This is a genomic window from Salinicola sp. JS01, assembly GCF_030284585.1.
In the GTDB taxonomy this organism is placed as follows: Bacteria; Pseudomonadota; Gammaproteobacteria; order Pseudomonadales; family Halomonadaceae; genus Salinicola.
In genome coordinates this window covers 1-922,746 of record NZ_CP127244.1, presented here as the reverse complement: position 1 = coordinate 922,746, position 922,746 = coordinate 1, and the positions used below count along the sequence as shown (strand labels likewise).

The 922,746-nt window shown below is 65.7% G+C and carries 796 protein-coding genes, 26 tRNA genes, 9 rRNA genes, 8 pseudogenes and 3 riboswitches (1 of these 842 only partly in view); of the genes and pseudogenes, 311 read left to right on the top strand and 528 right to left on the bottom strand.

The features are described from left to right. On the bottom strand, positions 1-211 hold the 5' end (the start) of the coding sequence (gene mtgA, locus QO259_RS04190; RefSeq protein ID WP_285951918.1) for a monofunctional biosynthetic peptidoglycan transglycosylase. It extends 497 nt beyond the left edge of the window; only the first 211 of its 708 coding nucleotides appear in the window; it begins with the start codon at positions 209-211; the stop codon falls past the left edge of the window. 108 nt (positions 212-319) lie between these two features. Between mtgA and QO259_RS04185 the strand changes: the two genes are divergently transcribed. Further along, on the top strand, positions 320-1,132 hold the full coding sequence (locus QO259_RS04185; protein WP_285951917.1) for an alpha/beta hydrolase fold domain-containing protein: 813 nt from the start codon (positions 320-322) through the stop codon (positions 1,130-1,132). A 31-nt stretch (positions 1,133-1,163) separates the two neighbouring features. Here the strand turns inward: QO259_RS04185 and QO259_RS04180 are convergent, their stop codons facing one another. Continuing rightward, positions 1,164-2,102, bottom strand: a complete 939-nt coding sequence (locus QO259_RS04180) for an ABC transporter substrate-binding protein (protein ID WP_207035131.1) — start codon at positions 2,100-2,102, stop codon at positions 1,164-1,166. A gap of 291 nt (positions 2,103-2,393) precedes the next feature. On the opposite strand from QO259_RS04180, the gene QO259_RS04175 reads away from it, so the two are divergent. Continuing rightward, positions 2,394-3,326, top strand: coding sequence for a CysB family HTH-type transcriptional regulator (locus tag QO259_RS04175; RefSeq protein WP_285951916.1), 933 nt, complete (start codon positions 2,394-2,396; stop codon positions 3,324-3,326). Between the two features lie 75 nt (positions 3,327-3,401). On the opposite strand, the gene fghA is transcribed toward QO259_RS04175, so the two are convergent. After that, positions 3,402-4,259, bottom strand: coding sequence for an S-formylglutathione hydrolase (fghA, locus tag QO259_RS04170; RefSeq protein WP_106418334.1), 858 nt, complete (start codon positions 4,257-4,259; stop codon positions 3,402-3,404). 229 nt (positions 4,260-4,488) lie between these two features. Further along, entirely contained in the window at positions 4,489-5,598 is a 1,110-nt protein-coding gene (locus QO259_RS04165; protein ID WP_035474924.1) for an S-(hydroxymethyl)glutathione dehydrogenase/class III alcohol dehydrogenase, read from the bottom strand. A gap of 163 nt (positions 5,599-5,761) precedes the next feature. Here QO259_RS04165 and QO259_RS04160 point away from each other — a divergent pair, with 163 nt between their 5' ends. Beyond that, positions 5,762-6,748, top strand: coding sequence for a LysR substrate-binding domain-containing protein (locus QO259_RS04160; protein ID WP_285951915.1), 987 nt, complete (start codon positions 5,762-5,764; stop codon positions 6,746-6,748). A 48-nt stretch (positions 6,749-6,796) separates the two neighbouring features. Here QO259_RS04160 and QO259_RS04155 read toward each other — a convergent pair whose 3' ends face one another. Beyond that, a complete protein-coding gene (locus tag QO259_RS04155; protein ID WP_285951914.1) occupies positions 6,797-7,531 on the bottom strand; it encodes a Crp/Fnr family transcriptional regulator in 735 nt (244 codons plus the stop codon). 269 nt (positions 7,532-7,800) lie between these two features. Next, positions 7,801-9,183 carry an L-serine ammonia-lyase gene (locus tag QO259_RS04150; RefSeq protein WP_035474926.1) on the bottom strand — a complete coding sequence of 461 codons (1,383 nt, stop codon included), beginning with the start codon at positions 9,181-9,183 and terminating at the stop codon, positions 7,801-7,803. Positions 9,184-9,328: 145 nt separating this feature from the next. Between QO259_RS04150 and QO259_RS04145 the strand changes: the two genes are divergently transcribed. Continuing rightward, complete coding sequence (locus QO259_RS04145) at positions 9,329-10,285, top strand: LysR substrate-binding domain-containing protein (RefSeq protein WP_285951913.1); 957 nt, start codon at positions 9,329-9,331, stop codon at positions 10,283-10,285. Positions 10,286-10,496: 211 nt separating this feature from the next. On the opposite strand, the gene QO259_RS04140 is transcribed toward QO259_RS04145, so the two are convergent. The 3 genes from QO259_RS04140 to QO259_RS04130 all read right to left on the bottom strand — a co-directional run bounded on the left by QO259_RS04140 (position 10,497) and on the right by QO259_RS04130 (position 14,343). After that, positions 10,497-11,162 carry a response regulator gene (locus tag QO259_RS04140; protein WP_035474928.1) on the bottom strand — a complete coding sequence of 222 codons (666 nt, stop codon included), beginning with the start codon at positions 11,160-11,162 and terminating at the stop codon, positions 10,497-10,499. Positions 11,163-11,549: 387 nt separating this feature from the next. After that, positions 11,550-13,502, bottom strand: coding sequence for an acetate--CoA ligase (acs, locus tag QO259_RS04135; protein WP_285951912.1), 1,953 nt, complete (start codon positions 13,500-13,502; stop codon positions 11,550-11,552). A 256-nt stretch (positions 13,503-13,758) separates the two neighbouring features. After that, positions 13,759-14,343, bottom strand: a complete 585-nt coding sequence (locus tag QO259_RS04130; protein ID WP_285951911.1) for a SprT family zinc-dependent metalloprotease — start codon at positions 14,341-14,343, stop codon at positions 13,759-13,761. Positions 14,344-14,504: 161 nt separating this feature from the next. Here QO259_RS04130 and QO259_RS04125 point away from each other — a divergent pair, with 161 nt between their 5' ends. Further along, complete coding sequence (locus QO259_RS04125; RefSeq protein ID WP_285951910.1) at positions 14,505-15,203, top strand: YecA/YgfB family protein; 699 nt, start codon at positions 14,505-14,507, stop codon at positions 15,201-15,203. Positions 15,204-15,210: 7 nt separating this feature from the next. Here QO259_RS04125 and QO259_RS04120 read toward each other — a convergent pair whose 3' ends face one another. Next, entirely contained in the window at positions 15,211-16,332 is a 1,122-nt protein-coding gene (locus QO259_RS04120) for a phospholipase D-like domain-containing protein (RefSeq protein WP_285951909.1), read from the bottom strand. A gap of 163 nt (positions 16,333-16,495) precedes the next feature. Between QO259_RS04120 and plsB the strand changes: the two genes are divergently transcribed. Then, a complete protein-coding gene (gene plsB, locus QO259_RS04115; RefSeq protein ID WP_285951908.1) occupies positions 16,496-18,925 on the top strand; it encodes a glycerol-3-phosphate 1-O-acyltransferase PlsB in 2,430 nt (809 codons plus the stop codon). Between the two features lie 547 nt (positions 18,926-19,472). On the opposite strand, the gene QO259_RS04110 is transcribed toward plsB, so the two are convergent. The 6 genes from QO259_RS04110 to QO259_RS04085 form a co-directional block, all read right to left on the bottom strand. After that, positions 19,473-20,585, bottom strand: a complete 1,113-nt coding sequence (locus QO259_RS04110; RefSeq protein ID WP_285951907.1) for a porin — start codon at positions 20,583-20,585, stop codon at positions 19,473-19,475. A gap of 468 nt (positions 20,586-21,053) precedes the next feature. After that, entirely contained in the window at positions 21,054-22,004 is a 951-nt protein-coding gene (locus QO259_RS04105) for a ProQ/FINO family protein (protein WP_285951906.1), read from the bottom strand. 61 nt (positions 22,005-22,065) lie between these two features. Beyond that, the gene (locus QO259_RS04100) at positions 22,066-22,623 is read right to left on the bottom strand and encodes a dihydrofolate reductase (RefSeq protein WP_285951905.1); all 558 of its coding nucleotides are present in this window, start codon (positions 22,621-22,623) and stop codon (positions 22,066-22,068) included. After that, entirely contained in the window at positions 22,620-23,414 is a 795-nt protein-coding gene (locus QO259_RS04095) for a thymidylate synthase (protein ID WP_285951904.1), read from the bottom strand. Before QO259_RS04095 ends, QO259_RS04100 begins: the two co-directional genes overlap by 4 nt. 133 nt (positions 23,415-23,547) lie before the next feature. Then, on the bottom strand, positions 23,548-24,354 hold the full coding sequence (gene lgt / locus QO259_RS04090; protein WP_285951903.1) for a prolipoprotein diacylglyceryl transferase: 807 nt from the start codon (positions 24,352-24,354) through the stop codon (positions 23,548-23,550). A gap of 36 nt (positions 24,355-24,390) precedes the next feature. Continuing rightward, positions 24,391-25,182, bottom strand: a complete 792-nt coding sequence (locus QO259_RS04085; RefSeq protein WP_285951902.1) for a sulfite exporter TauE/SafE family protein — start codon at positions 25,180-25,182, stop codon at positions 24,391-24,393. Positions 25,183-25,405: 223 nt separating this feature from the next. On the opposite strand from QO259_RS04085, the gene QO259_RS04080 reads away from it, so the two are divergent. Then, positions 25,406-26,173, top strand: coding sequence for an NRDE family protein (locus QO259_RS04080; protein ID WP_285951901.1), 768 nt, complete (start codon positions 25,406-25,408; stop codon positions 26,171-26,173). A gap of 25 nt (positions 26,174-26,198) precedes the next feature. On the opposite strand, the gene ptsP is transcribed toward QO259_RS04080, so the two are convergent. Further along, positions 26,199-28,460, bottom strand: a complete 2,262-nt coding sequence (gene ptsP, locus QO259_RS04075; RefSeq protein WP_285951900.1) for a phosphoenolpyruvate--protein phosphotransferase — start codon at positions 28,458-28,460, stop codon at positions 26,199-26,201. Positions 28,461-28,589: 129 nt separating this feature from the next. Next, positions 28,590-29,084: an RNA pyrophosphohydrolase gene (locus QO259_RS04070; protein WP_110678415.1), complete on the bottom strand. Its 495-nt coding sequence runs from the start codon at positions 29,082-29,084 to the stop codon at positions 28,590-28,592. A 426-nt stretch (positions 29,085-29,510) separates the two neighbouring features. On the opposite strand from QO259_RS04070, the gene QO259_RS04065 reads away from it, so the two are divergent. Continuing rightward, the gene (locus QO259_RS04065; RefSeq protein WP_285951899.1) at positions 29,511-30,170 is read left to right on the top strand and encodes a histidinol-phosphatase; all 660 of its coding nucleotides are present in this window, start codon (positions 29,511-29,513) and stop codon (positions 30,168-30,170) included. Between the two features lie 208 nt (positions 30,171-30,378). Here QO259_RS04065 and rsd read toward each other — a convergent pair whose 3' ends face one another. The 7 genes from rsd to QO259_RS04030 form a co-directional block, all read right to left on the bottom strand. Next, complete coding sequence (gene rsd, locus QO259_RS04060; RefSeq protein WP_285951898.1) at positions 30,379-30,891, bottom strand: sigma D regulator; 513 nt, start codon at positions 30,889-30,891, stop codon at positions 30,379-30,381. Positions 30,892-31,098: 207 nt separating this feature from the next. After that, positions 31,099-31,644, bottom strand: coding sequence for a disulfide bond formation protein B (locus QO259_RS04055; protein ID WP_207035172.1), 546 nt, complete (start codon positions 31,642-31,644; stop codon positions 31,099-31,101). Between the two features lie 72 nt (positions 31,645-31,716). Further along, positions 31,717-33,345, bottom strand: coding sequence for a glutamate--cysteine ligase (gene gshA / locus QO259_RS04050; protein ID WP_285951897.1), 1,629 nt, complete (start codon positions 33,343-33,345; stop codon positions 31,717-31,719). Between the two features lie 134 nt (positions 33,346-33,479). Beyond that, positions 33,480-35,834, bottom strand: a complete 2,355-nt coding sequence (locus QO259_RS04045; RefSeq protein ID WP_285951896.1) for a Tex family protein — start codon at positions 35,832-35,834, stop codon at positions 33,480-33,482. Positions 35,835-36,001: 167 nt separating this feature from the next. Next, a complete protein-coding gene (locus QO259_RS04040; protein ID WP_285951895.1) occupies positions 36,002-37,597 on the bottom strand; it encodes a phosphoenolpyruvate carboxykinase in 1,596 nt (531 codons plus the stop codon). Between the two features lie 265 nt (positions 37,598-37,862). Continuing rightward, on the bottom strand, positions 37,863-38,735 hold the full coding sequence (hslO, locus tag QO259_RS04035) for an Hsp33 family molecular chaperone HslO (RefSeq protein WP_285951894.1): 873 nt from the start codon (positions 38,733-38,735) through the stop codon (positions 37,863-37,865). 189 nt (positions 38,736-38,924) lie between these two features. Next, positions 38,925-39,317, bottom strand: a complete 393-nt coding sequence (locus QO259_RS04030) for an RNA-binding S4 domain-containing protein (RefSeq protein WP_035475178.1) — start codon at positions 39,315-39,317, stop codon at positions 38,925-38,927. Between the two features lie 152 nt (positions 39,318-39,469). Here QO259_RS04030 and nudE point away from each other — a divergent pair, with 152 nt between their 5' ends. Next, entirely contained in the window at positions 39,470-40,063 is a 594-nt protein-coding gene (gene nudE, locus QO259_RS04025; RefSeq protein WP_207035179.1) for an ADP compounds hydrolase NudE, read from the top strand. 67 nt (positions 40,064-40,130) lie between these two features. Here nudE and QO259_RS04020 read toward each other — a convergent pair whose 3' ends face one another. Next, positions 40,131-41,066 carry a LysR family transcriptional regulator gene (locus QO259_RS04020; RefSeq protein WP_207035181.1) on the bottom strand — a complete coding sequence of 312 codons (936 nt, stop codon included), beginning with the start codon at positions 41,064-41,066 and terminating at the stop codon, positions 40,131-40,133. A gap of 217 nt (positions 41,067-41,283) precedes the next feature. Here QO259_RS04020 and QO259_RS04015 point away from each other — a divergent pair, with 217 nt between their 5' ends. Further along, positions 41,284-42,855, top strand: coding sequence for a UxaA family hydrolase (locus tag QO259_RS04015; RefSeq protein ID WP_285951893.1), 1,572 nt, complete (start codon positions 41,284-41,286; stop codon positions 42,853-42,855). Positions 42,856-43,098: 243 nt separating this feature from the next. Here QO259_RS04015 and QO259_RS04010 read toward each other — a convergent pair whose 3' ends face one another. Further along, positions 43,099-44,154, bottom strand: coding sequence for an oxidoreductase (locus tag QO259_RS04010; RefSeq protein ID WP_207035186.1), 1,056 nt, complete (start codon positions 44,152-44,154; stop codon positions 43,099-43,101). A gap of 75 nt (positions 44,155-44,229) precedes the next feature. Then, complete coding sequence (locus QO259_RS04005; protein ID WP_285951892.1) at positions 44,230-45,516, bottom strand: acyltransferase family protein; 1,287 nt, start codon at positions 45,514-45,516, stop codon at positions 44,230-44,232. 575 nt (positions 45,517-46,091) lie between these two features. Between QO259_RS04005 and QO259_RS04000 the strand changes: the two genes are divergently transcribed. Both QO259_RS04000 and QO259_RS03995 read left to right on the top strand, forming a co-directional pair. Then, positions 46,092-46,856 carry an SDR family NAD(P)-dependent oxidoreductase gene (locus tag QO259_RS04000; protein ID WP_207035190.1) on the top strand — a complete coding sequence of 255 codons (765 nt, stop codon included), beginning with the start codon at positions 46,092-46,094 and terminating at the stop codon, positions 46,854-46,856. A gap of 226 nt (positions 46,857-47,082) precedes the next feature. Further along, the gene (locus QO259_RS03995) at positions 47,083-47,739 is read left to right on the top strand and encodes an epoxyqueuosine reductase QueH (RefSeq protein ID WP_285951891.1); all 657 of its coding nucleotides are present in this window, start codon (positions 47,083-47,085) and stop codon (positions 47,737-47,739) included. Positions 47,740-47,864: 125 nt separating this feature from the next. On the opposite strand, the gene lon is transcribed toward QO259_RS03995, so the two are convergent. The 9 genes from lon to nrdR form a co-directional block, all read right to left on the bottom strand. After that, positions 47,865-50,300 (bottom strand): endopeptidase La, encoded by a 2,436-nt coding sequence (gene lon, locus QO259_RS03990; protein WP_285951890.1) that lies wholly within the window; start codon positions 50,298-50,300, stop codon positions 47,865-47,867. 220 nt (positions 50,301-50,520) lie between these two features. Continuing rightward, positions 50,521-51,843 carry a DUF945 family protein gene (locus tag QO259_RS03985; protein WP_285951889.1) on the bottom strand — a complete coding sequence of 441 codons (1,323 nt, stop codon included), beginning with the start codon at positions 51,841-51,843 and terminating at the stop codon, positions 50,521-50,523. A 97-nt stretch (positions 51,844-51,940) separates the two neighbouring features. Continuing rightward, positions 51,941-52,414, bottom strand: a complete 474-nt coding sequence (locus QO259_RS03980; protein ID WP_035475196.1) for a phosphatidylglycerophosphatase A family protein — start codon at positions 52,412-52,414, stop codon at positions 51,941-51,943. Continuing rightward, entirely contained in the window at positions 52,411-53,379 is a 969-nt protein-coding gene (thiL, locus tag QO259_RS03975) for a thiamine-phosphate kinase (protein ID WP_285951888.1), read from the bottom strand. The genes QO259_RS03980 and thiL overlap by 4 nt, the downstream gene beginning before the upstream one ends. A 1-nt stretch (position 53,380) precedes the next feature. Then, complete coding sequence (gene nusB, locus QO259_RS03970; RefSeq protein WP_285951887.1) at positions 53,381-53,881, bottom strand: transcription antitermination factor NusB; 501 nt, start codon at positions 53,879-53,881, stop codon at positions 53,381-53,383. After that, positions 53,878-54,360 carry a 6,7-dimethyl-8-ribityllumazine synthase gene (ribH, locus tag QO259_RS03965; RefSeq protein WP_035475199.1) on the bottom strand — a complete coding sequence of 161 codons (483 nt, stop codon included), beginning with the start codon at positions 54,358-54,360 and terminating at the stop codon, positions 53,878-53,880. The genes nusB and ribH overlap by 4 nt, the downstream gene beginning before the upstream one ends. A 236-nt stretch (positions 54,361-54,596) precedes the next feature. Next, complete coding sequence (gene ribBA / locus QO259_RS03960) at positions 54,597-55,730, bottom strand: bifunctional 3,4-dihydroxy-2-butanone-4-phosphate synthase/GTP cyclohydrolase II (protein ID WP_285951886.1); 1,134 nt, start codon at positions 55,728-55,730, stop codon at positions 54,597-54,599. A 148-nt stretch (positions 55,731-55,878) separates the two neighbouring features. Continuing rightward, complete coding sequence (ribD, locus tag QO259_RS03955; protein ID WP_285951885.1) at positions 55,879-57,063, bottom strand: bifunctional diaminohydroxyphosphoribosylaminopyrimidine deaminase/5-amino-6-(5-phosphoribosylamino)uracil reductase RibD; 1,185 nt, start codon at positions 57,061-57,063, stop codon at positions 55,879-55,881. 65 nt (positions 57,064-57,128) lie between these two features. After that, a complete protein-coding gene (gene nrdR / locus QO259_RS03950) occupies positions 57,129-57,608 on the bottom strand; it encodes a transcriptional regulator NrdR (RefSeq protein ID WP_106418359.1) in 480 nt (159 codons plus the stop codon). Positions 57,609-57,762: 154 nt separating this feature from the next. Between nrdR and QO259_RS03945 the strand changes: the two genes are divergently transcribed. Both QO259_RS03945 and crcB read left to right on the top strand, forming a co-directional pair. Next, positions 57,763-59,577: a sugar phosphorylase gene (locus tag QO259_RS03945; protein ID WP_285951884.1), complete on the top strand. Its 1,815-nt coding sequence runs from the start codon at positions 57,763-57,765 to the stop codon at positions 59,575-59,577. Positions 59,578-59,606: 29 nt separating this feature from the next. Continuing rightward, positions 59,607-59,694: riboswitch (Fluoride riboswitch) on the top strand. 92 nt (positions 59,695-59,786) lie between these two features. Then, a complete protein-coding gene (crcB, locus tag QO259_RS03940) occupies positions 59,787-60,164 on the top strand; it encodes a fluoride efflux transporter CrcB (RefSeq protein WP_035475204.1) in 378 nt (125 codons plus the stop codon). Between the two features lie 19 nt (positions 60,165-60,183). Here crcB and QO259_RS03935 read toward each other — a convergent pair whose 3' ends face one another. Beyond that, on the bottom strand, positions 60,184-61,341 hold the full coding sequence (locus QO259_RS03935) for an outer membrane protein assembly factor BamB family protein (RefSeq protein ID WP_285951883.1): 1,158 nt from the start codon (positions 61,339-61,341) through the stop codon (positions 60,184-60,186). A 307-nt stretch (positions 61,342-61,648) separates the two neighbouring features. Here QO259_RS03935 and QO259_RS03930 point away from each other — a divergent pair, with 307 nt between their 5' ends. After that, positions 61,649-63,100 (top strand): GGDEF domain-containing protein, encoded by a 1,452-nt coding sequence (locus tag QO259_RS03930; RefSeq protein ID WP_285951882.1) that lies wholly within the window; start codon positions 61,649-61,651, stop codon positions 63,098-63,100. Positions 63,101-63,122: 22 nt separating this feature from the next. On the opposite strand, the gene QO259_RS03925 is transcribed toward QO259_RS03930, so the two are convergent. The 6 genes from QO259_RS03925 to QO259_RS03900 all read right to left on the bottom strand — a co-directional run bounded on the left by QO259_RS03925 (position 63,123) and on the right by QO259_RS03900 (position 69,303). Beyond that, positions 63,123-64,343 (bottom strand): glycosyltransferase family protein, encoded by a 1,221-nt coding sequence (locus QO259_RS03925; RefSeq protein WP_207035214.1) that lies wholly within the window; start codon positions 64,341-64,343, stop codon positions 63,123-63,125. Positions 64,344-64,500: 157 nt separating this feature from the next. Then, positions 64,501-65,310, bottom strand: coding sequence for an HAD-IIB family hydrolase (locus QO259_RS03920; protein ID WP_353057326.1), 810 nt, complete (start codon positions 65,308-65,310; stop codon positions 64,501-64,503). A 226-nt stretch (positions 65,311-65,536) separates the two neighbouring features. Then, entirely contained in the window at positions 65,537-66,460 is a 924-nt protein-coding gene (locus QO259_RS03915; RefSeq protein ID WP_285951881.1) for a 2-dehydro-3-deoxygalactonokinase, read from the bottom strand. Further along, on the bottom strand, positions 66,457-67,143 hold the full coding sequence (locus QO259_RS03910) for a 2-dehydro-3-deoxy-6-phosphogalactonate aldolase (protein WP_207035220.1): 687 nt from the start codon (positions 67,141-67,143) through the stop codon (positions 66,457-66,459). The genes QO259_RS03915 and QO259_RS03910 overlap by 4 nt, the downstream gene beginning before the upstream one ends. A 58-nt stretch (positions 67,144-67,201) precedes the next feature. Further along, positions 67,202-68,350, bottom strand: a complete 1,149-nt coding sequence (gene dgoD, locus QO259_RS03905; RefSeq protein ID WP_282235565.1) for a galactonate dehydratase — start codon at positions 68,348-68,350, stop codon at positions 67,202-67,204. 167 nt (positions 68,351-68,517) lie between these two features. Next, a complete protein-coding gene (locus QO259_RS03900) occupies positions 68,518-69,303 on the bottom strand; it encodes a FadR/GntR family transcriptional regulator (RefSeq protein ID WP_285951880.1) in 786 nt (261 codons plus the stop codon). A 384-nt stretch (positions 69,304-69,687) separates the two neighbouring features. On the opposite strand from QO259_RS03900, the gene QO259_RS03895 reads away from it, so the two are divergent. Further along, complete coding sequence (locus QO259_RS03895; protein ID WP_285951879.1) at positions 69,688-71,025, top strand: O-antigen ligase family protein; 1,338 nt, start codon at positions 69,688-69,690, stop codon at positions 71,023-71,025. An 82-nt stretch (positions 71,026-71,107) separates the two neighbouring features. On the opposite strand, the gene rfbD is transcribed toward QO259_RS03895, so the two are convergent. From rfbD to QO259_RS03860, 7 genes are all read right to left on the bottom strand, one after another. Further along, positions 71,108-72,013 (bottom strand): dTDP-4-dehydrorhamnose reductase, encoded by a 906-nt coding sequence (gene rfbD / locus QO259_RS03890; protein WP_285951878.1) that lies wholly within the window; start codon positions 72,011-72,013, stop codon positions 71,108-71,110. Next, positions 72,010-72,555, bottom strand: coding sequence for a dTDP-4-dehydrorhamnose 3,5-epimerase (rfbC, locus tag QO259_RS03885; protein WP_285951877.1), 546 nt, complete (start codon positions 72,553-72,555; stop codon positions 72,010-72,012). The genes rfbD and rfbC overlap by 4 nt, the downstream gene beginning before the upstream one ends. After that, positions 72,552-73,439, bottom strand: a complete 888-nt coding sequence (gene rfbA / locus QO259_RS03880) for a glucose-1-phosphate thymidylyltransferase RfbA (RefSeq protein ID WP_285951876.1) — start codon at positions 73,437-73,439, stop codon at positions 72,552-72,554. Before rfbA ends, rfbC begins: the two co-directional genes overlap by 4 nt. Positions 73,440-73,460: 21 nt before the next feature. Beyond that, the gene (gene rfbB, locus QO259_RS03875) at positions 73,461-74,531 is read right to left on the bottom strand and encodes a dTDP-glucose 4,6-dehydratase (protein ID WP_285951875.1); all 1,071 of its coding nucleotides are present in this window, start codon (positions 74,529-74,531) and stop codon (positions 73,461-73,463) included. A gap of 112 nt (positions 74,532-74,643) precedes the next feature. Beyond that, positions 74,644-75,552 carry a hypothetical protein gene (locus tag QO259_RS03870; protein ID WP_285951874.1) on the bottom strand — a complete coding sequence of 303 codons (909 nt, stop codon included), beginning with the start codon at positions 75,550-75,552 and terminating at the stop codon, positions 74,644-74,646. Further along, complete coding sequence (locus tag QO259_RS03865; protein ID WP_285951873.1) at positions 75,543-78,353, bottom strand: esterase-like activity of phytase family protein; 2,811 nt, start codon at positions 78,351-78,353, stop codon at positions 75,543-75,545. Before QO259_RS03865 ends, QO259_RS03870 begins: the two co-directional genes overlap by 10 nt. Before the next feature lie 156 nt (positions 78,354-78,509). After that, entirely contained in the window at positions 78,510-80,060 is a 1,551-nt protein-coding gene (locus QO259_RS03860; RefSeq protein ID WP_285951872.1) for a trypsin-like serine protease, read from the bottom strand. 343 nt (positions 80,061-80,403) lie between these two features. On the opposite strand from QO259_RS03860, the gene QO259_RS03855 reads away from it, so the two are divergent. Both QO259_RS03855 and QO259_RS03850 read left to right on the top strand, forming a co-directional pair. Next, entirely contained in the window at positions 80,404-80,763 is a 360-nt protein-coding gene (locus QO259_RS03855) for a GtrA family protein (RefSeq protein WP_285951871.1), read from the top strand. Next, on the top strand, positions 80,760-81,743 hold the full coding sequence (locus QO259_RS03850; protein WP_285951870.1) for a glycosyltransferase family 2 protein: 984 nt from the start codon (positions 80,760-80,762) through the stop codon (positions 81,741-81,743). The genes QO259_RS03855 and QO259_RS03850 overlap by 4 nt, the downstream gene beginning before the upstream one ends. On the opposite strand, the gene QO259_RS03845 is transcribed toward QO259_RS03850, so the two are convergent. The 5 genes from QO259_RS03845 to QO259_RS03825 all read right to left on the bottom strand — a co-directional run bounded on the left by QO259_RS03845 (position 81,704) and on the right by QO259_RS03825 (position 85,196). After that, positions 81,704-81,886: a hypothetical protein gene (locus QO259_RS03845; protein ID WP_285951869.1), complete on the bottom strand. Its 183-nt coding sequence runs from the start codon at positions 81,884-81,886 to the stop codon at positions 81,704-81,706. The genes QO259_RS03850 and QO259_RS03845 overlap by 40 nt on opposite strands. 118 nt (positions 81,887-82,004) lie before the next feature. After that, positions 82,005-82,292 carry a HigA family addiction module antitoxin gene (locus QO259_RS03840; RefSeq protein WP_224417673.1) on the bottom strand — a complete coding sequence of 96 codons (288 nt, stop codon included), beginning with the start codon at positions 82,290-82,292 and terminating at the stop codon, positions 82,005-82,007. Between the two features lie 182 nt (positions 82,293-82,474). Continuing rightward, on the bottom strand, positions 82,475-83,446 hold the full coding sequence (locus tag QO259_RS03835; RefSeq protein WP_285951868.1) for a DUF6056 family protein: 972 nt from the start codon (positions 83,444-83,446) through the stop codon (positions 82,475-82,477). A gap of 5 nt (positions 83,447-83,451) precedes the next feature. Continuing rightward, positions 83,452-83,793 (bottom strand): hypothetical protein, encoded by a 342-nt coding sequence (locus QO259_RS03830; RefSeq protein WP_285951867.1) that lies wholly within the window; start codon positions 83,791-83,793, stop codon positions 83,452-83,454. Between the two features lie 95 nt (positions 83,794-83,888). Then, positions 83,889-85,196 carry a DUF6056 family protein gene (locus QO259_RS03825; RefSeq protein ID WP_285951866.1) on the bottom strand — a complete coding sequence of 436 codons (1,308 nt, stop codon included), beginning with the start codon at positions 85,194-85,196 and terminating at the stop codon, positions 83,889-83,891. A 392-nt stretch (positions 85,197-85,588) separates the two neighbouring features. Between QO259_RS03825 and QO259_RS03820 the strand changes: the two genes are divergently transcribed. Together QO259_RS03820 and QO259_RS03815 are read left to right on the top strand one after the other, a co-directional pair. Further along, entirely contained in the window at positions 85,589-86,023 is a 435-nt protein-coding gene (locus QO259_RS03820) for a DUF3617 domain-containing protein (RefSeq protein WP_285951865.1), read from the top strand. A 183-nt stretch (positions 86,024-86,206) separates the two neighbouring features. Continuing rightward, complete coding sequence (locus tag QO259_RS03815) at positions 86,207-87,679, top strand: glucosyltransferase domain-containing protein (RefSeq protein WP_285951864.1); 1,473 nt, start codon at positions 86,207-86,209, stop codon at positions 87,677-87,679. Positions 87,680-87,752: 73 nt separating this feature from the next. On the opposite strand, the gene QO259_RS03810 is transcribed toward QO259_RS03815, so the two are convergent. The 7 genes from QO259_RS03810 to QO259_RS03780 all read right to left on the bottom strand — a co-directional run bounded on the left by QO259_RS03810 (position 87,753) and on the right by QO259_RS03780 (position 99,671). After that, on the bottom strand, positions 87,753-88,343 hold the full coding sequence (locus QO259_RS03810; protein ID WP_285951863.1) for a hypothetical protein: 591 nt from the start codon (positions 88,341-88,343) through the stop codon (positions 87,753-87,755). A 279-nt stretch (positions 88,344-88,622) separates the two neighbouring features. Further along, a complete protein-coding gene (locus QO259_RS03805) occupies positions 88,623-88,913 on the bottom strand; it encodes a DUF6447 family protein (RefSeq protein WP_285951862.1) in 291 nt (96 codons plus the stop codon). Between the two features lie 101 nt (positions 88,914-89,014). Further along, positions 89,015-89,815, bottom strand: coding sequence for a SapC family protein (locus tag QO259_RS03800; protein WP_285951861.1), 801 nt, complete (start codon positions 89,813-89,815; stop codon positions 89,015-89,017). A gap of 238 nt (positions 89,816-90,053) precedes the next feature. Continuing rightward, the gene (locus tag QO259_RS03795) at positions 90,054-93,173 is read right to left on the bottom strand and encodes a beta strand repeat-containing protein (RefSeq protein ID WP_285951860.1); all 3,120 of its coding nucleotides are present in this window, start codon (positions 93,171-93,173) and stop codon (positions 90,054-90,056) included. 712 nt (positions 93,174-93,885) lie between these two features. Then, positions 93,886-97,410, bottom strand: coding sequence for a glycoside hydrolase family 99-like domain-containing protein (locus QO259_RS03790; RefSeq protein ID WP_285951859.1), 3,525 nt, complete (start codon positions 97,408-97,410; stop codon positions 93,886-93,888). Then, positions 97,397-98,851 (bottom strand): ABC transporter ATP-binding protein, encoded by a 1,455-nt coding sequence (locus tag QO259_RS03785; RefSeq protein WP_285951858.1) that lies wholly within the window; start codon positions 98,849-98,851, stop codon positions 97,397-97,399. The genes QO259_RS03790 and QO259_RS03785 overlap by 14 nt, the downstream gene beginning before the upstream one ends. Then, the gene (locus QO259_RS03780) at positions 98,841-99,671 is read right to left on the bottom strand and encodes an ABC transporter permease (RefSeq protein ID WP_285951857.1); all 831 of its coding nucleotides are present in this window, start codon (positions 99,669-99,671) and stop codon (positions 98,841-98,843) included. Before QO259_RS03780 ends, QO259_RS03785 begins: the two co-directional genes overlap by 11 nt. Positions 99,672-100,170: 499 nt before the next feature. Between QO259_RS03780 and QO259_RS03775 the strand changes: the two genes are divergently transcribed. Further along, positions 100,171-101,079: a glycosyltransferase family 2 protein gene (locus QO259_RS03775; RefSeq protein ID WP_285951856.1), complete on the top strand. Its 909-nt coding sequence runs from the start codon at positions 100,171-100,173 to the stop codon at positions 101,077-101,079. Positions 101,080-101,161: 82 nt separating this feature from the next. Here QO259_RS03775 and QO259_RS03770 read toward each other — a convergent pair whose 3' ends face one another. From QO259_RS03770 to QO259_RS03735, 8 genes are all read right to left on the bottom strand, one after another. After that, positions 101,162-102,538 (bottom strand): undecaprenyl-phosphate glucose phosphotransferase, encoded by a 1,377-nt coding sequence (locus tag QO259_RS03770; RefSeq protein ID WP_285951855.1) that lies wholly within the window; start codon positions 102,536-102,538, stop codon positions 101,162-101,164. 90 nt (positions 102,539-102,628) lie between these two features. Beyond that, a complete protein-coding gene (locus QO259_RS03765; protein ID WP_285951854.1) occupies positions 102,629-104,260 on the bottom strand; it encodes a TolC family outer membrane protein in 1,632 nt (543 codons plus the stop codon). 2 nt (positions 104,261-104,262) lie between these two features. Beyond that, positions 104,263-105,642: an HlyD family type I secretion periplasmic adaptor subunit gene (locus QO259_RS03760; RefSeq protein WP_285951853.1), complete on the bottom strand. Its 1,380-nt coding sequence runs from the start codon at positions 105,640-105,642 to the stop codon at positions 104,263-104,265. A gap of 2 nt (positions 105,643-105,644) precedes the next feature. Continuing rightward, the gene (locus QO259_RS03755; RefSeq protein ID WP_285951852.1) at positions 105,645-107,453 is read right to left on the bottom strand and encodes a type I secretion system permease/ATPase; all 1,809 of its coding nucleotides are present in this window, start codon (positions 107,451-107,453) and stop codon (positions 105,645-105,647) included. Positions 107,454-107,717: 264 nt separating this feature from the next. Further along, entirely contained in the window at positions 107,718-108,980 is a 1,263-nt protein-coding gene (gene glyA, locus QO259_RS03750) for a serine hydroxymethyltransferase (RefSeq protein WP_285951851.1), read from the bottom strand. Positions 108,981-109,331: 351 nt separating this feature from the next. After that, on the bottom strand, positions 109,332-110,837 hold the full coding sequence (locus QO259_RS03745; RefSeq protein ID WP_285951850.1) for an aldehyde dehydrogenase: 1,506 nt from the start codon (positions 110,835-110,837) through the stop codon (positions 109,332-109,334). Between the two features lie 150 nt (positions 110,838-110,987). Continuing rightward, positions 110,988-113,525, bottom strand: a complete 2,538-nt coding sequence (locus QO259_RS03740; RefSeq protein WP_285951849.1) for an ABC transporter permease — start codon at positions 113,523-113,525, stop codon at positions 110,988-110,990. Beyond that, entirely contained in the window at positions 113,522-114,253 is a 732-nt protein-coding gene (locus QO259_RS03735) for an ABC transporter ATP-binding protein (RefSeq protein ID WP_285951848.1), read from the bottom strand. Before QO259_RS03735 ends, QO259_RS03740 begins: the two co-directional genes overlap by 4 nt. A gap of 698 nt (positions 114,254-114,951) precedes the next feature. Between QO259_RS03735 and QO259_RS03730 the strand changes: the two genes are divergently transcribed. Both QO259_RS03730 and QO259_RS03725 read left to right on the top strand, forming a co-directional pair. Then, complete coding sequence (locus tag QO259_RS03730) at positions 114,952-115,542, top strand: arylesterase (protein WP_285951847.1); 591 nt, start codon at positions 114,952-114,954, stop codon at positions 115,540-115,542. A gap of 169 nt (positions 115,543-115,711) precedes the next feature. Further along, positions 115,712-116,689, top strand: a complete 978-nt coding sequence (locus QO259_RS03725) for a zinc transporter ZntB (protein WP_285951846.1) — start codon at positions 115,712-115,714, stop codon at positions 116,687-116,689. A 25-nt stretch (positions 116,690-116,714) separates the two neighbouring features. Here the strand turns inward: QO259_RS03725 and QO259_RS03720 are convergent, their stop codons facing one another. Next, positions 116,715-116,990, bottom strand: a complete 276-nt coding sequence (locus QO259_RS03720) for an Rdx family protein (RefSeq protein ID WP_207035249.1) — start codon at positions 116,988-116,990, stop codon at positions 116,715-116,717. A 165-nt stretch (positions 116,991-117,155) separates the two neighbouring features. On the opposite strand from QO259_RS03720, the gene QO259_RS03715 reads away from it, so the two are divergent. The 4 genes from QO259_RS03715 to ettA all read left to right on the top strand — a co-directional run bounded on the left by QO259_RS03715 (position 117,156) and on the right by ettA (position 121,360). Next, positions 117,156-118,496: an MFS transporter gene (locus tag QO259_RS03715; protein WP_285951845.1), complete on the top strand. Its 1,341-nt coding sequence runs from the start codon at positions 117,156-117,158 to the stop codon at positions 118,494-118,496. Between the two features lie 118 nt (positions 118,497-118,614). Continuing rightward, positions 118,615-119,061, top strand: a complete 447-nt coding sequence (locus QO259_RS03710; protein WP_051896227.1) for a PAS sensor domain-containing protein — start codon at positions 118,615-118,617, stop codon at positions 119,059-119,061. 193 nt (positions 119,062-119,254) lie between these two features. Further along, positions 119,255-119,455, top strand: a complete 201-nt coding sequence (locus QO259_RS03705) for a PA3496 family putative envelope integrity protein (RefSeq protein WP_035475238.1) — start codon at positions 119,255-119,257, stop codon at positions 119,453-119,455. A gap of 243 nt (positions 119,456-119,698) precedes the next feature. Continuing rightward, positions 119,699-121,360 carry an energy-dependent translational throttle protein EttA gene (ettA, locus tag QO259_RS03700; protein WP_035475240.1) on the top strand — a complete coding sequence of 554 codons (1,662 nt, stop codon included), beginning with the start codon at positions 119,699-119,701 and terminating at the stop codon, positions 121,358-121,360. 113 nt (positions 121,361-121,473) lie between these two features. On the opposite strand, the gene QO259_RS03695 is transcribed toward ettA, so the two are convergent. From QO259_RS03695 to QO259_RS03630, 14 genes are all read right to left on the bottom strand, one after another. Then, positions 121,474-121,632 (bottom strand): DUF1328 domain-containing protein, encoded by a 159-nt coding sequence (locus QO259_RS03695; RefSeq protein ID WP_035475241.1) that lies wholly within the window; start codon positions 121,630-121,632, stop codon positions 121,474-121,476. A gap of 145 nt (positions 121,633-121,777) precedes the next feature. Continuing rightward, complete coding sequence (lpxL, locus tag QO259_RS03690) at positions 121,778-122,692, bottom strand: LpxL/LpxP family Kdo(2)-lipid IV(A) lauroyl/palmitoleoyl acyltransferase (RefSeq protein ID WP_285951844.1); 915 nt, start codon at positions 122,690-122,692, stop codon at positions 121,778-121,780. 119 nt (positions 122,693-122,811) lie between these two features. Further along, positions 122,812-123,918, bottom strand: coding sequence for an alanine racemase (gene alr, locus QO259_RS03685; protein WP_285951843.1), 1,107 nt, complete (start codon positions 123,916-123,918; stop codon positions 122,812-122,814). Positions 123,919-124,072: 154 nt separating this feature from the next. After that, on the bottom strand, positions 124,073-125,542 hold the full coding sequence (locus tag QO259_RS03680; RefSeq protein ID WP_285951842.1) for a TolC family outer membrane protein: 1,470 nt from the start codon (positions 125,540-125,542) through the stop codon (positions 124,073-124,075). Between the two features lie 291 nt (positions 125,543-125,833). Beyond that, complete coding sequence (gene rpoS / locus QO259_RS03675; protein ID WP_285951841.1) at positions 125,834-126,805, bottom strand: RNA polymerase sigma factor RpoS; 972 nt, start codon at positions 126,803-126,805, stop codon at positions 125,834-125,836. A 324-nt stretch (positions 126,806-127,129) separates the two neighbouring features. Beyond that, entirely contained in the window at positions 127,130-128,251 is a 1,122-nt protein-coding gene (locus QO259_RS03670) for a peptidoglycan DD-metalloendopeptidase family protein (RefSeq protein WP_285951840.1), read from the bottom strand. Beyond that, positions 128,248-129,162 (bottom strand): DUF368 domain-containing protein, encoded by a 915-nt coding sequence (locus QO259_RS03665; RefSeq protein WP_285951839.1) that lies wholly within the window; start codon positions 129,160-129,162, stop codon positions 128,248-128,250. The genes QO259_RS03670 and QO259_RS03665 overlap by 4 nt, the downstream gene beginning before the upstream one ends. 35 nt (positions 129,163-129,197) lie before the next feature. Beyond that, the gene (locus QO259_RS03660; RefSeq protein WP_285951838.1) at positions 129,198-129,833 is read right to left on the bottom strand and encodes a protein-L-isoaspartate(D-aspartate) O-methyltransferase; all 636 of its coding nucleotides are present in this window, start codon (positions 129,831-129,833) and stop codon (positions 129,198-129,200) included. A gap of 19 nt (positions 129,834-129,852) precedes the next feature. After that, positions 129,853-130,605, bottom strand: coding sequence for a 5'/3'-nucleotidase SurE (surE, locus tag QO259_RS03655; RefSeq protein WP_035475252.1), 753 nt, complete (start codon positions 130,603-130,605; stop codon positions 129,853-129,855). A gap of 75 nt (positions 130,606-130,680) precedes the next feature. Continuing rightward, positions 130,681-131,736 (bottom strand): tRNA pseudouridine(13) synthase TruD, encoded by a 1,056-nt coding sequence (truD, locus tag QO259_RS03650; RefSeq protein WP_285951837.1) that lies wholly within the window; start codon positions 131,734-131,736, stop codon positions 130,681-130,683. Next, complete coding sequence (gene ispF, locus QO259_RS03645; RefSeq protein WP_285951836.1) at positions 131,733-132,218, bottom strand: 2-C-methyl-D-erythritol 2,4-cyclodiphosphate synthase; 486 nt, start codon at positions 132,216-132,218, stop codon at positions 131,733-131,735. Before ispF ends, truD begins: the two co-directional genes overlap by 4 nt. Then, entirely contained in the window at positions 132,215-132,934 is a 720-nt protein-coding gene (gene ispD / locus QO259_RS03640; RefSeq protein ID WP_207035265.1) for a 2-C-methyl-D-erythritol 4-phosphate cytidylyltransferase, read from the bottom strand. The genes ispF and ispD overlap by 4 nt, the downstream gene beginning before the upstream one ends. Continuing rightward, a complete protein-coding gene (gene ftsB, locus QO259_RS03635) occupies positions 132,931-133,251 on the bottom strand; it encodes a cell division protein FtsB (RefSeq protein WP_207035268.1) in 321 nt (106 codons plus the stop codon). Before ftsB ends, ispD begins: the two co-directional genes overlap by 4 nt. A 162-nt stretch (positions 133,252-133,413) precedes the next feature. Then, the gene (locus tag QO259_RS03630; RefSeq protein ID WP_285951835.1) at positions 133,414-133,971 is read right to left on the bottom strand and encodes an NUDIX hydrolase; all 558 of its coding nucleotides are present in this window, start codon (positions 133,969-133,971) and stop codon (positions 133,414-133,416) included. 98 nt (positions 133,972-134,069) lie between these two features. On the opposite strand from QO259_RS03630, the gene QO259_RS03625 reads away from it, so the two are divergent. Beyond that, complete coding sequence (locus tag QO259_RS03625) at positions 134,070-134,696, top strand: CoA pyrophosphatase (protein ID WP_285951834.1); 627 nt, start codon at positions 134,070-134,072, stop codon at positions 134,694-134,696. A 143-nt stretch (positions 134,697-134,839) separates the two neighbouring features. After that, on the top strand, positions 134,840-135,505 hold the full coding sequence (locus tag QO259_RS03620; protein ID WP_285951833.1) for a 2OG-Fe(II) oxygenase: 666 nt from the start codon (positions 134,840-134,842) through the stop codon (positions 135,503-135,505). Positions 135,506-135,540: 35 nt separating this feature from the next. Here the strand turns inward: QO259_RS03620 and QO259_RS03615 are convergent, their stop codons facing one another. Then, a complete protein-coding gene (locus tag QO259_RS03615; RefSeq protein WP_285951832.1) occupies positions 135,541-136,920 on the bottom strand; it encodes an MFS transporter in 1,380 nt (459 codons plus the stop codon). A 353-nt stretch (positions 136,921-137,273) separates the two neighbouring features. Between QO259_RS03615 and QO259_RS03610 the strand changes: the two genes are divergently transcribed. From QO259_RS03610 to QO259_RS03575, 8 genes are all read left to right on the top strand, one after another. After that, positions 137,274-138,611 carry an MFS transporter gene (locus tag QO259_RS03610; RefSeq protein ID WP_285951831.1) on the top strand — a complete coding sequence of 446 codons (1,338 nt, stop codon included), beginning with the start codon at positions 137,274-137,276 and terminating at the stop codon, positions 138,609-138,611. 399 nt (positions 138,612-139,010) lie between these two features. Then, complete coding sequence (locus QO259_RS03605) at positions 139,011-139,688, top strand: LuxR C-terminal-related transcriptional regulator (protein ID WP_285951830.1); 678 nt, start codon at positions 139,011-139,013, stop codon at positions 139,686-139,688. A gap of 63 nt (positions 139,689-139,751) precedes the next feature. Then, positions 139,752-140,237, top strand: a complete 486-nt coding sequence (locus QO259_RS03600; protein ID WP_285951829.1) for a CsgE family curli-type amyloid fiber assembly protein — start codon at positions 139,752-139,754, stop codon at positions 140,235-140,237. Position 140,238: 1 nt separating this feature from the next. Beyond that, positions 140,239-140,661 (top strand): curli assembly protein CsgF, encoded by a 423-nt coding sequence (locus QO259_RS03595; RefSeq protein WP_285951828.1) that lies wholly within the window; start codon positions 140,239-140,241, stop codon positions 140,659-140,661. Positions 140,662-140,692: 31 nt separating this feature from the next. Further along, positions 140,693-141,526, top strand: a complete 834-nt coding sequence (locus QO259_RS03590; RefSeq protein ID WP_035475277.1) for a CsgG/HfaB family protein — start codon at positions 140,693-140,695, stop codon at positions 141,524-141,526. Positions 141,527-141,900: 374 nt separating this feature from the next. Then, positions 141,901-142,440 carry a hypothetical protein gene (locus tag QO259_RS03585; protein ID WP_285951827.1) on the top strand — a complete coding sequence of 180 codons (540 nt, stop codon included), beginning with the start codon at positions 141,901-141,903 and terminating at the stop codon, positions 142,438-142,440. Positions 142,441-142,502: 62 nt separating this feature from the next. Further along, complete coding sequence (locus QO259_RS03580; RefSeq protein ID WP_285951826.1) at positions 142,503-143,252, top strand: hypothetical protein; 750 nt, start codon at positions 142,503-142,505, stop codon at positions 143,250-143,252. Between the two features lie 159 nt (positions 143,253-143,411). Continuing rightward, positions 143,412-144,329, top strand: a complete 918-nt coding sequence (locus QO259_RS03575; protein ID WP_285951825.1) for a lysophospholipid acyltransferase family protein — start codon at positions 143,412-143,414, stop codon at positions 144,327-144,329. 199 nt (positions 144,330-144,528) lie between these two features. Here the strand turns inward: QO259_RS03575 and QO259_RS03570 are convergent, their stop codons facing one another. From QO259_RS03570 to QO259_RS03560, 3 genes are all read right to left on the bottom strand, one after another. Then, on the bottom strand, positions 144,529-145,413 hold the full coding sequence (locus QO259_RS03570; RefSeq protein ID WP_285951824.1) for an NAD(P)-dependent oxidoreductase: 885 nt from the start codon (positions 145,411-145,413) through the stop codon (positions 144,529-144,531). A gap of 162 nt (positions 145,414-145,575) precedes the next feature. After that, positions 145,576-146,439 (bottom strand): pirin family protein, encoded by an 864-nt coding sequence (locus QO259_RS03565; protein WP_285951823.1) that lies wholly within the window; start codon positions 146,437-146,439, stop codon positions 145,576-145,578. A gap of 66 nt (positions 146,440-146,505) precedes the next feature. Beyond that, positions 146,506-147,408 carry a LysR family transcriptional regulator gene (locus tag QO259_RS03560; RefSeq protein WP_285951822.1) on the bottom strand — a complete coding sequence of 301 codons (903 nt, stop codon included), beginning with the start codon at positions 147,406-147,408 and terminating at the stop codon, positions 146,506-146,508. A gap of 112 nt (positions 147,409-147,520) precedes the next feature. On the opposite strand from QO259_RS03560, the gene QO259_RS03555 reads away from it, so the two are divergent. Next, positions 147,521-147,946 (top strand): VOC family protein, encoded by a 426-nt coding sequence (locus QO259_RS03555; RefSeq protein WP_035475289.1) that lies wholly within the window; start codon positions 147,521-147,523, stop codon positions 147,944-147,946. Between the two features lie 168 nt (positions 147,947-148,114). Here the strand turns inward: QO259_RS03555 and QO259_RS03550 are convergent, their stop codons facing one another. Further along, a complete protein-coding gene (locus QO259_RS03550) occupies positions 148,115-149,440 on the bottom strand; it encodes an MFS transporter (RefSeq protein WP_285951821.1) in 1,326 nt (441 codons plus the stop codon). Positions 149,441-149,581: 141 nt separating this feature from the next. Between QO259_RS03550 and QO259_RS03545 the strand changes: the two genes are divergently transcribed. The 4 genes from QO259_RS03545 to QO259_RS03530 all read left to right on the top strand — a co-directional run bounded on the left by QO259_RS03545 (position 149,582) and on the right by QO259_RS03530 (position 155,363). Beyond that, positions 149,582-150,472 (top strand): LysR family transcriptional regulator, encoded by an 891-nt coding sequence (locus QO259_RS03545; protein WP_207035310.1) that lies wholly within the window; start codon positions 149,582-149,584, stop codon positions 150,470-150,472. 126 nt (positions 150,473-150,598) lie between these two features. Continuing rightward, positions 150,599-151,741, top strand: a complete 1,143-nt coding sequence (locus QO259_RS03540) for an anhydro-N-acetylmuramic acid kinase (protein ID WP_285951820.1) — start codon at positions 150,599-150,601, stop codon at positions 151,739-151,741. 67 nt (positions 151,742-151,808) lie between these two features. Then, a riboswitch (TPP riboswitch) is annotated at positions 151,809-151,941 on the top strand. A gap of 103 nt (positions 151,942-152,044) precedes the next feature. Further along, positions 152,045-153,922 carry a phosphomethylpyrimidine synthase ThiC gene (gene thiC, locus QO259_RS03535; protein WP_285951819.1) on the top strand — a complete coding sequence of 626 codons (1,878 nt, stop codon included), beginning with the start codon at positions 152,045-152,047 and terminating at the stop codon, positions 153,920-153,922. A gap of 190 nt (positions 153,923-154,112) precedes the next feature. Then, positions 154,113-155,363: a dicarboxylate/amino acid:cation symporter gene (locus QO259_RS03530; RefSeq protein ID WP_035475294.1), complete on the top strand. Its 1,251-nt coding sequence runs from the start codon at positions 154,113-154,115 to the stop codon at positions 155,361-155,363. A 104-nt stretch (positions 155,364-155,467) separates the two neighbouring features. Here the strand turns inward: QO259_RS03530 and QO259_RS03525 are convergent, their stop codons facing one another. From QO259_RS03525 to QO259_RS03480, 10 genes are all read right to left on the bottom strand, one after another. Continuing rightward, complete coding sequence (locus tag QO259_RS03525) at positions 155,468-155,656, bottom strand: CsbD family protein (RefSeq protein WP_035475295.1); 189 nt, start codon at positions 155,654-155,656, stop codon at positions 155,468-155,470. A 178-nt stretch (positions 155,657-155,834) separates the two neighbouring features. Further along, a complete protein-coding gene (locus QO259_RS03520; protein WP_035475297.1) occupies positions 155,835-156,113 on the bottom strand; it encodes a peptidylprolyl isomerase in 279 nt (92 codons plus the stop codon). An 80-nt stretch (positions 156,114-156,193) separates the two neighbouring features. Further along, complete coding sequence (locus tag QO259_RS03515) at positions 156,194-156,502, bottom strand: glutaredoxin family protein (RefSeq protein WP_285951818.1); 309 nt, start codon at positions 156,500-156,502, stop codon at positions 156,194-156,196. Between the two features lie 189 nt (positions 156,503-156,691). Further along, positions 156,692-157,207, bottom strand: coding sequence for an EF-hand domain-containing protein (locus tag QO259_RS03510; protein WP_285951817.1), 516 nt, complete (start codon positions 157,205-157,207; stop codon positions 156,692-156,694). 46 nt (positions 157,208-157,253) lie between these two features. Next, positions 157,254-157,916: a transglutaminase-like cysteine peptidase gene (locus tag QO259_RS03505; RefSeq protein ID WP_285951816.1), complete on the bottom strand. Its 663-nt coding sequence runs from the start codon at positions 157,914-157,916 to the stop codon at positions 157,254-157,256. 87 nt (positions 157,917-158,003) lie between these two features. Continuing rightward, positions 158,004-159,923, bottom strand: coding sequence for an EAL domain-containing protein (locus QO259_RS03500; RefSeq protein ID WP_285951815.1), 1,920 nt, complete (start codon positions 159,921-159,923; stop codon positions 158,004-158,006). A 31-nt stretch (positions 159,924-159,954) separates the two neighbouring features. Then, positions 159,955-161,298: a TolC family outer membrane protein gene (locus QO259_RS03495; RefSeq protein WP_207035328.1), complete on the bottom strand. Its 1,344-nt coding sequence runs from the start codon at positions 161,296-161,298 to the stop codon at positions 159,955-159,957. Positions 161,299-161,340: 42 nt separating this feature from the next. After that, entirely contained in the window at positions 161,341-162,738 is a 1,398-nt protein-coding gene (locus QO259_RS03490; protein WP_285951814.1) for an HlyD family type I secretion periplasmic adaptor subunit, read from the bottom strand. Next, complete coding sequence (locus QO259_RS03485; RefSeq protein ID WP_285951813.1) at positions 162,728-164,929, bottom strand: type I secretion system permease/ATPase; 2,202 nt, start codon at positions 164,927-164,929, stop codon at positions 162,728-162,730. The genes QO259_RS03490 and QO259_RS03485 overlap by 11 nt, the downstream gene beginning before the upstream one ends. A 66-nt stretch (positions 164,930-164,995) precedes the next feature. After that, entirely contained in the window at positions 164,996-185,977 is a 20,982-nt protein-coding gene (locus QO259_RS03480; RefSeq protein ID WP_285951812.1) for a cadherin-like domain-containing protein, read from the bottom strand. Between the two features lie 265 nt (positions 185,978-186,242). Here QO259_RS03480 and QO259_RS03475 point away from each other — a divergent pair, with 265 nt between their 5' ends. Both QO259_RS03475 and QO259_RS03470 read left to right on the top strand, forming a co-directional pair. After that, positions 186,243-187,451 (top strand): pyridoxal phosphate-dependent aminotransferase, encoded by a 1,209-nt coding sequence (locus tag QO259_RS03475; RefSeq protein WP_285951811.1) that lies wholly within the window; start codon positions 186,243-186,245, stop codon positions 187,449-187,451. Positions 187,452-187,483: 32 nt separating this feature from the next. Continuing rightward, entirely contained in the window at positions 187,484-188,602 is a 1,119-nt protein-coding gene (locus QO259_RS03470) for an aminotransferase class V-fold PLP-dependent enzyme (protein WP_285951810.1), read from the top strand. Between the two features lie 114 nt (positions 188,603-188,716). On the opposite strand, the gene QO259_RS03465 is transcribed toward QO259_RS03470, so the two are convergent. The 7 genes from QO259_RS03465 to QO259_RS03435 form a co-directional block, all read right to left on the bottom strand. Continuing rightward, complete coding sequence (locus QO259_RS03465) at positions 188,717-189,709, bottom strand: adenosine deaminase (protein ID WP_285951809.1); 993 nt, start codon at positions 189,707-189,709, stop codon at positions 188,717-188,719. Positions 189,710-189,834: 125 nt separating this feature from the next. Next, positions 189,835-190,476, bottom strand: coding sequence for a LysE family translocator (locus tag QO259_RS03460; RefSeq protein ID WP_035476077.1), 642 nt, complete (start codon positions 190,474-190,476; stop codon positions 189,835-189,837). A 161-nt stretch (positions 190,477-190,637) separates the two neighbouring features. Then, positions 190,638-191,363, bottom strand: coding sequence for a haloacid dehalogenase type II (locus tag QO259_RS03455; protein ID WP_285951808.1), 726 nt, complete (start codon positions 191,361-191,363; stop codon positions 190,638-190,640). A gap of 53 nt (positions 191,364-191,416) precedes the next feature. Then, positions 191,417-192,994 (bottom strand): PucR family transcriptional regulator, encoded by a 1,578-nt coding sequence (locus tag QO259_RS03450; protein ID WP_285951807.1) that lies wholly within the window; start codon positions 192,992-192,994, stop codon positions 191,417-191,419. After that, entirely contained in the window at positions 192,994-194,445 is a 1,452-nt protein-coding gene (locus QO259_RS03445) for an NAD-dependent succinate-semialdehyde dehydrogenase (RefSeq protein ID WP_285951806.1), read from the bottom strand. The genes QO259_RS03450 and QO259_RS03445 overlap by 1 nt, the downstream gene beginning before the upstream one ends. Before the next feature lie 207 nt (positions 194,446-194,652). Further along, positions 194,653-195,429: a DeoR/GlpR family DNA-binding transcription regulator gene (locus tag QO259_RS03440; RefSeq protein ID WP_285951805.1), complete on the bottom strand. Its 777-nt coding sequence runs from the start codon at positions 195,427-195,429 to the stop codon at positions 194,653-194,655. Between the two features lie 127 nt (positions 195,430-195,556). Beyond that, a complete protein-coding gene (locus tag QO259_RS03435; protein WP_285951804.1) occupies positions 195,557-196,519 on the bottom strand; it encodes a nucleoside-specific channel-forming protein Tsx in 963 nt (320 codons plus the stop codon). A 334-nt stretch (positions 196,520-196,853) separates the two neighbouring features. On the opposite strand from QO259_RS03435, the gene QO259_RS03430 reads away from it, so the two are divergent. The 8 genes from QO259_RS03430 (at position 196,854) to QO259_RS03395 (ending at position 204,653) form a co-directional block, all read left to right on the top strand. Continuing rightward, positions 196,854-198,125 carry a NupC/NupG family nucleoside CNT transporter gene (locus tag QO259_RS03430; RefSeq protein ID WP_207031263.1) on the top strand — a complete coding sequence of 424 codons (1,272 nt, stop codon included), beginning with the start codon at positions 196,854-196,856 and terminating at the stop codon, positions 198,123-198,125. A 241-nt stretch (positions 198,126-198,366) separates the two neighbouring features. Continuing rightward, a complete protein-coding gene (deoC, locus tag QO259_RS03425) occupies positions 198,367-199,140 on the top strand; it encodes a deoxyribose-phosphate aldolase (protein WP_285951803.1) in 774 nt (257 codons plus the stop codon). 73 nt (positions 199,141-199,213) lie between these two features. Next, on the top strand, positions 199,214-200,545 hold the full coding sequence (deoA, locus tag QO259_RS03420; protein WP_285951802.1) for a thymidine phosphorylase: 1,332 nt from the start codon (positions 199,214-199,216) through the stop codon (positions 200,543-200,545). Then, on the top strand, positions 200,542-201,783 hold the full coding sequence (locus QO259_RS03415) for a phosphopentomutase (protein ID WP_285951801.1): 1,242 nt from the start codon (positions 200,542-200,544) through the stop codon (positions 201,781-201,783). The genes deoA and QO259_RS03415 overlap by 4 nt, the downstream gene beginning before the upstream one ends. Position 201,784: 1 nt before the next feature. Then, entirely contained in the window at positions 201,785-202,516 is a 732-nt protein-coding gene (deoD, locus tag QO259_RS03410) for a purine-nucleoside phosphorylase (protein WP_285951800.1), read from the top strand. Then, positions 202,509-202,943 (top strand): cytidine deaminase, encoded by a 435-nt coding sequence (cdd, locus tag QO259_RS03405; protein ID WP_285951799.1) that lies wholly within the window; start codon positions 202,509-202,511, stop codon positions 202,941-202,943. The genes deoD and cdd overlap by 8 nt, the downstream gene beginning before the upstream one ends. A gap of 116 nt (positions 202,944-203,059) precedes the next feature. Further along, the gene (locus tag QO259_RS03400) at positions 203,060-204,256 is read left to right on the top strand and encodes a J domain-containing protein (RefSeq protein WP_285951798.1); all 1,197 of its coding nucleotides are present in this window, start codon (positions 203,060-203,062) and stop codon (positions 204,254-204,256) included. Next, the gene (locus tag QO259_RS03395; protein ID WP_285951797.1) at positions 204,249-204,653 is read left to right on the top strand and encodes a hypothetical protein; all 405 of its coding nucleotides are present in this window, start codon (positions 204,249-204,251) and stop codon (positions 204,651-204,653) included. Before QO259_RS03400 ends, QO259_RS03395 begins: the two co-directional genes overlap by 8 nt. Here the strand turns inward: QO259_RS03395 and QO259_RS03390 are convergent. Continuing rightward, positions 204,650-204,865, bottom strand: coding sequence for a DUF3820 family protein (locus QO259_RS03390; protein WP_035476064.1), 216 nt, complete (start codon positions 204,863-204,865; stop codon positions 204,650-204,652). The genes QO259_RS03395 and QO259_RS03390 overlap by 4 nt on opposite strands. Positions 204,866-205,078: 213 nt before the next feature. Between QO259_RS03390 and QO259_RS03385 the strand changes: the two genes are divergently transcribed. The 3 genes and pseudogenes from QO259_RS03385 (at position 205,079) to QO259_RS03370 (ending at position 209,839) form a co-directional block, all read left to right on the top strand. Continuing rightward, on the top strand, positions 205,079-206,653 hold the full coding sequence (locus QO259_RS03385; RefSeq protein WP_285951796.1) for a BCCT family transporter: 1,575 nt from the start codon (positions 205,079-205,081) through the stop codon (positions 206,651-206,653). Positions 206,654-206,699: 46 nt separating this feature from the next. After that, positions 206,700-208,673: pseudogene (locus tag QO259_RS03375) on the top strand (CocE/NonD family hydrolase); the annotation flags it as partial. A gap of 233 nt (positions 208,674-208,906) precedes the next feature. Next, positions 208,907-209,839, top strand: coding sequence for a LysR substrate-binding domain-containing protein (locus tag QO259_RS03370; RefSeq protein WP_285951794.1), 933 nt, complete (start codon positions 208,907-208,909; stop codon positions 209,837-209,839). A 334-nt stretch (positions 209,840-210,173) separates the two neighbouring features. On the opposite strand, the gene QO259_RS03365 is transcribed toward QO259_RS03370, so the two are convergent. Both QO259_RS03365 and QO259_RS03360 read right to left on the bottom strand, forming a co-directional pair. Then, a complete protein-coding gene (locus QO259_RS03365) occupies positions 210,174-210,332 on the bottom strand; it encodes a hypothetical protein (RefSeq protein ID WP_164673677.1) in 159 nt (52 codons plus the stop codon). Between the two features lie 290 nt (positions 210,333-210,622). After that, positions 210,623-212,860 (bottom strand): mechanosensitive ion channel family protein, encoded by a 2,238-nt coding sequence (locus QO259_RS03360; RefSeq protein WP_285951793.1) that lies wholly within the window; start codon positions 212,858-212,860, stop codon positions 210,623-210,625. Between the two features lie 228 nt (positions 212,861-213,088). On the opposite strand from QO259_RS03360, the gene QO259_RS03355 reads away from it, so the two are divergent. After that, on the top strand, positions 213,089-213,853 hold the full coding sequence (locus QO259_RS03355; RefSeq protein ID WP_035476059.1) for an SDR family NAD(P)-dependent oxidoreductase: 765 nt from the start codon (positions 213,089-213,091) through the stop codon (positions 213,851-213,853). 39 nt (positions 213,854-213,892) lie between these two features. Further along, positions 213,893-215,452, top strand: coding sequence for an alpha,alpha-trehalase TreF (gene treF, locus QO259_RS03350; RefSeq protein ID WP_285951792.1), 1,560 nt, complete (start codon positions 213,893-213,895; stop codon positions 215,450-215,452). A 114-nt stretch (positions 215,453-215,566) separates the two neighbouring features. On the opposite strand, the gene glgB is transcribed toward treF, so the two are convergent. From glgB to QO259_RS03300, 10 genes are all read right to left on the bottom strand, one after another. Then, complete coding sequence (gene glgB, locus QO259_RS03345; RefSeq protein WP_285951791.1) at positions 215,567-217,789, bottom strand: 1,4-alpha-glucan branching protein GlgB; 2,223 nt, start codon at positions 217,787-217,789, stop codon at positions 215,567-215,569. A gap of 45 nt (positions 217,790-217,834) precedes the next feature. After that, positions 217,835-220,057 (bottom strand): glycogen debranching protein GlgX, encoded by a 2,223-nt coding sequence (gene glgX / locus QO259_RS03340; protein WP_285951790.1) that lies wholly within the window; start codon positions 220,055-220,057, stop codon positions 217,835-217,837. A 117-nt stretch (positions 220,058-220,174) separates the two neighbouring features. Beyond that, on the bottom strand, positions 220,175-220,621 hold the full coding sequence (locus QO259_RS03335) for a DUF2934 domain-containing protein (protein WP_285951789.1): 447 nt from the start codon (positions 220,619-220,621) through the stop codon (positions 220,175-220,177). A gap of 116 nt (positions 220,622-220,737) precedes the next feature. Continuing rightward, a complete protein-coding gene (treY, locus tag QO259_RS03330; protein WP_285951788.1) occupies positions 220,738-223,389 on the bottom strand; it encodes a malto-oligosyltrehalose synthase in 2,652 nt (883 codons plus the stop codon). Continuing rightward, the gene (gene malQ, locus QO259_RS03325; RefSeq protein ID WP_285951787.1) at positions 223,386-225,488 is read right to left on the bottom strand and encodes a 4-alpha-glucanotransferase; all 2,103 of its coding nucleotides are present in this window, start codon (positions 225,486-225,488) and stop codon (positions 223,386-223,388) included. The genes treY and malQ overlap by 4 nt, the downstream gene beginning before the upstream one ends. Next, the gene (gene treZ, locus QO259_RS03320) at positions 225,485-227,311 is read right to left on the bottom strand and encodes a malto-oligosyltrehalose trehalohydrolase (protein ID WP_285951786.1); all 1,827 of its coding nucleotides are present in this window, start codon (positions 227,309-227,311) and stop codon (positions 225,485-225,487) included. Before treZ ends, malQ begins: the two co-directional genes overlap by 4 nt. Beyond that, on the bottom strand, positions 227,308-228,597 hold the full coding sequence (locus tag QO259_RS03315; protein ID WP_285951785.1) for an alpha amylase C-terminal domain-containing protein: 1,290 nt from the start codon (positions 228,595-228,597) through the stop codon (positions 227,308-227,310). Before QO259_RS03315 ends, treZ begins: the two co-directional genes overlap by 4 nt. Further along, a complete protein-coding gene (glgA, locus tag QO259_RS03310) occupies positions 228,594-230,087 on the bottom strand; it encodes a glycogen synthase GlgA (protein ID WP_285951784.1) in 1,494 nt (497 codons plus the stop codon). The genes QO259_RS03315 and glgA overlap by 4 nt, the downstream gene beginning before the upstream one ends. 509 nt (positions 230,088-230,596) lie before the next feature. Continuing rightward, positions 230,597-233,776, bottom strand: coding sequence for an efflux RND transporter permease subunit (locus QO259_RS03305; protein WP_285951783.1), 3,180 nt, complete (start codon positions 233,774-233,776; stop codon positions 230,597-230,599). Further along, positions 233,776-235,071: an efflux RND transporter periplasmic adaptor subunit gene (locus QO259_RS03300; protein ID WP_285951782.1), complete on the bottom strand. Its 1,296-nt coding sequence runs from the start codon at positions 235,069-235,071 to the stop codon at positions 233,776-233,778. Before QO259_RS03300 ends, QO259_RS03305 begins: the two co-directional genes overlap by 1 nt. A gap of 181 nt (positions 235,072-235,252) precedes the next feature. On the opposite strand from QO259_RS03300, the gene QO259_RS03295 reads away from it, so the two are divergent. After that, the gene (locus QO259_RS03295) at positions 235,253-235,879 is read left to right on the top strand and encodes a TetR family transcriptional regulator (RefSeq protein WP_285951781.1); all 627 of its coding nucleotides are present in this window, start codon (positions 235,253-235,255) and stop codon (positions 235,877-235,879) included. A gap of 82 nt (positions 235,880-235,961) precedes the next feature. Here the strand turns inward: QO259_RS03295 and QO259_RS03290 are convergent, their stop codons facing one another. Together QO259_RS03290 and QO259_RS03285 are read right to left on the bottom strand one after the other, a co-directional pair. After that, positions 235,962-237,806 (bottom strand): monovalent cation:proton antiporter-2 (CPA2) family protein, encoded by a 1,845-nt coding sequence (locus QO259_RS03290; protein WP_285951780.1) that lies wholly within the window; start codon positions 237,804-237,806, stop codon positions 235,962-235,964. Between the two features lie 33 nt (positions 237,807-237,839). Then, complete coding sequence (locus QO259_RS03285; protein WP_285951779.1) at positions 237,840-239,048, bottom strand: GNAT family N-acetyltransferase; 1,209 nt, start codon at positions 239,046-239,048, stop codon at positions 237,840-237,842. Positions 239,049-239,212: 164 nt separating this feature from the next. Here QO259_RS03285 and QO259_RS03280 point away from each other — a divergent pair, with 164 nt between their 5' ends. Together QO259_RS03280 and pncB are read left to right on the top strand one after the other, a co-directional pair. Next, a complete protein-coding gene (locus QO259_RS03280; protein ID WP_233076833.1) occupies positions 239,213-239,497 on the top strand; it encodes a DUF4190 domain-containing protein in 285 nt (94 codons plus the stop codon). A 62-nt stretch (positions 239,498-239,559) separates the two neighbouring features. After that, on the top strand, positions 239,560-240,732 hold the full coding sequence (gene pncB / locus QO259_RS03275) for a nicotinate phosphoribosyltransferase (protein WP_285951778.1): 1,173 nt from the start codon (positions 239,560-239,562) through the stop codon (positions 240,730-240,732). A 72-nt stretch (positions 240,733-240,804) separates the two neighbouring features. Here pncB and QO259_RS03270 read toward each other — a convergent pair whose 3' ends face one another. The 4 genes from QO259_RS03270 to gap all read right to left on the bottom strand — a co-directional run bounded on the left by QO259_RS03270 (position 240,805) and on the right by gap (position 245,031). Then, positions 240,805-241,608 (bottom strand): dienelactone hydrolase family protein, encoded by an 804-nt coding sequence (locus tag QO259_RS03270; protein WP_285951777.1) that lies wholly within the window; start codon positions 241,606-241,608, stop codon positions 240,805-240,807. Between the two features lie 243 nt (positions 241,609-241,851). Then, positions 241,852-243,132, bottom strand: coding sequence for a sensor domain-containing diguanylate cyclase (locus QO259_RS03265; RefSeq protein ID WP_285951776.1), 1,281 nt, complete (start codon positions 243,130-243,132; stop codon positions 241,852-241,854). Between the two features lie 55 nt (positions 243,133-243,187). Beyond that, entirely contained in the window at positions 243,188-243,496 is a 309-nt protein-coding gene (locus tag QO259_RS03260; RefSeq protein WP_285951775.1) for a hypothetical protein, read from the bottom strand. 533 nt (positions 243,497-244,029) lie between these two features. Further along, positions 244,030-245,031, bottom strand: a complete 1,002-nt coding sequence (gene gap / locus QO259_RS03255) for a type I glyceraldehyde-3-phosphate dehydrogenase (RefSeq protein ID WP_207031336.1) — start codon at positions 245,029-245,031, stop codon at positions 244,030-244,032. A gap of 243 nt (positions 245,032-245,274) precedes the next feature. On the opposite strand from gap, the gene edd reads away from it, so the two are divergent. The 5 genes from edd (at position 245,275) to QO259_RS03230 (ending at position 250,942) form a co-directional block, all read left to right on the top strand. Next, on the top strand, positions 245,275-247,137 hold the full coding sequence (edd, locus tag QO259_RS03250; RefSeq protein ID WP_035476042.1) for a phosphogluconate dehydratase: 1,863 nt from the start codon (positions 245,275-245,277) through the stop codon (positions 247,135-247,137). Continuing rightward, positions 247,134-248,093, top strand: a complete 960-nt coding sequence (gene glk, locus QO259_RS03245) for a glucokinase (protein WP_207031340.1) — start codon at positions 247,134-247,136, stop codon at positions 248,091-248,093. Before edd ends, glk begins: the two co-directional genes overlap by 4 nt. Beyond that, a complete protein-coding gene (locus QO259_RS03240) occupies positions 248,090-248,998 on the top strand; it encodes a D-hexose-6-phosphate mutarotase (RefSeq protein WP_285951774.1) in 909 nt (302 codons plus the stop codon). The genes glk and QO259_RS03240 overlap by 4 nt, the downstream gene beginning before the upstream one ends. Further along, the gene (locus tag QO259_RS03235) at positions 248,991-249,866 is read left to right on the top strand and encodes an aldo/keto reductase (RefSeq protein WP_207031344.1); all 876 of its coding nucleotides are present in this window, start codon (positions 248,991-248,993) and stop codon (positions 249,864-249,866) included. The genes QO259_RS03240 and QO259_RS03235 overlap by 8 nt, the downstream gene beginning before the upstream one ends. A gap of 107 nt (positions 249,867-249,973) precedes the next feature. Beyond that, a complete protein-coding gene (locus QO259_RS03230; protein ID WP_285951773.1) occupies positions 249,974-250,942 on the top strand; it encodes a carbohydrate kinase family protein in 969 nt (322 codons plus the stop codon). Here QO259_RS03230 and QO259_RS03225 read toward each other — a convergent pair. Next, the gene (locus QO259_RS03225) at positions 250,916-251,812 is read right to left on the bottom strand and encodes a LysR family transcriptional regulator (RefSeq protein WP_285951772.1); all 897 of its coding nucleotides are present in this window, start codon (positions 251,810-251,812) and stop codon (positions 250,916-250,918) included. The two genes, QO259_RS03230 and QO259_RS03225, sit on opposite strands and share 27 nt — an antisense overlap. Before the next feature lie 143 nt (positions 251,813-251,955). Between QO259_RS03225 and QO259_RS03220 the strand changes: the two genes are divergently transcribed. From QO259_RS03220 to QO259_RS03210, 3 genes are read left to right on the top strand one after another with little or no spacing between them, the layout of a single operon-like run. Further along, positions 251,956-252,693: a CoA transferase subunit A gene (locus tag QO259_RS03220; protein WP_285951771.1), complete on the top strand. Its 738-nt coding sequence runs from the start codon at positions 251,956-251,958 to the stop codon at positions 252,691-252,693. A gap of 1 nt (position 252,694) precedes the next feature. Beyond that, complete coding sequence (locus QO259_RS03215; RefSeq protein WP_285951770.1) at positions 252,695-253,342, top strand: CoA transferase subunit B; 648 nt, start codon at positions 252,695-252,697, stop codon at positions 253,340-253,342. Next, on the top strand, positions 253,335-254,528 hold the full coding sequence (locus QO259_RS03210) for an acetyl-CoA C-acetyltransferase (protein ID WP_285951769.1): 1,194 nt from the start codon (positions 253,335-253,337) through the stop codon (positions 254,526-254,528). The genes QO259_RS03215 and QO259_RS03210 overlap by 8 nt, the downstream gene beginning before the upstream one ends. A gap of 34 nt (positions 254,529-254,562) precedes the next feature. Here QO259_RS03210 and QO259_RS03205 read toward each other — a convergent pair whose 3' ends face one another. From QO259_RS03205 to zwf (QO259_RS03190), 4 genes are all read right to left on the bottom strand, one after another. After that, positions 254,563-255,339 (bottom strand): 3-hydroxybutyrate dehydrogenase, encoded by a 777-nt coding sequence (locus QO259_RS03205; protein WP_285951768.1) that lies wholly within the window; start codon positions 255,337-255,339, stop codon positions 254,563-254,565. Positions 255,340-255,469: 130 nt separating this feature from the next. Continuing rightward, positions 255,470-256,135 (bottom strand): bifunctional 4-hydroxy-2-oxoglutarate aldolase/2-dehydro-3-deoxy-phosphogluconate aldolase, encoded by a 666-nt coding sequence (locus tag QO259_RS03200; protein WP_285951767.1) that lies wholly within the window; start codon positions 256,133-256,135, stop codon positions 255,470-255,472. A gap of 72 nt (positions 256,136-256,207) precedes the next feature. Then, complete coding sequence (gene pgl / locus QO259_RS03195; RefSeq protein ID WP_285951766.1) at positions 256,208-256,882, bottom strand: 6-phosphogluconolactonase; 675 nt, start codon at positions 256,880-256,882, stop codon at positions 256,208-256,210. Beyond that, positions 256,869-258,353, bottom strand: coding sequence for a glucose-6-phosphate dehydrogenase (gene zwf, locus QO259_RS03190; protein ID WP_285951765.1), 1,485 nt, complete (start codon positions 258,351-258,353; stop codon positions 256,869-256,871). Before zwf (QO259_RS03190) ends, pgl begins: the two co-directional genes overlap by 14 nt. A gap of 235 nt (positions 258,354-258,588) precedes the next feature. On the opposite strand from zwf (QO259_RS03190), the gene hexR reads away from it, so the two are divergent. The 18 genes from hexR (at position 258,589) to QO259_RS03100 (ending at position 276,659) form a co-directional block, all read left to right on the top strand. Next, the gene (gene hexR / locus QO259_RS03185; RefSeq protein WP_207031366.1) at positions 258,589-259,449 is read left to right on the top strand and encodes a transcriptional regulator HexR; all 861 of its coding nucleotides are present in this window, start codon (positions 258,589-258,591) and stop codon (positions 259,447-259,449) included. A 139-nt stretch (positions 259,450-259,588) separates the two neighbouring features. Beyond that, positions 259,589-260,440, top strand: a complete 852-nt coding sequence (locus QO259_RS03180; RefSeq protein WP_035476025.1) for a putative selenate ABC transporter substrate-binding protein — start codon at positions 259,589-259,591, stop codon at positions 260,438-260,440. 6 nt (positions 260,441-260,446) lie between these two features. Continuing rightward, a complete protein-coding gene (locus QO259_RS03175) occupies positions 260,447-261,139 on the top strand; it encodes an ATP-binding cassette domain-containing protein (RefSeq protein WP_285951764.1) in 693 nt (230 codons plus the stop codon). After that, positions 261,136-262,632, top strand: coding sequence for a PhnE/PtxC family ABC transporter permease (locus QO259_RS03170; RefSeq protein ID WP_285951763.1), 1,497 nt, complete (start codon positions 261,136-261,138; stop codon positions 262,630-262,632). The genes QO259_RS03175 and QO259_RS03170 overlap by 4 nt, the downstream gene beginning before the upstream one ends. A gap of 671 nt (positions 262,633-263,303) precedes the next feature. Continuing rightward, a complete protein-coding gene (locus QO259_RS03165; RefSeq protein ID WP_285951762.1) occupies positions 263,304-263,993 on the top strand; it encodes a beta-ketoacyl synthase chain length factor in 690 nt (229 codons plus the stop codon). A gap of 174 nt (positions 263,994-264,167) precedes the next feature. Then, positions 264,168-264,434, top strand: coding sequence for a phosphopantetheine-binding protein (locus QO259_RS03160; protein WP_035476021.1), 267 nt, complete (start codon positions 264,168-264,170; stop codon positions 264,432-264,434). Between the two features lie 10 nt (positions 264,435-264,444). Continuing rightward, positions 264,445-265,032: a COG4648 family protein gene (locus QO259_RS03155; protein WP_233076829.1), complete on the top strand. Its 588-nt coding sequence runs from the start codon at positions 264,445-264,447 to the stop codon at positions 265,030-265,032. Beyond that, positions 265,019-266,749 (top strand): ApeI family dehydratase, encoded by a 1,731-nt coding sequence (locus QO259_RS03150; RefSeq protein WP_285951761.1) that lies wholly within the window; start codon positions 265,019-265,021, stop codon positions 266,747-266,749. Before QO259_RS03155 ends, QO259_RS03150 begins: the two co-directional genes overlap by 14 nt. Beyond that, positions 266,739-267,503 (top strand): glycosyltransferase family 2 protein, encoded by a 765-nt coding sequence (locus QO259_RS03145; protein WP_285951760.1) that lies wholly within the window; start codon positions 266,739-266,741, stop codon positions 267,501-267,503. The genes QO259_RS03150 and QO259_RS03145 overlap by 11 nt, the downstream gene beginning before the upstream one ends. Continuing rightward, on the top strand, positions 267,500-268,507 hold the full coding sequence (locus QO259_RS03140; protein WP_285951759.1) for a lysophospholipid acyltransferase family protein: 1,008 nt from the start codon (positions 267,500-267,502) through the stop codon (positions 268,505-268,507). The genes QO259_RS03145 and QO259_RS03140 overlap by 4 nt, the downstream gene beginning before the upstream one ends. Positions 268,508-268,557: 50 nt before the next feature. Then, positions 268,558-269,148, top strand: a complete 591-nt coding sequence (locus tag QO259_RS03135) for an outer membrane lipoprotein carrier protein LolA (RefSeq protein WP_285951758.1) — start codon at positions 268,558-268,560, stop codon at positions 269,146-269,148. Further along, a complete protein-coding gene (locus QO259_RS03130) occupies positions 269,145-271,505 on the top strand; it encodes an MMPL family transporter (RefSeq protein ID WP_285951757.1) in 2,361 nt (786 codons plus the stop codon). Before QO259_RS03135 ends, QO259_RS03130 begins: the two co-directional genes overlap by 4 nt. Further along, the gene (locus QO259_RS03125) at positions 271,498-272,757 is read left to right on the top strand and encodes an NAD(P)/FAD-dependent oxidoreductase (RefSeq protein WP_285951756.1); all 1,260 of its coding nucleotides are present in this window, start codon (positions 271,498-271,500) and stop codon (positions 272,755-272,757) included. Before QO259_RS03130 ends, QO259_RS03125 begins: the two co-directional genes overlap by 8 nt. Then, entirely contained in the window at positions 272,754-273,338 is a 585-nt protein-coding gene (locus tag QO259_RS03120) for a DUF3261 domain-containing protein (RefSeq protein ID WP_285951755.1), read from the top strand. Before QO259_RS03125 ends, QO259_RS03120 begins: the two co-directional genes overlap by 4 nt. Next, on the top strand, positions 273,335-274,519 hold the full coding sequence (locus tag QO259_RS03115; RefSeq protein WP_285951754.1) for a beta-ketoacyl-ACP synthase: 1,185 nt from the start codon (positions 273,335-273,337) through the stop codon (positions 274,517-274,519). The genes QO259_RS03120 and QO259_RS03115 overlap by 4 nt, the downstream gene beginning before the upstream one ends. 66 nt (positions 274,520-274,585) lie before the next feature. Next, a complete protein-coding gene (locus QO259_RS03110; protein ID WP_207031401.1) occupies positions 274,586-275,062 on the top strand; it encodes a hotdog family protein in 477 nt (158 codons plus the stop codon). Positions 275,063-275,152: 90 nt separating this feature from the next. Further along, complete coding sequence (fabG, locus tag QO259_RS03105; protein ID WP_285951753.1) at positions 275,153-275,929, top strand: 3-oxoacyl-ACP reductase FabG; 777 nt, start codon at positions 275,153-275,155, stop codon at positions 275,927-275,929. Positions 275,930-276,053: 124 nt separating this feature from the next. After that, positions 276,054-276,659, top strand: a complete 606-nt coding sequence (locus tag QO259_RS03100; protein WP_285951752.1) for a hypothetical protein — start codon at positions 276,054-276,056, stop codon at positions 276,657-276,659. A gap of 84 nt (positions 276,660-276,743) precedes the next feature. Here the strand turns inward: QO259_RS03100 and QO259_RS03095 are convergent, their stop codons facing one another. The 10 genes from QO259_RS03095 to QO259_RS03050 form a co-directional block, all read right to left on the bottom strand. Continuing rightward, positions 276,744-277,100 (bottom strand): RidA family protein, encoded by a 357-nt coding sequence (locus tag QO259_RS03095; protein WP_285951751.1) that lies wholly within the window; start codon positions 277,098-277,100, stop codon positions 276,744-276,746. A 74-nt stretch (positions 277,101-277,174) separates the two neighbouring features. Beyond that, the gene (locus QO259_RS03090) at positions 277,175-278,032 is read right to left on the bottom strand and encodes a universal stress protein (protein ID WP_285951750.1); all 858 of its coding nucleotides are present in this window, start codon (positions 278,030-278,032) and stop codon (positions 277,175-277,177) included. Positions 278,033-278,137: 105 nt separating this feature from the next. Next, positions 278,138-279,625 carry a SulP family inorganic anion transporter gene (locus QO259_RS03085; RefSeq protein WP_285951749.1) on the bottom strand — a complete coding sequence of 496 codons (1,488 nt, stop codon included), beginning with the start codon at positions 279,623-279,625 and terminating at the stop codon, positions 278,138-278,140. A 454-nt stretch (positions 279,626-280,079) separates the two neighbouring features. Continuing rightward, entirely contained in the window at positions 280,080-280,508 is a 429-nt protein-coding gene (gene mntR / locus QO259_RS03080) for a manganese-binding transcriptional regulator MntR (protein ID WP_035473121.1), read from the bottom strand. 75 nt (positions 280,509-280,583) lie between these two features. After that, complete coding sequence (locus QO259_RS03075; RefSeq protein WP_233076824.1) at positions 280,584-281,861, bottom strand: Nramp family divalent metal transporter; 1,278 nt, start codon at positions 281,859-281,861, stop codon at positions 280,584-280,586. A gap of 242 nt (positions 281,862-282,103) precedes the next feature. Next, positions 282,104-289,390, bottom strand: a complete 7,287-nt coding sequence (locus tag QO259_RS03070; protein ID WP_285951748.1) for an ESPR-type extended signal peptide-containing protein — start codon at positions 289,388-289,390, stop codon at positions 282,104-282,106. 265 nt (positions 289,391-289,655) lie between these two features. Continuing rightward, entirely contained in the window at positions 289,656-290,363 is a 708-nt protein-coding gene (locus QO259_RS03065; RefSeq protein ID WP_285951747.1) for a response regulator transcription factor, read from the bottom strand. After that, on the bottom strand, positions 290,360-292,315 hold the full coding sequence (locus QO259_RS03060) for a sensor histidine kinase (RefSeq protein WP_285951746.1): 1,956 nt from the start codon (positions 292,313-292,315) through the stop codon (positions 290,360-290,362). Before QO259_RS03060 ends, QO259_RS03065 begins: the two co-directional genes overlap by 4 nt. Before the next feature lie 82 nt (positions 292,316-292,397). Next, entirely contained in the window at positions 292,398-293,102 is a 705-nt protein-coding gene (locus QO259_RS03055; protein WP_285951745.1) for an HAD family hydrolase, read from the bottom strand. A 110-nt stretch (positions 293,103-293,212) separates the two neighbouring features. Next, positions 293,213-293,908 (bottom strand): HAD-IA family hydrolase, encoded by a 696-nt coding sequence (locus tag QO259_RS03050; RefSeq protein ID WP_285951744.1) that lies wholly within the window; start codon positions 293,906-293,908, stop codon positions 293,213-293,215. Positions 293,909-294,150: 242 nt separating this feature from the next. Between QO259_RS03050 and QO259_RS03045 the strand changes: the two genes are divergently transcribed. Continuing rightward, positions 294,151-295,098 (top strand): GlxA family transcriptional regulator, encoded by a 948-nt coding sequence (locus tag QO259_RS03045; RefSeq protein ID WP_285952725.1) that lies wholly within the window; start codon positions 294,151-294,153, stop codon positions 295,096-295,098. Here the strand turns inward: QO259_RS03045 and QO259_RS03040 are convergent. The 3 genes from QO259_RS03040 to QO259_RS03030 form a co-directional block, all read right to left on the bottom strand. Continuing rightward, complete coding sequence (locus QO259_RS03040) at positions 295,082-295,552, bottom strand: thioesterase family protein (RefSeq protein WP_285951743.1); 471 nt, start codon at positions 295,550-295,552, stop codon at positions 295,082-295,084. The two genes, QO259_RS03045 and QO259_RS03040, sit on opposite strands and share 17 nt — an antisense overlap. Continuing rightward, entirely contained in the window at positions 295,552-296,523 is a 972-nt protein-coding gene (locus QO259_RS03035) for an L-carnitine dehydrogenase (RefSeq protein ID WP_285951742.1), read from the bottom strand. Before QO259_RS03035 ends, QO259_RS03040 begins: the two co-directional genes overlap by 1 nt. 100 nt (positions 296,524-296,623) lie before the next feature. Next, positions 296,624-297,505 carry a beta-keto acid cleavage family enzyme gene (locus QO259_RS03030; RefSeq protein WP_285951741.1) on the bottom strand — a complete coding sequence of 294 codons (882 nt, stop codon included), beginning with the start codon at positions 297,503-297,505 and terminating at the stop codon, positions 296,624-296,626. A gap of 304 nt (positions 297,506-297,809) precedes the next feature. Here QO259_RS03030 and argC point away from each other — a divergent pair, with 304 nt between their 5' ends. Beyond that, a complete protein-coding gene (gene argC / locus QO259_RS03025) occupies positions 297,810-298,754 on the top strand; it encodes an N-acetyl-gamma-glutamyl-phosphate reductase (protein ID WP_285951740.1) in 945 nt (314 codons plus the stop codon). A gap of 150 nt (positions 298,755-298,904) precedes the next feature. On the opposite strand, the gene QO259_RS03020 is transcribed toward argC, so the two are convergent. Next, the gene (locus QO259_RS03020; RefSeq protein WP_285951739.1) at positions 298,905-299,651 is read right to left on the bottom strand and encodes a DUF4396 domain-containing protein; all 747 of its coding nucleotides are present in this window, start codon (positions 299,649-299,651) and stop codon (positions 298,905-298,907) included. Positions 299,652-300,124: 473 nt separating this feature from the next. Between QO259_RS03020 and fucP the strand changes: the two genes are divergently transcribed. Next, positions 300,125-301,411: an L-fucose:H+ symporter permease gene (fucP, locus tag QO259_RS03015; RefSeq protein ID WP_285951738.1), complete on the top strand. Its 1,287-nt coding sequence runs from the start codon at positions 300,125-300,127 to the stop codon at positions 301,409-301,411. A gap of 297 nt (positions 301,412-301,708) precedes the next feature. After that, positions 301,709-303,256 (top strand): DHA2 family efflux MFS transporter permease subunit, encoded by a 1,548-nt coding sequence (locus QO259_RS03010; protein ID WP_035473137.1) that lies wholly within the window; start codon positions 301,709-301,711, stop codon positions 303,254-303,256. A 24-nt stretch (positions 303,257-303,280) separates the two neighbouring features. On the opposite strand, the gene QO259_RS03005 is transcribed toward QO259_RS03010, so the two are convergent. Further along, on the bottom strand, positions 303,281-303,982 hold the full coding sequence (locus tag QO259_RS03005) for a hypothetical protein (protein WP_285951737.1): 702 nt from the start codon (positions 303,980-303,982) through the stop codon (positions 303,281-303,283). Positions 303,983-303,995: 13 nt separating this feature from the next. On the opposite strand from QO259_RS03005, the gene QO259_RS03000 reads away from it, so the two are divergent. Both QO259_RS03000 and QO259_RS02995 read left to right on the top strand, forming a co-directional pair. Continuing rightward, a complete protein-coding gene (locus QO259_RS03000) occupies positions 303,996-304,487 on the top strand; it encodes an HlyD family secretion protein (protein ID WP_285951736.1) in 492 nt (163 codons plus the stop codon). A gap of 79 nt (positions 304,488-304,566) precedes the next feature. Further along, positions 304,567-305,178: a LysE family translocator gene (locus QO259_RS02995; RefSeq protein ID WP_285951735.1), complete on the top strand. Its 612-nt coding sequence runs from the start codon at positions 304,567-304,569 to the stop codon at positions 305,176-305,178. On the opposite strand, the gene QO259_RS02990 is transcribed toward QO259_RS02995, so the two are convergent. The 8 genes from QO259_RS02990 to QO259_RS02955 form a co-directional block, all read right to left on the bottom strand. Next, positions 305,096-306,001, bottom strand: coding sequence for an AraC family transcriptional regulator (locus tag QO259_RS02990; protein WP_285951734.1), 906 nt, complete (start codon positions 305,999-306,001; stop codon positions 305,096-305,098). The genes QO259_RS02995 and QO259_RS02990 overlap by 83 nt on opposite strands. An 80-nt stretch (positions 306,002-306,081) precedes the next feature. Next, positions 306,082-306,879 carry an MBL fold metallo-hydrolase gene (locus QO259_RS02985; RefSeq protein ID WP_285951733.1) on the bottom strand — a complete coding sequence of 266 codons (798 nt, stop codon included), beginning with the start codon at positions 306,877-306,879 and terminating at the stop codon, positions 306,082-306,084. A gap of 359 nt (positions 306,880-307,238) precedes the next feature. Beyond that, complete coding sequence (locus QO259_RS02980) at positions 307,239-307,457, bottom strand: hypothetical protein (protein WP_285951732.1); 219 nt, start codon at positions 307,455-307,457, stop codon at positions 307,239-307,241. Then, positions 307,421-308,518 carry a PIG-L deacetylase family protein gene (locus QO259_RS02975; protein WP_285951731.1) on the bottom strand — a complete coding sequence of 366 codons (1,098 nt, stop codon included), beginning with the start codon at positions 308,516-308,518 and terminating at the stop codon, positions 307,421-307,423. The genes QO259_RS02980 and QO259_RS02975 overlap by 37 nt, the downstream gene beginning before the upstream one ends. Positions 308,519-308,717: 199 nt before the next feature. Beyond that, positions 308,718-309,659 carry a DNA/RNA non-specific endonuclease gene (locus tag QO259_RS02970; protein ID WP_285951730.1) on the bottom strand — a complete coding sequence of 314 codons (942 nt, stop codon included), beginning with the start codon at positions 309,657-309,659 and terminating at the stop codon, positions 308,718-308,720. A 255-nt stretch (positions 309,660-309,914) separates the two neighbouring features. Beyond that, positions 309,915-311,624, bottom strand: coding sequence for a thiamine pyrophosphate-dependent enzyme (locus QO259_RS02965; RefSeq protein ID WP_285951729.1), 1,710 nt, complete (start codon positions 311,622-311,624; stop codon positions 309,915-309,917). A 251-nt stretch (positions 311,625-311,875) separates the two neighbouring features. Then, a complete protein-coding gene (locus QO259_RS02960) occupies positions 311,876-313,327 on the bottom strand; it encodes an amidase (RefSeq protein ID WP_285951728.1) in 1,452 nt (483 codons plus the stop codon). A gap of 101 nt (positions 313,328-313,428) precedes the next feature. After that, positions 313,429-313,755, bottom strand: a complete 327-nt coding sequence (locus tag QO259_RS02955; protein WP_285951727.1) for a YrhK family protein — start codon at positions 313,753-313,755, stop codon at positions 313,429-313,431. 155 nt (positions 313,756-313,910) lie between these two features. Between QO259_RS02955 and zwf (QO259_RS02950) the strand changes: the two genes are divergently transcribed. Further along, on the top strand, positions 313,911-315,482 hold the full coding sequence (gene zwf, locus QO259_RS02950; RefSeq protein WP_285951726.1) for a glucose-6-phosphate dehydrogenase: 1,572 nt from the start codon (positions 313,911-313,913) through the stop codon (positions 315,480-315,482). A gap of 45 nt (positions 315,483-315,527) precedes the next feature. Further along, positions 315,528-316,652 carry an MFS transporter gene (locus QO259_RS02945; protein WP_285951725.1) on the top strand — a complete coding sequence of 375 codons (1,125 nt, stop codon included), beginning with the start codon at positions 315,528-315,530 and terminating at the stop codon, positions 316,650-316,652. A gap of 28 nt (positions 316,653-316,680) precedes the next feature. Here the strand turns inward: QO259_RS02945 and QO259_RS02940 are convergent, their stop codons facing one another. From QO259_RS02940 to QO259_RS02915, 6 genes are all read right to left on the bottom strand, one after another. Further along, the gene (locus QO259_RS02940) at positions 316,681-317,850 is read right to left on the bottom strand and encodes an iron-containing alcohol dehydrogenase (RefSeq protein ID WP_285951724.1); all 1,170 of its coding nucleotides are present in this window, start codon (positions 317,848-317,850) and stop codon (positions 316,681-316,683) included. A 127-nt stretch (positions 317,851-317,977) separates the two neighbouring features. Continuing rightward, the gene (locus tag QO259_RS02935; RefSeq protein ID WP_285951723.1) at positions 317,978-318,568 is read right to left on the bottom strand and encodes a GNAT family N-acetyltransferase; all 591 of its coding nucleotides are present in this window, start codon (positions 318,566-318,568) and stop codon (positions 317,978-317,980) included. After that, positions 318,565-319,512, bottom strand: a complete 948-nt coding sequence (locus tag QO259_RS02930; RefSeq protein WP_285951722.1) for a cyclodeaminase — start codon at positions 319,510-319,512, stop codon at positions 318,565-318,567. The genes QO259_RS02935 and QO259_RS02930 overlap by 4 nt, the downstream gene beginning before the upstream one ends. 36 nt (positions 319,513-319,548) lie before the next feature. Next, a complete protein-coding gene (gene eutB, locus QO259_RS02925) occupies positions 319,549-320,535 on the bottom strand; it encodes a hydroxyectoine utilization dehydratase EutB (RefSeq protein WP_285951721.1) in 987 nt (328 codons plus the stop codon). Between the two features lie 177 nt (positions 320,536-320,712). After that, the gene (locus tag QO259_RS02920) at positions 320,713-322,113 is read right to left on the bottom strand and encodes an aminotransferase (RefSeq protein WP_285951720.1); all 1,401 of its coding nucleotides are present in this window, start codon (positions 322,111-322,113) and stop codon (positions 320,713-320,715) included. 216 nt (positions 322,114-322,329) lie between these two features. Continuing rightward, entirely contained in the window at positions 322,330-323,793 is a 1,464-nt protein-coding gene (locus QO259_RS02915; RefSeq protein ID WP_285951719.1) for an NAD-dependent succinate-semialdehyde dehydrogenase, read from the bottom strand. Positions 323,794-324,203: 410 nt separating this feature from the next. On the opposite strand from QO259_RS02915, the gene QO259_RS02910 reads away from it, so the two are divergent. Genes QO259_RS02910 through QO259_RS02895 form a run of 4 tightly spaced genes read left to right on the top strand, consistent with a single transcriptional unit; the run spans position 324,204 to position 328,492 of the window. Next, the gene (locus QO259_RS02910) at positions 324,204-325,298 is read left to right on the top strand and encodes an aromatic ring-hydroxylating dioxygenase subunit alpha (RefSeq protein ID WP_285951718.1); all 1,095 of its coding nucleotides are present in this window, start codon (positions 324,204-324,206) and stop codon (positions 325,296-325,298) included. 13 nt (positions 325,299-325,311) lie between these two features. Then, positions 325,312-326,031, top strand: a complete 720-nt coding sequence (locus QO259_RS02905; RefSeq protein ID WP_285951717.1) for a GntR family transcriptional regulator — start codon at positions 325,312-325,314, stop codon at positions 326,029-326,031. A 28-nt stretch (positions 326,032-326,059) separates the two neighbouring features. Then, positions 326,060-327,070, top strand: a complete 1,011-nt coding sequence (locus tag QO259_RS02900) for a PDR/VanB family oxidoreductase (protein WP_285951716.1) — start codon at positions 326,060-326,062, stop codon at positions 327,068-327,070. Positions 327,071-327,103: 33 nt separating this feature from the next. Then, a complete protein-coding gene (locus QO259_RS02895) occupies positions 327,104-328,492 on the top strand; it encodes an MFS transporter (RefSeq protein ID WP_285951715.1) in 1,389 nt (462 codons plus the stop codon). A gap of 152 nt (positions 328,493-328,644) precedes the next feature. Here QO259_RS02895 and QO259_RS02890 read toward each other — a convergent pair whose 3' ends face one another. The 3 genes from QO259_RS02890 to doeA form a co-directional block, all read right to left on the bottom strand. After that, on the bottom strand, positions 328,645-329,118 hold the full coding sequence (locus QO259_RS02890) for an Lrp/AsnC family transcriptional regulator (protein ID WP_285951714.1): 474 nt from the start codon (positions 329,116-329,118) through the stop codon (positions 328,645-328,647). Continuing rightward, entirely contained in the window at positions 329,115-330,194 is a 1,080-nt protein-coding gene (gene doeB / locus QO259_RS02885) for a N(2)-acetyl-L-2,4-diaminobutanoate deacetylase DoeB (RefSeq protein WP_285951713.1), read from the bottom strand. The genes QO259_RS02890 and doeB overlap by 4 nt, the downstream gene beginning before the upstream one ends. Positions 330,195-330,365: 171 nt before the next feature. Then, positions 330,366-331,565, bottom strand: a complete 1,200-nt coding sequence (gene doeA, locus QO259_RS02880; RefSeq protein WP_035470808.1) for an ectoine hydrolase DoeA — start codon at positions 331,563-331,565, stop codon at positions 330,366-330,368. A 199-nt stretch (positions 331,566-331,764) separates the two neighbouring features. Here doeA and ehuR point away from each other — a divergent pair, with 199 nt between their 5' ends. The 5 genes from ehuR (at position 331,765) to QO259_RS02855 (ending at position 337,463) form a co-directional block, all read left to right on the top strand. Next, the gene (gene ehuR / locus QO259_RS02875) at positions 331,765-333,171 is read left to right on the top strand and encodes a MocR-like ectoine utilization transcription factor EhuR (RefSeq protein ID WP_285951712.1); all 1,407 of its coding nucleotides are present in this window, start codon (positions 331,765-331,767) and stop codon (positions 333,169-333,171) included. A gap of 42 nt (positions 333,172-333,213) precedes the next feature. Beyond that, positions 333,214-334,149, top strand: coding sequence for a 2-hydroxyacid dehydrogenase (locus QO259_RS02870; RefSeq protein WP_285951711.1), 936 nt, complete (start codon positions 333,214-333,216; stop codon positions 334,147-334,149). A 211-nt stretch (positions 334,150-334,360) separates the two neighbouring features. Beyond that, positions 334,361-335,644 carry an MFS transporter gene (locus QO259_RS02865; RefSeq protein ID WP_285951710.1) on the top strand — a complete coding sequence of 428 codons (1,284 nt, stop codon included), beginning with the start codon at positions 334,361-334,363 and terminating at the stop codon, positions 335,642-335,644. Positions 335,645-335,762: 118 nt separating this feature from the next. Beyond that, entirely contained in the window at positions 335,763-336,446 is a 684-nt protein-coding gene (locus tag QO259_RS02860) for a hypothetical protein (RefSeq protein ID WP_285951709.1), read from the top strand. Positions 336,447-336,536: 90 nt separating this feature from the next. After that, on the top strand, positions 336,537-337,463 hold the full coding sequence (locus QO259_RS02855; RefSeq protein WP_285951708.1) for a LysO family transporter: 927 nt from the start codon (positions 336,537-336,539) through the stop codon (positions 337,461-337,463). 140 nt (positions 337,464-337,603) lie between these two features. Here QO259_RS02855 and QO259_RS02850 read toward each other — a convergent pair whose 3' ends face one another. Continuing rightward, a complete protein-coding gene (locus tag QO259_RS02850) occupies positions 337,604-339,193 on the bottom strand; it encodes a carbohydrate porin (protein WP_285951707.1) in 1,590 nt (529 codons plus the stop codon). A 473-nt stretch (positions 339,194-339,666) separates the two neighbouring features. Between QO259_RS02850 and QO259_RS02845 the strand changes: the two genes are divergently transcribed. From QO259_RS02845 to QO259_RS02810, 8 genes are all read left to right on the top strand, one after another. Continuing rightward, on the top strand, positions 339,667-340,932 hold the full coding sequence (locus tag QO259_RS02845; RefSeq protein WP_285951706.1) for an ABC transporter substrate-binding protein: 1,266 nt from the start codon (positions 339,667-339,669) through the stop codon (positions 340,930-340,932). A 39-nt stretch (positions 340,933-340,971) separates the two neighbouring features. Then, entirely contained in the window at positions 340,972-341,958 is a 987-nt protein-coding gene (locus tag QO259_RS02840; RefSeq protein ID WP_502949144.1) for a carbohydrate ABC transporter permease, read from the top strand. After that, complete coding sequence (locus QO259_RS02835; RefSeq protein ID WP_285951704.1) at positions 341,955-342,797, top strand: carbohydrate ABC transporter permease; 843 nt, start codon at positions 341,955-341,957, stop codon at positions 342,795-342,797. The genes QO259_RS02840 and QO259_RS02835 overlap by 4 nt, the downstream gene beginning before the upstream one ends. 72 nt (positions 342,798-342,869) lie before the next feature. Then, entirely contained in the window at positions 342,870-343,994 is a 1,125-nt protein-coding gene (locus QO259_RS02830) for an ABC transporter ATP-binding protein (protein WP_207031518.1), read from the top strand. After that, on the top strand, positions 343,991-345,286 hold the full coding sequence (locus QO259_RS02825; protein ID WP_285951703.1) for an ABC transporter substrate-binding protein: 1,296 nt from the start codon (positions 343,991-343,993) through the stop codon (positions 345,284-345,286). The genes QO259_RS02830 and QO259_RS02825 overlap by 4 nt, the downstream gene beginning before the upstream one ends. A gap of 50 nt (positions 345,287-345,336) precedes the next feature. Further along, positions 345,337-346,962: a glycoside hydrolase family 13 protein gene (locus QO259_RS02820; protein ID WP_285951702.1), complete on the top strand. Its 1,626-nt coding sequence runs from the start codon at positions 345,337-345,339 to the stop codon at positions 346,960-346,962. Between the two features lie 150 nt (positions 346,963-347,112). After that, positions 347,113-348,132: a LacI family DNA-binding transcriptional regulator gene (locus QO259_RS02815; protein WP_285951701.1), complete on the top strand. Its 1,020-nt coding sequence runs from the start codon at positions 347,113-347,115 to the stop codon at positions 348,130-348,132. A gap of 175 nt (positions 348,133-348,307) precedes the next feature. Further along, positions 348,308-349,318, top strand: coding sequence for a LacI family DNA-binding transcriptional regulator (locus QO259_RS02810; protein ID WP_285951700.1), 1,011 nt, complete (start codon positions 348,308-348,310; stop codon positions 349,316-349,318). 21 nt (positions 349,319-349,339) lie between these two features. Here QO259_RS02810 and QO259_RS02805 read toward each other — a convergent pair whose 3' ends face one another. Next, positions 349,340-349,885: a gluconokinase gene (locus QO259_RS02805; protein ID WP_285951699.1), complete on the bottom strand. Its 546-nt coding sequence runs from the start codon at positions 349,883-349,885 to the stop codon at positions 349,340-349,342. Between the two features lie 411 nt (positions 349,886-350,296). Here QO259_RS02805 and QO259_RS02800 point away from each other — a divergent pair, with 411 nt between their 5' ends. After that, positions 350,297-351,643, top strand: a complete 1,347-nt coding sequence (locus QO259_RS02800) for a GntT/GntP/DsdX family permease (RefSeq protein ID WP_207031529.1) — start codon at positions 350,297-350,299, stop codon at positions 351,641-351,643. A gap of 216 nt (positions 351,644-351,859) precedes the next feature. On the opposite strand, the gene QO259_RS02795 is transcribed toward QO259_RS02800, so the two are convergent. The 8 genes from QO259_RS02795 to QO259_RS02760 form a co-directional block, all read right to left on the bottom strand. Further along, positions 351,860-352,999 (bottom strand): tRNA nucleotidyltransferase/poly(A) polymerase-related protein, encoded by a 1,140-nt coding sequence (locus tag QO259_RS02795; RefSeq protein ID WP_285951698.1) that lies wholly within the window; start codon positions 352,997-352,999, stop codon positions 351,860-351,862. A gap of 8 nt (positions 353,000-353,007) precedes the next feature. After that, positions 353,008-353,334, bottom strand: a complete 327-nt coding sequence (glpE, locus tag QO259_RS02790) for a thiosulfate sulfurtransferase GlpE (protein WP_207031543.1) — start codon at positions 353,332-353,334, stop codon at positions 353,008-353,010. Between the two features lie 20 nt (positions 353,335-353,354). Beyond that, on the bottom strand, positions 353,355-354,188 hold the full coding sequence (locus QO259_RS02785) for a symmetrical bis(5'-nucleosyl)-tetraphosphatase (protein WP_285951697.1): 834 nt from the start codon (positions 354,186-354,188) through the stop codon (positions 353,355-353,357). An 81-nt stretch (positions 354,189-354,269) separates the two neighbouring features. Continuing rightward, positions 354,270-354,653 carry a Co2+/Mg2+ efflux facilitator ApaG/CorD gene (gene apaG, locus QO259_RS02780; protein WP_285951696.1) on the bottom strand — a complete coding sequence of 128 codons (384 nt, stop codon included), beginning with the start codon at positions 354,651-354,653 and terminating at the stop codon, positions 354,270-354,272. After that, on the bottom strand, positions 354,650-355,471 hold the full coding sequence (gene rsmA, locus QO259_RS02775; RefSeq protein ID WP_285951695.1) for a 16S rRNA (adenine(1518)-N(6)/adenine(1519)-N(6))-dimethyltransferase RsmA: 822 nt from the start codon (positions 355,469-355,471) through the stop codon (positions 354,650-354,652). The genes apaG and rsmA overlap by 4 nt, the downstream gene beginning before the upstream one ends. Positions 355,472-355,541: 70 nt before the next feature. Further along, positions 355,542-356,615: a 4-hydroxythreonine-4-phosphate dehydrogenase PdxA gene (gene pdxA / locus QO259_RS02770; protein WP_285951694.1), complete on the bottom strand. Its 1,074-nt coding sequence runs from the start codon at positions 356,613-356,615 to the stop codon at positions 355,542-355,544. A 12-nt stretch (positions 356,616-356,627) separates the two neighbouring features. After that, entirely contained in the window at positions 356,628-357,587 is a 960-nt protein-coding gene (locus tag QO259_RS02765; RefSeq protein ID WP_207031554.1) for a peptidylprolyl isomerase, read from the bottom strand. A 92-nt stretch (positions 357,588-357,679) separates the two neighbouring features. Beyond that, positions 357,680-360,142 carry an LPS-assembly protein LptD gene (locus QO259_RS02760; protein WP_035472317.1) on the bottom strand — a complete coding sequence of 821 codons (2,463 nt, stop codon included), beginning with the start codon at positions 360,140-360,142 and terminating at the stop codon, positions 357,680-357,682. A gap of 381 nt (positions 360,143-360,523) precedes the next feature. On the opposite strand from QO259_RS02760, the gene QO259_RS02755 reads away from it, so the two are divergent. The 3 genes from QO259_RS02755 to QO259_RS02745 are packed head-to-tail and all read left to right on the top strand — an operon-like array spanning position 360,524 to position 362,703. Beyond that, positions 360,524-361,558 (top strand): aminoglycoside phosphotransferase family protein, encoded by a 1,035-nt coding sequence (locus QO259_RS02755; RefSeq protein WP_285951693.1) that lies wholly within the window; start codon positions 360,524-360,526, stop codon positions 361,556-361,558. Beyond that, on the top strand, positions 361,555-362,223 hold the full coding sequence (gene murU, locus QO259_RS02750; protein WP_285951692.1) for an N-acetylmuramate alpha-1-phosphate uridylyltransferase MurU: 669 nt from the start codon (positions 361,555-361,557) through the stop codon (positions 362,221-362,223). Before QO259_RS02755 ends, murU begins: the two co-directional genes overlap by 4 nt. Before the next feature lie 60 nt (positions 362,224-362,283). Further along, complete coding sequence (locus QO259_RS02745) at positions 362,284-362,703, top strand: OsmC family protein (RefSeq protein WP_106418540.1); 420 nt, start codon at positions 362,284-362,286, stop codon at positions 362,701-362,703. A gap of 128 nt (positions 362,704-362,831) precedes the next feature. On the opposite strand, the gene coq7 is transcribed toward QO259_RS02745, so the two are convergent. The 4 genes from coq7 to purD all read right to left on the bottom strand — a co-directional run bounded on the left by coq7 (position 362,832) and on the right by purD (position 366,278). Then, on the bottom strand, positions 362,832-363,473 hold the full coding sequence (coq7, locus tag QO259_RS02740; RefSeq protein ID WP_035472329.1) for a 2-polyprenyl-3-methyl-6-methoxy-1,4-benzoquinone monooxygenase: 642 nt from the start codon (positions 363,471-363,473) through the stop codon (positions 362,832-362,834). A gap of 69 nt (positions 363,474-363,542) precedes the next feature. Then, a complete protein-coding gene (locus QO259_RS02735) occupies positions 363,543-363,887 on the bottom strand; it encodes a histidine triad nucleotide-binding protein (protein WP_035472332.1) in 345 nt (114 codons plus the stop codon). A gap of 57 nt (positions 363,888-363,944) precedes the next feature. Next, a complete protein-coding gene (locus QO259_RS02730) occupies positions 363,945-364,817 on the bottom strand; it encodes a phosphoribulokinase (RefSeq protein ID WP_207031563.1) in 873 nt (290 codons plus the stop codon). Between the two features lie 153 nt (positions 364,818-364,970). After that, complete coding sequence (gene purD / locus QO259_RS02725; protein WP_285951691.1) at positions 364,971-366,278, bottom strand: phosphoribosylamine--glycine ligase; 1,308 nt, start codon at positions 366,276-366,278, stop codon at positions 364,971-364,973. A gap of 189 nt (positions 366,279-366,467) precedes the next feature. Here purD and QO259_RS02720 point away from each other — a divergent pair, with 189 nt between their 5' ends. After that, the gene (locus QO259_RS02720) at positions 366,468-367,181 is read left to right on the top strand and encodes a 16S rRNA (uracil(1498)-N(3))-methyltransferase (protein ID WP_285952724.1); all 714 of its coding nucleotides are present in this window, start codon (positions 366,468-366,470) and stop codon (positions 367,179-367,181) included. Positions 367,182-367,287: 106 nt separating this feature from the next. Here the strand turns inward: QO259_RS02720 and QO259_RS02715 are convergent, their stop codons facing one another. From QO259_RS02715 to QO259_RS02700, 4 genes are all read right to left on the bottom strand, one after another. Continuing rightward, the gene (locus tag QO259_RS02715; RefSeq protein WP_285951690.1) at positions 367,288-367,683 is read right to left on the bottom strand and encodes a hypothetical protein; all 396 of its coding nucleotides are present in this window, start codon (positions 367,681-367,683) and stop codon (positions 367,288-367,290) included. Beyond that, a complete protein-coding gene (gene flhF, locus QO259_RS02710; RefSeq protein ID WP_285951689.1) occupies positions 367,680-369,944 on the bottom strand; it encodes a flagellar biosynthesis GTPase FlhF in 2,265 nt (754 codons plus the stop codon). The genes QO259_RS02715 and flhF overlap by 4 nt, the downstream gene beginning before the upstream one ends. A 203-nt stretch (positions 369,945-370,147) precedes the next feature. After that, the gene (locus tag QO259_RS02705) at positions 370,148-371,500 is read right to left on the bottom strand and encodes a lytic murein transglycosylase (protein ID WP_285951688.1); all 1,353 of its coding nucleotides are present in this window, start codon (positions 371,498-371,500) and stop codon (positions 370,148-370,150) included. A 145-nt stretch (positions 371,501-371,645) separates the two neighbouring features. Next, positions 371,646-372,698: a deoxyribodipyrimidine photo-lyase gene (locus tag QO259_RS02700; protein WP_285951687.1), complete on the bottom strand. Its 1,053-nt coding sequence runs from the start codon at positions 372,696-372,698 to the stop codon at positions 371,646-371,648. Positions 372,699-373,231: 533 nt separating this feature from the next. On the opposite strand from QO259_RS02700, the gene QO259_RS02695 reads away from it, so the two are divergent. The 7 genes from QO259_RS02695 to QO259_RS02665 all read left to right on the top strand — a co-directional run bounded on the left by QO259_RS02695 (position 373,232) and on the right by QO259_RS02665 (position 379,559). Beyond that, positions 373,232-373,408 carry a hypothetical protein gene (locus tag QO259_RS02695; RefSeq protein WP_164673545.1) on the top strand — a complete coding sequence of 59 codons (177 nt, stop codon included), beginning with the start codon at positions 373,232-373,234 and terminating at the stop codon, positions 373,406-373,408. Between the two features lie 287 nt (positions 373,409-373,695). Continuing rightward, complete coding sequence (locus QO259_RS02690) at positions 373,696-376,500, top strand: monovalent cation/H+ antiporter subunit A (RefSeq protein WP_285951686.1); 2,805 nt, start codon at positions 373,696-373,698, stop codon at positions 376,498-376,500. Then, positions 376,500-376,850 carry a Na+/H+ antiporter subunit C gene (locus tag QO259_RS02685; RefSeq protein WP_035472348.1) on the top strand — a complete coding sequence of 117 codons (351 nt, stop codon included), beginning with the start codon at positions 376,500-376,502 and terminating at the stop codon, positions 376,848-376,850. Before QO259_RS02690 ends, QO259_RS02685 begins: the two co-directional genes overlap by 1 nt. Continuing rightward, the gene (locus QO259_RS02680) at positions 376,847-378,361 is read left to right on the top strand and encodes a monovalent cation/H+ antiporter subunit D (RefSeq protein ID WP_207031573.1); all 1,515 of its coding nucleotides are present in this window, start codon (positions 376,847-376,849) and stop codon (positions 378,359-378,361) included. The genes QO259_RS02685 and QO259_RS02680 overlap by 4 nt, the downstream gene beginning before the upstream one ends. Further along, the gene (locus QO259_RS02675) at positions 378,358-378,855 is read left to right on the top strand and encodes a Na+/H+ antiporter subunit E (protein ID WP_207031575.1); all 498 of its coding nucleotides are present in this window, start codon (positions 378,358-378,360) and stop codon (positions 378,853-378,855) included. Before QO259_RS02680 ends, QO259_RS02675 begins: the two co-directional genes overlap by 4 nt. Further along, positions 378,852-379,121, top strand: a complete 270-nt coding sequence (locus QO259_RS02670) for a K+/H+ antiporter subunit F (RefSeq protein ID WP_035472357.1) — start codon at positions 378,852-378,854, stop codon at positions 379,119-379,121. The genes QO259_RS02675 and QO259_RS02670 overlap by 4 nt, the downstream gene beginning before the upstream one ends. Positions 379,122-379,166: 45 nt before the next feature. After that, positions 379,167-379,559 carry a Na+/H+ antiporter subunit G gene (locus tag QO259_RS02665; protein ID WP_207031577.1) on the top strand — a complete coding sequence of 131 codons (393 nt, stop codon included), beginning with the start codon at positions 379,167-379,169 and terminating at the stop codon, positions 379,557-379,559. 56 nt (positions 379,560-379,615) lie between these two features. Here QO259_RS02665 and hemH read toward each other — a convergent pair whose 3' ends face one another. Further along, positions 379,616-380,599, bottom strand: a complete 984-nt coding sequence (gene hemH, locus QO259_RS02660) for a ferrochelatase (protein WP_285951685.1) — start codon at positions 380,597-380,599, stop codon at positions 379,616-379,618. 114 nt (positions 380,600-380,713) lie between these two features. On the opposite strand from hemH, the gene QO259_RS02655 reads away from it, so the two are divergent. Then, positions 380,714-382,276, top strand: a complete 1,563-nt coding sequence (locus QO259_RS02655) for a cryptochrome/photolyase family protein (protein ID WP_285951684.1) — start codon at positions 380,714-380,716, stop codon at positions 382,274-382,276. 136 nt (positions 382,277-382,412) lie between these two features. On the opposite strand, the gene QO259_RS02650 is transcribed toward QO259_RS02655, so the two are convergent. The 10 genes and pseudogenes from QO259_RS02650 to rnr all read right to left on the bottom strand — a co-directional run bounded on the left by QO259_RS02650 (position 382,413) and on the right by rnr (position 392,293). Beyond that, positions 382,413-382,715, bottom strand: a complete 303-nt coding sequence (locus QO259_RS02650) for a DUF6482 family protein (RefSeq protein ID WP_035472366.1) — start codon at positions 382,713-382,715, stop codon at positions 382,413-382,415. Between the two features lie 169 nt (positions 382,716-382,884). Continuing rightward, a complete protein-coding gene (locus QO259_RS02645; protein ID WP_285951683.1) occupies positions 382,885-384,657 on the bottom strand; it encodes a bifunctional diguanylate cyclase/phosphodiesterase in 1,773 nt (590 codons plus the stop codon). Positions 384,658-384,769: 112 nt separating this feature from the next. Next, positions 384,770-385,063: a hypothetical protein gene (locus tag QO259_RS02640; RefSeq protein WP_035472372.1), complete on the bottom strand. Its 294-nt coding sequence runs from the start codon at positions 385,061-385,063 to the stop codon at positions 384,770-384,772. Between the two features lie 28 nt (positions 385,064-385,091). Next, complete coding sequence (gene dnaB, locus QO259_RS02635; RefSeq protein WP_035472375.1) at positions 385,092-386,477, bottom strand: replicative DNA helicase; 1,386 nt, start codon at positions 386,475-386,477, stop codon at positions 385,092-385,094. Positions 386,478-386,723: 246 nt separating this feature from the next. Continuing rightward, on the bottom strand, positions 386,724-387,170 hold the full coding sequence (gene rplI / locus QO259_RS02630) for a 50S ribosomal protein L9 (RefSeq protein ID WP_035472378.1): 447 nt from the start codon (positions 387,168-387,170) through the stop codon (positions 386,724-386,726). 16 nt (positions 387,171-387,186) lie between these two features. Further along, on the bottom strand, positions 387,187-388,038 hold the full coding sequence (locus QO259_RS02625; RefSeq protein WP_285951682.1) for a hypothetical protein: 852 nt from the start codon (positions 388,036-388,038) through the stop codon (positions 387,187-387,189). Positions 388,039-388,067: 29 nt separating this feature from the next. Further along, a complete protein-coding gene (gene rpsR, locus QO259_RS02620) occupies positions 388,068-388,295 on the bottom strand; it encodes a 30S ribosomal protein S18 (RefSeq protein WP_035472385.1) in 228 nt (75 codons plus the stop codon). Positions 388,296-388,318: 23 nt separating this feature from the next. After that, positions 388,319-388,732: a 30S ribosomal protein S6 gene (gene rpsF, locus QO259_RS02615; RefSeq protein ID WP_035472388.1), complete on the bottom strand. Its 414-nt coding sequence runs from the start codon at positions 388,730-388,732 to the stop codon at positions 388,319-388,321. Positions 388,733-389,046: 314 nt separating this feature from the next. After that, positions 389,047-389,868 carry a 23S rRNA (guanosine(2251)-2'-O)-methyltransferase RlmB gene (gene rlmB, locus QO259_RS02610; protein ID WP_207031587.1) on the bottom strand — a complete coding sequence of 274 codons (822 nt, stop codon included), beginning with the start codon at positions 389,866-389,868 and terminating at the stop codon, positions 389,047-389,049. After that, positions 389,868-392,293, bottom strand: a pseudogene (rnr, locus tag QO259_RS02605) (ribonuclease R). Before rnr ends, rlmB begins: the two are co-directional and overlap by 1 nt. A gap of 294 nt (positions 392,294-392,587) precedes the next feature. On the opposite strand from rnr, the gene QO259_RS02600 reads away from it, so the two are divergent. The 10 genes from QO259_RS02600 (at position 392,588) to QO259_RS02555 (ending at position 401,736) form a co-directional block, all read left to right on the top strand. Continuing rightward, positions 392,588-392,674, top strand: a tRNA-Leu gene (locus QO259_RS02600). Positions 392,675-392,723: 49 nt separating this feature from the next. Next, positions 392,724-392,810: transfer RNA gene (locus tag QO259_RS02595), tRNA-Leu, on the top strand. Positions 392,811-392,839: 29 nt separating this feature from the next. After that, positions 392,840-392,926, top strand: a tRNA-Leu gene (locus QO259_RS02590). An 899-nt stretch (positions 392,927-393,825) separates the two neighbouring features. Then, a complete protein-coding gene (locus QO259_RS02585; RefSeq protein WP_207031591.1) occupies positions 393,826-394,284 on the top strand; it encodes a MarR family winged helix-turn-helix transcriptional regulator in 459 nt (152 codons plus the stop codon). A 53-nt stretch (positions 394,285-394,337) separates the two neighbouring features. Further along, entirely contained in the window at positions 394,338-395,288 is a 951-nt protein-coding gene (locus tag QO259_RS02580; protein WP_285951681.1) for a SphA family protein, read from the top strand. Positions 395,289-395,321: 33 nt separating this feature from the next. Then, the gene (locus QO259_RS02575; protein WP_207031594.1) at positions 395,322-396,086 is read left to right on the top strand and encodes a coniferyl-alcohol dehydrogenase; all 765 of its coding nucleotides are present in this window, start codon (positions 395,322-395,324) and stop codon (positions 396,084-396,086) included. Between the two features lie 25 nt (positions 396,087-396,111). Further along, positions 396,112-397,581: a benzaldehyde dehydrogenase gene (locus QO259_RS02570; RefSeq protein WP_285951680.1), complete on the top strand. Its 1,470-nt coding sequence runs from the start codon at positions 396,112-396,114 to the stop codon at positions 397,579-397,581. Positions 397,582-397,706: 125 nt separating this feature from the next. After that, positions 397,707-398,549, top strand: coding sequence for a p-hydroxycinnamoyl CoA hydratase/lyase (locus QO259_RS02565; RefSeq protein ID WP_285951679.1), 843 nt, complete (start codon positions 397,707-397,709; stop codon positions 398,547-398,549). Between the two features lie 24 nt (positions 398,550-398,573). Beyond that, the gene (locus QO259_RS02560; protein WP_285951678.1) at positions 398,574-400,757 is read left to right on the top strand and encodes an acetate--CoA ligase family protein; all 2,184 of its coding nucleotides are present in this window, start codon (positions 398,574-398,576) and stop codon (positions 400,755-400,757) included. 16 nt (positions 400,758-400,773) lie between these two features. Continuing rightward, positions 400,774-401,736, top strand: coding sequence for an alpha/beta hydrolase (locus QO259_RS02555; RefSeq protein WP_285951677.1), 963 nt, complete (start codon positions 400,774-400,776; stop codon positions 401,734-401,736). Positions 401,737-401,850: 114 nt separating this feature from the next. On the opposite strand, the gene QO259_RS02550 is transcribed toward QO259_RS02555, so the two are convergent. Both QO259_RS02550 and QO259_RS02545 read right to left on the bottom strand, forming a co-directional pair. Beyond that, positions 401,851-402,594, bottom strand: a complete 744-nt coding sequence (locus QO259_RS02550) for a DNA/RNA non-specific endonuclease (protein ID WP_285951676.1) — start codon at positions 402,592-402,594, stop codon at positions 401,851-401,853. A gap of 118 nt (positions 402,595-402,712) precedes the next feature. After that, positions 402,713-402,988, bottom strand: coding sequence for an Lrp/AsnC family transcriptional regulator (locus QO259_RS02545; RefSeq protein WP_035474285.1), 276 nt, complete (start codon positions 402,986-402,988; stop codon positions 402,713-402,715). Positions 402,989-403,206: 218 nt separating this feature from the next. Between QO259_RS02545 and QO259_RS02540 the strand changes: the two genes are divergently transcribed. Continuing rightward, complete coding sequence (locus QO259_RS02540) at positions 403,207-403,503, top strand: high-potential iron-sulfur protein (protein WP_285951675.1); 297 nt, start codon at positions 403,207-403,209, stop codon at positions 403,501-403,503. Between the two features lie 46 nt (positions 403,504-403,549). Here the strand turns inward: QO259_RS02540 and QO259_RS02535 are convergent, their stop codons facing one another. From QO259_RS02535 to QO259_RS02485, 11 genes are all read right to left on the bottom strand, one after another. Beyond that, positions 403,550-405,106 carry a SpoVR family protein gene (locus tag QO259_RS02535; RefSeq protein ID WP_207031608.1) on the bottom strand — a complete coding sequence of 519 codons (1,557 nt, stop codon included), beginning with the start codon at positions 405,104-405,106 and terminating at the stop codon, positions 403,550-403,552. A 28-nt stretch (positions 405,107-405,134) separates the two neighbouring features. Continuing rightward, positions 405,135-406,418 (bottom strand): YeaH/YhbH family protein, encoded by a 1,284-nt coding sequence (locus QO259_RS02530; RefSeq protein ID WP_035474282.1) that lies wholly within the window; start codon positions 406,416-406,418, stop codon positions 405,135-405,137. 114 nt (positions 406,419-406,532) lie between these two features. Next, on the bottom strand, positions 406,533-408,455 hold the full coding sequence (locus tag QO259_RS02525) for a PrkA family serine protein kinase (protein ID WP_035474281.1): 1,923 nt from the start codon (positions 408,453-408,455) through the stop codon (positions 406,533-406,535). Between the two features lie 327 nt (positions 408,456-408,782). Beyond that, on the bottom strand, positions 408,783-409,838 hold the full coding sequence (locus QO259_RS02520; protein ID WP_285951674.1) for a threonine aldolase family protein: 1,056 nt from the start codon (positions 409,836-409,838) through the stop codon (positions 408,783-408,785). A 206-nt stretch (positions 409,839-410,044) separates the two neighbouring features. Next, positions 410,045-412,057: an NADPH-dependent 2,4-dienoyl-CoA reductase gene (locus QO259_RS02515; protein WP_285951673.1), complete on the bottom strand. Its 2,013-nt coding sequence runs from the start codon at positions 412,055-412,057 to the stop codon at positions 410,045-410,047. A gap of 384 nt (positions 412,058-412,441) precedes the next feature. Then, positions 412,442-412,518: transfer RNA gene (locus tag QO259_RS02510), tRNA-Asp, on the bottom strand. Positions 412,519-412,549: 31 nt separating this feature from the next. Further along, positions 412,550-412,626: transfer RNA gene (locus QO259_RS02505), tRNA-Val, on the bottom strand. Between the two features lie 30 nt (positions 412,627-412,656). Continuing rightward, positions 412,657-412,733 (bottom strand) — tRNA-Asp (locus tag QO259_RS02500). A gap of 117 nt (positions 412,734-412,850) precedes the next feature. Further along, a tRNA-Asp gene (locus QO259_RS02495) sits at positions 412,851-412,927 on the bottom strand. Positions 412,928-412,969: 42 nt separating this feature from the next. Further along, a tRNA-Val gene (locus tag QO259_RS02490) sits at positions 412,970-413,045 on the bottom strand. A gap of 64 nt (positions 413,046-413,109) precedes the next feature. Next, positions 413,110-413,847 (bottom strand): alpha/beta family hydrolase, encoded by a 738-nt coding sequence (locus QO259_RS02485; protein WP_285951672.1) that lies wholly within the window; start codon positions 413,845-413,847, stop codon positions 413,110-413,112. A 308-nt stretch (positions 413,848-414,155) separates the two neighbouring features. Between QO259_RS02485 and hpxO the strand changes: the two genes are divergently transcribed. Continuing rightward, entirely contained in the window at positions 414,156-415,328 is a 1,173-nt protein-coding gene (gene hpxO / locus QO259_RS02480; protein ID WP_285951671.1) for an FAD-dependent urate hydroxylase HpxO, read from the top strand. Between the two features lie 37 nt (positions 415,329-415,365). Here hpxO and ttcA read toward each other — a convergent pair whose 3' ends face one another. The 4 genes from ttcA to QO259_RS02460 all read right to left on the bottom strand — a co-directional run bounded on the left by ttcA (position 415,366) and on the right by QO259_RS02460 (position 418,861). Then, the gene (ttcA, locus tag QO259_RS02475; protein ID WP_035475387.1) at positions 415,366-416,268 is read right to left on the bottom strand and encodes a tRNA 2-thiocytidine(32) synthetase TtcA; all 903 of its coding nucleotides are present in this window, start codon (positions 416,266-416,268) and stop codon (positions 415,366-415,368) included. 170 nt (positions 416,269-416,438) lie between these two features. Beyond that, on the bottom strand, positions 416,439-416,660 hold the full coding sequence (locus QO259_RS02470) for a hypothetical protein (RefSeq protein ID WP_207031625.1): 222 nt from the start codon (positions 416,658-416,660) through the stop codon (positions 416,439-416,441). 110 nt (positions 416,661-416,770) lie between these two features. After that, positions 416,771-418,555, bottom strand: a complete 1,785-nt coding sequence (locus QO259_RS02465) for a sodium:solute symporter family protein (RefSeq protein ID WP_207031627.1) — start codon at positions 418,553-418,555, stop codon at positions 416,771-416,773. 48 nt (positions 418,556-418,603) lie between these two features. Further along, positions 418,604-418,861: a DUF4212 domain-containing protein gene (locus QO259_RS02460; RefSeq protein ID WP_207031630.1), complete on the bottom strand. Its 258-nt coding sequence runs from the start codon at positions 418,859-418,861 to the stop codon at positions 418,604-418,606. Between the two features lie 456 nt (positions 418,862-419,317). Here QO259_RS02460 and QO259_RS02455 point away from each other — a divergent pair, with 456 nt between their 5' ends. Then, positions 419,318-423,283, top strand: coding sequence for a hybrid sensor histidine kinase/response regulator (locus QO259_RS02455; protein ID WP_285951670.1), 3,966 nt, complete (start codon positions 419,318-419,320; stop codon positions 423,281-423,283). A 144-nt stretch (positions 423,284-423,427) separates the two neighbouring features. On the opposite strand, the gene QO259_RS02450 is transcribed toward QO259_RS02455, so the two are convergent. Then, on the bottom strand, positions 423,428-424,723 hold the full coding sequence (locus QO259_RS02450; protein WP_285951669.1) for an OmpP1/FadL family transporter: 1,296 nt from the start codon (positions 424,721-424,723) through the stop codon (positions 423,428-423,430). 335 nt (positions 424,724-425,058) lie between these two features. Here QO259_RS02450 and QO259_RS02445 point away from each other — a divergent pair, with 335 nt between their 5' ends. The 3 genes from QO259_RS02445 to QO259_RS02435 all read left to right on the top strand — a co-directional run bounded on the left by QO259_RS02445 (position 425,059) and on the right by QO259_RS02435 (position 428,602). After that, entirely contained in the window at positions 425,059-425,502 is a 444-nt protein-coding gene (locus tag QO259_RS02445; protein ID WP_207031642.1) for a MerR family transcriptional regulator, read from the top strand. Continuing rightward, complete coding sequence (locus QO259_RS02440) at positions 425,499-428,051, top strand: heavy metal translocating P-type ATPase (RefSeq protein WP_353057314.1); 2,553 nt, start codon at positions 425,499-425,501, stop codon at positions 428,049-428,051. The genes QO259_RS02445 and QO259_RS02440 overlap by 4 nt, the downstream gene beginning before the upstream one ends. A gap of 101 nt (positions 428,052-428,152) precedes the next feature. After that, positions 428,153-428,602: a VOC family protein gene (locus QO259_RS02435; RefSeq protein WP_285951668.1), complete on the top strand. Its 450-nt coding sequence runs from the start codon at positions 428,153-428,155 to the stop codon at positions 428,600-428,602. A 10-nt stretch (positions 428,603-428,612) separates the two neighbouring features. Here the strand turns inward: QO259_RS02435 and QO259_RS02430 are convergent, their stop codons facing one another. From QO259_RS02430 to ffh, 11 genes are all read right to left on the bottom strand, one after another. After that, positions 428,613-429,227 (bottom strand): YitT family protein, encoded by a 615-nt coding sequence (locus tag QO259_RS02430; protein ID WP_285951667.1) that lies wholly within the window; start codon positions 429,225-429,227, stop codon positions 428,613-428,615. A gap of 188 nt (positions 429,228-429,415) precedes the next feature. Then, positions 429,416-431,233, bottom strand: a complete 1,818-nt coding sequence (locus QO259_RS02425) for a single-stranded-DNA-specific exonuclease RecJ (protein WP_285951666.1) — start codon at positions 431,231-431,233, stop codon at positions 429,416-429,418. Positions 431,234-431,258: 25 nt separating this feature from the next. After that, positions 431,259-432,647 carry a threonine synthase gene (thrC, locus tag QO259_RS02420; RefSeq protein ID WP_285951665.1) on the bottom strand — a complete coding sequence of 463 codons (1,389 nt, stop codon included), beginning with the start codon at positions 432,645-432,647 and terminating at the stop codon, positions 431,259-431,261. 50 nt (positions 432,648-432,697) lie between these two features. Continuing rightward, positions 432,698-434,014: a homoserine dehydrogenase gene (locus QO259_RS02415; RefSeq protein WP_035475370.1), complete on the bottom strand. Its 1,317-nt coding sequence runs from the start codon at positions 434,012-434,014 to the stop codon at positions 432,698-432,700. 203 nt (positions 434,015-434,217) lie between these two features. Continuing rightward, positions 434,218-434,967, bottom strand: a complete 750-nt coding sequence (locus QO259_RS02410) for a DsbC family protein (protein ID WP_285951664.1) — start codon at positions 434,965-434,967, stop codon at positions 434,218-434,220. A gap of 2 nt (positions 434,968-434,969) precedes the next feature. Continuing rightward, positions 434,970-435,857: a site-specific tyrosine recombinase XerD gene (xerD, locus tag QO259_RS02405; protein WP_285951663.1), complete on the bottom strand. Its 888-nt coding sequence runs from the start codon at positions 435,855-435,857 to the stop codon at positions 434,970-434,972. Between the two features lie 287 nt (positions 435,858-436,144). Further along, a complete protein-coding gene (gene rplS, locus QO259_RS02400; protein WP_035475366.1) occupies positions 436,145-436,501 on the bottom strand; it encodes a 50S ribosomal protein L19 in 357 nt (118 codons plus the stop codon). A 112-nt stretch (positions 436,502-436,613) separates the two neighbouring features. Next, positions 436,614-437,378, bottom strand: a complete 765-nt coding sequence (trmD, locus tag QO259_RS02395) for a tRNA (guanosine(37)-N1)-methyltransferase TrmD (protein WP_285951662.1) — start codon at positions 437,376-437,378, stop codon at positions 436,614-436,616. A gap of 50 nt (positions 437,379-437,428) precedes the next feature. Continuing rightward, a complete protein-coding gene (rimM, locus tag QO259_RS02390) occupies positions 437,429-437,971 on the bottom strand; it encodes a ribosome maturation factor RimM (RefSeq protein ID WP_285952722.1) in 543 nt (180 codons plus the stop codon). Between the two features lie 11 nt (positions 437,972-437,982). Continuing rightward, the gene (rpsP, locus tag QO259_RS02385) at positions 437,983-438,234 is read right to left on the bottom strand and encodes a 30S ribosomal protein S16 (RefSeq protein ID WP_110674742.1); all 252 of its coding nucleotides are present in this window, start codon (positions 438,232-438,234) and stop codon (positions 437,983-437,985) included. 159 nt (positions 438,235-438,393) lie between these two features. Further along, positions 438,394-439,812: a signal recognition particle protein gene (gene ffh, locus QO259_RS02380; RefSeq protein ID WP_285951661.1), complete on the bottom strand. Its 1,419-nt coding sequence runs from the start codon at positions 439,810-439,812 to the stop codon at positions 438,394-438,396. Between the two features lie 277 nt (positions 439,813-440,089). Between ffh and QO259_RS02375 the strand changes: the two genes are divergently transcribed. Continuing rightward, positions 440,090-440,893 (top strand): cytochrome C assembly family protein, encoded by an 804-nt coding sequence (locus QO259_RS02375; RefSeq protein WP_285951660.1) that lies wholly within the window; start codon positions 440,090-440,092, stop codon positions 440,891-440,893. A 171-nt stretch (positions 440,894-441,064) separates the two neighbouring features. Next, a complete protein-coding gene (locus QO259_RS02370) occupies positions 441,065-442,348 on the top strand; it encodes an HlyC/CorC family transporter (RefSeq protein WP_285951659.1) in 1,284 nt (427 codons plus the stop codon). A gap of 60 nt (positions 442,349-442,408) precedes the next feature. On the opposite strand, the gene QO259_RS02365 is transcribed toward QO259_RS02370, so the two are convergent. Beyond that, entirely contained in the window at positions 442,409-444,310 is a 1,902-nt protein-coding gene (locus QO259_RS02365; RefSeq protein ID WP_285951658.1) for an MFS transporter, read from the bottom strand. After that, complete coding sequence (locus QO259_RS02360; RefSeq protein ID WP_285951657.1) at positions 444,307-444,921, bottom strand: TetR/AcrR family transcriptional regulator; 615 nt, start codon at positions 444,919-444,921, stop codon at positions 444,307-444,309. The genes QO259_RS02365 and QO259_RS02360 overlap by 4 nt, the downstream gene beginning before the upstream one ends. A gap of 273 nt (positions 444,922-445,194) precedes the next feature. Here QO259_RS02360 and QO259_RS02355 point away from each other — a divergent pair, with 273 nt between their 5' ends. Together QO259_RS02355 and QO259_RS02350 are read left to right on the top strand one after the other, a co-directional pair. Continuing rightward, a complete protein-coding gene (locus QO259_RS02355; protein WP_285951656.1) occupies positions 445,195-445,869 on the top strand; it encodes an SOS response-associated peptidase in 675 nt (224 codons plus the stop codon). A 250-nt stretch (positions 445,870-446,119) separates the two neighbouring features. Next, a complete protein-coding gene (locus QO259_RS02350) occupies positions 446,120-448,915 on the top strand; it encodes an insulinase family protein (RefSeq protein ID WP_285951655.1) in 2,796 nt (931 codons plus the stop codon). 207 nt (positions 448,916-449,122) lie between these two features. On the opposite strand, the gene sbcB is transcribed toward QO259_RS02350, so the two are convergent. The 4 genes from sbcB to minC all read right to left on the bottom strand — a co-directional run bounded on the left by sbcB (position 449,123) and on the right by minC (position 452,579). Further along, complete coding sequence (gene sbcB / locus QO259_RS02345; protein WP_285951654.1) at positions 449,123-450,586, bottom strand: exodeoxyribonuclease I; 1,464 nt, start codon at positions 450,584-450,586, stop codon at positions 449,123-449,125. Positions 450,587-450,669: 83 nt separating this feature from the next. Beyond that, the gene (gene minE / locus QO259_RS02340) at positions 450,670-450,924 is read right to left on the bottom strand and encodes a cell division topological specificity factor MinE (protein ID WP_035475350.1); all 255 of its coding nucleotides are present in this window, start codon (positions 450,922-450,924) and stop codon (positions 450,670-450,672) included. Continuing rightward, a complete protein-coding gene (gene minD / locus QO259_RS02335; RefSeq protein ID WP_207031698.1) occupies positions 450,921-451,742 on the bottom strand; it encodes a septum site-determining protein MinD in 822 nt (273 codons plus the stop codon). Before minD ends, minE begins: the two co-directional genes overlap by 4 nt. A gap of 93 nt (positions 451,743-451,835) precedes the next feature. Continuing rightward, positions 451,836-452,579 carry a septum site-determining protein MinC gene (gene minC, locus QO259_RS02330; RefSeq protein WP_207031707.1) on the bottom strand — a complete coding sequence of 248 codons (744 nt, stop codon included), beginning with the start codon at positions 452,577-452,579 and terminating at the stop codon, positions 451,836-451,838. Between the two features lie 235 nt (positions 452,580-452,814). Here minC and QO259_RS02325 point away from each other — a divergent pair, with 235 nt between their 5' ends. Together QO259_RS02325 and QO259_RS02320 are read left to right on the top strand one after the other, a co-directional pair. Next, a complete protein-coding gene (locus QO259_RS02325; RefSeq protein ID WP_285951653.1) occupies positions 452,815-455,577 on the top strand; it encodes a DUF349 domain-containing protein in 2,763 nt (920 codons plus the stop codon). 28 nt (positions 455,578-455,605) lie between these two features. Beyond that, positions 455,606-455,682: transfer RNA gene (locus QO259_RS02320), tRNA-Met, on the top strand. A gap of 268 nt (positions 455,683-455,950) precedes the next feature. Here QO259_RS02320 and QO259_RS02315 read toward each other — a convergent pair. Further along, entirely contained in the window at positions 455,951-456,733 is a 783-nt protein-coding gene (locus tag QO259_RS02315) for a DUF3750 domain-containing protein (RefSeq protein WP_285951652.1), read from the bottom strand. Positions 456,734-456,836: 103 nt separating this feature from the next. Here QO259_RS02315 and QO259_RS02310 point away from each other — a divergent pair, with 103 nt between their 5' ends. Then, positions 456,837-457,769: a tetratricopeptide repeat protein gene (locus QO259_RS02310; protein ID WP_285951651.1), complete on the top strand. Its 933-nt coding sequence runs from the start codon at positions 456,837-456,839 to the stop codon at positions 457,767-457,769. A gap of 153 nt (positions 457,770-457,922) precedes the next feature. Here QO259_RS02310 and QO259_RS02305 read toward each other — a convergent pair whose 3' ends face one another. Further along, entirely contained in the window at positions 457,923-459,071 is a 1,149-nt protein-coding gene (locus QO259_RS02305) for a MalY/PatB family protein (RefSeq protein ID WP_285951650.1), read from the bottom strand. A gap of 82 nt (positions 459,072-459,153) precedes the next feature. Here QO259_RS02305 and QO259_RS02300 point away from each other — a divergent pair, with 82 nt between their 5' ends. Further along, positions 459,154-459,603 (top strand): hypothetical protein, encoded by a 450-nt coding sequence (locus QO259_RS02300; RefSeq protein ID WP_285951649.1) that lies wholly within the window; start codon positions 459,154-459,156, stop codon positions 459,601-459,603. 24 nt (positions 459,604-459,627) lie between these two features. Here QO259_RS02300 and QO259_RS02295 read toward each other — a convergent pair whose 3' ends face one another. After that, a complete protein-coding gene (locus tag QO259_RS02295) occupies positions 459,628-459,924 on the bottom strand; it encodes a hypothetical protein (RefSeq protein WP_035475414.1) in 297 nt (98 codons plus the stop codon). A 184-nt stretch (positions 459,925-460,108) separates the two neighbouring features. Here QO259_RS02295 and ybaK point away from each other — a divergent pair, with 184 nt between their 5' ends. The 3 genes from ybaK (at position 460,109) to QO259_RS02280 (ending at position 461,854) form a co-directional block, all read left to right on the top strand. Further along, a complete protein-coding gene (gene ybaK / locus QO259_RS02290; protein WP_285951648.1) occupies positions 460,109-460,579 on the top strand; it encodes a Cys-tRNA(Pro) deacylase in 471 nt (156 codons plus the stop codon). Positions 460,580-460,745: 166 nt separating this feature from the next. Then, positions 460,746-461,267 (top strand): DUF501 domain-containing protein, encoded by a 522-nt coding sequence (locus tag QO259_RS02285; protein WP_285951647.1) that lies wholly within the window; start codon positions 460,746-460,748, stop codon positions 461,265-461,267. Positions 461,268-461,302: 35 nt separating this feature from the next. Next, on the top strand, positions 461,303-461,854 hold the full coding sequence (locus QO259_RS02280) for an LOG family protein (protein ID WP_285951646.1): 552 nt from the start codon (positions 461,303-461,305) through the stop codon (positions 461,852-461,854). Positions 461,855-461,862: 8 nt separating this feature from the next. Here QO259_RS02280 and olsF read toward each other — a convergent pair whose 3' ends face one another. Beyond that, complete coding sequence (gene olsF, locus QO259_RS02275) at positions 461,863-463,605, bottom strand: bifunctional ornithine lipid synthase OlsF (RefSeq protein ID WP_285951645.1); 1,743 nt, start codon at positions 463,603-463,605, stop codon at positions 461,863-461,865. Between the two features lie 142 nt (positions 463,606-463,747). Here olsF and QO259_RS02270 point away from each other — a divergent pair, with 142 nt between their 5' ends. Continuing rightward, positions 463,748-464,713 (top strand): NAD(P)H-quinone oxidoreductase, encoded by a 966-nt coding sequence (locus QO259_RS02270; RefSeq protein WP_285951644.1) that lies wholly within the window; start codon positions 463,748-463,750, stop codon positions 464,711-464,713. Positions 464,714-464,758: 45 nt separating this feature from the next. On the opposite strand, the gene QO259_RS02265 is transcribed toward QO259_RS02270, so the two are convergent. Beyond that, entirely contained in the window at positions 464,759-465,256 is a 498-nt protein-coding gene (locus tag QO259_RS02265; RefSeq protein WP_035475403.1) for a hypothetical protein, read from the bottom strand. A gap of 121 nt (positions 465,257-465,377) precedes the next feature. Further along, positions 465,378-465,893 (bottom strand): tetratricopeptide repeat protein, encoded by a 516-nt coding sequence (locus QO259_RS02260; protein WP_035475400.1) that lies wholly within the window; start codon positions 465,891-465,893, stop codon positions 465,378-465,380. Between the two features lie 288 nt (positions 465,894-466,181). Between QO259_RS02260 and QO259_RS02255 the strand changes: the two genes are divergently transcribed. The 3 genes from QO259_RS02255 to QO259_RS02245 all read left to right on the top strand — a co-directional run bounded on the left by QO259_RS02255 (position 466,182) and on the right by QO259_RS02245 (position 469,067). Then, complete coding sequence (locus QO259_RS02255; protein ID WP_285951643.1) at positions 466,182-467,219, top strand: NADP(H)-dependent aldo-keto reductase; 1,038 nt, start codon at positions 466,182-466,184, stop codon at positions 467,217-467,219. A gap of 111 nt (positions 467,220-467,330) precedes the next feature. Then, entirely contained in the window at positions 467,331-468,113 is a 783-nt protein-coding gene (gene yaaA / locus QO259_RS02250; protein WP_285951642.1) for a peroxide stress protein YaaA, read from the top strand. Positions 468,114-468,242: 129 nt separating this feature from the next. Continuing rightward, complete coding sequence (locus QO259_RS02245; RefSeq protein ID WP_285951641.1) at positions 468,243-469,067, top strand: Tim44 domain-containing protein; 825 nt, start codon at positions 468,243-468,245, stop codon at positions 469,065-469,067. A 157-nt stretch (positions 469,068-469,224) separates the two neighbouring features. Here QO259_RS02245 and QO259_RS02240 read toward each other — a convergent pair whose 3' ends face one another. From QO259_RS02240 to QO259_RS02215, 6 genes are all read right to left on the bottom strand, one after another. Next, complete coding sequence (locus tag QO259_RS02240; RefSeq protein WP_207031759.1) at positions 469,225-469,425, bottom strand: hypothetical protein; 201 nt, start codon at positions 469,423-469,425, stop codon at positions 469,225-469,227. A 530-nt stretch (positions 469,426-469,955) separates the two neighbouring features. After that, positions 469,956-470,071: ribosomal RNA gene (gene rrf / locus QO259_RS02235) — 5S ribosomal RNA — on the bottom strand. A gap of 159 nt (positions 470,072-470,230) precedes the next feature. Next, a 23S ribosomal RNA gene (locus QO259_RS02230) occupies positions 470,231-473,119 on the bottom strand. A gap of 347 nt (positions 473,120-473,466) precedes the next feature. Then, positions 473,467-473,542 (bottom strand) — tRNA-Ala (locus QO259_RS02225). Positions 473,543-473,663: 121 nt separating this feature from the next. Next, positions 473,664-473,740: transfer RNA gene (locus tag QO259_RS02220), tRNA-Ile, on the bottom strand. A gap of 94 nt (positions 473,741-473,834) precedes the next feature. After that, positions 473,835-475,375 (bottom strand): 16S ribosomal RNA (locus tag QO259_RS02215). Together the 16S, 23S and 5S rRNA genes with 2 tRNA genes alongside form the textbook arrangement of a ribosomal RNA operon. A 673-nt stretch (positions 475,376-476,048) precedes the next feature. Here QO259_RS02215 and QO259_RS02210 point away from each other — a divergent pair. Next, positions 476,049-476,837 (top strand): GntR family transcriptional regulator, encoded by a 789-nt coding sequence (locus tag QO259_RS02210; protein WP_207034030.1) that lies wholly within the window; start codon positions 476,049-476,051, stop codon positions 476,835-476,837. On the opposite strand, the gene QO259_RS02205 is transcribed toward QO259_RS02210, so the two are convergent. Both QO259_RS02205 and QO259_RS02200 read right to left on the bottom strand, forming a co-directional pair. Next, positions 476,838-477,371 (bottom strand): gamma carbonic anhydrase family protein, encoded by a 534-nt coding sequence (locus tag QO259_RS02205; protein ID WP_285951640.1) that lies wholly within the window; start codon positions 477,369-477,371, stop codon positions 476,838-476,840. A 66-nt stretch (positions 477,372-477,437) separates the two neighbouring features. Next, the gene (locus QO259_RS02200; RefSeq protein WP_035476875.1) at positions 477,438-478,778 is read right to left on the bottom strand and encodes a sodium-dependent transporter; all 1,341 of its coding nucleotides are present in this window, start codon (positions 478,776-478,778) and stop codon (positions 477,438-477,440) included. A gap of 222 nt (positions 478,779-479,000) precedes the next feature. Here QO259_RS02200 and prlC point away from each other — a divergent pair, with 222 nt between their 5' ends. Together prlC and QO259_RS02190 are read left to right on the top strand one after the other, a co-directional pair. Next, positions 479,001-481,052, top strand: a complete 2,052-nt coding sequence (gene prlC / locus QO259_RS02195; RefSeq protein ID WP_285951639.1) for an oligopeptidase A — start codon at positions 479,001-479,003, stop codon at positions 481,050-481,052. A gap of 67 nt (positions 481,053-481,119) precedes the next feature. After that, positions 481,120-481,377 (top strand): YheV family putative zinc ribbon protein, encoded by a 258-nt coding sequence (locus tag QO259_RS02190; protein WP_106418603.1) that lies wholly within the window; start codon positions 481,120-481,122, stop codon positions 481,375-481,377. A 22-nt stretch (positions 481,378-481,399) separates the two neighbouring features. On the opposite strand, the gene QO259_RS02185 is transcribed toward QO259_RS02190, so the two are convergent. The 21 genes from QO259_RS02185 to QO259_RS02085 form a co-directional block, all read right to left on the bottom strand. Then, positions 481,400-482,065, bottom strand: coding sequence for a haloacid dehalogenase type II (locus QO259_RS02185; protein WP_285951638.1), 666 nt, complete (start codon positions 482,063-482,065; stop codon positions 481,400-481,402). A 63-nt stretch (positions 482,066-482,128) separates the two neighbouring features. After that, positions 482,129-482,812, bottom strand: coding sequence for a metal-dependent hydrolase (locus QO259_RS02180; protein ID WP_207034044.1), 684 nt, complete (start codon positions 482,810-482,812; stop codon positions 482,129-482,131). Between the two features lie 221 nt (positions 482,813-483,033). Continuing rightward, positions 483,034-483,561, bottom strand: coding sequence for a superoxide dismutase [Cu-Zn] SodC (gene sodC / locus QO259_RS02175; protein WP_285951637.1), 528 nt, complete (start codon positions 483,559-483,561; stop codon positions 483,034-483,036). 114 nt (positions 483,562-483,675) lie between these two features. Next, the gene (gene metF / locus QO259_RS02170; protein ID WP_285951636.1) at positions 483,676-484,512 is read right to left on the bottom strand and encodes a methylenetetrahydrofolate reductase [NAD(P)H]; all 837 of its coding nucleotides are present in this window, start codon (positions 484,510-484,512) and stop codon (positions 483,676-483,678) included. Between the two features lie 218 nt (positions 484,513-484,730). Beyond that, positions 484,731-485,699 (bottom strand): cation diffusion facilitator family transporter, encoded by a 969-nt coding sequence (locus tag QO259_RS02165; protein ID WP_285951635.1) that lies wholly within the window; start codon positions 485,697-485,699, stop codon positions 484,731-484,733. A 254-nt stretch (positions 485,700-485,953) separates the two neighbouring features. Continuing rightward, complete coding sequence (locus QO259_RS02160) at positions 485,954-486,088, bottom strand: hypothetical protein (RefSeq protein ID WP_255702212.1); 135 nt, start codon at positions 486,086-486,088, stop codon at positions 485,954-485,956. An 898-nt stretch (positions 486,089-486,986) separates the two neighbouring features. Then, positions 486,987-487,082: transfer RNA gene (locus tag QO259_RS02155), tRNA-Sec, on the bottom strand. Between the two features lie 82 nt (positions 487,083-487,164). Beyond that, positions 487,165-489,108 (bottom strand): selenocysteine-specific translation elongation factor, encoded by a 1,944-nt coding sequence (gene selB, locus QO259_RS02150; RefSeq protein WP_285951634.1) that lies wholly within the window; start codon positions 489,106-489,108, stop codon positions 487,165-487,167. Next, positions 489,105-490,535, bottom strand: a complete 1,431-nt coding sequence (gene selA / locus QO259_RS02145) for an L-seryl-tRNA(Sec) selenium transferase (RefSeq protein WP_285951633.1) — start codon at positions 490,533-490,535, stop codon at positions 489,105-489,107. The genes selB and selA overlap by 4 nt, the downstream gene beginning before the upstream one ends. A 253-nt stretch (positions 490,536-490,788) precedes the next feature. Then, positions 490,789-491,751 (bottom strand): formate dehydrogenase accessory protein FdhE, encoded by a 963-nt coding sequence (fdhE, locus tag QO259_RS02140; RefSeq protein WP_285951632.1) that lies wholly within the window; start codon positions 491,749-491,751, stop codon positions 490,789-490,791. Next, positions 491,735-492,382 carry a formate dehydrogenase subunit gamma gene (locus QO259_RS02135; RefSeq protein WP_285951631.1) on the bottom strand — a complete coding sequence of 216 codons (648 nt, stop codon included), beginning with the start codon at positions 492,380-492,382 and terminating at the stop codon, positions 491,735-491,737. Before QO259_RS02135 ends, fdhE begins: the two co-directional genes overlap by 17 nt. After that, positions 492,379-493,323, bottom strand: a complete 945-nt coding sequence (fdxH, locus tag QO259_RS02130; RefSeq protein WP_285951630.1) for a formate dehydrogenase subunit beta — start codon at positions 493,321-493,323, stop codon at positions 492,379-492,381. The genes QO259_RS02135 and fdxH overlap by 4 nt, the downstream gene beginning before the upstream one ends. Before the next feature lie 10 nt (positions 493,324-493,333). Next, positions 493,334-496,333, bottom strand: a complete 3,000-nt coding sequence (gene fdnG, locus QO259_RS02125; protein ID WP_502949143.1) for a formate dehydrogenase-N subunit alpha — start codon at positions 496,331-496,333, stop codon at positions 493,334-493,336. Between the two features lie 338 nt (positions 496,334-496,671). Further along, positions 496,672-498,861 carry a TRAP transporter permease gene (locus QO259_RS02120; RefSeq protein ID WP_285951628.1) on the bottom strand — a complete coding sequence of 730 codons (2,190 nt, stop codon included), beginning with the start codon at positions 498,859-498,861 and terminating at the stop codon, positions 496,672-496,674. Positions 498,862-498,871: 10 nt separating this feature from the next. Beyond that, positions 498,872-499,420: a DUF1850 domain-containing protein gene (locus QO259_RS02115; protein ID WP_285951627.1), complete on the bottom strand. Its 549-nt coding sequence runs from the start codon at positions 499,418-499,420 to the stop codon at positions 498,872-498,874. Between the two features lie 9 nt (positions 499,421-499,429). Next, a complete protein-coding gene (locus QO259_RS02110; RefSeq protein WP_285951626.1) occupies positions 499,430-500,656 on the bottom strand; it encodes a TAXI family TRAP transporter solute-binding subunit in 1,227 nt (408 codons plus the stop codon). 206 nt (positions 500,657-500,862) lie between these two features. Further along, a complete protein-coding gene (locus QO259_RS02105) occupies positions 500,863-502,098 on the bottom strand; it encodes a cation:proton antiporter (RefSeq protein ID WP_285951625.1) in 1,236 nt (411 codons plus the stop codon). A 120-nt stretch (positions 502,099-502,218) separates the two neighbouring features. Next, positions 502,219-503,439, bottom strand: a complete 1,221-nt coding sequence (gene metK, locus QO259_RS02100; protein WP_285951624.1) for a methionine adenosyltransferase — start codon at positions 503,437-503,439, stop codon at positions 502,219-502,221. A gap of 211 nt (positions 503,440-503,650) precedes the next feature. Beyond that, on the bottom strand, positions 503,651-504,469 hold the full coding sequence (locus QO259_RS02095) for a class I fructose-bisphosphate aldolase (protein ID WP_285951623.1): 819 nt from the start codon (positions 504,467-504,469) through the stop codon (positions 503,651-503,653). Continuing rightward, on the bottom strand, positions 504,466-506,358 hold the full coding sequence (locus tag QO259_RS02090) for a glycerol-3-phosphate dehydrogenase/oxidase (protein ID WP_285951622.1): 1,893 nt from the start codon (positions 506,356-506,358) through the stop codon (positions 504,466-504,468). The genes QO259_RS02095 and QO259_RS02090 overlap by 4 nt, the downstream gene beginning before the upstream one ends. Beyond that, complete coding sequence (locus QO259_RS02085) at positions 506,355-507,932, bottom strand: FGGY-family carbohydrate kinase (RefSeq protein WP_285951621.1); 1,578 nt, start codon at positions 507,930-507,932, stop codon at positions 506,355-506,357. The genes QO259_RS02090 and QO259_RS02085 overlap by 4 nt, the downstream gene beginning before the upstream one ends. A gap of 303 nt (positions 507,933-508,235) precedes the next feature. On the opposite strand from QO259_RS02085, the gene QO259_RS02080 reads away from it, so the two are divergent. Then, positions 508,236-509,366, top strand: a complete 1,131-nt coding sequence (locus QO259_RS02080) for a zinc-binding dehydrogenase (RefSeq protein ID WP_207034089.1) — start codon at positions 508,236-508,238, stop codon at positions 509,364-509,366. After that, a complete protein-coding gene (locus QO259_RS02075; RefSeq protein ID WP_285951620.1) occupies positions 509,359-510,147 on the top strand; it encodes a DeoR/GlpR family DNA-binding transcription regulator in 789 nt (262 codons plus the stop codon). The genes QO259_RS02080 and QO259_RS02075 overlap by 8 nt, the downstream gene beginning before the upstream one ends. A gap of 179 nt (positions 510,148-510,326) precedes the next feature. Here the strand turns inward: QO259_RS02075 and QO259_RS02070 are convergent, their stop codons facing one another. From QO259_RS02070 to rpiB, 6 genes are all read right to left on the bottom strand, one after another. Next, positions 510,327-511,283 (bottom strand): D-ribose ABC transporter substrate-binding protein, encoded by a 957-nt coding sequence (locus tag QO259_RS02070; RefSeq protein ID WP_207034095.1) that lies wholly within the window; start codon positions 511,281-511,283, stop codon positions 510,327-510,329. 88 nt (positions 511,284-511,371) lie between these two features. After that, positions 511,372-512,505: an ABC transporter permease gene (locus QO259_RS02065; RefSeq protein WP_035472231.1), complete on the bottom strand. Its 1,134-nt coding sequence runs from the start codon at positions 512,503-512,505 to the stop codon at positions 511,372-511,374. An 85-nt stretch (positions 512,506-512,590) separates the two neighbouring features. Then, the gene (locus tag QO259_RS02060; RefSeq protein ID WP_285951619.1) at positions 512,591-514,153 is read right to left on the bottom strand and encodes a sugar ABC transporter ATP-binding protein; all 1,563 of its coding nucleotides are present in this window, start codon (positions 514,151-514,153) and stop codon (positions 512,591-512,593) included. After that, positions 514,150-514,800, bottom strand: a complete 651-nt coding sequence (locus tag QO259_RS02055) for a DUF2291 family protein (RefSeq protein ID WP_285951618.1) — start codon at positions 514,798-514,800, stop codon at positions 514,150-514,152. The genes QO259_RS02060 and QO259_RS02055 overlap by 4 nt, the downstream gene beginning before the upstream one ends. A gap of 66 nt (positions 514,801-514,866) precedes the next feature. Next, positions 514,867-515,979 carry an MDR/zinc-dependent alcohol dehydrogenase-like family protein gene (locus QO259_RS02050; RefSeq protein ID WP_207034100.1) on the bottom strand — a complete coding sequence of 371 codons (1,113 nt, stop codon included), beginning with the start codon at positions 515,977-515,979 and terminating at the stop codon, positions 514,867-514,869. Positions 515,980-516,457: 478 nt separating this feature from the next. Continuing rightward, on the bottom strand, positions 516,458-516,919 hold the full coding sequence (gene rpiB, locus QO259_RS02045; protein WP_207034117.1) for a ribose 5-phosphate isomerase B: 462 nt from the start codon (positions 516,917-516,919) through the stop codon (positions 516,458-516,460). A gap of 378 nt (positions 516,920-517,297) precedes the next feature. Between rpiB and QO259_RS02040 the strand changes: the two genes are divergently transcribed. From QO259_RS02040 to tkt, 3 genes are read left to right on the top strand one after another with little or no spacing between them, the layout of a single operon-like run. Continuing rightward, a complete protein-coding gene (locus tag QO259_RS02040; protein WP_285951617.1) occupies positions 517,298-519,025 on the top strand; it encodes a dihydroxyacetone kinase family protein in 1,728 nt (575 codons plus the stop codon). Between the two features lie 9 nt (positions 519,026-519,034). Further along, a complete protein-coding gene (locus QO259_RS02035; protein ID WP_285951616.1) occupies positions 519,035-519,805 on the top strand; it encodes a triose-phosphate isomerase family protein in 771 nt (256 codons plus the stop codon). A gap of 47 nt (positions 519,806-519,852) precedes the next feature. Then, positions 519,853-521,853 (top strand): transketolase, encoded by a 2,001-nt coding sequence (tkt, locus tag QO259_RS02030; RefSeq protein WP_285951615.1) that lies wholly within the window; start codon positions 519,853-519,855, stop codon positions 521,851-521,853. Between the two features lie 148 nt (positions 521,854-522,001). Here the strand turns inward: tkt and QO259_RS02025 are convergent, their stop codons facing one another. Beyond that, complete coding sequence (locus tag QO259_RS02025; protein ID WP_285951614.1) at positions 522,002-522,892, bottom strand: LysR family transcriptional regulator; 891 nt, start codon at positions 522,890-522,892, stop codon at positions 522,002-522,004. A 282-nt stretch (positions 522,893-523,174) separates the two neighbouring features. Here QO259_RS02025 and QO259_RS02020 point away from each other — a divergent pair, with 282 nt between their 5' ends. The 3 genes from QO259_RS02020 (at position 523,175) to QO259_RS02010 (ending at position 525,891) form a co-directional block, all read left to right on the top strand. Next, positions 523,175-523,459 carry a DUF1127 domain-containing protein gene (locus tag QO259_RS02020; RefSeq protein ID WP_207034131.1) on the top strand — a complete coding sequence of 95 codons (285 nt, stop codon included), beginning with the start codon at positions 523,175-523,177 and terminating at the stop codon, positions 523,457-523,459. Positions 523,460-523,705: 246 nt separating this feature from the next. Beyond that, a complete protein-coding gene (locus tag QO259_RS02015; RefSeq protein ID WP_285951613.1) occupies positions 523,706-524,890 on the top strand; it encodes an S-methyl thiohydantoin desulfurase domain-containing protein in 1,185 nt (394 codons plus the stop codon). Next, positions 524,887-525,891: a GGDEF domain-containing protein gene (locus tag QO259_RS02010; RefSeq protein ID WP_285951612.1), complete on the top strand. Its 1,005-nt coding sequence runs from the start codon at positions 524,887-524,889 to the stop codon at positions 525,889-525,891. The genes QO259_RS02015 and QO259_RS02010 overlap by 4 nt, the downstream gene beginning before the upstream one ends. A 197-nt stretch (positions 525,892-526,088) precedes the next feature. Here the strand turns inward: QO259_RS02010 and QO259_RS02005 are convergent, their stop codons facing one another. Further along, entirely contained in the window at positions 526,089-527,075 is a 987-nt protein-coding gene (locus QO259_RS02005) for a sugar-binding transcriptional regulator (protein ID WP_110691085.1), read from the bottom strand. Between the two features lie 193 nt (positions 527,076-527,268). Then, positions 527,269-527,434: riboswitch (FMN riboswitch) on the top strand. A 137-nt stretch (positions 527,435-527,571) separates the two neighbouring features. Here QO259_RS02005 and QO259_RS02000 point away from each other — a divergent pair. Next, positions 527,572-528,069 (top strand): 6,7-dimethyl-8-ribityllumazine synthase, encoded by a 498-nt coding sequence (locus QO259_RS02000; protein WP_207034142.1) that lies wholly within the window; start codon positions 527,572-527,574, stop codon positions 528,067-528,069. Positions 528,070-528,221: 152 nt separating this feature from the next. On the opposite strand, the gene QO259_RS01995 is transcribed toward QO259_RS02000, so the two are convergent. The 4 genes from QO259_RS01995 to QO259_RS01980 form a co-directional block, all read right to left on the bottom strand. Further along, positions 528,222-529,730: a tripartite tricarboxylate transporter permease gene (locus tag QO259_RS01995; protein ID WP_035472201.1), complete on the bottom strand. Its 1,509-nt coding sequence runs from the start codon at positions 529,728-529,730 to the stop codon at positions 528,222-528,224. A 16-nt stretch (positions 529,731-529,746) separates the two neighbouring features. Then, on the bottom strand, positions 529,747-530,190 hold the full coding sequence (locus QO259_RS01990) for a tripartite tricarboxylate transporter TctB family protein (protein WP_285951611.1): 444 nt from the start codon (positions 530,188-530,190) through the stop codon (positions 529,747-529,749). 103 nt (positions 530,191-530,293) lie between these two features. Next, positions 530,294-531,346 carry a type 2 periplasmic-binding domain-containing protein gene (locus QO259_RS01985; protein WP_285951610.1) on the bottom strand — a complete coding sequence of 351 codons (1,053 nt, stop codon included), beginning with the start codon at positions 531,344-531,346 and terminating at the stop codon, positions 530,294-530,296. A 262-nt stretch (positions 531,347-531,608) separates the two neighbouring features. Continuing rightward, the gene (locus tag QO259_RS01980) at positions 531,609-532,661 is read right to left on the bottom strand and encodes a class I fructose-bisphosphate aldolase (protein WP_285951609.1); all 1,053 of its coding nucleotides are present in this window, start codon (positions 532,659-532,661) and stop codon (positions 531,609-531,611) included. Between the two features lie 396 nt (positions 532,662-533,057). On the opposite strand from QO259_RS01980, the gene QO259_RS01975 reads away from it, so the two are divergent. From QO259_RS01975 to QO259_RS01950, 6 genes are all read left to right on the top strand, one after another. Then, positions 533,058-533,414, top strand: a complete 357-nt coding sequence (locus tag QO259_RS01975) for a CidA/LrgA family protein (protein WP_285951608.1) — start codon at positions 533,058-533,060, stop codon at positions 533,412-533,414. Next, on the top strand, positions 533,407-534,135 hold the full coding sequence (locus QO259_RS01970) for an LrgB family protein (protein ID WP_035472187.1): 729 nt from the start codon (positions 533,407-533,409) through the stop codon (positions 534,133-534,135). The genes QO259_RS01975 and QO259_RS01970 overlap by 8 nt, the downstream gene beginning before the upstream one ends. Before the next feature lie 135 nt (positions 534,136-534,270). Then, positions 534,271-535,020, top strand: coding sequence for an alpha/beta fold hydrolase (locus tag QO259_RS01965; RefSeq protein WP_285951607.1), 750 nt, complete (start codon positions 534,271-534,273; stop codon positions 535,018-535,020). Positions 535,021-535,106: 86 nt separating this feature from the next. Then, a complete protein-coding gene (locus tag QO259_RS01960) occupies positions 535,107-536,144 on the top strand; it encodes a type I glyceraldehyde-3-phosphate dehydrogenase (protein ID WP_285951606.1) in 1,038 nt (345 codons plus the stop codon). A 153-nt stretch (positions 536,145-536,297) separates the two neighbouring features. Continuing rightward, entirely contained in the window at positions 536,298-537,461 is a 1,164-nt protein-coding gene (locus QO259_RS01955; protein ID WP_285951605.1) for a phosphoglycerate kinase, read from the top strand. Positions 537,462-537,467: 6 nt separating this feature from the next. Continuing rightward, the gene (locus QO259_RS01950; RefSeq protein WP_285951604.1) at positions 537,468-538,400 is read left to right on the top strand and encodes a DMT family transporter; all 933 of its coding nucleotides are present in this window, start codon (positions 537,468-537,470) and stop codon (positions 538,398-538,400) included. Between the two features lie 73 nt (positions 538,401-538,473). On the opposite strand, the gene QO259_RS01945 is transcribed toward QO259_RS01950, so the two are convergent. From QO259_RS01945 to QO259_RS01925, 5 genes are all read right to left on the bottom strand, one after another. Further along, a tRNA-Ser gene (locus tag QO259_RS01945) sits at positions 538,474-538,563 on the bottom strand. 160 nt (positions 538,564-538,723) lie between these two features. Then, positions 538,724-539,449 carry a transporter substrate-binding domain-containing protein gene (locus QO259_RS01940; protein WP_285951603.1) on the bottom strand — a complete coding sequence of 242 codons (726 nt, stop codon included), beginning with the start codon at positions 539,447-539,449 and terminating at the stop codon, positions 538,724-538,726. Positions 539,450-539,607: 158 nt separating this feature from the next. Continuing rightward, the gene (locus tag QO259_RS01935) at positions 539,608-541,116 is read right to left on the bottom strand and encodes a tripartite tricarboxylate transporter permease (RefSeq protein WP_285951602.1); all 1,509 of its coding nucleotides are present in this window, start codon (positions 541,114-541,116) and stop codon (positions 539,608-539,610) included. Beyond that, the gene (locus QO259_RS01930; protein ID WP_285951601.1) at positions 541,116-541,574 is read right to left on the bottom strand and encodes a tripartite tricarboxylate transporter TctB family protein; all 459 of its coding nucleotides are present in this window, start codon (positions 541,572-541,574) and stop codon (positions 541,116-541,118) included. Before QO259_RS01930 ends, QO259_RS01935 begins: the two co-directional genes overlap by 1 nt. Further along, on the bottom strand, positions 541,571-542,560 hold the full coding sequence (locus tag QO259_RS01925) for a Bug family tripartite tricarboxylate transporter substrate binding protein (RefSeq protein WP_207034175.1): 990 nt from the start codon (positions 542,558-542,560) through the stop codon (positions 541,571-541,573). The genes QO259_RS01930 and QO259_RS01925 overlap by 4 nt, the downstream gene beginning before the upstream one ends. Positions 542,561-542,834: 274 nt before the next feature. Here QO259_RS01925 and QO259_RS01920 point away from each other — a divergent pair, with 274 nt between their 5' ends. From QO259_RS01920 to QO259_RS01910, 3 genes are all read left to right on the top strand, one after another. Then, complete coding sequence (locus tag QO259_RS01920; protein ID WP_285951600.1) at positions 542,835-543,503, top strand: response regulator; 669 nt, start codon at positions 542,835-542,837, stop codon at positions 543,501-543,503. Next, a complete protein-coding gene (locus QO259_RS01915) occupies positions 543,500-544,942 on the top strand; it encodes a sensor histidine kinase (protein ID WP_285951599.1) in 1,443 nt (480 codons plus the stop codon). The genes QO259_RS01920 and QO259_RS01915 overlap by 4 nt, the downstream gene beginning before the upstream one ends. 68 nt (positions 544,943-545,010) lie before the next feature. Next, on the top strand, positions 545,011-546,003 hold the full coding sequence (locus tag QO259_RS01910) for an ABC transporter substrate-binding protein (RefSeq protein ID WP_285951598.1): 993 nt from the start codon (positions 545,011-545,013) through the stop codon (positions 546,001-546,003). A 36-nt stretch (positions 546,004-546,039) separates the two neighbouring features. Here QO259_RS01910 and QO259_RS01905 read toward each other — a convergent pair whose 3' ends face one another. Then, positions 546,040-546,459, bottom strand: a complete 420-nt coding sequence (locus tag QO259_RS01905; RefSeq protein ID WP_207034184.1) for a thiol-disulfide oxidoreductase DCC family protein — start codon at positions 546,457-546,459, stop codon at positions 546,040-546,042. Between the two features lie 236 nt (positions 546,460-546,695). Here QO259_RS01905 and QO259_RS01900 point away from each other — a divergent pair, with 236 nt between their 5' ends. Both QO259_RS01900 and QO259_RS01895 read left to right on the top strand, forming a co-directional pair. Beyond that, positions 546,696-546,935 (top strand): hypothetical protein, encoded by a 240-nt coding sequence (locus tag QO259_RS01900; protein ID WP_035472128.1) that lies wholly within the window; start codon positions 546,696-546,698, stop codon positions 546,933-546,935. Then, positions 546,932-548,455 carry a sodium:solute symporter family protein gene (locus QO259_RS01895; protein ID WP_285951597.1) on the top strand — a complete coding sequence of 508 codons (1,524 nt, stop codon included), beginning with the start codon at positions 546,932-546,934 and terminating at the stop codon, positions 548,453-548,455. Before QO259_RS01900 ends, QO259_RS01895 begins: the two co-directional genes overlap by 4 nt. A gap of 84 nt (positions 548,456-548,539) precedes the next feature. Here QO259_RS01895 and pobA read toward each other — a convergent pair whose 3' ends face one another. Next, entirely contained in the window at positions 548,540-549,724 is a 1,185-nt protein-coding gene (gene pobA, locus QO259_RS01890; protein ID WP_285951596.1) for a 4-hydroxybenzoate 3-monooxygenase, read from the bottom strand. 172 nt (positions 549,725-549,896) lie between these two features. Between pobA and QO259_RS01885 the strand changes: the two genes are divergently transcribed. Continuing rightward, on the top strand, positions 549,897-550,796 hold the full coding sequence (locus QO259_RS01885) for a helix-turn-helix domain-containing protein (protein WP_285951595.1): 900 nt from the start codon (positions 549,897-549,899) through the stop codon (positions 550,794-550,796). 283 nt (positions 550,797-551,079) lie between these two features. Then, positions 551,080-552,336: a cytosine permease gene (gene codB / locus QO259_RS01880; RefSeq protein WP_285951594.1), complete on the top strand. Its 1,257-nt coding sequence runs from the start codon at positions 551,080-551,082 to the stop codon at positions 552,334-552,336. Between the two features lie 79 nt (positions 552,337-552,415). On the opposite strand, the gene pcaG is transcribed toward codB, so the two are convergent. The 11 genes from pcaG to QO259_RS01825 form a co-directional block, all read right to left on the bottom strand. Then, positions 552,416-553,048: a protocatechuate 3,4-dioxygenase subunit alpha gene (gene pcaG, locus QO259_RS01875; protein WP_285951593.1), complete on the bottom strand. Its 633-nt coding sequence runs from the start codon at positions 553,046-553,048 to the stop codon at positions 552,416-552,418. Positions 553,049-553,058: 10 nt separating this feature from the next. Continuing rightward, positions 553,059-553,805 carry a protocatechuate 3,4-dioxygenase subunit beta gene (gene pcaH / locus QO259_RS01870; protein ID WP_285951592.1) on the bottom strand — a complete coding sequence of 249 codons (747 nt, stop codon included), beginning with the start codon at positions 553,803-553,805 and terminating at the stop codon, positions 553,059-553,061. Between the two features lie 170 nt (positions 553,806-553,975). Further along, positions 553,976-554,905 (bottom strand): pca operon transcription factor PcaQ, encoded by a 930-nt coding sequence (pcaQ, locus tag QO259_RS01865; RefSeq protein WP_285951591.1) that lies wholly within the window; start codon positions 554,903-554,905, stop codon positions 553,976-553,978. A gap of 87 nt (positions 554,906-554,992) precedes the next feature. After that, complete coding sequence (locus tag QO259_RS01860; protein WP_285951590.1) at positions 554,993-556,180, bottom strand: alpha/beta fold hydrolase; 1,188 nt, start codon at positions 556,178-556,180, stop codon at positions 554,993-554,995. Positions 556,181-556,371: 191 nt separating this feature from the next. Then, a complete protein-coding gene (locus QO259_RS01855) occupies positions 556,372-557,685 on the bottom strand; it encodes a short-chain fatty acid transporter (RefSeq protein WP_285951589.1) in 1,314 nt (437 codons plus the stop codon). Between the two features lie 48 nt (positions 557,686-557,733). Further along, complete coding sequence (gene pcaF / locus QO259_RS01850; protein ID WP_285951588.1) at positions 557,734-558,939, bottom strand: 3-oxoadipyl-CoA thiolase; 1,206 nt, start codon at positions 558,937-558,939, stop codon at positions 557,734-557,736. After that, the gene (locus QO259_RS01845) at positions 558,936-559,727 is read right to left on the bottom strand and encodes a CoA-transferase subunit beta (RefSeq protein ID WP_285951587.1); all 792 of its coding nucleotides are present in this window, start codon (positions 559,725-559,727) and stop codon (positions 558,936-558,938) included. The genes pcaF and QO259_RS01845 overlap by 4 nt, the downstream gene beginning before the upstream one ends. Beyond that, positions 559,727-560,545 carry a CoA transferase subunit A gene (locus QO259_RS01840; protein ID WP_285951586.1) on the bottom strand — a complete coding sequence of 273 codons (819 nt, stop codon included), beginning with the start codon at positions 560,543-560,545 and terminating at the stop codon, positions 559,727-559,729. The genes QO259_RS01845 and QO259_RS01840 overlap by 1 nt, the downstream gene beginning before the upstream one ends. A gap of 272 nt (positions 560,546-560,817) precedes the next feature. Beyond that, complete coding sequence (locus tag QO259_RS01835) at positions 560,818-562,170, bottom strand: lyase family protein (protein WP_285951585.1); 1,353 nt, start codon at positions 562,168-562,170, stop codon at positions 560,818-560,820. A 94-nt stretch (positions 562,171-562,264) separates the two neighbouring features. Beyond that, the gene (locus tag QO259_RS01830) at positions 562,265-563,260 is read right to left on the bottom strand and encodes an alpha/beta hydrolase (RefSeq protein WP_285951584.1); all 996 of its coding nucleotides are present in this window, start codon (positions 563,258-563,260) and stop codon (positions 562,265-562,267) included. A gap of 99 nt (positions 563,261-563,359) precedes the next feature. After that, positions 563,360-564,226: a shikimate dehydrogenase family protein gene (locus QO259_RS01825; protein WP_285951583.1), complete on the bottom strand. Its 867-nt coding sequence runs from the start codon at positions 564,224-564,226 to the stop codon at positions 563,360-563,362. Between the two features lie 185 nt (positions 564,227-564,411). Between QO259_RS01825 and QO259_RS01820 the strand changes: the two genes are divergently transcribed. From QO259_RS01820 to QO259_RS01800, 5 genes are all read left to right on the top strand, one after another. Continuing rightward, the gene (locus QO259_RS01820; RefSeq protein WP_285951582.1) at positions 564,412-565,410 is read left to right on the top strand and encodes a tripartite tricarboxylate transporter substrate binding protein; all 999 of its coding nucleotides are present in this window, start codon (positions 564,412-564,414) and stop codon (positions 565,408-565,410) included. Between the two features lie 114 nt (positions 565,411-565,524). Continuing rightward, the gene (locus QO259_RS01815; RefSeq protein WP_285951581.1) at positions 565,525-565,995 is read left to right on the top strand and encodes a tripartite tricarboxylate transporter TctB family protein; all 471 of its coding nucleotides are present in this window, start codon (positions 565,525-565,527) and stop codon (positions 565,993-565,995) included. A 30-nt stretch (positions 565,996-566,025) separates the two neighbouring features. Next, the gene (locus QO259_RS01810; protein WP_285951580.1) at positions 566,026-567,525 is read left to right on the top strand and encodes a tripartite tricarboxylate transporter permease; all 1,500 of its coding nucleotides are present in this window, start codon (positions 566,026-566,028) and stop codon (positions 567,523-567,525) included. A 117-nt stretch (positions 567,526-567,642) separates the two neighbouring features. Next, positions 567,643-568,428, top strand: a complete 786-nt coding sequence (locus QO259_RS01805; protein ID WP_285951579.1) for an IclR family transcriptional regulator domain-containing protein — start codon at positions 567,643-567,645, stop codon at positions 568,426-568,428. Between the two features lie 98 nt (positions 568,429-568,526). Further along, positions 568,527-569,477 (top strand): AEC family transporter, encoded by a 951-nt coding sequence (locus tag QO259_RS01800; RefSeq protein ID WP_207034244.1) that lies wholly within the window; start codon positions 568,527-568,529, stop codon positions 569,475-569,477. Between the two features lie 36 nt (positions 569,478-569,513). On the opposite strand, the gene QO259_RS01795 is transcribed toward QO259_RS01800, so the two are convergent. Then, the gene (locus QO259_RS01795; RefSeq protein WP_285951578.1) at positions 569,514-570,323 is read right to left on the bottom strand and encodes a sugar phosphate isomerase/epimerase family protein; all 810 of its coding nucleotides are present in this window, start codon (positions 570,321-570,323) and stop codon (positions 569,514-569,516) included. Between the two features lie 255 nt (positions 570,324-570,578). Between QO259_RS01795 and QO259_RS01790 the strand changes: the two genes are divergently transcribed. The 4 genes from QO259_RS01790 to QO259_RS01775 all read left to right on the top strand — a co-directional run bounded on the left by QO259_RS01790 (position 570,579) and on the right by QO259_RS01775 (position 574,046). Then, a complete protein-coding gene (locus QO259_RS01790) occupies positions 570,579-571,964 on the top strand; it encodes an SLC13 family permease (protein WP_285951577.1) in 1,386 nt (461 codons plus the stop codon). Between the two features lie 119 nt (positions 571,965-572,083). Beyond that, the gene (gene msrP / locus QO259_RS01785) at positions 572,084-573,103 is read left to right on the top strand and encodes a protein-methionine-sulfoxide reductase catalytic subunit MsrP (protein ID WP_285951576.1); all 1,020 of its coding nucleotides are present in this window, start codon (positions 572,084-572,086) and stop codon (positions 573,101-573,103) included. Continuing rightward, positions 573,103-573,741, top strand: coding sequence for a protein-methionine-sulfoxide reductase heme-binding subunit MsrQ (gene msrQ / locus QO259_RS01780; protein WP_285951575.1), 639 nt, complete (start codon positions 573,103-573,105; stop codon positions 573,739-573,741). Before msrP ends, msrQ begins: the two co-directional genes overlap by 1 nt. Before the next feature lie 86 nt (positions 573,742-573,827). Further along, positions 573,828-574,046: a DUF2835 family protein gene (locus QO259_RS01775; protein ID WP_035475858.1), complete on the top strand. Its 219-nt coding sequence runs from the start codon at positions 573,828-573,830 to the stop codon at positions 574,044-574,046. Positions 574,047-574,160: 114 nt separating this feature from the next. On the opposite strand, the gene purL is transcribed toward QO259_RS01775, so the two are convergent. Next, on the bottom strand, positions 574,161-578,090 hold the full coding sequence (gene purL, locus QO259_RS01770; protein WP_285951574.1) for a phosphoribosylformylglycinamidine synthase: 3,930 nt from the start codon (positions 578,088-578,090) through the stop codon (positions 574,161-574,163). A 265-nt stretch (positions 578,091-578,355) separates the two neighbouring features. On the opposite strand from purL, the gene mltF reads away from it, so the two are divergent. Both mltF and QO259_RS01760 read left to right on the top strand, forming a co-directional pair. Next, positions 578,356-579,822 carry a membrane-bound lytic murein transglycosylase MltF gene (gene mltF, locus QO259_RS01765; RefSeq protein WP_207034262.1) on the top strand — a complete coding sequence of 489 codons (1,467 nt, stop codon included), beginning with the start codon at positions 578,356-578,358 and terminating at the stop codon, positions 579,820-579,822. 57 nt (positions 579,823-579,879) lie between these two features. Then, positions 579,880-581,838, top strand: a complete 1,959-nt coding sequence (locus tag QO259_RS01760) for a diguanylate cyclase domain-containing protein (protein ID WP_285951573.1) — start codon at positions 579,880-579,882, stop codon at positions 581,836-581,838. A gap of 7 nt (positions 581,839-581,845) precedes the next feature. On the opposite strand, the gene tadA is transcribed toward QO259_RS01760, so the two are convergent. After that, the gene (gene tadA, locus QO259_RS01755; protein ID WP_285951572.1) at positions 581,846-582,313 is read right to left on the bottom strand and encodes a tRNA adenosine(34) deaminase TadA; all 468 of its coding nucleotides are present in this window, start codon (positions 582,311-582,313) and stop codon (positions 581,846-581,848) included. Positions 582,314-582,396: 83 nt separating this feature from the next. Here tadA and QO259_RS01750 point away from each other — a divergent pair, with 83 nt between their 5' ends. After that, the gene (locus tag QO259_RS01750; protein WP_207034271.1) at positions 582,397-583,212 is read left to right on the top strand and encodes an acyl-CoA thioesterase; all 816 of its coding nucleotides are present in this window, start codon (positions 582,397-582,399) and stop codon (positions 583,210-583,212) included. 128 nt (positions 583,213-583,340) lie between these two features. Here QO259_RS01750 and QO259_RS01745 read toward each other — a convergent pair whose 3' ends face one another. After that, positions 583,341-584,414 carry an NAD(P)-dependent alcohol dehydrogenase gene (locus QO259_RS01745; protein WP_285951571.1) on the bottom strand — a complete coding sequence of 358 codons (1,074 nt, stop codon included), beginning with the start codon at positions 584,412-584,414 and terminating at the stop codon, positions 583,341-583,343. 249 nt (positions 584,415-584,663) lie between these two features. On the opposite strand from QO259_RS01745, the gene QO259_RS01740 reads away from it, so the two are divergent. Continuing rightward, positions 584,664-585,587, top strand: coding sequence for an AraC family transcriptional regulator (locus QO259_RS01740; RefSeq protein WP_285951570.1), 924 nt, complete (start codon positions 584,664-584,666; stop codon positions 585,585-585,587). Positions 585,588-585,602: 15 nt separating this feature from the next. On the opposite strand, the gene QO259_RS01735 is transcribed toward QO259_RS01740, so the two are convergent. After that, a complete protein-coding gene (locus tag QO259_RS01735; protein WP_285951569.1) occupies positions 585,603-585,728 on the bottom strand; it encodes a hypothetical protein in 126 nt (41 codons plus the stop codon). Then, entirely contained in the window at positions 585,704-586,336 is a 633-nt protein-coding gene (locus QO259_RS01730; protein ID WP_285951568.1) for a TSUP family transporter, read from the bottom strand. The genes QO259_RS01735 and QO259_RS01730 overlap by 25 nt, the downstream gene beginning before the upstream one ends. A gap of 108 nt (positions 586,337-586,444) precedes the next feature. Between QO259_RS01730 and QO259_RS01725 the strand changes: the two genes are divergently transcribed. Then, positions 586,445-586,936, top strand: a complete 492-nt coding sequence (locus tag QO259_RS01725) for a hypothetical protein (RefSeq protein ID WP_285951567.1) — start codon at positions 586,445-586,447, stop codon at positions 586,934-586,936. Positions 586,937-586,954: 18 nt separating this feature from the next. Here QO259_RS01725 and QO259_RS01720 read toward each other — a convergent pair whose 3' ends face one another. From QO259_RS01720 to trmB, 4 genes are all read right to left on the bottom strand, one after another. Then, entirely contained in the window at positions 586,955-587,461 is a 507-nt protein-coding gene (locus QO259_RS01720; RefSeq protein ID WP_285951566.1) for a GNAT family N-acetyltransferase, read from the bottom strand. Between the two features lie 48 nt (positions 587,462-587,509). After that, entirely contained in the window at positions 587,510-587,968 is a 459-nt protein-coding gene (locus QO259_RS01715) for an META domain-containing protein (RefSeq protein WP_285951565.1), read from the bottom strand. A gap of 118 nt (positions 587,969-588,086) precedes the next feature. Beyond that, positions 588,087-589,535 carry a D-alanyl-D-alanine carboxypeptidase/D-alanyl-D-alanine endopeptidase gene (gene dacB, locus QO259_RS01710; RefSeq protein WP_285951564.1) on the bottom strand — a complete coding sequence of 483 codons (1,449 nt, stop codon included), beginning with the start codon at positions 589,533-589,535 and terminating at the stop codon, positions 588,087-588,089. Positions 589,536-589,603: 68 nt separating this feature from the next. Beyond that, entirely contained in the window at positions 589,604-590,263 is a 660-nt protein-coding gene (gene trmB / locus QO259_RS01705; protein ID WP_285951563.1) for a tRNA (guanine(46)-N(7))-methyltransferase TrmB, read from the bottom strand. A 328-nt stretch (positions 590,264-590,591) separates the two neighbouring features. On the opposite strand from trmB, the gene QO259_RS01700 reads away from it, so the two are divergent. The 7 genes from QO259_RS01700 (at position 590,592) to QO259_RS01670 (ending at position 598,000) form a co-directional block, all read left to right on the top strand. Further along, positions 590,592-592,469 carry a beta-ketoacyl synthase gene (locus QO259_RS01700; protein ID WP_285952721.1) on the top strand — a complete coding sequence of 626 codons (1,878 nt, stop codon included), beginning with the start codon at positions 590,592-590,594 and terminating at the stop codon, positions 592,467-592,469. Between the two features lie 69 nt (positions 592,470-592,538). Beyond that, positions 592,539-593,027 (top strand): pantetheine-phosphate adenylyltransferase, encoded by a 489-nt coding sequence (gene coaD / locus QO259_RS01695; protein WP_285951562.1) that lies wholly within the window; start codon positions 592,539-592,541, stop codon positions 593,025-593,027. Beyond that, entirely contained in the window at positions 592,912-593,295 is a 384-nt protein-coding gene (locus QO259_RS20345) for a YfhL family 4Fe-4S dicluster ferredoxin (RefSeq protein ID WP_233076874.1), read from the top strand. The genes coaD and QO259_RS20345 overlap by 116 nt, the downstream gene beginning before the upstream one ends. A gap of 52 nt (positions 593,296-593,347) precedes the next feature. Beyond that, positions 593,348-594,739 carry an MATE family efflux transporter gene (locus QO259_RS01685; protein WP_207034300.1) on the top strand — a complete coding sequence of 464 codons (1,392 nt, stop codon included), beginning with the start codon at positions 593,348-593,350 and terminating at the stop codon, positions 594,737-594,739. A 77-nt stretch (positions 594,740-594,816) separates the two neighbouring features. Further along, on the top strand, positions 594,817-596,130 hold the full coding sequence (locus tag QO259_RS01680) for a short-chain fatty acid transporter (protein ID WP_285951561.1): 1,314 nt from the start codon (positions 594,817-594,819) through the stop codon (positions 596,128-596,130). 286 nt (positions 596,131-596,416) lie between these two features. Beyond that, positions 596,417-596,893: an acyl-CoA thioesterase gene (locus QO259_RS01675; protein WP_051896374.1), complete on the top strand. Its 477-nt coding sequence runs from the start codon at positions 596,417-596,419 to the stop codon at positions 596,891-596,893. Positions 596,894-596,923: 30 nt separating this feature from the next. Continuing rightward, positions 596,924-598,000, top strand: coding sequence for an ion transporter (locus QO259_RS01670; protein WP_285951560.1), 1,077 nt, complete (start codon positions 596,924-596,926; stop codon positions 597,998-598,000). A gap of 133 nt (positions 598,001-598,133) precedes the next feature. On the opposite strand, the gene QO259_RS01665 is transcribed toward QO259_RS01670, so the two are convergent. Both QO259_RS01665 and QO259_RS01660 read right to left on the bottom strand, forming a co-directional pair. Then, positions 598,134-598,673: a cytochrome b gene (locus QO259_RS01665; protein WP_207034309.1), complete on the bottom strand. Its 540-nt coding sequence runs from the start codon at positions 598,671-598,673 to the stop codon at positions 598,134-598,136. Between the two features lie 106 nt (positions 598,674-598,779). After that, positions 598,780-599,100: an I78 family peptidase inhibitor gene (locus QO259_RS01660; RefSeq protein WP_285951559.1), complete on the bottom strand. Its 321-nt coding sequence runs from the start codon at positions 599,098-599,100 to the stop codon at positions 598,780-598,782. 232 nt (positions 599,101-599,332) lie between these two features. Between QO259_RS01660 and osmF the strand changes: the two genes are divergently transcribed. The 4 genes from osmF to QO259_RS01640 are packed head-to-tail and all read left to right on the top strand — an operon-like array spanning position 599,333 to position 603,297. Further along, the gene (osmF, locus tag QO259_RS01655; protein ID WP_285951558.1) at positions 599,333-600,253 is read left to right on the top strand and encodes a glycine betaine ABC transporter substrate-binding protein OsmF; all 921 of its coding nucleotides are present in this window, start codon (positions 599,333-599,335) and stop codon (positions 600,251-600,253) included. 7 nt (positions 600,254-600,260) lie between these two features. Next, positions 600,261-601,448 carry an ABC transporter permease gene (locus QO259_RS01650; protein ID WP_285951557.1) on the top strand — a complete coding sequence of 396 codons (1,188 nt, stop codon included), beginning with the start codon at positions 600,261-600,263 and terminating at the stop codon, positions 601,446-601,448. Positions 601,449-601,462: 14 nt separating this feature from the next. Next, positions 601,463-602,536: an ABC transporter ATP-binding protein gene (locus QO259_RS01645; protein ID WP_285951556.1), complete on the top strand. Its 1,074-nt coding sequence runs from the start codon at positions 601,463-601,465 to the stop codon at positions 602,534-602,536. Further along, positions 602,533-603,297: an ABC transporter permease gene (locus QO259_RS01640; protein ID WP_285951555.1), complete on the top strand. Its 765-nt coding sequence runs from the start codon at positions 602,533-602,535 to the stop codon at positions 603,295-603,297. The genes QO259_RS01645 and QO259_RS01640 overlap by 4 nt, the downstream gene beginning before the upstream one ends. 125 nt (positions 603,298-603,422) lie before the next feature. Here QO259_RS01640 and QO259_RS01635 read toward each other — a convergent pair whose 3' ends face one another. The 6 genes from QO259_RS01635 to QO259_RS01610 form a co-directional block, all read right to left on the bottom strand. Next, positions 603,423-604,694, bottom strand: a complete 1,272-nt coding sequence (locus QO259_RS01635; protein WP_285951554.1) for a hypothetical protein — start codon at positions 604,692-604,694, stop codon at positions 603,423-603,425. A gap of 251 nt (positions 604,695-604,945) precedes the next feature. Continuing rightward, a complete protein-coding gene (locus QO259_RS01630) occupies positions 604,946-605,710 on the bottom strand; it encodes an SDR family NAD(P)-dependent oxidoreductase (RefSeq protein WP_285951553.1) in 765 nt (254 codons plus the stop codon). 124 nt (positions 605,711-605,834) lie between these two features. Next, positions 605,835-606,131 (bottom strand): MarR family transcriptional regulator, encoded by a 297-nt coding sequence (locus QO259_RS01625; protein ID WP_285951552.1) that lies wholly within the window; start codon positions 606,129-606,131, stop codon positions 605,835-605,837. Next, positions 606,124-608,472: an FdhF/YdeP family oxidoreductase gene (locus tag QO259_RS01620; RefSeq protein WP_285951551.1), complete on the bottom strand. Its 2,349-nt coding sequence runs from the start codon at positions 608,470-608,472 to the stop codon at positions 606,124-606,126. Before QO259_RS01620 ends, QO259_RS01625 begins: the two co-directional genes overlap by 8 nt. Before the next feature lie 371 nt (positions 608,473-608,843). Next, positions 608,844-609,647, bottom strand: coding sequence for a formate dehydrogenase accessory sulfurtransferase FdhD (locus tag QO259_RS01615; protein WP_285951550.1), 804 nt, complete (start codon positions 609,645-609,647; stop codon positions 608,844-608,846). Between the two features lie 219 nt (positions 609,648-609,866). After that, a complete protein-coding gene (locus tag QO259_RS01610) occupies positions 609,867-609,998 on the bottom strand; it encodes an entericidin A/B family lipoprotein (protein WP_035475804.1) in 132 nt (43 codons plus the stop codon). Between the two features lie 220 nt (positions 609,999-610,218). Here QO259_RS01610 and QO259_RS01605 point away from each other — a divergent pair, with 220 nt between their 5' ends. Further along, on the top strand, positions 610,219-610,644 hold the full coding sequence (locus QO259_RS01605) for an HIT domain-containing protein (protein WP_207034332.1): 426 nt from the start codon (positions 610,219-610,221) through the stop codon (positions 610,642-610,644). A gap of 2 nt (positions 610,645-610,646) precedes the next feature. Here the strand turns inward: QO259_RS01605 and QO259_RS01600 are convergent, their stop codons facing one another. From QO259_RS01600 to QO259_RS01585, 4 genes are read right to left on the bottom strand one after another with little or no spacing between them, the layout of a single operon-like run. Next, a complete protein-coding gene (locus tag QO259_RS01600) occupies positions 610,647-611,678 on the bottom strand; it encodes a nickel/cobalt transporter (protein WP_285951549.1) in 1,032 nt (343 codons plus the stop codon). Beyond that, on the bottom strand, positions 611,666-612,358 hold the full coding sequence (locus tag QO259_RS01595) for a DUF1007 family protein (RefSeq protein ID WP_285951548.1): 693 nt from the start codon (positions 612,356-612,358) through the stop codon (positions 611,666-611,668). Before QO259_RS01595 ends, QO259_RS01600 begins: the two co-directional genes overlap by 13 nt. A gap of 56 nt (positions 612,359-612,414) precedes the next feature. Beyond that, entirely contained in the window at positions 612,415-612,828 is a 414-nt protein-coding gene (locus QO259_RS01590; protein WP_207034335.1) for a hypothetical protein, read from the bottom strand. Next, positions 612,825-613,442 carry a hypothetical protein gene (locus QO259_RS01585; protein ID WP_285951547.1) on the bottom strand — a complete coding sequence of 206 codons (618 nt, stop codon included), beginning with the start codon at positions 613,440-613,442 and terminating at the stop codon, positions 612,825-612,827. The genes QO259_RS01590 and QO259_RS01585 overlap by 4 nt, the downstream gene beginning before the upstream one ends. 416 nt (positions 613,443-613,858) lie before the next feature. Between QO259_RS01585 and QO259_RS01580 the strand changes: the two genes are divergently transcribed. The 4 genes from QO259_RS01580 to QO259_RS01565 all read left to right on the top strand — a co-directional run bounded on the left by QO259_RS01580 (position 613,859) and on the right by QO259_RS01565 (position 619,061). After that, complete coding sequence (locus QO259_RS01580) at positions 613,859-615,001, top strand: glycerate kinase (protein WP_285951546.1); 1,143 nt, start codon at positions 613,859-613,861, stop codon at positions 614,999-615,001. Positions 615,002-615,131: 130 nt separating this feature from the next. Then, positions 615,132-615,605 (top strand): Dps family protein, encoded by a 474-nt coding sequence (locus tag QO259_RS01575; RefSeq protein WP_035475788.1) that lies wholly within the window; start codon positions 615,132-615,134, stop codon positions 615,603-615,605. A gap of 196 nt (positions 615,606-615,801) precedes the next feature. Then, positions 615,802-617,538, top strand: coding sequence for a methyl-accepting chemotaxis protein (locus QO259_RS01570; protein WP_285951545.1), 1,737 nt, complete (start codon positions 615,802-615,804; stop codon positions 617,536-617,538). Beyond that, positions 617,535-619,061: a chemotaxis protein CheW gene (locus QO259_RS01565; RefSeq protein WP_285951544.1), complete on the top strand. Its 1,527-nt coding sequence runs from the start codon at positions 617,535-617,537 to the stop codon at positions 619,059-619,061. Before QO259_RS01570 ends, QO259_RS01565 begins: the two co-directional genes overlap by 4 nt. Here the strand turns inward: QO259_RS01565 and QO259_RS01560 are convergent. Beyond that, on the bottom strand, positions 619,058-620,608 hold the full coding sequence (locus QO259_RS01560) for a DNA recombination protein RmuC (RefSeq protein ID WP_285951543.1): 1,551 nt from the start codon (positions 620,606-620,608) through the stop codon (positions 619,058-619,060). The two genes, QO259_RS01565 and QO259_RS01560, sit on opposite strands and share 4 nt — an antisense overlap. 162 nt (positions 620,609-620,770) lie before the next feature. Between QO259_RS01560 and QO259_RS01555 the strand changes: the two genes are divergently transcribed. Together QO259_RS01555 and QO259_RS01550 are read left to right on the top strand one after the other, a co-directional pair. Next, a complete protein-coding gene (locus QO259_RS01555) occupies positions 620,771-621,334 on the top strand; it encodes a type 1 glutamine amidotransferase domain-containing protein (RefSeq protein ID WP_035475782.1) in 564 nt (187 codons plus the stop codon). 114 nt (positions 621,335-621,448) lie between these two features. Then, a complete protein-coding gene (locus QO259_RS01550) occupies positions 621,449-622,594 on the top strand; it encodes an App1 family protein phosphatidate phosphatase (protein WP_233076861.1) in 1,146 nt (381 codons plus the stop codon). A gap of 42 nt (positions 622,595-622,636) precedes the next feature. On the opposite strand, the gene QO259_RS01545 is transcribed toward QO259_RS01550, so the two are convergent. From QO259_RS01545 to QO259_RS01520, 6 genes are all read right to left on the bottom strand, one after another. Further along, positions 622,637-623,278: a Vat family streptogramin A O-acetyltransferase gene (locus tag QO259_RS01545; RefSeq protein WP_285951542.1), complete on the bottom strand. Its 642-nt coding sequence runs from the start codon at positions 623,276-623,278 to the stop codon at positions 622,637-622,639. Positions 623,279-623,433: 155 nt separating this feature from the next. Further along, positions 623,434-624,909 (bottom strand): aminoacyl-histidine dipeptidase, encoded by a 1,476-nt coding sequence (locus tag QO259_RS01540; RefSeq protein WP_285951541.1) that lies wholly within the window; start codon positions 624,907-624,909, stop codon positions 623,434-623,436. Positions 624,910-625,021: 112 nt separating this feature from the next. Further along, complete coding sequence (locus QO259_RS01535; protein WP_285951540.1) at positions 625,022-627,331, bottom strand: tRNA(Met) cytidine acetyltransferase TmcA; 2,310 nt, start codon at positions 627,329-627,331, stop codon at positions 625,022-625,024. 38 nt (positions 627,332-627,369) lie between these two features. Then, complete coding sequence (locus tag QO259_RS01530; RefSeq protein ID WP_285951539.1) at positions 627,370-627,783, bottom strand: hypothetical protein; 414 nt, start codon at positions 627,781-627,783, stop codon at positions 627,370-627,372. Between the two features lie 115 nt (positions 627,784-627,898). Continuing rightward, the gene (locus QO259_RS01525) at positions 627,899-629,449 is read right to left on the bottom strand and encodes a DHA2 family efflux MFS transporter permease subunit (protein ID WP_285951538.1); all 1,551 of its coding nucleotides are present in this window, start codon (positions 629,447-629,449) and stop codon (positions 627,899-627,901) included. 13 nt (positions 629,450-629,462) lie between these two features. Further along, the gene (locus QO259_RS01520) at positions 629,463-630,551 is read right to left on the bottom strand and encodes an HlyD family secretion protein (RefSeq protein ID WP_285951537.1); all 1,089 of its coding nucleotides are present in this window, start codon (positions 630,549-630,551) and stop codon (positions 629,463-629,465) included. Positions 630,552-630,731: 180 nt separating this feature from the next. Here QO259_RS01520 and QO259_RS01515 point away from each other — a divergent pair, with 180 nt between their 5' ends. Then, the gene (locus tag QO259_RS01515; protein ID WP_285951536.1) at positions 630,732-631,379 is read left to right on the top strand and encodes a TetR/AcrR family transcriptional regulator; all 648 of its coding nucleotides are present in this window, start codon (positions 630,732-630,734) and stop codon (positions 631,377-631,379) included. Here the strand turns inward: QO259_RS01515 and QO259_RS01510 are convergent. From QO259_RS01510 to QO259_RS01500, 3 genes and pseudogenes are all read right to left on the bottom strand, one after another. Continuing rightward, complete coding sequence (locus QO259_RS01510) at positions 631,364-633,619, bottom strand: xanthine dehydrogenase family protein molybdopterin-binding subunit (RefSeq protein WP_285951535.1); 2,256 nt, start codon at positions 633,617-633,619, stop codon at positions 631,364-631,366. The two genes, QO259_RS01515 and QO259_RS01510, sit on opposite strands and share 16 nt — an antisense overlap. Continuing rightward, positions 633,616-634,650, bottom strand: a complete 1,035-nt coding sequence (locus tag QO259_RS01505; protein WP_285951534.1) for an FAD binding domain-containing protein — start codon at positions 634,648-634,650, stop codon at positions 633,616-633,618. Before QO259_RS01505 ends, QO259_RS01510 begins: the two co-directional genes overlap by 4 nt. Before the next feature lie 115 nt (positions 634,651-634,765). Further along, positions 634,766-635,197, bottom strand: a pseudogene (locus QO259_RS01500) ((2Fe-2S)-binding protein); the annotation flags it as partial. Positions 635,198-635,560: 363 nt separating this feature from the next. Between QO259_RS01500 and QO259_RS01495 the strand changes: the two are divergent. Further along, positions 635,561-637,279 (top strand): Na+/H+ antiporter, encoded by a 1,719-nt coding sequence (locus QO259_RS01495; RefSeq protein ID WP_285951533.1) that lies wholly within the window; start codon positions 635,561-635,563, stop codon positions 637,277-637,279. 205 nt (positions 637,280-637,484) lie between these two features. Continuing rightward, positions 637,485-637,976, top strand: a complete 492-nt coding sequence (locus QO259_RS01490; protein ID WP_285951532.1) for a DUF302 domain-containing protein — start codon at positions 637,485-637,487, stop codon at positions 637,974-637,976. Positions 637,977-637,988: 12 nt separating this feature from the next. Here the strand turns inward: QO259_RS01490 and QO259_RS01485 are convergent, their stop codons facing one another. The 5 genes from QO259_RS01485 to QO259_RS01465 are packed head-to-tail and all read right to left on the bottom strand — an operon-like array spanning position 637,989 to position 642,534. Beyond that, positions 637,989-638,792, bottom strand: a complete 804-nt coding sequence (locus QO259_RS01485) for an SDR family NAD(P)-dependent oxidoreductase (protein ID WP_285951531.1) — start codon at positions 638,790-638,792, stop codon at positions 637,989-637,991. Then, entirely contained in the window at positions 638,789-639,208 is a 420-nt protein-coding gene (locus QO259_RS01480; protein WP_285951530.1) for a PPC domain-containing DNA-binding protein, read from the bottom strand. The genes QO259_RS01485 and QO259_RS01480 overlap by 4 nt, the downstream gene beginning before the upstream one ends. A gap of 1 nt (position 639,209) precedes the next feature. Then, positions 639,210-639,755 carry a PPC domain-containing DNA-binding protein gene (locus QO259_RS01475; protein ID WP_233076869.1) on the bottom strand — a complete coding sequence of 182 codons (546 nt, stop codon included), beginning with the start codon at positions 639,753-639,755 and terminating at the stop codon, positions 639,210-639,212. Then, positions 639,752-641,368 carry an acyl-CoA synthetase gene (locus QO259_RS01470; RefSeq protein WP_285951529.1) on the bottom strand — a complete coding sequence of 539 codons (1,617 nt, stop codon included), beginning with the start codon at positions 641,366-641,368 and terminating at the stop codon, positions 639,752-639,754. Before QO259_RS01470 ends, QO259_RS01475 begins: the two co-directional genes overlap by 4 nt. Next, the gene (locus QO259_RS01465) at positions 641,365-642,534 is read right to left on the bottom strand and encodes an acetyl-CoA acetyltransferase (RefSeq protein WP_207034391.1); all 1,170 of its coding nucleotides are present in this window, start codon (positions 642,532-642,534) and stop codon (positions 641,365-641,367) included. Before QO259_RS01465 ends, QO259_RS01470 begins: the two co-directional genes overlap by 4 nt. A 139-nt stretch (positions 642,535-642,673) precedes the next feature. On the opposite strand from QO259_RS01465, the gene QO259_RS01460 reads away from it, so the two are divergent. Next, a complete protein-coding gene (locus QO259_RS01460; RefSeq protein ID WP_285951528.1) occupies positions 642,674-643,459 on the top strand; it encodes an IclR family transcriptional regulator in 786 nt (261 codons plus the stop codon). A gap of 38 nt (positions 643,460-643,497) precedes the next feature. Here the strand turns inward: QO259_RS01460 and QO259_RS01455 are convergent, their stop codons facing one another. Next, positions 643,498-644,352 (bottom strand): SDR family NAD(P)-dependent oxidoreductase, encoded by an 855-nt coding sequence (locus tag QO259_RS01455; RefSeq protein ID WP_285951527.1) that lies wholly within the window; start codon positions 644,350-644,352, stop codon positions 643,498-643,500. Then, entirely contained in the window at positions 644,342-645,319 is a 978-nt protein-coding gene (locus QO259_RS01450) for a DctP family TRAP transporter solute-binding subunit (RefSeq protein WP_285951526.1), read from the bottom strand. Before QO259_RS01450 ends, QO259_RS01455 begins: the two co-directional genes overlap by 11 nt. A 389-nt stretch (positions 645,320-645,708) precedes the next feature. Between QO259_RS01450 and QO259_RS01445 the strand changes: the two genes are divergently transcribed. Genes QO259_RS01445 through QO259_RS01435 form a run of 3 tightly spaced genes read left to right on the top strand, consistent with a single transcriptional unit; the run spans position 645,709 to position 648,542 of the window. Beyond that, positions 645,709-646,713 carry a DctP family TRAP transporter solute-binding subunit gene (locus tag QO259_RS01445; RefSeq protein ID WP_207034396.1) on the top strand — a complete coding sequence of 335 codons (1,005 nt, stop codon included), beginning with the start codon at positions 645,709-645,711 and terminating at the stop codon, positions 646,711-646,713. Between the two features lie 30 nt (positions 646,714-646,743). Continuing rightward, a complete protein-coding gene (locus QO259_RS01440) occupies positions 646,744-647,220 on the top strand; it encodes a TRAP transporter small permease (RefSeq protein ID WP_207034399.1) in 477 nt (158 codons plus the stop codon). After that, positions 647,214-648,542 (top strand): TRAP transporter large permease, encoded by a 1,329-nt coding sequence (locus QO259_RS01435; RefSeq protein ID WP_285951525.1) that lies wholly within the window; start codon positions 647,214-647,216, stop codon positions 648,540-648,542. The genes QO259_RS01440 and QO259_RS01435 overlap by 7 nt, the downstream gene beginning before the upstream one ends. 128 nt (positions 648,543-648,670) lie before the next feature. On the opposite strand, the gene QO259_RS01430 is transcribed toward QO259_RS01435, so the two are convergent. The 3 genes from QO259_RS01430 to QO259_RS01420 are packed head-to-tail and all read right to left on the bottom strand — an operon-like array spanning position 648,671 to position 652,609. After that, positions 648,671-650,914 carry a xanthine dehydrogenase family protein molybdopterin-binding subunit gene (locus tag QO259_RS01430; RefSeq protein WP_285951524.1) on the bottom strand — a complete coding sequence of 748 codons (2,244 nt, stop codon included), beginning with the start codon at positions 650,912-650,914 and terminating at the stop codon, positions 648,671-648,673. A gap of 22 nt (positions 650,915-650,936) precedes the next feature. Next, on the bottom strand, positions 650,937-651,923 hold the full coding sequence (locus tag QO259_RS01425) for an FAD binding domain-containing protein (RefSeq protein WP_285951523.1): 987 nt from the start codon (positions 651,921-651,923) through the stop codon (positions 650,937-650,939). After that, on the bottom strand, positions 651,920-652,609 hold the full coding sequence (locus tag QO259_RS01420) for a (2Fe-2S)-binding protein (RefSeq protein ID WP_233076870.1): 690 nt from the start codon (positions 652,607-652,609) through the stop codon (positions 651,920-651,922). The genes QO259_RS01425 and QO259_RS01420 overlap by 4 nt, the downstream gene beginning before the upstream one ends. 377 nt (positions 652,610-652,986) lie before the next feature. Here QO259_RS01420 and QO259_RS01415 point away from each other — a divergent pair, with 377 nt between their 5' ends. After that, entirely contained in the window at positions 652,987-653,757 is a 771-nt protein-coding gene (locus QO259_RS01415) for a MipA/OmpV family protein (RefSeq protein ID WP_285951522.1), read from the top strand. 205 nt (positions 653,758-653,962) lie between these two features. On the opposite strand, the gene nadA is transcribed toward QO259_RS01415, so the two are convergent. From nadA to polA, 4 genes are all read right to left on the bottom strand, one after another. Next, a complete protein-coding gene (gene nadA, locus QO259_RS01410) occupies positions 653,963-655,012 on the bottom strand; it encodes a quinolinate synthase NadA (RefSeq protein ID WP_285951521.1) in 1,050 nt (349 codons plus the stop codon). 13 nt (positions 655,013-655,025) lie between these two features. Beyond that, positions 655,026-655,967 (bottom strand): NADP-dependent phosphogluconate dehydrogenase, encoded by a 942-nt coding sequence (gnd, locus tag QO259_RS01405; RefSeq protein ID WP_285952720.1) that lies wholly within the window; start codon positions 655,965-655,967, stop codon positions 655,026-655,028. Next, positions 655,853-656,440, bottom strand: a complete 588-nt coding sequence (locus QO259_RS20340; protein WP_285951520.1) for an NAD(P)-binding domain-containing protein — start codon at positions 656,438-656,440, stop codon at positions 655,853-655,855. The genes gnd and QO259_RS20340 overlap by 115 nt, the downstream gene beginning before the upstream one ends. 152 nt (positions 656,441-656,592) lie before the next feature. After that, the gene (polA, locus tag QO259_RS01395) at positions 656,593-659,373 is read right to left on the bottom strand and encodes a DNA polymerase I (RefSeq protein ID WP_285951519.1); all 2,781 of its coding nucleotides are present in this window, start codon (positions 659,371-659,373) and stop codon (positions 656,593-656,595) included. Positions 659,374-659,594: 221 nt separating this feature from the next. Between polA and QO259_RS01390 the strand changes: the two genes are divergently transcribed. The 3 genes from QO259_RS01390 to speA all read left to right on the top strand — a co-directional run bounded on the left by QO259_RS01390 (position 659,595) and on the right by speA (position 663,149). Continuing rightward, entirely contained in the window at positions 659,595-659,927 is a 333-nt protein-coding gene (locus tag QO259_RS01390; protein ID WP_285951518.1) for a DUF2782 domain-containing protein, read from the top strand. Between the two features lie 156 nt (positions 659,928-660,083). Further along, positions 660,084-661,031, top strand: coding sequence for a homoserine kinase (locus QO259_RS01385; protein WP_285951517.1), 948 nt, complete (start codon positions 660,084-660,086; stop codon positions 661,029-661,031). A gap of 210 nt (positions 661,032-661,241) precedes the next feature. Next, a complete protein-coding gene (gene speA / locus QO259_RS01380; protein ID WP_035472623.1) occupies positions 661,242-663,149 on the top strand; it encodes a biosynthetic arginine decarboxylase in 1,908 nt (635 codons plus the stop codon). Between the two features lie 126 nt (positions 663,150-663,275). Here speA and QO259_RS01375 read toward each other — a convergent pair whose 3' ends face one another. Together QO259_RS01375 and thpD are read right to left on the bottom strand one after the other, a co-directional pair. Beyond that, positions 663,276-663,938 carry a fumarylacetoacetate hydrolase family protein gene (locus QO259_RS01375; RefSeq protein ID WP_207034429.1) on the bottom strand — a complete coding sequence of 221 codons (663 nt, stop codon included), beginning with the start codon at positions 663,936-663,938 and terminating at the stop codon, positions 663,276-663,278. Between the two features lie 210 nt (positions 663,939-664,148). Then, positions 664,149-665,096, bottom strand: a complete 948-nt coding sequence (thpD, locus tag QO259_RS01370) for an ectoine hydroxylase (protein ID WP_285951516.1) — start codon at positions 665,094-665,096, stop codon at positions 664,149-664,151. A 370-nt stretch (positions 665,097-665,466) separates the two neighbouring features. Between thpD and QO259_RS01365 the strand changes: the two genes are divergently transcribed. The 24 genes from QO259_RS01365 (at position 665,467) to QO259_RS01250 (ending at position 682,182) form a co-directional block, all read left to right on the top strand. Then, entirely contained in the window at positions 665,467-665,661 is a 195-nt protein-coding gene (locus QO259_RS01365; RefSeq protein WP_035472617.1) for a hypothetical protein, read from the top strand. A gap of 909 nt (positions 665,662-666,570) precedes the next feature. Continuing rightward, entirely contained in the window at positions 666,571-666,780 is a 210-nt protein-coding gene (locus QO259_RS01360; RefSeq protein WP_207034434.1) for a tail protein X, read from the top strand. A gap of 81 nt (positions 666,781-666,861) precedes the next feature. After that, positions 666,862-667,071, top strand: coding sequence for a hypothetical protein (locus QO259_RS01355; RefSeq protein WP_035474355.1), 210 nt, complete (start codon positions 666,862-666,864; stop codon positions 667,069-667,071). Continuing rightward, positions 667,068-667,568 carry a lysozyme gene (locus QO259_RS01350; RefSeq protein WP_051896070.1) on the top strand — a complete coding sequence of 167 codons (501 nt, stop codon included), beginning with the start codon at positions 667,068-667,070 and terminating at the stop codon, positions 667,566-667,568. The genes QO259_RS01355 and QO259_RS01350 overlap by 4 nt, the downstream gene beginning before the upstream one ends. Positions 667,569-667,585: 17 nt before the next feature. Then, positions 667,586-667,933: a hypothetical protein gene (locus QO259_RS01345; RefSeq protein WP_285951515.1), complete on the top strand. Its 348-nt coding sequence runs from the start codon at positions 667,586-667,588 to the stop codon at positions 667,931-667,933. After that, positions 667,926-668,066, top strand: coding sequence for a hypothetical protein (locus QO259_RS01340; RefSeq protein ID WP_207034444.1), 141 nt, complete (start codon positions 667,926-667,928; stop codon positions 668,064-668,066). The genes QO259_RS01345 and QO259_RS01340 overlap by 8 nt, the downstream gene beginning before the upstream one ends. Further along, positions 668,041-668,535 (top strand): phage tail protein, encoded by a 495-nt coding sequence (locus QO259_RS01335; RefSeq protein WP_285951514.1) that lies wholly within the window; start codon positions 668,041-668,043, stop codon positions 668,533-668,535. The genes QO259_RS01340 and QO259_RS01335 overlap by 26 nt, the downstream gene beginning before the upstream one ends. A 226-nt stretch (positions 668,536-668,761) precedes the next feature. After that, entirely contained in the window at positions 668,762-669,400 is a 639-nt protein-coding gene (locus QO259_RS01330) for a phage baseplate assembly protein V (protein WP_285951513.1), read from the top strand. Further along, positions 669,400-669,750, top strand: coding sequence for a GPW/gp25 family protein (locus QO259_RS01325; RefSeq protein WP_285951512.1), 351 nt, complete (start codon positions 669,400-669,402; stop codon positions 669,748-669,750). The genes QO259_RS01330 and QO259_RS01325 overlap by 1 nt, the downstream gene beginning before the upstream one ends. 3 nt (positions 669,751-669,753) lie before the next feature. After that, positions 669,754-670,653, top strand: coding sequence for a baseplate assembly protein (locus QO259_RS01320; RefSeq protein ID WP_285951511.1), 900 nt, complete (start codon positions 669,754-669,756; stop codon positions 670,651-670,653). Beyond that, positions 670,646-671,200: a phage tail protein I gene (locus QO259_RS01315; RefSeq protein ID WP_285951510.1), complete on the top strand. Its 555-nt coding sequence runs from the start codon at positions 670,646-670,648 to the stop codon at positions 671,198-671,200. Before QO259_RS01320 ends, QO259_RS01315 begins: the two co-directional genes overlap by 8 nt. 10 nt (positions 671,201-671,210) lie before the next feature. Next, complete coding sequence (locus tag QO259_RS01310; protein ID WP_285951509.1) at positions 671,211-673,487, top strand: phage tail protein; 2,277 nt, start codon at positions 671,211-671,213, stop codon at positions 673,485-673,487. Beyond that, positions 673,484-674,062, top strand: a complete 579-nt coding sequence (locus QO259_RS01305) for a DUF4376 domain-containing protein (RefSeq protein ID WP_285951508.1) — start codon at positions 673,484-673,486, stop codon at positions 674,060-674,062. The genes QO259_RS01310 and QO259_RS01305 overlap by 4 nt, the downstream gene beginning before the upstream one ends. 107 nt (positions 674,063-674,169) lie before the next feature. After that, a complete protein-coding gene (locus QO259_RS01300; protein WP_285951507.1) occupies positions 674,170-674,853 on the top strand; it encodes a MerR family transcriptional regulator in 684 nt (227 codons plus the stop codon). Further along, positions 674,837-675,253, top strand: a complete 417-nt coding sequence (locus QO259_RS01295) for a PIN-like domain-containing protein (protein WP_035474373.1) — start codon at positions 674,837-674,839, stop codon at positions 675,251-675,253. Before QO259_RS01300 ends, QO259_RS01295 begins: the two co-directional genes overlap by 17 nt. 121 nt (positions 675,254-675,374) lie before the next feature. After that, complete coding sequence (locus QO259_RS01290) at positions 675,375-676,559, top strand: phage tail sheath protein (protein WP_285951506.1); 1,185 nt, start codon at positions 675,375-675,377, stop codon at positions 676,557-676,559. A 40-nt stretch (positions 676,560-676,599) separates the two neighbouring features. Next, entirely contained in the window at positions 676,600-677,112 is a 513-nt protein-coding gene (locus QO259_RS01285) for a phage major tail tube protein (protein WP_035474376.1), read from the top strand. 84 nt (positions 677,113-677,196) lie between these two features. Continuing rightward, positions 677,197-677,556: a phage tail assembly protein gene (locus QO259_RS01280; protein ID WP_285951505.1), complete on the top strand. Its 360-nt coding sequence runs from the start codon at positions 677,197-677,199 to the stop codon at positions 677,554-677,556. A 50-nt stretch (positions 677,557-677,606) separates the two neighbouring features. Further along, positions 677,607-677,771, top strand: a complete 165-nt coding sequence (locus tag QO259_RS01275) for a GpE family phage tail protein (protein ID WP_285951504.1) — start codon at positions 677,607-677,609, stop codon at positions 677,769-677,771. Next, on the top strand, positions 677,725-680,004 hold the full coding sequence (locus QO259_RS01270) for a phage tail tape measure protein (RefSeq protein WP_285951503.1): 2,280 nt from the start codon (positions 677,725-677,727) through the stop codon (positions 680,002-680,004). Before QO259_RS01275 ends, QO259_RS01270 begins: the two co-directional genes overlap by 47 nt. Positions 680,005-680,033: 29 nt before the next feature. Further along, positions 680,034-680,477 (top strand): phage tail protein, encoded by a 444-nt coding sequence (locus tag QO259_RS01265; protein ID WP_035470479.1) that lies wholly within the window; start codon positions 680,034-680,036, stop codon positions 680,475-680,477. Then, positions 680,474-681,475, top strand: coding sequence for a contractile injection system protein, VgrG/Pvc8 family (locus QO259_RS01260; RefSeq protein ID WP_285951502.1), 1,002 nt, complete (start codon positions 680,474-680,476; stop codon positions 681,473-681,475). The genes QO259_RS01265 and QO259_RS01260 overlap by 4 nt, the downstream gene beginning before the upstream one ends. A gap of 75 nt (positions 681,476-681,550) precedes the next feature. Continuing rightward, positions 681,551-681,742 (top strand): type II toxin-antitoxin system HicA family toxin, encoded by a 192-nt coding sequence (locus tag QO259_RS01255; RefSeq protein WP_353057313.1) that lies wholly within the window; start codon positions 681,551-681,553, stop codon positions 681,740-681,742. 20 nt (positions 681,743-681,762) lie between these two features. Continuing rightward, positions 681,763-682,182, top strand: coding sequence for a type II toxin-antitoxin system HicB family antitoxin (locus tag QO259_RS01250; protein WP_035470482.1), 420 nt, complete (start codon positions 681,763-681,765; stop codon positions 682,180-682,182). Between the two features lie 119 nt (positions 682,183-682,301). Here the strand turns inward: QO259_RS01250 and QO259_RS01245 are convergent, their stop codons facing one another. After that, entirely contained in the window at positions 682,302-683,021 is a 720-nt protein-coding gene (locus tag QO259_RS01245; protein WP_285951501.1) for a YuaM family protein, read from the bottom strand. Between the two features lie 161 nt (positions 683,022-683,182). Between QO259_RS01245 and QO259_RS01240 the strand changes: the two genes are divergently transcribed. The 3 genes from QO259_RS01240 (at position 683,183) to QO259_RS01230 (ending at position 684,957) form a co-directional block, all read left to right on the top strand. After that, positions 683,183-684,184: an endonuclease gene (locus QO259_RS01240; RefSeq protein ID WP_285951500.1), complete on the top strand. Its 1,002-nt coding sequence runs from the start codon at positions 683,183-683,185 to the stop codon at positions 684,182-684,184. Between the two features lie 188 nt (positions 684,185-684,372). Next, positions 684,373-684,561, top strand: coding sequence for a type II toxin-antitoxin system HicA family toxin (locus tag QO259_RS01235; protein WP_285951499.1), 189 nt, complete (start codon positions 684,373-684,375; stop codon positions 684,559-684,561). 3 nt (positions 684,562-684,564) lie between these two features. After that, positions 684,565-684,957, top strand: a complete 393-nt coding sequence (locus QO259_RS01230; RefSeq protein WP_207034487.1) for a type II toxin-antitoxin system HicB family antitoxin — start codon at positions 684,565-684,567, stop codon at positions 684,955-684,957. A 10-nt stretch (positions 684,958-684,967) separates the two neighbouring features. On the opposite strand, the gene QO259_RS01225 is transcribed toward QO259_RS01230, so the two are convergent. Continuing rightward, positions 684,968-685,318, bottom strand: coding sequence for a LexA family protein (locus QO259_RS01225; protein ID WP_285951498.1), 351 nt, complete (start codon positions 685,316-685,318; stop codon positions 684,968-684,970). A 1,055-nt stretch (positions 685,319-686,373) separates the two neighbouring features. Here QO259_RS01225 and QO259_RS01220 point away from each other — a divergent pair. Both QO259_RS01220 and QO259_RS01215 read left to right on the top strand, forming a co-directional pair. Next, positions 686,374-687,174, top strand: coding sequence for a hypothetical protein (locus QO259_RS01220; RefSeq protein ID WP_285951497.1), 801 nt, complete (start codon positions 686,374-686,376; stop codon positions 687,172-687,174). Positions 687,175-687,306: 132 nt separating this feature from the next. Next, positions 687,307-687,543, top strand: a complete 237-nt coding sequence (locus QO259_RS01215; protein WP_285951496.1) for a hypothetical protein — start codon at positions 687,307-687,309, stop codon at positions 687,541-687,543. A gap of 308 nt (positions 687,544-687,851) precedes the next feature. Here the strand turns inward: QO259_RS01215 and QO259_RS01210 are convergent, their stop codons facing one another. Both QO259_RS01210 and QO259_RS01205 read right to left on the bottom strand, forming a co-directional pair. Next, on the bottom strand, positions 687,852-689,117 hold the full coding sequence (locus QO259_RS01210; protein WP_285951495.1) for a BAR domain-containing protein: 1,266 nt from the start codon (positions 689,115-689,117) through the stop codon (positions 687,852-687,854). 42 nt (positions 689,118-689,159) lie between these two features. Beyond that, complete coding sequence (locus QO259_RS01205; protein ID WP_285951494.1) at positions 689,160-689,906, bottom strand: XRE family transcriptional regulator; 747 nt, start codon at positions 689,904-689,906, stop codon at positions 689,160-689,162. Between the two features lie 135 nt (positions 689,907-690,041). On the opposite strand from QO259_RS01205, the gene QO259_RS01200 reads away from it, so the two are divergent. The 21 genes from QO259_RS01200 to QO259_RS01100 all read left to right on the top strand — a co-directional run bounded on the left by QO259_RS01200 (position 690,042) and on the right by QO259_RS01100 (position 709,312). After that, on the top strand, positions 690,042-690,269 hold the full coding sequence (locus tag QO259_RS01200; RefSeq protein ID WP_207034505.1) for a YlcI/YnfO family protein: 228 nt from the start codon (positions 690,042-690,044) through the stop codon (positions 690,267-690,269). A gap of 141 nt (positions 690,270-690,410) precedes the next feature. Continuing rightward, positions 690,411-690,950: an ogr/Delta-like zinc finger family protein gene (locus tag QO259_RS01195; protein ID WP_285951493.1), complete on the top strand. Its 540-nt coding sequence runs from the start codon at positions 690,411-690,413 to the stop codon at positions 690,948-690,950. An 8-nt stretch (positions 690,951-690,958) separates the two neighbouring features. Continuing rightward, positions 690,959-691,393 carry a hypothetical protein gene (locus tag QO259_RS01190; RefSeq protein ID WP_285951492.1) on the top strand — a complete coding sequence of 145 codons (435 nt, stop codon included), beginning with the start codon at positions 690,959-690,961 and terminating at the stop codon, positions 691,391-691,393. Further along, positions 691,390-693,810 carry a replication endonuclease gene (locus tag QO259_RS01185; protein WP_285951491.1) on the top strand — a complete coding sequence of 807 codons (2,421 nt, stop codon included), beginning with the start codon at positions 691,390-691,392 and terminating at the stop codon, positions 693,808-693,810. The genes QO259_RS01190 and QO259_RS01185 overlap by 4 nt, the downstream gene beginning before the upstream one ends. 67 nt (positions 693,811-693,877) lie before the next feature. Further along, complete coding sequence (locus QO259_RS01180; RefSeq protein WP_285951490.1) at positions 693,878-694,099, top strand: hypothetical protein; 222 nt, start codon at positions 693,878-693,880, stop codon at positions 694,097-694,099. Next, positions 694,092-694,307 carry a TraR/DksA C4-type zinc finger protein gene (locus QO259_RS01175; protein WP_285951489.1) on the top strand — a complete coding sequence of 72 codons (216 nt, stop codon included), beginning with the start codon at positions 694,092-694,094 and terminating at the stop codon, positions 694,305-694,307. Before QO259_RS01180 ends, QO259_RS01175 begins: the two co-directional genes overlap by 8 nt. Then, positions 694,297-694,545 (top strand): DUF4224 domain-containing protein, encoded by a 249-nt coding sequence (locus QO259_RS01170; RefSeq protein ID WP_285951488.1) that lies wholly within the window; start codon positions 694,297-694,299, stop codon positions 694,543-694,545. Before QO259_RS01175 ends, QO259_RS01170 begins: the two co-directional genes overlap by 11 nt. A gap of 75 nt (positions 694,546-694,620) precedes the next feature. Continuing rightward, the gene (locus QO259_RS01165; RefSeq protein WP_285951487.1) at positions 694,621-695,919 is read left to right on the top strand and encodes a phage integrase central domain-containing protein; all 1,299 of its coding nucleotides are present in this window, start codon (positions 694,621-694,623) and stop codon (positions 695,917-695,919) included. 125 nt (positions 695,920-696,044) lie between these two features. Continuing rightward, positions 696,045-696,452, top strand: a complete 408-nt coding sequence (locus tag QO259_RS01160; RefSeq protein WP_285951486.1) for a Mor transcription activator family protein — start codon at positions 696,045-696,047, stop codon at positions 696,450-696,452. A 292-nt stretch (positions 696,453-696,744) separates the two neighbouring features. Then, positions 696,745-697,689, top strand: coding sequence for a phage tail tube protein (locus tag QO259_RS01155; RefSeq protein ID WP_285951485.1), 945 nt, complete (start codon positions 696,745-696,747; stop codon positions 697,687-697,689). 193 nt (positions 697,690-697,882) lie between these two features. Beyond that, entirely contained in the window at positions 697,883-698,206 is a 324-nt protein-coding gene (locus QO259_RS01150) for a hypothetical protein (protein WP_285951484.1), read from the top strand. Between the two features lie 95 nt (positions 698,207-698,301). After that, positions 698,302-698,559 carry a DUF1799 domain-containing protein gene (locus tag QO259_RS01145; RefSeq protein ID WP_285951483.1) on the top strand — a complete coding sequence of 86 codons (258 nt, stop codon included), beginning with the start codon at positions 698,302-698,304 and terminating at the stop codon, positions 698,557-698,559. A gap of 29 nt (positions 698,560-698,588) precedes the next feature. Continuing rightward, positions 698,589-703,196, top strand: a complete 4,608-nt coding sequence (locus tag QO259_RS01140; RefSeq protein ID WP_285951482.1) for a coiled-coil domain-containing protein — start codon at positions 698,589-698,591, stop codon at positions 703,194-703,196. Then, positions 703,193-704,554, top strand: coding sequence for an NACHT domain-containing protein (locus QO259_RS01135; protein WP_285951481.1), 1,362 nt, complete (start codon positions 703,193-703,195; stop codon positions 704,552-704,554). Before QO259_RS01140 ends, QO259_RS01135 begins: the two co-directional genes overlap by 4 nt. Next, positions 704,551-705,378, top strand: a complete 828-nt coding sequence (locus tag QO259_RS01130) for a hypothetical protein (RefSeq protein ID WP_285951480.1) — start codon at positions 704,551-704,553, stop codon at positions 705,376-705,378. Before QO259_RS01135 ends, QO259_RS01130 begins: the two co-directional genes overlap by 4 nt. A 2-nt stretch (positions 705,379-705,380) precedes the next feature. Further along, positions 705,381-706,064, top strand: a complete 684-nt coding sequence (locus QO259_RS01125) for a hypothetical protein (protein ID WP_285951479.1) — start codon at positions 705,381-705,383, stop codon at positions 706,062-706,064. Between the two features lies 1 nt (position 706,065). Beyond that, positions 706,066-706,356 (top strand): hypothetical protein, encoded by a 291-nt coding sequence (locus tag QO259_RS01120; RefSeq protein WP_285951478.1) that lies wholly within the window; start codon positions 706,066-706,068, stop codon positions 706,354-706,356. After that, positions 706,353-706,739: an HI_1402-related protein gene (locus QO259_RS01115; protein ID WP_285951477.1), complete on the top strand. Its 387-nt coding sequence runs from the start codon at positions 706,353-706,355 to the stop codon at positions 706,737-706,739. Before QO259_RS01120 ends, QO259_RS01115 begins: the two co-directional genes overlap by 4 nt. A gap of 49 nt (positions 706,740-706,788) precedes the next feature. Beyond that, on the top strand, positions 706,789-706,971 hold the full coding sequence (locus QO259_RS01110) for a hypothetical protein (RefSeq protein ID WP_285951476.1): 183 nt from the start codon (positions 706,789-706,791) through the stop codon (positions 706,969-706,971). Between the two features lie 734 nt (positions 706,972-707,705). Further along, complete coding sequence (locus tag QO259_RS01105; protein ID WP_285951475.1) at positions 707,706-708,545, top strand: TauD/TfdA dioxygenase family protein; 840 nt, start codon at positions 707,706-707,708, stop codon at positions 708,543-708,545. Then, complete coding sequence (locus QO259_RS01100; RefSeq protein ID WP_207034520.1) at positions 708,542-709,312, top strand: TSUP family transporter; 771 nt, start codon at positions 708,542-708,544, stop codon at positions 709,310-709,312. The genes QO259_RS01105 and QO259_RS01100 overlap by 4 nt, the downstream gene beginning before the upstream one ends. Positions 709,313-709,622: 310 nt before the next feature. Here the strand turns inward: QO259_RS01100 and QO259_RS01095 are convergent. The 3 genes from QO259_RS01095 to mobH all read right to left on the bottom strand — a co-directional run bounded on the left by QO259_RS01095 (position 709,623) and on the right by mobH (position 712,655). Beyond that, a tRNA-Thr gene (locus QO259_RS01095) sits at positions 709,623-709,690 on the bottom strand. A 198-nt stretch (positions 709,691-709,888) separates the two neighbouring features. Further along, on the bottom strand, positions 709,889-710,842 hold the full coding sequence (locus QO259_RS01090) for a site-specific integrase (protein WP_285951474.1): 954 nt from the start codon (positions 710,840-710,842) through the stop codon (positions 709,889-709,891). After that, on the bottom strand, positions 710,835-712,655 hold the full coding sequence (gene mobH / locus QO259_RS01085; RefSeq protein WP_285951473.1) for a MobH family relaxase: 1,821 nt from the start codon (positions 712,653-712,655) through the stop codon (positions 710,835-710,837). Before mobH ends, QO259_RS01090 begins: the two co-directional genes overlap by 8 nt. Positions 712,656-713,059: 404 nt before the next feature. Between mobH and QO259_RS01080 the strand changes: the two genes are divergently transcribed. Continuing rightward, entirely contained in the window at positions 713,060-714,274 is a 1,215-nt protein-coding gene (locus QO259_RS01080; protein WP_285951472.1) for an MFS transporter, read from the top strand. Positions 714,275-714,364: 90 nt separating this feature from the next. On the opposite strand, the gene QO259_RS01075 is transcribed toward QO259_RS01080, so the two are convergent. From QO259_RS01075 to QO259_RS01030, 10 genes are all read right to left on the bottom strand, one after another. Further along, positions 714,365-714,670 carry a hypothetical protein gene (locus QO259_RS01075; protein WP_285951471.1) on the bottom strand — a complete coding sequence of 102 codons (306 nt, stop codon included), beginning with the start codon at positions 714,668-714,670 and terminating at the stop codon, positions 714,365-714,367. Between the two features lie 252 nt (positions 714,671-714,922). Further along, positions 714,923-715,399 carry a hypothetical protein gene (locus QO259_RS01070; protein WP_285951470.1) on the bottom strand — a complete coding sequence of 159 codons (477 nt, stop codon included), beginning with the start codon at positions 715,397-715,399 and terminating at the stop codon, positions 714,923-714,925. 86 nt (positions 715,400-715,485) lie between these two features. Further along, the gene (locus tag QO259_RS01065) at positions 715,486-716,493 is read right to left on the bottom strand and encodes an isocitrate dehydrogenase (RefSeq protein WP_285951469.1); all 1,008 of its coding nucleotides are present in this window, start codon (positions 716,491-716,493) and stop codon (positions 715,486-715,488) included. A gap of 30 nt (positions 716,494-716,523) precedes the next feature. Further along, a complete protein-coding gene (locus tag QO259_RS01060; RefSeq protein WP_285951468.1) occupies positions 716,524-718,131 on the bottom strand; it encodes a peptide chain release factor 3 in 1,608 nt (535 codons plus the stop codon). A gap of 48 nt (positions 718,132-718,179) precedes the next feature. Then, a complete protein-coding gene (locus QO259_RS01055; RefSeq protein WP_285951467.1) occupies positions 718,180-718,410 on the bottom strand; it encodes a hypothetical protein in 231 nt (76 codons plus the stop codon). Between the two features lie 334 nt (positions 718,411-718,744). Further along, positions 718,745-719,086 carry a TraR/DksA family transcriptional regulator gene (locus QO259_RS01050; protein ID WP_285951466.1) on the bottom strand — a complete coding sequence of 114 codons (342 nt, stop codon included), beginning with the start codon at positions 719,084-719,086 and terminating at the stop codon, positions 718,745-718,747. Between the two features lie 60 nt (positions 719,087-719,146). Further along, complete coding sequence (gene metK / locus QO259_RS01045) at positions 719,147-720,367, bottom strand: methionine adenosyltransferase (protein WP_285951465.1); 1,221 nt, start codon at positions 720,365-720,367, stop codon at positions 719,147-719,149. A gap of 40 nt (positions 720,368-720,407) precedes the next feature. Further along, positions 720,408-721,571, bottom strand: coding sequence for a cyclopropane fatty acyl phospholipid synthase (cfa, locus tag QO259_RS01040; RefSeq protein ID WP_285951464.1), 1,164 nt, complete (start codon positions 721,569-721,571; stop codon positions 720,408-720,410). A gap of 140 nt (positions 721,572-721,711) precedes the next feature. Continuing rightward, positions 721,712-722,566 carry a universal stress protein gene (locus QO259_RS01035; RefSeq protein ID WP_285951463.1) on the bottom strand — a complete coding sequence of 285 codons (855 nt, stop codon included), beginning with the start codon at positions 722,564-722,566 and terminating at the stop codon, positions 721,712-721,714. Positions 722,567-722,649: 83 nt separating this feature from the next. Then, on the bottom strand, positions 722,650-724,140 hold the full coding sequence (locus tag QO259_RS01030) for a SulP family inorganic anion transporter (RefSeq protein ID WP_285951462.1): 1,491 nt from the start codon (positions 724,138-724,140) through the stop codon (positions 722,650-722,652). Positions 724,141-724,877: 737 nt separating this feature from the next. Between QO259_RS01030 and QO259_RS01025 the strand changes: the two genes are divergently transcribed. Next, positions 724,878-725,783, top strand: coding sequence for an FRG domain-containing protein (locus QO259_RS01025; RefSeq protein ID WP_285951461.1), 906 nt, complete (start codon positions 724,878-724,880; stop codon positions 725,781-725,783). 153 nt (positions 725,784-725,936) lie between these two features. Here the strand turns inward: QO259_RS01025 and QO259_RS01020 are convergent, their stop codons facing one another. Then, entirely contained in the window at positions 725,937-726,272 is a 336-nt protein-coding gene (locus QO259_RS01020; protein ID WP_502949129.1) for a hypothetical protein, read from the bottom strand. A 291-nt stretch (positions 726,273-726,563) separates the two neighbouring features. Here QO259_RS01020 and QO259_RS01015 point away from each other — a divergent pair, with 291 nt between their 5' ends. The 3 genes and pseudogenes from QO259_RS01015 (at position 726,564) to QO259_RS20330 (ending at position 728,634) form a co-directional block, all read left to right on the top strand. Continuing rightward, positions 726,564-727,712 (top strand): MFS transporter, encoded by a 1,149-nt coding sequence (locus tag QO259_RS01015; RefSeq protein ID WP_285951460.1) that lies wholly within the window; start codon positions 726,564-726,566, stop codon positions 727,710-727,712. A 402-nt stretch (positions 727,713-728,114) separates the two neighbouring features. Next, positions 728,115-728,324, top strand: a pseudogene (locus QO259_RS20335) (transposase); the annotation flags it as partial. Next, the gene (locus QO259_RS20330; protein ID WP_502949128.1) at positions 728,281-728,634 is read left to right on the top strand and encodes a transposase; all 354 of its coding nucleotides are present in this window, start codon (positions 728,281-728,283) and stop codon (positions 728,632-728,634) included. The pseudogene QO259_RS20335 and the gene QO259_RS20330, both read left to right, overlap by 44 nt. A 155-nt stretch (positions 728,635-728,789) precedes the next feature. Here the strand turns inward: QO259_RS20330 and QO259_RS01005 are convergent, their stop codons facing one another. The 7 genes from QO259_RS01005 to QO259_RS00975 form a co-directional block, all read right to left on the bottom strand. After that, on the bottom strand, positions 728,790-731,021 hold the full coding sequence (locus QO259_RS01005; protein WP_285951459.1) for an SNF2-related protein: 2,232 nt from the start codon (positions 731,019-731,021) through the stop codon (positions 728,790-728,792). A gap of 86 nt (positions 731,022-731,107) precedes the next feature. Beyond that, positions 731,108-732,286 (bottom strand): DUF6094 domain-containing protein, encoded by a 1,179-nt coding sequence (locus QO259_RS01000; protein ID WP_502949127.1) that lies wholly within the window; start codon positions 732,284-732,286, stop codon positions 731,108-731,110. Positions 732,287-732,302: 16 nt separating this feature from the next. Then, positions 732,303-732,770, bottom strand: a complete 468-nt coding sequence (locus QO259_RS00995) for a hypothetical protein (RefSeq protein WP_285951458.1) — start codon at positions 732,768-732,770, stop codon at positions 732,303-732,305. A gap of 211 nt (positions 732,771-732,981) precedes the next feature. Continuing rightward, entirely contained in the window at positions 732,982-733,260 is a 279-nt protein-coding gene (locus tag QO259_RS00990) for a hypothetical protein (RefSeq protein WP_285951457.1), read from the bottom strand. A gap of 75 nt (positions 733,261-733,335) precedes the next feature. Beyond that, entirely contained in the window at positions 733,336-734,487 is a 1,152-nt protein-coding gene (locus tag QO259_RS00985) for a DUF3275 family protein (protein WP_285951456.1), read from the bottom strand. A 112-nt stretch (positions 734,488-734,599) separates the two neighbouring features. Then, complete coding sequence (locus QO259_RS00980) at positions 734,600-734,998, bottom strand: hypothetical protein (RefSeq protein ID WP_285951455.1); 399 nt, start codon at positions 734,996-734,998, stop codon at positions 734,600-734,602. An 87-nt stretch (positions 734,999-735,085) separates the two neighbouring features. Then, positions 735,086-735,622, bottom strand: coding sequence for a hypothetical protein (locus QO259_RS00975; protein WP_285951454.1), 537 nt, complete (start codon positions 735,620-735,622; stop codon positions 735,086-735,088). 199 nt (positions 735,623-735,821) lie between these two features. Here QO259_RS00975 and QO259_RS00970 point away from each other — a divergent pair, with 199 nt between their 5' ends. The 3 genes from QO259_RS00970 (at position 735,822) to QO259_RS00960 (ending at position 737,781) form a co-directional block, all read left to right on the top strand. Continuing rightward, positions 735,822-736,691: a hypothetical protein gene (locus QO259_RS00970; protein ID WP_285951453.1), complete on the top strand. Its 870-nt coding sequence runs from the start codon at positions 735,822-735,824 to the stop codon at positions 736,689-736,691. 196 nt (positions 736,692-736,887) lie between these two features. Next, positions 736,888-737,493 (top strand): Rpn family recombination-promoting nuclease/putative transposase, encoded by a 606-nt coding sequence (locus tag QO259_RS00965; RefSeq protein ID WP_285951452.1) that lies wholly within the window; start codon positions 736,888-736,890, stop codon positions 737,491-737,493. Positions 737,494-737,532: 39 nt separating this feature from the next. Further along, a complete protein-coding gene (locus QO259_RS00960; protein WP_285951451.1) occupies positions 737,533-737,781 on the top strand; it encodes a hypothetical protein in 249 nt (82 codons plus the stop codon). Between the two features lie 496 nt (positions 737,782-738,277). Here QO259_RS00960 and QO259_RS00955 read toward each other — a convergent pair whose 3' ends face one another. The 6 genes from QO259_RS00955 to QO259_RS20230 all read right to left on the bottom strand — a co-directional run bounded on the left by QO259_RS00955 (position 738,278) and on the right by QO259_RS20230 (position 744,167). Next, positions 738,278-739,783, bottom strand: a complete 1,506-nt coding sequence (locus QO259_RS00955) for a conjugal transfer protein TraG N-terminal domain-containing protein (RefSeq protein WP_285951450.1) — start codon at positions 739,781-739,783, stop codon at positions 738,278-738,280. Position 739,784: 1 nt separating this feature from the next. After that, positions 739,785-740,141: a hypothetical protein gene (locus QO259_RS00950; RefSeq protein ID WP_285951449.1), complete on the bottom strand. Its 357-nt coding sequence runs from the start codon at positions 740,139-740,141 to the stop codon at positions 739,785-739,787. 14 nt (positions 740,142-740,155) lie between these two features. Beyond that, entirely contained in the window at positions 740,156-741,580 is a 1,425-nt protein-coding gene (locus QO259_RS00945; RefSeq protein ID WP_285951448.1) for a hypothetical protein, read from the bottom strand. Positions 741,581-741,583: 3 nt separating this feature from the next. Further along, a complete protein-coding gene (locus QO259_RS00940) occupies positions 741,584-742,537 on the bottom strand; it encodes a TIGR03756 family integrating conjugative element protein (RefSeq protein WP_285951447.1) in 954 nt (317 codons plus the stop codon). Beyond that, on the bottom strand, positions 742,534-742,962 hold the full coding sequence (locus QO259_RS00935; protein WP_285951446.1) for a TIGR03757 family integrating conjugative element protein: 429 nt from the start codon (positions 742,960-742,962) through the stop codon (positions 742,534-742,536). Before QO259_RS00935 ends, QO259_RS00940 begins: the two co-directional genes overlap by 4 nt. A gap of 1,040 nt (positions 742,963-744,002) precedes the next feature. After that, on the bottom strand, positions 744,003-744,167 hold the full coding sequence (locus QO259_RS20230; protein ID WP_353057311.1) for a DUF1525 domain-containing protein: 165 nt from the start codon (positions 744,165-744,167) through the stop codon (positions 744,003-744,005). Between the two features lie 564 nt (positions 744,168-744,731). On the opposite strand from QO259_RS20230, the gene QO259_RS00930 reads away from it, so the two are divergent. Next, complete coding sequence (locus QO259_RS00930; RefSeq protein WP_285951445.1) at positions 744,732-745,841, top strand: hypothetical protein; 1,110 nt, start codon at positions 744,732-744,734, stop codon at positions 745,839-745,841. Positions 745,842-745,843: 2 nt separating this feature from the next. Here the strand turns inward: QO259_RS00930 and QO259_RS00925 are convergent, their stop codons facing one another. From QO259_RS00925 to QO259_RS00650, 56 genes and pseudogenes are all read right to left on the bottom strand, one after another. Next, the gene (locus QO259_RS00925) at positions 745,844-746,212 is read right to left on the bottom strand and encodes a DUF2845 domain-containing protein (RefSeq protein ID WP_285951444.1); all 369 of its coding nucleotides are present in this window, start codon (positions 746,210-746,212) and stop codon (positions 745,844-745,846) included. A 163-nt stretch (positions 746,213-746,375) separates the two neighbouring features. Next, positions 746,376-747,149, bottom strand: a complete 774-nt coding sequence (locus QO259_RS00920) for a DsbC family protein (RefSeq protein ID WP_285951443.1) — start codon at positions 747,147-747,149, stop codon at positions 746,376-746,378. Then, entirely contained in the window at positions 747,146-747,799 is a 654-nt protein-coding gene (locus QO259_RS00915; protein ID WP_285951442.1) for a hypothetical protein, read from the bottom strand. The genes QO259_RS00920 and QO259_RS00915 overlap by 4 nt, the downstream gene beginning before the upstream one ends. Continuing rightward, on the bottom strand, positions 747,769-748,350 hold the full coding sequence (locus tag QO259_RS00910; protein ID WP_285951441.1) for a DUF2726 domain-containing protein: 582 nt from the start codon (positions 748,348-748,350) through the stop codon (positions 747,769-747,771). The genes QO259_RS00915 and QO259_RS00910 overlap by 31 nt, the downstream gene beginning before the upstream one ends. Further along, complete coding sequence (locus QO259_RS00905) at positions 748,347-751,301, bottom strand: conjugative transfer ATPase (RefSeq protein ID WP_285951440.1); 2,955 nt, start codon at positions 751,299-751,301, stop codon at positions 748,347-748,349. Before QO259_RS00905 ends, QO259_RS00910 begins: the two co-directional genes overlap by 4 nt. Beyond that, complete coding sequence (locus tag QO259_RS00900; protein WP_285951439.1) at positions 751,301-751,747, bottom strand: TIGR03751 family conjugal transfer lipoprotein; 447 nt, start codon at positions 751,745-751,747, stop codon at positions 751,301-751,303. The genes QO259_RS00905 and QO259_RS00900 overlap by 1 nt, the downstream gene beginning before the upstream one ends. A gap of 10 nt (positions 751,748-751,757) precedes the next feature. Beyond that, positions 751,758-753,266, bottom strand: coding sequence for a TIGR03752 family integrating conjugative element protein (locus tag QO259_RS00895; protein ID WP_502949126.1), 1,509 nt, complete (start codon positions 753,264-753,266; stop codon positions 751,758-751,760). Continuing rightward, positions 753,263-754,165 (bottom strand): TIGR03749 family integrating conjugative element protein, encoded by a 903-nt coding sequence (locus tag QO259_RS00890; RefSeq protein ID WP_285951438.1) that lies wholly within the window; start codon positions 754,163-754,165, stop codon positions 753,263-753,265. Before QO259_RS00890 ends, QO259_RS00895 begins: the two co-directional genes overlap by 4 nt. Further along, positions 754,162-754,857, bottom strand: a complete 696-nt coding sequence (locus QO259_RS00885) for a PFL_4703 family integrating conjugative element protein (protein ID WP_285951437.1) — start codon at positions 754,855-754,857, stop codon at positions 754,162-754,164. Before QO259_RS00885 ends, QO259_RS00890 begins: the two co-directional genes overlap by 4 nt. Beyond that, on the bottom strand, positions 754,847-755,269 hold the full coding sequence (locus QO259_RS00880) for a TIGR03750 family conjugal transfer protein (RefSeq protein WP_285951436.1): 423 nt from the start codon (positions 755,267-755,269) through the stop codon (positions 754,847-754,849). Before QO259_RS00880 ends, QO259_RS00885 begins: the two co-directional genes overlap by 11 nt. A 15-nt stretch (positions 755,270-755,284) precedes the next feature. Continuing rightward, complete coding sequence (locus QO259_RS00875; RefSeq protein ID WP_285951435.1) at positions 755,285-755,650, bottom strand: DUF2976 domain-containing protein; 366 nt, start codon at positions 755,648-755,650, stop codon at positions 755,285-755,287. Between the two features lie 101 nt (positions 755,651-755,751). Continuing rightward, a complete protein-coding gene (locus tag QO259_RS00870; protein ID WP_285951434.1) occupies positions 755,752-755,985 on the bottom strand; it encodes a TIGR03758 family integrating conjugative element protein in 234 nt (77 codons plus the stop codon). After that, the gene (locus QO259_RS00865) at positions 755,985-756,332 is read right to left on the bottom strand and encodes an integrative conjugative element protein, RAQPRD family (RefSeq protein ID WP_285951433.1); all 348 of its coding nucleotides are present in this window, start codon (positions 756,330-756,332) and stop codon (positions 755,985-755,987) included. The genes QO259_RS00870 and QO259_RS00865 overlap by 1 nt, the downstream gene beginning before the upstream one ends. Before the next feature lie 165 nt (positions 756,333-756,497). Further along, the gene (locus tag QO259_RS00860) at positions 756,498-757,202 is read right to left on the bottom strand and encodes a TIGR03747 family integrating conjugative element membrane protein (protein ID WP_285951432.1); all 705 of its coding nucleotides are present in this window, start codon (positions 757,200-757,202) and stop codon (positions 756,498-756,500) included. Next, positions 757,189-759,372: a type IV conjugative transfer system coupling protein TraD gene (gene traD / locus QO259_RS00855; protein ID WP_285951431.1), complete on the bottom strand. Its 2,184-nt coding sequence runs from the start codon at positions 759,370-759,372 to the stop codon at positions 757,189-757,191. The genes QO259_RS00860 and traD overlap by 14 nt, the downstream gene beginning before the upstream one ends. After that, positions 759,369-761,399: a PcfJ domain-containing protein gene (locus tag QO259_RS00850; RefSeq protein WP_285951430.1), complete on the bottom strand. Its 2,031-nt coding sequence runs from the start codon at positions 761,397-761,399 to the stop codon at positions 759,369-759,371. Before QO259_RS00850 ends, traD begins: the two co-directional genes overlap by 4 nt. Before the next feature lie 13 nt (positions 761,400-761,412). Beyond that, entirely contained in the window at positions 761,413-761,985 is a 573-nt protein-coding gene (locus QO259_RS00845; RefSeq protein WP_285951429.1) for an integrating conjugative element protein, read from the bottom strand. A gap of 9 nt (positions 761,986-761,994) precedes the next feature. Beyond that, positions 761,995-763,122 (bottom strand): lysozyme family protein, encoded by a 1,128-nt coding sequence (locus QO259_RS00840; protein WP_285951428.1) that lies wholly within the window; start codon positions 763,120-763,122, stop codon positions 761,995-761,997. 390 nt (positions 763,123-763,512) lie between these two features. Continuing rightward, positions 763,513-764,229 carry a TIGR03759 family integrating conjugative element protein gene (locus tag QO259_RS00835; RefSeq protein WP_285951427.1) on the bottom strand — a complete coding sequence of 239 codons (717 nt, stop codon included), beginning with the start codon at positions 764,227-764,229 and terminating at the stop codon, positions 763,513-763,515. 10 nt (positions 764,230-764,239) lie between these two features. Next, a complete protein-coding gene (locus tag QO259_RS00830; RefSeq protein ID WP_285951426.1) occupies positions 764,240-765,154 on the bottom strand; it encodes a PilN family protein in 915 nt (304 codons plus the stop codon). Then, positions 765,144-765,764 (bottom strand): PFGI-1 class ICE element type IV pilus protein PilL2, encoded by a 621-nt coding sequence (gene pilL2 / locus QO259_RS00825; protein WP_285951425.1) that lies wholly within the window; start codon positions 765,762-765,764, stop codon positions 765,144-765,146. The genes QO259_RS00830 and pilL2 overlap by 11 nt, the downstream gene beginning before the upstream one ends. 145 nt (positions 765,765-765,909) lie before the next feature. Next, positions 765,910-766,241: pseudogene (locus tag QO259_RS00820) on the bottom strand (transposase); the annotation flags it as partial. Then, positions 766,222-766,614, bottom strand: a complete 393-nt coding sequence (locus tag QO259_RS00815) for a cupin domain-containing protein (RefSeq protein WP_285952718.1) — start codon at positions 766,612-766,614, stop codon at positions 766,222-766,224. The gene QO259_RS00815 and the pseudogene QO259_RS00820, both read right to left, overlap by 20 nt. Before the next feature lie 204 nt (positions 766,615-766,818). Continuing rightward, positions 766,819-767,802, bottom strand: a complete 984-nt coding sequence (gene acuI / locus QO259_RS00810; RefSeq protein ID WP_285951424.1) for an acrylyl-CoA reductase (NADPH) — start codon at positions 767,800-767,802, stop codon at positions 766,819-766,821. Between the two features lie 46 nt (positions 767,803-767,848). After that, entirely contained in the window at positions 767,849-768,478 is a 630-nt protein-coding gene (gene acuR, locus QO259_RS00805; protein ID WP_502949125.1) for an acrylate utilization transcriptional regulator AcuR, read from the bottom strand. Between the two features lie 493 nt (positions 768,479-768,971). Next, the gene (locus QO259_RS00800) at positions 768,972-769,214 is read right to left on the bottom strand and encodes a hypothetical protein (RefSeq protein WP_285951422.1); all 243 of its coding nucleotides are present in this window, start codon (positions 769,212-769,214) and stop codon (positions 768,972-768,974) included. A 75-nt stretch (positions 769,215-769,289) separates the two neighbouring features. After that, complete coding sequence (locus tag QO259_RS00795) at positions 769,290-769,874, bottom strand: hypothetical protein (protein WP_285951421.1); 585 nt, start codon at positions 769,872-769,874, stop codon at positions 769,290-769,292. Between the two features lie 249 nt (positions 769,875-770,123). Further along, a complete protein-coding gene (locus tag QO259_RS00790; protein WP_285951420.1) occupies positions 770,124-770,252 on the bottom strand; it encodes a hypothetical protein in 129 nt (42 codons plus the stop codon). Continuing rightward, positions 770,249-770,479: a hypothetical protein gene (locus tag QO259_RS00785; protein WP_285951419.1), complete on the bottom strand. Its 231-nt coding sequence runs from the start codon at positions 770,477-770,479 to the stop codon at positions 770,249-770,251. Before QO259_RS00785 ends, QO259_RS00790 begins: the two co-directional genes overlap by 4 nt. Before the next feature lie 128 nt (positions 770,480-770,607). After that, a complete protein-coding gene (locus QO259_RS00780) occupies positions 770,608-771,144 on the bottom strand; it encodes an STY4534 family ICE replication protein (protein WP_285951418.1) in 537 nt (178 codons plus the stop codon). Positions 771,145-772,160: 1,016 nt separating this feature from the next. Further along, positions 772,161-772,874 carry a hypothetical protein gene (locus tag QO259_RS00775; RefSeq protein WP_285951417.1) on the bottom strand — a complete coding sequence of 238 codons (714 nt, stop codon included), beginning with the start codon at positions 772,872-772,874 and terminating at the stop codon, positions 772,161-772,163. Further along, positions 772,871-775,975 carry an HsdM family class I SAM-dependent methyltransferase gene (locus tag QO259_RS00770; RefSeq protein ID WP_285951416.1) on the bottom strand — a complete coding sequence of 1,035 codons (3,105 nt, stop codon included), beginning with the start codon at positions 775,973-775,975 and terminating at the stop codon, positions 772,871-772,873. The genes QO259_RS00775 and QO259_RS00770 overlap by 4 nt, the downstream gene beginning before the upstream one ends. A gap of 61 nt (positions 775,976-776,036) precedes the next feature. Further along, positions 776,037-776,552 carry a hypothetical protein gene (locus QO259_RS00765; RefSeq protein WP_285951415.1) on the bottom strand — a complete coding sequence of 172 codons (516 nt, stop codon included), beginning with the start codon at positions 776,550-776,552 and terminating at the stop codon, positions 776,037-776,039. A gap of 352 nt (positions 776,553-776,904) precedes the next feature. Continuing rightward, on the bottom strand, positions 776,905-778,953 hold the full coding sequence (locus QO259_RS00760; protein WP_285951414.1) for a DNA topoisomerase III: 2,049 nt from the start codon (positions 778,951-778,953) through the stop codon (positions 776,905-776,907). A 70-nt stretch (positions 778,954-779,023) separates the two neighbouring features. Beyond that, a complete protein-coding gene (locus QO259_RS00755; RefSeq protein ID WP_285951413.1) occupies positions 779,024-779,578 on the bottom strand; it encodes a hypothetical protein in 555 nt (184 codons plus the stop codon). A gap of 55 nt (positions 779,579-779,633) precedes the next feature. Further along, positions 779,634-780,206 carry a hypothetical protein gene (locus QO259_RS00750; protein ID WP_285951412.1) on the bottom strand — a complete coding sequence of 191 codons (573 nt, stop codon included), beginning with the start codon at positions 780,204-780,206 and terminating at the stop codon, positions 779,634-779,636. 56 nt (positions 780,207-780,262) lie between these two features. Further along, the gene (locus QO259_RS00745; RefSeq protein WP_285951411.1) at positions 780,263-780,757 is read right to left on the bottom strand and encodes a single-stranded DNA-binding protein; all 495 of its coding nucleotides are present in this window, start codon (positions 780,755-780,757) and stop codon (positions 780,263-780,265) included. Positions 780,758-780,866: 109 nt separating this feature from the next. Next, a complete protein-coding gene (locus QO259_RS00740) occupies positions 780,867-781,313 on the bottom strand; it encodes a DUF3158 family protein (protein WP_285952717.1) in 447 nt (148 codons plus the stop codon). A gap of 488 nt (positions 781,314-781,801) precedes the next feature. Further along, positions 781,802-782,569, bottom strand: a complete 768-nt coding sequence (locus tag QO259_RS00735; protein ID WP_285951410.1) for a PFL_4669 family integrating conjugative element protein — start codon at positions 782,567-782,569, stop codon at positions 781,802-781,804. Positions 782,570-782,667: 98 nt separating this feature from the next. Beyond that, the gene (locus QO259_RS00730) at positions 782,668-783,915 is read right to left on the bottom strand and encodes an STY4528 family pathogenicity island replication protein (RefSeq protein ID WP_285951409.1); all 1,248 of its coding nucleotides are present in this window, start codon (positions 783,913-783,915) and stop codon (positions 782,668-782,670) included. After that, on the bottom strand, positions 783,915-784,526 hold the full coding sequence (locus tag QO259_RS00725) for a DUF2857 domain-containing protein (RefSeq protein ID WP_285951408.1): 612 nt from the start codon (positions 784,524-784,526) through the stop codon (positions 783,915-783,917). Before QO259_RS00725 ends, QO259_RS00730 begins: the two co-directional genes overlap by 1 nt. Further along, complete coding sequence (locus QO259_RS00720; RefSeq protein ID WP_285951407.1) at positions 784,526-786,562, bottom strand: ParB family protein; 2,037 nt, start codon at positions 786,560-786,562, stop codon at positions 784,526-784,528. The genes QO259_RS00725 and QO259_RS00720 overlap by 1 nt, the downstream gene beginning before the upstream one ends. After that, positions 786,559-787,062 (bottom strand): hypothetical protein, encoded by a 504-nt coding sequence (locus QO259_RS00715; RefSeq protein ID WP_285951406.1) that lies wholly within the window; start codon positions 787,060-787,062, stop codon positions 786,559-786,561. The genes QO259_RS00720 and QO259_RS00715 overlap by 4 nt, the downstream gene beginning before the upstream one ends. Next, a complete protein-coding gene (locus QO259_RS00710; protein WP_285951405.1) occupies positions 787,055-787,744 on the bottom strand; it encodes a DUF2786 domain-containing protein in 690 nt (229 codons plus the stop codon). Before QO259_RS00710 ends, QO259_RS00715 begins: the two co-directional genes overlap by 8 nt. Beyond that, complete coding sequence (locus tag QO259_RS00705) at positions 787,741-787,971, bottom strand: type II toxin-antitoxin system HicA family toxin (RefSeq protein WP_285951404.1); 231 nt, start codon at positions 787,969-787,971, stop codon at positions 787,741-787,743. Before QO259_RS00705 ends, QO259_RS00710 begins: the two co-directional genes overlap by 4 nt. After that, complete coding sequence (locus QO259_RS00700) at positions 787,964-788,833, bottom strand: DNA adenine methylase (protein ID WP_285951403.1); 870 nt, start codon at positions 788,831-788,833, stop codon at positions 787,964-787,966. The genes QO259_RS00705 and QO259_RS00700 overlap by 8 nt, the downstream gene beginning before the upstream one ends. Further along, complete coding sequence (locus QO259_RS00695) at positions 788,830-789,384, bottom strand: hypothetical protein (protein WP_285951402.1); 555 nt, start codon at positions 789,382-789,384, stop codon at positions 788,830-788,832. Before QO259_RS00695 ends, QO259_RS00700 begins: the two co-directional genes overlap by 4 nt. Next, complete coding sequence (locus tag QO259_RS00690; RefSeq protein ID WP_285951401.1) at positions 789,381-789,785, bottom strand: DUF7673 family protein; 405 nt, start codon at positions 789,783-789,785, stop codon at positions 789,381-789,383. Before QO259_RS00690 ends, QO259_RS00695 begins: the two co-directional genes overlap by 4 nt. Beyond that, a complete protein-coding gene (gene dnaB, locus QO259_RS00685) occupies positions 789,782-791,191 on the bottom strand; it encodes a replicative DNA helicase (protein WP_285951400.1) in 1,410 nt (469 codons plus the stop codon). Before dnaB (QO259_RS00685) ends, QO259_RS00690 begins: the two co-directional genes overlap by 4 nt. Further along, the gene (locus tag QO259_RS00680) at positions 791,181-792,071 is read right to left on the bottom strand and encodes a ParA family protein (RefSeq protein WP_285951399.1); all 891 of its coding nucleotides are present in this window, start codon (positions 792,069-792,071) and stop codon (positions 791,181-791,183) included. The genes dnaB (QO259_RS00685) and QO259_RS00680 overlap by 11 nt, the downstream gene beginning before the upstream one ends. 89 nt (positions 792,072-792,160) lie before the next feature. Then, positions 792,161-792,236 (bottom strand) — tRNA-Thr (locus tag QO259_RS00675). Positions 792,237-792,319: 83 nt separating this feature from the next. Beyond that, positions 792,320-792,394, bottom strand: a tRNA-Gln gene (locus QO259_RS00670). A 6-nt stretch (positions 792,395-792,400) separates the two neighbouring features. After that, positions 792,401-792,476 (bottom strand) — tRNA-Phe (locus QO259_RS00665). 91 nt (positions 792,477-792,567) lie between these two features. Then, on the bottom strand, positions 792,568-792,840 hold the full coding sequence (locus QO259_RS00660) for an oxidative damage protection protein (RefSeq protein ID WP_285951398.1): 273 nt from the start codon (positions 792,838-792,840) through the stop codon (positions 792,568-792,570). A gap of 14 nt (positions 792,841-792,854) precedes the next feature. Continuing rightward, entirely contained in the window at positions 792,855-793,940 is a 1,086-nt protein-coding gene (gene mutY, locus QO259_RS00655) for an A/G-specific adenine glycosylase (RefSeq protein ID WP_285951397.1), read from the bottom strand. 87 nt (positions 793,941-794,027) lie between these two features. Further along, complete coding sequence (locus QO259_RS00650) at positions 794,028-796,451, bottom strand: AsmA family protein (protein WP_285951396.1); 2,424 nt, start codon at positions 796,449-796,451, stop codon at positions 794,028-794,030. Between the two features lie 242 nt (positions 796,452-796,693). Between QO259_RS00650 and hisB the strand changes: the two genes are divergently transcribed. From hisB to hisF, 4 genes are all read left to right on the top strand, one after another. Then, entirely contained in the window at positions 796,694-797,287 is a 594-nt protein-coding gene (gene hisB, locus QO259_RS00645; RefSeq protein ID WP_207034528.1) for an imidazoleglycerol-phosphate dehydratase HisB, read from the top strand. 52 nt (positions 797,288-797,339) lie between these two features. Beyond that, entirely contained in the window at positions 797,340-797,981 is a 642-nt protein-coding gene (hisH, locus tag QO259_RS00640) for an imidazole glycerol phosphate synthase subunit HisH (RefSeq protein WP_207034530.1), read from the top strand. A 95-nt stretch (positions 797,982-798,076) separates the two neighbouring features. Next, positions 798,077-798,835 (top strand): 1-(5-phosphoribosyl)-5-[(5-phosphoribosylamino)methylideneamino]imidazole-4-carboxamide isomerase, encoded by a 759-nt coding sequence (gene hisA / locus QO259_RS00635; RefSeq protein WP_207034532.1) that lies wholly within the window; start codon positions 798,077-798,079, stop codon positions 798,833-798,835. Further along, positions 798,832-799,605, top strand: coding sequence for an imidazole glycerol phosphate synthase subunit HisF (gene hisF / locus QO259_RS00630; protein WP_106418753.1), 774 nt, complete (start codon positions 798,832-798,834; stop codon positions 799,603-799,605). The genes hisA and hisF overlap by 4 nt, the downstream gene beginning before the upstream one ends. A gap of 167 nt (positions 799,606-799,772) precedes the next feature. Here the strand turns inward: hisF and QO259_RS00625 are convergent, their stop codons facing one another. The 3 genes from QO259_RS00625 to QO259_RS00615 all read right to left on the bottom strand — a co-directional run bounded on the left by QO259_RS00625 (position 799,773) and on the right by QO259_RS00615 (position 801,717). Beyond that, positions 799,773-800,549 (bottom strand): DUF3298 and DUF4163 domain-containing protein, encoded by a 777-nt coding sequence (locus QO259_RS00625; RefSeq protein ID WP_285951395.1) that lies wholly within the window; start codon positions 800,547-800,549, stop codon positions 799,773-799,775. 136 nt (positions 800,550-800,685) lie between these two features. After that, positions 800,686-801,276: a YjaG family protein gene (locus QO259_RS00620; protein WP_285951394.1), complete on the bottom strand. Its 591-nt coding sequence runs from the start codon at positions 801,274-801,276 to the stop codon at positions 800,686-800,688. 138 nt (positions 801,277-801,414) lie between these two features. Beyond that, positions 801,415-801,717 (bottom strand): MGMT family protein, encoded by a 303-nt coding sequence (locus QO259_RS00615; RefSeq protein ID WP_285951393.1) that lies wholly within the window; start codon positions 801,715-801,717, stop codon positions 801,415-801,417. A gap of 59 nt (positions 801,718-801,776) precedes the next feature. Here QO259_RS00615 and QO259_RS00610 point away from each other — a divergent pair, with 59 nt between their 5' ends. Then, a complete protein-coding gene (locus QO259_RS00610) occupies positions 801,777-802,421 on the top strand; it encodes a type 1 glutamine amidotransferase (protein ID WP_285951392.1) in 645 nt (214 codons plus the stop codon). 15 nt (positions 802,422-802,436) lie between these two features. On the opposite strand, the gene mnmH is transcribed toward QO259_RS00610, so the two are convergent. The 5 genes from mnmH to QO259_RS00585 form a co-directional block, all read right to left on the bottom strand. Then, positions 802,437-803,519 carry a tRNA 2-selenouridine(34) synthase MnmH gene (mnmH, locus tag QO259_RS00605; RefSeq protein WP_285951391.1) on the bottom strand — a complete coding sequence of 361 codons (1,083 nt, stop codon included), beginning with the start codon at positions 803,517-803,519 and terminating at the stop codon, positions 802,437-802,439. Further along, positions 803,516-804,556, bottom strand: a complete 1,041-nt coding sequence (selD, locus tag QO259_RS00600) for a selenide, water dikinase SelD (protein WP_285951390.1) — start codon at positions 804,554-804,556, stop codon at positions 803,516-803,518. The genes mnmH and selD overlap by 4 nt, the downstream gene beginning before the upstream one ends. Positions 804,557-804,664: 108 nt before the next feature. Continuing rightward, entirely contained in the window at positions 804,665-806,044 is a 1,380-nt protein-coding gene (radA, locus tag QO259_RS00595; RefSeq protein WP_207034546.1) for a DNA repair protein RadA, read from the bottom strand. Between the two features lie 215 nt (positions 806,045-806,259). Continuing rightward, positions 806,260-806,718 carry a copper resistance protein NlpE N-terminal domain-containing protein gene (locus tag QO259_RS00590; protein WP_106418759.1) on the bottom strand — a complete coding sequence of 153 codons (459 nt, stop codon included), beginning with the start codon at positions 806,716-806,718 and terminating at the stop codon, positions 806,260-806,262. A 209-nt stretch (positions 806,719-806,927) separates the two neighbouring features. Next, positions 806,928-808,025 (bottom strand): alkene reductase, encoded by a 1,098-nt coding sequence (locus tag QO259_RS00585; RefSeq protein ID WP_285951389.1) that lies wholly within the window; start codon positions 808,023-808,025, stop codon positions 806,928-806,930. Between the two features lie 224 nt (positions 808,026-808,249). On the opposite strand from QO259_RS00585, the gene hisC reads away from it, so the two are divergent. After that, the gene (gene hisC, locus QO259_RS00580; RefSeq protein ID WP_285951388.1) at positions 808,250-809,302 is read left to right on the top strand and encodes a histidinol-phosphate transaminase; all 1,053 of its coding nucleotides are present in this window, start codon (positions 808,250-808,252) and stop codon (positions 809,300-809,302) included. Positions 809,303-809,312: 10 nt separating this feature from the next. Here the strand turns inward: hisC and QO259_RS00575 are convergent, their stop codons facing one another. From QO259_RS00575 to ilvC, 9 genes are all read right to left on the bottom strand, one after another. Continuing rightward, positions 809,313-810,053 carry an SDR family NAD(P)-dependent oxidoreductase gene (locus tag QO259_RS00575; RefSeq protein WP_285951387.1) on the bottom strand — a complete coding sequence of 247 codons (741 nt, stop codon included), beginning with the start codon at positions 810,051-810,053 and terminating at the stop codon, positions 809,313-809,315. Positions 810,054-810,299: 246 nt separating this feature from the next. Continuing rightward, complete coding sequence (locus tag QO259_RS00570; RefSeq protein ID WP_285951349.1) at positions 810,300-810,665, bottom strand: hypothetical protein; 366 nt, start codon at positions 810,663-810,665, stop codon at positions 810,300-810,302. 318 nt (positions 810,666-810,983) lie between these two features. Continuing rightward, positions 810,984-811,099: ribosomal RNA gene (gene rrf / locus QO259_RS00565) — 5S ribosomal RNA — on the bottom strand. Between the two features lie 159 nt (positions 811,100-811,258). Then, positions 811,259-814,147, bottom strand: a 23S ribosomal RNA gene (locus QO259_RS00560). Between the two features lie 240 nt (positions 814,148-814,387). Next, positions 814,388-814,463 (bottom strand) — tRNA-Ala (locus QO259_RS00555). 103 nt (positions 814,464-814,566) lie between these two features. After that, positions 814,567-814,643 (bottom strand) — tRNA-Ile (locus tag QO259_RS00550). A 94-nt stretch (positions 814,644-814,737) separates the two neighbouring features. Then, a 16S ribosomal RNA gene (locus tag QO259_RS00545) occupies positions 814,738-816,278 on the bottom strand. Positions 816,279-816,945: 667 nt separating this feature from the next. Next, complete coding sequence (gene pssA, locus QO259_RS00540) at positions 816,946-817,818, bottom strand: CDP-diacylglycerol--serine O-phosphatidyltransferase (RefSeq protein WP_051895614.1); 873 nt, start codon at positions 817,816-817,818, stop codon at positions 816,946-816,948. A 191-nt stretch (positions 817,819-818,009) separates the two neighbouring features. Beyond that, positions 818,010-819,026, bottom strand: a complete 1,017-nt coding sequence (ilvC, locus tag QO259_RS00535; protein ID WP_035470454.1) for a ketol-acid reductoisomerase — start codon at positions 819,024-819,026, stop codon at positions 818,010-818,012. Positions 819,027-819,205: 179 nt separating this feature from the next. Between ilvC and ilvY the strand changes: the two genes are divergently transcribed. Beyond that, positions 819,206-820,090 carry an HTH-type transcriptional activator IlvY gene (gene ilvY, locus QO259_RS00530; protein WP_285951386.1) on the top strand — a complete coding sequence of 295 codons (885 nt, stop codon included), beginning with the start codon at positions 819,206-819,208 and terminating at the stop codon, positions 820,088-820,090. Positions 820,091-820,221: 131 nt separating this feature from the next. Here the strand turns inward: ilvY and ilvN are convergent, their stop codons facing one another. Further along, entirely contained in the window at positions 820,222-820,713 is a 492-nt protein-coding gene (gene ilvN / locus QO259_RS00525; RefSeq protein ID WP_035470452.1) for an acetolactate synthase small subunit, read from the bottom strand. Further along, positions 820,713-822,436, bottom strand: a pseudogene (locus tag QO259_RS00520) (acetolactate synthase 3 large subunit). Before QO259_RS00520 ends, ilvN begins: the two are co-directional and overlap by 1 nt. Before the next feature lie 570 nt (positions 822,437-823,006). Between QO259_RS00520 and QO259_RS00515 the strand changes: the two are divergent. After that, complete coding sequence (locus QO259_RS00515; protein WP_285951385.1) at positions 823,007-824,380, top strand: sugar porter family MFS transporter; 1,374 nt, start codon at positions 823,007-823,009, stop codon at positions 824,378-824,380. A gap of 93 nt (positions 824,381-824,473) precedes the next feature. Here the strand turns inward: QO259_RS00515 and clpB are convergent, their stop codons facing one another. From clpB to rluD, 3 genes are all read right to left on the bottom strand, one after another. After that, positions 824,474-827,059, bottom strand: a complete 2,586-nt coding sequence (gene clpB, locus QO259_RS00510) for an ATP-dependent chaperone ClpB (RefSeq protein WP_285951384.1) — start codon at positions 827,057-827,059, stop codon at positions 824,474-824,476. A 181-nt stretch (positions 827,060-827,240) separates the two neighbouring features. Continuing rightward, positions 827,241-828,044: a peptidoglycan editing factor PgeF gene (gene pgeF / locus QO259_RS00505; protein ID WP_502949124.1), complete on the bottom strand. Its 804-nt coding sequence runs from the start codon at positions 828,042-828,044 to the stop codon at positions 827,241-827,243. Then, positions 828,041-829,000, bottom strand: a complete 960-nt coding sequence (gene rluD / locus QO259_RS00500; protein WP_285951383.1) for a 23S rRNA pseudouridine(1911/1915/1917) synthase RluD — start codon at positions 828,998-829,000, stop codon at positions 828,041-828,043. Before rluD ends, pgeF begins: the two co-directional genes overlap by 4 nt. A 119-nt stretch (positions 829,001-829,119) precedes the next feature. On the opposite strand from rluD, the gene QO259_RS00495 reads away from it, so the two are divergent. After that, entirely contained in the window at positions 829,120-829,932 is an 813-nt protein-coding gene (locus tag QO259_RS00495; protein ID WP_035470448.1) for an outer membrane protein assembly factor BamD, read from the top strand. 70 nt (positions 829,933-830,002) lie between these two features. On the opposite strand, the gene QO259_RS00490 is transcribed toward QO259_RS00495, so the two are convergent. Together QO259_RS00490 and thiO are read right to left on the bottom strand one after the other, a co-directional pair. Beyond that, positions 830,003-831,643 (bottom strand): NAD+ synthase, encoded by a 1,641-nt coding sequence (locus QO259_RS00490; protein ID WP_285951382.1) that lies wholly within the window; start codon positions 831,641-831,643, stop codon positions 830,003-830,005. Between the two features lie 112 nt (positions 831,644-831,755). After that, the gene (thiO, locus tag QO259_RS00485; RefSeq protein ID WP_285951381.1) at positions 831,756-832,841 is read right to left on the bottom strand and encodes a glycine oxidase ThiO; all 1,086 of its coding nucleotides are present in this window, start codon (positions 832,839-832,841) and stop codon (positions 831,756-831,758) included. 47 nt (positions 832,842-832,888) lie between these two features. Here thiO and QO259_RS00480 point away from each other — a divergent pair, with 47 nt between their 5' ends. Beyond that, positions 832,889-833,461, top strand: a complete 573-nt coding sequence (locus tag QO259_RS00480; RefSeq protein WP_285951380.1) for a GspH/FimT family pseudopilin — start codon at positions 832,889-832,891, stop codon at positions 833,459-833,461. A gap of 17 nt (positions 833,462-833,478) precedes the next feature. Here QO259_RS00480 and QO259_RS00475 read toward each other — a convergent pair whose 3' ends face one another. From QO259_RS00475 to rplU, 17 genes are all read right to left on the bottom strand, one after another. Continuing rightward, on the bottom strand, positions 833,479-833,778 hold the full coding sequence (locus tag QO259_RS00475; RefSeq protein ID WP_285951379.1) for a hypothetical protein: 300 nt from the start codon (positions 833,776-833,778) through the stop codon (positions 833,479-833,481). Between the two features lie 14 nt (positions 833,779-833,792). Continuing rightward, positions 833,793-834,233 carry a type IV pilin protein gene (locus QO259_RS00470; protein WP_285951378.1) on the bottom strand — a complete coding sequence of 147 codons (441 nt, stop codon included), beginning with the start codon at positions 834,231-834,233 and terminating at the stop codon, positions 833,793-833,795. A 79-nt stretch (positions 834,234-834,312) separates the two neighbouring features. Next, positions 834,313-837,525 carry a PilC/PilY family type IV pilus protein gene (locus QO259_RS00465; protein ID WP_285951377.1) on the bottom strand — a complete coding sequence of 1,071 codons (3,213 nt, stop codon included), beginning with the start codon at positions 837,523-837,525 and terminating at the stop codon, positions 834,313-834,315. After that, entirely contained in the window at positions 837,509-837,994 is a 486-nt protein-coding gene (locus QO259_RS00460; RefSeq protein ID WP_207037192.1) for a hypothetical protein, read from the bottom strand. The genes QO259_RS00465 and QO259_RS00460 overlap by 17 nt, the downstream gene beginning before the upstream one ends. After that, positions 837,987-838,943 (bottom strand): PilW family protein, encoded by a 957-nt coding sequence (locus QO259_RS00455; protein ID WP_207037191.1) that lies wholly within the window; start codon positions 838,941-838,943, stop codon positions 837,987-837,989. Before QO259_RS00455 ends, QO259_RS00460 begins: the two co-directional genes overlap by 8 nt. Further along, positions 838,940-839,449: a type IV pilus modification protein PilV gene (pilV, locus tag QO259_RS00450; RefSeq protein ID WP_207037190.1), complete on the bottom strand. Its 510-nt coding sequence runs from the start codon at positions 839,447-839,449 to the stop codon at positions 838,940-838,942. Before pilV ends, QO259_RS00455 begins: the two co-directional genes overlap by 4 nt. Before the next feature lie 122 nt (positions 839,450-839,571). Then, a complete protein-coding gene (gene ispH / locus QO259_RS00445; protein WP_285951376.1) occupies positions 839,572-840,573 on the bottom strand; it encodes a 4-hydroxy-3-methylbut-2-enyl diphosphate reductase in 1,002 nt (333 codons plus the stop codon). A gap of 70 nt (positions 840,574-840,643) precedes the next feature. Continuing rightward, positions 840,644-841,111: an FKBP-type peptidyl-prolyl cis-trans isomerase gene (gene fkpB / locus QO259_RS00440; protein ID WP_285951375.1), complete on the bottom strand. Its 468-nt coding sequence runs from the start codon at positions 841,109-841,111 to the stop codon at positions 840,644-840,646. After that, positions 841,108-841,623 (bottom strand): signal peptidase II, encoded by a 516-nt coding sequence (lspA, locus tag QO259_RS00435; protein WP_285952715.1) that lies wholly within the window; start codon positions 841,621-841,623, stop codon positions 841,108-841,110. Before lspA ends, fkpB begins: the two co-directional genes overlap by 4 nt. 46 nt (positions 841,624-841,669) lie before the next feature. Beyond that, a complete protein-coding gene (ileS, locus tag QO259_RS00430) occupies positions 841,670-844,558 on the bottom strand; it encodes an isoleucine--tRNA ligase (RefSeq protein WP_285951374.1) in 2,889 nt (962 codons plus the stop codon). 114 nt (positions 844,559-844,672) lie between these two features. Beyond that, entirely contained in the window at positions 844,673-845,866 is a 1,194-nt protein-coding gene (gene ribF / locus QO259_RS00425) for a bifunctional riboflavin kinase/FAD synthetase (RefSeq protein WP_285951373.1), read from the bottom strand. Positions 845,867-845,969: 103 nt separating this feature from the next. Then, entirely contained in the window at positions 845,970-847,481 is a 1,512-nt protein-coding gene (murJ, locus tag QO259_RS00420) for a murein biosynthesis integral membrane protein MurJ (protein ID WP_233076907.1), read from the bottom strand. 236 nt (positions 847,482-847,717) lie between these two features. Continuing rightward, entirely contained in the window at positions 847,718-847,984 is a 267-nt protein-coding gene (gene rpsT, locus QO259_RS00415; protein WP_035470436.1) for a 30S ribosomal protein S20, read from the bottom strand. 212 nt (positions 847,985-848,196) lie between these two features. Then, on the bottom strand, positions 848,197-849,333 hold the full coding sequence (gene proB / locus QO259_RS00410) for a glutamate 5-kinase (RefSeq protein WP_285951372.1): 1,137 nt from the start codon (positions 849,331-849,333) through the stop codon (positions 848,197-848,199). A gap of 44 nt (positions 849,334-849,377) precedes the next feature. Continuing rightward, positions 849,378-850,574 carry an Obg family GTPase CgtA gene (cgtA, locus tag QO259_RS00405; protein WP_285951371.1) on the bottom strand — a complete coding sequence of 399 codons (1,197 nt, stop codon included), beginning with the start codon at positions 850,572-850,574 and terminating at the stop codon, positions 849,378-849,380. A 187-nt stretch (positions 850,575-850,761) separates the two neighbouring features. Then, a complete protein-coding gene (rpmA, locus tag QO259_RS00400; RefSeq protein ID WP_110674029.1) occupies positions 850,762-851,019 on the bottom strand; it encodes a 50S ribosomal protein L27 in 258 nt (85 codons plus the stop codon). Between the two features lie 32 nt (positions 851,020-851,051). Beyond that, positions 851,052-851,363, bottom strand: coding sequence for a 50S ribosomal protein L21 (gene rplU / locus QO259_RS00395; RefSeq protein WP_035470431.1), 312 nt, complete (start codon positions 851,361-851,363; stop codon positions 851,052-851,054). A gap of 414 nt (positions 851,364-851,777) precedes the next feature. On the opposite strand from rplU, the gene ispB reads away from it, so the two are divergent. The 6 genes from ispB to QO259_RS00365 all read left to right on the top strand — a co-directional run bounded on the left by ispB (position 851,778) and on the right by QO259_RS00365 (position 856,445). Then, positions 851,778-852,752: an octaprenyl diphosphate synthase gene (gene ispB, locus QO259_RS00390; RefSeq protein ID WP_285951370.1), complete on the top strand. Its 975-nt coding sequence runs from the start codon at positions 851,778-851,780 to the stop codon at positions 852,750-852,752. Positions 852,753-852,945: 193 nt separating this feature from the next. After that, positions 852,946-853,022, top strand: a tRNA-Pro gene (locus QO259_RS00385). Between the two features lie 170 nt (positions 853,023-853,192). Beyond that, positions 853,193-853,531, top strand: a complete 339-nt coding sequence (locus QO259_RS00380) for a hypothetical protein (protein ID WP_285951369.1) — start codon at positions 853,193-853,195, stop codon at positions 853,529-853,531. A 142-nt stretch (positions 853,532-853,673) separates the two neighbouring features. Beyond that, positions 853,674-854,564, top strand: coding sequence for a cytochrome b/b6 domain-containing protein (locus tag QO259_RS00375; RefSeq protein ID WP_285951368.1), 891 nt, complete (start codon positions 853,674-853,676; stop codon positions 854,562-854,564). Continuing rightward, complete coding sequence (locus tag QO259_RS00370) at positions 854,551-855,333, top strand: molybdopterin-binding protein (RefSeq protein ID WP_207037180.1); 783 nt, start codon at positions 854,551-854,553, stop codon at positions 855,331-855,333. Before QO259_RS00375 ends, QO259_RS00370 begins: the two co-directional genes overlap by 14 nt. Before the next feature lie 323 nt (positions 855,334-855,656). Beyond that, on the top strand, positions 855,657-856,445 hold the full coding sequence (locus QO259_RS00365) for a hypothetical protein (protein ID WP_285951367.1): 789 nt from the start codon (positions 855,657-855,659) through the stop codon (positions 856,443-856,445). Between the two features lie 123 nt (positions 856,446-856,568). Here QO259_RS00365 and QO259_RS00360 read toward each other — a convergent pair whose 3' ends face one another. Further along, on the bottom strand, positions 856,569-856,799 hold the full coding sequence (locus QO259_RS00360; RefSeq protein WP_285951366.1) for a hypothetical protein: 231 nt from the start codon (positions 856,797-856,799) through the stop codon (positions 856,569-856,571). A gap of 180 nt (positions 856,800-856,979) precedes the next feature. Here QO259_RS00360 and rapA point away from each other — a divergent pair, with 180 nt between their 5' ends. Next, on the top strand, positions 856,980-859,925 hold the full coding sequence (rapA, locus tag QO259_RS00355; protein ID WP_285951365.1) for an RNA polymerase-associated protein RapA: 2,946 nt from the start codon (positions 856,980-856,982) through the stop codon (positions 859,923-859,925). Positions 859,926-860,017: 92 nt separating this feature from the next. Here the strand turns inward: rapA and QO259_RS00350 are convergent, their stop codons facing one another. Further along, positions 860,018-860,923, bottom strand: coding sequence for a TIGR01777 family oxidoreductase (locus QO259_RS00350; protein WP_285951364.1), 906 nt, complete (start codon positions 860,921-860,923; stop codon positions 860,018-860,020). Between the two features lie 581 nt (positions 860,924-861,504). Here QO259_RS00350 and QO259_RS00345 point away from each other — a divergent pair. From QO259_RS00345 to QO259_RS00310, 8 genes are all read left to right on the top strand, one after another. Further along, positions 861,505-862,422: a MerR family transcriptional regulator gene (locus QO259_RS00345; protein ID WP_035470421.1), complete on the top strand. Its 918-nt coding sequence runs from the start codon at positions 861,505-861,507 to the stop codon at positions 862,420-862,422. Positions 862,423-862,473: 51 nt separating this feature from the next. Continuing rightward, the gene (gene phrB / locus QO259_RS00340) at positions 862,474-863,889 is read left to right on the top strand and encodes a deoxyribodipyrimidine photo-lyase (protein ID WP_285951363.1); all 1,416 of its coding nucleotides are present in this window, start codon (positions 862,474-862,476) and stop codon (positions 863,887-863,889) included. Between the two features lie 61 nt (positions 863,890-863,950). Then, positions 863,951-864,394 carry a nuclear transport factor 2 family protein gene (locus QO259_RS00335; protein WP_285951362.1) on the top strand — a complete coding sequence of 148 codons (444 nt, stop codon included), beginning with the start codon at positions 863,951-863,953 and terminating at the stop codon, positions 864,392-864,394. A gap of 69 nt (positions 864,395-864,463) precedes the next feature. Further along, positions 864,464-865,255, top strand: coding sequence for an SDR family NAD(P)-dependent oxidoreductase (locus QO259_RS00330; RefSeq protein ID WP_285951361.1), 792 nt, complete (start codon positions 864,464-864,466; stop codon positions 865,253-865,255). Continuing rightward, on the top strand, positions 865,252-866,601 hold the full coding sequence (locus QO259_RS00325) for an NAD(P)/FAD-dependent oxidoreductase (protein WP_285951360.1): 1,350 nt from the start codon (positions 865,252-865,254) through the stop codon (positions 866,599-866,601). Before QO259_RS00330 ends, QO259_RS00325 begins: the two co-directional genes overlap by 4 nt. Next, positions 866,601-867,422: a DUF1365 domain-containing protein gene (locus tag QO259_RS00320; protein WP_285951359.1), complete on the top strand. Its 822-nt coding sequence runs from the start codon at positions 866,601-866,603 to the stop codon at positions 867,420-867,422. The genes QO259_RS00325 and QO259_RS00320 overlap by 1 nt, the downstream gene beginning before the upstream one ends. Then, positions 867,419-868,699 (top strand): SAM-dependent methyltransferase, encoded by a 1,281-nt coding sequence (locus QO259_RS00315; protein WP_285951358.1) that lies wholly within the window; start codon positions 867,419-867,421, stop codon positions 868,697-868,699. Before QO259_RS00320 ends, QO259_RS00315 begins: the two co-directional genes overlap by 4 nt. Positions 868,700-868,721: 22 nt before the next feature. After that, a complete protein-coding gene (locus QO259_RS00310) occupies positions 868,722-869,216 on the top strand; it encodes a DUF2878 domain-containing protein (RefSeq protein WP_207037169.1) in 495 nt (164 codons plus the stop codon). On the opposite strand, the gene QO259_RS00305 is transcribed toward QO259_RS00310, so the two are convergent. Further along, positions 869,207-871,039, bottom strand: coding sequence for a putative bifunctional diguanylate cyclase/phosphodiesterase (locus tag QO259_RS00305; RefSeq protein ID WP_285951357.1), 1,833 nt, complete (start codon positions 871,037-871,039; stop codon positions 869,207-869,209). The genes QO259_RS00310 and QO259_RS00305 overlap by 10 nt on opposite strands. Before the next feature lie 266 nt (positions 871,040-871,305). On the opposite strand from QO259_RS00305, the gene fabA reads away from it, so the two are divergent. Together fabA and fabB are read left to right on the top strand one after the other, a co-directional pair. After that, positions 871,306-871,821 carry a 3-hydroxyacyl-[acyl-carrier-protein] dehydratase FabA gene (gene fabA / locus QO259_RS00300; RefSeq protein WP_035470411.1) on the top strand — a complete coding sequence of 172 codons (516 nt, stop codon included), beginning with the start codon at positions 871,306-871,308 and terminating at the stop codon, positions 871,819-871,821. A 13-nt stretch (positions 871,822-871,834) separates the two neighbouring features. Then, positions 871,835-873,052, top strand: a complete 1,218-nt coding sequence (fabB, locus tag QO259_RS00295; RefSeq protein WP_035470410.1) for a beta-ketoacyl-ACP synthase I — start codon at positions 871,835-871,837, stop codon at positions 873,050-873,052. 194 nt (positions 873,053-873,246) lie between these two features. Here the strand turns inward: fabB and QO259_RS00290 are convergent, their stop codons facing one another. Beyond that, positions 873,247-874,005, bottom strand: a complete 759-nt coding sequence (locus QO259_RS00290; protein ID WP_207037167.1) for a lysophospholipid acyltransferase family protein — start codon at positions 874,003-874,005, stop codon at positions 873,247-873,249. Continuing rightward, complete coding sequence (locus QO259_RS00285) at positions 874,002-874,880, bottom strand: sugar nucleotide-binding protein (RefSeq protein WP_233076903.1); 879 nt, start codon at positions 874,878-874,880, stop codon at positions 874,002-874,004. Before QO259_RS00285 ends, QO259_RS00290 begins: the two co-directional genes overlap by 4 nt. Positions 874,881-875,071: 191 nt before the next feature. Between QO259_RS00285 and QO259_RS00280 the strand changes: the two genes are divergently transcribed. Continuing rightward, positions 875,072-875,944: an SMP-30/gluconolactonase/LRE family protein gene (locus tag QO259_RS00280; RefSeq protein ID WP_285951356.1), complete on the top strand. Its 873-nt coding sequence runs from the start codon at positions 875,072-875,074 to the stop codon at positions 875,942-875,944. A 19-nt stretch (positions 875,945-875,963) separates the two neighbouring features. On the opposite strand, the gene QO259_RS00275 is transcribed toward QO259_RS00280, so the two are convergent. From QO259_RS00275 to QO259_RS00265, 3 genes are all read right to left on the bottom strand, one after another. Further along, positions 875,964-878,015: an OPT family oligopeptide transporter gene (locus QO259_RS00275; RefSeq protein WP_285951355.1), complete on the bottom strand. Its 2,052-nt coding sequence runs from the start codon at positions 878,013-878,015 to the stop codon at positions 875,964-875,966. 226 nt (positions 878,016-878,241) lie between these two features. Then, complete coding sequence (locus QO259_RS00270) at positions 878,242-878,853, bottom strand: single-stranded DNA-binding protein (protein ID WP_035470404.1); 612 nt, start codon at positions 878,851-878,853, stop codon at positions 878,242-878,244. Between the two features lie 36 nt (positions 878,854-878,889). After that, positions 878,890-880,272 (bottom strand): MFS transporter, encoded by a 1,383-nt coding sequence (locus tag QO259_RS00265; protein WP_285951354.1) that lies wholly within the window; start codon positions 880,270-880,272, stop codon positions 878,890-878,892. Between the two features lie 206 nt (positions 880,273-880,478). Here QO259_RS00265 and uvrA point away from each other — a divergent pair, with 206 nt between their 5' ends. Beyond that, a complete protein-coding gene (uvrA, locus tag QO259_RS00260) occupies positions 880,479-883,340 on the top strand; it encodes an excinuclease ABC subunit UvrA (protein WP_285951353.1) in 2,862 nt (953 codons plus the stop codon). A gap of 277 nt (positions 883,341-883,617) precedes the next feature. Here uvrA and rplQ read toward each other — a convergent pair whose 3' ends face one another. The 51 genes and pseudogenes from rplQ to QO259_RS00005 form a co-directional block, all read right to left on the bottom strand. Further along, complete coding sequence (gene rplQ, locus QO259_RS00255; protein WP_035470401.1) at positions 883,618-884,004, bottom strand: 50S ribosomal protein L17; 387 nt, start codon at positions 884,002-884,004, stop codon at positions 883,618-883,620. Positions 884,005-884,067: 63 nt separating this feature from the next. Then, positions 884,068-885,066: a DNA-directed RNA polymerase subunit alpha gene (locus tag QO259_RS00250; RefSeq protein WP_035470400.1), complete on the bottom strand. Its 999-nt coding sequence runs from the start codon at positions 885,064-885,066 to the stop codon at positions 884,068-884,070. 79 nt (positions 885,067-885,145) lie between these two features. Further along, positions 885,146-885,766 carry a 30S ribosomal protein S4 gene (gene rpsD, locus QO259_RS00245; protein ID WP_035470399.1) on the bottom strand — a complete coding sequence of 207 codons (621 nt, stop codon included), beginning with the start codon at positions 885,764-885,766 and terminating at the stop codon, positions 885,146-885,148. A 12-nt stretch (positions 885,767-885,778) separates the two neighbouring features. Continuing rightward, positions 885,779-886,166 (bottom strand): annotated as a pseudogene (gene rpsK, locus QO259_RS00240) (30S ribosomal protein S11). 36 nt (positions 886,167-886,202) lie between these two features. After that, entirely contained in the window at positions 886,203-886,559 is a 357-nt protein-coding gene (gene rpsM, locus QO259_RS00235) for a 30S ribosomal protein S13 (protein ID WP_035470398.1), read from the bottom strand. Between the two features lie 123 nt (positions 886,560-886,682). Next, entirely contained in the window at positions 886,683-886,796 is a 114-nt protein-coding gene (rpmJ, locus tag QO259_RS00230) for a 50S ribosomal protein L36 (RefSeq protein WP_031384759.1), read from the bottom strand. Positions 886,797-886,826: 30 nt separating this feature from the next. Continuing rightward, positions 886,827-888,161 carry a preprotein translocase subunit SecY gene (secY, locus tag QO259_RS00225; protein WP_035470397.1) on the bottom strand — a complete coding sequence of 445 codons (1,335 nt, stop codon included), beginning with the start codon at positions 888,159-888,161 and terminating at the stop codon, positions 886,827-886,829. After that, on the bottom strand, positions 888,162-888,596 hold the full coding sequence (gene rplO, locus QO259_RS00220; protein ID WP_035470396.1) for a 50S ribosomal protein L15: 435 nt from the start codon (positions 888,594-888,596) through the stop codon (positions 888,162-888,164). 3 nt (positions 888,597-888,599) lie between these two features. Then, the gene (gene rpmD, locus QO259_RS00215; protein WP_035470395.1) at positions 888,600-888,782 is read right to left on the bottom strand and encodes a 50S ribosomal protein L30; all 183 of its coding nucleotides are present in this window, start codon (positions 888,780-888,782) and stop codon (positions 888,600-888,602) included. Between the two features lie 6 nt (positions 888,783-888,788). Then, positions 888,789-889,289, bottom strand: coding sequence for a 30S ribosomal protein S5 (gene rpsE / locus QO259_RS00210; protein ID WP_035470394.1), 501 nt, complete (start codon positions 889,287-889,289; stop codon positions 888,789-888,791). Between the two features lie 11 nt (positions 889,290-889,300). Then, complete coding sequence (gene rplR / locus QO259_RS00205) at positions 889,301-889,651, bottom strand: 50S ribosomal protein L18 (protein ID WP_035470393.1); 351 nt, start codon at positions 889,649-889,651, stop codon at positions 889,301-889,303. A gap of 9 nt (positions 889,652-889,660) precedes the next feature. Further along, on the bottom strand, positions 889,661-890,191 hold the full coding sequence (gene rplF / locus QO259_RS00200) for a 50S ribosomal protein L6 (RefSeq protein ID WP_285951352.1): 531 nt from the start codon (positions 890,189-890,191) through the stop codon (positions 889,661-889,663). A 9-nt stretch (positions 890,192-890,200) separates the two neighbouring features. Further along, positions 890,201-890,593 (bottom strand): 30S ribosomal protein S8, encoded by a 393-nt coding sequence (rpsH, locus tag QO259_RS00195; protein ID WP_035470391.1) that lies wholly within the window; start codon positions 890,591-890,593, stop codon positions 890,201-890,203. 32 nt (positions 890,594-890,625) lie between these two features. After that, positions 890,626-890,931 (bottom strand): 30S ribosomal protein S14, encoded by a 306-nt coding sequence (rpsN, locus tag QO259_RS00190; RefSeq protein WP_035470390.1) that lies wholly within the window; start codon positions 890,929-890,931, stop codon positions 890,626-890,628. Positions 890,932-890,941: 10 nt separating this feature from the next. Beyond that, the gene (gene rplE / locus QO259_RS00185) at positions 890,942-891,481 is read right to left on the bottom strand and encodes a 50S ribosomal protein L5 (protein ID WP_035470389.1); all 540 of its coding nucleotides are present in this window, start codon (positions 891,479-891,481) and stop codon (positions 890,942-890,944) included. Between the two features lie 18 nt (positions 891,482-891,499). Next, positions 891,500-891,816, bottom strand: a pseudogene (rplX, locus tag QO259_RS00180) (50S ribosomal protein L24). Between the two features lie 14 nt (positions 891,817-891,830). Next, positions 891,831-892,202, bottom strand: a complete 372-nt coding sequence (gene rplN, locus QO259_RS00175) for a 50S ribosomal protein L14 (RefSeq protein WP_035470387.1) — start codon at positions 892,200-892,202, stop codon at positions 891,831-891,833. Positions 892,203-892,255: 53 nt separating this feature from the next. After that, on the bottom strand, positions 892,256-892,516 hold the full coding sequence (gene rpsQ, locus QO259_RS00170) for a 30S ribosomal protein S17 (protein ID WP_035470386.1): 261 nt from the start codon (positions 892,514-892,516) through the stop codon (positions 892,256-892,258). Further along, positions 892,516-892,710, bottom strand: coding sequence for a 50S ribosomal protein L29 (rpmC, locus tag QO259_RS00165; RefSeq protein ID WP_035470384.1), 195 nt, complete (start codon positions 892,708-892,710; stop codon positions 892,516-892,518). The genes rpsQ and rpmC overlap by 1 nt, the downstream gene beginning before the upstream one ends. Beyond that, positions 892,710-893,123, bottom strand: coding sequence for a 50S ribosomal protein L16 (gene rplP / locus QO259_RS00160; RefSeq protein ID WP_035470382.1), 414 nt, complete (start codon positions 893,121-893,123; stop codon positions 892,710-892,712). Before rplP ends, rpmC begins: the two co-directional genes overlap by 1 nt. 14 nt (positions 893,124-893,137) lie before the next feature. Next, positions 893,138-893,839, bottom strand: coding sequence for a 30S ribosomal protein S3 (gene rpsC, locus QO259_RS00155; protein ID WP_035470380.1), 702 nt, complete (start codon positions 893,837-893,839; stop codon positions 893,138-893,140). A gap of 11 nt (positions 893,840-893,850) precedes the next feature. Further along, entirely contained in the window at positions 893,851-894,183 is a 333-nt protein-coding gene (gene rplV, locus QO259_RS00150; RefSeq protein WP_035470378.1) for a 50S ribosomal protein L22, read from the bottom strand. 17 nt (positions 894,184-894,200) lie between these two features. After that, entirely contained in the window at positions 894,201-894,476 is a 276-nt protein-coding gene (rpsS, locus tag QO259_RS00145; protein ID WP_035470375.1) for a 30S ribosomal protein S19, read from the bottom strand. 22 nt (positions 894,477-894,498) lie between these two features. Further along, on the bottom strand, positions 894,499-895,326 hold the full coding sequence (gene rplB / locus QO259_RS00140) for a 50S ribosomal protein L2 (protein ID WP_035470373.1): 828 nt from the start codon (positions 895,324-895,326) through the stop codon (positions 894,499-894,501). 16 nt (positions 895,327-895,342) lie between these two features. Beyond that, complete coding sequence (gene rplW, locus QO259_RS00135; RefSeq protein WP_035470371.1) at positions 895,343-895,639, bottom strand: 50S ribosomal protein L23; 297 nt, start codon at positions 895,637-895,639, stop codon at positions 895,343-895,345. Beyond that, positions 895,636-896,241, bottom strand: coding sequence for a 50S ribosomal protein L4 (rplD, locus tag QO259_RS00130; RefSeq protein WP_035470369.1), 606 nt, complete (start codon positions 896,239-896,241; stop codon positions 895,636-895,638). Before rplD ends, rplW begins: the two co-directional genes overlap by 4 nt. A gap of 14 nt (positions 896,242-896,255) precedes the next feature. After that, on the bottom strand, positions 896,256-896,894 hold the full coding sequence (gene rplC / locus QO259_RS00125; RefSeq protein ID WP_207037159.1) for a 50S ribosomal protein L3: 639 nt from the start codon (positions 896,892-896,894) through the stop codon (positions 896,256-896,258). A gap of 135 nt (positions 896,895-897,029) precedes the next feature. Further along, the gene (gene rpsJ, locus QO259_RS00120; RefSeq protein ID WP_035470365.1) at positions 897,030-897,341 is read right to left on the bottom strand and encodes a 30S ribosomal protein S10; all 312 of its coding nucleotides are present in this window, start codon (positions 897,339-897,341) and stop codon (positions 897,030-897,032) included. 163 nt (positions 897,342-897,504) lie between these two features. Beyond that, the gene (gene tuf / locus QO259_RS00115; RefSeq protein ID WP_035470363.1) at positions 897,505-898,698 is read right to left on the bottom strand and encodes an elongation factor Tu; all 1,194 of its coding nucleotides are present in this window, start codon (positions 898,696-898,698) and stop codon (positions 897,505-897,507) included. 29 nt (positions 898,699-898,727) lie between these two features. Then, positions 898,728-900,851: an elongation factor G gene (fusA, locus tag QO259_RS00110; protein WP_285951351.1), complete on the bottom strand. Its 2,124-nt coding sequence runs from the start codon at positions 900,849-900,851 to the stop codon at positions 898,728-898,730. A gap of 18 nt (positions 900,852-900,869) precedes the next feature. Further along, positions 900,870-901,340: a 30S ribosomal protein S7 gene (rpsG, locus tag QO259_RS00105; RefSeq protein ID WP_035470359.1), complete on the bottom strand. Its 471-nt coding sequence runs from the start codon at positions 901,338-901,340 to the stop codon at positions 900,870-900,872. Between the two features lie 119 nt (positions 901,341-901,459). Beyond that, entirely contained in the window at positions 901,460-901,834 is a 375-nt protein-coding gene (gene rpsL, locus QO259_RS00100; protein ID WP_035470357.1) for a 30S ribosomal protein S12, read from the bottom strand. A 148-nt stretch (positions 901,835-901,982) separates the two neighbouring features. Further along, positions 901,983-906,209 carry a DNA-directed RNA polymerase subunit beta' gene (rpoC, locus tag QO259_RS00095; protein ID WP_035470355.1) on the bottom strand — a complete coding sequence of 1,409 codons (4,227 nt, stop codon included), beginning with the start codon at positions 906,207-906,209 and terminating at the stop codon, positions 901,983-901,985. Between the two features lie 90 nt (positions 906,210-906,299). Then, positions 906,300-910,376 carry a DNA-directed RNA polymerase subunit beta gene (rpoB, locus tag QO259_RS00090; RefSeq protein ID WP_285951350.1) on the bottom strand — a complete coding sequence of 1,359 codons (4,077 nt, stop codon included), beginning with the start codon at positions 910,374-910,376 and terminating at the stop codon, positions 906,300-906,302. Positions 910,377-910,638: 262 nt separating this feature from the next. Then, on the bottom strand, positions 910,639-911,010 hold the full coding sequence (gene rplL, locus QO259_RS00085) for a 50S ribosomal protein L7/L12 (protein WP_035470351.1): 372 nt from the start codon (positions 911,008-911,010) through the stop codon (positions 910,639-910,641). A 99-nt stretch (positions 911,011-911,109) separates the two neighbouring features. After that, complete coding sequence (gene rplJ, locus QO259_RS00080; protein WP_035470349.1) at positions 911,110-911,613, bottom strand: 50S ribosomal protein L10; 504 nt, start codon at positions 911,611-911,613, stop codon at positions 911,110-911,112. A gap of 267 nt (positions 911,614-911,880) precedes the next feature. Then, the gene (gene rplA / locus QO259_RS00075; RefSeq protein ID WP_035470347.1) at positions 911,881-912,573 is read right to left on the bottom strand and encodes a 50S ribosomal protein L1; all 693 of its coding nucleotides are present in this window, start codon (positions 912,571-912,573) and stop codon (positions 911,881-911,883) included. Between the two features lie 2 nt (positions 912,574-912,575). Next, positions 912,576-913,007, bottom strand: coding sequence for a 50S ribosomal protein L11 (rplK, locus tag QO259_RS00070; protein WP_035470345.1), 432 nt, complete (start codon positions 913,005-913,007; stop codon positions 912,576-912,578). Between the two features lie 123 nt (positions 913,008-913,130). Next, positions 913,131-913,664, bottom strand: a complete 534-nt coding sequence (gene nusG, locus QO259_RS00065) for a transcription termination/antitermination protein NusG (RefSeq protein WP_035470343.1) — start codon at positions 913,662-913,664, stop codon at positions 913,131-913,133. Between the two features lie 8 nt (positions 913,665-913,672). Further along, positions 913,673-914,041, bottom strand: a complete 369-nt coding sequence (secE, locus tag QO259_RS00060; protein ID WP_035470342.1) for a preprotein translocase subunit SecE — start codon at positions 914,039-914,041, stop codon at positions 913,673-913,675. Positions 914,042-914,113: 72 nt separating this feature from the next. After that, a tRNA-Trp gene (locus tag QO259_RS00055) sits at positions 914,114-914,189 on the bottom strand. 148 nt (positions 914,190-914,337) lie between these two features. Further along, a tRNA-Thr gene (locus QO259_RS00050) sits at positions 914,338-914,412 on the bottom strand. A 23-nt stretch (positions 914,413-914,435) separates the two neighbouring features. Next, positions 914,436-914,509: transfer RNA gene (locus tag QO259_RS00045), tRNA-Gly, on the bottom strand. 85 nt (positions 914,510-914,594) lie between these two features. Next, positions 914,595-914,678, bottom strand: a tRNA-Tyr gene (locus QO259_RS00040). A 152-nt stretch (positions 914,679-914,830) separates the two neighbouring features. Next, complete coding sequence (locus QO259_RS00035; RefSeq protein ID WP_207037156.1) at positions 914,831-915,811, bottom strand: biotin--[acetyl-CoA-carboxylase] ligase; 981 nt, start codon at positions 915,809-915,811, stop codon at positions 914,831-914,833. Between the two features lie 292 nt (positions 915,812-916,103). Further along, entirely contained in the window at positions 916,104-916,469 is a 366-nt protein-coding gene (locus tag QO259_RS00030) for a hypothetical protein (RefSeq protein ID WP_285951349.1), read from the bottom strand. A gap of 318 nt (positions 916,470-916,787) precedes the next feature. Beyond that, positions 916,788-916,903, bottom strand: a 5S ribosomal RNA gene (gene rrf, locus QO259_RS00025). A 159-nt stretch (positions 916,904-917,062) separates the two neighbouring features. Further along, positions 917,063-919,951 (bottom strand): 23S ribosomal RNA (locus QO259_RS00020). A 347-nt stretch (positions 919,952-920,298) separates the two neighbouring features. After that, a tRNA-Ala gene (locus QO259_RS00015) sits at positions 920,299-920,374 on the bottom strand. 121 nt (positions 920,375-920,495) lie between these two features. Continuing rightward, positions 920,496-920,572 (bottom strand) — tRNA-Ile (locus QO259_RS00010). A 94-nt stretch (positions 920,573-920,666) separates the two neighbouring features. Beyond that, positions 920,667-922,207: ribosomal RNA gene (locus QO259_RS00005) — 16S ribosomal RNA — on the bottom strand. Positions 922,208-922,746 lie beyond the last annotated feature (539 nt).

The window sequence follows — 922,746 nt, the reverse complement described above, 5'->3', positions numbered from 1 at the left end:
TGTCGGAGAGCCGCGCCCAGGGTGTCCACTGCTGCCGGATCTCGAGATTGTCGCCGTGCAGCCAGGACCCTACCTTGCGCTCGACCATCACCATCGAGCCGAATACCGGCACGAAGCGGAACACCAGGACGAAGAACACCGACAGGCCGACGAAAGCGGCAATGGCGATCAAGAAGTAGCGCAACAGCTTGCGGGGCCAGCCTGTCTGCATGCGTGTGGCTCACGTCGGTCAAAGGCGCACAGTATAGCAACGTGTGGCTAGCGCAGGGGATGGCGGCGCCTTATCGTGGGGCCGCCCCCCGCCAAGAGGAGTAGCCGCATGTCGATCGACGCCTTCATCCGTCGCCTCGAGCGCCTGGACGCCGAGCCCGACGCTCCGCTCGCCGAGCGCCGCGCGGCCTACGAGCGTGTGCACCGCGAACGGCGGCCGCCCGACCCGGCGGGCCTGCGGGTCGAGGATACGCGAATTGAGGGGGTGGACGTGCGCCGCTTCACGCCCCGCGGCGCGCAGAGCGGCTGTGTCGTTTATCTGCATGGCGGCGGCTGGAATCTGGGGTCGGCGGCGAGCCACCACGGCATCACCGCCGATCTGGCCGTGCGTCTCGGCCGCGAGGTGGTGAGCGTGGATTATCGCCGCGTGCCCGAGGTGAGTTATGCCGAGGCACTGGGCGACTGCGTGGCAGTGACCGATACCTGTGCGCCGCTGGCAGTGGTCGGCGACAGCGCCGGCGGGCGCCTGGCGATCGATGTCGCCCACCGCGGCTGGCAGGGGGTACTGGGGCTGATCTATCCGGTGGTGGGTGCGCCCACCGCAGAGACGCTGGGCGACGACGCCCCGCTGCTGTCGCGCGCGGATATCCTGGCGCTATGGCAGAGCGTGGCCGCCGCGGTGCCGGCGATCCCCGCCGAATGCGCGCCGACGCCCGCCATCGAGGTGCTGGCGGTGGCACGCGACCCGCTCACCCGCCCGCTGGAAGCGGCGGTCGCGGCGTGGCGCCAGGCCGGCGCCGAGGTGGGCTATCGCTGCGCACCCGGCATGGTCCACTCGGCGCTGCACGGTCACGCCGAGCTGCCGGCGATGCGCGCGGCCTGGCAGGCGTTCTGCCAGGCGCTGGCCGCACGCCTCAGCTGAACGCGCATGCCGATCCGTGGAAGAACGCCACTCAGTTCGCGAACTCAGCCCTGACCGCGTTGATCGCCGGCTTGCCGTTCTTGGCGGTGACGCCCTCGAGCCATTTGGCCACGGTCGCCTCGTGGCTCTGGATCCATTCGCTGGCCACCTCGTCCGCGGGGCGCTCTTCGTGGCTGTACTGGTAGACCCAGTCGTTCTGGTCGGCGATGTCGACCCGGTACTGGGAGAAGAAGCGATAGAGATTGGCATCCTGCTGCTCGAGACCGCCCGGGACCAGGGTCCACACCGTGCTGACGATATCGGCGACACCGCTGTCGTCGGCATCCTTCAGGTAGTAGAGGTCGTAGTTGACGTTCATCCAGTGCGGCTCCCAGCCGACGAACGTCACCCACTCGTGGTCGGCGATCTTCTGCCCGGCATAGGCCAGCATCGCCGCGGTGGAACTCTCCTGCAGCTGCCAGTCGCCGAGCCCGGCCTTGTCCTCGGCGATCGCCTTCAAGATGGCGTCGTTGATGCCGGTCCCCGCTTCGATGCCCTGGATCTTGCCACCGAAGCGCTCGCGGTAGCGGTCGAGATCGGCCACGCTGTCGACCCCTGCCTCGTGCACGTAGGCAGGCACCACCAGCCCCGAGTTGGCATTGCTGATATTGGCCGCGGCGTGGGCCAGACGCCCCGACTCGAGCAGCGGCTCGGTCATCTCCTGCTGCACCGGATACCAGTTGCCCAGGTAGGCGTCCAGCTGACCGTTGGCCAATCCGTTGAGGATCACTCCCACCGCCAGCTCCTTCTGCTCGGTGCGGTAGCCCATGGCGTCGAGCAGCTGAGCGGCGATCTCGGTCTTGACCGTGACCCCGGGCCAGGGCGAGACGCCGAAACGCACCTGATCGAGATCGGCATGTGCCGGGCCGGCGGCGAGCAGGCCGAGCGTGGTGAGCGTCAGGCAGTAGTGCGGCAGCGTGAGTCTTCGCATGCGGGCGTTCCTCGGTGTTGTTGTCGGATACCCGCCTACTGTGACGCAATCGAGCGTTACGACTTGACGCCAAGCGACACGGGGTAAGCGCTAACGGACACAGGACGCGCGGTCGAGCGCCTCGACGACGATGGCCAGCCAAGGTCTCTCTCATCACGCTTGATCGCTTCTCATATGCTCCAGCCGAATAAAACACGAAACCGAAAGCCGATATGGTTATGAAGATAATCTATTTATGCGCCTGAAAGACTCGCTCTATCCTCGCGGACATAGACCGCCATCGAGCCCGCCATGAACTTCCAGCAGCTACGCATCGTGCGCGAGACCGTGCGCCAGCGCTTCAACCTGACCGACGCCTCTAACGCACTCTTCACCTCCCAGTCCGGGGCGAGCAAGCATATTCGCGATCTCGAGGAGGAGCTCGGGGTCGAACTGTTCGAGCGACGTGGCAAGCGCATTCTCGGCCTGACCACCGCCGGGGGCACTCTGCTGGAGACGATCGAACGCATCCTGCTCGACGCCGAAAACCTGAAGCGCTCGGCGCAGCAGCTGGCCAATCAGGATCAGGGCCGGCTCGCCATCGCCACCACGCACACCCAGGCGCGCTACTCGCTGCCGCCGATCGTGGCCCAGTTCAAGGAGCGCTTCCCCAAGGTGAACCTGGAACTCCACCAGTGCAGCCCGTCGGAGATCGTCTCGCTGCTCAAGAGCGGGCGCGTGGATATCGGCATCGCCACCGAGGGCGTCAACAATGAGGGTTCGTCGTTCGTGCGCTTCCCTTTCCATCACTGGCATCACGGCATCGTCGTGCCCGTCGGCCACCCGCTGGCGCAGAAGCAGGACCTGCGACTCGAGGATATCGCCGGCTATCCCATCGTCACCTATCACGAGGGTTTCACCGGGCGCACGCGTATCGATCAGGCGTTCCAGGCCGCGGGGCTGGTGCCCAACGTGGTGCTCACGGCACTGGATGCGGATGTGATCAAGACCTACGTCGAGCTCGGCCTGGGCATCGGCGTGATCGCCTCGCTGGCCTACAGCGACGCGCGCGATCGCGGCCTGACCCTGCTCTCGGGGCGGACGCTGTTTCCCCGCAACACCACCTACCTCGCGCTGCGCCGTGGCCACTTTCTGCACGCCTTCGCCTACGCATTTCTACAACTGTGCAGCGATGATCTCGACGAGGATACGGTACAGCGTGCGCTCGGCGGCCGTCGCGACTAGGCAAAAAAAGCGGCCCTCTGGAGGGCCGCTATCGCGCGATACCGCGAGTCGATGCCAGCGCGCTGGCCGATACGCTCAGCGCTTGGCGTGGAGCCGCTCGGCGTGGTAGCGCAGGTGGTCATCGATGAAGCTGGCGATGAAGAAGTAGCTATGATCGTATCCCGGATGACGACGCAGCGTCAGCGGGTGATCATGCTCTTCACACACGGCTTCCAGGCGCTCCGGCTTGAGCTGCTCGTCGAGGAAGTTGTCGGCTTCACCCTGATCGATGAACAGCGGCTGGCGCGACGACCCCTTGGCCACCAGTTCGCAGGCATCGTACTGGGTGCGCAGGCCGACATCCTCGCCGAGATAGTGCTCGAACGCCTTCTGGCCCCAGGGCACCTGCGTCGGGTTGACGATCGGCGCGAACGCCGACACCGCGGCGTAGCGCCCCGGCTGACGCAGCGCCAGGACCAGCGCGCCGTGACCGCCCATGGAGTGGCCGCTGATCGACTCGCGGCCATTGACCGGGAAGTGCAGCCGCACCACCGAGGGCAGCTCCTCGGTGACGTAGTCGTACATGCGATAGTGGCGTGACCACGGCTCGCGCTTGGCGTTGAGATAGAACCCGGCGCCGGAGCCGAAGTCGTAGCTGTCGTGCTCGCCGGGCAGGTCGAGCCCACGCGGGCTGGTGTCCGGGCAGACGATGGCGATACCCAGCTCGGCGGCGGTCTTCTGTGCCCCCGCCTTCTGCATGAAGTTCTCATCGGTGCAGGTGAGCCCGGAGAGCCACCACATCAGCGGCACCCGGCCCTCCTCGGCCTGCGGCGGGAGGTAGATCGCGAAGATCATGTCGCAATCCAGCGCCCGCGAGTAGTGCTTATAGCGCTTGACCCAGCCACCGAAGCTCTTGGTGGCGGAGACCAGCTCCAACTGCTCGCTCATCGACATGGTTTTCTCCTGGCAGCACCGGCGGTTTCACCGCCGGTGGGTTGGGCTTGGTCGCGTGTCACTCGGACAATTCCGGGCGCGTATCACTCGGGCAGTTCCGGGCCCGTGTCACAAGCCTTTCGCGCGGCTTCAGGCGCGTGTCGAACGCCTTGCGCGCAGCTTCGGGCGCGTATCACTCGGGCAGTTTCGGGCCCGTGTCGAAAGCCTTGCGCGCAGCTTCGGGCGCGTATTAAAAGTGCAGCACGGTGCGGATGCTCTTGCCCGCATGCAGCAGCTCGAACGCCTCGTTGATCTGGTCGAAAGCCATGTCATGGGTGACGAACTCGTCGATCTTGATCTCGCCATCCATATAGCGCTGGACATAGCCCGGCAGCTCGCTGCGGCCCTTGACGCCACCGAAGGCGGAGCCCTTCCAGACCCGACCGGTCACCAGTTGGAACGGACGCGTCGAGATCTCCTCGCCGGCCCCGGCGACGCCGATGATGATCGATTCGCCCCAGCCCTTGTGGCAGCACTCCAGCGCCGAGCGCATCACGTTGACGTTACCGATGCACTCGAAGGAGTAGTCGACGCCGCCATCGGTCAGGTCGACGATCACCTGCTGGATCGGATCGCTGTAATCCTTCGGGTTGACGAACTCGGTGGCACCGAACTGGCGCGCCAGCTCGAACTTGTCCGGGTTGACGTCGATGGCGATGATGCGCGACGCCTTGGCCATCTGCGCGCCCTGGATCACCGCCAGGCCGATCGCGCCCAGACCGAACACCGCGACCGTGGCACCCGGCTCGACCTTGGCGGTGTTGAGCACCGCACCGATGCCGGTGGTGACGCCGCAGCCAAGCAGGCAGATCTTGTCCAGCGGCGCTTCCTTGGAGACCTTGGCCAGCGATACCTCGGGCAGCACGGTGTACTCGGAGAAGGTCGAGCAGCCCATGTAGTGATGGATCGGCTTGCCGTCGAGGGAGAAGCGCGAGGTGCCGTCGGGCATCAGGCCCTTGCCCTGGGTGGCGCGTACCGAGCTGCACAGGTTGGTCTTGCCCGAGAGGCAGAACTTGCACTTGCCGCATTCGGCGGTATAGAGCGGGATGACGTGGTCGCCGGGCACCAGGCCGGTCACGCCTTCGCCCACCGCTTCGACGATACCCGCACCCTCGTGGCCCAGCACCGAGGGGAACAGCCCTTCCGGATCCTTGCCCGAGAGCGTGTAGGCGTCGGTATGGCAAACGCTGGTGGCGACCATGCGTACCAGCACTTCACCCGCCTTGGGGTCCTGGACGTCGATCTCTTCGAGGGAGAGGGGTTTGCCCGCTTCCCAGGCTACGGCAGCACGCGATTTCATCTTCTGGTCTCCTTTGAGGGGGGCGAGTCGCTCACCTCGCCAAGGCGAGGTCTGGCGATCATCTTTGATTAGGCTTGCACGCAGTCTAGACGCTCGCCGGCTGGCAATAAATCTGAAGAAATGCACATAATCATTGCTGCACAGCAATAATCGAGGAGTCGTCATGTCGCGCTGGGAGGGGATCGAGGCGTTCGTCGCCGTGGTCAGGCTGGGCACCTTCACCCGTGCCGCGGAGTCGTTGAAGGTCTCCAGCTCGCACGTCAGCCGTCTGGTCAGCCAGCTGGAGCAGAGCCTCGGCGCACCGCTGCTCTACCGCACCACGCGCCAGATCCGTCTGACCGACGGCGGCGCGGTCTACTACGAGCACTGCCGTTCGCTGCTCGACGGCTTCCGTGAAGCCGAGGATGCGCTCAATGCGCTGCAGCCGCTGCCCCAGGGGCGTCTGGCGATCAGCTGCGCCACCACCTTCGGCGAGCGCTACATCGCGCCACTGGTCAACGAGTTCCACTGCCGCCATCCCCAGCTCGATGTCCAGCTCCACTTCACCAATCGCGCCGTGGCGCTGATCGACGAGGGCTTCGATATCGCCATTCGCATGGGGGTGCTCAAGGACTCCAGCCTGCTGGCACGGCGCCTGTGCGAGCGGCGCGAATACGTGGTCGGCTCCCCGGCCTACTTCCAGCGCGTCTCGACCCCGCACAGCCTGTCGGAGCTTTCCCACCACAACTGCCTGAGCGGCTCGCGCGACAGCTGGCTGTTCCAGGTCGACGGTATGCAGCGCGAGATTCGCGTTTCCGGCAACTGGCGCGGCAACTCGGGGCCGGCGCTGCTGGACGCGGCGCGCCGCGGTATCGGCCTGGCCCAGCTGCCGGACTATTACGTCGAGCCGGCGCTGGGGCGCGGCGAGCTGATCTCGGTGCTGGATCGCTACCAGTTCACCGACACCGCCGTGTGGGCGGTCTATCCGCGCCATCGCCAACTGTCATCGAAGATCCGACTGCTGGTCGACTTCCTGGTCGCGCGACTACCGGCGACCATCGCCGGCTGGGCCAGCGGTGATGGAGGAGGTGGTGTTGGAGATGGTGGAGATGGTGGAGATGGTGGAGATGGTGGCGTAGATCGTGACTCGGCCAGGACGGCAGCGCCGTGATGGCCGGTGCCGACCGCCTGTAGGGCAGGCACCAGCTCGCAGTCGGGATCAGTGGTTGAAGAAGTGATCGATGCCGTCGTTGAGATAGGCGTCGCCGAACTCCGCCTCGCGTGCCAGCGCGGCCGGGTCGGGCAGCTCGATGCGCTGGCGCGAGCGCAGTATCAGCCCCTCCTCGCGGAAGGTGGTCAGAGTCCGGCTGACATGCACCGACGAAAGCCCCAGCGCGTCGCCGAGATGCTGCTGCGACAGCGGTAGACGGATACTGTTGCCGTCGCGCGCATTGGTGCGCTCCAGGCGCACGAACATCTCGTAGATCAGATGGGCCAGGCGCTGACGCGCGCTGCGACGGGCCAGATTGACCAGCCGCTCGGTGAGCAGCGCCTGCTGGTGCGACGAGATGGCGAAGAAGATCGCCGACAGGGTCAGCGATTCGCGAAAGACATTGATCAAGCGGCGGTGCGGAAAGTGGCAGATGACGCCATCTTCGAGCATGGCGACGCCGGTCAGACGATCCTTGAAGGCAAACTCGCGCAGGCCGATGATGTCGCCGGGCAGATATATCTCGAGGATCTGACGCGAGCCATCCTCCATATGCCGGAAGGAGTAGGCCCAGCCGCGGCTTAAGGTGCAGAACTCACGTGCGCTGTCGCCCTCCTGCCACAGGATCTGATCGGCCTTGACCTCGCTCGGGCTCTTCTCCAGATCCGCCAGCAGCGCCTCGTCGTTCTCGGAAATTTCACCGTAGTGCTTGAAGTGACGAATGATGCAGCTGTCTTTGCTCATTTCCCTTGGCCTTGTGGTCTAACCCGCAACAGGGTGCGCGCGCTATCCAGCGTGACGACAGCGAGTCATCATCACCGATCGCGCGACGCACACCAGACTGCCCCGAGAAGCCCCAGGCACGGTCTGTGGCCGCGCCGACGCTCTCGCTGCAGGGACTCCTGGATTCAGGGATTTGATAGTGGCACAGCTCTAGCTCAATTTCCTTATCACCGTTGATATCGCCTTCACCGGCATCGCTGTCAGCGTGGCCAAGGGCAGTGTCCGGGCGCTCAGCACTCGATGGTGTTGACCGCCAGGCCGCCGCGCGAGGTCTCCTTGTACTTGTCCTGCATGTCGCGACCGGTGTCGCGCATGGTACGGATCACCTTGTCCAGCGAGACGAAGTGCTCGCCGTCACCGCGCAGCGCCATCTGGGCGGCGTTGATCGCCTTGACCGAGGCGATCGCATTGCGCTCGATGCAGGGTACCTGAACCAGCCCGGCGATCGGGTCGCAGGTCAGCCCGAGATTGTGCTCGAGGCCGATCTCGGCGGCGTTCTCGACCTGCGCCGGCGTCCCGCCGAGCAGCTCGGCCAGCCCCGCCGCGGCCATCGCGCAAGCCGACCCCACCTCGCCCTGACAGCCGACCTCGGCGCCGGAGATCGAAGCATTGGTCTTGCACAGGATGCCGATCGCCGCGGCCGCCAGCAGAAAGCGCACCACATCCTTCTCGCACGCCCCGGGCTGGAACTTCATGTAGTAGTGCAGCACCGCCGGGACGATGCCCGCCGCGCCATTGGTGGGCGCGGTGACCATGCGCCGCCCGGCAGCGTTCTCCTCGTTGACCGCCAGGGCGAAGAGGTTGACCCAGTCCATCGCCGAGAAGGTGCTGGCGATCAGCCCCTTGTCGTCGTCCAGGGCCATCAGGCGTCGGTGCAGATTGGGCGCGCGCCGACGCACGTTGAGACCACCCGGCAGCACGCCCTGCTGATCCAGGCCGCTGTCGACGCAGGCCTTCATCGCTTCCCAGATACGCCACAGCCCGGCGCGGGTCTCGGCCTCGCTGCGCCAGGCGCTCTCGTTGGCGAGCATCACGTCGCTGATCGAGAGCTCTTCGCGGCGACAGATCTCGAGCAGCTCCACGGCATTGCGGAACGGGAACGGCAGGCGCACGCCGCGGGTGGCACTCTCGCCGTGTTCGGCCTGCTCCTCGTCGACCACGAAGCCACCGCCGACCGAGTAGTAGGTGTTGGCGTAGATCGTCGCGCCGCGACGATCGCTGGCCACCAGGCGCAGCGCGTTGGTGTGGTAGTCGAGGATCTCGTCGCACCACTCGACGTCGCGGGCGGGATCGAAGTCGATGGCATGCACGCCAGCCAGCGACAGGCGATGATCGCGCTCGACGGCAGCGAGCTTGAGCGCCAGCTCGTCGGGATCGACGCTCACCGGCTGCTCGCCCATCAGCCCGCCGAGCACCGCGCTGTCGGTGTTGTGGCCCTTGCCGGTGGCGCTGAGCGAGCCATAGAGGGTGACCTGCACACGTTTGACCGGCTGCAGCAGCGCATGCTCGCGCAGCGTGGTGACGAAGGTGTGTGCGGCCTGCATCGGGCCCACGGTGTGTGAGCTGGAGGGCCCGATGCCGATCTTGAACAGGTCAAACACGCTGAAGGTCATGGTCGTCTCCCCTGGGAGCGTCGCACTGGAATCAGAAAGCGTCGTTGCGAGAACCGATGCTTGATGTAGTTTGACTTCAGTGTGCTCGCCGGTTACACCGGTCTCAATCGAATATATCTGCCCAGGGTTTTAGTCAGGCTAAATCATGGCCCAGTCACTCAATGCTCAGACCCACGCCTGGCTGAAGGTCTTCGCCGTCAGCGCCAGGCATCTTTCCTTTACCCGTGCGGCGGAGGAGCTGCACGTGACCACCGGTGCGGTCAGTCAGCAGATCAAGCAGTTGGAAGAGCGCCTGGGATTCCGGCTGTTTCGACGCCTGCCGCGACAGCTGGCGCTCACCGAGGAGGGCGAGCGCCTGGCCGGGGTGGTGTCCCAGGCCTACGATGCGGTGGGGCTGGAGATCGACCGCCTGCGCGGCGGGGTGATGAGCGGCGTGCTGCGTCTGCGCTGCCTGCCCTCGTTCCTGGCCAAGTGGCTGATGCCGCGGCTGCCGCGGCTGCAGGCGCGCTTTCCCGATATCGAGCTGCACCTGAGCGCCGAGGACAGCAACCTGTCGCTGCTCGACGGCGGGTTCGACCTGGCGATCGATCTCAACGATGGCCACTACCCCGGGCTGCAGACCTCGCCGCTGATCGACGAGCGCATCTTCGCGGTCTGCTCGCCGCAGCTGCTGCGCCGGCGCCCGCCGCTGACCCACCCCGATGCGCTGGGCTACTACCCGCTGCTGCACGATGTCACCGCCTGGCGCGGCAGCCACGACTATGCCGAATGGGAGCACTATCTGGCGGCGATCGGCGGCGAGCACGTCAATGTCCGCCGCGGCTATACCTTCAACCGCAACCAGCTCACGGTGGAGGCGGCGATCTCCGGGATGGGCGTGGCGATCGCCCGGCGTACGCTGATCGGCGACGAGCTGGAGAGCGGACGCCTGATCGCGCCCTTTGCCGGCTCGGTCGCCACCGGCAAGCGCTACGGCCTGGTCTATCAGCAGGGCGCCCTCGATGACCGCCGCGTCCGGGCGATCCACGACTGGCTGGTGGAGGAGGCCGAGCGCGGCCGGCTGACGGAGCAGCCGCTAGGCGATGCGGCTGAGGGGCATTAGGCGGGGAAGAGTCGTGGAGAAGGAAGCCACCCAACGCAGAACGCCCGCACGGCACGCACACTCTGTATACGCAGTGTGGGCGAGACGTGCGGGCGTCGCGGGGATTCGGCTGGACCGTAGCCGGTGGCGTGACCTAGTTGTGCGATAGACCAGGTTGTGCCGAGACCTGACTTTCCCTGACTTATTTTTCCCTGACTTATTTTTCCCTGACTCAGTTGTCGGCCACCTTGGGCGGGTCGATCTCGAGCTTCTGCGCGGCGATCACGGCCTGGGTGCGGGAGTGTACGCCGAGCTTGCGCAGAATGGCTGTGACGTGGGCCTTGATGGTGGCTTCGGAGACGTTCAGCTCGTAGGCGATCTGCTTGTTGAGCAGCCCCTCGGTGAGCATGTTGAGCACGCGGAACTGCTGCGGGGTGAGCGAGGCGATCGCTTCGGCGAAGCGGGCGTCTTCCTCGTTGCCCTCGCCCATCGCATCGGCCATCTCGGCGGGCAGCCACACTTCCCCCTTGAGCACTTCACCGATCGCCTCGGCGATGGCGTCGAGCGAGGCCGACTTGGGAATGAAGCCGGAAGCGCCGTAGTCGATGGCGCGACGCACCACGTCGAGCTCTTCGCTGCCCGAGACCACGGTGACCGGGATATCCGGCATCTGACCGCGCAGTTGAATGAGCCCGGAAAAACCGTGCGCCCCCGGCATGTGCAGATCGAGCAGGATGAGATCGGCATCCGGGTGACGCGTCACCACCTCGGTGGTCGCTTCCATGGTATCCGCTTCGACGATTTCCGCCTGGGGCGATACCTGGCGCAGCGCCTGATTGAGCGCCGCCCGGAAGAGTGGGTGGTCATCGGCAACGATGAATTTCTGGGCAAAAGCCATTGAATCTCCTCCGGGACTGTCGAAACGTCGAGCGAGTTCGGGGCATGTGGCTCGTCAACGGACAAAGTGGTTCAACTTTGGATTAATGGCATGTTACCCCATGCAATCGTCGATTCCCAAGCCTCAAATCGAAGCGCTAAAAAACCGCCGACTGACGGCGCTGAGGAGCGCTTCTGCACGCTGAAAACCGGGCGTAAAAAGCCTCTCTCCCGGTCACAAAGAAGGGGGATGACTCGCGCTAGCGACTTAACCCAGGATAATGACGATGCCGCGTCTTTATCCGCAACGCTCGGATTAAAAGCATGGGCATCGACATAGCCACGAACCACTCATTTAGTCATACAGATGAAACCGGGCTTATCGAGTAAGCCCGGTGTCTACACCTTTTCACGACTTGATATGCCTATTCTCGATCAGATCCTCGACCACGCTGGGATCGGCCAGCGTCGAGGTATCGCCGAGACCGTCGCACTCGTTGGCCGCGATCTTGCGCAGGATACGCCGCATGATCTTGCCCGAACGCGTCTTGGGCAGCCCCGGCGCCCACTGGATCACATCCGGCGTGGCGATCGGCCCGATGTCCTTGCGTACCCACTGCTTGAGGGTCTGCTTGAGTTCATCGCTGGGTTCGACATCGTCGTTGAGCGTCACATAGACGTAGATGCCCTGCCCCTTGATATCGTGGGGGTAGCCCACCACCGCGGCCTCGGCCACGTCAGGATGGGCGACCAGCGAGGATTCGATCTCGGCCGTGCCCATGCGGTGGCCGGAGACGTTGAGCACATCGTCGATCCGCCCGGTGATCCAGTAGTCGCCGTCGGCATCGCGACGGCAGCCGTCGCCGGTGAAGTAGACGCCCTCGTAGGTCGAGAAGTAGGTCTGCACGAAGCGTTCGTGATTGTTCCAGATCGAGCGCGCCTGACCCGGCCAGGAGTCCAGAATCACCAGGTTGCCGTCGGTCGCCCCTTCGAGGCGGTTGCCGTCGTTGTCGAGCAGTGCCGGCTGCACGCCGAAAAACGGCTTGGTCGCACAGCCCGGCTTGAGATCGGTGGCGCCGGGCAGCGGCGTGATCATGTGCCCGCCGGTCTCGGTCTGCCACCAAGTATCGACGATCGGGCAGCGCGAGTTGCCCACTACGCGATAGAACCAGTCCCACGCTTCGGGATTGATCGGCTCGCCGACGGTACCCAGCACGCGCAGGGTCTCGCGCCGGCTGTCGTCCATGATGCGCTCGCCGTGGGCCATCAGCGAGCGGATCGCGGTGGGCGAGGTATAGAGGATCGAGACCTCGTGCTTGTCGACGATCTGGCCGATCCGCCCGTGACTCGGGTAGGTCGGCACGCCCTCGAACATCAGCGTGGTGGCGCCGTTGGCCAGTGGCCCGTAGACGATATAGCTGTGGCCGGTGATCCAGCCCACGTCCGCGGCGCACCAGTAGACCTCGCCATCGTGGTAGTCGAAGACGGCACGGTGGGTCAACGCAGCGTAGAGCAGGTAGCCACCGGAGGTGTGCTTGAGCCCTTTCGGCGTGCCGGTGGAACCGGAGGTGTAGAGGATGAACAGCGGGTCCTCGGCGTTCATGGTCTCCGCCGGGCACTCCTCGGACTGCGCGTCGACCTGCTCGTGGAACCACCGGTCGCGGCCTTCATGCCAGGCGATCTCGCCACCGGTGCGCTTGACCACCAGCACATGCTCGACCACATCGGTGCCGTCGCGGGTCAGCGCCGCGTCGACGTTGTCCTTCAGCGGTACCTGCTTGCCACCGCGCACCGACTCGTCGGCGGTGATCACGATGCGTGACTGGGAGTCGACGATACGTCCGGCCAGGGCATCCGGCGAGAAGCCGCCGAACACCACCGAGTGCACCGCGCCAATGCGCGCGCAGGCGAGCATCGCCATCGCCGCCTCCGGCACCATCGGCATATAGAGGGTGACGGTATCGCCCTTGCCAACGCCCATGGCCTTCAGCGCGTTGGCCAGCTGCGAGACCCGGGCATGCAGCTGGCGATAGGTGATCACCTTGTGCTCGTTGGGATCGTCGCTTTCCCAGATGATCGCGGCCTGATCACCACGCGTCTCCAGGTGGCGGTCGAGACAGTTGTAGGCGACGTTGAGTTCGCCATCCTCGAACCAGCGAATATCGACGTTGTCCGAGGCGAAGGAGGTGTTCTTGATGCGGGTCGGCGAGCGGCTCCACTCGAGCGCCTGGGCCTGCTCGCGCCAGAACCCCTCGGGGTCCTCGACCGACTGGCGATAGAGTGTCTCGTAGCGCTCGCGATCGAACCAGGCCTTGTCTGCCAGCGCTTGGTCGACAGGATAGACCCGCTGCTGCTCGCTCATGGCGATCTCCCCTTTTATTCGGATTCGAGACTTTTACTCGGATTCGAGAGCCGGCGCGCCGACTTCCGGCGACCCACACGACCCCCGCTGTCATGGTGAAAGCTCAATCAGCTCAATGCGATAGCGGATCGGCTACGAAGACCGCCAGCATATAACGCTGGCGACGGTCACCCCCTATTAGACCTTCGTCTGGTCTCAACCTAGATCACTGGGCCAGCCGCGGCCAGCGGCGGTCGCCCCGCCCCTTGCGCCATGGCTAGTCGGCTGGGTGGTCGGTATCGTACCCGAGATAGTCCAGCTCTCCGCGGCAGCGGCGGCAGCGGTAGCGAGTGCCGCGCTGGGCGCCAGCGTGGCGCCGCGCACTGAAACGGTGGGGCTGTGTACAGCGGCAGCGATAGAGATAGGGCGTGGGGCTGGCCCGGGCCACGTCGAAACGGTGGGTGACGCTCGGCGCCAACCCGTAGAGACCACGCATCACGCGCTGCCACTCACGCCCATGGGGCCGAGCGCGAAGCCCCTCGTCGAGATGGAACACCAGCCAGTGGGCCATCTCGTGGGGCACGATCTCATCCATGAAGGCGGCCCGATTCTCGTCGAGCAGGGTGGCATTGAAGCGCAGCCCGCCGCGCTGATAGTGCGCCTGCCCGGCGCTGCGGCCGCGCAGGTCGAACCAGATGCGCGGGCGCGGCAACCCGGGGTGGACCTCCCGAGCCAGCTGCCAGGCGCGCTCGGCGCGCGCGACCAGAGCCTGCTGCAGGGCAGTGCGATCCAGCCGCGCCAGGGCGTGCGGATCGGCAGGGGCGAGTGCGGGCGTGCGCGGTGACGGTGAAGGCGAAGTCATGGGGCGGTCGCGTGGCATGGCTGAGTATCGATGACGGCGGTCGCTAGGGTCGATCGCTGCGGGCAGGCGATGATCGGGAAGCCGGTGGTAGAATGCCGCCAACGACGGAAGGCGTCCAGCGCCCCCGCAACGTGATTCTTCACCTCAGTCCAGGAGCCCTCATGTCCGACGACCACGACGACGCCATCGCCAGCCATCCGCCGCTGGACGATAACGGCCTGGCGAGGCTCGACGAGCTCCTCGCCCCCGAGCAGTTGGGCGAGGAAGCCCCCGACGTGGTCAGCGCCCACGGCTTTCTGGTCGCCCTGGCCGTGGCACCCCAGTCGCCGCCCCAGGCGCAGTGGCTGGCGGAGCTGTTCGAGACGGCCCCCGCGTTCGCCGAGCTGGAAGCACGCGACGAAGCGGTCGCCCTGATGGAGACCCTGACACGCCAGGCCGGCGATATTCTCGAGCGCGGCGAGTGGCTCGAGCTGCCGTTCGACAGCGAGCTAGACGACGACGGTGAGATGGCCGCCGCCATCGAGGATTGGTGCGCGGGCTTCATGCAGGCCGTATTTCTCGATGAAGCGACCTGGTTCGCCCAGGACGAATCCCACGTCGCCGCCCTGCTGCTGCCCTTCATGGCGCTCTCGGGGCTGTTCGAGGAGGAGCCGGACATGGCCGAGATGGTCGCCGACGAGGCGCAGTTCAGCGCCCTGGCCGCCCAGTTGCCAGAGCTGACCCTCGATCTCTACCTGCATTTTCGCGTACCGCCGGAGCCACCCAAGCGCGGCCCGGGCAAGTCGGGTGGGAAACAGACAGGCAAGTCCCGCGGCGGTGCGCGCCAGGGCGGCGCCAGGCAGCGCGGCGGCAAGCGCTGAGGCGCCGCTACTTGAGCCGCGTCATCCAGGCGTTGAGGGTGCCGAACGCCCATTCACGCACCCGCTGCCACCAGGGTCGGCGACGCCAGGAGGCGGCGTCGATCCGCTGACTGGCGGCGAAGTTGCGCTGGAACAGCTGGGCGACCTCGGCGGCAAAGGCGCTATCCTCGATCTCCTGATTGGCCTCGAGATTCCACTGCAGGCTCCAGTGGTCGAAGTTGCACGAGCCCAGCGAGACCCAGTCGTCGACGACACAGAACTTGGCGTGGATGAAGTTGGGCTGGAACTCGTAGATCTGCACGCCGGCCTTGAGCAAGCGCCCGTAGAAGCGCTGCCCGGCGTAACGGATACCCGGATGGTCGTGATGCCCACCGGCGAGCAGCAGACGCACGTCGATGCCGCGCCGCGCGGCCTGGGCCAGCTGGCGGCGCAGGCTCAAGGTGGGCACGAAATAGGGCGTGCACAGCCACAGCCGCTGGCGCGCGGTGGAGATGCGCCCGTGGAGCGACAGCCGGATCGCCTGATAGCGATGGCCGCGCCCGGAGATCACCCGCCCGCGGGCGCCCTCTCCCACCACCTCTTGCGGCGCCGGCGGCAGGTGCGGCGAGAGCCTCGCCCGCGAACGCCCGCCCCGGGTCAGCGGTGAGTCCCACACCTGCGCGAACAGGCGCATCCAGTCGTGGACCACCGGCCCCTCGACGCGCACCGCCACCTCGTACCAGGCATCCACGAACTCGTCGACGATGCCGAAACCGCCGGTGAAGGCCACCTCGCCGTCGACCACCACCAGCTTGCGGTGGTCGCGCATCAGGTTGCCGCCCAGGCGAGTGACCGAGAGCGGGTTGAAGAAACGCAGTTCGACCCCGGCGGCGCGCAGGCGCTGGCGGTCGCGCCGCGCCAGCCCCATGCTACCGACGCCGTCGAGCATCATCCGCACCGCCACGCCGCGAGCTACCGCGGCCTCCAGCGTCTGCACGAAGCGTTCGGCCAGCGCCCCGGACTCCATCAGATAGAGTTCGATCCACAGCTGTTCGCGCGCGCCCTCGATCGCCGCTCGCATGGCCGGCCAAAAGCGTTTGCCTTCCGGGAGTAGCTCGAAGCGATTGCCGCCCTTCCATATTGCGCGCATGCCATTTTCCGCCGATCGTATCGGCCCCGATTGACGCACGTTTCGCCGCGCCAGAAAAGAGCCAGCCCCGCCGCTGTCGATGGCAGGCTGCCGCGATACCGTGCGCGCCATCGTCGGCGCCGGCGGATATCGCTATACTCATGAATTTGCGAGGGCTTCAAGCATGCGGTCATTCAGCGGCACGGGGCGACTGTGGCATCGCTTGATGGGCGCCAGCGTGCGCCGCTGGCTCGGCTTCCGTCTGATCGAACCCGACCCGATAGCCCTCGACCCCGAACCGGTCACGCTCTACGTCATTCCGCATCCGGCGCTCAGCGACGAGCTCGCAGTGGCTCAACTGACCCGCAAGCTGGGGCTACCCAACGCCGGCCGTCGGGTCGAGTTGAATGGGCTCACGCTGCCGGCCTGCCTGCCGCTGCCGCGCCTGCGCCGCACCTGGCGCGGCGTCAAGACCCAAGGTACAGAGTCGCTGGGCCCGCTGCTCGCCGTACTCGAACAGAACCCCACGCTGGACGTGCAGCTGGTGCCGGTGAGCGTGTTCTGGAGCCGCGCCCCGGGCAAGGACTTCGGCTTCTGGAAGATGCTCGCCGCCGATGACTGGGCCTGGAGCGGGCGCCTGCGCCGCCTGCTGTCGCTGCTCGTCAACGGCCGCCACCTGGAAGCCCACCTGGGCGAACCGATCCGCCTGCGAGCGCTGCTCGACGATCCGCAGACCCGGCTGACCCAGCGCACCCTGGCGCGCGTGCTGCGAGTCCACTTTCGCCGCGTGCGTGCGAGAGTGCTGGGCCCCGATATCTCCCACCGCCGCACCCTGGTCCGCGGCGTGGTGGGCAGCCCTGCGGTACGGCAGGCGATCGACGAAGCCGCTTCCGCCAATCGCAGCAACACGCTCAAGGAGCGCAAGCGTGCCGAGCGCTATGCGCGCGAGATCGCTTCCAACATGTCCTACCCGGTGCTGCGCTTTCTGTATGAGCTGCTCAAGCGGCTGTGGAACCGGCTCTATGATGGCGTCGACGTTCATGGCCTCGACGCGGTCAAGGCGATCGCCGGCGAGCGCACTCTGGTCTATGTGCCCTGCCATCGTAGCCACGTCGATTACCTGCTGCTCTCCTACGTGCTCTATCGCGAAGGCTTGATGCCCCCGCACATCGCCGCCGGACGCAACCTCGACATGCCGCTGATCGGACCGCTGCTGCGCCGCGGCGGCGCCTTCTTCATGCGCCGCAGCTTCAAGGACAACCGGCTCTACGCCGCGGTATTCAACGAGTACCTGCACCGATTGATCGCCCGCGGCCAGCCGATCGAGTACTTCATCGAGGGCGGGCGCTCGCGCACCGGTCGCATGCTCGACCCGCGCCCCGGCATGCTGGCGATGACGCTGCGCTCGTTCGTGCGCGACGCCACCCGTGACGTCGCCTTCGTGCCGGTCTACATCGGCTACGAGAAGGTGCTCGAGAGCAACGCCTATCTGCGCGAGCTGCGCGGCGGTAGCAAGAAGAAGGAGTCGCCGCTGGATCTGGTGCACGTATTGCGCCATCTGCGCCAGCCCCACGGCCGGGTCGCGGTCAACGTCGGCGAACCGCTGTCGCTGACCGATTTTCTCGATGGCATTGCTCCCGCCTGGCGGGAGGAGCGCAGCCAGCCTCGTCCCGAGTGGCTCAAGCAAGCGGTGCCACAGCTGGGTCGAGCGCTTTCCGAGCGCATCAACGATGGCGCCACGATCAATGCCGTCTCGCTGGTGGCGATGGCGCTGCTGGCGACGCCGCACCACACCATCGAATCCGACCTGCTGGCGCATCAGGTGGCACTGCTGGTGCGGCTGCAGCAGCGTGTGCCGGGCAGCCCGAACTGCCGCCTGCCGGCGGGCGACGCCGCCGCCTGGATCGACCAGGTGGAATCACTCGGCTTCATCCAGCGCCGCCCCCAGGCGCTGGGCGAGCTGATCAGCGCCACGCCCGAGCAGGCCACGCTGCTCACCTGGTATCGCAACAACGTGCTGCACCTGTTCACGCATGTCGGGCTGGTGGCCTTCGCCTTCCGCAACAACGTGGCATTCTGCCTCGATGAACTCGACACCCTGCTGGCACCGGCGTGGCCGCTGATCGCCCGCGAGCTCAACGCCCGCGAGGTGGCGGATCATCGCCAGCACCTGGCCGCCACCCTGGATGCCTTGAGCGCCGAAGGGCTGCTCAAGCAGAGTGGCGGCGAGTGGCGCCGCCAGCCCGGCCACCTGGAAGCCAGCGAGCAATTGCGCCTGCTCGGCCAGCCGATCCAGCCGACGCTCGAACGTACCTACCTGCTACTGGCCTCGCTGCTGCGCTACCCGAGTGGTGAACTGACCCGCGAGACGCTGGAGGAGCACAGCCGTCAGCTGGCCGAACGGCTGACGCTACTGGCCGGGCTCAACGCGCCGGAATTCTTCGACAAGCGGCTCTTCTCGGCCCTGCTGGAAACCCTCGAGGCGCAGGGTTGGCTGCGGGTGGAAGCGGATCGGCTGCACTACGACGAGGCGCTGATGCGCGCGCAGAAGCGCAGCCGCACGCTGTTCGATCCGGAACTGCGCCACCGGCTGGTGCGGCTCACCCGGCAGTGAGCCGGGCCGGTCTGCGTGCTGCTCGTGCGCTCGTTCGGGTAGAGATTGAAGATTCATTCATACCCACTTCTGCCCTCATTTCTGCCTACCCCACGCGCTGTTCAGATGCAGCGAGCATCGGCCGTGGAGATAGGTTCCCTACCACGGTGTCAAAGCGGTTTCAGGGGCAGTAAGCGCTATTCACAATGATCACATGGGCTTCGATGATCTCTGCCGCGCGTCCATCAGCCTGGCGCTGACACTCACCCGGCGATGTAAATAGACGCGAAAAGACGACAAGAAAAGCGGTCCTGCAAGACGTGGTAAAAGGCGTCGTATCTGATACACGACAATGCCGGAAAAACTCGTAACAGCTCAGAAAACGCCCTTTAAACGGACGACGACAACGGTGGTATCAGGCAAGCAGCGGCATCGAGATCGATGCCATCGGCTACGCAGGCCGGCGAGAGAAAATAATCGAGTTCGCTGACAGACAGATACGAAAAAGCCGGCCCAAGGGCCGGCTTCGTTCGAACGAGCGGCCGGAGCCGCTCGTGTCGGGTATCGCTTAGAAGCTGTAGACAGCACCCACAGCGACGCCGTTGCCCACGTCTGCGTCCTGGTCATACATAGCGCCTTCGATGAAGGTGTACATGGCCGGAGACAGGTTGTAGGTGGCGCCCAGAACGACTTCGTTGAAAGAGTCGTCATCGCCTTCGACGATGTAGGAGTTCTGCTCTGCATCGATGTACTGGTAGGCGCCGTACAGATCGCCGTAACCGTAGCCCCAACGCGCGCCCAGCGCGTAGAAGTCGGCATCAGTATCTTTCTCGTCACCGTCGAAACGCTCGACCTTGGCAGCCAGGCGCAGGGTATCGATAGTGTACTGAGCGGTCACACCGTACTGGTCACCGGCGTCGTAATGCTGACCCGCAACCAGACCGGAGTCCGGACCGGCAGACTTGACGGTACCGTCGTAGATGCCGAGGTTGTCATACACAGCAGCGATGGAGAAAGCACCAACCGCGTACTTCAGACCGCCATAGAAAGAGGCATCGTTGTCGCGATCGACACTGTAATTGCTGTTACGCACGGAACCGTTGTCCGGATCGAAGCTGTAGCCGCCGAACGAGGTTTCGTCACCGTCGCCCTTGTACTGGGTGCCGACGGCAAACTGCAGGCCAGCCCAGACCGGAGACATATACTGCAGTTTGTCGCCTTCACGGTCGTTGGAGCCAACCTTGTTGATGCCCGAGTTGGAATCGGAAACATCGAAGTATTCGTTGTTGGAGATCGGATCCTGGATCCAGTCGTCGATCAGCGGATCCCAAGAGCCGAGACGCAGATCACCGAAGTTACCCTTCAGACCCAGGTAAGCCTGGTCACCCTTGTTCAGGCCGCCACGAATTTTCTCTTCGTCGGCGTTGTGCTCGAACTCGGCCTTGAAGTAGCCGGTCAGGCCCGGGTTGATGACGTGCTGACCGGAGAAGCCGACGGTAGAACCGTTGTCGAACAGCTCGTCTTGGGTCTCAGACCCAGTATCGATGGACTTGTAGGCGATCTGGATGTTGCCGTAGATGTCGAGCTGCGTGCCGTCCTGGTTGTAGACAGTCGCCGCCTGAGCCGCAGCGGAGGCGCCCAGGGCACCAGCAATAGCAGTCGCTAAGAGCGTCTTTTTCATCGCGATAGGTTCCTTAACTAGCTTACTGTTCGATCGTGTCTGCAGATGCAGTCGGCTTCGGTGCCTTCAACCAGCTTCGTCACGCGAACGAATGACGGCTGCGGAACTCTGAAGCCTTGTTATTGTCCAATGCTCGCCGAGAAACCATATACTGGACGTGTGGCGAACGCAACAAGAAAAAAACACTGTTTTCGTTGCTCGCCGCGCGGCCCTCAAAGGCCCTGGCGCTCGTACTTTGCGCCATCATCGGCGGCTGAGAGACGTCATCACGCTAGCGTCGAGCGATGTCATTTCAATGACATGGACGCGACACTCGGCGACTGACGCCTCACGCCGGGCGCACCATAGCGCCCGAATCGGCCAGGCAAAATACGACGAAAGTGTTATCTCGTTTGGCGTGACACGGCCGACATGATCGACACCTGTGGCGCTCTTGCCACAGCGCCTACGGCCGATCGCTATCCCGTCTCAGCTTTCGTGACGGCCATGCTTGGCCAGCAGCTCGCCGATCTTGCGGTCGAGCTTATCGGCGCGCTGGCGGGTCTCCTTCACCTGCTTCTTCTTCTGCAACGCTTCCAGCTGGCGCTTGGCGTGCTTGGCCTCTTCGGCACTGACCACGTCGCTGTCGGCGCCCTGAAGATCGACCCGGCGCGCGCCCTCGCGCACCGATTTCAGATAGCGCGGCAGGTGGACATAGCAGGCCAGCGCTCGCCGCACCAGCTTCTCGGGCCAGGGCTCGCAGGCGCAGAGATCGAGATGAATACCGGTCTTGAGCGGGCGGGTATGCCCCTTGAAGAACGCCTTGGGGTAGCGCTTGTACCATTGGGCCAGCAGCGCATGCGGCGAGGGCGCCTCGTGCTCGGCGCCGAATGCCAGCGTGCTCTGGGCAGAGCCCGTATCAGTAGGCTCGGCGCCGCCTGCGCCATTCGCGTCCTCGGCTGGATCGGTACTTGCCCGCGGTAGCGAAGGCGCTGATGAAGCGCTCGCCGAGGCGGATTCCGGGGCATCAATGGCGCCGGAATCCGGCGTTGCCCGCGCCACGGAGGCGGCCGGCGCGGCCGGGGCCTCGGGATCAGTGGAGACCTCGGCTGACGCGGGCGGCGTCGAGGTGAGACGCTGCAGCGGCGAAGGCCCCCGCCGCGAGGCTTCGTCGGCGCCCTCCTCCCGCGGCCGCGAGCGGCGGAAAGCCAGATTGCCCAGGCCACGCACCCGGGTGCCACCGTCGGGATCTTCAGGGTGGGCATGGCCGCCGGCGATCAGGGGATCGAGCTCGGCCAGCGCCAGCAGGCGCTCCTTGAGCGCGCGGTTTTCCGATGCGAGCGTCCTGCTGCGTTCCCGCTCGGCCTCCAGCGCTGCCTGGCTGGCGTCGATCTTGCGCTCGATCTCCGCCAGCAGCGCCTGTGTTCGTTCCGTCAACACGGCCTCACTCCTCCCTCGCTTGTGCGGCGACCCGCGCGTCGGACGCGCGGGCCGTTCAAACTCAGCCAGCGCTTCCCGCCCGGCGGTAGTGGACAAAAGCATAATCCGGTTGGCCCGGCTTGGCAGCCCCGGGCTCGCGCCCGATCTCCTGCCACTCGGCGGCGTCGAACGCGGGAAAGTGCGCATCGCCGTCGAGCGTCACCGCGACCTCGGTGAGATAGAGACGCGATGCCACCGGCAGCGCTTGGGCGTAGATCTCGCCCCCGCCCATCACCATGATCTCGTCGGCACCGTCGATCAACGCCTGCTGATCGGCGAGCGCTAGCGCCGCGGCCAGATCGTGGCACACCCGGACACCCGCGTGGCGATAGCTCGACGAGCGCGTGATCACGATATTCAGCCGACCGGGCAACGCCCGCCCGATCGACTCGAAGGTCTTGCGCCCCATCACCAGCGGCTTGCCCAGTGTCAGCGCCTTGAAGTGCTTGAGATCCTCGGGCAGATACCAGGGCAACTGATTGTCCACGCCGATGACCCGATTCTGCGATAGTGCGGCGATCATCGCCACCGGGGTGTCAAGTTCGGCGCGCAGGGCGCTGTGGGAAGTCGAATCACTCATACAGCGATAGGCGCCTTGATCGCCGGGTGGGCGCGATAGTCTTCGATCGCAATGTCTTCGAAACGGAACGCGAACAGGTCATCGATCTCGGGATTGAGCCGCAGCCTCGGCAGCGCCAGCGGCTCGCGGCTCAACTGTAGCCGGGCCTGATCGAGATGATTGAGATAGAGGTGCGCGTCACCCAGGGTGTGCACGAACTCCCCCGGTTCGAGACCGCAGACCTGCGCCACCATGTGAGTCAGCAGCGCATAGCTGGCGATATTGAACGGTACTCCGAGAAAGATATCGGCGCTGCGCTGATAGAGCTGGCACGACAGCCGCCCCTCGGCGACGTAGAACTGGAACAGCGCATGACACGGCGGCAGCGCCATCTCGTCGACCAGCGCCGGATTCCAGGCCGAGACGATATGCCGGCGGGAGTCCGGGTGACGGCGAATCTGCTCGACCACCTTGGCGATCTGGTCGATCGACTCGCCGTCCGGCGCCGGCCAGCTGCGCCACTGATAGCCGTAGACCGGCCCCAGGTCGCCATTGGCATCCGCCCACTCGTCCCAGATGGTGACATTGTGCTCATGCAGATAGGCGATGTTGGTGTCGCCACGCAGAAACCACAAAAGCTCATGGATGATCGAGCGCAGATGCAGCTTCTTGGTCGTCACCAGCGGAAAACCCTGGCTCAGATCGAAGCGCATCTGATGGCCAAAGACGCTCAGCGTGCCGACACCGGTGCGGTCGGCTTTCTCGATGCCGCTATCCAGCACCCGTTGCATCAGATCGAGATAAGGCCGCATGGGGCTTGCACTCCTTGACTAGCGGCGCCGCGGGCCGATGACGACAGCCGCGCGGCGCTTGAAATCGAATGTCTCGCGCGCCTGGCAACCCGCGCGCTCAGGCATCGCTACGCGCGGGTAACGCCGGACGCGTTCAGTCGGCGGTGCGCTCGGCGCGGGCGTCGTCGACCGCGTTGCGGCGGGACCATACCACCAGTGCCGCACCGGCCAGGATCATCGGTAGCGACAACAGCTGTCCCATGGTCAACCAGCCGAAGGCGATGAAACCGAGCTGCGGATCCGGCTGACGGAAGAACTCCGACAAAAAGCGGAAGCAGCCGTAACAGATCAGGAAAAGCCCGGAGACGAAACCGCGCCTGCGTGGGGTCAGCGAGACCAGCCAGAGAATGGTGAACAGTACCACACCCTCAAGAAAGAACTGATATAGCGACGACGGATGCCGCCCCTGCCCGCCCATGCCGGGGAACACCAGGGCCCAGGGCACGTCGGTGACGCGCCCGGGCAGCTCGTGATTGATGAAGTTGCCGATACGCCCGGCGCCCAGCCCGATCGGCACCAGCGGTGCGACGAAGTCGGTGAGCTGGAAGAACGCCAAGCCATGCTTGCGGGCGAACAGCAGCGAGGCGATCAGCACCCCGATCAGGCCGCCATGGAAGCTCATGCCGCCATCCCAGACCTGGAACACCCACAGCGGGTTTTCGATCAGGCGATCGAAGCCGTAGAACAGCGCATAGCCCAGGCGGCCGCCCAGCACCACGCCCAGCGCGCCGTAGAACAGCATGTCGCCGATATCATCGGGCTTGACTCCTAATCGCGCTGCACGCAGACGCCCCAGCCACCAGGCACCGACGAAGCCGACGACATACATCAGCCCGTACCAGTGAACCTTGAGAGGCCCCAGCGAGACGGCGATGGGATCGATATCGGGGTAGGCCAGCATGCGCGCTCCTTCGGCAGCAGGGGTCGAGATCGTCGGTCAGCCCAGCATCAGCTTGAACCCGACCACGATCAACAGGAGGGCAAAGATACGTCGCAGCACCTTGGCAGGCAATGCGTGGGCGACTTTCACCCCCACTCGGGCCATCGGCACGCTGGTCACCATCAGGCCGAGAAACGCCGGCCACATCACGAAACCGGTCGCCCCGCTCGGCAGCCCGGCCTCGCCCCAGCCCACCACGACATTGGTCACGGTACCGATCAGCGCGATCGGCAGGCCGATGGCAGCGGAGGTACCCACCGCCTCGGTCATGCGCTGGGTGAAGCGCGACAGCCACGGCACCGACATCACCCCGCCGCCGACCCCGAACAGCGTCGAGACGCCGCCAATCCCCGCCCCCGCCGCCGCCATCGGCCAGCGCTTCGGAGTGCGCCCCTGGGTAGCCGGCGGGCGCGACAGCAGCATCTTCAGTGCCATCACCAGAGCAAACGCACCGAACAGCCGCGTCAGCGCCGCCCCCGGCAGCGCGGAGGCCAGCAATACGCCGAGGATACCGCCGACCAGTAGCCCCGGAATCATCATCCGCAGCCAGTCGCGGCGCACGCTGCCCCGGCGCCAGTGCCCCCAGGCAGAAGAGGCGCCGGTAACGACGATGGTCGCCAGCGACGTCCCCACCGCCAGATGCGCAGTCACCGCCGGGTCGACCTGCTGGGCGAGAAAGGCGAAGACCAGCGCTGGCACCATCACGATGCCGCCACCAATACCGAAGACACCCGCCAGCAGCCCGGCGATGGCACCCACCAGCAGGTAGATGAGGACAGCCGTCAGCATCTTTCTACCCCACAGTCAGACATTGAATGAGTTATCTCGCCGGGAAGCGCTGCCAGCGCGGGGTCTGGAGACATGCGGGTGATCCTTGGGTGTGACATCCGGGGGCGGGAAGTAAATAGCCTGCTCATGGTACGCTGCCAGCCTGCCGCTGTCATGGCTGCTGCTGTCGGTCTGCTGCTGTCAGTACAGCCCCTGGCACCTTCCACGCTGCTGGAGCCTCACCATGTGTCTGATCGTCTTCGACTGGCAGCCAGATAGCGATCGGCCGCTGCGTCTTGCCGCCAATCGCGACGAGTTCCACGCCCGGCCCAGCGCCGCCCTGCACCGCTGGCAGGATGCCCCGCTGCTCGGCGGCCGCGATCTCGAGGGCGGCGGCACCTGGCTGGCAGCCACCCGCGGCGGGCGCTTCGCCGCCCTGACCAACGTCCGCGATGCTCATATGGCGACGCCCGCTGATGCACCCAGCCGCGGCGAGCTGGTGACCGCCGCCCTGCAGGCGGCCGAGCCGCAGCGCTGGCTTCAGGACCTGGCGAGCGCTGGCGCGCAGCGCTATGCCGGTTTCAACCTGCTGCTGCGCGAGGGTGATCGGCTCTGGGTGCTCCACCACGGCCGCGACGCAACCACCCTCGACGAAGTCGCGCCCGGCCTGCACGGGCTCTCCAACGCCGCACTGAATACTCCCTGGCCCAAGCTGGTGCGCGCGCGGGAAGCGCTGCGACAGGCCCTCGACGGCGACGACTGGCAAGCCTCGATATGGCAGGCCATGCATGATACCCGCCCCGTTGCCGACGCCGAGCTGCCCGATACCGGCGTCGGCCTGGCGACCGAGCGCCGACTGTCAGCGATCTTCATCGTCGGGGAGACCTACGGCACCCGCGCCACCACGCTGGTGAGCGCGGCGGCGAACGGTGTCATCGAGATCACGGAACGCCGCTACGCTGGCATGGGCGTGCCGGAGGGAGAGTGCGTGAGCGAATCGGTGTCAGCCTAGCCACAGACTCTGGCGCGAAGACTCGTCAATCCTGGGGCGGCAGCAGATGCGCGATCTGCCAGTCGGAGAGCCGCTGGCGCAGGTGGGCGCGCACCGCCGCGGTGGTCGGCAGGCCCAGCGTCTCCTGCACCAGCGCCTTGGCGTCATCGAGTCCGACCCGGCGGATGGCGGCGCGCACCCGCGGCAGGCTCGGCGCGTTCATCGACAGCGCGTCGAAGCCCATGCCCATCAGCAGCAGCGCCCCGGAGGGGTCTCCCGCCAGCTCGCCGCACACCGAAGCCGGCACGCCCAAGGTCTGGCTCTCGGCAGCGAGCCGCGACAGCGCGTTGAGCACCGCCGGGTGGCAGGCATCGTAGAGACTGGCGACGCGCGCATTGTTGCGATCCACCGCCAGCAGGTACTGGGTCAGGTCATTGCTGCCGATGGAGAAGAAATCGACCCGCTCGGCCAGCGCCGCGAGCTGATAGAGCGTCGCCGGCACTTCGATCATCACCCCGACCTTGGGCGAGGCCACCTCGATACCGTCCTCGGCCAGCTCCTGACGCGCCCGCGACAGCAGTCGCAGCGCCGTATCGACCTCGTCGACACTGGTGATCATCGGCAGCAGAATGCGCAGATTGTCGAGCCCGCGCGACGCCATGAGCATGGCGCGCAGCTGCACCATCAGCACCTCGGGGTGGTCCAGCGTCACCCGGATGCCGCGCCAGCCGAGAAAGGGGTTGGCCTCGTTGATCGGGAAGTAGGGAAGATCCTTGTCGCCGCCGATATCGAGGGTGCGCATCACCACCGGTAGTGGCGCGAAGCTCGACAGCTGCTCATGGTAGAGACGCGTCTGCTCCTGCTCGCTGGGAAAGCGCTCGTTCATCATGAACGGCACTTCGGTGCGGTAGAGCCCCACGCCGCTGACCCGCGACTTGAGCTGTGCCACCGCATCCACCGCGAGCCCGGTATTGACCAGCAGCGGCATGGCGTGGCCGTCCGGGGTCTGGCTGGGCAGGTGCTGCTCGTGCTCGAGCACTTCGGCCAGCGCCCGCTCCTCCTTGATCAGCCGCGCATAGCGCTGCGCCAGCTGAGGGTCGGGCCGCACGAAGAGGCGCCCGCGGTGGCCGTCGAGAATCGCCTTGGCCCCGTTGATCCGCGGCAGCGGCAGATCGACCATCCCCAGCACCGTGGGAATGCCCATGGCCCGCGCCAGAATCGCCACGTGGGAATTGCTCGACCCGCGCACCGAAACCAGCGCCGCCAGGCGATCCTTGGGCACCTCGCCCAGGGTCGCGGCGCTGATCTCGTCGCCGACCAGAATGGTGTTCTCGGGATAGGTGGAGGCGGTGCGCTCGCTACCCTCCTGCAGATGCGCGAGCACCCGCCGGCCCAGATCGCGGATATCGGCGGCACGCTCGCGCAGGTAGCCATCGTCGACCCGCTCGAGATACTGGGTATGGCGCCGGACCACGTCGGCCAGCGCCCCCGGCGCCCACTGCCCCTCGCGGATGCGCTTCTCGACCTCGTTGCCCAACGCGGCGTCGCCCAACATCTGCTGATAGACATCGAACAGCGCCAGCTCCTGAGCCGAGATGCGGCTGGCCAGACGCGCCCCGGCTTCGCGAATCTCCTCGCGCACATGGGCGATCGCCGCCTGCAGATGGGCGACTTCGGCCTCCGGGTCGGTGGGAATCAGATCGGGCACGCTGTCGAGATCGGCCGGCGGCGCGATCACCACGATCTCGCCGATCGCCATGCCCGATGAGCCCGGCGCCCCGGAAAACATCGCCTGCCCATCGGGCTGGGCGCGGCGATTGAGCGCGCCGGAGACCAGCGCATGCGCCAGCACCCCGGCGAGCTGGGCCGCCATGGTCACCAGGAAGGCCTCGTCGCCCTCGTCGAAGCGGCGCTTCTCCTGCTGCTGCACCACCAGCACGCCGAGCATGCGGCGCTGGTGGATGATCGGCACTCCGAGAAAGCTGGAGAAGCGCTCTTCCCCGGTCTCGGCGAAGTAGCGAAAGTGCGGGTGCGCCGGGGCATCCTCGAGGTTGAGCGGCTCCTCGCGCTGCCCCACCAACCCCACCAGCCCCTCGCCCAGGCCAAGCGCCACCACGCCCACCGCCTGGGTTCGCAGACCGATGGTATCCATCAGCACCAGCCGCTCGCGCTCGCGATCGAACAGGTAGACCGAGCAGACGTCGGTGCGCATCGCCTTGCGGATGCGCCGCACCATGGTGGCGAGCGCGGCATCCAGGCTGCGGGCGCCGTTGACTTCCTGAACGATGCGGCGAAGGGTATCGAGCATGGGCCTTTTTCTTGTCTGCGAGGCGATCCTCGTGGTGGCATCGAGACGGCCCGCTGCTGCCGGGCCGCCATGGTGTTCGCTCAGGCGGGGCTCTATACGAAAGCTACCTGCGCTCGGGTCCGCTCGCTGTCAGGTCACCTCCTCCAGCGCCAGACGATGAAAGTCCGGTGCCAGTTCGCGCAGGGCGCGGCGGTAGACCTCGCGCTTGAACGAGACCACCTGCCCCAGAGGATACCAGTAACTGACCCAGCGCCAGCCGTCGAATTCCGGTTTGGGCGTGCTGTCGACGCAGACTCGGCTGTCATGGCAGCGGATCTTCAGCAGAAACCACTTCTGCTTCTGGCCGATGCACAGCGGTTTCGAGTGCGTTCTCACCATGCGCCGTGGGAGTCGGTAACGTAGCCATCCTCGCGTACAGGCCACCACATCGACATCATGGGACTTCAACCCAATCTCCTCCTCCAGCTCGCGGAAGAGTGCCTGTTGCGGTGACTCATGGGCCTTGATACCGCCTTGCGGAAATTGCCATGCTTCCTGACCCGCCCGACGCGCCCAGAGCAGTTGGCCGTCACAGTTGGCGATGATGATGCCAACGTTCGGCCGAAAGCCATCGGCGTCTATCACGGAGTTCACCTTAACTCAATTGTCGTTGAAACCATTCTTCCACAAAGCGAGAAAGCGCATCAATAAGAGGGTGTTTACAAATTCGACGAGCGAAGGCAGGACCGGGGCGCGTAGCTAAGGCGAAATCGGCCGAAGAAAGGACCGGGCTGGCGTTCCAGTTTACAAGGGTAAATGAGTATTTTGACCGGGCTCGCGTACGAGGTCGATTTCAACGCCGTATTGTCGAGCGCAGGCATTTTGTAGACACCCTCTAAGCGTACCGGGCAAAAGCCCTTGCCAGCGTCCTGACGCCGACCGCCACAGATGCGCACGCGCCCGGCCCCGGCATGGGCAAGCGCCGGGGAGTTTGCGATACTGCCCGGCGTCGCCAGCGCGACCCGACCGCCATGTCACCCTCACATCATCGCCACTTACCGGGAGCCAACCTTGAGTCTGGCCATTTTCGATCTCGACAACACCTTGATCAGCTGCGACAGCGACCACGCCTGGGGCGAGTTTCTCATCGAGCAGGGCGCGGTCGACGCTGACGCCTACCGCCAGGCCAACGATAAGTACCTGCGGGACTACCAAGCGGGTCAGCTCGATATCCTGGCCTACCTGGCAATGGCGCTCGAACCGCTGACCCGGCACAGCGAGGAGCAGCTCAACGCCTGGCACCAGCAGTTCATGGCGTGCAAGATCGAGCCCCACGTGCTGCCCCAGGCCGAGGAGCTGCTCGCCTGGCACCGCCAGCGCGGCGACCATCTGCTGATCATCACCGCCACCAACCGCTTCATCACCGGGCCCATCGCGCGACGTCTGGGCGTCGACGATCTGATCGCGATCGAACCCGAACGCGACGGCAAGCGCTACACCGGGCGCGTGGCCGGTATCCCCAGCTATCGCGAGGGCAAGGTGACACGGCTCGAGCAGTGGCTCGAGGAGCAGCCGGCGCTGACCCTGGATGACGCCTGGTTCTACAGCGACTCGATCAACGATCGCTTTCTGCTGGAAAAAGTCCCCAATCCGGTGGCGGTCGACCCCGATGACGCGCTGCGCGATCTGGCCGAGGCGCAAGGCTGGCGGGTGATCACCCTGCGCGACTAAAGGGCAAAAGCCGAGAGGCGACACCGGAAAGATGCAAACAGGTGGTCAATCCAGGGGCGGGAGAAACAAGGGCGGGAACAAAAGGCACGAGCAACAGGGGCGCGAGAACTAGAAAGACGGGGCAACCCAGCATCGACGCGATTCGGCGACCCAACCGCATCGGTCGCCGCGCCCGGCCAGCAGTCGAGGACGGACGCGACCGTAAGACTCAGGAGGAGACGGGATTGGCCTGACGCTGGCCCGTCGACTCGCCGTCCGGTGCGTGCACCGCATGAACCCGGCCGATCAATTGATCTTCGAGGCCGAAACGTTCCACCAGCCCCGCACCCAGGCGCTCGAGCCATGCCGGCAGGCGCGCGGTGTGGTGCTGACAGCGCGTCGGCGTGGCGTAGTCGTTGTCGAAATCGAGCACTAGCTGGGTCGAGTCCTCGACCCGCGCCAGCAGCTCGTCGGCCAGCGCCAGCGCCTCGTGGTCATCGAAGGCCTTCGCCTCCTCGCGCAGCTGCGGGTAGATCTCGAAATGGCCGGCGCTGATGTAGTCCATCAGCGCTTCGCTGAAGGCATCGATACGCGCTTTGGTGACCGCACTGAGATCGCTTTCGCACACCTCGCGCAGGTCGACCAGGGTCACCAGCATGTCGTAGCGCTGCTCGAGCCAGCGATCGATCAGCGAATGGACCCCGCCCCAGCGCTCCTGCGCCGTCTTGCAGTGCTCCAGCATGTATCACCTCCTTAGGAAATCACCGCATAAATGCCTGCACGGACTCGGCGTCCCCAGCGAATGGCTTCGTTACGCGGTACTGGAACGCCAGCCCGGTCGAAAGCTCGCCTAACCACTTGTTATGTCTCGCTTTCTCCGTTCCGGGCGCCTTGCCCTTCATCTCGTTCGGCGATTTATTCAGCGTTTCCTTTCTTGGCAGGCCAGCGTTCAGGCCGCGGTCGCCGGTTGCGTCGCCGCCTTGCCCCGCAGTCGGGTGAGAATCATCGCCAGCGGTATCAGCGCCATGATCGCGAAGCCCAGCAGTGTCCACTGCGGCAGCGTCACGCCCCACAGCGCGCCTTCCACCGCAGCGCACTCGCCCGACCCGGAGAGCACGCGGGACATCACGTCCCACAGCGGCAGCGCGCCGAGCATGTAGTCTAAGCCAGGTCCACAGCTCGGCACACTATCCGGAGGTAGCGTCTGCAGCCAGACGTGGCGCCCGGCGACGATGATGCCGCCGGCCACCGCCAGCAGTGCCAGAACGCCGTAGACGATAGCGCCGCGACGGCGCGGATTGTGCAAAAGGCCAATCAGGAAGACACAGCCGGCAGCGATCACCGCCACGCGCTGGAAGATGCACAGCGGGCAAGGCTCCAGGCCTACGCCATACTGCAGATAGAGCGCGACTGCCATCATCAGGCAGCACATCGCCAGCCCCAGCCCACACCACTGGCGCGCGCTCGCCTGCGCCGCCCACCGCTTGATCTGCATAGTCTCGATGTCCTTGGTATTGATCCTGCTCGCCCCCACCGCTGCCCGACGGACGCGCCAGGCCTTATGGACTCACGCCGCCGGGCGCGGTTCCCGTGCGCGGGCAAAATAGTCGGCGATGAACTGGGCGAACGAGACCTGATCCTCCGCCTCGATATCGTGCTGCTGCTGATGCGAGGTCGCCACCAGCTCGTCGAACAGCGACGCCCTGGCTGCGTCCATCGGCGTGTTACGCCACGCCTCGGCCTGACGCCGGGCCAGATCGGTGATGAAATCGGCCCACTCGCCGCCATGTGCCTCGAGCTCGCGCAGCATGCGCGCCGACGGGGTCTTCTCGGGATCGTCGAGCCGCGTCGCCAGCGACTCCACCGCGGCCAGGTGCAGATCCGAGCCCTCGATGGCATCGAGCAGCGAGGCGACCTGGCGCATCCCGGCGATGATCTCGTGACCCCGCTCGGCCAGCGGTACCTGGCGCTCGCCCACCTGCAGGCGCAGCGCCGGGTCGCGGCCGCGTTCGACCACCAGGCGCCGATTGTCGTCGAGCCGGTCGCACTCCTCGTCGGGGATCCACGGGCTCTCGGAGAGCAGACACCAGAGCAGGAAGGTATCGATGAAGCGCATCTGCGGCTCGTCGATGCCCAGCGGCAGGAAGGGGTTGAGATCGAGACAGCGCACCTCGATGTACTCCACCCCACGGGCTTCCAGCGCCTGGGTCGGCGTTTCGTCGTGACGCGCCACCCGCTTGGGCCGGATATCGCTGTAGTACTCGTTCTCGATCTGCAGGATGCTGGCGCTCAGCTGGTGCCACTCGCCACCCTCCTCGACGCCCATCCGCTGGTAGTCCGGCCACTCGGTGGAGATCGCGTGGCGCAGCGTGCCGACATAGTTGGAGAGTGAGTTGAAGCAGATCTTGAGCTGCGACTGCACCTTGTTCTGGTAGCCCAGATCGGACATGCGCAGGCTGGTGGCATAGGGTGCATAGAGCGTCTCGCCGTCTCCCTGCCACGGCTTCAGCTTGTCGCAGCGCCCGTCCAGGCTGGCGGCGCCGAGGAAGCTGCGATCCAGCGCCGGCGAGGCGCCGAACAGATAGAGCAGCAGCCAGCTATTGCGGCGGAAGTTGCGGATCAGATCGAAGTAGCGCGCCGAGCGGTAACCCTTGGGCGACTCAGCCTCGCGCCCCTCCAGCGATTGCAGCAGCGGCCAGATGTCCTCCGGCAACGAGACGTTGTAGTGAATCCCGGCGATCGACTGCATGATGCGGCCGTAGCGCAGATCCAGCCCCTTGCGGTAGACATGCTTCATGGTGCCGACGTTGGAGGTGCCGTAATCGGCGATCGGCACGCTCTCGTTGCCCAAAAGCCTCGACGGCATGCTCGCCGGCCAGATCCACTCTTCCCCCAGGTGGCGATAGCTGAAGCGCAGCAGATCGCCGAGGAACGCCAGCGCATCCGCCGGCCGGCAGTAGACCGGGGTGATGTACTCGAGCAGCGCTTCCGAATAGTCGGTGGTGATATGCGGATGGGTCAGCTTGGAGCCCAACGCGTAGGGGTGCGGAGTGGGCACGATGCGGCCTTCACCATCGACCCGCAGCCCCTCTTTCTCGATGCCTCGCCGCAGACGACCAAGCAATCCTTTGCGTGCCGGCGTCATCAGCCGGTCGACGTTCGTGGCGAGTTGATCAGACACGCGCAACACCTTCATCCGATGGGGAGAGACGCCTCTCCCGTTGTCCGTGCACCGCTGCCGGCGGCCATCGAGGGCCGCCGGCAGCGATACGTCGCGAGCAAAACCCCATTATGGAGTCGGCGATAGCGCTTTCAAGGCTAACGACTTCGTCAGCGACGCTTCTGCGCTTTCAGCAGCGCCTCGCCCAGCGCGCCCATGTTCGAGTTCTGCCCCTGCCCCTGACCGCCGCCGCGGCCGCTGCGCTGTGGCTTGCCACGCTGACGCTGCTCGCCGCGCCCGCCGCTGGGCTGGCGCTCGCGCTGGGCACCAGGCTCGTCGCCGAGACGCATCGATAGCCCGATCCGCTGACGCGGCAGGTCCACTTCCATCACCTTGACCTTGACGATATCGCCGGCCTTGACCACCTGGCGCGGATCCTCGACGAACTTCTCGGCCAGCGCCGAGATATGCACCAGCCCATCCTGGTGCACGCCGACATCGACGAAGGCGCCGAAGTGGGTAACGTTGGTGACCACGCCCTCGAGCAGCATGCCCGGCTCGAGGTCGGAAAGCTTCTCCACCCCCTCGCGAAAGCTCGCCGCCTTGAACTCGGGCCGCGGGTCGCGCCCCGGTTTGTCGAGCTCCTTGAGGATGTCGATCACCGTCGGCACGCCGAAGTGGTCGTCGACGTAGTCGGCGGGCTTGAGCGACTTGAGATACTGACTGTCGCCGACCAGTCCGGCGAGCTGGCGCCCGTTGCGTTCGGCGATGCGCGCTACCAGCGGGTACGCCTCCGGGTGCACCGCGCTGGCATCCAGCGGGTTGTCGCCATCCATGATGCGCAGGAAGCCGGCGCACTGCTCGAAGGTCTTGGGCCCAAGACGCTCGACCTCGAGCAGCTCGCGCCGGCTGCGGAACGCCCCCTCGCGGTCACGCCGCGCGACGATGTTCTCGGCGAGCATCGGGCTCAAGCCCGAGACCCGCGACAGCAGCGCGCTGGAGGCCATGTTGAGATCCACGCCCACGGCGTTGACGCAGTCCTCGACCACCGCCTCCAGACTGCGCGACAGACGCAGTTGAGAGACATCGTGCTGGTACTGGCCAACCCCGATCGACTTGGGATCGATCTTGACCAGTTCCGCCAGCGGGTCCTGCAGTCGGCGTGCGATCGACACCGCACCGCGGATCGAGACATCCAGCGCCGGGAACTCCTTGGCCGCCAGCTCCGAAGCGGAATAGACCGAAGCCCCCGCTTCGCTGACCATCACCTTGGCCAGCGGCCGCGGCGCCACGCGCTTGACCAGCTCGGCGGCCAGCTTGTCGGTCTCGCGGCTGGCGGTGCCGTTACCGATCGCCACCAGCGCCACGTCGTGGCGCTCGACCAGTTGGGCGAGGGTCGCCAGCGCCGCATCCCACTGCTTCTGCGGCGCGTGTGGATAGACCACCGCATGTTCGAGGAACCGTCCGGTGGCATCCACCACCGCCACCTTGCAGCCGGTGCGCAGACCGGGGTCGAGGGCCAGCGTCGCCTTGGGTCCCGCCGGCGAGGCCAGCAGCAGATCCTTGAGGTTGGCGGCGAACACCTCGATCGCTTCCTGCTCGGCGCCCTCACGCAGACGCCCCATCAGCTCGGTCTCTAGGTGGGTGTAGAGCTTGACCCGCCAGGTCCAGCGCACCACTTCGCGCAGCCAGCGCGAGGCCGGCAGCTCGGCCCCCAGATCGATACCGACATGGCGAGCGATCGCCACCTCCGCCGGATGGATCGGCGCCTCGTCTTCCCCCGGCATCACCAGGGTCAGCGCCAACACGCCCTCGTTGCGCCCGCGGAACATGGCCAGCGCCCGGTGCGATGGCGTCTTGGCCAGCCCCTCGTCGTGCTCGAAGTAGTCGGAGAACTTGGCCCCCTCCTGCTCCTTGCCCTTGACCACCCGCGCGCGCAGTTGCCCCTCCTCCCACAGCCGCTCGCGCAGGCGGCCGACCAGCTCGGCCTCCTCGCTGAAGCGCTCCATCAGAATCTGCTTGGCACCGTCGAGTGCCGCCTTGGCATCCTCGACACCGCGCGACTCATCGGTGGCGCTATCGAGATAGGCCGCCGCCTCGGTTTCCGGGGTCAGGCCGGGGTCGGCCAGCAGGCGCTCTGCCAGCGGCTCGAGCCCCGCTTCGCGGGCGATCTGCGCCTTGGTACGGCGCTTCTTGCGATAGGGGAGGTAGAGGTCTTCCAGACGCTGCTTGGTGGTCGCCGCCATCAGCTCGCCGTGCAGCTCGGGGCTCATCTGGCCCTGCTCCTCGATCGCCTGAACGATGGCGCTGCGGCGCTCCTCCATCTCGCGCAGATAGCGCAGCCGCTCCTCCAGGGTGCGCAGCTGGCCATCGTCGAGGCCGCCGGTGGCCTCCTTGCGATAGCGCGCCACGAACGGCACGGTGGCGCCGCCATCGAGCAGTTCGACGGCCGCGGCGACCTGCTGTGGGCGGACACCGAGTTCTTCGGCGATGGCGGAGACGATTGCAGTTTGCATCTTGGACATGAATCACATCACGGCTGAAAAGATCGCGCCAAGGTAGCACACCGCCGCCAGCCGCTCCTACTGCGCGCCGCTGGGCGGATGCCCTGACACACGAACCCGACACACGAAAGGGATGGCCGTAGCCATCCCTTCATGAGCGTTCACTACCGAGCGCCGCCGGCGTGAGTTCAGATAGCGCGCGGGCCGGCGGCGATGATCGCCGGATCGACACCGTCGAACTTGGCGAAGTTGTGGGTGAACTTGTCGATCAGCGCATTCATCTGGGCCTCGTAGGCGGCCGCATCGGACCACGCCTCGCGGGGATCGAGCAGCTTGGCGTCGACGCCTTCCACCGCTACCGGCACCTCGAGGTTGAGCCCCTCGATGTGACGCGTGTCGACGTCGCGCAGCGCACCGCTCTGGATCGCGCCGATCACCGCCCGAGTGGTGGGAATGCTGAAGCGGCTGCCGCCCTGGCCGTAGGCACCACCGCTCCAGCCGGTGTTGACCAGATAGACACGCGAGCCGAAGGCCTCGATACGCTTGATCAACAGCTCAGCGTACTCATGCGCCGGGCGCGGGAAGAACGGCGCGCCGAAGCAGGTCGAGAAAGTCGCCTCGAGCTGGCTGGTAGAGCCCATCTCGGTGGAACCGACCTTGGCCGTATAGCCGGAGAGGAAGTGGTAGGCCGCGGCTTCCTTGGAGAGCAGCGACACCGGCGGCAGCACGCCGCTCATGTCGCAGGTCAGAAAAACGATGGCGCTGGGCTCGCCGGCACGATTGGCCAGCACCCGCTTGTCGACGAATTCCAGCGGATAGGCCGCGCGCCCGTTCTGGGTCAGGCTGACATCGGCGTAATCGGGGACCCGCGCCGCATCCAGCTTGACGTTCTCGAGCACGCTGCCGAAGCGGATCGCATCCCAGATGATCGGCTCGTTCTGACGCGACAGATCGATGGTCTTGGCGTAGCAGCCGCCTTCGAAGTTGAACACCGTGCCCTCGCCCCAGCCGTGCTCGTCGTCACCGATCAGGTAGCGCTCGGGGTCGGCGGAAAGGGTCGTCTTGCCGGTGCCGGAGAGCCCGAAGAACAGCGTGGTCTCGCCATCTTCACCGACGTTGGCGCTGCAGTGCATCGGCAGCACGTCCTTGGCCGGCAGCAGGAAGTTCTGCACCGAGAACATCGCCTTCTTCATTTCGCCGGCGTAGCGCATGCCCGCCACCAGCACCTTGCGCTGGGCGAAGTCGATCATCACCGTGGACTCGGAACGGGTGCCGTCACGATCCGGCTCGCAGACGAAACCGGGCGCACTCATCAGCGTCCACTCGGGCTTGTCCGCCGCGTGGGTCTCGGCCACGTCGGCCGCGGGGCGCACGAACAGGTTGCGGCAGTAGAGCGCCTGCCAGGCCAGCTCGGTCACCACGCGCACCGGCAGGTAGTGCTGCGGGTCGGCGCCGACATGCAGCGACGAGACGAAGCGCTCGCGCGTCCCCAGATAGCCCTCGACGCGCGCCCACAGGGCCTCGAATACCTCTGCGCCGATCGGGCGGTTGACCGCTCCCCACTCGATCATCGCCGAGGTCGAGGGCTCGTCGACGATAAAGCGGTCGAGGGTCGAGCGCCCCGTACGCGCACCGGTCTCCACGACTAGCGCGCCGTTGTCCGCCAGCACACCCTCACCGCGGGCCAGGGCAAACTCGACCAGCTCGGCTGCACAGAGATCGCTGTATACCTGGGGGGAAGTCGTGTCCTGGGCTGCCTGGCGGGGGGCTTGAGAGGTGATCATCATCCAGTCCTGGGCTCTGAGGCCTTCGTCGTCACGTTTCACGGCAAGAAGCCCGCGATCGCGGTGGACCGTGACGCCGCTCCGGCCTGCCGGATCTGGCATCACACTTCACCACGCTACGTTAACGACGCTGGTCACGGAGATCGGCGACTTCAACGCTCGGCGGGCGCAAAAAAGGTGCGCCATTATGGCAAAAAGCGCCCGGGGCGCAAATCGCCCCGGGCGCTGGTCAATTGGTCTTTGATCGTAGGGTTCAAGTGGCTGTTCAGTGCACGATGGGCGGCGGCGCCTGGGGCGACTCGATGATCGCCTCGACGTCGGCGGCGCTGAAGTGGTAGCGGGTATGACAAAAATGGCACTGGGTTTCCACCGCGCGCTCCTGCTCGAGGATCTCGCGCAGCTCATCGGCGCCCAGGGTGTACAAGGCGTTGGCCACACGCTCGCGCGAGCAGGTGCAGCCGAACGCCAGCGCCTTGGGCGTGAACACCCGGGTCGTCTCCTCGTGGAACAGGCGGTAGAGCACTTCCTGGCGCCCGAGGCCCAGCAGCTCGTCGGCGGTGATGGTCGAGGCCAGATGCACCACGCGGTCCCAGGCGTCTGGATCCTTGTTCGAATGGTCATCAGGCAACTGCTGTAGCAGCAGCCCCGCACTGCGCTCCCCGTCGGCGCTCAACCACAGGCGCGTGGCGAGCTGCTCGGACTGACTGAAATAGGCCTCGAGACAGCCCGCCAGATCGGCGTGCTCGAGCGCCACGATCCCCTGATAGCGCTGGCCCTCCTTGGGATCGAGGGTGATCACGATCTGGCCCTCGCCGACCAGCTCGCGCAGGCTGGCGTCAGTGTCGAACTCGCGTGTCTCGTCGAAACGCGCGATGCCGCGCAGCTCGCCGCCCGGGTTGGACTCCACCATCAATACCTCGACGCCCTGGCGCCCGCGCACCTCGAGACTCACGGTGCCATCGAGCTTGACCGTCTCGGTCAGCAGCGCAACCGCGCTGAGCAGCTCACCCAACTGGCGTGAAATCGCCGCCGGGTAGTCATGGCGTGCCAACACCTCGGCGTAGGCCGCCTGGAGTTGGACGATCTCGCCACGTACATTGGTGTCGTCGAATAAAAACCGCTGAATCTGATCACTCATCGCTGAAATCTCTTGCCGGGGACCGCGACGGGTCCCGCCAGAACGGAAATCGGAACCGAACCGCCGACACTGCGCGGCGCCTTCACAGTCGCACCCACGCAGATCGACATCCGGGAACGCAGAAGCCGGTACTCAAGAAGCTGGAACACAAGAAAGCGGCGGCCAATGAAGAGGCGTTCGCCGCCCCTCTCACTCCTCGGTGCGCTGGCGCTGGAAGCGCTGGATATTGCGCCGCTCGCGCTTGTCGGGGCGCTTGATGGGGGGCTGCATGGCCTGGTTGGCCAGCTTGCGCTGCTGGGCCTCGCGCTCGCGACGCGCCACGCTGGCCTCGGTCTCGCGGTAGAGCTTTTGCGCTTCGGGGGCACCGCGGCGTTGATCCGACAGCGCCTCCACCGTCACTTCGAGAGTGTCCCACCCCTGCGGAACCTCGAGCCGCGCGCCGAGCTCTACCTGTTTGCTGGTCTTGACCCGCTGGCCATCGTAGCGAATCTTGCCGCCCTCGATCGCCTTCTTCGCCAGCTGGCGCGTCTTGAAGAAGCGCGCCGCCCATAGCCACTTGTCGATTCGAACCGTTGACGTCATTACTCTCTCACCTCGGCTGCTTTAGGTGGGGGCTGGCAGGCACCGCTTCAACCCTCGACCTAGCCGCCGGCGACGCGGCCGGTAACGGCTTTTCAAGGCATACCGCGCTGATTATTGTACGCTGAGTCACTGCCCTTTGATCTGGAGGCCGCATGGCGCCCACCGACTTTTCGCCGACACCCCCTGCCAAGCCCAGCGTGCTGGCACGCCGGGAGGTGGCCAGCAGCCAGCTGTTCGCCATCGAGTCGCTCGATCTGCGCTTTTCCAACGGCGCCGAGCGCACCTTCGAACGGCTCAAGGGCAAGGGTCGTGGTGCGGTGATGATCATCGCCATGCCGGACCCGGATCACGTCCTGCTGATTCATGAGTATGCCGCCGGGTTCGACGACTATGCCCTCACCCTGCCCAAGGGTCTGGTCGACCCGGGCGAGGACATCGTGACCGCCGCCAACCGCGAGCTGATGGAGGAGTGCGGTATGGGTGCCAGGCGCATCGAGCCGCTGATCGAGCTGTCGCTGGCGCCCAACTACATGGATCACCGCATGCAGGTGATGCTGGCCAGCGATCTCTATCCCAAGCGTTTGGCCGGCGACGAGCCGGAGCCGCTAACGGTGGAGGCGTTTCCCATCGAGGATATCGCGAGCCTGCTGGCGCGCGAGGACTTTCACGAGGCCCGCGCCATAGCCGCGCTGTTCATCGCCCGCGACAAGCTGCGCAACGAACGCGATGGCGAAAGCTGGTGGTGAAAGCTGGTGGTGAAAGCTGGTGGTGAAACACCAGCGTCAGCCCTGGGGGGCGCCACTCCCTGCCCGCTCAATCTCCTTCGCTGTTCTGCGCACAGGCTCGGTAGCAGTCGATAAAGCGGCTGGCAGCCGGCGACAGCGCACGGTCGCGTCGCCACAGCAGCTCGAACGGCGGGTTCTGGGTCAGCACGCGATAATCGATACGTGCGATCTCTCCCCGCGCCACCGGCTCGCGGGCGATCCCCTCCGGCAGCAGCGCCAGCACGCCGTCATCGCGCCCCAGCATCGCCAGGATGGCATAGGTCGATGAGATCTCGAGCGACTTGACCGGCTGCGCCAGCCCCGCCGCCACGAACTCCTGCTCGAGCAGGCGCGGCATGCTCACCGGATAGACGATCCAGGGCTGCTCAGCCAGCCGGGTGAACTCGGGTTGCACCGCACCGGCCAGCGCATGGCGCGGGCTGGCCACTACCCACAGCGGCTCGGGAAAACTGCCCTGGCGATGATAGTCCGTCGGCTGGCGACCGAAGTGTGCACGACACAGCGCCACGTCCAGGCGCCCTTGATCGAGCAGGCGCAACAGCCCCTCACTGGTGTCCTCGACAATCTCCAGCGACAGCGAGGGCTGCTCGGCACGCACCCGGGCGATGGCATCGACCAGGGTAGCGATCGCGCCCATGGTCCCGCCCACCGCCAGGTGCCCGCCGTAGCCCTGCTGAATGCCGATCATCTCCTCGCGCAGATGCGCGACATCGGTCTGGATCAGCCGCGCGTAACGCACCAGGCAGCGCCCCATATCGGTCGCCTCCAACCCGCGCGCACTGCGTACGAAGAGTGTGGTGCCAAGGGTCGCCTCGATCTCGCTGAGTGCGCGGGTGGCGCCCGGCTGGGAGATCGCCACCCGCTCCGCCGCCTTGTGTATCGAACCGCACTCGTCCAGCGCCATCAGCAGCCTGAGTTGGCGCAGCCGCAGGCGCGACATCAGTTCGTCCAGGGTTGGGGTCACGGGTCGACCTCGAAGGGTGGATGGATTCGTGCGGAGTGCTCCATAAGACGTTGGTCCAATGCGGCCAGATTATCCCACGATCAGCAACTCTCAGTAGCGCTCGATGCCGCTCGGAGATAGGGTCAACCAAGACCGAGACATTCCAAGCAACTGATCATAAAAGCCTTTTAGCCATGAGTCGCATAGACGAAAGTGGCACGATAACGAGGAGAAGACCATGGCTCTGATCGCGCAAGCCAGCGACGCGCCAGCGTCGGTCATCCGCCTGCACGAGCGCGACGACGTCGTCATCGCCCGCCAGCCGCTACCGGCCGGCACCGAGGTGAGCCCGGGCGTGGTGCTGAGCACGGCCGTGCCCGCCGCGCACAAGATCGCCCTGCGTCCTATCGGCGTCGGCGAGACGATCCGCCGCTACGGCCAGATCATCGGCGTCGCCACTGCCGATATCGCCGCTGGCGACCACGTTCATGTGCATAATCTGAGCATCGGCCAACTCGAGGACGGGGGCGAAGGCGCAGCCAAGGACTACGCCATCGGCAGCGAAGTGGTGCCGGTGACACCGGTCGCCGAACCGGCGACCTTCATGGGCATTCCGCGCCCTGACGGGCGGGTGGCGACGCGCAATTACATCGGTATTCTGACCTCGGTCAACTGCTCGGCCACCGTGGCCCACGCGATCGCCGACCACTTCCGCCGTGACGTGCACCCGCAGGCGATGGCGCCCTACCCCAACGTCGACGGCGTGGTCGCGCTGACCCACGGGGTCGGCTGCGCGGTGGCCGCCGACGGCGAAGCGCTGGCCATGCTACAGCGCACCCTCGCCGGCTACGCTCGCCACGTCAATTTCGCCGCCGTGCTGGTGATCGGGCTTGGCTGCGAGACCAATCAGATCGAGGCGCTGATCGAATCCCAGGGGCTACAGCCGGGCCCACGCCTCTACCCCTACACCATCCAGCAGATCGGCGGCACCACACGCGCCATTGCCGAGGGCATCCGCCATATCGAGGGGCTGCTCGCCGAGGCCAACCGGGTCGAGCGCGTGCCCTGCAGCGCCGAGCATCTGCGGGTGGCACTGCAGTGCGGCGGCTCCGACGGCTACTCCGGCATCACCGCCAACCCGGCCCTGGGCGCGGCGGTGGATCGCCTGATCGCCCACGGCGGCAGCGCGGTACTCGCGGAGACCCCCGAGATCTATGGCGCCGAGCACCTGCTCACGCGGCGCGCGATAAGCCCGGCGGTGGCCGACAAGCTGATCGCGCGGATTCACTGGTGGGAAGCCTACTGCCGCGTGCGCGGCGCTTCGCTGGACAACAACCCCTCCGCCGGCAACAAGGCGGGCGGGCTGACCACGATTCTCGAGAAGTCGCTGGGGGCGGTGGCCAAGGCCGGTACGGTACCGCTGGTCGAGGTGCTGGAGTACGCCGAGCCGATGCGCGAGCGCGGGCTGGCGTTCATGGACTCCCCCGGCTTCGATCCGGTCTCGGTGACCGGCCAGGTCGCCTCCGGCTGCAACCTGATCGCCTTCACCACGGGGCGCGGCAGCGCCTTCGGCTGCGCCCCGGTGCCGTCGTTGAAGCTGGCCACCAACAGCACCCTGTGGCAGCGCCAGCGTGACGACATGGACATCAACTGCGGCACCCTGGTGGATGGCGAGACGGATCTCGACACCCTCGGCGAAGAGATCTTCCAGCGGCTGCTCACCCTCGCCTCCGGCGAGCCCAGCCAGAGCGAGCACCACGGCTACGGGCAGCAGGAGTTCGTGCCGTGGCAGATCGGCGTCATTACCTAAGAGCCCATTTCCAAACCCTCTGACGATGGGCGCCGGAGGCAGGGCCAAGCGAGGGTCCTTTGCCAGGGATGGCAAAGGTAGCGCCCAGGGAAGGGTTCACAGCGCCCTCGCGACGCCCTGCCGCCGGATGAGCCCATGTCGTCTGGCGGTTGTGAAAGGCGCTCTAAGAGCGTGCTTACAAAACGCCTGCGCTCGACGAATTTGTAAACACCCTCTCAGCTTCGATCACTGCCTACGCGTGACTCAGGCGCCGCCGATGGCGACCGCCTGACCGCTGCGAGCGCTCTCTACCCCGGCTTCGAGCAGCCGCATCACCTCCAGCGCCGCTTCCGCCGTCACCGGCAGCGGCGCGCGGCCGAGAATGGCGTCACGCACGCCGGTGTAGTAAGCGAGATAGTCCCCCGGCAGCGTCGGCACTTCGTGCAGCTCCGGCTGCCCGCCCTCGCGCACCTGGCCGATGGTGAGCATGCCGTGGCGCCAATCCTCGCCCCAGTGGGGCGTGGGCAGACGGTCGCCGCGCTTGAGCATATCCTCCTGCGGATCGAGACCATGCTTGATATAGCTGGCACGGCTGCCGTGCACGGTGAAACGTGCCCCGGCAGCGGCCACCAGTGCCCCGGCATGCAGCACCACGCGGCGCTGGTCGTAGCGCAGCACGGCGTGAAAGTAATCGTCGACCTGAGCGCCATCACGCTGCTCGGCGAGATCCAGCCAGATCGACTGCGGCCGGCCGAACAGCACCAGCGCCTGATCCAGCAGGTGCGAACCGAGATCGAACCACAACCCGGTTCCGGGCCCCGGCGCCTCGCGCCAGCGCGTGGGAATCTCCGGACGGTAGCGGTCGAAGTGCGACTCGAAGTGCACCACCCGACCCAGCGCCTGGCTGTCGATCAGGTTGCGCACAGTAAGAAAGTCGCCATCCCAGCGGCGGTTGTGAAACACCGAAAGCAACCGCTTGGCCTCGATCGCCTGCAGGCAGAGCTTCTCCGCCTCCGACACGTTGACCGTGAACGGCTTGTCGACCACCACGTGCTTGCCGGCGGCGAGCGCCTGGCTGACCAGCGGATAGTGGGTGGCATTGGGCGTGGGAATCACCACCAGATCGATGTCGTCCCGGGCGTAAAGCGCCTCGGGTGACGCTTCCACCGGCACATCGGGCCAGTCGGCTCGGACCTTGGCGCTGTCGCGACTGGCGATGGCGACCAGCGACAGCCCCTCCTGGGCGGCGATCAGCGGCGCATGGAACCGCTTGCTGGCCATCCCGTAGCCGACCAGCCCTACACGTATGGTTCCCTTCATGCAGCGTTCCTTGACGATGGATTCACGAGCCTGGAAGCGCCCGCGCTGGGCGGGCATCCATGGACCCGAAAACGGCTAGGATAGCGCAACTTGGCGCAGCGCGGTCGGTTGATCGCCACCGCTGGCCCGTGGCTTGGGCTGCCAGGCCGCCGGCAGCCGCCGCTCCAGCCATCCGCGCAGCGGCTTGACCACGTAGCGCTGCATGATCAGCGCCAGCACCACGATCAGCGTCAGATGAATCGCCATTGTCCACAGCGGGATGGCGAACTTCAGCGCCGCGTTGCTGCTCGCCGCGACCCAGCCCTCGTGCCAGCGCAGCAGCAGCCAGCGGGTGGCGCGGGCAAACGGGCCGATCAGCGGCGTGTGCAGAGCGAAAATGCACAGCGCCGCTTCGCCCAGGTGTTGTAGCCGAGCACGATTCGCCGCGCTGGCAGGCGAGGCGAAGGCGGTAGCACTCAGCAGCACCAGCGCCTGGAACGGCAGCAGCAGGCCGTTATGGGTCAGATAGTAGAGATGCAGGCCATCGAGCTTGAGCAGCCATACGCCCACCGGCACTCCGCACAGCCCCAACGCCAGCAACGGATAGCGGAAACGGCGCAGCAGCTCGGCTAGCCCCTGCGTCTGCAGGGCGCGGTAGAGCAGGATGCCAGTCAGGAACTCCGGCAGTCGGAACAGCGGGTTGCGGTGCAGCATACCGACGGTGACATAGTCGAAGGCACCGCTCAGGGTCGCTACCAGCGGACCCGCCGCATACAGGCCCCACACCACCAGCAGCGCCAGGCCCCAGCGCTGCAGGCGCATCAACCGCGGTGCCAGCAGCGGAAAGCAGGCGTAGAAGAAGAGCAGTGCGGAGATCGACCACGAGGCGCCGTTGAGCCATAGAAAACGCGGCTCCCAGGCCTGCAGCAGCGTCAGTTGGAGCGCGATGTGGCCGAGCGCGCTGGGCCAGGAGATGCGCCCGGCGAAGGCCGCCCGGGCCTCATCGCTGAGCGGTAGATAAGGGTGGGAATTGAAGTAGACATGCACGCCCTCCGGCCGGATCGGGTACTGGAACAACAGCAACCCCAGCGCCAGCAGCATGGTGATGACGTGGATCGGATAGAGGTTGCACAGCCGCCGCGCCACGAACGCGGGGCCCCCCATCTTCATCCCCCCGGTGTCATCCAGCGCGACATGGGCGAGCAGAAAGCCCGAGAGCATGAAAAAGGTGCTGGTGGCGAAAAAGCCCATACCGATAAAACTGCGCAGCAGGTCCGGCATGTCGCTGTAGATGCCGCCGAAATGGTAGGCGACCATCCACAGCGCCATGAGAAAACGCAACCATTCGAGACCGTGGTAGCGGCGCTTCTTGAGTGCATGCATGAATTCCTCCCCCCTAGGCACTGTCTGAAAAGTACTGCGCTCGCCCATGCGGCGTTAAAAATCGGCTCAAAATGCTCATTTACACCGCGTAAACTCCGCGTTTTCGCCGATTTTTGCCTTGCCTGGACTTCGCTCGTCGACTTTTCACAAAGCACCTAGTTACCGGGTAGCAGGCCGATGAATGTCCCCTTCCTCGGAAAGGGAGCGAAATGCGACACGATGGTCCAAGCGAGCGCCGGAGATGATCGGGTTGAGGTCGGAGTCAGCGATGAACGGACGAGTCTCTGGAGGACTCTTGCCGGAGGCGTCGGTCGGCGTGCGTGCACGGCGGCACGGATTGTGCCCCAGCGAACGCTCAAAGTGTAATCAAACTGCAAATGAACGCGTATATAGCGACCGGGAATCACCGGGTTTTACACAAAGCCAAACGCCTTGTCGTCGATCAGAGACAAGCGCCTGCGCTTTCACCGATCGCCGAGCCCCGCTATCTTGAGGTGATATTTTGAGGTGCTATCCAGCGTCGGCCGCCGCGCCGCCGCCTCATCGTCGATAAGTCGACCGTTCAAGGAGTCAATATGAGCCAACCCCCTGTCGCTTTCATCACCGGCGCCACCTCCGGCTTCGGCCGCGCCTGCGCCGCGCGCTTCGCCGAGGCCGGCTGGGCACTGGTGCTCACCGGCCGTCGCCGCGAGCGGCTCGAGGAGGTGGAGCAGCAACTGGCCGCCAAGGTGCCGGTACATATCGCGACCCTCGACGTACGCGAGCGCGACGCGGTCGCCCAGGTCGTCGACGACCTGCCCGAGGCGTTCAAGGCGGTCAAGGTCCTGGTCAACAACGCCGGCCTGGCGCTGGGTGCCGGCCCCGCCCAGGAAGCCGACCTGGATGACTGGCAGACGGTCATCGACACCAACATCACCGGCCTGGTCAATGTCACGCGCACGCTGTTGCCGACGCTGATCGAAGTCGGCCGCGGTGCCGCGATCATCAACATCAGCTCCACCGCCGCCCTGTGGCCCTACCCCGGCAGCCACGTCTATGGGGCTTCCAAGGCCTTCGTCAATCAGTTCTCCTACAATCTGCGCTGCGATCTCAAGGGCACCGGCGTACGTGTCACCGACGTCGCCCCGGGCATGGCCGAGACCGAATTCACCCTGGTGCGCATGAAGGGCGACCAGAACGCCCATGACAAGCTCTATGGCGGGGTCGAGCCGATCCAGCCGGAGGATGTGGCCGAACAGGTCTTCCACGCCGCGACCCTGCCGGCGCATCTCAACATCAACCGCCTCGAACTGATGCCGGTGTGCCAGTCCTGGGGCGGCCTGACCATCGACCGCGACTGACGCGCAGGGTTAGCCCCTCACGCCGTCCCTTCGCTTAGCCCTTTCGCTTAGCCCTTTCGCTTCACCATCCTCGCGCCGCCCGCTGGCAACACCGCAGGGCGGCGCAGCCTTGTCGTAACTCGGCCTAGGCCGAGAGACACTGAGGCAGAGCGTCATTGACGCCACCCCGGCGGCGACTCACCATCTGACTCTGACGACATTTCTCTCTCTGCGACCCGGTTACACCATGTCCACGCTCGACCAACGCGACACGCTGACGCTGCCTTCAGGCCACGACAAGCTGCTGCTCCACTCCTGCTGCGCGCCCTGCTCCGGCGAGGTGATGGAGGCGCTACAGGTCTCCGGCATCGACTATGCGATCTTCTTCTACAACCCCAATATTCACCCCAAGAAGGAGTATCTGCTGCGCAAGGAGGAGAACATCCGCTTTGCCGAGGAGAACGGCATCACCTTCATCGATGCCGACTACGACACCGACAACTGGTTCGCCCGCGCCAAGGGCATGGAGTACGAACCGGAGCGCGGCATTCGCTGCACCATGTGCTTCGACATGCGCTTCGAGCGCACCGCGCTCTACGCCCATGAGCATGGCTACTCGCTCATTTCCAGCTCCCTGGGCATCTCGCGCTGGAAGAACATGGCGCAGATCAACGACTGCGGCCATCGCGCCGTCGCCCCCTATGAGGGCATGGCCTACTGGGACTACAACTGGCGCAAGAAAGGTGGCTCGCAGCGCATGATCGAGATCAGCAAGCGCGAGCGCTTCTATCAGCAGGAGTACTGCGGCTGCGTCTATTCGCTGCGCGACACCAACCTGCATCGCAAGGCCCAGGGCCGCGAGTTGATCCAGCTCGGCGTGCAGTACTATGGAGATGATGACTAAAACCGCGGGGATGATTAAGAACGGGGGTTGATGAGTCAGAAACGCGGAACGCCGCTCATCGATCCACGAAAAGCGGCGACGCCAAGGCGCCGCCGCTCACATACCTTCTTCTCCTCAGTGCCTCGTCAGCGCCCGAACACCACCTTGGCGACGTCCTGATAGACCTTGGCGAAATGCACCGTCATGCCCGCCTTGAGGTAGTCAGGTAGCTCGTCGTAATCGCGCTGATTGGCATCCGGCAGGATCAGCTCGAATATCTCGCTGCGCCGCGCGGCAATCACCTTCTCACGGATACCGCCCACCGGCAGCACCTGGCCGGTCAGGGTCAGCTCGCCGGTCATCGCCAGCGGCCGGTCGATGCTCTGATTCTTCGCCAGCGACATCAGTGCCGTGGTCATGGTCACGCCGGCCGAGGGGCCATCCTTGGGCGTAGCGCCCTCGGGCACGTGAACATGGATGAAGGCCTCGTTGAAGAAGTCGGCATCGGCGCCGTACTCGCCCAGATGACCCAGGGTGTAGCTGTAGGCGATATTGGCCGACTCCTGCATCACCTCACCGAGCTTGCCGGTGAGCTTGAAGCCGCGCGTCAGCGCATGCACCTTGGTCGCCTCGATCGGCAGCGTGGCGCCGCCCATGGCGGTCCACGCCAGGCCGGTGACCACGCCCACACCCTTGAGCACCTTCTCCTTGCGGAACAGCGGCGCGCCGAGGAACTCCTCGAGGTTGTTGACCGAGACCTTGACCGTCTCCTGATCCTGCTCCAGCAGCTTGACCGCGGCCTTGCGCACGATGCGGTGGAGCTGCTTCTCGAGCTGGCGCACGCCCGCCTCGCGGGCGTAGCCTTCGATCACCTGCTTGAGTGCGGCGTCGGTCAGATTGATGCGCTTCTTGGGAATGCGATCGCGCTTCAACAGTTTCGGCCATAGATGGTGCTTGGCGATCGCCACCTTCTCCTCGGCGATATAGCCGGAGAGGCGGATCTGCTCCATACGGTCGAGCAGCGGCCCGGGAATGGTATCGAGCTGGTTGGCGGTGCATACGAACAGCACCTTGGAGAGATCCAGGCGCACGTCGAGATAGTGATCGAGAAAGTCGACGTTCTGCTCCGGGTCGAGCACCTCCAGCAGCGCCGACGCCGGATCGCCCTGGAACGACTGCCCCATCTTGTCGATCTCGTCGAGCATGATCACCGGGTTCTCGACCTCGACCTCCTTGAGCGCCTGGGCCAGCTTGCCCGGCATGGCGCCTATGTAGGTCCGTCGGTGCCCTTTGATCTCCGCCTCGTCACGCATGCCGCCGACCGAGAAGCGGTAGAACTCGCGCCCCAGGGCATCGGCGATGGAGCGCCCGACCGATGTCTTGCCGACACCCGGCGGGCCCACCAGCAGCACGATCGAGCCGCCTACGTCACCCTTGAACGAGCCCTCGGCGAGGAACTCGATGATGCGTTCCTTGACGTCGGCCAGGCCGTCGTGATCGCGGTCGAGCACCTCACGGGCGCGCTTGAGGTCGAGCTGATCCTCGGAGGTAACGCCCCACGGCAGCGAGGTGAGCCAGTCGAGATAGTTTCGCGTGGTGCCGTACTCCGGCGAGCCGGTCTCGAGCATCGAGAGCTTGTCGAGCTCGTCGTCGATACGCGTCTGCACGCGTTCCGGCACCTGCAGGTTCTCCAGGCGCCCACGGAAGGTGTCGACGTCGCTCTCGCGATCGTCCTTGGAGATGCCCAGTTCTTTCTGGATCACCTTGAGCTGCTCGCGCAGGAAGAATTCGCGCTGGCGCTCCTGCATCTGCGAGTTGACCTGCTCGCTGATCTGATTCTGCAGCTGAGCGACCTCGATCTCCTTGCGCAGCAGCGGCAGCACCCGCTGCATACGATCCATGATCGGCAGCGTCTCCAGCACCTGCTGCAGCTCGCGCCCCTTGGCCGAAGTGATCGCCGCGGCGAAGTCGGTCAGCGGGCCCGGCTCGTGGGGGCTGAAGCGATTGAGATAGCTCTTCAGCTCCTCGCCGTAGAGCGGGTTGATCGGCAGCAGCTCCTTGATGCCGTTGATCAGCGACATGGCGTAGGCGCGCGCCTCTTCCGCCTCGGCATCCACCGGCTCACGGGGATAGGAGACCTCGACCAGGTACGGCGGAGTCTTGGAGAGCCAGCGATGGATGCGGAAACGCCGCATGCCCTGGGCGATGAACTGGATCTGGTGCTCTTCGCTCTGGGTGCGGTGCACCTTCACCGCGGTACCGATCTCGGGGAAGCTGCCGGGGCTCAGCTCCTCCATGCTGACATCGCCGATGAAGGCAACACCGACCATGTGATGCGGGGTGTTGGCGACCCGCTGCATGGTCTCTTCCCAGCGCTGACGCTGGATGATCAGCGGTTGCACCTGGGCCGGGAAGAACGGGCGGTTGTGAATCGGCAGCAGATAGATGCGCTCCGGCAGATAGTCGCCGGACGGCACCACGGCACCGCTGGCCGACTGCCCCTGCTGCGGCGTCTCCTCGCCTTGGGCCGTGTCGCCGCCCACGTCGATATGGCTATCGGCGTTCCAATCGTGTTCGCTCATCGTTGATCCTGTATCCGTCCATGGCCGAAGCGGCCCGATATCTGTGGGATGTGGGCAGGGGTGCGTAAGTTCAAGTGAACCCGCGACCGGCCAGTACCAATACAGGATAGGAGAGCGCCGCCAGCGCGGTGCCATAGGCGGCGAAAACAGGAAGGCCGAGCGGGATGCTCGGCCTTCGCAGGATTATCGACATCGTGCCCCGGGCCGGGGCGCCTGGCGCTCAGGGCTGAGCGGGGGCAGCACCCGGCACCAGCGGTACCTGCTGGTCATTGAGGGTCATCACGCCATCGTCGAGCGCGATGCGCAGCGGGCCACCGCTCATCGGCAGACCCAGCGACATCAACAGGATCGGCGGCGCCCCTTTGAGCTCGAAATGACCGTCGAGACGCTTTAGCACCTCGCGATCGAGCGTCTCGGCGTCCATCGTGTCGAGATTCCAGTCAGCCATTCCGTCGCCGTCGAACTTGAGCTCGCCACTGCCCTGCATGTCCACACCCATCAGCGGGCTCTTCAGCGCCAGCTTGTCCACGGCCCAGCGCGGCGAGCCGGCGAAGATCGCCGCCAGCTGCGGCTTGAGCGGTGCCAGCGCCTGCGCCATCGCATCCTGATCGTCGGAAGCCGCGGCCGCCTGGATCTCGCTGGTGTGCGCTTCGAGCGCCGCCGCCAGGGCGCGATAGGCATCGCCATCGACATGATCCAGGGTCATCGCCAGCTCACCGCTGCCGAGCTGTTGATCGTCCATGGTGGTGTCGCCGAGCCGAGTCTCGAGATGCATGCGCATCTCCTTGTCGTCGAGCTTGGCGTCGAGCGCGTAGCGCGAGTCGTGCGATACCAGCTTGGCGCCATCCGGCGAGACCACGGTGATGGTGGGCAGGGTGAGCGCGAGCGACTGGTCGAAGGCCTGACGGTCGCCCTGGAAAGCGCCCTCGATGGCCACGTTCTCCAGCAGCATGTTGGCGTCGGCGTCCTGCAGCTGCAGTCGCGGCGCCTGGCCATCGAGGGTGACCCGATCCGCGTGCTGGGTGAGGTTCAGTGTCAGACCCGAGAAGTCGACCTGCATCGGCCGCGCCGGGCGGAACTCGCCGCCGACTTCACCCGCTGGTACGGTCCACTGCTGGGAGAAGCCGGGCAGCGCGATCGTGGCCTCCATGCGCTGCTCGCGGGTCAGGAAGCGCCCGTTCCAGGTCAGCGGCCCGTCGCTCTGGAGCAGATCGCCGAACAGGGTCTGGTCGTCGCCGATACGCACCTGCCCCTCGCCGGAGAAGCTGGTCTCGAACAGGCCATGATCGGCCTCGTAGGGCGCCTCGATCACCACCGGCTCGATCTCGTCATCGAGGTAGCGCGCCTCCAAACGGCCGCTGGAGTGGAACCAGCCGCTGTCGACGTCGGTACGTTCGACCTGCCACTGCGGGCTGGCATCCAGGCGTGCCACGAGCTGCGACATCTCCTGCTCGAAGCGATGGCTGGAGTAGGCCTGGGCGCCGAGATAGCCCCCGCCCACGACGATCACGATAGCGGCACCCGCGCCGATCCACTTGCGCATTCCGCGCTCCTTGTCAGAGTTGATTGAGGGAGTCGCTGTAGATCTCGACTCGGCGGCACCTTCTCAGGCCTTGTAAGCAACTCGGGGCGCCGCTCGTTCAGTGCAGCCAGAACCACAGATGCATCACGCTCCAGGCATAGACCGCGGCCAGGATGTCGTCGAACATGATGCCGATCCCCCCGGCCACGCGGCGGTCGACCCAGCGGATCGGCCACGGCTTGATGATGTCGAACACCCGAAACACCACGAAGCCCCACAGCGCCGACTCCCACGAGAACGGCACCGCGGCCATGGTCAGCCAGTAGCCGACGAACTCGTCCCATACGATGCCGGAGTGGTCGTGCACGCCGAGATCCCGCGAGGTCTTGCCGCACAGCCAGATGCCGAGCAGCGTGGCGATGCCCATCACGCCTAGATAGAGGCCCAGCGGCAAACCCGAGAGCAGCCAGTAGAACGGGATCGCCGCCAGGGTGCCGAAGGTGCCGGGTGCAAAGGGCACAGCGCCGCTGCCGAGGCCGAAGGCCAGGAAGTGGGTGGGGCGACGCCAGACGCTCTTGGGGGCCCGGTTCATGCGCGTCTCTCCGCGAAATGATCCCAGCCGTCGAGCCCGGCGAACGCCTCGGGCAACCCACCGATGCCCTCGCCGGCGACGATGCGACCGATCGGCGTGAGTGGCAGATACAACGCCGCCAGCTGCTGCTGTGCACGTTCGAGCTGAGCCGGGGGCAGCGTCACCAGCAGCTCATAGTCGTCGCCACCGGCGAGCACGCGGCGCTGGACCTGATCGGCGTCGAGGGTGGCGCGCAGCGGTGTTGCCAGCGGTAGTGCCGCCAGATCGAGCTGCGCGCCGACGTTTGAAGCGCGCAGTAGATGGCCGAGATCCCCCAGCAACCCGTCGGAGACGTCGATGGCCGCGCTGGCCAGCCCGCGCAGGGCCTCGCCGGCCGCCAGCCGCGGCTGCGGGCGCAGATAGGCATCTAGCAGCGGATGTGCCAGATCGCGCTCGCCCTGCTGCCATCGGGCCAGCCCCTCGGCGGCGCGGCCCGGATAGCCGGTCACCGCGATCCAGTCGCCAACCCGCGCACCCGCACGCGTCAGCGCGCTGCCGGCGGGCAGCTCGCCGTGTACGGTCACGCCGAGACTCAGGGTGCCACGGGTCACGTCACCGCCGATCAGCGCACAGCCGCAGCGCTCGGCGAGGGCATGAAAGCCCTCACCCAGTGCTGCAAGCCAGTCGGGATCGGTCTCCGGCAGGGTCAGCGCCAGGGTGCACCAGCGCGCCCGCGCGCCCATCGCCGCGAGGTCGCTCAGCGCCACCGCCAGCGCGCGATGGCCGATCGCCGCTGGCGGCGCAGCGGCGGGAAAGTGCACGTCCACCACCGAGGTGTCGACGCTGATCGCCAGCTGGTGGCCGGGGGTGGGGGCGATCACCGCGCAGTCGTCGCCGTTGTCGACGACGATATCCGCCCGCCCGCTGGCGGGGCGCGCCAGATAGCGGGAGATCAGCGCGAATTCGCTCAACGCAGCGCTGCTCATGTCAACGCCGGCGAGCAGCGACCTCGGCACTCCGCAGGCGCGAGGCCAGCTTGTCGAGGATGCCGTTGACGTACTTGTGGCCATCGGTGGCGCCGAAGATCTTGGCCAGCTCCACCCCTTCGTTGATCACCACGCGATAGGGGACTTCCGGGCGCCGCGACAGCTCGTAGGCGCCCAGGCGCAGGATCGCCAGCTCGATGCGGTCGAGATCCTCCAGCCGGCGGTCGAGCAGCGGCGCGATGGCGGCATCGAGCTCGCGCTGATGCTGGGCGGCGTTGTGCAGCAGCTCGTGGAACAGAGCAGCGTCGGCAATCTCCATCACCTTGTGCCAGTTCTCGTGATCCTCGAGATCCTCGTCGGCGATCTGGGCGCGAAACTCGGCCTCCACCGCGGTGATCGACTTACCGGTCATCTGCCACTGGTAGAGCCCCTGCACGGCCAGCTCGCGAGCCGCACGGCGCGACTCCTGGGCCTTGCTCGGCTGACGCGACGGTGCGCTCATGCCTCACCTCCCAGACGCTTGAGCAGCGAGACCATCTCCATCGCCGCCATCGCCGCCTCGGTGCCCTTGTTGCCGGCCTTGGTGCCGGCGCGCTCGATCGCCTGATCGATCGAGTTGACCGTCAGCACACCGTTGGCGATGGGCGTGTCGTGAGCCAGCTGCAGCGCGGAGAGCGACGAGTTGCAGTTGCCGGCGACATATTCGAAGTGCGGCGTGCCGCCGCGGATCACCGCCCCCAGGGCAATCACCGCATCCGGGCGCGACACCGTGAGCACGCGCTTGACCGCCAGCGGCAGCTCCCACGCGCCAGGCACATGGATCAGCTCGATGTTCTCTTCACTCACGCCGTGACGCATCAGGCTGTCGACCGCCCCTTCGACGAGACTGTCGACGACATGATGATTGAAACGGCCGACGACGATGGCGTAGCGCCCATCGACATCGGTGAACTGACCTTCCAGTTGCGCGATCGGTTGCATTGTCGGGTTCCGGAGTCACTAGGCCTGAAGCGGATCGGGGGATCCCCTCAGGCACACGCTAAAAAAGAGTGATTGGCCGGCGCCAGAACGAGGCGCTCGGCGCGCGAAGCCGGCCATCTTACCATGTCCCGGCGGGCGCGGGCATGGCTCGACGCCAGCGGGCGACGTGCCCCCCGGGCGGCAGACCGCCAGCCAGGGGCGACAGGCACGACGACATCGGCATGGCCGCCATGGGGTCAGACGTCACCGCTGACCAGCTCGACCACCTCGAGGTCGAACCCGGAGAGCGCCGAGAAGCGCCACGGCGAACTCAACAGGCGCATCTTGCCGACGCCGAGCTGACGCAGGATCTGGGCGCCGGTGCCGATCGACAGAAAGTTGCCACTACCATCGGCGGCGCTGGAGCGCGGCGCTGGGCGATGGCCCAGCAGTACATCGAGCTGGGTCTTGAGGTCGCCGCGCGGGCTGGCATCGTCGAGCAGCACGAAAACCCCGGCCTCGGCCTGACTCACCGCCTCCAGCGCGGTGTAGGCGGTCCAGTGCCCTTCGCCCTTGCACAGCGCCAGCAGGTCACCCAGGGTGTCGCCGGCGTGTACCCGCACCGTGGTCGGCCGCGACGCCTCGGGCTCGCCCTTGACCAGGGCCAGATGGTGGGTGTTCTGAATACGGTCGTGGAAGACGTGCAGTGCCATCTCACCGAAAGCGGTCGTGACGCTCTGGCGTTCGACAGCATCCACCGTGCGCTCGTTGAGCATGCGGTAGTGGATCAGATCGGCGATGGTGCCGATCTTGAGATCGTGCTCGGCGGCGAAGCGCTCGAGCTCGGGCCGCCGCGACATGCTGCCGTCATCGTTCATGATCTCGCAGATCACGCCAGTGGCCTCGAAGCCGGCCATCGCCGCCAGATCGCAGGCCGCCTCGGTATGCCCGGCACGCCGTAGCACCCCGCCCGGTTCCGCCATCAGCGGAAAGATATGGCCCGGCTGGACCAGATCCTCGGGACGCGCGTCACGCGCCGCGGCGGCGCGCACGGTGAGCGCACGGTCAGCGGCGGAGATACCGGTGGAGACGCCCCTGGCGGCCTCGATCGAGAGCGTGAACTTGGTGCCGTAGCCGGAGCCGTTGTCGTCGACCATCAGCGGCAGCTTGAGCTGCTGACAGCGCTCCCGGGTCATCGGCTGACAGATCAGGCCGCGCGCGTGACGTGCCATGAAGTTGATGTGGCTCGCCTCGACGCACTCGGCGGCCATGATGATATCGCCTTCGTTCTCGCGGTCCTCGTCATCCATCAGGATGACCATCTTGCCCTGCCGAATGTCTTCGACGAGCGCCTCGATGCTGGCCAGCCGGCCCGATTCCCCTGTCGTCATAGCTCTATCGCCATCGCCTTGGTCGTGCGCGCCGCGCGCTTGGATTCGATGACGGCACAGACTACCTGTCGGGCGGCGCCGACGCTACTGTCGTCGCATCGCAACGTCGCCGCATCGCAACGCCGTCACCGACCGGCGACGCCAGGGCTCAAGCGTCCACCCGCGGGCGGGCGCGAATCCACCAGTCGTCGCCCACGGCACGGATCTCGTCGATCTCGAGCCGACGCTGCTGGCGCATGCTGTCGATCCCGGGCAGCGCGAACAGCGGGCGCGCATCGCTACCCAGCAGCGTCGGCGCGACGAACAGTTCGAGACGCTCGATCCAGCCGGCATCGAGCAGCGCGCCGGCCAGGGTGGCACCGGTCTCCACCAGCACCTCGTTGCACGCTTCCCGGGTCGCCAGATAGCGCAGCGCTGCCTCGACATCGACCCGCCCGGCGCCATCGTCGGGTAGCGTCACCACCTCCGCCCCGGCGGCTTCGAGGCGCTCACGCCGAGCCGCGTCGGCACCGGCGACGCTGAGCACCAGGGTGCGGCCCGGCTGGCTCAGGCAGGCCGCTGCGAGTGGTAGGCGCAGCTGGCTGTCGAGCACCACCCGCAGCGGCTGGCGGCGTACGATCTCGTCGGCCTCGTCGAGTTCCAGCTGTTCAGCGCGCAGGGTGAGCCGGGCATCGTCGAAGATAATCGACTCGACCCCGGTGAGAATCGCGCTGGCACCGGCGCGCAGACGCTGGACCTGGCGCCGTGCCGCCGGCCCGGTGATCCACTGCGACTCGCCGCTGGCCATGGCGGTGCGCCCATCCAGGCTCATCGCCATCTTCAACGTGACCCGCGGCAGCCCCTGCTGCATACGCCGCACGAAGCCAGGGTTGAGCGCCTGCGCCTGCGCTTCGAGCAGGCCCACCTCCACCGCGATACCGGCCTCACGCAGCTGGGCGAAGCCGCGCCCGGAGACCGCCGGGTTGGGGTCCTCCATCGCCGCCACCACCCGCGCCACGCCGGCGGCGATCAGCGCCTGGCTGCAGGGCCCGGTGCGCCCGGTGTGCGAGCACGGCTCCAGCGTGACGTAAGCGGTGGCACCGCGGGCAGCCTCGCCGGCCGCCGCGAGGGCGTTGATTTCGGCGTGGGCCTCGCCGGCACGACGATGAAAGCCCTCGCCCACTAGCTCGCCGGCGTTGATGATCACGCAGCCGACCCGCGGATTGGGATCGCAGGTGTAGTGGCCACGCTGCGCCAGGCGCAGGGCACGGTTCATCCAGGCCGTGTCCTGAGCCTCCGCACAAGCGGAGGTTTCGGAATCGACGGCAGTACTACCCAGGGGGGCATCGGACATCGGCATCTCTCACACAGTGGCAAGGCCGGCGGCCGGCGCCGGCCAGCAGGGTCGGGGAAGCGCGATCAGCGCTTGGTGTCGCCGGGTATCTTAGGCTCCTGGGCCAGGCGGTCGATCTCGGCACGGAATTCATCGAGATCCTGAAAGCGGCGATAGACCGAGGCAAAGCGGATATAGGCCACGTGGTCGAGGCGCTTGAGCATCTCCATCACCTCCTCGCCGACCTCCCGCGCTTCCACCTCGCGGTCGCCGCGCGCACGCAGGCGCTGACGGATACGCTCCACCGCCGCCTCGAACGACTCGACGCTGACCGGACGCTTTTCCAAAGCCAGCGACATGCCGGCGCGCATCTTCTGCTCGTCGAAACTCTCGCGCGAGCCGTCCGCCTTGATCACCCGGGGCATCACCAGCTCGGCGGTCTCGTAGGTGGTGAAACGCTCGCCGCAGGCAGCACACTGGCGACGCCGACGCACCTGATCCCCCTCGGCGACCAGGCGCGAGTCGGTCACCTTGGTATCGTGGGTACCGCAAAAAGGACAATGCATCGATGGTTCACTCGTCGGCGCGTTATGCGCGCAGTGTAACGGTTTGCACAAGATACCGGAAACACGGCGGTTTCCGCGTTTCGTTCCCTGTTGGCCCGAGTTCTGCAAGGATAACGTCAAGCTCCCCTTTCGCCGCCACGTCAGGAACCGCCCCATGCCCAGCCGCGCTGCCAATTACCCCGCCCTGTCCGAAGACGCCTTTCTCGCCCGCGCCGGCGCCCGGCTCGAAGAAGTCTACGGGCCGCGGCGGGACGAGGTGCTACGGCGGCTGACGACGCTGCTGGCGCACCATGAAGGTGCGCTCGACCGCCAGCCGCGTCCAACCTGGAGCGAACGCGACCAGATTCTGATCACCTATGGCGACAGCCTGATCGACGGCGAGCGCCCGCCGCTGGACGTGCTCGACGATTTTCTCGCTACCCGGCTCAACGGCGTCTTCAGTGGCCTGCACATCCTGCCCTTCTTCCCCTGGAGCAGCGACGACGGTTTCGCGGTGATCCACTACCGCGAGGTCGATCCCAAGCTGGGCGACTGGCAGGACATCCGCCGTCTGGCCGCGCGCAGCGACCTGATGGTGGATCTGGTGATCAACCACGTCTCGCGCGACTCGCTGTGGTTCACCGACTATCTGGCAGGTACCCAACCCGGGCGTGACTACTTCATCGAGATGGACCCGCAGACCGATCTTTCACAGGTCACACGCCCGCGTAACTCGCCGCTGCTGGTACCGGTCTCGACCCGACGCGGCACGCGCCATCTGTGGGCGACCTTCTCCGAGGATCAGATCGATCTCAACTTCGCCAATCCGGACGTGCTGCTCGAATTCATCGGCATCCTGCTGTTCTATGTCCAGCAGGGGGCACGGATCATCCGCCTCGATGCGATCGCCTACCTGTGGAAGGAGGTCGGCACCCGCTGTATCCATCTGCCGCAGACCCACGCCATCGTGCGTCTGCTGCGCGCGATTCTCGATTACGTGGCCCCGGGCACGCTGCTGATCACCGAAACCAACGTGCCCCACGCCGAGAACATGAGCTACTTCGGCCTGGAGAGCACGCCGGCTGAAGCATCGGCCGCCGGGAGCGACGACGCTTCCGCCAACGACACGGCGACGCCCGACGAAGCCCATATGATCTACCAGTTCACGCTGCCGCCGCTGCTGCTGCACACGCTGACCAGCGGCGACGCCACTGCGCTGGCCGAGTGGGCGAGCGCGCTGCCACCGCTGCCCGCCGGCTGCACCTACTTCAACTTCACCGCGAGCCACGATGGGATCGGGGTGCGCGCGCTGGAGGGGCTGCTGCCGCCGCACGAGGTGTCGCTGCTGCTAGAGCTGATGCACCGCTTCGGCGGCTACGTCAGCATGAAGACCAACCCTGACGGCAGCGATTCGCCCTACGAGATCAACATCACCTACTTCGACGCCATGAAAGGCACCCGCCGCGGCGCCGATGCGTGGCAGGTCGAACGCTTCCTGTGCAGCCAGAACCTGATGCTCGCGCTGCAAGGCATTCCCGGGGTCTATCTGCACTCGCTGACGGCGACGCTCAATGACCACGAGGGCGTCGAGCGCAGCGGCCGGCTGCGTTCGATCAACCGCCACCGCTGGGTCAAGGAGGAGCTCGACGAGCTGATCGACAGCCGCAGCACGCCCACCCGCGAAGCCTTCACCTCGCTCAAGCGCCGGCTCAATATCCGCGCCAGCGAGCCCTGCTTCCATCCCGAGGCGCCGCAGCGCGTGCTCGATACCGGGCCGGGGCTGTTCGCCATCGAGCGCGGCCCGCTGGCCAGCGGGCGCCGGCTGCTGGCGATCTACAACATCAGTGACAAACGTCAGCCGTTGGATATCGACGCGCTGACGAACGGCGAGTGGTACGACGTGCTCAAGGATGGCAAGCGCTGGAATCCCCACCCCGAAGAGCGCGAGATCCTGCGACCCTACCGTAGCCTGTGGCTGGTGCAGCCGTGACTTGCCGCGGCCGTCACGGCTGGCTAGAGTGGCAACCGGGAGATGGCATTCCTCCCGCGGCATGGGCCCCGCCGCCCCGGCCGCAAACCGCAGCCCGCTGATGATGCCTGCCAACGCACCCGAGGTGTGTCCTGCGCAGGCGTCATGCTTCAGCCCTTCCCGCCCGCAGGAGACCCCTCGTCTGCCGAGATCGACGAGGAGCGCAATACATGTGGATTTCGATCGCCGCCATCAGCCTCGGCGCCGCCATTGGCGCCAATCTGCGCTGGTGGCTGGGCGCGCACTACAACGGCTATTTCCTGCACATCCCACCGGGCACGCTGATCGCCAACCTGCTGGGGGCGTGGCTGATCGGTATGGCCCTGAGCTTTTTCCAGGACTCGTCGCTCAGCGTCGAGTGGAAACTGTTCGCGGTAACCGGCCTGCTCGGTGCGCTGACCACCTTCTCCACCTTCTCTGCCGAGATGGTCACCGCGATCCAGAGCGGGCGCTGGCTATGGGCCATCACCGGCACCCTGGTGCACGTGCTCGGCTCGTTCGCCATGACCCTACTGGGCATCGCCTGCTACGGCTGGCTACGCCATTGAGTCAGGCTCATCCCTGATCTCACGCGAGCAGCGCCAGCGGCACCACCTGAACGTTGCCGCCTGGCGCCGTGACCACCAGATGCTCGCCGATACGCTCGAGGCTGGCCGCCGCCAGCGCCGGATCGCCCAGCGTCAGGCGCTGACGTTCGCGGCCCTCGAGCGCATCGATCACCACCAGTTCGCCGCGCGCGCTGATGACGTAGAACCGTTCGTTGTCCGCCAGCGGCGCCGCCAGCGCGGGCGGGTGAGACGCGTCGCGCTCCCCCAGCGCGACTTCCCAGACGCGCTCGCCACTGGCTGCATCGAAACCGAACAGGCACAGCGAGATCGGTGCCGCGCCGACATCCTGTACCGCCAGGCTCACCGCCACACGCTCCGCCTCCACCGCCGGACGCGCCGCCAGGCTGGCGGGCACGGCCTCGGGCATCTCGGCCATCCACAGCACCGCACGCGTCAATGGATCGATGCGCAAGAGCCGAGCGGGATCGGTGTCGCCCAGGAACAGCCGCCCCTGATCGTCGAGCAGCGCCGTGGCCAGGTCCACCGGCGCTCCCATGCCAATGCACCCGGTCTGGTGGCCATCGTGCAGCGACAGGGCGTGAATGGCACGATCACCGCCGCCGACATAGACCTCGCCAGCGTGCAGCAGCGGAAACGGCAGACCGCTCCCGGCATAGCGCTGATGCCACAGCGGTTTGCCGCTATGCAGATCGAAAGCGAGCAGACCGCTGGCGGGGGGCGTCTCCCCGCAGCGGGCAGACGAAGCGGTAGAGAGAGATCGTTCGGCATAAGCGACCACGCCGACAGCCGGCGTGGTCGCGATACGGGCATGGGCCCAGTCGGGCACCTCGAGCTGCCACAGCAGCGCACCGGAAGTGGCTTCGCGCCGCTGCAAAGAGCCCCGCGCCGAGGTATCGAAGCGTGGCGAGATCGACGCCCGCGCGCCGTACCAGGGAATCTCGGCCCAGGACGCATAGACGCTGATACGGTCATCGGGGGCTGCCAGCGCGACTGGTGCGACGTGACCGATCTCGAGCGCATTCTCTACCGAAGAGCAGAATGCACCTAAATCGATCCCGGATCGGGCGTGAGGGCCCGCCGACATGAATGACGCGACATCTGTCAGGGCCTCGTCCGCGGGCGTCAGCGCGGGCGGGTCGAAAGCAGCATCAGGCACGGCGAATCTCCTCTCGGGGATAGGACGTGGCCCTGCGTAGGGTCGTTTTTGAGGTTATTTTCGCTAACGTGATTCTCACCGGCCCGAGCGATTCGCGCCGGTGCTAGGTCTACCCTACGCGTAACCGGGCGGCGCCGCCAGCGCTCTGGCGCTCAGGTGACAGAACCCATCAGCGCTTTGACTATCGCCTCAATCCACTTACCTCATTTAACTTAGATTAACTAAAAGCCTATGATGTAACGAAACGACTGCTCCGGATCGGCGGAAGCCCAAAGTCAGGTGATACATGCGGCCATTCTCGAACGCAATGCCAGGACGCAGGCGGCTACTCCCTTGCGTAGCCCGCCATGGGCCCCGCCACCTCCTGCTGGTGCTGGCCTGGCTTGCCCTGTGGCGCCTCTCTGCACTGATGGAGTTCGCTCCGCACGCCAGCCTCTGGTTTCCGCCGTCCGGGCTGAGCTTCGCCGCCCTGCTCGTGCTCGGCTGGCGTGCGCTACCCAGTCTGATCGTGAGTTGCCTGCTGGCCACCCTCTGGGTCGACCAGCTTTACGCCATGCACCAGAGCGCGCGCGAGCTGCTGACGTCCGGACTGGCCTTCGGCCTCGCCCACTGCAGCGCCTATGGCGTCGGCGCCTGGGCGCTCAGAAGCACACTGGGCCGGCAGGCCGAGATCACCACCCTGACGCTGGTGCCACTGTTTCTGGTGACCGCCTGTCTCTCGGCGCTGGCCGCCACCTTCATGGGCATCCTAGCGCTGGAGATGACGGGTCTGCTGGTCTGGACCGAGCTGAGCGCGATCTGGCTGCCCTGGTGGATCGGCGACATGGCCGGCGTGATCGTGCTCGCGCCGCTGTTCCTGGCGGCGCTGAGCTGGCGCTACGCCGCGCTCTCACCCTGGCTCGGCGGGCTCGACTTCCAGCTACCCCACCGTCCGAGCGTGGCCTTCATCGGCAAGCTTTTGCTGTGTCTTGGGCTGCTCAGTGTCGTGACCCTGGGCGATGCCTACACGCAAGATCCCGATGTCGCCTTCGCGATGTTCTTTCTGATCATCCCGTTGATGTGGGTCGTATATACCGAGAGTGCCTTTCGCAGCGCCCTGAGCCTGGCAATGTTCGCCCTGACGACCGCGCTCTGGGTAGCGGGGCTGGGTCTGGTCGAACAGTCGATGACCTATCAGTTCGCGCTCTGCGTGATCGCCACCAGCGGCTATTTCGGCTTCGCCGTCCCGGCGCTGACCGCGCGCAACCGCCAGCTCAGCGAGCTGGCGTCACGCGACCCGCTCACCGGCGTTTTCACCCGACGTGCCTTCTTCGACAAGGCGGTACAGGTGCACGCGGAGGCGCAGCGGCGCGCCAGCCCCCTGGCATTGCTGGTGCTGGATATGGATCACTTCAAGCGGATCAATGACAGCTACGGCCATGATGTCGGCGATCAGACTCTGATCCTGCTGTGCCACACCGTGCTAGGCACGTTGGCACCTGGCCAGCTGTTCGGGCGCTTCGGCGGCGACGAGTTTCTGCTGCTGCTCGATAGCGATCTCGACGCCGCCCAGGAGAGCAGTGATCACTTGCAGCAGCAGATCAGCCGCCTGCGGGTGCCGGGTACCCAGCAGCCGCTCTCGGCTACCATCGGCGTCGCCGAGCTAGGCCCGGAAGACACGCTCGCTCTAGCCTTTCGACGGGCCGACCTGGCCCTGCTACAGGCCAAGCGCGGCAGACGCAAACAGACCGATAATCCACCGGCTGCCGCCAACGGCTGATGCGAAGCGCGCACCACGGGCCTCAGACGTCACCGGCGTTGTCGCGCTCGACGGCTTCGAAGAGCCGGTCCTGGAGGTCGGGAATCGCGGCCTGAACCCGGTTCCAACTGGGAATGAACGGCTTGTCGCGGGGGGATTCGAAAAACGCCGCACCGGCCTGCATGATGTTGTCGGCGAACAGCTCCACCGCCGCCTCCTCGCTATGGCGGTCGAGCTTGAGCCCATTCATCGCCGCATCGTGATCATAGGCCTCGATCAGGTCCAGTGCGGTGCGATAGTAGGTGGCCTTGACGGTGCGGAAGCTCTCGACGCTCATCTCCACCCCCAGGGTCGCCAGCTTGCGGTACATCGCCTTGGCGATGTCCATGCTCATGCGGTTGAGCCCGCCACTCGGGTCCGCCTCGGAGATCGGCTGATGCTTGTGGTCGTAGGCGTCGGCGATATCCACCTGACACAGCCGCTTGGTCGAAAAGTTGCGATGCACCTCCGACAGCACCCCGATCTCCAGCCCCCAGTCGCTGGGGATGCGGATCCCGTCGAGCACATCGGCACGCATCGAGAACTCACCGGAGAGCGGGTAGCGGTAGCTGTCGAGGTAGTCGAGATAGGGCAGCGGGCCGTAGATCATCTTGAAGGCGCGGATCAACGGCGTGACCATCAGCCGCGCGACCCGACCGTTCAGCTTGCCGCCAGCAATACGCGAGTAGTAGCCCTTGCAGAACTCATAGTGGAAGCGCGGATTGGCCACCGGATAGATCAACCGCGCCAGCAGCCCGCGATCGTAGGTAACGATATCGCAGTCGTGCAGCGCCACCGCCTCGGCCTTGCCGGAGGCGCGCACGTAGCCCGAGCAGTACCACACGTTGCAGCCCTTGCCCGGCTCCAGCGGTGCCAGCCCTTCCGCCGCCAGCTCCTGGTGCAGCGCCTGCAGCCGCGGGCCGTCGTTCCATAGAATGCGATGGTGCTGCGGCAGGCGCGCGAAGAACTCCCGCGCCTTGAGAAACTGCTCGCGGTCGGCGCGATCGAGCCCGATCACGATCTCGCTGAGATAGGGCACCTTGCACAGCTCATCGACGATATGTGACAGCGCCGGCCCCTCCAGCTCCGAGTAGAGCGACGGCAGGATCAAACCCATCGGGCGCTGGCGCGAAAAGCCCTTGAGGTCGTTCTCCAGCGCCTCCACCGAGCGCCGGGTGAGGTTGTGGAAGTTGGTGATGATACCGTTCTGGTAGAAATCGCTCATGCCACATCCTCGTTGTTATAGAAGCGCGAAATAAAGACGCACTGAGTAAAGACGCGCCGAACCGGCCGCCGGATACGCGTGAACCGTAAATCTCGAGGCACGCCGACCCCATTCCGGCCTGCGCACAAGAGCGACCGAGCGCACTCGGCGGCTCACGCTACGCTGGCCCCTGCCACCAGTGGGCCACCCCTTCGGCCCACCCCTGCGGGCCCGGTGCCTCGGTGCGATAGAGCCGCGCATGGGTCAGCGACATCGGCTGGCCGTGATCCGCACGGATGATCACCGCCATGTCGGTGGCGGCAAGCAGGGTCAGATCGTTGGGCCCGTCGCCGAGCCCCAGGGTCGGCGGGCGATAGCCGCGCAGCGCCTCGAAACGTGCCAGCAGCCAGCGCACCGCGTGGCCCTTGTCGACCGCGCCCATCACATGCCAGAAGCGCCCGCCGCGGGTTAGCTGCAGGCCGTCGCTGTCGAGCGTCTCACGCAGCTGTTGCAGCTGGGTGTCGTCGCCCTCCCACACCAGCGGCTCACTGCCCTCGCGCGCCATCGCCTGGCGTGCGCCCTCGGCGCTGAGCGCAGTCAGCTCGCATACCTCCTCGAGCGTCATCTCGCCCATCCGCCGAAAGCGCAGGTTCAGGCGCTCGCGCACCACGTCCAGACGCCGGCGGATGAAATCGACGTCCAGACTCGGCGTCTTCACCACCAGCCCTTCAGGCGACGCCGGATCGCGATCCAGACGCGCGTGCTGCCAGGCCGGCGGCAGGCCGATGACGGCGCCGTTCTCGGCAATGAAGGGGGTGTGTTCGAGCGCCAGCTCCCGGCGCAGCACCAGCAGCTCCGCCCGGGTCTTGCTGGTGGTGGGGATGACCGGCACCCCGGCCGCCGCCAGGCGCTCCAGCGAGGCCGCGGCGGGCTGCCAGTCGTAACTGTGGTGGTCTAGCAGCGATCCATCGAGATCGGTGAAAACCAGCAGGGGGGCCGCTGCGGCCCGCCAGTCGCGTCACTCATCGCATCCCCCTATCCGCGTTCACGATCGGTCAGCCTCGGTGACCATACCGCTTGAAGGTAGCACGGATCGTGCCAACGCCAGCGCACCGCGGCTATTCGGGCTGGCGCGACGCAAAACGGGGCACTGTCGCGCCCCGTGTCTCAGGGTGATGCACCAAGATGACGCACCGAGATGGTGCAAAGCGGCCTCAGCGCAGCGCGTGGCGCGCCGCAATGGCGAGCACGCCAGCGATAGTGGCGGCGTCGCTGTCGATCGCCACCACCGTCAGCCCCGCCTGCTCCAGCGCCCGGGTATAGCTCTGGCGCAGCGTCTCGGCGCCGACCAGCAGGACCCGATCGAGCCCCGGCCGCGCCGTGCGCATGGCGTGCACCTCCTCGCCGATCAGCACGCCGGAGAGAAAGCTGCCCACCTGCTCCGCGGCCAGGCCGGCATAGAGGTGTCGGCTGCGGCCCTCGAACAGTGCGTGCAGCACGCCACCGGCGTGGCCGGCGCGGGAGAGTCCCAGCTGAAACGCGGCGGCGTCGAACGCCGCCTCGTCGCGGGCGGGCTCCCCCGGTAGGGTATGGAAACGCACCGCATGGTAGAGCTCGCCGGTCATCAGCGTGGTGAAGTCGGTCAGACGCCCAGACTCGAGATGCGCCCACTTGCTGTGGGTACCCGGCAGGCAGCAGTCGGCGCTATCGACACCGGCCAGCGCCAGCGCCCCGAACGCCTGCACCTCCTCTCCCCGCATGACGTCGACATGCGCCGAGGTGACCTGTTTGACCCCCGGCACGATCCAGGTGTGGTCGAGACCGGGCGCCGCGACCACCCGGTCGGCGAGCTCGGCGGCGGTCACCGGCAGCTCGAGCTGCGGCGCTTCGAACCAGCCGCGCTGCGAACCGACCATGCCGGCGAGATAGATCGGCACCGGCTCGCTTCCCTCGCCCGCCTCACCCACGCGCCAGTCGCTCACCTGTGCGGCGCAGTAGTGCGGGAACTCCTCGCGCGCCAGTGCCCGCAGGCCGGAACTCGAACGCCGCGTGTCGAGGATGCGACCGCTGGCAGCGTCGACCAGAAAGGCGCGGAAGTTGCTGGTCCCCCAGTCGACAACGATCAGGCGTGGGCTCATGCGTCGGCCTCGCGCTCCAACGCTTCGGCCTGCTGCGCCACTTCGCGCAGCCGCTGCCACTCGGCGACCAGCGCCCGCGCGATCTCGCCCACTTCGGCAGCGGGTCGGCCAGGCTTGTAGAGATTGCTGCCGAAGCCGAAGCCAGCCACCCCATGGGCATGCCACTCGGCCATGTTGCTCTGCTCGATCCCACCGACCGCGAGCACCGGCAGCCCCTTGGGCAGAATGGCGCGGATATCCTTGAAGTAGGCGGTGCCAAGGCGCGCCGCCGGGAACAGCTTGAGCGCCGTGGCGCCCGCCTTGGCCGCGGCCAATGCCTCCGTGGGGGTCATGCAGCCGATCATCGGCGCCAGGCCGTGGGCGACCCCGGCACGGATCACCTCTGGGTCACTGTTCGGGGTGATCAGCAGCGGCGCGTCCAGGGTGGCGAGACGCTCGGCATCCGCCGGGTCGAGTACCGTCCCGGCACCCACCACCACGTCGGCCGGGCAGCGCTTGCTGATGGCTGCGATGCTATCCCAGGCGCGGGGCGAATTGAGCGGAATCTCGATCAACTTGAACCCCGCCGCGACCAAGGCGTCGAAGACGCCGTCGATCTCCTCCGGCGTGATCCCGCGTAGAATCGCCACCAGTGGGCGCTCGCGCAGCGCCGTCTCGAGCGCGAACTTGCGTGTCTCCTTCATGTGTCTCTCCTGGATGTGGGTCCGTTCTGATGGTAGGCCACCAGCAGAATGCCAAACATCACCACTCGGCGATGGAGCCATCCTCGTGTGTCCACACCGGATTGCGCCAGCGATGTCCGATCTTGGCGCGTTCCTCGACGAAGGCCTCGTCTATCTCCACTCCCAGGCCTGGGCCGTCGGGGATCGCGCAGAAGCCGTCGTGAATCGATAGCGCGGACTTGTCCACCAGGTAGTCGAGGACATCGTTGCCCTGGTTATAGTGAATGCCCATGCTCTGCTCCTGGATGAACGCATTATGGTTGACTGCGTCCACATGCAGCGAGGCGGCCAGGGTCAGCGGCCCCAGCGGGCAGTGCGGGGCCAGGGCGACGTCGAAGCACGAGGCCAGGGTGGCGATCTTCATGCCTTCACTGATCCCGCCGCAGTGGGAGAGATCCGGCTGCACGATATCGACCATGCCCTCGGCGAGCAGATCGCGGAACTGATAGCGGGTGTGCAGACGCTCACCCGTGGCGAGCGGATAGCCCAGGCCGCCAGCGATATGCTTGAGGCTGGGCAGGTGCTCGGGCAGCACCGGCTCTTCGACGAACATCGGATGATAGGGCTCGAGTTCGCGCAGCAGCGCCTTGGCCATGGGCCGATGGACACGCCCATGGAAGTCGATGCCGATGCCCACATCGGGGCCGACGGCATCGCGCGCCTCGGCCACCCTCGCCACCGCCTCATCGACCTTGGCATGCGAATCGACGATCGCCATCTCGGCGGTGCCGTTCATCTTGAACGCGGTGAAACCCTTCTCGACCAGTGCCTTGGCACCGGCGCCGACATCGCTCGGTTTGTCACCGCCGGTCCAGGCGTACATACGCATGCGATCGCGTACCTTGCCACCGAGCAACTGGTGCACGGGCACACCCAGATCACGACCTTTCAGATCCCACAGCGCCTGGTCGATACCGGCGATGGCACTCATCAGAATCGGGCCGCCGCGATAGAACCCGGCGCGATACAGAGTGTTCCACAGGTGCTCGATACGGTGCGGGTCCTGACCGACCAGGTAGTCGGCGAGTTCATGCACCGCCGCCTCGACGGTCGCGGCACGCCCCTCGACCACCGGCTCGCCCCAGCCGTAGCAGCCTTCGTCGGTCTCGATCTTGAGAAACAGCCAGCGCGGCGGCACCTGCCAGGTCTTCAAACGGGTAATCTTCACGGCTCACCTATTTTCTAATTCAATGTCATGCAACTGGGTCAATGTCATGCCAATGGGTCAATGTCATGCCAATGGGTCAATGTCATGCCAATGGGTCAATGTCATGCCAATGGGTCAATGTCATGGGATGTGTGGGCGCGGGACGTCTCCGGCTCTCTCTGCGAGCGTCAGGGCGACGCCTGCGGCAGACCGATCACGCGGGGATGCCGTACCAGCTCCTCCATGCCGAGATCGCGACCGGTGCGCTCGAGTACCGCCCGTGCGGCCTCGACGGCCTCCTCCGGCTGGCGCAGGCGGATCGCCTCCAGCACGCGGGCATGGCGGGCCATGCTGTCGTCGAGCTCGCCGGCACTGTGATTGGAGCGGGCGACGATCATCGCGATGGCGGGCTTGAGCACGTGCGAGATCTGCGCCCAGATGAGATTGTGCGAGGCCGCGAATACCGCTTCATGGAAGGCGACGTCGTAGTCGTCGTGGCTCATCCCCTGCCAGCACAGATCCGGCGCCTCCAGCGCCGCCAGCATGCCCGCGTGCGCGCTTTCGATCGCCAGCAGATCGGCGGCGGTGGCGTAGGTCGCCGCCAGCCCGGTGACGAATGGCTCCACCGCTACGCGGAAAGCGAAGACCTCACGCTGCAGTTGAGGGTTGGGCCGCGCATAGCGCGCCATCCAGTCACTCACCTGCGGGTCGAGCAGATGCCAGGCGGCCAGCTCGCGCACCCGTGTACCCTGACCCGAGATACGCGTGACCAGCCCGGCATTGACCAACTTCTGCAGCGCGCTGCGCACGGTGCTGCGGCTGACTCCGAAGCGCGTGCAGAGATCGATCTCGCGCGGGATCATCTCACCGCTGGCGTACTCACCGCCGAAGATAGAGGCTGCCAGCGCGTCGGCGATGTCGGCACGGGGTTCCCGAGCGGCGGCGGCTCCGGCGGTTTGCACGTCTGTCGGCATGGATGTTCAACTCACTGCACACTATGTCCGACATAGCCTCGGGCATGCCAAAGAATAATGCTCTTAGACCATGGTCATGAACAAGACCAAAGTTGTAGGAAGGAAGCCATCGCCAGCAGCCGATCGACGAGCGTTCTTGCCGCCGCCCGCTGGGCAGCGCACGGTTCCTGAAGCCCGCAAGCGATACGTCGTGCACCCATCGCAGCAAGGCCACAAGGTCGGATTCGAGCCTCGAGAGCCATGATCTCAGTCAGTTCGACTGACTTACCAACAGGTTACCAACACTACGGCCGCGCCACCGAGCTTCACGGCCGGTGACTATGTCGGTCGATGAAATGCGGTTAGTATCGCCGGTTCGACGATTTTTCGAGGATACCTCCCCCCATGAGTCATCGACACATTACGTTTTGGGAGTCTGCTCGAGACTGGCGCTGTCCCCGCAGCCTGTGGGCCGTGGGTTCCGCCTGTCTCTGGGTCTATGCCTCGCTGGGCATTTTGGTCGAGCATGCAGGCAGTCAAGCGGGAACCCTATCAGCGCTGCTGGGACTGATCGCGCTGCTCGTCTACGGCAAGTCGATGCGTCGCTCCGCTGCGCTGTGGTTACTGCTGGCCGCGATCGCGGTGCAAATCCTTTCCTGGGCACTCGGTTACCACCACCACCCCCAGTGGGTAGCCGACAATCCGCAAGTCGATCGCCTGGCCAAGTTGTTCATCTTTATCGCCGTTGCCTGGTGGCTGGGCGGCAGTACGCGTAATACCTTATGGCTCTGGCTGCTCGCCCTGGCCGGCTTTCTCATTGCGACCGTCGTCCTTGGCGGTCCTGGGGAGTGGCTACGAGGCCTCCACGGTGAGCGTGTCGGCTTCGGCATTCGCAACAACCAACACGGCTCGATGCTATTCGGAGTCGCCTTTCTCGGTCTGGTGATTTTCGCCCGCCGCCTGGTGATGCCGGCTGGACGCTGGATACTCTGGCGCAGCGTGGCCTGGTGTCTGGCGCTGGCGATGTGCGCCACCGCCATCGCCATTGGCCAGACCCGCGCGGTGTGGCTGGCGCTGCTCGTCGCCCTCCCCTTCGCCGGCCTCATCATGCTGGCCTGGGCGCGGTGGCGCGGCACCGGCCAGCGCGTGCTGCGACCGATTCTGGCGGGTCTAGCGGTGGGCTGCCTATTGATTGTGATCGCGGTCTGGCTCTTCGGCGGCGTACTGATCGAGCGCATCACCGCCGAATCCTCGGTCATCCACCAGCTTGCCCAGGGCAATCTGGACGCTGTGCCCTACTCGAGCATCGGTATCCGGATCCATAGCTGGATAGCGGCTTCTCAATGGATCGCGGAGCGCCCGCTGGTGGGCTGGGCCGGCGAGGGTCGCAGCCTGGTGATCGACCACACGCCCTGGCTGCCAGAGGTGGTCAAGCAGAACTTCGGTCACCTGCACAACTTCTTCATCGAGGTCTGGGTAGCCTACGGCCTGCTAGGCGTGGCAGTAATCGCTGCCCTGGCGTTCTGGATCGGGCGTGGGACTTGGCTAGCCTGGCGAGGCGGTGCCATGCCCAACGACATCGCGCTGTTCGGCGCGGCCTTCTTCGTCTACTGGATCATCGTCAATCAGTTCGAGTCCTACGACTCGTTCTGGACCGGAGTCTATGTACACAACCTGGTCGTCGGTGGCCTGGTGACCCACTACTGGCGCTGGCGCTACGCCAAACCCGAAGAGAAGGCGTAAAAGCAGCGCGCCGCCGAGATGAAAACCTCGGCGGCGCGCAGAAAAAAGATCGACGCCTTGGGCGGCACCAAAGAGACTTACTTCAACCAGCGAGCGCCCTGATGCAGTGGCTCAGAGCCTCCCGCCATGGGGGCAGGACGACACCGAAAGTCGAGCTTAGCGAAGCGGTGTCCAGTCGCGAATTGTGCGGCCGCGGCGCCGGCTGCGGATAGTCACTGGAAGCGATGGCCTCGGTCGTCGGCCGTCGGGCAGGGTCGAGCAGGCCATGAGCGATGGCTTCCTCGAAGATCGCCTCGGCAAAACCGTGCCAACTGGTCTCACCGCTGGCCGTCAGGTGGTAGATGCCCGCCATCTGCTCGGACCATCCCGCGCGGCGCCAGCCATGCAGCGCCAGCGCGGTGACATCGGCAATGGTGGCGGCCCAGGTCGGTGCCCCGATCTGGTCGGCGATGATGCGCAACTGGTCACGCTCGTTGGCCAGGCGCAGCATGGTCTTGACGAAGTTATGACCATGCGCGGCATAGACCCAACTGGTTCGCAGCACCAGCGCCTTGGCGCCCGACTTCATGATTGCCTGCTCACCCTCACGCTTGGTCCGGCCGTAGACCGATACCGGCGCTGTCGCATCGTCGGGCCGATAAGCCTTATCACCCTCGCCGGCAAAGACATAATCCGTGGAGTAGTGCACCAGCGGGATATCGCGCTCGGCACACACAGCGGCCAGTTCCGCCACGGCTTCGGTATTGATGCGTCTGGCCAGTGCCGGCTCGCTCTCCGCGCGGTCGACCGCGGTATAAGCCGTGGCGTTGATCACCACGCCCGGCGCATGGCGTGACACCGTCGCGGCTACGGCGCCAGGCTCGGCCAAATCGCACTCCTGACGCCCCAGGACGAGCCCACGACCGAAGGGCTGCATGGCCCGCGCCAGTTCGCGCCCGACCTGGCCGTTGGCACCCAGAATCAAATAATCCAGTGCCGCTTCACTCATGCGAAGACCTCCGCCTCGCTCAGTGAAGCGCCGGCTAGATCCTTGTCGGAGAGCGTGAGATCGGCGACGTCAGGCCACTCGATGCCCAGCCCGGGATCGTCGTAGCGAATGCTGCGTTCAGACGCCGGATGGTAATAGTCAGTGGTCTTGTAGAGAAAATCCGCACTCTCGGAGAGCACCACGAAGCCGTGTCCAAAGCCCTCGGGCACCCATAACTGGCGGTGGTTGTCAGCCGAGAGCTCCACGCCAACCCACTGGCCAAAACGCGGCGAAGAGCGGCGTAGATCGACGGCGACGTCGAAAACGCGGCCGTGGGTCACACGCACCAGCTTGCCCTGAGGTTGCTCCAGCTGATAGTGCAGGCCACGCAGCACGCCGCGACGCGAACGGGAGTGGTTGTCCTGCACGAAATCACGCTGACAACCTGTGGCTTTCTCGAAGGCCTCGCGATTGAAGCTCTCCATGAAGAAGCCACGCGCATCGCCGAACACCTTCGGCTCGAGAATCACCACCTCGGGTAGCGCGGTTGCGACGGCCTTCATCGGTAAACTCCCTTTTCCTTGATCACCCGTAGCAGATACTGGCCGTAACCGCTCTTCGCCAAGGGCTCCGCCAGCGACATCAGCTGAGCATCGTCGATCCAGCCGTTACGCCAGGCGATCTCTTCTGGGCAGCAGAGCTTGAGACCCTGGCGGTGCTCGATGGTGGCGACGAAATGTGATGCCTCCATCAACGACTCGTGGGTACCGGTATCGAGCCAGGCGAAGCCACGCCCCATCATCTCGACGTTGAGATCGCCACGCTCAAGATAGAGCCGATTGATATCGGTGATCTCCAGCTCTCCGCGCTCGGAGGGCCGCAGAGACTTGGCCATATCGACCACGTCGCCATCGTAGAAGTAGAGACCAGTGACCGCGAACGGAGACTTCGGCGCGGCGGGCTTCTCCTCGAGAGAAGTGGCCCGCCCCTCGTCATCGAAATCGACCACGCCGTAGCGCTCGGGGTCTTGCACGTGATACGCGAACACGCTGGCGCCCTGCTCTCGCGCCATGGCATTGTCGAGTAGCGGCTTGAGATCGTGACCATGGAAGATGTTGTCGCCGAGCACCAAACAGCTCGGCGCACCGTCGAGAAACTCCTCGGCGATGACGAACGCCTGCGCCAGGCCGTCGGGAGACGGTTGCACCGCGTATTCCAGCTGGATGCCCCAGCGGCTGCCGTCTCCCAGCAACTGCTCGAAACGCGGCGTATCCTGAGGCGTGGAAATGATCAAGATTTCATCGATACCCGCCAGCATCAGCGTTGCCAACGGGTAGTAGATCATCGGCTTGTCGTAAACCGGCAGCAGCTGCTTGGACACCGATATCGTGACCGGATGCAGGCGTGTGCCGGAGCCGCCTGCCAGAATGATACCCTTGCGCTTCATGACGTCTTGTCCTGACTCGTTTCAATCCATTCCATAGTGGTGCGAGGTCCACTCGCGATAGGCACCACTAGTGACGCCTTCCACCCAGTCGTCATTCTCCAGATACCACTGTACCGTCTTGCGCAATCCTGACTCGAACGTCTCGCGCGGGCGCCAACCGAGTTCGCGGGCAATCTTGCCGGCATCGATGGCGTAGCGCAGATCATGGCCCGGACGATCCTTCACGTAGGTGATCAAATCGGCATAGCGCGACACACCGGCCGGATGTTCAGGAGCGAGTTCCTCGAGCAGCGCACAGATCCGTTCGACCACCTCGAGATTGCGATGTTCGTTGTGCCCGCCGATGTTGTAGGTCTCGCCGACCGTGCCTGACTCCAGCACCGTGACCAGTGCCCGGGCATGGTCCTCGACATACAACCAGTCGCGTACCTGACTGCCATCACCATACACGGGAAGCGGCTTGCCCGCGCGGGCGTTGAGGATCATCAACGGCACCAGCTTCTCGGGAAAGTGGTAGGGACCATAGTTGTTAGAACAGTTGGTCACCAGTACCGGCAGGCCAAAGGTACGGTGCCAGGCCCGTACCAGATGATCGGAGCCCGCCTTGCTCGCCGAGTACGGAGAGCTGGGAGCGTAGGGCGTGGCTTCGGTGAACAGCCCCTCCGGGCCTTCGAGATCGCCATACACCTCATCGGTAGAGACATGATGAAAGCGGAACGCTTCACGCCGCGCCTCGCTTAGTGTCTCGACGTAAGCCCTGGCGATTTCGAGCAGCACGCCCGTGCCCACCAGGTTGGTCTGGATGAAGTCGGCGGGACCATGAATCGAGCGGTCGACGTGGGACTCCGCCGCCAGGTGCATGACCGCGTCGGGCTGGTGCCGCGTGAACACCTCGCGTAGGGCATCGGCATCGCAGATATCGACCTGCTCGAAGGCATAGCGTTCGCTATGAGCGGCATCGCCCAACGACGCCAGATTGCCCGCATAGGTCAACTTGTCGACATTGACGACACTATGCTGCGTGTCGTCAATCACATGACGAACCACCGCTGAACCGATGAATCCGGCGCCCCCCGTGACCAGTATCTTCATTGCCTCATCCAATGTAAAAAATCGGCAACAGTCTACGGCCTAACCCACAGCGGGAAAAGGCACCTCATCCAGAGATCGTACAAACGACGGTGCAAAGCGAGCGACGCGCGCTTCAGCGATCCAGCCCGATGCGATAGCCGGACAGCTCACGGTTTATTTTCAGCGCCGTCCGCACCGCCTCGTCTCGCCCCATCGGCGGTTCACCCGCACGCGCACGACGACAGCACTGCAGCGCCATTGCCCTGCCGACCCCAGGGTCCAGAGGCCATCCCTTTATCAATGGTAACAACAGCTTGCGAAGCGCAGTAAACAGTCTGGCATTGATCGGCGCATCGCCGAGCACGTCCTCTGCTGGCCGGAACCCCTCTCGCGCATTGAGTGCCAGCATGTAGTCGCTGGTCGACTGGCACTGAACTAAGCCATCATCGGCCACATAAAGTAACGGAAAGTAGGCCGCCAGCTCGGGTAGTGCATGGTTGGGGAAGAAGCGTCCTTGCCAGTAGCGAGCGGCGACACGCTGAAAATGCCGATAGTCGGCCAGCGGCATCAGTCGCGCGTCGGCAAAAGGCAGAATCTCGACCGGCGGCTTTTGGCGATCCACGGTGTCATTGGAGACGTCGACATAGAGCGTTCCGACCAGCAGGGCGTTCTGGAAATACTCCCCGCGCAGATCGCCCCACACCTGACGGATGCACCCTCCGGCCCTGTGGAAGTTCTGGAGCTCTCTCAGGCCACGTCGAGGCGCCGACGCCAGCTCGGCCGGCGTCAGTGTCGCCAGCCGCCGGATCACTGCCTGCGATATCTCCAGGCACTGACCCAGCGGATACGCCTTGCCGCGCCGTTCCGGGCAGGCGCGCTGCAATGGCTCGTCCACACTGCGACGCAGGCTCAAAAACAACGCTTCGACATCCTGGCGGTGCGCCAGCAAATATCGCTGAGTCAGCGCATGCTGACGCGCCGCGTCGAGAATTCGCGGCTCGTTAGGCAAAAGCGCGCACGCCGCGGGGGTCGCTACTGCCATAAACCGTCATCCGCCGCCACGATCACCCGGCCCTCGTCGTAGCCATAGCGCAGATAGTGGCCCAACGGCTCTACCCCGGCATCAGCGATGTCCTGATTGGCGGCGAGGTAGCGATCCAGATCGAACCACGCCGAAGGATCGCGACCCTCTTTCCAGCCCCAGGAGACATAGTGCTGATAGCCGCTGTCCAGCTCGCCACGCTCGATTGCCGCGTCGACGTCCGGGTTGGCCGTGCGGTAGCCGCGCTCGTCGAACAGCGCATTGGGATCGCGCCCCTCGTGAGCGCCGTAGTTCCGGTAGTGGTCGAGCGCCGTCGTCTCGCCCCGGGCCACCGCTGAAGCGACGTCCGGGTTGGCATCCAGATAGAGACGTTCGTCGAAAGCGAGATCCGCCGGGCCACTGAGGCTAGGCGCTTCGGCCAGCAGCACCTGATCGTCGAAGCGCAGCAGTTCGATACCGGAGAGACTATCCGTACCCCCCTGCGCTGAGGTCACCGTCAGACTGCCGTCATCGGCGTGCACGATGCTCGCCGCCGCCGCGTCGCCACTGAAGCGAACCACATCGACATCGGCGCCACCCACCAGACGATCCGCCCCCGGGCCGGCGACGAAACGGTCACTACCTGCGCCGCCGCTCGCGTGCTCGTTGAGCGTCAAGCCTAGAGCGATGAACTGTGTGTCCTGGCTGTCGTTGAAGTTGTTGTCGGAAACCAGTATCAGGCTCTGACGGCCATCCGCCAGGCGTGGCCCCAGCGACATGCCCTCGACGTTGTCGGGGTCGATACCCAGCTCCCCGAGGTCCGCCACTAGGCGCTTGTCTACCGGTCGCACGCCTGACGTCTCCGCGAGACTCTCGACGCCATCGATATCGGTGGCCGCGCCGAGGTCGATTTCATAGAGTCGAATGGTATTGCCGACACCGGCGAAATAGTTGCGCTCCATGGCCAGCAGATGACCATCGTCCAGTGCCAGCATCTCGACCAGACCGAAATTGCCCGGTTCCGTCGGATAGACATATTGGTGTTCGACCTCACCGCTGCGGACGTCGTACTGCAAGATGCGCGACGGACTGCCACTGTCTATGCCAGGCCCGGGGCCATCCTGAACCAGCGCACTCTCGGTGGCAGTGAACAGCGTCTCGCCGTCCGGCGTCAGTGTCAGGCTTTCCAGCGCCAGATTGTTACGCACGCCAGACTCGCCGCTGCCGTCGGGAATCAACGCTGCGGGCAGCTCGAGCACGGACAGCAGTTGACCGTCGCGGCCGAAATGCCCCACGAACGGCGCAATTCCCTGGTCGCTGTCGCCCTCGGACGAGATGAATAGCGTGCCATCATCGCTATAGGCGATCCCCTCGGGATCGATGGCGCCGCTAGCGAAGGCTTCGCCCCCGGCCTGCCACAGCGTGGTGACATCGGTGAACCGCACGTCGCCATCGTCGAGCCGGCCATCGGCGAGGTCGAGCCGCAGGCTGTAGAAACGCGCCGGCGCCAGGTTGGAGCGGTCGTCGGAAATCGCCAGATAGCCGCCGCTACCATTCTGCGTCAGGCCGGAAAGGCCGCCCAGCGGGGTCTGCTGGAACATCAGGCCATCGGGCAGCGTTGCCAGACCGAGGACATCCACAGCGGCGACGCGCGGCGTCTCATCGGTCAAGACGAGATCGGCATACACCAGCCGATGATCGGAAGCCTCCACCGCGGCACTGCCCGGCTGCCCCGGCTCGGGCCAGAAGACGCCGCCGTCGAGGCGAGTCAGCCCAGCCTGTGACGGCAGCACATAGTCCACGCGCAGATTACCCGGCGCCTGGTCATTGAAATCCGCCGTGTCGTAAGCGGGGTCGCCCTGCTGGTCCTCATTGGCGCCACCCTGAGTATCGCTGGCCGCCACCGCGCCTTCGCTGTAAGGCGCCAGGCCGGCAGCGATGTAGGGATTGTCGAGCAGTTGCTGGGCGCTACCGTCGAGGCTGTCCCCATCCACCGGGTCGACGTTCTGATCGCCCACCACCACGAAGCGAGCATTAGCAGCGAGCCCACCGGCCTGCCCCCGGTCATCGACGATATAATCGCCCTTCCCCGGGCTGACATAGTCGGACCAGAAGCGAATCTCGTCGGCATTGCGCAGGCCGTTGCGATCTTCGGCGCCATCGAAGGTCGGCGGCGTGGGATGTGAAGCCAACAGATGCAGGATCTCGCCATCGACCTGGATCGGCACGTCCCAGTGACTCTTCGACGATAACGGCAGCACGTCGAGCGCCTGCGGCGAGTAGTAATCCCCTGGCGCCGCCGTCTGCGGATCGTCGGGCAGGCGCGCGCCGGGCATATCCTTCCATAGAAAGTCGCGGAAGGTGCGTACCGCCGACTCATCGATGGGATAGCGCGACAGCACCAGCATGCCGTACTGCCCGGGGAACTGGCCGAAGCCCAGGGCATCGTCGGCGTAGCCCTCGGCGCCGGGTTGGGTCACCACTTGGCCATCACCATTCAGATCGACATCCGAGGCGACGCCAGTATTGACCGGCGCGCTGAAGCTATAGGCGTAATCGATCGGCGCCTGGCCGTTCTGGGCGACGCCGAGGTAGTTGGCCTTGAACGCCTCCACCGCCTGCGGCGAATAATCGAACTCGTTGAGCAGCAGAATATCGGGACGGGTGCGCTGGATGACCTCGGCGACGTGCTGCGCCTGGCTGTCATCGGGAGTAGAAAGGTCGGCGAGGAGATCCCCTTCGCCGGCGCGATTCAACGAGGCGTTATAGGTCGCCACGCGGACGGTGTCTGCGCCCGTGATGAGTGAGGCCATAGCCGACATGAGCGAATCTCCTAAGGGTGAAAGCGTGCCAGCCAGACTCTTTCATCGCCACATGACGACCGCGTGTCGAATCGTTCAAGATTGTCGGGCGATTCGGTGACACCGAGCCGGGCGTTCGCCCCGGCGCACACCACCCCACGCGGCCTCGCTGGAAGCTTATCCCCACATCCCGTCATCGGCGGTGGGGATCACCCGGCCCTCGTCGTAGCCGTAGCGCAGGTAATGGCCCACCGGCTCGACGCCGGCCTGGGCGATGTCCGGGTTGGTCTCGAGATAACGATCCAGATCGAACCACGCCGAGGGGTCACGCCCCTCCTTCCAGCCCCAGGCGGCATAGTGCTGATAGCCGCTGTCCAGATCGCCGCGCTGGATCGCCGCATCGACGTCCGGATTGGCCGCGCGATAGCCACGTTCATCGAACAGCGCGTTGGGGTCGCGCCCCTCATGCGCGCCATAGTCGCGATAGTGCGCGAATGCCCCGATATCGCCACGCGCCACCGCGGCGGCGATATCCGGGTTGGCCTCGAGATAAAGGCCGGCGTCGAACGCCGGCCCGCTCGCACTGTCGACCTCGGGGGCCTCGGTCAGCAGAATCCGGTCGTCGAAGCGCAACAGCTCGATGCCACTCAAGGTATCGCGATCACCGCTCGGGGAGACGACGACGAGATCGCCGTCGCCACCGCTGGCCAGGGCCACCTGATCGGCACGCAGATCGAAACGTGCCACATCGACCCCGGCGCCACCCGTCAAGCGGTCATCACCCGCGCCACCGTAGAGACGATCGTTACCGCCGCCGCCATCGAGTTCATCGTCCCCGGCGGCGCCCACGAGCAGATCGCGGCCATCGCCACCGCGCTCGATGACCGCCCGCACGGTGGTGGAAAGCGGCGCGCCCGCGGCCGACAGGGTCGCATCGATCCAGCTCTGGTAGTGGCTGACACGCTGCCACGCCCCCAGTTCACCATAGCTGCTGTCGACCTCATCGGTGGCATCCAGGCGCTGTCCATAAGGCCCCACCAGGGAAGCCGAATAGCTGGCGACCCCGGCCAGCTTGCCATCGATGAAGGCCGGCCCGCCGCTGTCGCCGGGGGCGATCATGCCCTCGGTGTCGCCGAGACCGTAGTCGTAGAGGCCCATCAGTTGGCCCAGGGTATCGTAGCGCAGGCTGCCGCTATCGAAATCGGCCACCAGCTGCGAGCCGGTGGGCGTGTACCAGCTACCGCCGCCCAGGGCACCGTCGACCGCATCCCAGGTGGTCTCCATGCGATTCTGCGCTGTGACCCGCTGCCCGCCGCTCGCGCTATCGTAGCCCTGCGCTCCAGTACCCGTGGCGCCGTAACCGACCAGGGTCGCGACCTGGTTCAGCTCGTCACTGTCGCGATAGAGCGCATAGCGTGGCAGGTAAGCCGGTGCCGGCTGGTCCAGCAGCAGCAGCGCGAGGTCGTCGCGATAGCCGTCGGTGGTATAGCCGGGATTGATCCAGTAATCGGCCACCGTAGCCGAATAGCGGCCCTCGACACCATTGAAGGTGACCCGGATCGGGCCGACGTTGTCCTCCACCACGTGCGCGGCGGTGAGCACGGCGCGACCATTGGCCAGCAGCGTACCGGTGCCCAGGGCGGTCGCGGTGAGCACCTTGCCGACACCATCGAAGCCATCTCCAGGGCGTGAGTAAAAGCTATCGGTGACACGTTTGACGGTGGTCATAAAGGCCTCGGTATGTGTCTGATGAGCCGCACTCGTCGCATTGGCGGCATTCATCTGGATATCGGCGCCGGGCTGAATAGCTGAATAGCTTAATAGCTGAATAGCTGAATAGCTGAATAGCTGAGCGGTGGCGCGGGGAGACCGCGACACCTTTCCGTGGGGAACGCGCCCGCCGCTCTGCGCCAGCCCGCTCGACCCGAACCACGCGGACAGTCTCCGCAGCGAGGGAAGACAATGCCACCGCGGCCGCTCGGCATTTATCTCACCGCACGGTGGCGGTAGACTTGGGCGGCTTTGCCGGTGCTCTCTCCTGCCGGCCCTCACACGGTTCCAAGCCCGCGCCATGCTCAAGCTGTTTTCCCGCTACGCCTCGGTCGGGGTGATCAACACCCTGCTGCACTGGTCGATCTTCGCCCTCGCCTACCACTGGCTGAACAGCCAGTCACTGAGCAATCTGATCGCCTTTGCCGTCGCGGTGACGTTCTCGTTCTTCGCCAATGCCCGCTGGACCTTTCGCTCCGACGCCTCAGCCAGGCGCTATGTCGCCTTCGTCGCCTTCATGGGGCTGTTGAGCTGGCTGGTCGGCAAGCTCGCCGATCTGGCCCAGTCACCGCCGCTGGTGACGCTGATCGGCTTCTCGGCCCTGAGCCTGGTGCTGGGGTTCGTCTATTCCCGCTACTGCGTGTTCCGGAGTCGCCCGTGAATCTCTCGCTCGTCGTGCCGGTCTTCAACGAGGAAGACACCATCGCCCTGTTCTACCGCAGCGTGCGCGCACATCCGGCGCTGGCGGCACACCGCATCGAGATCCTGTTCGTCAATGACGGCAGCCGCGACCGCACCGCCGAGATCATCGCCGCGCTGGCCATCTCCGACCCTCTGGTCACGAGCATCGATTTCTCGCGCAACTTCGGCAAGGAACCCGCACTGTTCGCCGGGCTGGAGCACGCCCGAGGAGACGCGGTGATCCCCATCGACGTGGATCTCCAGGACCCCATCGAGGTGATCCCACGGCTGATCGAGAAATGGCAGGAAGGCTACGACGTGGTGCTGGCCAAGCGCAGCGATCGCAACAGCGACCGCTACCTCAAGCGACGCTCCGCGGAGTGGTTCTACAAGCTCAACAATCGGATCAGCGAGACCACGATCGAAGAGAACGTAGGCGACTTCCGTCTGATGTCGCGGCGTGTGGTCGATGCCATCATCCGCCTGCCGGAACGCAAGCTGTTCATGAAGGGCATTCTCAGCTGGGTGGGTTTCGACACCGCCGTGATCGAATACGCCCGCGTGGCGCGCTCGGCGGGCAAGAGCAAGTTCAACGGCTGGAAGCTCTGGAACCTGGCGCTGGAAGGGATCACCTCGTTTTCCACCGTGCCGCTGCGCGTCTGGACCTATCTGGGCTTCGGCGTCGCCGCCTTCGCCTTCGCCTATGCCGCCTGGCTGATCATCGACAAGCTGGCCTGGGGCAACCCGGTGCCGGGTTACCCCTCGCTGATGACGGCGATCCTCTTCCTGGGCGGCGTCCAGCTCATGGGCATCGGCGTGCTCGGTGAATACATCGGCCGCATCTACATGGAGAGCAAGCAGCGCCCGCGCTACATCGTCAAGCGCCTGACCCGCGGCGGCCAGCGCCACGAGTCCCCGGCTCAGCCATCCGCGCCGTCGAGCGTCAACCAGCAGCCGTAGTAGCTCTCCAACACCAGCATGTTCTGCATCGTCCAGGCATCGCGCCCGTTGAAATAGCGAGCCGGATAGCCTGGCGTCACCGGCTCGATGGTCAAGCCCGGCTTGCTGCCGCATTCGCAGTCACCCGGCATCGAGCCTTGCAACGAGGCCCCGACACGAAGCTCGACTCCCGTGCCTGCCGGAATAGCTTGCCTGGCAAGAAGGCCCCAGCGTCACCATACGCTATGGCCTTACTCGATGCGGCTGCGCTGTTCAGGCGGGTCAGGCTGGAGTTACGAACCGCTCAATATGATTCTGTGCCTTGGACTGGGCTTCGGCCAAGTCATGTGCTGCCTGCATGCGAAGCCAGTGCGCAGCCTCGCCAATACCGCCAAATTCCAGGCGCACGGCAAAATCCGGAGAGATCGCCGCGTGCTCGTTCAGCACGCGGGACACGGAGTTTCGAGACATGCCCAGTTTCTCGGCCAGCTCCGTTACGCTCAGATTCAGGGCAGGTACGATGCGGCGCCTCAGCATCCTGCCCGGATGCGGTGGGTTCTTCATCGCCATAAGAAAGCCTCATGCTTGATTCGATACATGGGTTAGGGACCGGCTCGGTGCCCCGGGACTGTGCATCGCAACACACTCCCGGTGACGCTTTCAGCCTTCTAGCGCTTCACTTTCTTGTCGTGATACTGCTCATAGTTCACCTGATCGGCATCAGCACCATCGAAAGTGAAAGTCACGCACACCTAGCTCCCAGACGGGGCCGCTTTCAGACGGCAGCCATAATAACTGCTGCCAATGGGATCCAGGTTCTGAATAGTCCAGGCGTCACGATTATTGAAATAACGGTACCCATAGTCGAAGCTCAGCGGTGCGATGGCCAACCCCTGCTGGCATGAAGGCGTATTCAGATGCTCGATGATTCGTGCCTCGCGAGCGTCGAAAGCGGTGGAGACATCGTTGTAAATGAGCACGACCCAGCTGCCGAACCCCATCGACGACACCGCCAATACCAGCGCGACCACGGCACGTCTGATCTCTCCCGCCTGCCACAAGCGGTCGAGCGCTTCGGTAACGAAGGCCCACATGATCACCCACGTCAACAGGAAGGCTCGCGGCTCGGTATAAGGGGCAGCGGCCACCGAGCCAACGGTCAGTATCGCCGGCAGCAACAGATACCAGACACGGGGATCATAGCGTGTCAGCGCGCCCCGATGTAGAAAAGCAAGCCATGCCAGTGCCACCAGGGCCGCCAGAATCAATGGCCAGGCCGTGCCGAAAAACGTCATGGTGACATCCCAGGCACGCCCCAGGTAATAGCCGAGATCCGTATCACCCACACCGTAAATATCACGATAGAAAGCCCGACGGTAAGCCGTCGAAGGCATCAGCATCAGGGCCGCCCATCCGGTCAACATGCCCAAGGGGACCCATAACGCCCGAACCTGCTTCCAGCGGTCGGGTAGCGAGCCCCAGGCTACCAACAGATAGATCGCCACGGCGACGGGCATGTTTTCAAAAGAGAACCCCGCCAGAAAGGCGATCACCGTGGACACGACCAATAAACCGGGACGTGCACTCAGGGCGCGAATCCGTGCTGCCGACGTGAAAGCGACGAGGCAGATCAGATTCAGGATCAACGGGTGCAAGTACCCCGCTACCACCGTCTGCCAGAAAAACAGCTCGAGCCCGGGCCACAGGGGAAACACCAATGCCATGGCGATCAACGTCCGGCGCTGCCAGCCGTCACGCCCCCCAGCATGAAGGCACAAAGTACGTTCATGCCGACGAAACAGGCCACAGTGGCAAGCAGGAAAAGGCTCTTGGGCAGGTTCAGCCAGAAGATCGCCAACTGTTCCCCAAGACGGGCGTTCCACTGCGTGAACTGGATGGGCCACTTGTGCAGCATCCAGTCCAGTCTCGGCTGTAGACCCGCATCCACGAAACGCCGGGCGAAGGCATAATCCTCGCCCTGCATCGGCGCAATCCAGAACACATACGCAAAAATGGCAAGCGTGGCACAAGCCAGTATCACCAGCACTCCGTGCCAGACCTTCGCACTCATCGATCCTCTCCTTGTCCTCCCGCCCCGTGGCAATGGATCCTTACTCCTTCACCATGGAGTACCGCCAGGAATGGTCTTGATACAGTGTATGGCGACTACTCTGCCGGTACCAGCTTGCAGCCGTAATAGTTGCCGACGTGCCAAAGCGACCACAGATACCAGTCGTCGCGGTTGTTGAAATAACGGCGGGGATAATCGAAATGGCGCTGACGAATGGCCACGCCGGTCTCGCAGGCCGGGGTACCCAGGCGCTCGACAATGCGCGCCTCGCGGGCATCGAAGCTGCGCGACACGTTCTCGTAGAGCGTCAAAGTCTTGATGGCCAGGCCGGCCGACACCAGCAGCGCCAGGGTGCAGCCAGCCACCGCCCAGCGCCAGCGGCGGCAGGCCACGCTGAGCGCCTCGACGACCAGCGCCAGCATCAGCGCCCAGGCCAGCGAGAAGGCGCGCGGCTCGGTATAGGGCGCGGCGAGCATCGAGCCCACCACCAGCACCGCCGGCAGAATGCTCCACCACATGCGCCGGTCATAGGTGAGCCGGCCACGGCGCTGCTGATGCGCCAGGAACAGTAGCGACACTAGAGTCAGTACAACCAATACTTCGGCGGTATCGAAGAAAGTATCGGTGACCTCCCCGGCCCGCTCCCAATAGTATGCGGGTCCCGTCGCGTGGACATCCTTGGCCTCGAGATAGAAAGCGCGACGAAAGGCAGTCGACGGCATCGCCATCAGCGCCGCCCAGCCGGCCAGCATCGCCGCCACCGGCAGCAGCACCGGCCACGCCACCCGGCGCGCGGGCAGCAGCCACCAGGCCAGGGCCATGTAGAGCGCCAGCGCCACCGGCACGTTCTCGAACGAGTAGCCCGCCCCCGCTGCCACCACGCACAGGCCGAACAGCCGCCACGGGCGCTGCGATAGCGCGAGCACCGCCGCCTCGCTGCGATAGGCCACGATGCACACCAGCGACAGCACGATCGGCTGCAGATAGCCAGCGTTGGCGGTCTTCCAGAAGAAGATCTCCAGCCCCGGCCACAGGCCGAACATCAGGCCCAGGGTCAGCGCCAGCTTGAACGGCAGATCGCGCCGCCCCCAGACCATGGCGATCAAGGCGGCGAAAGCGACGAAGGCCGCCAGCGCCACCAGCCAGAACAGCCACGCCGGCAGATTGAGCCAGACGATCGCCAACTGCTCACCCAGGCGCGCGTTCCAGTCGGCTGTCTGCGCCGGGATCTTGTGGGCGATCCAGGCCAGCCGCTCCCCCCAGCCGTGGGCACCGTAGCCCAGGGGAAAGGCGAAATCCTCCCCCATCAGCGGCATGCGCCAGAAGATCGCCGCATAGACGGCAAGCGAGAAAGCAGCACCCGCGGCGGCGATGCCCCGATAGCGTGTAAAAAGAGGGCTCACAGGCGTTCCAAAAGACCAAGCGAGAATTATGGCGGGGAAGGATACGGGCTGGCCGCCCCCGGCGCCAGTCGATAAATGCCGACGCCGCCCTCTGCCAGCGACGGCTGGCGCTCATGCCCTGTCTCGGTACACTGATGCACGAATACGCCATCCGCTGCTCGCCCGTGTCGCTATCACGATGACGCCAGCCATCCTGCTGGCGACGGCCATCATGAACACAGCGACCTTCGTGAACACAGCGACCTTCGCGAACACAGCGACCTTCATCGTCGCTGCCCTGGACGTCGTACGAGAAGTCGAAACATGACCGGGGGGCATAGCCAGGGCGACAAACCGCGCGGGCGGAGCGGGCTGGCGCCGATAACGACACACGCCATCGAGGGAGACGCCGCATGACGACACGCCACCTGCTGATTGCCGCCCTGCTGGGCATGACGACCACGCCGACCTGGGCCGGTGACATCGAGCCCGGCCAGTGGAAAACGACGACCACCCTCGAGGGCGACAAACTACCGCCGGGCATGCCGCGCGAAAGGATCGATACCCAGTGCTTCACCGCCGAACAGGCCCGAGACCTGGCAGCGGCCATACGTCAGAACTTTACCGATGAAGGCTGCAAGGTCGTGCAGACCTCCCGGGACGGCGCCACCCTCGGCTACCAATTCAGCTGCCAGGGTCAGGGCGGTGCCATGGAGGCCCAGGGCTCGACGACCATTCATGACTCGCGCCACATGAGCGCCAGCATGACCTCCCGCTACGTCGGCAGTGACACCGAGCTGACCATGTCCAGCGAGAGTGAGTGGGTCGGCGAGACCTGCCAGGAGTGACCCCCACACCGGTACCATCGCCACGCCGCGATGGTGCCGGTAGAATTCCTGCCACAACGCCGAGCCCAGCCGCCGCGCCCGGCATCCCCCTTCCCACGAGGCCCAGATGACCCGCGTTGCTTCCCCCCCGGTGGCCGGCCGCCGTCGCTCGGCGAGCCCGGCCGCCTGCTGCTGCTGACCCTCGTGGCCAGCCTGCTCGTCTATGGCTACCCGCTGACCCACTTCAGCCTGCCCATCGACGGCGAATTCGCCGACAACTTCGCCCAGACCATCGCCTTCGGCCGCTGGGGGCACAGCCTGCTGCGCGCCTGGCTGCTGCCCGAGCCCTTCACGCCCTTCTTCACCCTGCTGGTGGCGCTGCTCGCGCTCAGCCTGGCGGCGACCCTGGGCGCACGGCTGCTGCGGCTCTCCGGGGCGGGGGCGCTGCTGTTCACCACGCTGCTGGTCGGCTTCCCCCAGCTCGCCTACCAGTTCGAATTCATCAATCAGGCCGACACCCTGGCCATCGGCTATCTGCTGGGTATCGCCAGCGTCTGGCTCTTCGTCAACGCCCTGGCGCTGCGGGGGGCGCCGCGCTGGGGCGGCCTGCTGCTGGCCACCGGCTGCTACGTCTATGCCATCGGCATCTACCAGAGCCTGGTGGTGATACCGCCGCTGATGCTGCTGGGGCGGCTGGCTTTCATCGAAGCCGGCACCGACGCGAGTGGCGACGACGCACGCCCCCGAATCGCCCCGCGCCAGGGTCTGGCGCAGCTGGCCGGCTTCGCGCTGCTGTCGCTGGTGGCGCTGGCGCTCTACGTGGCGATCACCCGCTGGACCCAGGCCCACTTCGCGATCGCCGGGTCGAGCTACCTGGCCGGCTTCGTCAACCTGGGGCTCGGCCCCTGGGCCTATCTGCACGCGGTCACGGCACAGCTCGCTCAGGGCCTCGGCGGGCGTCAGAACTTCGGCCTGGCCAGTTTCGCACTGGCCAGCGCCGCTGCCGCCCTGCTGCTGGCCACGGCGCTGCTGCGCTGGCGCACCCTGGGCGCCGGGCGCAGCGCCTACCGCTGGCTGTTGACGCTGGGCATGCTGCTGTTGCCGTTCGTGTTCTGCCTGACCAGCCGCTACGCCCTGCCGCCGCGTATTTTCGTCGCCACCAGCCTGAGCCTGGCGCTATTGGTGACGCTGGCGCTTTACCGCCGCGACCCGCGCTGGCTGCTGGGGCTGGCCGCGCTACTGCTGCTGATCCACGGCGCCCGAGTGTCGCAGCTCTTCGCCTCCGACGCCGCCGTACGCCAGGCCGACGTGCTGATGGCCAACCGCATCGCCACGGCGCTCTATCTGCAATACCCAGATTTCGACCCCGCGCGCACCCCGGTCTACTTCCACGGCGGCATCGCCAACGACAGCGTGCACAAACTGCCGCGCTCGGACGTCTTCGGCAGCTCCTTCTTCGCCTGGGACGGCGGCAACAACATTCGCCTGCGGCTGTTCTTCCGCTACTACGGCATCGGCGACTGGCGCAACGCCGACCGCGACGAGACCCGCCGCGCCCTGCACCAGGTCGAGGCCATGCCCATCTGGCCCAACCCCGGCGCGATCCAGCGCCATGACGGCGTCATGATCGTCAAGCTGGGCGCGCATCGCGGCTGGCTGCCGTTCAGCGTGGAGTGACACCGCCCGGCCGGCTCGGCGATTCGCAGGAATCGCCGAGTGTGTGCGGGTATGGATGCCTGTGTTGCAACGATCAGGCGATATTGCCCTCGCCGAAGGCCGGCGCGGGGGTATCGACACCGCCCACCAGTGCCGCACCATCGTTGACCGGCTCGGCAAGCGCCGGGGCGAGGTGCGCCGCCTCTTCTGCCCCGGGCTCGGCGGGAAACACCCAGGTTTCGGTCAACACAGCGGCATCCGGCTCGGCGGGAAACACCCAGGTTTCACCGAAACCGTCCGACTCGGGCGGCCGGACCCCCTCGAACACCCCATAAGAGTTGAAATGCTCGAGTGGCGACAACCCAGCGGCGACGAAGGCAATGGCGACATCCGCGATGTTCTCGTAGGGCTCGCCGTTGGCCTGGGTTTCACCGATCTCCTGGAGCTGATCCAGCTTTGCATCCAGATAGCCGAGCGTGTCGAACCTGGGGCTCGGGTCGATGCCTTCCGCGAAGCCGTAGGTTGCGTAATGCTCCCGGGCGGAAAGACCCGCCTCAGCAAAGGCCTGCTCGACGTCGTCGGTGGTCCAATCGCCGTACTGATCGCGATCCTCCCAACGCAGCTGTTCCAGCTTCTGCTCGAGGTAATAAGGCTCATCGAAATCGATATTTATCGGACTGGTCATATTTCCCGCGCTCCTTGCCCGCCTATTGTGTTGTCTGGCCTGGATGGCATCGAGTCGATGTCATCATCGACCATGCTATCGCAACCGCCGGCAGGACCGCCAAGGCCCCGGCGCGATCCAGCGCCATGACGGCGTCATGATCGTCAAGCTGGGCGCGCATCGCGGCTGGCTGCCGTTCAGCGTGGCGTGAGCGCCCGAGACGCCGAAACCGCCGCCAAGGCCTGAAAAAACCGGCCACGGGGGCCGGTTCGCTGAATTCGCTGGATTCGCCGTGCAGGCTCACTCGGCGCTTTTCTTGCTCCGGCTGGCCGGGGCCTTCTTGGCCGTGGTGCTGCGAGTCGTGCTCTTGGTGGCGCGCTTGGCGGGCGCCTTCTCGGCGGGCAGGGCGCGCTCGAGCAGGTTGGAATAGGTGACACGTGCCGCCTGGGCGATGCTGTACTGACGCTGGATACGCGCGATCTCTTCATCGCAGAGACGCAGGTTGGCCAGCTGCTTGCGCGCTTCCTCGCTGAGCTGGTCCAGCTGGTACTCCTTCCCGTCGATGGAAACGGTCTGGTCGTTATCGGCCATGTTGGGTCTATCCTTGGTCACGGTAAATCGAAATCCCATTCTAGCCGGTGTGGCGCGCGCTTCCTAGGCGAAGCCTTTCCGGCCACACCGGCGGCAGGCGCTCAGTCACCGAAATCGAACGCGAGCTCTTCATCGTCGCCATCGAACAGCCGGGCGACATCCACCGACTCGCCCGCCTGGCTGCGCTCGGCGATCTGCGTCTGCAGCTCGGCCAGCCGGGTCAGCCCGGGCAGGCGGTGCTGGGCGTAGAGCTGGGCATAGGCGATGGCCAGCGCCCCGCTCTGCGCCAGGTCGCTCAAGATCTCGCCCGAGAGCCCGCGAAGCGCGGCCTCGTCGAGACGGTACAACCCATCGACCCGGTGCGGCTCGCCCGCGTCATCGTTGACCGAGAAGCGCCAGGGCACGATCAGGCCGGTTTCCGCCAGGGCGGTGACGGCGTGCCGGGTGGTGCGGCGCTGGTCGTCGTACTGGCGCAGGAAGGTGAGCGTGCGCTCGACCTGCGGGGCCAGCTTGCCCGCGTCGTCGAAGAAGCGGTGCTCTCCCTCGGCGCCCTCCACCCACAGCCCGCTGTCGGCATCGAAACCCAGCACTCGGCGGTCGCCCTGCGGGTCGTGCAGCAGCGCGAAGGGGTAGCCGCGAAACGCCGCCGGCACATAGCCGCCCATCCAGCGCCCATCCGGGTGCACGAACAGATTGTGGCGCGAGTCCAGCGACAGCACCGCGACCAGCGCCCACTGCTCGCCCTCGGGCATGAAGGCCAGCGGCAGCGTGGGTAGCGCGCGGGCGACCTCCTCGGCGACCAGCTCGGCGACCGGGCGCTCGGCGGCATACTCATAACCGCGTTTCTTGAGCCAGCCGTCGCCAAGGTGGCGCTGGGTACTCAGGGGAATAAAGCGTGGCATGACACTCCTCTCGAATGGTTGGCCGGTGCCCATCCTAGCAAAGGAGAATGGGTTGCATGAGTATCATCGGCGGCACCCCGCCACGCGGAGTGCCGCCGATGATACCGCTATGAGGGCGTCGGCAAGTGACACCCCTCAACGACGAACCCCCCGGCCCGGGGGCCGAGGGGTTCGTGGAGTCGGGCCGGCGAACCGGCCCTGTTCCGCATCACCAACCGCGTGATGCCGGGGCAAACCCTTACGCCAGGTTGTCGGCGTGCAGGGCGTCCACATTGCTGGTGCCATTGGTGGAACCGAAGTCCATGGTGCCGATCAGCTGGACGCTGCTGAAGTCGCCGGAATCCGCACCCGACTGCAGGTGGAATGCCTTGACTTCACCGGGGTTACCATCGGTACCGGCATTGTTAACCAGCAGGATGTAGTCGGAAGCTTCACTTGCAGCGTCGATGCTGCTGTCGATGCCACCCACACTACCGGAGTCAGCGTTCAGGGCGTTCAGAACGTCAGAGGCACTCAGGTCAGCGAAGGAGACATCGTCAGTACCGGTGAAGTCCAGCGTATAGACGGTGTCGTTGGTCAGCTCGCCGGCAGCATCGTCGACGTCGCCAGTGTTGGCCGCTGCACCGCCCAGGTAGCTGGTGAAGTCCAGGATGTCAGCACCGGTGTTGGTCGCCAGATCACCATCGGTGAAGTTGACGATGGTGTTGTCACCGTTGTTGTAGCCGGTGAAGGCCACGGTGTCGTTGCTGTCGGCGCCAGTGCCCAGAACGATTTCGTCAGTGCCGGTACCGGCATTGATGACGTTGTCGCTTTCGACGGAGCTGTCCGCACCGGTGATGTCGGTGGCGGTAGTGGTGGTGGTGTCGTCTGATGTGTCATCAGGCGTACCGCCGTCGTCGACCGTCGTTACGTCTGCCTTAGCAAACTCGGTGTCGTAGTAGCCAGCGCCGCTGCTGTCTTGAGTCAGCGTGACGTCGGCTTCACCGTCGTTCGCGTTGTTGCTGGTGAAGCTGATGGCAAGATCGTCAGTGGTCATTGCACCGTCGATCTTGGAGTCGACGATCAGCGAGTTGCCGTTGCCGTCTTTGGCCAGCAGCAGCTCCTTGAGGACGTCGTCGCTGTTGATCGCGGACTTGATCGCCTGGTTGATCTGCAGCGCGGTGATGGTGGCATCACCAGATGCATTGATGTTGCTGGCTGCAACGTTGATGTTCACAGTCGCTTCATAGCCCATGAAGTTGACTGCAACACCGAACGTGTTGGAGCTAGCAGTTGCATCGAAGCCAGTCACGGTAAAGCTCTGCGCGTTACCGCTAGCGCCGCTGGACAGACCGTTGTCGCTGTTGGACTCGAGGTCATCGATATCCAGCGACGCGTTGTTGAAGACGAACTGCGCGCGGCCTTCGTTGGTGCCGATACCCTGGTCACCGCTGTTGTCGGCCAGGATCAGGTCGTCGCCAGCGCCGGTGTTGATGGTGGCGTTGCCGGCACCTTCAGTCCAGACGCGGTCGTTGCCAGCACCGGTGTCGATGGAGACGTTGTTGTTCAGCTGCTGGTTGGTCAGCGCAGAACCGGACAGGTCGTTGCTGAAGTGAACGACGTCGTTGCCGGCACCGGTGCTGATGTCGAGTTCGAAATCTTCGCGCTCGAGCACGTCTGCGTCGACGTTCAGGTTGAGCACGTCGTCGCCGGAAGTCAGCTCGTAGCTGTAGACCACGTTGTCTTCAGCCGGGTTGCCGTTGACGTCGACCAGGTTGAGGTCGCGGTCGATGACGGCGTCGGTGATGACGGCGTTGATCGCGGAGCTGCCGTTCAGGCCGGTCAGATCGACGTCCTGGACGTCGGTCAGGCCCTGGTCGCCACCGGTGGTGTCAGCAACGAACGGGCTGACCCAGTTGGCGGTCTGGCCGTTGGCGGTGAAGTATTCACCGGCGGTGTTGCTGTGGCCCCAGCTCGCGCTCTGCTGGCCGACGCGGAAGTAACCGGTACCGCTGACTTCGACCTGCTTGAGGTGGTTGAAATCAGAGTTAGTAGCGGTGTCTTCAGAGGACAGCTCGGTCAGCCAGGCACCGTTCTTGGTGGTGACGACGAACTTCTCGATACCCACGTTGGTGGCAGACTCACCGGCGATGTTGACGCTGCCGCCCTGGGAGCCGTAGCCGATGTTGTCCAGATCGATGGAGGTCTGGATCAGGCCGTCGACACCGTCAGTGATGGTGTCGAACGCACGTGCGTAGGAGTCGACGCCGCCGGTGTCCACGCTGGTGACGTTGGCGGTGAAACCACCGAGGGTACCTTCCTGGGCGCTCAGGACGATCGAGACACCCTGGACCTTCTCACCGGTGAGCTGGTCGGTCTGCTTGTCGTACTGGTCGACGGAGAAGGTGTTGCCCTGACGCACGTTCAGACCGGAGAGTTCCGGGTTCTGCGCTTTCAGCGTGGCGATACCGGTCTGGATGGCTGCCAGCAGATCCGGGTAGCTCTGCGCCTGGGTCAGCGCACCGTTAGTGTTCTCGTCGTTCACCTGGTACTCGGTACCGTTGTAGGTGAACTCGAAGTAGTTGATCTGGGTGTTGTTCAGGGTCTGGGTGGTGTCGTTGGCCGGGGCCAGACGATCGGCGAAGCGCAGATCCAGGACGGAGCCGGCACCGATGCCACCGCTTTCGACCATCAGCGGGCTGAGGAAGGTCGCCTGATAGAGGTCGACGCCGCCGGCACCATCAACATCAGCCTGACCGTAGTTGAGCTGGTTGCTCAGGGTGAACTTGTAGTCGGCGGTGGTGTTGTAGCTTTTATTCTCGTCGTAGTACGCCTTGCCGACGTGCTTGACGGTATCGCCCTGGGCTTCGGATTCCAGAACCATCTTCTGGTTCTCTTCATCCCAGACGATCTTGTTGCCGGCCTTCTCGGAAGCGTCGAAAGCGATGGTGTTGGTCGGGGTCGGCGTGGTGGGGCCATCGCCGCCGCCGGTTTCACCGCTTACCGGCGTCGCGGTCAGACCTTCGTCCTGGCCGTAGAGGTTGTAGTGCTCGAGCGGAGACAGACCGGCCGCCTGGAAGGCGTTGGCGACGTCAGCGATGTTGGCATACGGCTCGCCGTCGGCCTGGGTTGCGCCAGTCGCCTGGAGCTGAGCCAGCTTGTCTTCGAGGTAAGCAGTGCTATCGAACTGGGCGTTCGGGCTCAGATTTTCGATGTAGCCGTACATTTCGTAGTGCTGTTCGGCGGTCAGGCCGGCATCGTCGAACGCCTGCTGGACGTCTGCGGTGGTCCAGTCGCCGTACTCGGCGCTGTCCTGCTTTTGAAGCTGTTCCAGCTTTTGTTCGAGATAGAACTGCGAGTCGAAATTAATCGTTGCCATACTGGCAATCTCCTTGCATATGCGGCTTTTTTTCCATGGGGTGCGGTAAAAACACCGCTATTGGATCCAACATGTTTCCAATTCGGTGCCTCGCGCTGTCGCCTGCGCACCCTTGCACACAGGCAACGGTGGCGCTCAGCACTGCGACATGGGTTTTTCGACGTTATTCGTGCCTTCTTTCCCAGTGCCGGTGAAACCGGTATCCGAAACCGTCGTCCCGAATATCACCGCTTTGCTCATGACGAAGATGAGCCAGAGCTTCACCCTGCCGGATGCTAGAGCCTTCAATAGGGGTTTGCAAGCGTCGGTAATGTCGCAGTCACGCTTCGCAGCCTTGCGTTGTGCGACTTTTGCCGTATGTTAGCTAGCACTTACTACGGATAAAAGTATGACTTTCAGTGAGTTGGCGTAAGAGAACGGCTACCCGCGAGACACGCTTCCCAAGAATAGTGAGGGTTTACTCGCGTAATTCGGGCAATTCAAATCGCTTAGCGCGCAAAGTGGTTTTTTTCTGACCCGTGGGAATTCGCCGTATGCGTAGTCAGTCAGCGCTTACTCTGTCAAATCCGATCTGACAAGTACTCAGTAGACTTTAGTTTTACGTAAAAACGTCATTTCCAGGTCGCTTTTACGTAATTGTCATGTCATCGACGTAAAAACGCCATCCCGTTGGATGGCGTTCCTAAGTTCAATGAAGTTTCGAACGTGACCTTCAACCGATTCGGCTCAGGATCTCCCGCCGCAGGCGACGCGCCAGCGGGCTCCGCCGCGCGATCTGACGCAGCTTGGCCTTGGCCCCGGACCATTGCCGCGGGGCGTACTCGGCGCTGGTGTCGGCCGGCGGCGGGCACGGTGCGGCGTAGGCGTAGCTGTCGTTGACCTGCGGCGCGCGGCTCAGGCGCCCCGGGCCGTCGGTGTCGGTCACGCGGTAGCCGGCGGCGGTCACCGCGCGCGCAAGGATACGCTCTATCGCATGGCCGAGAGCGCCGTCGGTCTGCGCCAGCTCGTGCTCGAAGTCGCCCCAGTGGAGCACGTCCAGCAACGCTGCCAGGGCTTCCGGGCGGCACCAGAACATCGAGCCGGCGAAGAAGTGCATGGTGTCCAGCGGCTCGGCGCTACCCAGGCGTTCGAGCAGGCGATGTACCTGGGCCGGGCTTTCCGGGTGGATGCCCCAGTAGCGCGGGTAGGCGAGCCAGTGGCCGGCGGGGCCGACCAGCCCCAGCTCGGGGTTGTCGGCAAAGGCGCGCTGGATCTCGCCGATGTGGCCGGCGTCGCCGAGCAGCTTGGCGAACATTTCGTCACGCCAGCCTTCACCGTCGGCACGGTGCAGGCTCTTCTTGGCGTGCACCTTGCACACTGCGGTGTAGCCGAGCGGTCGGATCGCGCGCAGCACTTCGAGGAAGGGGGCGATATCGCGGCCGCGATTGGGTACGCGGGCGGTGCGCACGTCGTCGATATCCGCGGCGAGCCGCCGCTCGGTGTCGGCGGGGGCGTCTTCGGCCAGCGTCACGAAAAGGTCATGGCCGTCGGGTATGTGTCGTAGCCAGGGCAGCACCGTCTCCCACATCTCGGGGTAGTACAGATGCAGAATCACCGCGGTGTCGTGGGCACGCGGAGTGGCGGCCATGGCGGCAATGCTCTGGGGCGCGGCGTGTTCCACCGGGTAGTGGGCGAGCACTTCCTGGGTGGCGCGCAGGTAGGCGTAGCCGTGGCGCCGGTCGGGTTCGAGATAGGCGCCTTCGGCCCACTCGTTCCAGGCATTGACGAACACCAGCTGGCCGTCGCCCGCGTTGGCGTCGCTGCGGCGGCAGGCGTCGTCGAGCCAGCGGCGGTAGTCGCCCGGGTTGGCGCCGTGGAAGATGTGCCCGCGGCCGGGCTTGCGCGCTTCGTTGTCCCAGGCCGGGAAGACCGTCGGGTAGAGCCGGTAGTCCGGGCGCGGCTTGGCGATCTGGCTGGCGACCACGTCGCGGTAGTCGTAGACGCGACCGGCGAACTCGGGGTTGAGGAACTCCAGCTCGCCCTCGATCTGGCGCGCCTGCAGCCCGTGCGGGGGAAACTCCACCGCGGCGTCGAAGCCGTAGGGCTCGGGGTCGCCGATACCGAAGCTCTGGGCACACACCAGGTGCAGCTCGCCCAGGCCGCGCTCGCGGCAGTATTCGCGCCAGGTGCGGGCGGTGGCGGCGGCATCGGGGATGATGTCGACCCGGTAGACGATCAGCACCGGCTTGCCGTCGACACGCAGATAGCGCGGGTCCTCGAGCAGAGGCACGATGTCTTCGATGAATTCGAGATCGTCCTGGGGCTCGTGACGCTGCTCCATCAGGATGTCGTTCTCCTGACCGTCCCAGCGCCGCGTCCAGTTCTCGTTGGCCCAGCACAGGCAGAACGGGAAGTCGATGTTGGGGTTGGCGACGTACTGGTCGATCGGCCGCTCGAGCAGACGCTTGCGGCCGCTGAACCAGTAGTAGTGGAAGCAGAAGGCTTCGATGCCGTGCTGGCGCGCCAGTTCGACCTGGCGCTCCTGGACGTCGGGCAGACGCAGGTCGTAGAAGCCGAGTTCGCCGGGCAGGCGCGGCTGCTCGTGGCCGACGAACTGCGGCACCGCCTTGCTGACGTTGGTCCACTCGGTGAAGCCCTTGCCCCACCAGCGGTCGTTCTCGGCGATGGGGTGGAACTGCGGCAGGTAGAAGGCGATGGCGCGGATCCGCGAGTCGCCGTCGAGCCGATGTTCGGTGGGCTCGACATAGCTCTCGCTGGGATTGGCCGCGCCGTCGAACAGCACCGGGAAGAGACGGTCGCCGCTGGCCTTGACGCCGGCGGTCTCGGCGCCCTGCCCCGGCTGGCTGCGCAGGTGGTGCAGCAGCGGGTGCTGGCGGCGCTCGATCAGGCCGGGGTGCTGACGCAGATAGCTGGCGGTGTCGAAGGCCGGCGAGGCGGCACGGCCTTCGTAGCCGCCGTGGCGCTGGTAGTGCGCCAGCGGGTCGAGCCCGCGGCTGTGCACGTCGGGGTTGTGCTGGCGGTACCACTCGGCGTCGAACAGCCCGGATTCGGCGATCAGGCGGCGTTCGTCACGAGCCCGGCGGCGCTCCCCCGGCCACTGGCAGGCGCGCTTGATCAGGCGCTTGAGCAGCCAACCCGGCGATTGCGCCCGCGCCTGGAGGCGGAAGTGATGGCCGTTGAGGTCGAGTAGCTGGGTTTCCAGCGCCTGGCGCTCATCGGCGGCACGCTCGCGCTCGGCCTGCGCCTGGGCGAGCTCCTCGGCGAGCCGGCCGACTTCGTCTTCCAGACGGGCGTGGTCGGCCATCAGCGCGTCGCGCTCGGCGGCCACCCGCTCACGCTCGGCGTCGCGCGTCTCGAGCGCCTGGGTCTGGCCGGCGATGGCGTCGTCCATCTGCGCGATGCGGGCGTCGCGCTCGGCGACCGCGGCCTGGCAGCGTTCCAGCTCGCCTTGCGCGGCCTCGAGCGCACGCTGGCGTTCGAGCACGGCATCGGCGTGCTCGATGCCCTGGCGGTAGCAGCTCGTGGGCAGCGCGGGGAGGTCGGCGTCGCTGGCCAGGGCGATCCAGTACATGGGGTCGCCGAGACCGCTGATACCGGCGGCGCTGGTATGGTCGCTGGATTCACCACCGTAGGTGACCATGGCGGTGGGCTCGCGGCTCTCGGGTACCACCAGCGAGCCGTAGACCACGCGCTGACCGAACAGGGCGTGATGGGCGAAGTACTCCCCGAGCAGGCCATCGAACTCGTCGCGGCTGAGTTCACGTACGTGATAGGGGTTGTCGAAATCCCGCGCCACGCTGTATTCGTGATGGTCGGGGCTGGAGATGATCAATAGCCCGCCGGGGCGCAGCACGCGGCGAATCTCGGCGAGCATCTCGCGGTGGCGGTCGTGGTGCTCGATGGTTTCGAAGCTCACCACCACGTCGACCGAGGCGTCCGCCAGGGGGATCTCGGCGCAGTCGCCGGCGAGAAATTCGAGATTGTCGGCGGGGTAGGCCGCGCGGGCGTGGGCCACGGTGTCGGTGTCGATGTCGACCCCGGTCACGCGGGCGGCACGTTCGGCCAGCAGGTGCGCGCCATAGCCTTCGCCACAGGCGATATCCAGCACGTCTTTGCCTTCCACGAGGCGCTGCGCCAGCCGGTAGCGGTGCTGGTGCTCGGCGACGATGCCGCCGTCGAACTCCGGCAGGAAACGTTCCCCCGTCGTGGGCAAGGCGTTGGGATCACTGGACTTCATGCGGGCTATCTACCTCTAGCGAAATGGCGTGCATGGGAATACCGACGAGACCGTGGCTCTGACTACTGGAGTGCGACTTGAAGAACAGCGCATCGTGAATCCAGTGGTGCTGGACGTGTTCGTCCTGGGTGCCGTCGGCGATGGCGGTGCTGATGCTGTAGTCACCGCGCGGCAGGATCGGCATGCGGAAGGTGAAGGTGGCGTCGAGCGCCTGCCCCGGCGCGGTGCCGACCGGGTCGTCACGGTAGCTCAGGAAGCTGTTGTCACCGAACAGGGTCTGGCCCAGGCGGTCCTTGACGTAGAAGCCGATGATCGGCCGCGCCAGCGGCTCGCCGGCCTGGGCCCGGGCGCGAATGCGCAGGGTCACGCGTTCGCCACCGACGATCCACGATAGCGGGCGCCCTTCGTCGTCGCTCAGCTCGACGTGTTCGATGGTGGCATGCCCCTTGCCGAAGCCGCTGGCGGAGGGGTCGAATTCGAAGATTTCCAGATCGTTGCGATAGGGCGAGGCGTTGATCAGGTCCTGACGCATGTCACGACGTTCCAGCGGTGCCGGCTTGGTGTCACGTAGCCCTCCGCCGCTGCGCGCGACGCTGCCGCGCCCCTGGTTGGCTTCGAAGAACGCCTGCAGGTAGGCGTCGGCGACCTCCTTGGGCTCACCTTCGGCCACCACCTTGCCGGCGTCGAGCCAGATGGCACGCTGACACAGGTTGAGTACGGCGGAGGTGTCGTGGCTGACGAACAGCACGGTGCCGCGCTTCATGAAATCGCGCAGGAAGCGCATGCACTTCTGGACGAAAAAGGCGTCACCCACGGCAAGCGCTTCGTCGATGACCAGAATGTCGGCGTCGACGTGGGCGATGACGGCGAAGGCCAGGCGCACGTACATGCCGCTGGAATAGGTCTTGACCGGCTGGTCGATGAAGTCGCCGATCTCGGAGAAGGCCAGGATGTCGTCGAAGCGCGCGTCGATCTCCGCCTGGCTCAGGCCGAGTACGGTGGCATTCATATAGACGTTTTCACGCCCGCTGAACTCGGGGTCGAAGCCGGCGCCGAGTTCGAGCAGCGCCGCCACCCTGCCCCGCGTGGTGATGTCACCACGGGTCGGCGCCAGGGTGCCGCAGATCATCTGCAGCAGAGTCGACTTACCGGAGCCGTTGCGCCCGATGATGCCGACCGTCTCGCCCCGGGCGATCTCGAAGCTGATGCCGTCCAGGGCGTGGAAGTCGCGGCCGTAGTCACGCCGTGGCCGGCCCAACCAGCGCTGCAGGCGCGGTACCACGAACTGCTTGAGTCGATCACGCGGGGAGGCGTAGACCCGGTAGTACTTGGCCACGTCGGCGACCCGGATGGCGATCTCGCCGGCGGTGGCCACGGCGCCCTGCTCACCCTCGGTGTCGGCCATCGGCGCTGTCGTCTGCTGCACGGGTTCAGAGCACATCGGCGAACCCCTTGCGTGTCTTCTGGAACCAGACGAAGCCGGCCCAGGCGATGATCAGTGCCGCTATGCCGTAGAGCGCCAGCCCCGACCAGTCGGGCATCTGTCCGGCGATCACCACGCGGCGCATCTGTTCGATGATGAAGGTGAGCGGGTTGGCGAGGATGAACGGCCGGAAGGTTTCCGGCAGCGCCGAGAGCGGATAGAACACCGGCGATAGAAATAGCAGCATGGTGGTGACCAGCGACATGGTCTGGCCGATATCGCGCAGGAACACCCCCAGCGAGGCCAGTATCCAACCCAGCCCCAGCGCGAGCAGGCACAGCGGCAACGCGACCAGCGGCGCGAGCACCAGCGTCGGCGCCATGGTGTGGTCGAACGCGATCTGCGCCAGCACCAGCACCACGAGGCTGACCATGGCATGGAACAGCGCCGAGCCGAGCGGGATCAGGGGCAGAATCTCCAACGGAAAGACCACTTTCTTGACGTAGTTCTGGTTGGCCATGATCAGCCCGGGCGCGCGGTTGAGCACTTCGGCGAACAGACCGTGGACGATCAGACCGGCGAACAGCTGCAGGGCGAAGTGGGCCTGCCCGCCTTCGGGGGTGAGCCCCCAGCGCGCCTCGAACACGACCGTGAAGACGAAGGTGTAGACGCCGAGCATGATGATGGGATTGAAGAACGACCAGGCGAGACCCAGCACCGAGCCCTTGTAGCGCCCGATGACGTCCCGCTGGATCATCTGTCGTGTCAGGTTGCGGTAACGCCAGAGGCGTTGGAGCATCGCCGTCAGCGAGACCGATTGGTATGCGTGAGGATTCATCGTCCCTCTTTATCAAAATCGTTGCGAGCCGTGTATCATCGGACATCTTGCCGGTGCCGGCCGTTCGGTCGGGCATCTTACAGCAGTCGCGATAGGTTGAGAATTGTCGCCAATTCGGGACCCTGGGGCGAGAACGCCGCTTGACGCCGGGCATAAAAGCGTTTTCGATCAAACGCCTCGGCTCTGTCTGCAATAACCGACAGCGCCCTCTTCTCTTGCCTTTGCCTGTTGCCTTGACGGCGTGGGGTCTTGGCGACTCGGGCGGCTACTGGCAGCCGCGAGTATTCCGGGCCGCGGGATCCGAGAAGGCAAGGCACCGCCGATGCCCGCTCGAGGGCGTGATCACCGAGGCGTGAGAGCCATGGCTCCGGCACGCTGGCCACGATTGGCGGTGAACCGGCGGTGAGAGGCAACCGTGACGCCCCGGCCGCGGTGGCGGCGAACCATACAAACATACAACGCAGTGCGAGTGCGACGAGGGGTACGAGTTTTGCGCCAAGTGGGTCTTTGTGTACCAACCCTGAATGCAGGGGCCGGCTGGGATGCCTGGCTAGAGGCGACGCGCGAGGCCGCCGAGGGCTATCGCTTTCTGGTGATCGATTCGACGTCCGACGACGCTACCGCCGATCTGGCTCGCGCCGCCGGTTGCGAGCTGCACCGGGTGGCGCGCCGCGACTTCGACCACGGCGGGACGCGCGGCTGGGCACTGGAGCTGCTGGCGGATTGCGACATCGTGATTTTCGTCACCCAGGATGCGCTGGTCTCTTCCCCCGAGACCTTTGCCCGGATCATCCAGACTTTCGACGATCCAAGCATCGGTGCCGCCTACGGGCGTCAGTTGCCCTACTCCTGGGCCACCCCGGTGGCAGCTCACGCGCGGCTGTTCAACTATCCGGCGGACTCGCACACCATGGCCGCCGAGGACGTGGCGCGCTATGGCATTCGCGCGGCTTTTCTGTCCAATTCATTCACCGCGTATCGGCGCGAGGCGCTGATGGAAGTCGGCGGCTTCCCCAATGGCACCATTCTCAGTGAGGACATGATCGCCGGGGCGAGGCTATTGAAGAAAGGGTGGCGGCTGCACTACTGCGCCGAGGCGCAGGTGTATCACTCTCACAACTATTCGTTGTTCCAGGAGTTCCGCCGCTATTTCGATATTGGCGTGCTGCACGCCAACGAACCCTGGCTTCTGGAGATGACTGGCCGCGCCGAAGGCGAGGGGCGCCGCTTCATTCTGTCGGAGGCGCGCTACCTGATGCAGCACGCGCCCTGGCTGCTGCCGCTGGCAACCGTGCGCAATGGCCTCAAGTATCTGGGCTATTCGTTGGGCCGGCGCCATCACCTGCTGCCCAAGCGCTGCAAGCCGGGACTGTCGATGCACGCCGCCTACTGGCGACGCAACGCCTGAGCGCTGCGGGGCGCTCGACTACGGCCACATCCAGAACTGGCCCTCGGTCAAGGCTGAGTGCGAGTCGGTGAAGGGCCCTGGCTCAAGGCTGGGCATTGAAGAAGCCGCGCTTGACAGTGAGCGCGAGAATCTTGACGTCCATGCCCAGCGTCCAGTTGTTGATATAGTAGAGGTCGTGGTCGACCCGCTGTTCCATGTCGACCACATCGCGGGTTTCGCCACGCAGGCCGTAGATCTGCGCCCAGCCGGTAATCCCCGGTTTGACCCGGTGGCGCTGCATGTACTTGACGATCAGATCCTTGTAGAACGCATTGTGATCGAGCGCATGTGGACGCGGCCCGACCAGCGACATGCGCCCCTGGAGCACGTTGTAGAGCTGCGGTAGCTCGTCGAGACTGGTGCGGCGCAGCCAGCGTCCCAGCGGCGTGATGCGCGGGTCGCCGCGGTGCGCCTGACGCGTCCCCTCGCCCACCGGGTGTAAATGCATGGTGCGAAACTTGTAGATCTTGAAACGCTTGCCATCGAGACCGTGGCGATACTGCTTGAACAGCACCGGGCGCCCCGTCGATAGCCATACGCCGAGCGCGATCAGCAGCATGATCGGCAGAAAACCGATGAACAGCAATGTGCCGAGCACGTAGTCCTCGATACTCTTGACGATACGCGCCGGCCCATGGAGCGGGCTGTAGTTGAGGTCGATGGAGAACATGTCAGCGACCTGAGCAACGCGGTGGTTGAGCAGGCGGACATCGGAGAGGTCGGGGAAGTAGCGTACGTTGACCGGCACGCCGATCAGACTGTCGGCGAGCGCCTTGACCGTGTTGCCGCAACTGAGCGGAAAGCTCAGCCAGATCTCGTCGAAATCGCGTTTGAACACCGACTCCTTGGCCAGGCGCACGACGTCTTCCAGCACCTGGTCATCGTGGGTGTAGGGAATGGTCTGGTCGATTCGATAGCCGATATGGGGCATGTCGGCGAGGCGCTGGCGGGTCTGCTCGGCGTTGGCCGCGGGGCCGATGAACAGAATCGATTTGATGTTGCGCCCACGCGCGCGCAGCCGCCGCAGGTAGCCATAGAGCAGCCCGCGCGAGAGCAGGCCGATGGCCAGCACGCTGAGCGCGGAGAGCCCCATCCATAGCCGGGAATAGATGTAGCCGCTCTGGGTGACCACCAGAAAGGCGCTGATCAGCAGCACGGTGCCCAGCCAACTGGCGAAATAGGAGCCGAACATGCTGAAGACGCTGCGCCCCCGCCACGGCTCGTAGAGTCCGAAGATTTCACCGATGGCCGGCAACAGCAGGCCACCGACCACGATCAGTAGTGGATACTCGGTGCCGAAGGTGAACGCGAGATCCGGCAGGTGCCAGAAATAGAGGGTACTGACCAGCATGGCGACAGCGGCATCGAAGCCACGCATCACCATCCGCAGGAAATCGTTGCTGGCGCGTCTGGGGCTCATGCTGTCTGTCACCTCTGGGCTCGAACGCCCGCGTGGGGCGTCAGCCCCTGCCGGCGGTATTCAACGCCGGCAGGGTCGCGCGAGCCAGTCTCATCCGGTCACCTGACGCAGGATCTTCATGGTATCGACCAGATCCTGGGTGTCCAGCGCACCGACCGCCGCCTTGAGGTTGAGCCGGTCGAGCAGATACTGGCGAATCGTCGAGACCAGCTTGATGCGCTGGTCGTAGAGGTCGGCGCGAGCGTCGAGGACATCGACCAGATCGCGCAGACCGAGCTGCTCGCCACGCTCGGCGGCTTCGAGGAACAGATTGCTGGAGTCGATCGAGCGCTTCAGCGCCTCGATCTGACGCGCATCGCCGCGCAGGCTGCGCAGCCGTTTGCGCACTTCCTGCCGCGCCACGTTGAGGGCGTTGACATAGGACGAGCGACTGGACTGCAGCGACAGCTCACCCTGACGAACGCTGGCAGTGGTGTAGCCCCCCTGGTAGATGGGCACGTTGAGGCGCAGCGTGGCCGAGGTGTCCTTGCTCTCGCGATAGGGGTCGTTGGAGTCGCGATGGGAGTAACCCATGCTGAGATCCAGCTCGGGATAGTGCCCCGCGCGGCGCACCCCGGTCTCTGCCTTGGCGACCTCTTCCTGCTGTTTGCCGAGCTGCACTTCGACGTTGTCGCCGACCCGGGTCAGCCACTGCTGTTCGTCACCGTAATCGCCTTGCAGATCGAGCGCGCCGAGGTCGCCCAGACGGCTACCGGTGAAGGTCGGGAGCTGGCCGGTAAAACGCTCGAGTACGCTCAATGCATTGTCCAGCTCGTTCTCGGCCTGCAGCTTGTCGGAAACCGCCTGATCGAGCCGCGAGCGCGATTCGAGCAGGTTGATGCGATCCCCAACACCGAGGTCGTAGGCACGCTGGGCCTGCTTGACCTGCAGTTCCAGCGACTTTTCCTTGGAGTCGAGCAGGCCCAACTTACGCGATGCGAGGAAGGCATCGAGATAGGACTTGGCGACGTCGAGGGCAAGGTCGCGCTCGCCCACCGCCACCTTGAGTTCGGCGACATCGCTCTGGGCCTTGGCCTTGCCCACCTTGCGCCAGCGTTCGAGACTGAACAGCGGCTGGGTGACCTGGACCTGCCAGGTCTTGTCCCGGGTCACCCCCTGATAGCGAGCCTCGTAGTCGTCACCGACGTTGCTCAGTTCGTTGTCCGGGTCGTACTCGGGGTTGTCGGTATAGTAGTTGTCGGACTTCTGGTAGAGATAGCTGGCGCTGGCGCTGACCTGCGGCTTGAGCCCGGCCACGCTCATCGGCACGTTCTGCTGGGTCGCTTCGGCATCATAGCGTTGGCTGGCCAGCTTGGCGTCGTTGCGCAGCGCGAGTTCGAACAGGCGTGGCAGCGACGGCAACGAGTGGGCGTCGTCGCTCGCGCTCGTGTCTTCGCCGAGGCCGCCGCTCAGGCCAATCCCGCCCGCCGGCTGGCCATCCAGCGCCGGCAGCGGGTCGGCCGCGATATCGTCGGCGGCCTCTTGCGCACCCGGTGTGTCAGCGCTCGGGGCGGGTATCGCTGCGCCCCTGCTGGCTTGCGCCGCTGCCGCGGTGTCGCCCTCGACCGCGACCTGATCGGTCCAATGCAGCGGCTCGGATGTCTGCGCCAGTGCCAGCGGTGATGCCAACGGTGTGGAGATCAGCAGCCCCAACAGCGGGAGTCGATGGAATCGCTTGATCATCTTCATTCCTCACGCATGGCGCGTGCCAGCATGTCGGTGATCGGTTTGGCCACGTAGCTGGCAAAGGTACGCTCGCCGGTGCGAATCATGACTTCCGCCGGCATGCCCGCCAGCAGCTGCATGTTTTCGGTCATCTCACGCTTGCCCTTGGGCGTCACCTTGACCCGGGCCTTGTAGTACTCCGCACCGGTGGCCTCGTCTTTGAAGGTATCGGCGCTGACATTGGTAACCTCGCCTTCGATGACGTTGGTCAGGCGCTGGTTGAAGGCGCTGAAACGGATCTCGGCATACTGGCCGGAGTAGATGTTGTCGATGTCCTTGCTGGGAATGCGCGCCTCGACCACAAAATCATCCCCCGAGGGTACGATGTTCATGATCGGCTCGCCCGGCTTGACCACCGCACCGATGGTGTGGATCGTCATTCCGACCACGGTGCCCGCTACTGGCGCGGTCACGGTGGTACGACGGACCTGATCGCTCAGTGCGGTCATGCGCTCCTCGGCGTCGGCGATATTGGCCTGGGCCTGACGCAGCTGCTCGCCAACGTCTTTCTGGAATTCCTGCTGTTTGACCTGCTGCTGGACCTTGTTTTCGCTGATCTGCGATTTGAGCTTGGCAATGTCAGAGCGGTGCTGGGCGATCTCGCCCTTGAACTGAAGTACCTGGCGTTCGAGCTCGCGCAGACGCTGGTTGTCTCCCAGCCCTTCCTTGAACAGCGCGCGATAATCCTTGGCTTCGCCCTCTAACGACGCCATGCGGGACTGATTGACGGCGATCATCTTCTGCAAGCCGTCGATCTGCTCGCGCATCTGGTTGGCCTGCTCGCCGAGTGCTTCGACGGTACCCTGGAGAGAATCGCGGCGCGCCGCGAACAGCGCCCGTTGCACCGCCAGCACTTCCTTGACCCGCGGGGCATCGCTGTCGAGCAGTTCCTTGGGAAACTCGAGCTTGTCGTCCCCTTTCTGCTCGGCCATCAGGCGCACTTCCGCGGCCCGGTTGATCAAATATTGCGAGCGCGCGATCTCGAGCTGCGAGCGTGCCTGGGTGTTGTCGAGCACCATCAGTGTCTGCCCGGCGTCGACATGATCACCGTCGTGGACCAGGATTTCCTTGACGATACCGCCTTCCAGGTGTTGCACGGTCTTCTTGAACGACGCCACCGACACCGAACCCGGCGCCACCACGGCGACGGCGAGATCGGCGGTCGCCGCCCAGCCGCCGAAGCCGCCGAACGCGACCAGCAGGATCAACAGGCCCAGGCGCTTGTAGCCGCGGTCGTTGATCGGCAGCGTTGCCTTGCCGGGAGCGGAGGCAGTCGCTTCACCTTCGATGCTGTCCTGATAGGGGGTGATATCGTGACGTTTGGAGTTGTCGCCTGCCATGCTCAGTTCTGCTCCGAGGATTGCGAGTCGCTGCCCGTTGAGTTGCCACCACCCTGAACGGCGGCGAGACGGCTGCCCGATTTACGCCCAGTGGCCGCGTTGCTACCGGCGAGACTGGAGCGACCGGTACCGGCGGGCTTGGCGAATTGCGCCAGGACCTGATCGCGCGGGCCGAACATGCTGACCTGGCCGTCCTTGAGCACCAATAGCTGGTCGACGTGCTTGAGCACGCTCTGGCGATGGCTGATGACGAACAGCGTGGTGCCTTCTGCCTTGAGCTGGCGAATCGCCTCGCTCAGCGCACGCTCGCCGTTTTCGTCGAGGTTGGAGTTGGGCTCGTCGAGTACGACCAGCACCGGGTTACCGTAGAGCGCGCGCGCCAGCCCGATACGCTGGCGCTGGCCACCGGAGAGCGCACCACCGGCGCCGCTGATGACGGTGTCGTAGCCGTTGGGCAGTTGCAGGATCATCTCGTGCACGCCGGCTTTCTGGGCGGCGGCGACGACTTTCTGGGCATCGACCTCACCGAAACGGGCAATGTTCTCGCTGATGCTACCGTCGAACAGCTCGATGTCCTGGGGCAGATAGCCGATGTAGGGTCCGAGCTCGTCGCGGTTCCAGTGGATGATCTCGGCACCGTCCAGACGCACGCTGCCCACCTGGGTGGGCCACAGCCCCAGCATGACGCGGGCCAGCGTCGACTTACCGGCGGCACTGGGTCCGATGATGCCTACATGCTCACCACTGGGCACCGCGAAGTTGATGCCGCGAATGGTCGCCATGCGCACGCCGGGAGGGGCGGCGGCGACGGTCTCGATGGCGAGATCACCGCGCGGCGCCGGTAACGACATGTGGCGCTCTTCCGCCGGTATCTGATCGAGCAGATCGTTGAGGCGCTTGTAGGCGCTGCGCGACGCCACGAACCCTTTCCAACTGCCGATCATCTGGTCGATCGGTGACAGCGCGCGCCCCATGAGGATCGAACCGGCGATCATCATGCCCGGCGACATATCGCCCTCGAGTACCAAGAACGCCCCCAAACCGAGGATCATCGACTGGAACAGCATGCGCAGCACCTTGGAGGTGTTGGCAAGTGCGCCGGCGCGGTCGCTGGCCTGGGACTGTTTGGCGAGGAACTCATGATGCTTGCTGGCCCAGCGGCCCATGATGCCGGGCAGCATGCCCATGGCGTGCAGCACTTCGGAGTTGCGCAGGTTGGCGTTGGCCAGCTCCTGGGCCTTGATCTGCTCGGCGTTGGCCTCGGAAAGCAGCCCTTTGGTCGCCTTCTCGTTGGCGATCGCCAGGATCAGCAGGACGATACCGGCGCAGGTAGCGAAGACCCCAAGCCAGAAGTGGAAGAGGAACAGTACGCCGAGGTAGATGGGCACCCAAGGGGCATCGAAGAAGGCGAACAAGCCGTTGCCGGTCAGGAACTGGCGCAGATTGGTCATATCGCTCAGCGGCTGCGCTGACTGTTGACCCTGGGTCATCACGCTGCGCCGGAACATGGCACTGTAGAGGCGCTGGTTGACCATGGTATCGAGGCGATTACCGACGCGAATCAAGATGCGCGAGCGCACCAGCTCCAACAGCCCCATGACGAAAAACAGGAAGATCACCACCAGGGTGAGCATGAGCAGAGTATCCGCGCTGCGCGAAGAAATAACGCGGTCGTATACCTGCAACATGTAAAGAGGGGGAACCAGCATTAAAAGATTGATGAACATGCTGAAGAACCCCACCGAGGCGAACGACCCTCGACATGCTTTCAAGGCACGTTGCAGATCGGTGGCTTCTTGACGGCTGGCCATGCGTTCACTCACTGATAGTTGGATAACAAGGTGCGACAGGCGCCGGCAAGCCGCGCCTGAGTGTCCGCGCTCATTGCTTTGATGGGCTTCCGGCATTCAGCTGGGACATCCTGTCCCCGAAGCGAGGGGGCAAGGATATCAGAATCATGCCGCCAGCATGAGGGGGCATGGGTAAAATAGAACGAGGCGCCGCAATGCGGCGCCTCGATCAACTTCGACAAATGGCTTCAATTCAGCCATTGCCTGTCGCTGTAAGACTTTACATCAACGATACACCGGCAACCGGCCGCAGACGGCTTCGACCTGGCCCTTGACCGCGTTCTCGGCTTCGCTCGAGTCGCCCTGCTGCATGGCGTCGAGGATATCGCAGATCCAGCCGGCGAGATCGCTGCACTCGGTCTCACCGAAGCCGCGGGTGGTCACTGCCGGGGTGCCGATGCGCAGGCCGGAGGTGACGAACGGGCTCTGCGGGTCGTTGGGCACGGCGTTCTTGTTGACGGTGATGTGCGCACGCCCAAGCGCCGCATCGGCGTCCTTGCCGGTCAGGCCCTGCTTGACCAGCGAGAGCAGGAACAGATGGTCTTCGGTGCCACCGGAGACGACTTCGTAGCCGCGCTCGATGAACACGCCGGCCATCGCCTGGGCGTTCTTGACCACCTGCTGCTGGTAGCTCTTGAACTCGGGGTCCATGGCTTCCTTGAAGCAGACCGCCTTGGCCGCGATGACGTGCATCAGCGGGCCACCCTGGCCACCGGGGAATACCGCAGCCTGCAGCTTCTTCTCGATCTCGGCATCGTTCTCGGCGGAGAGAATCAGGCCGCCACGCGGGCCGCGCAGGGTCTTGTGCGTGGTGGTGGTGACCACGTGGGCGTGCGCCAGCGGGCTGGGGTAGACGCCAGCGGCGACCAGACCGGCGACGTGCGCCATGTCGACCAGCAGGTAGGCACCCACGCTGTCGGCGATCTCGCGGAACTTGGCCCAGTCGATGATCTGGGAGTAGGCCGAGAAGCCGGCGATGATCATCTTCGGCTGATGTTCCTTGGCCAGCTTGGCGACTTCGTCGTAATCGATCCGGCCGCTCTCGTCGATACCGTACTGCACCGCGTTGTAGTGCTTGCCGGAGAAGCTCGGCTTGGCGCCGTGGGTCAGGTGGCCACCGGCGTCGAGGCTCATGCCGAGAATGGTATCGCCCGGCTTGACCAGCGCCTGGAACACGGCGCCGTTGGCCTGGGAGCCGGAGTGCGGCTGAACGTTGGCGTAGCTCGCGCCGAACAGTTCCTTGGCGTAGTCGATCGCCATCTGCTCGATCACGTCGACGTGCTCGCAGCCGCCGTAGTAACGCTTGCCGGGATAGCCTTCCGCGTACTTGTTGGTCAGCTGCGCGCCCTGCGCCTGCATCACGCGCGGGCTGGCGTAGTTCTCGGAAGCGATCAGTTCGATATGCGCTTCCTGGCGCGCGACTTCCTGCTGCATCGCTTTCCACAGGGCATCGTCGAATCCGGCAATCTGCATGTCTCGCGTGAACATCGGCGGGTATCCTCGGCTCGGGGAGGGGACGATCGGACCCGCCCCCGGCGGACTCCGATCATGAAAACGTGGCGCGATGATACCCCAGCGCCGGCGGCCTTTCCTATGAAAGTCCGTCATGCGCGCGCGCATAATTTCTCACCTTGGCTTTAGCCTGGGTAAAACGTCCCCGGATGCGACATCCGCTGTCGGCGCACCGTCTTTCGGGTGCGCCGCGCGGGCCGCTGGCATGCTGGAGTTTGCCTACACCATTCGCGCCCGGCGCCGCCTTGGTGCCAGCGCGCGTCGCACATCGCGGGTGGCCGCTGACGACGCTGCGCCGCCAGCGGAACGCTCGACCGGCGCCGCGCCTCAGGGGGTCAAGGAGATCCAGACGGTCTTGAGGTCGGAGTACTCCTCCAGCGAGTGGTGGGACTTGTCGCGGCCGTTGCCCGACTGCTTGACGCCACCGAAGGGCACAGTCTGATCCATGCCAGCCCAGTTGTTGACGTAGACCTGCCCCGACTGCAGCCGCCGCGAGACGCGCATGATGCGGTCGATATCCTGGCTCCAGACCCCCGCCGCCAGGCCGTAGTCGCTGTCGTTGGCCAGCGCGATCGCCTCCTCTTCGGTGTCGAAGCCGAATACCGACAGCACCGGGCCGAAGATCTCCTCACGGCCGATCGCCATGCTCGGCGAGACGCCGTCAAAAATCGTCGGCGGGATGAACAGCCCCGGCCCCTCCGTGGCACTGCCGCCACTGCGAAGGGTGGCACCCTCTTCGACCCCGCGGCGGATATAGTCGAGCACACGCTGATACTGGGTGCGGTCGACCATCGCGCCCATGAAACTCGCCGGATCGAGCGGGTCGCCAGGCTGCATGTGCTCGGCGGCCGCCAGCAGCTTGTCGACGAAGGTCTCGCGGATGCGATTCTCCACCAGCAGCCGGGAGGCGGCGATGCACACCTCTCCCTGGTTATGGAAGATCGCCTCGGCGGCATGGCGAGCCACGGCGTCGAGATCCTTGCAGTCGGCGAAGACCAGGTTGGGGCTCTTGCCGCCGCACTCCAGATAGACGCGCTTGAGGTTGGATTGCCCAGCGTACTGCATCAACTGTTTGCCCACCGCAGTGGAGCCGGTGAAGGCCAGGCAGTCGACGCCCATCGACAGCGCCAGCGCCTTGCCCACGGTGTGGCCGAAGCCGGGGAGCACCTGGAAGACGCCGCCAGGTAGCCCGGCCTCGCGCGCCAGCGCCGCCAGACGCAGCGCCGACAGCGGCGACTTCTCCGAAGGCTTCAATATCACGCTGTTGCCGGCGGCCAAGGCCGGGGCGATCTTCCACGCGGTCATCATCAGCGGGAAGTTCCACGGCACGATCGAGGCGACCACCCCGAGTGGCTCGCGCAGCACCAGGCCCAGAGCATCGTCGCCGGTGGGCGCGACTTCGCCGTAGAGCTTGTCGATCGACTCGGCGTGATGGCGCAGGCAGCCGATGGCACCGCTCATGTCCCCCAGGGAACTGCCGATCGGCTTGCCCATGTCGAGGGTGTCGAGCAGTGCCAGCTCCGCCTTGTGTGCCTCCATCAGCTCGGCGAGGCGCAGCAGCACCGCCTTGCGCGCCCCGGGCGGGCGCCGCGACCACGCCCCTTCATCGAAGGCACGCCGCGCTCGGGCTACGGCCTTGTCGGCGTCGGCGACATCGCAGCTGGCGACCTCGGCGAGGGTGTCGCCGGTGGCCGGGTTGATGCTGGCGAAGGTCTCGCCGCTCTCCGCGTCGACGAAGGCATCGTCGATGAAGGCGCGGGTCTCGATCGTCAGCTCGCCGGCCAGACGCTGCCAGTCGGCCCGGGTCATCGCATCGGTCTTTGTTTCGGTCATAGCATTGGTCATCGCATCGCTCATTGCATGGCTCATCGCGGGTTTCTCCTCGGACGCTGTCAGCAGAGCATACGCCGGCCGAGGCCTGCGCGGCACCTCGCCGCGGAGCCCCGCGCACGCCCCACCAATTCGCTAATCGCCCTTCCCCAATCACCCTTCTCCTAACAGCCCCAGGCTCTGCACCGGCGCCTGCCGGCGTAGGCCACGCGACAGTAGATGCCCGATCACGCCGATGAGCAGCGCGCCGCCGAACGGCAGCACCAACCATAGCCATAGATGCAGGCGCGGGGCGAGATCGAGCCAGCCGGCGTAGATGCCAAGCGCAGCGCCCTCGGCCAGCAGCGCCGCCATCAGCCCGCTGGTGAAGCCGAGCAGCGCGAACTCGACACCCTGGACCCGCGAGAGCAGGCGCTGCCCGGCGCCGAAGACCCGCAGCAGCCCACTTTCGTGGGCGCGCAGAGTCTGGCTGGCGGTGAGCGCGGCATAGAGCACGCTGATCCCGGCGAGCAGCACGAAGCCCAGCACCAGCTCCACCGCCCGGGTGACCTGGGCCAGCAGCTCGCGCACCCGGGCGAGGATGGCGTCGACATTGAGCAGCGAGACGCCGGGATAGGCCGCGACCAGCCGTCCCAGCACGTCGCCGTGGGCGGCGGCATCGAGGTGGAAGGCGGTGATGTAGCTATGGCCGTAGCGCTCGAGTACGCCGGGCGGGAAGATCACGAAGAAATTGGGGCGAAAGCTGTCCCAGTCGAGGTCGCGCAGGCTGGTGATCTCGCCGGTCACGCTGTCGCTGCCGATGGTAAACGTCAGGCTGTCGCCCAGCCCCACCCCGAGGCGCTCGGCGAGGCCGCGCTCGACCGAGATCGGCACGCTGCCCGCGGCCACCTGGGTGTCGGCGTCGAACCAGCGCCCGGCGACCAGTCGATTGCTCTCCGGCAGCGCCGCGCGCCAGGTGAGGTTGAGTTCGCGCTTGAGCGCATTGTCGTCCCGGTGTGCCGCGGGTACCGCTTCGCGCGCCGGGCGGTCGTCGATGGCCGTCAGACGCCCGCGCACCATCGGGTAGAGCGCACTTCGGGTATCGGCGACCTGATCGAGAATGTCACTGAAGCCCTCACGCTCGCCGGGCTGGATATTGATCGCGAAGTAGTTGGGCGTATCCGCCGGTAGCTGAGTCTGCCAGGCACTCAGCAGATCGCCACGGACCAGAGTGATGATCGCCATCGCCGCGAAGGTGACGGCAAAGGCCAGCAGTTGGCCGAGACTCGCCTGGCGCCGCCGTGCCAGCTGACTCGCGCCCAGGCGCAGGGCGCGGCTGGCCTCGCCGCCACGCGCACCGAAACGGGTGGCCAGGCGAAGCACCAGTGCCAGCAGCAGCCAGCCCAGCCCCCACAGCACCACGAGGACGATCAGCCCGCCCACCAGCAGCGCTGCGGCGAGCCCAGGATCGCCGGAGTAGAGCCACAGCAGCGCGCCGAACACCAGGCTGGCCACCGCCACCACCAGCCACGCCGAAGCGGGCAGCGGATCGAGCTCGCGGCGCAGCACCTTGAGTGCACTGACCCGCTGCAGGCGCAGCAGCGTCGGCCCGGCGAAACCCACCAGCACCGCCAGCGCGGTCAATACCCCCAGCAGCAGCGGCAGCATGCCCGGCGCCGGCAGCGTCAGCGGTAGAAAGCGCGCCAGCAGGGCCAGCAGCGCGGCCTGCCCCACCAACCCCAGCAACGCCCCCACCGCCGAGGCCGCCAGCGCCAGCCAAGCCAACTGCCAGGCGAACAGCTGGGCCAGCTGGCGCTGACTGGCGCCGAAGCAGCGCAGCAGCGCGGCGGTATCCAGATGGCGGTCGACATAGCGCCGGGTGGCCATGGCCACCGCCACCCCGGCGAGCAGCACCGCCGCCAGCCCGGAGAGACTCAGGTACTTCTGCGCCCGGGTCAGGGCGCTGCCGAGCTGCGGCTGGTCGTCGCGTACGTCCTCGACCTCCACGCCCTGCTGGCGCAGCCGCGTGAGCAGATCGCCCACCGCCGCCACCGCCGCGGGGGAGCCCTTGGCCAGCAGTTCGTATTCGATCCGCGAACCTGGACGCACCAGCCCGGTGGCGTCGAGATCGGCCAGACGCATCATCAGCCGCGGGCTGAGACTGGCGAACCCCGCCGACTGATCCGGTTCGCGGTCGATCAGCCCGGACACCGTCAACTCACGCTGACCCACCTGCACCGGTTCGCCGATCGCCACGTCGAGCAGTTGGGCGAGTCGCGGCGCGATCCATACGCTGCCCGGCGCCGGCCCCGCGGCGCGCTCGACAATGCCCTCGCCGAGGTCGACGCGCAGCTTGCCGTAGAGCGGATAGGCGCCGTCGACCACCTTGAGGCTGGCCAGTTGGAAGGCGTCGCCACGGCTGACCATGGAGACGGTATCGACCTGATCGGAGAGGGTCAGCCCGGCAGTGCGCAGCGTGTCACGCAGGTCATCGCCGAAAGGGTCACTCTGTTCGAGCTTGATGTCGCCGCCCATCAGCTGGCCGGCCTGACGGGTCAGGCCACGATCCAGGCGGTCGAGAAAGAAGCCGATCATGGTGGTCGCCGCCACCGCCAGCACCAGGGCGACGAACAGCGCGCGCACGTCTCCGGCGCGCAGATCGCGCCGGAGCCCCTTGAACGACAGCGCCAGCAGCGAACCGGCCGCCCTCATGCCTGCACCTCATCGGGCTCGAGTGCCACCAGTCGGCCGCCGTCGAGACGCAGGCAGCGCTGGCAGCGCCGCGCCAGATGAGGGTCGTGGGTGACCAGCACCAGAGTGGTGCCGGCCTCGCGGTTGAGCGCGAACAGCGACTCGATGATCGCGCTGCCGGTGTCGCGGTCGAGATTGCCGGTAGGCTCGTCGGCGAACACCAGCTCGGGCCGGGTGACGAAGGCGCGCGCCACCGCAACGCGCTGCTGCTCGCCGCCGGAGAGCTGCTTGGGTAGATGATGAAGACGCTCGCCGAGCCCGACCCGGCCGAGCCAGTCACGCGCCCGCTGCTGATGATCGCGGCCGGGCGTCAGCTCCAGCGGCAGCATCACGTTCTCCAGCGCGGTCAGGGTGGGCAGGAGCTGGAAGTTCTGGAACACGAAACCCACGCGACCGGCGCGCAGCGCGGCGCGGCCATCCTCGTCGAGCGCCGGCAGTGCGGTACCGAACAGCGCGAGTTCGCCATGGCTGGGCGTATCCAGCCCCGCCAACAGCGCCAGCAGGGTCGATTTCCCCGCTCCGGAACTGCCCAGGATCGCCACGCTCTCGCCGGGCATGACGCACAGGTCGAGGTCGTCGAGGATGGTCAACTGGCGCTCGCCGCTGGTGACCTGCTTGCCGAGGCCGCGGGCCTCGAGCGTCGGGATCGCGTCGGCCGAGGCGGCACGCGAGTCGCGGGAATCGGACATGAATCGGGGCTTCCTGTGCGGTGGCGCGTCCCGCTGGATGTCGGCGGCATCCCACCGCGCGGCCAGCCGTGGACGCCGATGCTCTCCACTCTGGCACGGATCCCACCGACCGGCCAGGTGCGTCCCGACACCCTGCAGAGCGCATTCGCCATCTCCGTAGCGCCTGTCGGCTCCTGGATCATGATGCCTGAAGGCCAAAGGGGTAGCGACGCCTCATGAAACCATGGTCACGCCGCCTGGCGGAATCGTGGTCGTGACGCTTGCCGGAATCGTGGTTGCAACGGCAACATGGCGATTTCGGCCGCCCACTGTCTATCCGGTTCATGCTCGGCACCCGCTTCCGCCAGGGAAGTCGGGGCCCGAAAGCGCTTATTAGAGTTTGTACGAAAAGTCAGCGAGCGAAGGCAAGACAAGGCAAAAATCGGCGAAAACGCGGAGTTTACGGGGTGTAAATGAGCATTTTGAGCCGATTTTTGACGCCGTATTGCCGAGTGCAGGTAGTTTTCGTACAGAGTCCAGCGTTTTGCCGAGCCCCTGATCGGATAAGATCCGCGTTCGCCGATTATCCCGAGGAGTGAGACATGTTGCCTGGTTCGAGGATGCCCGGTTCGACGATGCCCGGTTCGACGAAGAGGTCGACGACGTCATGGCTGCGCGCCTGCTGGACGCGTGCGCGGGGCCCACTGCTGGCGATGGCCATGGCGCTGACGCTACTGCCCGGCACCGCGCAGGCACACACGCTGTTGGTGATGGGTGACAGTCTCAGTGCCGCCTATGGTATCGACCCTCAGGCGGGCTGGGTCAGCCTGCTCGAACGCAAGCTGGGCAAAGGCTACCCGGTCATCAACGCCAGCATCTCCGGCGAGACCACCTCGGGCGGCGCCGCCCGCCTGCCCGAGCTGCTCAAGCAGCATCACCCGGATATCGTGCTGCTCGAACTCGGCGGTAACGACGGCCTGCGCGGACTCTCGCCCCAACAGATGAAGGTCAATCTGGCCAAGATGGTCGAACGCAGCCGCGCGGAGGGCGCCCGCGTCCTGCTGCTGGGCATCGAGGTGCCACCCAACTACGGCCCCGCCTATACCAACGCCTTTCGTAACGTCTTCACTCAGCTCGCCGACGAGCACGATCTGCCGCTGGTGCCGTTTCTGCTCGAAGACGTCGATCTCGACAGCATGCTGCAGGCGGACGGCATCCATCCGACCGCCGAAGCCCAGCCGATCATCCTGGCCAATGTCTGGGCCAAGCTCGAACCGATGCTCGCCGACGACGTCGACGACCAGCGCTGAGCCGGATGGTAGCGCCTGGCACGCGGTCAACGGCGTGCTAGGCTATGGACGCAAACTGCCTGCAGTCGCCGGCCGAGCCTGCTGACACCGCATGAGCAGGCCATACCGACCAAGTCAGATGCGATTCAAGCCCGAGGAGGCACCGGGCGCCCCACCGAGAGGTCAACAGATGCAGATGGAAGGCGATACGGCGCTGGTTGCCGCCTATGAATTGAACGGCAGCGGCGGCGGCTCATTGCTCAGCGTGAGACAGCTGCGCGAAGCCTGGCAGTCGCCGGAGCGACCGCTGTGGATGCATCTCGATTTCCGCCACACCGACGTGGGCACCTATCTCGAAGATATCGCCGGGCTCGACGAGGCAGCGATCGAGGCGCTGCTCGAGGAGGATACCCGCCCACGCGTGGCCAAGTTCCGCAACGGCGCGGTGAGCACGCTGCGCGGCGTCAATCTCAACCCCGGAGCCGCCCCGGAGGATTTGATCTCGCTGCGCATCTGGATCTCCGCTAACCGCCTGATCACGCTGCGCCGGCGTCCGCTGAAATCGGTCAGCGAAGTGCGCGAGCGCATCGATCGCGGCGAGGGCGCACTGTCGGTACCCGACCTGCTCGCGTGGCTGGCGGAGACCCTGGTCGACAACGTCGGCGACGTGGCTCACCAGCTCGACGACCGCCTGGGCGAGCTGGAAGAGGACCAGTTGAGCGATCGCGAGATCGACCCCGACGATCTATCGCACCTGCGCCGCTCGCTGATCACCCTGCGCCGCTTCATGGGCCCCCAGCGCGACTGCCTCGAACAGATCGCCCACGGGCCCGACAGCTTCGACGAGGATACCCGGGTCTCGGTACGCGAGAGCGCCAACCAGCTATCGCGCTACGTCGAGGACTTTCACGCCATGCAGGAGCGCGCGCTGATCCTGCAGGAGCAATTGCTCAACGAGCACAACGAACGCCTCAACCAGCGCATGTACATGCTGGCGATCGTCACCACGGTGTTCCTGCCGCTGAGCTTTCTGACCGGCCTGCTGGGCATCAACGTCGGGGGTATCCCCGGCGCCGACAGCCACTACGGATTTGCCGTCTTCGTCGCCATCACCGCCGTGGTCGGCGGCGCGGTGATGTGGCTGCTCAAGCGCAAGCACTGGTGGTAGGCGATCCGCGTCGCCCAGCGGCGTCTCAGTCGCCGCGGTCGACGTGGCCCAGGTCGCGCTGCGGGTCGAGCCGGTCGCGCACCCGGCGCTTGAGCTCCTTGATCTCGGGGAAGCCGCCGTCGCGCTTGCGCTCCCATAGGGTCTGCTCGTCGTAGAGCACCTCGAAGTGGCCGCCGTGGCTGGGCGCCAGCGCCACCTGTTCGAGATCCTCACCGAAGGTCTGCAACAGTTCCTGGGCATACCAGCCGGCACGTAGCAGCCACTGGCATTGCGTACAATAATGAATGCGGATGCGGGCCATACGACTCTCCTCGGGGCTCTCCTCGGGGACTTTCCCCGGCGATGATTGCACTGGCGCGCATGATGCGCGGTTCACCGCGCCGGACTCAAGCGCGCGGCCGGCGAGTCGCAGGCTGGACGGCTACGACGACCGCTTATCACCCAACCGAAAACAAGGACGTTTTCCATGACGGCAAGAAGTTCAAGCACTCACGGCGGCGATGACGACAGCCTCACTCGCCTCTTCGAACGCGTCACCGGCGACGACGACAGCCGCATGTGCCGGGATATCTCCGACGCCGCCTGCCAGGAGCAGCCAGGCAACTTTTTTCGCCACCTGGTGGCGGCGCTGGGCAACAAACTCGCCGATGAGCTCTCCAACGCGCGCCTGATCCTGCCCTGGCTGATGGGGGCGATCGGCGCGCCGGTATGGATGGTCGGCCTGCTGGTGCCGATCCGTGAGGCCGGGGCCCTGCTGCCGCAGCTGTTGATCGCGGGCTATATCCGCCTGCGCGAGATTCGCAAATGGGTGTGGGTGGCCGGCGGCGTGGCCCAGGCCGTGGGCGCGGTGCTGCTTGGCCTGCTGGCGCTGTTCGGCCACGGTAGCTGGGGCGGCGCGCTGGTGCTGATCGCGCTGACCGGGCTCTCGCTGGGGCGCGGCCTCTCCTCGGTGGCGACCAAGGACGTGATGGGCAAGACCATCGCCAAGCAGCGGCGTGGCACGCTGATGGGCTGGAGCGCCAGTGCCGCCGGGGCGCTGACGCTGCTCGTGGGCGTCGGGCTGATGCTGATGGGCGACCGCCCCGGCACCTGGGCGCTGGCGGTGCTGCTGTTCGCCGCCGCGCTGGGCTGGGCGCTCAACGCCCTGTGCGCGGCCGCGATCCGCGAAGCGCCGGGCGCCACCGAGGGCGGTGCCAACGCCTGGGACAGCGTCAAGCAGGGGGTCTCGCTGATGCGCCGCGATCGCCGTTTCCTGCACTTCAATCTCTCCCGCGCCCTGCTGCTGTCGAGCGCCCTGGCGCTGCCCTATCTGGCCCTGCTGGGCCAGCAGAACAGCGGCACCGACCTGGCCAGCCTGGGCATTCTGGTACTCACCTCAGGGGTCGCCGGCATGATCGGCGGGCCGATCTGGGGGCGTCTGGCCGATCGCTCCAGTCGGCGCGTCATGCGCAATGCCGCCATCGGCGCCGCCCTGTGCTGTGTCGCCGGCGCCGCCTGCGTGCTGCTGCCGGAGGCCGCGCGCACCAGCGTGTGGCCCTACGCCGTGGTCTATGGCCTGCTGATGATCGCCCACGCGGGCATTCGCCTGGGGCGCAAGACCTACGTGGTGGATCTCTCCGACAGCGACACCCGGGCGCTCTACGTCGCCTTCTCCAATACTTTCACCGGGGTGCTGATGCTGATCGTCGGCCTGCTGCTCGGCGTGCTCGCCCAGTGGCTGGGTAGCGCCCCGCTGTTGCTGCTGCTGGCGCTGCTGGCGCTGGCCGCCGCGGCAAGCTCGCATGCCCTGGCCGAAGTCGAGGCTTGAAGCGTCTTGCCCCGCCCGCGCCGGGCGCTGTCAAAGCGTTGTAATCCAACGGCGCCATGGCATCATGACAGCTTGTATCGTCCCTACAAACCGTCGCATGTCCAGCCTGGAGACACGGATGGCCAGTAACCCCAAGCGTCCCCCCATGATCAGCCCGGCCCTGCTCGAGCGCATCGTCAACGCCTCGGACGATGGGATCGTCGTCGCCGAGCAGGAGGGTGACGAGAATATCCTGATCTACGTCAACGAGGGCTTCGAGCGCCTCACCGGCTACAGCATCGACGAGATTCTCTATCGCGACTGCCGTTTCCTGCAGAATGGCGACCGCGACCAGCCCGCGATCGACCGCGTGCGTACCGCGCTGCGCGAGGGCCGCTCCTGCCGCGAGGTGCTGCGCAACTACCGCAAGGACGGCTCCCAGTTCTGGAACGAGCTGTCGATCACGCCAGTCTACGACGAAGAGGATCAGCTGACCTATTTCGTAGGGGTACAGAAGGACGTGACCGGGTTGGTCGAAGCCTTGCAGGAGCTGGAAGCGCTCAAGGCCGAGCGCGACCCGGCCTGAGCCGCAGCCGACCTGCCACGCGGCCCCGGTCGGCTATCCTGATCCGCTGTCCTGACTGGCTGTCCTGACTGGCTATTCCGATGCAGGGCGTCGATAGATTTTTTCAAACGGCCAAAGGCTTGTCTTGCGGCGCATTCGGCGATATATAGCCCTCGAGCATCATCAGGATGCCGTCACATCGGAGGGCCAAACGATGAGCCGTGAAGATTACGCCGAGGACCAAGAGCTTTACGACGCCGTCAACGACGAGCAATTCGAGCGTCCCCGCAGCAGCAAGGCCGACACCCTGAAGGCGCGCCGCCAGGTCGAGGCGCTGCTGGAAGAGCGCCGCCTGAAACGTGCGATCGAGGACGATTGGTACGCGGATTTCGACGACGAGGACGAGGAGGAGTGAGCGGATCACTCCCCCTTCATAGCCGTAACGACGGGCGCTCAGGCGTCCGTTCGCGTTAGCGGCCAGCGGTCGCAATCGCGTCGCTAGTCATATACCCTGCTTTATCCGTGTCGCCACCCCGCAGGTCGGTGCCGCCGGTCACGCTTTTCCAGGCGCGTGACTCCGCGACGCCCACCGCCCCGGGGCTGCCAGCGACCCTGACCCGATCTCATTGACCGCGATACTCAACCGAACCGGATTCCCATGGCGCAATACGTTTTCACCATGAACCGGGTGGGCAAGGTCGTCCCCCCGAAACGCGAGATCCTCAAGGACATCTCGCTCTCCTTCTTCCCCGGCGCCAAGATCGGCGTGCTCGGTCTCAACGGGGCCGGCAAGTCGACGCTGCTGCGGATCATGGCCGGCGTCGACACCGAGTACAACGGCGAAGCACGGCCGATGCCGGGTATCAATATCGGCTACCTGCCGCAGGAGCCCGAGCTCGACGACACCAAGAGCGTGCGCGAGACGGTCGAAGAGGCCCTGGGCGAGGTCAAGGCCGCACAGGAGAAGCTCGAAGGCGTCTACGCCGCCTACGCCGAGCCGGATGCCGACTTCGACGCTCTGGCCGCCGAGCAGGCGCGCCTGGAGAACATCATCGAGGCCGCCGACGCCCACAACATCGAGCGCAAGCTCGAAGTCGCCGCCGAAGCGCTGCGTCTGCCGCCCTGGGATGCCCGTGTGGGTCATCTCTCCGGCGGTGAGCGCCGCCGTGTGGCGCTGTGCCGGCTGCTGCTGTCGAGCCCGGACATGCTGCTGCTCGACGAGCCGACCAACCACCTCGATGCCGAGTCGGTGGCCTGGCTGGAGCGCTTCCTCCACGACTACCCCGGCACCGTGGTGGCGATCACCCACGACCGCTACTTCCTCGACAACGTCGCCGGCTGGATTCTCGAACTCGACCGTGGCCACGGTATCCCGTTCGAGGGCAACTACTCCCAGTGGCTCGAGTCCAAGGAGAAGCGGCTCGAGCAGGAGGCCAAGGCCGAGGCGGGTCGCCAGCGCGCGATCAAGCAGGAGCTGGAGTGGGTGCGGCAGAACCCCAAGGGGCGTCAGGCCAAGAGCAAGGCGCGCCTCAACCGCTTCGACGAACTGCAGTCCGGCGATTACCAGAAGCGCAACGAGACCAACGAGATCTACATTCCGCCCGGGCCGCGCCTGGGTGACAAGGTCATCGAGTTCCACGACGTCGCCAAGCGTTTCGACGACAAGCTGCTGTTCGACAATCTGTCGTTCCAGATTCCGGCAGGCGCGATCGTGGGGATCGTCGGCGGCAACGGCGCCGGCAAGTCGACCCTGTTCAAGCTGATCGCCGGCAAGGAGCAGCCGGACAGCGGCGAGGTGGTGGTGGGCGAGACCGTCGACATCGCCTACGTCGAGCAGCTGCGCGACCACTTCGACAACACCCAGACCGTGTGGCAGGCCGTCTCCGACGGGCATGACATGCTCAGCATCAACGGCTATGAAGTCTCGTCGCGGGCCTATGTGGGGCGCTTCAACTTCAAGGGCACCGACCAGCAGAAGCGTCTCGGCGAGCTTTCCGGCGGTGAGCGTGGGCGCCTGCAGCTGGCACAGACGCTCAAGCAGGGCGCCAACGTGCTGCTGCTCGACGAACCCTCCAACGATCTCGATATCGAGACCCTGCGCGCCCTCGAGGAGGCCCTGCTCGCCTTCCCCGGCTGCGCCTTGGTGATCTCCCACGACCGCTGGTTCCTCGACCGTATCGCCACCCACATCCTCGCCTACGAGGGCGACTCCAGCGTGGTGTTCTTCGAGGGCAACTACACCGACTACGAAGCCGACCATCAGAAGCGGGTCGGCAACGACACGCCCAAGCGCATGAAGTACAAGCGCATCGACGCCTGAGGCAGGCATCGCCCACCCGCACGGGATGGGCGAATTGCTGCCTCAGCAACGCAAACGCCCGCCTGAAAAGGCGGGCGTTTGCGTCTGGTCACCTTGAATGTCGGTATTGGTGCCTAGCGACCACGGCCGCGTATCAGCGATACGACAAACAGGATCAGGAAGATGACGAATAGCACCTTGGCGATCGTCGCCGCGATCCCGGCGACCCCGCCGAACCCGAGAACGCCGGCGATGATGGCGACGATGAGAAAAATCACGGCATAACTGAGCATGGCTTTACTTCCTGTGCTGGCCTGATAAGTGCCGCGCGACGGCATGCCCCGCGACGCCCTGCCCTCGCAATCCTTGAGGGTACCTTAAGCCTTGTTGGTGAAGCGCTTTTCGTCAAGGTAGGCAGGGTATCGGTTTGCAACCAGCTCAATAGACCGACGGCTCACCCGGTGGGCGCGTCTTGAAGCGTCGATGCAGCCATAGATACTGCTCCGGATGCCGCCGGATCGCCTGTTCGATGAAGGCGTTGACCAGGGTCGCGTCGGCGACCTCGTCGTCGCTGGGGAAGTTCTCGAATGCCGGCAGATACTCCAGGGTGTAGGTGCGATCATCGGGGTTGCGGTGGAACATGAACGGCATGACCGGCGCCCCGGTCATGCGCGCGATCTTGGCGGTGAGCTTGAGCGTTGCCGCCTCGACCCCGAAGAAGGGCGCGAAGACGCTGGCGTCACGACCGAAGTCCTGGTCCGGCGAGTACCACACCACGTGGCCCGACTTGATCCGGCGTACCACGCCGCGCAGATCGTGGCGATCGATCGCGGCGCCGAAGATATCGCGCCGGGCACGGGTCATGAAGTTCTCGAACACCGGATTGTCGTGGGGTCGATAGACCACGTCCGCAGGGAAAAACAGCGAGTGCAGCGCCCCGCCCAGATCGAGGGTCGAGAAATGGATGCCGATCACCAGCACCCCCTTGCCCTGGGCCCGCGCCCGCTCCATGTGCTCGATACCGCGGAAGGCGATGCGCTGGCGCAGGTGCTCGGGATTACGGCACCAGCCGGTGGCGGTCTCGAGGATGCCGATACCGTTGGCGACGAAGGTGCGCTTGACCATCTCCGCACGCTTGTCGTTGTCCCACTCGGGGAAGCACAGCGCCAGATTGGTATCGGTGATGTGCCGGCGCCGCTTGGCCAGACGCCAGCTCAGCAGGCCGATGCCACGGCCCACGGCCAGCTTGAGCCGCCACGGCAGGAAGGCGCTCGCCTTCATCAGCGCGATGGCGAACCAGGTGCCCCAGTAGCGGGGATGGGCATGATTGGCGGGATAGACTTTCTTGGCCATAACGCTTCCAGATTCACAGTGATGACGAGCGGCGCGCCGCCCGCCCGGGCCCTAGGCTCTAGGCTCTAGGCTCTAGGCTCTAGGCTCTAGGCTCTAGGCTCTAGGCTCCAGGCCCTCGCTCAACTCACCGGCGCCGCAGCTGTCGCCGGCAGATAGACCCGCGGCGCCCGCGGCAGCACACCGGTGAGCAGGGTATAGGCGATGGTGTCGCAGTGTCCCGCCACCTCGTCGACGCCGAGCCCGCGCCCCCACAGCACCACCTCGCTGCCGACGTCGGCATCGGCCACCTCGGTGATATCGACGGTAAGCATGTCCATCGACACTCGCCCGGCGATGGCGCAGCGCTGGCCGTTAACCAGCACCGGGGTGCCATCGCGGGCGTGGCGGTCGTAGCCATCGCCGTAGCCGGCGGCGACCACGCCGATACGGCTGCGCCGGCGGGTCCGAAAGCGCCCGCCATAGCCCACCGCCTCGCCCGCTTCCAGCGTGCGCACGGCGATCAGACGCGAGCGCAGCGTCATCACCGGCTCGAGCGTCACCCCTGCGGGCAGCGCACCCTCCAGCGGGTTGCTGCCGTAGAGCATGACCCCCGGTCGATTCCAGGCGCCATGCGCCGGCGTGTGCTGCAGCGTCGCAGGTGAATTGGCCAGACACAGCGGTGCGCCCAGCGCCTCGCCCAGCGCACGAACCTGGGCGTGCTGGGCCTGGAAAGCGCTGTCATCGGCAAGGTCGGCCGTGGAGAAGTGGCTGATCAGATGCAAATCGGTGACTCGCTCAGGCGCCTGGCGCAGACGCGCCCAGTGGCGACGGAGTTCGTCCGCCGAGAATCCCAGGCGGTGCATGCCGGCATCGAACTTGAGCCATACCGGTAGCGGCCGACGCGGCCGATAGGCCAGCACCGCCTCCAGCTGCCACTCGCTATGCACCACCTGCCACAGCGAGAGTGCCTCGACCGTGGCCAGCTCGGCGGCTTCGAAGATGCCCTCGAGCAGCATAATCGGCGTCTCGATACCGCCGTCGCGCAGCGCCACCGCTTCCTCGATCGTCGCCACCGCGAAGGCCGGCGCCAGCCCGGTCAGCGCACGGGCGCAGGCGAGCGCACCATGACCGTAGGCATCCGCCTTGAGCACCGCCATCGACCGGCTCTGCGGCGCCAGGGCGCTCGCCGTGCGATAGTTGCGACACAGCGCCGCGAGGTCGATCTCGGCGCGCAGGGGTCTTGCCATGGTGGCTACGTCCTTCTCCCAAGAGGTGATACGACACCAGCGGCGTGGCGCCGGCGAGCGCCATGTTAACGCGTTTGGCGGCACTACGGGACGCCGGCGGCGTAAACACAGACGCCGCTAACGGGTAGCGGCGTCGGCGGTAGAATCGCAGCGCTCAGGGCGTCGGCGGTGTCGGCCGAGCGCCGATATCGTCGGTCGGCGAGCCGCGGCGCTGGGTATCGGCCAGATCGAGCGAGACCCGCTTGCTGTCGCGCAGCCACTGGTTGGTGCCGCGGATCACATCGAGACTCAGCACCCCGGCCTGCTGGCGCAGCTGGAGCAGATCGGTGACATAGGTGTAGCGCGCGTCGGCGTAGTTGGAGATCGACTCGTAGAGCGACTGCTCGGCGTTGAGCACGTCGACGATATTGCGCGTGCCCACCTCGTAGCCGGCACGGGTCGCTTCCAGCGCGCTGCGGCTGGAGACGATCGCCTCGCGCTGGGCATCGACCGACTCGACGTCATTCACCACCTGCGTGAACAGCGAGCGCACCTGCTGGGTGGTGTAGCGGCGCTGATCCTCGAAGTCGTACTGGGTCGACTCCAGCGAGTAGGTATTCTGCCGCACCGACGCGCTGGTCGAGCCGCCGGAGTAGATCGGCAGATTCGCCTGCACGCCGACCTCGACGTTCTCGTTGTGCCCGCGCAATGCATCGATGTCGTTGTCCGAATAGGCGTAATCGGCGTAGGCGTTCAGGGTCGGCAGATGGCCGGCACGAGCGATGTCCACGCTCGACTTGGCGACGTCGACTCCAGCCTCGGCGTAGCGGATCGACGGGCTGCTGGTCATCGCCAGGTTGACCCAGTCGTCGCGGGTAGCGGGCTTGGGCGAAGCGATGGGCAGATCGTCGGCGAGACCGTCGATGCTGTCGTACTGCTTGCCGGTCAGACGCTCCAGCGCCTCGAAGCTCACCTGCAGGTCACTGCGGGCGGAGATCAGCTGGGCGCGCGCCGAATCGTAGGCGGCCTTGGCTTCATTGACGTCGGTGATCGCCACCAGGCCGACATTGAACTGCTCCTTGGCCTGCTCCAGCTGGCGCCCGATCGCCTTGGACTGCGCTTCGCGGGCGTCGAGCACCTCCTTGGCGCGCAGAATCTCGAAGTAAGCACTGGACACATCATAGAGCAGCTGCTGCTGGTCGATCTCGAGCTGCAGCGCCTGCTGCCCCACCTGCTTCTTGCTCTGCTGGTACTGATACCAGTTGGAGGCATCGAACAGCACCTGGGTCACGTTGACCCCAAGGCTGCTGCCGTTATAGTCCTGCCCCGAGGTGGAGCCACCCGCTCCGGCGCCGGCACCGGCCGACGCACCCGCCGCATGCTGGGTCTCGAGCGAGTCACTGCGGTAGAGGCTGCCGGTGGCGCTGATCTGCGGCAGCAGCGTGCCACGCGACACGTCCTGCCCCGCTTCCGTGCTGCGGAAGGTGGCGCGCGAGGCGTTCAGGCTCGACGAATTGGCCAGGGCATCCTGGGTAATGGTGAGCAGATCGGCCGCCTGCACCGACGGTGCGAACGAAGCGGCCAGCAGCAGCGGCAGCGCATGGCGCAGGGATAAACGGGATGACGACGGAGCAGAGGGCGACATCGAGACGGTTCCTATCGTTGAGCGCTGGCGGGTATCGACGCACGACGGCGGGCACATGGGCCCGGCATCACGCCCCGAGACGGCCCAGACACCCGGTATTGACTGGTGCGAGCCGGTTGCCACCGCACGGCGCGGGCGCGCCGGCGTCAGCAATCGTTCTGACGAACGACGAGGCGCCGGCTATCCTGCCGGCGCCTCGTCGCGAGGTTTACATACAATGCCGCATGTATGCATGGGGATCAAGCATTCGGCCAGAGATGACGCGCTTTTGCGCGTTTCCCGGCCAGCGCGTCACTCGAAGATCGAGTCCATCGACAACCCCTGCTTCTCGAGCATCCGGCGCAGTTTCTTGAGCGCCTCGACCTGGATCTGACGCACCCGCTCACGGGTCAGCCCGATCTCCTCGCCGACCTCTTCGAGGGTTGCCGCTTCGTGCCCGCGCAGCCCGAAGCGACGCACCACGACCTCGCGCTGCTTGTCACTGAGCTCGGCGAGCCACTCGTCGACGTGCGCCTTGACGTCGTCATCGACCAGATTGGACTCCGGACCCACTTCGTTCTCGTCGGCCAGGGTATCGATCAGCGGCTTGTCGCTTTCGCCGCCCATCGGGTAGTCGACGGAAGAGACGCGCTCGTTGAGCCCCAGCATCTTCTTGACCGTGGCCACCGGCTTGTCGAGGAACTCCGCGATCTCCTCTGCAGTGGCCTCGTGGTCGAGCTTCTGAGTCAGCTCGCGCGCGGCGCGCAGATAGATGTTGAGCTCCTTGACCACGTGGATGGGCAGACGAATGGTGCGCGTCTGGTTCATCAGCGCACGCTCGATGGTCTGACGAATCCACCATGTGGCGTAGGTCGAGAAACGGAAGCCGCGCTCCGGGTCGAACTTCTCGACCGCCCGGATCAGGCCCAGATTGCCCTCCTCGATCAGATCGAGCAGCGACAGCCCGCGGTTGAGGTAACGTCTGGCGATCTTCACCACCAGGCGCAGGTTGGATTCGATCATGCGCTGACGGCCGGCCGGATCGCCCTTCTGCGCCAAGCGCCCGAAGTGCACTTCCTCTTCCGGTGTCAGCAGCGGCGAGAACCCGATCTCGTTGAGATAGATCTGGGTCGCATCGAGACTGTGGTGGTAGTTGTTCTCCTCGCGACTGAGCGCCTTCTCGAACGCGCTCTCGTCTTCTTTGCCATCCGTGTCATCGGTATCGACCTGCTGGTCGGCACCGTCGAGCTCAACATCCTGAATATCCCGTTCAAGCATGCTCATGTCACTACCCCCAATCTGGGCTTCCTGAGTACCTTCGCCATGGGGTCTAGCCGCCCCAGGCGACCACGCAATCCTTGCTCTGTTTTACGTCCTTGATTACGACTTCCACTTACTACGTTCACTTACCACGTTGACTTGCCAGGTTGCCGCTCGAGCGGGCTACGTTGCTGCTCGAGCGGGCAACGCTGTCGCCGGCCACCTCGGCGGTGCGCCTTTGCGGCTGACCGCGCCCGTCAGGGCGCAGTCAGCGCGGCGGCGGTGACCGGTAAATCTTCCAGCTTGGTAACGTCGGCCGTTGCAGCGATCTGGCGCGCTGACGACCGGTCAGCGTTTGGGGAGGTATTTGAGCGGGTCTTGAGGCTGGCCGTTGACGCGAACCTCGAAATGTAGCTCGACCTGGTCAGCATCCGTCTGCCCCATGGTGGCTATCGTTTCTCCGGCCTTGACGACATCGTTCTCTTTCACGCGCAACGTGTCGTTATGTGCGTAGGCACTCAAGAAGCGGTCGTTGTGCTTGAGGATGATGAGATTGCCATATCCCCTCACACCATCGCCGGCATACACCACGATCCCTGGCCCGGCTGCCTTCACAGGTTGCCCCTTTTGGCCGGCAATATCAATGCCGGGGGTGATACTGGAGTCATCATCGAAACGACCGATCAGACGTCCTTCGGTAGGCCACTGCCAGGCCACGTTCTCGACCGGCTTGTAAGTCCGGTCCGAGCGGTCCGGCGCGCCGCTGGGCTCCCCCGCCACTTCGGTACCGGCATCGTTACCGGCCGCCGTGCGGGTGTCCTTACGCGTCATGGAAGCAGAAGAAGATGACGAAGCCGTGTCAGCCGCGGCCGCCCCGGACGCAGGCTGACGCGCCGGCGGCGTAGCGGCGCCAGAACCCGAGCTAGAACTAGAACCAGAGCCACTCTGCGACGCCTGGCTCTGGCCGGTATTGGCAGCGACGCTCTGGCCGGCGTTGGCGGCGCGCTGGTCGATCACCGGGCCCGGCGCCGAGGCCTGCTGCCCACTGCTGGTGCCGCCGCCCCCCGGCAGCAGCCAAGAGGGGTTTTCGCCGTCACTCGCAGCACTCGCCGGCGTCTTGCCGCCCAGCGGCGTGACGGTAGCCGCCCCCTGGGAAGAGGCCAGACTCTGGCCCTGGCTGGCATCGACGCTGGCGTTGGGCTTCAGCCGCAGCTGCTGGCCGGGCTGCAGTCGATACGGCGGCGAGATGCCGTTCATCTGCGCCAGATCGCGGAAATCGACCCGATTCTGCCAGGCGATGCCGTAGATGGTATCGCCGGCCTTGACGGTATAGGTGGCGCTGGGCTGGCTGTTGCGGCTGACGGACAGGTCCTGGACCTGAGGGCGCCCGCTCGAGGTGGTGCAACCCACGACCCCGACGGCGACCGCCGGCAGCAGCCCCAGAAGTAGCGCGATGCGACGCTTGTTCATGAAGAAAATCCCTTTTTTCCTGACGAGGCGTGCGGCTCGGACGGCTTGCGCTCTCCCAAGCACATTACCACTACCACACCTACCACGATCAATGCCGAGGCCGCGAGCCACTGGGAGGGCTCACCGGTCACCGCCGTGAAATCGGCGGGCATCAGGTAGCGATAGCTCAGTGCGACCTGCTGGCCATCGGCGGCGAGGCGGTAGCTCATCATCTGGCGCCACGGCCACAGCTGCGGCAGCGAGCCGAGGATGAAGCCGACGATGGTCATCATGGTGATGCCGTGGTAGTGGCGCAGCAGCCAGGAGAGCAGGCGCGAAAAGGTCAGCAAACCGACCAGGCAGCCGGCGCCGAAGATACCGATCAGCCCCAGGTCGAAGCTCTTCACGCCGCTCATCACCGTGCCGTAGAGCCCCATCACCAATAGCAGGAAGCTGCCGGAGACTCCGGGCAGCAGCATCGCACTGATGGCGATGGCACCGGCGCAGAACAGTGTGACATTGCCCGCCTGGCTCATGTCCGGCAGCAGCTGCGGCAGATAGGCGGCGACCACCAGCCCTGCCAGCAGTGGCAGCAGATAGCGCCAGCGCCAACTGCCCGCCTGGCGCATCACCACCCAGGCCGAGGCCAGCACCAGACCGAAGAAGAAGGCATTGAGCAGCAGCGCGTGGTGCGCCATCAGCCAGGTGACCAGATGCGCAATGGTCACCAGACTGATCCCGATACCCAGCACCAGCGGCAGCAGAAAGCGCAGATTGAGATAGCCGATCAGCGCGCCCAGGCCACCTTCGCGCCAGACACCGAACGCCCCAGGGCCGAAGCGCCGGATGGTCTCGATCAGCTCTTCGTAGATGCCTACGATCAGCGCGATGGTACCGCCCGATACGCCGGGCACCGCATCCGCGGCCCCCATCCCCATTCCTTTCAAGACCGTCGTCACGCTGCGTTTCAACGGATGACTCCTTCCAGCAGTGGCACGAAACGCACCTCCTCGAGACGTTGATGATCGAACGCCTGGCCACGCCGGCGTACCCGCGTCAGCCATTGACGCCCTTCGCTATCCGCCAGCGGCGCGATCAGCACGCCGCCATCCTTCAGTTGTTCGAGCAGCGCCTGCGGCAGTTGACCAGCGCAGGCGGTGAGCAGAATGGCATCGAACGGCGCCGCCTGCGGCCAGCCCAGCCCGCCATCGGCATGGCGCAGCCGCACGTTGTGCGCACCGAGCCGCGTCAGGCGCTGGCGCGCCCGGTTCTGCAGCGCGGCGATGCGTTCGACGCTCCACACCCGCGCCACCAGCCGCGAAAGGATCAGCGTCTGATAGCCGGAACCGGTACCGATTTCGAGCACGCGCTCGGGCGCGGCCTGCACGATCAGCTCGCTCATCCGCGCCACCACCCAGGGCTGCGACAGGGTCTGCCCCAGCCCCAGCGGCAGCGAGGTATCCTCGTAGGCGCGGTGGGCCAGGGCCTCGTCGAGAAACAGATGGCGCGGCGCTTCCGCCAGCACTTCGAGCACCTGCGGCTGGCGAATGCCGGCGGCGATCAGACGTTCGACCATGCGATTGCGGGTTCGTTGCGACGTCATGCCCACGCCGCTGAGTTCTTCAGGCGTGTGACAGTCCATCCAGCCAGCCCTGTACATCATCGAGCGTCGCGTGACGCGTGAGATCGGTCTGCAGCGGCGTGATCGAGACGAAACCGCCCTCGATCGCCGCGAAATCGGTATCGGGGCCGTCGTCGGCATTCTCCGAGACCGCCGCGATCCAGTAGCGATCGCGACCGCGCGGGTCCTTCATGTGGATCGGATTGGAGGCCGGTCCGCGATAACCCAGACGCGTGACGCAAAAGCCGCGGATCTCTTCCCACGGCAGATCCGGCACGTTGACGTTGAGCAGGCTGCGCGGCGGCAGCGAGAGTTTCTCCGCGCCACCGACCAGACTCGCCGCGACGCGTCCGGCGGTATCGAAGTGGCGCTGGCCGCAAAGCGAGATGGCGATCGCTGGCATCCCCAGGTTGCGCCCCTCCATGGCCGCGGCGACGGTGCCCGAATAGAGCACGTCGTCGCCCAGGTTGGCGCCGTGGTTGATACCCGAGATGACCAGGTCGGGCTTCTCTTCCCACACCCCGTTGACGCCCAGATAGACACAGTCCGCAGGCGTCCCGTCGACACTGTAAAAGCCGCCGTCGAGCGCCTCGAGCGCCAGTGGCCGCGTCAAGGTCAGCGAGTTGCTGGCACCACTACGGTCGCGGTCCGGCGCCACCACGCGCAGCCGCGCATGATCGCTCAGCGCATCGAAGAGCGCCTTGAGCCCCGGCGCGTGCACGCCATCGTCATTGGATAGCAACAGTCTACGCATCTCGCTCACTCCTCTCGGGTCGGGCTTGTCGAATTCGGCTCGTCGGGGTCGAATCGTGGGCCGTCTGGCGACGATTCAGACGAGGGTCGGATGATGCATCAACTCGCGCAGCACGGCGGTGGCAAAGGCCCCCCGCGGCAGGCTGAACTCGAGCCACACCGAGCTCTCCGTCTCGGCCGCGCACCAGCTCGCTGCCCCCGGCAGCACCCGCAGGGCGCGCCGCTCATGCCGCGCACCGGCGGCGATCAGGCCATCGCGCAGCGCCGCACATGCCGCCGCTTCGCGCTGCTCCAGCGCGGCCACCTCGCCCCGGCTATGCGGCTCCCCCTGCCCCCACAGCGGGCCGGTGGGGTGCAGATCGCCGGCCGCCGCGCGCGCCTCCAGCGCAGGGTCGGCCGTCTCGCTCAAGAAGCGGCTGGCACTGCCTTCCAGATTGAGCACGTCGCCGGCCAGCGGCCGGCACCAGCTGCCGTCGGCCACCCGCGCCGACAGCACCTGATTGAAAAGATAGCTGCGCGCAGTGGAGAGCAGCAGCCCCTGCGGGTCCTCACGCTTGCGCCAGCCGCGGGCGAACAGCGCCAGGGCGCGTTGTAGATTGCGCCCCTCGGGGCCGAAGCGCTGGGGGCCGAAGTAGTTGGGCACACCCTGGGTGACGAGGCGTGTCCAGCGCTCGCGCACCGCGGGGGAACTCGCCGCCGGCCCGTCGATACGCAGGCGGAAACGGTTGGCACGGTGCACGCCGCGCTTGAGCTTGCGCGGATGGCGCTCCGCGCGCAGCACACGAATGCCCCGCTCGGCCAGGGGTGCCTCCCAGCCCGCTGCCAGGGTGCGCCCCGGCAGCGCCAGCGACAGCCACTGCCGGGTCACCGCGTCGCGATCCTTGAGCCCGCTGAAGCCAACGTCGCGCAGCGCGATCTCGGCCTGCCGCGCCAGGCTGCGAGCGGCATCCGGGGTGGTCACGCCGCGCTTCTCGATCCACACCCAGAGATGTTCTCCCTCCCCTTCCGGGGTGAAGTCGAGCACCTCCTCGACCTGGAACGCCTCGGCGCTCTGGCGGTAACTACCCTCGACGCTCGGCGGCGTCTCGGCATGGGCCCAGCGTGGCGGCCAGGCCGGCACATCGGGGCTCACGGCGCCGTCGCCAGCAGCAGGACCACCGCCTCTGCCGCGATCCCCTCGCCACGGCCGGTGAAACCGAGACGCTCGGTGGTGGTCGCCTTGACGTTGACGTTCTCCATCGCGGTCTCCAGGTCGGCGGCGATCGCCGCGCGCATGGGCTCGATCCACGGCGCCATCTTCGGCGCCTGGGCGAGGAGGGTGGCGTCGAGATTGCCCACCCGATAGCCGCGCGCATGGATCAGCGCCACCACCTGGCGCAGCAGCTCGCGGCTGTCGGCGCCCGCCCAGGTCGGGTCGGTGTCGGGGAAGTGATGGCCGATGTCCCCCAACGCGCAGGCACCCAGCAGCGCATCGCTGATCGCGTGCAGCAGCACGTCACCGTCGGAGTGGGCGACGAAACCATGCTCGAAGGGAATACGCACGCCGCCGATCATCAGATGGTCGCCCTCGCCGAAGCGGTGCACATCGAACCCGTGGCCAATTTTGAGCGTCATGCCTCGACTCCCTGTGCGGCGGTGTCAGTCTCGCTCTGCAGCGAGAGAATGCGCGCCGCCAGGATCAGATCCTCTCGGCGCGTGATCTTGAGATTGTCGCGGCTGCCCGGCACCAGCAGCGGCGCCAGCCCCATGGCCTCGATCGCCGAAGCTTCGTCGGTGACCGCGGTGCCGGTCGCCAGGGCCGCATCCAGCGCCTGACGCAGCAGGTCATAGCGAAACGCCTGCGGCGTCAACGCGTGCCACAGACCCTCGCGAGGCTCGGTGTGGCTGACCCGGCCACGCGCGTCGGCGCGCTTCATGGTGTCCGCCACCGGCGCGGCCAGCAGTGCCCCGATGGCCTCCTCCTCCAGCGCGCGGGAGAGCGCGGTGAGATCGGCAAGCTGCACGCAGGGGCGTGCGGCGTCGTGGACCAGCACCCAGTCGTCGGCGGCCGCCTCGGCGGCGATGCTCGAAAGCGCGCGGCGCACGCTATCGACGCGCTCGCGTCCACCGTCGACACGCTGCCACTCACTGAATGGCACGTCGTCCGGATCGAAATAGGCATCATCGGGGTCGAGACACAGGCGCAGCGCCGCCTCGGGAAAGGCCTGGTGCAGCCGCTCCAGCGTGCGTGCCAGCACGCTGCGCCCGTGTAGCGCCAGGTACTGCTTGGGGCGGTCGGCCTGCATGCGAGTGCCGCGGCCGGCGGCGGGAACGATCAACCACAGCGTCATGGGGTGATCACCCCCGTCTCGGCGGCCGGGCCGGGGCTGGCGTCGACGTCAGGCACCCAGAAGAACTGCTCGTCCTTGCGCACCATGCCGATATCGCTGCGGGCGCGTTCCTCGATCGCGTCGAGACCGGTCTTGAGGTCGACCACTTCCGCCGCCAGGCGATCGTTGCGCGCCTTCAGGGTCTGGGTGGTACCTGCGAGCACGTCGGCCCGCGCCTGGATATCATTGAATTCGTGAATGCCGCCCTCGCCGAACCAGAGCCGGTACTGCAACAGCCCGAGCATGACGACCAGGACCAGGATGACCCATTTCCACATTGCAAACGCTTCCCGCTCGACCAGGGTGACATGAACGCAGAGAGACCGCCCGCCAGGGGCGTCACCGACGCGGCGGCCATTATGCCATCATCGCCTCAGGCGGCCCACCTCGCAGGTCGCTGCCAGACACGCAGCGCGGCGGGGAGGGCCCGGGGAACGCGTTCAGGCCGAGCCGAAGAAGCGCTCGCGCTCCTCGAGGCCGATCTGCCCCGAGTGCAGCGGGAAGTGGCCGTCCACGCGATCGCTGAAGAAGTGGCGCAGGGTGCGCTCGATGGTGGGAAAGGCGAGCTCGCCCCAGGGAATCTCGCTCTCCTCGAACAGCGCCACCTCGAGACTTTCGGGTCCCGAGGCGTAGCCGCCGTCGAGCTCACCGCGAAAGATCATGTAGACCTGATCGATGTGCGGCAGACTGATCAGCGTGTAAAGTGAGGGCGCATCGACCACCGCGTTCGCCTCCTCGCGGGTCTCGCGCAACGCGGCCTGCTCGACCGTCTCGCCGTTCTCCATGAATCCGGCCGGCAGGGTCCAGTAGCCCTTGCGCGGAGCGATCGCACGGCGGCACAGCAGCACTCGCGTACCCGACACCGGCAGCGTCCCGGCCACGATACGGGGGTTCTGATAATGGATGGTGCCGCAGGCGTCGCACTGAAAGCGCGGGCGATCGTCACCCTCGGGGATGGCGAAACGCACCGGGTTGCCACACTGACTGCAGTAGTTCATCGACGCCTCGCAATGCATTCATCGAGCCCTGCCCACGCCCGCCAAGCGCCAGTCGCCGCTGCGCGGGCCGAAAGTAAGCCCTGTAGGATCAGCACCGCATGTTAGAGACACTTCGCGAGCGCCTGCAAGCGCACCGTCCCCGCCAACTCGACGCAGCCTTCCCCCAGGCCGCCGTGCTGCTGCCGCTGGTGGCCCGCCGCGAGCCGACGCTGTTGTTCACCCAGCGCACCGACCACCTCTCTTCCCACGCCGGCCAGGTAGCCTTTCCCGGTGGCAAGCGTGAACCCGAGGATCGCGACCTGCTGGCTACGGCCCTGCGCGAAAGCCAGGAAGAGATCGCCCTGGCACCGGCCAACGTGGAGATCGTCGGCCGCCTTGGCGATCTGCTCTCGCTGCACGGGCTGCGGGTCACGCCGTACGTGGGCATCATTCCCCCGGATCTGGCACTGATACCGGAGCCCGGCGAGATCGCGGCGATCTTCGAGGTACCGCTGGCCCACTTCCTCGATGACCGGCGCACCCATACCGACGTGATCCCGGTCGACGATCACGAGTGGTTCGTACCCAGCTATCAGGTCGAGGGTCGCGTCATCTGGGGGCTCTCGGCGATGATGCTGGTCGAGCTGCTGGCGGTGGGCTTCGCCAGCCCGGTCTCGCTGGAACAGCCGCCGGCGGGCGGCGAGCTGCGCTATCATCCGCAGCGCGGGCGCCGTACCACTCGATGACTCATGGCCTGCGCCGGCGCTTGTGCCCGGCCATGCAGTCTCGTCCCGGTATTCTCGACCAAGCATTCTGGACCAAGCATTCTCTACCACGCATCCTCGATCACGCTTTCCCAGCCACGCGCTTTTCCATCGGAGGCCCCGCGATGTCCCACACCCAGACTCACCACGCCTACTGGGACGAACAGCAGCTGACACCGCTGATCGACGCCCTGGTCGCGCGCGGCTGGTACGCCGGGGAGAGGTTTCTGGACGCCGGCCTGTGCCAGGAGCTGCACGCCGAGCTCACCCGGCTCGAGGCGCGCCAGCAGCTGCAGGAGGCCGCCATCGGCCGCGGTGACGAGCGCACCCTGCGCCGCGACATCCGCGGCGACGCCATCCACTGGCTCGATCGCGAGAGTCTCGCCCAGCGCCGCTACCTGGCGCTGATGGCCGAGCTCCAGCAGCAGATCAATATCGCCCTCTATCTGGGGCTGTTCGAGTTCGAGGCGCACTTCGCCCAGTACCCGCCCGGCGCCTTCTATCGCAAGCACTACGACAGCTTCCGTGGACGCGCCAACCGTATCGTCTCCACCGTGCTCTATCTCAACCCGGATTGGCCCGAGGACGGCGGTGGCGAGATGGCGCTCTACGACGAGCACGACAGCGAGCTCGAAGTCGCGCGGGTCATGCCACGCGCCGGCACTTTCGTCTGTTTTCTGGCTGACCGCATCCCGCACGAGGTACTGCCGACCCGCCTACCGCGCACCAGCATCGCCGGCTGGTTCCGGCGCAATGCCTCCCTCGGCGGGCTGGTCGACCCGGCGCGCTGAACTCTCGTCCCCCTGAAGACGCGGATCCGATGCGCTCAGCCGCGCGTCGCAGTCTCCGCGTCGGTTGACGTCTGAGTCGACCCGGCCGCTGCTGCCTCTGGATCCGCGCTTTCTGCCTCGGGGACCGCGGTCTCCACCTCCGGGACGACCTGGGACAGATCCTCCTGCTGTTCGTGTTCGGTCGCCCCCTGCACCAGCGCCGCGGTCACCACCAGCTCGGCCCCCACCACCGACTGCGGCGGATTGGAGGTGAACGGAGCTACCGGTGCCGGCGCCGGACGACGGCTGCGCCGCCAGACGAAGAACACCACCAGACAGCCGCCCAGGCAGAGCAGCGCCACGAACAGCCCGGCATCGCCGACATGCGTCATCAGCGGGGTGATCAGCGGCGGGCTGAGGGTGGCACCGAGGGCGTTGATCAGCAGCAACCCCTGGCTCATGCGCACCAGCGCGCCGGCCGGGGCGCGGTCGGCGGCGTGGCTCACCGCCACCGGATAGAGCGCGAACACCCCGCCGCCGAGCAGAAACAGCGCCACCGCCAGCAGCCAAGGTAGCGGCGGCAGCAGCATCATGCCCAGACACAGTGCGGTCATCGCCACACCGATCAGGATCAGCACGATCTGGCGATCATGGCGATCCGACCAGCGGCCGATGGGATACTGCAGCAGCATGCCGCCCAGAATCAGCACCGCCATCATCTCGCCGATCTTCTGCACATCGAAGCCGCTGCGCTGCAGATAGAGTGGCAGGAGGCTATAGATCGCCGAGATCGCCAGCCCCGAGCCGAAACAGCCCATCACGCCGGTGGGCGTGACCGTGATCAGACGCCACGGCGAAAGCGGCTCGGCGTGCTCGATCAGCGGCGATACCCGCGGAATCATGCCCAGCGGCAGCACCGAGAGTGACGCCAGGATGGCGATGATCATGAACGGCTGGCTGGCACCGGCGCTGTCGGCCACGCCGAGCAGCAGCTGGCCGATCACCCCGGCACCGTAGAGCGAGATCATGTAGAGCGCCAGCAAGCGCCCACGCACGCGGGTATCCGCCGCCGTCAGCAGCCAGCTCTCGATCACCAGATAGACGCCCAGGGTGGCCCAGCCGCCGATCATGCGCAGGGTGAACCACAGCCCCGCATTGAGCCACAGCCCCTGCAGCAGCACGGTCACCGCCACCAGCGAGGCAAAACAGGCGTAGGCGCGAATATGGCCGATGCGCAGCAGCAGGCGGTCGTTGAACAGCGCCCCGATCGCCAGGCCGATGTAGTAGGCCGCCGAGACCCAGCCGATGGTGGTCACCGACTCGCCGGCGGCATCCAGGCGCAGGGTGATCAGCGAGGCCAGAAAGCCATTGCCGATACCCAGGATGAAGAGACCCAGAAGCGGCGCCAGCGCCATGGAAAGCAACTGCGGAGACATCGACGAACCCACCTTGCAACCGGTTCCGGCCCGGCGGCGGGTGACGCTGCCGGCGACCGAAGAAGCCATAGAATGAGACACTCTGTAATGCGAAACCCTGGACTGAGAAGCCCTGAACAGCAGGCGTCCGGGCAGTATTCGGGCGAGCGCACTATACGCCGCGCCCGGCAGCCGAAAAAGCCGAATAGCGGCGAAAAATTCCCGTATGGCGGCGGCTGACATTGACCAGGGTCATTCTCCCCCCACGCCAAGCGAACGTCGGCGCAGGTCGAGAGGAATCTGCGTATACTATTCTGTTAGCGCGCTAGCTAGTAGCTAGATAGCCTCTCCCCGCATCGACCGCCAAGGACACCATGCCCACCGCCGACAGCGCCGCCTCAACCCCCGACGATCCGTCACGCGTCGATCGCCCTGCTACCGATGATGACCACCCGAAGACAAAAGCCGCGGGCGCGGTCTACCGTCAACCCGGTTTTGCCGCCTTTCTGGTCTCGCGCCTGGCGGCGGTGTTCGCCATGCAGATCCAGGCCATCGTGGTGGCCTGGCAGGTCTACGACATCACCCGTGACCCGCTGACGCTGGGCTATGTCGGCCTGGCCCAGTTCCTGCCGATGGTCGTCCTGCTGCTGCCGGCGGGCGACCTGGTCGACCGCTTCGATCGCAAGCGCATCCTGCAGCTCAGCTGGCTGGCCCAGGGCGTGTGCAGCGCCTGTCTGATCGCGCTCTCGCTGCAGCGCCCGGAGAGCGCACTGCCGTTCTACGCCGTACTGGTGCTGTTCGGCGCAGCGCGGGCCTTCACCGGCCCCACCCTGCAGAGCCTGCTGCCGCAGATCGTACCGCGGGCGCAACTGGGCAAGGCGATCGCGCTCAACTCCTCGATCATGAAGATCGGGGTGATCGGCGGCCCGCTGCTCGGCGGGCTGCTCTACACCTTCGGTGCGCCGCTCACCTACAGCGTGGTGCTGGGGTGTTTCATGGTTGCCCTGCTCGGCCTGTTCATGGTGCCGGTACGCTACGCCGTAGAGCGCCAGCCGCGGGATGACACCGCCTGGCAGCGCTTCACCGCCGGCATTCGCTATATCCGCAGCAAGCCGGTGATTCTCGGGGTGATCTCGCTGGACCTGTTCGCGGTGCTGTTCGGCGGCATCGTGGCGCTGCTGCCGGTTTACGCCCACGAGATCCTGCACGTCGGCCCCGAGGGGCTGGGCGCATTGCGCAGCGCCATCGCCATTGGCGCCCTACTGATGGGGCTTTATCTAGGAGTGCGTGCCATCAACCGCCATGCGGGGCTGACGATGTTCGCGGCGGTGGCGGTGTTCGGCCTGGCCAACCTGGTGTTCGCGCTGTCGCACTGGTTCTGGCTCTCGTTCGGCGCTCTGCTGATCGCCGGCGCTGCCGACATGATCAGCGTCTATGTACGCCTGACGCTGCTGCAGCTGGCAACGCCAGACGAGATGCGCGGCCGGGTCAATGCGGTCAACATGCTGTTCATCGGCGCCTCCAACGAGCTGGGCGAGTTCGAGTCCGGGGTCAGCGCGGCCTGGTTCGGCACCGTGCCGGCAGCGGTGATCGGCGCGGTCGGCACCCTGGGGATCGTCGGGCTGTGGATGTGGGCCTTCCCGGTATTGCGCCGCGCTGACCGGCTGGATGATGTCGAGGAGGCCAAAGTGGAGCCGGCCGGAGAAGGATAATGGATGCGAGACGCAGCTTTTTCGGCACGGCCAGCTTGGCGATAGCCGCGAAGCCTACGCCTTGGAGAATGGTACGGTTTCAGGACATGGCGCCACTGAAGTGCGCAGGTGAACGATTAGGTGATTAATTCAAAAAAGAAACAAAAAACACGCCCATAGCGAGTGGAAAATTAGACCAAAGTCGAAACCAGTAAGGCCTTCTAATTTACAGCCTGAAAACTCCAACCTCATGTATTTGAAGGGAAGAAAATTTCACCCGGCAGACGAGTACCAGAAAAATACCAATCGGCAGAACTTTATATTCCTGAAAGCCGGTGCAACAATCCGAAACACAAAAGACCAGCCTTGCACAATAACCAGAATATTTACCGTCTAGGCAACGTACGACAGGGGAATATCATGTCAAACCCAGAAGCCTCGATGCTGATCGTGACCAGCGAAACAGCGCAGTCGACTCTGCTCGCGATGAGTCTCTCTTCGCATACCGGGATGAGCTATCGCCTGGCGGGCCCACAGGAGCCGCACAAGGTCTCTGGCGCCAGCTTCGACATCGTTCTGATCGATCTGAGCCTGGTCGACCCCATTCTATTCCAGAAGTGGGAAGAGAGCCTGGCCGGCCAGGGCGAGGGCGAGACTCGGATCTGCGCCTTCAACGCCAAGAACGATACCCATGCGCTGGACGCGGTCTCGCTGTCACATATCCGTGGCGTGTTCTTCCAGCAGGACACACCGGAGCTGATGGCCAAGGGCCTGAAGCAGATCCTGCAGGGTCAGATCTGGCTTTCCCGCAATCTGATGAGCCTGCTGATCGACAAGCTGCGCCGCCAGAGCATGGACGCCTACCGTATGGAAGGATATCTGACCCACCGCGAGCGCCAGGTAGTCGGGCTGGTCGGGCTGGGCGCCACCAACGCGCAGATCGCCGAGAAGCTGTTCCTGAGCGAGCACACTGTCAAGACCCATATCTACAACATCTTCAAGAAGATCGGCGCCCAGAATCGGGTCCAGGTGGTGTGCTGGGCGCGCGACCATCTGGGTGCGCTGCCCAACCTGTCACGCCCGCGAACCAAGCATTGAGCGCGCGTCATGAACGCCTGCCACCAAGCGCCCGGAGCCCGGCTCACGGGGCTGGCTCTCCAGGTGCTCCTGCTGCTCCTGCTGCTCCTGCTGCTGAGCACGGCCTGCCTGGCCCAGGATGGGGTCGAACCGGATGCCGCCAAGGCCCACGGCGCCCCTGCCGTCAGTATCGATGAGAAGAACCCGCAGCGCGCGCTCGACCAGCAGTTCAACCTGCAACGCCCGGAGCTCTCCGGCGTCATCATCGACCGCACCCTGACCATGGCGGGTCGCACCTTCTACCGCAGCTTTTCCCAGGCGGCCATGCGCGACCCCATCGTTTCCGGCGCCGAGCTCACCGTCAGCGAACGCCCGGACCCGCGCTGGGGCAGCCAGCTGTGGATCGCCGAGCGTAACCAGATCTACTTCAGCACCCAGCTGTCGCCACGCATCAGCGAAGCGGATCGCTACGCCGACGAAGCGGTCCGTGTCGTCCAGGAGGCGATACTGCGCCGCCGTATCGCGCAATCGCTTCAACCCAGCCTCGACCTCTCAGATGAGGAGTTGTGACATGCGCAATCTCGTTCCGCTCTCTCTCGCCCTGGCGCTGGGCGCGCTCTCGGTCACCTCGCCGAGCAGTGCTGGCGAGCTGATCTATCGACCGATCAATCCGTCATTCGGCGGCGACCCGTTCAACGGCAGCTATCTACTGGGCAAGGCACAGGCCCAGGATACCCACAAGGACCCTAGCCTGAGCGATTTCGGCGGCCTCTCGGCCACCGACCGCCTGGTGCAGAGCCTGCAGAGCCGGCTGATCTCGCAGTTGCTCTCGGATGTCAGTTCGGGAGATATCGGCACCGGCTCCTATGACAGCAACGACTTCGGGGTCGTGGTCAGCGACGAAGGTGGGCAGCTGGTGATCACGGTCACCGACAAGGCCACCGGGGACATCACCAATATCAACGTGGGCGGGCTGTCGGCTGGCGGCTTCTGAGCCAGCACGACCCACGCAGGGGAACCACAACATGTACAAACTCATTGCTGCGGTCGCGACTGCCGCACTGCTCTCCGGCTGCGCCGGGATGGTCGCCAACGTCGACGGTCTCGAGGGAAAACCGCCCACGCTGACACCCCGCGGAGCGACCTGGCAGGATCTCAAGGCGCTGCCTCGCCCCGCCGGCAAGATTCTCGCCGCGGTCTACGATTTTCGTGATCAGACCGGGCAGTACCGGCCGGCTCCTGCCAGTACCTTCTCCACCGCTGTCACTCAGGGCGCCGCGGCGATGCTGACCGGTGCGCTGGCCGACTCCGGCTGGTTCACGCCGCTGGAGCGGGTCGGTCTGCAGAATCTGCTGACCGAGCGGCGTATCATCCGCGCCGAGCAGGAGCGCTTCAATCGGCCGGACAACCTGCCCTCGCTGCGCTCCGCCTCGGTGCTGCTGGAGGGCGGTATCATCGCCTACGAATCCAACGTGCGCACCGGCGGGCTGGGCGCCGAATACTTCGGCATCGGCGCCTCGGGGCAGTATCAGGTCGACCAGGTGACGATCAATCTGCGCGCGGTCGAGATCTCCAGCGGAGAGGTGCTGGCCAACGTCACCACCACCAAGACCATCTACTCCAAGGAGATCCGCGCCGGCGTCTTCCGCTTCATCGATTTCCGCCGCCTGCTCGAGGCAGAAGCTGGCCTGACTACCAACGAACCGGTACAGATGGCGGTGATGTCAGCAATCGAGTCCGCGGTCATCCATCTGATCGCCGAGGGCGTGCAGGATAGACTCTGGAATCTCGCCGACGGCGTGCCGCTGGAGAAGACCGTACTCGCCGACTACCTGAACGAGAGCGTGCCGATGATGTAAGTCAGGCTCATGGGCTGGCGCGGCTCGTCAAGTCGCGCCGGCCAAGACGATCAGTACGACTGCCCCCTAAAATTGGCCCCTCAACCCAGCCCCTCAATTTAGCTCCCCAACCTGGCCCCAGCGTCGCATCGACGCTCTCGAAATCGCTTCTGATACTCGCTTTTCGTGACACGCTATTGACAGCCGCCATCTGGCGGCTTTTTTATTATCAAGACTCTCGAAAAAACCCCAACCAATGCCCTCCTAGACATCAGAATTATCATACTGAAGAATCCCTCAGCATCCCGATGTTTCGCCTTTAGACTTGCAGCGATATTGCTCTCACGGACTCACGCAACATCGCAGGAAATAGTCAGTCTATCGAGGGCGCCATCATGCGTCATACAGCATTCACCACTCACCCGATTTTAAGCATCTCAACCCTGATGATGCTAGCCGCATTAACGTCTATCTGCATAGCGTCAGAGACAGGTGAAGTCGATGACCACTCCTCGCGCGATCGCTATGAGAAACACATCCTTTCTCAGCCGGATTCGCGTAGTGACACCATTGCCTTACCAGGCGTCAATCGCGCGTCGGTGGTGCAGATCGGTAGCGACAACCACGCTCGCATCGCACAGCAGAATAGCCGCCGCGAAGCGGCCAACGTGGCCAGCATTCGTCAGTCCGGCTACGCCAATGATGCCCTGATCGATCAGCGCGGCAGCTTCAACGAAGGCGCGATCGATCAGACCGGACACTCGCTCGACGCCAAGCTTCTGCAGCAGGGCAGCGGCTACGACGCCAAGATCAGCCAGCGCGGTGCCAACGGTGCCGTGACGATTCAACAGTCGGGAACCGGCCACCGAGCCATCACCGTCGACCAGCTGTCACGGTCGGGTAGCGGCGCAACGGCCACCATCGTGACCTACTGATGGCTGCCTTGGCAGTCATACAGGGGAACGCAAGGCGGTACTCAGAGAACCAGGGGAAAATCATGAAAATCAAAATGTCGGTACTCGCAGCTTCCATCGCCATGGCCATGAGCGCAGCCGTCATGGCAGCGGACGCAACTCAGCAGAGCTCGGGCGGCAATACCAACCCGTCCGATACTTTCCAGTCCTCGCGTGACGCGATCGACGCCATGGCCGGCTTCAACGGTAATGCCAACAACGCCGCCGAGTCGTTCATCGAACAGACCGGCTCCGACCACGATGCCAACGTGGTGCAGAGCGGCAATCAGTGGTCGCGCATCACCCAGCAGGATGCTAACAACATGGCCCGCGTGCGCCAGGAGAGCGGCACCGAGAACGAGTCGATCGTCAATCAACAGGATCGCGGCAACTACGCCGACGTCAACCAGGCCGGCTATCGCAACGATTCGATCGTCGATCAGAAAGGCGGTGGTGGCGGCTACAATAGCCGGCACGGCGGCGGCTATGGCTCTGCCAACAACGATGCTTACGTGCGTCAGAACGGCAGTCTCAATGACAGCTACATCATGCAGAGCGGGCAGGAAAACTACGCCAACGTGAACCAGCAGGGCGACGAGCTGGATAGCGACATCCTGCAGGACGGTAGCTACAACCACGCTGTCGTCAACCAGTACGGCTATGGACACGACTCCTACGTCAGCCAGGATGGTTGGAGCAACAGCGTCAACCACACCCAGTCCGGCGGCTGGCAGAACTTCGCCCAGACCGTACAGAACGGCAACGGCAACGTGGCCAACGTCACCCAGTACTGAGCCCCGCTACCAGAGCGCGCCAGAACAGCCCAGCCGGCAGCCGCCGGCTGGGTTTTTGCGTTGGAGTTCACCCGGCTATTCGCGCCAGGCCCTAGAACCCAGGCGATGCCACAGGCAAAATGCACGGCGACACTCGCCGAGAGATCGACCTTTACCCGGATGAAGAGATCGTTCAACGCCACTGCCATTCATGCGCTATGGCGCCTGCTGTCGGGCTGGCGCCTAGTCACCCTGTGGCGCCTGGCGGGCATTGCCAGCCGCGTGCTCTACGCCGTGTCGCGCCGCGAGCGTCACGTGTCGCGGCGTAATCTGGAGCTCGCCTTTCCCGCGGACACGCTGGCCGGGCGCCGCCAGCGCGTGCAACAGAGCCTGCGCCACTCCGCGGCCACCATGCTCGAACTCGGCTTCGCCTGGATCGGCGACCCGCGACGCGTCGAGGCGGCGATCGTCGAAGTGCATGGGCGCGAGCTGCTCGATGACGCGCGGGCGGAGAACCGCGGTGTGATCGTGCTGGCGCCCCACTTTGGTAACTGGGAGGTGCTCAACTTCTGGCTCTCCAGCCACTTCCCCTTCACCGCCATGTACGAACCGCCCAAGATCGCCGATCTCGATCCAGTGATTCGTCACGGCCGCGAACGCATGGGCGCCGAGCTGGTGCCGACCAATTCACGCGGTGTGGCCGCCCTGCTCAAGGCGCTGAAGCGCGCCGAAGCGATCGGCATTCTGCCGGATCAGGAACCGGACTGGGGCAGCGGCGTCTTCGCCGACTTCTTCGGCCGCCAGGCCTACACCGCCACCCTGCTGCCCAAGCTGGTGGCTCGTACCCAGGCGCGGGTGGTGACCGGGGTCGCGCGCCGGCTGCCCGAAGGGCAAGGCTTCGCGATCCACTTCCTGGCCGCCGATGAGCGCGTCTACGCCAGCGACGAGACCACCTCGGCGACCGGCGTCAACGCCTGCGTCGAGACCGCCATCGCGCTCGACCCGGTGCAGTACCAGTGGGAGTACAAGCGCTGGAAGAAGACACCGGAAGAGGAGCAGAAGATCCCCGACTTCCGGCGTTTTCGGCTCTATCGCTAGGCTTTGTACGAAAACTACCTGCGCTCGGCAATACGGCGTTAAAAATCAGCTCAGAATGCTCATTTACACCCCGTAAACTCCGCGTCTTCGCCGATTTTTGCCTTAGCTACGCGCCCCGGTCTGGCCTTCGCTCGCTGACTTTTCGCACAAACCTAGTCCTGAATCGCCCGTGTCGGCAGAGTAGCGGATAGATAAACACCTAGCGCGCGTCGAGGTTACCGCGCCGCGCCGCGGTCTCGGCCAGTGCCGCCCAGTCCTTGTCGGCATCGCCGTGGGCCATGGCGTCGAGCAGGCTGTCACGCAGTACGCCGGCGAACGGTAGCGGCACCTGGCGCTCCTGCGACGCTGCCAGCGCCAGGCTCACATCCTTGAAGCCCCACGCCATCTTCATCCCCGCTGGCGTATAACGTGCCTCGCGAATCATCTTGCCGTAGCCCTGGTAGGCCGGCGCGGCGAACAGCGTGCTAGTGACGATCTCCAGAAAGGTATCGGCCTCGATGCCGTAGGCACGCGTCAGCGCCGAAGCCTCGCCCATCGATTCGATCGCCGTGGCCAGCATGAAGTTGGCCGCGATCTTGACCACGCAGGCACGCTCCGGCGCCTCGCCTACCGGCCACAGCCGCTGACCCAGCGCCTCCAGCACCGGCGTCACCCGCTCCTGCGCCGTCGCCGCTCCGGCCACGATGATATTGAGCTTACCCGCGGCAGCCACGTCCGGACGACCCAGCACCGGGGCCGCTACGTAGTGCGAACCGAGCCCTTCATGCAGCGCACTCATCGCCCGCGCCAGGCCCGGTGATACCGTGGCCATGTTGATGTGAACGCTGTCCTTGGGCAGCGCCTCGAGCGCCTTGGACGCCACCAGCACCTCGTGCACGCTGTGGTCATCGGGCAGCATGCTGATCAGCACTTCACACTTGGCGGCCAGTGCCCGCGCCGACTTGGCCGCTTTGGCGCCTTCGGTCACCAGCGCCTCTACCGGTGCCGGCGAGCGATTCCACACCGTCACCGTGTGGCCGGCCTTGAGCAGCTGCGCTGCCATTCCCTGGCCCATCGCCCCCAGACCCACGAATCCTACGTTCATTGCTGTCTCCCGATACGCGATTGATACTGAACACTCGCCCGATGCCCGACCTTCGAAGGTGTTTACAAAATGCCTGCGCGACGCGCCCGATGGCGGCGCCATCGCCCCTTGGCCGAGCCCTCACCGGAGCCTAGACAGCCGGCGCGCCATCCGCCATGCCGATCACTCCAGACCGCCGAAGCGCCCAGCCTGGTAGTCATCGATAGCCGCCACGATCTCCTCCCGGGTATTCATCACGAACGGGCCATGGGAGACGACGGGCTCATCGATCACCGCCGCGTGGCCAAAAATCAGCCGTGACTCGGTGGTTGCCGTTAATTCGACGCTATCTCCCTGCGTGTCCAGCTCGATCAGGTGCTGCGCTTTGACGTCGTCGCCGCCGACGCTGGCTTCGCCGTCGATCAGGTAGAGAAACACCTGGCGTCCTGACGGTGCCGGCAGCGTATGCGAAGCCCCCGGCGTTAGCGTCAGCGTCGACATGAACACATCGGTCAGGCTCTCGACAGGCCCGCGTTGCCCCTCGAACTCACCGGCTATCAGGTTGAGCTCACCGCCACCAGCCAGGGCAATCGTCGGAATCGACTCGCGCTGCAGCCCGGTGTAACGCGGCTCGCTCATCTTCAGCCGAGCCGGCAGGTTGATCCACAGCTGCAGAATCTCCAGCGGCCCACCGTCACGCAGGAACTCGGGCGGGGAAATCTCGGCGTGGACGATACCGCTGCCGGCGGTCATCCACTGCACGCCGCCGGTGTGGATCACGCTCTGATGGTCCGCGCTGTCGGCGTGTGCCAGCGAGCCTGCGAGGATGAAGGTCACCGTCTCGAAGCCGCGATGCGGATGCGGGCCGAACGGCAAGCCATGGTTATTGGGCGGATAGACCTGCGGGCCGTGATGATTGAGAAACAGGAACGGATCGAGCTGCGACAGGCGCGGCCCCGGCAGCGGGCGCCGGGTGGTCAGATCACCGATATCGTCGCGGATGGCCGGGTGCTGGGCAATGACACCGCGGGGGTTGAGGGAAGACATGCGAGGCTCCTGAATGGCGTTAGAGAGCAGTCTAGGTCACGGATGCCGCGAAAAAAGCGAATGATTTCAGCCCAACCATTGCATAGGGTCGTCGACAGCGGCGCGCGCAGCCTCGGCCAGCAGCGCCTCCTCGATCAGCGCCACCAGCGCGGACTGTTCCGGTGACAGGCGTGACACCATCACCAGCTCACGGTGGAAGCCACGTTCGCCCAGCGCCAGCTCGCGCACCGGCAGCGGCGACTGCAGGCACCACATCCCAGTGCGCGGAATCAGCGCCACGCCCAGGCCGCAGGCCACCAGACGCGCAATGGCGTCGATCTCGTCGAGCTCGAGGCGAATCTCCGGGCGCAGCCCTTGACGCTCGAGAAAGCGCACCACCTGACGCCCGCCGAACGAACCGCGGTCGTAGAGCACCAGGGGATGGCGCATCAGCAGTGCCTCCAGGGTCGTCTCCTGGCTGTCGGGCGGGGCAATCAGCACGAAGGGTTCGCGGGCGACGACACAGGCGTAGAGGTCCCGCGGTAGCCCGAACGGCGGTTTGACGATCAGCGCCATGTCCAGATCGCCCTTGTCGACCTGGTCGAGCAGCGCCAGTGAAACCCCGGGCACCACCCGCGTCATCACCCCCGGCGCGCGCGCCGCCAGAATCGCCAGAATCGCCGGCAGGCGCCCGCTCTGGACGCTGGCGATGGCGCCGAGATGCCAGTCACCGCTCAGTTCATCGCCGGTGGAGGCACGAATGCGCGCGGCCAGCTTGAGCATGCTCTCGGCCTGTGGCAGCAGGCGCCGACCTGCTGCGTTGAGGCGCACAGCGCGCCCGGTACGTTCGAACAGTGGCTCGCCGATGTCCGCCTCCAGGTTGCGGATCTGCGCGCTCACCGCCGACTGGGTCAGCCCCACCGCTCCGCCGGCGGCCGAGAAGGTCCCGTGGCGCACCACCGCCAGAAAGGTCTTGAGTTCGCGCAGCATGCTGTCGCCCTGAATCCAGTATTTTCGATATCAGACTGCAATATTATCCGCTTTCCATCGATTTTTTTGCCATCAAACTGAGCCCACACACGACACTCGAGGAGCACTCATCATGGCACTCTCCCCCTTCCACCTCGCCATTCCAGTTCACGACCTGCCCGCCGCACGCAAGTTCTACGGTGAGACCTTCGGCCTGAGCGAAGGCCGTTCCAGCGAACAGTGGGTGGATTTCGACTTCTACGGCCACCAGCTGGTGATCCACGAGCACCCGCAGACGCCGTCTCAGCAGGCGGCACACACCAACCCGGTCGACGGCCACGATGTACCGGTGCCGCACTTCGGCATCATCCTGGGCTGGGATGAGTGGGAAGCCCTGGCCGAGCGTCTGAAAGGCTTCGGCACCGAGTTCGTGATCGAGCCCTATGTGCGCTTCAAGGGACAGGTCGGTGAACAGGCCACCATGTTCCTGCTCGACCCCTGCGGCAACGCGCTCGAGTTCAAGGCCTTCAAGGACATGAGCCAGCTGTTCGCCAAGTGAGTCCGGCGGCATCGGCCTCTCCGGTTAGCCTCATCCGGGTGAACGCCCGAACGAGATAGCCAGTCAGAGATAGCCAGTTAGAGATAGCCCGGATGAAATAGCGGGAATGAAACAGCCAGGGGCCGGTCACTGACCGGCCCCTGGCGTTGTTGTTACCTGGGGTGGGTGTCAACCGGCCGCGCCAGGCGCTTCCAGGCGGCGCAGGCAAAGCACACCGATCATCAGCGCCACGAGCAGCAATACCCCGATGAACAGCGCCACGCCGTGCCAGCCGCCCCAGTACCAGAAGGCGCCGCCGAGGGTGCCGGCGACGCTGGAGCCCAGATAGTAGCTGAACAGATAGAGCGAAGACGCCTGCCCCTTGGCCTGCCGGGCACGCTGCCCAACCCAGCCGCTGGCCAGCGAATGGGCGGCGAAGAAGCCGAAGGTAAAGATCAGGATGCCGATCAGAATCAGGCTGATCGGCTTAAGCAGGGTGATCGCCAGCCCCACCAGCATCATCACGATGAACAGCCAGAAGATGCGCGGCCGCCCCAGGCGATCGGCCAGCGAGCCGGCCCAGGCCGAGCTGTAGGTGCCGGAGAGATAGGCGATGGAGAGTAGCCCGACCAGCGCCTGACTGACCTGATAGGGCTCCGCCAGCAGCCGATAGGCGATGTAGTTGTAGAGGGTGACGAAGCCGCCCATCAGCAGGAAGGCTTCGAGAAACAAGAGCGGCAGCCCGCGATCCTTGAAGTGCACCGTGAAGCCGGAGAGCACGCTGCGCGCATTGAACGGCCGCGGCGTGAAGTGCCGCGACGGCGGCAGCCAACGCATGAACAAAAGCGCGGCAAGCAGCGCCACCAGACCGATGATCGCCAGCGTCCAGCGCCACGGCACCCAGTCCACCATCACCCCGCTGATCAGGCGTCCACTCATCCCGCCGATGCTGTTGCCGCTGATGTAGAGCCCCATCGACAGCCCCACGTAGCGCGGATGAATCTCCTCGTTGAGGTAGGTCATCGCCACCGCGCACAGCCCCGACAGTGACAATCCAGCCAGCGCCCGCATCACCAGGACCCCGGACCAGCTCGGCATCACCGCCGCCAGCAGCGTGCAGGTCGAAGCCGCCAGCAGTGCCACCGACATGATCGACTTGCGCCCCACCGCATCCGAGATCGGCCCGGTGATCAGCAGGCCGATCGCCAGCATGCCGGTCGCCACCGAGAGCGACAGACTGCTGGTCGCGGCGTCGATGCCGAAGGCGTCGGAGAGAATGGGCATGATCGGCTGCACGCAGTAGAGCAGCACGAAGGTCGAGAAGGCGCCCAGGAACAGCGCCAGCATGGTGGGTCGATAGCCGCGCCGGCCACGCTCGATGAAGGCGGCCTCGGCGGCCTCGGCTTCGAGACGTTCGGCGGCGTTTTTCAGCGACCGATTGGTGTCACTGACGGCATCGGTCGTGGCATCCAAGGTGTTATCGCGCAGCGGCGCGGGTGTGCGGTGGCGGGGCAAGTCGAGACTCCTGAGGAAAGCGGCCGCGCAGTGGTGGCCGCGCGCCGATCAGGACCTAGCATAAGCCGGCGCAAGCCTTATTTCGAATATATGATTCATAGTTTTTGATATCCTGAATATATCATTCAGGTGGGCGAGACCATGGAACTGCGAACCCTGCGCTACTTCGTCGCCGTGGCCGAGGAGCTGCACTTCAGCCGCGCCGCGGCCCGTCTGGGCATCTCCCAGCCGCCGCTGAGTCAGCAGATCAAGGCGTTGGAGGAGGAGCTGGGCGGGCGGCTGCTGGTGCGCACCAATCGCCGTGTGGCATTGACCGCCGCAGGCGAGCTGTTCCTCGACGAGGCGCGCGAGGTGCTCGCCCGCGCCGAGCGCGCCTCGCGGCTGGTATCTCGCATCGGCCGCGGCGAGAGCGGCCAGCTGCGTATCGGCTTCACCACCTCGGTGCCGCTGACCCCACTGCTGCCGCGCACGCTGACCCACTACCGCCAGCGCTACCCCGACGTCGACCTGCGCATGCACGAGCTCAATAGCCAGCGCCAGATCGCGCCGCTGCTGGAGGGCGATCTGGATATCGGCATCATGCGTCCGGCCACCCTGCCGCCAGAGCTTTCCGCTTTCACTCTGATACGCGAACCGCTGGTGGCGGTGGTCAATGCCCAAAGCGAGCTCGGCGCGAGCGATACCCCGCTGAGTCTGGCCGAGCTGGCCACCCAGCCGTTCGTCTACTTCTCGCCCGCCGCCGGTACCGGTCTGCTCGACCAGTTCAACGTGCTGTTCGCTCAGCGCGGGCTGACACCGCGTCTGGTCCAGGAGGTCGGCGGCCCCAACACCATCATCAGCCTGGTCGCCAGCGGACTGGGTGTCTCGCTGCTGCCCGAGTCGTTCCGCCACATCCATATCGATAACGTGCGCTACCGTCCGATCAGTGATGCCGACGCGCGCTCCGAGGTGTGGCTGACCCATCCGCGCCATCACCTGACGCCCCAGGCGCAGCACTTCATTCAGATCGTGCGCGAGGCCATCGCCGGCTGAACCGCCGCGTGCCGGCTTTGCGCGGCCGCCCGCAGCCGGTAGAGTCTGCGCCAGACCCGCTCGCGCCGAGCCAGCTCATCACGACGTGATCGTCATACCCGCTTCATGCACACAGGAGACGCCACCATGCAATCCGGCTGGAGCCTCGGTCTCATGACCGGCACCGTGCTCGATGGCAACATCGATATCGCCATGCTGCGCAGCGATGGCGACACCATCGACGAGTTCGGCCCCTACGAGCTGGTGCCCTACGCCCAGGATATCCGCCCGCTGCTGGCCGAGGCCCTCGAGGCCGCCCGGGCGTGGAACTTCGAAGGTCCCGAGCCGGCAATCTTCCGCCGCGCCGAGGCCGCGCTGACCGAGGCGCAGTCAACCGCCGTGAGCGAGTTCCTCGCCCGGCACGGCTTCCGTCCCGAACAGCTCAGTGCGGTCGGCTTCCACGGCCAGACCGTGCTCCACCGCCCGCCGGTCGCGGGGCGCCGCGGCGCCACTCGCCAACTGGGCGATGGCCAGCTGATGGCACGCCTGGTGGGCAGCGACGTGGTCTATGATTTCCGCAGTGCGGACGTCGAGCGCGGCGGCCAGGGGGCGCCGCTGTCGGCGGTCTATCACCGCGCGCTGCTCGAGCGCCTGAATGCCGGTGCCGAGAGTCTGGTGCTCAACCTCGGCGGCGTCGCCAATCTCTCCTGGTGGGACGGCGAGCCATCCGACCAGGGGCGCCTGATCGCCTTCGATACCGGCCCCGCCAATGCGCCGATCGATGACTGGGTGCGCCAGCACACCGGCGCGGCGATGGACCGCGACGGCCTCATCGCCGCCCGCGGGCAGGTGGATGAACAGCGGCTTCAGGCACTGCTCGAACACCCCTACCTCGCCGCGCCCTATCCCAAGTCGCTGGATCGCTTCGACTTCCAGGCGGAGATGGCCGCGGGGCTGGAACTCGAAGATGGCGCCGCCACCCTGACCGCCTTCACCGCCGCCGCCGTGGCCCGGGCAATGACCCTGCTGCCGCAGCGGCCCGAGCGGATCGTGGTGTGCGGCGGCGGGCGCCGCAACCCCACGCTGATGCGCGAACTCGCCCACCGCACGGGTGCCGAGGTGCAGCTCGCCGATGCCGTCGGCTGGCGCGGGGACGCGATCGAGGCCGAATGCTTCGCCTACCTGGCCATGCGCTCGCTGCGCGGCCTGCCACTGAGCTTTCCGCTCACCACCGGCGTGGCCGCGCCCCAGACCGGTGGCAGGCTGGCACGGGCCCACGCACCCGCTTGACCCGCTCTCTGCGCTACCCCAGACTGGCCGGGCTGTCTGCGCCCGGCCACTCGCCGTGAGCAGACATCGACGCTTGACGGGGTGCCGGTGGAACCGGCTGAGATCGTCCTGCGCAGCGCCCTCCCGGGCCCGGCGCCACGGCGGATCCCGACGAACCTGATCCGGCTAGTACCGGCGTAGGGATCAAGCGGAGGTCGGTGCGCTCGGTCCAATGCCTCGGTCCGCGCTCACGCCCCACCCAACCTCCCCCCGCCTACGCTGTGCGCCGGCCTGACTTGAGTCATGCACTGGAGCACGCTCGACATGAAATCTCCCCAGTTCCTCTCGGATACGGCCAGGGTCGACAGCGCCGCCATCTCCCCGCTGCCCGCCTCGACCAAGATCTACGTCACCGGCTCACGCCCGGACATTCGCGTGCCGATGCGCGAGATCGCGCTGTCTCCGACACCGACCCGCGACGGCTTCGCACCCAATGCCCCGCTCGCGGTCTATGATACCTCCGGCCCGTATACCGATCCGGAGATCCAGATCGACATTCGCCGCGGGCTGCCGGAGGTACGCCGCGCCTGGATCGACGAACGCCGCGATACCGAGTGGCTCGAGGGCCCCAGCTCCACCTTCGGGCGCCGGCGCGCCGAGGACCCGCGGCTGGCGACCCTGCGCTTTCAGCTCGCACGCACTCCGCGCCGCGCCCGCCCGGGTGCCAACGTGACCCAGCTCCACTACGCCCGTCGCGGCATCATCACCCCGGAGATGGAGTTCATCGCCATTCGCGAGAACCAGCGCCGGCGCGAGTGGCAGGGCGAGGCAGCCGATCCCAGCCTGGATCACCAGCACCCCGGCGAGGCGTTCGGCGCCCATCTGCCCGCGGAGATCACCCCGGAGTTCGTGCGCCAGGAGGTGGCCGCCGGGCGTGCCATCATCCCCGCCAACATCAACCACCCGGAGAGCGAGCCGATGATCATCGGGCGCAACTTCCTGGTGAAGATCAACGGCAATCTGGGCAACTCGGCGGTGACCTCGTCGATCGAGGAGGAGGTCGACAAGATGACCTGGGGCATCCGCTGGGGGGCCGATACCATCATGGATCTCTCCACCGGGCAGAACATCCACGAGACCCGCGAGTGGATCCTGCGCAACTCACCGGTACCGATCGGCACCGTGCCCATCTACCAGGCGCTGGAAAAGGTCGATGGCGTGGCCGAGAACCTGACCTGGGAGATCTTCCGCGACACCCTGATCGAGCAGGCAGAACAGGGAGTGGACTACTTCACCATTCACGCCGGCGTGCGCCTGCATCACGTGCCGCTGACCGCCAGGCGCGTCACCGGTATCGTCTCCCGCGGCGGTTCGATCATGGCCAAGTGGTGCCTGCACCACCATCAGGAGAGCTTTCTCTACACTCACTTCGAAGAGATCTGCGCGATCATGCAGGCGTACGACGTCGCCTTCTCGCTGGGCGACGGTCTACGCCCGGGATCGATCGCCGATGCCAACGATGCCGCCCAGTTCGCCGAGCTGGAGACCCTGGGCGAGCTCACGAAGATCGCCTGGCAGCACGATGTCCAGGTGATGATCGAAGGCCCCGGCCACGTGCCGATGCAGCTGATCAAGGAGAACATGGACAAGCAGCTCGCCTGCTGCGACGAGGCGCCGTTCTACACCCTGGGCCCGCTGACCACCGATATCGCCCCGGGTTACGATCACATCACCTCCGGCATCGGTGCGGCACAGATCGGCTGGTACGGCTGCGCCATGCTCTGCTATGTCACCCCCAAGGAGCACCTGGGCCTGCCCAACAAGGATGACGTCAAGACCGGCATCATCACTTACAAGATCGCCGCCCACGCCGCCGACCTGGCCAAGGGTCATCCCGGAGCCCAGCGCCGTGACAACGCCCTCTCCAAGGCGCGCTTCGAGTTCCGCTGGGAGGATCAGTTCAATCTCGGCCTCGACCCGGACACGGCGCGGGCCTTCCACGACGAGACCCTGCCCAAGGCATCGGCCAAGGTGGCGCATTTCTGCTCCATGTGCGGGCCCAAGTTCTGCTCGATGAAGATCACCCAGGAGGTGCGCGAGCGCTTCGGCGACGCAGCGCCCTCCGGGGATCGCGAGGCTGGCCTGCAGGCTCAGGCGGAACGCTTTCAGCGCGAGGGAGGTGAACTCTACCGCGAGGTATGACGACATCGCTGCTGCCGCGCGCCGAGCAGGAGGTAGCGGCGTGTGGCGGCAGCGGGCGTCATACGCGACTTTGGTCGCAATCGGGTTATAGCGTATCCCGGTTGTGAATGGGCGGATCGCAAACGCCCGCGGGATGGGTAGAATGCGCGCTTTTGCCCCCGGCAATCTGGCCTGCGCAAGGAGCCCGTGAATGACAACGAACAACGCCCGACCCAATCTGTGGCGACGTATCCCGCTGTGGCAGAAGATCATCGCCGGCCTGCTGCTGGGTATCCTCGCCGGCGCCCTGATGGGCAAGGACGCCAGTCTGTTCAAGCCGCTCGGCGATATCTTCATCAACGGCATCAAGATGCTGATCGTGCCGCTGGTGTTCTCCACCCTGGTGGTGGGAATCACCGGCATGCGCGATCCGCAGAAGATGGGCCGCGTGGGGGCCCGTACCATCGCCCTCTATCTGATCACCACCGCTTTCGCCATCGCCATCGGCCTGGTCGCGGCGACGCTGTTCCAGCCGGGGGTCGGCGCCGATGCCTCGATGAGCGCCCCACAGCAGGCGGGCGAGGCGCCCTCGCTGATCGACATCCTGGTCGGCCTGGTACCCAACAACCCGCTGCAAGCGATGATCGAGGGCAATATCCTGCAGATCATCGTCTTCGCCATCGGCCTGGGCATCTCGCTGATGCTGATCGGTGACAAGGGCGAACCGGTGGTGCGGGTGTTCGAGAGCTTCGCCGAGGCGATGTACAAGCTGACCGCGATCGTCATGGCGTTCGCGCCGATCGGCGTGTTCGGCCTGATCGCCAACGTCTCGGGGCAGTACGGGCTGGACGTGCTGCTGCCGCTGGCCAAGGTGATCGGCGTGGTCTATCTGGCCTGCGTGGTGCACGTGCTGGTGGTCTACAGCGGCCTGATCGCGCTGCTCGGCCGGCTCAACCCGAGCCGCTACCTGCGCGGGATCGTCGACGCGCTGGTGGTGGCGTTCTCCTCGGCTTCGTCGTCGGGCACGCTGCCGGTCTCGATTCGCTGCGCGCAGAAGAATCTCGGGGTTTCCGAAGGGGTCTCCAGCTTCGTGCTGCCGGTGGGTGCCACCATCAACATGGACGGCACCGCCATCTATCAGGGGGTCGCGGCGCTGTTCGTCGCCCAGTTGGTGGGCGTCGATCTATCGATGACCGATTACGGCATGATCATCCTCACCGGCACCCTGGCCTCGATCGGCACCGCCGGGGTGCCCGGCGCAGGGCTGATCATGCTCTCGATCGTGCTGGCCCAGATCGGCCTGCCGCTGGAGGCGATCGGTGTGGTCGCCGGGGTCGATCGTATCCTCGACATGGCACGCACCAGCGTCAACGTGGCCGGCGACCTGATGGTCACCACGCTGGTCGGCAAGAGCGAAAAGGAGCTGGACCTGGCCATCTACAACAGCGACAACCGTATTTGATGCGCGGCCTCCCGGCGTCGGCTGTCAGCAACGCCGGTCCCGACCCCCGCGCCTAAACGCAACGGCCCCGACAGATGTCGGGGCCGTGCTGATGACGGGTCGGATCAGTGACGCGGTTTGGCGGCGTCCTTGAGATCGCCCTTGGCGGACTTGAGATGCCCCTTGGACTGCTGGGCCTTGCCCTTGCCCTCCAGCTCGCGATCCTTGGTCGCCTTGCCGGCCACTTCCTTGACCTTGCCGGCGACCTTGTCGATAGCGCCTTCGGCCTTGTCGGCTTTCGAACGTTGAGTCATGACATTCACCTCGCTGACGTGGAACTTCCCTTTCACGCCGCGAGCAGCAACTCGCTCGCTGCCTCGCGCTCTCTGAAGATAGTCCGATCTGGCCGTCGTCAAGATGAAATCCGCGTAACGTTTTGTGCCGCCCCGTCGCCGCCGGGAGACTCACGCCTTCCGGCGGCGTGTGCCCTGATCAGCCGCGCGAGGTGACTTCCAGCAGGTGATAACCGAACTGGGTCTTGACCGGGCCGTGGACTTCGTTGAGGGCGCCGTTGAAGACGACTTCGTCGAACTCCTTGACCATCTGACCCCGGCCGAAGGTCCCCAGCTCGCCACCCTGGCGGCCAGAGGGGCACTTGGAGTGCTGGCGGGCGACCTCGGCGAAATCGCTACCGGCTTCGATCTGCTGCTTGAGCTCGAGACACTGCTGCTCGCTGTCAACGAGAATGTGGCGGGCGCTGGCCTGTGCCATGCGGTCACTCCTGGAACGATGAATGAAGGTCGTACAGTTTACGGAAAGCCGAGCCGCCGCGTCACCGCCCGATTGCGCTCTCAGTGGCCGAAACGCTGCTCGAGATAACGATTGATATCCGCTGACTCGTACATCCACTCGATCCGACCATCCTCGTGAGCGATACGCAGACACGGCACCATGCTGCGACCGCCGCCGGCGATCAGATCGCGTCGGTGGTCGGGATCGCGCTGAATATCGCGCAGCTCGATCGGCAGGTTCAGGCGTTCGATCTGGTGACGCACGCGCACACAGAAGGGGCAACGCTGAAAGTGGTAGAGCGCCAGTCGTGTCGCCGCCTCGTCCACTGCCGCCTGATCTTGTGCCGAGCGTGTCATCGTTGCAGACATGGGTTGCAGCCACCTCCTGATCCATTCGAACATCGTTTTCCCCATCGCTGACAGGCCTCTCACATTAGGCCGTCCTGCAACAGCGTAACCGCTGACAGCCTGCCGGCGACAGTCCCCTCGTGCATCCCCTCATGCATGCCTGCCAAGGCGCCCTATCACATCGCACGGCGAACGGTCCCGGCGTCGGGATCAGTTGGCACTGCCGCTGGCATCGTCATCCATCAATACCGGCACTTCGATAGGCGCGTTGTCCGGCACGCTCATGGTCGCCGGCGTCGGCGCATCGCTCGGCGCCGGATGGTAACGCTCGGACGCTGGCTCAGGCGGCAGGCGGTAACTGTCATCCACCGCCGGCTGAGTGGTGCGCAGATCATTGGGTAACGTCAGCGTCGACTGCACCAGCGGCGAGGCGAACTGGGCCCGGAACTCCTGCCGTGACAGGTGGCCATCACCGTTGAGATCCAGCGTATGCCAGTTGCCGCCGAGACCCAGCGGTTCGACGTCGAGCGGGGTCAGATAGCCCTTGTCATCGTGATCCGCGGCATCGAACAGCTGGTCGGCGCTGACTGCCACCGGCCCCTGTATCGAAGGGCGTTCGACCACCACGTCGTGGCCGACCTGCGGTGACGCGCAGGCGCTCAGCAAGCCCGCAGCGGAGATCAGCGCCAGGCTGGACCAGCACGACCGATTCGTTCCCTTGTTCATCTTCTATTCCTCGAAACATCCGATGGCGTTAGCGCCAGGTGAATGATCACTGCCGCGGATCGCGCAGCGTGCCCTGCTCCAGGCGCTGCTGCCAACTCTGCCACAGGCTCAGGCGGCTGGCGTCGCCGACCTCGCGCCCACCGCCACCGAGTTTGCTGATCCACAGGTGGCTACCGTTGAAGCTGTAGATCGGCAGCAGATCGTTACGTTGCGATGCCGGCTCGATCCGCTTGTCGATATTGTCGAGCACCACCGGAGGCGTGGTCGGTGTGGGTGCCCAGGTCACGACCATGTGGAACTGGTCGTAGGGGATGTACTTGACGTAGTGCAGCCGCAACTGGTCTTCCGGTACTCCCAGCTCGCGCAGCGTCAGGTACTTGGCCATGGCGAAGTCTTCGCAGTCGCCGGCGCCTATGCCCAGGAACTCGAACGGCGTGGCCCAGTAGTCCTTGACGTGCCAGACATCGATATCGTCGAGGAAGCGCAGCTGATTGAAGAAATCGTTGACGCCCTTGAGCTGCACCTCGATCGATCGCCCCTGCAGGCGGTCGATCAGCACCGGCCACTGCTGGATACGCTGCCAGCCGGCCGCGCCGTAGAGCCTGACGACCTCCGACTGCGGCGGCAGACGCGGCAGCGCCTCGACCGTCGCCTGGCCGCCGAGCAGCGCCACCAGGCATACCGATGCCAGCCAGGCGGCCCCAACCACGCCGCCACGGCGTGGGCGAGCGTCGCCTGGGTCGCGCCGCCTGCTGCCAAGGCGACGCCAGGCCGCCATCCACTTTGCGCCCACGCCTCAAGCCAACGTGAGCGGTGCGGTCGGCGCCAGGTACCCCTGATAGCCGTCGGCCCCCACCTCGCTGACCCGCTGACGCTGCTCGTCGGACTCCACGCGGGTCACAATGACCCGCGACTCCACCTGATGCGCCGCCATGCATAGACTGCGCAGAAACTCGGTATCCACCTCGTCGCGCACGAAGAAGCCCTGGTCGATCTTGACGTAGTCCGGGCGCAGCCGCGACAGATAGGCCATCGCCTGCAGGTTGCGTGCGAAGCGGTCGACCCCGCACCGGGCACCCAGCCGGTGAGCCAGGCGGAACAGCTGCTGCACCGCGTCGAGATGCTCCAGGGCGATCTCTTCGCTGACCTCCAGGTCGAGCATCGCGGCGAGCCGGGTATGCGTCTCGAGCCACGCTACCAGGGCACGATACGCCTCGGGCTCAGCCAGCGAATCGGCGGTGAGGTTGACCGCCAGGCGTCCACTAAGCTTACCAGCCAGGCCGTCGAGCGTATCGAGCACGCTGCGATCGAGCCGGGCGCCCAGGCGGAAATGATTGAGCACCGGCAGGAACACATAGGCCGGATGCTGCTTGTCGCCTTCGTTGAGGCGTACGAACACTTCTCGATGCAGTTCGCTGCCATCGGCCAGCAGTACCGGCTGTGCCACCAGGCTCAGGTCGCGCTCGACCAGCGCACGCTCGATCACCTGACGCCACTCCTGACGTCCCCTTGCGGCCAGCGTGTTCTCGGGGCGCACCACCACCCAGCGTTGGCCCAGCTCGATCGCGTCACGCAGGGCGCTGTCGGCGCGGGCCAGCACACTCTCGCGGCTCATGCCGGCATCGCGCAGCACCACTCCCGCACGGGTGTAGTGCTGGCGCGTCTCGGCAAGCGGATTGGCATCGACCAGGTCATCGACCCGGTCGAGCATGTCCGCCAGCCAGCGCTCGCGCACATCGTCATCGCAGTCAGGGAGCACCAGCGCGAACTCCTCGGCGGAGAGGCGTGCCGCCTGCACCTCACGGCCACCCAGTTGGGTGCCCTTGAGTCCGTGGCCGATCGCCCGGATCGCCTGGTCACGCGCCTCGAAACCGTCGCGGCGGTAGAGCTCCTGGAGGTGGTCGATACGCAGAATCACCAGCGCGCCACCCTCGGGAGCCGACAGCCACTCGTCGAGTACCCGGGTCAGATAGGCCCGATTGCCCAGCTGCGAGACCGCATCCTGCTCGGTCATGCGCTGCAGCCGCACCACCTGTTCGGCCTGCTGGTCGAACTGCTGATTGAGACGCTCGCCGAGCCGGTTGACCGCCTCGGTAATACCGCGCAGCTCGTGAATACGGCTGGGTGCCAGCGGCTCGTCGAAGCCGTCGATCTGCATGTCGGAGATACGCCGCGACAGCCGGTTGAGCGGGCCCAGCAGCCGCTTGAAACCAATCACGCAGAGCACCACCACCCCAAACATGCCAATCGCCAGCCAGCCCAACAGCTGCAGCGCCAGCGTCCACAGCTGATCGTAGGCACCGGCGCTTTCGGAGACCACGCGAATACTCCCCAACGCCGACCAGCCGCCGCTGATCTCACGCTCGCTGATGGCATTGGGCAGCGCCACCGCATGCTGGAACCAGGCCGGCGTGCTACTGACCCGCTCGGACGTCATCACCAGCGGCTGATCGCGCCCCACCGCCTCTAGCCGCAGCTCGCGCACCGCGCCGCCATCGGCAGCGGCGCGCATCAGGGTTTCCGCACTGGTCCAGTCACCGATCTCGACGAACGGCACCAGCGACAGACTCAGCGCCTGGGCCAGATTGTCGACGTCGGCCTGCTGGCGCTCGGCCAGCGAAGCACGGGTCTGATGGACTTCGATGGCGAAGATGCCCGCCGAGAACAGCAGCAACAACCCCACCATGATGGCGACCGAGCGCCGAAACAGGCTCATGGCATTCTCTCCTTACTCAATCCTGAGGGACTCAACCCTGAGGCCCGGATGTCACGGTGCTCGGATAGCTTTCTCCGGCATCGGCGATCAGGCCGACGTCTACCTGGAGTGTATCGAGCAACTGGCCGGTGGCGGCGAGCAGGCGATAATTGGCACGACGCAGCGAGAATTCGGCTTCCACTTGGGAGCGCTCGGCATCGTAGAGTTCGGTTTCGCTGTCGAGCATGTCGAGCAGCGTGCGCCGGCCGATGTCGAACTGCTTACGGTAGTTGACCCGGGTCTGCTGGCTGGCCTCGACGTGGCGGCTCAGAAACGGCAGCTGGCTGGTGAGATAGTCGCGGGCGTTCCAGGCCAGGCGCAGCTCGTCGCGAATCTCGCGCAGCGAGCGGTCGCTGTCGTAGCGCACCGCGCGCAGGGCGTCCTCGCGCGAGCGCATCTGGGCCAGATCGATACCACCGCGATAGAGATTCCACGACATCACCAGGTCGGCGTTCCAGTCATCGGCGCTGTCGCCCTCGAAGTCGTAATCGCGGCTGGCCAGGCGGCTCGCCTCGGCACGGAAAGTGGGCAGGAAATCACCGCGCTCGGCGGCAACCTCATGCTGGGCAGCGGCGATCGAGTGGGAAGCGGCGACGACCAGCGGATTCTGCGCCGTGGCCATGGCCATGGCGGCGTCGAACGACTGCGGCACTCGGCTCATGTCGGCCGCCGGTGGCAGGGTCAGGTTGCGCGGCGTCTCCCCCACATAGCGCAGAAACGCCGAGGTCGCGTCGTCGAGGTTGTTGCGCGCGGCGATCAGGCTCGCCTGCGCCTGGGCCATGCGCCCGTCTACCTGGATGGTGTCGGTAGCCGTGCCCGCACCCAGATCGGAGCGGCGGCGAATATCGGCGGCAATACGCTGGTGAGTGTCGACGTTGCGCTGAGCCAGCTCCACCAGACGCTGGCTACGCAATACGTCGAGATAGGCCTGGATCGTGGTCAACCCGACTTGGTTGGCCACCGCCGCCACTTGCCAGCGCTGGTAGTTGCTCTGTTCATCGGCCTGACGAATACGCTCGATGGTGGTGTTGCCATCCCAGATCAACTGCGACAGCGTCAGCTGCGCACGCCGGTAGCTGTGCGGGTCGCTGTCCTGAGAGACACCGCTGGTCTCGCTCTCGTTGGCACCATAACCGACACGCCCTTCGAGGCTCAGCGACGGCAGATAAGCGCCGCGCTGGGCCCGCGCATCGTCGAGGTTCTGCTGGTAGCGCGCCATCTCGGTGCGGGTGGTGGGGTACTGCATGACCGCCTGGGTCACGGCTTCGGTCAGACTCTGTGCCTGCACGCTGCCCGCCAGCGCGGCTACCCCAACGCCTAGGATCCATTGCCTCATGATTGTCATGTCTCTCTGTAGTGATGTTCCCTGCCCGGCGCCTCAGCGTTCGCGCATCGCGCTCTGCTGGGCCCGCAGAATCGGCTTGAGCAGATACTGCAGAATGGTCTGGCGGCCGGTGATGATATCCACCGTGGCCTGCATACCGGGAATGATCGCCAGGTCGTCGCTGTTCTTGCCGAGATGATTGCTGTCGGTGCGTACGGTGACCACGTAGTAGGTATTGCCCTTGTCGTCCTCCTCGGTATCCGGGCTGATGCGCAACACCTTGCCCTTGAGCCCGCCGTAGATGGTGAAGTCGTAGGCCGAGAGCTTGACCGTGGCCGGCTGCCCCGGCTGGATGAAACCGATGTCGCGCGGCGCCACTTTGGCTTCGACCAGCAGGTTGTCCTCGATCGGCACGATCTGCATCAGGCTGGCGCCGGGGTCGATAACCCCACCGATGGTGTTGACGTTGATCGACTGCACCTTGCCACGCACCGGTGAGGTAATCAGGGTGCGATCGACCCGGTCCTGCAGGCTGGCGCGCCCCTGCTGCAGGCTGTCGAGCTTGCCGCGTGCCTCGCTCAGGGCGTCGGCGCTGCGCGAGCGGAACTGCTGGGCCACGTCACGGCGCTTGCTGATCGCCTCCTGCAGCTCCGACTGCTTGGCCGGGATAGAGAGCTGCGCCGACTCCAGTTCACCACGCTGGTCGTTGACCTGGCGCTGCAGATTGAGCAGGTCCACCCGCGATACCACGCCCTCCTTGACCAGCGGCGCGGTGATGCCGAGCTGCTGACGCGAGAGCTGGTAGCTGCGCGACAGCGACTCGGCCTTGGCACGCAACTCCTGCAACTCCTGCTGGCGCTGCTCGATCTGCGCCGCGGCCTGGTCGAGCTGCGAGCGCAGGCCATTGATACGTGCGCTGTAGGCGTTCTCGGCCGCGGTATAGATATCCGGGTTGGTCTTCTGAAAGGTCTCGCTGACCGGCAGCGGTTGGGTCGACACCGTGACCTGGTCACGCCAGCTGTCGGCATCGGGTTTCACCGTCACCGAGGCCATTTCGGCCTGATACTGCGCCACCGTCGCCTGCAGTCCGGCCAGGGTCGACTCGCGCTCGGCGAGATCGGAACTGGCTCGGGTCGGGTCGATGCGCGCCAGCGGCTGGCCAGCATCGACGATATCTCCCTCCTGGACGTAGATATCGCGCACGATACCGCCCTCGAGGTTCTGGATCGTCTGCAGCCGTGACGAGGGCACCACCTGCCCCATGCCGCGGGTGACTACCTCGATACTGGAAAGCCCCGCCCACACCAGAAAGGCGATGAAGAACGCCAGCAGCACCCAGATCAGGATGCGCGAGCGCCAGGGCGTGGCGAGCAGCGTCGCCGCGCTGGCGTCATCCGCCAGCTCCAGCTCCTGGGCCGTCGGGCGCGGCCACTTGAGCACCTTACCCGCCATGGCGCACCTCCGAAGCCCGCGCCGGCGTGGCTTCCGATGGCGCCTGGACGCGACCTTCGTTGAGTGCCTTGAGTACGGTCGGCTTGGGCCCGTCGGCGATCACACGGCCGCTGTCGAGCACGATGATGCGCTCGGCGACCTCGAGCATCGCGCTCTTGTGGGTCACCAGCACCAGAGTCTGGCTGCGCGGCAGCTCCCTCAGCGTGCGCCGCAGCAGCGCCTCAGCGCGGTTGTCCATGTAGGAGCCGGGCTCGTCGAGCAGCAGCAGTGCCGGGTTGCTGAGTATCGCCCGCGCCAGCAGCACCGACTGGCGCTGACCGCTCGACAACAGACGCCCGCCTTCACCGACCTGCCGGTCGAGACCATCCGGATCGCGTCGGGTGAATTCGGAGACCCCGCTGATGTCGGCCGCGCGCTGGATCGCCTCGTCGCCGGCATAGGGCTGGCCGAGAATGATGTTGTCGCGGATCGAGCCGAAGAACAGCGTGCTGTCCTGACCGGCGAAACCGATGTGCCGGCGTACGTCTGCCGGGTGGATCTGATTGATGTCGAGACCATCGATGCGCACGCTGCCCTCGGAGGCGCGATAGAGACCGCTCATCAGCCGCTGCACGGTACTCTTGCCCGCGCCCATGCGGCCGATGATCGCGACCCGCTCCCCCGGCTCGATGGTGAACGAGACATCGCTGAGCACCTCGGGAGAGTCCTCGCCATAGCGAAAGCCGACGTGATCGAACTCGATCCGCATGTTGAGGCGGTCGCGGTGGACATAGTTCTTCTCCGCCTCGACCTCGTCGGGTAGCTGCATGATCTGGTCGATCGCCGCCATGGCGCTGCGGGTCTGGCCGAACCGCGTGATCAGCAGCGCCATCTGCGCCAGCGGCTGCAGGGCACGCCCGGTCAGCATGACACCGGCGATCAGGCCGCCCATCGAGAGCCTGCCTTCCCCGATCAAGTAGACGCCGAGCACCACCAGACACACCGTGGAGAGCTGGTTGACCGTGGTGGTCAGCGACGACACCGAGGTCGAGAGATTGCGGCTCTTGACCCCCCACTTGGCGATCTCGCCGACGGCGCGCTCGTAGCGCCGCTGGGTCTCGCCCTGGGCGTTGGCCAGCTTGATGCTCTCCAGCCCGGCCACGCTTTCGACCAGCCGCGCGTGCTTCTCGGTGGCCAGCCGCGACCCCAGCTCGATCGAGCGCTTCAGCGGCCACTGGATGGCGATCGCATAGCCGATCAGGATGATCAGCGCGACCAGCGGCACCAGTACCAGCGGCCCGCCGATGATCCACACCACCAGCAGGAACAGCAGCGCAAACGGCAGATCCACCAGGGTGGTCATGGTCATCGAGGTGAAGAAGTCGCGCACCGAGTCGAACTCCTGCAGGTGCTTGACGAAAGCCCCGACCGAGACCGGACGCGCATCCATGCGCAGGTTCATCACCTTGGCGAAGATCTTGGCCGACAGCAGCACCTCCGATTTCTTGCCGGCGGTATCCAGAAACCAGGCGCGCACCTGGCGCATCAACAGGTCGAAGCCGACGATGATGCCCATCCCGGTGGCCAGCACCCAGAGGGTGTCGAAGGCCAGGTTGGGCACCACCTTGTCGTAGACGTTCATGGTGAACAGTGGCGCCGCCAGGGCAAACAGGTTGACCAGCAGCGAGGCGATCAGGACGTCGCGATAGATCGGCGTGGAGAGCTTGAGCGTCGACCAGAACCAGTGGCCATCGGCCAGCTTGACCGTCTCTGGCGCGCGCGCATCGAAACGGTGCTCGCGGCGGACGTAGATGATCTGGCCAGTGGCCTGTTCGCACAGCGAGGCCATGTCGACTTCCTGGGTGCCATCCGCTTCGGGCAGATAGACCGTCGCCTGCTGACGCTGGGGATCGCGCTCGAGCAGCACCGCGGCACGACGCCCCTGGAGCACGACGATACACGGCAGCAGGATGTCGGCGACCCGATCGGGTCGCTGGCTGACGAGCTTGGCCGAAAGACCCGCGCGCTGTGCCGCACGCGGTACCAGCGACAGCGTCAGGCGCCCTTCGTCCAGCGGCAATCCATCGCTGATCACATCGCCCGAGCGCGGTACACCGTGAAAGCGCGAGAGGAACACGAGCGACCCCAGCAGCGGGTCGCTCTCCTTCTCGCCCAGCGGGTCGGGACGAAGGGGTGTCGGTTCATCAACCAAACCTCGAGTCTCCTGTGATGCCATGCTCGTGTCGATTCATGCTGGTAAGTCTCAAGTCATCGTCCCTCAACCATCCATGTTCGTCTTCAGGTTACCGTGATCCAGCAGCGTCTTGATGATCTCGGTATCGGAGCCGCCCAGACTGGTCATGTCGACGTTGCTGAAGACGATCTTCTGGGTCACCGCGCCGTTGGGCCCATCGGTCTTGATCTCCAGCGTCGAGCCGCCGCTGGTGGCGGTACCCGGCGCACCGCTGGCTTCCCCTTTGACGAAGTGCAGCTGCTGGGCGGCCAGCGAGGCCAGATCGGCGTTGGAGAGGCTCGAACTGCCGATATCCAGCATGTCGGACAGATCCAGCCGGTCGCCGCCATCACCGCCCTTGAAGTCGGTGATACGGTCGACCGCCGGAGCGCTCGAGGAGCCCTGGTCACCGCGCATCCAGGCGAAAGTATCGCTGCCATCCCCGCCGGTGAGGATGTCGTTGCCCTTGCCGCCCTCGAGGCGATCGGCCCCCGCACCGCCATCGAGGATGTCGTTGCCAGCGCCGCCGCTCAAGGTATCACGACCGGCACCGCCGCTCAGGGTATCGTTGCCTTCGCCGCCGCGCAGGATGTCGTTGCCGTCACCGCCGGTGAGGATGTCATTGCCCTTGCCGCCGATCAGCACGTCGTCGCCCTTGCCACCATTGAGCGTCGTACCGCTGTCGTTGGCCATCAGGGTGTCGTCGCCATCGCTGCCGGTCAGCGTCTGCCCGCGATGATAGTCGACGGTCACCGCTGCCGTATCGGTGCCTCCCTGGCTGTCGGTGAGGGTGTAGGTAGAGGTCACGAGCGGGTTGTCAGGATAGTGAATCTGCATATTCAGATCGTAGTTTTCACTGCCCCACCCCCCTGTTCCCAACCAGCTGGGATCTTGAACATTCTCGACCTTGATGGTGTAGCTCTTGTCGGCGCCGCTCGTATTGGTGAAGGTGCCGCCATCGGCAAGCGCAGTGAAGTCACTATCCCCCGCTCCCTTATAGAGCAGCGCCACGCCGGCCGCGACATTGGTCGCCAGGGTCAAGGATTCGCCGGCGCGCAAAGTCAACGTCATAATATCGCGAGAATTCGCCCCGAAAGAGGGACGGAATAACCCCGTCGCACCCTCCAAGTACCCACGCACCACGGTCGCCGCGGTGTTGGCAGCCTGCCCCACCGTCGAGAACTTGCTCCGATCCAAGGCAAAGGTGTCTTTATCCTGGAAATTCTGCGTCTGCACACTTGAGGCCGTGAAATCGGATGCACGATCCTTCCAGCCGGTGGTCAGTGTCAGCCCGTTGGTGGTCGCCGTGGTCCCCGCCGCGACGGCGTCATTGGCGAGTAGCACGTCGGCACCGATGCTCAGGCTCGGGCTCAGGATATTGGTGATGATGTGATCGTCATGGGCGGCGGTCACACCATTCTTGACGTTGATGTTCATCACCCCGCTGGCGGTATCACCATCGGCATCGCTCAGGGTGTAGCGAATGGCATCGGTGCCGAAGCTGCCCAGCTTCGCCGTGTAGCGATAGCTGCCATCGTCCATGTCCATGATCAGCTTGCCGCCCAGCTCGGTGGTGATACCGAGCTTGTGCGAACTGCTGTCGTAGGTATAGCTGACAGTGCTCGACGAGGCGCTGATCGCGCCGCTGGCCTTGTCGAAGGTGAAGGTCACGCCGTCGACCGCCAGGCTCTTGACGAAACCGCCATCACCGCCCATCAGCGACAGCCCGTGAGCGCTACCGCTCAGCAGGCCGTCCTGCAGCAGCGGCATCTGCACCGTCCCCGAGACAACGTCATCGAGCGCATTGAGATCGCGGATGATCACGGCATTGGTATCGTCTCCGGTGCGGCCATCGTAGGCCACCGGATTGAGGTAGGTCTGACTCACATCACCACCGATCCCCAGCGCCAGGGAATCGATGCCATTCTTGCCGAGAAACGCCTTCCAGGCGGCCTCTTCATTGGCATCGATACCATCGCCCAAGCCCGCATCCGTCACCGAGCCGTCGTTGTAGACGTAGTAACCATTGCCCACCGGCGTGTAATTGCTCGGGTACTGACTGGAGAGCGTCGGAGCGCCATCGGAGAAAAAGTAGGAGACGTTCTGCACGTCGCCGGTCAGCTTGCCACTGCCGTTCCAGGCATTCTGGGCATTGCTCAACGCATAGTCGTAGTTGGTACCGCCATTGGCCTGCAGCGCGTCGACGGCCTTGAGCGCATCGGCGACCGTCATCCACTGCTTGGGCGAGCTGTCGAGCTGATCGGAGAATGGCGCCAGCGCCACCTTGACGTTACCGATGTCGTCGTAGCGGCCGAGCATGTCGCGAATCGACTGCTGCAATACCTGCAGCCGCGTCTGCTCGACACCATCCACCGTGACTCTGTCGTTCATGCTGGCCGACGTATCCACCACCAGCAGTACGTTGGTGTTGATCGCCCCCTGCACGAAGTTGACGTCACGCGTGCTGGCTACCGGCGAGTCGTCCTCGATGGTGACGCCGATACTGCTGATGGCGCTCAGGCTACCATCGCTGACCTTGACCCCGAAATTGAAGCTCAGGGTGTCTTCGCCGCTCTTCGGATGATCGACCCCGGCTTTCAGCGTGACCTGATACTGGCCATTGGCGTCGATGGTGGCGCGAATCACCTCCTTGCCACCGGCCGAGCCGATCAGCGTGCCACTGTCGCTACCGCTCCAGGTGATCGCGGCGCCCCCGGAGGTCAACGCCGTGGTCGGCGCCGTCAGCGTATAGGTCAGCTTGTCGCCATCGACATCGGTGGCGACCACACGGCCACTGGCGGTCGCCGAATCGGTCGTGTCGGACGTGCCCTGGGTGTCCGGCGCGCCACCCGGTAACCCCTCTTCAGAGACAGTGGCGCTGTAGCCCTGCGCCACGATCACCGGCGCATCGTTGACCGCATGCACGGTGACCGGAATGGCCACGCTGGTGGTCGCGCTGTCGCCGTTGCTGCTTTCGGTCGACGTGACCGCGGCGGTCAGGTTGATCGTGCCGTTGTAGTTGGCCGCTGGTTTGAGGGTCAGCGTATTGAGATTCCAGCCGCTCAGATCCACGCTGGTGCTGCCGCTGCCGCCAACGAAAGTATGGCTGCCATCGCTCAACGTCGCGCCTGCCGGAATACCGCTCAGCCGGACGCCGCTGAGCGTCTCAGAACCATCGGTGTCGGTCAGTGCCGCGGCGATCTTGGACAGATGGATCACCGAGTCCTCATCGCCTTCGTTCATGGCATAAAGCTGGTAGTAGCCGTTGCCATGTCCATCACTGCCGAGCAGCCCGGAGTGGTTGACGTTGGCGGCGTCGAGCGCGCTGACATCCTGCATCAACACGTAGTTGGCGGTGTTGAGCGGCACCGCTGCACTGCCGTTGACGCCGACGTTGAGGCTGTAGTTGCCCGCACCGGCCTGGTTGTGATGATAGAGATCCAGCGTGTAGTAGCCGCTCACGCTGGGCTTGAACGAGCCGGCGTAGACACCAGCGGAGCCGCCCCAGGTCGCCTGGGCGACCACGTTGCCACCGACCAGCAGGCGAATACTGTCATCGCCACTCCCGCTGAAGGCATAGGTCTTGCCCGCTTCCAGATACATCAGGCCAGAAAGATGCGTCGCGGTTCCTACGGCGACGTTGCTATTGGCAGCATTGGTGGTATTGCCACTGCTTGCCGGCGTGCCGGCAGCGTCGATCGCAGCCTGCATGGTCTTGGGGTCGGCGCCGTTGCCATCGGAGCCCAATGAGCTGATCGCGAAGGTTTCCTTGAGCAGCCCGCTACCATTGGCGCTGTTACCACTCAGCGTCAGCGAGGGCGCATCGGCCACTGCCGTCACGTTGATCGTGGCCGTTGCCGGCGTGGCGTCCTTGCCTCCCAGGTTGTCGATCGCCGTGTACTTGAGAGAAGAGGTTCCGGACCAGTTGCCATCGGGTTTGAAGTAGACCGTCGCGCCATTGTTGCTGGCTGACAGTGTCGCACCGGCGGCCAACTGCTGGGTGCCCGCAGCATCGCTGTAGAACTTGCCGTTGGCCCCCAGAGCCGTGAGCTGGAAGCTCGCGATCGTGCCATCGGCATCCGTACCCGACAGATTGACCGCGATCAGGGGTGACGGATCTTCGTGTCCCGTGACGCTGACACCGCGTGCTTCCGGCAGCTCGTTGGTACCCGCGATGGTCACCGAAATCGTCTTGGTGGTGCCGTCGAGGGTGGTCACGGTGAAGTTCTCGACCTTGGTCTCGCCCGCCTTCAGATACTGCACGGCACTGTTGGCCACGCTGTAGCTCCAGTTGCCTCCTGCGGTGATGGCGAGTGTGCCCAGGGTACCGGCGGCAGCGCTGGCATTACCCGGCACGAAGGCGCTCTGCGCGTAGTCGGCATCGGTGACCGTCAAGGCCCCGTTGGTCGTCAGATTACCTGCGGCGTTGACGTTGGTATCCTCGGTCACCGAGCCGGTGGCAGCACCGCTGATGACCGGAATGTCGTTAGTGCCGGTCACCGTCACGGTCAGTGTCGAGATGGCGCTGCCGCCCTGACCGTCACTGACGGTATAGCTGACCTGGGTGGTGTCCTGCTGACCCGCGGCCAGGCGATCGAACGCCGTGCCTGGATTGAAGCTGTAGGAACCGTCCGCGTTCAGCGTGAAGGTGCCGCCGTTGGAGCCGGCGATCGCCTGGCCCACGCTACCCGCCACGCCATTCACTGCGCTGACGCTCAGCGTGCCGCCATCGACATCGCTGTCGTTGGCCAGCACGCCCTGAACGGCGGACACATTGAGGATGGTGTTCTCACCGGTGGTACCTGTGTCAGCGCGGGCGACCGGCGCATCGTTGACCGGCGTCACGCGTACGCCGACCGTCGCCGTGTCGGTACCGCCCTGGCCGTCACTCACGGTGTAGGTAAAGCTGGCGTTGCCGTTGTAGTCGGCCGCCGGAGTGAAGGTGATGGTGCCGTCGGCATTGAGCACCACGCTGCCGTTCTGGGCGCCGCTCACACTGGTGATGGTCAGGCTGTCACCATCGACGTCGCGATCGTTGGACAGCAGCGTCGCCGGAGTGATCGTCAGCGCCGTGTCCTCCGTGGTGGTCAGGGCGTCGTTGGCCGCAGTCGGGTCGGCGTTGTCGTCACCCGCCACCGGCGCATCGTTGACCGGCGTCACGCGTACGCCGACCGTCGCCGTGTCGGTACCGCCCTGGCCGTCACTCACGGTGTAGGTAAAGCTGGCGTTGCCGTTGTAATCGGCCGCCGGGGTGAAGGTGATGGTGCCGTCGGCATTGAGCACCACGCTGCCGTTCTGGGCGCCGCTCACACTGGTGATGGTCAGGCTGTCACCATCGACGTCGCGATCGTTGGACAACAGCGTCGCCGGAGTGATCGTCAGCGCCGTGTCCTCCGTGGTGGTCAGGGCGTCGTTGGCCGCAGTCGGGTCGGCGTTGTCGTCACCCGCCACCGGCGCATCGTTGACCGGCGTCACGCGTACGCCGACCGTCGCCGTGTCGGTACCGCCCTGGCCGTCACTCACGGTGTAGGTAAAGCTGGCGTTGCCGTTGTAGTCGGCCGCCGGAGTGAAGGTGATGGTGCCGTCGGCATTGAGCACCACGCTGCCGTTCTGGGCGCCGCTCACACTGGTGATGGTCAGGCTGTCACCATCGACGTCGCGGTCGTTGGACAGCAGCGTCGCCGGAGTGATCGTCAGCGCCGTGTCCTCCGTGGTGGTCAGGGCGTCGTTGGCCGCAGTCGGGTCGGCGTTGTCGTCACCCGCCACCGGCGCATCGTTGACCGGCGTCACGCGTACGCCGACCGTCGCCGTGTCGGTACCGCCCTGGCCGTCACTCACGGTGTAGGTAAAGCTGGCGTTGCCGTTGTAGTCGGCCGCCGGGGTGAAGGTGATGGTGCCGTCGGCATTGAGCACCACGCTGCCGTTCTGGGCGCCGCTCACACTGGTGATGGTCAGGCTGTCACCATCGACGTCGCGATCGTTGGACAACAGCGTCGCCGGAGTGATCGTCAGCGCCGTGTCCTCCGTGGTGGTCAGGGCGTCGTTGGCCGCAGTCGGGTCGGCGTTGTCGTCACCCGCCACCGGCGCATCGTTGACCGGCGTCACGCGTACGCCGACCGTCGCCGTGTCGGTACCGCCCTGGCCGTCACTCACGGTGTAGGTAAAGCTGGCGTTGCCGTTGTAGTCGGCCGCCGGAGTGAAGGTGATGGTGCCGTCGGCATTGAGCACCACGCTGCCGTTCTGGGCGCCGCTCACACTGGTGATGGTCAGGCTGTCACCATCGACGTCGCGGTCGTTGGACAGCAGCGTCGCCGGAGTGATCGTCAGCGCCGTGTCCTCCGTGGTGGTCAGGGCGTCGTTGGCCGCAGTCGGGTCGGCGTTGTCGTCACCCGCCACCGGCGCATCGTTGACCGGCGTCACGCGTACGCCGACCGTCGCCGTGTCGGTACCGCCCTGGCCGTCACTCACGGTGTAGGTAAAGCTGGCGTTGCCGTTGTAGTCGGCCGCCGGGGTGAAGGTGATGGTGCCGTCGGCATTGAGCACCACGCTGCCGTTCTGGGCGCCGCTCACACTGGTGATGGTCAGGCTGTCACCATCGACGTCGCGATCGTTGGACAGCAGCGTCGCCGGAGTGATCGTCAGCGCCGTGTCCTCCGTGGTGGTCAGGGCGTCGTTGGCCGCAGTCGGGTCGGCGTTGTCGTCACCCGCCACCGGCGCATCGTTGACCGGCGTCACACGTACGCCGACCGTCGCCGTGTCGGTACCGCCCTGGCCGTCACTCACGGTGTAGGTAAAGCTGGCGTTGCCGTTGTAGTCGGCCGCCGGGGTGAAGGTGATGGTGCCGTCGGCATTGAGCACCACGCTGCCGTTCTGGGCGCCGCTCACACTGGTGATGGTCAGGCTGTCACCATCGACGTCGCGATCGTTGGACAGCAGCGTCGCCGGAGTGATCGTCAGCGCCGTGTCCTCCGTGGTGGTCAGGGCGTCGTTGGCCGCAGTCGGGTCGGCGTTGTCGTCACCCGCCACCGGCGCATCGTTGACCGGCGTCACGCGTACGCCGACCGTCGCCGTATCGGTACCGCCCTGGCCGTCACTCACGGTGTAGGTAAAGCTGGCGTTGCCGTTGTAGTCGGCCGCCGGGGTGAAGGTGATGGTGCCGTCGGCATTGAGCACCACGCTGCCGTTCTGGGCGCCGCTCACACTGGTGATGGTCAGGCTGTCACCATCGACGTCGCGGTCGTTGGACAGCAGCGTCGCCGGAGTGATCGTCAGCGCCGTGTCCTCCGTGGTGGTCAGGGCGTCGTTGGCCGCAGTCGGGTCGGCGTTGTCGTCACCCGCCACCGGCGCATCATTGGTGCCAGTGACGGTGATGGTCACCGTCTGCGGTGCGCTGACGCCGCCGTCGTTGTCGGTGGCGGTGTAGGTGAAGGTGACGTCGCGGCTCTGGCCCGGAGCCAGGCTGTCGAAGTCCGCACCCGGGTTGAAGGTGTAGCTGCCGTCGCTATTGAAGCTGAGGCTGCCGTTGCCCTGACCCACGCCGGTCGCGAGCTGGTAGCTCTCGACCGTGCCGTCAACGTCGGTCGCCGCCGGGACACTGCCTTGGAGCACCTGGTTCTCACCGGTGGTCTGAGTATCCGCCTTGGCGACCGGCAAATCGTTGGTGCCGGTGACGGTGATGGTCACCGTCTGCGGTGCACTGACGCCGCCGTCGTTGTCGGTGGCGGTGTAAGTGAAGGTGACGTTGCGGCTCTCACCCGCGGCCAGGCTGTCGAAGTCTGCACCCGGGTTGAAGGTGTAGCTGCCGTCGCTATTGAAGCTGAGGCTTCCGTTACCCTGACCCACGCCGGTCGCCAGCTGATAGCTCTCGACGGTGCCATCGACATCCGTCGCCGCTGGAACCTGGGCGCTCAGCGTGGCGTTCTCACCGGTAGTCTGGGTGTCGGCCTTGGCCACCGGCACATCGTTGGTACCGGTCACGGTGATCGTCACCGTCTGCGGCGCGCTGACGCCGCCGTCGTTGTCGGTGGCGGTGTAGGTGAAGGTGACGTCGCGGCTCTCACCCGCGGCCAGACTGTCGAAGTCAGTACCCGGGTTAAAGGTGTAGCTGCCGTCGCTATTGAAGGTCAGCGCACCGTTGCCCTGACCCACGCCAGTCGCCAGCTGATAGCTCTCGACGGTGCCGTCCACATCGGTCGCCGCCGGCACCTGAGCGCTCAGCGTGGCGTTCTCACCGGTAGTCTGGGTGTCGGCCTTGGCCACCGGCACATCGTTGGTACCGGTCACGGTGATGGTCACCGTCTGCGGCGCACTGACGCCGCCGTCGTTGTCGGTGGCGGTGTAAGTGAAGGTGACGTTGCGGCTCTCACCCGCGGCCAGGCTGTCGAAGTCTGCACCCGGGTTGAAGGTGTAGCTGCCGTCGCTATTGAAGCTGAGGCTTCCGTTACCCTGACCCACGCCAGTCGCCAGCTGATAGCTCTCGACGGTGCCATCGACATCGGTCGCCGCCGGCACCTGAGCGCTCAGCGTGGCGTTCTCACCGGTAGTCTGGGTGTCGGCCTTGGCCACCGGCACGTCGTTGGTGCCGGTCACGGTGATGGTCACCGTTTGCGGCGCGCTGACGCCGCCGTCGTTATCGGTGGCGGTGTAAGTGAAGGTGACGTTGCGGCTCTCACCCGCGGCCAGACTGTCGAAGTCCGTGCCCGGGTTAAAGGTGTAGCTGCCGTCGCTGTTGAAGCTCAGCGAGCCATTGCCCTGACCGACGCCGGTCGCGAGCTGGTAGCTCTCGACCGTGCCGTCGACGTCAGTCGCTGCCGGCACCTGAGCGTTCAGGGTGGTGTTTTCGCCGGTGGTCTGAGTATCCGCCTTGGCGACCGGCAGGTCATTGGTGCCGGTGACGGTGATGGTCACCGTTTGCGGTGCGCTGACGCCGCCGTCGTTGTCGGTGGCGGTGTAGCTGAAGGTGACGTCGCGGCTCTCACCCGCGGCCAGACTGTCGAAGTCAGTACCCGGGTTAAAGGTGTAGCTGCCGTCGCTATTGAAGGTCAGCGCACCGTTGCCCTGACCCACGCCAGTCGCCAGCTGATAGCTCTCGACGGTGCCGTCCACATCGGTCGCCGCCGGCACCTGAGCGCTCAGCGTGGCGTTCTCACCGGTAGTCTGGGTGTCGGCCTTGGCCACCGGCACATCGTTGGTACCGGTCACGGTGATGGTCACCGTCTGCGGCGCACTGACGCCGCCGTCGTTGTCGGTGGCGGTGTAAGTGAAGGTGACGTTGCGGCTCTCACCCGCGGCCAGGCTGTCGAAGTCCGTGCCCGGGTTGAAGGTGTAGCTGCCGTCGCTATTGAAGCTCAGCGAACCATTGCCCTGGCCCACGCCGGTCGCGAGCTGGTAGCTCTCGACCGTGCCGTCGACGTCAGTCGCTGCCGGCACCTGAGCGTTCAGGGTGGTGTTTTCGCCGGTGGTCTGGGTATCGGCAACGGCCACCGGCACGTCGTTGGTGCCGGTGACGGTGATCGTCACCGTCTGCGGTGCACTCACCCCACCGTCGTTGTCGGTGGCGGTGTAGCTGAAGGTGACGTCGCGGCTCTGGCCCGGAGCCAGGCTGTCGAAGTCAGTACCCGGGTTAAAGGTATAGCTGCCGTCGCTGTTAAAGCTCAGCGAACCGTTGTTGTCACCAACACCGTTGACCAGTTGGTAGCTCTCGACCGTGCCGTCGACATCGGTCGCCGCCGGCACCTGAGCGTTCAGGGTGGCATTTTCACCGGTGGTCTGGGTGTCGGCCTTGGCGACAGGCACGTCGTTGGTGCCGGTGACGGTGATGGTCACCGTCTGCGGGGCACTGACGCCGCTGTCGTTGTCGGTGGCGGTGTAGCTGAAGGTGACGTTACGGCTCTCGCCCGCGGCCAGACTGTCGAAGTCGGTGCCCGGGTTGAAGGTGTAGCTGCCATCGCTATTGAAGCTCAGCGAACCATTGCCCTGGCCCACGTCGGTCGCAAGCTGATAGCTCTCGACGGTGCCGTCCACATCGGTCGCCGCCGGCACCTGAGCGCTCAGCGTGGCGTTCTCACCGGTAGTCTGGGTGTCGGCCTTGGCGACCGGGACGTCGTTGGTGCCGGTCACGGTGATGGTCACCGTCTGCGGTGAACTCACGCCGCCATCGTTGTCGGTGGCGGTGTAGGTGAAGGTGACGTCGCGGCTCTGGCCCGCAGCCAGGCTGTCGAAGTCGGTACCCGGGTTGAAGGTGTAGGAACCATCGCTGTTAAAGCTCAGCGAACCGTTGTTGTTACCAACACCGTTGACCAGCTGATAGCTCTCGACGGTGCCATCCACATCGGTGGCCGCTGGCACCTGAGCGTTCAGGGTGGCGTTCTCACCGGTGGTCTGGGTATCCGCCTTGGCCACCGGCACGTCGTTGGTGCCGGTCACGGTGATGGTCACCGTCTGCGGTGCACTGACGCCGCCATCGTTGTCGGTGGCGGTGTAGGTGAAGGTGACGTCGCGGCTCTCACCCGCGGCCAGACTGTCGAAGTCAGTACCCGGGTTAAAGGTGTAGCTGCCGTCGCTATTGAAGGTCAGCGCACCGTTGCCCTGACCCACGCCAGTCGCCAGCTGATAGCTCTCGACGGTGCCGTCCACATCGGTCGCCGCCGGCACCTGAGCGCTCAGCGTGGCGTTCTCACCGGTAGTCTGGGTGTCGGCCTTGGCCACCGGCACATCGTTGGTACCGGTCACGGTGATGGTCACCGTCTGCGGCGCACTGACGCCGCCGTCGTTGTCGGTGGCGGTGTAAGTGAAGGTGACGTTGCGGCTCTCACCCGCGGCCAGGCTGTCGAAGTCTGCACCCGGGTTGAAGGTGTAGCTGCCGTCGCTATTGAAGCTGAGGCTTCCGTTACCCTGACCCACGCCAGTCGCCAGCTGATAGCTCTCGACGGTGCCATCGACATCGGTCGCCGCCGGCACCTGAGCGCTCAGCGTGGCGTTCTCACCGGTAGTCTGGGTGTCGGCCTTGGCCACCGGCACGTCGTTGGTGCCGGTCACGGTGATGGTCACCGTTTGCGGCGCGCTGACGCCGCCGTCGTTATCGGTGGCGGTGTAAGTGAAGGTGACGTTGCGGCTCTCACCCGCGGCCAGACTGTCGAAGTCCGTGCCCGGGTTAAAGGTGTAGCTGCCGTCGCTGTTGAAGCTCAGCGAGCCATTGCCCTGACCGACGCCGGTCGCGAGCTGGTAGCTCTCGACCGTGCCGTCGACGTCAGTCGCTGCCGGCACCTGAGCGTTCAGGGTGGTGTTTTCGCCGGTGGTCTGAGTATCCGCCTTGGCGACCGGCACGTCGTTGGTGCCGGTGACGGTGATGGTCACCGTCTGCGGGGCACTGACGCCGCTGTCGTTGTCGGTGGCGGTGTAGCTGAAGGTGACGTTACGGCTCTCGCCCGCGGCCAGACTGTCGAAGTCGGTGCCCGGGTTGAAGGTGTAGCTGCCATCGCTATTGAAGCTGAGGCTGCCATTGCCCTGGCCCACGTCGGTCGCAAGCTGATAGCTCTCGACGGTGCCATCGACATCGGTAGCCGCCGGCACGCTACCTTCGAGTACCTGGTTCTCACCAGTGGTCTGGGTATCCGCCTTGGCGACCGGTGCGTCATTAGTGCCGGTCACGGTGATGGTCACCGTCTGCGGTGCACTCACCCCACCGTCGTTGTCGGTGGCGGTGTAGCTGAAGGTGACGTTACGGCTCTCGCCCGCGGCCAGACTGTCGAAGTCCGTGCCCGGGTTGAAGGTGTAGCTGCCGTCGCTATTGAAGCTCAGCGAACCATTGCCCTGGCCCACGCCAGTCGCAAGCTGATAGCTCTCGACGGTGCCGTCCACATCGGTCGCCGCCGGCACCTGAGCGCTCAGCGTGGCGTTCTCACCGGTAGTCTGGGTGTCGGCCTTGGCCACCGGCACATCGTTGGTACCGGTCACGGTGATCGTCACCGTCTGCGGGGCACTGACGCCGCCGTCGTTGTCGGTGGCGGTGTAGCTGAAGGTGACGTTACGGCTCTCGCCCGCGGCCAGACTGTCGAAGTCCGTGCCCGGGTTGAAGGTGTAGCTGCCGTCGCTATTGAAGCTCAGCGAACCATTGCCCTGGCCCACGCCGGTCGCGAGCTGGTAGCTCTCGACCGTGCCGTCGACGTCAGTCGCTGCCGGCACCTGAGCGTTCAGGGTGGTGTTTTCGCCGGTGGTCTGGGTATCGGCAACGGCCACCGGCACGTCGTTGGTGCCGGTGACGGTGATCGTCACCGTCTGCGGTGCACTCACCCCACCGTCGTTGTCGGTGGCGGTGTAGCTGAAGGTGACGTCGCGGCTCTGGCCCGGAGCCAGGCTGTCGAAGTCAGTACCCGGGTTAAAGGTATAGCTGCCGTCGCTGTTAAAGCTCAGCGAACCGTTGTTGTCACCAACACCGTTGACCAGTTGGTAGCTCTCGACCGTGCCGTCGACATCGGTCGCCGCCGGCACCTGAGCGTTCAGGGTGGCATTTTCACCGGTGGTCTGGGTGTCGGCCTTGGCGACAGGCACGTCGTTGGTGCCGGTGACGGTGATGGTCACCGTCTGCGGGGCACTGACGCCGCTGTCGTTGTCGGTGGCGGTGTAGCTGAAGGTGACGTTACGGCTCTCGCCCGCGGCCAGACTGTCGAAGTCGGTGCCCGGGTTGAAGGTGTAGCTGCCATCGCTATTGAAGCTGAGGCTGCCATTGCCCTGGCCCACGTCGGTCGCAAGCTGATAGCTCTCGACGGTGCCGTCCACATCGGTCGCCGCCGGCACGCTACCTTCGAGTACCTGGTTCTCACCAGTGGTCTGGGTATCCGCCTTGGCGACCGGCAGGTCATTGGTGCCGGTGACGGTGATGGTCACCGTCTGCGGCGCGCTGACGCCGCCGTTGTTGTCGGTGGCGGTGTAGCTAAAGGTGACGTTACGGCTCTCACCCGCGGCCAGACTGTCGAAGTCCGTGCCCGGATTGAAGGTGTAAGAGCCGTCGCTGTTGAAGCTCAGCGAGCCATTGCCCTGACCGACGCCGGTCGCAAGCTGGTAGCTCTCGACGGTGCCGTCGACGTCAGTCGCTGCCGGCACCTGAGCGTTCAGGGTGGTGTTTTCGCCGGTGGTCTGAGTATCCGCCTTGGCGACCGGCACGTCGTTGGTGCCGGTCACGGTGATCGTCACCGTCTGCGGGGCGCTGACGCCGCCATCGTTGTCGGTAGCGGTGTAGGTGAAGGTGACGTCGCGGCTCTGGCCAGCAGCCAGACCGTCGAAGTCGGTGCCCGGGTTGAAGGTGTAGCTGCCATCGCTATTGAAGCTGAGGCTGCCATTGCCCTGGCCCACTCCGGTCGCCAGCTGATAGCTCTCGACCGTGCCGTCCACATCCGTGGCCGCCGGCACCTGAGCGTTCAGGGTGGCGTTTTCGCCAGTGGTCTGGGTATCCGCCTTGGCGACCGGCAGGTCATTGGTGCCGGTCACGGTGATGGTCACCGTCTGCGGTGCACTCACCCCGCCATCGTTGTCGGTGGCGGTGTAGCTGAAGGTGACATCGCGGCTCTCACCCGCGGCCAGACCGTCGAAGTCAGTGCCCGGGTTAAAGGTGTAGCTGCCGTCGCTATTGAAGGTCAGCGCACCGTTGCCCTGACCGACGTCGGTCGCAAGCTGATAGCTCTCGACGGTGCCGTCCACATCGGTCGCCGCCGGCACCTGAGCGTTCAAGGTGGTGTTTTCGCCGGTGGTCTGAGTATCCGCCTTGGCGACCGGCACGTCGTTGGTGCCGGTGACGGTAATGGTTACCGTCTGCGGTGTACTAACCCCACCGTTGTTGTCGGTGGCGGTGTAGCTGAAGGTGACGTCACGACTCTGGCCAGCAGCCAGACCGTCGAAGTCCGTGCCCGGGTTAAAGGTGTAGCTGCCGTCGCTATTGAAGCTCAGCGAGCCATTGCCCTGACCCACGCCGGTCGCCAGCTGATAGCTCTCGACGGTGCCGTCCACATCGGTCGCCGCCGGCACCTGAGCGTTCAAGGTGGTGTTTTCGCCGGTGGTCTGAGTATCCGCCTTGGCGACCGGCACGTCGTTGGTGCCGGTGACGGTGATGGTCACCGTCTGCGGCGCACTCACCCCACCGTCGTTGTCGGTGGCGGTGTAGCTGAAGGTGACGTCACGACTCTGGCCAGCGGCCAGGCCGTCGAAGTCAGTACCCGGGTTGAAGGTGTAGCTGCCGTCGCTATTGAAGGTCAGCGCACCGTTGCCCTGACCCACGCCGGTCGCCAGCTGATAGCTCTCGACGGTGCCGTCCACATCGGTCGCCGCCGGCACCTGAGCGCTCAGCGTGGCGTTCTCGCCGGTAGTCTGGGTGTCGGCCTTGGCCACCGGCACGTCATTGGTGCCGGTCACGGTGATGGTCACCGTCTGCGGCGCGCTGACGCCGCCATCGTTGTCAGTGGCGGTGTAGCTGAAGGTGACGTTGCGGCTCTCACCCGCGGCCAGACTGTCGAAGTCCGTGCCCGGGTTGAAGGTGTAGCTGCCGTCGCTATTGAAGCTGAGGCTGCCATTGCCCTGACCCACGCCGGTCGCGAGCTGGTAGCTCTCGACGGTGCCGTCGACGTCAGTCGCTGCCGGCACCTGAGCGTTCAGGGTGGTGTTTTCGCCGGTGGTCTGAGTATCCGCCTTGGCGACCGGCACGTCGTTGGTGCCGGTGACGGTGATCGTCACCGTCTGCGGGGCGCTGACGCCGCCGTCGTTGTCGGTGGCGGTGTAGGTGAAGGTGACGTCGCGGCTCTGGCCCGGAGCCAGGCTGTCGAAGTCCGCACCCGGGTTGAAGGTGTAGCTGCCGTCGCTATTGAAGCTGAGGCTGCCGTTGCCCTGACCCACGCCGGTCGCGAGCTGGTAGCTCTCGACCGTGCCGTCAACGTCGGTCGCCGCCGGGACACTGCCTTGGAGCACCTGGTTCTCACCGGTGGTCTGAGTATCCGCCTTGGCGACCGGCAAATCGTTGGTGCCGGTGACGGTGATGGTCACCGTCTGCGGTGCACTGACGCCGCCGTCGTTGTCGGTGGCGGTGTAGCTGAAGGTGACGTTGCGGCTTTCACCCGCGGCCAGACTGTCGAAGTCCGTGCCCGGGTTGAAGGTGTAGCTGCCGTCGCTATTGAAGCTCAGCGAGCCATTGCCCTGACCCACGCCGGTCGCCAGCTGATAGCTCTCGACGGTGCCATCGACATCCGTCGCCGCTGGAACCTGGGCGCTCAACGTGGCGTTTTCGCCCGTGGTCTGAGTATCCGCCTTGGCGACCGGCAGGTCATTGGTGCCGGTCACGGTGATGGTCACCGTTTGCGGTGCGCTGACGCCGCCGTCGTTGTCGGTGGCGGTGTAAGTGAAGGTGACGTCGCGGCTCTCACCCGCGGCCAGACTGTCGAAGTCAGTACCCGGGTTAAAGGTGTAGCTGCCGTCGCTATTGAAGGTCAGCGCACCGTTGCCCTGACCCACGCCAGTCGCCAGCTGATAGCTCTCGACCGTGCCATCGACATCGGTCGCCGCCGGCACCTGAGCGCTCAGCGTGGCGTTCTCGCCGGTAGTCTGGGTGTCGGCCTTGGCCACTGGCACATCGTTGGTACCGGTCACGGTGATCGTCACCGTCTGCGGGGCACTGACGCCGCCGTCGTTGTCGGTGGCGGTGTAGCTGAAGGTGACGTTACGGCTCTGGCCCGCGGCCAGACTGTCGAAGTCGGTGCCCGGGTTGAAGGTGTAGCTGCCGTCGCTATTGAAGCTCAGCGCACCGTTGTTGTTACCAACACCATTGACCAGTTGGTAGCTCTCGACGGTGCCGTCGACGTCAGTCGCCGCCGGCACCTGAGCGCTCAGTGTGGCGTTCTCACCGGTAGTCTGGGTGTCGGCCTTGGCCACCGGCACGTCATTGGTGCCGGTCACGGTGATGGTCACCGTCTGCGGGGCACTCACCCCACCGTCGTTGTCGGTGGCGGTGTAGCTGAAGGTGACGTCACGACTCTGGCCAGCAGCCAGACTGTCGAAGTCCGTGCCCGGGTTGAAGGTGTAGGAGCCGTCGCTATTGAAGCTCAGCGAGCCGTTGCCCTGACCCACGCCGGTCGCCAGCTGATAGCTCTCGACGGTACCGTCGACATCGGTAGCCGCCGGCACCTGAGCGCTCAGCGTGGCGTTCTCACCGGTGGTCTGGGTGTCGGCCTTGGCGACAGGCACGTCGTTGGTGCCGGTGACGGTAATGGTTACCGTCTGCGGTGTACTAACCCCACCGTTGTTGTCGGTGGCGGTGTAGCTGAAGGTGACGTTACGGCTCTCGCCCGCGGCCAGACCGTCGAAGTCCGTGCCCGGGTTGAAGGTGTAGCTGCCGTCGCTATTGAAGCTCAGCGAGCCATTGCCCTGACCCACGCCGGTCGCCAGCTGATAGCTCTCGACGGTGCCATCGACATCCGTCGCCGCTGGAACCTGGGCGCTCAACGTGGCGTTTTCGCCCGTGGTCTGAGTATCCGCCTTGGCCACCGGCAGGTCATTGGTGCCGGTGACGGTGATGGTCACCGTCTGCGGGGCGCTGACGCCGCCATCGTTATCGGTGGCGGTATAGGTAAAGGTGACGTCGCGACTCTGGCCCGGAGCCAGGCTGTCGAAGTCAGTACCCGGGTTGAAGGTGTAGCTGCCGTCGCTATTGAAGCTAAGGCTGCCGTTGCCCTGGCCCACGTCGGTCGCCAGCTGATAGCTCTCGACCGTGCCGTCGACGTCAGTCGCTGCCGGCACTTGGCTAGTCAGCGTGACGTTCTCACCGGTGGTCTGGGTATCCGCTTTGGCCACCGGCACATCGTTGGTACCGGTCACGGTGATGGTCACCGTCTGCGGTGCACTCACCCCGCCGTTATTATCGGTAGCGGTGTAAGTGAAGGTGACGTCGCGGCTCTGGCCCGCGGCCAGACTGTCGAAGTCGGTGCCCGGGTTGAAGATGTAGCTGCCGTCGCTATTGAAGCTCAGCGCACCGTTGTTGTTACCAACACCATTGACCAGTTGGTAGCTCTCGACGGTGCCGTCGACGTCAGTCGCCGCCGGCACCTGAGCGCTCAGTGTGGCGTTCTCACCGGTAGTCTGGGTGTCGGCCTTGGCCACCGGCACGTCATTGGTGCCGGTCACGGTGATGGTCACCGTCTGCGGGGCACTCACCCCACCGTCGTTGTCGGTGGCGGTGTAGCTGAAGGTGACGTCACGACTCTGGCCAGCAGCCAGACTGTCGAAGTCCGTGCCCGGGTTGAAGGTGTAGGAGCCGTCGCTATTGAAGCTCAGCGAGCCGTTGCCCTGACCCACGCCGGTCGCCAGCTGATAGCTCTCGACGGTGCCATCGACATCGGTGGCCGCCGGCACCTGAGCGTTCAGGGTGGCGTTCTCACCCGTGGTCTGGGTATCCGCCTTGGCCACCGGCGCATCATTGGTGCCGGTGACGGTGATGGTCACCGTCTGCGGTGCACTGACGCCGCCGTCGTTGTCGGTGGCGGTGTAGCTGAAGGTGACGTTGCGGCTTTCACCCGCGGCCAGACTGTCGAAGTCCGTGCCCGGGTTGAAGGTGTAGCTGCCGTCGCTATTGAAGCTGAGGCTGCCATTGCCCTGGCCGACGTCGGTCGCGAGCTGATAGCTCTCGACCGTGCCATCGACATCGGTGGCCGCCGGCACCTGAGCGTTCAGCGTGGCGTTCTCACCCGTGGTCTGGGTATCCGCCTTGGCCACCGGCGCATCATTGGTGCCGGTCACGGTGATGGTCACCGTTTGCGGTGCGCTGACGCCGCCGTCGTTGTCGGTGGCGGTGTAGCTGAAGGTGACGTTACGGCTCTCGCCCGCGGCCAGACTGTCGAAGTCCGTGCCCGGGTTGAAGGTGTAGCTGCCGTCGCTATTGAAGCTCAGCGAGCCATAGCCCTGACCCACGCCGGTCGCGAGCTGGTAGCTCTCGACCGTGCCATCGACATCGGTCGCCGCCGGCACCTGAGCGTTCAAGGTGGTGTTTTCGCCGGTGGTCTGAGTATCCGCCTTGGCGACCGGCACGTCGTTGGTGCCGGTGACGGTGATGGTCACCGTTTGCGGTGCGCTGACGCCGCCATCGTTATCGGTGGCGGTATAGGTAAAGGTGACGTCGCGACTCTGGCCCGGAGCCAGGCTGTCGAAGTCAGTACCCGGGTTGAAGGTGTAGCTGCCGTCGCTATTGAAGCTAAGGCTGCCGTTGCCCTGGCCCACGTCGGTCGCCAGCTGATAGCTCTCGACCGTGCCGTCGACGTCAGTCGCTGCCGGCACTTGGCTAGTCAGCGTGACGTTCTCACCGGTGGTCTGGGTATCCGCTTTGGCCACCGGCACATCGTTGGTACCGGTCACGGTGATGGTCACCGTCTGCGGTGCACTCACCCCGCCGTTATTATCGGTAGCGGTGTAAGTGAAGGTGACGTCGCGGCTCTGGCCCGCGGCCAGACTGTCGAAGTCGGTGCCCGGGTTGAAGATGTAGCTGCCGTCGCTATTGAAGCTCAGCGCACCGTTGTTGTTACCAACACCATTGACCAGTTGGTAGCTCTCGACGGTGCCGTCGACGTCAGTCGCCGCCGGCACCTGAGCGCTCAGTGTGGCGTTCTCACCGGTAGTCTGGGTGTCGGCCTTGGCCACCGGCACGTCATTGGTGCCGGTCACGGTGATGGTCACCGTCTGCGGGGCACTCACCCCACCGTCGTTGTCGGTGGCGGTGTAGCTGAAGGTGACGTCACGACTCTGGCCAGCAGCCAGACTGTCGAAGTCCGTGCCCGGGTTGAAGGTGTAGGAGCCGTCGCTATTGAAGCTCAGCGAGCCGTTGCCCTGACCCACGCCGGTCGCCAGCTGATAGCTCTCGACGGTGCCATCGACATCGGTGGCCGCCGGCACCTGAGCGTTCAGGGTGGCGTTCTCACCCGTGGTCTGGGTATCCGCCTTGGCCACCGGCGCATCATTGGTGCCGGTGACGGTGATGGTCACCGTCTGCGGTGCACTGACGCCGCCGTCGTTGTCGGTGGCGGTGTAGCTGAAGGTGACGTCGCGGCTCTGGCCCGCAGCCAGGCTGTCGAAGTCGGTACCCGGGTTGAAGGTGTAGGAACCATCGCTGTTAAAGCTCAGCGAACCGTTGTTGTTACCAACACCGTTGACCAGCTGATAGCTCTCGACCGTGCCGTCGACGTCAGTCGCTGCCGGCACCTGAGCGTTCAGGGTGGCATTTTCACCGGTGGTCTGGGTGTCGGCCTTGGCGACAGGCACGTCGTTGGTGCCGGTGACGGTAATGGTTACCGTCTGCGGTGTACTAACCCCACCGTCGTTGTCGGTGGCGGTGTAGCTGAAGGTGACGTCACGACTCTGGCCAGCAGCCAGACCGTCGAAGTCCGCGCCCGGGTTGAAGGTGTAGCTGCCGTCGCTATTGAAGCTCAGCGAACCATTGCCCTGGCCCACGTCGGTCGCGAGCTGATAGCTCTCGACGGTGCCGTCCACATCGGTCGCCGCCGGCACCTGAGCGCTCAGCGTGGCGTTCTCACCGGTAGTCTGGGTGTCGGCCTTGGCCACCGGCACATCGTTGGTACCGGTCACGGTGATCGTCACCGTTTGCGGTGCGCTGACGCCGCCGTCGTTGTCGGTGGCGGTGTAAGTGAAGGTGACGTCGCGGCTCTCACCCGCGGCCAGACTGTCGAAGTCAGTACCCGGGTTAAAGGTGTAGCTGCCGTCGCTATTGAAGGTCAGCGCACCGTTGCCCTGACCCACGCCAGTCGCCAGCTGATAGCTCTCGACGGTGCCGTCCACATCGGTCGCCGCCGGCACCTGAGCGCTCAGCGTGGCGTTCTCACCGGTAGTCTGGGTGTCGGCCTTGGCCACCGGCACATCGTTGGTACCGGTCACGGTGATCGTCACCGTCTGCGGCGCGCTGACGCCGCCGTCGTTGTCGGTGGCGGTGTAGCTGAAGGTGACGTTACGGCTCTCGCCCGCGGCCAGACTGTCGAAGTCCGTGCCCGGGTTGAAGGTGTAGCTGCCGTCGCTATTGAAGCTCAGCGAGCCATTGCCCTGACCCACGCCGGTCGCGAGCTGGTAGCTCTCGACCGTGCCATCGACATCGGTCGCCGCCGGCACCTGAGCGCTCAGCGTGGCGTTCTCACCGGTAGTCTGGGTATCCGCCTTGGCCACCGGTACGTCATTGGTGCCGGTGACGGTAATCGTCACCGTCTGCGGCGCGCTGACGCCGCCATCGTTGTCGGTGGCGGTGTAGCTGAAGGTGACGTCGCGGCTCTCACCCGCAGCCAGACCGTCGAAGTCGGTACCCGGGTTGAAGGTGTAGCTGCCGTCGCTATTGAAGCTGAGGCTGCCATTGCCCTGACCCACGCCAGTCGCAAGCTGATAGCTCTCGACCGTGCCGTCGACATCGGTGGCCGCCGGCACTTGAGCGTTCAGGGTGGCGTTTTCGCCAGTGGTCTGGGTACCGGCGCTCGCTACCGGATTCTGATTGGTTGCCGCAGCATCGGTTCCTCCGGGGGCATCGGCGGCGGGGGGCGAAAAACTCGCGGGGGTGACCACTTGAGCGCCCGGATCCGCAAAGGCAGCGTTGTAGCTATAGCTGCTGCTCTCCTCGCGGCCCACCCGCGCGATGTCGAACGGGTTGGAGAAACCGCCTTCACCGGAGAGGCTGCCGCCACCGCCACCGGCGTTACCGGCTGCCGGCGCCTGCTGAACGACAGTCGGGTCGACACCGGCCTCAATAGCTGCCTGCAGTGCGGCAATATCGCTATCGGCGCTGCCGGCGTCCGCCACCAGCAGCGTAGGGACGTCATCGACGACCTGGAGAATCAGCGGCTGCCCCGCATCGAGTGGCAGCACCGCACCGTCCGCCAGAATCAGCCGGCCGCCATCCGGCGCCACCAGGGTCGCGCCCTCGAGAATCTCCATGCCAGGGACCAGCAGCTTACGCGGATCCAGCACGAAGACATTGCCATCAACCCGGACCACGGTGAGCAGAGCGGCCATCGAACATCCCCCATTGTAACCAGAAGCGAGCGCGCAACACGCGGTTACGCCATTTTGGCGAAATGTAACCCTTCCGTGCGCACGCGCAAGACTAATTTATTAATCACTTCGCATGTTTTCATTAATCTTAGCCTAGCATTTGTAAAGCGTAGGAAAACCAAATTGTTATAGTTTGTTAGCCGGCAAACTCCCGCGCTGACGGTTAGCCAGCTCGCGACTTCCCCGATATGATCGAGCGAGCAGATGCCACCAGGTGCCCACCCTCATGCCCGACGTGATCCCCGCTGCCCTGCAGCCGTTCAGCTCTTCCCGAGTACGCGACATGCCCGACAACCAGATCGTGACCGTGGCGGACATGGCGCGGCACGACAACAGCGTGGTCCGACTGTGGATCGGCGAAGGCGATCTACCCACGCCCGCTCCCATCCGCGATGCCGCCATCGCGGCGCTCGAGGCGGGCGATACCCGTTATGGCTATTCCCAAGGCACGCCGGGCCTGAGACAGGCACTGTCGGACTATCATCGACGTCACTGGGATGTGGAGGTGGCGCCCAAGCGTTTCTGCGTCTCGATCGGCGGCATGAATGCGGTGGTCATGGCCATGCAGGCCATACTCGACGAGGGCGACGAGGTGATCATGCCCTCGCCTGCCTGGCCCAACGCCAAGCAGGTGGTGGCGATCTGCGGCGGCGTCAATGTCGCGGTCGCCTTCGAGTTCCATACCGATGGCGCCATCACGCTCGATCTCGACACCCTGTTCGCCGCGGTCACCGAGCGCACGCGGGCGATCTTCATCAACTCGCCCTCCAACCCCACCGGCTGGCGCATGCCCCTGGCGGATATGCGGCGGCTACGCGACTTCTGCCGCGAGCGCGGGCTGTGGATCATCGCCGATGAGGTCTACAACCACTTCGTCTACGACGGCCAGGGGCCGGCCCCCTCCTTTCTGCAGTTGTGCGACGACAGCGACCGTCTGCTGGTGACCAACACCTTCTCCAAGAACTGGTGCATGACCGGCTGGCGCGCCGGGTGGGTCGTCTGTCCCAGCGGCATGGAGACTCTCTTCGCCCGCCTGTGTCAGTACAACACCACCGGTGTCGCTCCCTTCGTGCAGCGCGCCTGTCAGGTGGCACTCGAGACCGGGGATGACTTCATCGCCCATCAGATCGCTCGCTGCCAGGCATCGCGGGATATCCTGGTCCAGGGGCTCAAAGCGCTGGACAACGTGACCGTCTTCACCCCCCAGGGCACCTTCTATCTCTTCTTCAAGGTGCACGGGCTGCCGGGCACCAGCCTCGAGCGTGCGGTGCAGCTGCTGCGAGACGCCAAGGTCGGTGTGGCCCCCGGCAGCGCCTTCGGCCCGGAGGGGGAGGACTATCTGCGCATCTGCTTCGCCATCGACCCCGCACTGGCGGAGGAGGCGCTGGCGCGCCTGGTGCCTTATCTGCGCACGCTGCTCGCCGTCGCGCGCTGATTTCCATTCATTCTCTATCAAGGAGCCCGCCCATGCCGGCACTTCGCCCGGACGTCGACCCCGACGGCCTGCTGGAATACTCGGTGGTCTATACCGACCGCTCGCTCAACCATATGTCGCAGAGCTTTCAGCAGGTCATGCGCGAGCTCTCGCGCCTGCTGAAGCGCACCTACAACGCCCACAGCAGCATCATCGTGCCCGGCAGCGGCACCTTCGGCATGGAGGCCGTAGCGCGCCAGTTCGCCACCGATGCCCGCTGTCTGATCGTGCGCAACGGCTGGTTCAGCTACCGCTGGACCCAGATTCTCGACCAGGGCCGTATCGCCGCCGCCACCCAGGTACTCAAGGCCCGGCGCCAGGGCAGCAAGTCTCAGTCCCCGTTCGCCCCAGCCCCGATCGACGAAGTGGTCGCCGCCATTCACGCAGAACGCCCGGCCGTGGTCTTCGCTCCGCACGTCGAAACCTCAGCCGGGGTGTTGCTGCCGGATGACTATCTACGCCAACTGGCCGAGGCGGCGCACGCGGTCGACGGCTTGCTCGTGCTCGACTGCATCGCCTCGGGCACCGCTTGGGTCGATATGCAGGCGACCGGCGTGGACGTGCTGATCAGCGCCCCGCAGAAGGGCTGGAGCGCCTCGCCCTGCTGCGCCATGGTGATGCTCAGCGAACGTGCGCGGGCGCATATCGAACACACCACCAGCAGCAGCTTCGCCGCCGATCTCAAGCGCTGGCTGGGGATCATGGAAACCTACGAAAATGGCGGGCACGCCTACCACGCCACGCTACCGACCGATGGCCTGACGCGGCTCTATCACACCATTCAGGAGATGGAGCAGGACGGCTTCGACACGCTCGAGCAGGCGCAGTGGACACTGGGCCGGCGGATTCGTGCGCTGTTGGCAGAGCGCGGCTATCCCAGCGTCGCCGCGGCAGGGTTCGAGGCGCCAGGCGTGGTGGTCAGCTATACCCGGGAGAGCGATCTGGTCCCGCGCTTCGCCGCCCAGGGCGTGCAGATCGCTGCCGGCGTGCCGCTGATGTGCGATGAAGGGGACGATTTCCAGACCTTCCGTATCGGCCTGTTCGGGCTGGACAAGCTGGAAGACGTCGAGGGCGCGGTGACCCGCTTCGCGCAGGCGCTGGACGCACTCTGAGTCGACCGGGCCGAGGCCAGCGCCACTACGACAAGGACGCGGTATCGATGGCTCGATACCGCGTCCTTTTTTCAGCTGTGCTGACCTAGTGAGACCTGTCAGGCCATCACGTCATCAACAGGCGTCGAGCTGCGCCAGCAGCGCCGCCCGCCGCGCCTCCGGCATGAAGGCTACATCGATGGCATTGCCCGCCAGCTGCTTGAAGGTCTCGCGATCCCAGGCGAAAGCTTCGGCGCAGGCGAGATAGTTCTCCAGCACGCCGCCACCGAAATAGGCCGGATCGTCGGAGTTGAGCGTCACCTTCAGACCCTGTTCGAGCATCTGCGGCAACGGGTGGTCGGTCATCTCCGCCACCACCTTGAGCCGCACGTTGGAGAGCGGGCAGACGGTCAGCGGCATCTGCATCTGGCGCAGTCGTTCGACCAGGGCCGCGTCCTGCAGGCAGGCCACGCCGTGATCGATGCGGCAGACGTCGAGCACATCCAGCGCTTCGCTGATATAGGCCGCCGGGCCCTCTTCACCGGCATGCGCCACCCGCGGGATGCCCAGCGCCTTGGCGCGCTCGAACACCGCGCTGAACTTGGTTGGCGGATTGCCCACTTCGGCGCTGTCCAGGCCCACCGCATCGATCGTCTCGTAGTAGGGCGCCGCCTTCTCCAGCACCGCCATAGCTTCTGGGGCATCGCGATCGCGCAGAAAACTCATGATCAGCGCGCTGGTCATGCCCCAATCACGCTCGGCCTGACGCCGGGCGCGATTGAGCCCCTCGAACGGTACCGCCAGCTCGACGCCACGGTTCAGATGCGCCTGCGGGTCGAAGGAGAGCTCGACGTGCACCACGCCCTCGGCATGGGCCCGCTCGAGATAGGCCATCGCCAGGTCGAAGAAGTCCTGCTCGGTGCGCAGAACTCGCATGCCTTGATAGTAGAGATCGAGAAACGACTGCAGATCGCTGAAGTCGTACGCCTCGCGGACGTCGTCCACCGTGGCGTAGGGCAGGCTCACACCGTTGCGCGCCGCCAGCGAGAACATCAACTCTGGCTCCAGCGACCCCTCGATGTGTAGATGCAGCTCGACCTTGGGTAGATCACGTAGCCAGGTTTTCACGCGCGTTCCTCAGCAGTTGAATGGGTGCGAGCAGGATGCCCAAAACCCCGACGAGAGGCAAAGGCTCGGTGTGGATCGCACTCCTGCGCCGAGCGGGCCCAGGCCAACGGTGAGAGCGGCCAGGATCAGCTCGATACCCGCGTCATCAGCACCTTGAGGCCCAGCGCAATCATCGCCGCGCCGAGCACGCGGTCTATCCAGTGGCTACCCCGCTGGAAGGCGCGCTGAATGCGCGGCGTCGACAGCAATAGCGCCACCGCCGAGAACCAGCCCAGCTGCAGCAACATGATCCAGGCGCCATAGATGGCGATCTGGTAAAGCGGCATCGCCGGCGACAGCACGATGGTGAACAGCGCCACGAAGTAGATCGGCGCCTTGGGGTTGAGCGCATTGCACAGAAACCCGGCACCGACGACGCGCCAGGCCGAACGCGGGAGGGCAGGTACCGAGCCGGCGACCGCGCCGGCCTCGTTAAGCGCCGGGCGCGAGCGCAGCCCCTTGATGCCCAGATAGAGCAGATAGGCGCCGCCGAGGAGCTTGATCGCCCACAGCGCCTCGGCCGAGTTGGCGATCACCGCCGCCAGCCCGAAGGCGGAGTAGACGATATGGATGGAGAGGCCGAGCGCGATGCCCAGGCTGCACAAAAGCCCCACCCGCCGGCCGCGACTCAGCGTCTGCTGGGTGACGAGCACGAAATCCGGCCCCGGCGAGGCCGCCGCCAGCAGATGGACGAAGGTGATCACCACCAGACCGTGTAGCATTTCCATATCGACTCCAACGATGACGTCGCGACAAGCGTGAGGGATTTCCGCCATGATCGAACACTTTCGTCACCAAGCCTACTGCAACCTTTGGTCCAATCACCGCCTGCTCACGGCCAGTCGTAAAAGACACCGTGAGGCAAGCACAAGCAGTTCTCGATCGTGATTTACGCCTGACCCACTAGCTCGCGGTGCGCGTCCGCCAAGGCTGCCATGCTGTCGAAGCGGAAGTCGATCCGCGGCATCTCGCCCGGGTCCATGGTCGCGCCGAAGCCCTGCTGATCGTGGCGGCGGTAGATCCAGCAGTTGGCCAGACCATGCTGGTTGGCTGGCTGATGATCGTGGAACAGACTCTCCGCGGTATGCAGAATACGCGCCTTGTCGATGCCGCGCTGGCCGAGCTTCTCCAGCAGATAGTCGAAATTGCGCGGCGAAGGCTTGTAGGAGCCGATGTCTTCGGCGGTATAGACCGCATCGAACTCGACCTCCAGCTTGCGCTGGCTGTAGGCGAAGCTTTCGTTGTCGACGTTAGAGAGCACCACCAGCTTGTAGTGCTGCTTGAGATAGCCGAGTGCCGCCGCGCTATCGGCAAAGGCCGGCCACTGCTTGACGAAGTCGCCGTAGGCCAGGCACTCATCGTGGGTCACCGTCACGCCCCACTCCTCGGCCAGCCGCTTGTAGACCACCGCCAGCAGCCAGCGATACTGCAGGTGCGGGGTGTAGCGCTGCTGGCTCGACTCGTGGCGCGCATGCGCCTCGAGCACCTGGTCGCGGCTCAGGCTCAGCCCAGTGCGCTCGAGCAGCGGCTGCAGCCCCGCCACCATGCCGCTCTCCCAGTCGATCAGGGTGCCGTAGACATCGAAGGTCAGGGTATCGAAATCGGTCAGTTGCATCGCTCGGCCTCTTGTCGGTAGTCGTCATTGGGCTCGCCGGTATTGGCGAGCGCTCAGTCGTCCTTCAGCGCCCACAGGCGCATCGCCACCTGCAGCTGCAGGCGCACCTCGGTATCGTCGAGATCCATGCCCAGCGCCTCGCGCAGACGCTCCAGGCGATAGCGCAGCGTGCTGATATGGATATCCAGCGCCCGCGCGGTCTGCGCCAGATGAAAGCCGTGGTCGGCCAGTGCCGCGAGGGTCTGACGCAGGCTGGTGCCTCGTTCGCCCGGATCGAGCGCCTCGGTGATCCGCGCCAGAAACAGCCTGCGGGCGTCGTCGTCCCCCTCCAGCACCCGGCTGAACAGCATCGATTCGAAGTCGCGCAGCTCCCCCGGTCGCAGCGTAGCGGTCAACCGCGCCACGTCGTCGGCGCCCTTGGCGGTCTCCGCGGCGCCCCGCACCAGCCGGCTGACCGCCATCGCCGATTCGCCATCGCCCAGCCGCCGCCACAGCGCCGCGGGCGAGACATCGCTACGCAGCAGAAACAGCAGCTGGTTGAGCGAGACCGAAATCAGCGGCGGCTGCTCGATGCCCTGCAGATAGCGGCTCAAGCGGCGCTCCCAGCGCTCGCGCCGGGAGAGCCCCTCGGGGCTGAGCGGCACCGGCTCGTTGAGCAGAATGGCGCACACCTGATACGCCGTCTGGGGCTCCCAACCCTGCAGGGTGGCGCGCTCCAGCGCCGCCGGCGTGGCCTCGAAGCGCCCCTCCAGCAGCGAGTCGACGAAGGCGTAACCTAGCCGCGACTCCTGGGCCTGCAGCGCGCGCTGATGCGAGAGATGCAGCGCCGATATCAGCGCCGCCTGCTCCGCCGCGCGGCGCTCCAGTTCGCTCACCCGGGCGCCGGACTCATCGATCCATAGAAGCGCCGCCCGCGCCTCCTGGATGCGCACCGGGCAGGCAAGCCAGCGCTGCCCGTCACGCCCCGGATCGTCCAGCGAGCACGCCTGGCTGCCCGTCACCGCTTCCGCCGCCTGCTGCGCCGCTGGCGTCGGCAAGGGCCAGGCGTCACGTTCGCTGCTGCCGCCAAGCCACTCGCCCTCGAGCCCGGTGAACAGCACCGCCCGCCCGAGCAGCTCGCTCAGGGCGACAGCGATATCCCCCAGGCTGCCGGCGGTCAGCGCCGAACGGGTAAGATCGCGGTGAATGCGTTCGGCGCGCGCGATCAACTGCCCCTGGCGGGCGATCAGCCAGGCGTGCACCTCCTCGGTGATCTGGCTGAAGGGCACATCCCAGGGTATCTCCAGCAGCGGAAAGTCGAGCGCCTCGGCGACCTCGCGGCTGGTGGCCGGAAACGCCGAGAGAAAACGCGGCACCGCCAGCGCCACGCCGGCCAGCCCCTTCTCCGCCAGCGCCTCGATCAGAGCGCGCTCCGCCGCCGGCTCATCCGGCCAGTGGTAGCCGGTGGTCAGCAGCAGCTGGCCCGGCTGAACCCAGGCGATGATATCCGGGTGATCGACCATGTGGACCCAGCGCAGCGGCCGCGAGAGCGAACGCTCACCGGCCACCACGCGGGCGTGGCGCAACTTGGTCTCGCGCAGCGCCGTGGCCAGATCCAACTCCGCCGGCAGCAGCGAGGGCGCCTCGACCATCAGCTATCCAGGCGTGTGGAGACGAACTTGCAGTCGAGGTACTCGTCGATGCCGTAGTGACCACCTTCGCGCCCGAGACCGCTGTCCTTGACCCCGCCGAAGGGCGCATGCGGTACCGACGGTGCGCCGTCGTTGACGCCGACGATGCCGTAATCGAGCGCCTCGGAAACGCGCGCCGCGCGGCCCAGGCTACGTGTCCACAAATAGGCCGCGAGGCCGAACGGAGTGTCGTTGGCGGCGGCGATCGCCTCCGCCTCGTCATCGAAGGCGATCAACGGTGCCACCGGGCCGAAGGTTTCCTCCTGCATGATGCGCATCTCCGGCGTCACCCCGGCCAGCACCGTCGGCGCGACGTAGAGACCGTCGACATGCGGCGCCGGCGTCAACCGCTGCGCACCCTTGGCCAGGGCATCGTCGATGTGCGCCTGGGCCTTGTCGCGACCCGCCTGACTGACCAGCGGCCCGACCTGGGTCGCCTCGTCCTCGGGATTGCCGATCGTCAGCGACCCGGCCGCGGCGGCCAGACGCTCGGCAAAGGCATCGAAGATACCGCGCTGGACATAGATACGGTTGGTACAGACACAGGTCTGGCCACCGTTGCGGAACTTGCTCGCCATCACTTCGGCCACCGCAGCGTCGATATCGGCATCGTCGAAGACCAGGAAAGGCGCGTGTCCGCCCAGCTCCAGCGACATGCGTTTCATGGTGGCGGCGGACTGGGCGTATAGCCGCTTGCCCACCGGCGTGCTGCCGGTGAAGGTGAGCTTGCGGATACGTGCATCGCTCATCAGCACCTCGCTGATCGCAGCCGGACGCTCGGCGGTGATCACCTGGAACACCTCTGACGGGCCACCCACCTGACGCCACAGCTCGGCCAGCATCAGCGCGGTGATCGGGGTCTGCTCGGCGGGCTTGACGATCACCGAGCAGCCGGCCGCCAGCCCTGGCGCCACCTTGCGCGTGATCATCGCCGCCGGGAAGTTCCACGGCGTGATCGCGAACACCGGCCCCACCGGCTGGCGCAGCACCGACAGGCGCTTGTCCGGATGCGGGCTGGGCAGGATATCGCCATCGATGCGCTTGGCCTGCTCGGCAAACCACTCGATGAAGCCGGCCGCGTAGTCGACCTCGCCGCGGGCTTCGCGTATCGGCTTGCCCATCTCCCGGGCCATGGTCAGCGCCAGGGTCTCCTTGGCCTCGAGCATGGCCGCGTGCCACGCCTTCAGCAGCGCCGCCCGTTCGAACGGCGTGGTCCGGCGCCACTGCTCGAAGCCGCGCTGGGCGTTGTCTGCCGCCACCTGCGCGGCTTCGGCGCCACAGTCGGCGACCTCGGCAATGGGCTCACCGCTGGCTGGCGAGCGCAGCGTATAGCGCTCCCCCGCCTGGCTGTCATGGCCGGCGATGGCAGCGGGATAGAAAGGCGCACTGGCGGAGGGAACGGGCAAAGACATGATAGGGCTCCTGCAGCAGACATCGGGCGGATATTCCGGCGGCACACCGCGGACTATCCGCTCCGAAGACGGTAAGGCAAAACGCTTACCCGGATGGTAAGTGCCCAGCCAGCCAAAATCTTCCTACGAAAAGCAGGAATTATTCACCACGCCATCGCACCAGTCATAGGATAACAGAGGATAACCAGAAGCCCGCTCTCAGGCCACTCAGACCACGCTCACCGCAGGCCCATCCGCCGCGGCGACCCGCGCCTGCCAGGCGCGCCCCGGCTCGCCGCTGGTGATCACCGCATCGAACTCGGCAAGCTCGGCGAAGAACGCCGGACGCATCACCTCGAGCTTGCTCTCGTCGGCGACCAGGATACTGCGCTCGGCGTGTTCGATGGCGGCCTGCTTGGGCGCCACCTCATGGAAGTGGAAGCAGCTCGCGCCCTTGCCGATCTGCACCCCGGCGGCGGAGATGAACGCCTTGTTGATGCCCAGACGTCGGATCGCCGTGGTGACGTCCTGACCGCCGAAGGATTGCGACGCCGGATAGTAGAGCCCGCCCAGCACCACCAGACGCATGTTGGGCAAGTCGAGCTGGCTGAAGGCGTTGGCCACATTGAGCGCGTAGGTGACCACGGTCACGTTCGATTGGCGCGGCAGCTGTGCGCACAGCGACACCAGCGTGGTGCCGCAGTCGATGAACAGCGTATCGCCCTCCTCGACGCGTGCGGCGGCTTCCCGGCACAGCCGCGCCTTGGCCGCGGCGAAGCGATCCTTCTGGGTATCGAGATGGTAGGCGGCGGCGAACTGCGGGTTGTCGGCCATCACCAGATGGCCGCCGAACGAGGCGATGGCACCGCTACTGGCGGCGATATCACGCCGAATGGTCATCTCCGAGACCCCGCACAGCGCCGCCGCCTCGGCGAGTGGCAGGGTGCCGGCACGCTTGAGCGCCTCGCTCAGCCGCTCGAGACGCTGCGCACTGCGTCCGTTCATAGGTTCGCTCTCCCCCAAACAACCGCCATCATCGCTGATCCTCGCTCGGCGTCAGGCCGCTTCCACCCAGACACATCGGGGAGCCCGCAGGCTCCCCGATGACACGACGGATCGACAAGCAGACCGATCAGAACTGCCAGCCGACGCCCAGATAGTAACCCCAGCCGGTGGAGCGCAGTTCGAAACTCTCACCGCTGGCATTGGGGAAGGGCGCGGTGACGCCGTCGTTCCACTGCCCGCCATTATGGAAGTAGCGTGCCACCGCCATGAAGCGCAGGTGAGTGAACTGGTACAGCAGCACGTTGGTGGCCACCGTCGACTCGTTGGTGCGCACCGAGTTGCCTTCGCCCAGGTCCGAGCCGAAGTCGTGATTGGTGAAGCCGACATAGACCAGTGAGGCACCGTTGTCGAAAGTACCCAGCGGATAGGAGTAGTTGAGCTGGGCGCGATAGCCGTCCCAGGAGTTCTCGTTGGCGGCGCCGTAGTTCTCCCACTGGCGACGCTTGTAGAAGTTGAACGAGAGCCCCAGCGGCGAGCCGGTGTCGATATCGGTCCCCAGCCCCGCATAGAGGGTGTTCTGGCGATTCTCGCTGTTGTGGCCCCAATCGAAGATGTAATCGAAGGCGACGAACCACTCTTTGAACGGTCCGAAGCTGAGGTCCTGCCCGGTCATATCATCGATCGACAGCCGCGGCTCGAGCTCCATGAAGACCGGCGAGCCCTTGTCGAAGATGCCGCGATCGGGCCGGTTGCCGATGCCGAAGAACTTGGGGAAGTCGATATAGCCGTAGAGATCCAGCGGCCCCTTGCGGCCGAAGAATTCGTATTCGAGATAGATATCGTCGATCTGCTGCGGGCCGAAGCGAATGTTCTTGCTGCCGATGACGGTCAGGTTCTGGTGGTACCAGTCGGAGAGATAAGGCCCATCCGCGGTCTCATCCACCGCCTGCGGGCCCTCGGCTGGCGTCTCCTGCTCGATCACCGGCGCACTGCCCTGCTCGCTCGCGTCGTCGACCGCCCATGCCGGCGTGACCGCCAGCCCCCACAGCGCCAGCAGGACGCTGGCCTTGCTCATGCCGTTCCCGTTCATGTCTTCTCCCATGCCTCGTTGTTGTCTGTTGTCATGGCGTCATTGCTATCGCGCCAGGATTGCTATCGCGCCAGAATTGTTGTCGCAGCGTCACTGCCGGTGCGCCTCAGCGCCAGGTTCATCTCCGCCCTGCCAGCGCCGAACGCAGGCTGTCCTGCTCGGCGCGCAGCCCGGCCGCCGTGGAGCGGCCAGACAGACAAGGAGTGATGATGCCGCTCACTCTATGGCGTTGTCAGAATAAAAACAATAAGTGACTGGACAAACATAAAAATGTTAAAAAGCGCACACAGAACCGCAATTCCCCCTCTCCGAGACCAACACCAAGGACAACAACATGACACTCATCATGGGTCTGGTCGGCGTCGTCGTTCTGCTGCTGATCGCGCTCGCCTTCTCGAGCAATCGCCGGGCGATCCGCCTGCGCACCGTGGCCGGCGCCTTTCTGATTCAGGCCGGCATCGGCGCCTTCGTGCTCTACGTGCCGGTGGGCAAGAGCGTGCTCGGGGCCATCTCCGGGGCGGTCAGCCAGGTCATCAGCTACGCCAACGACGGCATCGGCTTTCTCTTCGGCAATCTCGCCGATCCCAGCAACATCGGCTTCGTCTTCGCCATCAAGGTGCTGCCGATCATCATCTTCTTCTCCTCGCTGACCGCGGTGCTCTACTACCTGGGCATCATGCAGTGGGTGGTGCGCATCCTCGGCGGGGCACTACAGAAGGTACTCGGCACCTCGCGCACCGAGTCCCTCTCGGCCACCGCCAACGTCTTCGTCGGCCAGACCGAAGCGCCGCTGGTGGTACGTCCATTCCTCGCCAACATGACCAAGTCCGAGCTGTTCGCGGTGATGTGCGGCGGGCTGGCTTCGGTGGCCGGCTCGGTACTCGCCGGGTATGCCGAGCTCGGCATCCCCATGGAGTACCTGATCGCGGCATCGTTCATGGCCGCGCCTGGCGGGCTGCTGTTCGCCAAGATCCTGATGCCCGAGACCGAGACCCCGGACGACCACACCGCCCAGGCCAAGGAGGTGCTCGAGGCCGAGGACAAGCCGGCCAACGTGCTCGACGCCGCGGCCACCGGGGCTTCCTCGGGGCTGATGCTGGCCGCCAACGTCGGCGCCATGCTGCTCGCCTTCATCGGCCTGATCGCGCTGATCGACGGCATTCTCGGCGGTGTCGGTGGCTGGTTCGGCGTCGATTCGCTGAGCCTGTCGATGATCCTCGGCTGGCTCTTCTCACCGCTCGCCTTCCTGCTCGGCATCCCCTGGCACGAAGCCACCCTGGCCGGCTCCTTCATCGGCCAGAAGCTGGTGGTCAACGAGTTCGTCGCCTATATCAATCTGGCGCCCTACATCAGTGGCGACACCCTGGTGGCGGAGACCGGTAAGGCGATGTCGGCGCACACCGCGGCGATCCTGTCGTTCGCCCTGTGCGGCTTCGCCAACCTCTCCTCGATCGCGATCCTGCTCGGCGGCCTCGGCACGCTGGCACCCAATCGCCGCCACGAGATCGCCCGCTACGGGCTCAAGGCGGTGCTCGCCGGCACCCTCTCCAACCTGATGTCGGCGACCCTGGCGGGGATCTTCCTGGCCCTGGCCGGCACCGCCTGAGCCCGCCGGCCTGATACGAGCCGGGGCGGCAGCGACCGACGCCGCCCCGCTCCCACGCTGCCGACCTCTTTTTCTCTCTGTGCGTAGCTCTGTCTGAAAAACCGGCGAGCGATGGCCAGACAAGGCAAAAATTGACGAAAGAGCGGAGTTTGCGAGGTGTAAATGAGCATGTTGAGTCAATTTTTAACGCCTTATGGGCGAGTGCAGGCATTTTTCAGACAAAGCGTAAGGAGATAGCCGGATGAAGACGCTCGAACAGGCCGCCAGCCAGGCGCTGGCGATGATGGATCTGACCTCGCTCAACGCCGACGACGACGCCGCACGCATCGAGGCACTATGTCGGCGCACGGCGACCGAGTTCGGCTCGCCGGCGGCGGTGTGCGTCTACCCTGCCTTCATCGACGCCGCCGATCGCCAGCTGCGCGAACTGGGGCTGCGCGACCGGGTACGGATCGCCACGGTGACCAATTTCCCCGACGGCAGCGTCAACGCCGAGCGCGCCGCGCGCGAGACCCGGGCGGCAGCGGTCGCCGGGGCCGACGAGATCGATGTGGTATTCCCCTACAAGGCGCTGATCAACGGCGACACCGCCTCCGGCCGTGCGCTGGTCAGCGCCTGCCGCGAGGCCTGCGGCGACAAGCTGCTCAAGGTCATCCTCGAGACCGGCGAGCTCGAGCGCCCCGAGCTGATCCGCCAGGCGGCAGAGATCGCCCTCGATGCCGGCGCCGACTTCCTCAAGACCTCCACCGGCAAGGTCGCTACCAACGCCACTCTCGAGGCCGCCGAGATCATGCTCTGTGCGATCCGCGACAGCGGCCGCGACGTGGGCTTCAAGGCCGCCGGCGGTATTCGCACCAGCGAAGACGCCCAGACCTACCTGGCGCTGGCCGAGCGGCTGATGGGCGCGGACTGGCTGACCCCGGCCCACTTCCGTTTCGGCGCCTCCGGGCTGCTCGACGCGCTGCTCGCCACCCTCTCGGGCAAGGCCGCGACGTCGGCGGACAGCGGCTACTGAGTCGAGCGGAAAAAACGAGCGCAGAGAACGAGCAGAAAGGACGAACGGTGACAACGGCCCACGAGGAGCGACGATGCTGATTCAGGAGATCATTCGACGTAAGCGCGACGGCCAGACCCTCGATCGATCGATGCTCGATCTGGTCATGCGCGGGATCGCCGACGGCACCATCGGCGACGCCCAGATCGGCGCCTTCGCCATGGCGGTCTATCTCAATGGCATGCGCGAGGCGGAGACCACCGCGCTGACCGAGGCAGTTCGCGACTCCGGCCAGGTGCTGCGCTGGGACGATCTCGATCTCGCCGGCCCGGTGCTCGACAAGCACTCCACCGGTGGCGTCGGCGACCTCGTGTCGCTGGTCCTGGGACCCTGGATCGCCGCCTGCGGCGGTCATGTGCCGATGATCTCCGGGCGTGGCCTGGGCCATACCGGTGGTACCCTGGACAAGCTGGAGTCGATCCCCGGCTACGATATCGCTCCCAGCGAGGACACCTTCCGCCGCCTGGTGCAGGATGTCGGCGTCGCCATCATCGGCCAGACCCGTGCGCTCGCCCCCGCCGACAAGCGCCTTTACGGCGTGCGCGACGTCACCGCAACGGTGGAGTCGCTGCCATTGATCGTCGCTTCGATCCTGGGCAAGAAGCTCGCCTGCGGCCTGGGCAGCCTGGTGATGGATGTCAAGGTGGGCAGCGGCGCCTTCATGCCGACCCCGGAAGCCGCCCGCGAGCTGGCCGAGGCGATTGTCGCCACCGGCTGCGCCGCCGGCACCCCCACCAGCGTGCTGCTCACCGACATGAATCAGCCGCTGGCCCGCTGCGCCGGCAATGCCCTGGAAGTAGCAGCGGCGCTCGAGGTACTGCGCGGTGACGACTGCCACAGCCGGCTCTATCGAGTGACGCAGGCACTGGCCAGCGAGATGCTGATCCAGTCGGGGCTGGCCGGAGACGCCGAAGACGCCACGCGGCGACTGGCGCAGGCCCTCGACAGCGGCGCCGCGCTGGAGCGTTTCGCACGCATGGTCCATGGCCTCGGCGGACCTGCCGACTTCACCCAGCGCGCCACGCACTATCTACCCTCGGCGCCGGTCGTGCACGAGATCGCCGCCCCCGCCGACGGCGTCGTGCACGCCATCGACACCCGCGCACTGGGGCTCGCCGTGGTCGAGCTGGGCGGCGGGCGGCGCAACCCCGATGACGCCATCGACCCGCGGGTGGGGCTATCGCATATCGCCGAGCTGGGCCAGACGCTCAGCGCCGGTGAGCCGCTGCTGCGGGTTCACGCCGCTGATCGCGAGGCAGCCGAGGCCCTGAGCGCGCGGCTGGTCGACGCCTTTCGTCTAAAGGCGGGCGCAGCCGAGATACCGCCGCTCGTTCACGCCACCCTGCGCCAGGAGGATCTGCCATGAACGCATCCGTCACTCCCCGCCGTGCCGTGCTGCTGGTGCTCGACTCATTCGGGATCGGCAACGCCCCCGACGCCGAGGCCTTCGGTGATGCCGGCGCCGACACCCTGGGGCATATCGCCCGTTATCGCGCCGAAGCCGGACGTCCGCTCGAGCTGCCCAATCTGGCACGGCTGGGCCTCTATCACGCGCATCACCGAGCCACCGGCGGCTGGGCCGCCGGAGTGACGCCACCGGCGGAGCCGACCGGAGGCTGGGCCTGCGCCCGCGAGATCTCCTCGGGCAAGGACACCCCCTCCGGCCACTGGGAGATCGCCGGTGTGCCGGCACTGTTCGAGTGGGGCTATTTCCGCGAGCACGAAGAGAGCTTTCCACCCGAGCTGCTGGCAGCGCTGATCGACCAGGCCGAGCTACCCGGGGTACTCGGCAACTGTCACGCCTCCGGGGTGCCGGTGATCGAGGCCCTCGGCAGCGAACACATCGCCAGCGGCAAGCCGATCGTCTACACCTCGGCGGATTCCGTGTTCCAGATCGCCGCCCATGAGCACCACTTCGGCCTCGAGCGCCTCTATCGGCTGTGCGAAATCGCGCGTGAACTGCTGATGCCCTACAACATCGGCCGCGTCATCGCCCGCCCCTTCGTCGGCGAAACACCGGACACCTTCGAGCGCACCGGCAACCGCCGCGACTACGCCCTCGAACCGCCCACCCCGACGGTGCTGCAAAAGCTCCACCACGGCGGAGGGCAGGTGCTCGGCGTGGGCAAGATCGGCGATATCTACGCCCACTGCGGCATCAGCGAGGTGCGCAAGGCGCACGGCTTCGAGGCGCTGTTCGCAGAGACCCTGACGGCGATAGACGATGCGCGGGCCGCTACCGTGGACACGCTGGTGATGACCAACTTCGTCGACTTCGACACCCTCTACGGCCACCGCCGCGACCCCGAGGGCTACGCCAGCGCGCTGGAAGCCTTCGACCGCCGCCTGCCAGAGCTGCTGGCCAGGCTCAGCGCCGATGACCTGCTGATCCTCACCGCCGACCACGGCAACGACCCGACCTGGCGCGGCACCGACCACACCCGCGAGCAGGTGCCGGTGCTGCTCGCCCGCGGGGGCCCCAGCGGCGACCTCGGCGCCCGCGACACCTACGCCGATATCGGCCAGACCCTGGCCGAATTTTTCGGCCTGGACGCCATGAGCCATGGCACCTCGCTGCTGGCCGCACGACCTTCAGGAGACTGACATGCCAACCCCGCATATCGAAGCCCGCGAGGGCGACTTCGCCGACACCGTGCTGATGCCGGGCGACCCGCTGCGCGCCGAGTTCATCGCCGAGACCTTTCTCGACGATGTCGTCTGCGTCAACCGGGTGCGCAACATGCTCGGCTTCACCGGCACCTATCGCGGCCGCCGCGTCTCGGTGATGGGCAGCGGCATGGGCATCCCCTCGCTCTCCATCTACGCCAAGGAGCTGATCACCGAGTACGGCGTCCAGCGCCTGGTACGCGTGGGCTCCTGCGGCGCGGTACGCGACGATGTCGACGTCAACGATATCGTCATCGGCATGGGTGCCTGCACCGACTCCGGCGTCAACCGCACCCGTTTCGGCGGCCACGATTTCGCCGCCATCGCCGACTTCGCCCTGACCCGCCACACGGTGGACGCCGCCCGCGAGCGCGGCACCCGGGTCAAGGTGGGCAACCTGTTCTCGGCGGATCTGTTTTATACCCCGGATGACGCCTTCTTCCACACCATGCAGCGCCACGGCATCCTCGGGGTGGAGATGGAAGCCGCCGGGCTCTATGGGGTGTGCGCCGAATTCGGTGCCCGCGCGCTGACCGTGTGCACCGTCTCCGACCACATCCTCAAACACCAAGCGCTCGACGCCCAGACCCGTCAGACCGGCTTCGCCGAGATGATGGCGATCACCCTGGAAGGGCTGCTGCGCGACGACCAGGAGCCGAGCCATGACTGACCCCCGCGACATCACGGTGCCCGAAAGCATTCGCCAGGCCGCACTCGCGGTGCGTGCCAACGCCTACGTACCCTACTCCGCCCACCCGGTGGGGGCGGTGCTGATCAGTGCCAGCGGCCAGACCTACGTCGGCTGCAACGTCGAGAGCGCCAACTACAAGGGGCTGTGCGCCGAGGCCAGCGCCATCGCCGCCCTGGTCTCCAACGGCGAGCAGCGTATCCGCGACATCTACGTGATCGGCCCCGGCGAGCACCTGTGCACCCCCTGCGGCGACTGCCGTCAGCGCATCCGGGAATTCGCCACTCCCGAGACCACGATCGTGGTCCTCGACGGCGACGGCCAGCCGCTCAAGCGCTACACCATGGACACACTGCTGCCCGACTCCTTCGGCCCGGAGAATCTCGCCAAGCCCTCGGGCATGCGCTGAGGCGCAGCGTCGATTGGCCGCTGCTTTCGAGGCTGACGTCGAGGGGGGCGATTTGGGTATACTCGGCGACAAACAACAGCTAACCGATGCGCCGCATCGGCTCATGCGGAACGCCCATGGTCGCCACCGGCTTCTCAGCCTTCGAGTCGCTGCTCGTCAAGAGCCCCCATCAGCGTGAGAGCGCCGAGCTCTTGCTGCTGTGCTGGGTGTTTGCCAACAAGCACGTGCCGCTCGATGAAGACCGCCGCTATCTCGAGCGCCTGGCCGCGCGCGCGCATCATCGCCGCGATCTCGAGACGCTGCTGGCGGCGGCCCGGCGACAGGATCTGGGCGACGTTCAGCTCGCCGCCGAGGTGCTGACCAAGGAGCAGTCCGGGCCGATCATCGCCTTTCTACGCCAGGCGGTCGTTGTTGCCACCAGTGACGGCGCGCTGAGTCTGCGCAACCACCATATCCTGCGTTTTCTGGCCGATCTCTGCGACGTTTCGCCGGATACCCTGCGCGCGCTCTACCGCGAGGTCACTGGGCGCACCCTGGCCGCCCCCGAGGATCTCAGCCACCGCAGCCACTGGCAGCCCGCCGAGCCGGAAGCCGAGGACACCGCAGAGGCCGAAGCCGGCGATACCGGCTCGACCCAGGCGCACGCTGGCGAGCCCCGTGCCTCCTGGCGCGACCGGGTCCGACGCTTGGCCGAGAACCAGTGGCGCGAGCACAAGCAGCAGCAACAATGGCGACGCCAGCAGGCGCAACAGGCCCGCGAGCGTGAGCAGCAGCGCGAGGCCGCCGCACAGGCCGAGCGCGAACGCCGCGCCCAGGCCCACGCCAAACGCCAGGCCGAAGCGGAGGCACAGCAGCGTGAGCAGGCGCGGCAACAGGCCCAGGCAGAAACCCTGCGTCGCGAACAGGCCCAGCGCCAACGCGAACAAGCTCAGCGCCAGCGCGAACAAGCCGCACAGCGTCAACGCCAGGAGCAGCAGCAGCGCCAGTACCAGGAACGCCAGCGCCGAGAGCGACAGCGCCAGGAGCAGGAAAGTCAGCACCAAGAGCAACAGCGCCAGTGGCAGCGCGAGCAGAGCCGGCAGCGCCAGCGCGCCGGTTTCGACGCGCCCTCCTACCCCATCCGCCGCGCGCTGATCGAACTGGAGCTGGACACCAGCGCCTCACCGCGGGAGATCAAGCTCGCCTATCGGCGCCTGGCTCAGCGCCACCATCCCGACCGTTTCCATGGACAGAGCGAGTGGCGGATCACCCTCGCCTCGCAGCGCTTCCAGCGCATCAAGAACGCCTACGACCTGTTGATGCAGCATGCGTGATCTCTACCTACGTCTCGGCGTTTCGCCCACCGCCAGCGCGGAAGAGATCGAGCGCGCTATCCGCGGCTGCGCCAATCAGTCGCTCAAGGCGGATGCCCAGGCCGCGCTAGGCTCGCCCGAGCGTCGCGCCGAATACGACGAGATGCACCAACTGCTGGGCGATATCGGTCGCCTGCGTGCCGGCCTGGGGCTGACCCACGCCCCGCACTGGCACGGCGACGCCGCCAACGACTTCTCGCCGCCCGGCGCCTCCTCCACCCGCCAGGCGCTGCTGACGCGCAAGCTCGATGTCGCCCTGCAGCAGTATCAGCACCGCCGGCCCCGCCGCCTGTGGCTTGCCGTGGCCGTCAGCGTGGGGCTGGTGGTGGCCCATCTACTTGGCCGGCTACTGGCTTAACCGCGGCGGCGCAGCGGTTCGAGCAGACCGCTGAGGCCGTTGTGGTCGATCTCGTGCATCAGCGCCAGCAGCTGGCCGATCTCGCCGCGGGGAAAGCCCTCGCGGGCGAACCAGGCCAGATACGGGCCGGGAAGATCGGCGATCAGACGGCCTTCGTACTTGCCGAACGGCATGCGCACGCTCACCAGCTTTTTCAGATCCTCGGGTTCCATCGTCGCTCCTGTGTCGCTCCGTCATTTCGCAGGCGGCCCATCCTACCGGGATCGTCGCGCGGCTGCCTGCCGGCACGGCATGCGCCGGACGCATACCCCCATACCTAGACGCCGCTTGAATGGTGGCCGGTAGCAGCGGTTAGGGTATATCCACATGACGACAGCGCATGCTGCGCGCCTGCCGCCACACGATAACGATAACCGGAGATGGGTATGCAAACCTCGCTGCGGCCACTGGTGTTCTGGCCGACCTTCCTGATCCTGCTGGGCGCCGTGATCGCCAGCTATGTCGATCTCGACGCCTTCCTGGCCACCGCCAGCGCACTCAACGCCGCGGTGCTCGACAACTTCTCGTGGCTGTTCAGCCTGGGCAGTCTCTATCTGCTGATCATGGCGCTGATCGTCTATTTCTCGCCCCTAGGCCACGTGCGCATCGGCGGCGCCGAGGCCACCCCGCTGCTCTCGCCGCTGCGCTGGTTCTCGATCACCCTGTGCACCACCCTGGCGGTGGGGGTCCTGTTCTGGACCACCGCCGAGCCGCTCTATCACTATATGGGGCCACCGGCGTCCTCCGGCATCGAGGCCGGCTCCAGTGACGCCATGCTGTTCGCCATGTCGACCCTGTTCCTGCACTGGTCCTTCACCCCCTATGCGATCTACGCCGTGCCGGCGCTGATCTTTGCCCTGGCCTTCTACAACCTGCGCCTGCGTTTCTCGATCTCGAGCATGCTGGAGCCGCTGTTCGGGCCGCGGGTGAAGCGCTTCTCCGGGCTGATCGATGCGGTGTCGCTGTATGCCCTGGTCGCCGGCATGGCGTCGTCGCTGGGCACCGGCGCGCTGACCCTGGCCGGTGGCGTGGGTCAGTACCTGGGTGGCGAGACCAGCCCGCTGCGCCTGGGCGTGATCATCGCCGTCATCGTGGTCACCTTCGTGCTCTCCGCCGCCAGTGGCCTGCAGAAGGGTATCGCCCGGCTGTCGTCGCTGAATGCGGCGCTGCTGCTGATACTCGGCGCCTTCGTGTTCGTGGTCGGCCCCACGGTCTTCTGTCTGGCCTTGGGGGTGGAGTCGTTCGGCGTCTATCTCGACAACTTCTTCACCAAGAGCCTGTTCACCGGCGCCGCGGGCAACGATCAGTGGCCGCAGTGGTGGTCGATCTTCTACTGGGCGGTTTGGTTCGCCTGGGCGCCGGTGGCGGCGCTGTTCCTGGGCAAGATCTCGCGCGGCTACACGGTGCGCCAGTTCCTGCGCGTGAATCTGCTCTACCCGGCGCTGTTCGCCTGTGTCTGGATCCTGATCTTCTCGGGCACTGCGCTCTACTTCCAGTCTCATCTGGGAGCCGGCGAGAGCGGTGTCGACCTCTACGCCGTGCTCGACCAGCGCGGGGTGGAAAACGTGCTCTACGAGCTCTTCCGCCACCTGCCGCTGTCCCAGGTGTGGGTGCCGCTGCTGCTGTTCATCGCCTATATCTCCTACGTGACTGCCGCCGACTCGCAGACCGACGCCATCGGCAATCTCTGCACCCGCGGCCTGACCGCCGACTCCGATCTCAACGCCGGGGTCGCCATGAAGGTGATCTGGGGCGTGATCGTCGGCATCGTCTCCTGGGTGATGGTCAGTTTCGTCGGGATCGACGGCATCAAGATGCTCTCCAATCTCGGCGGCCTGCCGTCGATGCTGATCGTGCTGCTCGCCTCCGGCTCGCTGTGGATATGGCTCAAGCACCCCGAACGGCTCGGCGCCGTGGCGACACCTACGACTCCTTCCCGCACAGCCAAGGACCCGGCATGAAGATCAAGCAGGACTTTCCCCACCGCGTTCGCGAGATCGAGAATCAGTGGATCACGCTCGCCGACGGCACCCGATTGGCAGCCAGGATCTGGTTACCCAAAAACGCCGAAGCGGCCCCGGTGCCGGCGATTCTCGAGTATCTGCCCTACCGCAAGCGCGACGGCACCGCGGCGCGCGACGAGCTCACCCACCCCTGGCTCGCCGGCCATGGCTACGCCTGCGTGCGCGTCGACATGCGCGGCAACGGCGAGTCCGACGGTTTGATGGAAGACGAGTATGCACCCCAGGAGCAGGCCGATGCGCTGGAAGTGATCGACTGGATCGCGGCACAGCCTTGGTGCAGCGGCAAGCTGGGCATGATGGGTATCTCCTGGGGGGCTTCAACAGCCTGCAACTGGCCGCGCTCAGACCCGAACCGCTCAAGGCGATCATCACCCTGTGCTCCACCGACGACCGCTACGCCGACGATATCCACTACAAGGGCGGCAACATGCTGCTGGAGAATCTGGGCTGGGCGGCGACCATGCTGAGTTTCTCGGCTGCGGTGCCCGATCCGGCGCTGGTCGGCGAGCGCTGGCGCGAGATGTGGAAACACCGCCTCGACAACATGCCGCTGCTGGCCGAGCCCTGGCTGCGTCATCAACAGCGCGACGCCTACTGGCAGCACGGCTCGATCTGCGAGAACTATGCCGACATCGAGGCTGCGGTCTACATGATCAGCGGCTGGGCGGACTCCTACGTCAACACCATTCCGCGGATGATGGAGCACCTCTCCTGCCCGAAAAAGGCGCTGCTCGGGCCCTGGATGCACAAGTACCCCCACTTCGCGATTCCCGACCCGGCCATCGGCTTTCTGCAGGAGGCGCTGCGCTGGTGGGACTACTGGCTCAAGGATATCGACACCGGGATCATGGACGAGCCGCCCTGCACCTTCTACCTGCAGGATGGCCTGCCGCCGGCGCCCAAGTATCTCGAGCGTCCGGGCCAGTGGGTGCAGACCAGCGCCTGGCCCGCCCCGGCCGAGGAGATCACGTGGCAGCCGCTCGTCCTCGGCGATGCCGGCCTGGCACCGGAAGGACGTCTGAGCGCGGCGCGCGCGATCGCCTCACCGCTGACCGCCGGCGCGCTGCAGGGTGAATACATTCCGCTGTGGTTCGGCGCCGACTTCCCGCCGGATCAGCGCCGCGACGACGGCCTGGCGCTGACCTTCGACTCCGCGCCCTACGCCGAGGGGCTCGATCTGCTCGGCCAGCCGCGACTGCGCGTCAGCCTGAGCAGCGCCGAGGACTGTGGCCAGCTGCATGTGCGCCTATGCGATGTGGCTCCCAGCGGCGAGAGCGCGCTGATCAGCTACGCCACCCTCAACCTCGCCCTGCGCGACGACCCCGCCACGCTCACCCCGCCGGTGCCCGGCGAGCGCATGGAGATCGACCTGGCGCTGGATCTGATCGGTTACCGGCTGCCCCCAGGGCACCGTCTGCGCCTGGCGCTTTCCAGCGCCAGCTTCCCGCTGGTGTGGTCGCCGCGGCGGCGCGCCGATCTCATCCTCGAGGCCGGCACGCCGACGCTGTCACTGCCGATCTGCCAGGCGCCCTACGTGCCAATGCCGTTCGAGCCGCCGGAGAGCGCGCCGCCATGCCGGATCGAGACCCTGCGCCCGGGCCACCCGCGACGCACCCTCAGCGAGGATGTCGGCAGCGGCGAAGTGACGGTGACGGTGGAGGACGACATGGGCGATATCCGCTTCGAAGATCACGGCCTGCGCGTCGAGCAGCGCGCGAAAGAGGTCTATTCGAGCCACCCCAGCGACGCCACCCGCACCCGCGCCGATATCGAGTGGATCTATCGCGCCAGTCGTGAGGAGGGCGAGGGCCAGTTCTCGGTGGCGGTGATCAGCCGCTATCATCTGCACTGCGACGAGACCACCTTCTATCTGAGCGCCGAGCAGATCGCCCACGAGGGCGAGACACTGGTCAGCGAGAAGCGCTGGCGTCGCAACATTCCACGTCGCGCCATCTGAGTGCCCCGGCCAAGGGTTTGTACGAAAAGTCAGCGAGCGAAGGCAAGACAAGGCAAAAATCGGCGAAAACGCGGAGTTTACGGAGTGTAAATGAGCATTTTGAGCCGATTTTTAACACCGTATTGCCGAGCGCAGGTAGTTTTCGTACAAAGCCTAGGGCCTCACGCGCCGGCAGTGGCATGAATGACTCATGCTATGCTCCGGAGCCGAGAGACCTCGGTTCCGGACGCCCCATGCCCACTCGCGACGTGCTTCCCCCGCTGGCCTGCCTGCGCGCCTTCGAGGCGGCCGCGCGCCATTCGAGCTTCACCCAGGCCGGCAGCGAGCTCAGCCTGACCCAGAGCGCGGTCAGCCGCCAGATCAAGCGCCTCGAAGCGGATCTCCGCCGACCGCTGTTCGAGCGTCAGCACGACGGCCTGCGCCTGACCCCGGCCGGCGATCACTACTTCCGCGTGGTACAGCGGCTGCTGCGCGAACTGCGCGACGAGACCGCACGCCTGCGCCGGCGCGGCGACGACCGCCAGTTAACGCTGGCCTCGAGCCCGACCATCGCCTCGATCTGGCTGGCGCGGCAGCTGCCCGATTTCCAGCAGGCGCACCCTGAGATCGAGATTCGCGTGCTCACCGTCGAGGACCCCTATCGGCTCGATCTGGCCGAATTCGATCTCGGCATCTACTACCACATCCCCAACGAAGTCGACCCGCCTGGACTCGAGGCCAGCCCGATCTTTGCCGAGGAGCCTGTCGCCGCGGTGTGCAGCCCGGTCTATCTGGCTCGTCACGGCGGGATCACCGACCCCGCCGACCTGCTCGCCCGCCACACCCTGATGGTGGTGGAGGATCACTACCGCGACTGGCTGACCTGGGAGCACTGGTATCGCGCTCTCGGCTTCGTCTGGCAGCCGCCGCTGCACACCCTGCGCGCCAACAGCTTTCAGCTGTTGATGAACGCCACCCTCGCCGGTCAGGGGGTCACCCTCGGCTGGATGCGGCTGCTCGCGGCCGAGCTCGATCAGGGCCATCTGGTCCAGGCGCTGCCCGACACCCTGCCCAGTCGCGGGCGGCTGGCACTGCTGACGCCGACCCACCGCCACCTGACCGAACCCATGCGCGCCTTTCGCGACTGGGTGCTGGCCGATGCCGGCCCGGCTGGCTCGCAGGAATGACGCCGCCACTGCGCCACTACACCACTACACCACTACGTTCCACTCGGGCCGTGACGCAGGCCGAGACAGCGCGAGTGAGACGATGAAACCGTATGAGTGAGACGGCGAGACAGTGGGATAGGAACGCCGAGACAGTGGGATAGCGAGGAAAGGTCAGGAAAGGTAGAGCGGTGAAGCGCGGCCGCGACATGGCTTGAAAGCGCAGCGCCTCGCCGGAGCGTGCAAGCCGCGCCATGACGGCGCGGCCTAGCGTATGCAAACAACTACCGTATGCACTCAATCTGAGCGAGGCGATGTCGTCAGCGCAGTAACGCCATCGAGGAGAGTGCGTGCCTCAGGCGCGCTGACGCGCGGCGTTCGGCATATCGTCAGTGGCACCGACGCGCTCGCGCGCCACCGGCGTGTTCTTGTCGCTGCGGCACAGACGCAGCGCCACGAAGAGCCCAAAGGCGCCGAAACCGAAGGCGATCGCGAAGATGCTGAGAAGAGTCATGACGTGCCCTGCCTGTCGGTTCGTTGCCTGGTGGCCACCGCGCGCCCACGCCGGTGGCGATCGTTACCCTGCGTTATCGTCCGGATACACAAAAACTTGAATCCTGACGCAGCGTAGCAAGTTGGCATCGATTATTTACCTTACACCCCTGCTTTCGCAACACGACTTTGGCCAAATCCCGCGGATCACTCCGTTACCGCACCCTGCTCAGCGCCCTCGCGACGCCCTGCCGCCTGACAAGCCCACATCATCTAGCGGTTGTAAAAGGCGTTCTTAGCACTGGACACACCTTACTGCGGATCGGGCGCCCCGGGATTGGTGATCGCCTCGCGCGGCGAGCCATCGGACGGTGTGTCACCCCGCGCCGCCCGGCTCTCCTCCATCACCACGCTCATGCGCGGCATGCCCAGGTCGAGTCCCTGCTCGTCGAAGCGCTGCTTGAGACGCAGGTTGAACGCCCGCGCCACGTCCCACTGCATGACCGGCGCGGTGCGCATGCGGATGCGCAGAATGGCGGCACCGGCATCGAAGCTTTCGATCCCCTGTACCTCCAGCGGCGACCAGATGTGGTGGCGCATCATCGGGTCGTTGCGCAGCTCGTCGGCGATGCTGCGCATGGTCTCGATCGCGTCGTCGATCTTCATCTGGTGGCCGATGCGGATACGCAGCAGCGCAATGCCGAACTCACGCGAGTAGTTCTGGATGCCCTGGATCTGACTGAACGGAATGATGTGCACGATGCCGTCCAGGTCGCGCAGCTTCACGGTACGGATGCTCAGCGCCTCGACCGTACCCATGTGGCTGCCGAGGTTGACGAAATCGTCGATCGCCAGCGAATCCTCGATCAGGATGAACAGCCCGGTGATCAGATCCTGCACCAGGGTCTGGGCGCCGAAACCCACCGCCAGGCCGATCACCCCGGCCCCCGCCAGCAGCGGCGTGACGTTCACGCCGAGATTGGCCAGGGCGATGATCGCGGCGATCACCGCAATGGTGACGAAGATGGTATTGCGCAGCAGCGGCGTGATCGTCTGCGCCCGGGCACTGGCGTTGGCGCGCCGGCCGTGGCGCCGGCTGCTCTTGCGCAGGGCGTGCTGAACCGCGGTATCGGCCAGGATCCACACCAGCCAGGCGACCAGAAAGGTCAACCCCAGCCCTAGCACGCTGCGGGCGATCTGCTGGCCGATACCGGCACTGCCGCTCACCGCCCACAGCGAGGTTCCCCAGACCCGCATCGCCAGTTCGAGAAAGACCAGCCAGGCCAGCAGATGGGCCAGGGTGAAGCCGAAGCGGATCAGGCGAGCCGAGTACTCCGAGAGGCGCTTGTCCTGGCTCTTCTCGCGCTGACGGTGGATCAGCCCCGAGATCACCAGCGTGGCGATCATCATGCCCGCGGTCACCAGCGCACGGAAGAAGGCGCTGCGCGAGTCCTCGGCCGAGGTCACCATGGCGATCAGCGAGACCACCACCATGACCAGGATGGGAATGTGCCAGATGCGGCTGAACAGGCGCAGAAGCTCGGTGGTGGCGCGGCGCTCCTGACGTTGGGTGTAGGGGCGGTTGCGCATCAGGTGACGGAACGGCCGCCGGAAGACCAGCACGAAGGCCGCCAGCAGCAGCGCTGCGCAGACGTTGGCCAGCAGTGACACGAAGGCCATCAGCCCGCGCCCCAGCGGCTCCACCACGGCGGCCGAGTTGGAGGCGTCGCCCAGTGCCACCAGCGCGCCGAGAGCGAACAGCCAGGGCGCGCCGCGCTGGCGCAGGATACGCAGCGCGGTATGCCGATGCCCGCTGCCGAACAGCGAGAAGACGATCTCGCACACCGCGGCGAACACCGCCCCGCACAGGGTGACATAGGCCATCACCATGGCCAGGGTGACGCCGATGGTATCCGAGGTCGCCTGGTGCACCGCCACCAGCGCCACGCCGAACCCCAGCGCCAGCGGTACCACCCGCCGCGCCAGGTGGCGCACCAGCATCCAGGTGGTGGGTTCCTGCGGCAGCGCCCAGAGCAGCCCCAGGCGCTTGACCAGCGCGCGCCACAGCGCCGACACCACCAGCGTCACCCCGACCCACAGCGCGGTGACCCAGAGCAGATCGAGCAGCGCCATGGGCACGCGCCCGCCGTCACCCCAGAGCCGCTCCAGATCGTTGCCGGCCTGCTCGACCCGATAGCCCCAGTAGTTGATCGGGTTGTCCAGACCGTCATGCTCGAGCACCGAGAACGACTGCGCCAGCGCCCCCAGCAGGCCACCGGCGGCAGGCTCGGCCTGGGCCTCGGCGGCGGTGGCCTGGCGCAGTTGCTTGAGGCTCTCGAGCAGGGCCTGGCGCTGCTCGCTGTTCTCCAGCGTGGCGATGATCTGGTCCAGCGAACTCTCCAACTCCTGGGCGCTGGGCGCCTGCGAGGTCGCCGCACGCTTCTCCTCAGCCCCGACCAGCGAGGCCAGGGACTGCGCCATGACCGGCTGGCTCAGCGCGACCAGCAGCGCCACCAGCACGCCCAGGCCCCCTCGTATCCATGCTCTCACAGTGACTCCTGTCGTCGTCTCTTCCGGATCCCATCATGCTATCCGCACGGCGCACGAACAACGCCGCCGGCGCGGCGCTGCACCACATCGGCGCCCTACCGAAGCACGGCATCGCCGCGCCATCGGCGCAGATGCTCTATCTTCAATCCCAAGTCCTACGATTTCCTCAGGCCTTACGACTTTACCCACGTTGCGGACCGCACCCGGTCCCCACAGCAGGAGCAGCACATGCGTCTCGCAGGCAAGGTAGCACTGGTCACCGGCAGCACTCAGGGCATCGGCCGCGCCATCGCCGAGCGCCTGGCCCAGGAGGGCGCCGATATCGTGGTCAGCGGCAGCCGTCCTTCCGAGCGCGCCGAGGAGACCGCCGAGCGCGTGCGTCGGCACGGGCGCCGCGCCGCCATCGTCACCGGCGATATCTCCCAGGTGGAGACCAACCGCCGGCTGATCGACGAAAGCGTCGAGGCGCTGGGACGGCTCGATATTCTGGTCAACAACGCCGGGCTGGAGATCGATGCGCCCTTCTGGGAGGTGACCGAGGCCGACTACGACAAGGTGCTCGATACCAATCTCAAGGGAGTATTCTTCACCACCCAGGCGTTCGTGCGCTATCTGCGCGGTGTCGGCCGCGGCGGGCGGGTGATCAACTTGAGTTCGGTGCACGAGGATCTGCCCTTCCCTGGCTTTACCAGCTACTGCCTGGCCAAGGGCGGGCTGCGCATGCTCACGCGCAATTTGGCGATCGAGCTGGCACCGCTGGGGATCACCGTCAATGGCGTCGCCCCCGGGGCGATCAAGACACCCATGAACAGCGCCCTCGACGAGGATCCCGAGAAGCTCAGGCATCTACTCGGCAATATCCCGTTAAACCGCCTCGGGCGCTCGGAGGACGTCGCCGGGGTGGTGGCGTTTCTCGCCTCAGAGGATGCCGATTACATGACCGGAACGTCCTTGCCGGTAGACGGGGGCCTACTTTGGCAGTATGAAGAGTAGATTCACTTTTACCGCTGAGCGTGCCGCAGAGGAGCGATGATGCCGACAAGCCTCCAGGCCACCACCGACCGGGACACCTACCACGACGCCGCCGTCACCCCGCATGACCGCTTCGGCGAGCTGTTCGAAGCGGTAGCGCTGGCGCACCTGTTCGAGGACTCCAAAACCTTCGCCGACAGCGTGCCGCGGGTGCCGCCGCAGCAGATCATGCAGGCCTACGAAGCCCAGCGCGACAACCCCGATTTCGATCTGCGCGCCTTCGTCGATGCCCACTTCGAGGAGGACCCGATCGCCTGCAGCGGCTACGAGGCGGACACCAGCGACGACATGGTCACCCACATCGACCGCCTGTGGCCGGCACTCACGCGCAACTCCCGCGAACATCCGCTATGGTCGTCGCTGCTCTCGCTCTCCCACGACTATGTGGTGCCCGGCGGGCGCTTTCGCGAGTTCTACTACTGGGACTCCTACTTCACCATGCTGGGGCTCGCCGCCAGTGGCGAGGATCGGCTGCTGTGCGCGGTGGCCGACAACTGTGCCGATCTGATCGCACGCTACGGCCACATGCCCAACGGCAATCGCAGCTATTATCTCAGCCGCTCGCAGCCGCCGATCTTCTCGATGATGGTGGCGCTGCTCGAACAGCGCGGCCAGCGCCGTGCGGTCGACTACCTGCCGCAGCTCAAGCGCGAGTATGCCTTCTGGATGCATGGCGAGGCCCAGCTCAAGCCTGGCGAGGCCCATCGCCGCTGCGTGCGCCTCGACGACGAGTGCTGGCTCAACCGCCACTGGGACGACCGCGCCACCCCGCGCGAGGAGTCCTATCGCGAGGACTACGAGCTGGCCCAGGCTTCGTCGCGCCCGGCGGAGCAGGTCTACCGCGATCTGCGCGCCGGCGCCGAGAGCGGCTGGGACTTCAGCGGCCGCTGGCTCGACGATACCCGCGAGCTGCACACCATCCGCACCACCGCCTTCATTCCGGTCGAGCTCAACTCGCTGCTCTACCACCTCGAGTATCTGCTCGGGCAGCTGTGCGCCGATGTCGGCGAAGAGTCCGAGGCCGGACACTACCGCGAGCGTGCCGAACGCCGGCGCATGGCGATCGATCGCTATCTGTGGTGCGAGGAGCGCGGCGCCTACTACGACTACGACTGGCAGCGCGGCTGCCGCAGCATCCATCTCACCGCGGCCTGCGTGGTACCGCTCTACCTGCAGCTCGCCTCACCCGGCCAGGCCGAGCGCGTGGTCAACGTGGTGGCGCAGCGCCTGCTCGCCCCCGGCGGGCTGGTCACCACCGAGATCAACGACAGCGGCCAACAGTGGGACCACCCCAACGGCTGGGCGCCGCTGCAGTGGATGGCGATCGAGGGCTTTCGCCACTATGGGTTCCACGACGTGGCGGAGGATCTGGCCGAGCGCTGGCTGGCGCTGGTCTACGATCTCTATCGGCGCGAGCACAAGCTGGTGGAAAAGTACGTGCTCTACCCGGGGGCGGAATTCGCCGGTGGCGGCGAGTACCCGCTGCAGGATGGCTTCGGCTGGACCAACGGAGTCATCCGGGCGCTGCTGGCGCAGCGTGACGGCATGGTCGTCGGCTAGGCTTTACACGAAAACGGCCTGCGCTCGCTGACTTTTCGTACATAACCTAGGATCTATGACGGATCACGGAGCGCGGTAGCGCTCACCCGGGCCGGGGCTCGGCCCGGGCGAACCTCACGCCGGCGGCAGCAGCGCGACCACCGCCAGCGGCGGCAGCGTCAGTACCAGCGACTGCGCCTCGCCGTGGCAGGGCGTCGCTTCACTCTCGAGACCACCGGCGTTACCGATGTTACTGCCGCCATAGTGCTCGGCATCGGAGTTGAAGCGCTCGGCCCAGTGCCCCGCTTCGGGCACGCCGATGCGGTAGCCGGTCAGCGTGCGTGGGGTCATGTTGGCCACCGCCAGCACCCGCTGCCCGTCACCATCCAGACGCCACCAGGCGAACACGCTGTTGACGTTGTCGTCGCCGATCACCCAGCGGAACCCCGCCGCCTCGGTATCACGGGCGTGCAGCGCCGGACGCTCGCGGTAGAAAGCGTTGAGGTCGCGCACCAAGCGCTGGATGCCGGCATGGCTGGGGTACTGCAGCAGCCACCAGTCCAGCTCGCGGTCGTGGCTCCACTCCCGCCCCTGGGCGAACTCGCAGCCCATGAACAGCAGCTTCTTGCCCGGGTGCAGCCACATGAAAGCGAGGTAGGCGCGCAGGTTGGCGAAGCGCTGCCACTCGTCGCCGGGCATCTTGTCGATCAGCGAGCCCTTGCCGTGCACCACCTCGTCGTGCGAGATCGGCAGCACGAAGCGCTCGTTGAAGGCGTAGACCAGCCCGAAGGTGAGCTGATCGTGATGGTAGCGGCGATAGAGCGGGTCGTGGCTCATGTAGCTCAGGCTGTCGTGCATCCAGCCCATGTTCCACTTGTAGCTGAAGCCCAGCCCGTCGTTTGCCACCGGCGCGGTGACCCCGGGCCAGGCGGTCGACTCCTCGGCGATCACCACGGCCCCGGGTACCTCCTCGGCGACCACCTGGTTGAGGTGCTGCAGGAAACCCATCGCCTCCAGGTTCTCCGAACCACCGCGGTGGTTCGGAATCCACTCACCCTCGCGCCGCGAATAGTTGCGATAGAGCATCGAAGCGACCGCGTCCACGCGCAGCCCGTCGATGTGAAAATGCCGCAGCCAGTGCAGGGCCGAGGCGAGCATGAAGCCGTGCACCTCGCGTCGACCCAGATTGTAGATATAGGTGTTCCAGTCCTGGTGATAGCCCTCGAACGGGTGGGCGTACTCGTACAGCGCAGTGCCGTCGAAGCGCGCGAGTCCATGCGGGTCGGAGGGGAAGTGACCGGGTACCCAGTCGAGCAGCACGCCGATGCCGGCCCGGTGACAGGCATCGATGAAGGCGGCGAACTCGGCCGGCGTGCCGAAGCGTCCGCTGGGCGCGAACAGCGACAGCGGCTGATAGCCCCAGGAGCCGCCGAACGGATACTCCATGATCGGCATCAGCTCGATATGGGTAAAGCCCATCTCGACCACGTAGGGGATCAGGGTGTCGATCAGGTCGGGCCAGCGGTAGATCTCGCCCTCGTCACCGCCGTGCTTGCGCCACGAGCTCACATGCAGCTCGTAGATCGAGATCGGGGCGTCTGCCGCCTGACGCTCGCCGCGGCGGGCAAGCCAAGCGTCGTCACCCCAATCGAAGGGCGTGGCGTCCGCCACCACCGAGGCGGTCAGCGGCGGCGCCTCGGTGGAGAGCGCCACCGGGTCGGCCTTGAGCAACGACTCACCGTTGACGTCGATCAGCGCGAACTTGTAGCGCTCGCCGGCACCGAGCGCGGGAATGAAGATCTCCCACACGCCTGCCGGATAGCGGCAGCGCATGCCGTGGCGGCGGGTGTCCCAGCCGTTGAAATCCCCCACCACCGCCACGCGCTGGGCGTTGGGCGCCCACACCGCGAAACGCACTCCGACGACGCCGTCGCAGGTCATCACCTGGGCTCCCAGACACTCGCCCAGGCGCCGATGCGTACCCTCACCGAGCAGATGCAGATCGATGTCGCCAAGCAGCAGCGGAAAGGCGTAGGGGTCGGCGCAGAGCTGTTCACCGTCGGGCCAGCGAATGCGCAGGCGGTAGGCGCTCGGTGCGGCCAGCTCGCCCACGAACAGTCCCTCGATGGGCCCTGCCCGACACGCCCCCAGTGAGCGATCACTATCGCGACAGACCAGGGTTACCGACTCGGCGCCGGGCAAGTAAGCGCGCACTTCGACCTGGCCATCGTCGCGCGCGTGCGGGCCCAGCAGCGCGAACGGATTGGCGAGGGTGCCGCGCGCCAACGCCTCCAGATCGGCGGCCGCGAGGCTCGCGGCATGCGCTGCTCGGGCTGAGCTTGATTCACGGCGGGTCATACCCACTCCTCGTCGATGCATGGCGGCGGCGGGCGTCGCCGGGTATCAGGCTGCGGCATCGTCGCTCTCCTGCAGCTCGAACAGCGACAGGCTGCGCGTGGCGACCCGATACTCGCTGCCGATCTCGCAGCTCACGTCCGCCGCCGCCGGGTCGAAGGTATCGATGCGCCGCACCCAGGCCCTGCCGCCCGGCACCGCCGGCAGCACGAAATCGCAGTCGGCGTCGCTGGCATTGAGCGCCAGCAGCACCGTGATGTCGTTGCCGAGGCGGCAGATACCGGTGGGCTGGGCGTGACCGTTGAGAATCACCCCGATCGCCTTGGCCTCGGCATCGTGCCAGTTGTCGACCGTCATCTCCTCGGCCGCCGGGGTGAGCCAGGTGACGTCCTTGATATCGAGCGTCTCGTTGCGCTTGCCATTCATGAAGCGGCCACGCTGCAGGATCGGGTACTGGCGGCGCAAGCGGATCAATTGCTGGGTGAAGGCGAGCAGCTCGCGCCCCTCGTCGGAGAGATTCCAGTCGACCCAGCCGATCTCGCTATCCTGGCAATAGGCGTTGTTGTTGCCACCTTGGGTGCGCGCGAACTCGTCGCCGGCCAGCAGCATCGGCGTACCCTGGGAAAGAATCAACGTCGCCAGCAGGTTGCGCATCTGACGCATACGCAGCGCGCGGATCTCGGCGTCGTCGGTCTCGCCCTCCACGCCGTGGTTCCACGATACGTTGTCGTCATGCCCGTCGCGGTTATCCTCGCCGTTGGCCTCGTTGTGCTTGTCGTTGTAGCTGACCAGATCGCGCAGGGTGAAGCCGTCGTGGGCGGTGATGAAGTTGATCGACGAGAACGCCTTGCGCCCGCGGTGATCGAACAGATCGGCGGAGGCGGTGAGACGATTGGCGAAGGCCGCCAGACGCCCCTCGTCGCCGCGCCAGAAGGCGCGCATGTCGTCACGGAAACGGTCGTTCCACTCCGCCCAGCCGGGCGGGAACTTGCCCACCTGATAGCCGCCGGGGCCGCAGTCCCAGGGTTCGGCGATCAGCTTGCACTGCGACAGCAGCGGGTCCTGGCGGCAGGCGTCGAGGAACCCGCCGCCCTCGTCGAAACCATCGGCCTCGCGCCCCAGAATGGTCGCCAGGTCGAAACGAAAGCCGTCGACCCGCATCTCCTGGGCCCAGTAGCGCAGCGAGTCGGTGACCATTTGCAGCACCCGTGGGTGCGATAGATTGAGGGTGTTGCCGGTGCCGGTATCGTTGATGTAGTGGCGCCGCTCATCGGGCATCAGGCGGTAGTAGGAGGCGTTGTCGATGCCGCGCAGCGAGAGCGTCGGCCCCATCTCGTTGCCCTCGGCGGTGTGGTTGTAGACCACGTCGAGCAGCACCTCGATGTCGGCGGCGTGGTAGCGCGCCACCATCTGCTTGAACTCGCTGATGTTCTCGGTCGCCATATAGCGCGGGTGCGGGACGAAGAAGGCCAGGGTGTTGTAGCCCCAGTAGTTGTGCAGCCCATTCTCCTGCAGGTGACGGTCGTCGGCAAAGGCGTGGATCGGCATCAGCTCCAGCGACGAGATGCCCAGCGCCTTGAGATAGTCGATCACCTCCGGCACTGCCAGTCCCGAGAAGGTACCGCGCAGCTCCTCGGGTACCGCCGGGTGGCGCATGGTGTAGCCGCGCACATGGGTCTCGTAGATCACGGTGTCGCTCCACGGCACCAGGATCTCGGTCGAGCGGCCCCAGGTGAAGGCAGGGTCGATCACCCGACAGCGCGGCATGAAGGGCGCACTGTCGCGCTCGTCGAAACTCAGGTCGCCCTCCTCGTGACCGATGGTGTAGCCGTAGAGCGCATCGTCCCATACCAGCTCGCCCACCAGCTGCTTGGCATAGGGGTCGATCAGCAGCTTGTTCGGGTTGAAGCGGTGCCCGGCCTGCGGGTCGTACGGGCCGTGCACGCGATAGCCGTAGAGCTGGCCCGGCCGCGCGTCGGGCAGGTAGCCGTGCCACACCTCGTCGGTGTACTCCGGCAGCGAGATACGCTCGACCTCGTGCTCGCCACTTTCATCGAACAGGCATAGCTCGACCCGAGTGGCGCTGGCCGAAAACAGCGCGAAGTTGACGCCCAGGCCGTCCCAGGTCGCGCCCAGCGGATACGGCAGCCCTTCCTGGATACGCGAACTCTGCACCACGCCCCCCTGGATCGCGATGCCGCTGCTCTCTGCCTCTCCGCCGCGCAGGTCGACCTCGAACCGGGCGCCATTGTCGTACTCATTCTGTCTCATGCATGACTCTCCGGGAGAACCTTGGGCGTTGTCTGGATACTGCCTGTACGGGTCGACTCGACGGCCAGCGTCGTGACGATCGGGTGCGTCTCGATCTCGGCCTGAATGTCGTCAGCCTCAGGCGCCGTCGTCGGGCTTGCGTGGCTTGCGCGCGCGCGGCGTCTTGGGCTTGGCCGAGGCATCGGACGCCGGCTTGGCTGCGGGCTTCTTGGCTGCGGGCTTCTTGGCGCTAGGCTTGCGCGGCGCGGGCTTCGCCGGCGACTGGACCGGATGCACCTCGACGCCGGTGTCCTCCTCCTTCAGCGCTTCGGTCTCGGGATCGTCCAGCGGCAGACGCTGCTCGTCGATACCCTGCTCGTCGGCCTCCAGCGGCAGCTCCTCGCCCTCGAAGATGGGCGACTCCTCGTGTGCCGGCTCCCACGTCTGCTCCTCCTCGCGCGCGTTCTCGGCCTCGACGATGCGCTCGGCCATGGCCCAGTGGCGCGCTTCCTGCCCCTCCGGTCGTCCTTCCGACTCCCAGATCCGGTAGGCCAGCATTCTGACTCTTTGCTCACGGTTGCTCATGACGATCTCTCCCTAAACGAATTGACGAAAATGAGGCGATCCCTGCCTCGCGGTGATCATGGGTCGGTGGCCGACCCGCTCTTCAAGCGTAGCGGCTCCAACGCAGGAGGCCGCCCTCATGGCGTCGCGGCTGCCGGCGTGGCGTGCCACAGCCAGGCGCCACAGGGGAAATCGGCCAGGTGGGTCGAAAGCGCCAGACCATCGGCTGGCGCGGAGGTCGCGTTCAGACACGCCACCCCGGTACCTTCGAGCCCCAGCGCGGCGAGTTCGACGCGAGTATCTCCCCACCCCAGCGTCGTGCCATCGGCCGCGCCCAGCAGCGCCCGCGGCAGGCGCGGCACCACCAGCACCAGGGTGGCGTCAGCGCTGCGCCGGGCCAGCGCGATGACATGCTCGGCGCGCTGGCCGGTGACCCCGAGAGGCATATAGTCGCCGTCGAGAAACAGCGCCGGCCACTCGGCGCGCAGTGCCAGCAGGCGACGGATCAGCGTCTGCTTGACCGCGCCATCGCGCCACCGCGCCCAGGCCGCCGTCGGCGTGGCATCAGCCTCGAGCGCCGCACGCCGCGCGGGCATATCCACCGGGCGGCGGTTGTCCGGATCGACCAGCGACTGGTCCCAGAACTCGGTGCCCTGATAGAGATCCGGTACCCCCGGGGCACACAGCTTGAGCGCGGCCTGGGCCAGACCGTTGATCGCCCCGGGCAGGTCGAGCACCGCCGCCAGCGCCGCCAGCTCCAGGGTCAGCTCGCCGCCATCCAGGGCGCGCTGTAGCGCTGCTGCCGCGGCTTCCTCATAGGCCGCATCGGGGGCCAGCCAGTGGCTGTGCAGCTTGGCCTCGCGCAGCGCCTTCTGCTGCCACGCCATCACCCGCTCGGCAAACGCCGCCAGGCCGTCGCGGTCATCGGCCGGAAGATTCAGCGGCCAGGCCGCCAGCAATATCTGCAACAGCATCAGACGATCGCCACCGCTGACGCCCGCCGCGCCCAGGCGCGCATCGTCAGCGAGCTCACGCAGGCGCGGGATCAGATCCTGGCACTCGCTCAGTGCGGCCAGGCGTGCGCGCACGTCCTCCCCACGCTTGTGGTCATGGGTCGCGGTGGCCAGCAGGTTTTGCGGGAAGCGCGCCAGGCGCGCGCGGTTGGCCGCATGCAGCCGGGCCACCGGGTAGGCGAAGTGGGCCCCCTCGCAGCCGACGTCGTTGCGCGACAGGAGCACCGCGCTGCGATAGCCGGCGGTATCTTCCACCGCCTTGGCCGCCAGCGGCGAGGTGAGCTGCTGGAAGGTAGCGATGGCGCGCAGACGCAGCGCCTGCTCGGGCGCCTCGAGCGTCTCCGGGGCGACCCCGCCGAGCCAGTCGTCGAGGGTCGCCAGCCAGACGGCGTCGGCCGCACTGAGCCGGGCGCGGGCGCTCTCGAGAGCGTGGTCGAAATCGGCGGCGTCGGCCTGCGGGCGGCCGTGGCGATCGGCGTAGCTGCGATAGACCGGATAGCCGATCGCCAGCGCGCCGAGCACGCGGCGCAGCGCAGGCTCGCTCAGCTCGCGCGTCGCCGGCAGGTGGCGCGCCAGGGCGCAGAGGGCGGCGATACAGCGCTCGAACTCCGCGCATAGCGGGCCGGCCAGCATCTCGCGACGGGCAGCGGCGACCTCGGCGGCGAAGTCGCCGCTGCGTCCGCTCACCTCGCGCCACAGCGCGGCGAACGGCGCCTCCCCCGCGGGGTCGTGCTGCACGCCGGAGACCACGTCGAGAAACTCGTAGCCGGTGGTGCCATCGACACCCCAGTCGCTGTGCAGCGCTTCGTGGCCGGCGAGAATCTTCTCCACGTAGAGCGGGATGCGCGTCTCATCGCGCTCGGCGGCGATGGCATCCAGACGCTCGCGCAGACGCTGCGCATAGCCGCGTGGATCGACCAGGCCATCGATATGATCGACACGCAGACCGTCTATCCAGCCCCGCGCCACCAGCCCCAGCACGGTGTCGTGGCACAGCGCGAACACGCGTGAATCCTCGACGCGCACCCCGGCCAGCTCGGTGATATCGAAAAAGCGCCGCCAGTTGAGCGCATCGTTGGCGCTGCGCCAGTAGGCCAGCCGATAGGCCTGACGTTCGAGCAGCCCGTGCAGCCGCGCGCGGCCGCTCTCGTGACGGCTGTCGAACGCCGCCAGTGCTGCCTGTACGGCGTCGGGCTCTGCGGCTTCCGACTCGAACGTCTCGACCCCACCCAAGGCGAACAGCGCCGCGCTGTGGGCCGGATCGATGGGGAAGCGGTGCTCGTGATAGCGCACCTCGAAGCGCTGCGCCGCCGCCGACCAGTCAAGCGTCAGCTCGCCCGCGGCGAGCACGTCCACATAGCGCTCGCCCAGCAACGGCAGCAGCAGCTTGCCGTCGAGATCGGCGCGGCCCCAGTCGACGTCGAAGCAGTCGGCGAACTCGCTGGCGCGGCCGCGGGCGAGCATGTCCTGCCACCAGGGATTGTCCGCACCGATCGCCAGATGGTTGGGCACGATGTCGGCGACGATGCCCATGCCGCGGGCGTGCAGCGCCTCGACCAGTGCCGCCAGCTCCGCCTCACCGCCCAGCTCGGGATCGATGCGGGTCGGGTCGACGCCATCGTAGCCGTGGGTCGAGCCGGGCCGCGAGGTCAGAATCGGTGAAAGATAGTAGTGGCTGACGCCGAGCGCGGCGTAGTAGTCGACCTGATCGCGCGCGGCGGCAAAGTCGAACCCGGCGTGCAGCTGTAGCCGCACCGTAGCCCGGATCGGTCTCATGATGACACTCCTTGTCGTGACCCGGCGTGACCGCGCAGGTCGTGTATCTGCGCCAGGCGGCGCCGCAACGCATCCTGAGTCACCAGTTGCGCCATCGGCAGCGGTAGCCGGCGACGCCAGTTGGGGTGTTCATCCACGGTCCCGGGCAGATTGGGCTGCTCGGTCAGTGCCAGCAGATCCTCCAGCGGCAGCAGGGCCAGCGGGGTCGGGGTGGCGGCGATATGGCCGAGCGCGGCATCCACCACCGTGGCCGGCGCGGCCGTCTCGGCGATGCCACAGACCGCGGCAAGCCGCGCCCGGTCACGCTGGCGCTCGGCATCGAGGGCGGCCCGGGTCTCACCCTCGCCGAATAGCCCCAGCCGTTCGCGCCAGTCGAGATCACGCCCCTGCCACCAGCCGGCCACCGTCGGCAGATCATGGGTGGTGGTGGTGGCCAGCACGCCCTGACGCCACGCCGAGGCGGCCAGGAAGTCGTCGCCGTCGCGTTCGAACCAGAGCACGCCGATACCCAGCACCCCGCGGCTGGCGAGCTTGTCGCGCAGCCCCGCCTCCACCGTACCCAGGTCCTCGCCGATCACGATCGCGCGATGGCGCCAGGATTCGAGTGAGACCAGTCGCAGCAGATCGTCGAGGGGGAAGCGCAGATAGGCGCCGTGGTCGGCGGGTTCGCCCTGGGGGATCAGCCACAGCCGCGAGAGCCCCAGAATATGGTCGATACGCAGGCCGCCGGCATGGGCGAAACCGGCGCGCAGCATGGCGATGAAGCCTTGATAGCCGGAGTGCACCAGCCCACTCGGTGAGAACGCCGCCACGCCCCAGTCCTGGCCGCGGGCATTGAACGCATCCGGTGGCGCACCGACGCTGAACTCGGTCAACAGCTCACCGGGGAAACTCCACGCCTGGCTACCACAGGGGTCGACCCCCACCGCCAGATCGGCGATCAGACCGATCGCCATGCCGGCCTCGCATGCGCGCTGCTGCACCCGCTCGAGCCCGGCGGCCATCAGCCACTGCAGAAAGGCGGCAAACCGCACCGCCTCGACATGACTGTCGGCGAAGGCTTCCACCTCGGCGCTACGCGGATCGCGCCACGCCGACGGCCAGTGTCGCCAATCGCGCTCCTGGGCTTCGGCCTGGAGCACCTCGAAGCGACAGTGGCGCTCGAGCGCCTCTCCGCCCTGCTCGCAGAAGGCCTCGAACTGCGCCTGCCAGTGCTGGGTCTCCTCGGCTTCCATCACATGATGGTAAAGGCGCTCGAGCTGCGCCTGCTTGAGCGCGACGCTGGCCGGCCAGTCGATCAGTGCCGCCTGCGAGCGCTGGGCCAGCGCCGCGCGATCCGGCGCTGCCGCCCAGGCCACGGTGGCGGCATCGAAGACGCATTCGGGGGCCGCGTGCCAGACGTTGTAGAACAGCCGGCTGGAGGGGGCGTAGGGGCTGTAGCGCTGGGGGTCGGCCGCGAACAGGGCATGGATCGGGCTGACGGCCACCGCATCCGCGCCCTGCTCGGCAAGCCCGGCGCACAGCTCGTCGAGCGCTTGCAGATCGCCAATCCCGGTATCGCCCTCGCGCCTGAGCGAATAGAGCTGCACCGCCACGCCCCAGAGCCGTGCCGCAGCCCCCTCGGCGCGCACGTCGGCGGGCGTGAAGCAGCGCGCAGGGGCTACCGCCAGGGTCCGCGTGAGCCGCTCGCCGCTACTACCAGATAGGGTCAGGCGGTGGTAGCCGCAGGCGTCGATCGGCGGCAGACAGCCCGCCGCATCGAGCTCACCGCCCAGCGTCTCACCGCTCTCCAGACGCAGGGTGAAGCCGAGCCCTGCGGCCTGGACGAGCGGCAGCGGGAAAGCCACATCGGCATCGGCGATCAGCAGCGACGGCAGCGCAGGCCAGGTGTAGGGCGCGCTCTGCGCGCGCCAGCGGGCGAGGCTCTCGCTCACCTCGACGGCATCTGCCGCTGGCCACCCCAGCCGCGTCAGCATCTCACGCTGGCGCGCGGCATCGAGCGTACAGGTGCTGCCGTCGCTGGCTTCCCACTCGAGAACCAGCCCGACCGCTTCGGCCAGGGTCCGCAGTGAGGCGTCTTCGGTGGCGTGCGCGCTCATGGCGTGCTCTCCCGAGCATCCAGCCACACCGCGCAGCGCCGCGCCGGCAGCTGCCCGGCGCTCAGCGCCGCGCTCACGTCGGCGTGCGAGGCAGCCAGCAGCGGTGCCGAAACGGCGAGACTCACCGCGGCCTGCCCCAGATTGATAGCGATACGCAGGGTACTGCCGTCGCCCAGCTGCCAACAGGCATCCACCGCGGCCTCACCGATCACCTCGCTGCCCTTAGCCCGGGCACCGGCCAGGCGCGGCACCACCCAGGCATGGCGCAATCCCAGCCAGGCGGTGAAGCGCTCGCGCTGAGCGCGATGCTCGGGACGCTCGGCCTCGGCCATGTCGAGACAGGCAGCGGTGAAGGTGCTCTGGGCATTGGGATCGGGGATGCGCTCGCGCTGGGCCGGATCCTCGAAGGCAGCGAACTCGGCGAACTCACGCCGGCGCCCCTCGCGCACCGCATCGGCCAGCGCATCGCGATGGTCGGTGAAGAACAGAAAAGGCCGCCGCGAGCCCCACTCCTCGCCCATGAACAGCAGTGGAATCTTGGGCGACAGCAGCAGCAGCAGCGTGGCGGCGGCGAGGGCGTCGGCATCGGCCAGTTGACTCAGGCGCTCGCCGAGAGCGCGGTTGCCGATCTGGTCATGATTCTGCAGAAAGTCGATGAAGGCTGTCGGCGCCAGCCCGGCGCTTGGCTCACCGCGCGATTCGCCCTTGCGCGTGGCCTGCCCCTGAAAGACGAACCCCTCGCCCATCGCGGTGGCGAGCTTGGTCGTGGCGTCGCCGACGAAATCGGCGTAATAGCCCTGCGACTCGCCGGTCAGCAGCACATGCATCACGTTGTGCCAGTCGTCGGCCCACTGGGCGCTGTAGGCGTCACCGCCGAGCAGGCTCGCCTGGTTGTGCTCGTTCTCCAGCATCAGATGCACGTGACGCGCGCCGCCGGCTCGCGCCCGCAAAGTCGCGGCCATCTCGAGCAGGAAGTCGCGGTCGCCGATGGCGTGCACCGCATCGAAGCGCAGGCCATCGACGCGATAGTCGAGCAGCCACATCAGCGCATTGTCGATGAAGAAACGGCGCACCTGAGGGCGCCGGAAATCGATCGCCGCGCCCCAGGGCGTGCTGACGTCGTCCCGGAAGAACGCCTCGGCATAGTGGGGTAGATAGTTGCCGTCGGGTCCGAAGTGGTTGTAAACGACGTCGACGAACACCATCAGACCATGGGCGTGGATGGTGTCCACCAGCGCCTGGAACGCCTGCGGGGTACCGTAGTAGGAGGCCACGGCGTAGGGCTGCACGCCGTCGTAGCCCCAGTTGCGATTGCCCGGACACTCGGCCAGCGGCATCAGTTCGATCGCCGTGACCCCGAGCTCGACCAGCGCCGGCAGCCGCCGCTCGAGCCCGGCCATGCCGCCGATGGCGCCGAGATGCACCTCGTAGATCACGCTCTCTTCCCAGGGGCGACCGCGCCAGTCCGGCTGCTGCCAGACGTAGGCGCCGGGGTCGACCACCAGCGACCAGCCGTCGACCCCGTCGCGCAGCGCCCGCGACGCAGGGTCGGGCACCGCGAGCCCGGTGTCGTCGTCAGCGACGAAGACGCGGTAGCGGTAAGCGCTGCCCACCGCGCAGTCGAGCCGGGCGACGAACTCGCCTGCCTCGGCCTGTGCCATCGTGACCGGCGCCTGCCCTTCGCACTCCAGCATCACCCGCACGGCACTCGGCGCCCAGAGGCGGAAGCTGACACCGCCCGCCGGGTCGCAGTGGGCGCCGTAGCGCGGCGCGAAGGTCGCGGCAGCGGCGTCCGACGCAGCAGGAACTGATGGCGCACTCATGGGGTGTCTCCATGCCAGACTTCATGGCGTAGAAAGAGCGTGGCCATCGGTGGCACCGTCAGCGTCAGCGACTGCGCCTGGCCATGACTGGGCTCGGGGCAGGCCCTGAGGGTGCGCCCGTTGCCCACGTTGCTACCGGCGTAGAAGACGCTGTCGCTGTTGAAGATCTCGCGCCAGCGCCCGCCCGCCGGGACACCGAAGCGATAGGTCTGATGCACGCAGGCCTGGAAGTTGCTGACGCAGATCAGTGCCGCGTGGCCGCTGTCGGCATGCCGCGCAAATACCACCACGCTGTTGTGGCCATCGTCGGGCACTAGCCATTCGAAGCCGTTGTCGCCGTCGTCGCGGATCTGCAGCGCCGGCTCGTTGACATAGAGCCGGTTGAGATCGGCCACCAGCCGCAGCATCCCGGCGTGGCGGCTCTCGAACAGCAGCGGCCAGTGGATCGCCTCGGGGAAGTGCTCGGCCAGCACCTGGCCCAGCTCGACGCCCATCCCCAGCCACTTCTCGCCGGGCAGCGCCCACATCATGCCGAGTGCCGCCCGCAGATTGGCGAAACGTTGCCAGGCGTCACCGTGCACGCGTTGGCGCCATGTCCCCAGTGACATCCCCGGCGCCGGCATCTGCCCCAGCAGCGCGCGCCCTCTGGGCGCCGGCGTCAGCGCCGCGATCCACTGGGCGTGATGGCGACAGCGCGACAGCGGCGGACGCGCCAGATAGTCGCTCAACGCCGCCTGCCAGGCAGGCCGGAAAGCCAGGATCACATCGGCACGACCGTCATCGACGAATAGCCGGCAGCAGCCGGCCTGGTACTCGTCGGTCGGCGTGTACACGCCGTCGACGTGCAGCCGACGGCAGCGCTCGAGGCGCTGGGCCGTGCCCGTGGGCTGGCTCACCACCACCCCGACACCCGCGATATGACAGGTTTCGACCACACCGCGGATCGTAGCGTCGCCTTCGTCAAGCAGCGCCGCATCGAAGGCGACATGGGTAAAGCCGAGATCCGCCACGTAGGGCACCAGCTCCTGGATCAGGGCGTCCCAGCGCAGCGGCGGCGAGAAGCGCGAGGCGTACCACTCGGCGGCATCGAGGCAGTAGAAGGCGAGCGGCAGATCCCCCTGGTGGCGCGCCCCGCGTACCCGCATCCAGTCGCCGTCGTCCCAGCGCCAGTCGCTGTCGTCGGGTACCCCCGGCGGAGGCGCCATCGACGCCATCAGCCACCAGCGCAGGGCACCGAAATCATAGGCCGCGGCGGTGGCGGTCGCACCGCTGCCGACGCCACTCATCGGACGCCACCGGGGTAGCTGCCGACAGCGGGCGTGGTCTCCGCCAGCAGCTCGGCGTAGAGCCGGCGATAAGGCACCACGGCCTGACGCCAGTGCAGGCGCCCGGCCATGGCGGCACGGCGCATGGCGTAGAACAGGTCGGTGGCGTGGAACAGGTCGAAGGCACGGCGCAGCGTGGCGCGGTACGCCTCCAGGGTCATCTCGTCGAACAGTAGCCCATTGATGCCGTCCTGAATGGTGTCGGCAAGACCGCCGGTACGGTGGGCGATCGGCAGCGAGCCGAAGCGCTGGGCGTAGAGCTGGCTCAGGCCGCAGGGTTCGAAGCGTGACGGCATCAGCAGGAAGTCACTGCCGGCATAGATCTGGCGCGCCTCGCCCTCGTCGAAACCGATATTGACCCCGATCTGGCCGGGATAGCGCGCCGCCAGGGCCACCAGGGACTGCTCGATGGCATATTCACCGCGCCCGATCACCACCAGCTGCCCACCGGCACCGACCAGGGTGTCGGCGATCTCGCAGGTGAGATCGAGCCCCTTCTGGGCCACCAGCCGGGAGACCACCGCAAACAGCGGCCCGCCGCTCGGGTCGAGGCCGAACATGCGCCGCACGCGTTGGGTGTTGGCACGCTTGCCGTGCCAGTCGTTGATGCCGAAATTGGGCGACAGATGGGTATCGTGGCGCGGGTCCCAGCGGTCATCGATACCGTTGAGCAGGCCGCTGAGACGCCCCTCGAGGGCGCGCTTGGCGAGCAGCCCATCCAGCCCGCAGCCGAACTCCGGCGTGGTGATCTCGCGGGCGTAGTTGTTGCTGACGGTGGTGACGTGGGAGGCATAGGAGAGTCCCGTTTTCATGAACGAGAGCTGGCCGTAATACTCGACGCCATCGATGTGGAAGGCGCTCGGCGGGATGCCCAGGGGCTCCAGACGATCGGCCCCGAACACCCCCTGGTAGGCAAGATTGTGGATGGTGTAGACCGAAGGCACGTAGCGCCGCCCGAGCCAGCGGACATAACCGGCAGCGAGCCCGGTGGCCCAGTCGTTGAGATGCAAAAGATCCACCTGCCACCCGAGCAGCGTGGGATCGTTGACGATCTCGGCGGCGGCCAGGGCCAGACGCGCGAAGCGGATGTCGTTATCGGCCCAGCCGACGCCAAAGTCGTCACCGTAGGCGTTGCCATCCCGATCGTAGAGCGACGGGCACAGCACCAGATAGACGATCAGCCCGTCATCGCACACCAGGCGTCCGATCTCACAGGCCGGCAGTGCGTGACTGGCGGGTAGCTGCGCCACCTTTACGATAGGCTTGCCGGCGCTCAGGATCTGCCGGTAGCCGGGCATCAGTACGCGCACATCGTACCCCGGCTTCAGCGCACGCGGCAGCGCCGCGGAGACATCGCCGAGCCCGCCCGCCTTGATGAAATCGGCGATCTCGGTGGTGACGAACAGCACGCGCCGGTCGCGCCCGGGGGCGACCGGCCGCAGTCGCGGCAAGGACGTCTGCGTACTCGACCCGTGCGGCACGGAGTCACGGGAGTGAGGCCGCTCGCTCGGGTCATCGTGTTGGGCTCTTCTTCCCTGAACCGCGGCCTTTACCATGTAAAGCCTCCCGAAAACCTGCGTCAGCCTGCATTGACGACCTGGGCCGCACCCTGATCCTGCGCGCTCGCGCCTGCCACCTGCGATAACCGGTGTTAACCCCTCGAACGCGAGGCGCGAGCCAGACCAATAGCGCATTGACGTGACACCTTGACGATGCCAGCACGATGCGGCCTGTTCTAGGTATACGGCAGCACCCGGGTGAGCGTCAAAACGTCTTTTCGCCTGCCTCATCGGCCTGCGTGGTGCGGGCAAGAAAAAAGGCAACCTCACTGTGAGGTTGCCTCTATTTCAAGGTAGTCGATATGGCGTTCGACGTGATCGCGAATGCGTCATCGTCAGCGCCGCGCGCGTCAATCAACGCGCCGGCGCTGTCTTACACGCGCTGACTCACGTGCGCTGTCTCAAGAGCGCTGTCCGTCGGCATCAGCGTCCTCGTGCTGGCGCTTGAGCTTGGCGCTGAGCCACAGCGTCACGCGCATGATCAGCACATAGGCCGCCGGCACGAACACCGTCGCCAGCAGGGTGATCGAGATCATGCCGCCGACCACCGGTGTGCCGATCTGATGCCGACTCGCCGCACTGGCCCCGGAGGCGAGTGCCAGCGGCAGGGTGCCGCCGATGAACGCCAGCGAGGTCATGACGATGGGGCGGAAACGCTGGCGTGCCGCCACCTTGGCCGCTTCGATCACCGAGAGCCCGGCGTGCTTGCGCTGCTGCTCGGCGAACTCGACGATCAGAATGGCGTTCTTGGCCGCCAGCCCCACCACCACGAGTAGCCCCACCTGCAGGTAGACGCTGGTGCTGAGCCCCGCGAGCTGCACCGCCAGGATGGCACCGATGAAGGCGAACGGCACCGCCGAGACCACCGCCAGCGGCAGCGTCCAGCTCTCGTACTGGGCGGCCAGGATCAAGAACATCATGACCACGCCGAAGGAGAGCGCCAGGGTCGCCGCGGTGCCCACGTTGGCCTGCTGATACGCCTCCCCGGACCAGCCCATGGCGTAGTCGGAGCCCAGCGTCTGTGCCACCACCTCCTGCATCGCCTGGACCGCCTGGCCCGAGCTGTAGCCCGGCGCCGGCCCACCGGCGAACTGGGCCGCCGGGTAGACGTTGTAGCGCTGGAGTACCGTGGGCGCATTTCCGCGGGTCAGCGTGACCAGCTCGGAAAGCGGAATCCGCTGGCCATCGCCACCGCGCACGTAGACCTTGCTGATGTCTTCCGGGTTGCGCCGGAAGTCATCTTCCGACTGCAGATAGACCTGGAAGTTACGGCTGGACCGCGTGAAATAGTTGACGAAGGCGCTACCGAAGGTGCTTGCCAGGGTGGTGTTGAGATCGGAGATATCCACACCCAGACTGCGCACCTTGTCGGTATCCACGGTGGCGCGATAGACCGGCACGTTGACGTCCAGGGTCGAGAACGCCTGGCCGATCTCGGGGCGCTGATTGGCCGCCTGCATGACCTTACCGGCCGCCGCCGCCAGCTGCTGCGGCGAGTCGCCGCCGTAAGACTGCAGGTAGCCGGTGAAGCCGCCGGTGGGCGATAGCCCCTGGATCGGCGGCATGTTGAAGGCCATCGTCTGGCCACCCTGGATCTGGGCCCCGATCTGCATGATCTTGCCGATCAGTTGATCCGCAGTCACGTCGCGCTGCGACCACGGCTTCATGGTGACGAAGACCGTACCCTTGGCGGTGTTGGCCGAGCTCGACAGGATATCGAACCCAGGGATGCCGACCACGTAGTTGATCCCCGGCACCTCTTCACGCAAGCGCGTGCTCAGTTCCTGGATATAGGCGTCGGTGCGCGACATCGAGGAGCCCGCCGGCAGCGACACCGAGGCCAGCGCCACGCCCTGATCCTCGGTGGGCAGCAGGCCGCTGGGCAACTGGGCGTAGATCACCCACGACAGCACGCCGACCCCGACCAGCCCAACCACCACCAGCCACAGCTGATGAATGAGGAAATTGGTGATCGCCATGAACAGGTCGGTGACCTTCTCGAAGCCCTTGTTGAACCACGCGAAGGGCTTCTTGATCGCGCGCACGATCCTGGATTCGCGAATACGCTGATGGTTCTGCAGGAAGATCGCGCTGATCGCCGGCGTGAACGACAGTGCCACCAGCGCCGAGATCGCCACCGAGATGGCGATGGTGATCGCGAACTGCTGATACATCTGCCCGGTCAGACCGCCCATGAAGCCCACCGGCACGAACACCGCGGTCATGATGAACGAAGTCGCGATGACCGCGCCGGAGACCTCTTTCATCGCCTCCAGCGCGGCGCTGAAGGGCGTGGCCTCCTCGTCCTCCTGCATGATGCGTTCGACGTTCTCGATCACCACGATGGCGTCGTCGACCACGATCCCGATCGCCAGGATCATCCCGAACAGCGACAGCAGGTTGATCGAGAAGTCGAGCAGATACATCCCGGCGAAGGTACCCACCACCGAGATCGGCACCACTGACATCGCCACCAGCGTCGAGCGCCAGCTCTGCAGGAACACGAACACGATCACCGCCACCAGCAGCAGCGCCTCGATGAAGGTGTGCTCGACCGAATTCACCGAGGCGTCGATGAACAGCGTGGTGTCGTAGGGGATCTCGTAGTCCAGCCCCGGCGGGAAGCGCTGCTTGAGCGTCGCCATCTCGCTCTTGACCTCACGCGCCACATCGAGGGCATTGGCCCCGGGCTGGAGGTAGATGGCGATGGGTGCGATCGGCTTGTTGTTGACGTAGCCCTGGATGCCGTAGGTGTTCTTGCCCAGCTCGACCCGGGCGACATCGCTCAAGCGCAGCGAAGAGCCGTCGGGATTGGTGCGCAGCAGAATGTTGCGGAACTGATCGACGCTACTGAAGCGCCCTTCCGTGGTGATGGTGTAAGTGTAAGGCGAAGGATCGCTCTGCGGCTCGGCGCCGATCTTGCCCGCGGCCACCACCGCGTTCTGCGCGCGGATCGCCGACGACACCTCGGCTGGCGTCAGGTCGTACTGCGCCAGCTTGTCCGGGTCGAGCCAGATGCGCATGGCGAATTCCTGACTGCCGAGCACCTCGGCTTGCCCCACCCCCGGTAGCTGCTTGAGCGCATCGGTGATGTTGATGTTGGCGTAGTTGGTCAGGTAGAGCGAGTCATAGGCATCGCTGGCCGAGGTGACGGCGACGAACATCAACACGCTGGAGGCGCGCTGCTCCACCGTAACGCCCTGGGACTGGACTTCGCTGGGAAGCTTGGATAGCGCCTGCTGCACCCGGTTGTTGACGTTGATCTGCGCCGTCTGCGGGTTGGTCCCGATCTTGAAGTAGACGCTCATCGACATCTGACCGCTGTCGGAGCTCGACGAGGTCAGATAGATCATGTTCTCGGTGCCGTTGATCTCCTGCGCCAGGGTCGAGGCGACGGTGTCGGAGACCGTCTGCGCGCTGGCGCCAGGATAGGTCGCCGAGACGCTGATCGTCGGTGGCACCACCTGCGGGTACTGCTCGATCGGCAGGGTCCGCATCGCCATCAGACCGATCAGGATGATGATGACCGAGATGACCGTGGCGAAGATCGGGCGCCTGATGAATACGCTGGAGAAATTCATCAGTTGGCTCCGTTCTGGCCGCCATCGGTCTGGCCCTGGGCGCCTTCATTGGCCTGGGCTCCTTCGCCGCCCTCGCCACCCTTGGCGTCGGCCTTCTGCGAGGGGTTCTCGCCGGCCTTGTCCTGGGGCTGCTCTGCGCTGCCGGAGAACGGCTGCGGGTCGATCTTGTCACCGGGCGAGACGCTGCCGATGCCCGAGACCACGACGCGGTCGCCGCTGTCGAGCCCCTGGGTGATGATCTGCCAGTCGCCGGCGACCTCACCCAGCGACACGAAGCGCGCCTCGGCCTTGCCGTCGGCGTTGAGAATGTACACCTGCGGCCCCTTGAGCCCCTCGGTCACCGCCACCGCGGGTACCGCGAAGACGTCATAGCGCTTCACATTGGGCAGCGTGACACGCACGAACTGACCGGGCAGGAACAGACCGTCCTGGTTGCGGAAGGTGGCTTCGGCCTGGACGGTGCTGGTGCTCTCGTCGACCCGCGAGCCGAGGAAGTCGAGCTTACCGGCGAGCTTGAGCGGCTCACGCGTGGCCGAGGCGGTTGACGGCGCGGTGAGCACCGCGGCGTCGGCTTCCTCGGCGTCGTGCTGACGCTGGCGGCGCAGCGCGAAGGCGTCGTCGGCGGGCAGCGAGAAGCGCACCTCGATGGGATTGAGCGGGGTGATCGTCGCCAGCTGCTGAGGCGGCTGCACCAGATTGCCCACGTTGACCTCGCTCAGGCTGATCATGCCGCTGACCGGGGCATTGACCTGGGTGTAACTCAAGTCGATCTGGGCGCTGTCCAGCGCCGCCTTGGCTTGGGCCAGCGACGCCTGGGCGGTGCGCAGATCGGCCTGAGACTGATCGCGCTGCTGCTGGCTGACAGAGTTCTGCTTGTAGAGCCTCGCATAGCGCTCGGCATCGCGCTGCGCGCGATAGAGCTCGGCCTGAGCGCTCTGCACGTCGGCCTGGCGCTGCTCCACGGTCGCCTTGTAGGGGGCGGGTTCGATGGTGAAGAGCTTGTCGCCCTTCTCGACCAGACTGCCTTCCTGGTAGTGACGCGCCTCGAGAATCCCCTCGACGCGCCCCATCACCGTGACCTCCTGATCGCTGCGGATCATGCCCGGATAGGTCTTGGACAGCCCGATATCGCGCGCCTTGACTTCCAGCACCTGGGCTTGTGTCGGCGGCTTCTGCTGCCCCTGCTGCTGGTCACCGGCACTGGATGACTCGTCACCGCCGCAGGCGGACAGTACGAGCGAGAGCAGTATCGCGCCACCGATACCGATGGGGCGATTCATGAGTGTAGGGCGCATGAGTCTCCGTCCTGGAAAGGGTACCTAAGGGAATGTTGCGAGCTTACAGGCATACATACATGAATGTAAACTTGCCGACGAATGGGGTATTCTCGCGCCAGGGACTCGACGCCACCCAGAAATCACCGCGAAAAAGATCGAGCCACACGCCGCCTTCATCAACGCTCATGACGACACCACCATGCCGAAACGTACCAAGGCCGAGGCCGAAGCCACCCGTGAGGCCCTGCTCGACGCCGCCGAGATCGTATTCCTGGAGCGCGGCGTCTCGCGCGCCTCGCTCGAGCAGATCGCGCGCCAGGCCGGCATGACCCGCGGTGCCGTCTACTGGCACTTCAAGAACAAGTCCGACCTGTTCCACGCCATGCTCGACCGGGTCAAGATGCCGCTGCGTCAGCTGCTCGACGATGTCGAGGACCCCGAGCGCCCGCACGCGCCGCTGACCAGCCTGCGCCTGGCCAGCCTGCACGCGCTGGAACGGCTGCAGCGCCCGCGCTCCCAGCGTGTGCACACGATTCTCTTCCACCGCTGCGAATCCTCCGGCGACATCGACATGCTGGGACTGCAGAGCGAACTGGCCCAGGAGTGCTACGACACCATGGTCGAGCGCCTCGAACAGGCCCAGCGCGATGGTGCCCTGGGAGAAGGCATCGACCCGCAGATCGCCTGCCGTATGCTGATGTCGATGTTCGGCGGGCTGATGCTCGACTGGCTACGCGACCCAACCCAGTTCTCCCTGGGCGAGATCGGACCGCGCATGATCGAGACCTTCTTCGCGCGCATCGCCCGCCTGCCCCACGAGCCCTGAGCGCAGCGACGCTATCAGATACGTTCGGCTACTTTAGCCGAACCTGAGCCGATGCGCCCGCCCGAAGACAATGTCATCGGGTTCAGCGAGACGTTGCGCGAGTGTCTGCGTCATCGGTGTCTTCCTCACTGTCGTTGGCGGCGCGTTCTTCGTCGCCGGCCTTGCCGCGGCCGCGGTCGAGCTCCTGCTGAAACAGCGACTTGAACTCCTCCATGGCGGCCTTCTCGGTGGCCATCAGCTGCTCGGTGTCGTTGCGGTGGGTATAGGTGTCCTTGAGCAGCTGATTGTCGAAGTCGCGGAAGGTACGTACCGCGTTGATCGCATTGGAGCTCGGGTAGCCCATGCCCTTGAGCACTTCAACACTCATCTCCATGCTCGAGGCGAAGGTTTCGCGCACCACGCCATCCACGCCCTGCTCCATCAGCTTCCAGGCGTGATGGCGGTTGCGCGCACGGGCGTAGACCTTGAGTTGGGGAAAGTGCGTCTTGGCCAAACGCGCGATGGTCAGCGCGGCATGCTCGTCGTTGACCGCAATCACCAGTAACTGCGCCTTGTCGATGCCCGCCGCGCGCAGCAGGTCCAGGCGCGTGGCGTCGGCGTAGAAGATACGCGAGCCGAAGCGGCGGATGAACTCGACCTGGGTGATGTTGGGGTCGAGCGCGGTGAAGGCGATGCCCTGCATCTTGAGCATGCGCCCCACCATCTGGCCGAAGCGGCCGAGACCGGCGATCACCACCGGCGGGGTCTCGTCACCGAAGTCGGTATCGAAGGGGCGCGTCTCCTTGAGCCGGTCGCCCAGCCTCTCGCCCAGTTGGTACAGAAACGGCGTTGCCGCCATGCTCAGCGTCACCGCGGCGATGCACAGGCTGGCGATGCGCTGGTCGATCACCCCGGCGGCAACGGCAGCAGTGAGCAGCACGAAGTCGAACTCGCCGCCCTGGGCGATCACCGTCGCCAGCCGCGGAATCTCCGTGCGCGGCAGCTTCGCCAGCAGCCCGATCGCCGCCAGCACCAGCATCTTGGCCAGGGTCATCGCCAGTGCCAGGCCGATCACCAGCAGTACGTTGTCGACCACCAGCGCGAGATTCACCGACATCCCTACGGCGATGAAGAACAGCCCCAGCAGCAGCCCCTTGAACGGCTCGATATTGGCCTCGAGCTCGTGGCGATACGGGGTATCCGCCAGCATCACCCCGCCGAGAAAGGCCCCCAGCGCCATCGATAGCCCCGCCCACTCCATCGCCAGCGCCATGCCGAGCACCAGAAACAGCGCAGCGGCGGTGAAGATCTCGTGAATGTCACTGCGCGCGATCAGCGCCAGCACCCGCGGAAACACCAGCCGCCCGAACACGATCGCAGCGATCACGATGGCAACGCTGCGCGCCATGATCCAGATATCGTCCGGCGCGGCATCCACGCGCCCGGCGAGAAATGGCAGCAGCGCCAGCAGCGGAATCACCGCCAGATCCTGGAACAGCAGCATGGCGAAGGCGCTCTGGCCGTGGGGGGTGGCCAGTTGGCGCCGCTCGTTGAGCACCTGCAACGCGAAGGCGGTCGACGACAGCGCCAGCGTCAGGCCGAGAAAGATCGCGATGCTCGGCGGCAATCCCAGCAGCAGGCCAATGGGTGTTAGCAGCGCGGCACAGCCGGCGAGCTGCAGCGACCCCAGACCGAACAGGCGCTTGCGTATCGACCACAAGCGTTTGGGCTCCAGCTCGAGGCCGATGATGAACAGCAGCATCACCACGCCGAACTCGGAGAAGTGCAGCACCGTCTCGGGCTCGGAGATGAAGCCGCTCACCGAGGGGCCGGCGATCAGCCCGATACACAGATAGCCCAGGATCGAGCCCAGCCCCAGGCGCTGGAACAGCGGTACCGCGATGATCGCGGCGCCCAGCAGCACGGCGGCTTCAGTGAGAAAATCCATTGCTTGTCGGTCCTCGTCACGGCATGCGCGCCGTCAATCTTCGTTATTCGCCGCGGCGTCATTGCCCGCCGGGGCCTGGCGAAAGGGCAGCCGCCCGCGGCACTGCTCGAGATACGCTTCGACGTAGGCGCGCTCCTCGCGGCAGAACTGTGCCACCGCCTCGCGGAATCCCTCGTGTTCCAGATAGTGCAGCGAACGGCTCAGCGCCGGGGCGAAGCCGCGGGTGAGCTTGTGTTCGCCCTGGGTGCCCGGGTCGAAGCGCGAAAGCCCACGCGCCAGGCAGTGCTCGATACCCTGGTAGTAGCAGGCCTCGAAGTGCAGGAAATCCGCCGCGACCTCGCTACCCCAGTAGCGGCCGTACAGCGCATCATCGCCCTCGAAGCAGAGCGCCGCGGCCACCGCACGGCCATCGATGCTGGCCCTGACCAGCATCATCGCATCGCCCAGGGTGTCGCGCAGCCGGGTGAAGAAATCGAGATTGAGATAGGGATGCTGGCCACGTTCGAGGTAGGTCATGCAGTAGCAGCGATAGAACTGGTCCAGCGCGGCCTCGTCGATCGCCACGCCGCTGAGGCGCTCGAACACGAAGCCCTGCTCCGCCAGACGTCGTCGCTCGCGCCGGATCTCCTTGCGCTTGCGCGAGCTCATGTGGGCGAGAAAGCCCTCGAAATCCCCATAGCCGGCGTCGCGCCAGGTGAACTGTACCGCACAGCGTTCGAGCAGCGGCGCCCCGAAGTCCGCCTGCCATGCCGCCACCTCGGCGTCATCGGCGAACAGCAGATGCCAGCTCTGCATGCCGCTGGCTTGCAGCACCGGCCCCAGCGCCGCAATCACCGCAGCGCGCGACTCATCGGCGACCACGCCCAGGCGCGGCCCACTCGCCGGCGTGAACGGGATCGCCGACAGCGACTTGGGGTAGTAGTCGCCGCCGGCGCGCTCCCAGGCATCCGCCCAGGCCCAGTCGAACACGTACTCGCCGCGTGAGTGCCACTTGGCATAGCGCGGCAGCACCGCCACCAGCCGCGCGCCGCGATAGACCAACAGATGATCCGGCGCCCAGCCGGTCTCGGTGCAGGCGCAGCCGCACGCCTCGAGCGCAGCGAGAAACTCGTGGCGCAGGAACGGGTAGCCCGTACCCACCACCGCGTTCCAGCTGGCCGCCTCCAGCGCCGCCAGGCTGTCGAGCCGCGTCACCCGCAGCGCGTCCTGCGGGGCTTCCTGACGCTCTCCCTGCTGTGCCATATCGACTCCTTCCTCAATATTTGTCGCCCGCGCCACTCGCACCGTCGCGCCGCGCTGACAGCCTAGTCGATAGCCCGCGGGGCGCGGCACCGAAAACGTCGAGAGCCTCCGGCAAGCATGCGATACTCTGGGGCATCGCCAGCGACGCCACGACGATGGATACCATGAACGACCTGTACCCCACCCCGCCGCCAGGCCCCACCAACGTGATGGCGCTGGTCGCCTTCGCGCTCAGCGTGCTCGGCACCCTGGTGCCGCCGGCGGCGCTGGGCGGTGTGGTCTGCGGTCACCTCGCGCGGCGCCAGATCCGCGCGCGCCGGGAGTCCGGCGACAGCTGGGCGCTGGCGGGGCTGATCCTGGGCTATCTGCTGATCCTGCTGTCACTGGCCGGGATTTTGCTGTTCGGCGGCTTCGTCGCGACAATGTTCGGTATCATGGCCTTCATGTAATCGCCGCGAGCGACCCGGAGAGCACCGGCTCAGCGACTCGACCACGCCGTAGACGAGACTTCATGCTAACTTCGCTTCTGGACAACGACTTCTACAAGATCACGATGCAGAACGCCGTGATCAAGCGCTTCCCCTATGCGCAGGCGCGCTACGCCTTCATCAACCGCGGCGAGCACGCCTTCCCCGAGGGCTTCGGCGAGGCCCTGCGCGGTGCGGTCGACGCCATGGCCGAACTCACCCTCGGCGAGGACGAGAAGCGCTATCTCGAGCAGACCTGCCCCTACCTCGACCCCACCTATCTCGATTTCCTCGCCGGCTTTCGCTACAACCCTGACGAGGTCACCATCGTCCAGCACGGCAGCGAGCTGTCGGTGACCATGGAGGGGCTGTGGTATCGCACCATTCTGTGGGAAGTGCCGCTGATGGCGCTGATCAGCGAGCTCTGGTATCGCCTGCGCCAGGTGCCGCGTGACGACGACGCCACGGTCGAGACGCGCACCCGGGGCAAGATCGAGCAGTACCAGCGCCTGGGGCTCAAGATCGCCGAGTTCGGCACCCGGCGACGCTTCTCCTTCGACGTTCAGGATCGTGTGGTAGGTGCCCTGCGCCACCACGGCGGCAGCGCCTTCAGCGGGACCAGCAACGTGATGCTGGCGATGCGCCATGGTGTCAAGCCGATCGGCACCCACGCCCACGAGTGGTTCATGTTCCACGGCGCGCGTTTCGGCTTCAAGATGGCCAACAGCCTGGCGCTGGAGCACTGGGTCGACGTCTATCGCGGCGATCTGGGCATCGCCCTGACCGATACCTTCACCTCGAAGGCGTTCTTCGAGAGCTTCGACAAGAAGTTCGCCAAGCTCTTCGACGGCGTGCGCCACGACAGCGCCGACCCGATCGACTTCGCCTCCCAGACCATCGCCCACTACGAGCGCCTGGGTATCGACCCGCGCAGCAAGACCATCATCTTCTCCGACGCCTTGACCCCGGAGCGGGTCGAGCGGATCCACGCCTTCTGCAAGGACCGCATCGGCATGGCCTTCGGCATCGGCACCAACTTCACCAACGACGTCGGCGCGACACCGATGAACATGGTGATCAAGATGGTCGAGGCGCGTCCGGAGGGGCAGCACTGGCTGCCGGTGGTCAAGCTCTCGGACGTGCCCGACAAGCACACCGGCGACCCGGAGATGATCGCCCTGGCCCAGCGCGTGCTGGCGCTCAATCATCGCACCTGAGCCGAGCCTGCACGTCTTGGGCGCCGCCATTCTTGGACAGCGCCCGCGATCACTCACCGCGGGCGCCGAACGCTACTGGTTGAGCGCCTTGTCCAAGGTCAGCAGCGCCGCCTGCCAGGAGGCCGCGTCCGCCGCCGCGTTGTAGCCCAGCGGCAGGTCGAACTTCTTGGCCAGGGCGTCGGCATCAGGATTGGTAAAGGCGTGGGTCGCCCCCGGGTACTCCACCACGCGCACCTTGGCGCCGTCCTTCTCCAGGGTCGCGGCCATATCGGCCAGCGCCTGCTTGTCGACCAGCGGATCGTCCTGGCCGTTGTAGATTCGCACCAGGCCATCGAACGGCTGCGGCTGGCTCACTGCCTGTGTGGGGCTACCGTGGAAGCTGATCGCGGCGTCGATGGGCATGCCGGCCAGCGCCATGTTCATCACCACGCCGCCGCCGAAGCAGTAGCCCATGGCGGCGATGTGATCGCCATCCACCGCCGGGTGCTGACGCAGCGCTGCCAGCGCCGCGTCGAGCCGCGCCCGCGCCGCCGGCCAGTCCTGCATCACCTGAGCGGAAAACGCCTTGGCATCGTCGGGATGCTGCGCAACCTTGCCATCGCCGTACATATCGACCGCCAGCGCGACGAAGCCCAGCGCCGCGAGCTGATCGGCGCGCTGCTTGATGTAGTCGTTCAGCCCCCACCACTCGTGCACCAGCAGCACCCCGGGGCGCGGCTGGTCGTCACTGGCGTTGTAGGCCAGGTAGCCCTTGTAGGTCTGCCCCCCGGTGGTGTATTCGAAGGTCTCGCCCTGTACATGGGGACCCACGACCTCGTCTGCCCACAGCGGCAGGCTCATCAGGCTGACGAACAAGGCCAGCAGCAGTCGTCCCATCATCGTTCTCCTTGCGTTGACTGCGGGTCGGCAACGCCAGGCGTCGTCATGACGCGCCGCGCCCGATTTCTTTCGTGTTCCGGTTCTTCTCTTATCCTGCTTGTCTTGTCCTGCTTGTCTTGTCCTGCTTGCGGTCGCGATACGCCGTTCACATCACTCCACGACACTCCCCGGCTGCCCAACCGAGCCGATTCGGCAGCTCTCGAGGCTTCCGAGCAGCCAGACTCACGCCGGAAACCGCGCTCAGGGTGCCTGCTGAACGCGGTTACCGCCATGGGTCATCGCCAGCTCGAGCCCGCTGTGGGCACGCGCCAGGAAGGTATTCGACGGCTCGTCCTGACGACGCTCGGCCACACCCAGACTAACCGAAAACGCCAACCAGTGACCATGGAACTCGACCCGCGTGGCACCGAACCGCGCCCGCAGCCGCTCGGCGATGGCAGAGGTTTCCTGCAGCGACTTGCCGCTCAGCAGCAGCGCGAAGCCGCGCGCGTCGAGGCGCCCGAAGCTGAATCGCTCGCGCAGCGTGGCGCGACACATCTCGCCGATGCAGGCGAGGACCAGATCGCCCCCCTCGCGCCCCCAGCGGTCGACGATATCGGCGAAGCCGTCGACCTCGAACACGATCAACGACAGCCGCCCGTGGACGTCGCCCATCGCCACGGCCTGACGCAGGAGACCTAGGAAAGCGCGTTCATTGAGGGCAGAGGTGAGTTCGTCGGTGGCATCATAGGCATCCCACTGCAGCGCCTGACGGCGACGCTCGGTGATATCCCGAGCCACCGCGACCCAGCCGGGAGAAACGCTGGAGACGGCGTCGCAGTCGGCAGCGAAGTGGATCTCACACCAGCGGTAGCTGCCGTCACGGTGGCGCAGACGCAGCTCGAGCAGCGCCGCTCCCGCGATCACCGCCTGCTCGTCGAGGGTCCGCTGCACCCGTGGTGCGTCCTCGGGCGCCATCAGTTCGAACAGCGAGCGGCCGACGAGCCCTTCGGCGCTGACGCCCAGCACCGCCCCCAACGCCCCGGAAGCGGCGCGGCAGGCGAGGTCGGCATCCAGCGCCAGCAGCACATCGGGATTATGTGCGAGCAGCGCCCGCGAAGCATTGTCGTCAGCCCCAGGGGAGGCCACGCGCTCGAGCACGCCGACCAGCGCCACGACTTGCCCCTCGGCATCGCGCTGAATGTTGAGGGTATCGGCGATGCGACATGAGGTGCCATCGACATGGCTCAGCGTGTAGATCAGGGTCACCCGCGTCTCGCCGGCGTCCAGCGCTGCCTGCAGCCGCTCAAGCGCCTGCAGCCGGCCGGCTTCACCGATCGCGCTCAGCCAGCGCTGAGGATGGTCGAGATAATCGGCAGCTTGGTACCCACCCAGGTCGGCGACCGCATCGGCAACGAAGCGGACTTCCCCCAGCCACCAGCCGGGGTCGGTCACGTAGACGGCAGCCGGTATGGCTCTCAGCCACTGCTGCGCCTCGTCGCTCGGCTCGGTCGCGCCGGCCAGGGCATCGGATCGATTCATGCTCCAATCTCATGTTGCCGCAGCGACTGGCGGCGCAGTGGGTAAAGACGGGTCGTCAGCGCAGGCCAGCACGTCGCCGCGGCGCGATCTCGGTGTCCCGAGAGGTGGCGCCCGTCGTCGATACGGCCGCATCGGACGCGAGACCGGACGCGGAGAGCCGCCGCTCGCAGGCGGAGACCAGCTGGCGTAGATCATCGACGCTCAGCTCGATGCGTTGGATGCCCTGCTGGCCCTGCCACAGTACGAATACCACCGGCACGCGACGCGCCTGGTCCACCCCCACGATACGCCCGAGCCGTTCTCGACCGGGTTCGCGAAGCGTCTCGCCAATCAAGCGATGGGCGTTGAGGATCGTCTGTTGCATGGCACTGCCAACCTCGGCGCGGCGTTGAGTGATAATGAATTAGAAAATTAGAGCCGTCTTACCTTAGAGGAGAGAGTCGCGTCAGGCCAAGTCTCATGCACACATCTAAGTATAATTCAATTTCTTGAGATTATCGGCATCTGCTAAAAGAACTTTAATCGATATTGCCCCTACCACCGACCTCAAGAGGCGCGATATAGGGGGCTTCCCACGTGTCGCCGCCATGGTAGCAGTCCCGAGGCCCACTGCCAGCCTCGCCGGATCGCCACATTGATGCGGGTGCCATGAAGGGCCTATCGGCGGCGGCAAGCAAATGATGAGCGCCATCGCCCCGGACATCGCCCCGCCGGCTGCCGGAATATCGGCCCGCTGACCAACAGGCGAAAAAAATGGCGCTCCTGAGAGCGCCATTGGGAACTGCCTTGAGGAACCATCTTGAGGAGCTATCTCGAAGAGCTATCTCGAAGAGCTAGCGCAACGCCGTGGCGTGGTTCGCCGACGCCGTGCGGTGGAGAAAGTTCGGTGGAGAAAGATCAGGCGGTTGCCTGCATCGCCAGCGCAGTGTCCAGCATGCGGTTGGAGAAGCCCCACTCGTTGTCGTACCAGGCCATGACCTTGACCAGACGGCCGTTGACGCGGGTGTGGTTGGCATCGAAGGTCGAAGAATTGGGGTCGTGGTTGAAGTCGATCGAGACCAGCGGCTGAGCGTTGACTGCCAGCACCGGCGAAGCGGCGGCGGCCTTCTCGACGATCTGGTTGATCTCCTCCTTGCTGGTGTCACGGCCCGCCGTGAAGGTCAGGTCGACCAGCGAGACGTTGATCACCGGCACGCGTACCGCCAGACCGTCCAGCTTGCCGTTGAGCTCCGGCAGCACCAGGCCCACAGCGGCGGCGGCACCGGTCTTGGTCGGGATCATCGACTGGGTGGCGCTGCGCGCACGGTACGGGTCGGAGTGGTAGACGTCGGACAGGTTCTGATCGTTGGTGTAGGCGTGCACCGTAGTCATCAGGCCGTTCTCGATACCCACCGCGTCCTGCAGCGCCTGTGCCACCGGTGCCAGGCAGTTGGTGGTGCAGGAGGCATTGGAGACGACGCGATGCTCCGCCTTGAGCACCTGCTCGTTGACGCCGAACACGATGGTGGCGTCGGCATCGGGGCTGGGCGCCGAGATCAGCACGCGGGCGGCGCCGGCTTCGATGTGCTTGGCCGCCGCAGCGCGCTTGGTGAAAAGCCCGGTGCACTCCATTACCAGGTCGACATCGAGGGACTGCCACGGCAGTTGGCCCGGATCGCGCTCGGAGAGGATGCGAATACTGTCACCGTCTACGCTCAGCGTATCGCTGTCGTGATCCACCTCGAAGCCGAAGCGGCCATGCACGCTGTCATGACGCAGCAGATGGGCGTTGAGCGCCGGGTCGCCCAGGTCGTTGATGGCGACGACCTGAATGCGATCACGGTAGCCGTTTTCGTAGAGCGCGCGGAGTACGTTGCGACCGATACGGCCGAATCCGTTGATGGCGACACGCAAAGTCATGGTGCTCTCTCCTCTCAGATGGCGAAACCCCGAACGGGACGGGGCGATCGATGGGTCACGAGGTTGGGGCGCTGCGGCGCCCGGGGCTGCCTCGAAGCCTGAACTGACGATAGTCCGTGACTGCTGACAGTCTAGAACATCGCGCCATGAAAAAATATTACCCCAAAAGACTAATACCAATGGCGCATTCACGGCCACCGGGCAATTTTTTTGGTAAGTTTACCAAACAACCACGATAGCTCGATGAGGCAGACCCTGATGCTCAACTCCACGATCGACCGCGTGACTCGACGTATCGAAGACCGTTCCGCCGACCGTCGTCGTCTCTATGAGGAACGCATGGCGCGCCAGCACCGGCGTGGCGTGCATCGCGGCGAGCTCTCCTGCGGCAACCTGGCCCACGGCTTCGCCGCCTGCGGTGCCGGCGACAAGAACAGTCTCAAGCTGATGAACAGCGCCAACATCGGCATCGTCTCCTCCTACAACGACATGCTTTCGGCGCACCAGCCGCTCGAACACTTCCCCGAGCTGATCAAGCAGGCCGCCCGCGGCATGGGCTGCACCGCGCAGTTCGCAGGTGGCGTGCCGGCGATGTGCGACGGCGTCACCCAGGGCCAACCCGGCATGGAGCTGTCGCTCTTCTCGCGTGACGTGATCGCCATGGCCACCGCGGTGGCGCTGTCGCACAACATGTTCGATGGCGCGCTCTACCTCGGCGTGTGCGACAAGATCGTGCCGGGGCTGTTCATCGGCGCGGCCCGCTTCGGCCACCTGCCGGCGCTGTTCGTCCCCGCCGGCCCCATGCCCAGCGGCCTGCCCAACAACGAGAAATCGCGTATCCGCCAGCTCTATGCCGAGGGCAAGGTCGGCCGCGATGCACTGCTCGAAGCGGAGTCGGAGTCCTATCACAGCCCTGGAACCTGCACCTTCTACGGCACCGCCAACTCCAACCAGCTGATGCTGGAGATGATGGGGCTGCACCTGCCGGGCACGTCCTTCGTCAATCCCGGCACCCCGCTACGCGACGCCATCACCCGCTACGGCACCGAGCAGGTCATTCGCAACAGCGAACAGGGCGGCGATTACCACCCCTTCTATCGCCAGATCACCGCCAAGGCGATCGTCAACGCGATGATCGGCCTGCTCGCCTCAGGCGGTTCGACCAACCACACCCTGCACCTGGTGGCGATGGCGGCGGCGGTCGGCATCACCATTACCTGGGACGACTTCGCCGAGCTGTCGACAGTGATTCCCAGCCTGACCCGGATTTACCCCAACGGTCAGGCCGACGTGAACCACTTCCATGCCGCCGGCGGGGTCAGCCTGCTGGTGCGGGAACTGCTCGGCGCGGGGCTGATGCACGCCGACGTCAAGAGCGCCTTCGGCACCGACATGCACGCCTACACCCAGGAGCCGTTCCTCGACGGCGACCAGCTGGTGTGGCGCGAGGGCACCCGCGAGAGCCTCGACGAGGAAGTGGTGCGGCCGGTGGCCCGTGCCTTCTCGCCCACCGGCGGCCTGGCGGTACTCGACGGCAACCTCGGCCGCGGCGTGATCAAGGTCTCGGCGGTCAAGCCGGAAAGCCGTTACGTCGAGGCGCCGGTGCGTATCTTCGACGACCAGAGCCAGGTCAAGGCGGCGTTCGAGGGCGGCGAACTCGATCGCGACGTGATCGTGGTGGTGCGCTTCCAGGGCCCTCGGGCCAACGGCATGCCCGAGCTGCATCAGTTGACGCCCTTCCTCGGGGTCCTGCAGGATCGCGGCCACCGCGTCGCACTGGTCACCGACGGGCGCATGTCGGGCGCCTCGGGCAAGGTCCCGGCGGCCATCCACGTCACCCCGGAGGCGGTCGACGCTGGCCCGCTGGCCTATCTGCGCGACGGCGACGTGGTCAGACTCGATCCGGACAAGGGTGAACTGCGGGCGCTGGTCGATGCCGACGAGTGGGCCGGTCGCGAACCTGCAATCTGCGACCTGGATCATTATCATCACGGCATGGGCCGCGAACTCTTCGCCGGTTTCAGACAACTGGTCGGCGGCGCCGAGGAAGGGGCCGCCGTCTTCGGCGGCTTCGACGCCGCCGATCTGCCTGGAGGGCATTCATGACCACACTCGCCTTGGTCGGCGATATCGGCGGCACCAACGCCCGCTTCGCTCTGGTCGCACCCGGCAGCGTCGAGCTGCAGGCGATCGAGACTCTGCCCTGCAACCACTACGCGGGGCTGGTCGAAGCGATTCGGGCCTACCTCGAGAAGGTCGGCGCCGAGGCCCCGCGCGAGGCGTGCCTGGCCTTCGCCTGCCCGGTGCACGAAGATTGGGTCAAGATGACCAACAACGACTGGGCGTTCTCCAAGAAGGAGGCCGCCGAGACGCTGGGCCTGGGCACTTTCAAGGTCATCAACGACTTCACCGCCCAGGCCCTGGGCATTCCGCATATCGATGCCAAGGACCTGACTCCGGTGGGTGACGGCGAGGCCGAGCCGCGCCGCCCGCGACTGGTGATCGGCCCCGGAACCGGCCTGGGCATGGCCGGCCTGGTGCCGAGCCAGCGCCACTGGATCCCGCTAACCACCGAGGGCGGCCACGCCACCTTCGCCCCCACCGACGAGCGCGAGCGCCAGATACTCGACTTCTTTCGCGCCCGCTATGGCCGGGTTTCGATCGAGCGCCTGCTGTGCGGTCAGGGGCTGCTCGATCTCTATCTCGCCCACGCCGCGCTGCTCGGTGCCACCCCTGCCTACAACTCCCCCGCCGAGGTCACCGGCGCGGCACGCGCCGGTGACCGGGTCGCGCGCGAGACACTGATGCGCTTTCTCAAGATTCTGGGCAGCGTGTGCGGCGACGCCGCGCTCACGCTGGGCGCGCTGGGCGGGGTCTATCTCTGCGGCGGCATCACCCCGCGCCTGATCGAGTGGCTGCCGCGCAGCGATTTCCGCCGCGCCTTTGCCGACAAGGGCCGCTTGAGCGCTTACACTGCCGGCATCCCCACCTGGGTGGTGACGGCGCCGTGGACCGGCCTGCTGGGCGCGGCGGAAGCTCTGCACAACGAGGAAGTGACATGATTCCCGATACGCTCGCCGATCTGATCGCGGCGACCGACGGCCAGCGCGAGGCGACCTGGGAGGGCCGCCGCGTGCTGCTGATCAATGCCGAGTGGGGCCAGCTCGCGCTCTCGCTGCAGGGCGCGCAGGTCCTGCACTTCTTGCCTTTCGACCGCGAAGCCGCAGGCGGCCGGCCGGCACCCGACCCGCAGGATGGCTGGCTCTGGGTGACGCCTACGCCACAGGCGCTGCCGGGGGCGATCCGCGGCGGTATCCCGCTGTGCTGGCCGTGGTTCGCCGACGAATCGCCTGACGGCCAGGGTCCCATGCATGGCCCGGCACGCACCGCCGAGTGGCGCCTGGACGCGGTCGACGAAGATCTCTCCGGCAACGGGGTCGAGATCCATCTCTCGCCGCAGGAGCGCCTGCACGACGAGCTGACCCCCAACGCGGTGATCCACGCCAATGCGCAAAGACTCAGCGTCGAGCTGTTCACCCGCCATACCGGCACCACGCCGGTCAAGCTGACCGGGGCGCTGCACACCTACTTCGCGGTCGCCGACACCCACCGCTGCCGCGTCGAGGGGCTGGCCGGTGCGCGCTATCTGGACAAGCTCGAGCGCTTCGCCGAGAAGCAGCAGCAGGGCGAGCTGGGTGTGCGCGGGGCGCTGGATCGGATCTACCAGTCCAACCGCCCGGTGGTACTCGACGACGGCCAGCGGCGCCTGCTGATCACCAAGCAGGGCAGCGACTCCACCGTGGTCTGGCATCCGGGCGAAAGCCTGCCGGGAGACACCCCCGCCGACGCCGGTCAGCGTTTCCTCTGTGTCGAGGCCGCCTGCACCCGGGTCGATCCGGTCTGGCTGGTGCCCGACGGGCAGCACCTGCTGGCCACCACCATCGTCAAGGCCCCCGATCATGACTGAGACGCCGGTGTTCGACGTCCCCTTCATCCTGGGCATGATGCGCCTCCACGAGCGCCCCGAATTCGACGCCCCCGACACCCTCGGCGACTGGCTGCAAAGGCGCGTCGATCAGGGGCTCAACTGGTTCGACCATGCCGACATCTACGCCGACCGGCAGTGCGAGCAGCGCTTCGGCGACGCCCTGCGCCGGCGCCCGGCGCTCAGGGCGCAGATCCGCATCGTGACCAAGGGCGGCATCGTGCCGCCCGGGCGCGACCGCTCGCCGTTCGGGGTCAAGCACTATGACACCTCGGCGGACTATCTCAGCGCCAGCATCGACGGCTCCCTCGAGCGCCTGGGGGTCGAACGGCTCGACCACTATCTGCTGCATCGGCCCGATCCACTGATGGACGCCGAGGCTACCGGCCGCGCCCTGGATGCCGCCATCGATGCCGGCAAGGTGGGTACGGTGGGGGTCTCAAACTTTCTGCCCGAGCAGTGGCGGCGCCTGCAGGCGGCGATGCACCACCAGCTGGGGGCGCATCAGTTGAAGCTGTCGCTGGCCCATCCGGATGCGCTGTTCGACGGCTTCTATGACGCCATCGTCGCCGACGGCCTCGCGCCCATGGCGTGGTCGCCGCTGGGCGGCGGCTCGGTGTTCGAGGACGTACTCGGCAGCGCGCTCTCCCAGCTCGCCGAGCGTCTCGACTCGACCACCGCCGGGCTCGCACTGGCCTGGCTGCGGCGCCTGCCGGGGCGGCCGATCCCGGTCATCGGCACCTTGAACGAAAAGCGTATCGAAAGCCTGCTGGCGAACGGTAGTCTCGAACTCGACCGCCCAACCTGGTTCGCGCTGCTCGAGGAAGCACGCAGCTACCGGGTGCCCTGAGCACCGCCGACGCTGCGTGGCCACCCCGGACCTAAGCTCTGTCTGAAAAGTCGGCGAGCGCAGGCATTTTTCAGACACAGCGTAAAGCCATGGAGATCCCCAACACCATGACCCCCATCATCGCCTTCGGCGAAGCCCTCGTCGATATGCTCTCCAGCCGCCTGGGCGACGACACCGGGCCCGAGACCTTCACCCCATACGCCGGCGGTGCCCCCGCCAACGCGGCCGTGGCCTGCGCCCGCCAGGGCCTGCCCAGCGTGTTCCTGGGCATGATCGGCGACGACCGCTTCGGCGACTTCATCGTCGAGGCGCTCGACGCCCACGGTGTGGATACCCAGCATGTGGTGCGCACCCGCGCCGCGCGCACCGCCCTCGCCTTCGTCTCCCGCGATCGCGAGGGCGAGCGCCAGTTCGACTTCTATCGCCCGCCGGCGGCGGATCTGCTCTACCGTCGCGAACACCTGCCCTCTGGCATCTTCGCCGAACCGGCGCTGGTGCACCTGTGCAGCAACAGCCTCACCGACACCGAGATCGCCCGCACCACGCTGGATCTGGCCAGCATCGCTCGCCGCGGCGGCTGCGTGATCAGCGTCGACGCCAACCTGCGTCCGCTGCTGTGGCCCCAGGGCCGGGTCGATGTGGCGCTGGTCGAGCAGCTGCTCGAACGCGCCCACCTGATCAAGCTGTCGCGGGAGGAGCTCGACCAACTGCGCGGCGAACGCAGCGCGGAGGAGTGGATCAGCGCCCGGCTGGCCCGCGGCACGCGCCTGATCGTGATCACCGACGGCCCCGGCCCGGTGGAAGCGTATCTCGCCGAGCGCCGGCTGCAGGTGTCGCCGCCCCAGGTCAAGGCGGTCGACACCACCGCCGCTGGAGACGCCTTCATCGGTGGCCTGCTGGCTTCGCTGTCGCGCGCCGAGGTCACCTGCGAGACGCTCACCGACTGGCTCGCCGATGAAGCCAAGCTCGAAGCGGCACTCGTCTTCGCCGCCCGCTGCGGCGCCTTCACTGCCATGCGCGCCGGCGCTTTCGCCGCGCTGCCGGGCAGCTCAGACCTCGACGACCTCCCCTCCTGAGCCCACCACCAGCGCGTGAAAGGCGCTCGCGGTGGAAGAGAGCTGCTGGTCGGCGCGGGTGACGACGCCGACCGGCCGCTCGATGGTCGGCGCGGAGAGCGCCAGACAGCGCACCCCCAGCGCCTCCATCTGATCGCGACACAGCGCCGGCACCGCGCTCACGCCCAGCCCCTTGCCCACCAGTTGGCCCACCGTCGCCAGTTGGTGGCTCTCGAACGCTACCGGCAGGCTCAGGCCGTGCTGCGCCAGCTGGCGCTCCAGCACCACGCGCACCTGTGACGGCCGCTGCAGGGTGATGAAGGGATACTCGAGCAGTGACGCCCAGGTAACCTCGCCTAGCGCCGCCAGCGCCGAATCCGGTGGCACCGCGGCGACGAAGCGATCGAGGTAGAGCGGCGTGAAGGCCAACGCCTGCTGCGCCGGCGGCGCGAAGGCGATCCCGAACTCGACCCGCTGGGTCAGCACCATCTCCACCACCTGCTCGTTGATCACGTCATGGATGGTCACACCGATGCGCGGATGGCGCTGGCGGAACGCGGCGATCAGCGGCGGCAGGCGGTTGGAGGCGAACGACGGCATGGCGGCGATCGCCAGATGCCCCTGCTGCAGATGGAAACGTCGGCGCATGGCGTCCTCGACGTCGTCCCACTCCGCCAGCAGCCGCCGCGCCAGCGGCAGCAACGTCTCTCCCTCCGGCGTCAGCCGCACCTGGCGCGTGGTGCGCGAGAACAGCGCCCCGCCGAGCTGCGACTCGAGCGACTTCACTGCCAGGCTCAGCGCCGACTGGGTCACATGCAGCCGCTCGCACGCCTGGGCGAAGCTCAGGGTCTGGGCCACCGCGAGAAAGGCTCGGAGCTGCTTGACGGTCATCAAAACGCCTCATTAATGAGAAAACCTCGATAATTATCGGCGAAAATAAATTTAATAACAGCGCGGGGAGCGGTCATAGTCATAGACACCGAGGTCGTCATGACCCGCACAGTACAACGCCAACGCTTACACCGAGGCCCACCATGACCCAAACCGCCGCAACGCAAGAGCGCCGTTCCCGCGGCAAGTGCTACCCCAGCGCGCAGGCCGCGCTCGATGGCCTGATCGAGGATGGCATGACCCTGGCCGTCGGCGGCTTCGGCCTGTGCGGCATTCCCGAAGCGCTGATTCAGGCCCTGCGCGACAGCGGCAAGCGCGACCTGACCGTGGCCAGCAACAACGCCGGCGTCGACGGGTTCGGTCTGGGGCTGCTGCTCGAATCCCGCCAGATCAAGAAGATGCTCTCCTCCTACGTGGGCGAGAACAAGGAGTTCGAGCGCCAGTACCTCTCCGGCGAACTGGAACTCGAGTTCTGCCCCCAAGGCACCCTGGCCGAGCGCCTGCGCGCCGGCGGGGCCGGGATCGCCGCCTTCTACACCCGCACCGGCTATGGCACCAAGATCGCCGAAGGCAAGGAGGTGCGTGAGTTCGACGGCGAACACTACGTGATGGAGCGCGGCCTGCCGGTGGACGTGGCGCTGGTCAAGGCCCAGGTCGCCGACCGCGCCGGCAACCTGCGCTTCAACAAGACCGCGCGTAACTTCAACCCGCTCGCGGCCATGGCTGGCCGGGTATGCGTCGCCGAAGTCGAGGAGATCGTCGAGACCGGCGCCCTCGACCCCGACGATATCCACCTGCCGGGCATCTTCGTCCATCGCCTGGTGCACAACCCGAACCCGGAGAAGCGCATCGAGAAACGCACCCTGAGGGAGGGCAACTGAGATGGCCTGGAACAAGGAAGAGATGGCGCAACGCGCCGCCGGCGAACTGCGCGACGGCTTCTACGTCAATCTGGGAATCGGCCAGCCGACACTGGTGGCCAACTATATCCCCGAGGGCATGGAGGTGTGGCTGCAGTCGGAAAACGGCCTGCTCGGCATCGGCCCCTTCCCCACCGCGGAGACCGTCGACCCGGACCTGATCAACGCCGGCAAGCAGACCGTCACCGCCCTGCCCGGCTCGAGCTACTTCGACAACGCCGAGTCCTTCGCCATGATCCGTGGCGGCAAGATCAATCTGGCGATTCTCGGCGCGATGCAGGTCTCGGCCAAGGGGGACCTGGCCAACTGGATGATCCCGGGCAAGATGGTCAAGGGCATGGGCGGCGCCATGGATCTGGTCGCCGGGGTTCAGCGGGTGGTGGTGCTGATGACCCACACCGCCAAGGGCGAACACAAGATTCTCGATGAGTGCAGCCTGCCGCTGACCGGCGTCGGGGTGGTCGATCGTATCATTACCGATCTCGGCGTGATGGACGTCACCGACCAGGGCCTGGCGCTGGTCGAGCTGGCCCCCGAGGTGACCTTGGAAGAGATTCGCGAGGCCACCGGCTGCGAACTGATCGACAAGCGGGAGACACAGCATGCCTGATACCAACCACGACCGCGATGCGGTCATCGTCGCCGCCACACGCACCCCCATCGGCAGCTTCCAGGGAGCGCTTTCCAGCGTCCCCGCCGTGACCCTGGGCGCCACGGTCATCCGCCGGGTGCTCGACGGCATCGACCCGGCCAGCGTCGACGAAGTGATCATGGGCCACGTGCTGCGCGCCGGCCTGGGCCAGAACACCGCGCGCCAGGCGGCGATCGAAGCCGGTCTGCCCGACGGCGTGCCGGCGATGACCATCGACAAGGTGTGCGGCTCGGGGCTCAAGGCGGTGCACCTGGCGGCCCAGGCGATCCGCTGCGGCGATGCCGAGATCGTCGTCGCCGGCGGTATGGAGAACATGAGCCTGGCGCCCTACGTGCTGCCCAAGGCGCGCACCGGCCTGCGCATGGGCCACGCCGAACTGATCGACAGCCTGATCCAGGACGGCCTGTGGGACGCCTTCAACGACTACCACATGGGCATCACCGCGGAGAACCTGGCCGAACAGTACGCGATCTCGCGCCAGGCCCAGGACGCCTACGCCGCCGAGTCCCAGCGCCGTGCGGTGGCCGCCCGCGACGCCGGACGCTTCGACGCCGAGATCACCCCGGTGGAGGTGCCCCAGCGGCGCGGCGACGCCATCCTGATCGAACGTGACGAGCAGCCGCGCGAAAGCGTCAGCATCGAGTCGCTGGCCCGACTCAAGCCGGCCTTTCGCAAGGAGGGGACGGTCACCGCCGGCAACGCCTCGGCGATCAACGACGGCGCCAGTGCGCTGCTGATCATGAGCACAGCGCGCGCCCGCGAGCTGGGCCTGCCGGTGCTGGCGACCATCCGCGCCTGTGCCAACGCCGCGGTCGACCCCGCCACCATGGGTATCGGCCCGGTACCGGCGACCCGGCGCTGTCTGCAACGTGCCGGCTGGACGCTCGCGCAGCTCGACCTGATCGAGGCCAACGAAGCCTTCGCCGCGCAGACCTTAGCGGTGGCCAAGGAGTTGGGCTGGTCGGCCGACAAGGTCAACGTCAACGGCGGCGCCATTGCGCTGGGCCACCCGATCGGCGCTTCGGGGGCGCGCGTCTTGGTCACCCTGCTCTACGAGATGCAGCGCCGCGACGTCGCGCGCGGGCTGGCCACGCTGTGCATCGGCGGCGGCCAGGGGGTGGCCACCGCGATCGAACGCGGCTGACCCCGGCCCACTGCGGCCCGCGAGGCTCTCGCGCCTAGCGGGCCGTCCATCCTAGATCGATCCCCCAATCCGCCCCGGTCACCGCCGCCGCGCCGTCGGAGACCAGATAAGCCACCAGCTCGGCGACTTCGGCGGGCTCGATCAGCCGCTTGACCGCCGCCCCGGCGAGCATGATCTTCTCCACCACCTCGGCCTCGTCCATGGCGTTCAGACGCGCCTGATCGGCGATCTGCTTCTCCACCAGCGGCGTACGCACATAGGCCGGGCAGATGGCGTTGGCGGTGATGCCATGCTCGCCGCCTTCCAGCGCCGCGGTGCGGGTCAAACCGATCAGGCCGTGCTTGGCGCTGACGTAGGCCGCCTTGCCCGGCGAGGCCACCTTGGCGTGGATCGAGGCGACATTGACGATCCGCCCCCAGCCGCCGCGCTGCATATGGGGCCACGCCGCCTGGGTGAGCAGAAAGGGCGCGGTGAGCATCAGATCGAGGATCTGGCGCCACTTCTCCTCGGGGAAGTGGGCGATATCGGCAACGTGCTGGATACCGGCGTTGTTGACCAGAATATCGACCCCGCCGAATGCCTCGACCGCAGCGTCGATGGCGCCGCGGCACTGGGCGCCATCAGTCAGGTCCGCCTCGAAAAAGCGCGCACCGGCCGCCTCGGCGACTGCCCGACCGTCGGGATTGAAATCCACCGCCAGCACACGCTGGCCGCGGGCGGCCAGCGTCTCCACCACCGCCCGCCCGATACCGCTGGAGCTGCCGGTGACCACCGCCACGCGTGGCGCCTCGGACTGCGACGTAGGACTCATATGCAACCCTCTCTCGATGTTCGATCAACGATGCGTCCAGCGCGTGACGGCAGGCCACCTGGTAAAGCGGAGAGCGCAGTACTTTTCAGCAGCCGTGCGTTTCAGACGAGCCGTCTGTTTCAGACAATGTCTAGCGCGGATAGCGCTGCGTCGCCTCGCGGGTCAGGCGCGTGATCTCTTCCCAATTCTGCTGGTCGATCAGCGCCTTGGGCGCCATCCACGAACCGCCCACACACATCACGTTGGGCAGTGCCAGATAGTCGGCAGCGTTGTCCACGGTCACCCCGCCGGTGGGGCAGAACAGCGCCTCGGGCAGCGGCCCGCCGAACGACTTGAGCGCCTTGGCACCGCCGTTGGCCTCGGCGGGGAAGAACTTGAAGCGACGATAGCCGCGCTCCCAGCCGTTGACCACCTCGGAGACCGTGGCCACCCCGGGCAGCAGCGGTACTTCGCTGGCGATGCCGTGCTCGAACAGCGCCGGCGTGGTGCCCGGGGTGACCACGAAGTCGACGCCGAGCTCCTCGCAGATGCGGTACTGCTCGACGCCGAGCACGGTGCCGGCACCCAGGGTGACTTCCGGCAGGGCTTCACGGATGCGCTGCATGGCCTCCACCGCGCAGTCGGTGCGCAGGGTGATCTCGAGCACGTCGAGACCGCCGTCGACCAGCGCCTGCGCCAGCGGCACGGCGTGGTCGAGACGCTCGATCACCAGCACCGGGATGATCGAGGTGGCGCGACAGATGGCATCGAGACGATCGGTCTGCGCCTGCGGCAGGAGATGGGGGGCGGATGACATGACAAGGTTCCTCGTTGAATGATCGGTGACGGGTGCCCGGTAGTCGGTGAGCCCCGAGCATCGGCGCCCCGTTCAGGGCGCCCAGTAGATCGCCAGCGGGCAGCTCAGAAAGGCCCGGATCGGCAGTTCACGCACGTCGTCCCCCGCGAGCGCCCGCGCCAGCACCGTACGCTTGGCGTCGCCGACGATATGCAGCGCGTGGCGCCGGGCGGCATGCAGACGCGCGGCACTCAGCGTAAGACGGGGATGGCTGGCGCTGGGCGCGCGCACTGCCACCGCCGCTTCGTCGCTGCAAAGGGCCAGCCCCAGCTCGAGACTATCGGGAAACAGCGACGCGGTGTGGCCATCACCGCCCATCCCCAGCACCACCAGACTGGCCGGCCATGGCAGGGTATCGAGACGTGCGGCGACGCTCGCCGCGCCCTCTTCCGGCGTGGCGTGGTCGCTGGTCAGCGGATGCAGGGTCGCCGCGGCCGCGGGCCCGGTCAGCAGCGTTTCGCGCAGCAGGCGCGCATTGCTGTCCGGGTGGTCGGCGTCGACCCAGCGCTCATCGGTCAGGGTGACATCGACCCGCGACCAGTCGAGCGGCTGCGCGGCGAGGTTGCGCAAAAACGGCGTCGGCGTGGTGCCACCGGAGAGCACCAGCAGCACCCGCGGCTGACTGGCGAGATCGCTCGAAAGCGCCGCCGCGGCGGCCTCGGCGAGCTGCGCGCCGAGGCGGTCACGACCGCTGTCAGTAGTCTTCATACCAGGAGCGCCCGTCCTGGGTGATCATGGCGATCGACGCCACCGGCCCCCAGGAGCCCGCCGGATAGCGCCGCGGCGGAATATCGCGCTTCTCCCAACCGTCGATCAGCTGGTCGACCCACTTCCAGGCGTACTCGATCTCGTCACGACGCACGAACAGATACTGCTGCCCCTTCATCACCTCCAGCAGCAGACGCTCGTAGGCGTCGGGAATACGCGCCTTGGGGAAGGCGTGGTTGAAGTCGAGGTGCAGCGGGCCGGGGCGCAGGCGCATGCCTTTGTCGAGCCCGCCATCCTTGGTCAGCACCTGCAGCGCGATGCCCTCTTCCGGCTGCAGCCGGATCACCAGCTTGTTGGCGGCGAGATTGCGCTGGTCGGGATCGAAGATGTAGTGCGGCTGCTGACGAAAGTGGATGACGATCTGCGAGAGCTTCTCCGGCATGCGCTTGCCGGTGCGCAGATAGAACGGCACGCCGGCCCAGCGCCAGTTGGCGACCTCGAGGCGCATGGCGACGAAGGTCTCGGTGGTGCTCGAGGTGTTGGCGTCCTCCTCTTCCAGGTAGCCGGGCACGTTTTCGCCGTTGATGGCACCGGCGACGTACTGGCCGCGCACCACGTGGCGGTTGAGCGCCTCGCCCTCGATCGGCTTGAGCGCCTTGAGCACCTTGACCTTCTCGTCGCGGATGGCGTCGGCGTCGAGGTTGGCCGGCGGGTCCATGGCCAGCATGGTGAGCAGCTGGAGCAGATGGTTCTGGACCATGTCGCGCAGCTGGCCGGCCTTGTCGAAGTAGCCCCAGCGCCCTTCGATACCGACCTGTTCGGCCACGGTGATCTCGACGTGGGAGATCTGGCTCTGGTTCCACTGGTTGCCGAACATCGGGTTGGCGAAGCGCAGCGCGATGAGGTTCTGCACCGTCTCCTTGCCCAGATAGTGGTCGATGCGGTAGATCCGCGACTCGGGGAAGACCGAGCCGATGGCGTCGTTGATCTCGTGGGAGGAGGCGAGGTCGTAGCCGATCGGCTTCTCGACCACCACGCGCGAGGTGTCGTCGAGGCTGCCGCTGCGCTCCAGGTTGGCGCAGATGGCGCCATAGATGCTGGCCGGCACCGCCAGATAGATGGTCAGCGGGCAGTTGTCATCGGCGCTGCGAGCGTGCCAGTCACGGATCTGCTCATAGCCCTCGACGGTGTCGAAATCGAGCTGGCAGTAGTCCAGGCGCGCCAGGAAGCGGTCGATACAGGCCTGATCCTGCTCCTTCGGCTTGACCCGCTTCTTGAGCATTCCCAGCACCGTGTCGCGGAAGCTGTCGGCGTCGTGCTCGCGTCGGGCCAGGCCGAGGATGCGCGTCTGCTCGCCCAGCAGACCATCCCGGTCGAGATGGTAGAGTGCCGGGTAGAGCTTGCGTAGCGCCAGATCGCCCAGCGCCCCGAACAGCGCCAGATCCACATTGGGCGTTGCCTCTCGAGACATTGCCTCCCTCCGCTTGTGTGGTTAATTTACGAATAAAATACGCCATTCCGGGCCGAGTTGACACGCGACTTGCGCATCATGTGCGCGCGAAGGCGGCGGATTCGGTCACTCACTTACCGCTTGCGGTGGCGCGCTCGGCCGGCATCGCTTGGCGCCACCGGCGCCGCGGGCTAGGATGCAGGGTTTGTGTCAAACCGTGATGGCACGCCCCGCTGCCAGGAGACTCACCGCTAGCATGGCCAACCACGATCTCATCGCCCGGATCCGAACGCGGATCGACGAGCTGAACCGATCGGAACGCAAGGTCGCCGACGTGATTCTGCGCGACCCCGATGCCGCGATTGGCATGAGCATAGCCACTCTGGCACAGGCTGCCACGGTGAGCGAACCGACCGTCAACCGATTCTGCCGCAACTTCGACACCAAGGGTTATCCCGACTTCAAGATCCAGCTGGCGCAGAGTCTGGCCGGCGGCACCCCCTATGTCAGCCGCAGCGTGGAGAGCGACGACGACGCCGGCGCCTACACCGACAAGATCATCGGTGCGACCATCGCCGCCCTCGACGAAGCACGGCGCACGGTCGACCCCAAGCGCATCGAACGCGTGGTCGATCATCTTTCGCAGGCGCGGCAGATCAACTTCTTCGCCCTCGGCGCCTCGGCGCCTGCCGCCTTCGACGCCCACAACAAGTTCTTCCGCTTCAATCTGCCGGTCGCGGCGCACAACGACGTGCTGACCCAGCGCATGATCGCCGCCGCCGCCCACACCGGCGACGTCATCGTGGTGATCTCCTACACCGGGCGCACCCGCGAGCTGGTCGAGGTGGCCCAGCTCGCCAGCGAGAGCGGCGCCACGGTGATCGGCATTACCCGCGAGAGCTCGCCGCTGGCCGAGGTGTGCACCGACCTGCTGCCGGTCGACCTGGCCGAGGACACCGAGGTCTACATGCCGATGGCCTCGCGCATGATTCACATGGCGCTGATCGACGTGCTGGCCACCGGCGTCACGCTGCGCCGCGGCAAGTCCTTCCTGCCGCATCTGCGCAAGATCAAGGAGAGCCTGCGCCCGACCAAGTTCCCGCCCGCCAAGGAGTGAAGGGCAGGCCGCGATATCTTAAAGGTCGGCGGCAAAAGCGGTTATCATGAGTGCCGAGGCGCGGTCGCAGGTCATTGACCCGCGACCGCGCCTGCCCAATGACAAGTCTTGTTCGACTCCCCCTATTCGAGGTCACGCCATGCGCTGGTTGTTCGCTCTGGTCCTGATGCTGGTCGGCAGCGTCTCGCAAGCCGACACTTTCCGCTTCACCGCGATTCCGGACGAGGACCAGTCGCGCCTGGTCGAGCGCTTCTCCAAGGTCGCCGACTATCTCTCGGACAAGCTCGGGGTCGAGGTCGAGTACGTGCCGGTGACCTCCTACGGCGCGGCAGTGACCGCCTTCCGCAACGACCAGGTACAGCTGGCCTGGTTCGGTGGCCTCTCAGGGGTTCAGGCGCGCCGCCTGGTACCCGGCTCCCAGGCCATTGCCCAAGGCAAGGAGGACGCCGAGTTCCGCAGCTACTTCATCGCCAACACGCAAGCCGACATCGCCCCTTCCGAGACGGCGCTGCCCGAGGCGGTGCGCGGACACAGCTTCACCTTCGGCGCCAAGACCTCGACCTCGGGGCGACTGATGCCCGAGCACTTCATCCGCCAGCGCTTCGATGCAGCCCCCGACAAGGTCTTTTCGCGGGTCGGCTTCTCCGGCGACCACTCGCGTACCATCGCGCTGGTCGAGTCCGGCACCTATGACGTCGGCGCGGTCAACTTCACCGTATGGCAGGCAGCGGTGGCCGATGGCCGTGTGGATACCGACAAGGTCGCAGTGATCTGGAAGTCGCCCACCTACCCCGACTATCAGTGGACCGTGCGCGGCGACGTCGACGCGCGCTACGGCGAGGGCTTCAGCGCCAAGGTACAGAAGGCGCTGCTCGAGATGACCGACCCCGCCCTGCTCGAGAGCTTCCCGCGCTCCGGCTTCATCCCGGCCAGCAACGCCGACTATGCGCCGATCGAAGAGGTCGGTGAGTCGATCGGCCTGCTGCGCTGAGACCGCGTGCCGCTCCTTCGCTTCGACGGTGACGACCTGGGGCACGCCGACCGGGTCGTGCTGCCGGGGCTGTCGCTGACCCTGGAACACGGCGAGCAGGTGGCGCTGTTGGGCCAGAGCGGTGCCGGCAAGTCGACTCTGCTGAGTGCGATCCGCGCCCGGCTCGAACCGCACGCCGCCTGGTGCCCGCAGAGCCATGGCCTGGTGCCGCTGCTCTCGGTCTACCACAACGTTTACATGGGCCGGCTGGAGCGCCACGGCGCCCTGGCCAACCTGCTCAACCTGTTGCGGCCGAATCGCGATGCCTGGCAGGCGATCGAAGCGCTGTGCGCCGAGCTCGGCCTCGACGGTCTGCTGCGCCGCCCGGTGGAGCGTCTCTCCGGTGGGCAGCGCCAGCGCGTGGCGATCGCCCGCGCGCTCTATCAGCAGCGCGACGTCTTCCTGGGCGACGAGCCGCTGGCCAGCGTCGATCCGCACCAGGCCCTGCGTCTGTTGCAGCGGATCCAGCGCCAGCACGCCACCAGCGTCATCGCGCTGCATCAGCACCGTCTGGCGCTGAGCCACTTCGACCGGGTGATCGGGCTGCGCGACGGCCAGGTTCAGCTGGATGCCGCCAGCCGTGAGCTCACTCTGGCCGATCTCGACGCGCTCTACCCCGACGCCGCGGCCGCCTCGATCAGCGCCGCCACCTCCGCATGAGCGCGGCACCCGGCTGGCTGCGCGGTGACAGCCCCGGCCTCACCCTCGCCCGGCGCTCGCTGGCGCTGGTGGCACTGTGTCTGCTGCTGCTGCCGCTGGCCGACCTCGAGATCACCGCCGCCGACCCCTGGGCGGAGCTTTGGCGCATGGCCCGCGGCCTGGCCTGGCCGGACTGGCTGGCCCTGGAGAACCCGCTCCACGCCATCGCGCTCACCGTCAGCGTGGCGCTGTGGGGTACCTTCCTCGGCGCGCTGCTGGGGTTTCCGCTGGCACTGGTCTTCCCGCGGTCACGCACACTGCGCGCGCTGTGCGCCTTTGTCCGCGCGATCCACGAGCTGTTCTGGGCGCTGCTGTTCCTGCAAGTGTTCGGGCTCTCGGCGGTCACTGCACTGGCCGCGCTGGCGATCCCCTATGCCGGGATCTTCGCCAAGGTCTACGCCGAGATCCTCGAGCTGACCCCGCGCGCGCCCTCGGCTGCACTACCCGCCGGCACCGGCCGCGTGTCACGCTTCATCTATGCCGAACTGCCGCTGGTGTGGGAGCGCTTGGCGAGCTACACCCGCTACCGCTTCGAGTGCGCCATGCGCGCCAGCGTACTGCTCGGCTTCGTCGGCCTGCCGACGCTGGGCTTCTACCTCGAGAGTGCTTTCCGCGAGGGCCGCTTCGGCGAAGCCGGGGCCCTGCTGTGGGTCTTCTATCTGCTGATCGCGACGCTGCACTGGTGGGGGCATCGCCGCCTGCTGCCGCTGCTGCTGATCGCCGGGCTCTACTGGCTCGGGCCATTGCCCGAGGTCGATGGTGCGCTGCTGTGGCGCTTCGTCAGCCACGATCTGTGGCCGGCACCGCTGCTCGCCGGCGATCTGACGGGACTGCTGGCCTGGGTACGCGACATGCCGGATCTGCTGCCGGCAATCGGCAACACCCTGCTGCTGGCGCTGATGGGGATGGTGGGAAGTCTGGTACTGGCATTGCTGCTGTGGCCGCTGGCCAGTCGCCATTTCGGCAACCGGGCCAGCCGTGGGCTGGGCCGCCTGGCACTGGTGATGGTGCGCTCGACCCCGGAGCTGATGCTGGCGTTCGTCTTCCTGCTTCTGCTGGGGCCATCGATGCTGCCGGCGTGGCTGGCACTGGCGCTGCACAACGGCGCGCTGATCGCCTTCCTGGTGGCGCGCCACGCCGATGGCCTCACTCCCGGCATGCCCGGGCTGCCGGCCTCGGGGCGCTACGCCTACGAGCTACTGCCGCGGCTCTATCCCAACCTGCTGGCACTGCTGTGCTACCGCGCCGAAGTGATCCTGCGCGAGACCGCCCTGCTGGGCATGCTCGGCGTCGCCACCTTGGGGTTCTACATCGACTCCAGCTTCGAATACCTGATGTTCGATCAGGCACTCTTTCTGCTGCTGATCACCGCCGGGCTCAACATCGCGGTCGACGCCGCCGCCCGCCGCTTCCGCCCGCGCGAGGTGCCGGTCGACGATCCGTGCAGCCGCTGAGCTGGGACGAAGGACGCGAGTGATTCCCGACGACGACCCCACAAAAAAACAATGCCCAGCGGGAAGCCGGGCATCCAAGAGAACCTATCGGGTCAGAACCCTTCACTCGCCGGCATCGCAACTTGCCGTCTTGCCGCGCTTCCCTGCGGCGGCACGCCATCCTTGGCGTGTGCGCTTCCAGCGCATGAGATCTTCCTGATCTCTAAGTTTACCTAGACGATGGTAGCACCGCGTAAAAACCTTGTACAACATTTTTACGCTCGGGTTGGCAAGCGTCATCCGCATGCGTAGGCTTGGCGGATCGCAGACAACACTAATTTAAGGTTGTCTGTTGACTATGCAGCCGGCCATCGCAGCGGGTGCCGTGGCGGAGAGACAAAGGGATCGTTCGGTTGGCGGCGTGCCGGACCGGCGCCAACCGTTTGTTAACTCAGATCAAGTCGGCACGCGACGACTGAGGGTAGGCTTGCCAGGCCCGCGGAATCGTCCTTCCCGGGCGCGCCGGGCTCAGGCCCGGCGCTTTACGCCCCGCTTGATCCCCGCACGCCGCGCAAATGCATAAACCTTGCACGGAGCCTGACGCATTTTCCGTTATGATGCGTCGATCCGTGACACGGATGTAACACTCGTTTTCACGCTCGTTTTTACGACCAGGACTGTCGATACCGCGCATGACGGAGCTATTCGTTCAGGAGTGGCGAGGCTGGACCCCGCACCGCGAAGCGGCCGGCGAGGCGCGCCTGGAGACCAGCGCCAAGCCCGCCGGCACGGCAATCCCGTCGATGCTGCGCCGCCGCCTCAATCTGATCGGCCGCGCCGTATGCGATATGCTGATCGCGCTCGACCCGGCGGCCGAGCTGGATGTGCTGCACGCCTCGCGTCACGGCGACGGCGAGCGCACGCTGGAGATGCTCTACGCCATCGATGCCGGTGAGCCGTTGTCGCCGGCGCGTTTCGGCCTGTCGGTGCACAACGCCATCATCGGTGTCTACTCGATCGCCAGCGGCAATCGCCGCAGCCAGCAGGCGGTGGCCGCCAGCGGCGCGGAGTGGGCGGCGCTGATGGCCGAGGCGCTGGGGTATCTCAGCGACGGCAGCGAACGCCTGCTGGTGGTGTTCGGCGACCAGCCGGTACCGGCACGCTTCGCCGACTTCGCCCCGCATACGCCAGCGGCGGCGGTGGCCATGGTACTGGGCACGACGCCCAGCCCGGGGGCGCGACGTCTCACGCTCGCGGCGACTCACGACACCGTTGACGATGCGCTGCAGCCGCTCGATGTGATCGACTGGCTGATGCAGCGGCGCGGGCCGCTGAGCTGCCCGCTCGCCGGGCGCACCTGGACACTCGCGCCGGACGCCTGAAGGCGCCCGGCGCTGTCGTTGAGAGCGGAGAGCTGAGAACGAATGAGCAGTACCACGCGTCGCCCCGACGCGTACAGGCCGGCGTAGAACCGGCCGCAGGGCGGGGGCGCGTGCCACGCGCGGCCCCGCGAAGATGATGGTGGCAAGGACACTGGTGACAAGGAAAGCAAGATCATGACCACGACAGCGCTGGAACAAGAACTCAAAGAGATGATCATCGAGACCCTGGAGCTCGAGGACGTCACCCCCGCGGACATCGATCCCGACGAGCCGCTGTTCGTCGAGGGTCTGGGGCTCGATTCGATCGACGCCCTGGAGCTCGGCCTGGCGCTGCAGAAGCGCTACGGCATCACCCTGGAGTCGGATGCCGAATCTTCACGTCAGCACTTCGCCAACCTGAGGAGCCTGGCCGCGCTGGTCGAAGCGCGCCGCGTCAGCTGAGGCGTCGGCCGTGATCTCCCCTTCCCGCGGCCGCACCGGACCGCAGCGCCTGCTCTGGTGTCTGGCGGCACTGCTAGGTCTGGCCTGGCCCTTCGTGGTGCACGCCCTGCTGCCGCGCCTCGGTGCCTGGCCGCTGCTGCTGGCGCTCGCCGCGCTGGCGTGGTGGCGGCTGCCTGCCGCCCACCGCCGCTGGGGCTTGGGCCTGCTGCCGCTGTTGGCGCTGGTGCTGTTCACCAATAGCGCCGAGCTGGGCCTGCGGCTGTGGCCGTTCGCGCTAAACCTGGCGCTGCTGATGCTGTTTGCCCACGGCCTGCGCCACCCACCACCGCTGATCGAGCGTCTGGCACGCCGCCAGGAGCCGGACCTGCCGCCCCATGCGGTGCGCTATACCCGCCGGGTGACCCAGGCCTGGTGCGTGTTCTTCGCCGTCAATGGGGCACTGGCTCTGGCCACTGCGCTCTACGCCGACATGACACTGTGGACCTGGTACAACGGCGGTATCGCCTATGCCCTGATGCTGGCGATGTTCGCCGGAGAGTGGGTCATCCGCCAGCGGGTCAAGAAACGCCACGCCGAGGAGCCGCATGCGTCATCTTGAACTCCAGGCGCGCCCCTGGCGCGAGCGCGACGCCGAGGCCCGTGTCGCCTGGCACCCGCCCACCGATAGTGCCGCCAGCTGGGTCAGCGTAGGCGCCTGGCGTCAGCGTATCGGCGCCTGGCAGGCACTGCTCGCGAGCCATACCGATGGCAGTGGTGCATGGCTACTGTTCGATCCCGACCCGCTGGAGTTCAGCGCCGCATTGGTAGCGATCTGGGAGCGCGGCGAGCAGGCGATCCTGCCCGCCGATGACCAGCCCGCCACCCTGGCCGCGCTGCGCGACTCGGGCCAGCCGCTGGGCACCCTGGCCGGCGGCGCGCGCGCCGGAGCCGATCGCGACCCGGAGTGGTCGCAACGGCCGCTGCCGGCGATCGCAGTGATACTGTACACCTCGGGCTCCACCGGCGAACCGCAGCGCCTCGACAAGCGCTTCGCCCAGCTCGATGCCGAGCTCGCCACCCAGCACCGGCTATGGCCCTACACCGAAGACCTGGTGATCGGTCAGGTCAGCCACCAGCACATCTACGGCCTGCTGTTCCTTATCCTGCGGCCGCTGGCCGAGGGAGTGCCCTTCGCTACCCGCCCCTGCCCCTACCCGGAAACCCTGCACGCCTGGCTCGCCGCCTGCGCCGAGGCCCAGTTGCAGGCAGCGCTGGTCAGCGCACCGCCAGCGCTCTCGCGGCTACCCGCTACCCTCGACTGGCCCGCAGTGCGCGCCGCTCAAGGGCGCATCTATAGCTCCGGGGCGCCGCTCTCAAGTGCGGCCAGCGACCTCGCCCTGGCGCTACTAGGCAGCCCGGTGCATGAGGTCTATGGCAGCTCCGAGACCGGCGGTATCGCCTGGCGCGTGCAGCAGCAGGGCGATACCTGGCGCGCCTTTCCCGGGCTCGCCATCGAGAGCGACAGCGAGCAGCGCCTATGGCTGCGCTCGCCGCACCTGGCCGAACCGCAGACCTGGCAGCGCCAGGCCGACCGTATCGCCTTCGAGCCGGACGGCGGCTTTCGCCTGCTCGGGCGCGCCGATCGCATCGTCAAGATCGGCGGCAAGCGCCTCTCGCTCACCGCCATGGACCGCGCGCTGGGCGAGCTCGAGGGCGTCCGCCGGGCGCAGACCGTGACCCTGAACCGGCGCGAGCTGCGCCTGGGCGCAATCGTCGAGCTCGAATCACACCACCTCCCACACGATCACGCCAGCCACCGCGTCACCGTCAAGCGCCTGCGCCGCGCGCTGGCGGAGCGTTTCGAGACGCCGGCCCTGCCGCGCTACTGGCGCTTCGTCGAGACCTGGCCGACCAACGCCCAGGGCAAGCTCACCGCCACGCTGCGTGAGCGCCTGTTCGCCGACCTCGACGACCGCTGCGCGCCGCGCTGGCTGGGTGAGCGCGCGCTGGAAGACGGCATCGAGGTGACCCTGGAGGTCCCCGAGCACTGCCGCTATGTCGATGGCCACTTCGACGCCCAGCCGGTGGTACCGGGCGTCACTCTGGTCCACTGGGCGATGCAGCTGGCGCGGCGCCTGTTCGCGCTCGAGGCGGACTTCACAGGGCTCGAGCGGTTGCGCTTCCCCCAGCCACTACTGCCGGGGGACCGCTTTCGCCTGACGCTGGCCCGGCGGCGGATCAAGGAGAGCGAGAGCCTGATGATCACCTGCGAGAGCGCGCGCGGTCAGCACGCCAGCGGCCGCCTCACGCTCACGGAGCGCCACGATGTCGCCTGATGCACACGCCACGCCGGCCCGGATCGGCGTGCTGATTCCGGTCTACAACCACGCCGGCGCGATCGGGGAGACCTTCGCCCGTCTCCAGGCGCTGGGGCTGCCGATCATCCTGGTCGATGACGGCAGCGACGCCGAGTGCGCGGCGCTGCTCGACGAGCTGGCCCGGGCCGAGGCGACCACCCTGGTGCGCCTGCCGCACAACCGCGGCAAGGGCGCCGCGGTACGCGCCGGGCTTGCGCATGCCGAGGCGCTGGGGCTCACCCATGCGCTGCAGGTGGATGCCGACGGCCAGCACGAAGCCGCCGACCTGCCACCCTTCGTCGCCGGTCTCGACGCCGCCGACGAGATTCTGCGCATCGGCTATCCGCGCTTCGATGAAAGCGTGCCCAAGCACCGCTTCTATTCGCGCTATCTCACCCATGTGCTGGTATGGCTGGCGACTCTGTCGCTGACGCTGCGCGACACCATGTGCGGGGTCAAGCTCTACCCGGTCGCGGCGGTCAACCGCCTGGTCGCACGCCACCCCTGCGGCGACCGCATGCAGTTCGACAGCGAGCTGCCGGTGCGCTGGTACTGGCAGGGCGGGCGGGTCGAGAATCTGCCGGTGCGAGTCCGCTATCCGCTGGACGGCGTCTCCCACTTCGCCCTGTGGCGCGACAATCTGCTGCTCGCCGGCATGCACGCGCGCCTGCTGCTGGGCATGCTGATCCGTCTGCCCATCCTGCTTCGCCGCCGCCTGGGAGCCCCCTCATGACCCCCGCCAGCAGCAATCCCAACCACTGGTCACGGATTCGCGAGTCCGGCAGCGCCGCCGGCGTGCGCACCATGGTGTGGATTCGCCGCCACCTCGGCCGGCTGCCGTTCCAGTTCATGCTGGCCCTGGTGATCGCCTACTTCTATGTCGCCCACGGCCTGCACCGGCGCGCCTCGCACACCTATCTGGTCAGGCTCTGGCGCCATCTCCACGGGGCTCCGCCCCGGCGGCTCACCTGGCTCAGCCTGCGCCACTTCCGCAGCTTCGGGCAGAGCCTGATGGACAAGATCGACGCCTGGAGCGGTATTCCGCCCCGGGTCGAATTCGCCGAGGGGGCGCGTCAGCGCTTTCTCGATGCCGTCTCCAGCGGCCGCGGCGGCGTGATGTTCGTCTCTCACGTCGGCAACATGGAAATCTGTACCGCGATGAGCGACATGCGCGAGGATTTCCGCGCCACCCTGCTGATGCATACCCGCAACGCCCAGCAGTTCGACGCCGTGCTGGCGCGTTCGACCCATCGCGAGAATCCCCCCGAGATCATCGAGGTCAGCGAGATCACGCCATCGACGGCGATGCAGCTCGGCCGGCGTATCGCCGAGGGCGGCTTCGTGGTGATCGCCGCCGACCGGGTGCCGATCAGCGACAGCGGGCGGGCGCGCACGCTGTCCTTTCTGGGCCACCCGGCGCGCTTCCCCGAGGGACCGTTCTGGCTCGCCAGCCTGCTGCGCTGCCCGATCTACACCATCGGCTGCTTCCGCCATCGCGACGGTTACCGGGTCGAGTTCGACACCTTCGATGACACCCAGCGGCTCGGCCGCCGCCAGCGCGACGCCTGGATCGGCGACGCCATGCAGCGCTACGTCGCCTGGCTCACGCGCCAGTGCGCGAACACCCCGCTGCAGTGGTTCAACTTCTTCCCGTTCTGGCTCGACTGTGCCGACGCCCAGTCGAACGCCGCGGATGACGCCTCGACCGCCGCCCAGGCCGACGCCCCGCGCGACTGATCTGAGTGAATAACTCTGCGCCCGCCACCGCCTGCCGAAGGAGTGCACCCATGCCCCAGCCAACCCCCGCCCACCGCGCCCGCCGCCTGCTCTCGCTGCTGCTCGCCTGCCTGTGTCTGGGCGCGCCGCTCGGCGCCTACGCCTTCGATCTCGCCTCGCTGCAGCAGCGCCTGGCGGCGACGCCCTCGCTGGCCGGCAAGTTCACCCAGCAGCGCCGCCTGGCGGATCTCGGCACGAGCCTGGATAGCAGCGGCCGCTTCAGCTTCGTGCGCGGCCAGCGCGTGGTGTGGCAGCTCGAACGCCCGGTCGAGGAGCGCATCGAGCTGACCCCGGAGGCGATCGTCAACGGCAGTGGCGACCGCACCCCGCCCGGCGGCGAGCAGGTCGCGCGGCTGTTCCTGCAGCTGCTCGAAGGCGACTGGCAAGCGCTGGCCTCGCGCTTCGAGATCGCCCTCGCCGGCGATGCCGAGGCGTGGCAGGTGACACTGACGCCCAAGGCCGCGGCGCTGCGCGAGCGCATCTCGAGCATCGCCCTCGATGGCGGGCGCTATATCGATCATCTGACCCTGCGCACGCCCGGCGGCGACACCTTGGCGGTGCGCCTGTATGACCAGCACCCGCTGACCGGCGAGGCACCATGAACGCCCCTGGCGAACGCCCGCCGCGGGCCACCGCCTGGCGCTGGCTGGGGTGGCTCTGGCTGGGCGTGCTCACGCTCTGCGCGATATGGCTGGGCTGGATGCTGCGCCACGGCCTGCCGGCGGATACCGACCTCACCGCGCTGCTGCCGGCGGATCGCCAGGTGCCTCTGGTCGAAGCCGCCGACCGCCAGCTGGGCGAGGGCTTCGAGGATCGCTTCCTGATCCTGTTGCGCGCCGACGACCGGGTCGCGGCGACCCAGGCTTTGGGTGATGCGCTGGAGACGCTGGTCGACGATGGGCAGCTGGCGCGGGTCGACTGGCGCGAGCTGGATCTGGCCGATGCCGACCCGCACGACTGGATGGGGCCCTGGCGCTACCGGCTGCTACCCCCTGCCTGGCAGCAGGCGATCGATCGCGACGGTGGCGAATCGCTGGTCGACCCGGCACTGCGCCGGCTGTTCTCGCCGGCGGCGCGTCCCGACCCGGTGGCGGACCCGTTCGGCCTGCTCGATGCGTGGCTGGCGCGTCAGCCGCAGAGCCCGATCGATGCCGCCGACGGTCTGCTGACGCTGGATGCCCAGGGCCAGCACTACAGCGTGCTGATCGGCCGCCTCGCCGGCTCGCCCTACGCGCTGCCCATGCAGCAGGCGCTGCACGCGACCCTCGAACGCTTTCAGCAGGCGCATCCCGAAGCCCAACTGCTGCGCTCCGGGCTGGTGTTCCACGCCGCCGCCGGCGCGCGTCAGGCGCGTCACGAGATGTCCACCATCGGTGCCGCCTCGCTGCTCGGCGTGCTGCTGATCATCGGCTTCGTGTTCCGCTCGCCGCGGGTGCTGGCGCAACTGCTGGTGCCGCTGGTGACCGGCTCGCTGTTCGCGCTGGCACTCACCCTCGGTCTGTTCGGGCGCCTGCATCTGCTGACGCTGGCCTTCGGCGCCAGCCTGATCGGCATCGCGATCGACTACGTGCTGCATCTGCAGTGCGACCGTGCCATCCACGGCCGCGCCTTCCGCCTGCGGCGGCTGCTGCCGAGTCTGACCCTGGGGCTGATCTCGAGCGTGATCGCCTACGTTGCCCAAGCGCTGACACCGATGCCGGGGCTGCGCCAGATGGCCGCCTTCGCGGCCTTCGGGCTGATCGGCGCCTGGCTCACCGTGGTGCTGTGGCTGCCGCGCTTCAAGCTTCACGCCAGCCCCTTCACCGCGCGCCTGGCCGAGCGCTGGTGGCGGCTGTGCCAGCCGCGCCGGCGGCTGCCGCCGTGGCTGGCACTCGGGCTCGCGCTGGGGCTGATCGTGCTGTGCACGCTACGTTTGACCAGTGATGACAGTCTCGCCCTGCTCAACCCCTCGCCGGCCGAGCTGATGCACGACGAGGCCCAGGTCCAGCAGTTGCTCGAGCGCGATACCGGCAGCCGCTACTTCCTGGTCCGCGCAGACGATACCCAGGCGCTGCTGACGCGTCTCGCAGCACTCGATCAGCGCCTCGACCGCGCTATCGCCGACGGCCTGGCGATCGACTATCAGTCGCTGGGGCGCAGCGTGCCCAGCGCCGCCGAGCAGGATGCCAATCTGGCCCGGGTGCGCACCCTCTACGGCGCCCCGCTGGAGACCCTGATCCAGCGCGCCGGGCTGCCGGCGGACCTCGCCCAGGCCGCCCGCGCACGGCTCGACGACGCCCCGCGCCTGACGCTCACCGACTGGCTCGCGACCCCGCTGGGCCAGCTCCAGCAGCGGCTGTGGCTGGGCCAGACGGAATCCGGCGAGGTCGCCGCCAGCGTGGTCGTGAGCGGGGCCCGCAGCGCCGCCATCGCCGAGCGGTTCGCAGCCATCGCCGACGCCCAGCCTGGCGCGATCTATGTCGACCGGGTGGCGCGTATCGGTAGCCTGCTGGGCGAGCTGCGCCGCCACACCGCCGGCTGGATCGCCGCGGCCATGGCGCTGATGACGCTGGCCCTGATCTGGCGCTACCGCGGGCGCGCCTGGCGCGTGGTGGCACCGCCCTTCGGCGCCACCCTGATCGTGCTGGCGGTGTTCGCGCTGACCGGGGTGCCGCTCAATATTTTCAATCAGCTGGGGCTGCTGCTGGTGTTGGGGATCGGCCTGGATGCCGGTATCTTCAACGTGGAGTACGCCAGACAACCCTCCGCCTGGCTGGCGATCACCCTGTCGACCCTGACCAGCCTGCTGGCCTTCGGCATGCTGGCGTTCAGCGCCACTCCGGCACTGCACTACCTGGGCCTGACCTGTCTGATCGGCCTGGCCAGCGTGTGGCTGCTGGTACCCTGGGTACGCCCGCGCGAGCCCGCCAGCGCCTCCAAGGCCCCCAAGGCCCACTCCGAGGAGAACTCGCATGCGTGAGCGCGATCACGATGTCATCGTCATCGGCGCCGGCCCGGCCGGCGCCACCGCCGCGGCCCTGCTGGCCCGGCGCGGCCACCGCGTGCACGTGGTCGAGCGCGCGCACTTCCCGCGCTTCTCCATCGGCGAGAGCCTGCTGCCCCAGTGCATGGGCGACCTCGAAGCGGCCGGGCTGCTGGAGACGGTACTCGCCGCCGACTATCAGCCCAAGAACGGCGCCGCCTTCACCCGCCACGGGCAAGCCACCGCCATCGATTTTCGCGACAAGTACTCGCCCGGCTGGGGCACCACCTTCCAGGTCGAGCGCGCCGATTTCGATCAGCGCCTGATCGAGGCCGCCCGCGGCCATGGCGCCACTCTCGAGTTCGGGGTCAGCGTCGATGCCTTCCACCCCGACCCGCAGCGCCCCGGCGTCACCCTCCGCGACGAGACCGGTGAGGTGCGCGAGCTGCGCGCCGGCTTCGTGCTCGACGCCAGCGGCTACGGCCGCGTGCTGGCACGGCTCGAAGGGCTCTCCCGCGAGCCGCGCCTGGAGCCGCGCATGGCGCTTTACACCCATGTCGACGAGCGCATCGACGCCCCCGACTACGACCGCGAGAAGATCCTGATCGGGGTCCACCCGCGGGACCCTGCGATCTGGTACTGGCTGATTCCGTTTCGCGACCATCGCGCCTCGGTTGGCGTGGTCGGCGATATCGCCAGCCTCAGCGCCTACGGTGACACCCCCGAGGCGCGCTGGCAGGCGCTGATCGCCGAGGAGCCGCGCTTCAGCGCCCTGCTCGACGGTGCCACCCCGCGGCGGGCGGTGGGCGAGCTCAAGGGCTACGCCGCCGATGTCGAGCGCCTGCATGGCCCCGGCTACGCGCTGCTAGGCAACGCCGGCGAGTTTCTCGACCCGGTATTCTCCTCCGGCGTCACCATCGCCCTGCGCTCGGCGAGCCTGGCCGCACCGCTGGTGGCGCGTCAGCTCGACGGCGACACGCCGGACTGGGACGCCGAGTTCGAGCACCCGCTGCGTGAAGGCATCGCCACCTTCCGCGACTTCGTCGACGGCTGGTACGACACCCGCCTGCAGACGATCATCTTCCACGACCAGGCCCCACCCGAGATCCGTGCGCGCATCAGCGCCATCCTCGCCGGCTACGCCTGGGATCGCAGCAATCCTTTCGCCAGCGCCTCGCGCCGGCATCTCGACACGCTCTCGGCGCTATGTCGAATGCAGGCGGCACAGCGCGCCGAGGAGACGTCATGAACGGCTCGCTCCGCCGCCGTCACCCACTCGCGCTGGCGTTGCTCGGCGCGCTGCTGCTCGGCCTCTCCGCCTGCAGTCTGTCGCCACCGGTCTCGCCTTCGCCGCCGCTGGCGGCTGCGGTCACTCCCGAGACCCTGGCCAGCCGCCTGACCTTCACGCCCGATGAGGGCGAAGCGCGTACGCTGATCGCCTTCATCCGCATCACCCCCGAGGCGCTGCGCGCGGTGCTGGTGACCCCCTACGGCCAGCGCCTGACCACCCTGGTACGCGACGCCCAGGGCGCGCGCTTCGAGGCCGGCGATGCCCCGGGCGAGCCGCCGCTGCCGATCCCGCCGGCCTGGCTCGCCTCGCGCCTGGAGTGGAGCCTGTGGCCACGCGCCGCGCTGGAACGCGCCTTCAACGGCAGCGCCTGGCAGGTCACCGAGCATGATGATCAGCGTGATATCCGCTACCACGGCCGGCTCGCCGCCAGCATCACCCCGCGACCCGATCCCGCGCATCCCCAGACCCTGACCCTCGACGACCGCCAGGGCGGCTACCGCCTGACCATCACCCCGCTCGACCAGGAGGGTGACGTATGAGCGCTTCCTTCGCCTGCCGCCTGTCGCGGCCCGGGGTGGTGTGCTCGCTGGGCAGCGACCTCGAGACCATCGCCGCGGCGCTGTTCAGCGGTCAGCGCCAGCTCGCCATCAGCGACGACTTCACCCCCGGGCGGGCGCTGCCGCTGGGTCGCGTGACCCGGCCGCTACCCGATGACAGTGATTGGGAGAGTAACCAGCGCAGCCGCAACAACCGCCTGCTGGCGCTGGCGCTGGACGCGCTGGGTGATGCCCTGGAACCCCTGCTGGCACGGGTGAATCCCGCGCGTATCGGCGTGGTGATCGGCACCAGCACCTCAGGGATTGGCGAAACCGAACGGGCCATCGCCGAGAGCGGCCAGGATGGCCCGCTGCCGGCGAGCTTCGCCTACTCGCGCCAGGAGCTCGGCGCGCCGGCACGCTTCGTCGCCGAGCGCCTCGGTCTGAGCGGGCCCTGCTATGCGCTGTCGACCGCCTGCAGCTCCAGCGCGCGGGCCCTGGCCAGCGCCCGCCGCCTGCTCAAGAGCGGCCAGTGCGACGCGGTGATCGCCGGTGGCGCCGACAGCCTGTGCCGGCTCACCGTCAACGGCTTCGCCAGCCTCGATGCGGTCAGCGACGAACCCTGCCTGCCGTTCTCGCGCCAGCGCCAGGGGATCAATCTGGGTGAGGCCGCAGTCCTGTTCGTGGTCACCCCGGAGCGCGGCGGCATCCAGCTCAGCGGAGTCGGCGAGAGCGCCGATGCCCACCATATCTCGGCGCCGCGCCCCGACGGCAGCGGCGCCGTGGCAGCCATGCAGCAGGCGCTGACGATGGCCGGGCTGGCCCCGGAGGCGATCGATTACCTCAATCTCCACGGCACCGGCACCGCGCTCAACGACCAGATGGAGGCCACCGCGGTCAACGACCTCTTCGCACCGCCGCCGGCGTGCAGCTCGACCAAGGCGCTGACCGGCCACACCCTGGGCGCGGCCGGCGCGCTGGAGGCCGCCTTCTGCTGGCTGGCACTGACCCACGGCCGGTTGCCACGGCACGTCTACGACGGCGACTACGACCCCGAGCTGCCGCCGCTGCCGCTGGTGGGCCACGCGCCCGCGCCGAACGCGCCGCCGCGCCATGCGCTGAGCAACAGCTTCGCCTTCGGCGGCAACAACGCCAGCCTGCTGCTGAGTCGTGACGATGTCTGAGTGCCAATGCCGACGGGCGCTGCCGCGTACCGTATCGACCCACTGCCCGCCTGCGGAGAGTCACCCGTGACAGCGACCACCGCGCATCTGCCCTGCGCCATCGCCCCGCTGGTGCCCCACGCCCGCGGCATGTGCCTGCTGACGCGCCTGCTCGAGGCCGACGCCGAGGGTGCCATTGCCGAGGGCGAAACCCGACCCGACGATCTGTTCGCCGAGGCTGAGGGGCTGCCCACCTGGGTCGGCATCGAGTGGATCGCCCAGAGCGTGGCGGCCTGGGCTGGCTACCACGCCCAGCGCCGCGGCGAGTCGCCAACGCCGGGGCTCTTGCTGGGTAGCCGCCGCTATCGCGCCGTGCAGCCCCACTGGCCGTTCGGCCGGCGTATCCATGTCGCCATCAGCATCGACTTCGTCGCCGACAACGGCGTGACCCAGGTCAATGGCGAACTGCGCTGGGCCGACGGCTCGGCCAGCCTGGCCAGCGGCAGCCTGACGCTCTATCGGCCCGCCGGACTCACCCTGCCCGGCCAGCCGCCGGCCACCTGAACGCCCGCCGGGCCCGACTCGCTTTCGTTTAGACACTCTTTTTCGTCTAGACGCTCTTTTTGTTTCGACACCTTATCGCCTGGAGTGCGCATGGAAAGCCCGAGTATCCCCCAAGAGACCGCTTCTCCCACAGGCGAGCGTGGCGCCGACACCATCCTGGTGACCGGTGCCAACCGCGGCATCGGCGCTGCGATCGCCCGGCGCCTGGCCCAGGACGGCTTCGACCTGGTGCTGCACAGCCGCCGCGACGGCGACGATATCGCCCAGGTAGCGGCGGATGCCCGCGCCGCCGGCGCCCAGGTGCGCCTGCTCCAGTTCGATGTCACCCAGCGCGAGCGGGTCAAGACGCTGCTGGAAGCGGATATCGCCGCCCACGGCTGCTACTACGGGGTGGTGTGCAACGCCGGTATCGCCGTCGACAAGCCCTTCCCGGCACTGGAGGACGAAGACTGGGACAGCGTGCTCAAGACCAATCTGGATGGCTTCTACAACGTGCTGCGCCCGCTGGTGATGCCGATGATCCAGCGCCGTCGTCCGGGGCGTATCGTCACCCTCTCCTCGCTCTCGGGGCTGATCGGCAATCGCGGCCAGGTCAACTATAGTGCAGCCAAGGCAGGCATCATCGGCGCCACCAAGGCGCTCGCGGTGGAGCTGGCCAAGCGCCGCATCACGGTCAACTGCGTCGCCCCGGGCTGGATCGAGACCAGCATGACCGAGGCGCTGTCGCGGGAGGAGATTCGCAAGCTGGTGCCGATGCAGCGCCCCGGCGAACCGCATGAAGTGGCGGCCACGGTCAGCTTTCTGTGCTCCCGCGACGCCGGCTACATCACCCGGCAGGTTATCGCCATCAACGGCGGCATGTGCTGATAGCGCTGAGATAGTGCTGAGACAGGCGGCCAGCGTTCAAGCGCCTGGGCCGCCGGCCGATAACGCTTCGATGGGCCAGCGACCGCTCGCCCATCGAGACCATTCCGCGGAGTCGAGAGTCGAGATGAAAGCCGGCGTTTCCATCGCATTGATCGTCATCGTCATGCTCGCCCTGTGCGGCGCGGGCCTGTACGCCAGCGACCTGCACTGGCCGCTGCCGCACGCCGCGCTGGCGCCGCTGGGACTGTTCCTGCTCAGTTTGGTGCTGGCCGGCTGGCTGTGCCTGACTCTGGTGCTGATGGCGCGCGGCCAGAGCCAGCAGCAGCGGGCCCTGCACGAGAGCCAGCAGGCGGTTCAGCGCCAGCTCGAAGCGGCCGAACTGACCCAGTTGATGAGTCAGTTCAGTCGTCACGCCGAGGCGCTGCTGGACAAGGAGAGTCTCGACCCCAACAAGCGCAGCGTGATGCGCTGTCTGGCGGTGGATGCCCTGCGCGGCAACAGCGGCCGCGGCGATACCACCTACACCCGCCTGGCACGGCTGTTCGAGTGGCTGGATGCAGAGGCCGCTCTGCAGGCGCAGGATCCGCATCGCCAACGGCTGATGGTGCCGACCCTGATGCAGTACGCCGAGATCGCCAGCCAGCTGTGTCGGGTCGGCGAGAGCCGGCCGGAGAAGCTCACCCACTTCCTCACCCACCAGCCGCCCGCCGCCAGCCGCGAGGCGGAGTGAAGGCGGGCGGGGATCACGCCTCGCCGCCCGTCTTCACGCTGCCTGCACGGGGGACGCGAATCGTGCCCCGGGGAAAGACGCGGCTTACTTGATCGCCGCGGTGACGGTGATCTCGACCTTCAGCTCGGGCGCCGGCATCGGCGCGGTGATGCAGGTGCGCGCCGGAGCATGACCCGCCGGCACCCAGGCGTCCCACACCGCATTCATGGCGGCGAAATCCGCGCCATCGGCGAGATAGATCGTCGCCGCGAGCAGGTGCTCGCGGTCGGAGCCGATCTCCGCCAGCAGCGCATCCACCCGCGACAGCATGCTGATCGTCTGGGCGGTGATATCGCCCTCACGGGCCTCCGGGCCGCTGACCTGACCGCACAGATAGGCGGTGCCGTTGTGGATCACGGCACGGCTCATGCGGGTCTGGGTGTCGTGGCGTTGGATGGTCATGGATGTTCTCGCTCCTGTGACTCGCCGCGCGACAGGCGCGGCGTATTGATTGGGTGGCGCGGCAGCTGCCGGGGTCAGCGCAGTATCAGGGTGGCACTGCGCGAATGTCTGAGCATCGCCGTGGTGGTGCTGCCCACCAACAACTGACGGATACGCGAGTGGCCGTAGGCGCCCATGATCATCAGATCGATGCGCTCGCGCTCGGCGTAATGGCCCAGCACCTCGTCGACATCGCCGGCGAGAATCTCGCCCTCGGCCTCGACCTGCCCCTCGCGCAGCCGGGTCAGCGCCCAGTCGAGCTGGGCACGCTGGTCATCGGTACCGGCGCCGACCATTACCACATGGCACACCAGACCGTTGAGCAGCGGGCTCTCGGCGATCATATCGACGCCCTTGCACGTGGTCTGACCGCCATCGAAGGCGAGCAGCAGCCGCTGCGGCGCCTGGAACTCGGGCGGGGTGACCAGGATCGGCGTATGCAGTGCGCGCACCACCCGCTCCAGATTGCTACCCAGGTGATCCCGCGCCTCGGCCACGGACTCGCCGCGCTTGCCCAGCACCACCAGCCGGGTCTGCGCCTCGCGCTCACTCAGCGCCTCCAGCAGGTCGCCGTGGCGCAGCGCAGTGGCCACCGCCGGCGCGCCGGACGCCTCGGCCTGCGCCTTGGCCGCCGCCAGCAGCTCACGCCCGTGCTGCTGGGCGAGCTTGGCACGCTCCTCGTCGAGCCGGGTCAACTGCTCGCGCAGATGCTCGCGGCTGCCCAGGCCGATATGGCCGCTGGTGTCGCGCTCGGCGCCGTTCTGCCCGCGGCTCAGCACGTGCAGCAGTTCGAGCGGCGCGCCGATCCGCGCCGCGGCCCACGCGGCGGCGGCACACACCGCCGGCGCGTGGCTGGAGTCGTCGATACAGCCGAGAACCTGACGTTCACTCATGGCATTCTCCTGTTGCCTGGCACCCGTCACCCGAGACTATCACGCCACCGGGCGGCGGGGTTGTCGTCGCGACGCGCTGGCGTCGCCTGCATCCTGCGGGGCCGCTCAGTGCCCCATGAGTTTCTCCACTGCATCCGGCTTGTCATGCACGGCGAAGCGGTCGACCAGGGTGGCGCTGGCCTCGTTGAGTCCGATCACCTCGACCTCGGTACCCTCGCGGCGGAACTTGATCACCACGTTGTCCAGCGCGCCGACCCCGGTGATGTCCCAGAAGTGGGCGCGGGAGAGATCGATGCGTACCCGCGGCACCGCCTCCTTGAAGTCGAAGCTGTCGGTGAAGCGGGTCGAGGAGGCGAAGAACACCTGACCGATCACCTCGTATTCGCGGGTCTCGCCGTCCGCGTCTATGCGGCTGCCGATATATAGAATCTGCCCCACCTTGTTGGCGAAGAACAGCGATGCCAGCAGTACCCCGACCAGCACGCCGATGGCCAGGTTGTGGGTCGCTACCACCACGATCACCGTGGCCACCATGACGATATTGGTCGACAGCGGATGGCGGCGCAGGTCGCGGATCGACTCCCAGCTGAAGGTACCGATCGAGACCATGATCATCACCGCCACCAGTGCGGCCATGGGGATCTGCGAGACCCAGTCACCCAGGAACACCACCAGGATCAGCAGGAAGACCCCGGCGACCAGGGTCGAGAGGCGGTTGCGGCCGCCGGATTTCACGTTGATCACCGACTGCCCGATCATCGCGCAGCCGGCCATGCCGCCGAGAAAGCCGGTGACGATGTTGGCCAGCCCCTGCCCCTTGCACTCGCGGTTCTTGTCACTGGGCGTATCGGTCAGCTCGTCGACGATGGTCGCGGTCATCATCGATTCGAGCAGGCCGACCACGGCGATCGCCAGCGAATAGGGCAGGATGATCCACAATGTCTCCAGGTTCAGCGGCACGTCCGGCAGCAAAAACACCGGCAGCGAGTCGGGTAGCTGACCCATGTCGCCCACGGTGCGGATATCCATGCCGCTGAACATGTAGACCGCCGTGAGCACCACGATGCAGACCAGCGGCGACGGCAGCGTCTTGCCCACCACCGGCACGTAGGGGAACAGATAGATGATGCCGAGCCCGGCGGCGGTCATGGCGTAGACGTGCCAGGTGACCCCGGTCAGCTCCGGCAGCTGGGCCATGAAGATCAGGATCGCCAGCGCGTTGACGAAGCCGGTGACCACCGAGCGTGAGACGAAGCGCATCAGCGCGCCGAGCTTGAGATAGCCGAACAGGATCTGGATCACCCCGGTCAGCAGGGTCGCGGCGAGCAGGTACTGCAGCCCGTGGTCGCGCACCAGGGTCACCATCAGCAGCGCCGTGGCGCCGGTGGCCGCCGAGATCATGCCCGGGCGGCCGCCGGCGAAGGCGATCACCACCGCCATCGAGAACGAGGCATAGAGGCCGATCTTGGGATCGACGCCGGCGATGATCGAGAATGCGATCGCCTCCGGAATCAGCGCCAGCGCCACCACGGCGCCGGCCAGCACGTCCGCACGGACGTTGGAAAACCAGTGTTGTCTTATCGTGTCGAGCATTGAAGGGTCCACTCAGGGTCATGCCGCGGAAAGGGTGACGGCGCGACGCCGGCCTGCGCACACGGCGGCCGATCTGCCACCCAGGGCACGCGGCTTGGCTTGGGTTCTACACGGTCGAGTGCAAAACGCTTGGGTTCACAACGAGAATCGGTGATACGAACGGAAACGGACCTGCTTGGCCCGGCCGGATGGCGGGTCGCAAGTCGAGCGCGAGCGAGGCTCACGCGGAGGGGGAGTCGACGCTAGGGTGGCGTCATGCGAACGGTGGCGCGTGTCATCGTTGCGTGCCTATCGATACCATGTCTCTGGCGAAGCGCAGAAGATGCCTCGCCTTTCCTGGCGTGCCGCGCCGCCGCGCCGCATGAACGGCGATCGGCAGGGTCGATGACCCGCGGGCGGGGCGACAACGCCGGCGAGTCTAACAGCAAAGTGGTCATCAGCCCAGCCGCGGGCATCAGCGCGAGCCCGTGCGCGACTCCAGAAAGCGCTGCATCGCCTCGACCGTGGCGTCGCTGCAGTGGTGCTCGATCCCCTCGGAATCCGCCTCGGCGACATGCGCCGGGACGCCGAGGGCGAGCAGCGTGGCCAGCACCAGCTGGTGACGCGCCTCGACCTTCTCGGCCAGCGCCCGCCCCTGTTCGGTCAGGAAGACCCCACGATAGGGGCGCGCTTCGGCCAGGCCGTCGCGCTTGAGTCGTGAGATCACCTTGGATACCGCTGCGGCGCTGACGCCGAAACGCTCCGCCAGATCGCTGGCGCGGGCCTCGCCATGGTCACGATGCAGCTGCGCGATCTCCTCCACGTAATCTTCCACCAGCTCCTGCTGATGATCGAGACGGGTGCGCTCGAAGCGGGCGTAACGTGGTCGGGGTGTTCCTGGCATGGTGTTCTCATCGACATCGAATGGGGTGAACGGTCACGCACCGGCGGCACCGCCCGTTCACGGCACGTAGAGAGCCTACAGCAACTCGAAGGCCAACACATAACCATTCAACAGGATGATCACCCCGGCCACCACGCAACCCAGCAGCGTGACCCAGCGCCGGCTGACCAGATTGCCCATCACCCCGCGGCGCGCGGTGAACTGGATCAACGGCACCAGGGCGAAGGGGATGCCGAAGCTGAGCACCACCTGGCTCGCCACCAGCACCTGCTGCTCGGGCAGGCCGAGCATGATCACCGCGATCGCCGGCAGCATGGTCAACAGCCGACGCAACCAGATGGGGATGGTGAAACCGACGAAGCCCTGCATCACCACCTGCCCCGCCATGGTGCCGACGATCGATGACGACAGCCCCGCCAGCAGCAAGGTGAAACCGAACAGCGTGCTCGCCAGCTCGCGGTTCATCAGCGGCGCCAGCAGCTGGTAGCTCTGCTCGATCGAGGCCACGCCGGTGCGTCCGCTGTCGAAGAACACCGCCGCCGCCAGCGCCAGCATCGAGAGATTGATGACCCCGGCCACGCCCATGCCGATGATCACGTCCCAGCGGTAGAAGCGCATCGCACGCTTGCGCTCGTCATCGGTGGTAGCCGGAATGCGCCGCTGGGACAGCGACGAGTGCAGATAGATGACGTGGGGCATCACCGTGGCACCCAGAATCCCCGCGGCCAGGAAGACCGCGTAGCCATCCGGGAACTGTGGCACCAGCATGCCGGTGAGCGCCGGCCCGGCATCGGGCCGCCCCATCAGGATCTGGGCGATGAATCCCGCTGCCACCGCCAGCAGCATGCTGCCGATGATCACCTCGAGTAGGCGGAAACCGTAGCGCTGCATGGTCAACGCCGCGTAGGTGACCGCGCCGGTGAGCAGCGCGCCTTCGAGCATCGAAAGCCCGAACAGCAGATGGAACGCCAGCGCCGCGCCGAGGAACTCGGCCAGATCGGTGGCGATCGCCACCAGCTCGGCCTGGACCCAATAGAACCACACCAGCGGCCGCGGATAGCGCTCGCGGATCATCTCCGCCAGATTGCGCCCGGTGGCCAGCCCCAGGCGCACCGACAGCGTCTGGATCAGCATCGCCATGAGATTGGCCCACAGCACCACCCACAGCAGGGTGTAGCCGTAGCGCGAGCCGGCCTCGATGTTGGTGGCGAAGTTGCCGGGATCGATATAGGCGACCGCGGCGATCAGCGCCGGGCCGAAAAAGGGCAGGAAACGCATCACCAGCGACCGCTGCCGTGCCGGCGCCGACGGGTTTGCGCGTGCCGCGCGGGCGTCACTCAAACTGTTGAACACGCTGACCTCGGGACATCGACGGCCGGGCGAGCCCGCGCCATCAGCGCTTTGTCGCCCGGGTTATCAAGTTAAACCATGGTTGACAAAATATACCCGAGTTATCGAAAGCGCAACGGGGCCGTGCGATGAGTTGTTCCAATGGTAGTGATAAATGGCGGTGATAGGCGCCGGCGCAACGCAAAGGGCGCCGTTACCGGCGCCCTCGCATGCCTCCCCGCTGGCGGGGATTATCGATCGGACGATCAGAACCGCTTCGACAGCTTCAAGAAGCCTCCGTCACTGTCGTAGCCATCGCCGGAAGCGCCACGGTACTCGATACGCGCCTCGAAGCCGCTATCGTTGGCCAGTGACACGCCTGCTCCGTAGCGGCCGAGTGTATCGGGCATCGATACGCTGGAGGTGAAGCCCGACCCCGCCTCGGCGCCTCTGAACTCGGCGCGGCTCTGCCAGTCGTCGGCGTTGGAGAGACTGACCCCGACTTCGCCGAATCCCGACAGCGTCCAGGCTTCACCCAGTGCCAGACCGGCCCCCACTTCCAGCGCCGGCGTCGTGATCAGCGCGGTCTGGCTGTTCTCTTCGACGTCGAGATCGAGAATCCCGGCACCGCTCTCGTCGTAACCAGAGGCCCGCACATGGACCAGATCGAGATCGAGCTTCGGCCTCAGATAGGCGGCCCCGAGCGAGGCGGTATAGGCCGCGCGCAGTCGCGCGCCGACGGTGGTGATATCGGTGGTGCCGCGAGCCGTGGCCACATAGCCGGGAACACGAATGTGGCGCTCGGTATCGTACTCTCCATAGCTCCCGGTCAAGCCGACCGACAACGCCAGGTTACCGATATCACGGGTCAGCGATACGCCCGCGTAGCCCGAGGTGCCATCGGCACTGGAGAGTCCATCCCGCCCCTTCAGATCCGCATCGCCACCGCCCGCGGTCACACCGAGCGTCAACTGTGGCGCGACTCGGAGTTGGGCACCGAAGCCGATACCACTGACGTCACCACGATAGCCGCCGGTCCCCGCCTGGCTGATATTGGCGTCGGCCACACCCGCCCAGTAGCAGTGGTCGCCATCCTGCGACACCACCGCACCAGCGCGCGCACCGCAGCTCATGGCATCATCCAGCCAGCTACTCGTCTGCAGCGTCTGCGCCGCCGCTATCGCCTGCGCGCTACCCATGGACATCGATGCCAGTCCTCGCGCATAGCTGTCACCCCCATCGGCATTCATGGAGAGCGCATTGACCTGCCCCAGCAGCGACGCAAAGCCGTTGCCCGCGCCGTCGACAAACAGCGCGTCCAGCCGCTCGCCTACCGCGCGCTGGTTGGCGTCGAGGTCGGCGAAAGCGGTATCGAAGTGCGTGCGTGCTACCTTAACTCGTGCCCTGCCGCCGACGATTTCACTGCTGAAATCGACTGCCGGGGTATCAGCAGCCTCGAGCGTACCGGTCGTGCCGCCCGAGACGCTGAACACCTCGAGCGCTTGGGTCGGTGCCAGTGTCGCGGCGAGCACCTGCAACTCACCTGCGAGCTTGGCGTTGCCTTGAATCTCAAGGCGGTCGGCAATACCCCGCTCGAAGTCGGCAGCCACACTCACTCGCCCACTCTCGGTCTGCTCGAAATCGCCTTCGAGCGTGGCCGTGTTACCAGCGCTTCCCGCAGAGGAGAGCACACCTACCGTTCCGGCGTTGACCAGGTCCGCCTGCGACACCTTGTCCAGCAACCAGGTTGCCCCGGCTGCGTTGTCGAACTGAATGCTGGGTTCGGGCGGCGCTGCCAGCAGCGCCAGTGAGGTCACCCGGGCAGCGCTGGCCATATTCGTCGACAGCGCGCTCGCCGGCGCCATGTTCATCGACACCGTGCCGCCGCCATCCGTGCTCGGCGTGCCGCCGTAAGCAAGAACGCCACCGTAAATGGCACCCTCATTGTGGATCGCAAGAGTCGGCAGATAGGAGGCCTGGGTAACGAACAGTACTGCCGAACCGCGGACCGTGCCGTCGCTTCCACCGCCAGCGCTGATGCTGCCCCCGGAACCGACATTGAGCACGTTATTCTGACCTTCACTGAACGCGACGCCGGTACCGTTCTTGCTGCCACCCACGACCTGTCCATCGACGTTCACACTGATCCGGCCGTTATAGCGTGACCCCATCGACTGGGCCAAGATGCCATAGGCGTTGGTGCCTAGGGTGGCCAGGGTACCTTTCTGAGTGACGTCCACATTACGCGCGGAGGCCTCGGCATTGCCTGTGGCGCCGGCGTGCAGCACGCCATCCCCACCGCCGTAGAGCCCGCCGCCGCCGCCGACCGACTGCGCAATGATACCGTAGGCCCCAACGCCTGACGTGGCGATGTCACCGTTGACGTCGACCTGGACATGGCCACCGTCACCTTCGGGCCCACTGCCGTCACCGAACCCTGGCCGGCTGGTCGAGATGACATTGCCGGTGATGTTGCCGGCGATGCCGCCGCCGCCGCCCACCGACTGGGCGATGATCGCGTGAGCACCCTCGCCCTGGGTGACGATCTGCCCGCTCGTGAGCGTCACGCCCACGTCCTTCCCGTCACCGCTGGTCCCGTCATTGGCCTTGGTGCCGAGTTGTACGCTCAACAGACTATCTGTATCGGCGGCTCCGCCGGCCCCGCCGCCGCCACCGATGGACTGTGCGACAATCCCGAAAGCGCGCTTGCCGAGGGTCCCGATGCGCGCGCCCGTGTGAAGATCGATACGACCACCATCGCCGGAAGCGCCGCCGCTGCCACCTACGGCCACCTCCAAGTCGAGATCCAGCAGCTTGTCCGACTGACTCGAGCTGCCGCTACCGCCGATGCCGCCGCCCCCGCCGATCGACTGCGCCATGATGGCGTAGGCATCGTCACCTTGCGTGTCCACGCGAAGGAAGCTGCCGTTGCCCACGGTGATCGCCCCACCATCACCGGCTGGTCCGCCGGTGCGACCCAGACTTCCCCCCACGGAGATACGCCCACCGGCCTGCTCGGAGCCCTCGCTGGACTGGCCACCGCCGCCGCCGATCGACTGCAGCAGTACCCCGTGTGCCGCGTAGCCCAAGGTGGTCACATGCGAGCGGCCACCGAGATCGTTGAAGAAGACATTGACACTCCCCCCATCGCCGCCAGAGCCGCCCTGACCGCCCACGGCCATGTCCAAATCCACCATGGCGTTGGCCCCCGCTGCCAGCGCGCTACCGCCGACCCCGCCACCGCCGCCGATCGACTGCGCGACGATGCCGTCGGCCCAATCGCCTCGTGTGGTCACGGTGGCGTTGAAACTCAAGGCCGTATCGCCCCCAATGTCGCCCCCGCGACCACCAGTGCCGCCGCTACCCCCGATGGCCGCCACCACGCTCAGGGTTGCCGGGTCACCTTCGCTGCCATCGTGATCACCGTCGGCGAAGTCGTTACCAGCCGAGCCGGCCAGACCGCCGCCGCCCCCGATCGACTGCAGCAGCACGCCATCGGCATCGCCCCCCTGGGTATCGATGGTGGCATTGATACCGTTCTTGGAGACGATATTGCCGCCAGTGCTGCCGCTGCCGCCCTTGGCGCCCACGCCAAGGCCAAACGCGAGCGAGATCTCCGTTGGGTCCTTATCACTCGAGTCGGTTTCCTCGCTGGTAGACAGGGTCTCGGCGTCTGGCTCGTCGGCTTTGCTACCGCCGACCGAGAAGCCGATACCGAGACTGAGATTACCGCCCTGGCCGGTGCCGCCCCCACCACCGATCGACTGCGCCACCAAGCCTCGCGACCCCGATCCTCGAGTCTGCAGATGCGTGGTCGAGGCCAAAGAGAGTGCGACCTCGCCGCCACGACTGCCGTTACCGCCAGCGCCCCCCAGGCCAATATCGGCATCGACGCTGACACCGCCACCGATCTGCTTGCTTCCCGCGTTGCCGACACCGCCATCACCGCCGCCACCGCCGATCGACTGAGCCAGGACGGCGTTGGCGTTGTCTCCCCAGGTGGCAATCGAGGCGGCGTCGGCCAGCCAGACGTGGACCGACCCACCAATGCCACCACCAGCGCCGGAAGCGCCCAGCGCCGTCGATAGGCTGATGGAGTCGGTATCGGGGATACCGATGGTACCCGCCATGCTCGAAGCGCTACCGCCATCACCGCCGCCACCGCCTACCGACTGCGTCAGCAGGCCATGGGCGCCATCGCCACCGGTCTGCACCAGACTACTGCCGTGAAGTTCGACGCTGACTTCGCCGCCGTCTCCCCCGATATCGCCACGGCCCCCCAGTGCGGTGGCCGCGGAAGCCGCCAGCGAGGCGCCCTCACCGGTGGGCACTGCCACGCTGACTGCGTCTGCCACCGCGCCGCCGCCAGCACCGCCGCCGCCGCCGATCGACTGCACCGTGATACCATGGGCAGAGGCGGCATCGACCCCCAGCGCAGCGCCGTCGGCGCCAAAGCCAGTCTGAATACGACTATCGGTCAACAGCGCCGTCGCCTTGCCACCGTGACCGCCAGCACCGCCGGTACCACCCAAGGCGGTATCCAGCGTCAGTCCCACGGAAACATCGTAGCCGCTCGCCGAGCCGCCGGTTCCGCCGCCGCCGCCGATCGACTGCACCAGCAGAGCGCCCGCATTCGCACCACGCGTGGTGACCACGCTATCGTAGAGGTCGAGCTGGCTGGCACCACCGTCGTTGGCGTCGCTTTCGCCATCGCCATCGATATCGCCATCCTTGGCGCTGCCGCCAATCTGGATCGCGATCGGCGTCCCTGCGTCGACCGACAGGGCGTTGCCGCCATTGCCGCCGCCGCCACCGATCGACTGCACCATGATGCCCTTGGCCTGCTGCCCCGTGGTGGTCAGCGTGAGCTGACGAAAATCGGCGTTAGCCGCGCCCCCGGCGCCGCCGCCATCCCCGCTACCACCGACGGCGACCGTGGCCACGCTGAGCGCCGATGCCCCCGCGACATCCCCACCGTTACCGCCGCCCCCACCGACCGACTGCACGATGACACCGTGCGCAAACGCCCCAGCCGTACTGATCGCACTGCCTCCGGTACTCTGCGGTGCCGCCGAGTCGGGATCGGTCCTATCGCCCCCGGGATTCGATACGCTCGGAAGACCACCGCAGCCCTTATAGCTATTGGTGACGCACGCCGTCCTGCCCTTCCCTCCGCCGCTACCCGAACCGCCGATGCCGACACCGGCACCCACAGAGGGATTGAAGACATTGCCTCCGTTCCCGCCACCGCCGCCGATCGACTGCGCCACGAGGCCGTAGGCGGAATCGCCCCGGGTGGCCACCTCGCCTCCGACATGGAATATCTCTGCCTTGCCGCCATAGCCACCGGCACTGCCGCTCCCGCCGACCACAGCAACGCCCGCGGCGCCGCCGCCGATGCCACCGCCGCCACCGATCGCCTGGGCCACGATACCCGAGGCTGCCTGACCCGACGTTACGATATCGCCACTGTTGGTGACGTAGGCTGTCCTGTCGTTGTTGGCACCACCCCCGGCGCCACCGCCCACTGTGACCGCGCCGCCGGAGCTTCCTCCCGCGCCACCCCCGCCCGAGATCGACTGGGCCAACACGCCGATCGAGTAATCACCGGTCGTGGTGATCTGTCCGGTATTGTTCTGCTCGACATCTGCCGCGCTGCCTCCACCACCTGCATTGCCACCCAGCGCGATCACGGCAACGCCCGTTCCCCCGGTGCCACCAGAACCGCCGATGGCCTGTGCCAAAAAGCCGTAAGCATGATCGCCATGCGTGGTGATATCGGCGCCACTGGTCGTGGTCACCTTCTCGGCATTGCCGCCGTTGCCGCCATTGCCGCCACTACCGAAGAGAACCTTGACGAAATCGTCACCGGTACCGCCGCCACCGCCGACCGAGTGCAGCGTAATACCGGCGGCGTAGTCGCCTTGCGTCTCGATATGTGTACCCGAGGTCGCGTAGACACCGACACTGCCACCGTTGCCGCCCCTGCCAGCCGTTCCTGCATCACTGCCACCGATACCGCCGATCGACTGTGCCAGCAGCCCGTAACCACGGTCACCCGCCGTCTCGACAGCCCCCGCCTCGGTCAGGTTGAGCTGGATTCTGCCACCGTAGCCGCCTTTGCCTCCCGAGGATTGACTATTGCCGTTACCGTTACCGCCATTGCCACCATAGGAGCGTGCGACGATGCCGCTCACGTTGTCTCCGGACACCGCGATCCTGCCGGCGGCATGGCCGACCGTTGTTACGCCGGCAGTATCGTCTGATCCGGCATTGCGCTGAGCGCTACCCGCACCACCTATGCCTCCCGCTTTATCATCGGACGAGCGGCCCCCGTCACCCCCGTGGGACAACGCCAGGATGCCGGCAGACTCGTAGCTACCCAGCGCGGTATTGCCGGTCTTGACCAAGGTGATGTCGCCGCGGTTGTCGATGGTGATCTCCCGACCATCTTCACCCTTACCGCCGGGATCGCTGTTGTCCTCCGAGTTGCTGCCATTACCCCCATTACTGCGTGCGAATATCCCCTGAGCGCCATAGGCGCCATTACCAGTTTCGCGGTAATACAGCGCGAGATCCCCCTGGTTGACCACGCTGATAACACCGCCGGTCCCACCAGCTCCCGCCTGGCCCGTGCCATCCGCACCATCGCCACCCCGCCCCCCGATCGACTCGGCACTGATCACCCGCGCGAGGTCGCTACCCTCGAACGAATCGGCTGACGATCCGATGGTGATGGGCGCCCGGTTGAGAACGGTCACGGTCTTGCTGTCCCCCCCGTTGCCACTCAATTGATCGCCGAACACTGCACTGTTGAAGGGGCCACCGTTACCTGCCTTACTCTGGGCAAATAGCCCCGCGACCATGCCGATACCACCGAAGTCGGCGTTGCCCTCGATAGTGATGGCGGAATAATTATTGATCGTGATGAAACCGCCGTCGCCACCGCGGCCGCCATCGGCACCCTGATCGTCCGGTTCTACCCCGCTGCTGCCATTGCCCTGGGCACGAATGGCGAAGACCTGTTCTGGAAAGTTGTTACTGCCAGAGCGGTCGCCACTGATATGGATAGTGGCGCTATCGTTGATGATATTGCCGTCTTTGTCGGCTACCCCATTGTTGATGGTCAAGATGCCGCCGGAATAGCCAGCGGGATGCTTGTCGCGCGTCGGCGTGCCGCCACCGATGAAGTAATAGAGACCGTATATCGTTTTGTCTGCGCTCAGCCTGCGCGTCTGGGCTACCGTATTGGTGACGGTATAGTCGGTGCCACCGGCGTTCCAGGCAATGACCTGATCGCCGTTCTGGTTCTCATCGAGGGTGCAATGACTTTGTACATTGTAGGGAATGGAGGAGCACTGCTCGGCCCAGGCAGCCGGGCTCGCCACCAGCCAGGTCATCAGCAGACCGACGCCACTGGCCACTCGAGACGTGTTGTTAGCCATCGATACCTTCCGGCTGGCTCCCGATCTCGGGCGAGCGCGGCTTGCCTCCGATGCCGCCTGCCAGGCTTTCTTGTTGTGATTCCAGACGACTCGATAGATTCGATTCATGACCAACAGTCTCCACCACGATTTATGGTTCCCCGCGGCGGAGCGTCACACGTAACGAATAGTGACAGTCAGTCTCGATTCTCTCAGAACTCTCACATGCAGCGTATTTGACGTCGAATATCGGTAAAAACCAGAAATATCATGCCGACTCACTCGCAATCTTGGGTGACTTCAGGAGACTCCTGCCGTGCGTTTCGTTCGCATGAGCGGCCATGGGGGTGCTCTCGAGCGACGCGATCCGCCCCCATGTGCCTGGATGCGAGCGCTAAGGCGTATCGCCGGCGAAAACGATACCGCGACCAAAGATCGTACGGATGGGAATGAGGACATCCTCTCGTCGCGCTTTTTGCCGCAGGCGGCTGAGGATCACGTCAATGCGATGCAGGTCGGACTCCGAGGCATGTTCGAACATCAGATCGTGCAGCGCCTGACGCGTGAACACCTGGTGCGTCGACGTCAACAGAATCGATAGCAGTGCGCTCTCCTGGCGAGAGAGCGACAGTGTCCTGCCACCAGGCCCGAGCAAGCGCTCGCCCGAGGGCGACAGTGACCAGCCCTGTCGGTCGGCCTCGACATCGCGAGACTCGATGGCCCCACCCTGCTTGAGCCGTCGATTCAGCTGTACCAGAGCGTCTGTCAGCTGCGCGAAGTTGATCGGTTTGACCAGAAACAGGTCGGCCCCCAGATTGAGTCCGCGTAGTCGATCCTGCTGATTTCCCCGCGCGGTGATCACGATCGTGCCATAGCCTCCCAGCTCGTTCAGGAATTGGACGATGCTGAACCCATCCTCCCCCGGCAGCCCCAGATCGACGAGCACGATGTCGACCTCATGGCGATGCAGCAGCTTCCAGAAGGACTCCGCGCTGCCCGTTCCCCAGGCTGGGAATCCCTTGTGATTCAGATAGAACAGCAGCTCTTCGCGGAGATCCTCGTTATCCTCCACGACCGCAATTCTGGGTAGCGACTCGATCACGCTCGACCTCCTTTTGTCGCATTCCAGGGTATCGTGAACACGAAGCGACAGCCTGACGTCGTGTTTCTCGCCAGCACCAACTCACCGCCATGAGCACGTGCGATCTGACGGCTGACATGCAGTCCCAAACCAAATCCGCGCCGCGTATCGATGGCGGAATCGACTCTGCGATAGCGTTCGAAGATGATATCGACCCGGTCCGCGGGGACCCCTTCGCCGTGATCCTCCACCGCCAGCGTGAACGAAGTTCCCACGCGCCGGCACTCGACCCGGATGATGCCGCTGGCACTATATTTCACCGCGTTGTCGATGACGTTGGACAGCGCTATGCGCATCAGGGCGGCATCGATCCAGGGTCGCTCATCGTATAGCCCATCCGCCTGCGCTTCGACACGTGCGCTGCGATCGAGATCGAGATCGAGCTGGCAAGCGTGATTATCGGAAAAATGGATGAGTGCCACCGCCGAATGCACGATCTCCAACAGATCGGCCGGCCGGAGGTCGAGGTGCAGGTTTTCCGCGTCGAGACGGGCATCGACGAGACAGTTATCGGTCAACTGAACGAGCCGATCATTGGCTCTTTCGATGCGTGCGTATCGCTGACGTGCCTGCGCCAGATCGGTCGCGTAACGCAAGTTCTCCAGACAGCCGGCAATCACCGCCAGAGGCGTTCGAAATTCATGGGCGACCATCCCCATGAATTGACGCTGATTGAAACTCGCTTCGCGTTCGATTCTCAGATCCCGGGCCAATAGCTTTTTCTCTCTGGCCTCGCGGTATTGTTGACGCACCTGATAAACGGCCACGCCCATGACGAGTAGCATGTTGATCACCAGTGAATATTGCCAGGCACGGTAGAAGACGATCTTGAACGGCACCCAACCTGCCAGCACCAGCAGGCCGTAAAGCGTCAAAGCGGTGACGACGAAGGGCCCGACACTCAGAGCGAAGGAGAGCGTCCTAAACCTCTCCTTGATCCAGACACGCAGGCAGTAAATCAGAAAGAGCAAGCCAATACCGAAGTGGAGCGTGGTCTGAAGACGAATCGCCTGACTGTAGAAACCGAGAGGTATGCTCAGCATCAGCGGCAAGCTCAAGCAGCAGGCGCCGACGAACAGTCGATAGAGCCACGGCACGCGCTCGCGCAGCGCGATCGCCTCGACCGGCATCCACAGCAGGGATGCCGACATGAGCAGCGCCAGCACGCTGATCAGATAGTGCTGAAACAGGATACCCGCCCCGGGCAGCGACCAGGCCACGAATCCCTCTATCGAGGCCATCATGGCATAGGGAATGGCCATGAAGGCCACCGACCAGAGCAGGCGATTGCGCAGCAGGATCGCCAGTACCAACGCCAGCAGCGTCGAGAGACCCGCGAGCCCGAAATAGAAGGCATAGTAGGCCGACGAGCGCGTGGCATGAGCCGTGAAATCCTCTGGCTGCCAGAATCCGATCCGCAGCAGCAGGGAGCTGGTAGTCGCGACTCGCATCACGACCTCATAGCCCAGCGCGCTCGGCGGCGGGGGCATCTTCAGGATGGGAAAGCGATAATCCAGATCGCCCCTGGGCGCCGCAAACGTGTCACCCACACGTCGCTGGCGCCAAGAGCCATCCCCCGACAGCGGACGATAGTAGACACGAATGTCATCGAGGAAGTTGGGCTTGATCTCCAGCCATAGCGGTGCGCCATCGAAAGCGTCCGCCGCGAGGGTAAATCGCAGCCACACGACCTCGCGGGTATAGCCCCGCGATAGCACCTCTCTCGCAAGTGTCCCGTGACGCGCGATCTCGGGCACGGCTTCACGCAGTGAGAGCCGTCCCTTGGGATCGCTCCAGACGCGATAGGGAATATCGCTGCCCAGCCAGAGCGGGGCGGCCACGGCCGACAGTGGCGTGAGGAGGGCGCCCCCCATCAGTGTGCAGAAAAGTAAAGAGCGCCATACGTAGCGCATGGCAAAAAGCGCGTGCCAGGCCCCGCGTCTACCGCGAGTCAATCCTCGCTCCCGAGTTCGCTCACGGTCGCAGGCGTATGCATCAACGCCACTCGAGAATCGGCCAGCCACGCGCTTCGGCGGTGGCCCGCAGGCGGGCGTCAGGCTGGGTGGCGTGGGGATGGTCGACGAACTCGAGCAGCGGCAGGTCGTTGTAGGAGTCGCTGTAGCCCCAGGTTTCCCAACCCTCGGCGAAGCCGGTGTCGTGGGCCTCGAGCCACTCGGCGAAGGCGTCGAGCTTGCCCTGCTGATAGGTATGGATGCCGGTGGGCTCGCCGGTGAAACGCCCCTCGGCATCCAGCTCGGGCAGGGTGGCGAGCGCCCCGTCGGCGCCGACGAAACGCGCGATCGGCTCGACCAGATGATGCATCGAGGCCGAGATCACCAGGGTCGCATGGCCTTGCTCGCGGTGCTCTCGGAGCCGCTCGACCCCGCCCTGCATCAGCCTGGGTGCCACCGCGCGCTGGACGAACGCCTCGACCTGCTCTCGCACCGTGTCGCGCTGGCGACCGATCAGCGGGCCGAGGGTGAAGCGCAGGTGCTCGGTCATGTCCAAAGTGCCGGCGTGATACTGAAGGTCCTGCTCGCGCATGCGCGCCAGCAGCGCCTCGCCCTCCTCGACCCAGCCGCAGGCGATCACCCATTCGAGCCAGAGATGGGTACAGTCGCCGTCGAGCAGCGTGTCGTCGAGATCGAAGATGGCCAGCGCGCTGGGCTGCTGCGCCGAAGAAGCGGATGAAGTGGCCAAGCGGAACTCCCGTAGCGGTCGCGGAAAAGGGCCCGCTCAGCATACACGTTCGCACTCGCAAGCCAACGCCCGCGGGCGCCCGACGCCATCCGTCCAGGGTCTGACGCAGCCTAGCCCTCACGTGCGAACCACCCTGCACACTGAGTCGCCAAGGCGTCGAGATCGGGCGCCATTAGATCCGGCGGGTCGCCCCAGGATTCGAACGCCCGCTGGGGATCACGCTGGAGCCAGGCGGCATGCAGCCCGGCGTAACGCGCGCCGATGATCTCCGCGGGCTCCGCCGAGATCAGCCAGGTGGCCTCCGGGCGCGAGTGGGTACGCGCGCGCAGGTGCGCATAGAGCGCGGCATCCGGCTGGAAGCGCCGTATCTCCTCGGCGCTGACGATATCTTCGAACCGATCCGCAAGACCTGAGTTGTCGAGCAGCAGTTCGATGTCGTAACGGCTGGCGTTGGCGAACGCCACGCAGCGTACGCCCAGCCCGCGCAGGCGAGTCAGCGCGCCGGGGGCATCGGCGAACGCCGGCAGCCGACGGCAGTGCGTCAGCAGCGCCTGCTTGCTCTCCTCCCCCAGGCGCGTGCCGCGTTCGCGGTCCACTGCTTCCAGCGCCTCGCGCTGAATGCGATGGAAATCGGCGTAGGCGCCCATCAAGCCACGCCGATAGGTGAACTCGGACTGCTTCTCGCGAAAGCGTCGGGTAAAGGCGTCAGCCTCGGCCGCGCCCAGGCGCAGCGCCAGCAGCGCCGACAGATCCTGGGTATCGACCAGGGTATCGTGCAGCGAGAAGGCGAAGAGCGGTGTGTCCATGCGGAATCCTTGATAACGTGACGTCCCGTGGCTTGACAATAAAAGACGCACACACCCTTTTTACCTGGAAACGCCACGCGCGGCCCTAACTTCAGGCAAGTTCGTCTCGGCTCGCGTTCGTGCCGTCACGCCTAGTTAGGCGCCACTCTTGTCCGTCAAGACATGGCTGTGGAGACAAACCCGTGGAGAAAAGCCAGACACCGCCCATCACGCTGGGATTCGTGCTGATTCCCCGCTTCTCGATGCTGGCGTTCTTCTCCGCCGTGGAGCCGCTACGCATCGCCAATCGTCTCGCCGGTCGCGCCCTCTACCGCTGGGTCCTGATCAGCGAGGACGGTGGGCCGGTCACCGCCAGCAACGACATGACCCTGCTCACGGACTGCGATCTGAACAGCGCGCCGAGCCTGTCGCGAGTGGCGGTATGCGCCGGCTTCGAGCCCGATCGCGGCCTGACACGACGCTTCTCCCAGTGGCTGCATCGCCGCGCCAGCGAAGGCGTGCTGCTCGGGGGCATCGACACCGGTCCCGTGCTGCTCGCCGAGATGGGACTGCTCGATGGCCATCGGGTGACGCTGCACTGGGAGAGTCTGCCCGCCTTCCGCGAGCGCTTCCCCGCCCTGGAAGCGGTCGAGTCGCTGTACGAACTCGACGCCCGCTGCTTCACCTGCGCCGGCGGCGCCGCGGCCATGGATCTGGCCCTGGAACTGATCGCACGCGACCACGGGCAGGCGCTCGCCGACGATACCGCCGAGCAGTTGATCCATGCGCGTCTGCGCCCGCGGGAGGAGGCCCAGCGGCTGCCCCTGGCCCGCCGCCTGGGCACCCACTGCCGCCCGCTGGTGGACGCCGTGGCACTGATGGAGCGCCATCTCGAACAGCCGCTGGCGATCGCCGCCCTGGCCGCGCGCATCGGGCTCTCGCCGCGCCAGCTACAGCGCCTGTTCGACGCCGAGCTGGGCCAGCGCCCGCGCGACTACTATCTGAACCTGCGCCTGGACCGCGCGCGTCATCTGCTCGAAGAGACCGAGCGCGACATCCTCAGCATCGCCCTCGCCTGCGGCTTCGGTTCCGCCTCCAGCTTCGCGCGCGCCTACCGTCAGCGCTACGGGCATCCACCGCGGGCCGCGCGCCAGCCACGCGCCGACAGCCCCGAGGCCACCACCGCGCCACATCTCAGCCGCGGCGGATAGCGATCCGCCGTCCCGCCGCGCTGGGCCACTCATCCCCAGCCCTGGGCAGCAGCGCAACGGCCGCCGCCACCGCCTCGGGGAAGCCGGCCGGGCGACCACTGGCGACATCGATGCCCATCAGCATCTGCTCGCTGGTCGCCAGGGTGTTGCCCGCGGCGTCATGCAGCGTAAAGAACACGTGCAGCCGCTTGGCATCGCTATCGAGCAGGCTCAGCGCCACCCGCAGCGGCTCGCCCCGATGCGCCTCGCGGCAGTAGCAGAGGTGGGTCTCGAGGGTGTAGAGCGTGTAGGCGTGGCTGGCACGGCCGGCCGCATCGAGACCGATACGATCCATCAGCGCCTCCACCGCCAGCGAAAAGACCCGCGCGTACTCGGCGTCGTTCATATGCCCGTTATAGTCGACCCAAGCGTCCGCCACTCGAGTCTGGTAGAGCGTCTCCGCCTGAGCCGTCATCAGATCCGCCCCTCGAGCCCTTCGGCTTCCGGCCAGTATCTCTGGGTCAGCGCGAGCAGCTCGGTGAGAAACGCATCGCGGCGTGTCTCCAGCTCGGCGACGCTACGCCCGGCAGCCTGATGCTCGCAGCCATCGGCGACTTTATCGATCAGTGATTCCGTCAACTCGGGGGCTTCCAACTTGGTCCACGGCAGCTTCAGCGCCGGGCCGAACTGGTGCAGCATGTGGCGCATGCCGCCCTCGCCGCCGGCGAGATGGAAGGTCAGGAAGGTGCCCATCAGCGACCAGCGCAGGCCGGCGCCGTAGACCACCGCGGCATCGATCTCCTCGGTGGTAGCGACACCGTCATTGACCAGATGCAGTGCCTCGCGCCACAGCGCTTCCATCAGCCGGTCGGCGACGTGACCTTCGATCTCGCGCCGCACCACCAGCGGCCGCATGCCCAGCGCGGCGTACTGCCCCTGGGCGCGTTCGATCACATTGGTCGCGGTGTGCTCGCCCCCCACCAGCTCCACCAGCGGCAGCAGATAGACCGGATTGAACGGGTGCGCCACGATCACGCGGCCGGGCTCGCGGGTGCAGGCGGACTGCAGGTCGCTCGGCTTGATCCCGGAGGTGGAGGAGCCGATGACCACGTCCGGCGCGGCCAGCGCATCGAGCTGGCGCAACACATCGTGCTTGAGCGCCAGCCGCTCGGGTACGTTCTCCTGGATCAGCTCGGCGCCCTCGACGGCGGCGTCGAGGGAGTCGACGAAGGTCAGCGCCGCGGGATCGGCGCCCTCGGCAAGCCCCAGCCGCTCCAGCGCCGGCCAGGCCCGCGCAACGAAAGCGCGAGTGCGCTCGGGTGCGGTGGAATCGGGGTCGAAAGCGGTGACCCGGCAACCGGCCGCCAGCGCCCGGGCGATCCAGCCATTGCCGATGACGCCGGTACCGATCACGGCAACGTGGCGGGGACGTTCGGAAGCGTTCATCAAGACACTCCATGGCGATGCGAAACAGAATTGACGGCGAACGCGCACTCGGGAGATATCTCAGGCGCGTCCACGCATAGCGGAGAGAGTTCGGGCGGAATCAGGGCTTGCGCAGTCCCAGCGACTCGCGGGTCTGTGCCGGCGTCTGCACCTTGCCGCCGAGGTTCTCGGCGAGGGTGGCGGCACGCTCGACCAGTTGGGCGTTGGTGGCGAAGACACCCTTGCTCAGGTAGAGATTGTCTTCCAGGCCGACCCGCATGTGGCCGCCCATGATCATCGACTGCGCCGCCATCGGGAACTGCTGGCGACCGATGCCGAAGGCGGACCAGATGGCGTTTTCCGGCAGCTTGTTGCGCATCGCCAGCATGGTTTCGGGATCGGCCTCGGCGCCCCACGGAATCCCCAGACAGAGCTGGAACAGCGGGTCGCCATCGATCAGCCCTTCCTCGATCAGCTGGCGGGCGAACCAGACATGGCCCAGATCAAAGCACTCGAGCTCCGGCTTGACCCCGGCCTGCTGGATCAGCCGCGCGTGCTCGCGCAGCCAGTCGGCGCTGTTGAGATAGATCATCTCGCCGAAGTTGAGACTGCCGCAGTCCAGCGTGCAAAGTTCCGGCAGCAGCGCGCCCACCGGTTCGTGGCGCTGGGCCGGGGTCTGCAGGTCGGTGCCGGCGCGACCGTGAATGGCGCCATCGCGAATCTCGGGGTAGAGATCGCCACCGCCGCCGGCGGTAATGTTGATCACCGCATCGACGTCGGATTCACGGATGCGCTCGACCACCTCGCGGAAATGATCGGTCGAGTGGCTGACGCCACCGGTCTGCGGGTCGCGCACGTGGAGATGAACGATGCTGGCGCCGGCGCGTGCCGCATCCAGCGCACTATCGGCGATCTGACGCGGGGTGATGGGCAGGTCCGGGTGCTTGCCGGCGGTATCGCCGGCGCCGGTGACGGCGCAGGTCAGAATGACGTCTCGGTTCATGCGGGCTCTCCCTGGCGTGGCTCGGCAGGCTATGGCCGGGCGACGTGTGTTCGAGGGCGCAGCCATGGCGGCCGGCCCTTCAAGAACCCCATTGTGGCGATGACCCGGCGCCCGGAGTTGACACCAGGCGACGCCAGATCGACATCAAACGACGCACGCGTCCCCTCTCGCCACCTACCCCGTCGCCGGGCGCCCGCGCCCTCACCATGGCATGCCACTCACCGCCGCACGTGGCATGACACGGCGGCGCGAAAACCGCACAATGGAGGCTGACACCGCGACTCGAACACGACAGGAAAACGCCATGGCACACAGGGTCTACGTCGATGGACAGGAGGGCACCACAGGGCTGCGCCTGTTCGACTATCTCCAGGCGCGCAGCGACATCGAGCTGCTGCGCATCGATAGCGACAAGCGCAAGGACCCGGCCGAGCGTGCCCGCCTGCTCAACGCCGCCGACGTCGCTTTCCTGTGCCTGCCCGACGCCGCCTCGCGCGAAGCCGCGGCAATGGTCGAGAATCCGGACACCTGCCTGATCGACGCCAGCACCGCCTTCCGCACCGCCGACGACTGGGTCTATGGCCTGCCTGAACTAGCCCCCGGCCAGCGCAAGCGGATCCGCGCCAGCAAGCGCATCGCCAACGTCGGCTGCCACGCCAGCGCCTTCGTACTGCTGGTGCGGCCGCTGATCGACGCCGGCCTGCTGCCGCCGGACTATCCGCTGTCGGCCTTCTCGCTGACCGGCTACAGCGGCGGCGGCAAACAGATGATCGCCGCCTACGAAGCCGATCATGACGGCCGCCTGCAGGCACCGCGCCCCTACGCCATGGCGCAGGGCCACAAGCACCTGCCTGAGATGCAGCTGCACGGCCGGCTGGCCGCACCGCCGGTGTTCTCGCCGATCGTCGGCCCCTTCCTCAAGGGGCTATCGGTGAGCGTGCCGCTACAGCTCGGTGCCCTGCCCGGCATCGACCCCGAGCAGCTGCTCGACGCCTACCGCGCGCACTATGCCGACGAGCCCTTCGTGCGCATCCTGCCATTCGCCGACGAGGCCACGCTCGACGGCGGTGCCTTCGATATCCAGGCCTGCAACGACACCAACCGGGTCGACCTGGGCGTGTTCGGCAACGCCGAGCGGGTGACACTGGTCTCGCGCCTGGACAACCTGGGCAAGGGTGCCGCCGGCTCGGCGGTGCAGAATATGAACGTGCATCTGGGGCTGGAAGACAGCGTCGGTCTCAGCGTCTGACGCCCTGCCAATGAGCCAGCAGCTCCCCGCCGACCGGGTCGGCGGGGGGCAGAGACATGCGCGCGCCGTGATGAACGGCCCCGCCCCAGCGACCAGCGCTACCCGGGCGGGTAGTCGCCCACCATGCACAAGTCGCCCGCCGCCACCGGCTTACATGCCGTGCTTGATTCCGCGATTGATCAGTATCCAGTTGGCCGGATAGGAGGTGGCGAAGCCGATCAGCATGGCGATCTGCATCATGAACCAGAACGGCGCGGTGAAGGCGTCGAGCTCGCCCATCCAACCGTGCAGAGCGATCAGCATCCAGGCGTACATGCCGACCTGAAAGGCCACCAGCGACAAGGTATCGGCCTTGATCGCGTCCTTCAGCGCCTGCGCCGGGCCGGCATCGCTCATCGCCCGAATCGGCAGATACTGAAACAGCACCCCGAACAGATAGGCGCCAACGAAGGCCAGCGCAAAGTGCCCCAGTACCGTCGAGCCGAGCAGGGCGAAGCCGGTGGCCGTGGCGATCGGCGCGGTGACCACGTCGCCCAGGGTGCAGCCGCCGCCGCAGTGGGTCGCGGAGACGAACACGCTCTGCCACTTGGGCTTGTCGCCGTGATGATGGCCGTGGCCATGTTCATGCCCATGCGGGTGCTGATCGGCGTGGGCATGATCGGCCTGGGCGTGATGGTCATGGCCGGTGTGCCCATGCTGCCCTGCATGTTCCTTCGGCGCCGCGCGCCCCATCCTGGCGTAGGCCCACCAGCCGACGAGCGGCATGTACAAACCGGTGATCGGCCAGGTGACGTTCATGATGGACATTGGCTGTGGGCGCCTCGAGACATCGACGGCGATCACGAGCGCAGTGGCGATACCCAGCAGCAGAAAGCCCCAGGACCAGACGGTCAGCATGGCATTGTCCTCCTTTACGGTTCATCGATGCCGGATATTCCCATCCGGGCCATGACATCCAACATGCCCTAGGTATAGAAACGCGCGGCGTCGTCCACAAGCGACATCCTGCACCGAGGTTGCAGGGCAACGCGCGCGACGTCGACACGACGCCCGTCGCAAGCCGTTCGAAGTAGCGACTGCAAAAAGACGTTGAATGACGTAATTCAATGCGCTCGCTTGCCCGTATAGGCATCATGAACACCATCATTGAATAAAGATTACGAAAATACCGATCACGCACCTCGGCGAGCGTCAATACCACCATGGTCCGGCGCATAGATACCGACAAGTTCCTTAACACTCTAATGATGAACGACTACTTTATAAGCCACCTCGCTTAATGCATCATCTCGCGCCAGCAACCGCGCTGACACGACGAGGTCGAGTCGGTAACGCTCATTTCAGGACTTGTCATCACCAGGATTCCGCTCATGGCCGACATGCAACGCCCGAACTATCGCAGCGCGCTGGTCGTCGTCACGACGATCTTCTTCATGTGGGGGTTCATCACCTGTCTCAACGACATTCTGATCCCCCACCTGAAGGCGGTGTTCTCGCTCAACTACACCCAGACCATGCTGATCCAGTTCACCTTCTTCGGCGCCTATTTCATCATGTCGTTGCCGATGGGTAAGGTGCTGGCCAGGATCGGCTACAAGAACGCCATCAGCCTGGGCCTGCTGATCGCCGCCGTGGGCGCGGTGATGTTCTACCCCGCCGCCAGAGCCCCCTCCTATCCCCTGTTTCTGAGCGCCCTGTTCGTGCTCGCCAGCGGGGTGACGATGCTGCAGGTCGCGGCCAACCCTTATGTCAGCCTGCTGGGCCCGGAAGGGTCCGCCTCCAGCCGGCTCAACCTGGCACAGGCGTTCAACTCACTCGGCACCACGCTGGCACCGTACTTCGGCGGCATGCTGATTCTGGGCGCAGCGGTGTTGGGCGCCAGCGAGCTGGCCGCGATGTCCAGCGCCGAGCGGATGGCCTACAAAGTCCAGCAGGCCCAGAGTGTGCAGCTCCCCTATCTGCTGCTGGCGGCGGTGCTCGCCATTCTCGCGATCGTGATCTACCTCTGGAAGCTGCCCAACTTCAAGGACCAGGCCCGCGACGACAGCCCCACCGAAAACGTTACCGCCGCCCAGGCGCTACGCCATCCTCACGTGCTGTTCGGTGTGATCGGCATCTTCGCCTACGTCGGTGCCGAGGTATCCATCGGCAGCTTTCTGATCAACTACATCTCGCTGCCGGAGATCGGCAACATGAGCGAGAGCGATGCCGCCAACTATGTCGTCTACTACTGGGGTGGCGCGATGGTAGGCCGCTTCATCGGCTCGGCCTTGATGCAGAAGATCCGCCCCAGCCTGCTGCTGGGCCTGTTCGCCGTCGTGGCGGCACTGCTCACGCTGACCACCATGCTGGCCTCCGGGCATACCGCCATGTGGAGTATCGTCGCCATCGGTCTGTTCAACTCGATCATGTTCCCGACCATCTTCACGCTGGGCATCGCCAAGCTCGGCCCGCTGACCAGCAAGGCATCGAGCCTGCTGATCATGGCCATCGTCGGCGGCGCCATCTTGCCGGTGGCACAGGGCGCGATCGCCGACACCGTGGGCATCCACCACGCCTTCGTGCTGCCGTTGATCTGCTACCTGTTCATCGCCTTCTACGGTTTCCGTGGCTCTCGGGTGATCACACCGCAGCCGGAACCGGCCACACGCACCTGATACGTGCGACACCGATCTCCATGCCCCCTCACAGCTAAGACGTTGGTCGTGAGTGCCTTGAAAGGGGGGCATGAGACCGGGACAATCCATTAGCCGGCGAAATGTAGACAGGTTATCGATTCGCCGGCTTCTTTTCGTGTTGCGACCGCCCCGCCGCCGGCCTGCCGTATCTCGCTCTCGGTCCACTGCGTCTGGCCTTCGTCATTCGCCGCCTCACGTCCTCGGCTCGGCCGCTCGCTTCCGGTGCGGCCGCTGTCGGCGTTCGCGCGGTCGCCCACCACCAGGGAGCTGCCCGCGATGACGCAGGTCGAGGAGATGTTCGCGCGCTATGGCCCACGCTACCGGCTGTGGGTCACGCTGACGGTGATGCTGGGGCTGGTCGCGCTGGGCATGTCGATCACCATCGTCAACGTGGCGATCCCCTACATCAAGGGCGCCTTCGGCATGAGTGACGCCCAGGTGCAGTGGCTATCGACCGGCTTTCTGGCCTCGACCACGGTGTCGCTGCTGGTCGCCCCCTGGCTGGTGACCGCGGTGGGTCAGCGCGCCACCTTCATCGGCCTGCTGGTCGCCTTCATCGCCGCCTCGATCCTGGGCGGTCTGGGCCAAGGAATGGCGGCGCTGGTGGCGGCCAGAATCATCCAGGGCGGCATGACCGGGCTGATCCGTCCGGTGGCGATGCAGGCGCTGTTCGCCGCCTACCCGCCCGAGGGGCGCGGCATGGCCACCGCCATGTACGGCATGTGTCTGGGTCTACCGCTGACCCTGGCCACGGTGATCGGCGGCTGGCTGGTGGAGCACTTCACCTGGCGCTACGTATTCTTCGTTACCCTGCCGATCTGCCTCGCGGCGATCGCCATGGGCGCGGTCTTCCTGCCGAGACGCGAGCACCAGGGGCCGCCTCCGCCGTTCGACTGGGCCGGCGTGGTACTGCTGTTCGTGGCGGTGTTCGCGCTACTCGCGGCGCTCTCCAACGGCCAGCGTTGGGGGTGGTTCGACCCGCGTGTGCCGAGTCTGGTAGGGCTGGCCGCGGCCTGCGCCATCGCCTTCGTGAGCTGGCAGCGGCGCGTCCCTCATCCTCTGCTCGACCTGGCGATCTTCTCTCACCGGGCGTTCGTCGTCGGCACCCTGGCGATGTGCCTGTTCGGCGGCACCTTCTACGGCATCATGTATCTGCTGCCGCAGTTCGTGCAGTCGGTGCTGCACTACAGCCCGATCAGCGCCGGCCAGATCTTTCTACCGTCGACCCTGGTGCTGGGCGTGCTGGTGCCGCTGGTGGGGTGGCTCAGCGATCGCTATCCGCCGCACTGGATCACGCTGCCCGGGCTCGCCTGCGCGCTGCTCTCGGTGTGGCTGATGGCGGGCATGGACTGGAACACCTCCTTCGCCCACCTGGCGCTGGCGATGGCGATTCTCTCGGTCGGTATGGCCGCCTTTCCGCCACCTACCCTCTCCAACGCCATCGCCAGCCTGCCATCGCGGCTCACGGGTCACGGCTCCGGGGCGATCAATTTCTCGATGCAGCTCGGCGGCGCTCTGGGCACCGCCGGCCTGGTGATCCTGCTCGATCGCCATACCGCAGTGCACGGCCAGTTGCTCAACGCCGGGGTCAACGCCGGCAACGCGCTGTCGCAGCAAGCGCTCGGCGACTACGCCCACCTCGCCGCCCGGCTAGGCATCGCGGCGCCCCAACAGCATGCCGTGGCCGGCTATCTGCTGGGTCGGGTCGAGGCGCTGTGGGCGTCGATCCTGGCCTATCAGGACGGCTTCTGGACCCTGATCGCCAGCCTGCTGGCGGTGGTAGTGCCGTCGCTGCTACTGAGTCGCTGGCGGCGGCCCGCCTGAGACCAGCGTGAGTTTTCCCACTCCTTAGACCGAGGAAGATCCGACACCATGACCGCCGATGCCCCCGCTCGCTCCCCTCGCCTGTCGCGGCGCCTCAAGCTGGCGCTGCTCGCGCTGCTCCTGCTGTTGGGGCTGATCTGGCTGGGGTTGGCGATCGCCCATCGCCTGACCCATGTCAGCGTGCAGGACGCACGGGTGATGGCAGATCAGGTCACCGTCAGCAGCCGCCTCGATGGCTGGGTCACCGACTTCCATCTGACCGAGGGCGATACCCTGCAGCGCGGCGCTGCCGTGGCCACGCTCTACAGCCGGCCGGACCAGCGCAAGCTGGCAGCATTGGCCGCCGGCGTCGGTACCCAGCAGGCACGCCTCGACTACCAGCAGGCTCGCCTCGAGCTGGCCCAGCGCCAGTACCAGGGCGGTCTGGATATCTCGCGCGAGGAGCTCGATGCCAGCAAGGCGGCAGAGCAGGCGTCGCAGGCAAGGCTGACCCAAGCCCAGCGCGACTACCAGCGCTCGGCCAAACTGCTCGAGAAGCACTCGATCTCGCAGCAGCGCCGCGACCAGGACTACTACCGCTACCGCGCGGCCGTCGCCGAGCACGAACAGGCCAAGCAGGAGGTGGCCGTCAATCAGGCCCAGGCCGATAACGCCCGGGTCGGCTTCCTCAACGGCGTGCAGGTACCGCTGCCCAATCCGACGATCCTGCGCCAGCAGAATCCGCATCGCGCGCCAGGAGTTGGCCGAAGCCCAGGCCAAGCTCGACGAGGAGCGCCTGCGCATCGCCGATCTCGAGGTCAAGAGTCCGATCTCAGGCGTCGTCAACAAGACCCTGATCGACCAGGGCGAGTATGTCAGCGCGGGCCAGCCGATCCTGATGATGCACGACCCGTCGAAGCTATGGGTCGAAGCCAACGTCAAGGAGACCGACATTGGCGAGCTGCGCCGTGGACAGCCGGTGGCGATCAGCGTCGACGCCTTCCCCGACCGCCATTTCTCCGGACACGTGGCGATCATCGGTCGCGCCGCCACCAGCCAGTTCGCGCTGCTGCCGGACCCCAACCCCTCGGGCAACTTCACCAAGATCACCCAGCGCCTGCCGGTGCGCATCTATATCGACGACGGCCCGACCGAGCTGATCGGCCCAGGCATGATGGTCGAGGTGGATATCGACGTCGCCCACACGCGGAGCGAGAAGGATGAGCAGAGTAAGACGGGCACGGCCGGCTGAGAGATCAAGATCGTTCAATCCTGACGCGCACTCCCCAGGCTAGCCTGCCGGCGATTCCCCTCGCTCAGGAGTGCCCAGCGTGTCCCTCTCCCTTGCCTTGTCGATGGCGGCCTTCGCTCTGGCCGCTTCGCTGTCGCCCGGCCCGGTCAACCTGGTCGCCTTCCATCTGGGGCTCAATCGCGGCCTGATACCGGCACTGCGCCATGTCAGCGGCGCGACCTGCGGCTTCAGCGCGCTGCTGCTGGCGATCGGCGCCGGCTTGCAGTGGCTGACCCAGTGGGCGGCGCTGATGCACGCGATCCGCCTGGGCGGCGTCGCCTTCCTGCTCTACCTGGCGTGGCGGCTGGCGCGCAGCGACGGTGCGCTGACGCAGAACACCGCCGCACGCTCGCCCTCCTTCGTTGGCGGTGCGCTGATGCAGTGGCTCAACCCCAAGGCGTGGATCGCCTCGAGCGCCGGCATGGCCGCCTATACCGCCGGTGACCCGGCGCGGGTCGCGCCCTTCGCGCTGATCTTCTTCGGCGTCTGCTATCTGAGCGTGGGCAGCTGGGCGCTGCTGGGTGCCGGGCTGCGTCGGCGGCTGCCGAGCCCCGAGCGGGTGCGCTGGCTCAATCGCGGTATGGCACTGGCACTACTGGTGAGTGCGCTGATGCTGGCAATGATGTCACTGCACGGTAGCGATGCGGCGTGATCGCGGTCAGCCGCTTGAAGGCGCGCTGGAAGTGGGCCTGATCGGCGAACCGACACGCCAGCGCCACCTCGGCGATCGGCTCGCCGCGCTTGAGTGCGATCTGCCCCTGACGCACCCGGCAGTCGGTCAGATAGGCATGGGGCGTGATGCCGTAGCTGCGCTTGAAGCGGCGCACCAGATGCGCCGGCGAGACCCCTGCCAGCGCGGCCAGATGCTCGAGCGTCAGCGTCTCGCTGCAGTGAGCACGGATATAGGCGGCCACCTCGGCCAGCGCTGGCGTGTCCGCCGGGGTCTGCTGGCGGAACAGTTCGCCCCGCGCCATCAGTGCGCCGAACAGGCGTTCGCACTCGCCGACCAGGGTGGCGGGGTTCGCCTCCAAGGCGAACAGGCGTCGAGCGAGCACCACCAGCGCCGCGTGCAGCGCAGGGTCACGCCAATGATGCCAGGCCAGCGGTCGAAAGCCACCGGCGAGAGCGTTGACGTGACGGCGCTGCAGCGTGGCAAGCCAGTCCGGATCGAGATAGAACATGACGTAGGACCAGGGCGCGTCGCCGCACGGATTGCAGGCGTGGACCTCACCCGGGTTCATCGCCACCACGTCACCACGCGACACCATCCGCGTGGTGAAGCGCTCCCCCGGCACCTGGTATTCGTAGAGGCTGCGCCCGCCGGTGACCGCCCCCAGCGAGACACTGTCGTGACTGTGGCGGGCATAGCTGACCTCACGCCCGTCACGGGTCTCGCGCAGCTCGAGGAAGCCGAGCGCCGGATGGCGCCAGAAGCGCCGGCTGTCACGCTCGGCCGGGATCGGCTTGGCAGGCATGCTCATCTCCACACTCGCTGCTGTCTGGCGCCAGCATACACCGCCGCGAGACTCGCTGCCGGGCCGAGAGCCCGGTCACCTCAGGGTGTGAGCGCGCGGCAGTGACGCTGCACCGACTCGGCGACCACGCGGTCGGCGTCGAGCAGGATCTCGCGTCCGGCGAAGGCCGAGTAGAGGCTGTCGAACTCGAGCCGGGCGAGACGCTCACCCATGGCCGCGACACAGGTGGCATCCAGCGGCACGTTGTTGGGGTAGGACCACATGAACGAGGCCATCCGGTCCGGGGTCACCAGCAGGGTGTCACCACTCAGCAGCAGGCGGCGCGCCGGCCAGTGCAGCACGCTGGCGCCGGGGAAGTGCCCGCCCAGGCAGTGCACCTCCAACCCCGGCAGCGGCACGATCTGTTCCCCTTCCCAGAAGTGCAGCCGCTCGCTGGGCAGGGTGACCCAGGCACGATCCGCGGCGTGCACGTAGACCGGACAATCGAAGGTCTCGCCCCAAGCGGCCATGGTACTGAAGTAGTGCGGGTGCGAGAGCACGATGGCGTCGACCCCACCGAGCCCGTCGAGAATGTCCCGCGTCGCCTCATCGAGCAGCGAGAGGCAGTCCCACAGCAGATTGCCGTGCGGCGTGCGCAGCAGGAAGGCCCGCTGGCCGATGGCGAAGCGCGGCGTGGTGGTGATCGCCAACAGCCCCTCGGCGAGATAGCGAAAGGTATTGCTGTGCCCCGCCGCCAGGCGCCCTGGCGTGATCCACTGCTGCCCCTCCACCGGCACGAACTGGCGCTCGTCTTCGCAGATGTCACAGTGCGCCGGCGGCGTCTCGCTGGCGGGATACTGAATGCCACAGGTGGCGCACAAGAAACCTTGATGATGCATCGCGACCTCCTCTTCGTCTCCATGAGCGATGACGACATGCTCTTCCCTCAACTGGGGGCCTGTCGAGGCTCCCATCGCGGCCGCGACATAGTGTCATGAGGTGGCAAGACAAGGCGCAGCGAGTGAAGTGTAGTGGTTCTACAGTCGCGAGCTGTAACGCCGTATTGCCACCTCATGGCCCATGGCCCTTCGGGTTGGGCCGCCCGTCGCACCATGCTGCGTTGCTCGCCTGGGCCGTGGCCCACCACGGTCGGCGGCTCGCGCCTTGCCTGGCATGCCGGGCGGCACCAACGCGGCTCGTGCGGGGAGTCTCGACAGGCCCCAGCTTGAGGTCCAGCCCTCGCCAGCTTGGATAGCGATCAGCTCGCGCGCCCGCGCCAGGCCGCGACGAAGGCGTCGCTGGGCAGCGCGCGGAATAGCTCGGTGGAGCGGATCGCGGCCTGGAAGTAGGGATCGCGCTCACGCGCGAAGGTGGGCACGAAGTTCGCCCGCCGTGCCCGTCGGCGCCGCTGCGACCAGCCGGCGCGGGGCGAGAGGTCGCTCATGGCATCCAGCAGCAGCGCCTTATGCTTTTGCATTTCGGTGGACAGCGGCCACGCCAGCGGCGTCGGCGCGGGCGTGAACAAGCGTTCGATGGCGATCTCCGTCGGCGGCATCCAGGCCGGCTGAAACGCCGGCCCCGGGGGAAGGCATCGCGGTAGTGGTTGGCGTAGAGCAGTACCGTGCTCGGCCGGTGGCGGCTGCCGTCGAGCGCCAAGGCAAGGGCCAGCGAAGCGGCACGGTGATCGGGATGCGGATCGAACTCGGGATCGGTCACCAGCAGCGTGACCGGCTGCAGAGTATCGATCAGCTGGCGCAGCGCCGCGACCACGTCGTCGCGCTCGAGCCGCTCGCCGCGGATCGGCGGCAGCGCGAGATGATTGAAGCGTCGCGCCTCACTCAGCGCAATGGCTGGACGCTGACCGATGCCATCATGCACCAGCGCCCACGCGGCCCCATCGGGTACCCCGACCAGGGTCGAGCGCTCGGGCGGGATGCCCGACAGCAGCGGCGTGGCGAACACGTTCCAGCGCCGCCACTCGGCCTTGCGCCGGACCGCATTGTCGAGATCGTCGTCGAGCCCGCTCAGATACTGACGCTTGAGCCCCTTGAGCTGCTCGCCGCAGGAGAGCGTGACCAGATGCACCGACTCGGCATGATCGGTATAGAGACCGCCAGCGGCGATCTCGGCGTCATCCGGGTGCGGGGCGACGATCAGGATCGGCCCCTCGATCGCCGACTGCACATGGCAGCGTGCCTGCGGCGCCCGGGTCAGCCGGGCGCCGGAGAGCGCCAGGCTCAGCGTCACCTCGGTGGTACACGGCGGCAGCCGCCAGGCGATGCGCTGCTCGCGGCGGCGCGCTTCCAGCGAATAGGTGAGCGGCGCTTGCCCCGCGGCGGTCAGCGTCACGCTCGGCAGGCCACGGCGCCAGCGCGAACGCGGCGCCAGTGCCAGCGATATTTCGACCAGCCGGGTCTGCACCGGGTCGGCGGGAAGCCTCAGCGTGGCAGCATGACGCTGCCAGTCGGTGGCCGTGATCGGCTGCTCGTTCGCGGCTTCCTCCGACGCCCCCTGCCCCGCCATTGTCTGACTCGACACGCTCTGACTCGACACGCTCTGACTCGCACTCCCCTGACTCGGAATCACCTGACTCGGAATCGCCTGCCCCGCCCTCGATTGCCGCATCGACCTCTGCCTCCCACGTGATGATCGCGCGTCCTGTCGGCGCGCTCGGGGCATGGTAAGGCAAGCGCACGCGGGGGCAAGCGCTGATCGCGACGCCGTGCCGCTCTCGGCGTCACACGCGAATATCTTCGGGACCGCGGATCTCCGCTTCGATACGGGTGCCGGTGGCACGCTCCTCCACGGAGAAGCCGTCGAAGTTGGAGAGTTCGCCGAAATCGAGCTGGGTCAGGGCCTCGATCCGGGCGATGCTGCGCTGATAGGTGCGGTACTGTCCGAAAAGGAAGCCCGGCCCCAGTTCGTCGAGTTCGTCGACCTGATCGATCATGTAGGCGGTGGCCGAGGGGCGGCCATCCTCGCCGCAAAAGGCGATCACCTTCCAGTAGGCTTCGGGGATACGCACGCCGCGGTAGTCGCGGTCGCTGGCGCGGAAGACCGGCCCGGTGAAGATGCACAGGCGTTGACGATCGGCGCGGGCGTGCTCGAGTAGATAGTCCTCCAGCCCCAGCCAGGTGCGCTGGTTGAACGCCGCCATCTGCGGCGTGCAGTTGGTGAAGTGGAAGGTGTCGGCATTGGCTTGCTCGGCCAGTTCGCCCCAGTTGGCCGAAGTGCGCCGCACCAGATGACCACGATCCAGCGGATTGCGGGCGTAGAGATCTTCCCCTGCCTGTAGCGCCGGGTCGATGCGCGGATCAAAGCGCCAGTTGTCGTTCTCGCGCGGCACCGAGACCAGCCGGCGGCCATCGAGATTGAGCGCGGTGAAGATCGCCAGCCGCCGCGAGCGCGACATCACCAGCGAGAAGTGGGTGTAATCGAGACGCCCGTCATCGCGCCCGGGCACCGGGGTGACGTCCTCGGCGCGCTCGCCCACCGGCGTGGGCAGCGCCACTTCGAAGTCATCCAGAAAATCTTGCACGAATCCCTGGCGGTCGGAGAGATCCTCGCGCGCCGCCGTCACAGCCGTCGAGACCCTCGCGGCCTGGCGTGGCGCCACCAGCGCGCGCATGTCGCGCAGCCCACCGCGTGCGCGCTGGCTCGGTCTGATATCGTCGCTCATCGCTGCCTCCCATCTTAGGCACTGTCTGAAAAGTACTGCGCTAGCCCATGCGGCGTTAAAAATCGGCTGGAACGCCAGCCCGGTCAAAAATGCTCATTTACACACCGTAAACTGGAGCGCCAGCCCGGTCCGTTTTCGCCGATTTTTGCCTTGCCTGGGCTTCGCTCGTCGACTTTTCAGACAGCACCTAGACTCGTCTCTCGGGGCACGGCCACGGCACCTGCCGCAGCCGCGCGCTGGTTCACGCCTTCTCGCTCACTTCCAGAAGTTGTTCTTGACCAGATCGACCACGTCGCTCAGGCGCCCGTTGAGCACCGCCTTACCCGAGTAGAGCGCGGTGGAGGCGACCTGACCCGGCTCGATCTTGGGCGGCATCACCAGCTCCATGCGGTTGATCTTGACGTCGAGCAGCGCCGGGCCATCGTGGGCCAGCCAGGCGGCGATCGCCCCGTCGAGCTCGTGACGCTGTTCGACCCGCTCACCCCACAGCCCCATCGCCTGCGCCATCTTGCCGAAGTCGGGGTTATCGAGCTCGGTATAGCTATCGAGCAGCCCTTCGACCTTCTGCTCGATCTCGACGAAGCCGAGCGAGCCGTTGTTGAACACCAGCACCTTGACCGGCACCCGCTCCTGCTTGAGCGTGAGCAGATCGCCCAGCAGCATGGTCATGCCGCCGTCGCCGCACATCGCGATCACCTGGCGCTCGGGGAACGCCTTCTGAATACCGATCGCCTGGGGGTAGGCGTTGGCCATGGTGCCGTGGACCAGGCTGGAGAGCGTGCGCCGCTCGCCGCGGGCGCGGATATGGCGCAGCATCCACACCATCGGGCTGCCGCCGTCGGCGGTGAAGAAGGCGTCGTCGGCAGCGGCGGCATCCAGCGCCACGGTCAGTTCCTGGGGGTGGATCAGCGCGTCGTCCTGGCTCTCGGGCTCGTCGTGGGCCAGCGCCTTGTGATACTGCGTGCGGCATTTTTCCAGCCAGCGGGTATCGCTCTGGGCATCGACGATCTGTGCCAGCGCCGCGCAGGTATCGCGCACGCTGCCGACCAGACCGATATCGACCGGGTGGCGCTTGCCGATCTGCTGCGGGTCGATGTCGACCTGGATGATGGTCGCCTTCTCCGGATAGAACTGGGTCCAGGCGAAGCTGCAGCCGAGCAGGATCAGAGTGTCGCAGTCGGCTACCGCGTGATAGCCGCCGGCCAGGCCGAAGACGCCGGTCATGCCGACCTCGAAGGGGTTGTCCGGCTCGATGAAATCCTTGGCCCGCGAGGTCCATGCCACCGGCGCGTTGAGCTTGGCCGCCAGTGCCAGCACCTCGGAACGCGCGTGTTCGCAGCCGAAGCCGGCGTAGATCGAGATCTTGCCGCCGGCGTTGATCTGTTTCACCGCCGGTACCAGCTCCTCGGCGTTGGGTCGCACTACTGGATCGAAGCGATGGGCGCGGTAGGGTAGATCCTGGCTCGGCGTCTGGGTGAACAGGTCGCCGTGAACCACCAGCACCGCCACGCCGTTCTTGGCCAGCGCCGTCTGCGCCGCCAGCGCCGCCATGCGGCGCGCCTGATCCGGGTTGACCACGGTCTCGCAGAAGACGCTGTACTGGGCGTAGATCGGCGCGGGATCGACATCCTGGGGAAAACCGACACCACTGTCCCCGGTGGCCACCTGGGAGGCGATCATCACCACCGGAGAGCCGCTGCGGTGCGCCTCGAACAGACCGTTGACGAAGTGCAGCGAGCCAGGGCCGCAGGTGCCGGCACACAGGGTTAGTTCACGGGTCATGTAGGCCTCGCCGCCGGCGGCGAATCCACCGACCTCCTCGTGGCGCACATGTACCCACTCCAGCTCGCTGCGGCGGATGGCATCGGTGAAGTGGTTGATGGTATCCCCGACCACGCCGTAGCAGCGTTTGGCACCGGCCTCGGCCAGGGTTTCGACGATGATTTCAGCGACGTTCTGACTCATGAGATGACTCCTTCGCAACGACGTCGACGGCACTTTTCGCCATGACGCGGAGTAACCCCCGGCGCACCGGGTGATGACGTATCTTTCTCTCGGATGCCACGGTCCCGCAGACGCGACGGCGCGGGGCGATCATGGTGGGTCCCGCGCGACTCGGCCACGCTCGGAGACCGGCCTGCCGGTCTAAGCGTAGTCGCTGGTCGCGCAACGGCTAGCCGTCGGGCTCGGGAGTGACCCCACCAGAGGTCAACGCCTCACGCCTGGATCGCCGGGTCCGGCACCCGTGGAAAGCGCGGCGGATGCGCCTGCAGATAGGCGTGGCAGGCGCGCAGCACACGGGCGTCGTCATGCTTGCCGCCGGCGAGCTGGAAGCCCACCGGCAGCCCCGACTCGGTGAACCCGCACGGTACCGAGGCCGCCGGTTGCTGGCTCAGGTTGAAGGGATAGGAGAACGGTGCCCACTCCTCCCAGTCGCGCATGTCGCTGCCGGGTGGGACTTCGTGATTCACCGCGAACGGCGCGATCGGCACCGTGGGCGTCATCAGCAGGTGGTAGCGCTGGTTGAAGCGCTCCAGGCACTGGGTGAGGCTGGCACGCTCGCGCAGCGCCTGGAACATATCGAGTGCGCTGAAGCGCTCGGCCCGCTGGGCGTTGGCCGCCAGCCCCGGGTCGAGCCGTTCGCGCTGGCGCGCGTCGCATTGGCTCCAGAAATCCAGCGAAGCGGTGAACCAGAGCTTCTGAAAGATCTCGATCGGTGATTCGAACCCCGGATTGAGCTCCTCGACCTCGGCCCCCAGCGCTTCGAGGTTGTGCGCCGCTTCGCGCACCCGGGCAGCGATCTGCGGGTCGACCTCGGCATAGCCCAGCGTCGGCGAGTAGGCGATACGCAGACCGCGCAGATCACCACTCAGCTCGGCGCCCCAGTCATCGGGCTGCCCGCGGGTGGCATAGGGGTCGCGATAATCGTAGCGGCCGATCACGTTGAGCATGCGCACCGCATCCTCGACGCTGCGTGTCAGCGGGCCGATATGCGATAGCGACGGCTCGGTCGCCGGCGGCCACTGAGGGGTCCAGCCATAGGTGGGTTTGAAGCCGAACACCCCGGTGAAGGCGGCCGGAATGCGGATCGAGCCCCCGGAATCGCCGCCCTGGTGCAGTACGCCCATATTGAGCGCAGCGGCGGCCGCAGCACCGCCCGAGGAGCCCCCCGGGGTCAGCCGGGTATCCCAGGGATTGCAGGTAGCGCCGAAGACCCGGTTGTCGGTCACCGCCTTCCAGCCGAACTCCGGCGTATTGGTCTTGCCCAGGATCACCGCCCCGGCCTCACGCAGCATGCGCGCCGGCGGGCAGTCGTGCTCGCAGAGCGCAGTGGAAGTGGTCAGCGAGCCCTCCCGCGCCGGCATGCCGGCAACCTCGGCCAGGTCCTTCATCGACACCGGAATCCCGTCGATCGCGCTCAGCGGCCTGCCCTGCCCCCAGCGCCGTGCCGACGCCTTGGCTGCGGCCTCGGCGCCTTCGTGATCGACATGTACATAGGCGTTGACAGCGTCGTTGAAGCGCTCGATACGCGCCAGCGCCGCCCGGGTCGCCTCCAGCGGCGAGGCTTCGCCGCTCTCGAACAGCCGCTTGAGGCTGCCGGCGTCCATGTTTCCTAAATCGCTGCCCAAATCGCTGCCCGGGCCGCTATCGTGATTCGCGCTGCTCATCCTGAACTCTCCGCTTGCGTCGATGACATCCTGTGACGTTTCAGGCTAGCAGTCAGACGCCAACGGACAATTCGCGATTGCCACGGACAGCGCTTTCGGCGTCAGAAATCGTGCGCGGCTTCCGGCGGCAACTGCGGCGTTTCGCGCAGACGTCGGATATGAACATGGCGCATCAGCCGGATCACCGGTCTGATCAGCATCTCGATACTGCCGATCAGGAACAGCCAGGTGCCGTAGTAGGTCAACGCTTCGTAGAAGAAGAAAAAACTGCCGATCACGAACCAGATGCCGATCAGAATGTCGTTGACGATACTGACGACCTCGTAGCGCTTACGGATCACTAGCTCTTCATGACCGATATGCAGCGTCAATGGCGGCAGAGTTTGCGGGTTGCTCTTATGCTGATAGTGAGTCTGGGCGTCCGGCATATCTCTCTCCTCGGGCCAGTTTGGTCTTGTCGTCGGGCGGCGGATCGTGACGCCTGTCTGGCAGCGGCACCGGTGGCACACCGGTGCAAGGCGCTGACAGCAGCGTAGGTGAATTGTAACGCCGGCGCGTCCGGCACCGAATGGAGACGACTTCCATGGCAGCATCCGCAAAGCGCCAATCCGGCGACACCCCTGTCGCCGACGACACCACGCTGTTCATCTTCGGCGCCAGCGGTGACCTGGTGAAACGCCTGCTGATCCCATCGCTCTACCATCTCGATCGCGACGGTCTGCTCGACGACGCCATGCGTATCGTGGGGGTGGATCTCGCCGAGCACGACGATGAGAGCTTCCGCGAGCATCTCCATACGTTTCTCGCCGACAAGGACGCCGCCAGCCACGCCGAGGGGCGCGCGGCCGATCTCGACCCCGAGACCTGGAACGCATTCGCCCGCCGCCTGCACTACCGCCAGGGCGACTTCACCCAGAGCGACATCTACGCCGAGATCGCCACGCTGATCAAGGCCGGCACCAGCGCCAACGCGGTCTTCTACTGCGCCACCGGCTCGCGCTTTTTCGGCGATATCGCCACCCGCCTGGGCGAAGCGGGGCTGCTCAGCGAACGCGACGGCCAGTACCGACGGCTAGTGGTGGAGAAGCCCTTCGGCCACGATCTCGAGTCGGCACGCACGCTCAACGCCCAGCTGCTGGAGGTGATGCAGGAGCGCCAGATCTATCGGATCGATCACTTCCTGGGCAAGGAGACGGTGCAGAACATTCTGGTCGCGCGCTTCGCCAATGTGCTGTTCGAGCCGTTCTGGAACAATCACTACATCGACCATATCCAGATCACCGCAGCCGAGACCGTCGGCGTCGAGAAGCGCGCCGCCTTCTACGACCGCACCGGTGCCATGCGCGACATGGTGCCCAATCATCTGTTCCAGCTGTTGGCGATGGTCGCTATCGAGCCGCCGGCGGCGTTCGGGGCCGACGCCCTGCGCAACGAGAAATCCAAGGTGCTCGAAGCGATCCGCCCCTGGACCCCGCAAGAGGCCGCCGCCAACTCCGCACGCGGACGCTACGCGGCCGGCAAGCTGGGCGACACCGAGGTACCCGGCTATCTCGATGAGGAGGGCGTCGACCCGGACAGCCAGACCGAGACCTACGTGGCGATGAAGGTGATGGTCGACAACTGGCGCTGGATCGGTGTGCCCTTCTACCTGCGTACCGGCAAGCGCATGAGCGCCCGCGACACCGAGATCGCGATCTGCTTCAAGCCGGCGCCCTATGCTCAGTTCCGCGATACCGAGGTCGAGCGCATGGCGGCCAACTGGCTGATCATCCAGATCCAGCCCAACGAGGGCATGTGGTTCGACTTCCAGGCCAAGCGCCCCGGGCCGGAGCTCGAGATGGACACGGTCAAGATGGGCTTCGCCTACAAGGACTTCTTCGATCTGCCCGCGGTCACCGGCTATGAGACCTTGATCTACGACTGCCTCACCGGCGATCAGATGCTGTTCCAGCGCGCCGACACCATCGAGAACGGCTGGCGCGCGGTGCAGCCGTTCCTCGACGCCTGGGCCGAGAATCCCGAGCTGAGCGACTACGCCGCCGGCGAGGATGGCCCGCAGAGCGCACACGAGCTGATCGAGCGCGACGGCCGTCAGTGGCACCAGGTCGGCTCCCCCACCGGTCCCGGCGTGGCCCCGACGCCCAAAAAGTCCTGAATGCCTCGTCCGGGTTTTGTTCGCACCTGGAGCGCCGTTGCCGCCATGTTCTTTCTCAATGGCGGCCTGTTCGGCACCTGGGCGTCACGCATTCCGCGCGTCACCGAGCTGCACGGTCTCGATGATGCCGGGCTCGGCCTGCTGCTGCTGGGCCTGGGCGTCGGCGCGCTGATCTCGTTTCCGCTGGCCGGGCGCGCGGCCGATCATTTCGGCGCGGCGCGCACCACCCGTGCCCTGGCCATCGCCTGCGTCCTGACGCTGGGCCTGGTCGCCGCGGCGCCCACGGTGTGGTCTCTCGCCCTGGCGCTGGTGCTGTTCGGGGGCGCTCAGGGCGCCATGGACGTGACCATGAACGGCTGGGCCGGCGAGGCCGAGCGCGCCCTCGGCAAACCGGTGATGGCCTCCTTCCATGCCCTATGGAGCCTGGGCGCCGGCGCGGGCGCGGCGCTCGGTTACCTGGCGACGCATCTGGCGCTCCCGCTGCTGTGGCACTTTCTCCTGGCGGGCGGGCTGATCTACGTAGTCACCGCAGTGGTCGCCGCCGTACCCTGGCCCGGCGAGCGCCGCCAACCGCCCGCGGTGAAGCCCCGGCGGCTGCCGCTGCCGCACGGGGCGCTGCTGTGGGTCGGCGTGGTCGCCCTGTGCGCCTCCCTCGGCGAAGGCGCGGTGGCGGACTGGAGCGCACTCTTCCTGCTCGATGCCACCGCGGCCAGCGCGGCCCAGAGCACCCTGGGCTACGCCATCTTCTCCACCGCCATGGTGTTCACACGGCTGATCGGCGCGGGGCTGATCCTGCGTCTCGGTACTACCACGGCGACGCGTCTTGCCGGCCTCTCGGCCACCCTGGGCGTGGCTCTGGCGGTGCTCTGCGGCGAGCTGCATCTCGTCCTGGTCGGCTTCTTCCTGATGGGGATCGGCTATGCCCTGGTGATGCCGCTGGCGTTCTCACGCGCGGCCAACGACCCCGAGCTGCCCCCCGGCGCCGCCATCGCCAGCGTCGCCACCCTGGGCTACGGCGGCATGCTGCTGGGACCACCGCTGATCGGCTTTGCCGCCAGTGTGATCACGCTGCACTACGCCTTTGCCCTGCTCGGCGTGCTGTCGCTGTGCATTGTCCTGCGCGCCAGCGCGCTGGCGCCGCCCGCCGCCGAGCGCTGCGAGACCACCTGAAATAGCGCGGCCGCCGTTGCCGCGCTGGCTACCAGAGCGAACGGTAGAGTTCGATCAGCTCCGCGTGGTTCGGCACCCGCGGGTTGTTGCCGGGCGAGCCGGAGGCCAGGGCCTGCTCGGCCATGGTGTCGAGCAGCGCCTCGAAGCGCGCGGGGTCGATGCCGTAGTCCCGCGGCGTGGGCACCGCCAGCTCCTGATTGAGGGCGACCAGCTCGGCGAGCAGCCGCTCGCCGGCGCGGGCGTCATCGTCGCTGTCGGTGGCCACGCCGATGGCGCGGGCGCAGGTGGCGTAACGTGCCGGCGCGGCGGCCAGCGAGAAGGTCGTGACCGCCGGCAGCAGCATGGCGTTGGACATGCCGTGGGGCACGTGAAACGCAGCACCCAGCGGCCGGCTCATGCCGTGTACCAGTGCCACCGAGGCGCTGGAGAAGGCCAGGCCAGCCAGGCTCGAGCCCAGCATCATCGCCTCGCGCGCCGCGCGATCGTCGCCCTGGTGATAGACCCGGCGCAGATGGGGGCCGATCAGGCGCATCGCGGCCAGCGCGTTGTGATCCGAGAAGGGGTTGGCCTTGCGGCTGACGTAGGCCTCGATGGCGTGGGTGAGCGCGTCGATGCCGGTGTCGGCGGTGACCCGCGGCGGCACCGAGAGCGTCAGCTCGAAGTCGACGATCGCGGCCGCCGGCATGAAGCCGATGCCCGGGCAGAGCATCTTTTCGCCGGCGACCTCGTCGGTGATGATGGTGAAACGCGTCATCTCCGAGCCGGTGCCGGCGGTGGTGGGGATGGCGACCAGCGGCAGGCCGAGCTGCGACGCCGCGCGCGGAAACTGATAGTCGCGGATCTCACCGCCGAAGTGACCCAGTACGCCGATCGCCTTGGCCGAGTCGATGGGGCTGCCGCCGCCCAGCGCGATCACGCCATCGAACGCGCCCTGTGCGGTGCCCTCGCGCATCAGCGCCACACCGTCGAGGATCGAGGCCAGGGTGGGCTCCGGCACGGTGTCCGCGAACACGCGGTAGTCGAGCCCGGCGGCCTCAAGCAAGGCGTGAAGTCGCGCCACGTAACCGAGTTCGACCATCATCGGATCGGTGACTACCAGCGGCCGCTGCACGCCGAGTGCGGCGAGCACCCCGGCGAGACGCTCGAGCGCGCCGCCACCCACTTCCAGAATCCGCGGCATCAGGATATTGCTGACCATCGCCTTTTCCTCCTGTCGACACCTGGTGCCAGCATGCCACGCCACGACTCGGGCCGTCGTGGACCCGCCACCAAAGTGCAAGCGCGCAGCGGTCTCCCCCTCCGCTCGGGCGACGACGTGATCGCGCTCAGACCGGGCTGGCCAGCGTTCGTGCCATCAGTTTCTCCACCAGCGGCTGTGCGTCGATGGTGAAATCCTGATCGAGCCCCAGATCGCGCAGGCCGCAGCGCTGGTAGAAGCGAATCGCCGGCACATTGTCGGCGAGGACCCACAGCCCCAGGTCGCGGTAGCCCTGATCGAGGCACCACTCCAGCGCCGCCTGCCACAGGGCGTGGCCGACGCCCTGGCGCTGAGCCCGTGGGGCAACGTAGAAGCTGTAGAGTTCGGCCCAGCCGGGGGTGAGTGAGCGCACCTCGGGCCGCGCACTCTCGCTCTGACGAAAAGGGCCAACACTCACCCAGCCAAGCAGCTCACCTGCCCGAGTGTCTGCCTGGGTGTCTGTTCGGATGTCCGCATGCGTACCGACAAAGACCACCGTCCCCGCGTCGAGCTGCGAGCGCCAGGCCGCGGCACGCGCGGCGACATCCAAGCCCGCCAGCGTGGTCTCGGCGATCAAGCCGCGGTAGTTATGTCGCCAGGCGTCGACGTGGATGGTCGCGATCGCCCCGGCGTCGGCTGGGGTGGCACGGCGCACCACCACCGCACCCGCCCGGCTCACGACGTCAGCCGCGACAGCGCAAAGCCGGCGATGGCGGTGTCCTGCACCCCGGTGCCGGTGAGGTCGCAGACGGTGATGGCGCTCGCCTCCCGGCGCGGCGACTGGCCACCGGCGATCACCTGGCCCAGCTCGTGAACCGTGAACGGCGGGCGATGCCCGGCATAGACCTTGAGCTCGCCATTGTGCTCGCTCTGGGCCCGGGTATCGGCGACGAAGACGTCGGCGCGCTCCATCACCGAGGAGTCGAGCTCGCGCTTTTCGGGGCTGTCCGAGCCCATCGCCGTGACATGCACGCCATCGGGCAGATGCGCCCCTGACAGCAAAGGCTCGCGTGATGGCGTGGTGGTGACGATGATATCGGCATGGGTACAGGCCGCCCCGATCTCCTCATGAACCTCGACCGCAAGACCATAGCGCTCGCGCATGCGCACCGCATAGGCGCCGGCCTTCTCGGCATCCCGCGCCCAGACGTCGAGCGTATCGATGTCGCGCACCAGCCTGAGCGCGGCGACCTGCAGCTCCGCCTGCACGCCGGCGCCGAGGACGGTGACGCGCCGGCTGTCACGCCGCGAGAGATGCTTGGCGGCGATGGCGCCGGCCAGCGCGGTACGAATGTCGGTGAGGTAGCCCTCATCGAACAGTACCGCCTCGACCAGACCGGTCTTGGCCGAGAACACGATCATCAGCCCGTTGAGACTCGGCAGCCCCAGCTTGGGATTGTCGAAGAAGCCGGGGCTGACCTTGATCGCGAAGCGCGCATTGCCCTGAATATGCGCGGTCTTGACGTCGACCTCGCCATTGGATTCCGCAATTGCCATCGACAGGATCGGCGGCTGGACGACGTTACCTTCGCCCAGCGCACGGAAACCGGCCTCGACCGCCTCCAGGGCGGCGTGATCCAGCGTGACGACATCCTGAATCTGCTGTCGGTTGTAGAGCTCCATCGGGGTGTCTCCTGCGTCCATTCACGTGAATTCGTATCAGCGCGGCGGATAGTCGAGCAGGGCCTTCGCCCGCATCAGCGTCTCCGCGTCCACGCCGTTGCCCGAGACGATCAGCGCCACCTTCTGGCCGCGGATGTCGAGGGCGTGCTCCTCGATGGCCGCGAGCCCCACCACCGCGGCCCCCTCGACCAGCATTTTCTCCTGCTCGAAGAAGTGCAGCATGGCCCGAGCAATCGCCGGCTCCGACACCCGGTAGTGATCGTCCATCACCTCGCGCACCAGGGCGAAGGTACAGCGGTTGTCGAGCCCGATCCCGCCGCCGAGCGAATCGGCCAGCGAGGCCTGTTCCTCGACCTCCACCGGCTCGCCCGCCGCCAGACTGTCGATCATCGCCGCGCCCTTCTGCATGCTCACCCCGGTCACCTGGACCTGGGGGTTGATGCCTTTGACGGCGCGCCCGATACCGCCGAGCAGCCCGCCGCCGGAGAGCCCGATCAGCACGCGGTCGAGCGCCGGCAGGTCTTCCATCAGTTCGAGCCCGATGGTGCCCTGGCCGGCCGCGATCAGCGGGTCATCGAAGGGTTCGATCAGCGTCATGCCGTCGTCGGCGACCAGACGCCGCGCCTCGACGAAGGCGTCGTCCTGGGAGCGCCCGATCACCCGTGCCTCAGCCCCCAGCGCTTCGATGGCGGCGACCTTGTTGGCCGGCACCAGCTCGGAGAGACAGACCACCGCGCGGGCGCCGAGGCGTTTGGCCGCCCACGCCACCGCGCGGCCGTGATTGCCGGTGGAGGCCGTGGTGACGCCGCGCTCGAGCTGATCCGGCGCCAGCGAGGCGATCTTGTTGAGCGCGCCGCGCAGCTTGAACGCGCCGCTCGGCTGTAGCGTCTCGAGCTTGAGATAGACCTCGGCGTCGAAGCGTATCGAGAGGCTCTGGGAGAGGATCAGCGGCGTGCGCGCCGCCTGCCCGGCGAGTCGCTGGCGGGCCAGGTAGATATCGTGCAGGGTGACGGGGTCGGACATACAGGCTCCCGAATCGAAAGGGCAGGACGCCGGAACGGAAAGGCGGCAGGCTGAATCTCTTCACCCTGCCGCAGGCGCGTGTCGGTATCAATGCGCGACGCGGTGTGCCACCGCGACGCCGGGGTTTCTCTCTTAAGCTCCCCCCTTCGGCTCAGCGCTTGGGTTCGGCTATTTAGTTCACCCCTGCAGATCGCCGCTACGCGTCAGCTCGTCGGTCACCTTGTCGATGGCACGCTTGGCACGGGCGATCACCTCGTCGACCTGGCCGCGATCGATCACCAGCGGCGGGGCGAAGCCAAGAATGTCGCCGTTGGGCATGGCACGGGCGATCAGGTTCTCCTCGAGCGCCGCCGCCGCGACCCGCGGGCCGACCTTGAGCGTCGGGTCGAAGGGGGTATAGGCGCCCTTCTTCGGCGCGAACTCGAGTGCCGCCATCAGCCCCTGGCCGCGCACGTCGCCCACCAGCGGGTGCTCACCGAAGGTCTTGGCCAGCTGGGCGTTGAAGTAGGCGCCGGTCTCGGCGGCGTTACCGACCAGATTCTCGCGCTCGATGATGTCCAGATTGGCCATCGCCGCCGCCGCGCCCAGCGGGTGCCCGGAGTAGGTCCAGCCGTGGCCGATCGGGCCGTACTCACCGGTGCCGTCCTCCAGCGCTTTCCACACGCGTTCGCCGACGATCACCCCGGAGAGCGGCTGATAGGCGCTGGTCAGCCCCTTGGCGATGGTCACCAGATCCGGCTGGATGCCGTAGTGCTGGAAGCCGAAATCGCTGCCCAACCGCCCGAAACCGCTGACGACTTCGTCAGCAATCAGCAGGATGTCGTGGCGCTTGAGCACCGCCTGAATTGCGTCCCAGTAGCCCTCCGGCGGCGGGATGATGCCGCCGGTGCCGAGTACCGGCTCGCCGATGAAGGCGCCCACGGTCTCCGGGCCCTCGCGCTGGATCAGCGCCTCCAGCTGCTCGGCGCAGTAGGCGGAGAACTCGCGTTCGCTCATCTCGCCCCGGGGCCTTCTGTAGTAGTACGGGGCCTCGGTATGCAGCACGCCGTCGATCGGCAGGTCGAAATGCTGATGGAAGGCGGGCAGCCCGGTGAGCGAACCAGCGGCGATGCTGGAACCGTGATAGCCGCGCTGGCGCGAGATGATCTTCTTCTTCTGCGGCCGGCCGGTGACATTGTGGTAGTAGCGCACCAGCTTGATCTGGGTCTCGTTGGCGTCGCTGCCGGAGAGCCCGTAGTAGACCTTGTTCAAGCCGTGACCGGCGAGCTTGGCGATACGCTCGGAGAGCGCGATCAGCGGCTCGTTGGAGTGGCCGACATAGGTGTGGTAGTAGGCGAGTTCCTTGGCCTGGGCGTAGATGGCCTCGGCGATCTCGCTGCGCCCGTAGCCGATGTTGACGCAGTAGAGCCCGGCAAAGGCGTCGATCATCTCACGCCCGTCGCGGTCGACGATGGAAATCCCCTGGCCACCGGTGATGATACGCCCCGGCGCATCGCCATGGGCGTAGTCGCGCAGATGGGTGGAGGCGTGAAAGACGTGGCGGCGATCGTTGTCGATCAGGCTACGCGTATCGGTCATGACGTTTTCCTTACTGAAAGCGGAACCACCACCGCAACTGTCGATGGTGTTTGATGGTGGTTCCCGGCGGGCGCAGCGGTCACCGTGACCCTTGTGTGATACCCGCGTTAATAAAGCCATGCGACGCTCAAAAAGCTATGCGACGCTGATGATACGGCGCGACAGCGCTCGGGCGCCGGCGAGCCGGCGAAGCGCCGTCAGCGATTCAACGTTGGCTCAAGAAGAACTGGCCGAGGGCATATTACCCAGACAGTAATACTTGGTGTCGAGATACTCCTCGAGCCCCTGGGCGCCGCCCTCGCGGCCAAGGCCGGACTGCTTGATGCCGCCGAAGGGGATCGGCGCGCCGGTCATCTTGACGCTGTTGACGCTGACCATGCCGTACTCCAGCCCGCGCATCAGCTTCCAGATGCGTCGCACGTCATGGGTGTAGACATAGGCGGCGAGGCCGTACTCGGTGTCGTTGGCCAGCCGGATCACTTCGTCGTCGCTGTCGAACACGCCGATACCCGCCACCGGCGAGAAGGTCTCCTCGCGGAATACGCGCATCTCGGGGGTGATGTCGGCGAGCAGCGTGGGGACGAAGAAGTTGGCCCCCGGCGCCGAGCGCTCGCCGCCGAGCTTGCGCGCGCCGCGGCGTACCCCATCCTCGACGATACCCTCGGCCATCTCCACCGCACGGCGGTGGATCAACGGGCCGATATCGCACTCATCGAGCCCGTTGCCCACGCTGAGCGCTTCCATGTGCGCGACGAAGCGCTCGATGAAGGCGTCGTAGATGCCGCGCTGGACGAAGATGCGGTTGGCGGCCAGGCAATCCTGCCCGGCGGTCTGGAACTTGGCGGCCACGGCTTCTTTGGCTGCGGCGTCCGGGTCCATGTCGTCGCAGACGATGAAGGGCGCGTTGCCGCCCAGCTCCAGCGACATGCGCTTGACGCTCGACGAACTCTGGCGCATCAGCAGCTTGCCCACCCGGGTCGAGCCGGTGAACGAGATATTGCGGATGCGGTTGTCGCTGCACAGCACCTCGGAGACCGTCGCCGGGTCGCCGGTGACCACGTTGAACACCCCGGCCGGGATGCCCGCGCGCTCGGCGAGTTCGGCCAGCGCCAGCGCCGAGTACGGGGTCTCGTTGGCCGGCTTGACGATCACCGGGCAGCCCGCGGCCAGCGCCGCCCCCGCCTTGCGCGTGATCATCGCCAGCGGGAAGTTCCACGGCGTGAACATCGCCGACACGCCCACCGGCTCCTTGATCGTACCCAGGGCCGCATCGGGGATATGGCTGGGGATGGTCATGCCGTAGGCGCGCTTGGCCTCCTCGGCGAACCACTGGATGAAGCTGGCGCCATAGTCGACCTCACCGCGGGCATCCTTGAGCGGCTTGCCCTGCTCGCGGGTCATCAGATAGGCGAGATCCTCCTTGTGCTCGTGCAGCAGGCGGTACCAGGCGTTGAGCTTCTCGGCGCGCACATTGACGTTGAGCGCCCGCCAGGCGGCGAACGCCTCCTCGGCGGCGGTCACGGTGGCGGTGATCTGGGCGGCTTCCAGCAGTGCACAGTGGCCCAGGGTCTCGCCGGTGGCGGGGTCGACCACCGCCTCCTCGCGACCCTCGCTGCCATGGGTCCACTTGCCGTCGACATAGGCGTACTGACGGAAAAGACGCGGGTCGTTGAGTTTCATGCTGTCGCCTCCTGCGGCGCTGAGGGCGTAACGGTCAGGCGGCGTCAGAGAGAAGTGCTTCCCTCTGGCGCTGCCGAGTGCCCCCAGCATAGGGGCTAGGGCGCGCAGAAACTTTTTGTCCCGCCGCGCTGCCACTTGCGCTTTTTTTCGAAAGCGCCGCGGTAACTTGCGGTTTTTTCGGTGCGATGAGCGTGCGCCACGACGGGGATTCCGACTGTATACACGAACCCCTGACATCTACATCTTTTGGCTAAAAAACGCACAAAATCGTCGCCAAAAAGAGAACTCAGGCGTAAGCATGTATACACGCCGTGCCATTCACCTCCGATTTCCGGACCGGCCACCCGCGCCCTGACCGCCGCGCGAGACGCCGACCGACGCCACGGCGTGAACCCGAGAGGAGATGACCCATGTCCAACCGTGGCTATCCGTTGAACGCCTGGTACGCCGCCGCCTGGGGCCATGAGATACAGCACCGGCTCACGCCGCGCACCCTCTGCGAAACCGATCTGGTGCTCTATCGCAGAAGCGACGGCGAGATCGCCGCGCTGCAGGATGCTTGCTGGCACCGCCTGCTGCCGCTGTCGCTGGGCCGCCTGGATGGCGACAGCGTGGTGTGCGGCTATCACGGCCTGGCCTTCGACCCCCATGGCCGCTGCACCCATATGCCGTCGCAGGAGACGATCAACCCCGCCGCCTGCGTGCGCAGCTTCCCGGTGGCCGAGCGCCACGCCCTGGTGTGGGTGTGGATGGGCCACCCGGCCCGGGCCGACACCGCCACCATCCCCGACTTCCACTGGAACGCCGACCCCGCTCTGGCCGGCCGCGGCGGGACCTTCTACAGCCTGCAGTGCGAATACCGGCTGGTGATCGACAACCTGCTCGACCTCACCCACGAGACCTTCGTCCACGCCGGCAGCATCGGCCACGACTCGATCACCCGCGCCCCCTTCGACGTCACCCACGACGAGCGCAGTGTCACCGTCCAGCGCTGGATGCTCGACGGCGATGCCCCACCCTTCTGGGCCCGCCAGCTGGGGCGCGACGTGCCGGTGGATCGCTGGCACAACATCCACTTCGAGGCGCCCTCGACCATCGTCGGCGATGTCGGCGTAGCCGAAGCCGGCACCGGCGCGCCCCAGGGCGACCGCTCCCACGGCGTGACCGGCTACTTCCTGGCGGCGCTGACGCCGGAGACCGCCACCAGCTGCCACTACTTCTGGAATTTCGTCCGCGATCACCATATCGACGACCCCAACTGGACCGAGTACCTGCACTACGCCCATGTCAACGACGGCCAGGGGGTCTACGACCAGGACAAGGCGGTACTCCAGGCGCAGCAGATTGCGGTCTCGAAGTACGACCGCCCGCCGTTCTACAACCTCAACATCGACGCCGGCGCGATGTGGGCACGACGCATCATCGACCGCCTGATCGCCGCCGAGGAGACGCCGCCTGCCGGTGAGCAGGCGTCGACGCCCAGCGTCTTCGCGCGCCAGGCCTGAGGACGCGATCACCATGCGCCAATCGCTGAAAGCGCTGTTGACCCTGCGCAACTGGATTCTCGACGGCACCCTGAGCGCCGGCGAGCGCCTGTGGGAACCGACCCTGGCGACCCGTCTGGCGGTGTCGCGCACGCCGCTGCGCGAGGCCCTGGTGCGCCTCGAACACGAGGGGCTGGTCGAGACCGCCGAGCGCGGCGGCTATGCGGTGCGCGGCTTCTCGCCCGACTACCTCAAGCAGACGATCGAGATTCGCGGCACGCTCGAAGGGCTCGCTGCGCGCCAGGCGGCGGAGGCGCGCCACCCGGCGTCACGCCTCGAGCCGCTGCACCGGCTGGTCGAGCGCATCGACACCATTGTCTCCCGCGCGCAGCTCGACGAAGAGGCGCTGAATCACTACGTCACGCTCAACGGCGAGTTCCACCAGCATCTGCTCGCCCTCGCCGAGAGCATGGCGCTGAGCGAGGCGCTGGAGCGCATCGGCAATCTGCCCTTCGCCTCGCCCAATGCCTTCGTCATGAGCTACGCCCACTCCGCCTCCGCCCACCGCATCCTGTTCATCGCCAACGATCAGCACCGCTGCCTGGTCGACGCCCTCGCCTCCGGTGAGGGCGCGCGGGCCGAGCAGATCGCCCGCGAGCACGCGCGCATCGCCCAGCGCAATCTGGACAGCGCGCTCGCCCATCCCGCCGGGCTGGATGCCGTCAGCGGCGGTGCGCTGATCCGTCAACCTTGACCCCGCCGCGTGCGGCCAGGAGAGACCCATGAACCCTCGCAGCCTGCCTTCGGTCCACACCCCGCCCCGCTGGGAGTCGGCCACCCTTGCGCGCAGCCACGATCTGGGTAGCGACGTGCGCCTGTTCGAGGTGCGCCCCGACAGCGGCGCGACCGCAGCCTATACCCCGGGGAGCCATCTGCCGCTGCAGCTCGACGTCAGCGGCCACCCCCAGACCCGCCACTACTCGCTGCTCGAGGAGGCCGGCGAGGCCGGCGTCTACCGCTTCGCGGTCAAGCGCCTGGTCCATAGCCGCGGTGGCAGCGAGCACCTGTGGCAGCTCGCCCCCGGCGATCCGCTGACCATCGCGGCACCGGCCAACCACTTCCCGCTGTCGTTCGCCAACCCCGAGTACCTGCTGATCGCCGGCGGTATCGGTATCACCCCGCTCTACGGCATGGCGCTGGCACTCCAGCGCGCCGGCAAGCGCCTGCGTCTGATCTATGTCTCCCGGGACAGTGCCCGCGATCACTTCGCCACGGCGCTCTCTGAACTGGGCGCGGCGCTGGAGGTGTACTCGGATTCGGCCAGCGCGGCACCGGCGATCGCCCGCGCGGTGGCCGCCCTCGACCCGGCCGGAGAGGCCTATCTGTGTGGCCCGGCGGGCCTGCGCAGGCATGTCCGCGCGCTGTGGGAAGCCGAGGCGCGGCCACCCTGGGCGCTGCGCTACGAGACCTTCGCCAACGGTGGCGAGCGCCCGGAGGAGACCTTCGAGGTCAGCGTGCGCAATCTGGGGATCAGCTTCGAGGTACCCCCGCACCGCTCACTGCTGGAGTCGCTGCTCGATCACGACATCGAGGCGCTCTACGACTGCCAGCGCGGCGAGTGCGGCCTGTGTGCGGTCGACGTGGTCAGCCACGAAGGCAGCATCGACCACCGCGACGTCTACTTCAGCGCCCGCCAGCACGCCGCCGACGACAAGCTGTGTACCTGTGTCTCGCGCATCGCCGGCCACGGCCGCGTGGTGATCGACACCAGCCGTCAGGGTATCCGTGACTGACGCACGTCGTTTCACCCCCAGGAGGGAAAGGGCATGACACTGGACACCGCCGCTGACATCGATCCGCGCAAGCTGCTCGACGAGGCCCCGATGGGGCGCGCCCAGGTGCTGGCCGTGGCGACCACGGTCGCACTCAATGCGCTGGATGGCTTCGACGTGCTGGCGATCAGCTTCGCCGCACCGGGTATCGTCGCCGAGTGGGGGATCAACCGCGCCGAGCTCGGCGTGGTGCTGGCCATGGAACTGATCGGCATGGCCCTGGGCTCGATCCTGCTCGGCGGGGTGACCGATCGTTTCGGCCGGCGTCCGGTCAACCTCGGCTGCCTGCTGCTGATGGCGCTGGGCATGCTGATGGCCGCGCGCGCCGACAGCGTGGCTGAGCTGGGTGCCTGGCGCGTGCTCACTGGGGTCGGCATCGGCGGCATGCTCGCCTCGATCAACGCCACCGCCGCCGAATACGCCAACCGCAAGAGCCGCAATCTGTGCGTCTCGCTGATGGCGATCGGCTATCCGCTGGGTGCCATCGTCGGCGGCACCATCGCCGCTCAGCTACTGCGGCTGTTCGACTGGCGCGCGGTGTTCTACTTCGGCGCCCTGGTGACGGTGCTGATGATCCCGCTCACCGCCTGGCTGCTGCGCGAGACCGTGCCCTACTTGTGCCAGCGCCGCCCCGTCGGGGCGCTCGAAAGGATCAACCGCGAACTGCGCCGTCTCGGCCACGCCACAGTGGCACGGCTACCGGCACCGCCAGCCCGCAGCGACGGCGACTCGCCGCTGGCGCTGTTCGGCCCCACGCTGATCCGGGTCACCCTGCTGCTGACGCTGGCCTACTTCATGCACATCGCCACTTTCTACTTCATCCTCAAGTGGGTGCCGGAGATCGTCGTCGGCATGGGGTTCGACCCCGCCAACGCCGCCGGCGTACTGGTCTGGGCCAATATCGGCGGCGCCCTGGGCGGTGCCTTGCTGGGGCTGCTCGGGCGCCATCTGCCGATCCATCGCCTCACCATCGCCGCGCTCTGCCTGTCGGTGATCATGGTGACCCTGTTCGGCCACGGTGCCGACTCGCTGGCCGGCATCTCGCTGCTGGTCGCGGTGACCGGTTTCTGTACCAACGCCGGTGTGGTCGGCCTCTACGCGCTCTTCGCCCAGCGCTTCCCCACCGCCCAGCGCGCCTCCGGCACCGGCTTCGCGATCGGCATCGGCCGCGGCGGTGCGGCGCTCTCACCCATCGTGGTCGGCGTGCTGTTCACCCTCGATCTCGACCTGCAGGCGGTGGCGATCGTCATGGCCCTGGGGGCCGCGATCGCCGCCGTGGCGGTGCTGCTGCTCGGCCCCGAGCCGATTCAAACAGAGCAGCCCCGAGCCCAAGAAGAGAATACCTCCCACGCCCGGCTCACGTCGGATCGCCCGAGCGGCTAGACGGTACCCGCGCCGCTGTCGAACCGGATGCTCTTACTAACGCCCAGACGCAGAAAACCCGGCATATGCCGGGTTTTTCTGATGAGAACGACACACCTGGCAAACAGGTGAGAAGGGGCGGAGCTGGCATTCAAACTCAGGACGCCTTCCCCTCAGCCCTCGGGGTCGGGCAGTGCCGGCGGCCCGTGGCGCTTGACCGTCTTGGTGACGATATAGGTGAAGTAGCGCTCGATGCCGAGATCCGACACCAGCCAGGCGTCGATCAGCCGCTGGTAGGCGTCGATGCTCTCCAGCTCGATCTTGACCAGGTAATCCATGCCGCCGCCGATGGCGAAGCACTCGGCCACGGCGTCGCTCTCTGCGACCAGGCGCTCGAAGCGCGCGAAGCTCTCGGCATTGTGCTGCTTGAGTTCGACCTGGACCCACACCGGGGTCAGCTTGACCAGCACCTCGGTGTCGATCCGCGCGCTGTAGCCACGAATGACGCCCGCCTTCTCGAGCCGCTTGACCCGCTCCCAGCAGGGGCTGACGGAGAGGTTGATCGCCTCCGCCAGGCGCGATTTGGTGATACGCCCGTCGCGGCTCAGGATCGCCAGGATCTTGAGATCGTAGCGGTCGAGTCTCATTCGACCGGCTTCGGGGTCGATAAAGCGCCGACCGGCTTCGGGGTCGAGAACGAATCTCTCTCCAACGACTGCACCACTTCCGCGACCACCGCGATGGTGTCGCCCATGCCGACCTTGGCCGGGAAGCGCCGGGCGATCAGCACGCCATCGCGCTGGGCGCGGTACTCGACCGGGTCGGTACCGGTGCGGGTCATGTCATAGATTCGCGCCAGCACGTCGCCCTGCTTGACCATCTCTCCCAGCGACACCGTAAGCTCCAGCAGCCCGGCGTGCTCGCTCTGCACATAGCAGCTGGCATCGGGCATATCGACGTAGATCATCGGCTCGTCGGCGCTCTCCAGCTCACCGTCGATCAGGCCGTAGTGGATCAGGAAGTTGCGCACGCCGCGCTCGCTGATGGCCAGGCTGGCCGGGGTCGAGGTGCCGCCACCGCCGAGCTCGGTGGTGACGAAGGTCTTGCCCTGGGACTCCACCGCAGTGTCGTAGAGCCGGGTGGCATCGAGCTCGAACATCATCATCGCGTAGGGCGCGCCGAAGGCTACCGCACCGCCCAGGCTGGCGCGCTCCTGCTCCAGATCGTCGAGGCGATGGGCGGCGGCGAAGGGCACGATATCCAGGGTGCGGCCACCGGAGTGCAGGTCGAGGGCGACGTCGCACATCGGCACCAGCACGCGGGTAAAGTAGTCGGCGATCTGGCTGGTCACGCTGCCATCCGGGTCGCCGGGAAAGCTGCGGTTGAGGTTGCCACCGTCCAGCGGCGAGGTGCGCTTGCCGGCTTCAGCCGCCGGCACGTTCATCATCGGCACGATGATCACCCGCCCGCGCACATCACCCGCCTTGAGGCTATTGGAAAGTTTCATCAGTGCGGTGATGCCTTCGTACTCGTCGCCGTGGTTGCCGCCGGTGAGCAGCGCCGTCGGCCCTTCGCCGTTGGCGACCACGGTGATCGGGATCATCACCGCACCCCAGGCGGACTCGTCCACCGAGATTGGCAGCTTGAGAAAACCGTGCTGCACGCCCTGGACGTCGAAGTCGACGCTGGCGCTGATCGGACTGGGACGCTGGGATGCGGACATGCGAAATCTCCTCGCTGAAGCGGATGATATTCATGCAGCGCCACGGCGCGACGACCACTGGACGCAGCATCGAAAAACGACATTCCTTACGGAATCTCGGGCCGCATCGACAGCGGCCCTGATTGACGCACGGCTACCGCCGCAGAGCGGGTCGGCGAACGGCTGGCGCGTCTATTTGACGAACAGCTGCCGGGGAAACTCGCACAGCGGCTCGGCGCCGTGCTCGGTGATCAGGATACTCTCGGTGATCTCCAGGCCCCAGTCGTCCATCCACATGCCCGGCATGAAGTGGAACGTCATCCCCGGCTCGAGAATCGTCTCGTCCGAGGGGCGCAGGCTCATGGTGCGCTCGCCCCAGTCCGGCGGATAGCTGATCCCGATGGGATAGCCACAGCGTGCGCCGCCGCGGTCGAAGCCGTACTTGTCCATCGCCGCACCCAGGGCCAGCGCGATGTCGGCACAGCGATTGCCGGGCTTGGCCACGGCGAGGCCGTTCTCGATGCCTTCGAGCAGCGCCGACTCGCCGCGCAGAAACTCCTTGGGCGGCGTGCCCAGGAAGACCGTGCGCGACAGCGGCGCGTGGTAGCGCTTGTAGCAGCCGGCGATCTCGAAAAACGTCCCCTCACCGCGGCGGAACGGGGTGTCGTCCCAGGTCAGGTGAGGCGCGGCGGCATCGCTGCCGGTGGGCAGCAGCGGCACGATGGCAGGATAGTCGCCGCCATGCACCACGCCGTTGGGGTCGGTCCAGCCCTCGGTGCCGACGCGGTAGATCTCGGAGACCAGCTTGCTCTTGGCCAGGCCCGGCTCGATCATCTCCAGGATGCGCGAGTGCATGCCTTCGACGATGCGCGCCGCCACGCGCATGTAGGCGATCTCCTGCGGCGACTTGATCGCGCGGCACCAGTTGACCAGCGCCGTGGCATCGCTCAACTGGGCGTGGGGCAGCTCCTTGACCAGGCTGGTGTAGGCCCGCGCCGAGAAGTAGTAGTTGTCCATCTCCAGGCCGATGCTGCCGGTATGCCAGCCATACTCCGGCAGTACCGACTGGGCCAGATACTCCATCGGATGCATGTCCGGGTTCTGCACGTAGTAATCCGGGTAGTAGCGTACCCGCTCCTCGTGCATCCAGCAGGTGCGCCAGGCACCGTTGGCATCCTGACGCCGGCCGTACCACACCGGCTCGCCTTCCAGCCCCACCAGCACGCACTGATGGACATAGAACGACCAGCCGTCGTAGCCGGTCAGCCAGGCCATGTTGGAGGGGTCGCTGACGATCAGCACATCGAGGCCACGGTTGGCCATCGACACGCGCACCTTGTGCAAACGGCTGGCGTACTCTTCACGCGAAAAAGGCAGGGAAACCTGGAACATGGAGCCACTCGACTAACGGGACCGAATTATCAGGACGCAGGCTGCCAGCGCGCCTAGCACCGGCCTGTCCTACCGCTTGCCGACCGGATGTGAAATTGTCATGATCGATTCTCGCAAAAATCAGGACAATTAGCGGTCAATGCATCAAGGGCGATAGTAGCATCGTCGCGCGTCCTGGCGTCAAAGGCTTTATTGCATCATGACAATCGACCTCACACCCTATCTATCGACCCAGGGGCCGAAGTATCTGGCGATCGCCCGTGCCCTGGCCGAGGCGCTGCGCCACGGCGCCATTTCGCCGGGTACCCGACTGCCCACCCACCGCGAGCTGGCAGAGACTCTCGGGGTCAGCGTGCAGACCGTATCCCGGGCCTACGAGCAGGCGGAGAAGAGTGGCCTGGTGCAGGCCCGGGTCGGCAGCGGTACCTGGATTCGCGATACCGAGGGCGATACCGAAAACGAGTTCCTGCGCGCGCCGGCCACCCTCGCCGACGACAGCCTGATCGATCTCTCGATCGCCCATCCGGTGTGTCTGCCGTCCCACCATTTGCGCTTTCGTGAAGCCCTGGCAGAGCTTGCGCGTACCGCCCACGCCGACGTAATCGGCGCCTGCCGCCCGATCGCCGGCCTGATCCATCAGCGCGAGCGTGCCGACGCCTGGCTGCGCGAGCGCCTGGGGGTGCCCGGCGAGGTGGAGGAGCGGCTGCTCTGCAACGGTGCCGCCCACGGCCTGATGCTGGCGATCGCCACCGTGGTCCAGCACGGCGACATAGTGCTCACCGAGTCGCTCACCGACCACGGTCTGATCTCGCTGGCGCGCACGCTTGGCTTCCAGCTGCGCGGGGTCGCCATCGACCATCAGGGCGTGCTGCCCGAGGCGCTGGAAGCGGCCATCGTGCGCCACCGCCCGCCGGCGGTGTGCCTCACCCCGACCCAGCTCAACCCCACCGGTGCGACCATGGAGAACGCGCGGCGCGATGCCGTCGCCCGGGTGCTCGAGCGCCACGGCGTGTGGCTGATCGAGGACGACGTCCACGCCCTGCTCGAACCGCCCGGGCTGACCCCGCTCACCGCGCGCCTGCCGCTGCAGAGCTTCCACGTCACCAGCCTGACCAAGGCCACCGTGCCCGGGCTGCGCGCCGGCTATCTCAGCGTGCCCCGCGGGCAGATGCACCACACCCTGCCGCGCCTGCGCGCCACCAGCTGGATGGCGACACCGCTGGTGTTCGAGCTGGCCGACTACTGGCTCGCCAACGGCATGATCGATACGCTGGCGCATGAACAGCGCCAACTGCTCGCCGAGCGCCAATCGCTGACCGCTCGCCGTCTGGCCGGCCACGCCATCGATGCGCGACCCAGCAGCCTGCACGCCTGGATCGCGCTGCCGTCGCCGTGGCGCGCCGAGGAGCTCAAGCAGCAGGCGCGTCAGGAGGGCGTGGCGATCACCACCGCGCAGCCGTTTCTGGTCGCGCAGACGCCGGCGCCGCAGCGCGTGCGTCTCAGCCTGGGCGCCGAGAGCGACCTGGGGCGGCTGGCCCACGCCCTCGACGTGCTCGCCCGGCTGCTCGGCGAGGCACCGCCGCCGATGCTGGAAATCGTCTACTGAAGCGGGCGCGTTCCCGCGCCGGCGCTACGCCCAGGAGGCAACATGCAGGTACTGATCTATCACCAGGACGCCGCGCAGTGGCGCGACGTACTCGCCCAGCGCCTGCCCGAGGCGCAATTCCACCTGGGCGCCGAGCACGGCAACCCCCAGGTCGACTATCTGGTGGCGTGGAAGCCGCCGGCCTCGCTGTTCGAGGAGCAGCGTGGGCTGCGCGGTATCGTCAATCTCGGTGCCGGGGTCGACGCTCTGCTCAACAACCCCGCGCTGCCGCGCGAGATTCCCATCGTCAAGCTGCGCGACGCCGGTATGGGCGAGCTGATCGGCGACTACGTGCGCTACGGCGTGCTCCACTTCCAGCGCGACTTCGACCGCTACCAGCGCCAGCAGCGCACGCAGAGCTGGCGCGAGGTCCCGGTGGTCGACAAGGCCGAGTGGGGTATCGGCGTACTCGGCCTGGGCGCGATCGGTACCCGCGTAGCGCAGATGCTGGCCGCCGGCGGCTATCCCGTGCACGGCTGGAGCCGCTCGCCCAAGCAGCTCGAGGGCATCACCTGCCACCATGGCGATGCCGGTCTCGATGCCTTGCTCGGTCAGGTCATGACGCTGGTGACGCTGTTGCCGGACACCCCGGCCACCCGTCACCTGATCGATCGCGAGACCCTGGCCAAGCTGCCCGCCGGGGCCAGCCTGATCAATCCCGGGCGCGGCACCTTGATCGACGAAACCGCCCTGCTAGACGCCCTCGGCAGCGGCGAGGCCGACGACGACGCGCACCTGCGCGGGGCGCTGCTCGACGCCTTCCCACAGGAGCCGCTGCCGGCCGAGAGCCCGCTATGGCGCCACCCGCGCATTCTGATCACCCCGCACATGGCCGGCCCCACGCCGATCGGCGCCGCCGCCGATCAGGTCGCCGAAGCGCTGGGCCGGCTATCCCGTGGCGAGGCGGTCGAGACCATCGACCCCGATGCCGGCTATTGAACACAGCCATGAACATAGCCACCGACGACACCCGACACTGCGATCGCGCCGCGGCCGAATCCAGCCGCGCCCGCGCACTTCATCCTAGCGCGGGTCTCATCCACACTGCGGTGAGCGCCCCTCGGGCTGGCTGCGGCTGAGCGCCGATGCCCCGGTGCGCCTATCACGTACAGGTCAGATGCCGCCCACGAGCGCCAGAGAGGGGAACGCCATGAGAAATGTCTCCAGCACCAGCTTCGCGGCGTTCGGCGCGGTGCTCATTGCCATCAGCTATGGCGTGGCGCGTTTCGCCTTCGGTCTTTTCGTCCCGCAGATCCGCGACGACCTGGCCCTCACCACCTACACGATCGGGGTGATCGGCGCGCTGCCGCTGGTGAGCTTCCTGCTCTCCACCGGCTTCGCCCCGGTGCTCGCCAACCGCCTGGGCGCCCGCTATGCGGCGATGATCTCGGCCAGCTTCGGCGTCGCCGGGTTGGCGCTCATCAGCCAGGCGGCGAGCGCCATCACCCTGGGTATCGGCGTCTTCTCCTGCGGTATCTGCACCGGGCTGATGATGCCGGCACTGACCACAGGCATGCAGGCCGTGGTCAAGCGCACCCTGCATGCGCGGGTCAGCTCGTTCATGAACGCGGGCACCAGCATCGGCATCATGGTTGCCGTGCCCACGGTGATTTTCATGACCGGCGCCTGGCGCACCGCCTACCTCTCTTTCACCGCACTGGCCATCGCCGGCCTGTGTGCCACATGGTTCTTCCTGCCCGCGGTATCGCGGCTGACGCCCGCCGAGGCCGCCCCACCGCCGCCGCTCGGTGAGCTGCCCTGGTCGCGTCTGATCCGCCTGTCGCTGTTCGCGTTCTTGATGGGCTTCGTCTCGTCGGCATACTGGATCTTCGCCCCCGATCTGGTGATCACCCTCGGCGGCGGCTCGGCAGGCGCCACCGGCTGGCTCTGGTTCGCGGTGGGCGTGGCGGGTCTGGGCGGCGCCGTGGTCGCCGACCTCGCCGACCGCAACAATCCGCCGATCACCCAGGCGCTGATGCTGATGATGCTCGCCGCCAGCATGCTGCTGCTGGCAGCCGCTCCGGCCCAGCCCGGGCTGACGCTCTTTTCGGCGCTGATCTTCGGGCTCTCCTATATGAGCTTGACCGGGCTCTATCTGATGACCGGCATCCGCCTGCTGCCGGGGCGTCTGTCGGCCGGCCCGGTGTTTCCCTTCATGGCCGTGGCGCTGGGCCAGGCGGCGGGCTCGCCGGTAATCGGGCGCTTGATCGATCTGTTCGACTACACCTACGCCTTCTCGTTGATCGCCGCACTGGGCATCGTCGTCGCCATCCTCTCGCCCTTCTATCCCGGCTATATCGCCGAGGCCCAGGAGGAGCCCGAAGAGGAGGCCGGGCTGGAGGGCGCTTACGCCTACCAGCTCCAGGACGAGGCGGGCCAGCCGCTGGAGGATCCGGTGGACGATACCCTGGAGGAGGCCAAGCCCACGGCGTGATCAAGGTAGCCTCGCCGGAAGCGAGCACGCCGCTTATTGCACACCCGCTTGCGGCGCGCGTGAACCTTTGGCCGCAATCGGCATCAACAGAGCCAAGCCTCCAGCCTGAGTTCAGACGATGTCCACCCTCACCTCGATGCTACTCTCACTCGCCCTACTGCTGCTCGGTACGACCACGGCGCTGGCGCAAAGCGCACCGACGCCCTTCGTGGCCCACTACCGCCTGGCCATCAACGGCTGGCCGGATGCCACCATCACCCACCGCCTGAGCCGGCACGGCGAGACCTGGGAGAGCGCGATGCAGGCCAGCATCAAGATCGCCCACGGCGAGGAGCTTGGGCGCTTCGCCGTAAAGGGCGATGACGTGCAGGCCCTCGACTACACCTCGGGCTACTCGCTGCTGGGGATCGGCGATGACTACCACCTGAGCGCCAAGCAGCTGAAACGCCTGCCCGACCGCCAGACCGCGCTGTTCGAGCTCGCGCGCGAGGCCCCCGAGGCGCGCTGTCGCAGCGACCAGGTCTCGCCCTGTCAGTTGACCTATCAGGATCACAAGGGACGCGACAAGACGCTCTACTATCGGGTGACCGGTGAAGAGGAAGTCACCACACCGGCCGGCAAGTTTCCGGGGGTCAGCGTCGATACCTGGGACGCCGACCCGGAAAAGCGCGGCCGTCATCTGTTCCTGACCTTCGACCGCGACGTGCCCGGCCTGCTGCTGGCCAGCCGCTACGTGCGCGACGGTGAGCAGCGCAGTCAGCTCAGCCTGCTCGATGTCAGCTTCCCGCGCGAAGGGAGTTGAATGACGTAGCGTCTCGAATTACAGTTTCGACTCGTCAACGGGCGCCCCAACAGGGCGCCCGTTTTCATTGTTCATGTTGCTGAGGCCGCCATGCTGCTGGGCTTGCTGTGGATACTATTGCCGCTGATCGTCGGCTATCTGATACCGGTCCGACACGCCGGCGTGCGCCGCGGCATCGACCGTGGCGTGAGCGCCTCGGTCTACGTCATCCTGCTGCTGATGGGCATCGGCCTGGGCGGGATGGAGAATCTGCTGGGCCAGCTCTCGACCATCGGCGCCACCGCCACCACCCTGTTCCTGGTGATCTCGCCACTCAATCTGCTCGCCCTGTGGTGGCTGTCTCGGCGGCCGCTGGCGCGGGTCGAGCGCATCGCCGGCGACGATGCGCCGCCGCTGGGCAAGTGGCAGGCGATGAAGGGCTCGGTGCTGCTGTGCGCCGTGGTCGCGCTCGGCGTGCTGCTCGGCGCGGGCATGCGCCTGCTCGGCTGGCATCCGGCGGCCCAGGCCGAGACCCTGGCCACCTGGACCCTCTACGCCCTGCTCGGCCTGATCGGCTGCCAGCTGCGCAATTCAGGGCTCGGACTGCGTCAGATCCTGCTCAACCGGCTGGGGCTGGCGATCGCCGGCGTAGTACTGGTGAGCTCGCTGCTCGCCGGGCTGCTCGCCGCGCCGCTGCTGACGCTGCCCTGGAATCAGGGCATGGCGCTGGCCGCGGGCTTCGGCTGGTACTCGCTGTCGGGCATTCTGATCGGCGACCAGATCGGTCCCGTACTGGGGGGAGCAGCCTTCTTCAACGACCTGGCCCGGGAGCTGCTGGCCTTTCTGCTGGTGCCGCTGTTCATCCGCGGCGCGGTGCCGCTGGCGATCGGCTACAGCGGCGCCACGGCGATGGACTTCACCCTGCCGGTGATCCAGAAGCACGGCGGCATCGCCTGCGTGCCGGTGGCCATCGTCAGCGGCTTTCTGCTCTCACTACTCTCACCGCCGCTGATCCTGCTGCTGCTCTCGTTCAGCTGACCTCGCACCGCCTTTCACCTCTCACCCACCAGCGCTGCCCAGCACGTCTGAAACGCGACACCCCGCCGATCACGATCGGCGGGGTGTCGGGCCACACGGCCCGCCGCTGAGGGCGGGCTCGAGCCAGATCGGCTCTCGGTCTAGAACCACACCTCCATCTGAGTCCCGAAGGTCCACTGCCCGCCGGTGAAGTTGTCTTTGCCCAGGGCATCGTCGCCGGCGAAGTTATTGAGCTCTTTGTCCCAGTCGCTATAGCTGGCGAATACGCGGATCTCCGGACGCTGCCAGAAGCCGCCCACCTGGGGCTTGAAGGTTGGCGCCAGGGTAAAGCGGGTGTAACCGCCCTCCACCGCATTGCGCCCCTTGTAGCCCTTGGGATCGAGGTCCATCCACTGGTAGCTGGCTTCGTACTGCATCTCGAAGTTTTGGGTCAGCTCGTTGGCGAAACGCAGGTTGAAGGTGGCCCAGTCGTAGCTATCGCCGTTGGCGTAGCGATCCTCGCTGGTCTGAGCCAGCACCGCCGGGGCCACGCGCCAGCGCGGCGCCACATAGGTGGTGCCGTAGAGCGCCAGCCGCGTGGTCTTGGCGTCGTCGGTCAGATTGCCGTCGGAACCCAGCGCCTTGACCTCGGCCCCCAGCCCTTCACCGTGGAGCAGCGCGGCGACAGTATTACCCTCGCTGACCCCGAAGAAGCTGTCACCGTGATAGGCGAGCATGCCATGGAAGCCATGGTCGGCCGCCTTGGCGCTGCTGCCGGTATCGCGCTCGTCGTTATCGTTGGCGGAGAGACCGCTGAGCATCCACTGAAACGGGCCGACATAGTTGTTGGTGGAGAGGATCAAGGCATCGGTACTGCCGGTCAGGTCCGGGTCTTCGCTGGTGACCACCGGGAAGTCGCTGAAGCTGCGCCCGTAGAGCGTGAGGTTGGTGCTCCAGTCGTCGTTGACCGCCACGTCGTAGACACCGGCACCGGTACCGGCGAGGAAGATGACATCGCTGTCGAGCCAGTGGATATCGAAGTTGTTGCGATCGAAGCGCTTACCGGCCCAGATCTTGGCGTTCTCGAAGGGGCCGGTGAAGCTGGGCAGATCGCTGAACTCGACGAACGCCTGACGCACGTTGAGCTGCGACTCGTCGGCGGTCCAGTCGTTACTGGTAGTGGTGCCATCCGCCAGCATGATGCGATAGAGCGACTTGGCACCGTTGTCGAAGGTCTGGTTGTAGTTGAGCACGGTCTCGACATAGGTGTCCGGCTCGTTGCCCAGCCGCCCCACCGCTCCACCGCTGGCGCCCGCCGGAGTCAGGTAGGGGCCGCCGGGGGCGCTCTTGCCATCGTCGCCGAGCAGCAGCCCGGAGCGGGCGTAGACGCTCAGCGAGAGACCGTCGTCAGCGTTCTTGGCCGCCTCGGCGCTGCGACTTTCGGCCTGGCTCTCGACCGCGGCGAGTCGCGTATCGAGGGACTGATCCTCGAGTGAATCGAGCTTCTGCTCGGCCAGATTGGCGCGCTGTTCGGCGGTGGCCGCACGCTGCTCGGCCGCGGCCACTCTGGCTTCGAGGGCTGCCAGGCGCGCTTCCAGGCTGGGATTCGACTGCGCCTGCGCCGCGGAGACGGCACCCAATGAGGCCAGTGCCACCCCGATGGCGAGTCCGGTCTTGCGAAACCCCGGTGTTGCCTGGCGCGCCGTGCGCCGGCGTGAACGTTCGATCGAATCGACCGCTGATCTGGACATGACATGCTCCTGTTGTGGTTGTTGTCGTCCCCCTCGCCCGCCGGGCGCTACTCCTCCGACTCGTCCGCCGACTCGGCGGGAGCGCCGCGCCGTCTTTCCCGGGCCCGATTCCGGTCCCCTGCCCTGGCCCAAGAGTGACGGTATTTGCGAGACGTGACGCAAGGCGGAACTTAAACGTTTAAGAGTCGCATGAAAACATCGACAAAAGGCGCTGTGACCAAGGTCTAAAGCGCTCGCGTCAGGGTTATCGACTATCGATCGTGCCTTTCATCTCTCAAGTCTTTACAACCAAAGTCCGGGTTGAGCCGGCGCAAACAAGTGGCATAACTTGGCTGCGAACTTAAACGATTAAGATCGCGTCTGGATTGCCGCAGATCAAGGCGAGCCGCATCCAACCGCGACACTCGGGCGCACGGCGATGACCACCGACGAGATCGCCCACAACAACAACCGGCACTCCCCAGGAGCCCAGGATGAAAACACGTTCTCTGCTAATGCTGGCGACCACCCTGACCGTCGCGGGCCAGGTCCAGGCCGCCGATCTCACCATCTCCTGCGGCGCGGTCGGCGCCGAGCTCACGCTGTGCAAGGAGGGCGTCGCACGCTGGGAGGCACAGAGCGGCCACAGCGTCGAGGTGGTCTCGACACCCAACTCCGCCACCGAGCGGCTCTCGCTCTATCAGCAGATCCTCAACGCGCGCTCCGGTGATATCGACGTGTTCCAGATCGACGTGGTGTGGCCGGGCATGCTGGCGCCGCACCTGATCGACCTCAACGAATACCTGCCCAAGGGCACCACCGATGACTTCTTCGAGGCCATCGTCGACAACAACACCGTCGATGGCCGGCTGGTGGCGATGCCGTGGTTCACCGATGCCGGGGTGCTCTACTACCGCAAGGATCTGCTGGATAAGTACGGCCTTGAGGTGCCCACCACCTGGGAGCAGCTGACCGAGGCGGCACGCACCGTCCAGGCCGGCGAGCGCCAGGCCGGGCACAAGGACTTCTGGGGTTTCGTGTTCCAGGGGCGCGCCTATGAGGGGCTGACGGTGGACGCGCTGGAGTGGATCGCCAGCTATCCCGACGGTGGCACCATCGTCGACGATGCCGGCGATATCACCATCGACAATCCGCAGGCGGCCAAGGCGCTGACCCTGGCAGCGAGCTGGATCGGCGATATCTCGCCCCAGGGGGTGCTCAACTACACCGAGGAGGAGTCGCGCGGGGTATTCCAGTCCGGCAATGCGCTGTTCATGCGCAACTGGCCCTACGCCTGGGATCTGGTGCAGTCCGAGCAGAGCGACATCCGTGACAAGGTCGGCGTGGTGGCACTGCCCGCCGGCGGCGCCGACGGCCACAGTGCGGCGGTGCTCGGCGGCTGGAATCTGGCGGTCTCGCGCTACAGCGAGCACCCGCAGATGGCCGCCGACCTGGTGGCCTTCCTGACCTCTCCGGAAGAGCAGAAGCGCCGCGCCATCGAAGGCTCCTATAACCCGACGCTGCCGGCGCTCTACAAGGACAAGGAAGTGCTCGCCGCGGTGCCCTTCTTCGGCACCCTCTACACCACTTTCACTTCGGCGATTCCGCGCCCCTCGGCGGTGACCGGCGACAAGTATCCGCGGGTCTCCAACGCTTTCTTCAACACCGTGCATGAAGTGCTCTCCGGCAAGGTCGACGCGGCCCAGGGCCTGGCGTCACTGCAGAGCGAACTCGAGCGCATCAAGCGGCGCCGCTGGTAAGCGGCCGGGAGGCAATCCATGGCTAATCGGCAACCCACGATGGCGCAGACGCCGGCCGCCCCTAACCCGGGCGGCACGCTGGAAGCCAACCCGCCGGTACGGCCGCGCCGCGAGCGCGGCACCCGGGTACGAAGGCGCCGGGTGCGCGCGGCCTGGCTGTTCCTGACCCCGATGCTGGTCGGCCTGGCGCTGGTCGCCGGCTGGCCGCTGGCGCGCACCTTCTGGTTCAGCGTCACCGACGCCAGCCTGTCGAGCCTCGAAGGCGCCAACTTCATCGGGCTCGAGAACTACTTGGTCTATGACAACGGCTGGTACGGCATCCTCGCCGACCCGCTGTGGTGGCAGTCGGTGTGGAACACGCTCTACTTCGCGCTGGTGTCGGTATCGCTGGAGGCGGTGCTGGGGGTGATCGTGGCGCTGGTGCTCAACGCCCACTTCCGCGGCCGCACCCTGGTACGCGCGGCGATGCTGATCCCGTGGGCGATCCCCACCGTGGTCTCGGCCAAGATCTGGGCGTGGATGCTCAACGATCAGTTCGGGATCATCAACCACCTGCTGATGACCCTGGGGCTGATCGACGCACCGCTGTCGTGGACCGCCGACGCCAGCCTGTCGATGTGGGCGGTGATCATGGTCGACGTGTGGAAGGCGACCCCGTTCGTCGCCCTGCTGGTCCTCGCGGCGCTGCAGATGCTGCCCTCGGACTGCTACGAGGCGGCCAAGGTCGACGGCATCCATCCGGTCCGGGTGTTCTTCCGCGTCACTCTGCCGCTGATCACCCCGGCCCTGCTGGTGGCGGTGATCTTCCGCGCCCTGGACGCGCTGCGCGTGTTCGACGTCATCTACGTGCTGACCTCCAACGCCGCCTCGACCATGACGATGTCGATCTACGCTCGCCAGCAGTTGGTGGAGTTCCAGGACGTGGGCTACGGCAGCGCCGCCTCGACGCTGTTGTTCATGATCATCGCGCTGGTCACGGTGGTCTATCTCTATCTCGGACGTCGCCAGCTGGGAGGTGGATCATGACGCTGCGCAGACTCAAGGCCATCGCACTGAAAACCGGCTTCTGGCTGCTGGTGGCGGTGCTGGTGCTCTATGCCATCTTCCCCTTCTACTACGCCATCGTGACCTCGCTGAAGCCGTCGAGCCAGCTGTTCGAGGTGAGCTACTGGGTCGATAGCCTGGACTTCTCCAACTACGTCACGGTGCTGTCGCAGCCGACCTTCCTGGCCGCGATCCGCAACTCGGTGGTGGTCGCCATCAGCGTGGTGCTCATCGCCCTGCTGCTGGGTCTGACCGCGGCCTGGGCGCTGGGCCGGGTGCGCTTTCGCGGGCGCACCACGGTGATGATGATCGTGCTGGGGGTGTCGATGTTCCCTCAGGTGGCGGTGCTCTCGGGGCTGTTCGAGGTGATCCGTACGCTCGATCTCTACAACTCACCCGGCGGGCTGATCCTCAGCTACACCATCTTCACCCTGCCGTTCACGGTGTGGATTCTGACCACCTTCATGCGCCAGCTCCCCGACGAGCTCGAGGAGGCAGCGATCGTCGACGGCGCCTCGCCCTGGGTCACTCTGACCAAGGTGTTCATGCCGCTGTTGTGGCCGGCGATGGCCACCACCGGCCTGCTGGCCTTCATCGCGGCGTGGAACGAGTTCCTGTTCGCCCTGACCTTCACCCTGACCGACTCGCAGCGCACGGTACCGGTGGCGATCGCGCTGATCTCCGGCGGCAGCCAGTACGAGCTGCCGTGGGGGCCGATCATGGCCGCCTCGGTGATCGTCACCGTACCGCTGGTGGTGCTGGTGGTGATCTTCCAGCGGCGTATCGTCTCCGGGCTCACCGCCGGTGCCGTCAAGGGCTGAACGCCCGTGATGCTTTCCGCGACTACTGATTTGCGCCACTACCGCTTTCCCCGTTTTCGGGTAGGAGAAACTATGGCTGGTCTGACGCTCGAACGAGTCAACAAGCGCTTCGGCAGCACCCAGGTGATCGACGACGTCTCGATGCAGATCGACAACGGTGAGTTCATCGTCTTCGTCGGCCCCTCGGGCTGCGGCAAGTCGACCCTGCTGCGCCTGATCGCCGGGCTCGAATCGATCACCCACGGCGATCTGATGATCGACGACCAACGGGTCAACAATCTGACGCCGCCTGAGCGCGGCATCGGCATGGTGTTCCAGTCCTATGCGCTCTATCCGCACATGAGCGTCTACGACAACATCGCCTTCGGCCTGAAACTGGCCAAGCAGGACAAGCAGACGGTGGACGAGCGGGTCCGCCAGACGGCCAAGATCCTGCAGCTCGACGAGCTGCTGGAGCGCCTGCCCAAGGCGCTCTCCGGCGGCCAGCGCCAGCGCGTGGCGATCGGCCGCGCGATGGCCCGCGAGCCCAAGATCCTGCTCTTCGACGAGCCGCTCTCCAACCTCGACGCAGCGCTGCGAGTGCAGACCCGCAACGAGATCGCGCGGCTCCACGAGCGCCTGGGCTCGACCATGATCTACGTCACCCACGATCAGGTCGAGGCGATGACCCTGGCCGACCGTATCGTGGTGCTCAACGCCGGCCACGTGGAGCAGATCGGTACCCCGCGGGAGCTCTACGAGCGCCCGGCGTCGCGCTTCGTTGCCGGCTTCATCGGCTCGCCCAAGATGAACTTCATCCAGGTCACCGCCGAGGCCGATGCCGAGCAGGGCTGCCGCGTGGAGATTCCCGCCGTCGGCCAGCGCACGCTGCCGCTGGCCCTGAGCGCCGGTGGCCCCAGCGAGACCACGCTGGGCGTGCGCCCGGAGCATCTGATCCCCACCGCCAGCGAGAGCGGCGAAGGCCTCGAGATCGTCAACGTCGAGTACCTCGGCAGCGAAGCCTACCTCTACCTGGAGCGCGATGACGGCGAGCTGCTGGTGTGCCGTACCCAGGCGCCCAGCCCGTTCCGCCGCGGCCAGCGGGTGACGCTCGATTTCGATCCGACTCACGCCCATCTGTTCGACCGCGACGGGCGCGCGGTGCCCCCGCACGAACGTCGCGAATCCCGTTCCGAGCCGCAGGGAGCCGCCTCATGAACCTCACGCGCTTCACCCGTTCAGTGATCAAGCCGCGCGGCTGGCGTGCCGCTCTGGGCCTGTTGGCCCTGCTGGGAGCAGCCTCGACGGCCCACGCCGCCGAGGTTGCCATTGCCTGCGGTGGCGGCGGCGACGGCGACTACTGCCCCACCGCGGCGCGCGCCTGGGCGGCGCAGAGCGGCAACAGCGTCAAGGTGGTGACTACCCCCAACGCCACCACCGAGAAGCTGGCGCTGTTCCAGCAGTTGCTCAACAGCCACTCCCAGGATGTCGACGTGATGATGGTCGATATCGCCTGGCCGGGGCTTTTGGCACCGCATCTGCTCGACCTCGGCGAGGCCGTGCCGCCGGCCGAGCGCGAGGCCTTCTTCCCGGCGCTGATCGAGGCCAATACCGTCGATGGCCGGCTGGTGGCACTGCCCTGGTACACCGATGCCGGCCTGCTCTACTACCGCCAGGATCTGCTCGACAAGTACCAACGCCCGGTGCCCCGGACCTGGCAAGAGATGGCCGACACCGCGGCCAGCATCCAGCAGGCCGAGCGCGCCGCCGGCGCCGACGAGATGTGGGGCTTCGTGTTCCAGGGGCGCGCCTACGAGGGCCTTACCTGCAACGCGCTGGAGTGGATCGCCGGCTACGGCGGCGGGCGCATCGTCGAAGCCGACGGCACGATCACGCTGGACAACCCCCGGGCCACGGCGGCACTGACCGAGGCGGCGAGCTGGATCGGAACCATCGCCCCGCGTGGGGTACTCAACTACACCGAGGAGGAGGCCCGCGGGGTGTTCCAGAGCGGCAACGCGGTGTTCATGCGCAACTGGCCCTACGTCTGGTCGCTGGCCCAGCGTGAGGGCAGCCGGGTACGTGGCAAGATCGGCGTCGCGCCGCTGCCCCACGGCCCTGATGCCGACTCGGTGAGCACCCTGGGTGGCTGGAACTTCGCCGTCTCGCGCTACACCGACACGCCGGAGGCGGCGATCTCGCTGGCACGCTATATGACCAGCGCCGATGTGCAGCGCCGTCACGCCCTGAACAATGGCATGAACCCGACCCGGATCGCGCTCTACGACGACCCCGAGGTAGTGGCGGCCAACCCCACCATGAGCGTGCTGCGCCCGGTACTGATGAACGCGGTGGCGCGCCCCTCGGCGGTGACCGGCGAGGCCTATGCCCGGGTCTCCAACGCCATCTTCAACGGCGTGCACGCGGTGCTCTCCGGACGCATCCAGCCGGCGGCGGCACTCGCCGACCTCGACCAGACCTTGACCCGACTCAAGCGGCGGCAGTGGTGATCGCCACGCCGGCCCTGACCCCATATTCACCTTGTGACGAGGAGTCTTGCATGACCCAGCACATGACCCAGCAACAGTGGTGGCGCGATGCCGTCATCTATCAGATCTATCCGCGCAGCTTCATGGACGCCAATGGCGACGGCATGGGCGATCTCGCCGGCGTCACCGAACGGCTCGACTATCTCGCCGCGCTGGGCATCGATGCGCTGTGGCTGTCGCCGTTCTACCGCTCGCCCCAGGCCGATGCCGGCTACGATGTCTCCGACTACTGTGATGTCGACCCGCTGTTCGGCACGCTCGAAGACTTCGACCGCCTGCTGGCCGGCGCCCATGAGCGCGGCATGCGGGTGATCGTCGATCTGGTGCCCAATCACAGCTCCAGCGAGCACGTGTGGTTCCAGGAGGCGCTGGCCAGCCCGCCGGGCAGCCCGGCACGCGCGCGCTATCTCTTCCGCGACGGGCGCGGCGAGCACGGCGAATTGCCGCCCAACAACTGGCAGAGCATCTTCGGCGGCGCCGCCTGGACCCGGGTCGACGACGGCCAGTGGTATCTGCACATGTTCGACAGCGCCCAGCCCGACTTCGACTGGACCAACCCCGAAGTGGGCGACGAGTTCGAGCGCGTGCTGCGCTTCTGGCTCGCCCGCGGGGTCGACGGTTTCCGCGTCGACGTCGCCCACGGCATGATCAAGCAGCCGGGCCTGCCCGACTGGGACGGCGAGCAGGTGATGGTCGAGGGCGGCAACCGCGGCCCGATGTGGGATCAGGATGGCGTCCACGACATCTACCGCCGCTGGCATCGCATCCTGGCCGAATACGGCGACGACCGCATGATGGTCGCCGAGGCCTGGCTCAAGCCGGAGCGGGTGGCGCGCTATATTCGCCCCGACGAGATGCAGCAGGCGTTCAACTTCGACTATCTCACCGCCCACTGGGACGCCGCGGAGCTGCGCACCATCATCGACCGCTCGCTGACCATCACCGGTGAGGTCGGCGCCACCACCACCTGGGTGATGTCCAACCACGACGGCGTACGCCACGCCTCGCGTCTGGGACTGTCGAACCCTGGCGCACGCCCGCAGAAGATCGGTATCGGCGACGAGCAGCCCGACGAGGCGCTGGGGCTGCGCCGGGCGCGGGCGATCATCATGCTGACCCTGGCACTGCCCGGCTCCGCCTATCTCTACCAGGGCGAAGAACTGGGCCTGCCGGACCACACCCGCATGCCCGACCGCTACCGCCAGGACCCGGGCTTCCACCGCACCGGCGGCGAGGATGGCGGCCGCGACGGCTGCCGCGTACCCTTGCCGTGGCGTGCCGAGGCCCCCGCCTTCGGCTTCAACGACAGCGGCGAACGTTGGCTGCCGCAGCCGGACAACTACGCCGACTACGCCGTCGATCGTCAGCGCGATCAGCCGGATTCGACGCTCAGCCTATATCAGCGGTTGCTCAAACTGCGCCGCGATCATAACCTTGGCCAGGGCGAACTGACGTGGGCCCCGAGCCCGCGTGAAGACGTGCTGGTGCTGACCAACGGTGACGTTCACGTGGTGCTCAACCTGGGCGACGCCCCGGTCGCGCTGCCGGCGGCACCGCTGCTCGCCCAGAGCCGGCCCGATGCGGTGAGCGACGCGACGCTGGCCGGCAACGCGGCGGTCTGGCTGCGCGCGACCTGACCCTGGAATGACGGCCGGCGCCGCGGCCGTCATCCCCCCTCGACGAGGAGATTCGAGCATGCCCCCGGCCACGGCCCTCTGTGCACGGCGCCAGCCGTACGCGACGCGGCGCTTCGCCTGCGGCTTGCGAGCGTGAGCCCGACCAAGCGCATGACGTTGAAGACGGTGGCCGCGCGTCTCGGCGTCTCCACCGCCACCGTCTCCAACGCCTTCAATCGCCCCGACCAACTCTCCCAGGCCCGGCGCGAGGAGATTCTCGCCGCCGCTGCGGAACTCGGCTACCACGGCCCCGACTCCCGCGGGCGCATGCTGCGCACCGGCCGTTCCGGCATCATCGCCATGCTGCTGGCGGAAAATCTCTTCTACAGCCTGAGCGACAGCGTCGCCAGCGAGCTGATCGCCGGTGTCGCCGCGCAGTTGGATCAGCACGGCCACTCGCTGATGCTGCTGCCCGGACGCCTGGAGCAGACCACCGGCGGCGTCGACATGGCCGACGGCATCATCGTCTATGGCCTGCACGGCGCCTCCTCGCACATCCTCGACCTGATCGCGGGGCGCCCCGCCGTGGCCATCGACATCGATCTGCCGGGTATTGCGGCAGTCAACATCGACAACTATCCGGCCAGCCTCGCCCTGACCCGACACGCCCTGCGCCAGCCGCCCAGGCGGATCGCCATCGTCGGGCTGCGTCTGACCCAGTCGCACGAGGGCCAGATCGGCCTGGATGCGCTGCTGTCGGCCGATCTCACCATCACCCGGCGGCGCCTGGACGGGATCTTCAAGGCGCTGACGGAGGCCGCCATCGACCACGACAGCGTGGCGCTGTGGAATATCGACCAGAACACCTACGACGGCTGCGTGCCAGTGATCGCGACGCTGCTCGATCAGCCCGCGGCGTCACGCCCGGACCTGCTCATCTGCCTCTCCGATCGTATCGCCCTGACCGCCATCGATCTGGCCGAGCGGCGCGGGCTGCGGGTGCCGGAAGATCTGCGCATCACCGGCTTCGACGGCATCGCCGAAGGTCAACAGCGGCGACCCCGGCTGACCACGGTGCGCCAGGACAGCGCGGCCAAGGGTCGACTGGCGGCCGCCATGCTGCTGGATCTCGAACCGCGCCGCTCACGCACCCTGGAGACCGAGCTGCTGATCGGCGATAGCGCCCCCTGAGGCGGGGAGCCTCACACAGCTGATCGGCTACAACCATGGCCGCACAGCCAGTGCCGCGGCGTCATGCTAATCTCCCGGAAGTTACCGCTAACCATCATCACCGGAACCGCCCGGGGCGCGATGTCGTTCATCGCTCACTCGCGTCGGGCGCCGCCGCCGTGCTGGGGAGATCGTCATGCCGCGCCGCACGTCGGGACGCGTCACGCTTCAGGATATCGCCGACCGGGTCGGGGTCACCAAGATCACCGTCTCGCGTGCGCTGCGCGAGCCGCAGCGGGTCTCGCTGGCGCTGCGCCAGCGCATCGAGGCGGCGAGCGCCGAGCTCGGCTATATTCCCAATCACGCCGCCGGCGCGCTGGCCAGCGGCCGCAGCCACAGCGTGGCCCTGCTGATCCCCTCGCTCTCCAACGCGGTGTTCTCGGATATCCAGCGCGGCATCGAGGAGGGCCTGCGCGCTGCCGGCTATCAGCTGCTGATCGGCCATACCGGCTACTCGATCCTCGAGGAGGAGCGCCTGATCGACACCTACCTGGGCTATGGGGTGGATGGCCTGGTGCTCTCGGGAACCCGCCATACCGAACACGCCGAGCGGCTGCTGCGACGCGCCGGGGTGCCGGTGGTGGAGACGCTGGAGCTGACCCCGACGCCGCTGGATATCAACGTGGGGCTCGATCAGACCGCCGCCGGAAGGGCACTGACGGAAACCTTCATCGCCCGCGGTTACCGTCGAATCGGTTTTCTCGGCGCACGCATGGATCACCGCGCCCAGCTGCGCATGGCCGGCTGGGAAGCCGCGCTGCGCGCTGCCGATCTCTCCACCGAGTACTGCCTGACCACGCCGCAGCCGTCGAGCTATCGACTCGGCGGCGAGATGCTGGGGTCGATGCTGCAACGCTGGCCGGCGCTGGAGGCGGCATTCTGCTGTAACGACGACCTGGCCGCCGGCGCGCTGTTCGAATGTCAGCGCCGCCGCCTGGCGGTACCCGAGGCGCTCGCCCTGGCCGGATTCAACGGGCTCGATATCGTGGAGGCGACGACCCCAACCCTGGCCACGGTGGTGACCCCGCGCCGACGCATCGGCGAGGTGATCGCCGAACGCCTGCTGGCGCGTCTCGGCGGCCAGCCCTGCCGGCCGCACAGTGAGGATCTGGGGTTCGAGGTGCGATGCGGCGGCAGTATCGGTTAGGCGGTCAGGTCCTCGAACCGCTCAGGAAGCGGCGCCATCGACTTGAGTGGCGTAGCGCTCGGCCAGCGCCTCGGCGGCACGCGCGACCACGGTTTCGATGCCGGCATCGATATCCACCGTCACCGCCTCGTCGTCGCCCGGCGCTTCCAGCGTGGCGAGCTGGCTGTCGAGCATCGCCTCGCCCTTGAAGAAGTGGTCCTTGCGCGACTGGATGCGCTCGAGCAGCAGCTCGCGGCTGCCGCGCAGATAGACGAAGGTGAGCGCCGGGTCGCCCTGGCGCAGAATGTCGCGATAGCGGCGCTTGAGCGCCGAGCAGCCCACCACAAGGGTCTCGTCCGCCGCCTGCGCCGCGCCCAGGATCTCGCTCAGCCGGGCGAGCCAGCCGGCGCGGTCGTCGTCGGTGAGCGGCTCGCCGCGCGACATCTTGGCCACGCTCGCCTCGGAGTGGTAGTCGTCGCCGTCGAGGAAACGCCCACCCAGATGCGCCGCCAGGCGCTGCCCGATTTCGGTCTTGCCGCAACTCGACACGCCCATGACGACGATGCGATGTCCCTGATTGGTTTTCATGCCTCGGACTCTTTTCGCTGATGAATCGGTCTGCTGATGAACCGGCCTACTGATGAATCGCTCTGCTGGCGGCGCGCGCCGCCGGATGAGCCCAGGTCGTCTAGCGGCTGAGAAAGCTGCTGTTAGGCTTTGTACGAAAACTACCTGCGCTCGCTGACTTTCCGTACGAGCCCTAGGCGTACCCCTCACCTAGCAGCTTGTCTCTACACCTTTAGGCGCATTGTTGTCGCCAACTTGTTACCGGTAACATCCATTCTCGCCAACTCCACACCGGAGCACAACGCCACCAAAGGCGCATAGCGTCCCGCGGGATCTCGCCCCGGCGGGTGCTGGATGCACCACGCCCGCGGCGATATCCGGCGCCGCTTCAGCGGTTAGTCAGTGCTTCGTTAACAAAGGGTTTTCATCCTCATGGACAGTCCCACCTCTCTGATCCTCGCCGCGCTGGGGAGCATCATCGTCCTTCTCTACCTGGTCATGCGTCTGCGCCTGCACGCCTTCGTGGCGCTGCTGGTGGTCAGCGGTGTCGTGGGTCTGGCGACCGGCATGGGCGTCGAGGAGCTGCTCGACACCATCGAGAAAGGCATGGGCGGCACCCTTGGCTTCGTCGCCACCGTGGTCGGTCTGGGGGCGATGTTCGGCAAGATGCTCGAGGTCTCCGGCGGGGTCGATCGTCTGGCCAGCACGCTGCTCGACAAGTTCGGCGAGAACCGCTCGCAGTGGGCGATGGGGGTCACCGGCTTTCTGGTCGCGATTCCGGTCTTCCTCGACGTCGCCTTCATCATTCTGGTGCCGCTGATCTATGCCCTGACCCGGCGCACCGGGCGCTCGCTGCTCTACTACGGCATTCCGCTGCTCGCCGGGCTGGCGGTGACCCACTCGTTCATTCCGCCGACACCGGGTCCGATCGCGGTGGCCAAGCTGATCGGCGCAGACCTCGGCTATGTGATCCTGTTCGGCGCCATCTGCGGCCTGCCCGCCATGATCATCGCCGGGCCGCTGTTCGGGCGCTGGATCGCCAAACGCATCGACGCCCAGATCCCCGACTACATGGAGCTGCCCAAGGAGCCGGGCGACACCCGCGACCTGCCCAGCTTCAAGCTGATCCTGTCGATCATCCTGTTGCCGCTGGCGCTGATCGTGCTCAACACCGTTTCCGGCGTGATCCTGCCGGCGGACAGCCCGGTCCTGGCCGCGCTGACCTTCCTCGGCCACCCCTTCGTGGCGCTGACCCTGGCCACGCTGCTCGCCTTCACCTGCCTGGGCACGCGCCGCGGCATGACCCGCGAACAGGTGATGGAAGTCGCCACCAAGGCGCTCGAACCGGCGGGCATCATCATCCTGGTCACCGGCGCCGGTGGCGTGTTCAAGCAGGTCCTGATCGACTCCGGCGTCGGTGGCGTGATGGGTGACATCATGGCCGAGAGCGCGCTGCCGCCGATTCTGCTGGCGTTCCTGATCTCCACCGCGGTGCGCGTGATCCAGGGCTCCGCCACCGTGGCCATGATCACCGCCGCCGGCCTGATGGCACCGGTCATCTCGACCCTGGGCCTGTCGGGCCCGGTGCTCGGCCTGATCGTGATTGCGATCGCCTCGGGGGCCACCGTGCTGAGCCACGTCAACGACTCCGGGTTCTGGCTGGTCAACCGCTACTTCGGTCTCACCGAAGCGCAGACCCTGAAGAGCTGGACGGTGATGGAGACCATCATCGGCCTGACCGGTCTGGTGATGGCGCTGATCGTGGGCCTGTTCGTCTAGGCTGGCTACGCCAACTGCCTAAGCTCGGCAATACGACGTTAAACGTCGAACGCCCGCGGCGAGTGATCGCCGCGGGCGTTTTCTATCTGCGAGTGGCATGGTCTTCGAGGGAAATGATCTTCGAGGGGAATGATCTTCGAGGGGAGTGGTCTGCGAGGTAAATGCGAGGGTCGCGGCGGCTGGCGCGCGAACGCCTCAGCGCCCTGACGCCATTGTCTACGCCGTCTCCAACGCCTCGCGAATGGTCTGCTCCCGCCGCCGGGCCAGCTCCTGGCCGAGCTGCGGCCCCCGCAGACCCTCGTCGAGCAGGGCCTGGGGCAGGATCTGAGAGGCCAGCCGCCAGGCCAGGGCGAGGTCCTTGGCCAGGGCCGGGTCTTCGTGGGCGATCAGTGCCAGCAACGGGTCGAGGCGCTCCGGCCGGCGCCAGGCGTCGATGCCGTCGAGCCAGGCCATGATATCACCGGCCCCTGCGACCTTGAGCTGGGCACAGCGGCTGCGCAGCTCGCGGGTGAGCGCCGCCTGGCGCATGGCGTCACGGTAGCGGTTGGGCGCCTTGACGGCATCGTTGAGCGCGCCCTGGGCGCCTGCTTCGAGGTGCTCGCCGAGTCGCGCCCAGCGCCACACCGCCGGCTCGTCGAGATCGGTCGGCACGCTGTCCAGCCGCGCCAGGGCCGTCGTAAGGGTGTCGTCGGCCAGCGGCGGCATCAGCACCACCAGCGCACCGCACTCATGCAGGGTCTCGAAATAGGCCGCGGGGTCGGCCTCGGTCAGGGCCTTCTCGGTCTCGGTCCAGACGCGTTCGGCGACCAGATGCGCGATCTCGCCGCCGGCCACGAGCTGACGCATCAGCGCCAGGGTCTCGCCGGCGATGGTGAACCCCAGATGGCGGTAGCGGGCCAGAAAGCGTGCCGCGCGCAGCACTCGCAAGGGGTCTTCGACGAACGCCGGCGACACGTGACGCAGGACCCTGGCGTCGAGATCGGCGCATCCGTCGTAGGGGTCGACCAGCTCGCCGTCGGCGCCTTCGGCCATAGCATTGATGGTGAAATCCCGCCGCGCCAGATCCGCCTCCAGCGTCACCTCGGGGCTGGCGTGGACCTCGAAGCCGGTATAGCCGTGGCCGCGCTTGCGCTCGGTGCGTGCCAGCGCGTACTCCTCATGGGTCTGCGGATGCAGGAACACCGGGAAGTCGCGCCCCACCGGCTGGAAGCCGCGCTGGCGCATCTGCTCGACGCTGGCACCGACCACCACCCAGTCGCGGTCGCCGACCGGCCAGCCCAGGCGGGCATCGCGCACCGCGCCACCGACCAGATAGACCTCGAGACCGGCGAGACAGGGATCGTTGTCAGCGTGCATGGCACCCCCTAGCGGCTGACCCGTTCAGGGTGACGATGCGCCCAGTCGACGAAGCCGCCATCCAGACTGTAGACCTCGCTGAAGCCCTGCCCGGCGAGCCAGGCGGCGGCCTGCTGGCTGGAGTGGCCGTGGTAGCAGACCACCACCAGCGGCTGTGCGGTGGGGGTGTGTTCGACCAGCTCGGCGGCGCTGGAGTTGTCCAGATGACGGCTGCCGGGAATGTGCCCCTGGGCGAAGCTCAGCGGATCGCGGATATCGACCAGGGTCAGGCTGCGTCCTTCGCCAAGCCACTGGATGAGCGTGGCGGCGTCGAGATGTTCGAATTGATGTGGCATGTGCCCCCTCTGAGATGGCGTCAGCGTCGCAGCTGCTGCGACGGTTCGGCGATACGCTCGCCGCTGTCGAGATCCAGCGCCGTGAGCGTGCCGCCCCAGACGCAGCCGGTGTCGAGCGCCTCGGCGTGCACCCGGGCTCCGGGCGTCTGCCCCTCCAGCGCGGCCCAGTGGCCGAACAGCAAGGTGAGCGCTTCCTCACGCGGATGCTGGCGTGGATAGGTGAACCAGGGGGCGAAGCCCGCCGGTGCAGTGTCGAGCCCCTCCTTGGCGCTGAAGTCGAGGGTACCTTCGGCGTCGATGAAACGCATCCGGGTAAAGACGTTGACGATGCTGCGCAAGCGATCCAGCCCCTCCAGCGCCGGCGACCAGCGCGCCGGGCGGTTGCCGTACATCTCGGCGAGAAAGTCATCGACCGCGTCGCCGCCGAGCACCGCCTCGGCTTCCGCCGCCAGCTCGCGAGCCTCGGCCAGCGACCACTGCGGCAGCAGCCCGGCGTGGGTCATCACGCGGTTGCGGGCCGGGTCGGCGACCAGCAACGGCTGGGCGCGCAGCCACCCCATCAGCGCCTCTCGATCCGGCGCGTCGAGTATCTCGGCCAGGGTATCGTTGCGCTTGAGCTTGCCATGACCGCGCGCCACCGCCAGCAGATGCAGGTCGTGGTTGCCCAGCACCGTCTCCACTGCGCCCTCCAGCGCCTTCACCCGACGCAGGCAGGCGAGCGAGCCAGGGCCACGGTTGACCAGATCGCCGGCCAGCCACAGCCGGTCGCGGGAGGGCGAAAAGTCGAGCCGCGCCAGCAGTGCGTCGAATTCAGCGTAGCAGCCCTGCAGGTCGCCGATGGCATACATGGCCATGGTCGTCGTCCTTCTCGATGGTCGGTCTGGGTCGAGGGCTGGGGAGCCCTCCGGGATGAATGGGCCGGCACCCGGCGCAGCTCAGTGCACCTGATTGGGGGTCGCCAACCGGAACGGTGCGATGATGACCTCGAAGGCCCCGCCGCTGGCGAGATCGCTGCAGCCGTAGCTGCCCTGCATCACCCCCACCGGGGAGGCCAGCACCGCGCGGCTGGTATAGCGGAAGCTGTGGCCGGCGGCGATCGCCGGCTGCTTGCCGACCACGCCATTGCCGCGCACCTCCTGTACCTTGCCGTTGCCTTGGGTGATCTTCCAGTAGCGCGACAGCAGTTGAATCTCGCGCGTCGAGCGGTTGTGCACCGTCACCGTATAGCTGAAGACATAGCGCGACTGCTCCGGGTCCGACTCGTCGGCACGGTAGTCGGGCGCGACCTCGACCAGAATCTGGGTGGCCAGCTCGCTCATGCCTCGCGCTCCGTGACCCGATTGGCGATGGCCACCAGCTCCGCCACCGTCAGTGTCTGCGGCCGGCGGCCGGGGTCGATCTCCAGCGCCTCGAGTTCACTGGCCTCGACCAGCCCCTTGAGATTGTTGCGCAGCGTCTTGCGCCGCTGGCCGAAGGCCTCGCGCACGATCTCGGCGAAACGCGCCTCGTCATGCGCCACGGCGGGCAGCTCGGCGTGGGGCGTCAGGCGCACGATGGCGGAGTCGACCTTGGGCCGCGGCACGAAGGCTGCCGGCGGCACCACGAACAGCGACTCCACCTGGCAGTGGTACTGGGTCATCACCGACAGGCGGCCCCAGTCGGGCCCACCGGGCTCGGCGGCGAGACGCTCTACCACCTCCTTTTGCAGCATGAAGTGCATATCGGCGACGGCGCCGCGTGCCGCCAGCAGATGAAAGATCAGCGGCGTGGAGATGTTGTAGGGCAGGTTGCCGACCACCCGCAGCGGCCGGCCATCCGCGGCTGCCAGGGCGGGGAAATCGAACTTGAGCGCATCGCCCTCGTGGATCACGAAATCCGGGTAGGCGAAGAACTGTACCCGCAGGCCGGGGATCAGGTCGCGGTCGAGTTCGATCACTTCGAGCGCGCCGGCGGCCTGGAGCAGCGGCTCGGTCAGGGCGCCCTGCCCCGGGCCGATCTCGACCAGGCGCTCTCCCGGGCGCGGCCCGATGGCACGCACGATGCGCGAGATCACGCCGGCATCGCGCAGAAAGTTCTGACCGAAACGTTTACGCGCTCGCGGTAGCGCGCCACGCGGATAATCGGCTGAGTTAGCCATTGACGACGAATTCCTTCAGAGACTGTTTACAGGAAAGCTGCGCGCAACAGCGGTGTAAACACCCTCTTGGTTAGAGAGATGAATCAGTTGGGTTCCGAGTAGCCATCTCGCAGGCCACTTCCAGCGCCACCCTGAGACTGCCGACATCGGCTTGGCCGCTGCCGGCGAGATCGAGGGCGGTCCCGTGATCGACCGAGGTACGCACGATGCCTAGGCCCAGGGTGATATTGGCCGCCTGGCCGAAACCGGCATACTTGAGTACCGGCAGCCCCTGGTCATGATACATGGCGAGCACGGCGTCGGCGCCATTCAGATGGCGCGGTGTGAACAGCGTATCGGCAGGCAGCGGGCCGACCAGATCGAGCCCCTCGGCGCGCAGCCGCTCGAGGGTCGGAATGATGATGTCGAGCTCCTCGCGGCCCAGATGGCCATCCTCACCCGCATGGGGGTTGAGCCCGCTGACCAGGATGCGCGGCGCGGCGATGCCGAAGCGCCGGGTCAGCTCGGCGGCGAGAATCCGCGTGACGCGGGCCAGGCTCGCGGCATCGAGCGCTTCGGCAACCCGTGACAGCGGCAGATGGGTGGTCGCCAGAGCGACCCGCAGCGGTCGCGGCGTGCCCGGGGTAGCGGTCATCGATGCGCTCGTCGAGGTGATCGTCGTGGCGAGCATCATCACCACCTCTTCGACACCGCAGGCATCGCGCAGATACTCGGTATGCCCGGTGAACCGCGGGTGGCCACCCTCGATGATCGCCCCCTTGTGCAGCGGCGCGGTGACCATGGCCGCGGCGCGCCCGTCGCGACAGGCGGCGATGGCGACATCCAGGGTCTCGAGCACGTAGTCGGCGTTGCCCGGGTCGAGCACGCCGGGCAGCGACGGCCGCCGCAGCGCCACCGGCCACACCGGCAGATGCCCATCCCGCGCGGGCGGCACAGGGGCACCGGGCTCGAGCGGCTCGATCTCCACCGCCCAGCCCAGCGCGGCGGCACGCGCCGCCAGCAGCTGCGGGTCGCCGATGACCACCACCCGCGCGGCCAGCGCCGGCCACCGCCGCGCCAGGGCCAGCGTCAGCTCGGGGCCGATACCCGCGGGCTCACCGCTGGTCAGCGCCAGCAGCGGTGCCGCGGCCTGGTTCGACGCCATCAGACTACCTCGTTACTGCTTGTCGAGACGGTTGTCGACGTAGGCGCTGGCACGAATCTCCTGCGTCCACGCTTCGAGCTCGTCGTTGACCTTGCGCTGGAAGATCGCCTGGCTCGCCTGCTCGCGGGAGATCTGCTTGCCGTCGCCGCCGCGGGTATCGATCAGCTTGACCAGGTGGAAGCCGCTGGGACTGCGGATCGGCTGGCTCACCTCGCCCTTGGCGAGATCGGGAATGACGTCGGCGAAGATGGTCGGGATCTGCGCCGCCGGACGCCAACCCAGATCGCCGCCCTCGAGCGCCTGGGCATCGTCGGACTCGGAGACCGCCAGCTTGCGGAAGTCGGCGCCGCTCTTGAGCTCCTGATAGAGCTTCTCGGCCTTGGCCTGAGCCTGGCGCACCTGATCCGGCGTCGGCGACTGCGGCACCGCGACCAGAATCTGGGCCAGATGATAGGAGACGTTGCTGTTCTGGCCGGCCTGCTCCAGGAAGCGGTCGATCTCACGATCCGACACCGTCACCTTGTTGGCGACCTCGCGCTGCTGGACCTGACGAATCAGCAGCTCGCGGCGCACCTGCTCGCGCACCTCGGCCAGCGACTGCCCCTCTTTCTCCAGGCGATCGGCGAACTGATCCAGGGTCATGCCGTTGTTCTGGGCGATACCGCGCATGGTGGCATTGAGCTGGGTCTCGTCGACGTTCAGCTTGCCCTTCTCGGCCATCTGCAGCTCGATCTGCTCGGTGATCATGCGGTCGAGCACCTGATGCTCGAGGGTCTTCTCCGGCGGCGCGGGGATGTTGCTGGACGCGAGCTGGCTCTTGACCTGGGAGACCCGCTGCTCGAGCTGGCTCTGCATGATGGCGTCGTCGTTGACCACGGCGACGATACGGTCCAGCGGCACCACTTCGGCCATCGCCGACAGCGGCGACAGCAGCATGACCAGCGCCAGGGGAATCCACACTCTAGGACGCATGCCTACCTCTCTTGCTTGATGAAGAACGACTCTTGGGAATCACGGGTCTTGCTCGATCTCGATCGGCAGGCCCGGCATCCGCCGGGCCCGGCTCAGAACGTGGTGGGCTCGTAGCCCGGCACCGCGCTGGCGAAGTAGCTATCGGCGTTCTGCCCCACCCCGCCGAGTCCCTTGAACACGAAGCGCAGGAACAGGCCGCGATCGGTGTAGTCATCGTCGATGGTGTAGGCGGTGTCGTTGTCGTCGACCCACTCGCGCCAGACCACCTGCACCGCGCTGCAGCAGCTGTTGAACTGCACACCGGCCAGCGTCTCCAGATCACGCTTGTTGGTGTTGTCGTAGAGATAGCGGCCGATCAGATCGAGCGACGAGGTCGCCTTGTAGGCGAACGAAACGTCGAAATCCTCGCGGTTGTAGCTCAGTTGGTCATCGGCATCGCTGGCCGGATCGAAACCTTGGAGCTGCCAACGGTAGCCAAGGTTCAATACATGGCCGGCCGGACTCAGATATTGCAGGTAGGCGGAGGCCTTTTCGGTCTGCGAACGCTGATCGTCGTAGAACCACTCGTAGCGCGAGCGCCACTGATCGTTGATGCGCCAGTCGAGCTGGGTGATCACCGGCGAGCGGTCGCGGGTGCGCCGATAGTCGTCGTAGCGCCGCTGCGCGGGCGTGAGATTGTCGCTGTCGTCGAGCAGGGTGACGTTGCGATCTTCGAAGTAGGCACTCTGACCGACCGACAGCGCCAGCCGCTCGCGCCCGGTGTCATCCTCGAGAAAGCGGGTCGAGGCGCCGTAGGAGAGCTTGTTGACGTCACCCACGCGATCGGCGCCGGTGAAGCGGTAGGGCGACCACAGCTGGCTCCATGAGATCGCCTGCTCGTCGGTGTCGAACACCGGATATTCCGACTGGTCGCGCTCGGGAACGTAGGCGTAGTAGAGCCGCGGCTCGAAGGTCTGCTTGAAGCCCTGGTCGAACGCGGTCACGTCACGCTGGAAGATCAGCCCCGAGTCCAGCGAGTAGACCGGCACCGTGCGGGACAGGGTCTCGTCACGCGAGGTGTCACGATTGCCGTAGTCGAGCTCGTAGTTGGTCTGCCACAGCTGGAAGCGCGGCTCGAGGAAGCCCCAGCTCGGCTGGGCGCGCCAGCCGATGGCCGGGGTCAGATTGAGGCGCGAGCCGTTGGCCGATTCACGCAACGGAATGTTGCGGGTGCGGTTCTCGTCCTCGTCGAACCAGTTGCCCTGGGCATCGACGCCGTGCAGGTCACGCCAGAAGTAGGTCGCGTTGGAGTTCCACTCCTGATAGAAGCCGCTCTCCTGCTGCCAGCGCGCATTGGCGGTCAGGCTGGGCAGGCGGTAATAGGGGCGATCGTTCTCGTCGATCGGATACTGCATGCGCTGGTAGCCCTGGGCACGGGCATCCAGATACCAGGTGGTACCCTGATAGGAGAGCCGCGCTAGACGCTCGAGGTATTCGGTGTCCTGCTCGGCGAAATTGCTGCCGAAGTCGTCGAAGTAGCGGCCATCGCTGGCGGCGCCGTAGCGCAGCGCATAGTCCAGGCGATCGGTGAAGTAGCCGTAGTGCTGGTAGTCGACGAACCAGCGGTCCTTGCCGTCGAAGGCGTCCTTGGGATCGTTGGGATTATCGTTGTTGCCGCCATTATCGTTGGCCAGATAGGCGCCATCGATCGTGCCGCGATCGCTGCCGAAGAGATAGCGGAACTCGCCGCCCATCAGCAGGCCATGGTCGGTGATGACCCGGGGCGTGATAGTGGCGTCGTAGTTGGGGGCCAGGTTCAGGTAGTAGGGCTGGCTGTAATCGAGGCCATCGCTGGAGAGCCCCAGGGTCGGCCACAGAAAGCCGCTCTGGCGGCGGTCGTCGACCGGGAAGCGCACCCAGGGCCAGTAGAACACCGGCACGTCGCCCATCTCGAGGCGCGCGTTGGTGGCGGTACCATAGCCCTGGGCGCGGTCGATGGTGACGTCGCTGCCGACGATCCGCCACAGCCGGCTGTCCGGCGCACAGGTGGTGAAGCTGGCTTCGCGCATGCGATAGCGGCCGTCGTCGAGGCGCTGCAGCGCCTGGGCGTCACCGCGCACGCGCTGGTCGTGGATCACGTAGTGAGCGTCGTCGATCCGCGCCGCGTCGCTGTCGAGCGAAACCTGGCCATCGTCGCCGCGCACCAGCAGACCGGGGTAGCGGATGGTCAACGGGCCGTCGGCAAAGGCGGTGTCGCGGGCAGCATTGACCCGCACCTGCGGCGCCTGCAGCTGACTGTCGCCACGCCGCAGCACCACCTCGCCGCCGAGGATCGTCTCGCCGTTGTCACCGTACTCCGCGGTGGCGGAGTTGGAGAGGACCTCTTCCGGCGTGCGCCCTTCGGGCAGCAGATAGCCGGGCTGGACATAGCGTCCGCCGCACAGCGCGCCGGCCGGCGCCTGATCTCCCCAGGGTACCCAGTCCAGCTGATCCGCCGGGAGCGGCGCCGGAGGCGCCGCCTGGGCGGTCGATGAAATCACGCCGGTGAGGGCAGTCCAGACCAGTCGCTTGCCCATGTCCTCTGTGTCCTTGCCGTGTGGAGCCGGTATTATACAGACCTCGACGGCGCTTGCCGCGGGGTCGTTCCCTGTCTGTCTTCTGTCGCGCTCGCCTGACTATGCCTACCTGACTATGCTCGCCTGACTATGCTCGCCTGACTATGCCTACCTGACTACGCCCGCCTGGCGAACCATGAAGAGGCGTGGCGCTCGCAGCGCGATGAGTTGGCGGACTCGACCAAAGGCGGCAAACTGGCGCCGCCAAGGGGGTCTAGCGCCCTCGCCGCCGACAGGTCCGCGTCCCGACGTTATCGACCACGCCATCGGCCAAGCCCACGAGCGGCTTCAGCATGCGGTGCCATCCGCACCCCGTCAACTCGATCCATCCTGGGAGTTTCGATGAGTCTGCGCCTTGCCCAGCTGCGCACCTGGATAGCCCGGCAGCACGCCGTCGCCGCCGATACCTGCCGCTTCGAGCCCGTCGCCGGCGATGCCAGCCTGCGCGGCTACTGCCGGGTGTATCTGCCCGACGGCACCACGCGCATGCTGATGGACGCGCCACCCGAGCTCGAAGATAGCCACGCCTTCGTCGCCATCGGCCGCCACTGGCGCGCGGTGGGCCTGCCGGTGCCGGCGATCCACGCCGTCGACCTCGACCTGGGCTTTCTCGAACTCGACGATCTCGGCGACAACAGTCTGCACCACCATTTCGACGATGCCGAAAGTGCGCGGCGCGGTACGAACCAGGCCATCGACCTGCTGCTGCGCCTGCAGCGGCTGGCCTCACCGGCCGAGCTGCCGCCCTACTCCGCCGCCTTCCTGGAAGAGGAGATGGAGCGCTTCCCCGACTGGGGCCTGGGGCGCTGGCTGGAATTGGAGACACCCGCCTGCTGGGCCGACACCAAGCGTCAACTGCTGGCGCGTATCGCGACGCTGCCCGAAGCCGCGGTGCACCGCGACTTCGATGCCATGAACCTGATGCTCGTCGACGGCGAACTGGCGCTGATCGATTTCCAGGGCGCCCTGGCGGGGCCGCTCGGCTACGACCTGATCTCGCTGCTGCGCGGGCGCTACCAGCGCTGGTCGCGGGCCGAGATGGATCGCTGGATCGCTGACTTTCATCACCGCAGCCAAGCCGATTTCGGCACTCGCCTGCCGGATGCCGCCGCCTTCCGCGCCGCGGTCGAGGCGATCGGCGCCCAGCGTCAGCTCAAGATTCTGGGCCAGTTCTGCCGCCTCTGCCTGCGCGACGGCAAGCCGCGCTATCTCGACTGGCTGCCGCATTTTTACGCCCAGCTCGACGCCGGCCTCGAAGCGCTGCCCGAGCTGGCCGAGTTCCACGCCTGGCTACGCGAAACCTACCACCCGGCGATGCAGGCGCGCCTTGCCCGCCACCACGCCGAGCAGGCGCAGTCGAAGGGAGCCTCGACATGAAAGCGATGATCCTGGCCGCCGGACTCGGCAGCCGCATGCGCCCGCTCACCGACCACTGCCCCAAACCGCTGCTGCCGGTAGCCGGCAAGCCGCTGATCGAGCACCACCTGATGCGCCTCGCGGCGGCCGGCTTCCGCGAGGTGGTGATCAACGTGAGCTACCGCGGCGAGCAGATCGTCGCCGCCCTCGGCGATGGTCAGCGCTTCGGCCTGCGTCTCGCCTTCAGCCATGAGCCCACGCCGCTGGAGACCGCCGGCGGTCTGCGCCACGCCCTGGGGCTGCTGGGCGACGCCCCTTTTCTGCTGCTCAACGGCGATGTCTGGAGTGATATCGATCTGGCCCAGCCGGCGCTAGCCGCGGGGGATCTGGCCAACCTGGCGATGGTCGACACCACCGACTTCCACCGCGGTGGCGACTTTCATCTCGACCCCAACGGACGCCTGCACGCCGAGGGCGAGCCGCGCCTGGTGTATGCCGGGGTCGGCGTGATCCACCCGCAGCTCGTCGCCGATCTCCCCGACGGCGAGGCGGCCAAGCTGGCGCCGCTGCTGGTCGCGGCCATGCGCGCCGGGCGCGTCGCTGGCTGGCACCACCGCGGCGACTGGGTCGATGTCGGCACGCCGCAGCGCCTGGCCGACCTCGAGAGCCGACTGCGCCGGGCGTAACTTCAGCCAGGCGGGAGTGTTATGCTGCCGCCACGTTATCCGAGTGAAGGAATCGATTGCATGAAAGCCACAGTCAAGTGGACCGACGGCCGCCAGTTCGTCACCGAATCCGGCAGCGGCCACAGCGTCGTGATCGACGGCAACCCCGACCACGGTGGGCGCAACACCGGGCCGCGGCCGATGGAGCTGGTGCTGATGGGGCTCGGCGGCTGCACCTCGTTCGACGTGATCCAGATCCTGGAGAAGGCCCGCGCCGACGTCACCGACTGCGTCGCGACCCTGGAAGCCGAACGCTTCGACGGCACGCCCAGCGTGTTCACCAAGATCCATGTGCACTTCGTGGTCACCGGCCGCGGCCTCAAGGAGGCTCAGGTCAAGCGCGCGGTCGACCTCTCCGCCGAGAAGTACTGCAGCGCCTCGCTGATGCTGGCCAAGGGCGGCGTGGAGATTACCCACGACTATGAGATCGTCGAGGCCTGAGCGCCGGCTCGTCCGACGAGCCCCTCTAGCCCCTCAAGCCAACAACACAAGACGCAAAAACCGCGACTCAGGTCGCGGTTTTCGTTTGCCTGCTCGGCGGCTACCCACCGCCCTCGACGAGGCCATGCTCAAAGGCGATAGACGCTCTTGGTCATCACCTTCGACACCAGCCGCATGCCCCACTTCACCGGCAGCGGGAAGCGGCTGCCGCCGGACTCCAGCGCCATCCGCTCGTGCTGCGCCTCATCGATGCGCATCTGTTCGAGTACCGCCCGCGAGCGCTTGTCGTCGATCGGCAGCTTGCGCAGATGCGCCTCCAGATGGCGCCCGACCTGCTCCTCGGTGGCGGCGACGAAGCCCAGGCTGACACGGTCGCCGACCGCCCCGGCCAGGGCACCTAGCCCGAAGGAGGCGGCGTAGAAGGCAGGGTTGAGATAGCTGGTACGGCCATCCAGCTCCTGCAGGCGCTGATCGCACCAGGCCAGATGGTCGATCTCCTCCGCCGCTGCCTCTTCCATCCGCTCGCGGGTATCACCCAGCTTGGCGGTCAGCCCCTGGCCTTGATAGAGCGCCTGGGCGCACACCTCACCGGTGTGATTGATGCGCATCAGCCCGGCCACATGGCGGCGCTGCTCGTCGTCGAGCGCGCCCTCGGGCTGGGCGTGCGCCGGCGAGGGCCGGCGCGGCTGTGCCGCCCCCGGCACCAGCGTGCGCAGCACACTGTCGAACTGATGGATCAGATTGTCGCTACGCGACAGCTGGCGCGCCATGTGAGTCTCCTTACCCGTGTGTGGATCATCCGCGAACGGATGCCCGTGTGCAGCAATGTCCCGGACCTGTCAGCCCGGCGGCCAGGTCAGCTTGCGCCCACCCAGCAGGTGCATGTGGATATGATAGACCGACTGCCCGCCATCTTCGTTGCAGTTCATCACCACGCGGTAGCCGTCCTCGGCGAAACCGAACTGCTTGGCCAGCTTGGCCGCGGTGTACTGCAGCCGCCCGATCAGCGCCAGATCCGCCTCCTCGATGTCATTCAGGGTGGCGATCGGCTTCTTGGGGATGATCAGCACATGGGTGGGTGCCTGGGGGTTGATGTCACGGAAGGCGAGTACGTGCTCGTCCTCGTAGACGATATCGGCCGGAATCTCGCGGTCGATGATCTTGCTGAACAGCGTGGGCTCCATGGGGTCTCCTGCTCGAACATGAAAGGATCCGGCGCCAGCGGCTGACGCCTCGGCACATCAACGAAAACGGCGTTGCGCCAGCAGCTGGCGCACCTTGGGCGCCAGGATCAGATCCATCGCCAGCGACAGCCGCGCCCCCGGCACCACCAGGGTGTTGGGGCGGCTCATGAAGGCGTCATGGATCATGGTCACCAGATAGGGAAAATCCACCGCTTCCGGGTCGCGGAAGCGGATCACCACGAACGACTCGCCGTCGTTGGGCACGTCCTGCAGCTCGAACGGGTTGGAGGTGTCCACCGTCGGCACGCGCTGGAAGTTGATGTGGGTGCGCGAGAGCTGGGGCTGGATATAGCGCACATAGTCGTGCATGCGCCCGAGAATGGTCTCGATCACCGCTTCCTGCGAATAGCCGCGCAGCTTGGTGTCGCGGTCGATCTTCTGCAGCCACTCCAGATTGATGGTCGGTGCCACCCCGATCAGCATGTCGACATGCCGCGCGATGTCCACTTCATGGGTCACCAGCCCGCCGTGGAGCCCTTCGTAGAGCATCAGATCGGTGCCACTGGGGATCGGCTGCCAGTCGGTGAAGGTGCCGACCTGCCAGCCGGCCTCGATCATGCGCTTGTCTTCGGCATGGATATAGTGGCGGTAGGTGCCTTTGCCGCTGTCGCCGTACTCCTGGAACAGCGCATCCAGCCGGTCCAGCAGGTTGGCATTGACCGAGAAGTGCGACAACTCCGCCTTGCGTTCCGGCTCGGTCTGCAGAATCTCGGCCAGCTCCGCCCGCGAGTAGCGGTGGAAGGCGTCGCCGTCGATGAAGGCGGCGTGGACGTCCTCCCGCGCGAACATGCGCTCGAAGGTGCGCTTGACCGTGGTGGTGCCGGCGCCGGAGGAGCCGGTGACGGCGATGATCGGAAACTCACGCGACATGCCGCGCCCCCCTGCCGAGCCCGATGGCCCTCGACACGGCCCGGGCCGCCGCGGGGCGGCAGGTCGCCGCGATGGCGTCGCGATATGGCTGTAGCTGCGGCATGGCGCTGGTTCCCCGATCCCGGTGCAGGTCGTGCCTGCACGCTGGGTTGATTAGCTGCGTGACGCGACGTCCTCGCGCTCACGCGCGATCGCCCGATGGGCGATGTCGCGGCGATACTCGGCCCCTGCCCAGGTGATCTCGGCGACGCCGGCGTAGGCCTGCTCGGCGGCGGCGGCCACGCTGTCACCCAGCGCGGTCACACATAGCACGCGCCCGCCGCTGGTGACGACGCGACCATCGTCGCGCTGCGTCGTGCCGGCATGGAACACCTTGCAGCCGCGCTGCTCGGCGGCTTCGAGGCCGTCGATCGCATCACCCTTGGCGTAGCTGCCGGGATAGCCGCCGGCCGCCATCACCACGCCGACCGCTGCGCGCGGGTCCCAGCTCCCTTCGGCGCGATCCAGACGCTGCGCCAGGGCAGCCTGACACAGTCCCACCAGATCGCCGTTCAGGCGCATCAGGATCGGCTGAGTCTCGGGGTCACCGAAGCGGCAGTTGTACTCGATCACCTTGGGCGCGCCGGTGGCATCGATCATCAGCCCGGCATACAGGAATCCGGTGTAGGGGTGCCCTTCCGCGGCCATGCCGGCGACGGTCGGGGTGATCACCTCGTCCATGATGCGCCGGTAGACCGCCTCGGTGACCACCGGGGCCGGCGAGTAGGCGCCCATGCCGCCGGTGTTGGGGCCGGCATCGCCATCGTAGGCGCGCTTGTGGTCCTGGCTGGTGGCCATCGGCCAGACGTGCTCGCCGTCGACCATGACGATGAAACTCGCCTCCTCGCCGTCGAGGAACTCTTCGATCACGACCCGCGCGCCGGCATCGCCGAAGGCGTTGTCCTCGAGCATGTCGCGGATCGCCGCGGCCGCCTCGTCACGGGTCATCGCCACGACTACGCCCTTGCCGGCAGCGAGGCCATCGGCCTTGATCACGATCGGTGCGCCGTGGCGGTCGAGATAGTCGAGCGCCGGGGCGACCTCGCTGAAGGTCTGGTAGGCCGCCGAGGGGATCGCATGGCGCGCCAGAAAATCCTTGGTGAAGGCCTTGGACCCTTCGAGCTGAGCCGCGCCGGCCGAGGGGCCGAAGATCGAAAGGCCCGCCTGCTGGAAGCGGTCGACCACGCCGGCCACCAGCGGCGCCTCGGGGCCGACGATGGTGAGTTCGACATCGTTGTCGCGGGCGAAGGCGATCAGCGCGTCGAAGTCCATGGCGTCGATCGCCACGTTGGTCAGCCCAGCCTCACGGGCGGTACCGGCGTTGCCGGGAGCCACGAACACCGTGTCGACCTGCGGCGACTGCGCCGCCTTCCACGCCAGGGCGTGCTCGCGCCCGCCGCCTCCTAGGATCAGAACCTTCATCACTCGCCTTTCGTTGCGCTGTCACCGAATATGGAAGAGGCATTATGTCAGAAAGGCCCGGGCCAGAAAGCCCCCGAGCGCATCGTGCCGGCTGCCGGCCGTCTCGCGGCGGGTGCGCAGTTGGCCGCGGTGCCCGCGCCTGAGGCACAATGGGCGCCCTTTCTCATTGCCGAGTGCCCCGCTGCCTGCATGAACCTGATTCTGCTCGAACCCGCCGACTGGATCGACGCCACCCACGCGCGCGTCTGCGATCCGCGTCGTCTGACCCATCTGCGCGAGGTGCATCGCGCCGCCCCCGGCGACAGCCTCACCGTGGGCGCACTCGACGGCGCCATCGGCCGCGGCGAGCTGCAAACGCTGAGCGCCAGCGAGGCAGTGTTCCACGTGCCCGCGCTCGACCGCGAACCGCCAGCGCCGCTGCCGGTGCATCTGCTGCTGGCGCTGCCACGCCCGCGCATGCTGGCGCGCAGCCTCGAACACATCGCGGCGCTGGGCGTGAAGCAGCTGACACTGCTGCACACGCGCCGGGTCGAGAAGAGCTACTGGCAATCGCCGGAGCTGCGCCCGGAGAAGATCCATCAGCATCTGGTGCTGGGGTTGGAGCAGGCGCGCGATACCCGCCTGCCCGAAGTGACCCTGGAGACCCGCTTCAAACCGTTCGTCGAGGATCGACTACCGGCGCTATTGACCGACCGGCGCGGGCTGATCGCCCATCCCGGTATGCCGCGGGCCTGCCCCCGCGGGATCGACGAGCCGACGCTGCTGGCGATCGGCCCCGAGGGCGGCTTCGTCGATTACGAGGTGGCCCGCTTCGAGGAAGCCGGGTGCGAGGGGGTCCATCTGGGTGAGCGCATTCTGCGCGTGGAGACCGCGGTGACCGCGCTGCTGGCGCGGCTGTTCTGATACCGGCGACGCCCCGGCTGAGCGGGAGTGACCAGCCTGAGCGGACGATGACCAGCCGCCTGCCTACAGCGACTGGCACAGCCACCTCAGGCGCGGCGGCGAGAGTTCAGGGCATCAGCCAGCTTGCCGGGTCCTGGCTGAGCTCGACCCCCAGAAAGCGCCGCGCGGCGACGCTCAGGTTGTCCAGCCGTGCCTGGCTGATCGCTGCCGACTCCAGATGCAACAGCGTCGGCAGCGGGCCGACATCCACCGCCATGCGCTTGAGCCAGCGGTAATCCAGGGTCGCGTCCACCGGCCGGCTCTCCACCCACAGCAGCGCATGCCCAGGTGCCGCGCGCGGCGCCTCGGCCAGAGTCACTGGCGCCCAGCGCCGCCCGCTGCGCTCGTTGAGCGAGCTCAGCAGACTCTCCAGCGCGCCGCGTCGCGGCTCACCCAGCACCAGCAGCGGCCAGCTTTCACGCTGGCGCTGCCAGGCGCGCAGCCCGGCGGCCTGATCGCTCACCCCTCGGCGGCCGTCGCCGCCCCGCCTGCGCCCTTGGCGCGGCGCAGGGTTTGGTGGGCGCTCAGCGCATCCATCAGGCCTTCGAGCAGCGCCTTGGGCCGCCGCCCGCAGCGGCGCTGGGCAATGTCCGACAGGCGCGCGCGCACGTCCGTGGCCCAGCCGGCTTCCGCCTGGGCCAGATGCAGCGCCAGCGCCGCCAGCGCGGCCGCGAGCTGCCAGCGGTGGGCGCGCTCCTCGAGCTCCGGGCGGCGCGTCTTGAGCAGCCGTTCGGCCTGCTGGGTCAGGCTGGGCAGGCCTTCCAGCGCCAGCGCCGCAGCCAGCCGCGAACCGCTGTCGAAGCCGGTGCGGGCGCTGCCGATCCAGAAACGCCGTCCCAACTGGCGGCCATCCGCTTCGTCGTGCCAGGTGCCTTCCCAGGCGATCACCGGCAGCCCCTCGCCATCGCCACGGCGCTTGGCCAGGGTGGTCTCGAGACGCTTGAGATCGAGGCGCGCCTGACGCCCGCGATGAAACAGGGTGATCCCCGGCTGCGCTTCACCCAGCGCCAGCGCCTCGTCCAGGCGCAGCCATTCGCCGCTGTGGCGCACCCGGCGGCTGGCGCTGGTGGCGGCGAGCCAGCTGCGTCGCTGCACATCGAGCCCGGCAAGCAGCTCGACATCCGGCAACTGGTTCAGCAGGTGCCACTCGGCACCCAGCGAGTCGGCCCAGGCAAAGCGCGCTTCGTCCCCCGCCGGCAGCTCGTGGCGCGGCCATACCAACGGCTGCGGCATGCCGTGGGCATCCAGCGCCACCAGCGGCATGGCCTGCCCCTGACCGCGCACCGGGGCCGGCTTGGACCACCACAGCGCGCGCGGCGCGCCCTCCCCGCGTAGCCCGGCCTGACGGCTCGCGCTCATCAAGCGCGCCGCAAAGGCGCTGTCGGTGCCGTGGTTGCACGGCCAGGCGTGCTCCAGCCAGGGCATCCCCTGGACCTGCCGACGCAGCGTGGCGAGCATGGTCTCCAAGGCCTCGCCCTGGCGCAGCACGCCCTGGGAGAGCGCCTGCTGACGCGCCTGGGCCGGCGCCGCCGGAGCACTGCCCGCGGCACGCGAGAACGGCGACTCGCCGCCATGGTCGAGCGCTTCACGCAACAGCGCTTCGCGATCCACCGGCTCCAGATCTTCCGGCACCCGCTGCCCGCGCGAGAGATAGCAGAGCTTGAGCCCGTGGCGCATCAGCACGTCCAGCACCGGCCCCAGGCGCGCGGCCTCGTCGAGCTTGGTCAGAATGCAGCCCCACAGCGGCTCGCCAGCCTCCTGCGAGGCGCGCTGCCACGCCTCGACCACCTGTTCCAGGGTATCGCCGTGACGCGCGGCATCGAGCACCAGCAGCCGGCGCACGCTGACCGGTGCGGCGCCGAGGCGGGCGATCTCGCCCATCAGGCGCTGGTCGCGCTGGCTCATGCCGACGGTGTCGATCACCATCATGCGCTTGCCGCCGGAGCGCCCCATCAGCCCGCGGCGGGGTTGGGCCAGACGCCCCAGCAGTGCCCCCAGGTCGCCCTGTTCGTCGAGCGCATGCACTTCCACACCGAGCAGGCGCGCATAGATACGCAGCTGCTCGGCGGCGCCGATACGGTAGCTGTCGGTGGTCACCAGCGCGGCCTCCCGCGGGCCGTGACGCATCACGTAGCGCGCCGCCAGCTTGGCCGTGGTGGTGGTCTTGCCGGCACCGGTGGGGCCGACCAGGGCGAACAGCCCGCCGGCCTCGAACAGCGCTTCTTCGCTGTCCAGCACCTCGAGTCGCGCCGCGAGCTGGCGTTCGAGCCACGCCTGCCAGGCAGGCGTCTCGGCCTCCTCGGCGGACTCGTCGAGCAGCGACGCCGGCAGCGTCTCGAGCAAGGTTTCGCACAGCACGTGGCTGAAACCGGCCTGGCTCAGCTGACGCAGGATGGCATCGCGTACCGCCTGGCCCGGGGCAGGCGCAGGCGCCGCGCTCTCGCGCAGCAACGCCCGCATGTCCTCGAGCATGCGCCGGTTGAAGGCTTCCCAGGCTGCCGGCGACTCGGCCGCGGCGCTCTCGCTCGCCGGCGTGCCGTCGCTCTCGCCTTCGCCCGCGGGCCCGGCCAGCGCCTGGGCATGGGCCTGCTCGGACATGGCGACGATCTCGACGCCACCGTCGACGACGCGGTTGGATAGGATCAGAACGTCCTCACCCAGAGCCTGGCGTATCTGACGCATGGTCTCCCGGGTGTTGGCACCGGTGAATCGCTGCACTCCCATGACTCGCCTCACGGCGCCGCGACGAGCGATGCACGAGGGCATCGCGCCGCGGCGCTCTCAAAACCGATGAAAGCGCCGAGTGTGACACGGGGTGGCGGGTGGCAAACAGTGGAAAAGACGCCGAATCGCGATCCATTCAGCACCCGCCACGCCGACCACGCGGGTCGAGGTGGCAGGTGCCGTCGCCGACGGAACGACCGCCGTCAGGGCGTCTCGAGGCGCTGTATCAGTGCCTGGGTGGGGTAGCCGTCCGGGGTGACACCGATCGAGCGCTGGTAGGCGCGCAGCCCGGCCCGGGTATTGGGGCCGACCCGCCCGTCCGGCGTGCCGACGTCGAAGCCTCGCGCATTGAGCGCCTGCTGCATCTCGCGCACCTGGGTCCGTGACAGCGCCGGCTCCGAACGCGGCCACTGCCCCTGGATGCCAGGCCGCCCGGCGATGCGATCGGCAAGCGTGGCGACCGCCAGGGCATAGCTGGTGGAGGCGTTGTAGCGCATGATCACGCGGAAATTGGGCCCGACCAGAAACGCCGGCCCCTCTGCCCCGGCCGGGGCGATCACCGAGGCCTCGGCGAAATCGGGTAGCGCCCCGCCGCCGACCCGCGCCACCCCCTGGGCCGCCCATGCCTGGCTCGAGTGGCGCACCGAGAGTTCGGTCTGGGCGTAGTCGAACCCGGCCGGCAGGGTCACCTCCGCACCCCAAGGCTGGCCGCGCTGCCAGCCGGATTTGGCCAGATAGTTGGCGGTGGAGGCCATGACATCGGGAATGCTGCCCCAGATATCGCGCCGACCGTCACCGTCGCCATCCACGGCGTAGGCGAGGAAGCTCGAGGGGATGAACTGGGTGTGGCCCATGGCGCCGGCCCAGGAGCCGCGCATGTGATCGCGATCGATATCACCGTTCTGCAGGATCTTGAGCGCCGCCATCAGCTCGCCCCGGGCGAACGCCTGGCGGCGCCCTTCGTAGCCCAGCGTCGAGAGCGCATCGATGGTCTCGAAACTGCCGAAATTGCTGCCGTAGTTACTCTCCACGCCCCAGATCGCGACCACGATGCTGCCGGGTACGCCGTAGCGCTGCTCGATGCGCTCGGCCAGCGCCTGATGGGCCGCCAACTGCGCGCGCCCGTTGGCGACACGCTGATCCGAGACCGCGCTGTCCAGATAGCTCCACACCTGGCGGGTGAACTCGGGCTGGGAGCGGTCGAGCTCGATCACCCGCGGCTGATAGGTGGCGTGGTCGAAGGCCTCGGCAAGGGTCGCCTGATCGATGCCCTCGCTGGCGGCCTGACGGCGGAAGTCGGTGACCCAGGTATCGAAGCCGGCACGCGCCTGCGGCGTGACCTGCTCGGCATCGGTGTCGGCGCGGGGCGTGGTGCTGGCACTCGCCGCGACGCCGGCCTTGTCGTTGGCCTCTGACGTCGGCTCGGACACCTGGGCGGCAGTGTCGGGCGCCTGGCTCGACGCCGGGGTGGCGGCCACGCTCTGACAGCCGACCAGGGCCAAAGAGAGGCAGAGAGAGAGGGGCAGGGACCCTTTGAGGGGAGCAGAACGCGTCACGATGCACTTCCTTTATGCTGGGAATCCTCGCGCCCCGCCTGGCAGGCGTTGGCGTCAGCCCAGTGTAGCGCATCCCGCGCGTTCCCCGCGTGCCCCCCGGCGTCGCGCGTCGGGGGCGGCGAGTGCAGACAGGATCCCCCAATAACTAGTAGCGATCAAACCACGACCCTGAACCACGCCGCGGCGCCGCCGCGGGCGTCGGCTCCCGGTGGCGCGGTGTTTTCTCGCGCAGTGTCTCTTGGCGCAGCACGGTCACGGACCCGGCCGACTGCACATGGGGCGCGCCTTCGGCGCGCAAGAGACCGGGCTCGCTGCCACCGGAAGGGTCGATGCACGCGGGCTGGAAACGGCTGACGTCGGCGCCATAGACCTGCTGGCGGCGCAGATACTCATGCCACAAAAGCTCGTGGCGCAGATCGCGCTGAGGATGCTCGGCCCCGGCCGTGATCTCCATCCGCTCGCACAGCGCGTAAAGCTGACGCGCCGAGACGCAGCCCAGCGCGCGCCAGCGCAGCAGCTCGCGCACATCCTCGGAATCCCATTCGCCCGGCGCGTCACGCAGCTGGCGCAGGCGTGCCTGGGCCGCCGGTTCGCCCCCCGACATCATGCCCGCCAGCGGCTCGACGTCGCCGAGCAGGCTGCCTAGGGGCGGCAACCCGCGTGGGCCATCCTGCGGCCAGGGCGGCAGCGTGAACGGCTGCCCTGGGCTCCTCGGCGCCAGGGCGCTCCTGCCCCGCGAGCGGTCGACGAACTCGCCGAAGGAGAGCTCACGTATCTCGGTGTCGTCATGATGGGCGGGAAACAGTGGCGAATCTGGCAGCACGCAGAGCTGATCCGGCGCCAGCGCCGCCTGCACCCGCCGGGTGGTGGCACACTCATTGGCACCCTCCATGGCGTGGGTGATCACCCGCTGAGCGCCGACTTTCTGGGCCAGCCGCGGCAATAGCTGCGCGGGCTCGCCGACACACACCAGCAGGTCGCTGCCTCGAGTCAGCAACGTGCCGCGCAGATCGATCAGGCTCTGCCACAGGAGTGACCACTGAGGCACGATCTGCGCAGACGCCGTGCCGTCCAGCCAGCTGGGTTCGAGCACGAAGACACACAGCATTGCTTCCGCGTGCGGCTCGACCGCCAGCAGATCGTTGTCGCTCAGGCGCAGATCGCGCCGAAACCAGATCAGATCGCAGGAAGATTCCATGACGCAGCCTCCAGACTCGCGGGCCGTCCGCGCGGCCATCTAGGCGCCCGCCTGCCGCTGCCTCGGTGCTCGATTTCCGCTACTGGCGTTCCCCTTCTGGTAGATAGCGCCAGCCCTCAATATTTGTACAAAAACTATCACCAGGCAGGCAATATGTACAACGAAACTGCCGCAAGCCGCCTATGGCTCCCCCTCGGGCGGCGTGATACAGTCGTTAACGAGTTCCGGCTAAATCAAGCGAATATCCAATACTTTCAAGCGCTTCGGAGCCCAATGCGCAGAATTGCGCGGCCCCGGGACGTTCATGACCGAGCCCAGACCGTGCGCGTGTGTCGTACTCGGGAAATGTTTTGACTCGCGCCGCGTATTCGAGCAGAACACTTCCCTGGCACGACACACAACGAGCTTGACCCGCGTTCCACGAGAGAACGCCGCAGCCCCGGCGACGCCGGGCGCCCCTGCACGAACAGCGCTTTTCGCGACACGCCCATAGAAGTGCGAGCAGAAAAGCGCTCATAGAGAGGAGAGACACCATGCCGGGCCACATGCCTAGCCAGCTGTCGCTGACATGCGCGACCTGCCGTATCGGTGCCCAGACTCCGTCGTCCCACGCAGGCATACTCGCCCTGGAGGGCCGCACCCCGGCGTGGATGCTGGCACCCCGTGGTGCACGCCGCCCTTATCTGACCGATCCGCCCCGCCTGATCTGAGACCGCTTGCGGCCCGTCACCTCGTGGCGGATCGCGTGCGCCAGTCGCCGCCGGCCATCGGCGGAAAGCGTGCCGCTGCGGCGGCCCAGTTCATCCGACCAACGTGTATCTCGAGGTGCGAAGCGCCAGCGCCGAGGCGTGGACGAGTCCCTGGGAGTGGGCGAGATCGCCTACACTAGGACCGCCGGGCGCCGTCACACCGGCCCCTCGACGTACGCAGAGAGTCAGCCCGAGCCACCTGGTCTCGTCGGCTGTCCGTTCGGGTCCTTGAGAAGAGCGACAACTTCATGTCATTGCCGCTGATCGTGCTGCTGCCCCTATTGGGCAGCCTCATACCGCTGTTGAGCTCCAATCGACAGCGTAATCTCAATGCGGGGTCGACCGCGATTCTGCCAGCCGTGGCGCTGGCCATCGCGCTCTACCACGCGCCCCGCGTGCTCGCCGGGGAGATCCCCCGCTTCAGCCTCAGTTGGGTGCCACAGCTGGGGCTCGACCTGGCCTTCCGGCTCGACGGGCTGTCGCTGCTGTTCGTGATGCTGATCCTCGGCATCGGCCTGCTGATCATCCTCTACTCGCGCTACTACCTGGCGCCCGAGGACAGCATGCCGCGCTTCTACGCCTACCTGATGCTGTTCATGACCTCGATGCTGGGCATCGTGATGGCCGACAACCTGCTGCTGCTGTGGGTGTTCTGGGAGCTGACCAGCCTCTCCTCGTTCCTGCTGATCGGCTACTGGTACAAGCAGAGCGAGGCGCGCCGCGGCGCGCGCATGGCGCTGACGGTGACCGGCATGGGCGGGCTGGCGATGCTTGCCGGCTTCCTGCTGGTCGGCCATATCGTCGGCACCTTCGATATGCAGACGGTGCTCGACAGCCGCCAGCTGATCCAGGCCGACCCGCGCTACCTGCCAGCGCTGCTGCTGATCCTGCTCGGCGCCTTCACCAAGTCGGCTCAGTTCCCGTTCCACTTCTGGCTGCCGCACGCGATGTCGGCCCCCACGCCGGTCTCCGCCTTCCTGCACTCGGCGACCATGGTCAAGGCCGGCGTGTTCCTGCTTGCGCGTCTGCACCCGGCGCTTGCCGGCTCCCAGCTGTGGCTCTACATCGTCACCCTGACCGGCCTGGTAACGATGATCTACGCCGCCTACTTCGCCCTGCTCAAGTACGATCTCAAGGGCGTGCTGGCGTTCTCCACCGTCAGCCATCTGGGCATGATCACCATGCTGTTCGGGCTCGATAGCAAGCTGGCGGTGATCGCGGGGCTGTTCCACATCATCAACCACGCCACCTTCAAGGCGTCGCTGTTCATGTCCTCGGGGATCATCGATCACGAGACCGGCACCCGTGACATCCGCAAGCTGAGCGGGCTGCGTCACAGCATGCCGATGACCGCGGCACTGGCCGGGCTGGCGGCGGCATCGATGGCCGGCGTGCCGCTGCTCAACGGCTTCCTGTCCAAGGAGATGATGCTGACCGAGGCGCTCGGCAGCGGTATCCTCGGCGGTCTGGCGTGGCTGATTCCGGTGCTGGCGACCCTCGGCAGCGTGCTCTCGGTGGCCTACTCGCTGCGCTACGTGCGTAACGTCTTCTTCGGCCCGGCGGCCACGGATCTGCCCAAGACGCCGCATGAGGCGCCCTTCATGATGCGCCTGCCGATGTTGCTGCTGGTGGCGCTGTGCGTGCTCATCGGTCTGCTGCCGGCACTGATGGTGACCGGTATTCTCGAAGCTGCGGGCCAGGCGACGATTCTCGCGCCGCGCCCGGAACTGCATCTGGCGATCTGGCACGGCTTCAATCTGCCGCTGTTGATGAGCGCCATCGCCCTGGCCGGCGGGGTCGCCATCTACAGCGTGCGCCGCACCCTGTTCAGCTTCCAGCGCCAGTTCCCCCAGCGCAACGCGCTGATGCTGTTCGAATACGCCGTGCGCCAGCTGCTCGGCGCCACCCAGCGCGGCATCGACCGCCTGGAGAACGGCTCGCTGCAGCGCTACATGCTGTGGCTGATCGTGGTGGTACTGTTCCTCACCGGCAGCGGGCTGCTCGATCTCACCCAGCTGAAGGGCGAGCTGCCGCTCAAGCCGCTGGATGGCCTGTTGGTGGTGGGCGCGGCGATCACCATCCTCGCTGGCCTCGGCACTGCCGTGCTGCATCGCCGCCGCCTGGTCTCGCTGATGATGCTCTCGGTGGTGGGGCTGATGGTGTCGCTGGCGTTCGCGCGCTTCTCGGCACCGGACCTGGCGCTGACCCAGCTGGCGGTCGAGGTGGTCACGGTGATCCTGCTGATGCTGGCGCTGTTCTTCCTGCCCCAGCGCACGCCCAAGGAGTCGAGCGGCGGACGCATCGTGCGCGACGTGCTGCTGGCAGCCAGCTTCGGCGGCATCGTCGCCAGCCTCAACTACGCCCTGCTGACACGCTCGCTCGACAGTATCTCGGGCTACTTCCTGGCCAATAGCGTCAGCGGCGGCGGCGGCCACAACGTGGTCAACGTCATCCTGGTCGACTTCCGCGGCTTCGATACCCTGGGCGAGATCACCGTGCTGTGCATCGCCGCCATCGGTATCTACAAGCTGCTCAACCGCCTGCGTCTGTTCATGCCGTCGAGCGATAGCGAGGGCCGGCCGTGGTCGAAGGATCTGCACCCGATGCTGCTGGCCACGGTCTCGCAGAGCCTGCTGCCGCTGGCGCTGCTGGTGTCGGTGTTCATCTTCCTGCGCGGCCACAACGAGCCCGGCGGCGGCTTCATTGCCGGCCTGGTGACCGCGGTGGCGCTGATCCTTCTGTACATCGCCCGCGGCGTCGACTGGGCACAGCAGCGCCTGACCTTCCAGTACCAGCCGATCGCAGTGGTCGGGGTGGTGATCGCCGCCCTCACCGGTCTCGGCAGCTGGCTGTTCGGCCATAACTTCCTGACCTCGGCGTTCGGTCACTTCGCGATTCCCTATATCGGCGAAGTGGAGCTGGCCACTGCCATGCTGTTCGATCTCGGCGTCTATCTCACCGTAGTCGGCGCGACGCTGATGATCCTGGCCAACCTGGGCAAATTGACCACGCGTCACCGGCCCAGCAAAGAGAACGAGAAGGAGACCGTCTGATGGAAGCGCTCTTCGCCACCGTAACCGGCTTTCTGGCGGCCAGCGGTCTCTACCTGGCCCTGCGTGGACGCACCTTCCCCGTGGTCGTGGGGCTGACGCTGCTCTCCTACGCGGTCAACCTGTTCCTGTTCTCCACCGGCGGCCTCACCACCGACGGCGCCGCGGTGATCCAGGATGGCAAGACCCACTATGCCGACCCGCTGCCCCAGGCGCTGGTGCTCACTGCCATCGTGATCGGCTTCGCCATGACCGCGTTCTCGGTGATCCTGGCCATGCGCGTGCGCGGCGACCAGGGCAGCGATCAGGTCAACGACCAGCGCGGCGATGACGCCAGGGAGGAGAAGTCGTGATGCAGCATCTGATCATCCTCCCCATCCTGCTGCCGCTGTTCACCGGGCTCGCGATGCTGATCAAGCGCGACGCCACCATGCAGCCACGGCGCACCATCGGCCTGGTGAGTACCGCCCTGCTGGTGGTGATCAGCGTGGCCCTGGTGGTCGAGAGCAGCAACGGCCAGATCAGCTACTACGCCCTGGGCGATTGGCAGCCACCGTTCGGTATCATCCTGGTGCTCGATCGCCTCTCGGCGCTGATGGTGTGCCTGACCAGCGTGCTCGCCCTCGGCAGCCTGGCCTACGCCTGCGCCGGCGACGACAAGAAGGGCAGCAACTTCCACGGGCTGTTCCAGCTGCAGCTGATGGGGATCAACGGCGCCTTCCTCACCGGCGACATGTTCAACCTGTTCGTGTTCTTCGAAGTGTTGCTGATCGCCTCCTACTCGCTGCTGATGCACGGTGGCGGCAAGGATCGTACCCAGGCGGGCTTCCACTACGTAGCGCTCAACCTGGCCGGCTCGGCGATGTTTCTGATCGCGCTCGGCGTGCTCTACGGCACCACCGGCACGCTCAACATGGCAGACATGGGCCAGCGGGTCGCCCAGCTCGACCCCGAGCGCCTGGGGCTGCTCAAGGCCGGGGCCTTCCTGCTGCTGGTGGTGTTCGGGCTGAAGTCGGCGATACTGCCGCTCTACTTCTGGCTGCCGCGGGCCTATGCCAGCGCGCCGGCGCCGGTGGCGGCGCTGTTCGCGATCATGACCAAGGTGGGGATCTACGCCATTCTGCGCGTCTACACCCTGATTTTCGGCGATAGCGCCGGCGATCTGGCCAACTTCGTGCAACCGTGGCTGTGGTGGTTCGCCCTGGCGACTATCGCCCTGGGCGGGATCGGCGTGCTCTCGGCACGCGACCTGCGCACCCAGGTGGCCTATCTGATCCTGATCTCGGTGGGCACCCTGCTGGCCGGCGTGAGCATGGACCGCGTGGCGTCGCTCTCGGCGCTGCTCTACTACATGCTGCATACCACCCTGGTCAGCGGCGGTCTGTTCCTGCTCGCCGACGCCATCGCCGATCAGCGCGGCAAGGCTGGCGCGCGTATCGTGCCCGGCCGCGGCGTCACCCAGCCGGCGCTGCTGGGGCTGGCCTACTTCGTCGGCGCGATCACCGTGGTCGGCCTGCCGCCGCTGTCCGGGGCGATCGGCAAGGCGCTGCTGCTCGACGCGGCACAGCCGAGCGAGCAGCCGTGGCTGTGGTCGCTGCTGCTGCTGTCGAGCCTCGCCGGGCTGGTAGCGATGGGCCGCAGCGGCTCCACCGTGTTCTGGAAGGCGGGCAAGGCCGACCCCGAGGGGTCGCGGCTCAAGCCGAGCATGCTGGCAGGACTCGCCCTGCTGCTGGGCGCCTCGCCGCTGCTGGCGATCTTCGCCGGCCCGATCACCGAATTCACCCAGGCGAGCGCCGCACAGCTGCTCGACCCCAGCGCCTATACCCAAGCGATCCTCGCCCCGACTTCTGGAGGTGGCTCATGATTCCTCCCGTACGCTGGCTGCCGATGCCGGTGTTGTCGCTGCTGCTGCTGCTGGTATGGCTGCTGCTGCAGCAGAGCGTGGCCCTCGGCCAGTGGCTGCTGGGCGGCGTGCTGGCCGTGGTCATCCCGCTGCTGTGCCGCCCGTTCTGGGAGCGCCAGCCACGCATCAAGCATCCGCTCAAGCTTTTGCACTACGTGGGCCGGGTGCTCAAGGACATCGTGGTGGCCAACCTCGAGGTCTCCAAGCTGATTCTCGACCCGCGCGGGCGCATGCGCCCGGCATTCGTCGAGTATCCGCTGACGCTGACCGAGAACTTCCCCATCACCATTCTCGCCAGCACCATCACGATGACCCCGGGCACCGTGTCGGCCCACCTGCGCCTGGACAATCGCACGCTGCTGATCCACGCCCTCGACGTGGCCGATATCGACGGCCTGATCGCCGAGATTCATCAGCGTTACGAACGCCCGCTCATGGAGATCTTCGAATCATGATCGCTACCGCGCTGTGGATCGCCCTGGCGCTGTTCAGCGCCGCTATCGCGCTCAACTTCTATCGCGCCGTGATCGGCCCCAGCCTGCCCGACCGGGTACTGGCGGTCGACACCATGTACATGAACTCGATCGCGCTGATCGTGCTGTTCGGCATCTGGGTCAACAACAAGGACTACTTCGAGGCGGCACTGCTGATCGCCATGCTCGGCTTCGTCAGCACCATCGCCGTGTGCAAGTACCTGCTGCGCGGCGACATCATCGAATAGCCAGCGCCACCGAATGGCCGGCACCATCGACTAGGAGAGCCAATCATGCTGGACACGCTGCTCGAGGGAGCGATCGCCTTCATGCTGATCGCCGGCGGAATCTTCGCCTTCATCGGCTCGCTGGGCCTGACCCACCTCAAGGACTTCTACATGCGCCTGCACGGGCCGTCGAAGACCACCACCCTGGGAGTGGGCTGTACCCTGATCGGGTCACTGATCTTCTTCAGCCAGGAGAACGGCCCGGTGATCCAGGAGCTTTTGATCACCATCTTCGCCTTCATCACCGCACCGGTATCGGCGCACATGCTGGCCAAGAGCGCGCTGCACCACAAGCTCAAGCCGGACCCGCGGACCCGCGGCAATCCGCAGGAGCTGGAGAGCGACCGGCCCAAGCATACGGTGGAAGAAGCGCCCCAGGGCAACTCGCCGCTGCCCTGACACAAGAACGGCGCGCTGGTGCGCGCCGTCGATGGCCACCTGGCTGCCGCGCGGGATCACCAGCCCGCGGTGTTCTCCGCCACCAGTTGGCTGAGCAGATGGATATGCTCGGGGCGATCGTTGAGCGCGGGGATATAGCGATAGCGCCCGCCTCCAGCCTCCTGGAAGTACTCGCGGTTCTCGGCGTCGATCTCTTCCAGGGTCTCGAGACAGTCGGCGGCGAACGCCGGGCTGATCACGTCGACACACTCGGTCTTGTCGGCCCCCCACTGCTTGAGCGTCTCGTCGGTGTAGGGTTTGAGCCACTCTTCGCGGCCGAAGCGCGACTGATAGCTCTGGAACCAGCTACCCTCCTCGAGCTCCAGCGCCTCGGCGAGCAGTGCGCTGGTGCGCTGGCAGTGGCGCCCGTAGGGGTCGCCGTTGTCGACGTAGCGCTTGGGGATGCCGTGGTAGGACATCAGCAGGCGCCCGCGGTCACCCTGGGTCTCCCAATGCTCGCGCACGCTGGCGGCGAGCGCGGCGATATAGTCCGGGTGGTCGTGGTAGTGATTGACGAAGCGCAGCTGCGGCAGGTGCGGGCAAGGGGCCAGCGCCTTGGCCAGACGCTGGAAAACGGCACCGGTGGTGGTGCGCGAGAACTGCGGATAGAGCGGCAGCACCAGGATCTTGTCGACTCCGGCATCGCGCAGCGCCAGCCCGGCCTGCTCCATGCTCGGCTGACCGTAGGTCATCGCCAGCTCCACCGGGATCGCCTCGCCAGTGCGCTCGGCCAGCGCCGAGGCCAGCGCGCGCTGCTGGCGCCGCCCGATCGCCAGCAGCGGCGAGCCCTCCTCCTGCCAGACCGAAGCATAGGCCTTGGCCACCTTGGGCGGGCGAATGCGCAGAATCACCCCGTGCAGAATCGGCCACCACAGCCAGCGCGGCGCGTCGATCACCCGCGGGTCGCCCAGAAACTCCGCCAGATACTCTCTTACCGCCTTGGCCGTGGGCGCCGCTGGCGTTCCCAGATTGACCAGCATGACTCCGTAACGGGCCGCCATATCCTCTCCTTGTCTGCCGATACCTTCACCTGGCGACAGTCTACCACTCCCGCCTTGCTTAACCGCGATTAACTTATACGATGAATACCATGTGTATAAGTCATGGATAAGATCATGTCGCGCCCCCTGATCCTGATACTCGGCGACCAGCTCAGCGAGACGCTCGACGTCCTCACCCAGGCGCCGGACGATGCCCTCATCGCGCTGTGCGAGGTCCACGCCGAGGGCGAGTACGTGCCGCACCATCCGCAGAAAATCGTGATGCTATTATCGGCGATGCGCCACTTCGCCGACACCCTGCGCGACAAAGGGTATCAGGTGCACTACAGCGCGCTCGACGACGACGACAACCGCCACGACCTGCTCGAAGAGGCGGAGCGCCTGGCCGAGGCCTATGCCTGCGACGAGATCCGCGTCACCCATCCCGGCGAGTGGCGGCTGTTCGAACGCATCCAGCGCCGCGGCACCCGCTGGCGGCTCTACCCGGACAACCGCTTCTACTGTTCGATCGATGCCTTCGGCGAGTGGATGGCAGGGCGCAAGCGCTTTCGCATGGAAGATTTCTACCGTCACATGCGCAAGCAGACCGGGCTCTTGATGCAGGCAGACGAGCCAGCCGGCGGCCAGTGGAACTTCGATCATGACAACCGCGCGCCGATCGATCAGGGTCTCGACTTCCCCACCCCACCGCGTCACCGCATGGACGCCACCACACAGGCGGTGGCCGAGCTGGTAGCGACGCACTTCGGTGAGCATTTCGGTACGCTCGAGGGCTTCAACTGGGCGGTGACCCGGCGCCAGGCGCTGGGTGATCTGCGCCATTTCCTCACGCATGCGCTGGCCGACTTCGGCACCTACCAGGACGCTATCAGCGACCGCGAGCCGCTGCTCTACCACTCGCGTCTCGCCGCGGCGATGAACATCGGCCTGCTCTCGCCACAGGAGGTGTGCGAGGCGGTGGAGACAGCCTGGCAGGAAGGGCGCGCGCCGATCAACGCCGCCGAGGGCTTCATTCGTCAAATCCTCGGCTGGCGCGAGTACGTGCGCGGCATCTACTGGCAGCGTATGCCCGGCTACAAGCAGGAGAACCGGCTCAACGCTCGTCGCGGCCTGCCGGCCTTCTACTGGAGCGGCGACACCGACCTGCGCTGCCTGCAGCGGACGATCGAGATGACCCGCGACAACGCCTATGCGCACCATATCCAGCGGCTGATGGTGACCGGCAATTTCGCCCTGCTGTGCGGCGTCTCTCCCGCCGCCCTGTGCGACTGGTACCTGGCGGTCTATGCCGACGCCTTCGAGTGGGTCGAGCTGCCCAATACCCTCGGCATGACCCTCTATGCCGACGGCGGCTATCTCGGCTCCAAGCCCTACTGTGCCTCGGGAAAGTACATCGACCGCATGTCGGATCACTGCCGTCACTGCCGTTACGACGTCAAGCAGGTGACCGGCGACGACGCCTGCCCGTTCAACAGTCTCTACTGGCACTTTCTGGAGCGCCATCGCGAGCGGCTCAAGGGCAATCAGCGCATGAAGCTGATCTATGGCAGCTGGGACAAGATGGCGCAGTCGCGCCGCGAGGCGATCCTGACGCAGGCGAACGCCTTCCTCGACCGCCTGGATACCGAGCCGCCGTATGGCCGCGGCGAGCATGCCGAGGGTTATCGGCGCCGCTGATACGCGCGCACGCCACCGCTATCGGGCAAGCCCTCGTCGACTTGCCGCGGTGAGTGTGTGAAGCGTTGGATCGATTGGGATCGAGGCGCGGATTTAGCGCCGGAGCGAGCGCTCTGGGAAGCGGTCAGCGAAGCGCTCAGAAGACCAGCGGCATGCGTGATAGCAACGGATCGTGATAGTGCGGCTCGTGGCCGACGATCTCGTCGTTGGCGACCTGCTGGACGAGATAGGCACGGTGGATACCGGCCTGCTTGAGTTCCCCGTAGACATCGTCGAGTGCGCGGAACAGCATCGGCTTGCCGCGCCGTGTCAGCACCTGCGTCGAGCCATCTTCCGGCTCCACCATCACTTGGTAGTAGCGGCTACCGGCGTGGGCGATGACGCGAATCTCGAAGTTGTCGTGATCGCGGGAAAAGCGTGTGAGCTCCTTGAGGTCCATGGTTCCCTCCTGTTCGGGTTGCATGTGCGAATACGGTGTCCAGCCATCCCTGCTGGACACCCGACTGGCGTGGCCTGGCTGGCCTCGCGCATCCTGACCATTAGGTCGGATTCTTGTTAAGACTATATGTCAGCGGCGACATTTGCAGCACAAAAACGTCACCCTAGGATCACCGCTGCGGGTAGCGTTGCTCGCCGCGCAGTCGCACCACCACGCGCCCGTGGGGGGCCCGCTTGGCCGCGCTCTTGAAGCGGCTCCAGAGGTCACCGAAGCTGTCGATGTGGGCGTCAGCCGGCACCTGCAGCGCGGTGATCGACAGCCGCGTATGCGGGAAGAAGCGCAGTTGGTCGAAGCGATCCTTGGCCTCGAAACCGCCGGCGAGGCGCTCGGTCTCCGGCAGCAGCTCGAGGCTCTCGGCGGCGAAATTGTGCTGCAGCCTGGCCAGCCGCCGGTGCAGGCCAGCGGCGCTATCGAGCAGCATGATGAAGTCGTCACCGCCAAGATGGCCGAGAAAATCCTCACGCTCTACGCTTTCGCTCAACACCCGCGCCAGGGTCAGGATCATCTGATCGCCCAGGGCATAGCCGAAGCGGTCGTTGAATGGCTTGAAGTGATCGAGATCGAGATAGCAGGCGACGAAGGGCTTGTTCTGACGCTGATAGTGCTCGAGCGCGGCGCGGATCGGCCGGTTCCCCGGTAGTTGCGTCAGCGGATTGGCCTGCCGCGCCAACTGCACCTGCTGCTCGGTGAACAGCTGCAGCAGGTTGATGACATGCCCGATGCCCAGATAGCGGCCAGCGTCGGTGATGATGAAATCCTCATCGCGCATCGACTCGTCACGGCCGGTCACCTTGCGCGAGACCTGCTCCAGGGGCTCGCCCGCTTCCACACAGAGTGCGCGCCGCTGCATCACCGTTTCGACCGGCTGACGGCCGTGCAGATCGAAGCCGTAGCGCTTGCCCAGCAGCGCCATCAACTGCTGACGCCCGAGTAGACCGAGCGGCTGACGACGCTGGTCGACCACCGCCAGCGCACTGGCATTCGGCAGGCGGCTGAAACACTCCGCCGCCTCGGCTATGCTCGTTCCGGCGCCAAGTGTCGGCAGCGCCACGCAGAGGCGGCGGATTTCGGTCGTCGAGGCACTTTGGCGGCGCGCCGCGGCCAGCGCGGTCAGTTGCGCCTCCAGCTCGGCGCGCTGATCCTGCGGTGCTGGGCTGGGCCGCGCGAACAGCCAGCCCTGATAGAAGTCGGCCCCCAGCTCCACCAGCGCCTGCAGCTCGCCCTCGCGCTCGACCCCTTCAGCGACCACGCGGCTACCCAGACTGTGGGCGATATCGATGATCGAACGCACGAAACGGCGCTTGACCCTGTCGTGGTCCAGGCCGCTGACGAAGTGACGGTCGAGCTTGACGTAATCGGGATTGAGCTGCGACCACAGGCGCAGCCCGGCATAGCCGTCGCCGAGGTCGTCCAGGGCGATGGCGAAACCCATCGTCTGGTAGTGCTGGGCCGCTTCCGCCATCAGCCGCGGCTCGATGCCCGGCGACTGCTCGGTGATCTCGATCACGATCTGCTGCGGGCTCAGACCGTGCGCTGCCAGCAGCGCCACGGTCTGGCCGCCGATATGCGCAGGATCGATCAACACTTCGGGCGTGACATTGAGAAACAGCAGCTCGCTGAGCCCGGTGGCGACCCAGCTCTCGACCGCTCGCTCGCGACAGAGCCGCTCCAGCGGTGCCAATTGGCCGGCCTCGCGGGCGGCGCAGAACAGCGGCAACGGCGAGGCGTAAGGCGACCCCTGGGGGCCGCGTGCCAGCGCTTCATAGCCCAGCACGCGAGCAGTCGGCACGCTGACGATGGGCTGGAAATGCATGCGCAGATCGCGCGCGTCGAGCAGACGCTGAAGCGCGGGAACGGCGGGCACATTGGTGGCAGAGTTCATGTCTGCCAGCGTCGCAGCAGCACATGACAGAAAGATGACAGCAGGCCCGCCAACAGGCCTCGCCGCCGTTCGGCGCGCCCGGCATGAACTCTGCCGGGCGGCGGGTCGGAACTTACTGGTACGCGGAGGGGTCGATCGCCTTGCCCAGGGAGTTGCGGTCGATCCAGCGCCCCGCCTTGGCTTCCTTGTAGCGGAATACCACACGGTCACCCACCACCACCGGCAACTCCGCGTCTTCGGTCTGGTAGCTGTAGAGTTCACCGTCCACGGTCAGCCAGTGCCGATAGAGATCCGGCATGCCCAGCCACTCCTTGAACGGCCCCTCGCGTTCGAGCTTTTCCAGTTGCCCGCGAACCTCGATCTTGGGGACGCGCTGGCGTCGCCCACGCTGAAAACCGCCTGCCATAGGTGTGACTCCTCAAACCGTTGATGCGTTACTCGTAATGCTGGCCATAGCTGTCCGGGGCCAGGTCCTCGAATCGGGTGTACTTGCCGATGAACGCCATGTGTACGGTGCCGATGGGGCCGTTACGCTGCTTGCCGATGATCAGCTCGGCCAGCCCCTTGTTGTCGGGGTTATCGCTATTGTAGACCTCGTCACGGTAGACGAAGGCGATGACGTCGGCGTCCTGCTCGATGGCGCCGGACTCGCGCAGGTCCGACATCACCGGGCGCTTGTTGGGGCGCTGCTCGAGCGAGCGGTTGAGCTGCGACAGCGACACCACCGGGCAGTTGAACTCCTTGGCCACGCCCTTGAGCGAGCGCGAGATCTCGGAGATCTCCGCGGTGCGGTTCTCGGATAGCCCCGGCACCTGCATCAGCTGCAGGTAGTCGATCATCACCAGCCCGATGTTGCCGTGCTCGCGGGCGATACGCCGTACCCGCGAGCGCAGCTCGTTGGGCGACAGCGCCGGGGTATCGTCGATGAACAGCTGCTTGTCCTTGAGCAGGTTGACCGCCGAGGTCAGCCGCGGCCAGTCCTCGTCCTCGAGCTGGCCGGTCCTCACTCGGGTCTGGTCGATCCGCCCCAGCGACGACAGCATACGCAGCATCAGCGACTCTGCCGGCATTTCCATCGAGAACACGATCACCGGCTTGTCGCCGGCAACCACCGCATGCTCGACCAGGTTCATGGCGAAGGTGGTCTTACCCATCGACGGGCGCCCGGCAATGATCACCAGATCCGACGGCTGCAGCCCCGAGGTCATCTCGTCGAGATCGCGGAAGCCGGTCGAGATACCGGTCATCTGGCCCTTCATGTTGAACAGCTCGTCGATCCGATCGACCGCCTTGGTCAACAGCTGACTCATGCCCTGGGGGCCGCCGAACTTGGGCCGCGACTCGCTGATCTGGAACACCAGCCGCTCGGCCTCGTTGACCAGCTCGTCGGAGGCGCGCCCATCCGGGGAGTAGGCGCTGTCGGCGATCTGACGCGAGGCCTGGATCAGCTTACGCAGGGTGGCCCGCTCGCGCACGATATCGGCATAGGCACGAATGTTGCCCGCCGAGGGCGTGTTGCGCGCCAGCTCCGCCAGGTAGGCCAACCCGCCCACGCTCTCGAGCTGATCGCGCCGCTCCAGCGCTTCCGACAGGGTGACCACGTCGAGCGGCTGGGTCGCCTCGGCCAGCTCGGCCATGGCGTTGTAGGTGAGCCGGTGCTCCTGACGGTAGAAGTCGTCCGCCACCAGTCGCTCGGAGACCGTGTCCCAGCTGGAGTTGTCGAGCATCAGCCCGCCCAGCACCGACTGTTCCGCCTCCAGCGAGTGCGGCGGCAGCTTGAGCTTGGCCGTCTCTTGATCGTTATCGACGCGTTCGTTCATGCCTGACCATCACCCTCGACAATCCGCTGGCGGAGCTTGCCGCACATTATTTGGCGCACACGATTTGCCCCAAACGATTTGCCGCACATTCTACCCAGCCGGCGCAGCGGCTCGCCACGCCCAGCGCTGCCTCGTGGCCGTGCCGGCCCCTCGCGACACGCGCTCATGGGAGACACGCGCCCATGAAAAAAGGCACGTGGGGCCTGGGCCCCACGTGCCTTGAGCGTCGCTGCGCGGGGAGACCGATTACTCGGCAACCACCACGACGCGAACGCTGGTGCTGACTTCGGCGTGCAGCTGCAGCGCGATGTCGTATTCGCCGGTCTGGCGAATCGGACCTTCCGGCATGCGCACTTCGCTCTTGGCGACGTCGAGACCGGCCTGGACCAGCGCTTCGGCCAGGTCGCGCGGCCCGATGGAACCGAACAGCTTGCCTTCATCGCCCGCTTTGGCGACCAGCGACAGTTCGATCTCGGACAGCTGTTCGGCACGGCTTTCGGCTTCTGCCTTGCGTGCAGCGGCCTGAGCTTCGAGCTCGGCACGCTGGGATTCGAACGCAGCGACGTTGTCCTTGGTGGCCGGCACGGCGAGGCCGTAAGGCACCAGGTAGTTGCGGCCGTAGCCGGGCTTGACGGTGACCTTGTCACCCAGTTCGCCAAGCTTGCCGATGTTATCGAGCAGAATGACTTCCATTCTCGTGAACCTCTCGTCAATCACTGCGTGTCAGGCGACCGCGAAAATCCGCGAAGGTATCCACCAGTGCCAACAGCAGTACAATCAAAATCGTGGGCCAGGTAGTCAGCAGCAGCGCATAGAAGCCGACCAGCCAGAACCCGCTCATTCCCTTCACACCGATCAAACCATGAACCAGCGCCACGCCGGCCACCAGCAGCGGCACCCAGGCCAGCAGGCTGGCGGCAGGCACCGCCAGCAGCATACCCAGCGCGGTCGCACCGAGTAGCAGCGCCAGCTGACCGCGCGACAGTTTCAAGGCGTGAAACTCCGTGCGGAAACCGCCGGGGTTATAAAGCCCCGCCTGCCAGCTGCGGGCCAGGGCCAGACAGCCAATGCTCACCATCAGTACCACCAGACCGGTGACCCCGCCGATGACCAGCGCGGCCATCTGCTGGGTATCCACGCCCTGGGCCGAGAGCCGGTCCAGCATGCTGGAGACTTCGGTCGAGCTGCGCCGCAGCTCGTCGAGTAGCGGGCCGGCACCGCCGGCGGGCACGAAGATGCCCAGATGGACCAGCACCATACATACCGCAGTGCCGGCGAGCAGCGTATCGGTCCAGCGCATCCGGGCCCGCAGCACGGTGGCCATCAGCGCCACCAGCAGAATGCTCGCCAGCGGCACCGAATCGCCCTCCATCCACCACCAGCCGGCGGGGATGGCGGCAGCGATCAGCACCGGCGCGGCGCTGGTGAGGCCGCGCCGCAGCGTGACCAGCCCGGCGACCGCGGCGCTGAACCAGAACAGCCAGGGCACCAGCGCCGTCAGCGCTGCCACCCCTACCGCCTGCGGCGTACCGCGCATGATCCAACGGGCCAGTCCCAGCATGACGCCTCGCTATGGTTATCCGGGCCGGATTACTGGTGGCTGTCGGAGTACGGCAGCAGTGCCAGATAGCGCGCGCGCTTGATGGCGGTAGACAGCTGACGCTGGTAACGCGCCTGGGTACCGGTAATACGGCTGGGAACGATCTTGCCGGTTTCGGTGACGTAGGCTTTCAGCGTATCGATGTCTTTGTAGTCGATGTACTTCACGCCTTCGGCGGTGAAGCGGCAGAACTTACGACGACGGAAAAAACGTGCCATGTGAGTCTCTCCTCGAGCAGTGATCAGTTGTCTTCGGTAGCGGTTTCGGAACGCTCGGAACGCTCACGGTCGCCACGCTCGGAGGACTTGTCGTCACGACGACGGCTGCCCTTGTCGTCGGCCGGCTTCATCATCGGCGATGCTTCGGTGACGGCTTCCTTGTTGCGCACGATCATGCTGCGGATGATGGCGTCGTTGAAGCGGAAGATGTTCTCGATCTCATCGAGGGTCTCGCCGCTGCACTCGACGTTCATCAGCACGTAGTGCGCCTTGTGGATCTTGTTGATCGGGTAGGCCAGGTGGCGACGACCCCAATCTTCGAGACGATGCACGGTGCCGCCGTTTTCGGTGACGAGGCTGGTGTAGCGCTCGACCATGGCCGGAACCTGCTCGCTCTGGTCCGGGTGGACCATGAACACGATTTCGTAGTGACGCATGTTAGCTCCTTTCGGTTTGGCAGCTTCTGCGGGGTGATCGCGGTTACGCGCACCGCGAGAAGCAAGGAGTCGATTCCGGATCGCGCAAGCCCGCCACGCGCCGGATATTCGGACCTGTGAACGCCTCGCCGCCCCGTTGCCGGAACGCGCGAGCGCGGTTCTGCGAGCAGAGCCTGCCCACAGAACCGCGTAATTGTAGAGATCGAGGCGGCCATGCGCAACCGCCGATGCCGTGACGGCAGCCACGAATGCGGGCCGGGGATCGGGCGGCGCAGAGATGGCGCCGCGACGAAGTGATGCCGCGAGAGGGGCCCTCAGCCGCGCGCGGCGTGGCGCTGGCGCACCACCTCGAACAGGCACACGCCGGCGGCGACGGAGACGTTGAGACTGGTCACCTGCCCCTGCATCGGCAGCTTGACCAGCGCATCGCACGCTTCCCGGGTGAGACGCCGCATGCCCTTACCCTCGGCGCCCATCACCAGCGCACAGGGGCCGCTGAAGTCGGCCTCGAACAGCAGCGTGTCGGCCTCGCCGGCAGTGCCGGTGATCCACACCCCCTGCTGCTTGAGCTTCTCCAGACAGCGCGCCAGATTGGTCACCTGGAACACCGGCACGCTCTCCGCCGCGCCGCAGGCGACCTTGCGCACCGTGGCGTTGAGCGGCGCCGACTTGTCCTTGGGCACGATCACTCCGTGCACCCCGGCGGCATCGGCACTGCGCAGACAGGCGCCGAGATTGTGCGGATCGGTGATGCCATCGAGGATCAGCAGCAGCGGCGGGGTCTCCCCCTGCCACTGCTCCAGCCGCCACCACAGCGCGGTCTCGTTCTCGGCCACCAGCGGCGGGCAGAAACCGACCACCCCCTGATGCGCCGCCGGCCCCGATAGCGCATCGAGCACCTCGCGGGTGACCCGCTTCAGCTCGCAGCCGGCGGCATGCGCCTCGGCCAGCAGATCGTCGAGACGCTGCTCGGCGTGCCCCTGCTGGACCCACAGCACCCGCGGCGGCTGCTCACGCGCGAACAGCGCACGCACCGCATGCACGCCGTAGACCGGCTCCAGGCCGTCGGGGGTGCGCGGGCGCTCGACCGCTGGCCGCGACTTGCGCGCACGCTCGCGCTGAGGCCCCCGCGCCATCAGCGCTTACCGCGCCGCGGACCGCGCGAGCGGCGCTGACCGCCGCTGCTGTCGTCACCGCCGCCCTGGCGCTCACGCTTGCCCGGGCGCTGCTTGCGCTTGCGCGGCGCCTGCTCGCTGGACGCCTCGCTGGCACCGCCGCCATCGGGTTTGCGCGTGCGCGGCGTCTTGCGGTGGCGCGGCGCGGCATCGGCGAGATCGAAATCGATTTTGCGGTCATCGAGATCGACCCGCGCCACGCGCACGGTGACGCCATCGCCCAGACGGTAGGCAACGCCGCTGCGCTCGCCCTTGAGGCGGTGCTTCTCGGCCTCGTAGTGGTAATAGTCGGAGGGCAGCGAGGTGACGTGCACCAGCCCCTCGACGTAGACGTCATCGAGGCGCACGAAGATCCCGAACTGGGTCACCGAGGCGATGGTGCCCTCGTAGGTCTCGCCCACCTTGTCGGAGAGGAACTCGCACTTGAGCCAGTCGGTGACGTCGCGGGTGGCGTCGTCGGCACGCCGCTCGGTCATCGAGCAGTGCTCGCCCAGCTCCACCATCTGCTCGAAGGTGTAGGGACACCAGGTAGTCGGCTTCTCCACCGGCGCGCCCTCGGCGCGCATCACCGTCTGGGTTTGGCGCGGGCCGCGGATCACCGAGCGGATGGCACGGTGCACCAGCAGGTCGGGGTAGCGGCGGATCGGCGAGGTGAAGTGCGCGTAGGCCTGATAGGCGAGACCGAAGTGGCCCTCGTTGTGCGGCGAATAGACCGCCTGGCTCATCGAACGCAGCATCACCGTCTGAATGATGTCGGCGTCGGGACGATCCTTGATCGCCTCCCGCAGCGCCTGATAATCCTTGGGCGAGGGTCGTCACCGCCGCCCAGGGTGAGGCCCAGCTCGCCGAGGAACACCCGCAGATTCTCCAGGCGCTCGCTGGCCGGCGGCTGGTGCACGCGGTAGAGCGCCGGCAGATCGTGCTTGTCGAGGAAGCGCGCGGTGGCCACGTTGGCCGCCAGCATGCACTCCTCGATCAGCTTGTGGGCGTCGTTGCGAGTACGCGGCACGATCTTCTCGATCTTGCGCTCGTCGTTGAAGACGATCTGCGTCTCGGTGGTCTCGAAATCGATCGCCCCGCGCGCCTCGCGGGCCTGACGCAGCACCTTGTAGAGCGCATGCAGGTTCTCCAGCGACGGCACCAGCTCGCGGTAGCGCTCGCGCAGCGCCTGCCCTTCCTCGCTGTCACCCTCGTGCAGCATGGTGCCGACATCGGTGTAGGTGAGGCGAGCATGGGAGCGGATCACCGCTTCGTAGAACTTGTAACGGCTGATATTGCCGCTCTGCGAGATGTTCATCTCGCACACCATGGTCAGGCGATCGACGTGCGGGTTGAGCGAGCAGAGGCCGTTGGAGAGCAGCTCCGGCAGCATCGGCACCACCTGGCCGGGGAAGTAGACCGAGTTGCCGCGCACGTAGGCTTCGTTGTCGAGCGCGCTACCGCCGCGCACATAGTGGGAGACGTCGGCGATGGCGACGATCAGCTTCCAGCTGCCGGACTTGGTCTTCCACGCACACACCGCGTCGTCGAAATCCTTGGCGTCCTCGCCGTCGATGGTGACCAGCGGCGTATCGCGCAGATCGATGCGCGCACGCTTGTCCTCTTCCAGAACTTCGGCGGAGATACCGGCGATCTGCTGATCCACTTCGGGCGGGAACTCTGCCGGGATATCGTGGGTGCGGATGGCGATGTCGATCTCGAGCCCCGGGTCCATGCGCTCACCCAGCACCTCGACCACTTCGCCCACCGGCTGCTGGCGGGTCTCCGGCTGGCGGGTGATGTTGACCGAGACGATCTGACCATCCTTGGCGCCCTGGCTGGCGCTGTGCGGGATGATCACTTCCTGGCTGATGCGCGAATTCTCCGGGATCAGCACTGCGAACTCGGGGGAGTTCTGACGGAAGACACCGACCAGGGTCTGGGTGTTGCGCGCCAGCACCTCGACGATGGTGGCCTCGTCGCGCCCGCGGCGGTCGCGGCCGCTGACCCGCGCCAGCACCACGTCGCCGTCGAACACCCGGCGCATCTGGCGCGGCGGCAGCACCAGGTCGGGTTTCACGCCATCGTGGCGGATCAGAAAGCCCATGCCGTCGCGGTGGCCCTGAACGCGCCCCTTGATCAGGTCGAGCTTGTCGATCAGCGCATAGGCGCCCTTGCGATCGCGCAGAATCTGTCCGTCGCGCTCCATCGCGGCAAGACGACGACGTACCGCTTCCAGCTGGTTGTCGTCCTCGAGCCCGAGCATGGCGCTCATGTTCTCATGGGTAATCGGCTTGCCGTACTCCTCGAGCCGGGCGAGCAGGTACTCGCGGCTGGGTACGGGATTGTCATATTTTTCCGCTTCACGAGCCGCGTGCGGATCGTCGTCCAACGTCCAATGAGTCATGCAGCCATCGTCCTTGCTTCAGGGTGGGAGTCACGCGGCGGGCGGCAATTGCCGTTATTTACTTTATGGGTCATGCGTCAAGTATAGCGGTCACGCCTCTCCGACCCAACCACCGGCGGCGTTGCCAGCGTGGGAAGCCGCAGACGGCATCCAGCCGCCGCCGCGAGTGCAGCCCGAGAAAGGCCATGGCGATAGCGGTTTACGCTACTGAAAGGTGCCGGAAAGAGATCGTGAAAGGTTTATCGACAAGGGCTTGCATTCGATCGCAGAGCCGGTATTATACACCGCGCCTTGGCCCAGATGGCGGAATTGGTAGACGCGCTAGCTTCAGGTGCTAGTGTCCTTACGGACGTGGAGGTTCAAGTCCTCTTCTGGGCACCATCGAGGTCGTCGACATGACGATCATCGAGGTAGACAGGGCCAGGATCGAGCCCGGATGGCGGAATTGGTAGACGCGCTAGCTTCAGGTGCTAGTGTCCTTACGGACGTGGAGGTTCAAGTCCTCTTCCGGGCACCAATCTCGATCCCGCGCAGCAAGCATGACAAGCCCAGGTGGCGGAATTGGTAGACGCGCTAGCTTCAGGTGCTAGTGTCCTTACGGACGTGGAGGTTCAAGTCCTCTCCTGGGCACCACGCTGTCATGCTCCATACGATGTGCGGTTCCTGCCGGACACCCCCTGTCCGCGCTGCAATTTCCTCTATATTGCCCCGCAAATCCTGTACCGAGAACTGTCTGAATCAGGCTTGGTTTGTCTGAATCAGGCTTGGTATAGGCGTTTCTGCATGTCGTCGTAGGCTCTTGCAGGCTGCCTAGTTGTCTTCTTGGGCACTGGTATTGGCTCATGGCCTGCCCGCCCGCTTCGTCTATCCGTTCTGTTCGTTTACCCCCCTCCCTTCGCTACCCGCGCTCGGCTGACTGCGCTCTGTTTTGCCGCGTCTCCCCGGATCGCGCGCTTCGGGGCGCTTGTATTCCCTTACGCGACCGGGTCCAGCAAAGCCCGAGGTCGCGCTTCGCCACCCTCTCGCTCGGCCCACACCTCACTCATCCATCTCACGCATCTGCCGGCGCATCTACGCCAGCGATCCCACCGCCCTTGCGCCCCCACCTTCTAGTTATTAGACGTAATGATTATAGATCATAACTATTTTCTTGCGGATACTCGCCTCGCAAGTCGCTGCTGCGCTGGCGGGAGATGATCGCGGCGGCGAATACGACCGGACCACGCCACAACCGGCCTAGACCCACCATCCGCGCCCTTGCCGGAGAACGACCATGAACAAAACAACAAGTCAAAAAACAACGAAGCCAAGAACCATCAGTCAAAAAACAGTCAGTCAAAAAACAGTCAATCAAAAAGCGACGAGGCAAAAAACTGCCGCGCTGCGCTCCCATCGATCCATCAGCCGCTATCATGGGGAGAACGCTTCGGCCCCCGTGGCGTGTCGCGCTCCGCTCCCGCGCTCCGGGCGGGGCGCACGGCCTGGGGCCGGTACTGTACTGCTCTCTCTATGCCAGGCCCGATCCCGCGCGCATGACTTCCGACGCCCCAGCTTCTCCAGACACACTCGACCAGTCGCGCCTGACGCGCCTGCTCGGGTTTCGCATCACCCGCGCCGAGCTGCGCATACGCCGCCTGTTCCTGGAGTGCATGGCGCGCTTCGAACTCAAGCCGGTGGACTATTCATTGCTGGTCCTGGTGGACGCCAACCCGGGGGTCAATCAGCGCCAGCTGGCCGAAGCGCTGGACGTCTCGCCGCCCAATCTGGCCATCGTGGTGGCGCGACTGATGAAGCGCGAGTTGCTGCGCCAGGTTCGCGGCAAGCAGGATCGGCGCATGCAGCACCTGCACCTGACGACCACGGGCAAGCAGCTGCTCGACGAGACCGAGCTCGCAGTGCAAGAGATGGAGACGCGGGTGCTGGACAGGATCGGCCCGACACAAGGGGACGCGCTGCTGGCAGCGCTGGCGCGGCTCGATCATCTGGACTGAGCCGCGTCGCCCGGTCGCTGCTGGGTCTGGCGCTGAGCCTCACCGCGGGTCTGGTGCTCGTTCCGCAGGCACTCATCCCGCAGGCCGAGGCCCAGTCGATGCCGCAGACGGTGCAGCTACGCGCCGGCATGAACACTGGCGGCACCAGCTTCATGGACGGCTTCGGCCGCCTCGGCCAGGGCTGGACCTATATTCAATACGCGCGCCTGTCCCACCTCGATGCGATCAAGGATGCCAACGGCGACGACTCACCCGCTTTTCGTGACCCGAAGATCGACTCCACCGCACTGATCACCCAGTTCGCCTACACCTCGCCCTACCGTCTGTGGGGCGGCTGGCTCGGCTTCAACACCTTGGTGCCGCTGGTCAATCTGCATGCTTCCTTCGCCGACGACAGCCCTGCCACCCTGCGCGACAACGGCTTCGGGCTGGGCGATATCACCTTCGGCCCCTATCTGCAGATGGCACCGATCATCCGTCAGGGGCGACCGGTCTTTTCACAGCGTTTCGAATTCGACGTGATCGCGCCGGTGGGAAAGTTCGATCGTGACCGCGCGCTCAACCCCGGCGATGGCTACTGGTCGATTCTTCCCAACTGGGCGATAACCGTGCTGCCCACCCCGGCGTGGGAGATCAGCGCTCGCTTCAACTATCTGTATAACTTCGAGACCGACCGCGCCGGGGCTCCGCCGGCCATCCCCGGCTTCGAGTTCGACAACGGCCAAGCCGGGGATGCCGCCTGGGTCAACCTCGCCAGCTCCTACGCCGTCAACGACAAGCTGCGCTTGGGCATCAACGGTTTCTATCTGCGCCAGCTGAGCGACAACCGCACCAACGGTGAGCGCGTGGCCGATTCACGCCAGACCTTGCTCTATCTGGGGCCGGGCGGCGCCTACCGCTTCGATGCCGACAACCTGCTCAACGTCAATCTCTACTTTCCGCTCAAGGTCGAGAACGCCGCCGCCGGCAACAGCCTCAACCTGCAGTTCGTCCACAGTTTCTAAGACGCGATCACGCCATCGCGCAGGAGTCGAGACATGCAACTCTACGGCAAGACACTGCTGGTTACCGGCGTCGCCTCGGGTATCGGCAATGAAGTCGCCCGACTGGCGCGCTTTCACGGCGCCCGGGTCATCGGCGTCGACCGCCATCCGGTCGACATGACACTGGACGCCTTTCACCAGGCCGATCTGAGCGATCCGCAGGCGATCGACGCACTCGTCGCGGCACTGCCCGCACGCCTCGACGGCCTGGCCAATATCGCCGGGGTACCCGGCACCGCCGACCCGGCGCTGGTGGCTCGGGTCAACTATCTGGGTCTGCGCCACCTGAGCCAGGCGCTGCTGCCGCGGCTCAGCGGCGGCAGCGTGGTCAACGTCGCCTCGATCCTCGGCGCCGCCTGGGCCGAGCGCCTGGAGTCTCACCGCGCCCTCGCCGACACCCCCGACTTTGCCGCCGGTGAACAGTGGCTGGCAGCGCATCCGGTGCCCGCCGAAAGCTGCTATCAGTACTTCAAGGAGGCGCTGATCGTGTGGAGCGCACGCGCCTCGCGGCCCTGGTTCGCGAGCCACGACGTGCGCGTCAACTGCGTCGCCCCCGGCCCGGTGTTCACCCCCATCCTCGACGACTTCGTCACCATGCTCGGGCCCGAGCGCGTCGCTGCGGATGCCGAAAAGATGAAGCGCCCGGCGTTCGCCGACGAAGTGGCCGAGGGGATCGTGTTCCTGCTCTCCGACGCCGCGCGCTGGATCAACGGCGCCAATCTACCCATCGACGGCGGCCTGGCAGCCACCGCCCTGTGATCCCTCAAACTCCTGGAGAGACCCCATGAGCGATACCCCGACCCGATTTCCCGACCCCGCGCGCTGGCACGCCAAGCTGTTCGACGGTGACTGGATCGAAACCGACGCCACCCTCGAGGTGATCGAGCCCGGCTCCGGCGCACCGCTACATACCGTGGGCAAGGCCGATGCCGATGCCGTCACCCGGGCCGTCACCCGGGCCAAGGAGGCGCAGCGCGCCTGGGCCGAAACTCCACCCCGCGAACGCGCCGCGGTGTTCCATCGCGCCGCCGCGCTGCTCGAAGCACAGGCGCCCGCCATAGCGAGCCTGATCGCCCGCGAGACGGGGGCGATTCTGCCCAAGGGCGAGCACGAGGTGCGCGAGGCGATCGTGCTGTTGCAGCGTGCCGCCGCCATGCCGCTGCAGGCCACCGGCCAGGTGCTACCGAGCGAACCCGGGCGCATGAGCCTGGCCCGACGCCGGCCACTCGGCGTGGTCGGCGTGATCTCGCCATTCAACTTCCCGCTGGTGCTGTCGCTGCGCTCGGTGGCCCCGGCACTCGCCGTGGGCAACGCGGTGGTGGTCAAGCCCGACCCGCGCACGCCTTACGCCGGCGGCTTCGTGATCGCCGAGGTCCTCAGCGCCGCCGGCCTGCCCAAAGGGCTCTTGCACGTGCTGCCGGGGGATGCCGAGGCCGGCCAGGCGCTGGTCGAGGCGCCGGGCGTGCCGATGATCGCCTTCACCGGTTCCACCGCCGCCGGGCGCCGTATCGGCGAGCTGGCGGGGCGCCATCTCAAGAAGGTATCGCTGGAGCTGGGCGGCAAGAACTCGCTGATCGTGCTCGATGATGCCGACCTCGACCAGGCGGTGTCGGCGATCGCCTTCGGCGCCTACTTCCACCAGGGCCAGATCTGCATGGCCACCGGCCGCGTGCTGGTCCAGCGCCGCCTGGCCGCAGAGCTGACCCAGCGTCTGGCAGAGAAAGCGCGCCAGCTGCCGGTGGGCGACCCAGCCAGGGAACAGGTAGCGCTGGGGCCGATCATCGATCAGCGCCAGCTCGACCACGTCAAGGCGATCGTCGATGACAGCGTCGCCGCCGGCGCGGTGCTCGAAGCCGGCGGCACCCACCAGGGGCTGTTCTACGCCGCCACCGTGCTCTCCAACGTAAGCCCGGGCATGCGCGCCTTCGACGAGGAGATCTTCGGCCCGGTGGCCAACGTGATCGTGTTCGACGACGACGACGAGGCGGCGGCGCTGGCCAATGCCACCGACTACGGCCTCTCCGCAGGGATTCTCTCGGCCTCGGTGGGTCGCGCCATGGCACTGGGCGACAAGCTCCATACCGGGCTTTTGCACATCAACGACCAGACCGTCGCCGACGAGGTGGTCAATCCCTTCGGCGGCACCGGCAGCTCGGGCAACGGCACCAGCGTCGGCGGCCCTGCCGACTGGGAGCAGTACACCCACTGGCAGTGGGTCACGCTCAAGCAAACGCCACCGAGCTACCCGTTCTGAACGCGGCCCGCAGCGCCGAAGCGGCGCCGCGGGCCGGGTCTCATCCGTCATCCCGTTTCCGCTGCCCCCGTCGCGCCCTGTTGGCGCCACGCCGCAGCCCACCGCCCCACTCAAGAGGTTTTGTCATGTCAACGTCACATAGCGAAGAAGAGACCGTCACCTACACCATCGAGTCCGGCGTCGCTTGGGTGAAGTTCAACCGCCCGGAAAAACGCAACGCCATGAGTCCGGCCCTCAACCGCCGCATGCTGGAAGTGCTCGATGCCCTCGAGTTCCATCCCGAAGTCGGCGTGCTGGTGCTCAGTGGCGAAGGCAGCGCCTGGACCGCCGGCATGGACCTGCAGCAGTACTTCCGCGATACCGAAGCCCACGGCCTCGCCGGCACCCGCCAGGCCCAGCGCGAGAGCTACGGCTGGTGGCGCCGCCTGCGCTGGTACGAGAAGCCGACCATCGCCATGGTCAACGGCTGGTGCTTCGGCGGCGGCTACGGCCCGCTGTTCGCCTGCGATCTGGCGTTCGCCGCCGAGGAGGCCAAGTTCGGCCTCTCCGAGATCAACTGGGGCATCCTGCCGGGCGGCGGCGCCTCCAAGGTGGCGGTGGAGCTGCTCTCGTTCCGCCGTGCGATGTACCACGCCATGACCGGCGAGCCGATCGACGGCGCCACCGCCGCCGAGTGGGGGCTGGTCAACGAGGCACACCCTCTGGCGCAACTGCAGACGCGGGTCGCCGCGGTCGCCGCAATGCTGCTGGAAAAGAACCCGATCGCCCTCAAGGCGACCAAGGATGCCCTGCGCCGGGTCCGCGAGATGACCTACGACAACGCCGAGGACTATTTGGTGCGCGCCCAGGAGGCCGCCAACAGCCGCGACGACAGCGGCCGCCACGAAGGGCTGCGCCAGTTCCTCGACGAGAAACGCTACAAGCCCGGCCTGGGCGCCTACGACCGCGCGCACTCCCGCGACGCCTGAGGTCTACCCAGAGGAGGCAGCATCATGTCGGACTCATCGCAGCAGGCGTCGAGACGCCTGCCCGAGGGCGCGGTAAGGCGCCTGCTGACACCGCGGTCGATCGCCATCGTCGGCGCCTCAGCCACCCCGGGGGCGCTCGGCGCCTCAGTGCTCGGCAACCTGACCCGCAACGGCTATGCCGGCGAGATTCACCTGATCAACCCCAGGCGCGCGGAGATCGCCGGCCGCCCGTGCCTGGAGCGCATCGCCGCGCTACCCGAAGGGGTCGATGTGGCGCTGCTGGCGATCCCCCAGGCCAGCGTGGTGGACGCGGTGCGCGAACTCGCCGCGCGCCGGGTCGGCGCGGTGGTGATCTTCTCCGCCGGCTTCGCCGAGGCCGGCGAGGCGGGTCTGGCCCAGCAGCGCGAGATCGAACGTATCGCCGCCGACGCCGGCATGCTGGTGCAGGGCCCCAACTGTCTGGGTGGCATCGACTACCGCCAGCGCCTGCCGCTGACCTTCATCGAAGTGGCGATCAGCGAGGACGAGGCCGAGCGCCACCGCAGCCAGCCGGCGATCGGCATTCTCTCCCAGAGCGGCGCCATGATGACGGTGCTCAACACCACTCTGGCAAGCCGTGGGCTGGCGCTCTCCTGCGCCATCTCCACCGGCAACGAGGCGGCCAGCCACCTGGAGGATTATCTCGACTACCTGCTCGACGATCCGGGTACGGCGGTGATCGCGATGATCGCCGAGCAGTTCCGCCAGCCCCGGCGCCTGCTGGCTCTGGCGCAGCGCGCCGAAGCCCGAGGCAAGCGCCTGATTCTGCTGCACCCGGGCAGAAGCAGCGCGGCCCGTGCCGCCGCCGCCACCCACACCGGCGCCCTGGCCGGCGACCATGCGGTAATGCGCACTCTGGTCGAGCGCGCCGGGGTGGTGCTGGCCGAAACCCTGGAAGAGCTCGGCGATATCGCCGAGATCGCTCTGCGCTGCCCGACCCTGCCCGCGGCCGGCACCGCCATCGTCGGGGAGTCCGGCGCCTTCAAGGCGCTCTGCCTCGATCTTTGCGAAGCGCTCGAACTGCCCCTGCCGACGATCGGCAGCGCCGACTCGCCGGCTCTGCGCGAGGCGCTGCCGCCGTTCGTCGAGGTGAGCAACCCCCTCGATCTCACTGCCCAGGGTCTGGTCGACCCGCAGCTCTACCAGCGCACGCTGGAGGCACTGTTCGCGGACTCCCGTTTCGGCACGGTCCTGGTCGGCCTGATCCAGACCGACCCGGTCACCTGCCGGATCAAGCTGCCACCGGTGCTGCAGGCGGTACGCGAACAGCAACCGCAGTTACCCGTCATCTGCGCCGGCCTCGACGAGGGTGCCGAGATTCCCGCGGACTATGTCAGCGAGCTGCGCGCGCTGGGCGTGCCCTACTTCCCCAGCCACGAGCGCGCGCTGCGCGCCATCGCCCGCCTGCGCCCGCTGGCCACCCGCGACAGCGAGCGTGTGCCGCCGGCAGCCCACGGCCTGGCGCTGCCCACGCAGGGCGGCGTGATCCCCGAGTACCGCGCCAAGCAGCTGCTGGCGCCACTCGGCGTGCCCTTCGGCGCGGGAGCGCTGGCGACCTCGCTGGACGAGGCCCAGCGTATCGCCGCCGACCTGGGCGGCGCGGTCGCGCTCAAGGCCCAGGCGGCGGCGCTGAGCCACAAGAGCGACGTCGGCGGAGTCATCCTGGGTATCGAGGGCGAGACGGCGCTGGCCCGGGCCTGGGAACAGCTGCATCGGGATCTGGCGCGCCTGGCCCCGGACACCCCGCTGGATGGCGTACTGGTCGAGAGTATGGGCACCGCCGGCCGCGAGATGATCGTCGGCGCCCGCCAAGACCCTCAGTGGGGGCCGGTGGTGCTGGTCGGTTTCGGCGGCGTCAGCGCCGAGGTGCTGCGCGACGTGCGCCTGCTGCCGGCGGATCTGACGCCATCGGCGGTACGCCGCGAGCTGGACAAGCTCAAGGGCGCGGCGCTGCTCCGCGGCCACCGCGGCAGGCCGGCCTGCGACGTGGCGGCCCTGGCCGAGCTGGTGGCCGCGCTGGGCGCACTGATGCAGGCCGAGCCGCGGCTGGTCGAGATCGACCTCAACCCGGTCATGGTCTACCCGGAGGGCGAGGGTGTGCTCGCCCTGGACGCCCTGATGCTGATCGCCCGACCAGCGGCCACACCGGTGGCCGCCCCTTACCCCTGACAAACAGGAGAGCGCCATGTCGGAACCGTTCGATCTTTCCCGTCTCGACCCCGAGGTCCAGACGGTCCTGGGCAAGATGGCGGCGCAGTCGCTGCCGCCGCTGGAGACCCTGCCGATAGCCCAGATGCGCGAGGTCTACCGTCTGCTGCTGGATCGCCTCGGCGGCGAGGCACCGCCCATGCACGAGGTCACCGATCTCGCCGCCGAGGGGCCGCTGGGGCCGATTCCGCTGCGCCTCTACCGCCCGCGCCCAGCGGACGCATCAGCGGCAGCCGCGACGATCTATCTGCATGGCGGCGGCTGGATCATTGGTGACCTCGATAGCCACGACAAGATCTGCCGGCGCCTCGCCCACGCCTCCGGCGAGGCGCTGATCGCGGTGGACTACCGCCTGGCCCCGGAGCATCCGGCGCCGGACGGGCCCGAGGACGTGCTCGCCGCGATTCGCTGGATCGCCGCCAATGCCAAATCGCTGGGTCTGGACCCCGCGCGCCTGGCGGTGGCCGGCGACAGCGCCGGCGGCGGCCTCGCCGCCATGGCCTGCCAGCAGCTGCGAGAGAGCAGCGTGGCACTGCGCGCCCAGGTGCTGTTCTATCCTGGGCTCGATCTCACCCCCGAGTCCGACGCCCTGCCGTCACGGCAGCGCAACGGTCAGGTACCGCCACTCACCACAGAGCTGATGCGCGCCATGGCCGAGCCCTTCATCGGCGACTTCGACACCCGCGACCTGCGCGTCTCGCCGCTGCTGGCAAGCGATCTGCTGGCGCTGCCGCCAGCGCTGATCGTGACCGCCGAGTTCGACGCCCTGCTCGACGAGGGGCGGATCTACCGTGACAAGCTACAGGCAGCGGGCGTGGCGGTGAGCTATGTGGAGGTGCCGCGCATGATCCACGGCTTCATCGAGATGGCCGGTGCCGTCTCCGCCGCCGTCAGCGTCCTCGATCAGGCCGCAGCATTTTTGCGCCAGCGGCTGGCGTGAACCGAGAGAGCGACATCACGCGCCAGCGACGGAGCCGACCGGGTCGGTTGGCAATGCTGGTTCAGCTTGGCAACGCTGGCTCAGCTGCGAGGAATGAGCAGCGAATCGCCCCGCTCACTGATAGCGGCCAGGGCGTCGGGAGATCGCCGCGAGGCCCCAGCCGGCGGTATCGACATGCCCTTCGAGGCGTTGCTGGACCTGCTTGCTGAGCAGCGGAAAGAAGTCGAGCCCGGTGCGCGCCTCGATCTCGTCGATGGTCACCAGGAAGCGGTCCAGCGGCTCCTTGCCGCTGACCGTCTGCGGCATCAGGAAGGCGATGGCCCGGGGTTTGGTTCCCGGCACCACGATGATCTTGTAGAACGCCTGCGGCACCTGCGAAAAACCGACCCGATGCAGCCACTGGTCGTCGTAGACCGGCCCGGTCAACACCCAGACGCTACCGAAGCGCGGCACGAAGTCGTCCATCACCGCCTCTTCCAGGCGCTGCCACAGCTGGCGATTGAGATGCGGCCGCTGCGGCGTGACGTTGGTCATCAGGAAGCTGTCGAGCTGGGCGCTGCGCCCATGGGCCGCCGCCATGGCGTAGTTGGGCGCCATATGGCCGCGGTCATAGCCGCTGCCGGTGTAATCGCTGCTGGTGATCGGCCACAGGCTGCGCCAGTCGGGCGAGAAGTGGTCGGGCCGCGGCAGGCTGTGGGGGTTGTCCACCCGGGTCAGCGCATAGCCTACCCACAGCGGCCCGGCACGCAGATCCGACCAGCCGAGCAGGAAGCCGTCGTTGCGCAGCACCCGGTTCCAGCTGCGCCAGTCGCTCCACTGCCACTCGGGCACGCCCATCCAGCTGAGCTGATCGCGCACCCCGCTTTCGTGGTAGTACCAGAGCCCGCCGACGACAACGACGAAAACGATGGATATCTTGGACGTGCGCCAGAGCCGCGTCAGCGCTCCGGCGGGTCGACGGCGCCCCACCCCGCGCTCAGAGGCCGACCGAGAACATGGCGTCGAGATCGTGGCGCGAATGCACCTGCATGGCGTTGAGGGTTTCGGTGTCGCGGATGCCCTCGACGCTCATCAGACGCTCGGTGACCAGGGTCGCGAGGGACTCGAAGTCCGGCGTGCGCGCGATGGCGATGAGATCGTAGCGGCCGCAGGTCGAGTAGACTTCGCTGATCCCCTCGAGATCGGCGAGACGTTCGGCGACACCGCGAATCCGGCCCTTTTCGACGTTGATCAGAATGACCGCGTTCTGCATCTCTCTCTCCCACCGGCGGGTGGCCCCGGGCGGGACCACGACAATCAAGAATGAAGGCTCGGACGCGAGTATATCAGCTCTCACCCGGCGGCTGCGCTTGAACGCCGCCAGCGCGGGCCGCCATACTCGAGTCCTGACTCAAGCCCTGGCTGCCGCGTCGCGGTGGCAAGCCGCGCCGCCCGTCTCCAGCGCCTACATTTACGTCGAGGAGCCTTAGCATGTCCATCGATCGCCGCCGTTTTCTGTGCCGTGGCGCCGCGCTCTCCGCCGGCCTGCTGCTGGTGCCCGGCTGGCGCGCCTGGGCGCAGTCAGCCCCGCTGCTCGACCCATCCGCCAGGCAGGCGCGGGCAGTGCGCTACGTCGAGCAGGCCAGCGCTGCCCAGGATGACCCCGCCTACCGCGCCGGGCGGCATTGCGCCAACTGCGACTTCTTCAGCGCCGGCCAGCGCTGCGCGCTGTTTCCCGAGCACCGCGTCTCGCCCGATGGCTGGTGTATGAGCTGGACCTCGGAATAACCCCAAGCGCTTATTTCCAAGCTCTCTGATGATGGCGCCAGGGGCTTCACGCCGACTCGCGCCCGGTCTCGGGGATCGGCCACTGGTAGCGGCGCACCGTATCGCCGTTCTCGATCGACTCCAGTTTGACCGGAAAGCCCCATAGCTGATGCAGATGGCGCAGCACCGGGAACAGGCTCTGCCCCAGCGGCCGGCGCCGGTCCTGCACGTGGCGCAGGGTCAGCGAGCGGTCACCGCGAATATCCGCCTCCCACACCTGGATGTTGGGCTCCCGCGCCGAGAGCGCGTACTGCACGCTGAGCGCTTCGCGAATCCGGCGATAGCCGCGATCGTCGTGGATCGCCTCGATCTGCAGGCTGTCGTCGCGGTCGTCGTCGACCAGGCTGAACAGCTTGAGATCGCGGATCACCTTGGGCGACAGGAACTGCTGGATGAACGACTCGTCCTTGAAGTTGTGCATGGCGAAGTGCAGCGTGTCGAGCCAATCGCTGCCGGCGATCTCGGGGAACCACTCGCGATCCTCGTCGGTCGGCGCCTGACAGATGCGCTGGATGTCGCTGAACATGGCGAAGCCCAGGGCGTAGGGGTTGATCCCGCCGAAATAGGGGCTGTCGTAGTCCGGCTGGCTGACCACCGAGGTGTGCGACTGCAAGAACTCGAGCATCAGCCCCTCGTCGATCAGGCCGTCGTCGTAGAGCCGGTTCATCAGCGTGTAGTGCCAGAAGGTGGCCCAGCCCTCATTCATCACCTGGGTCTGGCGCTGGGGATAGAAGTACTGGGCGAGCTTGCGCACGATGCGCACGATCTCGCGCTGCCACGGTTCGAGCAGCGGCGCATTCTTTTCCAGGAAGTAGAGCAGGTTCTCCTGCGGCTCGCTGGGGTAGCGGCCATGGCGATGCAGGCCGAGCGGATCGTTCTCGCTGTCCGGCAAGAGGTGGTCGGCGAGCGGCGCGGCGCGCTCCGGAATGGTGCTCCACAGGGTGTTGACCTGGGTCTGCAGGTAAGCCTCGCGCTCCTCCTGACGCCGCGCCTCGGCCTCGGCGGAGATCGGCGACGGGCGCTTGTAGCGGTCGACCCCGTAGTTCTGCAGCGCGTGGCAGGCGTCGAGCAGCTGCTCCACCGCCTCGACCCCGTGGCGCTCCTCGCACTGGGCCACGTATTTGCGCGCGAACACCAGATAGTCGACGATCGCCGAGGCATCGGTCCAGGTCTGGAACAGGTAGTTGCCCTTGAAGAAGGAGTTGTGGCCGTAGCAGGCGTGGGCGATCACCAGCACCTGCATCATCAGCGAATTCTCCTCCATCAGGTAGGCGATGCAGGGGTCGGAGTTGATCACCAGCTCGTAGGCCAGCCCCATCTGACCGCGCCGATAGGCCTGCTCCACCGACAGGAACTGCTTGCCGAACGACCAGTGGTGATAGCCCACCGGCATGCCCACGCTGGCGTAGGCGTCCATCATCTGCTCGGAGGTGATGATCTCGATCTGATTGGGGTAGGTGTCGAGGCGGTACTCCCGCGCCAGCTCGGCGATCGCCTGCTCGTAGCGCTCGAGGGTCTCGAAGTTCCAGTCCGAACCGGTGGCAATGGGCTTGCGTCGCGTCATCGATGTCTCCTCGGTGGCCATACCGACCTCAGCTTTCGGCACGCTGACGGAAGAGCTCGCGGAAGACCGGATAGATGTCCTCCGCCTGCACGATCTGCTCCATCGCGAAGCGCTCGGGATAGGCTGTCTTGATCGTGGCGTAGGCGTCCCACAGCGCCTGATGGGCGTGGGGGGTGATCTCGACGTAGGTGAAGTACTGCAGCTTGGCCATCAGCGACTCGTCGAGCAGCTTGAGGCAGGTCGAGGAGTCGTCGTCCCAGTTGTCGCCGTCGCTGGCCTGGGCGACATAGAGGTTCCACTGCTCCGGCGAGTAGCGCGCCTCGATGATGCGATCGACCAGGGTCAGGGCGCTGGAGACGATGGTGCCGCCGGTCTCGCGCGAGTAGAAGAACTCCTCCTCGTCGACCTCCTTGGCCACGGTATGGTGGCGCACGAAGACCAGCTCGACCTTCTCGTAGTTGCGCTCGAGGAACAGATAGAGCAGCAGGAAGAAACGCTTGCCGATGTCCTTGTGCGCCTGGGTCATCGAGCCTGAGACGTCCATCACGCAGAACATCACCGCCTGATTGGAGGGCATCGGCTGGCGGGTGAGGTGGTTGTAGCGCAGATCATAGGTATCGAGAAACGGTATCGAGGCGATGCGCTTCTCGAGCCGCTCGATCTCCGACTTGAGCTCATCGATCCGGGCCGGATTGCGCAGCACCGGGTCCTGACGCTCCTCCGCCGCCAGCGCCTCCTGGGCCTCGCGCAGGGCGCGTTTCAGCGGTGCGCGCATGCCGATGCGCCGGGCCTGGGCCTCGCGCATCGAGCGCACGATGTTGATTCGCGCCGGCACCCCCTCCCGCGAGATACCCGCGCGCACCGGGCGCGTCTCCTCGAGCACGCGTAGCTGCTTGCGCTCGAGATGCGGCAGTGCCAGACCGTCGAAGACGAAGTCGAGAAACTCCTCCCGCGACAGGGTGAACACGAACTCGTCGACCCCCTCGCCCTGGTTCGAGGCCTGCCCCTCGCCGCTGCCGCCACCGCCAGCACCGCCGCTCGGTCGACGCAGGCGATCGCCCTCGGCGAACTGCTTGTTGCCGGGGCTGACGATGGTGCGCCGGCCGCCGGGGCCGTGCTGGAACGAGGGCTCGGAAATGTCGCGGGAGGGGATCGAGACCTTCTCGCCACGCTCCATGTCGGTGATCGAACGCCGATTGACCGACTCCTCCACCGCGCGCTTGATGTGCGCGCGGTAGCGCTTGAGAAACCGCTGGCGGTTGACCGCGCTCTTGTTGCGCGCATTGGGCCGCCGGTCGATGAAATAGCTCATGGCACCTCCCGCAGACTGGCTGCGGCGGCGGCCCGCGGTGGCCGACCGCCGCCCGTAAGGCGCGCGGCGACCCGCCCCGCGCGCCCGCTGACCTCGGCGTCTGCCGCGGTCGACCTACTGCGACTTGCGCACGCGCAGATACCACTCGGAGAGCAGCCGCACCTGCTTCTCGGTATAGCCACGCGTGACCATGCGGTCGACGAAATCCTCGTGCTTGCGCTGGTCGGAGGCCGAGGCCTTGGCGTTGAACGAGATCACCGGCAAGAGCTCCTCGGTGTTGGCGAACATCTTGTGCTCGATCACCCCCTTGAGCTTCTCGTAGGACTGCCAGTTGGGGTTCATGCCGTTGTTGTGGGCCCGCGCCCGCAGCACGAAGTTGACCACCTCGTGGCGGAAATCCTTGGGATTGGAGATCCCCGCCGGCTTCTCGATCTTCTCCAGGTCCTCGTTGAGCGCCTGACGATCGAACAGCTCGCCGGTTTCCGGATCGCGGTACTCCTGATCCTGGATCCAGAAGTCGGCGTAGGTGACGTAGCGGTCGAAGATGTTCTGGCCGTACTCGGTGTAGGACTCCAGATAGGCGGTCTGGATCTCCTTGCCGATGAAGTCGACGTAGCGCGGCGCCAGGTACTCCTTGATGAAGCGCAGATAGCGCTCGTGGGTCTCCTTGGGCAGCTGCTCGCGCTCCAGCGCCTGCTCCAGCACGTAGAGCAGGTGCACCGGGTTGGCGGCGATCTCCTGGGTGTCGAAGTTGAACACCTTGGACAGGATCTTGAAGGCGAAGCGGGTGGAGAGCCCGGTCATGCCCTCGTCGACCCCGGCGGCGTCGCGGTACTCCTGGATCGACTTGGCCTTGGGGTCGGTGTCCTTGAGATTCTCGCCGTCGTAGATGCGCATCTTGGAGTAGATGCTCGAGTTCTCCGGCTCCTTGAGCCTAGAGAGCACCGAGAACTGCGCCAGCATGCGCAGGGTGTCGGGGGCGCAGGGCGCGGCGTCGAGCGAGGAGTGCTCGAGCAGCTTCTGGTAGATCTTGATCTCTTCGGAGACCCGCAGGCAGTAAGGCACCTTGACGATATAGACGCGGTCGAGAAACGCCTCGTTGTTGCGGTTGTTGCGGAACTGCTGCCACTCGCTCTCGTTGGAGTGGGCCATGATGATGCCATCGAAGGGAATCGCCCCCATGCCCTCGGTGGGGTTGTAGTTGCCCTCCTGGGTAGCGGTCAGCAGCGGGTGCAGCACCTTGATCGGCGCCTTGAACATCTCGACGAACTCCATCAGCCCCTGGTTGGCCCGGCACAGACCGCCGGAGAAGCTGTAGGCGTCGGGGTCGTCCTGGGAGTAGAGCTCGAGCTGACGGATATCGACCTTGCCCACCAGCGAGGAGATGTCCTGGTTGTTCTCGTCGCCGGGCTCGGTCTTGGACAGCGCGATCTGATTGAGCCGCGACGGGTAGAGCTTGACCACGCGGAACTTCGACAGGTCGCCGCCGAACTCCTTGAGCCGCTTGGCCGCCCACGGCGACATCGGCCCGTGCAGGTGGCGCGTGGGGATACCGTACTCCTGGGAGAGCAGCTCGCCGTCCTCCTCCGGCGAGAACAGCCCCAGGGGCGATTCGTAGACCGGCGAGTCCTTGATCGCGTAGAACGGCACGCGCTCCATCAAAAGCTTCAGGCGCTCGGCCAGCGACGACTTGCCGCCGCCCACCGGGCCCAGCAGGTAGAGGATCTGCTTGCGCTCCTCGAGCCCCTGGGCGGCATGGCGGAAGTAGGCGACGATCTGCTCGATCGCCTCTTCCATGCCGTAGAACTCGGCGAAGGCGGGATAGCGGCGGATCACCTTGTTGGAGAAGATCCGCGACAGGCGGGGGTCCTTGGCCGTATCGATGGTCTGCGGTTCACCGATGGCGGCGAGCAGGCGTTCGGCGGCGCTGGCGTAGACACTGGGCTCCTTTCGACACAGTTCGAGATACTCCTCAAGGCTCATCTCTTCCTTCTGAACCCGCTCGTAACGGCTCTGGACGTGATCGAAGATACTCATGGAAGCCTCCTGGTCGTGACCCCCAACCGCTCAGGGCACTCACCCTGCCAGCCGGGCTAGCTGACTATCAGCATAGACAGATGCACGGAGCGCCGGGTAGACCCAATGGTCGAGTCACAGCGACGCAGCGTCGACAAGCTCGCTTTAGAACACGCTACCACGATCAGGGTTCGATGCACGGCAATTTGCGCGGAAAAAATGAAGACCCCGACCAAAGTCGGGGCAAGCACTTGAAAGCGCTGAGAAATCACGCACCTGGCGCGATCGGATGGGGCTTCTGACGGCCCGGAGAGCGCCTGCGGCGATAGCGGGAGGCCCCGCGGCGGGTCAGCGCGCGGCGTGATCCAGCGCCGCGCGGGCGTCGGCGAGCAGATCGTCGAGCAGCTCGGTGGTGGTGTTCCACGAGCAGACGAAGCGCGCCCCGCCGGCACCGATGAAGGTGTAGAAGGTCCAGCCCCTGGCCCGCAACGCCTCGATCACCGGCGCCGGCAGGCTGACGAAGACGCTGTTGGCCTGGGTCGGGAACATCGGCCGCACGCCGGGCAGCGCCGCCAGCCCCTCGGCGAGGTAGCGCGCCATGGCGTTGGCGTGATCGGCATTGCGCCGCCAGGCGCCGGTTTCCAGCAGGCCCAGCCAGGGGGCGGCGATGAAGCGCATCTTGGAGGCGAGCTGGCCGGCCTGCTTGCAGCGATAGGCGAAATCCTCGGCCAGGCCCTTGTTGAAGAACAGGATCGCCTCGCCCAGCGGCAGCCCGTTCTTGGTGCCGGAGAAACACAGCACGTCCACCCCGACCTGCCAGGTGAGCTCCGCCGGCGTGGCGTCCAGGGCACTGCAGGCGTTGGCGAAGCGCGCGCCGTCCATATGCACGCGCAGATCGTACTTGTCGGCCATGGTGCGGATCGCCAGCAGCTCCTCGCGCGAATAGACGGTGCCCACCTCGGTGGCCTGGGTGATCGAGACCACCCGCGGCTTGGGGTAGTGGATATCGCTGCGGCGCACCACCAGGCGCTCGATCCCCTCGGGGGTGAGCTTGCCCTCTTCGCCCGGGCAGGTGAGCAGCTTGGAGCCGTTGGAGAAGAACTCCGGGCCGCCGCACTCGTCGGTCTCGATGTGCGCCAGCTCGTGGCAGATCACGCTGTGATAGCTCTGGCCGAGGGCGGCCAGGGTCAGCGAGTTGGCGGCGGTGCCGTTGAATACGAAGAAGACGTCGCAGTCGTAGTCGAACAGCTCGCGAAAGCGGTCGGCGGCGCGGTGGGTCCAGACGTCGTTGCCGTAGGCGAGGTCGTCACTGGCGTTGGCCTGGATCAGGTAGTCGAGGGCTTCCGGGCAGATACCGGAAGTGTTGTCGCTCGCCAGAAAGCGAGGAGTACAGTCAGAGGTCATTGGGCGGGTCCTTGTACGATCCCTCCCCCGCGAGCCAGGCTCGTGCGGAGGCCAGGCATGAGCGCCTGAATCACGCGAAGCGCAAGCCGCGGCGACAGGATCGCCATCGTCGCGGCTTGCGCTTCCTCAACCTCAGCAGTCTAACACCTGTCGGCGACGGCGGAAGCCGCCCGCCACGAGCGGCACGCGCTCGTCGGCCGACGCGCTCAGAGCTGCGCCGCCAGCCGCGTGCCCTGATCGATCGCCCGCTTGGCATCGATCTCGGCGGCGACGTCGGCCCCACCGATCCGGTGGGTGCCGATACCGGCACGGGTGAGATCGTCGAGCAGCGCAAGCTCCGACTCCTGCCCGGCGCACACCACCACGCTATCGACCTCCAGCAGCCGTGGCTCGCCCGCCACGCGCAGGTGCAGGCCTTCGTCGTCGATGCGCACGTAGTCGCACTCGGCCCAGCTCTCCACCCCGCGCGCCTTGAGCGCCGCCCGGTGCACCCAGCCGGTCGTCGCGCCCAGCCCCGCCCCCGGCTTACCGGCCTTGCGCTGCAGCAGCGTGATCTGGCGCGGGGCCGGCGGCGTCTGCCGCGGCTTGAGCCCGCCCGGCGCGCTCACCTCGAGATCCACCCCCCACTCGTCGCACCATGCGTCCCGATCCAGCGCCGGCTGCCCCACGTGGGAGAGCAGCTCGGCGACATCGAAGCCGATCCCGCCGGCGCCGATGATCGCCACCCGCCGCCCGACCCGCTCCGGATGCAGGATCGCCAGCGGATAGGGCACCACGCTGGGGTGGTCGGCGCCCTCCAGCGCCAGCTCCCGCGGTTTGACCCCGGTGGCCAGGACTACCTCGTCGAAGGCCAGCAACTGCTGGGCATCGACCTGCTGGTCAAGGCGCAGATCGACGCCCCAGCGCACCAGCTGGCGCTCGAAGTAGCGCAGCGTCTCGGCGAACTCCTCCTTGCCGGGAATACGCCGCGCGTAGCGGAACTGGCCGCCGATCTCCGGCTCGCGCTCGAACAGGGTGACCCGGTGGCCACGCTCGGCGCAGGCGATCGCCGTGGCCAGCCCCGCCGGCCCGGCGCCGACCACGGCGATCTGCTTAGGCGCGGCGGTCGGCTCGAGCACCAGCTCGGTCTCGTGACAGGCGCGCGGATTGACCAGACAGCTGGTCAGCTTGCCCTGGAAAGTGTGATCGAGGCAGGCCTGGTTGCAGGCGATGCAGGTGTTGATCTCGTCGTCACGCCCCTCGGCGGCCTTCTCGACCCAGCCCGGATCGGCCAGGAACGGACGCGCCAGCGAGACCAGATCGGCGTGCCCCTCGGCCAGCACACGCTCGGCCACCGCCGGCATGTTGATGCGGTTGGTGGCCAGGGTGGGAATGTCGACGGCGGCGCGCACCGCCTGCGAGACACCGACGAACGCCGCCCGCGGCACGCTGGTGACGATGGTCGGTACCCGCGCCTCGTGCCAGCCGATACCGCAGTCCAGCGCATCCACCCCGGCCGCCTCCAGCGCCGTGGCCAGGGCCACGATCTCGGCCTGGGTACTGCCCTCCTCGACCAGATCGATCATCGACAGGCGGAAGATCAGCACGAAGTCCGCCCCGCAGCGGCGGCGAATGCCGCGCACGATCTCCAGCGCGAAGCGCTGACGCCGCGTCGCGTCGCCGCCCCAGGCGTCATCGCGCTGATTGCTGCGCGCGCACAGGAACTGGTTGATCAGATAGCCTTCCGAGCCCATCACCTCGACGCCGTCGTAGCCGGCGCGCTGGGCCAGCTCGGCGCAGCGCACGAAATCGGCGATCTGCTGATGCACCTCGGCATCGCTCAGCGCGTGGGGGGTGAAGCGATTGATCGGCGCGGCGATGGCGGAAGGCGCAACCAGCGCCGGCGAGTAGGCGTAGCGCCCGGCATGCAGGATCTGCAGACAGATCGGCGTCTCTTCGGCGTGTACCGCTGCCACCACCTGGCGGTGCGCCTCGCACTCAGCCTCCTCGCTCAGCTTGGCGGCATGGGCGAAGACCGCGCCTTCGGCATTGGGCGCGATGCCCCCGGTCACGATCAGCCCGACCCCGCGGCGCGCCCGCTCGGCGTAGAAGGCCGCCAGGCGTTCGAAGCCGCCGGGCGCCTCCTCGAGATTGGTATGCATCGAGCCCATCACGACCCGATTGCGCAGGGTCAGCGAGCCCACGCGCAGCGGGCGAAAGAGATTCGGATAAGCGGTCACGGTCGGCTCCACGCAGCGGTATGCGGCTGTTTTCAAACGCACGTATGAACGCCAGTGTAACCCAATCCACGGCGGCGACCATTCCACCAAAGCGGCATCGTCGCAGGCGGGCATATCGGCGGACCCGGGTCTGCCGCTGCGAGCAAGAGACGCCTCTGACAGGCGCAGGGGACGAAAAACAAGGCAGCGTCAGCGGGGAACAACGCAGCGTGAGTAGAGCAAGGGAGAGGAGCAGAGAAAGCGAGAAGAGCAAAGCGCGCGAAGGCCCCAAATCCGACGGCCAGAAACGAAAAAACCAGCTCGAAGGCTGGTTGGTTCGCTCACAGCGGCCGTTTGGGCGCTGCTGGTACTAGGCACTGACTAAACACATTGTCGAGACGTCGATGGCGGACCGGACGGGACTCGAACCCGCGACCTCCGGCGTGACAGGCCGGCATTCTAACCGACTGAACTACCGGTCCGCATATATCGATGACCATCATCCTGAGACGATGGTGGGTGGTACAGGACTCGAACCTGTGACCCCCAGCATGTGAGGCTGGTGCTCTAACCGGCTGAGCTAACCACCCAAAACGTCTGACGCTGCGTGGCACGAAGTGTGGCGGACCGGACGGGACTCGAACCCGCGACCTCCGGCGTGACAGGCCGGCATTCTAACCGACTGAACTACCGGTCCACTCGAAGCATCGGGTCTGAGTCGTGAAACACCTACCTGATACGGCTTACCTGTTACACACTGCGCGACTTGCAAATGACATCCGAAAAACCTGCGCTTCTCGAACATCGCTGGAAATGGCGGACCGGACGGGACTCGAACCCGCGACCTCCGGCGTGACAGGCCGGCATTCTAACCAACTGAACTACCGGTCCCCAGTTTCCAATCACGTGATCCACGGCCCAGCGCTTGCGCGATGGTGGGTGGTACAGGGTTCGAACCTGTGACCCCCAGCTTGTAAGGCTGGTGCTCTCCCAGCTGAGCTAACCACCCGTGGTCACGTGGCGCTGCATTCTACCGGTAGCCGGTTGAAAGTCAACCGCTTTTCCGCAACGTTTTATCCTCGGTGTCGATCGACTGGCGCGAGGCGCCGGCTGATCAGGGCTGCAGCGGTGTCGATCAGTGCCGCCTGGCTCACGCCGAGACGCTTCGGGGGCTGCCAGTCGTGGTCGCCGCCCTCGAGAAAATGGCACTCGAGCTGCGCCGGCAGCGTATAGCTTTCGACCTCGGCGCGGGTCCCGAACGCATCCCGCGTCCCCTGCAGCAACAGCAGCGGACAGGCGAGATCGGGCCAGTGGTCGAGGCGCAGACGCTCCGGCTTGCCCGGCGGATGAAAGGGGTAGCCACATAGCACCAGCCCGGGCGTCGCCTCGCGCGCTGCCAGCAGACTGGCCACCCGCCCGCCCATCGATTTTCCGCCCAGCCAGGCCGGCGCCAGACCGTCTGCGTCGATGGCCCGGCGCCAGGCGCTCAGTTCCGCCACCAGCCCCTCGACCCGCGGCGGCGGCCGGCGGCGTCCCTCACGGCGCATGCGCGCCATGTAGGCGAACTCCACCGCAATCACCTGTACGCCGCCTGCGGCCAGAGCGTGGCGCAGATGGCTCAGGAAGGGCGAGTCGTGCCCTGCCCCGGCGCCGTGGCTCAGCAGCAGCCGCGGCGCCTGCGCCGGCCCGCACACGCGCACACCACCGAGCGCGGTCTCGTGCAGCGTGTCGTCGCCGTGCGCCAGCGCGCTGGCGATCCGCTGATGGTCTTCGGCGTCGAGTGCCGGCTCGGCATCTGTCTGGATACTCATCCTCCCCCCTTCCTCACTTTCCCCTTCCCCACTTCGCTTGCCCGACTTCGTTTTCCCGCATTCGCTTGGCCGGGGTGCTTCGCCGCACGCTTCGCAGCGCCCCAAGGCTATGGCCGTCGCTCGCCTCGAGTGTTGGCGAGGCTGTCCCAGAACGGCCTGGTGGACGCTACCAGGCATTCCCCTGGGGCCCTGTTTCTGCGTAGGATGACAAAAACCTGTTCGATCGGTCAGGCACCTTGAGCGGCGGCGCCATGCCCCCGCTCGCCGGCGATCCCCACGACACGACAATACGCTTGCGAGGATACCCCATGAGCTTGAACGTTCTGGTGATCGGTGCCGGCATGGGCGGGCTGACGGCCGCGCTGGCGCTAGCTCGCCGCGGCCATCGGGTGGCCGTAGTCGACCGGGTCGCCGAGCTGCGTCCGGTGGGCGCTGCCATCTCGGTGTGGTCCAACGGGGTCAAGATCCTCAAGGCGCTCGGCGTAGGCGAGGCGCTGGAGCAGGTCAGCGGCGACATGCAGCGCATGAGCTACTACACCCGCGACGGCGCCAGGCTCACCGACTTCAGCCTGGCGCCGCTGTATGACGAGGTCGGCCAGCGCGCCTGCCCGGTGGCACGCGCCGCGCTGCAGCAACTGCTGCTCGATGCGGTGGGCGCCCAGGCGGTCACCCTGGGCACGGCCTGTACCGGCTATCGCCAGGACGATGCCGGCGTCACCGCCCGCTTCGACGACGGCAGCGAACGCCACGCGGACCTGCTGGTGATCGCCGACGGCACCCACTCACGCCTGCGCGAACAGGCGCTGGGCCGGCCGGTGCCACGACGCTACTGCGGCTACGTCAACTGGAACGTGCGCGTGCCCGCCAGCGAGGATCTGGCCCCGCTGCACGACTGGATACAGTACGTCGGCGATCATCAGCGGGTCTCGCTGATGCCGATGAGCGGCGATCCAGCGAACCCGGAGTTCTACTGCTTCTTCGATGTGCCGCTGCCCGCCGGCAGCGACAACGATCCCGCCCGCTACCGCGACGAGCTGGCGCACCACTTCGCCGGCTGGGCGCCGCCGGTGCAGCGCCTGATCGCGCGCATCGACCCCACCGCCATGGCGCGGGTGGAAATCCACGACATCGAGCCGCTGGAGACACTGGTTGCCCCGCGCGTAGCGATACTCGGCGACGCCGCCCACGGCATGGCTCCGGATCTGGGTCAGGGCGGCTGCCAGGCGATGGAGGACGCCTGGGTACTGGCCGAGGCGCTAGAGGCCAGCGACCACGCCATCGAGGCAGCGCTCGAACGCTACGACGCCGCCAGGGTGTCGCGGGTGGGCGAGATCGTCAGCCGCGCGCGCCAGCGGGCCGAAACCACCCACGGCGCCGACCCCGCCGCCACCCGGGCCTGGTATGCCGAACTCGCCGCCGAGGACGGTCGCCATATCATGGGGGGGATGCGCAGGACGATCCTCGGCGGGCCGTTCGGCTAGGCACTGTCTGATAGGCACTCTCTGAAGAGTACTGCGCTCAGGCCTCGCGGGAGAGCAGGTCGAGCGCGTCGATCCGCGTCTCCTGACGCTGGCGCTGACGCGCCTCGAGCCCGGCGAAGTCGAACAGCTCGCGGTCGGCCAGCTGCGAGGGGGCGACATTGGTCACCGCCTTGAACATCGTCTCCAGGCGCCCCGGATGCTTGGCCTCCCACTCCGCCAGCATCTCCTTGACCACCTGGCGCTGCAGGTTGGGCTGTGAGCCGCACAGATTGCAGGGGATGATCGGGAAGTCCATCAGCCGCGCATACTCGGCGATATCCGCCTCGCGGCAGTAGGCCAGCGGACGAATGACGATGTTCTTGCCGTCGTCGGAGAGCAGCTTGGGCGGCATCGACTTGAGCGTGCCGCCGTAGAACATGTTGAGGAACAGCGTCTCGAGGATGTCCTCGCGGTGATGGCCGAGGGCGATCTTGGTCGCGCCGATCTCCTCGGCGAAGCCGTAGAGCGAGCCCCGGCGCAGACGCGAGCAGAGCGCGCAGGTGGTCTTGCCCTCCGGGGTCTTCTCCTTCACCACCGAGTAGGTGTCGCGCTCGAGGATATGGTAGGCGACGTCCTTGGTGGCGAGATACTCGGGCAGAACGTGCTCGGGAAAACCAGGCTGCTTCTGGTCGAGATTGACCGCCACCAGCTCGAACGCCACCGGGGCGTTGCGTTGCAGGTTGAGCAGGATCTCCAGCATGGTGTAGGAGTCCTTGCCGCCGGAAAGGCACACCATCACCTTGTCGCCTTCATGGATCATGCCGTAGTCGATGATCGCATTGCCGACCTGGCGGCGCAGGCGCTTCTGCAGCTTGTTGAATTCGCGTCTGGCCTTGGCAGACGCATCGGCCTCGGCAGTCTCTGCCTGCCGGCTATCGAGGGGATCGCTGGCTCGTTGCATGCTTCGCTCTTTCGCGCCGCTGCCCGCGACACGGCGAGGGCCGCCGGTCGCCGCTGGACGCGGGTGTCATTCGTGGGGTCGTGGGGCGCCTATGCTAACACCGCCCCGGGCAGCGGCGAAGCGCTGGCATGTCGATCTCCGGCGACCGGCGCGCATGACGGCGGCAGTGATCAAATCACGTGCATCACCCCCAGATAACGCACCGTCACGCCCACGAACAGCACCGCGATACCCACGCGCTGCAGTTTGAACTCGGTCGGCGTGAGCACCATCCGCCGCTGCCAGAACAGCAGCACGCCGCGCAGATCACGGGTGCGCCGCACATAGCGCAGATAGCTCACACTCACGACCAGCAGCCCGAGCAGCAACAGGCCATGCTCCATCCAGTCCATCACTGTTTCCTCACGTCATTCGCATCCTATGTTGACTATCGCCGCCGTCGGCCATCTCGACGCAAGACACCGCCCCGGGTCGCCGGGGCGGTGTGTGGTCCGATCTCGGCTCAGTGGTCGACCGCGGCGCCGGCACCACGGGGCACGCGGATCTCCTCGACGATCTGCTGGATCTCCGCCGGCGGCGGTGCGGTGAAGCGGCACACCACCAGCGAGACCACGAAGTTGAAGATCATGCCCAGCGTACCGATCCCCTCCGGCGAGACGCCGAACCACCAGTGCTCGGGGGTATTCATCTCCGGTGCCACGAACTTGAAGTAGACGATGTAGCTGAAGGTGAAGATCAGCCCCACCAGCATCCCGGCGATCGCCCCTTCCTTGTTCATGCGCTTGTAGAAGATGCCCATCAGGATCACCGGGAAGAAGCTCGACGCCGCCAGCCCGAAGGCGAATGCCACCACCTGGGCGACGAATCCCGGCGGATTGATGCCGAAGTAGCCGGCGATCACGATCGCCACCGCCGCGGCGATACGTGCCGCCAACAGCTCACCCTTCTCGGAGATGTCCGGCTTGAGCTGTTTCTTGAGCAGGTCGTGGGAGATCGCCGACGAGATCACCAGCAGCAGCCCGGCCGCGGTCGACAGCGCCGCCGCCACGCCCCCGGCGGCGACCAGCGCCACCACCCACGCCGGCAGATTGCCGATCTCGGGGTTGGCCAGCACGATGATGTCGCGGTCGATGTAGACCTCGCCGGGGTTGTCGGTGGGGGCGTTGCTCAACAGCCGCTCGCCGTGGCTGCCGCGCTCGCCGGTATAGACCGGAGCGCCCTTGAACGGGTCGCCGGCGGACATCTGCACCTCACCGTCGGCGTTCTTGTCGGTCCACGCGATCAGCCCCGAGTTCTCCCAGTTGCGGAACCACTGGGGCAGCGATTCGTAGGCGGTGTTGTCGACCGTATCGATCAGGTTGACCCGGGCGAAGGCCCCCACCGCCGGCGCGCTGGTGTAGAGGATGGCGATGAAGAACAGCGCCCAGCCGGCGCTGACCCGGGCATCGCGCACCCGCGGCACGGTGAAGAAGCGCACGATCACGTGGGGCAGCCCGGCGGTGCCGCACATCAGCGCCGCGGTGATGAAGAAGACATCGATGGTCGACTTGGTGCCCGAGGTGTAAGCGCTGAAGCCGAGTTCGGTCACCAGCTGGTCGAGCCGCGTAAGCAGATAGACCCCGGTGTCGTTGCCGGCGGCGTCCAGCAGCGTGGCACCGAAGCCGGTCTGCGGCAGGATATGCCCGGTCATCATGATCGAGAGGAAGATCGCCGGCACGGTGAAGGCGAAGATCAGCACGCAGTACTGCGCCACCTGGGTGTAGGTGATGCCCTTCATGCCGCCGAGCACGGCGTAGAAGAATACGATCACCATGCCGATCGCCACGCCGATGTCGACGTCGACCTCAAGGAAGCGGGCAAAGACGATCCCGGTGCCGCGCATCTGCCCCGCCACGTAGGTGAACGAGACGAAGATGACGCAGATCACGGCCACCGTGCGCGCCACGTTGGAGTAGTATCGGTCGCCGATGAAGTCCGGCACCGTGAACTTGCCGAACTTGCGCAGATAAGGCGCCAGGAGCATCGCCAGCAGCACGTAGCCGCCGGTCCAGCCCATCAGGTAGACCGAGGCGTCATAGCCCGAGTAGGCAATGATCCCCGCCATCGAGATGAACGACGCCGCCGACATCCAGTCGGCCGCGGTGGCCGCGCCGTTGGCGATCGGTGAGACGCCACCGCCGGCGACGTAGAACTCCTTGGTGGAGCCCACCCGCGAGGCGATCGCGATCGCGATGTAGAGGACGAAGGAGCCCCCCACGAAGAGATAGGTCAGTAATTGAATATCCATCAGGCCTGTCCTGTGTGTTGGTTATTGTCGGTTGCGATAGATGTCCAGTTACTGCTCTTCGACGTCGTACTCCCGGTCGAGCCGGTTCATCGTCCAGGCGTAGACCACGATCAGCACCAGGAAGGCGTAGATCGCGCCCTGCTGGGCGAACCAGAAGCCGAGCTTGAAGCCGAAGAATTGGATGGTATTGAGCGGCTCGACCAGCAGCACGCCGAAGCCATAGGAGACGATGAACCAGATCACCAACAGCGTCGCGATCAAGCGTACGTTGGCCTTCCAGTAGTCCTGCCGGCTCTTTCCCTTCATGAGATTCCCCTCTCGCTGCTCGAAAGCGCCCCCCGCCTACCGGGCGCACACGGGTGCGTCCTGCCCGCCCCACCGGGCCGATCCTCGGGCGCACTGCTTAGCGCTCGAAAATCAACGGTTTGTCGGGTCCGGCGACACGAATGCAGCCTATGTCAGAGCAGGCTTGCGGGGGCAGGCTGACTTTAGTCGAGGACTGACACGCGGCTCGGCGCCCTCACGCCTTCTTCTTCAATATCAGTCGCTTGGAATGTTCGTTCAGACATTGAACCTTGGTCTATCAGGCCAAAGCATGAGCGTCCGAGGCGCAGCCGGCGCTCACCTCTGTCACACTAGGCGCCCTGCAGCGCTGCGCTGGCTAGACGCGCCGCGGCAGGCGATCATGGCGAGGGGCGGGCCTAGACCGACTCAAAGGGAATCTCACGGGCGCGGAGGCGCTCGGCGCAAGCGGGGAAACACATGTTCGAAGGCGGCTTACTGATCGTCGTGGCACTGCTCTACGTGGCCACGCTGTTCGCCATTGCCTGGCGCGGCGATCGCCACGCCCGGCGCCACGGCCCGGCCAGCCGGCGGCCGATCGTCTACAGCCTGGCGCTGGCGGTCTACTGCACCTCCTGGACCTTCTACGGCAGCGTCGGCCAGGCCGCCACCTCGGGCTGGTCGTTCGCCAGCGTGTTCATCGGCCCGGTGCTCACCTTCCTGCTGTTCTGGCCGGTGATCACCAAGATGATCCGCGTGGCCAAACGCCAGAACGTCACCTCGATCGCCGACTTCATCGCCTCGCGCTACGGCAAGTCGCAGTCGCTGGCCGCCTTCGCCAGTCTGATCGCGCTGGTCGGCACGCTGCCCTACATCGCGCTGCAGCTCAAGGCGGTCTCCACCGCCTTCCGCGTGATGACCAGCGATGGCCACTCGGTCAAGGCGCCGATCGTCGACGACACCGCCTTCTATATCGCCATCGTAATGGCGGCCTTTGCAATTCTGTTCGGCACCCGCGATACCAACGCCACCGAACACCACGAGGGCCTGATCCAGGCGATCGCCTTCGAGTCGGTGGTCAAGCTGGTGGTGTTCCTGGTGCTCGGGGCCTATGTCACCTGGGGCATGTTCGACGGCCTCGGCGACCTGCTCGGCCGCGCCGACACCTATCTGCGGCTGCAGCAGCAGCTCACCGAGCAGAACTTCGACACCAGCTTCTGGACCCAGACCCTGCTGGCAATGCTGGCGGTGTTCTGCCTGCCGCGCCAGTTCCATATCACCGTGGTCGAGAACACCAACACCGACGACGCCAAGCGCGCACGCTGGTTGTTCCCGCTCTATCTGGTGCTGATCGGGATGTTCGTGCTGCCGCTGGCAGCGGCCGGCCTGTCGCTGTTCCCCGGCGATGATCTCGCTCCCGACAGCTACGTGCTGGCGCTGCCGATCGTCGCCGATCAGCCGTGGCTGGCGATGCTCACCTTCGTCGGCGGGCTCTCGGCGGCCACCGGCATGGTGATCATGGCGGCGGTGGCCAATGCGATCATGATCTCCAACGAGATCGTGCTGCCGGCACTCTTCCGCCTGCGCTGGTTCGAGGAGAAGTCGCGCGACTACGGGCGCCTGGTGCTGCTGGCGCGGCGCATCACCATCGTCGCCATCCTGGCGCTGGCCTATCTGTTCTATCAGTTGGTGGCAGAGTACAGCTCACTGGCCGCCACCGGCCTGCTCTCGCTCTCCGCCGCCGCCCAGTTCGCCCCGGCCCTGCTCGGCGGGCTCTACTGGAAGCGCGGCAACCGTCTCGGTGTGGTCACCGGGCTCAACGTGGGCTTTGCGATCTGGGCCTACACCCTGCTGATGCCGGCGCTGATCCGTGCCGGCCTGCTGCCGGAGGCGTGGCTGGCCGGCGGGCCACTGGGCGTGGCCTGGCTGTCGCCGCTGCATCTGTTCGGGCTCAACGTCACCGACAGCTTCGCCCACGGGGTGATGCTGTCGCTCGGCTTCAACCTCTTTTTCTATATATTCATCTCCCAGCTGACGCCGCAGCGGGTGGTCGAACGCATCCAGGCGTCGCTGTTCGTCGACAGCATCGAGACCCGCCAGACCACGGTCAATCGCCCCTGGACCGGGGCCACCACGGTGGGTGACCTCAAGGTGCTGTGCGAGCGTTTCCTGGGCCAGTCCCAGGTCGAGCGCGCCTTCGACGACTACGGCCGACGCAACGCCAAGCCGCTGGAGAACAATGCCCGCGCCTCGATCGATGTGATCCAGTTCACCGAACGCCTGCTGGCCTCGGTGCTCGGCGCCTCGTCGGCGCGCATCGTGGTCAACTCGGCGCTGCAGGGGCGCGGCATCGGAATCTCGGACGTGATCTCGATCGTCGACGAGGCGTCGCAGGTGCTGGAGTTCAACCGTGCCCTGCTGCAGGCGACCATCGAGAACATCAACCAGGGCATCGGGGTGGTCGACCAGAACCTCAACCTGGTGGTATGGAACCAGCGCTACCTGGAGATCTTCCGCTTCCCCGACAACCTGATCCGTGTCGGCACGCCGATGGAGAAGGTGTTCCGCTACAACGCCCACAACGGCGAGTACGGTCCCGGTGACCCGGAGGAGCATGTCGAGCAGCTGATCGAGAACATCAGAAGCGGCCAGCCCCACCGCTACGAGCGCTACCGCCCCGACGGCAGCGTGCTCGAGGTGCTCGGCAACCCCATGCCGGGCGGCGGCTTCGTCTACACCTACCAGGACATCACCCAGCAGAAGCGCACCGAAGAGGCGCTGATCCGCTCCGAGAGCAACATCCGTATCTACACCGACAACGTGCCGGCGCTGATCGCCTACTTCGACACCGACTGCCGCTACCTCTTCACCAACCGCGCCTACGAGGCGGCGATGGGTATCGACCGCAACGCGGTGATCGGCGAGCGCGTGCAGAACGTCATGCTGGCGGCCGCGGCGCGCCAGCGCGGCCCCTGGATGCGCCGCGCCCTGGACGGCGAACGGGTCAACTTCGAGATCTCGCTGGATGACGGCGACGGCGGCGTGCGCTATATGCTGGTGACCTATACGCCCCACTTCGGCGAAGGCGGGCGCATCCTCGGCTTCTTCGCGCTCTACCAGGACATCACCGAGCGCCGCCTGGCCGAGATCGCCCTGCGCGAGACCAACGAGAATCTCGAAGAGCGCGTGCGCGAGCGTACCCAGGCGCTGTCCAAGGCCAACGCCGCCCTGCGCCAGGAGAACCGGGTGCGCGCCGAGGCGGAGCAGGCCCTGCGTCAAGCCAAGCAGACCGCCGAGGATGCCAACGCCTCCAAGACCCGCTTCCTCGCCGCCGCCAGCCACGATCTGCTGCAGCCGCTCAACGCCGCCCGGCTGTTCACCTCGGCGCTGGGCCAGCAGGTGGCGGACGGCGATCACCGCCGTACCATCGGCCATATCGACAACTCGCTGCAGGCCGCCGAGGAGCTGCTGGGCACCCTGCTCGACATCTCCAAGCTCGACGCCGGGGCGCTGACCCCACGCCGGAGCCAGTTCCCGCTGGCCGACATCCTGCGCCCGCTGCGCGCCGAGTTCGAGGTGATGGCCGACGATCGCGGCCTCGATCTGGACATGGTCGCCACCAGCCTGTGGGTCGACAGCGATGCCCAGATGCTGCGGCGTATCGTCCAGAACTTCCTCTCCAACGCCCTGCGCTATACCCAGCAGGGGCGGGTGCTGCTGGGCTGCCGCCGGCGCCACGACCGGGTGGTGATCGAGGTCTGGGACACCGGGCCGGGTATCCCCGACTCCAAGCTCAGCGAGATCTTCCAGGAGTTCCGGCGCCTCGATCAGGCCTCGCGCCACAAGGAGAGCGAGCGCGGGCTGGGGCTCGGCCTCTCCATCGCCGAGCGCATGAGCCGGGTGCTCGACCATCCGATCCAGGTTCGCTCCAAGGTCGCCGCCGGCACCGTGTTCTCGGTCTCGGTACCGCTGGTGGCCGGCCGCCGCGGCAGCCCCAAGCCAGAGGAGAGCACTCCGCGGCGCAGCGGCAACAAGCTCGTTGGTACGCGCATCCTGTGCATCGACAACGAGCGCCTGATCCTCGAAGGCATGAAGGCGATGCTCGAGGGCTGGGAGTGCGAGGTCTTCACTGCCACCTCCATCGGCGGCGCCAAGTCGGCGATCCGCAACATGGGCGGTGACCCCGACGCCATCCTCGCCGACTACCACCTCGACAACGAGGTGACCGGGGTGATGGCGCTGGAGGCGCTGGAGGAGCTGTGCGAGCAGAGCGTGCCGGGGATCGTGATCACCGCCGACCGCACCGAGGAGGTCGCCGACGAGATCAAGCGCGGCGGCTATCAGCTGCTGCTCAAGCCGGTGCGTCCGGCGGCCCTGCGCGCCCTGCTCACGCGCACACTGCAGGCCTCGCGGGCGACCCGCGCAGCGGGTGACGAGAGCCCCTGAACCAAGCGCAGGCCGAAACGACGACGCGCCGCAGAGCGCGGCGCGTCGAGGAAAATCGGCAGGCTGTGGGTGAATGCGCCGTCGATATGCCGGTTCGCCGGCCCCGGGCCAAGTGCCCGAGGCGCAGCGAGCCAGCGGCGCGGCTTAGAAGCGGTAGGTCGCCTGCACCCCGAACAGGTTGAGCGAGTTGTCGTACTCGGCCTTGTAGGAGGTGCCGTTGGCTTTCTGCTGGTCGACGTCGGCGCGATCTTCCCAGATGTAGCTGTAGGCGGCATCGATGGTCAGGTCGGGGATCGGGGTCCAGCCGGCACCGATCGAGACCAGGTTACGGTTCGCCGTGGGCACGCGCGGGCTGCGATGGGCGTCCTTGACTGGCGACTGGTCGTAGGCGATACCGCCGCGCAGGGTCCAGGCCGGATTGACCTTGTAGGAGAGACCGGCGGCGTACTGCCAGGTGTCGCGATAGTCCTGCTGCTCGTTGATATCCAGCCCCAGGCCGTTGTCGACCACCAACTGGTCGAAACGACTCCAGCGGATGTAGGTTGCCCCGGCCATCACCGTCCAGCGATCGTCGAGCTGGTGGGTGACCGAGAAGTCGATGGTCTCCGGCAGGGTGATATCGAGCGAGCCGTCGCTGCTGGCGTTGAGGAAGATCGGGCCATTGCCGCCCACCCCGCCGAAGACGTTGGAGGCATCGACGTCACCGGTGAGGTGATAATCGACCTTGGAGCGGTAGGTGAGACCCAGGGTGGTGGACTCCACCGGGCGGTAGATCAGACCAATGTTGTAGCCCCAGGCGTCATCGTTGCCCTTGACGTTGACGGTGCCATCACTGGAAGCGGCCGGGTTGAGCGGGTTGGGGGTCTTGCTCTCTAGCTCGCCCTTGATGTGGTTGTAGGTCACGCCGAAGCCGACGGCGAACTTGTCGTTAAAGCGGTACGACAGCGTGGGCTGGGCGGTGATGACCTCCAGGTCACTGTAGTTGCCGAAGTAACGCCCCTTGAAGTCGTCACCGTAGTCGGTGACCAGTCCGAACGGTGCATAGACGCCGAGACCGAAGCTCCAGCGGTCGTTGATCGGCTGCACGTAGTAGCCGAACGGTACCGCCTTGTGCGGAATCATGTCGCCGTCGGTACTACCCTGAGTGCCCACCACACCAGCGAGTGTCGGCTGGGTGCCGCTGTCGTTGCTGATGTCCGAGCTGGCGTCGATGTAGTGGGTACCGGCGGTGACCTGGGCGCGGTCGAGGAACGACATGCCCGCCGGGTTACCGAAGACGATGGAACCGTCCTGAACGTTGGAGGAGCGTCCGGCCCAGGAGGTGCCCTGGCCACTGACGCTCTGTTCCTGGAGTTGAAAGGCCCCGGCCATGGCCTGGCTGGAGGCGGCAGCGCTCACCAGCGCGATGGCCAGCGACAAACGGTTGTAGCGAAAAGACATGGTTCGTTCCCCTCTCCCAGTGGTCGCCCTTGCGCTTGCGCGTCTGGCGATCGTCGCCGAAGGCGCGGCCCCCGCATCCCTTCAGCACTATTTTTCCCATCCCTTTTTCACTCAGCGCCGCGACAGCGTCAATGCGCAAACGGTCGTTTCAATCGCATTTTTGACTTCTCTTTAGTCGTAATACGAATCGCTATGTCGCTTTAGCTGCCATTGGCGCTCGACAGCGCCCTGTCCGCCTTGCCAGCGCCACGCCTACGGTGATAAGGGGCTGGCCTTGACCCATGTGTTAGACCCAGGTTTTACACTGACCTCGACAAGTGCGGAGGAGCTTCACGATGAAAGTCACCGAACTGGCCAGAAGCGCCGGGGTCACCGCCGAGACCGTACGCCACTACACCCGCCAGGGTCTGCTGACGCCGCGGCGCGATCCGGACAACGGCTATCAGCTCTACGACCAGCGCGACCTGGGGCGGCTGCGTTTCATCCAGCGTGCACGCACCCTGGGCTTCAGCCTCAAGGAGATCGCCGAGATTCTCGACCAGGCCGACCAGGGCGATTCGCCGTGCCCGCTGGTACGCGACCTGCTCGCCGCACGCCTGCCGCGTATCCATGCCCAGATCCGCGAGCTGCAGGCGCTGGCCGAACGCATGGAGCACGCCCTCGAGGATTGGGCGCAGATGCCCGACGGGGCCCCCGACGGGCACAGCATCTGTCGCCTGATCGAACACACGTCCGACGGCGCCCACGGCTGCCAGGCCGCGCCGGGGAGGTCCGCGTGAACCACTATCGCTATCGCGTCGACGCCATGCACTGCCAGGGCTGCGTCAAACGCATCCGTGCGGCGGTCGCTGCCGCCGACGCCGAGGCCACCCTCGATGCCGCCCCCGCGCAGCGCGAGCTGGCGGTCACCACCCAGCTAGACGAGGCGAGCCTGCGTCAGCTGCTCGACCACGTCGGCTATCCCGCCGCACCCCTCGACGAGACCAACGCCGAAACACCGCCAACCCCCGAACAGCAGACGCAAGCAGCCACGGACGCGCAGACTCCCTGGGCCGGTGCACATGATGCGACCGGCGCGCACACCGACAGCCCCGCCCTGCGGCGGCTGGCGATCGGCGGCATGACCTGCGCCGGCTGCGTCAATGCGGTGCAGAAGGCGCTCGCGGCCACCCCGGGGGTGACCCACGCCCAGGTCAACTTCGCCAGTGAGACGGCCCAGGTCGGCGGCAGCGCCGAACTCGATGCGCTGATCGCGGCGGTACGCGGCGCCGGCTATACGGCGACACCAATCGCCGATCTGCGCCAGGCCAGCGCCCAGCGCCAGCGCGACAACCGCCGCCAGTGGCGCCGCCATCTGCGTGACGCCGGCCTGAGCCTCGCCCTGGGCATACCGATGATGCTGGCGATGTTCGTCCACCAGCCCCGCCTCGAGGGTGGCGAGCGCTGGCTCTGGCTGGCCCTGGGGCTGGCCACGCTGGGCGTGCTCGCCACTGCCGGGCGACGCTTCTTCGACGGCGCCTGGAAGGCGTTCCGTCACCACCAGGCCAACATGGACACGCTGATCGCCCTGGGTACCGCCGCGGCCTGGCTCTACTCGATGACGGTGGTGCTGTTTCCCGGGCTGATCCCGCCGGCCTCGCGCCATCTCTACTTCGAGGCCTCGCTGATGATCGTGGGGCTGATCGGTATCGGCCAGGCGCTGGAGCTGCGCGCCAAGGGACGCAGCAGCCAGGCGCTGTCGCGTCTGCTCGATCTGCAGAGCCGTACCGCACGGGTGATTCGTCAGGATCAGGAGCACGAAGTCGCGATCGAGAGCGTGCAGGTGGGCGAACGCATCCGGGTGCGCCCCGGCGAGCGCCTGCCAGTGGATGGCGAGGTCGAGAGCGGCGAGAGCCATATCGATGAATCGATGCTGACCGGTGAGCCCGAGGCGGTGCGCAAGGGCCCCGGCGACAGCGTCAGCGCCGGGACCGTCAATGGCCGCGGCAGCCTGGTCTACCGCGCCACCCAGGTGGGTGACGATACCCGCCTCGGGCGTATCGTCGATCAGGTCGCCCAGGCGCAGGAGTCGCGCCCGCCGATCGGCGCCCTGGCCGATCGCGTCGCCGGCATCTTCGTGCCCAGCGTGATGATCATTGCGGTATTCACCGCCCTCGCCTGGCTAAATGTCGGGCCCGCGCCGCAGCTGGTGCACATGCTGGTGGCCGCAACCACGGTATTGATCATCGCCTGCCCCTGCGCGCTGGGGCTGGCGACACCGATCTCGACCATGCTCGGCATCAGCAAGGCCGCCGAGCACGGTGTACTGATCCGCGACGGCGAGGCGCTGCAGACCGCCAGTCGCCTGAGCACCCTGGTGGTCGACAAGACCGGCACCCTCACCGAAGGCCGCCCGAAGGTGACCGCCAGCCACTACTGGCAGACGCAGGCGCACGCCCAGGCCGCCGTGGTCGCCCTCGAACGCGGTTCGGAGCACCCGCTGGCTAGCGCCCTGCTGGCGCACCTGGATGACGCGCCCGAGCCCCCGGCGGTCGACGCCTTCGAGAGCGTCACCGGTCGCGGGCTGGTCGCCAGCCTGGCGGACGGCACCCGGGCGCTGCTCGGCAACGCCGCGCTGATGCACGACCACGCCATCGATATCCAGGCTTCGAAGGAGACCGCCGAAGCCTGGCAGCAGCAGGCCGCGAGCGTGGTCTATCTGGCCCTGGACGGCCAGCTGGCGGCGCTCTTCGCGGTGCGCGACGCCCTGCGTGAGGATAGCCGCGCCGCGGTGGCCCGACTGCGCCGGGCGGGGCTGAAGGTGGTGATGCTGAGCGGCGACAATGCCGCCGCGGCCAACGCCATCGCCCGTGAGGCGGGGATCGACGAGGTCCGCGCCGAGCTGCTGCCGGGTGACAAGCAGGCCGCGGTGGCGGCGCTGCAGCAGCGCGGCGAACGCGTGGGCATGGTCGGCGATGGCATCAACGACGCCCCGGCGCTGGCCCAGGCGGATGTCGGCTTCGCCATCGGCCAGGGCACCGACGTCGCCATCGAGAGCGCCGGTATCACGCTGATGCGCGACTCGCTGCACGGCGTGGCCGATGCCATCGCTATCAGCCGCGCCACGCTGTCCAATATCAAACAGAATCTGTGGGGGGCATTCGGCTACAACGCCCTCGGCATCCCCATCGCCGCCGGCGTGCTCTATCCGTTCACCGGGATGCTGCTGTCGCCGATGCTCGCGGCGCTGGCGATGTCGGCCTCCTCGGTCACGGTGGTCGCCAACGCCAGCCGCCTGCGCCGCTTCAACCCGGGCGGTGGCACGCCCTCCGCCGAGGAGCGACACTGATGCTGATACTGCTCAATATGCTGGGCTTGGCGCTCGTCGTCTTTATCGTGTGGTGGTTCTGGCTCAAAAATTGAACGCCACACCGTTAGACAGGAGGTCTCATGTCCGAACTATCCGCTACTGCCAGCGCTAGCGCGCCGCCGCTCGACGGGATCGTCGAGAGCGTGCTCTATACCGCCGACAAGGCCCGCGCCCGGGCGTTCTTCGAGCGCGTCCTGGGTCTGGAGCCACACCTCGCCGACGAGCGCTTTCTCGCCTACCCGGTGGGCGCCAGCATGCTGCTGGTGTTCCAGCGCGGCGAGACCGACACCACGGTGACGCTACCTGACGGCATGGGCACGATTCCGCCCCACGACGGCACCGGGCGCCAGCACGTGGCGCTGGCGATCAGTGCCGACCGGCTCTCCGCCTGGGAGGCGCATCTCGACGCCGAAGGGGTGATCATCGAGGGGCGCACCCGCTGGCCACGGGGCAGCGAGAGCCTCTACTTCCGCGACCCGGACGGGCATCTGATCGAGCTGGTGACACCGGGGCTGTGGCCCTGCTATTGACGCGTACCGCTCAGCTGCGGCTGACCCCGGTATAGCGCCCCGGGCGGTGGTTGAGGGTGAGAATGCCGCTGAGCACCGCCGCCCCCAGGATCGAGTAGAGCACGTTGCTCACCGGTAGCACGGCGAACGCGGCCAGCATCACCAGACCATCGAGCGCCAGCTGCACCTTGCCCGCGCTCCAGCCATAGCGATCGTGCAGGTGCAGCGCGAGGATATTGAAGCCGCCCAGGCTGCCGCGATGGCGAAACAGCGAGAGCACCCCCAGTCCGATCAGCGCCCCGCCCATCAGCGCCGCGAACAGCGGCGTCACCTTTCCGATCTCGATCCAGTCGGCGATATGCCAGCTGAGCCAGGAGAGCAGCGCAATGGCGGCGAAGGTCTTGAGCGTGAACTGGTGCCCGATCCGCTGCCAGGCGAGCCAGTAGAACGGCAGGTTGACCACGAAGAACACCGGCCCGAAGGGCCAGCCGGTGGCGTAGCTGATCAGCAGCGAGATACCCGCCGTACTGCCGATCAGAATCTCGGCGTGCTGATAGAGCACCACGCCGAGCGCGGCGCAGGCCGACCCGAGCAGAATGGCGAGCACGTCTTCGTGCGTGCGGTGACGGATCTGGGGGCTGTCCATCGAGGGTTCCCTTGGCGTTGTATGACCATCGCCGTGGCGCGGTGGCGCCGCCGGCCTGGCGGAAAGCGCGGCGCTTGTGGCGCCGCTGCGTCGCTCGCGGTGCGCGAGACAGCCAATGATAGCGTCAATTCCGCCAAGGGAGTGGATAGCGTAGCGGCAGCCGGTTCGGGCCTGCACCCGCGCGGATATCAGCCGCTCAGGCGTTCGGCGTGCTCGACCATCAACTGCAGCGACTCGCGCCCTTTCCAGCGGTTGCGCGAGAGCTTGAAGCCACAGCGGACGCGGTCGCCCACGGCGATCGGATGCGGCGCCCCCGGCGCCAGGGCGCGAAACCAGATGGCGCGGGTCACGCTGGCGTCGCGGGAGAGCTCCAGCATCAGGTGGTTGCCCTCCGCCCCCACCGCACGCAGCTGCTCGACGTGGAAGGTGGCCTCGAACAGCGGCGCCTCGAATTCGCGCCCATAGGGTGCCAGCGCCGCCAGCTCGTCGAGGGTGGCCAGCGAGAGCTGCGCCGCCTCCAGCTCGCCGTCGGTCCATACCACCGGATAGAGTTCGCGCCCGCCCAGCTGCTCATCCACCGCCTGCAAAAAGGCGTCGCGGAAACGCTCGAGTTCGCCCAGCGGTACCCCCACGCCGGCGGCACCGCGATGCCCGCCGAAACGCGGCAGACTCTCCGGTGCCAGCTCATGGGCGCGCTGCAGGGCATCACGCAGATGCAGCGCCTCGATCGAGCGCCCCGAGCCGGTGAGCATCTCTGGCGTGGTGGCCGGGGTCAGCACCAGGGTGGGACGTCCATAGCTCTGGACCAGGCGCGAGGCGACGATCCCCTGCACCCCGGCGTGGCCCTGCGGCAGATGGATCACCAGCGCCGGCGGGTCCTCGGCCAGCTGTGCCAGCGCCAGCCCCCGGGCCTGCTCGACCATGTCCGCTTCCAGCGCCTTGCGCGCCTGGTTGTCGTCGTCGAGCACCTGCAGGTGGCGCCGGGCCACAGCATCGTCCGTCGCCAGCATGAAGTGCAGCGCAGCGTAGGGGTCGTCGAGGCGCGAGCGCGCGTTGATGCGCGGGCCCATCTGAAAGGCCAGGGTCTCAGCGTCGAACGGCACGCTGTCGGCCCCCAGGCGCTCCGCCATCACCCGCCAGCACGGCGCCTGCATGCGGTTGATCAGGCGCAGGCCATAGCTCACCACGGCGCGGTTGGCGGCACTGCCACCCAGCGAGACACAGTCAGCCACCGTGCCCAGGGCGACGTAGGAGAGCCAGGGCGCGAGCTTGGGCGTCGACGCGGAAAGCACGCCCTGCTCGATCAGCACCGCCCGGGTGAGCGACATCATCAGCCATGCCACCATGCAGCCGGCGATGGTCTTGTCGGGATAGTCGCAGTCGTCGCGGGTGGGGTTGATGGTGGCGTAGGCCGAGGCCGGCGGCCCCGCCAGCGGCAGCGCGTGGTGATCGGTCACCACCACATCGATACCGGCCTCGCGCAGGCGAGCGATCCGCGGCTCGTCGGAGGAGCCGCAGTCGGCGGTGACCACCAGGCTGGGACGTGGCTTGAGCGCCAGGGTGCGCTCGACCAGCGGTAGACTGATACCGTAACCATCGTTGATACGGTGGCCGATCAGGCTGTGCAGGCGGGTCGCGGGCACGCCGAACAGCTCGGTCAGCGCGCGCAGGATCACCACGTGGGAGGTGATGCCGTCGACGTCGTAATCGGTGAGGATACCGATGTGCTCGCCCTCGCTCACCGCCCGCGCAATGCGCTCGGCCCCGCGGCGCGCATCGGCCAGCCGCTCGGGATGGCTGAGATGGCGCAGGGCCGGATCGGTCAGCGCTGCCAGCGGCCCCGCATAGCCCGCCAGGCGCCCGGCCAGGACCCGCGCCTGCAGCTCGCTCAGGCCCTCGGCCTGGGCGCGCCGGTAGAGCGCCGCGTCGCGCTCGCGCGGCAGCAGGCGCGGACGGATCGCCGCCGGATCGAGGGAGGTCGCGGCGCTTGGGGCCGACGTCGACATCGTGACGCTCACAGCGACCGCCGCCTCAGCGGCGGTTGTCAGCGACGAAGCGCTGAACCGCGGCGAGTTCCGCCGGCAGCACCGTGTAGCGCTCCTCGCGTTCGAGCAGGCCGTCCATGTGCGGCGGCAGCGGCGCCCCGGTGAAACCCGCCTTGACCACCGCCTCGGCGAACTTGGCCGGGTGCGCGGTGGCAAGGGTGATCATCGGCGTAGCGCGGTCGGCGCGCACCCGCTCGACGGCGCGATAGCCGGTGGCGGTATGCGGGTCGAGCAGCTCCTTGGTGCGCTGGTGCGCCTCGCGGATCACCTCGAGAATGGTCTCGTCATCGACGCTGAAGCTCGAGAACTTCTCGCGCAGCCGTGCCAGCGGTGCCTCGGCGAGTGCCGCCGGCTCGCGCTGGAAGCGCTCGAGCAGTTCGCGCACCGCGCTGCCGTCGCGCTCGTAGGCATCGAACAGCAGACGTTCGAAGTTCGACGACACCACGATGTCCATCGACGGCGCCAGGGTGGCGGCGAGTTCACGCTTGGAGAAATCGTTGTCGGCAAGCGTGCGGTGCAGGATGTCGTTGGCGTTGGTGGCGATGATGAACTGCTTCACCGGCAGCCCCATCTGGCTCGCCATGTAACCGGCGAAGAGGTTGCCGAAGTTGGCCGAGGGCACGCAGAAGCTCACCTCGCGATGCGGCGCACCGAGAGCGACCGCCGAGGCCACGTAGTAGACGATCTGGGCCATGATGCGCGCCCAGTTGATCGAGTTGACCGCCACCAGCCGGGTGCCGTCGAGGAACGCCTGATCGGCGAAGCTCGCCTTGACCATCGCCTGGGCATCGTCGAAGTTGCCCTCGATGGCGATATTGAAGACGTTATCGGCGAGCACCGTGGTCATCTGCCGCCGCTGCACCTCGGAGACGCGGTTGTGCGGGTGCAGGATGAAGATATCGAGATGGTCGCAGTGGCGGCAGCCCTCGATCGCCGCCGAGCCGGTATCGCCGGAGGTGGCGCCCATGATCACCGCGCGCTCGCCACGCTTGGCCAGGAAGTGATCGAGGATGCGCCCCAGCAGCTGCAGCGCGACGTCCTTGAACGCCAGCGTGGGGCCGTGGAACAGCTCGAGCAGGAAGTGATTGGCGTCGAGCTGGTTCAGCGGCACCACCGCCTCGTGGCTGAAGGTAGCGTAGGCATCGTGAACCAGGCCGCGGAAGGTGTCGTCATCGATCTCGCCGCCGACGAACGGCTGCATCACCTGGAAGGCGATCTCGGCATACGACAGCCCCGCCATCCCCGCCAGCGTCTCCGCCGACAGCTGGGGCACCGTCTCAGGCACGTAGAGCCCGCCATCGCTGGCCAGACCGGTCAACACCACTTCCTCGAAATTCAGCGCCGGCGCCTGCCCGCGCGTACTGATATAACGCATCTTGGTTTCCACTCGGTCCTGGGCTGCTCGCCCGTGCTGTCAGTCGCGACTTATTCCTGCTCGTCCAGGGACTCGACCCGAATCCGCGTCACCGGACCGGCGATATCGGCCAGCGACTCGAGCTGGCGGATCGCCTCGTTCATGTGCTGCTCGCGGGTGCGGTGAGTCATCAGGATGATCGGCACCAGCTCGCCCTCGGTGGCCTCTTTCTGGATGATCGCTTCGATCGAGATGCCGTGCTCGGAGAGGATGGTGGCGACCCGCGCCAGCACCCCGGGACGATCCACCGCCAGCAGGCGCAGGTAGTAGGCGGTGACGATATCCTCCATCGGCAGGATCGGCAGCGCATTGACCTCGTCGTTGACCCCGCTGAAGGCCAGATAGGGCACCCGGTAGTGGTGCGCGGTGGTGATGTCGCGGGCCACGTCGAGCAGATCCGCGACCACCGCCGAGGCGGTCGGTTCGGCCCCGGCACCGGCGCCGTAGTAGAGCGTCGGGCCGGTGGCGTCGCCCATCACCGCAATGGCGTTCTTGACCCCGTGGACATTGGCCAGCAGGCGCTCCTTGGGGATCAGGGTCGGATGCACGCGCAGCTCGACGCCGCTGTCGCTGCGCCGGGTGATGCCCAGGTGCTTGATGGTGTAGCCGAGGTTGTCGGCCTGCTCGACGTCCTCCGCGGTGATCCGCGCGATGCCCTCGGTGTAGGCGCGATCAAACTGCAGCGGCACGCCATAGGCGATCGAGGCAAGGATGGTCAGCTTGTGGGCGGCGTCGATACCTTCGACGTCGAAGGTCGGGTCGGCCTCGGCGTAGCCCAGCGCCTGGGCCTCGGCGAGCACGTCCTCGAACGCCCGGCCCTCGTCGCGCATATGGGTCAGGATGTAGTTGCCGGTGCCGTTGATGATGCCGGCGAGCCACTGGATACGGTTGGCGCCGAGCCCCTCGCGGAGTGACTTGATCACCGGGATACCGCCGGCCACCGCGGCCTCGAAGGCGACGATCACACCTTTGTCATGGGCGGCGCGGAAGATCTCGTTGCCGTAGACCGCGATCAGCGCCTTGTTGGCGGTGACCACGTGCTTGCCGTGCTCGATGGCGGTCATCACCAGCTCGCGGGCGACGTCATAGCCGCCGACCAGCTCGACCAGCACATCGACATCGGGGTTGCGCGCCACCTCGAAGATGTCGCGGGTGACCTTGATACCGGTGGTGTCGCAGTCGGGGTTGTCGCGGCGCGCGCCGACCTGCTCGATCACGATCGGGCGACCGGCGCGACGCGCGATCTCGTCGGCGTTGCGCGTCAGCACATTGAAGGTGCCACCGCCCACGGTGCCCAAACCGCAGATACCCACTCTCACCGGTTTCAAGATATCACTCCCCTGTCTCGCGGCGCGGCAAGCCTGCCGCGTCGCCTGATTGTCTGAAGGCCCGCTGTCGCAGGTCCTGGGTCCGGGTCGGCCATGCCCTCCGGCCGCCCTTTTCGCGCGCCCCTCGCGCCAGCTGCAACGCCGCGGGGGCGGTCACGGTAGAAAGCCCCGCCACCCTTGTCAAGCGGCGGCAGAGCCCGCTTTCAGCTCTTGGCGTTGGGGTCGATGCCGAGCATCGCCGCCAGGCGCTTGGCCGGCAGATAGCCAGGCACCATCTTGCCATCGGGGAAGATGATCGCGGGGGTACCCTGGATGCCGGACTCGATCCCCAACTGGTACTGCTTGGCGATCGGTGCATCACAGCTCGCCGGGGCGTCCACCGCATCGCCGCGGAAAGCGGCACTCATCGCCTCGGAGCGGTTGTCGGCACACCACACCTTGGCCAGCTGACGCGCGGCGTCGGAGTCCGGCCCCATGCGCGGGAAGGCGAGATAGTCGACCTCGATGCCCATGGCGTTGAGCTGGTTCATCTCGGCATGCAGCTTGTGGCAGTAGGGGCAGGTGGTGTCGGTGAACACCGTGAGCCGAGCCTTGACCTTGCCCGCCGGCTTGTAGACCACCCGCTGGTCCTCCGGCACCTTGTCGATCAGCGCCTGGCGCCGTGCATTGGCCGCCTGCTCGGTCAGGTTGACCATGCCATCCTTGGCGTTCTGATAGAGGTCGCCGACGATCAGGTACTCGCCCTTGGCATCCGCGTAGAGCGTGTTGCCCCCCTTCAGCCGCACCTCGTAGAGCCCCGGCAGCGGCGAGTCGTCAATCGACTCGATCGGCAGCGGCTGGCCGCTGTGGGCATTGAGCTTGGCGGCCAGGTCACTGGGCGGCTTGGCGAAGGCAGCGGGCGTCAGGCAGAGTCCGGCCAGCGCCAGTGCGGCCAGGGTCGAGCGACTTCTCATGTTCAACCTCTCGGATGATGTTGGGCGTGCAGGGCTTCCAGGCGGGCCTGGGCCACATGCGTGTAGATCTGCGTGGTGGATAGATCACTATGCCCCAGCAGTAGCTGTACGACACGCAAATTGGCGCCATGATTCAATAAATGGGTCGCGAAGGCGTGGCGCAGGGTGTGCGGCGACAGCGGCTTGTCGATCGCTGCCAGGCGGGCGTAGTGCTTGATCCGGTACCAGAAGGTCTGGCGTGTCATGCAGGCGTCCGCGCGCCCGGGAAACAGCGCCGGCTGACGGATGTCACGCATCAGCTCGCCACGCCCCTGCCGCAGATAGCGCTCGAGCCAGCTCAGGGCCTCTTCGCCCAGCGGCACCAGCCGCTCCTTGTCGCCCTTGCCGCGCACCAGTACCACGCCCTGACGCAGATTGACCGCCGCGACGCTGAGCCCCACCAGTTCGGAGACGCGCAGACCGCAGGCGTAGAGCAGCTCGAGCATGGCGCGATCGCGCAGGCCCAGCGCCGAGTCGACATCCGGCGCTGCCAGCAGTCGCTCGACGTCGCGCTCGTCGAGGGTCGCCGGCAGCCCGGGGCTGATCTTCGGCGGCTCGATCTCGGCCAGGGGGTCATGGGCGATCAGCCCCTCGCCCAGTGCCCAGCGATAGAAGCGCCGTAGACACGACAGCAGCCGCGCCACCGAGCGCGCATGGTAAGTCTCGCGACGGCCATCGACGAAAGCGTTGACGCTGTTTTCGGCGGGCGCCAGCAGCCGCTCATCACGGCTCTCGAGAAAGCCGATCCAGGTCGACAGGTCGTGGCGATAGGCGCTCAGCGTGTGCTCGCTGACGCCGCGCTCGAGCCACAGCGCATCGAGAAAGGCATCGCGGCGGTCATGATCGTTCATAGGCTCATGGGCTCAGAGGGTGTTTACAAATTCGACGAGCGAAGGCGAGACAAGGCGAAATCGGCCGAAAAGACGGAGTTTACGCGGTGTAAATGAGTACTTTGAGGTCGATTTCAACGCTGTATCGTCGAGCGCAGGCATTTTGTAAACACCCTCTCATGATCATCGGCAGGATTGGCTCGACCCCGCAGCATAACGCAGAAGACCCCGTGCGCCGAACGCGCACGGGGTCTTCTCGGGTGGCGATGCCATCGCCCCGGCCAACAGGTGCCGGGGCATCACCGCACTCAGCCCAGCTTTTCCTTGATACGCGCGGATTTGCCGCTGCGCTCGCGGAGGTAGTAGAGCTTGGCCTGACGCACGTCGCCGCGACGCTTGACTTCGATACCGGCAACCAGCGGGCTGTAGGTCTGGAAGGTACGCTCGACGCCGACACCGTGGGAGATCTTGCGCACGGTGAAGGCGGAGTTCAGACCGCGGCTACGCTTGCCGATGACCACGCCTTCGAAGGCCTGCAGACGCTCGCGGTTACCTTCCACGACCTTGACCTGGACGACCACGGTATCGCCGGGGGCGAAGGCCGGGATGTCCTTGTTCATCTGCTCGTTCTCGAGCGCCTGGATCACCTTGTTCTTGCTGCTCATGTCTTGCTCCTGGTTTGAGAGGAGTGCCCCGGGGGGCGCTCCGTGATCCCGGCGCGAGTTCGCTGAACCAGCGCGGAATCGGACTGTGAGTGACGCATGCAGGCGCCTTGCCTCATGCACCGCCGTCGCGTGCGACGTGTTCCTCGATGAACTCGTCGAGCAGCAGCTGCTGCTCGCGGTCCAACGTTCGGCTCTCCAACAGATCCGGACGCCTGAGCCAGGTGCGTCCGAGAGATTGCTTCAGGCGCCAGCGCCGGATCGCCGCGTGATTGCCGCTGAGCAGTACCTCCGGCACCCGGTGACCATCGATCACCTCGGGGCGGGTGTAGTGCGGGCAGTCGAGCAGACCGCTGGCGAAGGAGTCCTCGCTCGCCGAGTCGCTGTGGCCGAGCACCCCGGGCACCTCACGGGATAGCGCGTCGATCAGCACCATCGCCGGCAGCTCGCCGCCGCTGAGCACGTAGTCACCGATCGACCACTCTTCGTCGATATCGGCGTCGACCACACGCTCGTCGATGCCTTCGTAGCGCCCGGCGACCACGATCAGACTCTCGCGGGCAGCCAGTTCCCTGGCGCCGGCCTGATCCAGCCGCCGACCCTGCGGCGAGAGGTAGATCACCGTCGGGCGCCGGCCCTCGGCGGCGGCGCTGCGGCGGGCCTCATCGAGCGCCGCGCGCAGTGTCGCCACCTTCATCAGCATGCCGGGACCTCCACCGTAGGGGCGATCGTCGACCGTGCGATGTCTGTCCGTGGCGTAGTCCCGAGGATTCCACAAGGCCATCTCGAGCAGGCCTCGCTCCACGGCCCGACCGGTCACGCCGTGCCGGGTAATGGCCTCGAACATCTCCGGGAACAGGGAGACGACACCTATCCACACGGTACGCTTCTCCTCCCCTGCCGCGCTCTTGCCCCCGCCTGCGCGGGAAGCTAGAACGTCGGGTCCCAATCGACCGTCATCTCGCCGGCGGCGAGATCCACCGCGACGATCACGTCGTCGGGCAGAAACGGCAGCAGCCGTTCACGATCGTCCACGCTGTCGGTGCCGGGCTTGACCACCAGCACGTCATTGGCACCGGTCTCGAACAGATGATCGACCCGGCCCAGCCTGACGCCCTCACGGGTCACCACGTCGAGCCCCTCCAGCTGATGCCAGTAGAACTCGCCGTCTTCCAGCGTCGGCAGCGCCGACTTGGCCACCGACACGTCGGCGCCGGCCCATTGCTCGGCCAGCTCGCGGGTGTCGACGCCTTCCAGCCGTACCACCAGTGCCTTGCCTTGCGGGCGCGCCTCGAGCAGCTTACGCGTCTCGCGCTGGCCGTTGAGCGTCAACGTCCACACGGGGTAGTCGAAGATGCCCTCGGCCGGGCTGGTGTACGAATAGACCTTGAGCCAACCCTTGACGCCGTGCGGGCTGGTCAGGCGGCCCAGCAGCACCTGCTGCGGGTCGTCGTCATGCGCCGCTGCCGACATCACGTTCGAACTCAGGCCTGGGCCTTGCGTGCTTCTTTGACCAGCTCAGCGACGCGGTCGGAGACCTGCGCGCCCTGGGACTCCCAGTGAGCGACGCGGTCGAGATCGACGCGCAGACGCTCTTCCTGACCGCGCGCGATCGGGTTGAAGAAACCGACGCGCTCGATGAAGCGGCCGTCGCGGGAAACGCGAGAGTCGCTGACGGTCAGGTGATAGAAGGGACGCTTCTTGGCGCCACCACGTGCCAGACGAATGGTAACCATTGCGTTGATAATCCTTCGGTTAAGTGAATCGTTACGCCACGGAATCGAGTCTTCCCGGGCGTAGGCCCGAGACGAAGACGCAGCATTCTACGGAAAAGCCCGCCATTTGGAAACCTTTTGTTGAGGTTCGCCACCGCCGGACGAGCGCAGGCGGCCGGCTCAGCGCCAGGGGAAACCGCCGCCGCCCATGCCGCCCATGCCCCCCATACCGCCGGGGCCACCCGGGCCGCCACCGCCGCCCATCATGCCCGACATGCCGCGCATCATCTTCTGCATGCCGCCCTTCTGGCCGGCCTTCTTCATCATCTTCTGCATCTGCTTGTGCTGCTTGAGCAGACGGTTGAGATCGGGCACCTGGAGACCGGCACCGGTAGCGATGCGCCGCTTGCGCGAGCCGTTGATGATCTCAGGCTTGCGCCGCTCCTGCGGGGTCATCGAGTTGATCAGCGCCTCGAGCTTGCCGAACTCCTGCTCGGCGCCCTTGTTCTGGGCCATCTCGGCCATCTGCCCCATGCCGGGCAGCTTCGACATCAAGCCGCCCATGCCGCCCATCTTCTTGAGCTGCTGCAGCTGGTCGCGGAAGTCTTCGAGATCGAAGCCCTGGCCCTTCTTGACCTTCTTGGCGAGCTGCTCGGCCTTGCCCTTGTCGACGTTGCGCTCGGCTTCCTCGATCAGCGACAGCACGTCGCCCATGCCGAGAATGCGCGAGGCGACGCGGTCAGGATGGAACGGCTCCAGCGCCTCGACCTTCTCGCCCATGCCCATGAACTTGATCGGCTTGCCGGTGATGTGGCGCACCGAGAGCGCGGCACCGCCACGCGCGTCACCATCGGCCTTGGTCAGGATGACCCCGGTCAGCGGCAGCGCATCGTGGAACGCCTTGGCGGTGTTGGCGGCATCCTGACCGGTCATGGCGTCGACCACGAACAGGGTTTCCTGCGGCTGGATCGCCCGGTGCAGCGCCTGGATCTCGGCCATCATCGCCTCGTCCACCGCCAGGCGGCCGGCGGTGTCGACCAGCACCACGTCATGGAACTGGATCTTGGCGTGCTTGATCGCCGCCTCGGCGATCGCCACCGGCTGCTCGGCGCTGGTCGACGGGAAGAAGTCGACCTCGACCTCCCGCGCCAGGGTCTCGAGCTGGTCGATGGCGGCAGGCCGATAGACGTCGGCGGAGACCACCAGCACCTTCTTCTTCTCGCGTTCGCGCAGGTACTTGGCCAGCTTGGCCACCGAGGTGGTCTTGCCCGCCCCCTGCAGACCCGCCATCAGCACTACCGCCGGCGAGCCCTTGAGGCTCAGCGCCTCGTTGGCCTGGCCCATGATCGCTTCCAGCTCCTGCTGCACGATCTTGACGAACTGCTGGCCCGGGGAGAGGCTCTTGGAGACCTCCTGACCCACCGCGCGCTCGCGCACGCGATCGACGAAATCCTTGACCACCGGCAGCGCGACGTCGGCCTCGAGCAGGGCGCGACGCACTTCGCGCAGGGTGTCCTTGATGTTGTCTTCGGTCAGGCGCGCCTGGCCGGTGATCGACTTCAGCGTCTGCGACAGGCGATTGGAGAGACTTTCGAACATGGAACGCTCCGGGCGGCGATGCCGGGCACCGCAGGGTTCGACCAGGGGATCGCGGCGCCGCTGAAAAAGAATGTGGCCGACCATTATACGCGTGAGCGCCACGTCTCTCCACGTACCGATGCAGGACAGCCGCGCCATCCCCCGGCGGCCGGGGTCACGGCTGGGCGCCGCGACGCCGATTGGGTATAGTAGCGGACGCTATGCACAGGATTGATTTCGATACTCCTTCACCGTTCGGGCGGGCGCCTCGCGGCCGCTCCATGAGGCTTTGACACCGATGCCGGCGCTTCCCTTCGCCCTGGTCGCTATCGTCTGCTATCTCGCCGCCGGACTCTGGCAGAGCCTGAGCCTGGCCCGGCGCGTCGCCGAACGCCCGCGCTGGGTGCGCAGCGCCGGGACGATCGCGCTGCTCTGCCATGGCGTGATCGTCGGCCTGACCCTGCTCGGCCCGCGCGGACTGCACATGGGCCTGACCCAGAGCGCGACCCTGATCGGCTGGGTGGTGGTGGCACTGCTGCTGCTGTTCAGCCTGTTCAAGCCGGTGCTGAATGCCGGCGTGTGCGTCTTCCCGGTGGCCGCCATCACCATCGTCGCCGCCATCGGCATGCCCAGCACCATGACCGAATCGGGGATCTCCCCCGGCCTCTACTTCCATATCCTCAGCTCGGTCGCGGCATTTTCGTTCTTCGCCATCGCCGCGGTACAGGCGGTGCTGCTGGCGTTCCAGCACCATGCGCTGAAGCAGCGCCAGACCCTGGGCATCGTTCAGGTGCTACCGCCGCTCACGCGCATGGAGCAACTGCTGTTCGAACTGATCTGGTGCGGCATGCTGCTGCTGACGGTAGCCATCGTCAGCGGCTTCGTGTTCGTCGACAACCTGTTCGCCCAGCACCTGGCGCACAAGACCATCCTATCGATGCTGGCCTGGTTGATCTTCGCCGCGCTGCTCGCCGGCCATCACTACCTCGGCTGGCGCGGGCCCAGGGCGGTACGCTGGACGCTGGCCGGTGTCGGCGTGCTGGTGCTGGCCTTCTTCGGCACCAAGTTCGTGCTCGAGTACATTTTTCACTACAACGCCTGACGCCAGGATCATGCCGAGCCTTGAACGCTTGGCGGTTGCGCGCGCGCCGCTCTCGGGCCAAGCTCGAACGAGCGAGCGGCTCGCGGCCGTGATATCGGCTCTGTCTCGACGCACCTACCGGCGGCTCGGCAGCGCCGGGGGCGTTTCAACGAACAAGAGGAAAGCGCCGTCTTGAACGACGACATACCCTTGGGCCTGATGCTGGGCCTGCTCTTCGTGCTGGTCTGCCTGTCGGCATTCTTCTCCAGCTCCGAAACCGGCATGATGTCGATCAACCGCTATCGCCTGAACCACCAGGCCAACAGCGGCGGCCGCGCAGCCAAGCGCGTGGTCGAACTGCTAAAGCGCCCCGATCGCCTGCTCGGGGTGATCCTGATCGGCAACAACCTGGTCAACAACCTGGCCGCCTCCATCGCCACCATCGTCGCCATTCACTTCTTCGGCGATGTCTCCGGCCCCGCCATCGCTACCCTGGTGCTGACCATCGTGGTACTGATCTTCGGCGAGGTGACCCCCAAGACCTACGCCGCGATCAAGCCCGATCGCATCGCCCTGCCCGCCTCGCTGGTGCTGGCACCGCTGCTGCGTGTGTTCTATCCGCTGGTGTGGCTGGTCAACGCGATCTCCAACAATCTGCTGCGTCTGCTCGGGGTCAAGCAGCTCGAGGCGGGCAAGGACAATCTCACCCGCGACGAGCTGCGCAGCGTCGTCCACGAAGCCGGATCGCTGATCCCCAGCCGCCACCAGGCCATGCTGCTGTCGATCCTCGATCTCGAGAATGTCACCGTCAACGACATCATGGTGCCGCGTCACGAGGTGGTCGGGCTCGATCTCGATGACGACCTCGACGCCCTGCTTGCCCAGATCCGCCAGAGCCAGCACACCCGCCTGCCGATCTACAAGGGCGATATCAACAACATCGTCGGCATCCTGCACCTGCGCAACGCCTCACGCTTCCTGGCCAAGCCCGATCTCACCAAGGCGGCGATCGTGCAGGAGGCGCGGGAGCCCTACTTCATCCCCGAATCCACCCCGCTGCATACCCAGTTGCTCAACTTCCAGCAGCAGAAGCGGCGTATCGGCGTGGTCGTGGACGAATACGGTGACGTGCAGGGGCTGGCGACGCTGGAGGATATCCTCGAGGAGATCGTCGGCGAGTTCACCACCGACGTAGCCGGAACCTATCGCGATATCCATCCGCAGACCGACGGCGCCTACGTGATCGAAGGCACCGCCAATATCCGCGAACTCAACAAGGCGCTGGGGTGGCAACTGCCTACCGACGGCCCCAAGACCCTCAATGGGCTGATTCTGGAGCAGCTCGAATCCTTCCCCGATGCCGCGGCCTGCCTGCAGATCGGCACCACGCGGCTGGAGATTCTGGAGATCAAGGAGAACCTGATCACCTCGGTACGCTGCTGGCAGTTGGGGGTCAGGCGGCGCAGCGGCGAGTAACACCCGGGGCCGCCGACGGCGCCACCCACGTCGTCGTCGCCCAGCCCGCACTCGCCGGGATCAGATCAGCCCACCGCGACGCCGGGCCAGCTCCTCGTCGGCACGCTGCTTGAGCGCTCGCACCCGGGTCTCAAGCAGCCCCCGGGTCGCCTCGCGGGCGTTGACCGGCTCACCGAAGGCCAGGATCACCCGAGCGCGCACCCGGCGTGGCCATTTGGTCAGCGCCTTGCCGCCGCAGTTGGAGGTCCACGAGCCCCACAGCCCACCCAGCGCCGCCGGCACCACCGGTACCGGGTTGCGCGCCAGCACCAGCTCCAGACCGCGGCGGAAGGCATGCACCTCGCCATCCGGCGTCAACCGCCCCTCGGGGAAGATCATCACCACCTCGTCGTGGCACAGCGCCCGGCTGACCTCGTCGAGGGCGCGACGCACGCCGCCCGGATCGCGCCGGTCGGAGTCCACCGGGATGGCCCCGGCGATACGGAAGAACCAGTTGAGCCAGGGCGACTCGTAGATCGGCCGGTCCATCATGAAGCGCAGTGGCCGCGGACAGGCGCCACCGAGGACCAGCGCATCCATGAAGCTGACGTGGTTGCACACCACCAGTGCCGGGCCGGTGGCGGGAATGTGGTGGCGGTCGCGAAAGCGCAGCCGATAGACCAGACGCACCAGCACGAAGATCAGCAGTCGCAGCGCCGGGCGCGGGTTGCGGATCAGCAGCCCGATGCCCACCAGCAGCGCGGCCCAGCCCAGGCAGTAGAACAGCGTCGCCAGCGACAGCGACAGCAGGCTGAGCACGACGATCCCGAACAGCGCCGAGCCGATCATGAACAGCGCATTGAGGATGTTGTTGGCGGCGATCATGCGCGCCCGCTGCGCTTCGGGGCTGGCCAGCTGCATCAGGGTGTAGAGGGGCACGCTGTAGAGCCCGCCGCCGAGACCGACCAGCGCCAGCAGCGTACTCATGCGCCAGAACTCGGTGCTCCCCAGCAGCGAGACCAGCGGCAACGACGCCTGGGCCGGCACCGCGGTGCCCGCCAGCTCGATCCCCGCGACCCCGATCACCAGCACCCCGAGGGGCACCAGCCCCAGCTCCAGGCGCCCGGCCGAGAGCCGTGCGCAGAGCAGCGCGCCGGCGCCCACCCCGAGCGCGAAGGCACCGAGCAGAAAGCTCACCGCGCCCTCCTCGCCGTGGGCCACATCGCGCACCCAGGCCGGCAGCTGGGTCAGATAGCAGGCGCCCAGGAACCAGAAGAAGCTGATCCCAATCAGCGCCAGGCGCAGGCGGCGCTGGCGCAGCCCGTCGCGCATCACCTCGAGGGTACCCGAAAGCGGACGCCAGGCGACTCGCCCGGTGGCACTGGGCGGCGCCGGCGGCACGCCGAAACTGGCGACCAGCCCGGCCAGCGCCACCGCCACCAGCGCCAGCGCGATCGCCGCGCGGCCCAGGGCGCCATCCAGTGAGGCCAGCACCCCGGCCAGCAGCGTACCAAGCAGAATCGAGACGAAGGTACCCAGGTTGACCCAGGCGTTGCCCTTGACCAGCTCGGTCGCCGCCAGGTGCTGGGGCAGGATGGCGTACTTGACCGGACCGAACAGCGCCGACTGGGTGCCCATCATGAACAGCAGCCCCAGCAGCAGCGCGAACAGCTCGAACCATACCGCCGCGGCCGCGGCGAGCATGGTCACCAGCTCCAGCAGCTTGAGCCGACGCACCAGGCGCTGCTTGTCGAGATGGTCGGCCAGGGTGCCGCCCCAGGCGGAGAACAGGAAGAACGGGAGGATGAACAGCCCCGCCGCCAGATTGGTGAGCAGCCCCGTGTCCCAGCCATAGCGCGGCACGGCGACGAAGGTCAGCAGCAGCAGCAGGACGTTCTTGAACAGGTTGTCATTGAAGGCGCCGAGCGCCTGGGTCCAGAAGAAGGGCGCGAAGCGACGTCGCGCGAGCAGCGCCCGGCTCACGTCGCGTCCGGCAGATGCCGCAGGCCGCGCAGGGTGGTCGAAAGCAACTGGTCGAGCAGCTCGCCGACCTCCATCGGTTGCCCCTGCCAGTAACCGAGACGGTCATTGAGCCCGAGCTGGACCAGACCGTGCACGCTGCCCCACAGGGTACGCGCCATGCGCCGTGCCTCGACCGCGGAGAGCGCCGGCTGATGGCGCCGCAGGGCCGCCTCGACGCGCACGAACAGCGCCTCGATGATATGGTTCTGCCGCTCGTCGAGCTCGCCCTCTTCCGCCAGCGGATACTCGAACAGCATCTGCCAGCGATAGGGCTCGTGCTGGGCGTATTGCCAGTAGGCGGTGGCCAGCGCCTTGAGCTGCGGCTCGGGTTCGGCCTCCTCGAGCCCGGCAACCGCCGCGCCCATACGATCGAGGGTCTCGATGTTGACGTACTGCAGCAGATTGCTGAAGCTGCCGTAGAGCTTGAGCAGCGTGCTCGGTGCGCAGCCCACGTCTCGCGCCAGTGAGCGCAGCGACAGCGTATGCACCGAATTGCCCTGCAACCAGGCATCGCATGCCGCCATCACCTGGGCATGAAGCGCCTCGGGCGCATGCTGTCGGGGTCGAGCCATCGAATTCCTCGCTCGGAAAATCATCAGTCGCTGTCACGCCCCGCCGGATGCGGGAATGTTGTTGTCGATTTAAAATCGAACAGCGTTTCCCAGCATATCGCTAATCTCTGCAAACGCAAGCGTCCATACGGCTAACACATCGATTTCGCGAGGCTTTTGCCCGTAATACCGGCATCGCGGCGAGGCCCCGCCAGGGGCGGCGTGCTAGACTCCCGCAAGCGCCATCGACGCCCTCGACTCACGCCCTTTCGATCCCCCTTTTGAGGAGAGACCATGGCCGGTCGCCTACATATCGACGACTGGACACGCCACCCGTCGCTGGCGGCGCTGGGACAGCGCCAGCAACCCCGCCTGAGCCCCAACGTGGCGCCGCGGCAGTGGGTCTCGATCCTGCGCCGGGATGCCGGCAGCACGCGACTGTGCGAGGCGTTCTGGGGCCTCACGCCCGACTGGCTGGGAGTGCTCGACCATGCCCCGCACTGCGCCCGTGCGGAGTCGCTGGAGAGCCGCCCGATGTTCCGCGAAGCGTTCGCCACCCGGCGCTGCGTGGTTCCGGTGACCGGGGTCTTCGTGTGGCAGCAGAGCGTGCGCGGCAAGCAGCCCTATCTGGTGACCCAGGTCGAGCGCGCGCCGCTGCTGCTGGCCGGCCTGTGGACCCGCTACCGTCAGGACCACGGCCCCGCGCGCGACTCCTTCGCGCTGATCACGGTTCCCACCTCGACCTTCCTCGGCGCGCTCACCGACCGCCTGCCGGCGATCGTGCCGCTGGCGGCCCTGGATACCTGGCTGGCCGAGGAGATCCCGGCGGTAAAGGCGCGCGAGTGGCTGACCCCGGCGCCACCGGAACTTCTGGGGGCGTTTCCGGTCTCCAAGCGAATCAACGATCCGGCGCATCAGGATTGGGCCTGCGCCTACCCCACCGGCCCGATGCAGGTGTGGTCCGCCTAGCCCACACGCGGTCGTTTGGACCCCGTGGCTGTTTGGCACCTTGGTTGTTTGGCACCGTGGTTGTCTGGCACATAGTATTCGACCGGGCTAGCGCACCCGTGCCACGCAACTTAGCGATTCGCTGCGGACGCCGAGTCCGCGCAGGGATTGATGCAGCGTTTACTTAGACATAGCCGACAAGGGAGCATTCATGCCTCAACCGAGGATATCGCGATCGTCCGCCTGCGCCTGGCTGGCCGGACTCGGCCTCATGGCCCTGCTCGGCGTCTGCCAGGCCGCGTCGCTGGCGCCAACGGCCGAGACAGCCGCCGCCGAGGCGCCGCCAGCGACCGGCGACACGCCGATCCAGAGCCCCAACGACAGCCGCGCCTATCGCGCCCTCACCCTCGCCAATGGGCTCGAGGTGCTGCTGATCAGCGACCCCGAGGCCGACAAGGCGGCAGCGGCCATGGACGTCTCGGTGGGCAGCGACAACGACCCCGCCGACATGCCGGGGCTGGCGCACTTCCTCGAACACATGCTGTTCCTGGGCACCGCGGGCTATCCCGATCCGGACGGCTACCAGAGCTTCATCCAGCGCAACGGCGGCTCGCACAATGCGTTCACCGCGGCCCAGGACACCAATTTCTATTTCGATGTCGACCCCCAGGCCTTCCCCGAGGCGCTGGACCGCTTCGCTCAGTTCTTCGTCTCGCCCCAGTTCAACCCGGAGTACGTCGACCGTGAACGCCACGCGGTGAACTCGGAGTACCAGGCACGCCGCGCCGACGACGCCCGCGGTATCGCCGAAGCGCTGGGCAAGGCGCTTAACCCCGAGCACCCGATCAACCACTTCTCGGTCGGCAACCTCGACACCCTCAACAGCGATAAGCGCCCGCTGCGTCAGGCGCTGGTCGACTTCTACCGCGCCCACTACGACGCCAACGTGATGCATCTGGTGGTGCTCGCGCCGCAGCCGCTGGACACGCTGGAGCAGGAGGTGCGCAGCCGCTTCGCGGCGATCGCCGACCACAACCTCTCGCGGCCGCAGATCGACACCCCGCTGGCGCTGCCCGGCCAGCTGCCGGCACGCCTGCGGGTCAAGACCCACGAGAGCCGCCAGCGCGTCGAGTTCCTGTTCCCGATCGCCGACCCCATCGGTGACTATGCCGACAAGCCCGATGCCTACGTCGCCAACCTGCTCGGCCACGAGGGCGAAGGCAGCCTGCTCGCCGCGCTGCGCCGCCAGGGCTGGGCCGACGGGCTCTCCGCCGGCACCCGCGAGGCGGACGGCCGCCACGCCCTGTTCGACGTCTCGATCAGTCTCACTGACGAAGGCGTGGCGCATCTCGACCAGATCCAGGCCAGCCTGTTCGCTCAGATTCAGCGCCTGCGTGACCAGGGTGTGGAGGCGTGGCGCTACCGCGAACAGGCCGACCTGGCCCAGCAGGCGTTCCGCTTCCAGCAGCGCCAGGAGCCGATCCAGACAGTGAGCAGCCTGGCCATGAGCCTCGCCTACTATCCGCTCGCCGACGTGCAGTATGCGCCCTACCGCATGGATCACTTCGACCCCGCGGCCATCGAGGCGCTGCTCGACCGGCTCACCCCGGACAACCTGCTGCGGGTCTACAGCGGCCCCGAGGTCGAGGGCGCGCAGACCACGCCCTACTTCGCCGCCCCCTATACGCTGACCCGGGTGTCCCAGTGGCCCGAGGCGCAACCCCTCGACGGCCTCGGGCTGCCCGCGCCCAACCCCTATATCGCCGACGACCTGAGCGTCGAGACGTTCCCTGCCGCCGAGCCCGAGCGCCTCGTCGACACGCCGAGCGTCGAACTCTGGTACCAGGCGGACAGCGATTTCGGCGCGCCCCGGGTCGAGTGGCGTTTCAGCCTGCAGTCTCCCCAGGCCGCCAGCGATGCGCGCCACGCCGTGCTCACGCGGCTGCTGGCAGGCTGGCTCAACGATGGGCTCAACGAGCGCTTCTACCCGGCCTCGCTGGCCGGCCAGGAGTTCGTCGCCTATGCCCACGGGCGCGGCATTACCCTGGCTTTCTCCGGCTGGCGCGACCACCAGGTGCGCCTGATGCAGACCGTGATCGAACAGCTCCAGCACGGCGAGATCAGTGCCGATAGCCTCGCCCGGGTCAAGCAGGGGCTGGCGCGCAGCTGGCGCAACGCCCCCCAGGATGCGCTCTACCAGCAGATGCAGCGCACCCTCGGCGAGGCGCTGATGCGCCCGCAGATCAGCACCCGCAACATGCTCGCGGCGCTCGATGAGATCGACGTGCAGGACGTGCGTGACTACCGCCGGCACTTCCTCGGCCAGCTCTACCTGCAGGGTATGGCGGTGGGCAACCTGGACGCCGAGCTCGCGCGACGCGAAGGCCTGCTGGTGGCCAACGCGCTCGCGCCGCGGCTGCACGCCGACGACATCCCGCCGCTCAGCGCACTCGAAGTGCCGGCCGATGCCCCGGTGCTGCACCCGAATACCGCCCGCGACGATTCAGCGGTGCTGCGCTATCTCCAGGGCCCCGATCGCTCGCTGGCCAGCCAGGCGCGCCTGGCCGTGCTCGGCCAGCTGATCGGCCCGCCCTTCTTCGCCCAACTGCGCACCGACGAGCAGCTCGGCTATATCGTCAACGCCGGCTACGCGCCGCTGCTGGACGCCCCTGGCCTCAGCCTGCTGGTGCAGTCGCCGAGCGCCGACAGCGCCAAGATCGACGCGCGCATGGATGCCTTCCTGGCCCGCTTCGACCAGCGTATCGACACCCTCGACGCCAGTGAACTCGCGCCCTACCGCGAAGCGGTGCGCCAGCAGCTGTTGACCCGCGACCAGTCGCTGGAGGAGCGCGCCGACCGCCTGTGGCAGAACCTGGCCTATCCGGAGGTCGACTTCGAGCGTCGCCGTCACCTCGCCGCGGCGGTCGCCGAGGTCACGCCACAGGCACTAAAGCAAGCGTGGCAGGCGCTGCGAGCGCACCCGGCGCTGCGTATCACCGCCGACCCGGGCGACGCGGCCAGCGACGTCGATGCGCTGACCCGCGGCTTCACCCCGCTGCCGCGCTGAGCGGCGACACCCACCCTAGAAATGCAGCGCCCCGGCCATGGCCGGGGCGCTTTGCATCGTGCCCTGATGAGTCGTGCTCTGATGAATCGTGCCCTGGGGCATCGTGTCGGGCGGCAGCGTTTGATGCTGCTCGCCCTTGCGCGGGGCGACAGATCGCGGGCGTCGCCATTGGTCGCCGCGACCAGGGATGACCGCACCCGCCACCGGTCAGTAGGCGTCGAAGGCCTGCTCCGGCATGATCGACTCGACGTACATCACCAACTCTTCGAGCACCTGACGCTCGCGCGCGTCGAGGGCGGTCTGGTTGAGCCGCTCGATCTCCCGCGCGAACTCCTTGAGGGTAAAAGCGCCGCTCTGCGGGTCGTTCATGCGTGACCAGCGGTAGGCTTCCCACTGCGCCTTCTCCTCGCTCTCCAGCGTCTCGGGATAGCTACGCGCGCGCATGCGGAACAGCATCTCCTCCAGCCGCGGGTCCTGAAAGGCGAAGCCGGTCTGCCCCAGCGCCTCCGGCGCCGTGGCGTGGACCCGCTCCATCGCCTGACGATCATGCGGCGAGAAGAAGCCGCCGGAGTAGAGCATCAGGTCGGGGTCCCGCGGCGGCTCGGCGGGCCCGTCGGCAAAGGCCGCAGCCGCCTTGCTGGCGGCCTCCGGATTCTGCAGCAGCGTCTGCCAGTGGCGCTCGCACAGGGCGCGATCGATACTCAGGCGCTCGGCCACCGTGGCGTCCACCGCGGCGATCGGCAGCAGCACCGGGCTGCGGTTGAGATGCACCACCTTGAGCGGAATGCGCGATTCGCCTTCGGCCAGCTCGCTCTCGCTGACGAACAGCCGCGCCTTGATCTCCTCCAGCGATAGCGACGCCAGCGGCGTCGGATCGACCGCCAGGTCGTAGACGATCACCCCGTTGGGATTACTGGGATGCTTGGCCAGCGGCACTACCAGCGCGCTGCAGCCGCGGCTCGCGGGATAGCGCCGCGACACGTGCAGCATCGGCTTGCGCGCCTCGACATCGAGCAGCACCGCGACCCGGCGCTTGTCGCGCAGCGACAGCAGATGCTCGAAGAACTTGGGGTTGGCGTCACGCAGCCGTCGCGCCAGGGCGATGGTCGCGCGCACGTCGGCCAGCGCATCGTGGGCCCCGGCGTGCTCGATCCCGTTGGCGGCGGTGAGGTGCTCGAGCTTGAAGCTGGGTGCGCCATCCTCGCGCTGTGGCCACTCGATGCCGTCCGGGCGCAGCGCGTAGAAGGCGCGCACCGCATCGATCAGGTCCCAGCGCGAGTTGCCGTTCTGCCACTCGCGAGCATAGGGATCGAAGAGATTGCGGTAGAACAGATGACGACTCACCTCGTCGTCGAAGCGCAGGCTGTTGTAGCCCAGCGAGCAGGTGCCCGGCACGCTCATCTCGGCCAGGATGCGCGCGGCGAACTCCGCCTCGGGCAGGCCGCGGCGCAGTGCCGCCTGGGGCGTGATGCCGGTGATCAGGCAGGCCTGGGGGTGGGGCAGGTCGTCATCCGCGGGGCGCGCATAGAGGGTCAGCGGCTCGCCGATCGGATTGAAGTCGGCGTCGGTGCGAATGGCCGCGAACTGCGAGGCGCGGTGGCGCCGGGGGTCGGCGCCAAAGGTCTCGTAGTCGTGCCACAGAAAAGTCAGTGCCGCCTTGGCCTTGGCCATACCGCTCTCCGCCTGCGCAAAAGCGCAAGCCTAGCATACGCCCGGGCGCGACTCATGCCCCCGGGGTGCGATTCGATGGCGCCTCAGTCGCGGTTGGGCAGGGTCACGTTGAGTTCGAGCACCGAGCAGTCGTTGTCGCTGTCGAGACTGATGCTGATCGCATCCTGATCGACCTGGACATAGCGCCGGATCACCTCTAGCAGCTCCTGCTCCAGCATCGGCATGTAGTCGGGCTGACCGCGCTGGCCGCGCTGGTGCGCGACGATAATCTGCAAGCGCTCCTTGGCGACCGATGCGGACTTCTTGCGTTCACCCTTGAGAAAGTCGAGTAGTCTCACCGGCGGCCCCCTCCTCCGAACATGCGCGAGATGAGGCCACGCTTCTGCACCGCGTGGAAACGCAGCGGCACTTCCTCACCCATCAGCCGGGCGACCGTGTCCAGATAGGCCTGGCCGGCATCGCTCTTGTCGTCGTGAACCACCGGCACGCCCTGGTTGGAGGCGCGCAGCACCGCCTCCGACTCGGGAATCAGGCCGATCAGCTCGATCGCCAGGATCTCGCGGATATCTTCCAGATTGAGCATGTCGCCGTCATCGACGCGGTTGGCGTTGTAACGGGTGATCAGCAGGTGCTCCTTGACCGGGTCGCGGTTCTGCTCGGCGCGCCGCGATTTCGACGACAGCAGCCCGAGAATACGGTCGGAGTCGCGCACCGAGGAAACCTCGGGGTTGGTCACCACCACCGCCTCGTCGGCGAAGTACATCGCCAGCTGGGCGCCGCGCTCGATCCCCGCAGGGGAGTCGCAGATGATGTAGTCGAAATCTTCGGAAAGATCGTTGAGCACCTTCTCGACGCCCTCGAGCGTCAGCGCATCCTTGTCGCGGGTCTGTGAGGCCGGAAGGATATGCAGGTTCTCGGTGCGCTTGTCGCGGATCAACGCCTGGTTGAGCCCCGCCTCGCCCTGGATGACGTTGACCAGGTCATACACCACGCGCCGCTCGCACCCCATGATCAGATCGAGATTACGCAGACCCACGTCGAAGTCGATGACCACGGTCTTGTTGCCACGCAAGGCCAGTCCCGTGGCAATGGCCGCTGCGCTGGTCGTCTTGCCGACGCCACCCTTACCGGAGGTTACAACGATGATCTTGGCCAAGATGAACTTCCTGTTACCCGATAGATTGTTGATCACACCCGCCCGCAGCGGGGCGACACCTTATCGTCCTCGGCGCCGCTCGGCTTTGCCGGTTCAGGTCAAAGCCGAGATGCGCAGCTGATCTTCCCTGAGCTGCACCTGGACGCTCGCTCCCAGCATGCGCGGGTCGATGTCCTCGAGACGCTTGTAGGTACCCGCCACCGAGAGCAGTTCCGCATGCAGGTCATGGCAGAAGATGCCCGCCTCGCGATCACCATGGATACCTGCCAGGGCACGCCCGCGCAGAGGCCCGTAGACGTGCACGCTGCCGGCGGCGAGCACTTCGGCACCGGGATTGACCGCGCCGATCACCACCAGATCGCCCTCCGGCGCCGACACCTGCTGGCCCGAGCGCACCGTGCCGCGATGGATGCGCCCGCCGGCATGGGCGCCGTCGGTGGCGGCCAGCGGCAGTTCGGTCTCGACCTCCACCACCGGCTCGGCCGGGGTGGCTTCGACCGCCTTGGGGCGGCTCTCCTGCGGCGGGAACCAGCCCAGGCCCAGGGCCCAGGCGGACTGCTTGACGGGGTCGGGGCCTCCGCGCACCGCCACCGGCAGCAGCTTGTGCGCGCGGCATACGGCGCAGATACGCTCCAGCGCCAGATGCGGCTCGTCGAGCCGCTCGACGCTGAGCACCACCGGCGTGTGCTGGAAGAAGGCCGGGGCCTGGCTGACCTTGCCGGCCAGCTGGGCGCGCACACGCTCAGGGTCGCCACTGGTCAACTCCATGACCGTCATGGGCAGCATGCCACCTTTGAACGTGAAGGCAGTCTCTGCCCGATCCCTGTTGAGACTCATGACCGAACTCCGCAGCGGGGAAATAGGGGTTACGCTATGCGAGGGCGTCTGCCGCTGCAACCGATCATAAGGCCAGCTAGACCTTTTGTCAGGTGTCGCCGAGGGCCGACGCCCAAGGCCCTGCACTCTTTTACCGCGGGCCGTCAAATGGTTAGATAGGCGGCTGCCGCCGATGCCACGCCGCCCGCCGCATCGGCCACCGCCAGCCCGTCGTTTTCAGGATGCCAAACCTGCCATGCCAGGACTCTTTCAACGCCTACTGTCTACCCGTCGGCGGCGCCCGCGTTGGGACCACCAGGACCCCAGCGTGCGCGCCCAGGCCGCGCTGCAGCTCGATGCCGGCGACCATGCCGCGCTCGAGACGCTGTCCCGAGACAGCGATGCTGGCGTACGCCAAGCCGCGCTGTCACGCCTGAGCGATCCCGACACGCTGCTCGCGTGGCACCAAGAAGCCGCCTCGCCCGAATCGCTGGCGCGCCTGATCGATGTGATCGGCGGCCGCGAGCAGCCCGCGCTCGACCTCTCCCGGCGTCTTGCGCTGGTAGAGCAACTGAGCGAGCAGGCACTGCTCGATGCGCTGGTCGCACAGGGCGACAACCAGAAGCTACGGCTGACCGCCCTGGCCAGAATCGATGACGAAGCGCGGCTGGTGCATCACGCCAGCGACAACGGGATTGCCGCGGTGCGCCTGGCAGCGGCCGAGCGTGTCTCCAGCCCGGGCGGACTGAGCACGCTAGTCAAGCAGGCCAAGCGCGACAAGCAGGTGGCGCGGCTGGCCCGCGAGCGCCTGGCGCGCCAGCGCGCCGACGCCGAGCAGCAGGCCGCCGCCAGCGCCGAGCGCGAGCGTCTGCTGGAAGCCCTCGAAGCGCACGCGCATCGCCCCTGGGAGCCGCTCTACGAGGCGCGCCTGAAACACTGGATCAAGGCCTGGGAACCTCTCGCCGACGGTGCCGATCAGCCCCAGCACCAGCGTTTCGATATCGCCGTCGCGCGCTGCCGCCAGCGCATCGCCGAACACGAGCACCACCATCGCGAGCTGGAGCGGGTCCAGCGCGAGAAGGCCACTGCCAAGGCCACCCGCGAGGGTATTCTCGAGGCCCTGGAGCAGGCGCTCAATACGGTCAGCGAGAATGAGCCACTGACCGCCGACGCGATGGACGCGCTGGCCTCACGCTGGCAACTGCAGAGCGAGCGCTGGCAGTCGGTCTCCGATGATTACGGCGTCAGTGACGCCTACGCCGCGCGCCATGCCGAGCTCGAACGCCGGGTACAGACGCTGTGGCAGGCGTGGGAGCGTCTGGCCCAGCTGGACCCCGAACTGCGCCAGGCGCTGGAGCAGGGTGACGACACCGCACCGCTTCTGGCCCGCCTCGACTGGCCGCAGGCGCTCCCGCCGACCGCACTGGTCGCCGCGGCGCGCCGCCAGGCGGCGGTGGCCGGTGAGACCCAAGCAGCACGCGACAGCGACGCGCCGGTGTGGGACGACCAGGCGCTCGGCACCCAGCTCGACCAGCTCGAAGCCGAGCTCGACGGTGGCCGCTACCGCCCTGCGGCACAGATTCAGCGCCAACTGCGCCAGCAGCTCGACGCCACTCCGGCCGCTCTGCCCGCGGCGCTCGAGCAGCGCTGGAAGCAGCTCACCGCCAGGCTCGCCGAGCTGCGCGACTGGCGCGGCTTCGTCGCCGCCCCCAAGCGAGAGGAGCTGCTCACGGCGATCGAGGCACTGGCCGAGGCGCGCGAGCAGAGCGATGCCGAGCGTCACCGCCGACATCAGCAGCTGATCCGCGAGTGGCGTCAACTCGGCGATGCCGCCGCCAGCCGCGAGCTGGCGCAGCGCTTTCGCACCGCCTCCGACGCCCTGCATACCCAGCTGGCGGCGTGGGAGAGCGAACTCGCCAACCGCGAGCGTGACAATCTCGAACGCCGCGAAGCGCTCTGCGAACAGTTGGAGACGCTGCTCGACAATCCCGCCGAGGATGCCGACCCCGACGCCCTGCGACGTATCCGCGATGCCGCCCAGGAGCAGTGGGACCAGCACTGGCCGGTGCCCAAGCGCCGTGCTGCTGCCCTGGGCCGGCGCTTCGCGCGGCTGCGCCAGCGCCTGCAGACGCTGATCGACGCCCGCGCCGGGGATATCGCCAGCCACAAGCGCGAACTGGTGGCCGAGGCCCAGCGCCTCGCCGAGCAAGAGGGGCCGGCGCAGCAGCGCGCCGATCAGGCCAAGCAGCTGCAGCAGCGCTGGCGCGAACTGGGACGCGCGCCCAAGGGCGTCGAGCAGACCCTATGGCGGCAGTTTCGCAGCCACTGCGACACCATCTTCGCCGCCCGTGATGCCCTGCGCGGCGAGCAGCAGGCGCGCCAGCAGCAGCGCTTCGACGCCATGCAGGCACTGATCGACAAGCTCGATGCCTGGCAGCCGACCCACGCCGGCGAGCGTGACGTACTGGACGCCGCCCTGGAAGAGGCCCAGCGCCTGTCGCCGCTGCCGCACAGCCGTCGTAGTGAGGGCATGGAGCGGCGCTGGCAGGGCATCGTGCACGCCCGCGAAGTGACCCTGGAACGGCTCGAACTGGTTGCCCAGGCACGTGCCTGGCCCGACTATCGCCGCTGGCTCGAACAGACGATCGCCGGCACCGCGCTCGATCCCGAGCCGCCCGCCGCGCTGCGCAAGCGCCTGCTGCAGCGGCAAAAGCAGACGCCGCTCAGCGCGGACGACGCCGAAGAGGCACTGCAACGCTGCCTGGTGCAGCTGAGCCTGCTCGCCGGTGAGCCGATCCCCGAGGCGCTGGAGCCGCTACGCCTGGAGGTTCAGGTGGCGCGCCTCAACGATGCCCTGGGGCGCCCGCCGACGCCACCGGAGGAGCTCGAGCAGACGCTGCTGCGACTGTTCACCATTACCCCGCTGGAAGCCGAGCTATGGACACGCTACGCCTCCTCGTTCGACGCCCTGCTGGCCCGGCTGAGCAGTGTGGGCCACGAGGGTGTTGACACACGCTAATACTTACGTATAATTCGCCCCAAGTTGATGCGGGGTGGAGCAGTCTGGTAGCTCGTCGGGCTCATAACCCGAAGGTCATCGGTTCAAATCCGGTCCCCGCTACCAAATTATTAGACCGGTGCCTTTCGAGGCACCGGTCTTTTTTTGTCTTCTCTTTTTTTGCGCCACAGTTTTGCGCCCCAGTGCTATTTCCGCGCCCCGGCTCGACCGTGTCCCAGGCCGGGGCTATGCAGTTCAAGGCTATGCAGTTCAAGACTATGCAGTTCGAGGCTATGCGGCGGCGCCCTCTTCCCGGCCCGATTCTCCAACCGCCCTCTCCGAGTGACACCCTCAGCTCAGGCCCGGCACGACGCCGACAACCGCTCGCGGCATCTCACTCATCGCGCCGCGGCGGCTGGGCCATCCCCAGGCGCCCGATGCCGGGCAGCCGCAGGGCCGGCGGGTCGACATCGACACCGACGCCGAGCCCCAGCAGGTTGAACTCGATGCCCTCCTCCCACGCCGCGGTCACGCCCACAAGCCCGCCCAGCGAGAGCTGATAGCCGGTATGCGACGGCGCCCGGGCCAGCGGGCCGTCGAGCAGATAATCCTTGCCGATGGCGTTGGCCGGAAAATCCACCGTCAGCTCCGGCACCCGGCGCACCAACCAGGCGACGAAGGTGTTGCTGTTGGGCCCCGGCCAGATGCGATAGCGCCCGGCCTCGGGATAGGTCGGCACCACCTGCTCGATGGTGGCGATGGCCCGCGCCGCCGGCGCCCCGCGCAGCTGTGCCAGCAGCTCGGGAGGATTGCCGTACCAGGCCCGGTCCGGCTGCGCCACGGTGACCTGCACCGTGGGGCGACGCCAGCTCACTACCTGATAGACGCGGTAGTGCGTGGCGTTCTCGGCCTTGGTCGCGATCCAGGTATGCACGCCGAAGGCCCCGCGCCAGGCGAAGGCGCGCGCGGCATAGACCTGCACCAGCGCCGCCGGCGTGGTCGCGGGATCTGGTGCCAACCCGCTGACGCTGCGCGAGGCGTGCTGCCAGTCGCCGCGCCAGTCGACCTGCTGCGACAGCAGCAGCCAGACCGGCCCGAGCAGCAGACACAGGAGCAGCAACAAACCGCCGCCGAGCAGTTTGAGGATGACGCGCAGGCTGCGGGTGGCTCTCGACATGCGACACTCCCCCGTTCGAAATGGGCCGCCGGGGGTTGAATCACCGGCCGCTGACCCGCATAACACTCGCCAATCCCGTACCGCACAGCAAGGGCACTTCTTCATGGCAATCGTCGATCCCCGCACAGGCCAACCGCTCACCAGCCCCGACGGCCAGGACAGCAACGCCGCAGCGCAAGCCCCGGCGGAGGACGTCATCGTCGACGTCACCCTGGACAACTTCCAGCAGGTGGTACTGGAAGGCTCGATGCAGCGCCCGGTGCTGCTGCAGAGCTGGGCCGACTGGTGCGAGCCGTGCAAGAACCTCAAACCGATCCTGGAAAAGCTGGCACGCGAATACGCCGGCGCCTTCGTGCTCGCCAAGCTCGATATCGAGGCCTATCCGCAGATCGCCTCGCAGTTGGGGGTGCGCTCGGTGCCCGACGTCAAGCTGATCGCCCAGGGCCAGCTCTACGATCAGTTCCAGGGCGCGCTGCCGGAGAAGCAGGTACGCGAGTGGCTGGGCAAGTATATCGAAGCGCCGGCCGACGCCGCCGAGAGCCCCGAGGAGATGGCCCAGGCGGCGCTCGCCAGCGGCGACACCCAGACCGCCCAGGCGATCTACCAGGAGCTGATCCAGCAGTACCCGGATTACCACGACTATCAGGTCGACCTCGCAGGGGTGCTGGTGGCTGCCGGCCAGACTGCGGATGCCAAGCAGATCCTCGACAATCTGCCGCCCGAACACCGTGACTCACCCAAGGCGCGCGGCGTGCGGGCGCGTATCGAATTCGGCGAAGAGGCGCCGAGCGCCGCCGAGATCGAGGCCCTGGGCGAGCGCGAGGATAGCGAGGCGCGCTTCCAGCGCGCGCTGCGTGCGGTCGCCGACGGTGACTACGAGCGTGGCCTGGAGGGGCTGCTGGCGCTGATGAAGGCCGACCGCGCCTACGCCGACGACGCCGCCCGCAAGACCCTGCTGCGGGTCTTCGATGCCCTCGTCGCAGAACACCCGCTGACGGTCAGCTACCGCCGCCGGCTGTTCGCCATGCTCTACTGAGCCATTTCCAGTGGGTCACTCGTAACCGGCCCACTCATAACTGGTCCACTTCCAGCTGGACCACCGTGCTGAACGGCAGCCTGCCTGCGCTCCCCAGCGCCACCGCAACACCCGGCCCCAGCCGGGTGTTGCGCGTCAGCTATCCGCCGCCGGTCAGCCCAGGACACGATCCAGCCGGCCCAAGGCCGCTCCCAATGTTTCGCTCGGGGTACCGAAGTTGAGGCGCACGAAGCCGGGCCAGCCGAAGTCGGCGCCATCGGAGAGCGCCACCCGGGCCTCCTCGAGCAGACGCTGCTGGGGCGAGTCGGCGAAGGCGCTGGCACGCAGATCCAGCCACGCCAGATAGGTCGACTGCGGCGACGATAGCGCCACCCCGGACCAGCCGGCGACATGCCGCTCGAGGCGCGCCAGGTTGTCACGCAGCACCTCGAGTAGCGCTTGGCGCCAGGCTTCGCCGTCAGCGTAGGCGGCCTCGGCGGCGTGCAGCCCGAGCACGTTGACCCCCGGCAGCAGGCCCGTCGCAGCGCGCTGGAAGCGCTGCCGCAGGCTGGCGTCGGCGATCACCGCACAGGCCGCCGAGAGCCCGGCGATATTGAACGTCTTGGAGGGTGCCCAGAGGGTGATCAGGCGCTCGGCCAGGTCGGGGCAGAGTAGGCCCAGCGGCTGGTGCGGCCGTTCTGGGTCGAGGATGAGATCGCAGTGCAGCTCGTCGGAGACCACGATCAGCCCATGGCGCTGCGCCAGCTCGGCCAACCCGCGCAGCTCGTCGACATCCCACACCCGCCCGGTGGGGTTGTGCGGATGGCACCACAGGAGCACCCGGGTAGAGGGCCGGATGGCCGTTTCCAGCGCCTCCAGATCGAGCCGCCAGTCGCCGCCGGGGGTGGTCGGCGGGGCCAGTTCGAAGGTCTGCGCCTCGCGCCCGGTATGACGCGCCACACTCAAGAACGGCGGATAGATCGGGGTCGCCGTGAGCACGCCCTCGCCGGGCTCGCTGAACGCCAGCGCCGCCAAGTGCAGCGCCGGGACCACACCCGGCACCCAGCACTGCCAGGCGGGGTCGATGGACCAGCCGTAATGCCGCTCACTCCAGCGGCAGAGGGTGTCGCGCAGCGCCGGGGTGGCATCGGCATAGCCGAACACGCCGTGGTCGACGCGCCGGTTCAACGCCTCGATCACCGCGGGCGGCGAGCGAAAATCCATGTCGGCGACCCACAGTGGCAACACGTCCTCGGCGTACTGCTGCCATTTCTTGGTCGGATACTGCCGTCGATCGATCGACGTGGCAAAATCGAAACTCACGGTAACGTTCTCATCCGGTTGATGATTGTCGGCCGGCCGGCGCCTTTCCAGGAAGACGCCGACCGGCAGTGAAGGAGCGCCAATGACAGAGACTCTCTGCCGCGGTCGTGCCGCACGTCCGTTCTACAGCCGCGTGGTCGCGGGCAGCTCGGCACTGGTCGGCCACTGGCTGCTGCTGGGGCAGGCCGACCCCGACCGCCTGGCGATGATTCTGGCCGATACCGCGCGCCTGGCCAAACTCGGCGACCCCGACGGCACCCCGGACGGCGCCACCCTGACCGCCTGGAGCGGCGACGCCACGCCGCCGCGCTGGGCCGCGCGCACGGCGCTGTTCCTGCTGGTGCAGATGCCCGCCCGGCCCACCCCGCGAGACGCCGACGAGGCCTGCGCCTGGGCCTACTGCTGGCTGCGCAACCGCGAGTTCCCCTCGCTGGAGGCGGCCCGCGACGCGCTGCCGGCGCATCTGCACACGCCGCTCTACGCGGTGCTGGAGGACGCCTGGCACGATCACCACGGCCAGCGTCTGATCTGAGCGCGGTGGCCGCCATCGCGCTACTCAGCGCTTGGGCACGAAGCCATCCGGCTTGTCCGCCAGCCAGGTGACGAAAGCGCGGATATCGGGATGCGCCATCAGCGCCTCGCGGCTGGCATAGTGGTCCGCCAGCTCACGCTCGCTGAGCATGCGATGGAGATGCGAGTGGCACGGGCGACAGATCCACAGCACGCGGGTCTGCATCTGCTCGCGCCCATAGCGCTTGCGATAGCGCGGCTTGCGGTGCAGCGCGCGGGGAATCAGGTGGTGGCGGGTCAGCGGCGCTCGGCGCCCGCACAGCCCACAGCGGTCATGGCTCATCGGTTGGCGTTCAAGCAGCTCTTCAAAGCAGTCTGCAAGGCGGTCTTCGAGACGACGGCTAGCATCCGGCAGGTGTCATTCCAGCCTAGCGGCGCCATCCAGGGCGCGCCAGCGGCGCGCTGGCCTGTTCCGGTCATGTAGACTGGCGCGCCGCGCCGTACCCATTCTGACAAGGAGTGCTGACATGACACCGGCCGTGCGTCTGCTCGAATCCCGCGGCGTCGACCACCGCGTCACCGCCTACTCGCTCGATGGCGCGTCCGAGAGCTACGGCCTGGACGCCGCCCGCGCCCTGGCACTGCCGCCGGCGACGATCTTCAAGACGCTGCTGGCGCGCACCGACACGGGAAGTCTGGTGGTCGCCATGGTGCCCGTCGACGCCACGCTCGACCTCAAGGCGCTGGCCAAGGCCGCCGGCGCACGCAAGGCGCAGATGGCCACCCCGGCCGAGGCCGAGCGCGCCACCGGTTATCTGGTCGGCGGTATCAGCCCGCTGGGACAAAAGCGCCGGCTGGCGAGCTTCATCGACGACAGCGCCCTCGCCCTCGACGAGATCCACGTCAGCGCCGGCAAGCGCGGGCTGGAGCTGTCGCTGGCTCCTGGCGATCTGATCACGCTGCTGGCGGCGACGCCGGTGGCACTGGCGCGGCGCTGAGAGAGACAGCCGCGCGGGCCGGTCGATTGCCCGGCCCCATCCGGGACGACTATCATGCGCCCTCCCGGCGGTCATGCGCGCTCCCGGCGGCGATGCGCTACCCCAGCACTCGCCCCGGCGATGACGCGCCGCCACCGTTGCCACACGCTCATACGGAATATCCAGCATGGTGATTCGCACCGATCAGACACCGACCGAGGCCCAACTGGCGATCATCGCCGAGCAGCTCGGCCGCCCGCCGCGCGGGCTCGAAGCGGTCGCCGCCACCGATAGTCAGGGTCGTCCGCTGGTCCTGCGCATGGCGCCGATCGTCGACGATGCGCCCTTTCCCACGCTTTACTGGCTCTCCTGCGAACGCCTCAAGGTGGTGCTCTCACGGCTCGAGGCGAGCGGCGTGATCAAGGAGCTGGAGGCACGCCTGCAGCAGGAGCCGGCGTGGCTTGCCAGCTATCACGCCAGCCATGAAGACTATGTCGCCCAGCGCTGGTCCTACATGAGCGACGCTCAGCGCGCGGAGATCGAACGCCGCGGCTTCGCGCCGCTGATGCGCGAGCGTGGCGTCGGCGGGATCACCAACTGGGATCAGGTGCGCTGCCTGCATACCCAGTACGCCCATCACCTGTGTGGCGACAACGCCATCGGACGCTGGCTCGACGCGACCTACGACGTCGCCGCGAGCATCCCCTGACGGCCGCCTCATCCGATCGCTGAAGGAGCGACAACGTGCATATCTGTGTCTATCTGGGTTCCCGCGAGGGCAAGCACCCGCAGTTCGCCGCCGCCACCGAGGCGCTCGGCCAGGCCATCGCCGCACGCGGCTGGGGGCTGGTCTACGGCGGCGCGCGCAACGGTCTGATGGGGCGCCTGGCTAACGCTTGCCTCAATGCCGGCGGAGAGGTGATCGGGGTGATGCCCGAGCATCTGGTCCAGCGCGAGGTGTCGCACCAGGGCCTGACGCGACTGATTCGCGTCGCCAACATGCACGAGCGCAAGGCGACCATGGCCGCCCACGCCGATGCCTTCGTCGCCCTGCCCGGCGGCATCGGTACGCTGGAGGAGCTGTTCGAGATCTGGACCTGGCGCTACCTGCAGTTGCACCACAAACCGGTGGGGGTACTCGATGTGGGCGGCTTCTACAGCGGGCTGCTGAATTTCCTCGATACCACCGTGGAGCACGGATTCCTGGATGCCAGCACCCGCCGCGAGCTGATCGCCGACGCCGATATCGAACGCTTGCTGGACCGGCTGGCGGCGGATCGCGACCCGGCCGCCTGACGCCCGGCTCACTCCGTACTCAGCGCCGGCGCCAGCGTGTCGGCGCCGACATAGCGGCGGCGCTTGTCGGGCTTGAGCCGGGTGACATCGACCACCACCAGGCCATCCACGCAGAAGCCGAAGTCGGTGTCCACGCCGAACCCCAGAAAACGCACCGCCCCGGGTTCGGCGACCTCGCAGTACTGCTTGTAGAGCACCGGTACGCTCACCCCCATCGCCTCCAGCTGCTCGCGCAGGCGACGAAAGTCCTCGTCGCGATCGCTACCGTCGAACAGCCGCTCCGCCTCCAGTCGCCCGGCATCGGAGAGCACGAACGGGGCCCGCGGGCGCACGCCCTCCTCGGGATCGCCGTAGTAGTGACGGTAGTAGCTCACCACCAGTTCACGGGCGCGCAGCGGCAGCGCCGCCGAGAGCGACACCGGTCCGAACAGCCAGCGCACCTGCGGGTGATAGCGTAGATAGGCACCCAGCCCCTGCCACAGATAGTCCAGGCTGCGCCGCCCCCAGTAGCGCGGCTGGACGAAGCTGCGCCCCAGCTCGAGCCCGTGGCGCAGCTGGTCCCAGGGCGCCGTGTCGAGATGAAAGAGGGTCGCGGCATAGAAGCCATCGGGGCCGTGGGCGTCGAGGACCGCCCCCGCGTCGCCCAGGCGGTAGGCCCCGGCGATCTCCAGGTCACGGTCGTCCCACACCAGCAGATGGCGATAGTAGTCGTCGAAGGTATCGAGATCGCGCCGCCGACCGGTGCCTTCGCCGACCCGGCGGAAGGCGATCTCGCGCAGCCGGCCGATCTCGCGCAGCACCACGCCGTGGGGCGGCCCCTCGACCAATAGAATCTGCTTGCCGTCCTTGGTCTCGCCCAGCCTGCGCGCTTCACGCAGCGCTTCGCGCAGTGCCTGCCGGCTCTCCGGGTGGGCGATCGCCGCTTCACCGCGGAACAGCCCCTTGCGCCCCTGCCCCAGCCGGTAGACGTGCTTGCGCAGCAGCTTGAGCGTCGCCTCCGAGCGCAGGCCGCCACGCGCCAGTCGCTCCAGTGGCAGCAGATCGCCTATGCGCACGCGTAGCTGGCGATCGCGCTGGCGGAACATCTCGTGCGGCAGCAGCAGCGTACCGATCTCATCACGCAGCGCCGCCAGGGCGTAGAACAGCCAGGAGTTGCGCCCGCCCACGTGCAGCGGCAGCAGCGGCGCATTGGTACGCCGCGCCAGATGCAGCACACCCGCCTGCCAGCGACGATCGCGAATGCCGCGCGGCCCGGCCCGGGAGACCTCACCGGCGGGGAACACGATCACCGCCTCCTCACGGTCCAGCGCCGCCTCGATCGCGGCCAGGCTGCGGCGATAGCCGCGCCGGTTCAGGTTGTCCAGCGGCAGCAGGCAGGGCTCGAGCGGCTCGATCTGAGCCAGTATCGAGCTCGCCACGATGCGCACGTCGCTGCGCACATCGGCCACCAGGCGCAGTAGCGCCAGGCCGTCGAGGGCACCCAGCGGGTGGTTGGCGACGATCAGCACGCGTCCGAATACCGGGATGTTCTCCCGCTCCCGTGAGGAGACCGCATAGCCGAGGCGGAAGTAGTCGAGCACCTGTTCGACGAAGGCCAGTCCCCGCGTCTCGCGGTGGCGCGCCAGGAAGTCGTTGATCTCGCGCTCGTGGATCAGACTCCGCATCAGCGCCGTGGTGCAGTGCCGCAGCCAGCGAGGCAGGCGGCGAAAACCGCCGAGGTGTCGGTCGAGCAGCGCGCCGGTATCGATCATGGGCCATCCCCTCTACTACGTATACGAATGACGTGGGCGAGTGACACGGATGGCTGACAGCATGGCGCTGACATATGACAACGGCGTGGCCATCGCCGGGCTGCTAGAGTGAGGGGATGCCCTTAGCGAGGAGAGTACATCGATGCACGCGATCGCCGTCGAGTCGCAGCGCCTGGTGTGGCGCGAACATGAGGCACCCGGCCCGGTAGGGGCCACGGAGGTGCGTATCGAGGTGGCCTGGGCCGGGGTCAACCGCGCCGATCTGATGCAGCGCGCCGGCAAGTACCCGCCCCCGCCGGGCGCGCCGGACATTCCCGGGCTGGAGGTCAGCGGTACCATCGCCGAGGTGGGGCCGCGGGTCGAACGCTTCCGCCGCGGCGACGCGGTCTGCGCGCTGCTGGCCGGCGGCGGCTACGCCGAGCAGGTGGTGGTGGACGAGGCCCAGGTGCTGCCGATTCCTGCCAATCTCGGTCTGCGCGAGGCAGCGGCACTGCCCGAGGTATTCGCCACCGCCTGGCTCAATCTCTACATGGAGGGCGCGGCCCAGAGCGGCCAGCGGATCCTGCTGCACGCCGCGGCGAGCGGCGTCGGTACCGCCGCGATCCAGCTCTGCCGCGCCTTCGGCAATCCCTGCTTCGTCACCGCAGGGAGTCAGGAGAAGCTCGACGCCTGCACCCGCCTGGGTGCCGATGCCGGCTGGAATCGCCACGACGGCAGCTTCGTCGAAGCGGTCAAGGCGTGGGGCGGCGCCGACATGATCCTCGACCCGGTCGGCGGTGATTACTTAGAGCAGGATCTGGCGGTGCTGAACGCCGATGGCCGGCTGGTACTGATCGGACTGATGGGCGGCATGGAAGCCAAGCTCGATCTCGGGCGCATGCTGATGAAGCGCCAGCGCGTGATCGGCTCGACCCTGCGCTCACGCTCGGCCAAGGCCAAGGGGGCGATTCTGGATGCGCTACACGCCCAGGTGTGGCCCAAGCTCGCGAGCGGAGAGATCAAGCCCCTGATCGCCGAGACCTGGCCGATCCAGGAAGCGGAGAGCGCGCTTCAGCATCTCGATGACAATGCCAATATCGGCAAGGTGCTGCTGCGGGTCAGTGCCTAAGCCACGGCAGCAGTGAAGCGCTGACACGACTGCGCCGCCGGGGACTCACTCGGCGGCGAGCCGGCGGGTCTCGCTGTAGGTCAACTGCAGCAGTCTGGCATCGTCTCCGGCGCGATGGCGGCGGATGTCATGATCCTGCACCACCCGCTCCTTGGTCTCGCGCCACAGTGTCACCTGCGCCTCGGAGAGCAGCCGGCGCAGCGCTTCCAGGCGAAATCGCGGCAGCATGCCGGCCTGATCGAAGAGCAACGCGAGCCAGGTGTTGTCGTAGCCCCAGCTGTCACTGTAGGCGACCCCGATCTCGGCCAGCTCATCATTGAGCCAGCGCGCCACCTCGACCGCGGGATAGCCTTCACGGATCAGCCGCGCCCGCGAGATGCCGTGCAGCAGTTCGGCCTTGGCGTCCCAGTGGGTCCAGGTGTCGGCGGGTTGAATAAGGAAAGCACAGCGCGTGCCGTCGGCCCGGGCCAGGCCAACCTCGATGGGATAGCTGCCACGGCCAAAGCCCGAAGCTTCGATGTCTAAAAGGACAGGCAGCGACACGGGGTGGACTCCCTCTTCATGATGCCGTCGCATCTGGCGACGCCGGTGTGGCGTCATCATGACAGTGTTGGCGCGGGAGTTCACCCCGACCGCAAGCGGCACCGGCAGGCGCCGCCTGGGATCAGTGCGTCAGCGGTGCGGCCTGCGGCGCTTCGAGCAGGGTCTGGCCAGCGAGATGGTCGGCATACTGCGCCCAGGCTTCGGCCCGAGCCGAATCCTGCGCAAGCCCCAGCTCACCACCGAGATAGGCCTGTGCCAGCCGCTCGGCGGCCTGGCGATGACCGTTCTCGCCGGCCCGGGCATACCAGGTCACCGCGTGGTGCTCGTTGGGCTGGTACTGGTTGCAGCCGTGCTCATAGAGACAGCCGGCCTGGAACTGGGCGTGGCTGTCGCCTTCCTGTGCGGCCTGGAGCACGTAGCGGGCACCAGTGGACTTGTCCTGATGCGAGACACCGCGTGCCAGCAGTACGCGGCCGTAGAGCGAACGCGCCGGCAGATGGCCGGCGTCGGCACAGCGCTTGAACCACTTGAGCATCAGCCGCTGCTTGCTGGGCGAGCGAGTCATCCAGCGCGTGTGGCACAGTCCGGAGGCGAGACGAAACTCGAAGCGCGTCAGGAAAGAGAACGTCTGTGGCATAACTGACAGTGACCTTGAGGACGAAGACCGCTGGCGGTCCGAGAAACCCTGTCGATCTGGACGCATCTTTGTTCTACGACAACACGGTTGTTAACGGCATCGGAATCGACTTGCTGCAGGCTCGCCCGGGGCTGCCGGGCGGCGAAAGGCCGCAAGCATACGCCTCCCCGATGGCCGACTCAACCCCCGCCGTAGGGGCGCTATTTGCCGCCCCCGGAAGGCCCCAGTAACATACGATTTTCAGTCGTCTTTTCGGCCCTCGCCCGAGGGCCCTGATGGGAGCGCAACATGCAACGACGCCCACTCGGCAAGACCGGAATGCAGGTCTCGCGCCTGTGTCTCGGCACCATGACCTTCGGCGAGCAGAACAGCGAGCAGGAGGCCCACCAGCAGCTCGATCGTGCCGTCGACGCCGGAATCAACTTCATCGATACCGCAGAGATGTACCCGGTGCCGCCCAAGGCCGAGACCCAGGGACGCACCGAAGCCTATATCGGCAGCTGGCTCCAGCAGCGCGGTCGTCGCGACGAGCTGATCATCGCCAGCAAGGCCGCCGGTGCCGGCCGCGGCATGACCCATCTGCGCGGCGGCCCGCGCCACACCCGCGAGCAGATCCATCAGGCACTCGATGCCAGCCTGCAACGTCTGCAGACCGACTATCTCGACCTCTATCAGTTGCACTGGCCCGATCGCCACGTCAACTGCTTCGGAGAGCTCGGCTATCTACCGGGTGACGACAGCGAGGCCACCCCGCTCGAGGAGACCCTGGGAGCGCTCAAGGAGGCCCTGGACGCCGGCAAGATTCGTGCCGTGGGGCTCTCCAACGACACCCCCTGGGGCGTGATGCGCTGCCTGCACCTCGCCGACACCCTGGGGCTGCCGCGCGTGGCCAGCGTGCAGAACCCCTACAATCTGCTCAACCGCAGCTTCGAAGTCGGCCTGTCTGAAATCGCACACCGCGAAGCGGTCGGCCTACTGGCCTATTCACCGCTGGCCTTCGGCGTGCTCTCGGGCAAGTACCTGGATGGCCAGCGTCCGGCCGATGGCCGCCTGACGCTGTTCGAGCGCTTCTCGCGCTACACCTCGGACATCGCCCAGGAGGCGACCCGGGCCTACGTCGAGATCGCCCGCCGCCACGACCTCGATCCGGCGCAGATGGCGCTGGCCTTCGTCACCGCGCAACCGTTCGTCACCAGCAATATCATCGGCGCCACCACGCTGACCCAGCTGGAGTCCAACCTCGCCAGTGATCAGTTGACGCTCTCCGCCGAGGTCATGGAGGAGATCGAAGCGGTGCACCGCCGCATCTCCAACCCCTGCCCCTGAACGCCCCGGGGCGCTGACGCGGGCCGCCCTCGGTCGGTGATGCCGTTCATGGCGGCCCGCGTTACCCCGTCATCGCCGCGCAGCTCTGCCGCTCGATAAGGAACCTACGCCATGCTCAGCATCATCTCTCCGGCCAAGACGCTGGATTTCGAGACCCCGGCGACCACCCGCGAGGTCACACGCCCCGACTATCTCGAGCAGAGCCGCGAGCTCATCGAGATCCTGCGCGGCTACTCGCCCCAGCAGCTCTCCGAACTGATGGGCATCAGCGACAAGCTGGCCGGGCTCAACGCGGCACGCTACGCCGAATGGCAGACGCCGTTCACTACCGACAACGCCAAGCCCGCCGCTCAGGCGTTCCAGGGCGATGTCTACGTGGGTCTGGAAGCGACCAGCTTCAGCGCCGCCGACAACGCCTTCGCCCAGTCGCACCTGCGCATCCTCTCCGGGCTCTATGGGCTGCTGCGACCGCTCGACCTGATCCAGCCCTATCGTCTGGAAATGGGCATCCGGCTCGAGAACCCAGCCGGCAAGGATCTCTACGCCTACTGGCGTGAACGGCTGACCCGAGATCTCGACGCGGCGATCGCCGAGAGCGGCAGCAACACTCTGGTCAATCTCGCCTCCAACGAGTACAGCAAGGCGGTCGATCTCAAGCGCCTGACGGCCGATGTCGTCTCGCCGGTGTTCAAGGACGAGAAGAACGGTCAGTTCAAGATCATCAGCTTCTACGCCAAGAAGGCGCGCGGTCTGATGGCCGCCTGGCTGGTTCGCGAACGCGTCGAGTCACCCGCGGCACTCACCGACTTCGACGTCGCCGGCTATCGCTACGCGGCCGGGGAATCCAAGCCAGGCCAGCCGGTCTTCCTGCGTCATGAGCGCGATCGCGATTGAGTCGATGCTCTACGCCGAGCCCAGGCCCCGTTCAGCTCCCATTCATGCAATGTTGAGACAATGGGGGCAGTGACCGGGCCTCTCGCCTTCGGTTTCGACGACACCCGATTTCCCTTCAGGAGATATGCCATGCGCAACCTCTTCGTCATGCTGCTGGTCGGCATGCTCGGCATGACAGCCGCCGTGGAGCACGCCGAGGCCAAGCGCTTCGGCGGCGCCAAGAGCTTCGGCTCCTATTCGCGCTCGGCTCAGCAGCCGGCAGCGGCGCCCGCACGCGGTAGCGCTACGACGCCGCCACGCCAACCGAGCCCGGGTCTGTCGCGCTTCGCAGGCCCGCTGGCCGGCCTGCTCGCCGGCGGCCTGCTCGCCTCGCTGTTCTTCGGCGGCGCCTTCGACGGTATTCGCATGCTCGACCTGCTATTGATCGCCGTGGTGCTGTTCATCGCCTTCCGCTTCCTGGCGGCACGGCGGCGACACGCCCATGCCAATGCCGGTGACGGTCACGCTGCCCAGCGCGAGGAACATGCTGCGCAGCCGATGCCGTTCTCCACCGGTGGTGCCGGCGGTGCGGGTATCGCCAGCGAGCCGGCGTGGTTCGACCGCGAGCGCTTCCTGGCTGGCGCCAAGGAGCACTTCATGACCCTGCAGCGGGCCTGGGACAACAACGACCTGGAACGTATTCAGGAGTACGTGACCCCCGAGCTCTACAACCTGCTCAAGGCAGAGCGCATGGCGCAGCCGGCCAACAACCGTACCGAGATCGTGCGCCTGTTCGTCGAGCTAGGCAGCGTGCAGGAGCTCCAGGGCGAAGCCGAAGCCACAGTGCTGTTTCATGGCGTGCTGGAAGAGAACGGCGAAGAGACCGAGTTCAACGAGACCTGGCACCTCAAGCGCGCATTACGCGACGGCGCCCCCTGGTACGTTCAGGGTATCGAGCAGAACGCCGGCAACTAACTCGCTTTTTGCACGATAAATTCTGCACACATAAAAAACCGGGCCCTGTGTGGGGCCCGGTTTTTTTATTTACCGCTTTTTTGCTCACCACTGTATCAGCGCTTCGTGACAAGCCGGGTTGTTCGCTTGCTTGTCCGTTCAGCGCTGAAGGCTGGCGTCAATTCTTGGCGTCTTCCGCCTTGTCCTGGATGTTGTCGCCGGCGTTTTCCATGGCCTGCCCAGCATCATCCACCGCATTGTCCACTGATTCACCTGCTTTCTCTGCAGGGCCATCGTCGTTGTCGCAGGCTACGACGCCGAACGCCATCATGCCCAGCATCATCGCCATGGCCATCTTCTTCAGTAGATCAGAACGCATATCGACACTCCTTTGGATACGACTCCGTGTATGACCCCCATAACATAGTCGGTAAGATTTGCCTCAGCCAGCGTTCGTGCACGCCTTCCCCATTTTCTCCGCGATAAGCCAGAAGATGCAGATCACTGTCGGCAAATGGCGTCAGTTGCGAGGCCGATGAGCCCTCTATAACTGCGACTCGGCCAGCATCGGCCAACTATCCACAGGCGGTCACTGCGGGCTCTCGATAAAGGGGGTGGGGATAAGTTAAGGGCAGCATGCCTGAGCCGCGTAACGGGGAAAGGTTTCGAAGGATTCGGGTCCCAGAAACGAGTGAACCCCAGTCTCTATCGAGACTGGGGTTCGGTATCGATGCCTGACAGGCTCTCTTATCACGCTCAGGGGCGGCGCTCCGCAACTTGACGCGTCTCATCCTGAGACTTGCCCTTCGGGCCCGCTGAAGCGGTTCCCGTTCGTTCCCGGCGAACGGGTCCAGGGAGAGACCCCTAAACGAATGAACCCCCGGCATGCGCCGGGGGTTCGGTATAGGTGCCTGACGATGACCTACTCTCACATGGGGAGACCCCACACTACCATCGGCGCTAAGCGGTTTCACTTCTGAGTTCGGCATGGAATCAGGTGGTTCCCACTCGCTATGGTCGTCAGGCAAAACTGACGTCGACATGAACCTGTGGCACGCTTTCACGCGCCGGCTTCACATCGACCAATCTGGATCATGCTGATGATACGTCTCTTGCCTATCCGGCCATTGTCGCGATGTGATCGCGCGACCCCTGTCTGGAGTATCCAGACCCCTTGGGGTTATATGGTCAAGCCTCACGGGGCATTAGTACACGTTAGCTCAACGCCTTGCAGCGCTTCCACACCGTGCCTATCAACCAGCTCGTCTTGCTGGACCCTTTAGGAGACTCGAAGTCTCAGGGAGATCTCATCTTGAAGGGGGCTTCCCGCTTAGATGCCTTCAGCGGTTATCCCGTCCGCACATAGCTACCCGGCAGTGCCACTGGCGTGACAACCGGAACACCAGAGGTGCGTCCACTCCGGTCCTCTCGTACTAGGAGCAGCGCTTCTCAAATCTCCAACGCCCACGGCAGATAGGGACCGAACTGTCTCACGACGTTCTAAACCCAGCTCGCGTACCACTTTAAATGGCGAACAGCCATACCCTTGGGACCGACTTCAGCCCCAGGATGTGATGAGCCGACATCGAGGTGCCAAACACCGCCGTCGATGTGAACTCTTGGGCGGTATCAGCCTGTTATCCCCGGAGTACCTTTTATCCGTTGAGCGATGGCCCTTCCATACAGAACCACCGGATCACTAGAACCTACTTTCGTACCTGCTCGACGTGTCTGTCTCGCAGTTAAGCACCCTTATGCTCTTGCACTCAATGCACGATTTCCAACCGTGCTGAGGGTACCTTCGTGCTCCTCCGTTACTCTTTCGGAGGAGACCGCCCCAGTCAAACTACCCACCACACACTGTCCTTACACCGGATCACGGTGCGAAGTTAGAACGCCAATGATGCCAGGCTGGTATTTCAAGGTTGGCTCCACCGCAACTGGCGTCACGGTTTCCAAGCCTCCCAGCTATCCTACACAAGCAACATCAGCGTCCAGTGTGAAGCTATAGTAAAGGTTCACGGGGTCTTTCCGTCTAGCCGCGGGTACACAGCATCTTCACTGCGATTTCAATTTCACTGAGTCTCGGGTGGAGACAGCGTGGCCATCATTACGCCATTCGTGCAGGTCGGAACTTACCCGACAAGGAATTTCGCTACCTTAGGACCGTTATAGTTACGGCCGCCGTTTACCGGGGCTTCGATCAGGAGCTTCGCTTGCGCTAACACCATCAATTAACCTTCCGGCACCGGGCAGGCGTCACACCCTATACGTCCGCTTACGCGTTAGCAGAGTGCTGTGTTTTTAATAAACAGTTGCAGCCACCTGGTATCTTCGACCGGTTCGCGCTAGGAGAGCGAGTCTCTTCACGCTACGCCGGCGCACCTTCTCCCGAAGTTACGGTGCCATTTTGCCTAGTTCCTTCACCCGAGTTCTCTCAAGCGCCTTGGGATTCTCACCCTGACCACCTGTGTCGGTTTGGGGTACGGTCGCATGTGATCTGAAGCTTAGAGGCTTTTCCTGGAAGCGTGGCATCGATGACTTCCGGACCGTAGTCCGTTCGTCTCGTCTCTCGGCCTTGAGAGCCCGGATTTGCCTAAGCTCTCAGCCTACTGACTTTCACCAGGACAACCAACGCCTGGCTCACCTAGCCTTCTTCGTCCCCCCATCGCAACCACATCCGGTACGGGAATATTGACCCGTTTCCCATCGACTACGCTTTTCAGCCTCGCCTTAGGGGCCGACTCACTCTGCTCCGATTGACGTAGAACAGAAACCCTTGGTCTTCCGGCGGGGGAGGTTTTCACTCCCCTTGTCGTTACTCATGTCAGCATTCGCACTCGTGATACCTCCAGCATGCTTCTCAACACACCTTCGCAGGCTTACACGACGCTCCTCTACCGCTCATCCTGAGGATGAACCCGTAGCTTCGGCATCTGGTTTGAGCCCCGTTACATCTTCCGCGCAGGCCGACTCGACTAGTGAGCTATTACGCTTTCTTTAAAGGATGGCTGCTTCTAAGCCAACCTCCTAGCTGTCTATGCCTTCCCACATCGTTTCCCACTTAACCAGAATTTGGGGGCCTTAGCTGACGGTCTGGGTTGTTTCCCTTTTCACGACGGACGTTAGCACCCGCCGTGTGTCTCCCACGCTCTACTCACCGGTATTCGGAGTTTGCCTCGGGTTGGTAACCCGGGATGGGCCCCTAGCCGAAACAGTGCTCTACCCCCGGCGGTAATACGTGAGGCGCTACCTAAATAGCTTTCGAGGAGAACCAGCTATCTCCGAGCTTGATTAGCCTTTCACTCCGATCCACAGCTCATCCGAATCTTTTTCAACAGATCCCGGTTCGGGCCTCCAGTCAGTGTTACCTGACCTTCACCCTGGCCATGGATAGATCGCCCGGTTTCGGGTCTATATCCAGCGACTGGTCGCCCAGTTAAGACTCGATTTCTCTACGCCTCCCCTATACGGTTAAGCTCGCCACTGAATATAAGTCGCTGACCCATTATACAAAAGGTACGCGGTCACAGAACGAGTCTGCTCCCACTGCTTGTACGCACACGGTTTCAGGATCTATTTCACTCCCCTCTCCGGGGTTCTTTTCGCCTTTCCCTCACGGTACTGGTTCACTATCGGTCAGCCAGGAGTATTTAGCCTTGGAGGATGGTCCCCCCATGTTCAGTCAAGGTTTCACGTGCCCCGACCTACTCGATTTCACAGGATCAGGTTTTCGACTACGGGGCTATCACCCGCTATGGCCGGACTTTCCAGACCGTTCGTCTAACCAGTCACCTGCTTAAGGGCTACTCCCCGTTCGCTCGCCGCTACTGGGGGAATCTCGGTTGATTTCTTTTCCTCGGGGTACTTAGATGTTTCAGTTCCCCCGGTTCGCTTCCCAACACCTATGGATTCAGTGTGGGATACCCAGCTTATGCTGGGTGGGTTTCCCCATTCGGACATGCCCGGGTCACAGGTTGTTTGCCACCTCACCGAGCCTTTTCGCAGGCTACAACGTCCTTCATCGCCTCTGGCTGCCAAGGCATCCACCGTGTGCGCTTAATCGCTTGACCATATAACCCGAAGGAGTCTGGTCGCGCGATCACAACGACAATTGCCGGATACGCTTGAGACGTATCACTTTTCGCTCTTCGCCATTCCAACTACGAATGGTGAAGAACTGTCAGCATGATCCACATTGTTAAAGAGCGTTTAGAGCAGAAGCTCTAAGCGATCGACTCGGTCGCGGTTCGCGACGAAGCGGATGGCTTAGAACTCGGTGACTGTGTGGCGCGAGCCAACGGGGAACGATTTGGTGGAGCCAAGCGGGATCGAAGTCGTGCGCGACCCCGGTCTGACCACCTGACGTGCAAGGCAGGTGCTCTCCCAGCTGAGCTTCTTCAGCACTTTCCGAAAACAGTGGTGGAGCCAAGCGGGATCGAACCGCTGACCTCCTGCGTGCAAGGCAGGCGCTCTCCCAGCTGAGCTATGGCCCCATGACAAGTACAGATTTAAGGGTAACCCTTGAACCTGTTTAAATTCGATTCAGGCGAGGCGAAGAAGCGCGACGTGTAGCCTGCTACACGAGTGTTTCTTCAACGATGCATCAATCGAATTTGGTGGGTCTGGGCAGACTCGAACTGCCGACCTCACCCTTATCAGGGGTGCGCTCTAACCAACTGAGCTACAGACCCGGCTTTACCACTGGGTCCGTGACCCAAACAGTCATTGCTCTTGGTCGATCAGGTAATTGATTGTGAGCGCTTATCTCGCGATCCGCTAATCGTTTAAGGAGGTGATCCAGCCGCAGGTTCCCCTACGGCTACCTTGTTACGACTTCACCCCAGTCATGAACCACACCGTGGTGATCGCTCCCCCGAAGGTTAAGCTAACCACTTCTGGTGCAGTCCACTCCCATGGTGTGACGGGCGGTGTGTACAAGGCCCGGGAACGTATTCACCGTGACATTCTGATTCACGATTACTAGCGATTCCGACTTCACGGAGTCGAGTTGCAGACTCCGATCCGGACTGAGGCCGGCTTTCTGGGATTCGCTCCACCTCGCGGTCTCGCAACCCTTTGTACCGGCCATTGTAGCACGTGTGTAGCCCTACCCGTAAGGGCCATGATGACTTGACGTCGTCCCCACCTTCCTCCGGTTTGTCACCGGCAGTCTCCTTAGAGTTCCCACCATTACGTGCTGGCAAATAAGGACAAGGGTTGCGCTCGTTACGGGACTTAACCCAACATTTCACAACACGAGCTGACGACAGCCATGCAGCACCTGTCTCAGAGTTCCCGAAGGCACCAAGGCATCTCTGCCAAGTTCTCTGGATGTCAAGGGTAGGTAAGGTTCTTCGCGTTGCATCGAATTAAACCACATGCTCCACCGCTTGTGCGGGCCCCCGTCAATTCATTTGAGTTTTAACCTTGCGGCCGTACTCCCCAGGCGGTCGACTTATCGCGTTAACTGCGCCACTAAGTCCTTAAAGGTCCCAACGGCTAGTCGACATCGTTTACGGCGTGGACTACCAGGGTATCTAATCCTGTTTGCTACCCACGCTTTCGCACCTCAGTGTCAGTGTCAGGCCAGAAGGCCGCCTTCGCCACTGGTATTCCTCCCGATCTCTACGCATTTCACCGCTACACCGGGAATTCTACCTTCCTCTCCTGCACTCTAGTCTGGCCGTTCCGGATGCCGTTCCCAGGTTGAGCCCGGGGCTTTCACAACCGGCGTGCCAAACCACCTACGCGCGCTTTACGCCCAGTAATTCCGATTAACGCTCGCACCCTCCGTATTACCGCGGCTGCTGGCACGGAGTTAGCCGGTGCTTCTTCTGCGAGTGATGTCCTTCTTGACGGGTATTAGCCGCCAAGCCTTCTTCCTCGCTGAAAGTGCTTTACAACCCGAGGGCCTTCTTCACACACGCGGCATGGCTGGATCAGGCTTGCGCCCATTGTCCAATATTCCCCACTGCTGCCTCCCGTAGGAGTCTGGGCCGTGTCTCAGTCCCAGTGTGGCTGATCATCCTCTCAGACCAGCTACGGATCGTCGCCTTGGTGAGCCATTACCTCACCAACCAGCTAATCCGACATAGGCTCATCCGATAGCGCAAGGTCCGAAGAGCCCCTGCTTTCTCCCGTAGGACGTATGCGGTATTAGCCTGGGTTTCCCCAGGTTATCCCCCACTACCGGGCAGATTCCTATGCATTACTCACCCGTCCGCCGCTCGCCACCAGGGAGCAAGCTCCCCGTGCTGCCGCTCGACTTGCATGTGTTAGGCCTGCCGCCAGCGTTCAATCTGAGCCATGATCAAACTCTTCAGTTAAAAGTCTGATAGTCCTTACCTCTTCTCTGCCCGAAGACAAAAGAAGCGAAGCGGACCAAACTTGGTTCAAGGTCAAACGAATCTTAGACGAGTCGCTTGCCTTGATATGCTGTGACTGGCGTCACGCAAGACAAGCGCCCACATCAATTACCTGATCGATTGTTAAAGAGCGTCCTTACTTGAAGCCTCGTCTCACGTGGAGTGCCGAGCCTTCTGCCGTGACCCGAAAGTGACTCAAGTGCTTGTCAGCGCTTGCTTTCTGGGTCGCCGTAAGGAGAGGCGTATTTTAAGGATCTTGGCGAAGATGTCAACGTCTTTCTTGTCGATTCTTGCCCGGTTCACGTTGCTGCTTGAGAACCGATCCTGGAAAAGCGAGGGGCGAATTTTGCTGCCTCCGAGGCTAAGTGTCAATCGATTTTTTCAATCTTTTCAACAGCTTAGCTAGCTTTCCTGCTGTCTCCGAGAACCTGTCTCGGCGTCAGCGGATGCGTACTTTACGGATCTCCCTCGGCCTTGGCAAGGGGAAATGTCGAAAAAGTGTCGCCGCGTTCCGGCGCCGGCGCTAGAGGCCGCGTATGGCGGGGGTTACGCTGGCCAGGAGGAGACGTTGATTCACGTCCGAGCCAATGCGCGGCATAGTGGATGACATCGTTGTCACTCGAGGGAGCCGCCCGTGCCGCCATCGCCCCTGCGCCAGCCGCGCCTGGCCGACGTCATCACCCAGCGTCTGGAGACGCTGATTCTGGAAGGCAGCCTCAAGGCGGGCCATCGCCTGCCGTCGGAACGTGAGCTCGCCGAGCGCTTCGGTGTTTCGCGCCCATCGCTGCGCGAAGCGATTCAGAAGCTCGCGGCCCGCGGCTTGCTCACCAGCCGCCAGGGCGGCGGCACCTATGTCAGCGAACGGCTCAGCGACAGCTATGGCGACCCGATCATCGAGATGCTGTCGCGCCATGACGAGTTCTATCTCGATGTGCTCGAGTTCCGCGATGCCATGGAGGGAATCACCGCCTATCACGCGGCGATGCGCGCGACCCCGGCGGACAAGGAGATGCTGCAGCAGCGCTTCCAGGCCCTGCGCGACAGCTACGCCGACCCCGGCCAGCAGGGCGACGCCCTGCGCGAGGCCCGGGCGGATGCCGCATTCCACCTGGCGATCGCCGAGACGGCACACAATGTGCTGATGCTGCACACCATTCGCGGACTGTTCCAGCTCCTGGAGAAGAGCATCGTCGCCAACCTGGCGCGTCTGTTCGAGCGCCCCGACGCGCGCAGCCTGCTGCTGGATCAGCACCGGGCGCTGCTCGAGGCGATTCTGGAGGGTCGCGCCGAAGATGCCCGGCATCTCGCCCATGAGCATCTCGACTACGTCAAGGAGGGGCTGATGGAGATGCAGCGCGCCGAATTCCGTGCTCAGCGCGCCGAGCGCCGCACCCAGCTCCTCAAGGGCACGCCGCTACGCTGATCACTCGCCGCTGAGGTGGCGATCCTTGAGCTTGACGTAGTTGCCCGCGGTATAAGCGAAGAACTCGCGCTCCTCGGGCTTGAGCGGGCGCAGGGGCTTGGCCGGGTTGCCGGCATAGACATGCCCGCTGGCCAGCGTCTTGCCCGGCGGCACCAGGGCGCCGGCGGCGATGATCACCTCGGACTCGACCACCGCGCCGTCGAGTACGATGGCGCCCATGCCGACCAGCACCCGATCGCCCACGCTGCAGCCGTGCAGCGTCGCCTGATGCCCCACGGTCACCTCGTCGCCGATGATCAGCGGATGCCCGCCAGGGTTGTAGTCGCTGGCATGGGTGCAGTGCAGCACGCAGCCGTCCTGCACGCTGGTGCGCGCGCCGATACGGATGCGGTGGACATCACCACGAATCACCGCCATCGGCCACACCGAACTGTCGTCCCCCAGGGCCACATCGCCGAGCACCACACTGGTCTCGTCGACGAAAACCCGCTCACCCAGACTCGGGCTGATGCCCTGATAGCTTCTCATTGCCATGGATCGTACGCCCCTTTTCACTCGACTCGCTCGACGCCGCCCGGCGCCGATGATCATGGATGGTTTCTAGATCAGACTCGACAACAGCACCACCGCCGTCAACGGGATCGAGACATAGCGCACCACGCCGCGCCACAGCCGGAACCCAGCCGCGGGACCGCCCAGCGCCGAGGCGGCGGCTTCGGGCAACATGCGCCAGGCGGCGAAGATCGCGATCAGCAGCCCGCCGATGGGCAGGAAGATATCCGGCGGCACCGTGGATACCAGGGCGAAGAAGTTCATCTCGCCGATCCAGTGCACGTCGGCCAGGGTCGAGAACGACAGCACCGAGAGCAGGCCCACGGCCCACACCAGCGCGCCGATCAGCAGCGCCGCCCGCCCGCGGCGCCAGCCGGCGCCGATCAGCATCGCCACCATCGGCTCGGCCAGATTGATCGATGAGGTCCAGGTCGCCACCAGCAGCAGTAGAAAGAAGGCCCCCAGCCAGATCTGCCCACCCGGGAGCTCGCTGAAGGCGATCGGCAGCGTCACGAACATCAGCCCCGGCCCCTCGGTGGGATCGAGGCCGTGGGTGAATACCACCGAGAAGATGGCGATACCCGAGAGCAGCGCCACTGCGATATCCAGCAGCGCCACCGCGCACACCGCCCGCGGCAGACTCTGCTCTTCGGGCATGTAGGCGCCGTAGGCCATCAGCGCGCAGGCCCCGACGGCGAGGGTGAAGAAGGCGTGCCCCATGGCATTGAGCACCACCTGGAGATCGATCGCCGCCGGATTGGGCGTGAACAGCCACGCCATCGCCGCGCCGAAGCCGGCAGTGGTGACGGCGTAGCCACCGAGCACGATCAGGATCACGTAGAGCAGCGGCATCATCACGTTGTTGAGCTTTTCCAGGCCGTTGCTGACCCCGGCGGCGACCACCGACATGGTCAGCAGCATGAACAGCGTGTGATTGAAGGTCATGCGCAGCGGATCGGCGAGAAAGGCATCGAAAGCCGAGCCGATCTGTGCCGGCGTACGCTCGACGAAGCCTCCGTTGACCGCATCGACCAGATACTCGATCGACCAGCCGGAAACCACCGAGTAGAACGAGAGGATGAAGAAGACGGTGAGCGCGCCGAACAGCCCGATCCAGCGCCAGTGCGGGCTGGCGCCGGCCTCGTTGGCGAGATACGCCAGCGCCTGCATCGGGCTGCGCCGGCCGGCACGCCCGATCAGGATCTCCGCCATCATCATCGGCAGGCCCAGCACCACCACGAACAGGATATAGAGCAGCAGGAAGGCCGAGCCGCCGTTCTCACCGGTCATGTAGGGGAAGCGCCAGATATTGCCCAGCCCCACCGCGGCGCCGGTCACCGCCAGAATGAAAGCACGGCGGGAGTGCCAGCGCTCCAGGGTTTCGTTCATCGTCTCGTCACCTTCTATCTTGGCGGGGCACCGTCGCTACAGGGCCGTCTTCACGCGGCCATCGTCACGGCGAAAGGAAGCGAGCCTATCAGGGCTCATCGTCCCGGCCAATCCTGGTATCGCACGGGCAAGGCCACGGCGATCGGCAGACTGGCCAGCGCGTTGAAAGGCACGGCCATCCCCCCCATATACTGTGGCATCGATTCTTCGTCCGAGGTGATCATGTCGCACAATCCGCTGCTCGACTCCAACACGCTGCCGCCGTTCGAGGCGATTCGCCCCGAGCATGCCGTTCCCGCGGTCGAGCGGATCATCGCCGACAACCGCGCCGAGATCGACACCCTGGCCAATCAGCAAGCGCCTACCTGGGACTCCCTTGCCGCGCCGCTGGAAGCGCTCGATGACCGTCTCTCCCAGGCCTTTTCGCCGGTGTCGCATCTCAACTCGACGATGAACAGCGACGCCCTGCGTGACGCCTATCAGCAGTGTCTGGCGCTGCTCTCGGAGTACAGCACCTGGGTCGGCCAGCACACCGCGCTGTTCCAGGCCTTCGAACGCCTGGCCCAGAGCGAGGATTTCTCTGCGCTTGACGAAGCCCAGCGCAAGGCGGTCGACAACACCCTGCGCAACTTCCGCCTCGCCGGTGTCGACCTGCCGAGCGCGCAGAAGCGCCGCTACGGCGAGATCCAGGCACGCCTTTCCGAGCTGGGCAATACCTTCTCCAACCAGCTGCTCGATGCCACCCAGGCGTGGCACAAGACGCTGCCCGACGCCTCGCGCCTGGCCGGCCTGCCGGAAAGCGCACTGGAGATGCTGACCGCCAACGCCGAGGCCAAGGGCGAAACGGGCTATCGCATCACCCTCGATGTACCCTGCTTTCTGCCGATCATGACCTTCGCCGAGGATCGCGAACTGCGCCAGGAGGTCTACACCGCCTACGTCACCCGCGCCTCCGACCAGGGTCCCAACGCGGGAGACAACGACAATGCCCCGGTGATCGAAGAGATCCTGGCGCTGCGCCATGAGCTGGCTCAGCTACTCGGCTTCGCCACCTACGCCGACTACTCGCTGGAGACCAAGATGGCCGAGTCTCCCGATCAGGTCCTGGGCTTTCTCGACGATCTCGCCGAGCGTGCCCTGCCCCAGGCACGGCGGGATATCGGCGAACTGCAGACCTACGCCCGCGACACCCTCGGCATGGGCGAGCTGGCACCCTGGGACATCGGCTTCGTCAGCGAAAGGCTGCGCCAGGCGCGCTATGACATCTCCCAGGAGCAGCTGCGCCCCTACTTCCCCGCGCCGCGGGCGGTGGACGGCCTGTTCCGCGTGGTCGGCAAGCTCTACGGCATCCGCATGACCGAGAACCCCGATGCTCCGCGCTACCACCCGGACGTGCGCTACTTCGACGTGCTCGACGGCGACACCCCGATCGCCGGCTTCTATCTCGATCTCTACGCTCGGGAAGGCAAGCGCGGCGGCGCCTGGATGGACGTCTGCCGCACCCGGCGCCAGCGCGAGGATGGTTCGCTGCAGCTGCCGGTCGCCTACCTGACCTGCAACTTCACCCCGCCGGTCGGCGGTAAGCCAGCGCTGCTGACCCATGACGAGGTGCTGACACTGTTCCACGAGTTCGGTCACGGCCTGCACCACATGCTGACCCGGCAGACGGTGGCCGACGTCTCCGGCATCAGCGGCGTGGCCTGGGACGCGGTCGAACTGCCCAGCCAGTTCATGGAGAACTTCTGCTGGGAGCGCGAGGGGCTCGACTTGATCGCCGGCCACGTCGACAGCGGCGACAAGCTGCCGGACGCGCTGCTCGACAAACTGCAGGCGGCGCGCAACTTCCAGTCGGCGATGCAGATGATGCGCCAGCTGGAGTTCTCGATGTTCGATCTGCGCCTGCACCACGAGCTCGCCACCCCCAGCGCCGCCGACGTGCAGGCGCTGCTCGATGGCGTGCGCGCCCAGGTCTCGGTGGTCCCCAGCGTCGACTTCAACCGCTTCCAGAACGGCTTCTCGCATATCTTCGCCGGCGGCTACGCTGCGGGTTACTACAGCTACAAGTGGGCCGAAGTGCTCTCGGCGGACGCCTACAGCGCCTTCGAGGAGGCCGGCATCTTCGACGCCGAGACCGGCCAGCGCTTCCGCAGCGAAATCCTCGAACGCGGCGGCTCGCGCGATGCCGCCGAGCTGTTCAAGGCGTTCCGCGGCCGCGAGCCGAGCATCGAGCCGCTGCTGCGCCATACCGGCATCGAACCGCGCGACGCCGCCTGACGGACGGCGCCGACACGCACCCAGGGGCGGGCAGGCGAATCCTGCCCGCCCATCAGCGAGGTCAGCCATGACACACACACCCAAGCGCTTCATCGCCGGCGCCATCTGCCCGCGCTGTGCGGCCATGGATCGCATACGCAGCTGGGAGCAGAACGGTATCCGCTACCGCGACTGCGTCAGCTGCGACTTCTTCGAGCAGCTACCGGTGGAGGACAGCGCGCAGGACGAACTGCCGACCCGGGTCAATCAGCCCCGCGAGACCCAGAAACCCGCGCGCGAAGAGATCAGTACCGTGAAGATCATCGATCCCGGTACCCGCCACTAGTCCCTATCGAATCCAAACCACCTCATCCCGCCGCAACGACCTGGGCCATCAGCTGGCGCAGGTCGTCACCACGCCAGGTGGGTACCTGCTCCAGCGCCGGGTCCATCGCCTTGCCCGGGCGCGCCACGAAGGCGGTACGCATGCCCACCGCCTGGGCACCGATCAGATCCCAGCCGTGGGCCGCCACCATGATCATCGCCTCGGGCGAGATCGCCCAGTGCGCCGCCGCCGCACGATAGGGCTCCGGCGCCGGCTTGTAGCGCGCGACCTGATCGACGCTGAGAATGGCATCGAAATAAGCTGCCAGCCCCGCCTGGGAGAGCTGATGCTGCGCCGCCTCACTGGCGCTGTTGGTCAACGCGGTGAGGGTGTGGCCCTGCTGGCGCAGCCGGGCCAGCGCCTCGACGGCATCGGCGTGCGCCGGCATGGCGAGCACGCCGTCGACCAGCGCCTGCTCGTCGGCGGGGGTGATCGCTACCTCGTGCTTGGCACCCAGTTGGCGCAGCGCACTCCTGGCCAGCTCGGCGAAGGGAACGAAACGGCCGACCAGATTGGCGGTCATCCAGGTTTCCTGCAGGGTCAAAAACCACTCACCGCGGCGCGCCTCGGTGCCGAACCAACGCATGAACAGCGGGTCCAGTGCGGCGGTGTCGAGCAGCGTTTCATTGACGTCGAAGACCAGATGCATGGGGCCTCTCCCTTGGGTGGTTGGCCCCTCAGTGTAGAACGCGATGCTCCAAGGCGCGGGAGCTTAGCGCCCCCAACCCAACCCCCATCCCAGTCCATGCGTCAGCACCTCCCGCAGCACCGCCAGCGGCGGCAGCCAGGCGATCAGATGCACCGAGGTGAGCAGCAGCATCAGCGAGCTGCCGGGAGCCTTCCAGTCGAACGGCTTGAGCGCGGTGCCGAAGGAGCGCTTGAGTCGCGCCCCGGTGAGATCGACGCTGTAGAGTTCGTCCAGCGCCAAATGGATGAGAAAGCCGAGTGTCAGCGCCAGGCCGTGCAGCCAGGCCAGACGCGCCGGCTGGCCGAGCAGGGTGAAACTCGCCGCCGCCGTCGCCAGCCCGCTGAGCGCGGCTGCCAGCAGCGAGTGCCACAGCCCGCGATGCACGGTGAAGCGGGCGAACAGCGCACTGGCCAGATAGCGCACCGCGAGATAGGTCGCGCCACAGGCTGCGAACAGCTGCGCCGGCGTGACGCGGTGCTGCAGCAGCAGCACCGCCACGACGATGGCGATCAGTGCCAGAATCTGGAAGATCAGGCGCACCGCCCGGGAGTTGTCGGCGTCGATGTCGGGCAGAATGCCGCCGAAGGTCACCAGACCGGCGATCGCCGCCGCCTGCCACAGCCCATAGAGCGACGCCTGCCACCCCGCCTGGGAAGCTATCAGCCCGCCCACGCTGGCGACCCCGAAGTGGGTGCGAAAGTTGGCCATCGGTGCCGCCGCTCCAAAACTGGATAAATAGCCAGATTATGCGGCTTGCGACCTATGGAAAACAATAGCTTAGACGGCGTCGTTGCAAACATTGGCGTGCAAACATCGGCGTTATCCCGCACGGATGCCGGCACTACCCTGGCGCCTCGCGCGATACCCCATGACGACACGGCCCCGCCGAAGCGGGGCCGTGTGGAGAGCCGAAGACGCGCGACGCCGCGCTACTCGATCACGCCGCAGGCAACGCGTGCCCCGCCGCCGCCCAGCTTGGGCTGATCGCTGTAGTTGTCGCCGCCAGCGTGGATGACGAAGGCATGACCGGAAAGATCGGCTTCGCTCAGGCGCGGCGCCAGCACCGGGGTGGTGGCATTGCCCTCGGCATCCACCGCCATCACCGGCAGATCACCGAGATGGCCGGCATCACTGTAGGGCCCCTGGTGGGAGTCGGTCTGCTCGGGGTCGAAGTGGCCGCCCGCGGCCCCCGCCGGCGTCACCTTGCCATCGCTCTCGCTGGGGTCGCAGCTGGGGTTGGTGTGCAGGTGGAAACCGTGGATGCCGGGTTCGAGACCGGCAAGCTCCGGGGTCAACAGCAGCCCATAATCGGTATCCCTGGCGGTAATCGTACCGATGGACTCCCCCACCCCCTGGGTGGAGACGCTGTGCATGTCGACCTGCGTATCGGCCTGTGCCAGCCCCGCCAGCGTCAGCAGCATACCGGCGCCCAAGGCAGTCGCTATCGTCCGTTGCATCGTTCACCTCCGTTTCGGCCATGATGTCCGGCACGGGCCAGCCCATGGCTCGCCCATCGCCAACCCGTGGCTCTCACCCTAGTCGAAGTCGTGCAACGGCGCGACGTGAGCGCCTCAGGCCAGATTGTCGAGGATGCGCAGCGACGGGCCGGCCTGATTGAGCGTGTAGAAGTGCAGCCCCGGCGCGCCGCCATCGAGCAGACGCTGGCAGAGCCGCGACACCATGTCGGTGCCGAACGCCTGGATGCTCTGCTGGTCGTCGCCATAGGCTTCGAGCTGCTTGCGCACCCAGCGCGGAATATCGGCGCCGCAGGTTTCTGAGAAGCGTGCCAGCTTGCTGTAGTTGGTGATCGGCATGATGCCGGGCACGATCGGCGCCTCCACGCCCAGCGCGCGGGCCCGGTCGACGAAGTGGAAGTAGGCGTCGGCGTTGAAGAAGTACTGGGTGATGGCGAAGTCGGCGCCGGCCTTCACCTTGCGCGCGAAGTTCTCCAGATCGCGCTCGGCGCTCAGCGCCTGAGGATGCACTTCGGGGTAGGCGGCCACCGCGATATTGAAATGATCGCCGGTCTCGGCGCGCACGAACTCGACCAGCTCGTTGGCGTAACGCAGCTCACCCGCCCCGCCCATGCCCGAGGGCAGATCGCCGCGCAGCGCGACCAGGCTGTCGATGCCCGAGTCGCGGTAGCGTCCGAGCAGCTCGCGTATCGCGGCCTTCTCGCTGCCCACGCAGGAGAGGTGCGGCGCCGTGGCGACGCCGCCCTGGCGCAGCGCCTCGACGGTATCGAGGGTGCGCGCCTGGGTCGACCCCCCGGCACCGTAGGTCACCGAGAAGAAGCGCGGCGAGCGCGCGCTCAGCGCATCCCGTGTGGCGTTGAGCTTTTCCCGCCCGGCCGCGGTATTGGGAGGAAAGAACTCGAAGCTGATGCCCAGGGGAAGATGCGTATTCATGCGCGCTTTCGTCTCGAAATCGGATCGGTAGGGAGAGGCGCTGCCTGGGGCCGTCGGACGCCCGTCGCGCCCCCTGCGTGCCTCTCTACGACATGGGCCCATTGTGCCCGCCGCCTCCAGCTCCGGCCAATGAAACTTTCCGCGCCCGGGTATGAAAGCCGGTCATGCCCCACCGAGGGCATCGCCCTCGATCGTGCAGACGACAGCGGCAGATCGGCTCAGGGATGAACACCCGCGTGGCAGTCGCCACCGGTACGGCAGGCGGCGGTCTCGACCTGGAGGGTGGCATGGTGGATCGCGAAACGCGCCTGCAGCACACCATAGGCGCGCTCGATCACCGCATCGTGCTGGTCGGCCGCGACGATCACCAGATGCGCGCTGAGCAGCGGATCCTGCGGCGTGAGCCCCCAGACGTGCATGTCGTGCAGCCCCTCGACCCCCTCGACCGCCAGCAGCGCCTGACGAATCTGGTCCACGTCGAGGCCCTCCGGGGTACCCTCGAGCAGGGTGTGGGTGGAGCGCCGCAGAATCGTCCAGGCCGCGCGCAGAATCAACCCGGCGGCGAGCATCGAGAGCAGCGGGTCGATCGGCGTCCAGCCGGTGAACAGAATCACGATCGAGGCCACGATCGCCGCCACCGAGCCGAGCAGATCACCCAGCACGTGAAGCAGCGCCCCGCGCAGATTGAGGTTTTCCTGATCGCCGCCATGGAGAATCTTGAATACCACCAGATTGACCACCAACCCGAGCACGGCGATGGTCATCATCGGCCCGGCCAGCACCTCCACCGGCTGGGTGAAACGCTGGATCGCCGCGATGAAGATCCACACCGCGATGCCGAACAGGGTCAGCCCGTTGACGAAGGCGGCGAGCACCTGGAAACGCTGATAGCCGAAGGTGCGCCGGGTATCCGGCGCGCGCCTGCCCATGGCGAAGGCGAACAGCGCCAGGCCGAGCGAGAAGCTGTCGCTGAACATGTGCCCGGCATCGGCCAGCAGTGCCAGCGAGCCCGAAATCCAGCCGCCCACCACCTCCGCCAGCATGAAACCCGCGGTCAGCAGCATCGCCCACTTGACCCGCTTGGCGCTGTCGGCGGTCACCTCGGGCGTATGGTCGTGATGATGATGGTGGCCGCCATGATCGTGATGATGATCATGGTGGTGGGCGTGGTCGTGATGAGCGGGCATGGCGCGCGTCCCTCTAGCGTGTCACGACAGGGTAGCGCACGCACCCCACGCTATTGTATTACACCCCGGCCCGCCGGCGGCATCGCGGAGGGCCTACCCTGTGGGTCGCCTCAGAGGGTGTTTACAAATTCGACGAGCGAAGGCGAGACAAGGCGAAATCGGCCGAAAAGACGGAGTTTACGCGGTGTAAATGAGTACTTTGAGGTCGATTTCAACGCCTTATCGTCGAGCGCAGGCATTTTGTAAACACCCTCTCAGCGCCAGGGGCGCTGGCGCCAGAGATCCCAGGCGATGCCCACCGCGATACCGACCCCGATACCCCAGCCCCACTCGCCGCTGGCGAGCCATACCGCTACGCCGGCGACGATGCCGATGAGAGAGCCTTGCATATGACCTCCGTTGCGCTGAAAGGATCGACGCTTCCGCGACACGGAAAGCTGGCGCATGATGCCATGGGTAGCGCCAGGGAAGACAGCAAGGGCGCCGGCAGGAACACCTTTCGCACAGCGAAGCGCCCCGTCGCGAAGGGCTCCCAGCGCACGGCCACGGTTCGTGCCGATAGCGGCTATCGGGAAGAGGGAGTCAAAAAGAGAAAAAAGAAGCTAGAAGAGCGTAGGTAGATGAACGTAGGTAGATGAACGTAGGTAGATGAACGTAGGTAGATGAACGTAGGTAGATGAACGTAGGTAGATGAACGTAGGTAGATGAACGTAGGTAGATGAACGTAGGTAGATGAACGTAGGTAGATGAACGTAAGTAGCAGAGCGTCATGAGAAAAAGACGAGAAGCACTGGATAGGACCGATCGAAGGAGGACGTGAACCTTGCCCCCTCATCAGTGCTCACCCCGCAGTCCCTTGCGGTCTTGCCGCTTGGCTAAGTGAGCACACTCAGCATGAACCGTTAGCCAGCCGTAACCAAGGCAATTATGGTAATCCTCGCATCACTTTTGCTAATGACAATACTTAAGTTCCCTTAATCATGGGGTTATACCCGAACACTCGTTCAATAACGCTGTGTCATTTTTTGTATCCGCGAAAAAGTTGCGAGAACAGCGACTTGCTTCCCCGGAGAAGGTCCCGCGGTGCTCAGACAGCAGAGGCTGACACGAGCGACTCGCGCGAGATCGCGGAGACGGTAGCAGGTCTGTCAGGAGAGTTGCATGCAGGGTGGTAAAAGCATACAGAATGGCGGGAATAGTGGTAGATGGCAGATGGCAGATGGCAGATGGCAGATGGCAGATGGCAGATGGCAGATGGCAGATGGCGGAAATAGTGGCAGAAGAGAGTGGCGGAAGAGAGTGGGAGTCGAACCCACCAGGGACCGCTGGCAGCCCCTACAGGAGTTGAAGTCCTGGCGTCCCACCGGGGAACGATTCTCTTCCAGGCACGCAAGGTGTCAGACAGCGCCCAAAAGTATCAGGCGGAGCCAAAGCACCAGACGCGACCGACCGCGCAGGCGCGCGGTCAGGTGAACAGCATATCCTGTCGAATCACCTTGTGACCATCGCCGATGCGTCGGGTGAAGCCAATGCGGTCGAAGAACTCGAGAATCGCCACCGCCAGCTTGCGCCCGCAGCCGACCCGATCGCGGAACGCTGCCGCCGTGACCCCCGCCGGCGAGCGCACCGCGAGTTCGCGCACCCAGTCGGCCAGCTGGACCACATGCGGGGTGAGAAAGAAGTGATCGTGGCGCAGCTGGTAGACCTCGCCGAGCAGCGCCGTGCGCCGCAGCAAGGCCCGAGTCTCGCCCTCCTCCAGGCCCAGCGCCATGGCGATATCACGCACCCGCGGCGGTTCGAACGGCGTCTGCGCCAGCAGCGGCCGCACCGCTTGCCAGCGCGCGGCATCGGCCTCGCCCAGCGTCGCCCGGTGGTCGGCCAGGGCGATGAAGGGCCCGTGCTGGACGATCTCTCCCTCGGCCTTCCAGCGCTCCAGCAGCGGGCGGAACAGCGCCGGCGGCAGCGCCGGTGCACTCATCCGCCGCAGCCGGTCGATCTCCGCCCCGCGCATCGCCGGCTCCTCGGCATGGACCTGTGCCAGGCGCGCTACCACCGCAGCGTAGCGCGCGGCCAGATCGTCGACACGAAAGGCGTGGTGCGTGGCCGCATCGGCGGCGATCACCACCCATCCGGCCTGGGTGGCCGCCTCGTCGAGAACCGCCGCGGGTAGGTCGAGATTGGCCGCCAGGGCCACCAGGTCGACACTCTGGCCGCTGGCGAGGTGCGGCCAGAGTGCCGCCAGTTGCACTTCACCATCCGCCCCCGGGAGCATCGCCCTCAGTGCCTGCAGCCAGGTCAGGCGCGCCGGCTGGCGCGCACCACGCCGCGGTGGCGCCACGTCGAGCACGCGTGCACCGGCCAGGGTGCGGCTGGCGCCGTGGTCACGCACGATCAGCGCATCGCCGTGGGTCGCATGCAGTGGCGCTGTCAGCACCAGCTGCGCCAGCATGGTCTGGCCCGGCGCCAGCGTCTCGCCCTCCAGCAGCGAGACATGGCCGGTGACGTGGGCGCTGAGATGGTGCAGATGCACGGGGCTCCAGTGCTTGAGCGGCTCGGCCTCCGGCAGCAGCGTGAGGGAGACGTCGAGGCGCTGACGCCCCTCGACCCTGGAGTCCGCGGCGACCACCCAGTCGCCGCGTGCCAGCGTGCCGCGCTCGACCTCGCTGCCGCTCAGATTGAGCGCGCAGCGCTCGCCGCGTCGGGCCAGCGCAACCTCGCGATTCTGTGCCCGCAGCGCGCGTATCCGCGCGCTGGCCCCGCCCGGCAGCAGGCGCACGCTATCGCCCTGACGCACCTCACCGCTGCGGATAGTGCCGGTGACCACCACTCCCGCGCCCTGCTTGACGAAGGCACGGTCCACCGCCAGCCGGAAGCCGCCGCTCGCAAGACGTGCCGTCTGCGCGCGCGCCGCGGCCCACAGCGCATCGCCCAACGCCGCCTGACCCGCGCCGGACAGATTGGAGACGGCGAACAGCGGCGCACCGGCGAAGCGCGTCTTTGCCAGCCAGGCGGTGATCTCGGCACTCACCTGCTGCACCCGCGCGGCGTCCACGCGGTCGCACTTGGTCAGCGCGACCCAGGCGCGCTCGACCCCAAGCAGCTCCAGAATGCGCAGATGCTCGACGCTCTGCGGCATGATGCCGTCATCTGCCGCCACCACCAGCAGCATGGCGTCGATACCGGCCGCCCCCGCGAGCATGTTGGCGATGAAGCGCTCGTGGCCGGGCACGTCGATGAAGCCGAGTACCGCCCCCTCGCTCCCCGGTGGCGGCGCGGGATAGGCGTACCCCGGCTCGATGGTCAGGCCGCGCGCCTGCTCCTCCTTCAAGCGGTCGGTGGCGATACCGGTGAGCCCGCGGATCAGCGCGGTCTTGCCGTGGTCGACGTGCCCCGCGGTGCCGACGATCATGCCGCCTCCCAGCACGCCGGCAGCGTCGCCAGCTGCGCCAGGAACGCCTGCTCATCGGCGGGCTCGGCGAGACAGCGCAGATCGAGCCATAGCGCACCCTCGTGGGTGCGTCCGATCACCGGTCGCGGCAGTGCCCGCAACGCTCGCTCGAGACGGGCCAGATCGCGCCCGCGCGGCGCCCGCAGCACCAGCGCACGGCTCTCCAGGCGATCTACCGGCAGCGAGCCGCTGCCGAGCTGACTGCGGCAGGCCTCATTCTCCACCGTGGCGATGCCGGCGAGTGCCGCCCGCAGTGGGTTCAGCAGACGCTCGGCCTGCTGTGCGATCTCATCCTCCGCACGGGTCAACAGCCGCAGCGTGGGCAGCTCGCGCGCCGGCGCCTCGCTATCGCGATAGATCCGCAGCGTGGCCTCGAGGGCGGCCAGGGTGAGCTTGTCGCAGCGCAGCGCGCGCTTGAGCGGGTGGCGCTTGAGACGCTCGACCAGCTCGCGCCGGCCGACCACGATCCCCGCCTGCGGCCCACCCAGCAGCTTGTCGCCGCTGAAGGTGACCAGATCGGCCCCGGCGGCGATCGCCTCCGCCGGCTGCGCCTCGTGGGGCAGCCCCAGGGCACGGAAGTCGGTCAGCGCGCCGCTGCCCAGATCGATCATGAAGGGAATACCGTGGGCGTGGGCGATCGCCGCCAGCTCCGCCTCCGGCACGCTACTGGTGAAGCCGGCGATGGCGTAGTTGGAGGTGTGCGCCTTGACGATCAGACCGCTCTGCTCACCCAGCGCCTGGCGAAAGTCGCGCGCATGGGTGCGGTTGGTGGCCCCCACCTCGACCAGCCGGCAGCCGGCGGCGGTCATCACGTCGGGCATGCGGAAAGCGCCGCCGATCTCGATCATCTCGCCACGCGAGATGATCGCCTCGCGGCCTGCCCCCAGGGCGCTCAACGCCAGCAGCACGGCGGCCGCGTTGTTGTTGACCACGGTCGCCGCCTCGGCCCCGGTGAGTTCGATCAGCAGCGCCTCGACCAGGCGATCACGGTCGCCACGCCGCCCACCTTCGAGATCGTACTCCAGCGCCGCCGGGTGGCGTGCCGCCTCGACCATCGCCGCAATCGCCGCCTCGGCCAACGGCGATCGTCCCAGATTGGTGTGGATCACCGTACCGGTGAGATTGAACACCGCGCGCAGGTTGGGCCGGGTCAGCCCGGCAAGACGCTCGTGTATGGCATCGATCAGCGCCTCCTCGTCGAGTGAAGTCGGCGCATCCGGCGCCGCCAGCCGGCGACGCCACTCGGTGAGCGTGTCGCGGATGGCCCGGGTGAGCACGCGCTCACCGTGCTGCACACGGGCAGGCTGCAGTGCGGCATGGGCAAGCAACACGTTGACGGCAGGCAGGTGGCGACGCAGATCGGTGCTCGCGGCAGAGGTCTCGGACATGAACGGCTCGACAGAACGGAGGATGGCCGGGGGCGACACCGGGCGTGCCCCCGATTTAAGCGTCGCCGCCACGCCAACACAAGTGACCCGGCGCCGCACGGCCCGGGTCGAGGGAGCAGCCACGGGTCGCCAGCCCCGCAGCGGCAGGCGAGAGTGGTATATGAGAGTGCTATGTGAGAGGACATGTGAGACTGGCAGGCGAGAGTGGCCGCGAACGTCGACACGCCCGCGCCACTGGCGCCATGAGCCGGTCTCAGCCGGCGTCGGGCGCGCCCAGCACCAGCAGTGGATTGAAGGCCCGCCGCGCCAGCTCGCGGTCGGCGATCAGCATGTCCAGGGCCAGACTGGCGAGGTCATCGGCGAGCGGATCGGCATCGGCCTCCCACTCCTTCTGCACCACCTTGAGATAGCTCGCACAGTGATCGCAGGTCTCCGCCTGTACCGGCAGCACGCGCTGCCCGGCGTCGTCCTCGAGCCCGCAGTAGTCGAGCGTCCGGCTATCGCCGCACTCGACGCAGCGCGCGCGCTCGGCGTACCACTCGGTGGCGCACAGCCCGCAGTGCAGGTAGCGCACCCGCGAGCGCGCCATGCCGATCTGGATCACGCTGGCCACCGCCAGCGCACCGCAGCACGGGCACAGCGCGCGCATGGCCTCGTCGGGGCGCCCCGGTGGCCGGGCCAGGGTGCGCGCCTGACGGGTCCAGGCGACCTGCAGCGCAGCACCCACCAGCGGCGCCAGCGCGGTCTGCTCGGGGTCGAGCGACTCACCGCCGAGCAGACGCGGTACCAGCGCCTCACGGGCCGCGGCCGAAGCACCGCGCAGAGCCTCGAACCACTCGCGCTGCGCCGTCGGCACCTCGCCGTCGAGCTCGGCGATCAGCGCGTCGAGATCCTCGCGCCAGCTCATGTCGCGCCACAGCCCGTCGATCGCCAGCGGCGGCACGCCGTGGGCGATCGCCACCTCGGCACTCGCGGTCACGCTCGCGCGGGGCTGCTGCAGCACCCGGTGCTGGGCGGCGACCACCTGCGCCATGAAGCGCAGGTAGTCGGCCATCGCCGGCACGCGTTCGGCCAGCCGCTGCAGGCGCTCGGCACGTTCGGCGAACAGCTTGCGGCCCGGGAGCACCACCATCGGCGGTGCTCCCGGCGAAGGGGGCGCCTGACCGAAAGCGTGACCGGGGTCACTGCCCGGAGGGCGTTCAGGGTTGCTGCTCACGGCGCTGCTTCTCCTCCTGTTCGCGGGCCCAGAGGCCATGGTGATGACGGGCCCAGGCGCGGGTCACCCAGCCCTGGGTCATCGAGCGGATCGAGCCCTTGACCCAGAGCGCGGCATAGACGTGGACCACGATGGTGACGATGGCAACGAACGCCGCCAGCGCGTGGACCAGACTCGCCAGCCGGATCAGCGGGATCGGGAAGTAGCCGGCGAACCACGGCCGCCACATGATCACGCCGCTGACCAACAGCGCCGCGATCGACACCACCAGCGCCCAGAACACCAGCTTCTGGCCCGGATTGTACTTGCCGATCGGCGGCAGCTTGTCGTCGCGATTGTCGAGCACGTCGCCGATCTGACGCATCCACTGCACGTCGTTCTCACCCAGCAGGTTACGGCTGACGTGGCGTACCGCCATGGCCACGAACAGCAGCACCAGCACCAGGCCGAGGAAGGGGTGCAGAATACGCGCCCACACCGGCCCGCCGAGGCTGTGGCTGAGAAAGAAGAATGCCGGGTGGAAGAACGCCAGCCCCGACAGCGCCAGCAGCACGAACGCGATCACCATGGTCCAGTGATTGGCGCGATCGAGCGGCGAGTAGCGTACGAGACGATCCTGGGAGCGCTTCATCGGTCACCTCCATGCGGGCGGTCGTCCGCGTCGTCGCGCCGGCGCGTGGCGTCGTAGCCGAGCGCGGTCGGGTCGTCGTCGGCGCTCTCCTCCGGCTCCTCCTTCGGCCCCTTGGTCACGTAGTGGATCACCCCGGCGAAGGCGGTGATGCCGATGATCGCCGCCATGAGCGGCTTGGTCACCCCTTTCCAGGCGCCGACCAGCGGCGAGATACGCGGATCCTTGGGCAGCCCGCTGTAGCGGTTGGGATCATTGGCGTGATGCAGCACGTACATCACATGGGTCCCGCCGACCCCGGCCGGGTCGTAGATGCCGGCATCGCGGAAGCCCAGCGCCTTGAGATCGCCGACCCGCTTGGCGGCGCGGTCGAGCATGTCCGCCTTGGTGCCGAACTCGATGCAGTTGGTCGGGCAGGTCTTGACGCAGGCCGGCTCCATGCCGGCGTTGACCCGATCCGAGCACAGCGTGCACTTGTAGGACTTGCTGTCCTTCGGCGAGATGCGCGGAATATCGAACGGGCAGCCGGTGATGCAGTAGCCGCAGCCGATGCAGTGGTTGGAGTCGAAGTCGACGATCCCGTTGGCGTACTGCACGATCGCGCCGGGGGCCGGGCACGCCGTAAGGCAGCCCGGCTCGGCACAGTGCATGCAGCCATCCTTGCGAATCAGCCACTCGAGATTGCCATCGGCCGTCTCGTGCTCGCTGAAGCGCATCACCGTCCACGACTCGGCGGTGAGGTCGGTGGGGTTGTCGTAGGTGCCGTGGCACTCCCCCACCTCGTCACGCAGGTCGTTCCACTCCATGCACGCCACCTGGCACGCCTTGCAGCCGATGCACTTGGAGACATCGATCAGCTTGGCCACTTCCTCGACGTGGCTGCGTGCCTGCGGCGGCGGGGTCGTGGTGGCAGAGCGGGCAATGATGTTTTGCGAATTGATCATGGCGAGCTCCCTAAGCCTTCTCGACGCGGACGGTGAACGACTTGTACTCCGGCGTCTGGGTGTTGGCATCACCGACGAACGGGGTCAGGGCGTTGACCAGATAGCCCTTCTTGGCCACGCCGGTGAAGCCCCAGTGCAGCGGAATGCCCACGTGGTGCACCTGGCGATCGCCGACCGTCATCGGCTTGAGCCGCTTGGTCACCACCGCCACCGCCTTGATGAAGCCGCGCTTGGAGGAGACCTTGACCCAGTCCCCCGCGGCCACGCCGATCTCCTCGGCCAGTTTCTCGCCGATCTCGACGAACTGCTGCGGCTGAACGATGGCGTTGAGCCGGGCGTGCTTGGTCCAGTAGTGGAAATGCTCGGTCAGGCGATAGGTCGTCGCCGCATGCGGGTACTCCTCCGGTGTGCCCAGAGCCGCGCGATCCTCGTCGAAGATGCGTGCCGCCGGGTTGTTGCGCACCTTGGGCTTGCCCGGATGCAGCAGGTTCTGCGGTACCGGCGACTCGAACGGCTCGTAGTGCTCGGGGAAGGGGCCATCGACCATGCTCTGCCCGGCGAACAGGTGTCCCACCCCTTCCGGCTGCATGATGAACGGCATCTGCCCTTCGGACGGCGCCGAGGTCGGCGGGAAGTCGGGCACGTCGGCACCGATCCAGCGCCCCTGCTCAGCGCTCCACCACACGAACGCCTTGTTGGCGCCCCACGGCCGCCCCTGCACGTCGGCACTGGCGCGGTTGTAGAGCACGCGCCGGTTGGCCGGCCAGGCCCAGGCCCAGCCCAGGGTGTTGCCGGTACCATAGGGGTCGGCGTTATCGCGCCGCGCCATCTGATTGCCCGCTTCGGTCCAGCAGCCGGTGAAGATCCAGCAGCCGGCGGTGGTCTTGCCGTCGGCGGTCAGCTCACCGAAACCGGATAGCTGCTCGCCGGCACGGCGCACCACCTGCCCCTGGGCGTCGGTCAGATCCTCCAGCGCATAGCCGTTGAACTCGCGCGCGAGTTCTTCCGACTTGGGCTCTTGGGGGATCTTGTAGTTCCAGGTCAGATTGAGGATCGGCTCGGGGAAGACCCCGCCCTCCGTCTGGTAGAGCTGTTTCAGCCTGAGGAACAGTTCGCCCATGATGCGCGTGTCGGGGCGCGACTCGCCCGGCGGCGGCGCCGCGGCCCAGTGCCACTGCAGCCAGCGCGCGCTGTTGACGATCGAGCCGTCGTCCTCGGCGAAGCAGCAGGTCGGCAGCCGGAACACCTCGGTGTCGATCTGGCTGGGGTCGACGTCGTTGTACTCGCCGTAGGACTTCCAGAACTCGCTGGTCTCGGTGTTGAGCGGATCCATCACCACCAGATACTTCAGCGACGACAGCGCGCGGGTGATCTTGGCCCGGTCGGGGAACGAGGCGAGCGGGTTGAAGCCCTGGCAGAAGTAGCCGGTCAGCTCGCCCTTGGACATGCGCTCGAAGGTATCGAGGATGTCATAGAGCGGCCGTTCGAGCTTGGGCAACCAGTCGAAGCACCAGTCGTTGTCGGCGGTCGCGGCCTGGCCGTACCACGCCTTCATCAGGCTGACGTGGAACTTCTCGTAGTTCTTCCAGTAGGAGACCTGACCCGCCACCGTGGGCTGCTTGGTGCGCTTGTCGATATAGGCGCGGTACCCTTGCTCCTTGGCGTTGGCCAGGGTCATGTAGCCCGGCAGCAGCTGCGACAGCAGCCCCAGATCGGTCAGCCCCTGGATGTTGGAGTGCCCGCGCAGCGCGTTGACCCCGCCCCCCGGCATGCCCATGTTGCCCAGCAGCAGCTGGACCATGGCCGCGGCGCGGATGATCTGCGAGCCGATCGAGTGCTGCGTCCAGCCCAGCGCATAGAGGATGGTCATGGTCTTGTCGGGCACCGCCATCGCCGCGATCTTCTTCCAGATGCGCTGGATGTCGGCCACCGGGATGCCGCTGATGCTCGAGACCATGTCAGGGGTGTAGCGCGCATAGTGCCCGCGCAGCAGCTGGTAGACGCAGCGCGGATCGCTGAGCGAGTCATCCCGGCGCACGAAGCCGTCGTCGCCTTTCTCGTACATCCACGACTGCTTGTCGTAGCTGCGCGTGGCCTCGTCGTAGCCCGAGAACAGACCCTCCTCGAAGCCATAGCCGTCGCGCACGATCAGCGCCGCGTCGGTGTAGTTCAGCACGTACTCGCGCTGGATCTGGTCGGTCTCGATCAGATAGCTGATCAGCCCGCCGAGGAAGGCGATATCGCTACCGGTGCGGATGAAGGCGCGATCCTGCGCCACCGCGCTGGTACGGGTGAAGCGCGGGTCGATCGTGATCAACTCGGCCTTGTTGTGCTCGATGGCCTCGGTGACCCAGCGGAAGCCCACGGGGTGTGCTTCGGCGGAGTTGCCGCCCATCGACAGAATCAGATTGGCATTGCGGATGTCGACCCAGTGATTGGTCATGGCACCGCGACCGAATGTTGGGGCAAGACCTGCCACCGTCGGTCCGTGTCAGACGCGTGCCTGGTTGTCGAACGCCACCATGCCCAGCGTACGCACCACCTTGTGGGTGATGTAGCCGGCTTCGTTGGAGGAGCCGGACGCCGCCAGGAAACCCGTCGTCGTCCAGTGGTTGACCGTCTGCCCCTGGGCGTTGCGCTGCACGAAGTTGGCGTCGCGATCATCCTTCATGTGCCGAGCGATGCGCCCGAGCGCCTCGTCCCAGCTGATCCGCTTCCACTCGTCGCTGCCGGCCTCGCGCACCTGCGGGTAGGCCAGACGGCCATCGCTGTGGACGAAGTCCAGCAGCCCGGCGCCCTTGGGGCACAGCGAGCCGCGGGAGACCGGGTGATCCGGGTCACCCTCGATGTGGAAGACGTTCTGTTCGACGTTCTTCGCCCCATCGCCCTTGCTGTAGATCAGAATGCCGCAGCCCACTGAGCAGTAGGTGCAGGTGTTGCGGGTCTCCTTGGCGTGGGTCAGCTTGAACTGCCGGATCGAGGCTTCGGCGGGTTCCGGGGCGAACCCCATCACCGCCAGGCTCGACGTCGCCAGCCCCGCCCCGCCCAGTTTGAAAAACTGGCGCCGCGTGACGTTAATTGCCATGTGCCATCCTCATCGGATTGTGTCGTTACCACCGCCCTGGCGGTCCTTCCAGGGGAGCCTGCAGCGTCAACCAGCACGCCCGACGTTCAGGGGGTATACGGCGCTTTTGAGCAGCGCCTTAAGTCAACTTTATAGCAGGCTCGGGGCCAGGCGTCTCTCAAGTGCGACGAAAAGCCCAGGCCAGACGCCGACGCCCGCGTGAGCGGGCGCCGGCGTGGCAAGCCCGTGCAGAGCAGGGGCAGAAAGGTATCGACGAAGCCTCGTCAGCCACCGGTCGGGGCAGGCTGCGCCGGCTTGGCCTTGGACAGCAGGAACAGCACCACGGTGATCACCGCCCCCACGATGTCGCTGGCCAGCCCCGGGAAGATCAGCGCCAGCGCGCCGACTGCCGCCAGTATCCGCCAGAAGGGGTTGAGCGGCCGGCGCAGGTAGCCCTCCACCGCCACCGCCAGCAGCAGCACCCCGATCACCCCGGTGACGATCACCCACAGCGTGTTCCACAGGGTGGCGTCGATCATCAGCATGCTGTGCGCGAACACGAACATGTAGGGCACCACGAAACCGGCGATGGCGAGCTTCATCGCCTGGAAGCCGGTGGCATTGGGCGAGCCGCCGCTGATACCGGCGCCGGCATAGGCGGCCAGCGCCACCGGCGGCGTCAGGTTGGCGAACAGACCGAAGTAGAACACGAACATGTGGGCGACGAAGATCGCGGTGTCGTTGCTCCCGGCCAGCTCGCGGAACAGCGGCAGGTTGAGCAGGATCGGCGCCGCCATGGTGCTGGTGATGATATAGGTGGGGATGCTCGGCAGCCCCATACCGAGCACGATCGAGGCGACCATGGTCAGCACCAGGGTGACCAGCAACTGAATCATCGGGATCGGAATCTGCTGGCCCAGCGTGACCACCGCGTCGGCGGCGTCCAGGGCGATGCCGGTCAGCGTGGCGATGCCCACGATGATCCCCACCGCGCCACACGCCACGGCCACCGGAATGGCGTTGCGCACGCCATCGACCATGGCATCGCGGCAATCGTCGACATCCATCTTCTCGGCCACCATGCCGAGCTTGGCCCGCAGCGCGTTGATCGCCACCGGCACCAGGATCACCAGGAACAGCGTCCAGCGGCTGGCCGGGAAGTTGGGCAGCGGGTTCCCGGCGAACAGCGCACGCAGCTGCGGCTCCAGGATCAGCAGCACCAGGATCAGGCCGAGCCCCACAGTGACCCGGCGGGTACCGCAGATCAGCACGGTGGCGGCGATCGACCAGAAGGCGGCGAAGAAAGGCGCGCGGCCGTCGAACAGCAGCCACAGCAGCACCGCCATCGGCACCAGCAGATGCCCGCGCTTGAGCATCACCGTCTTCAGCGGCGTCAGCTGGGAGCGCGGGATGCCCTCGAGACCGTTGCGCATGGCGCGCAGATGGACCTGGAACAGCACCCCGAGATAGTAGAGCAAGGCCGGAATGATGCCGGCCAGGATCACCTGGGTGTAGGGCACCGAGAGCACCTCGGCCATGATGAAGGCTGCCGCGCCCATGATCGGCGGCAGAATCTGACCGCCGACGCTGGCCGCCGCCTCCACCGCCCCGGCGAAGTTGGGCTTGTAGCCGGTCTTCTTCATCAGCGGGATGGTGAAGGCACCGGTGGTGACCACGTTGGCGATCGCCGAGCCGTTGATCGAGCCGAGAAAGCCGCTGGCGATCACCGCTACCTTGGCCGGGCCGCCGCGGGTATGCCCGGCGATCGCCAGCGCCAGATCGTTGAACAGCTGCCCCAACCCGGACTTGCCGAGAAAGGCGCCGAACAGGATGAACAGGATGATGTAGCTCGCCGAAACACCGATCGCAGTACCTAAGAGCCCCTCGGTGATGAACACCAGGTGCGAGACGATCTGGCGGCAGGTGGCGAGAATGATGTTCTCGTTGAGCGCCGGATAGAACGAGAGCTTGGCGTAGAAGCCATAGAGCAGAAACAGCGTGGCCAGGATGGTCAGCCCCCAGCCGGTAACCCGGCGAGTGGCGTCGAGCACCAGCAGGATCGCCACGAAGCCGACGATCATGTCGGTCTGATTGATACGCCCGGCAGAGGCGATCACCCGGTCCGACACCAGCAGCATGTAGACACCGATGGCGAACGCCGCCAGCGCCAGCAACGCATCGCCCCAGGGTACCCGGTCACGCGCGCCCTTGCGCGTCAGCGGGTAGAGGATGAAGGCCAGTCCCAGCAGCGTATACAGGTGGATGCTACGCTGGGCCACGTCCACCAGCGGCCCCGAAAACGACGTATAGAGATGGAACAGCGCCAGCAGCACGCTGACCCCGGTGACGAACTGGAGCACCATTCGCGGCAGCCGGTCGCGCACCAGGCTTTCACGATCGAACTTCTCCAGCGCTTCCTTGACGGACGGGTCCTCGGGACCATCGGCGGACAGCACCACTTTTTGTTCTGACATACTCGATCCCCTAGGGCTGGTTGAGCCAGGGCAGCCACGGCCGCAGCAGCGCCGGGAGTACCTGCCACACAGGCGCTTTTACCACAGAAAAGGTCAGGATGGGGGGCGGATCATGACGGGACAGCGGGATCACGTGGCCGGCGAAGATCATCCGGTAGTGCTCCGCGACCGCCGCCTGGATCGCCAGCGGGTCGACCACCCGATCGATGCCGGTCATCACCACCCAGCCATCGGCGAGATGGGTCTCCTTGCCCGCATGGGCAGGCACGCCGGCACCAAAGGTCTTGAAGCGAGTGCCGGTGATCTCGATAGCGCCATCGGCAGTGATGCGGTACCACTCCTCCCAGTCTTCTTTCTCGACCGAGTGCATCCAGCGGATCTTGAAGGTGGTACCGGCCCAGCCCGGCAGCGCCAGACGCCACTCGGCGCCCTGCTTGACCGCCAGCCAGGGGAGCGGATACGCGACGGTGGCGATCCCGAGCAGGATCGCCACCGTCATCACTAGGCACCAGCACCAGCGCCGGCGGGTCATCCCCCGACCGCTGACGTCACGCCGCACGCGCTATCATCAGGACTGCGGTGCCTTGTCCTCGGCTTTGCCCTGGCCATCGTCGCTAGCCGAGGCTTCGCTGCCGGTGTTGTCGCTGCCCATGCCGTCGCTGGTCGACGCGTCGCTATCACTCTGCGACTTGGCGGCGTCACCGTTGTCGGCCAGGGTGGCGTAGTAGGCTTCGGCGCCCGGATGCAGCGGCACCACCAGGTTCTTGTTCATGCTGGCGGGGTCGAACTGCTTGAGCGCGCCGACGGAGACGTTGCCCGACTCGAGATAGTCGTGGAAGCGCTTGGTCAGATCCTCGGCGACATCGTTGCGCATGTCGCTGCCGACGATCATCACGTTGCGGATCGCCACGGTATCGACCGCACTGCCCAGGTCATAGCGCTCGGGAGCGCCGGCCGGAATCTCGTAGTTCTCGTAGTACGGGTACTTCTCCAGCAGCTTGCTGGCGACGTCGCCGCTCACCGGCACGAAGGTGATGTCGGTACTCTGCATCAGCCCGGTGATGCTGGAGTTGGGTACGCCGGAGGTGAAGAAGGCGGCATCGATGTTGCCGTTGCTCATGCCGGTGACGCTGTCGGCGTAACCGGTGTGGCTGACCTGGGCCAGATCGTCGTAGCTCAGACCGGCCGACTCGAGCACCTTGGACGCGCTTTGCTCGACCCCGGAGCCGACCTTGCCGACGCCGACACGCTTGCCCTTGAGATCGGCGATGCTGTGGATGCCGCTGTCCGCGGTCGCCACCACCTGCACCACGTTGGGGTACATGCCCGCCAGTGCCTTGATGTCGGCAGGGTTACCGTCGAACTGGTTCTGGCCCTTGATCGCATCGTAGGCGACGTCGCTCATGACGATCGCGATCTGGTTGAGGCCGTCGGTGATGTTGTTGATGTTCTGCACCGAAGCGCCGGTGGAGACCACCTGAACATTGCCGACCAGATCACTGGCTTCGAACACGCTCTTGAGCGCGCCACCGATCGGATAGTAGCTGCCGCCGGTACCGCCGGTACCGAAGATCAGGTTGACCGGCTGCGCCTGCGCCGCCGAGGCGGTGTCGCTGGAAGAGGACTGGCTGGTGCTGCCGTTCTCGCCCTGGGCGGGGGTCGACTCGCTCTGCTGAGAGGAAGACGATGTCTGGCTCTCGCTGCTCGCCTTGTCATCGGCATCATCGCCGCAGCCCGCCAGCAGCGCACCGGAAAGACCCAGTGCGGCAAACAGCATCCCTGTACGTAGCCTCATGGTATACCCCGTCTGTTGAGTGTGATCGCCTTGCGTCCGCGCGTGGTGCCGTCACTGGCCCACCCGCGGCGTTCCTCCATGACCCGCAGGCCATGATTCCTGTTCAGGCTCGGTGGCCCGGCCCTGCGCGACAGGCCCCAAGAGTAAGCAAGGCCCGCCCGCGATACCATGCCGGGCCCAGAGACTCCGACCAAAGTCTATATTCCCTACCGCTCCCCAGCCGCCAGTACCCGGCGCACCACCCGGCCGATGGTCAGCCCCTGGGAGACGATCGAGACCAGCACGATCAGATAGGTGACGTTGAGCACCACGTCGCGCGCTTCACTGGGCGGCAGCGACAGCGCCAGCGCCACCGAGATGCCGCCGCGCAGCCCGCCCCAGGCGAGCACCGGAATCGAGCCGCGCCGGAAATGGGTGTGCGCCAACGTCACCGGCACCGCTACCACCAACCAGCGTACCGCCAGCAGCAGCAGGATCAACGGCACCGCGACCCACAGGTAGTCGACCCGGAACGGCAGCGCCAGCAGCTCGAGCCCGATGATCACGAACAGCAGCGCGTTGAGAATCTCGTCGATCAGCTCCCAGAAATCGTTGAGATGCTGGCGCGTCTGCGGCGACATCGCATGGGTCCAGGCGTGGTTGCCCACCACCAGCCCGGCGACCACCATGGCGATGGGGCCGGAGACGTGCAGATGCGTGGCCAGGGTATAGCCCCCCAGCACCATCGCCAGCGACAGCAGCACCTCGACCTGATACTGGTCGACCCGCTTCATCAGCGCGTGCACGCCATAGCCGAGCAGCAGGCCGAACAGCGCGCCGCCGCCGGCCTCCTCGGCGAACAGCCAGATCGCGTGCCAGCCGAACAGCGACTCACCGCTCTCGGCCGCCGCCAGCAACAGCGTGAACAGCACCACCGCGACGCCATCGTTGAACAGCGACTCGCCGACGATGCGCACCTCCATGTCCGCCGGCGCGCCGGCTCCGCGCATGATCCCCAGCACCGCCACCGGATCGGTGGGCGAGATCAGCGCGCCGAACACCAGACACCAGGGCAGCGCCACCGGCGCCCCCAGGGCGGCCAGCAGCCAGTGCGAGGCAAAGCCGATCAGCAGCGTGCTGGCAAGCACCCCCAGGGTCGCCAGCACGCCGATCGAGATCCAGTAGTCGCGCAGCTTGGCGACATCGACGTGGAGCGCGCCGGCGAAGAGTAGAAACGACAGCATGCCGTTCATCAGCAGGCTGTCGAAGTCGAGCGCCTCGACCCAGCCCCGCGCCAACGCCGCGGGGGCCTCCCAGCCCAGCGCTGCCAGGCCCTGCATGGCCAGCGACAGCAGTAGCGCGCTCAGCATCACGCCGATGGTGGCCGGCAGCCGGATGTAGCGTTCGTTGAACCAGGCGAGCCCGGCGGTCACGGTCAGAATGATCGCGGCGAGTTCGAGCACGAGGGTCTCCTAGTCATACGTAAATAGCCATGCGTGAAAAATGATAGCCGCGACGTAAACGGGCCCGCCGAAGCGGGCCCGTGGCTGCGTCACAGGTAGAGAGTGTCAAACGCCCGAGGCTCAGAGCCCGGCGGCGGCGCGCAGCGCCTCGGCGCGGTCGGTCTTCTCCCACGGGAAGGCGGTGAAGGTCTCGGTCTGGCGCTCACCGTTGACGTCGGTCCAGGTATAGCTGGTCTCGAACGGCTCGCGCCCGAAGTGGCCATAGGCCGCGGTGAGGCGATACATCGGGTGCAGCAGGTCGAGCATGCGGGTGATCGCATAGGGGCGTAGATCGAAGTGCTCGCGCACCAGCTCGATGATCTTGGCCTCGGCGATCTTGCCGGTGCCGAAGGTGTTGATCGACACCGAGGTCGGCTCGGCCACGCCGATGGCGTAGGAGACCTGGATCTCGCACTTGTCGGCGAGCCCCGCGGCGACCACGTTCTTGGCCACATAGCGCCCGGCATAGGCGGCGCTGCGGTCGACCTTGGAGGGGTCCTTGCCGGAGAAGGCACCGCCACCGTGACGCGCCATGCCGCCATAGGTATCGACGATGATCTTGCGCCCGGTCAGGCCGCAGTCGCCCACCGGGCCACCGATTACGAACTTGCCGGTGGGGTTGATGTGAAAGCGGGTGCCGGCGTGGATCCAGGCTTCCGGGAGCACGTCGCGGATGATCAGCTCCTCCACCGCCTTGCGCAGCTCCTCCTGGGAGATCTCCGGGTCGTGCTGGGTCGAGAGCACCACCGCCTCGACACCGTTGGGCTTACCGTCATCACCATAGGTGAAGGTGATCTGGCTCTTGGCGTCCGGGCGCAGCCAGCCCAGGGTGCCGTTCTTGCGCAGCTCGGCCTGACGCTCCACCAGTCGGTGCGAGTAGTGAATCGGCGCCGGCATGTAGGAGTCGGTCTCGTTGGTGGCGTAGCCGAACATCAGCCCCTGGTCGCCGGCGCCCTGGTCCTCCGGCTTGCTGCGGTCGACGCCCTGGGCGATGTCCACGCTCTGCTTGCCGATCAGGTTGATCACGCCGCAGGTCTCGCCGTCGAAGCCGACATCCGAGGAGGTGTAACCGATATCCAGAATCACCCGCCGCACCAGCTCTTCCAGGTCGACCCAGGCGGTGGTGGAGATCTCGCCGGCGACGATCGCCACGCCGGTCTTGACCAGCGTCTCGCACGCCACGCGCGCCTGCTTGTCACGGGCAATGATGGCATCGAGCACCGCGTCCGAGATCTGATCGGCGATCTTGTCGGGGTGGCCTTCGGAGACGGATTCGGAAGTAAATAGAGAGTATTCGCTCATGGCGTACAGTGATCCCTTCGTTCTCGGGTTGCGGCTCGTGGGCAAGGCCGCCTGACAACACAGCGGCGCCGTCGCTCGAATGAACGGATGGAAACGACGCACGGCATCCCCGCCCCGGCGCGCCGGGAGAGGGATCGAATGTTTGCACACAGAATAGCGACGCCCCGGGGATAAGCCAAGCGCGCGCCGCGGGGCGGCCATGACGCCGGCGCTACGCGCCGCCATCACGGTCGTGGCCGGCGCCGTGCACCCGGGCCACCAGCGCGCGGATGCCGCGCTCCGGGTCATCGCGCTGCCAGGCGTTACGCCCGAAGATCACTCCGCGGGCACCACCCTCTAGCGCCTGGTCAGTGAAGCGCGCCAGCGCCGCGTCGTCGCCCATCGCCGCCCCGCCCAGGATCAGCACGGGTACCGGGCAGCTCGCCGCGAGCAGGCGCATGTCGGCGATCTCGCCGGTGAACTGCGCCTTGACCAGATCCGCCCCCAGCTCGGCGGCGATCCGCGCCACCCGGGCGATCCGCTGGGGGTCGAGACGGCCACCCTCGCGCTCGCCCCACACCACCGCCTCGACGATCAGCGGCAGTCCCAGCGCCTCGCAGCGGCGCGCGGTCTGCGCTACCCGGGCCAGATTGTCGGCCTCCCGCGCCGGGTCGGCGTAGCCCGAGATCAGGCACATCACCACCGCATCGGCGCCCAGCGCCTGGGCCTCTTCGGGGGTCGCAAGCAGGCGCTGATGCTCCTCGCCGGCAAGGGTGAAGTCGCCCACGCAGGGGTAGTCGATGCGCACCACCGCCGCCGGCGCCTCGCGACAGGCGAACAGCGCCGCATTCTGCTTGAGCAGACCCGGCGACAGCAGCACCGCATCGGGGCCGGCCGCCGTGATCGCCGCACACACGCCGTGCGCATCCCGGGCGTGATCCACCGGCCCCGCCAGCAGGGTGCGATCGAAGGCGACCATGCAGCTGCGCCCGCTGGCGCGGCGGAACAGGCGGCCACAGCGGAGCTGGGCCGCGCTCGGCGTTGCGTTCATCGCGCTTCTCCTCTTTCCGACTCCGCCCCCGTTTCCACCTCCGACCCCGTCTGCGATACGCAAGCCGCAGACTCGGCGGCATCAGGCGAACCCAGATTCACGCCGTGGTGCTCCCAAGCGATGGCGTGGACCCGAGCGATCTCGGCCTCCCGCGCTGCCGCCGACCAGCCCAGCGCCGCGCCGCAGCGTGTCGCCACCTCCGCCACCACCGCGGCCGTCAACCGCGCCGACAGCGCGATGGGCAAGCGCCGGAACAGCACGTCGCCGAGCCGTTCGACACGCTCGAAGCGGCATACGAAGTCGATCTCTCCCGCCCGATAGTCGGGCAGCGAGGCCAGCGGCTCCTGACCCTCGGCGATGGCCTCACAGTGCGCCGCCACCGCTTCGCCACGGCTGCCGTAGCGCTCGAGCAACGTGATCGCGCGGCGCCGGTCGCCGCCGCAGGCCGCCGCCACCCGGCCCAGCCACAGATCGCGGGCGGCCTCGTCCTGGGGATAGCCGTGGCCACCACCGATCGCCAGCTGCTCGGTGCTCAGGTCGCGCCGGCGTCCTAACCGTGCCAGCACGTCGTCGGCCACCTCGGCGGCAAAGCCGCGGAAGGTGGTCCACTTGCCGCCCACCAGCGAGAGCAGCGGCACCTCGCCGAGGCGATCCTCGCGCACGGCGTGATCGCGGCTGATCTGGCCGGGGTCGTCGGCATCGCTGCGCGGCAGCGGGCGGACACCGCTATAGCGGTAGCGCACCCGCTCGGGGCCGATATCCAGATCCGGAAACAGATAGCGCACCGCCTCCAGCATGTAGTCGCGCTCGTCGTCGTCGCATACCGCCTGGTCGGGGTCGTCGCAGCGGATATCGGTCGCCCCCACCAGCACATGCTGCATGAACGGATAGATCAGGCAGATCCGCCCGTCGGGGGTGCCGAAATAGATCATGCGGCCATCGAGCTGACGCCGGATCTCGGGCACATCGACGATCAGATGGCCGCCCTTGGTGCCACCGATATACGCCGTCTCCTGCCCCAGCAGCCGGTTGATCTCATCGATCCAGGCGCCGCCGGCGTTGATCACGATGCGCGGGCGCACCTCGAAGGCCTCACCCGCGGCATCGCTGAAGCGCAGGGTGGCACTCTCGGTACCGCCCTGCCCCGCCAGCCCCGACTGCTGGCCGGCCACGGGCTCGACGTTCTCGGAACTCAGGTTCACGGAGTCCAGGGTCGCGGAGTCCAGGGTCACGGAATCCAAGGCCACATAGTTGAGCGCCAGCGCCCCGCGGTGGGCGCGGCAGCCGTCGTCGATCAGCTCGAAGCCGAGCCGCTCGGCCTGGGTGATCGCCGCGTCGTAGTAGGTGTGCAGCGCCTTGACGTCGCGGCGTACGTCAGGCAACGACTCGCGCATCCGCCGCCCGAAGAGCACCGAGTGGCGCGGCATGCTGCGAAAGTGACGGCCGAAGAAATCATAGAGGGTGAGCCCCACCTCGCTGATCAGCACGCCGCGGTCGTCGATCTTGGCCGGGCGGCGCAGAAAGCGCTTGAGCGAGGGCCAGATACCGCCGAACCAGCTGTGGGTCGGCATCGCCGTGCGCAGCGGGTGGACCACATGGGGGGCATTGCGCAGCAGCAGGTTGCGCTCGCGGGTCGACTGCGCCACCAGCCGGAACTCACCGGTCTCCAGATACTTGAGCCCGCCGTGGATCAGCCGCGACGGCGCGGCGCTGGCGCCGGCGCAGAAGTCCTGCTTGTCGACGATCAGCACGTCGATACCCTGCAGCGCCAGGTCGCGGAACAGCCCGGCGCCGTTGATGCCGGCGCCGATGATCAGCACCTCGACGTTGGGATCGTTCGCCAGGCGCTCCCGCGTGGCCTGGCGCGTATCAGCGTGATGGGGTGTCATGGGTGCTCTCCCGGGGTGAGCGCAGAGGTAGCGGAAAGGGGGGCCGCGCCGTCCGGCGCGTCGGCACGCGTCGCGGCCTGGCTATCGAGCATGCCCCACAGCGGGCGCAGACACTCGACCAGACGCTGATAGCGCTCGAAACGCACCTGGCATGCCTGCTGGCGCTGCGGGTCGGGACGGTAGCACTGCTGCGGCTCGCACAGCGCCGCCGCCGCGGCGATCGAGGGGAATACCCCGGCGCCGACACCGGCACAGATTGCCGCGCCCCAGGCGGCGGCCTCCTGGGTCCGCGCGGTCTCGATCTCGCGACCCAGGATGTCCGCGAACAGCTGCGCCAGACGCGGCGAATGGCTGCCGCCGCCGGTGATCCGCGTGCGTCGGATGGCAAAGCGCGAGGCCAGCGCATCCACGTGGACGCGATGGTTGCAGACCACGCCTTCGAGGATCGCGCGCAGCACATGGCCGCGCTGGTGCCAGCCCTGCAGCCCGAACAGCCCGGCGCTGGCCGGCTCCGCATACGGGGAGCCGTACAGAAAAGGGTGATAGACCAGCCGCGAGTCGCTGGCGAAGGCCTCTTCCAGGGCCTCCTCCATATCGGCCAGAAACGCTGCCGTGCCGCCATCGCCGGGGCGCCCCCACTGTCGATGGAACCACTCGAGATTGCTCGAAGACGCCGGCGAGATCGCCATGTTGAGCCACTGCCCCGGCCGCAGACCGTTGCGCGTGGCCCAGCGCGCGTCGGGACGCGGCACGTCGGAGAACACCTCGTTGATACTGAAGGTGCCGGCGGCGATGGTCAGGCTGTCGCTGTCGACGTTGCCCAGCCCCAGCGCGCTGGCGGTGACATCGTGCAGCCCGGCGGCCACCGGGGTGCCGGCGATAAGCCCGGTCTCGCGTGCCGCCGCCGCAGTGACCCGGCCGACGATCTCCTCCGGCATGCGAATCGGCGGCAGCGCCTCGGTGACCGGCTCGATGCCGAGCAGCGCCAGCCCCTCGCGGCTGTAGCGCTGGGTGTGCACGTCGGTATAGCCGCTGCTCGCCTCGGTGAAATCGGTGGCGATCTCGCCGCACAGCTTGAACCGCAGCCAGTCCTTGCAGGTCAGCACGTGGCCGAGGGCGGCGAAACGCTCGGACTGCTCGGCGCGCATCCACGCCAGCAGCGCCACCGGCGAGAACGCGAACGGCACCTGGCCGAGACACGCCAGCGCCTGCTCGTGCACGCCTGCGTGGCACCAGCGCTCGACCACCCCGGCGGCGCGACTGTCGAGCGAGGTGATACCCTTGCCCAGCGCCTCGCCGTGGCGGTCGACGGGGTAGAGCCCATCGCCGTGGGCGGTCACGCCGACAGCGAGAATCTCGCTGGCGCTCACCCCGGCCTGCGCCAGCGCGTCACGAATGGCCTCGGCCGCGCCGGCCCAGACCGTCTCCATGTCGCGCTCGACCCAGTGCGCCTGGGGATGTTCCAGCGGTGAGGATTGCCGCCCCACGCCCACCACATCACCGGCAAGATCGAAGATCACCGCCTTGGTCGCGCTCGACCCGCCGTCGAGTCCCATCAGATAGCCTTGCGCCACGTCTGCCTCCTGCCCCGTAGAGACGCGTTGAGCACCGGCCGACGATCGACCGACTTCGGCATTTCTAACATCGAACTGTGAAGATAACGCCTTAGACAATGGTGTTAACGCCCGGAGGAAATAAAAATAATTTATTATTTTTCAAATACTTGAAAAAACCCTCACTCCCCTTCTTCGAGGATAGACCAAAGTCATGGCATCCAAAATCACGCCAGAATGTTATGAATGGACGTAGATTTTCAGGGTCGACTTCAAGGAACGACCTCCAGGGCCCCTGCCCGTTCACTCATTCGGGAGAGCCGCATGCCAAGCCCCGCCTCCAGCACTGACGCCCGTCGCGCCGCCCCGCTGCCCGATACCATGCACGCCGTGGTCTGCCACGGCCCGGGGGACTACCGACTCGAGCAGGTGGCCACGCCGCGCCCGGGGCCACGGGAGCTGATCCTCAAGATTCATGCCTGCGGCATCTGCGGCAGCGATCTCAAGTGCCGCGACGGCGCCGCCATGTACTGGGGCGACGGCGAGCGCTTCGACGCTTTCGTCAAGCCGCCGATGATTGTCGGCCACGAATTCGCCGGCGAGATCGTGGCCCTCGGCGAGGGCGCGGCGGAACACTTCGGCGGCGTGACGCTAGGCCAGCGCGTGGTGCCGGAGCAGATCATTCCCTGCCGCCAGTGCTTCTATTGCCAGCGCGGTCACTACTGGATGTGCGAGGTGCACCATATCTTCGGCTTCCAGGGCGGCGTCGCCGATGGCGGCATGGCCGAGTACCTGCGCGTACCCGAGCATGCCGTATTGCACCCGGTCGACCCACGGCTGTCGGTGGAGGATGCCGCCTTTCTGGAACCCCTTGCCTGCGGCATCCATGCGGTGAACCGCGCCGAGATCCAGTTCGACGATACCGTGGTGATCGCCGGCGGCGGCCCGATCGGCCTGGCCATGGTCCAGCTCGCCCGGCTCAAGACGCCCAAGCGGCTGATCCTGGTCGACACCCACGACGACCGCCTCGAGCTGGCTCGGGAGTACGGCGCCGAACATCTCTTCAACCCGCATCGCGATGACATCGCCGGCGAGGTGCGTGCCCTCACCAACGGCTACGGCTGCGACGTCTATATCGACGCCACCGGCTCGCCCAGCGGCGTGATCCAGGGGCTGGAGGCGCTGCGCAAGCTGGGCCGCTTCGTCGAGTTCAGCGTGTTCAAGGAGCCGACCCAGGTCGACTGGTCGACCATCGGCGACCGCAAGGAGCTCGACATTCGCGGCTCGCACCTCTCGCCCCACACCTATCCGGTGGCGATCGACCTGCTCGCCCGCGGCCTGGTGACCACCCGCGGCATCGTCACCCATCGCGTGCCGCTCAGTGATTTCGAGCGCGGTTTCGAGATCGCCGCCCGGCGCGATTCGATCAAGGTGGTGCTGACCCAGGATGCCTGACACCCCCAAACGCCAGCGGGACGCCACCGCGCGCCGCCAGGCACTGCTCGACTATGTGATCCAGACCGGCGCCGCACAGGTCGACGAGCTGGCCACCCGCTTCGGCGTCAGCCGCATGACGGTGCACCGCGATCTCGATGCCCTCGCTGCCCAGGGCATGGTCAACAAGCAGCACGGCGGCGTCACTACCCGCGCCTCGAGCGTGTTCGAGAGCAACTTCGCCCTGCGCACCCAGCTCGCCGCCGGCGAGAAGCGCGCCCTGGCCCGCGCCGCGCTGCAGGAGATCGCCGCCGGCGAGGCGCTGATCCTTGACGACTCCACCACCTGCGCCGCGCTCGCCGCGCTGCTGCCGGAGCGCGCACCGCTGACCGTGATCACCAACGGTCTGTCGAGCATCGAGCAGCTCAAGGCGACCAGTGACATCCGCCTGATCACCCTGGGCGGCGACTACCAGCCGCGCTTCAACGCCACCTTCGGCCTGCTCTGCGAGCAGACACTGGCCAACCTACGCGCCAATGTGGCGGTACTCTCGGCGTCGGCGATCCTCGGCACCACCGCCTATGTGCAGGACCCGGCGGTGACCCAGATCAAACGCGCCCAGATGGCCGCCGCCGAGCGCCGCATACTGCTGGTGCACAGCGCCAAGTTCGGCCACAGCGCGCTGCACCGGCTGGCCGATCTCAGCGAATTCGACCTGGTGCTGATCGACGCAGGTCTGGCAGCGCCACAGCGCGAGGCGCTGGACGAGGCGGGTATCCGCTATCGCCTGATTCGACGCTAGCCCTCCCCCAGCCTATCGGGTCGCAATCAGACATCCATTCCCCAGCCAGCCTTTCACGCGCCAACGCCAACGAACTCGCCGCGGGGGGATACCCGCGGCGAGAAGAGGTCACGACCGGCGGCCGGGCCGCCGGATAGTTACTGCTTGATGGTTACTGCTTGATGGTTACTGCTTGATAGTTACTGCTTGAGCACGAAGGGCGAGACGTACTTGTCGACGTTGTCCGGGGTGATCAGGATGCAGTCGAACAGGTGCTTTTCCCCTTTCAGGCCAGTGCTGCCGGTCTGGATGTACTTGTCGGCCATCTGCACCGCGGCCCGGGAGAAGATCGCCACCGGCTGCAGCACGGTATAGGCCAGCTCGCCGGACTTGATCGCATCCACCGCGTCGGGGGAGCCGTCGAAACCACCGACCACGACGTCCTTCAGCTTGCCCGCCTCCTTGAGCGCGGCGATCGCGCCGAGGGCCATCTCGTCGTTGCCGCTGATCACCCCCTGGATGTCGGGGTGCGCCTGCAGCAGGCTCTGCATCTTGTTGTAGCCCTGGGTGCGGTCCCAGTTGGCGACGTCTTCACCCACCTTCTGCAGGTCCGGATACTGGCTCAGCACGGTGCGGTAGCCGTTGGAGCGAGTCGCGGCGTTGTTGTCCGAGGGGGCACCCTTGAGCTCGACGTACTTGGCCGAATCGCCCACCGCCTGGACCCACTGCTGGGCACCCACTGCCGCTCCCTGGGCGTTGTTGGAGACCAGCTGCGCCTTGGCCAGACCCTGCTGGTTGATCTCGGCGTTGACCAGGAATACCGGGATGCCGGCGTCGACCGCCTTGCGCACCGCGCCCACCGAGCCATCGGCATTGGCCGGGTCGAGAATGATCGCCTTGGCCTTGTTGGTGATCGCGGTGTCGATCTGGCGGCTCTCGGTGTTGGTATCGCCCTTGTGGGCGCTGACGTTGGCCGAGTAGCCGAGCTCCTCGGCGGTCTGCTGAGCGATCTTGCCCTCGGTCAGCCAGTAGGGGTTGGAGGGGTCGTTGACGATGATCGAGATCAGCCCCTTGTCCTGCGCCAGTGCGCTACCGGCGAGCAGCGGCGCACTCAGGGCGAGGGCTGCGATCAGCAGGCGTTTTCCTGTCTTGAGCATGATGGTCACCCTTCTTTTGCGGTTGTCTGTCGTTGTACGAGTCGTTGTCTGAGTCAGTGGCGTCGAGGGGTGCGGCTTGGGCACCACCTCAATGCTGGGTTGCCGGCTTGGCGGCTGGGCTTTTCCCGTCGCCCGGGGCCTGCCCCGAAGACGCAGCGGGAGAAGAGGGCGTCGCGGACGTCTGCGCGGCTGTCTTGCGCCGTCCGCCGTACTGAATGCTGTTGAGCAGCACCGCCAGCACGATCACCGCGCCGGTGAACACGGTCTGCCAGTAGGAGGAGACCCCGATGATGACCAGGCCGTCGGACAGAAAGCCGATGACGAAGGCCCCCAGCAGCGTGCCGCGCACGCCGCCGCGACCACCGGTCAGCGCCGCACCGCCGATCACCACCCCGGCGATCGCGGTCAGCTCGTAGGTGGTGCCCGCGGTGGGGCCAGCGGAGGTGAGCTGCGATGACAGCACCAGCCCGGCGATCGCCGCACAGATACCCGAGAGCACATAGACCGAGACCTGGACGCGCTTGACCGGCACCCCGGAGAGCTCCGCGGCGCGGGCGTTGCCGCCGGTGGAGTAGACCCAGCGTCCGAACGGCGTGCGCGCCAGCGCCAGCAGGGTGACCACCGCCACGATCGCCAGCACCCAGACCCCCACCGGCACGCCGAACAGGCGATTGAAACCGAGCCAGTCGAAGCCGGTGTTGCCGAGTGCCGGATCGCCGCCGAGGTTGTTATAGGTCAGGCCGTCGGTCATCAGCAGGGCGACCCCGCGGGCGACGTAGAGCAGCCCCAGGGTGGCGACGAACGCCGGCACCTTGAAGTAGGCGATCAGCACGCCGTTGATGGCGCCGATGAAGGCCCCCACCGCACAGGTCAGAATCACCACCACCCACACCGGCGGATACAGCGTGACGCCGAACGCATCCAGCGTCACACCCTGCATCAGAAAGCCCGCGACCACGCCGCACAGGCCCAGGGTCGACCCCACCGAGAGGTCGATACCGCCGGTCAGGATCACCAGCAGCATGCCGATGGAGAGCAGCCCGAAGATCGCCACGTGGGACGACATGGTCAGGAAATTGCCGGTCGAGAAGTAGACCGGCGACAGCAGCGAGAAGATCACGATGATCGCGATCAGGGCGAAGAAGGCGCGCCCTTCGAGCAGCATGCGCCCCAGATCGAAGCCTCCGCCCTGACGCCGCGCTGTGTGACTGTGATTGGACATAAACGACTCCTTCATGAAATCCACAACGTCTGTCGGCGCGACCCGGCGCGTAACGCGCTCAGGCGGCCCTCGAGCGATCATCCGTTCAGGCGACCACCGACTCCCCGGAGGCGGCCATGATCTGCTCCTTGGAAACATCGGCGCCAAACTCGGCGGCGATGCGTCCCCGGCTCATCACCACGATGCGGTGGGCGATACTCAGGCACTCGCCGACTTCGGAAGTGGAGAAGATCACCGCCAGCCCCTGCCGGGCCGCGCCCTCGGCCAGCAGCTTGAACACCTCGGCCTTGGCCCCGATGTCGATGCCGCGGCTGGGCTCGTCGAGCAGCACCACCCTCGGGTGGGTCGCCAGCATCTTGCCGATCACCACCTTCTGCTGGTTGCCGCCGGAGAGCGAACCGATGTCGGCGCGCGGCCCATCGGTCTTGATGTGCACGCTGGCAATCGACTCGTCGATGACCCCGCGCTCGCGGCTGCCGGAGGTCAGAAGCCCCTTGGTGAACGCCTTGATGCTCGCCAGCGACAGGTTCTCGCCCACCGACATGGTCTGCACCAGGCCGTCGCGCTGGCGATCCTCGGGGACCAGCACCAGGCCGTTGTCGATGCGCTCGGCGATGCTCAGGCGGGAGACGTCGACGCCCTCCAGCAGCACTCGTCCGCCGCTCAGTGGCACGCGCCCGGCGATGCACTCCAGAAGCTCGGTGCGCCCCGCGCCCATCAGCCCGTAGATGCAGACGATCTCGCCGGCGCGCACCGTGAGAGACAGGCGGTCGACCACCGAGCGCTCGGGCACGTTGACGTCGGCCACGCTGACCTCCTCGATCGCCAGCGCCACCTCGCCGATGGTATGTCCGGTGGGCGGCGAGCCAAGGTCGAAGTTGTCGCCCACCATGTTGCGCACGATCCACTCAAGATCGATGTCGGCACGCTTGGCGTAGGCGGTCATCACCCCGTCGCGCAGCACCACGGCGTGATCGGTGATGGTCAGCGCCTCTTCCAGATGGTGGGAGATATAGACGATCGACACGCCGCGACTCTTGAGATCGCGAATGACCCGGAATAGCACCTCGACCTCGGAGGCCGACAGCGCCGAGGTCGGCTCATCCATGATCAGAATGCGCGAGTTGACCGACAGCGCGCGGGCGATCTCGACGATCTGCTGCTGGCCGAGACGCAGATCCTCCACCGGCGTGAGTGGATCGATCGGCTCGTCCAGCGCCTCCATCAGCGCCCGCGTCTGGCGCGCCTCCTCGGCGAAGTCGATCCCCGTCGGGCCCTTGATCTCGCGGCCCATGAAGATGTTGTCGCGCACGCTCAGATTGGGCGCCAGGCTCAGCTCCTGGTGGATGATCGAGATGCCCAGCCGGGTGGCATCGGTGGTCGAGGCGAAGCGCACCGGTTCACCGTCGAGCACGATCTCGCCGGAGGTCGGCTGGATCACCCCGGAAAGCACCTTCATCAGGGTCGACTTGCCCGCCCCGTTCTCGCCGAACAGGGTGGTCACCTGGCCGCGGAAGACATCGAAATTGACCGTCTTCAGCGCCTGCACGCTGCCGAAGGACTTGGCCACGTTGCGGGCCGAAAGCACCACTTCGTCGTCGCGCCGGGCGTCGCCGGTGGCAGCCGCGGTGCTGTCTAGGTGACTCATTCGACGTCCATCCTCACCGGCGTCACCAGCCAGTTCTTGGGGTTGATCAGCTTGAACACGCCGGTCACCGTCACCGTCTTGCCACTCAGGTCGGCGGTGTCGATGTCCGCCAGCACGGCGGCCTTCATGGCATCGTTGATCGAGGAGCCGGCGTTCTGGTACTCGATCTGGTTGGTGAACTCGCCGAAGCTGATCTCGCCGGTGGCATCGCGCAGGTCGGTGCCGTTGATCGCCGGGCCGGTCTGCACGCGAATGGTGATCGCCGCCGGCACACCCTCGACCGCCACCGTATAGATGCCCGAGCGCGCCTCGCCCACCACGCCGGTGAAGGTCACCGGCACCACCGGGCCGAAGCTGTCGCCGACGCCGTACTTCTGCCCGGCGGCGCTAGCATCCGCGAGCACCGCGGTGGCCAGCTCAGCGGCCGGCACCGCGCGCTGCTCCACGCTCTTCTGGATCGCCGGGAAATGCTCGCTGCCGTAGGTGGCGGCGGAGAAGCCGCCGGCCAGCTCCGCCTCGTGGCCGATCTCCACCACCGTGGTATCCCACGCCATGGCGGCGATGACCGCCACCACCACGGCCCCCAGGATCACCCGTCGGCGTGTCTTGCCGGGCCTGCGCGGCCGGGCTGCAACGGTTGCACTCATGACCAGAGCCCTCCTGTCAGGCGCTGTGCGCCGCCGCCCGCCGAGCCGGTGGGCGACGGTTCAGGTTCAAGGGATCAGCACGATCTTCAGCGACTTGGCCCCGCTCTTCATCAGCTCGAAGCCCTCTTCGTACTTCTCCAGCGGCAGCTTGTGAGTGACCACGCCTTCGGTGGGGAAGTCACCGTTGCGGATGCCCTCGATCACCAGCGGATAGCAGTAAGGGCCCAGGTGGGAGCCGAGCACATCGAGCTCCTTGCGGTCGGAGATGATGCTCCAGTCGACGCTGACGGGGTCCTTGAACACGCTGAACTCGACGAAGCGCCCCAGCTTGCGGATCATCGATAGCCCCTGCTCCACCGACTTGGGATGCCCGGTCGCCTCGATGTAGACGTCGCAGCCGTAGCCGCCGGTCATCTCCTTGATGATCGAGACCACGTCGTCGCGCTTGGGGTTGAGGGTGAGATCGGCACCGAAGCGCTTGGCCAGCTCCAGACGCTCGTCGAACAGATCGAGCACGATCAACTTCTCGGCGCCGGCCTTCTTGGCCGCCCCGACCATGCCCAACCCCAGGGTGCCGGCACCCGAGAGCACCACCACGTCGCCCAGCTCGATTCGGGCGCGCTGCACCGCATGCAGCGAGCAGGCGTAGGGCTCGATGAGGATCGCCTTCTCCAGCGGCAGCTCCTCGGGCACGTGGTAGTTGATCGCCTCCTTGGTGAACTTCATGTACTCGGCCATGCCGCCGTTGACATTGTTCTGGAAGCCGTAGAGGTCGTGCTTCTCGCACATCCAGTACTGGCCGCGGTTGCAGAAGCGGCAGTTCCAGCACGGCACGATCTGCTCCGAGATCACCCGATCGCCGGGCTGGTAGCCCTCGACCTGGGCACCGACCTTGACCACCCGGCCAATGAACTCGTGGCCCGGGATCATCGGCGCCTTGATGTAGGCGGGCTGGGTCTCGTCGCCCCAGAAGCTGGGCGCCCCGTCGTAGGACTTGATGTCACCGGCACAGATACCGCACCCCTCGACCTTGACCAGAATTTCCTTGTCATCAATCTCGGGGACCGGCACCTCTTCATAGCGATAGTCGCCGGGGGCGTAGGCCACCACGGCTTTCATGGTCTTGGGAATCTCGCTGGCAGTCGCCTGCTGCGGGGAGGTGGTGGTGGATTCGGACATGATCGCCTCCGGGGCTTAAACACATGATCAATATTTGGTCATATGTTTTTAGCGCAATCGACGAAACCACATCAACGCGGAAGACCACCACAGCGCCTAAGACTTTAGGCAAACAAAAAATAAGCTCATGTTATTCATAGATTTAAAATGCACTTACCGAATCGCACGAGACTAAAGTTGAAGCATGCAGCTCAGGGGCTTTCGCCAACCTGAACCGCCCTTTTTGCCTGATCAGAGCGACACCACATAGATCATATGTTCACGCTGACTCTCAAATACTCGCTTCACCAGAAAGCAGAAGCGCCCGGACCGCATACGCCAGACACGCAACCAGAGTACATCGCACCCACCCGCCCCCCCACACACAACGAGAGCGCCCACAACGACAGCGCCCACAACGACAGCGCCCGCGACTCAGGAAGAGTCGCGGGCGCTGAATCATCGCGGGCACAGAGGCAAGGTGGCGCTGATCAGTGCCTCAGCGCCGCTCGCGCTCGTAGGCATCGATGCGGTCGATCTTGGGCTGCGAGCGTCCACCCGGCTCGTACTCGCTGGAGAGAAAGGTCGTGGCTATCACCTTGGCCAGCTCGACCCCGATCACCCGCGCCCCCATTGTCACGATCTGGGCATCGTTGCTCTTGCGCGCGCGCTCGGCCGAGTAGGTGTCGTGGGCCTGGGCCGCGCGAATGCCCGCCACCTTGTTGGCCGAGATCGCCACGCCGATGCCGGTGCCACACATCAGCACGCCGCGATCGAAACGCCCCTCGGCGATTGCCTGGGCGATCTCGAAGGCGACATCCGGGTAGAGGATCGGCTTACCGTCGTGGGTGCCGAAATCCTCGACCTCGTGGCCGAGCCCACGCACGTGATCGATCATCGCCTGTTTCATCTCATAGGCGGCTTCGTCACAGCCCACCGCCACTCGCCACTGCTCTGCCATCGCTCACCTCCGGTTGCCGTCTCTGACGTCGGTTGTCGACGGCGACATCATAGACCGATCATGCTCATATGAACAAATAGACTTCATATGATCGAATCTATCCGACAAAAACGCACCTAGCACGTCGGCCAGGCGAGTGAAATCAGCCCACCAGGCGCTACGTAGGCGCCACGAGAGGCTGTGTGGAATCGCGCGAGATGGCGCAAAATCACCACCAAAGTCGCATATCCGCTGCCCCTGTCGCCGCTATGATGAGGCTGACATTGCGCGCAAAACCATATGCGCAGCCAAAGAACAAAATATCACCCTTGGTTCCGCGGTCATTCCGGCCCGGCCAGCCGCACCGTTATCCACTTATCCAACCCGGGAGCGTCGGTCATGACACGCCTCTACAACGATCCAGTGAACTTCGTCGACGAAGCCACCGCGGGCTTCGTCGCCGCGCATGCGCAGCGGGTCTGTCAGGTACCTGGCGGGGTCATCCGCAGCACTCGTAGCGAGCCGGGCACCGTCGCCGTGGTCATTGGCGGCGGCTCCGGGCACTACCCGGCGTTCGCCGGCCTGGTGGGCCAGGGCCTGGCACACGGTGCGGTGATGGGCAATCTGTTCGCCTCGCCCTCGGCGCAGCAGGTCTACAACGTGTGCAAGGCGGCCAACAACGGCGGTGGCGTGCTGCTGAGCTTCGGCAACTATGCCGGCGACGTGCTGCACTTCGGTCAGGCCCGCGAGCGGCTGATCCGTGAGGGCATCCCCTGCGAGATCGTCGCGGTGATCGACGACATCTCCAGTGCCGATCGCGAGGAGTTGCACAAACGCCGCGGCATCGCCGGCGACCTGACCGTGTTCAAGGTGGCCGCTGCGGCGGCCGAGGCGGGCTACTCGCTGGAAGAGGTGGTGCGCATCTCGCGCAGCGCCAATCTGCGCACCCGCTCCATGGGCGTGGCGTTCGATGGCTGTACGCTGCCTGGCGCCGACGACGCGCTGTTCCACGTGCCTGCGGGCAAGATGGCGGTGGGCCTGGGCATCCACGGCGAACCGGGCATCAGCGAGCAGGACGTGCCCAGCGCGGACGCCCTGGCGGAGCTGCTGGTCTCGCACCTGTTAGAGGAGGTGCCCGACGGTGTCGAATCGGTGCGCGGCGCCCGTGCTGCGGTACTACTCAATGGGCTCGGTTCGATCAAGTACGAAGAGCTGTTCGTGGTCTATCGCCGGGTCCACGCTCTGCTGGGGGAAGCCGGCATCGAGATCGTCGAGCCCGAGGTCGGCGAACTGGTCACCAGTCTCGACATGGCCGGCGCCTCGCTGACCCTGTTCTGGCTCGACGACGAGCTCGAACGGCTGTGGCGGGCGCCCGCCGATACTCCGGCCTATCGCAAGGGCAGCCTCAACCCGGCGCCGCCGATCGACACCGCGGCGCTCGACATCCCCGATGCCGATGAGATCCCCGCCGCCAGCCAGGCCTCCCAGGACGCGGCGCGCTGCGTCGCACAGGCGCTGCGCGCCACCCGCGAAGTGATCAATGCCAACGTCGACAAGCTGGGCAAGCTGGACGCCATCGCCGGCGACGGCGACCACGGCATCGGCATGCAGCGTGGCGCGGTGGCCGCCGCCGAGGCGGCGGAACAGGCGCTGGCCCGCGGTGCCGGGGCAGGCACCCTGCTGCGGCTGGCCGCCGAGGCGTGGTCGGACCGCGCCGGCGGTACCTCCGGCGCGATCTGGGGCGTCATGCTCAATGCCCTGAGCCTGACCCTGGGCGACGAGGCGGCACCGCAGGCCGAGCACTACGCCCGCGGGGTGGCCAAGGCCAAGCAGGACGTGATGGAATTCGGTAAGGCCCAGCTCGGTGACAAGACGCTGGTCGATGCGCTGGTGCCGTTCAGCGACGCCTTGAACCAGCGCATCGCCGCCGGTGACGATCTGGCCAGCGCCTGGGGCGCTGCCACCCAGGCCGCCCACACCGCCGCCGAGGAGACCCAGGCGTTGAAGCCCCGGCTCGGCCGCGCCCGGCCGCTGGCGGAGAAGAGCGTGGGTACGCCCGACCCGGGCGCCATTTCCCTGGCGATGATCCTCGATGCCGTACATCGGGTCATCGCCACCGCCAACTGAGAACACAGCATGAGCGCACCGACGATCACCCTGGGCATCAGCTTCAAGATGTACTTCGGCTACGCCCAGACCCTCGCCTGGTGCCGACAAGTCGCGGACTGCCTGCCGCGCTACCCGGCCGTCGCCGACGGTCGGGTAGCACTGTTCGTGCTGCCCAGCTTCCCGGCCATCGCCCCGGTACTGGAGATCTTCGCCGACACCCCGGTCAGCGTCGGCGGGCAAAACCTGTATCCAGCGCCAAACGGTGCTTATACTGGCGAAGTGAGCGGGGCCATGCTGGCCGAGATGGGCTGTCGCCATGTCGAGATCGGCCACGCCGAGCGCCAGCGCCTGTTCGGTGAGGATGCCGCGAGCATCGCTGCCAAGATGCAGGTGGCGCTCGACCACGCGCTGACGCCGGTCCTGTGCGTCGGCGAGGCCGAACGCGGCGCGCCGCAGGCCGCGGTCGAGGCGTGCAGAGCGCAGATCATGCAGGCGCTCCACCTGGCCACGCCGGCACAGCGCCAGCAGCCGCTGGTGATCGCCTATGAGCCACACTGGGCAATCGGTGCCGCCGAACCGGCGCCGCTTTCGCATATTGCAGCGGTGTGCCAGGGTCTGCGCGAGCAGCTCGCCACCCATCCGGCGGCCAGCGTGATCTACGGCGGCAGCGCCGGCCCGGAGCTGCTGACGCGGCTCGCCGGGCGGGTCGATGGCCTCTTTCTGGGGCGCTTCGCCCACGACCCGGCCGCCTTCGAGGCCGTCGTCGGCGAAGCCTGCTCGCTGGTGGCAGCCCGCTGAATTCATCGCGCCACCATCCATTTACGATCTAGGGGATTCGATAGCCAATGCCATCTCGCCGTCAGCTAGCCAACGCCATCCGCGCGCTCTCCATGGACGCCGTGCAGCAGGCCAATTCCGGCCACCCCGGCATGCCGATGGGCATGGCCGACATCGCCGAAGTGCTGTGGAACGACCACCTGAAGCACAACCCCGCCAATCCCGACTGGGCCGACCGTGACCGCTTCATCCTCTCCAACGGCCACGGCTCCATGCTCCACTATTCTCTGCTTCACCTGACCGGCTACGACCTGCCGCTGGAAGAGCTCAAGAACTTCCGCCAGCTCGGCTCGAAGACGCCGGGCCACCCGGAGCACGGCCTCACCCCCGGCATCGAGACCACCACCGGGCCGCTGGGTCAGGGTCTGGCCAACGGTATCGGCATGGCGATCGCCGAGCGCACCCTGGCAGCGCAGTTCAACCGCGACGGCCATGAGATCGTCAATCACCGGGTGTGGGTGTTCGCCGGCGACGGCTGTCTGATGGAGGGCATCAGCCACGAAGCGTGCTCGCTGGCGGGCACGCTGGGCCTGGGCAATCTCACCGTGTTCTATGACGACAACGGCATCTCCATCGATGGCGAGGTCAAAGGCTGGTTCACCGACGACACCGCCCAGCGCTTCGAGGCCTACGACTGGCACGTGGTGCGTGACGTCGACGGCCACGACGCCGAGCAGATCAACCGCGCCATCGAAGAGGCCAAGTCGGTCAGCGACAAGCCGACCCTGATCATCTGCAAGACCGTGATCGGCTTCGGCTCGCCCAACAAGGCGGGCAAGGAAGAGAGCCACGGCGCCGCGCTGGGCGAGGACGAAGTCGCACTGGCACGCAAGGAGCTGGGCTGGGAGTCGCCGGCGTTCGAGATCCCGGAAGAGTACTACCAGGCGTGGGATGCGCGTGAACGCGGCGCCAAGCTGGAAGCCGACTACGACGCCAAGCTGGCCGCCTACGAGCAGGCGCACCCGGCACTCGCCAAGGAGCTCAAGCGGCGCTACAGCGGTGCGCTGCCCGAGGGCTTCGACGGCGATGCGCTGGTCAAGCGAGCCCAGGAGAAATCCGAGAAGCTCGCCTCGCGCAAGGCCTCGCTCGGCGTGCTCAACGAGCTCGGCCCGGACCTGCCGGAGCTGTTCGGCGGCAGTGCCGACCTCGCCCCGTCCAACCTGACGCTGTGGAAAGGCGCCAAGGCGATCAGCAAGGACGACTTCGACGGCGGCTACCTGCACTACGGCGTACGCGAGTTCGGCATGGGCGCGATCGCCAACGGCATCGCCACCCACGGCGGCTTCATCCCCTACGACGCCACCTTCCTGGTGTTCATGGAGTACATGCACAACGCCGTGCGCATGTCGGCGCTGTCGCACACTCGAATCATCCACGTCTTCACCCATGACTCCATCGGGGTCGGCGAGGATGGCCCTACCCACCAGCCGATCGAGCAGCTCGCCGATCTGCGCAACCTGCCGGGCCTGGCCACCTGGCGCCCGTGCGACGCCACCGAGACGGCGGCGGCCTGGGTCGAGGGGCTCAAGCGCGAAAAAGGCCCCACTGCGCTGATCTTCTCGCGTCAGGACCTACCGGCGCAGTCGCGTGACGACGCGCAGCTCAAGCAGATTCGCCGCGGCGGCTACGTGCTCAAGGAGGCCGAAGGCGGCCAGCCGGAGCTGATCCTGATCGCCACCGGCTCCGAAGTCGGCCTGGCGATGGACGCCGCCGCCGAACTCGAAGGCAAGGGCAAGCGCGTGCGCGTGGTGTCGATGCCCTGCACCACCGAGTTCGACGCCCAGGACGCCGCCTACCGTGAGTCGGTACTGCCGAGCGACGTGCGCAAGCGTCTGGCGATCGAGGCTGCCATCCCCTCCACCTGGTACAAGTACGTGGGCCTCGACGGCGACGTCATGGGCATGACCACCTACGGCGAATCCGGCAAGGGCGGGGATCTGTTCAAGCACTTCGGCTTCAGTGTCGATAACGTCGTCGCCCGCGCCGAGAAGCTGCTCGCCAACGCCTGAGCCCTCTGGCTCTCCCGTGCGGGGCGTCACCTCGCGCAAAGCGGGAAACGCCAGCGCAAACGCCCGGCCAAGGCCGGGCGTTTGCGTGTGTGGAAGGCCGAGATGAAAGCGGCATCAAGGCAGAGTTCGTCATAACCGGCAGGGATGATCAACCCTCATCGAAGGCCGCCACCACCTGCTGCGCCAGCACCTCGTCAACGTCGCCACCGTTGACGCGACGCACCAGCGCCACTTGATACTCGCCTAGCGGCGGCAGGTCGCGCTCGCCGATTCGCTGCAGCGGCGGGCGCACCAGACTGCGCGGAAACGGCAACACCGCCAGGTCCGCGACCGCGGCGGCCTGCTGTCCGGCGCATAGATCGCAGGAGTAGGCCACGCGATAGTCGATCCCGGCGCGGTCGAGCGCACTCAGCGCCATCGCCCGCCACGGGCAACCCTGCTGCGCCAGCGCCAGCGGCAACGGCGAGCGCTGCACGGCGAGCCCCCCTTCGCGCCCCGCCCATACCAACGCTTCGCGGTGAACGATCTCGCCCCGCGCCTCGGTGCCGGGATTGCCGGCCACGACCAGCACGATATCGAGGTCGCCCGCATCGAGGCGCCCCAGCAGCTCGACACTACGCGCAACCGACACCTCCACCTGCACGGCGGGGAACTCGCGCGCAAAGCGCGGCAGCACTCGGGAAAGGGTTCTTTCGAGCACATCATCGGTAACGCCGAGGCACACCCGCCCCTCGAGACCGGGCGACAGAAACTGGGTCACCGCCTCGGCGTTGAGCTTCAGCAGACGCCGCCCGTAGCCGAGCAGCAGCTCGCCCTCTGCGGTCAATCCGACATGCCGTGCCTCGCGCACGAATAGCGTCTGCCCCAGCGTCTCCTCCAGACGTTTGATCTGCATGCTGAGGGCGGAAGGCGTGCGGAACAGCTGTCTGGCGGCGCGGGTGAAGCTTCCGCTCTCAGCGATGGTCACGAAGCTGCGTATCACTTCACTGTCGAGCAGGGGGAGCTTGTCCGGTAGCGCCGGAGCAGTGACCGCTTTCATCGCCGCGCACCTTTCAGAAAAAATGAAATCACAATGTAATTCTTTTCGATTTCCTGATCAAACCCTACCCGCCATACTGCGTTTCGAGGTCGCGACCCTCTCATCACATGCCGCCACCAACGGCGCCACAAGCCCGTCGGAAAGAGACCAAGACGAGCGCCCGCGGGTGCTCGCCGGGAGGAGTAGCGCGATGCAACCGCATGACTCGAGAAGTGCACGTCAGGCCATAGACGCCGCCAACCGTTTATCACCCCCTATCAAGCCGGCCCCCCCAAGATCTATATGCCGGCGATGCCGCCGCTGGGGTGGATCCACGCCCTGGAGATGCAGTGGTGGCACTATCGCCGGCGCCGACTGTTCCAGCGCCACGTGCTGCCCATCGCGGCCTGCGACGATACCCTGCTGGCCGATCTCGGCTATCGTCGCGAGCAGATCTTGTGGGCCGCAGGGCTACCACTAAAGCGCGATGCGCTCAGCGAACTGGAACGTTTGCGCGCCGCCTCGCCAAGCAACGAATCCCAGCGCCGAGCCCAGCGCGCCAACGCTCGCGCTTGCTGCGCGGATTAGCGCTCGCCAACGACTGATCCTTAAGGCCCACCCCGCCCTGGGGTGGGCCTCTCCCAGCGGGCGGCCGCCATGCGACCGCCCGCTCGTCTTGCTTTCCCGCTTCGCTTTCGATCATTCTAAAACCGCTGTCGTCTCTGCCGATAAGCACATTGCCCTTAGCATCGGCACCGACACCTATACCAACAACAACACTCAACGTGGCAACCCTGGCCCCCTGCCAGATGCCACCCTAGCGAGAGCGATCGCATGACCTTTCACTATGGGCTCGATGACTTTCGTCACATCGTCACCGGCGCCGCGCTGATGGCCAGCGGAGGTGGCGGCAGTTACCACGACGCCATGCGGGTACTGGACCAACTCCAGGAAAGTGGCTGGTCCGGCAGTGTGGAGGTCAAGGACTACGACGGCGCCACCGAGGCCTGCGTGCTGGCCATGATGGGCTCACCCGACGCCGCCGAAGACCTCTCTCTCGCGGCGATCCAACGCTCGATGAACAACACCGTCGATGCCTTCCAGGCACTCTGCGGCACGCCACCGGTATGCGTGATTCCTGTCGAAATCGGGCCAATCAACTCGCTCGTGCCGCTGATCGCGGCCCTCGGCGACAACTCGGTCAAGTGGGTCATCAACGGCGATGGCAGCGGGCGGGCGGTGCCGGAACTGCCGCAAACGCTCTACAGCGGGGCAGCGAATCTCTCCGCCAGCCCTTGCATCCTGGCCGATAGTGCCGAGGATGCCGCGGCCACCCGCTCGGTGCGCCTGCAAGCCACCACGGCCGCCGATGTCGAGTCCCTGGCAGGCAGTGTCGTCGCCGCGTTCGGCAGCTACGCCGGCATCATGCTATGGCCTTCCACGGCGGCCAATGACTTCGCACTGGCTAATCACTATCTGCCCGGCACGCTCGAGCAGGTCAGACGGCTGGGTGACTATATGGATAGTGTCGACGGTCCGCGCACCACCGCCGAGGTCGCCGCCGAACTCGAGTCGCTCACCGGTCGAGACACCACGTGCGCCATCACCAACGGCTATATCACCGAGGTCACGCAGTCGACGAACGGCGCCTCTCTCGATGTCGGCATCATTCGCGTCGACGACACCCCCGATCCACGCAACAGCCGCCTCACGCACTATATCTACAACATGAATGAAAACCTGATCCTGTACGCTGCCCAAGATGGCGCCCCCGTGATCATCGCCCCGGACTCCATCTGCTACTACTCGGAACACACCGGCCGCGGCTTTTCCAATGCCTTCGACGACCTAGCGCCTTACCATGATCGGCAAACCGGCAAGAGCACCGGCGTGCCGATCAGCGTCATCGGTATCCGCGCCGCCAAGGCCTTCCGCGAGGCCGCCGGCGTTCGCGACTCCTTCGCCGGTCTGCTGCGACGCATCGGTTACGCTGGCGGGTCAATCAACGGCCCAGAATGAGCGATTTTCCTGTGGACGAACAGGATCTCTACAAGAAACGCCTGCAATTGACGCTCGAGGCCAGCGGTCTCGACCTGTGGGAGAACAACCTCTCCACGGGAGAAGTCGTCTTCGGGCTGACCAAGATCTTCGCCGACCTCGGCTATGGCAAGGACGAGCAGGCCGGCGAGATCAGCGATATCTTCACACTCATGCATGCCGACGACGTGGCGATGGTGGAAAAGGCCATCACCGATCACATCGACGGCCTCACCGAGCGCTACTACAGCGAATTCCGCATCCGCGCCAGGTCCGGCCAGTGGGTGTGGTATGCCAACTACGGCAAGATCATCGACGACGCGGTCTTTGGTAGTCGCTTCATCGGGGTCAGCTTCAGTCTCGCCGACAAGAAGCGCCAGGAGGAGGAGCTACTGGCGCTGAACACCCGCCTCTCAGAACAGAACGCCCAGCTCGAACGCCTCAACGCCGAGCTCCATACCCTGGCCACCCGCGACCCGCTGACCGGCATCTACAACCGCCGCCATCTACTGGAGGTCGGCGAGCGCGAATATCAGCGCTCGCGGCGCTTCGCGCATCCGCTGACGCTGCTGATCGTCGATATCGACTTCTTCAAGCGCATCAACGATACCTGGGGTCATGTCACCGGCGACCTGGTCATCCGCGCCGTCGCCGAGTGCTGCGTGAACGAGGCACGCGAGGCCATCGACACGGTGGGCCGGATCGGCGGTGAGGAATTCGTCGTCTTGCTGCCAGAGACCCCGCTCGCGGCGGGGCTGGCGTGCGCCGAGCGGCTACGTCAGTGCGTCGCCGAGATGCGCGTCACGACCCATGATGGCATTGACGAGGCAGCGGTCACCCTGAGTATCGGTGTCGCCGAGCTCACCGCCAACTGCCGCGACTTTCGCGACCTGGTTGCGCTCACCGATCACGCCCTGTATCGCGCCAAGCGCGGCGGACGCAACCGAACACAAGGTCACGGCGCCTCATCCTCGGCGTCTTAGGCTCTGTACGAAAACTACCTGCGCTCGGCAATACGGCGTTAAAAATCGGCTCAAAATGCTCATTTACACCCCGTAAACTCCGCGTTTTCGCCGATTTTTGCCTTGTCTTGCCTTCGCTCGCTGACTTTTCGTACAAACCCTAGCAGGTCGCGAGCTGACGCCGGGTAGCGCGTAAGCGCGGGCGGCTGCGGTAAGGCTCAGCCTTCGCCATCATCGACCCGTGTCGCCTCGTCCAGACGCAGGATGGTGTGGGCGTTGGTGACGCTGGTGGCCAGGGTGTCGATCACCCCGGTGCGCAACGCGCCGAGGATACCGGCGGCCTTGGTGTTCTCGGCAGCGATGGCGATGACATCGGGAATCCGCGCCAGATCGGTGATGGTCAGGCCGATCACGCGGCCCTGCATCGGCGTCATCGACGGGCGTCCATAGATGTCGATGAAGTCGTAACCCATCATGTCGCCGACGGTACCCGAGAGGCGCGCCTCGGCGGTCTCCTGGGGCGAGAACCAGCCCATGCGCACCATGTTGCTGTTCTCGCTCAAGTCACCGATGCCGATCAGGGCGAAATCGGCACGTCGCGCGCGGTCGAGGGTCTGGCGGATGGTGGGGTTGTCGTACATGGCATCGCGCAGCTCGAGGTTCTGCACCAGCGCCGGGGCGTAGAGGGTTTCGCTGTCGCCGCCGAACTTCATCGCCAGGCGCCGGCAGATATGGTCCGGGTTCATGTACTCGCCGGCGCGCACCGAACCGCCGATGGCGCAGACGAAGGAGCAGTTGCGCTGGCCCTGCTCGAAGGCGTTGTCCGCCACCGCGCCGACGTTGCGCCCCATGCCCACGGCGACGATGGCACCTTCGCTCAAGCTACGCGAGAGATGGTCGGCGACCAGGCTGGCGACATTGCCGCGCTGCACCTCGGGGTCGGCATGGTCGAGGGCGACCAGCGCGCGCTTGATGCCGAAGCGGCGGATCAGCGCCTGCTCGATCTCGGCGCTCACCGCCGGATGCTGGCGCACGCGCACGTCGACGATCCCCTCGCCCTGGGCGCGCTTGAGCAGGCGCCCGGCCTTGACCCGCGAGATGCCCAGGCGATTGGCAATCGCCTCCTGGGTCTCGCCCTCGATGTAATAGAGGGTAGCGATCTCGGTCATCAGCGCGATCTCGGCGGTGTCGTTGCGCTCGCTCATGCGGTCTCGGTCCGGGTGGCAGAAATAGGGAAAAGGGTCGGCTGGCCAGCGTCGCGTCGCGCACCGCCAAAGATCTAGCGCACGCGCGGTGGACGCCGCCACACGATACCACAGCAGCCCCCGGCGCCGGCCTTCCGTGCTCCGGGTGAAGGGCGTAGACTATGGGCGAATGTCGGCGGGTGTGTCTGCCGGCATCGGTTCTCAGGGCGGGGTGGAAGTCCCCACCGGCGGTGATGGCGGCGCGCTGGCGCGCAGCCCAAGCCCGCGAGCGCCGAGCAGCGCCACACTGGCTGCCCGGGTCAGCAGATTCGGTGCGATTCCGAAGCCGACGGTCATAGTCCGGATGAAAGAGAACGGTGTCACTTGTCCATGTCGATTCGGTCCACCGACCGCCCCCGGCCAACCCGCCGAGTGCCGCGGTGCCTGCCGTCTTTCGCGTACGCCAAGCGCGCCGCAGCCCTGATTCTGGTTACCTCGACCATCACAGGAAACGACCATGAATCAGTCCACCTCCCCGCAGCTCTCCGCGCATACCCGCGCTCAGCGCATCGCCTTCATCCGTGCCGACTGGCATGGCGATATCGTCGGCAACTGCCACTCCGCCTTCGTCGAGCGCCTCAGTGAGCGCGGTTTCGATACCGCCCAGTTGGAGACCTTCAGCGTTCCCGGCGTGTTCGAGATTCCGCTGCAAGCCAAACTGCTGGCCAAGAGCGGCCGCTACGCGGCGATCGTCGCCTCGGGCTTCGTCGTCGACGGCGGCATCTATCGCCACGACTTCGTCTCCACCGCGGTCATCGACGCCCTGATGGCGCTGCAGATGGAACAGGAAGTTCCGGTGATCTCCGCGGTGCTGACCCCGCACCACTTCCATGAGCACGAAGCGCATACCAGCTTCTTCCGCGAGCACTTCCTGACCAAGGGCGCAGAGGCCGCCGAGGCGTGCCTGGCAACGCTGGAAAACCTCCATCAGGTGCGCAAGCTCTGCGTCGACTGAGCCCCGCCCGGCGACACGCGCCAGTGTCCCAGGCTCCGGCGCTTTGCCCCCGGGCAAGCCACAAAAAAGCCCACGCCATCGGCGTGGGCTTTGTCGTTCGTGGGCTTTATCGTTCATGACTTTGTCGTCGTACGGCGGGGTAGTCGACCCGCTCACTCGACCAGACTGCTCGCCCCGCGGCGCCGGTTGCGCACGCGCAGATAGATCGCAAAGGCCACCGAGACCGCGATCAGCACCCACAGGAAAGCGGCGATCGGGCTCTTGGTGAAGAAGATCGTCAAGTTGCCATAGGACTCGATGCTCTTGACGAAGTAGACCTCCGCCGACTTGCCGAGAATGAAGCCGATGATCAGCGGCACCACCTCCAGACCGATCTTCTGCGCCACGTAGCCGAACACGCCGAAGATCAGCAGCGTCCAGACGTCGAACATGATCCCGTAGTTGATGGCATAGGCACCGACCACGCACATCATCACGATCAGCGGGTAGAGGATGTACTTGGGCACCTCGATCACCTTGGCGATATGGCGGATGGCGAAGTACATGATGCCGAACATCAGCACGTTGGCCGCCACCAGGGCGATGATCATCAGATACCAGGTGTCCATGTTGTTGCCGATGAACAGCGGGCCGACCTGAATGCCCTGCAGGGTGAAGGCACCGATCAGGATCGCGGTGGTCGAGTCACCCGGAATCCCCAGCGACAAAAGCGGCACCAGTGCACCGCCGGTGAGCGCATTGTTGGACGACTCCGAAGCGACGATGCCCTGGGGCGCGCCCTTGCCCATCTGTGACGAATCGCGGGAGAAGTTCTTCTCCTGGCTGTAAGCAAGCACCGAGGCGGCGCTACCGCCGACCCCGGGGAGCATGCCGACGAAGGTGCCGATCCCGGAAGAGCGGATCAGATTGACCAGTTGCCCTTTGAAGATGGAGAACGAGAAGCGTGCGCCGCCCTTGAGCTTGATCCGACCCTGGCCGGGGGCGTCGGCGAAGCCGTTCTCGGCGTCGAGCAGGATGGTGCTCAGCCCGAAGATACCAATCAGCACCGGCAGCAGCGAGAAGCCGTCGATCAGGTAGTACTGCATGAAGTCGAACATCAGCCGCGGCTCGCCGTTGCCCCCCTCGGTGATCGAATAGGTGCCGATCAGGCTCAGCCAGACACCGAGCACCCCGCTGAAGATACCCATCAGCATGTTCGAGCAGAGCGAGGCGATCACCGTCAGCGCCAGCAGGATGATCAGGAATTTCTCCACGTAGGAGAACTTGATCGCGAAATCCGCCAGCACCGGGGCGAAGAAGAACAGTACCGCGGCACTGAACAGCCCGCCGAAGATCGACGCCACGATCCCGGTCTTGAGCGCCCGCTCGCCCTCCCCGCGCTGGGCCATGGGATAGCCATCGAAGGTGGTGGTGATCGACGACGGTGTACCGGGAATATTGAGCAGTACCGCGGGCACCATGCCCCCCGAGATACCGCCGACATAGAGCCCGAGCAGCAGCGCGATGCCGTTGACCAGGCCGAAGGCGTAGGTCAGCGGTAGACACACCGCCACCGCCATGGTCGCGGTCATGCCGGGAATCGCGCCGAAGATGATGCCAATCAGCGTGCCGGCCGCGATCAGCGTGAAGAACATCGGTGTGAGGTGGGACAGAATGTCCATGGGTCGGATCTCCGGGTCAGGGCAGCGTGATACGGAACAGCTGCGCCAGCACGTACCAGGCGATGGCCGGGGCGATCAGCGCATTGAGCGTGATGATCAGCAGAATCCGGCGGGAGAGGCGCTCGGCATAGAGCAGCGAGAGCGAGAACACGAACAGCACCGACATGATCAGAAAGCTGTAGCCGGTGTTGGGGAAGACGTCGCTCAGCACCCCCATGAGATAGAAATAGAGCGTCACCAGCACCAGGGTGCCGAAGAAGCGCTTGCGGTCGAAGTTGCCCTCGCGCCCGCCCACCACGCGCCCGGCGTGCCGCAGCGCCGGCACGATGCGGCGATAGCGGGTCACCAGGATCATCGCCAGCAGGATACCCAGCAGCGTGGTCACGATACGCGGAAAGAAGAGATGGGATTGGCTGAAGTCGATGGTGACATCGAACAGCGATAGCCAGTGGCTGTCCATGGGAAGTGGCTCCTGGGCCGGGTCGTGCGCCGGCGACATCCAGCGTGAGATCGACAAGAGATCCAAGGCGCCGGCCGAGCCCGGCCGGCGCCGCAGAGCGAGCCTAACCCTTCAGGTCGTCGATGATGGTGCGATACTCCTCGCTCTTCTTCTCGAGGTAGGTCGCCGCCTGCGCAGACGGCTTGAAGTCGGGAATGAAGAAAGAGCGCTTCTGCTGCTTCTGGATCTCGCCCTGGTCATAGATGTCGGCCAGCGCGATATCGATGCACTTGACCGCGGCCGGGTCCATGTCCTTGTTGTAGAGGAAGAAGAACTCCTTATCGAAGGTGAAGTCCTGGCCGTCGCCCATCGGCACCTTGACGTTGGGCGTCACGTACTGGAGTAGCTGCTCGCGGGAGGTATCGCCCATGCCTGCGGCTTCGGTCTGGGCAACGGTGTCGTGGCGGGCGGTGATCCAGACGAAGCGCATCGCCTTCTGATCGTCCGCCGGCAGCTGGGTGTACTGCTCGTTGGCCTGCACCGATCCGTTGATCACGTCGGCGGCACCGTCGAACAGCAGCTGGTTCTTGTCCGCCTGGGACCCGGTATTGACCGCGACGATGTTACCCTCCTTGCCCGGATACTTCAGGCGCACCGCATTCTTGAGCGCCGAGAAGCCGATTTCGGAGACGCCGCCGGGCTGAATCGCCACCCGGATCTGCTTGCCGTTACCGGCCGCGGCCATGATGTCGTCGAGGGTCTGGTAGGGCGAATCCTTGGGCACCAGGTAGGCGTTGCCCGGGTTGATGGCGATGGTCGGCCCGATGATGTACTTGTCGAAGATGTCGCGGTAGCCGTTGACCCCGTAGAGATTCCCCAGATAGGCGCCATCGTGGAAGATCATGATGGTATTGCCGTGGCGGCTGCGCTCGAGCGCCTGAAAGGCCGGCATCACGCCGACGGCATCGACCTTGGCGTTGATGTCGAGCTTCTTGGCCAATTGGTCGACCACGATGCTCGAGTTCTGATAGGTGTCACCCCCGGTCGAGGTCGAGCCGATCACCACACGCAGATTGCCCGGTAGCGGGCAGTCGTCGGCGGCTTGGGCCGAGGTCGTCAGGCCGATGGCGGCGCTGGCCAGCAGCGCCAGGCAGGCTTTGCTCCAGATCGGTGTCATGCTGCGTCTCCCCTTTCCCCGGCCGACTCTCGCGGCGAAGCACCAGGCTGGGCGTCTCGCCAGCGGCGGGATATGAAAATGATAGCGTTATCATTCAACGCGACAACCAAGGTAAAAGAGAGCGCCTTTGTCATACAATTGAACTTAGGTCGGCAGACCAAAGTCGATAAAGCCGCGCAGATGTCCCGCGCCAGAACGCAAAAAGCCCGACCTGTCGGCCGGGCTCATGCATCTGACGGCGCCGTGAAGGCGCCGTGTCGGCTCAGGCGATGCTGACATCCTTGGACAAATAGACGTCCTGGATGGCGTTGAGCAGCTCGATGCCCTCCTTGAGCGGCTTCTGGAACGCCTTGCGCCCGGAGATCAGGCCCATGCCGCCGGCACGCTTGTTGATGACCGCGGTGCGCACCGCTTCGCCCAGGTCGGACTGGCCCTTGGAGCCGCCGCCGGAGTTGATCAGCCCGGCACGCCCCATGAAGGCGTTGGCGACCTGGAAGCGCGCCAGGTCGATCGGATGATCGCTGGTCAGCTCGCTGTAGACCTTCTCATGGGTATGGCCAAAGCCGATCGCCTTGTAGCCGCCGTTGTTCTCGGGCAGCTTCTGCTTGACGATATCGGCCTTGATCGTCGCTGCCAGGTGCACCGCCTGGCTGGTGAGGTCGGAAGCGACGTGGTAGTCGACCCCATCCTTCTTGAATTCCGGGTTGCGCAGGTAGGACCACAGCACGGTGACCATGCCCAGCTCGTGGGCGCGCTCGAACGCTTCGCTGATCTCCTGGATCTGACGGCGGCAGTCCGGCGAGCCGAAGTAGACGGTCGCGCCGACCGCGATGCAGCCCATGTCATGGGCCTGCTCGACCTGGGCGAACAGGGTCTGGTCGTACATCGCCGGCAGGGTCAGGCTCTCGTTGTGGTTGAGCTTGAGCATCAGCGGGATCTTGTGCGCGTAGCGCCGCGCCACCGAGGAGAGCACGCCCAGGGTCGAACAGGCGCAGTTGCAGCCGCCCTGCAGCGCCAGCTCGAGGATGTTCTTGGGATCGAAGTAGGCCGGGTTGGGCGCGAATGAGGCGCCGGCGGAGTGCTCGATACCCTGGTCGACCGGGAGGATGCTGACGTAGCCGGTGCCGCCGAGACGGCCATGGTTGAACAGCGTCTGCAGGTTGCGCATCACGTGCGGGCTGCGGTCGCTGTCGGCGAAGACACGGTCGACGAAGTCCGGGCCGGGCAGGTACAGGTCCTCTTTCTTGAACCCGCTACAGGTGTAGCTCAGCAGGCTTTCGGCCTCGTCGCCCAGCAGCTTGGCAATATCGGTCATGATGCGTTTCCTCTGTCCTCAGATGGTACGTCGGTGAGTCTCGACGGGTACGGCTTCCCTGCCGCTGCCCCGGGGCAACGGCTCGCAAGACGATGCTGGCGACGCCGGGCTGCCGGGCCCCTCGCCCCGCCGGGTGCGTCCACCGCGCGGTCGAACGGGCCCCAGAATAAGCGACAACGCCGCTCAGTTCACGCCTTGCGCGCGAGTCTGTCGTGCCTTACTCACGAGTTGTCCCGGCTGTCGCCATTCGCTGACGCCCAGAAGGGGTTCGGCGGCCACGGCCACACAGCGTGTCACGAGTCGCACAGCGGCGCGGGCTGAAAATCGTCATGGGAAAGTGGGATCACGACGCGATCTGCTACGCTAGCGGCTTTTCCGCCTTCTCGGAGATCTGCCATGTCCGTGCTGCGGGGCTTTCTGTGGCTGCTCGTGTTTCTGCTGCTGGGCCAGGCCATCGTGCTGTGGCTACCCATCGCCCTGCCCGCAGGGGTGATCGGCATGCTGCTGCTGACGCTGTGGTTCTGCCAGCGCGGCGGCATGAACGCCGATGTGGTCGCCGTCAGCCAGCCGCTGATCGCCATGCTCGCGCTGCTGATCATGCCCGGGGTGGTCGAGATCTTCTTCGTCGCCGGGCGCTTCGCCGATCAGGCCGGGGCCATTCTCACCGCGCTGCTGCTGGGCACCCTGGCCAGCGTCGCCTCCAGCCTGTGGCTGATGCGCCGCTGCCTGCCACCGGAGACCCCGCATGAGTGAGCTGGGCGCGACCCTGGCGGCCGTGCCGCAGACGTGGTTCGCCACCCCGATCGGCGCCATCGGGCTGACCCTGGCCGCCTACTTCCTCGGCGTGCGTCTGTTCAAGCTGATGCGCCACCCCAGCTGGTGCCCGCCGGTGATCATCGCCGCGCTGCTGATCGCTGCGGTGATCGCGCTGCTGCCGATCGGCATCGATGATTACAACCGCGGGGCCGCCTGGCTGATGCTGCTGCTCGGGCCGGCCACGGTGGCGCTGGCGGTGCCGCTCTACCAGCAACTGGGGCAGATCCGCGCGCTGTGGAAGCCGATCGTGCTGACGCTGCCGCTTTCGGCCACCCTGGCCGCCTGCTACGCGGTGCTGATCGCCTGGCTGCTCGGCGCCCCGCCCGAGGTGCTCGCCTCACTGGCGCCGAAGTCGGTGACCTCACCGATCGCGCTGAGCCTGACTCAGGAACTGGGTGGCTCCACGGCGCTGCTGATGGGCGCGCTGATGACTACCGGGATCACCGCGATCTTCGGCGTCGAGTGGCTGAGCCGCTGGATGCGCATCCGTGACCCGCGCCTGATCGGCCTCGCCCTGGGCATCAACGGCCACGCCCTGGGCACCGTGCGCGCGTTCGAGATCAGCCACCAGGCCGGCGCCTTTGCCTCGCTGGGCATGAGCCTGACCGGCGCCTTCACCGCCATCGTGCTGCCGTTGGTATGGCATCTGTGGGCGTGAGCCGGTGCCGGCGCTGACATAGCGGCTAGTTGAAGATGACAGACGCCGTCGAGATGACGGACGGCACTGAGGTGAGAGACTACGCCGAGGTGAGAGACTACGCTGGAGTGACACCCATGGCATGGAGGCCAGACGATGACGCTCTCGAGCGATAGCGGGCAGGGGCGCCCGACCCTCGTGCTGATGCACTTCTTCGGCAGCTCTCACCGCGAGTGGCGCGAGGTGATCGGCCACCTCGACCCGGCTTCGCGCGTCGCCACCCTGGATATGCCGGGCTTCGGCGACGCCCGCGACCGCCCCGGTTACGACGTCGCCGCCATGACCCGCCACGTGATCACCGAAGTGGAGGCCGCGGGGCTCGACGAGGTGGTGCTGGTCGGCCACTCCTTCTCCGGGCGCATCGCGATGACCGTCGCCGCCGAGCGCCCGGCCTGGCTGCGCGCACTGGTGCTGATCGCGCCGTCGCCGCCTGGCCCGCAGACGATCAGTGCCGAGGAGCACCGCTTCCAGCTCGATTTCGACTTCAGCGAGGCCCAGGCACGGGCGTTCATCGACGGCGCCAGCGCGGTGGCGCTCGACCCGGCGACCTACCAGCGCGCGGTGGAGGATGCGATCAACGCCACCCCGGCGGCGTGGCGCGCCTGGCCCGAGCACACCTACGCCGAGGACTGGCGCGAGCGCGTCGGGGTGCTCGACCTGCCCGCCTGGGTGCTGGTGGGTGATCGCGACCCCTCGCTGCCGCCGGCGGTGCAGCGCGAGTCGGTGATGCCGCACCTGAGCGCCGGCGAACTCAAAATCTTCCCCGGCTATGGCCACCTGCTGCCGATGGAGATGCCCGCCGCCCTGGCCGCGCGTCTCGATGCCATCGCTGCCGGTTGCCGCTGAGGCCGGGAGCAGGGCTCGGCCCCTGCGGCGGCGCAGTGAATGCGCTAACATGCCTGCCTTCGTGAATCTCTCGAACGGGCCCCGGCATGACGTATCGCATCGCCATCAACGGCTACGGGCGGATCGGCCAGAGCGTGCTGCGCGCCCTGGTGGAACGCCCCGAGCTGCCGTTCCAGGTGGTCGCCATCAACGAGCTCTCCGAGCTGGAAACGCTGGCCTATCTGACCCGCTACGACACCACCCACGGCCGCTTTCCCGGGCGCGTCGAAACGCATGGCGACGAACTGGTGGTCAACGGCCAGGCGATCGCCATCCGCCGCGCCGCTGACCCCGAAGCGCTGGATTGGGGCGCCCTGGGGGTGGATCTGGTGCTCGAGTGCTCCGGCAGCTTCAAGGATCGCGCCACCGCCGAACGCCACCTGCAGGCCGGTGCCGCGCGGCTGCTGTTCTCCCAGCCCGCCGAGGCGGACGTCGACGCCACCGTGGTCTTCGGCGTCAACCAGTCGATGCTGACGGCGGATATGCGCGTGGTCTCCGCCGCCTCCTGTACCACCAACTGCCTGGTGCCGATCCTGCACGTGCTCGACCGCCACTTCGGGGTCGAGCACGGCGTCACCACCACCATCCACTCGGCGATGAACGACCAGCCGGTGATCGACGCCTACCACAATAGCGACCTGCGCCTGACGCGCTCGGCGATGCAGTCGATCGTACCGGTGGACTCCGGCCTCGCCCGCGGCATCGGGCGTTTGATGCCGCACCTGGCGGAGCGCTTCGAGTGCCTGCACGTGCGCGTGCCGACGATCAACGTCTCGGCCATGGACATGGCGATCTCGCTCGCCCGCGAGACCGACGCCGCGGCGGTCAACGCCTGCCTGCGCGACGCCAGCCTCGGCTGCTATCAGGGCCTGCTCGGCTACACTGACGAGCCCATGGCCTCGGTCGACTTCAACCACGACCCGCGCTCGGGTATCGTGGACGCCACCCAGACCCGCGTCGCCGGGGGCCGCCTGCTCAAGGCGCTATGCTGGTTCGACAACGAGTGGGGCTTCGCCAATCGCATGCTCGACGTTGCCCACCACTGGCTCGAGTGCCCATCCGCCGCTACCGCCTCTCCCCGCTAGGTTCTGTACGAAAAGTCGACGAGCGAAGGCAAGACAAGGCAAAAAGTGGCGAAAGAGCGGAGTTTATGGGCATAAATGAGCATCTTGAGCCAATTTCTAACGCGGTATTGCCGAGCGTAGGCAGTTTTCGTCCAAAACCTAAGGAAGGAACGCATGAACGTGCATAAGATGACTGAGCTGGATCTCTCGGGTAAGCGCGTCCTGATCCGCGAGGATCTCAACGTGCCGGTCAAGGACGGCAAGGTCACCAGCGACGCCCGCATCCGCGCCAGCCTGCCGACCATCCGTGCCGCTCTCGACGCCGGCGCCCGCGTGCTGCTGATGAGCCACCTGGGTCGCCCCACCGAAGGCGAGCCGGCCGACGAGTTCAGCCTCGCTCCGGTCGCCCGGCATCTCGGCGAGCTGCTGGGTCAGCCGGTGCGCCTGGAGAAGGACTATCTCGACGGCGAGGTCGAGATCGGCGACGGCGAAGTGGTCATGCTGGAGAACGTGCGCTACAACCCGGGCGAGAAAAAGGACGACGAGGCGTTGTCCAAGGCCTACGCCGCGCTCTGCGACGTCTACGTGATGGATGCCTTCGGCACCGCCCACCGCGCCCAGGCCTCGACCCACGGCGTCGCCCGTTTCGCCCCCCAGGCCTGCGCCGGCCCGCTGCTGGCGAGCGAGCTGGAAGCGCTGGAGCAGGCCCTCAGCGCGCCCAAGCGGCCGATGGCGGCGATCGTCGGCGGCTCCAAGGTCTCGACCAAGCTCGAAGTGCTCTACGCCCTGGCCGAGAAGTGCGACCAGCTGATCGTGGGTGGTGGCATTGCCAACACCTTCATCGCCGCGGCCGGCCACAACGTCGGCAAGTCGCTCTACGAAGCCGACCTGATCGACAAGGCCAAGGCGCTGATGGCCAAGGTCGAGATTCCGCTGCCGAGCGACGTGGTGGTGGCCACCGAGTTCTCCGAATCCGCCACCGCGACGGTCAAGCCGGTGGATCAGGTCGGTGACGACGAGATGATCCTGGATATCGGCCCGGAGACTGCCGAGCGTCTGGCGGCGCTGCTCGGCAACGCCGGCACCATCCTCTGGAACGGCCCGGTGGGGGTGTTCGAGATCGACCAGTTCGGCAAGGGCACCGAGACCCTCTCCCACGCCATCGCCGAAAGCCCGGCGTTCTCGATTGCCGGCGGCGGTGACACTCTGGCCGCCATCGACAAGTACGGCATCGCCGAGCGTGTCTCCTACATCTCCACCGGCGGCGGCGCCTTTCTCGAGTACGTCGAGGGCAAGACCCTGCCTGCCGTCGCCGCACTCGAAGCCGCCGCGCGCTGAGCGCGAATGGCTAGCCCGGAAACGTTCGCGCCGAACCCTGCGGCCGCCAGACGCACGCGTCTGGCGGCCGCAGGCATTCTATTCGCCGGCGCGCTGTGGGGGCTCTACTGGATTCCCATCCGCCGCCTCGAGGCGCTGGCTCTGGGCGGCGTCTGGGGCTCACTGATCGTCGCCCTCGTCACCTGCTGCCTGCTCGCGCCCTGGGCGCTGGCCGGGCGCGCCCGGCTGCGCCGCTGTCATCCGCTGGGGATACTCGCGGTGCTGCTCGGCGGAGCGGCGTTCATGTGCTACTCGGTGGGTCTGGTCCAGGGCCAGGTCGCGGTGGTCATACTGCTGTTCTATCTCACCCCGGTGTGGAGCTCGCTGATCGAGCGGCTGTGGTGGCGCTGGCCGCTCACCGGCCGGCGACTGGCCGTGATCGCGCTGGGGCTGGGTGGCCTGACGCTGGTGCTGGGCGCGGCCGGCTCGCCGCTGCCGCGCACCCTGGGCGACTGGCTGGGGCTGGTCTCCGGCGTGCTGTGGGCGATCGCCTCCAGCGGCATGCGCGCGCGCAGCACTCTCGGCCCGGGCGAAGGCAGCTTCGTGTTCGCCCTGGGCGCCGTGCTCGGTGCGCTGGCACTGACACCGCTGCTCGGCCCCTGGCCCGGGCTGCCACCGATGCCGGCGCTGGGTCAGGCCGTGGCCTGGATCGCCGTCTCCGCCACCCTGTGGTGGGCCATATCGCTGGCGATCGTGGTATGGGCGGCCAGCGTGCTGGCACCGGCGCGGCTGGGGATTCTGATGATGAGCGAAGTGCTGGTGGGCGTGCTCTCGGCGGCGCTGTTCGCCGGCGAGCCGCTCAGCGCGCTTCAGCTCGGCGGCGCGCTGCTGGTGATCGCCGCCGCGGTGCTGGAGGTGGCGCCGCTGCCCGGCCGTCGTCCCGCGAGCAGAATCCGGTAACGGCACCCCACTCTCGGACGTGAAGGACGCCCACAAAAAAGCCGGCTACATTAAGCCGGCTTTTTGCTGTTCGTGGCGGAGAGGGAGGGATTTGAACCCTCGATACCCGCGAAGGTATGCCGCATTTCGAGTGCGGTGCATTCGACCACTCTGCCACCTCTCCTGACGCAAAGGCCAACAACGTCCCAACAGCACGCAGAGGGTGCCACCAGACGTTCCCGGCGTTTCGCGGTGACGAAGCATAACAGAAAACACCCGCACCGTGTGAAGCCCCTGCGGCATTTTTCGGGGCAAAAACCGCCACCTGCGTGACCTACCCCCACTCAGGGGGCGACCTCCGCATCACCCTGCCCGCTCTCGCTCAGCGCACGCTGGACCATGCCCTCGTGCTTCATCCGCGCCAGGAACGCCTCGACGTAGTCGGCGACCTCGGCCTGGGCGCGGGGCAGCGCCATGCACTGCTCGATCGCGGTGAAGCGCCCCGGCAGCACCCGATAGCCGCCATGGGCCTCGGCGTAGCGGGTCAGCGGCTGGCGCACCCCGGCGGCAGCGTCGAGCCCCTGCTCGACGAACAGCTCGATCGCCGCGGCCGAAGTGGGCGCGCGCACCAGCTCGGCGTGCTGGAGGGTGCGCGAGAGATAGAGGTCGTAGGCCGCGCCCTCGCCTACCGCGATGCGCACCCCGTCACGGTCGAGCGCCTCGACCTCGGCGAACGGCGCCGCCTCGGGCACCAGGTAGGTGCCTTCGATCAGCACATAGGGCGAGGTGAAGTGGATCGTCTCGGCACGCTTGGGGTCACGGGCCAGAAACGCCAGCCGCCAGTCGGCGTGTTCGAGATCGGCGACCACTGCCCCGGCGGCGTCATAGGTGACGAACCCCACCGCCACATCCAGCTCCGCCGCCAGCGCCCGGGCCAGCGCCGCGGAGACGCCGCCCGGCTCGCCATCCTCACGGCGCTGGGCCAGCACCGGATTGCCGTAGTTGATCGCCACCTTGAGCCGCCCTTCCGGCGCCAGCATGGCCCGCACCCGACACTTCGATGTCTGCATGATCACTCCCGGTGGCCGAGGCTCGGCGCGCTGTGGAAGATGGGCAGACAATAGCCCCCTCGCGGCATCAAGTCATCTTCGACATGAGTTCCACGAAAAAGCCCCGCCGAAGCGGGGCCAGAGGATCAGCGCAGTGGCGGCGCGCCGGCAAGTGCACCTCAAGCGGACCGGGCGGGCATGAACTTGGCCTTGAGCCTGCCCGCGAACAGCGGGATGAACGCCACCGCAGCAGCGGCGATCCATAGCCCGATCGAGAGCCCGGACTGCCACAGGATGGCGAGGTCGCCACCGCTGATCGACAGCGCCCGGCGCAGGTTCTCCTCCATCAGCCCGCCGAGCACGAAGCCCAGCACCACCGGCGCCAGCGAGAAGCCGAACTTGCGCAGCAGATAGCCGAACACGCCGATGGCCAGCATCAGATAGATCGCCATCAGATCGGAGTGCAGCTGATAGACGCCGACGAAGGCGAGAATCGCCACGCTGGGCACCAGCAGCCAGCGCGGTACCTGCAGCACGCGGGCGAAGACCCCGGCCAGCGGCAGGTTGAGCAGCAGCAGCATGACGTTGCCGATATAGAGCGACGCGATCAGCCCGCCCACCACCATCGGCTGTTCGCGGAACATCATCGGCCCCGGGTTGATGTTGTAGAGCATCAGCGCGCCGAGCAGGATCGCGGTGGTACCGGAACCGGGGATGCCGAGGGTCAGCATGGGCACGAAGGAGCCCGCGGCGGAGGCGTTGTTGGCCGCTTCCGGCGCCGCCAGGCCACGCATGTTGCCGGTGCCGAAGCTGTTGTCGTGGTCACTGATGCGCTTCTCGGTGGTGTAGGCCACGGCGCTGGCGACGGAGGCGCCGGTGCCCGGCAGCACGCCGATGACGAAGCCGATCACGCTGGAGCGCAGGATCGCCCACTTGCAGTAGAGCACCTCACTCATCTTGACCATGACACGGCCGATCGGCGCCATCTCGCCATCCTGGTCGTGACGGAAGGCGTGTTCGAGCATCAGCAGGATCTCGCTGACCGCGAACAGCCCGATGATCATGACCACGAAATCGATGCCGTCGTAGAGCTCGGGCATGTCGAAGGTGAAGCGCAGCACGCCGGTGCCGGAGTCGACCCCGACGGTGGAGATCAGCACGCCGAGCACAGCGCCGATCAGCGTCTTGAGCGGGTCCTTACCCATCATCGCCGACATCGAGGCGAAGGCGAAGATCATCAGTGCGAAGAACTCGGCGGGGCCGAACTTGACCGCGACGATCGCCAGCAGCGGCGCGAACAGGGTCAGCCCCAGGATCGCCACCGTGGCGCCGATGAACGAGCTCACCGCGGAGAGCCCCAGCGCCGGGCCAGCGAGGCCCTTCTTGGCCAGCGGGTGCCCATCCAGCGTGGTCATCACCGCGCCGGCGTCACCGGGCACGTTGAGCAGGATGCTCGACATGCGCCCGCCGTATTCGGAGCCGGTGTAGATACCCGCGAGCAGAATCAGCGACGACTCCGCCGGCAGGCCGAGGGTATAGGCCAGCGGCATCAGAATGGCGATGCCGTTGATCGGGCCGATGCCCGGCAGCGCGCCGAACAGCGTGCCCAGCAGCGCGCCGAGGAAGGCGAGCCCGAGATTGAGCGGCGTCAGCGCGACGCCGAAGCCCTGGATCAGGAAATCGAACATCAGTTGGCTCCCAGCAGCGGTTCGATCCAGCTACCGGTGGGTAGCGAGATGCCCAACGCGTAGGTGAACAGCAGATAGCTGCCGAGGGCGAGTAGCACTCCGCCGACCAGGGCCTTGAGCGGCGAGGCGCCGAACAGCCAGGCAATCGCCACGCTGATCAACGCGGTGATCAGCAGGTAGCCGGCCTCGATGAACAGCGCGGCGTACACCACCAGCAGCCCCATCACCACCAGCAGGCGCAGCAGCAGCGCACCGCTGGGCCATTCGCCGCTGGGCCCCGGGCGCACGAACAACACCACCGCGAGCAGCGCCAGCAGCCCCGCCAGCAGCAGCGGGAAGGCTTTCGGCCCCACCGGGTCGTAGCTGAACGGCACCTCGAGATGCCAGGCCTGGACGGCGATGAACGCCGCCAGACCGAGCAACAGCAAACTCAGGATTCGGTCGGCGGCGTATCTCATCGGGTCAGACCCACTTCCTTGGCCAGGTCCGAGAAGCTGGCGACCTGCTGCTTGACGTACTGGTCGAAGTCATCGCCGAACTTGCTCATCGGGAACAGCCCGCGACCTTCACGCAGCTTGGCGAAGCTCTCGGTCTGGCTCAGCTCGCGCAGACGCTCGACCCACGCCTGATAGGCTTCGTCGCTGACCTTCGGGCCCATGTAGTAGCCGCGCCAGATCGGCCACTCGACGTCGTAGCCCTGCTCCTTGGCGGTGGGGATATCGGCATAGGGGCCGGCCTGGCGCTCTTCGGCGAGTGCCGCGAGGATGCGCACTTCACCGCTGTCGAGCTGCGGCTTGAGTTCGGCCAGATCGCCGGTGAACACCTGGATGTGCTCGCCCAGCAGCGCCGCCAGCGCCTCGCCGCCGCCCTCGAAGGAGACGTAGCGCAGCTTGCGCGGATCGATGTTGGCGGATTTCGCCATCAGCGCCGCCTTCATCCAGTCCTGGCTGCCGACCGTACCGCCGGCGCCGATCACCACGCTGGAGGGGTTCTTCTTCAGCGCCTGCATCAGCTCGTCGAGGTTCTGCCACGGGGCGTCGTTACGCACCACCACCGCGCCGTAGTCGACCCCCAGCGCGCCCAGCCAGCGCACATCGTCGACCGACTGCTTGGCACCGAACTTCTTCAGCGCCAGATTGAGCGCAGCACCGGTACTCGCGGCGACGATCAGGTTGGGGTCGTCGTTGCGCACGCCGGTGACGTGGTTATAGGCGACCGCGCCGATACCGCCCGGCATGTAGGTGACCAGCATCGGCTCGTCGATCAGCTTGGCTTCCTGCAGGCCGTTGGCGGCCAGGCGGCAGGTGAGATCGTAGCCACCGCCGGGCTTGGCCGGGGCGATACACTCGGGGGGCTTGGCCTGGGCCTGAACGGCACCGGCCAGCAGCGCGCCACCGGCCACGGCGGCGGCCAGCCAACGACGAAGGGAGGATGATTTCGGCATGCTCAGCGTCTCCTGGATTGTTATGCTCGCTATCCGCTCGGACTCTGATCGGGATCGGCCCGCAAGCGAGGGTTCATACAGCACCTGGGCGATGCTAGGCCGCCAACCTTTCATCAACCTGTCATCTAGACCTTTGGTCTAATTAAGACATTAGTCTTATACGGACTGATCGCACCGCCGAGTCGGCGCGCTCCGAGTGCGAACGGTCGATCTCATGCGGTCGGTCTCATCCTGGCCATTTCACCCTGACGACACACTGGCGCGGAGAGCCGTCATGCACCTGCTGGTCATCGAAGACGATCCTCTGCTGTCGCGCTCGCTGGGCGAGGCGATGGCTCGTGCCGGCTATCGCATCGACGCGCTGAGCCGGGTCGAAGATGCCTGGCAGGCGCTGCGCCAGCGCCGTTTCGATCTGATCCTGCTCGATCTTGGGCTGCCCGACGCCAGCGGGCTCGAGCTGCTGGCACGCCTGCGCGACGCCGGCGACGCCACCCCGGTGATGATCCTCACCGCGCGTGACGGGCTCGAGGATCGCGTGCGCGGGCTCGACCTGGGCGCCGACGACTACCTGGCCAAGCCGTTCTCGATCAGCGAGCTGGAGGCGCGCGTGCGCGCCCTGCTGCGACGCAGCCAGCAGCGTCTCGACGACCGCCTGCACTTCGCCGGGCTGACCCTGGACACCCACGCCGCCAGCGTGTGGCTGGCGGGCGAGCCGCTGGATCTGCCGCGGCGCGAGTTCCGCCTGCTCGAAGCGCTGATGCTCAACGCCGGGCGCATCGTGCCCCGGGAGACGCTGGAGGATCGCCTGTTCGGCTTCGAAGCGGTGGGCGCCAACGCCCTCGAGGTCTACGTCAGCCGGCTGCGCAAGCGGCTCCAGGACGCCCCGCTGGCGATCCGCACCCTGCGCGGGCTGGGCTATCGCCTGGAGGAGCGCCGCGAGTGAACGCCCGCCCGGTGTCGCTCAAGCGCCGTCTGGCGCTGTGGCTGACCGCGATCGTCGCCGGGCTCGGCACGCTGCTGCTGATCGAGGCCTACACCAGCGCCCACAAGGCCGCCGACCGTGCCCTCGACGGCCAGCTCGCGGCCGCCAGCCTGACCATGGCCGAATCGCTGCAGTGGCCCGACGGCCAGCCCACCCTGGAGATGCCCGCCTCGGCGCTGCAGATTCTCGCCACCCAGTGGCAGGAGCGGGTGTTCTACTGGTTCCAGGCCGATAACGGCCGCCTCATCACGCGCAACGCCGAACTGCCGATCAGCGCCGCCATGCGCGACGCCGCCAGCCACCACCCGGTGTTCTACGACGCCGACCTGGACGGCGTACCGATCCGCCTCCATGGCCGTGAGATCGACTCCGCCGGCTGGGACACCCAGGAGCCGGTACAGCTGTGGGTCGGCCACACCCGGCGCGGGCGCGACCTGCTCGCCGGCGAGCTGTTCGAGAAGAGCGCCTCGCGATTCGCCGCCATGGTGCTGATCACCGCGGCGCTGCTGATGATTGCCGTGCGCGCCCTGCTGGCACCGCTGGAGCGCCTGCGCCGGGCGCTGCGTGACCGCCACCCGGACGACGTCGAGCCGCTCACCCTGGAGGTGCCGCGGGAGATGCGCGAGTGGGTGGATACCCTGAACCGCCTGCTCGCCGATCAGCGCGACCGCCGCGCCACCCTGCTGCGCTTTATCGCCGACGCCTCGCATCAGTTGAAGACTCCGCTGGCGGGGCTGCAGAGCACCTCGGAGCTGGCCCTGGCCAGCCCCGATCCGGAAGCCTGGCGGCGCGCCCTGAACGAGGTCCACGACAGCGCCAGCCGCACCAGCCGGCTGGCCGGCCAGATGCTCAGCCTGACCCGGCTGCGTCATCTGGGCCCCGACCAGGAGCGCCAGCCGCTGGCGCTGGACGCACTGCTGCGCGCGATGGTGATGGAGTGGGCCGACCGCCAGGAGAGCCGCGACCACGATCTCGGCCTGGCGCTCGAGTGCGCGCTGCCCGCCTGGGTCGCCGGCGAACCCTGGGCGCTGCACGAGCTGCTCAACAATCTGATCGACAACGCCTGCCGCTATACTCCGCACGGCAGCCAGATCACGGTGGCGCTGCGCGACCTGAGCCCGGACCGGCTGGAGCTGTCGATCGAGGATGACGGCCCCGGGGTGGAGGCGGCGGCGCGCGAGCGCCTGACGCGCCCCTTCGAGCGTGGCCAGCGTCAGGATACCGAGGGCTCGGGGCTGGGTCTGGCGATCGTCGACTCCATCGCCCGGCGTCACGGCAGCCCGCTGGAGCTGAGTGCGGTGAACCCGCATGGTCTGCGCCTGTCGCTGACGCTGGTGCGCCTGGCCCCGCCCGAAGCGGATTCCGATAGGCACACCCCAGATTCTGGAGAACGCGCATGAGCCGCCGATATCGCAAGCTCGCGGTCACACTTGTGCGAGTCTGTCTCTGCCTGGGAATGGGATTCGGGATGGGCCTGGGAGCCTCCACCGCCGTGGCCGAGCCGCTGATCGTCGAAGCCGCCCTGGATCGCCCGGTGTTCCAGCCGGTGCTCGACGCCTTCAGCGCCGAGTATCCGCAGATCACGCTGGACTACCGCGATAGCTCTTCGCTCAGGGTCGACCGCCGCGCACGCGACACCGAGGACCCGCCGGACGTGGTGATCAGCTCGGCGATGCCGTGGCAGCTGGCGCTGAGCAACGAAGGCCGGGCGCAGGCGCTCGACAGCGTCGAGGCGCAGCAATGGCCGGCCTGGGCCAAATGGCGCAATGAAGTGTTCGGCTTCACCTTCGAACCGGTGGTAATGGCCTACCGCCTGGAGCTCGCCTCGCATATGCCGCCGCCGACCACCCATCGCGACCTGCTCGATCTACTGACCGACTATCGCGACTGGCTGCGCGGGCGTGTGGTCACCTACTCGCCCCGCGACAGCGGCGTCGGCTACACCCTGCTGCAGCAGGATGCCCGCTACACGCCGCGCATCTGGGATCTGGTCGCGGCGATGGGCGCCGCCGACGTCGACCTGGCCCAGGATACCCAGGCGATGCTCGAGGGCCTGAGCGACGGCCGCTACTGGCTCGGCTACAACCTGCTCGGTTCCTACGCCATGGTCTGGGCGCAGAGCCACCCCGACATCATCGTGCAGGTGCCCAACGACTACTCGCTGGTGCTGATGCGCATGGCCTTCGTCCACCGCGACGCACCGCACCCGCAAGCCGCGCGGCGCTTCGTCGACTTCCTGCTCAGCCGGCGCGGCCAGCGTATCCTGGCCGGCAGCACGCCGCTGTTCAGCGTGCGCGACGACGTCATCGGCCCCTACACCGCCCAGCGCCTGCGCGACCAGGTCGGCGACCACCTCTATCCGATTCCGATCAACGCCACCCTGCTCGCCTTCGTCGATCCGCTGCGGCGCCAGGCCTTTCTGCGCCGCTGGGACCGCGAGCTAAATATTCTCAGCGAGTGAGCCGCGCCCTAGGCACTGTCTGAAAAGTCGATAAGCTCAGGCGCGCGGCGGCGCGTCATCGTCGATCCGACACTGGCCGCTGTCACAGGGCGCGCAGCGCTGGCGCCCGGTCAGCCAGCCGGAAAGCAGGTAGCGGCGCGGTGCGAACCAGCGATAGACGCGATCCGCCAGCGGCTTGACCAGCGGCCAGCGCAGCGGCGCGGTGAGCCAGCCACGCCCCACCAGCGACCAGGCGCGATGGGTGACATCGAGCCCGCGCAGGCGCTCCCCACGGTAGTACCCGAGCAGGATCGCGCTCGCGTCCGCCGGGTCGACGTCGGGCCAGCGCTGGCTGAAATCGGCGGCGTGGATATCCTCGAAGCGAATGCGCCGGTGGCGGTCCAGCCGCCGCAGATGGGTGATCTCGTGGACACATAGGGGGCAGGCGCCATCATAGAACAGCGTCAGCTCGGCCATGGGGCTCTCCTTGTCGAAACGTTCTCGCTGCCGATCAGCGTAGCGGAAGCCGCACGGCCTGACTCGCCTCCCACCGTCGCGACCCTCCACCAAGGTCGCATGCGTTCGCCCGACGCGAAGTCTCGCTTTGCCGAACGTCAATAGCCAGGGCGCGAGCGCGCTGGCTATAGTCCACGGTCGACTTAGTCCACGGTCGAATTCGTCGTGCGCCGACGCACGCGCCATCGGGGGAACACATGAAAAAACGAATTACCGAACCGGTCAAAAAGCCCGCCGTCTGGATCGGCTTCGGCGTGCTTTTCACCCTGGTCACGCCCTGGTACTTCCCGGCCGGGTCCTGGTCGCCGCTGTTCTGGGGCATTCCCTACTGGGCCCTGATCATCATCGCGGTGTCGCTGGCGCTGTCGCTGTTCATCACCTGGGTCGTGCTCTATCAGTGGGATACCGGGGCCGACGAGACGGAGGATGAGCGATGAGCATGGACCTCGCGTTCGGCGGCTGGTCGGGGATTCTGGTCCTGGGACTCTACGGCGGCCTGATGCTGGCGGTAGGGCTCTTCGCCTTTCTGCGCCACCGCGGCGTGCGCGAGAGTCTCGACGAGTACTATCTGGGCGGGCGCGGCCTCGGCGCCATGGTGCTGTTCTTCACCTTCTTCGCCACCCAGTACAGCGGCAACACCGTGGTCGGCTATCCGCCGACGGCCTACCGCCTGGGCTATCAGTACCTGGTGTCGGTGCCATTCTTCATCATGATCATCATGGTGTATCTGTTCTTCGCCCCCCGGCTCTACTCGCTGGGCCGGCGCTTCAGTCTGCTCACGCCGGTGGACTGGATCGACCTGCGCTTCCGTTCCAAACGGGTCAGCGTGCTCGCCGCCATCCTCATGCTCTACGGTCTCGGCAACTATCTGCTGGAGCAGTTCGTGGCCATCGGCCAGGGGGTGTCGGGGCTCACCGGCGGCACCATTCCGTATCAGATCGGGGTGATCTTCTTCATCGTGATCATGGTCGCCTATAGCTGGCTCGGCGGCATGCGCTCGGTGGCCTATACCGACACCATCCAGGGGCTGGCACTGCTGTTCGGGGTGTTCACGCTGCTGATCGGCTCGCTGATCTACATCGGCGGGCTGCCCAGCGCCGCCGAGACCATGGCCGCCAACGCGCCCCAGAAGCTGGGGGCACCCACGGGCAAGGCGTTGACCACCTGGTTCTGTCTTCTGGTGCTGGTGGGGATCGGCGCGGCGATCTACCCGCACGCCTTCCAGCGCATCTTCTCCGCGCGCAGCGAGCGCACCCTCAAGCGCTCGTTCATCCGCATGGCCTACATGCCGTTTCTGACCGCGGGCGTGGTGTTCATGGTCGGGATCATCGGTATCAGCGCCTTCCCCGATCTCACCACGGCGCAGTCGGAGCAGCTGGTGGGCATGCTCGCCAACGCCCTGGCCAACCAGAACACCTTCTTCTACTGGGCCATGGTGCTGCTGTTCGGCGGGGTGATCGCGGCGATCGTCTCCACCGCGGACTCGGTGCTGTTGACCTTCTCCTCGATCGTCTCCCACGACCTCTACGGCCGCTATATCGCCCCCGGCGCCAGCGAGTACCGCAAGATCCTGGTGGGCAAGCTGGTGGGGGTCGCCGCGGTGGTGGTGCTGGTGCTGATCGCCTGGTACCCGCCGGGCACGCTCTATCAGATCTTCGTGCTCAAGTTCGAAGTGCTGATCCAGACCGCGCCGGCGCTGATTCTGGGCCTCTACTGGCGGCGCCTGAACGCCCAGGCGGTATTCGTGGGCATGCTCGCCGGCACCGTGCTGGCCGCCGCCTTCACCTTCGCCGGCTACCGCCCGCTGGGCGTGTTCAGCGGCCTCTGGGGGCTGTTGCTCAACCTGGTACTTTGCGTCGGCGGTTCGCTGCTGGTTGGCGCTTCCCCGGCCCAGCGCGAGCGCGCCGAGGAGATCATCGCCTTCCCACCGCGGACTTCAGCAGTCCGCACGGGCTGAGCGCCAGGCGCGCTCCCTTCCGAGCGCCGCAACCGCTGCACACGCCTTCGCCAGTGGCGAAGGCGTGTGCATTTCTGCGCTATCTCATTCCAGCGAATCATAAGGCAGGCCGACGTAGTTCTCGGCGATCGTGGTCAGACCGGCCCGGGAGTCGAGGCTGTAGTCGAACTCGGCCTGGCGCAGGCGCTCGTCGAAGTCGAGCGTCTGGCCGAAGTCGTGCAGATGGCGCGTCATCCACCAGGAGAAGCGTTCGGCCTTCCACACCCGGCGCAGGCAGGTGGGCGAGTAGCGTGGGATCAGATCGGTGCGCCCTTGGTGATAGATGGCGGCGAATAGTCGATGCAACACACCCACGTCGCCGGCGGCCAGATTGAGCCCCTTGGCACCGGTAGGCGGGACGATGTGCGCGGCATCGCCTGCCAGGAACAGCCGCCCGTGCTGCATCGGCTCGGCGACGAAGCTGTGCAGTGGTGCGATGCTCTTCTCCAGCGACGGCCCGGTGACCAGATTCGCGGCCACCTCCCGCGGTATCCGGCGCGACAGCTCGTCCCAGAAGCGGTCGTCCGACCACGCCTCGACCCGCTCGCCGGCGGGCACCTGCAGGTAGTAGCGGCTGCGCTCGGCGGAGCGCATGCTGCACAGCGCAAAGCCGCGTTCGTGACGCGAATAGATCAGTTCGTGATGCACCGGCGGGGTATCGGCGAGCAGCCCCAGCCAGCCGAACGGATAGTCGCGCTCGAAGGTGGTGAGCGTGGTCGTGGGGATGGATTGACGCGAAACGCCGTGGAAACCGTCACAGCCGGCGATATAGTCGCAGTCGAGGCGCATCGACTCGCCGTTGTAGCGGCATTCGAGATAGGGCGACTCGCTCTCGATGGCGTGCAGCGATACCTCTTCGGCTTGGTAGAGCGTGGTCAGTCCGGCCTCGCGTCGGGCGGCCATCAGATCGCGGGTGACCTCGGTCTGGCCGTAGACGGTGACCCGCTTGCCGCCGGTCAGCGCGGCCAGATCGATGCGCACCCGACGCTCGCCCAGGCCCATCTCGAAACCGTCGTGGGGAATGCCCTCGGCGTCCACCCGCGCGCCGACCCCGGCCTTGTGCAGTAGATCGACCATCCCCTGTTCGAGCACCCCGGCGCGGATGCGCCCCAGGACGTAATCCGCCGAGCGGCGCTCGACGATGACGTTGTCGATGCCGTGGCGATGCAGCAGCTGCCCCAGCAGCAGGCCGGCTGGGCCAGCGCCGACGATCGCGACTTGCGTGCGCATGATGCCTCTCCTCCAATGGCGGGCCAGGACCCGAAATGGCACTTTTCACCACCATTGTTCGCCATCGATCACCACTGGATAAGGCAAGATTCCTAGCCAAAATGATCATTTCCAAGGATAGGCGCCTGACTTTAGTCTGATCCCAGCCCCCTACGACGCGAGAGCCATGCGCATGGTGACGCCCACGCCCGTTCCCACCTATCAGCTCTATGGCGAGACCCGCCACTGGCCCACCCCGGACCTGCTCCACTGCGAGACCATCGCCGAACGCAGCCGGCTCTACGCCTGGCATATCCGAGCGCACCGCCATGCCGACCTGATGCACCTGCTGCTGCTACGCGAAGGCCAGGTCGAACTACGGCTGGGCGATCTGGAGACCGCCATCGATACGCCGGCCATGATCTGCGTGCCGGCCACCGTGATTCATGGCTTTCGCTTCTCGCCCCAGACCCAGGGGCATATCGTCACCCTGGCGCAGCCGCTGGTGGCAGATCTCCACGCGCGCCTGCCCCAGGCCGAAGTGCTCGACGCCGCCATGCACTATCCGCTGGCAGCGCAGCCGGAGGCGGCGCCGCTGGCACAGCTGATCGCGCTGCTGGACGGCGAGTATCGGCGCGCACCGGGCGGCGCGCAGGAGGATCGCGAGGCGATGCTGACGACGCTGATCGACGCGGTGACGCTACAGCTATGGCGCCGCGCGAGACGCCGCCAGCGCCTGCCCAGATCGGGTCAGGCGCGCGGCGAACGCCATCTCGAGCGCTATCGGCAGTTGATCGAAACCCGCTTCGCCGAACAGCCCCCGATTCCCGACCTGGCGGCCGAGCTGGGTATTGGCGACGCCCATCTCAACGCGCTCTGCCGGCGGCTCACCGGTCACAGTGCGCTGCAGCTGCTGCACGCGCGGCTGCTGCTGGAGGCCAAGCGTCAGCTCACCTATACCCAGCAGAGCATCGCCCAGGTCGGCGAGCGGCTGGGCTTCGCCGAACCCACCTATTTCACCCGCTTCTTCAAGCGCGGCACCGGCATGACGCCGCGCGCCTTTCGTCAGCGCGGCGCCGGGCTGAACGCTTAGTCTCGACCAGTGGCCCGCGTATCACCGTGCGCAGCGAGCCCTGCCCTCGAATGGCGCAGGCATGAACCAGAACGGGGCATGAACCCTCTCTGACACCCAGTCGGGGCCGCCTCACCGCGGGCCAATCCTGCAGATGGCATGCTTTCTCGACCCGTCAGCGCTCGAAAACCGACAATCGCGCGGCGTCTTTTGGCATTCGGCGGAGAGTGGAACGCGCCTTGCTACAGGGTAGAGGTAGAGGGGAAATCCCCCTGGTTCAGGCCAACGTCATGCGGAGAACGCCATGGAAACCTCGGATTACCCACTGAGCGAAGTGCCCCCCAGCGAACGCAAGGGGCTGCTCTCCACCTCGGCCGTGCTACTCGGCTTCACCTTCTTCACCGCGACCATGTGGGCGGGCGGCTCCCTCGGCAGCGCCTTCTCGTTCGGCCAGCTGCTATGGGTGATCCTCATCGGCAACCTGCTGCTGGGCGCCTACGCGGCGGCCCTGGCCTATATCGCTTGCAAGAGCGGCCTCAACTCGGTGCTGATGGGGCGCTTCTGCTTCGGCGAGGTGGGCAGCAAGCTCTCCGACGCCCTCCTCGGCTTCACCCAGATCGGCTGGTACGCCTGGGGTACCGCTACCATCGCCGTGGTGCTGGTCAAGACGCTGGGCCTGTCGGCGGCGCTCGAGACGCCGCTGATGGTGCTGTTCGGCCTGGCCTTCTGCATCACCGCGATGATCGGCTTTCGCGGGCTCGACCTGCTGTCCCGGGTCGCCGTGCCGGCGATGCTGCTGTTCATCCTGATCAGCCTCTACACCGGTATGGTGGACGTGGGCGGGCTCTCCGGCCTGGCGGGCCAGACGCCCAGCGAACACATGAGCGTCGCCGCGGCCATCACCGTGGTGATCGGCACCTTCATCAGCGGCGGCACCCAGGCCACCAACTGGAGCCGTTTCGCGCGTACCCCTAGGATCGCCGTGATCGCGACGCTCGGCGCCTTCTTCATCGGCAATGGCCTGATGGTGCTGACCGGGGCGCTGGGCGCGATGATCTACCAGCAGGCGGATATCGTCGATGTGCTGCTGGCCCAGGGCTTCGTGACGCTGGCCGTGCTGATGCTGTTCCTCAACATCTGGACCACCCAGGACAACACCATCTACAACTTCGCCGTGGCCGGCTGCAACCTGCTGCGTACCGACAAGCGCCGCGTGGTCACCGTAGCCGGCGCCGCCATCGGCACCGTGCTGGCCGTGGGCGGCATGTACGATCTGCTGATTCCGTTTCTGGTGCTGCTCGGCACCTTCATCCCGCCGATCGGCGGCGTGATCATGGCGGACTTCTGGCTCAAGCATAAGGGCCGCTACCCGGCGCTGGCCGAGGTGCGCCTGCCCGCCTTCAACGGGACCGGACTGGCCGCCTACGTGATCGCCTCGGCAGCGGCTTACCTCTCCCCTGTGCTACCGCCGCTGGTGGGTGTCATCGTGGCGGCGGCGAGCTACGCCGTGCTGTTGAAACTGCCCCGCGTCGCCCCGCTGCCGGGCGCGGCCAGGGAGTGACCTGGCGCTCATCCGCACCCAGATGCCGCAGGAGGCCAGGCAGACAACATGACCGGGCGGCGGGGATGCCGCCCGGGGCTCAGAAATCGAAGAACACCGTCTCATCCTCGCCCTGCAGGCGGATATCGAAGCGGTAGCAGGTACGTCTCTCGCGCGTCTCCCGGGTCGCGATCAGGGTCTGGCGCCGGGTCGGCGATTCGATCGCGTTGAGGATCGGGCAGGCGGCGTTGGCGTCCGTCTCGTCGTCGAAGTAGAGCCGGGTCTGGAGCTGGATGTTGATGCCGCGGGCGAAGATCGCCAGGTTGACGTGCGGTGCCATGCGCCGCCCGTCCGCCAGCGCCACCGCGCCGGGCTTGATGGTCGTGAAGCGCCACTCGCCGTCGTTGTGCGCGGTGGCGGCACTGCGCCCGAAACTGTTGAAGGGTGCGGCGAGATCGAACTGGCACTGATATTCACCGTCGGCATCGGCCTGCCAGGCTTCGAGCAGCGCATCGCGCACGGTGTCACCATTACCGTCGATGACCCGGCCGACGAGCTCGATGGGCTCGCCCTGGGCGGCGTCGCCGGCGAGCTGCGGGCCGATCTCCTCATCGCGCGGCGGCAGGCCGGCGAGTTCCAGGGCCAGGCCGATATGCACGTAGGGGCCAGCGGTCTGCGAGGCGGTCTCCTTGAGCAGCGTGTCGGCGAGCGGGCGCGAGTTGGGCTGATGCATGACGGTCTCCTTACCCCTGATTCTCGAAATAGGTCTGCACCGCGCCGCGCACCACCAGATCGAAGCGGTAGGCGAGGCAGTCCATGCTGCGGCTGCGCGCCATGTCGAGGCGCCCGGTCATGGTGGCGACCGCTTCCGGATCGCGCAGGGTGTTGACGATCGGACATAGCGGAATCAGCGGATCGCCCTCGAAGTACATCTGCGTAATCAGCCGAGTGGAGATCGAGGGCCCCATCACCGAGACGTGGATATGCGCCGGGCGCCAGCTGTTGACGTCGTTGGGCCAGGGATAGGGGCCGGGCTTGATGGTGCGGAAACGGTACCAGCCCTCGGCGTCGGTCAGGCAGCGGCCGACACCGCCGAAGTTGGGGTCGAGCGGGGCCAGATAGCGATCCTTCTGATGGCGGTAGCGGCCGCCGGCATTGGCCTGCCACATCTCCACCAGGGTCTGCGGCACCGGCTTGCCGAACTGATCCACCACGCGGCCGAACAGCAGGATACGCTCACCGATCGGCAAGCCCGCCGCGCCGCCCAGGGCTGGGTCTTCACGAAAGTTGAGCAGCAGATCGTTGTCGTGGGGACCCAGGCGCAGGCGGGTGAACTCGGGGCCGGCGAGTTCCGAGCGCGTCGGCGCGACCAGGCTGACCAGCGCCTGACGCGGCGAGCGTGCCACGCTGGTCTTGTAGCCCGGGGCGTAGGCCGGGGGGTGCCACTCGCGGTCGCGGGGCACGAAGCGCGTGTCGTCGTTGTAGGGCATGGGGCCTCTCCAGCTCGTCTATGGCTCCATTCTCCCCCACCGCCGCCACCTGCCAAGTGAAAGCCTCGCGCCTGGGCATAACCGGGGGGCTATATCGGTCTAAGGTCGAAGATCGGTCAAAGCTCGAAGTTCGCTCAAAGATCGAACGGCACCTGGCCATCGACGCTCACTCAAGCCTCGTCGACGTCAGCGCCGCTCACCTCATCAGCGATCTCTCGCAGGCACGCCTGCAGCCGCTCGGCGCCGGCGCTCAACGGCAGCGACAGATTGGTACACAGCCCGAGCGCCCCGCCGTGAGCTTCCAGCGCCACCGGCAAGCGTGCCAGCACGCCGGCGGCGAGATCCTCGCGCACGGCGTCCAGTGGAGCCACCCACACCGCTTCGGTGGCCAGCACGTAGCGCCGGCTGAGTGACAGCGAGAGCGTCTCCAGCGCGATCGGCGGGCACCAGCCGCCCTGCTCGACCCAGAAGCGCTCGACCTGCTCGCGCAGCGCGGTGGCCGCGGGCGGAATCACCCAGGCGGCCGCGGCCAGCGCCGCGGCATCGGCATCCCCCGCCGCCAGCGCATGGCCGGCGCGGGCGACCAGCACCAGCGGCTCGTGGTAGAGCGGCTCGAAGTGCAGCCCGCGAATCTCGCGCGCCTCACTCATCCGTCCCACCACCATCTCCAGCTCGCCGAGCCCCAGCCGCGAGAGCAGATAGGCGCTGGAACCGGTGGTCACCTGCACCCGTACCCCGGGTAGCGTCTGGGCCAGCCGCACCAGCGCGCGCGGCAGCAGCCCCTGCTCGACGCTGGAAAGCGCACCGAGACGCACCACCGCCTGGGCGCTGGTCTGGTGCACCGCGCGAAAGCCGGCATCCAGGCTGCGCAGCGCCGGGCCGGCGTGGCGCAGCAGCGTCGCGCCCGCCGCGGTCAGCGTGACCCCCGAAGGGCTGCGCTCGAAAAGCGTCGCGCCGACGATCTCCTCGAGTTCGCGGATGGTCTTCGACATCGCCGGCTGGGTGATCGAGAGGGTCTGCGCCGCCCGCGCCATGCTGTTGAGCCGGGCCACCTCCTGGAAGGCCATCAGATGGCGCAGCTTGACTCGGGCATTGAGCATCACGGCACTCCTGAGGCGAGTTTCACGCAGGCCACAGCGGGCCCGGATGGCGATCGACCCCGATGAGAGCCCAGTCGCGCGGGGGCGTCAACCGCCCCAGCCGTGCTGCTTGGCCAGGGCGAAGGCGTGGTTGGCCGCCGGCACTCCGGCGTAGACCGCCACGTGCATCAATACCTGGCGCAGCTCGGCTTCGCTCAGGCCGATCCGTCTGGCGGTCTTGAGATGCAGCGTCAGCTCCTCGCGCCCCAGCGCGGCGAGAATCGCGGTGGTGATCATGCTGCGCTCGCGATGGTCGAGATCCGGGTCGCTCCACAGCTCGCCCCAGGCCAGCCGGGTGATCATCTGCTGGAACGGCCGGTCCAGCGAGGACGCTTGCTGGGTGGCACGGGCGACATGGTCGGCGCCGAGCACCGCTCGGCGGGTTTCCATTCCGGTGGCAAGATCGACGCCCTGCTCCCTGGAGGCGGCCGGTGACAGCCGTGCCAGCAGCAGTTCCACCAGGCGTGCCGGGGCTTCCAGCGACGGCACGTGGCCCACGCCATCGAAGATCGTCGGTGCCTCGGCACCACACTCATCGGCCAGCGCGGCGAGGGTCGCCGGCGGCGTGGCGCCGTCTTCGCTGCCGCCGATCAGCGTGAGCGGCACCGCTTGCGTCGCCGCGCCGGCATTGGCGCCCAGCCGCCCGACGAAGGTGTGGCGGCCGAGCATCTCGCACAGCAGCGCGTAGGACTCGGCCTCGTTGCGCGCCATCGCCAGCCGCCAGCCGGCGGCCAGGGCGGGGTCGGCCTCGACGCTCGCCGGCGCGAACCAGCGCGGGACGATCTCCGCGCTCATCGCAGCCAGCCCCTCACTGCGTACCCGCTCGGCACGGGTCTGCCACATCTCGGCACTGCCGATCACCGCGCCGGTATTGGTCAGTGTCGCCGAGTAGAGCCGCTCGGGATGCGCGCTCAGCAGTTGCTGGCCGATCACGCCGCCGATCGAGGTGCCGGCGAAATGGAAACGCTCGGCCCCGGCGAGATCGGCCAGGGCGAGAGCCTCGGCGGCCAGCGCCGCCGGGGTGATCTCGCCGCGCGCACGGTCCCAGCCGGCGCTGGCGCCGTGGCCCGGCAGGTCCCAGGTGAGCACGCGAAAGCGTCGAGTCAGTGGTGTGACGACGCTGTCCCACACCGCCTGGCTCATCCCCAGCGGATGGGCTAGCAGCAGCAGCGGCTGAGTGTCGCCGCCGAGCAGACGATAGGCGACGGTGCGGCCGTCGAGTGTGACGAAAGGCATGACCAGGCTCCTTGGTTAGATTGCGCGGGTCAGAGGGTGTTTACAAAATGCCTGCGCTTGACAATACGGCGTTGAAATCGACCTCAAAATACTCATTTACCCCCATGTAAACTCCGCTTTTTCGTTCGATTTCGCCTTGTCTTGTCTTCGCTCGTCGAATTTGTAAACACCCTCGCAGGTGGCGTAAAAGCCTAGGCGAAAGCCGCCAGGGCGACGAAAGTCCCCGCAATGGCAACACCCGAGATCACCAGCCAGATCAACAGATAGCCCATGATGTCGCGGGCCGACAGGCCGGCCACCCCGAGCAGCGGCAGCGCCCAGAACGGCTGAATCTGGTTGGTCCAGCCATCGCCCCAGGTGAACGCCATGATGGTGCGCGCAGGGTCGGCGCCGAGGGCGTAGGCCGCCTTCATCATGATCGGCCCCTGGATCGCCCACTGGCCACCCCCGGAGGGGATGAAGAAGTTGACCGCCCCGGCGGAGAGAAAGGTCCACAACGGGAAGGTCTCGCGGGAGGCCACCGAGATGATCGCTTCGGAGAACTGGGTGACCAGATCGGCGTGGGTCATCATCCCGGCGATGCCGGCGTAGAGCGGGAACTGCACGATGATCCCGCGGGCGGCGCCCACCGCCTTCTCTACCGCGCCCAGATAGGCCGCCGCACTGCGGTGCAACAGCAGCCCCAGGGTGAAGAAGATCAGGATGACCGTATTGAGATTGATGCTGAAGTCACCCTTGGCCACCTCACCGAGCAGATAGGCGGCGGCGAGCAGTCCCAGGAACAGCGTCGGCAACCGGCTGTGTTCGAGCCAGTCGGAGAAACTGCCGGCGCCGCGCTGCGCCGATGTGTCCGCCGCGAGGTCGTCGGCCGCCTCCAGGCGCACGATCTGCTCGGGCTGTTTCTGCAGCATGAAGAAGGCCACCAGCAGCGCCAGCAGGGCCAGAGTCAGGGCGATGTTCCAGCTGGCGTAGAGGGTCTCGGAGACCGGTACGATGCCGATCGCATCCTCCATGAAGTGGCCCGGCGTGGCGATCACCAGCGGGATCGAGGTCGAGGGCCCACGCACCAGCTCACCCCCGTAGGCGGCGGCCACGATCAGCGGAAAGTGCACCGCCACCCGGCGTCCCATCTCGCGCGCCAGGATCGCCCCGGCGACCATGCCGAAGCCCCAGTTGAGGTAGTAGCAGACGAAGCTCACCACGATGGTGATCGCCAGCGCCTGACGCGGGGTCGAGGCCTGCCGGGTCAGCGCCCCGAGGAGCCGCTGCATCACCGGCGTCAGCGCCAGCACATAGCCGGTCAGCAGCACCAGCACCATCTGCATGCCGAACTTGAACAGCGAAGAGAAACCCTCGCCCCAGTACTGCGCCATGTCCAGCGGGGTGCGCTCACCCAGCACGATACCGAGGACGAAGACGATGGCGGTGAGAATCACCGCCAGCACGAAGGCGCTGGGCAGATAGCGCTGCACCAGCCGCACGGAGAATTGCGTCACCGCTTGCATCGAGGTTCCCTCTAGCGATTTGTCGTTATGAATTGCTGCCGGCGGGCGTCACACCCGCTCGATCACCGTGGCGATGCCCTGGCCCACGCCGATGCACATGGTGCACAGCGCGAAGCGCTTGTGGCTGCGCGCCAGCTCGTAGGCCGCCGAGCTGATGATGCGCGCCCCCGACATGCCCAGCGGATGGCCCAGGGCGATGGCACCGCCGTTGGGGTTGAGCCGGGGGTCGTCGTCGGCCACACCGAGTTCGCGGGCACACGCCAGCACCTGGGCGGCGAAAGCTTCGTTGAGTTCGAGCACGTCCATCTGGTCGAGGCTCATGCCCAGCTTGTCTAGCAGCTTGCGCGTGGCCGGCACCGGGCCGATACCCATGATGCGCGGTTCGACCCCGGCAGTGGCCATGCCGTGAATGCGCGCGATGGGTTCGAGCCCGAAGCGCGTGAGCGCCGCTTCGCTCGCCACCAGCATCGCCGCCGCGCCGTCGTTGACCCCGGAGGCGTTGCCGGCGGTGACACTGCCATTCTCGCGGAACGGCGTGGGCAGCTTGGCCAGCGCCTCCAGCGTGGTTTCCGGGCGCGGATGCTCGTCGCGATCGAAGATCAGCGGCGCCTGCTTGCGCCGCGCAATCTCGATCGGCACGATCCCCTCGCCCAGCCGCCCGGCCTCCTGTGCCGCCTGGGTCAGCTGCTGCGAGCGATAGGCGTAGCGATCCTGGTCCTGGCGCGAGATCTTGAACTGCTCGGCGACGTTCTCGGCAGTCTCGGGCATCGAGTCGACCCCGTAGCGCTTCTCCATCAGCGGATTGACGAAGCGCCAGCCGATGGTGGTGTCCTCCATCTGCTGGTTGCGCGCATAGGGCGAGCCGGCCTTGCCGATCACGTAGGGCGCGCGCGACATCGACTCGACGCCGCCGGTGAGGATCAGCTCGGCCTCGCCGGCGCGGATCGCCCTCGCCGCGGTGCCGATGGCATCCATGCTCGAGCCGCACAGGCGGTTGATGGTGGAACCCGGCACGCTGGTGGGCAGCCCCGCCAGCAGCGCCGCCATGCGCGCCACGCTGCGGTTGTCCTCGCCGGCCTGGTTGGCGCAGCCCATGATCACGTCATCGATCGCCGCCGGGTCGAGCTGTGGATGCTGCGCCAGCACCGCCTCGAACAGCCGCGCCGCCAGATCGTCGGGGCGCACGCTGGCCAGCGCGCCACCGAAACGGCCCACCGCGGAGCGCAGCGGCCGGCACAGATAGACGTCGTTCATGCGTTCTCTCCCGTCTCGTTGCCGGCATGGTGGCGTGCGGTGCGCGCCTTGAGCTCGCGCAGCACCTCCAGCTCCCTGGCGCCGGGTTCGGGGGTGGTCTCGAGCCGCTCGGCGAAGCGGATCGCCCAGCCGGTGGCCTCGCGCACCTGTTCGGCGGTCACCCCCGGATGCAGCGAGACCACCACCAGCTCCTTGGTCTCGGGGTCGGGTTTCATCACGCACAGGTCGGTGATCACCCGGGTCGGGCCGCGGCCGATGTGGGGCACGCCGTCGCGGGCGGTGCCGTCGCGGCCGAAGCCGACCGTGGTGACGAAGTCCACCGCCTCGACGAAGGTGCGTTTGGAGTGCTTGACGGTGATGAACACCTCACCGGCGTTGGTGGCGATCTCGGGGGCGCCACCGCCGCCCGGCAGCCGCACCTTGGGCTCGCGGTAGTCACCGATCAGCGTGGTATTGAGATTGCAGTAGCGGTCGATCTGCGCGGTGCCCAGAAAGCCGACGTCGACATGCCCGCCCTGCAGCCAGTAGCGGAACATCTCCGGCACCGAGACGGTGCTCAGCGCGGTCTCGCACAGCTCGCCGTCGCCGATCGACAGCGGCAGCACATTGGGTTTGGTCTGCAGGGTGCCGGACTCATAGATCAGCACCACGTCCGGGGCATGGGTCAGGCGTGCCAGGTTGGCCGCCTCGGAGGGCAGGCCGATCCCGACGAAACAGGTGGTGCCGTTCTCCAGCGCCCGGGCGGCGGTGACGGTCATCATTTCCGCAGCGGTGTAGTCGAGGCTCATCAGGCGGCTCCTCCGGCGTGGTAGACATGTTCCTCGAGCCAGGCGGCAAAGGTCTCGCGGTCGCGGGCGATCGCATCCCAGGCCTTGTAGAAGGCGTTGTCCCGCGGGTAGTAACCGTGGGCGTAGGAGGGGTAAGCGCCCTGCTCGGCCACGGCGATGGCATCGATCGCCCAAGCGGGAATGACGCAGGCGTTGGGCCCCGCCGCCAGCTCGTCGACCACCTCCTCGACGGTGACGATGCTGTGGCGCGCCGCCAGCACCACCTCCTTCTGCACGCCGATGATTCCCTCCACCAGCACGTTGCCGGCGCGGTCCGCCTTCTGCGCATGGACGATACCCACGTCCGGGCGCACCGCCGGCACCGCGGCCAGGCGCTCGCCGGTGAACGGGCACTCGATGAACTTGATCTGCGGATTGACCTTGGGCAGATCGCTGCCCACGTAGCCGCGCAGTACCGCCAGCGGCAGACCGGCGGCGCCGGCCTCGAAGGCGCAGGCCATGGCGGCGTGGCTGTGCTCGAAGATCTCCAGCGGCCGCGGATACCCCTTCTCCACGGCGTCGCGCAGGCGGTGTAGCGAGCCCACGCCGGGGTTGCCGCCCCAGGAGAAGATCAGGCGGCGGGCGCAGCCGGCGCCGATCATCTGATCGAATATCAGATCCGGGGTCATACGGATCAGGGTCAGCTCGCGCCGCCCCTGGCGAATGATCTCGTGCCCGGCGGCAAACGGAATGAGGTGGGTGAACCCTTCCATGGCGAGGGTTGCCCCATCCTCGACGTAACGCGCCACGGCGTCGTGGAGCGAGAGGAATTCGGCCATCGTGCGCGACTCCCTGTTAGGTGGTGGGCTATTGGGTGATGGGCTGTCATATGACGGGAAACCGGCGACCGCCAGCGCGGCCGCTGGGGTCTCGATCTTCCCGGTGCCATCATCATTTGTTCGCTTTGCGAACACTAGTTTGCATCACGAACACGCTACCGCCACCATCGCCCGCGGTCAATCGCACAACGCGACGAGGCCTCCGTGGAGGCCTCGTCGAGATTGCTGCCGAATCGCTGAAGTGCGTCGGTGATGTCTTGTAGAACAAAACGTTAGGAGGGATCGAGACGCGCCAGCACGCGCGTGACCTGCGCCTCGCTACTACCAATGTATAAGTCGATCGCCAGCGCCGACCGTAGCGCCGCGGGGTCGATCGTCGCCGCCTCTACCGCCGCCGCCACCTCGGGCTGTGCCAGCACCACCTCGGCATAGTCACGCTGCTCGCGGCGCGCCGTCTCGCCGGCCTCGCGGGCGATCCGCTGCGCCGCCGCGCTGGGTAGCGCTTCCGCCAGCAGGCGCGCCGCCGGTTCCGCCAGCACCGCCCCGCCGCTCAGGCGCAGGTTGCGCGCCATCGCCTCGACGTGGACCTCCAGCCCCGCCAGCAGCGGCACCAGTGACCCCAGCGCGCCCTCCACCAGCAGCACGCCATCCAGCAGTGGCGCCCACTCCGCGTGCCACTCGCCGAGGCCGCGCTCCAGCGGCTGGGCCCCGGCGTTGATCACGGTGGCGTGGGCCGCGTGCACCTGGCGCGCGGCGGCGCGGATACGCGCGCAGGCAACCGGGTTGCGCTTGTGCGGCATCGACGACGAGCCGCCCACCCCTTCGGCGGCCGGCTCGCTGAGCTCGGCGACCTCGCTCTGGCACAGCAGGGCGATATCCAGCGCCACCTTCTCCGCCGCCACCGCGGCGGCGTCGAGCGCCCCCATCAGCGCCAGCAGCGGCTGGCGGTCGGTGTGCCACGGCAGCAGCGGCGCCGCCAGCCCGAGCCGCGCGGCGAGCCCGGCCATGATCTCGAGCCCCTGGGCATCGAGGCCCGAATGCACCCCCACCGCACCGCCGAACTGCACGTAGAGCCCGCCATCTATCACCGCCGCCAGACGCGCGTCGGCGCTCTCAAGCCCCCAGGCCCACTGTGCCACTTTGGCACCGAAGGTGATCGGCAGCGCCTGCTGCATCAGGGTGCGTCCGATCATCGGCGTCGCGCGGTGGTCGCGCATCAGCGCGCAGGCGGCACGTCGCGTGCGTGCCAGGTGCTCGCGGATGGCTACCAGCCGCGGGCGCAGCAGCAGCATCAGCGCCGAGTCGACGATATCCTGGCTGGTGGCGCCACGGTGGAAATGGCGCCGCAGCGACTCCGGCAGCCACGCCTTGGCCTGCTTGACGAAGGGAATGGCGGCATTGCCGCCGTTCTCGACCTCGGCGGCCAGCGCCGCCAGGTCGAACGCCTCCAGCGGCAGCGCCGCGGTGAGCGCAGCCGCCGTGCCCGCCGGCAGCACGCCGCAGGCCTCCTGCTCCGCCGCCAGCGCCAGCTCCACCTCGCGCATCGCCGCGACGACCTCCCTGGCCTCGAGGGCGGCGAGGCCGGCGGCACTCATGAAAGGGTGGCGAAACAGGGTGTCGTACATGGAGGGATCTCCCGGCGCGCATCGCGTGGCGAACGAATGTTCGTGATACGCACCCATGCTAGGTCGACGCGCGATGCCAGGGCAAGCGCGGCGGTCATGGTGTATCCGATCCCGCCTCCGTTGTAATCGCCAGCCCCCGAATGAACCGAGCCAAGCGTTCGATGGCCGGCTCGGCACGGACGATACCGAGATGACCGACCCCATCCAGAATCTCCACCGCAACGCCGAACGGGTCAGCGACGACCTTCCCGTAGGCGTCAGGGCGCATGCTCTCGTCCTCTGCGCCCACCAGCAGCAGCGCCGGCACCTCGATGGCCGCCAGATCGCGGCGCCAGTCGCGTGGCGCCATCGCCTGCTGCATGCGATAGGAATACGCGGGGGTCGAGTACTCGTCGCGGTGCGACTCGGGAATATTGAAGCGCACGACCTTGCAGCCGGCGGCGGAGTCGACCCCGAAGCGACTAAGGATCTCTATCAGCACGATTCGACCGACATTCGCCTGGGCCCAGCCACCGGAGCCGGCGCGCGAGGTCGGCGCCGCATGGCCGAGATACGGCGCCAGCAGGACATAGCCGTCGATGAGATCGGCGAAACGCCCGCCGGCCATGCGTACCGCCAGCCCCCCACCGGAGGAGTGACCGATCAGCACGACCCGGTCGATCGGCCACTGCCCACGCAGGTGCTCGATCAGATCGACCAGATCACGCTGCGGCTGCTCGACATCGTCGACATCGCCACGGCGGATCGGCGCGCGCCCGTGCCCGCGGATATCGGGCGTCACGACCTGCGCCACGCCCTGTTCGGCCAAATCGCGGGCCATTGGTGCCAGGTACCGGCTGTCGGCGCCGGAGCCGTGCAGCACAATGGCGAGCGTCCGGGCGGCATCGGCGGGATACGCGCGATAAGCGAGTTCGCTACCGTCGCGAGCAGTGAAGTGCGAGATTGGCGCCGGCGCCAGGTCATGCGCCAGGCCGGCGTAATCGAGCCCGCCGTCGATCACACGTGCCGGCCAAGACCAAAGCCAGGCCACCCCAGCAGCGGCCGCGAGCGAGACGACAACACCACAGACGATGGTGGCGGGCGTATTCATGCGCTCTCCCAAGTTCATTGGCGCCGATACCGCCGCCTAAGCGCCGGATCAGCGATATTTCTACTGGTGGCGTCATGGTGACAGTACCGCCACCGCGGCTCACTCCATGTGGCTGCCCAGCAGCTGCTGATGATAGTGCCGGTAGAGCGCCGGCGTCTGAGCGTCGACCTCGGCCGCCCGCGCCGGTTCGCCCCAGAACAGCTTGAAGGCGTCGACGCCCTGGTACACGAACAGGCTGACACCGCTGATCACCGCAGCGCCGGCGGCCTCGGCCTGGGCGATGAACTCGGTGCGCGCGGGCACGTAGACGGCATCGAAGATCCACTGATCGGCGCGGATCAGCGCCCCGGGCAGCGGGCAGCCGGGGCTCTTCTCGTGGCCGATCGGGGTGCAGTTGACCAGCCCGTCGCACTCGCCGGCCAGCGCAGCGAGGGCCTCGGGCGCCACCGCGCGTGCCGCGAATCCGGCGGCTGTGAGCTGCGCCGCCAGGGTGTCGGCCTTGGCACGGTCGAGATCCAGCAGCAGAATCTCCTCGGCGCCGAGCTGCCCCAGGCCGAAGGCCACCGCCTTGCCCACGCCACCGCTGCCGAGCATCAGCACCCGCCCAGGTGCGCGCGCGCCCAGGGTGGCGCGATAGCCGGCCACGAAGCCGGTGAAGTCGGTATTCTCGGCGTGGACCCCGGTGGCGCCAAAGATCAGGGTGTTGGCGGCCCTCACCAGCCGGGCGCCGTCACCGGCGCTATCGGCCAGCGTCAGCGCCTGCTCCTTGTAGGGATAGGTGACATTGACCCCGCGCAGGCCCTGAGCACGCAGCTCGGCCACCTGTGCCGGGATCGAGACCGGCGGCGCGATCAACGCATCGAACAGCGTGTAGTCGACCGACATGCCGAGCAGCCGGCCGAGACGCCGGTGCAGGTCGGGCGCGCTGGAGTGTTGGATCGCCTGGCCGATCAAGCCTAACTGCATGTAAGAGTCTCCTTCGCCGAGAAGTGGTAGACGAAGGATCATGATAACCCGGCCACCCGAAAGCCGCGGCTTTCAGGCATAATCGCCCCCCGGCGGGTCCACCGAGCACCGCACTCGCTTCGTACAACCCCTAACGAACCACCGTACGCTGACACACCCAAGACAATATCCAAAAGGCTTCTTCCATGCTCAAGCACACCCTCACGGCGCTGGCCCTGGCCACTGGACTGACGGCAACCTCGCTGGCCGCGGCGGACTACCCCGAGCACAACATCCAGGGCATCATCCAGTGGGGCGCCGGCGGCGCCACGGACAACGTGGCCCGCAGCCTGACCCCGCACGTGGAAGAGGTGCTGGGCACCAAGATCATCCTCAACAACCGCCCCGGCGGTACCGGCGTGATCGGCATGAACGAGGTGATGCACAAACGCCCCGACGGCTACACCGTGCTCTACGGCGCCGAGAACCCGCAGCTCTATCCGATCATGGGCCTGGCCGACTTCACCTACGCCGACATGCAGCCGATCAACGTCATCGCCCAGGGCCTGGTGGTGATCGCGGCTCCCGCCGACAGCCCGTTCGACAGTTTCCAGGACCTGCTCGACTACGCCCATCAGCATCCGGACGAGCTGCGCATGGGTGACACCGGAGCCGGCGGCCTGCCCAGCACGCTGCTGGCGATGATCAATGCGGTCGACAGCCTCGAGGTGCGCAGCGTCACCTTCGGCGGCGACGGCCCCGGCATCACCGCCATGCTCGGCGATCATATCGACTTCATGCCGCTGAGCCTCGCTGCGGCCAAGGAGCAGATCAAGGCCGGCCGGCTCAAGGGGCTGGCGGTGTTCACCCGCGAGCCGGTCGAGAGCCTGCCTAACATCCCGCCGATCACCCAGGCGCTGCCCGACATCGCCTCCTATCTGCCGTGGGGGCCGTTCTGGGCGGTGGCGGTGCGCAAGGATACGCCCGACGCGATCGTCGATACCCTGAGCGACGCCTACGCCAAGGGGGTGGCCAACGAGCAGTTCCAGCGCTTCCTCTCCGACAACAGCGCCAAGTCGCTCAACCTGCGCGGTGAAGAGGCCGAGCAGTTCCTGAAACGCTGGCAGTCGGTGACCGCCTGGGCGCTGGAGAAGGCCGGCTCGGCCAAGGTCTCGCCGGAGAGCGTGGGCATTCCCAAGCCCTGACACGCCGCGCGTTTCCATGCACCACGCGCGCCGCGCCGTCCGGTCCGCCACCGGCACGGCGCGGCCTCCCGTTGATCCCCGGCGGCGCCAGGCGCCGCCGCCCCGGAGTGTCGCATGTCTCATCCCCCTTCACTGAAGGCCGGCGAGCGCGCCTTCAACCTGTTGCTGCTACTGCTCAGTGGCGGCGTGTTCTACGAGGCCTACCGCATCTCGGGCTTCGAGCTGCCCAACTCGGCGGGCGCCTTTCCGCTGCTGCTGGGGGCGATCATGATCGTCACCATGCTCTCGATACTGCTCGGCCAGCGCCACCACTCGCGCCCCGCGGCCGGCGGTGCCTTCGGCGAGCTGCGTCAGTTCCTCGCCACCCACTTCCCGCTGCCGGTGGTGCTGTTCTCGCTGCTCGCCGTGGGCTATCTGCTGGCGCTGCCGGCGCTGGGCTTCATCACCGCCACGGCGCTGTTCCTGCTCATCGCCCAGCTCTGCCTGCGGCGCGGCCACTGGATTAGCGCCGTGCTCGTCACCGTGCTGATCACCGCGGTGATCTATGCGCTGTTCACATTGCTATTCCAGGTCTATCTCCCCTGAGCCGCCAGCGTTTCGCCAACGAGGTTTCCCATGGGTGACACCCTCTCCTTCTTCCTGATGTCGTGGCTCGACCCGTCGCTGCTGATGCTGACCGCGGCGGGCACCCTGGCCGGTATCTACGTCGGCGCCATTCCCGGTCTCTCGGTCACCATGGCGACGTCGATTTTGATCTCCTTCACCTTTTCCTGGGACGTCAACGACGCCCTGGCGCTGATCGTCGGCATCTACACCGGCGGCGTCTACGGCGGTTCGCGTACCGCAATTCTGCTCAACATTCCCGGGGCGCCCTCGTCGGTGGCCACCGCCTTCGACGGCTACCCGCTGGCCCAGCAGGGCGAAGCCGGGCGCGCCATCGGCCTGAGCACGGTGATGTCGGTGATCGGCGGGTTGCTCGGCACCCTGGTGCTGGCCAGCGTCGCCCCCTTTCTCGCCGACATGGCCCTCGAGTTCGCCCCGCGCGACTACTTCCTGATCGCTGCGTTGGGCCTGCTGCTGGTCGGCAGCCTGGCAGCCGAATCGCTCTCCCGCGGGATCTTCGCCGCCGCCCTGGGCGCGGTGATCGGCCTGGTCGGGCTCGACCCGGTGACCGCCGACCCGCGCTTCACCCTGGGCAGCATGCAGCTGATGGGCGGTATCCACTACGTGGTGGTGATGATCGGCATGTTCGGGGTCGCCGAGGCGTTCTTCCAGCTGCACCAGCTCGACGCCACGCCGGTGCGCCAGAAGGTGGACAAGATCCTGCCGTCGCTGAGTCTGGTGCTGAAGTTTCTGCCGCTGTCGATCCGCACCTCGCTGATCGGGGTGATCGTCGGCGCCCTGCCCGGCACCGGCGGCGATATCGCCTCGCTGTTCGCCTACGACCACGCCAAGCGCACGGTGAAGAAGCCGAGCAAGCCGTTCGGCGAGGGTGCCTACGAGGGACTGGTGGCCCCGGAGACCGCCAACAATGCCGCCGTGGGCGGGGCCTATGTCCCCATGCTGACGCTGGGCATGCCCGGCGACGCGGTGACCGCCATCATCATCGGGGCGCTGACCATCCACGGTCTCAACCCCGGCCCGATGCTGATGATCGAGACGCCTTACATCTTCTGGTTCACCGTGGGCAATCTGGTGCTGGCCAATCTGTTCCTGCTGCTGTTCGGGCTCACCGGCATCAAGCTCTTCGCCAAGGTGGTGGAGCTGCCCAAGGCGATCCTGATCCCGCTGATCCTGGTGCTCTGCGTGGTCGGCACCTACTCGCTCAACGGCAGCATGACCGAGGTCTACTGGATGCTCGGCTTCGGCCTGCTGGGCTACTTCATGAAGGTGTACCGCTTCCAGATGGGGCCGGTGATCCTGGGCGTGATCCTGGGTCCGCTGATGGACACCTCCTATCGCCAGGCGATGGCCTCGGTGGGCAACAACAGCGCCGCCTTCGTCAGCGGGCTGTTCACCCACCCGCTGTCACTGGTGCTGACCCTGGCGGTGCTCTTTCTGCTGCTCGGCCACTCGCCGCTCAAGCGTTTGCTGCGCCGAGAGAAGACCGCCTGACGAGACGCGACAGGTTAGAGGAGAAAGGTGTCAGCGTGCTGAACGGATGTTCGCCAACCGAACCTTGCGTAAGATGGGGTCGTGGACACCGCCTCGCGAATAAAGGAAGAGATCGGCATGGACTCCAAGGACGAGACGCTCACCCCTGAGGATCGCGACTTCGTGACCGCCCTGGCCAGCGGGCTCGAGGTGATTCTCGCCTTCGACCAGCGCACCCCGCGCATGACGCTGAGCGAGGTCGCCGCCAAGACCGGCATGAACCGCGCCCGCGCACGGCGCTTTCTGCTCACGCTCCACGCGCTGGGCTATGTGCGCAAGCAGCAGCGTACCTTCGAGCTGGCGCCCAAGGCACTGCAGCTGGGCTACGCCTTTCTCTCCTCCAACGGCTATCGCACGGTGATCCAGCAGCATCTGGAGGCGATCACCGAGGCCACCGGCGAGTCGTCGTCGATGGGCGTGCTCGATGGTGACGACGTGACCTACGTGGCGCGCTCGGCGGCGCCGCACCGGCTGATGTCGATCTCACTGGCGGTGGGTACGCGGCTGCCGGCGGCCTACACCTCGATGGGGCGGGTGCTGCTGGCCCAGTTGCCGGCGGCAGAGCGCGACGCCTTCCTGGCGCGGGTCGATCTCCAGCGCCATACCGAGCACAGCCTGACCGACACCGCGGCGCTGCGCGATTGCCTGGCGCAGGTCCGCGAGCAGGGCTACTGCGTGGTCGACCAGGAGCTGGACTCCGGCCTGCGCTCGCTGGCAATCCCCGCCTTCGACGCCCACGGCGAACTGATCGGCGCACTCAACGTCAGCACCAACGCGGCGCGCGTCGAGCTCGCCACGCTCACCGAGCGCTTTCTGCCGCTGCTGCGGGAGAAGGCGGCGCAGATCGCATCGCAGGTCAACTGACCCCGGCGCCGATCACACTTGCCCCCGACGCCGCGCCGGATCATGCTATTAGACCTAAGTCTAAAATGTGATCCACTCTCCATGACCGAGTCCTCGCCTTGAGCACCATCTTCGGCGCCATCGTGCCCATCTTCATCCTGCTCGCGATCGGCTATCTGGCCGTGCTCAAGCGGGTCGTCGACAAGGCACATATCCAGGGCATGGGCCGCTACGTGATCAACATCGCGCTGCCCGCGCTGGTGATCCAGGCGCTGCTGCAGCGCCCGCTGGGCGAGGTCTTCAACGTTCCCTATCTGCTCGTCTACGGACTGGGCTCGGGGCTCGCCTTCGCCCTCACCTTCGCCCTGGTGACACTGCGCGGCAACGCGCCGCTGGCGCGCCGGGCGATGTACGCACTCGGCACCTCGGCCTCCAACAGCGGCTTCATCGGCTATCCGGTGGCGGTGCTGGTGGTCGGCCCCAGCGCGGGTATCGCCCTGGCGCTGAACATGCTGATCGAGAACCTGCTGGTGATCCCTACCGCGCTGGTGCTGGCGGAATTTGCGAGCCAGAATCGGGGCAGCCTGTGGGCGACCGTCCGCCCGGTGGCCCTGCGCGTTCTGCGCCATCCGCTGATTCTGGCCATCGCCGCCGGCAGCCTGCTCGCGGCGCTCGATCTGCACCCGCCGGCACCGTTGGCGCGGGTGCTGGAGATGCTCGCGGCGTCATCGTCGCCGGTGGCGCTGTTCGTGATCGGTGGCACCCTCTGCGGGCTGCGCGTGCGCGGCATGGTCAAGCGGGTGACGCGTCTCGCCCTGGCCAAGCTGACCCTGCACCCGCTGTGCGTGGTGCTGATGGTGCTGCTGATACCGGGGCTCGATCCAGTGCTGGCCACCGCCGCGATCGTCTTCGCCTGCGCGCCGATGCTGTCGATGTATCCATTGCTGGGGCAGCGCTACGGCTTTGCCGAGATGGGCACCGCAGCGATGGTGATGGCCACGCTGCTCTCCGCCCTGACCCTGGCGCTGGGCATCTGGCTGTCGCATCAGTGGCTACTCGGCACGGCCTGAAACGTACCGCTCGCAATGTAACGATACCGACTGCACTCAGCCGGCTGCCTGCAGCGCACGGTCGAGCCGCTCCCAGCCGGCCAGCGCGGTCATCCCGGTGGGCATCACCCCGAGCACGTCACTGAACACCTCCAGCGAGATCGGCCCGGCATAGCCGGTGCGCGCCAGCGCGGCGATGAAACGCTCCACCTCGAGCTCACCCTCCCCGGGGAAGGCGCGCCGGTGGCGGCTCACCGTCTGCAGGTCCTCGCGCAGCGGCGCCGGCGCGTCGGCCAGCTGCACCAGCCCGATCCGCGATGCCGGCAGCTCGGCCAGGGTCTCCAGCGCCAGCCCCGGGGCCAGCACGTGGTAGCTGTCGAGCACCAGCGCCAGCGCCGGATGATCGGCCAGTTTCACCACCTCCCACGCCTGGCGGTAGTCGTTGACATGTCGCCCCCAGCACAGCGCCTCGTAGGCGACGTTCATGCCGCGGGTGGCCGCCCGTTCGGCCAGATCGCCCAGGCTATCGGCCGCCGCCGTCAGCTCGGGGCGCGCCTCGGCCAGGGTGGTGCTGGCCGCCAGCAGCTGCGTGCCACCCAGGTCGGCAAGCGTGTCGAAGTGGCGCTCGGCGCGTTCGAGCATGCGCCGGTGCGCCTCTCCGCTGAGCCCTTCGGCGTCGCGGAACGGCTGCAGGGCGACCACCGTGAGCCCGAGATCGCGGCAGTGCTCGCCGATCCGCCGCGCGCTGTGGGTGTCGCGCTGCAGATCGTCGACGAAGATCTCGACGCCGCCGAAACCCGCCCGAGCGATCGCCTCCAGCCGATTCATCAGCTCGCCGCTCAGACACAGCGTGGCCATGGCGCGCATGCACTCTCCTCCCGTGACAGCGATTTCCAGTATTACGCAGGGCCTCCAACAGTGACACCGCCGGCACCCAGGCTATCAGCGTAGCCGCTAGCGCGGAGGTGGGCGCAAGAGTGGGCGCGGAGGTGGGCGCAGAGGCAAGCGCGGAGGTCGGCGCAAGAGTGGGCGCGGAAGTTGGCGTGGAGGTGAGCACGGTTCATACGCTGGGGGCTGATATACTGCCCGCCGCCTCGTGTCCGTACTGCCCAGGAGCCCCGCATGTCCCCTGCTCGTCCGTCGCTGGCGTGGCGTCACGCCGTCGCCGCACTCGCCGTTGTCGCCATCTTCGCGCTGCTGCTGGGCGCGGGGCTGGCGCCGCTGACCCGGGCGGCCATGGTGGTGGGCTTGGGGATCGGCCTGTGGGCCACCGGCTGGCTGCCGCAGTGGCTCACCGCGCTGGTGTTCTTCACCCTGTGCATGGCGGCCAAGGTCGCCCCCGCGGCGGTGGCCTTCTCCGGTTTCGAGTCGGCGGCGACCTGGCTGGTGTTCTCGGGCATGGTGATCGGTGCGGCGATCAATCACACCGGGCTGGGCGAGCGCGCGGCCCTGCGGCTCGGCCCCTATCTGGCTTCGGGCTATCCGCAGGCGGTGTTCGGTATCGGTCTCGCCGCACTGCTGGCGTCGTTCGTGATGCCCTCCTCGATGGGGCGCATCCTGCTGCTGACGCCGATCATGCTGACCCTGGTCGAGCGCCTGGGCTATGCGCCCGGTGATCCGGCACGCAGCGGCTTTCTGCTCAGCGGCATCATGTCGAGCTTTCTACCCGCCTTCGCCATCCTCCCGGCCAATGTGCCCAACAACGTGCTGATGGGCACCAGCGAGGCGGTACTCGGCTTCTCGCCCAGCTACGGGCACTACTTCCTGCTCCACTTCCCGGTGCTGGGCCTGCTCAAGTGGCTACTGCTGATGGGATTGATCCTGCGCCTGTTCCCCGCCGCCGCACCGGGCCCGCATCAGGCGTCATCGGCACCCGCGACAGCCCCCGAGGGGCGCCCCAATCTGATCATGATGGGGCTGCTGGCGTTCGCCGTGGTGATGTGGATGACCGACGCCTGGCACGGTATCTCGCCGGCCTGGATCGGCATGCTGGTAGCGCTGGTATGCCTCTACCCCGGTAGCGGCCTGCTGCCACCCAAGCCGCTGGCGCAGATGAACCTGGAACCGTTTCTGTATGTCGCCGGGATCGTCAGTCTCGGCGCCCTGGCCCACGCCAGCGGCGTCGGCGCCGCGCTCGCCGGCTACCTGCTGGACGTGCTGCCGCTGGCTCCCGGCGCGGATGCCGGCAACTTCGGCTGGCTTGCCGGTCTCACCACGCTGCTGGGGATGCTGGCGACGCTGCCGGGCATTCCCGCGGTGATGACCCCGCTGACACCGCAGCTGGCCGAGGTCACCGGCTGGTCGCCCCAGGCGGCGGTGATGATCCAGGTACTCGGCTTCTCGACCATCGTGCTGCCGTATCAGTCGCCGCCGCTGATCGTCGGTCTGCTCGCCGCCCGGGTGAATCTGCGCCACGCCATCCGCGTCACGCTGCCGCTGGCGCTGATCACCGTCGTGCTGCTGTGGCCGCTGGACTATCTTTGGTGGCGGTGGCTGGGCGCTTTCTGACGGCACTGACCCAACTGCACGCGGCTGCATCCAGGCGCCGCCAGCCTGCGTAAGCGCTTTCGAGGCTCGGCGAACGGCCGGCCAGCGCGAGTGATGCGCCAGAACAGGGAGAACCCGCGATGCTGATCAAGATTACCCGCCCCGGCGACCTGCGCGAGTCGGACGTCACCCCCGAGTCGGTCTACCTGTCGCGCAGGCGCTTTCTCGGCGGCCTGGCCGGGGTCGGCGCGGGCCTGGCGCTCTCTGGGCGCGCGCTGGCCGCGCCCGCGGACTACGCCGACGTGCCTGCCGGTGACCCGCCCGCCTGGCTCGCCAGCGAGATCGAGCGCGCCAAATGGGATGCGGTGGTGCCCCAGGACCCCAAGCTGGACAAGCTCACGCCCTACCAGGACGCCTCGACCTACAACAACTTCTACGAGTTCGGCACCGGCAAGGGCGACCCGTCGAAGCGCGCCGGCTCGCTCACCACTCAGCCGTGGAGCGTGGTGATCGACGGCGAGGTCGACAACGGCGGGCGCGTGGCGCTGGAGGACCTGATCACCCCGTCGCGACTCGAAGAGCGCATCTATCGCCTGCGCTGCGTCGAGGCGTGGTCGATGGTGATCCCGTGGCTGGGAATTCCGCTGGGCGACGTGATCGCCCGCGCCAAGCCCACCGCCAAGGCCAAGTACGTGCGCTTCGAGACCCTGGTGCGGCCCCAGGAGATGCCGGGGCAGGACTCCGCCTTCGCGCTGATCGACTGGCCCTACACCGAGGGGCTGCGTCTGGACGAGGCGATGCATCCGCTGACGCTGCTCGGTGTCGGTATGTACGGTCGCGAGCTGCCCAACCAGAACGGCGCCCCGCTGCGCCTGGTGGTGCCCTGGAAGTACGGCTTCAAGAGCATCAAGTCGATCGTGCGCATCTCACTGGTGAGCGAGCAGCCGGTCAACTCGTGGCAGGCGATCGCCCCCGACGAGTACGGCTTCTATGCCAACGTCAATCCCCAGGTCGACCACCCGCGCTGGAGCCAGGCCACCGAACGGCGCCTGCCCAATAGCCTGTTCAACCCCAACATCATCGATACCCGGATGTTCAACGGCTACGCCGATCAGGTGGCGAGTCTGTATAGCGGCATGGACCTGAGGAAGCAGTTCTGATGGCCTCATCGCGCTCTACGCTGACGCTGTGGCGCGTCGCAGTCTTCTGCCTGGCCCTGGCGCCGCTGCTCTACTGGAGCTATCAGGTCGCGCTCAATGCCGCCGGCCCCGAGCCCGGGCGCTACCTGCTGCTCAATATCGGCCAGGGCACGCTGTGGATGCTGTTCGCCACCCTGAGCCTGACCCCGCTCGGCAAGCTCACCCGCTGGAAGGGCTTTACCCTGATCCGGCGCCAGCTGGGGCTGTGGACCCTGGCCTACGCGGTGGCTCACCTGCTCTGCTATGCGCTGTTCATTCTCGGCCTCGACCTCAGCCGGCTGGGCAGCGAGATCGTCCGCCGCCCCTATATCATCGTCGGTATGCTGGCGCTGCTTGGCCTGGTGGCGATGGGGGTGACCTCCAACCGCGCCTCGATGCGCAGGCTCGGCAAGCGCTGGAAGACACTGCACAAGGTCGTCTACTTGGTGCTGGCGCTGGGCCTGCTGCACTTCTTCTGGGTGGTGCGTGCCGATCTTGGCGAGTGGAGTCTGTACGCCGCGATCGGCGCCGGCCTGATGCTGCTGCGCCTGCCGCCGGTGGCGCGCCAGCTGCCCAGGCTGCGCCAGCAGGTGAAGCGCAAGCATCGCCAGCCTGGCTGAGCCACCGTCCGCCGGCACGGCATTGCCCGGCGGCCGCGCTTGAGGCACGCTGCGTCCTGGCCGCTCGTCAGATCCCCGGACACCCCATGCCCAGCGTCGATATCACGCTCTCTCTCAGCCTCGATCAGTGCCGAAGCTACTACGCCGGCGCGGTGGAGAGCATCCAGACCTACACCCTCGACGGGCGGCGGGTGCGCTTTCCTGCCCGCGCCCTGCATCGCCTGGTGAGCCACGACGGCGTGCACGGCCACTTTCGACTGTATTTCGATGGCCATGGGCGTTTCACCACCATCGTGCCGCTCTAATCGTACCGCTCTCGCACTGGCGGGCTCCGGTCGCCGAATGAAGCGCACAAAAAAGCCGGCCTGCCCTGAGGGCAAGCCGGCTTTTTCGCGTCGAGCGCGACGCGGGCGTGTGGGTTAGCCCACCCACACCCGCGCATTGCGGAACAGCCGCATCCAGGCGCCGTCCTGGGTCCACTCGGCCGGCCGCCAGGAGTTGGTGACCGCACGCGCGACCCGCTCCGGGTGGGGCATCATGATGGTGACGCGCCCGTCCGGCGTGGTCAGCCCGGTCACCCCGGAGGGCGAGCCGTTGGGGTTGGCCGGGTAGCGGGTGGTCACCTGGCCGTCGTTGTCGACGTAGCGCAGCGCGATCTGACCGCTGCCCTGCATGCCGCGCAGATGGCTGCTGTCGGCGAACAGCGCCCGGCCTTCGCCGTGGGCCACCGCCACCGGCAGGGTCGACCCGGCCATGCCGGCGAACAGGATCGAGGGGGTCTGCTCGACCTTGACCATCGACACCCGCGCCTCGAACTGCTCGGAGTGATTGCGCACGAAGCGCGGCCAGCGCTCGGCCCCGGGGATCAGCTCCTTGAGCTGCGAGAACATCTGGCAGCCGTTGCACACGCCGAGCCCGAAGGTGTCCTCGCGGGCGAAGAAGGCGGCGAACTGATCATGCGCCCGCGGGTTGTAGAGCGCCGACTTGGCCCAGCCGCCGCCGGCGCCGAGCACGTCGCCGTAGGAGAAGCCGCCACAGCCGACCAGCCCCTTCATCTCGTCGAGGGTAATGCGCCCGGCGAGGATGTCGCTCATGTGCACGTCGACCGCCTCGAAGCCGGCGCGGTCGAAGGCCGCCGCCATCTCGACGTGGCCGTTGACCCCCTGTTCGCGCAGGATGGCGACCCGCGGGCGCACGCCCTGGTTGATGAAGGGCGCGGCGACATCGTCGTCGACGTCGAAGGTGGGGTTGGCGGAGAGCCCCGGATCGCGCAGGTTGAGCAGGCCGTCGAACTCGCTCTTGGCGCTCTCCGGGTTGTCGCGCAGCGCCTGCAGGCGGTAGCTGGTCTCCGCCCAGGTACGCTGGGCCATGGCCCGGGTGGTCTCGAGCAGCGGCTCTTCGAACAGCGTGATACGCACCTGATCGTCGTAGCGCGGGCGCGCGATCACGCCGCAGGTGTCGATACCCGCAGCGGCGAACTGCGCCAGCACGAACTCGGTATCGCGGCGATTGACCTGGATCACCGCCCCCAGCTCCTCGGCGAACAGCGCATCCACCGCGCCCACCGCGTCGTCGGTGAGCCAGTCGAGCTTGATCTCCAGCCCGCCGTGGCCGGCGAAGGCCATCTCCAGCAGGGTCACGATCAGCCCGCCGTCGCTGCGGTCGTGATAGGCCAGCAGCTTGCCGTCGGCGTTGAGGCCCTGGATGACGTTGAAGAACGCCACCAGATCCTCGGCCTCGTCGAGATCCGGGCAGACGTTGCCGACCTGGCCGTAGACCTGGGCCAGCGCCGAGCCGCCGAGGCGGTTCTGGCCACGCCCCAGATCGATCAGGATCAGATCGCTCTCGTCCTGATCGAGCCGCAGCTGCGGGGTCAGCGTCGCCAGCGCATCGGTGACCGGGGCGAAACCGGTGATATCCAGCGTCAGCGGCGCGGTGACGCTCTTGTCTTCGTCATCGGCCTGCCAGGCGGTGCGCATCGACATCGAGTCCTTGCCCACCGGCACGGCGATGCCCAGGGCCGGGCACAGCTCCATACCCACGGCATGCACGGCATCGTAGAGCGCCTGGTTCTCGCCGACATGGTCGGCGGCGCTCATCCAGTTGGCCGAGAGCTTGACGTCGGAGAGCGCAGCGATCGGCGCCGCCGCCAGGTTGGTGATGGTCTCGGCCACCGCCAGACGGGCGCTCGCCGCCGGATCGATCAGCGCCACCGGCGGGCGCTCGCCGGTGGCCATCGCCTCACCCGCGTGGGTGTCGAAGCTGGCGGTGGTGACCGCGCAGTCGGCCACCGGCACCTGCCACGGCCCGACCATCTGGTCGCGCGCCACCAGGCCGGTGATCGAGCGATCGCCGATGGTGATCAGAAAGCTCTTCGAGGCCACCGTGGGCAGCCGCAGCACCCGGTCCAGCGCTTCGCGCAGGTCGAGATTGTCTAGCCCCAGGCCGGGCAGGTTGAGCGTGTGACGCTCGAAGCTGCGCTGCATCTTGGGCGGCTTGCCGAACAGCACGCTCATCGGCAGATCCACCGGGTCGGCCTCGAACTGGCCGTCGCGCACGCTCAGATGGTGCGCCTCGATGGCCTCGCCGACCACCGCGTAGGGGCAGCGCTCACGCTGGCAGATGGCATCGAACACCGCGAGCTGCTCCGGCGTCACCGCCAGCACATAGCGCTCCTGGGCTTCGTTGCACCAGATCTCCAGCGGGCTCATGCCTGGCTCGGCGTTGGGCACCGCGCGCAGATCGAACAGCCCGCCGCGGCCGCCATCCTTGACCAGCTCCGGCAGCGCATTGGAGAGCCCGCCGGCGCCGACGTCGTGGATGAAGGCGATGGGGTTGGCATCATCCAGCGCCCAGCAGCGGTCGATCACTTCCTGGGCGCGGCGCTCGATCTCGGGGTTGTCGCGCTGCACCGAGGCGAAGTCGAGATCCTCGCTGGAAGACCCCGAGGCCATCGACGACGCCGCACCGCCGCCGAGGCCGATCAGCATCGCCGGCCCGCCCATCACGATCAGCTTGGCACCGACAGGGATCTCGCCCTTGAGCACGTGGGCGTCACGCACGTTGCCGTAGCCGCCGGCCAGCATCACCGGCTTGTGGTAGCCGCGGCGTTCGATACCCGCCGCACCCACGGCGTCGAGCTCGAAGGTACGGAAGAAGCCGTTGAGGTTGGGGCGGCCGAACTCGTTGTTGAACGCCGCGCCGCCGATCGGCCCCTCGAGCATGATGTCGAGCGCCGATTGGATGCGCTCGGGCTTGCCGTAGTCGAAGGCTTCCCACGGCTGCACGAACTCGGGGATACGCAAGTTGGAGACGGTGAAGCCGGTCAGCCCCGCCTTGGGCTTGCCGCCGCGGCCGGTGGCGCCCTCGTCGCGGATCTCGCCGCCGGCACCGGTGGCCGCGCCCGGGTGCGGGGCGATCGCGGTGGGGTGATTGTGGGTCTCCACCTTCATCAGAATGTGGATCGGCTCCTGGGTCGCGGCGTAGACCTGGGTCTCGGGCGCGGGGAAGAAGCGCCCGGCGCGGCTGCCCTCGATGATGGCGGCATTGTCGCTGTAGGCCGAGAGCACCTTGTCGCTGGACTGCTCGAAGGTGTTCTTGATCATCTTGAACAGCGAGTGGCTCTGCGCCTCGCCGTCGATCACCCAGTCGGCGTTGAAGATCTTGTGGCGGCAGTGCTCGGAGTTGGCCTGGGCGAACATCATCAGTTCGACGTCAGTCGGGTTGCGCCCGAGCTCGCCGAAGGCCGTGACCAGATAGTCGATCTCGTCGTCGGCCAGGGCCAGCCCCAGCTCGCCGTTGGCGGCGGCCAGCGCCGGGCGCCCGCCGCCGATCACGTCGACCGTGGCCAGCGGCACCGGTGCCTGCTGCGAGAACAGCTTGGCGGCATCGCTGGCATCCTGCAGCACGCTCTCGGTCATGCGGTCGTGCAGACACGCCACCAGAGCGGCAAAGGCCTCGGCCTGGGGCGCCTGGCGGAAGGTCACGCGATAGTCGATACCCCGCTCGAGACGGGCGACCTGGGTCAGACCGCAGTTGTGCGCGATATCGGTAGCCTTGGACGACCACGGCGAGATGGTGCCGATCCGCGGCACCACCAGGAAGCGATGGCCGTGGGCCGCGGCGTCGTTGCCCGCCGGCGTGGCGCGATCCGTCAGCGTGTCATGGCCATAGTCGAGCAGCCGCTCGAGGGTCTCGCGGGCGGCGGCGTCGAGATCGCCGCGATGGTCGACGAAGTGGACGTAGTGGGCTTCGAGGGTCTCGACTTCGGGCACCGCATCGCGCAGGTCGGCGAGCAGCTTGGCGTGACGGAATGCAGATAGCGCGGGAGCGCCTTGCAATTCGAGCATGGCGAGGAAAGCCTCCAGGACGGTCAGGGATCGCGTGGCTGTCTGAGCGCGGATCGATCGGGCGAATCGGGGCAGCGCGGCCGAATCAGGGCGCCATGATACTGGAAAGCGGCGCCGCTCGCTAAGCCCGCGCCGCGGGCGACGCCCAAAGCGCACACAGCGTGGCAAGCCTCTTGATTAGCGCCCGCCGAAGTCTCCGCCAGGAGATGACATCGACGCCGCAGGCGGCTATGGTGTGGCGTCACGCCGTGACCGATCCCTCCGCATGCTCCATCTCTCGAAGCGCCTGCTCTCAAAGCGCCCGCGCGCTGCGTTGACGGTACTGCTGGCACTGGCCACTCTCTTGTGTCCCGCCGAGCCGCTGCCACGCCTGGGTGACGGACTCGATCCGATCCGCCAGCGCGACTTCCTGCAGGTCGCCACCCGCAATGGGCCGATCACCTTTTATCAGGGCGGCCACGGCCCCACTGGCTTCGAGTACGAGCTGGTACGGCGCTTCGCCCATTCGCTGGGTGTCAGCCTGGCGGTCAAGAACGATAGCCGCATCAGTGATGTGCTCGACGATGTACGCCGGGGCGAGGCCGATCTCGGCGCAGCCGCGCTGACCCTCGATCAGCATCGCAGCGGGCTGCGTTACAGCCAGCCGATACTGACCCTGCAGCCACTGGTGGTCTATCGCCGCGGGCTGCCGCCGGTGCGCACCCTCGATGACCTGCTCGATCTGCGGATCGGGGTGATCGCCGGCTCCGGCAACGCCGCGGCGCTGCGCGCCCAGCAGCAGAATCTGCCCGGTCTGGGTTGGCGCGAGGCCGACGACCTGGCCATCGCCGACCTGCTGGAGATGGTCGAGCGCGACGACCTCGACGCCGCGGTGGTCTATACCCATCAGTTCAAGCTCAACCGGCTGTTCTTCCCCAACGTCGAGCGGGGCTTCGCCCTGGGCAAGCCGCTGACGCTGGCCTGGGCGTTCTCCGCCAGCCAGCCGCTGGCGCTGCAGCAAGCGGCCAACCGCTTCATCGCCGCACAGCGCCGTAGCGGCGAGCTCGACGAGCTGATCGGACGCTACTTCGGCCACGACGACTATCTCGAATACGTCGGCGCACGCCTGTTCATTCGCCATGTCCGCAACCGCCTGCCGCGTTTCGTGCCCTACTTCAAGGAGGCCGCGCGGGACACCGGTTTCGACTGGCGCCTGCTCGCCGCACTCGGCTACCAGGAGTCGCACTGGCGGCCGGAAGCCACTTCGCCCACCGGGGTCCGTGGCCTGATGATGCTGACTCGCCCCACCGCCGACGAAATCGGCATCGACAACCGTCTCGACCCGCGTCAGAGCGTCGACGGCGGCGCGCGCTACCTGCGCCACGTGCGCGACCGGCTGGACGCGTCTATCCCCGAGCCCGACCGCACCTGGATGGCGCTGGCGGCCTACAACGTGGGGCTTGGCCACCTCTTCGATGCCCGTGACATCGCCGCCCAGCGCGGCGGCGATCCCGACCGCTGGATCGACGTACGCGAGGCACTGCCGCTGCTGCAACAGCGCGAGTGGTATTCGCAAGCCAACCATGGGTATGCTCGGGGCGGGGAGCCGGTGATCTACGTGCGTAACGTGCGCCGCTATTACGAGATATTGAAGTACGTCAATCGCAGTCAGCAGCAATTCGACCAGTTGGGTCAACGCACCCTGGACAGCGACACCATGACGCCGCTGGAGATCGTCGCGCCGCTGATGTAACGCTTGGCAGGACCGGTCACTCGCGCTGGCCGCGTCTCTAGGAGTCGTTGATCGCCTATGCCCTTGGTGTCCCGTCTGATGCTCTATCTGAGCCTACCGCTTATCGCCTGGGCACTCTGGTCGGGGGGCGATCCCGCCCAACACTGGATACTGGCACCGCTGCTGGGTCTACTGGCGCTGGGCCAGTGGCTCACTTGGCGCAGCGGGCTCGTGCTCAGCCGCTGGCTGCTGATCCCCACCGCGCTGGTGACCCTCGGCATTATCGCCAGCTTCATGCTCAGCGAGAGCTGGATCGCCACCGCCACCTGGCAGAGCTGGCTCGACCGCCTACCGGGGAACTGGCCGCTCTATCAGATGCGCCCCTCGCCGCTGGCGCTGGCCGCGCTGTTCACGCTGATGCTCAACCTGCTGCTGCTCAGCCGGCTGGGGCTGGGTTCGCCGGCCCTGCTACTGCTCGTCGCCGGCTGCACGGCACTGTTGAGCGCGCGTTCGCTGCTGCCCGCCCCGCCCCACGCGAGCGCGCTGATCGGGGCGCCGCCTGAACTACTGGCGGCACTGTGGCTGCTCTGGGGCGGCCAGCTGGCGCGCCTGGTAGCACCGTTGCTGCGCTACTGGCAGCGTATCCTGCCACCGCTGGCGATCGCTGGCACGATCATGCTGGTCGTGCTGTTCGGCTGGCAGCAGCAGCGCCAGAACGACAATGACCGGCTGTTCGCCCAAGTCGCCAACGACGGTGATCGCATCGCCACCCTGCTGGCCACGGAAACCGAGGCCCACCTCAAGGCGATGCGCCGTTTCGCCAGCTTCTGGGACATGCTCGGGAAGATTCCCACAAGCGACGAGTGGGCGCGCCAGGCCAAGCTTTACTACGAGGATTTCGGTTACTTTCGCAACATCGCCTTCATCGATCGCGACGGCAAGGTGCTGCGCATCTATCCGCTGCGCGGCAATCTGTCGCTGATCGGGCTCAATCTTTACCGCCACCAGCTCGAGACCAATGCGGTACTCGACCGGCCGCTGGTCTACGGCATCGAGGGGCAGACCGGGATCATCGACTTCCTGCAGGGCGGGCGCGGTGTGATCAGCTATCTGCCGGTTCGCGATAGCGCCGATGGCGAGCTGCTGGGGGCGGTGGGTATGGTGGTCAGTGTCGACAACCTGCTCAGGTCGCTGCTGCGCCAGACCCACAGCCGCGACCGCGCGATCATGCTGCTCGACCACCAGCAGGTCTACTTCCACGGCGGCCCGCTGGCCAACCTCTCGGACTGGCGCTACCAGCGCCCGGTGCGGATCGGCGCCGACACCCTGACGCTCAGCGTACAGCCCGATCTCGATCTGCTGCTGCGCCAGCGCGATCGAGTGCCGGAGATCACGCTGGTATTCGGCCTGGTGCTCGCCTATCTGGTCTACATGGTGCTCTACGTCTATCGCCGGCTGGCCCAGCAGCATCGCCTCGCCAGCCAGGCCAACGACTCGCTGCGCCACGAAATCGCCCAGCGCGAGCGACTGCAGGGCGAGATCGAATGGCTGGCGCGCCACGACGAGCTGACCCAACTGCCCAACCGCCGCCAGTTGATGAACTGGCTGGAAGAGCACCAGCAGGCACTGCCGCTGGCGCTGATGATCTGCGACCTGGATCACTTCAAGCGTATCAACGATCATTTCGGCCACCTCACCGGGGACCGCTACCTGGCCACCCTGGCCGAGAGCTGCCGCGCAACGATCGAGGCCGCCGGGGGGATCTTCGCGCGCTACGGCGGCGAGGAGTTCGTCGCCTGCGTGCCCCACTGCGACCGTCAGCAGGCCAAGCGTCTGGCCGAGACTCTGCGTCAGGCGCTGGCCGCGAGTGAACTGGTGCAGCCCGACGGCCAGCCGGTGACCCTGAGCATCGGCGTCAGCGTGACGAGCGGCGGCCCGCTGCAGCGCGAGGCGCTGTTCCAGGCCGCCGACGAGTCGCTCTATCGGGCCAAGCAGAATGGCCGCGACCGGGTGGAGATGGACGGACTGGTACTCTGAATTGGCACTATGAGTCGCCCGTCCGACGGGCCTGGAAGAAGCCCTTGAGCAGGCGCCGCGAGGGCGCCGCCAGCACCCCGCCGCGCACCTCGATACGGTGGTTGAACCAGGGCTGGGCGAACAGGTTGGCGCGGGACTCGGCCATGCCGCCCTTGGGCTCGGCGGCGGCATAGACCAGACGCGCCAGGCGCGCATGAATCATCGCGCCGGTACACATCAGGCAAGGCTCCAGGGTGACGAACAGGCTGCAGCCGTCGAGGCGGTAGTTGCCCTGTGTGAGACTGGCGTCGCGCAGGGCCTGGACCTCGGCGTGGGCGGTGGGGTCGTGGCTGGCGATGGGGCGATTGTAGCCGCGCCCGATCACCTCGCCGGCGGCATCGACCACCACCGCGCCGATCGGCACCTCGCCCGCCGCCAGTGCCAGTTGCGCCTGCTCCAGCGCCCGATGCATGTAGAATTCGTCACTCTGGGTCATGCGCTGCCCGCTCGTTGGATCGTCCTGGCCGCGCGCCCGGGCGGGCACGTCAGCCGTCATTTACTGCACGCAAGGATACGCGAATGAGCCAAGCGTTGGATGATCTCGTCGCCCTGCTGGGTCTCGAGGCTCTCGAAGAGAATCTGTTCCGTGGCCAGAGCCAGGATCTGGGCCTGCCACAGCTGTTCGGTGGTCAGGCGCTGGGGCAGTCGGCCGCCGCCGCCACCCGCACCGTGCCCGAGGATCGTTACCTGCACTCGCTGCACGGCTACTTCCTGCGCCGCGGCGACGCCGCCTTGCCGGTGGTCTACTCGGTCGACCGCGTGCGTGACGGCGGCAGTTTCACCACCCGCCGCGTCACCGCGATCCAGAAAGGCCAGCCGATCTTCTTCTGCAGCGCCTCGTTCCAGGGGCGTGAGGAGGGCATCCACCATCAGCCGAGCGCCCCCGAGGTCGAGCATCCCGAGGCGCTGCTGGCGCGTGGCGAAGCGGTGCATCAGCGCTTTCGCAACCATCCGGTGGAGTTCATCACCGTCGAGGAGCGCCATGATTGCCCGCCGTCGCGGATGATCTGGTTCCGTCTCGCCGGTGGGCAACTGCCCGCCGACCCGGCCCTGCACCGCTATCTGCTCGCCTACGGCTCGGACTTCAATCTGCTGCTGACCAGCCTGCTGCCCCATGACGTGACCCTCGGCGACCCGCGGCTGCGCATCGCCAGCCTCGATCACGCGCTGTGGATCCACGAGGACCCCAAGCTCGACGACTGGCTGCTCTATGTGATGGAGAGCCCCTGGGCAGGCGGGGCACGCGGTTTTGCCCGCGGCAGTTTCTACGACACCCAGGGGCGTCTGATCGCCTCCACCGCGCAAGAGGGCATGGTGCGGGTCGGCGGAGACTGAAGCTCGGCTTGACTGAAACGCAAAAGCGCGCGACCCGAAGGCCGCGCGCTTGGCACGCTCACGCTATCCGAGTACGGGTCGCGTGGCGGCTCTGGCCTAAGGCCAGAGCCAGGACTAGAGCCAGGCGATCAGGCCGCCTCGGCATCCTTGAGCGAGGCCATGTCGATGACGAAGCGGTACTTGACGTCACCTTTCTGCATGCGCTCCCACGCCTCGTTGATCTGATCGATATTGATCATCTCGACGTCGCAGGTGATGCCGTGCTCGGCGCAGAAGTCGAGCACTTCCTGGGTTTCCGGCATGCCACCGATCAGCGAGCCCGCGAGCACACGGCGACGGAACACCAGGTTGGCACCGGAGACCGCCGGGTCGATCGGCTCCAGCAGCCCCACCAGGATATGCGTGCCGTCCGGCTTGAGCGCTTCCAGGTAGGGGTTGATGTCGTGCTGTACCGGCACCGTATCGAGCATGAAGTCGAAGGTCTCGGCGACCGCCTGCATCTCTTCGTCGTTGGTGGAGATTACCACGTGGTCGGCGCCCTGCTTCTTGGCCTCGGACTTCTTCGACTCGGAGCGGGTGAACAGAGTCACCTCGGCACCCAGCGCCTTGGCCAGCTTGACGCCCATGTGGCCCAGACCACCCATGCCGATCACGCCGACCTTGTCACCCGGCTTGACGCCATAGTGCTTGAGCGGCGAGTAGGTGGTGATGCCGGCGCACAGGATCGGCGCCGCGGACTTCAGGTCGAGGCCTTCGGGCATGCGCACCACGAAACGCTCGCTGACCACCACCTTGTCCGAATAGCCGCCCTGGGTCAGGGTGCCGTCGTGCTTGTCGGGGCTGCCGTAGGTCATCACGAAACCTTCGGCGCAGTAGTTCTCCAGGCCGTCCTGGCACGCCTTGCACTCGCGGCAGGAGTCGACCATGCAGCCGACGCCGACCAGATCACCGACCTGGTACTGGCTGACATCGTCGCCGACGGCGGTGACGCGACCCACGATCTCGTGGCCCGGAATCACCGGATAGGAGGCCATGCCCCAGTCGTCGCGGGCGAAGTGCAGATCGCTGTGGCAGACGCCGCAGTAGAGGATCTCGATGGAGACATCGTCGGGACGCGGAGCGCGGCGCTCGAAGTTCCAAAGCTGCAGCGGCGCGCTGTCGGAGTGTGCGGCATAGCCTTTGGCCGGGGTCTTCTCGCTCATGGGAAAGCTCCTTTTCCGGGGTCGCTCTCGACCCGTGAATGACGGCGCAGAGTGTGGTCCATCGCGCGCCACGCTGCCATGCTCGATTCTGCCGAAGGTCTGCCGGATTCTGCTTAGGGGAAGTCGATTTCGGCACGTCATTCGTAACATTCGTGCACAATACCCTGAAAGCTAACTACACTTAACCTCCCGGACGACCATCATTCGGCCCGCCGGGCCAGCAGATACCGCAGCGCAGGGGACTTGCCGATGCTAGACACACGCTCACCACTGCTCGATCGCGCGCCCACCGCGCCGGCCGGCGCCACGCCAAGCGCAGCGGTCTCCGCGCGCCGGCTGGCCGAAGCGATCACACCGCTGGTCAACGACGAGGGGTTCATCGACACCGCGGTGGAGGGAGTACGCCTGATCGCCTCACGCTGTAGCTATCCGCGTACGCCGCTGATCTACGAACCGGGCATTTTCGTCATCGCCCAGGGCGACAAGATCGGCTATCTGGGCGAACGCGTGATCCACTACGGGCCGGGCAACTATCTGGTCCAGGCGCTGCCGATGCCGTTCGAGTGCGAGACGCGCACCCCCGAGAACGCGCCGATGCTGGGGATCAATATCGCCTTCGATCCGCTCACCCTCAGCGAGCTGGTGCAGCAGCTTCCCGCCCCGGGGCGCGAACTCGGCGATCCGGCACCGATGGCCGCAGTGGCGCTGGATGCGACCATGGAAGCGTGCGTGCTGCGCCTGATCGACTGCCTCGGCGATGCCACCGAGAGCCGGGTGCTCGGCACGGGGCGCGTCAGGGAGGTGCTGTTCGCCGCGCTGCGCGGGCCTCAGGGCGCCTCGCTACGTCAGCTGGTGCAGCGCCAGGGTCAGTACGCACGGATCATCGACGCCCTGACCTATCTACACCGCCACTTCGCCAGCCCGCTGACGGTGGAGGCTTTGGCCGCCCAGGCCAACATGAGCACCTCGCACTTTCACCATCACTTCAAGCGCACCACGCAGCAGTCGCCGCTGCAGTACCTCAAGCGCCTGCGTCTGCTCAAGGCACGGGCGCTGCTCGGCCAGCAGCGCATGAACGTGGCCCGCGCCGCCAGCGAGGTGGGCTATCGCAGCACCTCCCAGTTCAGCCGCGAGTACAAGCGCTACTTCGGCGTCAGCCCCTCCCGCGGATGAGCCGCGGGGCCGGGGTCAGAGGCCGGCCAGGCCACGCACCAGGTAGTAGCCGCCGACCACGGTGACGATCCAGCGCGTCCAGGTACGAAAGCCGCCGTCGCTCAAGCGGTTGAGGATCAGATTGCCGCTGCGCGTCCCCAAAAGGCGAGCGGCAGCCCCAGCAGCACCCAGCCCCACTCTTGCGCGCCCATGGCCGCCGCGGCCTGCCAGTAGAAGACGATCTTCAGCGAGTGCGCGATCACCTGGATCGACGCCTTGCTCGCGACCACCGTGCGGCGGTCGAGATGGGTACGGATGAAGCCGATATCGATGGTCGGCCCCGACACCCCCACGGCGATGGTCAGGCCGCCGGAGACCACGCCGCAGAGCACCGCGTGCCCGGGGCGCGAGACATCCAGATGGAACCAGCGCTTGGGGATCCACACCAGCACCGGCATCAGCCCGAGCACGATCAGCACCACCGTCTCGCTGGGGTGATAGCGCACCAGCGCCAGTGCCACTGCGGCAATTACCACCCCGACGGCGATACCGCCGACGATGCGCCAGTCGATGAAGTGCCGCGACAGCCATGCTCGCGAGGCGTTGGCGGAGAGCTGGATCACCCCGTGTACGGCGATTGCCGTGGCCGCCGGCAGCCAGGCGAGCAGAAAGCCGAGCAGGATCAGCCCGCCGGCCATACCGAACACACCGGAGAGCACCGAAGTAGCGAAGACCACGCCCAGGAACAGCAGAGAAATAGGTAGGGTCATGAAGGGTCTATACTCCAAAAATAGTCCTGCCCCGGCCCGGCCTCGCGCGCCGACAGGCCCTAGGGTTTAAGCCTAGCCCCGACAGTCGTTCACTGAAGGATGATCCGCATGCCCTGCCCCACCCGCACGCAGCACCCGCTTTGCCGCTTCTCGCAGGCTTCCCTGGCCATCGCCGTGACGGCGTCGCTGGCCCTCACCTCACTCTCCGCCCAGGCCTCGAGCCCCGCGTCCTGGGAGGACCAGACCCGCGATGTGATCGCCCAGTGCACCGACGCCAGCCAGTTCTCGGACGCTGAGCCGGCGGGCGCGCCGGTGCTGTTCGACGACGAGGCCGGCACCACCGCTCTGCTGCTTAAGGGCCACTACCCGCAGCAGCACATGAACGGACGTGAGGGGCAGGAGCTCTGCCTCTACCTGCGCGCCAGTCAGGAGGTCTTCATCGCTCCGGCCGACAAGCTTACTGCGGGCCCGGATGCTCTGCCCGACGCGCCGACGGACACCACTGACGACTCCGGCAAGAGCGGTGGCGCCGGGGGCAACGACACGGCAACCGACGATGCCGCGACCGCACCCACAGACAGCAATGAGAAGGCGCCCTGAGAGGCCCGCACAGAGTCGCTAAGCATCCCCCAGCAGGCGCTGGTAGAACGCCAGATCCAGCCAGCGCTCGAACTTGTAGCCGACCTCGCGCACGGTGCCGGTGTGGCTGAAGCCGAGGCGCTCGTGCAGCGCGATGCTGGCCGCGTTGGTGGCGTCGATGCCGCCGATCATGCTGTGGTAGCCCTGCGCCTCGGCGCGCGCGATCAGCGCCTCCATCAGGCAGCGCGCCACGCCGCGTCCGCGATAGTCGCGATCGACGTAGACCGAGTGCTCGACGCAGTAGCGGAAGGCGGCGTGGGGCCGGAACGGGCCGTAGCTGGCAAAGCCCATCAGCCGGCCGCTGGCATCGTCGCACACGCCGAGGATCGGCAAGTCACCCTCATGCTTGGTGCGGAACCACTGCTCGATGAAATCCAGCGTGCGCGGCTGATACTCGTAGAGCGCGGTGGTATTGAGAATGGCATCGTTGAAGATCGTCATCACGGCGTCGCCGTGGGCATCGAACTGACACTCGATCGGGGTCATGCGGACACTCGTTCCCATCATCGTTATTGGATAGACGCGCCACCGGCGTCAGTAGAGTGCCGTCGCCTGCAGCGTGGCCAGCGGGCGTTCGCGGCTATCTTCCAGCACCAGTCGATCACCACTGCGCGCCAGATGTCGGGTGCGCGAGAGCACATCGAGCCAGTCCTGCTCCTGGGCCTGCAGCGGGCCGCTACAGGCGCGCCGGGTGGTGCCCAGGGCCGAGAAGCTCAAAGCGTCGTCGGTGTGCTGATAACGCCCCATCAACCGATTGCAGCCGGTCGAGCCGCGCACGTGGCCGGCAGCGTTGAACACCAGATGCGCCTCGCGCTGCTGGTCACCCACCACCGCCGCCTCGCCGCCCAGGCTATCCAGACGCCAGTAGGTGCCCACCAGCGGCTCGCTGGGCGCCGGCGCGGTGCGCCCGGCGCAAGCGCTGAGCAGACCGGTGAGCCCAACGACGGCGAATACCGCCAGGGCGAGACGCAGGGACTGGGGCAGCATGAGCATGGCGAGAGACCTCCGGCGACGAAAGGGGCGGTGCGCCGCCTCGACGACGCACCGTTAGAAAGGCCATCTTCGCCCGATTCGGCCAATGTCGACAACTCGCGCCCCGCACCGGGTCACCTCAGTGGCGCTCGATCATCGCGGTCAGGTCCTCGGCGATCAGCGGCAGGCTTTCGCGCCAGGAGAGATAGGGGGTGGAAGCAGTGCCGTTGATCAGCACCGCGAAGCTGCCCCAGCGCCCCTCGCGGGTGCGGAAGTAGCCAGCGACGGCGCGCACCGTGACCGGCTCGTTGAGGGTGCCGGTCTTGAGCATCACGTGATCCTGGAACACCTCACTGCCACGACGGATGAAGTGCATCGGCCCGTTGGTGGGCACCTGCATGCCAGCGACGAAGGTGGGGAACAGCGAAGCGTTGGCGTACATCGCCGCCAGCAGCGCATCCACGCTGCGCGCCGAGACGCGGTTCTCCGGAGTCAGGCCGCTGCCGCTCTTCAGCGTCGCCGCACCGTGCCCGGGCAGGCCGGCGGCAAAGCGCTGGAGCATCGCCCCGGCGTCAGCCAGCTGCTGCTGAGAACCAACGGTGAGATCCATCGCCAGGGTGTCGGCCATGAAGTTGTTGGAGTAGTTGAGCGTGCGCAGCAACAGCTCCTGCAGCGGCTTGCCCTCGACCGCGGCGAGCTGAACGGCGGTCACCGGCGGCGGTTGCTGGCTCACCGCATAGCCACGGCTCACCGCCACCCCGGACTGCTGCAGCAGTGCCAGCAGCGTCTGGCCGGTCTGGTCGGCGGGGTCGGAGCTGGCCTTGTAGATCGCCTGAGGGAAGCTGCCGGCCGGGATCTTACCGCTGACCTTGAGCGTATCGCCCTGGCTGTCGGTGACCCGCGCGGCGGAGAGGCTCAGCGAGCCATTGGCAGCGACCGTACGCACCTGGTTGTCGACCCGCAGGGTCGGCGTCACCGTATCGCAGCTGGTGATCCGCGCCGGCTGTCCCACCGCGCCCGGTGCCACCGTGGCGCACCAGCTGCCGTAGTTGATCGCCGCCGACGACAGCAGCGCGCTGTAGGCATTGGTGCCGCGGGTCTGCGTCTTGCAGCGGTCGGTGGTGGTGCAGCGAACCGGGCCGAAGCGCCACTGGCTGATCACCAGCTGGCCGTCGACCCGCTTGACGCCGCTCTCGCGCAGCTTCTGGATCAGCCGCCACAGCTCCTCGGAGGTGAGCGCCGGGTCGCCGCCGCCCTCGAGCACCAGATCGCCATGCAGAGTGCCGCTGGGGTCGACACTGCCGACCGAGACGAAACGCGTGGTGAAGCGGTGCTGCGGGCCCCAGCGGTCGAGCGCCGCCGCCGCGGTATAGAGTTTGGTCACCGAGGCCGGAGACAGCGCGCGGTCGGGGTCGAGCGCCCCGAGCACCTCGCCGCTGCCCAGCAGACGCGCCTGGGCGCTGATCGCAAAGCCCTTGTCGGCGAGCTGGGCAACGTGATCGAAACCCGCCGCCTGCGCGGCCAAGGAGAGCGTGGAGAGCGACACCAGACATGACGCCAGAAAACCGCGATACAACGCTTGCCGCATGATGAGAACGTCCGCACTGAGTGAAAGAGAAAGTAGGCAAAGCATCAGCCAAAACCGATGCACCGAGACTAGTCGAGATCGACCGCGTAGCGCCACAGCGTCTGGCCACTCTCGGCGTACTTGCGCTCGAACGGGGTCAAAAACGTCTCCTCCGGTTGGAACGCGCCCCACTCACCACGCCGGTCGCACAGCGCCTCTACCGCCAGCGCGAACTCCTCGACGTAGATCGCCCAGTTGGAGCGCAGCTCCAGGCACCCGCCCAGCGCGACCAGGGTGGGGAAGACCGGATGGCCGTGCCAGCGCTTCTTGAGCTGGGCGCTCTTGGGGTAGGGGTTCGGGTAGAGCAGATAGTGGCGCGCCGGGCGCCAGCCGGCCTCGTGGGCCAGACGCCAGAAGTCGACCAGGTCGGCGCGTACCAGCAGCGCATTGCCCGGCAGTTCGCCGTGATCGCGGGAGAGCCGCTGCTCGCTGCGGTCGACGCCGATCACCGCGTGATCGGGGTGGGCCAGCGCCAGGCGCCGGGTGGAGAGCCCCACCCCGCAGCCGGCATCGAGGATCAGCGGCTTGCCACTGGCAGCGAGCCAGGCCGCGGCGCGCTCGAAGGCGTCGCGGGTGTGCTGGGCCGGCGGGCGCTGCCAGACGCTGGCGCGCGCGCGGGCAACGCGCCGCGCGAGGTCGCGATGGGGGCCACTCTGGTTACTGACGATGGCGCGCGAAGACGATTGCATGGCGGAAACACTGACAAACGGAAAGACCCGCCAGTCTACCAGCCCTGAAGCCTGCGATCTCGCCACACCAACCCGCCACTCACCGTGGCCGCGGCATGACGCCACGCACGCGCGGGTGTATCATCCCAGCCCACATTCAGCCAATCTTGGCAATACGCCCTTCGAAGGCAGGCGCGGTTCACCACGTTTCGTCGATTCCCGCGATCGGCACGCGCCCTGTCGGGAGACGCCCTTTCTCGTCGCTGCGTCACTCCCTGCCTCGAAGAGCCCGATTGCCCCCAACGCTCACGAGGGACGTGGCTTGTCACATTTACCGGTGATCGTCGGCATGGGCGGCATCAATGCCGCGGGAAGGACCTCCGGGCACCACGCCTACCGCCGCACGATTCTCGAAGCCCTGCCGCAGACGGCACAGACCCAGACCCTGGTGGCCCTGGCAGCACTCATGCGCCTGGTCACCCGCAGCGCGGACGGCGGCTGGGAGAGCGCCGAGGGTGAAGCCCTCGACGCCTCCCAGATCGTCGCCCGCTATCGCGAGCACATCCTCGCCCACACCCTGATCCGGCGCATCGAGGACGACGCCTTCGGCGCCGTGGGCATTCCCGGCAACCGCGAACTGGCGATGACCTTCGCCGAGCCGGTGCGTTTCACCACCTCGCGCCGGCAGCTACCGCAGCCGCTGCCGGCGGGCTGGGAAGTGCGCGAGATCGACCGTCACACGGTCGAGGTCGCGGTGCCCGCGGGGGCGCTGCAGGCGCTGCTGCCGGAGCGCCGCCAGGCCGCCGTGCGCGCCGCCGGCCAGCTGCCGCTGGGCTTTGCCCCGGACACCTTCTATCGCAGCGTGCACCATCCGCGCGGGCTGTCGATGGCGATCTTCGGCGTCAGCGACTGTCTCGGCCAGAGCGGGCTCGACTGGGAGCGCGTGCGCGGCCAGCTCGACCCCGATGCCATAGCGGTCTACGCCGGCAACTCCATCGGCCAGCTCGACGACGCCGGCTGGGGCGGCATGCTCAAGAGCTTCGTCACCGGTAGCCGCACCACCTCGAAGCAGATGCCGCTGGGCTACGGCCAGATGCCGGCCGACTTCCTCAACGCCTACGTGCTCGGCAGCGTGGGCGCCACCGGTGCGATCCAGGGCGCCTGCGCGACCTTCCTCTATAACCTGCGTCTCGGGGTCGAGGATATCCGCCAGGGCCGCCGCCGCATGGTGATGGTGGGCACCAGCGACGCCCCGGTGACGCCCGAGATCATCGAGGGCTTCCGCGCCATGAGCGCGCTGGCAGACGATCAGAGCCTGATGGCGCTGGATGCGCTGGAGCTGCTCACCGACGCCGACTACCAGCGCGCCTGTCGGCCGTTCGCGCGCAACTGCGGCTTCACCATCGCCGAGGCGTCGCAGTTCGTGCTGCTGATGGACGACTCTCTGGCGCTGGAGACCGGCGCCCAGATCCTCGGCGCGGTGCCGGAAGTGCACGTCAACGCCGACGGCTGGAAGCGCTCGATCTCGGCCCCGGGCATCGGCAACTACATCACCCTGGGCAAGTCGGTCGCGCTGGCGCGTTCGATCCTCGGTGACGACAGCGTGCGCCAGCGCACCTATCTGCACGCCCACGGCACCAGCACGCCCAAGAACCGCACCACCGAGTCGCACATCTTCGATCAGGTGGCGCGCGCCAACGATATCGAGAACTGGCCGGTGGCGGCGATCAAGGCGTTCATCGGCCACTCCCAGGGCAGCGCCGCGGGGGACCAGATCGCCAGTGCCCTGGGGACGTTCGCCCACGGCTACATCCCGGGCATCCCGACCCTGGATGCGGTGGCCGACGATGTCTTCGCCGAGCGCCTGCGCTTCTTCCGCGAGCCGCTGGCGTTCGAGGCCGATGCCAGCTTCATCAACGCCAAGGGTTTCGGCGGCAACAATGCCACCGGGCTGCTACTCTCGCCGGCAGTGACCGAGCGTCTGCTGGTCAAGCGTCACGGCCAGCGCGCGGTGGACGCCTGGCGCGGGCGCCGCGAGCAGGCGCTGGCCGCGTCGGAGCAGTATCGTGAAGCCGCCGACAGCGGCCGTTTCGAGGTGATCTATCGCTTCGGCGAGGGCGTGCTCGAAGGCCCCGAGCTGGAAGTGGGGGCCGAGGCCATCCGCATCCCCGGCTATGCCCAGCCGGTATCGCTCAAGGCCGACAATCCCTTCGGCTCGCTCGAATGACGCTATCGAGTAACGCTATCGAGTGGCGCAGCCGAGCGATAAGGCGGCAACCGGCAGGAGAGTGAGTGCATGAACACCGTGGTCTATCCCGGCACCTTCGACCCCATCACCAACGGCCATCGTGACCTGATCCAGCGCGCCGCGCGAATCTTCGACAAGGTGGTGATCGCGGTCGCCGCCAGCCCGCGCAAGCAGCCGGCCCTGGCGCTGGCCGAACGCGAGGCGCTGGCGCGCGAGGTGGCCGCGGGCTGGCCCAATGTCGAGGTGGTGGGTTTCGACGGCCTGCTCACCGAGCTCCTGACCCGGCTCGACGCGCGCATTCTGCTACGCGGGGTGCGCGGCGCCACGGATTTCGAGTACGAGCTGCAGCTGGCCAACATGAACCGTGCCCAGTCGCCGGACGTGGAGACGCTGTTTCTGACCCCGGAGATCCAGAACTCCTATCTCTCCTCGACCCTGGTGCGCGAGATCGCGCGCCTCGGCGGGGACGTTTCCCAACACGTATCGCCGTGCGTGGTCGACGCACTTCGCCGGCGCTTCGCGACTGACGGCGCCTGAGCGCCGCGAGGAGAGCCACATGGCCCTGATGATCACCGACGAATGCATCAACTGTGACGTCTGCGAGCCGGAGTGTCCCAACGACGCCATCTCGCCCGGCGAGGAGATCTACGTCATCGACCCCGCGCGCTGCACCGAGTGCGTCGGCCACTTCGACGAGCCCCAGTGCCAACAGGTCTGCCCGGTCGACTGCATTCCGCTCGACCCCGAGCGCCCGGAGACGCGTGAGCAGTTGATGGAGAAGTACGAGATCATCACCGCCGCCTGAGCGGGTCGTGGTAGCCGCTGCGCCAGCGTTCTCATTTCCCTCGCCTGCAAGGATGCCCGTGGCCAGCCAGGACACTCCCCGCTACTCCACCCGTCATGTCTGGACGCTGGCGTGGCCGATCATTCTCTCCAATATCACCGTGCCCCTGCTGGGGCTGGTGGATACCGCGGTGGTCGGCCACCTGCCGGATTCGCGCTATCTCGCCGCGGTGACCCTGGGCGCCACGCTGTTCAGTTTCCTCTACTGGGGCTTCGGCTTCCTGCGCATGGGCACCACCGGCCTGACCTCGCAGGCGGTGGGCCGCGAAAACGACAGCGACGTACGCCTGCTGCTGGCCCAGTCGCTGGTGATGGCAACGGTGATCGGGGTGGCGCTGATTCTCTTCTCGCGTCCGCTGATCGCCGGCGGGCTGTGGCTACTCGACGGCAGCGAGGCGGCCATGCAGCTGGCCGCCGACTACGCCCATATCCGCATCTTCTCGGCCCCGGCGGTGCTCGCCAACTACGCCATCCTGGGCTGGTTCATCGGTCAGCAGAAGACCCGTATCACCCTGGCGATCCTGCTGCTGACCAACGGCGTCAACATCGTGCTCGACCTGCTGTTCGTGGTCGGCTTCGGACTGGCCAGCGATGGTGTCGCCTGGGCCTCACTACTCGCCGACTACGCCGCCCTGGCGTTCGGCCTGTGGCGGGTCGCGGTGCACTGCCGCCAGCTCGGCGGCTCGCTGTCGCGCCAGGCACTGCGGGTTTGGGCGCACTACGCCGCGCTGATCCGGGTCAACCAGCACCTCTTCGTGCGCACTCTGGGGCTGCTGTTCGCGCAGGCGTTCTTCACCGCTCAGGGTGCCAACTTCGGCGATACCACCCTGGCCGCTAACGCGGTGCTGTTGCAGTTCATCATGCTCACCTCCTTCGCCCTGGACGGCTTCGCCAACGCCGCCGAGGCACTCACCGGGCGCTCGGTGGGCCGGCGCGCCTGGGACGACTTCGGCGACGCGGTGCGCGCCGCGGGCAAGCTCTCGCTACTGGTGGCGGGGGCGGCGATGGCGCTGTTCGCCGTCGGCGGCGACTGGCTGGTCGCACAGCTCACCGACCTGCCGGAGGTACGCGCCACCGCAAGCGACTACCTGCCGTGGATGATCGCCATGCCGCTGCTGGCGGTGTGGAGCTATCTGCTCGATGGAGTCTTCATCGGCGCTACCGAGAGCCGGGCCATGCGCAACTCGGTATGGCTGGGGCTGGCCGTCTACCTGCCGACGTGGTGGCTGACCCAGGGCTTCGGCAACCATGGCCTGTGGTTTGCGTTCCTGGTGTTCACGCTGGTGCGCTCGGCCACCCTCGGCGCCTGCTACGTGCACTACCGGCGCACGCGCTGGTGCAGTGCCGCTACCCACACGCCCACAGGCGCTGAAAGCAGCGAAAGTGCCGAGGAATCAGTCAGCTAGTCGTCGACCAAGGTTGACTAATCGCGACAGGGGGAATGCGCTAGGCTGCGCTTAAAACAACAGCGAGCCTCGCCACCATGCTGCAGAAACTCTCCCGCCCCGCGGTCAAACTGGTCGAACGCTACCTGCCCGACCCCTATATCTTCGTACTGCTGCTGACGCTGGTCGCCGCGCTGGCGGCGATGCTGTTCGAGCAGCAATCGCCGCTGGCGGTGATGCGCTACTGGGGTGACGGCTTCTGGGGGCTGCTGGCGTTCTCGATGCAGATGCTGCTGGTGCTGGTCACCGGCTTCATGCTGGCCAGTTCGCCACCGGTCAAGCGCCTGCTCGACGCCCTCGCCGGCCTGGCCCGCTCCCCGGGCGGTGCGATCGTTCTGGTGACTCTGGTCTCGCTCGCCGCGAGCTGGATCAACTGGGGCTTCGGGCTGGTGATCGGGGCGCTGTTCGCCAAGGCGCTGGCGCGCCGGATACGCGTCGACTACCGCCTGCTGATCGCCAGCGCCTACTCCGGCTTCGTCGTCTGGCACGGCGGTCTGGCGGGCTCGATTCCGCTCACCATCGCCACCCCAGGCCACTTCAGCGAGGCCCAGATCGGTATCATCCCCACCTCGCAGACGATCTTCTCGCTCTACAACCTGCTGATCGTCGGGATCCTGTTCGTGGTCATGCCGCTGATCAACCGCTGGATGCTGCCGGACGAGCAAGAGAGCGTCTATGTCGAGCCATCCCAGCTCGCCGAGCCCGACAGCGCCCGGCCGACGGACACCACGCGCCCCGCCGATCGGCTCGAGAACAGCACCCTGCTGTCGTGGCTGGTGGGCATCCCGGGGCTGGCCTATCTCTTCCACTACTTCGTCTTCGCCGGCGGCGGGCTCAACCTCAACAGCGTCAACTTCCTGTTCCTGTCGCTGGCGATCGTGCTGCACCGCACCCCGCGCAGTCTGCTGACGAGTCTCCAGGAGGCGATCAAGGGCGGTGCCGGCATCGTCATCCAGTTCCCCTTCTACGCCGGCATCATGGGCATCATGATGGGCTCGGGGCTGGCGCAGTCGCTCTCCGAGCTGTTCGTGGCCATTGCCAGCGCCGATACCCTGCCCTTCTGGTCGTTCATCAGCGCCGGCGTGGTCAACCTGTTCGTGCCCTCCGGCGGTGGCCAGTGGGCGGTGCAGGCGCCGGTGATGCTGCCTGCGGCCCAGGCGCTGGGCGCCGACGTGGCGCGGGTGGCGATGGGCGTGGCTTGGGGCGACGCCTGGACCAACCTGCTGCAGCCGTTCTGGGCCCTGCCGGTGCTCGCCATCGCCGGGCTCAACGCCAAGGACATCATGGGCTTCTGTCTGATCCAGCTGGTGGTGACCGGGGTTATCATCGGGTTGGGTCTGACCTTCTTCTAGACCCCGTTCGAAAAGGACTACGCTCGGCAATACGGCGTTAAAAATCGGCTCAAGATGCTCATTTACACCCTGTAAACTCCGCTCTTTCGCCGATTTTTGCCTTGTCTTGCCTTCGCTCGTCAGCTTTTCAAATAAAACTCATGCCCATAGGTATCGTGTCTGAACGCACCGCAATACAGGCAGTCACCCCGGATCTGTGGTACATCTGGCCCACGACAATAGTGGGTCAGACAACGCCGAGGACACCGTGACGCCCGACGATTTTCCGCGACAGCACGAGCTGTCGATGACCGTGCTGATGACCCCCGACATGGCCAACTTCAGTGGCAAGGTGCATGGCGGGGCGATCCTCAAGAAGCTCGACGAAGTCGCCTACGCCTGCGCCAGCCGCTACTCAGGTAGCTATGTGGTGACACTGTCGGTGGATCAGGTGCTGTTCAAGCAACCGATCCATGTCGGCGAGCTGGTCACCTTCCTCGCCATGGTCAACCATGTCGGACGCTCGTCGATGGAGATCGGCATCAAGGTGCTGGCCGAGTCGATCCAGGAGCATGTGATACGCCACACCAACAGCTGCTACCTGACCATGGTGGCGGTGGACAGCGCCGGGCATCCGGTCGAGGTGCCGCCGCTGGCGTTGAAGACCCCGTTGCAGAAGCTACGCTTCGAGAAGGCCGCGATGCGCAAGAAGCTGCGCAAGCAGGAAGCCGAAGAAGAGCGCAACGCCATGACCGCCTACCGCCAGGGCCATCACGACGTGTGAGCCCGGCGGCGGCACCGACAAGGAAGTCCGATGCCCGCAAGCGCGCCCCACGCCGCCCCCACCAAGCGCCCGATCAGCCGCTTCAGCGAACGCCTGCTGCTGGTCTGGGACATCGCTGTGGTGCTGCTGGTGGCCATCAACCTGGCCCTGCTGCTGTTCGACAGCCTCTATCTGATCCCGCCGCTCAATAAGGCTTTCGAGGCGCTGGCGCCGGGGCTCCATCACGCCTATCAGGTCAATGTGCGCGAGCACTTCTTCCGTATCGATCTGTGCTTCGTGGCGATCTTCATCCTCGATGTGCTGCTGGGCTGGGCCATCGCCATCGCCCAGCGACGCTACGCACGCTGGTTCTTCTACCCTTTCGTGCACTGGTACGACGTGCTCGGCTGTATCCCGCTCGCCGGTTTCCGCTTGCTGCGCGTGCTACGCGTGGTCTCGCTGCTGATCCGACTACAGCGGCTGGGGGTGGTCGACGTGACCCGCTGGCCGCTCTACCGCTTCTATCGCACCTACTACGGGGTGGTGATGGAGGAGCTCTCCGACCGCGTGGCGATCAAGCTGCTGGGGGATATCCAGCACGAGATCGCCCAGAGCGAACACCTCACCCGGCGCGTCTCCGAGGAGGTGATCCAGCCACGCAAGGCGGCCCTGGTGAGCGAGATCGCGGCGCGCCTGGAACGCACCATCGACAAGAGCTACGCCGAGAACCATCGTCAGGTCCATCGCTACGTCTCGGCGCTGGTCGCGCGCACCCTGGAAGAGAACGCCGAGCTGCGCCGGCTCAAGCGTCTGCCCATGGGCGATGCCGTGGCCGAGGGTCTCGAGCGCAGCCTCGACGATATCGCCAACCGGGTGGTCCACGAGGCGATCGACGGCCTGCGCTCGCCGCACTTCCACTCGCTGCTGGCGGATCTGGTCGGCAGCGGTATCGATGCCTGGCTGCGCGTCGACAAGACCACCGATCAGGTCACCCAACAGGTGCTGATCGACGTGCTCGAGCTGCTCAAGCAGCAGGTAGCGGTGCAGCGCTGGAAACTCGAGATGGACCCGGAGCGCACCATCCGCGAGCGCGACGCCGCACGCAAGACTGTCGGCGAGCAGCGCTAGGCACGCCGGCAGACAACGTCGGCGAGATCGGGTAACACGGGGGGCAAAGGGCCGCTGTCCAGGGCGCACGCGGCGCCCTGGACAGTGGAGGAGACAGTGAAGGAAGAGTCGGGCTATTGGCGGATGAGGCGGCTTATTGCGGGCCGCCGGGGCGCCCGACCATGCGCTTCAGGGTATCGTCGCGACGCCCGAAATGGTGATGCATCGCCATCGCCACATGCCCCAGGATCATCAGCGTGATCAGCCAGGCGATCGGCTCGTGGACCACACCCAGCGCTGCTGCCCAGGGTACGTCGGCGCCCGGCGCCAGTACGCTTCCGAAGGCGTGTACGCCGTAACCGGAGCCCCAGGTCATGAGCACGCCAGAGAGCGGCATCATGATCAACAGTGCATACATCAGCACATGCGCCCACACTGCCAGCCGCTGCAGGCTGCCTTCATGCACCGGGCGATGGCCGAGCTGGGACAGCGCCCACAGCGTGCGAATCGCCATCAGTGCGAGCACGCTGACCCCGATACTGGTGTGCCAGGGCAGGATCAGTCGACTGAAGGCATTGCCGTCCCACACTTCGTGCAGGAACACGCTGGTGAGCTGAACGATCACCAGTGCGGCCACGACCCAGTGCAGAAAGCGGGTCGCCGAGCCGTAAACCTGAGGAGAGTCCTGCAGCATGGCGAAGGTTCCTTATCGGGTTATCTCGTCTTGTGAAGGCGCGGATCATACCTCTGAACGCACACGAACCGCCCTTCACACGTTGACGTCTCGGTGGGATACCGCCTCAACCGCAGGCGAGGGAGAGAATCCGGCGCTTATCGTCGACCCGGATATCCAACCGCCCGGGGCGATGATCCATGGTGACCTGCTCGTCCGGCTGGATCACGCGGATCTCGTCGGCCCGCGAGCGATCCTCGATCCAGCGCCGGGTAGTCTCGTCGAGAATCTGGCCGTTCATGCTGCCGACCGCCTGCGCCCCACAGCTGTCCGCGGGCAGCGGTTCCATCATCGGCGGCGGGGGCGGTGCCTCGTCAGGCGCCGGCGCGGTGCTGCAACCGCCCAGAAGCAGGCTGCCGAGCAGCAGGGTGGTGGCGGGGATCTTCATCGATATCTCCTTGTAGGGGTAAGCATCCTTGATGAGCTTCAGATTAGCACCTGCGACGCGGGAGAACAGCGGTTGGTCGCTCGGCGGTCGGCCCGCTAGACTCTGCTGAGGCATGGCGCGGTGTGCACCGCGTCCATCGACAACGATATCGATGACGATCACGATATCGGCGACATCGACAACGACGACAACATCGGCGTGCCGCCACGGCCGCCCAGCCAGGGATGACATCATGCGCAAGCTACTCGCCATCGGCCTCGCCGCCGCCACCCTCACGGCCGCTACCGGCGTCGCCCAGGCCGCCGACGCGCCGATCCGCGTCGCCTCCAAGATCGATACCGAGGGCTCGCTGCTCGGCAACATGATCGTCGAGGTGCTCGAGCACGCCAACCTGCCGGTAGAGAGCCGCCTGCAGCTGGGGCCGACCAATATCGTGCGCCAGGCGCTGATCTCCGGCGATATCGATCTCTACCCCGAGTACACCGGCAACGGCGCCTTCTTCACCGATACCACCGATGATCCGGCGTGGAAGAACGCCGCCGATGGCTACGCCAAGATCCGCAAGATAGACCTCGAGCAGCACCAGCTGGCATGGCTGACCCCGGCCCCCGCCAACAACACCTGGGCGATCGCGGTGCGCCAGAACGTCGCCGATGCCAACGACCTCAGCAGCATGGCCGACTTCGGGCGCTGGGTGGACAACGGCGGCGAGGTCAAGCTCGCCGCCTCGGCGGAGTTCGTCGAGAGCGACGCGGCGCTACCCAGCTTCCAGCGCGCCTATGACTTCACCCTCGACGAAGATCAGCTGCTGGTGCTCTCCGGCGGCAATACCGCGGCGACCATCCGCGCCGCCGCCGAGGGCACCAGCGGCACCAATGCCGCCATGGTCTACGGCACCGATGGCGCGATCGACGCCGCCCAGCTCAAGGTGATGGACGACCCCAAGGGCGTGCAGATGGTCTACGCCCCGGCGCCGGTGGTGCGCGAAGCAGTGCTCGAGGCGCATCCGCAGATCGCCGAGCTGCTCGAGCCGGTGTTCGAGTCCCTCGATCGCGAGACCCTGCAGCGCCTCAACGGCAAGATCCAGGTCGACGGACTGCCGGCCAAGCAGGTGGCGCATGACTACCTGACTCAGCAGGGCCTGCTGGATTGACCACGGCATGCCGCATGAGCAAGCCCCGCGGATGATCGGCAACCGGGTCCTGCTGACCCTGTGGCTGGCCGCGGCCATTGGCGTGGCGCTGCTGCCGTTCGCCACGCTCTCGCCCAACCGGCTGGTCTCGGGCCAGCCGGTGATGCTATGGCAGGCGCTGCCCGGCTGGCAGCTCGGTGCACTGGGCCTGATCGCGGCCGGGCTGCTGCTGGCCGCGCTGGCGCGGGGGCTGGCGTCGCGTACCGCCTGCTGGTTGGGGCTGGCGCTGACGCTGCCGCTGCTGGGGCTGACTCTGTTCGCCCTCGGCGACTATGCCCAGCGCGCCCTGGCCGAAGCCTCCCCCGCCGCCCGAGTCTCCCAGGGCGGCGCCTTCTGGCTGCTGCTGTTGGCGGCAGCGCTGATCGCCGTGGATGCGCTGCAGCGCCTGCGCCTGGCGCTGTTGGCGCGGGCACTGTTTGCGCTGCTGGCGCTGGGCCTGATCGGCGCCTGCCTGGCGAGCGACCTGCTCGCACCGCTGTCGCTGATGCGCGAGTTCGCCAATCAGCGTGACATCTTCGTCGCCCAGGGCCTGCGCCATCTCGCCCTGGTCGGCGGCGCGCTGTTACCGGCGCTAGTGCTGGGGCTGCCGCTGGGGCTCGTGGCAACCCGCAGCCGACGCTGGCGCGATGGCCTGTTCAGCGTGCTCAACGTGTTCCAGACGCTGCCCTCGATCGCGGTGTTCGGGCTGCTGATCGCGCCCCTGGCGGCGCTCGCCCAAGCGGTGCCGTGGCTAGGGAAGCTGGGGATCAGCGGCATCGGGGTGGCGCCGGCGATCATCGCGCTGGTGCTCTACTCGCTGCTGCCGGTGGTGCGCAACACCTACGCCGGCCTCGCCGGGGTGCCGGCGACAACGCTGGAGGCGGCCCGCGGCATGGGCATGACCTCGCGCCAGATCCTGTGGCGGGTGGAGCTGCCGCTGGCGCTGCCGGTGATTCTCTCGGGGCTGCGTATCGTCACCGTGCAGGCGATCGGGCTCACCGTGGTGGCGGCGCTGATCGGCGCCGGCGGCTTTGGGGCCTTCATCTTCCAGGGCCTGGGGCAGTACGCCATCGACCTGGTCCTGCTCGGCGCCATCCCAACCATCGTATTGGCGGTAATCGCCGATTTCCTTCTGCAACTGCTGGTGGCCGCGAGCCGCCCGCCCGGCACCCGTTGACCCGGGGGAACCCCATGATCGAACTGCAAGGGCTGACCAAGACCTACGCCGGCAAGCGGGTGGTCGACGACGTCTCGCTGACGCTCGAGAGCGGCGAATTCGGCGTGCTGATCGGGCCTTCGGGCTGTGGCAAGTCGACCACGCTGAAGATGATCAACCGCCTGATTCCGCTGAGCGAGGGGCGCATCCTGATCAACGGCGACGACGTCACCCAGCTGCCCGTGGAGCAGCTGCGGCGGCGGATCGGCTACGCCATCCAGTCCACCGGGCTGTTCCCGCACTGGAGCGTGGCGCGCAACGTGGCCACCGTGCCGCAGCTGCTCAAATGGCCCAAGGCGCGCATCGATGACCGTGTCGACGAGCTGCTGACACTGTTTCAACTCGACCCGACCGAGTTCCGCGACAAGTACCCGCACCAGCTCTCCGGCGGCCAGGCGCAGCGGGTCGGGGTGGCCCGGGCGCTCGCTGCCGACCCCGAAGTGCTGTTGATGGACGAGCCGTTCGGCGCGGTCGATCCGCTCACCCGCGAGACGCTGCAGGCGGAGATGAAGCGCGTCCACGCCCAGACCGGCAAGACCATCGTCTTCGTCACCCATGACATGGACGAGGCGCTGACCCTGGCCACACGCGTCGCCCTGCTCAACGGCGGTCGCCTGGTGCAGTACGAGCGCCCCATCGAGATGCTGGTCGAGCCCGCCGACGACTTCGTGCGCGAGTTCATCGGCCAGGCCGATCTGGGTCTCAAGCTGCTGTCGCGACGCTTTGTGCATCAGTATCAGCGCCGCGCCCGGCTGGCGCCGGAGACCGGGTTGGAGCGTCTCGACGAGCATGCCTGGCTGGTCGACGCCGGGGGCCGCCCGAGCGCCCTGGCCGGCGCGCGGCTGGATGACGCCGACGCCATCACCCGGGTCAAACCCGAGTGGATCGCCACCCCGGAGATGAGCATGAAGGAGGCGCTGTCGCGCATGGTGTGGTACCGGGTGACCGCACTCCCGGTGGTGGACCGCGACGGGCGTCTGATCGCCGAAGTGGGCATGCCCGGGGTGATGGGCATCGAGGGCGACGACGCCCGCGAGGCCGCATCATGAGTGTTGCCGCCGCGCGCAGGGGGCTGCGTCGCGCCGCCGCCGGCAACCTCACGCTGGTGCTGCTCACCCTGCTGCTGGTGGGGCTGACGCTGGGCATGAGCCAGTTGGAACCGCTGTTCCGGGCGCTGTTTCCCGATCTCAGCCAGCCGCTCTACAGCCGCGACAGCTTTCTCAACCTGATGCTGGCGCACATCGGCCTGGTGCTGGTGTCGTCGCTGATCTCGGTGAGCGTCGGCGTGGCCGCCGGGCTCTTCGTCACCCGCCCTGCCGGGCGCGAGTTCGAACCCATGGTGTCGTCGCTGGCCGCCATCGGGCAGACCTTCCCGCCCGCGGCGGTGCTCGCCATCGCCGTGCCGCTGGCCGGGTTCGGCTTCACCCCGACGATCATCGCACTGTCGCTCTACGGCCTGCTGCCGGTGATCCAAAACACCATCGCCGGGCTCGGCACGGTTCCCGCGAGCACTCGGGAAGCGGCGCGCGGCAACGGCATGAGCGCGTGGCAGATCCTGTGGCGGGTGGAGCTGCCGCTGGCGATGCGGGTGATCATCGCCGGGGTTCGGGTGTCGGTGATCATCAACATCGGCACCGCCACCATCGGCTCCACCGTCGGCGCCAAGAGCCTGGGCACGCCGCTGATCGCCGGGCTGGTGGGCAACAACCTGGCCTACGTGATCCAGGGTGCGCTGCTGGTGGGGCTGCTGGCGATCGTCACCGACCTGGCGTTCGAACGTATGGAGCGGCGATATTCGTTCGGGGGATAGAAGCCCTACTTAAGTATATGGAAAATCATTGGAAGAGCGATGATCTAGCGTCAAGTATTTGGACCGCCGATGTTGAATCTTCGCCTCAATTATCTGTCTCTTTTCAGCGATAGATCATTAATGCGTTAGATGACACCTGAGGTACAGCTCAACACGTCCTGAAATGCTGCTTTTCTCAAGCGATCGAGACGCATACAGCTCTCGGAGCCCGAGGATTCACCATTACACCCCGTGCTGATCCACTTCACGATAAATCGTTTTTGGACCTCATCCTCGACAGTGCATGCCTCTCGTTGACCACGACCTTCTCCATCAGCGACCACCGACTGCCAGTCCTCCCTGCTATACCAAGGACTGAATTCGACCCGCGGCTCTATCGACACATGGCTGACCAATGTAGCCAGATCGGCGGGTAGCGCGTTCAGCAGTGCCGCACGGAGCCCAGGGGTCGCCCATCGCACGAGCGCGCGGCCACAATCGGGGGTGGTCGTCGGGTCGAGATTATCGGGGCGCATGAGAATGCGCCCGGTTAGATAGCGTCTGGTATTCGAAGAATTGGCTTCGATATGACCGCCCGAGAACCCAACAACTTTCAGCGGCTGACTGGCAAAGAGATCGCCAGCGTCACTTCGAAGCATAGCGCCGTTGAGAGCACCGGATCTCAACGTACGGCCAAAAAGCAAGTCCCAAACGGCATCGAGATCGATCCGCATCTCCATACTGAATGAACAAGTCTCCCCTCCGAGCCGATCCGTGAGAAAGCCGCCCCATGCCGCGTCGTTAGTGTTGATCACAATGGAAGGCGGCAGCAGCACGACATCAAGAGTCTTATCATGAAGTTCGAGCCGCGCCCGCAGCGTGCTCGGCACCTGAGTCCCGACTGCCTCCAGTGCGGCCTGAGTCATGTAAAGCGAAGCGCCTGGCAGAACACCGCCCATGACGATTTCCATTTTCCCTGGATCGAAACGATAGAAGCTAGGCACCTCATCACGGTCCAGGTGGGAGCCATAACGGCTCTTTATTTGATATTGTATTTCCCGCACTCCGATGCGCATCAATGGGGTCAGCAGTTCCACTAACGCCACCCGTGCCTCCGGCGTATCTTCTCGTAATGTCAGTGTTATGCGAGTCGTGTTGTAACCACCAAGCTTGTCCATTATATGACGAAGTTCGGAAACGCTAGGCGTGAAAAAGACGACCCAAACCAGAGACCCTAGCGTAGCGGCAGTCAACAGCCACCCCCATCCCGGGGGCTGCTTAGATTTTTTATTCTTTCGCAACCCAATTTTCTTAGCGACTCTATTTACAAGCAACCCCATGAGCGCCAGGAAAAACAGCGTTGCAAGAGGAATAATAAACGCCGCGACGACAGAGAATATGATCTGAAGCATGCCCATACGCTTAAGTCCTCTCTCTGACGCCACATAATCAGAAGCAAAATTACCAGAGCTTGAATATGAACTGAAGCGCCGGAGGTTTTCTACGGAAAGCGGCTGCCTCCGTGTGCGATCACCTGATGCATAAAGCCGCGCCTATCGGGCCATGTGCAGTCTGCGCCGGCTCGATCTCAGCGCACGGCTGGGTGTAATCCGCTGCCCCACTCTGGTGGTGCATGGCGAGCGCGACCCGGCGCAGGGATACCTCCTGGCTAGCCGAAATACTGGGCGCCATTGATATCGACGATACTCCCCGAGACGAAGGCGGCACCGTCACTGGCCAGCCACAGCGCGGCCGAGGCGACGTCCTCGGGCACGCCGGCGCGTCCGGCGGGAATGCCGGCAACGGTGTCGCGCTTGGACGCTTCGCTGGTGAAGGTGGCATGGAACGGGGTCGCCTCGATGAACCCCGGCGCCAGCGCGTTGACGGTGATGCCGCGTGCGGCGACCTCCTTGGCCAGCCCGCGGGTGAAGCCGAACAGCGCGGCCTTGGCGGTGGCGTAGGCGGTGGCGCCAGGGTGTCCACCGTTGCGCCCGGCCAGCGACGACAGCGTGATGATGCGCCCGCCCTCGGCGCCGAACAGCGGCAGCAGATAGTGGGTCACCAGAAACACCGAGTCGACGTTGAGCGTCTGCACCTGGCGCCACAGGGTATAGGGCATCTCATCGATGCTCGAGCGCTGCACCAGACCGCCGGCGTTGTTGATCAGAATGTCGACCCGGCCGTATTCGGCCCGCAACCAGTCGGCGAACTCGGCCACCGCCGCCTCGTCGGTGACGTCGAGCGCCCGTGCCAGCGCCGGCTCACCCCCGCTGGCGCTGAGCGCCTCGAGTGCCGCGGCGTCAGGCTGATGGGAGCGATAGGTGACGACCACGCGGGCGCCGGCCGCCGCCAGTGCTCGGGCAATGGCGTAGCCGATACCCACGCCGCCACCGGTGATGACAGCGATACGGCCCTGCAGCTGTGATTCAGACATCGGTTCCTCCGGATGAAGCGCGAGTGATGGGCGCCGATACGCTCGCGCGAGCGCATCGGCGCCATAAGCTCAGGATAGCGCCAGATGGGAGTTGCGACGTCAGAGCGTGCGGGGCGTTTGGGTGTCAGGCTTCGACGTCGGCGAGCAGTCGCAGCCCCAGTGCCGGGCTGGCGCCACCGCGGGCCTGGGTGGCGATCCAGCCGGCGGCTTCGAGCTCGGCGGCGGCGCGACGCACCAGGGCATGCTCGATGCCCAGGTGACGCGACAGCTGCGCGCTGGAGAGCGACGGCTCGGCGACGTCATGCAGCGCGGCCAGTAGCAGCGCCGCCAGCGGGTCGAGTTCGGGGTGCGCCGCCTGGAGCGCCGTGAAGCGGCGCTCGAGGGCGACGACATCGAGCTCCGATGGCCCACGCTCAGGCAAGGCGGGCGCTCGCTGCCAGGCGCACGGCCACCGACTTCGATGCCGGGGTGTGGCTCTGCTCGCCCTTGTGGTCGAGCGGGATCAGCGGGTTGGTTTCCGGGTAGTAGGCGGCGGCGCAGCCGGCGGGCGTATCGTAGGCGACGATCTTGAAGCCATCGGCACGGCGCGTCACGCCGTCGTCCGACTCGCCGATCAGATCGACCCACTGCCCCACGGCAAACCCCAGCCGGTCGATATCCTCGGGATTGAGAAAGATCACCCGACGGCCGTTCTCGATGCCGCGATAACGGTCATCGTAGCCGTAGACCGTGGTGTTGTACTGGTCGTGCGAGCGCATCGTCTGCAGCGTGATCCAGCCCTCCCGGGCGGCGAGCCGCTGATGCATCACCTCGCCCGGCAGGGCGTCGTCGGAGAATTCCGCCTGGCCGCTGGCCGTCGGGAACTCACGGCGTGCCACCGGATTGGCCAGCCAGAAGCCCCGCGGCGCGCGCACCCGGGTGTTGAAGTCGTCGAACCCGGGAATCACCGCGGCGATGTGCTCGCGAATGCAGTCGTAATCCTCGCGCAGCGCCGCCCACTCAACGCTGTCGTCGTCACCGAACAGGCGCTCGGCGATACCGGTGAGGATCGCCACTTCCGAGCGCAGCGCCTTGTCCGCCGGGCGGTTGATGCCCGCCGAGCCGTGCACCATGCTCATCGAGTCCTCGACCGTGATCAGCTGCGCCTTGCCTGCCGCGTTGCGGTCGATCTCGCTGCGCCCCAGGCACGGCAGGATCAGCGCCTCGCGCCCGGTGATCAGATGGCTACGGTTGAGCTTGGTGCTGATGAAGGCGGTCAGCGCGCAGCTGGCCATCGCCTGCTCGGTGACACCGCTGTCGGAGATGGCGCGGGTGAAGTTGCCGGCCAGGCCGACGAACACCTTGCCCGGCTGGTCGCGCATCGCCTTGACCGCGGCCACCGAGTCGACCCCGTGATGGCGCGGCATGGGGCGCTGATAGTAGGCCTCCAGCGCGTCGAGCAGCGCATCCGCGGGCTTCTCGAAGATCCCCATGGTGCGGTCGCCCTGGACGTTGGAGTGGCCGCGCACCGGCGAGGTGCCGGCGCCGGGCTTGCCCAGGTTGCCGCCCAGCATCAGCAGATTGACGATCTCGCGTACGGTGGCCACCGAGTGCACGTGCTGGGTGATGCCCATGGCCCAGCAGGCGATGGTGGCACGCGAGCGGGCGTAGAGATCCGCGGCCTCGCGCATTTCACGCTCAGACAGCCCCGATTGGGCCTCGAGCTCGGCCCAATCGGTAGCCTCGACCCTCACCCGATAAGCCTCGAGATGCGCGGTGTGCGCGGCCAGGAAGGCGTGGTCGAGCACCGCCTCACCGGCGGCATCGCGCTCGAACAGCGCCTTGGCCATGCCGCGTACGGCGGCCATGTCACCGCCCAGCTTGGGACGGAAGTAAAAGGTGCTGATGCGATGGCTACCGTTGTGCAGCATCTCCAACGGCTTCTGCGGGTCGGCGAACTTCTCCAGTCCGCGCTCCTTGAGCGGGTTGAAGGAGACGATGGTGGCGCCGCGCTCGGCCGCTTCGCGCAGCACGCCGAGCATGCGCGGATGGTTGGTGCCGGGGTTCTGGCCGAACACGAAGATCGCCTCGGCGCGTTCGAAATCCTCCAGCCGCACACTGCCCTTGCCGGTACCAAGAGCCGCGTTGAGCGCCACACCGCTGGCCTCGTGGCACATGTTGGAGCAGTCCGGCAGGTTGTTGGTGCCGAAGCGCCGCGCCAGCAGCTGGAACACGTAGGCCGACTCGTTACCGGCCTTGCCCGAGGTATAGAAGATGGCGTCGTCGGGGGTCGGCAGCGCCTTGAGTTCCTGGGCTACCAGTGCGATTGCGTCCTCCCACGCGATCGGCTCGTAGTGATCGGTCTCGGCGTTGTAGCGCATCGGCTCCACCAGCCGCCCCTGGTCCTCGAGCTGGTAGTCGTCCCAGGTCTTGAGTTCGCTGACGCTGTGGCGGGCGAAGAACTCCCGCGTGACGCGCTTGGCGGTGGCTTCCCAGGTCACCGCCTTGACCCCGTTCTCGCAGAACTCGAACGACGAGCCGTGCTCCGGGTCGCCCCAGGCGCAGCCGGGGCAGTCGAAACCGTCGGGCTGGTTGAGCTTGAACAGCGAGCGCGCGTTGAGCGCCGGCGAGCGGCTGTGCCACAGATGCTTGCCCACCGACTTGAGCGCGCCCCAGCCGCCGGCCGGGTTGCGGTAGGAGAAGACCTTGGGATCGCGGGCAAGGCCCGCCTGCGGCGGCTCGTGGGAGGCCGGAGACTCAGGGGCTTGGCGAGACTGGGACATGGGGTTCCTTGCTGCGTGAAGGCGTGCGCTCGGCCGGATCATCAGCGCTCGCGCGGGGCACGCGCTGACGGGAGATCGCCTCGATGGAAGGGGCGAGACCGGCTGGCAATCGGGCCACGCGGGCGGGCGGTGCGGGATCGCGCCGGCGCCCAGGCACCGATTCATACCAAAGCCTAAGGTTAATACCAAAGTATAATACGAAAGCATAGTACGCCCGCTAACTAGTGGCTGTCGATACAGCCACCATTGAAGGCGTCAAGGCATGACTTATCGGCCCCGCGGCGGCGCGCTTGAGGGCGGCCGCCCGGGTCGACGGATCGGCATGGAGGAACGGCGTGGAGCCAGCGGGTCAGACCAGCGGGTCGAACGGATCAGCGGTCGCCTCGGCTCAACAGTTCGAGCCGGCGTCCACGGTGGCAGTTGATCAGGGTGAGATTGCAGGCGCGCGCCACTTCCACCGCCAGCCGCGAGGGGTAGGAAAGCGTCGCCAGGGTCGCGATACCCGCGCGCACGCTCTTCTGCACCAGTTCCAGGCTGCAGCGGCTCGAGGTCATCGCCCAGGCGGCCTGACGGCCCTGGCGCAATCCCTCGCCGATCACCTTGTCGAGCGCATTGTGACGCCCGATATCGCGCCCTGCGGCGATCAATTCGCCGTCGGCGGCGAAACTCAGGGCCAGGTGCATACCGCTCTCGGCGCGGTCTTGGAGCGCTGCAAGCCCGCTGCGCAGCGCCGCCGGCGCCGGTGGGTTGGCCGGTGCCAGTCGCGTCAGCCCGAACAGCAGCTGCGACTCCTCCTGCACGCCGCAGGCCCCGCAACCGCTGGTGGTAGTGGTGGCCCGCGCCTGCCCCGCCGCGCGCCGCTCGATCCGCGCCGCCACGTTCAGGCGCACGCGATGGCCATGGCGGCTGCTCTCGCAGGCGAGCGACGCGATATCGGCATAGCGGTCGATCACCCCTTCGCTGAAGGCGAACCCCACGGCCAGCGCTTCGAGCTGATCCGGCGTCGCCAGCACGGTGGCGTAGGCGGTGTCGTTGAAGAGAATCGAAACCGGGCGCTCCTGCGGCCCCGGCAGTTCCCCGAGATCGGTCTCGCTGCTGTCGAGGTAAGCGTCGGTAGCGCCACTGCCCTCGGGCGATGGATCGGTATGGGGCGTGGCGTGAGGTGAATCTGGCATCATCGGCTGTCGCAGCTCTCCACGGTAAACACGGATCGAACCGCGCAAAATTCGGTGGGTGATTGGGGGGTGTGCGCAGAGATCGAGCGTAGCGGAGAAGTCGACCGGAGGGATAGCCCCAAGGCGCGCTGTGCCCAGCGTATCCTCGGCACGGCAAGGAAGGCGACGACGCGCGCACAGCCAGAGCGTCCGGCGGCTCGCCGCCGGACGCCTCTCACCTCAGTTGGCGGCGTCCTGTACCGCTTCGCCACCCTCTTCGATGTCCTGGCCCGCACCGCTGACGGTGTTGCAGCCGGACAGGATACCGGCGCCCAGCAGGGCGAGCAGAGACAGCGCAATCAGTCGTTTCATCGTTGTCGTCCTCCATAACGTTTGTTGGCGAGTGGCCCGAGATGCCACCGAGGCCGGATTCTGGCCGACCCACTGTCAACATAGCAGAGGCGACCCCGCTGCGCGCTGTCTACCCGCCAACGCCCCGCCGTGGCCGCGACGCTCGGCGTCACGGCGCTCGACGTCGCGGCGTAGCCGCCCGTAGAGTAGGCGCTTTCTGCCGCCGATCCCCGGAGCCGACATGCCGACCTTCACCCTCGACCCGCGCCTCGAACAGGACAGCCTGCACGTCATCGACCTGACGCTGTGCCAACTGCGCCTGAGCCGCGACGCCCGCTACCCCTGGGCGATCCTGATTCCGCGCCGCTCCGAGGTGGTCGAGCTCTACCACCTCGATAGCGAGGCGCAGGCCCAGCTCTGGCACGAAGGCACGCGCCTGGGCGAGGCGATGATGGGCCACTACGGCGGTGACAAGCTCAATGTGGCGACGCTGGGTAACATGGTGCCGCAGCTGCATCTGCACGTAATCGTGCGCACCCGCGGAGACGACGCCTGGCCGGGGCCGGTGTGGGGCCAGGGCGAGCCGCGCGCCTATACCGAAGCCGCCCTAGAAAGCCGACGCAACGAGCTCGAACAGCTGGCTCTCGGAGCCGGCCTCCTCGATTGAACTCAGGAGGCGTCGCGCGCGCCCGGCAATAGAGGCGAACCCGCGGCCGCCCCCGGTGTGCCCAGGAAGGGCGCGCCGGGGGGCGGGCCCTGCTGCCACTGGGCCAGGGTGAGCGAGAGCCCCAGCGCCAGGATCACAGCGCCACCGGCAAAGCCGACCCAGGCGCCCCACGGCCGTCGCCCGGAGAGCGGCGCCAGCCGCCGTTGGGTCCACTCCCGCGCCAGCACGCTCGCCAGCGCCAGCGACGACACTGTCAGCGCCGTGCCCAGCGACATCGCCAGCACCGCCACCACACCCTTGCCGAATTGATCCAGCAGCGCCGAGGCGCCCAGCAGCAGTACCGCGCCGCTGCAGGGGCGAATGCCGATGGAGAGCACCGTCAGCGCCGCCGTGCCCCAGGTCTGGGCGCGCTGGGGTGAAACGTGATGGTCATGGCCACAGCCGCAGCCTGCACCGTGATCATGACCCGATTCATGGGCGTCATGGTGGCCATGAGCGTGAGCGGACGCCGCTCCAGGGGCGGCATGCCAGCGCCACAGCCGACGCAGCGAGCGCCAGCACAGCCACAGCCCGACCAGCGCCACCATCACGAAGCTCGCCAGTTCCGCCTGATCGACGCTGGCCATCGCCTCACGAGTCAGCCAACCGAGCCCGAACACCAGCACCGCGACCAGGGCGATCGCCACCAGCCCCTGCAGCAGCGAGGCGAGCGCGGAGAGCACGATGGCGCGCCGCCAGGCCCCACCCTGGGAGGCGAGATAGGTGCTCAGCACCACCTTGCCGTGACCCGGCCCGGCGGCGTGGAAAACGCCGTAGCCGAAGCTGACGCCGAGCAGCACGCTCCAGGTGGTAAGCCCCGGGGCGCGGTCGATGGCGGTGATCGCCTCGGTCAGGGCGTGATAGAGATCGCGCTGCCACAGCACCACCTGCACCGCTGCCTGCTGCCACCAGCCGAGCCAATAGATCGTTGCGGCGGCGAGTAGCACGCCGCCCAGGGCCAGCGCCACGCTGCGCCAGGGGCTCAGCCGGGACATCGAATCTCTCCGGTTTCGGCGAAGAAGCGCCCCAGGTTGGGCTCGCCGGTGTCGCTCTTGTCGAGCATCGCCGCTTCCATCACCTTCTGCGGATCGGGTTTGGCCTTGACGACACGCGTGGTGCAACCGGGCGGTGCGCGATCCAGGGTGAGCGCCTCGGGTAAAGGCTGGGAACCGTCGGCGTTGGCCTCGTGGACCATCTCGATATAGTAGGTAGGGTCGAAGACGCGGTAGCGCAGCAGATGCCCGCCCAGCGCCACCGGCTGGGCCAGCGGCAGCACGAACTCGAACACCAGCCGCTCGCCGTCGATCTCGGTGTTGGTGTCGACCACCTCGCCCTGGGCCAGCTCGCGGCCGTCGAAATCGATCCAGGTCAGGTTGTGCTGGGTGGCGAGGTTGTTGCGGATCTCGCCGCCCAGGGCATCCAGCCGCACCGCCATGCTGCTGTCGTCATCGACGCTGGCCAGCTCCTCCATCACCACCTGGCTATAGAAGGGGTCCATGCGCCACTGCTGGCGCAGCGCCTCCAGTCGCCCTTGGGCATCGAACTCACCGCGCACGCTGATATCGACCCAGCCGTGAGGATGAGCCGAAGCCAGCGGCGCCCAGCCCAGCATGCTCAGCCCCAGGCCGATGCCCAGGCTCAGGCGCCAGCCCCGTTGCAGGCTCTGACCCAACAAACCCTGGCTCGACCCCAGTCGAGCCCGATGACGCTGATCTGCGTACGACTCGCGGTTCACGGCAGCAGCCCCAGGCGGCGCTGCACGTCGATGAACAGCGGATCGAGCGACACGGCGTCCAGCGGCTGGCCGCCGCGGCGACCGCTCAGGGTGAGATAGGTATCCCCGTTCTGCAGCACCAGCCCCGGCGGGCGCTGGCTGCCGCCGGTCACCTCGGCGTGTATCTCGTAGCCGCTGCGCGAGGCGAGCACCGCATCGATCTGGCGCAGGTCGCCGTCGGCCTGACGAATCACGAAGCCGCGCTCGGCGAGCATCGCCAGCGTCGCGCGCAGAGTGGCATCCTCGCTGGCGGTGACAGCGATACTGCGCGGCTGTGCCGGCGGGTTCACCGCGCAGCCGGCGAGCCCCAGCAGTAAAATCAGCGTCAGCGAAAGCCCACGGCGCGGGATACTAGGTAAGCGGGGACTCATGGGCTTGCTCCTGGCGCGGCCGAGGCCGCCAGCTGGGACTCGATCGACTGGCGCAGCTGGGCGCAGAAGCCGGGCTGATTGTAGCTGCGGGCATCGATCAGATAGCCGTTGTGGTCGACCACCACCGAATCGCGATCGACGTAGGTGGTCGCCTCGGGCGTGACCACCGAGACCCGCTCGATCTGCACCGGGTCGGTGTTGTAGCCACCGCCGAAACCCTGGAACACCCCCAGCGAGTAGCCGTGGCTACCGCCGAGACCGAAGCCGCCCCAGAACCCGGTACGCCCGAAGGGGCTGTCGACCGCCCCCAGCCCGGGCTGGGCGGTACGCCGCTCGGCGCTGACCAGGCCCAGCTTGGCGTCGGTATCGAGCACTTGATAGCCCTGCTGCTCCAGCGCCTGACGGGTAGCGCGCAGACGCGCCAGGGTTTCCCCGGTGGCCGACCACTGACAGGCGGCGGGCAGTGAATCCGAGCGCGTGGCGGCGAGCGGCTCCGGCGCGGCCAGCGACTGACAGCCGCTGGTCAGCGCCACCACCGCGCCGACCACGAACCAGCCAGAGGGCCTGGGGCGCGTCGCGTGGGACAGCCGGTGACGCCAGGATGATGGTTTCATGGCACTCTCCTCGAGAGGCAACGGCGAACAGCGTGAGCATGACAGTTGGTCTGTCGTCGGTCCATGTCCATTAGGCTTTGTACGAAAACTGTCTGCGCTCGACAATACGGCGTCAAAAATCGTCTCACTGAACAACGTTCAGAACGTCCGTAGGACGGCCCGAAGGGCGAGCGGAGCGAGTCACATGCTCATTTACACCCAGTAAACTCCGCTTTTCGCCAATTTTTTCCTTGCCTTGTCTTCGCTCGCCGACTTTTCGTGCAAGGCCTGGGCGTTTCTGAAAACGGTCTTCGCCCCGCCGCGGGCGGGGCCGTCGCCGCGGGCGGCGAACGGCGCTATGCTGGTCGCGCCGCCCTACCACGCCCAGGCCTGCACCCACGTCCGCACCCACGCCGTCAGCCATAGCCGAGGATTCGATGAAGATCGTCATTGCTCCCGACAGTTACAAGGACGCGCTCAGCGCCCGCGAGGCCGCTGCCGCCGTGGCCCGCGGTATCGCCCGCGAGTGGCCCGAAGCGAACCTGCACGAGTGCCCAATGGGCGATGGCGGCGAAGGCACGCTGGATGCGCTGCTCGCGGCCACCGGCGCCGAGCGCCGCCGCGCGCGGGTGCAGGATGCCCTGGGGCGCCCGGCGGAGGCGAGCTGGGGCTGGCTCGCCGAGTCGCGCACCGCCTTCATCGAACTGGCAGAAGCGAGCGGACTGCAGGCCCTGACCCGGGATGAACGCACCGCCCTGCACAGCACCACCTACGGGGTCGGCGAGCTGATCCTGGCCGCGCTGGACGCCGGCGCCCGTCACCTGGTGCTGACCCTGGGCGGCAGCGCCACCAACGACGCCGGTGCCGGCATGCTGGTGGCCCTCGGCGCCCGCCTGCTGGACGAAGACGGCCAACCGCTGCCAGCGGGCGGCGCGGCACTGGCGGCACTGGCGACACTCGATCTCGCGGGCCTCGACCCGCGGCTCGCCCAATTGACGGTTCAGACCGCCGTCGACGTCGATAACCCGCTGCTCGGCCCGCGCGGCGCCAGCGCCATCTTCGGCCCACAGAAAGGCGCCAGCGACGCCGACGTCGAAAGCTTGGACGCCGCACTCGCCCACTTCGCCGACCACGCCGCCCGCGTCCTCGGCGAAGACCACCGCGAGCTGCCCGGTGCTGGCGCCGCCGGCGGCATGGGCTTCGCCGCCCGCGCCTTTCTGGGTGCGGAACTGCGCCCCGGGATCGAGCTGGTCATGGCGCAGGTGGGGTTCGACGCGCTGCTCGCCGACGCCGACTGGGTGATCACCGGCGAGGGCCAGCTCGACGGCCAGAGCCTCTCCGGCAAGACGCCGATCGGCATCGCCCGGCGCGCGCAGCAGCACGGGGTACCCAGCGTGGTGCTAGCCGGGCGTCTGGGCGAAGGCTGGCAGGCGGCCTTCGACCACGGCGTCACCGCCGCCTTCGCCCTCGCCGACGGCCCGCTCAGCCTCGACGCCGCGCTGAGCCGCTGCGCCGCCCTGCTGGAGGACAACGCCCGCAGCCTGGCCCGGGTGTGGCGCGCAGAGCGCGAGCGTACCTGAGAGGGTGTCACCTTCCCCGAGACGGCTCGGATAGTCGCCGCCTATGCCGGCCATACCCAGGCTTGGCTGGGCAGCGGCGGCATAGCGGCATACACTTTGGTCGCGCTCATCTCTTTTAAGGAGGAATGTCATGTCGGATACCAATGCCATCGGCCTGCACGCATCCGCAGCCGAACAGCTCGCCGAGAAGCTCAACGCGCTGCTGGCCAACTATCAGATCTTCTATATGAACGTTCGCGGCTACCACTGGAACGTCAAGGGTGAGCAGTTCTTCGAGCTGCACGCCAAGTTCGAGGAGATCTACACCGACCTGCTGACCAAGGTCGACGAGGTCGCCGAGCGTATCCTGACCCTGGGCTATCAGCCGCTGCACGCCTACAGCGACTACTTCGCGGTATCGAAGATCCAGGAAGACACCAAGGTCTCCGACGGCAAGCAGTGCGTGCGCGGTCTGGTGACGGGTCTGCAGGTGCTGATCGAGCTTCAGCGCGACCTCCTCTCGCAGGCCAGCGACGCCGACGATGAAGGCACCGCCTCACTGGCCAGCGACTATATCCGCGAGCAGGAGAAGACGGTCTGGATGCTCAACGCCTATCTCGGCTGACGCGTTCACGCTCTCTTGCGCTGCTGCCATCGATGCCGCCCTACGGGGCGGCATCGTCTTTTGGGCCCGGTTTATCTCGCCGATAGCCGAGTTTAATTAAACTTCGCCCTTGCCCCGCCGATGTTATGCGGTACCCACCATGAGCTTTGCCGAGCGGCAGGCTCGCGGCCCTCATCCCGCTCCGCGGAGGCACTGCATGTCCCTGGAAACTTCTGCTTCTGGCACCGACTCGATCACCGCGCCGCCGCTGGAGGCGCTGTGGCAGGCGGTCAACCGCTCCCAGGCCGTGATCGAGTTCGATCTCGATGGCCACGTGCTCGACGCCAATGCGCGCTTTCTCGAGGCCATGGGCTATCGCCGCGACGAGGTCATCGGCCAGCATCACCGCCTGTTCTGCGACGAGCGCCATGCCCAGAGCCGCGCTTATCAGGAGTTCTGGGGGCGCCTGGGGCGCGGCGAGTTCGTCAGCGGCGAGTTCAAGCGCCTCAACCGCCAGGGCGAAGAGGTCTGGCTGCAGGCGACCTACAACCCGGTGCTCGATGGCGAGGGCAAGCCGCACAAGGTGATCAAGCTGGCCACGGACATCACCCTGCAGAAGCGCGCGGTCGCCGAGTACGAGGGCAAGGTCAAGGCGATCGATCGCGCCCAGGCGGTGATCGAGTTCGATCTCGACGGTCATGTGCTCACCGCCAACCAGCACTTTCTCGATACCGTGGGCTACACCCTGGAGGAGATCGAGGGTCGCCACCACGCGCTGTTCTGTCAGCCGGAGTACGCCAAGAGCGACGAATACCGTCAGTTCTGGGCGCGCCTGCGCCAGGGCGAGTTCTACAGCGGCGAGTTCCGCCGTCTCGACAAGCATGGCCGTGACATCTGGCTGCAGGCCACCTACAACCCGATCCTCGACGCCGGCGGACGCCCCTACAAGGTGGTCAAGTTCGCCCACGACGTCACCGCCGAGCGCCAGCGCAACGCCGAGTTCAAAGGCCGGATCAACGCCATCGACCGCGCCCAGGCGGTGATCGAGTTCGATCTCAAGGGCAATATTCTCGCCGCCAACCAGAACTTCCTCGACACGTTGGGCTATCACGCCGACGAGATCGAGGGCCAGCATCACCGCATGTTCTGTGCCCCCGACCATGTGGTCAGCCGCGAGTATCGCGACTTCTGGCTGGCGCTGAGTCGCGGTGAGCTGTTCGACGGCCGCTTCATGCGCCTGGGCAAGCATGGCCGCCGGGTCTGGATCCAGGCGACCTACAACCCGATCTTCGATGCCGACGGCAAGCCCTACAAGGTGATCAAGTTCGCCACCGACATCACCGCCGAGGTCGAGCTGGAAGAACACATCCAGGCCCAGACCGAGGCCATGAGCCAGTCGATCCATGCGCTTAACGCCTCCATCGCCTCGATCGCCGAGAACACCCAGCTGACCCGTTCGCTGGCCCGCGAGACCCAGCAGGAGGCCAATCGCGGCACCCAGTCGCTGAACGACTCGCGCGAGGCGATGGCGGCGATCCAGAAGTCTTCCGAGGATATCGATGCGATCGTCAAAGTGATCGGCGAGATCGCCTCCCAGACCAACCTGCTGGCGTTCAACGCCGCCATCGAGGCCGCCCGCGCCGGTGAGCACGGCCTGGGCTTCTCGGTGGTCGCCGACGAGGTGCGCAAGCTGGCCGAGAAGTCCGCCGACGCCACGCGCCAGATCAACCGTCTGCTGGGCGAGTCGCTCAAGCGCATCGACAGCGGCAACAGCGTGACCCAGCGCGCCACCGACTCCTTCGCACGCATCGTCGAGGGCGTGGCCCAGACCACCGACTCGATCGAGGAGATCGCCACCACCGCCAGCGCCCAGCTCGAGACCGCCAACCGGGTCGACGGCGCGATTCGTGAACTGGCGCGGGCGACCCGCGGCGAGGAGCGGGCCAGATTATGAGCGGGCAAATCTTCGGCATCCTGCGCGTCGGGGCCGCGGATGTCGCCCTCGATGCCCACGTGCTGCGCGAGGTGGTACGCCTGGAGCGCTTGCCGCCACCGCGCCCGCGAGCGCCGGCCTGGTCGCGGGGCACGCTGTCGCTGCGCGGCCAGCCGCTACCGCTGGTCGATCTAGCGCGGCTGCTGCAGCTCGATCATGATTCGCCTCTCGAGCCCCTGCGCGAGGGACGGCATGATCCCCAGGCCAGCTTCGTCGCCGTGGTGGCGCATCGCGGCGCGCGGTTCGGGCTGTGCGTGACTCAGATCGTCGACGTGATCGAGGTGGGGCCGCATCAGCAGCATGCGGTGAGCCAGGGCGACGGCAGCACGCTGGCGCTGACGCCTTCGCTGATCGATCACCCGAGCCTGGCACACCCGGCTTACCGGCTCGACCTGGATGCGCTGTTCGCGTTGGAAGAGATGGTCGCGGTGACACCGGCGGCGGCACGGACCGAGCACCAGTCGTCCGAGGCCTCGGGGTTGCCGACAGTCACCAGTGACGCCACGCCGACGCTAATCAACGCTCGGCGCTGGCTGATCGTGGAGAGCGGCGGCCAGGCGCTGGCACTGGATACCGCGATCGTCGGCGAGGTCGCCAACTGCCCCGAGATCGAACCGCCGCCGATCGAGCTCGACGCCTACCTCGGCAACGTCACCCTGCGCGGTGCGCGGCTGCCGCTGTTCGACCCCGGCGAGTTGATCGGCCGCGCGCCCCAATGGGCGCGCCCCAGCTACATGGTAGTGCTCGATGGGCCCGAGGGGCGTCTGGCACTGGCCCTGGAGCACGTCGCCGCGCTCAGCGCCGACGCCACCCTGTCACCGGCCGGCCCGGGCCAGGCAGCGGCAGTGGCCGGTCTGGTCGTCGCGCCCTCGGGACGCGATGCGCTGGCGCTCGATCACCGGGTGCTGCTGTCGGCGCTCAATCTGAGAGCCCTGGCGCGCCTGCACGCGCGGCTCGACGGTGCCCAGGCAGGCAGCTCGGCCGCCGAGCATCGACCCCGGCAGCGCTTCGCGCTGGTGCGCTTCAACTGCGCGGGCGACTACACCACCCTGCTCGACCAGCTCGATGCCGTCGATACGGCCCCCACCGACTATCTCGCCAGCGGTGGCGACCCGCGCTTCGTTGGCGTGTGGCGCCGTCAGGGGCGCAGCGTGGCCCTGGTCGACCTGCGTCGTCTGCTGGGCCGCGACGCCTCGCGCCCGCCCCAGCACGTGCTGATCGCCGATAGCGGCCAGGGGCTGATCGGCTTTCTCACCGACGCGGTGCAGCGCATCGATTACGTCGAGGCGGCCGAGGAGAGCCTGGTGGTGCGCTGGCGCGGCGACATCGACCCCGAGGCCCCGGCGATCGAGCGCGCCAAGCGGCTGATCGCCCTCGGCAGCGGCGCGCACCACCAGGTGATGGCGATGATCTGTCTGCAGGGACTGGCGATCGACCTGGCAGCGAGCAGCGCGGCGCCGACGAACGCCACCGAGTCCGTCTAGTCCGGCCCGCTTGCGTCCGAGCGGCCCGACATGCGGGCCGCGGCGGTGCTATCGGCGTCGCCGGTGCGCGTTGCGTCTTCGGCGCGCTCGCCGTGCTTATCCACGCGATCCGCAAAAGCGCTGGCATCGGCCCCGCCGGGCGCGGTGCGATCGAGCGCCGCCTCGTCGGCATCCGCTCCGGCCTCCCGGGTCAGATGGTCGGGCAGCGCGCGCTTCATGCGCACACCGAGCTTCTCCAGCGCCAGCGCCTGACCGACCAGGCTGCCCTGGCCGGTGGCGAGCCGCCCCATGGCCTGATCGTAGCTGCCCCGGGCACGGCCCAGATGACGCCCGACATCCTCGAGGCTCGAGACGAACCCCTGGAACTTGTCGAGCAGCTTGCCGGCACGCTCGGCGATATGGCGCGCGTTTTCGTTCTGGCGTTCCAGATTCCACAGGCTCGCCACGGTACGCAGACTGGCCAGCAGCGTGGTCGGGGTGACCACCACGATGTCGCGCGAGAAGGCGTCCTGAAACAGCGTGTCATCGAACTGGAAGGCGACCGCAAAGGCCGGCTCGATGGGCATGAACAGAAACACGAAATCCGGCGAGCGCAGCCCCGGCAGACGCGGGTAGTCGCGCCCCGCCAGGCCGTCGATATGCGCGCGGATCGCCTGCACGTGGGCGCGCAGCGCCTGCTCGCGCTCGGCATCGTCCTCGGCGTTGACGTAGCGCACATAGGCGTTGAGCGAGACCTTGGCGTCGACGATCAGATGCTTGTCGTCGGGCAGATAGATCACCGCGTCGGGGCGCTGACGGCCCTGCTCGCCCTCGATCGAGACCTCGCGGCGATACTCGATGTCGCGGCGCAGCCCGGAGCGTTCGAGCACCGACTCCAGCATCACCTCGCCCCAGTTGCCCTGCATCTTCTTGTCGCCCTTGAGCGCCCGGGTCAGGTTGGCGGCCTCTTCGGTGATCTGGCGGTTGAGAGTGGCGAGCTGGTCGATCTGCACCTTGAGCGTGGTGCGCTCGCGCACCTCCTCACCATGGATCTCCTCGAGCCGCTGGCGAAAGCCGCTGACCTGCTCGCGGAAGGGCTTGAGCAGCGCTTCGAGGCTATCGCGGCTCTGGGCGCTGTAGGCACGCTGGCGCTCGTCGAAGATCCGCCCCGCCAGCGCCTCGAATTCCTGTGCCAGACGCGCCTTGGTCTGCTCCAGAAGCTCCAGGCGCTCGGCGTGCTGGCGCTGCTGCTGCTCGTTCAAGGTCTCGAGCCGGCCGTAGCGCTCGCGCAGATCCGCCAGACGCGCATTGAGGCTCTCCACCTGCTGATCGCGCTGGGCCAACTGGCGCTTGAGCTCGGCCTCGCGCTCGCGCAGCTCGTCCTGCTGGGCATCGCTCTGGGCCAGCTCCTGTTCCAGGCGTTGGCGCTGGCTCTCCGCCTCGCGCAGCCGTGCACCGAGCCCCTCTGCCCTCGTCCGCGTCTGGCGCCATTGCCACAGCGCCATACCGCCAGCCAGCGCCAGCACACCGACCAGCCCCCAGACGAGCGTCAGCGTGTGCGTGTTCATCGCGCTCTCCCTCCGCTCATGTGTTGCATGATTTTACCGCCGCCCGCCAGGACCGGCTTGCACTCTCGCCCTCATGTTCCACACTGAGGGGCGGGCAACACGTGGACCGGGATGGCCCACGTGCCCACACACTCCATGACACATCACGACCAGGAGGTCACGATGGCTCAGCAACTCAACGGTAAACGCGTCGCCATTCTCGCCGCCGACGGCTTCGAGGAGTCCGAACTTGCCTCGCCCCGCGCCGCACTGCAAGGCCAGGGCGTGGAAACGCACGTCATCACCCCGGACGGCAAGGGCATTCGCGCGTGGGCCGAGACCGAGTGGGGTGACACCTACGAGGCCGACAAGGCACTCGATGCCGCCGACCCCAGCGACTACCACGCGCTGGTGTTGCCGGGCGGTCTGTTCAACCCGGACACCCTGCGCATCAACGACAAGGCGCTGGCCTTCGTCAAGGCGTTCTTCGAGGCCGGCAAGCCGGTCGCGGCGATCTGCCATGCGCCCTGGATCCTGATCAACGCCGGTGTGGTCGAAGGGCGCAAGCTCACCTCGGTGCCCTCGGTCGCGCAGGATCTCAAGAACGCCGGTGCCCACTGGGTGGACGAATCGGTGGTGGTCGACAGCGGCTTCGTCACCAGCCGCACGCCGAAGGATCTCGATGCCTTCAACGCCAAGCTGCTCGAGGAACTGGCCGAAGGCCGGCACAGCCAGCAGCACGCCTGAGCGTCATCCCGCACGAGACCGAACGCCCGCCGCCAGGCGGGCGTTTTCGTGTGCTTTGCGGGATCGCCCGAGGCTTCCCATACTCAAGGCACTCGATTCAGGAACTGCCAACCCGTGACTCACTCCACCTCTTCGCGCCGCCTGCCGCGCCTGTTCGTCAGCAAGCTGGCCCACTTCGCCAAGAAACTGGTGCGCCTGTTCACGCGCCCTGTGCGCCGCGACAGCGGCCGCGGCGGGGTCGTGGTGCACCCGTTCCGCGGCTACGGCTCGCAGCGCGAAGCCTTCATCATGGGGCGCGTGTTCCGCCAGCCGGGGCGCCTGCTGGCGTGGCAGGAGGGCGGCATGATGCAGGATCTGGTCGATATCGCCCGCCGCGTTGTGCGCCGCGGCATCGCCGAGGCGCAGGTCGACATTCGGCTCGGCGCCACCCACGCCTCGGTGACCACCGACCGTGACGGCTACTTCTACGCGCATATCGACATCACCCACAGCCTGCCCGGCGATGCGATCTGGCACACCGCCAAGCTGCAGGTACTCTCCGAGGCGGATGCGATCAGCACCGAGACCGAAGTCTATATCCCGCCGACCAGCACCGACCTGATCGTGATCAGCGACATCGACGACACCGTGATGTACACCGGGGTCGCCAACAAGCTCAAGATGCTCTATCGGCTGTTCGTCGAGAAGGCCGACCAGCGTACCGCCTTCCCCGGCGTCGCCGCGCTCTACCGCGCGCTCTACGGCGGTATCGAGGGCAATCGCAAGCGCCCCATGCTCTACGTCTCGCGCGGGCCCTGGAGTATCTACGAGATGCTCGAAGCGTTCTTCAACATGAACCGCATCCCGGTCGGGCCGATCCTGTTCCTGCGCGAGTGGGGCATGACCCTCAAGCGCCCGTGGCCGCGCAAGGCCGAGGAGCACAAGTCGAATGTGATCCGCAACATGCTGGCACTCTACGATGACCTGCCCTTCGTGCTGATCGGCGACAGCGGCCAGCACGACCCGGAGGTCTACACCGAGATCGTCAAGGCGCACCCGGAGCGGGTCCGCGCGATCTACATCCGCAAGGTAGACGACGACCCGGCGCGCGACGCCGCGATCGCTGCCCTGGCCGAGGAGCTGCGTCAGGCCGGCTGCGAGCTGGTGCTCGCCCGCGACAGCGTGGGCATGGCCGAACACGCCCACGCCAAGGGGCTGATTTCGGAGGAAGGATTGGACGCCGTGCGCGCCGATACCCGCGCCCAGCAGCAGCGCGAGTGAACCGCTGCGGCGACGCGTTGACACCGCCACCGAGTCGATTCGTCAGGTGTGGGGCGAGCAGGCCACCAGCGCGTCGATATCGCCCGCGACGATGTGCTCCAGATGTTGCGTGATCTTCTCGATGGGCCAGTCCCACCAGGCCAGCGCCTCGAGCCTGGCCACGTCTTCCGGCGCGAAGCGCTGCTTGATGGGTTTGGCCGGGTTGCCACCGACGATGGTGTAGGCCGGCACATCGGAGACCACCACGGCGCGCGAGGAGACGATGGCGCCATTGCCGATGGTGACCCCGGGCATGATCAGTGCGTCGTAACCGATCCAGACATCGTTGCCGATGACGGTGTCGCCCTTGAACGGCAGATCCCCCGCTTCGGGCATGACCTTTTCCCAGCCATTACCAAAGATCTGGAAGGGATACGTGGAGATACCCGAAAGCTTGTGATTGGCCCCATTCATGATGAATGTCGCACCGCGCGCGATGGCGCAGAACTTGCCGATGACCAGCTTGTCGCCGATGAACGGGAAGTGATAGAGGACGTTGCGCTCAAAATCCTCCGGCGCTTGCGGGTCATCGTAGTAGGTATAGTCGCCGACGATGATATTCGGATTCCGCACGGTATTCTTGATGAAGCAAACCTGCGGAAACCCCTCCATGGGGTGCCTGGTGTCGGGATTCGGACCGTTCAAGGTTTCTCCAACGAGTTTTTCCAGCGCGTTGCTCCAACGCGTTTCCCCAACCCTAGGGGAGCAGCCTCAGCCTGCCGCGGAGCGTCGAAGCGCGCTGTCGTTGTCGGGCCGGCGTCGCACCGCCGGCCCAAGGGCCCCTGCCCGGCAGCGGCTGATCAGGCCGCGCGGCCCGAGCCGATATCCGCCACCAGCGCCTTGAGCACCTGCCAGAACTCCTCGACCGAGGCGATTTCGGTGCGCTCGGTGGGCGAGTGGGCGCCGCGGATCACCGGGCCGAAGGAGATCATCTCCAGCTGCGGGTACTTGCTGCCGATGATGCCGCACTCGAGCCCGGCGTGGATCACCTTGACCGCCGGTTCCTGACCCAGTGTCTCCTGATGCAGGCGCTTGAAGCGCGCCAGCAACGCGCTGTCGGCACTCGGCGTCCAGCCAGGGTAGCCGTTCTCGACCCGAGTGCGCGCGCCGATCAGCCCGAACAGCGCGGTGAAGCGGTCAGCCAGATTTTGCGTGGCGCTATCGCGCAGCGAGCGCACCAGCGCGCAGAGGTGGAAACGCCCGTTCTCCAGCGTCACCACGCCGAGGTTGTTGGAGGTCTCGACCACGCCCGGCACTTCCACGCTCATGCGCTCGATGCCGTAGGGCGCGGCGTGCAGCGCCGCCACCAGCAGGTCGGTGGCGGTGTCGGTCAGCGCCTCGGCGTCGTCGCAGGAGAGCTCGCCCGGCGAGAGCGTCAGGCTGACGCCGTCGTCAACGCCGGCCAGCTCGTCGCGGTAGAGCGCCTGCAGCTCGGCCAGGGTCGCTTCCAGTGCCGGCAGATGGCTCTCGTTGACCACGATGGTGGCGAAGGCTTCCCGCGGCAGGGCGTTGCGCAGGGTGCCGCCATGGTAGTCGACCAGACGGATGTCGTACGCCTCCAGCGCCCGCAGCGCGCGCACCAGCAGTCGGTTGGCGTTGCCGCGCTCCTTGTGGATATCGACCCCGGAGTGGCCGCCGACCAGGCCGGTGAGCGCCAGACGCCGCATCACCTCTTCCTCGTCGCAGCCGCGCATCGGCAGGTCGGCGTCGATCACCACGTCGGCGCCGCCGGCGCAGCCGATATAGACCTCGCCGCGATCCTCGGAGTCCAGGTTGAGCAGATAGCGCCCTTCGAGCCAGCCCTCCTCGAGGCCGAGCGCGCCCTTCATCGAGGTCTCTTCTTCCAGCGTGAACAGCGCCTCGATCGGACCGTGGGCGATGTCGTCGGTTTCCAGGATCGCCAGCGCAGCGGCCACGCCGAGACCATTGTCGGCGCCCAGGGTGGTGCCGCGGGCGTGCAGCCAGCCATCTTCGACGTAGGTGTCGAGCGGGTCGTTGAGAAAGTCATGGGGGCGGTCGGCGTTGGCCTGGGTGACCATGTCCAGATGCCCCTGGAGGATGATCCCCGGGACCGACTCGCAGCCAGGCGTGGCCGGCTTGCGGATGCGCAGGTTACCGCTGCTGTCGCGATCGTGAGCGAGCCCCTGGGCATCGGCCCACTGCTCCAGCGTTTCCACCAGCCGGGCTTCGTGCCCCGAGGGCCGCGGCGTGTTGCACAGGGTACGGAAATGCCGCCAGACGGGTTCGGGAGAGAGCGTTAACAGATGATCGTTCATGTCGATTCCGGCCTCGCCGACACCCGCAGGCGGCGGCAGGCTTGCAACGGTGATGGAAGAGAAAGGCCCGGCCCGCAGCGCGGCGGGCGGCCTGTTTCAGTGTGCCAACACCTTACTCGCCCGGCGCCGGCTTGACCATATCGCCGCCTTCACCGGCCGCCGCGAGCAGGCCGCGGGCAAGCGCCCGGGCGCGCGCCTGGCGCCCGCGCCGGCCATCGTCCGAGAGGCGTTCGTCATGGCCCTGGAACAGCGCCGCCACCGCGCTGGCAATGGCTGCCGGCGTGCCCAGCGCGGCGGCGACATCACTGCCCTGCACGCTTTCCTCCGGGGTATCCGCCAGCGCCGACTCACCACCCGGGTCAGGCTGGTGACGCCACCAATCGAGCCACGCCTGACGCAGCCAGGGCCGCACCAGGGCCAGCTCGCCCCCACCCTCCGCGAACCAGACCAACCGCGCCCTGAGGGCGTTGGAGGTCGGCCCGGGCTCGCCTTCCCAGAGCAGTGACGCCGCCACCTCGGGGTCGAGATCCCGCGCCGCCTGGCTGAGCAGATCCGGCAGCAGCAGACGGAAATCCGCCGCCATGGCGGCCAGCGTAGCCCGCGCCGCAGGCGTCAGCCCCCGCCCCAGCATCAGCGCCGGCTCGCCGCTGGCCGCCTCGCGGGTCAACCCCAGGCGCAGGGTCACGAATCCGGCGCGGCGCCAGAAGGCGATCAGCCCCGGCTCGGCGCCGAAGCTCACACCGAGGCGTTCGATGCCTGCCGCCGTGGCAGCTTCTTCCACCGCGGCGAGCAGCTGGCTGCCCACCCCGCGGCGGCGCAAGGCCGGATGCACGGCGATACGCATGAGCCGCCACCAGCGCGCGCGCGCGGCATCAAGATGGCCGCCATGAAAGGCCAGCGACTGCGCCATCAGGTGCCCTCGCGGGCGGCGTCTGCCGTGGTGGATCTCCGCGGCCAGGGCAGCGTCGAAGCCCCCCTCCGGCTGGACTACGGCGATCGCCACCAGCGTCTCGCCCAGCATGACGGCCGGCAGCGCGACCTCGGGGCCGTCGAGCAGATGGCGCAGATCGCTGGGCGCCGTGCGGTAGTGGGCCTGGACCAGTAGCCCGAACGCCTGGGTCAGCAGTGCGGCATTCGACGCCAGCGCCTCGCGGTCGAGCCAGACCACGCGCGGCGCGTGGTGCTCGGCGCTGGCCGCCACCGTCTCGGCGCTCGCGGCCTCGGCATCGAGACACAGCAGATCCCGGGTCAGCGCCTCCAGCGGGTCGCCCTCGGCCCAGCGCACCGGCTCGCTCAGGCGCAGCCGCCGCCAGCCCGGCGTCAGTTGGTCGAGACGCTCGCGCAGGCGCACCTCGAAACCGCGCCCGGTGCCTTCGTAGCCGTGCACCGTGGTGGCAAAGGCAAGCCGCGGAAAGCGTTCGAGCCAGCGGATCAGGCGGGCAGCGGGGATCGCCGCCGCTTCGTCCACCAGCAGGGTCGGCGGCGCGTGCGGGTCGATCTCTGCACCCTCGAGCGCGGGTAGCACCCGCTCCGGCGCCAGCCAGGTGACCTGCGCCGGCCGCCCCGCCAGGGTCAGGGTGAAGCCCGTCTCATCCACGCGGCCTTCTGGCAGCAGCGCCGCGAGGCGCGCGAACAGCGGCGCCACCGCCTCGCGGGTGGGAGCGCTCACCCATAGCTGCCGCTCGCCCTGCTGCAGCCGGCGCGCCGCGGCGATCCCCAGGGCGGCGCTCTTGCCGCGTCCGCGGTCGGCGACTAGCACCAGCGGCCGGCGCCGACGCAGCCGGGTCAGCCGCGCCACCGCCTCGGCCTGATCGGCGGTGAGACAGTCGGCGTCTCTGCTCGCCGGTGTCGATGTCTGCGCCTGTGCCGGGTTGCCCGCCGATGGCGTCGGCGCGCCCGCCCGCGGTAGTGCCGCGTCGGGCTTCCACACCGCCATCGATTCCGCGGCCAGCAGCCCGCGCGCCACCCGGCGCAGATAGCGCGCCTTCAGTGTTTCCGCCGCGTGGGGCCACTGGGTCAGGCGGCGGTAGTCGGCGTCCCCCCGCCACGGCCCCGCCTCGGGCGTGAGCCAGTGTGCCGGGGTCAGCAGCACCAGCCAGCCGCCGGCGAGGACGGTGCCGCTGAGCGCGCCGAAGGCGTCGGGATCGAAACCGCCCTGGGGCGAGACGGCATCGATGACCACCAGGTCGTGCTCCTGGCCCAGCCGCGAGCGCGCCTTGGCCGCCGCGAGCCGGGGGATGCCGGGCGCGTTCTCGTTGACCGGACCCAGCCACAGCGGCGCGCGCCAGTCGCCGGCGGCGATCCACTCGCCGGCTCGCGCCAGCGCCGATTCAGGATCGGCGGCGATCCACAGCACTCCGCGCACCCGGCGGGCACGCAGCGCCTCACGCTGCTCTCGTAGCCACTCGGCCAGCGGGCTCACGTCTTTCTCCAAAGAGATCGCCTATCCAAAGAGATCCCCTATCCAAAGAGATCGCCGAGGTCGGGTTTGAGCGTGGGGCAGAAGCGCGCCAGCACCAGCGCCAGGGCCACGCCGCCCAGGGTCAGCAGTATCGGCAGCCAGCTGAAGGCCACCCCGGAGGAGACATAGAGGTAGAGAAAGAACAGCGACATCACGCCGCCGCCGAGCAGCCGCCCGGCACGGACGCCGGCCAGGTAGACGCTGACCAGCACGCCGAGGCAGGGGATCAGCACGCTGCACAGGTTGATCACGAACTCGCGCCCGGACGCGGCGACACCGGGCAGCAGCAGGCGCGCGGCCAGCTCCCACACCACCAGATAGATCAATACCGGTGCGGCGAAGGCGCCGATCAGGCGCGACACGGTACGAACGGGCTCGTCGGCGCCCGGCTTGGGCGGTTGCGGGGTCTGCATCATCGGCTTCCAGAACGGGTTGGCAAAGGCGGCGCGGCCATCGCGGTCACGCCACCGACAGAACTGGCGCTATTGAAGCATCCACGCCGCGCGCCTGCATCTCCCCCGCCCTGCCTCAGTGCTCGATGCGCTTGAGCAGCAGCACCAGCGGCACGCTGATCAGGTAAAGACAGCCCATCCACAGGAAGATGTCGTTGTAGGCGAGCACCTGGGTCTGCACGCCGATCCGCTGGCCGAGCATCGCCACGGCGCTGTGGTAGGGGTCGGCGACATGGCCCATCAGCATCGACTGATAGTTGGCGATCTGCTGCTGGACCACGACCCGCCCCTGGTCGAGCGCCGGGATCAACTGGTTCCAATGGTAGTCCTCACGCCAGTCGCGCACGGTATCGAGCATGGCGAGCCCGACCGCACCACCCAGGTTGCGCATCACGCTAAAAAGCCCCGCGGCATTGCCCAGCTCCGCCGGCCCCAGGGTGCCCAGGGCGATACGCGAGGCGGGGATGATGCACATGATCATGCCGGTGCCGCGCACGATCTGCGGCCAGAAGAACTGCCAGAAGCCCGACTCGCTGGTGAGATTCGAGTTCATCGCGGTGCCGATGCCCACCAGCAGCAGGCCGAAGAAGAGCAGCACGCGCAGATCGACCGAGTTGGTCAGCCGCCCCACCACCGGGGCGGTGAAGAACATCGCCACCCCGGTGACGAACATCACCTCACCGATCTGCAGGCTCGAGTAGCCGCGCACGCCGCCCAGAAACAGCGGCATCAGATAGACCAGCCCGTACATGGCGATGCCGACGACGAACACCAGCCCGGTGCCGACCGAGAAGTTAAGGTTCTTGAACGCGCGCAGATCGACGATCGGATGCTCACAGGTGAGCACCCGCCAGAAAAAGCCGATGCAGGAGGCCACGCAGAGCAGCGTCATCCACACGATCAGCTCGCTCGAGAACCAGTCGTCGCCGGGGCCCTCTTCGAGCACGAACTCGAGGCTGCCGAGGAACAGCGCGATCAGGATCAAGCCGGTGAAGTCGAGCCGCTTGGCGACGCTGGCATCGCCTTCGTCGACGTCGAGAAAACGCCACACCGCCAGCGTCACGAAGATGCCGGGAATCACGTTGACCAGGAACAGCCAGTGCCAGCTGAAGATCTCGGTGAGATAGCCGCCCACGGTGGGACCAATCGACGGCGCCAGCGTCACCACCATGCCGATGATGCCCTGCACCGTGCCCATCGCCCGGCGCGGGAACAGCGAAAAGCTGACCGCCTGGGTCAGCGGGATCATCGCCCCGCCCATGAAGCCCTGGATCGCACGCAGCACGATCAGCTGATCGATGCTGGTGGCCAGCGCGCAGCCGAGGCTGGCCAGGGTGAAACCGGCGCACGAGATGACGAAGGCGACCCGGGTCGAGAGCCAGCGCATCAGTACCCCGGAGAGCGGGATCATGATGATCTCGGCGATCAGGTAGGAGGTCTGGATCCACGAGATCTCGTCGCTGGAGGCGGAAACGCCGGCCTGGATCTCGTTGAGCGAGCTGGCCACGATCTGGATGTCGAGGATCGCCATGAACATCCCGAACACCGCCGCGACGAAACCGAAGCGGTGGTGCCAGGAGGGCATCTCCTGCGGGCCGCCGTTGGCGGGTGGCGCGACCTCACTCATGCCGCGTCACTCCTCACGGGGCGCTGTCTTCGAGCGCGGGGCCCGGATCGAAGTAGATCGCCTGGCCGTCGACCTGGCGCGTATCCACCGAGGGCACCACCGAGAGCCCCGCCTGCAGCCGCCACAGCTGATCCTTGGGGCCGGTGATACGGATCTTGACCGGCACCCGCTGCACGATCTTGTTGAAGTTGCCGGTGGCGTTGTCCTGCGGCAGCAGACTGAACTGGGTGCCGGTGGCCGGCGCCACGCTGTCGACCTTGCCGGTGTAGGCGATATCCGGGTAGGCATCGACCTCCAGAGAGACCGGCTGGCCCACGCGCATGCGCTCGATATCGGTCTCCTTGAAATTGGCCACCACGTAAGCGCTGGAGACCGGCACCAGCTGCATCAGGGTCAGCGACGGCTGGGCCAGGTCGCCGGCCTCCACCGTGCGGTTGCCGACCACCCCGGTGCGCGGGGCGACGATGCGGGTCTTGGCGAGCTGGTTCTGGTAGTAGTCGATATCGGCCTGGGCGGCATCGCGCTGGGCCTGGGCGCTCTCCACCGCGGCCTGGTCGGCGCTCAGCCGGCGCTTGGCCGACTCGACGCTGGCCCGGCGCGCGGACAGGGTGGCCTGGGCCACGCGCAGCGAGGCGCGGTCGTCGTCGAGCTGCTGACGCGAGGCGTAGTTCTTCGACGCCAGCGACTGCGAGCGTTCGAGATGCTGGCGCGCCTGGGCGACGTCGGATTCCGCCGCGCTCACCTGCGCCTGGGCTTCATCGATACTGGCGCGGTCGAGTTCGATCTGGCGCTGGGCCTGGGTCACACCGGCGGCGTTAACCGCGAGCTGAGCCTGGGCCTGGGCCAGTTGGCTGCGGGTGTCGCGATCATCGAGCTGGACCAGCAGCTGGCCCGCCTCGACGCGCTGGTTGTCGGTCACCGCCACCCGCGCCACCTTGGCCGTGAGTTCGGCGCGCACCGCCACGCTGTCGGTGTGTACGTAGGCGTTGTCGGTGCTGACGAAGAAGCGCCCGGTGTGCCACCAGTGCCACGCGAACACCAGCGCGACGACCGCCAGCACCAGGATCGCCGCCGCCGTATAGAGCTTTTTCTTGATCTTCATGCGTTGATCTTCATGCCTTTGACTGGGAGCCGGAGACACGGCTATTTGCCGGAGACACAGGCGCGACTAAAGTGTAGTGTATGCTACACTATCTTTCGTAAAACGCCACCGTGATCGCGTTACGGCTGGCAACTCACTCGATGCCTTCACCGCTCATCCAACGAGGCCTCCGCCAGCGCCATGCCGTCATCCGATGCTCCCCGCACGCTCACGCCCACCACCGAGCGCGGTCTCAAACGCCGCGACGCACTGATGGACGCAGCCCAGAAGCTGTTCCTCGAGCGCGGCTACGGTCAGGTCAGCGTCAACGACATCGTCGCCGAGGCGGGCGGTTCACTCTCGACCCTCTATCGCCACTTCGGCAGCAAGGAGGGGCTGTTCCAGGCGATGATCGAGCGCCGCTCCCACCACCTCTACGAAGCGCTCTCCGCCGAGGGTGTCGACGGGCTCGCGGTCGAGGAGGCGCTACAGCGCCTGGGCGTCACCCTGCTGACCAAGGTCACCGACTGCGAGACCCTGGGCATCTACCGTGAAGTGGTGGCGGAGAGCCCGCGGCAACCCGAGCTCGGCCAGCTGTTCTACGCCGCCGGGCCGGGCCGCGTGCGTCAGGCGCTGGCCGCCTATCTCGCACGCCAGATGCGCGCCGGACGCCTGCCCCAGGGCGACGCCGCCGAACTCGCCGGCATCTTCCTCGGCTCGGTGCTCGGCGAGCTGCATCTGACCCAGCTGCTGCAACTGGAATCGCCGCCTTCGCAGGCGGCGATCGAGCAGCGCGTGGCGCGCTGCGTCTCCCTTTTCGTCGGCGGGTTGCGCTACCCCGAAGCGTGATCGGCAAGCAGCGCTTCGATGGTCACCGGCAGGTCGCGGTAACGCTTGCCGGTGGCGTGATAGAGCGCATTGGAGATCGCCGGCGCAATGCCGGTGAGACCGATCTCGCCCACCCCGCGGGCGCCGAACTCGTTGAACTTGAAGTCCGGGTAGTCGAGCAGCTCGACGTCGATCTCGGGGATGTCGGCGTGTACCGGCACGATATAGTCGGCCACGTTGGCGTTGATCAGCCGGGCGTCGCGCGGGTCGTAGTCGAGCTTCTCGAACAGCCCCATGCCGATCCCCATGACGATGCCCCCTTCGACCTGGTTGCGCGCCGTGGGCGGATTGATCGCGCGGCCGATATCCATGCTCGATACCACCCGTGCCACCCGCACCCGCGAGATGCCCGGATCGACGCGCACCTCGACGAAGTGGGCACCGAAAGAGCGGAAGCTGTACTGCTTCTTCTCCTCCCCCGGGGCGCTGCTGCCCTGACCGTTGACGCTGGACAGACGCATGCCCTTGAGCACCTCGGCAAAGCTGTGGCTGCGTTGGCCGTCACTCAGCGCGCCCTCGGCCACCGTCAGGCTGTCGGCATCGACCCCGGCAAACACCCCACCGTGGCCGGTCGCCACCTCCTTGAGCGCGCTCAAGGCATCGCGGACCGCCGCCGCCACCGCCGGCAGCGTGGTTGCAGTGGCCATCGAGCCCCCGGAGAGCGGCCCTGTCGGCAGGCTGGTCTCGCCCAGTTTGACCTCGATGTCAGCCACGGCGACGCCGGTCAGCTCGGCCACCGTCTGGGCCACGATGGTGTAGGTGCCGGTGCCGATGTCCTGGGTGCCACAGGCCGCGAACAGGGTGCCATCGGCGCGCAGCTCGACCCGCGCCTGACACGGCTGGCGCCCGGCGAACCAGGTGCACGCGGCCATGCCGTAGCCGATGATCTCGTCGCCGTCGCGCATCGCCCCGATGCCCGGGTCGCGCTGGGCCCAGCCGAAGCGTTCGGCGGCGCTGTGCAGGCACTTGTCGAGCTGCTTGCTCGACCACGGCAGGCCGCTCTCAGGGTCTTCGTGGGCGTAGTTGCGCAGACGCAGCTCGACCGGGTCCATCTCGAGCGCCACCGCCAGCTCGTCCATCGCGGTCTCCAAAGCGAAGATGCCGGAGACCTCGCCGGGCGCGCGCATCGGGCAGGGCGTGCCGTGGTTGAGCGCCAGGATGCGCTGGCTGACCGCCAGGTTGTCGCAGGCGTAGAAGCTCGGCGTGGCGCTGCCGCAGGCGTCGACGTAACGATCCACCAGCGAGGTCTCGGTGGTGGAGTCATGGATCACCGCGTTCAGGCGGCCGTCGCGATCCGCCCCCAGCCGCAGGCGCTGGCGCGAGGCGGGACGGTTGCCGCCGCCGGTCATGTCCTGGGCCCGCGGCAGTACCAGCTTGAGCGGACGTCCGAGCTCGCGCGCGGCACCGGCAGCGGCCACCGCGTGGGGCCACATGAACAGCTTGTTGCCGAAGCCGGAGCCGATGTAGTGGGAGATGACCTCGATGTTCTCCTGCGCCAGATCGAAGATCCGAGCCATGGCGTTGCGCTGGTAGAACACCCCCTGACTCGACTCGTGCACCACCAGCCGGCTGCCGTCATCGCGCCACTCGGCCAGGGTGGCGTGCATCTCCATCTGCAGGTGGCTCTCGGCGGCGATGTGATAGACCGCATCGATCTGCACCTCAGCGCCGGCGAACGCGGCTTCCGGATCGCCGCGGGTGGTTCCTGAGTCTTCCAGCAGCTCGCCTTCGGTGTGGCTGTCGTGGGCACCATCGAGCAGGCTGGATATCGCCCCGGTCTCCTGGCGGTAGCGGGCCACCACGCGCTGAGCGGCGGCACGGGCCTGGGCGAAACTCTCCGCCACCACCAGCGCGACGTACTGGCCGTGATAGTAGATGCGCTCGTCCTCGAACGGCAGGCGCACCTCGCTCACCTGATCGCCATGCCCCATGCTGTTGGGCGAGCGGTGCAGGCGGGGGAAGTTGGCGTGGTGGAAGATATCGACCACCCCGGGCATCGCCAGCGCCTCGTCGAGGTCGAGGCGCTCCAGGGTGCCGTGGGCGATGGTCGCGCCGACCGGATAGCCGTAGAGCATGCCTTCGACGCTGAGTTCGCCGGTGTAGCCGGCACGGCCGGTGAGCTTGAACTCGCCGTCGATACGCGGCGTGCGCTGGCCGACGACCTTGGGCTGGGCGAGTGTCGACTGGGTCAGATCGTTCATGCCTGGCTCTCCTGGGTGTCGGTGCCGCCCTGGCGGGCGGCGCGGGTGGCATCGCGCAGGGCGCGTACGATCGCCTGCTTGGCCAGGTCGACCTTGAAGGCGTTGTGGGCGAGCGGCCGGGCGTCGCGCAGGGCGATCTCGGCGGCGCGTTCGAAGCTCGCCAGCACGGCCGGCTGGCCGGCCAGGGCGGCCTCGGCCTCGCTGGCTCGCCACGGTTTGGTGGCGACGCCACCGAGGGCGAGCCGGGCCTCGGTGATGCGCTCGCCATCCAGCTTGAGCTGCACCGCCGCCGAGGCCAGCGCGAACTCGTAGGAGGCGCGGTCACGCAGCTTCAGATAGTGCGACCCCGCTGGCGCCAGCGGCGCATCGAGAGTCAGCGGCGCGTCTAGGGTCAGCGCGGTGATCAGCTCGTCCGCGGCGAGGTCGTGCTCGATGTGCGGGGTATCGCCGGGCAGCCGATGGAAATCGGCGAACGCCACTTCGCGCTCGCCCGCCGGCCCTTCGAGGGTCAGGGTGGCGCCGATGGCGGCCAGCGCCACGCACATGTCCGACGGGTGCACGGCGATACAGTCGGCACTGCCACCGAGCAGCGCGTGCATGCGGTTGATACCGTCACGGGCATCGCAGCCGCTGCCCGGCTGGCGCTTGTTGCAGGCGCTGCCGACATCGCGGAAGTAGGGGCAGCGAGTGCGCTGCATGAGGTTGCCGGCGGTGGTCGCCATGTTGCGCAGCTGGGTCGAGGCGCCCGCCAGCAGTGCCTGGGAGAGCAGCGGGTAGTCTCGCGTCACCTCCGGGTGATGGGCGAGATCGGTATTGGTCACCAGCGCCCCGATCCTGAGTCGGCCATCCGCCAGCCGCTCGACCGTCTTCAACGGCAGCGCGTTGATATCCACCACCGCCGCCGGGCGCATGACGTCGAGCTTGACCAGATCGAGCAGGGTGGTGCCGCCGGCGACGAAGGCGGTCTCGGCGTTGCCGTGCTGCGCGGCGTTGCTGACGCTCTCGGCGCGGGAGAAGTCGAAGGCTCTCATGGGGTCCCCTCCCTGCCCGGCTCGTGGCGTCGTGGGCCAAGGTCGCACGCGCCTGCTGGATCGCTGTCAGAATGTTCTTGTAGGCGCCGCAGCGGCAGATATTGCCGCTCATCGCCTCTTTCACCGCGGCGTCGTCGCTGCCGATGCGTGGATCATTGAGCAGCGCCGTCGCCGACATCATCTGCCCCGGGGTGCAGTAACCGCACTGGAAGGCATCACAGGCGAGGAAGCTCTGCTGCACCGGGTGCAGTTCGCCTTCCCGCGAAAGCCCCTCCACCGTGGTGACGTGCTGGCCTTCACACATGACCGCCAGCCGCAGGCAGGCGTTCATCGCCTGGCCGTCGACGTGCACGGTGCAGGCGCCGCACTGGCCTTGGTCGCAGCCCTTCTTGGTACCACCGAGGCCGAGCTGCTCACGCAGTACGTCGAGCAGTACCGCGTTGGGGGCGACCTCTAGCGAGATCGGCTGCTGGTTGAGGGTGAAGTTGACGTTCAGGGTCGGCGCGGGGGGCCCGCGCCGGGTCGGGGAATGCACGGAATCGTCCATCTTGCCGGCTCCTCATCGGTGATCGAGGCGCGGCCACAGTGCGCGTCACTGCGCGCGGCCACGCCCCGCGGTCTGGGGCGACTCACGTGAACGCCACGGCTTGGGCCAGGCGGCACCGCCGCCGCGCTGGCGGGCGCCGGGCACACTGCGGCCGGGAACCAATGGGTGTCACGGGAATCCATGCAGGGCGGGGCGCTGTCAGGACGCCGTCGCCGTGTCGACTGATCAGCATAGACACCCGAGCGCCACCCCGCCCGGAGATGAGCGTAAATGTCTCCGCCGGCCTTTCCCGCGCTTTGACTTCGGTTAAGCTTGGCCGCTCGCGCCACCCGACCCACCCGGCAAGGAAGATCCACGACCACCATGAATACGCTGATCCTGGTCCTGATTCTGCTGCTGGTGGCTTCGGCCACCGGTGTCATCGCACGCTTCGTGCCAGCGCTGCCGACGCCGCTGGTGCAGATCATCCTGGGCGCCCTGCTGGCCTGGCCGGCGGCCGGTCTACATGTCGAGCTGGAGCCGGAGATCTTCCTGCTGCTGTTCATCGCCCCATTGCTGTTCGCCGATGCCCGACGCTTCCCCCAGCGTGAGTTCATGAGCCTGCGCGGGCCCATTCTGGCCCTGGCGCTGGGGCTGGTGCTGTTCACCGTGGTCGGCGTGGGCTACTTCATCCACCTGCTGTTCCCGGCGCTGCCGCTGGCGGTGAGCTTCGCCCTGGCGGCGATCCTCTCGCCCACCGACGCGGTGGCGGTGTCATCGATCTCCGGCCGGCTACCGGTGCCGCCACGGCTGATGCGCGTGCTCGAGGGCGAATCGCTGATGAACGATGCCTCCGGCCTGGTGGCGTTCAAGTTCGCCGTCGCCGCCGCGCTCACCGGCACCTTCTCGCTGGTCGATGCCACCTTCAGCTTCTTCATCATCGCGGTGGGTGGGCTGGTGGTGGGGGCACTGCTGGCCATGGGCTTCAACCTGCTGCGCACCCGCCTGATCGAGCGCCATCTGGGCGAGGCGACCACGGTCCAGGTCATCCTGCTGGTGCTGCTGCTGCCGTTCGCCGCCTATCTGCTCGCCGAGCACCTGGGGCTCTCCGGCATTCTCTCCGCGGTGGCCGCCGGCATGGTGATGAACCGCGCCGACCTCAAGCGGGTCGGCCAGCTGAATGCGCGCATGCAGACCCAGAGCGTGTGGGAGATGCTGGAGTTCGTGCTCAACGCCCTGGTGTTCCTGCTGCTCGGCTTTCAGCTACCGGCGATCATCAACGGTGCCCTCGACCACTCGCTGCACGACATCGGCGACTACGAGTTCCTGCGCCTGCTCGGCTACGTGGCGATCATCTCGCTGGCGCTGCTGCTGTCGCGCTTCCTGTGGATCTGGCTGGCCAGCGAGGTCGGGCTGGCGCTGACCCGGCTGCGCGGCCTGATCCATGGCCGCCCGCGGCTGCCGACGCCGGACGGCAATGGCCGCCTGTCCCTGCGCCTGATGCTGGCGGCGACTCTGGCGGGTATCCGCGGCACCATCACGCTGGCCGCAGCGCTGTCGCTGCCGCACCTGATGGAGAACGGCACCCCCTTCCCCAACCGTGAGCTGCTGATTTTCCTCGCCACTGGGGTGATCCTGTTCACCCTGATCACCGGCAGCATCGGCCTGCCACTGGTGCTGCGCAATCTGAAGCTGCCCCGCGATACCCGCGAGTTCGACGAGGAGCGCCGCGCGCGCATTGCCGGCGCCGAGGCGGCGATCTACCGTATCGAACGCTTCCACCACGACCGTACCGGCGAATTCGCCCGCGCCAAGACCCACGACGAGACGATAATCGCCTTCAACGACATCAGCTCACAGCTGATGGCCTACTATCGCGAGCGCATGGCGCTGCACTCCACCGAGACCGCCACCCCGCAGCTCGCCACCAGCCGTGAGCTGGAGCGCGAAACGCGGCTGGAAGCGCTGCGTGCCGAGCGCCGTGAGTACTACAAGCTTCGCCAGCGCCACCGAATCAACGACAATGTGCTCAGAAAGCTGGTGCGCGAGGTCGACCTCGCCGAGGCCGCGCTGACCAGCGACCAGGGCCAGCCGGCTCACTGAACCGCGGCATGGGGCCGCACCCGCCTTGCAACGCCTGGGCGGCCGGCCCCAGATCGACGGCAACCATGGCCAACGGCCGTTCACGCGCGCCGTTCATGATCACGACTCATCCATGCGCGTGCCGAGCACGCTCGCCGACCCGGTCGGCAGCGCCATCCCGGCACGCGCGTGGAGACTGTATGTTCGTCACTGACAGGAGAGAGGGATGAAACGACCGATGTCACGCTGGATCACCGCCGCGAGCCTGGCGCTCGCGAGCCTTGCCACCGTCACCGCCGCCAGCGCCCAGGAGACGCAGGCAGCCGCGACGGTGCCGGGCTTGGTCGCCACCCCGGTCGAGGGCAGCGTGCACCAGGTGGCCGGCCGCTTCGCCGACAACGTGCGCACCAGCGGCATGACCATCTTCGCGCGCATCGACCATCGCCAGGGCGCGATGTCCCGCGACATGGCCATGCTGCCCAACGAAGTGATCGTGTTCGGCAACCCCAAGACCTCGACGCCCCTGATGCAGTGCGCCGCCACCGCCGGCATCGATCTGCCGATGAAGGCGCTGATCTGGCAGGACAGCGACGGCCAGACCTGGCTCGGCTACGACGACCCGCAGTGGATCGCCACCCGCCACGGCGTCGGCGACTGCCCCGCGGTCGCCCCGCTCAGCCGCGAAATGCAGGCGCTGGTCGAGGCGACCAAGTCGTGATGGCAGCGGGCGTCAGGCACGCAGCCCGGCGCTGCTGAAGCCACCGTCCACCGCGAGAACCTGGCCGGTCACGTAGGAGGCCTCGTCGGAGAGCAGGAAGGCGACCACGCTGGCGACCTCAGCGGGCTGGCCGTAGCGCCGGAGCGACACCCGCTCGTGCCACTGCGCGCGTACCGCATCGGTATGAATGGCGCGCGCCAGCGGCGTATCGATCGGCCCGGGCGCCACCGCATTGACCCGGATCCCCTGGGCGCCCAGCTCGCAGGCCATGACCCGCGTCAGCGCATCCTGCCCCGCCTTGGAGGCGCCGTAGGCGCTGCGCCCCTTGTTGCCGCAGCTGCCGGAGATCGACGAGATATTGACCACACACCCCGGCAACCCGCGCTCGAGCCAGTAGCGCGCCAGCGTCCGCGAAACCACGAAGGAGCCGACCACGTTGACCTCGAGGATACGGCGGAACTCCGCCACCTCGGTGTCGATGGTGGCCTTGTCGATGCCGATCCCGGCACTGTTGACCAGCGCGGTAAGCCGATAATGCGCGGCCAGGGCGTCGACCGCCGCCGATACCGCGTCTTCGTCGGCCACGTCGCAGGCGCAGACGGCGTGGTCGGGCAGGTCGAGTTCGGCGCACGCCCTGGCCAGCCCCTCGGCCGAGCGATCCAGCAGGCAGACATCCCACCCGCGCGCCTTGAGCAGCGACGCGATCGCCAGGCCGATGCCCGATGCGCCACCGGTGATCACTGCCGCCCCGCCGGTCGCGGCCTGCGCTGGAGAGTTTACGGCACTCGTCGAGTTCATCTTACGCTCTTGGCTCATGCCGCTGTCTCCGCATCCGGCAACCACTCTTCCAGCGTCACCTCGAAGGTCACGCAGACCGGGTTCCAGCCCGCCAGAAAGGGGCCACCGTAGACATTGCCCTGCGTGTCGGCGACGATCCCTGCCAGCGCTGCTACCGGCGCGCCGTCCGGTCCCGAGCGGACCTCACCGGCAATACTCACCACCTCAACGGCGGGCCCGGAGACCTGCTGGTAACCACCGTCGCGTAGTCCGAGGCTGGCATCTATCAGACTCCCAAGGCCTCCGCGCACGAAGGCGTGGCGGAACCCCTCGGCGAGGCAGAGCTTCTCCACTCCCTGTACCAAATCCTCGTTGGGCGCGATGCGCGCGTAGGCGACCCGCCCCATGCGGCCGGTCTCGGTGGTCGCAATCCGTGTCGTATCTGCGTTGGCCATCTCAGGACTCCTTGAAGGGCTTCAACAGAGGGATATTGGTCTCGTCGTCGAGGGCCTGGCGCAGCTCGAAGCCCTCCAGCGCGGTCACCAGCACCGGAATCGGCTGTGCGCCGACGATCGAGGCCTGCGGCACGATGTGCCCACCCTTGACCTCGCCGCTCGCGACGCGCACCGACGCATGACAGTGCACGAGGGCCTTGCCCTGCATGTCTTTGCCCAGGGTGGCGTTGCCGAACACCAGATAGGCCGCCCCCGCGTCGATCGGCGGGGAGTAGGCGATGACCGCATGGCCGCTGGGATCAGGGGGTGCCACACAGTACTCGAGGCGCGCGAACTGGCCGCCGAGGATGGTGGTCGAGGCGCTGGTCACGCCGATATCCGCCAGCGGCCGCACCAAGGCGTCGTAGAGCGACAGCCCCGGCGTCAGCAGCAGCCGTATGTGGCGACCGCTCTGGTGATGCATGCTGTGAATGCGCACCGGGCTGAAACGCCCGACATGACGCAGCATGCGCGGGCGGTGATAGCCGGCGTGACGCGACTGGGTCATGGGGTTGCCTCCCGGCGCTCTAACGCCTGCCGCACGAGCTGCTTGGTGATCTTGCCGTAACTGGACTTGGGCAGGCTGTCGAACAGGTGATAGCGCCGCGGCACCTTGTAACTCGCCACGTGCGCCTTGACCCAGCCTTCGAGCGCCGCGAGATCGAGCTCGGCCCCCTCCCGAGGGACCACCGCCGCCACGCCGATCTCGCCCCAGCGCGGGTCCGGCATGCCCACCACTGCGACCTCGCGGATATCCGGATGGGTGAGCATTTTCTCCTCGATCTCGCGCGGGTAGATATTGGAGCCGCCGGAGATGTACATGTCCGACGCCCGCCCGGTGATGTAGAGAAAGCCTTCGTCGTCGAGATGGCCCAGGTCCCCGGTCCGGAACCAGCCGTTGCGGAACGACTTGGCGTTGGCCTCCGGGTTGGCATAGTAGCCGGCGAAAACGCCGAGGCCGCAGACACAGATCTCGCCGCTCTCATGCGGCGGCAGTTCACGGCCGGTCTCGTCCTGGATAGAGACCTGCATCGCGGTACGGTCATAGCCACAGGTGCCCACCTTGAAGCAGGCGTCATCGGCGCTGTGCAGCTGCGGTGGCAGCACGGTGATATTGCCGGTTACTTCGCCCAGCCCGTAGTACTGCACCAGCACCGGCCCCAGGCGCGCCAGCGCACGCTGCTGATCGGCGCGGTACATCGGCGCACCAGCGTAGATCACGTAGCGCAGTGAAGCCGCCGAGTAACGCTCGGCCGCGGGGTCCTCCACCAGCAGCTTGACGATGGTGGGCACGGTGAACAGGTTGGTGATGCGATGGGCATCGATCAGCGCGAAGATCTCCTCGGCATCGAACCCCGACGCGCTCGGCAGCACGGTCTTCACGCCCCGCGCCAGCTGGGTCAGATAGTGGATCCCCGAGCCGTGGGAGAGCGGCGCCACCACCAGGCTGGCGTCACTCGCCTGATCGGTGCCCGGCATCAGATCGCACAGGTGGTTGGTGACGATGAAGCCCATCTGGCCGTGGGTGAGCACCGCCGCCTTGGACTTGCCGGTAGTGCCGGAGGTGAAGAAGAACCAGCACGGGTCGTCGTGCTCGACGTCGATGTTGGCGCAGGCCTGCCCCAGATATGCTGCCACCAGGGCCTCGTAGTCGAGGTCGCCGCCCTCTGGCGTTTCACCGAGACAGAGGGTCAGACGCAGCGCCGGGTCGGCTGCCGCCATGGCCTGCCGATGGGGCTCGAACTCTGGCCCCACCACCAGCATCTTCGCCTGGGTCAGTTCGGCGAGCCAGGCCGCCTCTTCCGGCGCGATACGGAAGTTGGCCGGCGCCCAGATCGCCCCCAGCCGAAAAGCGGCGAGCTGCGTCTCGATCATCTCGAAGCCGTTGCGGCTCTGCACCAGCAGGCGATCACCCTTTTCCAGCCCGTGTGCCCGCAGCCCCAGCGCCAAGGCGCTGACGCGTTGATCCAGCGCCCGCCAGGAGAGCGTCCTGTCACCCATCACCAGCGCCGGTGCCTCGGGGTAGCGCCGCGCCGCCTGGGTGAGAAAGTGCGCCAGATTCATCACCCGCCGGCTCACCGGCGCGAGACCGCCCAAGGGATGCTGCCGGGTATCGCTCATCGCACGCGCTCCAGGATGCTGACGTAGTTGGCCACCGCGGCGCCGCCCATGTTGAACACGCCGGCGAGGCCGGCCCCGGGAATCTGCATGTCAGCGGCCTCGTGCATCAGTTGCATGCAAGCCAGCACGTGCATCGACACGCCGGTCGCCCCTACCGGATGCCCCTTGGCCTTGAGCCCGCCGGAAGGATTGACCGGCAGGCGCCCATCCTTGTGGGTCCAGCCCTCGCGGATCGCACGATACCCTTCGCCCCGCGGCGTCAGCCCCATGGCCTCGTACTCGATCAGCTCGGCGATGGTGAAGCAGTCGTGGGTCTCGACCAGATCGAGATCATTCAGGCCGAGTCCGGCCTGATCCAGCGCCCCCCGCCAGGCCCGCGCCGCCCCCTCGAAGGCGGTCGAATCGCGACGACTCAGCGCCAACACGTCGTTGGCCTGCACCCGAGCGCGAAAGCCGATCGCCCGGTGCAGCGCCTGCGCGGTCTGTGGGTCCGCCAGCACCAGCGCGGCGGCGCCATCGGAGATCATCGAGCAGTCGGTACGCCGTAGCGGATCGGCCACCAGCGGATTGCCCTCATCGGCCCGGTTGCAACGTTCGAAGCCGAGATCGCGGCGCACATGGGCCAGCGGATTGGCGACGCCGTTGGCGTGATTCTTGGCCGCGATCATGGCCATCTCCTCGCGGCGGTCGCCGTAGCGTGCGAAGTAGTCGCTGGCGATGCGCGCGAAAACGCCGGGAAAGCCCCCCGGGGCCTGCTCCTCACGGCGGTAGCTGGCCCCCAGCAGGATCTCGCCTACCGCGGCCGAGGGCAGCGCCGTCATCTTTTCCGCACCGATCACCAGCGCGATCCTGCCACGGCCGGACTCGATAAAGTCCATGCCCGCATGAATCGCCGCGGAACCGGTGGCGCAGGCGTTCTCAAGCCGCGTGGCCGGGGTCGAGGCCAGTGCCGGCTCGCCCATGCCGACCAGCGCAGCCTGAAAATCCTGGGGAGAAAAACCGTTGTTCATGACGCCTACGAAAATGGCATCGACGGCCTCCGGGGTGATCCCGGCGTGCGCCAGGGCCTGGGGGGTAACCTGCGCCATCATGGCTTCGGTATCGGCCTCGGGGCGCTTGCCGAACGGCAGATGAGCCCAGCCGACAATCGTGGCTTGCGTTGACATACTTTCTCCACATTCCATAAAATGGAACAATAAATGGCGATATAAATTACGCTATTCGCTGACTAGAGGGCATTCAACCGAAAGATGGCCGTTATATACCAAATAATTAGGCCACATTATGGAACGATAGGAGCCAACCATGAACTCAGGCCATATCCAGGGTGCGCAGTCCACCTATCGCACCCTGCAGGTCCTGCGTGCCATTGCCGGAGAGCTGGGCAGCGGCGTGTCGCTGGCCTACATCACCCAGCGCACAGGACTCTCCAAGCCCACGGTTCACCGATTGCTACAGGCGCTCATGGCAGAGGGCATGGTCGAGAAGAGCGATGAAGAGGGTTATTTCCTGGGGCCGGAGTGTTACGCCCTGGGGGTGATCGCCAACCAGCGCTATGGCCTGAGGGAGATCGCGGCGACGCCGGTCGCGCGCATTGCCGCCGACACCGGCGATAGCGCCTTTTTCTGCCTGCGCAGCGAGTGGCACTCGCTCTGCCTCATCCGGGAAGATGGCAGTTACCCGATCAAGACCCACGTACTGCAGCCCGGCACGCGCCTGCCACTGGGCGTGGGTGGCGCCGGCATCGCGATGCTGGCCGCGATGAGCGACGACGAGGTGGAGCAGTGTCTGGCCGCCAATGCCGAGGAGTGCGCAGCACACTTCCCCAACGATCAGCGCGCGGATCACCTGCCGCGGATCGCCGAGTGCCGCGCCCTGGGCTACGGCATCAATCGTGGCTCGGTGGTTGCGGGCTCCTGGGGCATCGGCGCCGCCGTGCGCGACCGCCACGGGCGTGTGCTCGGCGCGCTCTCGGTGGCGGCGATCGAGAGTCGCCTGCAGCCCCAGCGCCAGCGCGAGCTCGGCCCGCGCCTGGTCGAGGCCGCCAGAACGCTGGAAGCCAAGATCCATCGCGCTCAGCGCATGCGCTGAGCGCGGGCTTCACCTGCCCTCTCGGCATTGGCAACCGCTCAGCCCGTGGCGGCACGCAGCGACAGTCCGCCATCCACGCGCAGGCTCACCCCGGTGATGTAGCGAGCCATGTCAGAGGCCAGAAACAGCGACGCATTGGCCACGTCCCAGGCATCTCCCATGAACCCCGTGGGACACTGGCGATGGCGCGCTTCGAGCATCGCCGCGGTGTCGCCACCATAGGCCGCGGTGAGTGGCGCGTGGATCATCGGCGTATCCATCAGCCCGGGTAGAATGCAGTTGGCGCGAATGCCATCGGCCGCACACTGGGCCGCCAGATTCTCAGTGAAGGCGATAATCGCTGCCTTGGACGCGGTGTAGGCCGAGTAGGCGAAACCGATCCAGCGCACCGCCGCGATCGAGGAGATATTGACGATGCACCCGCCGCCCTGGCGCCGCATGATCGGCAGCACGTGCTTGCAGCTGAGGAAGACACTGGTCTGATTGATCCGCAGCATCTGCTCCCATGCCGCCTCGGAGGTCTCCTCCGGCCCACCGGTGATGGCCATACCGACATTGTTGTGCAGCACATCGATCCCGCCGAGGGCAGCGGCGGCGCGCTCGATCATCGCCGCCACCTCCGCCGCCTGGCCCACGTCCGCCTCCAGCGCCTCGCACTCACCGCCCGATTCGCGAATCAGGGCCTGGGTCTCACGCGCCGCCGACAGATCGCGGTCCACCGCCACGACCCGCGCCCCCTGGCGGGCATAGGCGACCGCTGCGGCCTTGCCGTTGCCCCAGCCGTCACCGCAGGCACCCGCCCCCACCACGACCACGCGCCGGCCGGCCAGCAAGCCGCCGGCACCGAGCGCCCCTGCATGGCGCGGTGCGCCGCCCAGCGTCTCATTCGGCATGTCGCACCTCCTCGATCGCCTGCTGGAAGGTGTCGACCAGTGCCGGCCCCACCTTCTGTGACCAGCTGTCGAAGGTCTGGCGCGTCGCCTGCTGGAAGTCGCCGAGCTGGGCGTCGTCCAACTGCGTGATCTCCATGCCATGCTCGGCCAGGGTGGCGTAGCCCGACTGCGTCTGCTCGCGGGTGAGTGATTTCTGATAATCCATCGCCTCCTGGGCCGCCTGACGCATCGTCTGCTGCATCTCGGGGCTCCAGGCGTTCCACTTCTCCTCGCTCACGGCGAGAAAGGCGGGGTCATAGGAGTAGTGCCAGGCGGTCAGATACTTCTGCACCTCGTAGATGCGCTGCGGCACGATGACCGCCCCGACGGGGTTTTCCTGGCCATCGACCACGCCCTGCTGCAGCGCGGCAAAGGTCTCGGTCCACTGGATCTGCTGTGGATTGGCTCCCAGCTCGTCCATGACATCGATGAACATCGGGCCGGCCACGCGGATCTTCATACCGCGCAGGTCGGCAGGGGAGGAGACCGGCTTGACGCTGTTGGTCAACTCGCGGAAACCGCTCTCCCCCCAGCCCAGCACGACGAGACCGTGCTCAGCCATGATCTGCTCCATCCGCCGTGCCGGCTCTCCCTGGAGCGTGGCGTCGACCTCCGCATAGTTGCGATACAGGTAGGGCAGCGAGAACACCGCCATCTCGGGAATCAGCGGAGTGACCGAGATCGCCGTGGAGAGCACGAAGTCGATATCGCCACGCCCCACCATTTCGGCTTGTCGCAACTGATCGCCGCCAGCAAGCACCGCATTGGCGAACACCTTGACCTGCGTCTGCCCCTGGGTCGCGGTATCGACGAGCTGCGCGAAACGCGCCGCTCCCATGTTGCGACTCGTGGCGTCGCTGGTCTCACTGGATAGCCGCAGTGTCTCTGCCGCCACGCCGGTGGAGACCAGCAACAGCAGGCTCCCCACGACAGCGCCACTTGCCCTCAACACGCCGATCTTCACGTTACAAAACAACGCCATAACACCCTCCGATTCGTGTGAAAGCGCCACCGCAAAGACGCCGGCGCCCCCCGAGAATCGGGAAAGCACTTGCCGCCCGGCAATACGACCTACTGACTAAATTTCATATTATGGAATTTTTTAAAAACCAACATGCCAATAAAAATCGGAAGAATACGAAGAAAGGACTATGTGATAGAAAAGCTATTACTATAATAATCAATAAATTAGAATAAAAAAGACTCACAGCTGCCCGGGTGTTTACAACCATCGTCCAATTCCACGCCACGGCCGGCTCGTCCACCCTGCCATCGACACGCAAAAATAATTCCATTCTACGGAACGCGAGAACCCCCATGATCAAGCGCACGTTGATTCCGCTGGCCGTTGCCGCATGCACCATCCTGCTCTCGCTCTCGGCGCATGCCGAGACCTATCGCCTGACCCACAACACCTCCGACGCTACCTCCTGGCAGAAGGGCGCCGAGAAGTTCAACGAACTGCTCAAGCAGGCGTCCGACGGCGATATCGGCGTGCGTATCTTCCCCAATGCCGTACTCTCCGGCGGTGATCAGATGAAGCAGGCGGAGATGGTGGGCCGTGGCGATATCGACTTCGTGATCACCTCGGCGATCAACGTCACCCCGCTGATTCCCGAGATGGCGGTGTTCTCGCTGCCCTATCTGTTCTCCAACTATGCCCAGGTGGACAACGCCATTCAGGGCGCCCCGGGGGACGCGGTGAAGGAGATCGCCCGCGACAATGGCATCGAGATCCTCGCCTGGGGCGAGAACGGCTTTCGCGAGCTGACCAATAGCGTCAAGCCGGTCTCCTCGCCCGCAGACCTGCGTGGCATGAAGATCCGCGTGGCCGGTCCGATGTACATCGATGTGTTCGATGCCCTCGGTGCCAACCCGCAGCAGATCCAGTGGACCGAGACTTTCTCGGCACTACAGCAGGGCGTGGTCGATGGCCAGGAGAATCCGGTGGGCTCGATCATCGTGCCGCAGCGGCTCTATGAAGTGCAGAAGTATCTGACCGAGTGGCACTACTCCTACGACCCGATTTTCATCGGGGTCAGCGAGAAACGCTGGAACGGTTGGGACGCCAAGACTCAGGCGCTGGTGACCAAGGCCGCGCAGGAGGCCATGGCCTATCAGCGCGGCCTGGCGCGCGACCAAACCCGCAGCGGTGTCGAGACGCTCAAGCAGCACGGCATGACCATCACTACGCTCGACGCTGAACAACTGGCGGCATTCAAGCAGGCCACCAGCAAGGTTTATGACCAGTGGGCGGCACGTGTCGGCGAGGATCTGGTCACGCAGTTCGAACAAGCGGTCAACGATACCCCCAGCCAGTAACTCGACGATCAACACGGGAGCAAGACGCTGATGCGATCGGCCTGGCAGCATTTCGAGGAAGTGATCTGCGGCTGCGTGTTTCTCGGCATGACGCTGTTGGGCTTCGTCAATGTCGTGGTGCGCAATCTCACCAACTACTCGCTGGCGTCGACCCAGGAGCTGATCATCAACGGCATGGTGCTGCTGACGGTATTCGGCGCGGCGATCGCGGCCAAGCGCGGCCAGCATCTGGCGGTGACGGTGCTCTACGATATCGCCCCCGCCCGCTTCAAGCGCGTGCTGGTGGTGGTCTCGACCCTGCTGGTGCTGGTGACGCTGGTGCTGTGCACGCTCTTTACCGTGACCCTGCTCGATCACCAGTACACCAGCGGGGTGGTTTCCAGCGCCCTGCAGGTGCCCCAGTGGTACTACACGCTGATTCTACCGCTGGGCTTCGTCATGCTGATGATTCGCCAGCTGGAGCTGGCGATCGCCGAGCTGCGCCGTCCGGGAGGTGTCGCATGCTAGACCTCTCCGCCGGTACCCAGATGATCATCCTGTTCTTCGTGCTGGTCCTGATCCGTGTGCCGGTGGCTTTCAGCCTGGCACTGTCAGCCATGGCGGCGATGTACGTCATGGGCTTCGGGCTCGACATGGTGGGCGACCTGATCGTTTCCGGCATCGCCAAGTACTCGCTGCTGGCGATTCCGTTCTTCATCCTCGCCGGCAATATCATGGGGATCACCGGTATCGCCGAGAAGATGATCAATTTCTTCCGTACCCTCGTCGGCGGGCTGCCCGGTGGCATGGGGTTGGTCGGCACCGTGGTGTGCCTGTTCTGGGGCGCGGTGAGCGGTTCGGGGCCGGCCTCGGTGGCGGCGATCGGGCCGTTGATCATCCGCGGCATGGTCGCCGACGGCTACTCCCGCGCCTTTGCCGCAGGCCTGGTCTGCACCGGCGCGGCGCTGTCGCTGATCATTCCGCCCTCGATCGGCCTGGTGATCTACGGCATCCTCGCCGGCACCTCGATCTCGGATCTGTTCCTGGCCGCGATCCTGCCGGGCCTGATGCTCGGAGTGCTGATGCTGTGCGCACTGCCGTTCGCGCGACTGAGTGCCACCCCACCCTCGGCGAGCGAGAGTGCCAGCGCGGATGCCGCCTTCTTGCACGCAGTGGGCGAAGACGCCGGCCAGCCCTATGCCACGCGCTTGCTGCGCGCCTTCCGCGAGGCGTTCTGGGGTCTGCTGACACCGGTGGTCATTCTGGGCGGCATCTATGGCGGTCTGTTCACCCCCACCGAAGCGGCGATCGTGGCCACCGTCTTCGCCATGTTCGTGGGTTTCTTCATCTACCGCACGCTCAGCCCGCGGGCGCTGTTCGCCTGCGTGGCGGCCTCGGCGGGGTCCTCCGCGGTGGTCATGCTGGTGGTGGCGTTCGCCAGTCTGTTCGGCTGGGTGGTGGTGGTCGACGGGCTGGTCGGCGACTACTCGGATGCGCTGCTGGGCATTAGCCAGAGCCCCTGGGTGATCGTGCTGATGATGCTGGTCATCCTGCTGCTGGCAGGGATGTTTATGGACGCCATCACCATCATGTTCATCACCCTGCCGATCTTCATGCCCGTGGTGCAGCAGTTGGGCCTCGACCCGACCTGGTTCGGGGTGGCCTTGATGACGGCGCTCTCCATCGGCCTGATCACCCCGCCGGTGGGCATCAATCTGTTCGTCGCCGCCAATATCACCGGGCTGCCGCTGGGCCAGATCGCGCGCGGTGTGGTGCCCTTCCTGATCGTGTCATTGATCGGACTACTGATCGTGGCCTATGTGCCGGCGATCTCGCTGATCGCGCTCTAGCCACACCGCACCTAGCGCGACGGCACCGAGACCGACGACGACAGATATCAAGACCAAGACAAAGACGCCGGCCCTGGGGCCGGCGTCGATGCGTTGTGGGCCAGACGCTTTGGACTGGCGCGGATGACTCAGGCCGTACGCGCCTCGGGCACGTCATCCATCAGCTTTTCGAGGGTGATCGGCAGCTCGCGGATCCGCTTGCCGGTGGCGTGGTGCACCGCGTTGGCCACGGCGGCGGCAAGCCCGGTGATGCCGATCTCGCCGATGCCGCGGGCGCCGTATTCGTTGAACCGAGTGTCGGGGTAGTCGAGCAGAATGACATCGACCTCGGGCTGGTCGGCGTGGACCGGCACCACGTACTCGGCATAGTCGTTGTTGACCGGACGGCCATTGCGGGCATCGTACTCGGTCGCCTCGAACAGCCCCATGCCGATACCCATGACGATCGCGCCTTCGACCTGATTGCGCGCAGTGGTTTCGTTGATCACCCGGCCGACATCGATGGCGCTGACCACGCGGGCCACGCGCAGATGCGAGATGCCAGGGTCCCAGCGCACCTCGACGAAGTGCGCGCCGAAGGAGCGGTAGGAGTACTGTGCATCAGCCCCCTCGGTGTGGGCTTCACCGTCGGCGCTGCCGTAGCGCGCAGCGCCAAGGATGTCGGCAAAGCTCATCTGCTTGCCATCGGCGTTGCGCAGGCCGCCCTCGGCGACCTCGAGAGCGTCGCTGGCGACACCGGCGAAGGCACCATTGGCGCCGGTGGCGTAGCGCTTCATCTCATCCAGAGCGACCCGCGTGGCCTTGGCGATCGCCGGCAGCGTGGTCGCGGTGGCCCAGGAGCCACCGGAGACCGGGCCATCCGGGTAGGAGGAGTCCCCCAGTTCGACCGTGATCCGCTCCAGCGGCAGGCCGGTGAGATCGCTCACCGCCTGGGCGACGATGGTGTAGGTGCCGGTGCCGATGTCCTGGGTGGCGCAGGAGGCAAACGCCGTCCCGTCGGCACGCAGCGAGACCCGCGCGTCGCACGGGCGCTTGAGCGCCTCCCAGTTGCATGCCGCCATGCCGTAGCCGACGATCTCGCGCCCCTGGCGCATGCTGCCGATCTCGGGGTTGCGCGCGGCCCAGCCAAAGCGCTCGGCGGCGCGCTGGGTCGCCTCGACGATATGGTTGCTGGAGAAGTCGAGGTCTTTGCTCTCGTCACGCTCGGCGTAGTTGGCGAGGCGAAAATCGAGCGGGTCGACGCCAGCCGCGGCGGCCATTTCGTCTACCGCCGACTCCAGCGCGAACAGCCCCGGGGCGGCACCTGGGGCGCGCATCGAGGTGGGCGTGCCGCGATTCACCTGGGTCGTTGCATGACTGACCGTGAGATTGGGGCAGCTGTAGAGACTCTTGGTCACGCTGCCGCAGGTCTCGACGTACTGGTCGGTGAACGAGGTGGTGTTGATCGATTCGTGACGCAGCGAAACCAGCTTGCCGCTGCCATCGGTGGCCAGGCGCAGGCGCTGGCGCGTCTCCGGGCGATGGCCGGTGGTGGTAAACATCTGCGCCCGCGGCACCATCAGCTGTACCGGGCGCCCCAGCTCACGCGCCGCGGCGGCGGTGGCCACGGCGTGGGGCCAGGTCCACAGCTTGCTGCCGAAACCGGAGCCGATATAGGGCGCGTGCACGGTGACCCGCTCCGGCGGGATGGCGAAGATCTTGGAGAGCGCGTTACGCGCCATCACCACGCCCTGGGAGGCATCGAAAATGGTGAGATGGTCGCGCTCCCACCACGCCGTGGAGGCGTGCATCTCCATCGGGTTGTGGGTCTCCACCGGGGTGCGGTAGGTCACGTCGATGTGCCGGGCAGCGCTGTCGAAGGCTGCCGCGGCATCGCCGCGCGAGTGATTGCCGCTGCCGCTTTGGGTGCCGTGGGCCGCGACGCCCTGTTCGAGATTGGCGAGTGCCGCGTCTTCGGCATAGCTGACGTCGACCTCACGCGCCGCCGCGCGGGCGTTCTCGAAGGTATCCGCCACCACCAGCGCCACGAACTGGCCGGCGTAGTAGATGCGCTCGTCCTCGAACGGCAGACGCGTCTCCTCGACCTTGTTGCCCTGGGCAAAGCTCGACGGCGAGCGGTAGAGCTTGGGGAAGTGCCCGTGGTGGAAGACCTCGATCACGCCGGGCATCCGACGCGCGCGTTCCACGCTCAGTTGGGTCACCTTGCCGCTGGCGATGGTGCTGAACACCCCGTAGCCGTAGGTGAGACCGGCGGGCAGTTGATCGGCGGCGTAGTGGGCGCGCCCCGAGAGCTTGTCGGGGCCGTCGATACGCGGCACGCCGGCACCGATGATCTTACTGAAGTGCGGGTCGCTGGGCTTGTCGTCACTCATCTGGATCTCTCCTCGCCGCGGCTCAGGCAGTGGTCAGGTCGGTCAGGTTGCGCACGATCGCCTGCTGGCCGAGGGGAATCTTGTAGGCGTTATGGGCGTAGGCGGTGGCATGCGCGAACGCGCGCTTGGCGGCATCGGCAAAGCGCTGCTCGCTCACCGGCTGGCCCTTGAGCGCAGCCTCGACCTCCGGCACCCGCCACGGCTTGGTGCCGACGCCACCCAACGCCACCCGTGCTTCACCAATGGTGTCGCCGTCGAGCGTCACGATCACTGCGCTGGAGGCGAGCGCGAACTGATACGACTGGCGGTCGCGCAGCTTGAGATAAGCCGAGCGGCTGCCGGCGAGCGGCGCGTCGAGCACCACGTGGGTGATCAGCTCGCCGGGTGCCAGCGCATGTTCGCGCTGCGGCGTGTCGCCGGGCAGCAGATGGAAGTCGGCGAAGTCGATCTCGCGCCGGCCCTCCGGGCCCTCGACCTGCACCTTGGCGCCGATCGCCGCCATCGCCACGCACATGTCCGACGGATGCGCGGCGATGCAGCTGTCGCTGGTACCGAGCACCGCATGGACCGAGCGGTTGACGCCACCGATGGCGGCACAGCCGCTGCCCGGCTCGCGCTTGTTGCAGGCCGAGACGCCGTCGCGGAAATAGGGGCAGCGCACCCGCTGCATCAGGTTGCCGCCGGTGGTGGCCTTGTTGCGCAGCTGGGTCGAGGCGCCCGCCAGCAGCGCCTGAGACAGCACGGCATAGTCCGCGACGACGCGCTGGTCGCGGGCCAGCGCGGTGTTTGTCACCATGGCGCCGATGCGCAGACGGCCGTCGTCCAGACGCTCGATGCGGTCCAGCGCCACACCATTGATATCGACCAGCTTGCGCGGCTGCATCACGTCCAGCTTGACCAGATCGAGCAGCGTGGTGCCGCCGGCCAGAAAGGCCGCCTGGTCATCGCTGCCGTGGGCCGCGATCGCGGCCGCCGGGCTCTCCGCCCGGGCATAATCGAAGGCTCTCATGCCGGATCTCCTGCGAGCTTGCCACGCGCCGACTGGATCGCCGCGACGATGTTCTTGTAGGCGCCACAGCGGCAGATGTTGCCGCTCATCGCCTCGCGCACCTCGGCATCGCTGGTGCCGATCGCCGGGTCGTTGAGAATCGCCACCGCGCTCATCATCTGACCCGCGGTGCAGTAGCCACACTGATAGGCATCGTGCTCAAGAAAGGCTTGCTGGATCGGGTGGCGCTGGCCGTTCTTCTCCAGCCCTTCGACCGTGGTGATCTCGTCGCCGTCGTGGCTGACCGCCAGGCTCAGACAGGCGTTGATCGCGGTGCCGTTGACCAGCAGCGTGCAGGCACCGCACTGGCCATGATCGCAGCCCTTCTTGGTGCCGGTGAGTCCCAGCCCGTGGCGCAGGGCGTCGAGCAGGATGACGTTGGGCGTCACGTCGAGCCGATGCGTCTGGCCGTTGACGCTCAGCGTGATGCGCTGCTTGCCCTCTGCAGGCGGGGCATCGGTCTGGGTCTGCGGCTGGTCCGGCGACCCGGCATAGCTGACCTGAGACAGCGCCGGTGCCGCCGCAATAGCGAGACCGGAGGCCCCCGCAGACTGCAGGAACCGCCGCCGCGCGGGAGAGCGAGGCTGGGTGTCGCCGCGGGGGTCGAAATGATCGACGCCCGGCGCGGTGCGCTCGTTGTCATCCATGTCTGAGATCCTCATCAAGGCTGTGCCGCTACCGGCATCTTTGTCTTTTCAGCGTGGCGTTCTGGATGGTCGTACCAACGTTTCTTGCCGCCACCGCCAGCCTGGCTTGACGCTGTCGGAGGCGACGGGGCTGCACCGGGCGTGTCAGGCACCGCAGCACAGCTGGTGTTGGTCGCATCGTCGGGAAAGCGGCAGGTAAAGGAGGCGTAGTGCTTCACTGAACTTAGGAAAAGTGCGGCAACAATGCCAAATCATTGGCGTAATTCGCGCGATTCGCGCAGAAATGGGCATCTTCCGCAGGCCCGCGACGCATCTGGCCTTTTGCTCGGGCCTGCCGTATGTTTTCGCCCAACTGCATCGTCACAGGGATCAGAGAGATGAGTGCTTCACTTCATGGTGTCCGTCTACTGGCGCTCGCCGTCGGCCTTTCCACCGCCGCCGCGGCCAGCGCGGCCCAGCCGACCTGGGAAGGCAGCGTCGGCGCCGGGGCGATCTATGCCCCGGACTATCTGGGTAGCGACGACTACGAGTGGAACGCCTGGCCGTCGCTGGATGCGACCTACGGCGATACCTTCTTCGTCAGCGTGACCGACGGCATCGGCTGGAATCTGGTACGCGAGGGCAAGTGGCGGGTCGCGCCTTTCATCGGCTACACCTTCGGCCGCGACGACACCGGCGACATCCGCGCCCTGGATCAGGTCGACGGCGGCGCCACCGCCGGCCTGCGCGCCAGCTATCTCGACGACACCTGGCGCTACAGCGCCGCCGCCGAAACGCCCTTCACCGGTGATATCGACGGCTATCGGGTCAAGTTCGCGGCGACCCACGTCGCCCGCCTCGGCGAGCGCGCCGCCTTCACCGTCGGCCCGCGCTTCAGCTACACCAGCGCGGCCTGGACCGAAGATCTGTTCGGCGTCTCGACGGGCGAAAGCGCGCGCTCGGGGATTCGTGCCTACGACCCGAACGATGGCTACTTCACCCTCGGCGCCGATGCCACTCTAAGCTACTACCTTACCCGCCAGTGGTCGATCACCGGCCTGGTCGGCGTGGCGCGCCTCACCGGCGACGCCGAGGACAGCCCGATCGTCGACGACCTCGGCGACGCCACCCAGTGGCGCGCGGGGGCTTTCATCAACTATCACTTCTAACGCCTAGCACGGGTGACAGAAAGTACTGGTGACAGAAAGCACGGGTGACACCGAGCACCGGTGACATCGCCAGGGGCGAGCCACGCCGCCCCATCGGCAAAAACGCCCGCCCCGGGGTAACCGGGGCGGGCGTTTTCGTCTTTCCAGTGACAGCGCTGGGGTTGATGCCAAAAGTCGGCGAGCGAAGTGCGTTCTCTTACCCAGCCTAACGGCGCTTCAACTCGGCACCGAACTCGAGCATCCGATTCAGCGGGATCAGCGCCTGGCGTGCGATCTCGGGATCGACATGGATCTCCTGACCGCAGCCGTTGGCGTCTGCCAGCACCGCCAGGGTGTTCTCGAGACCGTTCATCGCCATCCACGGGCAGTTGGCGCAGCTTCTGCAGGTGGCGCCATTACCCGCGGTGGGGGCGGCCATGAAGGTCTTGTCCGGCATCAGCTGCTGCATCTTGTAGAAGATGCCGCGATCGGTGGCGACGATGAAGCTGGGGTTGTCGAGCTTCTGGGCCGCGCTGATCAGCTGCGAGGTGGAACCGACCACATCGGCGATCTCCACCACCGAGGCCGGTGACTCCGGGTGCACGAGCACCGCAGCCTGCGGGTGCAGCGCCTTGAGATCGAGAATCCCCTTGGCCTTGAACTCGTCATGGACGATGCACTCGCCCTCCCAGCAGAGCACGTCGGCCCCGGTTCGCTCGCGCACATAGTGTCCCAGATGGCGATCCGGCGCCCACAGAATCTTTTCGCCCTGGCGGTCGAGGTGATCGATCAGCTCCACCGCGATCGACGAGGTCACTACCCAGTCGGCACGCGCCTTCACCGCCGCCGAAGTATTGGCGTAGACCACCACGGTGCGCTCCGGATGCTGATCGCAGAAGGCGGAGAAGGTATCCGCCGGACAGCCGATGTCCAGCGAGCAGGTCGCCTCCAGCGTGGGCATGAACACCCGCTTCTCGGGGCTCAGGATCTTGGCGGTCTCGCCCATGAAGCGCACTCCGGCGACGATCAGCGTGGTCGCCGGATGATCCTTGCCGAAGCGCGCCATCTCCAGCGAATCGGCGACGCAGCCACCGGTCGCTTCCGCCAGCGCCTGGATCTCGGGATCGGTGTAGTAGTGCGCGACCAGCACCGCGTTACGCGCCTTCAACTGCGCCGCGATACGCGCCCGATAGTGCGCTCTGGCCTCTTCATCGAGCGCCGGCTGCGCCTGGCCCGCCAGATGCTCGCGAACGCGTTCCCGCTCCCGCTCCGCCATCGCTTCGTCTCCGTCAGTCCTGCAACCACTCGGTATGGAAGGTCCCTTCGCGATCGACACGCTTGTAGGTGTGGGCGCCGAAAAAGTCGCGCTGGGCCTGGATCAGATTGGCCGGCAGTTTCTCGCTGCGATAGCTGTCGTAGTAGGCGATCGCCGAGGAGAAGGTCGGCACCGGGATGCCGTTCTGGACGGCATGAGCGATCACGTCGCGCAGCGCCTGCTGGTAGTTGCCGGCGATTTCACCGAAGTACGGCGCCATCAGCAGGTTGTTGAGCTCGGGGTTCTCCTGGTAGGCATCGGTGATCTTCTGCAGGAAGCGCGCACGGATGATGCAACCGGCACGGAACAGCTTGGCCACTTCACCGTAGTTCAGGTCCCAACCATGATCTTCGGAGGCGGCGCGCATCTGAGCGAAGCCCTGGGCGTAGGAGGCGATCTTGCTGAAGAAGAGCGCCTTTCGCACCTTCTCGATGAACTCGGCCTTGTCACCCTCAAAGGTCTTCTGCGCCGGGCCCTTGAGCACCTTGGACGCTGCGACACGCTCGTCCTTCAGCGCGGAGATGAAGCGCGCGAAGACCGACTCGGTGATCAGCGGCAGCGGCACGCCGAGATCCAGCGCGCTCTTGCTGGTCCACTTGCCGGTGCCCTTCTGCCCCGCCGAGTCGAGGATGATATCGACCACGTCGTGATCGCTCTGGTCATCCTGCTTGGTGAAGATCTTGGCGGTGATATCGATCAGGTAGCTGTCGAGTTCGCCTTCGTTCCACTCACTGAACACGTCGGCCAGCTCGGCATTGGAGAGCCCCAGCGAGCCCTTGAGGATCGCGTAGGCTTCGGCGATTAGCTGCATGTCGCCGTACTCGATGCCGTTATGGACCATCTTGACGTAGTGGCCGGCACCGTCCGGGCCGACATAGGCCACGCAGGGCTCGCCGTCGTCGGCACGCGCGGCGATCTTCTCGAGGATCGGCGCCACCATGTCGTAGGCTTCCTTCTGCCCCCCGGCATGATCGACGGCCCTTTCAGCGCGCCCTCCTCGCCACCGGAGACGCCGGTGCCGATGAAGTTGAAGCCCGCTTCGGAGAGCTCCTTGTTGCGGCGGATGGTGTCCTCGAACGGGGTATTGCCGCCGTCGATCAGGATGTCGCCCTGGTCGAGATGCGGCTTGAGCGACTCGATCGTCTTGTCGGTGGCATCGCCGGCCTTGACCATCAGCAGAATGCGTCGCGGGGTCTCCAGCGACGCCACGAACTCCTCGACGCTGTAGAACGGTTTGAGCTTGCTGTCGCCGTTCTCGGCCATCACCTCGTCGGTCTTCTCCGCCGAGCGATTGTAGATCGACACCGTATAGCCGCGACTCTCGATGTTGAGCGCCAGATTGCGCCCCATGACGGCCATGCCGACCACGCCGATTTGCTGTTTGGCCATGGAATTGATGCTCCTTGCAAAAATGAAGCCGCCACGCGGCGATGAACGTCACCCGCTGACGGATGCTCCCTATTGTAAGGCAGAGCGGGCGTTCCGCCGAATCGCCCGCTGCCCCGCCCGGCACCGCCGGCTGGAGACTAACCCGCCGGGGCTCAGTGCGCCTCGTCCCAATTGGCGCCGCTATTGGCGTCGACGATCAGCGGCACCTTGAGCTCGGCGGCGCGCTGCATGCGCTGGCGCACCGCGGCGATGAAGTCGTCGCTCTGCGCCTCGGCGACCTCGAAGACCAGTTCGTCGTGCACCTGCATCACCATCCAGGCGTCGAATTCGGCCTGACCCTTGGCGGGGTTGAGCCAGTGGTGCACGTCGATCATGGCGAGCTTGATGATGTCCGCCGCGGTGCCCTGCATCGGCGCGTTGATCGCGGTGCGTTCGGCGGCCTGGCGCCGGGCGTGATTCTGCGCCTTGATCTCCGGCAGATAGAGCCGGCGCCCGAACACCGTCTCCACGAACCCATCTTCCGCCGCCTGGGCGCGAATCCTGTCCATGAAGGTGGCGACGTTGGGGTAGCGGTCGAAGTAGCGGTCGATATAGGTCTGCGCCTGACCGCGTTCGATGTGCAGCTGCTTGCCCAGGCCCCAGGCGCTCATGCCATAGATCAGCCCGAAGTTGATCGCCTTGGCACTGCGTCGCTGATCCACGGTGACCTTCTCCAGCGCCACGCCGAAGACCTCGGCGGCAGTGGCGGCGTGGATGTCCTGATCGTTGGCGAAGGCGTCGAGCAGGCCCTTGTCATCGGAGAGGTGAGCCATGATGCGCAGCTCGATCTGCGAGTAGTCGGCGGCGACGATACGGTAGCCGTCGCGGGCGACGAACGCCTGGCGGATCTTGCGCCCCTCTTCGGTGCGAATGGGGATGTTCTGCAGATTGGGGTCGGAGGAGGACAGCCGCCCGGTGGCGGTGACCGCCTGGTGATAGCTGGTGTGCAGCCGCCCGGTGGCCGGGTTGACCAGCCGCGGCAGTTTGTCGGTGTAGGTCGACTTGAGCTTGGTCATGCCGCGGTGGGCCATGATCAGCTTGGGCAGCGGGTAGTCCAGTGCCAGTTCCTCGAGCACCGCTTCGGCGGTACTCGGCGCGCCCTTGGGCGTCTTCTTGATCACCGGGATCTTCTGCTCGTCGAACAGGATCTCGGCGAGCTGCTTGGGCGAGCCGAGGTTGAACTCCCGGCCCGCCAGCTCGAAGGCTTCGCTCTCGAGCTCGCGAATGCGGGTTTCCAGCGCCTGACTCTGGGCGTGCAGGCGCGCCGGGTCGAGGGCCACGCCGCCGCGCTCCATATGCGACAGCACCGGAATCAGCGGCCGTTCGATGCGATCGAGCACCTCGGCCAGGCGCCCTTCCGCCTCGAGCTTGGGCCGCAGTTCGCGATGCAGGCGCAGGGTGATATCGACGTCCTCGCAGGCGTAGGGAACCGCCTCCTCGAGCCCGATCTGATCGAAGGTGAGCTGCTTGGCGCCCTTGCCGGCGATCTCTTCGAAGCTGATCGTCTTCTCACCGAGGTACTTGAGCGCCAGCGAATCCATGTCGTGTCGCGTCGCGGTGGAGTTCAAGACGTAGGACTCGAGCATGGTGTCGATCAGCTCGCCGGCGACCCGGATGTCGTAGCGCGCCAGTACCGAGATGTCGTACTTGAGGTTCTGCCCGATCTTGGCGATGTCAGGGTTTTCGAGCAGCGGCTTGAGCGCCGCCAGCACTGCGTCGCGGTCGAGCTGATCGGGGGCATCCAGGTAGGCGTGTGCCACCGGAATGTAGGCGGCCTCGTGCGGCTCGAGCGACAGCCCGATGCCGACGATATCGGCCTCCATGTAGTTGAGGCTGGTGGTCTCGAGATCGAAGCAGAATGCCTCGCTCGCCGCCAGGCGCTCGACCCAGGCGTCGAACTCCGCTTGGGTGAGCAGGGTGTGGTCTTCGCGCGTGGCGCTGGCCAGCGCCGGATCCTCGTCGACATCATCGCTCGCCACCGCACTGCCCGAGGCGACGTCGTCCACGCCCTCGTCCTTGCCGTCGAGCAGTTCATTGAGCCAGTTCTTGAATTCGAGCCGGGTGTACAGCGCCTTCAGGGCCTCGCGGTCCGGCTCGGCCAGGTGCAGCTCGTCGAGCCCCACCGGCAGCTCACAGTCGGTCTTGATCGTGGCCAGGCGATAGGAGAGAAAGGCCTGCTCGCGGTTGGCTTCGAGCTTCTTGGGCAGCGTCTTGGCACCGCGGAAATCGAGCGTGGTGACGCGCTCGAGATCGGCGTAGATGGTGTCGAGGCCGCCGCCCATGCCCTGGAGCAGGCCGAGCGCGGTCTTCTCGCCGACCCCGGGGACGCCGGGGATGTTGTCGACCTTGTCACCCATCAGCGCCAGGTAGTCGATGATCAGCTCGGGCGGTATGCCGAACTTCGCCTCCACCCCGGCCACGTCGAGGGTTTCGTCCTTCATCGTGTTGACCAGGGTGATATGGGCGTTGACCAGTTGGGCCATGTCCTTATCGCCGGTGGAAATCACCGCATCGCGCCCGGATTCGGTAGCAAGCCGGGCCAGCGTGCCGATGACGTCGTCCGCCTCGACCCCCTCGATGCACAAAAGCGGCAGACCGAGCGCTCTGACACAGTCGTGCAGCGGCTCGACCTGGGGCCGCAGATCGTCCGGCATCGGCGGCCGGTGGGCCTTGTACTCGGCGTAGATCTCGTCGCGAAAGGTCTTGCCCTTGGCGTCGAACACCACCGCCATCGGGCTCAGCGGATACTGCTTGATCAGGCTCTTGAGCATCGCCAGCACCCCACGCACTGCACCGGTCGGCTGACCGTCGGAGGTCGACAGCGGCGGCAGGGCGTGAAAGGCGCGATAGAGATAGGAGGAACCGTCGACGAGGACGATGGGGGCATCTGCCATGAGCTGGGGCATCCGTGACTGGCTTTCGATGGTCTCATGATACGCAAGGCGCCGCTCGGCGTCAGGGCGCACCGCCGGCAATCGGGAATCCCCACCCGTACAGGTGGTCGAAGCAGATGCGAAGAGCCGCGATCCAGCGCTAGACTGGGCCGCGCAGGCACCTGCTGCCTCTAGTGAGACTTTCGCCACCCGGGGCAGCCGCGCTATCGGAGGTCATTGCCATGCCCAAGACGACACTGCACACGCTGCTTCAGGCGCTGCGCCACCCGCTGCCGGGCGCGCTGCTGGCCGCCATGCTGGTCGCGACCACACTGGCCACGACCGCGCTGACACCCATGGCGCTGGCGCAGAACACGCCGACGCCCCAGGTCACCACCCATAGTGATGCCCAGCAGACGGTCTCGGAGTATCGGCTCAACGGCAAGCTCTACGCCATTCGCGTCGAGCCCAAGTCGGGGCAGGCCTATTTCCTCTACGACGCCGACGGCGATGGCAACTACCAGCGCCGCGATGCCGATAGCGTGCCGGTGCCCGAGTGGGTGCAGCGCGAGTGACACGTGCAAGGCGCAGCCGCGTCGCAGCGACGTAAATGAAGGCGGCGACAGGAATGAAGGCGTCGACGTAAACGGTCGCAGCGACGCACACGAGGTAGGAGCGCGCCGCCGCAACCGCTACAATGCGCGGTTTCCGCTCCCAGATCCGATATTGCCATGGCCGTATTCACTCCCCTCGACGACGCCCAGGTCGCTGACTTCCTCACGCGCTACACCGTCGGCGACTTTGTCGCGCTGAAAGGCGTCCCCCAGGGCACCGAGAACAGCACTTTCTTCGTGACCACCGATCAGGGCGAGTGGGTGCTGACACTGTTCGAACAGGGCGAGTTCGAGGATCTGCCGTTCTTCGTCGATCTGCTCGACTATCTGGACGCCCAGGGCCTGCCAGTGCCGGGGCCGGTCCACGACCGCCAAGGGGTCGCCCTGCAGCGCCTCGCCGGCCGCCCGGCGCTGCTGTTTCCGCGCATGCCCGGCAGCCACCCCAGCGCCCCCAACCTGGCCCAGTGTGCCGCGCTCGGCGATGCGTTGGGGCGCATGCATCAGGTGTCGCAGCGCTTCACCGGCCAGCGCGACAATCCGCGCAACCTGGCCTGGCTGGAGCGCCGCCATCGCGAAGTGCTGCCCCACCTCGATAGCCGCGACCAAGCGCTGATGCGCGAAGAGATCACCGCCTACGCTGCAGCCTTCACCGATGCCGAGCTGCCGCGCGGCGCCATCCATGGCGACCTGTTCCGCGACAACACCCTCTACGACGGTGACCGCCTAGGCGGCATCATCGACTTCTACAACGGCTGCACCGGCGAGCTACTGTTCGATCTGGCGATTGTGATCAACGACTGGACCAGCGATGCCGCGGGCGAGATCGACCGCGCGCGTTACGACGCCATCCTCGGCGCCTATCTGGCTCACCGCCCACTGAGCGCTGCCGAACGCGCGCTGTGGCCGCTGATGCTGCGCATGACCGCGCTGCGCTACTGGCTGTCGCGCCTGCTGGTGATCCACGTCGACCCGCCGGCGCACGACATCACCCCCCACGATCCGGCGCGCTTCCGCACCCTGCTGATGCGGCGGCTCGAGGGCGAAGTCCCACCGCTGCCGGCGTGAGCGCCGGATGCGTTTTCGACTAGGCTAGTGTGGCGCCGTACCCGCGGCTCAGGCTGTGACGCGGCGCCGAATCCGCGCGGCCGCGCCGTGGCTTTTTTCCTGAAATTCATGGTTCCCGACACAGTGCAACGGCATAATGCGCGCCATCGTCGCCCGGCGCGCTAGCTGTCTTGTCGTCGGGATTTCACCGCCGGTCCACCGGAGAGCGTCATGCCGAATCCTTCTCCCGCCGCACAGGCCCGCCGCACCTACAATATCGATCAGTGGGGCAGTGGCTATTTCGACGTCGACGACCAGGGCCGCACGCTGGTCAGGCCGCTGGGCAGCGAAGTGCCCGGCCCCAGCATGGTGCTCGATACTCTGGTCGACAAGCTGCGCGACGCCGGCCTGCGCCTGCCAGTGCTGGTGCGTTTCATAGACATCCTGCACGACCGGGTCGAACAGCTGTGCATGGCGTTCGATCAGGCGATGCAGGAAGAGCGCTACCAGGGCGGCTATACCGCGGTCTATCCGATCAAGGTCAACCAGCAGCGCCGCGTGGTCGAGGAGATCCTGGCCACCCAGGAGCGCGGTCACGGTCGGGTCGGTCTGGAAGCCGGCAGCAAGCCGGAGCTGATGGCGGTGCTGGCACTCTCCGGCGACGGCCCTTCGGTGATCATCTGCAACGGCTACAAGGATCGCGAATACATCCGCCTGGCGCTGATGGGCGAGAAGCTCGGCCACAAGGTCTACCTGGTGGTGGAGAAGTACTCCGAGCTGAGCCTGATCCTGGAAGAGGCGGAGAAGCTCCAGGTGCGGCCGCGTATCGGCGTGCGCGCGCGCCTCTCCTCGGTGGGCAAGGGCAAGTGGCAGGACACCGGCGGCGAGAAGTCGAAATTCGGTCTCACCGCGACCCAGATCCTGACCATCACCGAGCGCCTGCGCGACGCCGGTGCCCTCGCTAGCCTGCAACTGGTGCACTTCCACCTGGGCTCGCAGATCGCCAATATCCGCGACATCCAGCGCGGCCTGCGCGAGTGCGCGCGCTTCTACCACAGCCTGCGCGAACTCGGCGCGCCGATCGATACCGTCGACGTCGGCGGCGGGCTGGGCGTGGATTACGAAGGCACACGTTCGCGCAGTTTCTGCTCGATCAACTACTCCATGCGCGAGTACGCCAGCAACGTGGTGTGGGCCTTCAGCCAGATCTGCAACACCCACGAGCTGCCGCATCCGCAGATCATCTCCGAGTCCGGTCGCGCCCTGACTGCCCACCATGCGGTGCTGGTGACCAATGTCATCGGCGAAGAGCGCATGGGCCACATCGAACCGGAGCGCCGGGTTGGAGAGGACCCGCACGTCGACGAGCTGTGGCGGGTCTATGACCGGCTCGAAGGCATGCGCGAGCCGCGCGATCTGGTCGAGGCCTACCACGACGTGGTGCAGGCAGTGGGCGAGCTGCAGGATCGCTTCGTCATGGGGCTGGCCGATATCCAGGCCCGCGCCGAGGGCGAGTCGGTCTACTTCGCGGCCTGCCAGCGCCTGCGCGACCGGCTCGACGGCCGCAACCGTGCCCATCGCGACATCGCCGACGAGCTGGCCGAGAAGCTCGCCGACAAGCTGTTCGTCAACTTCTCGCTGTTCCAGTCGCTGCCGGACGTCTGGGGTATCGACCAGGTCTTCCCGGTGCTGCCGCTGACCGGACTCGACCATACCCCGACCCGGCGCGGGGTGATCCAGGACATCACCTGCGACTCCGACGGGCGGATCGACCTCTACGTCGACGGCCAGGGGCTCGAGAGCACACTGCCGCTGCCCGAGTGGGACGATGACGACGACAAGCTGCTGGGTCTGTTCCTGGTCGGCGCCTATCAGGAGATCCTGGGCGATCTGCACAATCTGTTCGGCGATACCGACTCGGTCGACGTGGCGCTGGATGACAATGGGGAGTGGCGCCTCTCTCACGTGCAGCAGGGCGATACCGTGGCCGCGGTGCTGGGCTACGTCAACTTCGACGCCGAGGCGCTCAAGCAGCAGCTCACCGAGCAGTTGATCGCCAGCCCGCTGAGCGTCGAGGAGCGCGAGCAGTTCGTCGAAGAACTCTCCGCCGGCCTGAGCGGCTACACCTATCTGGAGTGAGACGCCGAGCCAGCCTCATGACAGATGCAAAAAACCGCGACGAGATCGCGGTTTTTTGTGCCCGGCAGTCTGTCTTGCCCGGCGGCTATTGCGTCTGGCGTCAGTGCCCCGGCACCGGCAGACGCCTCAGCGGGTACGCGTGCCGATATCCAGCCCCAGCGACAACGACAGGCCGAGCACCGCTTCCCGCGGCAGCTTGCCGACGCCGGCCGGGGTGCCGGTCAGCACCACATCGCCGGGCTCGAGGGTGAAGGTGCGGGTCATCTCTTCGAGCAGCGCGGGGACCGTGAACAGCATGTCGCTGAGCTTGCCACTCTGCTGGCGCTGGCCGTTGATATCCAGATGGAAAGAGACACTGGCCCAATCGGTATCGGCATCCACCGGCACGAAGCGCGACAGCGGACAGGCACCATCGAAAGCCTTGGCGCGCTCCCACGGGTGGCCTTTCTCCTTGAGCGCCGACTGCACGTCGCGCAGGGTGAGGTCCAGCGCCAGGCCGGCCCCGGCGATGCCGGCGAGCGCTTCCGCCGCACTCGCCGCGCTCAGACGCTCGCCGATCAGCAGCGCCAGTTCGGTCTCGAAGTGCACCTCACCATGGGTGAACTGCTGGGCGATCGGCGATTCAAGCTCCACCGCGCTGGTCGCCGGCTTCATGAACAGCAGCGGTGAACTGGGAACCGGGTTGTTGAGCTCGGCGGCGTGCTCGGCGTAATTGCGCCCCACGCACAGAATCTTGCCCAGTGGATACCCAGTTTCGCTGCCGTCGACGAAGCGCGTGGTGAAAGCCATGCTCTACTCCCCTGCCAGTGGTGGAACCGCTAGAAGTGCGCCGAAGGCCCCACGAAAAACCGCCGTCGACGCAGACTCGACGAGTCTAGCCTCAACGGCGGCCAATGGCATCACGCCTGCCGGCGAGCCTGGCTCTCTATGCTATCTATCGAAGAGCATAGCCAGGCCGCGGCGCACTATCGAAGAGCAGACCCAGCGCGCGGCGCGTCGTCAGTGGGTCGCGCCCTGGGGTGTCCACACCTCATCCGGCGCATGGGCCAGAAACGCCGGACGCGGCTGCTTCGCCCCGAACGGGCGCACGCAGGCATTGTCGCGACGGTTGAAGACGAAGAAGGCGTTGCTGCGCGGGTCCGGCGACATATTGGCGTTGGAGCCATGCAGGGTGTTGCAGTCGAACAGCAGCAGCCCGCCGGCAGCGCCGGTCGGCGCCTGAATGCCATTGGCTTCTATCAGCTCGCGCAGGGCGTTCTGGCTCGGCACGCCGAACTCCTGCTGCTTGAGCGAGCGCTTGTGGTTGTCGTCCGGCGTCTCACCCAGGCAGTGCACGAACACCTTGTGCGAGCCCGGCACCAGCATCAACGGGCCGTTGAAGTGATGATTGTCGGTGAGCACGATCGAGGCGCTGACGGCGTGCATCTCGGGCATGCCGTCCTCGGCGTGCCAGGTCTCGAAGTCCGAGTGCCAGTTGAAGCCCTTGCCGTGAAAGCCAGGCTTGTAGTTGATCCGCGACTGATGCACGTAGACGTCGCCGCCCACGATCTGACGTGCTCGCCCGGTCAGGCGCGGGTCCGCCGCCAGCTGCGCGAAGCGCTGCGACAGAAAATGCACAGCGAACAGTGAGCGGATCTCCTGGCTGTCCGGCTCGGTAATGGCAAAGTCGCGGTCGCGAAAATCATCCCGCGCCAGCAGCGCGGCGAGCTCCTCGCACAGCGCAGCGACTTCGTCGTGGCCCAGGAAGTTGGGCTCGAACAGGAAGCCATCGCGCTCGAAGGCGTCCAGTTGGGTGGCGTCGAGTGGCCCGTCCAGATGGCGGCCCTTGACGACTGCTTCCTGACGCTCACGCCAGAGCGCTTCCTGCGATCGGCGCAAACGTGTCGGATAGCGATCCTGCTTCGTCCACGTGTCCTGCTTACGGGGGGATGCGGTCTGTACTGACATCCAATCACCTCCAAGTTTGTGATCAGGTTTCAGATCCAGTCCTCGGCAGTCGTGCCGATAGGTGGGTCGAGTGGAATTTCCTCTGACATCAAAAGGAACTCAAGCCTAGAAAAGTCGGCCAGAATTGCAACCGCCTGCCCGGGTCAGCCCCGGGCCGCTATCGGCGCTGCGCTTCTGCGACCGTTCCGGCAAGGCCACCGTGGCAGGCCCACCCTGGACCCGCGATAACGTAAAGCAAGAAAATGTCAGCTGGGTGCCCCGCGATCTGACGCAGGAACCGATAGATGGGGGCGGGGTCGTGCTCGACGTCATCAAGCTTTCATCCGGGGCAGCCACACTCCGCCCTGCCGTTTTCCGGGGGAGGTAAGCCATGATCTGCGTCACACTCGATATGCAGTGCTCGCTGTGCGGCAGCGACCGTTTCCACCTGCCGACGCAGCCCGGGGAAAGCCCCCATGTGCGCTGCGCCAACTGTACCGCCGTGAAGTGCCAGACGCTGGCGCTGGAGTCGACCTTGATGGCGTCTCGCCGCGAACAGACGCCGCCGCGTCATCGCGCAGCATGACAAATCTTTCAGCGTGCCAATGGCCCAGCCATCACTGCACATCCACGGCAAGACTGACGACCTGGCTGCCCACGGCGCCAGCGAGTTGTTACGGCACCGAATCACTCGACGACGGCGCCGCTTCGCGCTCGGGTGACTTCCCCCTCTCCCCGACGGTGCTGCCGTGCCCGGAAGCGCTCTCCCTCGACATCTCCCCAGCCCCGAGATCGCGATAGGGTCGCATGGGCCGCGGCGTAGGCTGACCATAGAAGACGTGAAAGGGCTCCGCGATCAGCGGCGCGGGCGGACGCGGTACGTCCCCATAACGGCAGCGGAACTCGGCACAGTCATCGGCCAGCGCAGCTGCACTCTGCCCCACACAGCCGAGCACCAAGAGAACGGCAAGCGTCTTCATTCCACCTCCTGATTCGCGTTCATGGCCCACCTAGACGCGAGCGAGTATAGGCACGTCGGCTCCCTCACGAAGGACGATAAACCTGCGACTCGGCGGCCGATCTCCCTCCCATACCGCCCCGCCACGAGCGGATTTCTCGCCTAGAAGCGGCAAGACCTACTGATTACAAGACAACGCCACTATCGATAGAAAACAAAAGCTTATCTTCTCCCCGACTACGCATATCCCGTCGCTGTCGCGCGCTGGCGCGGGGAGTACGGGGGAAGTGTTCGTCATCTTTCCGGCCCACCTGGGCGCTGTTCCTCCACCTTGGTTTTCCGCTCGTGATCGCGCTCCGCCCACCGCGTGGCACGCCGCTTTCGCTTGACTGGGTTGTCGCCGGGCGGTGGACGTTCGCGCTGGATTGAGGCCGGCGGGCGGGCGTCGCACTCTCGGGGGATCGTGAGGTGCCGGGGTGCCCGCGCCGCTCATCGGCACGGGTCCCGGGCGAGTCGAGTGCCAAGCCGGGAGTACGCATGCCGCGAACCGTGTCGAGTCTTCAAGGCGATACCGTCGATCGCCTGTGTCAGCGCCATTACGGGCGTACCGATCTGGTGGTGCAGGTGCTGACGCACAATCCCGGGCTGTGCGCGCTGGGCCCGCGGCTGCCGAGCGCCACGCCGGTGGTGCTGCCGGATATCGCTTCGCCGTCACCCACGCCGCGGGTGATCGAGCTGTGGCGCTGAGCCCGGCTCGATCAGCGCTTCTTTCATCCCGTCGCGGGCCGGTGTGAGCGTCATACCGCCCGCGTCGACGCAGGAATCGGCATGGCCCATCAGTCGAATATCACCACCGAAGCGATCAAGACCACGCCGCCTGCGCTCGTCTCGCTGCTGCATGCCGGCGGCATGACGCCGTCGGATTGGGTCACGGTGCTGACCTTGGCCTATCTGGCGCTGCAGATCGGGCTGATCGTGCCCAAGTATCTCGGCAATCTGCGCGAGTGGTGGGCGCGCATCCGGCGGAGGCGTTCATGAACCACTGGAAACGCTGGCTCGGCGGCGCGGGTATCGGCGGCGCCTGCGGCCTGGCGCTGTCGCTCTCGATCAATGTGGTCAAGCACTACGAGGGCACCGAGCTGCAGGCGTATCCCGACCCTGTCGGCATCCCGACGATCTGCACCGGCCACACCGGGCCGACGGTCGCGCTGAACCAGACCCGAACCACCCAGGAGTGCGAGGCGCTGCTGGCCGGCGACCTGGGCGCGGCGTTCGCGGCCATCGACCGCCACGTCGCCCCCGAAATCAATGCCACGCTGCCGCCGACCCGCCGGGCGGCGTTGGCTTCGTTCATTTTCAACGTCGGCGAGGGGGCGTTTCGCGACTCGACCCTGCTGGCCAGGCTGAACGCCGGCGACACGCGCGCCGCCTGCGAGCAGCTTTCGCGCTGGGTCTACGCCGGTGGCCGCAAGCTGCCGGGGCTGGTCGAGCGCCGTGCGGCGGAGCGCGAGCTGTGTCTGGCGGGGCTGGAGTGACGGCGCGCACGCTCGTCATGCTCGCCGTGCTGGCCATCGCCGCAGGCACAGGCTGGTTCAGCCGCGGCTGGTTCGAGGATGCCCAGCGTCTCACCGCGCTCGAGGCCGCCCAGGCGGCCACCCGCCAGGCGCTGGCGCGGGAGTCCGTCATCGCCGGGGTGGTGGAAGCGCGGCTCGCGACCCTGGACGCCAACCAACGGGTCATCGACCGCGGAGTGATTCGTGAGATCCAGAAACCGATTTACCGCCGCGTCTGCCTTGAGCCTGACGCTGTGCGCCTGCTCAACGCTGCCGCCGCCGGCCGCGCCCCCGATCCAGCAGACGCTGCTGACCCGCTGCCCGACCACGCTGCCGCCGTTGAGTGACGGCAGCGGTGCCAGCGTGGTGCTGACGCTGCGCGACTGGGCGGCGCAGTACCACGCCTGCGCGATTCGACATAACGGACTGGTGACCACCCTGGAGGAGACCCGACATGCAACTGCTGAACGCCCTGATTGAACATCTGCGGCGCACCGTGCCGGCGCTGCAGGAGATGCCGAACCGGCTCTCGGCGCAGGTGGACGAGGGGCGCATCCGGTTCGCCCCGGGGGCGTCGCTCTCCCACGGCTATGCGGTGACCGCTGAACTGACGCTGCACGCCTATGACGACTCCCTGGACACGGTGATGCTGCCGCTGCTGGCGTGGCTGGCGCGCTATCAACCCGAGCTGGGGCCGGAACCGGGGCTGCGCTTCTCCTGGATCTTCGCCGGGGAGACACCCGCCGACCTGCGCTTGTGGGTGCCGCTCGAGGAGCGCGTGGTGGCGACTCATGACTGCGCCAGCGGCGAGATCACCCTCGACCATCGCCAGCCCGCCTTCGCGCACGAGACCTGCCCCGCCGAGCACTGGCAGCTGCTGCTGCGCGACGACAGCGCGGGTGACGAGGGGTATCGGTTAGTGGCCGAGTGGGATGGCCCGCTGGCCTAGGCAATGTCTGACGCCCAGCCCCGTGGGCGATAGAAAGCCTGATGCCCAGCCCCGTGGGCGATAGAAAGCACACGCCCAGCGTCGGGGGCGATAAAAAGCCTGACGCCCGGATTCGGGGGCGATAGACAGCTCCCGCGTCGAACCCCCGCCGACAACGCCCGCGGCTCGCCAGCCCGCCCCGCGCCGCGGACCATGAGCGCATGCCGTCTCCCGCCACCGGTGCGCCATGAACTCCGTCGAACTTGCCCGTCTGCTCCACAATCTGATCCGTGTCGGCCGTGTCGCCGCGATCGACCACGCCGCGGTGCGCGTGCGCGTCCAGAGCGGTGCGCTGCTCACCGACTGGCTGCCGTGGCTGACCGCCCGCGCCGGCCACACCCGAACCTGGAACCCACCTACCCTGGGCGAGCAGGTGCTGCTGCTGGCCCCCGGCGGCGAGCTGCGCGGCGCTCTGGTGCTGCCGGCGCTGAACTCGGATGCCGTACCCGCACCGAGCCATGATGCCAACGTGACCCAGCTCGAACTGCCCGACGGCGCGCGGCTCCGCTACGACCACGCTGCCAGCCACCTGAGCGCCATCCTGCCCGGCTCGGCCAGCCTCGACGCCCAGGGCGCGGTGAGCGTCACCACCGCCGCCGCCCTCACCGCCACCGCCGCCGGCGGCGCCACCCTCAACGCCGACACCGTGATCAACGGCAATCTCACCTTGAACGGCAACTTCAGCCAGCCAAGCGGCCAGACCGCGACGATGGCCGGCGACGTCCAGTTCACCGGCGCGGTGACCAGCAACGGCCGCGACATCAGCGCCAGCCACACCCACGGCGGCGTGCAGCGCGGCGGCGCCCAGACGGAGGGGGTGAGCTGATGGCCGGCATGGATCGCACCAGCGGCGCGGCGCTGGCGGGCATCGCGCATATTCGCCAGTCCGTCACCGACATTCTCACCACGCCCATCGGCTCACGGGTGATGCGCCGCGACTACGGCTCGCTGCTGCCGGAGCTGATCGACCAGCCGCTGGATGGCGCCACCGCCCTGCGCGCCTACTCGGCCACGGTGGTGGCACTGATGCGCTGGGAGCCGCGGATTCGCGTCAAGCAGATCACGCGCCACGTCTCTACCACGCGCCCCGGGCGGCTGACGCTCAGCGTGCACGCCGAACGGGTCGACGGCGCCGCCGACCTCACCTTCGATATCCCCCTGGGACAGGAGACCTAAACCATGGCCGGAGGCTTCACCGCCGTCGATCTCTCGCGGCTGCCCGCGCCGGATATCGTCGAGCCGCTCGACTTCGAGACGATCTTCGCCGCCCTGCTCGCCGACCTGCGCGCGCGGGCCCCGGCGTTCGATGTCAGCGTCGAGTCCGACCCCGCCTACAAGATCCTGCAGGCCGCCGCCTACCGCGAGCTGCTGCTGCGCCAGCGGATCAACGAAGCCGCCCAGGGGGTGATGCTCGCCTACGCCCGCGGCGCCGATCTCGACCACCTCGGCGCGCTCTTCGGCGTCGCCCGCCAGACCCTGGACGCCGGCGACCCGGCCGCGGTGCCGCCGGTGCCGGCCACCTACGAGACGGACGCCGACTTTCGCCGGCGCATCCAGCTCTCGCTGGAGGGCTTCTCCACCGCCGGCCCCGAGGGCGCCTACGTCTTCCACGCGCTCTCCGCCGACGGCCAGGTGCTGGATGCCAGCGCCACCAGCCCGGCGCCCGGAGAGGTGGTGGTCACCGTGCTCGCCCGCGACGGCGACGGCAGCGCCCCGGCCGACCTGCTCGCGCGCGTCGACGCCACGCTGTCCGCCGAGGATGTGCGCCCGCTCACCGACCACGTCAGCGTGCGCAGCGCCGAGATCGTCGACTACCGTATCGCCGCCACCCTCTACTTCTACGCTGGCCCCGACCGCGAAGTGGTGATGCGCGAAGCGCGCGCTGCCGCCGCCGTCTATGCCGAGCAGCAGCACCGTCTGGGCCTCGATGTCACCCTCTCCGGGCTCTACGCCGCGCTGCACCAGCCCGGCGTGCAGCGGGTCGAACTCACCGAGCCCGCGGCGAGCCTGGTGATCGACCGCACCCAGGCGACCCACTGCAGCGAGATCGCGCTGCGCGACGGAGGTCTCGATGAGTGAGCCGCGCCCCCGCGCCAGCCTGCTGCCGCCCAATGCCAGCCCCCTGGAGCACGCCCTGGAGACCACCGCCGCCGGTGCCAGCGAGCTGCCGGTGCCGCTGCGCGTGCTGTGGAACCCGGACACCTGCCCCGCCGAGCTGCTGCCGTGGCTCGCCTGGGCGCTCTCGCTGGATGCCTGGCAGCCCTACTGGCCCGAGCGCATCAAGCGCCAGCGCCTACGCAACGCGATCGAGATCCAGCGTCGTAAAGGCACCGCCAAGAGCGTGCGCGACGTGGTCCGCTCGTTCGGCTCCAGTCTGGCGCTGCGCGAGTGGTGGCAGAAAGCCGAGCCGGGCTCGCCGCACACCTTCGACGTGGTGCTGACCCTGGGCGCGGAGGTGCCCAACAGCGCCGCCTTCCAGCAGGACATCGTCGACGAGATCACCCGCACCAAGCCGGTCCGCTCGCACTTCACCTTCACCGCCGGGCTCAGCGCCACGGGCGGTGTCGGCGTCGCCGGCGGCGCCCGAGCCTACGTCTACCGCCGCCTGGCGGCCACCGCCCACTAGAGGACCCCCGATGGCCATCGTCTTCACCATCACCGATGCCGGCCGCGCCGCGCTGATCGACGCCGACCACGACGGCACCACGGCCCTGACCCTCAGCGAGATCGGCTTCGGCCGCGGCCGCTACACCCCCAGCGCCGACCAGACCGCCCTGCGCGAACCGATCAAGCGCCTGGCCAGCATGGCCGGCCAGGCGGTCGCCGCCGACACCCTGCACGTCAGCGTGCAGGACGAGAGCAGCGACACCTACGCCGTCGGCGAGATCGGCCTGTTCACCGACACCGGCGTGCTCTTCGCGGTCTATTCGCAGAGCGAGTGGATCATCGAGAAGGCCGCGCCCTCGACCCTGCTGCTGGCCACCGACCTGGTGGTCGAGTCCCTCGACGTCTCCTCGATCACCTTCGGCGACGCCGCCTTTCTCAACCCGCCGGCCACCACCGAGGTCGCCGGGGTGCTCGAGCTCGCCACCCAGGCCGAGGTCGACGCCGGCAGCGACGCCCGCCGCGGGGTCGTCCCGCGCACGCTCAAGGCGTTCATCGACAAGGTGCTCGCCGCCTACGCCACGCTGAAGCAGCTCAACGACCACGCCGCCAGCCGCAACCACCCGGCAGCGACCACCAACGCCCAGGGCATGGTCGAGCTGGCCACCTACGCCGAGACCAAGGAGGGCAGCGACAACGCCCGCGCGGTGACGCCGGCGGCCAACAAGTCGGCGCTGGACGCCCACCGCAGCGAAGGCGGCGCCCACGCCGCAACGCGGATCTCCGTCGAGAACCTGGCCAAGCTGGGCAACCCGACTACGGTGCAGAACGCCCTGGGCGCGCTGGGTACCGCGGCCCGGCGCGACGAAGGCCCCGGCAAGGGGCTGGATGCGGACAAACTCGACGGCTTGCATGCAGCGGATTTCGTGCGGGACGTCAACGGCAATGCCTCGCTCGAGGGCACCCAGCCGACACTGCTTTTCAAGACCAACGGCGGCAATGACCAGGGCGGGGTTCGCTTCAACAACCCCACCGGCAACGACGGCGAGCTGGAGTTCTTTACCTCCGACGACTATGCCGAGCCCTTTGTCTTTCGCGCCTATGATCGTAACGATCAATACGCCGCGTCCGACGCTCGTCGGGAATGGGCCCGCATCGACAACGCCGGGATCGCCACCGACGCCACACTGAGAATCCAAGGCAAGGAGGTCTACCACCCCGGCAACGCCAGCGATCTCGCCACCATCGCCGGCACCAACGACCTACGCGGTGTTCAGCTATTCCGCAGCATCACCAAGTGGGCGGTCGACCCCAGCAGCGCTGCCGTACAGCGTGCCGACGCCCGCGGCGATGGCACCCAGGCGCGTCTGCACTGGTACGGCGAGGATCAGGACGGCAAGACCGCCAACTTCCGCCATGCCTGGTATGACGGCAGCAAGTACATCAATGTGACTGCTGAATCGGGCCATTTGGAGTTCGAAGGCATCCGCCCCTGGATCACGCTTCAATCTCCCAACTCGGGTGACAATGCTTTGAGTCAGGGGGCAGGCATTTCCGTTGGTGAGGGCGGCCGTTCAGCAGGAAGTGGGGCCGCCATTCATATGACTTATGTCGGCGATGGCAGTGGCCATATCGGCATGGGCGCCGTGGGGGATGACGGCATTCCCGCCAACGCGGCGATGCGCCTTTACTACCGCTCCAAGGATGTCACCTTCAACGGCAAGATCAGCGGCAACGGTGCAGGCCTTTCCAGTGTCGACGCTGACCGACTACAAGGGCTACAAGCCAGCCAATTCCTGCGCTCGGATACCGGCAACAGCAGAGTCCCGATGGGCTCGACGAGCTCGACCAACTGGGACGGTCTGGTCTACGACGACAGTGCCAATACGCTGGCCTTCTTCGCCGATCAAGATACCTCTGCCGACACACCGCGCGTACTGCTTGGCCCCGGCTGGGTGGAGGCCGGCGGCAGACGGCTTGCCTTCGAACAGAATGTCATGCCCAAAAACCCCAAGCGAACCACGATCTTCAATGGTTCCGTGGGCTCCGGCACCATCCAGCTCTCGCAGAACTGGGACAACTTCGACGCATTAATTTTCTATATCTCCAACGACGATGGCATCAACGGTGCCGTCAGCGTGGAATATCGGGTATCGGACCTTATTGCCTCCGCCAAACTGTCCGGAAATAGAGGTCACATTCAGTGCGGCGGCTATGACTGGATATTCGATATCAACAATCGTTCGGTGATCACCGACATCTATGAAGACTGCATCATGAAAAGAATCATCGGAGTCAACTACTCATGAGCACAATCCCCGTCTATATCCCCAAGGACCGCCTGCAAGATTACGTCGTGACACCTGCGCCCTCGGCCGAGCAGATGGACCGCTACCACGTCGTTCAGCTTGAGGAATCCCTGCTAGAAAATCTCGGCCCGGATCATGTATTCGATCCCGAGCAGAGCACCTTCGTCACGGGCGTCTTCCGCCTCGCCAACCGCCAGCGCGCGGCAATCGAGACAGCCCTGGCAACCGCCCTGCGCGCCGGCATGCCCTACACTCTGCCGGACGGTAACGAGGACGTGATCCAGACCCGCCCGGACGAAGACGAAGCCAACCTGCTCGGGCTGGCGATCGAGGCCCGCGACCGCCGCGCCGCCGGCGACACCGACGCCAGCATGGCGCTGCGCGCTCGCTCGAACACGGTCTATTCGCTCACGCCCGAGCAGATGATCGCGCTGACCGATGCCGCCAAGGCGTTCAAGCAGGGGTTGCTGGCCAAGTCATGGCAGCTCAAAGACGCCATCACCGCCGCCGAGGCCGCCGGCGACCGCGAGGCGATCCAGGCGGTGGTGTGGGAGGCCTCGGCCAGCGCGGCCTAGCCCTGTCTTTTCCCGTCGCGCCTGATTAAGATGGGGACATCTGCCACACCCGACTCAGTCCCCACCCGCCCTGCGGGCGGGGCTTTTCATGGCAGAGGGGAGGACGTATGGCATCACTCACAGGTATTGGGCTCTACAGCCCCAAGCAAGCGGCGGCGCTGACTGGCATCGATTCCCGCACGCTCCGGCGCTGGTTGCTGTGTGATGACCACACCCACACACCACTCTGGCATCCCGAGCCGGAAGCCGAGGGGGCCACGGACGCCTTGAGCTTTCGAGATCTGCTCGAAGCCAAGGCGGTGTGGGCGCTCAAGCGGCAAGGCGTGTCGCTGCCCACGATCCGACGTGCGCTGGAGAACCTGAAGAGCCACTATCGGGTCGACTACCCCTTGACCAACCCACGTCTGGCAACCGACGGCAAGGATGTCTTCATCCAGACCCTCGATGCCAGCGGTGAGGAGTGGCTATCCGACCTCGCCAAGCGTCAGAAAGTTATCGCCGAGTTCGTGAATCCGTCTCTCCTGGCCAGCATCTCCTTCGATGACAGCCAGACCCCGGTCGCGTGGCGGCCGGATCCAGCGGATCCGCAGATCCAGCTCGACCCGAAGCGCGGATTCGGCAAGCCATATGTGCTACCCAGCTACCTACCCACCCGTACGCTGGCCAAGGCCTACGCCGCCGAGGGAGATGACGCCGAGGCCGTCGCTCGGTACTTCGAGATCACCGAGGATGAAGTCACTCGCGCCGCGAACTTTGAAAAAAGGATGGCTGCGGGTGCACATCTTCATTGACGAAAACCTCAGCCGACACCTCGCCATCGCTCTGCATCATCTGCAGAGTCTTCTACCTGAAAACCACACCATCCAACATGTCAGCGACAAGTTCGGCGGGCCCGGCACACTTGACGAGGTATGGCTGCCAACGCTGATCGACGAAGGCAACTGGGTCATTCTCTCCAAGGACAAGTTCGACAAGAACGATCCGGAAATACAGGCCTTTCGAAATGCCGGGCTGACGGTATTTCATCTCGATAAGCAGTGGTCGAAACACCGCGGTTGGGAAGAGGCCATGCGTCTTCTCAAGTGGTGGCCCGATATTTCACGGTTAGCCACAACAACCATCCACCCAACATGGTACGACGTACCCTGGGCCTATACCCCAAGACTCAAGGGGCGCCGTTTGCATCCATAATCTTTCTCCGACTGCCTTCCGCTGTCTTCCCCCACTCCACACCGCCCCCCGCTCGCTCCAGACTACCATCCCCCACACCATGAGCCCCTGACAGCCCCGTTACCCTGATCAGGAACCCCTCATGGCACTCGACCAATACCATCACGGCGTGCGCGTCTCGGAAGTCAACGACGGCACGCGCACCCTGCGCACGATCTCCACCGCGGTGATCGGCATCGTCGCCACCGCCGCCGACGCCGACGCGACCGCCTTCCCCCTCGACCGCCCGGCGCTGGTCACCGATATCACCACCGCCATCGGCCAGGCCGGCAGCAGCGGCACCTTGAAAGGCGCGCTCAGCGCCATCGCCGAACAGGCGCGCCCGATCGTGGTCGTGGTGCGCGTCGCCGAGGGTGCGGACGCCACCGAAACCAGCGCCAACGTGATCGGCACCACCACCGACAGCGGCCAGCGCACCGGCCTGCAGGCGCTGATGACAGCCAAGCAGAAGCTCGGCGTGACCCCGCGCCTGATCGGCTGCCCGGCACTCGACACCCCGGAAGTGACCACCGCCCTGGTGCCGCTGCTGCAGTCGCTGCGCGCCTTCGGCTACGCCTACGCCCACGGCTGCGAGACGCTGGCCGACGCCACCGCCTACCGCGACCAGTTCGGCGCCCGCGAGCTGATGCTGATCTGGCCGCAGTTCGAAGCCTTCGATGCCGACACCGCCGCCACCGCCCCGCGTAGCCCGGTGGCCGTGGCGCTGGGCCTGCGCGCCAAGCTCGACCAGGAGATCGGCTGGCACAAGACGCTCTCCAACGTGGTCGTCAACGGCGTCACCGGGATCGACCGCGACGTCTTCTGGGACCTGCAGTCCGCCGCCACCGACGCCGGCCTGCTCAACGCCGCCGACGTCACCACCCTGGTCAACCAGGGCGGCTTCCGCTTCTGGGGCTCGCGCACCTGCGCCGGGCCGCAGTCGCTGTTCCCGTTCGAGAACTACACCCGCACCGCGCAGATCCTCGCCGACACCATCGCCGAGGCCCACCTGTGGGCGGTGGACAAGCCGCTGCACGCCTCGCTGGCCCGCGACATCATCGAAGGCATCAACGCCAAGTTCGCCGAGCTCAAGGCGCTGGGCCTGATCATCGACGGCCGCGCCTGGCTCAACGAGTCGCTCAACACCCGCGAGAGCCTCAAGGCCGGCAAGCTGCGCATCGACTACGACTACACCCCGGTGCCGCCGCTCGAGGACCTCGGCTTCCAGCAGCGCATCACCGACACCTATCTCGCCGACTTCGCCACCCGTGTCGCCGCGAGCGCCTGAGCGCCGGTTCGGCCCCGAGACCCTTTAGGAGCATTGATCGATGGCACTTCCCAAGAAACTCAAAGCGCTGAACCTGTTCGGCAACGGCGACAGCTACCAGGGCCAGATCCAGTCGGTCACCCTGCCCACCCTCACGCGCAAGATCGAGGAGTGGCGCGGCGGCGGCATGGACGGCAGCGTCGGCATCGACATGGGCATGGACGGCCTGATGACCTGCCAGTGGACCGTGGGCGGACTGGTCGAGTCGATCTTCGACAACTTCGGCGCCTCGCGCCTCGACGCCGACCTGCTGCGCATGACCGGCAGCTACGAGCGTGACGACACCGACGAGGTGGTCGCGGTCGAGGTGGTGATGCGCGGCCGCCACACCGAGATCGACTTCGGCGACGCCCAGGACGGCGAGAACACCGAGCACAAGATCACCAGCACCCTGAGCTACTACAAGCTGGTGATCGGTGGCGTGACCAAGATCGAGATCGACCTGCCCAACTACGTGTTCAAGGTCAACGGCGACGACCGCCTGGCGCGCCGCCGCCAGGCGCTGGGCATCTAAGCCGCGCCCCGTCAGCGGTGGCCTCCCCGCCGCTGACGCCGCCCGACGCCCCCCTCACCCCACGATCACCAGCGAGAGACACCCATGAGCCAAGCCCAGAACGCGACTACCGCCGCTGACAAAACCGCTGATATCGACGCTGACAAGACCGTCGCCGACGGCACCCGCGCCACCATCGCCCTCGACACGCCGATCGTGCGCGGCGAGCAGCGTATCGACGAGATCGTGCTGCGCAAGCCGAGCGCCGGCGAGCTGCGCGGGGTCAACCTGGCCGACGTGCTGCAGATGCAGACCGACGCCCTGATCAAGCTGATCCCGCGGCTCTCCCAGCCCAGCCTGACCGAGCACGAAGCGCGCCAGATGGACCCGGCCGACCTGGTCCAGTGCGGCAGCGACATCGCCGGTTTTTTGCTCTCGAAGCGGGCGCGGGGCGAGACCGCCTGACGCGGCGCGGCGCGGCCGAGATCGCGCTGCCGGCCCAGGTTGAAGACGCGATGGCCGACCTGGCCATCGTCTTCCACTGGACCCCCACGGACTGCGCGGACTTCAGCCTGCGCGAACTGATGGAGTGGCGCGAGCGCGCCCGCCAACGCTCATCTGCAGAGGAATCCCATGGCGCGCAACCTCCCCCTCCCGGCGCTGCTCGCCGGCGTCGCTAAGCTCACCGCCCCGCTGACGCGCCTGCGTCGCGAAGCGCCGCGTGTTGTCCGTCCGGCGGCATCCGCCGGCGTATCGCCGGACGCTACCACCGTTGCTGACAGCGCCCGCCTGCGCGACGCCCTCGATCAGCTGCGCCAGACGATGGTGCGCCAGCAGCGTCTGCTGCCGGCCCCCGCCGCCGCCCCAGCACTGCCGCCGCCGGCGGCCCGGGTCGCCCAGGCCAGACGCGCGCTACCGGCGCCGTCTCTCGAGGCGACGACGGCTACGACAACCGCTACGACGACCACGGCACGGGCCCGCCCGCGACCGCAACCCGTCGAACTCCCCAGCGGCGGGCTGGGGTTCGGCAGTCTGATCCAGGGCGCCAAGACCCTGCTCGGCCCCGCCCTGGCGTTCCAGCGCGAGCAGCGCCACGTGCGCCGCGCCGGCGGCTTCACCCGCGACGCCCCGCGTGCCCAGGCGCTGGCCCAGCAGGCCCGCGAGCTCGGCACCCAATCCGGCTTCGGCGCCACCCAGATCGCCGCGGCCCAGGCTGCCCTGCTCCAGCGCCAGGTCAGCCCGGCGGCGATCCAGGCCTCCCTCGGCGACATGGTGCTGCTCGCCCAGGCCAACGGTGACGAGCTGGTCGCGAGCGTCTCCCGCACCAGCGCGCTGGCCCGCAACGCCGGGGTCGACCTCGCCGCCGACGGCGCCATGGCCCGCTTCGCCGACGCCCTCATCGCCGAGCGGCTCAGCGCCGCCCGTCAGGCCAGCGTCCCGGCACGCGCCGCCGTGCTCCCCACCGCGACGAGCGCGACACGCCCGGCCCCGGCGGCCATCATCAACTCAGCAGCCATCACCAACTCAACGGCCAACGCCGCTCCGGCCGCCGTCGTGCCCGATCTCAGCGGCACCAACCTGCGCGCCGCGCGCCGCGAGGTGGACGACCTGAGCGGCGACCTCGACGCCCTGCAGGCGGCCTGGGAAGAGACCAGCATCGCCTTCGCTGCGGCCAACGACGGCGCCCTGCGCGACCTGATCAAGGGCATCGCCGAGATCACCCGCGGCATCGCCGGCTGGATCGACGACAACCCCGAGCTGACCACGCTGCTGGCCCAGTTCCTCGGCGTGCTCGGCGGCATCCTCGCCACCGTGGGGCTGCTCGCCAGCGGCATCGGCGCCGTGCTCGCCCCGCTCACCGCGCTCAGCGGCGTGCTCACGCTGCTCGGGTTCAACCCGGCCACGCTGACGATCCTCGCCATCGTCGCCGCGGTCGCCGCCCTCGGCGTCGCCGCCTACCAGATCTACCGCCACTGGGGCGCGATCAGCGAGTGGTTCAGCCAGCGCTGGCAGCAGGTCAAGGACGCCTTCGCAGGCGGCATCGGCAGCGTCATGCAGCTGCTCGCCAACTGGTCACCGCTGGGGCTGATCTACCAGGGCATCGTCGCCACCCTCGACAAGCTCGGCATCGAAGTGCCGGCCAGCATGAGCACCCTTTCGGACGCCATCGTCAACGGCCTCAAGAGCGCCTGGAAAGGCATCACCGAGCTCTGGAACTGGTTCGAGACGGCCCCCGGCCGCGCCATCGACGCGGTCGTCGAACTGGTCACCGACTGGGACCTGATGGGTCAGCTCAAGGAGAAGTGGGACGCCGCCATCGGCTATCTCAAGTCGCTGCCCAACCGCATGCTCGACGCGGGCAAGAATGTCGCCACTAGCCTTGGCGATGGCATCAAGAATGCGGCCTCTGCGGTCAAAGATCGCGCCAGCAACATGGCCCAGACTGTCATCCAGGGTGTCAGCGATAGGCTCGACATCAATTCACCCTCGAAGGTGTTTCGCGCGATCGGCGGCTCGACCGTCGAGGGATTCAATCAGGGTATCGATCGCCAGCGTCATGAGCCCGTTCGGCGGATGGTCGAGATCGCCAAACAGGTGACGCAGGCCGGTGCCGGGCTCACCCTGGCCGCCGCCGCCGTGCCGGCCAGCGCGCAGCCGCCGTTCGCCATCGACTTCGCCCTACCCGGCGTGGCCCCGATCACCCTCGATACCCGCGCCCCGCTGGCCGCCAGTGCCCCGCCCGCGGTCAGCGACAACCGCGTCCAGATCGGCGATATCCATATCCACGCCGCCCCCGGCATGGACGAAAACGCCCTGGCGCGCCAGGTCGCCCAGGAAGTGCAGCGCGCCCTCGAGCAGGCGCAGCGCGAGCGGGCCGCGTATCACCGTTCGTCGATGTGGGATCGAGAATAAGCGGCCCCACCGGATCACAGGAGAGCACCATGCTCATGGCCCTCGGTATGTTCGTATTCGAAACGCGCTCGGTGCCCTACCAGCAGCTCCAGCGCACCAGCGCCTGGCGCCATGCCGCCCAGTCCCGGGTCGGCGCGCGCCCGGCCTATCAATATCTCGGCCCGGGCAGCGACACCTTGACCCTCAGCGGCACCCTGCTGCCGGAATTCACCGGCGGCCGCCTCGAGCTCGACGCCCTGCGCCAGATGGCCAGCCAGGGCGACGCCTGGCCGCTGATCGAAGGCACCGGGCGCCAGTACGGGCTGTGGGTAATCACCCAGGTCGACGAGACCGCCAGCCAGTTCCACCGCGACGGCGCCGCCGGCAGGCTCGACTTCAGCCTCAGCCTGGAACGGGTCGACGACACTCGCCTCGACCTGCTCGGCAGCCTCACCGCCGAGAGCCTCTCGCGCCTCAACGGAGCCTACGCATGAGCACCACGGTCAGCGGCGCCGCGCGCCCCGACTACCGTCTCAGCCTGGGTGGCGAAGACATCACCCCGCGGGTCAATGGCCGGCTAATCGCCCTGCGCCTCACCCGCCAGCGCGGCGGCGAAGCGGATCAGCTCACCCTCACCCTCGCCGACCACGACGGTCGCCTGGCGCTGCCGCCGCATGGCGCCACCCTCGAACTCGCCCTCGGCTGGCACGACAGCGGCCTGGCCAGCCGCGGCACCTTCATCGTCGACGAAGTCGAACACAGCGGCGCACCGGACCGCCTCCAGCTGCGCGCCCGCGCCGCCAACCTGCGCCAGCAGCTCCCCGGCAAGCGCTCGCAATCCTGGCACGACCTCACCCTGGCCCAGCTGATCGAGACCCTCGCCACGCGCCACGATCTCACCCCGGTGGTCGGCGACACCCTCGCCGGCATCCGCCTCGAACACATCGACCAGACCGACGAATCCGACCTCAACTTCCTCACCCGGCTCGGCCAGCGCTTCGACGCCATCGCCACGATCAAGGCCGGCCACCTGCTCTTCACCCGCGCCGGCGAAGGGCTCAGCGCCAGCGGCCTGGCCCTGCCCGGCGTGGTGCTCACCCGCCGCGACGGCGACCGCCACCGCTTCACCCAGAGCGACCGCGACGACCACACCGGGGTGATCGCGCACTGGAACGACACCGCCGGCGCCGAGCGTCAGGCGGTCCAGGTCGGCATTGAGGCCAAGCCCAAGACCCTGCGCGACACCTACGCCAGCGCCGCCGACGCCCGCCACGCCGCCGAAGCCGAATGGCGCCGCCTGCAGCGCGGCCAGGCCAGCCTCGACCTCACCCTGGCCCGCGGCCGCGCCGACATCAATCCCGAGACCCCGCTCACCCTGCGCGGCTTCAAGGCCGGGATCGACGAACGCGCCTGGCTGGTCACCCAGACCACCGAAAGCCTCGACGACAACGGCTACCTCACCCAGCTCAGCTGCGAACTGCGGGGTGGGTGAGGAGGCACGCGGGTAACACAGGATGACGCCACCGCTTTTTCGGAGTTACTATAACCCCGAGCCCAATGATCAGGGGTGCTGAGTGTGGATAGCAGGGCCCTCATTCGGGAGCTTGAGCGTGATGGCTGGGCGCTAGTCAGAGTCAACGGCAGCCACCACCACTTCAGGCACCCTATCAAGCCCGGCACGGTCACGGTGCCCCACCCCAAGAAGGATCTGAAAACGGGGCTGGTCAAAGGCATCAGGAAAAGCGCAGGCCTCGACTGAGGCCCGTGAGGAGAGACGCCATGTTGTTTCCCATTGCCATCGAGCGCGGCGACGCACAGCACGCCTACGGTGTCGCCGTTCCCGACCTGCCTGGCTGCTTCTCGGCGGGTGACACCCTCGAGGAAGCCCTGGCCAACGTGCATGAAGCCATCGCCGGGTGGCTCGAGACGGCGGTCGACGTCGGCGACCCGATTCCGCAGGCGACGAGTCTCGAGCACCACCTCGACAACCCGGACTTCGCCGGCTGGATCTGGGCCGTGGTCGATATCGACGTGACGCCCTACCTGGGCAAGAGCCACAAGATCAACGTCACCCTGCCCGACCTGCTGGTCAAACGCATCGACGAATTCGTCGCCACCCACGATGGCGACAAGACCCGTTCCGGCTTCCTCGCCCGCATCGCCCTACAGGAACTGACCAGAGCCCGTAAGGACGTCTGAGCGCGTGAGGCCGATCCCCGAGAGAGGCGCCACAAAACGCGAGATGACACCGCCAACTAGACGTTCTTCCTGTCGGCTTCATCCAGTAACGCCCCTGCCGCCGTTCTCGGCATCGCGGTTTATGCCCTTCGCGCCGAGCGCCGCTGCAGCGCCAGCCCCACCAGCTCCGCCTGAAAGGCATACCGCGTCGCCAGCCAGCGCTGCGCCATGGCGCCGAGGGAGAGCCCCAGCAGCAGGCAGACGGCGACCAGCGCGGCAAGCTGGAGCGCGCCCGCGCGGCTCCACGCGATGCCGGCCGGTGAGAGCGCCGAGAGCACGCCGAATCCGCCCAGCGCCTCGATCGCGCTGGAGGCAAGCAGAAACAGCGAGACGCCCGCGGTGGGCGAGCCGAAGAAAAGCATCACCCGCCGGTCCAGCCGCCGCACCTTGATCTCCAGCCACGGCTGCACCTCGGCCAGCGCCGCGGTGGAGAAGCCGGCGAGCCGATCGACCGCCGCCCGGTCGTGGCGAAACTCGCGAATCAGATCCTCCCGCGCGATCCGCCGCCAGCACACCAGCAGCCGCCCGGCGAGCAGGATCGGCACACACAGCGGCACCAGCGACACCAGCTGCGCCAGCAGCCCCAGCCCGAGCGCCACCCAGCGGAACGCCGCGGGCAGCGGGCCGAGGGTCAGATGCACGAGCACCAGCCCCCCGAGCAGCGCGAGCAGTACACCCCCGGCCACCAGCGCCCAGGTCGCCCCGCGATTCACGCGGCGCTCGAACGGCGCCTGATGCCCCGCCGGCCGATACTGCGCCAGCCGGTCCAACACCGTGAGCAGCTTGACTGCCTCCCCCATGCCACCTCCGTCGTCTCGAGCCTATCCCCGCTCCGGCATCCCTTTTTCTGGCATACCGCTTTCCGGCATGCCTCTTTCCGGCCTGAATCGCCCTCGGCATGCATCGCCGCGGCCGGGCCTCTACAATGCGCGCCTGCTAAATCAAAGGATTCTAATCAAGCATGCGCGCTGTTTCCGCACTCTGTCTGTCGCCCATACGCGGCCTCTCCCTCGCCCTGGTCGCGCTCTGCCTTTTGACCCCGCTGGCCACCCCGCCGGCGCAGGCCGCGCCGCCCAGCTCCTTCTCCGCCGCCAAGCGCCTGGCGGAAAGCGAGGTCTACGTCGACCAGGACCGCACCTTCTACTGCGACTGCGCCTTCGACTTCGACACAGGCCCGGATCTCGCCAGCTGCGGCTACCAGATTCGCAAGCAGCCCAAGCGCGCCGCGCGCATCGAGTGGGAACACGTCATGCCCGCCTACGACTTCGGCCGGCAGCGCCAGTGCTGGCAGGAAGGCGGCCGCCGCCACTGCCGCGCCAACGATCCGGTGTTTCGTCAGGCCGAGGCCGATCTGGTCAACCTGGTGCCCTCGGTGGGCGAAGTGAACGGCGACCGCTCCAACATGCGCTACGGCATGGCCACCAGCGCCGACGCCTACCAATACGGCCAGTGCCCGGCCAAGGTCGACTTCCCCGAGCGCACCTTCGAACCGCCGGCGGCGGTACGCGGCGACATCGCCCGCACCTACTGGTACATGCGCGACACCTACGGCATCCAGATCGGGCGGCAACAGCAGCAGCTCTTCCAGGCCTGGGCCAAGGCCGACCCGGTGAGCGCCTGGGAGCGTGAACGCAACCGCCGCATCGCCAGGATCCAAGGCAGCGGCAACCCCTATGTCGAGAGCGACACACCGGGCGAGAAGGCCCAAGGGAATAGCCAAGAGAAGAGCGGAGAGAAGACAGAGAAAAGCAGCAGCACCGAGGCGCCGGCCTGGACGAAAACCCGCGGCAACAGCTCGCTCGAGCCCGAACGCGCAGCGGCCGCCGCCTTCAGCTGCACCCCACGCAAGACCTGCGGCAAGATGCGCTCCTGCGAAGAAGCGCGCTACCACCTGACCCAGTGCGGCAACACCCGCCTGGATGGCGACGGCGACGGCACGCCCTGCGAAGCGCTCTGCGGCTGAGAGGGTGTTTACAAAATGCCTGCGCTCGACAATACGGCGTTAAAATCGGCCTCAAAATGCTCATTTACCCCGTGTAAACTCCGCTTTTTCGACCGATTTTGCCTTGTCTTACCTTCGCTCGCCGAATTTGTAAACACCCTCTGAGAGCGCATTGACCCGGCGCCGAAATTTGCGCAAAAATACACAACATGAAAAGCGCGGACGTGATCAAACGGTTGGAAGCCGAAGGCTGGCATCACGTCGGCGGCAAAGGCGATCATATGAAATTCAAACACCCTGACAAGCCGGTTCACGTCGTTGTCCCGCACCCGCGCAAGGATCTCGCCACCGGCACGCTGCGCAACATCTATCGTCAAGCCGGCTGGATCTGGAGGTAACGGATGCTCTACCCCGCCTACATTCACAAGGATCGCGACAGCGCCTACGGCGTGACCTTTCCCGACTTCCCCGGCTGCTTCTCGGCCGCGGACGAACTCTCAGAGCTACCGCGTCTGGCTCAAGAAGCGGTCGAGGTCTACTTCGACGGCGAAGACATGGCCATCCCGCCCCCGTCGACGCCGGAAACCTGGGCGGACCATGCGGATTTTCAGGATGGCTACTGGATGCTGATCGATATCGATCTGTCCAAGCTCAGTCACCGCGCCGTGCGCGTCAATATCAGCCTGCCCGAGTCGCTGGTGGCCAAGATCGATCACGCAGCCAAAGCGCGCCACCTCAGCCGCTCCGCCTTTCTGGCCATGGCGGCTCAGCATGAGATGAGCGAGCCGCGCTGAACACGCCCGCTCAACACACATAGCGCCGCGCCTGGCTCACCACCACCCCGCGCAGCACCTCACCGCTCACGAACAGCGACTCATGGCCCTGCAGCGGGATCAGCCGCACCCGGCCGCCGATCCGCCACACCCGGCCCAGCAGGTGCTCCCCCTCCAGCTTGGCCACGATCAGATCCTCATGGGTCGGCAGGCGATCCTCATCGACGATCAGCACATCCCCCTCGATCAGCGGCCCCTCGCAGCCCGCCGCCGGGCCCAGCTCCACCGCATAGCAGCTCGGCGGAAAGCTATTGAGGTCATATCCCGTCAGCGCCGGATGGCCCAGCCCCAGCATCAGCGGCCCCAGATATTGCACCTGCATCGCGTCATCCACCTCGACCCAGTCATCGTTGTGCCATCGCGCTCGCCACGCACTCGCCCGGCGGCCGACCGCTTGTTCTTCCAGATACTGTATACGCATACAGCACAACAAGAAAAGCCGCCCGCAACGCAACGACGCGAAAAGAGATGCCCAAGCGCCAGACGGCGGGCACGTACAGGCAAAGACGGGCAGACGCGGGCAAACAGACGACAGCACAAACAGGGGTAGCAAACCCGAGCAGGACAGACGGGCAGAGAACCCCCGGGGAGAACAGACCAGAAAGGAAAAACGGAAAAGGGAAAACGGGAAAGAGAAAGCGGGAAACAGAAGACGAGAAAACCGGCGCAGCGATGGCCCGGCCAATAAAAGAGGGCCAAAGCGCAAGCGCGAGGGCCCCCAGTCAGCACTGCCGGAAGGTGCTGCCTCCTACGGCCCTCGCGCACCGTACATCCTTGGCATCGGAACGTCCGTGTTCAGGTTCCTAGCGAGCGTCCTTCACTGGACGCCTGCAGCATAGACCCTAATCATGATTAGCGATACTGATGTATGGAAATCCGTAAAAAGGATTTGTTACCAAAAGTAACGGCCGACTGTTGCCAGTCGGCACATCCACGGCGAGCGTCATAAGTATCCCTACTTATCGTCCCGACTGCCCGCCACCTGTGGACAGCGCCACATCCCTGAAGCGGTGGCGATTTTAGGGCCTGCGCCGGCAGTTTCCAGTATTAAATTCGCTTATTAGGAAATTCAATATGTAGTGCCAAAACGGCGGCGTCGCGTGATGCTGCGTAACCCCGCTCCGGCAGCCCGGCCCTGACCGCGAGGCCGCCGCGCGCTGACGCCACCCCAAACTGCAGACGAAAAAAAAGCCCGCGGGGGACACGCGGGCGAGAGAACCCAATCCAGGACGCCAACAAGCCAGCGGGACGCGCTTGAAGACTGTCTCAAACTATAATTCGCACCTCGGCATAACGCCACATACCGTAGCGGATTTTTTCCAAGCTGATTAAAGTAAGCCGGCCGCGCCGAGACGGCACCACTCCAAGAGGACATCCATGGCACGCACAGCAGCAGCACTCACGGCACTGGCCCTTCTCTGCCTCGCCCCCAGCGCCGGGGCCGCCACTGCCCCCTATGGCAACGCCTGCCATCTGCTCGGACACTGCGACGCGCCGGAGACCGCGTGGGGCGAGAGCCTGCACCTGGGCATGCCGATGGCCAGTGCGCGCACCACCTATCAGGCGTTCCTGCAAGACTACCGCGAGTCGCACGGCCACGGGGCCACGCTGTACGAGACCCCGTCGCAGGCAGCCGCCTCAGACGCGCCGGCAGCGCTGAGCTACAGCCTCTACGCCACCCCGTTGACACCGGAAGAAGAGGCGGACCCCAGCCTGCGCCGGCAACGCCATCCGCTATATAAGGCCAACCTCTTGGGTAACGCCGACGGCGACATGATCGAACTCAGTATCACCCGCCGCTATGGCGATCCAAAGGCCGGTAGCATGGCTGCCCTCGCCGAAGCGCCGCTGCTGGAAGCCGCTCGGCAAGATGACGCAGAGCAGTTCGGCCCGCCAACCTGTCAGACCGACACCCTGCAGCTCTGGCTGTTCGACAAGAACGCCGCCCCAATCCCGGCAGCGCAGGCAGCCTCGGCCGACTGCAAGCGGCTCAGCACCCTGGCGCTGGTGCCCTATATGCCCAGCGATGAGACCACCGCCGTCATGACGGATGTCGGGGCTTTCATCACAGCTATCTACTACCCCGCCCCAGACGATGCGGGCCACTTCCGCCTCTCCAGCGACTCGCTGATCGTCGGCGACTACGCCGCCTTGAAGCAGAAGGCGGGGCGACGGTAGGGGGGCACTCGCTATGGCCTGATCGCGGGGCGAGCGTGGCGGCAACGGGCTCTGCCTTGGCGCTTGACCGCGGGATCAAGCCACCGCTCCCGCTGCCGATGATGGCAAGGTTCACCCGACACAGGACTCCCGATGAGCAGCGTCAACGGCATCGCGCTAGCGTCGAAGAAATCGCCCCTCACCCACTGGGTCGTGGTCTGCGAGGAGTGGTGCGCTCTGGACGAGCGCTACTCCCGCGTGCTCGGCGGCCAAGAGCATATCTTCAACTGCACCGAGCGCCCCCACTTGGGCGTGTTCAGCGCCGCCGCCTGGCGCGCCGGCTCGGTGATAATTGCCACCTCCAGCTTGCTATCGGCGCGCTCGGTCTAGATGCCCGCAAAGAAAAGCGGCTAACAGCCGGCCCGGCATAGGAAGTGCGGCTGCTGAAATGCCTCTTGATAGAAGCGCGAGCCGGCCCGCTTCCACCTGGGCATTGATCGGCGTCGGCGCAGTCTCCCCCGCCCACTTCGACTTGTAGCCCCACCACACACTATCGAAGGTCAGCTGCGGGTCGTCCGCCTGCCGTCGGATCGGCGAGATCCATGTCCCCGGCGGATCGTCGATGCGAAGCTCACCGATGCGGTGAGCGAATCGCGGATAGGTGCTGTGGAGGGAGAAGCGGCTACACTTAGTGTGCCTTATTTGGGTCCTTTACCAACCATTCTAGCCATTACATCAGTAAACAGCTCCTGTAGTGGATGCTGTTTCTCACCAGCCACTTTATCAAGAACCTCGGAAGAGTCTCGGCTTATAGACAAAAGATTTATCGTCATAAGTCGTATCAAATCTTCCTTGCCCCGCTCATCATCAGGTAGTTTTTCAATCTCCTCACGATAACCCTCAAAAGACTCGGCTAGGGCTTGCTTTTGGGCGTAAAACTCTTCCAGTCGGGACATCGCCGCTGATTTTTTTGCAACGAAAACACCTAGCCAAACAAACAGAGCAAGTATGGGGAAATGCGTCACCACTTTGGCAATTGACTGATCGGGAGTGAGATTGTCACCAAAATAATCAACAAAAAAACTAATCGCAAAACCTATCGCGACACATACACTAAATAGAAAGGCGACATCATAAACCCATTTGAGAGTCGAGGCCTCTCTCTTTCTCTTAACAAATGCTTGAGCAAGTCCCGCTGAAACTGAACGCCCTAATACCGCGTTGGCTTTCTCAAGAGTAGAATCCGCAGTCCCAAGCGCTTTTTCTGACTTGGTGTTCAATACTGAAATTTTGGAAACTTCATCTTCGAAATTTTGCCTAGCCGTCGATGCTTGATTTTTTTCATCTGTAAGAAGTTTGAGCAGAGAAGATGCATCAGAACCCAACTTTTCGGCATGAGAGGTAACTTCAGAAAACTTCTGGACTGACAACTTGTGAGAGGCTATTAATTTCTCAACCTCTGACAACTTTGACGACTGTTCATTAAGTCTCTCATACAACCTATTATTACTTTCCTGGAGAGATTTGTAGCTATCCTCAAGCGCCTTTCTTTCCTCAAAAATGGAAGAGAAAAATACATTCGAATCGAACGGTGCCCCCTCACCTTTTAAGACCACGTTATACTTCTGCCTCAGCTTGTCACTGGGGCCATATTCGGTCCACACTCCTCCGCCGAGATAGGCTTCCTCAGAGATTAGGTTGTATTCAAATTCGAACCTAATACTCACATCACCTTCAAAGAAATCACCTTCAATGCGATGTCTGTAGTCGTTGCTGTCCGGGTCGTCTTTCTCATTAGGCTTGTAGACTGCGGAGCCATCTTTCAATTTGCCAGATACAGAGACCCCACCAACCTTGTATTGAGAGCCGCCTTTGGCTTCAAAGACAAAATAGCTAGTCTCCTTCGAGGAATGAGTGGGTTGACTCAAAGTATACCGTAACTCACAAAAAAAGCGCGATTGCATAAATACCCCAGCGTAGGTTTTTATTTTCTTAAATAAAATTTCTCAAAACACCCGCCCCACCTTCCTCCAGCACTGGCCGATGATCTCCACCGAGGCGAGGTCATCAGGCTTGATCAGTTCGCGCTCGTAGGCCGGGTTGTCGCTGATCAGTATCCAGGCGCCGCCGGCGACGCGCTGCACCCGTTTGAGGCGTAGCTCGTCATCCATGCGCAGCAGGAAGACGCCATCCGGCGTGCGCTGGGCGCGGTTGACCAGCACCTGCTCGCGGTCGCGGATGGTGTCGCCCATGGAGTCGCCGCGGGCGGTGACGCCGACCACCTGGGCGGGGTCGACACCGTCGGCCTCGAACAGCGCGGCGGGCAGGTAGAAGGTCGCTTCGATGCGCTCGGCGTCGAAGATGCGCCCCGCGCCGGCGGCGGCTTCGATGTCGTACATCGGCACCGGCAGCGTGCCGTTGGGGTGAAGGTCAGCGCCGCTCGAAGCGCGGTCGCCGCTCAGATAGTGCATCCCCGCCTCGCGCACGCCGTCCTGTGCCGCGGGGGGATTAGCCGCCCAGGCGGCATCCCCCGCCGCGCTCTGGCTCTGGCCCGCCAAGACGATACCCGTCAAGACAAAGTGCACATCCACGCCGGCGCCGGCGGCGGCTTCTAGGTACTCCGCTCGCGGGCTGCGCTCGCCACTCTCGTAGCTCGCCTGGGCGCGCTTGGAGACGCCGCACAGCCGCGCCAGCTCTTCCTGCGACAGGGAAAGCCGGTGTCTCTCCTGCTTGAGGCGGTCAGAAACGTGCACTTTTCTCCCTCTCACCCTTTGACAATTGCACGTTCGCGCAATAGCCTCTCCCATTAGATGCACAAACGTGCACTCAGCACCGCCCCGGACCTACCGGCGCCGACGTGCTCAAGATTCCACAAGGGAGAATATCACATGACGTCTCAGTCGCCCGTTAACCGCTCGCCCAACGGCTGCCGCTGCCAGGTGATGACCCAGCTCACCCCGGCGGAGCGCGACCGCTTCAAGGCGCTCGCCGCCGAGGAGGGGCGTTCGCTCTCGGCCACCGTGCGCCTGCTCGCGCTGCGCGGTCTGGCCCAGCAGGAAGCGGCACCGCTGGCAGCCCCCGGTGCCCGCCACGCCGACACCGCCGGTGCGTCCTAGGGCACGGGCCGAATGCGCGAACGTGCCAGTGGGTGAACGTGCCGGTGGGTGAACGTGCCATTGGGTGAACGCGCCGACGCCCGTCGATCTCCCGGTGCCGCTTTTCTTCTCTCTTCTTCTCTCTTGGTGAGGTGAGCGCCGATGCGCAATCTCTGGACCTGCCCTGAATGCGGCGCGCCGAGCCGGCTGCGCCACTCCCGGCATCTGCCGGGCGGGCCCGATACGAGCTACCAGCAGTGCACCGAGCCGGCCTGCGGCTGGTGCGGTCAGGCGCAGCACAGCGTGCGCAAGACCACCACGCCCTCGGCGCTCACCCCGGCGGCCCAGCAGGCCCGCCAGCAGGTGGTGGCGGCCACGGATACCGACGAGACCCGCCCGCAGTGGCGCTGCCCGGCGTGCCACTCGCGCTGCCGGGTGCGCTCTTCCAAGCAGCTGCTGCCGGACTACCGGATGGCCTATCTGCACTGCACCTTCGGCCCCTGCGGCTGGATCGGCCAGGGCGATTACGTGGTGCTGGAGACGGTGAGCCCCAGCGGCATCCCCAACCCGGGCTATGCCCGCCGTCTGGCGGCGCATCTGCCCTACCGCCCGGCCCCGACCGCCGCGCCGCTGCCGACCCGTGAGGCTGAGGTCGTCGAGCCCGCCACCGAAACCGACGCCGCCACGCCCCGGCATCCGTGAGGTCCGCCATGCGCGCTCCCCAACGCCTCTCGTCTCCCGCTCAGCCGCCCGCCGACGACCTCCAGCCGGATGGCCGCGCCGGCTTCGGCGCCCTGCGCGCCGAGCTGCACGCGCGCTGTGCCGATGAGGATCTGGCCGCGCTGTGGGCCGGGCTGAAGCTGGGCGAGCGCAAGACGATCGCCGCCAGCGCCGGGCTGCATCCGCGGGATGCCGAGGCCGCCATTGCCGCGCTGAGCCAAGTGGAGCGCGACGCGATCCGCGCGGCTATCGGCCGCATGAGCCGCTATGCCCAGGCGCTGCACGCCTGCCTGGGTAGCCAGCCGAACGCCCGCCAGCCGCACCCCAGCCGGGCGCTGGCCGCCAATGCTCGCCGCGCGCTGGATCGCGGCGATACCCCCGGCGCCCGCCACTGGCTGGGGCTGATCGAACGAGGTGAGCCGTGAGCGCGATAGAGACGTCTCATACCTTCGGCACCCCCGAGTGCCGGCAGTGGCGTCAGGGCTTCTTCGAGCGCCTGCCGTCGCTGGCCGAGGCGCTGGCCGCCGGCTTCGTCGCCGTGGCCACTCGCCACGGTAACGCCGCCGGCAACCGTTGGCTGGCACGTCGGGCCGCTGGGCTGATCGAGCCGGAGCGGGTGTGCCGGCGCTTTCCGCCCCTGGCCGCCGACCTGCGCCGCGCCTTCGCGGAGCTACGCCGCCAGGCCGAGACGCCGCTCGATGGCATCGCCGCCGGCTGCGCCTGGCTGGAGACGGTCGAGCGCCGCCTGACCCTGGGCGCCTTCAACGCCAGCCACGACGATGACGCCCTGATCGACTACGCCCGCGCCCAGGCCCGGGGCGTGGAGGACGTGCGCCATCAGCTCGTCGCCAATATCGCCAACCACAACCGCCGCCAGCGCCTGGGCCTGCTGCCGCCGCCGCGCCGCCTGCCGCGGCTGCCGGGGTCGAGCCTCTCCGCCCAGGCCCGGGCCCGCGCCGGGCTGATCGCCCGTGGCCCCAACCCGCTGACCCCGCCGCGCCCCGGCGTGCCGGCGCTTTCTCTCTTCACTTGGCAGCGCGCTCCGCTGATGACCCTGGCCGTGGCCGACAACCTGGCGCTGGAACGCGCCCGGACCCGCGCCCGCCACCACGGCATCGCCCCGCCCAGCCTGCGGCTCAAGCCGGCGGCCCAGCTCGCCCGCTTGAGCTGTGAGCGCTGGTGGCGGCGCCAGTTGCGGCGTCTCGCCGGGCGGCGCCTGGAGCAGGTGCTGCGCGAAGCGCGCCGGGTGCACAAACGTGCAGGGATCTACTGCAGCGAGCTGACGCTCACCCGCCGCCGCGCCCAGAAGGTGCGCAACCGTGCGCTGCTGGAGACGCTGGAGGCGATCAACCAGGCGGGCCAGACCTACACCCTGGCCGAGCTGGCCGAGCTGGGGCTGGCCAACCCGGACCACCGCCGCGCCGAGCTGATGCTGCGCATCCGCGATACCGAGGTCGAAGCGCGGCGCCTGGGCCATGTCGGGCTCTTCTTCACCCTGACCGCGCCCAGCCGCTTTCACCCGGTGCTCGCCGCCAGCGCCCAGCGCAACCCGAAGTACGACGGCAGCACCCCGCGCGAGGCGCAGCAGCACCTGCAGGCGCTGTGGGCCAAGGCGCGCGCCTCGCTGGCCCGGGAGGGCCTGGGCATCTACGGCATCCGCGTGGTCGAACCGCACCACGACGGCACCCCCCACTGGCACCTGCTGGTATGGACCAAGCCAGAACACGCCGCGGCGGTGACGGCGACCCTGCGCGGCTACGCCGAGGCGGAGTCGCCGGAAGAGCTCTACGACCGCGTCGGCAATAAGACAGATGCGCGCTTCAAGGCCGAGACCATCGACCCAGCCCGCGGCACCGCCGCCGGCTACGTGGCCAAGTACATCTCCAAGAACCTCAACGGCGAGCAGTTCGCCCGTGCCGGGGTCGAGGGCGACCACCTCGACCGCTACGGCCAGGCGCTGACCGACGCCGCCCCGCGCATCGAGGCGTGGGCGGCGACCTGGGGCATCCGCCAGTTCCAGTTCCTGGGCCTGCCCAGCGTCACCGTATGGCGCGAAGTAAGACGCCTGACCGAACGCCAGGCGGACGCCCTGGACCAGTGGGAAGCCGCCACCCGCCCGCGCCCCAGCATCGCCCGGGTGCTGCGCCGGGTGCGCGCCGCCGCCCTGGCCGGCCAGTGGGACCGCTATCTGCGGCTGATGGGCGGGCCCAACGCGCCGCGCAAGTGCCAGCCGATCAAGCCGTGGTCGATCCCCGCCTTCCGCCGTTCCCAGACGGGCGAAGACGCCTTCAGCCACGCCAGCGGCGAGGTCGACCCGGGGCGAATCGAACGCGGCCGCTACGGCGATGAGATCCGCGTGCCCAAGGGGCTGGTGGTCAGCGACCGCCGGGGCCACACCGCCGAGTACCTCACCCGCCTCTACCGCTGGGAGGTGCGCCCCAAGCGCGGCCTGGCCATGGGCGGCGTGGGTGGATTTTCGGGAGGCGGCGCAGCCGCCGACCCTTGGACTTGTGTCACTAACTGTACGGACCCCGCTTCTCATAAGACCACGACGCGGCCGAGCGGTACGGCCCCCGCTTCCCAAACCAACACGCGGCCGAGCCCGGTGCCGCGCCATCTGCTCACCCCGCGTGAGCCGAGCCCAGAAGCGCTGGCCGAGCAGCTCTCCCGTTACCACGAATGGCGCGCCAGCGAAGCCGCCCGCGCCGAGGTGGAAAACGCCGACCACGAGCAGCGCCTGATCCGTGCCCTCGCTCGGCGCCACACATCACGCCCACCGGCGCCCACCGCCGGCCGCTTTGCCGGGCCGAGCGCCGGTGACGGCGTGCCCGCGACCCGCTGACCCGGAGAGCCCCATGCCACCGAACCCGACAACGAACCCGACAACGAACCCGAACAGGAGTCCGAATATGACCACGACCCACCCCGCCAGCGGCGCCGAGAAGATCGCCCGCGGCACCCTGCAGGAAGCCGGCGAGCTGGCCGTACTCAGCGACATGAGCGGCGCCACCCGCCACCGCTACGCCCTGGTGATCGCCTTCGACAGTGAAGAAGCGCTACGCCAGGCCGTGACCCACCACCGCTGCGCCTACCGCGATGGCCAGCACGTTCAGGAGCTGACCCATGGCTGATCTGGCCGACAACGCCGGCGCTGTGATCGAGCGCCATCTCGCCCAGTCGCTGGCCCGCCACCGGCTGCCCGAGACCCAGACCGGCGCCCCCGAGTGCGCCGACTGCGGCGAGGAGATTCCCGCCGCCCGGCGCGCCGCCGCGCCCTGGACCGACACCTGCATCGACTGCCAGTCGCTGCGTGAACGGAGGCTTCGCCATGTGCGCTGATCGAGCCTTGAGGGATGCCGACACCGGCCCGCATGCCGGCGTGCTCGGCTGCGAGGCGCTGCGCCAGATCACCGGCTACCAGCGCCCGGCGGATATCGCCCGCTGCCTGCGCGAGCAGGGCGTGCGGGTGTTCCACGGCCGCCGCGGGCCCTGGACCACCCTCGACCTGATCAATCAGGCCGGTGGGCTCGGCGGCCACGCCGCCAACGACACCCTCGACCCGCGCCAGGTGCTGTGACCTGGCGCGTCACGCGACCCGAACCAGACCCGAACCAGACCCAAGCCAGACCTGAACCAGAACAAGGAAGCCACCATGCCCGCTGCTCTCTATACCGCCCAAAGCCGCGGTGAAGCGCGCCATACCGCCCGACGCCGCGGTGAAGCTGATAACGCCGCCCGACACCGCGGCGAAGCTGATCACGCCGCGCGATCGTCAGCCGCCCCGCCCCGCGGTGAGAGCGGCCGCCGGCGCTATCACCCGGCGATCCCCGCGCATATCGACCAGACGCGGCTGCCGCCGGGGATCTACTTCGATGCCCGGGGGCGCGGGCGCTGGTACCTGCAGTTCCGCGACGAAGCCAACCGCCTGCGCCGGCGCAACGTCGCCGACGCCCAGGCGACCCTGGACGAGCTGCGCCAGATCGCCGCCGAGCGCGACGGGCTGGCGCGCGACTCGCTGGCCTATCTCGCCGCCGCCTTCCACGCCGCCGAGCAGTTCCAGCAGCTCGCCCCGCGCACCCAGCAGGACTACGCCTGGTGCCGCAAGCTGCTGATCGAGATGCCGACCAAGCTGGGCAAGCCCCTGGGCGAGCTGCCCACGCGCCAGTTCCAGCCGGCGCTGGTCCAGCGTCTGGTCGACCGCATCGCCAGCGACGGCACCCCGGCCAAGGCCAACCACCTGCTGCGCTACCTGCGCCGGCTGTTCCGCTGGGGCATCAACCGCGGCTACTGCGACACCAACCCGGCGCGTGGCGTCGAAGCCGCCCGCGAGCGCCGCCGCCGGCGGCTGCCCGAGCTGGAGACCATCGACGCGCTGACCGCCTTCGCCCGCGAACGCGGCCAGCGCCGCCGGGGCGAGGCCGGCGCCTGCGCCCCCTATCTCTGGATCGTGATGGAGCTGGCCTATATCTGCCGCCTGCGCGGGATCGAAGTGGTCACCCTCACCGATGCCCACCACACCCCGGCGGGCGTGCACACCAACCGCCGCAAGGGCAGCCGCGACAGCGTGATCCGCTGGTACCCGCGCCTGCGCCACGCCTGGGACGCCGCCACCCGCCACCGCGACGCCCTGTGGCGCGCCCGTGCCCTGCCGGTACCCAAGGAGGCCGCCGCGCGCCCGCTGATCGTCGCCGCCGACGGCGCCGCGCTGCAGAAATCGAGCCTCGACAGCGCCTGGCAGCGCTTCATCCGGCTCGCCATCGCCGAGCGTGTGATCCGCCCCGAGCAGCGCTTCGGCCTGCACGACCTCAAGCGCCGCGGCATCACCGACACCGCCGGCACCCGCCACGACAAGCTCGAAGCCAGCGGCCACCGCTCGGCGGCGATGATGGATGTCTACGACCTGAGCGTCCCCCTGGTGCCCTGGCCCGGCTATCGCGCCGAGGCTGTCTGAGACGTGGTGAACAGCGGCGCGGTGACCCGAGGTGCGGAGACAAGAGACGACACCCGCCGACACGACAACCCCCGATCGAACACCCCGGCGCCGGGCCCAGCCCGCGCGCCCCGGAGGCGAGAGCGATGACCGAGACCTTCGAGCTGTTCCCGGCGATCCCCGACGACGCCACGGCCGCCCCCAACGACCCGGCGCTGCTGGCCAAGTGGCCCAGCGGGCTCATGGAGCTGATCCACACCCTCGAGCGCACCTTCGGCGACGCCGGCGCCGAGCCGGCCCAGGCGCGCCACTGGGCCTTCACCACGGTGCGCGCGCTGGCCGCCCACCACGGCGGCCACTCCTTCTATCTGCCCCGGGGCCAGCGGCTGGAGACCGCGCTGCGCGACCGCGAGATGTTCGAAACCTTCGACGGCACCCGCGCCAGCATCACCGCCCTGGCCGCGCATCACCAGCTCAGCGAGATCCATGTCTACGCCATCATCGCCCGGCAACGGCGGCTGGCGCGGGAACGGCGCCAGCGCGCCCTGCTCTAGGCGGCCGGGCGCCAGAAAGATCAGCGACACGACGTCGGTCGGGCCGGGGCAGCGCTGAAGCCAGGGTCTGACGCCAGGGATGGCGGAAGTCACGCCCAGGGAAGGGTTCACAGCGCCCTGGCGCGGCGCTGCCCCAGCCCGGCCACACACACCCCACCTTTCGTAAACCGCCTTAACTGGGTCGCCCCCGCCGCGGCCGGCATCCTGAGCCCTGTCCGACCAGCAACCGGCCATCCGTGCCCCGCGCCGGAGCCAACGTTCCATCAGCCGCCGACCGGCGGGGAGACTTGACGTGAGCAACCAGAAAACCAACCGCCGCGTGATTCGCTTCGGGCTCGAAGCGAGCTACAACGCCGAGGCCATGCCCGCCGAGATGGCGGCGATCCAGCCCACCTCGATCGAGGTGACGCCGCTCTCCGGCGACGACATCCAGCGCAGCGTGATCCGCCCCTACTACGGCAACACCCCCAGCCTGCCCGGCGAGAAGCACATGCAGGTGCAGCTCGCGGTCGAGATGGTGCCGCCGCAGAGCGCCGGCAGCGCGCCGCCGTGGGGCAGCCTGCTGCGCGCCTGCGGCTTCGCCGAGACCCTGATCGCCGCCGACGGCGACACCCCGGCCCAGGTCGTCTACACCCCGGTGTCGGACAACGAAGCCTCCGGGCGCCTCTACTGCCATGTCGACAAGACCCTGCACGAAGGCCGCGGCGCCCGCGGCACGGTGCAGTTCGCGCTCAACGCCCAGAGCGTGCCGACCATGACCGTCACCTTCATGGCGCTGCTACGCCCGATCGTCGACGCCGCGCTTCCGACGGTGGACCTCGACGCCTGGCAGGCGCCGCTGGCGATCAACAGCACCAACACCGACCTCAGCGTGTTCGGCCGCGAGTCGACCCCGTTCAGCCAGTTCAGCCTCGACATGGCGGTCCAGACCCGCCACCGCACCGTGGTCGACGCCAACGACGTCGCCATCACCGGGCGCGCCCCCACCGGCTCGATGCAGATCGACGACCCGGGCGTCGGCGAGATCAACTTCTTCCAGCGTGCCCTCGCCCGCGAACCGGGCCCGATCGTCTTCGCCCACGGCACCGAAGCCGGCAAGACGCTGCAACTCAACCTGCCGCGGGTCACCATCCAGGCGCCGAGCTACGCCGACGACGAAGGCGACCAGATGCTGACGATTCCCTACACCCCGGAACCGATCGTCGGCGACGACGAAGTGCGCATCGTCTGCCGCTGACGCCGGCAGCGCCAGCCCCGGGGGCGCTGTTTAGCCGGCCGCTGTTTAGCCGGCCCGAAGACGCCGTCGCCGTCAGCGCCGGTCCCGGGGCGACTTTCTAGCCGGCCGCTGTTTAGCCGGCCCGAAGCCGCCGGCGACGCCGGCAGCGCCAGGAAAGCCTCTTTCATATCGTTGATCCACAGGAGTGCCACCCATGTTCACACTCAATCCCAAGCGCACCTACCAGCAGCCGGTCGTCGTCACCCTCTACGACGAACAGGGCAAGGAGCAGACCGGGCGCTTCACCGCCACCTTCAAGGTGCTGCCCCACGACGAGGCCCAGCACCTGCCGGAAGAGACCAAGCTGCTCGACGCGGTGCTGGTCGGGGTCAGTGACATCGAAGTGCCGGGCGAGCACGGCGAGCCGCTGGTCGGCGAAGCGCTGTGCGAGGCGGTCAAGAACGACCCGGCAGCGAGTGTCGCCCTGATCAGCGCCTACCACGACAGCATCACAAAAAAGAACCGGCCCAGAACCTGATCGACGCCGGCGCCTTCTGGGCCCGGGGCGCCCGGCGCCCGCCGGCACGCAGCGCGGCCGAATTCCGCCGCGAGTGCGCCGAGCTGGGCATCCGGGTGCCCGAGACGCTGAGTCTCGACGACACCCCCGAGACCTTCGCGGTGCTGCCGGAGAACTGGGAGGCGCTGGCGCTCTTCCTCGACTGCGCGACCCAATGGAAACAGACGCCGATGGGCGGCGTCAGCGGGCTCGACTACGCCGCCCTCAAGGTGGTGATGGAGCTCTCCGGTGTCACCCCCGGGCAGGCCCAGGCGCGCTTTCAGCAGGTTCGAAGGCTTGAGCGCGGGGCGCTGGAGGCGATGCGGGAGACCTAACTGAAAAGGGCTGCAGGAGCACACTTTCGATGGCCAATGATTCCCCTCTCCAGGTCACCCTGACCGCCGACGCCCGGCCGCTGACCGGCGTCCTGCGTGACAGCGCCCAGGCGCTGGGGGCCTTCGCCGACGACGCCGAACGCAGCGGCCAGCGCTTCGCCGCGGCGATGGCACAGAGCGCCCGGCCGCTGGAGACGGTCAATGGCCATCTCCAGCGCCTGGAGGCCCTTGGCCGGGTCGCCATGGGTACGCTCAGTGAGCTCGGCGCCAGTGCCAGCGGCGGCGCGCCTGGGGTGGGCGAGTTGAACCAGCGCCTGGAGGACATGATCTCCGCCTATGGCCGTGTCAGCGCCCCGCTCACCGAATTCGCCGATGCCCTCCCGACCCAGAATGCACGTGCCGAGACGCTCTCCAACACGCTTCGCGCCGTCGGTGGAGCGGCAGGCGGTACGGCCGTCCTGCTCGAAGGCTACCGGGTCGCCACGCTGTCGGCCTCGGCCGCCACGACGATCTTCAACGCGGTCGTGCGGGCCAACCCCTTGGTACGCATCGCGACCCTCGGCGCCGCAGCCGCTGGTGCACTCTACTCACTGCGTGATGCCACCGTCGAGGTCAATGGCGAAACGCTGAGCCTGGGCGATCTGGCGACGCCGGTCATGCATGATCTCGCCAATGGCGCAATCACCGTCGCCAACACCCTGGCCCGCCATCTGGGGCCAGGCGTCGAGAAAATCGCCGATGACATCGGCGCGCTTGATTTCAACACGGTCGTGACGCAATCCGCCGCGGCGATCGACGAAGCCCTGCGTCTCTGGGGCGGTTTTACCGAAGCCCTCTCTACTGCCTGGGACAAGTTCGTCATCACACTGGGGCCCAGGATGGTCGAGCAGCTCAATCCCGTGCTGGCACAGATGAGCGATCTGGCCAACTGGAAGCCATTCTGGCTCAAGGGCGTGCTGCCGGACTGGGATTTCGATTTCACCCTCAAGATGCCGGACGAGGTGGAGACGGCCAATGCCGGGCGCACGCTCGGCGAAGCGTTCATGACCGGTTACAACATGACCGCGGCCTTCGGCCCCAGCGCGACGGACTACATCAGCAAAGTGGTCGGTGACGCCGCGACCAACCGGCAGCTCAAGCAGTTTCAGGGAGTCGTCGAGGCGATCTTCTCTCCGGCGGAGAAAGGCGCGGATCAGCTCGACGCCTTGGGCAATGGTGTGCGTCATGCCGGCGCCGCAGCCGCTACGGCGAGCCGCCAGATTCAGGACCAGGCCAATGCCCTGCAGGCGCTAGAGGATCGGCTCGATCCCGTTGCCGCCTCCCAGCGCGCGTTTCAGACCGACACGCAGACGCTCAACCGGTCGGTCGCCATGGGCGCAATCACCTTCGACCGCTACTTCGATCTGGTCGATAAACTCCAGCACGCCTATCAGAACTCAGGCGATGCCGCCCAGATCTATGGTTTCGACGCCAGTCAGGCGGCCAAGACCGCGACGCGCGAGACCAGCGTGCTCTCGCGCACCCTGGATCAGATGGTCGCCGGGCTCGACGACACCTTCCAGGGCTTCTGGACGCGCATGCTGGGCGGCGCCAAGGTCTCGTTCGAGGGCCTCAAGAGCCAGGCGATCTCGACCCTGGCCGAGATCATCCACGCCTACACCACCAAGCGCATCGTCGCCTCGCTGGGGCTGCCGCTGGCCGGTACCGGCTCTGCTGCCGCGGGCGGTATCGATGGCGGTGGCGGCGGGCTGCCAGACCTTTCCAGCTTGGGCAGCACGATCTACAGCGGAGGTGCACAACTCGCGGGCAATGCGTGGAGAGCATTCCAGGGTACGGGGTCAACGTATGCCGGCACTTTCGGCAGTGAGCTAGTGGCAACTGGTAATGGCGGATTTATATCCGGGCTCAACTCCATCGCGAATTCCAGCATGTTTGCCAATGCTGCACTCGGTATCGGAGGCGGTATCGCCGGTGGCTACGTCGGCACCAAGGCAGGAGAGTCGCTGTTCGGTAAGCAAGCCAACAGCAACTACGGCGCGCTTATTGGCGCGGGGTTGGGGCAAGCTTTCATTCCCATTCCTGGCCTGGGCGCGGCGCTAGGTGGTCTTGCAGGCGGCATGGTCGATTCGATATTCGGCAGTTCGCGCAAATATACCGCGGGGTTCGAATCCTTTGCCGAGACGCCGGATCGCGACTTCGGCGCTGGCGGCACCCCCTACTACTCCAGCGGCTACTACCGCGACGGCGATCTCGGCCGTGGCCGCGAGACGGCCTTCGGTTCGTTCGGCTTCACCGACAAGACCAAGTTCGAGCCGAGCGACATGATCGACATGCTCGATGCCATGGCCGCCCTCGATCAGACCCTGGCCAGCGCGGCAAACGAGACCCAGATCGAGAGCGTCAAAAACGCGCTGGATGGCTGGCAGACCCGGCTCAAGAACGACTCCCTGGGCGAGCTGGTGGCCAGGCGCTACGCCGTCGTCAGCGAAACGCTGGAAAACGAGGCATCGGAGGCCACCGCCAAGCTGATCGAGCGTGTCGGCGAGATCACAGCAGATAGTGCAGAGCGCACTATTCCCCAGCTCGCCCAGGCGCTACAGCTCGGCAACCTGATCGATGGCCTCTCGGGCAATGTCAAAACGTACGCCGAGAAGGTGGTCGACGACACCAGCACCTCGCTCGAGGACGCGTTCTCCCAGATCACCGCGGGCGTGGCCGCCCATGCTGCGGTCTCCGGCATCGCTGACGAGCTGAACCTCACGTTCGACGACATGGGCGAGCGCGCCGTCGAGGCCGCCCTGAATCTGCAGGAACTCGCCGGCGGACTCGACGCCCTGCAGAGCCAGGCGCAGACCTACTACGCCAACTTCTTCAGCGCCGAGGAGCAGCGCCAGCGCGCCATCGACCAGATCGCACCGACGCTGGAAGCGGCAGGCCTCTCGGCGGAATCGACCCGTGCGCAATTCCGCGCCGTGGTCGAATCGCTCGATTTGAATACCGAGAGCGACCGCCAGACCTACAGCGAGCTGATGAGCGTGGCCGGCGCCTTCGCCCAGCTCAGCGAGAGCGCCGCCGACGCCGCCAAGCGGGCCGAGGAGATCGAGCGGCAGCGCTGGTCGTTGCAGAACGACTTGCTCCGCGCCCAGGGTAATGGCGAGGCTGCACTGGCGCGCGAGCGTCAACGCCAACTCGAACAAATGCCAGAGACCCTGCGCGCGTTGCAGCAGGAGATCTGGGCGATCGATGAGCGCAACAAGGCGGCCGAGCAGCAGGCGCTGCTGCAACGCACCGCGCTCTATCGCGACGGCACCGTGGGCGCGGTCGACGGCCTCATCGATCGCTATCAGCGTGCGATGGAGGTCGCGCAAACCGCCGCCGACGAGCGCCAGCGTCAGTTGGAAAACGAGAAGCGCGCGCTGGCGACGATCGGCGACATGCTCGACGCGATGCGCCTCTCCGATCAGTCGATCCTCAGCCCCGCCGAACGCCTGGCGGAATCCCGGCGTCAGTTCGCCGCACTGCAGGTGCGCGCCGAGGCCGGCGACACCGACGCCCTGAGCCAGCTCGGGCAGGCGAAGACCACCTATCTCACCGCCGCCGGCGACTACTACGGCCAGGCCTCCGCGCCCTATGCGGCCATCTACACCGAGGTCGAGTCCGCACTATCCGGGCTCGAGGACCAGTACGGCGAATCTCTGGAGGCGCAGGGCTCGCTCGAGAACGTCCAGCGCCAGGTGCTCGAGGCGCAGCGCCAGGCGCGCAATACCCTGCTCTCGTCGCTCGAGCAGCAGGTCCAGCAGTCGACCCGGCTCCAATCCATCGCCGATCTGGTGTCACTGCTGCCACCGTCGCTGGCCGACTCACTCTCGGCGATCTTCCCGGAGTACGCCACTGATGTCGGCTCGTCGTTCGATGCCGCCGCGTACCTGGCAAACAAGACCGCCCAGGTCAACGCCATCGGTTACGCAGGGCGCTCCGACTGGACCGTCGAGCAAGTGTTGGCGGCGATCGAGCAGGCGGGCATGACGCCGTATGAGCACTACCAGCGGTACGGGCGTGACGAGGGCGTGTCGCCCACCTACCAGCCCGGTGAGGACACCGTCAGCCAGCAGATCCGGCGCTTCGACGAGGACACCTACGTCGCCAACCAGGTCGCTTATCTCAACGACCGCGATCGCGGGGAACGCACCTGGTCGGGCCTGCAGTTCTACATGGCGCTGAACGACGCCAACCTCAGTGCCTACGAGCACTGGCTGCGCTATGGCCGGGCCGAAGGCGTATCGGCCTATGCCCGCGACAGCGCCGCGCCGTCGGTGTCACGCGCCGAGGCGCGGCCGGTCGTGGCGACCTACTCAGCCCGTCGTGTCTCGACCGACGACGGCCTGCGCACCGTATCCGAGCCACCGCTGTGGGAAAGCACCGCCCGCGCCGGCGTCGATGTCGCTCCGGTCGTCGCCGAGCTGCGCGCCCTGCGCCGTGACAATGCCGAGCTGCGTGCGCGGCTCGATGCGCTGGTCGATGCCAGCAGCGATACCGCCGCCCACACCCGCGCCGCCGCCGCGCATAGCCAGCGCACGGCCGACGGTATCGCCGAAAACAATCGCCGTTCGCGGACCTCACAGAGGATGCCAGCATGAACGACCAGTACTACCGGCGGTGGCTCGACCAGCCCAACGAGCAGCGCGTCATGCTGCTCGAACTCGAGCACGCCGCCGGCGTCCTCCAGGTGGCCGATCAGCCGTATATCGCACCGATCGCCGACCATCTCGACGATCCGGTCTACGACGACGTGCTGATCGAGGCCGTGGGCATCTCGACCCGCATCGATGGCCTGATCGAATTCGGCGATATCCGCCTACGCGACGACGGAGGTATCACTCACTGGCTCGACTACCAGTTCCGGGGCTATCCGGTGCGCGCCTACCTGGGCGGCATGCACTGGTCGCGGGCGGACTTCCGGCTGATCGCGGTGGCCACCAACGAGGGCATCCGTTCTTGGGAGCGCGGCGAGCTGGTCTGCGCGGTCACGGACACCAGCAGCAAGCTGGACACGCCGATCGATACCGGCAGCCTCGAACTCGGCGGCAATCCGGTGCCGTTGGTCCTCGGCCGCTGCTTCAACGTGCCGGCCTACCGCATCTCGACGCAGGCCGACACCTATCGCGTCAGCTATCTGCCGCTGTCCAGCGTACAGCCCCGGGACAACGGCAACGCCGCTCCCCATGCCAAGGATCTCGCCAACGGCGCGTTCACGCTGGACAACCACCCGGGCAACGCCAGCACCATCACGGCGGCAGCCCACGAACCCCACGACACCCCGATGACCATGGTCGCGTGGATCGCCGCCCACTATGGGCTCGAGGTCTCGCCGGCCACCGCACTGCCCGAGGTCACCGTGGGCATCCAGTCCTCGAGTGCGATCAGCGGCGCGCAGATCCTCGAGCAGTTGCGCGACACCCTCGGGGCCGGATGGATGATCGACGCCCTGAACCGGCTCGACGTGCGTGTGCTCACGGCGCCCACTGGTGAGCCCGACATCACCCTGGCCCCCGATGACATCATCGACGGCACCCTCGAGCTGGATACCGTCGAGCCGCCCTGGTCGGCACTGACCCTGCGCTGGGGCCGCAACGACGCCGAGCTGCGTGGGGTCGCCGCCACCATCAACGATACCGACCCGTCACTCGCTGCGCGCTACCAGCGAACCTGGAGCGAATCGACCGTCTCCCAGACCCTGGACGGCCACCCGCTGGCGACGCCGGTGACGCACGACACGCTGCTGCAGATCGAAAGCGACGTCGTCGCCGAGCGCGACCGGCGCCTGGCCTATCACGCCGAGCGTCGCGAACGCTGGCGGGTCACCACCTATGTCCCCACCGTCACCGTCTACCAGTCGATCCGCGTCGACCTGGCGCCGATTGCCGAGCGAATCGGTCGCGTGACTGCCGTGCGGCCGCAGGTGGGTGGCAAGGCCGAACTGGAGATTCTGCTATGAGCCGCGCCCTACGCCTGGTGCTCGACAACATCCACGATCGCGCCGCATTGAACGCGACCAGCGAGGCCCCGGGCCTGTCGATCGGCAACACACAGCGCAATGAGCGTAACCGCGTCTGGCGCAGCACCGACACCAGCACCCAGGTCATCACGGGAACGCTCGCCGCCGGTGCCTACGTCGATGACATCGTTATCCTCGGCCACAACCTCACGTCCGCCGGCACCCTGCGCGTCGAGCTGCTCAGCGGCTCGACCGTCATCCGCGACAGCGGCGAGGTCTCCACCGGCGAGGTCATCCCGGCAGGGATCTGGCGGGCCGGCATCGACCCCTACATGGCCACCTACAACGACAAGCTCGAGGTGCCCACCAAACGGCTCACCGTCACCCCGGCGGCGATCACCGGCTATCGCCTCACGCTCGATGATCCGAGCAATCCCGCCGGCGCGCTGGAAGTCGCCCGGGTCGTGCTTGGCCTGGCCTTCGAGCCCACCACCAACATGAGCTATGGCGTCCAGACGACCTGGGTAGACCCGGCCACTCATGAGCGCAGCGCCGGCCAGACTCTGCGCACCATCGGCGGTGGCCACCCACGCAAGCAGGTCCGCTTCAGTCTCGACTGGCTCACCCCGGGGGATCGCGAGCGCCTGATCGAGGAGATCGCCGAGATCGGCATGATCCGCGACGTCTTCGTCGATCTGTACCCCGACAGCACCGGCCTCGAGCGGCTCTCCGGCCAGTTCGTCGGGCGCCTGACCGAAGGCTACGGCGACACCCACAACCACTACCGTAACTACACATCGACGATCACCATCACGGAGGTATGACCGTGCCCTTCACCCTTGTGAAACCCACCCCCATGGACTGGTCCGGCAAGCGCATCGTCGCCGGCGACCAGGTTCCATTCATCACCAAGTTCGAAGCGACCCAGGACATGATCGCCGCGTTCGTCGACGAATGCCGGCAGATGGTCGACTCGATCCAGGCCGGCTACGACGGCATGATCGCGCAGATGAACGCGACCCAGGCCGCCGCCGAGCAGGCGGCCGAGGACGTCGAGCAGACCGGGCTCGATCGGCAGGCCACGGCGGCCGACCGGGAGCAGACCGGCGAGGACCGGGCAGCGGTCGCGGCTGACCGACAGCAGACGGGGCTGGATGCCCAGGCCACGGCCTCCGACCGGCAGCAGACCGGGCTGAATGCCCAGGCCACGGCCTCCGACCGGCAGCAGACCGGCGAGGACGTCACGGCGACGCAGCAAGCGCGGCAGGCTGCTGAGGATCTCTACGGCGATATGCAGGCGATCAAAACCGCGCGCGACCAATCGACCGCCGCCGCGCAGTCCGCGAGCGAGGACGCCGGCCGAGCCGAAACCGCCGCCGGTCAGGCCGAAGGCGCGGTAGCAGATCACGAAGCCGAGGCCGACCCTCATTCGCAATATGTTCTAAAGAAAGGCCAAAACTATGGTGCCCGGATGACTGCCGGACGCCTCATGTTCATGGGAGGGTTTTGAGATGCCAGCAATTACTCAGGTTTTTTCTCAGAGAGGAGACTCATACACAGTTCCGGATGGCATGCGGGCAATCGTGAAGCTGCAAATGTTTGATTTGTCTACCGATAACGGAAAAATAGGCTTGTTGCTACAGGGGCAAAGTATTTATGAAGTCTCAAGCGGAAACAGTCTAAACGCAGAAATAAACCTGGTTTTAGCGGCTGGCTCAACTATCAGAATGTGGTTTAGTTTCAGCAACTCGCATCAAGAGGGAGTTGTTGTCTTAAGCGGATTCATCGAGGAAGACACATGAAGATCAAAGTCACTCAGAAGCTGAGCCCGGCAGAAGCCGCATTGCAGCGCATCAACGCTGCATCTGAGGCAGCTCTCGCTGAGCTGCGGCGTCAGTACCCCCAATACGAGATCGACACCTGGCCCCAGCAGGAAGCCGAGGCCCGCGCCTGGCAGACCGACAACAACGCCCACACGCCGACCCTCGACGGTATCGCCGCGCGGCGCGGCATCGCATTCGATGAGCTGGTGCGGCGCGTGATCGCCAACGCCGAGGCATACCGCCCGATCGTCACAGACGTCATCGGCAAGCGTCAGCGTCTCGAGGACCAGATCAGGGCGGCGGTCGACGCCGGTGATGCCGAAGCGATCCGAGCAATATCGTGGCCTGAGGAGGTGAGCTGAGTACGTCGTGATGACAGGCTCAGTGTGTCCTCAACCAGGAGAAACCACCATGAGTTACACGACCAGCGACGACATCATCGAGAGCACGATTGCCGCACTCTTCGACTGGGATAACCCTCTTACACAGCAGTCGGCTGAAAACACCCTTGATCGTTGGCTGCAACAAGGCGGCCTCACAAGCCAGCAGATCGAAAGCGTCGAAGCCGCCTTGGATAAGTACCGAAACCGATAGAAGAGGAGCGATCGCCGGCGGTGGTGCAACACCGACGGCGATCCCAACCTGCAGCCATAGCCTGCAAGCCGGCAAAGCTCCCCGCCCCTGCAGAGGCGAGGCAAGTCTGGCAGGGCGACAGGAGCGAGCCCTCTCGCCGGCCTCGCCACGTGCCCTATCCTGCGACCGATATCATTAGGCGACATCCCTCATGCCTCCAGACGAGAGGCAACTTTCCTACACGGCTGTAGGATTTATCTTACACAAGTTGTCGCTGATGTATGATTGAAAAGCCCGAGCCCCCTCTCTACACTGCCGTCCGTCATATAACGCTAGGGTTTTTACGAAAAGTCGGCGAGCGATGGCAAGACAAGGCAAAAATCGACGAAAGCGGACCGAGCTGGCGCTACAGTTCACGGGGTGTAAATGAGCATATTACTCGCTCCGCTCGCCCTTCGGGCCGTCCTACGGACGTTCTGAACGTTGTTCAGTGAGTCTGATTTTTAACGCCGTATTGCCGAGCGCAGACAGTTTTCGCACAGACCCTAAACATAATAATCGACCGCTTAAAACCGATAACCGACGCCTTCTGAGTATCCGCGCCAGCGAAGACATCAGGACATTCTCCGGCGCCATCGACAAGAAACGGTTTTCCCGATCTCGACTCCAAGCCACGCACCGTTGCGCTCCCGCGCACACGGCCGGCATCCGCACGCCGTCGTGACGACACGCGCTCAGCAAGCGACAGGAAAATCATGGATACGATCACTCAATGGGGTTATGAGATTCTCCCTCTCGGTCCGCATATGGCGGGAGAAGTACGCGGCCTGCAAGTGCGCGATATCGATGCCCGACTGGCGGCGCAATTGAAAGACGAGCTGCTGCACTACAAGGTTCTGATTCTCAGAAACCAACGCTTTTCCCATGACGACTATCTCACCCTGGCGCGCCAGTTCGGCAATATCGCCAAATACCCCTTCGCCTCGGGGATCGAGGATTATCCCGAGATCGTGCAGATCGTCAAAACGCCAAAGCAACGGCAGAACTTCAGCGGTAAATGGCACGTGGACTCAACTTACCTGGAGACACCACCGGACTATACCTTCCTGACCGCGCGAGAAACGCCGCCCCGCGGCGGAGATACCGTATTCAGCAACGCCGAGGCGGTCTTTCACTCGCTCTCCGACGGCATGCAGGCCCTGCTGGAAAATCAGGAGGTCGAGTTCGCTTCCGATGTTCACGCCACCCAACGGGGCCAGCACCTGACCAACTTCAGCGGTAGCGAGGCGGACACCTATCGCGCGGTGCATCCCGCGATCATGCGCCACCCGCGAGGCGGCAAACGCGCGCTCTATGTCAACGAAGAGCACGCCTTGGCCTTCAAGGGGATGACCCGGGAAGAGAGCCTGCCGCTCATCCGCTATCTCACCGAGCGCATCGCCCAGTCGGAGTTCACCTTCCGGCTCACCTGGGAAAAGGACATGGTGGCGCTGTGGGACAACCGTCTCGTCCATCACCATGCGGTCAACGACTACCACGGCGCGCTGCGGGTCATGGACCGGATCACCGTCAACGACCGGGAGCTCGAGGCATGACCGTCTTCACCTTTCTGAGCGAACACCTGCTGATCACGCTGTTCGTGGTCGCCATCTTCGCCGGCTTCATCGACGCCATCAGCGGCGGCGGCGGGCTCATCTCCCTGCCCGCCATGCTGCTGCTGGGCATTCCACCCTCGCTCGCGCTGGGGACCAACCGGCTGCAGGCCAGCATCGGCGAAGCGACCTCCTTCGCCACCTACCTGCGCCACGGTCAGCTCGACCGGGAGCTGGTGATCGGCGGCATGCTGTTCACCGCGCTCGGCGCCCTGGCCGGCACCGGCGTCGCGCTGATCGCCTCCCACGCGCTGCTCGATACCCTGATCCCGTTCCTGATGCTGGCGATCCTGCTCTACACCCTGTTCTCGAAGCAGCTACGCCAGGACCTGCCGGCCAGGAAAGTCATGCCGACGCCGGTCTACCTGGTCGCCTTCGGCCTGCTCATCGGCTTCTACAACGGCTTCTTCGGCCCCGGCACCGGCGCCCTGTGGGTCTTCTCGCTGCTCATCCTGCAGGGCATGAGCATCAAGCACGCCTCGATGACCTCGAAACCGCTCAACCTGACCGGCAACGTCGTCTCGCTGGCCTTCTTCATGGCCGCGGGCAGCGTCAACTACGCCATCGGGCTCGCCATGGGCGCCGGGCAGATCCTCGGCGCCTACCTCGGCAGCCACCTGGTCATGCGCAACGGCTCGTCGATCGTCAGGCCGCTGTTCATCGTCGTCACCGGCATCATGACAGCGCGGATGTTCTACCAGAACCTGTGACCGCGCGCCGGCTCGGCTCAGACACGCACACTCGCCCGATCGGCGCGGCCGCTTTCAAAGACCGGGTCGGGTCGGGTCGGGTCGGGTCGGGTCGGGTCGGGTCGGGTCGGGTCGGGTCGGGTCGGGTCGGGTCGGGTCGGGTCGGGTCGGGTCGGGTCGGGTCGGGTCGGGTCGGGTCGGGTCGGGTCGGGTCGGGTCGGCAATACGGTAGGACGTCTGCTACGCGGGGCTGATACGCAGACACAAAAAAACCGCCATTTAGGCGGTTATCTTCAAGGCTAAAAAGCCTTATCAATCAATCTCTAAGCTCTGGTGCCGACACCAGGAGTCGAACCCGGGACCTACTGATTACAAGTCAGTTGCGGGCTCTCTGTCGGCTGAAATAGCGCAGTCGCTACGCGCTACGAAATACATCAATACCCATGCGTGCGAGGAGGCTTAAATCTGCCATCGCTCTACTGCACTACATTGGCGCTTAAAAGCATGGCTGTCGGCCCAGCAGATGTCAACTCTCTCATAATACATCCGCTTCCCTCACGCTTGGCAGGGGCTATTGCCCCTGCCAAGAGCATCACATCAGACGGGAGGCCTCGCATTCAGAGCGCGGCGCATTGCCTCGACGTCAGGATGGACGTACTCCATCGTGGTCCGAATGTCGGTGTGATTGAGGATGTTCTGGGTGAGATGAATGTTTCGCTCGGGGCTATCCATGAGGCTGGTCCCGAGGAAGTGCCGGAAGCGGTGAGGAGACATTTTGTATCCGGACAGCTCGGACAATGACTGGAAGAAACGCTCTATCTGCCATGTATCCGTGGTAGTCCGCTTATGCCTTTGGCTGAAGCGGTTGACGTTGAACAGTTGGTCTCTACGTTTAAAGCCAGCATTGTGTGCGGCAACTATCAGCTCGTACAGGTGAGGATAAAGGCCGTCAGGTATTGGCAGGATTGTTTCGGTATGAGTTTTAGAGCCCACAGCAGAAGCTCTAAACACCCGCTTTCTCAAGTTTATGTCACCCGCCTCTATATGGAGGAGCTGATTCAGGCGAATTCCCGTATAAAAAAAGGTTTCCATCAGCGCCTGCCAGAACCAAGCCGGGTGAATTTTAGAACACTCGTCGTAACAAGATTCATAGCGCCTGCATACGCTCAGCACTTCCCGAGCATATCGTATTTGAATTGGCTGGAGTGATTTTTTTGGCTGCTTCGGCTGTGTTACCGAAACTTCGCTGAAGGGGTTCTGCTCACACGCCAAGAGCCCATGTTTTATTCCAAAACTATAGAGGGCCTTGAGGTGCCTTGCATAATTATTCCAGCTCGACTCGGCAATACCACCTGGCTTTTCCTGTGTGCGGATAATTGATACCCGCCACGAAATGACCATTTCACGAGTCACCATGCTCGGGTACGTCTGGTGCCCCAAATAACGCCGAAACAATCGTACTACACCGGAATAAGTGCTCACGCTTTTGGGACGCAGGTGCTTGTCTGCTGAATACCGGCTTACCAGCTCCATGAATGACACATCATTCATTCGTTCCGTCCTTCTTTTCTTGGGGTTTTAAAAGAGTCAATACCCAATTGTCAGGAGGTATCCGTTGACTCACTTCTCGCGGATCCTTGATCAAGTACCCCTTCAGCTGTCGGGTCTTGTTCGGCCCCTCGACGGAAACGTTATGAATGTTTTGCCCTTGAGTTCTGATGTGCAACCCCAGCTTCTGAAAGCGTTTTTGAACTGCTTTCCATTGATCTTCCTCGCCAAGCACCTTGGTGCTAAAACGTTTGAATATACCGGGGCTGACCAAGAAATAGGTTCCTTCCACTGTATGGATAGGCGCCTTAGTGTCATTGATGACGATAGAGTGATCCGCAACTCCCATCTTCAACCACTGCCAGAACTGCTTACCGAGATCCGAATTATTGTTAACTTCTTGAGTGCTCGACTTTAGTCGAGAGTCGTCATTTTTAGCAGATACAGAGGAATCTGGCTCGGATGAGTTGGCTGGTTCAGGCGTACCAGCAATTTGAACCTCTGGGAAAAGCGCCATAATGTCGTCGTCCAGCGTGTCACTGCTTGGGCTGACCTGAGATAGCACTTTCGCCGATGCTTCAGCCTCATTAGAGGTGGTCGACAGCTCTTCAGGCTGCATCTTCGGCTCAGACGCTGATTCTTCTGGCTCCCCGAGTGCTGGTTCTTGATTGGTTGGCTTGTCCTCGGCGGGCGCTTCCTCCCCCTTGATAGTCAGCTTGCCCCTGAATGATCCCGGCCTACCCTCCACGTCCCAGATGAGAGTTGGTGACACCTTGATCATGTTGAATGATTGTCTCCACTCTCCATCAAGGATTTCGCACTTCCAAACCGATTTCCCTTCACTGGCCTCCTCGATCAACCCATGAGCCTGTAGCTCGCCATAGAGCCTGTTGAGATCTGCCGGGATGCTTTTGACACCCAGAGCGTACAGATGGGTCTTGAGTTCATTGACAGCTTTCGGCGACACCAGCCACAGAGCCTCGTCCGTCAGCCAGGCAGTTCCTCCTTTCTGGTTGAGCTTGAACTGCTCCCTGACCAAATACCGCAGTCCCTCGGCCAGCTTCCGCTGAATGGACTCTACGGGCGCTGACAGGGCCTGTACCGGGTCACCGCCCAACGCCTTAGCGACGCTCACACGATCCGCCTGATGGATCAGCTCTGCGACGATCCCTCCTCGCTCGGTGTGCCCCGTAATGGTGTACATGAACAGTGAAAAGAGCTTGGGTTGGGTCATCATCCAGTCGAGAACCCTTGCTCCAAGGATTCGCTCGCATAGCAATGGGTTAACTGCAGTGTGCAGGTGATACTCCCGTCCAGATCGATAGCGAACTCGGTAAGGAGCCGGGATCGCGCCGTGCCATAGCCGCCACTCGTTCCCATCCTCAAGATGAATCTCGACGTCAACCAGCGTCTTGGCGACATCGTGCATGAGCGCCCCGTAGATAACGGCAGCACTCCACAACTCGCCAGCAGAGCTTTGGTCTTCAGGCTTTGCGCCGGAAGGGAGTAGGTGGCGCTGCCTCAGTCTCAATCCGTAGCAAGCCATCTCGAGGGCGTGATCGAGCATGCCGCCCGGGTAGGCATGGTGATGGGACTCTGACGCTGGAAGGAGCTGCACCAGCTCGGCGTAACGACGGATCGGTGCGAGCAGGTACTCATTGAAAACGCTATGGGTCAATGAGGTCGTATCCCAGAGTATTTTGACCATCTGCTGGCGCCGCGGTAATGAGAGTAACTCACTGGCTGTCTGAGGGTCTTGAAAGCTTTCCCTGCCTTGGGCCGAAGGGCGGGGTCGTATGAATAGGTGCCGTAGCATCATTTGTCCCTGGTTGCGTTGGGCAGGAAAATAGATGTGACAGGAATTTGCGGCCGGCCGAACAAGAAACGTTAAATTAAGAGAGGAGGCTTTCGATAATGCCGGTCAAACGTAGGTACAACAAACGCATTAGGCTCAATGATTGGTCGCGCGGGGTTTATCATCTTGATTGGGTCAAACCAACTGAGGGAACTGATCAGACAGCGCCACCTTGAGTGCCTCACCCTGAGATTAGGACTTTCGTGCTAGAATGACGTCAATCCAAATCTGGCCCCACCCACGCACCCATTCTTCGTACCCGATGACTCCACCCTAATAGCTCGACTCTGCCAAGGACACCACGCTGACGAAAGGCGAGCCTACCCTCGTGCGTCAGACGACACCAATCCGGAAACGGGAAGAGCATGGGTTATCGCAGCATACTGAAGCATCACAAAGACATTCTGATCATCGGGTTCCTCGCCGTCTTTTCCGGCAACCTGGGCCAGACGTTCCTCGTCGGCTTTTTCCAGCCGGCCATTTCGGAAAGCTTTGCTCTCACCAGCGGTGAGTTCGGCATGGCCTACTCCGGAGTCACGCTGCTATCCGGCTTTCTGATCCTGTTCGTGGGTCCGCTGGTGGACTGGTGGCCAGCCAAGCGCTTCGCGACCTGGGTGGTATGCGGGATGACGCTCGGCATACTGCTACTGACGCTCTCGCCGTGGGCGGCATTGGCACTGATCGGTTTCGGGTTGATTCGTTTCTGCGGACAGGGATTGTTCACGCATCTGGGCACGACGACGGTCGCGCGAGCCATTAGCCAGGCCCGGGGTAGCGCATTGGCGCTGGTTACGCTCGCAATTCCACTCGGCGAGGCGGTTCTACCGGGCGCGGTGGCACTCGGCATGACGTTCTTCAGTTGGCGAATGGTGTGGTGGATCTTGCTGATTGCGCTGCTGGTAGTATGGATTCCGGCACTGCTGCGATTTTCGCATTGGCCTCCTGCCAGCCGCGCCAAGCATGACCACCCGGCCGACGAAGCGCCCGTTAAAAGCCCCCAGCCGCTGAAGGAACCACTGTACTGGCGCTTGAGCCTGATGATGCTCTCCGCGCCTATCGTCAATACCGGGGTCTTCGTGTTCCAAGCCGATCTCACTCGCGAATTTCAGGCTCCGGCATCGACATTCGCCGTCGGGTTCGTGCTGGCAGCGATCGGTCGACTGATCGGTTCCCTCTACGCCGGCAGGCTGGTCGATCGAATCGGCGCGGCGAAGATGGCCAGACTCTATCTGCTGCCTCTGGTGCTCGGCCTCGCGGCCGCCGTCGCATTGCAGAATGCATGGGGCATCATGATCTTCATGTTCTGTGCCGGCGCGGTCACCGGCATGCAGGAGCCCACGGTCACCAGCCTGCTGATGCAGATCTGGGGAAGCGAGCATCTCGGCAAGCTCCGCTCGACGATGGTTTCCTGCATGATCTTCTCGACCGGCGTCGCCCCGGTGTCATTCGGTCTGTTGCTGGACTCGGGTGTCAGCTTCAAGACCATCCTGGAACTCTTGATCGCCATGGTTGCAGTCGGCATCGTGCTTGCCTGGGCGCCGTTGGGCAATACGATCCGGATAGCAAAGAGCGCCCGCTAAACCCAGTGACGCTTCGCTTACCTGACATTGAAAGATGACGGTTCCTGCAAAATACTGCTATGAGCGAGGACCAGCGATAGGGAAATGAATTTAATACGGCCGACCAAGCTTGGGTGTGGCGATTGAGAGCGGTCGCCAGAACAGGCGTTCCACACTCGGCGAAGCTCCAAAAATAAGCGCTGCATCAAGAGGATGAATTGATCCATCAACATCGATCAAATGCAGTGAGACACGATGGTAGCCGGAGACATGAGCGCCCGCGACTCGAGCATCATATTCCACCCATTGCCCCAGATGAGGCCGATAGTGTCGGGTGCTGAAGAAGCCCATGGCATGGTTGCGACACTGCCAGCGAACGTCATCCATGTTCATGAAAGCTTTGAAAGCATCGGTCATCCAAGTATCTCCAGGCTTTCACACATCGAATATGGGAACGTTTCCCAAGCTCAAAAACACTCCCTGACAGAACCTCGCCGCAACAACTCCAGCTCGCGCTCGATCATCATAGAGAACGCTATATGTTGCCTCTGACGGCCATGGCAAGCACTGACTGGGCGGAACCACGAAGGCAGCAGGCGTCTACGAGAACCCAAGGGAGAAAAGCTGACAGCCATGCTGCTGCGTTATTTTGCGAAAAACATTAAAGGACTAAACATGATGCGCTGCTTCCGAGTGCGTTTCGATGTGGTTTCTAAGGCTAATTTGAACGTCGGCATTTTGTGCGATCAAGATAACCTTTTTTAGACAGCGAACATTGGCCACTGCATTGTTCAACCCCTCGAAAATATCCTCAAAAAATTGCCGCTTGTCGACACTAAGACGAGAATAGTCACACAATGAGATCGCTAAAGCATGATACTCATTTCTATCAGCAACGATAACGCACTTTGTGATGGATGATTCGAGGGCTTTCTCGAACCTGGAAAAGCCCTTGTAGGGAGGCATATACCGAATGAGCCCGCAGCTTTCATCTCTATAGCGGGAGACGGTCCAGACTTCACCCAGTGCAACCGTTCCTAGCTTCGACAGTTGTTCTTCGGTACCGGGTACTCCAATGACATCGTACTCATCACCAGTTAGCAGACCTGCAGTTGTCACATCAACTGTGATATTGCTTAATTTCATATTCATACACCTTTACAAAATTATTAACATCATGCTTGCCATTAATCGCCGACTCACTAATGCTTTTAAGGTACAACTCGCTTAAGCTAAAGGCACTCTATGATGGCTTGGGTGAATTCCTGCGTATTTCCCTTTCCTCCTAAATCGGGTGTAGCCGATTCACGCCGAGTCGATAAAATAGTCCTGATAGCAGTGCGAATACGCGTACCAGCCATAGGCATGTCAAGATAATCGAGCATCTCGGCGCTAGCTAATAGCAATGCGCACGGATTTGCGATACCTAAGCCTGCGATATCCGGTGCAGATCCATGCACGGCCTCGAAAATGGCTACGTCCTGGCCAATATTGGCTCCCGGCGCCAGCCCCAGTCCTCCGATAAGCCCAGCACACAAATCAGAAATGATGTCACCGAAGAGATTGGTTGTAACAATGACATCAAACTGTTCGGGATCCATTACTAATTGCATGCAAGCGTTATCTACAATCATTTCCTCGAACTGTATATCCGGATAAGACTCAGCCACCTCTCGGGCAGTATTCAAAAATAGACCGGAAGCCGTCTTGATGATGTTGGCTTTATGCACCGCCGTTACTTTGTACCGCCCTTGCTTGCGAGCCAGATCAAAGGCAAATTGCACGACCCTTTGTGAACCTTGCCGAGTAACTTTAATATTTGAAGTTGCGACAGAGCCATCGCTGGATAGCGTTTGCCCATCTGATAGATAGGCGCCCTCGGTATTTTCTCTGACGGTGATAATGTCAATATCATTATAACGAGATCGCGTACCAGGAAGACTTATGGCCGGCCTGACATTAGCATAAAGATCGAACTTTCGGCGCAGTTGGACATTGACAGATGAAAACCCTTCTCCCACCGGCGTAGTTAAAGGTCCTTTCAAGGCTACGCGATATTTCTCAATTCCTTTTAAAGTATCTATAGGAATCAAGTCTCCGCACCGATCGAGGGCAGTGAGGCCTGCATCATAAAATTCGTAACTCAAGCCGCAGTCTAACTCACCCAAAACTTGTAGCGTAGCATCTGTTATTTCCGGACCAATCCCGTCACCTTTTAAAACTGCAATCGTTCTTTCCATCGTTAACTCCTTGTATTCGAATGAGACTCGTTATATCTCTCGTGTTTCGCTAAAGATGATTTCGTCCCATTTATCCATGGTCACTTGAAGGATAGCCTTCGTCGGCGCCAGAAAAGCAAGCGCGCCGGAAGCATCTCTCGCTAACCGATTCCGGTTGGCGTTTTCAAAGTGCTCGAGCTCGTTGATGTCTTCGGCCGAAACCCACAACGCCTTATGGACCTGGAACTTGTCGAAACCGACGTGGATGTCGTATTCGGACTGCAACCGATGCGCCACGGTCTCGAACTGCAATTGCCCCACGGCACCCAGTACCAGTCCCGTTCTTTCCAGAGGGTGGAAGACCTGAATCGCGCCCTCTTCGCCCAGCTCCTGGAGAGCCTTGTTCAACTGCTTGATTCGCAGCGGATCCTCAAGGCGGACGCTACGAAAGAGTTCCGGCGAGAAGTGAGGAATGCCATCCACATCGAGGTGTTCGCCTTCGGTGAGCACATCGCCGATTCTCAATCTGCCGTGATTGGGGATGCCGATGATGTCGCCCGCACAGGCGGCCATGAGATGTGAACGCTCCTGCGCCATGAAGGTGATGGCGTGATCGAGTCGCAAGGTCTTGTGAGTGCGCACATGGACGGCCTTCAATCCCGGCCGATAACGACCGGAACAGATGCGAAGAAAGGCAATTCGGTCCCGGTGATGAGGATCCATATTGGCCTGTATCTTGAAAACGATACCGGTGAACGTGGCAGAATCCGGCGCTATCGAACGCTGCCTGGCCTCCCTGGGCCGGGGAGAGGGCGCCCAGTCGACCAGTGCCTGAAGAATATCCTGCACGCCATAGTTGTTGATCGCCGAACCGAAGAACACGGGAGACAGTGCTCCGGCCAGAAACCGGGTCATGTCGAAGGGAGGCATGACCTCACGCACGACCTCTAGCTCCTCCTTGAAGACGGCGTGCACGAGCGAGAATTTTTCGGCCAGGTAGGGATGCTCCTCACCCTGGATCATTTCGCTCTCGATCTCGATACGATCTTGTCCCGGAGTGAACTTGAGCATCTGATCGCGCGCAATATCGAATACGCCCGCAAACTGCTTTCCCATGCCAATCGGCCAGGTAATCGGAGCACAGTCGATACTGAGGATATGTTCGATCTCGTCGATCAGTTCCAGCGGCTCTCTGACTTCCCGGTCCATCTTGTTGATGAACGTGATGACAGGCGTCCGGTGCAGCCGGCAGACCTCCAGCAGCTTGATGGTCTGGGCCTCCACGCCTTTTGCCGCGTCGATCACCATCAACGCCGCGTCGACCGCTGTCAGCACGCGATAGGTATCTTCCGAAAAATCCTGGTGTCCCGGCGTGTCGAGCAGGTTGATCACGCAGTCCTGAAATTCGAACTGCATGACCGAGCTGGCAACGGAAATGCCGCGCTGCTTTTCGACTTCCATCCAGTCCGATTTGGCATACTGATGACTCTTGCGCGCCTTCACCGTTCCCGAGGAACGAATGGCACCGCCGTACATCAATAATTTTTCCGTCAGCGTCGTCTTGCCGGCGTCCGGGTGAGAGATGATGGCGAAAGTCCGTCGTCTTTTGACCTGCTCATCAAGGGAACTATCGGGTTTCGTGACATTTTGAAGAGGCATGCGTACGTCCATTGCGTCCAAGGAAATTCGATCGAGAGAAAGACTTTCTCAATCGTGATATTTCCAGACGCGCACGCCTCTGACCGGCGCGCGATTGGTCGTACTGATGAAACGTCCTTGCTCGCAGTAGGCAGACGTGGCACCGCCGCCATGGATGTCTTGATAGACCACCTGAAGTGTCGCTTTTGGCTCGAGGGGAAGGTATCGATGGACGCTGTTCCAACCATCTGCATCGGACAGTTCTTGAATCCGAGGCAAAAAAGCACTTTGACCCTGCATGCACTATCTCCCGTACAACTCGAATGGCAATCGATTCCAGTGAAATCGAAGAGGTTGAACGACAGCGCAACAAGAGGCACTGGCAACAGGCGATACTCGTTACCATTGCGCTTGCTGCGCAAAAGATGCCGAATCTCAGGGTGGACTGAAAAAAGCGTCGTGTAGTAACTGTGTCATCGGTAGAACCTTTGTCAGTTACCAGCGACCTTCAGGAAGGTATCTGGGAATTAATCTGTTGGGATATCCGCAAGAACAGCGGTGTAAAAAGATCGCTCGTAAAGCCTAGCAACAGCCGGCATGAGCATCAAGCTCGCGACCGGCTTTCGGAAACCCATCAACTCGCACAGTTGATACATTTCAGAATGGCGGGATCCCACTGCAGTCGCTTGAGCGAAATCCACTCGTCGCAGTCGATGCATTGGCCGTACTCGCCTCGCTCCAGCCGCATCAGTGCCGCATCGATGCGCCTGATCTGTAGCTTTCGCCGATCCTCTTCGGCATTGGCCATCGCCTGCCCCTGAAGGGCGTCCATGCGAGACAGGCGACCGACCGACTGCTGGTCGAGCTGGACCGTCTCCCGACTCTCCTTGCTCATTTCGCTCTGTTCGAGCAATCGAGCACGTTCATCATTCAGACGTTTTGCCATCTCTGCCGTATCGATATCGGGGTGATTCATGGCATCTCTCTATAGCTGACAGGTCAAGAATATGAAGTGCTCGACGCTCGTTCCTTTGACTCAAGTATTCAGCGCTCGAGCGAGAAGTTCCGCCCTATCCGTCTTCTCCCAGGGGAAGGCGGTAAAGGTCTCGGTCTGCGTTTCGCCGTTGACGTCGGTCCAGGTGTAGCTGGATTCGAACGGATCGCGCCCGAAGTGGCCGTAGGCGGCGGTCAGCTGATACATCGGGTGGAGCAGATCGAGCATGCGGGTGATCGCATGGGGACGTAGATCGAAGTGCTCGCGCACCAGTTCGATGATCTTCACTTCGCTGATTTTGGCGGTACCGAAGGTATTGATCGAGACAGAGGTCGGTTCGGCGACACCGATGGCGTAGGAAACCTGAATCTCGCACTTGTCGGCGAGACCGGCGGCGACGATGTTCTTGGCCACGTAGCGCCCGGCATAAGCGGCGCTGCGGTCGACCTTGGACGGATCCTTGCCGGAGAACGCCCCACCGCCATGGCGGGCCATGCCGCCATAGGTATCGACGATGATCTTGCGTCCGGTCAGGCCGCAATCACCGACCGGCCCGCCGATCACGAACTTGCCGGTCGGGTTGATGTGAAAGCGGGTCTTGTCGTGAATCCACTTCGCCGGGAGGACATCACGGATGATCAGCTCTTCCACCGCCTTGCGCAGATCCTCCTGGGAAATATCCGGATCATGCTGGGTCGACAGCACCACGGCATCGACGCCGTTGGGCTTGCCGTCTTCATCGTAGGTGAAGGTAATCTGGCTTTTGGCATCCGGACGCAACCACGAAAGTGTACCGTTCTTGCGCAGCTCCGCCTGACGCTCGACCAGACGATGCGAGTAGTGGATCGGCGCCGGCATCAGCGATTCGGTCTCGTTGGTGGCATAGCCGAACATTAGGCCCTGATCTCCCGCACCCTGATCCTCGGGCTTGCTGCGGTCGACGCCCTGGGCGATATCGACACTCTGCTTGCCGATCAGATTGATCACGCCACAGGTTTCACCATCGAAGCCGACCTCCGACGAGGTATAGCCGATATCCATGATCACCTTGCGCACCAGATCTTCCAGATCGACCCAGGCGGTGGTGGATATCTCACCGGCAACAATGGCGACACCGGTCTTGACCAGTGTCTCGCAGGCCACGCGGGCCTGTTTGTCGCGCGCGATGATGGCGTCCAGGACGGCATCGGAGATCTGATCGGCGATCTTGTCCGGGTGACCTTCGGACACGGATTCGGAGGTAAACAGAGAGTATTCGCTCATCATTGCTTCCAGGCTTGATGTAAGTTAGACGTCGTTAAACTTAGCTGACTCTGTGGTAACCCCCGAGAACGCCCTGTTTGCTGAGCACCCACTGCCAGAGCTGGATATCTCTGGCTCGAAATGAGCCGGCACAGCTCAAAAGATAATAGCGCCACATACGATAGAAACGTTCACCATAGGACTCGGAGAATCGATGCCAGTTAGCTTCGAAATTCCTGTGCCAAGCCATCAGGGTCTTGTCATAGTCCGCGCCGAAGTTATGCAGGTCTTCGACAATGAAGCGTTCTTCCACCGCATCTGCGATGTGACCAAGAGCCGGGAGCTCACCATTGGGGAAAATGTAGCGATCTATCCAAGGATCTGGTGTCGACGATCTGACATTTTTCCCAATGGTGTGCAATAGGAACAGCCCATCGTCCTTCAAGCATCGAGTCGCGACATCCATGAATTCGCGGTAATTTTTGTGTCCGACATGTTCGAACATACCGATACTGACGATACGATCGAATTGCTCCGTCTCTTCACGGTAGTCCTTCAAGCGAAATTCAACCGGTAACCCTTGGGTCATCAGTCGCTTGCCATACTCGGTCTGCTCACGAGAGATCGTCAAACCTACGCATTCGACGCCATAATTTTCGGCAGCGTAGGCCATGAAGCTGCCCCAGCCGCAGCCGATATCGAGAACCCTCATACCAGGTTCTAAGCCTAGCTTGCGACATACAAGATCGAGCTTAGCCTCCTGGGCCGCATCGAGAGTCGTGGCATCTTTCCAGTAGCCGCAGGTATAAGTCATTCGGGAATCGAGCATTGCGGCGTAGAAGTCGTTACCAAGGTCGTAGTGCTTTTCGCCGACCTGAAACGCTCTCTTCGCCGTCTGGAGATTGACCAAACGAGATCTGACATGATGAAAAAGCAACTTGTGCGGCTTGATTTCGTCAGTGACACCCGACCGAAGCAACCGAAAGAAGAAGTCGTCGAGATGCTGTGCATCCCATGCACCGCTCATATACGCCTCGCCCAAGCCCAGATTGCCTTTGGCTAACGCCTGCTCAATGACACCGTGAGCGTTGAACTGTATATCCCAGGGCCGGCTACCATTGATGGCAATATTAGCTTTACTTAAAAGGTCGGCCACGAACCGCTGTGAAGACGAACTTTCGTCATAGAAAGGGGATCTGTGAAAATTTAACTCTGGCGCGCCCACTCTTCGTTCCTTTTTCAGCGTTATCGATTTTGAAAACCACCTCGGTTTCTTGAAATCGGTCGCTTAGGGCGGAGTTGATATCATAACGAACCTCTGTACTGAATGGGCCGCACCAAGATGGGCTGCGGCCAACTGTGTCCTCAGCGAAGTATCAGCAGCGGGATATCCGCTTTTCTCAGCATCTCGCTTGTCGTGCTACCCACGAGAAGATGTCTTATCCGCGAGTGGCCATAGGCCCCCATGACCAGCAAATCGATATCATGCTTCCGCTGGTAGTCGTGAAGCGTTGCCTCGACTTCCCCCGCTCTGATCGTACCTTCGGCCGAGTGTCCAGCCTCTCTGAGCAACCCGAGCGCCCAGTCCAGCTGATAACGGTTGTCTCCCGTATCGGAGCCGACGATGACGACATGGACAGCCGTGCCTGCAAAAAGCGGGCTTTTCGCAAGTACCTCGATACCCTTTCGGGTCGTCTTGCTACCATCGAAGGCAACCAGAATTTTCTTGGGAGTAGTGAAGGTTGCTGGCACCATCAAAACAGGATGATGTAGTGACCTCACTACGCGTTCGAGATTGGAACCCAGGTGCTCACTATCATGATGCTCATTGGCACCTCGCTTGCCGATCACAAGCAATCGCGTTTCGCCCTGCATTTCTTCAAGAGTTTCGACCAGTGTGCCATTGCGCTGTCGAGTCGAGGCATTCGAGGCTCCGGCTGTTTCTGCCCGTTCCTTTGCAGCCTTGAGTATGACTCTTCCACTCTCCTGAGCGATTTTTGCCCGTTTCTCATCCAATCCTGATAATTCTTCAAGAAGATGCTCTCTCGAGCCCAATCCGATATTACCGGTAAGATCGGCTTCCGCCGCTTGAGGATGGTTATCCACGACGTGCAGGAATACCAAGGGAGAACCGAGCTTTTGGCTGGCCCAAATCGCGCAGTCACATACGCTGTGCGCAAATTTAGAAGCATCAATGGCTGCAATCACGTTATCTGTCATGGCTAGCGTGCTCACTTTTGGAAAGTCGTCGTGCAAACGCCGTAGTTACCAAATTGGCAATTCGCACCCCTTTTTTAAGTATGTCAGTGTCCGCCCATGAGCTTCTCTACTGCTTTAGGATCATCGTGGATCGCATATTTATCGACGACGGTTGCACTGGCCTCATTGAGCCCCACGAGATCAACTTGCGTACCTTCCCGTCTAAATTTGATAACCACCCTATCCAATGCCTGCACGGCGGTAATATCCCAGAAATGTGCCAACGACAGATCAATAGTGACCTTTTCCACGCTTTCCTTGAAATCAAACGACTCGCCAAAGCGTTCAGAAGAAGCGAAAAACACTTGACCTACTACCTTGTAGATTCGCCGATTTCCTTCATCAGTACTTTCGCTGCCGACATAAAGAATATTGCCGACCTTTCTGGCAAAGAAGAGAGCCGCCAAGAGCACACCAACGAAGACACCGATAGCCAGATTATGCGTACCGACCGTAACGGCAACGGTTGCCAACATGACAAAGTTAGTGCTCATCGGGTGTTTTTTCAGATCTCGAATAGATTCCCAGCTGAAGGTACCGATAGAGACCATGATCATGACTGCTACCAAGGCTGCCATTGGAATCTGAGAAACCCAATCCGCCAGGAACACCACCATCAGCAACAGAGCCACACCTGCAATAAGAGCGGATAAACGGCGTCGCCCACCCGATTTGATATTGATCACCGACTGCCCGATCATTGCGCACCCAGCCATGCCGCCGATCAATCCTGCGCCAATGTTGGCGATACCTTGACCTTTACACTCCCGGTTTTTATTACTCTTGGTATCAGTGAGATCATCAATGATCGTAGATGTCATCATCGATTCCAGCAGGCCGACGACAGTCAGCATGACGGAATAGGGTAAAATAATGAGAAGAGTATCGAGATTCAGCGGAACGTCCGGCCATAAGAACACTGGAAGGCTGTCGGGAAGTTCGCCCATGTCGCCTACACTTCTTATCTCCATTCCCGTTGCCATATAGACGATGGTTAGCAGCACGATGCAAACCAGAGGAGAAGGAACCGTTTTGCCGATAACCGGCAGATAAGGAAAGCCGTAAATAATGACCAAACCGGCGGCAGTCATGGCGTAGACATGCCAGGTGACATCGGTGAGTTCTGGTAATTGGGCCATGAATATGAGGATTGCTAACGCATTGACGAAACCGGTGACAACAGAGCGCGATACGAAGCGCATGAGGTTCGCCAGTTTCAAGTATCCAGCCAGAATTTGCAGAACCCCGGTTAACAGGGTGGCCGCCAACAAATACTCTAGGCCATGATCCTTGACCAGGGTTACCATGAGTAGCGCCATGGCACCGGTCGCTCCAGAAATCATTCCTGAACGACCACCGGTGAAGGCAATGATGGTACAGATAGCGAATGAAGCGTACAGACCTACCTTAGGATCGACCCCAGCAATGATGGAAAATGCGATGGCTTCGGGAATGAGCGCCAGCGCAACAACGAGTCCGGCCAACGTGTCCCCTTTTAAGTTGGAAAGCCAACTTAACTTTATTTTTTCTAACATGTTAAACCTAATTCAATTAACGAGATATTTATTTGGCGCACACGAAAACAATAGTGAAACGCACTATCGAGGGTACTTTTAAGGGGATGGCGCAGCGCAAAACAACACCTAGCAAAAGCATGTAGCGGACGCCACTTGCCTAGCTATGGTAGATATGCCCTGCTGGGGAGGGATTCAGGGTGGAGTCGTCAACCCAAGAAGATGATGTGCCATTACTGTCGCTCCTGTACTACTGACCGCTTGGCGGTCACGGTCCAACGGACGCGAGAATTTGATCATTAGTCTAATACAATTTTTCGTTAGTTGCATCCTTGGCTTTAGCCAGCCTCAGTCGAGGTGTGCTATACCTTCGTGGAGCAAGCTACCGATCGATCATGACCCCCTTCTAGAGGTCTGCAGGCGGTGCCCATGATCTTGCCAGCAGTTGATTAGGCTCCCGAAACGCAGCAGAGCCGGGCTGAAGAACACGGCGCGCATCGCTGGGCCCAAATACGGTCTGCTGTGGACTGTCAGCGCTTCGGTCCATGATCACGCACGTTGGCCTGCAGGCTCTCGACGAGCTTGAAGCCAGCTGCCCTCACTCGAACTACCCTTCGAAGGTAAGCACTTTTCGCTGCGTTAAGCTCTTCCCACTCGATGATCGGATGCTAGGGCTTCTCGCGGCCCTTTGGATTCATCGAGATTAGAAGTTGCGCGTCGTAACGACTCAACATGTTCGTTTCATGCAGGAGTATGATGTGAATGAATTCCAACGAAATATGCCTTTCCGGACAGCAGAAGAGTTCTTGAGCTACCTGAGCCCGGTGAGCAATGCGATTTGGCGTGAGCGGAATCATGTGTTCCGGGGCCAAATGGATATGTCGCTGCCGCTAACCCCATCGGCCCATCGTATGGGCACAGATGTATCTGTCTCGACGTTTTACGGAGAGCATGATGTCACGATCGGTGAACAGGTAGCTTTCGAGAAGGCCGTTTTGCTCAGATTTTTGGAAGCATGCGACCACGCTGGCTTGCAGGTACCCGATGATTCCGAGGCACTCAGGCGTTCCTTAAAGCAATTCGATAGGAGTCGATCAGGCAATTACAACTGGCCAACAGCAGAATTTCATCGGGTACTTGCCTTCGCTCAGCACCATGGAGTACCCACTTGCCTGCTAGATTGGTCACGTAATCCTTTCGTAGCTTCATACTTTGCAGCCTCCTCGGTTTTAACCTGGAAATTAACGGAAGCCAATTGCTCTGCAAGGATGGCAGTATGGGTACTTGATACTCGTTGTCAGGCAATCAACGTTATCGAAGCACCTGGAGGAACCAGCCCCTACCTTGCTGCTCAATCCGGTCTTTTTACTGTATCAATGATAAAAAATGAATCAGAGACATTGGAAAGCTTTTATGAAACTAGACTGGACGAAGACCTTTCTCCCGGCCATACCGATCCCGAACCGTTACAATGCGTAAGCTTGCCGGCAAGCGAAGCCAGTGAAGTACTACACATATTGAGTCTTATGGGGATCACCGGCGCAAAGCTATTCCCTGGTTATGAAGGAGTGTCGAGAGACGTCAAAGATTGGGCAAGAGCTCGCAGACTATCCGCTGGGCCAGTTGAAAATTCACACCGGTACGAGATAAACCAATTTATTTGAGAACCCCGCAAGTAAGAAATAGATCCCATCGATACGTTTTCTAGGTCCACTAAATGTAGGGAAGGATAAAAAGCACTCAATCACTAACGCTATTCTTTCCTCCATACAAAAAAAACCCTCCGAAGAGGGGTTGGGGTTGAAGTGAATGAAACATCAAGTGACCAGCTGACGGGCCAGTTCCATCTCGACCGACTCGCCATCGCTGTTAAGCGCATCCAGGCCCGACTCGGGTATGTCCCCGGACGTGCTCTGCGCCACGGCGATCTTGCTGGCCATCAGTCGCAGACAGGCGATCTGCGAGGTCTCGGCGTAGCCGAAGAACACCACACGCACTGCCCGGTGCTGACCGATACGCCAGGAGCGTCGTGCTGCCTGCTGCAGCGTGTAGACGTTCCAGCCCGTCTGCATAAACGCGATCGTCGGGAAGTTGAGAAGATCCAGCCCCGTTTTGACCAGCTCCGGTTTGAGGTCGTCCAGGATTCTGTCCATAATACAATAATACGATGGGTCGACCTTCAAGCTAAAAGAGCTTCTTGGATAAAGCATAAGATGGCTCTTTTAAGGTTAAAGCGTGCCAAGTTGATAGAGATGATTTTGAGCGTCCATCGAGACATTGAAGAGATAGTGTCAAAAAATAATGATACTGCTAGCTCGATAGTTGATTTGAATGGACAGGATCTTTTGATTCTGGCTTCGCACGGTGATGCGAGAACGAAAAAAGCGGATAGCGAGCTGGGCAGTCATGAAGAAATTTGAAGGCGGTTTTAGTTTTTTTCCTCATTGTTTTTTTCAAGACTTGGGGATCAAGTGCTTTTATTTATATTCCCCTTGGCTGCGTATAAAATAAGCGGTGATGCCAGTTGGTCAGGAATCGCTTTCTTTTTAGAGTCGTTGCCGCGATTCTTGATGTTTCCTATCGCTGGCATACTATGCGACAAAATGTCCTGTCTGACTTTGCTGAGGTTTAGTCAAATAGCTCGCTTAATCGCGGCGTTGCTATTCTCTATAATTTTAATAGCTTTTCCATCTTTGTGGCTATTAGCCATATTCTCCATTGTGTGTGGCGTTCTATCAACCCAAGGATTTATATCTCGAGATATTCTACTGCCATACGTGTTTAAGGATGCTCCACTCGAGCATAGTATTGCAAGAGCTCAACTGGCCGATCAAGTGGGTATGGTAAGTGGGCCTCTTTTGGCAGGATTGTTGCTTACTTTGGTCGACTGGGTTTATGTCGCTGCTTTTATTTCTCTGTTTTTTTTGATTTCTGACGCCTTTTTAAGGAGGTGGTTGTTAAAAAGCAATTTCAAAGATGATCGAGATACCGATAGAAGTATAAGTTTTAGTAGATCTTTTACAATTGCTTTAGGCGTTATCAATAGTTCCACAACTCTAAAAAAACTCATCGGAGTGACCTTCCTTAGTAATTTAATGCTGGGAATTGCTTTAGCGTCTTCTGCTGTTGTTGTAACTGGCGCTCTAGGCCTGCCTGATTTCTATTATGGCTTTCTTCAATCAATCGGTGCCCTTGCGACAATTATAATCCTCATGTTCATCGGCCTGTCGTCTATCAATCCTCATTGGTTTGGTTTTGTCGGGTTTGTGTTTATGGTGTGCGGTTTTACACTGACAGGATTGATTGGAAATGCTTTTATATATTTCTTCGGATTCGTTGTTTTAATTGGCTTCGATAAAATGTTTAGCGTGTTCGTGCGCTATACCAGACAACAAGTTGTCGAAAGAAAAGACCTCGGTAAGGCATCGGGTTTTATAGTTCTTTTCAACAACATCTCCCAACCTATTGGAGGGCTTATATTTGGTTTCGTATCATTGGGCGGGCTGAGTTACGTAGCCTGGCTGGTTTCTCTGATTTCGATTATGGTTTTTGTGGTTTTTTGGCCCTCATTAAAATCCATTCAAGTTCCTTGAGAGCTTTATAATATAAATTTGATCAAGCGTGAGTGCCGTTTGTTACACAGATGCATCCTTGAAAATCACTTTTCAACGACATCTCGATTTTTAACAATTCGGGGCGATTCTTCATTTGAAGTCTACGTTCGTTCCACCTTCTACCGCGACGACCCGTAATTGACTCATAGAATCGTCCTGCAAGGTGGATGGCAAGCCGATCCGACGCCGGCGTCCGCCCCGAAATCATCCTGGGTTAAGGGAAGCACGAGGTAGAGGTATCGATCAGCACTGAGTACGGGCTGGGTGTCAGCCATAGCACCGATCTTGAGGTCTAGCCGAACGCCTCGCCGACCAGTCAGCTGGCTCTGTCTGAAAAATCATAGTTGCTACGCTATTCCTGTTCATGCAACAGGAGGGGCCATGACAGGCCGTTACGAGCTTTCCGACCAGCGCTGGCAGATGATCGAGGATATCGTTTCTCCCCGGCAGACCATGGGACGCCCGCGACGAGATGACCGGCAGATGCTCAACGGTATTCTGTGGATTCTCTGCTCCGGCGTACAGTGGCGTGACCTGCCCGAGCGTTATGGGTTCTGGAAGACCGTCTACCAGCGCTTTCGTCAATGGCGATGACCGACAACGCAATGTGGTAGAGCGCCTGTTCGGCTGGCTGAAGGAAAAGCGTCGGCTGAATACCCGTTATGACAAGCTGGCCGCCAGCTCTAGGGCCATGGTGACGCTGGCCTGTATCGAACGCTGTACGCGCGCCGACTTTTCAGTCAGAACCGCAGGTGGCGGCTACCGGCCCAGCTTTCATCTGAACTATTTGTCGCAAAACTTGAAACTGCCGCAACAGCCCTGTGCCGCTCAAAACAACAGCTTGTTGAACCCGTTGGAGAGAGCATCCCTCCCAGCGCCCCCAATTATCGTACCAATATGAGTATGCATCTTTCGCCACGAGCAATCAGATTCGGAACCGTAGCGAATAAGATGAAAAAATACTCTAACTGCTATCCTCTGTTGTCGCTAAACCAAATTGATACGCAGGAACAAAAACCCCTCCGGAGAGGGGTTGGATTTGATGTGCATGAAGCATCAAGCGACCAGCTGACGGGCCAGCTCCATCTCGACCGACTCGCCATCGCTGTTAAGCGCATCCAGCCCAGACTCGGGGATGTCCCCGGACGTGCTCTGTGCCACGGCGATCTTGCTGGCCATCAGCCGCAGACAGGCGATCTGTGACGTCTCGGCGTAGCCGAAGAACAGCACACGCACCGCCCGGTGCTGACCGATACGCCAGGAGCGCCGTGCCGCCTGCTGCAGCGTGTAGACGTTCCAGCCCGTCTGCATGAACGCGATCGTCGGAAAGTCGAGAAGATCCAAGCCGGTCTTTACCAGCTCCGGGTTGGTGATCAGCACATCGATCCCCTTCTCGACCTGATCCGCGATCCAGTCCTCGCGCCGACTGGTGTCGACGCTCGAGCGCAGCACGGCCACCTTCAGCCCCTCCTGCTCGAGCACCCGCTTCAGGCGACTCGTCGTGTCGCGCTTGCCGGTGTAGGTGGAGTAAACCAGCACCTTGCGGCCCTGGGCTTTCTCCGACCGGCATAGTTCGACCAGCTCGTCCTCCTTGGGCATCGTCGATGTCTCGTCGAAGATCGACTTCGCGAAGCTGATCAGCTCCCGCGAACGCGGATGCTTGACCGCCTCGGGTCGAAAACAGCAGTCAGGCCAGGCCAGCAGCACATTGAGCACCACACCCAGCAGTGTGGTGTCCTTGCGTGCCAGCGCTTCCCGCAGTGCCTGTGTCAGCTCTCTGGAGAGCCGTTCATAGGCACTGGCCTGATCAGACGACATCGGCACTTCCACAAACTCCTCGTCATACGGTGGCAGTACATCCCCACCGATGTCCTTGAGCTTGAGAAAGACGGTGAAGGGCAACACGTAGCGCAGTATGCCCTTGGGGCCGAAGCCTGGTGCTTTCACCGTGCGCACCGAGGTTTTCCGCCCCTTCGCCGTCTTGTGTCCAGCGCCCTCGCGCTCCGAGTAGATGTCTTTGAGAACACCGTGCTCGCGCATGAAGGCCATGGACGCCGCTCCCAGAGAATTGCGCTGGGGACGGTAGCCGTCTTCGATCATCACCGGCGTCAGGATCCGGAAGAGCAGGTAGAACAGATCGTCCGCGTAGCCGCCCATCAGCGTGCCGGTCAGCAAAAGCGTCTTGCGTGCCTTCGCTGCCAGAACTCCCATGGCCTGGCCCTGGGCCGATCCTGCGTTCTTGTACTCATGCCCCTCGTCGACGATCAGCAGGTCGAAGAACTGATCGGGCAGGTAGCGCTTCACGAATTCGCTCGGCTGGAAACCGCCCTCACCGAAACCGAACTCGATGTTGGCCATGGCCCGCTCCATTCTCGTCGCCTGTCGATCGTTGAACACCAGGTCGCCGTTCTCGTCCATCAGGTTGATGAACTCGTGCACGTTGTCGGCCAGCATCGACGAGAGAAACCCCTCGCCGAACTGGTCGATCAGTTTCTCCGATGTCACCTTGCCGATCGTCGGAATGCGCTGCAGCGCCTTGAGCACCGAACGACGGCGGGCATCCCCTCCGGGCTGCCGCTGTCGTATGAGTGTCCAGAGCTGGCCACCGCATCCCGCACACGACTGCTGACGCTCGGTCTGCTGAAACAACTCGAACCGGACCGGTTCATTGTCGTTGTCGAGGATCATGCGACCGCAGTCCGGACACGCCGCAAGGCGTCCGGAGACGGTGCGCTTCGGGGTGGTCACCGGTACCCAGTGGAACCCCATCCGCATACGGACACGACCCAGCACGAAGAACTCCGGCCGGCCATCGTCTGACTGCCCCAGCTGCTCGCGCAGCTTGAGCAATTTGGCCAGCGTATCCGGCCCGTTGAGTACCCATACCCGAGCTTCGGGCACCGTCTCGAGGATCTCGCGCCGCCACTTGTAGACTAGGTGCGGCGGAGACACGATCAACGATCGACGATAGCCCTCGTTCGCCATCACGGCGGCGACGGCGATCGCCATCATCGTCTTGCCGGTCCCCATCTCGGCGTTGATCACGCCGGCGCGCTCGTTCTGATCCAGCAGCAGCGCGCAAATCGCGTGAACGACATCCGCCTGTGCCGGGAACGGCTGGCGTGCCAGCGCGTTCATCACCGCCTGTCGGGGTGGATTGCCCCGACCGTCGTAGACCGGGGGATGGGTGTGGTTGAGCGTATCCAGAAGCCCGTCACCGAACTCGTCGATGAAATCGTTGAGCGCGATGATGTTGTCCGGTGCTGTGCATGGCATGTTCATGTCCATCTCCAATGAAAACGGACAGAACACGCCCCTACGGGCGGTGGTCTGCCCGTAGGGGTTGGCTCGCCCCGTGGGGCGAGCATGGTTGGTTATGCCGTCTCGGCGTCCGAGTCGGTAGGTTCAGATTGCGACGGAGCATCCTGCGCCGGCGTCGAGGTGATCGTGAACAATCGACCCTTGTCGGGAGAACCCAGCGTTACGTCCCAGGCCATGATGGCCGGCACGAAACGATCGGTCAGGATCCGACGCTCGCTGATGTTGCCATCGGCGTCTTCGTCGAACTCGACCTTCGAGGACTTCTCCTTGAACGTGTCGCCCTTCACGACCAGCTGACGCCCCGACCGCGAGGTCACGATGCCCGATATGCCTCCCGCTGCCAGCGACAGCGCGAGGTGCCAGCTCGAAAGCCGGCGCAGCGGACGTCGCTGTGTGACCCCATTGGTCCAGAACGCGAGGTTGAAGTCGGGCCATAGCCCGCCCAGCTGATCGATCTCCTGCTCCAGCTGCTCGGGTTCCAGCGACACGCGGTAGCAGTGTGGCGGGCTACCGATCGCCGGCGGCACATCATAGAGACCATCACACCAGATCGAAGGCAGCGGCTCGGGCTTGAACTCTCCCAGCCCGATTTGCTGCAACATCTTCCTGATCGTTTTGGCCCTATCGTTTGCCAGTAGTGCATTGCGCTTCGTGCGAACGCCAAAGACGACGACCTGCTTGAAGGTATCGACCGCGGCCTCGAACGCAGTGACGCGATCGAAGTGTTGGCTGACCCAGCTCGACAGCTCATCGTCGAAGACGTAGTACGGCACGATCATCACCATGATCCCGCCGTACTGCAGCAGGTGGACACAGCGCTGGTAGAACAGCTTTTCCAGCCGCTGCCGGCCCTTGCCGGCATACCTCTTGCTGCCGCCGGTCTCGCTGACGAGATCGCCGTAGGGTGGGTTGAAGAACATCATGCCGAACGAGCGCGGCGAGATGACGGTGTCCATCAGATCCGACTGGATGCCGACATCGACGACGCTCTGCATGTGCCGTGCTCGCTCGAGATCGAACTCGATGCCGTAGGCATCGGTTCGTTCCCGGCCCAGTCGGTGAGCGCTTTCCAGAATCGCGTGCCCTTCGCCGGCGCACGGATCCAGAATGCGCACCCGCTGGTCATGCGAGGTGCCCAGTGCCTGGAGGGCACGTTCGATCGTGTCCTCGTCGGTTGGGTAGTAGCCGTTCTTGGCGAAGTTGCGCGCCAGGCGTGGAAACATCAGAGCCATGATGGCCTCCTTGAATTCATTGCGTGGCGAGATCGCCGGAGTGAATGAGTTGACCGATAGCGTCCTGGACGCTGGCCAGCGAGAGATCGATCCAGACGCCTGACAGGCGCTCGGACGTCTGATCGAGCATGCGTATCGCCCCGTGCTCGAGGAGCAGTTGTACGACCGTGGGTCGCCAGTGATCCAGCAGCGGAAACGCAGCGAGATCTCGCAGACGTGACCAGAGCATCGCGCTCTTGTCCTGACGTGAATCGCGCTCGTTGAAGATGGCATAGCACTGACGGTTGGCCCGATCGGGATCCTGACAGCGCTGATCAAACAGCCAGAGATTCAGCAGGCTGCCGAACCGCGTCTGCCGATAGGTCCGCGTCGTGCGTTTCGCCAGGCGATCACGATCCAGTTGCAGGGCGACCGTCTGATCGTCCCGCAAAAGCGTGATCCCATTCCAGCCGCCTTCGGCGATGGGCAGGGTCAGCTTGGCCATCAGTTCGTGAATGGCGGTATCCCGCCCCCACAGGGACAGAAAGACCGCCCGGTCGCCATCGGCGACATAGCTGTCCAGAAAAAGCTCTGGCGCCTCCTTGAGACGCCAGAGCGTGGTTGAAGTCGACATGCTGCCTCCATCATTGATGCATTGATGGGGCGAACGGCACCCACCGGGGCTGTTCGCCCTTGTGGGTGAGTGAAAGTTATTGTCAGACCTGAACGAATTGCCGTTTGTGCGGGTTGTAGCGACGTGCCTGGCTACCCGCACGAATCGGCGTCAATCCTGCTTGATAGATCTCCCTCAGGTATTGCCCTCGGAAGCCAATGGCAGCCTCCGCGATCCCCTCCGGTATGCCCTCGCCTACAAAGAACGCGACCAGTTCCTCATCGGTCGCGATCTCATTGTTCGAAAGCAGATCCTCAATGGTTTGAAGCTGTGAATCCGTGAGTTCTACGAACCGGGGATCCATGTGTAGTCGATCGTTCATTTCAATCTCCTTGGAGAATCAATGACGAGCGCTCCTTCCCCGGCGGAAAGGAGTCCGCCCGTCGGGGAAGGTGGATTACGCAGCAACAGTCGCTGCGTAATTCCAGGTTTGAGTTGATGCATCGAACACGTAGCCCATCTGCTTCAGGCGAGTGACCTGGGCACGGAAAGTGCCCCGATCGACCGTGGGATCCAGCTTGACGCTATCGCCCAGCGGCCATTGGTGCCCGAACAGCTCGATGTCCTGATCGTCAGCCTGCGGTCGGCGCTTCGATGTGGCCTTGGCGCTCTCCTCTTGCGGTTGATCCGTCGATGCCGGCGTGCGGTTTTCCTCGTGCGTCTGCTTGAGGAATTCCGCTGCCAGACGTGCCGCGCCAGTGGCGCGAAAGATGGCTTTCTTGTCTGCCTGCAGCACGCTGATCCAGCTGGCGATGTAGGCGGCGTCGAAGGCCTCGTTGCGAATACCGAAGTGTCCGCACAGAAAGGCAGAGCCCAGCTGCGCGACCAGCTCCTCTAGCGCGTAGCGGTCGGAGCCGAACGGCTCGGGATCGGTGATCCCGATGCGTGCCAGGCGCGATTCGTGCCCAGTCGCATGAGTCAGTTCATGCAGTGCGACGCTGTAGTAACTATCCGCGTCGTGGAACCGCTCCTTCGCTGGCATCAACACCCTGTCCTGCCGGGGGTAATAACCTGCGATCTTGCGATCCAGTGAGTGCGTGACCTTGATGCCACAGCCGTCGATGAAGTCGTCCAGCGCATCTACGCTGTCGAATCCCTCGACCGACGTCGCCGGCGGATTCGTGACCTCCTCGGGCAGCCCGTCACACTGGTCCACATTGAAGAGATTGAAGCCCCGCAGGATGGCGAAATGCTTCTCCCTGGGGTTGCCCTCCTCGTCCAGCACGGGTTCGCCGGCGTCATCGACAATCTCGCGCTTCATGGGTTTGTAGAAGCACGCGAGCGTGCTCTTCTCTCCCTTGCGTACCGTGCCCCCGGCCTCTTTCGCCTGGCGAAAGGTGAGCCAGCGGTCCTGTGAAAATCCTCGCTTGTCGGCCATATCCCAGAGCAGCGGCACATTGATGCCGTTGTACTGGCGACCAGAGACGGCGTTACAGGGTATGAGAGGAGTTCGCCTGGACGGATCCCAGGGCTGCCCGATGCCGGGCAGATGCCCCTGCTCGAGACTGTCCAGAATCCGATCGGTGATCGCCTGATAGATGTCGGCCATCGTGGAAACCTCGTGAGGATGACCGGGACGCCCCCACCGGGAGCTAATCCCGGTCGGGGTGGAATAGGAAAAGCCCGGCGTACCGGGCTGAGTGGAGTGCAATATCGCGTGTTCAGGCAGCCAGACGGTCACGTCCGGGCAGCGAGAACACCAGCGTCTGCTTGCCAAGCTGATGCTCCAGCTCGACATGGACACCGACGAACAGCGGAAGCAGTAACGCTCCGGTGCGATGCGGTGCCGCTATGTCGAAATCGAGCGATCGACTGCCTGCAGGTGCTTTCGACAGCTCCTCTCGAGCCTGCTCCAGGAATGCATCGAGGCGTTCGACCCAGTGCAGTTCCTCAAGAGCCGAGTGCGATGTGCCAGCCGTTTCGAAGAGCGCAACCACCTCGTTGATGAGGGGCTGCTCCATCTGCACCATCACATCGCGACGATTGGGGCAGAGCCCGAGACGTTGCGCCTTGAGGGTGAGATCGATACGGACGTTGGCGTTGTGGGTGTTGCGATTCATGGGTGCTTCTCCTTAAGAACGAAAAAAGGGGAAACACCTCGCCCCAGGGGGGAAGGAAACTTCCCCATAGGGTGGATACCGCTTGGTTTATGCCGGCAGAACGTGTGCCTTCCAGGTATGGCGGTGCGTGTTTACCTGACGGTGATCCACGACCTTGCCCTGTTCATTGCGAACCGGCTCCTTGACGACGACCGCTTCGCGCCCGAGAAACTCGAGTGCCACGGTATCGCCAACAGCCAGCGGGGTCTCTTGCGCCACGCGCTTGAGATCGATCCCCCACACGGTCTTATCGTCACCACGCTCGGACCGCAGCGTGATGTAGTAGCTGAGGCGGTTGGCCTCGTCGAACTGATAGGGCGCGCTGCCATGGGCAACGATCTCTCCCTGGTGTGTCGCGCCAGGCCGATGAGAGACCGATCCCGTTTTCACGGAATCCGACGTTTCATCGTCATTGCCAGAGGCGCTGCCACCGAAGCCGAAGCTGATGAAGCCAAGGCGCTTGAGGACCGCGAGCGCAACAAGCGTCAGCCAGATCCACCGAAGCGGCTCGGGCATGACATCAGGCAGCATGATCGGAATCAGTACGGAGAACAGCAGGGCTCGAGAGCCTTGGAAAGGATTCATGGTGCAGCTCCAGTGGATCGGGTCCAGGAGACACACCATCCCCATCGGGGAAAGTGTTCCCCCGGATGGGTGGTTCGGCGCAAGGCCGAGAAATCGGAAGTGGCATCCAGCTCAGGTGAGCGCCGTCTCTCGGGATGCGTTAACGGCTTCGGGAATTGCCCGTAGGCAAAGGGCGCTGCTATTGCCGTCAGCAGCTAACGTGGTGCAGATTAAGTATGAAATGGTCGTTAAAGCTGTGCAAGAGCTTCGACGTCAGTCTGTGCTCTCGATTTATAGGTGCTTTATGTTCAAGGTGTTACCCGTAACCGACTCAGCGGTGGATTCCATCACACCGGAAGTTTTTACGCTGATCGTTCAGCCCGAATCTGAACGAGAGCGAGAAACTGTTCTTTTGGTCAACCGCGAAGAGCACCACGTCATTCGCGAAGGCGTTCTACTACGTGCGCATGTCACATTTCACTACCAGGTGATCAGCCCGCGATCGATAGGGAGTAACAACCAAGGCGGCGAGTTTTCGGCCGCCTATGATTGCGGGTTCGTTCATAACGATCCATGGGTCCGCCTAACTAGCACTTCGGTCAATACGGGCGGGTACTGTGTCGTCGATCCTGGCTGGCTGGCCGGTCGTGGGGTTGGCACGTACTTCATGAATCTGATCGTTCAGTGGGTCCAGCAATGGCCAGATGCTGGCGTAATGCCTATCCGACTGCTGGCTTCGGATGCATCAGGGACAAACCGGAAGCGTCGCAACCAGTTTTACGAGCAGTTCGGCATCTGCTTCAACTACGACTGCGAGGGCAAGAAATCCGGTAGCTCGCGACCAATGAAAGCCAGTGATCTATCACCGCTGTCGGAAGAGAAACTGGAGACTCTATCCAGCAAGGTAATTCAAAAGCCCCTTGATGCTCAGATGAGCGAGAAGGCGCAAGAGATCCAACTTCTCGAGATGGAAGTATGGGGACTGAAGAACCAAGTGAAGCAGGGCTATGCCGAGATGGAGCGTGCATCGAGAGCACCGTTCCTTTGGGCTGCGGCCACTCATTGGACGAAATTCTGGAGAGGCTACTGAGGCAGAGCACCCTTTGGCCCTTTCCCTCGTCCAGCCCTTTGGGGTTGGGGTGAACAATGGATAACCCCCTTTCCCTTACCCCACCCTTCCCTTACCGTCCTTTTGCCAGTGGCCTTTTCCCTTTCCCTCGTTGGGGAGCACAGGAGAGGGGCGCTCGCTGTCATGATAAGCTGCCTCCAGCCACATTGGAGGTGTCATGAATAACCAGCATGACCTCAGCTATAAGCTGCTGTTCAGCGAGCCAAGGGTCGTCCGTGATCTGCTGACAGGCTTCGTGAAGGAAGAATGGATTGATCGTCTGGACCTCGATTCGCTGGAGAAGGTCAGCAGCACCTTCGTCACCGATGACCTACGCGATCGCGAAGGCGATGTGATCTGGCGAGTGCGCTTTGGCGACGAGTGGGTATACGTCTACCTGCTGATCGAGTTCCAGAGTACTGTCGACCCGTTCATGGCGCTGCGCATCATGACCTACGTGGGGTTGCTGTATCAGGAACTGGTCAAACAGAAGAAGCTGACCCAGGACGGCAAACTGCCTCCCGTGCTACCTATCGTGCTGTACAACGGCGAAAAACGTTGGAGTGCGGCACTCAACGTGGCTGATCTTGTCCAACCTGAGCACTACCGGCCTGACCTCCCATATCTGCTGCTGGACGAAGGCGCTATCGTGACCAGCGAGCAGTGGTCGGAAGAGACCCGAAACGTGGTGTCGGCCATCTTCCGTCTGGAGAATCACCGGAATCCGCAGGACGCCATTGATCTGATCGGATTACTGGTACAATGGTTACAAGCGCCGGAGTAGACCCAGCTACGCCGGCACTTCGCCCTCTGGATCCGACGCGTGCTGCTGCCTAGCTGGGTACCCGAGAACGAAGGGGCTGATTGGCAGTCGCTCAACGACTTGAATGAGGTGCACAATATGCTGGCTGAACGTGCAAAACAGTGGCCCGAGCAGTGGAAACAGGAAGGTCGACTGGAGACGGCTCGCAATATGCTCGTGCGGACATCCATGGATGACCAAATGATCTCTGAGCTGACCGGGGTAGACGTCGAGCGCGTCCGTAAGCTGAGAGAAGAGCTGAAGCACTGAACCAGCTCGAATTGCACTGGTCTGGCTTGCGAGCTACTCTTGATCTATGTGTATCCCATTTCTGGGGGTGTCCCATGGGCCTCAAAAAGCTCCTGTGGAACGACAACGCAACAGAGCTGTTCAGTCATCGCCGTGACCAGGACGAGCACGTTGCGTCCGCTCGTCCTGAAGAGGGTACCGCCTCCCATCGTAGCCACACCGCCCGCAAGGTTCTCAAAGGCTCTGCAGCATTCACCTCCGCCCTACTGTTTGGTACCAACGAGTCTCAGGGGCTGGTTCGAACCCTGAGTGAAGCGTCGGCTGAGGCTGGGAAGAGCGTCCTCGATGCTATGGCACAAGACAACGAAGAATCGTCTTGCCCGATAACACGGGGAGGATACCGTGAAGGCCCTGAAGGCTATGGGTACTACAGCCCCGGGAGTACTACTAAGCTCCACGACTAAAGCTGGAGAAGAAGCAGAGGAGTCGGCTAAACCGGCTCCTCTTCTCGTAATGTCTACTTGGTTGCAGCATTTTGAGCCTTCTCAGCTGCTTGGCCACCTGCAGACTTTGGCTGTTCTCCAGCTTTTGCAATACCAGAGGAAATAGCATTCCCTGCACCAGCTCCAGCCCATCCCATAACGCCGATCCAAACGCTGGGCAGAACGATGAACATCATCCCATTGACGAGTCCCATCACCAATTTGTCGTTGGTATTCTCAACGCCGGCCAGCCAGCTCATTTTGGCGGCATCACTGTCGTACAACAGGTCGACCAGGTGCGAGTCCAACCATCGGGCCAGTTCCCACCAGAACGTCAGAAAGAACAACCCAAACAGTCCGAACATCGCAAGTCCCGCGACTTTCACCGAGTAGCCCGAGGCCACCGAGACGAACGGCAGGCAGATGATGATCGCCATCAGCATGATCCCTTGAATCATCGGCAGGGACTGCTTGAGGCTGTCCATGCCTGCCCGGAATGGCACCGTGGCCAAGGCGTTGCCTGCCATGCCTGCAACGGCAACGACTGCATCATCGACTCCACCATCCAGATCGCGATAGCCGATCGACGCCTGGTCGGTGTTGCCATTGGCCGCGCCCGAGCGAGGGCTCACCATACGACGGATCATGTATTCCTCTGCAGACGATCCCGTCGGGAAGAAACTCTGCATGCGCGACCAGAGCGTGGTGTCAACCTGGTCGGCAAGCCGTGCGGCAATCCCCTCAGAGTTATCGCTCCACCATTCCCGGCAACTAGGATAGCCAGACTGCCCAGGGCCGGTGCTCGGTCGCGCTTCGTCCCGACTCGCCTGGTAGGGAAAGCCTGGCATCGGTCGGGGTGCGTAGAAGCTGTCGTAATATCCGGCGGTGTCGAGGAAATAGTCCGAGCCGATCCAGTCGACGTCCTCGCTTGCAGCTTGATCCAGGCTCGTCCCGCTCTGGAACAGCTTGTTGCGTGCCGGGCCGAAGCACGCCAGTTGGAATTCGCCTACTTCACGCTTTAGCCCGGGGTCGGAGATCGAGGTCAGATCGAGGGCCGTGCGCACGGACTGGTAATCCGTCGAGCAGGGGATCTTCGAGACCGCGACATTGGTAATCCCCTTGGAGATCGAGTGCGTCAGCGCCCACCACATGGGCACCCTCGCCTGCTGGCCGTCGATCGACGTCATGGTTGACTCGCCCCATTGCCCGGACGACATCATGACCGTGCCGCACTGATCGGCATGCTCCTGGTTCACGTTCACCGGATCCACGTTGAGCGTGAACACGGGCACGCAGGTGAAAGCCAGCACCAGTAGCATGACGTAGAGGCGAGACTCGATCCGGTTGAGCGAGAGCACGCCCTTGTTTCCCTCGTCGTCACCCTCCTGGCGTGCCCGGAACCATTCGCCGGCGACGAGCGCGATGAACGGCACCACCGCGATGCCGGTTGAGGTCAGGGCATCCCAAATGCCGTTGTTCACCACCCACCCCAGGGTGAGCATGGTGCCTTCCATGTAGTCATTGATCGCAAACGTCGCCATGTCAGGCTTCCCACCAGGTGAACAGGTTGTATCCCTCGATTAGCACGACGACGATCAGGATCATGCGCTCGAGCTTGCGTAGGAGCAGCCTGGCTTGCTCACCGCCGTCACGGTTTTCAGCCACGCGCTCGAGCAGACGCCGGCGTCCAAAGCGGATCCAGAGAAATACGAGCGAGCCATAGAAGCCCAGGCGCCAGACCAGCAGCCAGTAGCGATACTCGCCCAGCGCTATCTGGAACTCCTGAATGCCGCCGTAGAGCCGCATGCCCACGGAAACGACGACACCACCGGCGATAAAGGCAGCCGCCAATCCGATCAGGCCCAGCAGGAGCGGATGGCGTTTGAGCATCGACATCATCAGGTCAGACTCCGTTACTCGATGTCGACGGGCGCGCCGCGACCGTCCAGCTGGCTACGTGGCGCGCTGTACTCGTCCTGCACCGAGCCGCTTGCCCGATTGGAGGCTCGGCGGAGTGCCGACATCGCGGCGCTGCTGGCCAGCGATTTGCGGATCTCCATCTCGCTCTGCAGCAGTTCGATGTCGCGGTTGAAGGCGTCAACCTTACGATCGAGCGCGGTCATGCCTTCGGGATTGTTTTCGATGCCAGGATCGCTGGACCCGGCGATCAGCGCGCGCCGCGCCCACATCGCCTTGGTCAGAGTCCGGGCCAGCGCCATCTCGCTGGACAAACGCTGAGCCAGCAGCGGTCCCTGCGGGTCGGTACGCAGGGACTCGATCACGCCACGCGACACGGCCAGGCCGTTGCCAGCAGAGACATCGTTGAGCTTCGACTGGGTGATCTCACCACCATTGATCATCCCGACCAGGGTCTCGTGGATGTCGCTCTGCTCCTCCTCGAGTTCACGGATCAACCCGGTGCCCGCGATGGTCTCCGATTTCTCGCAGCCATCACAGGAACGCAGCTCGGTGTCGCCGACGATCTTCTTGGTCCACTCGGCGGCATCACTCGGTGAACCCCAAACGGTACACATGCCGCCCTGACAGTCGTTGCCGCTGCTGCTTGAACCGCCGTTGCCGCCGGCGATACCGCCGCCGCCGACCCAATCCCCGCTCGAGGTCGCGACTGATCCCCAACCATCGCCACCACCGGATACCGACTCGTCGCTCGTGGGGTCGGTGCGGCCGTAAAGCAGGTTGTACCCCGCCTTGGCCGTGTCCTCGACCACGCGCATCGGCTGCTGGCCACTGCCGCCGCGTTTCTGTCCCCCCACCCAGGTCCGGCCAGCGTTGCCGGCCTGCGCCTCGGCTTCCTCCTGGGCTGCGACGGCATCGGTGTTCCCGGCCGCGATATCCTGCCAGTTCTCGGCCATCGCGCCCTGCTGCATCTGGCCGCCGACCGTGGCATCGGCCAGTTGCTCTGACATGCGCTGGCAGGAGAGCTTCGACTTGTCGAAATCGAGCCGTCCCTGCATGACACCATTGGTCAACAGATCGTAGAGCGCGGGGTTGGAGCGCTGGATGATCATCGCCGGCAGGCTGGCCACCGCGCCGGTGGCGTTGGAGACCACGCTGCCCATCATGTTCTGGAATCCGTTGGTGACACCGTTGAGCTGGTTGCTCACCGTCGACCCCACGTCGAAGTTGCCGCAGGTCGCGTTGACATCCCAGCTGACGCCCATGCCGGTCATGCGCGGACTGTGGCTGAGCCCCGCCGAGGCGCCAAAGGGGGCAGCACCACCAATGTCGTAGTAGAGGCTGTCCGCCGATTGCGCCTGAGCCAGCATCGGTGTCGCCAGGGCCACCGAGAGGGTCAGCGGAAGTAGGGTTCGTTTCATGGCTTACTCTCCGGTGAAGTACAGCAGTTCCTGGCCCCGTTTCTTACAACAGCGATAGGGTCGCCACAGTGCCCAGGCATAGTCGCCCGGATCCTGCAACTGATCGTTCTCACCACCATCGGGGAAGGTCGAGCAGGACATGCGCATGTTGGGAGCCAATTCCTGCCATTCGTGGGTCTCGGGATCGCCTTCCTTGACGGGATCCGGCCCCCAGATGCCGCTGCTGGGAGAATTGCGTGCGACGAGTGGCTGGTAGACGTGGGGCTGACCGCTGCGCGTCACAACATCGGCGGCACGCTGCGCCGCCGATGCCGCGACCTTGTAATCGTGGGTCTGGGAGACGAAGCCGCTACGGGGGTAGATCGGGCTCCACAGATCGCCGACGTCACCCATCTCGCGCATGCCTGGGGTCAGCGCCTCGGGGTAGGCCATCTCCGGCACGCCAGAACGCCAGGCCAGCGCATCGAGCGTGGAGATGAAGTACGGCATGAGCGGCTGCGAGTCGCTTTCACAGAACCAGCCAAAGCCGCTGGCGAACTGATAAAAAAGCTCCGAAGGGTGCCCGATCGCATCCACGTTCTTGAAATGCGTATTCGAGTGCTGCTGCGCGACGGACTCGCGCGCGGATCCACCGCCCAGGGCATCGCCCGTGGGTGGTGAGAGCATCGCGACCTCGGTCCAAGGGTTATCGCCGGTGTTTTCGTAGGCGCTCACGACCAGCTCAGGAATGTAGTGCTTCACGCGAACCGAGGTTCGTACCGTGCAACCCCAAGCCGAGCAGTAGAGCCAGGCACACATACCGATGACCTGGTAGTCGAGGCACTGGGTGCTCATCGATGACTGGAGGATCTCGGGCGTCGTGATCGCCTGCGCTCGGGGGGCATTCGTCATGCTGGCCAGCCCGACTAGCAGCGCGAAGGCAACCGTCACCGGAAGCGTGGTGAGGAAACGCATCATCGTTGATCCCCCCTCGCCTGCTCGATCTCCTCGAGCGCGCGTCCGACGTCCGGCTCGCCGTAAACCACGTACTGGCTGTCGACGACAACCGCCGGCACTTTCTCGATGCCTAGCATCCAGGCGCGGGCCACGCCCTGATAGAGCCGTCCATAGTCCTGAATCGTCCGCTGCCACTCGGGGTCGCTCATGCGCGATTGCAGTGCCTGCTTCGCGCGGGACGGATCAGCGGGAAGATCCTGCGAGATCCGGGCATCGAGTCGGGCCGGTGCATCCAGCTCGACCACAGCGGCGGATGTCGGGACGTTCTGGACCGGCTCGCCGGCGGTGGTGAACACCTCGACGCTGGCGAAGGCAGCATGGTTCCAGGCCAGAAGGAAGAGTGGTAACAGCACGGCACCTGGCCGAAGCTGACGAGGGATGGACATGGATTGGCTCCCACGGCGGTATCAGCGGATAGGTGTACCGGGTGGGAGTCTGGGAAGCAGTAGAGAATGTTAAGCCGATCGGATAGGGTTTCAGCGGAAACTCGTCTTCCCAATACAATTCAGTCTTAAATACGAGGAAATATCAATGACAAAAAAATCTACTTGACCACTTTGATCGCGAAGGACTTACCCGCTCCTTGCTCCCTTTCTTGAACAACTTTCTCACAACCTCAGTCATGCTGGCGTTATCTCTAATCGCAGTCACGAGGCCCTTTCATTTCATAGTGACCACCCCCGCTGCAATTTTTCTATTTGTGGTTTTTTTCGCGATGATGCTGAATCATTGGCAATTTCTCAACAGCGTCATCCGGAACCCTGTGCCAGACTCCATTACACCCTTTCATAACGCGAGAGGGCCAAGATCTTTAACGTGGCTCGGTGACTTCTTTAAGGCTCTTTCAAAAGAAAGACGCTATATACTGCTAGGTACTTTGGTCTTTTTCTTATCTCAAACAGCGATGCTTGTAAACCTCGTAATGACAGTCACAAATCTAAAAACACTATTATGATTTCTATTATTCCCATGAATCAGTGAACTAAATTGCAGCTTTGACCGGGAGGGGGCTCGAGTGGCTCGCCATAAAACGCACGCGTCACGAAATTAATAGGCGGTTGGAAACAGAGCACTTGGGCCAGCTGAGTAGCTGATGCAGAGCGGGTGAAAACCGATCATTCAAGCTATAAAATAGTACGCCAATCACCCGCTTTCAAGAACTTTAACTTACAAAAAACATCCCAAAGCTGCGTTGAACTTAGCTAGATGTTTATATCCAAACGTCAACCGAACTCATTATAAGATTTACCTATGAAAGACAAAATGGTTTTAATTGTTCTCGCTTTAATTCTTGGAGGGTGTGCATCTTCTTGGGAAAAGCCGGGAGCTACTACAGAGCAACTAGATAGGGATTACAACGCCTGCACAGATACTCATGGCATTGCCCAAATTACGAGCCCAACCTCTTTTAACGCTTGCATGAAAGTCAGGGGCTGGAGAAAAGGGTAAGAAAACGGCGACCTACGAGTCGCCCAGTTGTGCTGAGGCCACTCATGCGCGATTGCAGTACCCGCTTGGCCTGGGCAGGATCGGCGGGCAGATCCTGCGAGATTAGGGCGTCCAGCCGCGCCGACGCATCAAGCTCGACCATGGCAGCGGGACGTTGATGACCGCCTCCCTAGCGACGGGGAATACTTCCATGCTAGCAACGGCGTAACTGCTCCAGCTCCAGGCCGCAAGCAAAGGGGAAACAGCGGGGCTCGTAGCCACAGCGAATGGAAAACGTGGCTTGGCTCCTACCGCGATGACAGTTGACAGATATACCGGAAAGTTGTCTTGGAGCAGCAGAGAATGTTAAGTGGATCGAATAGGGATTGCAGACGAGGATTTCGCTAGACACCACTATCTTCTAGAAGGGGGCTTTCAATCAGACCAGTCATGTGGCAACTGATACAAGAATGAGTATCGACTGGTAGTTTCGCCAGACGTTCATATCCTGGGGGCACAGGCGCGGCGTTGCCGCCCATCGAAGGCATAGGACGCATGTTCGGGTTTTATACCACCGAATCGACCAAAGTCGTGCTTGCCAATTTTACGGTCTCTCGGATACTGTATAAATGCACAGCATCAATGATACTGGTATTCCAATTCTCATTTCTCAACCATGCACAAAGAAATTGTTGTCAGAAATCTCATCCAGAGAGGAAATTAGTCCATGAAACTTGTTCTAAGCTACGACGCGTCTCACCTTACCAGCGACTATCTGGAGCAAGCGCTCAATAAATCCGCAGTTAACACATCCTTTAACATTTCCACTACACAATATTTTAGTCAAGATCGAGTAAAAAAAGTTTTCAACGCGGCTCAAAAATCGGGTTCCCTATCAGCAGATTTTAACGGGGCTCAACTCGATTCTAGTGAACTGGGAAATGCGGTAAAGTCAGCCGGAACTAAAGTCAGCATTAGTGTAAATACTGCTCAAAGCACCCCTATCAGCACGCTGCTGAATGCGTTAGAACTCGCGGGAGACACCAAAACCTTCAGCGCCGAATTCAATGGTGCACAGCTTACTGGAGACAATCTAGAAAAGGCTATTTCGGCTGCCGGAAACAAGTCATCAATCAGTCTTAATACGGCGCAAAACTTAAGCTCGAGCCACTTGGAAAAAGTGCTATCTGTTGCTGGATCATCTAAAAATATCTCTTTAGATTTTAACGGAGCCCAACTTGACCCACAAGAGACAATAGAGGCTGTCAAAAAAGCAGGGGAGAAGACGAGCATCAGTGTTAATACAGCGCAAAGCCTGAGCAAGCAAACGCTGCTTGACCTTTTGAAGGCGGCAGCCAATAGCAAAATATTGAGTGCTGATTTCAATGGTGCCCAGTTAACGATCAGCACTTTCACAGAGGCTTTGAAAGCCGCTGGTTCAAAAACAGCCTTGAGTATTAATACCGCTCAAAGCATTTCGAAAAGCAACCTTCTTAATTTGGCGTCTCTGGCGGGCACGACAAAAACACTTGCTATGGAGTTCAACGGTAGTCAGACCAATGTAGCCGACTTGATTGATGTGATCAAAAAGTCTGGCACGAAAACATCCATCAGAGTTAATACGGCACAAAACTTAAACTCTGATGATCTTGTTGACGTCATCAATGCAGCAGGATCAAGTAAAAACCTATCGCTAACATTTGATGGATCAAGACTTACAGGAAATAACTTGCAACGCGCAGTGAGCGCAGCAGGATCTAAAACCACTGTCATCGTTACTAACGCCTATAGAACACCAATAAATGTCATTCTCAATATTGTGGATACGGCCGGTTGAGTTCATAGGCCAATTTTGATGTCTTCATCAACGAGCTTGCCGTCGATGAAGCGCAAATAATAATAGGCACCGTTCATCGGTCCATAGATCCAACGCTCTATGGTAACGGCGCCTTTAATAATTTGGTCTCCTCTCGTTTGTGGGAGTTCTAATTCTCTCGAAGCCGGAGGACCACATTTCGCAATCACCTCTGACTTAAGTTCGCCGTTTTGCACTAAGCCGTTTTGACATCTCAATGCATAAGACGGGGTGCTTGCTCCTATAACCAACAGACAGGTCCAAATCAACAAATAACGCTTTAGTCGCACTTTGATTGCCTCGTTTGTAAATAGATAACATTCCAGACTATCATCGTAGCTGATCAGAGACACTTCAACGCTTGGTAATACCTGCGCTGGAACCGCGTGGTCCGGCCACTCTTTCTCCAGGCCCTCCAGCCACCCTCATGCTACGCTCTCAAAAAGATGGCCGGACCGTCATCCTAGATCGCAAACTGCTTGGCCCCAACGAAAATTTCCTGCTATCGCAGTTTGTTCATAAATTGGCCCTCTTGATCGCCTGAATCAACTGCTGCGCGGGCACGTATCCCTCACCCATCTCGCCATCGGGCAGCACGATGGAGGGTGTGCCCTGCACCCCAAACCGCTGTCCCAGCGCAAATCCATCGTCGACGACTTTCTGGCAGCTCTGTGATGGGTTTGATATAGGCGCCTGTCCATGGAACGCCCGTGTCATGGCATCGGTAGATGATTCTGAACAAAGCACCTGAGCCAGCTGATTAGCCGCTGGAGAGTGGCTGCCGGCGCGTGGGTATGGCACATAGCGCACGGCGACACCGGCCTGTGTCAGCTGATCGATGTCCTGATGCAGCCTCTGGCAATAGGGACAGGTCGTATCGGTGAAGACGGTGATGCGCCCGATCTCTTCACCCTGGGCGGGATAGTCCACGGTACTGCCTTCCGGAATGGCATCCAGTTGGTCCAGCCGATCCTGACGGTCATGCTGTTCGGTGACATTGACGAGCCCGTCGGGAGCGTTGTCGTAAAGGCTACCCACGACCATGTGACGCCCCTGGGCATCACTGTAGAAGGTGTCGCCGTTGCGCAGTCGCACCTCGTAGATTGGCCCCTCGAGGTCGACCCGACGGATCGACTCCGGGCTAACGGCCTGACCGTTGATCGCCAATTCCTGCAGCGCCGCCGGAGGAGCCGTATCCGATACGTCAGGGGCCGGGATGTCGGTGGCCAGTGCCGGTACCGCCGACACCAGGTTCAGCCCAACGGCACATGCCAGGGTGATAGGTTTCATCGCAGCGCCTCCAGGCAGTCGGATACGGCGTCTCCGCCATAGGTGTCGATGGTCCAGCAGTCATTCAGGGTGATCGCCGGTAGTGAGAGCGATTCTTGGATGTCGAGGTAACGACACCCGTCCCGCAGCGCCTCGCTGACATGCGCACGCCGGGTCGGCGAAATCCCCTGCCGCTTGAGTCGCGAGAACCGATTGCGCCCGATCTCTGGCGTGGTATGTCCCTCGGTGGCGAACTCGCTGTGACACCACCAGTTGGCGACATCCATCGACCAGGTGCGGCCCTCCCCTTCGTCGAACGCCAGGTCGAGTCGATGCGTGATCTGAAAATGTCCGGGGGGCAACGCCGATACATCCACCGTCCAGTGGAAGGTGACTTCACCAGCCTGCTGCCCGTCCGGCAGCGTGATGAAGTGACCCAAATGACAGTCATCGGATCCTCCAACGAAGTAGAGCCGGTTGGGGTAAGGCTGACGGAGGGTCCAGCCTGTCTGGGGGACAATGGGCTCCTCGAGCCAGCTCACCGATACCGATAGCGCAATGTCCTCGAGCGCGACGCCATCAAAAGGGTCGATCTGCAGGACCGGGAGCAGGTGCAGTGTTCGCTCTCGCGCGTCAAGGCTCATCGCGTTGTCGATCTGGAGTTGGGGCATATAACCGATCCTTCTTCCGAGGTCGTGAGGTAAGGCGCCAGGCGTTCATGAATCTCGCGAGCATCGTAGCGGCCGCTGGCCGCGAAACGCAGAAGCGGCACCCCCGCCGAGGCAAAGGCCCGGTCCACGAAACGGTCGCGACGCTTGCGATCGCCACGGCGATGACTGCGATCGTCGAGTTCGATCGCGACGAGGATGCGTCCGCCGCGTGGCGCGCATAGCACGAGATCGACGTGCTTGGCGCTGATCAGACGGAAGTAACGCCACCATCGCTGATCGTGACCGTGACGCTTGCGAAAGCGCACCTGGAGTACGTCGGCAATGCGGACCTTGCAGGCGATCAGCGACGTCGAACCCACGGCGCGCTGAACGGCACCCAGGAATGCCTGCTCGGCGGGTGTGTTGAGGGAGGTTTGCACTACATAGGGGAGCGAGCGACCACGCCGGCCGGACAGTACCGTGAGAACCGCGCCGATGACCCCGAGTGCCAGTAGCCCCACCACGACCACGCCGACCAGGCTCATCACTTCGTTGATGCCGCTATGGCTCATACCGCGACGCCCTCGTCCCGCTGAGGCAGGCCACCGGACTCGAACGCGGCTTCGTCGATGAAGCCGCGTTTGGCATCCATCTCCTTGGCGATATGAATCGCCGCATCCAGCTCGGAGCAACGCTTCTCGATCATGATGCTGCGCCGCGCCTTCTTCTCGTCGCCTTCTGTCCCGGACAACGCGAGATACAAGCTCGGCTGCACGACCCGGAACAACGACTCCACCGCCGAGGCGAGCACCACGCCCTCGGTGTACTTCTTGGAGATCTTCGAGGCCGACAGCAGCAGTTCCTCCTGCGCCGGCGACAGCGACTTGAAGCGCTTGATCTTCTGAACCTCGTCGGGCGGCATCACCAGACAGATCCAGAACTCGATCATGTTGAGCAGCTTCTCGGCGGCGTCCGGGAAATCCTCCACGTTCTGAGTGGCGAACCACAGCCAGTACATGAGTTTGCGCCCCATCTTGCCGACCTTGACGAAGAACGGGCTCAGCAGGGGATTGACCGTCACGACGTGGCTCTCGTCGATGATCTGGACGATGTGGCGGCCGTCGTACTGGGTTCGCTCGGCCAGGTTGGTGATCATGTTGGTGATCGAGATCACCGACAGCGCCAACTGGGCGCCATAGCCTTCCCGGGCGTAGGTCGCCAGGTCGACCAGCGTCACGTCGCACTCCGGCCAGGGATCGCCCGAGGAATTGAACACCTCGCCATCGAAGCCATCGCAGAACAGCCCAATGTTCATGCCCATCTCGTTGGCGCGACGACGAGTTTCCTCATGGACGTCGGGATCGCGGGAGATCGCGAAGAACGCTTCTCGCACGTCTTCGGTCTTGCAGGGCCGCCCCTCCTCGAAGGTCAGGCGCGCAGCGCGCATGATGGCATCGCGCACCATGCGGCGATCCGCTCGCCGAAAGCGGCGCTCCTCCTCTTCCTCGCCGCCGGTGATCATCAGCCGCGCAGTGATCTCCATCTCGCCAAGCAGGTCGCGCTTGTCCTCGTCGAGGCTCTCCTCCTCGTCGTCGTCCTCGATCGGTGCTGGCAACGCGTCGTCGACGCTTTCTCCTCGAGCGCGCGCCTCGGCATCCTCGGCAGCGCGACGCCGGGCGTGTTCGTCCTCGAGCAGTCGATGGGCTTCCAGGAACGGCGCCAGTGACACCCCGGATCCGGGCGACAGCTTGACCTTGTTGACGCTCAGTCCATTGCGCTCGAAGTAGTCGGCAAGCAGCCCGAAGCTGTTGCCGACCTCAAGAATGAACAGGCGCGGCCGGCGTACCGCCATGAGCTGGGCGCACATGGCGGTAAGTGACGCCGACTTGCCCGCTCCGGTCGGCCCGCTAATGAACGCGTGGGCGTTCTTCTCGCGATCGGCCAGATGGAAGGGATCGAAGGAAAGGGTTTCCCCGCCCCGGTTGAACATCGTCAGCCCCGGCCGGCCGGTACCCCGGGCACGCCCGAAGAACGGGCTCAGGTTGGCCAGGTGCTGGACGTAGTTGTAGGCCGTATACCAGCGGTTGCGGGCGTCCTTGTCGGGATCGAACGCCATCGGCATCCAGCGCAGATAGGTGTTGAGCGAAGCGATCTCGTCTTCCGGCTCCACCGGTTTCAGGCTCGACTGATACAGTTTGGTGTTCAGCGCCTGGCACTTCTGTCGCAGATCCGTCTCGTCGTCGCCACGCACGTAAAACACCAGCGACGATTGATACAGGTAATGGCGCTCGGCCATGAACTCCTTGGCCTTCTCACAATCGCGACGCACGCTGACGGCGAGCACGCTATCGCCGTGCGCCTTATCCTTGAGCCGGTTGATGTGATCCTCGAGCGGCTCCTGCGGTGACGCGACGATGGTCAACACCATCACCGTTCCCTCGGGAAGCACGTCCATCAACGCGTTCGAGACCTTGGATTTGCTCCCCTGGCGCTTGACCTCACCGGTGATATGCCCGATGTCGGGACGCCGGCGCAGCTCGTCGACCACCAGGCAGCGATGCGGCAGGCCGTCGAAGTACCAGAGGCCCTTGTCCGCGTCGGACTCGGGGGCGTTGAACAGCACGTCACCGCCCAGGTCGTAGTCATACGGCAGGTTATCGTCGCCGGGATACTCCACCAGGTCGTAGAACGCCTGCGGATCCTCGGGCGACATTGCCGGTCGGGGATTGAGCCACACGACCATCCAACGATGGAAATCGCGTCCGTCGTAGCGGCGCAACGTGAGGCCCACACCTTCCAGCGCCGAGGCCAGCCGGTCGTAGACCATGTTGGCCTCCTCCTCCGGCGTCAGCGGTTGCCCGCGCCCGGACTGGGCCTGCTTGTTGAGACGACGATAGAGCACCAGCCGCGTGCGACGTGTCTGGCCCTTCCAATGGGTCTGTGTCACGACGTCGTCGTGGAAGACGCCGCCCTCCTGGGAGATCGACTTTAGATGGCGCTCGAACTGTCCCAGCCACTCCTGGGTGTACGCCGTCTCCAACAGGCCGCTGGATGTCCGGGTCGACTCCGGGTCCGGGCAGTCGATATAGGCTTTCAGGCGCTCCATGATGTCGCGGTAGTCGACCTCATCCTGGGCATAGATCTGCGCCACCCAGGGCGAGTTGTCGTGCTGAGGAAGCGCGTCCTGGAACGCCCCCTCGATCAGGTCGCGCTTGGCGGTTAACCACTCCTCGGAGCGCCCTTCCGTCGCCAGCGGCACGATCTCTGCCACGATCCCCACCGAGCGGCAGTCATCCATCAGAAAGCTCTGCGACGACGGCAGGTATTCGATGAATGGCAAATAGTTGGCGAACGACGGTGCGCGCTCGTAGAGCTTGTCGACGTCACGTTCGGTGATCGGCTTGCCGCGCGGCACCGATGTCGGTCGCCCGCTGCGTGGAGCGTCTGAATCATCCCCTACCGCCTCGGAGTCGGACTGGCCGACATTGCCGAACCAGCGGTTCATGAGCGCATTGAACGACATCAGCGCGTCCTCCCTGCCGGTCGCGCGCCCTCGCCGGGCATGGCGTACTGCGGCTTGTTGTAGAGGGGGAACACCGTCGAGTAACCCGGGACCGGCACCGACTCGCCGCCGGCGAGATGGGGATAGACGAACATCACCAGGTCGGGATTGGGCAGGCGCGAGAACTGGTTGTAGATCTCGTTGGCCGCGTCCCGCGTGTAACGCGTCTGCTCGGCTCGCATCTCGCCGTCCCCGATCGGGCGTCGAAGCACGCCACGTGCGTCATCCACCGCACGCTGCCCCGGGCTACCGGTGCGGTGGCTATAACCACCGGTCGTGGAACCCTGCTCCCAGAGTTCCTCCATAGTCATGCCGTTGGTCGGCATCAGCTCGTCCTTGGAGGTCGCGCAGCCCGACAGCAGCGCGAGGCTGATCAATCCCAGCATGGCGATTGCGACTCGTGGCATCGTGCGTCGCTCAGTCGAGCCCGACTGTGGTTGCAGTTGACGTGTCATAGCGCACCTTCCTCCCTTCGGTCTCGTAATCGATCGGCAGCTGCTTATTGATGTGGATGGCCACGTTCTGGCCCGGAGGGACATAGACCGCTGCGAACGCTTCGCCGTAGAGCTTGTTGACCCACTCGCTCATGTCGTTGACGCCCTGGCTCAGGATCTGGCCCACGGCCTGGTTGCCGCTCATGGCCTGGGAGATCGAGCCGTCGCTGCCGAACGAAGTGATCGAGGTCGAGTCGTCGTCGGAGAGCATCGTTGCCGCGCCAGCGCCGGCGGCCGTCAGCAGCCCCTGAGTGCCGAGATACTGCTGGGCGTTGCTGCGGCGCATGCCGCTGATGCAGGGAAGACCCGCCTGGTCGCTGATCCAGCCGATGGAGTCCCCGCCACCGATGGTCTGGTTCTGGTTGCTGCGGTTGTCGTTGCCGCCACCGCCCTGGTTGACGTCTACTGGCGACGGCACGGTACGGATCGTGCCGTCCTCGAACACGAAGGTGAGACTGGTGATGTTTCCGCGCACGCAGGAGAGCGTCCAGTCGCCCGTTGCCGTGCCACTGGCGACGGCGGCCCGCACTTCGGGCAGCTCGATGCCGTTGGCCGTCAGGTTGTCCTTGCCGATCATCACCTTGAACGGATAGGGATCGTTGACCGTGCCATCGACCGGGACACGGCCCAATAGCGCCGTCATCGCCAGCGACCCCATCAGGGTCGAGTTCTCGGGGATGGTGTAGACCGGCTCGACTGTGGCCTCGTCCGGCTGGCCGGTAGCGCTCGCCTTGATCGCGCTATTGGCACGGGAGGCCGCGTCACCGACATCGCTCGCCGCCGCCTTGAAAGAGGTCGGGAATGCCGGTCCCTCGTCGCGGCGCGAGCCGCCACGCCCGGACTCCTGACGCTGATCCATCGGCTCGACCCACGCCAGATTGCCGCCCCCGCCATAGCTGCCGGTAGGGCCACCGCCGCCCTCGAGACCGAGCCCGATCGGCATGTCGTCGTCACCGCTATCCCCACCGTCGCCGGTAAATCCCTCCTTGAGATTACGGATCTGGCCCTGGAGGTTGTTGAGCAGGCTCTGATTCTCACGCTGGTTCTGTCGACGCTCCCGCGTGAAGTCCTGCTGCTGGTCGCGCAGGGCACTGCGGATGCGCCCATCCACGTTATCGTTACGCTCGGCCAGTTCCTGATTCTGTTCGCGCAGCTTGTCGTTGGCATCGAGAATCCGGTTCATGTCCTCGCGCATCGCCCGCGTCTGGCCCACCAGGGTGGCCACGGTGTCCTCCGGCGTGTCCCCCTCGATGCCCAGCGCTTTGAGTTCGTCCTGACTGAGCGTCAGCGAAGGATCCTTCTTGTCGAGCGAGCCCTGTTGTGTCTGCTGATGATCCGAATCCGAACTCGGCCACATCACGACGATGGCCAACGCCAGCGCCAGAAACAGCGGCACGAGCACCTTCAACAGGCCGTTGCCTTGCAGCTTCATGAGTCACCTCCTACCCGGATGCCGTCCTCGAAGGACGCGGACACGCCGCCGTCTGCCGAATCGGAGAGCGGCAGGGCCTGCGCCAAAGGCTGCCCACGCGTCACGATGAACGCGGTCGTGGTATCCCTGACGCTGCCACGCTGTCCTAGCGTCGGGTGCATGAAGGTGGCGCTATAGAGATCGCCCTGCAGCCAGCGGGGATCGAGTTCGAAGGCACGCGAGGGGTCGCGATTCGAGAGCCGCACTGCCGTCACCACCCAGCCGTTGAGCTTCCACGCGGCAATGGGCGTGGCCGTGACCGGCAGCGACGGCAGCAGCGACGGCATACTTTCGGGCAAGCGCATTGCCACGCGATTGATGCCCTGGACGGGCTCGAGGGTTCGGGTCGGGGCGTAAAGCGACTGTGCCGCGTAGCGGGTCAGCACGACCGGCACCGGCGTGTGAGCCTGCGCCGCCTCGCCGGCCTGCCGATCGGCCTTGCCGGACGACGAGGAGGCGGCAGAGGCCCTATCGCTGGCGTCGGCGGATTCGCCATCCGGGAAGACCACCTGGATCTCCTCGTCGCTGGCTCCGCTCTCCTTGGCGGTCAGATCGAACAGGACCACCTCATTGGTTTCGACGTCCTGAATGCGCACTCGCTGCGTATCGAACGGCTTGTTGGCCTTGAGATAGATCGCGCCGCCGGCACTCTGCACGCGCAGCGTATCGGCACTGGCGATCTCAGGCGGCAGCCCGACGCGGACATTGCGATCGAGCACGATGACGCGCTCGTTGCCCACGGGCAGGTCGACGGGAAGTGGCTTGCGATCCCAGTGCAGGATCTCGACAGCCTGCGCCTGGCTCGCCACGAGAAGCGCCAACAGGACGATGCCGTGGCGAATGATCGACAGTGGGTTCATGGCTGGGCTACCTCGCTGGTTGAATCGGCGTCGCTATCGTCGTCGGCATATCCCAGTCGCTGAGGCACGCCGGCGAAACAGCCTTCACTGGAACCAATCTGCAGCCCCCACGGATTGCTGTCGGGATCGTTGTCCAAACGACTCACGTAGACGGGATAGCGGACGTAGGCGTCCCTGACGGACGTGCCGGCATAGGACTCGCTGACGCCCATATCGAGGGTGGCGATCCAGTGATCGCGATCAATCACCCGCACACCGCCGGGTCCGTTGGGCGATGCGTTCTGGAAACCGCGACCGGGGATCTCGTAGATGCCCCTGACGCGCCCCTTGAGTTCGCCACGGGAACGGCGCTGCTCGTACTCGTTTTGGAGATAGTTCTTGCAGGCCGGTGTCAGGAAGGTGCTGTAGGCGTTGATGTTGCGCTTGTAGTCGGCCTCGCCGTTTGCCGGCCAGCGGTTGAGGGTCTGCCAAACGTAGACGGCGAAGGTGTAAATGTTGGGCTCGGGGACTTTCCACCACTCGCGCGTGCTGCCCGTGCGCAGATCGGGGGGCGTGTAGACCGTCAGCCGGTCCGGCGCGGTCTTCCAGCCCCAAAAAAGCCCGGCGCAGATCAAAACGAGAATGCCGATCGCGACGCGCAGCGACGTAATGTGCGCATCGCGCGCCGACAAGGCATGGCGCTTACGACTCATGATGGCTCCCCTGATGACGCTGGCGACGACGGGGCTTCTTCACCACCGGGCGTCGCACCGGATCGCGGCGAATTCGCCAGCGAATCGATTTCTGGATCAACTCACTGCCCCCGGGTACCGGAATCCCGAATGCCTCGAGCTGCCACTGGATGCGGCGGTAGACCCAGGAGGTGGGACGGCCCCGTCGCAGGCGGCGCATGAAAGTGCCGCCGAACCACAGGAACAGGGCCGCGCCCAGGAACATGCAGGTCGGAACCATGGCCCCCATGCCCACGATCGCCCAGCCGACGATCCCGACGGGGATGAAGAACACCAACCCCGACGCGGCACAGATCACCAGTTCCTTGCCAGTCATGCCGCGAAAGACCACGGGCGTGGCGTTCAGACGAGAGGGAATGAACTCGATGGTCATGGTCCGACGTCTCCCTCAGCCGCCCATGATCGGGTCGCCGTAGTTCGCCAGCCAGATGACGACCACGATCATGAGGACGCCGAAGCCGAGCACGGCCCCGAGCACACTCCACTCGCCGCGTTTCTTGGACTCGTTGAAGGCCCAGATGAGGCCCACGATGTAGACGAGGATGGCGAACGCCGCCAGGGCAATGAAGCCCAGACTGAAGCCTTCCCGCCCCACCCCCTGGATGGTGCCGAAGAGATCGCCGTCCGCTCCCTCGGTAATGCTCTCCTGCTGCGGTAGCGCAGCCATGGCCACCGAGGGCAGCGCCATGAGGGCAGCAGAGGATGTCGCTAACGCGCCTCGGGCGCGGCGGAAGAGGTTCATGATGGATGTCATCGCTCGATTCTCCTTGGGTCACTTGCTGGGGTTGCTTGCCAACCGGCCTCCAAGGCGTGGGTGGCCGGCGTTGCCCCGGGTGGGGCGTTCTGCTGCGTCCGCTACCGCAGAAGCAGCCAGAAAAGGATCACCACGACCATCACGCCCCGGATGAAGCTCCAGGTCATGATCCACTCGCCGAAGCGGCCGCCCGTCCAGCCGCGCCAGGCGCTGATAGTCAGCCAGGTGAGCCATAGAATGGCGAGCGCGCAGCCGACGCTGGCGATCAGTAGGTAGACGGTATCGGGGCTTGCCCCCGCGCCGGCTTCGAAGGCGGAACTGGTCGAAACGGCCATTACTGCCCCCGGTCCTCGAGGTAGTCACCATCGAGCGCTTGGGGCTGGCGTGGCAGCAGACGGTCGGGGGCGAGATAGGAATCGATGCCGCTGCTGATGGACTGAAGGTCATCGCGCAAACGGGGGATATCGAAGTAGACCCGCGTGGTCTCGGGGTCCGCGTTCTGCTGCCTGGCATCGATGCGGTCGACCACGACCTTGATCTGCTCGATCTGGGTCTGGATGAGCGCCAGGTCGCGGCGCTGAATCTCGTCGATGTCATCGGCCTGGACAGGGGCCGACAGGCCGCTGGATAGCACGAGGCTCGTGAACAGAGAGAAGAGGGAAAAGCGTTGGCGCACCGTCATGGTTGAGTCCCGTCGTGAGTGGTGACGACATGGCCTCATGGTCGAGGCAACTCACCCAGGGATCAGCCGGAAACGTTAAGCGGAACAGCGGGGTATTCTTGGCAGGTTTTGACGAACCCGGCCCCGGCTATACGGGACCGGGAGTCTAGCCACTGGAACGCTGGCTCAGAGGTACTTCTTGAACGACGATGTGGCGATCGCAATCATCAGCCCGAACAGCAGCGCGCACGGCAGCAGAAACAGATTCGGATGGATCGAGAACGGCAATGACAGGTAGATCAGCCAGCCGGTCAAGAAGATCGGTGTCACCATCCGCTTGGCGTGATGGTAGATGAATGCCGACTCACGCCCCGCGCCGAAACGACGCAGATCCCGGCTCACCAGCCCGTCGGTGAAGCCGACCAGGGCGGCCAGTATGAACAGCGGTGAGGTCAGGATCAGGATGACGCAGCGTGTGAGCGTCATCAGGGTGACGTACATGCCCGCCTGCAGATAGGTCTTGATCACGTCGACCCCGCCTTCCGAACCGCTACCCGACTCGGCCCAGCCCGCAATACCCGACTTGACGAACAGCCACTGGTAGCACGTATCCACGATTCGATTAGCAAACTCCATGGGTGCCGAGACCAGCAGCGAGCGGGTGAACTGACTGTCCAGATAGCCCATCTCGGAGACCATGGTCTGATAGGCATGGTCCGATCCCGTCTGACTGAACCAGTCGAAGTAGATTCCCACCCACTCGATCAGGATCGAGCAGAAGATCGAGACCACGACGATGGCCATGAGCGTGAACGGCAACTTCAGCAGCGTGCCGATGAGGCCACTACGTTTTTTCTCGGCGCGCTGCGCCGGCGCGTCATCCCTCGCCATCGTTCACCTCCCCGGCCTCGCCATGAGACGTGCTGCCACCGCCGTGGCGATCGGGTGCCTCCTGACGGCTCGCCGGCACGCTGAAATCCACATGGATCGGCGGCGGCATGACTCCCTCCCACCACTGATCACCGGTGGCGTACTTCGCTCGCATTCGCGCGGCGATGTCCGCCACGTCCTTCGGAACGTCCTCGGTCTTGTCCGGCAACGGCAGCGGCATGCGAATCTTCCACAGCTGCCCGCCTTCGAGCAGCGCGAAGGCTTGGCCCTTGGGCAGGTTGATCACGTCGTTGGGGGTCAGCATTTCCACCGACTCGGTACCGATACGATCGCCGGCTGATGAGCTGAAGTCCTGATCGGAATTGACGTCAGCGTTATCGCTGGCCATCGAGACCATCAGCCGGGTAGCCACGTTGACCTTGGCGAGCTGATCGGTGAGAAGGCGCGCGGTGCGCTCCTCGCGTACGCGCAGCATGATCAGGTTGTTGAAGTTGCCCACCACCTGACCCGCCTTGGCCGTGGAGCCGATACGCGCTTCGATGTCCGAGAGCGTCTGGGTGTAGGCCGTTACCTGGATGCCGGCACCGCCACCCTTGTTGATCAGCGGGATGAACTCGTCGCCCATCAGTTCGTTGAACTCGTCACAATGCAGGTTGATGGGCTGTTTATGGCTCCCGCCCTGCCCCGGCAACCCATCCTCGGAGCCAAACTTGTAGATGTGACCGGCCACCGACACGATGTCGGCGAACATCGAGTTACCCACCGCCTGGGCGACCTCGAAATCGGAGAGCGCGTCGAGACCGATGTAGACCACCCCCTTCTTGCGAATAATCTGCTGCCAGTCGATGATCGGGCGCTCGTCCTCGATATCGTTGTAGTCCGGTGACAGCAGCTCCGCGATCTTGCCGCTGGTTAGCTTCTCGAGCAGCGGCAACAGCGAGGCCACGATCTTGTCAAAGTAGGTCTTGTCGTAACGTACCGCCGACAGCAGACCATCGAGTACAGGATCGGTCAGTGTCTCGATGACTTCGGGCTGTTGCAGGTACTGGACGATCGCCACAACCCGCTTGTGACGCCCCACCATATTGCGCGGCATATTGCGGTCATTGAGCTTGCCCTCGATCTCCGTGATCTGTTGGTTCGAGCCTGGCATCTGCTGTTCCAGCATCTGCTGAACGTACTGCATCAGCAGCGCATCGATGTTCACCACGTCGGCCAGGATCTGGCCGTAGCTGGGCCGCTCGCCCAGGGCGTGGCGCGCGCGAGCGACGATGTTGACGAAGCGCCAGGCGAACTGCCGAAACGCAGCAGAGTTGCCTTCGCCGGAGAGTTGGCCTGTCACGCGTGTCGATACCTCGGAGAGCCGCGAGAAACGCCCCACAGCGTTATAGCGGCACGACACGTCCGGCCAGCCAAGGTGGAAGATGTAGAACTCGTCCCCGCGCCCGGCCTTCTGCGCCTCGGCATACATGCGCATCATCAGATCCGCATCGCCCTTAGGGTCGAAACAGATGGTGATGTCGCCACGTCGAATGTCCTGGGTGATCAGGATCTCGGCCAGCCGCGTCTTGCCCACGCGCGTCGTCCCCTCGACCAGCGTATGGCCCACGCGCTCACCCAGCGGCATCCAGACATCGTGCTCTTTCCACTCGACGGCGTGCAGCGCGGGACGTCCGCCCACCGGCGGCAGCGGCCGCACCGGGTTCAGGAACGAGTCCCACCGCAGCAACGCCGCGATATGCTGACCGATAGCGCCCCCTTCCATCGACTGTTCCAGACGGCGCGCTCGCTGATACCAGGGGCTCGGCATGACGTAGCTCTTGGCCCCGGGCTGCGCCGCTTCATGCAGGCGCTGGGTATGCTGGGCATCCCATTTGAAGCCTTTACCCAACCAAAGGCTGCGTCGACTCAACGGCACCTTGCGTGCCGGCAGCGCGAAGCGCGGCAGACGCCGCATGTTGCGACGATAGCGCAGCACGGTCCATGCCTGGCGAAAGCGCCAGGCACCAAAGGCGGCAAAACCGCCCGCCGTAGTAATGCCCACGCTGGGCGCCAGTGCCAGCGACCAGGGCGCCCAAATACACAAGACCGTGCACCCGGCGCAGATCCAGACGGTGTAAAGCTCGACAGCGGGCCGCAGGAGGGATTCGAGGGGATGGTTGTTGCTCATGCAGCTTTCTCCCTCAGAGACTGATTGAGTGCCACGACGACATGATCGGCGAACGCTCGCACGTCCCTGGAGACAGGTTGATTGCAATAGCTATAGAGCTGGTTGAGCAGGAAACCTCCTGCCCCGAGATAAACCCCCAGCGTGGCGCGGTCCGTCTTTGCGGCGTCGGCGGCAGTGGGGACGATCGAAAAAACGAGATAGCCGCCATAATGGCAATTCTCGTCATAGACGCTGACGCAGTGGTGCATTACCTCCCCCTCGACACGCAGCGCTTCGCTATCGGTTAGCGGCGTCGCAACGAAACGATCCGTCTGAATGGCGTCGATGGGTGACGACCAGGCGAGATCTTTCGGTATCGGTGCATCCCCCAGCCCGTGCCGCTGCTGCTCCTCTCGCCGTCTGCGAGTTTCCGCCTGCACCCGCTCATGCCAGGTATGGGAATGCCGCTCAATGGCGGCCCAGATCATGTTGCGGTCCGGGTAGCGACAGTCCTGGGACAGGCACCAATCGCTGGCCTGCTGAAGTCTGGCCTCGTCCCTCGACTTGGATCGCATCAGCTCGCGATACCCCTGGTCCTGCCAGACAGTCAGTCGCTCGGCGACCCAGGCGCGCCCCAGCCGCATGACGGCGGGTTGTTTCAATTTGTCGATCGCCGCGTCGCACCGGGCAAGGTAGTGCTGCATCAAAATCAACCCGGCCCTGATGGCCAGCATTCGGGCGGCGGGACGACGGTCGGCAGACGGCGCAAGCGCCTGCAGAAAGGTGAGCCATTCGTCGATGTGGCCATGGGCGCTGCCATAACGTTCCGACAGCTTCATCCACCCCAACACGACCATGGCCACACCGGCCTGCGAAGTCTCATTGAGGAACCGGAAACTGCCGGTCCGCTCCAGGCTACAAAGCCTCCGATCGCAACGAAACGATCGCCGATCGACGGGCGCCTCCGATCCGCCCTGACGGACCCAAAGCTTGCGCGAGAACAAGTCGGAGCGATCCCAGTGACGGGGATGAATCCTGGACAGCATGGGCAACCATTGCGGTCTTTCGCTGGCGATACGTTCCACTGCGCCAAGATTGGCCTGAACACGCAGCACCTCCCTCAGGTAAAGACACGCGCGCGTCCCCTCGATTCGTGACGCCAGGGAGACCGCAGGTCGATCCAGCGCGTCGCGCCACAGGCCGGTCATCAAAGCCTTGACGCGATAACCGCCCAGCGTCTTGAGCTGGGCATAGGAGCGCCCTCCGCCCAGGTTCAAGGCCCGAATGTCGCCAAACTGCGCTTTTACAGTGGCCAGCCGTTTCATCACCGTGCGTTCGTAATCTGCCTTGCGACTCTCGTTCTCGGCGCATTCATGGCAGTGCTCGGCCCCTCTCGGCTCAACGTCAAGACCTTCTAATTGGAAAGCGCCCTGCTCATCCCACCACCGATCGCAGCTTTCGCAGTGATCGACTTCCATGGGGTAACGGACATCCGACAGTATTTCCTGCTCCAACGACTGATCGTTGGCGAGTATCAAACACGCCTTCGATAGATCACGGCGATCCCAACGAATCACCAGCTCGCGATTGAGGTGGTTGTACCCGGATGCCGGCAACTTGAGTGCCTTTGACGCTTGATGGAAGACTTCATCGAAAGCGTCTCCCACCAGGCTTTCCCAGGTGAAAGCCAGCACCCCTTCTGCTGTAACAGGCAACAGTTTCAGCTCTGGCCAGCGATCCAGACTTCGGTCCCGTCGCCAGCGGCCACTCGCCAGATCGAGCCGATAGGTGCGCGTCTCTCCCGATGTCGTGTGCCGGATCTTCCATAGCCCCAGGAGAATGTGGTCGACCTCTCCACGGCGTGTAGTTTCCCGCCGGATCAGTCGAGTCACGTTGGCCTCGACCAGCCAGGTCGCCATCAGCTGCGTGACGTGCGACCACATTAGATCAACCGCTTTCTCGCGCCGCGTGGCACTGCGCTTGTAGCGCCGAAAGCACCGATCGACTGATGCCATCATCGAATCCTTGTCGGGCAATGGAGATGTCATCACTCCCCTCCGCTTATTGCTCGATGCCGTTGGCACTGATCATCACCGGGTAATGCTGTAGTCCCAACCGCTCGGCGAGACCATCGCCAGACACAGGACGCAGCTCCAGGCCCGCAGCCTCGGCGCGAAGCGCCTGCAGGGATGTCTCATCGGATACCTGCACGACCAGCCCTACCGCATTCATCTCGCGCAGGATGTCGCCACGCTGAGCGAGCCACTGCCGAGACAGATCGTCGTCACCGATCAAAAAGATCGGCGTAAATCCGCCGGGTAGATCCAACTGACGCGGCGTCACGGTGCCGGGGGTCAGCTGCTCGCTCTCGAGCGGCAGCATGTCCCGCTCCCCGTACGGGCGGGACGGACGTGGTGTTCCGCCTAACTGGGTCGAGTAGCCCTCTTCCTCGTCGACCCCCGCGCCCTTGATGGCCACGTAATAGGGTCGCGCGGATTCACCACCGTGGTCGGCAACCACGGTTAGTTGAGGCAGCCCCGGCGGGCGCTCGGCCGGGGCCTGTGCCTGAGCGAGTGACGCCATGAGCGTCACCGCACATCCCGACAGCAGGCTGAAGCAGAGATGTCTTTTCATAGTGGTCTCCTAACGGATTGCGACTTCGGCCATCCAAGGCCGCTGCTCTGGCGTTACCCAGGTGACGTCAGTATCAGGAGTGCGTGGGCCAGGGGTCACCCAGGTCAGCTCCTCATCCGTCGCGGAAGGGCTGCCACTCTCCACTGACGCTAGCGCAGGTCGATGTGGTCGCTTCGAAGCGGATGTCTGGCGTGCTGCCATCCGCGCCGGCGAGCCCATCTCAAGAGTGGGGGATGTGCCGAGCCGGGCCAGCTCCTCGCTGACCACGGATCGGTAGCGCTCGGCGGGACGTCCGCCTGCCGGACGGTGATAGCGGCCGGCTGCAATCAGCCAATCGCCGGTGTCATCGAAGTGGCGACGAATCAGCGCCGCCGCCTCATCCAGATTGGCGTAAGGATCGAGCCCCTCGCAGGGATCCGAGAAACGCTGCCCAGCGCCGAATAACTGCGGCTGCCAGCGCACGTTCAGTTGCGCAATCCCCACGTCAACGATCTGCGTCGTCTCGAGCGCGTCGGTCAGCGCCCGACACGCTGAGTCTCGATCTCCGAAGCGCATCGATTCTCCAGCGACGTTCAACGTCCAGGGCCAGGGGCGACGCCCCGCATCGAGGCTGACCACCGACTCCGCGCTGGCCACGGCGTAAAGCACCGCCGGGGGTACACCATGATCCTCGGCGGCGACCACGTATGCCGATGGGATATCCACCCTGTCAGAGGCGAAAGCAGGCGTTGTGCCTAGCAATTCCATAGCAAGAATGACCAGAGAAAAAAATGCGATGCACCTGCTGCTGTTGCGGGATACAAGGGGTGAAAATGAAATTACGCTATACGTCGTGCCAACTCTGGTGAGTCGAACACAATGAATATGCTTCGTGAGAAACAGCTGGAGATACTCGAAAAATTGGCAGCCAGTTACCCGTCCAGCGTTAATCCGCACGAGCTTGTCGAAGAGGAGCAACATTGGCTCCTGTATTACCTGAAAGAGCACGGTCTGATCGATGTAGAGACAACCCATCCGTTTCCGGGTGTACAGGTAGTGCGATATGGGCTGGTCCGTATCACGGCCCGTGGTCTGGACTTTCTCAGTGACGACGGTGGGTTGAGCGCCACCCTTGGGATAGTCACGGTCAAGTTCCATGAGGAAACCCTCCGCTCTCTTCTTCTGAGCCGGACAGAGGAGTCGAAGACGCTTTCTCAGGAAATGAAGAAGAGAATGCTTGAAGCGATTTCTGCGCTTCCCTCGAACGATATAAAACAGCCGTCAACGGAATGACTGGGCCGGGGCATTGAGCATCTGCCGGTAATACTCTCGTCAGTGCGTGCAGCATGGGGGACGTAACGTTAGCTCCCTCGTGGCAGACGAACTGATACTCGGCATAACCAATAATCCGCCTTGAGGGCCATCCATGAAGCTCGACATAGAACTTATCGAACGCCTCATCCAGATAGAGGAAGTGTTCAGTCGATGACTCGCTACACCTTGCACCCATGTAAACCGATGTGAGATTGCTCCTGGTCCCCATCTTCGTCACCCCCTCGGCGCGACACTCGGCAGCTCACTGCTATCGACGTTTAGCGAGCCGCCATGGTTGAGCGTGATCGTGCCGGCACGCACTCTCGCCGGTGAGATACCGACCTGAGCCGCCCAGCTGCGAATGCGATCATCGTCGCCGTTGGAGTCCACTACCCAGATGTCCATCGCCGCACCGGTACTCAGCAGTCGCTTCACGGTGGCCTCGCACTGACTACAGCCCTCGGTGGCTACCACCACGTTCAGGCGCTGGCTGGACGCTGACGGGTTACTGCCGAATACCGATTGCGTCGCGTCCTCGCCCCCTTTCGTGGTGAACGAGTTGACTGGCATGTCGTTGGGATAGAGCCGCTGCCAGGCGGCGTCGTAGGCGCGCTGGAATGCGAGTTCCGCTTCGACGCGGGCGCGTTCGGTCTCGACCAGCTTCTCGGCGTACTTCAGGCGCTCGGCCTGGCTACGCGCTTCCAGGCCCAGCGCGGTCAGCGGATCCAGATTGGGAGACCAGGTGCCGCGCGGCCCCTCCATGATCGACTCGTAGCGCCGATATTCCTGCTGGTTCAGCCCCCATGCCTCGGCAGCCCGCTGGCTGCTCTGCTCGACTTGTGTCTGATCGACCTGAGTCGACTCGCTCTCCTGCCCCTCTTGTGCCCAGACTGGTAAGGCAGCGAACAACAGGAGCGCGATGCCCAAGCGTCGGTCACGAATCATCGTCATGGGACTCTCCTCAATGAACCGGAACGACCACGGTCTGGCCGTCGATGGTGAACGCTGCCGAGTGGCCATCGATCGATGACAGATGCCAAGACCCGATGTTCTGCCCCTCGCCAACCAGACGCAGATCGCTCAAGCGACCCGCGTTGCCGGACGCCACTGCGAGATAACTCTGCCCACCGCGCAACTCAACGCCCGACACCGAAAATGGCGGTGACGGCGGTGACGGCGGCTCGGGCGCGCGACGGGTCTGGCGTTGACGGCTGGGCTGACTTTGCTGGGCGGCAGTCTTTTGACTCGCGCGGAGCTTGCGCACCTCCTCGATTGACGCCTCGAGCGACTGCTCCTTCTCCTGCGCGGTACTGAATCGCACGTCCACGGAGCTGGACAGCTGATCGACCCGATCGGAAAGCGCCTGAACACGCTCGGGCAGCGCCTGCAGCGGCGAATCCTGTCGGCGCGCCTCGAGATCGTCGAGGCGTGAGGTAATTTCGCCGAGGCGGTTGCTGGTGCCCTCGGCCCGATTGCGACGCTCGTCCTGCCCGCTCTGCAACTCCTCGATGCGCACACGCAGCTGATCGATGACCTGCTGCTGTGACTGCAGGCGGGATTCCACAGTCGGCCCCTCCGGCTCGCTGTCGGCAAAGACGAGGAGATAGACAACGGCCAAGATGATGACAGCACCCAGCATCAGCAATGCCAGACGCAACGGGCTCCATCGTCTGCGCCGCTCCACATAGGGCGTGTAGCCTGGCTCCTCGTCAATGGCACCCTCGCGATGGGCGTCCCCGGGATCCTGCCCACCGACATCATTGCGATGGGACACGTAGGGCTCCCGACGCTCGGCGTCCGATTCAGCAGGCGTCGCCAGGTTGGACTCCTGCTCCGACTCATTGGATTCCTCGGAGGTGTGGCGCTCATCCGTCATGACTGATCTCCTCGATCAGACGCTGGTCGCGCACCTGGTAGCAGATGGTCCGCGCGATGGGGTCGGCCTGGACCTCGAAAGCACTGCCGGCGAGCACCTGAAGCGCCTCGCGAAGCGGCATCGGACCCAGGCGAAAATGCGCCGCCGGCAATGGACGGCTGTAGAGCAGTTCCTGGGGCTTGCCTTGGGGAGCGCAGAGGCTGTATCCGGTGTGCTGCAGGGTGTAGCGCAATCCATCCTCGACCGAAGGATCCATGGAGGCGGGGATCGAGATGTTGATGGTCTGCTCGAGGAGGTTGCGCTGTTGCAACGTGGCATTGGCCGTGACCAGTGCGTAGCGCCCGCCCCGCATTACTTCGACCCGTGACGCATCGCGATCGCGGTAGACGTCCGGCTCGACTTCGTGCGTGGCCTGATCCAGACCGGTGGCCACCACGCGGGGGCCTGATTCATCGCTTCGCGCGATGGTCATCGTCTCGGCGTCGGGATAGGCGGCAGCCAGGCGCTCGCTCTCGCTCGGCTGCGGTGGCTGTTGCTGATGGGCGCACCCAGCGGTGAGCGCAATCAGGAATGCTAAGGGAATGACACGGGTTTTCTGGTAGGGATACATCGAGCTTGGCCTCGCGCGCGGGGAACCTGAATGATCGTGATCGGGTTCACCGTGCCGAAGGCCGATCGCACTCGCGACGGGAAATGTTAATTGCGCTCGTGACGCTTTTACTGGCCCTAGGGCTGTTAATGTTTCACATGATTAACTAGAGGAATTCACATGCCATGGCCACCACAATACTCTCGTAATTGCGCTTCAGCTTGTCATAGCGGAACGCCACTGCGGGGAGTGCTGGTAGTAGCCATGCAAAGGCATTCTCGGCCAGATCCCGATAGCGGTACAGCCTCTTGTCCAGGTCGGCATTACCCTCGGGAGAGTTACGTTTCTTCGGGATCACCGGACGGGCGCCCTGATCCTCGATCTGCTCACGGATGCGTTCACTGTCATAGCCTCGTCAGCCACAATCGCTTCGCCAGAAGGCAATTGAGATATCAGACCAAGGACTTCGGTACTGTCGTTAATGTTGCCTCCCGTCAGTCTGACAGCGAATACCGCCGCGGTGCTGGGTACGGTACTTGGCATCTCCGCCAACTTGAGTAACAGCATTATCCAGTTCAACTTCGGGCTCGATTAGATGTACGGAATAAAGATTTTTACTATGCAAAGTTATAGACAACCTGCTCAAAGCTGTCGGTCGGAAATGTAAATACGAAGCGAAGCGGCACAGCACCAACATTGATAGTTTTATGCCATGCCCTTGGGGAATGAAAACCGACTGACCAGCATACAATGGAAAAGTGACACCCTCGATTTCCATTTGCCCTTCGCCACTGAGGATATGGTATATCTCAGCAGGATCATGCTGATGCAACGGGAGTATGCCTTCAGGAGCAATTTCAGCCAGCCCCATACTCATCCCGCCCGTTGAAGTCCTTTCAGCTGAAAATATAAGCTTCCAACGAACCTTTGTTTTAGCTGCAAATTCGGGATCTTCCCATGTTTCCCATGGATCATTGCTGACATCAACGCTTTCTGGTTTCACTGCATTTTCCTCTCTAGATTATTTACCGGGAATATAGGTGGCTTGGCAAACCGACGAGCAAACCAAGGCCTTTTAACGATTAACATTGACTACGACTCGACCACGAACCCTGCCCTCAAGAAGGTCGCCCGCAGCATCAATAACCTCTGTCAGGCCCACCTCTCGCGTCGTCTTCTCAAGCATGCTGATATCAACTTCTTCAGCCAGCCGGTGCCAGGCTTCGTCACGCTCGGCCGACGGGCGAGTAACGCTATTGATGCCCAATAATGAAACGCCTCTCAGTATAAAGGGCGCTACGGTGCCTGGCAGATCCATTCCCTGAGCTAGACCACAGGCAGCTACCACACCATCTTCTTGTGTGTGCGCACAGGCATTGACCAGCGTGTGGCTCCCTACAGCATCGATAACCCCAGCCCACCTAGGCTTACCAAGTGGTCGCCCGGGTTGAGCTAACTCATCCCTGTGCAAGACTTCACTAACCCCAAGTTGCTCAAGGTAGCTGCTTTCCTCCATCCGACCAGTAGAAGCGATAACTCGATAACCACGTCGGGCCAACAACATCGTCGCGAAGCTGCCTACCCCGCCGCTGGCACCGGTCACCAGCACACTGCCGTGCTCCGGCTTCAGTCCCTGTTTCTCAAGTGCCATCAGGCTTAGCATCGCCGTATAACCCGCAGTTCCGATCGACATAGCCTGCCTTGCATCAAGGCCGGTCGGCAAAAGCGTCAGCCATTTCGATGACATGCGTGCGCGCTGAGCCAGGCCACCCCAATGTGTTTCTCCTATGCCCCAACCATTGATTAACACGGTGTCGCCCGGCTTCCAGTCCCCGTTATCGCTATGCTCGATCACTCCGGCCAGATCAATGCCCGGCACCATGGGAAACTTACGAACGACAGGTCCTTTGCCTGTAATAGCTAGCGCATCTTTGTAATTGAGCGTACTCCACGCGACACGAATGGTTACGTCACCATCGGGTAGTGAAGACTCACTCAGCGGCGTCAACGCTGCAGAAGTCTTGCTTTCGTTTTGCGTAAGCAAAATTGCATTGAACATGTGAACTCCTTAATTTAGACCGATCGTCTCAAAATAAATAAAAAAATTACTCTGTTAATCGTGCCATAAACTCTTTTCTGAAAATTTCCAGTGGCGCGGAGCTTTGCGTTATTCGTGCACGCTGTACCGCCCCCTCCCAGCCTATCCAAAAAAAAGCTGCCAAGCTTTCACAGTCAGCTTCTTTCGAAATATCTCCTGCGCTGCGAGCCAGGCTCAGACAAGCTGCCATACGCTGCTCCCAGCCTTCCAGAATCGAAGTTAATTTCTGTCTAAAGCCTGCTGGCAAAATAGTGACCTCCTGACACAGGTTGCCAATCAGGCAGCCACGCTTAAAATCAAAGCGCTCCATACTTTCCGTGGCATCTCTCATGAAGCCAACGACTCTATCCAGAGGCGGCATATCGGAAACCAACAGCCAGCGATCAAGCTTTTTCGTGAAATAGGCATCGTAGCGCGCCATAACAGCTTCACCAAAGGCCTCTTTACTATCGAAATAGTGATAAAAAGACCCCTTGGGCACTCCGACTCTTTTGAGCACGCTATCTATACCAGTCGAGACAAATCCCTGTTCGGTTAAAATCTCCACGCCGCAACGAATCAGCACATCACGGGTATCCGGGTTATCCCGCGCACACCTTGGAGGGCGGCCTCTACGCTTCGCTTTTTCAATACTCATAAACCTAATTTAGACTAGTCGTCTCTGATAACGCAAACACAGGCAATGAAAAAATCTTACCCATAAGGGTCTGTGGATGCTTAGCTGATGCCAAAGGGCAACTGGTGCTAATCAGCACGCCAGAAAAGGCGCAAGTGCCTGTTGGCAAATCCTGCAACGTGGCATGGCGCCATTTGCCGTGCAACCCGAGGGGCCGAGCCTGTTTTACACGGTGCGGCGTTTTTATGAAACAATCAAATCACTCTCCTCCTTTGAAGCCTTCGTGCAAGCGGCTGCTACGAGTTACGGTACTCGCGAGGGGATCGAACTACCCGGAGGGTTGAATCGCGTAGGCCAAACCAGGCATTGACGAAGAGCGTCAACAGAATCACATCCACGCCGTGCGGGTCAGTTGACAGCTCAGATAATCTATGGGCTCGCTCCTCGGTTTATCGATTGGAAAGGAGCCCCCTCGAGGCGTGGCTCCGATTGGGTGAGCTGGTTCAGAAAATGCTTAGGTCACTGTGACGCGCATCATTGGACGACTGGCGAATGCCTCGAGCGCCGCCTCCGGTGAATCACCGGAGAAGGGCCGCTGCAGCCTGTCGAACACGATCCAGGGACCGCGCCCCTGGCTGCGTTCGATATCGTAGGCAGGACGTAAATAGCCCACCGAGATTGCAGGCCAGGCCGGATTGCCCTCGTAGACACTGTGAGAGTCACCGGAGGGCTCCGGTTTCAGGCAGTACGGTTTCATGTCGATGACTCCTTGAATGAATGGAGCCATCCCACCGGGAAATGGCCCCGGGTGGGAGAAGAAACGTTAAGTCCGTCAGGCGACGTGACTGTCGTGGCGTGCTTTCGGTGGATCGATGACCACGCTGGTCCAGCGATAGCGCCAGAGCTGCCCCGCTTCATCACGACCGATGAAGAAGGTTGGCGAGTGAGGTCGCACAAACTCGATCGTGACGACGACATCCCCCTCCTGGTTGCAACCCAGACGGTAGTGAAGTCGATCACCCGATCGGCAGCACCTGGCCAGCTGCCGACGCTCGGCTTGAACCTGTCGCTCGAACCGACACGCCTCACGCCAGGCGACAGCCATGGGACATTGAACGTCCGACTGCCTGAGCAAGCGCTCTGGACAGCCCTTGACGATCGGCCCCATCGACTCGTCCAGATCTTTGTAGCCCCAGGCATGATCTCCCGCGCGGCGCGCGGCAGGAGACGGCCCCTGCAGCAGGAACACGGCGATGAACCGATAGGCTTGCGGTCGGTTGTGAAAAACGACGTAGAGCACGTTGCCCCGTCGTGAGTGATCCAAGATCTCGCAGCGGTCTGGCTCGTGCTGATGCTCGAGAAGCCAGTTGACCAGCTCGTCGCGGGAATCGGTTTGGTAGGGAACGGTGAAGCCCATGGGAGAGTCTCCAATTAATCGGGAGAATCCCCCTGCCGGAAAATTTCTCCCGGTGGGAAACGAAAACTGCCTCCAGGAGGAGGCAGTTCATGACGTGTACGGATCAGCCTGTGTCAGCGTTTTCGTCGCGCTTCCAGCTTGCGATGAATGGCATAGGCGTAGCCACCGGCAATCGCCAGGGATACGGAGAGCACTCCGAAGATAGTACCCAACAGCAGGTTTGCAGAATCCATCAGGCATCACCTCTCATCAGTGGTGTCGATGCTTCTGGCGTTTTTGCAAATCCTTCAGTACCAGCCAGGCGTAACCCAGCCCACCGACCGAGAGGATGAGGAAGGGAGCCATTACAGCTGCAAACCGCAGGAAATCATCGTTCATTGGCCATCAGCCTCCTTGGCTGCGTCAATGGATTGATTGATTCTAACCCTCAACACGACAGCGACCAACACCACGACAGTCGCAATGCCACCGCCCAACACCGCATATGCGAGTTGAATCTGGTGGGCAATGACACCGCCAAGTATGCAGGCCGCTACGATAGTTGAAGCGATGCGCTCTATTGCCTCAGCGATAGCAAGTCCTAGCGCATGGTTTTTCTGCTTCATAGGCATATCCCCAAGGTATCGCGCAGAGATACACCGCCCGGTTGGGAAGTGAATCCCCAAGCGGGTTGAATGGAAACCGACACTGACGGGAAGCGAACTTCCCGGTCAGTGCGGCGAGTGAGGTGGAATCAGACGACCGCTTCGGCGGCACCGACCGATCCGCTGACGGCGGGTCGGGCAGGCACATCGGTTTCCTGAGAAGCTGTACCGCCATCCCGGGCACTGGTATCGATTGACGGGGTTTCGTCACGCCGTGGCGCTTCGTAAACCTTGTCGCCATCCACCTTGGCCCAGTTGATGAACAGTAGACGTGCCTTGAGGCTCACGGCTGTTTCACCAGCGCGCTCGCCCTTGGTTCGCGTGAACAGATCGGGATAGAGATCGCCGAGTTTGAAACCGACCAGGATCTTGGGCTCGTTGGCCCCTTTCTCCTGGCGATCGGCCACGGTTGCGGCGAACTTCTTGACCAGTTTCTCCGCTTCGGCGCCGCTGACGCGGCAGTCGAAGCGGCGATACTCCACATCGTCGGCAGGACCATTCAACGCGGATATGTCGCAAGCCCAGAAGGGATTGCCACGCTTGGGCGTGACCTTGCGTATCCGATTGACGTAGCCCACCCCAGTGACGTGGAGATCGAAGAACTGGTTATCAGTCGAATTGGACATGGTGTTACTCCTTGGATCGAGTCGTAGGACTCCAGGAGATACACCATCCCCATCGGGGAAAGTGTTCCCCCGGATGGGTGGTTCGGCGCAAGGCCGAGAAATCGGAAGTGGCATCCAGCTCAGGTGAGCGCCGTCTCTCGGGATGCGTTAACGGCTTCGGGAATTGCCCGAAGGCAAAGGGCGTCACTGATGACCGTCAGTGACCAGCGGCTTACATCGACAGGATTGCGCCACTTTTTCACGGCGTCAACCCCTAACCTCGATCGTCAATCGCAAGGCGAGGCAGTGAACACATCGCCGTCTCGCCTTGGGATTGATGACCAGCACTGCGCGTCCAGTCGGCTACCGATACCGGTTCGGGTAGCAAGTATGAAATCAGCCATCATGCCGGCCATCGGCCATGCCCCTCGTAGTCATGGTTCGATTGCCACTGCATCCGGTCCCGAATCATGGCGTTGGACCGATACGATTGTGCGCGGATCCCCGCACAAAGGGAGCCCAGGGGTCAGGCGGTGGGCGCCGCCACAGTGAAACAAAGTCCAACCGGCCAACGAGTCATCCTTCGAAAAGATGACTCGCTGGCCGGTCGAGATGGGCTTAAAGAAGGGGTCGACGACCGGTCGACCTGAAACATAGGGAACCTGGAACCCGCATACACGCCAATGTAGTGCAAGAGAGCCTTGCGAAGGGGTGCGCATTCTCACCAGGTGTTTGCGCTTTGGGTTCGGACCCAAGGAGAGTCCAAAGGGACCAACTGATGACCGTCAGTTGGCAACGGGGTGCAGGAGCAATTATCGAGGAGTGTCGCCAATCTGGCAAGCTGGAAGGGGTTTATCCACCCTGGCCTTGAACCAGCACCCCTCTCGCGAGTGCGCGGGTATCGTGTATCGTCGCTACCCAGCGCCCAGACTGATTTTCAGGCTTGCGCCTGCTACGCTCTTTAACCTTGCTACCGCCGCGTTTTACTTGACTGCACTCCCGAATAAGTTTTGGGGCGTGCACTGATTTCTGCTGGTTCAAGTTGTAACTCGGTAGCCAAAGCTAAAGAAGAAGTGTGAAACGCGGATTGTGCCGTGCGAGGGCGCAAGGGCGGCATCCCGTTCGTGCTCGGTATCGAAGTCTGCATGGTCAAAGAGTTCGGAAGGTTGTATATACGCACAACCTGTGGCCGTCTTACGCAAGCGCAGTGCGGTCGCCAAAGCGTCCTGCTCCAGCGCTAATCTAATTGGAGGTACGACCTCGGGCTCTGGATCAAGCAAAACCCCCACCATTGCTGCGGCCACCTGCCCGCGACTGTAAATTCCGGTAACAAAGCGTCTAAGCCCTTGGTCCTGCAGGTAGTGGTCACGATGCCTTTTTTGGCGTCCCAAGCGCTTAAACTCGAAGACGAGCTTCATGCTTCGAGCCGAGTCGTTCCAGCCGTAGACTATATCGGTGCGTCGTTCTTCGATCATCTCTCCGGTGACGGGATCGACGTCCCCAATGATGTCCTCGGCAGCCCACATGCCAAGGAGACCACGCTGACGGGCCACGTGGTTCTCCACATAGACCTTTAGACGTTTGGTTAATGCATCTTCTTTCGTCTTGTGGTTGAAGTCCGGTCGTGGCCGCTGTGCCAACTCCATCCATCCCTCTCGTAGCGCTTCCACAGCTTCCTTAGCAGGTTGGACCGGAAAAGCGGCCAGCCAATCAGGCGGAGCAGCCGACGCTGGGTTTCCTATTGACGTCATGAAATCTCCGCTTTTTGCTGGCTATGCGGCTGCATCTGAACGCTGCGCACAATATACTCGGCATCCCGGTGAGCCTGCCTTCGCGTCCAATTGCGACGAGCGAGGGGGCGCACGAGATACAGGCATTCACCAATCCACAGGTGCACATCGGGCACCAATGTCAGAAAGTCCCCAAACGGAACCGCCTGAAGGCCGATGCGGCGAAACTCTGCGAGCGTGGTGAGAACTAGATCATCGTTGACTATTGTGTTGACCTTTGCAGCGCTGGTGGGGTGCTGCTGGTAGGAAATTCGCACAATGCCACATGGTCCGGCGCGGCGAGGATCGCTTGCCAAAACATCTACCCGGAATCGTCCCTCGCCATGCGTTTTAGTTCGCCAGGTCGTCAACGCCTCGGCGAGCGCGCGGGCGTAGATGTCGAAATCTCTAGTTTCGACACGATGCTGTGCAGGGGTGTCCAGGCTCTTGAAACTTCGGGGGCGCACCGAAGGCATCAGGATGCTTACGGTCTCACGCACAAGCATTTGTTCTTCGCTCGTAAGACCGAAATAGCCAAAGATCGCATCGTCGAGTTCATCGCGCAACGTCTCATAACGCGGAGTTTGCTCCAAACAAGTCAGAGAGGTCAGCGCGGTCATATGCTTCTCCACTCGAGCCAGCGCGGCTCGTGCAGCCTCTGGATCGGGAGCGTCATCCGGTGGGAAGAAAGGAAAAGCTTCAACGTCGCTCAGATGCACGCCGTTGCGTTCGCACAGCATCTTCCAACCGCGCATCATTAGAAAGTAGCGAGCCAAAGTCGAGCGCAAATAGACCGCGACGAACTGTAGCAAAGCTGAGTCTTCTTTCGGTCCGGCGATCACGCCAACGCTGTGCGTGAACGAGGCAAAACCGTCGTAGTAGACGGCACGCACGTTCTGCTCGCCCCTAGAAAAACCATCCGGGAACAAGACCCTCGGCCCCTCGAACACCTTCAGAACACTGGGTCCCAAGCCGACGACAGTTGCTTGATTTGTGGGCCAATCGGTCACTAGTTCCGGGTGCAGCACTGGCGAGCCCGAGCGCAGAGCAGCGACCGGTACATGAGGCTTCTTGCGGAGCACATCGGCGTCGACAGCTTGGCGGCTCTTGTCGTGGAGATGTATACCCTTGCGGTATGTCCAGCGCCGAAATTCTTTAGGTCCGCGCCAGAAATCGGCGAAAGTGCCACGCAGGGTCAGCCGAGTCCAAATGGACAGATCGCTCGCATCCCCCCACATCATAGTGACCAATAACTGTGGATCCTCAGCCACTGCACGAGTCTGCAATGTATGCCGGTCGGCAGATTGCATCGTCAATCGGCCCAGGGCCAGACTTAAGTCTGCCTTGGGAACTAGATAGTCGAACGTCTCGTCGAAGGGAACCAGCCTACGATCACCATCGCGGCGCTCACCGAGAAAAACGTGGCAAGTGTTCTCTGCCGTCGGGAAAAGTAGGCCCTGCAGATCACCGAAATTGATCAGTCGCAGTGGCTGGTAGCTGCTCAAGGTGTGCGCGACAAAACTCGCACTCGAAGCGGAAGCGCCGAGAAACTGGCCGATTGGCAGGATGAAGCATGCCCGGCCACCATCCGACAGAAACTCTAATGCGCGCAGCGCATACGCGCCGGCAATCTGACGCCGAGCGAACGGCACGCGTGCGCGTTCTGCCCAGTCGTCCGTCGACGTACGAGTCTCGCCCTCAGGTTCCGCCCATGGCGGGTTGGAGATGATCAGCGAGAAGCGACGGCCATGGAAAGCGTGCGAATCCCGGAAAAAATCTCCTTTTACCTTGCCGTAGGCTAGGTTGGTATCCCTTAAGGACGGCAGCTTGGTGCCGTCACGTTCTTGGGCCGCGAGAATATCCGCTGGATCGAGGCCTTCAAGCAATGACAGGTACAGGCTAAAGGCCGTGACGCGGCAGGCCATGAAGTTGATATCGGCACCGAAGATGCTTCGTGTCAGTAGTTGGCCCCGCTGGGCGAAACCAAGCTGCTCACCCTCTCTTGCCTCTGACAACGCGATGAGTCGGCGATATGCGGTCGTAAGAAGGATACCCGACCCGCAGGCGCCGTCGAAAATTGTCTCAGTCAAAGGATCTCGGGATGCCATGAGCGCCTGCTCAACTGTAAGCATAGCCAGGTTACGTGGCGTATAGTACGCACCTTCTTTGGCCTGCTGCTCGGGCGTGAGGAACTTTTCGTATAAACCTGACAATAACTCTACCGGGATGTAGCTAAAATCGTAGTTCCAGAAATCCCTTTGCCCATTTTCCAGGTCGGTTCGACTTAGAAATTGGTTCAGCAGTTCGAAGCCCGTTGATGCAAGCGCTGTCCAGGGATCGTGCCGATCGTCCCCCAAAAAGTCACCGTTGAAGTCTCCCCGTAACCAATCGACCAGAGACCGCAAGCCCTCACGGTCCCTGCACGCAACCAACTCGTGCAGCGGAGTTACGCCGCGACGCTCGCGGTAGGTCGATCCGACGATCTCTCGATGCTCCAGGTACGAGATGAACAGCACCTGCCCCATGAGAAGTTCCGCCAAATGCCTGCGCGTGATGAGAGGAACGTTTTCACTTAGCCCTTCGTAGGCCAGCTTGTTTACCGTAATCGACAGATTGTCCAGCAGCTTGCGATCGACCCGTGCCCTGACGTCGAACCATTTCGGCAGTCTGCGCGATAGATTAGCTGTTGCGATATCGAGTGCGGAAAAAGGCCCATCAGGTCTGGCGTCGTCTAGATTTAGCCGTTGCTCGTCTTGAAGCTTCCGCGCAGGCAAGGCGACCGCCTCTGCTCCCTTCACTTCAATAACGACAGTCGCAAGATTCTGGTTCCAGATACGCTTTCGCACTTCATCGAGTGCCGGCGATGTCAGAGGCCCTTCCTCACCCACGAATACCACAGTCGGCATGCCCTCAACGTCGTACACTGCCTGCGCTCGGACAGCTCCACTCGGTTTTAGGAGGCCAGTAATCTCCAAGGCATACGGGTGCGTGGCAGGGACCTCTGTTCCGCGCACATGCAGCGACACGGGGTCGGCCGAATAGCCAAGCTTGTCTAGCCACTGCTGCACAAAAACATCAGCCATGGCTATACCTCCAGAGAAACAACTTTAGACGCTAACGTTCTGCGCCCGATATGCCCGTCATTCATGCTGAGCGCCTTCCATCACGGCCGCTCGCAGTTTTCAGTGGCCGCGTCACCGTATGCATGGAAGGAAGCGAGAACATGTCAAGCTGTCCGGCCACAGTCGGGGCATTAGGCAAAGCGAATCCGTCCCTAATGATCGATAAATGTGGATCAAGAGCAATAAGAATTGCATCGCCCGTTAGAAGGGGAATCTGCTCGTCAAGTAGTGACAATTCACCCTGCGAGTTCAAGGCCAAGCGTCGCCCCCATAGCGCGATGAAGGAGGTCGATCGCAGCTCCTGGCGCAGCTTCGCAAAGTTCTTTTTGTGGAACTGAAGCTCCACACCGAAGCGATCTCGCAGAAGCACTGCCACGCGCAGGATCAAAATGGTTTGCCAACTGAATTGAGCAGGCGAACCCTTCCGCTGGGGCCGCATATCTGCTGGCACGAGTGCACGGCGACTGGTCCACTCACGCAATCTTTCAGTCGAAAGACCGGTGAGCCGCGATGCTATCGGGGTCGGCACCAAACTCATGATCCGCTCCTTTCGACATGCTTTCAGGTCGGGTATTGTACCCGATCAATGTGAACCGGAGATAGGGTAGCATACCCGACCTCGAAAGTTGCGCCTGCACCTGGTTACTCGACAACCCCGGAAGAGAATCTCCGGCCACGATCAAGTCGTCCCAGCTTGGTGGCGAGCCACAGGCACCTCTTGGTTGGGGGCCCTTACACCTCGATGGAAAAATGCCATTCTGTGTCACAGACGAAGGATGGCCGCTTGCTGCGCTCGCCGTCACTTACCTTCTTGGTTCGAGCGACCGCGTCGTGTAGGCAGAAGCTTGACAAAAGCCACTTCCAAATACCTAGCGTGAGTAGAGTTCCAATCATCTCCGAGCCCCCAGCCCTCCCTGAGCTGGCTGACGATTCGACCGGCGGCTGCCCTTGGGCTTGCCCTTCTTGCCGATCGACTTGGTGCCGTCACAGTTGGGGTAGCGGGAGCACGACCAGAAGGGGCCGTTGCTGCTCTTGCGCTTGCGCATCTTCGCCTGACACTTGGGACAGGTTTCGCTGGGTGCCTCCGGGAGATTCAACTGAGGCTGCTGGAGCGCGATCTCGATGAGCTTGTCGAGCAGCACGCTCTGTCGCTCCATGAAATCGTCCAGGGTCATCGCCCCCTCGGCTACCTGGTCCAGCGCCTGCTCCCACAAAGCGGTCATCCCCGGGTTGCTGATTTGCGGCGGTAGCGCCGCGATCAGCCCCTGCCCCACCGGGGTCGAAACGATCGCGCGCCCCTTCTTGCGAAGGAACCCTCGCTTGAGCAGTGTCTCGATGATGCCGGCGCGAGTCGCCTCGGTGCCGATGCCGGCGCTCTCGCGCAGCCGCGCGCGCAAACGCTCGTCAGTGACGAATCGGGCCGCGTTCTTCATCGCCGAGATCAACGTGCCCTCGGCGAATGGCTTCGGCGGCTGGGTCTGGCGATCCTTCACCAGGAGATCCCGAACTGAACAGTTTTCCCCCTGACGGAGAGGCGGGAGCGCCTGCACGCCGGAAACTTCCTGCTCCTCGTCGTCACCGTCCTGCCCTTTGTCCTTCCCTCGGGGGAATAACGCTTTCCAGCCCTCGACCCGTACCTGTCTACCCGAGGCCACGAACGTCTCGCCAGCGAGGTCCAGGCGCACATCGGTCTGATCGTACTCATGGGCGGGCAGAAACTGTGCCAGATAATGGCGACGGATGAGATCGTAGACGCGGAATTCGTCTTCGCTCATTCGCTCGATCCGGCAGGGTGCCGTGGTGGGAATGATCCCGTGGTGGGCCGTGATCCTGCTGTCGTTCCAGACGCGGCTCTGGAGGTTCTGATCCAGACGTTCGATAACCGGCGCGAGCTTCTGATCCGAATGCAGGAGCGCCTTCACGACCATCCCAACCTCGGACAGCATCGACGTGGGCAGGTAGCGACAATCGGTACGCGGATAGGATGTCGCCTTGTGTGTCTCGTAGAGCGACTGGGCGATGTCGAGCACCTGCTGGGCCCCGAAGCCGAAGCGCTTCGAGCACGCCTGCTGCAAGGTGCCCAGGTCCATCACCAGCGGCGCGCCCTCACATTTGCGCGATGTCTCGACGGACGCCACCGTCGCCTTGCCGCTCTGGCACCGGGCCGCGATCGTCCGCGCCGCCTCCTGGTTGATGCACCGGCCTTCCTCGTCGAGCCAGCCATCGTTGCCCGGTAGCCATTTGGCCTGGAACTGACCACCCTGCGCCTGCAAGTTGGCCACGACGTCCCAGAACGGCTTGGGTACGAAGCTCGCGATCTCCTGGTCACGACGCACGACCAGGGCCAACGTCGGTGTCTGAACCCGGCCCACCGAAAGCACGCCCTCGTGCCCTTGCTGCTGAGCCAGCACCGAAAACGCACGGGTCAGGTTCATGCCGACCAGCCAGTCCGCGCGAGAGCGGCCCAACCCCGCCTGGTACAACGGCCAGGTCGACTCTCCGGGGCGGATGTTGCTCAGGGCCTTGCGAATCGACGCCTCATCCAGCGCCGACAGCCAGAGGCGGGAGACACGGCCCTGGTAACGACAAGCGTCGAGGATCTCGCGGCCGATGGTCTCGCCCTCCCGATCGGCGTCGGTGGAGACGACCACCTCGCTGCACTGCTTGAGCAGTCCCTGAATCACCTTGAACTGCTTGCCGGCATCCTTGCGCACCGTGTTCTTCCACTGCGTCGGCCGGATCGGCAGCGTGTCCAATGACCAGCGCTTCAGCGCCGGATCGTAGGCTTCGGGAGGGGCCTGCTCGAGGAGATGACCGAAGGCCCAGGTGACGACAATGCCGTCGCCCTGCAGACAGCCTTCGGCTTTACGCGTCGCGCCCAGAACCACGCCAATATCGCGAGCCTGGGAGGGTTTTTCGCAAAGGAACAATCGAGACATGACACCGGGCCTTACAGAATGTGTATGGCCTCAGCATGACGGGCTGGATCAGCAGAATCAGTGGGGAATGTTAATCGGGCTGAAGCAGGTAATGCGCCTCGTCGATGATCCAGGCTTCCGCATTGCCATGGGCCGCACCGCGCGTGTTGTCCTCGGCCACACAGGCGATCCCAGCATGCTGTGTCAGGATCAGGGCCAATCGCCGAGCCTGCGATCCGTTGAAGGGAATGTCGGCATCGAGCCAGAACCATTGCGCCGTGGAGGCGTTATCGATGGTAATGACCTCGCCGCTGAGCCAGCGCATCGGGATCAGGTAACGCCCTTTTCCGGGTTTGAGTATCGTCGGTTTGAGCAACGCGCCATCGGGCGCGGGACGATGGATAACGGCGCCACCAATGACAGTCTGAATGTCCGCCTCGATCAGCGAGCGCTGTCCCGGACGCGGGCGAATGAAAAACCGTTGGTAGGCTGTGAAGTCACGATTGTCCATCCGCCACGATCCCCTGTTCGATCCATGCGACGACGTCTCGTCGCTAATGCCGTACTCCTGCATCAGCGCCTTGAGCCGAATACGAAACTCGACGACACGGCCAGTCGACTGCGTGTCGTCGAGTCCCTGGAGCATGTTGCCCAGCTGTTCATCAACCATCCTTGATGGTAAAGAAGTTGGGCATTTCCGATCAGTCTAACGCGGCCCTGAGACGCTGAGTCAGCGCAGACTCCATGGCATCACCATCATAGAGTGTTCGCTTGTCGGCAGGCGCCCAGCTGTAGTGGATACGCGAGCCGGCCCCACTCTTCTCGATCTGGACTCGCTGCAGGATGGAGTAGCGCATTCCGCCGATGGACTGCCTGCCGTAATCGCCGAGATTGTAGTAGGCCCCCGGGGTGCGGTCGTGCTTCCAGGCTACATCGCCCATCTGCATTTTTGCATTGGTGCTTTCCGGACTCTCGAAGTCATTGGGGGATCGGAACCCCATCGCCGACTTGATCCGAGCGTAAGCGGTATCGACGTCGACACGGGAATCGATGTCGACCGATCCGCTCTGGCTACCCAGACTTGTGGCATCGACCGTTTCCCCCTCGGCATTGGTTGCCACTTTCTGCGGCGTTTCGTTGGGATCGTAGTTCAGTGGCTCGCCGGTCACGGGATTGTTGAAACAGGTCACGCAGACGCCGTTCGAGTAATAATGATCCTGCGCCGCGCAGCCCGTCAGTGCCACCATCCCCATTGCCACCACCCAGTGCTTCATCCCAGCACTCCTTATCCGTTTGATGATAGAGCCTTCCTTCAAGCCAGCGAGCCCGCTCATTCCGAATAGCTCGGATCAGACCCCGCCGGGTTGTCCCACTCACCTTCTGGTCCAGCAGCTTTAGGATAAGCTCCCTGTTGCGGAGCCTGGGACGATGAAGGCTGCCGTGGCGTTTGCAGGCCCTGTGCCGGCTCGAGCTGAACCTGGGCGACGCGGAAAGGTAGGACACCGATGCGTACGGCCTGCACCTTGAACTGGGACCGGTTATTACCTTCGCCGTCCTGCCATTCGTCCAGCACCATTCGGCCCGACACCATGACGCGCATGCCCTTCTGATACAGCCGAGCCCACTGCTCGACATCGCGATGCCATATCTCGACGTTTGCCCAGAACCCACCCTTGTCAACGTTGCCGGTATCGGTCGGCACCGGATTATCGAATCGGACGTTCAGCCGCATGACGCCTCGTGGCGGCTGATTGCCGTTGGGGGAAAACATTTTCACTTCCGGATCCGAACCGATGTTCCCCTCGCCCATAAAATGCGTGCTCATCTGAATCTCCTGGATCGAATGTATGCCCAACTACAGTGGCCGCGAGCGGCGAAGGACGTCAGCAGGAAACGTTAAACCGGCGGCGAACTATTCCGGACCGTTGCAGGTGTCAGACCATGGCCTCGATCTCGTCGAGGTCTTTCAGCAGTCGATTTAGGCGATCGACCTGTCGAGTCGCCGCCGCGACTTTGGCATTGAAGATCACGCGCTCGGTCTCGATCTTGACCAGCTGATGCTTCATGCCCACCGAAATATCGCCGTATTGGAGCACGGCCTCGAGCAGACGTCGCCCCATCTGGGTCTGGGCCTTGTCACGCCACTGCACTGCGCGCACACGCCCCCCGCTGTTGTTATGCGGTTTCAGCCAGAGCCCTGCCTGGACCACGGTTCGGTTGTAGCGGTTGGCGAAGTCCGCTGCCTCTTGCCACATCCGCCGACACTCCTCGTCCAGCTCGTCCCGAAACCGGATCATCTCCCCCTTACCCTTAAAGGGTTTTAAAAGGCCCTTTGCGTACTGATTCAGTGCAAAGTCCTGACGCTGTTCCAGTGCAAACATTGCGTTCACGGTCCCCATCCTGTATTCGTCGCAGATACTGGTTGCCCCAACACCCGCCTGGTCCTTGGTTGAATGATTACAGTGGAATCACCTGACCTTCTCTCGGTGGAGTGATTACAGTGGAATCACCCTGGCCTGCTCTCGGTGGAGTGATTCCGGGGGAATCACCCTGACCTGCTCTCGGTGGAGTGATTCCGGGGGAATCACCCTGACCGGCTCTTGGTTGAGTGATTACAGTGGAATCACCCTGACCGGCTCTTGGTTGAGTGATTACAGTGGAATCACCCTGACCTTCTCTCGGTGGAGTGATTACAGTGGAATCACCCTGGCCTGCTCTCGGTGGAGTGATTCCGGGGGAATCACCCTGACCGGCTCTTGGTTGAGTGATTACAGTGGAATCACCCTGACCGGCTCTTGGTGGAGTGATTACAGTGGAATCACCCTGACCTTCTCTCGGTGGAGTGTTCCGGGGGAAACACCCGGCAGAGTCAATCCCCGTCATCCCCGGACTGGGGCAGCATCTGATCGTCAGCCAGGTCCGCGCCTTCGAGCTTGGGATTCTGCTCACTGCCGGCCAGCTCGGCTCCCTCGCGTCGGATCGTCGGCGCGAACTCGCTGCGGCGCGTCCCTTCAAGGATGTCCTGCGGCAGCTCGCCGTACTTCTCGAGGGCGTTTCGGGCCTTGGCGTTGTTGGCTGCGAAATCATCACGCGTCGCCCCGCTGAACCCGGGAAACTTGACCGGCGCGTAACATAGCGATCGCAGGGCGTGGCCGCCCTGGTCGCGAATCATCGCGCCACGCTGCTTGTTGCCCAGCAGTCCAATGTGATGGGCCAGCAGCACATCGCGAACGATGCTGTCGTACTGCATCAGCAGCATGACCGCCTGCCAGCCCATCTGCCCGCCGGTGAACACAGGCGTCACGAACGGTTGTTGACTGACGTTGCGACTGACATCGAGCCCCTCCGGGATCTGCTTCAGAACCTGGCTCACTCGCTTTTCCAATTGATGGAGCGATTGTCGGGTCTCGCCGACCTTCTCCTCGAGCATGAGCAGCCAGCTGTCGGCGTAGGGATCGTCCCGGCCTGCTGCCTGATGGACACGTCCGGCGAGCGACAGAAACTGTTTGAGACCGACCACCTGTGGCTTGCCGCTTTCGACACCGCGTCCGTGCCAGGCAAGCACTGCCGGATAGGTATGCAGAGTCATCTCGATCTTGCTGCGTAGCTGCCCTACACGGGGCTCAGCGCTGGCCATAATCACTCCTGAATCGTCGATGCACTGAATGGGATGCCAGCATCAAGGCTCGACGAGCGTCGCCCTATCGAAAACGTTAAACGCGATCGCAAGGGTTTCTAGCGCCGCAGCCCCAGTCGCTTGAACATCTGCTCCCGCGCCTGTTCGGTTTCCGCTGAGATTGGCTGCGGTTCTGCCTCGTCCGACGGTGCCAGCGTTCGAATCGGCACCACCGGTGTGGCGGCAATACGGTTCTCTTCGACACTGATTCCCGCATTGCCACGCCGTTTGTCGGCAATGCCGCGTCCGTAGTGTGTCAACTGGAAACTGTCCGAGGCGGCGCGCTTCGCCAGAGTGTGCAGGAACCCCAAGGTGTTCTTCACCTTGCCGGCATCGACCCGACCCGCGGCTTCGTCGATCACCGCCTGCTGCATGTCGGTCGACAACCCCGTCAGCAGGAACGTGACCGATTCACGCTCGTCGGCAGTCAGTTCAAGCGGCCAGCTCCAGATCAGCGAGGCGGCGTCCGGCTCGCGCGCGGTGGTTTTACACACACTGTTTGTATAACTACGTACTGTAGGCACGATTGCATCGGAAACTGTGTCGTAAGTCGCTGATTTACGCATGAGTTTCCGCTGGAAACTGGGATCATCAGCCTCGGGAAACTGCCCAAGTTTCCGCTGGAAACCGGGTGAATTGCCCTGAGTTTCCGCCGGAAACTGGGCGGGCGTCGACTGAGTTTCCGCTGGAAACTCGGCACGGCTCTGCCGCTGGGCACGCTGATCGATAACCTCCAATCGAGACGGAATCTCGAGCACGCCGCTTTCGGCCAGTTCGTCTCGCACGAGCTCAGCCACCTCGGCGACGTCGCGGTTGTGGTGACGAGTACAGCGGATGACGTACTCGATGTATTCGGCATCGAGCGACAACGACTCGGCGGGTGCCAGCGGTTCGTCATGCAGCACATAGACGTTGCCGATCATGCGGCCGTTGTCGGTGTTGCGTGCTTTCATGCCCAGCGTCATCCAGCGGGTCAGTCTGAGGATCGCGATGACCCGCGCCACGGTCTTGCGTGACGCCTTGCGATTTGCGCCGGAGCGCAGCAATGGCTCCAGTTCGTCGTAAGTAGGGAATGCCGTGGTGCGATCGGCATTCGACAGTAGCCGGATCATCTGCCAGCCCAGCACGTCGACCGCGCCCAGGCGCTGATCGAGCAGCAGCGCTCGAGGGACGGTTTCATGGGGATTGCCCATGAACAGCAGGCCATCGAGCGCGTCATCCTGAACGCCCGACGCCGAGGCGGCTTGGCCTCGGCGTTGGGTCAGGGATGACGCCGCGCGCCCGATGAGCGCGTCAAAATGTTTCATCACGCCACCCCTTCACGCACCGCGCCCTCGTCCTCGGCAGGCAGGCTCTGCTGACGTGCCTGCTCGGGTAGGGTCCACTGTTTGATCAGCGTCCAGATCACGGCCAGGGGCAGCTGGACCTCCTCGGCTAGCACCAGCATGCCGCGAATGTCTTCCACGGCACCGGGGCTGGCCGGATCGTCTGAGATGGTCTGCCAGCGATGATAGGCTTCGTGTTCGACCTTCTCCTCCGGCATGGGCAGTCGCCCCTGTCGGCTCGGCACGCCAAGCAGGGTACGTCGCGCCGAGCAGTCGTTCGGGGTCAGGCCGAAGAAGGTGGCCAGCATCTGCACGCTAGCCCCGTGACGAATACAGTGATCGACCAGCCCGTCGCGATCCTGGTCGCGATCGACACGGCGCAATGCCGCCTTGAACGTGTCGTGATCCAGCTCGAACCGGGCCACGCCCGGAAACTCATTGATCAGGGATTCGATCTCGCTGGCTCGCAGACGACTGAGGCACTGCAGCTCGTCATCGCGAAAACCCAGCGCCCGGGCGCGACGCATATCACCCTCACGGATCAGAACCAGCGCCTGGTTGAACAGCGCATGATTGAGTTGTGGTGTTGCCATCACGAATCCCCCTCTGCATCGAGACCGTCACGCAAGACCCGAATCAGCCGGGTCAGCCAGAACACACGAACGAAAAGACCATCGGGCAGGCGCACGTCAGTGTCGTCACCATGACTGCCCACCAGTTCACCCAGTAGCGAGATGTCACTCGGCATCACCGGGTCGATGTTGCCCTCGAGGCCGGCGAGCAGCTGCCAGACGAGCTGGGCGCGACGGCTGGGGGCACCCTCGAGGGGACCAAGTTCATAGCCGAGACCGTCGCGGGCGTTGAGGCGGATGACCTCGCTGTTACCGCTCGCTTCGATTCCGGCCCAACTGGCCAACAGCTGAACCACCTCGCCGATCTGCATACGCAGATCCTGGGCGTTGCGGCGCCAGGTCGGGACGTGCCAGAGATCGGTGATCGGCGCAATGCGGCCGCCGTCCTGTAGCGGCACGCTCTTGAGCGCCGCCGCTTCGAAGTCGATCGCTTCCTCGCCGTGCTCTTTCGCCTGCCAGTGACGCAGCTGGCGATGCCCCTCGGTTTCATGGTGAGGCGAGAGCGTCAGGTCGGCAGCGATCGTGGCCTGCTCCTCGGGAGAGCGAGTGGGCTGAGGCGTGTGTTCCTGTAAAAGGCCGTCGGTATCCAGCAGTCCGCCGAGGCCATCGTTGTCTTCGTCACCGGCGCCAAACCCTTGCGGTGCCACCGGCGTCCGATGAGTCTGGGCCTCGAGTTCGGCATTGCGCTGTTCGAGCTGCTCGAGCTGTGCGCGCATCTGCTTCATGGCAACGGACTCACCCGCGCCGCCGGATTCCGGCACGCCGCGCTCACTGGGCGACTGTGCCGGCGAGTTGTCGAGATCGGTCCGGCCATCGCCGAACATCAGATCATCGGCGTCGCCACTACCGCCGCCTGACTGATGGAGCTCGCCCGACGCATTGGACGTAGATGGCAGCGAAGACGATCCCGACGTTTTGCCCGGTGAAGATGCGCCATTGGAGGCCTCCGGCTTGGGCGGATAGAGGTGGCGCTCCTGGGGGTGACGCAGGCGTTCCAGTTCACTGTCGACCGTGGTCCAGATGTCGGCACGTTCCTCTTCCGTTGCCGCTCGGGCGTACTTGCGCACGGTGAACCAGTTTTTCCACGCCATGTCGATGGGGTTGAAGTGCAGCCCGGTGTGCTCGTTGAGCATACCCTTCAGGCGATCCTCGACGATGTTCCAACGAAACTCGGTCTGCCCCTCGTGATCGAGCTGGGCCATCTCCTCGTGCCAGGCCAGGGCGAAGTCGCCCTCGACGACGTTGTTGGCCCACTGTTCGCCCTCGCCCAGGTCGTCGGCGTGCCCGATCCAGAAGTCCGCACAGCGGGTCCAGCACTCGTCGCAGAACTGGCGATAGGAGATCAGCTTCTCGATCTGCCCCTTGCCCATCCCAGCGTCGAGGGTCAGCGGCAGGGTCGGCAGAAAATGCTCGATGGTGTAGAGCATTTTAGAGATGTGACTCTGATTGACCGTATAGCCCAGCATGCGCAGGCGTTTGGTCAGCTCGCGCTGGGAGATGGTCTCGCCGGCCTCTTCCTCGATCATGCGCTTGGCCTCGTGGATGCCTCGCGCGCGCTCGATCCAGCTGAGCTGGCCCCGGTTATCGTTCTCGGCCAGGTGGCCGGCGAGCACATTGATCTCGCCCTGCCAGGGGATGAAGTGGCAATCCTGGTGGTAGAACTGCTTATCGCCGGTTTCCTGATACAGCTCATTGAGGATCGTCAGGCGGGTATTGCCGCCGTCGGAGATCATGTAGCGATCATCGCCCGGTCGTTGAGTGACGGTCAGTTTCTGCTTGAGTCCAACTGCCCGGATCGACTCCTTGATCTCCTCGTACTTCGGATTGTGGTGGGTACGCGGGTTGCGGTCGTAGGGGCGCAGCTGATCCAGCGTCAGCGACATCGCCTGTTCGCGGGTCGGCGCCGGCAGCCGGTCGGTGGGCTGACTCCTGAGCGCCGGTCCCGGCTGGTTCAGCTTGGCCGTGATCTGGTCGGGGGTGACGGATGGTTTACTCATGAGGTCCACTCCGGCTGCCGCGATGCGCAGCCATCATCGAAGAAATGGTTCAACTGCTGGCTCAAGCGACCGATGCTTTGCGTGAGCCCGTGGAGGCTCAGATCGCTGCGGGTCTGCGGCGGGTGCTGCTGGCATAGCGCCTGCAGGCCACGGCGCAGATCGAGCAGGTTGTCGTTGACGATCACCAGCAGCTCGAAATCGCTGAGGTCGAAATACTGAAGCTGCGCCCAGCGCAGGCTGTGATGTGGCTGCATCTCCAGTCGGCTCGCCTCATCACAGGCCATGTGGAACACCAGCCAGGTATCGGCGAGCAACGAGCGCAGCGCGTCGTTGCGCTTGTTGTGTGCCTGGGGATGACACGCGAACCAAGTGTCCAGCGTTTCGACCCACCCGGCGAACGGATCGAGCAGACCCAGGGCCAGACACTCTCGCCCCTGCAGACACCGCTCCATGCCCTGGCCAGTGGCCTCACGCGCCGGAAAGGAATAGATCTCAGCCATGGGGCAGCTCCTTGTGTTGATCACGATCGACGCCGCCATGCAGGCGAGCATTGCGGCCGGCGACATAACCTCTGGCCATCGCCCGCTGATCATCCCGGTGCTGCCCTCGATCGATGGCATTCATCGCCTCGAGCTGGGGATAGAAGCGCTGCTGGAAATGCTCGATCGCCGCGATGGCCTCCTCGGTCTTCTCCACCGGCACGATGTGTTCGAACGCGCCCGCCACCCATGCCAGGGCATAGGCATCGGCCCGGCGAACCTTGGTGATGCGTTTCGCACGCTTGTTCATGCCGTTCAGGAAGGCCTTGCGATCGCTGATCAGCTGACGCTGCAATACCTCGAACGCATAGGCCGCGATGCGCACCTGACTCGCCTCGCCCAGGAAGGCGAAGTAGCCCTGCCAGCCTTCGAACGTCGGACGGGGCTCGTAAACGGTGGCGGTGCCGAAGGCGGCGTTGACTAGCGTGGCCAGCCGATCGAGCCAGCGCGGTGGCTTGCGTCCGGTCGGCGACTTCACAGCCACCCGATCGACGGTCGACGCCGCGACGTCGATCTCGCTGACGCCGTACTCGTCCATGAGATGCTGCGCCTGACGCAACGCCGTGCCGGCCTCGTGCTCATTGGCCGAGCGTGACAGCGCCAGGCAGCGCTCGATCTTACGAAGGATGCGATCAGGAATCATGCCTCGCCCTCCTCTTGTCGCTGCACCCGGCGCAGCCGTGCCAGGACGTTCTTCTCGGCACGGGCGTCGCTGGGTGAAAATCCGGTGAACACGGGCGGACAGCCCGGCTTGATGAAGCGCACGTGGCCGCCACGGGTGCGTTCGACAATCCAGCCGTGGTCAACGGCGTAACGCACCACGCGCTTCAGGGCACGCGTCGAGCAGCGAATCGGCAGTGCGTCAGGCATGGGCCACCTCCTGGTAGGGAAGGTTGAGTTCCATCTGACCGGCCCATTCCGCCGCACGCGGATTGAGCCACAGACACTCGGTACGCTGCCCAGAACCACGCTGACCCGACGCCTGCACATGACGGCGAGCCATGCGCCAATCCCGAAGCTCATCGCGATAGAGGTCGGCGTCGTAGCCAGAGAGGATCACGTAGCCCTGGGCATCCCGAAGGCGCTCGAGCAGTTCGACGTGATGCTGGTCGCTCAACTCATGGGTGTAGACGCGCCGCTGCCCATTCTGGCGGGTCTCTTCGAGATAAGGCGGATCGACGTAATGAAGCGTGCGCGGTGAGTCATGTTGGGCAATGACGGTTATGGCATCACGGTTCTCGATCAGCACGCCCGACAAACGTTCGGCCACAACACCAATCACCGCGGGTAGGCGCTGCCAGTGATGCTGCGTCGTGCCATGGGCACGTCGGGTGTCTGTACGGAAGCCGGAATTGCCACGGGTCGCACCGGCGGAGCCGAAGCCCATGTGGGCACGGATCAGCAGCCGTCGAGCGCGCTCTACCGGATCCGGGGTGTCGTCCCAGGCACGCTCGAACTCGCCACGCGCATAGGGGGTTAGCGCGATCTGCTCGATGAGACCCTGCCGCTGCTCGGGCCTACGCAGCACCTCGAACAGATTGACGACATCGCCATCCAGATCGTTGTAGACCTCGGCGTAGCTGCGTGGCTTCTGCAGGAGGACACCGGCAGCGCCACCAAAGGACTCGACGTAGACATCGAAGGCGGAGATTGGAGGAAAGTGCGCCATGATCCACGGCGCCAGACGGAACTTGCCGCCGTGGTAGCGCATCAGGGGAATAGTCACTGTCATGACGCGACCCTCCTGAACTCCACCTCTGCCTCTCGCTGAGAAGCTAGATATTCATAACGCGCCATCCATTGCCCGAAGGCATGATCCATCGACCAGGGCTGGATGCGCATTGGCAGAGGTATCACCCCTTCCAGGCAATCCCAGGATTCTCCTTCGCACAGCAAGTCCCGGCGTTCCGTTGCGAGCAGGATCAGGTCGATATTCTTAATGCAGGGATCCATGGCACCGGGGAGCCCGAAACGCTCTGCAATCGCTGCCCAAAACCGACCTTCGATACGCTTGAACTCCGGCATCAGCGCTTTCAGCGGCGACACCATGTCCCCGACATAGGCTTCGGTGGCGTCGTGCATCAAGGCCGTAAGCTGATGTTCGGCAGGCACGAATTGGCTCGCGAGCACACAGTGCTGCGCAACGCTGTAATGCTGACGGGTATGCCCGCCGAATCGGCAGATGCGGCTCAGTGAACGTCCGATGTCACCAGCATCGATCATCTGTGGCGTGGGGTTCGCCAAGTGAACCGAGAGACCGGAATATGTGGTGATGAAGGTCATGACTCACCTCCCTGACAGGACTCGGTCTCCCAGAAGCGATTCATCAAGTGGTCACCGTTCTCCAGATACTCGTGCAACTCACGGCCTGAGTAGGCGGACCACTCAATGAGGATGATGGCGCCACGCTGCAGGTCACGGTCCAGACAACGGAGGCGGGTTAGCTCGAGTGGCCACTTGGATCCGTTGTAAACGGCGAGAAGGATCCGTCGACAGTGATGACTTTGGCCGCTATGCCCCTCGGCAACCTCGATCAGGCGCTTCAAAGCGATTGGGCCACACAGTTCCAAGGTGCTGAGACGTTTCTCAACTGAGGCCTCTTCAGCGGCGTGCTGCTCAAGACGGTCATGGATACGTTCACTGAGTAGCTCTGGTGCCATTGGCTTGCGAGATTCTGTGCTCATGACAAACCCTCCTGTACCTGCTTCCACGCCAGCGGTTCGAAGCGCGTGCTTGAGCTCACAAAGGTCAGATGCACGGTGCCGGTGGGACCGTTGCGCTGCTTGCCGATGATCAGCTCCGCAAGCCCCTTGTTGTCGGGGTTATCCGTGTTGTAGACCTCATCGCGGTAAACGAAGCCGATGACGTCGGCATCTTGCTCGATCGCGCCGGAGTCGCGCAGGTCAGCCATGCATGGCCTTTTGTTGGGACGGTTCTCAAGCGTGCGGTTGAGCTGCGAGAGCGCTACCACCGGACAGTTGAGATCTTTGGCGGTGGCCTTGAGGATCCGAGAGATCGCGGAGATCTCGTTGTTGCGGTTCTCGCAGCCCGGCTCCACGAGCAGTTGCAGATAGTCAATGAGGATCAGGGCAGGTTTGCCGTGGCGTCGCATCAACCGACGGGCACGCGACTTGAGAGAGGTCGCGGAGATGCCGCTGGAGTCATCGACGAATAGACGTTCCTCGAAGCCGAGTATGCGGTTCGTGGCCGAGGTCAACTTTTCCCAGCCACCGTCATCGAGCTGGCCCGAGCGCAGCTTGCTCAGATCCAGACGCCCCATGCTTGCCATGAGACGCAGCATCAGCTGCTCCTCGGGCATCTCGAGCGAGAAGACGAAGATCGGCGCAGTGGCCAGCTCGGAGCGACCGGCCGTGGCGACCAGCGCATTCTCGACGAGGTTCATGCCCAGCGTGGTCTTGCCCATCGAGGGGCGACCGGCGATGACGATCAGGTCGGAGTCCTGCCAGCCGCAGGTGAGTTCGTCGAGATCCTTGTAGCCAGTCGGCGTGCCGGTGATGCCGTCCTTGGCATTGAAGGCCCGGTCGATGGTATCGATCGCCGCCGTCAAGGCGTGACGTATGCCGGTCTCCTTGCCTTGCCGGTTCTCGGCCAACTCGAACAGCTGGTGTTCAGTGGCCTCGATCAATGCCTGACTGAGTTGCTGCCCATCCAGCGCCCGCTGGCAGAGGTCGCGGCCCATGTTGGCCAACTGACGACGGCGCTGATGCTCTCGTACGATACCTGCATAGGCGACAACATTCGTCGCTGAAGGCGTGTTGCGAGCCAGCTCGGCCAGATAGGACAGGCCCCCACAGGTCTCGATATGACCATCGCGCTCGAGCAGCTCGGAGAGCGTCACGACATCGAGCGGTTTCTCATCGTGGGACAACTCCTCCATCGCCTTGAAGATCAGCCGATGCGGATAGTGATAGAACGCTGACGCGTCGACGATCTCGTAGATGTCGTCCCACCTCGTGTTATCGAGCATCAACGCGCCCAGCGTGGACTGCTCACCCTCGATGCTGTGCGGCGGAAGAAGCCCCATGGCTTCTGCCTCGACGGGTGCAGGAGATTGGAAATTAATGGACATGGCCCACCCCCGATTTCCCCGTGCCGGATTTACCGTTGGAGGTGACAGCGCCTACCGCGCGGATGGCGTCGGCCCACTCGGGGTAAAGATCGACCGCCACGGCCTTGAGCTGGTCGGCGCAGGCCGGCGCCTTGCGGCTATATGGCTTACGCGGCTCGACCCGGTGGACGGGCAGCCCTTGGAGCGCCGCCGAGCGGTAGGCGGAAAGGTTGACTAGAGACGCCTCCAGCACGCTGATGCCTTGGTCCTCGACCTCGGCATACATGGTGCGAATGCTGTCGGCGATGTCCCGGGCATCGCGAAGCTGGTCGGTCATCTTGTTGAGCAGGATGGAGACCGGCGGCACCTCGAAGCGGGTATAGCGTGCCAGCTCGCGCAGCTCGTTGAGCATGCCCTGGGTACCGCGCACGAATTCGCGGGCAGTGAGCAGTTCGGGAACGATGGGAGAGACCAGCCGATCAGCGGCCATCACGGCCATTTCGAGGACGACGGAGCGCGCGCCCTGGGTATCGATGAGGATGGCGTCGTAACGATCGGCGAAGCGATCAAGGAGATCGATCAGGCGGAAGCGACCATTCGGCGCGTTGAGCAAAAGCTGCTGCAACTGATTCCGATAGTCGTTAGAGACGATGATGTCGAGATTGGGAATAGCGGTATGAGAGATGATCTGGTCGAGGTCGACCAGCTCTGTCGCGAGTAGCTCGTACACACCGCCGGGAGCCGGCTGTGACAGCTCGTAGTAGGAAGAGAGGGTTGGCTGGGAATCCAAGTCTATGAGGAGAACCCGCAGACCGGCATCTGCCAGGAAACCGCCGAGGTTGGCTGTCGTGGTCGTCTTGCCGACCCCGCCCTTGGAGCAAACCGTTGCTGAAACACGCATAACTGCACCTCATCCAGTGGTAAGCGGAATGAGTGCAATAGATGCTGGGCAGGAGGAATTTCGAAGCTACACGACGCATGTGCTTTGGATGGTGCTGGCACCAGGAGTCGAACCCGGGACCTGCTGATTACAAGTCAGCTGCTCTACCATCTGAGCTATGCCAGCTTTTCCAAAGGTCGCCGCGCTTGATTACAAGTCAGTTGCTCTACCAACTGAGCTATGTCGGCGAGCATAGAGACGTTAGCAAATGGCTGGGGTACCAGGATTCGAACCTGGGAATGCCGATACCAAAAACCGGTGCCTTACCACTTGGCGATACCCCAGCAGCGTGGTGGCCAGAGACGGAATCGAACCGCCGACACGGGGATTTTCAATCCCCTGCTCTACCAACTGAGCTATCTGGCCCTTGCCAACGGGGACGAATTAAACCAGTAAGCCTTTCACGGGTCAAGCCTTTTATTTCAAAAAGATGGAATCGCTTTCGCCCGCGCTGAAATCACTGGCTCGGCGGCACGTAGCCTTCGGCGTGATCGGTCTCCTGGTTGTCGAAGAAGCGCTCCATCTGCGCCATCAGGTAGGCGCGCGCGTCGGGGTCGAGCATGTTGAGATGCTTCTCGTTGATCAGCCGGGTCTGCTGGGCCTGCCACTCTTCCCAGGCGCGCTTGGAGACGTTCTGTTGAATCTCCTGGCCCTTGGCGCCGGGCAGCGGTGGGAACGGCAGAGCTTCGAGTTCCTGCTGGTACTTGCGGCAGAATACGGTACGAGCCATGGGTCACTCCTGTGTCAGTCGGTGGTCGTGGGTGTCTGGGCCAGCTTGTCGAGCAGGGTCTTCACCGGCGCGGCCAGGCCGATATCGCCGGGGTCCGCAGGATCCACCCAGCGCTCATCGGCGCCTTCGGCGATGCGGGTCGCCAGCGTGGCATCGCTGGCCGTGGCTGGGCAAGGCGTGATATCGAGGCGGAAGTGAGTGAAGACGTGGGTAAACGGTTGCCAGGCGCGAGCCAGATGCACACCGGGGTAGCGCGCCAGCCAGTCGCGCAGCGCCTCACCATCGTCGAACTGGGGAAAGCACCAGAGACCGCCCCATAGCCCCGTCGGCGGGCGCTGACGCAGCAGAACCCGGCCGCTGGAGTCCTGCAGCATGAGCATCTGGGTGCTGCGCGTGGGGATCTCACGCTTGGGCTTGGACCCGGGATAGTCGCGCTCACGCCCCTGCGCATGCGCTACGCAGACGTCTTCGAACGGGCACAGCAGGCAGCTGGGTTTCCCCCGGGTACAGATCATCGCTCCCAGATCCATCATCGCCTGGGTGTAGTCAGGCAGTCGCTCGTGGGGCGTATAGCGCTCGGCCAGCGTCCACAGCCGTGCCAGCACGTCGCTGCGCCCGGGCCAGCCCTCCACCGCATGCAGCCGCGCGAGGACACGCTTGACGTTACCGTCGAGAATCGCCGCGCGCCGACCGCTGGTAATACTGATGATCGCACCGGCGGTGGAGCGGCCGATCCCGGGCAACGCGGTCATCGCATCAAGGTCATGGGTCGGAAATTCGCCAGCGTAGTCCTCGACCACCTGCCGCGCGGCCTTGTGCAGGTTACGCGCACGGGCATAGTAGCCAAGCCCGGTCCACAGGTGCAGTACGTCGTCCTGTGGCGCCTCGGCGAGCGTCTGAACGTTGGGGAAGCGCGCCATGAAGCGCTCAAAGTAGGGTACTACGGTGGCGACCTGGGTCTGCTGCAGCATGATCTCGGAGACCCAGACCCGGTAGGCGGTCTTGTTCTGCTGCCACGGCAGCGTCTTGCGCCCATGCAGATCGAACCAGTCGAACACGCGGCGCTGGAACGCCTCGGTCGATAACGCAAACTCAGCCAAACGGCACCTCGGATCAGCGGATGGCGACAGGGGATGATCGCAAAGCGCCGACGAGACGTCGGCGCAGGAATTGGTCAGCAGTGGCGGTCACTTGAACAGGCCACGGATCTTGTCGCCGAGTTCCTGGGAGGCACCATCGCCCAGGGCGTCGTCGATCTTGCGCCGGGTCTTGTCATCGAGCTTGTCATCGAGCACTTCATCGACTCGCTTGCCGGCCTTGCGCTTGGCTTCGTCCTCGGCGAGCGCCCCCAGCGAACGCTGGAACGCCTCGCGGTCGAAGCTGCACCAGCTGGCCGGCGCGTCTGTCAGGCTGCCCTGGCAGCGGATCGGGAAGTCGATTCGCGCCAGGCGCGGGTTGACGCTGCAGGCGGCCTGATCGGCGGTATCCTGCAGGCGGGCCGCGGCGCGATAGTCGAGCCGGTCGGTGACCAGATTGACCTCACCTTTGCCACTAAGGCTCACCCCGGGGATAGCGATATCGAGATCGTCGTTGTGCGCCACGCCATCTTTCACCACTACGGTGGCTTGTAGCCGATCGAAGGCGGTGTCCGGGCTCCACTCGCGCTCGGACTGCTTGCCCTCCAGCGTGGCAACGGCCGTACACAGCTGCTTCGGCACGTTGACGTCGAGCATGGCGCCGTCATCGATGCGCAGTGCCGCCTGGCCATTGAGGTTCTGCTGGATCCCAGCAATGGTGTTGGTGCGCGAGTCGAAATCGCCCTGCAGGCTGAGCGTGCCGCGCAGCGGCGAGGCCTTGCCACTCACATCCTGGTACAGCGGCGCCAGTTGAACACCCTGCAGACGCTCGGTGAAGGAGAGTTGAATGGGCGACTGACGCAGATCGAGCGCGCTGGAGGCCTTGACGCTACCGTCGTAGAGGTTGGCACTCAGCGAATCGATCCGCTGGCGCCCATCGCTGCCGCTGGTGGCCAATGCAACGTCGCTGAGCTTGGCGCCCTTGAGCGTGAGCGCGTCGAGCGTCAGATGCCCTTCCTGTTTCAGATGGGCGAGCCAGTCCACGGGCAGCAGCCCAGCCTCTTCGCCGGCCGCCAGCGCCGGCGCAATGCCGAGGCTACCGAGCCAAGCGGTGGCCTTGTCGGACGCCTTCGCGTCATTCTGCCCCGGTGCGCCGCTGCTCGCCGCCGCCGGCGGCAGGTAGGCATCGAGATCGAGTTTGTCGCCCTCGAGATCGAAGTTCAGCGCGCTGCCGTCATAGGCCGCGCCGAGCGAGCCGCGCAGCTGGGTCTGATCGAGCGTGAGCTGGAGATCGGAGAGGTCGATGCGCCGCGCATCACCGGAGAAGGGGCCACTCAGCGAGAACGAGGTCAGAGCCTTGTCATCAGCGCTGCGCACGTCGACACCGAAGCGAGTGAGCCAGTCGCGCAGCGAGAGTGCGGATAGGTTAAGCCGCCCTTGATAGCGCGGGTCACTATCCAGCCCGGTGACCTTGGCGTTGCCACTGAGGTCGAGATTGTCGTCCCCGGTCAATGCCAAGTTGCTCAGCTCGGCAGTAGCGGCACCGAGGTCGGCACTGGCATCGAGCTTGAGATCGAGCGACAGCGGCGACTCACGCAGTGCCGGCGAATAGAGTGATGCCCCCAGTTGAACGCCTTCGGCGCGGTACTGGCGCTGGCGCGTATCGGCCACCAGGCTGGCGATCTTCAGATTGCCACTCTGGGCCTGTTCGGCGATATCTGGCAGCTGCGCCTTGCCGTTGAGCGTGACCTTGTCGAAGGTGTAACGCCCGGCGCTCAGATCCATACGCATCTGGCTCTTCAACTGCACGTTGCCGTTCATCCTGGGCTGCTCGCCCGAGAGATCGAAAGAGAGTTGCAGCGGGAACGAAGATTGCGGACTGACGTTACTGCTGGTCAGCGACAGATTGGAGAGCGTGACATCCAGCGGGCGCCGCGGGTCGACGTAATGCACCCGGCTGTTGGAGACCTGGACGTTGGCGATATCGAACGCCACCGGCTGGCTGTCGCCACCGGCCTGACCACCGCTATCACTCTTAGCACTGCTCTCAGCTTTACCACCGTTCGTGGACTCGGCGCTACCGGCATTTTTGCCCGTGGCGTCGGCGGCAGCGTCACGCTGGGCAAGACGGTCGAGCAGCGTCTGCCAGTTGCCCCGGCCCTGGGCGTCGCGCACCAGGTTGAGACGCATGCCATCGAGAATCAGGCCATCCACCGAGACATCGCCGCTCAGCAGCGGCGCGAAGGCGACACTCACCTCGGCCTGGTCGAAGGCGACGAAGGGCTCGTCGTCGTGGGACTGACGCGGAAGCCAGGCCTCGGCGTCGGCCACGCTGACCCCGATGCGCGGGTAGAAGCTCCATGACAGCGGACCATCCAGGCGCAGCTCGAGCCCACTCTGATCGCGTACCGCCTCGATCAGCCGCGGCTTGAGATCATTGGGATCGAAGAAGGTGGTGATATAGACCACCGCAGCCACCACCACGATGCCCAGCACGCCGACGGCCGCGAGCAGCGCTCTAATCAATCCTTTCATGCGCGCCGGACCTCCTTGACAGCGTAGCCCGCTCGCAGGGCCAGGAATGGTGGGCGGGTATCTTGACGACACCCCACTAGGGTATCGCTGGTTCGCGCGGCTTCCGGCATGCCTCCTGTCTCTCCCTGTCAACGCGGCGGCCCGGCCGAGGCCGCTCTGTGATCCCCGCATTGTAGCGGATGCCCGGGGCGATTCTCTATAATGGCCGATTCTCGCCACACCTACCGGGAGACTCCCCACGCATGTCCCAGCGCATCGCCACGGTGTCACGCCAGACTCAAGAGACCCAGATCACGGTCACCGTGAATCTCGACGGCAGTGGCCGTCTCGAGAGCCGGACCGGGGTCCCCTTCCTCGACCACATGCTCGATCAGGTCGCCCGCCACGGCATGCTCGACCTCACCATCGAGGCCGACGGCGATCTCGAGATCGACGACCACCATACCGTCGAGGATCTGGGCATCACCTTGGGTCAGGCATTCGCCCGGGCGATCGGCGACAAGCGCGGGATTCGCCGCTACGGCCACGCCTATGTCCCGCTGGACGAAGCGCTGTCACGGGTGGTGATCGACTTCTCCGGCCGTTCGGGCCTGTTCATGGACGTCGAGTTCACGCGCGCCAGCATCGGCCGCTTCGATACCCAGCTGTGCTGGGAGTTCTTCCAGGGCTTCGTCAACCACGCCCAGGTGACTCTGCACATCGACAACCTCAAGGGTTTCAACGCCCACCACCAGGCGGAGACCATCTTCAAGGCCTTTGGCCGCGCGGTCCGCGCCGCGGTGGAAGAGGACCCGCGCATGGCCGGCCAGCTGCCGTCGACCAAGGGCAGCCTGTGAGGGCGCCCGCCGCCCGTCCGGCGGCTGTCACCGATTCTACGAGGAGCGCACGATGACGATTGCGGTAATCGACTACGGCATGGGCAACCTGCACTCCGTGGCCAAGGCGCTCGAGCACGTCACCCACGAGAACGTGGTGGTGACCAGCGACCCGCGCGCGATTCGCGGCGCCTCGCGGCTGGTGCTGCCGGGCCAGGGCGCGATCCGCGACTGTATGGGCGAACTCGAACGCAGCGAGCTGCGCGGGCTGGTCGGCGAGCTGCTCGACGCCCAGCAGAAGCCACTCCTGGGGATCTGCGTCGGCCAGCAGATGCTGTTCGAACACAGCGACGAGAATGGCGGCATCGACTGTCTCGGCTTCCTGCCCGGGCGCGTGCGCCACTTCGGCCAGCAGTTGAAGGGACCGGACGGCGAGCGCTTGAAGGTACCGCACATGGGCTGGAACCGAGTCGTCCAGCACCACGCCCACCCGCTGTGGCAGGGCATCGACGATGGCGCGCGTTTCTACTTCGTGCACAGCTACTATGTCGATGCCGCCAACTCGGACGACGTCTTCGGCGCGACCCACTACGCCGGTGTCGAAGCCCACGTGGCCACCGGTCGTGGCTGCGTCTTCGCGGTGCAGTTCCACCCCGAGAAGAGCGCCCGCGACGGCCTGCAGCTGCTGGAAAACTTCGTCAACTGGGCGCCCTGAGCGCGCCGCGCCCGGGGCGCCGCCAGTACGGCGCCGCCCCATCGATCATGTGCCAGCCGCGCTCGCGCTGGCCGACACGCAGAGGATTCGACGACATGCTGGTGATTCCCGCCATCGATCTCAAGGACGGCCAATGCGTGCGTCTCAAGCAGGGCCGCATGGACGACGCCACCGCCTACGGTGACGATCCGGTGGCCATGGCCGCACGCTGGGTGGAAGCCGGCGCCCGCCGCCTGCACCTGGTCGACCTCAACGGCGCCTTCGAAGGCAAGCCGGTCAACGGCGAAGCGGTCACCGCCATCGCCCGCGCCTATCCGGACCTGCCGATCCAGATCGGCGGTGGTATCCGCAGTGCCGAGACCATCGAACACTACCTCGCCGCCGGCGTGAGCTACGTCATCATCGGCACCAAGGCAGTCAAGGAGCCGGACTTCGTCGGCGAGATGTGCCGGCAGTTCCCCGGGCATGTGATCGTCGGGCTCGATGCTCACGACGGTTTCGTCGCCACCGACGGCTGGGCCGAAGTCTCCACGCTCAAGGCGGTCGATCTGGCCAAGCGTTTCGCCGACGACGGCGTGACCTCGATCGTCTACACCGACATCGCCCGCGACGGCATGATGCAGGGCGTCAACGTCGAGGCAACCGCCCAGCTTGCCCGCGACGGCGGCCTGCCGGTGATCGCATCCGGCGGCGTCACCGACCTGGCGGATATCCGCGCCCTGGCCGAAGTCGCCGACGACGGCATCATCGGCGCCATCACCGGCCGCGCCATCTATGAGGGCTCGCTCGACGTGGCCCAGGCCCAGACGCTGAGCGACGAGATCCGTGGCGCTGCCCGGGGAGGCCGCGCGTGACTCTCGCCAAGCGCATCATCCCGTGTCTCGACGTCGATGCCGGCCGCGTGGTCAAGGGCGTCAACTTCGTCGGCATCCGCGACGCCGGCGATCCGGTGGAGATCGCCAAGCGCTACAACCAGCAGGGCGCGGACGAGATCACCTTCCTCGATATCACCGCCAGCCACGAGGATCGCGGCACGACGGTGGAGATGGTCGAGCGCATCGCCGGTGAGGTATTCATCCCGCTCACCGTGGGCGGCGGCATCCGCCGCTGCGAAGACATTCGCACCATGCTCAACGCCGGCGCCGACAAGATCTCGATCAATACCGCCGCAGTGACCCACCCGGACTTCGTGCGCGAGGCCGCCGAGCGCTTCGGCAGCCAGTGCATCGTGGTGGCGATCGATGCCAAGCGGGTCAGCGCCGAGGGCGAACCGCCGCGCTGGGAGATCTTCACCCATGGCGGGCGCCGCCCCACCGGCCTGGATGCCGTCGAGTGGGCGCGCAAGATGGTCGACTACGGCGCCGGCGAACTCCTGCTGACCAGCATGGATCGCGATGGCACCAAGGTCGGTTTCGATCTCGGCGTCACCCGCGCGATCAGCGATGCGGTGGAGGTGCCGGTGATCGCCTCCGGCGGTGTCGGCAACCTCGACCACCTGGTGGCCGGGGTGAAGGAAGGCGGCGCCGATGCGGTGCTGGCCGCCAGCATCTTCCACTTCGGTGAGTACACCATCCCCGATGCCAAACGCTACATGGCCGAGCACGGTATCGAAATGCGCCTCTGAGCGCGCCAATATCTGCGCCGAAGCCGCTAGCACGGAGTGACGAATAGCGAAGTGAAGCACAGCACAGCGCCGCGACCCGATCAGGGTCGCGGCGCTTGCGTTGATGGGGTGTGCTTGAGCGCGGTGTGCTTCCGTGCGGTGTGCTTCAGCACGGTGCGGTACACGACTCAGGGCAGATAGCGCGGGCGCAGGATCCCCTCGAGATCGGCGTAGGGGATGGTCAGCACCGGCTGGCCCACGGCATAGGGCGCCAGGTCGTAGACCTGATACTTGACCGCCAGGGCGTCCTTCAGCGGCGCCACGTTCTCGGAGATGACGAACGGCCACTGCTCGGCGGAGAGCCCACTGGCCTGATCCGTCTGCAGCCAACGCTGATGGGCACGCGCCAACGCCGCCTCGTAGGCCGCACGCTGGCCGGGCTCGAGCATCTCTGCCAGCGAGACCGGCGCGCGGGTGTCGCGGTCGATGACCAGATACTGCGTCAGCGGCAGACCGTGGGCGCCGCCGCTGTAAAGATAGCCGTCCAGCTCGATGACCAGCAGGTCGTCGTGGTCCGCGATCACCTTGGCGTCGAGATCGGCGGCGTAGCCCGGCAGCTCCGGCACCTTGCGGCGCGCCTCCTTGGCGGCGGCGAAGACCTGATCGGCGAAGTCATCGAAAGACGTGGCGCGGCCGATCGCGCTGCCGTTGGGATCGTCGCTGAGGCCGCTGGCCAGCGCAAAGAGCCGCTTCTGCAGCAGCGCCGACAGCTCGGGCGATTCCGGGAAGCGCAGATAGTCGGCCTCGACCACGGCGCAGGCATCGCCCTCGCAGCCCGGCTCGTGGGCCGTCTTCGTGACCGCCTCGGTTCGCAGCGGGTCCTGGTGCCAGCCCGAAAGGCTCTGACAGCCGCTCAGCACCAGGGTCGCCAGCATGAGGGCGCCGAGCGCCACACGATGAGACATGCAGTTCCTCCTTGAACGTCTGGCCATGCACGGCCGTCGTTGTCGCTTGTCGCGGGCACGCTCCGCACCCGAATCGCCTGTTAGCTCCTAATGTAGCGCCTTTTCAAACGCGTTTCGCGCCAATGCCTGCCCGGCGTCAGTCCAGGCTCAGTCCCAGGTTGCTGATCCCCTGATTACGCCCCAGCGTGCGCAGCTCGCGAAGTGCCTCGATGTCCGGGTCGGCCTCTACCGCTTCCAGCACCGCATCCTGGTAGTCGCGCTCGTCCTGCATCAACTCGTGCTCGCGGAACAGCGCGTTGAGCCGCTCCGAATCCTCGCTGCCATCGACCATCTCGATATAGGCGCGCACGCCATTGCGCGACACCTGGCTCACCTCCAGCACCGCCTCCGGCGCCTCGCTGCGCAGCGCGTCCAGCAGTGTAGTCAAGGCCATGATGCTCTCGGTGGCACGCCGCGCACCGAAGCTGTCGTCCGCTTCCGGCGGCTCTACCGCCGCCAGCTTCTCGGCCTGCTTGTCGAAATCGATCTTGGCACTCTTGACCTGCAGCCGCTCCCACACCAGGTCAAGCACGTTGTAGAGCACATTGGGATCGCCCACGTGACTCATGCCGGCATAGAGGGTGTAGTTGGGCGTGAGACGCTCGCACAGTGCCGCCATGAAGGCGATACGCTGACGCGGATTGAGCGCGCGCAGGCGCTGGTTGAAACTGGCAGCGGGTTGGGACATCGGAACTCCAGAATGACAGCGGCGACGTATCGCGCGGTAAATAGTAGAAGCTAGATGAGTGAACCTAAACGAATGAACTGCCACGAGGCGGCGTAGTCGAGTGAACATGAAGGCCGGCCGCGCGCTCGCCGGACGCGGCTAGTCCGGCCACAGCAGCCGCGCCGGCACGCGACCGGCGGCATCGAACACCACGCCCTCTTCACGTAGCAGGCGCTGCTGCTCACTGGCGCCGCCGTGATCAGCAACCCGCCTGGTGGCGTTGATCACCCGATGCCAGGGCAGGCCGTGGCCAGCAGGGAGTTGGCGCATGGCAGTGCCCACCAGACGCGCGGTGGCGCCCTCGGTCATCCCGGCAATGCGTCCATAGGTGGTCACGCGGCCGGCCGGGACCTGCGCCACCACGGTATATATCTGCTCCAGCAGCGAAGCGCGTATCGCCATGATCGATCGATCTTTTTCCGCTTGTGAAGGGCGCCTCACGCCCGCATCATGACCTTATCATGCATATCTACTTTCTCCAGCACAGCTCGCTTTTCGCCCCCGGCCGCCTGGCCGACTGGCTTCAGGGCATGGGCCATAGCCACAACCGCTGCCGGCTCGACGAAGGCGAACTGCCGCCGCCCTGGGACCACTTCGACGGCCTGATCCTGCTGGATGCGCTCGGCCCGCTCGATCCTCAGCTGCTCAAGCGCGAGCGCAAGCTGCTGGATCGCGCGCTGAAGAGCGGCAAACCGGTGCTGGGGATCGGCTTTGGCGCCGCCCTGATCGCCGAGGCGCTGGGCTCGATCGTCTCACCGGCGGTCGAGCCCGAGCGCGGCTGGCGCACACTGACCCTGGACCCGGCCAGCCCGCTGGACCTTCCCGAGACCTTCGAGACACTGTTGTGGCATGGCGACATCTTCGGCCTGCCCGACGATGCCCTGCCGCTGGGCCGCACCGCCGCCGGGCCGGTACAGGGCTTCGTCTGGGACCGCGGCCGCGTGATCGCCATGCAGTGCCACCTGGAGCTGACCGCCAACGAAGCCCAGGCGCTCTGCGCCCAGGAAGGAGCGATGGTAGACTGCGGCGATCTACTCGCCGACCCCAGACGCTTCGACCGTCAGGCTGCGCTGTTGGATCGCCTCATGAGCCAATGGCTCGACTAGCCCCGGCGCCGCGCCTCAGCGCCGGTGTTCCGCGCTCCAGGCGCGGGCCGCTTGCAGACACTCGTCCCAACTGCCGACGAACAGGGTCTGGCGCTGCTGGCTTTCGAGCTGCTGGCGATACATGGGGTCGTAATACTCCTGCAGCAGCGGGGCCAGCCAGGCGTCGTGGGCCTGGGGCTCACCGGCGGCCCCGAAGGCACGCTGCTGGGCTTCGAGCAGGCGCCCCAGGCGCTCGCTGCCGAGCCGCTTGCCGAGTCGCTTGAGAGCGCCGGAGAGCTGCTTGCGAAACAGCGCCTCGCCCAGCAGCGGCCCGTAATCGCGATGGTAGAGCGCGCTCAAGTCTTCGATATAGTCCTTGCGAATCTGCTCCAGGCGCCAGTCGAGGGGCATCTCCACGCGCACACAGGGGGCGTTTTTCATCGTCTGCCAGAAGGTCGCCGGAATCGCCAGCCGCCCGATCCGCTGGGATTCGTCCTCCACCACCCGCGCCTGCGGCCGGCGCCACAGGTCGAGCGCCAGGCCATGTTCGAAATCGATCTGCGAGGGGCCGACCCGCGGATGCTGGCCAAAGGCGGAGCCCTTGTGACGCGCCAACCCTTCGAGGTCGATCCCACTGTCGAGCGCGCCCACCAGCGCGGTCTTGGCGCACCCGGTGAGCCCGGCCACCAGCAGCAGCGGACCGCTGCTCTGCTGCTCCAGCAGGCCGAGCAGGGCGTTACGCATCGCCTTCCAGCCGCCGCGAATCCGCGGTACCGGGCGCCCTCGCTGGCGCAGCCACTGCTGGCTGATCTTGGAGCGCATGCCGCCCCGAAAGCAGTAGATGATGCTCTCGGGCGCCGCGTCGAGCGCCGCCTCCCAGGCGGCCAGCCGCCGCTCGCGCAGATCGCCGGTCACCAGTTCGTTGCCCAGCGCCACCGCGGCTTCCTGCCCCGAGAGCTTGTAGCGAATGCCGACCTCGCGGCGCTCGTCGTCATCCATCAGCGGCAGGTTGAGAGCCCCGGGCAGCGCGCCGGCGGCGAACTCGATGGGGGCGCGGACATCGATCAGCGGTCGCCCGAGCAGCGCTAAATCGGCCTCGACGAATTCACTGCCGCTCAACCCCGCACCTCGATCAGTCGGGCACCACCAGCGGGGCTGACGCACTCGCCGAAGGCCTCCAGCGCCAGCCGTTGCTCACGCCCGATGCGCTCGACGTCGTCGGCCCAGGCGGGATCGACCGCCAGCAGCAGGCCACCCGAGGTCTGCGGGTCGCACAGCCACTGCCAGTGCGCCTCGTCCATCTCGCCCAGGGCCGTGCCTATCGCATCGCGGTTGCGCCGCGTGCCGCCGGGTACCGCGCCCTGACGCCGATACGCCTCGGCCTCGGCCAGACGCGGCAACTTGGCGAAGTCGATACGCGCCTCGACCCCGCTCGCCGCGCACACTTCACTCAGATGCCCGGCCAGGCCGAAGCCGGTGACGTCGGTCATGGCGTGAACCCCTTCGATACGGGCCAGCGCCGTGCCGATGGCGTTGGCGGCGAGCATCGTCTCCCGCGCCAGCCCCTGGTGCCCCGGCTTCAGCAGACCCTGCTTCTCGGCCGTGGTCAGCATGCCCACCCCGAGCGGCTTGGTCAGATAGAGCAGGTCACCGGGCTTGGCGCCGCTGTTGAGCTTGAGATGAGCGAGATCGACCAGACCGTTGACCGCCAGCCCGAAGATCGGCTCGGGGGCGTCGATCGAGTGACCACCGGCCAGCGCCATACCCAGCTCGCGGCAGACGGCCTGAGCGCCGGCCACGACATCGCCGGCCACCTCGCCGGGCAGCTTGTCCAGCGGCCAGCCGAGAATGCCCAGCGCCATGATCGGCGAGCCGCCCATGGCGAAGACATCGCTGATGGCATTGGTCGCGGCGATACGCCCGAAATCGAACGGATCGTCGACGATCGGCATGAAAAAATCGGTGGTAGAGATCAGCCCACGGCCATCGCCGAGGTCGTAGACCGCCGCGTCTTCGCGCCCCTGGTTACCCACGATCAGCTTGTCGCTGCTGGCCCCGGGCCCCGCCTTGGCGAGAATCCGATCGAGCACGTCGGGCGCGATCTTGCAGCCGCAGCCGGCGCCGTGGCTGTACTGGGTCAGACGGATGGCACTCATGGTCGCACTCCTCACGCGGTCCCGATGGTTGTTCAAGGTGCAGTGTAACCGACGGCGGCGGTGAACGATGCCCTCGCCGCGCCCGTGGGTAGCGCCGCCGGCGCGGAATCAGAGCGCTTCCAGCGCCTCCGAGAGCTTGTCCACCGCCACTACCTGCATACCGGCAGGCGCCTGCCGCGGGGCATTGCCACGCGGCACGATGGCGCGGGTGAAACCGTGCTTGGCGGCCTCGACGATGCGCTCCTGGCCGCTCGGCACCGGACGGATCTCACCGGAGAGCCCGACCTCACCGAACACCACCAGCTCGCGCGGCAGCGGCCGGTTCTGCAGGCTGGAGACCACCGCCAGCAGCACCGCCAGATCGGCGCTGGTCTCCAGCACCTTGACCCCGCCGACGACGTTGAGAAACACATCCTGATCGCCGGTGAACAGACCGCCGTGCTTGTGCAGCACGGCGAGCAGCATCGCCAGACGGTTGTGGTCGAGCCCAACCGCTACCCGGCGCGGGTTACCCAGCGCCGACTCGTCGAGCAACGCCTGCACCTCGACCAGGATCGGCCGGGTGCCCTCCCACACCACCATCACCAGGCTACCGGAGGCCTGCTCTTCACTGCGCGAGAGAAAGATCGCGCTGGGATTCTTGACCTCCTTCAAGCCCAGTTCGACCATCGCGAACACGCCCAGCTCGTTGACCGCGCCGAAGCGGTTCTTCTGCCCGCGCAGGGTGCGAAAGCGCGAGTCGCTCCCGCCCTCGAGCAGCAGCGAGGCGTCGATCATATGCTCGAGCACCTTGGGCCCGGCCAGGGTGCCATCCTTGGTCACGTGGCCCACCAGCAGCAGCACGGTGTTGCTCTGCTTGGCAAAGCGTGTCAGCGCCGCCGCGGATTCACGCACCTGCGCCACCCCGCCCGGCGCCGAGCCGATGTCTTCCAGGTGCATGGTCTGGATGGAGTCGATGATCAGCACTTCGGGGCGTTCGCGCTCGACCACGGCGAGCAGCGTCTCGACGCTGGTCTCGGCGAGCATCTTGAGCCCCTGGGTGGGCAGCTGCAGCCGGTGGGCGCGCATCGCCACCTGCGACAGCGACTCTTCGCCGGTCACATAGAGCACCCGCTTGCTCTGGGCCAGGCGGCAGGCGGTCTGCAGCAGCAGCGTCGACTTGCCGGCGCCGGGATGGCCCCCCAGCAGCACCGCCGAGCCGGGCACCAGGCCGCCGCCGAGCACGCGGTCGAACTCTTCGAAGGTAGAGCTGAAACGCGGCACCTCGGTGAGATCGACGCCGGAGAGATCGACCACCTCCTTGGTCAACGCGCCGGCATAACCGCCGCGCCCGGCACTGCCCGAAGCCGCCGCGGCGCCGGGGCGCGCGCTGGTCAGCCGGATCTCGCTCAAGGTGTTCCATTCGCGGCAGTTGCTGCACTGCCCCTGCCACTTGCTGTACTCCGCACCGCACTCGGTACAGACAAAGGCACTCTTCGCTTTGGCCACGCGCGGGAATCTCCGTCATCGCGATGAAAATCGTCGCACCCATGGTGCCACAGCGGCCCCGGATCGCAGAGCCGAGGTGCTCTGCTCTGCTCTGCTCTGCTTTGCTCTGCCCTGCTTTGCTCGAAACAATCACAGCCGCGGTGTCAGCCACTGAGGGAGCGAGCGGACACAAAAAAGGCGGCCCGCAGGCCGCCTTGGCGATCGGCGCGAGGCGCTTACTGCTTGGTCAGGCGCAGCATCTGGCCGTTTTCGAACTGACGGCGCTGCGGGTCGATCAGCTCGAGAGTGTTGGGATCGATCTTCTGGAAGTAGTAGATCTGCCCCTCACCGTTCGGCGTCAGCTCGTAGACCGTGGCCTTGGGATCGGTGGCGGTCCCGGTCATCACGTCCCACTGACCCTGATACTGCTCCGGGCCCGGGTTCTGCGGATGGTTGATGTAGTCGGCCTCGAGCGTGAAGGTGCGCTCCGGCGCCGGCGACGACTCACTGCCGCTGAGGTTGACGGTCAGGTCGATACCGTCGCAACTACGGCAGGGCAGCGTGCCTTCGTAGGTCGTGGTGGTGGCGGAAGCGCCGGTGTCGGCCGTGCCAGACTGGGTCTGCGAGCCACCGCTGGCGCAACCTGCCAGCAAGGCTACCGTGGCGGCGCTGGCCAGCAACGTCCTGATCTGCATTTGGGTTCTCCTTACACTTCTGGGCCAAGCGGACCGCAGGGGCGGCCGCGTCACTACAGCGTGGTTGCTCTAACGTCGTCGCTACACCATAGCGGCTAGACGGCGATCACTAAAGCGTAGCGGCCACCGCGTCGCCGCTATCGGCGTATCGCCTAAGAATAGCGGCAAGCGCGCCGTGTGGCATCCCATCGGCACCACACGGCCCCGCGTCAGTCGAGCGTGGGATAATCGGTATAGCCCTCGGCACCGCCCCCATAGAAGGTATTCGGGTCGGGCTCGTTGAGCGCGGCATCGCGCTGGAAGCGCTCGACCAGATCCGGGTTGGCGATATAGGGCCGCCCATAGGCCGCGGCATCACCCAGGCCAGCGTCGATCAGCGCCTCGGCACGCTCGGCGGTGTAGTGGCCGCAGTAGATCAGGGTGCCGCTGAAGCGCTCGCGCAGGTCGCGGCGGAAAGCGTCACTCAACTGAGGGCCTTCGCCGGTCCAGTCCGGCTCGTTGATATGCAGATAGGCAATGCGACGCCGGCCCAGCTCGTCAGCGAGGTAACGCATCATCGCCTCCGGCTCGTCGTCGGAGAGCCCGAAGATCTCGATGAACGGCGACAGCCGCACGCCGACACGCCCGGCGCCCAGCTCTGCGCTCACCGCGTCGACCACTTCGAGCAGCAGTCGTGCGCGGTTGACCACATTGCCGCCGTAGCGGTCGCTGCGCTGATTGCTGCCGCTGGCGAGGAACTGCTGCAGCAGATAGGCATTGGCGGCATGCACTTCGACCATGTCGAAACCGGCACGTTTGGCGCGCTTGGCGGCCTGGCGATAATCCTCGATCAGCCCAGGGATCTCGCCTGTCTCCAAGGCCCGGGGGGTACTGGTCGGATGCTGGCCGGAGCTGCCGTCGGCGAACTCGACGAAGCAGTTGGCACCCTCGGCACGCAGTGCGCTCGGCGCCACCGGCTGCTGGCCTTCCGGCTGCACCATCTCGTGGGAGACGCGCCCCACGTGCCACAGCTGCAGGGCCATCTTGCCGCCTGCGCTGTGCACGGCATCGACCACCTGGCGCCAGCCCGCCTCCTGGGCGTCGGTCCAGATGCCCGGGGTGTAGACATAGCCACGCGCAGTGGGCGAGATATTGGTCGCTTCGCTGATGATCAAACCGGCGCCGGCGCGCTGGGCGTAGTACTCCGCCTGCAGGCGGCCGGGAATGCTGTCCGGGGTGCGGGCGCGTGTCAGCGGTGCCATCAGCACCCGATTGGCGAGTTCGATATCTCCGATCTGGAGCGGAGAGAGCAGTTTTTCGTAGGGCATGTTGATCCTTATCACTCGATGCGAGTTCTCTGAGGAGATGAGGTCATTAGAGGACTAATCAACCCCTCGTGATGCTGCTGCCCCAGACTTGCGCCGTCCTGCGACAGCGGTCACTATGACAGGCGCCGCAGCGCCGAGTGCGCCAATGCCGGGCGCCCCGGAACCGCTCCACCCCCCTATCGCCAACCACTTCCCGACACCGCCCAGACCCATCGCGAGAGATCATGAGCCAACTCTGGAGTCCTGCCGTCCGCGCCCTGACCCCCTACGTACCCGGCGAGCAGCCGCGGGAGAAACTGGTCAAGCTCAATACCAACGAGAACCCCTATCCGCCGTCGCCTGCGGTGGCCCAGGTGCTGCGCGATATCGACACCGAGCAGCTGCGCCGCTATCCCGACCCCGACTCCCGCGCACTGCGCGAAGCGCTGGCCGAAATCCATGGTGTGGCGCCGGAGCAGGTGTTCGTCGGCAACGGTTCGGACGAAGTGCTCGCGTTCGCCTTCCAGGCTTTCTTCTGTCAGCCCCAGCCGCTGCTGATGCCGGCGATCAGCTACAGCTTCTATCCGGTCTACTGCAAGCTCTATGACATCGCCTATCGCACCGTGGCGCTGGATGACCGCTGGGAGATCGCCCTCGACGCCTTCGACGGCGACAACGGCGGCGTGGTCTTCGCCAACCCCAACGCCCCCACGGGGCACGGCCATCCTCGTGCCGAGATCGCGCGGCTGCTGTCGCGCATCCAGGACAGCGTGGTGCTGGTCGACGAAGCCTACGTCGACTTCGGCGGCGAGAGCGCGGTGCCGCTGGTCGCGGATCACCCCAACCTGCTGATCACCGGCACGCTCTCCAAATCACGCAGCCTGGCGGGGCTGCGGCTGGGCTATGCGATCGGCTCACGCGAACTGATCGAGGGGCTGGAGCGGGTGAAGAACTCATTCAACTCCTATCCGGTCGATATGCTCGCCAGCGCGGTGGCGATCGCGGCGCTCAACGACCGTGAACACTTCAAGCGTTGCTGCCAGCAGGTGATGGCCACCCGCGAAGAGACACGTCGCTCGCTGGTCGAACTCGGCTTCGAGGTGCTGCCGTCGCAGACCAACTTCCTGTTCACCCGGCACCCGCGCTTCAATGGCGAGACACTGTTTGCCGGGCTGCGTGAACGCGGGATTCTGGTACGTCACTTCAATCGCGATGGCCTCAGCGATTTCCTGCGCATCTCCATCGGCACCGATGAAGAGATGCGAGGGCTGATCGGCGCGCTCGAAGCGCTGATCTAGGGAAACGCTTTCACCACGGCACAGGCTTGCCTGCCCAATCCCAGAAGGTGCCGCTCTCCTCGGGGCGGCGCTCACTGATCACCGTCAGCAGGCGCTCGGCGACGTACTCGGGGCTGAACAGTTTGCCCTCGGGCACGCGCCGCTGGAACGGTTGGGAGAGCGCGGTATCCGTCGTACCCGGATGCAGGCAGAGCACGATCGCCCGCTTGTTGTAGCGCGCCAGCTCGATGGCCGCCGTCCGCAGCAGCATGTTGTGTGCCGCCTTGCTCGCCCGATAGCCGTACCAGCCGCCGAAGCCGTTGTCCTCGATCGAACCGACCCGTGCCGACAGACTCGCCACCAGCGTCGGATGCTGCCCCTTCAGTGACCCCAGTACCGCCTTGAGCAGCAGCGCCGGGGTGATCGCATTGACATGGAACAGCGTCGCCAGGGTATCGGCATCGAGCTCCTCGAGACGCTTCTCGGGGGCAATGTCGCGCGCTGAGTCGTGCAGCATGCCCAGCGTATTGAACAGCAAATGCAGCGGCGCCCCGGCGAGTCGCTCGCCCAGACGCGCCAGGCCCGCTTCCTGAGTGAGATCGGCTTCCAATGTCTCGACCCGGTCATCGCCGAAGGCTGGCGGCTGACGCGACACTGCCACGATGCGCCCCACCCGCGATGTCTCCAAGAGACAGCGCACGACGGCCTGACCAATCCCACCACTGGCCCCGGTCACCACCGCAGTAAAATCGTCGGGTAATCGCTCCAGCATACCGCCGCCTCCCCTTATGATCGCAGGCTCGGCACTCAAGCCTTCCCGTCTCGACAGACTAGTTCAGCGACAGGCCTGGCGCTCTCTACACCCACACACAAAAAGCCCCGGCGCGGGGGCGGGCCGGGGAAGTGGAGGTGTAGGGTCTGGCGCTCGCGATTCCGGGTGTACGGAGCGTGGCGCCTTGTTTGCGAGATGACTTTTGGGAGAGGCACGAGCGCGACTCGTGCCGGGGCTCAGCGGTCCTCAGTCGAGGCTGGCGAAGCTCACCTCGACGTCGCCTTGGTGGGCAGCGTTGACGTTCTGCAGCGCCTGGGCGGCAGCCACGCTCTGCCCTTGGCCGACCAGGTCGGCGTCACCGGCACGCAGGTGGGTACCGCGCTGGGTCTGCTCGGCGACCTGCACCAGGGCCTGATTGGCCGCAGTGCTATGGCCACCGCTGACCGTATCGACGCTGTAGCGGGTCGGCAGCGCCTTGTAGTCGCTGACCACTTGGGTGTTCAGCGGCTGTTGCAGCGAGGCGAAGGCGGCTTTCTCGGCAGCGCTATTGGCCTGGGCTACGGCCGGCAGAGCGACGATCAGGGCGATGGCGGTAAGAAGACGGGTTTTCATGGTGAACCTCCAATGACTGTCGGGTCTATCGATTCGGGGGTTGGGTCTTGGCCTCAACCGTTGATGACAGTATGGGGGCGCCACTGTTAGCGGGCTAATCGAATACGCTGAAGGCGACTATCACGCGCATCGATGCAAGAACCAAGCCCGTAAAACGGCAACTATCCACAGGCGGTCCTCCCTGGAGCTCGATAAAGGGGATGGGGATAAGTTAAAGGCAGCATGCCTGAGCCGCGTAGCGGGGAAAGGTTTCGAAGGATTCAGGTCCCAGAAACGAGTGAACCCCAGTCTCTGACGAGACTGGGGTTCGGTATAGGTGCCTGACGATGTCCTACTCTCACATGGGGAGACCCCACACTACCATCGGCGCTAAGCGGTTTCACTTCTGAGTTCGGCATGGAATCAGGTGGTTCCCACTCGCTATGGTCGTCAGGCAAAACTGACGTCGACATGAACCTGTGACACGCTTTCACGCGCCAGCTTCACATCGACCAATCTGGATCATGCTGATGATACGTCTCTTGCCTATCCGGCCATTGTCGCGATGTGATCGCGCGACCCCTGTCTGGAGTATCCAGACCCCTTGGGGTTATATGGTCAAGCCTCACGGGGCATTAGTACACGTTAGCTCAACGCCTTGCAGCGCTTCCACACCGTGCCTATCAACCAGCTCGTCTTGCTGGACCCTTTAGGAGACTCGAAGTCTCAGGGAGATCTCATCTTGAAGGGGGCTTCCCGCTTAGATGCCTTCAGCGGTTATCCCGTCCGCACATAGCTACCCGGCAGTGCCACTGGCGTGACAACCGGAACACCAGAGGTGCGTCCACTCCGGTCCTCTCGTACTAGGAGCAGCGCTTCTCAAATCTCCAACGCCCACGGCAGATAGGGACCGAACTGTCTCACGACGTTCTAAACCCAGCTCGCGTACCACTTTAAATGGCGAACAGCCATACCCTTGGGACCGACTTCAGCCCCAGGATGTGATGAGCCGACATCGAGGTGCCAAACACCGCCGTCGATGTGAACTCTTGGGCGGTATCAGCCTGTTATCCCCGGAGTACCTTTTATCCGTTGAGCGATGGCCCTTCCATACAGAACCACCGGATCACTAGAACCTACTTTCGTACCTGCTCGACGTGTCTGTCTCGCAGTTAAGCACCCTTATGCTCTTGCACTCAATGCACGATTTCCAACCGTGCTGAGGGTACCTTCGTGCTCCTCCGTTACTCTTTCGGAGGAGACCGCCCCAGTCAAACTACCCACCACACACTGTCCTTACACCGGATCACGGTGCGAAGTTAGAACGCCAATGATGCCAGGCTGGTATTTCAAGGTTGGCTCCACCGCAACTGGCGTCACGGTTTCCAAGCCTCCCAGCTATCCTACACAAGCAACATCAGCGTCCAGTGTGAAGCTATAGTAAAGGTTCACGGGGTCTTTCCGTCTAGCCGCGGGTACACAGCATCTTCACTGCGATTTCAATTTCACTGAGTCTCGGGTGGAGACAGCGTGGCCATCATTACGCCATTCGTGCAGGTCGGAACTTACCCGACAAGGAATTTCGCTACCTTAGGACCGTTATAGTTACGGCCGCCGTTTACCGGGGCTTCGATCAGGAGCTTCGCTTGCGCTAACACCATCAATTAACCTTCCGGCACCGGGCAGGCGTCACACCCTATACGTCCGCTTACGCGTTAGCAGAGTGCTGTGTTTTTAATAAACAGTTGCAGCCACCTGGTATCTTCGACCGGTTCGCGCTAGGAGAGCGAGTCTCTTCACGCTACGCCGGCGCACCTTCTCCCGAAGTTACGGTGCCATTTTGCCTAGTTCCTTCACCCGAGTTCTCTCAAGCGCCTTGGGATTCTCACCCTGACCACCTGTGTCGGTTTGGGGTACGGTCGCATGTGATCTGAAGCTTAGAGGCTTTTCCTGGAAGCGTGGCATCGATGACTTCCGGACCGTAGTCCGTTCGTCTCGTCTCTCGGCCTTGAGAGCCCGGATTTGCCTAAGCTCTCAGCCTACTGACTTTCACCAGGACAACCAACGCCTGGCTCACCTAGCCTTCTTCGTCCCCCCATCGCAACCACATCCGGTACGGGAATATTGACCCGTTTCCCATCGACTACGCTTTTCAGCCTCGCCTTAGGGGCCGACTCACTCTGCTCCGATTGACGTAGAACAGAAACCCTTGGTCTTCCGGCGGGGGAGGTTTTCACTCCCCTTGTCGTTACTCATGTCAGCATTCGCACTCGTGATACCTCCAGCATGCTTCTCAACACACCTTCGCAGGCTTACACGACGCTCCTCTACCGCTCATCCTGAGGATGAACCCGTAGCTTCGGCATCTGGTTTGAGCCCCGTTACATCTTCCGCGCAGGCCGACTCGACTAGTGAGCTATTACGCTTTCTTTAAAGGATGGCTGCTTCTAAGCCAACCTCCTAGCTGTCTATGCCTTCCCACATCGTTTCCCACTTAACCAGAATTTGGGGGCCTTAGCTGACGGTCTGGGTTGTTTCCCTTTTCACGACGGACGTTAGCACCCGCCGTGTGTCTCCCACGCTCTACTCACCGGTATTCGGAGTTTGCCTCGGGTTGGTAACCCGGGATGGGCCCCTAGCCGAAACAGTGCTCTACCCCCGGCGGTAATACGTGAGGCGCTACCTAAATAGCTTTCGAGGAGAACCAGCTATCTCCGAGCTTGATTAGCCTTTCACTCCGATCCACAGCTCATCCGAATCTTTTTCAACAGATCCCGGTTCGGGCCTCCAGTCAGTGTTACCTGACCTTCACCCTGGCCATGGATAGATCGCCCGGTTTCGGGTCTATATCCAGCGACTGGTCGCCCAGTTAAGACTCGATTTCTCTACGCCTCCCCTATACGGTTAAGCTCGCCACTGAATATAAGTCGCTGACCCATTATACAAAAGGTACGCGGTCACAGAACGAGTCTGCTCCCACTGCTTGTACGCACACGGTTTCAGGATCTATTTCACTCCCCTCTCCGGGGTTCTTTTCGCCTTTCCCTCACGGTACTGGTTCACTATCGGTCAGCCAGGAGTATTTAGCCTTGGAGGATGGTCCCCCCATGTTCAGTCAAGGTTTCACGTGCCCCGACCTACTCGATTTCACAGGATCAGGTTTTCGACTACGGGGCTATCACCCGCTATGGCCGGACTTTCCAGACCGTTCGTCTAACCAGTCACCTGCTTAAGGGCTACTCCCCGTTCGCTCGCCGCTACTGGGGGAATCTCGGTTGATTTCTTTTCCTCGGGGTACTTAGATGTTTCAGTTCCCCCGGTTCGCTTCCCAACACCTATGGATTCAGTGTGGGATACCCAGCTTATGCTGGGTGGGTTTCCCCATTCGGACATGCCCGGGTCACAGGTTGTTTGCCACCTCACCGAGCCTTTTCGCAGGCTACAACGTCCTTCATCGCCTCTGGCTGCCAAGGCATCCACCGTGTGCGCTTAATCGCTTGACCATATAACCCGAAGGAGTCTGGTCGCGCGATCACAACGACAATTGCCGGATACGCTTGAGACGTATCACTTTTCGCTCTTCGCCATTCCAACTACGAATGGTGAAGAACTGTCAGCATGATCCACATTGTTAAAGAGCGTTTAGAGCAGAAGCTCTAAGCGATCGACTCGGTCGCGGTGAGCGACGAAGCGGATGGCTTAGAACTCGGTGACTGTGTGGCGCGAGCCAACGGGGAACGATTTGGTGGAGCCAAGCGGGATCGAACCGCTGACCTCCTGCGTGCAAGGCAGGCGCTCTCCCAGCTGAGCTATGGCCCCAGATAATCCAGCTATCTGGATAATTTTCGTCATGACAAGGCGTTTCACGGTGACGCATAGCCTGCTATGCGAGCCGGGAAACAACGCGGTCATGGCGTAAATTTGGTGGGTCTGGGCCGATTTGAACGGCCGACCTCACCCTTATCAGGGGTGCGCTCTAACCAACTGAGCTACAGACCCGGCTTTACCACTGGGTCCGTGACCCAAACAGTCATTGCTCTTGGTCGATCAGGTAATTGATTGTGAGCGCTTATCTCGCGATCCGCTAATCGTTTAAGGAGGTGATCCAGCCGCAGGTTCCCCTACGGCTACCTTGTTACGACTTCACCCCAGTCATGAACCACACCGTGGTGATCGCTCCCCCGAAGGTTAAGCTAACCACTTCTGGTGCAGTCCACTCCCATGGTGTGACGGGCGGTGTGTACAAGGCCCGGGAACGTATTCACCGTGACATTCTGATTCACGATTACTAGCGATTCCGACTTCACGGAGTCGAGTTGCAGACTCCGATCCGGACTGAGGCCGGCTTTCTGGGATTCGCTCCACCTCGCGGTCTCGCAACCCTTTGTACCGGCCATTGTAGCACGTGTGTAGCCCTACCCGTAAGGGCCATGATGACTTGACGTCGTCCCCACCTTCCTCCGGTTTGTCACCGGCAGTCTCCTTAGAGTTCCCACCATTACGTGCTGGCAAATAAGGACAAGGGTTGCGCTCGTTACGGGACTTAACCCAACATTTCACAACACGAGCTGACGACAGCCATGCAGCACCTGTCTCAGAGTTCCCGAAGGCACCAAGGCATCTCTGCCAAGTTCTCTGGATGTCAAGGGTAGGTAAGGTTCTTCGCGTTGCATCGAATTAAACCACATGCTCCACCGCTTGTGCGGGCCCCCGTCAATTCATTTGAGTTTTAACCTTGCGGCCGTACTCCCCAGGCGGTCGACTTATCGCGTTAACTGCGCCACTAAGTCCTTAAAGGTCCCAACGGCTAGTCGACATCGTTTACGGCGTGGACTACCAGGGTATCTAATCCTGTTTGCTACCCACGCTTTCGCACCTCAGTGTCAGTGTCAGGCCAGAAGGCCGCCTTCGCCACTGGTATTCCTCCCGATCTCTACGCATTTCACCGCTACACCGGGAATTCTACCTTCCTCTCCTGCACTCTAGTCTGGCCGTTCCGGATGCCGTTCCCAGGTTGAGCCCGGGGCTTTCACAACCGGCGTGCCAAACCACCTACGCGCGCTTTACGCCCAGTAATTCCGATTAACGCTCGCACCCTCCGTATTACCGCGGCTGCTGGCACGGAGTTAGCCGGTGCTTCTTCTGCGAGTGATGTCCTTCTTGACGGGTATTAGCCGCCAAGCCTTCTTCCTCGCTGAAAGTGCTTTACAACCCGAGGGCCTTCTTCACACACGCGGCATGGCTGGATCAGGCTTGCGCCCATTGTCCAATATTCCCCACTGCTGCCTCCCGTAGGAGTCTGGGCCGTGTCTCAGTCCCAGTGTGGCTGATCATCCTCTCAGACCAGCTACGGATCGTCGCCTTGGTGAGCCATTACCTCACCAACCAGCTAATCCGACATAGGCTCATCCGATAGCGCAAGGTCCGAAGAGCCCCTGCTTTCTCCCGTAGGACGTATGCGGTATTAGCCTGGGTTTCCCCAGGTTATCCCCCACTACCGGGCAGATTCCTATGCATTACTCACCCGTCCGCCGCTCGCCACCAGGGAGCAAGCTCCCCGTGCTGCCGCTCGACTTGCATGTGTTAGGCCTGCCGCCAGCGTTCAATCTGAGCCATGATCAAACTCTTCAGTTAAAAGTCTGATAGTCCTTACCTCTTCCCTGCCCGAAGACAAAAGAAGTGAAGCGGACCAAACTTGGTTCAAGGTCAAACGAATCTTAGACGAGTCGCTTGCCTTGATATGCTGTGACTGGCGTCACGCAAGACAAGCGCCCACATCAATTACCTGATCGATTGTTAAAGAGCGTCCTTACTTGAAGTCTCGTCTCACGTGGACGTGCCGAGCCTTCTGCCGTGACCCTAAAGTGACTCAAGTGCTTGTCAGCGCTTGCTTTCTGGGTCGCCGTAAGGAGAGGCGTATTCTAAGGATCTTGGCGAAGATGTCAACGTCTTTCTTGTCGATTCTTGCCCGGCTCACGTTGCTGCCTGAGAACCGATCCTGGAAAAGCGAGGGGCGCATTTTGCTACCCCCGAGGCTAAGTGTCAATCGATTTTTTCAATCTTTTCAACAGCTTAGCTAGCCTTTCCACCAACCCCGAGAACCTGTCTCGGCGTCAGCGGATGCGTACTTTACGGATCTACCCCCGCCTTGGCAAGGGGAAATGTCGAAAAAGTGTCGCCGCGTTCCGGCGCCGGCGCTAGAGGCCGCGTATGGCGTGACTTCTGAAGGAAAATCCATCCGGCCAGAGACGCCGACGCCCGCACGAGGCGGGCGTCGGTAGACGTCGATGGCAGTCCTGCGTCAGTCGTCCTGGGCCTGCTGGTCACCAGAGGCACTGCGGCGCTTGTCCCGGCGTGCCTTGTTGAGCCGCCCCAGCGCAAACAGCGGCCCCGACACCACGTAGCAGCCAAAGAGCGCCAGCAGCATCACCGAGGGTTCGATCGAGATCAGCACGAACAGCAGCACGATCACCAGCAGGAAGACGAAGGGGACGGGGCCCTTGAAGTCGATCTCCTTGAAGCTGTGGTAGCGCACGTTGCTCACCATCAGTACGCCGGCGGCGGCGACGACGACCGTCATCAGTACCTTGAAGCCGATGGACTCGGCATCGAAGGTATGGAAGACCCAGACGCAGCCGGCGACCACTGCGGCGGCCGAGGGGCTGGGCAGGCCGACGAACCACTTCTTGTCGGTACTGCCGATCTGCACGTTGAAGCGTGCCAGCCGCAGCGCCGCCCCGGAGACGAAGATGAAGGCAGCGATCCAGCCGATCTTGCCGATATCCTGGAGAATCCAGGTGAAGGCAACCAGCGCCGGCGCCATGCCGAACGAGACCATGTCGGCGAGGCTGTCGAATTCGGCGCCGAAGGCGCTCTGGGTGTTGGTCAGGCGCGCCACCCGGCCATCCAGACCGTCGAGCACCATGGCGATGAAGATCGCGATCGCCGCCTTGGCGTAGTCACCGTTGATCGCCGCGACGATCGAGTAGAAGCCGGCGAACAGCGCCGAGAGGGTGAACAGATTGGGCAGCAGATAGATGCCGCGACGGCGGATGCGCTTGCCGTTCTCCACCGTTTCCTCGATCACCTCGTCCTCGTCGTCGAACAGCGGCGAGGTCGCGCCGATGGTGATGGTTTCGGGCTCCTGCTCGTGGTGGCGTTCTTCCTGCGTCATGGCGGCGAGTCCTTTGATATCGAGAGCGTTCCGGTATGCAAGCCGGGCAATTCTACCCACAGCCTAGCGGCAATCGCGACACATACCCTACCCGCGCACGCAAACTTTCACCCGGGCAGATAAGCGGACATACACGCAAAAGGGGCGCGACCTCGGTCGCGCCCCTAGTTGCCTACCGCGTTCGATGCAGCTCAGTTCTTGCTCTTGTCGACCAGCTGGTTGGCGGTGATCCACGGCATCATGCCACGCAGCTTCTCACCCACCTGCTCGATCGGGTGCTCGGCGGTCTGGCGCCGGCGGGCGTTGAGCGAGGCGTAGTTGCAGGCGCCTTCGGCGATGAACATCTTGGCGTATTCGCCATCCTGGATGCGCTTGAGTGCCTTGCGCATCGCTTCTTTCGAGCTCTCGTTGATGATCTCGCGGCCGGTCACGTATTCACCGTACTCGGCGTTGTTGGAGATCGAGTAGTTCATGTTGGCGATGCCGCCTTCGTACATCAGGTCGACGATCAGCTTGAGTTCGTGGAGACACTCGAAGTAGGCCATCTCGGGGGCGTAGCCCGCTTCGGTCAGGGTCTCGAAACCCGCCTTGACCAGCTCGACCGCGCCGCCGCAGAGGACCGCCTGCTCGCCGAACAGGTCGGTTTCGGTCTCGTCCTTGAAGGTGGTCTCGATGATCCCGCTGCGGCCACCGCCGATCGCCGCGGCGTAGGAGAGTGCGATCTCCTTGGCCTGGCCGGAGGCGTTCTGGTGGATCGCGATCAGGTCGGGGATACCACCGCCACGCACGAACTCGGAACGTACGGTGTGGCCCGGCGCCTTGGGCGCGACCATGATCACGTCGAGATCGGCGCGCGGCTGGACCTGGCTGTAGTGGATGTTGAAGCCGTGGGCGAAGGCAACGGTGGCACCCTCTTTCAGGTTCGGCTCGATCTCCTGCTCGTAGATCACCTTCTGGTTCTCGTCCGGCGCCAGGATCATGACCACATCGGCGCTCTTGCACGCCTCGGCGACGCTGGCCACCTTGAGGCCGGCACCTTCGGCCTTGGCGGCGGAAGAGGAACCCTTGCGCAGTGCCACGGTCACGTCGACACCGGACTCCTTGAGGTTATTGGCGTGGGCGTGGCCCTGGGAGCCATAACCCACGATGGTGACCTGCTTGGATTGGATCAGCGCGAGGTCACAGTCCTTGTCGTAATACACGTGCATGGCAAACTCCGATATCGATGCGAGCAGTCTGAAAAGTGTCGGGTCGGTATAGCGATCGCGCCGGCCGCCAGAGCGGGCGGTGATCGTCGAACCGTGATGCCACGATAAGGCAAGCGCCTCGTTGCGTAAAACGCTATATTTGCAATGCGACATTTCACGTTAAGCAACGAGCACGCTCCATGGACTACCGCCCGCTCACCCACTTTCTGGCCCTGGCCGACCATCTCCACTTCGGCCGCGCCAGTGACGCCTGCCATATCAGCCCCTCGACCCTGAGCCGCTCTCTGCGCCAGCTCGAGGAGAGCCTGGGCGTGACCCTGTTCGAGCGCGACAATCGCCATGTCGAGCTGACCCGGGAGGGGCAGCTTTTCCACACCTATGCGCGGGAGACGCTGGAGCAGTGGCAGACGCTGCAGCGCGAGCTGATGGCAGAGACTCGGGAGCTTGCCGGCGAACTCAGCATCTACTGTTCGGTCACCGCCAGCTACAGCTTCCTCTACCGCCTGCTGAGCGAATTCCGCCAGCGCCATCCGCGCATCGAGATCAAGCTGCACACCGGCGACCCGGCGGATGCGATTGCCCGGGTCCAGGCCGAGCAGGAGGAGATGGCGATCACCGCGCGCCCGCGCAGCCTGCCGGACGCGGTGGCGTTCAAGCCGCTGGCGACGTCGCCGCTGGTGTTCATCGCCCCGCGTGACGGTGCCGCCTGGCTGCCGGCGACCCCGGAGGTGCCAACGCCTGCCCAGTGGCGCGACGTGCCGATGATCCTGTCTGAGTCGGGGCTTTCCCGCGATCATGCCGACACCTGGTTCCGCGCGCTCGGGGTACGCCCGCGCATCTACGCCCAGGTCGCCGGCAACGAAGCGATCGTCAGCATGGTCGGGCTCGGCTTCGGCGTGGGCATCGTGCCGCGCATCGTGCTCGACAACAGCCCGCTGCTCGACCGTATCGCCATTCTGCCGGTCAAGCCCGAGCTGCCTCACTACGACGTCGGCCTGTGCGTGCTCAAGCGCCGTCTCAAGAGCGCCCTGATCGAAGCGCTCTGGACGCAATTGCCGGGCTGAGTCAGGTGCGACCGTGCCACCCCGGCGCGCCCCGCGAGTCCCCATGCCATGAGATTCCATCCCGAGGACACATAGCAAAACGCCCGGCGGAATCGCTTCCGCCGGGCGTCATGCCGTTGCCGTCGACGCAGCTACAGCGACAGCAGCTTGTCACCGCGGGCGATACCGGAAACCCCGGTCCGCGCCACTTCGAGAATGCCGATCGGCGCCATTGCCTGAACGAAGGCGTCGAGCTTGCCGGCATCCCCGGTGATCTGCACGGTGTAGACGCTCGGCGTCACGTCCACGATCTGCGCCCGGAAGATGTCCGCGGTGCGCTTGACCTCGTCACGGCTGGCGCCCAGCGCCTTGACCTTGACCAGCATCAGCTCGCGCTCGATATGGTTGCCCTCGGTCAGGTCGACCAGCTTGACCACGTCGATCAGCTTGTTGAGGTGCTTGGTGATCTGCTCGATCACCCGGTCGTCGCCCACCGTGGTGACGGTCAGCCGCGACAGCGAGGGATCTTCCGTCGGCGCCACGTTCAGCGTTTCGATGTTGAAGTTGCGCTGGGAGAACAGTCCCACCACGCGGGACAGGGCGCCGGGTTCGTTTTCCAGCAGAATCGAGATGATATGGCGCATCAGGTCCGCTCCGTCTTCGACAGCAACATGTCACGCATGGAGCCCAGCGGCACCTGCATCGGATAGACGTGTTCGAAAGGATCGACGTAGATATCGAGGAACACGAGCTCATTGGTGTCGGCGAAGGCACGCTCCAGCGCCGGCTCCAGCTCAGCGAAGGTCGTCACCTTGATCGCGGTGAAGCCGTAGGCCTCGATCAACTTGGCGAAGTCCGGCAGCGACTCCATGTAGGAGTGGGCGTGGCGGGACTTGTAGTTGAGATCCTGCCACTGGCGCACCATGCCCAGCGACTGGTTGTTGAGGTTGACGATCTTGACCCCGACATCGAACTGCTTACACGTCGACAGCTCCTGCATCATCATCTGGAAGCTGCCTTCACCGGTGAAGCAGACCACGTCGTCCTGCGGGAAATTGAGCTTGACGCCCATCGCCGCCGGGAAGCCGAAGCCCATGGTGCCGAGGCCGCCGGAGGTGATGAACCGGTTGGGCTTGGCGAACTTGTAGTACTGGGCCGCGAACATCTGGTGCTGCCCCACGTCGGTAGTGACGAAGGCTTCGCCGCGGGTGGCGCGGTAGACCGCCTCGATCACCTCCTGCGGCTTGAGTGCCTCGCCCGGCTTCGACGGCTCGTAGAGCTTGCCTTCGCGCTCGGCGCGCCAGCCGTCGATGGTTTTCCACCACTCGGTGAGTGCATCGGGGCTGGCCGGCTCGCGGTCCTGCAGCAGGCTGATCATCTCGTCGATCACGCTGCCTGCGGCACCGACGATGGGCACGTCCGCGCGCACCGTCTTGGAGATCGAGCTGGGGTCGATATCGACATGCACGATCTTGGCCGTGGGGCAGAACTTCGAGGTGTTGTTGGTGACGCGGTCATCGAAGCGCGCGCCGATGGCGATGATCAGATCGGCGTGGTGCATCGCCATGTTGGCTTCATAGCTGCCGTGCATGCCGAGCCAGCCGAGGGAGCAGCGGTCACCCTGGGGAAGCCGCCGATCCCCATCAGCGTGGTGGTGATCGGAAAGCCCAGACGCTGCACCAGATCGGTCAGCGCTTCGGAGGCGCGCCCGGTGATGATGCCACCGCCGGTATAGAACACCGGACGCCGCGCCTTGAGCATCATGTCGACCGCTTTTTTGATCTGGCCGGTATGCCCGCGCGTGACCGGGTTGTAGGAGCGAATCTTGACCTTCTTCGGATAGACGTACTCGTAGCGCTCGGTGGGCGACGTCATGTCCTTGGGAATGTCCACCAGCACCGGGCCGGGGCGTCCGGTGGCGGCGAGGTAGAACGCCTTCTTCAGCACCTCGGGGATCTCGCTCGGGTGCTTGATCGAGAAGCTGTGCTTCACCACCGGGCGCGTCACGCCGACGATATCGGTCTCCTGGAAGGCGTCTTCGCCGATCAGGTGGCTCATCACCTGGCCGCACAGCACCACCATGGGAATCGAGTCCATGTAGGCGGTGGCGATGCCGGTGACGGCATTGGTGGCGCCGGGACCGGAGGTGACCAGCACCACGCCGGGCTTGCCGGTGGCACGGGCATAGCCGTCGGCGGCGTGGGTCGCGGCCTGTTCGTGGCGAACGAGAATGTGCTTGACGCTATCCTGGCGAAAGAGGGCATCGTAGATGTGCAATGCCGCACCGCCCGGGTAGCCGTAGATATGCTCCACCCCTTCGTCTTTCAGGAAGCGGGCGATCATATCGGCGCCGGAAAGTAATTCCACTGGTGAGTCTCCCCTGGAGGTTCGAGTGCCACTGCGCGATTTCCGCGATCGCGTAGCGTTAATGCGGCGGTACGCCGCTACCGACATGCCGTCGGCGCCTGATGCCATAATCCTGGCTATGGGCCCTGGGTGGGGACCCGCACTCATGGAAACCGTCGTGACCGGCAGGTCGACGCGGCTCCCGGCACGGCAGATCGCCGTGTGGGGTTGGCGGGGACGAGCGGGTGGCCCGTTCCCCTCTTTCCTGAGAAAGAGTTCCTTCGACAGGCGGGTAGAGGTCACGCAGAACCTACCCTTCACGCAGCGGCCAGGGGTCGCCCGACAATGGCTGCGCCCGCAATCAGGAGTCGCCTAGATTCTCCCAGCGCTCCCGGAGTGTCAACCTTGGCGGGCACCCGGCGCCAGCACCGGCCATCGGCGCCCGACACGCGCACCCCTCCGTTTACCGAAGCGCGACGAAAGTCTACCGACGAACGCTCGCATCTGCGTCGATCCCTTGCTGTAATGCGCAAGCTGAATCGATTCATCTCATGCATACCGCGTCGTTCGACCCGGAGAAGGAGGAGTTCCATGTCGCGTATCGTCCAGTGGTCGATCACGGTAGCCCTGGCCGGGTTTCTATTCGGCTTCGATACCGCGGTCATCTCCGGCGCCGACAAGCCCATCCAGGCGCTGTGGGGGCTGAGCGACCTGCAGCACGGTCTGCTGGTGATGTCGATGGCGCTGTGGGGCACGGTGATCGGCGCCATCTGGGGCAACTACCCCACCGACCGCCTGGGCCGGCGCGCCACCCTGCTGCTGATCGGCGGGCTCTATCTGGTCTCGGCGGTGGGCTCGGCACTGGCCAGCGATCCTTACTGGTTCTCGTTCTTCCGCCTAATAGGCGGTATCGGTGTGGGCGTCTCCTCGGTGGCGGCTCCCACCTATATTTCCGAGATCGCGCCGAGCGAGCGCCGTGGCCTGCTGGTGGGGCTCTATCAGTTCAACGTGGTATTCGGCATCCTGATGGCGTTCGTCTCCAACTATGTGATCGGCGCGCTGGTCGACGGCCAGGCGTGGCGCTGGATGCTCGGCGTCGAGGCGCTGCCGGCGCTGATCTACACCCTGATGGTGCTGCGCATTCCGCGCAGCCCGCGCTGGCTGATCCTGCACCGCAACGACACCGAGGGCGCCGCCGCGGTGCTGCGTCAGCTCGACCCGCAGGCCGACGTCGACGCCCAGGTCACCGCCATTCGCGCCGCCGACGACAGCGACGGGCAGCAGGCGCGACCGGCGTTCTTCTCCGGCCGCTATCGCCTGCCGATCCTGCTGGCGTTCCTGATTGCCTTCTTCAATCAGCTCTCCGGCATCAACTTCATCATCTACTACGCCCCCCGGGTACTCGAAGCGGCCCAGCTCGGCAGCAGCGCGGCCCTGCTCTCGACCGTGGGCATCGGGGTGATCAACCTGCTGTTCACCATGCTCGGCATGGCACTGATCGACCGCCTGGGGCGGCGCACCCTGCTCTATATCGGCTCGGTGGGGTATATCGTCTCGCTGGTGCTGATCTCGCGCGCCTTCTTCTCGAATGATCTGGGCGGTCTCGACGTGCCCCTGCTGCTGTGTCTGTTCATCGCCGCCCACGCCATCAGCCAGGGGGCGATCATCTGGGTCTTCATCGCCGAAATCTTCCCCAATCAGGTACGCGCCCGCGGCCAGTCATTCGGCAGCTCGGTGCACTGGATCTGCGCTGCCTGCATTGCGCTAGTGATGCCCACGGTGCTGGGGCACTTCAACGGCGGGCCGGTATTCGCCTTCTTCGCCGTGATGATGGTGCTGCAGGTGCTGTTCGTGATGTTCCTGATGCCCGAGACCAAGGGCGTCTCGCTGGAGGCGCTGCAGCGCCGCCTGGTGCGCGGCGCGAGCGACCCGACGGCGCCCCGGCGCCAGCCCGCCCGCGCCTGAGCGACCCGGGTTCCCGGCAAGCCCCGCCCCAGAAAAGACAAGAGCCCCGCCTGTCGGCGGGGCTCTGTCATGGTTATGCGTCGTGCAGCGATATCAGGTCGAGAACACCAGATGATCGTCCTCGGCGCGGACCCGGATGGTGTCGCCCGGAGCAAAGCGCCCGGCCAGTAGATCCTGCGCCAGCGGGTTCTCGATCCGGTTCTGGATCGCACGCTTGAGCGGGCGCGCCCCGTAGACGGGGTCGAAGCCCACCACCGCCAGCTGGGCCATGGCGTCGCTGCTGACCTCGAGCCCGAGATCGCGCTCGGCGAGCCGCCGGCGCAGACGCTCGAGCTGGATCGAGGCGATCGCCTGGATCTGCTCCTGGCCAAGGGCGTGGAACACCACCACCTCGTCGATACGGTTGATCAGCTCGGGGCGGAAGTGGTTGCCCACCACTGCCATCACCGCGTCGCGCATCGCCGCGTAGTCGGACTCCTCGCCGCCCATGCGCTGGATCACATCGGAGCCCAGGTTGGAGGTCATCACGATCACGGTGTTGCGGAAATCCACCGTGCGCCCCTGGCCATCGGTCAGGCGCCCATCCTCGAGTACCTGCAGCAGGATGTTGAAGACATCCGGATGCGCCTTCTCGACCTCGTCGAGCAGCAGTACCGAGTAGGGCTTGCGCCGCACGGCTTCGGTCAGGTAGCCGCCCTCTTCGTAGCCGACATAGCCCGGCGGCGCCCCGATCAGCCGCGCCACCGAGTGCTTCTCCATGAACTCGGACATGTCGATGCGCACCATCGCCTCTTCGGTGTCGAAGAGGAAACTGGCCAGCGACTTGCACAGCTCGGTCTTGCCCACCCCGGTGGGACCGAGGAACAGGAACGAGCCGTTGGGCCGGTTGGGGTCGGAGAGCCCGGCCCGCGAACGGCGCACGGCGTTGGCCACCGCGGTGACCGCTTCGTCCTGACCGATCACCCGCTTGTGCAGCGCCTCTTCCATGCGCAGCAGCTTGTCACGCTCCCCCTCGAGCATCTTGGCCACCGGAATCCCGGTCCAGCGCGACACCACTTCGGCAATCTCCTCCTCGGTCACGTTGGAGCGCAGGAGCTGGTGCTCCGCCGCGCCGCTGGCCTCGCTCTCGCTGCTCTCGGCGATCTGCTGCTCGAGCTTGGGGATGACCCCGTACTGCAGCTCGGACATGCGTCCGAGATCGCCCTGGCGCCGCGCCGCTTCGAGGTCGATACGCGCCTGTTCGAGATCGGCCTTGTACTGGGCCGCCCCCTGGATGCTGGCCTTCTCCGCCTTCCACACCTGCTCGAGGTCGGCGTATTCGCGCTCGAGTTCATCGATCAGGCTTTCGAGATTCTCCAGGCGCTTGCGCGAGGCCTCGTCGGTCTCCTTCTTCAGCGCCTCACGCTCCATCTTGAGCTGGATCAGACGCCGTTCGAGACGATCCATCTCCTCCGGCTTGGAGTCGAGCTCCATGCGGATGCGCGAGGCCGCCTCGTCGATCAGGTCGATCGCCTTGTCGGGCAGCTGGCGGTCGGTGATATAGCGGGTCGAAAGCTTGGCTGCGGCGATGATCGCGCCGTCGGTGATGTCGACCCCGTGGTGGACCTCGTAGCGCTCCTTGAGCCCGCGCAGGATGGCGACGGTGTCCTCTTCGCTAGGCTCGTCCACCAGCACCTTCTGGAAGCGCCGCTCCAGCGCCGCATCCTTCTCGATGTACTGGCGGTACTCATCGAGAGTGGTCGCCCCCACGCAGTGCAGCTCACCGCGGGCCAGCGCCGGCTTGAGCATGTTGCCGGCATCCATCGAGCCCTCGGCCTTGCCCGCGCCGACCATGGTGTGCAGCTCGTCGATGAACAGGATCACCCGCCCCTCTTCCTTGGCCAGCTCGTTGAGCACCGCCTTGAGCCGCTCCTCGAAGTCGCCGCGGAACTTGGCCCCGGCCAGCAGTGCGCCCATGTCCAGCGACAGCACGCGCTTCTCCTTGAGCCCCTCCGGCACCTCGCCGTTGACGATGCGCTGGGCCAGCCCTTCGACGATCGCGGTCTTGCCCACGCCCGGCTCGCCGATCAGCACCGGGTTGTTCTTGGTCCGCCGCTGCAGCACCTGGATAGTGCGGCGAATCTCGTCGTCGCGCCCGATCACCGGATCGAGCTTGCCGTCGCTGGCGCGGGCGGTCAGGTCGAGGGTGTACTTTTCCAGCGCCTCGCGCTTCTCTTCGGCGTTGGCGTCGTCGACCTGAGCGCCGCCGCGCACCTCGCTGATCGCCGTGGCCAGACGCTTGCGCTCCAGCCCGGCCTGGGTCAGCACCTTGGCCACGCCGCCCTTGAGATCGAGCGCGGCGAGCAGCACCAGCTCGATCGCAATGTAGTGGTCGCCGCGGCTCTGGGCCTCGCGGTCGGCCAGATTGAACAGCCGCCCCAGGTCCTGGCTCATGCTGACGTTGCCGTCGAACTGGCCGACTTCGGGCAGCTTGTCGAGATAGCTCGTCAGCCCCTCGCGCAGACGGCTGACGTCGCCGCCCACCTTCTGCACCAGGCCCTTGACGCCGCTGTCGCGCATCTCCAGCAGCGCCATCAGCAGGTGGCCCGGGTCGAGCTGATTGTGGCCGCGGCCAACCGCCAGCGATTGCGCCTCGGCCAGGGCGTTCTGCAACTTCGTGGTCATGCGATCCATACGCATCGGATTCCCTCCAGAGCCGGCCGACCGGGTCGGCGGCGAATCAGTTCATCAGTTGACAGCTAGATGGAGGTATGTTTGCACAATTCAAGCGCTGCGCATGAAAAATTCGCCTGCGCCAAATGGACGCAGACGAATCTCATTCATGTGAGAGTCGGATACTGGGGGAGCAGGAAAGCGCGCCTCAGCGCAGCCAGATCACGCTGGCCATATGCCCGGTGCGGCCCTGATCACGGCGGTAGGAGTAGAAGCGCGTCTCGTCGCAGGCGGTGCAGAAGTGGCCGCCGCTGATCGAGTGGATGCCCAGGCGTTCGAGGCGCAGACGCGCCAGCTTGTAGAGATCGGCCATGTGGTGGCCGAGCCGGTAGGGGCTGCGGTCGAAGGCGCTCTCGGCCTCCGGCTGGACCGCGACGAAGGCTTCGAACACTTCCGGGCCGACCTCGAACTGGGCATTCGAGATCGCCGGCCCGAACCACACCAGGATCTCGCTCGGGTCGACGCCCAGCGCGGCCACGCTGGCCTCCAGCACGCCACCGGCGAGCCCGCGCCAGCCGGCGTGGGCCACGCCCACTCGGGTCCCCGCACGATCGCAGAAGAACACCGGCAGGCAGTCGGCGGTGAGCACCACGCAGGCGTAGTCACGCCCGCTGGTGACCGCCGCATCGGCCTCGGGCGGCGTCTCGCGGTACTCGGGCTGATAGCTCTGCATCACCCGCGCCCCATGGACCTGCTTGAGCCAGAACAGCGGGCGCCCGTCGCCCACCTCCAGCGACAGCAGCTCACGGCAGCGCGCCACCGTCCGCGGGTCGTCGCCCTTGAAGCCCTGCGGATTGAAGGCGGCGAAGTGGCCGCGGCTGGGGCCTGTCTGACGCGTGGTGACGAAGGCGCCGACGGTGCTCGGCGCCGCCCAGTCAGGCAGGATCAGCGTCGGCGCATCGCTGGCCGGCGGGGCCATGCCGGGCAGTCCGGAAGCGTCACTCAGACTCATGCCTCGCCCTCCCGGTCCTGACGCAGCGCATCCAGCAGCAGGAACATGTCATCGGGCAGCGGCGCGCGACACTCCACCGGCTCGCCGCTGACGGGATGCGTGAAGCGCAGCTTGTGCGCATGCAGCGCCTGGCGCGGGAAATCGCGCAGCAGCGTCTTGAGCGACTCGCCGGCGCCGGCGGGCAGCTTGAGCCGCCCGCCATAGACCGGATCCCCGACCAGCGGATAGCGCACATGGGCCAGATGCACGCGGATCTGGTGGGTGCGCCCGGTCTCCAGACGACAGCGCACGTGGGTGTGCCCACGGAAGCGCTCCTGGACCCGGTAGTGGGTCACCGCCGGCTTGCCACCATTGATGACCGCCTGACGCTGACGATCCTTGGGATGGCGCCCGATCGGCGCATCCACGGTACCGCCGGCGGTCATGGTGCCGACCACGATGGCGTCGTACTCCCGCGACACGCTACGCGCCTGCAACTGCTCGACCAGTGCGGTCTGGGCCTCCAGCGTCTTGGCCACCATCATCAGCCCGGTGGTGTCCTTGTCGAGACGGTGCACGATGCCGGCACGGGGGATACCGGCCAGCGCCGGGAAATGGTGCAGCAGGGCGTTGAGCAGGGTGCCGTCGGGGTTGCCGGCGGCGGGATGCACCACCAGCCCGGCGGGCTTATCGATGACCACCACCGCGTCGTCTTCGTGGACGATGGTCAGCGGGATATCCTGCGCCTCCCAGCGGGTCTCGGCTTCCAGCTGCGCGTCGAGCGCCAGCCGTTCACCGCCGAACACCTTGTCCTTGGGTCGCGCCGTGCGCCCGTCGAGGCTCAGCTCGCCCTGCTGGATCCAGCTCTTGAGCCGCTCACGGGAGAACTCGGGGAACATTTCGGCCGCCGCCTGGTCCAGACGTCGTCCGGCCAAATGCTCGGGTATGCGCTCGTCACGCTTGAGGATGTCGGCCATACGTCGGGAAGGGTTCCGTTTCGCCGGTACATTTCGCCGCTACCGGGGTTTGCTTTATAGTGAGCGGATTCGGCGGATTCTATCACGGCCGCCAGGGATTGGTTGATACGAGGATGACGATGCGATTTTCAGCGCGATTTCCCGCACTGGGCGCCCTGCTGATGTCGGGCGCGCTGCTCGCCGGGTGCGCCAGTAACGAGCCCGCCCCCGATCTGCAGGAGCAGGAGCTCTACCAGCAGGCCCAGAGCTCGCTCGATGCCGGCCGTTTCTCTACCGCGGTGACCCAGCTGGAAGCGCTCGATACCCGTTTCCCCTTCGGTCGCTACGCCGAGCAGGCGCAATTGGAGCAGATCTACGCCTACTACAAGGTGGAGAACTGGGAGCAGGCGCGTGCCGCCGCCAGCCGCTTCATTCGCCTGCACCCGGATCATCCGCAGGTCGACTACGCCTACTACATGCGTGGGCTGGCCGCCTATCAGGCGGGCCGCTTCAGCCTCGAAGGCCTGGAGCTGATCGACATCTCCAAGCGCGACCTGGGCGCCTCGCGTGACGCCTATGTCGACTTCGGCGAGCTGGTGCGGCGCTTCCCCGACAGCGCCTACGCCCCGGACGCGCGCCAGCGCATCATCTATCTGCGCAACGTGATGGCGCGCCACGAGCTGCAGGTAGCCGACTTCTACCTGCGCAAGGGCGCCTATGTCGCCGCGATCGAGCGCGGACGCTGGGTGATCGAGCACTACCCCAAGTCCACCGCGACCCGAGATGCCCTGGCGGTGATGGTCGAAGGCTATCTGGGTCTGGACATGCGCGGTCGCGCCCAGAGCGTGCTCAAGACGCTGATCGCCAACGATCCCGACAACGCCCAGCTCGATGGCAACACTTTCGAGCCCAAGCACGTCAAGGTGAACCCGCCGCTCACCGCCAACGGCTGAGCAGCCGGAACCCAAAAAAACCGCGACCCAGTCGCGGTTTTTTTATGCCTCGAATTAGCCTAGCGAGTCACTAGTTACCGGGCTGCCACCCATTGACGATCGGATAGCGCCGGTCGCGGCCGAAGCCACGCAGCGTCACCCGCACGCCCACCGGCGCCTGGCGCCGCTTGTACTCGTTGCGGTCGACCAGCTTGACCACCTTGTAGACATCGTCGCGATCATAGCCGGCGGCGATGATCGCCTCGGCGCTCATGTCGCCTTCGATATAGCGTTCGAGAATGGCGTCGAGCACGTCATAGCCCGGCAGCGAGTCGCTGTCCTGCTGGTCGGGGGCCAGCTCGGCGGAGGGCGGCCGGGTGATCACCCGCTCGGGGATCGCCGGGGACTGGGCATTACGCCACTTGGCCAGCCGGTAGACCCAGGTCTTGTAGACATCCTTGAGCGCGTTGTAGCCGCCGACCATGTCACCGTAGAGCGTGGCGTAGCCCACCGCCATCTCGCTCTTGTTGCCGGTGGTCTGGACCATCAGCCCCTTCTTGTTGGAGATCGCCATCAGCAGCACACCGCGCACCCGCGACTGCAGGTTCTCCTCGGTGGTATCCGCCCCCAGGCCGCTGAAGCTCTCGGCCAGGGTGGCGGTGAACGCCTCGACCATCGGCGCGATCGGCATCACCTCGTAGCCGACGCCGAGCAGTCGGGCCTGTTCGGCGGCGTCGGCGCGGGAGATCTCGGCGGTGTAGTGATACGGCATCATCACCGCATGGACCCGTTCGGGGCCGAGCGCATCGACGGCGATCGCCAGCGACAGCGCCGAGTCGATGCCCCCGGAGAGCCCCATCACCACGCCCTGGAAACCACTCTTGTTGACATAGTCGCGCAGCCCGGTGACCAGCGCGCAGTAGAGATTCTCCTCGCTCTCCGGCAGCGCCTCGCGCTCGCCCGGCTCGGGGTGCCAGCCGGCGTCCGCGGCGACGAAGCGCACCGGCATCAGCCCGGCCTGCCAGAACGGCGCGCGTACCGCGACCTTACCCCGAGCATCCAGCACCAGCGAGCCGCCGTCGAATACCAGCTCATCCTGGCCGCCGATGGCGTTGACGTAGACCACCGGCCGGCCCGCCTCGCGGGCGCGGGTGGCGAACAGCCGCTCGCGCTCGGCGGGCTTGTCGAGATGGAACGGCGAGGCGTTGAGCGTGACCAGGATATCGGCGCCGGCCTGCGCCGACTGCCGGACCGGGGAACCGTCCCACAGATCCTCGCAGATCAGGATGCCGAGCCGCGCGCCAGCGTGCTCGATCACCAGCGGCTGGGTGCCGGGCTCGAAGTAACGGTCCTCGTCGAACACCTGGTAGTTGGGCAGCGCCTGCTTGGCGTACTCGCCGAGCCACTCGCCCCCCAGCAGCACGCCGGCGAGGTTGTAGCGCTTGCCGTCGCGCAGGCCGGGATACCCCATCACCACAAGGGTCTGCGGCGCGAACTTGGCGATCTTCTGCGCCATCTCCGCCAGCGCCTCGGCCAGGCGCGGCTCCATCGCCTCGCGCAGCAGCAAATCTTCGGGCGGGTAGCCGGTGAGATAGAGCTCGCTGAACACCACCACGTCGGCGTCGTGCTCGAGCTTCGCCTCGCGCACGGCCTCGATCGCCGCTGCGGTATTGCCGGCGATATCGCCGACCAGCGGGTCGAGCTGTGCCATTACCAGGGTCAGGTCTTGCATGGGTCCACTCTTCTCCAGACAGCTACGACAGGGTTGGCTGGCGCCCCGAAAGCGGCCTCGGCGACGTCACGATCATTTTCGCCCATGGCCGCGGCCAGGGCAAAATCCATACTCAGCGCGGCAGGTAAGGGGTCGGGTCGACGATCGGCGCACAGCCGATCAGCTGATCCACCAGCAGCCGGGTCGAGGCGGGTGCCAGCACCAGGCCGTTGCGGTAGTGACCGGCATTGATATGTAGCCCGTCGAACCCCGGCACCGCACCGATGGTCGGGATGCCCTCGGGCGAGCCGGGGCGCAGCCCGGCCCAGTGGTGCTCGACCTCGCACTCGGCCAGCGCCGGCACGATGCTGCAGGCGCTGGCGTGCAGCGAGTCGAACGCCGCGGCCGTGGTCTGCTTGTCGAAGCCGACCTCTTCGAGGGTCGAGCCGGCCAGCACGCGGCCATCGGCGCGCGGAATGACATAGCGGCCATCCTTGAGCACCACCCGCTCGACCAGCCCCGGTGGCGCCTTGAACAGAATCATCTGCCCGCGCACCGGGCGCACCGCCAGGGTGACCCCGACCGACGCCAGCAGCGCGCTCGACCAGGCCCCGGTGCAGACCACGGTGTGACCGGCGTGCAGCGCGCCGGTGTCGGTCTCGACCCCGCGGATGGCCGTGCCCTGGCGGATCAGCGCGCGCACCTCACGCCCCTCGTGCAGCGTCACCCCGGGGCTGGCGGCGAGGCGCGCGCGTAGCGCCTGGCCCAGGCGCGGGTTGCGAATGCTGCCCAGGGTCGGCATCCACAGCGCACCGTCGAATCCGGGTGCCGCCTGCGGCTCCTTGGCATACAGGGTCGCGGCATCGATGCGCGACAGCGGCTTGGCCACCTCGCGCGCCCAGTCGAGGGCGGCGGCGACATCCTCGACGCGCAGGTAGAGCAGCCCCTTCTGACGGAACTCGGGGTCGATGCCGGTCTCTTCGAGCAGCCGCCCGGCGAGCTCCGGGTAGCGCCCCTCGGACCAGCTCGACAGCGCCGAGATCGGCCGCGAATAGCGCCAGGGGTAAAGCGGCGAGACGATGCCCCCGCCGGCCCAGGAGGCCTCGCGCCCGCAGCGCCCGCGCTCCACCAGCGCCACCGAGTGCCCGGCATCGGCCAGCTGCAGCGCCGTCAGCATGCCGATGACGCCTCCCCCCACGATCAAGAAATCCTGCTGCATGTCGATATCCCGACAAAAGCCTGAGTTTACCACTCGCGCCGTCGCGCGTGCCCGACCTCGCCCGAGGAGATACCACCATCGCCCCGCCTACCGCTCACCGCCCGCCGTGTGCGCCCACCGCCTCGTCCCGATCGCCCCGACGCCGCCAGCGCGGCTTCACCCTGATCGAGCTGCTGGTCACCCTGGTGATCATCGGCATACTCGCCGGTATCGCGGTCTCCACCAGCGGCTGGCTGGAGCGCCGCCGCCTGGCCAGCGAGACCGAGGCGCTGCACCAGCGCCTGGAAGCGCTGCAGCAGCTCGCCGTGGCCACGCGCCAGCCGTGGCAGCTCTGCGCCCTCGGCGCCAACGGCCAGTGCGGCAAGAACTGGAGTCAGGGCTATCTATGGGATCGGGTCGACGGCAACGGTGGACGCCTGGCAGGCGAGCATAGGCTGACTGGCGTCACTCTGAGCTGGAATAAAGGGAGTCGACTGACTTTCAACAGCACGCCGTGGCACTTCAATACGTCACTCGGCAGCTTCTGGGTCTGCACGGCCAGTGACGGCAACAAGCTGACCCTCAACGATGCCGGCCGGGTGACGCTGACCCAGGGTGATCGCAGCGGCTGTCCTCCCTGAGGCCACCCGGACACGGCTCAGCGCGGCGTGCTGCGCTCCGCGGCACGCGCCTGGGCACTGGAGAAGATCTGCCGCGCGCCGATGCAGCGCTCGACCTGACGCCCCTCGCCGGGCGCTTCCTGGTCGAGGAAGCGCTGCAGCGCACGCTGAGCCTCGCGCACCTCGTCGATCTCGATCCAGCGAATGCGCAGGGTGCCGTCGGCCTGACGCACCGCACACTTGGCCATCTCGCGCTCATCCGCCAGCGCAGGTGACAGCAGGCCGAGTAGACAGAGCCCGAGCCCCGCCAGCCCCGCGACCGGTTTCATTGTCTGCATGCCCCTGACTCGCATCACCATGCCCCCTGCTCGGTGCCATTCAGCCGCCGCCCGGTATTGCCCTGAGAATCGATCCACAGCACGCCATCGCCCTGCTGCGGACTGCCAGCCTGGGGCGTCGCGGTCATGCGCACATACTGGCCCGCCGGCGGCGTCTGGCCCGAGCCCCCGCCGGAGCAACCCGCCTGACTGCCGCAGACCGCCAGCTGATAGTCGCTGTTGCCCAGGGTGCCGCCCCCGGTGAGGGTCGCCACATCGGGGGCGTATTGCAGAAACTGGCCGTAGTAGCTCTCCTGGCGCGCCATCGCGCTCTGCAGCAGCGCCTGGCCGTCGCTGCGCCGGGAGCGCTCGACATACTGCTGATAGCTGGGAATGGCGATCGCGGCGAGAATGCCGACGATCGCCACCACGATCATCAGCTCGATCAGGGTGAAACCACGCTGGCGCTGAGTCATGAAGGCTCCGTTCGCGGACTGTCAGGAAAAAGAGAGCGCCGTCGCGATCGAAGGCGATTCGGGACCAACGCCGGCGGGATCATGGAACCGGTTCATACCAGTAGGTGCGGCGCACGCGGTAAGGCAGTTGCATACCCCCGCCGGCCGCTTCGGCACCCGCCTTGATCAATCCTTCCAGAGAGGCGGCACCGATCCCCTGCAGGTAGAGTTCGTCGCCACGCACCAGTACCGCCGGCCGCCCCAGCAGATATTCGCCCGCCGCGACCGCACGCGCGCCCTTCTTCAGCTCAGCGTCGTCTCCACTGGCGCCACCGATACCCAGACCGGTGAGCAGGTCGATACCGAACAGATAGCTGCGCCCCACCACGGGTACACAGATCGAGTCGGGCTTGTCGGGCACGTAGGCGGAGAAGTAGACGCCACCATCGAGGGTGACACTCGGCGAGAGCACCTTGGCCCCGGTCAGCGGCAGGCTGTAGCCGCGGTCGAGATAGAGCACCCAACCCGACCCCGACTGCCAGGCCGGCAGGCAGGCCCGCGCCGCCGTGTCCGCGCCATCATTGCCCGCCTCGGCGCTGTCGGCCTGGGGATCGCAGAAGCGCTGGTCGCTGATATCGGTCAACCGATCGAGGCTGACCGGCTCGATCTTGCCCCCCTCCGCCGCCGCCACGCTGACCGGATCACGCACGGCGAAGAAGGCATCATGCACCGCCGGCGCCTGGCTGCCCTCCCCGCCCGCCTTGGGATTGGCGCGGTCACCGCTGCCCAGCAGCAGCAGTTCCTGGCGGCGACCGTCGACGTCGATTCCGACAAAATCCACGCTGGTGAAGAAACGCCGATTGTCCTGACCCGTGCCACCGAGTGCCGCGATCTTGCGCACCCGCCAGTCGCCGGGGTCGCCACCGGCGAGGTCGAGTCGCCACAGATTGCCGCCCACGTCAGCCAGATAGATACGGTCGGCGACGCCGTCGTTATCGCTGTCGACCACCCGCGGCGCGGCGGGCAGCGCCTGGCGAAACGTCTCGCCGTCAACGAAATGCTTGGGCGTGCTGGGGTCGGCGCGGTAGACGAGCTCGCCGGTCAGGGCGTCGACGATATACAGCGCGCGCCCCTGGCCATCCGCCTGAGTGGCATCGCGCTCGGGGTCGTCACGCCCGGGGTCGTAGCCACCGCTGATCACGAATACCGGATTGGCATGGCCTGGCACCCGCGCCGGGGTCGGCGCCGCCCAGCTCTGACCGAGTTCGGCGAAGGCGTCGCTGGCGCTCAGTTGCCAGGCCAGCGCCGGCTTCGCCGGGTCGGTGACATCGAGCGCGTAGTAGTCGCGCCCGCCGCGGCGCAGCCCGAAGGCCAGCAGCATGCGGTCATCGCCGTTGGGAGTGATACGCCCGTCACGATCGGCATCGATGCGCACGAAGGCGGCCGGCCCATCCACGCCATAGGGGTGGCGCGGTTCGTCATCCGCCGCCTCCTGATTGTCACGCAGCGTTGGCTGTAGCGGTGCCAGCGCCCGTGGCATGAAGGCCCACTGCTCCTGGCCGCTGTCACCGTCGACGAAATGCAGAAAGCCGGCGTTGGTGCCGAAGGCGAGATAGAGCTTCTCCCGGGTGTCACCACGGTCGGCGTCGTCGAGGCGCCCGTAGTTCAGCGCAATGGGGTCGCTGTGCAGGATGTCGCCGAGAATCCATGGTCGCGCCTGGTTGCGCACCCCATCGCCATTCTCGTCGTCCACGTCTACCCCACGCGCCCAGGCGATCAGCCGGGCGATCTCGGTTTTCGAAGTCTGCGCAGGCAGCCCCCAATTGGCGGGATCGTCCAACCAACTGGATTGAGACGACAGCGCCAGCGGACGCAGCGCCCCCTGCGCCTGGGTAAGGACCTGGCGCCCGTCGTTGCCCGTGTCCTCGGCGAGCGAACGCCCCACGGCCTGACGCAGCAGCGCTCCCACACCGCCGGCCTCGACCGTGTTGCCGTCCGGCGCATCGAGGTCGAGGCCATCACTGCCAGACCACCAGGTGTAAGCGCTCTTGAGAATATCGCCGGTCTGGGCATCGAACGCCTGATTGCCGCGCACGTCCTCCCAGTGCTGCTGCGAAGCGAAGCGGAGCCGCTTGACGTTGCCGCTCCAGCGCGGCGTGTTGTGGGGCAGAAAGCGTGGCAGGTAGAGCCGGTCCAGGCTCTGGGTGTTGTTGGTGAAGGCAGCGGAGACCGCCGGTGCCGAAAAGGTGGTACTGCGCGAGAGCACATCGTCGATGGCGCCCTGGAAGGCAGCGTAGAGCTGGTCCGCGTTGGTGGCGGTGAAATAGCCCACGCAAGCGTTTTTGCCATGATAGTAAGTATCTTGACGCGGCGTGGGGCAGGTCTTGCCCGGCGCCAGGTTGAGCGGGCTGGCGCTATCGACCAGCAATCGCTGATCGGTATTGAAGCCGATGGTATAGGTGGTCACCGGCCCCCGCGGTGTATCGCCCTGGGTGAAGGTTTCCAACTGCTGCATGTAGTAAGCCAGCTCCGGCAGGCAGTTGATTTCACCGCCCCATGACTGCGCGGCGGGGTAGCGGCGACATGACAAGCCACTGGCCTGCGCGCTCAGCAGCGCCTGAATCCTAGCGTTGGCATCGGTATCGAGGTAAGGCTCGCCGTCGGTCATGTAAACCAGATAGAGTGGCTCACACGGCCGCAGCGGCGAAACGTAGCTCCCATCCGAGACCGAGTCCCGGCTGTACGCGGGATTGGTATCACCGTTGGTGCGATCCATCGTCCCGTTCCAAGGTCTTTCGCCACTGAGATAGCGAAACACCTCGTAGTAGGTCTCGCACAGCGGCGTGGTGGTGACAGGTTTAAGTTTTTCCACCATGTCGAGTAGGGCTTGACGTCGCGTGCCGCTGTCGTTGTCGCGTTGCCGAACTCCCCGCATGCCCGGCAGGGCAGAAATGATGCGGCCACCGTTGGGTTGGTAGTAATAGTTGCCATTGAATATCGTCAGCCCGAAATCGACCTGGGGATTGTCCGCAACCAGCCTGGTGATAACCGACTTGGCGATCTCGATCTTGGACTCGGTGGTCGCACCGACAATCACGTCACGCATGCTGACCGAGGTATCGAACAGGATCATCACCTGCGGCTTGGCCCCGCGCGACTCGATATCGTAGAGACTGCGATAGATATCGGTATCGTCGGCCCCTGCCGGCAGCGCCAGGCATAGCGTGACCAGCATGACCCAGCCCAGGACCAGCCGCGCCAGCACCGCCGCACCGGGTCCACTGCAGGTGGTACGCTCAGAAGATACCAGCACGGCCATCCCCTCCCGATGTCACATCCACCGTCTCGATCCGCAGCCCCAGCACCTGACGGGCATTGACCGCGGAGGCGCCACGGTTGCCGCTGGCGTCGAGCTCCAGCGGCAAGCAGCTACCGCTGGAGTAGCCGGGTACCAGGCAGGTATGGGCGGCACGCAGGAGTTCGACCCCGAGCTGACTTCCCGTGGGTAGAACCGGGCTGCTGGGTTGCCACGCCTGCGGCGTGCCCGGCTGGGCCTGCTGCACCTGCGCGCGTAGCGCTGCCTGCTCGTAGCTGGCCGCGTCGAGCACGCCGTGTAGCGACTGGAACAACGTGCGCGCCTGCTGATGCGCCACGCCGAGACGGTTCTGGGTCGCCAGGGTTTCGGCCAGCGCCGCGGCCACGATCGCCAGCAGCAGCAAGAAGATCAGACTCATGAGCAGCGCCACGCCGCGCTGGGCATGGGGCCCGCGACACTCAACCATTGCCGCCTCCCGGCCGATGCATCTCCAGCGGTACCACGAAGGCGAGTTCCCGATAGAGCCGGCCGCCTACCGGCGCGACCTGCGTACCGTCACTCAACGCGTACTGACGCGGATCCTGATAGGTCGCGCGAGTCGCCACCGAGACCACCGCTTCGATCTGTGCCGCCTGGATGCGTGGCGCCATCGCCGCGCTCAGATTGGCGCTGCTCTGCCAACTGCCGCCGCCACCGCCGGCGTTGGCCACGTACCAGCGGTAGGCCAGCGCCTCGACCCCCTCCAGCACCTCCTGGTTAAGTAAGCGTGAGCCAGAGAGTCGCAGCCGCCGCAGCGCGGTGTCTCCATTTTGCCGACTGAGGTAGTAGAGGCTGCCGCCATAGCGCCACAGATCATGGGTATCGGCACGCGCAGGCTCAGCGGGCGGGGTGCCATCGAAGAAGCTCGCGAAGGGGTAGAAGCTCTTCAGCGCCGGACCACCGCAGCCAGCGGCCGCACACGGCTCGGCGGCGTAGCGGATGACCACATAAGTCTGATTGGCCAGCGGACTCTGCAGCGAGCACGCCTTGGGCTGCGTGGTCGACGCCCATACCCCCAGGGGCCGATCGGAGGCCGCCTGGGCGCTGCGCCCGAAGGCGAAGTCGCCATCACAGTCGCCGCCCAGGGTGAGCGTACCCCGGCGCTCGGCGTCGGCGGGCACGCGGCCCCAGAAGTCGGCACGACGGAACTCACTGTCGAAGCGCTCCTGGAGCAGGCGCGCCTTGTCCATCAGGCGCGCCTGCGCGGTGGCATCAGCGGCACTTTCGGCGCTGGCGAGATAGACCCGCGTCAGCGCCAGGATCATCACCAGACCGATCGCCATCGCGATCATCAGCTCGATCAGCGTCGCCCCGGCCTGCCGACGGGGGACGCCGGCCCGGCGCGGGTCGCATCCACCGCCCGACCAGCGCATCATGCCCCCACCCAGGCCACGAGTGTCACCCAGCGCTGATGGTTGGCGCTCCCCCGGGCGCTGACGCACGCCGGCAGCTGTGACGGCGCGGTCAGTGCGATGCGCGAGTACCACACCAGGGTGACGGCGACGTCGCCGGCGGCACCCGCCGTGGGCGCGCTGACACACACCCGCGGATCGGGCAGCGCGGCGCGCGGCATCCAGGCCGACATCCAGGACTGGAGGCCGGCGGGCACCGCGTTCTGCTGAGGAGTAGCGCCGGCGTTGCCCGGCTCGTAGCTTCCGGCGAAGCGCTGGTTTCGGCCCGGGTCGAGTTTGGCACGTTCGAGCAGGTCCTCCGCCATGATCGTCGCCATGGCGCGGTGGCTGGACGCCTGCCCCAGCCGCTGCTGCTGTGCCAACAGCTGCGCGGTCCCCAGCAGGCCGATGCTGAAGACCAGCATGGCGACGAGGACTTCGATGAGCGAGAGGCCGCGCTGTTGGCGCAAGCCGTGAGGACACTGGGGCACACCCGGCTCCGCGGAGAGCCGTCGGACAAGCGACGGCCGAAAGGGTAACGACCACCGGCACCGCCGGTGGTTACATTTGTTTACCTTGTATCGGCCAGAAAGAGAGAGAGTTTAGGGTGGGATCACGCTTCGCTGACGATGACCTGCTCGCGCAGCTCGCGCGGCATGGAGAAAGTGATGGTCTCGGCGCGCCCGTCGAGCTCCTCGGGCGGTGCGGCACCCAGCTCGGTGAGGCGTTCGATCACGCCTTTCACCAGCACCTCGGGGGCGCTGGCACCGGCGGTGATGCCGATACTGGCCACGCCCTCGAGCCAGGCGGCATCGATCTGGCTGGCGTCGTCGATCAGATGCGCCGGGGTACCCATGCGCTCGGCCAGCTCGCGCAGGCGATTGGAGTTGGAGCTGTTGACGCTGCCCACCACCAGCACCAGTTCACTGCCCTGGGCCAGTTCGCGCACCGCGTCCTGGCGGTTCTGGGTGGCGTAGCAGATGTCATCCTTGCGCGGCCCCTGGATCTCGGGAAAGCGCTCGCGCAGGGCATCGATCACCTTGGCGGTATCGTCCATCGACAGCGTGGTCTGGGTGACGAAGGCCAGCCGCGAGGGGTCGCGCACCGGCAGCTCGCGCACGTCCTGCTCGTCCTCGACCAGATAGATGGCGCCGCCGTAGCGGGTGTCATAGCGCCCCATGGTGCCCTCGACCTCGGGGTGACCGGCGTGGCCGATCAGAATGCACTCCTGACCGCGCTTGGCGTAGCGCAGCACTTCCATGTGCACCTTGGTCACCAGCGGGCAGGTGGCATCGAACACCTTGAGCCCGCGCTGCTCGGCTTCCTGCTGCACCGCCTGTGATACCCCGTGGGCGGAGAAGATCACGATCACGTCGTCGGGCACCTCATGCAGCTCCTCGACGAACACCGCCCCGCGCTCGCGCAGGCTGTCGACCACGAAGCGGTTGTGAACCACCTCATGGCGCACGTAGATCGGCGGTCCGAACACGTCGAGCGCGCGATTGACGATGTCGATGGCGCGGTCGACCCCGGCGCAGAACCCGCGGGGATTGGCCAGCTTGATCTGCAGCGGGGGGCGCGCCGATGGCTGGGTAGTGGGCTGATCCTGTGTCATGGAAACCTCGCGCCGGAGCGCTGACTCGGGGCTGACGCCGGCCGCCCGCGGGCGGGCGTGCCGGGCTGCCTCAATGGGTGGTGGCCGGACGCACGTCGAGAATCTCGACGTCGAAGGTCAGGGTACGCCCCGCCAGCGGATGATTGAAGTCCACCTCGACATGGCGCTCGTCGACGCTGGCGATCACGCCCGGCAGCTCGCCGCCGGCGGGATCGGCGAAGGACATCACCATGCCTGGCTCGACCGCCTCCTCGAAGCTGTCGCGGGCCAGACGCTGGACGTTCTGCGGGTTGTGCTGGCCGAAGGCGTGCTCCGGCGAGACCGTATAGCTGCCGCGCTCGCCCGCCGCCAGCCCGCTCATCGGCGCCTCGAAGCCCGGCGGCAGGTTGCCGTCGCCGACCTGGAAGGTCGCCGGCTGCTTGTCACGGGTGGAGTCGACCACCTGGCCATCCTCGAGCTTCACCGTGAAGTGCAGGGTCACTTCCATGCCCTCGCCGACCCGGTAACGGCCATCGGCCGGCTGATCATCGCGTGTCATCGGGTGTTCTCCTCGTCGGTCCCCGCCGCGCTCGCTCTGGCCCCGCGCCGGGACTCGAACAGCGACTGCAGGATCAGGCCGATGGCGCCGAGGGTGATGGCGCTGTCGGCCAGATTGAAAGCCGGAAAATAGTAGCCGCCCCAGTGGAACGACAGATAGTCGACCACGTAGCCGTGGACCAGGCGGTCGTAGAGGTTGCCGATGGCACCGCCGATCACCAGCGCCAGCGAGATCGCGGTGAGCGTCTCGTCACGCTTGAGCCGGTAAAGCCACAGCGTCAGCCCGACGCTGGCACCGATCGCGATCAGCGCGAACAGCCAGCGCTGCCAGCCGGCGTGCTCGGCGAGAAAGCTGAAGGCGGCGCCGGTGTTGTGCAGCAGCGTCAGGTTGAACACCGGCAGCACCTCGAGTGGCCGGCCGTAGTCGAGGTGCGCCGTGGCCAGCGCCTTGATGCCCAGATCAAGCACGATGACCAGCAGCGACAGCCACAGCCAGCGCAGCGGACGCCGCATGCGCGCGGCGTCGGCGCGATGACCGGAACGGGAGGTAGCGTTGACGTCAGGCAAAACGGCGTACCTCACCCGGGCCACCCGGCAGGTTGGCGATGGAGCGTGCCGAGAGCGTCGGGTGCGCAGGATCGGCGCCCACGTCGGCACGCCGCTCCCAGCTGCGCTCGTCCTTGTCGTAAGGGCTCAGACGCACCGCCAGCTTGAGCCCGTCGAGCTCGGTCGGCTGGGCATCGCCACCTTCGGCCAGCGGCGCCAGGGTCGCCTCGGAGGTGATCAGCACGAAACGCAGCTCGTCCTCGAAGCGCGACAGCAGCGCATGTAGCGCGTCATCGACGTAGAGCGTCACCTCGCTGTCCAGAGCGCCCTTGATCACGCCCTCGTTGCGCGCCGCTTCGAGCTGCTTGTTGACCGCCTGCTTGACCTGGATCACCCGCTCCCAGAAGTCGCGGTCCATCCCCGCCTGCTCGGACGGCAGATTGGCGGCGTCCGCCGGCAGCGTGAACAGGCCACCGTAGTAGGTCTCCAGATGCACGCTCTCGCCGCGTGCGCCGGGGATGTTCTCGTAGATCTCCTCGGCGGTGAAGGCGAGGATCGGCGCAATCCAGCGCGCCAGCGCCTCGACGATATGGTAGAGCGCGGTCTGGCAGCTTCGGCGCGCCAGCGAGTCGGGCTGGGTGGTGTACTGGCGATCCTTGATGATGTCGAGATAGAAGCCGCCCATGTCACGCGCACAGAAGTCGTGCACCTGCTGGTAGACGTCGCGGAAACGGTACTCGGCATAGGCGCGCTCGATGCGCGCCTGCAGCACCGCGGCGCGGTCCACCGCCCAGCGGTCGAGCGCCAGCATGGCGTCGCTTTCGACCGCGTGTTCCGCCGGGTCGAAGCCGTTCAAGTTGGCCAGCAGGAAGCGTGAGGTATTGCGGATACGCCGGTAGACGTCGGCGGTGCGCTTGAGGATCTCGTCGGAGACCGCCATCTCGCCGGAGTAGTCGGTGGAGGCGACCCACAGGCGCAGGATGTCGGCGCCCAGCTTGTCCATCACCTGCTGCGGCGCGACCACGTTGCCCAGCGACTTGGACATCTTGCGGCCCTTCTCGTCGACGGTGAAGCCGTGGGTCAGCAGCGCCTTGTAGGGGGCGTGGCCGTCGATGGCGCTGCCGGTGAGCAGCGACGAGTGGAACCAGCCGCGGTGCTGGTCCGAGCCTTCGAGATAGAGATCCGCCCGCGGCCCGATGTCGTGACCAAGTGAGTCGTGGCCGAGCGGGTGCGAGCCGCGCAGCACGTGCCAGTGGGTGGTACCGGAGTCGAACCACACGTCGAGCGTATCGGTGACCTTGTCGTAGTCGGCGGCCTCGTCACCCAGCAGCTCACTGGGGTCGAGCTTGAACCAGGCATCGATCCCCTCGACCTCGACACGGCTTGCCACCGCCTCCATCAGTTCGACGGTGCGCGGGTGCAGCTCACCGCTGGCCTTGTGCAGGAAGAACGGGATCGGCACGCCCCAGTTGCGCTGGCGCGAGATGCACCAGTCGGGGCGGTTGGCGATCATGCTGTGTAGCCGCGCCTTGCCCCAGGCGGGGATGAAGTCGGTCGCCTCGACGCCCGCCAGCGCCGTTTCGCGCAGCGTGCGGCCGTCAGGCCCCTGGCGATCCATGCCGACGAACCACTGCGCCGTGGCGCGGTAGATCACCGGCGTCTTGTGGCGCCAGCAGTGCATGTAGCTATGGGTGATCCGGTCATGTGCCAGCAGCACTCCGGCACCTTCCAGCGCGGCGACGATCTGCGGATTGGCCTTCCAGATCATCTGCCCGCCGAACAGCGCGAGATCGTCGACATAGACGCCATTGCTCTGCACCGGATTGAGGATCTCGTCGAAGCTCATGCCGTAGCGGCGGCAGGAGTGGAAGTCATCCTCGCCGTAGGCCGGCGCCGAGTGCACGATGCCGGTGCCCGCGCCGAGCTCGACGTAGTCGGCCAGGTAGAGCGGCGAGCGCCGCGCATAGCCTGCGTCGACCGCGGCCAGCGGATGCTCGAAAGCGATGTGTTCCAGGCTCGCCCCGGATGCGGTGGCGAGCGTCTCGCCCGCGAGCCCATAGCGCGCGAGACAGCTCTCCACCAGCTCCTCGGCCAGCAGCAGCAGGCGTTCGCCGGTATCGACCAGGGCGTAGGTGAACTCCGGGTGCACGTTCAGCGCCTGGTTGGCCGGGATGGTCCAGGGGGTGGTGGTCCAGATCACCGCGCTGGCCGGCTTGGGCAGCGCGTCGAGGCCGAAGGCCGCGGCCAGCGCCTCGGGCTGGGCGCAGGGGAAGGCGACGTCGATCGCATCGGACTGCTTGTCCTGATACTCGACCTCCGCCTCGGCCAGCGCCGAGCCGCAATCGAAGCACCAGTTGACCGGCTTGAGCCCCTTGAACACATAGCCACCCTTGACCATCTCGGCCAGGGCCCGGATCTCGCCGGCCTCGTTGGCGAAGTTCATGGTCAGGTAGGGGTGGTCCCAGTCGCCCTGGACACCCAGGCGCACGAAGCCCTCTTTCTGCACCTCGACCTGTGCCGCGGCATACTCGCGGCACAGCGCGCGGGCCTGGTCGGCGGGCAGATGCTTGCCGTGGGTGGTCTCGACCTTGTGCTCGATGGGCAGGCCGTGGCAGTCCCAGCCGGGCACGTAGGGGGCATCGAAACCGGCCAGGTTCTTCGACCTGACGATGAAATCCTTGAGCAGCTTGTTGACCGCATGACCGATATGAATGCTGCCGTTGGCGTAGGGAGGGCCATCGTGGAGAACGAAGCGCTCGCGGCCGCGGCGCGTCTCACGCAGCTTGGCGTAGAGGCGCAGATCGTTCCACTGCGCGATGCGGGCCGGCTCGCGGGCCGGCAGATTGCCGCGCATGGGGAAATCGGTCGAGGGCAGATTCAGCGTGTGCTTGTAGTCGCTCATGGTGTTTTCGGTTCGCTCAGGGCTGTGTGCGTGTCGCTCGGGCTGTTTTCATACCGCTCAAGGCTGTGTCTATACCGCTCAAGATCGTCGTCGTACCGCCGGGTGACGAGGCGTTCACTCATCCGTGCGCGTATCGCGGCTCGGGCCCGGGGGTGAATCGGCCGCCGCGGTTTCATGGGGCAGCGGCGCCGAGGCCAGTGGGAAGCGCGCCGGCGGCGGAGCCAGACTGGCCAGACCGCCGCTGACGCTTACCCTATCGCCCGGGTTTTCCGTCGTCGCCGTCTGCAGCGCATCCGGCGCGGCGGGCGCCTGGATAGCTGGCGCGGTTTGGGGCGCCTGATCGCTAGCTGGCGCGGCATCGGGCGCCTGAAAATAGCGCCGCGCCTGATCCAGGTCATGATGGATCTGCGTCACCAGCGTGTCGAAGTCGGCGAACTTGGTCTCGCCGCGTAGCCGCGCGCAGGGCACCACGCTGAGCGATTCGCCGTAGAGATCGAGCTGGCGGTCGAGCACGTGGACCTCGAGCATCGGCTGATGCGCGCCGACGGTCGGCCGCCAGCCGATATTGGCCACACTCGGCGCCCAGCTGCCGTCGGGCAGCCGGGTGGCGCAGGCGAACACCCCGCGCAGCGCCAGCGGCCACCGGGTCAGCGGGATGTTGGCGGTGGGCACGCCGATGGTGCGGCCGAGCTGGCGGTCACGCACCACCCGCCCCTGAAAGGCAAAGGGACGCCCCAGCATGCGCGCCGCCTGGCAGAAGTTGCCGCTGGCCAACAGGGTGCGCACGCGGGTGCTCGAGACGCGCTCGTCGTCGAGGGTGAAGGTGCGGGTATGCTCGACGGCAAAGCCGCGCTCGCGCCCGACCGCTTCGAGCAGGGCGAAATCACCGGCCCGGTCGCAGCCGAAGCGGAAGTCATCCCCCACCACCAGGTGACGCACGCGCAGCCCATCGATCAGCACGCGTTCGATGAACTGACGCGCGGTGAGGCTGCGCAGGGCGTCGTTGAACGGCAGACAGAGGATGCGATCGGCGCCGTGGGCGGCCAGCAGCTCGACCTTGTCGCGCAGCCGGGTCAGCCGCGGCGGCGCCTGGTCACCGGCGAAGTACTCCCGCGGCTGGGGCTCGAAGATCACCACCGTGACCGGCAGCCCGGCACTGCGCGACAGCGACTTCAACTGCTCGAGAATCGCCTGGTGGCCGCGGTGCACGCCATCGAAGTTGCCGATGGTGGCGACACACTCGCGCGGCGCCCCGCTGCGGGTGGCGCCACCGGCGGGCAGATTGTGCAAGCCTCGAATCAGTTCCATAGAGTCCGTTCCCGTGTCAACGCGGGCCGCGCGGCGGCGGTATGCGACAGCGCGCCAGCCGCCGACGCCTGGCGCTTCATTATACCCGCCCCGCGCCGGCCCATCAGCCGCGCAGCCGGAAGTGTCTCAGGCGCACGCCGGTCAGCGCCAGCCACACGAAGTAGAGCGTCGCGCCGCCACCCACCAGGGCCAGCAGACAGCCCACGCGACGCGGCGCATGCCAGGCGGTCCACTGGTGCCAATCGGGGGTCAGCCACCATAGCCCGAGCGCCATCAGCGTGCAGCCACCGACCACCTGGAACGCGTAGCGCCCCCAGCCCGGCTGGAAGCGCAGCACGCCCTGGCGGTGCAGACCACGCCCCAGCAGCCCGGCGTTGAGAAACGCCGACAGCGCCGTGGCCAGCGCCAGCCCGGCATGCGCCAGCGGCACGATCAGGGCCAGGTTCATCACCATGTTGGCGACCATCGCCACGATCCCGATCTTGACCGGGGTCTTGGTATCCTGGCGGGCAAAGTAGCCCGGCGCGAGCACCTTGATCAGCATGAACGCGAGCAGCCCCAGGGCGTAGGCGCGCAGGCTGCGCGCCGCCATCACCACGTCGTGGTCGGTCATCGCCCCGTAGTGGAACAGGCTCACCAGCAGCGGCTCGGCCAGCAGCACCAGCGCCAGCGCCGCCGGCAACCCGATCAGCAGCACCATGCGCAGCGCCCAGTCGAGCATGCGCGCGAAGTGCTCGCGCGACTGCTCGGCGTGGCGCTTGGAGAGCGCCGGCAGGATCACCGTGGCGATGGCGATACCGAACACCCCCAGCGGCAGCTCCACCAGACGGTCGGAGTAGTAGAGCCAGGAGACGCTGCCGGAGACCAGGAAGGAGGCCAGCACGGTATCCAGCAGCAGGTTGATCTGCGACACCGAGACCCCGAACAGCGCCGGTGTCATCAGCCGCAGGATGCGCCGGACCCCGGGGTGGCGAAAGCCCAGTCGCGGCCGCGGCATCAGCCCCAGCCGGAACAGGAACGGCAGCTGGAACAGCAGCTGCGCGGCGCCGGCGATCAGCACCCCCCAGGCCAGCCCCAGCGCCGGGTCGCTCATCCATGGCGTCAACCACAGCGCGGCGCCGATCAGGCACAGGTTGAGCAGCACCGGGGTGAAGGCGGGGATCGCGAAGCGCTCCCAGGTGTTGAGCACGCTACCGGCGAAGGCGGTCAGCGAGATCAGCAGCAGATAGGGGAAGGTCAGCCGCAGCATCTCGGCGGTGAGCGCGAGCTTGCCCGGGTCGGCCTTGAAGCCCGGCGCGAACAGCCACACCAGCCAGGGCGCGGCGGCGATCGCCAGGGCGGTGATCAGCGCCAGCACCACGCTCAGGCTGCCGGAGACCGCATCCAGCAGCTCGCGCACCTCTGCCCGGGTACGCTGGGTGGCGTACTCCGAGAGCACCGGCACGAAGGCCTGGTTGAAGGCGCCCTCGGCGAACAGCCGGCGCATGAAGTTGGGGATCTTGAAGGCGACGAAGAACGCATCCGCCCCGCTACCGGCCCCCAGCAGCGTGGCGATCACCACGTCGCGCACCAGCCCCAGCACCCGGGAGAGCAGCGTCATCACGCTCACCACCATCCCCGAGCGCAGCAGACCACCGCGGGTGACCGGCGTCGCCGTGCCGGTGGTCGCCGCTTCCGCCAGCGCCTCGGATTCACGCTTGCGCGTCTGTTTACTCATGCCGCCTCGTCATGCGCTCGCGCCCGTGATATTCACCCTATCCAGCCACCGCGACGGCCCGCAGGGTGACCGCCAGGGATGGCCGGTCACAAAAAAACCGGCCGAAGCCGGTTTTTTCATCAAGCGCGTCCGGCTCAGGCAGCCAGCGCCTTAATTCGCTTGTTCAAGCGGCTCTTGATGCGCGCAGCCTTCTTCTTGGAGAAGGCGTCCTTGTCGGCGATGCGGTCGATGACCGGCTGAGCGGCCTTGAACTCGCTGTTGGCCTGGGCCTGGTCGCCGGCCTGGATCGCCTTGATCACGCGCTTGATGTAAGTGCGGACCATGGAACGCTGACTGGCGTTGTGCTTGCGGCGGTCTTCCGCCTGACGTGCGCGCTTGCGCGCTTGCTTGGTATTCGCCACCGTCGACTCCTTGGAGATGTTGACAGTCAATTCTGTAAGTAGATCACCCAGGACAGCCTCGAAACCGCTTCAGGCAATCCTGAATGAGTCGGCCGAATCTTGCTGCTGCGCTTCGTGAGAAGCGAAGCCGACCGTCGTTTCCGACAGTCTTTCACGGGCCATGTCTGAGAGGATGCGGGATTCTATCACAACGACTTTGCGCGACACCAGCCTCACAGCACCACGAGATTGTCGCGATGAATCAGCTCCGGGGCCTCGACATAGCCCAGAATCTCGCCGATGCGCTGGCTCGGCTGACCCACCAGACGCTGGGCGTCGTCGCTTGCGTAGTTGACCAGGCCCTTGGCCACCCGCGTGCCCTGCTCGTCGACGCAGACCACCATGTCACCGCGCCGGAACTGACCCTCGACCCGCTTCACCCCCACCGGCAACAGGCTCGAGCCGTGGCTGCGCAGCACCTTGACCGCCCCGGCATCGAGGGTCAGCGTGCCGCGCACCTGCAGCTGCCCGGCGAGCCAGCGCTTGCGCGCCGCCAGCGGCGCATGCAGCGGCTTGAGCAGCGTGCCCAGCGCTTCGCCCTCGAGCAGCCGGGTCAGCACCTGCGGCTGACGCCCGCTGGCGATGGCGGTCACCGCGCCGGAGCGTGCTGCCAGGCGCGCCGCACGCAGCTTGGTCGCCATGCCGCCGCGCCCCAGCACGCCGCCACCGCCAGCCACCGCATCGAGCGCGGCGTCGTCGGCCTCGGCCTCGGCGATCAATCGGGCTGACGGATCGTGACGCGGGTCGGCATCGTAGAGCCCTTCCTGGTCGGTCAGGATCAAGAGCGCATCGGCCTCGAGCAGATTGGCGACCAGCGCCCCCAGGGTGTCGTTGTCACCGAAGCGGATCTCGTCGGTGACCACGGTGTCGTTCTCGTTGATCACAGGGACCACGTCGAGCGCCACCAGGGTGCGCAGCGCCGAGCGCGCGTTGAGATAGCGCTTGCGGTTGGAGAGGTCGTCGTGGGTCAACAGCACCTGGGCGCTGCGCAGGCCGTGGCGGGCGAAGTGGTTCTCGTAGCACTGCGACAGCCCGCTCTGCCCCACCGCGGCGGCGGCCTGCAGCTCGTGCACCGCGCTCGGGCGGGTATGCCAGCCCAGCCGCACCATGCCCTCGGCGATCGAGCCCGAAGAGACCAGCACCACCTCGACCCCACGCTGGTGCAGCGTAGCCATCTGGTCGACCCAGCCACCGATGGCGGCATCGTCGAGGCCACGCCCATCGTTGGTCAGCAGGGCGCTGCCGATCTTGACCACGACCCGCCGCGCCGTCGCCAACGATGCTCGCCCCAGTTCCCGCTCCGCCGTCATCACTTCGCCCTCCGACTCTCGTTGGCAACGCGCCGCATGCCCGCTCAGCGGGTGTATTCGACCTCGACGTCATAGTCGTCATCGTCGAAGTCGTCGTCCTCGGCCGCGACTTCGCCGCGCTTGACCCGCAGCCGCGCCTGGTGCGCCTCGACCCGCGCCACCGACTCCGCTTCCATACGCGCGCGCATCTCGCGTTCGCGCTCGGCGACCGCTTCGTCCTCGTGCTCCAGCTGGCGCTGCTCGGTGAGCCAGCGGTGGGCCGCCTGCACCAGCGCATCGGTGCCTTCACCGGCGATCGCCGCGATGCGGTAGACCGGCCCCTGCCACGCCAGTCGCGCGAGAATATCGTCGACGCGCGCCTCACGCTCGGCCTCGGGCAGCAGATCGAGCTTGTTGATCACCAGCCAGCGCGGCAGCTCCGACAGGGCCGGCGAGAAACGTTCGAGCTCCTCGGCGATCGCCGTCACCGCCGCTACCGGATCGGACTCGTCGAACGGCGCCGCATCCACCACGTGCAGCAGCAGCCGCGTGCGAGTGAGGTGCTTGAGAAAGCGCAGGCCCAGCCCGGCACCGTCCGAGGCGCCCTCGATCAGGCCCGGCACGTCGGCCATCACGAAATGCTCGTGGGTCCCCAGCTTGACCACCCCCAGGTTGGGCACCAGGGTGGTGAAGGGGTAGTCGGCGACCTTGGGCTTGGCCGCCGAGACCGAGCGGATCAGGGTCGACTTGCCGGCATTGGGCATGCCCAGCAGGCCGACGTCGGCCATCACCTTCATTTCCAGGCGCAGCTTGCGCCGCTCGCCATCGGTGCCCGGCGTGGTGCGCCGCGGGGCGCGGTTGGTGGAGGACTTGAAGTGGATATTGCCAAGCCCGCGCCGGCCGCCCTGGGCGACCAGTACCACCTGCCCCTCGGCGGTCACATCGGCGATCACCTCGAGGGTATCCTCGTCGATCACCGTGGTCCCCACCGGCACCTTGACGTGCAGATCCTCGCCCGCCTTGCCGCTCATCTGGCGGCCCTGACCGGGCTGGCCGTTCTGCGCCTTGTAGAAGCGCTGGAACTTGAAGTCGATCAGGGTGTTGAGCGACTCGTCGCCGATCAGGTAGACGCTGCCACCGTGACCGCCATCGCCGCCGTCGGGGCCACCCTTGGGCACGAACTTCTCACGCCGGAAACTGAGGCAGCCGTTGCCCCCCTTGCCAGCCTCGACGGTGATCGATGTCTCGTCGACGAATTGCATGATTCTCTCCCGGCGACGACCTGCCGCCTCTTATGTCCCGGACGCCCTTGCCACTACGAACACCCGTGTCGCTGCCAATACCGAGAACCCTCGACGCCATCGACCACACGACCGGTGCCGCCATTGCAGGCGGGGATACAAAAAAGCCCCGCCTGAGCGGGGCTTTTTCAGCAGCGTTCGTGAGGTCTCAGGCGGAGACTACGCTCACGAACTTGCGGTTCTTCGGGCCTTTCTGTTCGAACTTGATCACACCATCGGTGAGCGCGAACAGGGTGTGGTCCTTACCGATGCCCACACCGGTACCGGCGTGGAACTTGGTGCCGCGCTGGCGCACGATGATGTTGCCGGGGGTGGCTTTCTGCCCGCCGAACAGCTTGACGCCCAGGCGTTTCGATTCTGAATCGCGACCGTTACGCGTACTACCAGCGGCCTTTTTATGTGCCATGGTGAATACCTCTCTCTGGGGGAACGATCCGCTTAGGCGGAGATTCCGGTGATCTTGACTTCAGTGAACCACTGACGGTGGCCCTGACGCTTCATGTGGTGCTTGCGGCGACGGAACTTGATGATGTGAACCTTCTCACCGCGGCCGTGGGAGACGATCTCCGCGGCCACCTTGGCACCCTCGACCAGCGGCGCGCCGACCTTGACGTCGTCGCCGTCGGCGACCAGCAGAACCTGGTCGAACTCCAGGGTCTCGCCAGTTGCGATCTCGAGCTTCTCGAGCTTCAGCGTCTGGCCTTCCTGGACACGGTATTGCTTACCGCCACTCTTGATTACAGCGTACATGGAATCTCTCCGGGCCCGCATCGGGCTATGAGCGCAGTCGGGCTACAAACTTCGGTCTGGCCCCAACCGTTGGGCCAAGTGCGTCGACTCGTCGAAGACAGTCGTGTCGCCATGTCTTCACTGGCTGGGTCTTCACTGGCCGGGTCTTCACCAGCGGCTCATCGCGGACGCGCGCCTGAACCATGCCGTGTGCTCTTCGAGACCTGCGTCGAGTGGTGCCCCTTCCGGCAACCATCTAACAGGGAGCGTGACGAGTCGGGTCGCGGATTATAGCGATTGCCCGTGCCCGGAGCAAGCACCCGCCCGGGCGCGGCTTGACGCACTTCGGGGCGCCACCTAGCATAGCCGCTCACGTCGCCTCTCGGCCCCGGGGCTTCGAGCGGCCCACCCGAATCCCCCTGTGACAAGCCGATCATGCAATCCAACGCTGCATCCATTCATGCGGCGGTGGCTGAGGACTTCGCCGCCGTCAACCGCACGATCCTCAGCCAGCTGGCGTCGCGCATCCCACTGGTCGAAACCATCGGCCAGTACATCATCGAGAGCGGTGGCAAACGCCTGCGCCCGCTGCTGGTGCTGCTCGCGGCACGCGCCCTCGACTACCGCGGCGACCGCCACATCACCCTGGCCACGCTGATCGAGTTCATGCACACCTCGACCCTGCTGCATGACGACGTCGTCGATGAGTCGAGCCGGCGGCGCGGCAAAGCCACCGCCAACGAGACCTGGGGCAACGCGCCTTCGGTGCTGGTCGGCGACTTCCTCTATTCGCGCTCGTTCCAGATGATGGTGGAAGTCGGTTCGATGCGCATCATGCAGGTGCTCTCCGGGGCGACCTGCGTGATCGCCGAGGGCGAAGTCCAGCAGCTCACCAATATCGGCAATGCCGATATCGAGGAGTCGGACTACTTCGATACCATTCAGGGCAAGACCGCCATGCTGTTCGAGGCGGCCTCCCACAGCGGCGCGATCCTGGCCGAGGCGGACCCCGACGCCGAGCGCGCGCTCAAGCTCTACGGCCGCTATCTCGGGCTGGCTTTTCAACTGATCGACGATCTGCTCGACTACCAGGGTGATGCCGAGACCATGGGCAAGAACGTCGGCGACGACCTCGCCGAGGGCAAGCCGACGCTGCCGCTGATCCACGCCATGCGCCAGGGCACCCCGGCACAGGCGGCACTGATTCGTCAGGCGATCACCGATGGCGGCCTCGAGCGGCTCGACGAGGTGTTGGCGATCGTGCGCGAGACCGGCGCGCTCGAATACACCCAGCGCCGTGCCGAAGAGATGGCCGCCAAGGCCCGCGACCAGCTCGCGCTGCTCGCGCCCAGCCCCTACCGCGAGAGCATGGAGACGCTGACCCGCATCGCCGTCGAACGCCAGGTGTGACGCGCCCGCTTCGAGGGAGCGTGACCCGCCGCTGCGGCGGACGTTGGCACCCGTTCGAGGCGCCCCGAGGGGCGCAGGAAGCGCTAGCGGTGAACGCCGCGGTCTTCCAAGAGAGAGTTGCAAAAGAAGGGGTTGCGCGCGCCTCAGGGATGCGTATAATTCAGCTCCGTCGAGTTTGGCTCGGCGCAAAAGTCGGAGTGTAGCTCAGCTTGGTAGAGCGCTGCCTTCGGGAGGCAGAGGTCGTAGGTTCGAATCCTGTCACTCCGACCATCGTATTGAAAAATGCCCGCTTCGGCCTCGCCGAAGCGGGCATTTTGCTTGTCGGGCTGCTGCCGGGCAGGCAAAAGGCCAATGGGCAGGGCTTTCAGGTAACGCTACAGTGACAGAGCGCCGCGCGCTCATCTCGCGCTGCCCGCCCCGCCTTCGCCAGGAGACCCGCCATGCCACGTTATACCTGTCTCGCTGCGCTCGGTTTCGGTCTGCTGCTGCTGGCCGGCGGCGCCCGCGCCAACGATCCCCCCGCACCGCCCCCGTGGTCGAATCAAGAGGTCGCCAACGCCCAGGGACAGTGTCGTGCCAACCTCACCGCCACCGGCATCGAAGGCCCCAAGGTGGCGCGCTACTGCGAGTGCGTGACCACCGCACTGCAGGCGCGCTTCAGCGCCGCCGAAGTGCGCCGCATGAAACGCGCCCATGATCCCGGCGCCGATGGCGACAACCGCCCGCCGGCCTTGGCCAAGACGCTGGAGCAGTGCTCACCGGTGCTCGAGTCCCCCTGAGCCCCCACTGCACGCCGCGGTCGTGCACTCAACCACCACGGGCAGAACGCGCATCCTGTGCCATGCTGAGGAGAATCGCCCCAGCCCAAGGCATGAGCCAGGGCCAGCACGCCCCAAGGCGAGCCTTCGAAGGAGATCGCGCATGCCCAATACGCTCTCGCCCCCGGCTTCGGCAACCCGCGGCCGCCGGCGCCATCCGTTACCGGTCAGGCTCTGGCACTGGGTCAATCTAGGGTGCCTGGTGGTGATGTTGATGAGCGGCCTGCAGATCTTCAACGCCCATCCCGCGCTCTACTGGGGCAGCGCTTCCGACTTCGACGATCCCTGGCTGGAGCTCTACGCCATCCGCGCCCCGGACGGTGACATTCGCGGCCAGACCGCCCTCGGCCCCTGGGTCTTCGATACCACCGGGGTACTCGGCTATTCCGCGGCCAACGGCCAGGAACAGGTGCGCGGCTTCCCCGCCTGGAGCACCCTGCCCAGCTATCAGTACCTCAGCATGGGCCGGCTGTGGCACTTCTTCTTCGCCTGGCTGTTCGCAGGCGCGGGGGCGCTGTTCGTGCTCTACGCCCTGCTCAGCGGCCATCTGCGACGAGATCTGTGGCTCTCCGGCGCCCAGTGGCGCGGGCTGGGCCGCGACCTGCTGGACCACCTGCGCTTGCGCTTCCACGGCCCCCGCGGCGGCTACAACGGTCTGCAGAAGCTCAGCTACCTGGGCGTACTGCTGGTGGCGCTGCCGCTGATGATCGTCACCGGCCTGTGCATGTCACCCACCTTCAACGCCGCCGCGCCCTGGCTATTGGAGCTGTTCGGCGGGCGCCAGAGCGCACGCTCGATCCACTTCATCGTCGCCGCCGCGCTGGTGCTGTTCTTCCTGGTGCATATCGCCATGGTGCTGCTGAGTGGCCCGTGGCGTCAGCTCAAGGGGATGCTCACCGGCGGGCCGCGGGTCACCGAGAAGCCCGCTGCGACGACCACCACGTCCACCACGCCATCCAGCCACAGCGGGAGAGACCAGCATGACGCGTCGTGATTCCGGCCGCCGCGACGCCTCGCGGCGGCGCTTCCTCCAGCGCTCGGCGCTGGGTGCCGCCGCGCTCGGTCTTACCGGCTGCGATCGTCTGTCGCAGAGCGAGCAGGTCGCCGACACCCTGAATCTGGCCCAGCGCCTCAACCTGCGCGTGCAGCGCTTCCTCGCCGGCGAGCGCGGGCTGGCGCCGGAGTACCCGGCATCGATGATCGACCCGGTGTTCCGCCCCAACGGCTCCACCGACCCGCAGGCAGCGCGCTACCGGGAGCTGGCGGCCAACGGCTTCGCCGACTGGCGGCTGACCCTGGATGGCCTGGTGGAGACACCGCTGTCACTGTCGCTCGACGAGATCCGTGCGCTTCCGGCGCGCACCCAGATCACGCGCCACGACTGCGTCGAGGGCTGGAGCGCGATCGGCCAGTGGACGGGGCCGGTGCTCGGGGACCTGCTGGCACGCGCCGGGGTCAAGCCACAGGCGCGCTACGTGGTGTTCCACTGCATGGATCAGTTGAATGGCAAGGACTTCTACTACGAGAGCCTCGACCTGGTGGAGGCGCGCCACCCGCAGACGATTCTTGCCCACTCGCTCAACGGCGCCCCGCTACCCACCGCCAACGGCGCGCCACTGCGCCTGCGCGCCGAGCGCCAGCTGGGTTACAAGATGGCCAAGTATCTCTCGGGCATCACGCTGGTCACCGACTTCGACGACCTCGGCGGCGGCAAGGGCGGCTACTGGGAGGACCGCGGCTACACCTGGTACGCCGGTATCTGAACCCGGGCGATGAAGCGCGCCGCCCGGCAATGCGCGGGCGCGCCAGCGGTCGCCGACTTGACAATCCGGCGCCATGAGCTGCACTCAGAGGGTGTTTACCAATTAGGCGAGCGAAGGCAAGACAAGGCGAAATCGGCCGAAGAAGCGGAGTTTACACGGGGTAAATGAGCATTTTGAGGTCGATTTCAACGCCGTATTGTCGAGCGCAGACATTTTGTAAACATCCTCTCAGATCCACGCCGTGACGCATCGATACACACCATGACACATCGATACTGGCCATGGCGCGAGCACACTCAACCTCGATACGGAAGGATTCGTTCATGGCTATCCCCCGCTCCACCCTCACTGCCCTGCGTCGCACCCTCGCCGGGCTGGCACTCGGCTGTGTCGCCGCCACCGCCCTGGCGGCCCAGAACGGTGATGCGTCCCAGCATCTGCGCGGTACCATCACCGAGGTCGGCGATCACGCCTTCAGCGTCGAGTCGCACCCGGACGGCAAGGTCCATAAGGTCACCTTCGACGACGCCACACGCCTCGCCGCGGTCGACCGCAGCAGCCTCGATCAGATCGAAGAGGGCACCTTCATCGGCACCGCCAACGTGCCCGGCGCCGACGGCAAGCCGTCACAGGCGCTGGAGGTGGTGGTCTTTCCCGACTCGATGCGTGGCACCGGCGAGGGCGACTACCCCTGGGATACTCCGCGCGGGGCCATGTCGGAGAGCTCGGCCGACGCCAAGGCGGGCAGTGAAAAACTGGGCGGCGCCAGCAGCGGCTCGACCATGACCAATGGCACCGTCTCCAGCACCAGCGGCCAAGCGATGGGCGCCGGCGAGAAGCTCGGCGGCGCCGCCAGCGGCTCGACCATGACCAACGGCACGGTCGACAGCTCCCAGGCCCAGGATGGCACCCTGACTCTGACGGTGGACTACGGCAACGGTAGCAAGCAGATCCAGGTACCCAGCGACGTGCCGGTGGTCAAGGTGCGCAAAGGGCAGATGGACGATCTGAAAAACGGCGCGGCGGTGTTCGTCGCCGGTGACATGAACCAGGACCCGATCCCGGCCAAGGTGGTGATCGTGGGTATCGATGGCACCGTGCCGCCGATGTGAGGCGCTAGCGCCGGCCCAGTATCGGACGACGACGGGTGCGCGAGCGCTCGCCGTCGTTCTCTATCGGGCGCACGCCCGGAAAGCGCGCTTCCGTAATACGACATCAAACGACATCAAGCGCCCTCAGACGTCGTCGCGGGCGGCATCGCGCCGGCGCCGCTCGCGGTTGCGCCGATAGCGCCGCGCTAGCGCCAGCCAACCGGCGGCCAGCAGCATCAGCACCAGGGTCAGCCCCTGCCACGGGCGCGCCGCATCGCCGAGCCAGGTCTCGAGGGCGATGATCGCGACGAAGCCTACCGCCTGTGAGGCGATCGCCATGCGTCGCAGACCGTCGCGCTGTATCGTCGTCGCCATCCTGCCTCCCGCTGCCTCTGAATCGATCATCGCGCCCGTGTCACCTGACCGCGGACGACTGCCGCACGCCGCGGCAGTGTAGCATCGCCACCCGTCGAGATGCGCAGCGCTTAAGACTGCCTCGCCTTTACGCTAGAATGCGTCGCCCACTCCCCCCGCAGCTGAGCATACCGAGGCATCATGAGCGACTTCACCCCCGGCCAGCGCTGGATCAGCGACGGCGAAACCGAGCTGGGACTAGGTACCATTCTCAGCGTCGACGCCCGCAGCGTGACCGTGCTCTTCACCGCCAGCCAGGAGACGCGCACCTACAGCGCGCGCCAGGCGCCGCTGACCCGGGTCATCTTCGCCGCGGGGGATCGCATCGTCGATGCCGAGGGCCATACCCTCACGGTCGACGACGTCGAGATCGACGCCGGCTGTATCGTCTACCACGGCCACGACGAGCAGGGCGCCCCGGCGACCCTGCCCGAGGCGCGCCTCTCCGACAGCATGCGCTTTCATCAGGCCCAGGATCGCCTGCTCACCGGCCAGGTCGACCGCAACGACTGGTTCGAGCTGCGCTACCGCTCGCTGCACCACCATCAGCGCCTCTCGCGCAGCCCGGCGCTGGGTCTGGCCGGCCCGCGCATCGACCTGATCGCGCACCAGCTCTACATCGCCGACGAGGTCTCCCGGCGCCACGCCCCGCGCGTGCTGCTGGCCGACGAGGTGGGCCTGGGCAAGACCATCGAGGCCGGCCTGATCCTGCACCGGCTGCTGCTCACCGGGCGCGCCAGCCGTGCTCTGATCCTGGTGCCGCCGAGCCTCACCCACCAGTGGCTGATCGAGCTGCTGCGCCGCTTCTCGATCTCGGTGACCCTGCTCGACGAGGCGCAGAGCGAGGCGTGGGGCGACGACAACCCGTTCGACAGCGGTCAGTGCATTCTCGCCAGCCAGGCGTGGCTGTTCGCCAATCCGCAGCGCCAGCGCCAGGCCGAGGAGAGCCAGTGGGACCTGATGATCGTCGACGAGGCGCACCACCTGGACTGGACACCCCAGGCCGAGGGCCCGGGCTACGCCTGCGTGGCGCGCCTCGCCGCGCGTATTCCGGGGCTGCTGCTGCTCACCGCGACACCGGAGCAGATGGGCCTGGAGAGCCACTTCGCACGACTGCGCCTGCTCGATCCGGACCGCTACCAGGATCTCGAGCGCTTCAGCGCCGAAGAGGCCGGCTACGCCGCGGTGGCTGACGCCATCGACGCCCTCGAGCGGCTGCCGGGCGAGGCGGCGGCGCGGGACGCGGTCAGCGCGGTTATCGGTGCGGGCGACGGCGACAGCCAGGCGCTGCTCGCCACCCTCGCCGATGCCGAAAGCGACGACACCCAGCGCGCCAGCGCCCGCCGCCAGCTGCGCGAGCAGTTGCTCGACCGCCACGGCACCGGGCGGGTGATGTTCCGCAACAGCCGGCGCCATGTCGGCGGCTTCCCCGAGCGCCACCTGCACAGCGCCGAGCTCGATATGCCGGCAGCCTATCAGGCCCAGCTCGACGAGCTCGTCGCCGGCAACGACCATGTCGCCGCGCAGCTGAACGCCGCCGAACTCGGCCAGCGGGAGGCGCGCCTCTACCCCGAGGCGGCCTACCGCGCCGTGCAGGAGGCCGCACACCAGGCCGACACGCCGTGGTGGCAACAGGACCCCAGGGTCACCTGGCTGCTCGGCCTGCTGGAATCACTCGGCCGCCAGACCAAGGTGCTGCTGATCGTCCACTACCGCCAGAGCGCCATCGATCTGGCCGAGGCGCTGCGCGTGCGTGCCGGCATTCAGGCGCCGGTATTCCACGAGGAGATGAGCCTGGTCGAGCGCGACCGCGCCGCCGCCGCCTTCGCTGACGATGAGGCCGGCTGCCAGCTGCTGATCTGCTCGGAGATCGGCTCCGAGGGGCGCAACTTCCAGTTCTGTCACCATCTGGTGATGTTCGACCTGCCGTGGCACCCCGATCTGCTCGAGCAGCGTATCGGACGCCTCGACCGTATCGGCCAGCTTCACCCCATCGATATCCACGTGCCGGTGATCGCCCACAGCCCCACCGCCACCCTGCTGCGCTGGTATCGCGAAGGGCTCGACGCCTTCACCGCGCCGCACGCCGCCGGCGGCGACGTGCTCGACGCCTTCGGCGAAGCGCTGCGCGAGAGCCTCGACGACGAGAGCGGCGTTGGCACCCTGATCGAAGAGACCCGCACCTTCAACGCCGACCGCCTGGCCCAGCGCGAGGCCGGGCGCAACCGCCTGCTGGAGTGGAATGCCTGCCGCCCCGAGCGCGCCGAGTCGGTGATCGCCGCCGTACTCGAGCAGGACAACGATCCCGCGCTGCCGCGCTATGTCGATCAGGCGCTGGATATCTTCGGCGTCGACAGCCGTGAACTGGGCAACGCCCTGACCCATCTGGCCCCCGGCTCGCACATGCTCGACAGCCTGCCCGGGCTCACCCAGGGCGACGAGGGCTTCACCGTCACCTACTCGCGCACCCAGGCGCTGGCGCGGGACGACGTTCAACGCCTCTCCTGGGAGCATCCGCTGGTCACCGCGATGCTCGAGCGCGTGCTCGACTCGAGCCTTGGCAATACCGCCCTGGCGCTGCTCAAGCATCCCAGCATTCCCGGTGGCCGGCTGATGCTGGAGCTGGTCTACCGCACCCACTGCCCCGCGCCCAAGCAGCTTCAATTGGGCCGCTTCCTGCCCGACACCGGCATTCGCGTGCTGCTCGACGAGAGCGGCGCCAACCTCTCGGACAAGGTCAGCTTCAGCGGCCTGTCGCGCAATCTACAGCGGGTCAAGAAAGGGGTCGCGCGGGAGCTTTTGAAGTCGCGCCACGAACAGCTGCGCGCGCTGCTGAAGAGCGGCGAGCAGGAGGCACTGCGCGAGCTGCCGACGCTGATCGAACGCGCCCAGACCGAGATGCGCGCGACTCTCGATGGCGAGCTGGCCCGGCTCAAGGCGCTGGCCCGGCGCAGCGGTGCGATCCGTGCCGACGAGCAGGCCGCCCTGAGCCAGGAGCGCGCGGATCTGGATGCGGCGATCGAAAGTGCCGCCCTGCGTCTCGACGCGGTGCGGGTCATCGTGACCGTGGACAACGAGCAGCGCTAGCCACTGCCTGAAAGGTACTGCGCTGGCCAGCTCTTCAGTAGCACCTGGTCAGCAGCACCTGGGCCGCGGCGCGAGCCTCACGCCGCTAGACCTCAGCGCGGCAGAATCGCCGCCAGCGCAGTGTCGAGCGTGGGATAGGTAAAGCGGAACCCCGCCGCTTCGAGCCGCGCCGGGCGCATGCAGGCGCCGGTCAGCAGCAGCCGCGACATCTCCCCCAGCCCCAGTTTGAGCAGCGTGGCCGGCACCCGGAAGGGGGTCGGCCGCTTGAGCTGGTGGCCCAGCGCGCGGGTGAATTCGGCATTGGTCACCGGCGTCGGCGCCGAGGCGTTGAACGGCCCCGCGAGCGATGGTTCGGCGAGCAGGAACTCGATCGCCGCAACCAGATCCTCACGATGAATCCACGGCATATACTGGCGGCCATCACCCAGACGGCCGCCGAGCCCCAGCTTGAACACCGGCAGCAGTCGCGCCAGGGTGCCGCCATCCGCATCGAGCACCAGCCCGATGCGCACGCAGGCGACCCGGGTGCCGACCTCGGTGGCCTTGTTGGCCTCGCGCTCCCACTCTTCGCACAGCCGATGGGCGAATTCATCGTGCGGCGGCGTCGACTCGGTGACGTCGCGCTCGCCCTGATCGCCGTAGAACCCCATTGCCGACCCCGAGACCAGCACCTCGGGGGCGTCGCCGCTCTGCGCCAGCTGCTCGCACAGCTCCACGATCTCGCGGGTGATATGCCGGCGCGACTCGATCAGTCGCGTCTTCTGGGAGTCGCTCCAGCGCTTGTCGGCGATCGGCTCGCCGGCCAGATTGACGATGCCTTGAGGGCGCTGGTCGGCGAACGCCGCCACCGAGTCGCCCACCGCGACGGCTGCAGGCAGCTTTCGCCGCGCACGTTGTGGCTGGCGCGAGACCACCATGACCCGGTGGCCGCCCGCCAGGGCGCGCTCGACCAGACGCTGGCCGACGAAACCGGTACCGCCGGTAATCAGAAGTCGCATGGCTCTGACCTCAGTTATACGAATGTTGTACAATGCACCCAGCATAGCAGCGCCAGCGACGCGCTGCGTCATCCAGCAAATGCCTCGGCACCGATCCAGTTGGGGCGACAGCGCTCCGCGCCGGGTGGCTTTGCGAACATCGCCCCCAATGAATAGCTTGCCCCATGAACACCGCCTTGCCCACACCGGTCGACCGTCGCCGTATCACCGCAGCGCCGGATATCCGCGCGCGCCGACGGGTGCACAACGCTTTCGTATTACATTAAAATTGTACAAATCGCTTGAAGCGTACAATGTATTCACCCATGCTTGAGCCATGGACATCAATGCCGTCTCGCCGGAGCCGATGAACTCGAGAGATCACGTCCCTCGCCTCACCAAGAGGGAAAGACGAGAGACCATGACCGATTCGTCGGCAAACCCAGGTGACGTCGCCGGAGCAGCAGGGCAGAATTGGTAAACCGTGTTTAAGCAATCAATTAGCGTAAGTGGACCCGAAGCTCCGTGGTGACGACCTGCAGTATCGATAAGCGTTCGATTCGACGAGATGGCGCACGCAGAGACCTCGCAGGAGGACTTGCATGAGTTACAAGGCTATGGAATCCAACGCCGCGCCGCTCTACCCCATTCGCGAAGTGTCGCGCCTCACTGGCGTCAACTCCGTGACGCTGCGCGCCTGGGAGCGTCGCTACGGCTTGATTCGGCCCCAGCGCACGCCCAAGGGCCACCGCCTTTATGCCCGCGACGACATCGAGCGCGTCGAGCGTATTCTGCAGTGGCTCAACCGCGGCGTCCCCGTCAGTCAGGTGCGCGAGCTTCTCGACCAGCCCGAAACGGTCGAGACCCCGGCACCGCAGATGGGTGACTGGTCGAGCCAGCGCCAGCACGTGATCCACGCGGTCGACGCCCTCGATATGGCGCGCCTTGAGACACTGTTCAATCAGAGCCTGGCGCTCTACCCGGTGGGGCTGTGTATCGCCGAACTGTGGCAACCCACCATCCAGCAGCTGGAAGAGCGCTGGGGAGACCAGTTCGGTGCCACCCTGCAGCGGCGCCTGCTCGAGACCTTTCTGCGCACGCGCATCGGTACCCGTCTCTACCATGCCAACCAGACCAACAGCGGCGGTGAGCTGCTGATCGCACGGCTGCCCGACGATACCAGCGGCTTCTGGGCCATGCTGATGGCCCTGGCGGCCTCGGCGGCGGGTTACCGCATTCAATTGATCGACGGCGAGGTGGCGCTGAGCGAACTGCCGATGGCAGTCGACCGTCTCGGTATCAAGGCGGTGCTGCTCGCCAGCGGCCAGGCCGAGCGCAGCGACCTGGTGCGCCGCCAGCTGCCGCGACTGGCCGAACAGAGCGACGTGCCAGTATGTCTGGTAGGGCCGGTGGCGCGCATTCGCGTCAGCGACTTCGAGAACACCGAGGTCGCGGTGCTGGGCGAAGACACCACCCAGGCACTCAGCCGACTGCGCTCGATCGTCGACAACGAAGACTGAGCGCGGTCTCTCCGGCGACCGCTCCCTCGAGATGGCCACAAGGAAGTGCCCATGTCCGATCTGCAGCTGGTGTGGTTCCGTAACGATCTGCGCACCCTGGACAACACCGCGCTGAGCGCCGCCGCCCAGCGCGGCCCGGTGATCGGTGTGTTTCTCGCCAGCCGTGATCAGTGGCGCCGCCACCAGCACGGCGCCAACAAGATCGAATTCATCCATCGCGGTGTGCGCGCCCTGAGCGACGCCCTGGATGCGCTCAATATCCCGCTGCTATACCGTGATATCGGCGACTTCTCCCAGGCGCCCAAGGTGCTCGAAGAGATCGTGCGTGAACACGATATTGCCACCCTGCACTTCAATCGCGAATACCCCCTAGACGAGCGCCAGCGCGACGCTGCCGTGAGCGAGCGCTTACATCAGGCCGGTATCGTGGTCCACGACTACACCGACCATATCGCCTTCGAGCCGGGTGAGCTGCTGACCGGCCAGGGCGACTACTACAAGGTGTTCACGCCGTTCGCCAAGGCCTGGCATCAACGGGTCACCGCCGAACAGCTGGCCCTGCGCGAGACCCCAACGCGCCAGCGCGCGCTCTCGCTGACCCGCAACGCCATCCCGGCACTCCCCGAGGCGGACCGCTCCGCCGTGGTCGATGCGCATACCTGGGTCGCCGGGCAGGACGCCGCGGCGGACAAGCTGGAGCGATTTCTCGACGCGCGTGCTCGCCGCTACGCCACCGACCGCGACTTTCCCGCCCTCGCCGGCACCAGTGAGCTCTCGGCCTACCTCGCCACCGGCATGATCTCGCATCGCCAGTGCCTGCAGGCAGTGATGGCCAACAATGGCGGCCATCTGGCCGACGGCGACGCCGGTCTCAAGAGCTGGACAAGCGAACTGATCTGGCGCGAGTTCTACCAGCACGTGGCGGTGGGCTTCCCCTACATCTGCCTGCATCAGCCGTTCCAGACCCATACCGCCAAGCTCAAGTGGCGCCACAGCGACGCCGACTTCGAGGCATGGTGCGAGGGCAGGACCGGTTTCCCGCTGGTCGACGCTGCGATGCGTCAGCTAGTGGCCACCGGCTGGATGCACAACCGTCTGCGCATGCTCACGGCGATGTTCCTGAGCAAGCATCTGCTGCTCGACTGGCGCCGCGGCGAGGCGTTCTTCATGGCGCACTTGGTCGACGGCGACTTCGCCTCCAACAACGGCGGCTGGCAGTGGGCGGCCTCCACCGGCACCGACGCCGCGCCCTATTTCCGCATCTTCAACCCGATCACCCAGTCCCAGCGTTTCGATCCGGAGGGCGAGTTCATCGCCCACTGGGTGCCGGAGCTGGCCGAGTTGCCGGTCAAGTCGCGCCACCAGCCCAGCGCCAACGAGCGCCGCGATACCGGCTATCCCCAGGCCATCGTCGATCACAAGCGTGCCCGCCAGCGCGCCCTGGACGCGTTCAAGGAGCTCGACTGAGCGCCCTTCGGCGGCACCCGGCGCGCCTGTGGCCGGCGCGGCCACCCACCGGGAGCGTGCCATGACCGCAACACCTGCTGGCGCCAGCGCCGAAGCGATCGCTCACTTTCGCAGCCTGTTCCAACCGCTGACTCAGGAGAGCCTGACGGCACTCGCCGAGTGCTACAGCGACGACGTGGACTTCACCGACCCTCTGCATCACCACGTCGGGCGGCGCGCAGTCATGGCCTACTACCGCGAACTGATGGCCGAGGTCAGCCACTGTCACTTCGACTTTCACCAGCAGCACGTGCTGGACCAGCGCTGCTTTCTCGAGTGGACGATGCACTATGCGCATCCAAGCGTGCGCGGCGGACGTACCTTGAGCGTGGCCGGGTGTTCACACCTCACCTGGCGCGATCAGCGGGTCTGCCGCCACCGTGACTACTACGACGTCGGCGAGATGCTCTACGAGCAGCTGCCGCTGATCGGCTGGGTCGTGCGCCGGATCAAGCAGCGCCTCTAGACTCGCGGGTACGAGGCGAGAGCGTCGCACCGGTGCCACATCGACGATTGAAGAGAGCAGGGAGAGACCATGGCCAGCCTACCCGGAACCCAACGCATCTGGTTGACCGGCGCCACCTCCGGTATCGGCGAGGCGCTGGCCAAGCGCCTGCTCGCCGACGGCCACCGGGTGGCGCTCACCGCGCGCCGTAAAGAGGCGCTCCAGGCGCTGGCCGAGGGTTATCCCAATGCCCTGGTGGTGCCCGCCGATCTCACCGACCGCGCCGCGACCCGGCGCGCCGGTGCGGCGATCGAGGAGGCCTTCGGTGGGCTCGACATCGCCCTGCTCAACGCCGGCACCTGCGAGTATGTCGATGTGCGCGAGTTCGACGTCGAGCTGGTCGAGCGCGTCTTCACCACCAACTTCCAGGGCACCCTCTACGCCATCGACGCCGCACTGCCGCTGCTGCGGCGTGCCGAGGGGCGCACCCAGGCGCCGCTGCTCGCCGCGGTCTCCAGCGCTTCCGCCTATCTGCCGCTGCCGCGCGCCGAGGCCTATGGCGCCTCCAAGGCGGCGATCTCGCACTTCCTGGAGTCGCTGCGTCTCGATCTGGCGGCGGAACGCATCGACGTCAGCGTGATCCACCCGGGCTTCGTCGAGACGCCGCTGACCGCGCGCAACGACTTCTCGATGCCGATGCAGATCAGCGCCGAACGCGCCGCCGAGTACATCGTCGAGGGGTTGGCCAAGCGGCGCCTAGACATTCACTTCCCGCGCCGCTTCACCTATCTGGTCAAGGCGCTGGGTGTGCTGCCGCCGGCCCTGCGGCGCCGTTTCGGCCTGCGTATCGCCGGCCGCGAGCGTGACGGAGGCGAAGCATGAGCGAGCTGGATACCCCTCTCACGTCGCCTGGCCCGGCGGGGCAGCGTATCGCCGTGATCGGTGGTGGAATCGCCGGCATGGCCGCGGCCCACTATCTATCGCGGCGCCACCAGGTGACGCTCTACGAAGCCGGTGAGCGCCTGGGCGGCCACACCGCCACCGTCGACGTCGAGCACGCCGGGCGCGAATACGCCATCGACACCGGGTTCATCGTCTTCAACGATCGCACCTACCCCCACTTCCAGGCTCTGCTGGCCTCGCTCGGCGTGGCCGCCCAGCCCACCGAGATGAGCTTTTCGGTGCACGAGAGCGGGCGCGACTTCGAATACAACGGTCACACCCTGGCCACCCTGTTCGCCCAGCGGCGCAACCTGCTGCGCCCGCGCTTTCATCGCATGCTGGCGGACATTCTGCGCTTCAATCGGCGTGCTATCCGCGATTTCGAGCAGGACCGCCTGCCCCCCGAGCTGAGCCTGGACGAGTACCTCGAGACCGGCGGCTACGGCGAGGACTTCCGCCGCCGCTATCTGCTGCCCATGGGCGGGGCGATCTGGTCCGCCAGCGAGGCCGGCATGCGCGCCTTTCCCGCGCGCTTCTTCATTCGCTTCTTTCATCACCACGGCCTGCTGTCGGTCAACGACCGCCCGCAGTGGTACACAGTCAGCGGCGGCTCGCGGCGCTATATCGAACCGCTGGTCGCGCCCTACCGCGAGCGGGTCCATCTGCGAAGCCCGGTGACCGCGCTGCACCGCGATGCCGACGGCGTGACGCTGACCAGTCCCCATGGCGAGGCGCGCTTCGATCAGGTGGTACTCGCCTGCCACAGCGATCAAGCGCTGGCGATGCTGGGCGAGACGGCCACCGCCGCCGAACGCGAGATCCTCGGTGCCATCGGCTACGCCAGCAACCGCGTGGTGCTGCATACCGACACCCGTCTGCTGCCACGCCGGCGCCGCGCCTGGGCGAGCTGGAACTACCGCCTCGACGGGCGCGATGCCGAGGCCTGCGTGCCGGTGACCTACAACATGAACATCCTCCAGCGGCTGGAGAGCGACACCACCTTCTGCGTCACCCTCAACGACGAGGCGCGGATCGATCCGGCGCAGATCCTGGCGCGCTTCGACTACGCTCACCCGCAGTTCACCCTGACCGCCCAGCACGCCCAGACACGCTTCGCCGAGATCTCCCAGACGGCGCGCCGGACCCACTTCTGCGGCGCCTACTGGCGTAACGGCTTCCACGAGGATGGGGTGTGGAGCGCCTGGCGTGTGGCCCAGGCGATCGACGGTGCCGCCGCCGCACCGACGCCGCGCGCCGCCCGTCCTGCTGGCAGTGAGGTGGCTTGATGGCGTCCGCCCCGCGCCGCTGGCACAGCCGGCTCGCCACCGGGCAGCTGCGCCACCGCCGTTTCGTCCCCACCCAGCACCGTTTCGACTACCGGGTGTGGATGCTGTGGCTCGATCTCGACGAACTGCCGGCACTGCTGGCCCGTACTCCCGGCTTCGGTACCCGACGCTACGCCCCGGCACGCTTTCGCCGCGAGGACTACCTGGCGCCGCACGCACTGCCGCTGGCGGCGGCCGTGCGCCAGCGGCTACGCGAAGAACTGGGCGAAGAACTGGGCAAAGAGATGGGCGAAGAGATGGGCGAAGAGCTGGATGAGATCACGGACGGCCCGATTCGCATGCTGACCCAGCTGCGTCTGTTCGGGGTGCTGTTCAATCCGCTGACGCTCTATTACGTCTACGATCGCCACGAGCGCCTGCGTGCGGTGCTCGGCGAGGTCACCAACACGCCCTGGGGCGAGCGTCAGGTCTACGCCTGCCGGGTCGACGATACACGCCACCTGTGCCAGGCGCAGTTCGCCAAGCGCCTGCACGTATCGCCGTTCAACCCGATGGCGATGACCTATCGCTGGCGCTTCAACCGCCCCGATGAGCGCCTGCTGATGCACATGGAGACCTGGGCCGAAGAGGCCCGGCATTTCGACGCCACCCTGACCCTGAGCCTGGCACCGGCGACCCGCCGCGCACTGGTCGGCGAGCTGCTGCGCCATCCGCTGATGACGCTGAAGACCATCGCCGCGATCCACTGGCAGGCGCTCAGGCTGTGGCTCAAGCGTACCCCCATCCACGATCACCCAGGACGAGAGCAGAATTCACCATGACCACCGCCCCCTCCTCGACCGTCGACCGGCGCCGCGACGCGCCGCGTCTGTCGCGCTGGCTGCGGCCGCGCATCCTGAAGGCGCTGGACGCGCTCGACGGCGGCGTGATCACGCTCCACGAAGGCGGCCAGCGACACCGCCTGGGGCGCGGTGATCCCGCCGCGGCCGACACCCTGACGCTCTGCGTGCGCGTGCACAGCGCCGCAGTGTGGCGACGTTTCGCCCTCGGTGGCACCGTCGGCGTGGCCGAGTCCTACATGGACGGCGAGTGGGAGGTCGACGACCTGGTGGGGCTGGTGCGCCTGTTCGCGCGCAATGTCGAACGCGTCAACGCCGGCATGGAGAACGGCACCGCACGTTTCAGCCGCTGGGCGCTGGCCGCGCTCTACGCCCTGCAGCGCAACACCAGTACGCGCGCGCGGCGGCATATCGCCGCGCATTACGATCTCGGCAACGAGCTGTTCGCGACTTTCCTCGACCGCGACCACTGGATGTACTCCAGCGCCGTCTTTCCGCATCCGGCGGCGACTCTGGAGGAGGCCTCGACCCACAAGCTCGACCTCATTCTCGACAAGCTCGCGGTCGAACCCCACCACCACCTGCTCGAGATCGGCACCGGCTGGGGCGGCCTGGCGATCCATGCCGCGCGCACCCGCGGCTGCCGGGTGACCACCACCACCATCTCCGAGGCCCAGTACGCCTACACCGCCGAGCGCGTGCGCGAGGCCGGGCTGGAGGGACAGATCACCCTGCTGCGCGAGGATTACCGCGCACTCACCGGGCGCTACGACCGCCTGGTCTCGGTGGAGATGGTCGAGGCGGTGGGGCATCAGTATCTCGATACCTATCTCGGCTGCGTCGACCGTCTGCTCACCGACGATGGCCTGGCCCTGCTGCAGTGCATCACCATCCGCGATCAGCGCTTCGAAGCGGCCAAGCGCGAGATGGACTTCATCAAGCGCTACATCTTCCCCGGCGGCTTTCTGCCCTCGCATACCGCCATCCTCAGCGCGCTGAGCCGCCACACTCAGCTCAACCTGCTAGACCTGGACGAGATCGGCCTGCACTACGCCCGCACCCTGCGCGAGTGGCGCCAGCGCTTCGAGGCAAGCCTCGAACGGGTGCGCGAACTGGGCTACGACGAACGCTTCATCCGCATGTGGCGCTACTACCTGTGCTACTGCGAGGGCGGCTTCGTCGAGCGCGCCATCGGCACCTGCCACCTGCTGCTGGCCAAGCCCGGCGCACGCCGGGCGCCACTCAGCGGGCAGCCGTGAGTCGCCCGTCGGTAGCACGGCCATGAGCCAGCGCCGCCCACTCGCTCTGGTGCTCAACGCGCTGGCCTTTCAGGTCGGCTGGTTCGTCTGCGTGCTGGGCGGCTCGCTGCCGGCACTGCTCGCCCTGGGTCTGATTGTGAGCGCCCACTGGCGCTGGCTGGCGCGCCCCGGCGAATGGCGCTGGTGGCTGGGCTTTGCGCTACTCGGGGTAGTGGTGGACGGCAGCCTGGTGGCCCTGGGCGGCATCCGCCTGACCACGGGCTGGCCACTGTGGCTATGGGCGCTGTGGCCGCTGTTCGCCACCACGCTGCACCACTGTCTGGCGTGGCTGTGGCCGCATCGCTGGCTGGCGCTCGTGTGCGGTGCCGTGGGCGGGCCACTGAGCTATCTCTCTGGGGCAGCGCTGGCCGGAGCAGAGATCGCCACCTGGGCACTGATCGTGGAAGCGTTGGTGTGGGCGGGGCTGTGCGTCGCGGTCAGCTGGCGGTTGGGCGGTACAGGCCCGGCTCAGGCGTAGGTCGCACTGGCCGGCTTCAAGCGCTGGGCTACAGCACCGGCTGGCTGCGGGCGGGCATAGAGGAAGCCCTGGACGTGACGGCAGCCACGCGCCATCAGGAAGCTGCGCTGGGCCTCGGTCTCCACGCCCTCGGCGATCACGTCGAGGTTGAGCCCCTGGGCCATCGCCAGCACCGCCGAGGTGATCGCCGCATCGGCGTGGTCATGCGGCAGCGCGCGGATGAACTCGCGGTCGAGCTTGAGCTTGTCGATCGGTAGCCGCTTGAGATAGGCCATCGAGGAGTAGCCGGTGCCGAAATCGTCGATCGCGATCTGCAGCCCTTCGCGCCGCAGCGCTTCGAGCCGCGGCGAGATATCACCGGCGCGCTCGTCGAGCAGCACCGACTCGGTGAGCTCGAGACCGAGATAACTCGGCGCCACCCGATACTGACTCAAGGTCGAGATCAGGCGCGACTCGAGATCGCCCTGGATCAGCTGCAGCGCGGAGATGTTGACCCACACCGGCACCACCGTCAGCCCCTGGTCGCGCCAGTTGGCGAGCTGCGCCACCGCCTGGTCGATGACCCAGGCCCCCAGCGCCGGCATCAACCCATGACGCTCCGCCAGCGGAATGAAGTCGCCGGGGGGAATCATGCCCTCCTGGGGATGATGCCAGCGCAGCAGCGCTTCCATGCCGATCAGCTCACCATCGTCGAGACGATGCTGGGTCTGGTAATAGACCTCCAACTGTTCGTTCTGCGCCAGCGCCTGACGCAGCTCGTTGATGATCGCCAGTTGGCGGTCACCCTCGACCTCGAGCGACGGGCGAAAGCGGCGATCGTGGTTGCGGCCATGGCGCTTGGCGCTATAGAGCGCCGATTCCAGTCGCTGGAACAGCACCCCCGCCTCCTTGCCATCCTCCGGCGCGCGGCAGCTGCCGATGGTCAACCCCAGGCGCAGGGTGTTGTCGTCGATCTCGAACGGCTCGCTGAGGTGGTGGCGCAACCCCGCCACCCACTTTTCATGATCGTCGAAGGTGGTGGTCCGGATCACCATGAACTCGTCACCGCCGAGCCGCCCCACGATGCCCCCGGCGACCTGCGCCGCCAGCCGCTGGCCGAAGCGCGCCAGCAGACGATCACCGCTGTCCACGCCGAGGCCGTCGTTGATCGCCTTGAAGCCGTCGATATCGATCAGCGCCAGGTCCAGCCCCTCACCGGCGCGCAGATGACGCAGCCGGGAGGCGAGCAGATCGTGCAGCCGCCGGCGGTTGGGCAGCCCGGTCAGCGGGTCTTCGAAGCCGATCCGGCGCAAATCCTGTTCGCGCGCCTTGTGTCGGCTGATGTCGGTGAACAGACCGACGTAGTGCGACACCCGGCCCTTGCTGTCGTGGCAGGCGCGCACACGCAACCACTCGGGGTACTGGTCGCCGTGCTTGCGCTGGTTCCAGATTTCGCCCTCCCAGCGCCCGGTGGCAGCGAGGGTCTGCCAGTAGCGCTCGTAGAAGGCCTTGTCATGGCGCCCGGAGGAGAGCGCAGAGGGGTCGAGCCCCTCGATCTCGTCGAGGGTATAGCCGGTGATCTGGGTGAAGGCGGGATTGATGGTGATCAGACGATTGGCGGCATTGGTGATCATGATGCCATCCTGGGAGAGTTCGAGCGCCTGCTCGCTGAGCCGGCGGCGCTGATGCTCGAGACGGATCTGGCGCCAGCCATCGGCCAAGCCGATCACGACCAGCGCCAGCGCCGCGAGGCGAAGCATCAGAAAAGGCAACAGGCTGGCAGCGGCCAGCGCCGCGAGTCCCAGCCAGACCAGCGGTCGATTCAGCGAAAAAGAAGGCCACATAGATCTTCGGTTATGGTCGTTATACGAATCGACTCAGGTCGATACTCACCCAATCGCTCCCGCCTCGCATCATGCCCCCTCGGCGCGCGCCAGGGCAAGCGCGGCTAGCGCCCCCCTTCGCGCGGGGCGCCTGGCAGGCCGCAATTGCACGTAAAAGCGCACAAGACTAGCCTTTGGGCCACGTGCATTCGCTGCCCACAGCCATTAGACTGGCCCCGCCTCGCAACCCATGGGGCAAACTCTTTTTCGATTCTCGGAACGATCTAGTGACCAGACAGCACTCTTTCAGCCACGACGATCTGCTGAAATGCAGCCGGGGGGAACTGTTCGGCCCCGGCAACGCCCAGCTCCCCGCCCCCAACATGCTGATGCTCGATCGCATCACGCAGATCAACGAGGATGGCGGCAAGTACCACAAGGGCGAGATCATCGCCGAGTTGGATATCCACCCCGACCTGTGGTTCTTCCAGTGCCATTTCCCCGGTGATCCGGTGATGCCGGGCTGCCTCGGACTCGACGCCATGTGGCAGCTGGTCGGCTTTCACCTCGGCTGGCTGGGCAATCCGGGTCGCGGTCGGGCACTGGGTTGCGGCGAGGTCAAGTTCTCGGGCCAGATCCTGCCCGACGCCGGCAAGGTCTCCTATCACATCGAGATCAAGCGCGTGATCACGCGTCGCCTGGTCCTGGGTATCGCCGACGGCACCCTGGCGGTGGACGGCAAGGACATCTACCAGGCCAAGGATCTGCGCGTCGGCCTTTTCACCAACACTGAGACTTTCTGAGCGGGAGGCTTCCATGAAACGAGTGGTAGTCACCGGACTGGGTATCGTGTCCTGTCTGGGCAATGACGCCCGGCAGGTACTGGATGCTCTGCGCCAGGGACGCTCCGGCATTCGCTACAAGCCGGAATACGCCGAGCTCGGTTTCCGCAGTCAGGTGGCGGGGAGCGTGGAGATCGACATCGACGCGCTCGTCGACCGTAAGCAGCTGCGCTTCATGGGCGACGCCGCGGCCTATGCCTATATCGCCATGCAGCAGGCGATCGACGACTCGGGCCTGGCCGCCGATGCCATCTCGAATCCGCGCACCGGCTTGATCGCCGGCTCCGGCGGCGCCTCCAGCGCCAACCAGGTCGAAGCGGCGGACATCATGCGCCAGAAGGGCCTGCGTCGCGTCGGCCCCTATCGTGTCACCCGGACCATGGGCAGCACCGTCTCGGCATGCCTGGCGACGCCGTTCCAGATCAAGGGGATCAACTACTCGATCTCCTCGGCCTGCGCCACTTCCGCGCACTGCATCGGCAGCGCGGTGGAGCAGATCCAGCTGGGCAAGCAGGACGTGGTCTTCGCCGGTGGCGGCGAGGAGGAGCACTGGACGCTGTCGTGCCTGTTCGACGCCATGGGTGCGCTGAGCACCGGCTACAACGACACGCCGGAAAAAGCCTCGCGCCCCTACGACACCGACCGCGACGGCTTCATCATCGCCGGCGGTGGCGGCATGCTGGTGGTCGAGGAGCTGGAGCACGCCAAGGCCCGCGGCGCCAAGATCTACGCCGAGATCACCGGCTACGGTGCCACCTCCGACGGCCACGACATGGTCGCCCCCTCGGGTGAAGGCGCGGCGCGCTGCATGCGCCAGGCGCTCGCCGGCCTCGACGGCAGCGTCGACTACATCAACACCCACGGCACCTCGACGCCGGTGGGCGATGTCGCCGAGCTCAAGGCGATCCGTGACGTGTTCGGGGACACCACGCCGGCGATGAGTTCGACCAAGTCGCTCACCGGCCACTCGCTGGGTGCCACCGGGGTCCAGGAAGCGATCTACTCGCTGCTGATGATGGAAAACCGCTTCCTGTGCGCCTCGGCCAACATCGACAATCTCGATGAGCAGGCCAGCGGTTTCGATATCGTGCGCCAGCGCCGCGACGACGTCGACATCAAGCGCGTGCTCTCCAACAGCTTCGGCTTCGGCGGCACCAATGCTTGCCTGGTGTTCGACCGCTACGACGGCTGAACCCAAGGCCGCTGTGAGCTCGAACGCAAAAAGGCGCCCCGCGGGGCGCCTTTTTCGTGGCCGGTACTCTCATAACAGGCCTCTCTCATAACAGGCCTCTCTCATGACAGGCCTCTCTCATAGCCGGCCTCTCGCGTAGCCGCGGCTCTGCCCTACCCCATCTGCCGTCAGGCCGGCTGGCGCGGGAGACGCGCTCAGGAGGGTAGCTTGGTGGGCGCCTCCTGCACCCCCTGCGGTGGCCGCGGCACCTCGGAGATCTCGCCCAGCCGCGCTTCGATCCACTGCTCCACATCCGCCAGCACGGCATCCGGTGTGCGCCCTTCGGTGGCGATCGGCTCGCCCACCACCACCCGCAGCTCACCAGGCTGCTTGACCCAGTGACGCCCCCAGCGCTCGCCGGCATTGTGCGCCACCGGCAGCACCGGCACCCCGGCGCGGCAGGCGATCACCGCACCACTCTTGTTGAAACGCCGCCGCTGCCCCGGTGCTACCCGCGTGCCCTCGGGGAAGATCAGCACCGAAAGCCCCTCGTCCAGCCGCTGCTTGCCGTGGGAGAGCACCTGACGCATGGCGGTGGACGGTTTGGAACGATCCAGCGGAATCGGCTTGAGCAGGCGTACGCCCCAGCCGAACAGCGGAATGCTCAGCAGCTCCTTCTTGAGCACCGTGCAGATCGGTGTCTTGAGTAGCTGCAGATAAACCGTCTCCCACTCGCTCTGGTGGTTGGCCAGCACCACGCAGGGCCCCTCGGGCACGCGTTCGCGCCCTTCGATGCGATAGCGCACGCCGCAGGTCAGCGACAGCCAGCGCATGATGAAGCGATTGTGGCAGTTGAACAGGCGAAAGCGGCCACGCAGCGGCAGCATCAGCCCCAGCGGCAGCATCAATAGCCCCGAGACCAGAATCGCCAGAAAATAGCCGGCGTAGAAGAGCAGACTGCGTATCACGTTCATGTCTCGGCCACCGCTTCTTGGCTTCCGTAGTGCTGCTGACACCAGCTATCCAGCATCAGCCCGAGTTCTACCCGCCACGCCTTCTGGTGGATGCCGAACACGTCGAGCAAGCGGCGGCAGTCGAGCACCCGCCGCAGCGGCGTATCGTGGTGCTGATTGAGCGCCTTGAGCTCGCCCAGCGCGGCGGTCTGGCCGACGCCTTCCAGGCGGGTCGCCAGCTGCATCTTGACCACCGAGACGAAGGTATAGCGGCTGATCGGCTCGACCCCGCAGAGGTGATAGGTGCCCCAGGCGCCGGCGCCGCTGTCGAGCTGCAGCAGGATGCCGCACAGCGCCCGCGCCACCGCGCTGACCGAGGTCGGGCAGACGATCAGGTCCTGGGCCGAGCGGATCGTCTCGCCGCCCTGGAGTGCCGCGATCAGCGGGCCGAGCCAGCTATCCTCGCCGTCGAGCCCGAACAGCGGCCCCAGGCGCAGTACCAGGTGGCGCGGATGACGGCGCAGCCGCTCACCGGCGGTGACCAGCCGGCGCAGGGTCTCGTCGCGTGGCGCGGGCATCGCGGTCTCGTCGATCGGGGTGTCGGCGCCATCCTCGAACAGCGTATCCGAGACGCACCAGATCAACGCGATCTGCTGCTGTCGGCACAGATCGATCAGCGCCTCGAGATGATCGCAGTGGGCGTAGACCTCGGCCGGTTCGGCCTGCCCCGGGTCCGACAGCGGCGGCACGATCACCGCCGCCGGCGCCAGCGCGGCGAGCGTGGCCGCATCCGGCAGCCGCTCGAGCGGGGCGAAGGTGATGTCGCTGCGGCTCTCGGCGAGACGCGTCAGCGCCACGCCGAGGCAGTGGCGGGGATGGGCGATCAGGCACTTCACGCTGCCACCTCGATGGCTCGTGACTGGATAACTCGTGACGCGATGACGTGCGCCTCGATGGTGCCCATCTGGATAGCTTCCACGCTGTTCTCTCCTTGATCTGTGTCGGCTCGCCGCGCGGAAATCCGCGGCGCCCCCAGGGTCGACTCGGGCTATGCTGGAGGCCACCGCCCCATCGACAGGAGAACCCCATGTCCCGAGACGCCACCGCACTGTGGGAAGTCAACGCCCAGCTGGGCGAAGGTCCCGTCTGGTCGCCGGCCCACGGCGCGCTGCTGTTCGTCGATATTCTCGGCGCCCGCCTCCACGCCTGGCGCCCGGCGGACGACACCCGGCGCAGCTGGACGCTCGACGAGGCGTGCTGCTGGCTGCTGCCGCGCGATACCGGCGGTTTCGTCGCCGGGCTGCGCTCCGGCGTGGTCGAGCTCGACTTCGATCTCGAGCAGGGGCCGCGCCCGGGCAAGCGGCTGACGCCGATCGAGTGGCTGCCGGAGGGGGATCGCCTCAACGATGCCAAGAGCGATGGCCACGGCAGGCTCTGGTTCGGCTCGATGGACAATGCCGAAGTCCACGCCGGCGGCTATCTCTATCGCCTCGATGGCCGCGGCGTGGTCGAGATGGACCGCGACTACCACATCACCAACGGCCCGGCGATCTCACCCGACGGGGCCACACTCTATCATAACGACAGCGCCCGCCAGACCGTCTTCGCCTTCGATCTGAGCGACTCGGGCGAGCTCTCGCGCAAGCGTGAGCACATTCGTCTCGCCCCCGGCAGCGGCTACCCCGACGGCATGACCTGCGACCGCGAGGGCGGCCTGTGGCTGGCGCTCTGGGATGGCCGGCGCGTGGCCCGCTATCACCCCGACGGCAGCCTCGACCGCGAGGTCGCGCTGCCGGTATCGCGGCCCACCTCCTGCGCCTTCGGCGGCGAGGCGTTCGACCGCTTGTTCGTCACCTCGGCGGCGGTGGGCTGTGCCGACGAGCCGCTCGCCGGAGCGCTATTCGAGATCCCGGTCGAGATCGGCGGTAGCACGCCGACGCCGCTCTCACTGCCGATATGACCCGCCCCGGGCGCCACCCTCAGGCGCCCAGCGGACGCAGCACGCGGCGATAGAAGCCGAGGCAGACCACGACGAAGACCGCCAAACCCAGCCACTGGGCGGTGCCGGCGAACCCGGCACCGACCAGTGCCAGCGGTGCCGGCGAGCCGCTCAGCCCGATCACCCCGGCCAGCAGGACACCGACCAGACTCTCGCCGACGATCAGCCCCGAGGCGAGCAGCACCGCGCGCCGGCGTGGGCGCTCGGCATAGACCGCCAGCTCGACGCCCTTGGCCCGGGCGCGAGCACGCAGGCGCCGTTCGATCAGCCAGCCGAGCACGGCACCGATCACCAGCGGCATGATGATGCTCGGCGGCAGGTAGATGCCGATCCCCACCGCCAGCACCGGCAGCCGTGCGCTGCCGCCGCGCCGGCGCAGCAGCTCGTCGATGCCGATCAGCGCCGCCCCCAGGACCAGGCCGATGCCGAGCATGCCCCACTCGAGATCGTGGTCGAAGACACCGCGCACGATCGCGGTCATCAAGGAGGCCTGCGGCGCCCCCAGCGCCTGGGACGGATCCATGCCAGGCCGCGGCATGGCACCGGCGAAGCCGTAGGCGTGGTAGAGCAGCGAGAGCACCGGCGGGATCACCAGCGCACCGACCACGCAGCCGATGATCAGCGCCACCTGCTGGCGCCACGGCGTGGCCCCGACCAGATAGCCGGTCTTGAGATCCTGCAGATTGTCATTGGCGATCGCCGCCACCGCCAGGATCACCGAGGTGACGAACAGTGCCAGCGCCGTCGGCAGGCGCTGGGCGACCGCCGGATCGAGGCTGGCGAGGGCATCGCTGACGGCGTCGAAGCCCAGCAGCATCAGCGAGACGAGGATCACCGCGACGATACCGATGCCCGAGATCGGGCTGCTCGACGACCCCACCAGGCCCGCCATGTAGCCGCAGGCGGCGGCGATCAGAAAACCGAACACGCCGGCGAACAGCACGCAGCCCAGCGTCAGCGTCCATAGCGGTGCCGCCGCCAGCGTCGGTGCCGCCTGATGCAGAAAGTGCGCGAACACCAGCGTCAACAGCACCAGCAGCACGGCGGTCAGCCCCAGCAGCAGGCCGGCGGGCAGGTCGCGCTCGGTGCGCGGCGGGCGCGCCTGGCTGCCACCATGCATCGCCCCGAAGGAGGCGCGGATGCCCTGGAGCATCGGCTTGAACAGCGTCGCCAGGGTCCACAGCGCGGCGATGCCGATGGTCCCGGCGCCGATGAAGCGCACCTTCTCCGACCATAGCGCCATCCCCGCCGCCGCCAGGCCCTGCCCCGCCGCCGGCGTGATCGCGGTGAGCCAGGGGACGGCCACACCCCAGGCGATCAGTGTCCCGATCAGCATCGCAATGCCGCCGACGATCCCCACCAGATAGCCGGCCCCGACCAGCGCCAGCGAGAAGCCGGTGGCGAGCTGGACGGCACTGCGCCCCACCGCGAACCACACGCTGATGCTCTCCGCCAGCAGCCGCAGGCCGCCGCTGGCAAAGGCAAACGCCGCCGCCACGCCGGCGCCGAGGGCGATCTCGCCGGCCCCCGTCTTCTCGTGCCGAGTGCTATCCGACGCCGCTGCGTCACGCTGGGTCGCCTGGCTGCCGACCTCGAGGATTTCGGCCGCGGCGATTCCCTCGGGATAGGGCAGATCGCTCTGCACCACCATCACCCGGCGCAGCGGGATGGTGTAGAGCACCCCCAGGATGCCGCCGATGGCGCAGATCGCCGAGGTCTGCCAGAACGGAAAGCCCTGCCAGTAGCCGATCATCAACAGACCCGGCAACACGAAGATGATCGCCGAGAGGGTGCCCGCCGCCGAGGCCTGGGTCTGCACCATGTTGTTCTCGAGCTTGTTGGCGCCGGGCAGGCGGCAGAGCACCGCCATCGAGATCACCGCCGCGGGAATCGCCGAGGCGAAGGTGAGGCCCACCTTGAGCCCCAGATAGACGTTGGAGGCGGTGAACAGCAGGGTGATGGCAGCACCCAGCAGGACGCCACGCAGCGTCAGTTCGGGCAGCCTGACGGCGTCGGGTATCCGGTGTGACATGACAAGAGACTCTCGAGCTGGAAGCGGGACCCGCCGGGCCCCAGCCTGGCGGCGACACGGGCATCGGCACCGGGATGATCATTAGAAGGCTATCGAACCCACCATTCTAATCCGCTGCCCGAAAGGCGTCGAGTCACGCCCTCCTGGAAAGACAAGGGTGGCCGCCAGGGACGGCGGCCACAAAAAACCCCGCCGAGGCGGGGTCATTGCGTGCCGCGCGGGCGGATCAGAACGGGATTTCGTCGTCGAAATCGTCGAAGCTGCCCGGGTTCGGCGCGCCGTAGTTAGCGTTCTGCTGGTTGGGCTGCGGCGCCGGCTGGTTCTGCGGCGGACGCTGGGGCTGGTTACCGTAGCCGCCCTGCTGAGCCGGTGCCGGCTGCTGCTGGCCATAGCCGCCGCCCTGCTGGGCCGGCGCAGGCTGCTGCTGACCATAACCACCCTGGGGCTGCTGCGGCGCACCGCCATACTGGTTCTGGTTGTAGTCACCACCACCTTGGCCGCTGCGCGAGTCGAGCATCTGCATATCGTTGCCGACGATCTCGGTGGAGTAGCGGTCCTGGCCATCCTGCCCCTGCCACTTACGGGTCTGCAGGCGTCCTTCGATATAGATCCGCGAGCCCTTCTTGACGTACTGCTGGGCGATCTCCGCCAGCTTGTTGAACAGCACCACACTGTGCCACTCGGTACGCTCCTGACGCTGGCCGCTCTGACGGTCGGTCCAGGTATCGGTGGTCGCGATGCGCAGGTTGCACACCGGATTGCCCGACGGCAGGAAGCGGACTTCCGGATCCTGTCCCAGGTTGCCGATCAGGATGACTTTGTTCACACCTCGGGCCATCGTTGTCTCCTTGCCTTACCTGCGTTTACGACGCCCTCAGGCGTCGGTTCGTTGCCATTGATTGCCGGTGATACGGGCCAGCGCCTCGGCGTCCAGGCGCTGGCGATCGACCTTGAGATAAGCGACACGCTCTTCGGGCACGACCATCACGTCCTCGACCCCGGCGACCGAGGCGAAACGCTCAAGCAGTGTATCGAGCATGCCCATGGATTGCGCGTCCAGCGCTACGATTTCGCTCGACAGGTGGCGCGGCGCGGGCATCCTCCATACCACCGCCAGCCAGATCGCGCCCACCACGGCGGCGCCGAGGAACACGCTGTGGATCCCCAACCCCTGGGATAGCGCGCCGCCCAGGGTGCCGCCCAGGAAGGCGCCGAGGAACTGACTGGTGGAGTAGACCCCCATGGCGGTGCCCTTGGCCCCGGCCGGCGCCAGCTTGCTGATCATCGAGGGCAGAGTTGCCTCGAGCAGATTGAAGACCACGAAGAAGCCCCACAGTAGCGCCAGCAGCGCGACGCGATCGCCCCCCAGCTCGCTGAAGCCGAGCAGGATCAGGGTCATCGCCGCCACCGCGCCGACGAACACCGGCTTCATCTTGCGATACTTCTCGGCCACGATCACCAGCGGCACCATGGCCACGAAGGCCAGCGCCATCACCGGCAGATAGACCCAGCCGTGGTGTGCCGGGGCGAAGCCCAGGGCTTCGAGCTGGAACGGCAGCGCGACGAAACAGGCGGTCAGGATCAGATGCAGAGCGAAGATCGAGAAATCGAGCCGCAGCAGATCGCCCTGCATCAGGGTGGCACGCAGCTGGCGGCGGTCGAGCCCGACATCGCGGTGGGTCATGCGGCGTGGTGCCTTGGGCACCAGCTTCCACAGGATCAGCAGGCCGCAGGCGGAGAGCGCCGCGGTGAACCAGAACACGCCGGCCAGACCGCCGACATCGGCGACCAGCGGCCCCACCACCATGGCCACGCCGAAGGCGACACCGATCGACAGCCCGATGGTGGCCATCGCCGCGGTGCGAATCTCCTCGCGGGTCTGGTCGGCGAGCAGCGCCATGATGGCGCCGGCGACCGCGCCGCTGCCCTGCAGGCAACGCCCGATGATGACGCCATAGATCGAGGTAGCACTGGCCGCCACCACGCTGCCGAGAATGAACAGCAGCAGGCCGCCGGCGATCACCGCCTTGCGCCCGAGCCGGTCGGAGAGCAGGCCGAAGGGGATCTGCAGGATCGCCTGGGTCAGGCCGTAGCCGCCCAGGGCCAGGCCAACGAGAAAGGGGGTGGCGCCATCGAGATGGTCGGCGTAGAGCGCCAGGATCGGCAGGACCATGAACAGCCCCAGCATGCGCGAGGCATAGAGGCTGGCCAGTCCCACGATCGAGCGCCGTTCGGTAACGAGAAAACGAGATGTCATGGCAGTCACGGCTGGTGAACTCGGCAGAAGCGAGGATGAATGAGGGAACCGCCCATTTTACGCCTCGCCCGGGGCGAGTGAAAGCGCCGGGCGGCGCCAGACGTGGCGTCAGCATCGGCTCACCGTCTCCGGGTCGACCGCAGTGACCGGTCGTGGCCGACAGACTGCTATACTGGGCGTTTCCCGCTTCGCTGCACGAGGTAGTCATGGACAGCATTCTGGTCAGGGGTGCGCGTACCCATAACCTGAAGGATATCGATGTCGAACTGCCACGTGACAAACTGATCGTGGTCACCGGCCTGTCCGGGTCGGGCAAGTCGTCACTGGCCTTCGACACCCTCTATGCCGAGGGCCAGCGCCGCTACGTGGAGTCACTCTCCACCTATGCGCGGCAATTCCTGTCGATGATGGAGAAACCCGACGTCGACCATATCGAGGGGCTGTCGCCGGCGATCTCGATCGAGCAGAAGTCGACCTCGCACAACCCGCGCTCCACCGTCGGCACCATTACCGAGATCTACGACTACCTGCGCCTGCTGTTCGCCCGCGCCGGCACCCCGCGCTGCCCTGACCACGGCGAGGAGCTGGAGGCGCAGACGGTCTCGCAGATGGTCGACCAGGTGCTGGCGCTGCCCGAGGGCAGCCGCCTGATGTTGCTGGCGCCGGTGATCAAGGGGCGCAAGGGCGAGCATCAGCAGCTGCTCGGCGAGCTGCGCGCCCAGGGCTTCGTGCGCGCGGTGGTCGACGGCGAGACCGTCGAACTCGACGATCTGCCGACCCTGGACAAGAAGCGCAAGCACGATATCAGCGTGGTGGTCGATCGCATCAAGGTGCGCGCGGATCTGCAGCAGCGCCTGGCGGAGTCTTTCGAAACCGCGCTCAACCTGGCCGACGGTACCGCGATCATCCACTTCATGGATGGTGAGCAGGAGGACCTGGCGTTCTCCTCGCGTTTCGCCTGCCCCATCTGCGGCTACTCGCTGGCCGAGCTCGAGCCGCGGCTGTTCTCGTTCAACAACCCGGCCGGCGCCTGCCCCACCTGCGATGGCCTCGGCGTGCGCCAGTACTTCGATCCGGACAAGCTGATCAGCCATCCGGAGCTGTCGCTGGCCGAAGGGGCGATCAAGGGCTGGGATCGGCGCAGCATCTACTACTTCAGCCAGCTGCAGGCGGTCGCCGAGCACTACCGCTTCACCCTCGACACCCCGTGGGAGGCGCTGGCACGCCACGAGCGCGAGATCGTGCTTCACGGCAGCGGCAAGGACGACATCGCCTTCAGCTACGTCAACGACCGCGGGCGCAAGGTGACCCGTGAACACCCGTTCGAGGGCGTGCTACCCAATCTGGAGCGGCGCTACCGCGAGACCGAGTCGTCGATGGTCCGCGATGACCTGGCCAAGTACTTGGCGGTACGCCCCTGCCCCAGCTGCGACGGCAGCCGCCTCAAGCGCGAGGCGCGTCACGTCTTCGTCGACGATCACAATCTGCCGCAGATCACCCAGCTACCGGTGGGCGAGGCCTGGAACTACTTCCGCGAGCTGACGCTGCCCGGACGCAAGGGCGAGATCGCGACCAAGATCGTCCACGAGATCCACGCCCGCCTGGAGTTTCTGGTCAATGTCGGCCTCGACTACCTGACCCTGGAGCGCAGCGCCGACACTCTCTCCGGGGGCGAGGCCCAGCGTATCCGCTTGGCGAGCCAGATCGGCGCCGGCCTGGTGGGGGTGATGTACATCCTCGACGAGCCTTCGATCGGCCTGCACCAGCGCGACAACGACCGCCTGCTGCGCACCCTCACCCGGCTGCGCGACCTGGGCAATACGGTGATCGTGGTCGAGCACGACGAGGATGCCATCCGCGCCGCCGACCACGTGCTCGATATCGGCCCAGGCGCCGGCGTACATGGCGGCACCATCGTCGCCCAGGGCACGCCCAAGCAGATCGAGGCCGCTTCGCACTCGCTGACCGGGCAGTATCTCTCGGGCAAGCGCCGGATCGAGGTGCCGCCGCATCGGATCCCGGGCAATCCAGAGAAGCAGCTGCGGCTCACCGGGGCCAGTGGCAACAACCTGCACGACGTCGACCTGACGCTGCCGCTGGGGCTGTTCGTCTGCGTCACCGGAGTCTCCGGCTCGGGCAAGTCGACGCTGATCAACTCGACCCTGATGCCGATCGCGGCGCGCGAGCTCAATCGCGCCACCACGCTGTCGCCGGCGCCCTACCGCAGCATCGAGGGGCTCGACCAGCTCGACAAGATCATCGACATCGATCAGAGCCCGATCGGGCGCACGCCGCGCTCCAACCCGGCCACCTACACCGGGATCTTCACCCCCATCCGCGAGCTCTTCTCGGGCACGCAGGAGGCCCGCGCCCGGGGCTACAAGCCGGGGCGCTTCAGCTTCAACGTCAAGGGCGGGCGCTGCGAGGCGTGCCAGGGCGAGGGCATGATCAAGGTGGAGATGCACTTTCTGCCGGACATCTACGTGCCCTGCGACGTGTGCAAGGGCAAGCGCTACAACCGCGAGACGCTGGAGATCCAGTACAAGGGCAAGAACATCCACGAAGTGCTGGAGATGACGATCGAGGAGGCGCTGGAGTTCTTCAGCCCGGTACCCGCGATCGCCCGTCGGCTACAGACGCTGATGGACGTGGGGCTCTCCTACGTGCGCCTGGGGCAGAGCGCCACCACCCTCTCCGGCGGCGAGGCGCAGCGGGTCAAGCTGGCCCGGGAGCTGGCCAAGCGCGACACCGGCCAGACGCTCTATATCCTCGACGAGCCCACCACCGGGCTGCACTTCGAGGATATCCGCCAGTTGCTCGGCGTGCTCCACCGCCTGCGCGACCACGGCAACACCGTGGTGGTGATTGAGCACAACCTGGATGTGATCAAGACCGCCGACTGGCTGATCGACCTCGGCCCCGAGGGCGGCTCCGGCGGCGGGCGGATCATCGCCGAAGGAACGCCGGAGCAGGTCGCGGCCCAGGCCCACTCCCACACCGGGCGCTTCCTGGCGCCGCTGCTGCCCTCACCCAAGGCGGCGAGCAAGGGCAAGGCCAAGCGCGCCTGAGCCCACCGGAGGCGCCTGCGGGCGCCTCCGCCCCCTTCCCGACTATCACTTCCACGGCTGCCCCATGTCACTACGGCTGCGCGTCGGACGATCGGATACCGGAGCGTGAGATCCGCTGCCCTCGGTACCACGCCTGCAGCGCAAGATATCCGGGCAAGCCTACCGCGTCCGACCTCCGAACAAAAAGCGAGGGCAAAAAGAGAGCCCAAAAGAAAGCCGGCTGCCCGATCACTCGGACAGCCGGCTTTGGTGCCGTTCGGCGGAAACGCAGGGCGACTTACTCGTCGCCAGCAGCTTCCTGAACGGCCGGACGATCGACCAGCTCGACGTAGGCCATCGGCGCGTTGTCGCCAGCGCGGAAACCGCACTTGAGCACGCGGACGTAACCGCCCGGGCGAGTGGCGTAACGCGGGCCAAGCTCGTTGAAGAGCTTGCCGACGGCTTCCTTGGAGCGAGTGCGGCTGAACGCCAGACGGCGATTCGCCACGCTGTCCTGCTTGGCCAGGGTGATCAGCGGCTCGATATGACGACGCAGCTCCTTGGCCTTGGGCAGGGTAGTCTTGATCACTTCATGCTCGACCAGCGAGATGCACATGTTCTTGAACATGGCGTGCCGATGCGAGCTGGTCCGATTCAGATGACGACCACTCTTACGATGACGCATGATTGCTATTCCTTACCAAACTGGTGATTCGAGTCGGCACTCCGGCACCGCCGAGGGCGCGCCTCAGGCGGAGGCCTTGTCGTCCTTCAAACTCGCCGGCGGCCAGTTTTCCAGCCGCATGCCGAGGGAAAGACCGCGCGAAGCCAACACGTCCTTGATTTCGTTCAAGGACTTCTTGCCAAGGTTCGGCGTCTTGAGCAGCTCGACTTCCGTGCGCTGAATCAAATCGCCAATGTAGTAAATATTCTCGGCCTTCAAGCAGTTGGCGCTACGAACCGTGAGTTCGAGATCGTCCACGGGGCGCAGCAGGATCGGATCGATCTGATCCTCTTCCTCTTCGACTTCCTGCTCTCGGTCAGCTTCGAGATCGACGAAGGCGGCCAGCTGTTCCTGAAGGATGGTCGCACTACGACGAATCGCTTCTTCGGGGTCCAAGGTGCCGTCAGTTTCGAGATCGATGACCAGCTTATCGAGGTCGGTGCGCTGTTCGACACGCGCCGCTTCGACCGCGTAGGACACGCGACGAACCGGGCTGAAGGTCGCATCCAGCTGCAGACGACCGATGGCACGGGATTCGTCCTCGTCGGAGAGCCGCACGTCGGCGGGCTCGTAACCGCGGCCCCGCACGACTTTCAGCTGCATCTTGAGCTCGCTGCCGTCGTTGAGGTGCGCGATCACATGATCCGGATTGACGATCTCGACGTCGTGGTCGACGGCGATATCGCCTGCGGTCATGATGCCCGGGCCCTGCTTGTTCAGGGTGAGGAGCGCCTCGTCGCGGCCGTGCATCTTGATGGCCACGTCCTTGAGATTCAGAAGAATCTCGATGACGTCTTCCTGAACACCTTCGATGGCGCTGTATTCATGCAGCACGCCGTCGATTTCCGCTTCGACCACGGCACAGCCGGGCATCGAAGAGAGCAGGATGCGACGCAGCGCATTCCCCAGGGTATGGCCGAAACCACGCTCGAAGGGTTCCAGCACGATCTTGGCGTGATTCGCACTGACTTCTTCGACCTTGATGTCGCGGGGACGGAGAAACTCTGTCACTGAACGCTGCATATGAACACCTTCTCAGGCTGCCTAACGAATATCGGTACTCCAGCCGGTTCGGACCGCCGTGGCGGTCCGAACTCAGGCCTCACTTGGAGTACAGCTCGACGATCAGGTTTTCGTTGATGTCGGCAGACAGGTCGCCGCGTTCCGGGACAGCCTTGAAAGTGCCTTCCATCTTCTTCGCGTCGACGTCGATCCAGTTCACGTCGCCACGGTTGGCGGCGATGGACAGCGCCTGCTGGATACGGGCCTGGTTCTTGGCCTTCTCACGCACAGACACGACGTCGCCAGGACGCACCTGATAGGAAGCCACGTTGACGGTACGGCCGTTGACCGAGATCGCCTTGTGGCTCACCAGCTGACGCGATTCACTGCGCGTGGAGCCGAAGCCCATGCGGTAAACCACGTTGTCCAGCCGGGATTCCAGCAGCTGCAACAACACTTCACCAGTCGCCCCTTTCTGGCGCGCGGCTTCTTTGTAGTAGTTGCGGAACTGGTTTTCGAGCACGCCGTAGATACGACGCACTTTCTGCTTCTCACGAAGCTGCAAGCCGTAGTCGGAAAGACGCTGACGGCGCTGGCCGTGCACACCCGGGATCTGCTCGGATTTGCACTTCTTCTCGAAGGGGGTGACACCGCTCTTGAGGAAGAGGTCGGTACCCTCACGACGAGACAGTTTGCACTTGGGTCCTAGATAACGAGCCATGAGTCGTTCTCCTTAAACGCGGCGTTTCTTCGGCGGACGGCACCCGTTATGCGGGATGGGCGTCGCGTCAGTAATGCTCTGCACACGGAAGCCGGCGGCATTGAGTGCACGCACGGCAGACTCACGGCCCGGGCCGGGGCCCTTGACCAGCACGTCGACGTTTTTCACACCATACTCGGCTGCAGCGGTCGCTGCACGTTCACTCGCTACTTGAGCTGCGGAACGGGGTGCTCTTGCGAGAACCACGAAAACCCGAACCACCGGCAGTCGCCCAAGAAAGCGCGTTGCCCTGGCGGTCTGTGATCGTCACGATCGTATTGTTAAAAGAGGCGTGGATGTGCGCGACGGCGTCCACGACCTGCTTTTTAACCTTTTTACGGTTACTACGCGGGTTAGCCATGTTGATGTTTCCTGATAGTTAACGTCGAAACGTTAATTATTTACGAATCGGTTTACGCGGTCCCTTACGGGTACGCGCATTGGTCTTGGTACGCTGACCACGCAGCGGAAGACCACGACGATGGCGCAGACCACGATAGCAACCCAGATCCATGAGACGCTTGATGTTCAGCGTCACGTCACGGCGAAGGTCGCCTTCTACGGTGTACTTACCGACTTCGGTACGCAGGATGTCGAGCTCTTCGCCAGACAGTTCCTGAATCTTGGTCGTCGGTGCAATACCGGCCGCGGCACAGATCGCCTGTGCGCGAGTGCGGCCAATCCCGAAGATGTAGGTCAGCGAGATCGCCGCATGCTTGTTGTCCGGGATATTGACGCCTGCAATACGGGCCATCAGCTTACTCCGAATGTTGAGCGGCTTGCTCGTTTAGTCGTCCACAAAGGGCGCAATAGCATACCCCTTTGCCTCTCTCGAGGCAAGGGGCATGCCATGGCCCGCTTTCGTGCAGCTAGGGAATCAACCCTGACGCTGCTTGTGACGCGGTTCCGTGCAGATGACACGGACCGCGCCGTTGCGCCGAATGATCTTGCAGTTACGGCACATTTTCTTTACAGAAGCTCGAACTTTCATCGTTCTCTCCAAATGCTCTCTCGCGGAGGCTCAGCGCATCACGCCGCCGCTACCGTAGCCCTTCAGGTTCGATTTCTTCATCACCGACTCGTACTGGTGCGACATCAGGTGCGATTGAACCTGGGCCATGAAGTCCATGATCACCACGACCACGATCAGCAACGACGTGCCGCCGAAGTAGAACGGCACCTGCCAGGCCACCACCAGGAACTGCGGCATCAGCGAGACCAGAGTGATGTAGAGCGCCCCGAACAGGGTCAGCCGAGTCATCACCTTGTCGACGTAGCGCGCAGTCTGCTCACCCGGACGGATCCCCGGCAGGAAGGCGCCCGACTTCTTGAGGTTGTCGGCGACATCCTTGGGGTTGAACACCAACGCCGTATAGAAGAAGCAGAAGAACAGCACTGCCGCCGCAAACAGGATGATGTACAGAGGCGCGCCCGGGGAGAGCTGCTGCGATGCCACCTGCAGCCACTCGAAACCGTCGCTCTGACCCAGCCACTGACCGATGGAGCCCGGGAACAGCAGGATACTGGACGCGAAGATCGGCGGAATCACACCCGCCATGTTGACCTTCAGCGGCAGATAGCTGCTCTGACCGGCATACATCTTGTTGCCGACCTGACGCCGCGGATAGTTCACCGTGATGCGGCGCTGGCCGCGTTCGATGAACACCACGAACGCTACGGTCGCAATGGCCAGCAGCGACAGCGCGAGCAGCGGCAGCACGTTCCAGGCGCCATCGTTGCGCGCCAGCTCGAACGACTGACCGATCGCACTGGGCAGCCCAGCCACGATCCCGGCGAAGATGATCAGCGAGATACCGTTGCCGATCCCCTTTTCGGTGATCTGCTCGCCCAGCCACATCAGGAACACGGCCCCAGCCACGAAAGTGACGACGGCGGTGAAGTAGAAACTGATGCCGCCGGTGTAGGCGACGCCCTGACTGACCAGACCAACTGACATGCCGCTCGCCTGGATCAAGGCCAGTAGCACCGTGCCGTAGCGGGTGTACTGGTTGATCTTCCGGCGCCCGGCCTCGCCTTCCTTCTTCAGCGCTTCGAGCTGAGGCGATACCGCGGTCAGAAGCTGCATGATGATCGACGCGGAGATGTACGGCATGATCCCCAGCGCGAAGATACTCATGCGCTGCAGCGCACCACCCGAGAACATGTTGAACATGCCGAGGATGGTGCCCTGGTTCTCCCGAAACAGGGCAGCCAGCTGGTCAGGATCGATGCCGGGTACGGGAATGTGGGCACCGATGCGGTACACCACGATCGCGATGAAGACGAAACGCAGGCGCGCCCACAGCTCGCTGAGGCCACTACCCATGTTCGCCGGCACGTTTCCTGACTTAGCCATTTAGTCCTCTACCTTGCCACCGGCCGCTTCGATCGCAGCGCGTGCACCTTTGGTGACCTTGAGGCCACGCACGGTAATCGCCTTGTTCAGCTCGCCGGAGAGGATGACCTTGGCGTACTCGGTTGCGTTCTTGAGCACGTTGGCCTTCTTCAGGCTGGCGAGATCGGCGACGTCGCCTTCGACCTTGGCCAGTTCGCCGAGGCGAACTTCTTCGGACACCAGCGACTTGGCCGAGGTGAAGCCGAACTTCGGCAGACGGCGCTGCAGCGGCATCTGGCCGCCTTCGAAACCGGGCTTGACCGAGCCGCCGGAACGCGACTTCAGACCTTTGTGGCCACGGCCACCGGTCTTGCCCAGACCGGAGCCGATGCCGCGCCCGACGCGCTTCTCAGCGTGCTTGGAACCCGGAGCCGGGCTTAAGCTGTTGAGTTTCATGGATTACTCTCCCTCGATTCGAACAAGGTAACGAACCTTGTTGATCATGCCGCGAACGGCGGGGGTGTCTTCCAGCTCGACCGAGTGCCCGATGCGACGCAGGCCGAGGCCCGTCATGGTCGCTTTGTGCTTCTTCAGGACACCGATAGTGCTGCGGGTCTGAGTGATTTTGATCGTCTCTGCCATGGTCGCTTACCCCGCCAGTTCTTCGACAGACAGGCCACGCTTGGCGGCGATGTCTTCCGGAGACTGCATGGATGCGAGCCCCTTGATGGTGGCACGCACGACGTTCACCGGATTGGTGGAGCCGTAGCACTTGGCCAGGACGTCATGGACACCGGCCAGCTCGAGGACGGAGCGCATGGCGCCGCCGGCGATGATGCCGGTACCTTCGGAAGCCGGCTGCATGAAGACCTTGGACGCACCGTGACGGGCGCGAACCGGGTACTGCAGCGTGCTGCCGCTGAGGCTGACCTTGACCATGTTGCGACGTGCCTGGTCCATGGCTTTCTGGATCGCGACCGGCACTTCACGCGCCTTGCCACGACCGAAACCGACCCGGCCGTTGCCATCGCCAACGACGGTCAGCGCGGTGAAGCCGAAGATACGACCACCTTTGACCACCTTGGCGACGCGGTTGACCTGCACCAACTTCTCTTGCAGATCACCGCCCTTCTGTTCGTTATTCGCCATCGTAAAACCCTTTAGAATTGCAGACCGCCTTCGCGTGCGGCATCCGCCAACGCCTTGACACGCCCGTGGTATTTGAAACCAGCGCGGTCGAAGGCAACCTGAGAGATGCCGGCATCCTTGGCGCGCTCAGCGATGAGAGCACCCACTTTGGCAGCCGCATCGGCGTTACCGGTCGTACCTTCGCGCAGGCTCTTGTCGAGCGTGGACGCGCTGGCCAGCACTTTGCCGCCGTCCGGCGAGATAATCTGCGCATAGATGTGACGCGGGGTGCGGTTGACGCACAGACGGTTCACACCCAGATCGCGGATCTTGGCGCGCGCGCGGCGGGCACGACGGAGACGAGATTCTTTCTTCGCGTTCATAACCCTGCCTTACTTCTTCTTGGCTTCTTTGCGGCGGACTTGTTCGTCGCTGTACCGAACCCCTTTGCCCTTGTAGGGCTCCGGCGGACGGAAGGCGCGAATTTCCGCAGCCACCTGGCCGAGCTTCTGCTTGTCCGCGCTTTTCAGCACGATGATGGTGTTCTTCGGCGTTTCGGCCGTGACACCTTCAGGCAGCGTGTAGTCGATCGGGTGGGAGAAACCGAGTGTCAGATTCAGCGTCTTGCCACTTGCCTGGGCACGATAGCCGACGCCATTGATTTCCAGCGACCGAGTGAAACCCTCGGAGGCGCCGGTGACCATGTTCTGGACCAGGGCACGAGTCGTGCCGACCATGGCCCAGCTCTTGGCCTGCTCACTGGGAGCAAAGGTCAGTTGACCGTCTTCCTGAGCGACTTTCACGTCGGGATGGACGGTCAGTTCTAGCGTGCCCTGGCCGCCCTTGACGGACAGCTGGTCGCCGTCGAACTTGACCTCGACGCCGCTGGGCAGTTTAACCGGATACTTGGCTACGCGAGACATTTCTCACTCCTAGAATACGGTGCAGATGACTTCACCACCGACACCCGCCTGGCGTGCGGCGCGATCGGTCATGACACCCTGAGAGGTGGTGACGATCGCGATGCCCAGACCGTCTGCGACCTTGGGCATGGCGCTCTTGCCCTTGTAGATCCGCAGCGACGGCTTGGATACACGCTGGAGGTGCTCGATGACCGGCTTGCCCTCGAAGTACTTGAGGGTCACGGTCAGCTCGGGCTTGGCGCCCTCGGAGACCGCGAAGTCGGTAATGTAGCCTTCCTGCTTGAGTACGCGGGCCACTTCCGTCTTGAGCTTGGAAGACGGCATGGTGACCGTCTCCTTGGTGGCCATCTGCGCATTGCGGATACGGGTACACATATCCGCCAGAGTATCTTGCATGCTCATTTACATTGCGCTCCTGAATTCCTCGACGTGGCTTACCAGCTGGACTTCTTCAGTCCAGGGACATCGCCACGCATGGCCGCTTCGCGCAGCTTGTTACGGGCCAGACCGAACTTGTTGTAGTAACCGTGCGGACGACCGGTAATGCGGCAGCGGTTGCGGGCACGGACCTTGCTGGAGTCGCGCGGCAGCTGCTGCAGCTTCAGCTGAGCGTCGAAGCGCTCTTCGTCAGAAGCGTTGACGTCGTAGATCACGCTCTTGAGCGCGGCACGCTTGGCGGCGTATTTGTCGACCAGCTTCGCGCGCTTGAGCTCACGCTCAATCATGCTTTTCTTTGCCATGAATCCACCCTTATTGCTTGAACGGGAAGTTCAGCGCGCTGAGCAGCGCACGACCTTCTTCGTCGGTGTTGGCGCTGGTCGTGATGGTTACGTCCAGACCACGGATCCGGTCGATCTTATCATATTCGATCTCCGGGAAGATGATCTGCTCACGGACGCCCATCGAGTAGTTGCCGCGGCCGTCGAAGGACTTCGGGTTGAGACCACGGAAGTCACGCACGCGGGGGATCGCGATGTTGACCAGGCGATCCAGGAAGTCCCACATCCGCTCGCGGCGCAGGGTCACCTTGACGCCGATCGGCCAACCTTCGCGGACCTTGAAGCCAGCGATGGACTTGCGCGCTTTGGTCACCATCGGCTTCTGACCGGAGAGCTTCTCCAGGTCGCCGATGGCGTTTTCGATCAGCTTTTTATCGCTGGTCGCTTCGCCGATGCCCATGTTCAGGGTCACTTTGGTGATCCGGGGCACCTGCATCACGTTGGCATAGCTGAACTGCTCCTGCAGTTTAGCCATGACCTCGCTTTGATAACGTTCTTTCAAGTTCGCCATTTTGCTACCCGACTCGCGTTAGGCGTCGATCTGCTTCTGCGTCGACTTGTAGATACGTACCTTGGTACCGTCTTCCTGCACCTGGAAGCCGACGCGATCCGCCTTGCCGGTCTCCGCGTTGAAGATGGCCACGTTGGACGCATGGATCGGAGCCTCACGCTCGACGATACCCCCGGGTTGCCAGCCATCGGATTGGGCTTGGTGTGGCGCTTGATCATGTTGACGCCCGAGACGACATAACGGTCGTTCTCGAGGACGCGCTTGATCGTGCCACGCTTGCCCTTGTCCTTGCCGGCGATGACGATGACTTCGTCGTCACGTTTGATCTTGTGCATATCCGCCTCGCTCCTTACAGCACTTCGGGCGCCAAGGAAATGATCTTCATGAACTTCTCGTTACGAAGTTCACGAGTAACCGGCCCGAAGATACGGGTACCGATCGGCTGTTCGTTGGTGTTGTTCAACAGAACCGCCGCATTTCCATCGAAGCGAATCAGCGAGCCGTCGTTACGACGAACACCGCTGCGCGTACGCACCACGACGGCCTTGAGGACCTGGCCTTTCTTGACCTTGCCCCGCGGAATCGCTTCCTTGACCGTCACTTTGATGACATCACCCACGCGAGCGTAACGGCGGTGTGAACCGCCAAGCACCTTGATGCACTGCACCCGGCGCGCGCCGCTGTTGTCGGCGACATCCAGCATTGTCTGAGTCTGAATCATTGGTTTTCTCCAAACCTAATCTGACTGCACTGGTTCAGAAGGCGCTGTCGGGCTCAGCCCTTGGCCTGCTCGACCACCTCGACCAACGTCCAGGCTTTCTTCTTGGACAGCGGACGGCATTCCTGAATGGAAACCGTATCGCCAGTCCGTGCCTGATTCGCCTCGTCATGGGCGTGCAGCTTGGTGGAGCGCTTCATGTACTTGCCGTAGATCGGATGACGCTCGCGGCGCTCGATCAATACGACAATCGATTTTTCCATCTTGTCGCTCACGACCTTACCGGTGAGCGTACGGGCTTTATTCGCTTCAGCCATTATTGGTCACCTGCCTTCTGGTTGAGCACAGTCTTGACGCGAGCGATGTCGCGACGAACCTGCTTGAGCAGGTGCGTCTGGCTCAGCTGGCCGGTGGCCTTCTGCATGCGCAGGTTGAACTGCTCCTTGAGCAGTTCGAAGAGCTGCTCCTGCAGCGCATCGACTGATTTTTCACGCATTTCGTTGGCTTTCATCACATCACCGTCCGTTTCACAAAGGTGGTGGAGATGGGCATCTTCTGGGCCGCCAGGGAGAACGCTTCACGCGCCAGCTCCTCGGAGACGCCTTCGATTTCGTAGAGCACCTTGCCCGGCTGGATCTGGGCCACCCAGTACTCGACGGAACCCTTACCTTTACCCATACGAACCTCGAGAGGCTTGTTGGTGATCGGCTTGTCCGGGAATACGCGGATCCAGATCTTGCCACCACGCTTGACGTGACGGGTGATGGCACGACGACCAGCTTCGATCTGACGTGCGGTGATACGACCGCGATCGGTGGCCTTGAGACCGAAGTCTCCGAAGCTCACCTTGCTGCCGCGATGCGCCAGGCCACGGTTACGACCTTTCTGCACCTTGCGGAACTTTGTACGCTTGGGTTGCAACATCGATCAGTCTCCCCTTACCTGGAACCTTTCTTCTTCGGTGCAGGTGCCTGAGCCTGTTGCTTCTGCTTGGCACGCACCTCTTCGATGCCCCCGAGGATCTCGCCCTTGAAGACCCACACCTTGACGCCGATGACGCCGTAGGTGGTGTGTGCTTCATAGGTGGCGTAATCGATGTCGGCACGCAGGGTGTGAAGCGGCACGCGACCTTCGCGGTACCATTCGGTACGTGCGATCTCGGCGCCACCGAGACGACCGGAGAGCTGTACCTTGATACCGCCGGCACCCAGACGCATGGCGTTCTGGACGGAGCGCTTCATGGCACGGCGGAACATCACGCGACGCTCGAGCTGACCGGCGATGTTCTGCGCGACCAGGGCGGCGTCGAGTTCCGGCTTGCGGACTTCTTCGATGTTGACGTGCACCGGCACACCCATCATGCGGGTGACATCCTGGCGCAGACGATCGACGTCCTCACCCTTCTTGCCGATCACGATGCCCGGACGGGCAGTGTGAATGGTGATACGGGCGTTGTTGGCCGGACGTTCGATGGTAATGCGGCTCACGGAGGCGTTCTTCAGACGCTCTTCGAGGAAGCGACGCACTTCCAGATCGTTGTTCAGCTTGTCGGCATAGGCACCGCGCTCTGCGTACCAGACCGACGAGTGATCTTTCACGATGCCGAGACGAATCCCGACTGGATTGACTTTCTGACCCATCTGGTCGACTCCTACTTCTCGGCTACCTTGACGGTGATGTGGCAGGTGCGCTTCAGAATGCGATCCGCCCGGCCTTTTGCGCGCGGCTGAATGCGCTTGAGCGTCATGCCCTCATCGACACAGATGGTCGAGACACGCAGCTCGTCGATGTCCATGCCGTTGTTTTCTTCCGCATTGGCAATCGCGGACTGCAGCACCTTCTTGACCAGCTTGGCAGCCTTCTTGGGGGAGAAGGTCAGCACGTCGAGCGCTTCGGCGACCGGCTTACCGCGCACCTGGTCAGCCACCAAACGGGCCTTCTGGGCGGACAAGCTAGCGCCACGCAACTTAGCAGCGACTTCCATCTCTTAATCCTCTTGGCTCAGCGTTTGGCTTTCTTGTCCGCCGCATGACCGCGATAGGTGCGGGTAGCAGCGAACTCGCCCAACTTGTGGCCGACCATTTCCTCGGAGACATGCACCGGGACGTGCTGGCGACCGTTATGTACCGCGATGGTGAGCCCGACCATGTTCGGCAGGATCATCGAACGACGCGACCAGGTCTTGATCGGTTTGCGATCGTTCTTTTCCGCGGCGACTTCGACCTTCTTCAACAGATGAAGGTCGATAAAGGGACCTTTCTTCAGTGAACGTGGCACAGCCGTTACCTCTTAATGTCTGTTACTTGGACTTGCGGCGACGAACGATGAGCTTGTCGGTACGCTTGTTCTTGCGGGTCTTGTGGCCCTTGGTGGGGATACCCCACGGGCTGACCGGATGACGACCACCGCTGGTGCGGCCTTCACCACCACCGTGCGGGTGATCCACCGGGTTCATCGCGACACCGCGAACGGTCGGGCGCACCCCTCTCCACCGTTTCGCACCGGCCTTGCCCAGTTGACGCAGGCTGTGCTCAGAGTTGCCGACTTCACCCAGCGTGGCGCGGCACTCGGACAGTACACGACGCATCTCGCCGGAGCGCAGACGCAGGGTCGCGTAGTTGCCTTCACGGGCGACCAGCTGAGCGCTGGCGCCGGCGCTGCGTGCAATCTGCGCACCCTTGCCCGGCTTCAGCTCGATGCAGTGCACCGTGGAACCGACCGGGATGTTGCGCAGCGGCAGCGCGTTGCCACGCTTGATGGAAGCGTTGACGCCGGACTCCACCACGTCCCCGGCCACCAGGCCCTTGGGTGCGATGATGTAACGACGCTCGCCGTCCATGTACTTCAGCAGCGCGATGTTGGCGCTACGGTTCGGGTCGTACTCGATGCGCTCGACGACGGCGTTGATGCCATCCTTGGTGCGCTTGAAGTCGACCAGACGATAATGCTGACGATGGCCACCACCGACGTGACGCGTGGTGATGCGGCCATTGTTGTTACGACCACCGGACTTCGACTGCTTCTCGGTCAGCGCCGCGAACGGACGGCCCTTGTAGAGCTCGCCATTGACGACTTTGACGACGTGACGACGACCGGCGGAAGTGGGTTTTGTCTTGACTACTGCCATGATCCGTACTCCTGCCTTACTCGGCGCCAGAGAAGTCTTCGAGCGTTTCGCCCGCAGCCAGAGTCACGTACGCCTTGCGGTAACCCTTGCGCAGACCCGTGCCGAAGCGCGTGCGTTTGGTCTTGCCCTTGACGTTGAGCACGGAAACACCGGCGACTTTCTTGCCGAACAGCGCTTCGACGGCCTTCTTGATCTCGGGCTTGGTCGCGTCCTGGGCCACTTTGAACACGTACTGATTGTTCTCGGCGGCGCGCGCGGCCTTCTCGGTCATGTGAGGTCCGAGCAGAACCTTGTATACGCGTTCCTGGTTCATCCCAGCTTCTCCTCGAATTTACGCAGAGCGGAGACGGTCATCAGCACCTTGTCGAAGGCGATCAGGCTGACCGGATCGGCGGCCGCAGCATCGACGACATCGACGTTGGGGATGTTGCGCGCGGCCAGGTAGAGCTTCTCGTCGAGCTCTTCGGTGACGATCAGCGCTTTCTCCAGATCCAGCTCCTTGAGCTTGCTGGCCAGCTGCTTGGTCTTCGGCGCGTCGACGGCGAACTCGTTGACCAGCACCAGACGCTCCTGACGCACCAGCTCGGACAGGATCGAACGCATCGCCGCACGGTACATCTTGCGGTTGACCTTCTGCGTGTAGTCCTGCGGACGGGCAGCGAAGGTCACACCGCCGCTACGCCACAGCGGCGAGCGGATGGTGCCGGCGCGAGCGCGGCCGGTGCCCTTCTGGCGCCACGGCTTCTTGCCGCCGCCACGCACGTCGGAGCGGTTCTTCTGGGCACGGGTGCCCTGACGGCCCGCCGCCAGATAGGCGGTGACGACCTGGTGCACCAACGCTTCGTTGAATTCTTTGCCAAAGGTCTCTGCGGACACTTCGACGGTGCCAGCGGCACCTGCGAGATTCAGATTCATCGGTCTCAGTCCCCTCAGCGAGCTTTCACGGCGCTGCGCACGACGACATCGCAGCCCGGAGCACCAGGCACGGCGCCTTTGATCAACAGCAGATTGCGCTCGGCATCGACACGCACCACTTCCAGGCTCTGGACGGTGACGCGCTCATTGCCCATCTGGCCGGCCATCTTCTTGCCTTTGAAGACGCGACCCGGGGTCTGGCACTGACCGATGGAACCCGGCGCACGGTGAGACAGCGAGTTACCGTGGCTGTTGTCCTGGGTACGGAAATTCCAGCGCTTGACAGCGCCCTGGAAGCCCTTGCCCTTGGAGGTACCGGTCACATCGACTTTCTGACCAGCTTCGAAGAGGGATACGGTGAAGGAACCGCCCACTTCCGGTGCTTCGTCGCTCTCGGCGAGACGAAACTCCATCAGGGAACGGCCAGCCTCAACCCCGGCCTTGGCGTATTGACCAGCAATCGCCTTGGTGAGGTGCTTGGCTTTGCGGGAGCCGGTTGTGACCTGCACCGCACGATAGCCGTCGGACTCGATGGTCTTGACAGCAGCGATGCGGTTGGGCTCAACCTCGATCACGGTTACGGGCACGGATGCGCCATCTTCGGTGAAAACACGGGTCATGCCCGCCTTTTTACCGACCAAACCGATAGTCATGTTCAGTCTCCTATAGTGTACGGGGCTATCACCCGCTATGGCTGCCCTTTCCAGAGCATTCCACTAGCACATTGTGTGGCGTCTCACGACGCGGCGGTCGCTGCGAACTCAGCTCCCGCTAGTGTCTAGTGTTGGTTAGTCGAGTTTGATCTGCACGTCCACGCCGGCGGCGAGGTCGAGCTTCATCAGCGCGTCGACGGTCTTCTCCGTCGGCTCGACGATGTCGAGAACGCGCTTGTGCGTGCGAATCTCATACTGGTCGCGCGCGTCCTTGTTGACGTGCGGCGAGATCAGGATGGTGTAACGCTCGCGATTGGTCGGCAGCGGGATCGGACCACGCACCTGAGCGCCAGTGCGCTTGGCAGTGTCCACGATCTCCTGGGCCGACTGATCGATCAGGCGATGGTCAAACGCTTTCAGCCGGATGCGAATCTTTTGGTTCTGCATTGACGTTCTGCTCCAATGGATACTGACGGCGCGAGCCGTCGACCCACGCGTTCAAAGGACGCGCATTATAGGGGAGGCCCATTTTGGTGTCAAACACACCCCCTCCCGACAGCGACAGAAAAAGGGGCGCCGGAGCGCCCCTTTTCTATCCGATCAGCGAGACTTACTCGATGATCTTGGCGACCACGCCGGCGCCGACGGTACGACCGCCTTCGCGGATGGCGAAGCGCAGGCCGTCTTCCATGGCGATCGGAGCGATCAGGGTCACGACCATCTGGACGTTGTCGCCCGGCATGACCATCTCGACGCCTTCCGGCAGTTCACAGGTACCGGTCACGTCAGTGGTACGGAAGTAGAACTGCGGACGGTAGCCCTTGAAGAACGGGGTGTGACGACCACCTTCTTCCTTGGACAGCACGTAGACTTCGGCTTCGAACTTGGTGTGCGGGGTGATGGTGCCCGGCTTGGCCAGAACCTGACCACGCTCGACGTCGTCACGCTTGGTACCACGCAGCAGCGCACCGATGTTCTCGCCAGCGCGACCTTCGTCGAGCAGCTTGCGGAACATTTCGACACCGGTAACGGTGGTCTTGGTGGTGTCGTGGATACCGACGATCTCGACTTCTTCGCCGGACTTGACCAGACCACGCTCGACACGACCGGTCACGACGGTACCGCGGCCGGAGATCGAGAACACGTCTTCGATCGGCATCAGGAACGGCTGGTCGATGGCACGCTCCGGCTCCGGGATGTAGTCGTCGAGCGACTTGATCAGGTTGGCAACGGCGGTGGTACCCATGCCGTTGTCGTCCTTGCCTTCCAGTGCCATCAGCGCGGAGCCGATGATGATCGGGGTGTCGTCGCCCGGGAAGTCGTACTCGTTGAGGAGTTCACGCACTTCCATCTCGACCAGCTCGAGCAGCTCTTCGTCGTCGACCATGTCGGCCTTGTTCAGGAACACGACGATGTACGGAACGCCGACCTGACGCGACAGCAGGATGTGCTCGCGAGTCTGCGGCATCGGGCCGTCAGCAGCGGAACAGACCAGGATAGCGCCGTCCATCTGGGCAGCACCGGTGATCATGTTCTTGACGTAGTCAGCGTGTCCCGGGCAGTCGACGTGCGCGTAGTGACGCACTTCGGACTGGTACTCGACATGAGCGGTCGCGATGGTGATACCGCGCTCGCGCTCTTCCGGAGCGTTGTCGATGGTGTCGAACTGACGCCATTCGCCGCCGAAGACTTCAGCGGAAACACGGGTCAGAGCCGCCGTCAGAGTCGTCTTGCCGTGGTCGACGTGACCGATGGTGCCGACGTTGACGTGCGGTTTGGAGCGTTCAAATTTTTCCTTAGCCACTGCTATAACCTCTTTACGTTAGCTAACGGTTAACCGTTCTGATTGATGACGGCATCAACGACGCTGGAGGGCGCCTCTTCGTAATTCGCAAACTCCATGGTGTAGCTTGCGCGTCCCTGGGTCTGAGAACGCAGATCGGTCGCGTAACCGAACATCTCAGCCAACGGAACCGTGGCGCGAATGACTTTGCCGGAGGAGGAGTCATCCATGCCCTGGACAAGGCCACGGCGGCGGTTAAGGTCGCCCATGACGTCACCCATGAAGTCCTCCGGGGTCACGACCTCGACCTTCATCACCGGCTCGAGCAGCACGGCCTTAGCCTTGCGAGCACCTTCCTTGATCGCCATGGATGAGGCGACCTTGAACGCGGTCTCGTTAGAGTCCACGTCGTGGTAGGAGCCGTCGAACAGCGTCACTTTGACGTCGATCATCGGGTAGCCCGCGATGACACCGTTCTTGAGCTGCTCGTAGGCCCCTTTCTCGACGGCCGGCACGTACTCTTTGGGTACGACACCGCCGACGATCTCGGACGCGAACTTGAAGTGGACTTCTTCTTCGTCCTCGCCCTTGTCAGCGTCGGTCAGCGGCTCGATGCGCAGCCAAACGTGACCGTACTGACCGCGACCACCCGACTGCCGCACGAACTTGCCTTCCTGCTCGACCGACTGACGAATGGTCTCGCGGTAGGCCACCTGCGGCTTGCCGATGTTGGCCTCGACCTTGAACTCGCGACGCATGCGGTCAACGATGATGTCGAGGTGCAGCTCGCCCATCCCGGAGATGATGGTCTGGCCGGTCTCTTCGTCAGTCTGCACGCGGAAGGAGGGATCCTCCTGCGCCAGCTTGCCGAGGGCGACGCCCATCTTCTCCTGGTCGGCCTTGGACTTCGGCTCCACGGCGACCGAGATGACCGGCTCCGGGAACTCCATGCGCTCGAGGATGATCTTGGCATCCAGGTCGCACAGGGTGTCACCGGTGGTCACGTCCTTGAGGCCGATACAGGCGGCGATGTCGCCGGCGTAGACCTCTTTGATCTCTTCGCGCGAGTTGGCGTGCATCTGAACGATACGGCCGACACGCTCTTTCTTCGACTTGACCGAGTTGAAGACGCTGTCGCCCGACTTCAGAACGCCCGAGTAGACGCGCATGAAGGTCAGGGTACCGACGAACGGGTCGGTGGCGATCTTGAACGCCAGCGCCGCGAACGGGGCGTTGTCGTCAGCCTCACGCGTGGCGACGGTGCCGTCCTTGTCGTCGAGCTCACCTTCGATCGCCTTGACCTCGGTCGGCGACGGCAGGTATTCGATGACGCCGTCGAGCACGGCCTGAACGCCCTTGTTCTTGAACGCGGAGCCGCAGGTCACGAGGACGATCTCGTTGGCGAGCGTGCGCGCACGCAGACCGGCCTTGATCTCCTCGATGGACAGGTCGCCCTCTTCGAGGTACTTGTCCATCAGCTCTTCGTTGGCTTCTGCGGCGGCTTCGACCATCTGCTCACGATAGGTCTCGGCGGTCTCCTGCAGATCGGCCGGGATGTCGACCAACTCGTAGTTCATGCCGAAGTTGTCTTCGTCCCACAGGATCGCCTTCATCTGCAGCAGATCGATGACGCCCTTGAACTCTTCCTCGGCACCCCAGTTGATCTGGATCGGCACGACGTTGGCGCCCAGACGATTCTTGAGCTGATCGACGACCATGAAGAAGTCGGCACCGGCGCGGTCCATCTTGTTGACGAACACCATGCGCGGTACTTCGTACTTGTTGGCCTGACGCCAGACGGTCTCGGTCTGCGGCTGCACACCGGAGGAGCCGCACAGCACGACGACCGCGCCATCGAGAACACGCAGGGAACGCTCGACTTCGATGGTGAAGTCAACGTGTCCCGGGGTGTCGATGATGTTGATGCGGTGCTCGTCGAACTGCTTGTTCATCCCCTGCCAGAAACAGGTGGTAGCAGCGGAGGTGATCGTGATGCCACGCTCCTGCTCCTGCTCCATCCAGTCCATGACGGCGGCGCCCTCATGAACCTCACCCACCTTGTGGGACAGACCGGTGTAGAACAGGACACGCTCGGTAGTGGTGGTCTTGCCGGCGTCGACGTGGGCAACGATACCGATATTGCGATAACGCTTGAGTGGTGTCTTGCGTGCCACGATGGAAGTCCCCGTTGGTTAGAAGCGGTAGTGAGAGAAGGCCTTGTTGGCATCTGCCATGCGATGCACGTCTTCACGCTTCTTCACGGCAGCGCCCTTGCCTTCGGCGGCGTCGAGCATTTCGCCGGCAAGACGTTGAACCATGGTCTTTTCACCGCGGTTGCGTGCGGCGTCCACCAGCCAGCGCATGGCCAGCGCCTGACGACGGGACGGACGCACTTCGACGGGCACCTGATAGGTGGCACCGCCGACACGACGGGATTTGACCTCGACCATCGGCTGGATCGCTTCCAGCGCCTTGTCGAAGATGTCCAGCGGCGCTTCTTTACCACGCTCGGCAACCCTGTCCAGCGCACCGTAAACGATACGCTCAGCTACGGACTTCTTGCCGCTGATCATCAGATGGTTCATGAACTTGGCCAGGCGCTCACTTCCGAACTTGGGATCGGGAAGGATCTCGCGCTTAGCGGCAACTCTTCTTCTAGGCATGATAAGCCCTCAATTGAAGGGTCGTTCAGGTAAACCCGGCACGCCGAGACGCTGTGACAGCGGCTCCGGCCGACCTTACTCTTATCTGACCGATAAAAATGTTGGGAGACGTCCGGGCATCAAGCCTTGGGACGCTTGGTGCCGTACTTGGAACGGCCCTGCTTACGGTTCTGGACACCGGAGGTGTCAAGGGCACCGCGCACGGTGTGATAACGCACACCCGGCAAGTCCTTGACGCGGCCGCCACGGATCAGGACCACGGAGTGCTCCTGCAGGTTGTGGCCTTCACCGCCGATATAGGAACTGACTTCGAAACCGTTGGTCAGGCGCACGCGGCACACCTTACGCAGAGCCGAGTTCGGCTTCTTGGGCGTGGTGGTGTAGACGCGGGTGCAGACCCCACGGCGTTGCGGGCAGGCCTGCAGCGCCGGCACGTCGCTAGTCTCGACGGGGCGCTTGCGCGGCTTGCGCACGAGCTGGTTGATCGTTGCCATAGTGTTTTAGCTGACTCCAATGGGTTGCCTTGCCTTACATGCGGGCAGGTTGCACCGCCCCACACATAAAGGCTGCGCATTCTAATCAGTTGTCGCGAGAGCCGTCAAGGCCACCCGCCCCGTGCGGGGCGGGCGGCAGGCTGACGACTTAGAGGTCGTCGTCGTCGGCATCGAGCGCGGTGAGCTGGGCACCCAGCTCCTGCTCGACGTCGAACGCCGACGGTTGCAGCGTGCGCTCGGACTCTTCGCGCTTGCGACGCCGCTCTTCGTGGTGGGCGAGACCGGTCCCGGCCGGGATCAGACGACCGACCACCACGTTTTCCTTCAGGCCGCGCAGGTAGTCGCGCTTGCCGGTGACCGCGGCTTCGGTGAGCACGCGGGTGGTCTCCTGGAACGAGGCCGCAGAGATGAACGACTCGGTAGCCAGCGAGGCTTTGGTGATACCCAGCAGCAGACGCTCGTACTTGGCCGGGAACTTCTCCTCCTGCTCGAGGCGCGCGTTCTCTTCCAGCACCCGTACCAGCTCGACCTGGTCACCCGGGATGAAGGAGGAGTCACCGGCGTCGCTGATCTCGACCTTGCGCAGCATCTGACGCACGATCACTTCGATGTGCTTGTCGTTGATGCTCACGCCCTGCAGGCGGTAGACGTCCTGGATCTCGACCGTGATGTACTTGGCCAGCTCCGCCACGCCGAGCAGACGCAGGATGTCGTGCGGGTTGCTCGGGCCGTCGGAGATCACCTCGCCCTTCTCGACCGTCTCCCCTTCGAAGACGCCGATCTGACGCCATTTCGGGATCAGCATCTCGAGCGGATCGCCCTCTTTCGGGGTGATCGTCAGGCGCCGCTTGCCCTTGGTCTCCTTGCCGAACGAGATCGTACCGGTGATCTCGGCCAGGATCGAAGGCTCTTTCGGCTTACGCGCCTCGAACAGGTCGGCGACGCGCGGCAGACCCCCGGTGATGTCCTTGTTACCGGACGCCTCCAGCGGGATACGCGCGATGACTTCACCCACGCCGATCTCGGCACCGTTCTCCACCGAGACGATGGCACGGCCCGGCAGCAGATACTGCACCGGGGTGTTGGAGCCCGGCAGCGTGACGTGCTTGCCGGCGTCGTCGGCGAGCATGATCATCGGGCGCTTGTCGCGGCCGGAGGCCGGACGGTTGGCGCTCTCGATCACTTCGATCGAGGACAGACCGGTCATCTCGTCGACGTTGCGCGTGATGGTCAGGCCTTCGGTCATGTCGGTGAACTGGGCCTTACCCTTGACCTCGGCCACGACCGGGTGGGTGTGCGGGTCCCACTTGGCCACGACCCGGCCACCTTCGACGTGGTCGCCGTCCTTGACCGACAGCTCGGCGCCGTAGGGCAGCTTGTAGTACTCGCGCTCGCGGCCGTGGTCGTCGGCGACGGCCAGGGCGCTGGAGCGGGAGACCACCACCAGCTTGCCGTCTTCGCGCTCGACCGACTTGATGTTGTGCAGACGCACGATACCGCCGTGCTTGACCTGCACGCTGTCGACCGCGGAGGCCCGCGATGCCGCCCCACCGATGTGGAACGTACGCATGGTCAGCTGGGTACCCGGCTCACCGATCGACTGGGCGGCGATGACGCCCACCGCTTCGCCGATGTTGACCTGATGCCCGCGGGCCAGGTCACGGCCGTAGCACGAGGAGCAGACGCCGTGCGCGGTCTCACAGGCGATGGCGCTGCGCACTACGATCTCGTCGACACCCATGGTGTCGAGACGCTCGCACCAGGCTTCGTCGAGCAGGGTGCCGCGCGGGATCAGCACGTCGTCGGTCTGCGGATCGATCACGTCCTGGGCGACCACACGGCCGAGTACACGCTGGGCCAGCGAGACGATGACGTCGCCGCCCTCGATCACCGGATGCAGGGTCAGGCCATGCTCGGTGCCGCAATCGTGCTCGGTGATGACCAGATCCTGGGCCACGTCGACCAGACGCCGGGTCAGATAACCGGAGTTGGCGGTCTTGAGTGCCGTATCCGCCAGACCCTTACGCGCACCGTGGGTCGAGATGAAGTACTGGAGTACGTTCAGACCTTCACGGAAGTTGGCGGTGATCGGGGTCTCGATGATCGAGCCGTCCGGCTTGGCCATCAGGCCACGCATCCCCGCCAGCTGACGGATCTGGGCGGCACTACCACGGGCACCGGAGTCGGCCATGATGAAGACGCTGTTGAACGAGTCCTGCTCGACCTGGTTGCCGTCACGGTCGGTGACGGTTTCCTTCGAGATACCCGCCATCATCGCCTTGGCCACCTTGTCGTTGGCCTTGGACCAGATATCGATGACCTTGTTGTACTTCTCGCCCGCGGTCACCAGACCGGAGGAGAACTGGTCTTCGATCTCTTTGACCTCGTCCTCGGCCGCATCGACGATCGCCTTCTTGTCATCGGGGATGACGAAGTCGTTGACGCCGATCGAGGCACCGGACCAGGTCGCCAGACGGAAGCCGGTGTACATCAGCTGGTCGGCGAAGATGACCGCGTCCTTGAGGCCGGCACGCCGGTAGACCTCGTTGATCAGGCCGGAGATCGCCTTCTTCTTCATCGGCTTGTCGACCAGCTCGAACGGCATCCCCTTGGGCAGGATGCGGAACAGCAGCGCACGGCCGACGGTGGTCTCCTTGATCGAGACGGTCTCGGTCAGCTCGGTGATCTCGCCATCCTTCTCGTCGGACAGCCACTCGGTCAGGCGAACCTTGACCCGGGCGTGCAGCGACACGTTCTGGGTCGCGAAGGCGCGGTCCAGCTCGTTGAGGTTGGCGAACGCCTTGCCTTCACCCTTGGCGCCGATACGTTCGCGGGTCATGTAGTAGAGACCCAGCACCACGTCCTGCGACGGCACGATGATCGGCTCGCCGTTGGCCGGCGACAGCACGTTGTTGGTCGACATCATCAGCGCGCGCGCTTCGAGCTGGGACTCCAGCGTCAGCGGCACGTGGACGGCCATCTGGTCACCGTCGAAGTCGGCGTTGTAGGCGGCACACACCAGCGGGTGCAGCTGGATCGCCTTGCCTTCGATCAGCAGCGGCTCGAACGCCTGGATACCCAGACGGTGCAGCGTCGGCGCACGGTTGAGCAGAACCGGGTGCTCGCGGATGACGTCAGCGAGGATGTCCCACACTTCCGGCAGCTCGCGCTCGACCATCTTCTTGGCGGCCTTGATCGTGGACGCCTGCCCGCTGCCTTGCAGCTTGGAGTAGATGAACGGCTTGAACAGCTCCAGCGCCATCTTCTTGGGCAGACCGCACTGGTGCAGACGCAGGGTCGGACCCACGGTGATGACCGAACGGCCGGAGTAGTCGACACGCTTGCCCAGCAGGTTCTGACGGAAACGCCCCTGCTTACCCTTGATCATGTCGGCCAGGGATTTCAGCGGGCGCTTGTTGGAACCGGTGATGGCACGACCGCGGCGACCGTTATCGAGCAGCGCATCGACCGACTCCTGCAGCATGCGCTTCTCGTTGCGCACGATGATGTCCGGCGCATTGAGGTCGAGCAGCCGCTTGAGGCGGTTGTTGCGGTTGATCACACGACGATAGAGGTCGTTGAGATCGGAGGTGGCGAAGCGGCCACCGTCCAGCGGCACCAGCGGACGCAGGTCCGGCGGCAGCACCGGCAGCACTTCCATGACCATCCACGCCGGCGCGTTGCCGGACTTGTAGAAGGCTTCCAGCAGCTTGAGGCGCTTGGAGAGCTTCTTGATCTTGGTCTCGGAGTTGGTCTGCGGAATCTCCTCACGCAGACGCTCGATCTCCTCTTCCAGATCGATGTCCTTGAGCAGTGCCTGGATCGCCTCGGCGCCCATGCGCGCATCGAAGTCGTCGCCGAACTCTTCCAGCGCTTCGAAGTACTGCTCGTCGTTGAGCAGCTGGCCACGCTCGAGGGTGGTCATGCCCGGGTCGATCACCACGAACGACTCGAAGTAGAGCACGCGCTCGATGTCACGCAGGGTCATGTCGAGGAACATGCCGATGCGCGACGGCAGCGACTTCAGAAACCAGATGTGGGCGACCGGCGAGGCCAGCTCGATGTGGCCCATGCGCTCGCGGCGCACCGCGGCCTTGGTCACTTCGACGCCGCACTTCTCGCAGATGATGCCGCGATGCTTCATGCGCTTGTACTTGCCGCACAAGCACTCGTAATCCTTGACCGGCCCGAAGATCTTGGCGCAGAACAGACCGTCACGCTCAGGCTTGAACGTACGGTAGTTGATGGTCTCCGGCTTCTTGACCTCGCCGTAAGACCAGGAGCGAATCATCTCCGGCGACGCGAGCGTGATCTTGATCGCGTCGAACTCGTCAGATTGCGCCTGTGACTTTAGGACTTTCACCAAATCTTTCATGGGATCGCTCCGTTGCGGAGTTGTCATGAGCGGGGCCGCGACTCTCTCGCCGGCCCCGCAACCCGTCGCTATCGATCGACTGTGCCGGTCTTAACTTTCCAATTCGATGTCGATACCCAGCGAGCGGATCTCCTTCACCAGCACGTTGAAGGATTCCGGCATACCGGCCTGCATGGTGTGGTCGCCATCCACGATGCTCTTGTACATCTTGGTACGACCCTCGACGTCATCCGACTTGACGGTGAGCATCTCCTGCAGGGTGTAGGCGGCACCGTAGGCCTCGAGTGCCCACACCTCCATCTCACCGAAGCGCTGACCGCCGAACTGCGCCTTGCCGCCCAGCGGCTGCTGGGTGACCAGCGAGTAGGAGCCGGTGGAACGCGCGTGCATCTTGTCGTCGACCAGGTGGTTGAGCTTGAGCATGTACATGTAGCCCACGGTCACCGGACGGTCGAAGGACTCACCGGTACGCCCGTCGTAGAGCGTCATCTGACCGGAGTCCGGCAGATCGGCGAGACGCAGCAGATGCTTGATCTCGTGCTCCTTGGCACCGTCGAACACCGGGGTGGCGATGGGCACGCCGCCGCGCAGGTTCTTGGCCAGAGTGATGATCTCCTCGTCGTTCAACGAGTCGATATCTTCCTGCCGCGTCTCCTGGGTGTTGTAGACCTGCTTGAGGAACTCGCGGATCTCGCCCACCTGCTGCTCGCGGGCGTCACGCAGCATGCGCTCGATCTTGACCCCGAGGCCACGCGCGGCCATACCCAGGTGGGTCTCGAGAATCTGACCCACGTTCATGCGCGAGGGTACGCCCAGCGGGTTGAGCACCACGTCGACCGGCTCGCCGTTGTCGTCGAACGGCATGTCCTCGATCGGCATGATCGCGGAAATGACACCCTTGTTACCGTGACGACCGGCCATCTTGTCGCCCGGCTGGATGCGACGCTTGACCGCCAGGTAGACCTTGACGATCTTGAGCACGCCCGGGGCCAGATCGTCGCCCTGGGTGAGCTTGCGCTTCTTGTCTTCGAAACGCTCGTCCATCTCCTTGCGACGGTTCTCGAGCTGTTCGTCGGCCTGGGCGAGGAGCTCGTTGAGCGCTTCGTCCTGCAGACGCAGCTTGAACCACTGCTGACGCGGCAGTTCGTCGAGATAGTCGGTGCTGAGGACGTCGCCCTTCTTCAGCTTGGGCCCGCCGTTGACTGCCTGACCGTCGAGGGTACGCTTGAGACGCTCGAAGGTGGCGTCCTCGGCGATACGGTAGGTCTCCTGCAGGTCACGCCGCACTTCGTCGAGCTGCATCTGCTCGATGGAGAGCGCGCGCGAGTCCTTCTCGACGCCGTCGCGGGTGAACACCTGAACGTCGATGACGGTACCGCGCATGCCGGTCGGCGCGCGCAGCGAGGTGTCCTTCACGTCGGAGGCCTTCTCACCGAAGATCGCGCGCAGCAGCTTCTCTTCCGGCGTCAGCTGGGTTTCGCCCTTGGGCGTCACCTTGCCGACCAGGATGTCGCCGGCGCCGACTTCGGCACCGATGTAGACCACGCCCGCTTCGTCCAGCTTGGCCAGCGCCGACTCACCGACGTTGGGGATGTCCGAGGTGATCTCCTCGGCACCCAGCTTGGTGTCGCGGGAGACGCAGGTCAGTTCCTGGATGTGGATGGTGGTGAAGCGATCGTCTTCGACCACGCGCTCGGAGACGAGGATGGAATCCTCGAAGTTGTAGCCGTTCCACGGCATGAACGCGAGACGCATGTTCTGCCCCAGGGCCAGGTCACCCATGTCGACGGACGGACCGTCGGCGAGGATGTCGCCGCGCGCGACGATGTCGCCCGGACGCACGATCGGGCGCTGGTTCTGGCAGGTGTTCTGGTTCGAACGCACGTACTTGGTCAGGTTGTAGATGTCGACCCCGGCTTCGCCGCCGATGATCTCGTCTTCGTTGATCCGGACCACGATACGCTTGGCATCCACCGAGTCGATCACGCCGCCGCGACGGGCCACGGCGCAGACGCCGGAGTCACGCGCCACGAAGCGCTCCATCCCGGTACCCACCAGCGGCTTGTCGGCGCGCAGGGTCGGCACCGCCTGACGCTGCATGTTCGCCCCCATCAGGGCGCGGTTGGCGTCGTCGTGCTCAAGGAACGGGATCAGCGCCGCCGCCACGGAGACGACCTGACGCGGCGACACGTCCATCAGGGTCACCTTGTCCGGTGCCATGAAGGTGGTCTCACCCTTGTGACGCACCTGAACCAGGTCGTCGATCAGCTTGCCCGACTCGTCAACGGTCGCCGAGGCCTGGGCGATGATGAAGTCACCCTCCTCGATCGCCGACAGGTGCACCACGTCGTCGGTGACCTGGCTGTCCACGACCTTACGATACGGCGTCTCGAGGAAGCCGTAGCTGTTGGTCTTGGAGTAGGTCGCCAGCGAGTTGATCAGACCGATGTTCGGACCTTCAGGGGTCTCGATCGGACACAAACGGCCGTAGTGCGTGGCGTGAACGTCACGCACCTCGAAGCCGGCACGCTCACGGGTCAGACCGCCCGGGCCGAGTGCGGAGACACGGCGCTTGTGGGTGACCTCGGAGAGCGGGTTGTTCTGGTCCATGAACTGGGACAGCTGCGAGGAGCCGAAGAACTCCTTGACCGCGGCCGCCACCGGCTTGGCGTTGATCAGATCCTGCGGCATCAGGCCTTCGCTCTCCGCCATGGAGAGGCGCTCCTTGACCGCACGCTCGACGCGCACCAGACCGACGCGGAACTGGTTCTCCGCCATCTCGCCGACGCAGCGGATGCGGCGGTTGCCCAGGTGGTCGATATCGTCGACTTCGCCGAAGCCGTTACGAATGTTGATCAGCTCTTTGAGGACATCGAGGATGTCCTGATTGTCGAGCACGCCGGAGCCGGTGTCGGACTCGCGACGCAGACGACGGTTGAACTTCATCCGGCCGACGCCCGACAGGTCGTAGCGGTCTTCGGTGAAGAACAGGTTGTGGAACAGCGTCTCCGCTGCTTCCTTGGTCGGCGGCTCGCCCGGACGCATCATGCGGTAGATCTCGACCAGCGACTCGAGGGCCGAGCGCGTGGTGTCGATCTTGAGCGTATCGGAGATGAACGAACCGGCGTCCAGATCGTTGGTGTAGAGCGTCTCGAGCTGCGTCACGCCGCCCTGCCCCAGCTTCTCGACCAGCTCGGGGGTCAGTTCGGTGTTGCACTCGCAGATCAACTCGCCGGTCTTGGCGTCTATCTGATCCTTGGCCAGCGTCTTGCCGAACAGGTAGTCCATCGGCACCTGCAGGCGCTCGAGCCCGGCACTCTCCATCTGACGGATGTGCTTCTGGGTGATGCGGCGACCTTCCTCGACGATGACGTTGCCGTCGCTGTCCTTGATGTCGAAGGTCGCGGTGTCACCGCGCAGGCGCGACGGCACCAGCTCCACATAGATGCCATCCGGCTCGATGTGGAAGGTGCTGGTGTCGAAGAAGGTCTCGAGGATCTCCTCGGCGCTCATGCCCAGCGCGCGCAGCAGCACGGTCGCCGGCAGCTTGCGGCGACGGTCGATACGCACGAAGACGTTGTCCTTCGGGTCGAACTCGAAATCCAGCCAGGAGCCGCGGTAAGGAATGATGCGCGCGGAATAAAGCAGCTTCCCGGAGGAGTGGCTCTTGCCCTTGTCGTGATCGAAGAACACGCCCGGCGAACGGTGGAGCTGGGAGACGATGACGCGCTCGGTACCGTTGACGACGAAGGTCCCGTTCTCGGTCATCAGGGGGATCTCCCCCATGTAGACTTCCTGCTCCTTGATGTCCTTGATGGCCTTGTTCGAGGACTCTTTGTCGTAGATGATCAGGCGAACCTTGACCCGCAGCGGTGCCGAATAGGTCACGCCGCGCAGCTGGCACTCCTTGACGTCGAACGCCGGGGTGCCGAAGCGGTAGCTTACGTACTCGAGCGCCGCGTTGCCCGAGAAGCTCTCGATCGGAAAGACGGACTGGAAGGCCGCGTGGAGACCGGTGTCGAGACGCTCTTCCGGCGCCCGGTCCTGCTGGAGGAAGTCGTAATAGGAATCAAGCTGGATGGCCAGCAGGTAGGGCACATCCATTACTTGAGGCAGTTTGCCGAAATCCTTGCGGATGCGTTTTTTCTCAGTGTATGAGTAAGCCATCTGTATTCCCCAGCTTGTTCACCATGGGTGACCGGTGCGTGGTCGGCGCTCCCCAACGGGGGTGACCCCGTTAGGCGCTGACGGCAAGCTGCCCGGAGGGAGCTCGCCGTCGGAATTCGTCTAGTGGCTTTAACCCTGATTCGGGGGGATCCCAAGCCAGGTGGTCTAACGCCAGGCTAGCAACAACAGAAAAAGGCCGGCAGCGGGGAGGCCCGCCACCAGCCGTGGCGCTTACGCAGCGCGTGGAGCCGTGAACACAGAGTTACTTGAGCTCCACGGAGGCGCCAGCTTCTTCCAGCTTCTTCTTGGCTTCTTCGGCGTCGTCCTTGGACAGGCCTTCTTTCAGGGTAGCCGGAGCACCGTCGACGGCGCCTTTGGCTTCCTTCAGACCCAGACCGGTGATTTCGCGGACGACCTTGATGACGTTGACTTTCTTGTCACCGGCAGCGGTCAGAACCAGCGCGAACTCGGTCTGCTCTTCTTCAGCAGCGGCATCACCGCCACCAGGACCAGCGACGACGGCTGCAGCGGCAGACACGCCGAACTTCTCTTCCATTGCAGAGACCAGTTCCGCAACTTCCATCACGGACATTTCAGCAACGGCGTTGATGATGTCTTCTTGAGTCAGTGCCATGTTACCTATTCCTAACTTTGCGGAGCGGCGGCCATGTGGCCTGCCCACTCGATGAGATTCAGTTCAACCTGGCGCAGGCGAATCGGCAGAAGTGTCGGCTCAGGCCGCCTCTTCTTCCTTCTTCGCGCGCAGGGCTGCGAGGGTACGAACCAGCTTGCCGGCAGAAGCTTCCTTCATGACGGACATCAGCTTGGCCAGTGCTTCCTCGTAAGTCGGCAGCGTTGCCAGACGGTCGATATCGGCCGCCGGGATCATCTCGCCTTCGTAGGCCAGCGCTTTGACTTCGAACTCCTTCTGCGTCTTGCCGAACTCCTTGAACAGCCGCGCGGCAGCGCCGGGGTGCTCGTAGGAGAAGGCCAGAAGCGTCGGACCTGCGAAAGTCTCGTTCAGGCACTCCCAGGAAGTGCCTGCCAAAGCGCGGCGTGCCAGGGTGTTGCGGACAACACGAATCTGGACGCCATTCTCGCGAGCCTGTTTGCGCAGATCGGTCATTGCGCTAACGGTCACACCGCGAGAGTCGGCAACTACGACGGAAAGAGCGTCCTTAGCGGCTTCACTGACCTCGGCAACAATCGCTTTCTTGCCTTCGAGTGCTAGTGGCACAGTGGTTACTCCTTCGTGCCGGGGCGACGATGTCGCGACCCGGTGGTTACCATCTCTTCCGCTTCGACTGCGGCGGAAGTCTTGGATGATGGCTGCACACCTGATTCGGCGAGCCACACCATCTGCGCAGGTTTCCATCCGGCAATGCCGGGTGCGGACATTAAGTCGGCAGCTGGCCGACACCTGCGGTCTTTGACGGTGCCCCGCCCCTTTCCGCCTCTCGCGAGACGGCGCACGGGGACCGCAAAGTTACTGCTCGGTGATCGATCACACGTAAGCGCTGTGATCGACGGTCAGACCCGGCCCCATGGTGCTGGAGAGGGTCAGCTTCTTGAGGTAGATACCCTTGGAGGTGCTCGGCTTCAGACGCTTGAGGTCGTTGACCAGCGCTTCCAGGTTGCCCTTGAGCGCGTCGGCGGAGAAGTCGACCTTACCGATAGAGGCATGGATGATGCCGTTCTTGTCGGTACGGAAACGCACCTGACCCGCCTTGGCGTTCTTGACCGCGGTGGCGACGTCCGGCGTCACGGTGCCGACCTTGGGGTTCGGCATCAGGCCGCGCGGACCGAGGATCTGACCCAGCTGGCCGACCACACGCATGGCGTCGGGAGCGGCGATGACGACGTCGAAGTTCAGGTTACCCTTCTTCACGTCCTCGGCCAGATCGTCCATGCCGACGATATCGGCACCGGCTTCCTTGGCGGCGTCAGCGGCGTTGCCCTGGGCGAACACGGCAACGCGCACGTCACGACCGGTACCGTTGGGCAGCACGGTGGCGCCACGCACGACCTGGTCGGATTTACGCGGATCGACGCCCAGATTGATGGCGACTTCCACCGCTTCCTTGAACTTGACGGTCGACAGATCGGACAGCAGGGAGACGGCTTCCTCGAGGGAGTAGACCTTGCCCGGCTCGACCTTCTCGCGAATCATCTGTGCGCGCTTGGAAAGCTTTGCCATGATCAGAGGCCCTCCACGTTGAGGCCCATGCTACGGGCGCTGCCAGCAATGGTACGAACGGCGGCGTCGAGATCGGCAGCCGTCAGATCCGGCTCCTTGGTCTTGGCGATCTCTTCGAGCTGCTCGCGGGTCACGGTGCCGACCTTGGTCTTGTTCGGCACGCCAGAACCGGATTTGATGCCTGCGGCTTTCTTCAGCAGCACGGCAGCCGGCGGCGTCTTGGTGACGAAGGTGAAGCTACGGTCGGAGTAGACCGTGATCACGACCGGCGTCGGCAGGCCCGGCTCGACATCCTGGGTCGCAGCGTTGAACGCCTTGCAGAACTCCATGATGTTGACACCGTGCTGACCCAGCGCGGGACCGACGGGCGGACTCGGGTTGGCCTTGCCAGCTGCGACCTGCAGCTTGATATAGGCCTGGACTTTCTTAGCCATGTGGAACTCCTGTTGGGTATTAGCGCCTTGCGGCTCCCCGGTTTGGCCGGCGCATCACCGGCAACGACAACGCGACGCTTGAATAGCGCCGCGATGAAAAAACGTGTCGACCCAGCCTTCGGCTCAGTCCTTGACCACCTGCACGAACTCGAGCTCGACCGGCGTGGAGCGACCGAAGATCAGCACGCTGACCTGCAGCCGACTCTTCTCGTAATTGACCTCTTCGACCACACCGTTGAAGTCGGCGAACGGGCCATCGACCACACGCACGGTCTCGCCCGGCTCGAACAGCGTCTTGGGACGCGGCTTGTCGGTGCCGTCCTGGACCCGACGCAGGATCGCCTCGGCTTCCTTCGGCGTGATCGGCGCCGGCTTCTCCGGCGTACCGCCGATGAAGCCCATGACGCGCGGCGTCTCGTTGACCAGGTGCCAGGTCTGCTCGTTCATTTCCATCTCGACCAGCACATAGCCGGGATAGAACTTGCGCTCACTCTTGCGGCGCTTGCCGTCGCGCATTTCGACGACCTCTTCGGTCGGCACCAGGATCTCGCCGAACTGATCCTCGACCTCATACAGCTTCACGCGCTCGATGAGCGAGCGCATGACCTGCTTCTCGAACCCGGAATAAGCGTGAACGACGTACCAACGCTTGGACATGAAAACTCCTAGCCAATGATTCCGGACATCGCCCAGCCGAGGACGGTATCGATGAGCCACAGCAGCAGACCGACCACGAGCACTGCAGCGAGGACGATCAGGGTCGTCTGCACGGTTTCCTGACGGGTCGGCCAGACCACGCGCTGAATCTCGCGCTTGGAGCCCTTGGCCAGATCCATCAGCGCCTGCCCCTTGGCGGTGGTGAGCCCCACGGCAGCGGCAGCGGCACACAGAACGACGACACCCAGGACACGATAGAGCAGCGCTTGATCGGCGAACCAGGCATTGCCGCCCACCGCGATGGCAAGCAGCAGCACGACAACGGCCCACTTGAGCGTGTCGTAGCGGGAGACTTGCACCTCGGCGTTGTGCTTCATGAAAACTCCTCAACTCAAGGCGCGATAACCGAACATGACAAGGTATCAAATATGAGCCAGCCTGGGGAAGACTGGCAGGCCAGGAGGGAATCGAACCCCCAACCTGCGGTTTTGGAGACCGCTGCTCTGCCAATTGAGCTACTGGCCTGTATCAAAATATCCGAGAAGCACCCGGAAATTTGGAGGGCGCTATGATAGCGAAGAGAGGAGGGCAAAAGCAACCCCGGGATCTTTTTCTCTCGCCACCAAAAAAGCGAGCCTTCAGCTCGCCTTTCACAGCGTTCGACATCGAGCAATGGAGCTCATGGACGGATTTGAACCGTCGACCTCACCCTTACCAAGGGTGTGCTCTACCCCTGAGCTACATGAGCACTACACCACCACAACCTCGAACTGGAGCGGGTAGCGGGAATCGAACCCGCACCATCAGCTTGGAAGGCTGAGGTTCTACCATTGAACTATACCCGCCTACCCGCTCTGACTCCGATTTGCCGAAGCAGACCGGTTTTACTACCACTTCTTGCTGCCAACAACGCAGCGGCACTGCTAAATCTGGTGGAGGGGGAAGGATTCGAACCTTCGAAGCTTTCGCGGCAGATTTACAGTCTGCTCCCTTTGGCCACTCGGGAACCCCTCCTAGCTGGCGACACATTCTAACCTGTCGCTGATCGATGTCAAGCCTCTGTTTTTACTCGACTAACAGAGCCGAAACCCGATCACCTTGTCTCCAAGGCGGGGCGCATTGTGTCAAAGCGATGGGGTGATTGCAAGCGCGGAACGCATTTTTTGTCAGCGCCCGGGGCGAATACTGATCTCGCCCCCCATCAGCGTGTGATCCCCCTCCGCCGTGGTCACGACCAGATTGCCGCTGGCGTCCACTGCCTTGGCCGTTGCGGGATAGGTCTCCCGCGCCTGAATGACCTTGATCGGCTGGCCGGCAAAGGCGTGGCGCTGATTCCAGCCCGCCTGCCAGGCCGCGAAGCCGCGCTGCTCGAACTGCGGCAACAGCAGCAGCAGCGCATCGATGATGGCGGCAGCGAGACGATTGCGCGAAGGCGCCGGCAGCCTGTCGGCCAGCGCACCGGCGGGCTGACCGGCGGCCTCGCGCCCGGCGGCGCTCAGCGACACGTTTAGCCCGATGCCGATCACCACCTCGCATGGCCCCTCCACGTCGCCGGTCACCTCGAGCAGAATGCCGGCGAGCTTGCGCCACTCTCCGTCGACCGCAATCAGGATGTCGTTGGGCCACTTCAGCGCGATCTCCGCCCCTGCCGCCTCGAGCACCTCTGCCACAGCCACACCGACCGCCAGGCTCAGCCCCTCGAGTGCCCCCACCCCGGCATCGAAACGCCAGCCCAGGGAGAGAATCAGGCTACGCCCCCAACTGGTACTCCACGCCTTGCCACGCCGCCCCCGCCCTGCCGTCTGACTCTCGGCGAGACACACCTCGCCGTGCCCGGCGCCCTGCCGGAAGCGCTCGCGCAGGTAAGTATTGGTGGAGTCGAGCACGTCCTCGACGAACAGTCGCTTGAGATGACGCCGCGGCTCGGCGCTCAGCTGCGCCACGATCGACTTGCCATCCAGCGACTCGATGGCGTCGACAAGCCGATAGCCGCGCCCCTTGACCGCCTCCAGGGGCAGATCCATCGCCTCCAACTTCTTCAGTTGCTTCCAGACCGCGGTGCGCGAGACGCCCAAGCGCTCGCCCAGCTGCTGCCCCGAGTGGAAATCACCATCCCCCAGCAGGCGTATCAGTTCACCGATGCTCATACCGATCGTCCAGCGTAAAAGAGAGCATTCTAACGAAATCGCTCGGCCACCGTTAACGGGCCTTGCTGCCACAGTCTGCCCACCGCCATCCGCCCTACCGCTCCCTTGCACACAAAAAGCCCCGGCGCGGGGGCGGGCCGGGGAAGTGGAGGTGTAGGGCATGGCGCTCGCGTCTGTGGGTATTTTGCGAGAAGCGCCTCTTGAGAGGGGCGTCTTCTGTCCGTGGCGCCTTGTTTGCGAGATGTCTTTCGAGCAAGGCACGAGCGCGACTCGTGCCGGGGCTCAGCGGTCCTCAGTCGAGGCTGGCGAAGCTCACCTCGACGTCGCCTTGGTGGGCAGCGTTGACGTTCTGCAGCGCCTGGGCGGCAGCCACGCTCTGCCCTTGGCCGACCAGGTCGGCGTCACCGGCACGCAGGTGGGTACCGCGCTGGGTCTGCTCGGCGACCTGCACCAGGGCCTGATTGGCCGCAGTGCTATGGCCACCGCTGACCGTATCGACGCTGTAGCGGGTCGGCAGCGCCTTGTAGTCGCTGACCACTTGGGTGTTCAGCGGCTGTTGCAGCGAGGCGAAGGCGGCTTTCTCGGCAGCGCTATTGGCCTGGGCTACGGCCGGCAGAGCGACGATCAGGGCGATGGCGGTAAGAAGACGGGTTTTCATGGTGAACCTCCAATGACTGTCGGGTCTATCGATTCGGGGGTTGGGTCTTGGCCTCAACCGTTGATGACAGTATGGGGGCGCCACTGTTAGCGGGCTAATCGAATACGCTGAAGGCGACTATCACGCGCATCGATGCAAGAACCAAGCCCGTAAAACGGCAACTATCCACAGGCGGTCCTCCCTGGAGCTCGATAAAGGGGATGGGGATAAGTTAAAGGCAGCATGCCTGAGCCGCGTAGCGGGGAAAGGTTTCGAAGGATTCAGGTCCCAGAAACGAGTGAACCCCAGTCTCTGACGAGACTGGGGTTCGGTATAGGTGCCTGACGATGTCCTACTCTCACATGGGGAGACCCCACACTACCATCGGCGCTAAGCGGTTTCACTTCTGAGTTCGGCATGGAATCAGGTGGTTCCCACTCGCTATGGTCGTCAGGCAAAACTGACGTCGACATGAACCTGTGACACGCTTTCACGCGCCAGCTTCACATCGACCAATCTGGATCATGCTGATGATACGTCTCTTGCCTATCCGGCCATTGTCGCGATGTGATCGCGCGACCCCTGTCTGGAGTATCCAGACCCCTTGGGGTTATATGGTCAAGCCTCACGGGGCATTAGTACACGTTAGCTCAACGCCTTGCAGCGCTTCCACACCGTGCCTATCAACCAGCTCGTCTTGCTGGACCCTTTAGGAGACTCGAAGTCTCAGGGAGATCTCATCTTGAAGGGGGCTTCCCGCTTAGATGCCTTCAGCGGTTATCCCGTCCGCACATAGCTACCCGGCAGTGCCACTGGCGTGACAACCGGAACACCAGAGGTGCGTCCACTCCGGTCCTCTCGTACTAGGAGCAGCGCTTCTCAAATCTCCAACGCCCACGGCAGATAGGGACCGAACTGTCTCACGACGTTCTAAACCCAGCTCGCGTACCACTTTAAATGGCGAACAGCCATACCCTTGGGACCGACTTCAGCCCCAGGATGTGATGAGCCGACATCGAGGTGCCAAACACCGCCGTCGATGTGAACTCTTGGGCGGTATCAGCCTGTTATCCCCGGAGTACCTTTTATCCGTTGAGCGATGGCCCTTCCATACAGAACCACCGGATCACTAGAACCTACTTTCGTACCTGCTCGACGTGTCTGTCTCGCAGTTAAGCACCCTTATGCTCTTGCACTCAATGCACGATTTCCAACCGTGCTGAGGGTACCTTCGTGCTCCTCCGTTACTCTTTCGGAGGAGACCGCCCCAGTCAAACTACCCACCACACACTGTCCTTACACCGGATCACGGTGCGAAGTTAGAACGCCAATGATGCCAGGCTGGTATTTCAAGGTTGGCTCCACCGCAACTGGCGTCACGGTTTCCAAGCCTCCCAGCTATCCTACACAAGCAACATCAGCGTCCAGTGTGAAGCTATAGTAAAGGTTCACGGGGTCTTTCCGTCTAGCCGCGGGTACACAGCATCTTCACTGCGATTTCAATTTCACTGAGTCTCGGGTGGAGACAGCGTGGCCATCATTACGCCATTCGTGCAGGTCGGAACTTACCCGACAAGGAATTTCGCTACCTTAGGACCGTTATAGTTACGGCCGCCGTTTACCGGGGCTTCGATCAGGAGCTTCGCTTGCGCTAACACCATCAATTAACCTTCCGGCACCGGGCAGGCGTCACACCCTATACGTCCGCTTACGCGTTAGCAGAGTGCTGTGTTTTTAATAAACAGTTGCAGCCACCTGGTATCTTCGACCGGTTCGCGCTAGGAGAGCGAGTCTCTTCACGCTACGCCGGCGCACCTTCTCCCGAAGTTACGGTGCCATTTTGCCTAGTTCCTTCACCCGAGTTCTCTCAAGCGCCTTGGGATTCTCACCCTGACCACCTGTGTCGGTTTGGGGTACGGTCGCATGTGATCTGAAGCTTAGAGGCTTTTCCTGGAAGCGTGGCATCGATGACTTCCGGACCGTAGTCCGTTCGTCTCGTCTCTCGGCCTTGAGAGCCCGGATTTGCCTAAGCTCTCAGCCTACTGACTTTCACCAGGACAACCAACGCCTGGCTCACCTAGCCTTCTTCGTCCCCCCATCGCAACCACATCCGGTACGGGAATATTGACCCGTTTCCCATCGACTACGCTTTTCAGCCTCGCCTTAGGGGCCGACTCACTCTGCTCCGATTGACGTAGAACAGAAACCCTTGGTCTTCCGGCGGGGGAGGTTTTCACTCCCCTTGTCGTTACTCATGTCAGCATTCGCACTCGTGATACCTCCAGCATGCTTCTCAACACACCTTCGCAGGCTTACACGACGCTCCTCTACCGCTCATCCAGAGGATGAACCCGTAGCTTCGGCATCTGGTTTGAGCCCCGTTACATCTTCCGCGCAGGCCGACTCGACTAGTGAGCTATTACGCTTTCTTTAAAGGATGGCTGCTTCTAAGCCAACCTCCTAGCTGTCTATGCCTTCCCACATCGTTTCCCACTTAACCAGAATTTGGGGGCCTTAGCTGACGGTCTGGGTTGTTTCCCTTTTCACGACGGACGTTAGCACCCGCCGTGTGTCTCCCACGCTCTACTCACCGGTATTCGGAGTTTGCCTCGGGTTGGTAACCCGGGATGGGCCCCTAGCCGAAACAGTGCTCTACCCCCGGCGGTAATACGTGAGGCGCTACCTAAATAGCTTTCGAGGAGAACCAGCTATCTCCGAGCTTGATTAGCCTTTCACTCCGATCCACAGCTCATCCGAATCTTTTTCAACAGATCCCGGTTCGGGCCTCCAGTCAGTGTTACCTGACCTTCACCCTGGCCATGGATAGATCGCCCGGTTTCGGGTCTATATCCAGCGACTGGTCGCCCAGTTAAGACTCGATTTCTCTACGCCTCCCCTATACGGTTAAGCTCGCCACTGAATATAAGTCGCTGACCCATTATACAAAAGGTACGCGGTCACAGAACGAGTCTGCTCCCACTGCTTGTACGCACACGGTTTCAGGATCTATTTCACTCCCCTCTCCGGGGTTCTTTTCGCCTTTCCCTCACGGTACTGGTTCACTATCGGTCAGCCAGGAGTATTTAGCCTTGGAGGATGGTCCCCCCATGTTCAGTCAAGGTTTCACGTGCCCCGACCTACTCGATTTCACAGGATCAGGTTTTCGACTACGGGGCTATCACCCGCTATGGCCGGACTTTCCAGACCGTTCGTCTAACCAGTCACCTGCTTAAGGGCTACTCCCCGTTCGCTCGCCGCTACTGGGGGAATCTCGGTTGATTTCTTTTCCTCGGGGTACTTAGATGTTTCAGTTCCCCCGGTTCGCTTCCCAACACCTATGGATTCAGTGTGGGATACCCAGCTTATGCTGGGTGGGTTTCCCCATTCGGACATGCCCGGGTCACAGGTTGTTTGCCACCTCACCGAGCCTTTTCGCAGGCTACAACGTCCTTCATCGCCTCTGGCTGCCAAGGCATCCACCGTGTGCGCTTAATCGCTTGACCATATAACCCGAAGGAGTCTGGTCGCGCGATCACAACGACAATTGCCGGATACGCTTGAGACGTATCACTTTTCGCTCTTCGCCATTCCAACTACGAATGGTGAAGAACTGTCAGCATGATCCACATTGTTAAAGAGCGTTTAGAGCAGAAGCTCTAAGCGATCGACTCGGTCGCGGTTCGCGACGAAGCGGATGGCTTAGAACTCGGTGACTGTGTGGCGCGAGCCAACGGGGAACGATTTGGTGGAGCCAAGCGGGATCGAAGTCGTGCGCGACCCCGGTCTGACCACCTGACGTGCAAGGCAGGTGCTCTCCCAGCTGAGCTTCTTCAGCACTTTCCGAAAACAGTGGTGGAGCCAAGCGGGATCGAACCGCTGACCTCCTGCGTGCAAGGCAGGCGCTCTCCCAGCTGAGCTATGGCCCCATGACAAGTACAGATTTAAGGGTAACCCTTGAACCTGTTTAAATTCGATTCAGGCGAGGCGAAGAAGCGCGACGTGTAGCCTGCTACACGAGTGTTTCTTCAACGATGCATCAATCGAATTTGGTGGGTCTGGGCAGACTCGAACTGCCGACCTCACCCTTATCAGGGGTGCGCTCTAACCAACTGAGCTACAGACCCGGCTTTACCACTGGGTCCGTGACCCAAACAGTCATTGCTCTTGGTCGATCAGGTAATTGATTGTGAGCGCTTATCTCGCGATCCGCTAATCGTTTAAGGAGGTGATCCAGCCGCAGGTTCCCCTACGGCTACCTTGTTACGACTTCACCCCAGTCATGAACCACACCGTGGTGATCGCTCCCCCGAAGGTTAAGCTAACCACTTCTGGTGCAGTCCACTCCCATGGTGTGACGGGCGGTGTGTACAAGGCCCGGGAACGTATTCACCGTGACATTCTGATTCACGATTACTAGCGATTCCGACTTCACGGAGTCGAGTTGCAGACTCCGATCCGGACTGAGGCCGGCTTTCTGGGATTCGCTCCACCTCGCGGTCTCGCAACCCTTTGTACCGGCCATTGTAGCACGTGTGTAGCCCTACCCGTAAGGGCCATGATGACTTGACGTCGTCCCCACCTTCCTCCGGTTTGTCACCGGCAGTCTCCTTAGAGTTCCCACCATTACGTGCTGGCAAATAAGGACAAGGGTTGCGCTCGTTACGGGACTTAACCCAACATTTCACAACACGAGCTGACGACAGCCATGCAGCACCTGTCTCAGAGTTCCCGAAGGCACCAAGGCATCTCTGCCAAGTTCTCTGGATGTCAAGGGTAGGTAAGGTTCTTCGCGTTGCATCGAATTAAACCACATGCTCCACCGCTTGTGCGGGCCCCCGTCAATTCATTTGAGTTTTAACCTTGCGGCCGTACTCCCCAGGCGGTCGACTTATCGCGTTAACTGCGCCACTAAGTCCTTAAAGGTCCCAACGGCTAGTCGACATCGTTTACGGCGTGGACTACCAGGGTATCTAATCCTGTTTGCTACCCACGCTTTCGCACCTCAGTGTCAGTGTCAGGCCAGAAGGCCGCCTTCGCCACTGGTATTCCTCCCGATCTCTACGCATTTCACCGCTACACCGGGAATTCTACCTTCCTCTCCTGCACTCTAGTCTGGCCGTTCCGGATGCCGTTCCCAGGTTGAGCCCGGGGCTTTCACAACCGGCGTGCCAAACCACCTACGCGCGCTTTACGCCCAGTAATTCCGATTAACGCTCGCACCCTCCGTATTACCGCGGCTGCTGGCACGGAGTTAGCCGGTGCTTCTTCTGCGAGTGATGTCCTTCTTGACGGGTATTAGCCGCCAAGCCTTCTTCCTCGCTGAAAGTGCTTTACAACCCGAGGGCCTTCTTCACACACGCGGCATGGCTGGATCAGGCTTGCGCCCATTGTCCAATATTCCCCACTGCTGCCTCCCGTAGGAGTCTGGGCCGTGTCTCAGTCCCAGTGTGGCTGATCATCCTCTCAGACCAGCTACGGATCGTCGCCTTGGTGAGCCATTACCTCACCAACCAGCTAATCCGACATAGGCTCATCCGATAGCGCAAGGTCCGAAGAGCCCCTGCTTTCTCCCGTAGGACGTATGCGGTATTAGCCTGGGTTTCCCCAGGTTATCCCCCACTACCGGGCAGATTCCTATGCATTACTCACCCGTCCGCCGCTCGCCACCAGGGAGCAAGCTCCCCGTGCTGCCGCTCGACTTGCATGTGTTAGGCCTGCCGCCAGCGTTCAATCTGAGCCATGATCAAACTCTTCAGTTAAAAGTCTGATAGTCCTTACCTCTTCTCTGCCCGAAGACAGAAGAAGCGAAGCGGACCAAACTTGGTTCAAGGTCAAACGAATCTTAGACGAGTCGCTTGCCTTGATATGCTGTGACTGGCGTCACGCAAGACAAGCGCCCACATCAATTACCTGATCGATTGTTAAAGAGCGTCCTTACTTGAAGTCTCGTCTCACGTAGAGTGCCGAGCCTTCTGCCGTGACCCGAAAGTCACTCAAGTGCTTGTCAGCGCTTGCTTTCTGGGTCGCCGTAAGGAGAGGCGTATTTTAAGGATCTTGGCGAAGATGTCAACGTCTTTCTTGTCGATTCTTGCCCGGTTCACGTTGCTGCCTGAGAACCGATCCTGGAAAAGCGAGGGGCGTATTCTGCTGCCCCCGAGGCTAAGTGTCAATCGATTTTTTCAATCTTTTCAACAGCTTAGCTAGCTTTCCTGCTGCCTCCGAGAACCTGTCTCGGCGTCAGCGGATGCGTACTTTACGGATCTCCCCCGGCATTGGCAAGGGGAAATGTCGAAAAAGT

What these genes read in the sequence shown, in the direction of transcription:
- QO259_RS04185 (WP_285951917.1), top strand. Translation starts at nt 320, where the DNA reads ATGTCGATCGACGCCTTCATCCGTCGCCTCGAGCGCCTGGACGCCGAG.
- QO259_RS04180 (WP_207035131.1), bottom strand. Translation starts at nt 2,102, where the DNA reads ATGCGAAGACTCACGCTGCCGCACTACTGCCTGACGCTCACCACGCTC.
- QO259_RS04175 (WP_285951916.1), top strand. Translation starts at nt 2,394, where the DNA reads ATGAACTTCCAGCAGCTACGCATCGTGCGCGAGACCGTGCGCCAGCGC.
- fghA (WP_106418334.1), bottom strand. Translation starts at nt 4,259, where the DNA reads ATGTCGATGAGCGAGCAGTTGGAGCTGGTCTCCGCCACCAAGAGCTTC.
- QO259_RS04165 (WP_035474924.1), bottom strand. Translation starts at nt 5,598, where the DNA reads ATGAAATCGCGTGCTGCCGTAGCCTGGGAAGCGGGCAAACCCCTCTCC.
- QO259_RS04160 (WP_285951915.1), top strand. Translation starts at nt 5,762, where the DNA reads ATGTCGCGCTGGGAGGGGATCGAGGCGTTCGTCGCCGTGGTCAGGCTG.
- QO259_RS04155 (WP_285951914.1), bottom strand. Translation starts at nt 7,531, where the DNA reads ATGAGCAAAGACAGCTGCATCATTCGTCACTTCAAGCACTACGGTGAA.
- QO259_RS04150 (WP_035474926.1), bottom strand. Translation starts at nt 9,183, where the DNA reads ATGACCTTCAGCGTGTTTGACCTGTTCAAGATCGGCATCGGGCCCTCC.
- QO259_RS04145 (WP_285951913.1), top strand. Translation starts at nt 9,329, where the DNA reads ATGGCCCAGTCACTCAATGCTCAGACCCACGCCTGGCTGAAGGTCTTC.
- QO259_RS04140 (WP_035474928.1), bottom strand. Translation starts at nt 11,162, where the DNA reads ATGGCTTTTGCCCAGAAATTCATCGTTGCCGATGACCACCCACTCTTC.
- acs (WP_285951912.1), bottom strand. Translation starts at nt 13,502, where the DNA reads ATGAGCGAGCAGCAGCGGGTCTATCCTGTCGACCAAGCGCTGGCAGAC.
- QO259_RS04130 (WP_285951911.1), bottom strand. Translation starts at nt 14,343, where the DNA reads ATGACTTCGCCTTCACCGTCACCGCGCACGCCCGCACTCGCCCCTGCC.
- QO259_RS04125 (WP_285951910.1), top strand. Translation starts at nt 14,505, where the DNA reads ATGTCCGACGACCACGACGACGCCATCGCCAGCCATCCGCCGCTGGAC.
- QO259_RS04120 (WP_285951909.1), bottom strand. Translation starts at nt 16,332, where the DNA reads ATGCGCGCAATATGGAAGGGCGGCAATCGCTTCGAGCTACTCCCGGAA.
- plsB (WP_285951908.1), top strand. Translation starts at nt 16,496, where the DNA reads ATGCGGTCATTCAGCGGCACGGGGCGACTGTGGCATCGCTTGATGGGC.
- QO259_RS04110 (WP_285951907.1), bottom strand. Translation starts at nt 20,585, where the DNA reads ATGAAAAAGACGCTCTTAGCGACTGCTATTGCTGGTGCCCTGGGCGCC.
- QO259_RS04100 (WP_285951905.1), bottom strand. Translation starts at nt 22,623, where the DNA reads ATGAGTGATTCGACTTCCCACAGCGCCCTGCGCGCCGAACTTGACACC.
- QO259_RS04095 (WP_285951904.1), bottom strand. Translation starts at nt 23,414, where the DNA reads ATGCGGCCTTATCTCGATCTGATGCAACGGGTGCTGGATAGCGGCATC.
- lgt (WP_285951903.1), bottom strand. Translation starts at nt 24,354, where the DNA reads ATGCTGGCCTACCCCGATATCGATCCCATCGCCGTCTCGCTGGGGCCT.
- QO259_RS04085 (WP_285951902.1), bottom strand. Translation starts at nt 25,182, where the DNA reads ATGCTGACGGCTGTCCTCATCTACCTGCTGGTGGGTGCCATCGCCGGG.
- QO259_RS04080 (WP_285951901.1), top strand. Translation starts at nt 25,406, where the DNA reads ATGTGTCTGATCGTCTTCGACTGGCAGCCAGATAGCGATCGGCCGCTG.
- ptsP (WP_285951900.1), bottom strand. Translation starts at nt 28,460, where the DNA reads ATGCTCGATACCCTTCGCCGCATCGTTCAGGAAGTCAACGGCGCCCGC.
- rsd (WP_285951898.1), bottom strand. Translation starts at nt 30,891, where the DNA reads ATGCTGGAGCACTGCAAGACGGCGCAGGAGCGCTGGGGCGGGGTCCAT.
- QO259_RS04055 (WP_207035172.1), bottom strand. Translation starts at nt 31,644, where the DNA reads ATGCAGATCAAGCGGTGGGCGGCGCAGGCGAGCGCGCGCCAGTGGTGT.
- gshA (WP_285951897.1), bottom strand. Translation starts at nt 33,345, where the DNA reads ATGAAGGTGTTGCGCGTGTCTGATCAACTCGCCACGAACGTCGACCGG.
- QO259_RS04045 (WP_285951896.1), bottom strand. Translation starts at nt 35,834, where the DNA reads ATGTCCAAGATGCAAACTGCAATCGTCTCCGCCATCGCCGAAGAACTC.
- QO259_RS04040 (WP_285951895.1), bottom strand. Translation starts at nt 37,597, where the DNA reads ATGATCACCTCTCAAGCCCCCCGCCAGGCAGCCCAGGACACGACTTCC.
- hslO (WP_285951894.1), bottom strand. Translation starts at nt 38,735, where the DNA reads ATGAGTGATCAGATTCAGCGGTTTTTATTCGACGACACCAATGTACGT.
- QO259_RS04030 (WP_035475178.1), bottom strand. Translation starts at nt 39,317, where the DNA reads ATGACGTCAACGGTTCGAATCGACAAGTGGCTATGGGCGGCGCGCTTC.
- nudE (WP_207035179.1), top strand. Translation starts at nt 39,470, where the DNA reads ATGGCGCCCACCGACTTTTCGCCGACACCCCCTGCCAAGCCCAGCGTG.
- QO259_RS04015 (WP_285951893.1), top strand. Translation starts at nt 41,284, where the DNA reads ATGGCTCTGATCGCGCAAGCCAGCGACGCGCCAGCGTCGGTCATCCGC.
- QO259_RS04010 (WP_207035186.1), bottom strand. Translation starts at nt 44,154, where the DNA reads ATGAAGGGAACCATACGTGTAGGGCTGGTCGGCTACGGGATGGCCAGC.
- QO259_RS04005 (WP_285951892.1), bottom strand. Translation starts at nt 45,516, where the DNA reads ATGCATGCACTCAAGAAGCGCCGCTACCACGGTCTCGAATGGTTGCGT.
- QO259_RS04000 (WP_207035190.1), top strand. Translation starts at nt 46,092, where the DNA reads ATGAGCCAACCCCCTGTCGCTTTCATCACCGGCGCCACCTCCGGCTTC.
- QO259_RS03995 (WP_285951891.1), top strand. Translation starts at nt 47,083, where the DNA reads ATGTCCACGCTCGACCAACGCGACACGCTGACGCTGCCTTCAGGCCAC.
- lon (WP_285951890.1), bottom strand. Translation starts at nt 50,300, where the DNA reads ATGAGCGAACACGATTGGAACGCCGATAGCCATATCGACGTGGGCGGC.
- QO259_RS03985 (WP_285951889.1), bottom strand. Translation starts at nt 51,843, where the DNA reads ATGCGCAAGTGGATCGGCGCGGGTGCCGCTATCGTGATCGTCGTGGGC.
- QO259_RS03980 (WP_035475196.1), bottom strand. Translation starts at nt 52,414, where the DNA reads ATGAACCGGGCCCCCAAGAGCGTCTGGCGTCGCCCCACCCACTTCCTG.
- thiL (WP_285951888.1), bottom strand. Translation starts at nt 53,379, where the DNA reads ATGAGCAGCGCTGCGTTGAGCGAATTCGCGCTGATCTCCCGCTATCTG.
- nusB (WP_285951887.1), bottom strand. Translation starts at nt 53,881, where the DNA reads ATGAGCGCACCGTCGCGTCAGCCGAGCAAGGCCCAGGAGTCGCGCCGT.
- ribH (WP_035475199.1), bottom strand. Translation starts at nt 54,360, where the DNA reads ATGCAACCGATCGCGCAACTGGAAGGTCAGTTCACCGATGTCGATGGG.
- ribBA (WP_285951886.1), bottom strand. Translation starts at nt 55,730, where the DNA reads ATGACGACAGGGGAATCGGGCCGGCTGGCCAGCATCGAGGCGCTCGTC.
- ribD (WP_285951885.1), bottom strand. Translation starts at nt 57,063, where the DNA reads ATGTCCGATGCCCCCCTGGGTAGTACTGCCGTCGATTCCGAAACCTCC.
- nrdR (WP_106418359.1), bottom strand. Translation starts at nt 57,608, where the DNA reads ATGCATTGTCCTTTTTGCGGTACCCACGATACCAAGGTGACCGACTCG.
- QO259_RS03945 (WP_285951884.1), top strand. Translation starts at nt 57,763, where the DNA reads ATGCCCAGCCGCGCTGCCAATTACCCCGCCCTGTCCGAAGACGCCTTT.
- crcB (WP_035475204.1), top strand. Translation starts at nt 59,787, where the DNA reads ATGTGGATTTCGATCGCCGCCATCAGCCTCGGCGCCGCCATTGGCGCC.
- QO259_RS03930 (WP_285951882.1), top strand. Translation starts at nt 61,649, where the DNA reads ATGCCAGGACGCAGGCGGCTACTCCCTTGCGTAGCCCGCCATGGGCCC.
- QO259_RS03925 (WP_207035214.1), bottom strand. Translation starts at nt 64,343, where the DNA reads ATGAGCGATTTCTACCAGAACGGTATCATCACCAACTTCCACAACCTC.
- QO259_RS03915 (WP_285951881.1), bottom strand. Translation starts at nt 66,460, where the DNA reads ATGAGCCCACGCCTGATCGTTGTCGACTGGGGGACCAGCAACTTCCGC.
- QO259_RS03910 (WP_207035220.1), bottom strand. Translation starts at nt 67,143, where the DNA reads ATGAAGGAGACACGCAAGTTCGCGCTCGAGACGGCGCTGCGCGAGCGC.
- QO259_RS03900 (WP_285951880.1), bottom strand. Translation starts at nt 69,303, where the DNA reads ATGCCGACAGACGTGCAAACCGCCGGAGCCGCCGCCGCTCGGGAACCC.
- QO259_RS03895 (WP_285951879.1), top strand. Translation starts at nt 69,688, where the DNA reads ATGAGTCATCGACACATTACGTTTTGGGAGTCTGCTCGAGACTGGCGC.
- rfbD (WP_285951878.1), bottom strand. Translation starts at nt 72,013, where the DNA reads ATGAGTGAAGCGGCACTGGATTATTTGATTCTGGGTGCCAACGGCCAG.
- rfbC (WP_285951877.1), bottom strand. Translation starts at nt 72,555, where the DNA reads ATGAAGGCCGTCGCAACCGCGCTACCCGAGGTGGTGATTCTCGAGCCG.
- rfbA (WP_285951876.1), bottom strand. Translation starts at nt 73,439, where the DNA reads ATGAAGCGCAAGGGTATCATTCTGGCAGGCGGCTCCGGCACACGCCTG.
- rfbB (WP_285951875.1), bottom strand. Translation starts at nt 74,531, where the DNA reads ATGAAGATACTGGTCACGGGGGGCGCCGGATTCATCGGTTCAGCGGTG.
- QO259_RS03870 (WP_285951874.1), bottom strand. Translation starts at nt 75,552, where the DNA reads ATGGCAGTAGCGACCCCCGCGGCGTGCGCGCTTTTGCCTAACGAGCCG.
- QO259_RS03865 (WP_285951873.1), bottom strand. Translation starts at nt 78,353, where the DNA reads ATGTCGGCTATGGCCTCACTCATCACGGGCGCAGACACCGTCCGCGTG.
- QO259_RS03860 (WP_285951872.1), bottom strand. Translation starts at nt 80,060, where the DNA reads ATGACCACCGTCAAACGTGTCACCGATAGCTTTTACTCACGCCCTGGA.
- QO259_RS03855 (WP_285951871.1), top strand. Translation starts at nt 80,404, where the DNA reads ATGCTCAAGCTGTTTTCCCGCTACGCCTCGGTCGGGGTGATCAACACC.
- QO259_RS03840 (WP_224417673.1), bottom strand. Translation starts at nt 82,292, where the DNA reads ATGGCGATGAAGAACCCACCGCATCCGGGCAGGATGCTGAGGCGCCGC.
- QO259_RS03835 (WP_285951868.1), bottom strand. Translation starts at nt 83,446, where the DNA reads ATGGCATTGGTGTTTCCCCTGTGGCCCGGGCTCGAGCTGTTTTTCTGG.
- QO259_RS03830 (WP_285951867.1), bottom strand. Translation starts at nt 83,793, where the DNA reads ATGAGTGCGAAGGTCTGGCACGGAGTGCTGGTGATACTGGCTTGTGCC.
- QO259_RS03820 (WP_285951865.1), top strand. Translation starts at nt 85,589, where the DNA reads ATGACGACACGCCACCTGCTGATTGCCGCCCTGCTGGGCATGACGACC.
- QO259_RS03810 (WP_285951863.1), bottom strand. Translation starts at nt 88,343, where the DNA reads ATGACCAGTCCGATAAATATCGATTTCGATGAGCCTTATTACCTCGAG.
- QO259_RS03805 (WP_285951862.1), bottom strand. Translation starts at nt 88,913, where the DNA reads ATGGCCGATAACGACCAGACCGTTTCCATCGACGGGAAGGAGTACCAG.
- QO259_RS03800 (WP_285951861.1), bottom strand. Translation starts at nt 89,815, where the DNA reads ATGCCACGCTTTATTCCCCTGAGTACCCAGCGCCACCTTGGCGACGGC.
- QO259_RS03795 (WP_285951860.1), bottom strand. Translation starts at nt 93,173, where the DNA reads ATGGCAACGATTAATTTCGACTCGCAGTTCTATCTCGAACAAAAGCTG.
- QO259_RS03790 (WP_285951859.1), bottom strand. Translation starts at nt 97,410, where the DNA reads ATGAAGTCCAGTGATCCCAACGCCTTGCCCACGACGGGGGAACGTTTC.
- QO259_RS03785 (WP_285951858.1), bottom strand. Translation starts at nt 98,851, where the DNA reads ATGTGCTCTGAACCCGTGCAGCAGACGACAGCGCCGATGGCCGACACC.
- QO259_RS03780 (WP_285951857.1), bottom strand. Translation starts at nt 99,671, where the DNA reads ATGAATCCTCACGCATACCAATCGGTCTCGCTGACGGCGATGCTCCAA.
- QO259_RS03770 (WP_285951855.1), bottom strand. Translation starts at nt 102,538, where the DNA reads ATGAGCCCCAGACGCGCCAGCAACGATTTCCTGCGGATGGTGATGCGT.
- QO259_RS03765 (WP_285951854.1), bottom strand. Translation starts at nt 104,260, where the DNA reads ATGATCAAGCGATTCCATCGACTCCCGCTGTTGGGGCTGCTGATCTCC.
- QO259_RS03760 (WP_285951853.1), bottom strand. Translation starts at nt 105,642, where the DNA reads ATGGCAGGCGACAACTCCAAACGTCACGATATCACCCCCTATCAGGAC.
- QO259_RS03755 (WP_285951852.1), bottom strand. Translation starts at nt 107,453, where the DNA reads ATGGCCAGCCGTCAAGAAGCCACCGATCTGCAACGTGCCTTGAAAGCA.
- glyA (WP_285951851.1), bottom strand. Translation starts at nt 108,980, where the DNA reads ATGTTCACGCGAGACATGCAGATTGCCGGATTCGACGATGCCCTGTGG.
- QO259_RS03745 (WP_285951850.1), bottom strand. Translation starts at nt 110,837, where the DNA reads ATGACCGAAACAAAGACCGATGCGATGACCCGGGCCGACTGGCAGCGT.
- QO259_RS03740 (WP_285951849.1), bottom strand. Translation starts at nt 113,525, where the DNA reads ATGAGGGCGGCCGGTTCGCTGCTGGCGCTGTCGTTCAAGGGGCTCCGG.
- QO259_RS03735 (WP_285951848.1), bottom strand. Translation starts at nt 114,253, where the DNA reads ATGTCCGATTCCCGCGACTCGCGTGCCGCCTCGGCCGACGCGATCCCG.
- QO259_RS03730 (WP_285951847.1), top strand. Translation starts at nt 114,952, where the DNA reads ATGGCGCTGACGCTACTGCCCGGCACCGCGCAGGCACACACGCTGTTG.
- QO259_RS03725 (WP_285951846.1), top strand. Translation starts at nt 115,712, where the DNA reads ATGCAGATGGAAGGCGATACGGCGCTGGTTGCCGCCTATGAATTGAAC.
- QO259_RS03720 (WP_207035249.1), bottom strand. Translation starts at nt 116,990, where the DNA reads ATGGCCCGCATCCGCATTCATTATTGTACGCAATGCCAGTGGCTGCTA.
- QO259_RS03715 (WP_285951845.1), top strand. Translation starts at nt 117,156, where the DNA reads ATGACGGCAAGAAGTTCAAGCACTCACGGCGGCGATGACGACAGCCTC.
- QO259_RS03710 (WP_051896227.1), top strand. Translation starts at nt 118,615, where the DNA reads ATGGCCAGTAACCCCAAGCGTCCCCCCATGATCAGCCCGGCCCTGCTC.
- QO259_RS03705 (WP_035475238.1), top strand. Translation starts at nt 119,255, where the DNA reads ATGAGCCGTGAAGATTACGCCGAGGACCAAGAGCTTTACGACGCCGTC.
- ettA (WP_035475240.1), top strand. Translation starts at nt 119,699, where the DNA reads ATGGCGCAATACGTTTTCACCATGAACCGGGTGGGCAAGGTCGTCCCC.
- QO259_RS03695 (WP_035475241.1), bottom strand. Translation starts at nt 121,632, where the DNA reads ATGCTCAGTTATGCCGTGATTTTTCTCATCGTCGCCATCATCGCCGGC.
- lpxL (WP_285951844.1), bottom strand. Translation starts at nt 122,692, where the DNA reads ATGGCCAAGAAAGTCTATCCCGCCAATCATGCCCATCCCCGCTACTGG.
- alr (WP_285951843.1), bottom strand. Translation starts at nt 123,918, where the DNA reads ATGGCAAGACCCCTGCGCGCCGAGATCGACCTCGCGGCGCTGTGTCGC.
- QO259_RS03680 (WP_285951842.1), bottom strand. Translation starts at nt 125,542, where the DNA reads ATGTCGCCCTCTGCTCCGTCGTCATCCCGTTTATCCCTGCGCCATGCG.
- rpoS (WP_285951841.1), bottom strand. Translation starts at nt 126,805, where the DNA reads ATGAGCATGCTTGAACGGGATATTCAGGATGTTGAGCTCGACGGTGCC.
- QO259_RS03670 (WP_285951840.1), bottom strand. Translation starts at nt 128,251, where the DNA reads ATGAACAAGCGTCGCATCGCGCTACTTCTGGGGCTGCTGCCGGCGGTC.
- QO259_RS03665 (WP_285951839.1), bottom strand. Translation starts at nt 129,162, where the DNA reads ATGGGGGCCGCGGATGCGGTGCCCGGCGTATCGGGCGGTACCATCGCG.
- QO259_RS03660 (WP_285951838.1), bottom strand. Translation starts at nt 129,833, where the DNA reads ATGACGTCGCAACGAACCCGCAATCGCATGGTCGAACGTCTGATCGCC.
- surE (WP_035475252.1), bottom strand. Translation starts at nt 130,605, where the DNA reads ATGCGTAGACTGTTGCTATCCAATGACGATGGCGTGCACGCGCCGGGG.
- ispF (WP_285951836.1), bottom strand. Translation starts at nt 132,218, where the DNA reads ATGACGCTCAAAATTGGCCACGGGTTCGATGTGCACCGCTTCGGCGAG.
- ispD (WP_207035265.1), bottom strand. Translation starts at nt 132,934, where the DNA reads ATGACGCTGTGGTTGATCGTTCCCGCCGCCGGCCGCGGCACTCGCATG.
- ftsB (WP_207035268.1), bottom strand. Translation starts at nt 133,251, where the DNA reads ATGTGGAAATGGGTCATCCTGGTCCTGGTCGTCATGCTCGGGCTGTTG.
- QO259_RS03630 (WP_285951835.1), bottom strand. Translation starts at nt 133,971, where the DNA reads ATGAACTACTGCAGTCAGTGTGGCAACCCGGTGCGTTTCGCCATCCCC.
- QO259_RS03625 (WP_285951834.1), top strand. Translation starts at nt 134,070, where the DNA reads ATGTTAGAGACACTTCGCGAGCGCCTGCAAGCGCACCGTCCCCGCCAA.
- QO259_RS03620 (WP_285951833.1), top strand. Translation starts at nt 134,840, where the DNA reads ATGTCCCACACCCAGACTCACCACGCCTACTGGGACGAACAGCAGCTG.
- QO259_RS03615 (WP_285951832.1), bottom strand. Translation starts at nt 136,920, where the DNA reads ATGTCTCCGCAGTTGCTTTCCATGGCGCTGGCGCCGCTTCTGGGTCTC.
- QO259_RS03610 (WP_285951831.1), top strand. Translation starts at nt 137,274, where the DNA reads ATGCCCACCGCCGACAGCGCCGCCTCAACCCCCGACGATCCGTCACGC.
- QO259_RS03605 (WP_285951830.1), top strand. Translation starts at nt 139,011, where the DNA reads ATGTCAAACCCAGAAGCCTCGATGCTGATCGTGACCAGCGAAACAGCG.
- QO259_RS03595 (WP_285951828.1), top strand. Translation starts at nt 140,239, where the DNA reads ATGCGCAATCTCGTTCCGCTCTCTCTCGCCCTGGCGCTGGGCGCGCTC.
- QO259_RS03590 (WP_035475277.1), top strand. Translation starts at nt 140,693, where the DNA reads ATGTACAAACTCATTGCTGCGGTCGCGACTGCCGCACTGCTCTCCGGC.
- QO259_RS03585 (WP_285951827.1), top strand. Translation starts at nt 141,901, where the DNA reads ATGCGTCATACAGCATTCACCACTCACCCGATTTTAAGCATCTCAACC.
- QO259_RS03580 (WP_285951826.1), top strand. Translation starts at nt 142,503, where the DNA reads ATGAAAATCAAAATGTCGGTACTCGCAGCTTCCATCGCCATGGCCATG.
- QO259_RS03575 (WP_285951825.1), top strand. Translation starts at nt 143,412, where the DNA reads ATGAAGAGATCGTTCAACGCCACTGCCATTCATGCGCTATGGCGCCTG.
- QO259_RS03570 (WP_285951824.1), bottom strand. Translation starts at nt 145,413, where the DNA reads ATGAACGTAGGATTCGTGGGTCTGGGGGCGATGGGCCAGGGAATGGCA.
- QO259_RS03565 (WP_285951823.1), bottom strand. Translation starts at nt 146,439, where the DNA reads ATGTCTTCCCTCAACCCCCGCGGTGTCATTGCCCAGCACCCGGCCATC.
- QO259_RS03560 (WP_285951822.1), bottom strand. Translation starts at nt 147,408, where the DNA reads ATGCTGCGCGAACTCAAGACCTTTCTGGCGGTGGTGCGCCACGGGACC.
- QO259_RS03555 (WP_035475289.1), top strand. Translation starts at nt 147,521, where the DNA reads ATGGCACTCTCCCCCTTCCACCTCGCCATTCCAGTTCACGACCTGCCC.
- QO259_RS03545 (WP_207035310.1), top strand. Translation starts at nt 149,582, where the DNA reads ATGGAACTGCGAACCCTGCGCTACTTCGTCGCCGTGGCCGAGGAGCTG.
- QO259_RS03540 (WP_285951820.1), top strand. Translation starts at nt 150,599, where the DNA reads ATGCAATCCGGCTGGAGCCTCGGTCTCATGACCGGCACCGTGCTCGAT.
- thiC (WP_285951819.1), top strand. Translation starts at nt 152,045, where the DNA reads ATGAAATCTCCCCAGTTCCTCTCGGATACGGCCAGGGTCGACAGCGCC.
- QO259_RS03530 (WP_035475294.1), top strand. Translation starts at nt 154,113, where the DNA reads ATGACAACGAACAACGCCCGACCCAATCTGTGGCGACGTATCCCGCTG.
- QO259_RS03525 (WP_035475295.1), bottom strand. Translation starts at nt 155,656, where the DNA reads ATGACTCAACGTTCGAAAGCCGACAAGGCCGAAGGCGCTATCGACAAG.
- QO259_RS03520 (WP_035475297.1), bottom strand. Translation starts at nt 156,113, where the DNA reads ATGGCACAGGCCAGCGCCCGCCACATTCTCGTTGACAGCGAGCAGCAG.
- QO259_RS03515 (WP_285951818.1), bottom strand. Translation starts at nt 156,502, where the DNA reads ATGTCTGCAACGATGACACGCTCGGCACAAGATCAGGCGGCAGTGGAC.
- QO259_RS03510 (WP_285951817.1), bottom strand. Translation starts at nt 157,207, where the DNA reads ATGAACAAGGGAACGAATCGGTCGTGCTGGTCCAGCCTGGCGCTGATC.
- QO259_RS03500 (WP_285951815.1), bottom strand. Translation starts at nt 159,923, where the DNA reads ATGAGCCTGTTTCGGCGCTCGGTCGCCATCATGGTGGGGTTGTTGCTG.
- QO259_RS03495 (WP_207035328.1), bottom strand. Translation starts at nt 161,298, where the DNA reads ATGAGGCAATGGATCCTAGGCGTTGGGGTAGCCGCGCTGGCGGGCAGC.
- QO259_RS03490 (WP_285951814.1), bottom strand. Translation starts at nt 162,738, where the DNA reads ATGGCGGGTAAGGTGCTCAAGTGGCCGCGCCCGACGGCCCAGGAGCTG.
- QO259_RS03480 (WP_285951812.1), bottom strand. Translation starts at nt 185,977, where the DNA reads ATGGCCGCTCTGCTCACCGTGGTCCGGGTTGATGGCAATGTCTTCGTG.
- QO259_RS03475 (WP_285951811.1), top strand. Translation starts at nt 186,243, where the DNA reads ATGCCCGACGTGATCCCCGCTGCCCTGCAGCCGTTCAGCTCTTCCCGA.
- QO259_RS03470 (WP_285951810.1), top strand. Translation starts at nt 187,484, where the DNA reads ATGCCGGCACTTCGCCCGGACGTCGACCCCGACGGCCTGCTGGAATAC.
- QO259_RS03460 (WP_035476077.1), bottom strand. Translation starts at nt 190,476, where the DNA reads ATGGAAATGCTACACGGTCTGGTGGTGATCACCTTCGTCCATCTGCTG.
- QO259_RS03455 (WP_285951808.1), bottom strand. Translation starts at nt 191,363, where the DNA reads ATGCAACTGACCGATTTCGATACCCTGACCTTCGATGTCTACGGCACC.
- QO259_RS03450 (WP_285951807.1), bottom strand. Translation starts at nt 192,994, where the DNA reads ATGGTCGAGGCGCCCTCGCTGCTGCCGGCGGAGTTGGATCTGGCCACG.
- QO259_RS03445 (WP_285951806.1), bottom strand. Translation starts at nt 194,445, where the DNA reads ATGTCTTTGCCCGTTCCCTCCGCCAGTGCGCCTTTCTATCCCGCTGCC.
- QO259_RS03440 (WP_285951805.1), bottom strand. Translation starts at nt 195,429, where the DNA reads ATGAACGGACGCAGTGCGCAGCGTCTCGAGCGGCTGAGCGAGGCGCTC.
- QO259_RS03435 (WP_285951804.1), bottom strand. Translation starts at nt 196,519, where the DNA reads ATGAACGGGAACGGCATGAGCAAGGCCAGCGTCCTGCTGGCGCTGTGG.
- QO259_RS03430 (WP_207031263.1), top strand. Translation starts at nt 196,854, where the DNA reads ATGACACTCATCATGGGTCTGGTCGGCGTCGTCGTTCTGCTGCTGATC.
- deoC (WP_285951803.1), top strand. Translation starts at nt 198,367, where the DNA reads ATGAAGACGCTCGAACAGGCCGCCAGCCAGGCGCTGGCGATGATGGAT.
- deoA (WP_285951802.1), top strand. Translation starts at nt 199,214, where the DNA reads ATGCTGATTCAGGAGATCATTCGACGTAAGCGCGACGGCCAGACCCTC.
- QO259_RS03415 (WP_285951801.1), top strand. Translation starts at nt 200,542, where the DNA reads ATGAACGCATCCGTCACTCCCCGCCGTGCCGTGCTGCTGGTGCTCGAC.
- deoD (WP_285951800.1), top strand. Translation starts at nt 201,785, where the DNA reads ATGCCAACCCCGCATATCGAAGCCCGCGAGGGCGACTTCGCCGACACC.
- cdd (WP_285951799.1), top strand. Translation starts at nt 202,509, where the DNA reads ATGACTGACCCCCGCGACATCACGGTGCCCGAAAGCATTCGCCAGGCC.
- QO259_RS03400 (WP_285951798.1), top strand. Translation starts at nt 203,060, where the DNA reads ATGGTCGCCACCGGCTTCTCAGCCTTCGAGTCGCTGCTCGTCAAGAGC.
- QO259_RS03395 (WP_285951797.1), top strand. Translation starts at nt 204,249, where the DNA reads ATGCGTGATCTCTACCTACGTCTCGGCGTTTCGCCCACCGCCAGCGCG.
- QO259_RS03390 (WP_035476064.1), bottom strand. Translation starts at nt 204,865, where the DNA reads ATGGAACCCGAGGATCTGAAAAAGCTGGTGAGCGTGCGCATGCCGTTC.
- QO259_RS03385 (WP_285951796.1), top strand. Translation starts at nt 205,079, where the DNA reads ATGCAAACCTCGCTGCGGCCACTGGTGTTCTGGCCGACCTTCCTGATC.
- QO259_RS03370 (WP_285951794.1), top strand. Translation starts at nt 208,907, where the DNA reads ATGCCCACTCGCGACGTGCTTCCCCCGCTGGCCTGCCTGCGCGCCTTC.
- QO259_RS03365 (WP_164673677.1), bottom strand. Translation starts at nt 210,332, where the DNA reads ATGACTCTTCTCAGCATCTTCGCGATCGCCTTCGGTTTCGGCGCCTTT.
- QO259_RS03355 (WP_035476059.1), top strand. Translation starts at nt 213,089, where the DNA reads ATGCGTCTCGCAGGCAAGGTAGCACTGGTCACCGGCAGCACTCAGGGC.
- treF (WP_285951792.1), top strand. Translation starts at nt 213,893, where the DNA reads ATGCCGACAAGCCTCCAGGCCACCACCGACCGGGACACCTACCACGAC.
- glgB (WP_285951791.1), bottom strand. Translation starts at nt 217,789, where the DNA reads ATGACCCGCCGTGAATCAAGCTCAGCCCGAGCAGCGCATGCCGCGAGC.
- glgX (WP_285951790.1), bottom strand. Translation starts at nt 220,057, where the DNA reads ATGAGACAGAATGAGTACGACAATGGCGCCCGGTTCGAGGTCGACCTG.
- QO259_RS03335 (WP_285951789.1), bottom strand. Translation starts at nt 220,621, where the DNA reads ATGAGCAACCGTGAGCAAAGAGTCAGAATGCTGGCCTACCGGATCTGG.
- treY (WP_285951788.1), bottom strand. Translation starts at nt 223,389, where the DNA reads ATGAGACCGATCCGGGCTACGGTGCGGCTACAGCTGCACGCCGGGTTC.
- malQ (WP_285951787.1), bottom strand. Translation starts at nt 225,488, where the DNA reads ATGAGCGCGCACGCCACCGAAGACGCCTCACTGCGGACCCTGGCCGAA.
- treZ (WP_285951786.1), bottom strand. Translation starts at nt 227,311, where the DNA reads ATGAGTGCGCCATCAGTTCCTGCTGCGTCGGACGCCGCTGCCGCGACC.
- QO259_RS03315 (WP_285951785.1), bottom strand. Translation starts at nt 228,597, where the DNA reads ATGAGTGGCGTCGGCAGCGGTGCGACCGCCACCGCCGCGGCCTATGAT.
- QO259_RS03305 (WP_285951783.1), bottom strand. Translation starts at nt 233,776, where the DNA reads ATGAATTTCTCCAGCGTATTCATCAGGCGCCCGATCTTCGCCACGGTC.
- QO259_RS03300 (WP_285951782.1), bottom strand. Translation starts at nt 235,071, where the DNA reads ATGCGCCCTACACTCATGAATCGCCCCATCGGTATCGGTGGCGCGATA.
- QO259_RS03295 (WP_285951781.1), top strand. Translation starts at nt 235,253, where the DNA reads ATGCCGAAACGTACCAAGGCCGAGGCCGAAGCCACCCGTGAGGCCCTG.
- QO259_RS03290 (WP_285951780.1), bottom strand. Translation starts at nt 237,806, where the DNA reads ATGGATTTTCTCACTGAAGCCGCCGTGCTGCTGGGCGCCGCGATCATC.
- QO259_RS03285 (WP_285951779.1), bottom strand. Translation starts at nt 239,048, where the DNA reads ATGGCACAGCAGGGAGAGCGTCAGGAAGCCCCGCAGGACGCGCTGCGG.
- QO259_RS03280 (WP_233076833.1), top strand. Translation starts at nt 239,213, where the DNA reads ATGAACGACCTGTACCCCACCCCGCCGCCAGGCCCCACCAACGTGATG.
- pncB (WP_285951778.1), top strand. Translation starts at nt 239,560, where the DNA reads ATGCTAACTTCGCTTCTGGACAACGACTTCTACAAGATCACGATGCAG.
- QO259_RS03270 (WP_285951777.1), bottom strand. Translation starts at nt 241,608, where the DNA reads ATGGGACGACTGCTGCTGGCCTTGTTCGTCAGCCTGATGAGCCTGCCG.
- QO259_RS03265 (WP_285951776.1), bottom strand. Translation starts at nt 243,132, where the DNA reads ATGAATCGATCCGATGCCCTGGCCGGCGCGACCGAGCCGAGCGACGAG.
- QO259_RS03260 (WP_285951775.1), bottom strand. Translation starts at nt 243,496, where the DNA reads ATGCAACAGACGATCCTCAACGCCCATCGCTTGATTGGCGAGACGCTT.
- gap (WP_207031336.1), bottom strand. Translation starts at nt 245,031, where the DNA reads ATGACTTTGCGTGTCGCCATCAACGGATTCGGCCGTATCGGTCGCAAC.
- edd (WP_035476042.1), top strand. Translation starts at nt 245,275, where the DNA reads ATGAGGCAGACCCTGATGCTCAACTCCACGATCGACCGCGTGACTCGA.
- glk (WP_207031340.1), top strand. Translation starts at nt 247,134, where the DNA reads ATGACCACACTCGCCTTGGTCGGCGATATCGGCGGCACCAACGCCCGC.
- QO259_RS03240 (WP_285951774.1), top strand. Translation starts at nt 248,090, where the DNA reads ATGATTCCCGATACGCTCGCCGATCTGATCGCGGCGACCGACGGCCAG.
- QO259_RS03235 (WP_207031344.1), top strand. Translation starts at nt 248,991, where the DNA reads ATGACTGAGACGCCGGTGTTCGACGTCCCCTTCATCCTGGGCATGATG.
- QO259_RS03230 (WP_285951773.1), top strand. Translation starts at nt 249,974, where the DNA reads ATGACCCCCATCATCGCCTTCGGCGAAGCCCTCGTCGATATGCTCTCC.
- QO259_RS03225 (WP_285951772.1), bottom strand. Translation starts at nt 251,812, where the DNA reads ATGACCGTCAAGCAGCTCCGAGCCTTTCTCGCGGTGGCCCAGACCCTG.
- QO259_RS03220 (WP_285951771.1), top strand. Translation starts at nt 251,956, where the DNA reads ATGACCCAAACCGCCGCAACGCAAGAGCGCCGTTCCCGCGGCAAGTGC.
- QO259_RS03215 (WP_285951770.1), top strand. Translation starts at nt 252,695, where the DNA reads ATGGCCTGGAACAAGGAAGAGATGGCGCAACGCGCCGCCGGCGAACTG.
- QO259_RS03210 (WP_285951769.1), top strand. Translation starts at nt 253,335, where the DNA reads ATGCCTGATACCAACCACGACCGCGATGCGGTCATCGTCGCCGCCACA.
- QO259_RS03205 (WP_285951768.1), bottom strand. Translation starts at nt 255,339, where the DNA reads ATGAGTCCTACGTCGCAGTCCGAGGCGCCACGCGTGGCGGTGGTCACC.
- QO259_RS03200 (WP_285951767.1), bottom strand. Translation starts at nt 256,135, where the DNA reads ATGTCATCCGCCCCCCATCTCCTGCCGCAGGCGCAGACCGATCGTCTC.
- pgl (WP_285951766.1), bottom strand. Translation starts at nt 256,882, where the DNA reads ATGAAGACTACTGACAGCGGTCGTGACCGCCTCGGCGCGCAGCTCGCC.
- zwf (WP_285951765.1), bottom strand. Translation starts at nt 258,353, where the DNA reads ATGTCTCGAGAGGCAACGCCCAATGTGGATCTGGCGCTGTTCGGGGCG.
- hexR (WP_207031366.1), top strand. Translation starts at nt 258,589, where the DNA reads ATGGCCAACCACGATCTCATCGCCCGGATCCGAACGCGGATCGACGAG.
- QO259_RS03180 (WP_035476025.1), top strand. Translation starts at nt 259,589, where the DNA reads ATGCGCTGGTTGTTCGCTCTGGTCCTGATGCTGGTCGGCAGCGTCTCG.
- QO259_RS03170 (WP_285951763.1), top strand. Translation starts at nt 261,136, where the DNA reads ATGAGCGCGGCACCCGGCTGGCTGCGCGGTGACAGCCCCGGCCTCACC.
- QO259_RS03165 (WP_285951762.1), top strand. Translation starts at nt 263,304, where the DNA reads ATGACGGAGCTATTCGTTCAGGAGTGGCGAGGCTGGACCCCGCACCGC.
- QO259_RS03160 (WP_035476021.1), top strand. Translation starts at nt 264,168, where the DNA reads ATGACCACGACAGCGCTGGAACAAGAACTCAAAGAGATGATCATCGAG.
- QO259_RS03150 (WP_285951761.1), top strand. Translation starts at nt 265,019, where the DNA reads ATGCGTCATCTTGAACTCCAGGCGCGCCCCTGGCGCGAGCGCGACGCC.
- QO259_RS03145 (WP_285951760.1), top strand. Translation starts at nt 266,739, where the DNA reads ATGTCGCCTGATGCACACGCCACGCCGGCCCGGATCGGCGTGCTGATT.
- QO259_RS03140 (WP_285951759.1), top strand. Translation starts at nt 267,500, where the DNA reads ATGACCCCCGCCAGCAGCAATCCCAACCACTGGTCACGGATTCGCGAG.
- QO259_RS03135 (WP_285951758.1), top strand. Translation starts at nt 268,558, where the DNA reads ATGCCCCAGCCAACCCCCGCCCACCGCGCCCGCCGCCTGCTCTCGCTG.
- QO259_RS03130 (WP_285951757.1), top strand. Translation starts at nt 269,145, where the DNA reads ATGAACGCCCCTGGCGAACGCCCGCCGCGGGCCACCGCCTGGCGCTGG.
- QO259_RS03125 (WP_285951756.1), top strand. Translation starts at nt 271,498, where the DNA reads ATGCGTGAGCGCGATCACGATGTCATCGTCATCGGCGCCGGCCCGGCC.
- QO259_RS03120 (WP_285951755.1), top strand. Translation starts at nt 272,754, where the DNA reads ATGAACGGCTCGCTCCGCCGCCGTCACCCACTCGCGCTGGCGTTGCTC.
- QO259_RS03115 (WP_285951754.1), top strand. Translation starts at nt 273,335, where the DNA reads ATGAGCGCTTCCTTCGCCTGCCGCCTGTCGCGGCCCGGGGTGGTGTGC.
- fabG (WP_285951753.1), top strand. Translation starts at nt 275,153, where the DNA reads ATGGAAAGCCCGAGTATCCCCCAAGAGACCGCTTCTCCCACAGGCGAG.
- QO259_RS03100 (WP_285951752.1), top strand. Translation starts at nt 276,054, where the DNA reads ATGAAAGCCGGCGTTTCCATCGCATTGATCGTCATCGTCATGCTCGCC.
- QO259_RS03095 (WP_285951751.1), bottom strand. Translation starts at nt 277,100, where the DNA reads ATGACCATCCAACGCCACGACACCCAGACCCGCATGAGCCGTGCCGTG.
- QO259_RS03090 (WP_285951750.1), bottom strand. Translation starts at nt 278,032, where the DNA reads ATGAGTGAACGTCAGGTTCTCGGCTGTATCGACGACTCCAGCCACGCG.
- QO259_RS03085 (WP_285951749.1), bottom strand. Translation starts at nt 279,625, where the DNA reads ATGCTCGACACGATAAGACAACACTGGTTTTCCAACGTCCGTGCGGAC.
- mntR (WP_035473121.1), bottom strand. Translation starts at nt 280,508, where the DNA reads ATGCCAGGAACACCCCGACCACGTTACGCCCGCTTCGAGCGCACCCGT.
- QO259_RS03070 (WP_285951748.1), bottom strand. Translation starts at nt 289,390, where the DNA reads ATGAATCGAATCTATCGAGTCGTCTGGAATCACAACAAGAAAGCCTGG.
- QO259_RS03060 (WP_285951746.1), bottom strand. Translation starts at nt 292,315, where the DNA reads ATGCGCTACGTATGGCGCTCTTTACTTTTCTGCACACTGATGGGGGGC.
- QO259_RS03050 (WP_285951744.1), bottom strand. Translation starts at nt 293,908, where the DNA reads ATGGACACACCGCTCTTCGCCTTCTCGCTGCACGATACCCTGGTCGAT.
- QO259_RS03045 (WP_285952725.1), top strand. Translation starts at nt 294,151, where the DNA reads ATGCTGGCGTTCTTCTCCGCCGTGGAGCCGCTACGCATCGCCAATCGT.
- QO259_RS03040 (WP_285951743.1), bottom strand. Translation starts at nt 295,552, where the DNA reads ATGACGGCTCAGGCGGAGACGCTCTACCAGACTCGAGTGGCGGACGCT.
- QO259_RS03035 (WP_285951742.1), bottom strand. Translation starts at nt 296,523, where the DNA reads ATGAACGCTTCCGAACGTCCCCGCCACGTTGCCGTGATCGGTACCGGC.
- QO259_RS03030 (WP_285951741.1), bottom strand. Translation starts at nt 297,505, where the DNA reads ATGAACCGAGACGTCATTCTGACCTGCGCCGTCACCGGCGCCGGCGAT.
- argC (WP_285951740.1), top strand. Translation starts at nt 297,810, where the DNA reads ATGGCACACAGGGTCTACGTCGATGGACAGGAGGGCACCACAGGGCTG.
- QO259_RS03020 (WP_285951739.1), bottom strand. Translation starts at nt 299,651, where the DNA reads ATGCTGACCGTCTGGTCCTGGGGCTTTCTGCTGCTGGGTATCGCCACT.
- fucP (WP_285951738.1), top strand. Translation starts at nt 300,125, where the DNA reads ATGGCCGACATGCAACGCCCGAACTATCGCAGCGCGCTGGTCGTCGTC.
- QO259_RS03010 (WP_035473137.1), top strand. Translation starts at nt 301,709, where the DNA reads ATGACGCAGGTCGAGGAGATGTTCGCGCGCTATGGCCCACGCTACCGG.
- QO259_RS03005 (WP_285951737.1), bottom strand. Translation starts at nt 303,982, where the DNA reads ATGCGGATTCTGCTGGCGCAGGATCGTCGGATTGGGCAGCGGTACCTG.
- QO259_RS02990 (WP_285951734.1), bottom strand. Translation starts at nt 306,001, where the DNA reads ATGCCTGCCAAGCCGATCCCGGCCGAGCGTGACAGCCGGCGCTTCTGG.
- QO259_RS02985 (WP_285951733.1), bottom strand. Translation starts at nt 306,879, where the DNA reads ATGCATCATCAAGGTTTCTTGTGCGCCACCTGTGGCATTCAGTATCCC.
- QO259_RS02980 (WP_285951732.1), bottom strand. Translation starts at nt 307,457, where the DNA reads ATGCAAAAGCATAAGGCGCTGCTGCTGGATGCCATGAGCGACCTCTCG.
- QO259_RS02970 (WP_285951730.1), bottom strand. Translation starts at nt 309,659, where the DNA reads ATGAGCGACGATATCAGACCGAGCCAGCGCGCACGCGGTGGGCTGCGC.
- QO259_RS02965 (WP_285951729.1), bottom strand. Translation starts at nt 311,624, where the DNA reads ATGAGTCAGAACGTCGCTGAAATCATCGTCGAAACCCTGGCCGAGGCC.
- QO259_RS02960 (WP_285951728.1), bottom strand. Translation starts at nt 313,327, where the DNA reads ATGAGCAGCGCGAATCACGATAGCGGCCCGGGCAGCGATTTGGGCAGC.
- QO259_RS02955 (WP_285951727.1), bottom strand. Translation starts at nt 313,755, where the DNA reads ATGCCGGACGCCCAGACTCACTATCAGCATAAGAGCAACCCGCAAACT.
- zwf (WP_285951726.1), top strand. Translation starts at nt 313,911, where the DNA reads ATGGCAGCATCCGCAAAGCGCCAATCCGGCGACACCCCTGTCGCCGAC.
- QO259_RS02945 (WP_285951725.1), top strand. Translation starts at nt 315,528, where the DNA reads ATGTTCTTTCTCAATGGCGGCCTGTTCGGCACCTGGGCGTCACGCATT.
- QO259_RS02940 (WP_285951724.1), bottom strand. Translation starts at nt 317,850, where the DNA reads ATGGTCAGCAATATCCTGATGCCGCGGATTCTGGAAGTGGGTGGCGGC.
- QO259_RS02930 (WP_285951722.1), bottom strand. Translation starts at nt 319,512, where the DNA reads ATGGAGCTCTACAACCGACAGCAGATTCAGGATGTCGTCACGCTGGAT.
- eutB (WP_285951721.1), bottom strand. Translation starts at nt 320,535, where the DNA reads ATGTCCGACCCCGTCACCCTGCACGATATCTACCTGGCCCGCCAGCGA.
- QO259_RS02920 (WP_285951720.1), bottom strand. Translation starts at nt 322,113, where the DNA reads ATGACCGATACGCGTAGCCTGATCGACAACGATCGCCGCCACGTCTTT.
- QO259_RS02915 (WP_285951719.1), bottom strand. Translation starts at nt 323,793, where the DNA reads ATGAAACTCAACGACCCGCGTCTTTTCCGTCAGTACGCCTATGTCGAC.
- QO259_RS02910 (WP_285951718.1), top strand. Translation starts at nt 324,204, where the DNA reads ATGTCCAACCGTGGCTATCCGTTGAACGCCTGGTACGCCGCCGCCTGG.
- QO259_RS02905 (WP_285951717.1), top strand. Translation starts at nt 325,312, where the DNA reads ATGCGCCAATCGCTGAAAGCGCTGTTGACCCTGCGCAACTGGATTCTC.
- QO259_RS02900 (WP_285951716.1), top strand. Translation starts at nt 326,060, where the DNA reads ATGAACCCTCGCAGCCTGCCTTCGGTCCACACCCCGCCCCGCTGGGAG.
- QO259_RS02895 (WP_285951715.1), top strand. Translation starts at nt 327,104, where the DNA reads ATGACACTGGACACCGCCGCTGACATCGATCCGCGCAAGCTGCTCGAC.
- QO259_RS02890 (WP_285951714.1), bottom strand. Translation starts at nt 329,118, where the DNA reads ATGAGACTCGACCGCTACGATCTCAAGATCCTGGCGATCCTGAGCCGC.
- doeB (WP_285951713.1), bottom strand. Translation starts at nt 330,194, where the DNA reads ATGTCCGCATCCCAGCGTCCCAGTCCGATCAGCGCCAGCGTCGACTTC.
- doeA (WP_035470808.1), bottom strand. Translation starts at nt 331,565, where the DNA reads ATGTTCCAGGTTTCCCTGCCTTTTTCGCGTGAAGAGTACGCCAGCCGT.
- ehuR (WP_285951712.1), top strand. Translation starts at nt 331,765, where the DNA reads ATGACAATCGACCTCACACCCTATCTATCGACCCAGGGGCCGAAGTAT.
- QO259_RS02870 (WP_285951711.1), top strand. Translation starts at nt 333,214, where the DNA reads ATGCAGGTACTGATCTATCACCAGGACGCCGCGCAGTGGCGCGACGTA.
- QO259_RS02865 (WP_285951710.1), top strand. Translation starts at nt 334,361, where the DNA reads ATGAGAAATGTCTCCAGCACCAGCTTCGCGGCGTTCGGCGCGGTGCTC.
- QO259_RS02860 (WP_285951709.1), top strand. Translation starts at nt 335,763, where the DNA reads ATGTCCACCCTCACCTCGATGCTACTCTCACTCGCCCTACTGCTGCTC.
- QO259_RS02855 (WP_285951708.1), top strand. Translation starts at nt 336,537, where the DNA reads ATGCTGCTGGGCTTGCTGTGGATACTATTGCCGCTGATCGTCGGCTAT.
- QO259_RS02850 (WP_285951707.1), bottom strand. Translation starts at nt 339,193, where the DNA reads ATGTCCAGATCAGCGGTCGATTCGATCGAACGTTCACGCCGGCGCACG.
- QO259_RS02845 (WP_285951706.1), top strand. Translation starts at nt 339,667, where the DNA reads ATGAAAACACGTTCTCTGCTAATGCTGGCGACCACCCTGACCGTCGCG.
- QO259_RS02840 (WP_502949144.1), top strand. Translation starts at nt 340,972, where the DNA reads ATGGCGCAGACGCCGGCCGCCCCTAACCCGGGCGGCACGCTGGAAGCC.
- QO259_RS02835 (WP_285951704.1), top strand. Translation starts at nt 341,955, where the DNA reads ATGACGCTGCGCAGACTCAAGGCCATCGCACTGAAAACCGGCTTCTGG.
- QO259_RS02830 (WP_207031518.1), top strand. Translation starts at nt 342,870, where the DNA reads ATGGCTGGTCTGACGCTCGAACGAGTCAACAAGCGCTTCGGCAGCACC.
- QO259_RS02825 (WP_285951703.1), top strand. Translation starts at nt 343,991, where the DNA reads ATGAACCTCACGCGCTTCACCCGTTCAGTGATCAAGCCGCGCGGCTGG.
- QO259_RS02820 (WP_285951702.1), top strand. Translation starts at nt 345,337, where the DNA reads ATGACCCAGCACATGACCCAGCAACAGTGGTGGCGCGATGCCGTCATC.
- QO259_RS02815 (WP_285951701.1), top strand. Translation starts at nt 347,113, where the DNA reads ATGACGTTGAAGACGGTGGCCGCGCGTCTCGGCGTCTCCACCGCCACC.
- QO259_RS02810 (WP_285951700.1), top strand. Translation starts at nt 348,308, where the DNA reads ATGCCGCGCCGCACGTCGGGACGCGTCACGCTTCAGGATATCGCCGAC.
- QO259_RS02805 (WP_285951699.1), bottom strand. Translation starts at nt 349,885, where the DNA reads ATGAAAACCAATCAGGGACATCGCATCGTCGTCATGGGCGTGTCGAGT.
- QO259_RS02800 (WP_207031529.1), top strand. Translation starts at nt 350,297, where the DNA reads ATGGACAGTCCCACCTCTCTGATCCTCGCCGCGCTGGGGAGCATCATC.
- QO259_RS02795 (WP_285951698.1), bottom strand. Translation starts at nt 352,999, where the DNA reads ATGCACGCTGACAACGATCCCTGTCTCGCCGGTCTCGAGGTCTATCTG.
- glpE (WP_207031543.1), bottom strand. Translation starts at nt 353,334, where the DNA reads ATGCCACATCAATTCGAACATCTCGACGCCGCCACGCTCATCCAGTGG.
- QO259_RS02785 (WP_285951697.1), bottom strand. Translation starts at nt 354,188, where the DNA reads ATGGCCATGTATGCCATCGGCGACCTGCAGGGCTGCTACGCTGAATTC.
- apaG (WP_285951696.1), bottom strand. Translation starts at nt 354,653, where the DNA reads ATGAGCGAGCTGGCCACCCAGATTCTGGTCGAGGTCGCGCCCGACTAC.
- rsmA (WP_285951695.1), bottom strand. Translation starts at nt 355,471, where the DNA reads ATGGCTAACTCAGCCGATTATCCGCGTGGCGCGCTACCGCGAGCGCGT.
- pdxA (WP_285951694.1), bottom strand. Translation starts at nt 356,615, where the DNA reads ATGGCGTCGAACCAGGCCGCGGCACCGCTGCTGGCGCTGACCAGCGGT.
- QO259_RS02765 (WP_207031554.1), bottom strand. Translation starts at nt 357,587, where the DNA reads ATGCGTCCTAGAGTGTGGATTCCCCTGGCGCTGGTCATGCTGCTGTCG.
- QO259_RS02760 (WP_035472317.1), bottom strand. Translation starts at nt 360,142, where the DNA reads ATGGGCAAGCGACTGGTCTGGACTGCCCTCACCGGCGTGATTTCATCG.
- QO259_RS02755 (WP_285951693.1), top strand. Translation starts at nt 360,524, where the DNA reads ATGAGTCTGCGCCTTGCCCAGCTGCGCACCTGGATAGCCCGGCAGCAC.
- murU (WP_285951692.1), top strand. Translation starts at nt 361,555, where the DNA reads ATGAAAGCGATGATCCTGGCCGCCGGACTCGGCAGCCGCATGCGCCCG.
- QO259_RS02745 (WP_106418540.1), top strand. Translation starts at nt 362,284, where the DNA reads ATGAAAGCCACAGTCAAGTGGACCGACGGCCGCCAGTTCGTCACCGAA.
- coq7 (WP_035472329.1), bottom strand. Translation starts at nt 363,473, where the DNA reads ATGGCGCGCCAGCTGTCGCGTAGCGACAATCTGATCCATCAGTTCGAC.
- QO259_RS02735 (WP_035472332.1), bottom strand. Translation starts at nt 363,887, where the DNA reads ATGGAGCCCACGCTGTTCAGCAAGATCATCGACCGCGAGATTCCGGCC.
- QO259_RS02730 (WP_207031563.1), bottom strand. Translation starts at nt 364,817, where the DNA reads ATGTCGCGTGAGTTTCCGATCATCGCCGTCACCGGCTCCTCCGGCGCC.
- purD (WP_285951691.1), bottom strand. Translation starts at nt 366,278, where the DNA reads ATGAAGGTTCTGATCCTAGGAGGCGGCGGGCGCGAGCACGCCCTGGCG.
- QO259_RS02720 (WP_285952724.1), top strand. Translation starts at nt 366,468, where the DNA reads ATGAACCTGATTCTGCTCGAACCCGCCGACTGGATCGACGCCACCCAC.
- flhF (WP_285951689.1), bottom strand. Translation starts at nt 369,944, where the DNA reads ATGGGAGTGCAGCGATTCACCGGTGCCAACACCCGGGAGACCATGCGT.
- QO259_RS02700 (WP_285951687.1), bottom strand. Translation starts at nt 372,698, where the DNA reads ATGGAATCTTCCTGCGATCTGATCTGGTTTCGGCGCGATCTGCGCCTG.
- QO259_RS02695 (WP_164673545.1), top strand. Translation starts at nt 373,232, where the DNA reads ATGCCGGGCCACATGCCTAGCCAGCTGTCGCTGACATGCGCGACCTGC.
- QO259_RS02690 (WP_285951686.1), top strand. Translation starts at nt 373,696, where the DNA reads ATGTCATTGCCGCTGATCGTGCTGCTGCCCCTATTGGGCAGCCTCATA.
- QO259_RS02685 (WP_035472348.1), top strand. Translation starts at nt 376,500, where the DNA reads ATGGAAGCGCTCTTCGCCACCGTAACCGGCTTTCTGGCGGCCAGCGGT.
- QO259_RS02675 (WP_207031575.1), top strand. Translation starts at nt 378,358, where the DNA reads ATGATTCCTCCCGTACGCTGGCTGCCGATGCCGGTGTTGTCGCTGCTG.
- QO259_RS02670 (WP_035472357.1), top strand. Translation starts at nt 378,852, where the DNA reads ATGATCGCTACCGCGCTGTGGATCGCCCTGGCGCTGTTCAGCGCCGCT.
- QO259_RS02665 (WP_207031577.1), top strand. Translation starts at nt 379,167, where the DNA reads ATGCTGGACACGCTGCTCGAGGGAGCGATCGCCTTCATGCTGATCGCC.
- hemH (WP_285951685.1), bottom strand. Translation starts at nt 380,599, where the DNA reads ATGGCGGCCCGTTACGGAGTCATGCTGGTCAATCTGGGAACGCCAGCG.
- QO259_RS02655 (WP_285951684.1), top strand. Translation starts at nt 380,714, where the DNA reads ATGTCGCGCCCCCTGATCCTGATACTCGGCGACCAGCTCAGCGAGACG.
- QO259_RS02650 (WP_035472366.1), bottom strand. Translation starts at nt 382,715, where the DNA reads ATGGACCTCAAGGAGCTCACACGCTTTTCCCGCGATCACGACAACTTC.
- QO259_RS02645 (WP_285951683.1), bottom strand. Translation starts at nt 384,657, where the DNA reads ATGAACTCTGCCACCAATGTGCCCGCCGTTCCCGCGCTTCAGCGTCTG.
- QO259_RS02640 (WP_035472372.1), bottom strand. Translation starts at nt 385,063, where the DNA reads ATGGCAGGCGGTTTTCAGCGTGGGCGACGCCAGCGCGTCCCCAAGATC.
- dnaB (WP_035472375.1), bottom strand. Translation starts at nt 386,477, where the DNA reads ATGAACGAACGCGTCGATAACGATCAAGAGACGGCCAAGCTCAAGCTG.
- rplI (WP_035472378.1), bottom strand. Translation starts at nt 387,170, where the DNA reads ATGGAAGTCATTCTGCTCGATAACATCGGCAAGCTTGGCGAACTGGGT.
- QO259_RS02625 (WP_285951682.1), bottom strand. Translation starts at nt 388,038, where the DNA reads ATGCTGGGACTGGCCCGTTGGATCATGCGCGGTACGCCGCAGGCGGTA.
- rpsR (WP_035472385.1), bottom strand. Translation starts at nt 388,295, where the DNA reads ATGGCACGTTTTTTCCGTCGTCGTAAGTTCTGCCGCTTCACCGCCGAA.
- rpsF (WP_035472388.1), bottom strand. Translation starts at nt 388,732, where the DNA reads ATGCGTCACTACGAAATCGTGTTCATGGTCCACCCGGACCAGAGCGAG.
- rlmB (WP_207031587.1), bottom strand. Translation starts at nt 389,868, where the DNA reads ATGGCGCGGGGGCCTCAGCGCGAGCGTGCGCGCAAGTCGCGGCCAGCG.
- QO259_RS02585 (WP_207031591.1), top strand. Translation starts at nt 393,826, where the DNA reads ATGACTTCCGACGCCCCAGCTTCTCCAGACACACTCGACCAGTCGCGC.
- QO259_RS02575 (WP_207031594.1), top strand. Translation starts at nt 395,322, where the DNA reads ATGCAACTCTACGGCAAGACACTGCTGGTTACCGGCGTCGCCTCGGGT.
- QO259_RS02570 (WP_285951680.1), top strand. Translation starts at nt 396,112, where the DNA reads ATGAGCGATACCCCGACCCGATTTCCCGACCCCGCGCGCTGGCACGCC.
- QO259_RS02565 (WP_285951679.1), top strand. Translation starts at nt 397,707, where the DNA reads ATGTCAACGTCACATAGCGAAGAAGAGACCGTCACCTACACCATCGAG.
- QO259_RS02560 (WP_285951678.1), top strand. Translation starts at nt 398,574, where the DNA reads ATGTCGGACTCATCGCAGCAGGCGTCGAGACGCCTGCCCGAGGGCGCG.
- QO259_RS02555 (WP_285951677.1), top strand. Translation starts at nt 400,774, where the DNA reads ATGTCGGAACCGTTCGATCTTTCCCGTCTCGACCCCGAGGTCCAGACG.
- QO259_RS02545 (WP_035474285.1), bottom strand. Translation starts at nt 402,988, where the DNA reads ATGCAGAACGCGGTCATTCTGATCAACGTCGAAAAGGGCCGGATTCGC.
- QO259_RS02540 (WP_285951675.1), top strand. Translation starts at nt 403,207, where the DNA reads ATGTCCATCGATCGCCGCCGTTTTCTGTGCCGTGGCGCCGCGCTCTCC.
- QO259_RS02535 (WP_207031608.1), bottom strand. Translation starts at nt 405,106, where the DNA reads ATGACGCGACGCAAGCCCATTGCCACCGGTTCGGACTGGAACTTCGAG.
- QO259_RS02530 (WP_035474282.1), bottom strand. Translation starts at nt 406,418, where the DNA reads ATGAGCTATTTCATCGACCGGCGGCCCAATGCGCGCAACAAGAGCGCG.
- QO259_RS02525 (WP_035474281.1), bottom strand. Translation starts at nt 408,455, where the DNA reads ATGAGTATCTTCGATCACGTCCAGAGCCGTTACGAGCGGGTTCAGAAG.
- QO259_RS02520 (WP_285951674.1), bottom strand. Translation starts at nt 409,838, where the DNA reads ATGACCTCTGACTGTACTCCTCGCTTTCTGGCGAGCGACAACACTTCC.
- QO259_RS02485 (WP_285951672.1), bottom strand. Translation starts at nt 413,847, where the DNA reads ATGAGTATCCAGACAGATGCCGAGCCGGCACTCGACGCCGAAGACCAT.
- hpxO (WP_285951671.1), top strand. Translation starts at nt 414,156, where the DNA reads ATGAGCTTGAACGTTCTGGTGATCGGTGCCGGCATGGGCGGGCTGACG.
- ttcA (WP_035475387.1), bottom strand. Translation starts at nt 416,268, where the DNA reads ATGCAACGAGCCAGCGATCCCCTCGATAGCCGGCAGGCAGAGACTGCC.
- QO259_RS02470 (WP_207031625.1), bottom strand. Translation starts at nt 416,660, where the DNA reads ATGGACTGGATGGAGCATGGCCTGTTGCTGCTCGGGCTGCTGGTCGTG.
- QO259_RS02465 (WP_207031627.1), bottom strand. Translation starts at nt 418,555, where the DNA reads ATGGATATTCAATTACTGACCTATCTCTTCGTGGGGGGCTCCTTCGTC.
- QO259_RS02460 (WP_207031630.1), bottom strand. Translation starts at nt 418,861, where the DNA reads ATGAAGGGAAAGAGCCGGCAGGACTACTGGAAGGCCAACGTACGCTTG.
- QO259_RS02455 (WP_285951670.1), top strand. Translation starts at nt 419,318, where the DNA reads ATGTTCGAAGGCGGCTTACTGATCGTCGTGGCACTGCTCTACGTGGCC.
- QO259_RS02450 (WP_285951669.1), bottom strand. Translation starts at nt 424,723, where the DNA reads ATGTCTTTTCGCTACAACCGTTTGTCGCTGGCCATCGCGCTGGTGAGC.
- QO259_RS02445 (WP_207031642.1), top strand. Translation starts at nt 425,059, where the DNA reads ATGAAAGTCACCGAACTGGCCAGAAGCGCCGGGGTCACCGCCGAGACC.
- QO259_RS02435 (WP_285951668.1), top strand. Translation starts at nt 428,153, where the DNA reads ATGTCCGAACTATCCGCTACTGCCAGCGCTAGCGCGCCGCCGCTCGAC.
- QO259_RS02430 (WP_285951667.1), bottom strand. Translation starts at nt 429,227, where the DNA reads ATGGACAGCCCCCAGATCCGTCACCGCACGCACGAAGACGTGCTCGCC.
- QO259_RS02425 (WP_285951666.1), bottom strand. Translation starts at nt 431,233, where the DNA reads ATGTCGACGTCGGCCCCAAGCGCCGCGACCTCCCTCGATCCGGCGGCG.
- thrC (WP_285951665.1), bottom strand. Translation starts at nt 432,647, where the DNA reads ATGCGTTATATCAGTACGCGCGGGCAGGCGCCGGCGCTGAATTTCGAG.
- QO259_RS02410 (WP_285951664.1), bottom strand. Translation starts at nt 434,967, where the DNA reads ATGAGAAGTCGCTCGACCCTGGCCGCACTGGCGCTGGCCGGACTCTGC.
- xerD (WP_285951663.1), bottom strand. Translation starts at nt 435,857, where the DNA reads ATGAACGATCATGACCGCCGCGATGCCTTTCTCGATGCGCTGTGGCTC.
- rplS (WP_035475366.1), bottom strand. Translation starts at nt 436,501, where the DNA reads ATGAGCAGCAAGAACAAGGTGATCCAGGCGCTCGAGAACGAGCAGATG.
- rimM (WP_285952722.1), bottom strand. Translation starts at nt 437,971, where the DNA reads ATGTCGGCAGCGGCGCATGACGACGACCCGCAGCAGGTGCTGCTGGGC.
- rpsP (WP_110674742.1), bottom strand. Translation starts at nt 438,234, where the DNA reads ATGGTTACCATTCGTCTGGCACGTGGTGGCGCCAAGAAGCGTCCCTTC.
- ffh (WP_285951661.1), bottom strand. Translation starts at nt 439,812, where the DNA reads ATGTTCGAAAGTCTCTCCAATCGCCTGTCGCAGACGCTGAAGTCGATC.
- QO259_RS02375 (WP_285951660.1), top strand. Translation starts at nt 440,090, where the DNA reads ATGCCGGCGCTTCCCTTCGCCCTGGTCGCTATCGTCTGCTATCTCGCC.
- QO259_RS02360 (WP_285951657.1), bottom strand. Translation starts at nt 444,921, where the DNA reads ATGGCTCGACCCCGACAGCATGCGCCCGAGGCGCTTCATGCCCAGGTG.
- QO259_RS02355 (WP_285951656.1), top strand. Translation starts at nt 445,195, where the DNA reads ATGGCCGGTCGCCTACATATCGACGACTGGACACGCCACCCGTCGCTG.
- QO259_RS02350 (WP_285951655.1), top strand. Translation starts at nt 446,120, where the DNA reads ATGGCCCTGCTCGGCGTCTGCCAGGCCGCGTCGCTGGCGCCAACGGCC.
- sbcB (WP_285951654.1), bottom strand. Translation starts at nt 450,586, where the DNA reads ATGGCCAAGGCCAAGGCGGCACTGACTTTTCTGTGGCACGACTACGAG.
- minC (WP_207031707.1), bottom strand. Translation starts at nt 452,579, where the DNA reads ATGAGTCTCAACAGGGATCGGGCAGAGACTGCCTTCACGTTCAAAGGT.
- QO259_RS02325 (WP_285951653.1), top strand. Translation starts at nt 452,815, where the DNA reads ATGCCAGGACTCTTTCAACGCCTACTGTCTACCCGTCGGCGGCGCCCG.
- QO259_RS02315 (WP_285951652.1), bottom strand. Translation starts at nt 456,733, where the DNA reads ATGTCGAGAGCCACCCGCAGCCTGCGCGTCATCCTCAAACTGCTCGGC.
- QO259_RS02310 (WP_285951651.1), top strand. Translation starts at nt 456,837, where the DNA reads ATGGCAATCGTCGATCCCCGCACAGGCCAACCGCTCACCAGCCCCGAC.
- QO259_RS02300 (WP_285951649.1), top strand. Translation starts at nt 459,154, where the DNA reads ATGACAGAGACTCTCTGCCGCGGTCGTGCCGCACGTCCGTTCTACAGC.
- QO259_RS02295 (WP_035475414.1), bottom strand. Translation starts at nt 459,924, where the DNA reads ATGAGCCATGACCGCTGTGGGCTGTGCGGGCGCCGAGCGCCGCTGACC.
- ybaK (WP_285951648.1), top strand. Translation starts at nt 460,109, where the DNA reads ATGACACCGGCCGTGCGTCTGCTCGAATCCCGCGGCGTCGACCACCGC.
- QO259_RS02285 (WP_285951647.1), top strand. Translation starts at nt 460,746, where the DNA reads ATGGTGATTCGCACCGATCAGACACCGACCGAGGCCCAACTGGCGATC.
- olsF (WP_285951645.1), bottom strand. Translation starts at nt 463,605, where the DNA reads ATGATCGATACCGGCGCGCTGCTCGACCGACACCTCGGCGGTTTTCGC.
- QO259_RS02270 (WP_285951644.1), top strand. Translation starts at nt 463,748, where the DNA reads ATGCACGCGATCGCCGTCGAGTCGCAGCGCCTGGTGTGGCGCGAACAT.
- QO259_RS02260 (WP_035475400.1), bottom strand. Translation starts at nt 465,893, where the DNA reads ATGCCACAGACGTTCTCTTTCCTGACGCGCTTCGAGTTTCGTCTCGCC.
- QO259_RS02255 (WP_285951643.1), top strand. Translation starts at nt 466,182, where the DNA reads ATGCAACGACGCCCACTCGGCAAGACCGGAATGCAGGTCTCGCGCCTG.
- yaaA (WP_285951642.1), top strand. Translation starts at nt 467,331, where the DNA reads ATGCTCAGCATCATCTCTCCGGCCAAGACGCTGGATTTCGAGACCCCG.
- QO259_RS02245 (WP_285951641.1), top strand. Translation starts at nt 468,243, where the DNA reads ATGCGCAACCTCTTCGTCATGCTGCTGGTCGGCATGCTCGGCATGACA.
- QO259_RS02240 (WP_207031759.1), bottom strand. Translation starts at nt 469,425, where the DNA reads ATGCGTTCTGATCTACTGAAGAAGATGGCCATGGCGATGATGCTGGGC.
- QO259_RS02205 (WP_285951640.1), bottom strand. Translation starts at nt 477,371, where the DNA reads ATGGCAATGAGAAGCTATCAGGGCATCAGCCCGAGTCTGGGTGAGCGG.
- QO259_RS02200 (WP_035476875.1), bottom strand. Translation starts at nt 478,778, where the DNA reads ATGAACGAAACCCTGGAGCGCTGGCACTCCCGCCGTGCTTTCATTCTG.
- prlC (WP_285951639.1), top strand. Translation starts at nt 479,001, where the DNA reads ATGTCGCACAATCCGCTGCTCGACTCCAACACGCTGCCGCCGTTCGAG.
- QO259_RS02190 (WP_106418603.1), top strand. Translation starts at nt 481,120, where the DNA reads ATGACACACACACCCAAGCGCTTCATCGCCGGCGCCATCTGCCCGCGC.
- QO259_RS02185 (WP_285951638.1), bottom strand. Translation starts at nt 482,065, where the DNA reads ATGCATCTGGTCTTCGACGTCAATGAAACGCTGCTCGACACCGCCGCA.
- QO259_RS02180 (WP_207034044.1), bottom strand. Translation starts at nt 482,812, where the DNA reads ATGGCCAACTTTCGCACCCACTTCGGGGTCGCCAGCGTGGGCGGGCTG.
- sodC (WP_285951637.1), bottom strand. Translation starts at nt 483,561, where the DNA reads ATGCAACGGACGATAGCGACTGCCTTGGGCGCCGGTATGCTGCTGACG.
- metF (WP_285951636.1), bottom strand. Translation starts at nt 484,512, where the DNA reads ATGAATACGCATCTTCCCCTGGGCATCAGCTTCGAGTTCTTTCCTCCC.
- QO259_RS02165 (WP_285951635.1), bottom strand. Translation starts at nt 485,699, where the DNA reads ATGCCCGCTCATCACGACCACGCCCACCACCATGATCATCATCACGAT.
- QO259_RS02160 (WP_255702212.1), bottom strand. Translation starts at nt 486,088, where the DNA reads ATGCAAGGCTCTCTCATCGGCATCGTCGCCGGCGTAGCGGTATGGCTC.
- selB (WP_285951634.1), bottom strand. Translation starts at nt 489,108, where the DNA reads ATGATCGTCGGCACCGCGGGGCACGTCGACCACGGCAAGACCGCGCTG.
- selA (WP_285951633.1), bottom strand. Translation starts at nt 490,535, where the DNA reads ATGTCCGAGACCTCTGCCGCGAGCACCGATCTGCGTCGCCACCTGCCT.
- QO259_RS02135 (WP_285951631.1), bottom strand. Translation starts at nt 492,382, where the DNA reads ATGAAGCGCTCCCAGGATCGTCTCGTACGCTACTCGCCGCTCGATCGC.
- fdxH (WP_285951630.1), bottom strand. Translation starts at nt 493,323, where the DNA reads ATGATCAATTCGCAAAACATCATTGCCCGCTCTGCCACCACGACCCCG.
- QO259_RS02120 (WP_285951628.1), bottom strand. Translation starts at nt 498,861, where the DNA reads ATGTCAGAACAAAAAGTGGTGCTGTCCGCCGATGGTCCCGAGGACCCG.
- QO259_RS02110 (WP_285951626.1), bottom strand. Translation starts at nt 500,656, where the DNA reads ATGAGGCTACGTACAGGGATGCTGTTTGCCGCACTGGGTCTTTCCGGT.
- metK (WP_285951624.1), bottom strand. Translation starts at nt 503,439, where the DNA reads ATGAGCGAATACTCTCTATTTACTTCCGAATCCGTCTCCGAAGGCCAC.
- QO259_RS02095 (WP_285951623.1), bottom strand. Translation starts at nt 504,469, where the DNA reads ATGAACGCAACGCCGAGCGCGGCCCAGCTCCGCTGTGGCCGCCTGTTC.
- QO259_RS02090 (WP_285951622.1), bottom strand. Translation starts at nt 506,358, where the DNA reads ATGACACCCCATCACGCTGATACGCGCCAGGCCACGCGGGAGCGCCTG.
- QO259_RS02080 (WP_207034089.1), top strand. Translation starts at nt 508,236, where the DNA reads ATGCCAAGCCCCGCCTCCAGCACTGACGCCCGTCGCGCCGCCCCGCTG.
- QO259_RS02075 (WP_285951620.1), top strand. Translation starts at nt 509,359, where the DNA reads ATGCCTGACACCCCCAAACGCCAGCGGGACGCCACCGCGCGCCGCCAG.
- QO259_RS02070 (WP_207034095.1), bottom strand. Translation starts at nt 511,283, where the DNA reads ATGCTCAAGACAGGAAAACGCCTGCTGATCGCAGCCCTCGCCCTGAGT.
- QO259_RS02065 (WP_035472231.1), bottom strand. Translation starts at nt 512,505, where the DNA reads ATGTCCAATCACAGTCACACAGCGCGGCGTCAGGGCGGAGGCTTCGAT.
- QO259_RS02060 (WP_285951619.1), bottom strand. Translation starts at nt 514,153, where the DNA reads ATGAGTCACCTAGACAGCACCGCGGCTGCCACCGGCGACGCCCGGCGC.
- QO259_RS02055 (WP_285951618.1), bottom strand. Translation starts at nt 514,800, where the DNA reads ATGAGTGCAACCGTTGCAGCCCGGCCGCGCAGGCCCGGCAAGACACGC.
- QO259_RS02050 (WP_207034100.1), bottom strand. Translation starts at nt 515,979, where the DNA reads ATGTCCGAATCCACCACCACCTCCCCGCAGCAGGCGACTGCCAGCGAG.
- rpiB (WP_207034117.1), bottom strand. Translation starts at nt 516,919, where the DNA reads ATGGCAGAGCAGTGGCGAGTGGCGGTGGGCTGTGACGAAGCCGCCTAT.
- QO259_RS02040 (WP_285951617.1), top strand. Translation starts at nt 517,298, where the DNA reads ATGACACGCCTCTACAACGATCCAGTGAACTTCGTCGACGAAGCCACC.
- QO259_RS02035 (WP_285951616.1), top strand. Translation starts at nt 519,035, where the DNA reads ATGAGCGCACCGACGATCACCCTGGGCATCAGCTTCAAGATGTACTTC.
- tkt (WP_285951615.1), top strand. Translation starts at nt 519,853, where the DNA reads ATGCCATCTCGCCGTCAGCTAGCCAACGCCATCCGCGCGCTCTCCATG.
- QO259_RS02025 (WP_285951614.1), bottom strand. Translation starts at nt 522,892, where the DNA reads ATGAAAGCGGTCACTGCTCCGGCGCTACCGGACAAGCTCCCCCTGCTC.
- QO259_RS02020 (WP_207034131.1), top strand. Translation starts at nt 523,175, where the DNA reads ATGCCGGCGATGCCGCCGCTGGGGTGGATCCACGCCCTGGAGATGCAG.
- QO259_RS02015 (WP_285951613.1), top strand. Translation starts at nt 523,706, where the DNA reads ATGACCTTTCACTATGGGCTCGATGACTTTCGTCACATCGTCACCGGC.
- QO259_RS02010 (WP_285951612.1), top strand. Translation starts at nt 524,887, where the DNA reads ATGAGCGATTTTCCTGTGGACGAACAGGATCTCTACAAGAAACGCCTG.
- QO259_RS02005 (WP_110691085.1), bottom strand. Translation starts at nt 527,075, where the DNA reads ATGAGCGAGCGCAACGACACCGCCGAGATCGCGCTGATGACCGAGATC.
- QO259_RS02000 (WP_207034142.1), top strand. Translation starts at nt 527,572, where the DNA reads ATGAATCAGTCCACCTCCCCGCAGCTCTCCGCGCATACCCGCGCTCAG.
- QO259_RS01995 (WP_035472201.1), bottom strand. Translation starts at nt 529,730, where the DNA reads ATGGACATTCTGTCCCACCTCACACCGATGTTCTTCACGCTGATCGCG.
- QO259_RS01990 (WP_285951611.1), bottom strand. Translation starts at nt 530,190, where the DNA reads ATGGACAGCCACTGGCTATCGCTGTTCGATGTCACCATCGACTTCAGC.
- QO259_RS01985 (WP_285951610.1), bottom strand. Translation starts at nt 531,346, where the DNA reads ATGACACCGATCTGGAGCAAAGCCTGCCTGGCGCTGCTGGCCAGCGCC.
- QO259_RS01980 (WP_285951609.1), bottom strand. Translation starts at nt 532,661, where the DNA reads ATGACCGATATTGCCAAGCTGCTGGGCGACGAGGCCGAAAGCCTGCTG.
- QO259_RS01975 (WP_285951608.1), top strand. Translation starts at nt 533,058, where the DNA reads ATGTCCGTGCTGCGGGGCTTTCTGTGGCTGCTCGTGTTTCTGCTGCTG.
- QO259_RS01970 (WP_035472187.1), top strand. Translation starts at nt 533,407, where the DNA reads ATGAGTGAGCTGGGCGCGACCCTGGCGGCCGTGCCGCAGACGTGGTTC.
- QO259_RS01965 (WP_285951607.1), top strand. Translation starts at nt 534,271, where the DNA reads ATGACGCTCTCGAGCGATAGCGGGCAGGGGCGCCCGACCCTCGTGCTG.
- QO259_RS01960 (WP_285951606.1), top strand. Translation starts at nt 535,107, where the DNA reads ATGACGTATCGCATCGCCATCAACGGCTACGGGCGGATCGGCCAGAGC.
- QO259_RS01955 (WP_285951605.1), top strand. Translation starts at nt 536,298, where the DNA reads ATGAACGTGCATAAGATGACTGAGCTGGATCTCTCGGGTAAGCGCGTC.
- QO259_RS01950 (WP_285951604.1), top strand. Translation starts at nt 537,468, where the DNA reads ATGGCTAGCCCGGAAACGTTCGCGCCGAACCCTGCGGCCGCCAGACGC.
- QO259_RS01940 (WP_285951603.1), bottom strand. Translation starts at nt 539,449, where the DNA reads ATGCAGACATCGAAGTGTCGGGTGCGGGCCATGCTGGCGCCGGAAGGG.
- QO259_RS01935 (WP_285951602.1), bottom strand. Translation starts at nt 541,116, where the DNA reads ATGTTCGATTTCCTGATCCAGGGCTTCGGCGTCGCGCTGACGCCGCTC.
- QO259_RS01930 (WP_285951601.1), bottom strand. Translation starts at nt 541,574, where the DNA reads ATGAGATACGCCGCCGACCGAATCCTGAGTTTGCTGTTGCTCGGTCTG.
- QO259_RS01925 (WP_207034175.1), bottom strand. Translation starts at nt 542,560, where the DNA reads ATGCCGAAATCATCCTCCCTTCGTCGTTGGCTGGCCGCCGCCGTGGCC.
- QO259_RS01920 (WP_285951600.1), top strand. Translation starts at nt 542,835, where the DNA reads ATGCACCTGCTGGTCATCGAAGACGATCCTCTGCTGTCGCGCTCGCTG.
- QO259_RS01910 (WP_285951598.1), top strand. Translation starts at nt 545,011, where the DNA reads ATGGGCCTGGGAGCCTCCACCGCCGTGGCCGAGCCGCTGATCGTCGAA.
- QO259_RS01905 (WP_207034184.1), bottom strand. Translation starts at nt 546,459, where the DNA reads ATGGCCGAGCTGACGCTGTTCTATGATGGCGCCTGCCCCCTATGTGTC.
- QO259_RS01900 (WP_035472128.1), top strand. Translation starts at nt 546,696, where the DNA reads ATGAAAAAACGAATTACCGAACCGGTCAAAAAGCCCGCCGTCTGGATC.
- QO259_RS01895 (WP_285951597.1), top strand. Translation starts at nt 546,932, where the DNA reads ATGAGCATGGACCTCGCGTTCGGCGGCTGGTCGGGGATTCTGGTCCTG.
- pobA (WP_285951596.1), bottom strand. Translation starts at nt 549,724, where the DNA reads ATGCGCACGCAAGTCGCGATCGTCGGCGCTGGCCCAGCCGGCCTGCTG.
- QO259_RS01885 (WP_285951595.1), top strand. Translation starts at nt 549,897, where the DNA reads ATGGTGACGCCCACGCCCGTTCCCACCTATCAGCTCTATGGCGAGACC.
- codB (WP_285951594.1), top strand. Translation starts at nt 551,080, where the DNA reads ATGGAAACCTCGGATTACCCACTGAGCGAAGTGCCCCCCAGCGAACGC.
- pcaG (WP_285951593.1), bottom strand. Translation starts at nt 553,048, where the DNA reads ATGCATCAGCCCAACTCGCGCCCGCTCGCCGACACGCTGCTCAAGGAG.
- pcaH (WP_285951592.1), bottom strand. Translation starts at nt 553,805, where the DNA reads ATGCCCTACAACGACGACACGCGCTTCGTGCCCCGCGACCGCGAGTGG.
- pcaQ (WP_285951591.1), bottom strand. Translation starts at nt 554,905, where the DNA reads ATGCTCAATGCCCGAGTCAAGCTGCGCCATCTGATGGCCTTCCAGGAG.
- QO259_RS01860 (WP_285951590.1), bottom strand. Translation starts at nt 556,180, where the DNA reads ATGCCTTTCGTCACACTCGACGGCCGCACCGTCGCCTATCGTCTGCTC.
- QO259_RS01855 (WP_285951589.1), bottom strand. Translation starts at nt 557,685, where the DNA reads ATGCAAGCGGTGACGCAATTCTCCGTGCGGCTGGTGCAGCGCTATCTG.
- pcaF (WP_285951588.1), bottom strand. Translation starts at nt 558,939, where the DNA reads ATGAACGACGTCTATCTGTGCCGGCCGCTGCGCTCCGCGGTGGGCCGT.
- QO259_RS01845 (WP_285951587.1), bottom strand. Translation starts at nt 559,727, where the DNA reads ATGAGCCTCGACTACACCGCTGCGGAAATGATGACCGTCACCGCCGCC.
- QO259_RS01840 (WP_285951586.1), bottom strand. Translation starts at nt 560,545, where the DNA reads ATGGCCGAATTCCTCTCGCTCCACGACGCCGTGGCGCGTTACGTCGAG.
- QO259_RS01835 (WP_285951585.1), bottom strand. Translation starts at nt 562,170, where the DNA reads ATGTACGACACCCTGTTTCGCCACCCTTTCATGAGTGCCGCCGGCCTC.
- QO259_RS01830 (WP_285951584.1), bottom strand. Translation starts at nt 563,260, where the DNA reads ATGAATACGCCCGCCACCATCGTCTGTGGTGTTGTCGTCTCGCTCGCG.
- QO259_RS01825 (WP_285951583.1), bottom strand. Translation starts at nt 564,226, where the DNA reads ATGCAGTTAGGCTTGATCGGCCAGGCGATCCAACACTCCAGCGCGCCC.
- QO259_RS01820 (WP_285951582.1), top strand. Translation starts at nt 564,412, where the DNA reads ATGCTCAAGCACACCCTCACGGCGCTGGCCCTGGCCACTGGACTGACG.
- QO259_RS01815 (WP_285951581.1), top strand. Translation starts at nt 565,525, where the DNA reads ATGTCTCATCCCCCTTCACTGAAGGCCGGCGAGCGCGCCTTCAACCTG.
- QO259_RS01810 (WP_285951580.1), top strand. Translation starts at nt 566,026, where the DNA reads ATGGGTGACACCCTCTCCTTCTTCCTGATGTCGTGGCTCGACCCGTCG.
- QO259_RS01805 (WP_285951579.1), top strand. Translation starts at nt 567,643, where the DNA reads ATGGACTCCAAGGACGAGACGCTCACCCCTGAGGATCGCGACTTCGTG.
- QO259_RS01795 (WP_285951578.1), bottom strand. Translation starts at nt 570,323, where the DNA reads ATGCGCGCCATGGCCACGCTGTGTCTGAGCGGCGAGCTGATGAATCGG.
- QO259_RS01790 (WP_285951577.1), top strand. Translation starts at nt 570,579, where the DNA reads ATGTCCCCTGCTCGTCCGTCGCTGGCGTGGCGTCACGCCGTCGCCGCA.
- msrP (WP_285951576.1), top strand. Translation starts at nt 572,084, where the DNA reads ATGCTGATCAAGATTACCCGCCCCGGCGACCTGCGCGAGTCGGACGTC.
- msrQ (WP_285951575.1), top strand. Translation starts at nt 573,103, where the DNA reads ATGGCCTCATCGCGCTCTACGCTGACGCTGTGGCGCGTCGCAGTCTTC.
- QO259_RS01775 (WP_035475858.1), top strand. Translation starts at nt 573,828, where the DNA reads ATGCCCAGCGTCGATATCACGCTCTCTCTCAGCCTCGATCAGTGCCGA.
- purL (WP_285951574.1), bottom strand. Translation starts at nt 578,090, where the DNA reads ATGCTCGAATTGCAAGGCGCTCCCGCGCTATCTGCATTCCGTCACGCC.
- mltF (WP_207034262.1), top strand. Translation starts at nt 578,356, where the DNA reads ATGCTCCATCTCTCGAAGCGCCTGCTCTCAAAGCGCCCGCGCGCTGCG.
- QO259_RS01760 (WP_285951573.1), top strand. Translation starts at nt 579,880, where the DNA reads ATGCCCTTGGTGTCCCGTCTGATGCTCTATCTGAGCCTACCGCTTATC.
- tadA (WP_285951572.1), bottom strand. Translation starts at nt 582,313, where the DNA reads ATGACCCAGAGTGACGAATTCTACATGCATCGGGCGCTGGAGCAGGCG.
- QO259_RS01750 (WP_207034271.1), top strand. Translation starts at nt 582,397, where the DNA reads ATGAGCCAAGCGTTGGATGATCTCGTCGCCCTGCTGGGTCTCGAGGCT.
- QO259_RS01745 (WP_285951571.1), bottom strand. Translation starts at nt 584,414, where the DNA reads ATGAGCGAGAAGACCCCGGCCAAAGGCTATGCCGCACACTCCGACAGC.
- QO259_RS01740 (WP_285951570.1), top strand. Translation starts at nt 584,664, where the DNA reads ATGCTAGACACACGCTCACCACTGCTCGATCGCGCGCCCACCGCGCCG.
- QO259_RS01730 (WP_285951568.1), bottom strand. Translation starts at nt 586,336, where the DNA reads ATGACCCTACCTATTTCTCTGCTGTTCCTGGGCGTGGTCTTCGCTACT.
- QO259_RS01725 (WP_285951567.1), top strand. Translation starts at nt 586,445, where the DNA reads ATGCCCTGCCCCACCCGCACGCAGCACCCGCTTTGCCGCTTCTCGCAG.
- QO259_RS01720 (WP_285951566.1), bottom strand. Translation starts at nt 587,461, where the DNA reads ATGACCCCGATCGAGTGTCAGTTCGATGCCCACGGCGACGCCGTGATG.
- QO259_RS01715 (WP_285951565.1), bottom strand. Translation starts at nt 587,968, where the DNA reads ATGCTCATGCTGCCCCAGTCCCTGCGTCTCGCCCTGGCGGTATTCGCC.
- dacB (WP_285951564.1), bottom strand. Translation starts at nt 589,535, where the DNA reads ATGCGGCAAGCGTTGTATCGCGGTTTTCTGGCGTCATGTCTGGTGTCG.
- trmB (WP_285951563.1), bottom strand. Translation starts at nt 590,263, where the DNA reads ATGCAATCGTCTTCGCGCGCCATCGTCAGTAACCAGAGTGGCCCCCAT.
- QO259_RS01700 (WP_285952721.1), top strand. Translation starts at nt 590,592, where the DNA reads ATGGGCGGCATCAATGCCGCGGGAAGGACCTCCGGGCACCACGCCTAC.
- coaD (WP_285951562.1), top strand. Translation starts at nt 592,539, where the DNA reads ATGAACACCGTGGTCTATCCCGGCACCTTCGACCCCATCACCAACGGC.
- QO259_RS01685 (WP_207034300.1), top strand. Translation starts at nt 593,348, where the DNA reads ATGCCCGTGGCCAGCCAGGACACTCCCCGCTACTCCACCCGTCATGTC.
- QO259_RS01680 (WP_285951561.1), top strand. Translation starts at nt 594,817, where the DNA reads ATGCTGCAGAAACTCTCCCGCCCCGCGGTCAAACTGGTCGAACGCTAC.
- QO259_RS01675 (WP_051896374.1), top strand. Translation starts at nt 596,417, where the DNA reads ATGACCGTGCTGATGACCCCCGACATGGCCAACTTCAGTGGCAAGGTG.
- QO259_RS01670 (WP_285951560.1), top strand. Translation starts at nt 596,924, where the DNA reads ATGCCCGCAAGCGCGCCCCACGCCGCCCCCACCAAGCGCCCGATCAGC.
- QO259_RS01665 (WP_207034309.1), bottom strand. Translation starts at nt 598,673, where the DNA reads ATGCTGCAGGACTCTCCTCAGGTTTACGGCTCGGCGACCCGCTTTCTG.
- QO259_RS01660 (WP_285951559.1), bottom strand. Translation starts at nt 599,100, where the DNA reads ATGAAGATCCCCGCCACCACCCTGCTGCTCGGCAGCCTGCTTCTGGGC.
- osmF (WP_285951558.1), top strand. Translation starts at nt 599,333, where the DNA reads ATGCGCAAGCTACTCGCCATCGGCCTCGCCGCCGCCACCCTCACGGCC.
- QO259_RS01650 (WP_285951557.1), top strand. Translation starts at nt 600,261, where the DNA reads ATGCCGCATGAGCAAGCCCCGCGGATGATCGGCAACCGGGTCCTGCTG.
- QO259_RS01645 (WP_285951556.1), top strand. Translation starts at nt 601,463, where the DNA reads ATGATCGAACTGCAAGGGCTGACCAAGACCTACGCCGGCAAGCGGGTG.
- QO259_RS01640 (WP_285951555.1), top strand. Translation starts at nt 602,533, where the DNA reads ATGAGTGTTGCCGCCGCGCGCAGGGGGCTGCGTCGCGCCGCCGCCGGC.
- QO259_RS01635 (WP_285951554.1), bottom strand. Translation starts at nt 604,694, where the DNA reads ATGGGCATGCTTCAGATCATATTCTCTGTCGTCGCGGCGTTTATTATT.
- QO259_RS01630 (WP_285951553.1), bottom strand. Translation starts at nt 605,710, where the DNA reads ATGTCTGAATCACAGCTGCAGGGCCGTATCGCTGTCATCACCGGTGGC.
- QO259_RS01620 (WP_285951551.1), bottom strand. Translation starts at nt 608,472, where the DNA reads ATGTCCCAGTCTCGCCAAGCCCCTGAGTCTCCGGCCTCCCACGAGCCG.
- QO259_RS01615 (WP_285951550.1), bottom strand. Translation starts at nt 609,647, where the DNA reads ATGCCAGATTCACCTCACGCCACGCCCCATACCGATCCATCGCCCGAG.
- QO259_RS01610 (WP_035475804.1), bottom strand. Translation starts at nt 609,998, where the DNA reads ATGAAACGACTGATTGCGCTGTCTCTGCTCGCCCTGCTGGGCGCCGGT.
- QO259_RS01605 (WP_207034332.1), top strand. Translation starts at nt 610,219, where the DNA reads ATGCCGACCTTCACCCTCGACCCGCGCCTCGAACAGGACAGCCTGCAC.
- QO259_RS01600 (WP_285951549.1), bottom strand. Translation starts at nt 611,678, where the DNA reads ATGTCCCGGCTGAGCCCCTGGCGCAGCGTGGCGCTGGCCCTGGGCGGC.
- QO259_RS01590 (WP_207034335.1), bottom strand. Translation starts at nt 612,828, where the DNA reads ATGAGTCCCCGCTTACCTAGTATCCCGCGCCGTGGGCTTTCGCTGACG.
- QO259_RS01585 (WP_285951547.1), bottom strand. Translation starts at nt 613,442, where the DNA reads ATGAAACCATCATCCTGGCGTCACCGGCTGTCCCACGCGACGCGCCCC.
- QO259_RS01580 (WP_285951546.1), top strand. Translation starts at nt 613,859, where the DNA reads ATGAAGATCGTCATTGCTCCCGACAGTTACAAGGACGCGCTCAGCGCC.
- QO259_RS01575 (WP_035475788.1), top strand. Translation starts at nt 615,132, where the DNA reads ATGTCGGATACCAATGCCATCGGCCTGCACGCATCCGCAGCCGAACAG.
- QO259_RS01570 (WP_285951545.1), top strand. Translation starts at nt 615,802, where the DNA reads ATGTCCCTGGAAACTTCTGCTTCTGGCACCGACTCGATCACCGCGCCG.
- QO259_RS01565 (WP_285951544.1), top strand. Translation starts at nt 617,535, where the DNA reads ATGAGCGGGCAAATCTTCGGCATCCTGCGCGTCGGGGCCGCGGATGTC.
- QO259_RS01560 (WP_285951543.1), bottom strand. Translation starts at nt 620,608, where the DNA reads ATGAACACGCACACGCTGACGCTCGTCTGGGGGCTGGTCGGTGTGCTG.
- QO259_RS01555 (WP_035475782.1), top strand. Translation starts at nt 620,771, where the DNA reads ATGGCTCAGCAACTCAACGGTAAACGCGTCGCCATTCTCGCCGCCGAC.
- QO259_RS01540 (WP_285951541.1), bottom strand. Translation starts at nt 624,909, where the DNA reads ATGAACGATCATCTGTTAACGCTCTCTCCCGAACCCGTCTGGCGGCAT.
- QO259_RS01530 (WP_285951539.1), bottom strand. Translation starts at nt 627,783, where the DNA reads ATGCAGACCCCGCAACCGCCCAAGCCGGGCGCCGACGAGCCCGTTCGT.
- QO259_RS01525 (WP_285951538.1), bottom strand. Translation starts at nt 629,449, where the DNA reads ATGAGTGAGGTCGCGCCACCCGCCAACGGCGGCCCGCAGGAGATGCCC.
- QO259_RS01520 (WP_285951537.1), bottom strand. Translation starts at nt 630,551, where the DNA reads ATGAAGATCAAGAAAAAGCTCTATACGGCGGCGGCGATCCTGGTGCTG.
- QO259_RS01515 (WP_285951536.1), top strand. Translation starts at nt 630,732, where the DNA reads ATGCCGTCATCCGATGCTCCCCGCACGCTCACGCCCACCACCGAGCGC.
- QO259_RS01510 (WP_285951535.1), bottom strand. Translation starts at nt 633,619, where the DNA reads ATGAACGATCTGACCCAGTCGACACTCGCCCAGCCCAAGGTCGTCGGC.
- QO259_RS01505 (WP_285951534.1), bottom strand. Translation starts at nt 634,650, where the DNA reads ATGAGAGCCTTCGACTTCTCCCGCGCCGAGAGCGTCAGCAACGCCGCG.
- QO259_RS01495 (WP_285951533.1), top strand. Translation starts at nt 635,561, where the DNA reads ATGAATACGCTGATCCTGGTCCTGATTCTGCTGCTGGTGGCTTCGGCC.
- QO259_RS01490 (WP_285951532.1), top strand. Translation starts at nt 637,485, where the DNA reads ATGAAACGACCGATGTCACGCTGGATCACCGCCGCGAGCCTGGCGCTC.
- QO259_RS01485 (WP_285951531.1), bottom strand. Translation starts at nt 638,792, where the DNA reads ATGAGCCAAGAGCGTAAGATGAACTCGACGAGTGCCGTAAACTCTCCA.
- QO259_RS01480 (WP_285951530.1), bottom strand. Translation starts at nt 639,208, where the DNA reads ATGGCCAACGCAGATACGACACGGATTGCGACCACCGAGACCGGCCGC.
- QO259_RS01475 (WP_233076869.1), bottom strand. Translation starts at nt 639,755, where the DNA reads ATGACCCAGTCGCGTCACGCCGGCTATCACCGCCCGCGCATGCTGCGT.
- QO259_RS01470 (WP_285951529.1), bottom strand. Translation starts at nt 641,368, where the DNA reads ATGAGCGATACCCGGCAGCATCCCTTGGGCGGTCTCGCGCCGGTGAGC.
- QO259_RS01465 (WP_207034391.1), bottom strand. Translation starts at nt 642,534, where the DNA reads ATGTCAACGCAAGCCACGATTGTCGGCTGGGCTCATCTGCCGTTCGGC.
- QO259_RS01460 (WP_285951528.1), top strand. Translation starts at nt 642,674, where the DNA reads ATGAACTCAGGCCATATCCAGGGTGCGCAGTCCACCTATCGCACCCTG.
- QO259_RS01455 (WP_285951527.1), bottom strand. Translation starts at nt 644,352, where the DNA reads ATGCCGAATGAGACGCTGGGCGGCGCACCGCGCCATGCAGGGGCGCTC.
- QO259_RS01445 (WP_207034396.1), top strand. Translation starts at nt 645,709, where the DNA reads ATGATCAAGCGCACGTTGATTCCGCTGGCCGTTGCCGCATGCACCATC.
- QO259_RS01440 (WP_207034399.1), top strand. Translation starts at nt 646,744, where the DNA reads ATGCGATCGGCCTGGCAGCATTTCGAGGAAGTGATCTGCGGCTGCGTG.
- QO259_RS01435 (WP_285951525.1), top strand. Translation starts at nt 647,214, where the DNA reads ATGCTAGACCTCTCCGCCGGTACCCAGATGATCATCCTGTTCTTCGTG.
- QO259_RS01430 (WP_285951524.1), bottom strand. Translation starts at nt 650,914, where the DNA reads ATGAGTGACGACAAGCCCAGCGACCCGCACTTCAGTAAGATCATCGGT.
- QO259_RS01425 (WP_285951523.1), bottom strand. Translation starts at nt 651,923, where the DNA reads ATGAGAGCCTTCGATTATGCCCGGGCGGAGAGCCCGGCGGCCGCGATC.
- QO259_RS01420 (WP_233076870.1), bottom strand. Translation starts at nt 652,609, where the DNA reads ATGGATGACAACGAGCGCACCGCGCCGGGCGTCGATCATTTCGACCCC.
- QO259_RS01415 (WP_285951522.1), top strand. Translation starts at nt 652,987, where the DNA reads ATGAGTGCTTCACTTCATGGTGTCCGTCTACTGGCGCTCGCCGTCGGC.
- nadA (WP_285951521.1), bottom strand. Translation starts at nt 655,012, where the DNA reads ATGGCGGAGCGGGAGCGGGAACGCGTTCGCGAGCATCTGGCGGGCCAG.
- QO259_RS20340 (WP_285951520.1), bottom strand. Translation starts at nt 656,440, where the DNA reads ATGGCCAAACAGCAAATCGGCGTGGTCGGCATGGCCGTCATGGGGCGC.
- polA (WP_285951519.1), bottom strand. Translation starts at nt 659,373, where the DNA reads ATGGCAGATGCCCCCATCGTCCTCGTCGACGGTTCCTCCTATCTCTAT.
- QO259_RS01390 (WP_285951518.1), top strand. Translation starts at nt 659,595, where the DNA reads ATGCCCAAGACGACACTGCACACGCTGCTTCAGGCGCTGCGCCACCCG.
- QO259_RS01385 (WP_285951517.1), top strand. Translation starts at nt 660,084, where the DNA reads ATGGCCGTATTCACTCCCCTCGACGACGCCCAGGTCGCTGACTTCCTC.
- speA (WP_035472623.1), top strand. Translation starts at nt 661,242, where the DNA reads ATGCCGAATCCTTCTCCCGCCGCACAGGCCCGCCGCACCTACAATATC.
- QO259_RS01375 (WP_207034429.1), bottom strand. Translation starts at nt 663,938, where the DNA reads ATGGCTTTCACCACGCGCTTCGTCGACGGCAGCGAAACTGGGTATCCA.
- thpD (WP_285951516.1), bottom strand. Translation starts at nt 665,096, where the DNA reads ATGTCAGTACAGACCGCATCCCCCCGTAAGCAGGACACGTGGACGAAG.
- QO259_RS01365 (WP_035472617.1), top strand. Translation starts at nt 665,467, where the DNA reads ATGATCTGCGTCACACTCGATATGCAGTGCTCGCTGTGCGGCAGCGAC.
- QO259_RS01360 (WP_207034434.1), top strand. Translation starts at nt 666,571, where the DNA reads ATGCCGCGAACCGTGTCGAGTCTTCAAGGCGATACCGTCGATCGCCTG.
- QO259_RS01355 (WP_035474355.1), top strand. Translation starts at nt 666,862, where the DNA reads ATGGCCCATCAGTCGAATATCACCACCGAAGCGATCAAGACCACGCCG.
- QO259_RS01350 (WP_051896070.1), top strand. Translation starts at nt 667,068, where the DNA reads ATGAACCACTGGAAACGCTGGCTCGGCGGCGCGGGTATCGGCGGCGCC.
- QO259_RS01345 (WP_285951515.1), top strand. Translation starts at nt 667,586, where the DNA reads ATGCTCGCCGTGCTGGCCATCGCCGCAGGCACAGGCTGGTTCAGCCGC.
- QO259_RS01335 (WP_285951514.1), top strand. Translation starts at nt 668,041, where the DNA reads ATGCAACTGCTGAACGCCCTGATTGAACATCTGCGGCGCACCGTGCCG.
- QO259_RS01330 (WP_285951513.1), top strand. Translation starts at nt 668,762, where the DNA reads ATGAACTCCGTCGAACTTGCCCGTCTGCTCCACAATCTGATCCGTGTC.
- QO259_RS01325 (WP_285951512.1), top strand. Translation starts at nt 669,400, where the DNA reads ATGGCCGGCATGGATCGCACCAGCGGCGCGGCGCTGGCGGGCATCGCG.
- QO259_RS01320 (WP_285951511.1), top strand. Translation starts at nt 669,754, where the DNA reads ATGGCCGGAGGCTTCACCGCCGTCGATCTCTCGCGGCTGCCCGCGCCG.
- QO259_RS01315 (WP_285951510.1), top strand. Translation starts at nt 670,646, where the DNA reads ATGAGTGAGCCGCGCCCCCGCGCCAGCCTGCTGCCGCCCAATGCCAGC.
- QO259_RS01310 (WP_285951509.1), top strand. Translation starts at nt 671,211, where the DNA reads ATGGCCATCGTCTTCACCATCACCGATGCCGGCCGCGCCGCGCTGATC.
- QO259_RS01305 (WP_285951508.1), top strand. Translation starts at nt 673,484, where the DNA reads ATGAGCACAATCCCCGTCTATATCCCCAAGGACCGCCTGCAAGATTAC.
- QO259_RS01300 (WP_285951507.1), top strand. Translation starts at nt 674,170, where the DNA reads ATGGCATCACTCACAGGTATTGGGCTCTACAGCCCCAAGCAAGCGGCG.
- QO259_RS01290 (WP_285951506.1), top strand. Translation starts at nt 675,375, where the DNA reads ATGGCACTCGACCAATACCATCACGGCGTGCGCGTCTCGGAAGTCAAC.
- QO259_RS01285 (WP_035474376.1), top strand. Translation starts at nt 676,600, where the DNA reads ATGGCACTTCCCAAGAAACTCAAAGCGCTGAACCTGTTCGGCAACGGC.
- QO259_RS01280 (WP_285951505.1), top strand. Translation starts at nt 677,197, where the DNA reads ATGAGCCAAGCCCAGAACGCGACTACCGCCGCTGACAAAACCGCTGAT.
- QO259_RS01275 (WP_285951504.1), top strand. Translation starts at nt 677,607, where the DNA reads ATGGCCGACCTGGCCATCGTCTTCCACTGGACCCCCACGGACTGCGCG.
- QO259_RS01270 (WP_285951503.1), top strand. Translation starts at nt 677,725, where the DNA reads ATGGCGCGCAACCTCCCCCTCCCGGCGCTGCTCGCCGGCGTCGCTAAG.
- QO259_RS01265 (WP_035470479.1), top strand. Translation starts at nt 680,034, where the DNA reads ATGCTCATGGCCCTCGGTATGTTCGTATTCGAAACGCGCTCGGTGCCC.
- QO259_RS01260 (WP_285951502.1), top strand. Translation starts at nt 680,474, where the DNA reads ATGAGCACCACGGTCAGCGGCGCCGCGCGCCCCGACTACCGTCTCAGC.
- QO259_RS01250 (WP_035470482.1), top strand. Translation starts at nt 681,763, where the DNA reads ATGTTGTTTCCCATTGCCATCGAGCGCGGCGACGCACAGCACGCCTAC.
- QO259_RS01245 (WP_285951501.1), bottom strand. Translation starts at nt 683,021, where the DNA reads ATGGGGGAGGCAGTCAAGCTGCTCACGGTGTTGGACCGGCTGGCGCAG.
- QO259_RS01240 (WP_285951500.1), top strand. Translation starts at nt 683,183, where the DNA reads ATGCGCGCTGTTTCCGCACTCTGTCTGTCGCCCATACGCGGCCTCTCC.
- QO259_RS01235 (WP_285951499.1), top strand. Translation starts at nt 684,373, where the DNA reads ATGAAAAGCGCGGACGTGATCAAACGGTTGGAAGCCGAAGGCTGGCAT.
- QO259_RS01230 (WP_207034487.1), top strand. Translation starts at nt 684,565, where the DNA reads ATGCTCTACCCCGCCTACATTCACAAGGATCGCGACAGCGCCTACGGC.
- QO259_RS01225 (WP_285951498.1), bottom strand. Translation starts at nt 685,318, where the DNA reads ATGCAGGTGCAATATCTGGGGCCGCTGATGCTGGGGCTGGGCCATCCG.
- QO259_RS01220 (WP_285951497.1), top strand. Translation starts at nt 686,374, where the DNA reads ATGGCACGCACAGCAGCAGCACTCACGGCACTGGCCCTTCTCTGCCTC.
- QO259_RS01215 (WP_285951496.1), top strand. Translation starts at nt 687,307, where the DNA reads ATGAGCAGCGTCAACGGCATCGCGCTAGCGTCGAAGAAATCGCCCCTC.
- QO259_RS01210 (WP_285951495.1), bottom strand. Translation starts at nt 689,117, where the DNA reads ATGCAATCGCGCTTTTTTTGTGAGTTACGGTATACTTTGAGTCAACCC.
- QO259_RS01200 (WP_207034505.1), top strand. Translation starts at nt 690,042, where the DNA reads ATGACGTCTCAGTCGCCCGTTAACCGCTCGCCCAACGGCTGCCGCTGC.
- QO259_RS01195 (WP_285951493.1), top strand. Translation starts at nt 690,411, where the DNA reads ATGCGCAATCTCTGGACCTGCCCTGAATGCGGCGCGCCGAGCCGGCTG.
- QO259_RS01190 (WP_285951492.1), top strand. Translation starts at nt 690,959, where the DNA reads ATGCGCGCTCCCCAACGCCTCTCGTCTCCCGCTCAGCCGCCCGCCGAC.
- QO259_RS01180 (WP_285951490.1), top strand. Translation starts at nt 693,878, where the DNA reads ATGACCACGACCCACCCCGCCAGCGGCGCCGAGAAGATCGCCCGCGGC.
- QO259_RS01175 (WP_285951489.1), top strand. Translation starts at nt 694,092, where the DNA reads ATGGCTGATCTGGCCGACAACGCCGGCGCTGTGATCGAGCGCCATCTC.
- QO259_RS01170 (WP_285951488.1), top strand. Translation starts at nt 694,297, where the DNA reads ATGTGCGCTGATCGAGCCTTGAGGGATGCCGACACCGGCCCGCATGCC.
- QO259_RS01165 (WP_285951487.1), top strand. Translation starts at nt 694,621, where the DNA reads ATGCCCGCTGCTCTCTATACCGCCCAAAGCCGCGGTGAAGCGCGCCAT.
- QO259_RS01160 (WP_285951486.1), top strand. Translation starts at nt 696,045, where the DNA reads ATGACCGAGACCTTCGAGCTGTTCCCGGCGATCCCCGACGACGCCACG.
- QO259_RS01150 (WP_285951484.1), top strand. Translation starts at nt 697,883, where the DNA reads ATGTTCACACTCAATCCCAAGCGCACCTACCAGCAGCCGGTCGTCGTC.
- QO259_RS01140 (WP_285951482.1), top strand. Translation starts at nt 698,589, where the DNA reads ATGGCCAATGATTCCCCTCTCCAGGTCACCCTGACCGCCGACGCCCGG.
- QO259_RS01135 (WP_285951481.1), top strand. Translation starts at nt 703,193, where the DNA reads ATGAACGACCAGTACTACCGGCGGTGGCTCGACCAGCCCAACGAGCAG.
- QO259_RS01130 (WP_285951480.1), top strand. Translation starts at nt 704,551, where the DNA reads ATGAGCCGCGCCCTACGCCTGGTGCTCGACAACATCCACGATCGCGCC.
- QO259_RS01120 (WP_285951478.1), top strand. Translation starts at nt 706,066, where the DNA reads ATGCCAGCAATTACTCAGGTTTTTTCTCAGAGAGGAGACTCATACACA.
- QO259_RS01115 (WP_285951477.1), top strand. Translation starts at nt 706,353, where the DNA reads ATGAAGATCAAAGTCACTCAGAAGCTGAGCCCGGCAGAAGCCGCATTG.
- QO259_RS01110 (WP_285951476.1), top strand. Translation starts at nt 706,789, where the DNA reads ATGAGTTACACGACCAGCGACGACATCATCGAGAGCACGATTGCCGCA.
- QO259_RS01105 (WP_285951475.1), top strand. Translation starts at nt 707,706, where the DNA reads ATGGATACGATCACTCAATGGGGTTATGAGATTCTCCCTCTCGGTCCG.
- QO259_RS01100 (WP_207034520.1), top strand. Translation starts at nt 708,542, where the DNA reads ATGACCGTCTTCACCTTTCTGAGCGAACACCTGCTGATCACGCTGTTC.
- QO259_RS01090 (WP_285951474.1), bottom strand. Translation starts at nt 710,842, where the DNA reads ATGAATGATGTGTCATTCATGGAGCTGGTAAGCCGGTATTCAGCAGAC.
- mobH (WP_285951473.1), bottom strand. Translation starts at nt 712,655, where the DNA reads ATGCTACGGCACCTATTCATACGACCCCGCCCTTCGGCCCAAGGCAGG.
- QO259_RS01080 (WP_285951472.1), top strand. Translation starts at nt 713,060, where the DNA reads ATGGGTTATCGCAGCATACTGAAGCATCACAAAGACATTCTGATCATC.
- QO259_RS01075 (WP_285951471.1), bottom strand. Translation starts at nt 714,670, where the DNA reads ATGACCGATGCTTTCAAAGCTTTCATGAACATGGATGACGTTCGCTGG.
- QO259_RS01070 (WP_285951470.1), bottom strand. Translation starts at nt 715,399, where the DNA reads ATGAAATTAAGCAATATCACAGTTGATGTGACAACTGCAGGTCTGCTA.
- QO259_RS01065 (WP_285951469.1), bottom strand. Translation starts at nt 716,493, where the DNA reads ATGGAAAGAACGATTGCAGTTTTAAAAGGTGACGGGATTGGTCCGGAA.
- QO259_RS01060 (WP_285951468.1), bottom strand. Translation starts at nt 718,131, where the DNA reads ATGCCTCTTCAAAATGTCACGAAACCCGATAGTTCCCTTGATGAGCAG.
- QO259_RS01055 (WP_285951467.1), bottom strand. Translation starts at nt 718,410, where the DNA reads ATGCAGGGTCAAAGTGCTTTTTTGCCTCGGATTCAAGAACTGTCCGAT.
- QO259_RS01050 (WP_285951466.1), bottom strand. Translation starts at nt 719,086, where the DNA reads ATGAATCACCCCGATATCGATACGGCAGAGATGGCAAAACGTCTGAAT.
- metK (WP_285951465.1), bottom strand. Translation starts at nt 720,367, where the DNA reads ATGAGCGAATACTCTCTGTTTACCTCCGAATCCGTGTCCGAAGGTCAC.
- QO259_RS01035 (WP_285951463.1), bottom strand. Translation starts at nt 722,566, where the DNA reads ATGACAGATAACGTGATTGCAGCCATTGATGCTTCTAAATTTGCGCAC.
- QO259_RS01030 (WP_285951462.1), bottom strand. Translation starts at nt 724,140, where the DNA reads ATGTTAGAAAAAATAAAGTTAAGTTGGCTTTCCAACTTAAAAGGGGAC.
- QO259_RS01020 (WP_502949129.1), bottom strand. Translation starts at nt 726,272, where the DNA reads ATGGACAGAATCCTGGACGACCTCAAACCGGAGCTGGTCAAAACGGGG.
- QO259_RS20330 (WP_502949128.1), top strand. Translation starts at nt 728,281, where the DNA reads ATGGGTTCTGGAAGACCGTCTACCAGCGCTTTCGTCAATGGCGATGAC.
- QO259_RS01005 (WP_285951459.1), bottom strand. Translation starts at nt 731,021, where the DNA reads ATGGACATGAACATGCCATGCACAGCACCGGACAACATCATCGCGCTC.
- QO259_RS01000 (WP_502949127.1), bottom strand. Translation starts at nt 732,286, where the DNA reads ATGGCTCTGATGTTTCCACGCCTGGCGCGCAACTTCGCCAAGAACGGC.
- QO259_RS00995 (WP_285951458.1), bottom strand. Translation starts at nt 732,770, where the DNA reads ATGGCCAAGCTGACCCTGCCCATCGCCGAAGGCGGCTGGAATGGGATC.
- QO259_RS00990 (WP_285951457.1), bottom strand. Translation starts at nt 733,260, where the DNA reads ATGAACGATCGACTACACATGGATCCCCGGTTCGTAGAACTCACGGAT.
- QO259_RS00985 (WP_285951456.1), bottom strand. Translation starts at nt 734,487, where the DNA reads ATGGCCGACATCTATCAGGCGATCACCGATCGGATTCTGGACAGTCTC.
- QO259_RS00980 (WP_285951455.1), bottom strand. Translation starts at nt 734,998, where the DNA reads ATGAATCGCAACACCCACAACGCCAACGTCCGTATCGATCTCACCCTC.
- QO259_RS00975 (WP_285951454.1), bottom strand. Translation starts at nt 735,622, where the DNA reads ATGAATCCTTTCCAAGGCTCTCGAGCCCTGCTGTTCTCCGTACTGATT.
- QO259_RS00965 (WP_285951452.1), top strand. Translation starts at nt 736,888, where the DNA reads ATGAATAACCAGCATGACCTCAGCTATAAGCTGCTGTTCAGCGAGCCA.
- QO259_RS00955 (WP_285951450.1), bottom strand. Translation starts at nt 739,783, where the DNA reads ATGGCGACGTTTGCGATCAATGACTACATGGAAGGCACCATGCTCACC.
- QO259_RS00950 (WP_285951449.1), bottom strand. Translation starts at nt 740,141, where the DNA reads ATGATGTCGATGCTCAAACGCCATCCGCTCCTGCTGGGCCTGATCGGA.
- QO259_RS00945 (WP_285951448.1), bottom strand. Translation starts at nt 741,580, where the DNA reads ATGAAACGAACCCTACTTCCGCTGACCCTCTCGGTGGCCCTGGCGACA.
- QO259_RS00940 (WP_285951447.1), bottom strand. Translation starts at nt 742,537, where the DNA reads ATGATGCGTTTCCTCACCACGCTTCCGGTGACGGTTGCCTTCGCGCTG.
- QO259_RS00935 (WP_285951446.1), bottom strand. Translation starts at nt 742,962, where the DNA reads ATGTCCATCCCTCGTCAGCTTCGGCCAGGTGCCGTGCTGTTACCACTC.
- QO259_RS20230 (WP_353057311.1), bottom strand. Translation starts at nt 744,167, where the DNA reads ATGGTCGAGCTTGATGCGTCGGCGCGGCTGGACGCCCTAATCTCGCAG.
- QO259_RS00930 (WP_285951445.1), top strand. Translation starts at nt 744,732, where the DNA reads ATGAAACTTGTTCTAAGCTACGACGCGTCTCACCTTACCAGCGACTAT.
- QO259_RS00920 (WP_285951443.1), bottom strand. Translation starts at nt 747,149, where the DNA reads ATGAAACCTATCACCCTGGCATGTGCCGTTGGGCTGAACCTGGTGTCG.
- QO259_RS00915 (WP_285951442.1), bottom strand. Translation starts at nt 747,799, where the DNA reads ATGCCCCAACTCCAGATCGACAACGCGATGAGCCTTGACGCGCGAGAG.
- QO259_RS00910 (WP_285951441.1), bottom strand. Translation starts at nt 748,350, where the DNA reads ATGAGCCATAGCGGCATCAACGAAGTGATGAGCCTGGTCGGCGTGGTC.
- QO259_RS00905 (WP_285951440.1), bottom strand. Translation starts at nt 751,301, where the DNA reads ATGTCGTTCAATGCGCTCATGAACCGCTGGTTCGGCAATGTCGGCCAG.
- QO259_RS00900 (WP_285951439.1), bottom strand. Translation starts at nt 751,747, where the DNA reads ATGCCACGAGTCGCAATCGCCATGCTGGGATTGATCAGCCTCGCGCTG.
- QO259_RS00895 (WP_502949126.1), bottom strand. Translation starts at nt 753,266, where the DNA reads ATGAAGCTGCAAGGCAACGGCCTGTTGAAGGTGCTCGTGCCGCTGTTT.
- QO259_RS00890 (WP_285951438.1), bottom strand. Translation starts at nt 754,165, where the DNA reads ATGAACCCACTGTCGATCATTCGCCACGGCATCGTCCTGTTGGCGCTT.
- QO259_RS00885 (WP_285951437.1), bottom strand. Translation starts at nt 754,857, where the DNA reads ATGAGTCGTAAGCGCCATGCCTTGTCGGCGCGCGATGCGCACATTACG.
- QO259_RS00880 (WP_285951436.1), bottom strand. Translation starts at nt 755,269, where the DNA reads ATGACCATCGAGTTCATTCCCTCTCGTCTGAACGCCACGCCCGTGGTC.
- QO259_RS00875 (WP_285951435.1), bottom strand. Translation starts at nt 755,650, where the DNA reads ATGACATCCATCATGAACCTCTTCCGCCGCGCCCGAGGCGCGTTAGCG.
- QO259_RS00870 (WP_285951434.1), bottom strand. Translation starts at nt 755,985, where the DNA reads ATGGCCGTTTCGACCAGTTCCGCCTTCGAAGCCGGCGCGGGGGCAAGC.
- QO259_RS00865 (WP_285951433.1), bottom strand. Translation starts at nt 756,332, where the DNA reads ATGACGGTGCGCCAACGCTTTTCCCTCTTCTCTCTGTTCACGAGCCTC.
- QO259_RS00860 (WP_285951432.1), bottom strand. Translation starts at nt 757,202, where the DNA reads ATGGCGAGGGATGACGCGCCGGCGCAGCGCGCCGAGAAAAAACGTAGT.
- traD (WP_285951431.1), bottom strand. Translation starts at nt 759,372, where the DNA reads ATGAGCAACAACCATCCCCTCGAATCCCTCCTGCGGCCCGCTGTCGAG.
- QO259_RS00850 (WP_285951430.1), bottom strand. Translation starts at nt 761,399, where the DNA reads ATGACATCTCCATTGCCCGACAAGGATTCGATGATGGCATCAGTCGAT.
- QO259_RS00845 (WP_285951429.1), bottom strand. Translation starts at nt 761,985, where the DNA reads ATGAAAAGACATCTCTGCTTCAGCCTGCTGTCGGGATGTGCGGTGACG.
- QO259_RS00840 (WP_285951428.1), bottom strand. Translation starts at nt 763,122, where the DNA reads ATGGAACTTGACCGTGACTATCCCAAGGGTGGCGCTCAACCCACCGTC.
- QO259_RS00835 (WP_285951427.1), bottom strand. Translation starts at nt 764,229, where the DNA reads ATGACGATGATTCGTGACCGACGCTTGGGCATCGCGCTCCTGTTGTTC.
- QO259_RS00830 (WP_285951426.1), bottom strand. Translation starts at nt 765,154, where the DNA reads ATGACGGATGAGCGCCACACCTCCGAGGAATCCAATGAGTCGGAGCAG.
- pilL2 (WP_285951425.1), bottom strand. Translation starts at nt 765,764, where the DNA reads ATGTATCCCTACCAGAAAACCCGTGTCATTCCCTTAGCATTCCTGATT.
- QO259_RS00815 (WP_285952718.1), bottom strand. Translation starts at nt 766,614, where the DNA reads ATGGGGCTGGCTGAAATTGCTCCTGAAGGCATACTCCCGTTGCATCAG.
- acuI (WP_285951424.1), bottom strand. Translation starts at nt 767,802, where the DNA reads ATGTTCAATGCAATTTTGCTTACGCAAAACGAAAGCAAGACTTCTGCA.
- acuR (WP_502949125.1), bottom strand. Translation starts at nt 768,478, where the DNA reads ATGAGTATTGAAAAAGCGAAGCGTAGAGGCCGCCCTCCAAGGTGTGCG.
- QO259_RS00800 (WP_285951422.1), bottom strand. Translation starts at nt 769,214, where the DNA reads ATGAAACCGTACTGCCTGAAACCGGAGCCCTCCGGTGACTCTCACAGT.
- QO259_RS00795 (WP_285951421.1), bottom strand. Translation starts at nt 769,874, where the DNA reads ATGGGCTTCACCGTTCCCTACCAAACCGATTCCCGCGACGAGCTGGTC.
- QO259_RS00790 (WP_285951420.1), bottom strand. Translation starts at nt 770,252, where the DNA reads ATGAACGATGATTTCCTGCGGTTTGCAGCTGTAATGGCTCCCTTCCTC.
- QO259_RS00785 (WP_285951419.1), bottom strand. Translation starts at nt 770,479, where the DNA reads ATGAAGCAGAAAAACCATGCGCTAGGACTTGCTATCGCTGAGGCAATA.
- QO259_RS00780 (WP_285951418.1), bottom strand. Translation starts at nt 771,144, where the DNA reads ATGTCCAATTCGACTGATAACCAGTTCTTCGATCTCCACGTCACTGGG.
- QO259_RS00775 (WP_285951417.1), bottom strand. Translation starts at nt 772,874, where the DNA reads ATGACGTCAATAGGAAACCCAGCGTCGGCTGCTCCGCCTGATTGGCTG.
- QO259_RS00770 (WP_285951416.1), bottom strand. Translation starts at nt 775,975, where the DNA reads ATGGCTGATGTTTTTGTGCAGCAGTGGCTAGACAAGCTTGGCTATTCG.
- QO259_RS00765 (WP_285951415.1), bottom strand. Translation starts at nt 776,552, where the DNA reads ATGAGTTTGGTGCCGACCCCGATAGCATCGCGGCTCACCGGTCTTTCG.
- QO259_RS00760 (WP_285951414.1), bottom strand. Translation starts at nt 778,953, where the DNA reads ATGTCTCGATTGTTCCTTTGCGAAAAACCCTCCCAGGCTCGCGATATT.
- QO259_RS00755 (WP_285951413.1), bottom strand. Translation starts at nt 779,578, where the DNA reads ATGCTCCAGGGACTCGACGACACGCAGTCGACTGGCCGTGTCGTCGAG.
- QO259_RS00750 (WP_285951412.1), bottom strand. Translation starts at nt 780,206, where the DNA reads ATGAAGCACTGGGTGGTGGCAATGGGGATGGTGGCACTGACGGGCTGC.
- QO259_RS00745 (WP_285951411.1), bottom strand. Translation starts at nt 780,757, where the DNA reads ATGAGCACGCATTTTATGGGCGAGGGGAACATCGGTTCGGATCCGGAA.
- QO259_RS00740 (WP_285952717.1), bottom strand. Translation starts at nt 781,313, where the DNA reads ATGTTTGCACTGGAACAGCGTCAGGACTTTGCACTGAATCAGTACGCA.
- QO259_RS00735 (WP_285951410.1), bottom strand. Translation starts at nt 782,569, where the DNA reads ATGGCCAGCGCTGAGCCCCGTGTAGGGCAGCTACGCAGCAAGATCGAG.
- QO259_RS00730 (WP_285951409.1), bottom strand. Translation starts at nt 783,915, where the DNA reads ATGAAACATTTTGACGCGCTCATCGGGCGCGCGGCGTCATCCCTGACC.
- QO259_RS00725 (WP_285951408.1), bottom strand. Translation starts at nt 784,526, where the DNA reads ATGGCAACACCACAACTCAATCATGCGCTGTTCAACCAGGCGCTGGTT.
- QO259_RS00720 (WP_285951407.1), bottom strand. Translation starts at nt 786,562, where the DNA reads ATGAGTAAACCATCCGTCACCCCCGACCAGATCACGGCCAAGCTGAAC.
- QO259_RS00715 (WP_285951406.1), bottom strand. Translation starts at nt 787,062, where the DNA reads ATGGCTGAGATCTATTCCTTTCCGGCGCGTGAGGCCACTGGCCAGGGC.
- QO259_RS00710 (WP_285951405.1), bottom strand. Translation starts at nt 787,744, where the DNA reads ATGATTCCTGATCGCATCCTTCGTAAGATCGAGCGCTGCCTGGCGCTG.
- QO259_RS00705 (WP_285951404.1), bottom strand. Translation starts at nt 787,971, where the DNA reads ATGCCTGACGCACTGCCGATTCGCTGCTCGACGCGTGCCCTGAAGCGC.
- QO259_RS00700 (WP_285951403.1), bottom strand. Translation starts at nt 788,833, where the DNA reads ATGACAGTGACTATTCCCCTGATGCGCTACCACGGCGGCAAGTTCCGT.
- QO259_RS00695 (WP_285951402.1), bottom strand. Translation starts at nt 789,384, where the DNA reads ATGACCTTCATCACCACATATTCCGGTCTCTCGGTTCACTTGGCGAAC.
- QO259_RS00690 (WP_285951401.1), bottom strand. Translation starts at nt 789,785, where the DNA reads ATGAGCACAGAATCTCGCAAGCCAATGGCACCAGAGCTACTCAGTGAA.
- dnaB (WP_285951400.1), bottom strand. Translation starts at nt 791,191, where the DNA reads ATGTCCATTAATTTCCAATCTCCTGCACCCGTCGAGGCAGAAGCCATG.
- QO259_RS00680 (WP_285951399.1), bottom strand. Translation starts at nt 792,071, where the DNA reads ATGCGTGTTTCAGCAACGGTTTGCTCCAAGGGCGGGGTCGGCAAGACG.
- QO259_RS00660 (WP_285951398.1), bottom strand. Translation starts at nt 792,840, where the DNA reads ATGGCTCGTACCGTATTCTGCCGCAAGTACCAGCAGGAACTCGAAGCT.
- QO259_RS00650 (WP_285951396.1), bottom strand. Translation starts at nt 796,451, where the DNA reads ATGAAAGGATTGATTAGAGCGCTGCTCGCGGCCGTCGGCGTGCTGGGC.
- hisB (WP_207034528.1), top strand. Translation starts at nt 796,694, where the DNA reads ATGTCCCAGCGCATCGCCACGGTGTCACGCCAGACTCAAGAGACCCAG.
- hisH (WP_207034530.1), top strand. Translation starts at nt 797,340, where the DNA reads ATGACGATTGCGGTAATCGACTACGGCATGGGCAACCTGCACTCCGTG.
- hisA (WP_207034532.1), top strand. Translation starts at nt 798,077, where the DNA reads ATGCTGGTGATTCCCGCCATCGATCTCAAGGACGGCCAATGCGTGCGT.
- QO259_RS00625 (WP_285951395.1), bottom strand. Translation starts at nt 800,549, where the DNA reads ATGTCTCATCGTGTGGCGCTCGGCGCCCTCATGCTGGCGACCCTGGTG.
- QO259_RS00620 (WP_285951394.1), bottom strand. Translation starts at nt 801,276, where the DNA reads ATGTCCCAACCCGCTGCCAGTTTCAACCAGCGCCTGCGCGCGCTCAAT.
- QO259_RS00615 (WP_285951393.1), bottom strand. Translation starts at nt 801,717, where the DNA reads ATGGCGATACGCGCTTCGCTGCTGGAGCAGATATATACCGTGGTGGCG.
- QO259_RS00610 (WP_285951392.1), top strand. Translation starts at nt 801,777, where the DNA reads ATGCATATCTACTTTCTCCAGCACAGCTCGCTTTTCGCCCCCGGCCGC.
- selD (WP_285951390.1), bottom strand. Translation starts at nt 804,556, where the DNA reads ATGAGTGCCATCCGTCTGACCCAGTACAGCCACGGCGCCGGCTGCGGC.
- QO259_RS00590 (WP_106418759.1), bottom strand. Translation starts at nt 806,718, where the DNA reads ATGCAGATCAGGACGTTGCTGGCCAGCGCCGCCACGGTAGCCTTGCTG.
- QO259_RS00585 (WP_285951389.1), bottom strand. Translation starts at nt 808,025, where the DNA reads ATGCCCTACGAAAAACTGCTCTCTCCGCTCCAGATCGGAGATATCGAA.
- hisC (WP_285951388.1), top strand. Translation starts at nt 808,250, where the DNA reads ATGAGCCAACTCTGGAGTCCTGCCGTCCGCGCCCTGACCCCCTACGTA.
- QO259_RS00575 (WP_285951387.1), bottom strand. Translation starts at nt 810,053, where the DNA reads ATGCTGGAGCGATTACCCGACGATTTTACTGCGGTGGTGACCGGGGCC.
- QO259_RS00570 (WP_285951349.1), bottom strand. Translation starts at nt 810,665, where the DNA reads ATGAAAACCCGTCTTCTTACCGCCATCGCCCTGATCGTCGCTCTGCCG.
- pssA (WP_051895614.1), bottom strand. Translation starts at nt 817,818, where the DNA reads ATGACGCAGGAAGAACGCCACCACGAGCAGGAGCCCGAAACCATCACC.
- ilvC (WP_035470454.1), bottom strand. Translation starts at nt 819,026, where the DNA reads ATGCACGTGTATTACGACAAGGACTGTGACCTCGCGCTGATCCAATCC.
- ilvY (WP_285951386.1), top strand. Translation starts at nt 819,206, where the DNA reads ATGGACTACCGCCCGCTCACCCACTTTCTGGCCCTGGCCGACCATCTC.
- ilvN (WP_035470452.1), bottom strand. Translation starts at nt 820,713, where the DNA reads ATGCGCCATATCATCTCGATTCTGCTGGAAAACGAACCCGGCGCCCTG.
- QO259_RS00515 (WP_285951385.1), top strand. Translation starts at nt 823,007, where the DNA reads ATGTCGCGTATCGTCCAGTGGTCGATCACGGTAGCCCTGGCCGGGTTT.
- clpB (WP_285951384.1), bottom strand. Translation starts at nt 827,059, where the DNA reads ATGCGTATGGATCGCATGACCACGAAGTTGCAGAACGCCCTGGCCGAG.
- pgeF (WP_502949124.1), bottom strand. Translation starts at nt 828,044, where the DNA reads ATGAGTCTGAGTGACGCTTCCGGACTGCCCGGCATGGCCCCGCCGGCC.
- rluD (WP_285951383.1), bottom strand. Translation starts at nt 829,000, where the DNA reads ATGGCCGACATCCTCAAGCGTGACGAGCGCATACCCGAGCATTTGGCC.
- QO259_RS00495 (WP_035470448.1), top strand. Translation starts at nt 829,120, where the DNA reads ATGCGATTTTCAGCGCGATTTCCCGCACTGGGCGCCCTGCTGATGTCG.
- QO259_RS00490 (WP_285951382.1), bottom strand. Translation starts at nt 831,643, where the DNA reads ATGCAAGACCTGACCCTGGTAATGGCACAGCTCGACCCGCTGGTCGGC.
- thiO (WP_285951381.1), bottom strand. Translation starts at nt 832,841, where the DNA reads ATGCAGCAGGATTTCTTGATCGTGGGGGGAGGCGTCATCGGCATGCTG.
- QO259_RS00475 (WP_285951379.1), bottom strand. Translation starts at nt 833,778, where the DNA reads ATGCAGACAATGAAACCGGTCGCGGGGCTGGCGGGGCTCGGGCTCTGT.
- QO259_RS00470 (WP_285951378.1), bottom strand. Translation starts at nt 834,233, where the DNA reads ATGACTCAGCGCCAGCGTGGTTTCACCCTGATCGAGCTGATGATCGTG.
- QO259_RS00460 (WP_207037192.1), bottom strand. Translation starts at nt 837,994, where the DNA reads ATGGTTGAGTGTCGCGGGCCCCATGCCCAGCGCGGCGTGGCGCTGCTC.
- QO259_RS00455 (WP_207037191.1), bottom strand. Translation starts at nt 838,943, where the DNA reads ATGATGCGCTGGTCGGGCGGTGGATGCGACCCGCGCCGGGCCGGCGTC.
- ispH (WP_285951376.1), bottom strand. Translation starts at nt 840,573, where the DNA reads ATGACACAGGATCAGCCCACTACCCAGCCATCGGCGCGCCCCCCGCTG.
- fkpB (WP_285951375.1), bottom strand. Translation starts at nt 841,111, where the DNA reads ATGACACGCGATGATCAGCCGGCCGATGGCCGTTACCGGGTCGGCGAG.
- lspA (WP_285952715.1), bottom strand. Translation starts at nt 841,623, where the DNA reads ATGCGGCGTCCGCTGCGCTGGCTGTGGCTGTCGCTGCTGGTCATCGTG.
- ileS (WP_285951374.1), bottom strand. Translation starts at nt 844,558, where the DNA reads ATGAGCGACTACAAGCACACGCTGAATCTGCCCTCGACCGATTTCCCC.
- ribF (WP_285951373.1), bottom strand. Translation starts at nt 845,866, where the DNA reads ATGGAACTGATTCGAGGCTTGCACAATCTGCCCGCCGGTGGCGCCACC.
- murJ (WP_233076907.1), bottom strand. Translation starts at nt 847,481, where the DNA reads ATGGTGGTGAGCGTGATGACGCTGCTCTCCCGGGTGCTGGGGCTGGTG.
- proB (WP_285951372.1), bottom strand. Translation starts at nt 849,333, where the DNA reads ATGACGGCGGAGCGGGAACTGGGGCGAGCATCGTTGGCGACGGCGCGG.
- cgtA (WP_285951371.1), bottom strand. Translation starts at nt 850,574, where the DNA reads ATGCAATTCGTCGACGAGACATCGATCACCGTCGAGGCTGGCAAGGGG.
- rpmA (WP_110674029.1), bottom strand. Translation starts at nt 851,019, where the DNA reads ATGGCACATAAAAAGGCCGCTGGTAGTACGCGTAACGGTCGCGATTCA.
- rplU (WP_035470431.1), bottom strand. Translation starts at nt 851,363, where the DNA reads ATGTACGCTGTAATCAAGAGTGGCGGTAAGCAATACCGTGTCCAGGAA.
- ispB (WP_285951370.1), top strand. Translation starts at nt 851,778, where the DNA reads ATGCAATCCAACGCTGCATCCATTCATGCGGCGGTGGCTGAGGACTTC.
- QO259_RS00380 (WP_285951369.1), top strand. Translation starts at nt 853,193, where the DNA reads ATGCCACGTTATACCTGTCTCGCTGCGCTCGGTTTCGGTCTGCTGCTG.
- QO259_RS00375 (WP_285951368.1), top strand. Translation starts at nt 853,674, where the DNA reads ATGCCCAATACGCTCTCGCCCCCGGCTTCGGCAACCCGCGGCCGCCGG.
- QO259_RS00370 (WP_207037180.1), top strand. Translation starts at nt 854,551, where the DNA reads ATGACGCGTCGTGATTCCGGCCGCCGCGACGCCTCGCGGCGGCGCTTC.
- QO259_RS00365 (WP_285951367.1), top strand. Translation starts at nt 855,657, where the DNA reads ATGGCTATCCCCCGCTCCACCCTCACTGCCCTGCGTCGCACCCTCGCC.
- QO259_RS00360 (WP_285951366.1), bottom strand. Translation starts at nt 856,799, where the DNA reads ATGGCGACGACGATACAGCGCGACGGTCTGCGACGCATGGCGATCGCC.
- rapA (WP_285951365.1), top strand. Translation starts at nt 856,980, where the DNA reads ATGAGCGACTTCACCCCCGGCCAGCGCTGGATCAGCGACGGCGAAACC.
- QO259_RS00350 (WP_285951364.1), bottom strand. Translation starts at nt 860,923, where the DNA reads ATGCGACTTCTGATTACCGGCGGTACCGGTTTCGTCGGCCAGCGTCTG.
- QO259_RS00345 (WP_035470421.1), top strand. Translation starts at nt 861,505, where the DNA reads ATGAGTTACAAGGCTATGGAATCCAACGCCGCGCCGCTCTACCCCATT.
- phrB (WP_285951363.1), top strand. Translation starts at nt 862,474, where the DNA reads ATGTCCGATCTGCAGCTGGTGTGGTTCCGTAACGATCTGCGCACCCTG.
- QO259_RS00335 (WP_285951362.1), top strand. Translation starts at nt 863,951, where the DNA reads ATGACCGCAACACCTGCTGGCGCCAGCGCCGAAGCGATCGCTCACTTT.
- QO259_RS00330 (WP_285951361.1), top strand. Translation starts at nt 864,464, where the DNA reads ATGGCCAGCCTACCCGGAACCCAACGCATCTGGTTGACCGGCGCCACC.
- QO259_RS00325 (WP_285951360.1), top strand. Translation starts at nt 865,252, where the DNA reads ATGAGCGAGCTGGATACCCCTCTCACGTCGCCTGGCCCGGCGGGGCAG.
- QO259_RS00320 (WP_285951359.1), top strand. Translation starts at nt 866,601, where the DNA reads ATGGCGTCCGCCCCGCGCCGCTGGCACAGCCGGCTCGCCACCGGGCAG.
- QO259_RS00315 (WP_285951358.1), top strand. Translation starts at nt 867,419, where the DNA reads ATGACCACCGCCCCCTCCTCGACCGTCGACCGGCGCCGCGACGCGCCG.
- QO259_RS00310 (WP_207037169.1), top strand. Translation starts at nt 868,722, where the DNA reads ATGAGCCAGCGCCGCCCACTCGCTCTGGTGCTCAACGCGCTGGCCTTT.
- QO259_RS00305 (WP_285951357.1), bottom strand. Translation starts at nt 871,039, where the DNA reads ATGTGGCCTTCTTTTTCGCTGAATCGACCGCTGGTCTGGCTGGGACTC.
- fabB (WP_035470410.1), top strand. Translation starts at nt 871,835, where the DNA reads ATGAAACGAGTGGTAGTCACCGGACTGGGTATCGTGTCCTGTCTGGGC.
- QO259_RS00290 (WP_207037167.1), bottom strand. Translation starts at nt 874,005, where the DNA reads ATGAACGTGATACGCAGTCTGCTCTTCTACGCCGGCTATTTTCTGGCG.
- QO259_RS00280 (WP_285951356.1), top strand. Translation starts at nt 875,072, where the DNA reads ATGTCCCGAGACGCCACCGCACTGTGGGAAGTCAACGCCCAGCTGGGC.
- QO259_RS00275 (WP_285951355.1), bottom strand. Translation starts at nt 878,015, where the DNA reads ATGTCACACCGGATACCCGACGCCGTCAGGCTGCCCGAACTGACGCTG.
- QO259_RS00270 (WP_035470404.1), bottom strand. Translation starts at nt 878,853, where the DNA reads ATGGCCCGAGGTGTGAACAAAGTCATCCTGATCGGCAACCTGGGACAG.
- QO259_RS00265 (WP_285951354.1), bottom strand. Translation starts at nt 880,272, where the DNA reads ATGACATCTCGTTTTCTCGTTACCGAACGGCGCTCGATCGTGGGACTG.
- uvrA (WP_285951353.1), top strand. Translation starts at nt 880,479, where the DNA reads ATGGACAGCATTCTGGTCAGGGGTGCGCGTACCCATAACCTGAAGGAT.
- rplQ (WP_035470401.1), bottom strand. Translation starts at nt 884,004, where the DNA reads ATGCGTCATCGTAAGAGTGGTCGTCATCTGAATCGGACCAGCTCGCAT.
- QO259_RS00250 (WP_035470400.1), bottom strand. Translation starts at nt 885,066, where the DNA reads ATGCAGCGTTCAGTGACAGAGTTTCTCCGTCCCCGCGACATCAAGGTC.
- rpsD (WP_035470399.1), bottom strand. Translation starts at nt 885,766, where the DNA reads ATGGCTCGTTATCTAGGACCCAAGTGCAAACTGTCTCGTCGTGAGGGT.
- rpsM (WP_035470398.1), bottom strand. Translation starts at nt 886,559, where the DNA reads ATGGCCCGTATTGCAGGCGTCAATATCCCGGACAACAAGCATGCGGCG.
- rpmJ (WP_031384759.1), bottom strand. Translation starts at nt 886,796, where the DNA reads ATGAAAGTTCGAGCTTCTGTAAAGAAAATGTGCCGTAACTGCAAGATC.
- secY (WP_035470397.1), bottom strand. Translation starts at nt 888,161, where the DNA reads ATGGCTAAGTCAGGAAACGTGCCGGCGAACATGGGTAGTGGCCTCAGC.
- rplO (WP_035470396.1), bottom strand. Translation starts at nt 888,596, where the DNA reads ATGAAACTCAACAGCTTAAGCCCGGCTCCGGGTTCCAAGCACGCTGAG.
- rpmD (WP_035470395.1), bottom strand. Translation starts at nt 888,782, where the DNA reads ATGGCAGAGACGATCAAAATCACTCAGACCCGCAGCACTATCGGTGTC.
- rpsE (WP_035470394.1), bottom strand. Translation starts at nt 889,289, where the DNA reads ATGGCGAATAACGAACAGAAGGGCGGTGATCTGCAAGAGAAGTTGGTG.
- rplR (WP_035470393.1), bottom strand. Translation starts at nt 889,651, where the DNA reads ATGAACGCGAAGAAAGAATCTCGTCTCCGTCGTGCCCGCCGCGCGCGC.
- rplF (WP_285951352.1), bottom strand. Translation starts at nt 890,191, where the DNA reads ATGTCTCGCGTAGCCAAGTATCCGGTTAAACTGCCCAGCGGCGTCGAG.
- rpsH (WP_035470391.1), bottom strand. Translation starts at nt 890,593, where the DNA reads ATGAGCATGCAAGATACTCTGGCGGATATGTGTACCCGTATCCGCAAT.
- rpsN (WP_035470390.1), bottom strand. Translation starts at nt 890,931, where the DNA reads ATGGCAAAGAAAAGCATGATTGAGCGTGAGCTCAAGCGCGCGAAGCTG.
- rplE (WP_035470389.1), bottom strand. Translation starts at nt 891,481, where the DNA reads ATGGCGAACTTGAAAGAACGTTATCAAAGCGAGGTCATGGCTAAACTG.
- rplN (WP_035470387.1), bottom strand. Translation starts at nt 892,202, where the DNA reads ATGATTCAGACTCAGACAATGCTGGATGTCGCCGACAACAGCGGCGCG.
- rpsQ (WP_035470386.1), bottom strand. Translation starts at nt 892,516, where the DNA reads ATGGCTGAAGCGAATAAAGCCCGTACGCTCACCGGTAAGGTCGTGAGC.
- rpmC (WP_035470384.1), bottom strand. Translation starts at nt 892,710, where the DNA reads ATGAAAGCCAACGAAATGCGTGAAAAATCAGTCGATGCGCTGCAGGAG.
- rplP (WP_035470382.1), bottom strand. Translation starts at nt 893,123, where the DNA reads ATGTTGCAACCCAAGCGTACAAAGTTCCGCAAGGTGCAGAAAGGTCGT.
- rpsC (WP_035470380.1), bottom strand. Translation starts at nt 893,839, where the DNA reads ATGGGTCAGAAAGTCAATCCAGTCGGGATTCGTCTCGGCATCGTGAAA.
- rplV (WP_035470378.1), bottom strand. Translation starts at nt 894,183, where the DNA reads ATGGAAGTCGCTGCTAAGTTGCGTGGCGCTAGCTTGTCCGCCCAGAAG.
- rplB (WP_035470373.1), bottom strand. Translation starts at nt 895,326, where the DNA reads ATGGCAGTAGTCAAGACAAAACCCACTTCCGCCGGTCGTCGTCACGTC.
- rplW (WP_035470371.1), bottom strand. Translation starts at nt 895,639, where the DNA reads ATGAACCAGGAACGCGTATACAAGGTTCTGCTCGGACCTCACATGACC.
- rplD (WP_035470369.1), bottom strand. Translation starts at nt 896,241, where the DNA reads ATGAATCTGAATCTCGCAGGTGCCGCTGGCACCGTCGAAGTGTCCGCA.
- rplC (WP_207037159.1), bottom strand. Translation starts at nt 896,894, where the DNA reads ATGACTATCGGTTTGGTCGGTAAAAAGGCGGGCATGACCCGTGTTTTC.
- rpsJ (WP_035470365.1), bottom strand. Translation starts at nt 897,341, where the DNA reads ATGCAGAACCAAAAGATTCGCATCCGGCTGAAAGCGTTTGACCATCGC.
- rpsG (WP_035470359.1), bottom strand. Translation starts at nt 901,340, where the DNA reads ATGCCTAGAAGAAGAGTTGCCGCTAAGCGCGAGATCCTTCCCGATCCC.
- rpsL (WP_035470357.1), bottom strand. Translation starts at nt 901,834, where the DNA reads ATGGCAACGATCAACCAGCTCGTGCGCAAGCCGCGCAAGCGCCCCGTC.
- rpoC (WP_035470355.1), bottom strand. Translation starts at nt 906,209, where the DNA reads ATGAAAGATTTGGTGAAAGTCCTAAAGTCACAGGCGCAATCTGACGAG.
- rpoB (WP_285951350.1), bottom strand. Translation starts at nt 910,376, where the DNA reads ATGGCTTACTCATACACTGAGAAAAAACGCATCCGCAAGGATTTCGGC.
- rplL (WP_035470351.1), bottom strand. Translation starts at nt 911,010, where the DNA reads ATGGCACTGACTCAAGAAGACATCATCAACGCCGTTGCTGAAATGTCC.
- rplA (WP_035470347.1), bottom strand. Translation starts at nt 912,573, where the DNA reads ATGGCAAAGCTTTCCAAGCGCGCACAGATGATTCGCGAGAAGGTCGAG.
- rplK (WP_035470345.1), bottom strand. Translation starts at nt 913,007, where the DNA reads ATGGCTAAGAAAGTCCAGGCCTATATCAAGCTGCAGGTCGCAGCTGGC.
- nusG (WP_035470343.1), bottom strand. Translation starts at nt 913,664, where the DNA reads ATGTCCAAGCGTTGGTACGTCGTTCACGCTTATTCCGGGTTCGAGAAG.
- secE (WP_035470342.1), bottom strand. Translation starts at nt 914,041, where the DNA reads ATGAAGCACAACGCCGAGGTGCAAGTCTCCCGCTACGACACGCTCAAG.
- QO259_RS00035 (WP_207037156.1), bottom strand. Translation starts at nt 915,811, where the DNA reads ATGAGCATCGGTGAACTGATACGCCTGCTGGGGGATGGTGATTTCCAC.
- QO259_RS00030 (WP_285951349.1), bottom strand. Translation starts at nt 916,469, where the DNA reads ATGAAAACCCGTCTTCTTACCGCCATCGCCCTGATCGTCGCTCTGCCG.